At 56.3% G+C, this 922,746-nt stretch carries 821 protein-coding genes, 27 tRNA genes, 3 rRNA genes, 2 other RNA genes, 12 pseudogenes, 3 riboswitches and 2 other annotated features (2 of these 870 cut by a window edge); of the genes and pseudogenes, 356 read left to right on the plus strand and 509 right to left on the minus strand.

What is annotated here, in order from left to right; all coding sequences use genetic code 11:
* The 7 genes from ACL2XP_RS18005 to ACL2XP_RS18035 all read right to left on the minus strand — a co-directional run.
* Positions 1-2,555, minus strand: the 5' portion of a protein-coding gene (locus ACL2XP_RS18005) for a phage N-6-adenine-methyltransferase (RefSeq protein WP_413734364.1). The gene continues 541 nt to the left of window position 1, outside the view; 2,555 of the gene's 3,096 nt are visible here — the first part of the coding sequence; the start codon lies at positions 2,553-2,555; its stop codon lies beyond the left edge, outside the window.
* Positions 2,552-2,797, minus strand: a complete 246-nt coding sequence (locus tag ACL2XP_RS18010) for a PerC family transcriptional regulator (RefSeq protein ID WP_413734366.1) — start codon at positions 2,795-2,797, stop codon at positions 2,552-2,554. The genes ACL2XP_RS18005 and ACL2XP_RS18010 overlap by 4 nt, the downstream gene beginning before the upstream one ends.
* The gene (locus ACL2XP_RS18015) at positions 2,794-3,141 is read right to left on the minus strand and encodes a hypothetical protein (protein ID WP_413734368.1); all 348 of its coding nucleotides are present in this window, start codon (positions 3,139-3,141) and stop codon (positions 2,794-2,796) included. Before ACL2XP_RS18015 ends, ACL2XP_RS18010 begins: the two co-directional genes overlap by 4 nt.
* Complete coding sequence (locus tag ACL2XP_RS18020; protein ID WP_413734369.1) at positions 3,138-4,274, minus strand: replication protein 15; 1,137 nt, start codon at positions 4,272-4,274, stop codon at positions 3,138-3,140. Before ACL2XP_RS18020 ends, ACL2XP_RS18015 begins: the two co-directional genes overlap by 4 nt.
* Positions 4,271-4,447 carry a DUF4222 domain-containing protein gene (locus ACL2XP_RS18025; protein WP_413734370.1) on the minus strand — a complete coding sequence of 59 codons (177 nt, stop codon included), beginning with the start codon at positions 4,445-4,447 and terminating at the stop codon, positions 4,271-4,273. Before ACL2XP_RS18025 ends, ACL2XP_RS18020 begins: the two co-directional genes overlap by 4 nt.
* Before the next feature lie 277 nt (positions 4,448-4,724).
* Entirely contained in the window at positions 4,725-5,189 is a 465-nt protein-coding gene (locus ACL2XP_RS18030) for a YmfL family putative regulatory protein (RefSeq protein ID WP_413734371.1), read from the minus strand.
* Between the two features lie 19 nt (positions 5,190-5,208).
* On the minus strand, positions 5,209-5,424 hold the full coding sequence (locus ACL2XP_RS18035; RefSeq protein ID WP_413732302.1) for a Cro/CI family transcriptional regulator: 216 nt from the start codon (positions 5,422-5,424) through the stop codon (positions 5,209-5,211).
* 97 nt (positions 5,425-5,521) lie between these two features.
* Between ACL2XP_RS18035 and ACL2XP_RS18040 the strand changes: the two genes are divergently transcribed.
* On the plus strand, positions 5,522-6,166 hold the full coding sequence (locus tag ACL2XP_RS18040; RefSeq protein ID WP_413734373.1) for a LexA family protein: 645 nt from the start codon (positions 5,522-5,524) through the stop codon (positions 6,164-6,166).
* Positions 6,167-6,597: 431 nt separating this feature from the next.
* Here the strand turns inward: ACL2XP_RS18040 and ACL2XP_RS18045 are convergent, their stop codons facing one another.
* Entirely contained in the window at positions 6,598-7,074 is a 477-nt protein-coding gene (locus tag ACL2XP_RS18045) for a hypothetical protein (RefSeq protein ID WP_413734375.1), read from the minus strand.
* Positions 7,075-7,959: 885 nt separating this feature from the next.
* Between ACL2XP_RS18045 and ACL2XP_RS18050 the strand changes: the two genes are divergently transcribed.
* The 6 genes from ACL2XP_RS18050 to ACL2XP_RS18075 all read left to right on the plus strand — a co-directional run bounded on the left by ACL2XP_RS18050 (position 7,960) and on the right by ACL2XP_RS18075 (position 11,807).
* Positions 7,960-8,328 carry a hypothetical protein gene (locus ACL2XP_RS18050; RefSeq protein WP_413734376.1) on the plus strand — a complete coding sequence of 123 codons (369 nt, stop codon included), beginning with the start codon at positions 7,960-7,962 and terminating at the stop codon, positions 8,326-8,328.
* A 35-nt stretch (positions 8,329-8,363) separates the two neighbouring features.
* Positions 8,364-9,191 carry a YfdQ family protein gene (locus ACL2XP_RS18055; RefSeq protein WP_413734377.1) on the plus strand — a complete coding sequence of 276 codons (828 nt, stop codon included), beginning with the start codon at positions 8,364-8,366 and terminating at the stop codon, positions 9,189-9,191.
* A 116-nt stretch (positions 9,192-9,307) separates the two neighbouring features.
* On the plus strand, positions 9,308-9,925 hold the full coding sequence (locus ACL2XP_RS18060; RefSeq protein WP_413734378.1) for a 3'-5' exonuclease: 618 nt from the start codon (positions 9,308-9,310) through the stop codon (positions 9,923-9,925).
* Positions 9,918-10,316, plus strand: coding sequence for a hypothetical protein (locus ACL2XP_RS18065; protein ID WP_413734379.1), 399 nt, complete (start codon positions 9,918-9,920; stop codon positions 10,314-10,316). The genes ACL2XP_RS18060 and ACL2XP_RS18065 overlap by 8 nt, the downstream gene beginning before the upstream one ends.
* Before the next feature lie 244 nt (positions 10,317-10,560).
* Complete coding sequence (locus tag ACL2XP_RS18070; RefSeq protein WP_413734381.1) at positions 10,561-10,797, plus strand: DUF4224 domain-containing protein; 237 nt, start codon at positions 10,561-10,563, stop codon at positions 10,795-10,797.
* Complete coding sequence (locus ACL2XP_RS18075) at positions 10,797-11,807, plus strand: tyrosine-type recombinase/integrase (RefSeq protein WP_413734383.1); 1,011 nt, start codon at positions 10,797-10,799, stop codon at positions 11,805-11,807. Before ACL2XP_RS18070 ends, ACL2XP_RS18075 begins: the two co-directional genes overlap by 1 nt.
* A gap of 116 nt (positions 11,808-11,923) precedes the next feature.
* Here ACL2XP_RS18075 and ACL2XP_RS18080 read toward each other — a convergent pair.
* The 6 genes from ACL2XP_RS18080 to uvrY form a co-directional block, all read right to left on the minus strand.
* Positions 11,924-12,010 (minus strand) — tRNA-Leu (locus tag ACL2XP_RS18080).
* 17 nt (positions 12,011-12,027) lie between these two features.
* Positions 12,028-12,101, minus strand: a tRNA-Cys gene (locus tag ACL2XP_RS18085).
* Between the two features lie 33 nt (positions 12,102-12,134).
* A tRNA-Gly gene (locus ACL2XP_RS18090) sits at positions 12,135-12,209 on the minus strand.
* A gap of 169 nt (positions 12,210-12,378) precedes the next feature.
* A complete protein-coding gene (pgsA, locus tag ACL2XP_RS18095; RefSeq protein WP_413734385.1) occupies positions 12,379-12,927 on the minus strand; it encodes a CDP-diacylglycerol--glycerol-3-phosphate 3-phosphatidyltransferase in 549 nt (182 codons plus the stop codon).
* Between the two features lie 58 nt (positions 12,928-12,985).
* Positions 12,986-14,818 (minus strand): excinuclease ABC subunit UvrC, encoded by a 1,833-nt coding sequence (uvrC, locus tag ACL2XP_RS18100; protein ID WP_413734387.1) that lies wholly within the window; start codon positions 14,816-14,818, stop codon positions 12,986-12,988.
* Positions 14,811-15,467: a UvrY/SirA/GacA family response regulator transcription factor gene (gene uvrY, locus ACL2XP_RS18105; RefSeq protein ID WP_413734389.1), complete on the minus strand. Its 657-nt coding sequence runs from the start codon at positions 15,465-15,467 to the stop codon at positions 14,811-14,813. The genes uvrC and uvrY overlap by 8 nt, the downstream gene beginning before the upstream one ends.
* A 656-nt stretch (positions 15,468-16,123) precedes the next feature.
* Here uvrY and ACL2XP_RS18110 point away from each other — a divergent pair.
* Both ACL2XP_RS18110 and ACL2XP_RS18115 read left to right on the plus strand, forming a co-directional pair.
* Positions 16,124-16,348 carry a DUF2594 family protein gene (locus ACL2XP_RS18110; RefSeq protein ID WP_413734391.1) on the plus strand — a complete coding sequence of 75 codons (225 nt, stop codon included), beginning with the start codon at positions 16,124-16,126 and terminating at the stop codon, positions 16,346-16,348.
* Between the two features lie 130 nt (positions 16,349-16,478).
* The gene (locus ACL2XP_RS18115; protein ID WP_413739212.1) at positions 16,479-16,817 is read left to right on the plus strand and encodes a GlpM family protein; all 339 of its coding nucleotides are present in this window, start codon (positions 16,479-16,481) and stop codon (positions 16,815-16,817) included.
* A 546-nt stretch (positions 16,818-17,363) separates the two neighbouring features.
* Here the strand turns inward: ACL2XP_RS18115 and ACL2XP_RS18120 are convergent.
* A complete protein-coding gene (locus ACL2XP_RS18120; RefSeq protein WP_413734393.1) occupies positions 17,364-18,395 on the minus strand; it encodes a helix-turn-helix domain-containing protein in 1,032 nt (343 codons plus the stop codon).
* 680 nt (positions 18,396-19,075) lie between these two features.
* Positions 19,076-19,447 carry a hypothetical protein gene (locus ACL2XP_RS18125; protein ID WP_413734395.1) on the minus strand — a complete coding sequence of 124 codons (372 nt, stop codon included), beginning with the start codon at positions 19,445-19,447 and terminating at the stop codon, positions 19,076-19,078.
* Between the two features lie 1,413 nt (positions 19,448-20,860).
* On the opposite strand from ACL2XP_RS18125, the gene ACL2XP_RS18130 reads away from it, so the two are divergent.
* The 4 genes from ACL2XP_RS18130 to ACL2XP_RS18145 are packed head-to-tail and all read left to right on the plus strand — an operon-like array spanning position 20,861 to position 22,519.
* On the plus strand, positions 20,861-21,532 hold the full coding sequence (locus ACL2XP_RS18130) for a hypothetical protein (protein ID WP_413734397.1): 672 nt from the start codon (positions 20,861-20,863) through the stop codon (positions 21,530-21,532).
* Between the two features lie 54 nt (positions 21,533-21,586).
* The gene (locus ACL2XP_RS18135) at positions 21,587-21,937 is read left to right on the plus strand and encodes a hypothetical protein (RefSeq protein ID WP_413734398.1); all 351 of its coding nucleotides are present in this window, start codon (positions 21,587-21,589) and stop codon (positions 21,935-21,937) included.
* Positions 21,919-22,254, plus strand: a complete 336-nt coding sequence (locus tag ACL2XP_RS18140) for a phage tail protein (RefSeq protein WP_413734400.1) — start codon at positions 21,919-21,921, stop codon at positions 22,252-22,254. The genes ACL2XP_RS18135 and ACL2XP_RS18140 overlap by 19 nt, the downstream gene beginning before the upstream one ends.
* Positions 22,255-22,300: 46 nt before the next feature.
* Entirely contained in the window at positions 22,301-22,519 is a 219-nt protein-coding gene (locus tag ACL2XP_RS18145) for an ogr/Delta-like zinc finger family protein (protein ID WP_413734402.1), read from the plus strand.
* A gap of 184 nt (positions 22,520-22,703) precedes the next feature.
* On the opposite strand, the gene ACL2XP_RS18150 is transcribed toward ACL2XP_RS18145, so the two are convergent.
* Both ACL2XP_RS18150 and ACL2XP_RS18155 read right to left on the minus strand, forming a co-directional pair.
* Positions 22,704-22,779 (minus strand) — tRNA-Lys (locus tag ACL2XP_RS18150).
* A 176-nt stretch (positions 22,780-22,955) separates the two neighbouring features.
* Positions 22,956-23,669 (minus strand): helix-turn-helix domain-containing protein, encoded by a 714-nt coding sequence (locus ACL2XP_RS18155; protein WP_413734404.1) that lies wholly within the window; start codon positions 23,667-23,669, stop codon positions 22,956-22,958.
* Between the two features lie 747 nt (positions 23,670-24,416).
* Between ACL2XP_RS18155 and rutA the strand changes: the two genes are divergently transcribed.
* From rutA to ACL2XP_RS18180, 5 genes are all read left to right on the plus strand, one after another.
* Positions 24,417-25,520 (plus strand): pyrimidine utilization protein A, encoded by a 1,104-nt coding sequence (rutA, locus tag ACL2XP_RS18160; protein WP_413734406.1) that lies wholly within the window; start codon positions 24,417-24,419, stop codon positions 25,518-25,520.
* Positions 25,517-26,266: a pyrimidine utilization protein B gene (rutB, locus tag ACL2XP_RS18165; protein ID WP_413734408.1), complete on the plus strand. Its 750-nt coding sequence runs from the start codon at positions 25,517-25,519 to the stop codon at positions 26,264-26,266. The genes rutA and rutB overlap by 4 nt, the downstream gene beginning before the upstream one ends.
* A gap of 45 nt (positions 26,267-26,311) precedes the next feature.
* Positions 26,312-26,704 (plus strand): pyrimidine utilization protein C, encoded by a 393-nt coding sequence (gene rutC, locus ACL2XP_RS18170; protein ID WP_413734410.1) that lies wholly within the window; start codon positions 26,312-26,314, stop codon positions 26,702-26,704.
* 27 nt (positions 26,705-26,731) lie between these two features.
* Positions 26,732-27,514, plus strand: coding sequence for a pyrimidine utilization protein D (gene rutD, locus ACL2XP_RS18175; protein ID WP_413739214.1), 783 nt, complete (start codon positions 26,732-26,734; stop codon positions 27,512-27,514).
* Positions 27,515-27,752: 238 nt separating this feature from the next.
* The gene (locus ACL2XP_RS18180; protein ID WP_413734411.1) at positions 27,753-28,010 is read left to right on the plus strand and encodes a DUF1883 domain-containing protein; all 258 of its coding nucleotides are present in this window, start codon (positions 27,753-27,755) and stop codon (positions 28,008-28,010) included.
* A 556-nt stretch (positions 28,011-28,566) separates the two neighbouring features.
* On the opposite strand, the gene ACL2XP_RS18185 is transcribed toward ACL2XP_RS18180, so the two are convergent.
* Positions 28,567-28,746 (minus strand): general stress protein, encoded by a 180-nt coding sequence (locus ACL2XP_RS18185; RefSeq protein ID WP_413734413.1) that lies wholly within the window; start codon positions 28,744-28,746, stop codon positions 28,567-28,569.
* 472 nt (positions 28,747-29,218) lie between these two features.
* Between ACL2XP_RS18185 and wrbA the strand changes: the two genes are divergently transcribed.
* The 4 genes from wrbA (at position 29,219) to ACL2XP_RS18205 (ending at position 32,451) form a co-directional block, all read left to right on the plus strand.
* Positions 29,219-29,818 carry an NAD(P)H:quinone oxidoreductase gene (wrbA, locus tag ACL2XP_RS18190; RefSeq protein WP_413734414.1) on the plus strand — a complete coding sequence of 200 codons (600 nt, stop codon included), beginning with the start codon at positions 29,219-29,221 and terminating at the stop codon, positions 29,816-29,818.
* 184 nt (positions 29,819-30,002) lie between these two features.
* Complete coding sequence (locus ACL2XP_RS18195) at positions 30,003-30,212, plus strand: YccJ family protein (protein WP_413734415.1); 210 nt, start codon at positions 30,003-30,005, stop codon at positions 30,210-30,212.
* A gap of 115 nt (positions 30,213-30,327) precedes the next feature.
* Positions 30,328-31,701 carry an NAD-dependent succinate-semialdehyde dehydrogenase gene (locus ACL2XP_RS18200; RefSeq protein WP_413734416.1) on the plus strand — a complete coding sequence of 458 codons (1,374 nt, stop codon included), beginning with the start codon at positions 30,328-30,330 and terminating at the stop codon, positions 31,699-31,701.
* A 546-nt stretch (positions 31,702-32,247) separates the two neighbouring features.
* Positions 32,248-32,451: an Hha/YmoA family nucleoid-associated regulatory protein gene (locus ACL2XP_RS18205; protein WP_413739216.1), complete on the plus strand. Its 204-nt coding sequence runs from the start codon at positions 32,248-32,250 to the stop codon at positions 32,449-32,451.
* 179 nt (positions 32,452-32,630) lie between these two features.
* Here the strand turns inward: ACL2XP_RS18205 and ACL2XP_RS18210 are convergent, their stop codons facing one another.
* The 4 genes from ACL2XP_RS18210 to ACL2XP_RS18225 form a co-directional block, all read right to left on the minus strand.
* Positions 32,631-32,921: a hypothetical protein gene (locus tag ACL2XP_RS18210; protein ID WP_413734418.1), complete on the minus strand. Its 291-nt coding sequence runs from the start codon at positions 32,919-32,921 to the stop codon at positions 32,631-32,633.
* A gap of 493 nt (positions 32,922-33,414) precedes the next feature.
* Positions 33,415-33,681 carry a sigma-S stabilization anti-adapter protein IraP gene (locus ACL2XP_RS18215; RefSeq protein ID WP_413734419.1) on the minus strand — a complete coding sequence of 89 codons (267 nt, stop codon included), beginning with the start codon at positions 33,679-33,681 and terminating at the stop codon, positions 33,415-33,417.
* Positions 33,682-33,894: 213 nt separating this feature from the next.
* Positions 33,895-34,818 (minus strand): nitrogen assimilation transcriptional regulator NAC, encoded by a 924-nt coding sequence (gene nac, locus ACL2XP_RS18220; RefSeq protein WP_413734420.1) that lies wholly within the window; start codon positions 34,816-34,818, stop codon positions 33,895-33,897.
* Between the two features lie 360 nt (positions 34,819-35,178).
* Positions 35,179-35,266 (minus strand) — tRNA-Ser (locus ACL2XP_RS18225).
* Positions 35,267-35,563: 297 nt separating this feature from the next.
* Between ACL2XP_RS18225 and yccA the strand changes: the two genes are divergently transcribed.
* Both yccA and tusE read left to right on the plus strand, forming a co-directional pair.
* Entirely contained in the window at positions 35,564-36,223 is a 660-nt protein-coding gene (gene yccA, locus ACL2XP_RS18230) for an FtsH protease modulator YccA (RefSeq protein ID WP_413734421.1), read from the plus strand.
* 132 nt (positions 36,224-36,355) lie between these two features.
* Entirely contained in the window at positions 36,356-36,682 is a 327-nt protein-coding gene (gene tusE, locus ACL2XP_RS18235) for a sulfurtransferase TusE (protein ID WP_413734422.1), read from the plus strand.
* Between the two features lies 1 nt (position 36,683).
* Here tusE and yccX read toward each other — a convergent pair whose 3' ends face one another.
* Positions 36,684-36,962 (minus strand): acylphosphatase, encoded by a 279-nt coding sequence (gene yccX / locus ACL2XP_RS18240; RefSeq protein ID WP_413734423.1) that lies wholly within the window; start codon positions 36,960-36,962, stop codon positions 36,684-36,686.
* 88 nt (positions 36,963-37,050) lie between these two features.
* On the opposite strand from yccX, the gene rlmI reads away from it, so the two are divergent.
* Together rlmI and hspQ are read left to right on the plus strand one after the other, a co-directional pair.
* Positions 37,051-38,241, plus strand: a complete 1,191-nt coding sequence (gene rlmI, locus ACL2XP_RS18245; RefSeq protein ID WP_413739217.1) for a 23S rRNA (cytosine(1962)-C(5))-methyltransferase RlmI — start codon at positions 37,051-37,053, stop codon at positions 38,239-38,241.
* 166 nt (positions 38,242-38,407) lie between these two features.
* Entirely contained in the window at positions 38,408-38,725 is a 318-nt protein-coding gene (gene hspQ / locus ACL2XP_RS18250; protein WP_413734424.1) for a heat shock protein HspQ, read from the plus strand.
* 84 nt (positions 38,726-38,809) lie between these two features.
* On the opposite strand, the gene ACL2XP_RS18255 is transcribed toward hspQ, so the two are convergent.
* Complete coding sequence (locus ACL2XP_RS18255) at positions 38,810-39,223, minus strand: CoA-binding protein (RefSeq protein ID WP_413734426.1); 414 nt, start codon at positions 39,221-39,223, stop codon at positions 38,810-38,812.
* 179 nt (positions 39,224-39,402) lie between these two features.
* Between ACL2XP_RS18255 and ACL2XP_RS18260 the strand changes: the two genes are divergently transcribed.
* Entirely contained in the window at positions 39,403-40,032 is a 630-nt protein-coding gene (locus tag ACL2XP_RS18260; protein ID WP_413734428.1) for a DUF2057 family protein, read from the plus strand.
* A gap of 95 nt (positions 40,033-40,127) precedes the next feature.
* A complete protein-coding gene (locus ACL2XP_RS18265) occupies positions 40,128-40,586 on the plus strand; it encodes a methylglyoxal synthase (protein ID WP_413734429.1) in 459 nt (152 codons plus the stop codon).
* Positions 40,587-40,619: 33 nt separating this feature from the next.
* On the opposite strand, the gene helD is transcribed toward ACL2XP_RS18265, so the two are convergent.
* Complete coding sequence (helD, locus tag ACL2XP_RS18270; RefSeq protein ID WP_413734431.1) at positions 40,620-42,674, minus strand: DNA helicase IV; 2,055 nt, start codon at positions 42,672-42,674, stop codon at positions 40,620-40,622.
* 155 nt (positions 42,675-42,829) lie between these two features.
* Here helD and ACL2XP_RS18275 point away from each other — a divergent pair, with 155 nt between their 5' ends.
* Positions 42,830-43,276, plus strand: a complete 447-nt coding sequence (locus ACL2XP_RS18275) for a YccF domain-containing protein (RefSeq protein WP_413734432.1) — start codon at positions 42,830-42,832, stop codon at positions 43,274-43,276.
* A 21-nt stretch (positions 43,277-43,297) separates the two neighbouring features.
* Positions 43,298-45,421 carry a YccS family putative transporter gene (yccS, locus tag ACL2XP_RS18280; RefSeq protein WP_413734433.1) on the plus strand — a complete coding sequence of 708 codons (2,124 nt, stop codon included), beginning with the start codon at positions 43,298-43,300 and terminating at the stop codon, positions 45,419-45,421.
* A gap of 114 nt (positions 45,422-45,535) precedes the next feature.
* Here yccS and ACL2XP_RS18285 read toward each other — a convergent pair whose 3' ends face one another.
* Positions 45,536-46,141 (minus strand): TfoX/Sxy family DNA transformation protein, encoded by a 606-nt coding sequence (locus tag ACL2XP_RS18285; protein WP_413734435.1) that lies wholly within the window; start codon positions 46,139-46,141, stop codon positions 45,536-45,538.
* A gap of 201 nt (positions 46,142-46,342) precedes the next feature.
* Between ACL2XP_RS18285 and sulA the strand changes: the two genes are divergently transcribed.
* The gene (sulA, locus tag ACL2XP_RS18290) at positions 46,343-46,861 is read left to right on the plus strand and encodes an SOS-induced cell division inhibitor SulA (protein WP_413734436.1); all 519 of its coding nucleotides are present in this window, start codon (positions 46,343-46,345) and stop codon (positions 46,859-46,861) included.
* 351 nt (positions 46,862-47,212) lie between these two features.
* A complete protein-coding gene (ompA, locus tag ACL2XP_RS18295; RefSeq protein WP_413734437.1) occupies positions 47,213-48,295 on the plus strand; it encodes a porin OmpA in 1,083 nt (360 codons plus the stop codon).
* Positions 48,296-48,383: 88 nt separating this feature from the next.
* On the opposite strand, the gene matP is transcribed toward ompA, so the two are convergent.
* Positions 48,384-48,839, minus strand: a complete 456-nt coding sequence (gene matP / locus ACL2XP_RS18300) for a macrodomain Ter protein MatP (RefSeq protein ID WP_413734439.1) — start codon at positions 48,837-48,839, stop codon at positions 48,384-48,386.
* A 209-nt stretch (positions 48,840-49,048) separates the two neighbouring features.
* On the opposite strand from matP, the gene ACL2XP_RS18305 reads away from it, so the two are divergent.
* Complete coding sequence (locus ACL2XP_RS18305; RefSeq protein ID WP_413734440.1) at positions 49,049-50,800, plus strand: AAA family ATPase; 1,752 nt, start codon at positions 49,049-49,051, stop codon at positions 50,798-50,800.
* 64 nt (positions 50,801-50,864) lie between these two features.
* Positions 50,865-51,383: a bifunctional 3-hydroxydecanoyl-ACP dehydratase/trans-2-decenoyl-ACP isomerase gene (fabA, locus tag ACL2XP_RS18310; RefSeq protein WP_413734441.1), complete on the plus strand. Its 519-nt coding sequence runs from the start codon at positions 50,865-50,867 to the stop codon at positions 51,381-51,383.
* Positions 51,384-51,441: 58 nt separating this feature from the next.
* On the opposite strand, the gene rmf is transcribed toward fabA, so the two are convergent.
* The 6 genes from rmf to rlmKL all read right to left on the minus strand — a co-directional run bounded on the left by rmf (position 51,442) and on the right by rlmKL (position 59,517).
* On the minus strand, positions 51,442-51,609 hold the full coding sequence (gene rmf / locus ACL2XP_RS18315; protein ID WP_162364658.1) for a ribosome modulation factor: 168 nt from the start codon (positions 51,607-51,609) through the stop codon (positions 51,442-51,444).
* Positions 51,610-51,874: 265 nt separating this feature from the next.
* Positions 51,875-52,444: a membrane integrity-associated transporter subunit PqiC gene (pqiC, locus tag ACL2XP_RS18320; protein WP_413734442.1), complete on the minus strand. Its 570-nt coding sequence runs from the start codon at positions 52,442-52,444 to the stop codon at positions 51,875-51,877.
* Positions 52,444-54,084, minus strand: coding sequence for an intermembrane transport protein PqiB (gene pqiB, locus ACL2XP_RS18325; RefSeq protein ID WP_413734443.1), 1,641 nt, complete (start codon positions 54,082-54,084; stop codon positions 52,444-52,446). Before pqiB ends, pqiC begins: the two co-directional genes overlap by 1 nt.
* Positions 54,071-55,339 (minus strand): membrane integrity-associated transporter subunit PqiA, encoded by a 1,269-nt coding sequence (pqiA, locus tag ACL2XP_RS18330; RefSeq protein WP_413734445.1) that lies wholly within the window; start codon positions 55,337-55,339, stop codon positions 54,071-54,073. Before pqiA ends, pqiB begins: the two co-directional genes overlap by 14 nt.
* 123 nt (positions 55,340-55,462) lie before the next feature.
* The gene (locus tag ACL2XP_RS18335) at positions 55,463-57,388 is read right to left on the minus strand and encodes an ABC transporter ATP-binding protein (protein WP_413734447.1); all 1,926 of its coding nucleotides are present in this window, start codon (positions 57,386-57,388) and stop codon (positions 55,463-55,465) included.
* A 5-nt stretch (positions 57,389-57,393) separates the two neighbouring features.
* Positions 57,394-59,517 carry a bifunctional 23S rRNA (guanine(2069)-N(7))-methyltransferase RlmK/23S rRNA (guanine(2445)-N(2))-methyltransferase RlmL gene (gene rlmKL, locus ACL2XP_RS18340; RefSeq protein WP_413734448.1) on the minus strand — a complete coding sequence of 708 codons (2,124 nt, stop codon included), beginning with the start codon at positions 59,515-59,517 and terminating at the stop codon, positions 57,394-57,396.
* A 102-nt stretch (positions 59,518-59,619) separates the two neighbouring features.
* Here rlmKL and ACL2XP_RS18345 point away from each other — a divergent pair, with 102 nt between their 5' ends.
* Positions 59,620-60,723 carry a YcbX family protein gene (locus tag ACL2XP_RS18345; RefSeq protein ID WP_413734450.1) on the plus strand — a complete coding sequence of 368 codons (1,104 nt, stop codon included), beginning with the start codon at positions 59,620-59,622 and terminating at the stop codon, positions 60,721-60,723.
* A gap of 63 nt (positions 60,724-60,786) precedes the next feature.
* Here ACL2XP_RS18345 and ACL2XP_RS18350 read toward each other — a convergent pair whose 3' ends face one another.
* The 3 genes from ACL2XP_RS18350 to pepN form a co-directional block, all read right to left on the minus strand.
* Positions 60,787-61,335, minus strand: coding sequence for a cell division protein ZapC (locus ACL2XP_RS18350; RefSeq protein ID WP_413734451.1), 549 nt, complete (start codon positions 61,333-61,335; stop codon positions 60,787-60,789).
* A 167-nt stretch (positions 61,336-61,502) separates the two neighbouring features.
* A complete protein-coding gene (gene pyrD / locus ACL2XP_RS18355; protein WP_413734452.1) occupies positions 61,503-62,513 on the minus strand; it encodes a quinone-dependent dihydroorotate dehydrogenase in 1,011 nt (336 codons plus the stop codon).
* A 715-nt stretch (positions 62,514-63,228) separates the two neighbouring features.
* On the minus strand, positions 63,229-65,847 hold the full coding sequence (gene pepN, locus ACL2XP_RS18360; protein WP_413734453.1) for an aminopeptidase N: 2,619 nt from the start codon (positions 65,845-65,847) through the stop codon (positions 63,229-63,231).
* Positions 65,848-66,153: 306 nt separating this feature from the next.
* Between pepN and pncB the strand changes: the two genes are divergently transcribed.
* From pncB to ACL2XP_RS18380, 4 genes are all read left to right on the plus strand, one after another.
* On the plus strand, positions 66,154-67,359 hold the full coding sequence (pncB, locus tag ACL2XP_RS18365) for a nicotinate phosphoribosyltransferase (protein WP_413734454.1): 1,206 nt from the start codon (positions 66,154-66,156) through the stop codon (positions 67,357-67,359).
* A 226-nt stretch (positions 67,360-67,585) separates the two neighbouring features.
* Positions 67,586-68,986: an asparagine--tRNA ligase gene (gene asnS / locus ACL2XP_RS18370; RefSeq protein WP_413734455.1), complete on the plus strand. Its 1,401-nt coding sequence runs from the start codon at positions 67,586-67,588 to the stop codon at positions 68,984-68,986.
* A 300-nt stretch (positions 68,987-69,286) separates the two neighbouring features.
* Positions 69,287-70,399, plus strand: coding sequence for a porin OmpF (gene ompF / locus ACL2XP_RS18375; protein ID WP_413734457.1), 1,113 nt, complete (start codon positions 69,287-69,289; stop codon positions 70,397-70,399).
* 228 nt (positions 70,400-70,627) lie between these two features.
* Entirely contained in the window at positions 70,628-71,818 is a 1,191-nt protein-coding gene (locus tag ACL2XP_RS18380) for an amino acid aminotransferase (RefSeq protein ID WP_413734459.1), read from the plus strand.
* A gap of 66 nt (positions 71,819-71,884) precedes the next feature.
* On the opposite strand, the gene ACL2XP_RS18385 is transcribed toward ACL2XP_RS18380, so the two are convergent.
* From ACL2XP_RS18385 to cmoM, 7 genes are all read right to left on the minus strand, one after another.
* The gene (locus ACL2XP_RS18385) at positions 71,885-72,514 is read right to left on the minus strand and encodes an MBL fold metallo-hydrolase (protein WP_413734460.1); all 630 of its coding nucleotides are present in this window, start codon (positions 72,512-72,514) and stop codon (positions 71,885-71,887) included.
* An 84-nt stretch (positions 72,515-72,598) separates the two neighbouring features.
* Positions 72,599-73,147, minus strand: coding sequence for a DUF882 domain-containing protein (locus ACL2XP_RS18390; protein ID WP_413734461.1), 549 nt, complete (start codon positions 73,145-73,147; stop codon positions 72,599-72,601).
* 180 nt (positions 73,148-73,327) lie between these two features.
* Complete coding sequence (ldtD, locus tag ACL2XP_RS18395; protein WP_413734462.1) at positions 73,328-75,127, minus strand: L,D-transpeptidase; 1,800 nt, start codon at positions 75,125-75,127, stop codon at positions 73,328-73,330.
* 213 nt (positions 75,128-75,340) lie between these two features.
* Positions 75,341-79,795, minus strand: a complete 4,455-nt coding sequence (gene mukB / locus ACL2XP_RS18400) for a chromosome partition protein MukB (protein ID WP_413734463.1) — start codon at positions 79,793-79,795, stop codon at positions 75,341-75,343.
* Positions 79,792-80,523 (minus strand): chromosome partition protein MukE, encoded by a 732-nt coding sequence (gene mukE / locus ACL2XP_RS18405; RefSeq protein WP_413734464.1) that lies wholly within the window; start codon positions 80,521-80,523, stop codon positions 79,792-79,794. The genes mukB and mukE overlap by 4 nt, the downstream gene beginning before the upstream one ends.
* Positions 80,504-81,826 carry a chromosome partition protein MukF gene (mukF, locus tag ACL2XP_RS18410; protein WP_413734466.1) on the minus strand — a complete coding sequence of 441 codons (1,323 nt, stop codon included), beginning with the start codon at positions 81,824-81,826 and terminating at the stop codon, positions 80,504-80,506. Before mukF ends, mukE begins: the two co-directional genes overlap by 20 nt.
* Entirely contained in the window at positions 81,823-82,608 is a 786-nt protein-coding gene (gene cmoM / locus ACL2XP_RS18415) for a tRNA uridine 5-oxyacetic acid(34) methyltransferase CmoM (protein WP_413734467.1), read from the minus strand. The genes mukF and cmoM overlap by 4 nt, the downstream gene beginning before the upstream one ends.
* A 154-nt stretch (positions 82,609-82,762) precedes the next feature.
* On the opposite strand from cmoM, the gene elyC reads away from it, so the two are divergent.
* The gene (elyC, locus tag ACL2XP_RS18420; RefSeq protein ID WP_413734468.1) at positions 82,763-83,554 is read left to right on the plus strand and encodes an envelope biogenesis factor ElyC; all 792 of its coding nucleotides are present in this window, start codon (positions 82,763-82,765) and stop codon (positions 83,552-83,554) included.
* Between the two features lie 8 nt (positions 83,555-83,562).
* On the opposite strand, the gene ACL2XP_RS18425 is transcribed toward elyC, so the two are convergent.
* From ACL2XP_RS18425 to ACL2XP_RS18450, 6 genes are all read right to left on the minus strand, one after another.
* Complete coding sequence (locus ACL2XP_RS18425) at positions 83,563-84,456, minus strand: YcbJ family phosphotransferase (RefSeq protein WP_413734470.1); 894 nt, start codon at positions 84,454-84,456, stop codon at positions 83,563-83,565.
* A gap of 125 nt (positions 84,457-84,581) precedes the next feature.
* Positions 84,582-85,337 carry a 3-deoxy-manno-octulosonate cytidylyltransferase gene (kdsB, locus tag ACL2XP_RS18430; protein WP_413734471.1) on the minus strand — a complete coding sequence of 252 codons (756 nt, stop codon included), beginning with the start codon at positions 85,335-85,337 and terminating at the stop codon, positions 84,582-84,584.
* Entirely contained in the window at positions 85,334-85,516 is a 183-nt protein-coding gene (locus ACL2XP_RS18435) for a Trm112 family protein (RefSeq protein ID WP_162365646.1), read from the minus strand. The genes kdsB and ACL2XP_RS18435 overlap by 4 nt, the downstream gene beginning before the upstream one ends.
* A gap of 355 nt (positions 85,517-85,871) precedes the next feature.
* Positions 85,872-86,882 carry a tetraacyldisaccharide 4'-kinase gene (gene lpxK, locus ACL2XP_RS18440; RefSeq protein WP_413734472.1) on the minus strand — a complete coding sequence of 337 codons (1,011 nt, stop codon included), beginning with the start codon at positions 86,880-86,882 and terminating at the stop codon, positions 85,872-85,874.
* Positions 86,875-88,626, minus strand: coding sequence for a lipid A ABC transporter ATP-binding protein/permease MsbA (gene msbA, locus ACL2XP_RS18445; RefSeq protein ID WP_413734473.1), 1,752 nt, complete (start codon positions 88,624-88,626; stop codon positions 86,875-86,877). Before msbA ends, lpxK begins: the two co-directional genes overlap by 8 nt.
* Before the next feature lie 37 nt (positions 88,627-88,663).
* Positions 88,664-90,937 (minus strand): ComEC family protein, encoded by a 2,274-nt coding sequence (locus tag ACL2XP_RS18450; RefSeq protein ID WP_413734474.1) that lies wholly within the window; start codon positions 90,935-90,937, stop codon positions 88,664-88,666.
* A gap of 272 nt (positions 90,938-91,209) precedes the next feature.
* Here ACL2XP_RS18450 and ACL2XP_RS18455 point away from each other — a divergent pair.
* Together ACL2XP_RS18455 and ACL2XP_RS18460 are read left to right on the plus strand one after the other, a co-directional pair.
* Positions 91,210-91,604 (plus strand): annotated as a pseudogene (locus ACL2XP_RS18455) (type II toxin-antitoxin system RelE/ParE family toxin).
* Positions 91,561-91,863: a helix-turn-helix domain-containing protein gene (locus ACL2XP_RS18460; RefSeq protein ID WP_413739218.1), complete on the plus strand. Its 303-nt coding sequence runs from the start codon at positions 91,561-91,563 to the stop codon at positions 91,861-91,863. Before ACL2XP_RS18455 ends, ACL2XP_RS18460 begins: the two are co-directional and overlap by 44 nt.
* An 88-nt stretch (positions 91,864-91,951) precedes the next feature.
* Here ACL2XP_RS18460 and ihfB read toward each other — a convergent pair whose 3' ends face one another.
* From ihfB to serC, 5 genes and pseudogenes are all read right to left on the minus strand, one after another.
* Positions 91,952-92,239: an integration host factor subunit beta gene (ihfB, locus tag ACL2XP_RS18465; RefSeq protein ID WP_413734475.1), complete on the minus strand. Its 288-nt coding sequence runs from the start codon at positions 92,237-92,239 to the stop codon at positions 91,952-91,954.
* Between the two features lie 91 nt (positions 92,240-92,330).
* Positions 92,331-94,016: pseudogene (gene rpsA / locus ACL2XP_RS18470) on the minus strand (30S ribosomal protein S1); the annotation flags it as partial.
* A gap of 109 nt (positions 94,017-94,125) precedes the next feature.
* The gene (cmk, locus tag ACL2XP_RS18475) at positions 94,126-94,809 is read right to left on the minus strand and encodes a (d)CMP kinase (protein ID WP_413734476.1); all 684 of its coding nucleotides are present in this window, start codon (positions 94,807-94,809) and stop codon (positions 94,126-94,128) included.
* 231 nt (positions 94,810-95,040) lie between these two features.
* Entirely contained in the window at positions 95,041-96,324 is a 1,284-nt protein-coding gene (gene aroA / locus ACL2XP_RS18480; protein ID WP_413739219.1) for a 3-phosphoshikimate 1-carboxyvinyltransferase, read from the minus strand.
* Positions 96,325-96,437: 113 nt separating this feature from the next.
* Entirely contained in the window at positions 96,438-97,523 is a 1,086-nt protein-coding gene (serC, locus tag ACL2XP_RS18485) for a 3-phosphoserine/phosphohydroxythreonine transaminase (RefSeq protein ID WP_413734477.1), read from the minus strand.
* Positions 97,524-97,769: 246 nt separating this feature from the next.
* On the opposite strand from serC, the gene ycaO reads away from it, so the two are divergent.
* From ycaO to ACL2XP_RS18510, 5 genes are all read left to right on the plus strand, one after another.
* Complete coding sequence (gene ycaO / locus ACL2XP_RS18490) at positions 97,770-99,536, plus strand: 30S ribosomal protein S12 methylthiotransferase accessory factor YcaO (RefSeq protein WP_413734478.1); 1,767 nt, start codon at positions 97,770-97,772, stop codon at positions 99,534-99,536.
* 513 nt (positions 99,537-100,049) lie between these two features.
* Positions 100,050-100,907 (plus strand): formate transporter FocA, encoded by an 858-nt coding sequence (gene focA / locus ACL2XP_RS18495; protein ID WP_413734479.1) that lies wholly within the window; start codon positions 100,050-100,052, stop codon positions 100,905-100,907.
* Between the two features lie 62 nt (positions 100,908-100,969).
* Positions 100,970-103,252: a formate C-acetyltransferase gene (pflB, locus tag ACL2XP_RS18500; RefSeq protein WP_413734480.1), complete on the plus strand. Its 2,283-nt coding sequence runs from the start codon at positions 100,970-100,972 to the stop codon at positions 103,250-103,252.
* A 175-nt stretch (positions 103,253-103,427) separates the two neighbouring features.
* Positions 103,428-104,168, plus strand: a complete 741-nt coding sequence (gene pflA, locus ACL2XP_RS18505; RefSeq protein ID WP_413734482.1) for a pyruvate formate lyase 1-activating protein — start codon at positions 103,428-103,430, stop codon at positions 104,166-104,168.
* A 266-nt stretch (positions 104,169-104,434) separates the two neighbouring features.
* Positions 104,435-106,180, plus strand: coding sequence for an ABC transporter ATP-binding protein/permease (locus ACL2XP_RS18510; RefSeq protein WP_413734484.1), 1,746 nt, complete (start codon positions 104,435-104,437; stop codon positions 106,178-106,180).
* A 150-nt stretch (positions 106,181-106,330) separates the two neighbouring features.
* Here the strand turns inward: ACL2XP_RS18510 and ACL2XP_RS18515 are convergent, their stop codons facing one another.
* From ACL2XP_RS18515 to lrp, 6 genes are all read right to left on the minus strand, one after another.
* Complete coding sequence (locus ACL2XP_RS18515) at positions 106,331-107,476, minus strand: MFS transporter (RefSeq protein ID WP_413734486.1); 1,146 nt, start codon at positions 107,474-107,476, stop codon at positions 106,331-106,333.
* A gap of 209 nt (positions 107,477-107,685) precedes the next feature.
* Positions 107,686-108,978 (minus strand): serine--tRNA ligase, encoded by a 1,293-nt coding sequence (gene serS / locus ACL2XP_RS18520; RefSeq protein WP_413734488.1) that lies wholly within the window; start codon positions 108,976-108,978, stop codon positions 107,686-107,688.
* A 120-nt stretch (positions 108,979-109,098) separates the two neighbouring features.
* Entirely contained in the window at positions 109,099-110,442 is a 1,344-nt protein-coding gene (locus ACL2XP_RS18525) for a replication-associated recombination protein A (protein ID WP_413734490.1), read from the minus strand.
* 7 nt (positions 110,443-110,449) lie between these two features.
* Positions 110,450-111,067 carry an outer membrane lipoprotein chaperone LolA gene (gene lolA, locus ACL2XP_RS18530; protein WP_413734492.1) on the minus strand — a complete coding sequence of 206 codons (618 nt, stop codon included), beginning with the start codon at positions 111,065-111,067 and terminating at the stop codon, positions 110,450-110,452.
* 186 nt (positions 111,068-111,253) lie between these two features.
* Positions 111,254-114,709: a DNA translocase FtsK 4TM domain-containing protein gene (locus ACL2XP_RS18535; RefSeq protein WP_413734494.1), complete on the minus strand. Its 3,456-nt coding sequence runs from the start codon at positions 114,707-114,709 to the stop codon at positions 111,254-111,256.
* Positions 114,710-114,849: 140 nt separating this feature from the next.
* The gene (gene lrp / locus ACL2XP_RS18540; protein ID WP_005287608.1) at positions 114,850-115,344 is read right to left on the minus strand and encodes a leucine-responsive transcriptional regulator Lrp; all 495 of its coding nucleotides are present in this window, start codon (positions 115,342-115,344) and stop codon (positions 114,850-114,852) included.
* A 446-nt stretch (positions 115,345-115,790) separates the two neighbouring features.
* Between lrp and trxB the strand changes: the two genes are divergently transcribed.
* From trxB to infA, 5 genes are all read left to right on the plus strand, one after another.
* Positions 115,791-116,759: a thioredoxin-disulfide reductase gene (gene trxB, locus ACL2XP_RS18545; protein WP_413734496.1), complete on the plus strand. Its 969-nt coding sequence runs from the start codon at positions 115,791-115,793 to the stop codon at positions 116,757-116,759.
* Between the two features lie 250 nt (positions 116,760-117,009).
* Positions 117,010-118,773, plus strand: coding sequence for a heme ABC transporter permease/ATP-binding protein CydD (cydD, locus tag ACL2XP_RS18550; protein WP_413734498.1), 1,764 nt, complete (start codon positions 117,010-117,012; stop codon positions 118,771-118,773).
* Between the two features lie 2 nt (positions 118,774-118,775).
* Positions 118,776-120,503: a heme ABC transporter ATP-binding protein/permease CydC gene (gene cydC, locus ACL2XP_RS18555; RefSeq protein ID WP_413734501.1), complete on the plus strand. Its 1,728-nt coding sequence runs from the start codon at positions 118,776-118,778 to the stop codon at positions 120,501-120,503.
* Between the two features lie 45 nt (positions 120,504-120,548).
* Positions 120,549-121,277, plus strand: coding sequence for a leucyl/phenylalanyl-tRNA--protein transferase (gene aat / locus ACL2XP_RS18560; RefSeq protein WP_413734503.1), 729 nt, complete (start codon positions 120,549-120,551; stop codon positions 121,275-121,277).
* A gap of 92 nt (positions 121,278-121,369) precedes the next feature.
* Entirely contained in the window at positions 121,370-121,588 is a 219-nt protein-coding gene (infA, locus tag ACL2XP_RS18565; protein WP_002211347.1) for a translation initiation factor IF-1, read from the plus strand.
* Positions 121,589-121,830: 242 nt separating this feature from the next.
* Here the strand turns inward: infA and clpA are convergent, their stop codons facing one another.
* Together clpA and clpS are read right to left on the minus strand one after the other, a co-directional pair.
* Complete coding sequence (gene clpA, locus ACL2XP_RS18570) at positions 121,831-124,104, minus strand: ATP-dependent Clp protease ATP-binding subunit ClpA (protein ID WP_413734505.1); 2,274 nt, start codon at positions 124,102-124,104, stop codon at positions 121,831-121,833.
* A 27-nt stretch (positions 124,105-124,131) separates the two neighbouring features.
* Positions 124,132-124,452 carry an ATP-dependent Clp protease adapter ClpS gene (clpS, locus tag ACL2XP_RS18575; protein ID WP_331122169.1) on the minus strand — a complete coding sequence of 107 codons (321 nt, stop codon included), beginning with the start codon at positions 124,450-124,452 and terminating at the stop codon, positions 124,132-124,134.
* Between the two features lie 370 nt (positions 124,453-124,822).
* On the opposite strand from clpS, the gene cspD reads away from it, so the two are divergent.
* From cspD to ltaE, 5 genes are all read left to right on the plus strand, one after another.
* The gene (gene cspD / locus ACL2XP_RS18580) at positions 124,823-125,044 is read left to right on the plus strand and encodes a cold shock-like protein CspD (protein WP_132922666.1); all 222 of its coding nucleotides are present in this window, start codon (positions 124,823-124,825) and stop codon (positions 125,042-125,044) included.
* 294 nt (positions 125,045-125,338) lie between these two features.
* A complete protein-coding gene (locus ACL2XP_RS18585; protein WP_413734507.1) occupies positions 125,339-126,316 on the plus strand; it encodes a VirK/YbjX family protein in 978 nt (325 codons plus the stop codon).
* A 116-nt stretch (positions 126,317-126,432) separates the two neighbouring features.
* Positions 126,433-127,332: a lysine exporter LysO family protein gene (locus ACL2XP_RS18590; RefSeq protein WP_413734509.1), complete on the plus strand. Its 900-nt coding sequence runs from the start codon at positions 126,433-126,435 to the stop codon at positions 127,330-127,332.
* A 151-nt stretch (positions 127,333-127,483) separates the two neighbouring features.
* Positions 127,484-129,205, plus strand: a complete 1,722-nt coding sequence (gene poxB / locus ACL2XP_RS18595) for a ubiquinone-dependent pyruvate dehydrogenase (protein WP_413734511.1) — start codon at positions 127,484-127,486, stop codon at positions 129,203-129,205.
* Between the two features lie 92 nt (positions 129,206-129,297).
* On the plus strand, positions 129,298-130,350 hold the full coding sequence (gene ltaE, locus ACL2XP_RS18600; RefSeq protein ID WP_413734513.1) for a low-specificity L-threonine aldolase: 1,053 nt from the start codon (positions 129,298-129,300) through the stop codon (positions 130,348-130,350).
* Here the strand turns inward: ltaE and ACL2XP_RS18605 are convergent.
* A complete protein-coding gene (locus tag ACL2XP_RS18605; RefSeq protein ID WP_413734515.1) occupies positions 130,312-131,202 on the minus strand; it encodes an N-acetylmuramoyl-L-alanine amidase in 891 nt (296 codons plus the stop codon). The two genes, ltaE and ACL2XP_RS18605, sit on opposite strands and share 39 nt — an antisense overlap.
* Before the next feature lie 244 nt (positions 131,203-131,446).
* Here ACL2XP_RS18605 and ACL2XP_RS18610 point away from each other — a divergent pair, with 244 nt between their 5' ends.
* The 6 genes from ACL2XP_RS18610 (at position 131,447) to artM (ending at position 136,589) form a co-directional block, all read left to right on the plus strand.
* Positions 131,447-132,643, plus strand: a complete 1,197-nt coding sequence (locus tag ACL2XP_RS18610) for a hypothetical protein (protein WP_413734517.1) — start codon at positions 131,447-131,449, stop codon at positions 132,641-132,643.
* Between the two features lie 209 nt (positions 132,644-132,852).
* Positions 132,853-133,407 carry a lipoprotein gene (locus ACL2XP_RS18615; RefSeq protein WP_413734519.1) on the plus strand — a complete coding sequence of 185 codons (555 nt, stop codon included), beginning with the start codon at positions 132,853-132,855 and terminating at the stop codon, positions 133,405-133,407.
* Between the two features lie 311 nt (positions 133,408-133,718).
* Entirely contained in the window at positions 133,719-134,447 is a 729-nt protein-coding gene (gene artP / locus ACL2XP_RS18620) for an arginine ABC transporter ATP-binding protein ArtP (protein WP_413734520.1), read from the plus strand.
* 16 nt (positions 134,448-134,463) lie between these two features.
* Positions 134,464-135,195, plus strand: a complete 732-nt coding sequence (gene artJ, locus ACL2XP_RS18625; RefSeq protein ID WP_413734522.1) for an arginine ABC transporter substrate-binding protein — start codon at positions 134,464-134,466, stop codon at positions 135,193-135,195.
* 9 nt (positions 135,196-135,204) lie between these two features.
* Positions 135,205-135,921 carry an arginine ABC transporter permease ArtQ gene (artQ, locus tag ACL2XP_RS18630; protein ID WP_413734524.1) on the plus strand — a complete coding sequence of 239 codons (717 nt, stop codon included), beginning with the start codon at positions 135,205-135,207 and terminating at the stop codon, positions 135,919-135,921.
* Positions 135,921-136,589 carry an arginine ABC transporter permease ArtM gene (artM, locus tag ACL2XP_RS18635; RefSeq protein ID WP_413739220.1) on the plus strand — a complete coding sequence of 223 codons (669 nt, stop codon included), beginning with the start codon at positions 135,921-135,923 and terminating at the stop codon, positions 136,587-136,589. Before artQ ends, artM begins: the two co-directional genes overlap by 1 nt.
* Before the next feature lie 10 nt (positions 136,590-136,599).
* On the opposite strand, the gene rlmC is transcribed toward artM, so the two are convergent.
* The 8 genes from rlmC to rimK form a co-directional block, all read right to left on the minus strand.
* Complete coding sequence (gene rlmC / locus ACL2XP_RS18640; protein ID WP_413734526.1) at positions 136,600-137,739, minus strand: 23S rRNA (uracil(747)-C(5))-methyltransferase RlmC; 1,140 nt, start codon at positions 137,737-137,739, stop codon at positions 136,600-136,602.
* Between the two features lie 55 nt (positions 137,740-137,794).
* On the minus strand, positions 137,795-138,283 hold the full coding sequence (locus tag ACL2XP_RS18645; RefSeq protein WP_413734528.1) for a YbjO family protein: 489 nt from the start codon (positions 138,281-138,283) through the stop codon (positions 137,795-137,797).
* Between the two features lie 64 nt (positions 138,284-138,347).
* Positions 138,348-139,193, minus strand: coding sequence for a putrescine ABC transporter permease PotI (potI, locus tag ACL2XP_RS18650; protein WP_413734530.1), 846 nt, complete (start codon positions 139,191-139,193; stop codon positions 138,348-138,350).
* Positions 139,190-140,131 (minus strand): putrescine ABC transporter permease PotH, encoded by a 942-nt coding sequence (gene potH, locus ACL2XP_RS18655; RefSeq protein ID WP_413739221.1) that lies wholly within the window; start codon positions 140,129-140,131, stop codon positions 139,190-139,192. Before potH ends, potI begins: the two co-directional genes overlap by 4 nt.
* A gap of 35 nt (positions 140,132-140,166) precedes the next feature.
* Positions 140,167-141,300, minus strand: coding sequence for a putrescine ABC transporter ATP-binding subunit PotG (potG, locus tag ACL2XP_RS18660; protein ID WP_413734532.1), 1,134 nt, complete (start codon positions 141,298-141,300; stop codon positions 140,167-140,169).
* Between the two features lie 117 nt (positions 141,301-141,417).
* Positions 141,418-142,530 carry a spermidine/putrescine ABC transporter substrate-binding protein PotF gene (gene potF, locus ACL2XP_RS18665; RefSeq protein WP_413734533.1) on the minus strand — a complete coding sequence of 371 codons (1,113 nt, stop codon included), beginning with the start codon at positions 142,528-142,530 and terminating at the stop codon, positions 141,418-141,420.
* Positions 142,531-142,819: 289 nt separating this feature from the next.
* Positions 142,820-143,296 (minus strand): YbjN domain-containing protein, encoded by a 477-nt coding sequence (locus ACL2XP_RS18670; protein ID WP_413734535.1) that lies wholly within the window; start codon positions 143,294-143,296, stop codon positions 142,820-142,822.
* Between the two features lie 311 nt (positions 143,297-143,607).
* Positions 143,608-144,495 carry a 30S ribosomal protein S6--L-glutamate ligase gene (rimK, locus tag ACL2XP_RS18675; protein ID WP_413734537.1) on the minus strand — a complete coding sequence of 296 codons (888 nt, stop codon included), beginning with the start codon at positions 144,493-144,495 and terminating at the stop codon, positions 143,608-143,610.
* Positions 144,496-144,743: 248 nt separating this feature from the next.
* On the opposite strand from rimK, the gene ACL2XP_RS18680 reads away from it, so the two are divergent.
* On the plus strand, positions 144,744-145,010 hold the full coding sequence (locus ACL2XP_RS18680; protein WP_413734539.1) for a GrxA family glutaredoxin: 267 nt from the start codon (positions 144,744-144,746) through the stop codon (positions 145,008-145,010).
* Between the two features lie 82 nt (positions 145,011-145,092).
* Here the strand turns inward: ACL2XP_RS18680 and ybjM are convergent, their stop codons facing one another.
* Positions 145,093-145,461: an inner membrane protein YbjM gene (gene ybjM, locus ACL2XP_RS18685; protein ID WP_413734540.1), complete on the minus strand. Its 369-nt coding sequence runs from the start codon at positions 145,459-145,461 to the stop codon at positions 145,093-145,095.
* 1,586 nt (positions 145,462-147,047) lie between these two features.
* Here ybjM and ACL2XP_RS18690 point away from each other — a divergent pair.
* Complete coding sequence (locus ACL2XP_RS18690) at positions 147,048-148,340, plus strand: aromatic amino acid transport family protein (RefSeq protein WP_413739222.1); 1,293 nt, start codon at positions 147,048-147,050, stop codon at positions 148,338-148,340.
* A gap of 76 nt (positions 148,341-148,416) precedes the next feature.
* Here the strand turns inward: ACL2XP_RS18690 and ACL2XP_RS18695 are convergent, their stop codons facing one another.
* The 4 genes from ACL2XP_RS18695 to ACL2XP_RS18710 all read right to left on the minus strand — a co-directional run bounded on the left by ACL2XP_RS18695 (position 148,417) and on the right by ACL2XP_RS18710 (position 152,421).
* Positions 148,417-149,610, minus strand: a complete 1,194-nt coding sequence (locus ACL2XP_RS18695; RefSeq protein WP_413734542.1) for a serine hydrolase — start codon at positions 149,608-149,610, stop codon at positions 148,417-148,419.
* 227 nt (positions 149,611-149,837) lie between these two features.
* Positions 149,838-150,497, minus strand: coding sequence for a methionine ABC transporter permease (locus ACL2XP_RS18700; RefSeq protein ID WP_413734543.1), 660 nt, complete (start codon positions 150,495-150,497; stop codon positions 149,838-149,840).
* Complete coding sequence (locus ACL2XP_RS18705; protein WP_413734544.1) at positions 150,490-151,506, minus strand: methionine ABC transporter ATP-binding protein; 1,017 nt, start codon at positions 151,504-151,506, stop codon at positions 150,490-150,492. The genes ACL2XP_RS18700 and ACL2XP_RS18705 overlap by 8 nt, the downstream gene beginning before the upstream one ends.
* A gap of 72 nt (positions 151,507-151,578) precedes the next feature.
* Complete coding sequence (locus ACL2XP_RS18710; protein ID WP_413734545.1) at positions 151,579-152,421, minus strand: MetQ/NlpA family ABC transporter substrate-binding protein; 843 nt, start codon at positions 152,419-152,421, stop codon at positions 151,579-151,581.
* Positions 152,422-152,805: 384 nt separating this feature from the next.
* Between ACL2XP_RS18710 and ACL2XP_RS18715 the strand changes: the two genes are divergently transcribed.
* Positions 152,806-153,432 (plus strand): glutathione S-transferase family protein, encoded by a 627-nt coding sequence (locus ACL2XP_RS18715; RefSeq protein WP_413734547.1) that lies wholly within the window; start codon positions 152,806-152,808, stop codon positions 153,430-153,432.
* Positions 153,433-153,483: 51 nt separating this feature from the next.
* Here ACL2XP_RS18715 and ACL2XP_RS18720 read toward each other — a convergent pair whose 3' ends face one another.
* A complete protein-coding gene (locus ACL2XP_RS18720; RefSeq protein WP_413734548.1) occupies positions 153,484-154,593 on the minus strand; it encodes a PQQ-dependent sugar dehydrogenase in 1,110 nt (369 codons plus the stop codon).
* Between the two features lie 253 nt (positions 154,594-154,846).
* Between ACL2XP_RS18720 and ACL2XP_RS18725 the strand changes: the two genes are divergently transcribed.
* Together ACL2XP_RS18725 and ACL2XP_RS18730 are read left to right on the plus strand one after the other, a co-directional pair.
* Entirely contained in the window at positions 154,847-155,698 is an 852-nt protein-coding gene (locus ACL2XP_RS18725) for a 5'-nucleotidase, lipoprotein e(P4) family (protein ID WP_413734549.1), read from the plus strand.
* 404 nt (positions 155,699-156,102) lie between these two features.
* Positions 156,103-157,569, plus strand: a complete 1,467-nt coding sequence (locus ACL2XP_RS18730) for an Ig-like domain-containing protein (protein ID WP_413734550.1) — start codon at positions 156,103-156,105, stop codon at positions 157,567-157,569.
* 162 nt (positions 157,570-157,731) lie between these two features.
* Here ACL2XP_RS18730 and gsiD read toward each other — a convergent pair whose 3' ends face one another.
* From gsiD to ACL2XP_RS18755, 5 genes are read right to left on the minus strand one after another with little or no spacing between them, the layout of a single operon-like run.
* On the minus strand, positions 157,732-158,637 hold the full coding sequence (gsiD, locus tag ACL2XP_RS18735; protein ID WP_413734551.1) for a glutathione ABC transporter permease GsiD: 906 nt from the start codon (positions 158,635-158,637) through the stop codon (positions 157,732-157,734).
* Positions 158,638-158,646: 9 nt separating this feature from the next.
* A complete protein-coding gene (gene gsiC, locus ACL2XP_RS18740; RefSeq protein ID WP_413734553.1) occupies positions 158,647-159,567 on the minus strand; it encodes a glutathione ABC transporter permease GsiC in 921 nt (306 codons plus the stop codon).
* A gap of 10 nt (positions 159,568-159,577) precedes the next feature.
* On the minus strand, positions 159,578-161,119 hold the full coding sequence (gsiB, locus tag ACL2XP_RS18745) for a glutathione ABC transporter substrate-binding protein GsiB (protein WP_413734554.1): 1,542 nt from the start codon (positions 161,117-161,119) through the stop codon (positions 159,578-159,580).
* A gap of 32 nt (positions 161,120-161,151) precedes the next feature.
* Positions 161,152-163,110, minus strand: a complete 1,959-nt coding sequence (locus tag ACL2XP_RS18750; RefSeq protein WP_413734555.1) for a dipeptide ABC transporter ATP-binding protein — start codon at positions 163,108-163,110, stop codon at positions 161,152-161,154.
* Positions 163,110-164,063 carry an isoaspartyl peptidase/L-asparaginase family protein gene (locus ACL2XP_RS18755; protein ID WP_413734556.1) on the minus strand — a complete coding sequence of 318 codons (954 nt, stop codon included), beginning with the start codon at positions 164,061-164,063 and terminating at the stop codon, positions 163,110-163,112. Before ACL2XP_RS18755 ends, ACL2XP_RS18750 begins: the two co-directional genes overlap by 1 nt.
* A 328-nt stretch (positions 164,064-164,391) precedes the next feature.
* Here ACL2XP_RS18755 and moeA point away from each other — a divergent pair, with 328 nt between their 5' ends.
* Complete coding sequence (gene moeA, locus ACL2XP_RS18760) at positions 164,392-165,624, plus strand: molybdopterin molybdotransferase MoeA (RefSeq protein WP_413734558.1); 1,233 nt, start codon at positions 164,392-164,394, stop codon at positions 165,622-165,624.
* A gap of 9 nt (positions 165,625-165,633) precedes the next feature.
* Positions 165,634-166,398, plus strand: a complete 765-nt coding sequence (gene moeB, locus ACL2XP_RS18765; protein ID WP_413734560.1) for a molybdopterin-synthase adenylyltransferase MoeB — start codon at positions 165,634-165,636, stop codon at positions 166,396-166,398.
* 20 nt (positions 166,399-166,418) lie between these two features.
* Here moeB and ACL2XP_RS18770 read toward each other — a convergent pair whose 3' ends face one another.
* Positions 166,419-168,014, minus strand: coding sequence for an ABC-F family ATPase (locus tag ACL2XP_RS18770; RefSeq protein ID WP_413734561.1), 1,596 nt, complete (start codon positions 168,012-168,014; stop codon positions 166,419-166,421).
* 651 nt (positions 168,015-168,665) lie between these two features.
* Positions 168,666-169,184, minus strand: a complete 519-nt coding sequence (gene ompX, locus ACL2XP_RS18775) for an outer membrane protein OmpX (RefSeq protein WP_413739223.1) — start codon at positions 169,182-169,184, stop codon at positions 168,666-168,668.
* Between the two features lie 768 nt (positions 169,185-169,952).
* Between ompX and dps the strand changes: the two genes are divergently transcribed.
* The 4 genes from dps (at position 169,953) to ACL2XP_RS18795 (ending at position 171,904) form a co-directional block, all read left to right on the plus strand.
* A complete protein-coding gene (dps, locus tag ACL2XP_RS18780; protein ID WP_413739224.1) occupies positions 169,953-170,459 on the plus strand; it encodes a DNA starvation/stationary phase protection protein Dps in 507 nt (168 codons plus the stop codon).
* Positions 170,460-170,627: 168 nt separating this feature from the next.
* The gene (locus ACL2XP_RS18785; RefSeq protein ID WP_413734562.1) at positions 170,628-170,894 is read left to right on the plus strand and encodes a DksA/TraR family C4-type zinc finger protein; all 267 of its coding nucleotides are present in this window, start codon (positions 170,628-170,630) and stop codon (positions 170,892-170,894) included.
* Positions 170,895-170,917: 23 nt separating this feature from the next.
* A complete protein-coding gene (locus ACL2XP_RS18790) occupies positions 170,918-171,559 on the plus strand; it encodes a flavin reductase family protein (RefSeq protein ID WP_413734564.1) in 642 nt (213 codons plus the stop codon).
* Positions 171,560-171,682: 123 nt separating this feature from the next.
* Positions 171,683-171,904 carry a hypothetical protein gene (locus ACL2XP_RS18795; protein WP_413734566.1) on the plus strand — a complete coding sequence of 74 codons (222 nt, stop codon included), beginning with the start codon at positions 171,683-171,685 and terminating at the stop codon, positions 171,902-171,904.
* 40 nt (positions 171,905-171,944) lie between these two features.
* Here ACL2XP_RS18795 and ACL2XP_RS18800 read toward each other — a convergent pair whose 3' ends face one another.
* Positions 171,945-173,801, minus strand: coding sequence for a M3 family metallopeptidase (locus tag ACL2XP_RS18800; RefSeq protein WP_413734567.1), 1,857 nt, complete (start codon positions 173,799-173,801; stop codon positions 171,945-171,947).
* A 116-nt stretch (positions 173,802-173,917) separates the two neighbouring features.
* Positions 173,918-174,898 (minus strand): DNA-binding protein YbiB, encoded by a 981-nt coding sequence (ybiB, locus tag ACL2XP_RS18805; RefSeq protein ID WP_413734569.1) that lies wholly within the window; start codon positions 174,896-174,898, stop codon positions 173,918-173,920.
* A gap of 378 nt (positions 174,899-175,276) precedes the next feature.
* Between ybiB and ACL2XP_RS18810 the strand changes: the two genes are divergently transcribed.
* Positions 175,277-176,152 carry a hypothetical protein gene (locus tag ACL2XP_RS18810; protein WP_413734571.1) on the plus strand — a complete coding sequence of 292 codons (876 nt, stop codon included), beginning with the start codon at positions 175,277-175,279 and terminating at the stop codon, positions 176,150-176,152.
* Between the two features lie 51 nt (positions 176,153-176,203).
* Here ACL2XP_RS18810 and dinG read toward each other — a convergent pair whose 3' ends face one another.
* On the minus strand, positions 176,204-178,345 hold the full coding sequence (gene dinG, locus ACL2XP_RS18815; protein WP_413734573.1) for an ATP-dependent DNA helicase DinG: 2,142 nt from the start codon (positions 178,343-178,345) through the stop codon (positions 176,204-176,206).
* Positions 178,346-178,506: 161 nt separating this feature from the next.
* On the opposite strand from dinG, the gene ACL2XP_RS18820 reads away from it, so the two are divergent.
* A complete protein-coding gene (locus ACL2XP_RS18820) occupies positions 178,507-178,611 on the plus strand; it encodes a hypothetical protein (RefSeq protein ID WP_413734575.1) in 105 nt (34 codons plus the stop codon).
* 11 nt (positions 178,612-178,622) lie between these two features.
* Here the strand turns inward: ACL2XP_RS18820 and ACL2XP_RS18825 are convergent, their stop codons facing one another.
* The 7 genes from ACL2XP_RS18825 to ACL2XP_RS18855 all read right to left on the minus strand — a co-directional run bounded on the left by ACL2XP_RS18825 (position 178,623) and on the right by ACL2XP_RS18855 (position 187,517).
* The gene (locus ACL2XP_RS18825) at positions 178,623-179,354 is read right to left on the minus strand and encodes an ABC transporter permease (protein ID WP_413734576.1); all 732 of its coding nucleotides are present in this window, start codon (positions 179,352-179,354) and stop codon (positions 178,623-178,625) included.
* A 1-nt stretch (position 179,355) separates the two neighbouring features.
* Positions 179,356-180,297 (minus strand): ABC transporter ATP-binding protein, encoded by a 942-nt coding sequence (locus tag ACL2XP_RS18830; protein ID WP_413734577.1) that lies wholly within the window; start codon positions 180,295-180,297, stop codon positions 179,356-179,358.
* Complete coding sequence (locus tag ACL2XP_RS18835; protein WP_413734578.1) at positions 180,294-181,445, minus strand: ABC transporter permease; 1,152 nt, start codon at positions 181,443-181,445, stop codon at positions 180,294-180,296. The genes ACL2XP_RS18830 and ACL2XP_RS18835 overlap by 4 nt, the downstream gene beginning before the upstream one ends.
* A 42-nt stretch (positions 181,446-181,487) precedes the next feature.
* Positions 181,488-182,420 (minus strand): ABC transporter substrate-binding protein, encoded by a 933-nt coding sequence (locus tag ACL2XP_RS18840; RefSeq protein ID WP_413734579.1) that lies wholly within the window; start codon positions 182,418-182,420, stop codon positions 181,488-181,490.
* Between the two features lie 210 nt (positions 182,421-182,630).
* Positions 182,631-183,173 carry an isopentenyl-diphosphate Delta-isomerase gene (gene idi, locus ACL2XP_RS18845; RefSeq protein ID WP_413734581.1) on the minus strand — a complete coding sequence of 181 codons (543 nt, stop codon included), beginning with the start codon at positions 183,171-183,173 and terminating at the stop codon, positions 182,631-182,633.
* Between the two features lie 1,262 nt (positions 183,174-184,435).
* Entirely contained in the window at positions 184,436-186,730 is a 2,295-nt protein-coding gene (bglX, locus tag ACL2XP_RS18850; protein ID WP_413734582.1) for a beta-glucosidase BglX, read from the minus strand.
* A 205-nt stretch (positions 186,731-186,935) separates the two neighbouring features.
* Positions 186,936-187,517 (minus strand): sugar O-acetyltransferase, encoded by a 582-nt coding sequence (locus ACL2XP_RS18855; protein WP_413734583.1) that lies wholly within the window; start codon positions 187,515-187,517, stop codon positions 186,936-186,938.
* A gap of 151 nt (positions 187,518-187,668) precedes the next feature.
* Between ACL2XP_RS18855 and dld the strand changes: the two genes are divergently transcribed.
* From dld to ACL2XP_RS18875, 4 genes are all read left to right on the plus strand, one after another.
* Positions 187,669-189,402, plus strand: a complete 1,734-nt coding sequence (dld, locus tag ACL2XP_RS18860) for a D-lactate dehydrogenase (RefSeq protein WP_413734584.1) — start codon at positions 187,669-187,671, stop codon at positions 189,400-189,402.
* 240 nt (positions 189,403-189,642) lie between these two features.
* Positions 189,643-190,629 (plus strand): Gfo/Idh/MocA family protein, encoded by a 987-nt coding sequence (locus ACL2XP_RS18865; RefSeq protein ID WP_413734586.1) that lies wholly within the window; start codon positions 189,643-189,645, stop codon positions 190,627-190,629.
* Positions 190,629-191,108 carry a GNAT family N-acetyltransferase gene (locus ACL2XP_RS18870; protein ID WP_413734588.1) on the plus strand — a complete coding sequence of 160 codons (480 nt, stop codon included), beginning with the start codon at positions 190,629-190,631 and terminating at the stop codon, positions 191,106-191,108. The genes ACL2XP_RS18865 and ACL2XP_RS18870 overlap by 1 nt, the downstream gene beginning before the upstream one ends.
* Positions 191,109-191,168: 60 nt before the next feature.
* Positions 191,169-191,858: a glutathione S-transferase family protein gene (locus ACL2XP_RS18875; protein ID WP_413734589.1), complete on the plus strand. Its 690-nt coding sequence runs from the start codon at positions 191,169-191,171 to the stop codon at positions 191,856-191,858.
* 325 nt (positions 191,859-192,183) lie between these two features.
* Here the strand turns inward: ACL2XP_RS18875 and pbpG are convergent.
* From pbpG to ACL2XP_RS18905, 6 genes and pseudogenes are all read right to left on the minus strand, one after another.
* Positions 192,184-193,062, minus strand: a pseudogene (gene pbpG / locus ACL2XP_RS18880) (D-alanyl-D-alanine endopeptidase); the annotation flags it as partial.
* Between the two features lie 424 nt (positions 193,063-193,486).
* Positions 193,487-193,954 carry a spore coat protein U domain-containing protein gene (locus ACL2XP_RS18885; protein WP_413734590.1) on the minus strand — a complete coding sequence of 156 codons (468 nt, stop codon included), beginning with the start codon at positions 193,952-193,954 and terminating at the stop codon, positions 193,487-193,489.
* Between the two features lie 2 nt (positions 193,955-193,956).
* Positions 193,957-196,296, minus strand: a complete 2,340-nt coding sequence (locus tag ACL2XP_RS18890) for a fimbria/pilus outer membrane usher protein (RefSeq protein ID WP_413734591.1) — start codon at positions 196,294-196,296, stop codon at positions 193,957-193,959.
* Positions 196,293-197,018: a molecular chaperone gene (locus tag ACL2XP_RS18895; protein ID WP_413734592.1), complete on the minus strand. Its 726-nt coding sequence runs from the start codon at positions 197,016-197,018 to the stop codon at positions 196,293-196,295. The genes ACL2XP_RS18890 and ACL2XP_RS18895 overlap by 4 nt, the downstream gene beginning before the upstream one ends.
* Before the next feature lie 16 nt (positions 197,019-197,034).
* Positions 197,035-197,529, minus strand: a complete 495-nt coding sequence (locus tag ACL2XP_RS18900) for a spore coat U domain-containing protein (protein WP_413734593.1) — start codon at positions 197,527-197,529, stop codon at positions 197,035-197,037.
* A gap of 354 nt (positions 197,530-197,883) precedes the next feature.
* The gene (locus ACL2XP_RS18905) at positions 197,884-199,050 is read right to left on the minus strand and encodes a helix-turn-helix domain-containing protein (protein ID WP_413734594.1); all 1,167 of its coding nucleotides are present in this window, start codon (positions 199,048-199,050) and stop codon (positions 197,884-197,886) included.
* Positions 199,051-199,814: 764 nt separating this feature from the next.
* Between ACL2XP_RS18905 and ACL2XP_RS18910 the strand changes: the two genes are divergently transcribed.
* The 6 genes from ACL2XP_RS18910 to ACL2XP_RS18935 all read left to right on the plus strand — a co-directional run bounded on the left by ACL2XP_RS18910 (position 199,815) and on the right by ACL2XP_RS18935 (position 205,849).
* Positions 199,815-201,050 carry an HlyD family secretion protein gene (locus ACL2XP_RS18910; protein WP_413734595.1) on the plus strand — a complete coding sequence of 412 codons (1,236 nt, stop codon included), beginning with the start codon at positions 199,815-199,817 and terminating at the stop codon, positions 201,048-201,050.
* Positions 201,047-202,615, plus strand: a complete 1,569-nt coding sequence (locus ACL2XP_RS18915; RefSeq protein WP_413734597.1) for a DHA2 family efflux MFS transporter permease subunit — start codon at positions 201,047-201,049, stop codon at positions 202,613-202,615. Before ACL2XP_RS18910 ends, ACL2XP_RS18915 begins: the two co-directional genes overlap by 4 nt.
* Before the next feature lies 1 nt (position 202,616).
* A complete protein-coding gene (locus ACL2XP_RS18920; RefSeq protein WP_413734598.1) occupies positions 202,617-204,224 on the plus strand; it encodes an efflux transporter outer membrane subunit in 1,608 nt (535 codons plus the stop codon).
* A gap of 109 nt (positions 204,225-204,333) precedes the next feature.
* A complete protein-coding gene (locus ACL2XP_RS18925) occupies positions 204,334-204,618 on the plus strand; it encodes a YjcB family protein (protein ID WP_413734600.1) in 285 nt (94 codons plus the stop codon).
* 191 nt (positions 204,619-204,809) lie between these two features.
* Positions 204,810-205,271, plus strand: a complete 462-nt coding sequence (locus ACL2XP_RS18930) for a DUF1348 family protein (RefSeq protein ID WP_413734602.1) — start codon at positions 204,810-204,812, stop codon at positions 205,269-205,271.
* A gap of 14 nt (positions 205,272-205,285) precedes the next feature.
* A complete protein-coding gene (locus ACL2XP_RS18935; RefSeq protein WP_413734604.1) occupies positions 205,286-205,849 on the plus strand; it encodes a TetR/AcrR family transcriptional regulator in 564 nt (187 codons plus the stop codon).
* A gap of 84 nt (positions 205,850-205,933) precedes the next feature.
* On the opposite strand, the gene ACL2XP_RS18940 is transcribed toward ACL2XP_RS18935, so the two are convergent.
* The 16 genes and pseudogenes from ACL2XP_RS18940 to moaA all read right to left on the minus strand — a co-directional run bounded on the left by ACL2XP_RS18940 (position 205,934) and on the right by moaA (position 222,278).
* The gene (locus tag ACL2XP_RS18940; RefSeq protein ID WP_413734605.1) at positions 205,934-207,244 is read right to left on the minus strand and encodes an ABC transporter substrate-binding protein; all 1,311 of its coding nucleotides are present in this window, start codon (positions 207,242-207,244) and stop codon (positions 205,934-205,936) included.
* Positions 207,241-208,311, minus strand: coding sequence for an ABC transporter ATP-binding protein (locus ACL2XP_RS18945; RefSeq protein WP_413734606.1), 1,071 nt, complete (start codon positions 208,309-208,311; stop codon positions 207,241-207,243). Before ACL2XP_RS18945 ends, ACL2XP_RS18940 begins: the two co-directional genes overlap by 4 nt.
* Positions 208,311-209,135, minus strand: coding sequence for a phosphodiesterase (locus ACL2XP_RS18950; RefSeq protein WP_413734608.1), 825 nt, complete (start codon positions 209,133-209,135; stop codon positions 208,311-208,313). The genes ACL2XP_RS18945 and ACL2XP_RS18950 overlap by 1 nt, the downstream gene beginning before the upstream one ends.
* A gap of 10 nt (positions 209,136-209,145) precedes the next feature.
* A pseudogene (locus ACL2XP_RS18955) lies at positions 209,146-209,967 on the minus strand (carbohydrate ABC transporter permease); the annotation flags it as partial.
* Positions 209,968-209,977: 10 nt separating this feature from the next.
* Positions 209,978-210,850: a carbohydrate ABC transporter permease gene (locus ACL2XP_RS18960; RefSeq protein ID WP_413734609.1), complete on the minus strand. Its 873-nt coding sequence runs from the start codon at positions 210,848-210,850 to the stop codon at positions 209,978-209,980.
* Positions 210,851-210,945: 95 nt separating this feature from the next.
* Positions 210,946-211,611 carry a DUF1345 domain-containing protein gene (locus tag ACL2XP_RS18965; protein WP_413734610.1) on the minus strand — a complete coding sequence of 222 codons (666 nt, stop codon included), beginning with the start codon at positions 211,609-211,611 and terminating at the stop codon, positions 210,946-210,948.
* A gap of 186 nt (positions 211,612-211,797) precedes the next feature.
* Positions 211,798-214,224, minus strand: a complete 2,427-nt coding sequence (locus tag ACL2XP_RS18970; protein ID WP_413734612.1) for a membrane-bound PQQ-dependent dehydrogenase, glucose/quinate/shikimate family — start codon at positions 214,222-214,224, stop codon at positions 211,798-211,800.
* A 230-nt stretch (positions 214,225-214,454) separates the two neighbouring features.
* Positions 214,455-215,384 carry a tRNA dihydrouridine(16) synthase DusC gene (dusC, locus tag ACL2XP_RS18975; RefSeq protein WP_413734613.1) on the minus strand — a complete coding sequence of 310 codons (930 nt, stop codon included), beginning with the start codon at positions 215,382-215,384 and terminating at the stop codon, positions 214,455-214,457.
* A gap of 171 nt (positions 215,385-215,555) precedes the next feature.
* Positions 215,556-216,980, minus strand: a complete 1,425-nt coding sequence (rhlE, locus tag ACL2XP_RS18980; RefSeq protein WP_413734614.1) for an ATP-dependent RNA helicase RhlE — start codon at positions 216,978-216,980, stop codon at positions 215,556-215,558.
* A 233-nt stretch (positions 216,981-217,213) separates the two neighbouring features.
* On the minus strand, positions 217,214-217,996 hold the full coding sequence (tcyN, locus tag ACL2XP_RS18985) for an L-cystine ABC transporter ATP-binding protein TcyN (protein WP_413739225.1): 783 nt from the start codon (positions 217,994-217,996) through the stop codon (positions 217,214-217,216).
* A 151-nt stretch (positions 217,997-218,147) separates the two neighbouring features.
* The gene (locus ACL2XP_RS18990; protein WP_413734615.1) at positions 218,148-219,137 is read right to left on the minus strand and encodes a D-cysteine desulfhydrase; all 990 of its coding nucleotides are present in this window, start codon (positions 219,135-219,137) and stop codon (positions 218,148-218,150) included.
* A 92-nt stretch (positions 219,138-219,229) separates the two neighbouring features.
* A complete protein-coding gene (locus ACL2XP_RS18995) occupies positions 219,230-219,955 on the minus strand; it encodes a Bax inhibitor-1 family protein (protein WP_413734616.1) in 726 nt (241 codons plus the stop codon).
* Positions 219,956-220,083: 128 nt separating this feature from the next.
* A complete protein-coding gene (gene moaE, locus ACL2XP_RS19000) occupies positions 220,084-220,545 on the minus strand; it encodes a molybdopterin synthase catalytic subunit MoaE (protein ID WP_413734618.1) in 462 nt (153 codons plus the stop codon).
* Between the two features lies 1 nt (position 220,546).
* Positions 220,547-220,792: a molybdopterin synthase sulfur carrier subunit gene (gene moaD, locus ACL2XP_RS19005; protein WP_413734620.1), complete on the minus strand. Its 246-nt coding sequence runs from the start codon at positions 220,790-220,792 to the stop codon at positions 220,547-220,549.
* Entirely contained in the window at positions 220,789-221,271 is a 483-nt protein-coding gene (gene moaC, locus ACL2XP_RS19010; protein ID WP_413734621.1) for a cyclic pyranopterin monophosphate synthase MoaC, read from the minus strand. The genes moaD and moaC overlap by 4 nt, the downstream gene beginning before the upstream one ends.
* Before the next feature lie 20 nt (positions 221,272-221,291).
* On the minus strand, positions 221,292-222,278 hold the full coding sequence (moaA, locus tag ACL2XP_RS19015; RefSeq protein WP_413734623.1) for a GTP 3',8-cyclase MoaA: 987 nt from the start codon (positions 222,276-222,278) through the stop codon (positions 221,292-221,294).
* Positions 222,270-222,413: riboswitch (molybdenum cofactor riboswitch) on the minus strand. (Overlaps the previous gene by 9 nt.)
* 276 nt (positions 222,414-222,689) lie before the next feature.
* Here moaA and ACL2XP_RS19020 point away from each other — a divergent pair.
* The gene (locus ACL2XP_RS19020) at positions 222,690-223,601 is read left to right on the plus strand and encodes a gluconeogenesis factor YvcK family protein (RefSeq protein ID WP_413734624.1); all 912 of its coding nucleotides are present in this window, start codon (positions 222,690-222,692) and stop codon (positions 223,599-223,601) included.
* Positions 223,602-223,630: 29 nt separating this feature from the next.
* Here ACL2XP_RS19020 and uvrB read toward each other — a convergent pair whose 3' ends face one another.
* Positions 223,631-225,640, minus strand: a complete 2,010-nt coding sequence (gene uvrB / locus ACL2XP_RS19025) for an excinuclease ABC subunit UvrB (protein ID WP_413734626.1) — start codon at positions 225,638-225,640, stop codon at positions 223,631-223,633.
* Positions 225,641-226,633: 993 nt separating this feature from the next.
* On the opposite strand from uvrB, the gene ACL2XP_RS19030 reads away from it, so the two are divergent.
* Complete coding sequence (locus tag ACL2XP_RS19030) at positions 226,634-227,344, plus strand: ATP-binding cassette domain-containing protein (RefSeq protein WP_413734628.1); 711 nt, start codon at positions 226,634-226,636, stop codon at positions 227,342-227,344.
* A 126-nt stretch (positions 227,345-227,470) separates the two neighbouring features.
* Here the strand turns inward: ACL2XP_RS19030 and bioD are convergent, their stop codons facing one another.
* Genes bioD through bioB form a run of 4 tightly spaced genes read right to left on the minus strand, consistent with a single transcriptional unit; the run spans position 227,471 to position 231,179 of the window.
* Positions 227,471-228,202 (minus strand): dethiobiotin synthase, encoded by a 732-nt coding sequence (gene bioD, locus ACL2XP_RS19035; RefSeq protein ID WP_413739226.1) that lies wholly within the window; start codon positions 228,200-228,202, stop codon positions 227,471-227,473.
* 34 nt (positions 228,203-228,236) lie between these two features.
* A complete protein-coding gene (gene bioC, locus ACL2XP_RS19040; RefSeq protein ID WP_413734629.1) occupies positions 228,237-228,995 on the minus strand; it encodes a malonyl-ACP O-methyltransferase BioC in 759 nt (252 codons plus the stop codon).
* Positions 228,976-230,142, minus strand: coding sequence for an 8-amino-7-oxononanoate synthase (bioF, locus tag ACL2XP_RS19045; RefSeq protein WP_413734631.1), 1,167 nt, complete (start codon positions 230,140-230,142; stop codon positions 228,976-228,978). The genes bioC and bioF overlap by 20 nt, the downstream gene beginning before the upstream one ends.
* The gene (gene bioB / locus ACL2XP_RS19050) at positions 230,142-231,179 is read right to left on the minus strand and encodes a biotin synthase BioB (protein ID WP_413734633.1); all 1,038 of its coding nucleotides are present in this window, start codon (positions 231,177-231,179) and stop codon (positions 230,142-230,144) included. Before bioB ends, bioF begins: the two co-directional genes overlap by 1 nt.
* Positions 231,180-231,282: 103 nt before the next feature.
* Between bioB and bioA the strand changes: the two genes are divergently transcribed.
* The 4 genes from bioA (at position 231,283) to ACL2XP_RS19070 (ending at position 234,929) form a co-directional block, all read left to right on the plus strand.
* Positions 231,283-232,572, plus strand: coding sequence for an adenosylmethionine--8-amino-7-oxononanoate transaminase (gene bioA, locus ACL2XP_RS19055; protein WP_413734634.1), 1,290 nt, complete (start codon positions 231,283-231,285; stop codon positions 232,570-232,572).
* Between the two features lie 86 nt (positions 232,573-232,658).
* A complete protein-coding gene (locus tag ACL2XP_RS19060; RefSeq protein WP_413734635.1) occupies positions 232,659-233,702 on the plus strand; it encodes an NADP-dependent oxidoreductase in 1,044 nt (347 codons plus the stop codon).
* Positions 233,703-233,738: 36 nt separating this feature from the next.
* Positions 233,739-234,419, plus strand: coding sequence for a type 1 glutamine amidotransferase domain-containing protein (locus ACL2XP_RS19065; protein WP_413734636.1), 681 nt, complete (start codon positions 233,739-233,741; stop codon positions 234,417-234,419).
* 27 nt (positions 234,420-234,446) lie between these two features.
* Positions 234,447-234,929 carry a kinase inhibitor gene (locus tag ACL2XP_RS19070; RefSeq protein ID WP_413734637.1) on the plus strand — a complete coding sequence of 161 codons (483 nt, stop codon included), beginning with the start codon at positions 234,447-234,449 and terminating at the stop codon, positions 234,927-234,929.
* Positions 234,930-234,981: 52 nt separating this feature from the next.
* Here ACL2XP_RS19070 and pgl read toward each other — a convergent pair whose 3' ends face one another.
* Positions 234,982-235,974 carry a 6-phosphogluconolactonase gene (pgl, locus tag ACL2XP_RS19075; RefSeq protein ID WP_413734638.1) on the minus strand — a complete coding sequence of 331 codons (993 nt, stop codon included), beginning with the start codon at positions 235,972-235,974 and terminating at the stop codon, positions 234,982-234,984.
* Positions 235,975-236,148: 174 nt separating this feature from the next.
* On the opposite strand from pgl, the gene ACL2XP_RS19080 reads away from it, so the two are divergent.
* Positions 236,149-236,970 carry a pyridoxal phosphatase gene (locus tag ACL2XP_RS19080; RefSeq protein WP_413734639.1) on the plus strand — a complete coding sequence of 274 codons (822 nt, stop codon included), beginning with the start codon at positions 236,149-236,151 and terminating at the stop codon, positions 236,968-236,970.
* A gap of 31 nt (positions 236,971-237,001) precedes the next feature.
* On the opposite strand, the gene modC is transcribed toward ACL2XP_RS19080, so the two are convergent.
* The 7 genes from modC to ACL2XP_RS19115 all read right to left on the minus strand — a co-directional run bounded on the left by modC (position 237,002) and on the right by ACL2XP_RS19115 (position 242,874).
* Complete coding sequence (gene modC / locus ACL2XP_RS19085; RefSeq protein WP_413734640.1) at positions 237,002-238,060, minus strand: molybdenum ABC transporter ATP-binding protein ModC; 1,059 nt, start codon at positions 238,058-238,060, stop codon at positions 237,002-237,004.
* On the minus strand, positions 238,060-238,749 hold the full coding sequence (modB, locus tag ACL2XP_RS19090) for a molybdate ABC transporter permease subunit (RefSeq protein WP_413734641.1): 690 nt from the start codon (positions 238,747-238,749) through the stop codon (positions 238,060-238,062). Before modB ends, modC begins: the two co-directional genes overlap by 1 nt.
* Complete coding sequence (gene modA / locus ACL2XP_RS19095) at positions 238,749-239,528, minus strand: molybdate ABC transporter substrate-binding protein (RefSeq protein WP_413734643.1); 780 nt, start codon at positions 239,526-239,528, stop codon at positions 238,749-238,751. The genes modB and modA overlap by 1 nt, the downstream gene beginning before the upstream one ends.
* A gap of 213 nt (positions 239,529-239,741) precedes the next feature.
* On the minus strand, positions 239,742-240,866 hold the full coding sequence (gene ddlA / locus ACL2XP_RS19100; RefSeq protein WP_413734645.1) for a D-alanine--D-alanine ligase: 1,125 nt from the start codon (positions 240,864-240,866) through the stop codon (positions 239,742-239,744).
* A gap of 124 nt (positions 240,867-240,990) precedes the next feature.
* Entirely contained in the window at positions 240,991-241,365 is a 375-nt protein-coding gene (locus ACL2XP_RS19105; RefSeq protein WP_413734646.1) for a hypothetical protein, read from the minus strand.
* A gap of 285 nt (positions 241,366-241,650) precedes the next feature.
* Complete coding sequence (locus ACL2XP_RS19110) at positions 241,651-242,154, minus strand: hypothetical protein (protein WP_413734647.1); 504 nt, start codon at positions 242,152-242,154, stop codon at positions 241,651-241,653.
* A 540-nt stretch (positions 242,155-242,694) separates the two neighbouring features.
* Positions 242,695-242,874 (minus strand): AcrZ family multidrug efflux pump-associated protein, encoded by a 180-nt coding sequence (locus ACL2XP_RS19115; RefSeq protein WP_413734648.1) that lies wholly within the window; start codon positions 242,872-242,874, stop codon positions 242,695-242,697.
* 234 nt (positions 242,875-243,108) lie between these two features.
* On the opposite strand from ACL2XP_RS19115, the gene modE reads away from it, so the two are divergent.
* The 7 genes from modE to gpmA all read left to right on the plus strand — a co-directional run bounded on the left by modE (position 243,109) and on the right by gpmA (position 250,900).
* Complete coding sequence (modE, locus tag ACL2XP_RS19120) at positions 243,109-243,900, plus strand: molybdenum-dependent transcriptional regulator (RefSeq protein ID WP_413734649.1); 792 nt, start codon at positions 243,109-243,111, stop codon at positions 243,898-243,900.
* Between the two features lie 75 nt (positions 243,901-243,975).
* Positions 243,976-245,466 carry a molybdate ABC transporter ATP-binding protein ModF gene (gene modF, locus ACL2XP_RS19125; RefSeq protein ID WP_413734650.1) on the plus strand — a complete coding sequence of 497 codons (1,491 nt, stop codon included), beginning with the start codon at positions 243,976-243,978 and terminating at the stop codon, positions 245,464-245,466.
* Positions 245,467-245,735: 269 nt separating this feature from the next.
* On the plus strand, positions 245,736-246,764 hold the full coding sequence (gene galE, locus ACL2XP_RS19130; protein WP_413734651.1) for a UDP-glucose 4-epimerase GalE: 1,029 nt from the start codon (positions 245,736-245,738) through the stop codon (positions 246,762-246,764).
* Between the two features lie 9 nt (positions 246,765-246,773).
* Positions 246,774-247,826: a galactose-1-phosphate uridylyltransferase gene (galT, locus tag ACL2XP_RS19135; RefSeq protein ID WP_413734653.1), complete on the plus strand. Its 1,053-nt coding sequence runs from the start codon at positions 246,774-246,776 to the stop codon at positions 247,824-247,826.
* Positions 247,823-248,986 carry a galactokinase gene (galK, locus tag ACL2XP_RS19140; protein WP_413734654.1) on the plus strand — a complete coding sequence of 388 codons (1,164 nt, stop codon included), beginning with the start codon at positions 247,823-247,825 and terminating at the stop codon, positions 248,984-248,986. The genes galT and galK overlap by 4 nt, the downstream gene beginning before the upstream one ends.
* Entirely contained in the window at positions 248,980-250,026 is a 1,047-nt protein-coding gene (gene galM / locus ACL2XP_RS19145; RefSeq protein WP_413734655.1) for a galactose-1-epimerase, read from the plus strand. Before galK ends, galM begins: the two co-directional genes overlap by 7 nt.
* 121 nt (positions 250,027-250,147) lie before the next feature.
* Positions 250,148-250,900 (plus strand): 2,3-diphosphoglycerate-dependent phosphoglycerate mutase, encoded by a 753-nt coding sequence (gene gpmA, locus ACL2XP_RS19150; protein ID WP_413734656.1) that lies wholly within the window; start codon positions 250,148-250,150, stop codon positions 250,898-250,900.
* A 115-nt stretch (positions 250,901-251,015) separates the two neighbouring features.
* Here gpmA and aroG read toward each other — a convergent pair whose 3' ends face one another.
* Positions 251,016-252,095 (minus strand): 3-deoxy-7-phosphoheptulonate synthase AroG, encoded by a 1,080-nt coding sequence (aroG, locus tag ACL2XP_RS19155; protein ID WP_413734657.1) that lies wholly within the window; start codon positions 252,093-252,095, stop codon positions 251,016-251,018.
* A 345-nt stretch (positions 252,096-252,440) separates the two neighbouring features.
* Between aroG and ACL2XP_RS19160 the strand changes: the two genes are divergently transcribed.
* Positions 252,441-252,818, plus strand: a complete 378-nt coding sequence (locus ACL2XP_RS19160; RefSeq protein WP_413734658.1) for a protein YbgS — start codon at positions 252,441-252,443, stop codon at positions 252,816-252,818.
* Between the two features lie 283 nt (positions 252,819-253,101).
* A complete protein-coding gene (gene zitB, locus ACL2XP_RS19165) occupies positions 253,102-254,046 on the plus strand; it encodes a CDF family zinc transporter ZitB (RefSeq protein WP_413734659.1) in 945 nt (314 codons plus the stop codon).
* Between the two features lie 76 nt (positions 254,047-254,122).
* Here zitB and nadA read toward each other — a convergent pair whose 3' ends face one another.
* From nadA to sdhC, 23 genes are all read right to left on the minus strand, one after another.
* Entirely contained in the window at positions 254,123-255,184 is a 1,062-nt protein-coding gene (gene nadA / locus ACL2XP_RS19170) for a quinolinate synthase NadA (RefSeq protein ID WP_413734660.1), read from the minus strand.
* Between the two features lie 375 nt (positions 255,185-255,559).
* Positions 255,560-255,686: non-coding RNA, RtT sRNA (locus ACL2XP_RS19175), on the minus strand.
* 44 nt (positions 255,687-255,730) lie between these two features.
* Positions 255,731-255,806: transfer RNA gene (locus ACL2XP_RS19180), tRNA-Lys, on the minus strand.
* 33 nt (positions 255,807-255,839) lie between these two features.
* Positions 255,840-255,915: transfer RNA gene (locus ACL2XP_RS19185), tRNA-Lys, on the minus strand.
* Positions 255,916-256,094: 179 nt separating this feature from the next.
* On the minus strand, positions 256,095-256,892 hold the full coding sequence (gene cpoB / locus ACL2XP_RS19190; protein ID WP_413734661.1) for a cell division protein CpoB: 798 nt from the start codon (positions 256,890-256,892) through the stop codon (positions 256,095-256,097).
* Between the two features lie 9 nt (positions 256,893-256,901).
* Positions 256,902-257,420, minus strand: a complete 519-nt coding sequence (gene pal, locus ACL2XP_RS19195; protein ID WP_413734662.1) for a peptidoglycan-associated lipoprotein Pal — start codon at positions 257,418-257,420, stop codon at positions 256,902-256,904.
* A gap of 43 nt (positions 257,421-257,463) precedes the next feature.
* Entirely contained in the window at positions 257,464-258,756 is a 1,293-nt protein-coding gene (tolB, locus tag ACL2XP_RS19200; RefSeq protein ID WP_413734663.1) for a Tol-Pal system beta propeller repeat protein TolB, read from the minus strand.
* A gap of 141 nt (positions 258,757-258,897) precedes the next feature.
* Positions 258,898-260,232: a cell envelope integrity protein TolA gene (gene tolA / locus ACL2XP_RS19205; protein WP_413734664.1), complete on the minus strand. Its 1,335-nt coding sequence runs from the start codon at positions 260,230-260,232 to the stop codon at positions 258,898-258,900.
* Positions 260,233-260,286: 54 nt separating this feature from the next.
* Complete coding sequence (tolR, locus tag ACL2XP_RS19210; protein WP_413734666.1) at positions 260,287-260,709, minus strand: colicin uptake protein TolR; 423 nt, start codon at positions 260,707-260,709, stop codon at positions 260,287-260,289.
* A gap of 15 nt (positions 260,710-260,724) precedes the next feature.
* Complete coding sequence (tolQ, locus tag ACL2XP_RS19215; protein ID WP_413734667.1) at positions 260,725-261,411, minus strand: Tol-Pal system protein TolQ; 687 nt, start codon at positions 261,409-261,411, stop codon at positions 260,725-260,727.
* Entirely contained in the window at positions 261,408-261,812 is a 405-nt protein-coding gene (gene ybgC, locus ACL2XP_RS19220; RefSeq protein ID WP_413734668.1) for a tol-pal system-associated acyl-CoA thioesterase, read from the minus strand. The genes tolQ and ybgC overlap by 4 nt, the downstream gene beginning before the upstream one ends.
* A 235-nt stretch (positions 261,813-262,047) precedes the next feature.
* A complete protein-coding gene (ybgE, locus tag ACL2XP_RS19225) occupies positions 262,048-262,341 on the minus strand; it encodes a cyd operon protein YbgE (RefSeq protein WP_413739227.1) in 294 nt (97 codons plus the stop codon).
* Positions 262,341-262,469 (minus strand): cytochrome bd-I oxidase subunit CydX, encoded by a 129-nt coding sequence (gene cydX, locus ACL2XP_RS19230; protein ID WP_413734670.1) that lies wholly within the window; start codon positions 262,467-262,469, stop codon positions 262,341-262,343. The genes ybgE and cydX overlap by 1 nt, the downstream gene beginning before the upstream one ends.
* A gap of 15 nt (positions 262,470-262,484) precedes the next feature.
* A complete protein-coding gene (gene cydB / locus ACL2XP_RS19235) occupies positions 262,485-263,624 on the minus strand; it encodes a cytochrome d ubiquinol oxidase subunit II (RefSeq protein ID WP_413734671.1) in 1,140 nt (379 codons plus the stop codon).
* Between the two features lie 14 nt (positions 263,625-263,638).
* On the minus strand, positions 263,639-265,207 hold the full coding sequence (gene cydA / locus ACL2XP_RS19240) for a cytochrome ubiquinol oxidase subunit I (RefSeq protein ID WP_413734672.1): 1,569 nt from the start codon (positions 265,205-265,207) through the stop codon (positions 263,639-263,641).
* 1,559 nt (positions 265,208-266,766) lie between these two features.
* A complete protein-coding gene (gene sucD, locus ACL2XP_RS19245) occupies positions 266,767-267,636 on the minus strand; it encodes a succinate--CoA ligase subunit alpha (protein WP_413734674.1) in 870 nt (289 codons plus the stop codon).
* Entirely contained in the window at positions 267,636-268,802 is a 1,167-nt protein-coding gene (gene sucC / locus ACL2XP_RS19250; protein WP_413734676.1) for an ADP-forming succinate--CoA ligase subunit beta, read from the minus strand. Before sucC ends, sucD begins: the two co-directional genes overlap by 1 nt.
* A 97-nt stretch (positions 268,803-268,899) precedes the next feature.
* Positions 268,900-270,138 carry a 2-oxoglutarate dehydrogenase complex dihydrolipoyllysine-residue succinyltransferase gene (odhB, locus tag ACL2XP_RS19255; protein WP_413734677.1) on the minus strand — a complete coding sequence of 413 codons (1,239 nt, stop codon included), beginning with the start codon at positions 270,136-270,138 and terminating at the stop codon, positions 268,900-268,902.
* A 15-nt stretch (positions 270,139-270,153) separates the two neighbouring features.
* Positions 270,154-272,961, minus strand: a complete 2,808-nt coding sequence (gene sucA / locus ACL2XP_RS19260; protein WP_413734678.1) for a 2-oxoglutarate dehydrogenase E1 component — start codon at positions 272,959-272,961, stop codon at positions 270,154-270,156.
* A 445-nt stretch (positions 272,962-273,406) separates the two neighbouring features.
* A complete protein-coding gene (locus ACL2XP_RS19265) occupies positions 273,407-274,123 on the minus strand; it encodes a succinate dehydrogenase iron-sulfur subunit (RefSeq protein WP_413734680.1) in 717 nt (238 codons plus the stop codon).
* Positions 274,124-274,142: 19 nt separating this feature from the next.
* Positions 274,143-275,909, minus strand: a complete 1,767-nt coding sequence (gene sdhA / locus ACL2XP_RS19270) for a succinate dehydrogenase flavoprotein subunit (RefSeq protein WP_413734682.1) — start codon at positions 275,907-275,909, stop codon at positions 274,143-274,145.
* Entirely contained in the window at positions 275,910-276,257 is a 348-nt protein-coding gene (gene sdhD / locus ACL2XP_RS19275) for a succinate dehydrogenase membrane anchor subunit (protein WP_413734683.1), read from the minus strand. It abuts the gene before it with no gap.
* Positions 276,251-276,640, minus strand: a complete 390-nt coding sequence (sdhC, locus tag ACL2XP_RS19280) for a succinate dehydrogenase cytochrome b556 subunit (RefSeq protein WP_413739228.1) — start codon at positions 276,638-276,640, stop codon at positions 276,251-276,253. Before sdhC ends, sdhD begins: the two co-directional genes overlap by 7 nt.
* A gap of 636 nt (positions 276,641-277,276) precedes the next feature.
* On the opposite strand from sdhC, the gene ACL2XP_RS19285 reads away from it, so the two are divergent.
* Positions 277,277-278,557 carry a citrate synthase gene (locus tag ACL2XP_RS19285; protein WP_413734684.1) on the plus strand — a complete coding sequence of 427 codons (1,281 nt, stop codon included), beginning with the start codon at positions 277,277-277,279 and terminating at the stop codon, positions 278,555-278,557.
* A 180-nt stretch (positions 278,558-278,737) separates the two neighbouring features.
* Here the strand turns inward: ACL2XP_RS19285 and ACL2XP_RS19290 are convergent.
* From ACL2XP_RS19290 to ACL2XP_RS19315, 6 genes and pseudogenes are all read right to left on the minus strand, one after another.
* A pseudogene (locus ACL2XP_RS19290) lies at positions 278,738-278,853 on the minus strand (LamB/YcsF family protein); the annotation flags it as partial.
* A 32-nt stretch (positions 278,854-278,885) separates the two neighbouring features.
* Positions 278,886-279,836, minus strand: a complete 951-nt coding sequence (gene pxpC / locus ACL2XP_RS19295) for a 5-oxoprolinase subunit PxpC (RefSeq protein WP_413734685.1) — start codon at positions 279,834-279,836, stop codon at positions 278,886-278,888.
* Positions 279,830-280,486 carry a 5-oxoprolinase subunit PxpB gene (pxpB, locus tag ACL2XP_RS19300; protein WP_413734686.1) on the minus strand — a complete coding sequence of 219 codons (657 nt, stop codon included), beginning with the start codon at positions 280,484-280,486 and terminating at the stop codon, positions 279,830-279,832. The genes pxpC and pxpB overlap by 7 nt, the downstream gene beginning before the upstream one ends.
* Before the next feature lie 90 nt (positions 280,487-280,576).
* Entirely contained in the window at positions 280,577-281,320 is a 744-nt protein-coding gene (locus ACL2XP_RS19305; RefSeq protein WP_413734687.1) for a type 2 GTP cyclohydrolase I, read from the minus strand.
* 45 nt (positions 281,321-281,365) lie between these two features.
* Complete coding sequence (gene phrB, locus ACL2XP_RS19310; protein WP_413734688.1) at positions 281,366-282,832, minus strand: deoxyribodipyrimidine photo-lyase; 1,467 nt, start codon at positions 282,830-282,832, stop codon at positions 281,366-281,368.
* 15 nt (positions 282,833-282,847) lie between these two features.
* Complete coding sequence (locus tag ACL2XP_RS19315) at positions 282,848-283,801, minus strand: YbgA family protein (protein ID WP_413734689.1); 954 nt, start codon at positions 283,799-283,801, stop codon at positions 282,848-282,850.
* A 323-nt stretch (positions 283,802-284,124) separates the two neighbouring features.
* Between ACL2XP_RS19315 and ACL2XP_RS19320 the strand changes: the two are divergent.
* From ACL2XP_RS19320 to ACL2XP_RS19330, 3 genes and pseudogenes are all read left to right on the plus strand, one after another.
* Positions 284,125-285,630 (plus strand): annotated as a pseudogene (locus ACL2XP_RS19320) (DUF4118 domain-containing protein); the annotation flags it as partial.
* Between the two features lie 5 nt (positions 285,631-285,635).
* Positions 285,636-286,316, plus strand: a complete 681-nt coding sequence (gene kdpE / locus ACL2XP_RS19325) for a two-component system response regulator KdpE (protein ID WP_413739230.1) — start codon at positions 285,636-285,638, stop codon at positions 286,314-286,316.
* Positions 286,317-286,399: 83 nt separating this feature from the next.
* On the plus strand, positions 286,400-286,828 hold the full coding sequence (locus tag ACL2XP_RS19330; protein ID WP_413734691.1) for an EamA family transporter: 429 nt from the start codon (positions 286,400-286,402) through the stop codon (positions 286,826-286,828).
* Here ACL2XP_RS19330 and ACL2XP_RS19335 read toward each other — a convergent pair.
* The 4 genes from ACL2XP_RS19335 to seqA all read right to left on the minus strand — a co-directional run bounded on the left by ACL2XP_RS19335 (position 286,825) and on the right by seqA (position 290,132).
* A complete protein-coding gene (locus ACL2XP_RS19335) occupies positions 286,825-287,130 on the minus strand; it encodes a DUF3861 domain-containing protein (RefSeq protein ID WP_413734692.1) in 306 nt (101 codons plus the stop codon). The two genes, ACL2XP_RS19330 and ACL2XP_RS19335, sit on opposite strands and share 4 nt — an antisense overlap.
* Positions 287,130-287,741, minus strand: a complete 612-nt coding sequence (locus ACL2XP_RS19340) for a PadR family transcriptional regulator (protein ID WP_413734693.1) — start codon at positions 287,739-287,741, stop codon at positions 287,130-287,132. Before ACL2XP_RS19340 ends, ACL2XP_RS19335 begins: the two co-directional genes overlap by 1 nt.
* A gap of 186 nt (positions 287,742-287,927) precedes the next feature.
* Entirely contained in the window at positions 287,928-289,571 is a 1,644-nt protein-coding gene (gene pgm, locus ACL2XP_RS19345; RefSeq protein ID WP_413734694.1) for a phosphoglucomutase (alpha-D-glucose-1,6-bisphosphate-dependent), read from the minus strand.
* Positions 289,572-289,598: 27 nt separating this feature from the next.
* The gene (gene seqA / locus ACL2XP_RS19350) at positions 289,599-290,132 is read right to left on the minus strand and encodes a replication initiation negative regulator SeqA (RefSeq protein WP_413734695.1); all 534 of its coding nucleotides are present in this window, start codon (positions 290,130-290,132) and stop codon (positions 289,599-289,601) included.
* Positions 290,133-290,403: 271 nt separating this feature from the next.
* On the opposite strand from seqA, the gene ACL2XP_RS19355 reads away from it, so the two are divergent.
* The 4 genes from ACL2XP_RS19355 to fur all read left to right on the plus strand — a co-directional run bounded on the left by ACL2XP_RS19355 (position 290,404) and on the right by fur (position 293,160).
* The gene (locus tag ACL2XP_RS19355) at positions 290,404-291,186 is read left to right on the plus strand and encodes an alpha/beta fold hydrolase (RefSeq protein ID WP_413734696.1); all 783 of its coding nucleotides are present in this window, start codon (positions 290,404-290,406) and stop codon (positions 291,184-291,186) included.
* Between the two features lie 180 nt (positions 291,187-291,366).
* On the plus strand, positions 291,367-291,666 hold the full coding sequence (gene ybfE / locus ACL2XP_RS19360; RefSeq protein WP_413734697.1) for a LexA regulated protein: 300 nt from the start codon (positions 291,367-291,369) through the stop codon (positions 291,664-291,666).
* Between the two features lie 180 nt (positions 291,667-291,846).
* Complete coding sequence (gene fldA, locus ACL2XP_RS19365) at positions 291,847-292,362, plus strand: flavodoxin FldA (protein WP_413734698.1); 516 nt, start codon at positions 291,847-291,849, stop codon at positions 292,360-292,362.
* A gap of 327 nt (positions 292,363-292,689) precedes the next feature.
* Positions 292,690-293,160, plus strand: coding sequence for a ferric iron uptake transcriptional regulator (gene fur / locus ACL2XP_RS19370; protein WP_413734699.1), 471 nt, complete (start codon positions 292,690-292,692; stop codon positions 293,158-293,160).
* 92 nt (positions 293,161-293,252) lie between these two features.
* On the opposite strand, the gene glnS is transcribed toward fur, so the two are convergent.
* Both glnS and nagE read right to left on the minus strand, forming a co-directional pair.
* A complete protein-coding gene (glnS, locus tag ACL2XP_RS19375) occupies positions 293,253-294,920 on the minus strand; it encodes a glutamine--tRNA ligase (protein WP_413734700.1) in 1,668 nt (555 codons plus the stop codon).
* A gap of 304 nt (positions 294,921-295,224) precedes the next feature.
* Positions 295,225-297,273 (minus strand): N-acetylglucosamine-specific PTS transporter subunit IIBC, encoded by a 2,049-nt coding sequence (nagE, locus tag ACL2XP_RS19380; RefSeq protein ID WP_413734702.1) that lies wholly within the window; start codon positions 297,271-297,273, stop codon positions 295,225-295,227.
* A 344-nt stretch (positions 297,274-297,617) separates the two neighbouring features.
* On the opposite strand from nagE, the gene nagB reads away from it, so the two are divergent.
* The 11 genes from nagB to ACL2XP_RS19435 all read left to right on the plus strand — a co-directional run bounded on the left by nagB (position 297,618) and on the right by ACL2XP_RS19435 (position 304,675).
* The gene (gene nagB, locus ACL2XP_RS19385) at positions 297,618-298,427 is read left to right on the plus strand and encodes a glucosamine-6-phosphate deaminase (RefSeq protein WP_413734704.1); all 810 of its coding nucleotides are present in this window, start codon (positions 297,618-297,620) and stop codon (positions 298,425-298,427) included.
* Positions 298,428-298,447: 20 nt separating this feature from the next.
* Positions 298,448-299,596, plus strand: coding sequence for an N-acetylglucosamine-6-phosphate deacetylase (nagA, locus tag ACL2XP_RS19390; RefSeq protein WP_413734706.1), 1,149 nt, complete (start codon positions 298,448-298,450; stop codon positions 299,594-299,596).
* A 19-nt stretch (positions 299,597-299,615) separates the two neighbouring features.
* A complete protein-coding gene (nagC, locus tag ACL2XP_RS19395; protein ID WP_413734708.1) occupies positions 299,616-300,839 on the plus strand; it encodes a DNA-binding transcriptional regulator NagC in 1,224 nt (407 codons plus the stop codon).
* Between the two features lie 321 nt (positions 300,840-301,160).
* Entirely contained in the window at positions 301,161-302,822 is a 1,662-nt protein-coding gene (asnB, locus tag ACL2XP_RS19400) for an asparagine synthase B (protein WP_413734709.1), read from the plus strand.
* Positions 302,823-303,062: 240 nt separating this feature from the next.
* Positions 303,063-303,139: transfer RNA gene (locus ACL2XP_RS19405), tRNA-Met, on the plus strand.
* 6 nt (positions 303,140-303,145) lie between these two features.
* A tRNA-Leu gene (locus tag ACL2XP_RS19410) sits at positions 303,146-303,230 on the plus strand.
* Between the two features lie 20 nt (positions 303,231-303,250).
* A tRNA-Gln gene (locus tag ACL2XP_RS19415) sits at positions 303,251-303,325 on the plus strand.
* 81 nt (positions 303,326-303,406) lie between these two features.
* Positions 303,407-303,481 (plus strand) — tRNA-Gln (locus tag ACL2XP_RS19420).
* A 59-nt stretch (positions 303,482-303,540) separates the two neighbouring features.
* A tRNA-Met gene (locus ACL2XP_RS19425) sits at positions 303,541-303,617 on the plus strand.
* A 6-nt stretch (positions 303,618-303,623) separates the two neighbouring features.
* A tRNA-Gln gene (locus tag ACL2XP_RS19430) sits at positions 303,624-303,697 on the plus strand.
* A 417-nt stretch (positions 303,698-304,114) separates the two neighbouring features.
* Positions 304,115-304,675, plus strand: coding sequence for a PH domain-containing protein (locus tag ACL2XP_RS19435; protein ID WP_413734710.1), 561 nt, complete (start codon positions 304,115-304,117; stop codon positions 304,673-304,675).
* 18 nt (positions 304,676-304,693) lie between these two features.
* On the opposite strand, the gene ubiF is transcribed toward ACL2XP_RS19435, so the two are convergent.
* Positions 304,694-305,878: a 3-demethoxyubiquinol 3-hydroxylase gene (gene ubiF / locus ACL2XP_RS19440; RefSeq protein ID WP_413734711.1), complete on the minus strand. Its 1,185-nt coding sequence runs from the start codon at positions 305,876-305,878 to the stop codon at positions 304,694-304,696.
* 167 nt (positions 305,879-306,045) lie between these two features.
* On the opposite strand from ubiF, the gene miaB reads away from it, so the two are divergent.
* The 5 genes from miaB to lnt all read left to right on the plus strand — a co-directional run bounded on the left by miaB (position 306,046) and on the right by lnt (position 311,747).
* Complete coding sequence (gene miaB, locus ACL2XP_RS19445; protein WP_413734712.1) at positions 306,046-307,470, plus strand: tRNA (N6-isopentenyl adenosine(37)-C2)-methylthiotransferase MiaB; 1,425 nt, start codon at positions 306,046-306,048, stop codon at positions 307,468-307,470.
* A 223-nt stretch (positions 307,471-307,693) separates the two neighbouring features.
* A complete protein-coding gene (locus ACL2XP_RS19450; protein ID WP_413734713.1) occupies positions 307,694-308,785 on the plus strand; it encodes a PhoH family protein in 1,092 nt (363 codons plus the stop codon).
* On the plus strand, positions 308,782-309,252 hold the full coding sequence (gene ybeY, locus ACL2XP_RS19455; RefSeq protein ID WP_413734714.1) for an rRNA maturation RNase YbeY: 471 nt from the start codon (positions 308,782-308,784) through the stop codon (positions 309,250-309,252). The genes ACL2XP_RS19450 and ybeY overlap by 4 nt, the downstream gene beginning before the upstream one ends.
* Before the next feature lie 76 nt (positions 309,253-309,328).
* Positions 309,329-310,207 carry a CNNM family magnesium/cobalt transport protein CorC gene (gene corC, locus ACL2XP_RS19460; RefSeq protein WP_413734716.1) on the plus strand — a complete coding sequence of 293 codons (879 nt, stop codon included), beginning with the start codon at positions 309,329-309,331 and terminating at the stop codon, positions 310,205-310,207.
* Positions 310,208-310,214: 7 nt separating this feature from the next.
* A complete protein-coding gene (gene lnt / locus ACL2XP_RS19465; protein ID WP_413734717.1) occupies positions 310,215-311,747 on the plus strand; it encodes an apolipoprotein N-acyltransferase in 1,533 nt (510 codons plus the stop codon).
* Between the two features lie 32 nt (positions 311,748-311,779).
* Here the strand turns inward: lnt and ACL2XP_RS19470 are convergent, their stop codons facing one another.
* Positions 311,780-312,070, minus strand: coding sequence for a hypothetical protein (locus ACL2XP_RS19470; RefSeq protein ID WP_413734718.1), 291 nt, complete (start codon positions 312,068-312,070; stop codon positions 311,780-311,782).
* Between the two features lie 267 nt (positions 312,071-312,337).
* Here ACL2XP_RS19470 and ACL2XP_RS19475 point away from each other — a divergent pair, with 267 nt between their 5' ends.
* The 5 genes from ACL2XP_RS19475 (at position 312,338) to ACL2XP_RS19495 (ending at position 316,472) form a co-directional block, all read left to right on the plus strand.
* Complete coding sequence (locus ACL2XP_RS19475; RefSeq protein ID WP_413734719.1) at positions 312,338-312,928, plus strand: MSMEG_1061 family FMN-dependent PPOX-type flavoprotein; 591 nt, start codon at positions 312,338-312,340, stop codon at positions 312,926-312,928.
* 354 nt (positions 312,929-313,282) lie between these two features.
* Entirely contained in the window at positions 313,283-314,179 is an 897-nt protein-coding gene (locus ACL2XP_RS19480; protein ID WP_413734720.1) for an amino acid ABC transporter substrate-binding protein, read from the plus strand.
* 153 nt (positions 314,180-314,332) lie between these two features.
* On the plus strand, positions 314,333-315,073 hold the full coding sequence (locus tag ACL2XP_RS19485; RefSeq protein ID WP_413734721.1) for an amino acid ABC transporter permease: 741 nt from the start codon (positions 314,333-314,335) through the stop codon (positions 315,071-315,073).
* Positions 315,073-315,747 (plus strand): glutamate/aspartate ABC transporter permease GltK, encoded by a 675-nt coding sequence (gene gltK, locus ACL2XP_RS19490; RefSeq protein WP_413739231.1) that lies wholly within the window; start codon positions 315,073-315,075, stop codon positions 315,745-315,747. The genes ACL2XP_RS19485 and gltK overlap by 1 nt, the downstream gene beginning before the upstream one ends.
* A complete protein-coding gene (locus ACL2XP_RS19495) occupies positions 315,747-316,472 on the plus strand; it encodes an amino acid ABC transporter ATP-binding protein (protein ID WP_413734722.1) in 726 nt (241 codons plus the stop codon). Before gltK ends, ACL2XP_RS19495 begins: the two co-directional genes overlap by 1 nt.
* A gap of 60 nt (positions 316,473-316,532) precedes the next feature.
* Here the strand turns inward: ACL2XP_RS19495 and ACL2XP_RS19500 are convergent, their stop codons facing one another.
* Positions 316,533-317,009, minus strand: a complete 477-nt coding sequence (locus tag ACL2XP_RS19500; RefSeq protein ID WP_413734724.1) for a zinc ribbon-containing protein — start codon at positions 317,007-317,009, stop codon at positions 316,533-316,535.
* Positions 317,010-317,325: 316 nt separating this feature from the next.
* Here ACL2XP_RS19500 and leuS point away from each other — a divergent pair, with 316 nt between their 5' ends.
* From leuS to lipA, 13 genes are all read left to right on the plus strand, one after another.
* Positions 317,326-319,908, plus strand: coding sequence for a leucine--tRNA ligase (leuS, locus tag ACL2XP_RS19505; protein ID WP_413734725.1), 2,583 nt, complete (start codon positions 317,326-317,328; stop codon positions 319,906-319,908).
* Positions 319,909-319,922: 14 nt separating this feature from the next.
* Positions 319,923-320,489, plus strand: a complete 567-nt coding sequence (lptE, locus tag ACL2XP_RS19510; RefSeq protein WP_413734727.1) for an LPS assembly lipoprotein LptE — start codon at positions 319,923-319,925, stop codon at positions 320,487-320,489.
* Entirely contained in the window at positions 320,486-321,517 is a 1,032-nt protein-coding gene (holA, locus tag ACL2XP_RS19515; RefSeq protein WP_413734728.1) for a DNA polymerase III subunit delta, read from the plus strand. Before lptE ends, holA begins: the two co-directional genes overlap by 4 nt.
* Positions 321,510-322,187, plus strand: a complete 678-nt coding sequence (nadD, locus tag ACL2XP_RS19520) for a nicotinate-nucleotide adenylyltransferase (protein ID WP_413734730.1) — start codon at positions 321,510-321,512, stop codon at positions 322,185-322,187. Before holA ends, nadD begins: the two co-directional genes overlap by 8 nt.
* A gap of 161 nt (positions 322,188-322,348) precedes the next feature.
* Positions 322,349-322,666 (plus strand): ribosome silencing factor, encoded by a 318-nt coding sequence (gene rsfS / locus ACL2XP_RS19525; RefSeq protein WP_413734732.1) that lies wholly within the window; start codon positions 322,349-322,351, stop codon positions 322,664-322,666.
* Between the two features lie 3 nt (positions 322,667-322,669).
* A complete protein-coding gene (gene rlmH / locus ACL2XP_RS19530; protein WP_413734734.1) occupies positions 322,670-323,140 on the plus strand; it encodes a 23S rRNA (pseudouridine(1915)-N(3))-methyltransferase RlmH in 471 nt (156 codons plus the stop codon).
* 37 nt (positions 323,141-323,177) lie between these two features.
* The gene (gene mrdA, locus ACL2XP_RS19535) at positions 323,178-325,082 is read left to right on the plus strand and encodes a peptidoglycan DD-transpeptidase MrdA (protein ID WP_413734736.1); all 1,905 of its coding nucleotides are present in this window, start codon (positions 323,178-323,180) and stop codon (positions 325,080-325,082) included.
* 6 nt (positions 325,083-325,088) lie between these two features.
* Positions 325,089-326,201, plus strand: a complete 1,113-nt coding sequence (gene mrdB, locus ACL2XP_RS19540) for a peptidoglycan glycosyltransferase MrdB (RefSeq protein ID WP_413734737.1) — start codon at positions 325,089-325,091, stop codon at positions 326,199-326,201.
* A 9-nt stretch (positions 326,202-326,210) separates the two neighbouring features.
* Complete coding sequence (gene rlpA, locus ACL2XP_RS19545) at positions 326,211-327,392, plus strand: endolytic peptidoglycan transglycosylase RlpA (RefSeq protein ID WP_413734738.1); 1,182 nt, start codon at positions 326,211-326,213, stop codon at positions 327,390-327,392.
* A 155-nt stretch (positions 327,393-327,547) separates the two neighbouring features.
* Positions 327,548-328,747, plus strand: coding sequence for a D-alanyl-D-alanine carboxypeptidase DacA (gene dacA / locus ACL2XP_RS19550; RefSeq protein WP_413734739.1), 1,200 nt, complete (start codon positions 327,548-327,550; stop codon positions 328,745-328,747).
* 103 nt (positions 328,748-328,850) lie between these two features.
* Positions 328,851-329,114, plus strand: coding sequence for a DUF493 family protein YbeD (gene ybeD / locus ACL2XP_RS19555; RefSeq protein ID WP_413734741.1), 264 nt, complete (start codon positions 328,851-328,853; stop codon positions 329,112-329,114).
* Positions 329,115-329,128: 14 nt separating this feature from the next.
* Positions 329,129-329,836, plus strand: coding sequence for a lipoyl(octanoyl) transferase LipB (lipB, locus tag ACL2XP_RS19560; protein ID WP_413734742.1), 708 nt, complete (start codon positions 329,129-329,131; stop codon positions 329,834-329,836).
* 210 nt (positions 329,837-330,046) lie between these two features.
* Positions 330,047-331,012: a lipoyl synthase gene (gene lipA, locus ACL2XP_RS19565; RefSeq protein ID WP_413734743.1), complete on the plus strand. Its 966-nt coding sequence runs from the start codon at positions 330,047-330,049 to the stop codon at positions 331,010-331,012.
* 120 nt (positions 331,013-331,132) lie between these two features.
* On the opposite strand, the gene tatE is transcribed toward lipA, so the two are convergent.
* The 6 genes from tatE to ACL2XP_RS19595 form a co-directional block, all read right to left on the minus strand.
* On the minus strand, positions 331,133-331,339 hold the full coding sequence (gene tatE / locus ACL2XP_RS19570; RefSeq protein ID WP_413734744.1) for a twin-arginine translocase subunit TatE: 207 nt from the start codon (positions 331,337-331,339) through the stop codon (positions 331,133-331,135).
* Positions 331,340-331,484: 145 nt separating this feature from the next.
* On the minus strand, positions 331,485-332,261 hold the full coding sequence (locus ACL2XP_RS19575; protein ID WP_413734745.1) for an amino acid ABC transporter ATP-binding protein: 777 nt from the start codon (positions 332,259-332,261) through the stop codon (positions 331,485-331,487).
* On the minus strand, positions 332,258-333,214 hold the full coding sequence (locus ACL2XP_RS19580) for an amino acid ABC transporter permease (protein ID WP_413734747.1): 957 nt from the start codon (positions 333,212-333,214) through the stop codon (positions 332,258-332,260). Before ACL2XP_RS19580 ends, ACL2XP_RS19575 begins: the two co-directional genes overlap by 4 nt.
* Positions 333,211-334,098 carry an ABC transporter substrate-binding protein gene (locus ACL2XP_RS19585; protein WP_413739233.1) on the minus strand — a complete coding sequence of 296 codons (888 nt, stop codon included), beginning with the start codon at positions 334,096-334,098 and terminating at the stop codon, positions 333,211-333,213. The genes ACL2XP_RS19580 and ACL2XP_RS19585 overlap by 4 nt, the downstream gene beginning before the upstream one ends.
* 54 nt (positions 334,099-334,152) lie before the next feature.
* On the minus strand, positions 334,153-334,947 hold the full coding sequence (locus tag ACL2XP_RS19590; RefSeq protein WP_413734748.1) for a deaminated glutathione amidase: 795 nt from the start codon (positions 334,945-334,947) through the stop codon (positions 334,153-334,155).
* An 18-nt stretch (positions 334,948-334,965) separates the two neighbouring features.
* Positions 334,966-335,934 carry a nitrate ABC transporter substrate-binding protein gene (locus ACL2XP_RS19595; RefSeq protein ID WP_413734750.1) on the minus strand — a complete coding sequence of 323 codons (969 nt, stop codon included), beginning with the start codon at positions 335,932-335,934 and terminating at the stop codon, positions 334,966-334,968.
* Positions 335,935-336,062: 128 nt separating this feature from the next.
* Here ACL2XP_RS19595 and ACL2XP_RS19600 point away from each other — a divergent pair, with 128 nt between their 5' ends.
* Positions 336,063-337,409 carry an aminotransferase class I/II-fold pyridoxal phosphate-dependent enzyme gene (locus ACL2XP_RS19600; RefSeq protein WP_413734752.1) on the plus strand — a complete coding sequence of 449 codons (1,347 nt, stop codon included), beginning with the start codon at positions 336,063-336,065 and terminating at the stop codon, positions 337,407-337,409.
* Positions 337,410-337,441: 32 nt separating this feature from the next.
* Positions 337,442-337,504, plus strand: a riboswitch (Fluoride riboswitch).
* A 76-nt stretch (positions 337,505-337,580) separates the two neighbouring features.
* Complete coding sequence (crcB, locus tag ACL2XP_RS19605; protein ID WP_413734754.1) at positions 337,581-337,973, plus strand: fluoride efflux transporter CrcB; 393 nt, start codon at positions 337,581-337,583, stop codon at positions 337,971-337,973.
* 67 nt (positions 337,974-338,040) lie between these two features.
* Here crcB and cspE read toward each other — a convergent pair whose 3' ends face one another.
* The 5 genes from cspE to ACL2XP_RS19630 all read right to left on the minus strand — a co-directional run bounded on the left by cspE (position 338,041) and on the right by ACL2XP_RS19630 (position 343,606).
* Positions 338,041-338,250, minus strand: coding sequence for a transcription antiterminator/RNA stability regulator CspE (cspE, locus tag ACL2XP_RS19610; RefSeq protein ID WP_025244663.1), 210 nt, complete (start codon positions 338,248-338,250; stop codon positions 338,041-338,043).
* A gap of 144 nt (positions 338,251-338,394) precedes the next feature.
* Entirely contained in the window at positions 338,395-339,159 is a 765-nt protein-coding gene (locus tag ACL2XP_RS19615) for a YdiY family protein (protein WP_413734756.1), read from the minus strand.
* Positions 339,160-339,784: 625 nt separating this feature from the next.
* Positions 339,785-340,708: a kdo(2)-lipid IV(A) palmitoleoyltransferase gene (gene lpxP, locus ACL2XP_RS19620; RefSeq protein WP_413734757.1), complete on the minus strand. Its 924-nt coding sequence runs from the start codon at positions 340,706-340,708 to the stop codon at positions 339,785-339,787.
* Between the two features lie 456 nt (positions 340,709-341,164).
* Positions 341,165-342,319, minus strand: coding sequence for an FAD-dependent urate hydroxylase HpxO (hpxO, locus tag ACL2XP_RS19625; protein ID WP_413734758.1), 1,155 nt, complete (start codon positions 342,317-342,319; stop codon positions 341,165-341,167).
* Between the two features lie 216 nt (positions 342,320-342,535).
* On the minus strand, positions 342,536-343,606 hold the full coding sequence (locus tag ACL2XP_RS19630; protein WP_413734759.1) for a LacI family DNA-binding transcriptional regulator: 1,071 nt from the start codon (positions 343,604-343,606) through the stop codon (positions 342,536-342,538).
* A 247-nt stretch (positions 343,607-343,853) separates the two neighbouring features.
* On the opposite strand from ACL2XP_RS19630, the gene ACL2XP_RS19635 reads away from it, so the two are divergent.
* The 4 genes from ACL2XP_RS19635 (at position 343,854) to ACL2XP_RS19650 (ending at position 347,910) form a co-directional block, all read left to right on the plus strand.
* Complete coding sequence (locus ACL2XP_RS19635; protein ID WP_413734761.1) at positions 343,854-344,867, plus strand: dihydroxyacetone kinase subunit DhaK; 1,014 nt, start codon at positions 343,854-343,856, stop codon at positions 344,865-344,867.
* 15 nt (positions 344,868-344,882) lie between these two features.
* A complete protein-coding gene (locus tag ACL2XP_RS19640) occupies positions 344,883-345,524 on the plus strand; it encodes a DAK2 domain-containing protein (protein WP_413734762.1) in 642 nt (213 codons plus the stop codon).
* Positions 345,525-345,613: 89 nt separating this feature from the next.
* The gene (locus ACL2XP_RS19645) at positions 345,614-346,516 is read left to right on the plus strand and encodes a dihydrodipicolinate synthase family protein (RefSeq protein WP_413734763.1); all 903 of its coding nucleotides are present in this window, start codon (positions 345,614-345,616) and stop codon (positions 346,514-346,516) included.
* Positions 346,517-346,605: 89 nt separating this feature from the next.
* Positions 346,606-347,910: an MFS transporter gene (locus ACL2XP_RS19650; protein WP_413734765.1), complete on the plus strand. Its 1,305-nt coding sequence runs from the start codon at positions 346,606-346,608 to the stop codon at positions 347,908-347,910.
* 168 nt (positions 347,911-348,078) lie between these two features.
* Here the strand turns inward: ACL2XP_RS19650 and ACL2XP_RS19655 are convergent.
* From ACL2XP_RS19655 to ACL2XP_RS19690, 8 genes and pseudogenes are all read right to left on the minus strand, one after another.
* Positions 348,079-348,453 (minus strand): annotated as a pseudogene (locus tag ACL2XP_RS19655) (hypothetical protein); the annotation flags it as partial.
* Positions 348,454-348,720: 267 nt separating this feature from the next.
* Positions 348,721-348,933 (minus strand): RNA chaperone/antiterminator CspA, encoded by a 213-nt coding sequence (cspA, locus tag ACL2XP_RS19660; RefSeq protein WP_131864725.1) that lies wholly within the window; start codon positions 348,931-348,933, stop codon positions 348,721-348,723.
* A 535-nt stretch (positions 348,934-349,468) separates the two neighbouring features.
* A complete protein-coding gene (locus ACL2XP_RS19665) occupies positions 349,469-349,768 on the minus strand; it encodes a hypothetical protein (RefSeq protein WP_413734766.1) in 300 nt (99 codons plus the stop codon).
* A gap of 218 nt (positions 349,769-349,986) precedes the next feature.
* On the minus strand, positions 349,987-350,838 hold the full coding sequence (locus tag ACL2XP_RS19670) for an N-acetylmuramoyl-L-alanine amidase (protein WP_413734767.1): 852 nt from the start codon (positions 350,836-350,838) through the stop codon (positions 349,987-349,989).
* Positions 350,839-350,969: 131 nt separating this feature from the next.
* Positions 350,970-351,929, minus strand: coding sequence for a hypothetical protein (locus ACL2XP_RS19675; RefSeq protein WP_413734769.1), 960 nt, complete (start codon positions 351,927-351,929; stop codon positions 350,970-350,972).
* A gap of 64 nt (positions 351,930-351,993) precedes the next feature.
* Positions 351,994-352,797 (minus strand): amino acid ABC transporter ATP-binding protein, encoded by an 804-nt coding sequence (locus tag ACL2XP_RS19680; protein ID WP_413734771.1) that lies wholly within the window; start codon positions 352,795-352,797, stop codon positions 351,994-351,996.
* On the minus strand, positions 352,784-353,581 hold the full coding sequence (locus tag ACL2XP_RS19685; RefSeq protein ID WP_413734772.1) for an amino acid ABC transporter permease: 798 nt from the start codon (positions 353,579-353,581) through the stop codon (positions 352,784-352,786). Before ACL2XP_RS19685 ends, ACL2XP_RS19680 begins: the two co-directional genes overlap by 14 nt.
* A gap of 36 nt (positions 353,582-353,617) precedes the next feature.
* Positions 353,618-354,484 carry an ABC transporter substrate-binding protein gene (locus tag ACL2XP_RS19690; protein ID WP_413734773.1) on the minus strand — a complete coding sequence of 289 codons (867 nt, stop codon included), beginning with the start codon at positions 354,482-354,484 and terminating at the stop codon, positions 353,618-353,620.
* Positions 354,485-355,728: 1,244 nt separating this feature from the next.
* Here ACL2XP_RS19690 and ACL2XP_RS19695 point away from each other — a divergent pair.
* Together ACL2XP_RS19695 and ACL2XP_RS19700 are read left to right on the plus strand one after the other, a co-directional pair.
* Positions 355,729-356,313, plus strand: coding sequence for a trypsin-like peptidase domain-containing protein (locus tag ACL2XP_RS19695; RefSeq protein ID WP_413734775.1), 585 nt, complete (start codon positions 355,729-355,731; stop codon positions 356,311-356,313).
* Between the two features lie 222 nt (positions 356,314-356,535).
* Positions 356,536-357,285, plus strand: a complete 750-nt coding sequence (locus tag ACL2XP_RS19700) for an SDR family NAD(P)-dependent oxidoreductase (RefSeq protein ID WP_413734776.1) — start codon at positions 356,536-356,538, stop codon at positions 357,283-357,285.
* Here ACL2XP_RS19700 and ACL2XP_RS19705 read toward each other — a convergent pair.
* Complete coding sequence (locus ACL2XP_RS19705) at positions 357,282-357,899, minus strand: TetR/AcrR family transcriptional regulator (RefSeq protein WP_413734777.1); 618 nt, start codon at positions 357,897-357,899, stop codon at positions 357,282-357,284. The genes ACL2XP_RS19700 and ACL2XP_RS19705 overlap by 4 nt on opposite strands.
* Positions 357,900-358,310: 411 nt before the next feature.
* Between ACL2XP_RS19705 and ACL2XP_RS19710 the strand changes: the two genes are divergently transcribed.
* The 4 genes from ACL2XP_RS19710 (at position 358,311) to ACL2XP_RS19725 (ending at position 364,822) form a co-directional block, all read left to right on the plus strand.
* Positions 358,311-358,778, plus strand: a complete 468-nt coding sequence (locus tag ACL2XP_RS19710) for a glycine zipper 2TM domain-containing protein (RefSeq protein ID WP_413734779.1) — start codon at positions 358,311-358,313, stop codon at positions 358,776-358,778.
* A gap of 72 nt (positions 358,779-358,850) precedes the next feature.
* Complete coding sequence (locus ACL2XP_RS19715) at positions 358,851-360,305, plus strand: alpha/beta hydrolase (RefSeq protein ID WP_413734780.1); 1,455 nt, start codon at positions 358,851-358,853, stop codon at positions 360,303-360,305.
* Positions 360,306-360,581: 276 nt separating this feature from the next.
* Positions 360,582-361,718, plus strand: a complete 1,137-nt coding sequence (locus tag ACL2XP_RS19720; protein ID WP_413734782.1) for an efflux RND transporter periplasmic adaptor subunit — start codon at positions 360,582-360,584, stop codon at positions 361,716-361,718.
* Between the two features lie 11 nt (positions 361,719-361,729).
* A complete protein-coding gene (locus tag ACL2XP_RS19725) occupies positions 361,730-364,822 on the plus strand; it encodes an efflux RND transporter permease subunit (protein ID WP_413734783.1) in 3,093 nt (1,030 codons plus the stop codon).
* A 5-nt stretch (positions 364,823-364,827) separates the two neighbouring features.
* Here ACL2XP_RS19725 and ACL2XP_RS19730 read toward each other — a convergent pair whose 3' ends face one another.
* From ACL2XP_RS19730 to ACL2XP_RS19745, 4 genes are all read right to left on the minus strand, one after another.
* Positions 364,828-365,793 carry an acyltransferase family protein gene (locus ACL2XP_RS19730; RefSeq protein ID WP_413734785.1) on the minus strand — a complete coding sequence of 322 codons (966 nt, stop codon included), beginning with the start codon at positions 365,791-365,793 and terminating at the stop codon, positions 364,828-364,830.
* A gap of 399 nt (positions 365,794-366,192) precedes the next feature.
* Positions 366,193-366,372, minus strand: a complete 180-nt coding sequence (locus ACL2XP_RS19735) for a general stress protein (RefSeq protein ID WP_413734786.1) — start codon at positions 366,370-366,372, stop codon at positions 366,193-366,195.
* A 135-nt stretch (positions 366,373-366,507) separates the two neighbouring features.
* Positions 366,508-366,684 (minus strand): general stress protein, encoded by a 177-nt coding sequence (locus ACL2XP_RS19740; RefSeq protein WP_413734787.1) that lies wholly within the window; start codon positions 366,682-366,684, stop codon positions 366,508-366,510.
* Between the two features lie 566 nt (positions 366,685-367,250).
* The gene (locus ACL2XP_RS19745) at positions 367,251-367,544 is read right to left on the minus strand and encodes a hypothetical protein (protein WP_413734788.1); all 294 of its coding nucleotides are present in this window, start codon (positions 367,542-367,544) and stop codon (positions 367,251-367,253) included.
* A gap of 777 nt (positions 367,545-368,321) precedes the next feature.
* Between ACL2XP_RS19745 and ACL2XP_RS19750 the strand changes: the two genes are divergently transcribed.
* From ACL2XP_RS19750 to ACL2XP_RS19775, 6 genes are all read left to right on the plus strand, one after another.
* Positions 368,322-369,251, plus strand: coding sequence for a 5'-nucleotidase (locus tag ACL2XP_RS19750; RefSeq protein ID WP_413734789.1), 930 nt, complete (start codon positions 368,322-368,324; stop codon positions 369,249-369,251).
* A 301-nt stretch (positions 369,252-369,552) separates the two neighbouring features.
* A complete protein-coding gene (locus ACL2XP_RS19755; RefSeq protein WP_413734790.1) occupies positions 369,553-369,978 on the plus strand; it encodes a DUF2231 domain-containing protein in 426 nt (141 codons plus the stop codon).
* An 11-nt stretch (positions 369,979-369,989) separates the two neighbouring features.
* On the plus strand, positions 369,990-371,300 hold the full coding sequence (locus ACL2XP_RS19760) for a PQQ-dependent sugar dehydrogenase (protein ID WP_413734791.1): 1,311 nt from the start codon (positions 369,990-369,992) through the stop codon (positions 371,298-371,300).
* A gap of 1,032 nt (positions 371,301-372,332) precedes the next feature.
* A complete protein-coding gene (locus ACL2XP_RS19765; RefSeq protein ID WP_413734793.1) occupies positions 372,333-372,623 on the plus strand; it encodes a CsbD family protein in 291 nt (96 codons plus the stop codon).
* Between the two features lie 219 nt (positions 372,624-372,842).
* Positions 372,843-374,228: an S-type pyocin domain-containing protein gene (locus ACL2XP_RS19770; RefSeq protein ID WP_413734794.1), complete on the plus strand. Its 1,386-nt coding sequence runs from the start codon at positions 372,843-372,845 to the stop codon at positions 374,226-374,228.
* A 1-nt stretch (position 374,229) separates the two neighbouring features.
* Positions 374,230-374,505 (plus strand): bacteriocin immunity protein, encoded by a 276-nt coding sequence (locus ACL2XP_RS19775; RefSeq protein WP_413734796.1) that lies wholly within the window; start codon positions 374,230-374,232, stop codon positions 374,503-374,505.
* A gap of 33 nt (positions 374,506-374,538) precedes the next feature.
* Here ACL2XP_RS19775 and ACL2XP_RS19780 read toward each other — a convergent pair.
* Positions 374,539-374,879, minus strand: a pseudogene (locus tag ACL2XP_RS19780) (transposase); the annotation flags it as partial.
* Between the two features lie 158 nt (positions 374,880-375,037).
* Here ACL2XP_RS19780 and ACL2XP_RS19785 point away from each other — a divergent pair.
* Positions 375,038-375,232: a helix-turn-helix transcriptional regulator gene (locus ACL2XP_RS19785; RefSeq protein ID WP_413734797.1), complete on the plus strand. Its 195-nt coding sequence runs from the start codon at positions 375,038-375,040 to the stop codon at positions 375,230-375,232.
* Positions 375,233-375,287: 55 nt separating this feature from the next.
* Here ACL2XP_RS19785 and ACL2XP_RS19790 read toward each other — a convergent pair.
* Positions 375,288-375,364, minus strand: a tRNA-Arg gene (locus tag ACL2XP_RS19790).
* A 186-nt stretch (positions 375,365-375,550) separates the two neighbouring features.
* On the opposite strand from ACL2XP_RS19790, the gene folD reads away from it, so the two are divergent.
* A complete protein-coding gene (folD, locus tag ACL2XP_RS19795; RefSeq protein WP_413734799.1) occupies positions 375,551-376,414 on the plus strand; it encodes a bifunctional methylenetetrahydrofolate dehydrogenase/methenyltetrahydrofolate cyclohydrolase FolD in 864 nt (287 codons plus the stop codon).
* Positions 376,415-376,426: 12 nt separating this feature from the next.
* Entirely contained in the window at positions 376,427-376,639 is a 213-nt protein-coding gene (gene ybcJ / locus ACL2XP_RS19800) for a ribosome-associated protein YbcJ (RefSeq protein WP_413734801.1), read from the plus strand.
* A 120-nt stretch (positions 376,640-376,759) separates the two neighbouring features.
* Here the strand turns inward: ybcJ and cysS are convergent, their stop codons facing one another.
* Positions 376,760-378,145, minus strand: coding sequence for a cysteine--tRNA ligase (gene cysS, locus ACL2XP_RS19805; RefSeq protein ID WP_413734803.1), 1,386 nt, complete (start codon positions 378,143-378,145; stop codon positions 376,760-376,762).
* Between the two features lie 305 nt (positions 378,146-378,450).
* Between cysS and ppiB the strand changes: the two genes are divergently transcribed.
* The 4 genes from ppiB (at position 378,451) to purK (ending at position 381,470) form a co-directional block, all read left to right on the plus strand.
* Entirely contained in the window at positions 378,451-378,945 is a 495-nt protein-coding gene (gene ppiB / locus ACL2XP_RS19810; RefSeq protein WP_413734804.1) for a peptidylprolyl isomerase B, read from the plus strand.
* Positions 378,946-378,953: 8 nt separating this feature from the next.
* Positions 378,954-379,676 carry a UDP-2,3-diacylglucosamine diphosphatase gene (gene lpxH, locus ACL2XP_RS19815; protein WP_413734805.1) on the plus strand — a complete coding sequence of 241 codons (723 nt, stop codon included), beginning with the start codon at positions 378,954-378,956 and terminating at the stop codon, positions 379,674-379,676.
* A gap of 211 nt (positions 379,677-379,887) precedes the next feature.
* A complete protein-coding gene (purE, locus tag ACL2XP_RS19820) occupies positions 379,888-380,397 on the plus strand; it encodes a 5-(carboxyamino)imidazole ribonucleotide mutase (RefSeq protein WP_413734806.1) in 510 nt (169 codons plus the stop codon).
* Positions 380,394-381,470: a 5-(carboxyamino)imidazole ribonucleotide synthase gene (gene purK / locus ACL2XP_RS19825; RefSeq protein WP_413734808.1), complete on the plus strand. Its 1,077-nt coding sequence runs from the start codon at positions 380,394-380,396 to the stop codon at positions 381,468-381,470. Before purE ends, purK begins: the two co-directional genes overlap by 4 nt.
* Before the next feature lie 75 nt (positions 381,471-381,545).
* Here the strand turns inward: purK and ACL2XP_RS19830 are convergent, their stop codons facing one another.
* The 3 genes from ACL2XP_RS19830 to ybbA form a co-directional block, all read right to left on the minus strand.
* A complete protein-coding gene (locus tag ACL2XP_RS19830) occupies positions 381,546-383,777 on the minus strand; it encodes an NADP-dependent isocitrate dehydrogenase (protein WP_413734810.1) in 2,232 nt (743 codons plus the stop codon).
* A gap of 310 nt (positions 383,778-384,087) precedes the next feature.
* Complete coding sequence (gene ybbP / locus ACL2XP_RS19835) at positions 384,088-386,520, minus strand: putative ABC transporter permease subunit YbbP (protein WP_413734811.1); 2,433 nt, start codon at positions 386,518-386,520, stop codon at positions 384,088-384,090.
* Positions 386,517-387,203, minus strand: a complete 687-nt coding sequence (ybbA, locus tag ACL2XP_RS19840; protein ID WP_413734812.1) for a putative ABC transporter ATP-binding protein YbbA — start codon at positions 387,201-387,203, stop codon at positions 386,517-386,519. The genes ybbP and ybbA overlap by 4 nt, the downstream gene beginning before the upstream one ends.
* Here ybbA and tesA point away from each other — a divergent pair.
* From tesA to ACL2XP_RS19865, 5 genes are all read left to right on the plus strand, one after another.
* Positions 387,171-387,827, plus strand: coding sequence for a multifunctional acyl-CoA thioesterase I/protease I/lysophospholipase L1 (tesA, locus tag ACL2XP_RS19845; protein WP_413734814.1), 657 nt, complete (start codon positions 387,171-387,173; stop codon positions 387,825-387,827). The genes ybbA and tesA overlap by 33 nt on opposite strands.
* Before the next feature lie 4 nt (positions 387,828-387,831).
* Positions 387,832-388,608, plus strand: a complete 777-nt coding sequence (locus tag ACL2XP_RS19850) for an SDR family oxidoreductase (RefSeq protein WP_413734816.1) — start codon at positions 387,832-387,834, stop codon at positions 388,606-388,608.
* Between the two features lie 51 nt (positions 388,609-388,659).
* Entirely contained in the window at positions 388,660-389,517 is an 858-nt protein-coding gene (locus ACL2XP_RS19855) for a tetratricopeptide repeat protein (RefSeq protein ID WP_413734818.1), read from the plus strand.
* A gap of 315 nt (positions 389,518-389,832) precedes the next feature.
* The gene (locus ACL2XP_RS19860; RefSeq protein WP_413739234.1) at positions 389,833-390,747 is read left to right on the plus strand and encodes an SPFH domain-containing protein; all 915 of its coding nucleotides are present in this window, start codon (positions 389,833-389,835) and stop codon (positions 390,745-390,747) included.
* Between the two features lie 61 nt (positions 390,748-390,808).
* Positions 390,809-391,267 (plus strand): NfeD family protein, encoded by a 459-nt coding sequence (locus ACL2XP_RS19865; protein ID WP_413734819.1) that lies wholly within the window; start codon positions 390,809-390,811, stop codon positions 391,265-391,267.
* Here ACL2XP_RS19865 and cueR read toward each other — a convergent pair.
* The gene (gene cueR, locus ACL2XP_RS19870; protein ID WP_413734821.1) at positions 391,258-391,671 is read right to left on the minus strand and encodes a Cu(I)-responsive transcriptional regulator; all 414 of its coding nucleotides are present in this window, start codon (positions 391,669-391,671) and stop codon (positions 391,258-391,260) included. The genes ACL2XP_RS19865 and cueR overlap by 10 nt on opposite strands.
* Positions 391,672-391,782: 111 nt before the next feature.
* Here cueR and copA point away from each other — a divergent pair, with 111 nt between their 5' ends.
* From copA to ybaL, 5 genes are all read left to right on the plus strand, one after another.
* Positions 391,783-394,506, plus strand: a complete 2,724-nt coding sequence (gene copA, locus ACL2XP_RS19875) for a copper-exporting P-type ATPase CopA (RefSeq protein WP_413734823.1) — start codon at positions 391,783-391,785, stop codon at positions 394,504-394,506.
* A gap of 60 nt (positions 394,507-394,566) precedes the next feature.
* Complete coding sequence (locus ACL2XP_RS19880) at positions 394,567-395,367, plus strand: TraB/GumN family protein (RefSeq protein WP_413734824.1); 801 nt, start codon at positions 394,567-394,569, stop codon at positions 395,365-395,367.
* A 99-nt stretch (positions 395,368-395,466) separates the two neighbouring features.
* On the plus strand, positions 395,467-395,973 hold the full coding sequence (gene ybaK, locus ACL2XP_RS19885) for a Cys-tRNA(Pro)/Cys-tRNA(Cys) deacylase YbaK (RefSeq protein WP_413734825.1): 507 nt from the start codon (positions 395,467-395,469) through the stop codon (positions 395,971-395,973).
* Positions 395,970-397,181 (plus strand): MFS transporter, encoded by a 1,212-nt coding sequence (locus ACL2XP_RS19890; RefSeq protein WP_413734826.1) that lies wholly within the window; start codon positions 395,970-395,972, stop codon positions 397,179-397,181. Before ybaK ends, ACL2XP_RS19890 begins: the two co-directional genes overlap by 4 nt.
* A 216-nt stretch (positions 397,182-397,397) precedes the next feature.
* A complete protein-coding gene (gene ybaL / locus ACL2XP_RS19895) occupies positions 397,398-399,068 on the plus strand; it encodes a YbaL family putative K(+) efflux transporter (protein WP_413734827.1) in 1,671 nt (556 codons plus the stop codon).
* 4 nt (positions 399,069-399,072) lie between these two features.
* Here the strand turns inward: ybaL and hemH are convergent, their stop codons facing one another.
* The 7 genes from hemH to apt all read right to left on the minus strand — a co-directional run bounded on the left by hemH (position 399,073) and on the right by apt (position 407,208).
* On the minus strand, positions 399,073-400,038 hold the full coding sequence (hemH, locus tag ACL2XP_RS19900) for a ferrochelatase (protein ID WP_413734829.1): 966 nt from the start codon (positions 400,036-400,038) through the stop codon (positions 399,073-399,075).
* Positions 400,039-400,331: 293 nt separating this feature from the next.
* Positions 400,332-400,976, minus strand: coding sequence for an adenylate kinase (gene adk, locus ACL2XP_RS19905; RefSeq protein ID WP_413734830.1), 645 nt, complete (start codon positions 400,974-400,976; stop codon positions 400,332-400,334).
* Positions 400,977-401,170: 194 nt separating this feature from the next.
* Positions 401,171-403,093, minus strand: a complete 1,923-nt coding sequence (gene htpG / locus ACL2XP_RS19910; RefSeq protein ID WP_413734831.1) for a molecular chaperone HtpG — start codon at positions 403,091-403,093, stop codon at positions 401,171-401,173.
* A gap of 143 nt (positions 403,094-403,236) precedes the next feature.
* Entirely contained in the window at positions 403,237-403,842 is a 606-nt protein-coding gene (gene recR / locus ACL2XP_RS19915) for a recombination mediator RecR (RefSeq protein WP_413734833.1), read from the minus strand.
* Entirely contained in the window at positions 403,842-404,171 is a 330-nt protein-coding gene (locus tag ACL2XP_RS19920; RefSeq protein WP_413734835.1) for a YbaB/EbfC family nucleoid-associated protein, read from the minus strand. Before ACL2XP_RS19920 ends, recR begins: the two co-directional genes overlap by 1 nt.
* A gap of 69 nt (positions 404,172-404,240) precedes the next feature.
* Positions 404,241-406,583 carry a DNA polymerase III subunit gamma/tau gene (dnaX, locus tag ACL2XP_RS19925; protein ID WP_413734837.1) on the minus strand — a complete coding sequence of 781 codons (2,343 nt, stop codon included), beginning with the start codon at positions 406,581-406,583 and terminating at the stop codon, positions 404,241-404,243.
* Between the two features lie 73 nt (positions 406,584-406,656).
* Positions 406,657-407,208, minus strand: a complete 552-nt coding sequence (apt, locus tag ACL2XP_RS19930; RefSeq protein WP_413734839.1) for an adenine phosphoribosyltransferase — start codon at positions 407,206-407,208, stop codon at positions 406,657-406,659.
* A gap of 460 nt (positions 407,209-407,668) precedes the next feature.
* Between apt and priC the strand changes: the two genes are divergently transcribed.
* Both priC and ACL2XP_RS19940 read left to right on the plus strand, forming a co-directional pair.
* Positions 407,669-408,208 (plus strand): primosomal replication protein PriC, encoded by a 540-nt coding sequence (gene priC / locus ACL2XP_RS19935; protein ID WP_413734840.1) that lies wholly within the window; start codon positions 407,669-407,671, stop codon positions 408,206-408,208.
* Positions 408,209-408,340: 132 nt separating this feature from the next.
* Positions 408,341-408,499 carry a DUF2496 domain-containing protein gene (locus ACL2XP_RS19940; protein ID WP_413734841.1) on the plus strand — a complete coding sequence of 53 codons (159 nt, stop codon included), beginning with the start codon at positions 408,341-408,343 and terminating at the stop codon, positions 408,497-408,499.
* Positions 408,500-408,528: 29 nt separating this feature from the next.
* Here the strand turns inward: ACL2XP_RS19940 and acrR are convergent, their stop codons facing one another.
* A complete protein-coding gene (gene acrR / locus ACL2XP_RS19945) occupies positions 408,529-409,176 on the minus strand; it encodes a multidrug efflux transporter transcriptional repressor AcrR (RefSeq protein ID WP_413734843.1) in 648 nt (215 codons plus the stop codon).
* A gap of 144 nt (positions 409,177-409,320) precedes the next feature.
* On the opposite strand from acrR, the gene ACL2XP_RS19950 reads away from it, so the two are divergent.
* The 6 genes from ACL2XP_RS19950 (at position 409,321) to ACL2XP_RS19975 (ending at position 416,207) form a co-directional block, all read left to right on the plus strand.
* On the plus strand, positions 409,321-410,517 hold the full coding sequence (locus tag ACL2XP_RS19950) for an efflux RND transporter periplasmic adaptor subunit (RefSeq protein ID WP_413734844.1): 1,197 nt from the start codon (positions 409,321-409,323) through the stop codon (positions 410,515-410,517).
* Positions 410,518-410,535: 18 nt separating this feature from the next.
* Positions 410,536-413,694, plus strand: a complete 3,159-nt coding sequence (locus tag ACL2XP_RS19955) for an efflux RND transporter permease subunit (RefSeq protein ID WP_413734845.1) — start codon at positions 410,536-410,538, stop codon at positions 413,692-413,694.
* Between the two features lie 800 nt (positions 413,695-414,494).
* Positions 414,495-414,755 (plus strand): type B 50S ribosomal protein L31, encoded by a 261-nt coding sequence (locus ACL2XP_RS19960; RefSeq protein WP_413734846.1) that lies wholly within the window; start codon positions 414,495-414,497, stop codon positions 414,753-414,755.
* Positions 414,756-414,770: 15 nt separating this feature from the next.
* Positions 414,771-414,911 carry a type B 50S ribosomal protein L36 gene (ykgO, locus tag ACL2XP_RS19965; protein ID WP_413734847.1) on the plus strand — a complete coding sequence of 47 codons (141 nt, stop codon included), beginning with the start codon at positions 414,771-414,773 and terminating at the stop codon, positions 414,909-414,911.
* Positions 414,912-415,597: 686 nt separating this feature from the next.
* On the plus strand, positions 415,598-415,957 hold the full coding sequence (tomB, locus tag ACL2XP_RS19970) for an Hha toxicity modulator TomB (RefSeq protein WP_413734849.1): 360 nt from the start codon (positions 415,598-415,600) through the stop codon (positions 415,955-415,957).
* Between the two features lie 46 nt (positions 415,958-416,003).
* Positions 416,004-416,207: an HHA domain-containing protein gene (locus ACL2XP_RS19975; RefSeq protein ID WP_162367725.1), complete on the plus strand. Its 204-nt coding sequence runs from the start codon at positions 416,004-416,006 to the stop codon at positions 416,205-416,207.
* Positions 416,208-416,807: 600 nt separating this feature from the next.
* On the opposite strand, the gene ffs is transcribed toward ACL2XP_RS19975, so the two are convergent.
* An RNA gene (gene ffs, locus ACL2XP_RS19980) (signal recognition particle sRNA small type) lies at positions 416,808-416,904 on the minus strand.
* Positions 416,905-417,098: 194 nt separating this feature from the next.
* Here ffs and ACL2XP_RS19985 point away from each other — a divergent pair.
* Positions 417,099-417,413 (plus strand): MGMT family protein, encoded by a 315-nt coding sequence (locus ACL2XP_RS19985; protein WP_413734850.1) that lies wholly within the window; start codon positions 417,099-417,101, stop codon positions 417,411-417,413.
* A gap of 64 nt (positions 417,414-417,477) precedes the next feature.
* Here the strand turns inward: ACL2XP_RS19985 and ACL2XP_RS19990 are convergent, their stop codons facing one another.
* Positions 417,478-418,038: a YbaY family lipoprotein gene (locus ACL2XP_RS19990; protein WP_413734851.1), complete on the minus strand. Its 561-nt coding sequence runs from the start codon at positions 418,036-418,038 to the stop codon at positions 417,478-417,480.
* Positions 418,039-418,286: 248 nt separating this feature from the next.
* On the opposite strand from ACL2XP_RS19990, the gene tesB reads away from it, so the two are divergent.
* Positions 418,287-419,150: an acyl-CoA thioesterase II gene (gene tesB, locus ACL2XP_RS19995; RefSeq protein WP_413734853.1), complete on the plus strand. Its 864-nt coding sequence runs from the start codon at positions 418,287-418,289 to the stop codon at positions 419,148-419,150.
* A gap of 94 nt (positions 419,151-419,244) precedes the next feature.
* Here the strand turns inward: tesB and amtB are convergent, their stop codons facing one another.
* From amtB to ACL2XP_RS20020, 5 genes are all read right to left on the minus strand, one after another.
* Positions 419,245-420,534, minus strand: coding sequence for an ammonium transporter AmtB (gene amtB, locus ACL2XP_RS20000; protein ID WP_413734854.1), 1,290 nt, complete (start codon positions 420,532-420,534; stop codon positions 419,245-419,247).
* 39 nt (positions 420,535-420,573) lie between these two features.
* On the minus strand, positions 420,574-420,912 hold the full coding sequence (glnK, locus tag ACL2XP_RS20005; RefSeq protein WP_009639071.1) for a P-II family nitrogen regulator: 339 nt from the start codon (positions 420,910-420,912) through the stop codon (positions 420,574-420,576).
* Between the two features lie 317 nt (positions 420,913-421,229).
* Positions 421,230-423,011: a SmdB family multidrug efflux ABC transporter permease/ATP-binding protein gene (locus ACL2XP_RS20010; RefSeq protein WP_413734855.1), complete on the minus strand. Its 1,782-nt coding sequence runs from the start codon at positions 423,009-423,011 to the stop codon at positions 421,230-421,232.
* Positions 423,004-424,773 carry a SmdA family multidrug ABC transporter permease/ATP-binding protein gene (locus ACL2XP_RS20015; RefSeq protein ID WP_413734857.1) on the minus strand — a complete coding sequence of 590 codons (1,770 nt, stop codon included), beginning with the start codon at positions 424,771-424,773 and terminating at the stop codon, positions 423,004-423,006. The genes ACL2XP_RS20010 and ACL2XP_RS20015 overlap by 8 nt, the downstream gene beginning before the upstream one ends.
* Positions 424,774-424,824: 51 nt before the next feature.
* Positions 424,825-425,280 carry an Lrp/AsnC family transcriptional regulator gene (locus ACL2XP_RS20020; RefSeq protein ID WP_413734858.1) on the minus strand — a complete coding sequence of 152 codons (456 nt, stop codon included), beginning with the start codon at positions 425,278-425,280 and terminating at the stop codon, positions 424,825-424,827.
* Positions 425,281-425,395: 115 nt separating this feature from the next.
* On the opposite strand from ACL2XP_RS20020, the gene ACL2XP_RS20025 reads away from it, so the two are divergent.
* Both ACL2XP_RS20025 and queC read left to right on the plus strand, forming a co-directional pair.
* Positions 425,396-426,436 (plus strand): PLP-dependent cysteine synthase family protein, encoded by a 1,041-nt coding sequence (locus ACL2XP_RS20025; protein ID WP_413734860.1) that lies wholly within the window; start codon positions 425,396-425,398, stop codon positions 426,434-426,436.
* Between the two features lie 163 nt (positions 426,437-426,599).
* Positions 426,600-427,310, plus strand: a complete 711-nt coding sequence (gene queC / locus ACL2XP_RS20030) for a 7-cyano-7-deazaguanine synthase QueC (RefSeq protein ID WP_413734862.1) — start codon at positions 426,600-426,602, stop codon at positions 427,308-427,310.
* A gap of 103 nt (positions 427,311-427,413) precedes the next feature.
* Here queC and ACL2XP_RS20035 read toward each other — a convergent pair whose 3' ends face one another.
* The 9 genes from ACL2XP_RS20035 to bolA all read right to left on the minus strand — a co-directional run bounded on the left by ACL2XP_RS20035 (position 427,414) and on the right by bolA (position 438,371).
* Positions 427,414-427,713, minus strand: coding sequence for an Arc family DNA-binding protein (locus ACL2XP_RS20035; protein WP_413734863.1), 300 nt, complete (start codon positions 427,711-427,713; stop codon positions 427,414-427,416).
* 210 nt (positions 427,714-427,923) lie between these two features.
* Positions 427,924-428,511, minus strand: coding sequence for a ComEA family DNA-binding protein (locus tag ACL2XP_RS20040; protein ID WP_413734865.1), 588 nt, complete (start codon positions 428,509-428,511; stop codon positions 427,924-427,926).
* Between the two features lie 163 nt (positions 428,512-428,674).
* Entirely contained in the window at positions 428,675-430,555 is a 1,881-nt protein-coding gene (gene ppiD, locus ACL2XP_RS20045) for a peptidylprolyl isomerase (protein ID WP_413734866.1), read from the minus strand.
* A gap of 366 nt (positions 430,556-430,921) precedes the next feature.
* Positions 430,922-431,194 (minus strand): nucleoid-associated protein HU-beta, encoded by a 273-nt coding sequence (gene hupB, locus ACL2XP_RS20050; RefSeq protein ID WP_413734867.1) that lies wholly within the window; start codon positions 431,192-431,194, stop codon positions 430,922-430,924.
* Positions 431,195-431,406: 212 nt separating this feature from the next.
* Positions 431,407-433,767: an endopeptidase La gene (lon, locus tag ACL2XP_RS20055; protein WP_413734868.1), complete on the minus strand. Its 2,361-nt coding sequence runs from the start codon at positions 433,765-433,767 to the stop codon at positions 431,407-431,409.
* A gap of 201 nt (positions 433,768-433,968) precedes the next feature.
* Positions 433,969-435,243 (minus strand): ATP-dependent protease ATP-binding subunit ClpX, encoded by a 1,275-nt coding sequence (gene clpX / locus ACL2XP_RS20060; RefSeq protein WP_413734870.1) that lies wholly within the window; start codon positions 435,241-435,243, stop codon positions 433,969-433,971.
* Positions 435,244-435,385: 142 nt separating this feature from the next.
* A complete protein-coding gene (gene clpP / locus ACL2XP_RS20065) occupies positions 435,386-436,018 on the minus strand; it encodes an ATP-dependent Clp endopeptidase proteolytic subunit ClpP (RefSeq protein WP_413734872.1) in 633 nt (210 codons plus the stop codon).
* A gap of 413 nt (positions 436,019-436,431) precedes the next feature.
* A complete protein-coding gene (gene tig / locus ACL2XP_RS20070; protein ID WP_413734874.1) occupies positions 436,432-437,736 on the minus strand; it encodes a trigger factor in 1,305 nt (434 codons plus the stop codon).
* 320 nt (positions 437,737-438,056) lie between these two features.
* Complete coding sequence (gene bolA, locus ACL2XP_RS20075; RefSeq protein WP_413734876.1) at positions 438,057-438,371, minus strand: transcriptional regulator BolA; 315 nt, start codon at positions 438,369-438,371, stop codon at positions 438,057-438,059.
* Positions 438,372-438,670: 299 nt separating this feature from the next.
* On the opposite strand from bolA, the gene ACL2XP_RS20080 reads away from it, so the two are divergent.
* The 8 genes from ACL2XP_RS20080 (at position 438,671) to ACL2XP_RS20115 (ending at position 447,548) form a co-directional block, all read left to right on the plus strand.
* Entirely contained in the window at positions 438,671-439,249 is a 579-nt protein-coding gene (locus ACL2XP_RS20080; protein WP_413734878.1) for a lipoprotein, read from the plus strand.
* Between the two features lie 65 nt (positions 439,250-439,314).
* On the plus strand, positions 439,315-440,802 hold the full coding sequence (ampG, locus tag ACL2XP_RS20085) for a muropeptide MFS transporter AmpG (RefSeq protein ID WP_413734880.1): 1,488 nt from the start codon (positions 439,315-439,317) through the stop codon (positions 440,800-440,802).
* 407 nt (positions 440,803-441,209) lie between these two features.
* A complete protein-coding gene (gene cyoA / locus ACL2XP_RS20090; protein WP_413734882.1) occupies positions 441,210-442,142 on the plus strand; it encodes a cytochrome o ubiquinol oxidase subunit II in 933 nt (310 codons plus the stop codon).
* Positions 442,143-442,147: 5 nt separating this feature from the next.
* Positions 442,148-444,142: a cytochrome o ubiquinol oxidase subunit I gene (gene cyoB, locus ACL2XP_RS20095; RefSeq protein ID WP_413734884.1), complete on the plus strand. Its 1,995-nt coding sequence runs from the start codon at positions 442,148-442,150 to the stop codon at positions 444,140-444,142.
* Entirely contained in the window at positions 444,132-444,752 is a 621-nt protein-coding gene (locus ACL2XP_RS20100; protein WP_413734886.1) for a cytochrome o ubiquinol oxidase subunit III, read from the plus strand. Before cyoB ends, ACL2XP_RS20100 begins: the two co-directional genes overlap by 11 nt.
* Complete coding sequence (locus ACL2XP_RS20105; protein WP_413734888.1) at positions 444,752-445,084, plus strand: cytochrome o ubiquinol oxidase subunit IV; 333 nt, start codon at positions 444,752-444,754, stop codon at positions 445,082-445,084. Before ACL2XP_RS20100 ends, ACL2XP_RS20105 begins: the two co-directional genes overlap by 1 nt.
* 15 nt (positions 445,085-445,099) lie before the next feature.
* Positions 445,100-445,990 (plus strand): heme o synthase, encoded by an 891-nt coding sequence (cyoE, locus tag ACL2XP_RS20110; protein WP_413734889.1) that lies wholly within the window; start codon positions 445,100-445,102, stop codon positions 445,988-445,990.
* Between the two features lie 193 nt (positions 445,991-446,183).
* Positions 446,184-447,548, plus strand: coding sequence for an MFS transporter (locus tag ACL2XP_RS20115; RefSeq protein ID WP_413734890.1), 1,365 nt, complete (start codon positions 446,184-446,186; stop codon positions 447,546-447,548).
* A gap of 27 nt (positions 447,549-447,575) precedes the next feature.
* Here ACL2XP_RS20115 and ACL2XP_RS20120 read toward each other — a convergent pair whose 3' ends face one another.
* The 3 genes from ACL2XP_RS20120 to ACL2XP_RS20130 form a co-directional block, all read right to left on the minus strand.
* Entirely contained in the window at positions 447,576-451,322 is a 3,747-nt protein-coding gene (locus ACL2XP_RS20120; protein ID WP_413734891.1) for a hypothetical protein, read from the minus strand.
* Between the two features lie 474 nt (positions 451,323-451,796).
* Positions 451,797-452,747: a VirK/YbjX family protein gene (locus tag ACL2XP_RS20125; RefSeq protein ID WP_413734892.1), complete on the minus strand. Its 951-nt coding sequence runs from the start codon at positions 452,745-452,747 to the stop codon at positions 451,797-451,799.
* Between the two features lie 181 nt (positions 452,748-452,928).
* The gene (locus ACL2XP_RS20130) at positions 452,929-453,420 is read right to left on the minus strand and encodes a YajQ family cyclic di-GMP-binding protein (RefSeq protein ID WP_413734893.1); all 492 of its coding nucleotides are present in this window, start codon (positions 453,418-453,420) and stop codon (positions 452,929-452,931) included.
* A gap of 196 nt (positions 453,421-453,616) precedes the next feature.
* Between ACL2XP_RS20130 and panE the strand changes: the two genes are divergently transcribed.
* Positions 453,617-454,534, plus strand: a complete 918-nt coding sequence (panE, locus tag ACL2XP_RS20135) for a 2-dehydropantoate 2-reductase (protein WP_413734894.1) — start codon at positions 453,617-453,619, stop codon at positions 454,532-454,534.
* Entirely contained in the window at positions 454,494-455,090 is a 597-nt protein-coding gene (yajL, locus tag ACL2XP_RS20140) for a protein deglycase YajL (protein WP_413734896.1), read from the plus strand. The genes panE and yajL overlap by 41 nt, the downstream gene beginning before the upstream one ends.
* A gap of 74 nt (positions 455,091-455,164) precedes the next feature.
* Here yajL and thiI read toward each other — a convergent pair whose 3' ends face one another.
* Positions 455,165-456,613, minus strand: coding sequence for a tRNA uracil 4-sulfurtransferase ThiI (thiI, locus tag ACL2XP_RS20145; RefSeq protein WP_413734897.1), 1,449 nt, complete (start codon positions 456,611-456,613; stop codon positions 455,165-455,167).
* A 222-nt stretch (positions 456,614-456,835) separates the two neighbouring features.
* Between thiI and xseB the strand changes: the two genes are divergently transcribed.
* Genes xseB through dxs form a run of 3 tightly spaced genes read left to right on the plus strand, consistent with a single transcriptional unit; the run spans position 456,836 to position 459,879 of the window.
* The gene (gene xseB / locus ACL2XP_RS20150) at positions 456,836-457,078 is read left to right on the plus strand and encodes an exodeoxyribonuclease VII small subunit (RefSeq protein WP_413734899.1); all 243 of its coding nucleotides are present in this window, start codon (positions 456,836-456,838) and stop codon (positions 457,076-457,078) included.
* Positions 457,079-457,081: 3 nt separating this feature from the next.
* Entirely contained in the window at positions 457,082-457,978 is an 897-nt protein-coding gene (gene ispA / locus ACL2XP_RS20155; protein WP_413734901.1) for a (2E,6E)-farnesyl diphosphate synthase, read from the plus strand.
* Between the two features lie 38 nt (positions 457,979-458,016).
* The gene (dxs, locus tag ACL2XP_RS20160; RefSeq protein WP_413734902.1) at positions 458,017-459,879 is read left to right on the plus strand and encodes a 1-deoxy-D-xylulose-5-phosphate synthase; all 1,863 of its coding nucleotides are present in this window, start codon (positions 458,017-458,019) and stop codon (positions 459,877-459,879) included.
* 55 nt (positions 459,880-459,934) lie between these two features.
* On the opposite strand, the gene ACL2XP_RS20165 is transcribed toward dxs, so the two are convergent.
* On the minus strand, positions 459,935-460,828 hold the full coding sequence (locus ACL2XP_RS20165; RefSeq protein ID WP_413734904.1) for an inverse autotransporter beta domain-containing protein: 894 nt from the start codon (positions 460,826-460,828) through the stop codon (positions 459,935-459,937).
* 322 nt (positions 460,829-461,150) lie between these two features.
* The gene (locus ACL2XP_RS20170; RefSeq protein WP_413734906.1) at positions 461,151-462,407 is read right to left on the minus strand and encodes a dicarboxylate/amino acid:cation symporter; all 1,257 of its coding nucleotides are present in this window, start codon (positions 462,405-462,407) and stop codon (positions 461,151-461,153) included.
* 138 nt (positions 462,408-462,545) lie between these two features.
* Between ACL2XP_RS20170 and ACL2XP_RS20175 the strand changes: the two genes are divergently transcribed.
* Positions 462,546-463,520, plus strand: a complete 975-nt coding sequence (locus ACL2XP_RS20175) for an aldo/keto reductase (RefSeq protein WP_413734907.1) — start codon at positions 462,546-462,548, stop codon at positions 463,518-463,520.
* A 17-nt stretch (positions 463,521-463,537) separates the two neighbouring features.
* Here the strand turns inward: ACL2XP_RS20175 and pgpA are convergent, their stop codons facing one another.
* The 6 genes from pgpA to nrdR all read right to left on the minus strand — a co-directional run bounded on the left by pgpA (position 463,538) and on the right by nrdR (position 467,683).
* A complete protein-coding gene (pgpA, locus tag ACL2XP_RS20180; RefSeq protein ID WP_413739235.1) occupies positions 463,538-464,026 on the minus strand; it encodes a phosphatidylglycerophosphatase A in 489 nt (162 codons plus the stop codon).
* 16 nt (positions 464,027-464,042) lie between these two features.
* Positions 464,043-465,020, minus strand: a complete 978-nt coding sequence (thiL, locus tag ACL2XP_RS20185; RefSeq protein ID WP_413734908.1) for a thiamine-phosphate kinase — start codon at positions 465,018-465,020, stop codon at positions 464,043-464,045.
* A gap of 71 nt (positions 465,021-465,091) precedes the next feature.
* Positions 465,092-465,511: a transcription antitermination factor NusB gene (gene nusB, locus ACL2XP_RS20190; protein ID WP_413734909.1), complete on the minus strand. Its 420-nt coding sequence runs from the start codon at positions 465,509-465,511 to the stop codon at positions 465,092-465,094.
* 15 nt (positions 465,512-465,526) lie between these two features.
* Positions 465,527-465,997 (minus strand): 6,7-dimethyl-8-ribityllumazine synthase, encoded by a 471-nt coding sequence (gene ribE, locus ACL2XP_RS20195; protein WP_413734910.1) that lies wholly within the window; start codon positions 465,995-465,997, stop codon positions 465,527-465,529.
* An 85-nt stretch (positions 465,998-466,082) separates the two neighbouring features.
* Positions 466,083-467,222, minus strand: coding sequence for a bifunctional diaminohydroxyphosphoribosylaminopyrimidine deaminase/5-amino-6-(5-phosphoribosylamino)uracil reductase RibD (ribD, locus tag ACL2XP_RS20200; RefSeq protein ID WP_413734911.1), 1,140 nt, complete (start codon positions 467,220-467,222; stop codon positions 466,083-466,085).
* An 11-nt stretch (positions 467,223-467,233) separates the two neighbouring features.
* Complete coding sequence (gene nrdR, locus ACL2XP_RS20205) at positions 467,234-467,683, minus strand: transcriptional regulator NrdR (protein WP_413734912.1); 450 nt, start codon at positions 467,681-467,683, stop codon at positions 467,234-467,236.
* A 176-nt stretch (positions 467,684-467,859) separates the two neighbouring features.
* On the opposite strand from nrdR, the gene ACL2XP_RS20210 reads away from it, so the two are divergent.
* On the plus strand, positions 467,860-468,447 hold the full coding sequence (locus ACL2XP_RS20210; RefSeq protein WP_413734913.1) for a DUF3251 domain-containing protein: 588 nt from the start codon (positions 467,860-467,862) through the stop codon (positions 468,445-468,447).
* 100 nt (positions 468,448-468,547) lie between these two features.
* Here ACL2XP_RS20210 and ACL2XP_RS20215 read toward each other — a convergent pair whose 3' ends face one another.
* Positions 468,548-469,192, minus strand: coding sequence for a TetR/AcrR family transcriptional regulator (locus ACL2XP_RS20215; RefSeq protein ID WP_413734914.1), 645 nt, complete (start codon positions 469,190-469,192; stop codon positions 468,548-468,550).
* A gap of 201 nt (positions 469,193-469,393) precedes the next feature.
* Here ACL2XP_RS20215 and ACL2XP_RS20220 point away from each other — a divergent pair, with 201 nt between their 5' ends.
* Positions 469,394-470,191, plus strand: coding sequence for an alpha/beta fold hydrolase (locus ACL2XP_RS20220; protein ID WP_413734915.1), 798 nt, complete (start codon positions 469,394-469,396; stop codon positions 470,189-470,191).
* Positions 470,192-470,309: 118 nt separating this feature from the next.
* On the plus strand, positions 470,310-471,113 hold the full coding sequence (locus ACL2XP_RS20225) for an SDR family oxidoreductase (RefSeq protein WP_413734917.1): 804 nt from the start codon (positions 470,310-470,312) through the stop codon (positions 471,111-471,113).
* 340 nt (positions 471,114-471,453) lie between these two features.
* Here the strand turns inward: ACL2XP_RS20225 and secF are convergent, their stop codons facing one another.
* The 5 genes from secF to queA form a co-directional block, all read right to left on the minus strand.
* Complete coding sequence (gene secF / locus ACL2XP_RS20230; RefSeq protein WP_413739236.1) at positions 471,454-472,365, minus strand: protein translocase subunit SecF; 912 nt, start codon at positions 472,363-472,365, stop codon at positions 471,454-471,456.
* A gap of 72 nt (positions 472,366-472,437) precedes the next feature.
* The gene (gene secD, locus ACL2XP_RS20235) at positions 472,438-474,285 is read right to left on the minus strand and encodes a protein translocase subunit SecD (RefSeq protein ID WP_413734918.1); all 1,848 of its coding nucleotides are present in this window, start codon (positions 474,283-474,285) and stop codon (positions 472,438-472,440) included.
* Between the two features lie 27 nt (positions 474,286-474,312).
* Positions 474,313-474,645 (minus strand): preprotein translocase subunit YajC, encoded by a 333-nt coding sequence (gene yajC / locus ACL2XP_RS20240; RefSeq protein ID WP_413734919.1) that lies wholly within the window; start codon positions 474,643-474,645, stop codon positions 474,313-474,315.
* Positions 474,646-475,794: a tRNA guanosine(34) transglycosylase Tgt gene (tgt, locus tag ACL2XP_RS20245; protein WP_413734920.1), complete on the minus strand. Its 1,149-nt coding sequence runs from the start codon at positions 475,792-475,794 to the stop codon at positions 474,646-474,648.
* 92 nt (positions 475,795-475,886) lie between these two features.
* The gene (gene queA, locus ACL2XP_RS20250; RefSeq protein ID WP_413734921.1) at positions 475,887-476,960 is read right to left on the minus strand and encodes a tRNA preQ1(34) S-adenosylmethionine ribosyltransferase-isomerase QueA; all 1,074 of its coding nucleotides are present in this window, start codon (positions 476,958-476,960) and stop codon (positions 475,887-475,889) included.
* Between the two features lie 103 nt (positions 476,961-477,063).
* On the opposite strand from queA, the gene ACL2XP_RS20255 reads away from it, so the two are divergent.
* Entirely contained in the window at positions 477,064-477,663 is a 600-nt protein-coding gene (locus ACL2XP_RS20255; protein ID WP_413734923.1) for an ACP phosphodiesterase, read from the plus strand.
* A gap of 214 nt (positions 477,664-477,877) precedes the next feature.
* Positions 477,878-478,480, plus strand: coding sequence for a peroxiredoxin C (locus tag ACL2XP_RS20260; protein ID WP_413734925.1), 603 nt, complete (start codon positions 477,878-477,880; stop codon positions 478,478-478,480).
* A 388-nt stretch (positions 478,481-478,868) separates the two neighbouring features.
* On the opposite strand, the gene proY is transcribed toward ACL2XP_RS20260, so the two are convergent.
* The 6 genes from proY to phoB form a co-directional block, all read right to left on the minus strand.
* The gene (proY, locus tag ACL2XP_RS20265) at positions 478,869-480,254 is read right to left on the minus strand and encodes a proline-specific permease ProY (protein ID WP_413734927.1); all 1,386 of its coding nucleotides are present in this window, start codon (positions 480,252-480,254) and stop codon (positions 478,869-478,871) included.
* 75 nt (positions 480,255-480,329) lie between these two features.
* On the minus strand, positions 480,330-481,673 hold the full coding sequence (gene brnQ, locus ACL2XP_RS20270) for a branched-chain amino acid transport system II carrier protein (protein ID WP_413734928.1): 1,344 nt from the start codon (positions 481,671-481,673) through the stop codon (positions 480,330-480,332).
* Between the two features lie 415 nt (positions 481,674-482,088).
* Complete coding sequence (locus ACL2XP_RS20275) at positions 482,089-483,204, minus strand: cobalamin-independent methionine synthase II family protein (RefSeq protein ID WP_413734929.1); 1,116 nt, start codon at positions 483,202-483,204, stop codon at positions 482,089-482,091.
* A gap of 238 nt (positions 483,205-483,442) precedes the next feature.
* Positions 483,443-484,387, minus strand: coding sequence for a PstS family phosphate ABC transporter substrate-binding protein (locus tag ACL2XP_RS20280; protein ID WP_413734930.1), 945 nt, complete (start codon positions 484,385-484,387; stop codon positions 483,443-483,445).
* Positions 484,384-485,718: a phosphate regulon sensor histidine kinase PhoR gene (gene phoR, locus ACL2XP_RS20285; protein WP_413734932.1), complete on the minus strand. Its 1,335-nt coding sequence runs from the start codon at positions 485,716-485,718 to the stop codon at positions 484,384-484,386. Before phoR ends, ACL2XP_RS20280 begins: the two co-directional genes overlap by 4 nt.
* Before the next feature lie 24 nt (positions 485,719-485,742).
* Entirely contained in the window at positions 485,743-486,432 is a 690-nt protein-coding gene (gene phoB / locus ACL2XP_RS20290; RefSeq protein WP_413734933.1) for a phosphate response regulator transcription factor PhoB, read from the minus strand.
* 211 nt (positions 486,433-486,643) lie between these two features.
* Here phoB and sbcD point away from each other — a divergent pair, with 211 nt between their 5' ends.
* Positions 486,644-487,888 carry an exonuclease subunit SbcD gene (gene sbcD, locus ACL2XP_RS20295; protein ID WP_413734934.1) on the plus strand — a complete coding sequence of 415 codons (1,245 nt, stop codon included), beginning with the start codon at positions 486,644-486,646 and terminating at the stop codon, positions 487,886-487,888.
* Positions 487,885-491,577 carry an AAA family ATPase gene (locus ACL2XP_RS20300; RefSeq protein ID WP_413734936.1) on the plus strand — a complete coding sequence of 1,231 codons (3,693 nt, stop codon included), beginning with the start codon at positions 487,885-487,887 and terminating at the stop codon, positions 491,575-491,577. The genes sbcD and ACL2XP_RS20300 overlap by 4 nt, the downstream gene beginning before the upstream one ends.
* Before the next feature lie 681 nt (positions 491,578-492,258).
* Here the strand turns inward: ACL2XP_RS20300 and ACL2XP_RS20305 are convergent.
* A complete protein-coding gene (locus tag ACL2XP_RS20305) occupies positions 492,259-493,293 on the minus strand; it encodes a CAP-Gly protein (protein WP_413734937.1) in 1,035 nt (344 codons plus the stop codon).
* Between the two features lie 252 nt (positions 493,294-493,545).
* Here ACL2XP_RS20305 and rdgC point away from each other — a divergent pair, with 252 nt between their 5' ends.
* On the plus strand, positions 493,546-494,457 hold the full coding sequence (rdgC, locus tag ACL2XP_RS20310; RefSeq protein ID WP_413734938.1) for a recombination-associated protein RdgC: 912 nt from the start codon (positions 493,546-493,548) through the stop codon (positions 494,455-494,457).
* Positions 494,458-494,499: 42 nt separating this feature from the next.
* On the opposite strand, the gene ppnP is transcribed toward rdgC, so the two are convergent.
* From ppnP to ydfZ, 8 genes are all read right to left on the minus strand, one after another.
* Positions 494,500-494,790, minus strand: a complete 291-nt coding sequence (gene ppnP / locus ACL2XP_RS20315; protein WP_413734940.1) for a pyrimidine/purine nucleoside phosphorylase — start codon at positions 494,788-494,790, stop codon at positions 494,500-494,502.
* 236 nt (positions 494,791-495,026) lie between these two features.
* Positions 495,027-495,218: a hypothetical protein gene (locus ACL2XP_RS20320; protein ID WP_413734941.1), complete on the minus strand. Its 192-nt coding sequence runs from the start codon at positions 495,216-495,218 to the stop codon at positions 495,027-495,029.
* Positions 495,219-495,278: 60 nt separating this feature from the next.
* A complete protein-coding gene (gene aroL / locus ACL2XP_RS20325) occupies positions 495,279-495,818 on the minus strand; it encodes a shikimate kinase AroL (RefSeq protein WP_413734942.1) in 540 nt (179 codons plus the stop codon).
* A gap of 266 nt (positions 495,819-496,084) precedes the next feature.
* Positions 496,085-497,638: an FAD-dependent oxidoreductase gene (locus ACL2XP_RS20330; protein WP_413734943.1), complete on the minus strand. Its 1,554-nt coding sequence runs from the start codon at positions 497,636-497,638 to the stop codon at positions 496,085-496,087.
* 128 nt (positions 497,639-497,766) lie between these two features.
* Positions 497,767-497,988 carry a hypothetical protein gene (locus ACL2XP_RS20335; protein WP_413734944.1) on the minus strand — a complete coding sequence of 74 codons (222 nt, stop codon included), beginning with the start codon at positions 497,986-497,988 and terminating at the stop codon, positions 497,767-497,769.
* Positions 497,989-498,327: 339 nt separating this feature from the next.
* On the minus strand, positions 498,328-499,533 hold the full coding sequence (locus ACL2XP_RS20340; protein ID WP_413734946.1) for an OFA family MFS transporter: 1,206 nt from the start codon (positions 499,531-499,533) through the stop codon (positions 498,328-498,330).
* Positions 499,534-499,852: 319 nt separating this feature from the next.
* A complete protein-coding gene (locus ACL2XP_RS20345; RefSeq protein ID WP_413734947.1) occupies positions 499,853-500,539 on the minus strand; it encodes an epoxyqueuosine reductase QueH in 687 nt (228 codons plus the stop codon).
* 85 nt (positions 500,540-500,624) lie between these two features.
* Positions 500,625-500,825, minus strand: coding sequence for a putative selenium delivery protein YdfZ (ydfZ, locus tag ACL2XP_RS20350; RefSeq protein WP_413734948.1), 201 nt, complete (start codon positions 500,823-500,825; stop codon positions 500,625-500,627).
* A 255-nt stretch (positions 500,826-501,080) separates the two neighbouring features.
* Between ydfZ and ACL2XP_RS20355 the strand changes: the two genes are divergently transcribed.
* Positions 501,081-501,833, plus strand: a complete 753-nt coding sequence (locus tag ACL2XP_RS20355) for a DUF2076 domain-containing protein (RefSeq protein ID WP_413734949.1) — start codon at positions 501,081-501,083, stop codon at positions 501,831-501,833.
* A 115-nt stretch (positions 501,834-501,948) separates the two neighbouring features.
* Here ACL2XP_RS20355 and ACL2XP_RS20360 read toward each other — a convergent pair whose 3' ends face one another.
* The 5 genes from ACL2XP_RS20360 to deoC (ACL2XP_RS20380) all read right to left on the minus strand — a co-directional run bounded on the left by ACL2XP_RS20360 (position 501,949) and on the right by deoC (ACL2XP_RS20380) (position 506,220).
* On the minus strand, positions 501,949-502,848 hold the full coding sequence (locus tag ACL2XP_RS20360; protein ID WP_413734950.1) for a sugar phosphate isomerase/epimerase family protein: 900 nt from the start codon (positions 502,846-502,848) through the stop codon (positions 501,949-501,951).
* The gene (locus tag ACL2XP_RS20365; RefSeq protein ID WP_413734951.1) at positions 502,849-503,976 is read right to left on the minus strand and encodes a Gfo/Idh/MocA family protein; all 1,128 of its coding nucleotides are present in this window, start codon (positions 503,974-503,976) and stop codon (positions 502,849-502,851) included.
* A gap of 41 nt (positions 503,977-504,017) precedes the next feature.
* Entirely contained in the window at positions 504,018-504,518 is a 501-nt protein-coding gene (locus tag ACL2XP_RS20370) for an RbsD/FucU domain-containing protein (protein WP_413734953.1), read from the minus strand.
* 18 nt (positions 504,519-504,536) lie between these two features.
* The gene (locus ACL2XP_RS20375; RefSeq protein WP_413734955.1) at positions 504,537-505,448 is read right to left on the minus strand and encodes a ribokinase; all 912 of its coding nucleotides are present in this window, start codon (positions 505,446-505,448) and stop codon (positions 504,537-504,539) included.
* Between the two features lie 70 nt (positions 505,449-505,518).
* A complete protein-coding gene (gene deoC, locus ACL2XP_RS20380; RefSeq protein ID WP_413734957.1) occupies positions 505,519-506,220 on the minus strand; it encodes a deoxyribose-phosphate aldolase in 702 nt (233 codons plus the stop codon).
* 228 nt (positions 506,221-506,448) lie between these two features.
* Here deoC (ACL2XP_RS20380) and ACL2XP_RS20385 point away from each other — a divergent pair, with 228 nt between their 5' ends.
* Positions 506,449-507,312 (plus strand): helix-turn-helix domain-containing protein, encoded by an 864-nt coding sequence (locus ACL2XP_RS20385; protein ID WP_413734958.1) that lies wholly within the window; start codon positions 506,449-506,451, stop codon positions 507,310-507,312.
* Between the two features lie 144 nt (positions 507,313-507,456).
* Here the strand turns inward: ACL2XP_RS20385 and fusA are convergent, their stop codons facing one another.
* From fusA to ACL2XP_RS20405, 4 genes are all read right to left on the minus strand, one after another.
* Positions 507,457-509,556, minus strand: a complete 2,100-nt coding sequence (fusA, locus tag ACL2XP_RS20390) for an elongation factor G (protein ID WP_413734959.1) — start codon at positions 509,554-509,556, stop codon at positions 507,457-507,459.
* 240 nt (positions 509,557-509,796) lie between these two features.
* A complete protein-coding gene (locus ACL2XP_RS20395) occupies positions 509,797-510,495 on the minus strand; it encodes an extensin family protein (RefSeq protein WP_413734960.1) in 699 nt (232 codons plus the stop codon).
* 722 nt (positions 510,496-511,217) lie between these two features.
* A complete protein-coding gene (locus ACL2XP_RS20400) occupies positions 511,218-512,009 on the minus strand; it encodes a phosphate/phosphite/phosphonate ABC transporter substrate-binding protein (protein WP_413734961.1) in 792 nt (263 codons plus the stop codon).
* Positions 511,969-513,006 carry a fatty acid desaturase gene (locus ACL2XP_RS20405; protein WP_413734962.1) on the minus strand — a complete coding sequence of 346 codons (1,038 nt, stop codon included), beginning with the start codon at positions 513,004-513,006 and terminating at the stop codon, positions 511,969-511,971. The genes ACL2XP_RS20400 and ACL2XP_RS20405 overlap by 41 nt, the downstream gene beginning before the upstream one ends.
* A 196-nt stretch (positions 513,007-513,202) precedes the next feature.
* Here ACL2XP_RS20405 and ACL2XP_RS20410 point away from each other — a divergent pair, with 196 nt between their 5' ends.
* The gene (locus tag ACL2XP_RS20410; RefSeq protein WP_413734963.1) at positions 513,203-513,997 is read left to right on the plus strand and encodes an SDR family NAD(P)-dependent oxidoreductase; all 795 of its coding nucleotides are present in this window, start codon (positions 513,203-513,205) and stop codon (positions 513,995-513,997) included.
* On the opposite strand, the gene ACL2XP_RS20415 is transcribed toward ACL2XP_RS20410, so the two are convergent.
* Entirely contained in the window at positions 513,990-514,244 is a 255-nt protein-coding gene (locus ACL2XP_RS20415; RefSeq protein ID WP_413734965.1) for a hypothetical protein, read from the minus strand. The two genes, ACL2XP_RS20410 and ACL2XP_RS20415, sit on opposite strands and share 8 nt — an antisense overlap.
* Positions 514,245-514,287: 43 nt before the next feature.
* On the opposite strand from ACL2XP_RS20415, the gene ACL2XP_RS20420 reads away from it, so the two are divergent.
* Positions 514,288-514,689 (plus strand): acyl-CoA thioesterase, encoded by a 402-nt coding sequence (locus ACL2XP_RS20420; protein ID WP_413734967.1) that lies wholly within the window; start codon positions 514,288-514,290, stop codon positions 514,687-514,689.
* 103 nt (positions 514,690-514,792) lie between these two features.
* On the opposite strand, the gene bhsA (ACL2XP_RS20425) is transcribed toward ACL2XP_RS20420, so the two are convergent.
* The gene (gene bhsA / locus ACL2XP_RS20425) at positions 514,793-515,050 is read right to left on the minus strand and encodes a multiple stress resistance protein BhsA (protein WP_413734969.1); all 258 of its coding nucleotides are present in this window, start codon (positions 515,048-515,050) and stop codon (positions 514,793-514,795) included.
* A 364-nt stretch (positions 515,051-515,414) separates the two neighbouring features.
* Here bhsA (ACL2XP_RS20425) and azuC point away from each other — a divergent pair, with 364 nt between their 5' ends.
* Positions 515,415-515,498, plus strand: coding sequence for a stress response protein AzuC (azuC, locus tag ACL2XP_RS20430; protein ID WP_413739237.1), 84 nt, complete (start codon positions 515,415-515,417; stop codon positions 515,496-515,498).
* Positions 515,499-515,598: 100 nt separating this feature from the next.
* Here azuC and ACL2XP_RS20435 read toward each other — a convergent pair whose 3' ends face one another.
* Positions 515,599-516,819, minus strand: a complete 1,221-nt coding sequence (locus ACL2XP_RS20435) for an MFS transporter (protein WP_413734971.1) — start codon at positions 516,817-516,819, stop codon at positions 515,599-515,601.
* A gap of 110 nt (positions 516,820-516,929) precedes the next feature.
* Between ACL2XP_RS20435 and ACL2XP_RS20440 the strand changes: the two genes are divergently transcribed.
* Entirely contained in the window at positions 516,930-517,376 is a 447-nt protein-coding gene (locus ACL2XP_RS20440) for a winged helix-turn-helix transcriptional regulator (protein ID WP_413734972.1), read from the plus strand.
* A gap of 198 nt (positions 517,377-517,574) precedes the next feature.
* Here ACL2XP_RS20440 and bhsA (ACL2XP_RS20445) read toward each other — a convergent pair whose 3' ends face one another.
* The 3 genes from bhsA (ACL2XP_RS20445) to ACL2XP_RS20455 form a co-directional block, all read right to left on the minus strand.
* Positions 517,575-517,832 carry a multiple stress resistance protein BhsA gene (bhsA, locus tag ACL2XP_RS20445; RefSeq protein ID WP_413734975.1) on the minus strand — a complete coding sequence of 86 codons (258 nt, stop codon included), beginning with the start codon at positions 517,830-517,832 and terminating at the stop codon, positions 517,575-517,577.
* A 462-nt stretch (positions 517,833-518,294) separates the two neighbouring features.
* A complete protein-coding gene (locus tag ACL2XP_RS20450; protein WP_413734977.1) occupies positions 518,295-518,534 on the minus strand; it encodes a YecH family metal-binding protein in 240 nt (79 codons plus the stop codon).
* A gap of 87 nt (positions 518,535-518,621) precedes the next feature.
* Entirely contained in the window at positions 518,622-519,458 is an 837-nt protein-coding gene (locus ACL2XP_RS20455; RefSeq protein ID WP_413734979.1) for a hypothetical protein, read from the minus strand.
* A 352-nt stretch (positions 519,459-519,810) separates the two neighbouring features.
* Here ACL2XP_RS20455 and ACL2XP_RS20460 point away from each other — a divergent pair, with 352 nt between their 5' ends.
* A complete protein-coding gene (locus ACL2XP_RS20460) occupies positions 519,811-520,665 on the plus strand; it encodes an N-acetylmuramidase family protein (protein WP_413734980.1) in 855 nt (284 codons plus the stop codon).
* Between the two features lie 35 nt (positions 520,666-520,700).
* Here the strand turns inward: ACL2XP_RS20460 and ACL2XP_RS20465 are convergent.
* Positions 520,701-521,067: pseudogene (locus tag ACL2XP_RS20465) on the minus strand (hypothetical protein).
* Between the two features lie 137 nt (positions 521,068-521,204).
* Here ACL2XP_RS20465 and ACL2XP_RS20470 point away from each other — a divergent pair.
* The 4 genes from ACL2XP_RS20470 (at position 521,205) to ACL2XP_RS20485 (ending at position 523,396) form a co-directional block, all read left to right on the plus strand.
* Positions 521,205-521,396: a hypothetical protein gene (locus tag ACL2XP_RS20470; RefSeq protein WP_413734982.1), complete on the plus strand. Its 192-nt coding sequence runs from the start codon at positions 521,205-521,207 to the stop codon at positions 521,394-521,396.
* 140 nt (positions 521,397-521,536) lie between these two features.
* Positions 521,537-521,875 carry a hypothetical protein gene (locus ACL2XP_RS20475; protein ID WP_413734983.1) on the plus strand — a complete coding sequence of 113 codons (339 nt, stop codon included), beginning with the start codon at positions 521,537-521,539 and terminating at the stop codon, positions 521,873-521,875.
* Positions 521,876-522,007: 132 nt separating this feature from the next.
* A complete protein-coding gene (locus ACL2XP_RS20480) occupies positions 522,008-522,583 on the plus strand; it encodes a TetR/AcrR family transcriptional regulator (protein WP_413734985.1) in 576 nt (191 codons plus the stop codon).
* 72 nt (positions 522,584-522,655) lie between these two features.
* A complete protein-coding gene (locus tag ACL2XP_RS20485; RefSeq protein ID WP_413734987.1) occupies positions 522,656-523,396 on the plus strand; it encodes an SDR family NAD(P)-dependent oxidoreductase in 741 nt (246 codons plus the stop codon).
* 62 nt (positions 523,397-523,458) lie between these two features.
* Here ACL2XP_RS20485 and ACL2XP_RS20490 read toward each other — a convergent pair whose 3' ends face one another.
* Genes ACL2XP_RS20490 through ehuB form a run of 5 tightly spaced genes read right to left on the minus strand, consistent with a single transcriptional unit; the run spans position 523,459 to position 527,466 of the window.
* Entirely contained in the window at positions 523,459-524,238 is a 780-nt protein-coding gene (locus ACL2XP_RS20490; protein WP_413734989.1) for an amino acid ABC transporter ATP-binding protein, read from the minus strand.
* Complete coding sequence (ehuD, locus tag ACL2XP_RS20495) at positions 524,231-524,884, minus strand: ectoine/hydroxyectoine ABC transporter permease subunit EhuD (protein ID WP_413734991.1); 654 nt, start codon at positions 524,882-524,884, stop codon at positions 524,231-524,233. Before ehuD ends, ACL2XP_RS20490 begins: the two co-directional genes overlap by 8 nt.
* Before the next feature lie 2 nt (positions 524,885-524,886).
* Positions 524,887-525,549 (minus strand): ectoine/hydroxyectoine ABC transporter permease subunit EhuC, encoded by a 663-nt coding sequence (ehuC, locus tag ACL2XP_RS20500; protein WP_413734993.1) that lies wholly within the window; start codon positions 525,547-525,549, stop codon positions 524,887-524,889.
* Between the two features lie 42 nt (positions 525,550-525,591).
* Positions 525,592-526,560, minus strand: a complete 969-nt coding sequence (locus tag ACL2XP_RS20505) for a succinylglutamate desuccinylase/aspartoacylase family protein (RefSeq protein WP_413734994.1) — start codon at positions 526,558-526,560, stop codon at positions 525,592-525,594.
* Between the two features lie 21 nt (positions 526,561-526,581).
* A complete protein-coding gene (gene ehuB / locus ACL2XP_RS20510) occupies positions 526,582-527,466 on the minus strand; it encodes an ectoine/hydroxyectoine ABC transporter substrate-binding protein EhuB (RefSeq protein ID WP_413734996.1) in 885 nt (294 codons plus the stop codon).
* Between the two features lie 316 nt (positions 527,467-527,782).
* On the opposite strand from ehuB, the gene ACL2XP_RS20515 reads away from it, so the two are divergent.
* Complete coding sequence (locus ACL2XP_RS20515; RefSeq protein ID WP_413734997.1) at positions 527,783-528,763, plus strand: aldo/keto reductase; 981 nt, start codon at positions 527,783-527,785, stop codon at positions 528,761-528,763.
* Positions 528,764-528,846: 83 nt separating this feature from the next.
* Here ACL2XP_RS20515 and ACL2XP_RS20520 read toward each other — a convergent pair whose 3' ends face one another.
* Positions 528,847-529,734, minus strand: coding sequence for a LysR family transcriptional regulator (locus ACL2XP_RS20520; protein ID WP_413734998.1), 888 nt, complete (start codon positions 529,732-529,734; stop codon positions 528,847-528,849).
* Between the two features lie 132 nt (positions 529,735-529,866).
* Between ACL2XP_RS20520 and ACL2XP_RS20525 the strand changes: the two genes are divergently transcribed.
* From ACL2XP_RS20525 to ACL2XP_RS20540, 4 genes are all read left to right on the plus strand, one after another.
* Positions 529,867-531,033, plus strand: coding sequence for an MFS transporter (locus tag ACL2XP_RS20525; RefSeq protein WP_413734999.1), 1,167 nt, complete (start codon positions 529,867-529,869; stop codon positions 531,031-531,033).
* A 276-nt stretch (positions 531,034-531,309) separates the two neighbouring features.
* Positions 531,310-532,713 carry a glucuronate isomerase gene (gene uxaC, locus ACL2XP_RS20530; RefSeq protein ID WP_413735000.1) on the plus strand — a complete coding sequence of 468 codons (1,404 nt, stop codon included), beginning with the start codon at positions 531,310-531,312 and terminating at the stop codon, positions 532,711-532,713.
* Between the two features lie 270 nt (positions 532,714-532,983).
* On the plus strand, positions 532,984-534,477 hold the full coding sequence (locus ACL2XP_RS20535; RefSeq protein ID WP_413735001.1) for an MFS transporter: 1,494 nt from the start codon (positions 532,984-532,986) through the stop codon (positions 534,475-534,477).
* A 175-nt stretch (positions 534,478-534,652) separates the two neighbouring features.
* Complete coding sequence (locus ACL2XP_RS20540) at positions 534,653-535,141, plus strand: RrF2 family transcriptional regulator (protein WP_413735002.1); 489 nt, start codon at positions 534,653-534,655, stop codon at positions 535,139-535,141.
* A gap of 24 nt (positions 535,142-535,165) precedes the next feature.
* On the opposite strand, the gene ACL2XP_RS20545 is transcribed toward ACL2XP_RS20540, so the two are convergent.
* Positions 535,166-536,101, minus strand: coding sequence for a LysR family transcriptional regulator (locus ACL2XP_RS20545; protein ID WP_413735004.1), 936 nt, complete (start codon positions 536,099-536,101; stop codon positions 535,166-535,168).
* A gap of 133 nt (positions 536,102-536,234) precedes the next feature.
* Between ACL2XP_RS20545 and ACL2XP_RS20550 the strand changes: the two genes are divergently transcribed.
* Positions 536,235-536,711, plus strand: a complete 477-nt coding sequence (locus ACL2XP_RS20550) for a carboxymuconolactone decarboxylase family protein (RefSeq protein ID WP_413735005.1) — start codon at positions 536,235-536,237, stop codon at positions 536,709-536,711.
* Between the two features lie 65 nt (positions 536,712-536,776).
* Positions 536,777-537,535 carry an SDR family oxidoreductase gene (locus tag ACL2XP_RS20555; RefSeq protein ID WP_413735007.1) on the plus strand — a complete coding sequence of 253 codons (759 nt, stop codon included), beginning with the start codon at positions 536,777-536,779 and terminating at the stop codon, positions 537,533-537,535.
* Between the two features lie 361 nt (positions 537,536-537,896).
* Here the strand turns inward: ACL2XP_RS20555 and rbsK are convergent, their stop codons facing one another.
* From rbsK to ACL2XP_RS20580, 5 genes are all read right to left on the minus strand, one after another.
* The gene (gene rbsK, locus ACL2XP_RS20560; protein ID WP_413735008.1) at positions 537,897-538,826 is read right to left on the minus strand and encodes a ribokinase; all 930 of its coding nucleotides are present in this window, start codon (positions 538,824-538,826) and stop codon (positions 537,897-537,899) included.
* A 39-nt stretch (positions 538,827-538,865) separates the two neighbouring features.
* Positions 538,866-539,882 carry an ABC transporter permease gene (locus tag ACL2XP_RS20565; protein ID WP_413735010.1) on the minus strand — a complete coding sequence of 339 codons (1,017 nt, stop codon included), beginning with the start codon at positions 539,880-539,882 and terminating at the stop codon, positions 538,866-538,868.
* Positions 539,875-541,464 (minus strand): sugar ABC transporter ATP-binding protein, encoded by a 1,590-nt coding sequence (locus ACL2XP_RS20570; RefSeq protein WP_413735011.1) that lies wholly within the window; start codon positions 541,462-541,464, stop codon positions 539,875-539,877. The genes ACL2XP_RS20565 and ACL2XP_RS20570 overlap by 8 nt, the downstream gene beginning before the upstream one ends.
* A gap of 144 nt (positions 541,465-541,608) precedes the next feature.
* Positions 541,609-542,571 carry a sugar ABC transporter substrate-binding protein gene (locus ACL2XP_RS20575; protein ID WP_413735012.1) on the minus strand — a complete coding sequence of 321 codons (963 nt, stop codon included), beginning with the start codon at positions 542,569-542,571 and terminating at the stop codon, positions 541,609-541,611.
* Positions 542,572-542,719: 148 nt separating this feature from the next.
* Positions 542,720-543,925 (minus strand): PfkB family carbohydrate kinase, encoded by a 1,206-nt coding sequence (locus ACL2XP_RS20580; RefSeq protein ID WP_413735013.1) that lies wholly within the window; start codon positions 543,923-543,925, stop codon positions 542,720-542,722.
* A gap of 594 nt (positions 543,926-544,519) precedes the next feature.
* Between ACL2XP_RS20580 and ACL2XP_RS20585 the strand changes: the two genes are divergently transcribed.
* Together ACL2XP_RS20585 and ACL2XP_RS20590 are read left to right on the plus strand one after the other, a co-directional pair.
* Positions 544,520-545,563, plus strand: a complete 1,044-nt coding sequence (locus tag ACL2XP_RS20585; RefSeq protein WP_413735015.1) for a tartrate dehydrogenase — start codon at positions 544,520-544,522, stop codon at positions 545,561-545,563.
* 590 nt (positions 545,564-546,153) lie between these two features.
* Positions 546,154-546,738 carry a S1 family peptidase gene (locus tag ACL2XP_RS20590; RefSeq protein ID WP_413735017.1) on the plus strand — a complete coding sequence of 195 codons (585 nt, stop codon included), beginning with the start codon at positions 546,154-546,156 and terminating at the stop codon, positions 546,736-546,738.
* 82 nt (positions 546,739-546,820) lie between these two features.
* Here the strand turns inward: ACL2XP_RS20590 and ACL2XP_RS20595 are convergent, their stop codons facing one another.
* Positions 546,821-547,252, minus strand: coding sequence for a hypothetical protein (locus tag ACL2XP_RS20595; RefSeq protein WP_413735019.1), 432 nt, complete (start codon positions 547,250-547,252; stop codon positions 546,821-546,823).
* Positions 547,253-547,444: 192 nt separating this feature from the next.
* On the opposite strand from ACL2XP_RS20595, the pseudogene ACL2XP_RS20600 reads away from it, so the two are divergent.
* Positions 547,445-547,561 (plus strand): annotated as a pseudogene (locus ACL2XP_RS20600) (integrase); the annotation flags it as partial.
* Here the strand turns inward: ACL2XP_RS20600 and ACL2XP_RS20605 are convergent.
* Positions 547,509-547,925, minus strand: coding sequence for a helix-turn-helix transcriptional regulator (locus tag ACL2XP_RS20605; RefSeq protein WP_413735021.1), 417 nt, complete (start codon positions 547,923-547,925; stop codon positions 547,509-547,511). The pseudogene ACL2XP_RS20600 and the gene ACL2XP_RS20605 sit on opposite strands and share 53 nt — an antisense overlap.
* A gap of 1,784 nt (positions 547,926-549,709) precedes the next feature.
* Here ACL2XP_RS20605 and ACL2XP_RS20610 point away from each other — a divergent pair.
* From ACL2XP_RS20610 to ACL2XP_RS20620, 3 genes are all read left to right on the plus strand, one after another.
* On the plus strand, positions 549,710-552,439 hold the full coding sequence (locus tag ACL2XP_RS20610) for a hypothetical protein (RefSeq protein WP_413735022.1): 2,730 nt from the start codon (positions 549,710-549,712) through the stop codon (positions 552,437-552,439).
* Positions 552,436-552,741, plus strand: a complete 306-nt coding sequence (locus tag ACL2XP_RS20615) for a hypothetical protein (RefSeq protein ID WP_413735024.1) — start codon at positions 552,436-552,438, stop codon at positions 552,739-552,741. Before ACL2XP_RS20610 ends, ACL2XP_RS20615 begins: the two co-directional genes overlap by 4 nt.
* 660 nt (positions 552,742-553,401) lie before the next feature.
* The gene (locus ACL2XP_RS20620) at positions 553,402-554,640 is read left to right on the plus strand and encodes an IS110 family transposase (RefSeq protein ID WP_413735026.1); all 1,239 of its coding nucleotides are present in this window, start codon (positions 553,402-553,404) and stop codon (positions 554,638-554,640) included.
* A 369-nt stretch (positions 554,641-555,009) separates the two neighbouring features.
* On the opposite strand, the gene yjjJ is transcribed toward ACL2XP_RS20620, so the two are convergent.
* Positions 555,010-556,314: a type II toxin-antitoxin system HipA family toxin YjjJ gene (gene yjjJ / locus ACL2XP_RS20625; RefSeq protein ID WP_413735028.1), complete on the minus strand. Its 1,305-nt coding sequence runs from the start codon at positions 556,312-556,314 to the stop codon at positions 555,010-555,012.
* Between the two features lie 640 nt (positions 556,315-556,954).
* On the minus strand, positions 556,955-557,935 hold the full coding sequence (locus ACL2XP_RS20630; protein ID WP_413735029.1) for a zinc-dependent alcohol dehydrogenase family protein: 981 nt from the start codon (positions 557,933-557,935) through the stop codon (positions 556,955-556,957).
* Between the two features lie 80 nt (positions 557,936-558,015).
* Here ACL2XP_RS20630 and ACL2XP_RS20635 point away from each other — a divergent pair, with 80 nt between their 5' ends.
* The gene (locus tag ACL2XP_RS20635) at positions 558,016-558,363 is read left to right on the plus strand and encodes a winged helix-turn-helix transcriptional regulator (protein WP_413735031.1); all 348 of its coding nucleotides are present in this window, start codon (positions 558,016-558,018) and stop codon (positions 558,361-558,363) included.
* Positions 558,364-558,605: 242 nt separating this feature from the next.
* On the opposite strand, the gene ACL2XP_RS20640 is transcribed toward ACL2XP_RS20635, so the two are convergent.
* From ACL2XP_RS20640 to gpt, 6 genes are all read right to left on the minus strand, one after another.
* Positions 558,606-558,681 (minus strand) — tRNA-Thr (locus ACL2XP_RS20640).
* A 377-nt stretch (positions 558,682-559,058) separates the two neighbouring features.
* Positions 559,059-560,312, minus strand: a complete 1,254-nt coding sequence (gene proA, locus ACL2XP_RS20645) for a glutamate-5-semialdehyde dehydrogenase (protein ID WP_413735032.1) — start codon at positions 560,310-560,312, stop codon at positions 559,059-559,061.
* Between the two features lie 10 nt (positions 560,313-560,322).
* On the minus strand, positions 560,323-561,426 hold the full coding sequence (gene proB / locus ACL2XP_RS20650) for a glutamate 5-kinase (protein ID WP_413735033.1): 1,104 nt from the start codon (positions 561,424-561,426) through the stop codon (positions 560,323-560,325).
* Between the two features lie 111 nt (positions 561,427-561,537).
* On the minus strand, positions 561,538-561,942 hold the full coding sequence (gene crl / locus ACL2XP_RS20655; RefSeq protein WP_413735035.1) for a sigma factor-binding protein Crl: 405 nt from the start codon (positions 561,940-561,942) through the stop codon (positions 561,538-561,540).
* An 82-nt stretch (positions 561,943-562,024) separates the two neighbouring features.
* On the minus strand, positions 562,025-563,269 hold the full coding sequence (gene frsA / locus ACL2XP_RS20660) for an esterase FrsA (RefSeq protein ID WP_413735036.1): 1,245 nt from the start codon (positions 563,267-563,269) through the stop codon (positions 562,025-562,027).
* A 150-nt stretch (positions 563,270-563,419) separates the two neighbouring features.
* Positions 563,420-563,878: a xanthine phosphoribosyltransferase gene (gene gpt / locus ACL2XP_RS20665; RefSeq protein ID WP_413735037.1), complete on the minus strand. Its 459-nt coding sequence runs from the start codon at positions 563,876-563,878 to the stop codon at positions 563,420-563,422.
* 233 nt (positions 563,879-564,111) lie between these two features.
* On the opposite strand from gpt, the gene pepD reads away from it, so the two are divergent.
* Complete coding sequence (gene pepD, locus ACL2XP_RS20670; RefSeq protein WP_413735038.1) at positions 564,112-565,575, plus strand: beta-Ala-His dipeptidase; 1,464 nt, start codon at positions 564,112-564,114, stop codon at positions 565,573-565,575.
* Positions 565,576-565,598: 23 nt separating this feature from the next.
* Here pepD and dinB read toward each other — a convergent pair whose 3' ends face one another.
* Complete coding sequence (gene dinB, locus ACL2XP_RS20675; RefSeq protein WP_413735039.1) at positions 565,599-566,684, minus strand: DNA polymerase IV; 1,086 nt, start codon at positions 566,682-566,684, stop codon at positions 565,599-565,601.
* A gap of 185 nt (positions 566,685-566,869) precedes the next feature.
* Here dinB and dpaA point away from each other — a divergent pair, with 185 nt between their 5' ends.
* The gene (gene dpaA / locus ACL2XP_RS20680; protein ID WP_413735040.1) at positions 566,870-567,601 is read left to right on the plus strand and encodes a peptidoglycan meso-diaminopimelic acid protein amidase; all 732 of its coding nucleotides are present in this window, start codon (positions 566,870-566,872) and stop codon (positions 567,599-567,601) included.
* Here the strand turns inward: dpaA and ACL2XP_RS20685 are convergent.
* From ACL2XP_RS20685 to ACL2XP_RS20730, 10 genes are all read right to left on the minus strand, one after another.
* Positions 567,572-568,339, minus strand: coding sequence for a class II glutamine amidotransferase (locus ACL2XP_RS20685; RefSeq protein WP_413735041.1), 768 nt, complete (start codon positions 568,337-568,339; stop codon positions 567,572-567,574). The two genes, dpaA and ACL2XP_RS20685, sit on opposite strands and share 30 nt — an antisense overlap.
* A 37-nt stretch (positions 568,340-568,376) precedes the next feature.
* The gene (gene lpcA, locus ACL2XP_RS20690; protein WP_413735042.1) at positions 568,377-568,958 is read right to left on the minus strand and encodes a D-sedoheptulose 7-phosphate isomerase; all 582 of its coding nucleotides are present in this window, start codon (positions 568,956-568,958) and stop codon (positions 568,377-568,379) included.
* Between the two features lie 275 nt (positions 568,959-569,233).
* On the minus strand, positions 569,234-569,929 hold the full coding sequence (locus tag ACL2XP_RS20695) for an RraA family protein (RefSeq protein ID WP_413735043.1): 696 nt from the start codon (positions 569,927-569,929) through the stop codon (positions 569,234-569,236).
* Positions 569,930-569,949: 20 nt separating this feature from the next.
* On the minus strand, positions 569,950-571,464 hold the full coding sequence (locus ACL2XP_RS20700) for an MFS transporter (protein WP_413735044.1): 1,515 nt from the start codon (positions 571,462-571,464) through the stop codon (positions 569,950-569,952).
* Between the two features lie 56 nt (positions 571,465-571,520).
* A complete protein-coding gene (locus tag ACL2XP_RS20705; RefSeq protein ID WP_413735045.1) occupies positions 571,521-572,468 on the minus strand; it encodes a 2-hydroxyacid dehydrogenase in 948 nt (315 codons plus the stop codon).
* Positions 572,469-572,517: 49 nt separating this feature from the next.
* Positions 572,518-573,510 carry a DNA-binding transcriptional regulator IdnR gene (gene idnR, locus ACL2XP_RS20710; protein ID WP_413735046.1) on the minus strand — a complete coding sequence of 331 codons (993 nt, stop codon included), beginning with the start codon at positions 573,508-573,510 and terminating at the stop codon, positions 572,518-572,520.
* 74 nt (positions 573,511-573,584) lie between these two features.
* Positions 573,585-574,349, minus strand: coding sequence for a gluconate 5-dehydrogenase (gene idnO, locus ACL2XP_RS20715; RefSeq protein ID WP_413735047.1), 765 nt, complete (start codon positions 574,347-574,349; stop codon positions 573,585-573,587).
* A 37-nt stretch (positions 574,350-574,386) separates the two neighbouring features.
* Positions 574,387-575,418, minus strand: coding sequence for an L-idonate 5-dehydrogenase (idnD, locus tag ACL2XP_RS20720; RefSeq protein ID WP_413735048.1), 1,032 nt, complete (start codon positions 575,416-575,418; stop codon positions 574,387-574,389).
* Between the two features lie 212 nt (positions 575,419-575,630).
* Positions 575,631-576,623, minus strand: a complete 993-nt coding sequence (locus ACL2XP_RS20725; RefSeq protein ID WP_413735050.1) for a LacI family DNA-binding transcriptional regulator — start codon at positions 576,621-576,623, stop codon at positions 575,631-575,633.
* A gap of 202 nt (positions 576,624-576,825) precedes the next feature.
* Positions 576,826-576,966: a hypothetical protein gene (locus ACL2XP_RS20730; RefSeq protein WP_413735051.1), complete on the minus strand. Its 141-nt coding sequence runs from the start codon at positions 576,964-576,966 to the stop codon at positions 576,826-576,828.
* A gap of 128 nt (positions 576,967-577,094) precedes the next feature.
* On the opposite strand from ACL2XP_RS20730, the gene ACL2XP_RS20735 reads away from it, so the two are divergent.
* Together ACL2XP_RS20735 and ACL2XP_RS20740 are read left to right on the plus strand one after the other, a co-directional pair.
* Positions 577,095-578,255 (plus strand): pyridoxal phosphate-dependent aminotransferase, encoded by a 1,161-nt coding sequence (locus ACL2XP_RS20735; RefSeq protein WP_413735052.1) that lies wholly within the window; start codon positions 577,095-577,097, stop codon positions 578,253-578,255.
* On the plus strand, positions 578,243-579,016 hold the full coding sequence (locus tag ACL2XP_RS20740) for an amidohydrolase (RefSeq protein ID WP_413735054.1): 774 nt from the start codon (positions 578,243-578,245) through the stop codon (positions 579,014-579,016). The genes ACL2XP_RS20735 and ACL2XP_RS20740 overlap by 13 nt, the downstream gene beginning before the upstream one ends.
* A 45-nt stretch (positions 579,017-579,061) precedes the next feature.
* Here ACL2XP_RS20740 and uraH read toward each other — a convergent pair whose 3' ends face one another.
* The 5 genes from uraH to ACL2XP_RS20765 all read right to left on the minus strand — a co-directional run bounded on the left by uraH (position 579,062) and on the right by ACL2XP_RS20765 (position 583,589).
* Positions 579,062-579,397: a hydroxyisourate hydrolase gene (gene uraH, locus ACL2XP_RS20745; RefSeq protein WP_413735055.1), complete on the minus strand. Its 336-nt coding sequence runs from the start codon at positions 579,395-579,397 to the stop codon at positions 579,062-579,064.
* The gene (gene uraD, locus ACL2XP_RS20750) at positions 579,394-579,891 is read right to left on the minus strand and encodes a 2-oxo-4-hydroxy-4-carboxy-5-ureidoimidazoline decarboxylase (protein WP_413735057.1); all 498 of its coding nucleotides are present in this window, start codon (positions 579,889-579,891) and stop codon (positions 579,394-579,396) included. The genes uraH and uraD overlap by 4 nt, the downstream gene beginning before the upstream one ends.
* Before the next feature lie 22 nt (positions 579,892-579,913).
* Positions 579,914-581,182, minus strand: coding sequence for an allantoate amidohydrolase (gene hpxK / locus ACL2XP_RS20755; RefSeq protein ID WP_413739238.1), 1,269 nt, complete (start codon positions 581,180-581,182; stop codon positions 579,914-579,916).
* A complete protein-coding gene (locus ACL2XP_RS20760) occupies positions 581,182-582,411 on the minus strand; it encodes a pyridoxal-phosphate-dependent aminotransferase family protein (RefSeq protein WP_413739239.1) in 1,230 nt (409 codons plus the stop codon). Before ACL2XP_RS20760 ends, hpxK begins: the two co-directional genes overlap by 1 nt.
* Before the next feature lie 335 nt (positions 582,412-582,746).
* Positions 582,747-583,589 (minus strand): MurR/RpiR family transcriptional regulator, encoded by an 843-nt coding sequence (locus tag ACL2XP_RS20765; protein WP_413739240.1) that lies wholly within the window; start codon positions 583,587-583,589, stop codon positions 582,747-582,749.
* Positions 583,590-583,729: 140 nt separating this feature from the next.
* Between ACL2XP_RS20765 and ACL2XP_RS20770 the strand changes: the two genes are divergently transcribed.
* Both ACL2XP_RS20770 and hpxZ read left to right on the plus strand, forming a co-directional pair.
* On the plus strand, positions 583,730-585,316 hold the full coding sequence (locus ACL2XP_RS20770) for a gamma-glutamyltransferase family protein (RefSeq protein ID WP_413735058.1): 1,587 nt from the start codon (positions 583,730-583,732) through the stop codon (positions 585,314-585,316).
* A gap of 118 nt (positions 585,317-585,434) precedes the next feature.
* On the plus strand, positions 585,435-585,818 hold the full coding sequence (hpxZ, locus tag ACL2XP_RS20775) for an oxalurate catabolism protein HpxZ (protein ID WP_413735059.1): 384 nt from the start codon (positions 585,435-585,437) through the stop codon (positions 585,816-585,818).
* A 16-nt stretch (positions 585,819-585,834) separates the two neighbouring features.
* On the opposite strand, the gene puuE is transcribed toward hpxZ, so the two are convergent.
* Genes puuE through ACL2XP_RS20790 form a run of 3 tightly spaced genes read right to left on the minus strand, consistent with a single transcriptional unit; the run spans position 585,835 to position 588,308 of the window.
* Complete coding sequence (gene puuE, locus ACL2XP_RS20780; protein WP_413735060.1) at positions 585,835-586,821, minus strand: allantoinase PuuE; 987 nt, start codon at positions 586,819-586,821, stop codon at positions 585,835-585,837.
* A gap of 28 nt (positions 586,822-586,849) precedes the next feature.
* A complete protein-coding gene (locus ACL2XP_RS20785) occupies positions 586,850-587,587 on the minus strand; it encodes an aspartate/glutamate racemase family protein (protein ID WP_413735061.1) in 738 nt (245 codons plus the stop codon).
* A 4-nt stretch (positions 587,588-587,591) separates the two neighbouring features.
* Complete coding sequence (locus ACL2XP_RS20790) at positions 587,592-588,308, minus strand: GntR family transcriptional regulator (RefSeq protein WP_413735063.1); 717 nt, start codon at positions 588,306-588,308, stop codon at positions 587,592-587,594.
* A 157-nt stretch (positions 588,309-588,465) separates the two neighbouring features.
* On the opposite strand from ACL2XP_RS20790, the gene ACL2XP_RS20795 reads away from it, so the two are divergent.
* Positions 588,466-589,977, plus strand: a complete 1,512-nt coding sequence (locus ACL2XP_RS20795) for an NCS1 family nucleobase:cation symporter-1 (protein WP_413735065.1) — start codon at positions 588,466-588,468, stop codon at positions 589,975-589,977.
* Positions 589,978-590,129: 152 nt separating this feature from the next.
* Positions 590,130-590,513, plus strand: a complete 384-nt coding sequence (locus ACL2XP_RS20800) for a tautomerase family protein (RefSeq protein WP_413735066.1) — start codon at positions 590,130-590,132, stop codon at positions 590,511-590,513.
* A 20-nt stretch (positions 590,514-590,533) separates the two neighbouring features.
* On the opposite strand, the gene ACL2XP_RS20805 is transcribed toward ACL2XP_RS20800, so the two are convergent.
* The 3 genes from ACL2XP_RS20805 to dnaQ all read right to left on the minus strand — a co-directional run bounded on the left by ACL2XP_RS20805 (position 590,534) and on the right by dnaQ (position 593,133).
* The gene (locus tag ACL2XP_RS20805; RefSeq protein ID WP_413735067.1) at positions 590,534-591,910 is read right to left on the minus strand and encodes a chloride channel protein; all 1,377 of its coding nucleotides are present in this window, start codon (positions 591,908-591,910) and stop codon (positions 590,534-590,536) included.
* A 243-nt stretch (positions 591,911-592,153) separates the two neighbouring features.
* Positions 592,154-592,230 (minus strand) — tRNA-Asp (locus ACL2XP_RS20810).
* Between the two features lie 135 nt (positions 592,231-592,365).
* Positions 592,366-593,133 (minus strand): DNA polymerase III subunit epsilon, encoded by a 768-nt coding sequence (dnaQ, locus tag ACL2XP_RS20815; RefSeq protein ID WP_413735068.1) that lies wholly within the window; start codon positions 593,131-593,133, stop codon positions 592,366-592,368.
* Here dnaQ and rnhA point away from each other — a divergent pair.
* Positions 593,078-593,646, plus strand: a pseudogene (gene rnhA / locus ACL2XP_RS20820) (ribonuclease HI). The gene dnaQ and the pseudogene rnhA overlap by 56 nt on opposite strands.
* Here rnhA and ACL2XP_RS20825 read toward each other — a convergent pair.
* Complete coding sequence (locus ACL2XP_RS20825; protein WP_413735070.1) at positions 593,628-594,365, minus strand: class I SAM-dependent methyltransferase; 738 nt, start codon at positions 594,363-594,365, stop codon at positions 593,628-593,630. The pseudogene rnhA and the gene ACL2XP_RS20825 sit on opposite strands and share 19 nt — an antisense overlap.
* 48 nt (positions 594,366-594,413) lie before the next feature.
* Between ACL2XP_RS20825 and gloB the strand changes: the two genes are divergently transcribed.
* Positions 594,414-595,166: a hydroxyacylglutathione hydrolase gene (gloB, locus tag ACL2XP_RS20830; protein WP_413735072.1), complete on the plus strand. Its 753-nt coding sequence runs from the start codon at positions 594,414-594,416 to the stop codon at positions 595,164-595,166.
* A 70-nt stretch (positions 595,167-595,236) separates the two neighbouring features.
* The gene (gene mltD / locus ACL2XP_RS20835; protein WP_413735073.1) at positions 595,237-596,601 is read left to right on the plus strand and encodes a murein transglycosylase D; all 1,365 of its coding nucleotides are present in this window, start codon (positions 595,237-595,239) and stop codon (positions 596,599-596,601) included.
* A gap of 70 nt (positions 596,602-596,671) precedes the next feature.
* Here mltD and ACL2XP_RS20840 read toward each other — a convergent pair whose 3' ends face one another.
* Entirely contained in the window at positions 596,672-597,517 is an 846-nt protein-coding gene (locus ACL2XP_RS20840) for an endonuclease/exonuclease/phosphatase family protein (RefSeq protein ID WP_413735074.1), read from the minus strand.
* 568 nt (positions 597,518-598,085) lie between these two features.
* On the opposite strand from ACL2XP_RS20840, the gene ACL2XP_RS20845 reads away from it, so the two are divergent.
* From ACL2XP_RS20845 to ACL2XP_RS20880, 8 genes are read left to right on the plus strand one after another with little or no spacing between them, the layout of a single operon-like run.
* Positions 598,086-599,558 (plus strand): asparagine synthase family protein, encoded by a 1,473-nt coding sequence (locus tag ACL2XP_RS20845; RefSeq protein ID WP_413735075.1) that lies wholly within the window; start codon positions 598,086-598,088, stop codon positions 599,556-599,558.
* A 2-nt stretch (positions 599,559-599,560) separates the two neighbouring features.
* The gene (locus ACL2XP_RS20850) at positions 599,561-600,313 is read left to right on the plus strand and encodes an enoyl-CoA hydratase/isomerase family protein (protein WP_413735076.1); all 753 of its coding nucleotides are present in this window, start codon (positions 599,561-599,563) and stop codon (positions 600,311-600,313) included.
* 11 nt (positions 600,314-600,324) lie between these two features.
* Positions 600,325-601,149: a TauD/TfdA dioxygenase family protein gene (locus ACL2XP_RS20855; protein WP_413735077.1), complete on the plus strand. Its 825-nt coding sequence runs from the start codon at positions 600,325-600,327 to the stop codon at positions 601,147-601,149.
* A 44-nt stretch (positions 601,150-601,193) separates the two neighbouring features.
* On the plus strand, positions 601,194-602,327 hold the full coding sequence (locus ACL2XP_RS20860; protein ID WP_413735078.1) for a proline dehydrogenase family protein: 1,134 nt from the start codon (positions 601,194-601,196) through the stop codon (positions 602,325-602,327).
* Positions 602,327-602,596: a 2Fe-2S iron-sulfur cluster-binding protein gene (locus ACL2XP_RS20865; RefSeq protein WP_413735079.1), complete on the plus strand. Its 270-nt coding sequence runs from the start codon at positions 602,327-602,329 to the stop codon at positions 602,594-602,596. Before ACL2XP_RS20860 ends, ACL2XP_RS20865 begins: the two co-directional genes overlap by 1 nt.
* Positions 602,593-603,459 (plus strand): SUMF1/EgtB/PvdO family nonheme iron enzyme, encoded by an 867-nt coding sequence (locus ACL2XP_RS20870; protein ID WP_413735080.1) that lies wholly within the window; start codon positions 602,593-602,595, stop codon positions 603,457-603,459. The genes ACL2XP_RS20865 and ACL2XP_RS20870 overlap by 4 nt, the downstream gene beginning before the upstream one ends.
* Positions 603,449-603,979, plus strand: coding sequence for a carbapenem self-resistance protein CarG family protein (locus tag ACL2XP_RS20875; RefSeq protein WP_413735081.1), 531 nt, complete (start codon positions 603,449-603,451; stop codon positions 603,977-603,979). Before ACL2XP_RS20870 ends, ACL2XP_RS20875 begins: the two co-directional genes overlap by 11 nt.
* A complete protein-coding gene (locus ACL2XP_RS20880) occupies positions 603,976-604,533 on the plus strand; it encodes a carbapenem biosynthesis protein CpmH (RefSeq protein ID WP_413735082.1) in 558 nt (185 codons plus the stop codon). The genes ACL2XP_RS20875 and ACL2XP_RS20880 overlap by 4 nt, the downstream gene beginning before the upstream one ends.
* A 49-nt stretch (positions 604,534-604,582) precedes the next feature.
* Here ACL2XP_RS20880 and ACL2XP_RS20885 read toward each other — a convergent pair.
* The 8 genes from ACL2XP_RS20885 to rluD form a co-directional block, all read right to left on the minus strand.
* Positions 604,583-604,659, minus strand: a tRNA-Asp gene (locus ACL2XP_RS20885).
* A 106-nt stretch (positions 604,660-604,765) separates the two neighbouring features.
* Positions 604,766-604,881 (minus strand): 5S ribosomal RNA (gene rrf, locus ACL2XP_RS20890).
* A gap of 206 nt (positions 604,882-605,087) precedes the next feature.
* Positions 605,088-608,001: ribosomal RNA gene (locus tag ACL2XP_RS20895) — 23S ribosomal RNA — on the minus strand.
* Positions 608,002-608,410: 409 nt separating this feature from the next.
* Positions 608,411-608,486: transfer RNA gene (locus ACL2XP_RS20900), tRNA-Glu, on the minus strand.
* A 287-nt stretch (positions 608,487-608,773) separates the two neighbouring features.
* A 16S ribosomal RNA gene (locus ACL2XP_RS20905) occupies positions 608,774-610,316 on the minus strand.
* The 16S, 23S and 5S rRNA genes sit together here with 2 tRNA genes alongside, the layout of an rRNA operon.
* 494 nt (positions 610,317-610,810) lie before the next feature.
* Positions 610,811-613,384: an ATP-dependent chaperone ClpB gene (clpB, locus tag ACL2XP_RS20910; protein WP_413735083.1), complete on the minus strand. Its 2,574-nt coding sequence runs from the start codon at positions 613,382-613,384 to the stop codon at positions 610,811-610,813.
* A 130-nt stretch (positions 613,385-613,514) separates the two neighbouring features.
* Positions 613,515-614,258, minus strand: coding sequence for a purine nucleoside phosphorylase YfiH (gene yfiH, locus ACL2XP_RS20915; RefSeq protein WP_413735084.1), 744 nt, complete (start codon positions 614,256-614,258; stop codon positions 613,515-613,517).
* 2 nt (positions 614,259-614,260) lie between these two features.
* A complete protein-coding gene (gene rluD, locus ACL2XP_RS20920) occupies positions 614,261-615,235 on the minus strand; it encodes a 23S rRNA pseudouridine(1911/1915/1917) synthase RluD (RefSeq protein WP_413735086.1) in 975 nt (324 codons plus the stop codon).
* 131 nt (positions 615,236-615,366) lie between these two features.
* On the opposite strand from rluD, the gene bamD reads away from it, so the two are divergent.
* The 4 genes from bamD (at position 615,367) to pheA (ending at position 618,285) form a co-directional block, all read left to right on the plus strand.
* Positions 615,367-616,098 carry an outer membrane protein assembly factor BamD gene (gene bamD, locus ACL2XP_RS20925; protein WP_413735087.1) on the plus strand — a complete coding sequence of 244 codons (732 nt, stop codon included), beginning with the start codon at positions 615,367-615,369 and terminating at the stop codon, positions 616,096-616,098.
* A 384-nt stretch (positions 616,099-616,482) separates the two neighbouring features.
* Positions 616,483-616,818 (plus strand): ribosome-associated translation inhibitor RaiA, encoded by a 336-nt coding sequence (gene raiA, locus ACL2XP_RS20930; protein ID WP_413735088.1) that lies wholly within the window; start codon positions 616,483-616,485, stop codon positions 616,816-616,818.
* 158 nt (positions 616,819-616,976) lie between these two features.
* Positions 616,977-617,103: a sequence feature (Phe leader region), on the plus strand.
* Positions 616,978-617,025 (plus strand): pheA operon leader peptide PheL, encoded by a 48-nt coding sequence (pheL, locus tag ACL2XP_RS20935; protein ID WP_413739241.1) that lies wholly within the window; start codon positions 616,978-616,980, stop codon positions 617,023-617,025. (Overlaps the previous feature by 48 nt.)
* Positions 617,104-617,127: 24 nt before the next feature.
* Positions 617,128-618,285, plus strand: a complete 1,158-nt coding sequence (pheA, locus tag ACL2XP_RS20940; protein ID WP_413735089.1) for a bifunctional chorismate mutase/prephenate dehydratase — start codon at positions 617,128-617,130, stop codon at positions 618,283-618,285.
* Between the two features lie 81 nt (positions 618,286-618,366).
* Here pheA and tyrA read toward each other — a convergent pair whose 3' ends face one another.
* On the minus strand, positions 618,367-619,488 hold the full coding sequence (gene tyrA / locus ACL2XP_RS20945) for a bifunctional chorismate mutase/prephenate dehydrogenase (protein WP_413735090.1): 1,122 nt from the start codon (positions 619,486-619,488) through the stop codon (positions 618,367-618,369).
* Positions 619,489-619,494: 6 nt separating this feature from the next.
* Positions 619,495-620,571, minus strand: a complete 1,077-nt coding sequence (locus ACL2XP_RS20950) for a 3-deoxy-7-phosphoheptulonate synthase (RefSeq protein ID WP_413735092.1) — start codon at positions 620,569-620,571, stop codon at positions 619,495-619,497.
* A gap of 447 nt (positions 620,572-621,018) precedes the next feature.
* Here ACL2XP_RS20950 and ACL2XP_RS20955 point away from each other — a divergent pair, with 447 nt between their 5' ends.
* Positions 621,019-621,378, plus strand: a complete 360-nt coding sequence (locus tag ACL2XP_RS20955) for a DUF2799 domain-containing protein (RefSeq protein WP_413735093.1) — start codon at positions 621,019-621,021, stop codon at positions 621,376-621,378.
* An 87-nt stretch (positions 621,379-621,465) separates the two neighbouring features.
* On the opposite strand, the gene rplS is transcribed toward ACL2XP_RS20955, so the two are convergent.
* From rplS to ffh, 5 genes are all read right to left on the minus strand, one after another.
* Positions 621,466-621,816, minus strand: a complete 351-nt coding sequence (gene rplS, locus ACL2XP_RS20960; RefSeq protein WP_413735094.1) for a 50S ribosomal protein L19 — start codon at positions 621,814-621,816, stop codon at positions 621,466-621,468.
* Positions 621,817-621,889: 73 nt separating this feature from the next.
* Positions 621,890-622,636, minus strand: coding sequence for a tRNA (guanosine(37)-N1)-methyltransferase TrmD (trmD, locus tag ACL2XP_RS20965; protein ID WP_413739242.1), 747 nt, complete (start codon positions 622,634-622,636; stop codon positions 621,890-621,892).
* Between the two features lie 37 nt (positions 622,637-622,673).
* Positions 622,674-623,222 carry a ribosome maturation factor RimM gene (gene rimM / locus ACL2XP_RS20970; RefSeq protein WP_413735095.1) on the minus strand — a complete coding sequence of 183 codons (549 nt, stop codon included), beginning with the start codon at positions 623,220-623,222 and terminating at the stop codon, positions 622,674-622,676.
* 18 nt (positions 623,223-623,240) lie between these two features.
* On the minus strand, positions 623,241-623,489 hold the full coding sequence (gene rpsP, locus ACL2XP_RS20975) for a 30S ribosomal protein S16 (protein WP_323479966.1): 249 nt from the start codon (positions 623,487-623,489) through the stop codon (positions 623,241-623,243).
* 111 nt (positions 623,490-623,600) lie between these two features.
* Complete coding sequence (gene ffh, locus ACL2XP_RS20980; protein ID WP_413735096.1) at positions 623,601-624,962, minus strand: signal recognition particle protein; 1,362 nt, start codon at positions 624,960-624,962, stop codon at positions 623,601-623,603.
* Between the two features lie 176 nt (positions 624,963-625,138).
* Between ffh and ACL2XP_RS20985 the strand changes: the two genes are divergently transcribed.
* On the plus strand, positions 625,139-625,930 hold the full coding sequence (locus ACL2XP_RS20985; protein ID WP_413735097.1) for an inner membrane protein YpjD: 792 nt from the start codon (positions 625,139-625,141) through the stop codon (positions 625,928-625,930).
* A gap of 71 nt (positions 625,931-626,001) precedes the next feature.
* Positions 626,002-627,291, plus strand: a complete 1,290-nt coding sequence (locus ACL2XP_RS20990) for an HlyC/CorC family transporter (protein WP_413735098.1) — start codon at positions 626,002-626,004, stop codon at positions 627,289-627,291.
* Positions 627,292-627,385: 94 nt separating this feature from the next.
* Here ACL2XP_RS20990 and luxS read toward each other — a convergent pair whose 3' ends face one another.
* The 12 genes from luxS to pncC all read right to left on the minus strand — a co-directional run bounded on the left by luxS (position 627,386) and on the right by pncC (position 636,673).
* Positions 627,386-627,901, minus strand: coding sequence for an S-ribosylhomocysteine lyase (luxS, locus tag ACL2XP_RS20995; protein ID WP_413739243.1), 516 nt, complete (start codon positions 627,899-627,901; stop codon positions 627,386-627,388).
* Between the two features lie 159 nt (positions 627,902-628,060).
* Entirely contained in the window at positions 628,061-629,623 is a 1,563-nt protein-coding gene (gene gshA, locus ACL2XP_RS21000) for a glutamate--cysteine ligase (protein WP_413735100.1), read from the minus strand.
* Positions 629,624-629,796: 173 nt separating this feature from the next.
* Positions 629,797-630,369 (minus strand): fructose-1-phosphate/6-phosphogluconate phosphatase, encoded by a 573-nt coding sequence (gene yqaB / locus ACL2XP_RS21005; protein ID WP_413735101.1) that lies wholly within the window; start codon positions 630,367-630,369, stop codon positions 629,797-629,799.
* Between the two features lie 201 nt (positions 630,370-630,570).
* Positions 630,571-630,647 (minus strand) — tRNA-Arg (locus ACL2XP_RS21010).
* Between the two features lie 40 nt (positions 630,648-630,687).
* Positions 630,688-630,764 (minus strand) — tRNA-Arg (locus ACL2XP_RS21015).
* Positions 630,765-630,820: 56 nt separating this feature from the next.
* Positions 630,821-630,897 (minus strand) — tRNA-Arg (locus tag ACL2XP_RS21020).
* A gap of 8 nt (positions 630,898-630,905) precedes the next feature.
* Positions 630,906-630,998, minus strand: a tRNA-Ser gene (locus ACL2XP_RS21025).
* A gap of 269 nt (positions 630,999-631,267) precedes the next feature.
* The gene (csrA, locus tag ACL2XP_RS21030; protein WP_132926210.1) at positions 631,268-631,453 is read right to left on the minus strand and encodes a carbon storage regulator CsrA; all 186 of its coding nucleotides are present in this window, start codon (positions 631,451-631,453) and stop codon (positions 631,268-631,270) included.
* Positions 631,454-631,694: 241 nt separating this feature from the next.
* Positions 631,695-634,331 (minus strand): alanine--tRNA ligase, encoded by a 2,637-nt coding sequence (gene alaS, locus ACL2XP_RS21035; protein ID WP_413735102.1) that lies wholly within the window; start codon positions 634,329-634,331, stop codon positions 631,695-631,697.
* Positions 634,332-634,473: 142 nt separating this feature from the next.
* Entirely contained in the window at positions 634,474-634,965 is a 492-nt protein-coding gene (locus tag ACL2XP_RS21040; protein ID WP_413735104.1) for a regulatory protein RecX, read from the minus strand.
* A gap of 39 nt (positions 634,966-635,004) precedes the next feature.
* On the minus strand, positions 635,005-636,075 hold the full coding sequence (gene recA, locus ACL2XP_RS21045; RefSeq protein ID WP_413735106.1) for a recombinase RecA: 1,071 nt from the start codon (positions 636,073-636,075) through the stop codon (positions 635,005-635,007).
* A gap of 109 nt (positions 636,076-636,184) precedes the next feature.
* Complete coding sequence (gene pncC, locus ACL2XP_RS21050; protein ID WP_413735108.1) at positions 636,185-636,673, minus strand: nicotinamide-nucleotide amidase; 489 nt, start codon at positions 636,671-636,673, stop codon at positions 636,185-636,187.
* A gap of 332 nt (positions 636,674-637,005) precedes the next feature.
* Here pncC and ACL2XP_RS21055 point away from each other — a divergent pair, with 332 nt between their 5' ends.
* Both ACL2XP_RS21055 and ACL2XP_RS21060 read left to right on the plus strand, forming a co-directional pair.
* Positions 637,006-637,776 carry an amino acid ABC transporter substrate-binding protein gene (locus ACL2XP_RS21055; protein WP_413735109.1) on the plus strand — a complete coding sequence of 257 codons (771 nt, stop codon included), beginning with the start codon at positions 637,006-637,008 and terminating at the stop codon, positions 637,774-637,776.
* Positions 637,777-637,802: 26 nt separating this feature from the next.
* Positions 637,803-638,462, plus strand: a complete 660-nt coding sequence (locus ACL2XP_RS21060) for an amino acid ABC transporter permease (protein ID WP_413735110.1) — start codon at positions 637,803-637,805, stop codon at positions 638,460-638,462.
* Between the two features lie 140 nt (positions 638,463-638,602).
* On the opposite strand, the gene ACL2XP_RS21065 is transcribed toward ACL2XP_RS21060, so the two are convergent.
* The 5 genes from ACL2XP_RS21065 to leuE all read right to left on the minus strand — a co-directional run bounded on the left by ACL2XP_RS21065 (position 638,603) and on the right by leuE (position 644,585).
* Positions 638,603-639,616, minus strand: a complete 1,014-nt coding sequence (locus tag ACL2XP_RS21065; RefSeq protein WP_413735111.1) for a hypothetical protein — start codon at positions 639,614-639,616, stop codon at positions 638,603-638,605.
* A 780-nt stretch (positions 639,617-640,396) separates the two neighbouring features.
* Complete coding sequence (locus ACL2XP_RS21070; protein ID WP_413735112.1) at positions 640,397-641,782, minus strand: hypothetical protein; 1,386 nt, start codon at positions 641,780-641,782, stop codon at positions 640,397-640,399.
* A 440-nt stretch (positions 641,783-642,222) separates the two neighbouring features.
* A complete protein-coding gene (gene mltB / locus ACL2XP_RS21075; RefSeq protein WP_413735113.1) occupies positions 642,223-643,299 on the minus strand; it encodes a lytic murein transglycosylase B in 1,077 nt (358 codons plus the stop codon).
* A gap of 142 nt (positions 643,300-643,441) precedes the next feature.
* Positions 643,442-643,786, minus strand: coding sequence for a zinc ribbon domain-containing protein YjdM (locus tag ACL2XP_RS21080; RefSeq protein ID WP_413735114.1), 345 nt, complete (start codon positions 643,784-643,786; stop codon positions 643,442-643,444).
* A gap of 160 nt (positions 643,787-643,946) precedes the next feature.
* Complete coding sequence (gene leuE, locus ACL2XP_RS21085) at positions 643,947-644,585, minus strand: leucine efflux protein LeuE (RefSeq protein WP_413735115.1); 639 nt, start codon at positions 644,583-644,585, stop codon at positions 643,947-643,949.
* Positions 644,586-644,926: 341 nt separating this feature from the next.
* On the opposite strand from leuE, the gene ACL2XP_RS21090 reads away from it, so the two are divergent.
* Both ACL2XP_RS21090 and mutS read left to right on the plus strand, forming a co-directional pair.
* Positions 644,927-645,577 (plus strand): Qnr family pentapeptide repeat protein, encoded by a 651-nt coding sequence (locus ACL2XP_RS21090; RefSeq protein ID WP_413735117.1) that lies wholly within the window; start codon positions 644,927-644,929, stop codon positions 645,575-645,577.
* A gap of 217 nt (positions 645,578-645,794) precedes the next feature.
* Positions 645,795-648,359: a DNA mismatch repair protein MutS gene (gene mutS, locus ACL2XP_RS21095; protein WP_413735118.1), complete on the plus strand. Its 2,565-nt coding sequence runs from the start codon at positions 645,795-645,797 to the stop codon at positions 648,357-648,359.
* Between the two features lie 134 nt (positions 648,360-648,493).
* Here the strand turns inward: mutS and rpoS are convergent, their stop codons facing one another.
* From rpoS to cysG, 13 genes are all read right to left on the minus strand, one after another.
* Positions 648,494-649,483, minus strand: a complete 990-nt coding sequence (rpoS, locus tag ACL2XP_RS21100; protein WP_413735119.1) for an RNA polymerase sigma factor RpoS — start codon at positions 649,481-649,483, stop codon at positions 648,494-648,496.
* Between the two features lie 53 nt (positions 649,484-649,536).
* Positions 649,537-650,814 carry a murein hydrolase activator NlpD gene (gene nlpD, locus ACL2XP_RS21105; RefSeq protein WP_413735120.1) on the minus strand — a complete coding sequence of 426 codons (1,278 nt, stop codon included), beginning with the start codon at positions 650,812-650,814 and terminating at the stop codon, positions 649,537-649,539.
* 163 nt (positions 650,815-650,977) lie between these two features.
* Positions 650,978-651,604 (minus strand): protein-L-isoaspartate(D-aspartate) O-methyltransferase, encoded by a 627-nt coding sequence (locus ACL2XP_RS21110; RefSeq protein ID WP_413735121.1) that lies wholly within the window; start codon positions 651,602-651,604, stop codon positions 650,978-650,980.
* Positions 651,598-652,359: a 5'/3'-nucleotidase SurE gene (surE, locus tag ACL2XP_RS21115; protein WP_413735122.1), complete on the minus strand. Its 762-nt coding sequence runs from the start codon at positions 652,357-652,359 to the stop codon at positions 651,598-651,600. Before surE ends, ACL2XP_RS21110 begins: the two co-directional genes overlap by 7 nt.
* Positions 652,360-652,558: 199 nt before the next feature.
* Complete coding sequence (gene truD, locus ACL2XP_RS21120; protein WP_413735124.1) at positions 652,559-653,608, minus strand: tRNA pseudouridine(13) synthase TruD; 1,050 nt, start codon at positions 653,606-653,608, stop codon at positions 652,559-652,561.
* Entirely contained in the window at positions 653,605-654,081 is a 477-nt protein-coding gene (gene ispF / locus ACL2XP_RS21125) for a 2-C-methyl-D-erythritol 2,4-cyclodiphosphate synthase (RefSeq protein ID WP_413735125.1), read from the minus strand. The genes truD and ispF overlap by 4 nt, the downstream gene beginning before the upstream one ends.
* Positions 654,082-654,189: 108 nt before the next feature.
* Complete coding sequence (ispD, locus tag ACL2XP_RS21130) at positions 654,190-654,954, minus strand: 2-C-methyl-D-erythritol 4-phosphate cytidylyltransferase (RefSeq protein ID WP_413735127.1); 765 nt, start codon at positions 654,952-654,954, stop codon at positions 654,190-654,192.
* A complete protein-coding gene (ftsB, locus tag ACL2XP_RS21135; protein ID WP_413735128.1) occupies positions 654,954-655,271 on the minus strand; it encodes a cell division protein FtsB in 318 nt (105 codons plus the stop codon). Before ftsB ends, ispD begins: the two co-directional genes overlap by 1 nt.
* 160 nt (positions 655,272-655,431) lie before the next feature.
* Positions 655,432-655,749 (minus strand): DUF3561 family protein, encoded by a 318-nt coding sequence (locus tag ACL2XP_RS21140; protein WP_413739244.1) that lies wholly within the window; start codon positions 655,747-655,749, stop codon positions 655,432-655,434.
* Positions 655,750-655,841: 92 nt separating this feature from the next.
* Positions 655,842-656,462: an adenylyl-sulfate kinase gene (cysC, locus tag ACL2XP_RS21145; protein WP_413735130.1), complete on the minus strand. Its 621-nt coding sequence runs from the start codon at positions 656,460-656,462 to the stop codon at positions 655,842-655,844.
* Positions 656,463-656,464: 2 nt separating this feature from the next.
* Positions 656,465-657,892, minus strand: a complete 1,428-nt coding sequence (cysN, locus tag ACL2XP_RS21150; RefSeq protein WP_413735131.1) for a sulfate adenylyltransferase subunit CysN — start codon at positions 657,890-657,892, stop codon at positions 656,465-656,467.
* Positions 657,893-657,904: 12 nt separating this feature from the next.
* Positions 657,905-658,813: a sulfate adenylyltransferase subunit CysD gene (cysD, locus tag ACL2XP_RS21155; protein ID WP_413735133.1), complete on the minus strand. Its 909-nt coding sequence runs from the start codon at positions 658,811-658,813 to the stop codon at positions 657,905-657,907.
* Between the two features lie 10 nt (positions 658,814-658,823).
* Positions 658,824-660,242 carry a siroheme synthase CysG gene (gene cysG, locus ACL2XP_RS21160; protein WP_413735134.1) on the minus strand — a complete coding sequence of 473 codons (1,419 nt, stop codon included), beginning with the start codon at positions 660,240-660,242 and terminating at the stop codon, positions 658,824-658,826.
* A 267-nt stretch (positions 660,243-660,509) separates the two neighbouring features.
* Here cysG and ACL2XP_RS21165 point away from each other — a divergent pair, with 267 nt between their 5' ends.
* Complete coding sequence (locus ACL2XP_RS21165) at positions 660,510-661,538, plus strand: aminopeptidase (protein ID WP_413735136.1); 1,029 nt, start codon at positions 660,510-660,512, stop codon at positions 661,536-661,538.
* 383 nt (positions 661,539-661,921) lie between these two features.
* Here the strand turns inward: ACL2XP_RS21165 and ACL2XP_RS21170 are convergent, their stop codons facing one another.
* From ACL2XP_RS21170 to ACL2XP_RS21190, 5 genes are all read right to left on the minus strand, one after another.
* Complete coding sequence (locus ACL2XP_RS21170; protein ID WP_413735138.1) at positions 661,922-662,827, minus strand: EamA family transporter; 906 nt, start codon at positions 662,825-662,827, stop codon at positions 661,922-661,924.
* A gap of 1 nt (position 662,828) precedes the next feature.
* Positions 662,829-663,797 carry an N-acetylglucosamine kinase gene (locus ACL2XP_RS21175; RefSeq protein WP_413735140.1) on the minus strand — a complete coding sequence of 323 codons (969 nt, stop codon included), beginning with the start codon at positions 663,795-663,797 and terminating at the stop codon, positions 662,829-662,831.
* Positions 663,794-664,666, minus strand: a complete 873-nt coding sequence (locus ACL2XP_RS21180; RefSeq protein ID WP_413735142.1) for a tagatose bisphosphate family class II aldolase — start codon at positions 664,664-664,666, stop codon at positions 663,794-663,796. The genes ACL2XP_RS21175 and ACL2XP_RS21180 overlap by 4 nt, the downstream gene beginning before the upstream one ends.
* A 74-nt stretch (positions 664,667-664,740) precedes the next feature.
* Positions 664,741-665,892, minus strand: coding sequence for an SIS domain-containing protein (locus ACL2XP_RS21185; RefSeq protein WP_413735144.1), 1,152 nt, complete (start codon positions 665,890-665,892; stop codon positions 664,741-664,743).
* A 23-nt stretch (positions 665,893-665,915) separates the two neighbouring features.
* Positions 665,916-667,199, minus strand: coding sequence for a D-tagatose-bisphosphate aldolase, class II, non-catalytic subunit (locus tag ACL2XP_RS21190; RefSeq protein ID WP_413735145.1), 1,284 nt, complete (start codon positions 667,197-667,199; stop codon positions 665,916-665,918).
* Between the two features lie 346 nt (positions 667,200-667,545).
* Between ACL2XP_RS21190 and agaR the strand changes: the two genes are divergently transcribed.
* Positions 667,546-668,361 carry a transcriptional repressor AgaR gene (gene agaR, locus ACL2XP_RS21195; protein ID WP_413735147.1) on the plus strand — a complete coding sequence of 272 codons (816 nt, stop codon included), beginning with the start codon at positions 667,546-667,548 and terminating at the stop codon, positions 668,359-668,361.
* Between the two features lie 24 nt (positions 668,362-668,385).
* On the opposite strand, the gene ACL2XP_RS21200 is transcribed toward agaR, so the two are convergent.
* From ACL2XP_RS21200 to ACL2XP_RS21215, 4 genes are all read right to left on the minus strand, one after another.
* Entirely contained in the window at positions 668,386-669,120 is a 735-nt protein-coding gene (locus ACL2XP_RS21200) for a phosphoadenylyl-sulfate reductase (protein ID WP_413735149.1), read from the minus strand.
* Between the two features lie 26 nt (positions 669,121-669,146).
* Positions 669,147-670,847 carry an assimilatory sulfite reductase (NADPH) hemoprotein subunit gene (cysI, locus tag ACL2XP_RS21205; protein WP_413735150.1) on the minus strand — a complete coding sequence of 567 codons (1,701 nt, stop codon included), beginning with the start codon at positions 670,845-670,847 and terminating at the stop codon, positions 669,147-669,149.
* Positions 670,847-672,655, minus strand: a complete 1,809-nt coding sequence (gene cysJ / locus ACL2XP_RS21210; RefSeq protein ID WP_413735151.1) for an NADPH-dependent assimilatory sulfite reductase flavoprotein subunit — start codon at positions 672,653-672,655, stop codon at positions 670,847-670,849. The genes cysI and cysJ overlap by 1 nt, the downstream gene beginning before the upstream one ends.
* A 153-nt stretch (positions 672,656-672,808) precedes the next feature.
* Complete coding sequence (locus ACL2XP_RS21215; RefSeq protein ID WP_413735152.1) at positions 672,809-673,807, minus strand: hypothetical protein; 999 nt, start codon at positions 673,805-673,807, stop codon at positions 672,809-672,811.
* A 96-nt stretch (positions 673,808-673,903) separates the two neighbouring features.
* On the opposite strand from ACL2XP_RS21215, the gene queD reads away from it, so the two are divergent.
* Positions 673,904-674,272, plus strand: coding sequence for a 6-carboxytetrahydropterin synthase QueD (gene queD / locus ACL2XP_RS21220; RefSeq protein ID WP_413739245.1), 369 nt, complete (start codon positions 673,904-673,906; stop codon positions 674,270-674,272).
* Positions 674,273-674,282: 10 nt separating this feature from the next.
* Here the strand turns inward: queD and queE are convergent, their stop codons facing one another.
* From queE to rlmD, 6 genes are all read right to left on the minus strand, one after another.
* Positions 674,283-674,954, minus strand: coding sequence for a 7-carboxy-7-deazaguanine synthase QueE (queE, locus tag ACL2XP_RS21225; protein ID WP_413735154.1), 672 nt, complete (start codon positions 674,952-674,954; stop codon positions 674,283-674,285).
* A gap of 194 nt (positions 674,955-675,148) precedes the next feature.
* A complete protein-coding gene (eno, locus tag ACL2XP_RS21230) occupies positions 675,149-676,450 on the minus strand; it encodes a phosphopyruvate hydratase (RefSeq protein WP_413735155.1) in 1,302 nt (433 codons plus the stop codon).
* An 87-nt stretch (positions 676,451-676,537) separates the two neighbouring features.
* Positions 676,538-678,175: a glutamine hydrolyzing CTP synthase gene (pyrG, locus tag ACL2XP_RS21235; protein WP_413735156.1), complete on the minus strand. Its 1,638-nt coding sequence runs from the start codon at positions 678,173-678,175 to the stop codon at positions 676,538-676,540.
* Between the two features lie 221 nt (positions 678,176-678,396).
* Positions 678,397-679,209 (minus strand): nucleoside triphosphate pyrophosphohydrolase, encoded by an 813-nt coding sequence (gene mazG, locus ACL2XP_RS21240; RefSeq protein ID WP_413735157.1) that lies wholly within the window; start codon positions 679,207-679,209, stop codon positions 678,397-678,399.
* A gap of 1 nt (position 679,210) precedes the next feature.
* Positions 679,211-681,442, minus strand: a complete 2,232-nt coding sequence (gene relA / locus ACL2XP_RS21245; protein WP_413735158.1) for a GTP diphosphokinase — start codon at positions 681,440-681,442, stop codon at positions 679,211-679,213.
* A gap of 9 nt (positions 681,443-681,451) precedes the next feature.
* The gene (gene rlmD, locus ACL2XP_RS21250; protein WP_413739246.1) at positions 681,452-682,786 is read right to left on the minus strand and encodes a 23S rRNA (uracil(1939)-C(5))-methyltransferase RlmD; all 1,335 of its coding nucleotides are present in this window, start codon (positions 682,784-682,786) and stop codon (positions 681,452-681,454) included.
* Between the two features lie 59 nt (positions 682,787-682,845).
* Between rlmD and barA the strand changes: the two genes are divergently transcribed.
* Positions 682,846-685,596, plus strand: a complete 2,751-nt coding sequence (barA, locus tag ACL2XP_RS21255; RefSeq protein ID WP_413735159.1) for a two-component sensor histidine kinase BarA — start codon at positions 682,846-682,848, stop codon at positions 685,594-685,596.
* A gap of 103 nt (positions 685,597-685,699) precedes the next feature.
* On the opposite strand, the gene ACL2XP_RS21260 is transcribed toward barA, so the two are convergent.
* From ACL2XP_RS21260 to ACL2XP_RS21275, 4 genes are all read right to left on the minus strand, one after another.
* A complete protein-coding gene (locus ACL2XP_RS21260) occupies positions 685,700-686,842 on the minus strand; it encodes a glycerate kinase (protein WP_413735161.1) in 1,143 nt (380 codons plus the stop codon).
* 82 nt (positions 686,843-686,924) lie between these two features.
* Positions 686,925-687,818, minus strand: coding sequence for a 2-hydroxy-3-oxopropionate reductase (gene garR, locus ACL2XP_RS21265; RefSeq protein ID WP_413735162.1), 894 nt, complete (start codon positions 687,816-687,818; stop codon positions 686,925-686,927).
* A gap of 52 nt (positions 687,819-687,870) precedes the next feature.
* On the minus strand, positions 687,871-688,641 hold the full coding sequence (garL, locus tag ACL2XP_RS21270; protein ID WP_413735164.1) for a 2-dehydro-3-deoxyglucarate aldolase: 771 nt from the start codon (positions 688,639-688,641) through the stop codon (positions 687,871-687,873).
* Positions 688,642-688,702: 61 nt separating this feature from the next.
* Entirely contained in the window at positions 688,703-690,034 is a 1,332-nt protein-coding gene (locus ACL2XP_RS21275) for an MFS transporter (protein WP_413735166.1), read from the minus strand.
* A 490-nt stretch (positions 690,035-690,524) separates the two neighbouring features.
* Here ACL2XP_RS21275 and garD point away from each other — a divergent pair, with 490 nt between their 5' ends.
* Positions 690,525-692,099 (plus strand): galactarate dehydratase, encoded by a 1,575-nt coding sequence (garD, locus tag ACL2XP_RS21280; protein WP_413735167.1) that lies wholly within the window; start codon positions 690,525-690,527, stop codon positions 692,097-692,099.
* Positions 692,100-692,503: 404 nt separating this feature from the next.
* Positions 692,504-693,850 (plus strand): enolase C-terminal domain-like protein, encoded by a 1,347-nt coding sequence (locus ACL2XP_RS21285; protein ID WP_413735168.1) that lies wholly within the window; start codon positions 692,504-692,506, stop codon positions 693,848-693,850.
* Positions 693,851-694,026: 176 nt separating this feature from the next.
* Here the strand turns inward: ACL2XP_RS21285 and ACL2XP_RS21290 are convergent, their stop codons facing one another.
* A complete protein-coding gene (locus tag ACL2XP_RS21290; protein ID WP_413735170.1) occupies positions 694,027-695,184 on the minus strand; it encodes a CdaR family transcriptional regulator in 1,158 nt (385 codons plus the stop codon).
* A gap of 430 nt (positions 695,185-695,614) precedes the next feature.
* Here ACL2XP_RS21290 and ACL2XP_RS21295 point away from each other — a divergent pair, with 430 nt between their 5' ends.
* Complete coding sequence (locus ACL2XP_RS21295) at positions 695,615-695,905, plus strand: hypothetical protein (protein WP_413735172.1); 291 nt, start codon at positions 695,615-695,617, stop codon at positions 695,903-695,905.
* Positions 695,906-696,121: 216 nt separating this feature from the next.
* Here the strand turns inward: ACL2XP_RS21295 and degP are convergent, their stop codons facing one another.
* Together degP and dgt are read right to left on the minus strand one after the other, a co-directional pair.
* Positions 696,122-697,555: a serine endoprotease DegP gene (gene degP, locus ACL2XP_RS21300; protein ID WP_413735173.1), complete on the minus strand. Its 1,434-nt coding sequence runs from the start codon at positions 697,553-697,555 to the stop codon at positions 696,122-696,124.
* Positions 697,556-697,718: 163 nt separating this feature from the next.
* Positions 697,719-699,233: a dGTPase gene (gene dgt, locus ACL2XP_RS21305; protein WP_413739247.1), complete on the minus strand. Its 1,515-nt coding sequence runs from the start codon at positions 699,231-699,233 to the stop codon at positions 697,719-697,721.
* Positions 699,234-699,409: 176 nt separating this feature from the next.
* Between dgt and mtnN the strand changes: the two genes are divergently transcribed.
* From mtnN to ACL2XP_RS21320, 3 genes are all read left to right on the plus strand, one after another.
* Positions 699,410-700,111 carry a 5'-methylthioadenosine/S-adenosylhomocysteine nucleosidase gene (gene mtnN / locus ACL2XP_RS21310; RefSeq protein ID WP_413735174.1) on the plus strand — a complete coding sequence of 234 codons (702 nt, stop codon included), beginning with the start codon at positions 699,410-699,412 and terminating at the stop codon, positions 700,109-700,111.
* A 179-nt stretch (positions 700,112-700,290) separates the two neighbouring features.
* Positions 700,291-701,076, plus strand: coding sequence for a vitamin B12 ABC transporter substrate-binding protein BtuF (btuF, locus tag ACL2XP_RS21315; protein ID WP_413739248.1), 786 nt, complete (start codon positions 700,291-700,293; stop codon positions 701,074-701,076).
* Complete coding sequence (locus ACL2XP_RS21320; RefSeq protein ID WP_413735175.1) at positions 701,073-701,693, plus strand: TRIC cation channel family protein; 621 nt, start codon at positions 701,073-701,075, stop codon at positions 701,691-701,693. The genes btuF and ACL2XP_RS21320 overlap by 4 nt, the downstream gene beginning before the upstream one ends.
* A gap of 80 nt (positions 701,694-701,773) precedes the next feature.
* On the opposite strand, the gene erpA is transcribed toward ACL2XP_RS21320, so the two are convergent.
* Positions 701,774-702,118 (minus strand): iron-sulfur cluster insertion protein ErpA, encoded by a 345-nt coding sequence (erpA, locus tag ACL2XP_RS21325; protein ID WP_413735177.1) that lies wholly within the window; start codon positions 702,116-702,118, stop codon positions 701,774-701,776.
* 255 nt (positions 702,119-702,373) lie between these two features.
* Between erpA and hemL the strand changes: the two genes are divergently transcribed.
* Positions 702,374-703,654, plus strand: a complete 1,281-nt coding sequence (gene hemL, locus ACL2XP_RS21330) for a glutamate-1-semialdehyde 2,1-aminomutase (RefSeq protein ID WP_413735178.1) — start codon at positions 702,374-702,376, stop codon at positions 703,652-703,654.
* 35 nt (positions 703,655-703,689) lie between these two features.
* Here hemL and ACL2XP_RS21335 read toward each other — a convergent pair whose 3' ends face one another.
* Positions 703,690-704,529 (minus strand): oxidoreductase, encoded by an 840-nt coding sequence (locus tag ACL2XP_RS21335; protein ID WP_413735179.1) that lies wholly within the window; start codon positions 704,527-704,529, stop codon positions 703,690-703,692.
* Positions 704,530-704,726: 197 nt separating this feature from the next.
* Between ACL2XP_RS21335 and ACL2XP_RS21340 the strand changes: the two genes are divergently transcribed.
* The gene (locus ACL2XP_RS21340) at positions 704,727-705,689 is read left to right on the plus strand and encodes an AraC family transcriptional regulator (protein ID WP_413735180.1); all 963 of its coding nucleotides are present in this window, start codon (positions 704,727-704,729) and stop codon (positions 705,687-705,689) included.
* A 13-nt stretch (positions 705,690-705,702) separates the two neighbouring features.
* Here the strand turns inward: ACL2XP_RS21340 and fhuB are convergent, their stop codons facing one another.
* From fhuB to hrpB, 6 genes are all read right to left on the minus strand, one after another.
* Positions 705,703-707,691, minus strand: coding sequence for a Fe(3+)-hydroxamate ABC transporter permease FhuB (gene fhuB, locus ACL2XP_RS21345; protein ID WP_413735181.1), 1,989 nt, complete (start codon positions 707,689-707,691; stop codon positions 705,703-705,705).
* A gap of 73 nt (positions 707,692-707,764) precedes the next feature.
* Positions 707,765-708,664: a Fe(3+)-hydroxamate ABC transporter substrate-binding protein FhuD gene (gene fhuD / locus ACL2XP_RS21350; RefSeq protein WP_413735183.1), complete on the minus strand. Its 900-nt coding sequence runs from the start codon at positions 708,662-708,664 to the stop codon at positions 707,765-707,767.
* Positions 708,664-709,497 (minus strand): Fe3+-hydroxamate ABC transporter ATP-binding protein FhuC, encoded by an 834-nt coding sequence (gene fhuC, locus ACL2XP_RS21355; RefSeq protein ID WP_413735184.1) that lies wholly within the window; start codon positions 709,495-709,497, stop codon positions 708,664-708,666. Before fhuC ends, fhuD begins: the two co-directional genes overlap by 1 nt.
* Positions 709,498-709,521: 24 nt before the next feature.
* On the minus strand, positions 709,522-710,319 hold the full coding sequence (locus ACL2XP_RS21360; protein ID WP_413735186.1) for a hypothetical protein: 798 nt from the start codon (positions 710,317-710,319) through the stop codon (positions 709,522-709,524).
* 74 nt (positions 710,320-710,393) lie between these two features.
* Positions 710,394-712,910, minus strand: a complete 2,517-nt coding sequence (gene mrcB / locus ACL2XP_RS21365; RefSeq protein WP_413735187.1) for a bifunctional glycosyl transferase/transpeptidase — start codon at positions 712,908-712,910, stop codon at positions 710,394-710,396.
* Positions 712,911-712,993: 83 nt separating this feature from the next.
* Positions 712,994-715,435, minus strand: coding sequence for an ATP-dependent helicase HrpB (gene hrpB / locus ACL2XP_RS21370; protein WP_413735188.1), 2,442 nt, complete (start codon positions 715,433-715,435; stop codon positions 712,994-712,996).
* Between the two features lie 100 nt (positions 715,436-715,535).
* Here hrpB and thpR point away from each other — a divergent pair, with 100 nt between their 5' ends.
* From thpR to panD, 9 genes are all read left to right on the plus strand, one after another.
* Complete coding sequence (gene thpR / locus ACL2XP_RS21375; protein WP_413735189.1) at positions 715,536-716,081, plus strand: RNA 2',3'-cyclic phosphodiesterase; 546 nt, start codon at positions 715,536-715,538, stop codon at positions 716,079-716,081.
* A gap of 11 nt (positions 716,082-716,092) precedes the next feature.
* Positions 716,093-716,800 (plus strand): DNA/RNA nuclease SfsA, encoded by a 708-nt coding sequence (gene sfsA, locus ACL2XP_RS21380; RefSeq protein WP_413735191.1) that lies wholly within the window; start codon positions 716,093-716,095, stop codon positions 716,798-716,800.
* A gap of 194 nt (positions 716,801-716,994) precedes the next feature.
* Entirely contained in the window at positions 716,995-717,450 is a 456-nt protein-coding gene (dksA, locus tag ACL2XP_RS21385) for an RNA polymerase-binding protein DksA (protein WP_413735192.1), read from the plus strand.
* Positions 717,451-717,534: 84 nt separating this feature from the next.
* Complete coding sequence (gene gluQRS, locus ACL2XP_RS21390; protein ID WP_413735193.1) at positions 717,535-718,443, plus strand: tRNA glutamyl-Q(34) synthetase GluQRS; 909 nt, start codon at positions 717,535-717,537, stop codon at positions 718,441-718,443.
* A gap of 66 nt (positions 718,444-718,509) precedes the next feature.
* Complete coding sequence (gene pcnB, locus ACL2XP_RS21395; protein ID WP_413739249.1) at positions 718,510-719,931, plus strand: polynucleotide adenylyltransferase PcnB; 1,422 nt, start codon at positions 718,510-718,512, stop codon at positions 719,929-719,931.
* Positions 719,932-719,934: 3 nt separating this feature from the next.
* Positions 719,935-720,441, plus strand: a complete 507-nt coding sequence (gene folK, locus ACL2XP_RS21400; protein ID WP_413735195.1) for a 2-amino-4-hydroxy-6-hydroxymethyldihydropteridine diphosphokinase — start codon at positions 719,935-719,937, stop codon at positions 720,439-720,441.
* 187 nt (positions 720,442-720,628) lie between these two features.
* Positions 720,629-721,423, plus strand: coding sequence for a 3-methyl-2-oxobutanoate hydroxymethyltransferase (gene panB / locus ACL2XP_RS21405; RefSeq protein WP_413739250.1), 795 nt, complete (start codon positions 720,629-720,631; stop codon positions 721,421-721,423).
* A gap of 17 nt (positions 721,424-721,440) precedes the next feature.
* On the plus strand, positions 721,441-722,295 hold the full coding sequence (gene panC, locus ACL2XP_RS21410) for a pantoate--beta-alanine ligase (RefSeq protein WP_413735196.1): 855 nt from the start codon (positions 721,441-721,443) through the stop codon (positions 722,293-722,295).
* Between the two features lie 68 nt (positions 722,296-722,363).
* The gene (gene panD, locus ACL2XP_RS21415; protein ID WP_413735198.1) at positions 722,364-722,744 is read left to right on the plus strand and encodes an aspartate 1-decarboxylase; all 381 of its coding nucleotides are present in this window, start codon (positions 722,364-722,366) and stop codon (positions 722,742-722,744) included.
* Positions 722,745-722,809: 65 nt separating this feature from the next.
* On the opposite strand, the gene ACL2XP_RS21420 is transcribed toward panD, so the two are convergent.
* Positions 722,810-723,580 carry an ABC transporter permease gene (locus tag ACL2XP_RS21420; RefSeq protein ID WP_413735200.1) on the minus strand — a complete coding sequence of 257 codons (771 nt, stop codon included), beginning with the start codon at positions 723,578-723,580 and terminating at the stop codon, positions 722,810-722,812.
* Positions 723,577-724,512: an ABC transporter ATP-binding protein gene (locus tag ACL2XP_RS21425; RefSeq protein ID WP_413735202.1), complete on the minus strand. Its 936-nt coding sequence runs from the start codon at positions 724,510-724,512 to the stop codon at positions 723,577-723,579. Before ACL2XP_RS21425 ends, ACL2XP_RS21420 begins: the two co-directional genes overlap by 4 nt.
* A gap of 108 nt (positions 724,513-724,620) precedes the next feature.
* Here ACL2XP_RS21425 and can point away from each other — a divergent pair, with 108 nt between their 5' ends.
* A complete protein-coding gene (gene can / locus ACL2XP_RS21430) occupies positions 724,621-725,277 on the plus strand; it encodes a carbonate dehydratase (protein ID WP_413735203.1) in 657 nt (218 codons plus the stop codon).
* Between the two features lie 52 nt (positions 725,278-725,329).
* Here can and hpt read toward each other — a convergent pair whose 3' ends face one another.
* Positions 725,330-725,863, minus strand: coding sequence for a hypoxanthine phosphoribosyltransferase (gene hpt / locus ACL2XP_RS21435; RefSeq protein ID WP_413735205.1), 534 nt, complete (start codon positions 725,861-725,863; stop codon positions 725,330-725,332).
* A gap of 263 nt (positions 725,864-726,126) precedes the next feature.
* On the opposite strand from hpt, the gene ACL2XP_RS21440 reads away from it, so the two are divergent.
* The 3 genes from ACL2XP_RS21440 to speD all read left to right on the plus strand — a co-directional run bounded on the left by ACL2XP_RS21440 (position 726,127) and on the right by speD (position 728,282).
* A complete protein-coding gene (locus ACL2XP_RS21440; protein ID WP_413735207.1) occupies positions 726,127-726,474 on the plus strand; it encodes a YacC family pilotin-like protein in 348 nt (115 codons plus the stop codon).
* Positions 726,475-726,583: 109 nt separating this feature from the next.
* Positions 726,584-727,459: a polyamine aminopropyltransferase gene (gene speE, locus ACL2XP_RS21445; protein WP_413735209.1), complete on the plus strand. Its 876-nt coding sequence runs from the start codon at positions 726,584-726,586 to the stop codon at positions 727,457-727,459.
* Between the two features lie 28 nt (positions 727,460-727,487).
* On the plus strand, positions 727,488-728,282 hold the full coding sequence (gene speD / locus ACL2XP_RS21450; RefSeq protein ID WP_413735210.1) for an adenosylmethionine decarboxylase: 795 nt from the start codon (positions 727,488-727,490) through the stop codon (positions 728,280-728,282).
* Between the two features lie 9 nt (positions 728,283-728,291).
* Here the strand turns inward: speD and ACL2XP_RS21455 are convergent, their stop codons facing one another.
* The 8 genes from ACL2XP_RS21455 to pdhR form a co-directional block, all read right to left on the minus strand.
* Positions 728,292-729,311 carry an ankyrin repeat domain-containing protein gene (locus tag ACL2XP_RS21455; protein WP_413735211.1) on the minus strand — a complete coding sequence of 340 codons (1,020 nt, stop codon included), beginning with the start codon at positions 729,309-729,311 and terminating at the stop codon, positions 728,292-728,294.
* Positions 729,312-729,416: 105 nt separating this feature from the next.
* Positions 729,417-729,779: a YacL family protein gene (locus ACL2XP_RS21460; RefSeq protein WP_413735213.1), complete on the minus strand. Its 363-nt coding sequence runs from the start codon at positions 729,777-729,779 to the stop codon at positions 729,417-729,419.
* A gap of 213 nt (positions 729,780-729,992) precedes the next feature.
* A complete protein-coding gene (locus ACL2XP_RS21465; protein ID WP_413735214.1) occupies positions 729,993-731,309 on the minus strand; it encodes an ankyrin repeat domain-containing protein in 1,317 nt (438 codons plus the stop codon).
* A 450-nt stretch (positions 731,310-731,759) separates the two neighbouring features.
* Positions 731,760-734,357, minus strand: a complete 2,598-nt coding sequence (gene acnB, locus ACL2XP_RS21470; RefSeq protein WP_413739251.1) for a bifunctional aconitate hydratase 2/2-methylisocitrate dehydratase — start codon at positions 734,355-734,357, stop codon at positions 731,760-731,762.
* 454 nt (positions 734,358-734,811) lie between these two features.
* Positions 734,812-736,239 carry a dihydrolipoyl dehydrogenase gene (gene lpdA, locus ACL2XP_RS21475; protein WP_413739252.1) on the minus strand — a complete coding sequence of 476 codons (1,428 nt, stop codon included), beginning with the start codon at positions 736,237-736,239 and terminating at the stop codon, positions 734,812-734,814.
* Positions 736,240-736,472: 233 nt separating this feature from the next.
* Entirely contained in the window at positions 736,473-738,392 is a 1,920-nt protein-coding gene (gene aceF / locus ACL2XP_RS21480; protein ID WP_413735215.1) for a pyruvate dehydrogenase complex dihydrolipoyllysine-residue acetyltransferase, read from the minus strand.
* Between the two features lie 15 nt (positions 738,393-738,407).
* Positions 738,408-741,077, minus strand: coding sequence for a pyruvate dehydrogenase (acetyl-transferring), homodimeric type (gene aceE, locus ACL2XP_RS21485; protein WP_413735216.1), 2,670 nt, complete (start codon positions 741,075-741,077; stop codon positions 738,408-738,410).
* Between the two features lie 138 nt (positions 741,078-741,215).
* Positions 741,216-741,980 carry a pyruvate dehydrogenase complex transcriptional repressor PdhR gene (gene pdhR, locus ACL2XP_RS21490; RefSeq protein WP_413735217.1) on the minus strand — a complete coding sequence of 255 codons (765 nt, stop codon included), beginning with the start codon at positions 741,978-741,980 and terminating at the stop codon, positions 741,216-741,218.
* Between the two features lie 577 nt (positions 741,981-742,557).
* Here pdhR and ACL2XP_RS21495 point away from each other — a divergent pair.
* Positions 742,558-743,934: an amino acid permease gene (locus ACL2XP_RS21495; protein WP_413735218.1), complete on the plus strand. Its 1,377-nt coding sequence runs from the start codon at positions 742,558-742,560 to the stop codon at positions 743,932-743,934.
* 34 nt (positions 743,935-743,968) lie between these two features.
* On the opposite strand, the gene ampE is transcribed toward ACL2XP_RS21495, so the two are convergent.
* Both ampE and ampD read right to left on the minus strand, forming a co-directional pair.
* Positions 743,969-744,823: a beta-lactamase regulator AmpE gene (ampE, locus tag ACL2XP_RS21500; protein WP_413735220.1), complete on the minus strand. Its 855-nt coding sequence runs from the start codon at positions 744,821-744,823 to the stop codon at positions 743,969-743,971.
* Positions 744,820-745,398: a 1,6-anhydro-N-acetylmuramyl-L-alanine amidase AmpD gene (gene ampD / locus ACL2XP_RS21505; RefSeq protein ID WP_413735221.1), complete on the minus strand. Its 579-nt coding sequence runs from the start codon at positions 745,396-745,398 to the stop codon at positions 744,820-744,822. The genes ampE and ampD overlap by 4 nt, the downstream gene beginning before the upstream one ends.
* Before the next feature lie 93 nt (positions 745,399-745,491).
* On the opposite strand from ampD, the gene nadC reads away from it, so the two are divergent.
* The 4 genes from nadC to hofC all read left to right on the plus strand — a co-directional run bounded on the left by nadC (position 745,492) and on the right by hofC (position 749,464).
* A complete protein-coding gene (nadC, locus tag ACL2XP_RS21510) occupies positions 745,492-746,382 on the plus strand; it encodes a carboxylating nicotinate-nucleotide diphosphorylase (protein WP_413735222.1) in 891 nt (296 codons plus the stop codon).
* Between the two features lie 243 nt (positions 746,383-746,625).
* Positions 746,626-747,072: a prepilin peptidase-dependent pilin gene (gene ppdD, locus ACL2XP_RS21515; RefSeq protein WP_413735224.1), complete on the plus strand. Its 447-nt coding sequence runs from the start codon at positions 746,626-746,628 to the stop codon at positions 747,070-747,072.
* Positions 747,069-748,262: a GspE/PulE family protein gene (locus ACL2XP_RS21520; RefSeq protein WP_413735225.1), complete on the plus strand. Its 1,194-nt coding sequence runs from the start codon at positions 747,069-747,071 to the stop codon at positions 748,260-748,262. Before ppdD ends, ACL2XP_RS21520 begins: the two co-directional genes overlap by 4 nt.
* Positions 748,259-749,464, plus strand: coding sequence for a protein transport protein HofC (gene hofC / locus ACL2XP_RS21525; protein ID WP_413735226.1), 1,206 nt, complete (start codon positions 748,259-748,261; stop codon positions 749,462-749,464). Before ACL2XP_RS21520 ends, hofC begins: the two co-directional genes overlap by 4 nt.
* A gap of 46 nt (positions 749,465-749,510) precedes the next feature.
* On the opposite strand, the gene ACL2XP_RS21530 is transcribed toward hofC, so the two are convergent.
* Complete coding sequence (locus tag ACL2XP_RS21530; protein WP_413735227.1) at positions 749,511-750,554, minus strand: GMP reductase; 1,044 nt, start codon at positions 750,552-750,554, stop codon at positions 749,511-749,513.
* Positions 750,555-750,735: 181 nt separating this feature from the next.
* Between ACL2XP_RS21530 and coaE the strand changes: the two genes are divergently transcribed.
* Genes coaE through yacG form a run of 3 tightly spaced genes read left to right on the plus strand, consistent with a single transcriptional unit; the run spans position 750,736 to position 752,358 of the window.
* A complete protein-coding gene (gene coaE / locus ACL2XP_RS21535) occupies positions 750,736-751,350 on the plus strand; it encodes a dephospho-CoA kinase (protein ID WP_413735229.1) in 615 nt (204 codons plus the stop codon).
* 5 nt (positions 751,351-751,355) lie between these two features.
* Positions 751,356-752,111: a cell division protein ZapD gene (zapD, locus tag ACL2XP_RS21540; RefSeq protein WP_413735230.1), complete on the plus strand. Its 756-nt coding sequence runs from the start codon at positions 751,356-751,358 to the stop codon at positions 752,109-752,111.
* Between the two features lie 49 nt (positions 752,112-752,160).
* Complete coding sequence (gene yacG / locus ACL2XP_RS21545) at positions 752,161-752,358, plus strand: DNA gyrase inhibitor YacG (protein WP_413735232.1); 198 nt, start codon at positions 752,161-752,163, stop codon at positions 752,356-752,358.
* Positions 752,359-752,393: 35 nt separating this feature from the next.
* Here yacG and mutT read toward each other — a convergent pair whose 3' ends face one another.
* From mutT to secM, 3 genes are all read right to left on the minus strand, one after another.
* Positions 752,394-752,786, minus strand: coding sequence for an 8-oxo-dGTP diphosphatase MutT (gene mutT / locus ACL2XP_RS21550; protein ID WP_413735234.1), 393 nt, complete (start codon positions 752,784-752,786; stop codon positions 752,394-752,396).
* Positions 752,787-752,910: 124 nt separating this feature from the next.
* Positions 752,911-755,628: a preprotein translocase subunit SecA gene (gene secA / locus ACL2XP_RS21555; protein WP_413735236.1), complete on the minus strand. Its 2,718-nt coding sequence runs from the start codon at positions 755,626-755,628 to the stop codon at positions 752,911-752,913.
* 89 nt (positions 755,629-755,717) lie between these two features.
* Positions 755,718-756,239, minus strand: a complete 522-nt coding sequence (gene secM, locus ACL2XP_RS21560; protein ID WP_413735238.1) for a secA translation cis-regulator SecM — start codon at positions 756,237-756,239, stop codon at positions 755,718-755,720.
* 27 nt (positions 756,240-756,266) lie between these two features.
* On the opposite strand from secM, the gene ACL2XP_RS21565 reads away from it, so the two are divergent.
* Complete coding sequence (locus ACL2XP_RS21565) at positions 756,267-756,791, plus strand: DUF721 domain-containing protein (protein ID WP_413735239.1); 525 nt, start codon at positions 756,267-756,269, stop codon at positions 756,789-756,791.
* A 38-nt stretch (positions 756,792-756,829) separates the two neighbouring features.
* On the opposite strand, the gene lpxC is transcribed toward ACL2XP_RS21565, so the two are convergent.
* The 15 genes from lpxC to mraZ form a co-directional block, all read right to left on the minus strand.
* Positions 756,830-757,747 carry a UDP-3-O-acyl-N-acetylglucosamine deacetylase gene (gene lpxC / locus ACL2XP_RS21570; protein ID WP_413735241.1) on the minus strand — a complete coding sequence of 306 codons (918 nt, stop codon included), beginning with the start codon at positions 757,745-757,747 and terminating at the stop codon, positions 756,830-756,832.
* Between the two features lie 100 nt (positions 757,748-757,847).
* Complete coding sequence (gene ftsZ, locus ACL2XP_RS21575) at positions 757,848-759,008, minus strand: cell division protein FtsZ (protein WP_413735242.1); 1,161 nt, start codon at positions 759,006-759,008, stop codon at positions 757,848-757,850.
* Between the two features lie 71 nt (positions 759,009-759,079).
* Positions 759,080-760,336, minus strand: coding sequence for a cell division protein FtsA (ftsA, locus tag ACL2XP_RS21580; protein WP_413735244.1), 1,257 nt, complete (start codon positions 760,334-760,336; stop codon positions 759,080-759,082).
* On the minus strand, positions 760,336-761,169 hold the full coding sequence (ftsQ, locus tag ACL2XP_RS21585) for a cell division protein FtsQ (protein WP_413735246.1): 834 nt from the start codon (positions 761,167-761,169) through the stop codon (positions 760,336-760,338). Before ftsQ ends, ftsA begins: the two co-directional genes overlap by 1 nt.
* 68 nt (positions 761,170-761,237) lie before the next feature.
* On the minus strand, positions 761,238-762,686 hold the full coding sequence (gene murC / locus ACL2XP_RS21590) for a UDP-N-acetylmuramate--L-alanine ligase (RefSeq protein ID WP_413735247.1): 1,449 nt from the start codon (positions 762,684-762,686) through the stop codon (positions 761,238-761,240).
* A gap of 88 nt (positions 762,687-762,774) precedes the next feature.
* Positions 762,775-763,842 (minus strand): undecaprenyldiphospho-muramoylpentapeptide beta-N-acetylglucosaminyltransferase, encoded by a 1,068-nt coding sequence (gene murG / locus ACL2XP_RS21595; RefSeq protein ID WP_413735248.1) that lies wholly within the window; start codon positions 763,840-763,842, stop codon positions 762,775-762,777.
* Positions 763,839-765,041: a cell division protein FtsW gene (gene ftsW, locus ACL2XP_RS21600; RefSeq protein WP_413735249.1), complete on the minus strand. Its 1,203-nt coding sequence runs from the start codon at positions 765,039-765,041 to the stop codon at positions 763,839-763,841. The genes murG and ftsW overlap by 4 nt, the downstream gene beginning before the upstream one ends.
* A complete protein-coding gene (gene murD / locus ACL2XP_RS21605; RefSeq protein ID WP_413735250.1) occupies positions 765,041-766,357 on the minus strand; it encodes a UDP-N-acetylmuramoyl-L-alanine--D-glutamate ligase in 1,317 nt (438 codons plus the stop codon). The genes ftsW and murD overlap by 1 nt, the downstream gene beginning before the upstream one ends.
* Positions 766,358-766,359: 2 nt before the next feature.
* Complete coding sequence (gene mraY / locus ACL2XP_RS21610; protein WP_413735251.1) at positions 766,360-767,442, minus strand: phospho-N-acetylmuramoyl-pentapeptide-transferase; 1,083 nt, start codon at positions 767,440-767,442, stop codon at positions 766,360-766,362.
* On the minus strand, positions 767,436-768,809 hold the full coding sequence (gene murF / locus ACL2XP_RS21615) for a UDP-N-acetylmuramoyl-tripeptide--D-alanyl-D-alanine ligase (protein WP_413735252.1): 1,374 nt from the start codon (positions 768,807-768,809) through the stop codon (positions 767,436-767,438). The genes mraY and murF overlap by 7 nt, the downstream gene beginning before the upstream one ends.
* A complete protein-coding gene (gene murE / locus ACL2XP_RS21620; RefSeq protein WP_413735253.1) occupies positions 768,806-770,293 on the minus strand; it encodes a UDP-N-acetylmuramoyl-L-alanyl-D-glutamate--2,6-diaminopimelate ligase in 1,488 nt (495 codons plus the stop codon). Before murE ends, murF begins: the two co-directional genes overlap by 4 nt.
* The gene (locus ACL2XP_RS21625; RefSeq protein WP_413735254.1) at positions 770,280-772,043 is read right to left on the minus strand and encodes a peptidoglycan glycosyltransferase FtsI; all 1,764 of its coding nucleotides are present in this window, start codon (positions 772,041-772,043) and stop codon (positions 770,280-770,282) included. Before ACL2XP_RS21625 ends, murE begins: the two co-directional genes overlap by 14 nt.
* A gap of 25 nt (positions 772,044-772,068) precedes the next feature.
* Positions 772,069-772,389, minus strand: a complete 321-nt coding sequence (gene ftsL / locus ACL2XP_RS21630; protein ID WP_413735255.1) for a cell division protein FtsL — start codon at positions 772,387-772,389, stop codon at positions 772,069-772,071.
* Positions 772,386-773,330, minus strand: coding sequence for a 16S rRNA (cytosine(1402)-N(4))-methyltransferase RsmH (rsmH, locus tag ACL2XP_RS21635; protein WP_413735257.1), 945 nt, complete (start codon positions 773,328-773,330; stop codon positions 772,386-772,388). The genes ftsL and rsmH overlap by 4 nt, the downstream gene beginning before the upstream one ends.
* A gap of 2 nt (positions 773,331-773,332) precedes the next feature.
* Positions 773,333-773,791, minus strand: coding sequence for a division/cell wall cluster transcriptional repressor MraZ (gene mraZ, locus ACL2XP_RS21640; RefSeq protein ID WP_413735258.1), 459 nt, complete (start codon positions 773,789-773,791; stop codon positions 773,333-773,335).
* Between the two features lie 876 nt (positions 773,792-774,667).
* On the opposite strand from mraZ, the gene ACL2XP_RS21645 reads away from it, so the two are divergent.
* Complete coding sequence (locus ACL2XP_RS21645) at positions 774,668-775,111, plus strand: L-alanine exporter AlaE (protein ID WP_413735259.1); 444 nt, start codon at positions 774,668-774,670, stop codon at positions 775,109-775,111.
* A 79-nt stretch (positions 775,112-775,190) separates the two neighbouring features.
* Here the strand turns inward: ACL2XP_RS21645 and cra are convergent, their stop codons facing one another.
* The 3 genes from cra to ilvI form a co-directional block, all read right to left on the minus strand.
* The gene (cra, locus tag ACL2XP_RS21650; RefSeq protein WP_413735260.1) at positions 775,191-776,195 is read right to left on the minus strand and encodes a catabolite repressor/activator; all 1,005 of its coding nucleotides are present in this window, start codon (positions 776,193-776,195) and stop codon (positions 775,191-775,193) included.
* A gap of 267 nt (positions 776,196-776,462) precedes the next feature.
* Positions 776,463-776,960, minus strand: coding sequence for an acetolactate synthase small subunit (gene ilvN / locus ACL2XP_RS21655; RefSeq protein WP_413735261.1), 498 nt, complete (start codon positions 776,958-776,960; stop codon positions 776,463-776,465).
* 2 nt (positions 776,961-776,962) lie between these two features.
* Complete coding sequence (gene ilvI / locus ACL2XP_RS21660) at positions 776,963-778,681, minus strand: acetolactate synthase 3 large subunit (protein ID WP_413735263.1); 1,719 nt, start codon at positions 778,679-778,681, stop codon at positions 776,963-776,965.
* A gap of 582 nt (positions 778,682-779,263) precedes the next feature.
* On the opposite strand from ilvI, the gene leuA reads away from it, so the two are divergent.
* From leuA to leuD, 4 genes are read left to right on the plus strand one after another with little or no spacing between them, the layout of a single operon-like run.
* A complete protein-coding gene (leuA, locus tag ACL2XP_RS21665; protein ID WP_413735265.1) occupies positions 779,264-780,841 on the plus strand; it encodes a 2-isopropylmalate synthase in 1,578 nt (525 codons plus the stop codon).
* Positions 780,842-780,843: 2 nt separating this feature from the next.
* Positions 780,844-781,935: a 3-isopropylmalate dehydrogenase gene (gene leuB, locus ACL2XP_RS21670; protein WP_413735267.1), complete on the plus strand. Its 1,092-nt coding sequence runs from the start codon at positions 780,844-780,846 to the stop codon at positions 781,933-781,935.
* 5 nt (positions 781,936-781,940) lie between these two features.
* Positions 781,941-783,341, plus strand: a complete 1,401-nt coding sequence (gene leuC, locus ACL2XP_RS21675; protein WP_413735269.1) for a 3-isopropylmalate dehydratase large subunit — start codon at positions 781,941-781,943, stop codon at positions 783,339-783,341.
* 12 nt (positions 783,342-783,353) lie between these two features.
* Positions 783,354-783,956: a 3-isopropylmalate dehydratase small subunit gene (leuD, locus tag ACL2XP_RS21680; protein WP_413735270.1), complete on the plus strand. Its 603-nt coding sequence runs from the start codon at positions 783,354-783,356 to the stop codon at positions 783,954-783,956.
* Between the two features lie 239 nt (positions 783,957-784,195).
* Here the strand turns inward: leuD and sgrT are convergent, their stop codons facing one another.
* On the minus strand, positions 784,196-784,369 hold the full coding sequence (gene sgrT, locus ACL2XP_RS21685; RefSeq protein WP_413735271.1) for a glucose uptake inhibitor SgrT: 174 nt from the start codon (positions 784,367-784,369) through the stop codon (positions 784,196-784,198).
* Positions 784,370-784,463: 94 nt separating this feature from the next.
* Between sgrT and sgrR the strand changes: the two genes are divergently transcribed.
* The 5 genes from sgrR to ACL2XP_RS21710 all read left to right on the plus strand — a co-directional run bounded on the left by sgrR (position 784,464) and on the right by ACL2XP_RS21710 (position 791,657).
* Positions 784,464-786,125: an HTH-type transcriptional regulator SgrR gene (gene sgrR, locus ACL2XP_RS21690; RefSeq protein WP_413735272.1), complete on the plus strand. Its 1,662-nt coding sequence runs from the start codon at positions 784,464-784,466 to the stop codon at positions 786,123-786,125.
* 72 nt (positions 786,126-786,197) lie between these two features.
* A riboswitch (TPP riboswitch) is annotated at positions 786,198-786,315 on the plus strand.
* 42 nt (positions 786,316-786,357) lie between these two features.
* Positions 786,358-787,338: a thiamine ABC transporter substrate binding subunit gene (gene thiB / locus ACL2XP_RS21695; protein WP_413735273.1), complete on the plus strand. Its 981-nt coding sequence runs from the start codon at positions 786,358-786,360 to the stop codon at positions 787,336-787,338.
* Entirely contained in the window at positions 787,335-788,924 is a 1,590-nt protein-coding gene (thiP, locus tag ACL2XP_RS21700; RefSeq protein ID WP_413735274.1) for a thiamine/thiamine pyrophosphate ABC transporter permease ThiP, read from the plus strand. Before thiB ends, thiP begins: the two co-directional genes overlap by 4 nt.
* On the plus strand, positions 788,908-789,612 hold the full coding sequence (gene thiQ / locus ACL2XP_RS21705) for a thiamine ABC transporter ATP-binding protein ThiQ (RefSeq protein ID WP_413735276.1): 705 nt from the start codon (positions 788,908-788,910) through the stop codon (positions 789,610-789,612). The genes thiP and thiQ overlap by 17 nt, the downstream gene beginning before the upstream one ends.
* Before the next feature lie 842 nt (positions 789,613-790,454).
* On the plus strand, positions 790,455-791,657 hold the full coding sequence (locus tag ACL2XP_RS21710; RefSeq protein WP_413735277.1) for a hypothetical protein: 1,203 nt from the start codon (positions 790,455-790,457) through the stop codon (positions 791,655-791,657).
* On the opposite strand, the gene ACL2XP_RS21715 is transcribed toward ACL2XP_RS21710, so the two are convergent.
* On the minus strand, positions 791,646-792,413 hold the full coding sequence (locus tag ACL2XP_RS21715) for a DedA family protein (protein WP_413735279.1): 768 nt from the start codon (positions 792,411-792,413) through the stop codon (positions 791,646-791,648). The genes ACL2XP_RS21710 and ACL2XP_RS21715 overlap by 12 nt on opposite strands.
* 206 nt (positions 792,414-792,619) lie before the next feature.
* Here ACL2XP_RS21715 and ACL2XP_RS21720 point away from each other — a divergent pair, with 206 nt between their 5' ends.
* The 4 genes from ACL2XP_RS21720 (at position 792,620) to rluA (ending at position 800,481) form a co-directional block, all read left to right on the plus strand.
* The gene (locus ACL2XP_RS21720) at positions 792,620-794,023 is read left to right on the plus strand and encodes a S8 family serine peptidase (protein WP_413735281.1); all 1,404 of its coding nucleotides are present in this window, start codon (positions 792,620-792,622) and stop codon (positions 794,021-794,023) included.
* A gap of 267 nt (positions 794,024-794,290) precedes the next feature.
* Positions 794,291-796,666 carry a DNA polymerase II gene (locus tag ACL2XP_RS21725; protein WP_413735283.1) on the plus strand — a complete coding sequence of 792 codons (2,376 nt, stop codon included), beginning with the start codon at positions 794,291-794,293 and terminating at the stop codon, positions 796,664-796,666.
* 193 nt (positions 796,667-796,859) lie between these two features.
* On the plus strand, positions 796,860-799,766 hold the full coding sequence (rapA, locus tag ACL2XP_RS21730; protein WP_413735284.1) for an RNA polymerase-associated protein RapA: 2,907 nt from the start codon (positions 796,860-796,862) through the stop codon (positions 799,764-799,766).
* Between the two features lie 61 nt (positions 799,767-799,827).
* On the plus strand, positions 799,828-800,481 hold the full coding sequence (gene rluA / locus ACL2XP_RS21735) for a bifunctional tRNA pseudouridine(32) synthase/23S rRNA pseudouridine(746) synthase RluA (protein ID WP_413735285.1): 654 nt from the start codon (positions 799,828-799,830) through the stop codon (positions 800,479-800,481).
* Between the two features lie 50 nt (positions 800,482-800,531).
* On the opposite strand, the gene djlA is transcribed toward rluA, so the two are convergent.
* Positions 800,532-801,359 (minus strand): co-chaperone DjlA, encoded by an 828-nt coding sequence (gene djlA, locus ACL2XP_RS21740; protein WP_413735287.1) that lies wholly within the window; start codon positions 801,357-801,359, stop codon positions 800,532-800,534.
* Between the two features lie 182 nt (positions 801,360-801,541).
* Here djlA and lptD point away from each other — a divergent pair, with 182 nt between their 5' ends.
* The 6 genes from lptD (at position 801,542) to ACL2XP_RS21770 (ending at position 808,395) form a co-directional block, all read left to right on the plus strand.
* A complete protein-coding gene (lptD, locus tag ACL2XP_RS21745) occupies positions 801,542-803,896 on the plus strand; it encodes an LPS assembly protein LptD (RefSeq protein ID WP_413735288.1) in 2,355 nt (784 codons plus the stop codon).
* Positions 803,897-803,962: 66 nt separating this feature from the next.
* Complete coding sequence (gene surA / locus ACL2XP_RS21750; RefSeq protein ID WP_413735289.1) at positions 803,963-805,267, plus strand: peptidylprolyl isomerase SurA; 1,305 nt, start codon at positions 803,963-803,965, stop codon at positions 805,265-805,267.
* Positions 805,268-805,475: 208 nt separating this feature from the next.
* Complete coding sequence (gene rsmA, locus ACL2XP_RS21755) at positions 805,476-806,294, plus strand: 16S rRNA (adenine(1518)-N(6)/adenine(1519)-N(6))-dimethyltransferase RsmA (RefSeq protein ID WP_413735290.1); 819 nt, start codon at positions 805,476-805,478, stop codon at positions 806,292-806,294.
* Between the two features lie 14 nt (positions 806,295-806,308).
* On the plus strand, positions 806,309-806,686 hold the full coding sequence (gene apaG, locus ACL2XP_RS21760; protein WP_413735292.1) for a Co2+/Mg2+ efflux protein ApaG: 378 nt from the start codon (positions 806,309-806,311) through the stop codon (positions 806,684-806,686).
* A gap of 3 nt (positions 806,687-806,689) precedes the next feature.
* The gene (gene apaH / locus ACL2XP_RS21765) at positions 806,690-807,532 is read left to right on the plus strand and encodes a bis(5'-nucleosyl)-tetraphosphatase (symmetrical) ApaH (RefSeq protein WP_413735293.1); all 843 of its coding nucleotides are present in this window, start codon (positions 806,690-806,692) and stop codon (positions 807,530-807,532) included.
* Positions 807,533-807,972: 440 nt separating this feature from the next.
* The gene (locus tag ACL2XP_RS21770; protein WP_413735294.1) at positions 807,973-808,395 is read left to right on the plus strand and encodes a hypothetical protein; all 423 of its coding nucleotides are present in this window, start codon (positions 807,973-807,975) and stop codon (positions 808,393-808,395) included.
* 58 nt (positions 808,396-808,453) lie between these two features.
* Here the strand turns inward: ACL2XP_RS21770 and folA are convergent, their stop codons facing one another.
* From folA to ACL2XP_RS21785, 3 genes are all read right to left on the minus strand, one after another.
* Positions 808,454-808,936 (minus strand): type 3 dihydrofolate reductase, encoded by a 483-nt coding sequence (gene folA, locus ACL2XP_RS21775; protein WP_413735295.1) that lies wholly within the window; start codon positions 808,934-808,936, stop codon positions 808,454-808,456.
* A 117-nt stretch (positions 808,937-809,053) separates the two neighbouring features.
* On the minus strand, positions 809,054-809,518 hold the full coding sequence (locus ACL2XP_RS21780) for a threonine/serine exporter (protein ID WP_413735297.1): 465 nt from the start codon (positions 809,516-809,518) through the stop codon (positions 809,054-809,056).
* Positions 809,515-810,297 (minus strand): threonine/serine exporter family protein, encoded by a 783-nt coding sequence (locus ACL2XP_RS21785; protein WP_413735299.1) that lies wholly within the window; start codon positions 810,295-810,297, stop codon positions 809,515-809,517. The genes ACL2XP_RS21780 and ACL2XP_RS21785 overlap by 4 nt, the downstream gene beginning before the upstream one ends.
* Positions 810,298-810,528: 231 nt before the next feature.
* On the opposite strand from ACL2XP_RS21785, the gene ACL2XP_RS21790 reads away from it, so the two are divergent.
* A complete protein-coding gene (locus ACL2XP_RS21790) occupies positions 810,529-811,143 on the plus strand; it encodes a LysE family transporter (RefSeq protein WP_413735300.1) in 615 nt (204 codons plus the stop codon).
* A 48-nt stretch (positions 811,144-811,191) separates the two neighbouring features.
* Here the strand turns inward: ACL2XP_RS21790 and carB are convergent, their stop codons facing one another.
* Positions 811,192-814,419: a carbamoyl-phosphate synthase large subunit gene (gene carB, locus ACL2XP_RS21795; protein WP_413735302.1), complete on the minus strand. Its 3,228-nt coding sequence runs from the start codon at positions 814,417-814,419 to the stop codon at positions 811,192-811,194.
* 14 nt (positions 814,420-814,433) lie between these two features.
* A complete protein-coding gene (gene carA / locus ACL2XP_RS21800) occupies positions 814,434-815,582 on the minus strand; it encodes a glutamine-hydrolyzing carbamoyl-phosphate synthase small subunit (protein ID WP_413735303.1) in 1,149 nt (382 codons plus the stop codon).
* Between the two features lie 217 nt (positions 815,583-815,799).
* Between carA and ACL2XP_RS21805 the strand changes: the two genes are divergently transcribed.
* Positions 815,800-816,015, plus strand: coding sequence for a hypothetical protein (locus ACL2XP_RS21805; RefSeq protein ID WP_413735304.1), 216 nt, complete (start codon positions 815,800-815,802; stop codon positions 816,013-816,015).
* Positions 816,016-816,049: 34 nt separating this feature from the next.
* On the opposite strand, the gene dapB is transcribed toward ACL2XP_RS21805, so the two are convergent.
* Complete coding sequence (gene dapB / locus ACL2XP_RS21810) at positions 816,050-816,871, minus strand: 4-hydroxy-tetrahydrodipicolinate reductase (RefSeq protein WP_413735305.1); 822 nt, start codon at positions 816,869-816,871, stop codon at positions 816,050-816,052.
* 266 nt (positions 816,872-817,137) lie between these two features.
* Here dapB and ACL2XP_RS21815 point away from each other — a divergent pair, with 266 nt between their 5' ends.
* From ACL2XP_RS21815 to ACL2XP_RS21825, 3 genes are all read left to right on the plus strand, one after another.
* The gene (locus tag ACL2XP_RS21815; RefSeq protein WP_413735306.1) at positions 817,138-818,016 is read left to right on the plus strand and encodes an SMP-30/gluconolactonase/LRE family protein; all 879 of its coding nucleotides are present in this window, start codon (positions 817,138-817,140) and stop codon (positions 818,014-818,016) included.
* 95 nt (positions 818,017-818,111) lie between these two features.
* Complete coding sequence (locus ACL2XP_RS21820) at positions 818,112-818,483, plus strand: DUF4258 domain-containing protein (protein WP_413735307.1); 372 nt, start codon at positions 818,112-818,114, stop codon at positions 818,481-818,483.
* Positions 818,484-818,496: 13 nt separating this feature from the next.
* Positions 818,497-818,940 (plus strand): helix-turn-helix domain-containing protein, encoded by a 444-nt coding sequence (locus ACL2XP_RS21825; protein WP_413735309.1) that lies wholly within the window; start codon positions 818,497-818,499, stop codon positions 818,938-818,940.
* Positions 818,941-819,039: 99 nt separating this feature from the next.
* Here ACL2XP_RS21825 and ispH read toward each other — a convergent pair whose 3' ends face one another.
* The 5 genes from ispH to ribF are packed head-to-tail and all read right to left on the minus strand — an operon-like array spanning position 819,040 to position 824,740.
* Entirely contained in the window at positions 819,040-819,990 is a 951-nt protein-coding gene (ispH, locus tag ACL2XP_RS21830) for a 4-hydroxy-3-methylbut-2-enyl diphosphate reductase (protein WP_413735310.1), read from the minus strand.
* A complete protein-coding gene (fkpB, locus tag ACL2XP_RS21835; protein ID WP_413735312.1) occupies positions 819,971-820,441 on the minus strand; it encodes an FKBP-type peptidyl-prolyl cis-trans isomerase in 471 nt (156 codons plus the stop codon). The genes ispH and fkpB overlap by 20 nt, the downstream gene beginning before the upstream one ends.
* A 5-nt stretch (positions 820,442-820,446) precedes the next feature.
* On the minus strand, positions 820,447-820,953 hold the full coding sequence (gene lspA / locus ACL2XP_RS21840) for a signal peptidase II (RefSeq protein WP_413735313.1): 507 nt from the start codon (positions 820,951-820,953) through the stop codon (positions 820,447-820,449).
* Positions 820,953-823,769 carry an isoleucine--tRNA ligase gene (ileS, locus tag ACL2XP_RS21845; protein WP_413735315.1) on the minus strand — a complete coding sequence of 939 codons (2,817 nt, stop codon included), beginning with the start codon at positions 823,767-823,769 and terminating at the stop codon, positions 820,953-820,955. Before ileS ends, lspA begins: the two co-directional genes overlap by 1 nt.
* A gap of 32 nt (positions 823,770-823,801) precedes the next feature.
* Positions 823,802-824,740, minus strand: a complete 939-nt coding sequence (ribF, locus tag ACL2XP_RS21850; RefSeq protein ID WP_413735317.1) for a bifunctional riboflavin kinase/FAD synthetase — start codon at positions 824,738-824,740, stop codon at positions 823,802-823,804.
* A 400-nt stretch (positions 824,741-825,140) separates the two neighbouring features.
* Here ribF and rpsT point away from each other — a divergent pair, with 400 nt between their 5' ends.
* A complete protein-coding gene (gene rpsT / locus ACL2XP_RS21855) occupies positions 825,141-825,404 on the plus strand; it encodes a 30S ribosomal protein S20 (protein ID WP_162364018.1) in 264 nt (87 codons plus the stop codon).
* A gap of 55 nt (positions 825,405-825,459) precedes the next feature.
* On the opposite strand, the gene nhaA is transcribed toward rpsT, so the two are convergent.
* The 9 genes from nhaA to tal form a co-directional block, all read right to left on the minus strand.
* Positions 825,460-826,683, minus strand: a complete 1,224-nt coding sequence (gene nhaA, locus ACL2XP_RS21860) for a Na+/H+ antiporter NhaA (RefSeq protein ID WP_413735319.1) — start codon at positions 826,681-826,683, stop codon at positions 825,460-825,462.
* A 185-nt stretch (positions 826,684-826,868) separates the two neighbouring features.
* Complete coding sequence (locus ACL2XP_RS21865) at positions 826,869-828,080, minus strand: MFS transporter (RefSeq protein WP_413735320.1); 1,212 nt, start codon at positions 828,078-828,080, stop codon at positions 826,869-826,871.
* 54 nt (positions 828,081-828,134) lie between these two features.
* Entirely contained in the window at positions 828,135-829,256 is a 1,122-nt protein-coding gene (locus tag ACL2XP_RS21870; RefSeq protein WP_413735322.1) for a mandelate racemase/muconate lactonizing enzyme family protein, read from the minus strand.
* 47 nt (positions 829,257-829,303) lie between these two features.
* Complete coding sequence (locus ACL2XP_RS21875) at positions 829,304-830,332, minus strand: LacI family DNA-binding transcriptional regulator (protein ID WP_413735323.1); 1,029 nt, start codon at positions 830,330-830,332, stop codon at positions 829,304-829,306.
* A 159-nt stretch (positions 830,333-830,491) separates the two neighbouring features.
* Positions 830,492-831,628: a molecular chaperone DnaJ gene (gene dnaJ, locus ACL2XP_RS21880; protein ID WP_413735325.1), complete on the minus strand. Its 1,137-nt coding sequence runs from the start codon at positions 831,626-831,628 to the stop codon at positions 830,492-830,494.
* 108 nt (positions 831,629-831,736) lie between these two features.
* Positions 831,737-833,659 (minus strand): molecular chaperone DnaK, encoded by a 1,923-nt coding sequence (dnaK, locus tag ACL2XP_RS21885; protein WP_413735327.1) that lies wholly within the window; start codon positions 833,657-833,659, stop codon positions 831,737-831,739.
* 338 nt (positions 833,660-833,997) lie between these two features.
* Entirely contained in the window at positions 833,998-835,308 is a 1,311-nt protein-coding gene (locus ACL2XP_RS21890) for an MFS transporter (protein ID WP_413739253.1), read from the minus strand.
* Positions 835,309-835,443: 135 nt separating this feature from the next.
* Positions 835,444-836,040, minus strand: a complete 597-nt coding sequence (gene mog, locus ACL2XP_RS21895; RefSeq protein WP_413735329.1) for a molybdopterin adenylyltransferase — start codon at positions 836,038-836,040, stop codon at positions 835,444-835,446.
* Positions 836,041-836,218: 178 nt separating this feature from the next.
* Positions 836,219-837,172 (minus strand): transaldolase, encoded by a 954-nt coding sequence (gene tal / locus ACL2XP_RS21900; protein WP_413735331.1) that lies wholly within the window; start codon positions 837,170-837,172, stop codon positions 836,219-836,221.
* A 212-nt stretch (positions 837,173-837,384) separates the two neighbouring features.
* On the opposite strand from tal, the gene ACL2XP_RS21905 reads away from it, so the two are divergent.
* On the plus strand, positions 837,385-838,836 hold the full coding sequence (locus ACL2XP_RS21905) for an alanine/glycine:cation symporter family protein (protein WP_413735333.1): 1,452 nt from the start codon (positions 837,385-837,387) through the stop codon (positions 838,834-838,836).
* Positions 838,837-838,856: 20 nt separating this feature from the next.
* The gene (gene yaaA, locus ACL2XP_RS21910; protein WP_413735335.1) at positions 838,857-839,630 is read left to right on the plus strand and encodes a peroxide stress protein YaaA; all 774 of its coding nucleotides are present in this window, start codon (positions 838,857-838,859) and stop codon (positions 839,628-839,630) included.
* 35 nt (positions 839,631-839,665) lie between these two features.
* Here yaaA and thrC read toward each other — a convergent pair whose 3' ends face one another.
* The 5 genes from thrC to ACL2XP_RS21935 all read right to left on the minus strand — a co-directional run bounded on the left by thrC (position 839,666) and on the right by ACL2XP_RS21935 (position 845,393).
* The gene (gene thrC / locus ACL2XP_RS21915) at positions 839,666-840,955 is read right to left on the minus strand and encodes a threonine synthase (RefSeq protein WP_413735336.1); all 1,290 of its coding nucleotides are present in this window, start codon (positions 840,953-840,955) and stop codon (positions 839,666-839,668) included.
* 3 nt (positions 840,956-840,958) lie between these two features.
* Positions 840,959-841,888 (minus strand): homoserine kinase, encoded by a 930-nt coding sequence (thrB, locus tag ACL2XP_RS21920; RefSeq protein ID WP_413735337.1) that lies wholly within the window; start codon positions 841,886-841,888, stop codon positions 840,959-840,961.
* A 1-nt stretch (position 841,889) separates the two neighbouring features.
* Complete coding sequence (gene thrA, locus ACL2XP_RS21925; protein WP_413735338.1) at positions 841,890-844,349, minus strand: bifunctional aspartate kinase/homoserine dehydrogenase I; 2,460 nt, start codon at positions 844,347-844,349, stop codon at positions 841,890-841,892.
* A gap of 25 nt (positions 844,350-844,374) precedes the next feature.
* Positions 844,375-844,492: a sequence feature (Thr leader region), on the minus strand.
* The gene (thrL, locus tag ACL2XP_RS21930; RefSeq protein ID WP_413739254.1) at positions 844,431-844,499 is read right to left on the minus strand and encodes a thr operon leader peptide; all 69 of its coding nucleotides are present in this window, start codon (positions 844,497-844,499) and stop codon (positions 844,431-844,433) included. (Overlaps the previous feature by 62 nt.)
* Positions 844,500-844,688: 189 nt before the next feature.
* The gene (locus ACL2XP_RS21935; RefSeq protein ID WP_413735340.1) at positions 844,689-845,393 is read right to left on the minus strand and encodes a tRNA/rRNA methyltransferase; all 705 of its coding nucleotides are present in this window, start codon (positions 845,391-845,393) and stop codon (positions 844,689-844,691) included.
* Positions 845,394-845,849: 456 nt separating this feature from the next.
* Here ACL2XP_RS21935 and arcA point away from each other — a divergent pair, with 456 nt between their 5' ends.
* Positions 845,850-846,566, plus strand: coding sequence for a two-component system response regulator ArcA (gene arcA / locus ACL2XP_RS21940; protein ID WP_413735341.1), 717 nt, complete (start codon positions 845,850-845,852; stop codon positions 846,564-846,566).
* Positions 846,567-846,664: 98 nt separating this feature from the next.
* Here arcA and creA read toward each other — a convergent pair whose 3' ends face one another.
* Positions 846,665-847,147: a protein CreA gene (creA, locus tag ACL2XP_RS21945; protein WP_413735343.1), complete on the minus strand. Its 483-nt coding sequence runs from the start codon at positions 847,145-847,147 to the stop codon at positions 846,665-846,667.
* Positions 847,148-847,355: 208 nt separating this feature from the next.
* Between creA and robA the strand changes: the two genes are divergently transcribed.
* Positions 847,356-848,225, plus strand: coding sequence for an MDR efflux pump AcrAB transcriptional activator RobA (robA, locus tag ACL2XP_RS21950; protein ID WP_413735345.1), 870 nt, complete (start codon positions 847,356-847,358; stop codon positions 848,223-848,225).
* Here robA and gpmB read toward each other — a convergent pair.
* Positions 848,222-848,869 carry a 2,3-diphosphoglycerate-dependent phosphoglycerate mutase GpmB gene (gene gpmB / locus ACL2XP_RS21955; protein WP_413735347.1) on the minus strand — a complete coding sequence of 216 codons (648 nt, stop codon included), beginning with the start codon at positions 848,867-848,869 and terminating at the stop codon, positions 848,222-848,224. The two genes, robA and gpmB, sit on opposite strands and share 4 nt — an antisense overlap.
* A gap of 50 nt (positions 848,870-848,919) precedes the next feature.
* Here gpmB and yjjX point away from each other — a divergent pair, with 50 nt between their 5' ends.
* The gene (yjjX, locus tag ACL2XP_RS21960; protein WP_413735348.1) at positions 848,920-849,456 is read left to right on the plus strand and encodes an inosine/xanthosine triphosphatase; all 537 of its coding nucleotides are present in this window, start codon (positions 848,920-848,922) and stop codon (positions 849,454-849,456) included.
* Here the strand turns inward: yjjX and trpR are convergent.
* Complete coding sequence (gene trpR, locus ACL2XP_RS21965; protein WP_413735349.1) at positions 849,453-849,782, minus strand: trp operon repressor; 330 nt, start codon at positions 849,780-849,782, stop codon at positions 849,453-849,455. The two genes, yjjX and trpR, sit on opposite strands and share 4 nt — an antisense overlap.
* 55 nt (positions 849,783-849,837) lie before the next feature.
* Positions 849,838-851,778 carry a murein transglycosylase gene (sltY, locus tag ACL2XP_RS21970; protein WP_413735350.1) on the minus strand — a complete coding sequence of 647 codons (1,941 nt, stop codon included), beginning with the start codon at positions 851,776-851,778 and terminating at the stop codon, positions 849,838-849,840.
* 736 nt (positions 851,779-852,514) lie between these two features.
* On the opposite strand from sltY, the gene ACL2XP_RS21975 reads away from it, so the two are divergent.
* The gene (locus ACL2XP_RS21975) at positions 852,515-854,026 is read left to right on the plus strand and encodes a hypothetical protein (protein WP_413735352.1); all 1,512 of its coding nucleotides are present in this window, start codon (positions 852,515-852,517) and stop codon (positions 854,024-854,026) included.
* Positions 854,027-854,352: 326 nt separating this feature from the next.
* On the plus strand, positions 854,353-856,017 hold the full coding sequence (gene ettA / locus ACL2XP_RS21980) for an energy-dependent translational throttle protein EttA (protein ID WP_413735353.1): 1,665 nt from the start codon (positions 854,353-854,355) through the stop codon (positions 856,015-856,017).
* Between the two features lie 87 nt (positions 856,018-856,104).
* Here ettA and nadR read toward each other — a convergent pair whose 3' ends face one another.
* The 3 genes from nadR to serB all read right to left on the minus strand — a co-directional run bounded on the left by nadR (position 856,105) and on the right by serB (position 859,894).
* Entirely contained in the window at positions 856,105-857,334 is a 1,230-nt protein-coding gene (gene nadR, locus ACL2XP_RS21985; RefSeq protein WP_413735354.1) for a multifunctional transcriptional regulator/nicotinamide-nucleotide adenylyltransferase/ribosylnicotinamide kinase NadR, read from the minus strand.
* A 60-nt stretch (positions 857,335-857,394) separates the two neighbouring features.
* The gene (gene radA / locus ACL2XP_RS21990) at positions 857,395-858,783 is read right to left on the minus strand and encodes a DNA repair protein RadA (RefSeq protein WP_413735355.1); all 1,389 of its coding nucleotides are present in this window, start codon (positions 858,781-858,783) and stop codon (positions 857,395-857,397) included.
* 133 nt (positions 858,784-858,916) lie between these two features.
* Complete coding sequence (gene serB, locus ACL2XP_RS21995) at positions 858,917-859,894, minus strand: phosphoserine phosphatase (protein WP_413735358.1); 978 nt, start codon at positions 859,892-859,894, stop codon at positions 858,917-858,919.
* A gap of 111 nt (positions 859,895-860,005) precedes the next feature.
* On the opposite strand from serB, the gene ACL2XP_RS22000 reads away from it, so the two are divergent.
* Positions 860,006-860,683: a YtjB family periplasmic protein gene (locus ACL2XP_RS22000; protein ID WP_413735359.1), complete on the plus strand. Its 678-nt coding sequence runs from the start codon at positions 860,006-860,008 to the stop codon at positions 860,681-860,683.
* 55 nt (positions 860,684-860,738) lie between these two features.
* Here ACL2XP_RS22000 and deoD read toward each other — a convergent pair whose 3' ends face one another.
* The 11 genes from deoD to ACL2XP_RS22055 all read right to left on the minus strand — a co-directional run bounded on the left by deoD (position 860,739) and on the right by ACL2XP_RS22055 (position 870,652).
* Positions 860,739-861,458 (minus strand): purine-nucleoside phosphorylase, encoded by a 720-nt coding sequence (deoD, locus tag ACL2XP_RS22005; protein ID WP_413735360.1) that lies wholly within the window; start codon positions 861,456-861,458, stop codon positions 860,739-860,741.
* Positions 861,459-861,540: 82 nt separating this feature from the next.
* Positions 861,541-862,764, minus strand: a complete 1,224-nt coding sequence (gene deoB, locus ACL2XP_RS22010; protein WP_413735361.1) for a phosphopentomutase — start codon at positions 862,762-862,764, stop codon at positions 861,541-861,543.
* 127 nt (positions 862,765-862,891) lie between these two features.
* Positions 862,892-864,220, minus strand: a complete 1,329-nt coding sequence (gene deoA, locus ACL2XP_RS22015; RefSeq protein WP_413735363.1) for a thymidine phosphorylase — start codon at positions 864,218-864,220, stop codon at positions 862,892-862,894.
* Between the two features lie 85 nt (positions 864,221-864,305).
* Complete coding sequence (deoC, locus tag ACL2XP_RS22020; protein WP_413735364.1) at positions 864,306-865,085, minus strand: deoxyribose-phosphate aldolase; 780 nt, start codon at positions 865,083-865,085, stop codon at positions 864,306-864,308.
* A gap of 301 nt (positions 865,086-865,386) precedes the next feature.
* The gene (locus ACL2XP_RS22025) at positions 865,387-866,175 is read right to left on the minus strand and encodes a TatD family hydrolase (RefSeq protein WP_413735366.1); all 789 of its coding nucleotides are present in this window, start codon (positions 866,173-866,175) and stop codon (positions 865,387-865,389) included.
* Positions 866,176-866,347: 172 nt separating this feature from the next.
* A complete protein-coding gene (locus ACL2XP_RS22030) occupies positions 866,348-866,578 on the minus strand; it encodes a CsbD family protein (RefSeq protein ID WP_413735368.1) in 231 nt (76 codons plus the stop codon).
* 103 nt (positions 866,579-866,681) lie between these two features.
* The gene (locus ACL2XP_RS22035; protein WP_011410256.1) at positions 866,682-866,843 is read right to left on the minus strand and encodes a DUF1328 domain-containing protein; all 162 of its coding nucleotides are present in this window, start codon (positions 866,841-866,843) and stop codon (positions 866,682-866,684) included.
* 155 nt (positions 866,844-866,998) lie between these two features.
* A complete protein-coding gene (osmY, locus tag ACL2XP_RS22040; protein ID WP_413735370.1) occupies positions 866,999-867,595 on the minus strand; it encodes a molecular chaperone OsmY in 597 nt (198 codons plus the stop codon).
* A gap of 542 nt (positions 867,596-868,137) precedes the next feature.
* Positions 868,138-869,727, minus strand: a complete 1,590-nt coding sequence (gene prfC, locus ACL2XP_RS22045; RefSeq protein WP_413735371.1) for a peptide chain release factor 3 — start codon at positions 869,725-869,727, stop codon at positions 868,138-868,140.
* A gap of 99 nt (positions 869,728-869,826) precedes the next feature.
* Positions 869,827-870,270, minus strand: coding sequence for a ribosomal protein S18-alanine N-acetyltransferase (gene rimI / locus ACL2XP_RS22050; RefSeq protein ID WP_413735372.1), 444 nt, complete (start codon positions 870,268-870,270; stop codon positions 869,827-869,829).
* The gene (locus tag ACL2XP_RS22055; RefSeq protein ID WP_413735373.1) at positions 870,239-870,652 is read right to left on the minus strand and encodes a DNA polymerase III subunit psi; all 414 of its coding nucleotides are present in this window, start codon (positions 870,650-870,652) and stop codon (positions 870,239-870,241) included. Before ACL2XP_RS22055 ends, rimI begins: the two co-directional genes overlap by 32 nt.
* Before the next feature lie 171 nt (positions 870,653-870,823).
* On the opposite strand from ACL2XP_RS22055, the gene rsmC reads away from it, so the two are divergent.
* The 6 genes from rsmC (at position 870,824) to ACL2XP_RS22085 (ending at position 874,650) form a co-directional block, all read left to right on the plus strand.
* Positions 870,824-871,867, plus strand: a complete 1,044-nt coding sequence (rsmC, locus tag ACL2XP_RS22060; RefSeq protein WP_413735374.1) for a 16S rRNA (guanine(1207)-N(2))-methyltransferase RsmC — start codon at positions 870,824-870,826, stop codon at positions 871,865-871,867.
* 170 nt (positions 871,868-872,037) lie between these two features.
* Positions 872,038-872,124: transfer RNA gene (locus tag ACL2XP_RS22065), tRNA-Leu, on the plus strand.
* A gap of 77 nt (positions 872,125-872,201) precedes the next feature.
* Positions 872,202-872,288 (plus strand) — tRNA-Leu (locus ACL2XP_RS22070).
* A 126-nt stretch (positions 872,289-872,414) separates the two neighbouring features.
* Positions 872,415-872,501 (plus strand) — tRNA-Leu (locus ACL2XP_RS22075).
* Between the two features lie 255 nt (positions 872,502-872,756).
* Entirely contained in the window at positions 872,757-873,815 is a 1,059-nt protein-coding gene (locus ACL2XP_RS22080) for a GGDEF domain-containing protein (RefSeq protein WP_413735376.1), read from the plus strand.
* A gap of 313 nt (positions 873,816-874,128) precedes the next feature.
* Positions 874,129-874,650: a type 1 glutamine amidotransferase domain-containing protein gene (locus ACL2XP_RS22085; protein ID WP_413739255.1), complete on the plus strand. Its 522-nt coding sequence runs from the start codon at positions 874,129-874,131 to the stop codon at positions 874,648-874,650.
* A 3-nt stretch (positions 874,651-874,653) separates the two neighbouring features.
* Here the strand turns inward: ACL2XP_RS22085 and ACL2XP_RS22090 are convergent, their stop codons facing one another.
* Entirely contained in the window at positions 874,654-875,139 is a 486-nt protein-coding gene (locus tag ACL2XP_RS22090; RefSeq protein ID WP_413735377.1) for a YhbP family protein, read from the minus strand.
* Positions 875,140-875,385: 246 nt separating this feature from the next.
* On the opposite strand from ACL2XP_RS22090, the gene ACL2XP_RS22095 reads away from it, so the two are divergent.
* Complete coding sequence (locus ACL2XP_RS22095) at positions 875,386-875,715, plus strand: GIY-YIG nuclease family protein (RefSeq protein WP_413735379.1); 330 nt, start codon at positions 875,386-875,388, stop codon at positions 875,713-875,715.
* Here ACL2XP_RS22095 and ACL2XP_RS22100 read toward each other — a convergent pair.
* Both ACL2XP_RS22100 and ubiT read right to left on the minus strand, forming a co-directional pair.
* Positions 875,696-876,205, minus strand: coding sequence for a GNAT family N-acetyltransferase (locus ACL2XP_RS22100; RefSeq protein ID WP_413735381.1), 510 nt, complete (start codon positions 876,203-876,205; stop codon positions 875,696-875,698). The two genes, ACL2XP_RS22095 and ACL2XP_RS22100, sit on opposite strands and share 20 nt — an antisense overlap.
* Entirely contained in the window at positions 876,199-876,723 is a 525-nt protein-coding gene (ubiT, locus tag ACL2XP_RS22105) for a ubiquinone anaerobic biosynthesis accessory factor UbiT (RefSeq protein WP_413735383.1), read from the minus strand. Before ubiT ends, ACL2XP_RS22100 begins: the two co-directional genes overlap by 7 nt.
* Before the next feature lie 291 nt (positions 876,724-877,014).
* Here ubiT and ubiU point away from each other — a divergent pair, with 291 nt between their 5' ends.
* The 3 genes from ubiU (at position 877,015) to ACL2XP_RS22120 (ending at position 880,110) form a co-directional block, all read left to right on the plus strand.
* Positions 877,015-878,010 carry a ubiquinone anaerobic biosynthesis protein UbiU gene (ubiU, locus tag ACL2XP_RS22110; protein WP_413735384.1) on the plus strand — a complete coding sequence of 332 codons (996 nt, stop codon included), beginning with the start codon at positions 877,015-877,017 and terminating at the stop codon, positions 878,008-878,010.
* 13 nt (positions 878,011-878,023) lie between these two features.
* On the plus strand, positions 878,024-878,902 hold the full coding sequence (locus ACL2XP_RS22115; protein ID WP_413735385.1) for a U32 family peptidase: 879 nt from the start codon (positions 878,024-878,026) through the stop codon (positions 878,900-878,902).
* Positions 878,903-879,099: 197 nt separating this feature from the next.
* Entirely contained in the window at positions 879,100-880,110 is a 1,011-nt protein-coding gene (locus ACL2XP_RS22120; protein ID WP_413735386.1) for a luciferase-like monooxygenase, read from the plus strand.
* 61 nt (positions 880,111-880,171) lie between these two features.
* Here ACL2XP_RS22120 and ACL2XP_RS22125 read toward each other — a convergent pair whose 3' ends face one another.
* The 18 genes from ACL2XP_RS22125 to rlmE form a co-directional block, all read right to left on the minus strand.
* Entirely contained in the window at positions 880,172-882,100 is a 1,929-nt protein-coding gene (locus tag ACL2XP_RS22125) for a DEAD/DEAH family ATP-dependent RNA helicase (protein WP_413735387.1), read from the minus strand.
* A gap of 11 nt (positions 882,101-882,111) precedes the next feature.
* On the minus strand, positions 882,112-882,171 hold the full coding sequence (gene yrbN / locus ACL2XP_RS22130) for a protein YrbN (RefSeq protein ID WP_413739256.1): 60 nt from the start codon (positions 882,169-882,171) through the stop codon (positions 882,112-882,114).
* A 103-nt stretch (positions 882,172-882,274) separates the two neighbouring features.
* Complete coding sequence (gene nlpI, locus ACL2XP_RS22135) at positions 882,275-883,159, minus strand: lipoprotein NlpI (RefSeq protein WP_413735388.1); 885 nt, start codon at positions 883,157-883,159, stop codon at positions 882,275-882,277.
* A gap of 159 nt (positions 883,160-883,318) precedes the next feature.
* Entirely contained in the window at positions 883,319-885,436 is a 2,118-nt protein-coding gene (gene pnp, locus ACL2XP_RS22140; protein WP_413735390.1) for a polyribonucleotide nucleotidyltransferase, read from the minus strand.
* 238 nt (positions 885,437-885,674) lie between these two features.
* Complete coding sequence (gene rpsO, locus ACL2XP_RS22145) at positions 885,675-885,944, minus strand: 30S ribosomal protein S15 (protein WP_331123068.1); 270 nt, start codon at positions 885,942-885,944, stop codon at positions 885,675-885,677.
* A 117-nt stretch (positions 885,945-886,061) separates the two neighbouring features.
* Positions 886,062-887,003, minus strand: coding sequence for a tRNA pseudouridine(55) synthase TruB (gene truB / locus ACL2XP_RS22150; protein ID WP_413735391.1), 942 nt, complete (start codon positions 887,001-887,003; stop codon positions 886,062-886,064).
* A complete protein-coding gene (gene rbfA, locus ACL2XP_RS22155; protein WP_413735393.1) occupies positions 887,003-887,416 on the minus strand; it encodes a 30S ribosome-binding factor RbfA in 414 nt (137 codons plus the stop codon). The genes truB and rbfA overlap by 1 nt, the downstream gene beginning before the upstream one ends.
* 68 nt (positions 887,417-887,484) lie before the next feature.
* Positions 887,485-890,196, minus strand: a complete 2,712-nt coding sequence (gene infB / locus ACL2XP_RS22160) for a translation initiation factor IF-2 (protein WP_413735394.1) — start codon at positions 890,194-890,196, stop codon at positions 887,485-887,487.
* 25 nt (positions 890,197-890,221) lie between these two features.
* Positions 890,222-891,709, minus strand: coding sequence for a transcription termination factor NusA (nusA, locus tag ACL2XP_RS22165; protein ID WP_413735395.1), 1,488 nt, complete (start codon positions 891,707-891,709; stop codon positions 890,222-890,224).
* Between the two features lie 21 nt (positions 891,710-891,730).
* Positions 891,731-892,183, minus strand: a complete 453-nt coding sequence (gene rimP / locus ACL2XP_RS22170) for a ribosome maturation factor RimP (RefSeq protein ID WP_413735396.1) — start codon at positions 892,181-892,183, stop codon at positions 891,731-891,733.
* A 217-nt stretch (positions 892,184-892,400) separates the two neighbouring features.
* Positions 892,401-892,477 (minus strand) — tRNA-Met (locus ACL2XP_RS22175).
* A gap of 315 nt (positions 892,478-892,792) precedes the next feature.
* On the minus strand, positions 892,793-893,761 hold the full coding sequence (locus ACL2XP_RS22180; protein WP_413735398.1) for a hypothetical protein: 969 nt from the start codon (positions 893,759-893,761) through the stop codon (positions 892,793-892,795).
* Positions 893,762-894,105: 344 nt separating this feature from the next.
* Positions 894,106-894,192: transfer RNA gene (locus tag ACL2XP_RS22185), tRNA-Leu, on the minus strand.
* 52 nt (positions 894,193-894,244) lie between these two features.
* Positions 894,245-894,577, minus strand: a complete 333-nt coding sequence (gene secG / locus ACL2XP_RS22190; protein WP_331118546.1) for a preprotein translocase subunit SecG — start codon at positions 894,575-894,577, stop codon at positions 894,245-894,247.
* A 192-nt stretch (positions 894,578-894,769) separates the two neighbouring features.
* Entirely contained in the window at positions 894,770-896,107 is a 1,338-nt protein-coding gene (gene glmM, locus ACL2XP_RS22195; protein WP_413735399.1) for a phosphoglucosamine mutase, read from the minus strand.
* Positions 896,104-896,949: a dihydropteroate synthase gene (folP, locus tag ACL2XP_RS22200; RefSeq protein ID WP_413735401.1), complete on the minus strand. Its 846-nt coding sequence runs from the start codon at positions 896,947-896,949 to the stop codon at positions 896,104-896,106. The genes glmM and folP overlap by 4 nt, the downstream gene beginning before the upstream one ends.
* Before the next feature lie 132 nt (positions 896,950-897,081).
* Positions 897,082-899,013, minus strand: a complete 1,932-nt coding sequence (ftsH, locus tag ACL2XP_RS22205; RefSeq protein ID WP_413739257.1) for an ATP-dependent zinc metalloprotease FtsH — start codon at positions 899,011-899,013, stop codon at positions 897,082-897,084.
* Positions 899,014-899,068: 55 nt separating this feature from the next.
* Entirely contained in the window at positions 899,069-899,698 is a 630-nt protein-coding gene (gene rlmE, locus ACL2XP_RS22210; protein WP_413735403.1) for a 23S rRNA (uridine(2552)-2'-O)-methyltransferase RlmE, read from the minus strand.
* 146 nt (positions 899,699-899,844) lie between these two features.
* Between rlmE and yhbY the strand changes: the two genes are divergently transcribed.
* The gene (gene yhbY / locus ACL2XP_RS22215) at positions 899,845-900,138 is read left to right on the plus strand and encodes a ribosome assembly RNA-binding protein YhbY (RefSeq protein WP_413735404.1); all 294 of its coding nucleotides are present in this window, start codon (positions 899,845-899,847) and stop codon (positions 900,136-900,138) included.
* Positions 900,139-900,245: 107 nt separating this feature from the next.
* Here the strand turns inward: yhbY and greA are convergent, their stop codons facing one another.
* The gene (greA, locus tag ACL2XP_RS22220; RefSeq protein ID WP_413735405.1) at positions 900,246-900,722 is read right to left on the minus strand and encodes a transcription elongation factor GreA; all 477 of its coding nucleotides are present in this window, start codon (positions 900,720-900,722) and stop codon (positions 900,246-900,248) included.
* A gap of 256 nt (positions 900,723-900,978) precedes the next feature.
* On the opposite strand from greA, the gene dacB reads away from it, so the two are divergent.
* Positions 900,979-902,412: a serine-type D-Ala-D-Ala carboxypeptidase gene (gene dacB / locus ACL2XP_RS22225; protein ID WP_413739258.1), complete on the plus strand. Its 1,434-nt coding sequence runs from the start codon at positions 900,979-900,981 to the stop codon at positions 902,410-902,412.
* Positions 902,413-903,302: 890 nt separating this feature from the next.
* On the opposite strand, the gene cgtA is transcribed toward dacB, so the two are convergent.
* The 4 genes from cgtA to rplU form a co-directional block, all read right to left on the minus strand.
* Entirely contained in the window at positions 903,303-904,481 is a 1,179-nt protein-coding gene (cgtA, locus tag ACL2XP_RS22230) for an Obg family GTPase CgtA (protein WP_413735407.1), read from the minus strand.
* A 16-nt stretch (positions 904,482-904,497) separates the two neighbouring features.
* Positions 904,498-905,481 carry a DMT family transporter gene (locus ACL2XP_RS22235; RefSeq protein WP_413735409.1) on the minus strand — a complete coding sequence of 328 codons (984 nt, stop codon included), beginning with the start codon at positions 905,479-905,481 and terminating at the stop codon, positions 904,498-904,500.
* A 114-nt stretch (positions 905,482-905,595) separates the two neighbouring features.
* Positions 905,596-905,853 carry a 50S ribosomal protein L27 gene (rpmA, locus tag ACL2XP_RS22240; RefSeq protein ID WP_413735410.1) on the minus strand — a complete coding sequence of 86 codons (258 nt, stop codon included), beginning with the start codon at positions 905,851-905,853 and terminating at the stop codon, positions 905,596-905,598.
* Between the two features lie 15 nt (positions 905,854-905,868).
* The gene (gene rplU / locus ACL2XP_RS22245) at positions 905,869-906,180 is read right to left on the minus strand and encodes a 50S ribosomal protein L21 (protein WP_162364085.1); all 312 of its coding nucleotides are present in this window, start codon (positions 906,178-906,180) and stop codon (positions 905,869-905,871) included.
* Between the two features lie 257 nt (positions 906,181-906,437).
* Between rplU and ispB the strand changes: the two genes are divergently transcribed.
* Complete coding sequence (gene ispB / locus ACL2XP_RS22250) at positions 906,438-907,409, plus strand: octaprenyl diphosphate synthase (RefSeq protein WP_413735411.1); 972 nt, start codon at positions 906,438-906,440, stop codon at positions 907,407-907,409.
* A gap of 47 nt (positions 907,410-907,456) precedes the next feature.
* Here ispB and ACL2XP_RS22255 read toward each other — a convergent pair whose 3' ends face one another.
* The gene (locus ACL2XP_RS22255) at positions 907,457-907,846 is read right to left on the minus strand and encodes a YfeC-like transcriptional regulator (protein ID WP_413735412.1); all 390 of its coding nucleotides are present in this window, start codon (positions 907,844-907,846) and stop codon (positions 907,457-907,459) included.
* A gap of 183 nt (positions 907,847-908,029) precedes the next feature.
* Between ACL2XP_RS22255 and ACL2XP_RS22260 the strand changes: the two genes are divergently transcribed.
* On the plus strand, positions 908,030-908,335 hold the full coding sequence (locus tag ACL2XP_RS22260; protein ID WP_413735414.1) for a helix-turn-helix domain-containing protein: 306 nt from the start codon (positions 908,030-908,032) through the stop codon (positions 908,333-908,335).
* A gap of 4 nt (positions 908,336-908,339) precedes the next feature.
* Here ACL2XP_RS22260 and ACL2XP_RS22265 read toward each other — a convergent pair whose 3' ends face one another.
* Together ACL2XP_RS22265 and mdh are read right to left on the minus strand one after the other, a co-directional pair.
* Positions 908,340-908,723 carry a DNA-binding protein gene (locus ACL2XP_RS22265; protein WP_413735415.1) on the minus strand — a complete coding sequence of 128 codons (384 nt, stop codon included), beginning with the start codon at positions 908,721-908,723 and terminating at the stop codon, positions 908,340-908,342.
* Positions 908,724-909,138: 415 nt separating this feature from the next.
* Positions 909,139-910,077, minus strand: a complete 939-nt coding sequence (mdh, locus tag ACL2XP_RS22270) for a malate dehydrogenase (RefSeq protein ID WP_413735417.1) — start codon at positions 910,075-910,077, stop codon at positions 909,139-909,141.
* Between the two features lie 412 nt (positions 910,078-910,489).
* Between mdh and argR the strand changes: the two genes are divergently transcribed.
* The gene (gene argR / locus ACL2XP_RS22275; protein WP_413735418.1) at positions 910,490-910,960 is read left to right on the plus strand and encodes a transcriptional regulator ArgR; all 471 of its coding nucleotides are present in this window, start codon (positions 910,490-910,492) and stop codon (positions 910,958-910,960) included.
* A 422-nt stretch (positions 910,961-911,382) separates the two neighbouring features.
* Entirely contained in the window at positions 911,383-911,646 is a 264-nt protein-coding gene (yhcN, locus tag ACL2XP_RS22280; protein ID WP_413735420.1) for a peroxide/acid stress response protein YhcN, read from the plus strand.
* Between the two features lie 573 nt (positions 911,647-912,219).
* Here yhcN and ACL2XP_RS22285 read toward each other — a convergent pair.
* Entirely contained in the window at positions 912,220-913,140 is a 921-nt protein-coding gene (locus tag ACL2XP_RS22285) for a cupin domain-containing protein (RefSeq protein ID WP_413735421.1), read from the minus strand.
* 74 nt (positions 913,141-913,214) lie between these two features.
* On the opposite strand from ACL2XP_RS22285, the gene ACL2XP_RS22290 reads away from it, so the two are divergent.
* Both ACL2XP_RS22290 and ACL2XP_RS22295 read left to right on the plus strand, forming a co-directional pair.
* Positions 913,215-913,949: an SDR family oxidoreductase gene (locus ACL2XP_RS22290; protein WP_413735423.1), complete on the plus strand. Its 735-nt coding sequence runs from the start codon at positions 913,215-913,217 to the stop codon at positions 913,947-913,949.
* A gap of 153 nt (positions 913,950-914,102) precedes the next feature.
* Positions 914,103-914,255: pseudogene (locus ACL2XP_RS22295) on the plus strand (DUF2274 domain-containing protein); the annotation flags it as partial.
* A 134-nt stretch (positions 914,256-914,389) separates the two neighbouring features.
* Here ACL2XP_RS22295 and mpl read toward each other — a convergent pair.
* The gene (gene mpl / locus ACL2XP_RS22300; protein WP_413735424.1) at positions 914,390-915,772 is read right to left on the minus strand and encodes a UDP-N-acetylmuramate:L-alanyl-gamma-D-glutamyl-meso-diaminopimelate ligase; all 1,383 of its coding nucleotides are present in this window, start codon (positions 915,770-915,772) and stop codon (positions 914,390-914,392) included.
* A gap of 299 nt (positions 915,773-916,071) precedes the next feature.
* Here mpl and fbp point away from each other — a divergent pair, with 299 nt between their 5' ends.
* Positions 916,072-917,079 (plus strand): class 1 fructose-bisphosphatase, encoded by a 1,008-nt coding sequence (gene fbp / locus ACL2XP_RS22305; protein WP_413735425.1) that lies wholly within the window; start codon positions 916,072-916,074, stop codon positions 917,077-917,079.
* A gap of 202 nt (positions 917,080-917,281) precedes the next feature.
* Here fbp and ACL2XP_RS22310 read toward each other — a convergent pair whose 3' ends face one another.
* Entirely contained in the window at positions 917,282-918,880 is a 1,599-nt protein-coding gene (locus tag ACL2XP_RS22310) for a methyl-accepting chemotaxis protein (protein ID WP_413735426.1), read from the minus strand.
* A 260-nt stretch (positions 918,881-919,140) separates the two neighbouring features.
* Here ACL2XP_RS22310 and ppa point away from each other — a divergent pair, with 260 nt between their 5' ends.
* Entirely contained in the window at positions 919,141-919,668 is a 528-nt protein-coding gene (gene ppa / locus ACL2XP_RS22315) for an inorganic diphosphatase (RefSeq protein ID WP_413735428.1), read from the plus strand.
* Between the two features lie 107 nt (positions 919,669-919,775).
* Here ppa and ACL2XP_RS22320 read toward each other — a convergent pair whose 3' ends face one another.
* On the minus strand, positions 919,776-920,123 hold the full coding sequence (locus ACL2XP_RS22320) for a gamma-glutamylcyclotransferase (RefSeq protein ID WP_413735429.1): 348 nt from the start codon (positions 920,121-920,123) through the stop codon (positions 919,776-919,778).
* 2 nt (positions 920,124-920,125) lie between these two features.
* Positions 920,126-922,746: the 3' portion of an autotransporter assembly complex protein TamB gene (gene tamB / locus ACL2XP_RS22325; protein ID WP_413735430.1), read on the minus strand. 1,195 nt of this gene lie beyond the right edge of the window; the window shows 2,621 of its 3,816 coding nt (coding positions 1,196-3,816); its start codon lies off the right edge, out of view; it ends in the stop codon at positions 920,126-920,128.

Here is a 922,746-nt window from a genome sequence, read left to right on the forward strand (position 1 = left end):
ATGCCCCAGAACAGCCGATCGGGAGTACGCCATTGGTCGCCTATTTCTTTCAGTTTATGGGTAGGCGCGTCCCGCAGTTGGATCAGCTTTTGAATATATTGATTGATGGGCGCAATTTGAATTGCCGTTTTTCCCTCCATAACCTCTTGATCTGTCCCGATCTCGCAAGAAAATGCCTCGCAAGATTCAGTACAGGAGCCACTGTCATAGCCACCAGCACCCTTGATCGTAGCTGCAATTTCCTCCCGGCTGTGTTCTGAGTACATCGCGATAATCGACTCAAGTGAGTTATTGTTCCGGTACATGATTTTATTTTCTTGCTGACGCCGATCGACAACACGCACGCTATCGCTGGTTATCACATCAATAAAATCAACAGCCATTTGGGGTTCATCACGCGTGGCCAGGGCAACTTTATTGATGCCTTTTTTGATGCAGAAAACGCAATTACCCAAATGTTCCGGCAAATCGAGGTCGAAAGGTTTCTTCTTCCACCAATCAAGCACATCCTTTTTATCGAAGTCGCTTATATCCGCCAGGTAACTGATGCCCTCATGGGGTTTCAAGCGCCGGGGCTCATCCGCCCGGATGCCAATCCATTTATGGAACCCATCGGCAAAATTTTCTTTGCAATAGCGATCGAATGGCTCAATTTTCATGGTGCGGGTGCAGAACGCGCCGTGAATATAGGGTGTCCCGTACTTGGCGCATATATCGCGCCAAACCTGCAAGTCATACCCAATTTCATCCACTGAAATAAGCTTGTAGCCATTGGCCTGGCCTAATTCGGGATTAATGACCACGCGTAAACAAATCAGGTCAATTTTCCAATGATTGACGATGTTTTTAATAAACTCATATGTTTTCGGATGCTCTGCGCCGGTGTCCATAAAGACATAACGTACATCTTCGCCAGCAATGCGGCGCAGCTCCATGAGATGAACGAGATAGGCAGAAGAACGTCCGCCTGAGAAACTAACAACTTGGAAAATACCCGGCGGTGCCGGCGCGACCTCGGCAACTGCAGCAGCTATGCGCTGGCCAATCCATCGCATCACCGGCACAGCCATGCTGTTGCCAATTGCGCGGTAGCGTGGGCCATCGGGACAAAGGTCGGCAACCTTTCCACGCCAGGGGACATTTGTGTAGTCATCCGGCATACCCTGCAGGCGCTCACACTCACGTGGCGTTAAACGGCGCACACACATACCCCAGCCAATCGCCCCCACCCCCATACCGGCCCGGCCACCGTTCGGCGTCAGCAAAGCATTAGCGGTACCATCATTACGAACCTCTACGGTTGAACCGTCATCACGTCCACGGATGGCCAATGTGAAAGGTTCGCTGGTGGCCACCGCTGGATAACTCTGCCCGGGTTTACCCCCTCCGGTAGACAACGGTCCAGCGATTTGTCCATCGCCATTCTGTAGCCTGATTTCAGAGCGATTGTTTTCAGCGAAGGCGATCGCGGTTGGGTTTCGGGACATAATCGCCGGCGAAAGGTTTTCTGTCGTCGCTGCTTGGGTACCACTCATACGCTCAGGAAATGCCAGGGCGAAAGTGTCTACGTCAAAATCAAGATGCTGCCCATGGGTTGTAAGGCACGCAGCAACATCAATCTCGCCTGATGTATTGCCGCCACCGAAAGCAACAGGCACCAGCAACCCACTTTCTGCATCCTGCTGGGTAGCGCTGCCGGCCGCTTTGCCCGACGCCTGTAATGTTCCAGCAATCAAATGTCCTGCCAGCGCCTGATTGTCATCCGCGCCACATGTCCCAACGCCATTTGCGGTGAGCGCTGAAACGGGGATCAATCCTCCGTCGCAATCAAAGTCTGTTCCAAGTCCGCCACCCGCCGTAGTGCGACTGCTAATAGTTCCGGTAACTGTCTGCCCCGTTTCTCGGCTCGGCGGAGTATCCCGGCGCACGCCTTCGAACTCAAAAAGTATTTCTGCGGTATCGATGTCCTTTCGAGCACTTGCGACAACGAACACACGGCAGCGTCGTTGGGCCACTTCGAAATATTGGGCATCCTTGATGATCCACGCGATTGTTCTTTGGGGGCCATACACACAACCAGCGTCCGACCATTTTCCCCCTGGCGGCTGAAGTTCCTCGCTTTCTCCGGCAAGTCCAGCCAGAAAGCATCCGAAGGCGTTGTCTTTGCTGCTGAGCACTCCGGGGACGTTTTCCCAGACGAAGATTGCTGCTTTTTCACCGCGTTCCCGGCGTTTTTTGTCGATTGCATTCGCTAATTCCACGTATGAAAGAGTTAATTGGCCGCGGGCGTCTTCAAGGCCGGCGCGCAGTCCCGCTACAGAAAATGCCTGACAGGGTGTGCCACCCACCACCACATCGGGGGCTTCAACCTCTCCGGATTCCACCTGGGCGGCGATAGTGGTCATGTCGCCAAGATTATTTACAGCCGGGTAGTGGTGGGCAAGAACAGCACCGGGGAAAGGCTCTATTTCGCTGAACCACGCCGGAGACCAACCTAGTGGTTTCCACGCCAGGGTCGCCGCCTCTATGCCGCTGCAAACTGATCCATATTTCATACAACCACCCCCATGTCGGTATGATCCACCAGCTTTGCTTCTCTAATTCCTGAATAGTCACCACAGAAGAAATTACCGTAAGTGATGCAATGCGCGCGTCGTGCAGCCAGGATATCGCGCTGCCTCTCTTGGGTATGAGGCGTTATATCAAGCACTACTAACCATTGGCGGGCGGCACGGCGCCATAGGCGGGCCGCTTCCAACCGTTTGGCCCGGGCGGTTTCTATTTCAAGGCGCGTCATGCTGCGGTCTCCTGTTTTGCCGCCACCAGCCGGTAGAAGTGGACTATCTTGCCGCTCTCCACATCTTTGATGGGCAGGCGTTCTTTCCTCAAACCATGGATTTCTGGTTTAACCTCGCGCAGCCTGGCGCTGATTGCGGGCTGTGTGTCTGCCACGCCGTACATTTGCAGCACCAGCAGTTCCAAGTCACGCAAGGTGCGCCACGCGGGACCGGCTGCGGCATGCATAACCCGGCTAAACTGTGATCCTTCTTTCTCTCTCAGATAACCGGCGCGGATCAGGCTGCGGATGCCGGCGTTAATTTCCGCGCGTTCAAACTCGTCTACTGGAATAATTATTTTCATGCTGCTTTACCCCCACTCAGGCGTTGGCTGCACTCGGCCCAGATTTTGTTCCATGTGGTCTTTGCGAAGTCGGCCCGCATGGCTTTTACACTGGCGCCGTCGGCCTCTTTTCGTGCGGCGGTTTCAACTGAGCTTTTTGACTTGTTATCCAGGGTGAGTTTGAAATAACGCTTATAGGCAGCTTCGCGTTCGGCATTATCAATTTCGGCATTTGTCGTTTTTTCAGGGGATACAAGGCGCAGGGTTAATTCGTCCCACTTCTCACGTAGCTTGCTTGGACTTAAGATATTTTTTCGCCAAAAAGAGTCGGCTAAAACACTCACATATTTTTCGCAGATTTCACGGTGGGAATGGCCATCGATTTCCCTCATCAAGCGAACTTCATTTGCCCAGTCAGTCCAGTTGGGCTGTTTTGGCGATTTGGCTTCGATGCTTTCATACAGAGATTTGATTTTTTCAAACAGCCAGGCGGCACAGTCCACATCCTTCTGCGTTCCCCATTTCCGTGATGTTGCGTTGTAGGTCGCAGCGTCAGGGTGCAAAGACAAAAAATTGTTATTCGATTGCGCGTCGGGGGATTCGCCAGAATTCTCCGACGAGAGGGTTTTAATAATCTGTAAGTTAGGATCTGTGTAGTGATCTGTATAAAGAATAGGTTCCGCGACTTCGCGGTTAGGGTTCCGCGATTCTGCGGAATGGGTTCCGCGATTCTGCGGAATGGGTTCCGCGACTTCGCGTTTCCCGTTCCGCGATTCTGCGGAACCCAGTAAATCCGGGAATATTTTAGCTATTAAAGCGTCACCATCGATACGGTAATGCGTTTTTTTGGTGCCGTTTACCTTGCGCTGCGCTATTTCCACTACGCCAGGTAGCCACCTACAGACTTTTTTAACTAGGCGATGTACCTGATCCGAACTGACGCCATGAATTTCGCTGGCGAGCTCCGCGTGCTCTTTGTAAAACCAACCATCGTTCAGATCAGATTTACCCGACCAGAACACCAGTTGGTTGAGAATTGCGCCCAAAGCGTGGGGCTGCTGGTCATCGGCAAAAAAATCTATGTACGGGACAGGGATCGTGATGCTGTTCTTCTGGCCCGACATAGCCTGAACAATTTCAAATATCCTGCTCATACCAACCTCGTGAATTTCTTCTTGAATTCTTTAACCGGCAGCGCGCATTCATAGGCATATCCATCTCGCATGAAAATGACGCGGCTCTTATCTGGGTCCCAGCCGATAACATGGATGCGAATCCCATACCTGTCCTTGTAAATGCGATCCAGATCGACACGATGGTCAGCCATGCCATGACCTCCCCTTGCTCGTTGAATTCTCGCCAGGCGGTTTCCAGATCTACCCGTTCCGTTACCGGCTGGTAGTTGGCGGGTTGGCCGGGCTGATTTAAGATGCAGTCATACGCAAAGGGCTGATCCCGGTCGGAATTAACGAAAGGTCGGCAGCGGAATTGCCTGCCACCAGCGTTTACCGGTAAACTGTTCATGCGTTGATAACTCCACACTTTGTTTTCTCCGCGCCGACGCCCTGGGCTGCACACTCGGGGCGTCAACTTTTCTGGTTTGGTCATTTGCGCGATCCTTTCTTCTTGCCAAACAGCGCCAGAATTGCCCTGATCTCCTCTTCGCGCGCTGCCAGGTGTTTGGCATGGTGAACTTCAATTTCTGCCGCTTCATCCTCATCGATTACCCCATCGGTAAGTGCCAACTGGATGATCATGTCAACCCGGCCACGTTCGGCGGCGGTCCTGATGCTTTTTTGAAACAGCTCTACCTGATCCAATTCTTCAAACTTCGGCACGTCTACGAACATCCCACCGCGGCGCCGGGCGTAATATTCCGCCACCAGCGAAGTGCCGGATATATCCTCCATTGCCTCTAGTTCGTGGTTTTCAAAAAAGCGGCAACCGTTTTTCTCGTACAGGTTGTTGTTAAATTGGGTGATGGTCATGCCCAGGGCACCAGCCATAGCAGAACGACCACCGGGATAGGCTTTACACATTGCTTTGACGGTTTCTTTGATGTCTACCATGTTGATTTTCCTTTGGTAGTTAGTTCTGGCCTTTTAAATCTGTATTCTTTGCATACAACGAGGGGTTATAGATAAGTGCCCCTTTGGTGCGATATGCAGCTTCGGTGGCCCTGCCTTTGGGTATCAATTGGCCCGGTCGTTTTCTCCATTGGTAAAATGCTTCAGGGGAAACGCCGAAAAATGCAGCAATTTTTAGCGGGTCACCGAAATACTTTTCCAAATCGGTAGTAGTCATAACGCCTCCATCCTAAAAGAATTTAGATATTATTAGCTAATTTAATTTTGGTCAATAAAAACTAAGATTATTTAGGTTTTATTTTGAGGGCTAATCTGTGGTTACTCTAGGACAGCGTGTAAAGACGCTTAGGAAGGATCGTAAACTTACCCAATCACAGGTGGGTAAAGCCTTGGGCGTTAGCGACGTCACAATAGGATATTGGGAAAGGGATCTGAATGAGCCAGGCGGGAAATCGCTGACAAATTTAGCAAGGTATTTCGGGGTTAGCGAAGAGTATCTCCTCTATGGCAAAAATGAGGAATCAAACGTTATGCCCGCATCTTTAGGTACCACCAGCATACCCATCATAAGTTTCGTGCAGGCTGTGGCTTGGAGTGCGGAGAGCGATGCCCGCAGCCTCGAAGGGAACGTTGATTATATACTTACTGACCAGAAATTATCTCCCAGCTCGTTTGCGTTGCGTCTGAAGGGCCGGTCAATGGAACCAGAGTTTACCGAGGGTGACATCATCATTGTCGATCCCGAGATAGGTCCTATACCCGGTGATTATGTTGTCGCAAAAAATGGTTCTCACGAGGCAACCTTCAAGAAATATCGGTCGCGTGGCATAGACGCCACAGGCGATGAAATCTTTGAATTGGTCCCTCTGAATCCAGATTTTCCCACTAAAAGCTCTCAAACAGAATCCATCTCGATCATAGGTGTTATGGTCGAACACCGTCGTTTCAGACGTCGTTAATCCCTACCTTCGTCCGCCGTCAGCGGACAAATAATTAATAAACTAAATATGTTTAGTTTTATGCTTGACGTTTAAACTAAATTATTTTAGATTTTAATCATTCGGAACCAAGCTCAGGACAAGTTATGAAAGATCTGGCAAAGCTCGGATGGAAGTGGTGGGCAACCTTGATCGGGATTCTGGCCTTCGCCGTTACCTGCAATGTGCCCTGGGAGCTGATGTGACCTTTGCCCCCGTTACACGGGCCCATCGGTAACACGGATGATCTTCTGATAGTAAAAAGCGCCCTGATGGACGCTTCGCTCTTTAACAATCTGGATATCCTAGCCTACAGCAAATAAATACTGTAGTGGAGGCTATAGACTTAACGCTTGGTTTTAGGTGGGGCTGGCGGTCTAGGCCTTGGCGGTATGTGTCCACCAGCAGGAGGTTTAGCCATCTTTTTTTTCCTTGTGAGATGGAAGATCACCGGCAAGCCAGGCTACAAGGTTATGGGGAAAAGATAGGGTGTCTTTGCATTCCCTTCCCATAGCTATTGATGCCCTTAAATGTGCCGATTCTTCCAATGTTTGCCATGGGTTGCTGTCCGCATCCTGAATTTTCAAATACCGGCTTCTAAGCTCTCCATCTGACATGTCACTCATTTCAATGAGTAAGCGCTTGTATTGCCGCATTTGTTCTTTTGATAGACCGGCTTCTTGACCAAACTGATAAACCAGTTGAATTACGGATAGGAAGGCAACACCGATACCGAAAATGAATAAATTGCTATAAGGTGCGAAAACAGAAAAACCTAGGACGATCAGCAGTAGAGTAATAAATTTATCGATTCTCGTGAGTAGTCGGCAATTCATCTTTTCGATAAAAAATGAATAGTACACATCAAATTCGAGATCATCACGAGTCATATTTAACCTCAGTCGTCGTCTTCTTTTGGTTTAGGCGGCGCCGGAGGCCTTTGCTTTAAAGGCAAATGTTTTTCCTCGTAGCCGTCTTCTCTGTTTGCTTTAGACATAAAAGCAACTCCTTCATGTTGTTGGGGATATCCAGATTAACCTAATCCTTGTTGTTGGGGAATAGCAGGATCCACTGCCGCCTGAGGTGGAGAAGTATCCAGGCTCACAACAGGCAAGAGCATTAACGCAGGTTGGCATGTTCGGGGGCGTTCGTGATTAACCTGCAGTGCTCTTACCGTTGTGGTGATTAACGCCCGGTACCAATAGTACGCAGGGTAACAGTCAGGATGGGGACTGGAGGGAAACGCCATCACTGCCATCTGAAAGGGTGGCCGCCACAACCGCCAGTTGATCCAGGGCGTTATCTGGTCAGTGAGCTGCAGGCACTCTCGATGGCAGTGACGGCGGGAAGTAGACCGCCGCCCGGTCCCCGTTAACGGACCACCACAATCAAAGAGCGCGGGCGTGCAAAACCGTATCCGACTGGCGCAAGGCTAAATTTCCGGCCTAGATACATCAATCCCAATGATGGCGCCATAAAGTGGGAAGTTCGCTCTTTTTGATTGTGGTGAATGTGCAGGCTTGAGGCAATTCAACCCTGCTGGTCGGGATCAGCTCCGGCCACCACAAACCTATCACTGTTGGAGGTGATGTTTTATTGCTGTGTAGTCCTTGGCGGCCGCGTCGATTCTTCAACTCATAAGGGGTGAAGATAATGTTCTGGTTGACGTATGCCGCCCTTTTTCCGCCTGCATAGGCAAGGGATATCGCCCTGCCCTATGTGTGTGGAGTATCAACCGCGGCTGTGCAGCGCCGCTATCAACGAGGGCTTAGGCCATGTCTGAAGACCGTATGACTGATGTAAAGGAGTTTATCTCCGATCTGGACGGGGGTGTATTAGAAAATAAGATCGCCGCCGCCCTGAATACCGCCGCGCTGGGCGTACTGAATAATGGCGGCAAAGGTAAAGTGGTTGTTGAGCTGGATTTTTCCCGCATGAGTAATTCCATGGAGGAAAAACGCGTAATGATTGTTCACAAACTTAAATATGTGTCCCCCACGCCGCGCGGTAAAGCTTCCGAGGAAGATAGCACCGAAACCCCAATGTATGTCGGCCGCGGCGGCAAGCTCACGATTATGCAGGAAGATCAGGGACAGCTTTTCAGCATGAAGGGCGATCCTGACGGCAAGCTCCGCGCGCAGTAACTAACCATCAGCATCTTAAATTGAGAGAGTAACCTATGACGCAGCAAGTCGATTCAACCGCCATCAAAGAGATCCGGGATATGGTCCTGGCGCAGGAACTGCAAAAAACGCTGGATACCGCAGATTGCCCGGCGTTGGCTCTACCCGAAAGTATGCAGATCAAAAATCTGGAAAGCCTAGGAACAGGTCGCTATCGCTTCCGGGGCAAACTGGAAACGGCCAGCATTCCCGATTTTACCCGTTATTGCATAGGCTTTGCCGGCGAAGGCGTGCGTTGCTTTATTGATGGCGATGATATGCGCGCGGTGACCGTTTTCAACCTTGGCACACTGGACAAACCCGGCCACGCTGATAACACGGCAGCACTGAAATTGAAAAAAACTGCCCCGTTTATTTCCCTGCTGAATATTGACGGTCAGAAAAACCGCCAGAAAGAACTGGCCGAGTGGCTGGAAGATTGGAGCGAATATCTATTGGCATTCACTGCTGATGGCGAAGTGCTGGATATCAAAAAGGCGGTCGCCGGGATTCGGCAGATCACCATTGAATCCACCAGCAGCCAGGATCATGAAGACAATGATTTTAGCGGTAAGCGTTCTCTAATGGAAAGCGTGGAAGCGAAAAGCAAGGCCATTATGCCGGCGGCGTTCGAGTTTAAATGCGTACCGTTCGAAGGACTTGGCGAGCGTCGTATCCGCCTGCGCTACAGCATTCTCACTGGCGGCGATGTCCCGGTCCTGGTTCTGCGCATTGTACAATTGGAAGCGGTGATGGAGCAGATTGCCGTTGAGTTCCGCGATCTGCTCGTGGGCCAGTTTACCGACACCACTGTCGAAACTTTTATTGGTGAATTTAAAGCGTAATTTTTCCGCTTATATTGATGCCCCGCCCGGGGCATTAATATAACAAATTTCCATTAATTATTGCCTTTCGGCAAGGGTTTCGCTCAACCTTAATTCCGGAGCTAGGATATTTCGCAATGATAAATACCATCGTTATCGATACCGAAGATTTGGATTTAGAACCCTCGGCAGTGATCCTATCGATCGGCGCTTTTGCCTTTGATGTGACCAATACCAGTGAGGCGCAAAACAATATTTTGCAGGTTGCCCGTGATCCGGAACTGGCAGTTTATTCCCCGCATGCTTTTTATGGCCTGGTCGATACGTTTGATCAGTTGATGATGTGCCGATCGGTCAGCCTCCAAACCCAGCAATGGTGGCGCAACCAGGCCGAGGACGCGCACGAAGCGCTGGCTGGAGAACGGCAAAGCCTTGGCAGCCAGCTGTTGAATCTAAGCGGCTGGATATCTCAGCACCGCGAAGCACGCATTTTCTTTCGGGGAACCGATTTTGACGGATCGATCCTTGAGCATGCATATCGTATGTATGGAATAGAGTGCCCGTGGAAATATAACGGTAAACGCGACGTTCGCACCTATATTGACGCAATGACGCATGGGCTCAGGGGATACCTGAAAGACCACCAGCCTTGTTTTGCCGTTACCAAACACCATGCATTGCATGACGCGATGAACGATGCCGAACAGATGTCCATAGCCTATCAACTCAACAGCCATGCGGTGGCCAATGTTTAAACTGGCGAAATGCACATGTCCTTCTGGCGACGGATCACTGCGCTGGCCTTGTCTTGTACATCCGTCGGCCGCGTCTAATGAACGTCAGGCATTCGAACAGTGGTTAGCCAGCGATTACAGCCCGGACCATAGCGGGCACACCAGCGTGGCGGACGAACATGCTTTGATAGAAATCTTCTGGCACGTCTGGCAGGCACGCGCCATGCTCGTGGCCATACCTACGCCAGTGAATATGGAGCTGCGGGCGGAACGGGCTGCCATGGCTGTTATCAATTGGCTTTACGAAGGAATGGATGGCCCTACAGTCAACCTTATGAAGATAAATGTGGAATCCATTATTTTTGCGGTGCTGCACGGGGAGGAAGGATGTCAATTGACTACGCCAATCTGAAAACAGACTATGCAGCCGCGGCGGCGGCCGGCGATAAATTTTATCTCGGTGCAGAATGTATAAAGCCTGGCCATGGCCGCCTTCGCTACGTTACTGGTCGGTCATGTCGGGAATGCACGCGAGATAAATGCGCCCGGCGCCGGCTAAGCGATCGGTCGAGCAGGACAGATCATGATGGTTTTACCAGGCGGGTTTTCGTCTTGGGAAATCCAAATCGCTCATTGAATAATGCATGATGGGAGATATGTCCATGGCAGAAAATGATCATGACATCATTAGCGACGACGATATCGAACGTCTCACAGGCTACAAATTCCCGGCAAAGCAGTGTGAGATATTGCGCGATGCTGGTATTTTCTTCATCACACGCCGCGATGGAAGGCCCCGTACCACCTGGCGGCATTTCAACGATCCGCTTGCATTTCGTGGTAGGCCGATTGGTGATTCAAGCGTAGAGCCAAATTTCGGAGCCCTTGACTGATGGGAAGAAAAAGAAGCAACCCAGCAGATAATTGGATGCCCCCGCGAACATGCAGGGGCAGATCGGCATATGAATTTAAACCGAGATTAGGCGGCACGATCAGGTTATGCGGCTTTGAGTCTACGCCGGCGCAAGTCTGGGCGGCGTATGAGTCACTCATCAATGACCAAAAGGACGAAAGTGTTTTCGATGGACTCGTTGCGCGCTTTTTTACATCGGGTGACTTTTGTGAATTAGCCACTGAAACGCAAAGAGATTATCGGAAATATGCGCTTAAGGTCTTATCAGTGTTTGGATCTATGCCTCCGGACAGCATCAAGCCTGAGCACATCCGCAAATACATGGATAAGCGCGGCGTGAAAAGCCGCACGCAAGCGAACCGTGAAAAAGCATTTATCTCCAGGGTCTTCCGGTGGGGATATGAACGGGGGATGGTGAAGGGAAACCCGTGTAAGGGTGTTAAACAATTCAAAGAAATAGCCCGGACCAGGTACATAACCGATAAAGAATACGATGCCCTTTATAGAGTCTCCCCTCCCGTAGTGAGAATCGCGATGGAATTGGCATATCTTTGCTGCGCACGGCAGGCTGATATTTTAGATATGAAAAAAGGGCAGTTGATTGAAGAAGGAATACTGATCCAGCAAAGCAAGACCGGCGTTTCGCAGATCAAGGCTTGGGGGCCGCGCCTAAAATCTGTCATTGCCGGTGCCAATTCATTACAACTCAACCCGGGGATGAGTAGCTTATATGTCATCCACCAGCCATCCGGCGCGCGCTATACAAGGGACGGTTTCAACAGCCGCTGGCTCAAAGCCAAGCAAGACGCAAAAACAGCCTTTCCAGACCTCGATTTTAATTTCACTTTTCATGATCTGAAGGCTAAGGGTATCTCTGATTTGCATGGTTCCCTATCGGAAAAACAGCAGATTTCAGGCCATAAAAACGTGGCTCAAACAGCGCGATATGATAGGAAAATTGCGATCGTCCCAGCGGTCGGAGATCAGTAAAACATAAATAATATTATGAAAACATATTATGAAAGAGGATTTTTGGGCATAAAAAAACCGCCTATCGGCGGTATCAACTTGCTCATACTACTTTGTTTTTATTACGAATTCTGGTGTGGTACCCGGGACGGGACTTGAACCCGTACAGCCATAAAGCCGAGGGATTTTAAATCCCTTGTGTCTACCGATTCCACCACCCGGGCGTCGAAATTTTTAAAACTGGAGGCGCGTCCCGGAGTCGAACCGAGGTGGGCGGATTTGCAATCCGCTGCATGGCCACTCTGCCAACGCGCCCTTAAATGCCCCAAGAAGGCTTCGTTGCACATCTGGAGCGGGAAACGAGGCTCGAACTCGCGACCCCAACCTTGGCAAGGTTGTGCTCTACCACTGAGCTATTCCCGCATCGATGAAACTACTGATTCTACTTGCTTGTTATTACTGCTTTGTTTTTACAATTATCTTCGGCAATCGGTCGTTGCTTTCGATGCGTTGCATTCTACTGACCTGACGTGGCTAGTCAATAGAATTATCATGCCAGTGCGCTCGTTTGTTGATTTTTACGGCGCTTCGATCACCGTTCGAACAAATCGTGGCGAGCGGCGTTCAAATACTGGAACATTGACCAGAAAGTCAGCACGGCGGCAATATACAGCGCAGCGATGCCGATACCTGAAACAATCTGATCGGGCCGCCATAACAGCGCCACCAGCGCCAGCATCTGAGCGGTGGTTTTAACCTTACCAATCCAGGACACGGCGACGCTGCTGCGTTTGCCGATCTCAGCCATCCATTCACGCAGGGCCGAGATAATGATTTCACGGGCAATCATCGTGGCGGCGGGCAAGGTTATCCACCAGGAATGGAAGTGTTCGGCCACCAGCACCAGCGCGATGGCAACCATGACCTTATCCGCCACGGGATCAAGGAAAGCGCCAAATCGCGTGGTTTGCTTCCAGCGCCGGGCGAGAAAGCCATCAAACCAATCGGTCACCGCCGCGAGGATGAAGATTAAAGCACATGCCAGCGGCGCCCAATAGAAAGGCAGATAAAAAGCCAGGACGAAAAACGGTATCATTACGACACGCAACAACGTAAGCCAAGTCGGTATATTCAATTGCATAACGCTACGTTAACTATCTGGCCAGAGTGGAAATAACGAGTATGTTGCTACATTGCCGTTAGTGTTTCAACGCATTAAAGATCTTTTCTGCCAATGCTTTTGAAATACCCGGCACCTGTGCAATCTCCTCAAGACTTGCGTTCCGTAAAGGCTGCAAACCGCCCATGTATTTTAACAGGGTTTGACGACGTTTAGGGCCTACCCCTTCAATTAATTCCAATGCGCTGGTATTTTTTACCTTTGCACGCTTATTTCGATGCCCCGTGATGGCATGATTATGGGAATCGTCGCGAATATGCTGGATTACGTGCAGTGCGGGAGAATCCGGCGGCAAGGATATCCCCTCCCCATGTGCTTTGAAAAACAGCGTTTCCAAACCGGCCTTGCGATCGGTGCCTTTGGCCACGCCCAGCAATATGACCCGCGACTTGTCCCACTCCACATCCAACTGCGAAAAAACGTCAATTGCCATTCCCAACTGGCCTTTTCCGCCGTCAATGATCACCACGTCGGGAATCTTGGCCTCCTCCAGCGCTTTACCATAACGACGCTGCAGCACCTGGGTCATGGCCGCATAATCATCACCCGGCGTAATACCAGCGATATTAAATCGGCGATACTCGGCCCGTACCGGCCCGTTGGCGTCAAACACCACGCAAGAAGCTATGGTTTGCTCGCCCATGGTATGGCTGATATCAAAACACTCCATGCGATTAATCGCCGGCAGGCCCAGCAATTCGGCGAGCGCGGCGAGGCGCTGGCGAATCGTGGATTGCTGCGATAATTTGGTGATTAATGCCGTCGCGGCGTTGGTTCTGGCCAATTTCAGGTAGCGCGCGCGGTCGCCGCGTGGATGCGCCTGTATCTGCACCTTCCGGCCCGCCAGTTCGCTTAGGGATTCCGATAACAACTCTTTTTCCGGCAAGGAAAAATCGAGCAATATTTCCCCCGGCAACGTCCGCATCTGGCTGCCTTGCAAATAGAACTGGCCGACAAACGTCTGCACCACTTCCGCCAGCTCCGTTCCCAGCGGCACTTTAGGAAAATAACTGCGGCTGCCCAATACTTTGCCCTGCCTGATGAACAACACATGCACACAGGCCATGCCGGCATCGTACGCTACGCCGATAACATCAAGATCTTCATGATCGCCCGACACGAATTGTTTTTCGGTGACCCGCCGCACCGCCTGTATCTGATCGCGCGCGCGCGCCGCATCTTCAAAGTTCAGCGCCCGGCTGGCTAATTCCATGCGCTCGACCAGTTGGTTAAGCACCTGCTGATCTTTACCAGATAAAAACAAACGGACGTAATCAACCTGGTGCTGGTAGGCTTCGTCACTGACCAGCCCCTTGACGCAGGGCCCCAGGCAGCGCCCTATTTGATATTGCAGGCAAGGACGGGAGCGATTGCGATAAACGCTATCTTCGCATTGGCGAATCGGAAACAGTTTTTGCAGCAACGCCAGGGTTTCCCGGACCGCATACCCATTAGGAAAGGGACCGAAATATTCGCCTTTAGCATGTTTGGCGCCGCGATGCATGCCAAGACGGGGATGCGTATCGCTGCTGAGGAAAATGAGCGGATAGGATTTATCATCCCTTAGCAGGACATTGTAACGCGGCTGGAACAACTTGATATAGTTGTGTTCCAGCAGCAGCGCCTCGGTCTCGGTATGGGTGATGGTTACATCGATCTGAGCGATGTTTTTTACCAGCGCTTCGGTTTTACGACTGGAAACCTGTAGGCGAAAGTAACTCGCCAGACGCTTTTTCAGGTCTTTTGCTTTGCCGACGTAGATAACCGTTTCCGATGCGTCGTACATGCGATACACGCCGGGCTGGCTGGTTACGGTTTTCAGGAATTCCGTTGGATTGAAACGATCAGTCACTGCTTAATAAAGTCTCCGCATTGAACAACCCATGACGAATGGCTAAGTGAGTTAACTCAACGTCGCCGCTGATGTTAAGTTTACTAAACATCCGGTAACGGTAACTGTTGACCGTTTTGGGACTCAGATTGAGTTGTTCAGAAATTTCATTCACCTTTTGCCCTTTGGTAATCATCAGCATAATTTGCAGTTCGCGCTGAGACAAACATTCAAAGGGTGTCTCGTTTTGGGGCTCAAGCTGGCTCAAGGCCATTTGCTGCGCGATATCTGAGGCGATGTAGCGTTTGCCCGCGTTGACAGAGCGGATAGCGCAGATCACCTCTTGCGGCGCAGCCGCTTTGCTCAGGTACCCCGAGGCCCCGGCCTGCATTACTTTAGCAGGTAATGGATTCTCAGTGTAAATGGTTAGCATGATAACTTTGATGTCAGGGGAAAACCGTATGATTTTGCGGGTAGCCTCAAGACCGCCAATGCCCGGCATATTCATATCCATCAGCACCACGTTGACACAATTGCTACGGCACCATTTTACCGCATCTTCGCCACACTGCGCCTCTCCAACGACTTTAAAACCTTTGATATCTTCTAGAATGCGCCGTATCCCTGCACGCACCAATTCGTGGTCATCAACAAGAAAAACGCTTATCAAAGAGAAAATCTCCAAAAAGAGGGAGTGATGTAATGTGAATCAAATATTTATGACTTAATATTACGGCTTTTTTAAGTAAATAAAAAATATAGATGCCCACTGATACTATACAAATTCAGCGGCTCTGGCTGAGATACTCATTTTAGACAGATAGCCTAACCTATCGCAAGAGAATTTCGTCACATTCGTTTGACTCGTTGCTCTTCGTTTGCGCTGACCGCAAAGTCGGGAGCGGCGCCCATGAACCAAGCTGGATTCCGTTTAAAAAGCAGCCGACTCACCGCCGAGCAAAAGACTTAAAAAACAAATAGTTAATCTACTAATTGAATTATAAATCGCATTATCATTAATCATTTTTTATAAAAAAATATTCAACAACAAATATTAATTACTTATTACTTCCAATTTTACGCCTTAAGCATGCAAATGTATATTCCCATTCATGTTTTCATTGCCGCCCTAACGCGTCGCGTCGCGAATTATCGAATTATACTGCAAGGTCACACATCGATGCTTTTACCGCTTCGCTTAAAGCAGGCTTGGTTTCGTTAAATATCCGAAACAAAATCTGTTATAATCCATCACGAAAACAAGCCGCCGCGGCCATATCGCAACGGCCGGTCGGCTAAAACAACATTGAACAACGAGGAGACCCAATGGGTAAGGTTGAATTTTCCACCGACAATAGCGCAGAAGTTCTGGCACAGGAACTCAACTGCATGAAGGCCATGGTGACGCTGATTTTAAAAGCCATGGGCCAGGCCGATGCCGGCAAGGTCATAATCAAGATGGAAAAATACATCACGGAACTGGATGATACCTCGCAGGCCGACGTTTTCAGCAACACCATCAAGCAGATCAAATTTGCCTATAAGCAATAAAATCGCGGGCGCATACCGTGGCGTGATGCCGTGCCCGGCATCACGCCACGGTATGGCCAAAGGATAAATGAACACCCGCTTTAACCATGGTACACTCCCCTCTCTTATTTCCCGACTCGTTAACCATTTGATGAACCTGCTACTGAAAGCGTTATTGGGTGCCGCCGTTGTGCTTTTGATCGGTTTGCTGTCGAAAACGCGTAACTATTATCTTGTCGGCCTGCTCCCGCTCTTCCCAACTTTTGCCCTGATCGCACATTATATCGTCGGCAGTGAACGAGGCGTGGAAGCGCTTCGTACGACCATCCTATTTGGCATATGGGCGGCCATTCCGTACCTGGTATATCTGGTGTCGCTTTATTTTTTTATTGGCCCACTACGCCTATCTTATGCTTTACTGAGTTCGGTAATTTGCTGGTCTGTTGCAGCCTGGCTATTGGTCTTGTTTTGGCGGCGCTGGTATGGTTAAAACCGGCGATTCATCTCACCAGTAATCGCTTTTTCATATTGTTTTTACAGTTAAAATCATACTTAATGCATTTAAAAACACGCTATAATAAAAAAAACGGCAGGAGTCCATTATATGAGTAAAGTGTTTTTTTTAGTGTTTATTGCACTCGCAGGATCGCTGCTTAGCGGTTGTGTTGAACCGCAGCGTTCATCAGCCCCCGTACCGCAAGGAAGCCCGCAGGATGTCGGTGCTTGCACCTGTAGTAGTTTGATAACCTGCTCATGCGGTTCAGCAGCCAAACCATAACGACAAACGCGCCTGTATTCTAACATATTGAAACATGGTTAAAAAATAAAAGGGAGCCATACCCATGGCTCCCTTTTATGCGCTTGAACCCCCCTTTGCTGATGTCCATTGCACTGGCTTGTTATTATAAGCCTTAGCATCTTTGAATTATTGTCAGATCGCCGACATCTCTCGCTGGGACGCGATATGTAATGAATATGTCATCGAAATTTTACATCGCGTTAAAATAGAGAATGAACCCTCTTCTCTAACGCAAAATCATAATGATCTCAGCCATACGACTTGCGACTCATTCATATTTTCCAGGGCCCATAGCTCATGGTGTTCTTTACGGGCCTGATTAGGGGTGATGCCATAAGCGGATACAAACAGCCGGTTAAACGTGGCCGGTTCGAATTGCCAATAATAAGCGATTTCAGCGACTTTCCATTGCTGGTAAAGCGGTTTAAGCAGCATTCTGGTCGCAGCGATGACGCGTTTTTTACGAATATGGGCAATGATTCCGCCAAAAGGTTCAAACAGGCGGTAAAGCGATGAGCGCGACAGGCCGAATTTCTGGCAAATCAAATCAGCGCCCAAGGCCGGCACCCGCAGGTTTTCCTGAATAAAATCACATATCCGCGTAATAATATGCAGTTTGGTATCCATCATGATGGGTTGTATCGGCGCGTGGGAAGATCGTATCGCCGAAATAACAAAATCAATGATGGGCCGCGCCACTTTGTTAACGTCACTATCGCTAAAATTGGCGCTGTGACTCATTAAAGAAGCCATGTTGGATGCGATCATCCGGCTCAGGAAATCCTTTTGGTAGATGATTTTGCCATGCAATTGGCAACTGTTATCCACCTCTGACAACAATGCGCGGGGAATGGCCATGTAGAGCACATCAATATAGCGGACTTGCCGGCTTTCAATGAACTTCATCTTTATTGGTTGCAGGACATCGAGAATGATGATGTCGCCGGGAGAGAGCGTTATGTCTAAATGCCCCGCTTTGCCCTCAATGCCCCCCTCGACCACTACCATCAGGATAAAATGATCGTTTAAGTTTTCATATTTATGCGGAAAATTGATCATGCTCTGTGCGGTGGATTGCAGGCGGCCGCAGATAAAAACATCAAAATGATGGGCCTCGACGGTCCACCGAAGTTGTTCCGCTTGGGAATGTGAAAAAGTAGATTCAAGCAAAGCCGCGTTAACGCCTGAGCGCCAACGATCGACTTTAGAGGTAATACCTTCGGCAGCAAGTGATTTATCATTAATAATACGACTGTTATGATTAGCCATATGATAACTTATTTGTCAGAGAAGAGATCTTGTACCCTATTTATAGCCATGGCACAACCATACTTTTATATATAATATATAAGAAATTCTTTATAATAAATTTATATTTAAAAAAGAATTTTTATATCAAAATGGTGTGGTAACAAATCGAGTATAAGATTCCGTTCGTCGGGATGCAAGACATCTTTTCCGGGAATGAAGTAAATTACATGGCATAAGCATTAGATAGCTGTATTGCCATAACTATAATAAATTCTTATGGCTGCATTTTTTTGCCGTGCGGTTTTTTATCCGGCATATTGGCGCGGGAAAGCAACAAAATTGGCCTGAAAAGAGGACATCAGGCCCGATTGGTAGCCAGTTGGATAGCAGTGAGCATTCCGGGACAGCCATTTGCGCTTTGCTTGCATTTTGACATTATTTAGCCCGCGGCGTCCGTCGCTATTGTTGCATGTTTCACCATTTATTGCGCTAAAGGTTATCAACAAAAACAGACTGTGAAGAATCCTGCAATTGATGTTTAGTAACGGTAAAAATTGATTTACATCTATATTCAGTGCCAGCCAGACCCAGCATTATCGCGTCGCCCTGCACCGAGCGGCGAAGGCTGGTTCTCTATGGTTAAGGAATAACAATGTCCAAATAACCAAGTGAGAATTCAAATAAAAACAGCGCTCACTTTAGACTGTGGCCCCGGAAGCATTAAAGGCATACATCACCACGCCAAGGCAATTGATGCCTTTTTCCGCGCCGTTCCCAGCATCAGCCTGTGGTAATACCTGATAAATAGCTTCCAACCGATGGAATTGGTGGTGGGGAAACAGGCTCAATCTTTGCAGGGTAAGCCCCTCAGCCGCCTGGACGACTATAATATTGCCGTCAACCGGCGATACCGACCCGTCCACCACCAGCATGTCATCCCGCTTGATCCCGGCTCTGACACAGCCTCGATTGGCCCGCATCAGGTAAACAGTCGCCAGGGGAGTAAGGCTGGCCATAACGATGCTGACATGATCATCAACGACATCATGCGAAGAAAAATGAGGAGTCATGAAATAAATATCCCAGAATGGTTTTAAAGAGTCATCGCATTAATATAAATAATCAAAAATGAAACCCGCCATTAGACGGTATGGCAATAAATATATCACCAGTCATTTTTAATGATTTCGTTTAAATGTCGAGCAGCACAAAATTTAAGTATTTTTTGTAGTCATATTGCTATTGACCTACCGTTTTTTAATGCACTATCATTCCAATTATAATATTAACATCAAATATTGCCTCTTAATTATTAACTAATCAACTTGCATAATAGCACATCGTATTGTGACTAAATTTTGAATTAATTCATTTTGCTTATTCAAAGAGCAGTTGTTGTGGTATCTACTAACAATATAGCACCGAAATGAGTATCCATCATATTTTATTCCATTTTCGCGCCCGCCATACATCATGCGCTCATCCCTGGTTTTGGCTGTATGCCAACACTCCTTGTTGCGTTGTTCCGGCGACGCAAAACCGATGGCGCTATGCCGGTGCTGTTATACCATCGACTAAAGCGCTCCACCCGGTGCCGGGCTTCTTCCAGATCGACGAAGCCGGCTGACGGCTATAACGGGACGTATTTTAAGGTCTTTTAGCTCGACCAAAGGCCGGTGATTTTATTGGCTCCGGGCACCGGTTTCCCCTCCACTCTGGCCTGATTACGCTAATTACGCAGGGTTGCGTCAGAAATCGCTTCCGGTTGGGTCAAGGAGGAGACCCTCATATTGTAAGGCGGTAGTAATTTTGCCGATGCGGCGGTTTTACGTTCCAGTGAATAACATTTCATATCAGGCTCCATCACCCCCATACAGATTCTCGAAACGGGGAACTATCCTGACAGAGGTGGCGAAACACAAGGTGGCGCCGACCTCCCGCAGGCTGGTCAAACCGGGAGGTTATGCCATGGTCTTTAGTGACTGGCGACGACTCCCTACCCTCACGGACGTTTTACCGGCCGGGGGGTTATCTGGCGCGGCGTGGTGCCATGGGATAAAACTGCCTCCAGCCGTGCGCCGCATACCGGCTATTTTCGCCATCAATATGAATATGTGGTGTGGGGCAACGTCGGGACCCTGCCCAAATGCCGGCATGAGGCCCCTGGCCGTGACTGATGCAAAAGCGGGTAGCCCCCCGAAAAAACCGCATATGACAGGAAAGCCGATAGAACTGATGGAGCAGTTGGTTAAACCGGTAAGTCCGGGCGGTATTATACTCGACCCGCTTATGGCGGCGCTTCAACCGGAGTGGCAGCGTTGCGCCAAGGTTATCAGTTTATCGGGATAGAAATGAGTCAGGAATATTTTGATATCGCCGGTCTAAGGCTGGAAAAAGATTTAAAGCCTTCAATGGGTTGACTCGCCATATAATTTTATGAAATATTTTGATAGCTGATAACAAGAATACGAGGGGATCAAAGCATGGATATGAGAATATGGACGGCCATATTAACCTTAATTGGGCAAATCATTGCTTTCTTGATTTATAGGCATAGCACCGTTAAAGACAAAGATCAGATTGATATTGAATTGATTAAGGAATTTAAGGTTCAAAACCCTTCCATTTATTTAGTTGAAAATCTATTTTTTAAAAGATATAAATGCATTCACATTACCTTCGATGACATTAAAGCGCTACTACTACACCCGATGCCTCGTCAAGCGATACGGCGTTATGTTGCGGTTAATAAAAGAATCAATGTTTTTCATTTAAAAATCATCAACAATACTCTTCATGGAACATACACCACGCCATTCTCAACGACAAAAAAAAAAATTAAAAAAATAATAATTAATATTATATTAGCCTCTCTATTTTACAGTGCCTCCGTGTATTTACTTATCAAATTGGCACAAGAGGCCGCCTTTATTCACAGTTTATTCATTAACGGAAAAATTTTAGAATACATGCCTATGATAACAGGGATGCTATTCATTTCTTGTATGTTTCTATTGATCACTTTCCTATGCGTACTAGATGCAATAAGTATTTTTCTTTCTGAAAATAACAGAAATAAAATACTTTTCGACTTCAATAGCAGCACCGCATTCACTAATGAAAATAAGTTTTTGGAAAAATGGATAAGCGACTGATATTTAAAACATTGCTTGAAAATCCAGTTCGGGAAAAATGTATATTCTTTGAAAATGTCGTTTAATTTGGCATTTGAAATTTATATCCTGACTCATTTGTATTGCGCCATCATTGCGCAAACCTTGGTGGCATGCCATGGGAAAGATAATCCTGCATCATCACTCAAATCGGATAATCTGGAAGTCGCCACCGCCCTTGCCTCCATTTGCCCGCAGCTGTATGCGTTTGGGTATATCAGCGCCTGGGCCCTGGGGCTGTTTGTGTTCACTCTGGGCACCGTCCCTGATCAAAACCTGAACCGGTCGGTAGAATACCGCTGGCCGACCAATAGCCGCCGGCGGCGCAGTTTCTCGGCCCGGGCAATGACCACGCCACCCTTTCCGGCGTGCTGTTGCCCGGGCTGACCGGTGGTCGGCTAGCGCTCCTGGCCCCGGAAACTATGGCGGCCAAGGGCAAAGCTTGGCCGCTGATCGAGGGCGCCGCAGGATATACGGCATATATGTGGTCACCGGCTATAACGAAACCCGCACTCTGTTTTTTTGCCGACGGCGCGACACGACGTACTGAATTTACGCTAAACCTGATGCGCATGGATGAAAGCCTGACGGCGTTACTCGGCGGTCTACTGGAACAGGCTAATATCCTTGTTAGCCGCGCCGGGGTAGTCGCCGATAAAATTAAAACCGCCGTGTGTGGGATAGAGCCGCGACGATTCATGTGAATAATTGTTTTATTTTAATCAGCTCAACCCGGTAAGAGATCCCATTATGATGAAATGTCCCCTTTGCGGCCTGTCGGCCCATACCCGCTCAAGCCGTCAGCTATCAATCGAGACCAAGGAAAGATATAGCCAGTGTACTAATATACATTGCGGCCATACGTTTATCACAATGGAGACGTTTATTCGCTCAATCATGACGCCAGGAAAAATAGAAAATGCCCTGCCACATAGGCCAAATAATCAGCAACGGGCATTACATTTATAATAAATAATTATGTTTGAAAGGAAATATTGAATACATTACACGCGGCAGCATGGATGATTTAAAAATCAAGCTGAGCAAACAGCAACCATTATTTTTTGACGAAAAAATGCTGTCGCCATCGGACATTATTAGAGGTTTGCATAACAGGAAAAGGCAATAAGAAATACGGCGTTGAGGGGGTTGTTGGTGGGTCGTGCAGGGTTCGAACCTGCGACCAATTGATTAAGAGTCAACTGCTCTACCAACTGAGCTAACGACCCAACGCCGTGCATTATTCTCTAGTCAGCCCTTCCTGTCAAACCCTTCATGCGGTTTTATAACAAAAAATATTACCTGCCGGGCTGGGGGTTTTCTATTTGTTCGAATTATAACCACCCTTAACGGCTCATTAACAAGGATGATTACATAATAGGCAGTTTGCCGGGCTATCAAAGGCTTAGGTTCTTTTAGCCGCAGCGCGAAATAGCGAGGGGCAGATCTGAAAACGCCGGCGGAATAAGGCGGTAAAATGCGCATGGTTGCAAAAACCACACGCCAGGGCAATATCAGCGACCCGCATAGGGGTGGTCAGCAGTAGCTCTCCCCCCCTTTTCAGGCGTTTTTCCATCAACCATTGCTTAACGGGCATGCCATATTTTTGAAAAAAAATCACATTCAATTTATGCGTAGAAATGCCTAGTTCCTGTGCATACCGGGAAACTGCCCATTGGTTTATATAATTTTGTTCAAAAAATTCCAAAAGCGTATTGTTGATATTCACGCCAATGAATTGGCATAAAAGACTGGCAAAATAATTTTTATCGACACCCAGGCAGTAAAGGTATAAGAAGCAAATAGGTAAGCTTTTTTCCATCGTCATTAATTTTTCGGTGCTCTCAATAACGCAGTTGTCTATTGGTAGTGATTTATATATATCTTTTTTAAAAGGTTCCGCACAAGACAGAGCGGCTGCCTGTGAAATAAGATCCTGATGTAAAGGTAATAGATTAATGGGGTAACATGTTATAAAAACGAAGTCATCCTGATTTTTTTTAATCAGAATCGCATTTTCATCTGCCACAACGATATGATTTTCCGGGATAATATGAAGTTTTCCATCCAGGCTTAACGAACCACTTTTTTTAAATAAAATAAACTGTAATATATTCATTAATATTTCCAGGACTCACTTTTTTCATGTAAATAATAGATTTCTATATTTACCTGATTTTTCTTCAACCGCAGCATAATCAAAGCACCATTAATTTTCCAACCTTAAACAGAACCTATATTTCGGTGTGATATGCTTTTATATTTGATTTGACGGCTGAGGATGAGAATTGATGCTAAATAGGTTTTTATTATCAGTGATAATATCGTTAATCAACGGCGGTTCATCAATGCCGATGTCGGTGTACTAAAATGGCATACAGACACCCGGCGCGGACACCCGCGGCTTCTAAAGCGCTATTTTATCCTGTCAGCATTACTTCTTTTTAGCCATCGCTTTAGCCATCGCTCATGAAATTACTTAAAACGCTAACGCCGCCGATAACGGCTTATTGCCGCTGATAAGACCTGCATAATATTGAACGGCGGCATCATAGCGCCTCCCCCGGCGCAGCTCGCAAGAGGGTGGATTTTACGGGCATCTTTGGTTCATTGGGGCCGATATCTTGCCTGCTTACCGTGCACATTCCTTTTACAGGAAGCTGGCTTTTTAATCAATTCGGCAATCCTCAACATACCTAACTTTATAATTATTTGATAATAATGGATAAAAATAAGCTGGCATCACCTTTGCATTAGATTTAGCAATAGCTTTTGCCGTAGCTTTCTTAAGCGCTGATGGATGCGCAGTGCTGATGTTATTGGCGTACAGTCACGATAACCCAGTCCGATAATGCTGAGGTGTGAGATGAAGATAGGCGTTTTTATTCCCATCGGTAACAACGGATGGCTGATATCAAGCCATGCTCCCCAATACAAGCCAACATTTGACTTAAACAAGGCCATAGTGCTTAAAGCTGAATTTTATGGTTTCGATTTTGCGCTCTCGATGATTAAACTGCGCGGTTTTGGCGGTAAAACGGAATTTTGGGATCATAACCTGGAATCATTCACCCTGATGGCCGGACTGGCGGCAGTAACGTCCAAAATAAAAATTTATGCCACTGCGGCAACCTTGACCCTGCCGCCCGCTATCGTAGCGCGCATGGCGGTCACCATAGATTCTATTTCAGATGGGCGTTTTGGCATCAACGTGGTGACGGGCTGGCAGAAACCGGAATACGAGCAGATGGGATTATGGCCCGGCGATGACTATTTTGGCCGTCGTTATGATTACCTCGCGGAATATGTGCAGGTGCTGCGGGATTTATGGGGTACGGGCCGTTCCGATTTCAAAGGGGAATTTTTCCAGATGAATGATTGCCGCGTAAGTCCGCAGCCACAGACGCCTATGACGGTGATCTGCGCCGGGCAGAGCGACGCCGGTATGGCTTTCTCGGCGAAATATGCCGATTACAACTTTTGTTTTGGCAAAGGCGTCAATACGCCGGCCGCTTTTGCGCCCACCGTGCAACGAATGAAACAAGCCGCCGCAAGCGCAGGCCGTAATGTCTCCTCTTATGTACTGTTTATGGTAATTGCGGATGAAACCGACGAGCAGGCGCGAGCCAAATGGGAACATTATAAAGCGGGCGCGGATCGGGAGGCATTGGCCTGGCTTACCGAACAAAGCGCGAAGGACACGCGTTCCGGACCGGATACCAACGTTAGGCAAATGGCGGACCCCACATCGGCGGTGAATATCAATATGGGTACGCTGGTTGGCTCGTTTGCCAATGTGGCGCGCATGCTTGATGAGGTAGCCGGCGTTTCCGGTACTGAGGGCGTATTGCTGACGTTTGATGACTTCCTGTCGGGGATTGAAAATTTTGGCCGTTTTATCCAGCCGTTAATGGCGTGTCGCGCCGACATCATTCATCCGCAAGCGCACGGTTCACAGGAGGTCGCATGAATTTTTCAAATGATTTTTCGCGCAATGAATATAAAGCTGGCAAAACCCCATTAACATTGGCCGCCCGTCCCGAAGCGATTTCGTTTACCGCTGATAGCTCGGCATTAATTGTGGTGGATATGCAAAATGCGTACGCCACGCCGGGAGGATATTTGGATTTGGCGGGGTTTGATGTCTCGGCAACCGCCCCGGTCATTACCAATATCCAGAGGGCGGTCGCCGCCGCCCATGCGGCCGGCATCCAGGTCATCTATTTCCAGAACGGCTGGGATGAGCAATATGTGGAAGCCGGCGGCCCCGGCTCGCCAAATTGGCATAAATCCAATGCGTTAAAAACCATGCGCGCCCGCCCGGAGTTAATGGGCAAATTGCTGGCGAAAGGGGGTTGGGATTATGATTTAGTGGATGCATTACAACCTCGCGCGGAAGATATCATCTTGCCCAAACCCCGTTATAGCGGCTTTTTTAATACCCCGCTCGACAGCATTCTGCGCTCGCGCGGTATTCGACATTTAATTTTTACCGGTATCGCGACTAATGTCTGCGTGGAATCGACGCTGCGCGACGGTTTCTTTCTTGAGTATTTCGGAGTGGTGCTCGAAGATGCTACCCACCAGGCCGGCCCGGCTTTTGCGCAGCAGGCGGCGCTTTATAATATCGAAACGTTTTTCGGCTGGGTTTCCAATGTGGAGACGTTTTGCCAGGCGGTGGATTTTGTCGCCGAGCCTGCCGAACGGCGCGCCTGAAACGCCGTCCCGCAGAAGTTAATCGCCTAATCGAGGTCATCATTTATGCCAAAAACCGTCATCATCCCGGCCGGCACCGGTATGCCTTTAGCGCCCTACGTTCCGGGAACCCTGGCCGACGGCGTAGTCTATGTTTCCGGAACGCTGCCGTTAGATAAAAATAATAATGTCGTATACGTCGGTGATGCCGCCGCCCAGGCACGCCATGTGCTGGAAACCATCAAAAGCGTGATTGAAACCGCCGGCGGCACGATGTCGGACGTTACCTTTAATTCAATTTTCATAACCGACTGGGCAGACTACGCCGCCATCAATGAAGTCTACGCTAGCTATTTCCCCGGCGATAAACCGGCGCGATTTTGCATTCAATGCGGATTGGTAAAACCGGATGCAAAAATTGAGATTGCCTCGATCGCGCATCTGGGTATTGGCGCGTAAATACGCCAGGAGCGGTAACGGATGCAGATGCACTATGAAATAATCGGCAGGCAAGACCCCAAAGCGCCAGTTATTCTCCTGTCGGCAGGTTTGGGTGGCCATGGGGCTTTTTGGCGGCCGCAGTTAGCGATGCTGGCCGCATCATTCCAGGTCATCATCTACGATCAGGCGGGTACCGGCATGAGTCAGACGGTATTACCCGAAGGGTACTCACTGCGCGATATGGCTGAAGATGTCGTCAAACTGTTGGATAAATTAGCGATCGGGCGCTGTTTTTTTATTGGCCACGCGCTGGGAGGAATGATTGGCCTGGAGCTGGCGTTGGCCTACCCCGCTCGTCTCGAACGTTTAATCGTCGTGAACGGATGGCTGAAGCTGGATGCCCATACCCGCAGGTGCTTCGAGCTGCGCATGGAACTCCTGCGCAACGGTGGCGGAGCAGCCTATATCCGCGCCCAGCCTTTTTTCCTGTATCCGGCGGACTGGTTATCGGCGCGTGATGGGCAATTGCGACAGGAGCATGAACAACAAGTCCGGCATTTTCAGGGCAGCGCTAATTTACAGCGCCGGCTGTCCGCGCTGATGGCGGCAGATTTTACCCACCGGCTTGCTGCATTGATAACGCCGGTTTTGGTGATAAGTAGCCGCGACGATATGCTGGTGCCCTGGCCTTGTTCCCGGCTTTTGGCGGCGGCCCTGCCGTGCGCGGAACTGATAGAGATGACCTACGGCGGTCATGCAATGAGCGTCAGCAATAGCGAAGTGTTTAATGATTTACTGGCTGATTATCTTAAGCGGCATAGCGATTAATCGTGATTACTGTTAATTCAAGAGATTAAAGATCCTATTTGCCGCCAAAAACGCGGTAGCTTCGGTCGGACATTCAACTATTTTTGTTAAACTCAATAAAATTTGATTAAAGTCATAAATTTTAAAGCCACTCAATGATTTTATAACAACAGCGGTTCTTTTGACCTGTCAGTGATGGCCTTCACGCAAATACTGTCAGGCAAAGAAAATTTATCATTGAGATTGGGGAGTTCGTTCCATGTCCATCATTCGCACCCGGCTAAAATTATTTGGTGGTGACACCGTAGTGGTCCACTGTTCTGAAAAATGCAATATCCACCTGCTTTGCGAAAACCAACCGTCCACCAATCATTCGACGCTGGGCTTTGGGGATATCCTTGGCGTTAGCGATCGCGCCTCGGCCTATCTCGGCGTACCTTATAGCGGATTATGGAGCGTAGTAATCGATGCCCAAAGCGAAAGCCCCGAGCATTCGGTGAGCTATCTGCCCGCGTAAGGCCGGTGCGTTATTAAGGTGCGTTATGTTAGGGATCTCGCCCAGGTAAGGGCCGCGGTAGATCGCGGGCTGTAGCGAAAACGGTTCGATTCAGCGCCGCCGCTAAACAGGGTGGCCGGCGCGCGCGTTCAGCTATGAAAAAGCCGCCGGGGATACCGGCGGCTTGGTGGTAGGCGCAATGATTGACTGAGTTCACCCGCGCTTAAGTATGCGGATTGCAGGCTTAAGCTTATTGGCACTTATGTTGCTTATATTACCATTGAATCACAACAGTATATGAGTCACGATAATCTTGCGACTCACTACGTACCCTACAACATCTATATCTATCAACTATTATACTGCTGTACATCTGCTGGTACTGCTTTAACTACTGACGAACTGCTTGTCATACTGCTATTACTGCTAATTGCACTACTACTGCTAATTGCACTACCTGATTTCACTCTTTAATATCAGGGTGAATTATCATTACGCCTTGCGGCGACCGATCCAGCCGTCTACTACCCGTCCTGCCGGCCACAATGCCGCTTGTTCCAGCGGAAACAGCAACGTACTACGAAGAACTTTTACGGCCGCTGCTACTGCTGCGGCCGCCCTTCGCACCCGCGCTGGATGCTCTTTGCGGGTCATTTTTAAAATTCCCCCCGCTGTGCTGACCACCTTTTTTACCTGCTTCTGATGCTCTTTCACGATCTTCAGCAAAGTTACCTGAACCGCCACGATGTTCGGTCATTGTTAACCTCCGAGTTTGGATTAAGACATCATAATGCTTTTGGAGATAATATATAATGCTGCATCATTACCTCCTCAACAGCGCCCGTATTAAAAAATACTACATTCCGACGCTGTGATTATTAGTATAGCCAATCCCACGGCAGCGAAGTGAAATATTAATATTCAGAAACAAAATACGAACCCAATACAATGCGTTAAAATTTACCCTGCGGGTTATCTGTTTGAAACAAATACCTAAAACTACAAAAAAAATATTATAAAAAAAAGCGCCTCAGTAATATATATTAGCAATTCAGCTCTTTCCCTCGACCACACTTAAGAATAGTCCTATCTCAGAGCGGCTACCGTATTTGCATTATTCATTTGCATAGTCCGGGTAACCTATTATGGTTAAAGACATCATTCTCATTGCCAGGCACCACGCGATGAGGCCTTATTATTCGTCACTTAACTTAGAAGGAAGCGCTTATATGGCAAAAATCCTGGTCCTTTATTACTCCATGTATGGCCATATCGCCACCATGGCCGAAGCCGTAGCGGAAGGCGCGCGTAAAGTCAGCGGAGCCGAGGTCACGCTTAAACGGGTGCCTGAGACTATGCCGGCGGATTTGTTTGCCCAGGCGGGCGGAAAATCCTTCCCCGCGGTTGAGCAAGCAAAACCTCATGAGCTGGCCGATTACGATGCGATCATTTTTGGCACGCCAACCCGCTTTGGCAATATGAGCGGGCAAATGCGTACTTTCCTCGACCAAACGGGCGCTTTATGGGCTTCCGGTGCCCTTTACGGTAAAATTGGCAGCGTATTTACCTCCACGGGCACCGGCGGCGGCCAGGAGCATACCATTACGTCTACCTGGACCACCTTGGCCCATCATGGTTTTATATTAGTGCCCATCGGCTATGGGGCAAAGCAGCTGTTTGACATCACGCAAGTCAGGGGCGGCACCCCTTACGGCGCATCAACGCTGGCGGGTGGCGATGGTTCTCGCCAGCCTTCGGACCAAGAATTGGATATCGCCCGCTACCAGGGAGAATATGTGGCGGGGATTACCCTTAAAATGAAGGCGTGAGTAGCGTCCACCGTGGTTTGAACGCGGTCGCCGGCCCACCGCCGGCGCCGCGGGTCTGGCGCTCCGGGCCGCGCCAGAGCAAAATACCGATCTTCCTCTATACTTATGATGGTGACTACCTGATATGCGGGTGTAGCCGCACACCGCTTACCACCGTTCCCCCCTGAATGATTAAGGAGACACCATGGCAGATGATATCCAATCATGGGCAAAGATCCGCGAGACATCCATTGAAATTGCCGAAGCCATTTTCGAAGTGGCGAATAATGATGAAGCTCTTGCCCAAAAACTGTGGGAAGACGGCAGCGATGAAGCGCTGGAAATAGCTTTTGCCAAGACCTCCAAAGATAAACTTTTTTGGGGCGAAGAAACCGTTGAGCGTAAAAACGTCTAATACCGCGCTAGCGCAATACTCCAGTTTTCTCGGGCACCTTTTGGCTTTCTAAACCTTCTTGCCCAGCGCTATATACACTTTCCGTACATCTTATTTTATTATAAGGAGCTGTTTTATGGCTTATAAATCGATTAATCCAGCAACTAATGAACTGATACAAGAATATTCGCAACATGATGACGCCTTTGCCGATCGGGCATTATCACGCGCTCATCAGCTCTATAAATCCGACTGGTCGAAAGGCGCCATTGCTCCGCGGGTACAGATGTTAAAACGTTTAGCGGATAGTATTGATGCCCATGCCGAAGAATTAGCGCATATTGCCAGCACTGAAATGGGTAAATTGATAGGGCAAAGCCGCAGCGAGGTCAAGCTGTCGGCGCAAATCGCCCGTTACTACGCGGAAAATGCCGAGCGTTTTTTGGCCCCCGTTCCTTATCCCTCCGAACTGGGAGACGCCTGGGTGGAAAATCATCCCATCGGCGTGCTGATGGCGGTTGAACCATGGAACTTCCCTTACTATCAATTAATGCGCGTGGTGGCGCCTAATCTGGCCGCGGGCAATCCCATTTTAATGAAGCATGCCAGTATCGTTCCCCATTGCGCCGAGCGGTTCGAACAGCTCGTTAATGAAGCCGGCGCGCCCCCTGGGGCATACACGAATCTATTTATCAGTTCCGGACAGGTAGCACGCCTGATAGACGATGAACGTATCCAGGGCGTCGCACTGACCGGTTCTGAAAAAGCCGGGGCCAGCGTTGCGGCAGCGGCGGGCAAAAATGTTAAAAAATCCACCCTGGAGCTTGGCGGTAATGATGTGTTTATTGTGCTGGAAGACAGCCCGTTGGATTTCACGGTGAAAAATGCCGTTAGCGGCCGGCTCGATAATGCCGGGCAAGTTTGTACCGCCTCAAAACGCTTTATCGTGCATGAAAAAATTGCCAGCGGCTTTATCGACCGGCTTGCCGCGGCTTTTACCGCAGTTAAAATTGGCGATCCCCTGGATGAGACCACTGAATTAGGACCGCTCTCATCCAAAGAGGCGCTGGAGGGACTGACTGCCCAAGTGAATAAGGCGAAAGAGCACGGCGCCAAGGTGGTCTGCGGCGGCAAACCCGTAGAACGCAGCGGTAATTTTTACCAACCGACCATCCTCACGCAAATCCAGCGCGACAATCCGGCCTATTTTGAAGAATTCTTTGGGCCTGTGGCGCAAGTCTATGTGGTCAAGGATGATGACGAAGCCGTTAAGCTTGCCAATGACTCCCATTATGGCTTGGGCGGAGCCATATTCACCCAAGACATACAACGCGCTAAAACCATGGCATCGCGCATTGAAACCGGTATGGTTTATATCAATTCTCCCACCGGTACGGCGGCAGAATTGCCATTCGGGGGTGTCAAACGCTCGGGTTATGGCCGGGAATTATCGGATCTGGGCATTAAGGAGTTTGTAAACCAAAAATTAATCGTTGTCGCAAAACAATAAGGCGGCATTCTAACCCGTACACCGGCGGTGGGCGCCAGCGCGCTGCCGGTAGTCTTACAAAATAGAACGCTAATAAAATAGCCTTATAATCAATCTCTGTTATTGGTTATTAGGCTGAATAGGTAGATTTGATACTTTTTAGCGTTTTACACTGTTGTATCACTGATATTCACCTATCTAAAATTTTCAGCAGCCCTCGCAAAATGAACATTTAACCGGCAAAGCGGTTCAAACAGCGCGACATGATGATATGCTATCTTCACTATCGGACAGGTATGTAAACAAATACAGGCAAATGGCTTGCCCCGCATCTTCCCCATTTATGCTGGTTTTTTACTTACCTGGAATGAAAACTATTTTATTAAGTGACCTCTGCGCGAAGATAAATCTGTATCAAATCAATGGATCGCCACCTGCATATTGTGCCACTACCTGTTTTATTATTCCATCCGGCCGTGGCGGAAAAATTTGATCCGGGTGATAACAAGGCAATCATAACGACTGTTTTTATAATTATCATCACTTATAACGGATGAATGCATGTCTATGGATAAAGTCGATTTTTTAATGAGATTGCGGCGATGCAGCACGGTTGAGACGCTGGAAAAAGTGGTGGAACATATGCCGCAGAGACTTTCGGATAGCGAATTGGTGGAATTTTACGGCGCGGCGGATCACCGTTTGGCCGAACTCACCATGGGGAAGCTTTACGATAAGGTTCCCCCCACGGTATGGCAATATGTCCGCTAAAGGGATTGGCCATTCAACTGACCACCTCCGCCGAGCTGCCCGCCTGGCGACGATATGCGCGGCGAAAGCGCGGCATTAACCAAGGAGCAGCGGCACCGGACGTAATATAATGGCGAACCTGGCAAACGCGTGGGTAAGTTTTCGCGCCATGGCTTATCGCCTGGACAGTTAGTGGACAGCTAGCCGACCTTTTGCTGACGATTGCCGGTTCGGCCACGCAAAAACTCAAAACCCAGCTCCGTGACCCCTCCCGTCACCAACACCCGCGAAAAAATTAACCTGTCGGTAAAATCACCTATGCCAAACTGACATTGTTCCACAAGCCCTTCACTGTCCGCGTAACTGATCGCTTTTGCTATCAGTTGAAACTTGTCCAACGCCTCTTGCGTGCCGCCATCGGGGGTAAACAGCTTTCTACCGGCACAGATCTCTTCGAGCGTATTTTCGAGGATAAACCCTAGTGTTTTCATAATCATTGGCCTACTAATGAAAAACCATTGCGAACTTATGAAGCAAAATAATTATCAGTTATTTAAAAAGTATATTCAACAAGCCCAAGAATGCTCGTGTAAAAAAAAATTAATAATATCTCTCTACAAATAGCGCTTAACTTAGTCGAAAATGCCTTTTCATCCCCTCTGTCCCATGTTTTATATGTAACTCTGGTCCACCGTGCTTGACGATTGTCGTTAGCGCTGGTCAGTCACTTATGTAGTGAAAAATATAACGGCCGCCATGCGGCGCGAGGTGATGATAAAATCGGGTAATGATAAGTAACCCAACCAACCGCCTTATCTTAATGCGTATTACCTTACCCTGTACCTATGCAAGTAAAACGTAGGCTGGGCGAAAGCCAGGCCTCCTTCTTGTGCGGATGGGGCAAATGAAAGAAGCCTTTAATTAACTTGTCGGCGACGATAACCGCCGTTTACGCCGGCTATATATACTTCTGTTTCGCATTTTTTACCGCCGTTTGGCTACGGCAGTGATGCGGTCAATATTACTGCTGAGGAGCTCTATATCCGAACGATAGGTAATATCCGTACGTGCGCGCATTTCATCCAGCGCCTTTTCCACGGTGCCGACGATTTCATCGGTTTTTTCTCGGCCAAGCGATGAAATCAGCGCTGCAACTAATATTTCCAATGATTCAACCATGGCGTGCAGTTCTTTTTCTGCCGCTTCTTTCTGGGCAAGTGTTATCAACAATTGAGATAGTAAGCTGTTCATTGTGGCTCCTAGGAGTGAAAACGTATGCCTGACAGGCTTATCAGCGCCATAACCCAGCCTAATTTTAGACAGCATAATAATTGAGAAGCTTAATTTATATCAAGTGAATGTTATAGAATTATCAATGGTTTTCCCTTCATTAAAACATAAAAAAAACGGCTGCCTGAGAAGGGCAGCCGTTTTTTAGGGACGGGTCGCACAACATCAAACAGGCTAGCTGGCCAAAAGCAACGCCTGTTTTTCCTGCGCGGGACGCGCGGAGCTCGCCAAGGATGTCAGCAGATTTTTAACCACCGTCGCAGAGGGCGACAACGGTAATCGCGACGACATATTCAAGGTCAAGGGCAGCGGCAAGCCAGGACTGATAATACGCGACATCCAGGCATTAGCCGACCGAACCACGGCCGTGGCGGTCGACTCCGGCAGCACCGCCGCGCCCATGCCGCTGGCTACCGCCGCGGTCAAGGTGGCGATAGAATCGATTTCGCCGATAATCTTGGCGCTCAGGCGCCGCAGGGAAAACGCTTCGTCCACGCGCTTGCGAATAGCCGAAAAATCGCAGGGCAGGAATAATTGCCGGCTGGCGACGTCGCTTAATTCTATATTTTTTCCGGGGTTATCCTGCGTTCCCACCAGATAAAGATCCTCTTTTAGCAGCGATAAGCTATTAATCCCGGCATAAATCGCAGGATCATAATGCACCGCTAAATCCAAATGGCCGCTGCTCACCTTTTCGTTAAGCACCGTAGAACTATTTTCGTGCAAATAGACGGTTAACTGAGGGTATTGATCCCGCACGGACTGTAATAAAGGCATAATCAGCGGGCAGGAAGATGTCCCCGGCGCCAGTCCGATGGAGACCTGGCCATTCAAGGTTTGATCGACGCTACCCACGGCCTTCTGCGCTATTTCACACTGCTGTAGAATTGCCCGGGCGTGGGAATAGAGGATTTTACCCGCTTCGGTGGGGGTAACTCCCCGTTTCGTCCTGACAAGCAGTTTTTGGTCTAATTCACTTTCCAGAGTGGCAACCTGCTGGCTTAGTGCCGGTTGCGCAATATGCAGAACTTCCGCCGCCTGTGTCAGGCTACCGATATCGACGATTTTCACAAAATATTTGAGTCGTCTTAAATTCATTTCTGCCTCCGTCGCAGCTTCACCGTTGCTAATGAAGAAAATAAATGCAAGAAGCAGACCAGAAAATAATTTTACTGCGGTTAAAATGATAAAAGTAGGATTTTACGGTTAAATAAGAATAAGTTATGGCTTCTTCCCTACTCTTTGTCCCGTCGACTATCTCCGGCAGGATTCATTGCCGGCCGTGCGCGGCCGCTTGCCTTGCACCATTAAGACGCACCGCCGCGCCGAATGGTGCTGGTCGCCTTAAGGCATTTGCACAGTGCTGCGTAATGATGATGGTGAAAAGATAGGGCGCCGTGATGGGAATTCATTCAGGAAAAACAGGCTTTTTGCGTGGGGATAAACGTCAAGGGAAGATGGCGGAGGAGTAGAGATTCGAACTCTAGAACGCTTGCGCGTCGCCGGTTTTCAAGACCGGTGCCTTCAACCACTCGGCCACTCCTCCGCAACGAGGCGAACTATAAACAGAGTCCTTTCTGTTGTAAAGAGCGTTTTGTTCTAATCGCTTGAAATTTCATCGATAGCATGGGTTTAGTGGCGGTCAGGCAACGCTGACCGGCCGAAAACGGCCATTTTTCATGCATCTGCCGGTGCCAGAGCGCCTGCACGCGTAAAGAAGGGTAAGCCGGTGCCAGAGCGCCTGCACGCGTAAAGAAGGGTAAAACGGTTTTGCCCGGCGCGGCCGACCCATTAATCTAACGGTGAAATATTCTCGATCACATCACCAATAAGAGGCAATCCCATGGATCGTTTGGTCGCGGCATCCTCCCGTGAGCGTTCGTTATTAAGCACCCATAAGGTGTTGCGTAATACTTATTTCCTGCTGTCGTTGACGTTGGGGTTCTCCGCGCTGACGGCAACCGCCAGTACCGTCCTGCATTTACCCGCACCCGGACTGCTGCTGATGCTGGCGGGCTTCTACGGTTTAATGTTTTTGACCTATCGGCTGGCCAATAGCCCGGCGGGCATCCTGGCGGCCTTCGCCTTCACCGGTTTCCTGGGATATGCCCTCGGCCCCCTGCTGGGCATGCTGCTGGCGTCAGGTGCCGGTGAAATGATTATGCTGGCCCTTGGGGGCACTGCCCTGGTGTTCTTCGCGTGCTCCGCCTACGTATTGACCACCCGCCGGGATATGTCGTTCCTGTCGGGCATGATGATGGCGGGATTCGTGGTGCTGGTGGTGGCGGTGATAGCCAATCTGTTCCTGCATATCCCGGCGCTCTCCCTGGCGATAAGCGTGCTGTTTATCCTGTTCTCTTCGGGCGCTATTTTATGGGAAACCAGCAATATCATTAACGGCGGTGAAACCAACTATATTCGCGCCACGGTGGGACTGTATGTTTCTCTGTACAATATTTTCGTTAGCCTGCTCAGCATCCTTGGCGTAATGCGCAGCAACTGATTATCCCTTCCCGCGTACCCCAGGCCCCGCGTTAAGCGGGGTTTTATTTTTTCAATGTGCGGTAAATTTGCTAACATAGCCGGTTTGGCGACAGCGCCCGGCTAACTGAACGCAGGGCTTGCGGGGGAGCGGATGGAATATAACGGCGTAGAGATAGAAACCGACGCGCAGGGTTACCTGAAAGACAGCGCGCAATGGCACGAAGCCCTGGCCGCCGCGATTGCGCGATCCGAAGGCATCGAGTTAACCGAGGCCCACTGGCAGGTCGTTCATTTCGTGCGGGATTTTTACCTGCAATACAATACTTCGCCGGCAATCCGCATGTTGGTCAAAGCCATGGGGCAAAAATATGGCGAAGATAAAGGCAACAGCCGCTATCTGTATCGCTTATTTCCTAAAGGCCCGGCTAAGCAGGCGACAAAAATCGCCGGGCTGCCCAAACCGGTGAACTGTATCTGACTCAGTGTCGAATCTCGAACCCGTCAAATTCCTTAACGCTTTTCGGTTCGGTCAGGACCCGCTCAATATGGGCGGCCCGCGGACCGCCCTGTTTTAACCACGCCAGCAATTCATCTACCTGTTCCGGTTCGCCGCAGGCCACCACCTCGACGCCGCCGTCATCCAGGTTGCGCGTATAGCCGGTCAACGCCAATCGTTTGGCCTGATGCTGGGTCGAGTAGCGAAAGCCTACGCCCTGGACCACGCCATAGACATAAACGGCGGTGCATACCTTAGACATCTTTTACTCCTTCGTTGGCTAATATTTGCATTTGCCTGCGCTTATTCGCAGAATGGCGCTCTTTCTCTCTGGTTTAGTATAATTCATGATGACAAAACGTCTCTTCCTTGCAAAAGGCCGCGAAAAATCCTTGCTCCGCCGACACCCCTGGATTTTCTCCGGCGCGGTGCAGCGTCTTGAAGGTAAACCGCAATCCGGCGAAACCATCGATATTTGCGATGACAAAGGTAATTGGCTGGCGCGGGCCGCGTATTCCCCCTCCTCGCAAATCCGCGCACGCGTCTGGTCCTTTCAGGCCGATGAAGACATTGATGTCGATTTTTTTGTGCGCCGCCTGACCACCGCCCAGCGCTTACGGGATGTGCTGGCCGCCAGAGACGGGCTGGATGCTTACCGGCTGATCGCCGGCGAGTCCGACGGACTGCCCGGCATCACCATTGACCGTTACGGCCGTTTTCTGGTACTGCAATTGCTGTCGGCCGGGGCGGAATACCACCGGGCCGCGCTGACATTGGCGCTGCAACAGCGCTACCCCTCTTGCTCCATCTATGACCGCTCCGATGTAGCGGTACGGAAAAAAGAGGGACTGGAACTCGCCAGCGGCGTGATTGTGGGCGAAACGCCGCCGGAACTGCTCAGCATCCGCGAGCATGACATGGCTATCCAGGTGGACATCACCCAGGGGCATAAAACCGGCTTTTATCTCGATCAGCGCGACAGCCGCCTGGCCGCGCGCAAATATGCCGCCGGACGCCGGGTACTGAACTGTTTCTCCTATACCGGCGCGTTTTCCGTGTCGGTGTTAATCGGCGGCTGTAGCCAGGTACAAAGCGTCGATACCTCCCAGCATGTGCTGGATATTGCCAAAAGTAATATTGAACTGAACGGGCTGGATCTCGCTAAAGCCGAATTCGTGCGTGAAGATGTGTTCCAGTTGCTGCGCAAATACCGCGAACAGGGCCGGCAGTTCGATATGATCATCATGGACCCGCCCAAATTTGTGGAAAATAAAAATCAGTTGGCCAGCGCTTGCCGCGGTTATAAAGATATCAATATGCTGGCGATGCAGCTATTGGCGCCGGAAGGGATTTTAATGACCTTCTCCTGCTCCGGCCTGATGACCACCGATTTGTTTCAGAAAATTATCGCCGACGCCGCGCTTGATGCCCACCGGGATGTGCAGTTTATCGAGCAGTTCCGCCAGGCAGCGGATCATCCGGTAATGGCGCCCTATCCGGAAGGGCTGTATTTGAAAGGCTTCGCCTGCCGGGTGATTTAATTCGCCGCGGCCCCCCTTGATATTGCCCATTTATCCCCCATATTTAACACAAGGCAGTATTAAGGCGCCGCCGGCGCCGCTGAGTGCCGGTTTGGTGCTGCTGCTGGGCGTAATCAGTAGGGGTACTCGAAGGGTGCTCATGGTACTACATCGCGGGGGTAGAGTTATGATTGCCAGCAAATTTGGGATTGGCCAGCAGGTTCGCCATAAACTTTTGGGCTATTTAGGCGTGGTTATCGATGTCGATCCTGAATACTCTTTGGAAAAGCCGTCAGTGGATGAAATCGCCGCTGACGACAAGCTGCGCGCCGCGCCATGGTACCATGTCGTAATGGAAGATGACGAAGGTAAACCGGTGCATACCTATCTGGCTGAAATACAGTTGGGTTACGAAGCGACCCCGGTCCATCCTGAACAACCGACCCTGGACGAACTGGCGGAATCAATTCGCCTGCAGCTTCAGGCGCCGCGCCTGCGCAACTGATCGCATAAAACCCGGCGGGCAGCGATGCCCCGCGGGTTAGCCGTTCACGGCGCGCCGGCGCCGTGCCCATACCTGTCGTAGCGTTTATTTCTCCAGTCCCAAGCGCGGGATTTCAATTTTCGGGCAGCGATCCATGACCACCTGCATCCCGATGTTTTTCGCCAGCACCGCCGCCTGTTCATTAATCACGCCCAATTGCATCCATATCACCTTGGCATCAATCGCTATGGCTTCCTGCGTCAGGTCATAGACCGCTTCCGAGCGCCGGAATATATCCACCATATCGATCTTCACCGGAACCTCCGCCAGGCTGCCATAAACTTTCTGTCCCAGGATCTCTTCGCCCGCCAAAGTCGGGTTGACCGGGAACACCTGATATCCTTGCTGGAGCAAATACGCCATCACTCCGTGGCTGGCGCGGGAGGGATTATCACTGGCGCCCACCAATGCGATGGTTTTCACTGAGGTAAGGATGTCGGCAATGTCAGTATCGGTCATGACGTGTCTCCGGTTGGGTTAATAGCGTTAAGTGTATACCACTGCGGAAAAAAGCAGGCGAAACGGCCCCCGGCAAATGATGTCAAAATAAAAATAAGTGTGACTAAATACTACAATACACTTATTATATTCTGCCTATTTATTTGGTATGGCGTTTAGCGCGTTGACGAGGAGCGATAATGAATATCCTGCACGCCGCAGTGATCGGGATAAGTCTGGTTATCGGCCTTCCGGCGCTGGCGACAACCCTGCGGCTGCCGGACGAGATAGAACTGGTGGTGGTTGATGGCAAGCCCCTGGGCGGTACGCTGCTGCGGGGAGCGGATAGCCTGGAGTTGGAAAAAGGGCACCATCAGTTGGTCTTCGCCGTCGGCAAAGCGCGCGATAAATCCCAGACGCGACCCCCGGCCAATCCTCTGCCGCTGATGGTCGCCCTATTCCACACCCATAATGCCCGCCAGCTGAGTTTCAGGCTGCCCGCGTTAAACACTCCGGGCGAACGTGAAGCGTTCAGCCGCCGTCCGGCCATTGTCCTGGTGGATCAAAACGGCGCCGTCATCGATGCGACGTTCACGCAATTAAGTGCCGATGAATCCGCGGTCATGGCGGCGCTGGGCGGTTATAACCCCGGCCAGGCCGGCATGGCCGATCAAACGGCGACGGCCGCCGCTCTGCCGGGCAAAGCCGGCGTCGGCCAGATCGAACAAATGCTCAGGTTTTGGTTTTTACAGGCCGATAACGCTACGCGCGATCATTTTATCCAATGGGCGCAGCAGCACCGCCAGCAGCCGCCTGAAAGTAAACCGTAAAACCGACTTATTTTGCTGGATACCGGTTTAGCGCTTTGCAGTGAAACGGAGTTTCAGTAGTCTATAGATAGGCTATTTTATTCAAGGAAAAGGAAATGGAGTCAATTACCCGTACCATCGCAGTACGCAAACATATTGCCCTGGTTGCCCACGATCACTGCAAGCAATCGTTGCTGAATTGGGTCGAAAATAATAAAGATCTGCTGGCGGAGCATATTCTTTATGCCACCGGCACCACGGGTAATCTGGTGCAACGCAATACCGGCCTGCCGGTTCACAGCATGCTCAGCGGTCCGATGGGGGGCGATCAGCAGGTGGGCGCGCTGATTTCAGAAGGTAAAATCGACGTACTGATCTTTTTCTGGGACCCGCTCAATGCCGTCCCGCACGACCCGGACGTCAAGGCGCTGCTGCGATTGGCGACCGTATGGAATATCCCGGTGGCCACCAACCGCTCGACCGCAGATTTGTTAATCGCCTCGTCGTTGTTCAGCGGCGAAATCACCATTGAAATCCCCGACTATCAGCGCTATCTGTCAGAGCGGTTGCAATAAACGACGGCGGGCGGGGTCCCCTCCCGCCCGCGCTTAAGGCTTTTTGGCCTGCGGCACGCCCAGGCGCGCCAGCGCATCGATAAATACCGACGGATTATCGTCATTCTGCAATAACCATACCTGCTGTTTTGCCCGCGTCAGGGCGACATACAGCAAGCGGCGCTCTTCGGCGTCGGGAAAATTCTCCGGCTGCGGCAACAATACCTGTTCAATAACCGATTCGCGCGCCGGGGCCGGAAATCCGTCCTTGCCCGCCGACATGCCGATGATAATCACGTAATCCGCCTGCTGCCCCTTGCTGCCATGCATGGTCATAAAATCGATATTCAGGGTTGGCCAGCGGGTGGCCGCCTTATCCAGCAGCAACGGGCGCAAATAATGATAGCGGGCCAGCACCAGTATCCGCTCATCCGGGCGCGCAAAACCGCTGAGTTTATCCAGCAGTGCGTCCAGCGCATCGTCCGGCAGGATCAAAACCGATTTTTTGTTGCCTTTGACCAGGCTATTGAGCGGCTTGTTGAGCTGATGAGGATTTTGCTGGATAAACGCGTTGGCGATTTCGCCGATACGCTGGTTAAAACGATAGGTGGTATCCAGCGCGCATTGGGCGCCCGGGCCAAAACGGTCATTAAACGATGTGGTAAGGGATAACTCCGCGCCGCTGAAACGGTAAATGGCCTGCCAATCATCACCCACGGCAAACAGGGAGGCGCGGCGATTTTGTTGATGCAGCGCGTCCAAAAGCCGGGCGCGCTGGGGGGAGATATCCTGGTATTCATCAACCAGGATATGTTTCCACGGACTGATAAACCGGCCTTTTTGCAAAATATCCACCGCCTGGTGGATAAGACCTGAAAAATCCACCGCGCCCTCGTCTTTTAAGGCTTGTTTCCAGGCCTTTAACAGCGGCGATAACAGGCGGATGCGTTTGGTAAACAGTTCGCGCACGTCTTCCGGCGCCTGTTCAATCATTTGCGCCTGGCTGCCGCCATGCATGCGCACCAGGCCGACCCAGCGCTCGATGCGGGCCGCCAGGCGCTGCGCCAGGCGATCGTCCTGCCAGTAATCGCCTTCGGGAACGTCCCAAGCCAGCTCATCGGTAATCCATTGGCGCCAGCCTTTGGCCTGGACTTTTTTTTGCGCGCATTGTTCGCGCCAATGTTTGATCAGCAGCTCGCGCCGCGCCCGGCTATCGGTTTCAAGGTTGCTGATCGTCGGCGCTTTTTTACTGCCCTGGCGAATAATGAACAGCGCCAGGGCGTGGAATGTCCAGGCCTTGATGCCCGTCACCTGCAAACGCGCGCGGATGCGTTCGTCCATTTCTTCCGCCGCCTGGCGGCCGAAGGCCAGCATAAGAATTTGCTCCGGCGCGGCTTCCCGGCGGCGCAATAACCAGCCGGCGCGGGCCACCAGCACCGATGTTTTGCCGCTGCCGGCCCCGGCCAGCACCAGCAGGGCCTTCTCGCCGTTAATTACCGCACGGCTCTGCGCCGGGTTCAGCGGGGTGCTTTCAATGGAATTGAAAAAGTCCTGATGCTGTTCCAGCATCTGGTCGCTCCAACGCTGATTGCGGTCAGCCACCAGCGCCGGCCCCTGCTCCAGCCATTGCAGGCAGCGTCGGTACGGGTCCCGGCAGGCGTCAAACTCTTCCAGGCGCGACAACGGCAGCGGCAGGGCGCCGAAAGCTTCGCGAATACTCTCTTGCAACGCCGCCAGTTCGCTCAGTTGAAACCAGCCGTCGCGGGAGGTCATCTGTTCAACCGCCGTTACCTGCTGGCTCAGTACCGTGGCGCAAATAGCGCTCATTTCCCGGCTCCACTCTTGCCAGGATTTTTGCAAAAAATGATGGAACCGCTGGGTTTCCTGCCATTCGGTACCGTGCAGGCGCACCACCTTGTCCTGCGGCAGAACAAACTCCAGTTCACCCCAGACAATTCCGCGCTTACAATGAATGGCGATGATTTGATTAAATGGAATAAGGTATTGGTGCTTATCGCCGCTGACCTCGACGCCGGCGTGCAACAGCCGCACCCGGTTGTAAGGATGCTGCGCAAGATGCTTGCCAAACGAGGTCGATTTCAGTTCCATAAGATATGCAGGGATTCCGTGTCGTTTATGCGTCAGGACGTAGTGTACCCATTTTAACTTGTTCTGCTCCAGCCTGGAATTCAGGGTAGACTAGCCGATATCCTTTAAAGGAAATAGCGTTAACTTTTACACTTTGGCATCACACTTAGGGAATTATGCGTACATTACTTAATATCGTGAATTTTATCCTGGGCGGCTTCTTTACGACGCTGGCCTGGCTGCTGGCCACCTTGCTCAGCATTGTGCTGATTTTCAGCTGGCCGTATACCCGTTCCTGCTGGGAGATAACCAAACTCGCCCTGCTGCCCTTCGGCAACACCGCCGTGCATGTGCATGAGCTCTATCCTGAAAATCGTAACGCGGTGACGTCATCGGCCGGTACGGTGCTCAACGTGCTGTGGTTGCTGCTATTCGGCTGGTGGCTGTGCCTGTCACATATTGTCACCGGCATCGCTCAATGTATCACTATTATCGGGATTTTGCCGGGCATCGCCAATTTTAAGCTGGCGGTCATCGCCCTATGGCCGGTAGGACGCCGTGTGGTCCCGGTCGAACTCGCCGATCAGCTGCGCGCCCACCCGGATCGGCGTTTTTATCGTTAAATCCCTGATTAAGGAAATTGTGTGCCGACTTTCGCACCCGGATTTCGCCGTTTCGCGTTTAGCAGCCGCAGCCGCTATAACCTGCGGATTTTCATTTCGCTGGGCGGAGCGGCGGCGCTCCCCTGGTGGCTGGGCCTGCCGACGCTCACCATTCCGCTGACATTGGGCGTGGTCGCCGCGGCGCTGGCGGATCTCGACGACCGGCTGAGCGGCCGGTTACGCAACCTGGTGATTACGCTGGTCAGTTTTTTTATCGCCGCGGTCTCCATCGAGCTGTTGTTTCCTTATCCCTGGCTATTCGGCATCGGCCTGGCCGGTTCCACCTGCGGCTTTATTTTGCTCGGCGCGCTGGGCCAGCGCTACGCCACCATCGCTTTCGGCGCGCTGCTGATTGCCGTCTATACCATGCTGGGCGCCGCGATGTACCAGACCTGGTATCTGCAGCCGGCGCTGCTGCTGGCCGGCGCCATTTGGTATAACGTCCTGACCCTGCTGGGCCACCTGCTATTTCCCATCCGGCCGTTGCAGGATAACCTGGCCCGCTGTTATGCCAGCCTGGCGCTCTATCTCGACGCCAAAGCCAATCTGTTCGATCCGGATACCGAAGATGCCGACGACAGCGCCCTGATCCAGGTGGCGATGGCCAACGGCAACCTGGTGCAGGCGCTTAACCAAACCAAGGCGTCGCTGCTGACCCGTCTGCGCGGCGATCGAGGCCAGCGCGGCACCCGCCGTACCCTGCATTACTATTTCGTGGCGCAGGATATCCATGAGCGGGCCAGTTCGTCCCACGTACAGTATCAGCAACTGCGCGAGCAGCTGCGCTATAGCGACGTGCTGTTTCGTTTTCAACGGCTGCTGGCCATGCAGGCCCGCGCCTGCCATGCGTTATCGCAATCTATCTTGCTGCATCAGAAATATGAGCATGACGGCCATTTCGAGCGCGCGTTCAGCCATCTGGCCGCCGCCATCGAGCGGGTGCCCGTCCCGGCCCAGGTCAAAGCGCTCAAACATTTGTTAAATAATCTGCGCGCCATCGACGCGCAGCTGGCCACCATCGAATCGGAACAGGCTATCGCCCGCAACAGCCCGGAGGAAAACAACCTGGCCGACGACAAGCTGACGGGATGGAGCGATATCCGCCTGCGCATCAGCCGCAACCTCAGTCCCGAATCTGCCCTGTTCCGCCACGCCGTGCGCATGTCGCTGGTGCTGTGCGTCGGTTATGCATTTATCCAGCTAAGCGGGCTGCGCTATGGCTACTGGATATTATTGACCAGCCTATTTGTCTGCCAACCCAACTACCAGGCGACGCGCCGCCGGCTGGCCTTGCGGATTATCGGTACGCTGGCGGGCATTTTGCTGGGCCTGCCGATCCTGTATTTTGTTCCTTCCATCGAAGGGCAGATGATTTTGATCGTGCTCAGCGGCACGCTGTTTTTCGCCTTCCGCAACGTCCAGTATGCCCAGGCGACCATGTTTATCACCCTGCTGGTGATGCTGTGTTTCAATTTGCTGGGCGAAGGTTTCGACGTCGCCCTGCCGCGCGTATTCGATACTTTTGTCGGCTGCGCCATTGCCTGGGCGGCGGTCAGCTTTATCTGGCCTGACTGGCGTTTCCGCCGGCTGCCGGTGGTGATGAATAACAGCCTGACGGCAAACTGCCGTTATCTGGACGCCATCTTGGTGCAATACCATCAGGGTAAGGACAACCGGCTTGATTACCGGGTCGCCCGCCGCGACGCGCATAACCGCGATGCGGAGCTGGCATCGGTGGTATCCAATATGTCGGCGGAACCCAGAACGCGCAGCGAACTGCTGGAATCGGCATTTCGCCTGTTATGCCTTAACCACACCTTCCTGAGCTATATATCCACCCTGGGCGCGCATCGCGAACGGATGGCCGACCCGGCCCTGCTCAAAGTGCTGGACGACGCCGCCTGTTATATCGATGACGCCCTGCAATACCAGGAACAATTCGCCCTGCGGGTGGAACAGGAGCGCGAGCAGCTTATTGACCGTATCCAGGGAGTGCTGCCGGACCCGGAAGCCAGGGAGCAACTGGTATTGCAGCAAATAGGCCTGCTGCTGGAACTGCTGCCCGAACTGATTGCGCGCAAGCAGGAGATTGAAAAACAATTTTAAGCGGGGCGCCCTGCCACGCGGCCGCGGCAGGGCGGTGCCTGGATTTCCCCCGTATCGTCAGGACCGTTCCATGGCCTCAGGTACGCATGACCGCAGAAACGGCGACCCGCCGGGCTAACGGCAGGACAGGCGTTCGAACCAGGCCAGCAGTTCGCTGCGCTGGCCCTGTGACAAGGCGGCCAAATGCCTGCCCGATAGCGCCCCCTCCAGCGCGAACAGCACCTTGATGCTTAAATCCTGCTTAATGGCGCGTAATTTCAGGTAGCTGCTTTTGGCGCCATGGTTACGCAGCGCAGCGACGTCCTGAATCCCCGCTTTCCACAACAGCCGTTCAATGGCCTGCCCTATATTGGGCAAATCCTTCAACCGCGGGCAGGCCGCTTTAACGCTGATATGGTGCCTGGCTTCATCCAGGGAGTGGCGGGCCAGCGCCAGCAGCGTTTCGCCCGCTGCCCACAGCCGCTCGTCCACATGATAATAATTCAATGAAACCGGAATGCCCCGCTTGGTATAAATCAGCTTGCTCATCGCCTGGGCGAGGAACACCGGTTCGCTTTGCCGCGTACCGCGCAGATAAAGTTCATCGTCCAGGATCAGGCCAAACATGATTTTATTGGCGGCCACGCTATAGCCGCCGAACTGCGAGCGGGTGGTGATGACGCCCAGGGGGGAGAATATGGTTTTTACCTGTGAAATTATGTGATTATGTGGCGATTCCATCAACGGTTCCTTGTTATTTACGACGAATGCCAAGTCCTTGGCAGCCAATAAAAATACGGTATTTTCCGCCGGATTTTCAACTTAATCTCGGCCCACGCGCCATAAAGTGGCAATTCTGCGAGGACGATTGAATTTTTGGTTGATTTTCACGCCAATCCCGGATACTGTGTTTTTATACAGTTATCTAGGGGCGGACTCAAAATGCACACTTATGCTCATGCCACATCTTCTGCGTTGCAGCCAACCTCGTCCGACGGCGCGGCGGACAACGCGGAGCGTTCCAGGACCCAGTCCCTGGGCCAGGGTATTATCAGTGAAGTGGTTTATGATGAAGACCAGTCGGTGGTCGGGCATATTTTATTGCCGCTGCTGCGTTTGTTGGGCACGCAGTCGCGCTGGCTGTTATGGCTGACGCCATCACGCAAACTGAGCCGCCCCTGGCTGGAACAATCGGGCCTGCCGCTGGAAAAAATGGTGCAACTGCGCCAGCCCAGCGCATACGACAGCGTAGCGGCGATGGAAAAAGCGTTGCTGACGGGAAATTACAGCGTTATTTTAGGGTGGTTTCCGCAAGAATTGACGGCCGACGACAAGATCCGCCTGCGGGAAGCGGCACAGCATGGAGGCACGTACGGGTTCATCATGTACCCGCAAAATGAGGTTTGCCGCAAATCTGGACAGTTTTCGGGTCTAAAGATTCATTCTACTTTGTATCATTAAGTAAATTTAAGATTAATCTCAATAGGGGTATCAAAACCCCTGCCGGAACCGCCTGGAAACGGGGACAATCCAGTAGATACGCGGTTCCCCGCTACCTTCATCCTGCAGCGTTACTACAACTTTGCCACCGTTTAGTTCAATAAAATCTACACGAAACGCTGTTTTTTATTAGCGGCTTACTACATCTTACTTGTAAGTTTCCCACTTCGTTGTAGACTTTAATTCGCCAGGGCTGCTCTATAACGCCTTTTGAGGGCGATGTACAAACGCAGAGCATGGACACTGGCAATGGAATATTTAAATTAGCTTTAAGAGCTCATTGCCTATTTGGATGATAACGAGGCGCAAAAAATGAAAAAGACAGCTATCGCACTTGCAGTGGCACTGGCGGCTTTCACAACCGTAACGCAAGCCGCTCCGAAGGACAACACCTGGTATACGGGTGGCAAACTGGGCTGGTCCCAGTATCATGACACAGGGTTTTACGGTAACGGTTACGACAACCGTATCGGCAATGGCCCTACCCGCAACGATCAAATCGGTGCTGGTGCCTTTGTTGGTTACCAGGCTAACCCGTACTTAGGGTTTGAACTGGGTTACGATTGGCTGGGCCGCATGGCGTATAAAGGCAGCGTGGACAACGGTGCATTTAAGGCGCAAGGCATTCAGTTGACCACTAAACTGAGCTACCCGCTGACTGACGACCTGGACATCTATACCCGTCTGGGTGGTATGGTATGGCGTGCTGATTCCAAAGCGGCATACAACAACGGGGCTGGCGGTCGTCGGAACGACAATGACACCGGCGTTTCTCCTTTGGCAGCCGGTGGTCTTGAATACGCCGTTACCAAAAACTGGGCGACCCGTCTGGAATATCAGTGGACCAGCAACATCGGCGATGCCGGCACCGTTGGTACCCGTCCTGATAATGCCCTGGTCAGCGTAGGCGTTTCTTACCGTTTCGGCCAGGACGACGTAGCAGCACCTGCTCCGGCACCTGCCGCAGCTCCGGCTCCGGTTGTTCAGACCAAACGTTTCACCCTGCGTTCCGACGTGCTGTTCAACTTCAACAAGTCACAGTTGAAACCTGAAGGCCAGCAGGCTCTGGATCAACTGTACTCCCAGTTGAGCTCCATGGATCCTAAAGACGGTTCTGTTGTCGTTCTGGGCTTTACCGATCGCATCGGCTCAAACGAATACAACCAGAAGCTGTCTCAGGCTCGTGCGCAGAGCGTAGTGAGCTACCTGGTGTCCAAGGGCATCCCTTCCGACAAGATTTCTGCACGCGGCATGGGTGAATCTAACCCGGTCACTGGCAATACTTGCGATAGCGTGAAAGGCCGTGCTGCTTTAATCAGCTGCCTGGCACCGGATCGTCGCGTAGAGATCGAAGTGAAAGGTATCAAAGAAGTGGTAACTCAGCCGCAGGCTTAAGTTGTCGCTCTTTAAGTAAAAACCCCGCATCGCGGGGTTTTTTAATGCCTGCCGTTTACCCGGCACACCGCGGTTGCCCGCTCCGCGCTTAACTCTCTTCACCCAGAATGGCTTTTAAATCCTGTTTCAGCGATGACATTTGCGTCGCGTATTTCTCTTTGCGCTCCGCATCCTCCAGAAGATTGACGATGGTTTCCGACAAGGTATTGCCCCGGCGCTGCGCCAATGCCGCTAATCGCTGCCAAACCAGATATTCAAGATCGATGGATTTTTTGCGGGTATGCTGATGCTCGGCGTTAAAATGCCGTTTACGCCTGGCGCGGATCGTCTGCTTCATGCGATTTTCCAGCGCCGGATTCATATTGTCCAAGATCCATTGGGTGATATTTTCAGGCTGGTGTTCATAAAGCAGCAGCGCGGCAACGGCCTCTTCCGCGGCGCTGTCCTCTTCAAAGCGGGTGATCCGTTCACCTTCACGATGTTTTTTTACCAGATAAGTCCATTTCCATCCGGTTTCGAGATTTTCCAACTGCTGATATTTCATGATGCGTTCACCCGTGACCGTGTAACGTTAGCCTGATAATAGCAGTTTCTGGCCTAAAATCCCTAGCACTAGTATTATAACGGTTAGTTTTTAATCAATTGAAACGGGGAGGTACCGGGAATATTCACACAACGTAAGATGCGTGAGACTCGGGGAGGGAAATTCTTGTATAATCTACGTTTCCCTGTTTAGCGACGTTACCTACTACCTTGACCATTAAACAATTAGAATGGAAATATTTAATTCCCGAGCTTTCGCCTTTTGATGCGGTGTTTGCCCAACCCTACCAGCCAATGCCTGCACCTATGGATCTGTTGCAGCCTCGTTTGATGGATGGCCTGACTCAATTTTGCCACTCCCGGTCGCCCAGCCGCTTTATGCTGATCACCGCGCAGGAAGATGAGGAATATTTCCAGTTAATCACCGAGACGGTCAAACGGTTGCTGCCTGACACCGACAAGTTAGTCGGCAGCCGGTATATCATTACGGGTAATGGCGTCAGCATCCAGCCGGCAGCCAAGCGCGATGATAATTTCGCCAGCCGGGCTACGTGCCTGTTTCAGCCGTGGATCGAGAACGAGCAGCTGTTTGGCTGCGTCAGATGCTACCGGGACGTCATTGATTTACAGCCCGGCAAGATTCACGAAGCCAATGGCGGCGTGCTGGTCCTGGGCGCCAAGGCGCTGGTCAGCCAGCCGCTGATGTGGCTGCGCCTTAAGCAAATGATTATGCAGCAGCGTTTCGACTGGCTGGCGTTGGACGAAACGCGCCCGCTCCCGGTATCGATTCCGCCGATGCCGCTGGATCTGCGCCTGGTGATTATCGGCGATCGCGAGTCGCTGGCCGATTTAAACGATCTTGAACCGGATCTGACCAAGCTGGCGTTATACGGCGAATTTGAATCGGATTTAAAACTCCTGTCGCCGGAGGAAATGCAAAACTGGTGCGCCTATGTCAACAGCCTGCTGCACGGCCAGGGTTTGCCGCCGCTGACCGCCGAGGCCTGGCCGGAGATGATTCGCCAGGCGGTACGCTACAGCGGCGACCAATACCAGCTGCCCCTGTGCCCGCAATGGCTGACCCGCCGCATCAAAGAGGCCGCGCTGTACAGCGAGCAGGGCGTCATTAACGACGAAGCGCTGTACAACAGCAATCGCACCCGCATCTGGCGCGAAAGCTATCTTACCGAGCGTATGCAAGATGAGATATCCGAAGGCCAGATCATGGTGGAAACCGAAGGAGCGATGGTCGGGCAGGTCAATGCGCTGTCGGTGCTGGACTTTCCGGGGCATCCGCTGCCATTTGGCGAACCTTCGCGTATCAGCTGCGTGGTGCATCTGGGCGACGGGGAAATCAATGATGTTGAACGCAAAGCGGAACTTGGCGGGAATATCCATGCCAAAGGCATGATGATCATGCAGGCTTTCCTTATGGCCTCGCTGGAGCTGGATCAACAGCTGCCCTTCTCCGCTTCGCTGGTATTTGAACAATCCTATGGCGAAGTGGATGGGGACAGCGCCTCGCTGGCGGAATTGAGCGCCTTAATCAGCGCCCTGTCCGGCAAGCCGCTGGGACAGCACATCGCCGTCACCGGTTCGGTGGATCAATTCGGCCGGGTTCAGCCGATTGGCGGGGTGAATGAAAAAATCGAGGGGTTCTTTGCCTTATGCCAGAGCCGTGGGCTTGACGGTTCACATGGTGTGATCATCCCTACCGCCAATGTACGCCATTTATGCTTGCACGAAGAGCTGGTGGAGGCGGTACGGGAAGAGCAGTTCCATATCTGGCCGGTGGAGACCATTGATGAAGCGTTGGAATTGCTGACCGGGATACCATACGATCACGAGCAGAAACCCAATCTGATTGCTTCGATACGCGAGCGCATCGCTTATATTAATCAGCACGAACGCCTGCGTTTACCCTGGGGATTTCGCTGGCTCAATTGGTTCAACCAGAGCTGAGCGAAGGTCCGGGGATATGTATGTCAGTTAATGTGCGAGATTCATTGATAAAGGTTTAGATAACATGGTAGATAAACGCGACTCTTATTCTAAAGAAGATTTGCTTGCCTGTAGCCGCGGTGAGTTGTTCGGTAAAGAAGGCCCGCCGCTTCCCGCCGGCAATATGCTGATGATGGATCGGGTCGTTAAAATGACCGAAGACGGGGGTAGCCATAATAAAGGTTACGTTGAAGCCGAGTTGGATATCAATCCGGATATGTGGTTCTTCGGCTGCCATTTTATCGGCGACCCGGTCATGCCCGGCTGCCTGGGGCTGGACGCCATGTGGCAGCTGGTCGGGTTTTATCTCGGCTGGCTGGGTGGTGAAGGCAAAGGACGCGCATTAGGGGTCGGGGAAGTGAAATTTACCGGCCAGGTGTTGCCCAGCGCCAAATTAGTCACCTACCGCATTAATTTTCGCCGCGTGGTTAACCGCCGGTTGGTGATGGGCCTGGCAGACGGTGAAATGCTGTGCGACGGCCAGGTTATTTATACCGCCAGCGACCTGAAAGTAGGACTTTTTAAAGATACCGGCGTCTTCTAACGGCCGGATAATGAAACCTCCGCGAAAGCGGAGGTCAATCCCTTTGCTGACAGGATGATTACAAGGTAACCGACCTGTCCTCCATGGCCTTTCGCCAACCTCCCAACCAGTGAGACCGTGCATCTAAGGACTGAAAAGGACATATCTCGCTTGAGCGTCCGGATAATCCCGCTTGATAGCCGCGCGAATGTGCACGTTCAAGGCGATCTCGTTTTTGTCTCTTCATGCCGTGTTTCCCTCATCTTATTTGGTGGAAAGAAAACGGTAATCGCATTGCTGCAATTACTCTTTATCTTTAACGATAAAGAGGCAAAAGATCAATGCACCAATTCACAAAAGCGTCATATCAAAAACGCATAATACCCCTATTCTGGCCAAAACAGCCCCAGCGGTTCCCCGCATAATCCGCTGAATTTGCTCATAAACCAGCGATTGCCCCGCCACAGAAAAATACCGGGCCAAACGCCGTCCTTTTTTAGAACGTTTAGTTATTAACGCTGTAAGGAAATTTGCCTGGCCGCGGTTTGGCCCACCTGCTGCCACCCCTGAGCCAGGGTTCTGACCAAGGCGTCATAGCCATCTTCTTCCTGCTTGAGCGTCAGGGCAAACGGCGCGCGGGTGACCTGCTCTTTATGGGTAAACAGCCATTCCCCCTGAATCACCGCCCGGCCGTCATACCGGCCGTGGAAGCCGGTAATATTGATTTCCAGGGTATCTTGCTCCCCCTGCACCGGGCTGGCGGAGACCAGGGTTCCCGGCAGCGCATTGCTCAGGTTGGCGACCATGGTTTGCCGCAACTGTTGTTCCAGCGGACTGGCCCACAGGTTATTACTGGCCGTAATATAGCGTACGTCGCTGGACTGGTAGACCACGCCGCTGCCCGCCAGAAAATCCGATACATTGACGCGCGAAACCCAGATATGGCGCGCGGCGGTCGACGAAGGCGGCGGCGATACGCTGCTGCCGTCGGCCGCCACCGGCAGTTGATAATAATGTTTATTGTCGTTGCTGCTACAGGCGCCCAGCAACATGACCAGCGCCAGCAGTATCCCTTTATTCATTATTTGGCCCTCTTAGGCTTTGGATCGTTACCGTTATCGGCCTCGAAGACCAACGCATTGCTCTTATTATTCAGCGTCCGCAGTACCGGCTGGAGTTCGCGCAACACCTGATCGAGCCGCTGCATATTGTCCACCATCTTATTGTAAGCCGCTGAGCCGGGCTGGAAGCCCTTCATGCTGCTGTTCAGCTCGCGCAAGGTGCGCTGCATATCCTGCGGCAGTTGCTGCATCGACTGGCTTTCGGTAATCTGATTGACCGACTTGAGGGTTTTTTGCAGTTCGCGCAGCGTGTTCTGGCTTTGGGCCAGGGTGCTGGTGGCTTCATTAATCATCGGATTGAGCGGCAGGTTATTGATCTTATCCAACGTCAGCATCAGCTTTTGCTGAATTTGCGCCAGGCCGCCGCTGGTGGTGGGCAACACCGTATAACCGCTGACGCTTTTCATCCCTTCCCAGGGTTTGGCCTGCGGATAAAAATCCAAATCGACAAACAGCGAGCCGGTCAGCAGATTGGCGTTTTTCAACGTGGCGCGCAGTCCGCGATCCTCGGCCTCTTTAATCAGCTGATTAATATCGAAGCTAGCCCGCAGTTTGCCGATAAACCGGTCGGGTTCAATGCGGATCAATACCGGCACCTGATAATCGTCGGTTATCGACTGCTGGGTGGCGGTGGAAATGAACGGCACCTGGGCCACGGTACCCAGGCGAACGCCCCGGAACTCGACCGGCGCGCCAGGCTGCAGTCCGCGAATCGAATCATTGAACAGCAGCAGGTAATCTTTGTGCACGGTATACAGCGAGTCGGCGATATCGCTCTTGTTATCGAACAACTGGTATGTCTGGTGCTCCTTGGCATGCTCGCCCAAATCCCAGCCGGTCGGGACATCAAAACTGACACCGCCGCTAAACAGCGTGGTCAGCGACCCCATTTCCACCCGCATTCCCTGCGCCGACATGTCGAAAGCCACCCCGCTGTCCTTCCAGAAGCGGACGTTGGTGGTGACCAGGCTGTCATAGGGCGCGCTGATAAACAGCTGATACCGCATTTTGCGGCTTTGCGGATCGAAACGACTGATTTGCACCGTACCGACCCTGAAGCCGCGGAACAATACCGGGTCACCGGCGTTCAACTGTCCGGACCGTTCGCTATCAAGCTCGACGCGGATGCCTTTAGCGTCCGGCGACGCCAGCGGCGGCGCATCCAGCAGGGTAAAATCACTGGCGTCCTGCTCTTTGGCGCCGGGTTGCAGCTGGATATAGGCCCCCGATAACAACGTACCCAACCCCGAGATGCCTTCCCGGCCGATTTGCGGCTTTACCACCCAGAATGCCGAATCCTGGCGCAGTAGTTTTTCCATGCCGTTATTGATGCGCGCTTTGATTTCCACTTGCTGCAGGTTATCGCTCAGTACCACGCTTTCCACCAGCCCCACATCGACGCTGCGGCTTTTGATGGCGGTTTTACCGGCTTCTATACCTTCCGCGCTGGTGGTGGTCAACGTAATGACCTTGCCCTGGTGGCTGAAATGATAATAGAGAATCCACGCCCCGATCAGGACCGTGACTATGGGTATAATCCAGACCGGAGACCAGCGTTTGATTTTCTCGACCTGGGCGACGTCATACTTATTTTCCGTCAACGGTAGACTCCTTTTGCATTATTTTCTCCGCCCGATCCCAAATAAGACGCGGGTCGAACATTTGCGCGGCAAACATTGTAATGATAACCACCATGGCAAACAGCACTGCGCCGATGCCCGGCGTAATGCTCATGAGTTGTCCCATCCTGACCAGGCCGGAAAGCACCGCGATCACAAAGACGTCAATCATCGACCAGCGGCCGACGAATTCGACAATTTCATAGATAAAATGCATGCGATCGCGATCGGTGCCCCGCCCGCTCCCGGCGTCCCAGCATAACCAGGCCAGCGCGATCATTTTCAGGGTCGGCACCATGATGCTGGCGATAAAAATCACCATGGCCACCGGATAGGAACCGTCATCCCACAGCAGGATCACCCCGGCGATAATAGTTGAATTAAGTTTGCTGCCCAGCCCCTCGGTTATCATGATCGGCAAAATATTGGCCGGGATATACAGGATGATGGACGTGATCAGCAGGGCCATGGTCCACTGCAGGCTATTGTGCCGTCTGGCACGCTCGCTGGTATGGCAGCGCGGGCAGACGCGCTGGCCGGCCGGCAGAATCAGGGTACAGCAGCTACAGGCGCGTATTCCCTGGGACAAGCCGCTGGCGCCGACCCGCATGGCGGTGACCGGCGAGACGACCGGCATGATATTGTCCCATAACCAGCGCTGGTCAATGCATTGGAACGCCCGCTGCTGCAGCAGGCAAAACAGGCAAAACGGCAGGAAGCTGATCCCTACGCCGATATCGCCATAGGCCATAAGCTTGACAAAACTCACCAGCACCCCGGCCAGGAAAATTTCCGCCATGCCCCAGGCGCGCAGCGCAAACAGCGCCTTGGCCATAAAGGCCCGCAGGCGAAACGGCATGGGGATCTCGAAACACAGCAGGATAATGGCGATCATGCATAGGGCGGGGATGAATTGCACAAACAGCAAAAACAGGCTGGCAAGAATCGAAAAGTGATCGTCCACCATGATGCCGGGTATTTGCGGCAAGGTAATCTCGCGCCCGATACCGGACACCTTCATATTGACGAAGGGAAACAGATTGGCCAACACCAGCATGATGAGCGCGCTGATGGCAAACGTGACCGGCTGGGTACGGGGATTGGACCAGCGGCTGATCAGGGTATTCTTGCAGCGCGGGCACACCCCTTTCTGTCCGGAGGCGAGCGGCGGCAAGGCCACCAGCAAATCGCAATGGGGGCAAAGCACGTTTCTAGTTTGATGAGCCGGAGAACACATGCTTTTATCCTTATGGTCAGGCAATTTGCCCGTCGATATAGCCCGTCATCATGCGGGTGAATGCGCATGCCGTGGCGCCGGCCATCACGCCCGGCAAACGCCCCGGCCGGCCCTGGCGATCGGCTACTCTTTTGGACCGTTTTTTTGCGCTTCCAGTTCTTCCCAGCGGGCAAAAGCCTGCTCCAGCTCCAGCTCGGCGGTGGCCATAGCGGCGATGACCGACTGGGTCTTTTCATGGGACTGGCTGAAAAAATCCGCATCCGCCATCTGCGCCTGTAATGCGTTTATTTCTTGTTCCAGGCGTTCGATTTGCTGCGGCAGCATCTCCAACTCGCGTTGCAGGTTATAGCTTAATTTGCCGCCTTGCTTAGCATTAAGCGTTTTTTGCACTCTGGCAACGCTATTTTTTTCGGCCGCGGGCTGCGCCGGCGCGGTGGAGCGCAGCGCGCGCATGTTCCGGCGCTGGTTTTGCGCATCAAAATAGCCGCCGACAAAACTGCTGATCTGGCCGTCGCCTTCAAATATCCAGCACTCGGTGACCGAGTTGTCGACAAACTGCCGGTCATGGCTGACCAGCAGTACCGTGCCCTGATAGCTGTCAATCATTTCTTCCAGCAATTCCAGGGTCTCGACATCGAGATCGTTGGTCGGTTCATCGAGAATCAATAAGTTGCTGGGGTTTAAAAACAGCTTGGCCAGCAGCAGCCGGTTGCGTTCCCCGCCCGACAGCGCTTTCACCGGGGTCATGGCGCGTTTGGGGTGGAACAGGAAATCCTGCAGATATCCCAGCACATGGCGGGAACGGCCGTTAACCATGACTTCCTGCTTGCCTTCCGCCAGATTGTCCATGACGGTACGCTCGGGATCGAGTTCGGCGCGATGCTGGTCGAAATAGGCCACTTCCAATTTGGTGCCGCAATGAACGCGCCCGCTGTCCGGCGCAAGTTGGCCGAGCATCAGTTTCAACAGGGTGGTCTTGCCGCAGCCATTGGGGCCGATCAGGGCAATCTTGTCGCCGCGCTGCACCTGGGCGCTGAAGTTGCGCACCAATATCTTGTCTGCGATGCGGTAGCTGACATCTTCCATTTCAAAGACAATCTTGCCGGATCGGGTGGCTTCCTCGACCTGCATTTTCGCGCTGCCAATCACTTCGCGGCGTTCCGTCCGTTCCTGGCGCAGGGCTTTTAACGCCCGCACGCGGCCTTCATTACGGGTGCGGCGGGCTTTGATGCCCTGGCGTATCCATACTTCTTCCTGCGCCAGTTTGCGATCGAATTCGGCGTTTTGCAGCTCCTGGACCCGGAGTTCTTCTTCTTTGCCTTCCAGGTACTTGTCGTAGTTGCCCGGCCATGAGACCAATTTGCCGCGATCCAGATCGACGATGCGCGTCGCCATATTGCGGATAAAGGAACGGTCATGGGAAATAAAAATAATGCTGCCGGCGAAACTCTTCAAAAAGGTTTCCAGCCAGTCGATGGTTTCGATATCCAGATGGTTGGTCGGTTCATCAAGCAGCAGGATCTGCGGTTCACATACCAGGGCGCGGCCCAGCGCGGCTTTACGCAGCCATCCCCCCGACAGGGCCGATAACTCGGTATTGGCGGTCAGGCCCAGCTGTTCGAGCACTTCGTGAATGCGTTTTTCCAGGTGCCACAGATTTTGATGGTCGAGAATCTCCTGCAGGCGGCCCATTTCCATCAGGTTTTTGTCGCTGGGATCTTCTTCCACCAGATGCGATACCGCATGGTAGGCCTTAAGCGTTTCGGCCTGCGCCTGCACCCCTTCGGCGACAAAGTCATAGACGCTGCCGCTGACGTTGCGCGGCGGGTCCTGCTGCAAACGGGCGACAATCACATCCTGTTCGAAAATGAGCTGTCCGTCGTCCAGGGGCACTTCGCGGCTGAGGATCTTCATCAGGGTGGATTTACCCGCCCCGTTACGCCCTACCAGGCAGACACGTTCGTTACGTTCAATGTGAAGCTCGGTATTGTCCAGCAGCGGCGCATCGCTGAACGATAGCCAGGCGCCGGAAAGACTGATTAATGACATGGCGTTTATTGATCCTGATCTGCATGGCTTATCAGCCAGCTATTGTGAATATGGCGATTACGGGCGAAATCCTGGGAGCGGGTACGCTCGGTGATGGACTCCGCCTTCAGGCCCAGGGCCTGTAATCCTTCGGTATCCAATTGGAAACCGCGTTTATTGTTGGAAAACATAATGGTACCGCCCGCACGCAGCAATCTTTTCAGATCCTTCATTAACAGCAGGTGATCCCGCTGCACGTCGAAGCTCTCCGACATGCGTTTTGAATTGGAGAATGTCGGCGGATCGATAAAAATCAGATCGAAGGTTTCATCCGACAGTTCAAGCCAGGACAGGCAATCCGCCTGGATCAGGCGGTGCTGCTTGCCCACCAGCCCGTTGCTGCGCAGATTTTTCTCCGCCCATTCCAGATATGTGCGCGACATATCCACCGACGTGGTGGTGCGCGCCCCGCCGATGCCGGCGTGCACGCTGGCGCTGCCGGTATACGCAAACAAATTGAGGAAATCTTTGCCGCGGCTCATCTCGCCCAGCATTTTACGGGCGATGCGATGATCGAGAAATAAACCGGTATCCAGATAGTCGGTGAGATTCACCCATAATTTGGCGTCATACTCATCCACCAGCAAAAACTCGCCCTTTTGCGCCAGCTTCTCATACTGGTTTTTGCCTTTCTGGCGTTCCCTGGCCTTCACCACCAGTTGGCTGGGGGGAATGCCGAGTACCGCGAGCGTGGCGGCGATAGCGTCGTACAGCCGCTGGCGCGCCTTCTCCGGCTCGATGGTTTTGGGCGCCACGTACTCCTGGATCACCACCCATGAACCGTAGCGGTCGATAGCCACATTATATTCCGGCAAGTCGGCGTCATAGAGGCGATAGCAATCCAGATGCTGCTTGGCGGCCCACTTCTCCAGGCCGCGGATATTCTTGCGCAGCCGGTTGGCGAAATCCGGCGCCACGCCCGCGGAGGACGGCACGACATTGGGCACATCCGCCAGCAGATAGTTTTTCTGTTCGCAGTCCAGCGGGCCGTTCTTGGCTTTAAACGAGCGCTCGGCCCGCAGTTGCAACGCGCTCAGCAATACCGGCGAGGCGCTGAACAGCGACAGCCGCCAGCCGCCGAACTGGCTTTTCATAATGCGGCCCAGTTGGTTATACAGCGCGATCAGCGCCGGTTCGCTCTCCAGGCGCTCGCCGTAGGGAGGATTGCTGACCACGGTGCCGCGCGGACCATCGGGCAATGGATTGGTTAAATTGGCCACGTCATCGACCGTAAACGCGATCAACCCGGCGACGCCGGCGTGGTGGGCGTTGGCCCGCGCTTTTTCCAATACCCGCGCATCGTTGTCCGACCCGAAAAAAAGCGCGGAGGTCTGGCCCAGGCCCAGGCGGGCGCGCTCGCGGGCGGCGCCTAGCACGTCCTGCCACAAGGGTTCGTTATGCCCGCGCCAGGCCAGGAAACCCCACTGCCGGCGCAGCAGGCCGGGGGCCCGATCCGCCGCCATCAGCGCCGCTTCAATCAGTAATGTGCCGGAACCGCACATGGGGTCGAGCAGCGGCGTGCCCGCCTGCCACCCCGAGCGCTGCACGATGGCGGCAGCCAGATTCTCCTTGAGGGGCGCCTGGCCCGCCCCGTCGCGATAGCCGCGCTGGTGCAAGCCGCCGCCGCTGAGATCCAGGGAAACGATGGCGCGATCGCGATGCAAAAATACCTGCACCCGGATATCCGGCTGCTGTTTGGCCACGTCGGGCCGCTGCTGCAGGGCATGGGTAAAACTGTCGACGATGGCGTCTTTAACGCGCAGGGTGCCGTACTGGCTATTGCGGATAGCGTCGTTGGTGCCGCTGAAATGCACCGCGAAACTTTTATCCACCGGGAAGATCGCCGGCCAGTCGATGGCCTGAACCCCCTGGTAGAGGTCATCGTCGCTCAAAACATCGAAGTCGTTAAGCGGCAGTAAAATGCGCGAGGCCAGGCGGCTCCAGAGAAGGCTCTGATAAAGCAGCCGGTCGTCTCCCTGGAAATGCACCCCGCCCAACGCTATTTTACAGTCGAGGGCACCCAGTGCTTCCAGCTCGCTTTTTAACAGCTCTTCCAAACCTTGTGCCGTACTGGCAAACAGTGCATTCATCGGGTCACTTATCATCAAAAAAGAAAATCGTTGCGCATTATAGCTAATCGCGGGCCATTGTCATAAAGTTGGCCCAAGAGAAATATCCGGCAGGGAGGCAAAATGGTGAGTCTGGCGCGGTTATATATTCATCCGGTGAAATCAATGCGCGGCTTGCAGGTTTCCCATGCGTTGGTCGATGCCGCAGGACTGGCGTTCGACCGGGTATTCATGATTACCGAAACGGACGGGACCTTTATCACCGCGCGCCAATACCCGCAAATGGTCCTGTTCACCCCGGTAATGATACAAAACGGCCTGCACCTGGGCGCGCCCGATGGCCAAAGCGCCACGGTGCGGTTCGCCGATTTTGCCGCCGACGGCCACCCTACAGAAGTATGGGGCAATCATTTTACCGCGTATACGGCTCCCGAGGCCATCAATAACTGGTTAAGCGGTTATTTTGATCGCCCGGTGCAGCTGCGCTGGACCGGCGAACGCACCACCCGGCGGGTGAAATCCCTGCCGGAAATACCGCTGTCATTCGCCGACGGATATCCCTTCCTGCTCATCGGCGAGGCTTCGTTTCTCGATGTGCAAAAACGCTGCCCCGCCGGTATTAAGCTGGCCCAGTTCCGGCCGAATCTGGTCGTGAGCGGCACCGCCGCGTTTGAAGAAGATCGCTGGCGGCTTATCCGCATCGGCGCCGTCGAATTCGAGCTGGTCAAGCCTTGCAGCCGCTGCGTGCTGACCACCGTCAGCGTGGAGCAAGGCCGCAAGCATCCCGCAACGGAACCGCTGCGTACGCTCCAGGGATATCGGACCGCTGAAAATGGGGACGTGGACTTCGGGCAAAACCTGATCGCCCGCACCGGCGGCATTATCCGGGTCGGCGATAAAGTCGAGGTACTGGCGCTGCGGGAACCGCGGCGTTATGGCCGCGGCGAGGTAACCGAAACATTACCCGTGCCGCAAGCCGGCGAACAGCGGGTAACCATTGACTATCAGGGACAGGCGTTCAGCGGCAACAACCAGCAGATTTTACTGGAGCAATTGGAGCAGCAGGGAATCCGTATCCCCTATTCATGCCGCGCGGGCATCTGCGGCACCTGCAAGGTCAAGCTGCTGGCGGGCGAGGTCACGCCCCTGAAAGCCAGCGCGGTCGCACAACCGGGGCTGGTACTGACCTGTAGCTGTATCCCCGCCGGCGATATCCGCCTGGAATGAAGCAACGCGGGCAGCATCCGATTGACCCGGACCGGGGGAAGCAAACACCCCGCCGCCGGCGATTTACACCGCCGCGGCGTACACCATTTCATCCTGCTGCGGGTAAGGCAACAAACGGTCATGCATGATTTTGATGGCATCGCCGAGCACGAGTTTGCGCGCCGCCAGGGTCAGCTGCGCCTGGGCCAGCACGCACAGACTGGCGTTATCGCCCGCCTCCGCCACCAGCAGACGCGCATATTCGCCGTTGTCGTTCAGGCGCACCAGCACATCATCGCCCAAAACCGGATGCCAATTCAGCGGCGTGCGCTGCGGCTGGAAATGCCAGCTCTTGGGCATCAGCGGTTTAAGAAAACGCAGCGCCACCAGGGCGTTGAGAATCAGCTCCGCCCGTTGCTCTTCCTTTAACGGCAAGACGCGGCACTTATCGGCGAAGGTATAATACAGTGCGGCATCATCCACGCAGAACACCGTTTCGCTGAATGCATCGGGCGTCAACGCTTTCGCGCCGAAGCGCGAGCGGAATATCATGCCATCAGCGAGATCCAGCATCATCCGATCGTGCTCAGCATCAAAAAACCAACGCCAATTATCCCCGGGAGTGATTTTCATCTTTAATCCTTTCATCACGTCGCTATCGCTTGGGAAATATCCGGTAAACACTCTATCTATTACTACCAGAAAATAAATCTAAGGATAAATTAACAGCAAACGGATAAAAGATAAACGAGCCTAATGGATAAATAAACCCCTTTGGCCCGTTAATTGGCTAAAAACCTTCAAATATGAGTAACAATATCTTTAATCAGCTGGGGACCGTGATAAATGAAGCCGGAATATATTTGAATCAGCGCAGCGCCGGCCGCCATTTTTTCCCGCGCCGCCACCAGTGAATCGATGCCGCCCACGCCGATTATCGGCAATTTGCCGTTTAATTCACGGGACAAGCGTCGAATCACTTCCGTGCTGCGGGACTGTAAGGGACGGCCGCTCAATCCGCCGGTCTCGTTACTATGGGCGATACCCTGCACCAAATCTCTTTGGATGGTGGTGTTAGTGGCGATCACCCCGTCGATATTATGGCGCACCAAACTATCGGCAACCTGCGCCAACTCATCATCGGTCAGGTCGGGGGCTATTTTAACCGCCACCGGAACATATTTATGATGATAGGCTTGCAGCTCGGCCTGCTTATTTTTAATCGCCAGCAGAAGATCGTCGAGGGCCTCGCCGAATTGCAGCGTACGCAAGCCGGGGGTATTGGGTGACGAAATGTTTATCGCTATATATCCCGCATACGGATATATCTTCGCCATACACGTCAGATAATCATCCTTGCCCTGCTCTACCGGCGTGGCCTTATTTTTGCCGATATTAATGCCCAACACGCCGCCGAAATGGGATTTCTTAACGTTTTCAACCAGATAATCAACGCCTTTATTATTAAATCCCATCCGGTTAATCAACCCCTGCGCCGCCACCAGGCGGAACAGACGCGGTTTATCGTTGCCGGGCTGGGGCCGGGGCGTCACCGTACCAACCTCGATAAAACCAAAACCCATCGCGCCCAGGGCATCGATACAATCACCGTCCTTATCCAGGCCGGCCGCCAGACCCAGCGGGTTTTTAAACGTTATCCCCATACAATTAACCGGCTTGGCCGGCACCGACTGGCGTACCAGAAACTCCAATGGCGTTCCGCTAATACGGCCAAGCTGCTGAAAGGTGAGTTCGTGCGCGCGTTCCGGGTCGAGCTGAAACAGGGCCTGTTTAATGAGGGGATAAAACATATCGTCTCCTGATATCCCGTGGACAACCGGGGCGGTATTATCGGGTATCAATCGGTGAAAAGAAATCAAAGCCGAAAAAAAAGCGCGATTGATCGCGCCAGATCAAATAAAGCGCTCGCGGCAAGCCCGCCATCACCGAACCCGCTACGAGCCCTGTTAAAGGGGAGCATGCCAGTGGGGCCGAAGCAGCCCTTTTTCAGGCTGCCCGAGCGCCCCACGGCATGGTAGACCCGCCATCACCCAAGCCAGCCGCAAGCCCTGTTCAAGGGAAAGCGCGCCGTAGGGGTTGAGGCGGCCATTTCCCTGGCCGTCCGACGCCCCTTGGCACGCTAAGCCCGCCATCACCCAAGCCGGCAGCAAGCCCTGTTCAAGGGGAGCATGCCATTGGGGCCGAAGCAGCCCTTTTTCAGCCTGCCCGAGCGCCCCACGGCATGGTAGACCCGCTATCACCCAAGCCGGCAGCAAGCCCTGTTAAAGGGAAAGCGCGCCGTAGGGGTTGAGGCGGCCATTTCCCTGGCCGTCCGACGCCCCTTGGCGCGCTAAGCCCGCCATCACCCAAGCCGGCAGCAAGCCCTGTTAAAGGGGGAGCATGCCAGTGGGGCCGAAGCAGCCCTTTTTCAGGCTGCCCGAGCGCCCCGCGGCATGGTAGACCCGCTATCACCCAAGCCGGCAGCAAGCCCTGTTCAAGGGAAAGCGCGCCATGCCTTCCTTACTGCTACTGCTGCCCCAGCGCCTTGGCAATCTTCTCATACAAATCGCCCGACAAATTCGGCAACGCCTGCAACCGCCCCAGCGCCTCGCGCATCAACACCTGGCGCGGCTCATCATACCGCCGCAACCGGATCAGCGGCTCAATCAACCTCGCCGCCACCTGCGGATTACGCGTATTAAGCTCAATCAAAATCTCCGCCAAGAACCGATAACCACTGCCATCGGGCGCATGGAACGCCGCCGGATTACCCGAAGCAAACGCGCCGATCAACGCCCGGATCCGATTGGGATTATTCAAACTGAAAGAACGATGGTTCAGCAACAGCTTAACCTGATTAAGCGCATCCTCCGCCGGACTGGTGGCTTGCAGAGTAAACCACTTATCCATCACCAGACCATCATGATGCCAGCGCTCATCGAACTCCGACAACAGCGTCGCCTGGCACGGCAACTGCGCCGCCACGGCGGCTGTCATCGCCGCCAGCGCATCGGTCATATTATCCGCCGCGTGATACTGCGCGGTGGTCAACCTGACCGCCCGGTCATGATCGCCAAACGCCAGATAAAACAGGCAAATATTCCGCAGGGCGCGCTTGCCGATATCCGCATGCTCCACGCGGTACCCGGCGGTTTTATTCGCCAGATACACCGCCAGCAGTTCATCCTCAAGCTCCACGGCCAGACAACGGATCAACGCCTCATGCACCCCATGGATAGCCGTCGGGTCGATAACACCAAACAATTCGGCCATCTCATTCTCGCCGGGCAGCGTCAGAATTTGCGCCGCCAGCGCCGGGTCCAGCCGCGGATCGAGCAAAATACCGCGGAACGCATCGGCCACATGCAGCGGCAGCGTCAGCGGCTGGCCCTGGCTAAAGCGCGCCACGCTCAGCCGGATATAAATAGACAACAAACTCTGCGCGGCATCCCAGCGTGAAAACTCATCGGTGGCAAAACGCATCAACAGGGTCAGTTGCTGATCGCTATACGGATAATCCAGCTTAACCGGCGCGGAGAAACCGCGCAGCAATGACGGAACCGGCAGCGAAGGCACCTCATCGAAAATAAACGTCTGCACCCCGTCGGTAATATTCAACACATTCGCCACCGCCTGGCCATCGCGCCGCAGGGGAATGACCCGGCCATCCACATCATAAAGTTCAATATCGAGCGGAATATGCAACGGCAGCTTTTCGGCCTGGTCGGCGGTCGGCGGCGTTGACTGGCTGACATGCAGCTGATATTGGCGCAGCTCGGGATTGTAATCATCGCGCACCGCCAGGACCGGCGTGCCGGACTGGCTGTACCAGCGGCGGAATTGGGTCAGGTCGATGCCTGACGCCTGCTCCATGGCGTCGACGAAATCGTCGCAGGTCGCGGCGCTGCCGTCATGGCGCTCCACATAAAGCCGCATGCCCGCCTGGAATTTATCTTCGCCCAGCAGCGTATGCAGCATACGGATCACTTCGGCGCCTTTTTCATACACCGTCACGGTGTAGAAATTGTTCATCTCGATGACTTTATCGGGGCGGATCGGATGCGCCATCGGGCTGGCGTCCTCGGCGAACTGCGAACCGCGCATCACGCGCACATTGCTGATGCGGTTTACCGGACGCGAACCCAGATCGGCGCTGAATTCCTGATCGCGGAACACCGTCAGGCCTTCTTTGAGGCTCAGTTGAAACCAGTCCCGGCAGGTAATGCGATTACCGGTCCAATTATGGAAGTATTCGTGACCGATAACCCGTTCGATATTCAAATAATCGGCATCGGTGGCGGTTTCAGCCTTGGCCAGCACGTATTTCGAATTGAAAACGTTCAGCCCTTTGTTTTCCATGGCGCCCATATTAAAGAAATCGACGGCGACGATCATGAAAATATCCAGATCGTACTCCAGGCCAAAACGGGTTTCATCCCAGCGCATGGATTGCTTGAGCGAGATCATGGCCCAGTCGGCGCGATCGAGATTACCGCGATCGACAAACAGCTCCAGCGCCACCTGCCGGCCGGAGCGCGTAGTGAAACTATCGCGCAGCACATCGAAATCGCCGGCCACCAGGGCGAACAAATAACAGGGTTTCGGGAACGGGTCCTGCCACACCACCCAATGGCGGCCGTCGCCCATCTCGCCCGAGTCGATGCGGTTGCCATTGGACAGCAGGAAAGGATAACGGTCCCGATCGGCAACGATGCGGGTGGTAAAGCGCGCCAGCACATCGGGCCGATCCAGATAAAAAGTGATATGTCTAAAGCCTTCCGCCTCGCACTGGGTGCACAGCGCGTTGCCGGACAGATACAATCCTTCCAGGGCGGAATTTTGATTGGGATGAATGACATTAACGATGGTTAAGGTAAAGGCGCCCGGCAACTGTTCAATCACCAGGCCAGCCTCTTCCTGGCGGTAATGGGACCACTGCTGGCCGTCAATGCTTAGACTGAGCAGCTCCAGGTCTTCGCCGTTTAACAGCAAAGGCGCCCCCGGTTGGCCACGCCTTACGACTTTACTGACCGCCGTTACCGTGGTGGTTTCGGCGTCAAGATCAAATTCCAGGCTGATATCGGTGATGGTATAATCCGGCGCACGATAATCATGGCGGTATTTCACTAGCGGCTGTTGAGTCATAATTAACCTTTTGGCATCGTAATTGATTTCTTTGTGATAATACTATTCCTGTTAAGGCAATGTTGCCATTGTTAAGCCAAGAGGCCCATCAAAAGCGGAACGCTCGGGATTAATCGGTCTTTATTTATGCGATTGTCGGCCGCGATGGCGATTATTTACCCGGGAACGGCACGTTTAAGCCTCGACGTTAGAACGCCATTTATGATTTGATATGACTACACTTACAGAATAAGCCGGGTACACTTCAGTCGATTTGCCATTTATCCGACTGTATTTATGTGTCGCAAGAGGATGCTGTAACGCACCATGAATTTAGCCACTGACCCGATTTTAACGTCGCTACTTGACACCGACGCCTATAAACTGCACATGCAACAGGCGGTCTTTCATCGATATTACGATGTTACCGTCACCGCCGAATTCCGCTGCCGGGGCGACGACCTGTTGGGAGAATACGCCAGCGATATCAGCGCGCAAATCGATCTGATGCAAAATTTGGCGCTGCGCGACGAGGAGCTTACTTTTCTTGCCGGCCTGCCGTTTTTTCATCAAGATTATTTGGCGTGGCTGCGAACCTTTCGGTTTGATCCCCGCCAGGTCAAGGTGCGCAACCATAATGGCAAATTGGACATCCGCATTACCGGCCCCTGGCGGGAAGTGATCCTGTGGGAAGTCCCGCTGCTGGCGGTGATAAGCGAAGTGATTCACCGGCGGCGCTCGCCGTTTAATGTGCGCGAGATGGCCCTGGCCCAACTGAGGCAAAAGCTGCGCCGCTTCCACGATCTCAGCCAGGACGTGGATATTTCGCGTTTTAAGTTAATGGATTTCGGCACCCGCCGGCGCTTCTCGCGGCAGGTGCAGTCAGATGTGGTCGCCGAGCTTCAGCGCGACTTTCCTTATCTGATCGGCACCAGCAATTATGATTTGGCGCGGCGGCTGGCGCTGACGCCGGTGGGCACCCAGGCCCATGAATGGTTCCAGGCCCACCAGCAGATCAGCCCCACGCTGGCCAATAGCCAGCGGGCCGCCTTGCGGGCCTGGCTGGATGAATATCCCGATCAATTGGGCATCGCCTTAACCGACTGCATTACCATGGATGCCTTTTTACGGGATTTCGACCTGGGGTTCGCGCAGCGCTATCAGGGGCTGCGCCATGACTCCGGCGATCCGGTGGAATGGGGTGAGAAGGCTATCGCCCATTACCAGAAGCTGGGTATCGATCCCATGACCAAAACCCTGGTGTTTTCCGATAGCCTGGATTTCGGCCAGGCCCTGGCGTTGTACCGCCACTTCTGGCAGCGGGTCAACCTGGTGTTCGGCATCGGCACCAAGCTCACCTGCGATATTCCGGGCGTAAAGCCGCTCAATATCGTGATCAAACTGGTGGAATGCAACGGCAGGCCGGTCGCCAAACTCTCGGACAGTCCCGGTAAAAGCATGTGCCAGGACAAAGACTTCATCCTGGCGCTGCGCAAAGCCTTTGATGTGCCCCTGGTCAGGAAAGCCAGCTGACCCGCGACCGTTTTGCGCGCCGGCCGGACGCAATTTACCTACCGCGCCGGAAACCCTTCCGGCGCAAAATGCTCCCTGACTACCCTCTTTTTGACCCTGGCGATGAAATCTCTCATTAAAATGACGATTTTCGCTTGTGTCCTTCTGTCTGCCAAGTAACATATTACAGCTTTCGCATCGGCGATAATGTCCAACCCCACATCACAATGAGTTAAGAGAGTAATCTATGAGCGTAGTGCCTGTAGTCGACGTACTGCAAGGGCGCATACCCGCTGACAGTGAAGTCACTGTACATGGTTGGGTGCGTACCCGGAGAGATTCTAAAGCCGGCATCTCCTTTCTCGCCGTCTATGACGGCTCCTGCTTTGATCCATTACAGGCTGTCATAAATAATACTCTGCCCAATTATAAAACTGACGTGTTGCACCTGACCACCGGTTGCTCGGTGGCGGTGACGGGGCGGGTAACCGAATCCCTGGGCGGCGGCCAGCGTTATGAAATCCAGGCGCAAACGGTGGAAGTGCTGGGCTGGGTGGACGATCCGGATACCTATCCGATGGCCGCGAAACGGCACAGCGTGGAATATTTGCGTGAAGTGGCGCACCTGCGTCCGCGCACCAATATGATCGGCGCCGTGGCCCGCGTGCGTCATACCCTGGCCCAGGCGATCCACCGGTTTATGCATGAGCGCGGTTTTTTCTGGGTGTCCACCCCGCTGATTACCGCCTCGGACGCCGAGGGCGCGGGCGAAATGTTCCGGGTGTCCACCCTGGATATCGAAAACCTGCCGCGCACCCCCCAGGGCAAGGTGGATTTTGAACAGGATTTCTTCGGCAAAGAGGCCTTCCTGACCGTTTCCGGCCAGTTGAACGCCGAAACCTACGCCTGCGCCCTGTCCAAGGTTTACACCTTCGGCCCGACCTTCCGCGCCGAAAACTCCAATACCAGCCGCCATTTGGCCGAATTCTGGATGGTGGAGCCGGAAGTGGCGTTCGCCAATCTCGACGATGTGGCCGGGCTGGCGGAAGCGTTGCTGAAATATGTTTTCCAGGCCGTATTAACCGAACGCGCGGACGATATGAAGTTTTTTGCCGAACGGGTGGATAAAGAAGCCATTACCCGCCTGGAGCAATTCGTATCATCAGATTTTGCCCAGGTGGATTACACCGAGGCGGTGGAGATTTTGCTGGCGTCCGGCCAGAAGTTCGAGAATCCGGTGTCATGGGGGATCGATCTTTCTTCCGAACACGAGCGCTACCTGGCGGAGAAACATTTCAAGGCGCCGGTGGTGGTGAAAAACTATCCGAAAGACATCAAAGCCTTCTATATGCGCATGAATGACGATGGCAAAACCGTCGCCGCCATGGATGTCCTGGCGCCGGGCATCGGCGAAATCATCGGGGGTTCACAGCGCGAAGAGCGTCTGGACCGCCTGGATCAGCGCCTGGCGGAAATGGGCTTGAATAAAGAAGATTATTGGTGGTATCGCGATTTGCGCCGCTACGGCACGGTGCCGCATTCTGGTTTTGGGCTGGGTTTCGAACGTTTGATCGTTTATGTCACAGGAATGCAAAATATCCGTGACGTAATCCCGTTCCCGCGCAGCCCTCGCAGCGCCAATTTCTGATTTTCTTCTTAAAATATAAGAAAAACATATATATAACTTCTAAAGGCCAGCTATGCTGGCCTTTATCTTTTCAAACTTTGAGTTCTCTCACAAAGTTCCGTAAAATTTACATTTTGCAACACTCCGTTTCTCACTGAAACATTATTGCGACCTTTGTAGCATTTTCGGTGTGGATTAACAGGTCCACGAATGGAACACTGCGTGCAGACACAGGAAGACACCAAACTCTCAATAATGTTTCATAAAGAAATATTAGCGGCAGTGGCAGGTGTCCGAATAACACCAATGAGGGTAGTAATAATGATGAAGCGCAATCTTCTTGCAGTGGTAATTCCGGCCTTATTGGCTGCAGGCGCGGCCAATGCTGCCGAAGTCTATAATAAAGACGGTAATAAACTGGACCTGTACGGTAAAGCTGTCGGTCTGCACTACTTCTCCAGCGATAGCGACGGCGGCTTCGGCGGCGACGGCGATCAGTCTTATGCCCGTCTTGGCTTTAAAGGCGAAACCCAGATCAACGATCAACTGACCGGTTACGGCCAGTGGGAATATCAGTTCAACGCTAACAATACCGAAGGCGGCACGGACCATGTTGACGGCAATAAAACCCGTCTCGGCTTTGCCGGCTTGAAATTCGCCGACTACGGTTCATTCGATTACGGCCGTAACTACGGCGTAGTGTATGACGCATTGGGCTGGACCGATATGCTGCCGGAGTTCGGTGGCGATACCGCGTACACCGATAACTTCTTCGTCGGCCGTACTACCGGCGTGGCGACTTATCGCAACACCAACTTCTTCGGCCTGGCCGACGGCCTGGACTTCGCTCTGCAATATCAGGGCAAGAACGATCGTAGCGATTACGGCCGCGCCAATGGCGACGGTTACGGCGGTTCAGTTTCTTATGTATCACCTATCGGCGTAGGCATCGTCGGCGCATACGCTTCAGGCGACCGTACCAATACTCAGAACGCCGTGCCGGTTGGCCAGGGCGATCGCGCTGAGCAATGGGCGACCTCTCTGAAATATGACGCTAACAACGTGTACCTGGCAGCGACCTACGGTGAAACCCGTAACGCTACCCGCATCACCGTCCCCGGCGGCGTTATTCCCGGAACCGTGGGTGACGTAGCTGGCTTCGCCAACAAAACCCAAGACATTCTGTTAGTCGCCCAGTATCAGTTCGATTTCGGTCTGCGTCCGTCCATCGCTTACGGCCAGTCGAAAGGCAAGGATATCGAAGGTATCGGCGATGCTGACCTGATCAAATACTACGAAATCGGCGCGACTTACTACTTCAACAAAAACATGTCTACCTATGTTGACTACATCATCAACCGTCTTGATGATAACAACGAACTCGGTATTTCCTCTGGCGACACCGTTGCCCTGGGTCTGGTTTACCAGTTCTAAGTCAATACCGCTGTTTTTACGGAGTGACTATGCTGTAAGTATAGCCCGTAAATATAAATACGAATGGCAGGGTTTCCACCCTGCCTTTTTTATGCATCATTATTAGCCATAGTAATATCCCCACCCTCCCCAGCGTTTTTTCTTGCAAACTGTTGGCAAAGCTATCGTCTGGCGGTAACCTGATACTACTCTGTGCTCACCGTTAGTTACCCCCTGGAATCCCTTAACATGTTTGAACATATTCCCTTAGCCGCCGCCGATCCTATCCTTGGTTTACTTGAAATCTTTCGTGCCGATGACCGCCAGAATAAAATCAATTTGGGCATTGGCGTCTATAAAGATGAAACCGGCCAGACGCCGGTGCTGACCAGCGTAAAAAAAGCCGAGCAGCTATTGCTGGAAAACGAAACCACCAAAAATTATCTCGGCATCGACGGCCTGCCGGCCTTCTCCCTGTGCACGCAAAAGCTATTATTCGGCGCTGACAGCGCGCTAATCGCCTCCAAACGCGCCCGTACCGCGCAGACCCCGGGCGGTACCGGCGGTTTACGCGTGGCCGCGGATTTCCTGGCCAAGAATACCGCCACCAAACGCGTGTGGATCAGCAATCCCACCTGGCCGAACCATAAAAACATCTTTGCCGCCGTGGGCCTGGAAACCGCTGATTATGCTTATTACGACGCGGTTAAGCATACGCTGGACTTCGACGGCATGCTTGATAGCCTGCAGCAGGCCGAAGCCGGCGACGTCGTGTTGTTCCACGGCTGCTGCCACAATCCTACCGGCATCGACCCGACGCCGGAGCAATGGCGCACCCTGGCCGAACTGTCGCACAGCAAAGGCTGGCTGCCGCTGTTCGATTTCGCCTATCAGGGGTTTGCCCATGGTCTGGAAGAAGATGCCCAGGGTTTGCGCATCTTTACTGAAAATCATGCGGAAATGATTATCGCCAGTTCCTATTCTAAAAACTTCGGGCTGTACAACGAGCGCGTCGGCGCCTGTACCCTGGTCGCGGCGGACGCGCAGGCGGCGGACAATATCTTCAGCCAGCTGAAATCCTGCATTCGCGCCAACTACTCCAACCCGCCGGCCCACGGCGCCGCCATCGTAGCCACTATTCTGGACAACGAGGCGCTGCGGGCGCTGTGGGAGCAGGAACTGACCGAAATGCGCCAGCGTATCCAGCGCATGCGCCAACTGTTCGTCGCCACGCTCAAAGAAAAAGGCGCACAGCAGGATTTCAGTTTCATCAAAGCGCAAAACGGCATGTTCTCGTTCAGCGGCCTGACCAAAGAGCAGGTCTTACGGCTACGCGGCGAGTTCGGGGTGTATGCCGTTAACTCCGGCCGGGTCAACGTCGCGGGCATGACCACCGATAATATGGCGCAGCTGTGCGAGGCTATCGTCGCGGTACTGTAAACACGTACAACGCTCCATGCAAAAACCGCCCAAAAGGCGGTTTTTTTTTGATTTATAGATGCGGCGTTATCTGAGGAAGGGGTTGGTTTGCCGCTCGTGGCCGAGAGTGGACATCGGGCCATGGCCGGGAATAAAAGCGATATCGTCGCCCAGGGGCAGCAGCTTGGTGCGAATGGAGCTGATTAAATCCTGGTGGTTGCCGCGCGGAAAGTCGCTGCGGCCGACCCCGCCGTAAAACAGCACGTCGCCCATTAGAATAATGTGGGCATCCTGGTTATAAAACACGATATGCCCGGGGGTATGGCCGGGACAGTGCAATACTTCGAAACGTTCTTCGCCTACCGACACCTCGTCACCTTCCGCCAGCCAGCGATCCGGCGTAAAGGGCTGGCAGTCTTCCAGGCCGAACATGCGGCTTTGTTCCGGCAGCCCCGCCAGTAAAAACGCGTCTTCCTGATGAGGGCCGACGATCGGCACCCCGTAATGGGCGGCCAGCTCGGCGGCGGCGCCGACATGGTCCAGATGGCCATGGGTCAGCAAGATTTGCTTTATCGTTACGGGACGCTGCGCGACCTCGCTTATCAGCCTGGCCGCTTCACCACCGGGATCGACCAACGCGGCTTCGCCGGTTTTATCGCACCATACCAACGTACAGTTTTGGCTGAAATCGGTAACCGGGATAATATGGTATTTCATAACGCTCCGTTAAAATCTGACGTAAAAGGTGATTGTCCGCCCGGGCCCGGCGCGATATCCCGGGGCATGGCGACAAACGCGCTTTTACCAGGTTCTCACCGGACCGGTATCAATATGAACGAAATTACTGCTGGGATAATAACCCACCCCGCCCATACGCAACTTCAGCGCCGCTTTGCGGATGTTGCTCAGCTGCAGGCCTTCAATATGAAAATCCATCGCTTTGCCCAGCGTATGGTAACTGTGCTTGGCCACGCCCGAACTGTGCGCGCGCAGCTCATTATTGGTGTCCCGCGAACGGTAGCCCGAGATCAGCTGCACCGGTTTATTGGTATCCAACATCATTTGCAAACGATATATATGATCAAACAAACGCGGATCGATACTCGTCACTTTGTTGGCGCGGTAATCGCGGAAAAAATGGTTCAGCCGGGACAGCTCTTCCGAATTATACCCTTTACCATTGAAGAATTCGGCTTTTAACGTTTCCCCGGTATTAAGATTATTCAGGGAAAGAATACGGGGCCGGGGCGTGGAAAGCGTCGCGAACGAGGTCGCGGGCAACATGGCCAAACCTAAGGTTGCGCAGCTTAACGCCAACATTTTGCGGCGGTGATGATTTATATGATCCATGGGTAATAACCAATCGGCATAAGGGAACAAACGAATTGCACATAAGCGCACCGTCGGGAACCATAACCGCAGTTATTAGCGCAGTCAACCCGCGCATTGTCAAGGTATGCAAAGGCTCACATTTTAACCAGCCGGGTCAGAATTGACCCGGCCGCAAATAATTCTCATTCCTTCAGCGATTTATTGTAGTAGCCGTTCCGCATTGGGTAGGCTTTTCGCCCCGATTTTGATGGTGGAATCATAATTGTAAATATCTGTACGAAATTGCGGTTTACCGTCATCCGCCACCCAGGCGGTCAGATAAAACAGGTTAACCGGGATTTGGTGGCGGATCGGCACATAGGTGGTATTGCCCTGTTTGAGCGTAGCGCTGACCCGGGTATCGCCCCAGCCTGCATCCTGGAGCAGCATATTGGCCAGATCGGACGCTTTGTTCACGCGCACGCAGCCGGAACTCAGGGCCCGCATATCGCTCAGGAACAGATTGTGGTTGGGCGTATCGTGCAGGTAGATGGCATCCGAGCTGGGCATATTGAATTTATAACGTCCCAGGGCATTGTTGACCCCCGGCGCCTGGCGCAGGCGGAACGGAAAGTGCGACGGCGAGATCATGCCCCAATCAAGGGTAGCGGGGTCGATGGCCTCGGCGTCGTTGCTCCAGCCCGATAAGACGGTGAACCCGTTACGCTGGAGATAACCCGGATCGCGCATGGCCTTGGGCACGATGTCCTGGCGGACCAGGGACGTCGGGACATTCCACGGCGGGTTAAGCACCACGCTGCTGAGCGCGCTGCGCATCAACGGCGTTTTGCGGCTCGGGCGCCCCACGATCACCCGCGATGACAGCACTTCGGTGCCCTGATGATAGTAAACCAGGGAGAAGTTGGGGATATTCACCTGGATGCCGGTGTTGATGCGGTTATTAAGCAAACGCAGGCGCTGGATATTCAATGCCAGCAGGGTGACGCGGGTTTGCGGCGACACGTTAAGCCAATCCCTGGTTTGGCGGCCGATAACGCCGTCAGCGGTCAGTCCTTGCCAATTCTGGAAACGTTTGACCGCATCCACCAGATCCGCCGTGAACATTTTGTCCTGGGGATCAACCGTGGCTACCACGGCGGGGTCGGACGTCGAGGCGGAAGGGTTAAGCGAGTCGGCGGCCGGGCTGACCACGACGGATTGCCGGACGTCGGTAACCGGCGGCGGCGTGCGCGCGTCCGCGGGGGCATTATCGGCGGTGGGCAACGGCGCCGCCGGCCCCGGGGTAAGCATGCCGCTGCGGCGCAATATTTCCCGCAATGCCGGAATATCGTCGCTGAGCTGCCCCGGCTTCAAGCTATCTTTCCCATTGAGCTGCGGCCAGGGATGGGTGTCCGTCAGCATGGTTTTCAGGGCCTGGTGCATTTTGGGATACTGGGGATGCTGCGGGGCCAGACCGGCGACGAAACGCAATATGCTGCCGTCGTTCACCGCATGCTGCCAATGTTCGACCGCCAGCGCGGGCGGCGGCGCCAGGCGATAAGTTTGGTTGCCATATAGCCAGGTCTCGCCGTTTTGCTCGACGCCGGCAACGAATTGCAAATAGCCGAGCATGGCATCGGACAAAATAATATCCCGCGCCATGGCGCTGATATCGGGATTGGTCAGCCACTGGGTCCAGGTAATAAACTGCGGCTGCACGCCGGACAGCGCCAGCTCGGCCAATTGCTGCTGGAACTGCTGGACGGCGGCGCGGTCCTGCCACAGCGGCTGGTTATGCCGGGCGGCATACAGCGCCGCCAATTCGCCGGCGTAATAGGGTTTGATTCCGGCGGGCAATACCGTCGATAGCGCGGCGCGGCTATGCCCCAGCGTTTTGGTATCGGGCAGTATCGGGGCCGTGGCCACCTGGGCCCGGGCGGCAATCAGCGGAATCAGGGTCGATGCCAGCAGGCAGCCGATGACCGTACGTCGCCATAACACAGAATTGGTCAGTAACATCCCTTGTCCCCTGTATACAGAATTGTTAATTATTATCGTCTTATTCTTTACACATAACTTTACCCTAGTATATAAGCAGAACGCCAACTCTGCGCTGCCCGAATGAGCTTAATGTGTAATCATTTTAATGGGTGCGGGCCGCACGCAAAAAAAACCGCCCCTGGGGGACGGCTTCTATCCGTTGACCAACCGGCACCGCCGGCAATAACGACTTTACGTGGCTTCCGGCGTGGCGACGGGTGCCGGCACCGGGGGCAGTTCGGCGCCGAAACCGCGCAGTCCCACCACGTGCACGTGCTCCTGGTTATTAAACACTTTGCGTACCAGTTTGTAGGTCGTGCCCTTTTCCGGACTGATGTTTTCCGGCGCGGCGATAATCAGTTGCATTTGCAGCCGGTCGCACAACTCGAACAGCGTGGCGATGGATTTGGCGTCAAGGCGCGCCGCCTCATCGAGGAACAGCAGGCGGCAGGGAGAAATATCCTTGCCGCGCAGCCGGCTGGATTCTTCTTCCCAGCTTTGCACCACCATCACCAGAATCGACATGCCGGTACCGATGGCTTCGCCGGTGGACAGCGCCCCGCTCTCCGCCCTCAGCCAGCCGTCCGCGCCGCGGTTGACCTCCACTTCCATCTCCAGGTAGTTGCGGTAGTCGAGCAGCTCTTCGCCGATGGTCTGGGGAGTGCGTTGTCCCATATCGATATGCGGATTCAACCGCTGGTATAATTTCGCCAGGGCTTCGGAGAAGGTCAGGCGGTTGCTGCTAAACAGATCCTGATGCTGTTCCTGCTGTTCGCCCAGCACGTCGAGCAAAGTGGCGTGGGCCTCGCGCACATTCACGTTTAGCCGCACGCTTTTCACCTGGCCGAAGCTGACGGTTTGCAGCCCCTGGTTAAGCATGCGGATGCGGTTCTGCTCGCGCTGGATGGTTTTACGGATGATATTCGCCACGCTGCGCGAGCTGATGGCCAGTTTCTGTTCACGGGCGGTCAATTCCTCGGTCAGCCGGCTGAGCTCGATTTCCATTTGTTCGATGGCATCCACCGGATCGTCGGTGCGGATAATATCCTGGCGGATACGCTCGCGCAGATGCTGATAGACGGCGATAAAAAATTGAATTTTACGCTCCGGCCGTTTGGGATCTTCCGACAGGCGCAATACGTCGCGTAAATGTTCATTATCCGCCACCGCCAGGCGCAGCGCCCCCAAGGCTTTATCGGACATGGAACGCAGATCGTCCGCTTCCAGATAAGCCAGCTCCCGGCGGTGCAGGCGGCGCTCGACGCCGTTATCGCGCACCAGGCGCATCACGGCGCACCATCCGGCCTTGGCGGTCACCACCTGCTCGCGCATCTGGTGATATTCCCGCTCCAGCTTGTTTAGTTTTTTCTGCAAGGCGTCCATTTCCGTTTCGCAGAACGTCAGCTGTTTCTCAAGCTGATTGCGGCGCGTCCGGTTCTGGCTCAGGGCCGAATGCAATTGGTCCCGGCGCTCCTTGGCACGGGCCTCGGCGCTGGCGTCGGCCTGCACGCCGATATCCTGCAGCTCCTGCGTCAGTTCCTGGTACATGTCGCGCTTGGCGTCATAGGCGCTTTTCAGCGAGGCCAGTACCTGGTTAAGCTGGGTCAACTGCGCCTGATGCTGGCGCAATGCGTCGCGGGCGCGGCTGCGCTCGGTTTCCGCCTGCTCCAGCCGTTGCCGCAACTTATCGTTAAGATCGGAGCTTTCCGTCAGCATACCGGCGGAGTCGGAATAGCCGAAATGGGCGCGGCGCTGGATCACTTCGGTAAGGGCGAAAGCCTGCTGCTTGGCCTGGCGCTGGGCCTGCTGGGCCTGCTGGTAATCGGCCTGCAATTGCTCATGCCGCTCGGGATCGCTTTGCAGTATCGACACCAGGGGTTCCAACTGGTCCAGGGCGCCGCGATGCTGCTGCAAATAGCGCACCGCATCCTGGGCTTCTTCCCAGTCCGCCTGCACGGTTTCCAGCCGATCCGCCAGCGTATCGTCGCCCAGCAGGGTAACGCGCGGGATTAACCGGTTGAGCAGGCCCAGCCCGTCCCGCGCCTGTTCATACTGCTGGCGCTGCTGCTGGGTTTGTCCTTCGTACTCGCTCAGCTGGCGTTCGAGCTCGCCGCGCCGGGCGGTTAACCGGCGGATTTCCGCTTCGGGATCGTCCTCAAAGGCCACGGCCAGATGCGCGCCGACAAAACGGCCGAAGGCCTGATGCAGCCGCTGTATTTTCTGTACGTCAAACGACAGGGTGGCATAACGCTCCGCCAGCGCATCGCGCTCGGCGTTGAGGTTTTCCAGGCGGTTTTCCCGCGCCGCGCGGCCGAACAGCGGCACCGCGGGAAAACGGGAATAACGCCACTGGCGATCGGCCACCTTGACCAGCACCGCCCTTTCCAGCTCTTCGATGCCGAATACGCTGTCGTCGAAGGATTGCGGATCGCCCTCGATCAAATACAGGTCGTCGGGACATTCGTCCAGCCCGTCGAGCTGGTCGCGAATCCGCGATAAATCCGGCACCACGATGGCATGGCGCGACGGCCCGTACAGCGCGGAGAAATACGGCGCGTCATCAAAGGTGACATCGTCGTAAATTTCCGACAGCAGCACGCCGCCAAAACGCTCCGCCAGCGCGGCCAGCCGCAAATCTTCGCTGCCCCCCGGATGGCTGAGCCGCTCGATCTGATCTTCCAGACCGCGTTTGACGCCGGCGACTTCATCGCGCTCGACGGTGGTCTCGCGCTCGCGCTCCAACAATTGCTGCATCGCTTCGGTCACCTGCGAGCCGCTTTCCAACTGCTCGCCGCTTTGCTCGCACAGGGAGGTCAGCGCATCCTGCGCCGCCAGCCAGGCCGGCGCGCGCTGCGTCAGCAGTTGCAGCCGCTGGAGGATCTGATCCAGTTCCTGGCGCAGTCCCATGCGGCGTTCGCCGGCCTCGGAGACCATCACCGACAGGGTTTCCACCCGGGCTTCCAGCTCCTGCCGCGCCGCTTCCAACTCGTCCGGCTGATAGTCGGTGCCGATGCGTTTACCAAACTCCGCCAGCAGACGCTGGGCCTCCTGCTGCTCGCGCAGGCGCTGCTCCAGTTCATTCAGCTGGCTGCGCAAAGCCTGTAGCCGGTCGGCCTGATGCTGCTGCGACGCCGCATCGCGCAGCAGATCGCGGGCGGTTGCCCAGGCATCGCTGCGGCTCACGTGCCCGGCTATCTTGGTCACCAGCCCGTAGGCCTGTTCGAATTGGCTGTGCGCGGCCTGGGCGACGCTTAATTTTTGCTCCAGCCCCAGCAATACGTCGGTCACTTCCCGTTCTTGCGCCTGGAATACCGCCAGCTCCTGTTCGGCGCCGACGGCGCTCAGTTCCGGCAGGGCGCACAATTCGCGGGCGCGCTCCAGCGCCTGCAGTGCCTGCTGATATTGGATGGCGCGCGTTTGCTGCACGTCCAGCGCCTGCTGGTAATCGGCCAGTTGGCTTTTCAGTTCATCCACTTCCAGCTCGGCGGCTTCGGCACGCGCCTCGTTGTCCTGATGGATTTCGCTGGCTTCGGCCACCACTTCGTTTTGCTCTTCCAGACGGAAGGTCAGTTCGTCGATATCGTCGCGATAGCGGCTGATTTTTTCCTGCTGGCGCATGGCGGTTTGCACCAGGTTTAAATGATCGCTGGCGGCTTGATAATCGGTTTCCAGATCCGATTCGGCGGCGATGGTTTCCCCCAATTCGCGCGCCATATCCACGTGGCGATACTGTTCCACCGCCAGCTGTTTGCGGCTGCCGAGCAAATCCCTGCGCAGCATCAATGCGCGATCCAGATGGATGCGCCGTTCGTTGGCGTGGCGCATATAGTCCGCCGCCACATACGACGTCGCTTCGGAAATCAGATGCTTGAACAGATCGCGATCCGACTGGGTGACCCGTATGGCTTCAAGGGTCATGCGGTTTTCACGCAGCGCCGCTTCCATATCCTGAAACGCCTTGCGCACGCCGCCGTTTTCCGGCAGCAGGTAATCGCGCAGGGAACGGGTAATGGCGCTGGAGATGCCGCCGTACAGCGAGGCCTCGATCAGGCGATAGTATTTGCTGCGATCGGCCGCGGAGCGCAGGCGCCGGGGAATGACGCCTAAATCGAACATCAGGGAGTGATAGTCGGTAATGGAGTTGAAGACCTTGAACTGTACTCCTTCGATTTCCTCCACCCGCTCCTTCAGCTCCTGCAGGCTTAACACCCGCGCCTGGCGATCGCCCACCACCTGGGTGAGGATTTCCGTGGGCTGCATCGCCGTGGGCAGGCCCTGGATCATAAAGGGTTTGATATCCACCTTGCGATCGCGCCCGGCGATTTGCTGTAGCCGCACCCCGACCAGCACCCGCTGATGGCGGGAGTTCACCACGTCCAGGGCGGCGTAGCAGACGCCGGCGCGCAGTTTGCCGTGCAGCCCCTTGTCGCGGGAACCGCTGGTGGCGCCGGCTTCGGTGGTATTACGAAAATGCAGCAGGGTTAAATCCGGAATCAGGGCGGTAATAAAGGCCGCCATGGTAGTTGATTTCCCGGCCCCGTTACCGCCGGACAAGGTGGTGACCAACCCATCCAAATCAAAGGTACGGGCAAAAAAACCGTTCCAGTTAACCAGGGTCAATGAGCGAAATTTACCACGTTCAATCATGCAAGTTCATCCTCGGCGCTGTCCGACGATCCGTCATTAAGATTGCCATTGTCGTCATCCTGCTCGTCATTAAGCGATAAGGCCTGTTCTATCGGCATCGCCTCGCCATCGCGGATCATGCGCAGCTGCGCTTCGCGCTGATCGTCGCCGCCGCGTACATCGGCGCCGAAACGGAATACCGCTTCGGTAATGCGGAATTTGGCGGTGTCGTTGCCCATAAACCACACCATGCCCAGCCGGCGCAGGCGGTTAAGCGAGGTTCTGACTTTTTCCTGCAGCTTTTGCCGGTCCAAATCGGAGCCGGTGGAGCGTTGGTTGACCAGTTTAAGCAGTTTGTTTTCATCCGCCAGGCCGAGCAACTCGTCGTACAGCTCCTGCTGGGTAAAAATGCCTTCATGGGCCAGCCGTTCGGGGCTTAAATAGAGGTAGCAGAGGATCTTGCCCACCATCATATCCAGCTCCGACAGCACCGAGCGCGGAATAAGCGTGGTGGACCGGGGACGCAGATAAAAAAAGCCCTCCGGCGCGCGCACCAGTTCCACGTTGTAGCGCCGGTAAAAGCCTTCCAGCTCGTCCTGGAAGTCCATCAGGAAGGCATGGTTATCCAGTTCTTCGGCGCCGATATGGCGCCCGGAGCGCAGCGCGCTGTCCAGGGCCGGGAAAATCGGATTGGACAGCGCTTTCGCCAGCTTTACCGGCATGGTTTCTTCAATACTTATCGATGACATGGGCCTGTACCTTAGCACCGTAATCGTTGATTGCCTGCCATGACGGCGGTAATCCGGAAAAATCCGACCCGGCCACGCCTAAGCGCACGGCCTGGTCGACTAGAATACGCGCAACGTCGAACTGCCGCGCGCGCGGAAAGCGGGCCAGATAATCACGCAGCACCTGGCCGAGGTCGAGGGGCAATTGCTGCTGCTTATAGCGGGCCAGCGCCTCTTCGATCATGGCCGCCAGCTGCTCGCGCACCTCGTTGAATTCTTCATATTCCATATCCGGCGGCAGCTCGCCGGTCACTTCTTCGCTGCGCAGGGCCAGCTCTTCGTCGCGCATGTCCAGCAGGCGATCGGCATTGGCGTAGGTCAGCGCCCAGGGGTGATCGAAATAGTGCTGCACCGACTGGCGCAGGCGCTGGGCAAATACCCGGTTTTTATCCATATCGATGGCGGTACGGATAAAGCGATGCACGTGGCGATCGTACCCTATCCACAAATCTATCGCCTGCTGGCCCCAGCTGGTAATCCGGTCCAGCTTGTTTTGCAAATCGAACACCAGCTTATCGATAAACGTGAGTTGCTGATGGCCGAGCGTCGCATCCTGGATGCGCAGCAGGTTGGCCTGCAATTTATCCCCCGCCGCTTCCAGGGTGTCCTGGAGCTCGCGCAGGGTGCCCGACGTTTCCGACAACAATAATTCGCAGCTGGCGATGGCCGCGCGCCAATCCTGGTTGAGCAAGGCCGCGATATCGTCTTTTACCGACTGCTGCTGCTCGTCCATGATGCGCTGGGTCATGTCGATACTGTCGAAAATTTCCGCCACCGAATATTTCAGCGGGGCGAAGACATTGCGGTGCCAGTGGAATTCGTCGCCGTCTTCTTCCGCCGCTTCCGCCGCCCGCTGCAACTCCTGGGCGACGATGGAAAGCTGCACCGACAGGCGCAGCGTGGAAAATTCACGCTGGCGTATATAGTAATCGCTGATACCGATGCCAAGGGGCGTCAGGCGGTAAATGGCATTGCCGTCCGCCAGTTCGCTGACGAAGCGATTCAACAACCGCTGCCGCACCAGGTCATTAATGGCGTTATTGGCGCGCACCGCAACCGTCTCATGGGTCTGTTCAAACCCTTTGCTGACGTGGCGGAACGCGTCCACCAGCTCGCCCTCGCTCATTTCGCCGTCCATGCGCTCGCTATTGAGCGTGGCGATGGCCAGCACAAACGCCAGCCGCTCGGTGGGCAAGGATAATGAGAAGTCATTTTTCCGGGCCCAGGCGACCAGTTCCGGTACAGTCTGGGAAAATTCACTCATAATTCATCCTTCAGGGAGGTTTTATGCGCCATGACGTGGATATAGCGCCCCATGCCGATAAAGGGTTCCTGCCGGCAATAGCGCTGCTCCATTGCCAGCAAGGCCGGAAAATCATCCTGTTGCTGCCGTTTATTTTGCAGGTAGTCATGGAATACGCGCACGCCGCTTTTGCCGCCCAGCGCCATGCCCATATCGGTCAGCCAGCCGTAAACCTGCGCTGGATCGCAGGGGTGATCCGGCACCAGCGAGCGTTTTTTACGCTTGGGCATCCCGGCCGCCACAATGTTGATATTGCCCAGGATCATATTGCGCATGACCAGCCCGTGCTTATTGTAAAACATTAACGACAGAGCGCCACCCGGCGCCAGGCAATCATGCAGTCTCTGCAACAATTCACGGGGGTCGGCCACCCATTCCAGCACCGCATGCAACAATATCAGATCGGCCGGCCTTTCCAAATGGGGGGCGATGTCCTGCGCCGCGCACTGTACAAATTGCATGTTGGCGCTCACAGATTGTTCCTGCGCCACTTGCCGCGCCCGCTCAATCATGCCTGCCGAGAGATCGCATAACAATAACCGATGGCCCAACGCCGCCAGTTGGCATGCCATGCGCCCTTCCCCGCCGCCGGCGTCGAGAATATACAGCGGGCGGTCGGGCAGGCGGTTTAATAGCCCTTGGAGATCTTGCCATACCACCGCCTGACGAATTTGCCCTTTGGTCGTGCCATAAATATTGCGCGCGAACTTGTCGGCAATATCGTCAAAATTGCGGTCCTGCATAATCGATGCTCCGGGCATAACGGACGGGACACGGCGTTTTTGCCAAAAACCTGCCGTGAACCGACTATTTTGTCACAGGCTGGCTTAGAATGAATCCTTCTGGCGCCGGATTGCGCCTGGTTGACTATATTTCATCCAATCGGAGCGTTTTTTGATGCTTTTTACCCTTAAAAAAATCGTCGGCGGCCTGTTATTACCGCTGCCGCTGCTGATTTTACTGACGGGGGCCGGTCTGCTGCTGCTTTGGCTGACCCGCTGGCAACGCGCCGGCAAGGGACTGGTGACCTTTAGTTGGCTCTGTTTGCTGCTATTAAGCCTGCAACCGGTGGCTGACCGGCTGCTGTCGCCGCTGGAGTCGGCCTATCCCACCTACCGGGGCCAACAGCCGGGCATCGCCTACGTCGTCGTGCTGGGAGGGGGATATACGTTTAATCCGCAATGGGCACCGAGTTCCAATCTGATTAATAACAGCTTACCGCGGGTAGCCGAGGGTATCCGGCTTTATCGCAGCCATCCCGGGGCAAAACTGGTGTTTACCGGCGCCGCGGCGGGGCATAATCCGGTAAGCAGCGCGGAAACGGCGTCGCGGGTAGCCCAAAGCCTTGGCGTGCCGGCGGGGGATATTATCGTGCTGGACCAGCCGCGGGATACCCGGCAGGAAGCGGCCAGCGTCGGCGCGCTGGTGGGCAAGGCGCCGTTTTTATTGGTGACCTCGGCCAATCATTTGCCGCGCGCCATGGGCTTTTTCCAAGCCGCGGGATTATCGCCGGTGCCCGCACCGGCCAATCAGCTGGCGATATCCAGCCCGTTGAATATTTGGGAGAAGGTTATCCCGTCGCCGCTGTGGCTGGGACATGCCGACCGCGCCTGGTATGAAACCCTGGGCCGGGCGTGGCAGTGGCTTACCGGCCGGGATGCGGCAACCGGCGCCGGCGAAAAAAACTGAACGCCGGGCTATTCAAGCCAGGGCTGGAGTTCGCGTCCGGCCAGCTCGAAGGGTGCGCGATCCAGTAATCCGGTATGGATATAGCGCGCCGCCGCTTCCCAGATGCCATAGATCCAGCGCCGGTAGAGAAACGCCTCCGCCACCGGAGCCTTGCTCAGGTAATGATATAGCAGTTCTTTGGCCATGCCGTCTTCGCTCAGGCGGAACAAATCATATTCGCGGGGCGCCCACAGCATGGTGCCGGGGTTAAGCATGGCCAATAGCTGGTCGGTACGCGGATCTTTGAGCATGCTGCGCAGCGTCAGGTTGCCGTGGACCAGGACGCAATTTTCCTGATAATCGGCAAATAGCCGATCCAGGCTCTGGCGGGTGCGAAACAGCAGGTTGCGATCTTCATAGGTCAGCAGCGGCGCGGACACTTTCAGCAGGGTGGACCATATCACTTCGATACGCTGCGCGTACCATTTCGGCCAGGTGTTTTCCTGGGTGCTATCCACCGTGCCCACATAGCCATGGCTGTCGATACGGTGCCAGGCCAGCATGCTCTCGACGATTTGATCTTTGAGCAATACCCAGCGCTGCGGGGTGCGGGTAGGCGCTTCCGCCGATACGCCGCGCAGCCGCTCCATCAACAACAGCTCTTTATAGGGCGCCTGCTGCGTCATCACCAGGCCATAGACCGTCGGCAGCCTGACTTCTCCTTCCCGGGCCAGCATGGACAGCTTGTAGGCTTCCTGCTGGGCGATGCCCTGGCAAATATAACTCTTCGCCAGCAATGAAAGCGGGTTTCCTTCCTTATCGTACATAGCATAAAGATGCGCGTAAGGCTGTTCGCTGATCCGCTCCAGGCGGCTCAGGGATTCACCCAATACTGCGCTTAACTCGGCTTTCAACAGTTCCATGACAGACCAGACCTTAAGGTGAATAAGCGGGCGGGTTGATAAAACACCCGCCATCATGCTGGCTTCGCCAACAAAATTCTTCGTTTCAGATCAAGCTTTCCCGAGAAAACGGCGCGCGCGAAAAATCAGCGCATTTGCCGCATCAGTTCACGCACGCGCTGCAGCTCTTCCTGGGTGTCGACGCCGATGCCAGGGACTTCACGCGCCACGGCGACATGAATTTTTTCGCCATACCAGAGCACCCGCAGTTGCTCCAGCATTTCAATTTGTTCAAGCCGGCTGGGCTGCCAGCCGACGTAGCGGCGAATAAATCCGGCCCGGTAGGCATAAATACCGATATGCCGTAGAAAGGTATCGCCGATGGACTCACGGGACTGGCTGAAACGCTCCCGATCCCAGGGAATTGCAGCGCGGGAAAAATAGAGCGCAAAACCCTGCGCGTCCATCACCACTTTGACCGCATTGGGGTTAAAGGCTTCTTCGGCGGTGGCGATGGGCACCGCCAGGGTAGCCATGCCGGCCTGGCAGCCGGCCAGATTATCCGCCACCTGGCGGATAATCACCGGGGGAATCAGCGGCTCGTCGCCCTGGACATTCACCACGATCTGGTCGTCGCCGAATTGATAGCGGTCGATCACTTCAGCCAGACGTTCGGTGCCGGAATGATGATCGGGGCGGGTCATACAGACCTCGCCCCCCGCCTGGCGCACCGCGTCCACCACGCCGGCGTGATCGGTGGCGACGATCACCCGATCCGCGCCGGATTCCTGCGCCCGCTCCATGACATGCACCACCATGGGCTTGCCGTTAATATCCGCCAGCGGTTTGCCTGGCAAACGGCTGGAGGCGAACCGCGCGGGGATAATAGCCACGAAACTCATTGATTTGTCTCGTCTAATGTCAAGGCCCGCGCCTCGCTCTCCAGCAACACCGGGATGCCATCGCGCACCGGATACGCCAGGGCGTCCGATTTGCAGATGAGTTCCTGTTTCTCTTTATTAAAATACAATTTGCCGTTACAGACCGGGCAGGCAACGATTTCCAATAAGCGGTGATCCATGATTCCTCCAGCATACACACCCTGCGATGCGTTAATGGGCCAAAGGATAGCATAATGCGGCGCCAGGCGGGAATGGTTACGGTGACGGGGTGCAACGCAGGGCACGGAGAAAACGACACTCATTAACATTTTTGCAAAATAGTATTGATCTGGCAAAAGGAACGGCGTAATATTTTTTGTGAGCTACATCACACTTTTAATATTTAAGAGACAGCCTGCCATGAAAACAGTAAATAAAATCATTGCTTTGTTTGCTAATTATAGCCGCTAAGCAAAAAAATCATCGCTCTCTCGGCCTGGCCATCATTGATGTCCGGGCCGATTGTTTTTTTGAGCTGCGCTTTCCGGCGCGCCGTCACCGCTGATGGTCCTGCGCCTGGCGCTTAAAGCGGCGGATCGCCTGCTCGATGGGCGCCAGCAGACCGGGTATATCCTGCGCCGGCAGTTGCGCGTTCACCGGTAGATACCACCAGTTGGGCTGGGCGAAAGCGCGGCATTTTACCGCATCTTTCTCCGTCATCAATAGCGTCTGGTCCGGCGAAGCCAGGGGCGCCAGCTGTTCGGGCCGATAGGCCTGATGATCGGCGAACGGTATGGTGCGCCCGGCGCTCACGCCCATGGCCCGCAGGGTGGCGAAAAAGCGCGGCGGATGCCCGATGCCCGCCATGGCGACCACCCCGGGCAATTGATTCGCGGCGCGGGTTTCACCGGTAAGTAAATTCACCGCGGCGCCGGGTTGCAGTTGCATCGCGATTTCCCCCGGGCGCGCCTGACCGCCATTGACGATCGCGGCGGTGACGCTTCGCAGCCGCCCCGCCCGTTCACGCATCGGCCCGGCGGGCAGCCACCAGCCGTTGCCAAAACGCCTGACGCCGTCAACCACCACCCATTCAATCTCACGTCCCAAGGCATAGTGCTGCAGGCCGTCATCGGTGATAATCACATCCAGCGCATGCTGCTTTAACAGCGCCGCCACCGCTTCGGCGCGGCACGGCGATACCGCCACGGGCGCGCCGGTGCGCTGAAAAATCAATACCGGTTCATCGCCCGCCTGGAGCGTGGTGGTATCCTCGTCGAGCACCAGCGGATAGTGAGCGGACCGCCCGCCGTAGCCGCGGGAGACGACCCCCACCCGCCAGCCCCGCTGCTGCAAACGTTCAACCAGCCACAGTACCACCGGCGTTTTGCCATTGCCGCCCACGGTCAAGTTGCCGACCACCACCACCGGCACCGCAAAACGATGGATTTTGCGCCACCCCAGACGATAGCTCAGCTTTATCAGGCCGCTTATCAGGCCATATAGCCAGGAAAGCGGCAGCAGCAACCGGTACCACCGCGAACCGCCGAACCAGATTTTATCAATCATTGCCGAATTGTAACCGGTGCAGTTGGGCGTAGGCGCCCTTTTGCGCCAGCAGAATATCGTGCGGCCCGCGCTCAACGATGCGCCCGTCCTCGACGACCACGATTTCATCGGCTTTTTCGATGGTCGACAACCGGTGGGCAATCACCAGCGAGGTGCGGTTTTTTTGCAACGCGTCCAGGGCTTTTTGAATGGCGCGTTCCGATTCGGTATCCAGGGCCGACGTGGCCTCATCGAGAATCAGAATCGGACAATCGCGCAGCAGCGCCCGCGCAATGGCGATGCGCTGGCGCTGCCCGCCGGAGAGCAGTACGCCATTCTCCCCGATCACCGTATCCAGCCCCTGGTCCATTTTTTCGATAAAGTCCATGGCGTAAGCCATGCGGGCGGCATTCTCGATCTCCTCCCGTGAAAAGCGGTCTTTGCGGGCATAAGCGATATTATTGGCGATGGTGTCGTTAAACAGATGCACATTTTGCGATACCAGCGCCACCTGATCCCGCAAAGAAGCGAGCGTATATTCGCGCAGGTCGTGGCCATCCAGCAATACCGCGCCCTGCTGCACATCGTAAAAGCGCGTCAGAAGATTGGCGATAGTGGATTTGCCCGAGCCCGATCGTCCCACCAGCGCTACCGTTTTGCCGGCCGGAATAACGATATTGATATCACGCAGGGACGGGGTGTCTTTGCCCGGGTAAAAAAAGGTGACGTCGCGGAATTCGACATTCCCTTCGGCGCGCTCCACCACCAGCGTCCCCTCGTCTTTTTCTTTATCCATATCCAAAATGGCGAATAAAGTCTGGCACGCCGCCATTCCGCGCTGAAATTGCGCGTTGACGTTGGTCAGCGATTTCAGCGGACGCATGAGGGCAATCATGGAAGAGAACACCACGGTGATGGTGCCGGCGGTCAGGTTTTGCATTACGCTCGGAAAACTGGCGGCATACAGCACAAAGGCCAGCGCCAGGGAAGCGATAAACTGGATGACCGGATCGGATACCGACGAGGCGGAGACCATTTTCATGCCCTGCTGGCGCATACGGTTGCTGACATGGTTAAAACGGTCGTTCTCCACTTTCTGTCCGCCAAAAATCAGCACTTCCTTGTGGCCTTTCAGCATCTGTTCGGCGCTGGTGGTCACCTGACCCATGGTGTTTTGCATATTTTTGCTGATATTACGAAAGCGCTTCGAGACCTGACGGATGGCGATGGAAACAATAGGCGCGATAACCACCAGGATCAGCGAAAGCTGCCAGCTGTAATAAAACATCATGATAAACAGGCCGATGATCGACGCGCTTTCGCGGATCACGGTAATCAGCGCGCCGGATGACGACGAGGCCACCTGTTCGGAATCATAGGTGATACGCGACAATAGCGTGCCGGTGGACTGCTGATCAAAAAACGACACCGGCATGCCCATCATATGGCTGAACAGGCGCCGGCGCATTTGCATCACGACTTTGCCGGATACCCATGAGACGCAATAGCTGGAAATAAAGCTGGTAATGCCGCGCACCACCATCAGGCCGATCACGGCCAGGGGCATCCACACCAGGATGCTGTTATTGCTTTTGCCAAAACCATCGTCAAGCAGCGGTTTAAGCAGCGACAGCATCAGGGTATCGCTGGCGGCGTTGAGAATCAGCGCGATAGACGCCACGATCAGGCCCGTTTTAAAAGGAGAGATCATCGGCCATAGGCGACGGAACGTCTGCCAGGTGGAGAGATCTTTATCATTGAGCATTCAGTTAACCAGCGCGTAGTCTAAATAGCCGACCATTCTACTCATTATCGGCTTGGACGCCAAACCGCTGGTGATACCATCGCGGCATAATTTGCTCCCGATACCCTTTTATTACCCAATTATGGTCATAAAAATGGATACTGACCTGTCCTGAATGGGCGGTATCGTGCCAGGGGATGCCCTGTTGCCGATAACGCGCCATTATTGTTGGCGCCGGCAATCGCCAGGGGCTAAAACGCGCCGCCGAGGCCAGCGCCGCTTTGGGCCGCACCGCGGTGAGAAACGACCGGGTGGATGAGGTCTTGCTGCCATGATGGGGCACCTGCAGGATATCGGCCTGCAGCAGACGGCGCGAAGACTTAAGCAACGCCCGTTCGCTCGGCCCTTCGATATCGCCGGTTAATAATACGCTGAACCTGCCGTCATCGATTTTAACCACGCACGAATCGTCATTACCGGCCTTATCAACCTGGGCGGGCGGCCACAGCACGCTAAATTGCAGCCCCTGCCAGCGCCAGCGCTGTCCTTGCAGACAGGGCAGATGCCCGCGCTGCCGATAGGAGCTCGATACCGGGATGCCCGGATAGATTTTTTTCAGCGTGGCCAAACCGCCGATGTGATCCTGGTGGCTGTGGCTGAGCATCATGGCTTCGGGCGCCAGGCCGCGCCATTTCAGATAAGGCGCTATCTCCGCTTTCCCGATATCGCCGCCTTCCCAACCCGCGCCGGTGTCGTAGAGCAGCGCTTTGCCGCTTTTTTCAACGACCACCGCCAGCCCATGGCCGACATCCAGCATATCGAGCCGCCAGCGCGGGCCGTCGTTTTTTTCCCGCTGCGACAGCAGCATTACGCCAATGGCCACCATATTCCACCGGTAGGTGCGCCACCAGCCAAAACGCCAGGCGATTACCGCCAGCCAGCCGACGATGCTCCAGGCGATGCCGGTATCGGTGAGTTCAAACCAGCCTTGCCGCAGCGGCGGCAGCGGTTTAAACACCAGCGTCAGGGACCGGTCGGCCAGATACCACAGCATCCGGCTGACGGGCGGCAGCATAAACAGGCACATGGCGGCGAGAATCAGCGGCGTGGTGATGAAGGAAACCAGCGGTACCGCCCAGAGATTGGCCGGCAATGATAATGCATTGGCGCCGTGGAATAGCCCCCATTGCAGCGGCAGCAGCAATAGCGTCATGCCGGATTGCAAATGCAGCCAGCGCAGCCACGCCCAGGCCAGCCCGGATTGGAACCGCGCCGGCAGCGGCGCCCACTGGAACCAGAAAAGCAGCGACGCCACGGCCAGGCAGGAAAGCCACAGGCTGCTGGACAGCACGCTGAGCGGGTCGGTAACCAGAATCAGGGCGACGCACCATAACCAGACCTGCCAGGGGCTGCAATGCACGCCGCGGATGCGCAGCGCGATCCACAGGCTCAATGCCAGCAACGCGCGGATCGCCGGGAAATTCACTCCGGAAATCCAGACGTAACCGGCGGCGCTCAGCCAGCTGATAAACAGCGGCACGGCCGGCGTGACCCATGCCATGGGCAGGAAAAATTGTCCGCCGCGCGCCACCAGCCAGCCGAACAGCGCTGCCAGCGAAATATGCAGGCCCGAGATAGCCATTAAATGGGCGGTGCCGGTTTGCTGTAACAGCAGGCGGGTGTCCTCGGGCATCGTTTTGCTTTCACCAAATCCCAGCGCCATCAGGATGGACGGCCAGCGCAGCCCGCTGAACTGCCGGACGCTGCGGTCGATAAGCCGCTGGCGCAGCCCGCAGCGTTCATCGACGACTTTGGCTTTAATTACCCGCCCGACCAGCGGCTGGTGATTGGCCACCGCCCAACGCTGACTGTCGAATCCCCCCTCGTTCAGCCGGCTGTGCTGCGGGCGCAGCTTCAGGATCATCCGCCACCGCTGCCCGGCGCACCAGCGCTGCGGTAAACGAGCCCAGGTGACCGAGGCATAGATCGGCGGAAACAGGCGTTTACCCCCGGCGTGGGTAAGTTTTATCGCCGCGCCGGACCGCGGGTTGTCGGGATGATTAATCCCGACGATTTGCGCCTGGACGGACAACCTGGGCTGGGACAGCAACGCGGTTTGCTGCAACAATTGCGCGGCGCACCAGCAGCCCCAGGCAAAGGCGGCCAAGGCTACCGCGGCCAGCCGGCATGCCGGAGTGCGCGTAAACAGCAGCAACCCGGCGCCGGCGACCACGCCATACAACCACGGGACATCCGGCAACTCGGGCAGCCAGGTTAACGGTAAAATACCCATAATCGCCGCCAGGGCGAGGTGACTCGCGGACAGCGGCATTAGCAATGCACTCCGGCAGGCGCCATCGGCAATTTCTCGTATTAAGCGTGGTGGCTGATTTTTACCTGCGGGACCGCATTGCGCTATCAGCAGCTGATGGGAATGCGAAGCGATATGTAAATCTTTACTGCTGCTTGCTGGTTTACAGATTATTTTGCGGCAATGCGCGCAGGGCGAGGGAGAAGTCAGGCAAAGAAGTTTGTGACATTGTATTTATAGACGGGAATCGATAAAATCAAATCTATAGACTACGGTCTATAAGGAAAACAAGGATGTGGACCGTTATCACCACCGACGTATTTGCGTTATGGCTGGCCGGGCAAAATGACCTGCTGCGCCAAGACGTGCTGGCGGCAATGCTTCTGCTGCGCGTCACAGGGGACCCGCATTGGCGCGCCCTTATGTGGATACGCGATATGGCTCGCGCTATTGCAATATGAAAGAGTTGCTCATCCAGCACCATGGGCATCCGGTGCGCGCTTTCTTCGCTTTTGACCCTAAACGCCGCGCCGTCCTATTTTGCGCCGGCGATAAACGGGGAAAAGATGAAAAACGCTTTTATAAGCACATGATCAAAACTGCTGACGCAGAATTTGCCAACCATCTAAAAAACTGGAGAACATATAATGGCGACGCTAACAGAACTCCTGGCCAAAGAAACGCCTGAAAACCGGCAACGAATCGAAGAAAAAGCGGCGGCAATGCTGCTCGAAACGCGCCTGTATGAAATCCGCGAGGCATTGCATCTGTCGCAGACGGAAGTGGCTAAAAAACTGGGTATCGCCCAGTCATCCGTCGCGGCCATCGAGCAACGGGGCAACGAACTTAAAATCTCCACGCTTAAACGCTATATCGAATCAATGGGCGGCACCCTGCGCTTAGGGGTGGACCTCCCCGGCGGCAAGCATCTGGAATTTGCCATCTGAGCCGACAAGCCAAAAAAAAAAGACGCCCACGGGCGTCTTTTTTGTTTGCGTCGATGAATAACGGCGGCACGTTTAATCAAACGCGGCGTTACGCACCATAAATATTGGCGCGGTCGCGCAGCTCTTTGCCGGGTTTGAAATGGGGCACATATTTGCCTTCCAATTCAACTTTATCCCCGGTTTTAGGGTTGCGTCCGACACGCGGTGCACGGTAGTGAAGCGAAAAACTGCCGAAACCACGGATTTCGATGCGCTCACCGCTGGCGAGTGTGGTCGCCATATGTTCGAGCATCTCTTTCACGGCATCTTCCACGACTTTCGCCGGGATATGAGCGTGCTGGCCAGCAAGTCTTTCAATAAGTTCAGACTTGGTCATAGTTCCTCCAAGTTCGTATGCCCTTAGTCAAGAAAGCATACGACAAGCTTAGCTACCGTCCAGGAGCGGTGGCGACACCGCTCCCCCATTATTATTCGCCTTTAGCTGCCTTGAACGCTTCAGCCATTGCGCTGGAGAAGTTGCTGGTATCTTCCTGCTTGTTGGTGCTGTTCACAGTAGCGATAGCATCTTTCTCATCAGCTTCGTCCTTCGCACGTACGGACAGGCTGACAACGCGGTTTTTACGATCAACGCCGGTGAATTTAGCTTCAACGTCGTCGCCCACGTTCAGAACCAGGGTCGCGTCTTCAATGCGGTCACGCGAGGCTTCGGAAGCACGCAGATAGCCTTCAACGCCGCCAGCTAATTCAACTGTAGCACCTTTAGCGTCAACTGCAGTGACTTTACCGGTAACTATCGTGCCTTTCTTATTCAAAGACAGGTAGTTATTAAACGGATCTTCAGCCAGTTGTTTCACGCCCAGGGAAATACGTTCGCGCTCTGCGTCAACCTGCAGAACCACGGCCGCGATTTCGTCGCCTTTCTTGTATTCACGCACGGCTTCTTCGCCGGCGACATTCCAGGAGATGTCGGACAGATGAACCAGACCGTCGATGCCGCCTTCCAGGCCGATGAAGATACCAAAGTCAGTGATTGACTTGATCTTGCCTTCAACGCGGTCACCCTTGTTATGGGTTTCAGCGAACTGCTGCCATGGGTTGGACTTGCATTGTTTCAGGCCCAGGGAGATGCGACGGCGTTCTTCGTCGATATCCAGAACCATGACTTCTACCACGTCGCCAACGTTGACAACCTTGGACGGATGGATGTTCTTATTGGTCCAATCCATTTCTGAAACGTGAACCAGGCCTTCAACGCCTTCTTCGATTTCAACGAAGCAGCCGTAATCGGTCAGATTGGTCACGCGACCGGTGAGGCGGGTGCCTTCCGGATAACGTTTCGCGATAGCGACCCAAGGATCTTCGCCCAGCTGTTTCAAGCCCAGGGAGACACGGGTGCGTTCACGATCGAATTTCAGGACCTTAACGGTGATTTCATCACCTACATTCACGATTTCGCTCGGATGCTTAACGCGCTTCCAGGCCATATCGGTGATATGCAGCAAGCCATCTACGCCGCCCAGATCGACAAACGCGCCATAGTCGGTAAGGTTTTTAACGATACCCTTGACTTCCATGCCTTCCTGCAGGTTTTCCAGCAGTTGATCGCGTTCCGCGCTATTTTCGGATTCAATCACCGCACGACGGGAAACCACAACGTTGTTACGTTTCTGGTCCAGCTTGATAACTTTAAACTCAAGCTCTTTGCCTTCCAGATGCAGGGTATCGCGTACCGGACGCACGTCAACCAGCGAACCCGGCAGGAACGCACGAATGCCGTTCAGTTCGACGGTGAAACCGCCCTTCACTTTGCCGTTGATGATGCCGGTAACGGTCGCGGCTTCTTCGTAGGCTTTTTCCAGCATCAGCCAGGCTTCATGGCGCTTGGCTTTTTCGCGAGACAGCAAGGTCTCACCGAAACCGTCTTCCACCGCGTCGAGCGCGACGTCAACCTGGTCGCCGACCTGGATTTCCAGTTCGCCCTGAGCATTTTTAAACTGCTCGATAGGAATGGCGGATTCAGATTTCAGTCCGGCGTCAACCAGAACTACGTCTTTATCAATGGAAACTACGGTACCACGCACAATGGAACCGGGACGGGTTTCGATTTCTTTCAGGGATTCTTCAAAGAGTTGAGCAAAAGATTCTGTCATAGTTTGATAATCTTCAGGTGTTTTTGATTAACGTCCATCCGGCATCCTGCTCGATGGGGTTGTTTTACACGCCTCATTGCCAATCCTTGCAACGGGGTAGTTGTTTCTAAAGCTACGATAACGCCAGAATACGTTTCGAGTGTGCCAGCGCCTGGGCTATCACTTCATCGATAGTCATGCGGGTGGAATCCAGTACCAGAGCATCTGGTGCGGGAACCAGCGGCGCCACCGGGCGACTTCTGTCGCGTTCGTCCCTTTCTTTTATCTCGGATAAAAGGCGTTCAAAGTTAACACTAAAGCCCTTTTCCTGCAACTGCCGCATACGGCGGTGGGCTCTTTCTTCCGATGACGCGTCGAGAAAAATCTTCACCGGCGCCTCGACGAACACCACGGTGCCCATGTCGCGCCCGTCGGCAATCAGGCCTGGGGCCTCGCGAAACGCGCGTTGCCGGCGCAGCAGCGCTTCGCGCACCCGCGGGAAAGCCGCGATTTTGGACGCGGTGTTGCCCACGGTCTCATTGCGGATTTCGTTACTCACATCCTCGCCTTCCAGGATGATTTCCAGCTCGCCCGCCTGGACTTTGAAGCGGACGTCAAGATGCGCCGCCAGCGGCACCAGGGCCTCTTCGGCGTCGATATCCACCTGGTGATGCAGGGCCGCCAGCGCCAAAACGCGATAGATGGCGCCCGAATCGAGCAAATGCCATCCCAATGCTTCCGCCAATGCTTTACACAGCGTTCCTTTCCCCGCACCGCTCGGTCCATCGATGGTGATCACCGGGACTACTGCTGTCATGATCTTCTCCTCTCAGCGGCGAACTTCAGTTCCATTAAAATAAAATTACCGTGGGGGCATTATACGCATCATGTGCCACAAAGGTTACCCTAAGGTGTCAGGAATAGGCGTCTGGAACGTAAATTAAGATATCTCCGGGCTGATAGCGACAGTGTAGCCCGCCGCCGCCCTTTTTGCCCGGCCCGGCGGCAAATCATTTGCGGCGGGCCGGGACGATGATCCGCGGCTGGGTTATTTCAAGGTGCTGACCGCGGCCAACTGCCGGAAATAATCGGGAAAGGTCTTGTTGGTGCATTCGGGATCGAGGATGGTCACCGGCGTATCGGACAAGGCCACCAGGGAAAAGCACATGGCCATGCGGTGGTCGTTATAGGTGCCGATTTCCGCGTACGTCAAGGCCGCCGGCGGGGTAATAGTAATATAGTCCTCCCCTTCGTCCACTTCGGCGCCTACTTTGCGCAGCTCGGTGGCCATGGCCGCCAGCCGGTCGGTTTCCTTGACCCGCCAGTTAAAGATATTACGCAACGTGGTGGTGCCGCGGGCAAACAGCGCGGTGGTGGCGATGGTCATGGCGGCGTCGGGGATATGGTTCATATCCATATCAATGGCGCGCAGCTCGCCGCGGGTACATTCGATAAAATCATCGCCCCAGCGGATTATGGCGCCCATGCGTTCAAGCACGTCGGCGAACCTGATATCGCCCTGCACGCTGTTCTTACCGATCCCCGTGACGCGGATGGTGCCGCCCCGGATGGCCGCCGCCGCCAGAAAATAGGAGGCCGACGACGCATCGCCCTCCACCAGATAATGGCCCGGCGAGCGATAAGTCTGCCGGCCCCGCACATGAAAACTCTGGTAGTCGTCATTGCGCACCTGAATGCCGAAGGTATTCATGAGCGCCAGGGTAATATCGATATAAGGCTTGGAAACCAGCTCGCCTTTAATGCGGATCGCGGTATCTTCCCCGGCCAGGGGCGCGGTCATCAGCAGCGCGGTCAGGAACTGGCTGGATACGCTGCCGTCAACGGTGATATCGCCGCCGCGAAAACCGCCGCGCAGGCGCAGCGGGGGATAATTTTCCTGCTCCAGATACTCAATCTCCGCCCCGCCCTGGCGCAGCGCATCCACCAAATGGCCGATGGGACGCTCTTTCATGCGCGGTTCGCCTGTCAGCGTTACGTCGTGCCGGCCCAGGCACAAGGCGGCGGCCAGCGGACGCATGGCGGTGCCCGCGTTGCCCAGAAACAGCGAGAGGGGAACCCGCGCGGTCAGGGCATGCCCCAACCCGATTATTTCGCACTGCCGGCGATCGGCGCTCAGGTGATAAGTTACCCCCAGCGCGCCGAGGGCGTCGAGCATATGGCGCACGTCGTCGCTGTCGAGCAGATTGGTCAGGCGGGTGGTGCCTTCGGCCAGCGCCGCCAGCAGCAGCGCCCGGTTCGATACGCTTTTCGAGCCGGGAAGATTAATGGTGCCGTCGATATGGGCAATGGGTTGTAGGGTCAGGGATTCCAGCATGTAAAACGCATTCTCCAGCAAATATAGCAGCGGCGGCCCGGCGCTACGCCCGGGTCGCCGCTAGGAAGGTACAACACGATATCTTTATGTCTATGCGGCGCTAGCGGACATCAGCCGTGGCGCTTGGCGAAACCGGTCATAAAGTCCACCAGCGCGTCGACGCCGGCCAGCGGCATGGCGTTATAGAGCGACGCGCGCATACCGCCCACCACCCGATGGCCTTTCAGTGCATGCAGCCCCGCCGCCAATGATTCCTCCAGGAAGAGCTTATCCAGCGCGGCGTCCGCCAATAAAAACGGCACGTTCATACGCGAACGGTTGCCTGGGGCGACATCATTACGGTAAAACCCGCTCTGGTCGATATACTGATACAGCGTCTGCGCCTTCACCTGGTTGCGTTTGTCGATTTCCACCAGGCCGCCCTGCTCCTTCAGCCATTTAAACACCAGGCCGGACAGATACCAGGCAAAGGTCGGCGGTGTATTGAACATGGAGTCGTTTTCCGCCAGCACCTGATAATCGAGTACCGAGGGCAGTTCACGGCGCGCCTTGCCCAGCAAATCTTCGCGCACGATCACCAGCGTCAGGCCGGCCGGGCCGATATTTTTCTGCGCCCCGGCATAGATCACGCCAAAACGGCTGACATCCAGCGGACGCGACATTATGGTCGAAGAGTAATCCGCCACCACCACTTTATCGCCGAAATCAGGGGTTTCGTCGATGGCCAGGCCATCGATGGTTTCATTAGGGCAATAATGAACATACGCGCTGTCGGCGGACAGGGCCCATTCGCTCATGGGTTTAATGGCGCGCAGGCCATTTATCCGGGTTTTCACGTCGATAACCCGCGGATCGCAATATTTGCGCGCTTCGTCAACCGCGCTGTGCGCCCAATAACCGCCGTCGATATAGTCGGCGCTGACGCCGTCGCCCAGCAGGTTTAACGGCACCGCGGCGAACTGCGCGCGGGCGCCGCCGTGGCTGAACAAGACTTTGTAATTATCAGGTATTTGCAAAAGATCGCGCAGATCCTGCTCGGACTCCTTGGCCATCTCGATAAATTCTTTGCTGCGATGGCTTATCTCCATCACCGACATCCCCAAGCCATGCCAGTTACGCAATTCCTGTTCCGCACGGCGTAATACTTCCACCGGGATCATCGCCGGACCGGCGCTAAAATTAAATACCTGATTCATTTCCCTCACCACTTGGCCAAAAAATTCGTGAATACCTGTTCTATCGTTTTTATCACTCGCATCGGGGTGCCGCAATGGTTATTGATTATCTTATGCTATTTCGCCGCCCGTCCGCGCGCGGCGGCGAACCGGCGCGACCGGCGGGAAAATTGTCGGCGTCCCCGGGCGCGATAAGGAGAATACATGGAGCCCGCTGAGAAAACACCGTATTATGGGCCTTTCAAGACAATAATAAAGAGAGCCTGCATGTCACAAACATTTATTCCCGGCAAAGACGCCGCCCTGGAGGATTCCATCGCCCGCTTCTACCAGCGGCTCGGCGAGCTGGGCTTTAATATCGAAGAGGCCTCCTGGCTCAATCCGGTTCCCCATGTCTGGTCGGTGCATATCCGCGACCGCGACTGCCCGCTGTGCTTCACCAATGGTAAAGGCGCCAGCAAAAAAGCCGCGCTGGCCTCGGCGTTGGGCGAGTATTTCGAGCGCCTATCCACTAACTACTTTTTTGCCGATTTTTATCTCGGCCACGGCATCGCCCACGGCGAGTTTGTGCATTATCCCGATGAAAAATGGTTTCCCCTGCCCGCGGATGACCAACTGCCCGCCGGCATACTCGACGAACGCCTGCGCGCATTTTACGATCCGGACCGGGAGCTGACCGCCCGCGCCCTCGTCGACATGCAATCAAGCAACGCCGAGCGGGGAATCTGCGCCCTGCCCTTTAGCCGCCAGTCCGACGGGCAGACGGTTTATATCCCGATGAATATCGTCGGCAACCTCTATGTCTCCAACGGCATGTCGGCGGGCAATACCGCCAACGAGGCCCGGGTACAGGCCCTGTCGGAGGTCTTCGAGCGCCATATCAAAAACCGCATCATCGCCGAATCCATCAGCCTGCCGATGATTCCGCCGGCCGTCATGTCCCGCTATCCCGGGGTAGTGGAAGCGATTAACAGCCTGGAAGCGGAAGGGTTTCCCATTTTTGCCTACGATGCTTCATTGGGCGGGGTGTACCCGGTGATCTGCGTGGTGCTGTTTAATCCGGCCAACGGCACCTGCTTCGCCTCTTTCGGCGCCCATCCGGATTTCGGCGTGGCGCTGGAACGTACGGTAACGGAACTGCTGCAAGGCCGCAGCCTCAAAGATCTGGATGTGTTCACGCCGCCCACCTTCGATGATGAAGAAGTGGCGGAGCAGACCAACCTGGAGACGCATTTCATCGACTCCAGCGGTTTGATCTCCTGGGACTTATTCAAGCACGACGCCGATTATACCTTCGCGGATTGGGATTTCAGCGGCAGCACCGGCGATGAGTTCGCCACGCTGATGGCTATTTTCAAGCGGCAGGGCATGGAAGTCTATATTGCGGATTATGAACATCTGGAGGTGTATGCCTGCCGTATTTTGGTGCCTGGCATGTCGGATATCTATCCGGTGGAGGATTTGCTGCTGGCCAATAACGCCATGGCCATCCACTGGCGCGACACCCTGACCAGCTTGCCGGACAGCCACTGGCCCCCGGAGCGTTATCTGGCATTAATCGAACAGCTCGATGACGAAGGGCTGGACGACTTTACCCGCGTCCGGGAATTGCTGGGCATGGCGACCGGTAAAGATAACGGCTGGTATACCCTGCGGGTAGGCGAACTCAAAGTCATGCTGGCCCTGGCCGGCGGCGATCTTGAGCAGGCGCTGATGTGGGCCGAATGGACCCGGGATTTTAACGCCTCGGTGTTTTCCGATCAGCGGGAAAACTTTTACCGCTGCCTGCATACCCTGCTGCTATTGACCCAGGAGCCGGATCGCGACCCGCAGCAATATCACGCCGCTTTTGAACGCATGTACGGCAAAGCCGCCCTGGAGCGCGCGTCGGCCGCCCTCAGGGGCGAAAATTGTTTCGAGGGTTTATTTAACATCGACAACGACCTGCATGCCCTGCCCGCTCATCGCGCGCTGCTCGCCGCCTATGAAAAGCTGCAGGCGGCTAAACGGCGCTATTGGCAGGCTAAAGCGTAACGCCGGGACAGGACCGGGCGGCCGTGCTAAAATGCCCGCTGTTGCCGGGCCGCTGGCCCCTGGTCCCATTTTGCCTGCGGATGGTAAAACGCCGCGCTACACCTGCAGGGTGGCGCAATAACCCTACTCTAATTAAGGCTTTAGGGCGCAATACCGCTAATAGCGCTATTCGGACCGGCAGGAAAAATAATGCCCGGATAGAAGTTTCGTATTTTGGTTTATTGTTTCAAAAAAGTAATACGCAGCAAAATAATTCAAGAAACTGAAACAATACCGCCACATTCCTGGTTATTGCATAACGGGCCAAAATGTACAAAAAATGTGGTCTTCAAATCTTTATGTAATAATTAAAATTTATTTTCACTATAATTTTCAATTAGTTATAATTAACCGCCCGCCTTTTTCGCCTATTGCAAGCCTATTAAGTTTGGGCCATTATGATCTATATCAATTTTTGCTCTATACTCGTTTGTTAGAATTAGGGCGTTAATTAATCCAACGAAGAGTGTATGTGTGAAGGCTGATAATCCTTTTGACCTGAAATTACCGGATGCCATGGCCGGCGTTGCTGAAGAGGCGGGAGTCTACAAAGCAACCAAGCAACCATCCAAAACGTTTTTTCTGGCCATTACCGCAGGCGTTTTTATTTCCATAGCCTTCGCTTTTTATATTACGGCAACCACCGGTGCCGGCACCATGCCCTACGGCATCACCAAGCTTATCGGCGGGATTTGCTTTTCGCTGGGGTTGATGCTGGTGGTGGTCTGCGGCGCCGATCTCTTTACCTCCACGGTGCTGATTATCGTCGCCAAGGCCAGCGGGCGTATCACTTGGGGGCAGTTGCTGCGCAATTGGATTAATGTTTACTTTGGCAACCTGGTGGGCGCGCTGCTGTTTGTCGCCCTGATCTGGTTCTCAGGGGAGCACATGGTGGCAAACGGCGCATGGGGCCTGAATGTTTTACAGACCGCCGATCACAAAATGCACCATACTTTTGTTGAAGCGGTATGTTTGGGTATCCTGGCTAACCTGCTGGTCTGCATGGCGGTATGGATGAGTTACTCCGGCCGCAGCCTGACCGATAAAATGTTCGCCATGATCTTTCCGGTCGCGATGTTCGTTGCCAGTGGTTTTGAGCATAGCATCGCCAACATGTTTATGATCCCATTGGGCATTGTCATTAAAGATTTTGCCGCGCCGGAATTCTGGCAAGCGATTGGGATGGTTCCAGAACAATTTTCACATCTTACCGTTGGCAACTTTATCATCGATAACCTGATACCAGTGACAATTGGCAACATTATCGGTGGGGGTTTACTGGTAGGATTGACATATTGGATGATTTATCTGCGCGGTGGGAACCAGCATTAATTTGCCAGGTACCCCCCGTAAAGCCGGGTTTGAAGAAATCCACATTAGAAGGTAGGTATACAATGACCGATCTGAACACAAAATTAGCCACTGCCTGGGAAGGTTTTAGCAAAGGCGACTGGCAGACTGAAGTCAACGTTCGCGACTTTATCCAGAAAAACTATACCCCTTATGAAGGCAACGAAGCCTTCCTGGCGGGCGCTACTGCTGCCACCACTACCCTGTGGGGCAAAGTGATGGAAGGCATCAAAACCGAAAACCGCACCCATGCGCCGGTTGATTTTGATACGGACGTTGTCGCCACCGTTACTTCTCATGACGCCGGCTATATCGATAAAGGCCTGGAAAAAATCGTTGGTTTGCAAACCGATGCCCCGTTGAAACGCGCGCTTATCCCGTTTGGCGGCATCAAGATGGTTGAAAGCTCTTGCAAAGCCTATGACCGCGAGCTGGACCCGGAAGTTAAAAAAATCTTTACCGAATATCGCAAAACCCATAACCAGGGCGTATTCGATGTTTATACTCCGGACATCCTTAAATGCCGTAAAACCGGCGCCCTGACCGGCTTGCCCGATGCTTACGGCCGTGGCCGCATCATTGGTGACTATCGCCGCGTTGCGCTGTACGGCATCGATTATCTGATGAAAGATAAATTCGCCCAGTTTACCTCTTTGCAAAGCAAATTGGAAAACGGCGAAGATCTGGAAGCAACTATCCGTCTGCGTGAAGAAATTGCCGACCAGCATCGTGCCCTGGCACAAATCAAGGAAATGGCCGCCAAATACGGTTGCGACATCTCCGGCCCGGCTACTACCGCGCAGGAAGCTGTTCAATGGACTTATTTCGGTTATCTGGCCGCGGTTAAATCCCAGAACGGCGCCGCTATGTCGTTTGGCCGTACGTCGACGTTCCTTGATATCTATATCGAACGCGATCTGAAAGCAGGCAAAATCACTGAAGAACAAGCTCAGGAATTGATTGACCATCTGGTCATGAAATTGCGTATGGTCCGTTTCCTGCGTACCCCTGAATATGATGAATTGTTCTCCGGCGACCCGATTTGGGCAACTGAATCCCTGGGCGGCATGGGCGTTGACGGACGTACGCTGGTTTCCAAAAACAGCTTCCGTTTCCTGAACACCCTGTACACCATGGGACCGGCGCCTGAACCAAACATGACCATCCTGTGGTCGGAAAAACTGCCGATTAGCTGGAAGAAATTCACCGCTAAAGTTTCTATCGACACGTCTTCCGTACAGTATGAAAACGATGACCTGATGCGTCCCGATTTCAACAATGATGATTACGCGATTGCGTGTTGCGTAAGCCCAATGGTTGTCGGTAAACAAATGCAGTTCTTCGGCGCCCGTGCGAACCTGGCCAAAATGGTCCTGTACGCAATCAACGGCGGCATGGATGAAAAAGCCAAAATCCAGGTCGGCCCGAAAACCGAACCGATCAAAGATGCGGTACTTGATTATGATATCGTGCTTAAGAGCATGGATCATTTCATGGACTGGCTGGCCAAACAGTATGTCACCGCGCTGAACGTCATCCATTATATGCATGACAAATACAGCTACGAAGCTTCGCTGATGGCGCTGCATGACCGTGACGTCTACCGCACCATGGCCTGCGGTATCGCCGGCTTGTCCGTCGCCGCCGATTCCCTGTCCGCCATCAAGTATGCCAAAGTTAAGCCTATCCGCGATGCCGACGGCATGGCGATTGACTTTGATATCGAAGGCGAATACCCGCAGTTCGGTAACAACGACTCGCGCGTCGATGACATCGCTTGTGACCTGGTGGAACGTTTCATGAAGAAAATTCAGAAACTGCCGACCTATCGCAACGCCGTACCAACCCAGTCGATCCTGACCATCACGTCCAACGTGGTTTACGGCAAGAAAACCGGTAACACCCCTGATGGCCGTCGTTCAGGCGCGCCGTTCGGACCTGGTGCCAACCCGATGCACGGTCGTGACCAGAAAGGCGCGGTGGCCTCGTTGACCTCGGTTGCCAAACTGCCGTTTGCTTATGCGAAAGACGGTATTTCTTACACCTTCTCTATCGTACCTAAAGCACTGGGTAAAGATGAAGATGTACGTAAAGCCAACCTGGCTGGTCTGATGGATGGTTATTTCCATCATGAAGCCGGCGTCGAAGGCGGTCAGCATCTGAACGTCAACGTGATGAACCGTGAAATGCTGGTGCAGGCCATGGAACATCCTGAAGACTACCCTAACCTGACCATTCGTGTTTCCGGTTATGCCGTACGCTTCAACTCGTTGACCAAAGAACAGCAGAAGGACGTTATTACCCGTACCTTCACCGCGTCAATGTAATTTCCCACACCGTCTGAAAAGGCGTAAAATAAAGGCTCCACGAAAGTGGGGCCTTTTTAATCATCATCTTCGCCAGGCTTGTGGCCTGCTCCGGACAGTTTGCTTTGGCTGAAAGCTATGTTTTATGGCCGGCAGCCAAAACAAATTCCCCGCATAAAATGGAGAAAACCCCGCAATGTCAGTACTTGGTCGCATCCATTCGTTTGAATCCTGCGGTACCGTCGACGGCCCAGGCATTCGTTTTATCATTTTTTTCCAGGGCTGCCTGATGCGCTGCCTGTATTGCCACAACCGGGATACCTGGGACACCCACGCAGGCAAAGAGATCTCCGTTGAGGAGATCATGAAAGAGGTCGTCACCTACCGGCACTTCATGAATGCCTCCGGCGGCGGCGTAACCGCCTCCGGCGGCGAAGCCATTTTACAGGCCGAGTTCGTGCGCGACTGGTTCCGCGCCTGCCATGCCGAGGGAATTACCACCTGCCTGGATACCAACGGTTATGTGCGCCGTTATGACCCGGTAATCGATGAGTTATTGGAAGTCACCGATCTGGTGATGCTCGATCTCAAAGAAATGAACGACGATATCCACCAAAACCTGGTGGGCGTGTCCAACCACCGTACCCTGGATTTCGCCCGTTATCTGGCCAAGATCAACAAGCGCACCTGGATCCGCTATGTCGTGGTGCCAGGCTGGTCGGACGATGACAAATCCGTGCATATGCTGGGCGAGTTCACCAAGGACATGGCCAATATCGAAAAAATCGAGCTGTTGCCCTACCATGAACTGGGCAAGCATAAATGGATCGCCATGGGCGAAGAGTACAAACTCGACGGCGTCAAACCGCCGACCACGGAGACCATGGACCGCGTAAAAGATATTCTGGCCGGCTACGGCCACAAAGTCATGTATTAACCCCTCCCTATCGCCCGGGACCGCTTGCCCCAGTGCAGGTCCCGGGCGCCCGTCAACATGCTCCCTTTTCTGACGGCCGACGCGCCGGCAATGCGCCGGGTCCGGCCCGGCGTATCGATCGCCCTTTTACCCGCTGATTGATCGGTAACCGCCCGAATTGTTACACGTTTACTTACCAATCTATCCGGTTATTTTTGCCAGCCTTTTTAGGCTTTGACGTATTATGATATGTTTGAACTAATGATAATTGGCATGATACGCAACCTATGAAACAAACCCCCATTAAAGCCGCGCACTGGCACGAAATATGGCAGTTAATAAAGCCTTTTTGGCTTTCAGAGGAAAAATGGCGCGCCTGGGGAATGCTGGCAGTGATCGTTATCCTGTCATTGTCCACCGTATATATCAGCGTGCTGTTTAACGAATGGAACCGGGTATTCTATGACGCCTTGCAGAATAAAAATTTTGCGGTGTTTAAAAGCCAGCTGATTAAATTTACCTGGCTGGCGCTGCTATTTATCCTGATCTCCATCTATAAAATTTACCTCACCCAGGGCCTGCAAATGTACTGGCGGCGCTGGATGACCCGGCAATATATGGATAAATGGCTGCACCACCACGTTTATTACCATACCGAACAACAGCAAACAGTCGATAACCCGGATCAGCGTATCGCCGAAGATCTTAATGCGCTCACCAGCGGCACCCTGTCCCTTACCCTGGGGTTACTCTCAAGCGTAGTCACCTTTGTTTCTTTTATCTCCATCCTCTGGTCGGTCAGCGGTCCCCTCTCCTTCACCCTGAGCGGGCATCAGTTTACCATACCCGGTTATATGGTATGGTTTGCCATACTCTATGCCGGCCTGGGTTCGCTGCTGATTTGGTTCGTAGGCCGGCCGCTGGTGCGCCTGGGCTTTGAACAGGAAAAATTCGAGGCTAATTTCCGTTTCGGCCTGATCCGCATTCGCGAGAACAGCGACGCGATTGCGCTGTATCAGGGCGAACCGCGCGAAGCAAAACAGCTGGACGGTAGATTCGAATCCATCCGCGCCAACTGGTGGTCGATAATGCGCGTCAGCCGCCGCCTAAACGTGGCCAGCAATTTTTACGGCCAATTTGCGATTATCTTCCCGATACTTGTCGCCGCGCCGCGCTACTTTTCCGGCGCCATCCAACTCGGCACGCTGATGCAAATTTCCTCGGCCTTTGGCGAAATACAGGGGGCGTTATCCTGGTTTATCGACGCCTTTAACCAACTGGCCAATTGGAAAGCCTGCATCAACCGCCTGGCCGGCTTCAACGCCGCGGTAGAACGCCACAGCAGCAAAAAAACGGCCATTACCCGCCAGGAAACCACTGATGATGCCCTATCGCTACATGAACTGACCCTTACCATTCCGTCGGGGCGCACGCTATTCCTACCGGTTACCCAATCCATCCCCGCCGGCGAACGGGTACTTATCGTCGGCCCTTCGGGCTGCGGCAAATCCACCATGCTGCGGGCCATTGCCGGCATCTGGCCTTTCGGCTCCGGCGACATCGGCCTACAGGCGCATAAAAAAATACTGTTCTTGCCCCAGCGCAGCTATATTCCCATCGGCAACCTGAGGGAAGCCCTGTGCTACCCGGAAGCGCCGGACCACTTCAGCGAACCGCAAATGCTGGCCATGCTCGAACTCTGCCATTTGGGGCATTTACAACCCATGCTGCACCAACAGGCCAACTGGAGCCACTGGCTATCGCCCGGCGAACAACAGCGCCTGGCATTCGCCAGGGCGTTATTGATCAAACCGGATATCTTATTCCTGGATGAGGCCACCAGCGCCCTGGATGATGAAAACGAGCAGTTGATGTACCGCCTGCTGACGGAAACCCTACCGGGCGTAACGGTGGTCAGCGTAGCCCACCGCAACAGCGTGGCCCGCTATCACACCCGTTGCTGGCGCTTCGAACGCCGCGACGAACAAGACAGCGCCGTGCTCAACCTCAGCGAACTGCCCCAAAGCAGCTAACCGCCGGCACCCCGGCATGGTATGCACGCCACCGCCACAACCCGCGGAGCGATGTAGTAAAGGAGAGCATGCCCTAGGGGTCGAGGCGGCCATTTCCTGGCCGTCCAGGTCCCCGGGCATGGTATTTGTGTCAAAGGGAGGGGGCCCCTGTCAGGCAGTGGCCACCGGCGTCTGGTGGTGATCCGGCTTACGCAGCAGCATCGCCAAATACACCACCGCCACCGCAGCAATCATGACAAATAGCACGGGATCGGAATAACGCTCCATCAACATCGCCGTCATACTCGGCCCCAACAGGCTACCCACCGTATAACTCAGCAACAACGCCTGATTCATCGCCACCAACTCATCCGCGCTCACCTTCTCGCAGGCCCACGACATGGCCACCGGGTACAGGGTAAACCCAGAACACCCCAGCACAAACAGCGCCGGCGCCATGGCAGCGTGGCTAAGCATCGACAAACTGCCGACAATCACCATAAAAATCTGCACCCGCAACACCATCAGCCGGCCGTAACGATCGGCCAAACGCCCGATCGGCCATTGGCCGATGATGCCCGCGCTCACCAGCAGCGCCATCCAATACCCCACCTTGCCGTCGCTCAGGCCAAGATGCGACAAATACAGCGGCAACAGGCCGTACAGCGACCCCAGCACCACCCCGGAGATAATGCATCCATTGATCCCCAGCCGCGCATTACGCCGCCGCAGCATCGGCCACACGGCGATCCTGGGCGCTTCGGTACCCTGCGCATCGATACGATTGAACAACAGCGGCAACACCGCCGCGATCATCAGCGTGGTAGCCCAGGGCAATACCGACAGCAGGGCCGTGGGCACGCCGCTCAGCAGCAATTGTCCAATCACCGTCCCCATATAATAAATCATCATATAGGCGGCCAGCAGCTGCCCGCGCGTATGCACGGTACCGCTGCGCATCAGGGCGCTTTCCACCACGACCCAAATCAGCGCGCACGCCACCCCGGCCGCAAACCGGAAAACCACCCAGGTATCAAAACCTACGGACAATCCCAGCCCCAGGGTGGCGGCGGCAAACAGGATGCAGGCATAATGATAGCTGCGATTGAATCCCACGCGTTTGATCAGCGCGCCCGCCAGCAGGGTACCCACCAGATTGCCGGTAAAATAGGATGACCCCACCAGCCCGATTTGCCAGGTCGGCAAAGCCTCATGGGACAGCCACAGGGGCACCAGCGTATTCAAAACCGCGATGGAAATCGTCAACGACAAAAGCCCCGTGAGCAGCATCACCACCGGGCGGGAATAGACAGACATGATATGGAAACCGGACTCAACGCGCAGGAATTGAGCGCATCATGCCACTCCCGTACTAAAAGTCAATTAGCCTAAAGATGCGCCAGCATTTTTTGCTGGGGGTCAGGGGGTTACGGCCGCCGGCGGCCGTAGAAGGCATAAAAAAAGCGCCTGGCGGCGCCTTTTATATTGCAGTGCATGATTTGGAGCGCGTACGGTACAGGCAGCAATTACCCGATATGCGTCAGGCCCTTCATATACGGCACCAGCACCGCGGGAATTTCAATGCGCCCGTCGGCCAACTGGTAGTTTTCCATCACCGCCACCAGCGTGCGGCCTACCGCCAGGCCGGAGCCGTTAAGGGTATGCACCAGACGGGGCTTTTTGTCGTCTTTGCTGCGATAGCGCGCCTGCATGCGCCGCGCCTGGAAATCGCCGATATTGGAGCAGGACGAAATTTCCCGGTAGGTGTTTTGCGCCGGCAGCCAGACTTCCAGATCGTAGGTCTTGCATGAGCCGAACCCCATATCCCCGGTGCACAGCAGGATCTTGCGATAAGGCAGGTTCAGCAATTGCAGCACTTTCTCCGCATGGCCGGTCAATTCTTCCAGCGTACGCATGGAATCTTCCGGCTTGACGATCTGCACCAGCTCCACTTTGTCAAATTGGTGCATACGGATCAGCCCGCGGGTATCGCGGCCGTAAGAGCCCGCTTCCGAGCGGAAACACGGCGTATGGGCGGTCATCTTCAGGGGCAATACGTCTTCGTCGAGGATCTCGTCGCGCACCAGATTGGTCAGCGGCACCTCCGCCGTCGGGATCAGGGCATAAGCGCTGGTATCGGCCTCTTCGCTCAGGGGCTGGGTATGGAACAGGTCCTCGGCGAACTTCGGCAACTGGCCGGTACCGTACAGCGATGCGTGATTCACCAGATACGGAACATAATTTTCCTGGTAGCCGTGCTGCTCGGTATGCAGATCCAGCATAAACTGCGTCAGTGCGCGATGCAGGCGGGCGATTTGCCCTTTCATCACCACGAAACGCGCCCCGGTCAGCTTGACCGCCGCGGCGAAATCCAGCCCGCCGGACAACTCGCCCAGGGAGACATGATCGCGCACTTCAAAATCGTACTGCCGAGGCTCGCCCCAACGGCTGATTTCTTCGTTGTCGTTTTCATCTTTGCCGGTCGGCACGCGATCGTCGGGGATATTGGGCAGCGACAGGGCTATATCGCGGATAGCGGTTTGCAGAATATCCAGCTCGGATTTAGCCGCATCCAGGCGCTCACCCAAACGATTCACTTCCAGGCGCAGCGGCTCGATGTCTTCGCCCCGCGCCTTCGCCGCCCCAATCAGTTTGGATCGGGAGTTGCGCTCGGCCTGCAAGGTTTCGGTTTCCACTTGCAATACTTTGCGGCGTTCTTCATGTTTGCGCAGAGTATCGACATCCAGCTTAAAATTTCTGCGAGCCAGTTTCTCGGCAACTGCGTCTAGCTCATTGCGCAGTAGATTGGGATCGAGCATGCTAGTCCTGTGCTTATTGTTATCAGATTGATGTTTATGACTTCGCGACGCCGCCAGAGCCTTGCTCATGACTGTCGCGACTACTGGTTTTCTACCGCTAACCTTACCGCAACGGCCTATTTATCGGTAGCGTTTTGTTGGGCTATTTTGATCCTGCGCGCTAAGCCAGGCAAGCTTTTCCCCGATTTTCCCCTCCAGTCCGCGCGTGGTCGGATAGTAGTAACGGGTACGGGCCATTTGCGGCGGAAAATAGTCCTCGCCGGCGGCGTAGGCATTGGGTTCGTCGTGGGCATAACGGTATTCCGCACCCAGCCCCATCTCTTTCATCAGCTTGGTGGGGGCGTTGCGCAGATGTTCCGGCACATCATAATCGGCCTGTTCGCGGGCGTCGTGCATGGCCGCCTTGAAGGCGGTATAGACCGCGTTGCTTTTCGGCGCGCAGGCCAGGTAAACAATCGCCTGGGCGATGGCCCGTTCCCCTTCGGCCGGGCCGACGCGGGTAAAACAATCCCAGGCGGCCAGCGCCACCTGCATCCCGCGCGGATCGGCATTGCCAACATCCTCGGAAGCGATGGCCAGCAGGCGGCGCGCGACATAAAGCGGATCGCCGCCGGCGGTAATAATGCGCGCATACCAATACAACGCCGCATCGGGTGCGGACCCGCGCACCGACTTGTGCAGCGCGGAGATCAGGTCATAGTACCGGTCGCCTTTATTATCAAAACGCGCGCTGCGTTCGCCGGAAATCTCATTAAGCAGCTGCGGCGTCAGCACCCGGTCGCCCTGCGCATCGGTCTCCGCCATGTCCGCCATCATTTCCAGGCTGTTGAGCGCCCGCCTGGCATCGCCGTTCACCCACTCCGCCAGCAACCGGCGGGTATCGTCGGGCAGCACGATATTCTGGCCGCCATAGCCGCGCTCTTTATCGGTCATGGCCTGGGTCAGCACCTGTTCGATATCGTCGGCGGTCAGCGCTTTGAGCAAATAGACTTTGGCGCGGGACAACAGCGCGGAATTAAGTTCAAACGACGGGTTTTCGGTGGTGGCGCCGATTAAGGTAATCGTCCCCTCTTCCACATGGGGCAAAAAAGCGTCCTGCTGGCTTTTGTTGAACCGGTGCACTTCGTCCACAAACAAAATGGTGCGGCGGCCGGCATCGCGATTGTGGCGGGCGCGCTCTATCGCTTCGCGGATCTCCTTGATACCGGAGGTGACCGCGGAGATACGCTCGACGTCGGCATTGCCATAACGGGCAATCAGCTCCGCCAGCGTGGTTTTTCCCGTGCCCGGCGGCCCCCATAAAATCATGGAGTGCAGCTGCCCGTTGGTGATGGCGCGCGGCAGCGGCTTGCCGGGGGCCAGCAGATGCTGCTGGCCGACATACTGTTCCAACGTCGCCGGCCGCATACGCGCGGCCAGCGGCTGGAATTCGTTGTGGGAAAAATCAAGCGACAGATTGCTCATTTTTACCTCATTGGCGCTGGTCGTCCAGCGTCACGCCCTTGGGCGGCGTAAAGCGGAATTTAGCGGCATCTATCTGGCCGTTATTCTGGCTTTTCAGCTGATAGGCGCTGCGCTGCCCGTCCTGCTCGACCGCGGTGAAGCTGTTGATGGTGCCGCTGGTACTGACGTTGATGGTAAACTGCTTTAGATTACCGCTGGGGGTTTTTGGCGTCAGCTCAAACCGATCGTTAGTTTGTTTAACGTTATACTGCCGCCAGTCGTCGGGACTATTGCGGGTAATCAGCATAAACGGCGTGTTGCCGGTCGCATTTTTCAGCCAGGTGGCGGTCGCCTGTTCCACGAAGGGGTTGTAGAACCATAGGGTTTTACCATCGGAAATCAGCAGGCTCTCATCGGGCGTGGTCATATGCCAGTTGAACAGATTGGGGCGTTTAACCCACAGCTCGCCTTGCCCTTCCTGGACCGCTCCGCCGTCGGCGCTGGTCACCGTCTGGGTGAAACTCGCATGGAAACTGTTAACCTGGTTCAGGCGGCTTTGCAATGCGCCGGCATCGTCGGCAAATGCCGGCGCGGCGGCGACGGCGACGGCGCTGAACAGGCAGGCCGCAATTAACCTTTTTTTCATTATAAACATCCCTTAGAACATGAGTGGCAAGTCGCCCGTATGATTCGTAAACGGACGTGGCCCCGATAGGCTTGATTTTATAGAAGCGCGAGCCGTTGACATAGGCTATTCCTCTGAAAACGGCCCGCTTTACGCATCTTTGCGTTGGGGCCGCCGCGGGCGGCCCCATGCAGGCGCTACGGAGGTTTATTCCTGCGAGGGCGGCGCCAGCACTTCGCGGTTGCCGTTATGGCCCTGCGAACTGACGATACCCTGCACTTCCATTTGTTCGATGATCCTGGCTGCGCGATTGTAGCCGATGCGGAATTGGCGCTGCACCCCCGAGATGGAAGCGCGACGTTTATCCACCACGAACTGCACCGCCTGATCGAATAACGGATCGAGCTCTTCGTCGCTGTCGATGCCCCCGCCGCCCGGCTCGCCGTCTTCACCGGCGCTGGTAATGCTGTCGATATACTGCGGACGGCCGCGGGCTTTCCAGTCGCTGACCACGGCGTGCACTTCCTGATCGCGCACAAACGCCCCGTGCACGCGCACCGGTATCGAGGAGTTGGGGGCCAGGTAAAGCATATCCCCCATGCCCAGCAGCGATTCCGCCCCCGATTGATCAAGGATGGTGCGCGAATCAATTTTACTGGACACGGTAAAGGCGATGCGGGTGGGGATATTGGCTTTAATCAAGCCGGTAATCACATCCACCGACGGCCGCTGGGTCGCCAGCACGAGGTGGATACCCGCCGCACGGGCTTTTTGCGCCAGGCGGGCGATCAGCTCTTCCACCTTTTTGCCCACCGCCATCATCAGGTCGGCGAACTCGTCCACCAGCACCACGATATAAGGCAGTTTTTCCAGCATCGGCGGCGCATCGGCCATGCCGTCCCCCGGCTTCCAGAACGGGTCCGGCACCGGACGGCCCATGGCGACGGCCTGTTCGATACGTTCGTTATAGCCCGCCAGGTTACGCACCCCCAGCGCCGACATCAGCTTGTAGCGGCGCTCCATCTCGCCGACACACCAGCGCAGGGCATTGGCGGCATCCTTCATATCGGTGACCACTTCGGTCAGCAAATGGGGAATGCCTTCATAGACCGACAGCTCCAGCATTTTCGGGTCGATCATGATAAAGCGCACTTCTTCCGGCGTCGCTTTATACAACATGCTGAGGATCATGGCGTTGACCCCCACCGATTTACCCGACCCGGTGGTACCCGCCACCAGCAGATGGGGCATTTTAGCCAGATCGGCAATCACCGGCTGGCCCGCGATATCTTTACCCAGCACGATGGCCAGGGGCGAGACGGTCTCGCGGAATTTGTCGCAATCCAATACTTCCCGCAGATAAACCGTCTGGCGGCGCTTATTGGGCAATTCCAGGCCCACATAAGGTTTACCGGGAATGACTTCCACCACCCGCACCGCCACCGCCGACAGGGAACGGGCCAAATCCCGCGACAGGTTGGAAATGCGAGCCGCTTTCACGCCCGGCGCTAAATCCAGCTCGAAGCGGGTGATAACCGGCCCGGGGAAAATACCGACCACTTCGGCTTTTACCCGGTAATCCGCCAGGCGCGCTTCAATCAGCCGCGCGGTTTGCTCCAGGGCGAACATATCCACCGGCTCATCCTCCACCGGCGGCGAGGTTAATAAATCCAGCGTGGGCAGCGGCGTGGTGGGCTTGTGCAACGGCTGCTCGTTCCGCATTAAGAAGGGATGGATCAAACTGTCCATCGCCGGCGCGGGAGCCGCCGGCCGGGCCATTGGCGCCTGGGGCGCCATGGCGGCGTACCCGGGCAAGGAATCCTCATCCTCATCCGGCGGCAGCGAGTGCGCAACGGAATGCGCGCCGCTGGGAGTATCGGCGGCGCCATGGCCAGCGGCCCGGCCTGGTTCGCCCGGCGCCAGCGGGGTAAACAGCGGTTCTGCCGGCGTATCGTCCACCAGATCCGCCAGCGGCGAAAAGTTAAACGCCGAATGGGTATCGATGCCGGCCAGGGGAGAAACCGGCGAAGCCGCGGGAGCAGGCGCCGCCCGCCCATTCTCGGCTACGTAGCGCATATCCTGCTGGCGTTGGAATTCGTCGGCCAGGCGCTGCTGCTCCCAGGCCTCTTCGTCTTCGGCATCGCTGCCCGCCTCGCCGTAGCGCTGCTCCTGCTGTTGTAAAAATTCCCGTTGCAGCGCCGCCTGCTGGGCCAGTTCATCGTCATCCGCCTGCGGTTCGGCGGCATCAAGCCGCTCGTCCCCGGGCCGGCCGTGCGGCTGGTCGTTGGTGCGGTGCGACGGCACCTTAATCCCAAACGACGCCAGTTCCCGCCGAGTGGGAATGCGCACCGGGTTGGGGCGCGGCAGTTCAGGGCCGATGCCCTGTTTAACCTGGGGATTATCGTCGCTGGTGGCGCTGAACGCCGGCATAAAGGTCAGCGCCGCCGCGTCACGGGCGGCCGCGCCGGACACATGGCCGCTGTTACGCTGCGCCACGGTAAAGTCATACGGGGTATGGGTTTCGTCGGCGTCCAACTGCCAGTTGCCCATGCGCGGGCCGTCGTCATCTTCGATGGCATCGGTATGCGCGGCGGGAACGGCATGCTGCTCCGGCAGTTCAAAGCGATATTGCGGAATAGCTTCGGCCACCGACGGCGCCGGGGCGCGCGCCTGCTGCTGCTCGGCATAAGCGCCCATCGGGGCCGGACTGGCGGCGGCCGGCGTAACCGCGACCGGCTGGGACTGCGCAATATTATCAGCGCGGGTATTAGCCAAACTGTCCGCCAGCGCTTCGCCGCCATGGACCGCCACGTCGGGATGGGCCGTCGTCGCGGCCGGGCCGGCCACCGCGCCGATAGCGGCGGGCGCACTCAGCGCCGGGGCCGCGGGCTGCGTCTTGCCTGCCGCCGCGCCCGGGGTCGCCAATAGCGGATCGTCAAGATCCACTACCGCATTCTGCCGGTTTTCCTCGGCGTCGGCGGCGTCCTGCGCGTCATCCAGGTATTCATCGTCGTCATACCGCTCGTCATAGTCCTGCTCGCCGCGCCGCGAACGGTTTGACATAAACGTCAGGCAGCCCATGACCACGCCGCCGATTCTTTCGGCGATGGTGAGCCAGGACCAGCCGGTGAACAGCGTCAGGCCCGACGCCCACACGCAAAGCAGGGTCAGGGTGGCGCCGATGCCGTTAAACCAGGGCAGCATGGCGTTGCCGAGCAAACTGCCGATCACGCCGCCGGAAGCGAAATAATACAGATCGTCGATATTCAGCGCCGCCAGGCCGCAGGAAGTGAGGATCAGCGCCAAGGTGCCAATCAGGCGCAGCGACAGGGCGAAATAATCCACATACTCCTGCTCTTCCCGCTGGCGGAACGACGTCCAGCAGAAGATCAGCATAATCGGCGGCAGCGCATAGGCGAGCACGCCGAAGGTGAAAAACAGCGTATCGGCAAACCACGCGCCGACGCCGCCGCCCAGATTATGGATAGGCCCGTGCCAGGCGGTTTGCGACCAACTGGGATCCGAGGGGTTGAAACTAACCAGGGAAATCATTAAATAGAGGGCAAAAATAGCCATGACAATCAGAACAGCCTCGAGTATCCGCCGGCTGCTGCTGAGTTTTTTTAGTGCAACGTCTTTATCTTCAGTATATTCCTGGCTCAAGAAAGGCTCTCCAGGGTTCTCAAAACCGCTATAATTGCTTTAGTGACAGCGCCGGCTGACCGGCGCTGAAACTGTATGAATGCACAGGAGTGTAACCATAAAACGCGAATTTTGCACCTGTGTTGTGACTTAGTTATAACTTAACGTGTCTTAATCACCAGCCGATTACTCTGTTTCACTTCTTCCATCACCACATAAGTGCGGGTATCGTTTACTCCCGGCAGGCGCAATAGCGTTTCGCCAAGCAGTTTACGATAGGCCGACATATCGGGCACCCGCGTTTTCAGCAGATAGTCAAAATCCCCCGACACCAGATGACATTCTTGAATCTCTTCCAGCTTCTGCACGGCGGTATTGAATTGCTCAAACACATCGGGCGCGCCCCGATTCAGGGTAATCTCAACGAATACCAGTAAAGACGCATCCAGATAATGTGGATTAAGTAAAGCGGTGTACCCCTGAATGAAACCCTGGCGCTCAAGGCGACGTACGCGTTCCAGACAAGGAGTCGGGGATAAACCAACCCGTTTTGAAAGTTCGACGTTGGATATCCGTCCATCCTTTTGCAGCTCGTTAAGGATGTTACGGTCAATGCGGTCGAGATCCTTTCCCGGGCGTTTTTTATTGTCTACCATTATTATTTGTCTCTCATGATTCCTTCCCTGTACTTGCCACACCCCTGCCGACTTCAATGTATCAGGGTTTGCTTAAAGACCCGTTGTCTGTTTTATTTTAGGGCCGTCTCTGTCAACTGCCTTGCATACTGCCTGTCCAAACCCATCGAATAATTTCTTCTTACCCTGATGTTTTCGCAAAAGCGCAGCGGATTGTCAAAGTAAAACGATAAAAATCAGAACAACATGCCGATTAAATCCGGTGACGGCATGTTGTCAGGGGCTTAAGCGCTTTTTTTACCCCGATTATGTCCTATTTAATGGTAAAATCACCCGATCGATAGAGCGCAGCGATGATAAAAATCGTTAACAACTTTTTGCATCCTGCCCATAGTCTGGTAATTTTCTTACAATCGATCAGCGTTAGTTTCCATGCGGTAAAAAACTGCGGTAAAAACGAGGAAAACATGTCTACGGTGAAACACAGTAAATTACTTATCCTGGGGTCTGGGCCGGCGGGCTACACCGCTGCGGTTTACGCGGCCCGGGCCAATCTGCATCCCGTGCTGATAACCGGCATGGAACAAGGCGGCCAGCTGACCACCACCACCGAGGTAGAAAACTGGCCGGGCGACCCCGAAGGGCTGACCGGTCCCTTGCTCATGGAGCGCATGTACGCCCACGCCGCCAAGTTCAATACCGAAATCATTTTCGATCATATCAATCGGGTGGATTTGCAGAATCGTCCGTTTCGCCTGTTCGGCGATACCGGGGAATTCACCTGCGATGCGCTGATTATCGCCACCGGCGCATCGGCGCGCTATCTCGGCCTGCCGTCGGAAGAAGCGTTTAAGGGCAAAGGCGTTTCCGCCTGCGCCACCTGCGACGGGTTCTTTTACCGCAATCAAAAAGTCGCGGTCGTGGGCGGCGGCAATACCGCGGTGGAAGAAGCGCTCTATCTGTCCAATATCGCCGCCGAGGTGCATTTGATTCACCGCCGCGAAATTTTCCGATCGGAAAAGATCCTCATCGACCGGCTGATGGACAAGGTAAACACCGGCAATATCGTGCTGCATACCGGACGTACGCTGGAAGACGTCGTGGGCGACGAGATGGGCGTAACCGGCGTACGGCTGAAAAGCGTCGTGAATGGTGAAATAGAGCCGCTGGCGGTGGCCGGCGTATTTATCGCCATCGGCCATAGCCCCAATACCGCCATTTTTGGCGGCCAGCTGGAATTGGAAAACGGCTATATCCGCGTACAGTCTGGCATTCACGGCAACGCCACCCAGACCAGCATCCCCGGCGTATTCGCCGCGGGCGACGTGATGGATCACATCTATCGGCAGGCCATCACTTCGGCCGGTACCGGCTGCATGGCGGCGCTGGATGCGGAACGTTACCTGGACGGTTTGGCGCCGGTGAACGATCGGTAGAATATTGTCCCGGGGCGTAGGAATACGCCCTTCGGCGATCGCGCGTCATATCATCCCAAGCCAGCGCGGCGCAGCCGGCCGCCGTTTTCATCTCCCGTTACGCCTTAATTGCCCGCTGATTATTTTCACCTCCGCCGCAACAGGGTAATATGTCGCCACGCCGGGCTAGCCACGTGTTATTCCGGCCTTTCGCGTCCCGGAGTGGGATTTTCGCCTTACGCATACCACACACTGGCTGAAACCGTCCGCAATGAATAAAAACCGACAACAGGTACTCGTCCGCTGGCTCAAATCCCAAAGCGCGCTGGTTAAGCGCTGGCTGCGCCTCTCTTTACTGCTGGGCCTGGCGAGCGGCCTGGTGATAGTCGCCCAGGCCTGGGTGCTGGCCCACCTGCTGCAGGCGCTGATTGTCGACCACCGGCCGCGCGCCGAGCTGGCGGACTGGTTTATCGCCATGGCGGCGCTGTTTACCGCCCGGGCGCTGGTGGGATGGCTGCGCGAGCGCGCGGGGTTTATCGCCGGGCAAATGCTGCGCCGGGAGATACGCAGCCAGGTATTGGATCGGCTGGAGCGGCTTGGCCCGGCCTGGGTCCAGGGCAAACCCGCCGGCAGTTGGAGCAGCCTGCTGCTTGAACAGATCGAGGATATGCAGGACTACTACGCGCGCTATCTGCCGCAAATGTATCTGGCCGGGCTGGTGCCGCTGCTGATTTTGATCGTGGTTTTCCCGGTGAACTGGATGGCGGGGCTGATTTTATTATGCACCGCGCCGCTGATCCCGCTATTCATGGCGCTGGTGGGCATGGGCGCCGCCGACGCAAACCGGCGCAATTTCCTGGCGCTGGCGCGCCTGTCGGGCTATTTCCTCGATCGGCTGCGCGGTCTCGATACCCTGCGGCTGTTTAACCGGGCGCAGGCGGAAACCGAGCACATCCGCCGCTCAACCAACGATTTCCGTCTGCGTACCATGGAAGTGCTGCGCCTGGCGTTTCTTTCTTCCGGCGTGTTGGAATTTTTTGCCTCCATCTCCATCGCGGTGGTGGCGGTCTATTTTGGGTTCTCTTACCTGGGAGAGCTGAATTTCGGCAGCTACGGCACCGGCGTGACGCTGTTCGCCGGCTTCCTGGTCTTGATATTGGCGCCGGAGTTTTTCCAGCCGCTGCGCGATCTGGGCGCCTTCTATCATGCCAAGGCGCAGGCGGTAGGCGCGGCGGAATCGCTGGTCGGCTTCCTGGAAAATGATTCCGGGTCGCAGGGCGGCGGACAAATGGCCCCCGCCTTCGGCCCCATTACCCTCAGCGCCGAGCAGTTGATTATTCTGGCGCCCGACGGCGCCCAGCTTGCCGGACCGCTGGATTTTACCCTGGACGCCGGTCTGCGGGTGGCCATCGTGGGCCAAAGCGGCGCGGGTAAAAGCTCGTTGCTCAACGTATTGCTCGGTTTTTTACCTTATGCGGGCTCGCTGAAAATCAACGGCCACGAATTACGCGAATTGGCGCCGCAGCATTGGCGCCAGCAACTTGGCTGGGTGGGCCAAAATCCTTTTTTGCCGGCGCCGAGCCTGCGCGATAATATTTTGCTGGGACGGCCGGACGCCGGCGACGAGGCGCTGCAACTGGCCGTACGGCGCGCCTATGTCGACGAATTTCTACCGCTGCTGCCCCAGGGGCTGGAAACCCCGCTCGGCGATAATGCCGCCCAGCTGTCGGTGGGCCAGGCGCAGCGGGTCGCCCTGGCGCGCGCGCTGCTGCATTCCCCGGCGCTGATGCTCCTCGATGAGCCGACCGCCAGCCTGGATGCCCACAGCGAACGTTTGGTCATGCGGGCGCTGGACGACGCATCGCGCCGGCAGACCACGGTATTGGTCACTCATCAACTGGCGGACATCCGCGATTTCGACGCTATCTGGGTGATGGGGAACGGCCAAATCCTGCAACGGGGGCGCTATGAGCAATTAGCCGCCCTCCCCGGCCCCTTTGCCGACCTGATCGCCAACCGTCGCGGAGAGCTCTGACCATGCGCGTATTATTACCCTTCCTCGCCCTCTACCGCCGCCATATGGGCCAGATCCTCCTGGGCATGCTGCTGGCCATCGTCACGCTGTTGGCCAGCATCGGCCTGCTGAGCCTTTCCGGCTGGTTCCTGGCCGGTTCCGCCCTGGCGGGCGCCGCGGGACTATATAGCTTTAACTATCTGCTGCCCGCCGCCGGCGTACGCGGCGCGGCCATTACCCGCACCGCCGGCCGCTGGGCGGAGCGGGTGGTCAGCCATGACGCCACTTTCCGCGTATTGCAACATCTGCGCATCTACGCTTTTGAAAAGATCCTGCCCCTCTCGCCCGGGGCAATCGCCCATTTTCGCCAGGCCGAGCTGCTCAACCGCCTGGTGGCGGATGTGGATACCCTCGATCATCTCTATTTAAGGGTGCTGTCGCCGCTGCTGAGCGCCTTGGTCGTGATCCTGGTGGTCACCTTAGGGTTATCCTGGCTTGACGTCTCCCTGGCCCTGACGCTCGGGGGAATTATGCTGGCGGTATCGCTGCTCCTGCCCCCGCTGTTCTATCGCGCCGGTAAACCGCTGGGACAAGACCTGACCCGCCTGCGTGCGAGCTACCGCCTGCACCTGGCCACCTGGCTGCAGGGCAATGCGGAATTATCGGTCTACGGCGCCGCCGGACGCTATCGCCGGCGGTTGGATGACACCGAACGGCGCTGGCAGCGGCGTCAGCAGCAGCAAGCCAACCTGGCCGCCGAGGCGCAAGGATTGCTGATATTGATTACCGGACTGTCGGTCACGCTGATTTTATGGCTGGCCGCCGGCGGCATCGGCGGGGACAGCCGGCCCGGCGCCTTGATCGCGCTGTTCGTGTTTACCGCCCTGGCGGCCTTTGAAGCGCTGGGGCCGGTGGCCGGGGCCTTCCAGCACCTGGGCCAGGTTATCGCCTCCGCCGGGCGGATAGCCGATATAATCAACCGGGAACCGGCGGTGACGTTTCCACCGGACGGCCCGCAGCCCGCCGGCCGTGCCGTGCTTGAGGCAGACCATATACGCTTCACCTATCCCGGCCAGCCGCAGCCGGCGATCGGCGGCCTGTCGTTCCATATCGGCGCGGGAGAACATGTGGCCATACTGGGCCATACCGGCAGCGGTAAATCCACCCTGCTGCAATTACTGACCCGCGCCTGGGATATCGACCACGGGGAGATTCGCCTGAACGGCTACCCGCTGCCCCGGTGGAGCGAACCCGCGCTGCGATCGATGATAAGCGTGGTGCCCCAGCGGGTGCATATATTCAGCGCCACGCTGCGCGATAATCTGCTGCTGGGCGCCCCGGAGGCGGACGATGCGCGGCTGAAGACCATGCTGGTACAATTGGAGTTGGAAAAACTGCTGCAAAAAGACGGCCTGGACGCCTGGCTGGGCGAAGGCGGACGCCAGCTCTCCGGTGGCGAGCAGCGGCGGATCGGCATCGCCCGCGCCCTGCTCCACGACGCGCCGCTGCTGCTGCTGGATGAACCCACGGAAGGCCTCGACGCCGCCACGGAGCGGCAGATCCTGGATCTACTGCTTCGATTGGGCGAAGATAAAACCGTCATTCTCGTCACCCACCGGCTTCAGGGCCTGGAGCGGATGGATCGCATATTGGTTATGGAACAAGGCGGAATCGACGAGCAGGGTAGCCATCGCATGCTGATGGCGGCGCGGGGACGCTACTTCCGCTATCATTGCCCGGTGGGCGTATAATGATCCCATTAGCTAACGAGCCAAGGTGATATGACGAGAAGCTCCATGAGACTCTACAGGCTGTCGCCGGATTCGCTGCGCTTTCCCGCGCCGACGTCCGCGCTCCATGAGCCTAACGGATTGTTGGCTTTCGGCGGCGATTTGTCTCCCGAGCGGCTGCTGATGGCCTATCAACTGGGCATTTTCCCCTGGTACTCGCCCGGTGATGCCATTCTGTGGTGGTCGCCGGACCCACGGGCGGTACTTTATCCGCACGAGTTTCATCTCAGCCGCAGCCTGAAGCGGTTTGTTAAACATTGCCCCTACCGTATCTCGCTCAACCAGGCGTTCGGAGCGGTGGTGGCCGCCTGCGCCGAACGGGGCCAGGAAGGCACCTGGATCGGCCCGGACGTGGCGCAGGCATACAACCGGCTGCACCGGCTGGGCCAGGCGCATTCAGTGGAAGTTTGGGACGGCGACGACCTGGTGGGCGGCATGTACGGAGTAGCGCAGGGCGCCCTGTTTTGCGGGGAATCCATGTTCAGCCGGAGGGATAATGCCTCCAAGGTCGCGCTGCTGACTTTTTGCCGTTTCTTTAGGCAACAGGGCGGAAAACTGGTAGACTGTCAGGTATTGAACTCACACACGGCCTCGTTAGGCGCAAGGGAAATACCACGACGCGACTATCTGGCGCTGCTGAGTCAGTTACAATCCTTAACGCTGGCACCTGATTGCTGGCAACCGCAAACCCTCTCTGCCGTCACCTTAAACAGCGACATTACTCCCTGTGACTGAAGCGGCGTTCTTCATCACTTCTTTACATAATGAGGGTTTTTCGGCATTATCTTGCCGGTAAAAAACTATGGTATTTAAACCTAGAGGATTCGATGGCCAAAGAAGACAATATTGAAATGCAAGGCACGGTACTGGATACATTGCCTAACACCATGTTCCGTGTGGAATTGGAAAACGGGCATGTGGTAACCGCTCATATCTCCGGTAAAATGCGTAAAAACTATATCCGCATCCTGACGGGCGACAAAGTCACTGTTGAGCTGACCCCGTACGACCTGAGCAAAGGCCGCATTGTCTTCCGTAGCCGCTGATAGGCTTCCTTCGCTGATATCCGCCCGCGGGCGTTGATATCGCCAACCCGCTGTCTGAAAGATCGGATGCCGGCGCCGGAATACGGCCCGGCATAATGCATTCCCGCTTTTGCGGTGTACCGTGATTAACGTACCTGGTTAATAGCTGAATACATTATTACCGATAATAAAAAAGGCGATGCCAAGCATCGCCTTTTTACTATACCCGCTATTTCACCTGTATTTCATCACCCAGGCCGGTGTTAGTGAACCACGCCTTCCGCTTTGCGTTTTTGCGCGCTGAGGAAATGGTAGCTAAGTTCTTTTTTATCTTTATTGAGCTCGACCGACACCGACCCGCCGTCAACCAAAGAACCGAACAGCAGTTCGTTGGCCAGCGGTTTTTTCAGGTTTTCCTGCATCACCCTGGCCATTGGCCGTGCGCCCATGGCTTTGTCGTAGCCCTTGGCGGACAGCCAGTCGCGCGCTTCGTCGCTGACTTCCAGCGAGACGCCCTTCGCATCCAGCTGCGCTTGCAGCTCAACGATAAACTTATCTACCACCAACTGAATGATTTCCGGCGATAAGTGATTAAACCAAATCACATTATCCAGGCGGTTGCGGAACTCAGGGGTGAAGATCTTCTTGATCTCGCCCATGGCGTCCGTACTGTTATCCTGCTGAATCATACCGATGGACTGGCGCTGCGTTTCCTGCACCCCGGCGTTGGTGGTCATCACCACGATCACGTTGCGGAAGTCCGCCTTGCGGCCGTTGTTATCGGTCAGGGTGCCGTTGTCCATCACCTGCAGCAGCAGGTTAAAGACATCCGGATGCGCCTTCTCGATTTCATCGAGCAGCAATACCGCGTGTGGGTGCTTGAGCACCGCGTCGGTCAACAGGCCGCCCTGGTCGTAGCCCACATATCCCGGAGGCGCGCCGATCAAGCGGCTGACGGTGTGGCGTTCCATATATTCCGACATATCAAAGCGCAATAATTCAATATCCAGCGCCTTGGCCAGCTGTACGGTCACCTCGGTTTTACCCACCCCCGTCGGACCCGCGAACAGGAAAGACCCCACCGGCTTATGATCCTGGCCCAGCCCGGCCCGGCTCATTTTGATCGCTTCGGTCAGCGCCTCGATGGCTTTATCCTGGCCGAACACCAGCATCTTAAGGCGTTCGCTCAAATTCTTCAGCACATCGCGGTCGCTGGCGGAGACGGTTTTTTCCGGAATGCGGGCGATGCGCGCCACCACCGATTCGATATCGGCCACATTAACGGTTTTCTTGCGTTTGCTCACCGGCATCAACCGGCTGCGGGCGCCCGCTTCATCGATAACGTCGATGGCCTTGTCCGGCAAATGGCGATCGTTGATGTATTTAACCGCCAGTTCCACCGCGGCGCGCACCGCCTTGGCGGTATAACGCACATCATGATGGGCTTCGTATTTGGGTTTCAGGCCGGTCAGTATCTGCACGGTTTCTTCCACCGTGGGTTCGGTAATATCGATTTTCTGGAAACGGCGCGCCAAGGCGCGATCTTTTTCGAAAATATTACTGAATTCCTGATACGTCGTGGAACCCATGACCCGGATCTTGCCGCTGGAGAGCAGCGGCTTGATCAGATTCGCCGCATCGACCTGTCCGCCGGAGGCGGCGCCCGCACCGATAATGGTGTGGATCTCGTCGATAAACAGAATGCTGTTCTTGTCCGATTCCAATTGTTTCAGCAACGCTTTGAAACGCTTCTCGAAGTCGCCGCGGTATTTGGTACCCGCCAGCAACGACCCGATATCCAAAGAGTAGATGGTGCATTCGGCAATGACTTCTGGCACATCGCCCTGCACGATACGCCAGGCCAGGCCTTCGGCGATCGCCGTCTTGCCCACGCCGGATTCGCCCACCAGCAGCGGATTGTTTTTACGCCGGCGGCACAGTACCTGGATGGCCCGTTCAAGCTCGCGCTCGCGGCCGATCAGGGGATCTATGCCACCCACCCGGGCGAGTTGGTTGAGATTTGTAGTGAAGTTTTCCATACGCTCCTCCCCGCCTGCCTGCTCTTCATTGACCGGGTTTTCCGGTCCCGGTGCCTGCGTTTCATCTTTACGAGTGCCGTGGGAGATGAAATTCACTATATCCAGTCGGCTGACGTCATGCTTGCGCAGCAGGTAGGCCGCCTGCGATTCCTGTTCGCTGAAAATAGCGACCAGGACATTGGCGCCCGACACTTCGCTGCGACCGGAGGATTGCACATGGAACACCGCGCGCTGTAATACGCGCTGGAAACTAAGCGTAGGCTGTGTGTCCCGCTCTTCGTCACTGGTCGGTAAGGTTGGTGTGGTTTGTTCGATAAATGCTTCGAGTTCCTGGCGCAACGCCACCAGATCGACCGTGCACGCTTCCAGCGCTTCCCGCGCGGAAGGGTTGCTGAGCAATGCCAGCAGCAGATGTTCAACGGTCATAAACTCATGCCGGTGCTCACGCGCTCTGGCGAAAGCCATATTTAAACTGAGTTCCAGTTCTTGATTGAGCATTGGCACCTCCCCAAATTGATTGCCTTTTCAGGCCTTTTCCAGCGTACAAAGCAACGGATGCTCATTTTCCCGGGCATAGCGATTAACATGAGCGGCTTTGGTTTCTGCGACTTCGGCGGTGTAAACACCGCAGATAGCCTTGCCATGATAATGCACCGTAAGCATCAGTTGCGTTGCACGTTCAACATCATAAGAAAAGAACTTTTGCAGTACGTCAATAACAAATTCCATCGGCGTGTAATCGTCATTGATAAGTATCACTTTATACATTGATGGGGGTTTTACCGCATCTTTCAACAGGTCCTCGGCAAAATTTTGCTCGCCCGGCCTTTCACTTGTGTTACCCATCGTCTTTCCGTCGATATGTTTCTCTTACTTGATATAACGTTGCGTCCACCGAACCATTATCACGACGCAACCCCATCATGGTTATCAGTCTAACATCAGATATTCAAAACCGCTGTTTGCTATAACCTATGACAACAATAGGATTTTGAACGCAGCTGTTGTATTGAGATTTTGCCAAAAAAGCGTCAATAGCGTTACCTGCTTCAAAGTTTAGTAATGTCATCAGCCAACTCCCCCAGCATCCTCTTGACCTATCGTTCCTATCCTCTAGAGTGTACTTGCGTAAGCCGCGGCGGTTTTGACCAATCAGGCTTACAACGTTCAACAATCCTCATCACGTATAAGATTCGGTTGCGAGGGATGTAGAAACATGGAGACGGGTAAAGTTAAATGGTTCAATAACGCCAAAGGTTTTGGGTTTATCTGTCCTGAAAGCGGCGGCGAGGATATATTTGCGCATTACTCAACAATCCAGATGGACGGTTATCGAACGCTCAAAGCCGGGCAAGTGGTCAGATTCGATGTTCATCAAGGTCCCAAGGGGAACCACGCGAGTCTGATTGTGCCTGTTGAAACCGAGACTGTTGCCTGATAACGCGCCTCGCGATTAATGCCTAAGATGCCTAATGAAATGCCAGTGAATCGCTGGCATTTTTTTCTGCCGCTCGTCCCTGCATACTCAAGGTATAACATTTTTCTTTTAAGACGCAAGTATAATTATGATGGTTGCAATTACTATCTGGTTCACCATTTCCCTCCCCCCGGCAAAATATAAACAAACATTAAACACCATGTAATCTCATCCCCCACCGGCAACCACATTGATGCCCGGTTTAGACATGTTTTGGTGAAATAGCTATTTCCATGAAAACCAGGGCATATCCCCATGTCACAGCTTGTATCCAGTCTGGAAAAACCACGTTTATTAACCGGTTGGCAATTGGCCCTGGCTCTGTTCCGCGGCAAGCTGGTGCCGGGCATGGCCTGGCGCCACCGTTTCTATCGCGGCAAGTTTCTGTTCCGCCATTTGTGGACCGCCGCATATTCGGTACCCTGGCTGAGGTATCTGGCCTGCTGTCCCATATTGCCGGAAATACTGCAATCGCAGCCGGGATTGCCCTGCAAGCTGCATCGCCCTTACCTGGCGTCGAACATGAACCACAAGCAGCAGCTGGCCGCCCTGGTTTACCACTACGACTATATCCAGCAGCATTTGCCCCGCCCATTGCTCAACGGGCACCTGACCCGCAGCGGTATCGTCCTTGCCACGCTGGAGGGCAAAAACGGCCAGCAGTTCTACCTGCGCCTCGGCTCCCTTGACAATCTCAATCGTGAAGGCGAAGCCACCGTTCTTATTACCGACGAACGGGGCGTGATGCTGGCGGAAATGACCTTTGTCATCACGCCGGAACAAGGCACGACCCTGTTTATCGGCGGCCTGCAGGGCGCGCAGCGGCAGGTGCCCCACGAGGCCATCCACCTCGCCACCAAATCCTGCCACGGCCTGTTTCCCAAGCGGCTGGTGCTCGAAGCCGTAACCCTGCTGGCGACAAACCTGGGCGCACGGCAAATTTTAGCGGTGGGGAACCGCACCCATATGTACCAGGAGTGGCGGTATTTTTATAAAAAGAAAGGCTTCCTGCATGCGGATTATGACAATTTCTGGTTGTCTATGCAGGCCCAGCCCCACGGGGAGGGATATTTCCGTTTACCCCTGGCCATTACGCGCAAGGGGCTGGAAACGCTGCCCAGCAAGAAACGCGCCGAATACCGGCGCCGTTATGAACTGCTGGATCGGCTCGCCGCGCAAATCAACGCTTTTTTCCCCCACACCACCGGTGCGGGCGGGACATCACGGGCATAAGCCAAGCGCCCGGCTGGAAAAAAGAGATTAATATGCCTGCTTTACAGCGATCCCGGTTTTCGTTAGCTTAAGGCTGCTTTTTTCTTCCCGCCGCGCAAAAGGATGTGACCCGCGTTATGTATTCCAGCCTCTTACTTATTCTTATTCCGCTGATCGCAGGTTACATGTTGCCCCGCCTGGGCAAGCCTCTCCTGCGCGCCTTGAATCGCTTGCTAAGCGCCATGGTCTACATCATCCTGTTTTTTATGGGGATAAGCCTGGCGTTTCTGGATAATCTAGCCACTAACCTATTATTGATTGCCTGGTATGCCGGCGTCAGCGCCGTGTGCATATTGTCTGTTAACGCCCTGGCGCTGTGGTGGCTGGGAAAACGGTCTCCCTGGCGCGGCGCCAACCGTCAGGAGACCCCGCCGTCCAGGCTGCGCATGGCCATGGATTCCCTGCAGCTTTTCCTGGTGGTGATTGCGGGTTTTCTTATCGGCCTGACGCAGTGGCACTGGCTGAGCGTAGCGTCCCGGGCCAGCGAATTTGCCCTGATTGTCTTATTGCTGCTGGTGGGCATCCAGCTGCGCAACGGCGGCATGACGCTGCGGCAAATTCTGCTGAACCGGCGCGGCACCATTATCGCGCTCGTCGTGGCCGCCAGCGCCATGCTGGGCGGCGCGCTAGCGGCGGTAATACTGGGTTTGCCCCTGCAAACCGGCCTGGCCATGGCCTCGGCCTTCGGCTGGTATTCCCTGTCGGGAGTGCTGATGAGCGACGCCTTTGGCCCGGTAATAGGCAGCGCGGCATTTTTTAACGATCTGGTGCGCGAACTGCTGGCGATAATGCTGATTCCAGGGCTGATGCGCCGCAGCCGCAGCTTGGCCCTTGGCCTGTGCGGCGCCACCTCGATGGATTTCACTTTACCGGTATTGCAGCGCAGCGGCGGGCTGGAGGTCGTGCCGGCCGCCATCGTCCATGGCTTTTTGCTGAGCCTGCTGGCCCCGATCCTGATCGCCTTGTTCTCCGCCTGATCCAGCGGAATGGTTAAAAACCGGCCGGGCGATCCCCGGCTAATCCTGGGTGATTGACTTTTTTCATACTGCCCATCCCGATTTAAAAGGACTAAGCTTTACCGGCATGGAAATTTTTTGCCATGGTTTAGCCAATTTTAAGGGGAAAGCGATGAAACAAACCGTTGCATCAATGGTTGCCAGGACCCTGGAGCAGGCCGGCGTCAAGCGTATCTGGGGCGTCACCGGCGACTCGCTTAACGGATTAAGCGACAGCCTCAACCGTATGGGCACCATTAAATGGATGGGTACCCGCCACGAAGAGGTGGCCGCGTTTGCCGCCGGCGCGGAGGCCCACGTCACCGGCCAGCTGGCGGTATGCGCCGGCTCCTGCGGTCCCGGCAACCTGCATTTGATCAATGGATTATATGACTGCCATCGCAATCGGGTGCCTGTGCTGGCCATCGCCGCCCATATCCCCTCCAGTGAAATCGGCAGCGGTTATTTTCAGGAAACCCACCCGGAAGAACTGTTTCGCGAGTGCAGCCACTACTGCGAGCTGGTATCCAATCCGGAACAATTGCCCCAGGTGCTGGGCATTGCCATGCGCAAGGCCATTCTTAACCGCGGCGTCTCGGTTATCGTATTGCCCGGCGACGTGGCGCTGAAACCGGCACCGGTTGACGCCCAACCGGTATGGTATACGCCGCAGCCACCCCTGGTCATTCCCTCGGTAACGGAACTGGAAAAACTGGCCGACGTTCTCAACCAGGCGGAAAATATTACCCTGATGTGCGGCTGCGGCTGCGCCCAGGCCCATGACGAAGTGGTGCAGCTGGCCGGGCTGCTCAAAGCGCCGGTGGTGCATGCCCTGCGCGGCAAGGAGCATCTGGAATGGGATAACCCCTATGATGTGGGCATGACCGGCCTGATCGGTTTCTCTTCCGGCTACCACGCCATGATGAACGCCGACACGCTGGTGCTGTTGGGCACCCGCTTTCCCTATCGCGCATTTTATCCCACCGATGCCAAAATCGTCCAAATCGATATCGATCCGGGCAGTCTGGGCGCCCATTGCCCGGTTAACATGGCGCTGGTGGGCGATATTAAATCCACCCTGGCGGTGCTGCTGCCGCGCCTGAAAGAAAAAACCGGCCGTCATCATCTCGACCAGGCGCTGGAACATTATCATGAGACGCGCCGCGATCTCGACGCCCTGGCGCAGCCGAGCCCCAACAAACCCATTCATCCGCAGTATGTGGCCCAGCAGATTAGCCGCCTGGCCGCGCCGGACGCCATTTTTACCTGTGATGTAGGCACCCCGACCGTATGGGCGGCCCGCTATCTGGAAATGAATGGCAAACGCCGCCTGATCGGCTCGTTCAACCATGGTTCCATGGCCAACGCCATGCCGCAGGCCCTGGGCGCCCAGGCGGCCTACCCCGATCGCCAGGTAGTGGCGTTATGCGGCGACGGCGGTTTTGCCATGCTGATGGGCGATTTCCTGTCCATGGCGCAGATGAAATTGCCGGTTAAGATTGTCATTTTTAATAACAGCGTATTGGGCTTCGTGGCGATGGAAATGAAGGCAGGCGGCTATCTGACCGACGGGACCGAACTCAAAAACCCGGATTTCGCCGCGATAGCCCAAGCCGCCGGCATCAAAGGGATTCGCGTGGAAAAATCCGCCGATCTCAACGCCGCGCTGGAAGAGGCCTTCGCCACCGACGGACCGGTGGTGGTGGACGTCATTACGGCGAAAGAAGAGCTGGCCATGCCGCCGCAAATTAAATTTGAACAAGCCAAAGGATTCAGTCTGTATATGCTGCGCGCCATTATTAACGGGCGCGGCGATGAAGTGGTAGAATTGGCAAAAACCAACTGGCTGCGTTAAAGCGTGATATCGCCCAGGGGATCGATGGCGAGATCCCGGCCGGGCGGTATCGTCATGGGCGGTAGCCGGACAAATAACGTAATGGAGTAGGCATGATAGATTTACGCAGTGATACCGTTACCCTGCCAAGCGGCGAAATGCGGCGATTAATGGCGCAGGCCGAGGTTGGCGACGATGTATATGGCGATGATCCGACCGTGGCGGCGCTGGAAGCCGACGGCGCCCGTCTCAGCGCCAAACCAGCGGCGCTGTTTTTCCCCAGCGGCACCCAGGCCAACCTGGTGGGACTGCTGACCCACTGCCAGCGCGGCGAAGAATATATCGTCGGCCAGCAGGCGCATAACTACCGCTTCGAGGCCGGCGGCGCGGCGGTGCTCGGCAGCATCCAGCCCCAGCCGATTGAAGCGGATGCCGACGGCACCCTCCCCCTGGATAAGGTGGCCGCCGCCATAAAACCGGACGATTTTCATTTCGCCCGCACCCGGCTGTTAAGCCTGGAAAATACCCATAACGGCAAAGTGCTGCCGCAGGAATATCTGCGCCAGGCCTGGCAATTTAGCCGCGAGCGCGGCCTGGCGCTGCATATCGACGGCGCCCGGATATTCAACGCGGCGGTGGCCCTGGATATTCCGCTCAGCGAGATTACCCAATACTGCGATACCTTGACCATCTGCCTGTCGAAAGGGCTGGGGGCGCCGGTGGGGTCGCTGCTGTGCGGCAGCGAAGAGTATATCCGGCAGGCCAAACGCTGGCGCAAAATGGTCGGCGGCGGGATGCGTCAATCAGGCATTTTGGCGGCGGCGGGACGGTATGCGCTGGAACATAACGTGCAGCGGCTGCGCGAAGATCATGACAATGCCGCCTGGCTGGAGCAGCAATTGTCCGCCCTGGGCGTGGAGATCGCAGCGCCGGGGGCGCAAACCAATATGCTGTTTGTCCGCCAGCCGGTGGAACTGGCCGCCAAGCTGGGCCCCTGGATGCGGCAGAATGATATTATCATTGCGTCCGGCGCGGTGACCCGGCTGGCGACCCACCTCAACGTCAGTCGCGGCGATCTGGAGAAGGTCGTGCGCTGCTGGCGTGAATTTTTGCAACATCAGTCCGAGTTAACGGGCGCCCCCCTGACCGGCGTCTATTTCCAATAACGCATCAAGTATGGCCTCGGTTTCCGCGTCCGGCAGGCCGCGGAAATCCCCCGGTCTGAAATGCATCTGGAACGCCGCCACCGCCTTTTGCCGCCACTGCGCGGGCAACTGCATCGAAACGTCATAGCCGTAGCGGCCCAGCCGATCTATGATGCCACCCATCGCCACCGGCGCTTTCGGGTCCCGCCGTCCCAGGTAATAGCTTACCCGCTGCTGTGAGGGCCAGATGCCCACGCCGGCCGCCGCCAGCTGCCGCCAGGGAAACAGCGGGCCGGGGTCCTGTTTACGCCGCCAGGCAATATCGCTATGGCCTACCACATTGCCCGGGGCAATATGGTAACGCCGTATAATGTCCCGGCTCAGCGCGATCGTCAGCGCTATCTGGTCGGGCGGATAGGGAGCGGCGCGATAGCCGGTCAGCGTGCGGCGGTATCCGCCGTTTTCGATTTCAATGCCGATCGAGGTATCGTTGAGATGGTCGCGCCCGCGCCAATAGCTTTCGCCGGCGTGCCAGGCGCGGCGGGATTCATCCACCAGGCGCAGCGCGGTGGGCATGCCGTGGTTATCCCGCGTTACCGCCGGGATCAGGTAATGCGCGCTCACCTGCTCGGCGGTGAGCGTGGAAAGCGAACCGGCAAAATCCTCGGCGGTATAATGAATCACCAAAACCTGTACCCGTTCATCGGCGCCAATAGCCTGGCGGGAGCCGTCAATCCGGTAGGCCGTTGCCGTTTGCGGCGCGATAACGGACTGCCGGCAGCCCGCCGAGGCTAGAATAAGCAGTCCGATAAGCCAATATTCGGCGATTGCCGCAACGCCTGTCGTTCGAGAAACTCGCCTGAGGCAGTTCATGGTTCCATCCGACCCGCTATTATTACCATCAGTAATGACTGACCCTTATGGCTGCCCATTGTGCCTATAACCCGCCCGCCGCACAATGCCGGACTTTGGCGTTGAAGATTTAACCGCTTGGCGGCAAAGGTTTGTTATTTGCCTAATTAATACTCATCTTGCTTCGTTTGATCAAATCTCGTTGAAGCTTTGCTTAATAAAGTTACATGATAATATCTTTTTATAGTTATCAGGCAAATTCATCATGCCAGTAATTGGACTGACAGTTCCCTATTGTTTTATAAATATGGCCGCCACCCCATCAACGGCGGTACAGGTTGAATCGCAATGCGCTTTTTCGGCAAAACTAAGCAGCGCGAAAAATACTATTGACAGCCTGATTAGCGATGGCGAAAAAAACCGCAATAATATTGATTCTGCGCCAAAGAAGATTAATAAAGCGCCGTTATCGTTTATATCCATGCCCGCTATCGAGGTCGTCGGCGCCTCGATAAAAAACGTCATGACCCGCTTGGTCAAACAATGCAAAACGGTGGGCAATATTATTGGCGGATGGTTATCGGCATGGCACCCCCCACATCACCTGCTTTATACCAAAAGCGGCAAGGACAATGCAGCGCCGACCGGCACGCATAGCCCTGTCGGGCCGAAAACGCCTCGATTCGCGCAGGGCGGCGGCGCGGCAATGACTCAAATCGAGCCGACAGGCAACCCGCAGGCAGAAAATCTGATTAGCGAGGTCGTATATGATGCTTTAGCCGTGCTGAAACTTTTAGTTGACCGCCTGCCCGAAGATAGGCAGCTCCGGGAAATATGGGCCTACCAAGAAATCATTACCTATATCGGCAAATTAATGAATCAGGGCGTCGATCAATTACTCCAGGAACCAGACATTATCAACCTATATTGCCAGGCAAAAGAATCCTTGGTAAAAAATATGCCCGGCAAGCGGGAATTAATAGATGCGCTCATCGCCTCGCAACCCTACATCGGCAATTTATTTGGCCCGGTAGCCCATCCCGAACAATTGGCCAATCCGAGTATTTACCAAACGGCTTTTGGTTATTTGTGCCAACGGGATCGGCGTATAGACTATCCGCATCTGTCGGCGGTGAGCGACTGGGCGTATCGGTTTATGTTTAAAGACCAGCTCTCGCCGGAGGCGATTCGCCGTCATACCTATGACTATTTGCAGGCCGTTAAGCAGCAGTTGCTCGACCAGCCGGGAGATGCGGACATATCGCCCCGGCAGCATTCCGATGGGGATGCGATACCCGCCAGGCCGCCCCGCGGCCGCAAATCACTCGGCAAGGTCAATAACCCCGACGCCGCGCCGGTCAGGCCGCCCCGCGGCCGCAAATCACTCGGCGAGGTCAATAACCCCGGCGCCGCGCCGGTCAGGCCGCCCCGCGGCCGCAAATCCCAGTCGTGCTCGTTTTGAACGATGGCTTATATCCGGGCCGGGCAGCCCGGGCGCGCGGCAGTAGCAACCGCGCGCTGGCGTACCGTCTTCCGGCCCGGCGTACGCCGCCGCCCGCCCGTCCCTGAACCGCGCTTTAGCCATATGTGCCGCCGCCGCACAACTCCCTGATTTTTAACTATACTCTAGGGGTGTGACTCACCGCTAAAATAAAATCATAAAGGTAAACAATGAAAAAAACGCTTTTTGTCCTCCTGCCGCTGGCGCTGGCGCTTACTGCCTGCACCACATCCGTCGATCCGGCGTTTAAAGATACCGGCACGCGCAACGGCCCTTGCGTTGGCGGCGGCCCGGATGCGGTTGCCCAGAAATTCTACGATCTGCGAATCGATCGGCATGCCCAGGGCAAACCTGACGCCGGGCAATTGACGCAATATCGTCCCTATCTCAGCGAACGGCTTTACCAGGCGCTGGCCGTCGATCGCCAGGGCCGGGATAAATTGGCGAAACTGCCGGCCGGGGATATCTTCAGCAGCCAGGCCGACGGCCCCACCGCCGCCAGGGTGCATAGCGCTTCGCGCATTTTGAATACCGACGCCAAAAACATCCCGCTACGCGTGGATCTGTCCCGCGCCCAGGCCGGCGGCGGCCAGACGGTGCAATGGCAGGACGAGGTGCTGATGGTGCGCGAAGGCACCTGCTGGGTGCTGGATGACGTGCGCTATCTGGGCGCATTCTCCCATGCCCCGGCGGGGACCCTGCGCCAAACCCTGGAAGTGAGATAATCCCCGCCGGCATCGGTCCGGCGGGCATTACGCGCCCATGGCCTGTGGCGTCGCCGTGCGTAAACGCGCGCGATTGGAGCCAAGGGGGCTTGCCTGAGCCAGGCCCCTTGGCGGGGGTTGGCCAATATGGGCAACATAGCGGGTAAGCCGGATTATGGAGCACGGACGCATGGCAAAACGCCGGGGAATGACGTTTTGTGCTGTTCGTGATATTATTACCCTCCTAAATGTAAATTTTAATCACGACAGATTGCATCGACCGGCTGTCGACGTTAACATCTGCCGCCTCAATGGCTATTCAGTTTCTTCGCATGAGTATTCAACTAAACCGCATCGACTGTTTTTATGGTGCTTATCAAGCGCTATTTGATATCACCCTTGACTGCCCGGCGGGAGAAACGCTGGTATTGCTCGGCCCCAGCGGCGCGGGCAAAAGTTCGCTACTGCGGGTGCTCAACCTGTTGGAGATGCCCCGCGCCGGTCAATTGGCGATTGCGGGCAATCACTTTGACTTTAAACAGACCCCGGGCGAGAAAGCCATCCGGGAGCTGCGGCAAAATGTCGGCATGGTATTCCAGCAATATAATCTGTGGCCGCATTTAACCGTACGCCAGAATTTGATCGAGGCGCCGTGCCGGGTGCTGGCCTTGTCCCGTTCCCAGGCCAACGCCCGTGCGGATAAACTGCTGGAGCGTTTGCGCCTGACCGATTTTGCCGATCGTTTTCCGTTGCATTTGTCCGGCGGACAGCAGCAACGGGTAGCCATAGCCCGCGCCCTGATGATGGAACCGCAGGTGCTGCTGTTCGACGAACCAACCGCGGCGCTGGACCCGGAAATCACCGCGCAAATCGTCAGTATTATTCGTGAACTGGCGCAAACCGGTATTACCCAAGTGATTGTGACGCATGAAGTTGAGGTAGCGCGTAAGACTGCCAGTCGCATTGTGTATATGGAAAACGGCCACATTGTGGAACAGGGCGATGCCACGCATTTCGCCCAGCCCCGCACCGAGGCGTTTGCTCACTACTTGTCGCATTAAATTTTTTGGAAAAAAAATGAAAAAATTAATTATTGCCGCAGTGCTGGCCGGGGTTGCGGCTTCAGCCGGCGCAGCCGAAACCATTCGTTTCGCTACCGAAGCCTCTTACCCTCCGTTCGAATTCGTCGATGCCAATAATAAAATCCAAGGCTTCGATATCGATTTGGCCAACGCGTTATGCAAAGAGATGCAGGCGCAGTGCACTTTTACCAACCAGGCCTTTGACAGCTTGATTCCCAGCCTGAAATTCCGTCGTTTCGACGCGGTGATTTCCGGCATGGATATCACCCCGGAACGCTTGCAGCAGGTCGCGTTCACCCAGCCCTATTATGAAAACTCCGCCATTTTTATCGCGCAAAAAGACAAATTTGCCGATTTAGCGGCGCTGAAAGATAAACGCGTCGGCATGCAAAATGGCACCACGCACCAAAAATTCCTGATGGACAAACATCCGGAAATCACCGCGGTTCCTTATGACAGCTACCAGAACGCCATCCTGGATCTGAAAAACGGCCGTTTGGATGCCGTATTCGGTGACAGCGCGGTGGTGAATGAATGGCTGAAAAAGGATGCCGATCTGGCAACCGTCGGGGATAAAATCACCGATAAGGCCTATTTCGGCACCGGCCTGGGCATCGCTATGCGGCTGAACAATACCGCGCAGGTGGATAAATTCAATGCCGCCCTGGATAAAGTGAAACAAGACGGTACTTACCAGACTATTTACCAGAAATGGTTCAAGCAGTAATCCCCGTACATGACTGAACTTCAACCAATAGCCAGCGCCGCCGGCACCACCGTCGGGCTGGCGCTTTGCGCGCTGGTGGTCGGGCTTATCCTGGCGATGTGTTTCGCCGCCTGGGAATCCGCCCGCTGGAAATGGCTGGGCCTGCTGGGCACCGGCGTGGTTATGCTGCTGCGCGGCCTGCCGGAAATTCTGGTGGTGCTGTTCATCTATTTTGGCGCCTCGCAGTTGCTGGTATCGCTGGCGGACGGCTTTACGCTGAATCTGTATCTGCTGCACATTCCGGTACGGCTGCCCACCGATAATATCAACCTCAGCCCGTTTGTGTGCGGCGTGATTGCCCTGGCATTGCTGTACGCCGCCTACGCCTCGCAAACCCTGCGCGGCGCCCTGAAGGCCATTCCCCAGGGCCAATGGGAATCCGGGCAGGCGTTGGGATTGAAAAAAAGCGCCATTTTTTTCCGGCTGATTATGCCGCAGATGTGGCGTCATGCTTTGCCAGGCCTGGGTAACCAGTGGTTGGTGCTGTTGAAGGACACCGCCCTGGTGTCGCTGATTAGCGTTAACGATTTGATGCTGCAAACCAAGAGTATCGTCAGTTTTACCCAGCAGCCGTTTACCTGGTATTTGATTGCGGCGGCGGTTTATCTGGCGATCACCCTGCTCAGCCAGGTTATTCTGCGCGCGTTCGAGCGTCGTTCGACCCGCTTTGAAACGAGGGCATCGTGATGCTGGCCTACCTGCCGCAATTAATGCAAGGCTTGCCCACCAGCCTGACGCTGACGCTGAGCGCCATCGTTATCGCGCTGCTGCTGGCGCTGCTGTTTACCCTGATCATCAGCCTGAAGACGCCCATTCTGACGCCGATAATCAAAATTTACATCACGCTGTTCACCGGCACCCCGCTGCTGGTCCAGATCTTTTTGATTTATTACGGGCCGGGACAATTTGCCGGCCTGCGCGCCATTCCCTGGTTATGGCAACTGGTGTCGCAGCCTTGGTTATGCGCCATGGTGGCCCTGGCCCTTAACAGCGCCGCCTATAGCACCCTGTTGTTTACCGGGGCCATGCGCGCCATCCCGTCCGGCCAGTGGCAGGCCTGCGCCGCCCTGGGCATGTCCAAATTGCAATCGCTGCGCATATTGATGCCGTTCGCCATTAAACGCGCCCTGTCGTCTTATTCCAATGAAGTAGTGCTGGTATTTAAAAGCACGTCGCTCGCCTACACCATCACCCTGATGGATATTATGGGCCACGGGCAGTTGCTGTACGGCAGGACCTACGATGTCATGGTGTTTGGCGCCGCCGGCATTATCTACCTGTGCGTCAACGGCGTCTTGACCCTGCTGATGCGGCTGGTGGAGTCCCGGGCGCTGCGCTTCGAACGCCGCAATTAACGGGTCGCGCTTAAGCGGCGGCGCCGCCGCGTTGAAGCAGCACCAGCGTTTCATAGTGGGCGGTGTGCGGGAACATATCAAATAGCTGCGCCTTGACGATGCCATAGCGCGGCAGGGCCAGCAAATCCCTGGCCAGGCTCTCTCCCTGGCAGCTCGAATACAGGATATAGGGCGGCGCCATCTCATTGAGATAGTCGCATAGCGCCTGGCCGATCCCGCGACGCGGCGGATTCACCAGCACCAGATCCGGCACCTCCGTACGCTGCTGCGCGAAATCGGTGGAATCCAGCGCCTGAAACGCCACGTGGCGCAACCCCAGCAGCTGTGCCGACTGCCGCGCGCTGGCGATGGCCTCGGCGCTGATTTCAATGCCGGTCAGCCGGATATCGCCGCTGGCGCAATGCAAACCAAACCCCCCCACCCCGCAAAACAGATCCCACAGGCTGGCGATAGGCAGAGCGCCCACCCAGTCCCGGGCGGTGGCATACAGCCGGGCGGCTACGGCGGGATTGGTTTGGAAAAAACCGCGCGGACGGATAAACAGCGGCACGTCATTGAGCCGTTCTTCCAGGGCGCTTTGCCCGGTCAGAATGATTTCCGTTTCCCCTTCCAGGATCGCCATCGGCACCGGCTGGATATTTACCGATATGACTTTGAGCTGGGGAAGCTGCATCTGCAGCCAGGGCAGCGCGGCGCGCAGCTGCGCCAGCTTGGTTTCGGAACGCAGGACGAAGCGCAGCATCATGGCGCCGTCGTATTCGCTGGCGGTCAGCAACAGGAATTTTAACTCGCCCCGCCGCCGCGCCACGTGGTAAGGCGTCAGGCCGGCGCGGGCGATAAACGTTTTAAGCTGGGCAAATACCGGCGCGAAGCCGGCGGGGTAAAGCGGGCAGCCGCATAAATCCACCGGCTCGCCGTCGCGGGCCATGATGCCAAGGATCGGGCGTTCGACGCTGCCGCTCACGACCATCTTGGCTTTATTGCGAAAAGCCGCCTGGGCGCAAGCGACCGGCGCAAGCCAGCGCCCCACGGGACTGGCGGACAGCAAGGCGGCGATAGCGGCCTGTTTATCCACCAGTTGTTGCGGATAAGGCTTATCCAGCCATTCGCAGGAGCGGCAGCGATCCGCGCTAAATAATTCGCAATGCATAAGTATCAAGGCCAGCTAAACGGGCGCGCATTGTACCATCGGTGGCGGGTGGAAATCATCGGCCGCGCATAAAAAACCGCCGGCTGGCGAGAGGAAAAAATAACAGCGCCAACACCACCATATCGGGGGATTTGTGCAGCAGCACTTGGCTGATAATCTCGCCGGCGCTGTCGCCGGACAAGGCGAACATCTCTGGATAAAAGCCATTCCAGGTAGCCAGAAACAGATAACCGGCCCCGAGCAGCTGGCAGCCGGCGTAGCACCAGCGCGCCCAGGAATAACCGCGCATCACCGCAAAACCGCAGCGCAGCTCGATAAACAGTATCGCCAGGCTGGCCAGGAACAACACGGTTAAATCCCACGATCGGCTGCTGGTGTCGATAAAGCTTTGCAACCCGGCCACGCCCAGATTATTGGTCAACATCAGCACGCCCACGCAGCGGGTGGCGATAATGGCCGTACCGGCAATCATTACCGCCACCGGTGCGTCAAGCGGTACGCGCTCCCTGACCATGCTGCGGCTGCTCCTGAGTATTTCCGACATTGTCTCTCTCCCTGCCTGAACGCCGTACTAACCTAAGGAGTAAGACTAGCAGCTCCCGGGAGAATCAGCCACGTGCGGCGCGCTGTCGATCCCTTTGGCGCTGTTTTTCCGCGCGGGCCATAAACCACCAGGCAATCAGTCCGATCATCCCCACCACGCCAAGAATAATGGTGGCCAGGGCGTTGATTTCCGGATTAACGCCCATTCTGACGCTTGAGAACACCAGCATCGGCAAGGTGGTGGCGCCCGGGCCGGCGACAAAACTGGCAATCACCAAATCATCCAGCGACAGGGTAAACGCCAGCAGCCAGCCGGAGACAATCGCCGGCGCAATCATCGGCAGCGTGATGATAAAAAACACTTTGATCGGCGTGGCGCCGAGATCCAGCGCCGCCTCTTCTATGGATTCATCCAGCTCGCGCAGCCGCGAATTCACCACGACCGCCACATAGGCCGTACAGAACGTCACGTGCGCCAGCCAAATGGTAAACATGCCCCGTTCCGCGGGCCAGCCGATAGCATGCCCCATGGCCACGAACAGCAGCAGCAGCGACAGGCCGGTGATCACATCGGGCATCACCAGCGGCGCGGTAAGCATAAACGCAAAACCGTCCGAACCGCGAAAACGGCCAAACCGCACAATCACCACCGCCGCCAGCGTACCGAGGATCACCGCCATGGTCGCGGTCGCCGCCGCCAGGGTCAGGCTCAATGATACGGCGCTGAGCATGGCATCGTCGTGAATCAATACGCCGTACCAGCGGGTCGACCAGCCGGCCCAAACCGTCACCAGCTTTGAACTGTTGAACGAATAAATCACCAGCATCAGCATCGGCGCATATAAAAAGGTGAATCCCGATACCAGGATCGCGATCCGCCAGGGAGAGCGCACTACCGGTAATGTGTTCATGCCCGATCCCCCAGGGTTTTATTCTGATGTTTGTGAAACCACATAATCGGCACGATCAGCAGCAATAGCATAATCACCGCCACCGCCGAGGCCACCGGCCAATCGCGATTATTAAAGAATTCCTGCCATAAAATCCGGCCAATCATAATGCTGTCCGGGCCGCCGAGCAGTTCGGGAATCACGTACTCCCCCACCGCCGGGATAAACACCAGCATCGAACCGGCGATAATGCCCCCCTTGGTGAGGGGCATTATCACCTTGAAAAAGGTCTTGAGCGGCCGCGCGCCCAGATCCAGCGACGCTTCCACCAGCGAATAATCCAAGCGGGTCAGCGCGGTGTAAATCGGCAGGATCATAAACGGCAAATAGGCATAGACCACGCCGATATACACCGCCAGGTTGGTATGCAGAATTACCAGCGGCCGATCGATAACCCCCAGCCACATTAAAAAATTATTCAATACGCCGTTATTTTTCAAAATGCCCATCCAGGCATAGACGCGAATCAGAAACGACGTCCACGACGGCAAGATTACCAGCAGTAGCAGGATATTGCGGGTCGAAGGTTTACTGTGCGCCACCGCCCAGGCCATGGGGTAACCGATCAGCAGGCAGAAAAACGTCGACACCGCCGCCACCTGCAATGACTGCAAATAGGCCTCGATATACAGCGGATCGTCGAGCAATTGCGAAAAGTTGGCCAGATTAAGCGAAATATCCAGCTTGCCATCCATCCAGCTCACCAGATCGGTATAAGGCGGGATCGCCCGGGCCATCTCCGCCAGGCTGATTTTAAACACAATCAGGAACGGCAGCATAAACAGCAGCAGCAGCCACAGGTACGGCAGGAAAATCACCGCCTTGCGGCCGTGGCGCATTTGCAGCCGGGTCAGCCAACGCGGGGTTTTCACCCGGTCGGCCACGGGCTCGGGGGGCATTTTTTCATCCACTACAGACATGGTCGTCCTCCGCCCTAAACCGTCAACACGACGCAACTGTCCGCATCCCAGCAGAGACGCACTTCATCCCCCCAGGTGGGCGAACCTTTACGATAACGATGCGCATTTTGCAACTGCGCGCTGATAGTCTGGCCGCTTTGCAGCAGCACATGGTAAATGGACAGGTCGCCGAGATAAGCGATATTCACCACTTCGCCGACGGCAAAGTTATAACCATCGGGGGGGACGTCATCGCATAACATGATTTTTTCCGGGCGCAGCGCCACATGCACCGGCACGCCGTCCACCACCGACACATCGGAGTTCACCTGGAGCGGATGCACCAGGCTGGGGCTTTGAATAATCAGCGCATCGTCCTGGCGCTCTTTGAGCAAACCGTCGAAGATATTCACCGAGCCGATAAACTCGGCGCTGAACCGGCTGTTGGGGTGTTCATAGATCTCTTCCGGTTCGCCGATTTGCACAAATTTACCGCGATTCATGATGGCGATACGCCCGGCCATGGTCATGGCCTCTTCCTGATCGTGGGTAACCATCACACAGGTGACGCCCACTCGTTCGAGAATATCCACCACTTCAAGCTGCATACGATCACGCAGCTTTTTATCCAGCGCCCCCATGGGTTCATCGAGCAATAGCAGCTTGGGCCGTTTGGCCAGGCTGCGCGCCAGCGCCACCCGCTGGCGCTGGCCGCCGGACAGCTGATGGGGTTTGCGGGCCGCGAATTCCTGCATATGCACCATGGCCAGCATCTCTTCCACGCGCTGTTTAATCTCGGCGCGCGGCAACTTATCCTGCTTTAAGCCAAAGGCGATATTTTGCTCCACCGTCATATGGGGGAACAGCGCATAGGACTGGAACATCATATTGATCGGCCGCTGGTACGGCGGCATATGGGATAAATCCTGGCCATCGAGCACGATTTGGCCATGGGTCGGCTGTTCAAACCCCGCCAGCATGCGCAGCAGCGTGGATTTGCCGCAGCCGGACGCGCCCAGCAGCGCGAACATTTCCCCTTTATAGATCGTCAGGCTGACATCATCGACCGCCGATTGGCCGTCGAACGATTTGGTCAAATTGCGGATCTCCAGCAATGGCGTAACCATTTTCTGGCTTTTAGGCTGTGGGCGGGGTGTTGCATCGTTCACTAACATCACTCTCCGGAACAAAAGCAGCGGCGCTGCCGCAACCGCCGTCGCTGAAATAGCATAACAGGCGGTATAAAACCGCCTGCCGGTTAGGATAAGTTTAACCTGTCTGGAATGTTATTTGCCGCTTTTTACTTTGGTCCAGGCACGGGTGATCACCCGGTCGATTTTCGGCGGCTGGACTTTAAGGGTAAACATTTTGGCGCGGACATCGGCCGGCGGATAAATACCGGGGTTGTTGCGCACCTCTTCGCTGACCAGCGGCGTGGCGGCCTTATTGCCGTTGGCGTAGAAGATCTGGTTACTCACCTGGGCGATGACCTGCGGGTCCATCAGATAATTGATAAACTGATAGGCCTCGTCGAGGTTTTTGGCATCGGCGGGAATGGCCAGCACGTCGAAAAACGCCAGGGCGCCCTCTTTCGGGATACTGTAGGCGATATTCACGCCGTTTTTGGCTTCCTTGGCGCGATTGGCCGCCTGCATGACGTCGCCGGCCCAGCCGATGGCCACGCAGATATCGCCGTTGGCCAAATCGTTAATATATTGCGAGGAATGGAAGTAACGGATGCTGGGGCGCAGTTTCAACAGCAGATCGGTCGCCGGCCCGGTATAATCGTCGGCATTGGCGCTGTTGGGATCTTTCCCCAGGTAATTGAGCACGGTGGCGAAGATTTCCGCCGGCGCGTCAAGGAAAGAAACGCCGCAGCTTTTCAGCTTGGCCAGATTTTCCGGTTTCAACACCAAATCCCAGCTATTGACCGGGGCGTCGTTGCCCAATATCGCTTTGACTTTATCAACGTTATACGCAATCCCGGTGGTGGCCCACATATAAGGAATGGCGTATTTATTGTCGGGATCGTGCTGGCTGATAAGTTTCAGCAGTTCCGGGTCGAGATTTTTATAATTGGGCAGCTTGCTTTTATCCAGCGGCTGGAATACCCCGGCGGCCAATTGGCGCTCAAGGAAACTGGCTGAAGGCACCACTACGTCAAAACCGGTACTGCCGGCCATGAGCTTGCCTTCCAATACTTCATTGGAATCAAACACATCGTAGACGACTTTGATGCCGGTTTGTTTTTCAAAATCCGGCACCGTATTGGGTGCGATATAATCCGACCAGTTATAGACATGCAGCGTTTTTTGCTCCGCGCCGATGGCGGAGACGGACGCGGCCATTAGCAAGCCGGCGACTACACCCGACAGCCAGTTTTTACGTTGGGTGAACATCCGTTGCTTCCTCCAAATCCCAGTCAATAAAAAATATTTATGCATATCGCTAACGATATGCAATGCATGAATAAAGCACAGCAACGCAAGCATAACCGCAGCGCAAGTGCTACGCCAGCGATCGGAAAAAAAAATGGCTTTAATCGATTATTTATTCACTAAATGTCTATCAAATCTGGTATTCAGTGCGTAAAAGACACAGGATCTCCGCTCGAACATGCAAAATGACAGCATAAAAGAGGGCATAGGGAGGGAATGGGCGGACGCCGCCATACGCGGTGGCGCCGCATTAGTGGATCACGGGCAAGATATGTTTTGGTTCGGCGTGCGGCTCCTCGTCAATAAACAGCAAATCATTGGCGCGGGCTTCCAGAATCAGCATGGATAGCTGTTCTTCCGACTGCTGCATAAAATGCTTGAACTGGCCGAAGGTAACCCCTACCTCGATGCTCAGCGCCTGGCAGGCCACCAGCTTGGGTAAATTATCATCCTGGATATCTATAAACGCCTTCACGGTCAGCGAACTGGCATTGATCTGGCTCAAGTCCCCCACCAATGCAATCAGTGCGGTGGGACGCACTTCCGCCAGGGCGGAAAACAGGATGACGTTGTCAACCAGATCGATTTTCGCATCAAAAATGCCGTCAAAATTTTGCATATGCGGCAGATGCAACGCCTGGCAGGAGTCACACTCAAAGAATGAAAGACTGAGTTTTTCCAACCAGCGTCTAAGGATGTCCAGATCCGGGACAACAAGTGAATCCATAAAGGCCAACCTCTAATGTCAAATGTGAAACGGGGCATAGCTTACGGAATAATAACGAACGACGCCATGGACAAACGCTGTAAATTATCACCTATTGCCTGTCCTCGATAGGCCGTAGGTGCCACTGCCCCCGCGCCGCGAGACTAAAGGCAATAACATCATGTTGATTTGTAATGGATAGCCGGCCAGCCGCCGCGGGAAGGTCTTACCAATGCTCTACCCATCGGATAAAGTCTGAAAATGTAATCCTTTTGAGCATCCTCGCGGTTAAAAAACGATTTATCCGGCTAATCGCCGGTGGCGCGCTGCGCTTAGGAAATTTTATGTAATGTGTTTTGCTCAATATAGGTAATCATCAAACCGGCTATATCAATCCCCGTGGCGGTTTCGATCCCTTCCAGCCCCGGCGATGCGTTAACCTCCATGACCAGCGGGCCACGCTGCGCGCGTAAAATATCCACTCCGGCGACGTGCAGCCCGAGGGTAGCCGTCGCTTTGATGGCCACCGCCCGCTCCTGGGCGGTGATGGTGATTTTGCGCGCCGAGCCTCCCCGATGCAGATTGGAGCGAAAATCGCCGGGCTGGGCCTGGCGTTCAATCGCGGCCACCACGCGATTGCCAATCACCAGGCAGCGAATATCGCAGCCTTTGGCCTCGTGGATATATTCCTGCACCAGGAATTGGGCTTTTAACCCGCGAAACGCGTCGATCACGCTTTTGGCGGCCTGCGCGGTTTCCGCCAGCACCACGCCGATGCCCTGGGTGCCTTCCACCAGTTTTACCACCAGCGGCGCCCCGCCCACCATGGTAATCAAGTCATTGGTGTCATCAGGCGAATCGGCAAATCCCGTTACCGGCAAATCAATCCCTTCCCTGGCCAATAGTTGCAGCGAATGCAGTTTATCCCTGGCGCGGGTGATGGCGACGGAATCGTTCAGCGGGTAACTGCCCAGCATTTCAAACTGGCGCAGCACCGTGGTGCCATAAAACGTAATGGCGGTACCAATGCGTGGAATAACCGCATCATAGTGGGCCAGCCGCTTACCCCGATAATGAATCGAGGGCGAGTCACAGTTGATATTCATGTAACAAGACAGCGGATCGATGATATCCACGCTATGGCGGCGGGTTTCAGCGGCGTCCCGTAGTCGCTTGCATGAAAAAAGTGAACCGTCCCGGGATAGAATAGCTATTTTCACGCCTTATCCTGATTGGTCGTTATGATCGCAGCCATGATAATCCGGCCGCCGCTTGGGATCGAGCAAAGTTTAGGGGGTTGCAAGAACGTATTGCCCCGCGGCGGGTCAAGATAGGCCAGGGGCATTGGACTGAAAGGTAATTTCTGCTTTTTTTTGACGCAAGTCACAGGCATAGTAAAAGGCAACAAGAAGCGTAACAGAGTCCATTGATTCGTTTCGATTGTCATTTCATAGGTTAAGGAGTGTATATGTTTGCTGTCATTTTCGGACGTCCAGGCTGTCCTTATTGTGTGCGCGCTAAAGAGCTGGCTGAAAAACTGACCGCGGAACGGGACGACTTTTCTTACCGTTATGTGGATATCCATGCGGAAGGCATATCCAAGGCTGATTTGTCGAAAACCGTCGGCAAACCCGTCGAAACCGTGCCGCAGATTTTTGTCGATCAGGTGCATATCGGCGGCTGTACGGATTTTGAGGCTTATGCCCAGGAAAATCTGAGCTTGTACCAGCAATAATTCCTGCGTCGCGGGTCAGCCACGGCTGGCCCGGTTATCTCCCCCCCGGTTCCAAGCCTCCCTTCCCCTTTTCGCCGATGTTTCAGTGCGCCGGCCGCTTGAACATGACGCCGATAAAATACCAGCCCAGAGCACCGCATGCGCACCAAAACACCGCGCTTAATAAATAGGTCATTTGATACCATAGGCTGGGGGGCTCGCTGCGGGCTACGGAAAACAGCACCAGGCATAACGGCGAGGCAAGCAGAGCGCCCAGCACCGGAAAAACTATTTTATTGGCTTGGGACAACAAACCGCCGACGACCCCGGGCACAAGAAATAACAGCAGTCCCAGAGAAGCGCCATGATTTTGAGCGTTCATTACCGCAAAGCCGCTTTCCTGACTGGCAAACACTACCGCAAATAGTACAGCGCTACTTATGATTCCCGCTCCGCGTCGGTAAACCGTCATTATCGCCTCCCATAATTGCACCGTGATAAAACGTCATAGTAAAAAACCTATAATTACCCTATATTTAGGCCACTAATAGGCAATCATAAGATATCATCGGCATTAACAAAAAAAGCTCGGCCGGAAATGCGCTATTTTTATCGACTCTATTTTCGGCAACGCTCGTATGGGCCAAAATCAAATGAAGCTGATATCCCTGGCGCTGTTTCACACTGCCAAGATTGAATAAAACCACTATTGAATGCTGATAAATATACCCGACAAACTTATAATTATCAAATAGTTGCTAGTAGCAATAAAGTTATCATCCGTGAATATTAACGTGGCTGACTTGTTAAACATGGATGAATTTTTGTTATTAATTATGGGTTAATAATCACGGCGCCGAAAATGGATAATAACGTTAAAACCGACTCAACATGGTCATTCAACAGGGTTTTTAGCGTTTTTTTTTATTTTTCCCACTAATGGCATTAGCGGCGTAAAAAATTTTCACCCGGAAAAAACAGGCCATTTAAATTGCAAATCAGCAGAGAGGCAATTAAAAAATCAGTTTTTTCTCATTATGACTGACATTGGCCGCCGTTGATTACATAAGGCAGAGTCATTGATTAAGCCGCTCTAACCAGGTTTGCTACGCACACCGCCCCGTCGCCGGCCTGGGGCGAGCCGATCGCCACGGACCCGGCGCCCCGCCCGCATAGGGATAACGAGTGTAAAACGTCCCCTGGCGCCGAATCCGCACGGCGGTATGGCGATCGATGTATAAAAATTTTTAGCGCAATCCAGAACTTTCCCTAATCCTTAGAGTCTGATTTAATGCCACTGCTTTTCTTTGATGTCCCCAAATTGAGGAGCCCGATCGTCCCGCCTATTAGGTTCAAGACTTTCGGGTTTTTTATTGTCCGTTCCCCATCGCCGCCCCATACCAGCATCATCCCTTTTTGGCCTGCCCGAACCCGCGTGCCCGGATTATGCCCGGCCGTAGCGCGCGTAGGCTATTGCCCATGCAAACCGCGCCGCGCAGGAAAACCCGCCCCGTCCATCAGCCGATTCGGCACGCAGCCTGACGACGTAAAACCGCTGTGTTGGTCTAATATTGATTAGATAAATTAAATGGGTAATATAATATATTTAATTTTATTATTGAGCTATTAGTTACCCTATTTAGATACCATTATTTTAATAATTTCCAAACGATTATTGTTTTTATAGCCTGCGAGTTACGATATTACCCATGGCTAAACATGGATAAGATAATAACTCTAATATATCCATAACATTATGCCTTAAATTAACATTAACGCTAATGAACTATTTTGAATCATTAGCGTGAAATAGCCGTAGGTTTGCCGAATGAAAAGAATATCCTCCGCGCTTGAATCAGAGACCCAGATCAAAAAATGCCAAATTAGCACATGAATCTTTTAGGCAAAGGCTATATTATGGCCGCCAGTTATCGGCGATATATGATCTACTGCTAATTCATAACGTTTATTCTTTTCTGGTAATGAATAAACGCAACGGGAATTTAAGCGAATATAGCCGTTTTTGTATGCATTCCGTTTAGTTTTTTTGGAGATATGATGGATACGACGCAAGCAACCCCGATTACCCTGGATGAGCGGGCAATCCTGCAACCCTGGCGTCAATCGGACTCGGTATGGATGCTGGGACTTTATGGCACCGCCATCGGCGCGGGCGTGCTTTTCTTGCCCATCAACGCGGGTATGGGCGGGCTGCTGCCCTTGCTTATCATGGCCGTTATCGCGTTTCCCATGACGTTTTACGCCCACCGGGCTTTGTGTCGCCTGGTTTTATCCGGTAATCCTGACTGTAAAAATATTACCGATGTGGTGGAACTGCATTTCGGCCCCCGCGCCGGCAGTATAATAACCTTACTTTATTTCTTCGCCATTTATCCCATATTACTGGTATATGGCGTAGCGCTCACCAATACCGTCGACAGCTTTATTACCTACCAACTTCATCAAACCGCCCCGCCGCGCGCGGTATTGGCGCTGATTCTGATTCTCGGCCTGCTGGGCATTATACGGCTGGGGAAAGATCTGATCGTCAGGGTCATGAGCATTCTGGTATTTCCTTTCGCCGCGACCCTGATCTTCCTGGCGCTATTTTTAATTCCGCACTGGAGCACCGATATTTTCCAGCAGCCCGTGACGCGCGAAGTCACGGGAAATAGCGGCTGGCTAAATACCCTGTGGCTGGTCATACCGGTGCTGGTATTTTCATTTAACCATTCACCGATTATCTCTGCCTTCGCCATGTCAAAACGTGAGGAATACGGCCATAACGCGGAAAAAAAATGTTCGCGCATTCTGCTTTTCAGCAATATATTGATGGTGCTGACGGTCATGTTTTTCGTCTTCAGCTGCGTCCTGAGCCTATCGGCCGCGAACCTGGCTGACGCCAAGGCGCAGAACATCACTATCCTGTCATTTCTGGCCAACCACTTCAGCAGCCCCTTGATCGGCTTCATCGCGCCGACGATCGCCTTTGTGGCCATTACCAAATCTTTCCTTGGCCATTACCTGGGCGCCAGAGAAGGGTTTGCCGGCCTGCTGGTCCAGTCGCTGCGCAAGCGCGGTAGAACCATTAACGCGACGGCATTAAACCGGCTGACGGGCATATTTATGCTGGTCTCCACCTGGCTGGTGGCAACGCTTAATCCCAGTATACTGGGCATTATAGAAATCCTGGGCGGCCCCGTTGTCGCCATACTGCTGTTCCTGCTGCCCATCTACGCCATTAATAACGTGCCGGCCATGGCGCGCTACCGCGGCGCGGCCAGCAACGTTTTTGTGTGGGTCATCGGATGGATGGCGCTGGCGGCCATTATTTACAAAATGCTGGGATAAAAAGCCAAATGCCTCCCGACGGGAGGCATTTGGCTAGGGCGGGAAAGCGTACGCAAGGATGAATGACGGCAAGCAGTTATTTACCAAACCAGCCGTGAATGGTTTGCAGTATCCAATCCCAGATGTTGCGGAAGAATCCGCCTCGCTGCACCTCATCCAGCACCACCAGCGGCCGCTGTTCAATCACCTTGCCGTCCATCAGGAAATCAATCGTCCCGACGACCTGATGGCGGGCCAGCGGCGCTTCAAGATGCGGCGACGCGAGCGTGAAAGACGCTTTCAGATTTTTCATCTGGCCCCGGGGCAACGTAATGGAGGCGTCCTGGGCCACGCCAAGATCCACCTCGCTGCGATCGCCGAACCAGACCCGCTGGCGGGTAAAGGGCTTAGCGGCGGTGATGGGCGTCACCGTTTCAAAAAAACGAAATCCCCAGGTCAGGATTTTTTCGCTTTCCCGAAAGCGCACGCCGTCGGTCGGGGCGCCGAGCACCACCGAAATCAGCCGCATGCCGTTGTCCGTGGCCGACGCCACCAGATTATGGCCGGCACCGTCGGTATAACCCGTCTTGATGCCGTCAACGTTCAAATTGCCGCTCCACAACAGGCGGTTGCGGTTGAGCTGTTTGATTTTGTTGTAAGTAAACTCTTTTTGCTTATGCAGCGCATATTCATCCGGCACATCGCGGATCAGCGCCTGGCTAAGGATCGCCATATCGCGCGCGGTGCTGTACTGTCCTTCGGCGTCCAGGCCGTGGACCGTAAGGAAATGGGTATTTTTCAGCCCCATACCCTCCGCATATTTGTTCATCAAGCTGACAAACGCATCCTGGCTGCCCGCCACATAGTCCGCCAGGGCGATACTGGCATCATTACCGGACTGGATCACCACGCCATTATTCAGATCGGCAACCGTCACCTGCTCGCCAGGTTTCAGAAACATCAACGACGAACCGCGCAGCACGGGGTTACCGGTGGCCCAGGCGTCCTTGCCGATAGTGACTTTATCCTGCTCGGTGAATTTTTTGGCCTTGAGCGCCTGGCCAATCACGTAGCTGGACATGATTTTAGTCAGGCTGGCAGGGTCGAGACGCAGATCGGCATTGGATTCCGCCAGCACTTTGCCGCTCTGGTAATCCATGAGAATAAACGCCTTGGCGTTCACTTCCGGAGCGCCGGGCGCCGTTTCCGCCCGGGCAAGGGGGATGCTAAGGACTAACAGGGCGCCAAAGCTCAGCGCAGTAATTTTTTGTGGTAAAGCGAAATTCTTCATGACGTGGCCAGAGTATCCATTCAAAAATGGTTACCGCGTTACTCACGGTAGAGGATTGAGCATAGCATCCTGAAAAATGCGTTCAAGATGTCTGAATCATGTTCCAACAAGCTGAGTTTATTCGAAACGAAGTCACTTTGCCGCATTGAAGGCAAATTTTCAGCTTTTTTTATACTTTTATTTTCATGGCGCCGGCCGGCGCCCCGCCAGGAGCCGGCCGGCGGGCCTTAGCGTTTACTGCGCCGGTCCGCCCGCTGCGCCAGCCAATCGCCCAGGACCTGCACGATTTGCACTAAAATCACCAATGCCACCACGGTAATAATCATCACTTTGGTTTCATAACGATAGTAACCAAAGCGAATGGCCAAATCGCCCACCCCGCCGCCGCCGACAATGCCCGCCATGGCGGAATACCCGATCAGGCTGACCAGGGTAATCGTCAATCCCCGCAGTAATCCCGACGCCGCTTCCGGCAATAATACCGTCGTGATAATGCGCAGCGGACTGGCGCCAAACGCCTCGGCCGCTTCAATAATGCCGGGATCGACTTCGCGCAGCGCGCCGTCTACCAGGCGGGCATAAAAGGCAATGGCCGCCACCGACAGCGGTACCGATGCGGCGATAGGGCCGATGGTATTGCCCAGTAACAGCTGGGTCAGCGGTAGCAATAGTACCAGCAGGATCACAAACGGAATGGATCGGATAATGTTCACCAGCACCGTGCCGATAAGATAAAGGGCGCGGTTTTGCCAGAATAGATGGCGGTCGGTGACAAAGATCAAAAACCCCAGGGGCAACCCGCCGATAATGGAAAATAGCGTGGCGATGCCCACCATTTGGAACGTTTCGCCGAACGCGGCCAGCAAATCGAGCCATAAATCAGCCATGCAGCACCTCCACGCGCGCCGTATTTTCCTGGATATAGGCCACCGCCGCGGCCAACTGCCCCGGATCGCGCGGGTGGGCCAGCAACGCCACCAAAATCCCCAGCGCCCGCTGGCCGATATATTCGATTTTGCCGTGCAGGATATTCACCGATACGCCATAGCGGGTAGCGACATCCGATAGCACCGGCTGTTCGGCGGAGGCGCCGACAAACAGGATTTTCAACAAGGTGCCCTGTAAATCCTGCATCAGCCGCGGCGGCAATTCCAAATTGAAGGTATGCGACACCAACTGGCGGGTGAATTCATGCTGCGGGGCGGCAAAAATATCAAACACCTCCCCTTCCTCCACCATGTTGCCGCCGGTCATTACCGCCACCCGGTCGCAGATGCTTTTAATTACCGTCATTTCATGGGAAATCAGCACAATGGTGATGCCCAGGCGGAGGTTGATTTCCTTAAGCAATGCCAAAATGGCTGCCGAGGTCTCCAGATCCAATGCCGAGGTGGGCTCGTCGCACAGCAGCACTTCCGGCTGGTTGGCGATGGCCCGGGCGATGCCGACGCGTTGCTTCTGTCCGCCGCTCAGCTGCGCGGGATAAGCGGCCGCCTTATCCGCCAGCCCCACCAGATCCAAAATTTCGGGCACCCGCCGTGCGATATCTGCGGAAGATTTGCCCGCCGCGCGCAGGCTGAAGGCGACATTCGCCGCCACGGTACGGGTATGCATTAAGTTGAAATGCTGGAAAATCATGCCGATTTTCTGGCGTTGATGGCGCAGCGCGCCGCCGGTCAGCGAGCTGACATTGACGCCATTGACGATAACCTCCCCGCGACTGGGCCGCTGGAGCAAATTGATCGTGCGCAGCAGAGTGCTTTTGCCGGCCCCGCTGGCCCCGACTATACCGTAGACTTCGCCTCGTTTGATATGCAGGCTGACATCATCCACCGCACGGGCGCTCGGTTGTTTTCCCCTGGGGAACTCAACGCTGATATGGTTTAACCGAATCATTATCCGCATACTCCAAGCTTACGTCTTAAGCGGAACCAATGTCGCCGGCCAGGAGGGCCGGCGGGGAAAATGCTAGGGCTTGGCCGGCGCGGCGGCCTGCATCCATTGCGGTTTCTGGAATTGGCTGAACACCGAGTCGGGTTGATTGATCGCCGCGGCATAAGCGGGGGATTGCACGGCGGCCTTGATATCCTTGACAAACGGCTTATCCATATCGTCACTGCGTACCGCAATGACATTTTTTAGATTTTCATCCAGCGTTTCCAATGCCAGCGCGCTGGACAGCTTCATCCCGGCGGCAAAAGCAAAGTTGCCGTTGACCAGCGCGCCGGTGGCGCTATCCAGGGTGCGGGGCAACTGGGCGGCTTCCAGCGGCTTGAATACCAGGCCGCGCGGATTGACGGCGATATCCCGTTCAGAGGCTTTGGTGGGGTCGATATCGGCCTTGATTTTAATCAGGCCCAGTTTTTCCAGAAAACGCAGCCCGCGCGCCAAATTGGTGGGATCATTGGAAAGCGTGATGATATCGCCTTTCTTGAGCTGATTGATGGCCGTGATTTTATGGGAGTAAAACCCCATGCTGGCGGTCGGTACCGTAATCAGCTTTGCCACCTTGAGGTTTTTGTCCGCGGCGAATTTTTCGAGATAAAGAGTATGTTGAAACAGATTGGCATCGATACTGCCGTTGGCCAGCGCCATATTCGGCTGTACGTAATCGCTGAACTCCCGCACGTCGACTTTATACCCTTTTTTGACCAATTCCGGCTTGATGGCCTGCTTGACCATATCCCCATAAGGCCCCGGGGCCACGCCGAAAACGATGGTTTTTGGGTCGCTGTTGGCGTGGGCCAGTTGCAGCCCCAGGGCCAGCAGTCCGATGGAAAGCGCTGCGCGCAGGGTGGTGTTAAGCATCATAACGGTGAGTGTCCTGATTAGATAAAATGGGCGATGGTCGTCAAACCCATGATTAAATCATAATTATCACCGTCGTATAGCGTATTGTTGGCGGAGCCATTTCTTTTGAAAGAAAATATCGTTTTAACCGATCTGGGAAAATAATCACTAGAAAACGAACTGATTTTTCAGGTTATAATTCATTTAACCTCGATGAAAGCGGCCGGTAAAACAGGCCATAACGCATGTCGCGCATCACCATATGGAAGTAATGCTATTGACGCGGCGGCACGGCATAATAGGTTTGCCGGTTTCCGTTTTAGGCATAACGTCTGGTTATAGTGCGTACTGATGATTAATGATTACCCGGCTGTTTTTAATAAAAATTAATGCGGAGAAGGTGCGATGCTTACAATCTGGGGTCGTGAAAATTCAGTAAATGTGAAAAAAGTCTTATGGTGCGCCGCCGAGCTTGAATTGGTTTTCAACGCTATACCCGCCGGAGGGGAATACGGTAAAACGAAAGATCCCCTTTTCCTGGCCCTTAATCCCAACGGTTTGGTGCCCTGCATGCAGGATGACGAGAACGATCTGGTGTTATGGGAATCCAATACCATCGTGCGGTACATGGCCGCCAAATTCGGCCAGGACGTCTGGCTGCTGGCCGATGCGTCGGTACGCGCCATGTCGGAAAAATGGATGGACTGGACATTATCCAGCCTGGCGCCGGCCCTGCAACCGGTGTATATCAATCTCATCAGGACGCCGCCGGCGAAACGCAATAAACAGCTAATAGAAAACGGCATCAAAAGATGTGAAGAATTATTTGATATCGCCGAGACCGCCTTGCATAAACACCCCTATTTTTCCGGGGATGAATTTGGCATCGGGGATATTCCCATGGGCTGCCTGGCCTATAACTGGTTTACCCTCGATATCCCGCGTAAACCGCGTACCGGGCTACAGACCTGGTATAACGCCATTTCCGCGCGTTCCGGCTTTCAGACCCGGGTGATGCTCCCCTTGAGTTGACTATGCCCGCGCAGGGTGCCGGAACACCCTGCGCGCCGTACCGGCCGCGGGTTACTCCAATCCTACTTTAAGCAATTTTCCGTTACGCTCATCGGTAAGCACGTACAAAAAACCATCCGGTCCTACCCGCACATCCCGTATCCGTTCACCGCGATCTTCGAGCAAACGCTGCTCGGCCACCACCCGATCGCCTTCCAGGGTCAGCCTAAGCAAGGCCTTCTGCTTCAAAGCCCCGATAAATAACGAATGCTGCCATTGCGGGAAACGCCCGGCATTATAAAACGCCATGCCGCTGATCGCCGGTGATTTTTGCCAATACCACACCGGCTTTACCGTGCCCGCCACCTCGCCGCCCTGCGCCTCCGGAATTTTCAGCCCGGAATAATTAATACCATAGGTAGCAATCGGCCAACCAAAATTAGCGCCCTTGGCGATAATATTCACCTCGTCCCCGCCCATGGGGCCATGCTCGTTCTCCCAAATGGCGCCGCTCCAGGGGTTTAACGCCAGACCCTGCGGATTGCGATGTCCCAGCGACCATATTTCCGGCCGGGCGTTTTCATTATGCACAAAGGGGTTATCCGGCGGGATCTCGCCTTCGGCGGTCAGACGGATAATTTTGCCCTGGTGTTTGGTCAGGTCCTGCGCGGTGGGGCGCCGATTGTTTTCGCCCAGGCTGATATATAAAAAGCCCTGGGGATCAAACGCCAGCCGTCCGCCGAAGTGCTCGCCGCTGGATAATTTAGGCTGCTGGCGGAAAATCACCTTGAAATCCGCCAGGTGCGTATTGTCCTGCGACAAGCGGCCGTATCCCACCGCCGTTCCCGCTTCATCTTTGCCCTGCTCGGCGTAGCTGAGATAGACACGCCGCGATTGGCTGAAGCCCGGGGCCAGCACCACATCAAACAATCCGCCCTGGCCGTGGGCATAGACCGCCGGCACCCCGCTCACCGGCGCGGACAAAGGCTGCCCTGGCCGCCAATAACGCAGCCGCCCTGGACGCTCCGTTATCAGCATGCCGTCCTCCTGCGGCAGGAACGCCAGCGACCACGGATGATCCATACCGGTCAGCAGTTGGGTCACTTTCGCTTCAGCCGCCGCTGCCGGTCCGCCGGATAGGCCATAAATACCCGCCAACAGCAGAGGTATTATCCAACGCATCTGGTTATCTCCCTTAACGAATCCCTTTTAAGCGTAGAAATGACCCAGCGGTTATGCGACGAATCGCCGCCGGATTTACATTAACTGACAAAGTCAAAAGCCTGGCGGATGCTAAATTAGTTTTAACATTAACAAATTGCATGTTATTAATTTGCCAATAACTAATTAAAAATTCAAACAATACCTGGCCATAATATTGGTTCCGCCGGCCCAGGTAAGCGCCCGATTTTATGGCAAATAATAAGGAGTGAGAATGCAGATATCCAAACGCGCCCCGGTTTTGCACCGGTTAAGCCCCGCGCTCGGCCTCACATTAGGTCTGTTGCTCAGCGGCTGCGCCCCGCATCAGCAAGCCGCAGCGCCAGAAACCGCGCAACAAAAGCTCACCGAACAAACGGTATTTGCCGTTAACTGGATGCAGCAATCAGGCGAAATCAGCGCCTTATCCTACCAGGCGTTTAATACCGCGGAAACCGCGTTTATCCAGGCCCGGGCCAAAGCGGGACTGAAAAAAGCGGTGGTGGTGGATTTGGATGAAACCATGATCGACAACACCGCCTATGCGGGCTGGCAAATCAAACACGGCCAGCCTTTTACCGACGCCACCTGGAGCAAATGGACCCAGGCCCGCGAGGCCAGGGCGCTGCCGGGCGCGGTTGAGTTCTCCCATTATGTCATTGACCACGGCGGGCGGATTTTTTATGTCTCCAACCGCGACCAGGCCGATTTTACCGCCACGGTGGATAATCTGAAAGCGCTGGGATTTGCCGATGTCAGCCCGCAAACGGTGCTGCTTAAACCCATCGGCGGCAGCAGTAATAAAACCGCGCGCTTTGGCCAGGTGGAACAACAGGGCTATGATATCGTGGTGTATGTAGGGGACAACCTGAATGATTTCAGCGGCGAGCCCTATCATAAACTCAATACCGAACGCCGGGATTTTGTAAACCGCCACCAGGAAGAATTCGGCCGCAAATATATCGTGCTGCCCAACCCCAGCTATGGCGATTGGGAAGGCGGGATGGCAAAAGATTACTGGCCGGCCTCGGATGAACAGAAAGTGAAGATCCGCGAAGGCAAAGTTGACGCCTGGGATGGAAAGTAATGGCTGATTAGACCTCGCGCCACGATATCAGCATCGGAGGCCACGGCTAGTGACGAGCGTGGCCGACAATTCGGGTGATCTGTTTATCGTTATCCGGCTACAAAACGACGATTTAACTCAGGCAACAGGTAGTGGATTTTTATAAAAAATATCATTAAATTATTCCACAGCCTATTTCTCCCGAGCATAGAGTACACGCGATAACCTGTTGTCGCGGCAAATATAATATCAAAACATTACTCCGGAAATTAACGAATGATTTTTTTTGGCAATCTATACGGTAAAAATAGCCATTGCTTCTATTCCCGTACGTCATAAAATTACCTTGATATTCATAACCGATCAATAAATGTTCCGTACCAAGGAGTACGGAACAAACGTTTTTCCCAGCGTAAGGAGTCAACATGGCCTTGCTACTCCCAATTTTACCCCAGTTGGTTAATGGTATTATCACTACTAACCAAATCTCCGCTGACAACGGCATTATTGTACAAATTCCTACATACGGGAATGTTTCACTAAATGACACCATCAAGTTATATTTTAATGGCATCTTAGTTGAAACCTACCTGGTAATAAACGTATCCGACTTACCGAAGTTATTTATGATCCCTAGGAATATTTCCACCTTAGGCACCAAAAGTGTTTATTATTCTGTAACCGACAAGGTGCAAAATATGAGTGAATCGCCCCGAGTTAATTTTAATGTATCCCAAAGTCAGACAACAGCTGATTACCTCCTTACCCCGACAATAATTGTAAATAATAGCCAAGCGAATAATGTAAATTACAATATCATCCTTTATACCCTATCCAGCCCTACCGGAGCGTCGGTCAGCAATGTATATTTGCTATTTGAAGCCCTCGGCGGCGGCACCCTCGGCGCTGCTTACGGCGCGACTAATGCGAACGGTCAATATCAGTTGACCGTCCGCAGTGGCGCTGTCGGCAGCGTATTAGTTCAAGCGAAGGTGAGTCTCGACGCTACGGTTATAACGTTTACCGATTTAAATTTCGTCGCGGTGCCTGTGGCTTATCAACTTACTACCAGCATCATCAGCAATAACAATTCCGCCGATGGTCAACATGCCAATGTGATTCAGGCAAGGTTGGTCAATGCCAATACCGGCCAGGGTATAGCAGGTCAGCCTCTTTTGGTTTATGTCTCTGGTCCAGCGACCTACCCGTCTACCATTATCACCAATGCAACAGGTTATGTTTCAATCTATATCACCACCAACACGCCGGGCACGTTGACCGTGAGCGTATATTTAGAAGCCAATACATCGATTTCCTCTTCGCAGAATATTAATTTTACCGTTACTTATCCCATTGTATTAGGCTCCCGAACCGTATGGCTGCAACACGATGTCGGAATACAAAAACTATTAGGTCCCTATAACCTCACCGCCTTTAACCGTTATACAATAGAAACCACCAGAGAGCCGTCCACTGTGTGGAATTGCCAAAATAATCAAGCGTTTAATATTGCAACTACTAGCTGCACCATCGGCATTGAACGCGCTTTTTATTTTTTGGATGACGATCTTTCGGATGTTGTCCCCTTAAGAACCGCGTCGGGGGCTAATTTATCTTCAGAACGCGTTATGTGGTTTGCCCCTGCGAATAGCGGTTATGGCGTGGTGACCATCAAGGATTGGGGGCCACAAAATGCGGCGGCATTCGATCCGGCATTGTTGGAGCAGCTTGAGGCAGAACAAATAGCCGAACGGGATGCGCCAAAGGAAGAAACGGTTTCGGATGAACTGACCGAGCCCACGGGTTTGCCCACTCGGGCGCTATCGTCCGAACAAGAGGCATTGCCGCAGTTGACCGGGCAACCCGGAGCAGGAGAGTCTGGGAGCAGTTAGGCCTGTTTTTCTGGCCGGGTAATAGCGTATCCGGCCAGTTTTTTATTTCTGCATGGGTCCCTGTTCCGCCCGCTGGCAAAATCTGCGGTGCATAAAGCAGGCCAGCCACAGCCGGTTTAGGCGCTGGATCACCCTGCAAAGACGGGTAACCGCAGTTTTCCCTCAACTCTTCAGCTTCGGGTCCAGCGCATCCCTCAATCCGTCCCCGAGCAAATTAAACGCCAGCACGGTCAAAAATATCGCCAGGCTGGGGAAAATGGCGATATGGGGCGCAGTGACCATATCCGCCCGCGCTTCGTTAAGCATCGCTCCCCATTCAGGGGTGGGCGGTTGGGCGCCAAGACCAAGGAACGACAGGCTGGCGGCGGTAATAATCGAGGTACCGATACGCATGGTAAAATACACCACGATGGACGACAGCGTGCCCGGCAGGATATGGCGCAGCAAGATAGTGCGATCGGACGCGCCGATGCTGCGCGCGGATTCGATAAACGTCTGGTGTTTGAGCACCAGCGTATTGCCGCGCACCAGGCGGGCGAAGGCCGGAATACTGAAAATCGCCACGGCGATAATCACATTCGACATGCCGCTGCCCATAATGGCCACCACCGCGATGGCCAGCAAGATGCCCGGAAACGCAAACAGCACGTCGCACACGCGCATAATCAGCCGGTCCCACCAGCCTTCATAATAACCGGCCACCAGCCCCAGCACGGTGCCGATGGCCATACCCAACAGCACCGAAAAGAAGCCGGCCGCCAGCGAAATGCGGGTGCCCATCAGGATACGGCTGAAAATATCGCGCCCCAGTGAATCCACCCCCAGCCAATGCATCGCCGACGGCCCCTCGTTAAGCCGGTCGTAATCGAAAAAATTCTCCGCGTCGAACGGCGCCAGCCAGGGAGCGAAGATGGCGGCAATCACCAGCACCAGCACAAAGATCCCGGCCGCCAGGGCCAGCGGCTGCCGTTTGAAACGCCGCCAAAATTCGCTCCAGGGGGTGCGAACGCGCTGGGGAGTTATCACCGGCATCGCCTTGAGTGCGGCCTCTCGTCGCCAGAATTTCATCCCAGGTCCTTACTGATACCGGATAGACGGATTAATTGCCGCATATAGCATGTCCACCAGTAAATTAATCACGATAAACTCCAGCGAAAACAGCAGCACCTCGGCCTGGATCACCGGGTAATCGCGCATTTCCACCGAATCCACCAACAAACGCCCCAGCCCCGGCCAGTTAAATACTTCTTCCACCACGATCGACCCGCCCAGCAAAAAACCGAACTGTAGCCCCATCATGGTTACCACCGGGATCATGGCGTTACGCAGTCCATGTTTGACGATCACCCAAAATTCGCCCACCCCTTTCGCCCGGGCGGTGCGCATATAATCTTCCTGCATGACCTCGACGAACGAGGCGCGGGTAAAACGCGCCATAATCGACGCTACCGCCGCGCCCAAGGTTATGGACGGTAAAATATAGTGCTGGGGGGTATCCGCCCCCACGGTGGGCAACCAGCCCAGGTTGACCGAAAAAATCTGCATGAGCAGCATACCCAGGGCAAAGGCCGGGAAGGAGATACCCGAAACCGCCAGCGTCATGCCGATTCGATCGGGCCAGCGATTGCGCCAGACCGCCGACACGATGCCCAGGGCCATGCCGAAAATCACCGCCCACAGCATACTGGCGATGGTCAGCCAGAAGGTAGGCATAAACCGCGAGCTCAATTCGGTGCTCACCGGCCGTTTCGAGACCAATGACGTACCGAAATCGCCCCGCGCCGCATTACCGATAAAATGCAAAAACTGTTCGGGCAACGGTTTATCCAGGCCCAAATCCTGACGCACCAGCGCCACTACCGAAGCGTCGGCGTTCGGCCCGGCCGCCAACCTGGCCGGGTCGCCCGGCAACAGATGGACAAACAGGAATACCAACACCGCGACAATCAGCAGCGTAGGAATCAGGCCCAGTAACCGATTGATAAAATAATTCAGCATCGGCGCCGGTTTATTTCATATCGGCATGGGTAAAATCAAAGGAGCTGTCGGGCATCACATAAAAACCGGTCAGGTTCTTGCTGTGCGCGTAAAGCAGCTTCTCGGTGAGCAGGAACACCCACGGCGCGTCGGCCCAGATTTTATCCTGCGCATCTTTATACAAACGGGTTTTTTCGGCCCGGTCGGTAGTTTTCAACGCGTCGGTCAAGTCTTTATCCACCTGCGGGTTGTTGTAATAGGCGGTGTTGAAAATGGCCGGCGGCGCGGACTGGCTGGCGAACAGCGGCGTCAAGGCCCAATCGGCTTCGCCGGTGGACGCGGACCAGCCGGTATAGAACATGCGTACGCCGGTTTCATTTACGCCCTTGGCTTCCACCTGCGCGGCGCGCTGGCCGGCATCCATGGCGGTGACGGTGGTTTTAATCCCCACCTGCGCCAGTTGCTGCTGGGTAAATTGCAGCGCTTTCTGGAAGGTGCTGGTATTGTGCGACGACCACAAGGTGGTGGTAAAGCCGTTGGGATAACCCGCTTCCTTCAGCAGTTCGCGCGCTTTGGCCGGATCGTAAGGCCAGGGTTTATATTTCACCGCGTAATCGATCCCGGCGGGCAACGGGCCCTCGGCGGGGACCGCATAACCGGCATAAGCCACCTTGATCAGCGCGTCTTTGTTAATGGCATAGTTGATCGCCTGGCGCACTTTCACATTATCAAACGGCTTTTGGGTTACATTGAGGCTGATATAGCGCTGCAAAATGGACGGCGCGGACACCAGCTCCAGCTTGCTGTTCTTGCCCAATACCGCGGCCTGCTCGTAAGGCACCGGGAACGCGAAATTGGCTTCGCCGGTTTGCAGCATCGCCGCGCGGGTATTATTGTCCACCACCGGCCGCCAGGTAATGCTATCAAGCTTGGCGGCGTCTTTTTGCCAGTAGCCGTCAAAGCGTTTTACTTTAACGAAATCGGTCTGGTTCCAGACTTCGAATTCGTACGGGCCGGTGCCCACCGGATGGAAACCGATTTCCTTGCCGTATTTTTGCAGCGCCGCCGGCGAAATCATGGCCGCCGCCGGATGGGACAGGTTATTGATAAACGGCGAGAACGGCGTTTTCAGGGTGATTTTAACCGTCGTCGGATCGATCACCTCGGTTTTATCGATCATTTTAAACAGGTTGTAGCGTTTGAGATGGTTCTCGGGATTGCTGGCGCGGTCCAGGTTGACCTTGACCGCCTCGGCGTTAAAGTCGGTGCCGTCCTGGAACTTGATCCCCGAACGCAGCTTGATGGTGTAAGTCAGCCCGTCGGCGCTGGGCTGGTAGCTTTCCGCCAGCACGTTCACCTGCTTCATATCTTTATCGAAGCCGAATAGCCCCTGGTAAAACGACTTGGCCACCGCCTGGGACAACGTATCGTTGGCGTCATAGGGGTCGAGGCTGGTGAAATTGGACCCGACCGCGATGACCGCGTCTTTGGCGGCCCAGGCCGGTACCGATACCAGCGCGCCCATCACCGCGGTGGCGATCAGCCAGCGGCGTTGAGTATTTTGTGCAATCATAACGTTACCCTCTCCATGAAAATCCCTGTCATTCAATACGCGCCGCCGATCGGATGACGGGCGACATAGTGCCCTTCACCGACCTTTACCAACGGCGCAACAATGGGTTCATCCCCCAGCGCCCGCACGGGGCTGGGGATCTCATCTACCAGTAAAGCATGTTCGGGACGGCGGCGCGCGGGATCGGGCACCGGCACCGCCGACATTAATTTGCGGGTATAGGCGTGCTGGGGATGATCAAACACCTGGCGCCTGGGGCCTATCTCCACGATTTGCCCCAGATACATCACCGCCACCCGGTGGCTCACCCGTTCCACTACCGCCATATCATGGGAAATAAATAAAAAGGCGATGCCGAATTCCCGCTGCAAATCCAGCATCAAATTGACAATCTGCGCCTGGATGGAGACATCCAGCGCCGATACCGACTCGTCGGCAATCACCACTTTAGGATTTAAGGCCAGCGCCCGCGCGATGCAAATCCGCTGACGCTGGCCGCCGGAAAATTCATGGGGATATCGCTGCGCATGCTCGGGCAGCAGGCCTACCCGTTCCAGCAGGGCGTCTACCCGCTGCTGGGCGGCCTTACCTTGCGCTACGCCATGCACCAGCAAGGGTTCCATAATGGAATACCCCACGGTCAGCCTGGGGTCGAGTGAAGCATAGGGGTCCTGGAAAATAAACTGGATATCCCGGCGCAGGCGCTGCAATTCATTGCCCTGCATGGCGGTGATCGATTGGCCATTAAATATAATATCGCCGCTCTGGCTCTCCACCAGGCGCAGTAACGAGCGCCCGGTGGTGGATTTGCCGCAGCCGGACTCGCCCACCAGGGCCAGGGTCTCGCCGGGATAGAGCGAGAAACTGACCTTTTCCACCGCATGCACCCGCCGTTGGACGCGGTTGAGGATGCCGCCGCGGATATCAAAACCGGTGACCAGATCTTTTACCTGCAAAACGGGTTGGGCGCCGGGCGGCACCGTATCTTGCGGCAGGGCCCGCTCCACCGGGGCGGGCGCCGGGTCCGCGCCGCCGAGCTGCCCCGGTTTCAATAGCGGAAACTTGGCGGGGAAATCGCTGTCGGCCATGGAGCCGAGTTTCGGCACCGCCGCCAGCAGGGCCCGGGTATAGCCGTGCAGCGGCCGGGCGAAGAGCTGTTCCACCGGCGCCGACTCCACGTCATCGCCCCGGTACATCACCATCACCCGGTCGGCCATTTCCGCCACCACGCCCATATCATGGGTGATAAACATCACGCCCATATGCATTTCGCGCTGCAGGGTGCGGATCAGTTGCAGAATTTGCGCCTGGATGGTGACATCCAGCGCGGTGGTGGGTTCGTCGGCGATCAGCAGCGCCGGTTTGCACGATAACGCCATGGCGATCATCACCCGCTGGCGCATACCGCCGGACAATTGGTGCGGATAGCGGTCCAGCATGCTTTTGGCCGTGGGGATGCGCACCAAATCCAGCATCCGCAGCGCTTCTTGCCGCGCGCTGCGATGATCCTTGCCCTGGTGCAGGCGAATGGATTCCGCAATTTGCTCCCCGACCGGAAATACCGGATTGAGCGAGGTCATCGGCTCCTGGAAAATCATCGCCATATCCGCCCCGCGCAGGCCGCGCAAGGTGGATTGGCCGGCGGTGGTCAAATCCACCAACCGGCCGTTGCGCCGGCGAAACAGCATGCTGCCGCTGTCCACCTTGCCGCCGCCCAATTCCACCAGCCGCATCACCGACAGCGCGGTAACCGACTTGCCGGAGCCGGATTCGCCGACAATCGCCAGGGTCTCTCCGCGATTGATCTCGAAAGAGATATTTTTTACCGCCTCGATGCGCTGGCCTTCATGGGTAAAATGGACTTTCAGATCGCGTACCGCCAGCACCTGCCCCTCGGGCAAGCCAGGGGCGGCGGACTGCTCCGCTCCCACGCCCCGTTCCCGGGCCGCGGCGATTTCCGCCGCCGGCCGCGCCGATGCCGCGCCGGCCATCAGCGGTAAATCCTTGTCTCGACGGGCCCGCCCACATAACCGATGCCCCGGTACATTCCTTCGCTGTTAAACGGCAGGGCCACATTACCCTCCGTATCCACGGCGATTAACCCGCCCGAGCCGCCGAGGGCCGTGATTTTTTCAAAGATAACCCGCTGCGCCGCATCCGCCAGCGGCAGACCGCCGTAAGCCATCAGCGCGCTGACATCGTAGGCGGCGACGGCGCGGATAAACACTTCGCCGCTGCCGGTGCAGGACACCGCGGCGGTGGCGTCATCGGCATAACAGCCGGCGCCGATAATAGGTGAATCCCCCACCCGTCCGGCTTGTTTATTGGTCATGCCGCCGGTGGAGGTGGCCGCCGCCAAATGGCCGGCACTATCGCAGGCCACCGCGCCCACGGTACCAAATTTGCGATCCGCATCAAGGGGGGCGCCCGCCGCGGGCGCATCGTGATCCAATATCGCGCCGGCGTCGGCGGCCTGGGCGCGCCGCAGCTGGGCATACCGTTCCTCGGTGGAAAAAAAACCCGGTTCCACCCGCTCCAGGCCCCGGCTGGCGGCAAAAGCTTCCGCTCCCGCGCCGGTAAACATGACGTGCGGGCTATGTTCGAGCACCGCGCGCGCGGCCAGGATGGGATTGCGAATATGCGCGACGCCGCACACGGCGCCGGCGTCGCGGGTATGGCCATCCATAATGCTGGCATCCAGTTCGTGGCTGCCCTGATGGGTAAATACCGCGCCTTTCCCGGCGTTAAACAAAGGGCATTCTTCCAGCTGTCGCACCGCTTCGGTCACCGCGTCCAGGGCGCTGCCGCCCGCCGCCAGAATCGCCTGGCCGGACTCGACCACCCCGGCGAGAGCGTGATGATACCGCCGCTCTTGTTCCGCACCCATGGCATGGCGCGTTATAGCGCCGGCACCGCCATGGATGACTATGACTGGTTTGCTCATGTAATCAAATACCCTGCTGATAACCGATCAAAGGATGGAGGTCTGCCGTTGTGCCAGCGAAAGACCCGGACACTCCTGAGTTATTACTTAAATGAGTGTGGCATAATATTATTATCATTTTTGACTATATTAAGCCTTTCCCCCGCTGTAAAGAGGAAATGCACTCTATTGATTGCAGAAGCGATAATGGCATTTCTTTAGCCAAAACATGGCAAAGCTTAACCAAAAGCGGCACAGATCCCCGGGGCGCATTTTCTGGTGGGATAACCGTGGTATTATGGCGGCGCCGGCCACCGATTCCGCGGCCGATCTTCAACAGGAGTTTGAGATGGCTGCGTTGCGTTCCCCCCTGCTTACCCTGGCCCAGGCATTAGATAAAATGCTCGGTCGGGTCAGCCCGCTGAGCGAACATGAAATCCTTGATTTGACCGCCGCTGCCGGGCGTGTCACCGCCGCGCCGGTGGTCTCGCCGGTCAACGTTCCCCCCTTTGATAACTCCGCCATGGACGGTTACGCGGTGCGCCTGGCGGACCTGGGCTCTGCCCGGCCGCTGCCGGTGGCCGGCAAGGCCTTTGCCGGACTGCCGTTTAACGGCGACTGGCCGCAGGGCGCTGCGCTGCGCATCATGACCGGCGCGCCGGTTCCTTCCGCGGCGGAGGCGGTGATTATGCAAGAGCAGGCGGAACTGGCCGAAGGCGGGGTGCGCTTTACCGCCCCGGTTAAAGCGGGACAAAATATCCGGCGCATCGGCGACGATATCCGCCAGGGCGCCCAGGTCCTGCCGGCCGGCCGGGCGCTGGGCGTGGCGGAACTGCCGCTGCTGGCATCCCTGGGCATCGCTCAAATCCACGTGGTGCGGCGCCTGCGGGTGGCGCTGTTCTCCACCGGCGATGAACTACGGCCCATAGGCGCCCCTCTGGCCGCCGGGCAAATCCATGATACCAACCGGTTTACCGTACGCCTGATGCTGCAACGGCTGGGCTGCGAAGTGATCGACTTAGGCATTATCGCCGATGACGCCCAGGCGCTGCGCGACGCCTTCCGCCAGGCCGGCAGTGCGGACCTGGTGATTACCAGCGGCGGCGTATCGGTCGGCGAAGCTGATTACACCAAAACCATCCTGGAAGAACTGGGCGAAATCAGCTTCTGGCGGCTGGCGATTAAACCGGGCAAGCCTTTTGCCTTTGGCCAACTCGACCGCGCCTGGTTCTGCGGCCTGCCGGGTAACCCGGTATCGGCGGCGGTCACCTTTTATCAGTTGGTCCAGCCCCTGATCGCCCGCCTCACCGGCCGCACCGATTGGCATTTACCCCCGCGCCAGCGCGCCAGGGCGCTCACCGCGCTGAAAAAATCCCCCGACCGCATGGACTTCCAGCGCGGCGTCTTCCGCAGCAACCCGCAGGGGGAGATCGAGGTCAGCAGCACCGGCCCGCAGGGCTCACACGTATTCAGCTCATTTAGCGCGGCCAACTGTTTTATCGTATTGGAAGCGGATCGCGGACCGGTGGCCGCCGGTGAATGGGTGACCATCGAACCCTTTAACCACCTGTTGATATCCTGAGGGCCGGCCATGGCGGACGAACTGAGTCATGAGGAAATGCTGCGCTACAACCGTCAAATCATACTGCGCGGCTTTGATTTCGACGGCCAGGAAAAACTCAAGAACGCCCGGGTGCTGATCGTTGGCGCCGGCGGCCTGGGCTGCGCTGCGGCCTTATACCTGGCCGCAGCCGGCGTCGGCCACCTTACCTTGCTGGATTTCGACACCGTCGCGCTATCCAACCTGCAACGGCAAATTTTACATACCGACCGGCGCATCGGCATGGCCAAAGTCGACTCCGCCGCCGAGGCCCTGTCAGCGGTCAACCCCCATGTAGACATCACTCCGCTGAACGCCGCCCTCGACGACGACGCGCTCGGCGCACGGGTGGCGCAAGCCGGCGCGGTAGTGGACTGCACCGACAACGTGGCCACGCGCGAACAGCTCAACCGCCTGTGCTTCGCCCATAAAGTCCCGCTGGTATCCGGCGCGGCCATCCGCATGGAAGGCCAAATCAGCGTTTTCACCTACCGGGACGGCGAACCCTGCTACCGCTGCCTCAGCCGCCTGTTCGGCGACGACAGCCTCACCTGCGCCGAATCCGGCGTCATGGCCCCCCTGGTGGGCATCATCGGCTCGCTCCAGGCCATGGAAACCATCAAACTCTTAACCGCCTTCGGCAGTACAACCCCCGGCCGGCTCGTCATTTATGACGCCATGACCCTGCAATTTCGTGAAATGACCCTGCGGCGCGATCCCCACTGCGATGTATGCGGCGCGGCGGAGGCACACTAAAGGGAAAGCGGGCCGATAAGTCAATTAACGCCCTGACTACGCAGATAGTCCTCATAATTGCCGCTGAAATCGATCGCCCTTTCCGGCGTCAACTCCAAAATACGCGTGGCCAGGGAACTCACGAACTCGCGGTCGTGGGACACAAAAATCAACGTCCCCTGATACAACTCCAGCGCCGAATTCAGCGACTCGATGGACTCCATATCCAAATGGTTGGTAGGCTCATCCATCAGCAAAATATTCGGCTTTTGCATCATCAGCTTACCAAACATCATCCGCCCTTGTTCACCACCGGATAACACGCCCACCTGCTTATTGATATCATCCTGGCTAAACAGCAAACGGCCAAGAATACTGCGCACCGCCTGCTCATCATCGCTGGGCTGCTTCCACTGGCTCATCCAGTCGAACACCGTAATATTCTCGGTAAACTCACTGGCATGATCCTGGGCATAATACCCAATACTGGTATTCTCGGACCATTTGATTTCCCCGCCCGCCGGCGCCAGCTCGCCCACCAGCGTTTTTAGCAGCGTGGTTTTACCAATACCGTTGGGGCCTAATATCGCCATCTTCTCGCCCACTTCCAGCATCAGATTCATTTTATTTAACAGCACCGGCTGGCCTGCGTACCCCTGGGTCAGTTGCGTAACTTCCAGCGCGTTGCGGAATAATTTCTTATTCTGGTCGAAGCGGATAAACGGATTCTGGCGGCTGGAGACCTTCACCTCATCGAGGGTAATCTTTTCGATCTGGCGGGCGCGGGAAGTCGCCTGGCGGGACTTGGACGCATTGGCGCTAAAACGGCTGACAAAGGATTGCAGCTCGGCGATTTGCGCCTTTTTCTTGGCATTGCCGGACATCAGTTGTTCGCGTGCCTGGGTGGATGCGGACATATAATCATCGTAATTCCCCGGATACACCCGCAGCTCGCCATAATCCAGATCCGCCATATGGGTGCACACCATATTCAGGAAATGCCGGTCATGGGAAATAATGATCATGGTGCTATTACGATCGTTCAGCACCTGTTCCAGCCAGCGGATGGTATTGATGTCCAGGTTATTGGTCGGTTCATCCAGCAGCAGGATATCCGGATTGGCAAACAGCGCCTGGGCCAGCAAGACGCGCAGTTTCCAGCCTGGCGCCACTTCGCTCATCGGGCCGTAATGCTGTTCCAGCGGAATGCCGACGCCCAGCAGCAACTCGCCGGCGCGGGCTTCCGCGGTATAACCGTCCATTTCGCCATACAGCACTTCCAAATCGGCCACGCGGTAGCCCTGCTGTTCAGTCATATCGGCCATGGCATAGATGCCGTCGCGCTCTTCTTTTACGGCCCACAGCTCGGCGTGGCCCATAATAACGGTATCAAGCACCGTATACTGTTCAAAGGCGAACTGATCCTGGCGCAGTTTACCCAAACGCTCGTTGGGGTCCAGGGCTACATGGCCGGCGCTGGGCACCAAATCGTCGCCGAGGATTTTCATCAGGGTCGATTTGCCGCAGCCGTTGGCGCCGATCAAGCCGTAGCGGTTGCCGCCGCCAAACTTAACGGAAATATTTTCGAATAGCGGTTTGCTACCGAATTGCATGGTGATGTTGTTACAGATTAGCAAAAGAGGCACTCTTCAATTAAAAACGTGACATTACCCACATTATGCCACACTCCGCTGCAAAATTGCTCCCTCTGTATGCAACCAAAGCAATTAGCGTCGAAAGCCCCGCCCCGGTACCGGTACCCGCCGCGGCCACGCAAGGTACGCCGGACGCCATAACGCAGCGTTTCAGTAATCTGCCGTCGTAAAGGATAAAAACCAGGCCGCATATCCCGGTGCGTTGATACGCCGTAATATTAATAAAGCGCTGCGCTAGCGCATAACGGTAAAATAAGCGCGGCATAATCCGCCCTGACTATTTATCTGCTTTGATAATAAATAGTATTCGTCCGGATAATGATATGAACGTCAATATTTTCTTTCATTATCGCGACAGGGGTAATATGAATGGAGTGGAAACGGAGATAAAGGCGAGATCGGCAATCGCTGTCATGACGCTTAAATAATTGAAAGCACGGCAGGAGTTGGATCAACTGTCATAAAAAATTCACCAGAGTCGGTACATGAAACAAATTGAATATACTTGAGGAAAACGCTAGAATTTGTGCTTAAGGGTATAGCGGCATAAAACTAAAAAGCATGGTCGATTTTCTCAACCATGCCAATTATCATAGGGTCTGCGGGCGAAGCGCCCCGGCCTTATAAGAGTACTTAGAAGCGGTAACCAACACCGGCAATCCAGGTACCAACGTCAACACTGCGGATACGGCTTTGTTCGTAGGAAACGTCAAGGGCGACGTTTTCCATAGGATTGAACTGCAAGCCTGCGCCGTAAGCTACGCCAACATCGCTAAAACCGTTGTTGTCGCCGCCGCGCTGCGCGTTATCAGTAGTTTTACCCGCGCCCAAGCCGACCACGCCATAAACGCTGGCCCAATCGTTGATGCGGTAAGCAGGACCGGCAGTCACGCCATAGTATTGGCCTTTCTGGTAAAAGCCTTTTTCAGACTGGTTTTTTTCCAGATAGGTGAAAGAGCTAATCATGCTCCAAGGTTCGCTGCCGTCCATTTCGTAACGGTATTTTAAGTTGAACCCGGATGCTTTATTGATGACGCCCTGCATATCGCCTTGGGCATAGCCCGCGGTAACGGTGCTTTCACCTGCCGTTGCGGAACCAGCCGCCACTGCCAATACACAAGCTAACGCTGAAAGACATGCAATTTTGTTCATAACCACCTCAAATGTGAATTTACGTCCTAACCATGAAAATATAACAAAAAGTAGCACGAAACTCTGCTTAATAAATGTTGTCCAAGTAAACGTATCGTGTAACATAAGTTTTCAGATACTTCTATCCCATTCATTTTACTTATGTTTTGGCTATATCTCCTATTTTCCATCTTTACGTATCCTTACAACATATCCAGATAATTCCGAACCGAATGAGTAAAAAATAGACCACTTTGGCCGATATCGCCGATTTTTTTTCTCAAATATCGGACGGAATTTCATTACGCAGATCGATTACAACCCCGTTTAGGATTTATTTAGCAAATAATGGCGGACTGGAACGCAATATGCATCGATTCATCACCGCCTGGTTTACCGACTTATTTGGCAGCGCAAATTTACCTGAATGAACCCTATGAACAATCTCATCCGCGCCGAAATCAACAGGCGCGGGCATGGCAATTTCCGGCGACGTTTTTGCCGTTTTTTTGCGCTTTACCGCCGGGTGAAAGTGTACGCGGCCAGAGTTTTTGCTATAATGTTGTATTAGGGCATTAGATTAAATGAAAACCATTTGTATTCTCTTTATTTTCTCGGAAATCAAGCGGTGGTTAGTGCCTTTTATCTATACTGGGTATGCTGTTTAATGGGATTGGGACGTATTGAAAGGCAGCAGCTATATGAGTGATAGGATGCAGAAGTGCCAAACGCTGCTATACTTTATGCCTGAACGAAATTAATAATGATCAATTAAGAGGATGATTAATGATGAGTACCGCTAAACTGGTTAAAACGAAATCTTCCGAACTTATTTATACTCGCAACAATCTGGAAGAAGAGGTAAAGACTTCCAGTATCGCGCTGCTTAATCGTATGGTGGTCGAATTCGTCGATTTGGCGCTGATTACCAAACAGGCCCACTGGAACATGCGCGGCGCCAACTTTATCGCCGTACATGAAATGCTGGACGGCTTTCGCGCCATCATCCTGGATCATCAGGATACCATCGCGGAACGCGTGGTCCAATTAGGCGGCGTAGCGTTGGGCACCGTCCAGGTGACCAATGATAAAACCCCGCTGACCAGCTATCCGACCAATATCCATAGCGTGCAGGATCACCTGAAGGCGCTGGCCGATCGTTACGGCGTGGTGGCGAATGACACCCGTAAAGCCATCAGCGAAGCCGAAGACGACGAGGATACCGCTGATATCTTCACCGCCGCCTCGCGCGACCTGGATAAATTCTTGTGGTTTATCGAGTCCAATATTGAATAATGCCGCTGGATAACCCGGACCGGGTTATCCATGGTCGCCGGTATTGGTGACTGATTGCTGGTGACCGAATGCTGGCGAAAAGCACGCTAAAATTGAATTGGAAAGGCTGACAGCGCAAGCTGCCGGCCTTTTTTAATCCTTTGCGTTGCGATCAACTGGGGGTTATCCATGGCAAGCGGATGGGCGCCGGATGGCGCGGTACAAGACCAAATAGATTCCACCATCAATGATGCGGTGCAGCGTGCGCGCCACGAACTGTCGCAAGGCGAAAGCGCCGAATATTGCCGTGAATGCGGCGAGCCGATTGCCGAGGCCCGGCGCATGGCGCTGCCCGGGGTGCAATTGTGCATTCAATGCCAAAGCGAGCAGGATAAAAAACGCCAGGCCCATGCCGGTTACAACCGCCGCGGCAGTAAAGATAGCCAACTGCGCTAGCCGCCCAACCTTTGGAGAAAACCATGAGTTCACCGGCTACCCATTATTACGAACCGCGCCTTGGGCATGGACTGCCCCACGATCCGTTAAACGCGATTATCGGGCCGCGGCCTATCGGCTGGATTGCCTCGGTTAACGCCGCGGGGCAGCGCAACCTGGCCCCTTATAGCTTTTTTAACTGCTTTAATTATCATCCGCCGATTATTGGTTTTTGCAGCGTCGGCTGGAAAGACAGCGTGGCCAATATCAGCGCCACCGGGGAGTTTGTCTGGAACCTGGCGACCCGCCCGCTGGCCGAAGCCATGAATAACTGCTCCGCCTCGCTGCCCGCCGGGCAGGATGAGTTCAGCTTTGCCGGCCTGACCCCCGTTAAAGGCACGCGCGTGGCGGCCCATCGGGTAGCGGAAAGCCCGGTTAATTTTGAATGCAAATTGACCCAGTGCATCCAATTGCAGGCCGCGGACGGCGCGCGCATTGATAGTTGGCTGGTGCTGGGAGAAGTAGTGGCCGTGCATATCGCTACATCTTTGTTCGACGAGCACGGCGTTTATCAAACCGCCGCCGCTCAGCCCATTCTGCGCGCCGGCGGCCCCAGCGCGTATTACGGCATTTCCGATGAACAGCGTTTTGATTTGATCCGTCCGGACGATCGCAGCGGAAAGTAACGGGGCGGAGACATTTAATCCTGCAAAAAATATGACATTTTTGGTCAATAATCACTGCTGTAATTTGTTCATAACAAGCGTATTATAAGCATCCGATATGATACTATTTACAGCGTGATTATTATGAAACACATCTATTTGACGACCCTAATGCTCCTGCTCAGCGCCGCCGCTAACGCAGCGCCGGTATATCGGCTGCCGGACATGCCCCATGACCCGCGCATCGATAGCGCTTGTTTAAGCAAAAACACCGCCACTACCGCCGGCAAATGTCCGCGCCAGGTATTTTCCCCAGGCAAAAACCAGGCGGTAGAAGGCTACAGCCCGGTATACCATAAAGACTAAACCGCGTTAAATCGGCGCTAACGCAGCGCTGTCCCTGAGTTTATTGATAATCCCGGCGAATAAACGCGGCGAACTGCCGGCACATCGACTCATCCCCCTGCTCGTTGGATGCCAAAACCCGGTCGCCGTCAATAATGGTGATGCGCGCGTTAAGATCAAAATCCGCCGGCGGCTGCGGCCGCGACATTCCCTGCGCAATGCTGTGCTGCGCCTGCTGCCAGGCCTGATCCACGGTTTGATTGCAGGCCGCGGCCAGATAAGCCGGGTTAAAGCCTTCACCGGTCAGGCTACGGAGCGTATCGTCGTGGGTAACGCTATTGCCGGGCAACCAGTAATGGGCGGCCAAATCCGGTCCGATGGCGGGGTTATCGGTAAGGTAGCCGTCGCGATCCAGGAAGAAGTGCCGGGTTTGTTCCACCGCCATCAATGCCAATAGATAACCCTGATAAGAACAGGCCGATTCCTGCGATAATAAATGGGGAATGGCGATCGTCGGCCGGGGGCTGCCTTCGACGCCAAGGATGCGCAGTTCGGTTTCCCTCGCCAGCGCCGTGATAGCCTCCGGCGTCAGTTGTTCATCCGCCCATTGATAAAGCGCCCATTCAAAATAGGGAACCAGCAAAATATGCCGCTCGTTGAAGGCGCGCATGGGCTGGCGCGCGGCAATGGATGCCTGGATAAGCGCATCGGGAGGCGGCTCGCCGTTGCCGTTTAACGCATAACGTTTTAACCAGTCGGCGTCATCCAGCAGGCTATCGCAAAACATCGACTGCGTTTCGGCATAGGCCATGGAGGTGGGCGGAAACTCCTGCGAAAAACAGGGGGCATTCTGGCGGATATTGGCAAAATGCGCCGCATGTCCCCCTTCATGAAACAGCGTATTGATGCCGCTGATGCCGCTGCCCACCTGATCGGGTTTAGCCAGGCTGGTGAAATTAATGCGCGCCGGTATCCATTCCCCCTGTTGCCAGAAGGGGGGCACCGGCCCGTGCATAAATCCATTCTCATATTTATCTTTGCGTACCAGCAGATCGAGCTGCATCCGCGCGCCGTTAAACCCGATATGCAGCCGTTTGAAACTGTTGACCCAGCGTTCCAGCGAGTCGGCAAACGGCAGATACGGGTCCATCTGCCGGGTCACGTCGCCGGCGGTGGCGTAGCGGATATTCCACGGTTTCAGGGCATCCCGTCCCTTATCCGCCGCCAGTTGATCCAGGCTGCGCAGATTGCTTTCACGCGTCTGCTCTTCAAAGCGATCCAAAATGGCGAATAGCTGTTCCGGCGTCATCTGCTCGGTTTTATTCACTTTGTAATCAAAATAGTTACGATAGCCCATTTGGCGGGCAAAACGATTGCGCAGCCGGACCAGCGTCGGCAGCCCATGCAGCAGCAGCCATTGTTCCAGCTCGCGCAGCGCCAGCTGCGAACTTTGGCGCCAGGACTCATTGGCGTTATTGGCCTGGTTGGTCAGCAACTCGCCCAGCGTGGCCGGCACCCGCTCGCCCCGGTCGTTAATATGAGTCAGCGTAAGGGTTTTGCGCCGCACGTACAGATCGTTTTCCGCCTCGATAATTTCATCCATCAGGGCCTGGGCCTTGGGATCTTCAATTACGTTGCAGTCAAAAAAACGCGCCCAGCCCCGCAGACCATGCAGGGTGTCGTCGCGCTGGCGGTTTGGCGGCGCGCTTGCCAGGGCGGCGATATGGCCGCGGATCTGCGCCGGGCGCGCGGGGTCGGCGATAAACCGCTTGTAGGCCTGTTCCGCGCTGGCGAAACGCTCGGACACGCCGGCGCCGCCAATGGCCATATAGTTTTGCCAGAACAAATCTTCTTTGGTTTGATGCACCGCCAGATAGTCGCGGTTCAAGGCGTTAAAATACTCTACTGCTGTTTGCATAAGGGATCGTCTCCATCGAAATTATCTGCCCCGCGGCGGCGGGATGTGCGGCAAAGCGTGCTGCGAAATGTGCTGCGAAATGCCTTTGGCGCGTCAAAGTCCGAGAGCCAGGGCGATCAGGCCCGGGCCATGACCGCATCGATATGCGTTAATGCCTGGTCAAAGGACGGCGCCTGTCCCGCGGCGGCGATAATGCAGGCCAATTGCAATCTGATAGCCTCCGGCAAAGGAAATTCGCCGCGCAGGCAGGCTTCGGTCCAGCGGGCGGTAGTCACCGCATCGCGCCCGGCGGGTAAACTCTCCAGCGGCGGTAGCGGATATTGCAGCGGGTCGAGCACCAACCGCTGTTCCCCCTGGTGCATGGTATAAATTTTAGTCATGCGCTGCGGATTGGCATAGGTCTCGCCCTCGGTGCCATTCATCAGCAAGCCGCTGCTATTGATGGCATTAAAAAACGTGGCGACGCGATTAATATATTCCGGATGGGATACGCTGGATAAACGCCAATGCACATGATGATGGAACGGCGTGGCCAGTTTGGCCAGCGTATGGGCGCTATTGCGCACCCCCATGCGCCAGCGCAGCTTTAATTGCTTATCCAGCGCCGGGCATAAAGCGGACACCGGAATAAATACCGGTTCCTGGCCCAGCACCAGCGCGCTTTGCGCCTCAAGGGGAGAGGTACGCGGCGCGATGCCGAGTTCGTGAAGTATTTCCGCGCTGGTGACCCGTCCAGGATCTTCGGTCACCCCGTGCACTACGACCGGGAACCCCAGGCGCGTCAGCATCAGCGCCAGCAGCGGCGTAAGATTGGCCTGCTTGCGCGCGCCGTTATAGCTGGGGATCACGATGGGCGGCGGCATATTAACCGGCGCCTGCAGCGCCATGACCTGTTCCTGCATGGCTTCATAAAAGCCAAGCATTTCCCCCTGCGCCTCTCCTTTGATCCGAAAGGCGATCAGTAACCCGCCCAGCTCCAGCTCAGGCACCTCTCCCGCCAGGATAGCGCGGTAGAGTTGGCTGGATGTCTGCCGATCCAGATCGCGGGCATGATTTTTGCCGCGCCCGACTTCTTTGATAATTTTGCTGTAATCCATAACCGATCGTTTTCCGCCATCAATGAATGTGTCTGGACGTCGCCCTGATTTTACTACCACCATACCTTTCATTAATACGCTAATAAAGTCTTGTACCATAACCTTTATGTCCCGAGGCGGCGGCCGGCCCGGCCGGGCGCGACCGTCGTCCATCGCGCCCGGGCGCAGCGCCGTCCCTTTTAGCGGGTCGGCGTTTAACCGCAGGGATAATTTCAATGGTTATTACGCGTGTTTATGTTATTCGCTGATTTACCCGGACTTGTAAATAACGCTTATTGCCGGCTGAACATCTCGTGATACCCGTTAATATATGCTATAAAAAATGGCTTTTAAAAAATCGACACCAAGTATTACACTCTATTTCAATAAGGAAATTCCATGCATTCATCCGGGATCAATTATTTCCTATTCACCAAGATAACCAATTGGACGTCTGGCCAGGTGATATCCAGGGCCGCAATATTAACCTCATTGGTTAAGAAGCTGATCAATATTAGAAGCTGTTCAATCAAAGCCTTCAGAAATACCGGCGTTCGTCCCGATGAGGATAACGCGATTGAAACAGGCGAACAGGGCGGCGCCGGGGATGCCTTGGCCAACCAGGACTGCGGCGCCCCTGCGCATGGCGGCGTCATCATGAATTTCATCCGGGCTTTCACCGGTTTTAATTGTAAATCATACGATCTCGGCGCCAGTCAAACGGCGGCGGAGAAACCGGATACCGGTGGCGCACGGGGCGCCTACACGCCGCTGGAGTTATTAACCGATCGTCCCATCACCAGGGAGAAATTTATTACCCAGGCGGTTAAACTGATAATCGCGGAATTGAATTCCGGCCCGATGAAACAGTTGAAAGATAAGATAGCGTGGCAATCACAAGAGTTTGAAGTTTATATTCCGGCGCAAATTAACCGACTTATCGACCACGCCGGCGCCGCGTTGGATAATAATGGCAAGGCGTTGTTATTTCCCGCGTCGCCCCGGCGAGAAATTATCATCCAGACCCTTGACGATATGGGCGTATTGGCCCGCTATGCGCATGTCAAGAATCTGGCCGGCGGCGCCCAGACGTCCATTAGCCATATGACCAGGAACTTTTTGGCGACCCAGGGCATCCACGATGCGCAGTTGATATCGCACATAAGCCATCAGGTTTATGAAACCCTGTTCGCCGCTCCCGGCCAGGTTGCGCAGGCGATACGGACCGCTGAGCGGGTCATCGAGCAGCGCTTGTCCAATGAAAGCGCGGCCTGACCATGCGCGCCGCACAGGATGGCGGCCCGCTGCCCGGCGGCGGAAATAGGGTCAGTGCGCGGCAGGCGGCACGGCCGCGGGAGACGGCGTATCCTCCGGCATGGCCGGCTGCTCGATGGGAAATACCGGCAGCGCCGCCAGCAGGCGGGCGCCGTAGGATTTGGTTAATAACCGCCGATCATAAATCACAATCTCGCCGGTACATTCATGGCTGCGGATCAACCGCCCTACCTGCTGGATCAGGTTAAACGACGCGCTTGGCAGGCTTTGCACTTCAAACGGATGGCGCTTTTGGCTTTTGAGCCACTCGCCTTCGGTCAGGATCACCGGGCTGTCGATAGGCGGAAACGCAATTTTATGGATATGTACCTGGGTAAGCAGTTCCCCTTTCAGATCCAATCCCTCCGCAAAGGATTGCAGCCCCATCAATACGCTGGTTTTGCCCTGGTCGACCCGCCGGCGATGCTCTTCTATCAGGCGGTAGCGCGGTTGATCCCCCTGGACCAATAGTTGTAGACGCAGGTCGGTAACATGGGCCAGAAACGCCTGCATGGCGCGATGGCTGGCAAACAGGACCAGGATGCCGCGATGGGCCCCGGCGGCCAGTTGGGCGCGAAAGAAACGGGCCATTTCGGCCAGATGTTCCGCTTCCAGCGCCATGACCGGCTCGTTGCGCATCTGCGGGATCACCAGCTTGCCCTGCCTGCGGTGGTCAAAAGGCGACCCCAGCGTCACAAAACGATCCCCCGCCCGTTCCTGCAAGCCCGACAGCTCCTGTAGCCGGGCGAAGCTGTTAAGGGAGCGCAGAGTCGCCGAGGTCACCACCGCATGGGGGATTTTCGACCATAACAGTTTTTCCAGCTGGTCGCTGACGCGGATACCGACGCAGTGCAGGAAAATATGCGCGCCGGTATCGCTCATTTCGCGATTCAGCCACTTGGAAATCGGGGCATTGGAGGCTTTTTCCTGCGCCGCCAGTTTCCATAACCGGCTGGTGGCTTCCCAATAGCCCAAGGTGCGGCTGGTTTGCAACAGCGCCTGGTGCAGCCGGACGATATCCTGTTTGCCGGTTTTTTCGCTCAGATCGTTAAGCAGGAATTCCGTCAGCATGCGCAGCGCGTCGGTGAGCTTATATAACCGCGCGGCCATTTCGCCCATGGCGGCGGGCAATTGACCCATCTCAAAACGAAACTCCGCCACCACGCGATCCTTGGGCAAAAACGACACCGCCTGCCGCTCGAACTGTTGCACCAATTCCAGAATTTCGGCGCAGTGGTTTTTTAGCCGTTCCCCGCCGCTGAGCAATGGCGGCCTGGCCGGTTTAAACTGCGCCAGGATTTGTTCGGTCTGGCGCATAAACAGTTCCAGCTGGTGAGTGATGAACCCGACGGTAATTTCGCCGGCCATCTCCAGCGCGTCGCGCGCCACGTCGGGCAAATGATGCCCTTCGTCCAGCACCAGCAGCATATGCTTGGGATTGGGCAGCACCGATTCGCTGTCCAGCGCCGCCATCACCAGCGCATGGTTGGCGACCACCACGTCGGCGCTTTCGATTTCCTTGCGGGCAATAAAAAACGGGCACTCCCGGAAATAATGGCAATTGCGCCCCAGGCAGTTGGCCTTGTCCGTGCTGAGTTTGCCCCATAATCCGTCGCTGACCGATTTGGGGTAATGGTCGCGCAGGCCATCCCAGGAAAAACGCTGCAGATCCTGCTGCAACTTGCCGCACAGCGTTTTTTCCTTGCCGTCGGCGGGCGCCGGCTCGTCATCGAGAAACAGTTTCAGGTCGCCCTGGAATACCGCATCGGCGGACATGGCCGCCAGATTGCGCGGGCAGACATAACGCCGGCGGCCAAACGCGGCGGTAAATGTTAAATCCGGGATCAGTTTTTTCAGCAGCGGTAAGTCTTTGCTGAAAATTTGATCTTGCAGGGCCACGTTGGCGGTACTGACCACCAGCGGTTTTTCTTCGGCGCGGCTGATGGCGATGCCGGGAATCAAGTAGGCGAGGGTTTTGCCCACCCCGGTAGGCGCCTCGATGACCAGGTGGCGTTCAATGTCGCCGGACAGCGCCTTGGCCACTTCGGCAATCATCTGGCGCTGCGGCATGCGGGATATAAAATCCGGGATATGTTTTTGCAGCGCTTTATACCAATCATGGATTTGCGCCTTGGTGGCAACGGACAGCGACATTCAGCAACTTTTTTATTAATGCAGGGAGGGTTATTGTCCCACAGACCGGCCGCGGCGTCAGCCCGTAGCTGTATATATCTTCAGGCATTGGCGGCCGGAGGCGCTTGTATCACGGATGATTGCTCTTATAATAAGCTATCTCTGGTTTATCAAGGAATCCTATGAATCTGGTCAAAGCAGGCGTTTTCGGCCTTATTTCCTTATGTGCGCTGGGCGCCGTGGGCGGGGTCATGTTGGCGGGTTATATCGTTATCGTCCACAGTTGAGGCCGCCGCGCTCACGCGCGATGAAAACAGCGCAGCCAGCGTTCGAACAGCATATCGCTGATCACGGCCAGCAGCGCCACCAATATCGCCCCCTGCAAAATATAGGCCGTATTAAAACCGCTTAACCCGATGATAATCGGCGAACCCAGGGTTTTGGCGCCGACGGTCGAGGCGATGGCGGCGGTGCCGATATTGATAATAACCGAGGTGCGGATACCGGTAATAATCACCGGGGCCGCCAGCGGCAGCTCCACCCGGGTCAGTATTTGCCAGCGGCTCATGCCCGCCCCGGTGGCGGTTTCCAGGATGGATTCCGCCACCGTTTCAATGCCGGTAATGGTGCCCTGGACTATCGGCAGCAGGCCATAGAGCACCAGGGCGATAATCGCCGGCTGTTCGCTGAAACCCATCACCGGCACCGCCACCGCCAGCACCGCCACAGGCGGGAAGGTCTGTCCTACCGCCACCAGCGTTTCCACCAGCGAACGGAACTCCTTGCCCGCCCGCCGCGTAACGCCGATTCCCGCGCCTACGCCGATGGCCACGGCGATAACGCTGGAAATCAGCACCAGTTGCACATGCGCCCAGGCCAGCGATGCAAAGCTGTCCTGCAGATAGACCGGGCGATCGAGAGTGGGAAACAGCATGGAGAACAACCCGTCCAGCCGCGTCATGCCGAACATCAGCGCCAATAACAGCAGCAGGCACCATAACAATGGGTCGGTGGCTATGCGGCGCAGCATTCTAGACGTCCTCCCGCGCCGGCTTGATCAAATCCTTGAAATGCAGCACGCCGACGGAGGCGCCCTGCGCGTCAACCACCGGCAATAACTCGGTTTGGCGGGAGACGAATTCCGACAGGGCCTCGCGCAGGGTCATCGCCGCGGGTATCGGTTGGCCGGCCAAACGTTCCCCGGGGCGGGCATGGGTGCCGGCGGCGCCCAGCGCCAGCAATTTGATGCCGATATCGCTGCGGCCGAAAAAATTGCGCACAAACGCATTGGCAGGCTGCGTCAGCAAATGGCGCGGCGACCCCTGCTGGATCACCTGCCCCTGATCGAGCAGCACAATGTGCTGTGCCAGCGCCAGCGCCTCATCGATATCATGGGTGACCAGCACCACGGTGCGCCCGGACAATTGATGAATGCGGGCGATTTCCGTTTGCAACGCTCCCCGGGTGACCGGGTCGAGGGCGCCGAAGGGTTCATCCATCAGCAGTACTTCCGGGTCGGCGGCCAGGGCGCGCGCCACGCCCACGCGCTGTTGCTGGCCGCCGGAAAGCTGGTGGGGATACCGGCCGCGGAATTGCCGCGCATCCAGATGCAGCAGTTCCAGCAGTTCCGTTACCCGATCGCGGATTTTCGCCCGCGGCCATTTCAGCAGTTGCGGCACGGTGGCGATATTTTGCTCCACCGTCCAATGGGGGAACAAACCGATGGACTGAATGGCATACCCCATGCGCCGGCGCAGTTCCTGCGGTTTGAAGCTGTGGATTTCATCGCCGGCAAACAGGATTTTGCCCTGGTCGTGTTCAATCAGGCGATTGATCATTTTCAGGGTGGTGGATTTGCCCGAACCGGAGGTGCCGATCAACACGGTAAACTCACCGGCGGCAATATTCAGATTCAGGTTTTCCACCGCCGGTTTGCCATGAAAATACTTGCTTACCTGCTGGAATTGGATCATTGGCGCACCGTTTCAAGGAATGAAATAATCAGTTTAAACAGCGTATCCACCAGCACCGCCAAGGCAATGGCCGGAATCACCCCGAGCAATACCAGTTCCAGCGCGCTGCTGAGCAGCCCCTGGAACATCAGTGCGCCAAAGCCGCCGGCGCCAATCAGCGCGGCGATCATGCCCATGCCGACGGTTTGCACGGCAATGATCCGGATGCCGGAAAGAATCACCGGCAGCGCCAGCGGCACTTGAATCCGCCGAAATATTTGTCCGCGGGTCATGCCCATGCCGAGCGCGGTTTCAATCACGTCGGCGGGCACCTGCTGTAAGCCGGCATTCACGCTGCGCACCAGGGGCAATAGCGCATATAGCACCAAGGCGATCAGCGCCGGCGCCAGGCCGATGCCGCCGATGCCGATGTCGCGCAGCCACGGCCAGGCGGTGGCCAAGCCGCTGAGCGGGGCAATCAGCAGGCCGAACAGCGCAATGGCGGGGATGGTCTGGATGACATTGAGCGTGGAAAACAGCGCCGGACGCCAGCGCGCGGAATGATGGCACAGTAAACCCAGCGGAATGCCGATAATAATGGCCGGCACCAGGGTGCCGAACAATAGGATGAGATGCTCGCCGAGCGCCTGCTGGAAAACGTCCTGACGGTTGGCGTATTCCTTGAACAGCGACAACTGGTCCAGGCGGCCGGCGGCCACCAGCGCCACCAGCGGCAGCCAGATTTGCGCATTGGCCAGTACGCGCAGCGTCTGGCTGGCCAATGCGCGCCCAATGGCGTCGGCGGCAATCAGCAAGCATAAGGCGCCCATCAGCCAGAATCCGCTGCCAAAAGAGGTCCGCACCAGCCCCCCGCCCTGTTCGGCGAGATGGTCGGCAGCGTCGCCGGCCAGGGCCGCCAGGCATACCAGCAGCACTTCGGCCAGCAGCATGACCGCCAGGCGCACCGGCCGGGAGGGTGTGATAAAACACAACGCCAGCGCCGCCGCGGCCGGCAGCAGGATCAGTATGCGCAGCCCGCCCAAGAGTCCGGCCAGGCCGATCCCCTGGCCGGACATCAGGCGGTTCGGCGCATAATTCACAAACGGCAGGACCAGCCCGGCAAAAACCAGTAATCCCGTCAGTGTCAGCAGTACGCGGTTTTTAACCAATCTGCATTGCTCTTTGCATCACTCTCCCCTGGGCCAGGCGCGTTACGATTTCACAAAGCCTTTTTGCTTGAGGTAATCCGCCGCGACTTTTTTCGCGTTTTGTCCTTCCACCGCGATGCTGGCATTAAGTTTTTGCAGCGTCTGGGTATCCAGGGAAGCAAACACCGGCTTGAGCCACTGTGCGATTTCCGGATGCTGTTTTAATACCGACTCGCGGATAATGGGGGACGGCGCATAGATCGGCTGCACGCCGCTCGGGTCGGTAAGGGTTTGCAATCCCAGCGCGGCCACCGGACCGTCGGTGCCGTACGCCATGGCGGCATTGACGCCGGAGGTTTGCTCGGCTGCGGCTTTCAGGGTTACCGCGGTATCGCCGCCGGCCAGGGACAGCAATTGATCCTGCTGAAGTTTGAAACCATAGGTTTTTTCAAAGGCGGGCAGCGCATCGGGACGCTCGATAAATTCCGCCGACGCGGCCAGCTTAAACTTGCCGCCCGATTTCAGGTAACGGCTCAGGTCGGCTAACGAGGTCAGATGCTGGCCCTTGGCCAGATCCTGGCGAACGGCGATGGTCCAGGTGTTGTTGGCCGGGGCGGGGTCGAGCCAGACGATGTGGTTTTTATCGTAATCGAGTTTTTTGACCTTCTGGTATCCAGCATTGACATCTTTCCAGGCCGGGTCTTTTTCGTCGCTGAAAAAGAACGCGCCGTTGCCGGTGTATTCCGGATAGATATCAATCTCGCCGGAGGTGATGGCGCCGCGCAGCACCTGGGTGGTGCCCAATTGTGATTTATTGACGGTTTTAACGCCGTGGGAGTCCAGTACCTGGACGATAATGTTGCCCAGCAGGGAACCTTCGGTATCGATTTTTGAACCCACCCGCACGGACGAGTCCGCTGCCTGGACGCCGGCCGTCATACCCAGCATAGCTGCGGCAAGGCACAGCGCTCGTCCATGATGAAAGAAATTGGCCATGAATCTTTTCCCCTCGAAGGTTATTGGTAAGGTATCCACAACGGCGTAATGGTGAATATGTTACTGAAATGATAGTTCAAATAGATAATTATTTATTGAAAAAAGAATGCATATGTTAGAACCGAAAGCGTGAAGGCGGCGCCGCTGCGTTACCGCTGATTGTTTCGGGCAATCTGTCGGCCGGTGCTGGGCGGAGACCGGGCGCCGGGCTTAACCGGCGCGCTTTAGGCGCATAAATTCGGTGTAATAGCCGGGAACGGCGGCCATCGTCAGTAAAAACCAGGGCGTGTAGAGCGCCGGGTTCAGGAGAATGTCTTGCTGGATTTGGGGGAGCGACTGATAGCGGAAGGCCATGGCTTCGTCGGGATTGAGCGTGGGCGGCTGGCTGGTGATGCCGAAAAATACGTGGTCAAATTCGTGTTCGATCAGTCCGTTGGCGAGGGGCAGCCTGTATTGCAGATCGAAAACCGGCGTGAGGGCGCAGCGCAGTCCCATTTCTTCGTAGAGCCGTCGTCGGGCCGCCGCCTGGGTGTCTTCAAGAGGGAGCGGATGGCCGCAGCAGGTGTTGCTCCATAGCGCGCCGCAGTGGTATTTGGTTTGGGCGCGTTGCTGGAGCAGGAGTTCTCCCTGCGGGTTGAAGAGGTATACGGTAATGGCGCGATGGAGTAGCCCTTCGCGATGCGCCCGGAGTTTTTCCATTTGGCCGACCGGCCGATCGTGTTCGTTAACCAGCACTACTTCGGTAAATGCCATAGCGTCGCCTTGCTGAGTCTTGGTTTAGGTGATTTTATCGGTTGTAGCGGGGAAAATCTGTGCAATAAAGAGTTATTGGTGTGGGATAAGGGCTATTTTTGCAATAAAACATGTCTGAGGGGGGGCCGGGGGCGGCAAGGAGCGGGTCGTGCTAGCTGCGGGTTCGGTGTTGGCGGGTTTAGCCTGCCGTGGGGCGCTCCGGCGGCCAGGAAAACCATGGCCGCGTCGACCCCTACGGCACGGTCTCCCTTTAACAGGGCTCGCTGCCGGTTCGGTGTTGGCGGGCATACCGCCCCAAGGGGCGCTCCGGCGGCCAGGAAAACCATGGCCGCTTCGACCCCTACGGCACGGTCTCCCTTTAACAGGGTTCGCTGCCGGTTCGGTGTTGGCGGGCATACCGCCCCAAGGGGCGCTCCGGCGGCCAGGAAAACCATGGCCGCTTCGACCCCTACGGCACAGTCTCCCTTTAACAGGGCTCGCTGCCGGTTCGGTGTTGGCGGGCATACCGCCCCAAGGGGCGCTCCGGCGGCCAGGAAAACCATGGCCGCTTCGGCCCCTACGGCACGGTCTCCCTTTAACAGGGCCCGCTGCGGGTTCGGTGTTGGCGGGCATACCGCGCCAAGGGGCGCTCCGGCGGCCAGGAAAACCATGGCCGCGTCGACCCCTACGGCACGGTCTCCCTTTAACAGGGCCCGCTGCGGGTTCGGTGTTGGCGGGCATACCGCCCCAAGGGGCGCTCCGGCGGGCAGGAAAACCATGCCCGCTTCGGCCCCTACGGCACGGTCTCCCTTTAACAGGGCTCGCTGCCGGTTCGGTGTTGGCGGGCATACCGCGCCAAGGGGCGCTCCGGCGGCCAGGAAAACCATGGCCGCTTCGACCCCTACGGCACGGTCTCCCTTTAACAGGGCCCGCTGCGGGTTCGGTGTTGGCGGGCATACCGCGCCAAGGGGCGCTCCGGCGGCCAGGAAAACCATGGCCGCGTCGACCCCTACGGCACGGTCTCCCTTTAACAGGGCCCGCTGCGGGTTCGGTGATAACGGGCATACCGCCCCAAGGGGCGCTCCGGCGGCCAGGAAAACCATGGCCGCTTCGGCCCCTACGGCACGGTCTCCCTTTAACCGGGCCCGCTGCGGGTTCGGTGTTGGCGGGCATACCGCGCCAAGGGGCGCTCCGGCGGCCAGGAAAACCATGGCCGCGTCGACCCCTACGGCACGGTCTCCCTTTAACAGGGCCCGCTGCGGGTTCGGCGCGGCGGGCGGCGGTTATTGCAGGGTGAAGCGGGCGGTTTGGAGGCGGGCGGAGTCGAGGCCGACCATGACGTCAAAGTCGCCGGGTTCGGCGGCGTTGACCATTTGCTGATTGTAGAATTTGAGCGCGTCGGCATTAAGGGTGAAGGTGACGCGTTTGGATTCGCCGGCTTTGAGGAATACGTTTTGGAAGCCCTTGAGTTCTTTGACCGGGCGGCTGATGGAGGCCGCGACATCATGGACGTAGAGCTGGGCCACGGTGCCGCCGTCGCGATCGCCGGTGTTGGTCAGGGTGGCGCTGATGGTAAGGGACCCGTTGCGGGGCATGGTGGGGCTGGATAACGCCACGTCCGATACGCTGAAGGTGGTGTAGCTCAGGCCAAAACCAAAGGGATAAAGCGCGCCGTTGGCTTCATCGTAATAGTGGGAGGTGTATTTATTGGGCTGGTCCGCCAAGTACGGACGCCCCGTGGGCAAGTGATTATAATAAATGGGAATTTGGCCTACCGAGCGCGGGAAGGAGATGGGCAGTTTGCCGGCGGGGTTGTAGTCGCCGAACAGCACGTCGGCGATGGCATTGCCGCCTTCGGTGCCGCTGAACCAGGTTTCCAGCATGGCGTCCGCCTGCTGATCTTCGCGCACCAGCGCCAGCGGGCGGCCGTTCATCAATACCAGGACCAGCGGTTTGCCGGTGGCCTTCAGGGCGTCAATCAGTTGGCGCTGGCTGTCCGGGATAGTGATATTGGTACGGCTGGAGGCTTCGTGGGCCATGCCCTGGGATTCCCCCACCGCAGCCACGATCACATCCGCCTGGCGGGCGGCTTTGACCGCTTCGTCAATCATCTCCTGCGCGGGGCGCGGGTCGATTTTCACCGCCTGTTCGTATGAATTCAGGTAAGCCACCATATCCTGGTGATTGGTGATGTTGGCGCCCTTGGCGTACAAGATGGTCGCTTTGTCGCCCACGGCGTTGCGCATGCCTTGCAGCAGGGTGACGGACTGTTCGGGGCGGCCGGCGGCCGACCAACTGCCCATGATGTCCCGCTGGCTGTCCGCCAGCGGACCGACCACGGCGATGGCGCCCTGTTTTTTCAGCGGCAGGGTGTGCAGGCGGTTTTTCAGCAGTACCAGGCATTGCCGCGCCACCTGGCGCGCCGCGTCGCGGTGCAGGCGGCTTTCGGCATTGGTGTCCTGCGGATCGCTGCCCACCGGCCCAAGGTGGCTATAGGCATCGCGGAATAGCCCCATATCGTATTTTACATTCAGGACGTGGCGCACGGCATCGTCGATTTCCTGTTCGCTGACGTCGCCGCTTTTCACCAGTTCCGGCAGGTAGCGAATAAAGAATTCGTCGCTCATGCTCATATTGATGCCGGAGTTAAGCGCAATTTTCACCGCTTCTTTCGGGGTGCTGGCCACGCCGTGTTTAATCAATTCTTTAATTGCGCCGTGGTCGCTAATGGTGATGCCCGAAAAGTGCCATTGCTTGCGCAAAATATCCTTCAACAGCCAGGCGTCGGCGGTGGCCGGGGTGCCGTTGACGGAGTTAAGCGCCACCATCACGCCGCCGCTGCCGGCATCCAGGGCCGCTTTGTACGGCGGCATATAGTCCTGGAACATGCGCTGCGGACTCATATCCACCGTATTGTAATCACGGCCCCCTTCCACCGCGCCATAAAGGGCGAAGTGTTTCACCGAGGTCATCAGCGCATGGCGATCGCCGGGATTTTTGCCCTGGATCGATTGCACCAGCACGCGGCCGATTTCAGACGTGAGGAAGGTATCTTCCCCCAGCCCTTCGGATACCCGACCCCAGCGGGGATCGCGGGTGATATCCACCATGGGCGCCCAGGTCATGTTCAAGCCGTCTTCGCTGCCTTCATAGGCGGCGATGCGCCCGCTGGTGGCTACCGCGTCGAGGTTCCAGCTGGAGGCCAGGCCCAGGCTGATGGGGAAAACGGTGCGTTGGCCGTGGACGATGTCGTAGGCGAAAAACAGCGGTATTTTCAGCCGGGGCAACTGCATGGCCTGATCTTGCATGATGCGGATATCATGGCGGGTAACGGTATTGAATATCGCGCCCACCTGGCCGTTTTTGATCATTTCCCGAATCGCTTCCTTGGGATTTTCCGGCCCGACGCTGATAAGCCGCAGCTGGCCGATTTTTTCCTCTAGGGTGAGTTTTTGCAGCAGTGCGCTGACGTAAGCATCACGGGGCAAATCAGGAGAAGGAAGTTGGGTGTTGTTGTCCGCCAGGGCGGGATTAAGCGTTAATGCTGCTAACAGGCTAAATGCGTACAGCCATTTCATATCGTTGTTCTCACACGCGCGAAAGCGGACCGGACCGACAGCCCGGCCATGGGACGTTCGGAATAATATGCCATAGGGCAACGCAGAGCTCAGTGTAGACCATCACAGAGTCGAAAGGGTATGGTTAAATTATTGAAAGCATGTGTTTCCGCATAATTGCTGAAACAATCGGCCGTCCCGGCCGAAGAACCTGCTATAGCTGCTATTATCGATACTTCTTTTGGTCTTCATCGGTGATGGCGCGTATCACCCTGCAGGGATTGCCCGCCGCCAGCACATAGGCCGGAATATCGCGGTTAACCACGCTGCCCGCGCCGATCACGCTATTATCGCCAATGGTGACGCCGGGCAAAATAGAGACCCCGCCGCCAATCCAGACATTATTGCCGATGGTCACCGGCAGGGCATATTCCAATCCCTGATTACGCCGTCCGGCATCCAGCGGGTGGCCGGCGGTATATATACCGACATTGGGGGCAATAAAAGCGTTATCGCCGATCTTCACCTTGGCGCCATCCAAAATAACCAGATTCATATTGGCATAGAAGTTTTCGCCGATGTCGATGTTATAACCATAATCGCAATAAAATGGCGGCTCAAACCAAAATGTCGCGCCGGTTTTACCGAGCAATTTTTTAATTAATTCCTGGCGTTCGTCTCCGTTGCGCGGGTCCAGCCGGTTATACAGATAAAGCTGATATTTTGCCTGGGCGCGCTGGGCTATCAGCTCTTCATCATAATTGGCGTCGTAGAGCAAGCCGGCGGCGGCTTTTTGCATTTCGTTCATGTTATTTTTTTCTCCGAACGGGAAACGAACTGCTATTTTATAGCGTTATTTAAGTAAAATTCCCACCGGGTTGTTTGCTGGAGTATCTTGTTAAGTCACTATCCAAAGTTGTAAAAGCGTCAGTCCAACCCGCAGCAAAAGGGATATCGTTATGCCAGATGACTCTCCATATTTATCACATGCGTTTATCGAACAGCTGATTGCCATTGCCGGACGGGGCGCGGTGTTGACCCGCGAACGGCAAACCCAGCGCTATCGCAAAGGATTCCGCTCCGGCAGCGGACCGGCGCTGGCGGTGGTCTTGCCTGATTCATTATTATCCCTGTGGCGCGTGCTCGCCGCCTGCGTGGCCGCCGATAAAATCATTATTATGCAAGCGGCCAATACCGGCCTGACCGAAGGGTCCACGCCCAACGGCGCGGATTACGACCGTGAAGTGGTCATCATCAGCACCCGGCGGCTGGACGGCGTTCAACTGCTGGATGAAGGGCGCCAGGTGGTGGCCCTGGCCGGCAGCACCTTATACTCACTGGAAAAAGCCCTTAAGCCGCTGCATCGGGAACCGCACTCGGTTATCGGTTCATCCTGCCTTGGGGCCTCGGTTATCGGCGGCATTTGTAATAATTCCGGCGGCTCCCTGGTTAAACGCGGCCCGGCTTATACCGAAATGGCCCTGTATGCCCAGGTGGATCGGGACGGCCGGTTGCGGCTGGTCAATCATTTGGGCATCGATTTGGGCGCCACGCCGGAACAGATTCTTACCCGCCTGGAGAACCAGCAATATTCCCGGGCCGACATCCACGCTGCCGACCGCGCGTGTTCCGATCATGAGTATGCGCAGCGGGTGCGCGACGTGGAGGCCGATACCCCGTCGCGTTTTAATGCCGATCGGCGCCGCCTGTTCGAGGCCGCGGGCAGCGCCGGCAAGCTGGCGGTGTTCGCGGTGCGCCTGGATACCTTCCCCGCCGAGCAACGCCAGCAGGTGTTTTATATCGGCACCAACGATCCCCAGGTCCTGACGCGGCTGCGGCGCGATATTTTATCCGGCTTCAGCAATCTGCCGGTGGCCGGCGAGTATATGCATCGCGACTGCTACGACATCAGCGAAACCTACGGCAAAGATACCTTTATCATGATTAACCGCCTCGGAACCGACCGGATGCCACTGCTGTTCCAGCTCAAAGGCCGCATAGACGCCACGCTCAACGCCTGGCCGTGGTTGCCGTCCCAACTGAGCGACCGCGTAATGCAGGGCTTGAGCCGCCTGTGGCCGCACCATCTGCCGCAGCGGATGAAAGAGTATCGCGACCGGTACGAACACCATCTGCTGCTGAAAATGTCCGGCGACGGCATCGCGGAAGCCGAGGCGTATTTGCAGGACTATTTTGCCCGGGCGGCGGGGGAATATTTTCTTTGCACCGGGGATGAGGGCAATAAAGCCTTTTTGCACCGCTTCGCCGCCGCGGGGGCCGCGGTGCGCTATCACGCGGTGCATAGCGATAAAGTAGAAGATATCCTGGCGCTCGATATCGCCCTGCCCCGTAATGAAACCCAATGGTTCGAGACGCTGCCGCCGGAAATCGACGCTCAAATCGTGGCCAAACTTTATTACGGCCATTTTATGTGCCATGTCTTTCATCAGGATTATATCGTGCGCAAAGGCGTCGATAGCCATGAACTGAAACTGCAAATGCTGGCGCTGCTCAACGCCCGCGGCGCCGAATACCCGGCAGAGCACAATGTCGGCCATCTTTATGAAGCCAAGCCCCAGTTGGCGGCGTTTTACCGGCAAACCGACCCCACCAACAGTTTTAACCCGGGAATCGGTAAAACCACCCGGCTTAAACACTGGTGCGAACAGTGCGCCGCCCAGAAGAAACCCTGACAGGGCAGCCTTTTTAGCGCAAAATCCCCGCAGCTCTCATTGGGGGCTTGGCAAGCGCGGTTACCTTTGCAATACTGCTTTGCAGTGTTACAAGTCATGATCGGCCTATACAGGAGCTGACGATTGTATTTAGCGTCGTCAGCCAGCCAGCCGACAGCGGACCCAGCGCGCTTGCCGCCGGGTATCATGATTCTTCAGGGATGATCGGTTCTTCTTTTTCTACAAGGCACCGACTCTTTTATGAAATATGTCATCGTTGGTACAGGTAACATCAGCCACACCTATCTCAGGGCGCTGCAAGCATTGCCGGCCTGTGAAACGGTCGGGTTTGTTTCCCGCGGCAAAACGCCGGGAACCCTCATTAATACCTTGCCGTCCTGGCCGACGCTGGCGGCGGTGGATCGGCCGTTTGATGCCGTTATCGTCACCACTCCCAACGCCCTGCATCATGAGAGCGCCATCGAGGCCGCGCGCCTGGGCAAACATATCCTGGTGGAAAAACCGCTGGATATCAGCCAAACCGCCATGGATGACATGATAGCCGCCGCGGATGAACATCATGTGACGCTGGCGGTAAGCTACCAGCGCCGCACCAATCCGGATAACCTGGCCGTCAAAGCCCTGCTGGAGCAGCATGCGCTGGGCCGGATCTACTCGGCCGACCTCAGTTGCCGCTTTTGGCGCGACGCGGCTTATTATGCCAGCGCCGGCTACCGCGGCGGTTACGCCGTCGACGGCGGCGGCGTATTTATGCAGCAGGCCAGCCATAATATCGATAATTATATCTGGCTCTTCGGCATGCCCGAGCGGGTACAGGGTGAACTGGATACCTTCGCCCATGATATCGAGGCGGAAGATCACGGCGCCGTGGTGCTGCGCCACGCCGACGGCATGATCGGCACCATCGTCGCCTCGACCTGCGCCCGCCCCGGCCACCCGCCCCGGCTGGAAGTCAGCTGCGAAAAAGGCACTTTTACCCTGCTAAACGACTGTATCAGCGACTGGCAGATCGCGGGCATCGACAATCCGGCCGCACAGGTTCCCCCCGCCCCCGATGCCGGCGCCAGCAGCCCGACCATTACCGATACGTCACGCCATGAAGCGGTCATCGTCGATTTCGAGCGGGCCGTATCCCAAGGCGCCACGCCGCTGGCCGAAGCTCGCGATGCCCGCCGCGCCACCGAGCTGATTCTACGGATTTATCACAGCCATGCGGGGCGCCGCTGATGCATCAGCTCAGGGCGGCCCGTATCGATGAGTTGGCCAAACTTACGGAGCTCAGTTTGCAGTCGAAGGCATTCTGGGGTTATGACGCCGCGCTGATGCCCGGTTGCCGCGCGAGCCGGGCTTTTCATCCTTCGGATATGGAAAACTCGCAAATTTGCGTCGCCGAAGGGGATAACGCCCTGCTGGGCGTGGCCCAATTAATGTTTGATAATGAAATCGCCTTTCTGGAGCGCCTGTTCGTCGCGCCCGCCAATCTTAAGACCGGCATCGGCAAGGCGCTGTTTGGCTGGTCGATTAAAGCGGCCCACCGGGCCGGGGCCCAACGGTTATTAATTGATTGCGATCCGCTTTCCGCCGGATTCTACCAGCGCATGGGGGCCAGGGAAGAGGGTTTTGTCGAGTCAGATACGGTTCCCGGCCAACGGGTGCCGCGGTTCAAAATTACCCTGACCCCATGCCGGCCCGTGGTCCAGAAATAAGCGCGCGGTTGGGATCATCGCAACGGATGTTGCCAAGTACACTATAACGGAGCCCATATCGTGTATCAGTTGCATATCGCCAACAAAAATTACTCCTCCTGGTCGTTACGTCCCTGGGTATTAATGAAAACCCTGGCCATCCCGTTTGCCGAAGCCTTGCATCCGTTTCAGTCCGGCAATAATCACGATCTATTCCAGCATTTCTCGCCTTCAGGACGCGTACCGACGCTGAACGACGGCGCCGCCGTGGTATGGGACTCGCTGGCCATAACCGAATATCTGGCGGATACCCATGCCGGTGTATGGCCCGAACATTATCATGCCAGGGCCTGGGCGCGCTGCGCCGCGGCGGAAATGCACGCCGGTTTTACTACCCTGCGTAATCTGTGCCCGATGAACTGCGGCGTGCGGGTGCGCTTATCCGCCCTGCCCCCGGCGCTGCTGGAGGATCTGGCCCGTCTGGATGAATTATGGCAGCAAGGCCTGGCCAGTTTTGGCGGTCCGTTCCTGGCCGGCCCGGCGTTTAGCGCCGTGGATGCTTTTTTTGCGCCGGTGGTGTTTCGCATCCAGACCTACGGTCTGCCGCTTTCCGACGTCTCACGCGCCTGGTACCACAGAATGCTGGCGCAGCCGGCGATGGAGGAGTGGTACCGCGATGCGTTAGCCGAGGAGTGGCGCGAAGCGTCCCATGAAGACGAAAGCCTGGCGCAGGGCGAGATAATCGAGGATTTCCGCAGCCGGGCGCAATAAGCCAGGCCGCAGCGGCGGCGGACTAGTCAACTTGCTTAAGCGAGTCGCCGGAACCGTTTTTTGCCGTCTGGCCGGATTTGGGGGTTTTGGTTTTTTTATAAACCGTCTGGCCGGGCTTGGTGGCTTTGGCCTTGGCCGTTTTGACGGGCTTGGCGCCTTTGGCCTTGGTCGCCGCGGTCTGTACCGCCTGGGCGCCTTTGGCCTTTTTATATGCCGTCTGGCTCACCGGGCGGTTTTTTGATTTTTTGGCCGCCGTCACGCCGGAGCGATGGGCCGCGGGTTTATACGCCGAGCGCACCGAGCGCAGGGCGACCGGTTTTTGGCTGGCCGCCAGCGGCAGCGCCGTGGCGCGGCCGGTTTCCAGCCAGTTGCGAATCCGGCTGGCGTCGGCGAAATGGGTATATTTACCGTAGGCGTCCAATACCACCAGCCCTACCGGGCGATGATTAATCATGGTGCGCATCACCAGGCAATGGCCGGCCTGATTGGTAAAGCCGGTTTTGGTCAGTTGGATGGCCCAGTCAGGGCGATAGACCAGATGGTTGGTATTGCGAAACGGCAGCGTATAAGGCGGGTTGCTGAAGGTCGCCATGGTTTCATGGGTGGTGCTCAGTTCGGTAAGCAACGGATATTGTTGGCTGGCAATCAGCAATTTAGATAAATCGCGCGCGGTGGAAACATTATTAACCGATAAACCGGTGGGTTCCACGTAATGGGTATGCAGCATGCCCAGCGACACCGCTTTGGCGTTCATGGCGGCGATAAACGCCGGATAACCGCCGGGATAATGGTGTGCCAGGCTGGCGGCCGCGCGATTTTCCGACGACATCAGCGCCAGCAGCAGCATATTGCGCCGGCTGATTTCGCTGCCCACCCGCACCCGTGAAAATACCCCTTTTAATTCTTCCGTCTGGTGAATATCAACCGAAATAATTTCGTCCATTGACTGCCGGGCATCCAACACCACGATGGCGGTCATTAATTTTGACAGCGAGGCGATGGGCACCACTTTATCCGCGTTGGCGGAATAAAGCAGATGGTTGTCGGCCATATCAAACACAATGGCGCTGCCAGAGGCGATCACCAACGGCGAGGCCAAGGGGGCCGGCTCCGCGTTAAGGGCGGCGCTGGCATCGTAAATCATCACATTACTGAGCGCAAAAAGAGCTACGCCAAAACAAGCGAAACGAAAAAAAGATAACATTATCCATTACCTGAAAAATACTGCAGAACCGCAGTTGATGACGCCATAGTATATCCGATTATCCAAAAACGAAAATCGCTTAAAGCCTGAATTTTTTTGTCACTAAAAAATACCGTGCATTTATTGACAAATATGTTCAAGGATCAGCTCTTTTAGCAGGTCATTTCGTCAGGGTTAATCTATTTATGAATGGCGCGAATAGTAAAACAATAGCGGCTAATGGAACTGAAAAGTCAAAACGAATAAGAAATCCGCAATATTGAACCGCGGATTTTGCTTTAAGCACTATATCCTAATACGACAACCGTGGGATATGTACTAGGCACACCACGAATTATGCCTGGGCGGCGAAGACCGCTTTTCTCATCATCGTCACGAACGGCGCGCTGGCGACGATAGGGCATTTCCAGGCCGAGCCGGCCGGTTAATATATCAATTGCACCATGGCATTGGCGATATAGCTGCCGGGCGGATCGTTGCGCGATGGCGTCATTTTGGCGTAAACGGTGTAAGTACGTGTTACCGCGGCGTTAGCCTCCAGGCTATAGGAGTCGGTAATCACTCCGCCGCCGCCGTTGCCCCACACTTGCTGGTAGTCTCCCGAGGTGTAAAGCTGATAGCTGGCGCTGTGGCTGCCGCTGGATATCTGGCGCGGGGCCTGCGCCGCCGGGCCGTCGATAAGAATGCGATAGCTGACGTTGGCCGCGCTGGCGCCGCCGCTGCACACCACGGTAATAGTGGCGGTGCTGCGCTGAACCATGCCGGCAATGCCTTGGATGGCGCCAAAATTCAGGGGCGTGGCGCTGATGGAACAGTCATAGGCCGACGCCTGGGTGGAAAATAGCCCCCATAATAACGCGCAGGCAAAATAAGCAATAGGTTTTAACGACATGATCAGGCTCCGGTGAGGCAGGTTAATGGGCCGATTTCCGGCAGGCTGCCGGCTTTGGGTTGATAAGCGAAACTCAGGGTGCAGGCGGGCTGGCCCGAGGTTTCCACTTTCAGTTGGTTATGCTCCGCCAGATTTTCGAAAAAAGTCATGCCGTCGTAGCCGACCACGGCCTGCGCCCCGTTGCCCAGCAGCGTCGCTACGCTACCCAGCGGTATGGGCCGTTGCCGGGCGTCCACCAGCCGCAATGTGGCGCCATGGGTACGGTGGATCGGGAATTTGACGAGCACGCCGGAACGATCGCGCGGACGCACGTCCAGCGCGGCGTTGGTCAGTTCGACATCCATGGGAACATCATTGGGATTAATAGATACGCGGTTACTTTCGTAAGCGCGCAGGTTTTCGATAAACAACAGGCCCCGGCTGTCGGTTTTACCCAGCGGCCGGTTTTCCTGCATAACGGTGATGCCGGGCAAGCCATCGGTATCCACCAGGGCAAAACTATCCTGGATGGTGTTGGCGGCGAATACATGGCCGTCCATGGCGGCCAGCGAGCCGCGCGCACTGGCGCGTACCGCATGGCCGCCGCTTTGCTGTTCGACTTCGGTTCCGATTAGTCCCCAGTCGGCCTTATATTCCAGCCCGGCGTTTTGCCGGTTCAGGGCGCCGTGTTGCTCCGCCAGTTTCCAGCCGATATCGCCGCGCTGCACCGCCGAACGTTGCGCTTGCAGAGTCTGATAACTGTCGCCCTTGCTCACGCTGGAGCTGGCGCTGACCATCGTCCCGTGGCCAATGGGAATGGAAATGCCCACATACAGGCTATTGCCTTTATCGTAATCAAATTCATGTAGCAGAGTGAGGGAAGCGAATGACGACAAAAAAGGCAGCGGCGTGGAATAGGTGCCAGAGAGGGTGGAAGTGGCGATGCTCTGCGATTCATAATTAAAGCTATTATAGTAATTCACTAATCTACGGGCATAGACCACCCCGAACGAACCGTTGCCGGGCGCTACCGGGAAACCGATACTGGCGCGCATCGTGGTGCCGGGGCTGTTATCCCCGTAGGCGGAGGCGATATCGGCAAAGTGGTCGTCGGCTTTCAACACGCTGAAACCGTAGCTTAGCGCCTGCATGGTATGGGTAAAGCCCAGCCCAAATTGTCCGCCCTGCTCTTGGCCATAGCGGCTGGCGGCCAGCGAACCGGATAATACCCCGAGATCGCTGACCAGGACATTAGCGCCGACGCCGCCCATGGCGACCTTTTCGCTCGCCTCCAGATGGGATTCCAGCGTCAGCCGGTCCAGCACGCCGCGCCGGTAGCTGGCCGACACCGCGCTGCCGGCATAATCGGCGGAACTGCTGGCGTAGCGGCGGCGTACCGTGCCGGCTTCCAGCGCCAGGGAATCCAGGCCGTTGCGCAGCAGCGTATCGCTGGCGTAAAACGGCAGCGTCCGGGTCGTCTGGCGGCCGTTGGCGTCTTTTACCACCATGGACACATCGCCGCCGCCGGTGGTGATCGGCAGCGCGGCGATATCAAACGGTCCGGCATCGACCTTCTGGGTCATCTGATGCAGGCCGTTGACGTAAATATCCACCGAGGAGGGGACCGCTACTTCGCCGCTGATGCCCGGCCGGGGAAAGGTCACCAAATCCGGCCGCAGGCCGAAATTGGTGGTGGTCTGTATCCCGGCCATGCGAATGGGCCGGGTCCAGGCCAGGCCGCCGTTAATGTAATCCCCGGCGTTCCAGGTGCGCATGGCATTGACGTCAGACGTGCTATAGGTGCTGTCCAGACGTACCGTCTGGTCGAGATAAGCGTTATGGGTTTGCACCGCCCGGTTGGTCAGTACGCCGCTATCGCCGAACAAGCGCAGATCGCCCAGTACGCTGCTGCTGTCCCGGCCGTCATAGTCGGTAATCTGCGCATCGTAATTAAGTACCGCCCCCCGATCGCTATGCGGAAAACTATCCGCGTCCGGGACGGGTTCGACGCCAAGCTGCTGGGCGATTTGGTTGCTGACCGGCACCTGCAGATACAGGGTCTGGCTGTTTTCATCCAGCCGCGAGGTCCAGCCTTTAATGCTGTTGACGGCAATCAATCCATCGCCGGTAGCGGCAACGGGCTCGGTCAGGACCAGCCCCGCCGCGGTAAGCTGGCCGCGGCTGAACAATAGCGCCCCCCCCTGCTCGGTGATTTCCTGGATATTGTTGTGGTTAAGGTTGTTAACCACCACGTTGAGCAGCAGGCTTTGCCGTTCATCCGGCGCCGTCCCGGCGCCAAGCCCCGCCGCCGGCCATAGTAGCGTCAGGGTTAGCGCGCAGCAAGATAGCCGGAGATCATTCAATTAACCGGGCCGACACTGACCCATTGATCAGACTTATCCTGGGGACCGAGATTTTGCACATGGACCCGGGCCCCCGTGGTTAACACATGGCGGGGATCGTCAATGTGCCAGGTGCGGGTGTTACCGGCCAGAAGATAAGGCATCGCCGGGCCATTGAGCTTAAGTTGCACACCGCTGGCGGTGGTGGCGCTAAGCTTGGCCAGCATGCTGTGGTTCAATCCCCGGTTGAGCGCCACCAGCGTCAAACCGTCACCGCGCCGTTCAATGCGCCATTGGATATCCGCACGGGCCGGCTGGCCGCTGAGCGAAAACACCGGTACGGAGAAGCGCAGGGCCAATTGGACCGTTTTAGCGTCCCGATCGGGTATTTGATCGAAAATGATGCGATAGGCTTCTTCGCCCTGGGCCGCCGGCTCGCGCAGTAGTAACCGTACCGTCTGGGTCTTCCCGGGAGGTATGGTGGCAAACGGCGGACTGACGGAAAGTTTGCCGGTGGCGATAAAATTGTCGCTGTTGCCCTGCTGGACCCAGCTGTAACCGCGGATCTGGATCGCGGTGGCGACATCGGAATTATTGGTCAGGCTAAAGCTGGCTGAACGATGCTCGGAGGACAGATTCTGGCGGATCGGCACGATGGACAGTGCCTGCGCGAAGACCTGGGGTCCGATGACCCACAGGCCTGCCAGCATAAGCGCCCGGATTAGTTTACGATAACGGGGCATAGTGGCTGATCTTGTGTTAGTAAGTGATAGTAACGGCGACGGTATCGGTATAATCACCGACCGACGAGGTTAGCTGGTTGGCGGCGATTTGGCCGTAGACGGTAATATCCTGCTGGGCGCCGTTACCGGTTCCCGCCAGGGTCGTTCCCGCCGTATCGCCCCAGGGGGTGGTATGGGTATCTTCCTGGTACAAGCCGTAGTTCAGCGTCGCGCCGGCAGGGCCGGTCATGACGCGCTGTGCTACGGTACCGCTGCCGGCGCCAAGCCCAATCGTATAATCCGCGGCATTGGAGCAGATTACGGACAATGTTGCTTCGCCATTTACGACGGCGGTACCGGTAAAGGCGGTAAAGGCCAGCGGGGTGGTACTGATGGTGCAGGCTGATTCAACCGTAGCCGTAACCGCGATACTGGTGGTGGCCGTACCGGCCGCGTTGGCCTGCGAAGCGGCAAAGGAACCGAGGCAAAGCAGCGACATAGCACCGACTTTAAAAAGACGTTGGCTGGACATAATATTTCCTTGAAAAACGCGAATAACGAGATGAATGGATTTGGCCCATTGATTCGGCCATTTCTCAGTAAAATAATAGCTCGCGCCTGAAATAAGCAGGGGTTTATACCGCTGCAAATCCGGACTAAATGACGGCATTAGCGGCCAATAACAACAAGACCGATCGGGGGTCCGCATTTTTTATTTTAAAAATAACGGGCTCTTATGGTTATTTTATACTATGGCGTTTTTAACCGATAAAAAGATTAAATACGCTTAATGAAATGAACGCATCTCATAGGAAAACGGGAAGTTAACGGAATAAGGCGGGCGGTTTAATTGATTTAGATGCAGCAGCCCCATTATCGGGGCGGTTTATGCCTCCGCCGGGTCGTGCGTCGCGGCGGTGCATTGTAATTCCCGCAGCCACGGGGGAATGGCGTGGCCGTCAAACAAAGCGGCATAGGCGGGATCGGTGGGCCATGCTTGTCCGCCTTCGCATTTTGCGCGGTAATGGTTGGGTGAAACCCCAATAAACTTCCGGAACATGCGCGCCAATTGCTGGCCGTCGTGCAGCCCGCCGCGGCGGGCGATTTTATCGATGGGCAAATCGCTGTCCAGCAATGCCTGGCGCGCCAGTTCCAGGCGCAGCAGCAATAAAAACAGATAAGGAGAGTAACCGACCTCCAGTTTAAAATGCCGGCGGAAGCTGCGTTCGCTCATGGATAAATACAGCGCCGAGCAATCCATGCTGATATCTTCTTCGAGATGCCGGAGCCACCAGATAGTAATCCGCTGGGCGATGGAATCGCTACGGGTAAAAATCCTGGCGATAACCGGCATGCTATCTTCTATCGCCATCGCTCCGCCGGGCGCGGCCAGGGGGCGGGTAAGCGGCAGCGGACCATTGAGCAGCAGCTGCGCCAGCTGGCGCAGGTTGATATTTTCGCTGGTGGTCAGGATATTGCCGTCGATTTGCAGCGCAGGGAGCGCATTGACGATGACCCGCGGATAATGGGCGGCCAGATACGGCGCCAGCAGGGAGTGGGTGGTGGCCCGGCGATTATCCAATAATCCGGCCGCCGCCATGCGCAGCACCCCTGAGCCCAGCGCCACGATTTGTTTGGCGCCGGGGCAAACCGCCCGCAGCCAATGGGATAATAAATCGCTCGGATCGGCCGCCGACGCGCGGGTGCCGTGGGCGATGATGACCAGGTCGGTTTCCACCGGTATCGGACCGCGCACCGTCAGGGTTTCCATATGAATTAACCGGCTTGATGGCGAAGGTACCCGGCCACCGGCCAGGGAATAAAATTGTATGGCGAAATGGATTTTATGCTCGCCGCGCCGGACGGCGAAATCATTGATGGCCATCAATAACTCCAGGAGCTTAATCGTCTCGCCGAGGAAACAGCCCGGATAGGTCAAAATAACCACTCGCCGGACATCAGCCTGGATGGGCAGGAAGGATGGCGCCCCGGCAAGCCGGCTTTCATTGGCCGGGTTCTCGTGGGCAAGAGCCGGCGTGCTGGGATTAATCATTATTCACTTTATCCGGCAGGCGGCGTATTTTCGGTTAGCCGACAATAAAAACATAATACGAAGACCCATGGCCCTGGTATTGATAAGCTATTATATGCCACAAAAATATCTTAACGGTTTCCACTTAACCGGCTAGCGCCGACGCTTATCCTGGGTAAATCAAATAGCGGGTATTCAAATAATTTTTCGTTTTAAAACACAAAAAATCCAGAAGCATTCATCATGAAGAATCTAATCGTTCGATTAGGTCATCCGATTAAAATATACCCATTTAACCAGCCGAGAAAAATGCGAGATTAAACAATAGCCGACTCATGTCGGTATATTTTATTTTTTATTAAAAATAAATAACCCTAGACCGGGTTAATATCTGCCACTTGGCGCACAAAAGCAATAAATTTATCACACAAATAAGAGCAAGCGCGCAAAATTAAGCCCAATAGACGTTTTACCAGCAGCTTTTAATGTAAACCAAGATTTTAATCATTAACTACTTTCCCAGTAAAATCCTAATAAAGCGGTAAGCCGGCACCGCGTCGCTCGTGCCTTTTTCGGTTGGCTGTTACGCCCGCAGACACAAATTTTAACTATTTTGCCCGCCCTTGTCCCGCGCCATCTCGCGCGCAAAAAATCAGCTATGCGCTTGAGATTTTTCGCATTTCGCTTCAGCATTTTTTGGCTTTGCTATAATTCGGTTTAATCACAAAAACGGCACCTTTCTCCTACCGGCGCAGCGCAGCGCTGCCGATATCTTGATGAGGCCTATGGACAGCAATAATAACCACCAATCTGAAGACGCATTGCCAAAGCGGCATTCCGGGGCCGGCGATAATAAGCGGGATCGCAACGGCGATACGTCACCCCGGCGCGACCAACAGGATGATAGCCACCACGCCGACCAAAGCGATAGCGATGACGAACGGCAGGATGACGAGCACGATGACGAGGATGACGAACCGCGCAAACGTCCGGGTAAAAAACCGCTGATCATCTTAGGCGCCGTGGTGCTGATCTTAATCGTGGTCGGGCTCTATTTCTGGCTGACCACCCGCAACCAGGAAACCACCGACGATGCGTTTACCGAAGGCGACGCGGTCACGATAGCGCCGAAAGTCTCCGGTTACGTCACGGCATTGGCGGTCAAAGATAACCAGCGCGTGCATAAAGGGGACTTGCTGATCCAGATCGATGCCCGCGATTATCAGGCCCAGCGCGATCAGGCCCAGGCGCAACTGGGGCTGGCCCAGGCACAACTGCACCAGGCCCAGGTACAGCTCGCCCTCGCCAAGGTGCAATATCCCGCGCAGCTGGCCCAGGCCCAGGCCCAGCAGGCCCGGGCCGATGCTAACCTGCAAAACGCCGAAGCGGATTATCGCCGCCAGCGCGGCGTCGATCCCCGCGCCACTTCCCAGCAAAATATCGACAGCGCCAGCGCCCAGCTGCGGGCCGCCCGCGCCGACGCCGCCAATGCCCGCGCCCAGGTAGAGGTCGCCGCACAGGTCGGCCTGCAGGTCAAACAGGCCGAGGCCAATGTCGAAGCGCGCCAACAGCAGGTCGGACAGGCGCAGGCCCAGTTGGAGGCCGCCGATCTCAACCTCTCTTATACCCAGGTTCGCGCGCCGTACGACGGTTATATCACCCGGCGCAATGTGCAGCCCGGCATGTTGGTGCAGGCGGGCGGCGCGCTGTTTTCCGTGGTCTCGCCGCAAATATGGATAACCGCGAATTTCAAGGAATCGCAGCTGGAACGGATGCGCCCCGGCAATCAGGTGGATATTACCGTCGATGCTTATCCCGATATGAAACTGCACGGGCACGTGGATAGCGTGCAGCAGGGTTCCGGGTCCCGCTTCTCCGCCTTCCCGGCGGAAAACGCCACCGGCAATTTTGTGAAGATTGTCCAGCGGGTGCCGGTGAAAATTGTCATCGATAGCGGCCTCGACCCCAATATCCCCATGCCGCTGGGATTATCCGTGGCTCCGACGGTACTGCTGGAATGAGCGGCGCGCGCGACTGGCGGCCGGCCGGCAACCCCTGGGCGGTGGCGATCGTGGTGACGCTGGCGGTATTTATGGAAATCCTGGATACCACCATCGTCAACGTCGCCCTGCCCCACGTTGCCGGGACGCTATCTTCAAGCTACGACGAATCCACCTGGGTATTGACCTCCTATCTGGTGGCCAACGGCATCGTATTACCCATATCCGCGTTCTTGAGCCGGGTGTTCGGCCGCAAGCAATACTTCTTGCTGTGCATCTTCATGTTTACCGTCTGCTCTTTCCTGTGCGGCATCGCCACAGAGTTATGGCAAATGATCCTGTTTCGCGTCTTGCAGGGCTTTTTCGGCGGCGGCCTGCAGCCGGTGCAGCAGTCGGTGCTGCTGGACTATTTTAAAGCCGAGGATCGCGGCAAGGCGTTTGGCCTGTCGTCCATCGCCATTATCGTGGCGCCGGTGGTCGGCCCGACCTTGGGCGGCTGGATTACCGATAATTACAGCTGGCGGTGGGTATTTCTGATTAATATCCCCATCGGCGTGCTGACCCTGCTGGCCATTACCCAGTTGCTGGAAGATCCGCCCTGGGAACGCAAGGTCAAAGGCAAAAAACTCAGTATCGATTTTACCGGTATCGGCCTGATCGCCCTGGGGCTGGGCTGTTTGCAGGTCATGCTGGATCGGGGCGAGGATGATGACTGGTTCTCGTCCGATTTTATCCGGCTGTTCGCGGTGCTGGCGGCGGTGGGGATCGTCGGCGCTATATACTGGCTGCTGTATACCAAAAAACCGGTGGTGGATTTACGCTGCCTGAAGGATCGCAACTTCGCGGTGGCCAGCCTGCTGATGGCGGGCATGGCCATGATTTTGTACGGCAGCTCGGTAGTGATGCCGCAATTGGCGCAGCAGGAGCTGGGGTACACCGCTACCCTGTCCGGCCTGGTGCTTTCGCCGGGGGCGATCCTGATCGTGCTGTCGATTCCGCTGGTGTTAAAACTGATGCCGGTAGTACAAACCCGCTGGCTGGTGGGATTTGGCTTTCTCCTGCTGATGCTGTCGTTTATTTATTCCCGCCACCTGGTGCCCAATGTGGATTTCAGCACCCTGGTGATGATGCGCAGCGCGCAGTCCATCGGGCTGGGGTTCCTGTTTGTACCGCTCACGACCATTGCCTATGTCACGCTGGCTCCCCGTCTGAACGCTGACGCCTCGGCGCTGTTTACCATGTTCCGCAATGTGGCGGGGTCGATTGGCATTTCTCTCTCCACCGCGGCCATCACCGAGCGTTCCCAGGTCCACAGCGCCACCATGGTGCATAATATGTCCCCGCTTAATGAGCAATTTCAGCAGGCAGTCGCCCGGGCGGCGGCGGCGATCCGGGATTTCTCCCACCAAATAGGCGATCCGGTGCAGTTGGCCACCGGCCAGATGTATCAGCAAATGATTATCCAGGCGCGTATTTTGGCCTATATCGACGTATTTTCCCTCTGCGCGGTCGTGGCGCTGATTCTTATTCCTTTTTGTTTATTGCTGTCGCCCATCAAGAGCGAAGGCGATGCGGGAGCACACTGATATGCCGTCTCGTTATCTGGCCGCCCGGAAGCGGCGCACCCCCTGGGCGCGGGCGTTTGGCTTTAGCCTGTTATCGGCCGCCTTGAGCGCCTGCTCGGTGGGACCGGATTACCAGACGCCCCGCCCCGAGACCCCCGCCGTCTTCAATAGCCTCGACGCCGGAAGTAAAAGCCGCGTCGCGTCGGTCACGCTGGGAACGCAGCCCGATCCCGCCTGGTGGCGCAATTTTAAAGACCCCCAGCTCGATGGTTTGATCGATCGGGCGATAGCGGGCAATATTTCGTTGCAGCAGGCGGTTTTGCGTATCGCCGGCGCCCGCGAACAAACCGTGCAGGCGGGGGCGGCCGGCCTACCGTCGGTAAACGCGTCCGCCAGCTATACCCGCGAACAGTTGGGCCTGGCGGGCGAGCTGGATTCCACCGGCATCCGCGCCGGCGCCGAAAATCTCAGTCCGGCGCTGGCATCCCGCCTCGATAGCCTGACCCGCCCCGTGGACCTGTACCAGGGTAGCTTTGACGCCTCGTGGGAAATTGACTTATGGGGCCGGGTGCGGCGTTCGGTGGAGTCTTCCCGGGCGCAAACCCAGGCCGCGGTGGAAAACCGCAATGATGCGCTGGTGTCGCTGGAAGCCGAAGTGGCGCGCGCCTATCTGCAACTGCGCGGCGCCCAAAGCGTCGCCGCCACCCTGCAAATGCAAATCGACGTGGCGCAGCAGTCGCTGGAACTTACCCGCAGCCGGCAGCAGCACGGATTGGCCCCGCAGTACGATGTGGAAAACGCCAATGCCCAGCTCGGGTCTCTGCGCGCCCAATTGCCGCAGTACCAGGCGCAGCAGCGCCAGGCGATGAACGGCCTGGCGGTATTACTGGGCCAGGCCCCAGGCGCGCTGGACGGCGAGCTGGCGGCGCCGAAACCCCTGCCCGCCATTCCCGCGGCGGTGCCGGTGGGCATCCCCTCGACCCTGGCCCGCCGCCGTCCCGATGTGCGCCAGGCGGAAGCGACGCTGCATGCGTCCACCGCCAATATCGGCGTTTCGGTGGCTCAGCTGTTCCCGGATCTCTCCCTGACCGGCCAGTTCGGCATGCGTAATAACGACGCGGATTACCTTACCCACTGGAGCAGCCATTTTTATAGCTACGGCCCCCAGATATCGCTGCCCATTTTCCAGGGCGGACGCCTGGTATCCAATGTGCGGCTGGCTCGGGTGCAACAGGCCAATGATGCGCTGGCTTACCGGCAGACGGTGCTGACCGCCCTGCAGGATGTTGAAAACGCGCTGGTCAGCTATCGCACCGATCAGCAACGGGTCGACGGGCTGGAACAAACCGCCGCATCGCTGCAAAGCGCTTTCGACCTGGCCAGCGAAAGCTATCGCCAGGGGCTGAGCTCATTTATCAACGTGCTGGATGCCCAGCGCCAGTTGGCGCAGGCGCGGCAACAGGCCGCCGCGGCGCGGGTGCAAACCAGCACCGATCTGGTGGCGCTGTATAAAGCCCTGGGCGGCGGCTGGGAGCCTTACCAGAATATTAACTTGCCCACTTATAACGTGTTCGGCCCGGCAGGAACCGTTAACCCGCCGCTGCCTGTGAATACGCGGGCAGGATCATAGGCATTTGCCCAAATCTGCATATAAAGTAGATCTGCGTCACATATTTTTGTAGCACAATGCAACAAAACAGGAGAAAATTACACCATCTTACAAAACGGGGATGGTCGATATGGGTACGCTTACTGCGGGCTTTGTTCTGATGCGCTGGGAATTGCTTAGCGCGGTGATGATGTTTTTCGCCAGCACATTGAATGTAATTTGCCGCAACCATAGCCGTAATGCCCTGGCGTTTATTTTTAGCGGCGTGGGAATCAGCATGGCCTGCTGGTTTGTTACCGGCCTGCTGGGCATTACCCTGTCATTTGAAATTTCCTGGCGCGAAGCCTGGTCCGACTTAAAAGAAGTCATGATGTTCGTCATATCCCATACCCCGCCCGATTGGCAAATTACCTGATCGCGCGGGATCGCGCCGCGCCGGGCGCAACGCCCGTGCCAATCGCCGCGATCCGCCCTTTACGCCATCGCCCTGCCTTTCGCCCTTAGGCTACTTGCCGACCACGGCGGAATTAATGCTTGCCAGGAATTGTACCAATTGGTACAGTTTTTTTATCCGGGACGCCGGTCCCTAACCAAGAGGCATTTATCATGGCAACGCCGATTCCCCCCTTTACCCTTGAAACCGCCATCGCCAAAGTGCGCCTGGCGGAAGACGGCTGGAACAGCCGCGACCCGCAGCGCGTATCCCTGGTATACACGCCCGATACCCAATGGCGCAACCGGGCCGAAATCGTGACCGGGCGGGAAGAAGTCGTCGCGTTTTTGCGCCGTAAATGGACGACCGAACTGGAGTACCGGCTGATTAAGGAGTTATGGGCCTTTACCGATGCCCGCATCGCGGTGCGTTTCGCTTATGAATGGCATGATGACAGCGGCAGTTGGTTCCGCTCTTATGGCAACGAAAACTGGGAATTTGACGCCGAGGGTTTGATGGCCCGCCGTTTTGCCTGTATTAACGACTTGCCCATCGCCGAGAGCGATCGTAAATTTCATTGGCCGCTGGGCCGCCGCCCCAACGACCATCCCGGTCTTTCAGATTTTGGCTTGTAAAGAGAACGTCCACCGTGAAAAACCAGGACACTGATAAAACGCTGCTGATTACCCAAATTGCCGAAATTTTCCGGGAGTGCGGCTTTGCAGGAACATCGTTAAGCCGTATTACCGGGCGCACCGGTCTGGGTAAAGGCAGCCTTTATCATTTTTTCCCGGCGGGAAAAAACGAGATGGCGGCAACGGTGCTCGCCAATGTGGATGGCTGGTTCGCGGTGCATATATTCCAGCCGCTGGAGCTGGGGGCGCCCCGGGAAGCCATCGAGGTTATGTGGCGGGCGGTGGATGATTATTTCCGGTCCGGCCAGCGCATTTGCCTGCTGGGCGCTTTTGCCCTGGACGACACCCGCGATCGCTTCGCCCCGGCGATTAACGCCTATTTCACGCGCTGGATCGCCGCGCTGCGGCAAACCTGCGTGCGCGGCGGTATCGACGGCCGTACGGCGGCGGCATTGGCCGAAGAAACGGTAGCCGGTATTCAGGGCGCCCTTACCCTGGCCCGCGGGCTTAACGACGGAGCGTTCTTCGGCCGCAGCCTGCAACGGCTGCGCCTGCGCATCGACCGTGCGTGGCCTTAAGCGGATACCCCGCTTCGCCGACGGTAATCATATTGCCGGCACGGGCAGGCGGCCGGCCGCATCCTGCTGGGGCCGCCGTCTCCGTCAGGGCAATTTGAGCGCGGTCCGATCGACATAGGGCTGCATGATTTTATCCGCCTCGGCCTGGGCATCCCGGGCCGCATCCTCCACTTTGCGCGATTTATCGGTCAGCAGCGAAGCCAGCTGGTTCTCAATGGCCTGGCGCACCGCCACGGTTTCATAGGCCGCATACCAGGGGTGCGCGTACCGCAATTGCTCCATTGCCACCGCCGCGCGCGGTTCCTGGGCAAGATATGTTTTCATGGCCGGCGTATCATATGCGGCCATGCGCGGAGCGAAGTAGCCGGTAAAACGACTCCACGCGCCGTTAACATCGGGGCTGACCAGATAGGCCATAAAATCATAGGCCGCCTGCTTTTGCGCGTCGCTGATACCTTTGAAGCTTACCAGGCTGGCGCCGCCGATAATCACCGCCTGGCGCTCTTTAGCCGGCAACATCGCCACCTGCAGGGTGAAATCCCGGGTATTTTCGCGCATAAAGCCCAGCGCGCCGGTGCTGAGCAGCGCCATACCCAGCTTGCCGGAGAAAAAAGCGGCGCTGATCTGCTTGGAATTCAATACGCCGGCGGGCATGACTTCGTCGCGATAGACCAGATTTTGCCAGAATTGCAGCGCGCCGCGAGTGCTCGCGCTGTTGTAATAGACCTCGCCCGGATAAATATCATTGGTGAAACTACCGCCGTTGGCGTGAGTCAGCGATGACAGCATCCAGCCGCCATAGTCATCGTTGGTGGAGGGGATCATGATGCCCCACTGCCCTTTCGTTTTGTCGGTCAGTTTTTTGGCGATGGCGACCAATTCATCCCAATTGCGCGGCGGCGCTTTGATGCCCGCCCGGTCGAACATCTCTTGGTTGTAATACAGAATCGGCGTGGAGTTATGGAACGGAATAGCATAGGTCCGGCCCATTACCTGGGCGTTTTGCTGCACCGCCGGGAAAAAATTCTGGTGCAGGAAGTCGCTCGCCGACTGCTTGTCCGGGGCGAATTTAAACAGCTCGTCCATCGGCAGGATTTCATTTTTCAGTACCAGATCAACGGTATAATTAGCCGACATAATCGCCAGCGCGGGGGGAGAACCCGCTTTGGCCGCCGACTCGGCTTTTACCTTGGTGGTATCATAGCTGCCGGTAAAAATGCCCCGCACTTCCACCCGATCCTGCGACTGATTGTATTGTTTGATAATGCGGGTCATCTCGGCGGTCAATTTTCCATCCACCGGCGCCGGGAACATGAAATCAATGGTTTCTTTCGCCGCCGCGCCACCGCTGGCCAGCACACCGGTGAGCATCAGCATCCATCCGCACAGTTTCATTTACTTTCCTCTAAAAGATTTTCATGGGTGTCGACCGAAAACAGATATCGGTCCCGAGGCGAAAAATAGAGTGTTAAATCCTGCCCGATAACCGGAATGGCGCCGCGGTTTTCACGCCGGTAATGCAGCGGGCCGTAGGGCGTATCAAGAGCGATCAAATATTCCGCGCCGTGCAATTCACGGCGTACCACCCTGCCAGCCAGACTTGGAGATTCTTCGGCGGGAGTCTGCGAGAGGTGTTCGGGGCGGATGCCGAAAAACACCGCGTCCCGGTGATAGCCAGACAGCTGGGCAACCGATTGCCCACCCAGCCATGCCTGATTCGCGCGCCAGGGCAACCGCAGGATATTCATGGCCGGGGTGCCGATAAAACCGGCGACGAACAGATTGGCCGGATGGCGGTACAAATCTTCGGGCGTGCCTATTTGTTGCAGCCGCCCCCCATCGAGCACGGCGATGCGATCCGCCATGGTCATGGCCTCTATTTGATCGTGGGTTACATAGACGGTGCTGGTTTTCAGGGTGTTATGCAAAGCCATGATGCCGTCGCGCACCTCGCCGCGCAGCTTGGCGTCCAGATTGGATAACGGCTCATCCATCAGGAACAGCGCTGGTTTGCGCACAATGGCCCGCGCCATGGCCACCCGCTGGCGCTGGCCGCCGGACAGTTGCGCGGGTTTGCGGTCCAGCAGCGCCTGCAACTGCAGCAAATCCGCCACGTTTTTTATCCGCTGCGGGTAATCCCCTTTTGGTTCGCCGCGCATTTTCATGCCGAACAGGATGTTATTCCTTACCGTCATATGGGGAAACAAAGCGTAATTCTGAAAAATCAGCGAGAAGTTGCGCTCCCTGGGCGCGCTATCGCTGATATCGATACCATCCAGCAGAATTCGCCCTTCGTTGGCCCGATCCAGACCCGCCAGCAACCGCAGCAATGTACTTTTGCCACAACCCGATGGCCCCACCAGCACCAGAAATTCGCCCGAGCGGATCGACAACGTAATATCTCGCAGAACGTGGGCATCGCCAAAACGTTTGCCCACGCCGCAAATCTCAATTTCCGGCATCAGAAATCGTCTCCGGGACAACTGATTTGCGGGTCGTATAGCCAAGGTCCGGCAAATTGCGCCAGCGAATGATAGCTGGTAACCAGGCCGACGCCCGGTACCAGGTTATGCATCATCATGGCGCCTGGCTCCAGGCTATATAGCGGCCGCGTATCGGTATGCAGATAAGGCACCTGATGGACGGTGGCCGGGGCGGAGCAGATCAGCGCCTGCCGGTATTGAGTGGCGATCATGCGATGTACATGGCCGCAAAATACCCGGGTCAACTGCGGGAAACGATCGATAAGCTCCAGCAGCGACTTCCCGTTTTCGCAGGCGATGGGGTCCATCTGCGCCGATCCGAACGGCACGGGGGGATGATGCATAAAGACATAACTCTCTTTGTTATCCCGGGAGAGTATCTTCTCAAGCCATGCCAGCGTATTGTCGCTCAGGCGCCCTTTGGACGCCCCGTCGATGGAACTGTCGATAAACAGCAGCCGCACCGGAAAATCATCCACCGCATAGGCCATATTTTCCGGGTCATGTCCCAGCAGCGGACACAGGTCGCTGAAGGCATCCAGAAAATAGGCCTTGCTGTCATGGTTGCCGGGAATCATATACAGCGGGTAATTGAGCTGGCTGAGAATGCGGCGCGCCAAGCGGTATTCGCCCGGCCGGCCGCAGTTGACTATATCGCCGGTAATAATCACCGCATCCGGACGTTCCGCCAGGGCGTTCACCCGATTGACGATCTCCGCGTTAATGCCGTTGACGTCGATAAAGTCATATAGCCTGGTTCCCTGGCTGCGAAAATGAAGATCGGAAAGTTGGGCAAGAAACATACATATCCCCTTATTTAATTCCTGAAAAACCAAAACCGCTGAGAAATTGTTTTTGGCATAAAATAAACGCCACCATCAGCGGCAGGCAGACCATCAGCGATCCGGCGCTGATAATGCCCCACTGCCCGCCGGATTCGGCCCCCATGGCAAAGGACGCCAGTCCGACGGTAAGCACCTGTTTATCCGGGTCGTTAAGCACCATCAGCGGCCAAAGAAATTCGTTCCAATGATAGGTAATGGTGACGGCGGCGAAGGCAGTCAGCGCCGGACGGGTCATCGGCAAAAGGACATGCAGCACCACCTGCCACCAGCGACACCCCTCCATCAACGCCGCGTCTTCCAGTTCGCGCGGAATATTAAGGAAAGCCTGGCGCATCAAAAACACCCCGAACGCCGAGGCGAAGTACGGCATCATGGTACCGGTCAGCGTGTTGAGCAGGCCCAACTGGTGCAAAGTCATCATATTGGGCACCATCAGCATCACCGGCATGATCATCAGTTGGATCAGCAGCAGGTAAAACAGCGCGGTTTTGCCGCGGAAGTCATGATAGGCGAAGACATAGCCGGCGGTGGTGATAGTCACCAGTTGTACCGCAAAGGTGCCGAGGGCGAAGATCAGCGTATTGGCGTACAGGCGCAGCCAGTCGGCGCTGTCCCAAGCCTGGCGCAAGGTATCGAGCGTCAGGGGCAAGCGTGGCAGCAGGGACGCCATGGACGGTGAAAAGCTGTCGGGGCTAATGGCCGCGGAAAACATCCAGATTAACGGGGTCAGCCATAAAAAGGCGGCGCAAATCAGCAATAGCATCAGGGTGCGTAGGGGAAAGGATCGCTTGGTCCCGCCGTTAACGTTCATAATGCGCTCCCTTTTCCAGGGTGCGTAAATTGGCGATGGAAATAACAAACAGCGCGATCATGGTGAAAAATGTGGCGGCCGACGCTTTGCCAAAATCATGGCTGTTGTTGGCCAGATCCTGGATGTAATACAACACTACCGAACTGGCGTGGTTTGGGCCGCCCTGGGTCATGATCGCCACGTGGTCGATTTGGGTGATGGAGTACACCAGCGCGATGATAATTACAAAATTCAGGGTAGGCCTGAGCAGCGGCAATGTGATGTACCAAAAAATCTGGCGGCGAGATGCGCCTTCCATTAACGCCGCTTCGCGCGGCGAGGCAGGCAATCCCTGCAGGGCGGCCAGGAAAAACAGCATATAATAGCCGGCGAATTTCCAAATCCCCACCAGCGCCAGGGCAAACAGCGCGCTCTGGCCCATGCCAAGATAGTTAATCCCCATGGGACCGGCGATTTTGGCCAGGTAATAATCCAGCAGGCCCAAATCGGGAATGAATATAAATGTCCAAAGCGTCGCGGCGCTTACCAGGGGAATAATGGTCGGGAAAAAAAACGCCGCGCGCAGCCAGCGGTTGAGCCGGGTGTTTTCTGCCAGCCATACCGCCAGCAGCAGCGCCAGCATGATGCCGGGCACTACCGTTATCAGGATATAAATCAGGTTATTGCCCACCGAGAGCCAGAACACCCGATCCGCGAACAGGCGGGTAAAATTATCCAGCCCGACAAAGGGCGGACGATCGGTGGAAAGCCGGGAATCATAAAAGCTGTCGATCAGCGAGCGCAGCAAAGGGAAATAGGTGAAACCGGCTAAAAAGATCAGAGTAGGTGCCAGCAGCAAATATGGAAATAATCGTTTTAACATAAGTGACATCTGCACAGCGACTTCAAGTGGCCTTTATCCTAAAGGCCACGCTTTACAGTTTTAAGTCAGGAAGATGATAGAAATAAGTTCGCGGCCTAGCTTAACAAACTGGCGCCGACGTTAACCGACAGGCCGAGAATGGCCAAATTAAACACAAACGAGATGACCGATTGCAGCAGCGCCACTTTGCGTACATCCATGGTGCCGGTGGCGACGTCGGCGGTCTGCGACGCCACCGCGATGGTGAATGAGAAGTAGAGAAAATCCCAGTAATGGGGCTTGGCCAGATCGCAGGGAAACACCAGCGGTTGTTCCTGCGCATCCCGGGTGCGGTAAAACAAATGGGCATAATGCATGGCAAAGGCGGTGGGCAGCAACGACCAGGAAACCACCAGGGTCGCCCCGGTCAGGATTAAATGCCAGGCTTTATCCGACCCCGTCAGGTGTTTTACCGTGCTCAATTCCAGCAAGATCACCAGTACGCTGACCAGGCAGGTCAGCGTCACCAGCGCCAGCACGGTGCTGGCGCTTTCGTCCTGGCGCAGCGCGATGGTACGGATATCCTCCGGTTCGGCGCGCAGCATTTCCCACCAAAGGAAACCCAGATATAGCCACGCCAGGGCATTCCAGCTAATCATCAGGCGCAGCACTACCTGAAAATGCGCGGGCAGCAGCCAATAACAGACCATCCCGGCGCCTGTGGCCAATAACAATCTCGGCCTGGCGGTTAAATAATGTTTAACGGGGTGAAGCAAATGCATGTGCGTAACGGGCCTTGTAAGCTCGGGCAGAGAACCCCGATGGCTGGCGAACTCCCGGCAAAACGCGGATCGGGGGAGAGGATGTGGATAAAAATAGAACCTGCCGCCCAAAAACACAAGGCGCGGTCCGCCGATTTGGGCCGGCCCCGGCCCCCTCGCCATGGGGACGGGGCCGGCCCGAATCGGTTACAGCGCGTCCTTGGGCAGCGCATACGCCACGACGGCGTCCCCCGGCACGGTGCGTAACCCGCCGTGGCCCCCGGCCGCAATCACCACATACTGCCGGCCGTTTTCCCCCAGATAGGTCATGGGGGTGGCCTGCCCGCCCGCCGGCAGGCGCGCCTGCCACAGCTGCTTGCCGCTGGCCTCATCAAAGGCGCGCAGATAATTATCGGCGGTCGCGCCCATGAACACCACGCCGCCGGCGGTGATAATATTGCCGCCGATCATAAAGATACCGGTGGGCAGCGGGACGTTGGTATGGGTATTGAAAATATTCATATCCCGGGTGGTGCCCACCGGCCGCTCCCAGGCGATTTTGCGGGTTTGCAGGTCGATAGCCACCAGTTTCCCCCAGGGCGGCGCGCTGCAAGGCGCGCCCAGCGGCGTGAGCCAGGGTTTTACCACCGCCGCGTACGGCGTGCCGTACTGCGGGCCGACGGAAAAGTCTTTCGGCTTGGGATAAGGTTGCTGGCTGCCCCAGCCCGCCCAGGGTTTCATCAGGCCGTCCTGGATGGCGTCGCCTTGCGGCATGGTTTTCACCGTAAACGGAATATAGCTGGTATTGGCGATCAGCAGTCCGCGGGCGGGATCGACGGACGCGCCATACCAATCCATTACGCCGTCGAAGGCCGGATAGGCAATGGTAGTGCCCAGGGCCGGCGGGGTAAATTGCCCATGGTAAATAAAGCGGTGATATTGGATGCGGCACCATAATTGATCGATGGGTGTGGCGCCCCACATATCCCGTTCGGTGAGATTGGGGGGCGTCAGGCTGGGCATGCCCACCGACGCGGGCTGGGTCGGCGACAACCGGTCGCCGGGCAGCGAAGGTTGCTGCGGCACCGGCTTCTCGATCACCTGCGCCAGCGGTTTGCCGGTTTGGCGATCGAGCAAAAACAGCTGTCCCATTTTCGTGGTTTGCACCAGCGCATGTCGTACCCCGCCGTCCGGCGCCGGCAAATCGATCAGGGTCGGGCCGATGGGCAAATCAAAGTCCCATACATCATGGTGCACGGTCTGGAAATGCCAGCGCTCCCGCCCGGTTTCGATATCCAGCGCCACCAGCGCGCTGGAATAGGTGTTGTCAAACGGCCGGCGGGCCGCGCCGTAATAATCCGGCGTGGCATTGCCCAGCGGGATATAAATCAGGCCCAGAGCGGGATCGGCGGTATAGGTGCCCCAGCCGTTAGGGGTGCCGCGCGTATAGGTTTCGCCGGGCTTGAGCGGCGCGGCCGGGTCCGGCTTGCCCATATCCCAGGCCCAGGCCAGCTTGCCCGTGATCGGGTCGTAGGCGCGCACCACCCCGGACGGTTCCCCGCGGGCCTGGTTGTCATAGATCCAGCCCCCCAGCACCACGCGGTCGTTGACCACCAGCGGCTGCGAGGTAATAAAATGAAAACCGGGCGGCACCTCGCCCATTTTATCGGTCAGGCTGACAAAACCGTGTTCGCCGAAATCTTCGCAGGGACGGCCGGTATCCGCATCCAGCGCCATCATTTGCGCATTACCGGCGGTGGTAATGATGCGGCGGGCGCAGGCGACCTGCGCGGCAGCGGCCGGCGGCGCCTCATAATACGCAACGCCGCGGCAGGCCAGATATTCATTGGCGGTGGTATCGGTATGGGGATCAAAAGTCCAGACTTGCTTGCCGGTAGTGGCATTGAGGGCGATCACGCGCCGGTGGGGGGTGCACAGATAGAGCCGGTTGCGCACTTTAATGGGCGTGACTTCAAAATTAAACTCGCGGCCGGCTTTATCCTCTCCTTCACGCGGCAGATCGCCGGTATGGTACTCCCAGGCGGGCTGGAGCCGGTCGACATTCGCGGGCGTCAGCTGCGCCAGGGGAGAATAGCGTTCTCCCGCGGCGGTGCGGCCGTAATAGCGCCATTGATTGCGGGTCGGATCGTTTTGCGCGCCCGGCGCGGACGACGCGGCGGGTATGGGGGCGTTATGCACAAAGCGGGTAGCGGTAATATGGCTGCCGGTCCAAAAAATACCGGCAATCGCCGCCAGATAGATGATGCCCGCCCCCGAGGCCAAGCGCCGCGCGCCGCGGCGCGGGAACAGCCGCCGGGTGATAAACGGCAGGCAACACCACGCCCCGAGCAGCGCCGGCACCAGCAGGCGCGGCATTAATTGCCACCCGTCCAGCCCGACTTCGTACAGCGCCCATACCAGGGTGGCGATAAAGGTCAGCAGATAGAGCCACCAGCCGATGGCCATACGCGCGGCGATCAGCACGCCGGCGGCGGCCAGCCCGACCCCGGCCACCAGGTAATAGGGGGTGCCGCCCAGCGCCATCAGCCAACTGCCCAGCCCCAGAAACGCCAACCCGAACAGCGCGACCACCAGGCCGGTAACAGCGGTAAACGAAAAGATGCGACGCAGCATAAAAGCTCCTGAGATAAGATGATCGGGCGACGTTTATTCAGGGTCAGCCTCATTGGCCGGAGCGCGGCGAGAAGCAACGCGCCCGTCACCTGTATTAACCATAGCAAAAGGTTAGAATTTTGAGTGGGGAAACGTCGATTGCACTATCCGCGCCGCGGGGATATTCGCCGGACGGCGGGCGGCGGCTAAAACAGAATTATCGGAAAGTTGCGCGAAGGGGCAAAAAGCGGTCAGCGGCAAATCACCCGCGCAATCTCGGCGGAGGTTTTGAGCGTGCGGATTTCACTAAACAGCGCTGCGGCCGGTTCATATTCTTTGCGCAAGAACCCGAGCCACTGTTTAATCCGGGCCACATGGTACAGACCGGTGTCGCCCTGCTTTTCCAGCCGGACGTATTTTTGCAGCAGTTCCACCGCCGCCGGCCAGGGCATGGGCGGTTCATTGTATTTGATCACCCGGCTCAGGTTAGGCAGGCTCAGGGCGCCGCGTCCCAGCATCAGGGCGTCGCAGCCGGTGGCCGCCAGGCAATCAAGGGCGCTTTGCCGGTCCATGATTTCGCCGTTGGCGATCACCGGGATGGCCAGCCGCCGGCGGATTACCGCAATCGCCGGCCAGTCGATGCACTCGGCTTTATACCCGTCTTCCTTGGTGCGCCCATGCACCGCCAGCTCCGTGGCCCCCGCCTGCTCCACCGCGTCGGCGATTTCCAGGCTGCGCCCGGACGAGTCCCAGCCCAGCCTGATTTTTACCGTGACCGGCAAATGGGCCGGCACCGCGGCGCGCATGGCCTTGGCCCCGCGGTAGATTAATTCCGGATCTTTAAGCAGCGTGGCCCCGCCGCCGCTGCCGTTGACGGTTTTGGACGGACAGCCGCAGTTAAGATCTACCCCCCAGGAACCAAGCTGCACCGCGCGAAAAGCGTTTTCCGCCAGCCACTCGGGAGATTGGCCCAATAGCTGTATCCGAACCGGGGTGCCGGCGGGGGTAAGGCTGGCGTGATGCAGTTCGGGGCACAGGCGATAGAAAGATTTTACCGGCAGCAGCATGTCCACCACCCGCAGAAATTCGGTGATGCAGAGATCGTAATCGTTAATGTCGCACAGCAATTCCCGCACCAGCGAATCGAGAACGCCTTCCATCGGGGCCAATAAAACGCGCATACGGTATCCGGTAATAAAGATCGCGCAATAGTAGGGGATCGGCGACGGGAAAATCAATGCTTATCCCGGCGGATGCCGTTAGCCGGGCATAAAAAAACCGCCGCGTCGGGCACGGGCGGTTAATTCTGGCCGGCAGGCAACGCCTGCCGGTACCGTCAGGGAATGACGGGATTATTTCTTGGGGTTGCGGCTATCGCGCGAACCGGCGCCCGCATAAGCGGAAGCGCCTGAGGAGCGGCGCGGAGCACCGCCGCGGCCTGGCTGCGAGGCGCTTTCGCCGTCGCGGCGGCGCTGCGGCGGACGACCGTCGCGCGAACCGCCGTCACGGGAGCTGTTGCCGGCAGACGCACCACCGCGCGAACTATTGCCCGAGGACGCGCCGCCACGGGATGGGGCCCCGCGGGACGGGCCGCTGGAGCGGCTGCCGCGACCGGTTTGCAGCGGTTCGGCTTTAATCGTCGGGTCCGGATCGTAACCCGGCAGCGCCATACGCGGGATCGGCCGTTTCAGCAGGCGTTCGATATCGCGCAGCAGGCCCAGTTCATCCACGCAGACCAGCGACAGCGCCTCGCCGGTGGCGGCGGCGCGGCCGGTACGGCCGATGCGGTGCACGTAGTCTTCGGCAATCTGCGGCAGCTCGTAGTTAACCACGTGCGGCAGCAGATCGATATCCAGACCGCGGGCGGCGATATCGGTCGCCACCAGCACCCGGATTTTGCCTTGCTTAAAGTCGGCTAGGGCACGGGTACGCGCACCCTGGCTTTTGTTGCCATGGATCGCCGCCGAGGTAATGCCGTCTTTGTTAAGCAGTTCGGCCAAATGGTTGGCCCCGTGCTTGGTACGGGTAAATACCAGCACCTGGCGCCAGTCATTCTGGCCAATCATATAAGACAGCAGCTCGCGCTTGCGTTTCTTATCCACCAGATGTACGCACTGTTCAATCTGTTCGGCGGCGACGTTGCTGCGCGCCACGGAAACCGACGCCGGATTGTTCAGCAGGGTATTGGCCAGCACCTTGATTTCATCGGAGAACGTGGCCGAGAACATCAGGCTCTGTTTTTTGGCCGGCAACAATTTCATCACGCGACGAATATCGTGAATAAAGCCCATGTCCAGCATGCGGTCGGCTTCATCCAGCACCAGGATTTCAACGCTCGACAAATCGACGGCGCGCTGCTGCGCCAAATCCAGCAAACGGCCTGGAGTGGCGACCAAAACGTCCACGCCGCCGCGCAGCTTCATCATCTGCGGGTTGATGCTGACGCCGCCGAACACGACCAGCGAACGAATGGAAAGATGGGTGCTGTATTCCACCACGTTTTCGCCAATCTGCGCCGCCAGTTCGCGGGTCGGGGTCAGGATCAGCGCACGCACGGGACGGCGGCCCTTAACCAACGGCTCCTGGGTCAATAATTGAAGTATCGGCAAGGTAAACGCGGCGGTTTTGCCGGTGCCGGTCTGTGCGCTGGCCATGATATCGCGGCCCTGCAATACAAACGGAATAGCTTGTGATTGTACAGGAGTCGGCTCGTCGTAGCCCTTCTCGGATAACGCACGCAAAATCTCAGCACTTAGGCCAAGTGAATCAAATGACATAATAATGAAAAACTCCAGATCCGCCCCGATGTCGCCTGTTCAATCTGCGTTCAGGGGGATAATCAGATGGGAGGGCAAGCCTCACCATGGTGAACGGACAAAATCTATTGGAGGGATTGTAGCAAAATTACAGACAAAATGGGATGGGTATCGGGTAAAAAACTGTAACCCGCGTGTTCAACCGATATCCCAAAGCCCATCACCAGCAGCAAAAATGCTTAAAAGTCCAATACTTACCCGGCGTTAAGAAATTTATCCAGAAACTGTTTGGTACGCTCATGCTGGGGGTGGGCGAACAGTTCCCGGGCCGCGCCCTGCTCGGTAATGACGCCGTTATCCATAAAAATGGCCCGATCGGCCACATCGCGGGCAAAACTCATCTCATGGGTGACAATCACCATGGTGCGTTTTTCTTCCGCCAGGGCGCGGATGGTGCTCAGCACCTCGCCCACCAGTTCCGGATCGAGCGCCGAGGTCGGTTCGTCGAACAAAATCACCTCCGGGCGCATGGCCAGCGCGCGGGCAATCGCCACCCGCTGCTGCTGGCCGCCGGACAGGCGCTTGGGGTAGGCATCCTCTTTGCCGCTCAGCCCTACTTTGGCCAACAGCGCCCGGGCGCGCTCGATAGCTTCCGCGCGCGGCTCGCCTTTGACGATCACCGGCCCTTCGATAATATTTTCCAGCACCGTGCGATGCGGAAATAAATTAAAACTCTGGAACACAAAACCCACCTGCTGGCGCAGCTCCCTCACCTGCCGTTTCTGCGCGCTCAGCGGCCGGGCGCCGTCGATGATGATCGATCCTACCTGGATAGTGCCGCTGTCCGGCTCCTCCAGCAGGTTGATACTGCGCAGCAAGGTGGTTTTACCCGACCCGCTGGGGCCGACAATCGCCAGCACGTCGCCGGTATTCACCGAGAGATCGATACCGTTGAGCACCCGCTGGCCATTAAAGGATTTGACCAGTTGTTTTATTTCAATGGTACTGCTGCCGGTACTGCCGTTAGCACTGCTCATCATCGCTCCCGATCATATCTCCCCGCGGCGGCTCGCCGGACCCTGGCCACCGGGGCCGGGACTGCGGCGCCGGGGAGGCGCTTATAAGGTGACGCTCATGGTTGCGCAGATTACCATGCCGCCACGCCGGACGCATCCACCAAACGCCGGTTTACACGCCGGGATGGTAGGCAAACAGCGCGGGCGCGCCGCCGGTGTGCACGAACAGGATCGGCTCGCGGCCAAAACGCTGCTGTTCGATGCCGTCGATAAGGCCGGCCATGGCTTTGCCGGTATAAACCGGATCGAGCAAAATGCCTTCCAGCCGGGCCAGCAATTTAATGGCCGCCCGCCCTTCTTCATTCGGCAAGCCGTAGCCCGGAGCGAAATAATCATCCCACAGGGTAATCTCCGCCAGCGGCGATTCCACCGCCAGCGCCCGGGCCAGATCCTGCTGTATCGCCGCCACTTTGGGCCGCTGCCGCGCCGCGGCGCGGGACACCGTGACGCCGATCAATTGCGTCGCGGGCATCAGCAGTTGCAGGCCGATCGCCAGCCCGGCGTGGGTGCCGGCGCTGCCGGAAGCGGTGACGACGCTGCCCAACGATATCTGGCCCGCGCATTGATGGGCGATTTCCAGCGCGCAGCCGACATACCCCAGCGCACCCAGGGCATTGGAACCGCCGACCGGCACAACATAAGGGCGAAACCCCTGCGCTTCCAGGCGTTCGGCCAGCTCGGCCAACTGCTGGTCGGGGTTATCGAGGGCGGCGCACATGACCACTTCGGCATCAAACAGATCGAGCAGCAGCCGATTACCGTTGGTCAGGTAGTTTTCCGCGTCGGTATTGATGGGGTTTTCCAGCAGCGCGACGCAGCGCAGGCCCAGTTTGGCCGCCACCGCCGCCGTTTGCCTGACATGATTGGACTGTATCGCCCCGGCGGTCACCAGGGTGTCGGCCCCCTGGCGCAGCGCATCGGCGGCCAGGAATTCCAATTTGCGCAATTTATTGCCGCCCATGGCCAGCGCGGTGGCGTCATCGCGCTTGATGTAAATCTCGTGGCCCAGGTAATCGGACAACCGGGGCAGATGCTCAAGGGCAGTGGGCGGCCCGATTAAATCCAGGCGCGGATAGTCGGCAAGCCGTAGCGATAAATCCATGCGTAATCTCCTTTATCGGGGTGGGCGGAAATAAAAAGGGCCAGGCGTTGGCCTGACCCTATCCGGTAGTCGGTTGACACGGCCGGCGGCCGTTAGCGACGGTTGCCGAAGATCCGCAGCAGCATCAGGAACAGGTTGATGAAGTCCAGGTACAGGGTCAGCGCGCCGACGATGGAGTATTTACGGTAGCTATCGCGATCGTCAATGGAGAGCTGGGAACCCATATTTTTCAGTTTCTGGGTGTCATAGGCGGTCAGGCCCACAAACACCACTACGCCGATATAAGTCACGGCCCACATCAGCGCGGTGCTTTTCAGCCAGATATTGACCACCGACGCCAGCACGATGCCGATCAGCGCCATGAACAGCAGGTTGCCGAAGCTGCTCAGGTCGCGTTTGGTGGTGTAACCGTAAATGGTCATCGCCCCGAACATACCGCCGGCGACGACAAAAGTGCCGGCGATGGACGAAGAAGTGTAAACGATAAATATGCTGGCCAGCGTCAGCCCGGTGAGGGCGGAGTACAGCATAAACAGCGCGGTGGCCACCGTGCCGCTCAGGCGGTTGACCATGCCGGAAATCACAAACACCAGGGCCAGCTGGGCGATGATCAGCCCGAAGAACGTTATCTGGCTGGAGAACACCAGGTTCAGCACCGCAGGCGTACGCGCGGCAAACCAGGAGACAAAGGCGGTCAATAATAATCCGCACGTCATCCAGCCGTATACCTGGGCCATAAATGGCTGGATACCGGCATCGGCACGCTCAACGATCGAACCTTGGGAACGCGAACCCTGAGAACGGGGGAATCGATCCATGAATGTCACCTTTATGGTAAACGGGGAACAAAGGCCGCAAATCCGGCCCACCTGATACACAGCATACCACAAAAAATCGGCCCCGAATCAAGGGAGCGGTGCAAAAATCGCGGCGGCGATCCGGGAAATCAGGGCGCCTGCCAGCGCTGCGCGGCCTGCCTGTCGCTTTCGCGCGCATCCACCCAGCGGCTGCCCTGCGCCGTGGCTTCGCGCTTCCAGAACGGCGCGCGGGTTTTGAGATAGTCCATGATAAATTCGGCGGCGTTGAACGCCGCGCCGCGGTGGGCGCCGCTGACCCCTACCAGGACGATCTGCTCGCCGGCGCGCAGCTCCCCTACCCGGTGGATCACCGTTACGCGCTGCAGCGGCCAGCGCGCCCGCGCCTGCCCGACAATCTCTGCCAGCGCCTTTTCGGTCATGCCGGGATAATGCTCCAGCGTCAGGGTGCTGACATCGTCCCCCAGGTTGTGGTTGCGCACCTTGCCGGTAAAGGTCACCACCGCCCCGTCGTCATCGCAGGCGGCCAGCCAGGCGTATTCGCCGGCCATGTCAAACGGCTGCGGCCCGACATAAATACGGGTATTTTCCATATCAGCCCCCGGTAACCGGCGGGAAAAACGCGACTTCATCGCCGGCGGCCAGCGGATGATCGCGTCCGACCAGCACCTGGTTCACCGCCGATAATAACTTGCCCGGCTCCAGGGCCAGCGACCAGCGCCCGCCCCGCTCGGCCAGGGACGCGCGCAGGGATTCGACGTCGTCATACGCCGCTTCCAGCGTCAGACGCTCGATGCCGACCAGTTCCCGGACCTGGGCAAAAAACAGTATGGTAATCATAACGCCTCCACGTTAAAGTCGCCGGATTTCCCGCCGCTTTTCGCCAACAGGCGCACCGGGCCGATCACCATGTCTTTTTGCACCGCTTTGCACATGTCGTAGATGGTCAGCGCCGCCACCGAGGCGGCGGTCAAGGCTTCCATCTCCACGCCGGTTTTCCCGGTCAGGCGGCATAGGGTTTCGATGCGTACCCGGCTGTGATCGCTCTGGGCTTCGAGATGCACTTCAACCTTGCTCAGGGCCAGCGGATGGCACAGCGGAATCAGCTCCCAGGTGCGTTTGGCGGCCTGGATGCCGGCAATCCGGGCGGTGGCGAAGACATCGCCTTTATGATGCTGCCCGTCGAGGATCATGGCCAGGGTCGCCGGGGCCATGGTGACAAAGGCTTCTGCCCTGGCTTCGCGCAGCGTCTCCCGCTTGGCGGAAACATCCACCATATGGGCTTCGCCGCCGGCATTGATATGTGTAAGGGATGACATGTTTCTCTCCTTGCCGGCCGTCAACCGCCGATAAACGACAAATTACGCGTACTGCCGGTATTGCCCTGATGCAGGAAATGGGTTTGTTTTTTAAGCTGCAGGCCGCCGGAAATACGCGCTTTCAGGCTTTCCAGCGCCGCATCCTCGCCCAGCAGATCGCGCAGCGGAATACCGTCTTCGCCAAACAGGCATAAATGCAGATTGCCGGTGGCCGAGACCCGCAGCCGGTTGCAACTGGCGCAGAAATCCTTGGCATAAGGCATGATCAGGCCGATTTCACCCCGGTAATCCGGATGGCGAAAAACCAGGGCGGGGCCGTCGCTGCGCCCGCGCGGCTGCAATTCCCAGCCCATGGGCTCCAGCCGCCGGCGGATGGTTTCACCCGAAACATGGCGGGTGCGGAATAAGTCGCCGCCGTCGCCGGTTTCCATAAGCTCGATGAAGCGCAGTTGAATGGGACGGGTTTTAATCCAGGCCAGGAAGCTGTCCAAATGGATATCGTTAACATTGCGCATCAGTACGGTGTTCACTTTAACCTTGCTGAATCCCGCCGCGAAAGCGGCGTCGATGCCGGCCATGACCTGGCGAAACTTATCCTGGCCGGTAATCAGCTGGAATTGCCGCGCATCGAGGCTGTCGACGCTGACGTTGAGCGCGGTCAGCCCGGCATCGCGCCAATTGGCGATATCCCGCTCCAGCCGGTAACCGTTGGTGGTCACCGCCAGGGTATGGATTGACGCATGCGAACGCACCGCGGCGATAATCTCGCAAAAATCACGGCGCAGGGAAGGCTCGCCGCCGGTCAGGCGCACTTTTTCAGTGCCGAGTTCGGCAAAGGCATGGGTGACGCGCCGGATTTCATCCAGCGACAGGAAACTTTTATTGGTTGTGCCGTTAGGCCGGTAGCCGTCGGGCAGACAATAGGTGCAACGAAAGTTGCAGACGTCCGTAACGGACAGGCGCAAATAGTAAAATTTGCGCGCAAATGCGTCGATAAGCTGTGGCACAGTTAAACACCTTTCCAAATACGGGAGATGCGGACATTTCTATCGTGCACCCTGGTGGCTTTCGCCACGGCCAAGACGCCATATCGCTCAATAAAAGAGCCACTTAGGCGTAGAGGCTAGGAGTTTGATTCCCCCCGCGCGAATCGCTAACCGGCACGGTGGAACCCTGATTGAAAATTATTCTAATCCTAATCGTCATACCATGCCATGACCAGACGGATAAATTTCGCTATATAAACATATATATAGCGTATTTATGACGGGGATTGAATGGCCCGTCAGCCGCGCATTTATCCGCAATAATCATCAGATTGCGAGCCAATACGCGAATTACAGCCCGTGATTTCGCATTTGGCGCCGGATCGGCTATTTTAAGCGGAATCAGGAAAGAAATAGGTTACCAGGAGAATTATGCGCAATCGTACATTGGCCGATTTGGATCGGGTAGTAGCGCTGGGAGGCGGACACGGTCTGGGACGGGTAATGTCCGCGCTCTCCTCGCTGGGTTCACGCCTGACCGGCATTGTCACCACCACCGATAACGGGGGCTCCACCGGCCGGATACGCCAGTCGGAGGGCGGCATCGCCTGGGGAGATACCCGCAATTGCCTCAACCAGCTGATTTCGGAGCCCAGCATCGCGGCGGCCATGTTCGAATACCGCTTTGGCGGACAGGGCGAACTGGCCGGCCATAATTTAGGCAACCTGATGCTCAAGGCCCTGGATAATCTCAGCGTGCGGCCGCTGGAAGCGATCAACCTGATCCGCAACATGCTGAAAGTGGACGCCCTGCTGATCCCGATGTCCGAACAGCCGGTGGACTTGCAGGCGGTCACGACCGGCGGCGAAACCATTTACGGCGAAGTGGCGGTGGATGAGCTGACCGCGATCCCGGCAAGTCTGCAACTCAGCCCAGAGGTACCCGCCACGCGCGAAGCCCTGCAGGCCATCGCCGCGGCGGATCTTATCCTGATAGGCCCCGGCAGTTTTCTCACCAGCCTGATGCCGCTGCTGCTGCTGCGGGATTTGGCCCAGGCCCTGCGCCGCACCCAGGCGCCCATCGTCTATATCGACAACCTCGGCCGGGAGCTGAGCCAGGCGGCGGCCAACCTCGGCCTGGGGCAAAAACTGGCCATGATGGAACAGGCCATCGGGCGGCAAAAAATGATCGACGCGCTGGTTATCGGGCCGGCGATCCGCGCCGACGGCATAACGGACAGGATTATCATTCAACAGCCGCTGGCCGCCGCCGATGTGCCCCACCATCACGATCGTTTGCTGCTGCGGGCCGCGCTCGATCGCGCGCTGCAATCTCTGGGTTAGCGCTGGGTCAGGCCAGCGGCCCCATCGTCTCAGGAGACGGCGATAAAATGCTCGCGCAGCGCGTGGATTTCGTCACGCACGCTGGCCGCTTGCTCAAATTCCAGATTTTGCGCGTGCGCCTGCATTTTCGCTTCGAGCTCGCTGATTTTTTTATCCAGCGCTTTGGGCGTCAGGTTGCCATAGTGGGCCGCGGCTTCCATCGCTTTGCGTTTTTTCTGTTTGGCATGGGCCGGCGACTGCCCCAGTTCCATGATATCCGCCACCGATTTATTCAGCGCCTGCGGAATGATGCCGTGTTCGAGGTTGTAGGCATGCTGCTTGACGCGCCGCCGTTCGGTCTCGTCGATAGCGCGGGCCATGGACGGCGTGATCTTGTCGCCGTACAGGATGGCCTTGCCGTTCAGGTTGCGCGCCGCGCGGCCGATGGTCTGGATCAGCGAGCGTTCGGATCGCAGGAAACCCTCTTTATCGGCATCGAGGATAGCCACCAGCGACACTTCCGGCATATCCAGACCTTCGCGCAGCAGGTTAATGCCCACCAGCACGTCAAATTCCCCCAGGCGCAAATCGCGGATAATCTCTACGCGCTCCACGGTTTCGATATCGGAATGCAGATAGCGCACCCGCTCGCCGTGCTCCTCAAGATATTCGGTTAAATCTTCCGCCATGCGTTTGGTCAGGGTGGTGACCAATACCCGTTCGTTGATTAATACCCGCTTGCGGATTTCCGACAGCAGATCGTCCACCTGGGTGGTAACCGGGCGCACCTCAATCAGCGGATCGAGCAAGCCGGTCGGCCGGACCAATTGATCGACCACTTCCCCGCCGCACATTTCCAGCTCATATTTGCCCGGGGTGGCCGAGACATAAATGGTCTGCGGCGCCACGGCGGCGAACTCCTCGAACTTCATCGGCCGGTTATCCAGCGCGGAAGGCAGGCGGAAACCATATTCCACCAGCGTTTCCTTGCGCGCGCGGTCGCCGCGATACATGCCGCCGATTTGCGGAATGGTGACATGGGATTCGTCGACAATCAGCAGGCCGTCGGCGGGCAAATAGTCGAACAGGGTCGGCGGCGGCTCGCCCGGGCCGCGTCCCGACAGGTAGCGTGAATAGTTTTCGATACCCGAGCAATAGCCCAGCTCGTTCATCATCTCCAGATCGAACTGGGTGCGCTGCGACAGGCGCTGCTCTTCCACGAGCTTGCTGTTTTCCAGCAAATTCCTGCGGCGGTCCGCCAGCTCGACTTTGATATCTTCCATCGCCTGTATCAGGCGTTCGCGCGGCGTGACGTAGTGGGTTTTTGGATAGATGGTGTAACGCGGCACCACCTGATCCACTTGACCGGTGAGCGGATCAAACAGCGACAGCCGCTCCACCTCCTCGTCGAACAGCTCCACGCGCAGGGCGATTTCATCGGACTCCGCCGGAAAAATGTCAATGACTTCGCCGCGCACCCGGAAAGTGCCGCGCTGGAACGCCTGATCGTTGCGGGTGTATTGCAGTTCGGACAGCCGGCGTAAAATCGCGCGTTGATCGATGATCATGCCGCGCGTCAGATGCAGCATCATCTTCAGGTAAGCATCGGGGTCGCCCAGGCCATAGATGGCGGAGACCGAAGCCACCACGATCACATCGCGCCGTTCAAGCATGGCCTTGGTGGCGGACAGGCGCATCTGCTCGATGTGCTCGTTTACCGAGGCGTCCTTTTCGATAAAGGTGTCCGAGCTGGGCACATACGCTTCAGGCTGATAATAGTCATAATAGGAGACAAAATATTCCACCGCGTTGTCCGGGAAAAAGGCTTTCATCTCGCCATACAGCTGGGCCGCCAGCGTCTTGTTCGGCGCCAGGATCATGGTGGGCCGGTTAAGATCGGCAATAACGTTGGCCACGGTAAAGGTTTTACCCGACCCGGTTACGCCCAGCAGCGTTTGATGGGCCAGGCCATCCAGTAATCCCTCTTCAAGATGACGAATAGCCTCCGGTTGATCCCCGGACGGTTTGAAGCTCGATTGCAGGTTAAAGGCTTTACTCATTTACTGGGCTACCTCTGGGCAACGTATGGAGAAGATGGCGGACGGGATGGTTTACCGAATTAGGAACAACGCATTTGTATACTCATTTGCTACCAAGTATGGGGACTGAGCGGTTATTTCGCCAGTCGCGCGGCACTGGATACAAAACCAGTAATATAATACCCTATCCGGCCATGGGCGCAAGTGCGGTATCACCACTTGGGGGGGTAAAAACGATCCGGCGGGATCATGCGGCAACCGATTTTATTACAAATCATTAAAAAATTAATGTCAGGCAAATGATTGACGCAAATTGACACAGTGCTGACCTTGGCCATACAAATTCGCTTGATTTTAATTAACCGATTGTATTTATAACAATTAAAAAAAACGTGGAGAATACAGGCAAATCTTCAGCAAGCCGCGCCCGCCATGGTTTAGACACGCTTTTCTAAACCTAATGCACACGGTTATCCACAGGAATAGTGGATAAGTGTTACCGCGCCGCTTACCGCTTGAGTTCCGCAAAGCTGACAATCGTGACGCGCAGATGACAAAACGGTAGTTTTTTAGCTATTTTTCATCGTATGCCGGCTTTTTTTTATGCTTAAAACGACTAACCATTTTGCGCTGGAATCGGCGCCCCTTTGACCTGAAAAACGCAGCCGTCGCACCGCTTTAGTGCCGATTAACCGGCCATTTGCGCCGTTGCACCACCAAGTTTTCCGACGGCACCGCATCTGTGCAAATATCCGCCGTTTGTTTGGAAAATAACCCCTGCGCACAAGGCATTATGCTGCAGCCGGCGGGGGGCGGCAGTTCATCCGATCAACTCGGCGGCCGGCGGCCAATATTGGCCTGATTGTTGCTAGATAGTTGCTGGAAGGTAGGCTCAGGGCACGAAAAAAGCATGGGGGACATTATTCCGGCGTAACGCGGTTTAGCCGTCCGCCCCCTTGTCGCTTCGCCAATCATTATATTGAAATGATGCATCAAGAGGGAGGAAGGAATCTTATGTTACGTTTGCATGCGGTGAACCAGTTTTATGGACCAAAGCATATTTTGCGGGACGTGAGCATGGAGTTGCCCCACGGCCACTGCACTTACGTATTGGGACGTAACGGCGTAGGCAAAACCACCTTAATCAACTGCATTATGGGCCATTTGCCCATCAGCAGCGGCACCATGACCTGGCAGCTGCACGGCGAGGCGGAGCTGAATTTACTCCAGCATCCGGTGGAGCAGCGCGCCGCGCTGGGCATCGGCTACGTTCCGCAAGGCCGGCAGGTGTTCTCGCAGCTCAGCGTGGACGAAAACCTGCGGGTGGCCCTGCTGGCGGGCCGCAATAAATCAAGACAGGTACCGGCCATGGTCTATGACTTGTTCCCGGTATTGCATAGCATGCGCCATCAGCGCGCCGGGGATTTAACGGAAAGCGGGCAGCAGCAATTGGCCATCGCCCGGGCGCTGGTGCTGGAACCGGAATTATTGATTCTCGATGAACCCACCGGCGGTTTCCAGCCCTCCGTGGTGGCGGAGATCGGCCATAATATCCATCGTCTGCAGCGGGAGTTCGGTCTTACGCTATTGGTGGTGGAACAGCAATTACCCTTTACTCCCGCCGTCGGCGATCGGTTTTGTTTGCTGGAAGGCGGATGCAATGTCGCTCAGGGCACGCTGGATCAATTGGATGAAAGCCTTATCCAAACCTATCTGGCGGTATAAAAACCACCGACGGGAATACTACTGGATTATGGCCGATTCATCCCATTACGCGCTTTTCTTCCCCATCCAGGGCGTTCAGTTTGCTTTAACGCCCCGTATTTCCCTTTCTTGCTGTTTTCTTGCCTATTAATTTTCTTCCGCTTGTCCACCAGGTTCCCGACTGTTTCCCGCTGATGGGCGGTTAACCAGGGGCGCAAGGTTGATGTACTGCGCCAGGTCCGCCCCCGCCGGCTCCTTGAGCCAGGGAATTTCCCCCAGCAAGGGCGCGTCCAGGCGCTGGCGCAGCGTGGCGAGATAATCCGCGCGCCGGTGCGGCGCGGGGGATAAATCGTTGGCGATCCAGCCCGCAAAAGGCAAGCCGGCCTGGCGGATCGCCAGCGCGGTTAACAAAGCATGGTTAATGCAGCCCAGCTTCATGCCGACCACCAGAATCACCGGCAGGCGCTCGGCGGCCACCCACCGATCGAAGGTCAGGCTGTCGCCAAGCGGCGTAAACCATCCCCCGGCCCCTTCAACCAACACCCACTGCGCCAGCGTCTCCAGCTCGCGCAGGCCGCGCGACAGCACCTGCGGGTCGATGGGACGGCCTTCGTCACGGCTGGCGAGATGCGGCGAGGTCGGCTCGCAAAACGCCAGCGGATTGACCTGCCGGTAAGTTACCCTAACGCTGCTATTGGCGCGTAAAGCCAGCGCGTCGTCATTGCGCGGCCCCTCGTCGGTCAACTCGCAGCCGGCGGCGACCGGCTTATAACCGACGGCGCTCAGTCCCGCGCGGTTCGCCGCCTGCAATAACGCGCAGGTTGCCAGGGTCTTGCCGATATCGGTATCGGTGCCGGTAATAAAAAAACGTTTATGCATCATAATGATAGTTTCACATTAGCTCTGGATGGCGCTAATCACGATAGATCAGGCCATAGATCAATTGATAACTGAGCGGCAGCCCCGCCGCCTGCCGCCGCCACGCCGCGTCCAGGCGCTGCAAACATTGCCGGCCGGTCAGTCCCGGGGCGCGCCCGTCACGCAGATAGCCGGCGCCGACGCCTTTAAGCCCATGGAGCAAGGCCGATAAATGCGGATAATGCAAGGTATGGCGCTCGGCCGCCAGGCGGTGACGATACGGGGCAAAGGCCGAACCAATCGCCTGCGGCGTCAGGAAGCGGTTTAAATGCACCCCCTGGTCCACCATTGACCAGGCATGCCGCAACTCCGTCAGCGAACCGTCGGCGAGCGTAGAGAGGGCAATCAGGCCGCCGGGGCGGGTGACGCGGTAAAGCTCCGCCAGGGCGCGGGGCAAATCGTCGCACCACTGCACCGCCAGATTGGAAAAGCAGAGATCCACCGATTCATCCGCCAGCGGCAAATGTTCGATATCCCCCGCCAGATAGGCGGACGCCGAACCTTGCCGGCGCGCCTCGGCCAGCATGGCCGGCGAGAGATCCAACGCCACGACGCGGTTGCCGGCCGCCTGCCAGCGCCGGCCGAACCAGCCGGTGCCGCAGCCCGCATCCAGCACGCAGATGCCCTGCCGCGGCCCCGCCAGCGCCATTAAGCGATCGCCGCTGGCGCGCTGTAGCCCGGCGTGCCGGTCGTAGTCCGGGGCCGCGCGGCCAAAGCTGCGGGCGATCCCCTGTTTATGCGGTTCGGCGAGCATTATCCAGCGCCTCCAGCAAACGATCGATATCGGCGCGTTGATGCGCGGCGGTCAGGGTGATACGCAACCGCGCGCTTCCCGGCGGTACCGTGGGCGGGCGGATGGCCGTCAGCCAGCAGCCCCGCTCGCGCAGGCGCTCGGTCAGCCGCAGCGCCAGGGCATTGTCCCCCACCAGCAGCGGCTGGATGGCGGTGGCCGACTGGCCAAGCGGGTAACCGAGATCGGCGGCGCCGGCGCGAAAGCGGGCGATATTATCCCCAAGCCGCGCACGCAGCCCATCGCCCTGGATAATGGCGCTCAAGGCCGCGTCGATGGCGGCGACCTGGGCCGGCGGCAAGGCGGTGCTGTAGATCAGATGGCGGGCGAACTGCACCAGGTATTCAGCCACCGGCGCCGCGCAAAGCACCGCCGCGCCGCCGACGCCGGCCGCCTTGCCAAACGTCACCACCAGCAGTTCCGGATGGATGCCCTGCGCCCAGGCGCTGCCCCGGCCCTGCTCGCCGACAACGCCGAAACCGTGGGCATCGTCCACCAGCAGCCATCCGCCGGCGTCGCTTATCACGCGCCCGATGGCCGGCAGCGGCGCGCTGTCCCCATCCATGCTGAACACGCCTTCGGTCACCGCCAGCAGGTTGCCCGCCGCGTCCGGCCGGGCCAGCCGGGCCAGCCGGGCCAGCGCGGCGGCGTCGTTATGGGCAAACCGGCGCAGGTGAGCCGGCGACTGGACGGCAGCCTCCAGCAACGAGGCGTGGCTGAGCCGATCCGCCAAAATGCGATCCCCCGTCCCGGTCAGCGCGCCGATAACCCCCTGATTAGCGGCATAACCGGAGGTAAACAATAGCGCCCGGTCGTAGCCCAGCCAGCCGGCCAGCCGGCGCTCCAGCGCCTCATGCTCCGCGCCGTAGCCGGTGACATGCCCGGACCCGCCGCTGCCGACCCCATAGCGCGCCGCCCCCCGCCGCCAGGCGGCGATCAGCCGCGGATCGCGGGCCAAGCCCAGATAATCGTTACTGGAGAAATTCACATACCGCCGTCCCTGATATTCCAGGAGACGGTGGTTGCCATCGATAATGGCCCGCCGTTGCCGGTAGGCATCCGCCTGCCGCCGGGATTGCAGGCCGCGGTCGATTGTTTCCGTCCAGCCCATCAGCGCGCCGCATTATAAAATTGCGGGGTATCGGCCGCCAGCAACTGTCCGGCCAACTGCTGCTCGCGAACCTGGTCCCCGGCGTCGGTCCGGTGCGCCTGCGCATTGAGGCCGAGTTTGCGGAACAGCGCCAGATCTTTATCTTCGTTGGGATTGGGGGTGGTCAACAGCTTGCAGCCGTAAAAAATGGAATTGGCGCCCGCCAGAAAACACATGGCCTGGGTCTGTTCGCTCATCTGCTCGCGCCCCGCCGACAAGCGGACGTGGGAACGGGGCATCATAATGCGCGCCACGGCGATGGTGCGGATAAAATCAAATGCATCCACATCGTCATTTTCCGCCAGCGGGGTGCCTTTGACTTTAACCAGCATATTAATCGGCACGCTCTCGGGCGGCTCCGGCAGGTTAGCCAGCTGCACCAGCAGGCCGGCGCGATCGGCGATGGTTTCACCCAGGCCGACAATCCCGCCCGAACAGACCTTGATGCCCGCCCCCCGCACTTTATCCAGCGTATCCAGGCGGTCCTGGTAGGTGCGGGTGGTAATGATCGAACCGTAAAATTCCGGCGAGGTATCCAGATTATGGTTGTAAAAATCCAGCCCGGCCGCCGCCAGCCGCTCTGCCTGCGAGGCGCTGAGCATGCCCAGGGTCATGCAGGTTTCCATGCCCATGGCTTTCACTCCCTGCACCATCTGCTCCAGGTACGGCATATCGCGATCGCGGGGATTTTTCCAGGCCGCGCCCATGCAAAAGCGGGTCGAGCCCGCCGCCTTGGCCTGCTGCGCCGAGGTCAGCACCTGCTCCACTTGAAGTAATTGCTCGGTGGCCAAACCGGTATTATAGCGGGCGCTTTGCGGGCAATATTTGCAATCTTCGGGACAGGCGCCGGTTTTTATGGACAGCAGCGTGCTGACCTGGATTTGATTGGGATCGAAATGCCGGCGGTGCACGGACTGCGCTTCGAACAGCAAATCCATAAAGGGTTTGGCAAACAGGGCCTGTGCCTGTTGCAGCGTCCAGCGCGGATTAACTTGCATGAGATGACCCTCTCGCATATGGGGTTTAAAATAGTTTCGCCAGTGTAATTCAAGCCGTTATACTGTCAACCAAATATTGTTAACTAAGGTTTACATCTACGCCATGACCCCTGAGGATCTTGCCTTCGACCAGCGCCATATCTGGCATCCCTATACCTCCATGACCCGGCCCTTGCCCTGCTACCCGGTGGTGGCCGCCGCGGGCTGCGAACTGCATCTGGACGACGGCCGCCGTCTGGTGGACGGTATGTCCTCCTGGTGGGCCGCCATTCACGGCTACAACCATCCGGCAATTAACCAGGCGGTGAGCGACCAGTTGCAGGCCATGTCCCACGTGATGTTTGGCGGCGTAACCCACCCGCCGGCCGTTGCGCTGTGTCGGCGGCTGGTCGCCATGACCCCCGCGCCGCTGGAGTGCGTGTTCCTGGCGGATTCCGGGTCGGTGGCGGTGGAAGTGGCGATAAAAATGGCCCTGCAATACTGGCAGGCGCGCGGGGAAAACCGCCGAAAGTTGCTGACGCTGCGCCACGGATATCACGGCGATACTTTCGGGGCGATGTCGGTGTGCGACCCGCAAAACTCCATGCACCGGCTATACCAGGGCTATCTGCCGGAACATGAATTCGTCGCGGCGCCCGGCTGCCGTTTTGACGAAGAATGGCGCGAAGAGGATATAGACGAACTGGCCGCCCGGCTGGCATCCGACGGCCACCGGCTGGCGGCGGTCATACTGGAGCCCATCGTGCAGGGCGCCGGCGGCATGCGGTTTTATCATTCCACCTATCTGCGGCGGGTACGCGAACTGTGCGATCGCTATCATCTCCTGCTCATCGCCGATGAAATCGCCACCGGCTTTGGCCGCACCGGCAAACTGTTCGCCTGCGAACACGCGGAGATTTCCCCGGATATCATGTGCCTGGGCAAAGCTTTGACCGGCGGTTACATGACCTTATCGGCCACCCTGACCACCCGCGACGTAGCCGACACCATCAGCAACGGCGAAGCCGGTTGTTTTATGCACGGTCCGACCTTTATGGCCAATCCCCTGGCCTGCGCCGCCGCCAACGCCAGCCTGACGCTGCTGGAACCGGGGGATTGGCGGGGACAGGTCGCGGCGCTTGAACGCCAATTACGCCGGGGACTGCTGCCGCTGCGGGATCATCCGCAGGTGGCCGATGTCCGGGTATTAGGGGCCATCGGCGTAATCGAAACCCGCCTGCCGGTGAATATGGCGGCGCTGCAGCGCTTTTTTGTCGACCGCGGCGTATGGATTCGCCCATTTGGCCGCTTAATTTATTTAATGCCGCCTTATATTATTCAATCATCACAATTGACCTTGCTGATGGCTACCCTGGCCGCATCGCTGGATAATCCCGGGCACTTTGTTCCCTGACCGGTCATGTTGCCTGCCATGGGCTATGATCAACAGTTGAGATCAATACGTGGCTTGTTATGACAACAGGAGCATAGGAAAAACAGATGAACCAAAATAACCTGACCAACCGCCGCATTGTGCTCGCTTCCCGCCCCACCGGCGCGCCGGTGCCGGACAATTTTCGTTTAGAAACCACCGACCTGCCCGAGCCGGGCGATCGGCAGGTCCTGTTACGTACCGTCTACCTCTCCCTCGACCCCTATATGCGCGGCAGGATGAACGATGCGGAATCCTATTCCGCGCCGGTGGAACTCGATGCGGTGATGGGCGCCGGCACGGTATCGCGCGTAGTGGCCAGCCGCCACCCCGATTACCAGCCCGGGGACTGGGTGCTTAACTACGGCGGTTGGCAAGACTACGCCGTGGCCGACGGCAAGGATATTACCAAACTGCGGGACGACGCCCTGGCGCATCCTTCATGGGCCCTGGGCATCCTGGGCATGCCCGGCTTCACCGCCTACATGGGGTTAATGGATATCGGCCAGCCAAAAGCCGGAGAGACGCTGGTGGTCGCGGCCGCCAGCGGCGCGGTCGGTTCGGTGGTGGGCCAGGTAGCCAAACTGAAAGGCTGCCGCACCGTGGGCGTCGCCGGCGGCAAGGACAAATGCCGCTACGCGGTGGAAACCCTGGGCTTTGATGTCTGCATCGATCGCCGCGCCCCCGATTTCGCCGAACGGCTGGCCCAGGCCTGTCCCGACGGCATCGATATTTATTTTGAAAATGTGGGCGGCGCGGTATTCGACGCGGTGCTCCCCCTGCTCAATACCTCCGCCCGAATCCCGCTGTGCGGCCTGATTGCCAATTACAATATGCAGGATTTGCCCGAGGGCAAAGATCGTTTGCCCCTGTTGCAAAGCCTGCTGCTGCGTAAACGTATCCGCATGCAGGGCTATATTATCAGCCTGGATTATGCGCACCGCTTCGATGAATTCGTTCAGGCGATGGGGCCTTGGGTTAACGCAGGCAAAGTACAAATGCGCGAAGATATCGTTGATGGGCTGGAGCAGGCGCCGCAGGCTTTTATCGGCCTGCTGGAAGGTAAAAACTTCGGCAAGCTGGTAATACGGGTCGGCAACGATACTCTCTGAATCAACCACAATTCGTCTCGACTACGGAGTTAATCGATGAAAATTGCAATGGTGTTAACCTCGCACGATAAATTAGGCGATACCGGCAAACCAACGGGCTTTTGGCTCGAAGAGCTGGTGGCGCCTTATTATATTTTTCATGATGCGGGCCTGGAGATCACGCTGGCATCCCCCAAGGGCGGGCAACCGCCGCTGGACCCCAAAAGCGACGATGCCGACGCGCAAACCCAGGATACCGAACGCTTTCGCACCGACCGCGCGGCCCAACAGGCCCTGGCCAATACCGTTAAGCTTGAGACGCTGAAAGCCGATGATTTCGATGCGGTATTTTATCCCGGCGGCCATGGCCCGCTCTGGGATCTGGCGGAAGACCCCCGTTCCATCGCCCTGATAGAACAAACCTTCGCCGCCGGCAAGCCGGTGGGCGCGGTCTGCCATGCCCCTGGCGTGCTGCGCCACGCCAAGAAACCCGACGGCACGCCGCTGGTGGCGGGGAAACGGGTTACCGGCTTTAGCAATAGCGAAGAAGAAGCCGTACAGCTCACAGCCGTCGTGCCTTTTTTGGTGGAAGATGAATTAAAACGCCTGGGGGGTAACTATGAAAAGGTCGATGATTGGCAATCGCTATCGATCATCGATGGCCACCTGATCACCGGCCAGAACCCGGGTTCCTCGGCGGTCACCGCGCAAAATGTCTTAAAATTGCTCAATTGCTGATACTTAATTATTGCTTAGGAGGCGCTGATGGCTTTTTCTTTACATAGCAACGATCTGCAAGACGGCGAAAAAATGCCCGAACGGCACGTATTTAACGGCATGGGCTACCATGGGGACAACATCTCTCCCCACCTGGCCTGGGATGACGCGCCTGCGGGCACCAAAAGCTTTGTTATCACGGTTTACGATCCCGACGCCCCCACCGGCTCCGGCTGGTGGCACTGGCTGGTCGCCAACCTCCCCGCGGACACCCGCTCCCTGCCCCAAGGCGCCGGCTCCGGGCTGGGCGGCCTGCCCGCCGGTGCGGTGCAAACCCGCACCGACTTCGGCAAAGCGGGCTACGGCGGCGCCGCCCCGCCCCAGGGCGATACTCACCGCTATCAATTTACGGTGCACGCCCTCGATGTGGCATCCATCGACGTGGACGAAAACGCCAGCGGCGCGGTAGTGGGATTTAACGTCCACTTCCACTCCCTGGGCAAAGCCACGCTCACCGTCACTTATAACTGATACCCGCGCTCGCTGTGCTCACGGCGAGCCGGGTTAAGGCAGGCCATGCCGGTCAAAGCTCCAGTATCGCCACCCACATCGGCCCCTGTCCTACCGGGTAGCGGGCCAGCGGACGCAAATCCCCCGTTTCTTCCTCGATGCGATAAACCTCCACATGCTGGGATTTTTGCCCCGCGGCCACCAAAAAACGCCCCTGGGCATCAATATTAAACCCGCGCGGCTGGGTCTCGGTCGGCTGATACCCCAGCACGCTGAGAACGCTGCCGTCTTCCGACACCGAAAAACGGGTAATCACGCTGGCGGTGCGATCGCAGCTATACAAATAGCGTCCATCCGGCGTGATATGAATATCCGCCGCCCAGCGGGTATCGCTAAAGCCCTGCGGCATCATATCCAATGTCTGGATAATGCGCGGCGCGCCACCGGCATCCACCGCATAAACATTAACCGTGCTATTCAGCTCATTAAGGCAATAGGCATAAGAATGATGGGGATGGAATACCATATGGCGCGGGCCGGCGCCGGTAACCGTATCCACCGCTTCGGGCCGGCATGGCTGCAAATGGCCGTCGCTCGCCAAATCGTAGAGCCGGATGCGATCCTCTTTCAAACAAGGCACCCACAACACCTGATTGGTGGGGTCAACATTGGCGGAATGACAATTGATCAATTCCTCCAATACCTGGATCGGCGCGCCGGCAATGCCTTGTTCGTCTATCGGACTGACGCTGACGCAGCTTTTACTATAAGAGGCGCAAAAAAGAAAACGGCCCTGGCGATCGGTGGACAAATGAGTCGGGCTGCCGGGCAGCGGCGCCATGCCCGCCTCGGCCAACCGGCCCTGTTCATCGATTCGGTAGCTGACGACGCCGAAGTCCGGGCGCACCCCCAGATACAAATGGGTTTTAGCCGGACTGATAGCTATAGGCTGCCCCTGCCCAGGAGTTTCCACCACCTGCAGCAGGGTCAACAGACCCTCATTATCCATTTGCCAGACATGTAGCTGCTGACTTTCGGGACTGGCAACATAGACGATCTGCTTCATTGAGACTCCTTATTGCATTAGCGCCTTTGGCATTCATAATAGGTAAAAAATAGAGCATTGGGTTAGCATCTCACTGTTGTTGTTTGTTATCCACGACATTTTTCGCGGTTTTCGCCATCCCGCTTACGGTGTACCATCTGTTATGACTTTTTTAATCCGCAAAATGAGATAACTATGACCTATCGCGTAATAGCCCTGGATCTGGACGGTACCCTGCTGGATCGACAAAAGAAAATTCTGCCGCAATCGCTGACGGCGCTAAATGATGCCCGGGCGGCAGGCCTGAAAGTGATGGTGGTCACCGGCCGCCATCACGTGGCGATCCATCCGTTTTACCAGGCGTTGAATATCGATACGCCCGCCATTTGCTGCAACGGCACTTATCTCTATAACTACCAGGCTAAAAAAGTGATCACCGCCAACCCGCTGGAGAAACAGCAGGCCAAACGCGTGCTGGCATTGCTGAAAGAGTTTGATATCCATGGCCTGATTTATGTGGATGACGCCATGATCTATGAACAGCCCAGCGATCACGTAATCCGTTCGCTGGCCTGGGCGCAGACCCTGCCCGAGGCGCAGCGTCCGAATCTGGTGCAGGTGGACAGCCTGGCCGGCGCGGCGGAGCGGGCCGATTCCATCTGGAAATTCGCCACATCTTATCCCGACACGGTAAAGCTGCGCGCCTTCGCCGAAACGGTGGAGCGGGAAATGGGCCTGGCCTGTGAATGGTCCTGGCACGATCAGGTGGATATCGCCCAGGCCGGCAACAGCAAAGGCAAGCTGCTACAGCAGTGGGTCGAGTCGGAAGGGATGTCCATGGATCAGGTGATTGCGTTTGGCGATAATTTTAACGACCTGAGCATGCTGGAAGCCGCGGGGCTGGGCGTGGCGATGGGTAACAGCGATGACGCCATCAAAGCCCGGGCCGACGTCACGATCGGCGATAACGAAACCCCGGCCATCGCCGACTTTATTTATCAGCGGGTGCTGGGATAAGCCAGCGGCGGGTTCCCCGGCGAGACGGGATTCAGGCGTTGATCGATACGCTTTTGATTTGCGCGAACAGCGCTAAACCCGCCGCCAGCCCCAGTTCATCACGGGCCCAGGGGCTGACCCGCGCCCATAAAACATGACCGTCGATATCCAGCCGTACTTCTATTTGATCCCCCACCGCCAGGCATTCGCGTACGGTGGCGGGCAAAATATTGCGGATACTGCTGCGCTCGGGCGGCGATAGCACCAGCGAAATATCGGTCGCGGCGACGCGGATGCGCAGCGGCGTACCCGCGGGCAATGACACCCGGCTGACCCACAGGCGCTGCCCGCCGAGCAGCAAGGCGGTCATGGCGTAATCCGGATGCTGTTCGCCGACCACGACCCCCAGTACGCTGCTTTGCTCTTCGCGCGGCAGCCATGGCCGCAGCGCGCTGCTGGCCCACACTTCTTCCAATTGGCCAAACGCGATCATCTTGCCGTTATCCAGGATCAATACCCGCTCGGCCAGCTGCAATATCTCTTCCATACTGTGGCTGACATATAAAATGGGAATCTCCACTTCTTTAGCCAGCCGCTCCAGATATGGCAGCAGCTCGCGCTTGCGCAGCAAATCCAGCGAAGCCAGCGGCTCGTCCATCAACAGGATTTCCGGCGCGCTCAGCAAGGCGCGCCCGATGGCCACGCGCTGCTTTTCGCCCCCGGACAGCGTCATCGGAAAACGGCCCAGCAAATGCCCGATCCCCAGCAGGGAAATAATCGTATCGAATTGCGGCCGCATGGAGGGCGCCATGCCGTAAAACAAATTGCCGCGCACGCGGTAATGGGGAAACAGGCGGCCGTCCTGAAAAACATACCCCACCCGCCGCTTTTCCGGCGGCAGGCAAATGCGCCGCGCGGTGTCGAACAGCGTGCGTCCGTTGAGGATAATATGGCCTCGCTGCGGTCGGGTCAGCCCGACAATGGCATTAATCAGCGACGTTTTCCCCGCGCCCGAAACGCCGAAAATCGCGGTGATGCCGTTGGCGGGCACATCGGCGGCCACTTCCAGCGCCAGGTCCCCCAGCCGCTGGCTGATATCGATTTGTAGCATCAGCCCCCCAACCTCTTGCGGCCCCAGTTAGCCAGCCAATCGGCGATCAACAGCGACGCCAGCGACAATATGATGGCCAGCACGCACAAACGCGCCGCCGCCGACTCGGCGCCGGGGGTTTCAATCAGCGTATACATGGCCAGGGGAATAGTGCGGGTTTCGCCGGGAATATTGGAAACAAAGGTGATGGTGGCACCGAACTCCCCCAACGAACGCGCAAATGCCAGCACGGTGCCCACGACGATGCCGGGAAAGGACAGCGGCAGCGTAATGGTAAAAAATACCCGCCACGGGCCGGCGCCCAAGGTACGCGCCGCCTGTTCCAGCCGCAGGTCGATGGCCTCAAGGGACATGCGGATGGCCCGCACCATTAACGGAAAGGCGACCACCGCCGAAGCCAGCGCCGCGCCGCGCCAACTGAAACTAAAGCTGAAACCGGTGAGTTCGTATAGCCAGGAACCGATAAATCCGCGCCGGCCCATGGCAATCAGTAATAAATAGCCGATGACCACCGGCGGCAGCACCAACGGCAGATGCACAATACCGTCCAGCAGCGATTTACCGGGGAAACGGCAGCGTACCAATATCCACGCCATCAGGATACCGAAAGGTAAACTGCAGGCGACCGCCAGCATCGAGACTTTCAGGCTGAGGGCGACCGCCTGCCATTCGTACTCGCTAAGCAGCATTATCTTGGGGTGAAGCCATACTGCTTAAATACCTTGGATGCGGCCGGGGTTTTCAAATAGTCGTAAAAGGCTTTGGTCGCCGGTGTGGCGTTGTCTTTGATCAGCGCCATGGGATATTCCACGGGTTTATGGCTGTCTTCCGGGAAGGTCGCCACGACTTTCACTCCTTTGCTGGCAATGGCATCGGAACCGTAAACGATGCCCAGCGGTGCTTCTTGACGCTCAACCAGCGCCAGCGCGCCGCGCACATCGCTCGCCCTGGCCATAACCGGCGACACCGTATCCCAGGCGCCCAGGTTTTGCAGCGCTTCTTTAGCGTAGATTCCCGCCGGCACGTGATCCGGGTCGCCTACCGCCAGTTTGTGGCCATTGAGCAATGCCGTCCAGTTGGTCTGTTTATCAATTTTGAATGTTTGCTGGGCGCTGTCTTTGGGCGCCACCAGCACCAGCTCGTTACCCAGCAAGGTATAGCGGGTATCGTTGATGATTTGCTGTTTATTCTGTACGTAATCCATCCATTGCTGGTCGGCGGAGATAAACATATTGGCCGGGGCGCCCTGCTCAATTTGCCGCGCCAGGGTGGATGATGAGGCGAAAGAAGAGACAATCTCGACTTTATGATCCTGCTGATAATTTTTGGCAATATCCTGTAACGCATTGGTCAGCGAGGCGGCGGCAAACACCGTCACTTTATCCGCCGCCGGTGCCGCCAACGCCTGAAAGCTTAATCCGGCGGTCAAAACCGCCCCTGCTATCCATTTGAAAGTTTGCGTTTTCATAGTTCACCTGTGATGATCGTTATGCAAAAAATAATATAACGCGCGATCATCTTTGTCATTAGTTATTGTAGGGTGTAACTAATAGTTTCTGGTGCAAACCTTTGGGGCGCGAGACAATACGGCCGCAGGAGGGAGGTTGGAGACATCAGAAAAGGGAAAAGCGGAAGGAACCGCGGCGCCCGTTATGACGAAACGCCGCGGGGAGGCGCGCAATTAGCGGTCGGTCTTGATATCCGCCGCGTCGCGGGCGCGATCGAGGGCCAGGGTAATCAGTTTATCCACCAGTTGCGGATAGCTCAGGCCGCTGGCTTCCCATAATTTGGGATACATGCTGATGGACGTGAAGCCGGGGATGGTATTGACTTCATTAATGATGGGTTCGCCTTGCCTGGTCAGGAAAAAATCCACCCGCGCCATAACCGCGCAACCGAGCACGCGGAAGGCGGCCTTGGCAATCAGGCGGATCTCGTCGCTTAACGACGCGTCCAGCTGCGCGGGTATCACCAGCCCCGCCTGTCCGTCATTCAGGTATTTGGTGTCGTAAGCGTAAAATTCGTCATTGGCCAGTATCTCGCCGCAAACGCTGACGGAAGGATCGTCGTTGCCCAATACCGCCGTCTCTATTTCACGCCCTTCAATGCTGGTTTCAATCAGCACTTTGTGGTCGAAGGCGAAAGCCAGCGCCAGCGCCTGCCGGAAACCGGCCTCATCCATTACCTTGCTGACCCCCACTGACGATCCCTGGCTGGCGGGTTTGATAAACAGCGGCAGGCCCAGTTCGGCCACGATGGCATCATAATCCGCTCCGGCAACGTCCGCCCGATGCAGCGTAACCGATGGGGTGACCGGCAGTCCGGCATCGCGCAGCACCCGCTTGGTCATGTCCTTGTCCATACAGACGGACGAGCCAAGCACGTCGGGACTGGCATAAGGAATGCCCAATACCCGCAACAATCCCTGCACCGAGCCGTCCTCCCCCGCCGCGCCGTGCAGCACGGAAAAAGCCACATCCACGTGCGGGAGCGTTTTGCCGCTTGCGATATCGATAAGCTGCGCGGAATTCTGCCCGGCAACAGCCTGACCTGGAACGACAGCAAGATAATTTGCGCAGGGCGCAAGCTTGATCCGCGCCGGATCGTCGGGGTTGATCAGGTAGTCGGCCTCATTGCACAGGGTCCAGCGGCCCTGCTTGTCAACGCCAATCAGGGTCAGATCGTATTTCTGCCGATCGACTGCATTGATAACGTTAATTGATGACCGCAACGAGACTTCATGTTCGGTGGATTGTCCACCAAACAGTACCGCCAGCCGTTTTTTGCCGTTTACCGGTTGTTCCATCACATCCTCTTTGGTCGCTGATACGTCATTCTAACGTCAACAGAGTATTAGTCGAAGGAGTGCAAGTAAAGCCCATGATTAAAGCGGCGTTTAAAGTTTTGCATAATAGCGCCCCCCGCCGCGATCAAGCCGGCTGGTCATGGGAACAAAGGCGCGCTGCCGCCCCGGGTGAGGTTGAGTCATACCGGGACAGCAGGGCGATGACGTCATCTTCCAGGGCGGTAAAAAAGCTGGTCACGGCCAGGGTGCGTATCTTGGCCCGGGTTAGCGCGTTTTTTACGGCATCGGCATCGTTATCCCGCAGGGTGGCGTATAATTCGGCATAGCTGGTGAATAAACCCGCAATGCGTTCATCATATACCTTATCGTAATTGACCTGGTGGCTAACATTAAAGGTCGGCGCGGCTTCATCAGCGTGCGCATGATTTAATTGAGCGAGCAGCATCTCTTTTATCTGATTAAAAGAGGGTAAGGCGCCGACCAATGTCCGTTGACTCATGGCATGTATCCCCGAGGCTGGCCTCGAATAAATAAAGAGGTAATTAATTTAATGATAATGAATAACTGATAATAATTTATTGGTTGGGCACGGTTCAGGATACGTTGCCCTTGGCATAACCGTTAAAAATTATTTTGGCGATTTTATAATTTTTCGCGCTGGTTTGCCAGGGCGTAATATTCAACAATTCCTCAATGGAATATATGCAAAAATTTGTATAAGCGCGCTCCTTTTCCCCCACCCGTTGTACATGATGCCTACAATACGGTTGCCCCCCCCCTGTCATCACGAGACAGCGGGTTGCCGGGCCAAATAAGCGCATAAGTGCGCTTCGGCGGAGCGTTTGCGGTCCTCCATTAACCTATGATTTGCCAGATTCAGGGGCATGTACGGCACGCCCCATGAGGAGTGCTCAATGGCGCTGGAGATAATATTATTGCGATCATCGGTGTGGATACTAAAAATCTCACCGCTATTTTGCACCATATATCGCTGGCCGTCCGGGGAACGGGCGATACCGGCGGCCAGGCCCATCATCCCGGTTAACAGACTTTTAATTTTATTTGCATCATTTTTATTTTCCGCGGAAAAACAAACGATATCGCGGCCGCCCGCACTGCCCTGCAACACATCCTGATGCACCCAGATGGTGGCCCCGCGAAACGATCGGCTGCCGTGGTAGATCCTGATTTCTTTCGCCACGGGCTGGGTGCCTCGCGCCAACGATTGCTCCGGGGCGGTCACGCTCGCATAAAAAAGCCGGGAACCGATATTTTGACTGGCGTTCATGGTGATCCTCAATGATAAATAATATTAAATAACTCAATAACACCTATTATTGCGAATTGTTAATTTCTAATTAATATATTCAAATGATACATTTTTATCATTAACCACTTATTTTAATAAGATACTATCATTCTCCACACGCCACGCATCAATAATGGTTAAACGAAACGGGTGCTTACCCGCCAAAAACTTATTAGGCCTTCATATAATAAAACATTGCGCCCGCGATCCAGCAGGATAATACGATGGGCCGCCCCCGGGTTTATCGCCGCCACCCTTTCACAGGGCGATAACGTGATGTCGTAGGTGATTACCCTGCTCTATTTAGCAAACAAAATTTAGCAAACAAAATTTGGCGAACAGGGGGCGCGCTCATGGATTAAGAAGGAAAATAGCGTTACCGCCGTCAAACGGTCGGCGGTTGGTCAGGCGGCATGGCGGCGGGCCCCGGGTGGCATAATAGTTGGTTTACGCCCGGCGAGGTGGCGTACCGCCGGGTGTAAACCGGGATAGAGAAGAGATCCCAAACAGCTTTAGCGTTTAACGCGCGTCCAGGCCGGGTTTGTCGTCATGTTCCCGATCGCGTCGCTGTTTAGGCTTGCCGATTTTCGAAATTACGTTAAACAACTCGCCCAAGCCGTAAATCAGCCCCAGGATGACCGCCATCACGATGGGCACCATCAGCACGACCATAACCAGACTTTCCAGTAATTCTAACATCTTCACCTCGTGTAATGCCGCAGCTGTATGGATTTTGCTATTCTTATTCCTCTTTATACCAGTTTATCGCACTGCCACTTAAGCTTTTTATGTTATACCTCGCAGAAAGCGCACTCATGGTGCCTGGCCATTTGCCCATGGCGCCAAGATCGGTGACAATTTGCGGTAAGCCAGCGCCACGAATAATGTACTAACCACAGTCTTCAACTGGACCTCTACATAAGGCAGACCGGCATGCAGGCCGAAATCCTCTTAACCATGAAACTCCAGCAACGCCTTTTTGCCGATCCCAGGCGCATCGCCTTGCTCAAACAAATCAAACACACCGGCTCCATCAGCCAGGGGGCGAAATTAGCCGGCATCAGTTATAAAAGCGCCTGGGACGCCATCAGCGCCATGAACGAACTGGCGGAGCAGACCCTGGTGGAACGCGCCACCGGCGGCAAAGGAGGCGGCGGCGCCACGCTGACCCACTATGCCGAACGGCTGTTGCAGCTTTACGATTTGCTGGGGCAAATCCAGCAAAAAGCCTTTGACGTATTGCAGGACGACGGCTTGCCGCTGGACAGCCTGCTGGCGGCGATTTCGCGCTTTTCGCTGCAAACCAGCGCCCGCAATCAATTTTTCGGCACCGTCCTGACGCGCAGCCATCAGCAGGTGCAGCAGCATGTGGATATCCTGCTGGCGGACGGCCGTACGCGTTTGGCGGTGGCGCTGACGCAGCAAAGCGCCGATCGCTTGCTGTTATCCCCGGGCAAGGAAGTGCTGGCGCTGATAAAAGCGCCCTGGGTGTCGATCCGCGCCGGGCACGGCGCCGCGGCGCCGGCTGATAATGTCCTGCCCGGCACGGTGAGCCATCTGCAGACGGGTGAAGAAAACGTCGAGGTGCTGCTCAAACTCACGGGCGGGGAAGAACTGTGCGCCACCCTGACCAAAGCCGCGGCAGCCGAACTAAATTTATCGGTCGGGGCCGCGGCCACAGCATATTTTAACGCCGACCAGGTGATCATCGCCACGCTATGCTGAAGACGGTTTTGCGCATTGACATACGCCGGTAAAATAATGATGCTGACGTATCCGTTGCATAGAAAGGAATAATTGATGTCGTCATTGCAAATTTCGCAAGGTTCGTTTCGCTTAAGCGATACCCGCAGGCTCAGCATTGAAGCGTTGGAACTGCACGGCGGCGAATGCTGGGCTTTCGTCGGTTCGAACGGAAGCGGCAAGTCGGCGCTGGCCATGGCGCTGTCCGACGAGCTGGCGCTGCTGGACGGCCGGCGCCAAAGCGATTTCCAGCGCGTGGCCCGCCTTTCTCTCGAACAGCTGCAAAAACTGGTGGCGCAAGAGTGGCAACGCAACAATACCGATTTGCTGAGCGCGGGCGAGGACGATACCGGGCGCACCACCGGCGAGATTATCCAGCAAGATCATGATGACCCGGCGTTTTGCCAAAGGCTGGCGGAGCAGTTCGGCATCACGCACCTGCTGGAGCGCAGGTTCAAATACCTGTCCACCGGCGAGACCCGTAAAACCCTGCTGTGCCAGGCGCTGATGGCCAGGCCCGATTTATTGATCCTCGATGAACCTTTTGACGGGCTGGACGTGGCTTCCCGCGCACAGCTTGCCGCCATGCTGCGCGGATTGGCGGGCCAGTCCATGGCCCTGGTGCTGGTACTCAACCGGTTTGACGATATTCCCGAATATATTGATAACGTCGGCATATTGGTGGACTGCACGCTGACCCGTACCGGCGAGCGGGCCGCCCTGCTGGCCGAAGCCCTGGTGGCCCAGCTGGCGCTGGCGGAGTCCCTGGACGGCGTCAGCCTGCCCGATACCGAGGTGCCGGGGCAAAAAGATGCGCTGCCGGCCGGGCAGCCGCTGATTACCCTGCGCAGCGGCGAGGTGTCCTACCAGGATCGCCCCATTTTGCACCGGCTCGACTGGGAGGTACTGCCGGGCCAGCATTGGCAAATCGTCGGCCCTAACGGCGCGGGCAAATCAACCTTGCTCAGCCTGGTCACCGGCGATCATCCCCAGGGCTACAGCAACGATCTCACCCTGTTTGGCCGCCGCCGCGGCAGCGGCGAAACCATCTGGGATATTAAACGCCATATCGGGTACGTCAGCAGCAGCCTGCACCTGGATTATCGGGTCAGCGCCAGCGCGCGCAGCGTTATTTTATCCGGTTTTTTTGATTCCATCGGCATCTATCAGGCGGTATCGGAGCGCCAGCAGCTGCTCACCCGGCAATGGTTGCAACTGTTAGGGCTGGCGGAGGCGGCGGAGGCGCCATTCCACAGCTTATCCTGGGGCCAGCAGCGCCTGACGCTGATTGCCCGCGCCCTGGTCAAGCATCCGGCGCTGTTGATCCTTGATGAGCCGCTGCAGGGCCTGGACCCTCTTAACCGGCAATTGGTGCGGCGCTGGATTGACGTACTGATTGGCCAAGGGGATACGCAGTTGTTGTTTGTCTCCCACCACGCCGAGGATGCGCCGGAATGTATTACCCATCGGCTGACCTTTGTTCCACAGGGCAAGGTTTATCGTTACCAAATCGATAATTTGGCGCAGGCCACCACTGCCGCCGGCTAAATCTCGCCCTGGTCAACGGATAATATAGCGGCAGGCCCCGACCGGCCGGGGCTGGCTCGCCGGTAATGAGAGCGTTACCATAAAGCGTGCCCATACTCTCCCGATCCATTCCCCTCCTATTTTGCCGGTTTGCCCGCGCTTAGCCTGGCACAGCGCGGCGGAAATACGCTAAAATCAAGTGTAATCGATTTCATTTTTATCGATAGGATCACTTTTTTTAACCTTAAATCATGATAATTTAATGCCAAGGAATGACATAGGAGACCTATATGTCCATATTGATCACGGGTGGTAGCGGTTACATCGGCAGTCATACCTGCGTGCAACTTTGCGCTGCCGGTTACAGCACGATTATTTTGGATAACCTCAGTAATAGTAAAGCCAGCGTGGTGGAGACCATCGCCCGTCTGGGCAACGCCGGAGAGCATAACCGGCCGGTATTCCATCAAGGAGATATCCGCGATAAAAGCTTATTGGCCAAGCTATTCGCCGAGCATACCATTGATGCCGTAATCCACTTCGCCGGTCTTAAAGCGGTGGGTGAATCAGTGCGTAACCCGGTTGAATATTATGATAATAATGTTTACGGCACCCTGACCCTGATAGAAGCCATGCGCGACGCGCGGGTGAAGAACCTGATATTCAGTTCCTCCGCCACGGTTTACGGCGATCAGCCCGTGATCCCCTATGATGAAAGCTTGCCTACCGGCCAACCTTCCAGCCCCTATGGGCGCAGCAAGCTGATGGTCGAGCAGATCTTACAAGATCTACAGCATGCCGAGCCGGACTGGAGCATTACGCTATTGCGCTATTTTAATCCGGTGGGCGCCCACCCCTCCGGCGATATGGGGGAAGACCCGCAGGGCGTCCCTAATAACCTGATGCCGTTTATTGCCCAGGTGGCGGTGGGCCGCAGGCCTTCCCTGGCGATCTTCGGTAATGATTTTCCCACACCTGACGGCACCGGCGTACGGGACTATATTCATGTAATGGATTTGGCCGACGGCCATGTCGCGGCGCTCAAGGCGCTGCGCAATAAAGCCGGTACCCATATTTATAATCTGGGGGCCGGCGTCGGCCATAGCGTGCTGGAGGTCGTTGAAGCCTTTAGCCGGGCTTGTGGTAAACCGGTTCCTTACCATTTTGCCCCGCGCCGCGATGGCGATTTGGCCGCCTATTGGGCCGCGCCGGAAAAAGCCGCCCGCGATTTGCATTGGCGCGTAAGTCGTTCCCTGGAAGATATGGCCAACGACACCTGGCGCTGGCAGTCCCGGCACCCGAACGGTTATCCGGATTAAGGAGAAAGTATGCAGCAGTTCAATCCCGTCGATCATCCCCATCGCCGGTACAATCCGCTAAGCGGACAGTGGGTTTTGGTATCGCCCCACCGCGCCAAGCGCCCATGGCAGGGCCAGCAGGAGACGCCTTCGGCCCTGACGTTGCCCAAACACGATCCGGCTTGTTTTCTTTGTCCCGGCAATACCCGGGTCTCCGGCGACAAGAATCCCGATTACCAAACCACGTACGTTTTTACCAACGATTTTGCCGCCCTGATGACGGACACCCCGGACGCCACGCCAAGCGCCAATCCATTAATGCGCTGTGAAAGCGCGCGCGGCACCAGCCGGGTGATCTGTTTTTCCCCGGATCACAGCAAAACCTTGCCGGAACTGTCCCTGCCGGCATTGGAAGCCATTGTCAAAACCTGGCGGGAGCAAAGCGCCGATTTGGGTAAAACCTACCCCTGGGTGCAGGTGTTTGAGAATAAAGGCGCGGCCATGGGCTGCTCCAATCCCCATCCCCATGGCCAAATCTGGGCCAATAGCTTTTTGCCCAATGAGGCCGAGCGGGAAGATCGTTTACAGCGGGAGTATCTGCAAGAGCATGATGCGCCGCTGCTGATGGATTATCTGCGCCTGGAATTGGCCGACGGCGGCCGCACGGTGGTGGAAACGGAACATTGGCTGGCGGTGGTGCCCTATTGGGCGGCCTGGCCGTTTGAAACGCTGCTGCTGCCCAAAGCCCATGTGCTGCGCCTGGACAATCTCAATGCAGCCCAAAGCGCCGATCTGGCCGTGGCGATCAAAAAGCTTACCAGCCGTTATGACAATCTGTTTAACTGCTCTTTCCCTTATTCCATGGGGTGGCACGGCGCGCCGTTTATCGATCGGGATAATAGCCATTGGCAGCTGCATGCCCATTTCTATCCGCCGCTGCTGCGTTCGGCCACGGTGCGAAAATTTATGGTCGGTTATGAAATGCTGGCGGAAACCCAGCGCGATCTGACCGCTGAACAAGCCAGCGACCGCCTGCGCGCGGTTAGCGATATTCACTTTCGGGAATCCGGAGCGTCACTATGACCAGTAACCCTGCCAGCTTGAAAAACAAGACTGAATCTGTATTTCGCCAATCTTTTGGTTACGATGCGGCCCTGACCGTGAAAGCCCCCGGACGCGTCAACCTGATTGGCGAGCATACCGACTATAATGATGGTTTTGTGCTGCCCTGCGCCATAGATTATGAAACGGTGGTCAGCTGCGCCAAGCGCGACGATCGCCAAATCCGGGTGATTGCCGTGGATTGTGACGGCGAGCAAGATATTTTTTCGCTGGATGAGCCAATTTTGTCTCATGAAACCCAGCAATGGTCTAACTATGTGCGCGGAGTGGTAAAGCATCTGCAACAGCGCGATCCGGGTTTCGGCGGCGCCGATTTGGTGCTGAGCGGCAATGTTCCCCAAGGCGCGGGCTTAAGCTCGTCGGCGTCGCTGGAAGTCGCGGTGGGCAAGGCGATTCAAACCCTTTATCACTTGTCCCTGGACAATGTGGCCCTGGCGCTGAATGGCCAGGAAGCCGAAAATCAGTTTGTCGGCTGTAACTGCGGTATTATGGATCAGCTGATTTCCGCCTTGGGCAAAGATAACCATGCCTTATTAATCGACTGCCGGACGTTGGGCACACGCGCGGTACCCATGCCGGATAACGTGGCGGTGGTGATTATCAACTCCAACGTTAAACGCGGACTGGTGGATAGCGAGTATAACGCCCGGCGCGAACAGTGCGAAACCGGCGCGCGCTTTTTTACCGCCGACAAGCTGCGGGATGTGGAGCTTAGCCAGTTCAAAGCGGTGGAAAAGGACCTTGATCCGGTGGTCGCCAAACGCGTACGCCACGTGCTGACCGAAAACGCCCGGACGCTGGCCGCGGCCGACGCCCTGGCGGCGGGCGATTTAACCCGGATGGGCATTCTGATGGCCGAGTCCCACGCTTCGATGCGTGATGATTTTGAGATCACCGTCCCGCCGATTGATACGCTGGTGGAGATTGTGAAAGAAGCCATCGGCGATGACGGCGGCGTGCGTATGACCGGCGGCGGTTTCGGCGGCTGCGTGGTGGCCCTGATGCCGACCGATCGGGTGGATGCGGTGCGCGCGGCGGTGGCCAGCCGGTATCACCAGCAAACCGGCATTAAAGAGACGTTCTATGTGTGTCACGCGTCAGAAGGAACAGCGATATGCTAAAAGAGTATGAATCCGGTATTGCCCCCGACGGCAAGCCCTTCCAGTGCGTGACCCTGGGAACCGAACAGGGTATGCAAATTACCCTGATGGACTGGGGCGCCACCTGGCTGTCCTGCCAGTTTCCCCTGGCTTCCGGCAACAAGCGCGAGGTGCTGCTGGGCTGCCCCTCGCCGGCGGAATATCCTACCCAGGACGCCTATTTGGGCGCCACGGTAGGCCGCTACGCCAACCGCATCGCCAATTCTGCGCTGTCCCGCGCCGGCCAGACCTGGGCGCTCAGCGCCAATCAGGGCGCCCATCAGCTGCACGGCGGCCCCGAGGGTTTTAACGCCCGGCGCTGGGAATGCATTGAACATACGCTGACCACGGCGCGCTTCCGGCTGCATTCCGCCGACGGCGATCAGGGTTTTCCCGGCAATCTGGTGGCCGAAGTCGGTTATACGGTGACCGAAGACCAGCAGGTGGTCATCGACTATACCGCCACGGTGGACCGGTCTTGTCCGGTCAATTTGACCAATCACGCCTATTTTCATCTGGACGGGGCCAATAGCGACGTGCGCAAGCAAACCCTGCAACTTTACGCCGCGCAATATTTGCCGGTGGATAGCGAAGGCATCCCCTGCGCGCCGCTGGCGGACGTGGAAAATACCGGCATGGATTTCCGCCAGCCGAAAACCATCGCCAAGGATTTTCTGGGCGATCGCGATCAACAGCGCATGAAGGGATACGATCACGCGTTCCTGCTCTATCCGGCCTGCCAGAACGGCGACAGTCCCGCCGCGCAGCTGTGGTCGGCGGACGGACAGGTCTTGCTGAAAGTGTTCACCACCGCCCCGGCCCTGCAGTTGTATACCGGTAATTTCCTGGCCGGCACGCCGGCGCGCCAGGGCGGGGATTATCAGAATTACAGCGGCGTGGCGCTGGAAAGCGAGTTTTTGCCGGATAGCCCGAATCATCCCGAATGGCCGCAGCCTGATTGCTGGTTGCAGCCCGGGGAAACCTATCATTCACAAACCCGTTACCAGCTAATCGCGCTATAAAATATTGTGCAAAACCATTTATTTCGCACTGTTTGACCTTATGCGGTTGCCGCCCTGCCCGGCCAGGCAATATAATGATAATAGTTTTCATAAAAATCTTTAGACTTTAAGGAGTCAAGCGATGGCTGTAACGAAACTGGTTCTGGTACGACACGGTGAAAGCCAGTGGAACAATGAAAATCGTTTCACCGGCTGGACGGACGTCGATCTGTCCGACAAAGGCCGTACTGAAGCGAAGCAAGCGGGAAAGCAGCTGAAAGAAGAAGGCTTTATCTTTGACTTTGCTTACACCTCCGTTTTAAAACGCGCTATCCATACCTTGTGGAATATCCTGGATGAGTTGGATCAAGCCTGGCTGCCGGTGGAAAAATCCTGGCGCCTGAACGAGCGCCACTACGGCGCGCTGCAGGGTTTGAATAAAGCCGAAACCGCTGAAAAATACGGTGACGAACAGGTTAAGCAGTGGCGCCGCGGTTTTGCCGTGACCCCGCCGGAACTGACTCGCGATGACGAACGTTTTCCCGGCCATGACGCGCGTTATGCCAGCCTGACCGCCGAAGAATTGCCGACCACCGAAAGCCTGGCGCTGACCATCGAACGCGTCACTCCTTACTGGAATGAGACTATTTTACCGCGCATGAAAAAAGGCGAGCGCGTCATTATCGCCGCCCACGGCAACTCCATCCGGGCATTGGTTAAATTCCTCGATAATATGAGCGAAGACGAAATCCTTGAACTGAACATCCCTACCGGCGTGCCGCTGGTATATGAGTTCGATGAAAATATGAAACCGACCAAGCATTACTATCTGGGTAACGCGGAAGAAATCGCCGCCAAGGCCGCTGCGGTAGCCAACCAGGGTAAAGCGAAGTAAGCCCGTTCGCCCCGCCGCCTGACCGGGCGGGGCAATCTCGTTCCCATGCCTGCCCCGCTTTATCCGCCCATCCGTCCCAGCTAATCACACCGCGTCTTCGGACAGGCGGGTTTCATCACGCCGGAACGACGGCCTGCGGACTAAGGCTACGTCGGGCGCGCACCGCCTGCGCCAGTTGGCTTAACAGGGTTTCGGTATCTTCCCAGCCTATGCAGGCATCGGTAATACTTTTGCCGTACACCAGCGCCGCGCCGCTTTCCAGGCTCTGGCTGCCTTCCACCAGATGGCTTTCCACCATAACGCCGATAATGCCCGTTTCACCGCTGGCCAATTGCGTGCAAACGTCCTGGGCGACGTCCATCTGCTTTTTAAATTGCTTGCTGCTGTTGGCATGGCTGAAATCGATCATCACCTGGGCCGGCAGGTTGGCTTTGGCTAACCCCACTTTTACCGCATTAACGTGGTGGGCGCTGTAGTTGGGCTCCCGGCCGCCGCGCAGGATAATATGGCAATCGCCATTACCGCTGGTGTTCACAATGGCGGAATGGCCCCATTTGGTCACCGACAGGAAGCAATGGGGTGCGCCCGCGGCATTGATGGCGTCGATGGCGACCTTGATCGTACCATCGGTACCGTTTTTAAAGCCGACCGGGCAAGAGAGCCCCGACGCCAGTTCGCGATGCACCTGCGATTCCGTGGTCCGGGCGCCGATGGCCCCCCAGCTCATGAGATCGGCGACATATTGCGGGGTGATCATATCAAGGAACTCCCCGGCCGCCGGCAAACCGGTATCGTTGATCTCCAGCAGGAGTTTGCGGGCGATGCGCAGGCCTTCGTTGATCTGGAAGCTGTTATCCATCAACGGATCGTTGATCAGCCCTTTCCAACCTACCGTGGTGCGCGGTTTTTCAAAATAAACCCGCATGACGATTTCCAGTTCGCCCTGCCACTGGTTACGTAGCTCCAGCAAGCGCGCGGCGTACTCTTTTGCCGCTTCGGTATCATGGATGGAGCAGGGCCCGATCACCACCAGCAGGCGATCGTCGCTGCCCTTGAGGATTTTGTGGATGGCGGAGCGCGCGGCCGAGACCGTCCTGGCGGCGCGGTCGGTGGCCGGGAATTTCTCCAGCAATGCCACTGGCGGCAGCAGCTCTTTGATGTCTTTAATTCTTAAATCGTCGTTGAGGTAATTCATAGTCGGTCTGTTTTCTCTCCACGCTGCTGCGCTAATCTGGAAGGTCAATAAAATATGTCTGTAACGCCATGAAATGCGCCGTTTAATCTAGCCGGCTAAAATCACGCTGTAAATGTACTTTTCAAGCTTTGACGCTTAAATCAGCTGCAAATTTGATAACTGCCGATTATTGACTATGCTTAAACAATGTTAAGGCAAAGATATCGGGAAGTTATCTTCCTAAATTAATTGTCATAACACTTCCTTGCGAGGCCATCCCACGGGCCTTACAGAGGTTTTACGTTCGCTGAAAATGTATAAATGCGGGCTTGATATCCACCCCTGGCACGAAAGAGGGATAATAATATGCAAACCAACACTACCAAGAAAATGGCAATGCTTTTTATTACCGCAGTTATGACCTTTGGCAGCGGTGCGGCTTTAGCGGCCAGCAACTCCGCTGCGGCCAATGATTCCAATAACGGCCAGGAAAATCAATCTGGCAGCGCCGGTTCCAAAGAAAATGCTGCGCCTAATGGCGTAAGCAACAGCCAAATCAACACTGGCGGTACCGATACGTCCAAGACCGGCAGCACCGATGAAAAAGCCGATCTGAACGCATCCGAAGTCCATAAAAATACCATGTGTAAAGATGGACGCTGCCCTGATACCAATTCCAAAGTGGAAACCGGTACTGGCACCACCAATACCGAAGCTACTAAAACCGACGGTACCACGAATTAATATTTAGGTGTATGAGTGCCATTGCGGGCATATATTCATACATCAGTTTAATCGCTGCAAGTTGCACCACGTTTTTTAAAGCGACGGCTTAAACACATTTAGGCTAACCATGATAATCAGGCTTCGGCCTGATTTCTTTTTTTATAGGACCGGCGGCTAATTGTCCTCATGCGCCGGTTGCCGCGGCGCCTGCTCTATAATACCCCGATAAATTCCTACGGCAACCGCCCCCTTTCTCCGGTATTATCGAGGCAGATTGATTCAATCAATGACGGGATATTTTATGGCATCGACACCTGCCCATGCGCATGGCGCGACGGAAAATAGCAATAACAAGCGCCTGATGGCGGCATTTGTGGTGACGGCCGTATTTATGGCGGTGGAAGTGGTCGGCGGCGTAATGTCGGGTTCGCTGGCCTTGCTGGCCGATGCGGGCCATATGCTGACCGATGCGGCCGCGTTGCTGATGGCGCTGATGGCGGTGCGTTTCGCGCAGCGCAAACCCAATAGCCGGCACACCTTCGGTTATCTGCGGCTGACGACCCTGGCGGCCTTTTTGAATGCCCTGGCCTTGTTGGTGATTACCCTGCTGATTGTGTGGGAGGCGATTCGCCGTTTTTATCAGCCGCATCCTATCCAGGGTTGGACGATGATGGTGATTGCCGTCGCCGGGTTGGTGGCCAATTTGCTTTCTTTCTGGCTGTTGCACGGCGGCGAAGGCGAGAAAAATATTAATTTGCGGGCCGCGGCGCTGCATGTGCTGGGGGATTTGCTGGGGTCGGTGGGCGCCATCGCGGCGGCGGTGGTAATTATGATGACCGGCTGGATGCCAATCGATCCGATTTTATCGATTTTGGTGTCTTGCCTGGTGCTGCGCAGCGGCTGGCGGTTGTTGCGCGAGAGTTTGCATGAATTGCTGGAGGGGACGCCCAGCCAGATCGATATCGATAAATTGAAGCGCGAGTTGTCGCTGAATATTCCCGAAGTGCGTAATGTGCATCATGTGCATATTTGGCTGATAGGGGAGAGGCCGGTGATGACGCTGCATGCGCAGGTGGTGCCGCCTTATGACCATGATGCGCTGCTGCACCAGATCCAGGATTATTTATTGGATCATTATCAGATCGGTCATGTGACGGTGCAGATGGAGTATCAGCAGTGTCCGCAGGATGATTGCGGTATTACCGAGGGCAGTAGCGAACTGGCGCACGCGCATCATCATCATTGAAGGTGGGGCTGGTCGAGTACCGCTCGTTGGGACCCGGCGGATCGCGGGCTTGCCGCGCCGCCGGGTGGGCGCGGGGTCAGGCGTTGCCGGTGACGCGGAGTTTGAGTTCGGCGGCAAAGGCCAGCATGCGGTTCAGGGGGATAAGGGCCTTGTGGCGGAGTTCATCGGCAACCAGCACCTCGTGGGTCTGTCCGCCGTGTTCGAGGCCGTCAGCGACCGCTTTAAGGCCGTTCATGGCCATCCAAGGGCAGTGGGCGCAGCTGCGGCAGGTGGCGCCTTCTCCGGCGGTGGGCGCTTCAAGCAGGGTTTTGTCGGGGCAGGCCTGCTGCATTTTATAGAAGATGCCGCGATCGGTGGCGACAATCATTTGCTGCTGGGGCAGGGTTCTGGCCGCCTGGATTAGTTGGCTGGTGGAGCCCACCGCATCGGCCAGATCGACGATGGCCTGCGGGGATTCGGGATGGACCAGGATCGCCGCGTGGGGGTAGAGCCGTTTCATGCGCAGGAGCGCCTGGGTTTTGAATTCGTCATGAACGATGCAGGCGCTTTGCCAGCACAGGATGTCCGCGCCGGTTTGCTGTTGGACATAGCGTCCCAGGTGGCGATCCGGCGCCCAGATGATTTTTTCGCCTAGGCTGTCAAGGTGCTCGATGAGTTCGACGGCGATGCTGGAGGTTACGACCCAGTCCGCGCGGGCTTTGACCGCCGCCGAAGTATTGGCATACACCACCACGGTACGATCCGGGTGGGCATCGCAGAAGGCGCTGAATTCATCTACCGGGCAACCGAGATCGAGGGAGCATTCCGCTTTGAGGGTAGGCATCAGTACGGTTTTTTCGGGACTGAGGATTTTTGCGGTTTCGCCCATGAACCGTACGCCGGCGACCAATAAGGTGGTTGCGGGGTGGGTGCTGCCGAAGCGGGCCATTTCCAGGGAGTCGGCGACGCAGCCGCCGGTGGCTTCGGCCAGGGCCTGGATTTCCGGGTCGGTGTAGTAGTGGGCGACCATGACCGCGTTGCGCTGTTTTAGCAGGCGTTTGATTTTTTCATGGTAAAACTGCTTTTCATCCGCACCCAGGGCGCGGGGCTTGGGAGGAAAAGGGTAAATCGCCGCATTGACGTCCAGGAGTTCGCTCATAGCTAGTCTCTTCACTTTAGTTCAGTAACGGTTGTTCCGTCACCTGGGTTCCGCGCTTGGGCTACGTGCTGGAGAGCCGGGTAGTCTTTGCGGCCTGCTTGTTTTATATACTAAACAAAATAATCAATTTTAAGGGAAAAGTCGCCTTATTTTTGTTATTTTACGTTTTTTTGTTTAGCTGGGATTACTTTTGGGCGGGTTGACAGCAATAAGGGATGAATCAGGGCGAAACTTTAGATGATTTTGGCCCGCGGTACTACTCGATAAGTGCGATAAAGAGATGCCGATCGAATTTTAAGCAGGTTCAAATCCGGCACGACAAGCGGTTTCCGTGAGTTTTGTATTAGAATGTTAAAGGATGAATATCTTTGAAAGTGGTGGGTCGTGCAGGATGACTCGGCCGTTGGCCTCGCCCTGCGGGTCGTTGCCGTACGGCAACGCTGTCTCGCAAAGCTCGACTCGAACCTGCGCAGGTTCAAATCCGGCACGACAAGCGATTTCTGTGAGTTTTGTATTAGAATGTTAAAGGATGAATATCTTTGAAAGTGGTGGGTCGTGCAGGATTCGAACCTGCGACCAATTGATTAAAAGTCAACTGCTCTACCAACTGAGCTAACGACCCATAACAGGGGATACTGCGTTTGTAGCGGATAATTGGTGGGTCGTGCAGGATTCGAACCTGCGACCAATTGATTAAAAGTCAACTGCTCTACCAACTGAGCTAACGACCCCGATATCCGTAATTTTGCTGTTACCGCGGGTAAAACGCTTTCCCTTGGCAACGGCGGCATATATTACTAACTAAATTATTCTGCGCAACCTAAATTTCCCACAATAGCGTTCAACTGCTTGATCTTCGAGCACTCAGGCCTAAATCCGGCGAATTAAACCTCGTTTAGACCCAAATGGTTTAAAGACTGGCCAATCGTTTTTGCGCTTGTTTGGCAGAATCGGTATTTGGATAAAGTTTGATCACCTGCTGGTAAACGGCCTTAGCTTTGTCGGTTTGGCCTTTTTCCTGCATGATTACCCCAACTTTAAACAGTGCTTCGGAGCTTTTCGGCGATTTCGGATAATTTTTGACGACCAGGGCAAAATAGTAAGCCGCGTCGTCTTTTTTACCCTTGTTGTAATTCAACTGACCGAGCCAGTAATTCGCATTCGGCTGGTAGGTTGAATCAGGATAGCGTTTTATAAAGTTCTGAAATGCCGTGATACCCTCATCGTACTGTTTTTTCTCCAGTACCAGGGCTACCGCCGCGTTGTAATCGGTATTGGCATCACCCGTGCTGGCGCCGACCGACGGAGCCGCCGCCGCTTGGGGAGCATCACCATTGGGTGCAGGACTGGCATTGTCGGCGCCAGCGCCCGTTGAAGCCGCATCCTGGCCGCCTTTGCCGCTGCTCAGGCTGTCCATTTGCTGGTAGATTTGTTTCTGGCGTTCAACCACCTGCGAGAGTTGATACTGATTTTCCTGGATTTGACCCCGTAAAGAATCGATATCGCGCTGGGAGTCGGAAAGCTGTTGCTGAAGTTGGGTTAATAGCTGGCCGTGAGCATTGGAGATACGCTCAAGTTGAGTGACCCGGTCTTCCACCGAGCCTGAGCCTACATTACTGATTGGCGCTTGGGCGGTAGCGGCCCAGGGGGCCGCTACGCCAACCAGCAACGACAGACTTAGCAAATAATGTCTGAAGTTACCGCTCATGCAATTCTCTTAGTATACCAGTACGGCACGACGGTTCTTGGCGTAAGCCGATTCGTCATGTCCCAGTACGGCCGGTTTTTCTTTACCGTAAGATACGATAGAGATCTGATCGGCAGTTACGCCTTTACCCTGAAGATACATCTTCACGGCGCTGGCGCGACGTTCGCCCAGGGCGATGTTGTATTCCGGCGTACCGCGTTCATCCGCATGACCTTCAATGGTCACTTTATAAGACGGATTGCTGCGCAGGAAGTTAGCATGCGCGTCCAGCATTTGAGCAAAATCAGAACGGATGTCGTACTTATCAAGATCAAAGTAGACGATATTGTTCCTTTGCAGCTCTTGCATCTGCAGACGAGCCTGTTCTTCGGAGGACGCATTGCCGCTATTGGCACTGTCCATACCATTAGTGCCAGCGCCCATGGCCGAATCAGCACCATTGTTCGCGCTTTTGTGGGAACTACACGCGGCGATAGCCAGTACCGGCACAGCCAACATCAGCCCTTTTAGCACTTTGTTCAGTTGCATCTCATTTTCCTTTTATAGTTTGCCATACATATTTACACATGCATCACAGATACGGAGACCAGGCAGGAAATTTGACCTGTCCATCAGTCGCCGGAAGACGCGCTTTGAAACGCCCATCAATCGAAACCAGTTGTAGCACGGACCCCATCCCTTGTGTAGAGCTGTAGATAACCATGGTGCCATTGGGCGCGATGCTTGGCGTCTCATCCAGGAACGTGGCCGATAATACTTGCACGGCTCCCGTTGCCAGATCTTGTTTTGCGATATGTTGAGCGCCGCCGTTGCTGCTGACCATGACCAGGAATTTCCCGTCCGCGCTCACGTCCGCATCCTGATTCTGGGAACCTTCCCAGGTCAGGCGCTGCGGACTACCGCCATTAATTCCAATTTTGTAGACTTGCGGACGACCGCCCTGATCCGAGGTATAAGCCAGCGTCTGGCTATCTGGGAACCAGGTGGGTTCCGTGTTATTGCTGCGACCGTTGGTCACCTGCGTGATCTGGCCGGAGCCCAAATTCATGACATACAGATTCAAGCTGCCGGACTTCGACAGGGCGAACGCCAGTTTAGAACCGTCGGGAGAGAATGCCGGCGCGCCGTTATGCTGCGGGAAGCTGGCAATCTGCCGGATGCTGCTGGTGGCCAGGGTTTGCACCACCAGGGCGGAACGGCCGCTTTCAAAGGTCACGTAGGCCAGTTTGCTGCCGTCAGGAGACCAGGCCGGAGACATCAGCGGCTGAGGCGAACGATGGACCACAAACTGATTGAACCCGTCGTAATCCGCTACGCGGACCTCATAAGGATACTGCCCGCCATTGGTTTGCACCACATAAGCTATGCGGGTGCGGAACGCGCCCTTGATCCCGGTCAATTTTTCAAAGGTTTCGTCGCTGGCGGTATGCGCGGCATAGCGCAACCACTGCTTGGTCACTTTAAATTGGTTCTGCGCCAGGATAGAGCCCGGATTGCCGGAGGTGTCCACCAATTGGTAGGAAACCACATAACCGCCGTCGGCGCTGGGCTGAACCTGCCCAATCACCACTGCGTCGATGCCCAGCGCGGTCCATGCCGCCGGCGTGACTTCGGCCGCGGTGGTCGGCTGCTGGGGCAGCCGCGAAACGTCGAGAGGATTGAATTTACCGCTGTTGCGTAAATCCGCCGCCACGATACCGCCAACCTCTGCCGGCGCCGCGCCCGGACCTGCCCATTTAAACGGGACCACGCCAATCGGACGAGCCGAATCTACCCCCTGCGTGATCTCAATTCGCACTTCCGCATGCAGCACGGATGCCCATAATAGTAATATACCTAGCGCTACTCGAAATGCCTGCTTCATTTCATCTCCCATACCGAGGCGATACGCCCCGATAAATTAGCAGAATTTTAACTAAACCACTTAAACAAAACCATAAATCACAAGTAGACAACATAGTCTAAATCTTAAACATCTACCGTTAAATTTTGACTTCTTTACCATTTATTGCGGTTTAAAATCAATTGGCGCGTTTTTAAAGACTTCATAGACCGCCTGGCTGGGCGGTTTAGGTATTTTCGCCAGCTTAGCCGCTGAAACCGCCGCTTTACAAAGGGCTTCATCACCGCCCTCTTCCGCCACCGAAATCAACATGCCGTCCGGTGCCAGTTTCATTCTTAACACGCAGGTTTTGCCGTTAAACGCGGGATCGCTATAAAAGTGCTGCATGATCGCCGCTTTCACCTGTTGTCCATAGCTATTGATATCCGCTCCCGACGCCCCGCTCTCCTTGCTGGTGCCGGTACCTTTAGGTTTACTGGCTCCGCTTGGCCCGCCGCCGGCCTTAGGCGCGTTTTTCGAATCGGTTAATCCGCCGAGCAAATCATCCACTTCGCTGGACTGCTTGGCGGCTGCGGCGGCCGCGGCTTTTTTCGCATCCCCGGCGGCTTTTTTGGCTGCCGCCGCAGCGGCTTTGGCTTCAGCGGCCGCGGCGGCCTTGGCTTCGGCGGCCTGATCGGCTTTAGCCTGGGCGGCGGCGGCGGCTTTTTCTTTAGCCGCTTCGGCTTTGGCGGCTTCGGCTTTTTCGGCCGCGGCGGCCTTGGCGGCCTCGGCTTTAGCGCTGGCCGCTTGCGCCGCGGCTTCTTTCTTGGCGTCTTCTACCGCTTTAGCCTTGGCCGCCTGGTCCGCTTTGGCCTGGGCCTGAGCCTGGGCCGCGGCATCCGCCTGTTTTTTAGCCGCGGCCGCGGCGGCGGCCTGTTTGCTGGCCTCGGCTTCGGCCTGTTTTTTCGCTTCGGCGGCGGCTTTGGCCTGCTGCGCGGCTTCGGCCTTGGCGGTTGCCGCGGCGGCTTCAGCCTGTTTCTGCTGTTCCTTGGCCTGGGCAGTGGCGGCTTCGGCCTGCTGCTTTTGCTCAGCCGCCTGCTTCGCGGCTTCCGCGGCTTCTTTCTGCTGCTCGGCCTGCTGCGCTTTTTGCTGTTCTTTTTGCTGCTGCGCCGCTTCCTGCGCCGCCAGCCGATCTTTTTCCAGTTCTTTCAGGCGCTGCTGCTCGGCGGCCTGCTTTTGCTGTAGCTCTTCCGCCTGCTGCTGCGCCTGCTTTTCACGCAGCTGCGATGCACGCTGGGCGTCCGTCTGCTGCTGCTGTTGACGATTATATTGCTGTACCACGGCACCGGGATCGACCATTACAGCGTCGATGGACGAGCCGCCGCCTCCGCCGCCACTCGATTCGAGATTCTGCGTGTAAGAACTCCAGACCAGCAAGCCGACCAGGAGAATATGCAGAACAATCGAAATAATAATGGCACGTTTGAGCTTGTCGTTCTGTTCGGTTGCCTTTACCACAATCGATTCCCAAAAACAGGTTTGCCAGATAGAGCGCGCATAATCAGCATGCCATTAAATAGGCTGCGTCATCAGGCCCACCGACTTGACGCCGGCCTGATGCAGCAAATTCAGCGCCTTGATAATCTCATCATAGGGCACATCTTTCGCGCCGCCGATCAGAAATATCGTTTTAGGATTGGCCGTAATGCGCGTGCGCGCCTCGGCGACCACCTGCTCTGACGGCAACTGTTCCATACGGTTATGATCCACCACCAGACTGTACTGGCCCACACCCGACACTTCAACGATCACGGGCGGATTATCATCGGTACTGACCGCCTTCGAATCGGTCGCGTCAGGCAGGTCCACCTCGACGCTCTGGGTAATGATGGGCGCCGTCGCCATGAAAATTAACACCAGTACCAGTAAAACGTCGAGCAAGGGAACGATGTTAATCTCTGACTTAATTTGATTTCGACCACGTCTCCGGGCCATGTTCTCCCCTCCTTCTTACTTAGCGCTATCGCTGGCGAAGGCCTGGCGATGCAGGATGGCGATGAACTCTTCGGTAAAGTTGTCGTAATTCTGGTCCAGCTTGTTCACCCGCTGGCTCAGCCGGTTATAAGCCATAACCGCGGGGATGGCGGCAAACAGGCCGATGGCGGTGGCGATCAGCGCTTCGGCGATACCGGGGGCCACCATTTGCAGGGTCGCCTGCTTTACCGCGCCCAGCCCGATGAAGGCATGCATGATACCCCATACCGTCCCGAACAGGCCGATATATGGACTGATGGAACCCACGGTTCCCAGAAAAGGGATATGCGTTTCAAGCGCTTCCAGCTCGCGGTTCATGGAAATGCGCATGGCGCGCGAAGCGCCTTCCACCACCGCTTCCGGCGCATGGCTGTTGGCGCGGTGCAACCGGGCGAACTCTTTAAAACCGGAATAGAAAATCTGCTCGGACCCCGTCAGGGTGTCCCGGCGGGTCTGGCTTTCCTGATACAGGCGGGACAGTTCAATACCGGACCAGAATTTATCCTCAAAGGCTTCCGCCTCGCGGGTGGCCGTGTTTAAAATACGGGTGCGCTGGATGATAATCGCCCAGGATGCAATGGAAAAGCACATCAAAATCAACATGATCAGTTTAACCAGAAAGCTAGCTTTCAGGAACAGATCAAAAATGTTCATGTCAGTCACTGCTTGAACTCCGCGACAATAGACTTAGGAAGCGCGATAGGCTTCATTTGGTGTGGATCAATACAGGCTATCAAAACATCCGCCTGGCTGAGAAGTTGCCCTTCAGCGTTCAGGATGCGTTGCGCAAAAGTCAGAGAGGCACCGCGCATTGAAACGATTTCACTTTCTACTTGCAGCAAATCGTCCAGACGCGCTGAGGCGAGATAGTCCACCGTGATGCGCCTTACCACAAAAGCGATGTTCTCGCTTAGCAAGGCTTGCTGATGGAAGTTATGCTGGCGCAGCATTTCGGTACGTGCTCTTTCATAAAAAACCACATAGCGTGCGTGAAAAACCACACCCCCGGCGTCTGTATCTTCATAATAGACTCGTACCGGCCATCGGAATAACGTATTACTCACTGTACATCCCAGCAACGCAAAACAACGGTGCTTACTATACGCAAGACCTGCCGCGTTTGAAATGAATTACCGGTAGTGAATGAAAATAATTATGACAATACGCGGTCGATCACGGTAAAAAACCCGCGGCATGTTAATGAACCTACCGGAGTGCTAATGAAAAGCATGCTATCGAAATAGCATGCTAACAGAATAAATGCCTGATTAATGCCCGCCAGGCGGATCAACCCGCCGGCTATTGGAAGGAATAGATCAAGGCAATCGCCAGCAGTATCATCGCCGCCAGCGGCAGGAAGAACAACCGCCAACCCCAACGGCGCGGATGGAAACCGACCCCGTGAATCACCCCCGCGCACACGGCCCAGACGATCAGCAGGTTATGCCAGGCGGACAGCGAACTGGTGGCCGAGGCGAAACGCGCCGGCATCCAGAACACGCACCCGGCGAGCACCAGCGCCATCACCAGCGAAAGGGCCCGCAGCGGGCCCTTGTCGGTGAGGCGATAGAGCCTATCGGTTAATGACGCAATCACTTCAGGTCATTCTCAACGCTTTGACCGTCTATTCTGCTGTCTTCATGATGTTCCAGCGCCAGGGCGGTAATAATCCCAAAGGCACAGGCAAGAAGCGTTCCGAGAATCCAGGCAAAATACCACATTTTCCAGCTCCTTAATCAGTACAGCGAATGCGAGTTTTGTTCAATGTGCTCTTTGGTGATGCGGCCATACATCTTGTAATAACACCAAATGGTATAGAGCAACACAATCGGCACAAAAATCACGGCAACGATAGTCATGACTTTCAAGGTCAGCAGGCTCGACGTCGCATCCCACACGGTCAGGCTGGCCTCGGGCATCGTCGTGGACGGCATGATGAACGGGAACAGCGTGATCCCCGCCGTCAGGATGACGCAGGCGACGGTCAGCGAAGAGAAGACAAATGCCCAGGCGCCTTTGCCAAGCCGTGAACAAAGGATGGTCAACAGCGGCAACACCACGCCCAAGGCGGGAATGGCCCAGATCGCCGGATAGCTGTGATAGTTAGCCAGCCAGGCGCCGGCCTGATGCGCCACCGTTTTATTCAGCGGGTTGGATACGGCATTCATATCGATAACCGAGGTAATGGTAAAGCCGTCGATACCGTTAACCACCCAAATGCCGCCCAGCAGGAAGGTCACCAGGGTAACCAGGCTGCTGATTTGCGTCACGGTACGCACCCGCACCAGCAAATCGCCGCTGGTGCGCATTTGCAGATACGTGCCGCCCATGGATAAAAACATGGACAGGCTGACAATACCGGCCAGCAACCCGAACGGGTTCAGCAATTGGAAAAACGTACCGGTATAAAACAGCCGCAGGTATTCATCCACATGGAATGGCACGCCTTGCAATAAATTGCCGAAGGCGACGCCAATCACTACCGGCGGCACGAAGCTGCCGATAAAAATGCCCCAGTCCCACATGCCGCGCCAGCGCGGATCTTCGATTTTAGACCGATAATCAAAACCCACCGGACGGAAAAACAGCGATGCCAGCACCAGGATCATGGCGATATAAAAGCCGGAGAACGCGGCGGCATACACCATCGGCCAGGCGGCGAACAGGGCGCCCCCCGCGGTTACCAGCCACACCTGGTTACCTTCCCAATGAGGGGCGATGGTGTTGATCATCACGCGGCGCTCGGTATCGGTGCGCCCGAGAATGCGCACCAGCATGCCGACCCCCATATCAAAACCATCGGTAACCGCAAAACCTATCAGCAGGACCCCGATCAACACCCACCAGATCAAGCGTAACACTTCGTAATCAAACATGGCTCAGTCTCCTGTTAATGTGCTTTCTGCATGGCGAGCGTCGGCTGTTCAAAATGATAACGGCCGGTTTTCAGGCTGCTCGGCCCCAGGCGCGCGTATTTGAACATCAAATACATTTCCGCCACCAGGAACAGGGTATAAAGCCCGCAGATTAAGCCCATGGAGAACAGGATATCCCCCGCGGTCAGCGAAGAATTGGCCACCGCCGTAGGCAAGATTTCACCGATGGCCCAGGGTTGGCGGCCATACTCCGCCACGAACCACCCGGCTTCAATCGCAATCCAGGGAATGGGAATGCCGTACAGCGCCGCGCGGTGCAGCCAGCGTTTCTGCCCGATGCGGTTACGCACCACGCTCCAGAACGACAGGGTGATGATAATCAGCATCAGCACGCCGCCAAGCACCATGATGCGGAAAGAGAAGTACAGCGGCGCCACGCGCGGGATGGAATCATTGGTGGCGCGCTGAATCTGGTCTTCCGTGGCGTTCGGCACGTCCTCGGTATAACGCTTCAACAGCAGCCCGTAACCCAAATCCTGCTTGACCTCGTTGAACTGGCTGCGCACCGCCGCATCGGCATGGCCGCTGCGCAACTGCTGCAACAATTCATAGGCTTTCATGCCGTTGCGGATACGAATCTGGTGCTGGGTCATCAAATCCTTAATGCCGGTCACCTGGCGATCCGTCGAACGGGTCGCGATGATACCGAGGGCAAAAGGAATCTGAATGGAGAAATTATTGCGCTGCGTCGCCTGGTTGGGAATGCCAAACAGGGTAAACGAAGCCGGGGCCGGCTGCGTATCCCACTCCGCTTCTATCGCCGCCAGCTTGGTCTTCTGCACGTCGCCCATTTCATAACCGGATTCATCGCCCAGCACGATAACGGATAACACCGCCGCCATGCCGAACGCCGCCGCAATGGCATACGAACGCCGGGCAAACGCGATATCCCGCCCCTTAAGCAGATAATAAGAACTGATGCCGAGCACAAACATCGCGCCGGTACAGTAACCCGCGGCCACGGTATGCACGAATTTCACCTGGGCAACCGGGTTAAGCACCAGATCGGCGAAGCTCACCATTTCCATGCGCATGGTTTCATAATTGAAATCCGACGCGATGGGGTTTTGCATCCAGCCATTGGCCACCAATATCCACAGCGCGGAGAGGTTGGAGCCTAAGGCCACCATCCAGGTTACCGTCAAATGCTGCGTTTTACTCAGGCGATCCCACCCGAAGAAAAACAGGCCGACAAAGGTAGACTCCAAAAAGAAAGCCATTAATCCTTCGATGGCCAGGGGGGCACCGAAAATGTCGCCGACGTAATGAGAGAAATAAGACCAGTTGGTCCCGAACTGGAACTCCATGGTCAGACCGGTGGCCACGCCCAGGGCAAAGTTTATACCAAACAACTTGCCCCAGAATTTAGTCATATCTTTATAAACTTGCTTGCCGGAAAGAACGTACACCGTTTCCATGATGGCTAATAAAAAAGCCAGTCCCAGGGTTAATGGAACAAACAGAAAATGGTACATCGCAGTTAGGGCAAACTGTAACCGTGACAGTTCGACGACATCAAACATGTTGACTCCTTGCTCCTCGCGAGATGGCTCCCACGTGCGGTAATCTGGCGCTTCGATGTCACGAAGCTACGCAACAACCCGCGGTGAATAATAAAGAGTTTATAATTGTTCCTGGCCTTCGGCCGCACCGCAAACCACCAACGCCAGGGCGCTGACGCGGAAAATCGAAGGCGGATTTTAATGAAACAGCACTATCTGAATAAAACAGTTCACATAGTACCCCTCAACTTACTCAGGATAAATACCTTTTTTCGTGACGCCGGTAGTGAAATGACATCTCGATCAAAACAGCCCGTAACATGCATTAATCATAAAATTGCGCTAGCGCAAGTTACGCTAATTTGAACATAAAACGCTACAAATAATCATTGATTTAGCGCAATTTTTATCACGCCATGTTAAAAAATATTATTTATTTATTTCAAAAAAGGCTTGATGTTAAAAAAGTGTAATTAATAAGATCGCTAAATTATCTTAAAAGAAAAACACCCGCTGAAAGTATTTTTAATTTGTTACAGCGCAATTATTTTATCACCGCCACCGATAATCCGAGCGCCCGCTTACAATTATGGTTTTTATTTGAAATAAATGTGGATCAAGCATTAATAAAAACGCACGCCCCGCCACCTCCTCCCCATCCGGGAACCACCTCAAACGAACAGTACGCCAGCAAACAGACGCAGAATCCTAGCTCTGTTAAAGGGAAAGCATGCCGTAGCGGTAATGCCTCGGCATGCTAGGCCCGCAATCACCAAAGCCAGCATCGAGACATGTTAAAGGGAGAGCATGCCGTAGCGGTGATGCCTCGGCATGCTAGGCCCGCTATCGCCAGAATCAGCATCGCGACATGTTAAAAGGAGGGCATGCCGTAGGGGTTGAGGCGGCCATCTCCTGGCCGTCCGAACGCCCCTTGGCATGCTAGGCCCGCTATCACCAGAATCAGCATCGAGACATGTTAAAGGGAGAGCATGCCGTAGGGGTTGAGGCGGCCATCTCCTGGCCGTCCGAACGCCCCTTGGCATGCTAGGCCCGCTATCACCAGAATCAGCATCGCGACATGTTAAAAGGAGGGCATGCCGTAGCGGTGATGCCTCGGCATGCTAGGCCCGCAATCACCCCAGCATCGAGACATGTTAAAGGGAGAGCATGCCGTAGCGGTTGAGGCGGCCATCTCCTGGCCGTCCGAACGCCCCTTGGCATGCTAGGCCCGCAATCACCAAAGCCAGCATCGAGACATGTTAAAGGGAGAGCATGCCGTAGGGGTTGAGGCGGCCATCTCCTGGCCGTCCGAACGCCCCTTGGCATGCTAGGCCCGCAATCACCCCAGCATCGAGACATGTTAAAGGGAGAGCATGCCGTAGCGGTTGAGGCGGCCATCTCCTGGCCGTCCGAACACCCCTTGGCATGCTAGGCCCGCAATCACCAAAGCCAGCATCGAGACATGTTAAAGGGAGAGCATGCCTTAGGGGTTGAGGCGGCCATCTCCTGGCCGTCCGAACGCCCCTTGGCATGCTAGGCCCGCTATCGCCGGAATCAGCAACGAGCCCACGCAACAACACCTACTTCAGCAGCGTCTTCAGCGCCTCGCCGATATCCGCCAAACTGCGCACGGTCTTCACCCCCGCGGCCTCCAGAGCGGCAAACTTCTCATCCGCCGTCCCCTTGCCGCCGGCGATAATCGCCCCGGCGTGCCCCATACGCTTACCTTTCGGCGCCGTAACGCCGGCGATATACCCCACCACCGGCTTGGTCACATGATCCTTGATATACGCCGCGGCCTCTTCTTCCGCGCTGCCGCCGATCTCCCCGATCATCACAATCGCCTCGGTCTGCGGATCTTGCTCGAACAACTTCAGAATATCGATAAAATTCGACCCCGGAATCGGATCGCCGCCGATCCCCACGCAGCTGGACTGCCCCAGACCGGTATCCGTCGTCTGCTTCACCGCTTCATAGGTCAGCGTACCCGAACGCGACACAATCCCCACGCGCCCCGGCTTATGGATATGGCCCGGCATAATCCCGATCTTGCACTCGCCGGGGGTAATCACCCCCGGACAGTTAGGACCGATCATCCTGGAACTGCTCTGCTCCAGCTTCGCCTTCACCACCAGCATATCCAAAGTCGGAATACCTTCGGTAATACAGATAATCAGCTCGATGCCGGCGTCGATGGCTTCCAGAATGGAATCTTTGCAAAACGGCGCGGGAACATAAATCACCGACGCCGTGGCGCCGGTTTTCTCCACGGCTTCGCGCACGGTATTAAATACCGGCAGTCCCAAATGCTCGGTGCCGCCTTTACCCGGCGTCACCCCGCCGACCATCTTCGTCCCGTAGGCCAGCGCCTGCTCTGAATGGAAACTCCCCTGGCTGCCGGTAAATCCCTGGCAAATCACTTTGGTATTTTTATCGATTAAAATGGACATTATTTCCCCTCCACCGCGGCTACCGCTTGTTGAGCCGCGTCGGTCAAACTGGTGGCGGCAATGATATTCAGACCGCTATCGGCCAGCGTCTTGGCGCCCAGCTCGGCGTTATTGCCTTCAAGACGCACCACCACCGGCACGCTGACGCCCACTTCTTCCACCGCGCCGATAATACCTTCGGCAATCAAATCGCAGCGCACGATACCGCCGAAAATGTTCACCAATACCGCTTTAACATTCTCATCGGACAAAATAATCTTGAACGCCTCGGTCACGCGCTCTTTGGTCGCGCCGCCGCCCACGTCAAGGAAGTTGGCCGGCGAACCGCCGTGCAGCTTCACGATATCCATGGTGCCCATGGCCAAACCGGCGCCGTTAACCATACAGCCGATATTGCCGTCCAGAGCCACATAGTTCAGTTCCCACTGCGCCGCCTGGGCCTCGCGGGCGTCTTCCTGGCTCTTATCGCGCATTTCGCGCAGCTCCGGCTGCCGGAACAGGGCATTGCCGTCGGCGCTCAGCTTGCCGTCCAGGCAGACCAGATTGCCTTCCTTGGTGATCACCAGCGGATTGATCTCCACCAGCGCCAGATCCCGCTCCAGGAACAGCGTGGCCAATCCCATGAAAATCTTGGTGAACTGCCCGACCTGTTTACCGGACAGCCCCAGCTTAAAGGCCAGCTCGCGTCCCTGGAACGGCTGCGGGCCGGTCAACGGATCGAGGGACACCTTATGGATCAGATGCGGAGTCTCTTCGGCCACCTTCTCGATTTCCACGCCGCCCTCGGTGGACGCCATGAATACCACCCGCCGTGAACCGCGATCCACCACCGCCCCGAGATAAAGCTCTTTATCGATATCGGTTGCGGCTTCCACCAGAATCTGGTGCACCGGCTGACCCTGGGCGTCCGTCTGATAGGTGACCAGACGTTTACCCAGCCAATTCTCGGCAAAGGCGCGAATCTCTTCTTTGCTGTTGACGACCTTCACGCCGCCGGACTTGCCGCGGCCGCCCGCATGGACCTGGCATTTCACCACCCAGGGGCCGGCTCCGATCTTGGAGGCGGACTCTTCCGCTTCCCGTGGCGTGGTGCATGCAAAGCCCGTGGGGGCAGGCAGACCATACCGAGCAAATAACTGTTTTGCCTGATATTCATGTAAGTTCATGATGTTCTTTCCATCTTCGTCTGGAGTGTCGACGGCAGCATGCTAAAGCCACCATTAAAGGGTTCCGGATACGGCGCCGGGCCGTATCCATCAGGAGCTATACGTCAAGCAACAGGCGGGTCGGGTCTTCCAGCATCTCTTTCACGGTCACCAGGAAGCTTACGGACTCCTTGCCGTCAATCAGGCGATGATCGTACGACAGCGCCAGATACATCATCGGCAGGATAACCACCTGGCCGTCAATCGCCATCGGGCGATCCTTGATGGCATGCATGCCGAGGATCGCGCTTTGCGGCGGATTGATAATAGGCGTGGACATCAGGGAACCGAACACGCCGCCGTTGGTAATGGTAAAGTTGCCGCCGGTGAGTTCTTCCACTTTCAGTTTGCCGTCACGTCCCTTGACCGCCAATTCTTTGATGGTCTTTTCGATGTCGCTCATGCCCAGGGCATCCACATCGCGCAGCACCGGCGTCACCAGGCCGCGGGGCGTGGAAACGGCAATGCTGATATCGAAATAGTTGTGATACACCACATCTTCGCCATCGATAGAGGCGTTGACTTCCGGGAAGCGTTTAAGCGCCTCCACTACCGCCTTAATATAAAACGACATAAACCCGAGGCGAATACCGTGGCGCTTTTCGAATCCGTCGCCGTACTGCTTGCGCAGGTCCATGATCGGTTTCATATTGACTTCATTAAAGGTCGTCAACATGGCGGTGCTGTTTTTAGCTTCCAGCAGGCGTTCGGCGACGCGTTTGCGCAACCGGGTCATCGGCACGCGTTTTTCGCTGCGGTTGCCCAGCGCCGGAACGTCCGAGGGGGCGGCAGCCGAAGCCGCGGGCGCCGGCGCTGCCGCCGGAGCGGCGGTTTCAGGTTTGCGGGCCAGATGTTTCTCCACATCTTCGCGGGTGATCCGCCCGCCTACGCCGCTGCCTTTAATCTCTTCGGCCTTCAGGTCGTGTTCGGCAATCAGGCGGCGAATGGCCGGGCTGAGCGCTTCATTATTTTCTTCCTCCAGACCGGCGGTGTAGCGCTGCGCCGGGGTGGATTCCTTGCTTTGCGATTTTTCCGAGGTTTCCTGGCCGCTGCTGTCGCCCTGACGCAGGCGCCCCAATACCTGGCGCGAAGTGACGGTGGCCCCTTCATCTTCCAGCAAGGCTTCGAGCACCCCGGCTTCGGGCGCCGGCACTTCCAGCACCACTTTATCGGTTTCTATTTCAACCAGCACTTCGTCGCGCTGGACGCTATCGCCGGGCTTTTTATGCCAAGTGGCAACGGTCGCATCGGCAACCGATTCAGGGAGATCAGGAACCAGAATATCTACGCTACTCATTATCTATCCTTATATTTAATTAACGTTCAGCGCGTCATTGACCAGATTTTTTTGTTGTGCCTGGTGCACGGACAAATACCCTACCGCCGGCGAGGCGGAAGCGGGGCGTCCCGCGTAACGTAGCGATGCTCCACGAGCGATAACTTCCTGGAAATGATGCTGGCTTGAGTACCACGCACCCTGGTTCAGCGGCTCCTCCTGGCACCAGACAAAGTCTTGCACGCGGGAGAAGGGCTTGAGGACATCCTGTACCGCCTGGTGCGGGAACGGATAAAGCTGTTCGATACGCACGATGGCCACATCCTGTTGACCGTTTTTGCGGCGTTGGTCTAATAAATCATAGTAAACTTTACCAGAACACATCACTACGCGCTTCACGCCCTTGGGGTCGAGCTCATCGACTTCGCCGATGGCGGGCAGGAAGCTGCCGTGGGCCATATCTTCCAGGGACGAGATGGCCATGGGATGACGCAGCAGCGATTTAGGCGACATGACGATCAGCGGGCGGCGCATATTACGCAGCGCCTGGCGCCGCAGCATGTGGTACACCTGCGCCGGGGTGGACGGAACGCAAACCTGCATATTCTGCTCGGCGCACAATTGCAGATAGCGCTCCAGGCGGGCCGAGGAGTGCTCCGGCCCCTGCCCTTCGTAGCCATGGGGCAGCAACATCACCAGCCCGCACATCCGGCCCCACTTCTGTTCGCCGGAGCTGATGAACTGATCGATAACCACCTGCGCGCCGTTGGCGAAATCGCCAAACTGCGCTTCCCAAATCACCAGGGTGCGCGGCTCGGCGGTGGCGTAGCCGTACTCAAACGCCAGCACCGCCTCTTCGGACAACACGGAATCCCATACCCGGAACGTGCCCTGGGCATTATGTACATGGGCCAGCGGCGTATACGTAGAGCCGTTTTTCTGGTTATGCACCACCGCGTGGCGATGGAAGAACGTGCCGCGGGCGGTATCTTCGCCGGACAGGCGAATCGGTATTCCCTCATCCACCAGCGTGGCGTACGCCAGGGTCTCGGCCCCGCCCCAATCAAACGGCTTGGTGCCGGCGGCCATCAGGGCGCGATCGTTGTAGATCTTCGCCACGCGCGGCTGCATTTCCACGCCTTCCGGCACTTCGCTGATACGCCGGGCCAGCTCTTGCAGACGCTTGGGGTCCACTTCGCTGGGATAGGCTTCGTCCCAGTCATGATTGAGGAACCGCGACCAGGTGAAGGAGTGCATATTCATCGGCCGCCACTCTTTCACCACGCACTCGCCGCGATCCAGGGCGTCGCGGTACAGGTTCACCATTTCCGTGGCGTCTTCCAGATTGGCGACGCGATCGCGCTCCAGGCGGTCGGCATAGATTTTGCGCGGCGTCGGATGTTTTTTGATCTTGTGATACATCAGCGGCTGGGTGGCGCTGGGCTCATCCGCTTCGTTATGGCCGTGGCGGCGATAGCACACCAGATCGATCATGACGTCGCGCTTGAAGGTATTACGGAAATCCAGCGCCACGCGGGTGACAAACGCCACCGCTTCGGGGTCGTCGGCGTTCACATGGAAAATCGGCGCCTGGACCATCTTGGCGATGTCGGTGCAATATTGCGTGGAGCGGGCGTCGTGGGGGTTGGAGGTGGTAAAGCCCACCTGGTTGTTCACCACGATGCGCACCGTGCCGCCGACATCGTAGCCGCGCGCCTTGGACATGTTCAGGGTTTCCTGCACCACGCCCTGGCCGCTGATGGCCGCATCGCCGTGCAGGGTGATGGGCAACACCATCCGGCTGCTCGGCTCATCAAGCCGGTCGATGCGCGCTCGCACCGATCCGCCCACTACCGGGCTGACGATTTCCAGATGGGACGGGTTAAACGCCAGCGCCAGATGCACGATGCCGCCTTCCGTTTCCACATCTGAGGAGAAGCCCTGATGATATTTAACGTCGCCGGTGCCCAGATGCTCTTTATGCTTGCCGGCGAATTCGTCGAATAAATCCTGCGGCTGCTTGCCAAGCACATTGATCAGGACGTTCAGGCGGCCGCGGTGCGCCATGCCGAGCACCACTTCGCGGGTACCGTTTTTCCCGGCATAACGAATCATCTCTTTGAGCATCGGGATCAGCGCATCGCCGCCTTCGAGGGAGAAGCGCTTGGCTCCTGGGAATTTGGCTCCCAGGTAGCGTTCGATCCCTTCAGCCGCCGTCAGTTCGCTGAGAAAACGTTTCTTTTCGTCGGCGCTGAAACTGGGCTGACCCACCACCGATTCGATATGCTGCTGAATCCAGCGTTTCTCTTCGGTATTGGTAATATGCATATATTCGGCGCCGATGGACCCGCAGTAGGTCTGTTTCAGCGCTTCATATAAATCCGCCAGCTTCATGGTCTCTTTGCCGATGGCGAAAGAACCCACGTTGAAGGTTTCCTGAAAATCCGCCTCGGTGAGATTATGAAACGCCGGGTTTAAATCAGGCACGGTTTCCTGCTTCCACAGGCCGAGCGGATCGAGATTGGCATGCTGATGGCCGCGGAAACGGAACGCATTAATCAATTGCAGGACTTTAACCTGCTTGGAATCATTGTCCGGGTCGTTGACCGAAGACGTATAACGCGTAGCGTCTTTGGCCAGACGCCGGAAATAGTCCCGCGTTTTGGAGTGGAGTTGATCGGGGCTGACTCCCGCGGTGGGTAGCTGTTTAAAAATCGTACTCCAGCTATCGTCAACAGAGTCAGGATCCGTTAAAAAATCTTCATAGAGCTGCTCTATGTAGGACTGGTTCGCCCCCGCCAGATAGGAGGAATCCAGCCAGGCCTTCATTGCGCCGTTCTGCATTATGATCCCTTAAGCTGTTTAGCTTCAGTTTTCGCCGTGGTTAACATGTTTGTCGAAACATATAAGCGGTTCAACCGGTGAATTACCTACCCACAGTCGGCGTAAATAACCGAACCGAAGGAACCTTTGAAAAACGGCTGGTTTCGCTATGGAACCGATAACCGGCTTTCAAAGGCTTCCTATATGCATACTACATGCGTACTGCATGCAGACTACATACGTACTACAATCGCCATGCAAACGCGCCTGGCGCCGGCCACTCCGTGGCCGTTTATACTCTTTATCGTCCCTGGAACACCCCTGGCGATAACCCGCCGCCGCGTCACGGCGGGCTCTTACGGGCGCTTAACCTGGCACCTTCGCCGGCGCCTTTTGCCGCACTGTCTTGAGCACTGGGCTTGGCGCTGATTCAGGCACTCATTCAGGCACTCATTCAGGCACTCATTCAGGCACTATGCTGCACCAGCATACTTTTAATATGGCCAATGGCCTTGGTCGGATTAAGCCCTTTAGGACATACGCTGACACAATTCATAATGCTGTGGCAGCGGAATACGCTGAAAGCATCGTTGAGATCGTCCAGGCGGCTTTCCCTTTCCGTATCGCGGCTGTCGATCAGGAAACGGTAGGACGCCAGCAGGCCGGCCGGACCGATGAATTTGTCCGGATTCCACCAAAACGACGGGCAAGAGGTGGAACAGCAGGCGCACAGGATACATTCATACAGCCCGTCCAGTTTTTCCCGTTCCTGCGGGCTTTGCAAATGCTCGCGCGCCGGCGGATTCCTGCCGTTATTCAATAGGTAAGGCTTGATCTTTTCATACTGGGCATAGAACTGCCCCATGTCCACCACCAAATCACGCACCACCGGCAACCCGGGCAATGGCCGGATGACGATTTTATTGTGGCCTTTACGCAAGGCGGATAGAGGGGTGATGCAGGCCAGGCCGTTTTTACCGTTCATGTTCACGCCGTCGGAGCCGCAAACCCCTTCCCGGCAGGAGCGGCGAAACGCCAGCGTCGGGTCTTGTTCTTTCAACAGGATTAACGCATCAAGCAGCATCATGTCGTGGCCTTCGCCCACTTCCAGCTGATACTCCTGCATACGCGGTTTTTCATCAATATCAGGATTATAGCGATAAACCGAAAATTCAACGTTCATTACTTTAAGCCCCCAGCCCTTAGTAGGTACGCACTTTCGGCGGGAACGCCGGGCGCAATGTCGGTTGCATATTCACTTCCCGGCGGGTCATGCTGTCGCTCTCGGGCAGATACAGGCTATGGCACAGCCAGTTGGCGTCATCACGATCCGGGAAATCGAAGCGGCTGTGCGCGCCGCGGCTCTCGGTGCGGTAATTGGCGGCCACCGCGGTGGAATAGGCCGTTTCCATCAGATTATCCAACTCCAGGCACTCGACCCGCTGGGTATTGAATTCGGTGGACGTATCATCCAGGCGCGCATTGTGCAGGCGCTCGCGAATCGTTTTCAATTCCTCCAGGCCCTTGGCCATAGCGTCGCCTTCACGGAACACCGAGAAGTTGTTCTGCATGCAGGCTTGCAGCGCTTTGCGGATCGCCACCGGGTCTTCGCCGGTACGGTTGTTATTCCAGCGGTTATAGCGCGCCAGGGAGGTGTTGATCTCTTCATCGCTGGCCTCGCGGAACGGCCCCTGCTCGGTAAGAGACTCCTGTAAATGCATCCCCGCCGAACGGCCGAACACCACCAAATCCAGCAGCGAATTGCCGCCGAGGCGGTTGGCGCCGTGTACCGATACGCAGGCGATTTCGCCCACCGCGAACAGGCCCGGAATGACGACGTCATTGCCCTGGGCGTCAACGGTTACCGCCTGGCCGGTGACTTTGGTGGGAATGCCGCCCATCATGTAATGGCAGGTGGGAATAACCGGGATGGGTTCCTTCACCGGATCGACATGGGCGAAGGTGCGGGACAATTCCAGGATGCCCGGCAGCCTGGATTCCAGGACTTCTTTGCCCAGGTGATCGAGCTTGAGCTTGACGTGCGGCCCCAGCGGCCCGTCGCAGCCGCGCCCTTCGCGGATTTCAATCATAATGGAACGGGCGACCACGTCGCGGCCGGCCAGATCCTTGGCGTTGGGCGCGTAGCGTTCCATAAAGCGTTCGCCGTCTTTATTGAGCAGATACCCGCCTTCGCCGCGACAGCCTTCGGTGACCAGCACCCCGGCGCCGGCGATACCGGTGGGGTGGAACTGCCACATCTCCATATCCTGCACCGGCACGCCGGCGCGCAGCGCCATGCCGATGCCGTCGCCGGTATTGATATGGGCATTGGTGGTGGACTGGTAAATACGCCCGGCGCCGCCGGTGGCCAGGATGGTCGCCTTGGCCTTGAAGTAGACCACTTCGCCGGTTTCAATACACAGCGCGGTACAGCCGACGAACGCTCCGTCCTGGTTTTTCACCAGGTCGAGCGCATACCACTCAGAGAAGATGGTGGTATGGTTTTTAAGATTCTGCTGGTAAAGGGTATGCAGCAACGCATGGCCGGTACGGTCGGCGGCGGCGGCGGTACGCGCGGCCTGCTCGCCGCCGTAATTGCGCGATTGTCCGCCGAACGGGCGCTGGTAGATACGTCCGTCATCCAGACGGGAAAACGGCAGTCCCATGTGTTCCAGCTCCAGCACCGCTTCCGGGCCGGTTTTGCACATGTATTCGATGGCATCCTGGTCGCCGATATAATCGGAACCTTTGACGGTGTCGTACATATGCCACTGCCAGTCGTCCTCATGGGTATTGCCCAGAGCCACGGTAATGCCGCCCTGGGCGGATACCGTATGGGAACGGGTGGGGAAAACTTTGGAAACCAGGGCGCAGGACAGGCCCATTTGTGAAATTTGCAGCGCGGCGCGCATTCCGGCCCCGCCTGCTCCGACGACTACCGCGTCAAATTCTCTTATCGGCAAATTCATTTACGCACCCCACACCACGACAGTTCCATAAAGTAAATACACCAACAGGACGATAACGATAGCCAGTTGTAGCAACAGGCGCAGCGCCAGCGGTTTGATGTAATCCGTTAGTACCTGCCACATGCCGATCCAGGTGTGCACCAGGATGGAAAACAGCGTAAGCAGGGTAAAGACTTTCGTCATGGGTAAAGCGAAAAAACCGCGCCAGACATCATAGGTGATCGCATCCGCGAACAGGATAAATCCCAGGATATAGATGATGAACAGGCAGATTACGATGGCGGAAGCTCGTACCAATAACCACTCATGAACTCCGTTACGTCCCAGTGCCGAAGCGTTGCTTACCATACGAGTACTCCCGCCAGAATTGACAGCACTATAGTGATCACAAATGTAACATTTGCCGTTAATTTCCCTACGGCCAACGTCTCGTCCAGATAGCCGAAATCCATCAGCATATGCCGGATTCCGCCCACGGCGTGATAGGCCAGCGCGGTCAAAATGCCCCACATAATGAATTTAACGATGAAGCCGTCCATTATGGCGGCAGCCTGCGCGAAGCCTTCGGCGGAGGAAAGAGATAAACCCAGTATCCAGAGCAGAATACCGATGGCCACGAACATGATGACACCGCTGACGCGATGAAGAATAGAAGCTATTGCAGTAACGGGAAACTGGATCGTTTGCAAATCCAAGTTGACAGGCCTTTGTTTTTTCACGGTTTTGCCCACACAGCTATTATTATTTTTCCTTCCTCCGGTCCTGGCTGGATCAGACAGCGTTAATGGGTAACCATGACACGTCATGTGCTCAATAAACAAATCCCTTGTGCCTAAATGACGCGTTGAATAACGCTGGGTGCTCCTACTACAGGGACTTCCGGAGACCTTTGAGAAGTATATGGCTTTCACATTATGATTACAATTCCCCTACAATTTGTTTGGTAACATTTGGACCGTTTAGTGACCTGGGTCACGAATTTTACATTTACCCTAAATCTATATAACCGTATTGACAAAAAAGCAACAATTCCATTACAAATGGCAACGCCGATATGCTATAACCCATGTAAGTATTGGCACAGAGAACTACCGCCGCGTCAAAGATTATGCAACAGTGTGAAGTGCGTCCTGATCTTCGCGGTCAGGGTGACTTTATAAATAGCTAAAATTAATATCAGTAAATCTTTAACAACCGAGGATCGCCGTTTTTTCATCCTGAACGGGAATAACTTGCATCATCCTTAAGCTCTGTACCCTGCATAACGTTAAGCCGGAGCGATGGGCTGACAAAAAAGCGCAAGGTCCCGCAGGCATGCCGGTAACCTATGGTGGGAGATTTATCATATAAGCGCTAAGGAGATTATAATGGCTGACAGTAAAGCGACGCTGAACCTACCCGGTGAAGCACCCATAGAACTCGATGTATTGACCGGAACGCTGGGCGCAAAGGAAATCGATATCCGTAAGCTGGGCGGCAAGGGTTACTTTACCTTCGACCCAGGATTTACCTCGACCGCATCCTGCGAATCCAAAATTACCTATATCGACGGTGACGAAGGCATTTTGCTGCACCGTGGTTTTCCTATTGATCAATTGGCACTACACTCCAACTTTCTCGAAGTCTGCTATATCCTGCTGAACGGCGAATCGCCGACGCAGGAACAGTATGATGAATTCACGCATATCGTGACCCGCCATACCATGGTGCATGAGCAAATCACCCGCCTGTTCAACGGCTTTCGGCGCGACTCCCATCCGATGGCGGTATTGTGCGGCGTGACCGGCGCGCTGGCGGCGTTTTATCACGATTCCCTCGACGTCAACGTCGAGCGCCATCGCGAGATCGCGGCGTTCCGTTTATTGTCCAAGATGCCCACCGTGGCCGCGATGTGTTACAAATATTCCATCGGCCAGCCTTTCGTTTATCCGCGCAACGATCTCTCTTATGCCGGCAACTTCCTGCATATGATGTTTTCAACCCCGTGCGAAGAGTATGTGGTCAACCCCGTCCTGGAACGCGCCATGGACCGGATTTTGATTCTGCATGCCGATCACGAGCAAAACGCCTCCACGTCCACCGTGCGTACCGCCGGTTCTTCGGGCGCCAATCCGTTTGCCTGTATCGCGGCGGGCATCGCCTCGCTGTGGGGACCGGCGCACGGCGGAGCCAATGAAGCCACCCTGCGCATGCTGGAAGAAATTTCCAGCGTGGAGCATATTCCGGCCTTTATCGAGCGCGCCAAGGATAAAAACGATTCTTTCCGTCTGATGGGCTTTGGTCATCGGGTTTACAAAAACTACGATCCGCGCGCTACCGTGATGCGCGAGACCTGCCATGAAGTATTGAAAGAGCTGAAGCTATCCGACGACCTGCTGGCGGTGGCCATGGAATTGGAGCATATCGCCCTGCACGACCCGTACTTTATCGAGAAGAAACTGTATCCGAATGTGGATTTCTATTCGGGCATCATTCTCAAGGCCATGGGAATTCCTTCCACCATGTTTACCGTCATTTTCGCCATGGCGCGTACCGTCGGCTGGATTGCCCATTGGAAAGAGATGCATGACGACGGGGTAAAAATCGCCCGTCCGCGCCAGCTCTACACCGGTTATGACAAACGCGAGTTTACTTCGCAGATTAAGTAACCCCGCGGCCGTGCCGGTTTGCCTAAGAACGCCGCTTAATAACGCGGCGTTTTTTATGGGGCGCAGGATAACAGGGGAATATGCCGGTCTCAGCCGGCGGCGATCCGGTAACGCGGTGCGGATGCGGCGGGCGAACGCCAGCGCATAGACGCCGTCGCCATGCGGACACAGGGTATCCACCCGCACCGTTAGGCGTTCCCCCGCTTGATACCCACCGGCGATATTGGCCGAACTGACCCGTTGCAGCAGGGCTTGGCCATTGACGCAGCTTCGCCCAAATCGGCATTTGACTCCATGCAATCCCCCCGCTTGCTCCACCCCCTTTGGGCTACCCGGCCGTTTGCGTTTGCACATCCTCTTTGAGCTGCCAGGCGATCTGGTCGAAATAGCGGGTTTGCTCAAGCCAGGCCGCATGGGCTTCTTCCAGCGTACACTGCACGAAATGGATGGGCTCGCCCAGGCGGATTTGCGCCAGATGAAACAGATCGGCGGCAATCACGCAGGCGATGCGGGGGTAACCGCCGGTGGTCTGGGCGTCCGCCATCAGGACAATCGGCTGGCCGCCATGGGGCACCTGCACCACGCCGGGCAACAGGCCGTGGGAAAATAATTCGCGCTCGGTATTACGTTTGAGCGCCCATCCTTGCAAACGATAGCCCATGCGGTTGCTCTGCGGGCTGAGCTGCCAGCTTGAGCGCCAGAAGGCTTCCTGGGAGTCGGCGGTGAACTCGCGGTATTCAGGACCGGGCAGGGCGCGCACGCGGTTACCGAATAATAACTGCCGGATACCGATTTGCCGGCGGGGCAGCGCCAGGGATTTACCCGCGCGCAGCACGTCGCCGTCCTGGATCTTGCGCCCCTGGTAACCGCCAAAACCCGCTTTGAGATCCGTACTGCGGGAGTTAAGCACCTTGGGCACGTCAAATCCGCCGGAGACCGCCAGGTAACTGCGCATACCGTGTTTCGGCGTCGCCAGCTTCACCACCTGGCCGGGGCGTACCGGGAAACGCCAGCCGGTCCACAGCGGTTTGCCGTCCAGTTGCGCATGGCAATCGGCGCCGGTGAGCGCCAGCCAGCCGGCGGAAGTCACTTGCGCGCTGAACTGGCCGAGGGTAATTTCCAGCACGGCGGCATCCATGGGATTGGCCACCAGCAAATTGGCCATTTTCATCGCCGGCAAATCCAATACCCCGCCCTGGCTCACGCCCAGATTGCGAAAGCCGCCGCGGCCCCCATCCTGGACGGCGGTCATCATGCCCGCATGCAGCACTTTTAACATATGCCCTCCGGTTGCGGTACAAAGCGCACGTTATCACCGGGCAGCAGCAGCGTCGGCGGGTTGGCGCGCGGATCGAACATGGTGCGCGGAGTGCGGCCGATAATCTGCCAGCCCCCCGGCGTCGCCAGCGGATAAATACCGGTTTGCTTGCCGCCGATGCCAACCGAACCGGCAGGCACGCTCAGGCGCGGCTCATCGCGGCGCGGCGCGGCGATACTCTCCGGCAAGCCGCCCAGATAAGGAAACCCCGGTTGAAAACCGAGAAAATAAACAATATAGGCGGCGCCGGAATGGCACGCCACCAGTTGCCGCTCGGACATGCCGGCGTGTTCGGCCACCCAGGATAAATCGGGACCGTGCTCGCCGCCGTAGACCACGGGGATATCAATATCCCGGGATTCGGGGATCATGGCCTCGCTCTCTTCCCACCAGCGCTGCAGGCGTTCGATGGCATCCAGGGCCGAGCGCTGGGGATTCACCAGCAGCAAGGTAAGATTATTCATGCCCGGAATGGCCTCGCGCACTTCTTCATGGTGCGCCATCCGGGCGGCAAGCCCCCAAATACGGCGCTGGCTATCCAGGGTAATGGGGGGTTCCAGCTCAAGCACGACCGCGCTTTCGCCCAATAGGTAACATCGAGCCCGTTGCAATCAGACCTCCAGGGAAACAGTTCCGGTTAACCGGTAATGTATATGCAGGTAATGTAATGCGTTTTAGGGCAAAATGTAATAGCCCGCCGGTTAAGCGGGGTTGGCGATATCAATAAACGTCACGTCCAGTCCATGGTGGCGGGCCAGCCATTCCCCCAGGGCTTTAATGCCCCCGCGTTCGGTGGCGTGATGCCCCGCCGCATAAAAATGCAGCCCCATTTCCCGCGCGATATGGATGGTTTGCTCCGAGACCTCGCCGGTGATAAACGCGTCGACCCCGGCGCGCGCCGCCTGTTCGATAAACCCCTGTCCGCCGCCGCTGCACCAGGCCAGGCGCGAAATTTGCGCCGGGGCATTGTCGCCGCAGTGCAGCACCTCCCGTTCCAGGCGCATTTCCAGCCGGCGCTGCAGCTCCTGCGGGCTGACGGCGGGCGACAATTCCCCCCACGGCAACAGCGGGTCCAGCTGGCCTTTAACCGTGATATCCAGCACGGCGGCCAACTGGGCATTGTTTCCCAGGGTGGGATGGGCATCCAGGGGCAGGTGCCAGGCATAAAGATTGATATCGTTGTTTAACAGGGTCTTCAGCCGGCGCTGCTTCATGCCGGTGACCACCGGCGACTCGTTTTTCCAAAAATAGCCATGATGCGCCAGCACCGCGTCGGCGCCGTGGGCAACCGCGGCGTCCAGCAGCGCCTGGCAGGCGGTCACCCCGGTAACGATGCGCCTGACGTCCCCGCGCCCCTCCACCTGTAATCCATTGGGGGCGTAGTCCTGAAATGCGGTCGTATTCAGCAGCTCATTGATGAGCTGTTCAAGTTCAATATTGCGCATAATGATTGTGCCTTATAAATGAGATGTCTTCGGCCAACCTGGCTTTTACGATGACGGCCGGGACGATGACCGCTGGCCTGGAGCCGGCCCCTGGGCTTTGGCGGTTTTATACGCCGCCAGGGTTGCCTGGCGCGCCGTGCCATGATCAACGATGGGCAGCGGATAATCCAGCCCGGCTTGCTGTCTCGCCGGCCAGAGATGCGGCTCATGCACATACCGATCCGGCACCGCGGCCAGTTCCGGCAGCCAGCGGCGGATAAACTCGCCCCGTTCGTCAAATCGCCGCCCCTGGGTGGCGGGATTAAAAATACGGAAATAAGGCGCGGCGTCGGTACCGGTGGACGCGGCCCACTGCCAGCCGCCGTTATTGGCGGCAAAGTCGCCGTCAATCAGCTGCGCCATAAAATAGCGTTCTCCTTCGCGCCAGTCGATAAGCAGATCCTTTACCAGGAAACTGGCGGTAATCATACGCAACCGGTTGTGCATCCAGCCGCTGTGGTTCATTTGGCGCATGGCGGCGTCAACAATGGGGTAACCGGTTTTGCCCTGCTGCCAGGCGGCCAGCCGGGCGCCGTCTTGCCGCCATGCCACGCCACGCGTCCACAAGATAAACGGCTGATGTTTGCACAACGCGGGATAACTGACGATCAGATGACGATAAAAATCGCGCCAGATCAATTCATTTAGCCAGGTAAAGGCGCCGCTGTCGGAATGGTCCAGCACCTGCGGATAGGCTTGACGCAGCCGGTTATAGCACTGCCGCGCAGAAATCACCCCCACGGCCAGATAGGCCGAAAGCCGGCTGGTGGCGTCCAGCGCGGGGATATCGCGCGCTTTACGGTAATCCTGCATCTGCTGATGGCAAAAGGTGCGCAGCCTGGAAAGCGCGGCGTCCTCGCCGGGGGGATAGTCGCCAGCGGGCGCCTGGCAGGGATAATCAAACGGCGCCAGTTCGCAAAGCGCCACGGGCCCGGAAATCTCCCGGGGCGACGGGGCGGGCACGCACTGTGGATCGACCTCGATCAGCTTGCGCACAAACGCGTTGCGAAACGGCGTGAAAACTTTATACATGGCGCCGTCGCCGGTATGCACGCCGCCCGGTGGCAGCAACACGCCGTCGTCAAATCCCTGGCAGACGACGGCGGGGTCCAGCCGGCGTTCCAGCTCCGCATCGCGCTGGTGCTCGTTGAATTCATACTGGTAGTTATAAAACAGCGCATCGACCGCCTGCCGCCGGCAGAAATCCACCAGCCAGGCCACCGACGCCTGGAAATCGTCGCATTGGTGGTAATGCATGGGAATGCCCCGCGCGGCCAAGGCCTGCCGTACCGCCGCGAGATTGGCGAGGATAAATGCGGCCTGGCGCGGGGACATGCCGTGCTGATGCCATTGCCCAGGCGTGGCGATATAGACCACCAGCACGCGGGCGGCGCGATCCTGGCAGGCGGCATAGAGCGCCGGGTTATCATGAACGCGCAAATCCGCGCGCAGCCAGACGAGATGGGTTTTCATGTTTCTTCCTTGATCTTAATGACCGTAACGCAGCCGCAGGGCTTCCGGGTAAGGCTCGAAGTAGCGTTGCTGCGCCAGCCAGGCGTCGGGATATTCGGCCATATAATGTTTTAACAGCGTGATAGGGGCGAGCAAGGGCTGCAATCCCTGCCGGTAGCTGTCAATCAGCAACGCTAATTCCTGACGCTGTTTGGGCGTCAGGTGACGGCGAAAATACCCCTGCGCGTGCATCAGAACATTGGTATGGTTGGGCCGCGTGGCCGTGTTGGATAACATCGCCATCAGCCGGTTGCGGTACTCCAGGGCAAACAGTTCCAGCGATTCCCACCGGTCCATGGCCGCGACGAACGGCCCCAGCAGGCGATACTCCGGCTGGGAATGGGCCAGCAACAGCAATTTATAACGGCTGTGAAAAGCCATCAAGCCGCCCCGGGTCAAGGGCTGTTGCAGCAACTGGTTAAACTCGAACAGCGTGTATACCCGGGCGACAAAATTTTCCCGTAACCGCGGGTCGTGCAGCCGCCCGTCCTCTTCAACCGGCAGCCAGGGCAGTCGCCGCATCAGTTCGCGGGTGAACAACCCGGCGCCGTTTTTTTGCGACCCGCCGCGATCGTAGACCCGCACCCGTTCCATGCCGCAGCTGGGGGATTTGGCGCAGACGATATAGCCGGACAAATGGTCCAATTGCCGGCAGCGCGCAGTTGAAAAGGCCTGCATCGCCGGGGTTAGATCGGTGTCGTCCGGACCCTTGCCGGTGCGCATGGCGATGTGCCCCTGTTCATCTTTGACCAGCCGCAGCGCCGGGCGGGGCGTCGGCAAACCGATGGCCATCTCGGGACAAATGGGTTCGAAGCGCACAAAGGGCGCCAGATCCTCCATGGCAAAGGCAAAACGGCGATGGCCGCCGTCGAAACGGACTTGCTCACCCATTAGGCAGGCGCTGATGCCGACGGGAATTTTATTGTTCATGCTTCGCCCCCTGAGAGTGACTTCCTAAGCAAAGCGTAGACGATTATAGCCGGACCGGCCGGCGGCTTTTAACAAAAGTCGCACCGGTAAATCAGCGGGGAACCGCCCTCGGCCGCGGTAGGGTAATTTGCCAGAGAGTGCGCTTTTTTGCTGCTAAAATCGTCACTTATATCTGTTTTTTACACCGCGCCCCGCAATCTTTGCACTTTTATCCCCGGCGTAGTATGGATAAGGGCACGGGGAAACAATCAGGAGTGCCGATGGGCGTACGGAAACCACAGCGACCTGGCGGGGAAAGTCTTACCGATCGGGTAGCGGTGCCTTGGCGGCAACAGCTGCGCGGCTGCCTGGCCGCCATAGCGTTTTGCGCGCTGATTACCCTGCCGGCGCAATGGCTGCTGCCCCCGATCGAGCCGGCCAACCTGATTATGGTCTACTTGCTCGCGGTGATGCTGGTGGCGCTGTTTTATGGCCGCTGGCCCTCGGTCCTATCGGCTATTATCAACGTGGCCAGCTTCGATGTGTTTTTTGTCCAGCCGCGCGGCTCGCTGGCGGTCGGCGATTTAGAGTATCTGGTCACCTTCGCCGTCATGCTGATTGTCGGACTTACGGTGGGAAACCTGACGGCCGGCGTGCGTTATCAGGCCCACGTGGCCCGGCTGCGCGAGCAGCGGGCGCGGCGGTTGTACGCCATGTCGAAAGCGCTGAGCCAGGCCATGACGCAGCAGGAGATTGCCGCCACCGCGCTGCATTTTATCGATGATGCGTTCACGGCCAAAACCCGGTTATACCTGCAGAGAAACGATGATATTGTTGATATGACGCCGGCGGCGGCGGACGGCGGCCTGCCCGTGGACCCGGCGATTATCCGCTGGAGCTTCGATCGCGCCATACCCGCCGGCCTGGGTACCGATACCCTGCCGGACCTGGCTTACCGGCTTTATCCGCTGCAAGTGGATCGGCGCCGGTTCGGCGTACTGGCCATTCAGCCCCGATCCGCGCGCGATCTGCTGATGCCCGAACAGCGGCGGCTGCTGGAAACCTGTACGGTATTGACCGCCGGCGCGCTGGAGCGTTTCGCGCTGGCCGATCGCGCCGAGCAGGCGCGCCTGGCCGCCGAAGGGGAGCGGCTGCGCAACGCGCTCTTGTCGGCCCTGTCCCATGATTTACGCACGCCGCTCACCGTACTGTCCGGGCAGGCGGAGATCCTGGCCTTGGATCTGGCCGCCGCGGCATCGCCCCACGCCGGCCAGGCCGATGATATTCGCCGGCAGGCGCTGGACACCACCCGCCTGGTTAATAATCTGCTGGATATGGCGCGCCTGCAGTCCGGCGGCGTCGCCGTTCATCCTTCCTGGCAGTCCCTGGAAGAGATATTCGGCAGCGCCCTGCGGCTGATGCGGGCGTCCATCGGCCCGCACCGGGTGCGGGTCGATTTGCCCGACCCGGCGCTGCTGGTGGAGTGCGACGGCATCTTGCTGGAGCGGGTATTGATCAATTTGCTGGAAAACGCGGTAAAATATGCCGGCCCCGAGGCCGATATTGTCCTGCGCGCCCGAACCCGGCCCGGCTGGCTGGAGGTGACGGTGGCGGATACGGGGCCGGGGATCGCGCCCGGCGCGGAAAAAACCATTTTTACTAAATTCGCCCGCGGCCGGCCGGAATCATCCATCGCCGGCGTAGGCCTGGGCCTGGCCATCTGCCGGGCTATCATAGAGATTCACCGCGGCCGGATTTGGGCGGATAATGCCCCCGCCGGCGGGGCGTGTTTCCATTTTACCCTGCCCTTGACCGCGCCGCCCGAGATGGCGCCACCGGAGGAAACGTGAGCACCATGACAGCCAATATCCTGATTATCGAAGACGAAGACGCCATACGCCGCTTTGTCCGCCAGGCGTTGGAGCGCGAAGGCTACCGGGTATTCGACGCGGAAAACATGGCCCGCGGGCTGATCGAAACCGCCACCCGCAAACCGGATTTGATCGTGCTCGATCTCGGCCTGCCGGACGGCAACGGCGTGGATTTTATTCGCGATCTGCGCCGCTGGAGCGCCATCGGCGTCGTGGTGCTGTCGGCCAGAAGCGACGAGCAGGATAAGATCGACGCCCTGGATGCCGGCGCCGATGATTACCTGACCAAGCCTTTCGGCATCGGCGAGCTGCTGGCGCGGGTACGGGTCGCCCTGCGCCGCCCGCTGCGCGGCGAGGAGAAAGCGGCCACGGTGTCCTTCTCCTCGGTGAGCGTAGATTTGGTCAACCGCCAGGTCACCCGGGACGGGCAATTACTGCATTTGACGCCCATCGAATTCCGCCTGCTGGCGACGCTGCTGGCCCACCAGGGCAAAGTATTGACCCAGCGTCATCTGCTGCGCGAAGTCTGGGGACCCAACGCCGTGGAGCACAACCATTATCTGCGGATCTATATGGGGCATTTGCGCCAGAAACTGGAAACCGATCCGGCCCAGCCCAGCCACTTGCTTACCGAAACCGGGATCGGCTATCGTTTTATGCCTTAAGTCCGCATCCTTGACCCGGCCGCCAACGGAGAAAGGTTCCGCCGTTTAGCCGCCTTGCCGTTTTCTTTGCACTGGATATGATGATGAGCACTTGGTTAATTTACGCCCTGCTTTCCGCCCTGACCGCTTCGTTGGTGGCGATCTTCGGTAAAATCGGTTTACAGCATCTGGATGCCAACAGCGCCACCGCCATCCGTTCGGTGGTGATGGCGGTATTTCTGGTGGGCGTGGTGCTGGTCCAGGACAAAATGAACCTGGTCAGCGAAATCCTGGCCGATAAAAAGGCCCTGGGTTTTATCATATTAAGCGGCGTGGCGGGGGCGTTATCATGGCTGTTTTATTTTATGGCCATCAAATTCGGCAAGGTGTCCCAGGTAGCGCCCATCGATAAGCTGAGCGTGGTGTTCGCGGTGGTGATGGCGGTGATTTTGTTTGGCGAAAAAGTTTCGCTGGTGGCCGGCTTCGGGGTGGCGCTGATCGTCGCCGGCGCACTGATGGTGGCGCTGGGTTAGGCCTGGTCGCCCGGGCCTTTTTTTAATGCCAGCATAAAGGCGCGAAAGGGGTCCCGCAGCGGGGCGAACAGGGGATGTTTGCGATATTCCATCATTACCTCGGAGAAGAGTTTGAGTCCGACGGCGAAAGCGGCGCTTTTTCCCGCGCCGAACGCCAGATCTTCCCTCCCCTGCAGCCGTTCGACAATGCCGAGTATCTCGTCGTGATTGTCGATTTCAAATGACAGTGACGGTTTTTCCAGCGGCTGGCCGTTCTTATCCGCCAGCGGCTCCACGGTAATACGATAACGATAACCCGCCATCAGTTTTGCTCCCCGGCGCCGGGCGCCCGCAGTTCGGTTTCAATGGTTTTAACGGCGGCCAGCAGGGCGGCGTTAATGCGTTCCACCTGCTCCGGCATCAGATCGGCGCGCAGCATATTGCCGCGCAGCAGCCCTTTTAACTGGCGCATGCTTTCGGATATGCCCGGTATCAGGCTGCCTTCCCCCCGTTTGCCCGCCTGCGCGAGCCGTGCGAAAATCACGTTAATCGCCGGTTGATGTTTTGCCAGCTCCGCCAGCCCCTCTGGGGTGATATGGTAATTTTTACGGCTTTGCCCGTCCGGGCTTTCCGCGCTGATAAAGTCCTGATCCACCAGCAGGCTGAGGGTGGGATAAATCACGCCGGGACTCGGGGCGTACAGGCCTGATGACGCCTGCTCTATTTCCTTGATCAACTCATAACCATGGCTGGGTTTACGCGCCACCAGCGCCAGCAATACGATGCGCAGATCGCCATGCTCAAACAGCCGGCGCAGTTTATGCTCGCCGTCGTGCGGCCGGCGTGCTTCGCCGCGGTGTCCATGGCGTTCGCCCCGCCCCCCTTCGCCGCCTTCGCCGCGGGAGCAATAAGGATGATGTCGATGAAAGTGCATACTGCCTCCTCGTTATTTAGATATATCTAAGTTACCCGGGGTCCCCAAAAATTGCAATAAAAGATATATCTAAATTAACAGAGAAGCAGGCGATGCAAGCGAGGAGATAAAACGTTGGGGAAGCTAAAACAATAAACCCGACCGCCCCTTACGGGACGGCCGGGCCAAAGGCGGCAAAACGGGAGGTTACTTGGCGCCAGCCAGCACTTCGCTGACAATTTCCACCGCTTCTTTTTCAATTTGCTCGCGGTGTTCGGCGCCGAGGAAGCTTTCGCAATAAATTTTGTAGGCCTCTTCGGTACCGGAGGGCCGCGCCGCGAACCAGCCGTTCTTGGTCATGACTTTCAGCCCGCCGATGGATGCGCCGTTACCGGGCGCTTCGGTCAGGCGCGCGGTGATCGGATCGCCGGCCAGGGTGCTGGCGCTGACTTTTTCCGGCGACAGTTTGCTCAGGATAGCCTTTTGCGCATGGGTGGCCGGAGCCTGGATGCGGTTATAGCTGGGGGCGCCAAAACGCTGCGCCAGCTCATCATAATGCTGCTGCGGATTTTTACCGGTGACCGCGGTAATTTCCGCCGCCAGCAGGCACATGATAATGCCATCCTTGTCGGTGGACCACGGACGGCCGTCAAAACGCAGGAACGAGGCCCCGGCGCTCTCTTCGCCGCCAAAACCCAGGCTGCCGTCAAACAGTCCGTCGACAAACCACTTGAAGCCCACCGGCACTTCCACCAGCTTGCGGCCGAGATCGGCCACCACGCGGTCGATCATCGCGCTGGATACCAGCGTTTTGCCTACCGCCACATCCGCGCCCCACTGCGGGCGATGCTGGAACAGGTAGTTGATGGCCACCGCCAGGAAATGGTTGGGATTCATCAACCCCGCCGGCGTAACGATGCCGTGGCGGTCGTAATCCGGATCGTTGGCCAAGGCCAGATCAAACTTGTCGCGCAGCGCCAGCAAGCCGGCCATCGCCCATTGGGACGAACAATCCATGCGGATAATGCCGTCATGGTCAAGATGCATAAAGCGGAACGTCTGGTCGATCTCTTCATTCACCAGCGTCAAGTCCAGCTGATAGTGCTGGGCGATACGCTGCCAGTAGGCGATACCGGAACCGCCGAGGGGATCGACGCCCAGCTTCAGGCCGGCTTTTTGGATCGCCGCCATATCCACCACGTCGGCCAGCCCCTCCACGTAAGCCTGCACCAGATCCTGCGCATGGATATGGCCGCTCTGCCAGGCCGCATCCAGCGTCTGGCGCCGCACGCCGCGCAAATCCTCGGCCAGCAGGGCATTGGCGCGCTCTTCAATCACCTTGGTCAGATTGGTATCCGCCGGCCCGCCGTTAGGCGGATTATATTTAATCCCGCCGTCTTCCGGCGGATTATGGGATGGGGTGATTACGATGCCGTCCGCCTGGGGACCGCCGGCGCGATTGTGGGTCAGGATGGCGTTCGACACCGCCGGGGTGGGGGTAAAACCGTTGTCCTGCTGGACAATCACTTCCACGCCGTTGGCGCTGAGCACTTCCAGCACGGAAATAAACGCCGGTTCCGACAGCGCATGGGTATCTTTACCCACGTAGCACGGCCCGGTGATGCCCTGGTTGCGGCGTTCTTCGGCGATCGCCTGGCTGATGGCCAGGATATGGGCTTCGTTGAAACTGTGACGGCCCGCGCTGCCGCGATGACCGGACGTCCCGAATTTCACCGCATGGGCGGTATTGCCCGTTTCCGGACGCAAAACATAATACTGCGAGGTTAACTGCGCGACGTTAATCAAATCGCTTTGCCGGGCGGGTTGCCCGGCGCGGGGGCTATTAGCCATCGGTGCTTCTCCCTTGGCTGCTATTAATTAAATGGTGCCGCAAACTTTATCCGTCAGTTCCACCGGGAACTGCATGGCCAGCATAATGTGTTCCACCATGCCGCGTTTACGTCCGGTGTTGGTATTCGTTATGACCCAATAGGGCGTTTCCGGTACCTGTTTAGGTTTAGTATGGCTGCCATTTTGCAAAAGTGTCTGTTCATCGGCGGCAAAATAGGTACGGGTGCGCCCATGGAGGATATCGGCCGCCTCGGCGAACTGCGCCGGGGAGATCTGGTAAAGGGTGGTCAGCACCAGCATAAAGCGGTCAACCGCCTTGCGCTGTTCGGCATAGCTGTCCGAAAGCAGCAGCTCGCGCATGGCGCGCACCCGATCGCGGGCCGGCGCGGGAACCTCCGGCTTGGCCTGCACCTCGGCCGGCGGCGCGCTGCGGGGGGTTGCGCCGGCCTGCGCGTCGAATTTCAGCATGCGGCGTAAAATATCCGAGGCGCTTTCGCCGATATGTTGGGTGTGACCGGCGATATAGCGGTAAAGGTCTTCGTCGACTTCAATTGTTTTCATCTTTATCCGGGGTTTTCTTCTCATAAATCAATCAACAGGATTATACAAGCTAAACCGTCCCTGCGAATAGCGCTAGTATCGGGCTTAACCAAAAAGTCGGATAATCCCCCGTCCGGGCCGGCAGGCGCGCCGCCATTTTTTGCGGCGCGGGCGCGGAAAACTCATGCTAGGCTAACCCTATTGCGCGCGGACCAGATCCGTATGCGCCGCAAAATAACTTTATGATCAATTGCTAAAAAGGCCAATAAACCGCGCCGCCATAAGGATCACGATGAAATTACACTATCGTCTGCAACCGGCCCGACAGCCCGGCGATGCGCTGCCGGTGGTTTTGCTGCACGGCCTGTTCGGCAGCCTGGATAACCTCGGCGTGCTGGCCCGTCCGCTGCAAGAGCAGCATGCCACCCTGCAAATCGATTTGCGCAACCACGGTCTTTCACCCCATGATAGCGACGCCGGTTACGCCGCCATGGCCGGCGATGTGCTGGCACTTTTGGATGAGCTGCAAATAGAACGGTGCATCGTTATCGGCCATTCCATGGGCGGCAAGGTCGCCATGATGCTGACCGCCCTGATTCCCGGGCGGATCGCCGGGCTGGTGGTGATTGATATGGCTCCGGTCAGCTACCCTACCCGCCATCACGACGGCGTATTTGCCGCGCTGCGGCGGGTAAGCGCGGCGGGCATCACCCAGCGCACCGAGGCGGCGGCGCTGATGCGCGAGGATATCGCCGACCAGGGGACGATTCAGTTTTTACTGAAATCCCTGCGTCCTGAGGGATGGCAATTCAACGTCGAAGCCCTGTGGAACAGCTATCCGGCGCTGATCGCCTGGCAGGAATCCGCTCCCTGGCCCGGTCCGGTATTATTTATCCGCGGCGAAAAATCCCCCTATCTGGATGACCGCTACCGGCAGGACATCCAGCGGCAATTCCCGCAGGCGCGCGGCCATGCCATCGCCGGCGCCGGGCATTGGGTCCACGCGGAAAAACCCGAAGCCACCGTGCGCGCCGTCGCGCGTTTTCTGGCATCGTTGCCGAAACGGCCTGATTAACCTTGAGTTTAATATTGTCGTTTAATGCCGGGGTGGGGTAACATGGCGCGCTATGTTTTCCGGCGCCACGACGTCCGGAAAAGTAACGTTACGGGCGAGACACCCTGATGGCGAAGCCAGCATCGGCACCGTCAGGGCGGTTGCCCGCCCGCTTTCCGATGCACAATCCCTTCATGACCTATGGCAAAAGAACAAACGGACCGCACCACCCTGGATTTATTTATCGATGAACGACGTCCAGGGCGCCCGAAGACCAACCCCCTATCCAGGGATGAGCAGTTGCGCATCAATAAGCGCAACCAGCTGCGCCGGGATAAAGTGCGCGGCCTGCGCCGGGTGGAACTGAAAATCAACGCCCAGGCGGTGGACGCGTTAAACGAACTGGCGGAGCGGCAAAATCTGTCGCGCAGCGAACTGATAGAATTGATTTTACTGGCCGAGCTGGAGCGGCAGCAAAATGCGGCCAAGGGGGGGCAATGACCCCATAGCACCCTTACGCCGCCGGCTGATTCAAGGCTTGCGGCCGCGGGGAGTCTGAATTTGAGACAAAACCCCGGCGGAACGAGTTTCTCCCGCTGTTATGGTCTGCTATTATTGCCCCAGAACCCGAACGAACCGATTGCAGAACATATCCTTAATATTTAAGAGGTTTTCAAATTCATGGCAACTGTAGGCATTTTTTTTGGCAGTGATACCGGCAATACCGAAAATATTGCCAAAATGATCCAAAAGCAACTTGGCGCGGATGTTGCCGAAGTTCATGACATTGCCAAAAGCAGTAAAGAAGACCTGGCGCAGTTCAATACTCTGCTACTGGGTATCCCGACGTGGTATTATGGCGAAGCGCAATGTGATTGGGATGACTTTTTCCCTACCCTGGAAGAGATTGATTTCACTGGCAAAACCGTGGCCCTGTTCGGCTGTGGCGACCAGGAGGATTACGCGGAATATTTTTGTGACGCCATGGGCACCATCCGCGATATCATCGAACCGAACGGCGCGACCATTATCGGCCATTGGCCTACCGCCGGTTACCATTTCGAAGCCTCGAAAGGGCTGGCCGACGACAATCATTTCATCGGCCTGGCCATCGATGAAGATCGCCAACCTGAACTGACCAATGCTCGGGTCGACGGCTGGGTAAAACAGATCAGCGCCGAGCTGAACCTGGGCTGATTCACCGGCTGCCCCGGCAACCACCACGGGCCGTCAGCCGTTATGGCGGCCCGTCGGCCTTGCCGATAAGTTATTCCTGTCGAATTAATAGATACAAGTTTTTAACTTTTAGCCACAAAGCGGTACAATAGCGCAGCGGTTTCACCCTTTTGGTCAAAATGTTGCAGAATGTGCCCTACGAAAAGGGCTATAGTTGTTAACAGGGTGCGGTTTTCATTTTGGACAGGCAGTCCTATAATGAGACGGCGTCACATTTTTCGGGCCGACCGATGTTATAGGCTACATTTGCCTACAATCAGATTTTCAAAGTAACAGGACTATACCCGCATGACTGACAATAATATTGCATTGAAGAAGGCCGGCCTGAAAGTCACCCTTCCCAGACTGAAGATTCTGGAAGTGTTGCAAGATCCGGAATGCCATCACGTCAGTGCGGAGGATCTCTACAAAAAACTGATCGATATGGGCGAGGAGATCGGTTTAGCCACCGTGTACCGGGTACTGAACCAGTTTGACGATGCCGGCATCGTCACCCGCCATAATTTCGAAGGCGGCAAATCGGTTTTTGAACTGACCCAGCAGTATCATCACGATCATCTGATCTGCCTGGATTGCGGCAAAGTGATTGAGTTTCGCGATGAATTTATCGAAGCGCGCCAGCGCGATATCGCCAAAAAACACAATATCAAACTTACCAACCACAGTTTATATCTTTACGGACATTGTGAAGTCGGCAACTGCCGTGAAGACGAAACCCTGCACGACCATAGCGATATGCTTAACGGCGTGAAGGAATAACCCGGGCGTTTCCACCGTAGCCACGTTCCCAGTGGCCAGGCATAAAAAAAACGCTGCCGAAGCAGCGTTGATATCAATTCGCGGCGGCGTCCTCAGACGGCGGTTTTGGTCCAGGTGTCCCGCAGGCCGACGGTGCGGTTAAACACCGGTTTTTCCCGGCTGAAGTAGCGGGTGTCGGCGCAGAAGTAACCTTCGCGTTCAAATTGGAACGGATGGCCGATCTGGGCGTCCAGCACGCTTGCCTCCACGATACCTTGCTTGATCACCAGCGATTCCGGATTAAGCGCCGACAGAAAATCTTCCGCCGCGGCGGGATTCGCCTCGCTGAACAAACGATCGTATAAGCGGAACTCCGCGGCGACGCCGCGGGTAGCCGATACCCAATGGATAACCCCTTTCACCTTGCGCCCATCCGCCGGATCTTTACTTAACGTGTCCGGATCATAAGTGCAATACAAAGCGGTGATTTCACCCTCTTCATCTTTTTGCACGCGTTCGGCCTTGATCACATAGGCATTGCGCAGCCGTACTTCTTTGCCCAGCACCAGCCGCTTGTACTGCTTATTGGCTTCCTCGCGAAAATCCGCCCGATCGATATAAATCTCGCGGCCAAACGCCACCTGGCGATGACCCATTTCCGGTTTATTGGGATGGGTTGGCATGGTCACGGTCTCTTCGTGCCCGACGGGCAGATTTTCGATAATCACCTTGACCGGGTCGATAACCGCCATGGCGCGCGGGGCGCTTTCGTTCAAATCTTCGCGGATACAGGCTTCCAGAGCGGCGATTTCCACGTTGTTATCCTGCTTGGTCACGCCGATGCGACGGCAGAATTCGCGGATCGAGGCGGCGGTATATCCACGGCGGCGCAGGCCGGAAATAGTCGGCATGCGCGGGTCATCCCATCCCTCGACAATATTTTCCGCCACCAACTGGGTCAGCTTGCGCTTGGACATAATGGCGTATTCAAGATTCAGACGCGAAAACTCATATTGGCGCGGGTGGCAGCCAATACTGATGTTATCCAGCACCCAATCATATAAGCGGCGGTTATCCTGGAACTCCAGGGTGCACAGCGAATGGGTAATCCCTTCCAGGGCATCGGAGATGCAGTGGGTAAAATCATACATCGGATAGATGCACCATTTGGTGCCGGTCTGGTGGTGTTCGGCGAACTTGATGCGGTACAGCACCGGGTCGCGCATTACCATAAAGGAGGACGCCATATCGATTTTGGCGCGCAGGCAGGCCGAACCTTCGGCAAACCCACCGTTGCGCATGATGGCGAACAGTGCCAGGTTGTCTTCCACCGGACGATCGCGGAACGGGCTGTTTCTGCCCGGCGAAGTCAGGTTGCCGCGATATTCGCGAATAGCGTCGGGGGACAGCTCGTCCACATAGGCCAGCCCTTTTTTGATCAGCTCCACGGCGTAGTCATGCAACTGGTCAAAATAATCCGATGAATAATGAATATCGCCGCTCCACTCGAACCCCAGCCACTTGACGTCCTGCTTGATCGAATCAACGAATTCGATATCTTCTTTCGCCGGATTGGTATCATCAAAACGCAGGTTGCACTGTCCCTGGTAATCCTGGGCGATGCCGAAATTCAGGCAAATGGACTTTGCATGACCGATATGCAAATAGCCGTTAGGCTCCGGCGGAAAACGGGTATGCACCGAATGGTGCTTACCCGATGCCAAATCTTCGTCAATAATTTGACGAATAAAGTTCGTTGGGCGGGCTTCTGCCTCACTCATATTGATATTCCTCTACGCGAAAGCACGACATTTATCGCCCATATGTTCCAACAAGCCACGTTTCGACACAACCGTTAGTTGCAGAAAATCTTATCCCGGCGCGAGCGCCGCCGTTGGCCATGGCTAGCCGATAAGGCGATGGTTTGACATTATATTACCATAGGCGCGATAACGCCGGAGGATAACCGGAAAGGGATTCATCGGGATGGAACAACGGAGCGGGAAGGTTCCGGCGCGCCAGGCGCGCCGGAACCAACAATACAACTACAACTAGATATTGAACGCCGGCTATAACCACATGCGGTTATTTAGCGGTGATATCCAGCAGCGGCGTTTCACCCGCGATAACCACACCGCTGGCCACGGCCGCTATGGCGCCGAACTGATCCATATTGGCAATCACCACCGGGCTTATCAATGAACGGGCGTTGGCGCCGAGGTAGTCCAGATCCAGCTCCAGAATCGGCTGTCCCTGGGTCACCTTGCTGCCCTCTTCCGCCAGTAAGGTAAAGCCCTGGCCTTGCAGCCCGACGGTATCGATGCCGATATGCACGATCACCTCGGCGCCGGAGTCGGTTTCCAGGCAAAAAGCGTGATGGGTGCCGAAGACTTTAACCAGCGTACCGTTGGCCGGCGACAGTACCAGTTTGCCGGTAGGCCGGATGGCCACGCCTTCGCCTACCGCTTTGGAGGCGAACGCTTCATCAGGCACCTGATCCAGCGGCACGATTTCGCCGCTGATCGGCGATACCAGGCTGACCACCACCGGCCGCGATGCCGGCCGCGGCGCTTCGGGAGCGACCGCTGGCTGCACCGGCGCAACGTTGCGGGCGACCGATTTCGCCGCGGCTATCGGACCGCTGGCCAGCACCGTGCGCATGGCGCCGGCGATAATTTCGGCACGGGTGCCGACAATCACCTGCACGCTCTCTTTATTCAGGCGGATGACGCCCTGGGCGCCCAGATTTTTGGCCAGCGATTCGTTCACCAGGGCGGAATCTTTCACATTCAGACGCAGGCGGGTAATACAGGCATCTATGCCGGTCAAATTATCGGAACCGCCAATGGCGCTGATATAACGACGGGCCAAAGCCTCGGTTTCACCGCTTTTAGTGGTGGCCACCGGCTCGACATCCACATCGTAACCGTCGGATTCGTCACCGGCCACGGCCAGTTCGCGTCCCGGGGTTAGCAGGTTGAAACGTTTGATGGTGAAACGGAAGACCAGATAATAGATAACAAAGAACACCAGCCCCTGCGGAATCAGCATATACCAGCGCACCGCCAGGGGATTGCGCGAGGAGAGCACCATATCCACCAGGCCGGCGCTAAAGCCGAAACCGGCCATCCAATGCATCTGGGCGGAGATGAATACCGACAGACCGGTCAATATCGCATGCAGCAGATACAAGACCGGCGCCACGAACATAAAGGAGAATTCCAGCGGCTCGGTAATACCGGTAAAGAAGGCGGCAAACGCACCGGCCAGCATAATACCGGCGACCTTGCTTCTGTTTTCCGGACGGGCGCATTGATAAATCGCCAGGGCGGCGCCGGGCAGGCCGAACATCATGATCGGGAAGAAGCCGGCCTGATAGCGGCCCGTGATCCCGACGATGGCGGTACCCGCATCAATCGACTGCTGGCCGCCAAAGAATTTAGGAATATCATTGATGCCGGCGACATCGAACCAGAACACCGAGTTCAGGGCATGATGCAGACCGACCGGAATCAGCAGGCGATTGAAGAAGGCATAGATGCCGGCGCCCACCGAACCCAGGCGCTGGATATGTTCGCCAAACGACACCAGGGCGCTGAACACCAGCGGCCAAACGTACATCAGGATAAATGCCACCAGGATCATCACGAAGGAGACCAGGATTGGCACCAGGCGCCGGCCGCTGAAGAACGACAGCGCCTTGGGCAGTTCCACATGGCTGAAGCGGTTGTACAGCTCGGCGGAAATAATCCCTACCAGGATGCCGACGAACTGATTATTGATTTTGCCAAAAGCCGCGGGCACATCGGCCAGCGGGATATGCTGGATCATCGACACGGCGGCGGGAGCGCACAGCGTGGTGACCACCAAAAAACCGACCAGGCCGGACAATGCCGCCGCGCCGTCTTTATCCTTTGACATACCGTAAGCGACGCCGACCGCGAACAGCACCGACATATTTTCGATAATGGCCGATCCGGCTTTGATAAAGAAGGCCGCCCACGCGCTGCTGCCCCCCCAACCCACCGGGTCAATCCAATAACCGACGCCCATCAGGATGGCGGCGGCTGGCAACGTTGCCACCGGCACCATCAATGCGCGGCCTATTTTCTGAAGATAACTGAGTATATTCACCTTGATTCCCCTATTGATCTTATCGACCGACCCACAATGTGAGGCGCCCAACCCAATGCCTGCTTCAAAACCGCGCCTGACGAACTGTCATACGCAGTGTATTAAGTTTAATTTTCTTCGCAAATTAATTACCGGTATTATGTGATTAGAATCACCTTGAACCGGTAGAATTTGTGACTTATTCTACGATTCATGTCAAACTTATTTTGCACTACGAAAAATCAACTTATACTTTTCCCGTCAGGTCAAAGAGTCATAGCCGCGCTGTTTTATGCTGCTCGCGCTAACGCTATACTTCCTTCACCGTTCCGGGCAACTGCTTTTACCTTAAAAAGAGGCCAATAATGAGACTTATCCCTTTAGAAACCGCCGCTGATGTCGGCAAATGGGCAGCCAGCCATATCGTCGAGCGCATTAACGCGTTCAAACCGACCAAGGAACGTCCGTTTATCCTGGGACTGCCGACCGGCAGCACGCCGATGGAAGCCTACAAATATCTTATCCAGATGCATAAAGCGGGCCAGATCAGCTTCGAAAACGTCGTCACCTTCAACATGGATGAATATGTCGGCCTGCCAACCGAGCATCCGGAAAGCTACTCGTCATTTATGCACCACAATTTCTTCGATCATGTTAATATTCCTAAAGAAAACATTAACCTGTTAAACGGCAACGCGCCGGATATCGACGCCGAATGCCGCCGTTATGAAGAGAAAATCCGCTCTTACGGCAAAATCCACCTGTTTATGGGCGGCGTGGGCAACGACGGGCATATCGCCTTCAACGAACCGGCGTCTTCCCTGGCGTCCCGTACCCGCATCAAAACCCTGACCCAGGAAACCCGCCGCGCCAACTCGCGCTTTTTTGATAACGATATCGAACAGGTTCCGCGTTTCGCCCTGACCGTCGGCGTCGGCACCCTGCTGGATGCGGAAGAAGTCATGATTCTGGTCATTGGCCACAATAAAGCCCTGGCGCTACAGGCCGCGGTTGAAGGCAACGTGAATCATATGTGGACAATAAGTTGTCTGCAGCTCCATGCTAAGGCGATCATGGTTTGCGATGAGCCGTCCACGCTGGAATTGAAGATTAAAACGGTAAAATATTTCCGCGAACTGGAAGCGGCCGAAGCGCCAAACGCGAAAAAAGTGTAACCGATAACCGGGAGCAAACGATGTATGCATTAATCAATGGCCGGATTTTCACCGGTTATCAGATACTTGACAACCATGCGCTGACCGTGGCCGATGGTGCGATCGCCGATATCTGTCCGGTGGCGTCGCTGCCCGCAGACGTGGAACAACGCGACCTCGCCGGCGCGATCCTGGCGCCGGGATTTATCGACCTGCAGCTTAACGGATGCGGCGGCGTGCAGTTCAATGACTCTCTCGACGCGCTGTCGGTGGAAACATTGGAAATCATGCAGCGCGCCAATGTCAAAGCCGGCTGCACCAGCTTTTTGCCGACCCTGATCACCAGCACCGATGAATTTATGCGGCGCGCGATCGAGGTGATGCGCGCTTTTCTGGCGCAGCACGCCCACCAGGCGCTGGGCTTGCATTTGGAGGGTCCTTACCTCAACCCCATCAAAAAAGGCACGCACGATCCGGCCCTGATGCGCCGGCCCGACCCGGCCATGGTGGATTTCCTGTGCGAAAACGCCGATGTGATCGCCAAACTGACGCTGGCGCCGGAAATGGTCGACGCCGCGATAATCCGCCGCCTGGTGGCCGCGGGCATCCGGGTATCCGCCGGGCATTCCAACGCGACCTACGATGAGGCGAAAGCGGGTTTTGCCGCCGGTATCAGTATCGCCACCCATCTGTTCAACGCCATGCCGCCGCTGGTTGGCCGCGAACCGGGGCTGATCGGCGCCATTTTTGATACGCCGACGCTGTATTGCGGCGCGATCGCCGACGGGCTGCACGTTAACTATGCCAATATCCGCAACGCCAAACGCATCAAAGGCGATAAACTGATACTGGTCACCGACGCTACCGCGCCCGCCGGCGCCGAGCCGCCGATTGATAGCTTCATTTTTGCCGGTAAAACAATATACTATCGTGACGGCCTGTGCGTGGATGAACACGGCACCCTGAGCGGTTCGGCGCTGACCATGATCGAAGCGGTTCGCAATAGCGTCGAGCACGCCGGCATCGCGCTGGACGAAGCGCTGCGCATGGCAACCCTTTATCCGGCGCAGGCCCTGGGCGTGGAAAATCAGTTGGGTACCCTGCAGGTTGGCAAGGTGGCAAACCTGACCGCTTTTACCCGCGATTACCGGATAACCAAAACTATCGTTAATGGCGACGAAGTTCTTTAGATGAGCGAGTAATACACCGATGATCCCAGGCGGACAGGCCCCGATAGGAAACGTTGACCTTGTCAAGCAGTTGAATAGCGCGGCGGTCTACCGCCTGATCGATCAATCCGGGCCGATATCGCGCATCCAGATCGCCGAACTCAGCCAGCTGGCCCCCGCCAGCATCACTAAAATTACCCGCCAGATGCTGGAGCGCGGGCTGATCCGCGAAGTGGATCAGCAGGCGTCCACCGGCGGCCGGCGGGCTATTTCCATTGTGACCGAAACCCGTTCGTTCCAGGCCATCGGCGTACGGCTCGGCCGCCACGATACCACCATCACCCTCTACGATCTCACCGGCAAAGCGCTGCATGAAGAGTTCACCCCGCTGCCGCAAACCACCCAGGCGGCGCTGGAAGAGGCGCTATTTGACGCCATCACCCGCTTTCTCGAACTGATCCAGCGCAAAAGCCGGGAATTAATCGCCATATCCGTCATACTGCCCGGCCTGGTAGACCCCTATTCCGGGGTGGTGCGCTATATGCCGCATATCAGCGTCAATCATTGGCCGCTGGTGGAGAATCTGCAAAAACGGTTTCATCTCACCGCCTTCGTGGGTCATGACATCCGCAGTCTGGCCCTGGCCGAGCACTATTTTGGTGCAACCAGGGACTGCGACGATGCCATTTTGGTTCGCATCCACCGCGGCACCGGGGCCGGGATCATCGTTAACGGCCAGATTTTCCTCGGCAGCAACGGAAATGTGGGGGAAATCGGCCATATCCAGGTCGATCCCCTGGGCGAACGCTGCCACTGCGGCAATTTTGGCTGCCTGGAGACCATCGCCGCCAACGGCGCCATCGAGCAACGGGTCCGCCATTTGCTCGGCCAGGGCTACCCGAGCAGGCTGTCATTGGATAATTGCAAAATCGACGCTATCTGCAAAGCCGCCAACCGCGGCGATACCCTGGCCTGCGAAGTGATCGAGCATGTGGGCCATCATTTGGGCAAAGCGGTGGCCATCGCCATTAACCTGTTTAATCCGCAGAAGGTGGTGCTGGCCGGCGAGATTATCGAGGCGCACAAGATACTGCTGCCCGCGATACAGCGCTGCATCGATAACCAGGTGCTCAACGGTTTTCGCCAGAATCTGCCGGTGGTGATATCGACGCTTAACCATGGTTCGGCCATCGGCGCCTTTGCCCTGGTGAAACGCGCCATGCTTAACGGCGTATTGTTGCAGCGCCTGCTGGAAACGGCCTGATAGTACCGTTTAGTGCCGTTTTAGTTGTTTTCCCACGCCGCCCCCGCGCTCAAATGGTGCGCGGATGCGGGGCGATGAGCACCGGTGGCGCGTTTTACCCATTCACGAATACATAAATTAACCCGCCGCCTCGTCCGTTTTATTGATGAATTCCCATTTTTCACGCCATAAAAATGAATTATCACCAGCGGCTACGCTTTTTTTATTGATTGATATTGAATATTGGTGCCATTTTAGTGCTAAATCGATGTCAACACCCGATGGTTACTCTTGAAGCCACCATAGAGCACCAGCCCTAAGCAAGGCGTAAGGAAGAAAATAATGTGTTCAATTTTTGGAGTACTGGATCTCAAATCCGATCCGTCCGAACTGCGTAAAACCGCGCTGGAAATGTCGCGCCTGATGCGCCACCGCGGCCCCGACTGGTCCGGGGTGTTCGCCAGCGACAAAGCCATACTGGCCCATGAGCGCCTGTCCATCGTGGACGTGAATACCGGCGCCCAGCCGTTATATAACGCCGCCCACACCCATGTGCTGGCGGTAAACGGCGAAATCTACAACCACCAGGCGCTGCGCCAGGAATTGGGCGATCGTTATGCGTTTCAGACCGGCTCCGACTGTGAAGTCATTTTGGCGTTATACCAGGAAAAGGGCCCGGCGTTCCTGGACGAACTGCGCGGCATGTTCGCGTTTATTCTTTATGACACGGAAAAAGACGCCTACCTGGTTGGCCGCGACCATATGGGCATCATTCCGTTATATATGGGCTATGACGAGAACGGCACCATGTATGTCGCTTCGGAAATGAAGGCTTTAGTGCCTATTTGCCGCAGCATCAAGGAATTTCCCCCTGGAAGCTACCTCTGGAGCCAGGACGGCGAGATCCGCGAATATTATTCCCGCGACTGGTTCTCTTATGACAACGTCAAAGACAACGTCACCGACAAAGCGGCGCTGCGCGACGCGCTGGAAGAATCGGTCAAGAGCCACCTGATGTCCGACGTGCCTTACGGCGTGCTGCTTTCCGGCGGTCTGGATTCATCGGTGATCTCCGCCATTACCAAAAAATATGCCGCCCGCCGGGTGGAAGACGGCGCGCGCAGCGAGGCCTGGTGGCCGCAGCTGCACTCCTTCGCCGTTGGCCTGGAAGGCTCGCCGGATCTGCGCGCGGCCAAAGAAGTGGCCACCCATCTGGGCACCGTGCATCACGAAGTGCATTTCACCGTGCAGGAAGGGCTGGACGCCATCCGCGATGTGATTTATCACATTGAAACCTACGATGTGACCACGATTCGCGCCTCGACGCCGATGTATTTGATGTCGCGTAAAATCAAGGCGATGGGCATCAAAATGGTGCTGTCCGGCGAAGGGGCCGATGAAGTGTTCGGCGGCTACCTGTACTTCCATAAAGCGCCGAATGCCAAAGAGTTCCATGAGGAACTGGTGCGCAAACTGCAGGCGCTGCATATGTATGACTGCGCGCGCGCCAATAAAGCCATGTCCGCCTGGGGCGTGGAAGCCCGCGTGCCGTTCCTGGATAAAAACTTCCTCGACGTGGCGATGCGTATTAACCCGCAGGACAAAATGTGCGGCAACGGTAAAATTGAAAAACATGTGCTGCGCGAATGTTTTGCATCCTACCTGCCGGAAAGTATCGCCTGGCGGCAGAAAGAGCAGTTCTCGGACGGCGTGGGGTATAGCTGGATCGATACGCTGAAAGTGGTGGCCGGCGAACAGATTACCGACCAGCAGTTGGCCAACGCGCATTTCCGCTTCCCGTACAACACGCCGAACTCCAAAGAGGCATATTTCTACCGCCAGATCTTTGAAGAGCTGTTCCCGCTGCCCAGCGCGGCGGAATGCGTGCCCGGCGGCCCGTCCGTGGCCTGTTCCTCGGCCAAGGCCATTGAATGGGACGAATCGTTCAAAAACATGGACGATCCCTCGGGCCGCGCCGTGGGCGTGCATCAGTCCGCCTACTAAAGCCTAAGGCCCGGTGGGGCAAACCGGTTTCACTGCAAAATCAACGGGCCTGCGGGGCCCGTTTTTTTATGGTTAAACGGGATAAAATCGCCTTTATGCCGCTTTTATCATCAGGTTGGTCATAACCCAGACAAACAGCATGCGCAAAGCCTGATTCCCAAAAAAAGGAGTTGACTGGATTTGCGCAACTACGCATAATGCGCCCCGCAACGCCGAATGAAGGTCACGCGGAAGAAAGACGGCTACGTAGCTCAGCTGGTTAGAGCACAGCACTCATAATGCTGGGGTCACAGGTTCGAATCCCGTCGTAGCCACCATACTTTGCGGGAGTGGCGAAATTGGTAGACGCACCAGATTTAGGTTCTGGCGCCGCAAGGTGTGCGAGTTCAAGTCTCGCCTCCCGCACCATTATTCGGTTACGCAGCGGATGGGGTATAGCCAAGCGGTAAGGCAGCGGGTTTTGATCCCGCCACTCCCAGGTTCGAATCCTGGTACCCCAGCCATTCGTTTCACGGCGGCAGCGCCGTTAACTGAATCAAGGTTAACGAAACGACGAATTACGCGGTTGCACGACGTTGGGAAATTGGGATATAGCCAAGCGGTAAGGCAGCGGGTTTTGATCCCGCCACCCCCAGGTTCGAATCCTGGTATCCCAGCCAAAAAAGTCGGAAAAAGTTTTTAAAAAGTATTGTAAGTCCCGAATTTTTAAGTATAATTCGGCTACGTAGCTCAGCTGGTTAGAGCACAGCACTCATAATGCTGGGGTCACAGGTTCGATTCCCGTCGTAGCCACCACATTTTTGGGGTATCGCCAAGCGGTAAGGCAGCGGATTCTGATTCCGCCACCCCAGGTTCGAATCCTGGTACCCCAGCCATATAAAGACTGCGCAAGCAGCGGTAAGCGGGGCGATTGTCGAAAGACATCGCCCCGTTTTCTTTTTATCCATTAATCCCTCTTAACTCTCGCCGCGCTTGCTTCCGGCCGTCATCGGTTGGCCGGCGGCCGCCACAAGATAAATTCAACTTTTATTCACTTTTACTGCAACTAAAAGCGACATGAGCACTCCCAGATCATGGTAGCGGGCATATTGCTAGGGGCACAATTCCCCGCGGTTTGGATCGGGAAAGGGCATGCTGCTTGCGACAAAGAGATCATTACCCGTTATCCGGGGCGCTTAGCCGGTTAAATGACCATGTTTCAGGGAGCTGTTCCGGCCTTTGATTGTGTCGCATATGAGGTAAATTCAGGCACATCAATTGATAAATTGACAATTATTCATTGGGAATCAACGATGATTAACTTTAAAACAGCAAATAGCGAAGAGTTAAAGATAGAATACAAGCGTCTGGCGAAGCTGGTGGGGGATATGCCCTTCGGCACCAAAAAAGAATTTTATCACCTGCCGGCCATGCTGGCCGACGATGAGATTCCCCTGGCCGTGGCGTCCGGCTTGATGGGCGGCAACACGTGGCTTATCACCCTGACCAACTATCGTATTATCTTTCTGGATAAAGGTATGGTGCACGGCCTGAAACAGCTGACGCTCGATCTGGCCAGCATTGTGTCGGTGAGCGGACGCACCCGCATGATGACCGGCAGCATCACCCTGAGCGCCGGCGGCCAGGACTATACCATCGAGAATATAATGAAGGGCGCCGTCGCGCCATTTACCACGATGGTGAACGAGGCCCGCGACAATCTGAGCAAAGCGCCGGCGCCGGCCCGGACCTTTAGCGCCCAGTCGCCGCACGACGTGATTGTCCAGTTGGAAAAACTGGCCGCCCTCAAAGAGCGCGGAATACTCAACGATCAGGAATTCAGCGCGCAGAAAGAAAAAATCCTGGCCATGTAATCGCGGATGCGGCGCCGGTCATAACCCCAGGGCATATTTCAGCGCCCGGGTTTTCAACGTACCGGCGCGCTGGGCCAGGATCAGGGCCAGATTGCGCGCCAGACGCACCGGCGGCAGATTATTGCTGAACGCGGCGTAAAACAGGTCCATGCCGCTTTGCATCAGCAGATTGTCGGCATAACGACGATACTGGTAGCGCTTTAATATCCGCAGTTCGTCCCACGGTTCCTGATGATCGCGGGCGCCAAGCACCACCGACGCCAGCGCCTCGGCATCCCGGAAGCCCAGGTTCACGCCCTGCCCCGCCAGCGGGTTGATGGTGTGCGCCGCGTCGCCGATCAGCGCCAGACCGGGCCGGACATATTCACGGGCGTGGCTGCGCACCAGCGGGAAAGCCCCCGCTCCATGCACCTTCACCGCCCCGAGACGGGCGGGGAAATGCGCCAGCACTTCGCGTTCCAGGGCGGGCGGCGCCAGCGCCTGCAATTGGCGGATACGCGCCGCGCTGTCATACCACACCAGCGAAGCCCAATGATCGTACAGCGGTAAAAAAGCCCTCGGCCCGTCGGGGGTAAACTCCTGCCAGGTGACATCCCGCTGGCCATCGGCGCATTCCACCGCGATCAGCAGGCAGGATTGCCGGTATTGCCAGCCGCCGGTGCCGATACCCGCCCGCTGCCGCACCTGGGATTGGGCCCCGTCGGCGCCGATCAACAGGCGCGTGTCGATAATGTCGCCGTTGTCCAGTTCCAGCCGCCAGCTGCCGCCGTCATAGCGCATATCCGCCAGGGTGGCCGGACAGCGCAGCGTCAGGCGGTCGCCGCAGGCGGCAAACCCCCGCCACAGCGCCTGTTGCAGCCGGCGGTTCTCCACCATAAAGCCCAGTTGCGGCAAATGCAGCGACGCGGCGTCGAAGGAGACCAGGGATTGCTGCCACTCCCAGGTTTCCAGGCGGCGATAGGGCGCGCAAAAATGTGCGTCCAGCCGGTCCCAGGCCCCCACTTCGCGCAGCAGTTCCACCGAGGCGCAGCTGATAGCCGATACCCGTAGATCGGGAGGGCCGCCAGCGGGGATGTCCGCCGGCCGGGCGCGCTCCAGCACCATGACCCGCAGGCCGCCCTGGGCCAGCAACAGCGCCGCGGCGGCGCCCACCATGCCGCCGCCCGCAACCACCACATCAAACGACATTTGGTTTGTATCCATATCGGCCAGGCTTGTGAGTGATAAACATTTGCTTAGTGTAACGCAATTTTTCATTATGAAAGAACACCCGATGCGCGGCGCACTGGTCACAACAACGCCAAAGGATTACAATACGCGCCCTGCATGAGCCCAAGGGCTTTTTCCCTGCACCGAGTAATGGCAAGCCGATGACAAAAAAACTGCATATCAAAACCTGGGGCTGTCAGATGAACGAGTACGATTCATCCAAGATGGCCGACTTACTGGATAGCACCCATGGCTATCAATTGACGGATAACGCCGAAGAAGCGGACGTACTGCTGCTTAATACCTGCTCCATTCGCGAAAAGGCGCAGGAAAAGGTGTTCCATCAATTGGGCCGCTGGCGGGCGCTGAAAGAAGCCAATCCGGATTTGATTATCGGCGTCGGCGGCTGCGTGGCCTCCCAGGAAGGCGCGCATATCCGCGAACGCGCCCATTATGTGGATATCGTGTTCGGCCCCCAGACCCTGCACCGCCTGCCGGAAATGATCAACCGGGTGCGCGGCAACCGCAGCCCGGTGGTGGATATCAGCTTCCCGGAAATCGAAAAATTCGACCGGCTGCCGGAGCCGCGCGCCGACGGCCCTTCCGCCTTTGTGTCCATCATGGAAGGCTGCAATAAATACTGCTCTTTCTGCGTGGTGCCTTATACCCGCGGCGAAGAAGTCAGCCGCCCCTGCGACGATATCCTGTTTGAAATCGCCCAGTTGGCGGCGCAGGGCGTGCGCGAGGTCAACCTGCTGGGCCAGAACGTCAACGCCTACCGGGGCGCCAGCTACGAAGGGGACATTTGTACCTTCGCGGAACTGCTGCGCCTGGTGGCGGCCATCGACGGCATCGATCGCGTGCGTTTTACCACCAGCCATCCCATCGAATTCACCGACGATATCATCGAGGTGTATCGGGATACGCCGGAATTGGTCAGCTTCGTGCACCTGCCGGTGCAAAGCGGCTCGGATCGCATTCTGACCATGATGAAGCGCGCCCATACCGCCCTGGAATACAAATCCATTATCCGCAAATTGCACAAAGCCCGTCCCGGCATTCAAGTCAGTTCCGATTTCATCATCGGTTTCCCCGGCGAAACCCAGGCTGATTTCGAACAGACCATGAAGCTGATCGCCGAAGTGAATTTCGACACCAGCTATAGTTTTATCTACTCCGCCCGGCCCGGCACCCCGGCGGCCGATATGGTCGACGACGTGAGCGAAGAAGAGAAAAAGCAGCGGCTGCATATCCTGCAAGAGCGCATCATCCAGCAGGCGATGCAATTCAGCCGGCGGATGCAAGGCACCGTACAGCGCATCCTGGTGGAAGGCACCTCGCGCAAGAGCGTGATGGAGCTGGCGGGCCGCACTGAAAACAACCGCGTGGTGAATTTCGAAGGCACGCCGGATATGATCGGCAAGTTTGTCGACGTCGAGATCGTTGATGTCAATCCCAACTCCCTGCGCGGCGTGGTGATACGCACGGAAGATCAAATGGGCCTGCGCGTCAACGAAAGCCCGGCCTCGGTGATTGCCCGCACCCGCAAGGAGAATGACATCGGCGTGGGAACCTACCAGCCGTGATCGCCCCCCGGCCCGGAACAGGGCGGCCTCCCCCGCCGCCCTTCGTCACGCTATCCCCGGTTGCTTTTCACTTATCGTGCCCCAATATCAATTTAGCGACCTGCGCTCTTGACGCTGGCGGCGGTTTACTTCATTTATGAAGCTGGAACCGCGGTCTCGCGGCCGCCAGGCGCTGAAATAAGCACCATTCCCTAACATGGCCTTGATGGCCCAGAGGAACAGTTTGAACGTCGACACTAAAGAAATCATGCTGGAGCCCGCAGACAATATCCGCTTAATGAGTCTCTGTGGGCCGTTTGATGACAATATCAAACAACTTGAGCGCCGGTTGGGCATTGAAATCAATCGTCGTGACAACGCTTTTAAACTGGTCGGCAAGCCGCTGTGCGTCGAAGCCGCCGCCAAAATCCTGCGCTCGCTGTATGTGGATACGGCGCCGGTGCGCGGCGTGACTTCCGATATCGAGCCGGAAAAAATCCATCTGGCGATTAAAGAGAGCCGGGTGCTGGAACAGACCGCCGAAAGCGTGCCGGATTTTGGCAAAGCGGTGAATATCCAGACTAAGCGGGGAGTGATCAAACCCCGCACGCCTAACCAGGCGCAATATATCGCCCATATACTCGATCACGATATCACCTTCGGCGTCGGCCCGGCCGGTACCGGCAAAACCTACCTGGCGGTGGCCGCGGCGGTGGATGCGCTGGAGCGCCAGGAAATACGCCGCATCATGCTGACCCGCCCGGCGGTGGAAGCCGGCGAAAAGCTGGGGTTCCTGCCCGGCGATCTGAGCCAGAAGGTGGACCCCTACCTGCGCCCGTTATATGACGCGCTGTTCGAAATGCTGGGTTTCGAGCGGGTGGAAAAGCTTATCGAGCGCAACGTGATAGAAGTGGCGCCCCTGGCCTATATGCGCGGCCGCACCCTGAACGACGCGTTTATCATCCTGGATGAAAGCCAGAACACCACCATCGAGCAGATGAAAATGTTCCTGACGCGCATTGGTTTTAACTCCAAAGCGGTCATTACCGGCGATATTACCCAAATCGACCTGCCGCGCAATGCGAAATCCGGCCTGCGTCACGCCATCGAAGTCCTGGCCGACGTTGAGGAAATCAGCTTTAACTTCTTCCATAGCGAGGATGTGGTGCGCCATCCGGTGGTGGCCCGCATCGTGGTGGCTTATGAAGCCTGGGAAGCCGCCGACCAGAAGCGCAAAGACGCGCTGGGGGAACTGCGCAAGCGCGAAGCGCAGGCCCATTACAGCGGCCAGACCCCATTGCCGCCGGCTGATAATCAAGGGGAGCCGTCAAAATGAGCGGCATCATCCTTGATTTGCAACTGGCCTGCTCGGACCCGGCGGGACTGCCGGACGAAGCGGCCTTTACCCGCTGGCTGGAAGGGGTATTGCCGCAGTTCCAGCCCGAGGCCGAGGTGACCATCCGCCTGGTGGATGAAGCCGAGAGTCACGAGCTGAACCTGACCTATCGCGGCAAGGATAAATCCACCAACGTGCTGTCGTTTCCCTTTGAAGCCCCGCCGCAGGTGGAACTGCCCCTGCTGGGCGATTTGGTGATTTGCCGGCAGGTGGTGGAACGGGAAGCCGCCGAGCAGGCGGTGGCCCTGGAGGCGCACTGGGCGCATATGGTTGTTCATGGCTGTCTTCATCTGCTAGGGTATGATCATATCCTGGACGACGAAGCCGAAGAGATGGAAGCGCTGGAAGCCGAGATCATGCAATCATTAGGTTATCCGGACCCTTACCTGGCTGAAAAAGACGATTGATTAACGATGCCGATCCCCCGCAGGGGATCGGTGAATACTAGCCACTACCCACTACGAGTGAAACTAACAAAACGCCATGAGCGACGACCATTCGCAAAGCAACGACAGCCCCAGTCCCAAGAAGGGCTTTTTTACCCTTATCCTTAATCAGCTATTTCACGGAGAACCCAAGAATCGGAATGATTTGCTGGAGCTTATCCGCGATTCCGAACAAAACGAGCTGATTGATCCCGACACCCGCGATATGCTCGAAGGCGTAATGGATATCGCCGAGCAGCGCGTGCGGGATATCATGATCCCCCGTTCGCAAATTGTGACCCTGAAAAACAACCAATCCCTGGAAGAGTGCCTGGATGTGATTATCGAATCCGCCCATTCCCGTTTCCCGGTGATAAGCGAAGATAAGGATCATATCGAAGGGATTTTGATGGCCAAGGATCTGCTGCCGTTCATGCTCAGCAACTCCCAGCCGTTCAGTATGGATAAAGTGTTGCGCCTCGCCGTAGTCGTCCCGGAAAGCAAGCGGGTCGATCGGATGCTGAAGGAGTTCCGCTCCCAGCGCTACCATATGGCCATCGTCATCGATGAGTTCGGCGGCGTATCCGGACTGGTTACCATCGAGGATATTCTGGAGCTGATCGTCGGCGAAATCGAAGATGAATACGATGATGAGGAAGATCGGGATATCCGCCAGCTCAACCGCCATACCTTCACCATTCGCGCGCTGACGCCCATTGAAGATTTCAACGACGCCTTCGGCACGCATTTTAGCGATGACGAGGTGGACACCATCGGCGGCCTGGTGATGCAGGCATTCGGCCATCTACCGGCCCGGGGCGAAACCATTGAAATAGATGGTTATATTTTTAAAGTCGCCATGGCCGACAGTCGGCGTATCATCCAGGTGCATGTTAAAATCCCCGACGACTCCCCCCAACCGATAATGGAAGAATAAACTTTACATGGCGAGCGCATTGCGACCTGAACGCCAGTGGATACGGGCACTGCTGGCGTTATTGACCGGTGCCTGCGGTACCCTGGCGTTTTCACCTTATGATTTTTGGCCGGCGGCCATCATTTCCCTGATGGGCCTGCTGGCGGTCACCCTGAACCGCACGGTGCGCCAGTCCGCCTGGCTTGGCTTTATATGGGGTTTCGGGCTGTTCGGCACCGGCATGAACTGGATTTATGTCAGCATCGCGCAGTTCGGCGGCCTGCCCGGCCCGATTAACGTCGGTCTGGTGATTTTGCTGGCCGCCTACCTGGCGCTGTATCCCATGCTTTTCAGCGGTCTGCTGGCGCGCCTGTGGCCGCGGACCACCGTGTGGCGACTGGCGTTGGGCGCGCCGGTATTATGGCAAATCACCGAGTTCCTGCGCGGGTGGGTCATGACCGGTTTGCCCTGGTTGCAATTCGGTTATACCCAGATCGACGGGCCGCTTAAGGGGCTGGCGCCGCTGTTCGGCGTGGAGAGCATTACCTTCGCGCTGATGGCCATCAGCGGGCTGGCGGTGGCGGCGGTGGCGCTGCGCAGTGCATTAGCCGGCGCCTGCGCGCTGGTTTTGCTGCTGTTGCCCTGGCCGCTGCGCGGGGTGCACTGGTATACGCCCCAGGACGCGCGGGCCATTAACGTGGCCATGGTGCAGGGCAATATCGCGCAGTCGCTGAAATGGGAAGCCGACCAGGTGCGGCCGACGCTGGATGTGTACCTGAGCCATAGCCGCGCCGCGCTGGGCAAGGCCCAGATGATTATCTGGCCGGAATCGGCCATACCCGATGACGAATCCGACCAGACGCCGTTTCTCAGCGAGCTGGACCAGTTGCTGCGCGAGCGGCATACCAGCCTGATTACCGGCATTATCGACGCGCGGCGTTCGGCCCAGAGTTATACCTATTTTAATAGTATTGTGGTGCTGGGGGAACCGACGCCTTATCGCTACCCGACCCTGAATCGCTATGCCAAGCATCATTTGGTGCCGTTTGGCGAATTTGTGCCGATGGAGACGTTGCTGCGTCCGCTGGCGCCGCTGTTTAATCTGCCGATGTCGTCGTTTAGCCGCGGTAATTATGTGCAGCCGCAGCTAAGCGTGGCCGGGATGAAGCTGACCGCGGCCATTTGCTACGAGATTATCTTGGGTTCGCAGGTGCGGGATAATTTCCGTCCGGATACCGATTTTCTGCTGACCATTTCCAATGATGCCTGGTTCGGCCACTCGATTGGTCCGTGGCAGCATTTCCAGATGGCGCGGATGCGGTCGGTGGAGCTGGGGCGGCCGCTGTTGCGCAGCACCAATAACGGTATTACGGCGGTGATTGGCGCGGACGGCGCGATTGACGCCATATTGCCGCAGTTTACCCGCGATGTGTTGAGCGCGCGGGTGACGCCGACGACGGGGTTGACGCCATACGCCCGGTTTGGCGATTGGCCGCTGTGGGGGATTACGCTGTTGCTGGGGTTTGGGGGGATGGTGTTTGGGCGGCGGGCGCGCCGCTAGGGGCGCTTGGGAGTTTGCGGCATGCTCCCCCTTTAGCAGGCTCGCTGCGGGTTGGGTGATAGCGGGTCTACCATGCCGTGGGGCGCTCCGGCGGGCAGGAAAACCATGCCCGCTTCGGCCCCATCGGCATGCTCCCCCTTTAACAGGGCTCGCTGCGGGTTCGGTGATAGCGGGCATACCGCGCCAAGGGGCGCTCCGGCGGGCAGGGAAACCATGCCCGCTTCGGCCCCATCGGCATGCCCCCCCTTTAGCAGGGCCCGCTGCGGGTTCGGTGTCGGCGGGTCTACCATGCCGTGGGGCGCTCCGGCGGGCAGGAAAACCATGCCCGCTTCGACCCCATCGGCATGCTCCCCCTTTAGCAGGCTCGCTGCGGGTTGGGTGATAGCGGGTCTACCATGCCGTGGGGCGTTCCGGCGGGCAGGAAAACCATGCCCGCTTCGGCCCCATCGGCATGCTCCCCCTTTAACAGGGCCCGCTGCGGGTTGGGTGTCGGCGGGTGCTGAGTCTCCTAATTATTGTTAATCATTTTCATTGCTGTTATCTTGCCACTTGTAACAACCCCGTGACATGTTGACCACAATGAGCCCTGTATGAATCTCGATTCCCATTATCTTTTGACCGATGCCGCCCAGTTGCGCGAGCATTATGCCCAGCCCAATAAAGCGGTGGTGCAAAAACAAATCGATTGTCTTGATATGTATGCGCGGCGGTTAATCGCGCTGTCGCCGTTTATGATTTTCGGTACGTTAGGCGCAGCGGGGATTGATTGTTCGCCCAAGGGCGGCGAGCCGGGTTTTGTGCATGTGGAAGACGATAAAACGCTATTGCTGCCGGATCGTTCCGGTAATAACCGGTTGGACGGGTTGGGAAATATTTTGCAAAACCCCTTTGTCGGTATGCTGTTTTTGATTCCGGGCTGGAAGGAGGCGTTCCGGGTGAACGGGCGGGCGCAGATTTCGGTCGATCCGGCGTTGTGCCGCCGGTTTGCCCAAGACGATCGGCCGGCCAAGAGCGTTATCGTTATCCGCGTGGATGAGGTGTTTATCCACTGCGGGCGGGCGATCGGTTTTGCCGATCTGTGGAATAGCGATAAGCATGCCGACTCCGCCCTGATACCCGGCGCGTTGGAGATCTTTAAAGCCCATGTCGCGCTATCCGCGGCCGCGGCCGAAAAAGTGTAAATAGCAGCCTGCTCTATTTGCGGGCAAATTATTTGTCTGGCATGGATTTTGCTGTATAACGTTGCGAATGCCGTAAAAAACTGTTTTTTGCTGAGCTATTTATGCGCCGCGTGCGCCGCCATGGTGCGCTATATGCACTTAAATTGTGCGTTGCCGCTGTAGGCGCCATTTATTGGTGCGTTTGGTCTCACAAAACGCAAACTTTTTCATTTCAAATTATTTACATTCGGCTATTTTTTAACGGTGATCCGTTTTGATTTTACGCTTTAGGCTGGATACAAAGCTTAACGTGATACTCATAATTGCGGCGCGCTTATCCCTTGAGCGCCGCAGTGACAGCAAAGGAGTTGGAAGATGCAAATGCGCAAATTGGCTTTATCTTTATTGGTTCTCGGTATGGCCGGCAGCATGGCCCATGCGGAAGACCTGACCGGCACCCTGAAGAAAATCAAAGATAACGGCGTGATCGTGGTTGGTCACCGGGAATCCTCGGTTCCTTTTTCGTATTACGATAACCAGCAAAAAGTAGTGGGTTACTCCCAGGCTTATTCCGAAGCCATCGTCGATGCGGTTAAGAAAAAAATCGATGCGCCGAACCTCCAGGTGAAGTATTTACCCATTTCTTCGCAAAACCGCATTCCGCTGTTGCAAAACGGCACTTACGATATTGAATGTGGTTCCACCACCAATAACCTTGAGCGCCAGAAACAGGTGGATTTCTCCAATACCCTGTTTGTCATCGGTACCCGTATCGCAGTTAAAAAAGGCAGCGATATTAAAGATTTCGCCGATTTGGCCGGTAAGACCGTCGTGGTCACCGCAGGCACTACCTCCGAGGTATTGCTCAATAAGCTGAACGACGAAAAACATATGAATATGCGCATTATCTCCACCAAAGATCACGGCGATTCATTCCGCACCCTGGAAACCGGACGCGCCGTCGCCTTTATGCTGGACGATGCGCTGCTGGCCGGCGAACGCGCCAAATCGAAAAATCCGGATCAATGGGATATCGTCGGCACCCCGCAGTCAAAAGAAGCCTATGGCTGCATGATGCGTAAAGACGATCCGCAGTTCAAAAAGCTGGTGGATGACACCATTATTTCCATCCAGACCTCTGGCCAGGCGGCCAAATGGTATGACACCTGGTTTAAACAACCGATTCCGCCGAAAAACCTGAATATGAATTTCGACATGTCCGACGACGTCAAGCAGTTGTTCAAAGCCCCTAACGACAAAGCCGTAAATTAATAACGACAATAAAGGGCGGGTGACTCCCCGCCCTCTCGATTGCCGGAGGCCAGGACAGGCAGACGTACAGCGGTCGTTCCCCGCAGTACGGAAAATCAAGGTCTTCATCAATCTTCAGGGTAGCGATGCTACCCTTTTTTACCGGAGTTTTTTATGTCAATAGATTGGAACTGGGGCATTTTTTTTGAAGCCGCCCCATTTGGCAACACCACCTATCTCGGTTGGCTTTGGGCGGGTTTCAAAGTCACCATCGCCGTTTCCTTATGCGCCTGGATTATCGCGTTGCTGGTCGGTTCGCTGTTTGGCATCCTGCGTACCGTTCCAAATCGTTTCCTTTCCGCTTTAGGTACCTGTTATGTCGAATTATTCCGTAACGTACCTTTGATTGTTCAATTTTTTATTTGGTATCTGGTGGTGCCCGAGCTATTGCCGGTGAGTATCGGCATGTGGTTTAAGTCGGAATTGGACCCCAATATCCAATTTTTCGTTTCATCCATGGTATGCCTGGGGTTGTTTACCGCCGCCCGCGTTTGCGAGCAGGTGCGCACGGGTATTCAATCGCTGCCGTCGGGGCAACAGGCCGCCGGTCTGGCGATGGGGCTGACGCTCGCCCAGACCTACCGCTATGTCTTATTGCCCAATGCCTATCGCGTGATTGTGCCGCCGATGACGTCGGAAATGCTTAACCTGGTGAAGAACTCCGCGGTGGCGTCAACCATCGGACTGGTGGATATGGCCGCGCAGGCCGGTAAACTGCTGGATTACTCCGCCCATGCGTATGAATCCTTTACCGCGATCACCGTGGGTTATCTGATCATTAACGCCGTAATCATGTTCTTCATGCATTTGGTTGAGCGAAAAGTACGTTTGCCCGGTCATATAGGAGGTAAATGATGTACCAATTTGACTGGAGTACGGTGGTGCCCAGCTTGCCCTATATGCTGCAAGGCATGGCCATTACGCTGAAAATCACCTTTACCGCCGTGTTCTTCGGTATTATCTGGGGAACCCTGCTGGCGGTGATGCGCCTGTCGCCGCTGCGGCCCATCAGCTGGTTTGCCAAACTGTACGTTAATTTATTCCGCTCGGTGCCGCTGCTGATGGTGCTGCTGTGGTTCTATCTGGTGGTGCCCAGCTTTTTGCAAAAAGTCCTGGGGATCTCGCCTAAGACCGATATCCGCTTAATTTCGGCCATGGTGGCTTTTTCATTGTTTGAAGCCGCCTATTACTCCGAGATTATCCGCGCCGGGATTATCAGCATTTCCCGCGGCCAGGCTTCCGCCGCGCTGGCGTTGGGCATGACCCCGTGGCAATCCATGCAACTGGTGGTGCTGCCGCAGGCCTTCCGCGCCATGGTGCCGCTGCTGCTGACCCAGGGCATCGTATTGTTCCAGGATACCTCGCTGGTGTATGTGTTGAGCCTGGCGGATTTTTTCCGTACCGCGTCATCGGTGGGAGAGCGCGACGGCACGCAGGTGGAAATGATTCTGTTTGCCGGTGCGGTTTATTTTGTTATCAGTCTCAGCGCTTCCCTGCTGGTGAATTACTTGAAAAAAAGGACGGTTTGATGATTTCCCTGAAAAATATTTCAAAATGGTATGGTCATTTTCAGGTTCTGAACGATTGCTCAACCGAAGTCAATACCGGTGAGGTCGTGGTGGTCTGCGGTCCGTCCGGATCGGGTAAATCCACCCTCATCAAAACCGTCAACGGACTTGAGCCGATCCAGCGGGGGCAGATCATTGTCAATGACATCGCCGTCAACGACAAACGCACCAATCTGGCCCAGCTGCGGGCCAAAGTGGGCATGGTGTTCCAGCATTTCGAGCTGTTCCCCCATTTGTCGATTATCGACAACCTGACCCTGGCGCAGGTTAAAGTCCTTAAGCGCGACAAAGATGCTTCCCGCGAAAAAGGCCTGAAACTGCTGGAGCGGGTGGGTCTTTCCGCCCAGGCCAATAAATATCCGGGCCAGCTCTCCGGCGGCCAGCAGCAACGCGTGGCCATCGCCCGCGCCCTGTGCATGGACCCCGTGGCGATGCTGTTTGACGAACCGACTTCGGCCCTGGACCCGGAAATGATTAACGAAGTGCTGGACGTCATGGTGGAACTGGCCCAGGAAGGCATGACCATGATGGTGGTGACCCATGAAATGGGCTTTGCCCGTAAAGTGGCCAACCGGGTGATTTTTATGGATGAGGGCAAGATCGTGGAAGATACCCATAAAGAAGCGTTCTTCCAGCATCCGCAAACCGATCGCGCCCGGGATTTTCTGGCAAAAATTCTGCATTGACGGGCAGCCGGACGGCGGGTTGATCCTGCCGCCCGGCATGCTGCCGGCTGGCGGCCCGGCTTAAAACGGCCGGCGCTGGAACTGATCGAAGCCGCACTCCGGGCATAGAGGCAGGGTTTCCGGCGTGTAGAACGCCAAGGTATGATGGCAGCGTTCGCACACCAGATTACCCAACCCCACCACTTCGCCGCTGGTATAAACCCCGTGGTGATTCACGTCCTTGAAAACTTCCTGCCATTCCAGCTGGGTTTTATCGGTGATATCGGCGAGTTCCTGCCACAGGCTCTCTTTAATGACCCGGGTAAACACGCTGTCGGTATCGGGCTCCCGGCTTTCGTCATAGCTGCGGGCGAACTCCTCCAGATCGCGGCGCACCGCCCGGGTCACATTGTCCACCTCGGCGGGGGTCAAATCGCCGGTTGCCAGCAAACGTTGCCGCGCATCGTCCACCAGCAAATCGATATCCCTTTCGCCCTGCTCCAGCTGTTGGCTTAGGGAGGCCAGTAATTCGCGGTAATATTGAGCAACCTTGTCCATTATCTTCTCCTGTGCTCCGCCAGCGCGACCGAAATGATCTTCCCGGCGAGGCTTGATGGGTATCATGCTGATAATTTTAGTCTATAACGGTAATATCATTCGGTATAAAGCACGGCGCAGGGGCATAAATCGTCCTAATCCAGGCGATTGTGGCAGAAATACGCTTCCGGGCGGCGCCGGGTGTTGTTGCCACTGTTGCTTATCAGCTATGCTATGCGGATCTTAGTTATAATCGCTCGGAGCTGCGCTCTCGGAACCGCGGGATCGCGTCGCTATGCGAGCGTAGCTGTATTTCACTATAGGACCACTGGCTGCCATGCAAGAGCAATATCGCCCGGAAGAGATAGAATCCCACGTCCAGCTTCACTGGCATGATCACCAAACGTTTAAAGTCGCCGAGGATGCCGGCAAGGAAAAATACTACTGCCTTTCCATGCTGCCCTACCCCTCCGGTCGCCTGCATATGGGCCATGTGCGCAACTACACCATCGGCGACGTCATCTCCCGCTACCAGCGCATGCTGGGCAAAAACGTATTGCAGCCCATCGGTTGGGATGCCTTTGGCCTGCCGGCGGAAGGCGCCGCGGTAAAAAACCACACCGCCCCGGCCCCCTGGACGTACGCCAATATCGATTATATGAAGACCCAGCTTAAATTGCTGGGCTTCGGATATGACTGGGATCGCGAGGTCACTACCTGCCGGCCGGAGTATTATCGCTGGGAGCAATGGTTCTTTGCCCGGTTATACGAAAAAGGCCTGGTCTATAAAAAGACCTCGGCGGTGAACTGGTGCCCCCACGACCAGACGGTGCTGGCCAATGAGCAGGTGATCGACGGCGGCTGCTGGCGCTGCGGCACCAAGGTCGAGCGTAAAGAAATTCCGCAGTGGTTTGTGAAGATCACCGCCTACGCCGATCAACTGCTTTATGGTCTGGATAAGCTGGAAAGCTGGCCTGAACAGGTCAAGACCATGCAGCGCAACTGGATCGGCCGCTCCGAAGGGGTGGAAATCCAATTCAAAGTGGCGCAGAGCGAAGAAACCCTGTCGGTATATACCACCCGCCCCGATACGTTTATGGGCGTGACCTATGTCGCCGTCGCCGCCGGCCATCCGCTGTCCCTGCAAGCCGCCGCCGGCAACCCGGCCCTGGCCGACTTCGTCGCCGAGTGCCGCAATACCAAGGTGGCCGAAGCCGAAATGGCGACCATGGAGAAAAACGGCATGGATACCGGCCTGTCGGCCATCCATCCGTTAACCGGCGAACCGGTGCCGATTTGGGTCGCCAATTTCGTACTGATGGAGTACGGTACCGGCGCGGTCATGGCGGTACCCGGACACGATCAGCGCGACTGGGAATTCGCCACCAAATACGGTTTGGCCATTAAACCGGTGATCCTGTCCGCCGACGGCGCGCCGCCGGATTTGAGCGCGCAGGCCATGACCGAAAAAGGCGTGCTGTTCAATTCCGGCGAATTTGACGGCTTGGATCACCTCGCCGGCTTCAACGCCATCGCCGATAAGCTGGTGGCGGCGGGCGTCGGCGAGCGCAAGGTCAACTATCGCCTGCGCGACTGGGGCGTTTCGCGCCAGCGCTACTGGGGCGCGCCTATTCCGATGGTCACCCTGGAAGACGGCACCGTCATCCCCACACCGGACGATCAACTGCCGGTGCTGCTGCCCGAAGACGTGGTGATGGACGGCATCACCAGCCCGATCAAAGCCGACCCCGAGTGGGCCAAGACCACGGTTGACGGCCGGCCTGCGCTGCGCGAAACCGATACGTTCGATACCTTTATGGAATCATCCTGGTATTACGCGCGCTATACTTGCCCGCACTATGACCAGGGCATGCTGGACCCCGCCGCAGCCAATTATTGGCTGCCGGTGGATCAATATGTCGGCGGCATCGAACATGCGATCATGCATCTGATGTATTTCCGCTTCTACCACAAGCTGCTGCGCGACGCCGGACTGGTTACGTCCGACGAGCCGGCCAAGCGCCTGCTGTGCCAGGGCATGGTGCTGGCGGATGCGTTTTATTACCAGGGCAGCGGCGGCGAACAGATTTGGGTCTCGCCGGTGGACGTGGACGTGGAGCGCGACGAAAAAGGCCGCATCATCAAAGCCACCGACCAGGACGGCCATGCGCTGATTTATGCCGGCATGAGCAAGATGTCCAAATCGAAAAACAACGGCATCGATCCCCAAATCATGGTGGAAAAATACGGCGCCGATACCGTCAGGCTGTTTATGATGTTCGCTTCACCGGCGGAAATGACCCTGGAGTGGCAGGAATCCGGCGTTGAAGGGGCCAACCGCTTCCTCAAACGCGTCTGGAAGCTGGTTTACGATCATACCGCCCAGGGTCCGGCGCAGGCGCTGGACGTCGCCGCGCTGACCGAGGAGCAAAAAACCCTGCGCCGCGATTTGCACAAAACCATCGCCAAGGTCACCGACGATATCGGCCGGCGCCAAACCTTCAATACCGCCATTGCCGCGATAATGGAGCTGATGAACAAGCTGGCGCGGGTGCCGCAGGAAACGGCGCAGGGTCGCGCCCTGCTGCAAGAAGCGCTGCTGGTCGTGGTGCGTTTGCTCTATCCGTTCACTCCCCACGCCAGCTTCGCGCTGTGGCGGGAACTGGGCGGCGCCGGGGATATCGACAACGCGGCCTGGCCGGTTGCCGACGAAGCGGCCATGGTGGAAGATGCCAAGCTGGTGGTAATCCAGGTCAATGGTAAACTGCGCGGCAGAATAACCGTGCCAGCCGACGCCGACGAGGCGTTGGTGCGCGAACGTGCCGCTCAGGAACACCTGGTGGCGAAACATCTTGAAGGGGTCACGGTACGTAAAGTCATTTACGTACCGGGCAAATTGCTTAACCTGGTAGTAGGTTAAGACAAGGAGGCGTTGTGCGACATCGTACTATAGCGTTGTTGCTGGGGTTCGCGGTGCTGGTCACCGCGGGCTGCGGTTTTCATCTGCGCGGCACCACGAAAGTGCCAAATGAATTAAAGACCTTAACCCTTAACAGCTACGATCCGTACGGGCCGCTGACCCGCTCGGTGCGCGAACAGCTGCGGCTCAGCGATGTAACCGTTGTCAAAGACAGCGATCCGCGCAGCAAACGCCTGCCGTCGCTGCGCATTACCGGGTCCAACGAAGGGCAGTCCACGGTGTCGGTGTTCCAGGATGGTAAAACCGCGGAATACCAGCTGGTGTTGAACGTCCAGGCGCAAGTGCTGACGCCGGGCAAGGATTTGTTCCCCATCAATATCACCGTGTTCCGCTCGTTCTTTGACAACCCGCTCACCGCGCTCGCCAAAGACAACGAAAGCGATATCATTCGCCAGGAATTGCGGCAGCAGGCCGCGCAGCAGCTGGTACGCAAACTGCTGGCGGTCCATGCCGCCGAGCAGGCCAACGGCGCCGTCGATGCGAAATTGCAAAAATCCCTGGCGGCACAGGAAGTGCAATGATCAGGCTTTACCCCGAGCAATTGGGCGCGCAGCTGCAGGAATCCCTGCGCGCCTGCTATTTATTGTTCGGCAACGATCCCCTGTTATTGCAGGAGAGCCAGGATGCGATCCGCCGCCAGGCGGAATCGCAGCACTTCAGCGAACATTTCAGCATTACCCTGGACGCTACCACCGACTGGGATGAAATTTTCAGCCTGTGCCAGGCGATGAGCCTGTTCGCCAGCCGACAGACCCTGCAATTAATCCTGCCGGAAAATGGCGCCAGCGCCCCTATCGGCGAAAAATTATCCTTGCTGTCGACCCTGCTCCATCCGGATTTGCTCTTGATTCTGCGCGGCGCCAAACTTACCCGGGGCCAGGAGAACAGCGCCTGGTTCAAAGCCCTGGGCCGCGATGCGGTGCTGGTCACCTGCGCCACTCCCGAGCAGGCGCAATTGCCCCGCTGGGTGGCCGCCCGCGCCAAAGCCATGAAACTGACCCTGGACGACGCGGCCAATCAGCTGCTGTGCTATTGCTATGAAGGCAACCTGCTGGCCCTGTCCCAGGCATTGGAACGGCTGTCCCTGGTTTATCCCGACGGCAGCCTGACCCTGCCGCGGGTGGAAACCGCGGTAAACGATGCCGCGCACTTTACGCCATTCCACTGGGTCGACGCGCTGCTGGCCGCCAAAAGCAAGCGGGCCGGGCATATCCTGCGACAGCTGCGCCAGGAAGCCAGCGAACCGGTGATTTTGCTGCGCACCCTGCAAAGAGAAGTGTTGCTGCTGCTCACGCTGCAGCGGCAAATGCAGCAGGCGCCGCTGCGCGGCCTGTTCGATCAGCATAAAGTGTGGCAGAACCGCCGGCCGCTGCTCACCCAGGCCTTGCAGCGCCTCTCCCCGCGCCAGCTGCATCATGCGGTAGCGCAAATGACCCGCCTGGAAATCGCGCTTAAGCAGGACTATGGCTATCCGGTCTGGACCGACCTTGATGCCTTGTCGCTATTGTTATGTGGTAAAAACCTGCCCGAGACCCAGCCGTATGTCTGAACCCACTACTGCCGCCCCGTTTCCCGGCACCCTGGCCGCGCTGTTCGGCGGCACTTTCGATCCCATTCATTACGGTCATATCAAACCGGCGGTCGCGCTGGCCAAAATGGTGGGGTTGCAACGGGTTACCCTGCTGCCCAATAACGTCCCCCCCCACCGTCCGCAGCCGGAAGCCAGCCCGCTGCAGCGCCTCACCATGGTGCAGTTGGCCATCGCCGACGCGGGCGGCAATCTGTTTGATATCGATGACCGGGAGCTGCGGCGCGACAATCCCTCCTGGACGGTGGAAACCTTTGAAACGCTGCGCCGCGAACGCGGAGAGGACGCGCCGCTGGGGTTTATCATCGGCCAGGACTCCCTGCTGACCCTGCCGCAATGGCACCGGGGTCTGGAACTGCTGGATACGTGCCATCTGCTGGTTTGCGCCAGACCGGGATATGGCGCTACTATGTCTACCCCGGCCCTGCAAGCGTGGCTGGAGGCGCGGCTGACCAGCGATATCCGGCAATTGCACCGCCAGCCGGCCGGGCTCATCTATTTGGCGCCGACGCCGCAGATGGCTATTTCAGCCTCATTGATCCGGGAACGCCGCCACGCCGGCAAGCGTTGCGACGATATGATATCGCCGTCCGTGCAACGTTATATTGACGAACAGGGTTTATATCGCTAGTGTGCCGCCCATGCTATACTGCGCGGCTTATTTCGCCGGCTGGGGCCAGCGCCTGATGCGTTGCCCATTGCCGTATTGGCCAGTCATTCAGTCCGCCAACCCACATATATTTGCGCTGTCCCACCAGACTGCGCATGCAAAGCACACCGAAGGGGGAACCTTTGCAAGGTAACACGCTCAAAGATTTCGTTATTGATAAAATTGATGACTTGAAAGGCCAGGATATTATTTCCATTGACGTGCGGGGCAAATCCAGCATTACCGACTGCATGATTATCTGCACCGGCACCTCCAGCCGTCATGTCATGTCCATTGCCGATCACGTCGTACAGGAATCCCGCACTGCCGGCCTGATGCCCCTGGGCGTCGAAGGCGAGAAAGTCGCCGACTGGATCGTCGTCGATCTGGGCGATGTCATCGTGCACGTGATGCAGGCGGAAAGCCGCCAGCTCTATGAGTTGGAAAAACTCTGGAGTTAACCGGTGAGACTCCAGCTGATAGCGGTGGGCACCCGCATGCCGGATTGGGTGCAAACCGGCTTTACCGATTACCTGCGCCGTTTTCCAAAAGATATGCCGCTGGAATTACAGGAAATCCCGGCCGGCAAGCGGGGCAAGAACGCGGATATCCCGCGCATTTTGGAAAAAGAAGGCGAACTGATGCTGTCGGCGGTAGGCAAGGGAAACCGCATCGTGACGCTGGATATTCCCGGCACCCCGTGGGAAACCCCGGCGCTGGCGCAGCAGTTGGAACGCTGGAAACAGGACGGCCGTGACGTCAGCCTGCTGATCGGCGGTCCGGAGGGGCTGGCTCCGGCGTGCAAAGCGGCCGCGGAGCAAAGCTGGTCGTTATCGCCCTTAACCTTGCCTCATCCTTTAGTTCGGGTGTTAGTCGCGGAGAGCCTGTATCGTGCCTGGAGCATTACCACCAACCATCCATATCACCGGGAATAAGCCGGTGAAGATGTACAGAGTGAAATAATCCCGCGGAATGAAAATAGATCATAACCCCTTTCGCGACTATTCAGCTGAGTCGGCACTGTTTGTTCGCCGGGCGCTGGTGGCATTTCTCGGTATCCTGGCCCTTAGCGGGGTGCTGATCGCCAATCTATATCACCTGCAAATCACCCGTTTTGAAGACTACCGCACGCGATCCAACGAAAACCGCATCAAGCTGGTGCCCATCGCGCCCAGCCGCGGCATTATTTATGACCGCAACGGCATCCCGCTGGCGCTGAACCGCACCATTTACCAGTTGGAGCTGATGCCTGAAAAAATCGATGACCTGCAAGGAACCATCGACGCTCTGCGCCCGATAGTCGATCTGACCGACGATGATATCGCCAACTTCAAAAAAGAACGCATCCGTTCGCACCGTTTTACCTCGCTGCCGCTCAAGGTCGGCCTGACCGAGGTGCAGCAGGCGCGTTTTGCGGTCAATCAGTTCAATTTCCCGGGCGTGGAGGTCAAAGGCTATCAGCGGCGTTACTATCCCTACGGCTCGGCGCTGACCCATGTCATCGGCTATGTTTCCAAAATCAACGATAAAGACGTGGAGCGGCTGGATAAAGACGGCATTCTCGCCAACTATGCCGCCACCAATGATATCGGCAAACTCGGCATCGAGCGTTTTTACGAAGATACCCTGCACGGCAAGACCGGCTATGAAGAAGTGGAAGTCAACAACCGTGGCCGGGTGATCCGCCAGTTGCACGAGCAGCCGCCCCAGGCCGGGAAAGACATCTACCTGACGCTGGATCTGCACCTGCAAACCTATATCGAGAAGCTGCTGGCGGGCAGCCGGGCGGCGGTGGTGGTCAGCGATCCGCGCGACGGCGGCATCCGTGCGCTGGTGTCCAATCCCAGCTACGATCCCAATCTGTTTGTCGACGGCATCTCCAGCAAGGATTACCGCAACCTGCTGCAAGACGAAGACCGGCCGTTGATCAATCGCGCCACCCAGGGCGTTTACCCGCCGGCTTCCACGGTCAAACCGTATATCGCGGTGTCGGCCCTGACCCAGGGCACCATCACGCGCAACTATTCTTTGTTCGATCCCGGCTGGTGGCAACTGCCCGGCACGGAAAAACGTTACCGCGACTGGAAAAAATGGGGCCACGGCCGGCTTAATGTCACCAAGGCGCTGGAAGAATCGGCGGATACCTATTTTTATCAGGTGGCTTACGACCTGGGTATCGACAGACTCTCGGAATGGATGTCCAAATTTGGTTACGGTTCCTATACCGGCATCGATCTTTCCGAAGAACGCTCCGGCGTGATGCCGACCCGTGAATGGAAACTCAAGCGCTTTAAAAAACCCTGGTACCTCGGCGATACCATTCCGGTGGGCATCGGCCAGGGCTACTGGACGGCCACGCCGGTGCAAATGTCCAAGGCGCTGATGTCGCTGATAAACGACGGGTCGGTGCGTATCCCGCACTTGCTCTACAGTACCCGGGAAAACGGCCAGCTGGTGCCCTATCGTCAACCGGAACACACCCAGATCGGCGACCCGCATTCCGGTTATTGGGAAATCGCCAAGGACGGCATGTATGGCGTAGCCAACCGGCCCAACGGCACCGCGCGCAAAAGCTTTGCCGACGCCCCGTATAAGGTGGCGGCCAAATCCGGTACCGCCCAGGTCTATGGCCTGAAGGCCAATGAAGTCTATAATGCGCACAAGATTGCCGAGCGTCTGCGCGATCACAAATTGATGACGGCGTTCGCCCCCTATGACAAACCCACGGTAGTGGTGGTGGTGATCCTGGAAAATGGCGGTATCGGCCCGGCGGTGGGCACCATAACCCGCCAGATTCTGGACCATATTATGCTGGGCGACAATACAACCGATTTACCGGCCGAGCAGCCTGCTCCGCCCGGCGTTGAGGGTGATTAAACAATCATGACCGATAACCAGCAAAACGGCGCGTTCTGGAACAAGCTCCATATCGACGTGCCCTTTCTTTTTCTGATCACGCTCCTGCTGGCTTATAGCGCCATGGTGATGTGGAGCGCCAGCGGACAGGATGTCGGCATGATGGAACGTAAAATCGGCCAGATTTTCATGGGGCTGCTGGTGATGCTGGTGCTGGCCCAGGTGCCCCCCCGGGTCTACGAGGCCTGGGCGCCCTATCTGTATATTATCAGCGTTATCCTGCTGGTGGCGGTGGATGCTTTCGGCCAGATCAGCAAGGGGGCGCAACGCTGGCTGGATCTGGGGTTCGTGCGCTTCCAGCCGTCGGAGATCGCCAAAATCGCGGTGCCGTTGATGGTGGCGCGCTTTATCAACCGCGACAGCTGCCCGCCGTCGCTGAAAAATACCGCCATCGCCCTGGTGCTGATTTTCCTGCCCACCCTGCTGGTGGCGGCCCAGCCCGATTTGGGCACCGCCATTCTGATTGCCGCCTCCGGCCTGTTCGTCCTGTTCCTGTCCGGCATGAGCTGGAAGCTCATTGGCGTGGCCGCGCTGCTGGTGGCGGCGTTTATCCCGATCCTGTGGTTCTTCCTGATGCATGATTACCAGCGGGATCGCGTGATGATGCTGCTCGATCCGGAAACCGACCCGCTCGGCGCCGGCTACCACATCATCCAGTCAAAAATCGCCATCGGTTCCGGCGGGCTGAGCGGCAAAGGCTGGCTGCACGGCACCCAGTCGCAGCTGGAGTTCTTGCCGGAGCGGCATACCGACTTTATCTTCGCCGTCCTGGGCGAGGAGCTGGGTCTGATTGGCGTTCTGGTGCTCTTAGGGCTATACCTGTGCGTAATCATGCGCGGCCTGGTGATCGCCGCCAAGGCGCAAACCACCTTCGGCCGGGTCATGGCGGGCGGTTTAATGCTGATTTTGTTCGTTTACGTCTTCGTGAATATCGGCATGGTAAGTGGTATCTTACCGGTGGTCGGCGTCCCGCTGCCCTTGGTCAGCTACGGCGGCTCGGCATTAATCGTGCTGATGGCCGGGTTTGGTATCGTCATGTCGATACATACTCATCGGAAAATGTTGTCTAAAAATTTATAGAGGTGAGCAATGCGTAAGGAATGGCACTGGATCGGCGTGATTGGGTTATTGCTCACGGCATGTAGCACCACGGAAAACGCGCCGGAGCAGACCGCGGCGCCGGCGGCCTACAACGGGCCGGTAGTGGAAATCAGCGGCGTCGAACCGCGCTACGAGCCCTATAACCCGGCTACCAGCCAGGACTATGAGGTCAATGGCAAAACCTACCGTATTGTTAAAAACCCGCAGAATTTCAGTGAAACCGGGCTGGCCAGCTCTTATGGCGCCGAGGCCAGCGGCAACCAAACCGCCACCGGCGAGCAGTTTGACGCCGAAGCCCTGACCGCCGCGCATCCGACGCTGCCGCTGCCTAGCTACGTGCGCGTCACCAATCTCAGCAACGGCCGCCAACTGGTGGTGAGGGTCAATGACCGCGGCCCGTATGTCCCGGGGCGCATTATCGACCTGTCGCGGGCGGCCGCCGATCGGCTCAATACCTCCAACAACAGCAAGGTGCGGGTCGACTTTATCCAGGTCGCGCCGGACGGTACGCTGTCCGGTCCCGGCACCATCGGTACGGTGGTGGCCAAGCAGAATTACGCGCTGCCGCCCCGGCCCACCCTGGGCAGCAGCGACATGGGCACGCCGGTGCTGCAGCCCGCGTCGGTGCCGGATAGTGCGCCGGTGCGTCCCGTGGCCGACCCGGATCAAAATGGCCAGCCGGCGGCCGACGACGAGTCCGCCGCCCCCGCGCCAACCGACAACGACGGCGCTCAGAGCCGGAGCGGCGGCTTTCTCGGCACCCCTTCCGCCCTGCCGGCCGGCGTGATTGAATCCGATGAGCCGGCCGCGGTGGTATCGCAACCGTCTGCGCCGGCAGTATCGCAGCCCGCGCCGCCGGTGGTAGCGCAGCCAGGGCCGATCGTCAGCACCCGCGCCTCGTCGCAGGCCGCTGCGCCGGCAGCGTCGGCAGCGCCGGCGTCCGGACATTATGTGGTGCAGGTGGGCGCATTGGGCGATCGGCAGCGGGCGATGACCTGGCAAAAAAGCCTGAGCCAGCGCTTCGGCGTACCCGGCAAGGTGACCGCCAACGGCGCCATGTTCCGGGTGCAACTGGGGCCGTTCAGTTCCAAACAGCAGGCCGGCGCGCTGCAACAGCGGTTAACCAGCGAAGCGCAGCAGCAATCGTTTATCACCACCGCGACCGATTAACGTCAATCGCCACGGCGGCCGGCAGAAACATTCTTAAAAGGTTATCCCCCGTCAGGAGACGGATTGCCTGATGCCGGCCTTTTTTACTTCTGCTATAGTGTGGCACGATTTTAACTTACTCCCACGGATGCTGTTGTCCTGACATGAATAAAGTAATGAGCCATCTTTTATTCAAGCGCTTAGCCTTAAGCACCCTTATTGCGCTGATTCCCCTGTCTTATAGCCATGCCGACGATGTGAATCTGAAGACCATGATTCCCGGCGTGCCGCAAATAGATGCCGAAACCTATATCCTGATTGACTATAATTCCGGCAAAGTGCTGGCGGAACAAAATGCCGACGCGCGCCGCGATCCGGCAAGCCTGACCAAAATGATGACCAGTTATGTCATCGGCCAGGCCATCAAATCCGGTAAAATCACCCCTACCGATATCATCACCGTGAATAAAGACGCCTGGGCGACCGGCAATCCGGTGTTTAAAGGGTCGTCGCTGATGTTTCTCAAACCAGGCGATCGCGTGCCGGTTTCGGAACTTAACCGCGGCATTATCCTCCAGTCGGGCAATGACGCCTGCGTCGCCATGGCGGATTATGTCGCCGGCAGCCAGGACGCCTTTGTCGGCCTGATGAACAATTACGTCAAGGCGCTGGGCCTGCCCAATACCCATTTCGAGACCGTGCACGGGCTCGACGCGCCGGGCCAGTTCAGCTCCGCCCGCGATATGGCCATGATAGGCAAGGCGCTGATTCGCGATGTGCCGGCCGAATACGCCACCTATAAAGAGCGGGAATTCACCTTCAATAATATCCGGCAGATGAACCGCAACGGCTTATTGTGGGATACCAACCTGAACGTGGACGGCATCAAAACCGGCCATACCGATTCCGCCGGTTTTAACCTGGTGGCCTCGGCTACCGAAGGCCAGATGCGCCTGATTTCGGCGGTCATGGGCGGCCATTCGCCCAAGGGACGTGAAAACGAAACCCGTAAATTGCTGACCTGGGGTTTCCGTTTCTTTGAAACCGTGGCGCCGCTGAAAGCCGGCAAGGAATTCGCCTCCGAGCCGGTATGGTTCGGCGATACCGACAACGTCAAGCTGGGCGTCGATACCGACGCTTACCTGACCATTCCCCGCGGCCGCATGAAGGATTTGAAAGCCAGCTATACCCTGGTCAATAAAGAATTGCGCGCGCCGTTGGCCAAGGGCCAGCAGGTGGGCACCATCAACTTCCAGCTGGACGGCAAGACTATCGATCAGCACCCGCTGGTGGTATTGAGCGAAGTGCAGGAAGGCAATATTTTCAGCCGGATCGTCGATTATATCAAACTGATGTTCCATCATTGGTTCGCTTAATTCCCGCCGCGCTTGTCAGGGGTAAACCCGCCCCCCTATAATACTGTCATCCCCCATCACTCCCGCCCAGGCGGGAGTGATGTTTTCAGCCCCCGGAGCGCTAATGAAAACCAAACTGAATGAACTGCTCGAATTCCCCTGCTCGTTCACCTATAAAGTGATGGGCATCGCCCATCCGCAACTGGTCGATCAGGTGGTCGAGGTCATACAGCGCCACGCCCCGGGCGATTACACGCCGCAGGTTAAACCCAGCAGCAAAGGCAACTACCAGGCGGTGTCCATTACCATTACCGCCACGCATATCGAGCAGGTCGAAGCGCTGTATGAAGAATTGGGTAATCTCGATTTGGTCCGCATGGTGATGTAAACCAGGAGCCGCACGTGTCGCAGGATATCATCAATATTCGCCAGCTTGGGCTGCTACCCTATGAAACGGTGTCGCGGGCCATGCATGTATTCACCGACCGCCGGGATGGCGCCACCCCGGACGAAATCTGGCTGGTGCAGCACCCCCAGGTATTTACCCAGGGCCAGGCGGGCAAAGCCGAACATATCCTGATGCCGGGCGCCATCCCGGTGATCCAAAGCGATCGCGGCGGCCAGGTCACCTTTCACGGCCCCGGTCAGCAGATCGTGTATGTCCTGCTTAACCTGAAACGCCGCAAACTCGGCGTCAGGCAATTGGTCACCCTGCTGGAAGATACGGTGGTGGCCACCCTGGCCCGTTTCGGCATCGACGCCCGCGCCCGCGCCGACGCGCCGGGCGTCTACGTGGGCGACGACAAGATTTGCTCGCTGGGACTGCGCATCCGCAAGGGCTGCTCGTTCCACGGCCTGGCGTTGAATATCGATATGGATCTCTCGCCGTTCCTGCGTATCAACCCCTGCGGTTACGCCGGCCTGCGCATGACCCAGGTGTCGGACCTCGCGCCCGGCACCCGCCTGGATGATGTGGCGCCGGTGCTCACCGCGGCGCTGCTCGCTTTGCTCGGCGATCCGCCCGCCCAGGCGGTGCCCTGGAACGCGGCTGACTATGTTGGCAACCAGGCGGAAGACGCCGGACGCCAGGCCGCCGACGCTCCGCGGTGATTGCAAGCGTTGCCGGCGGCGCGCCGATGCGGCTTAATCGCGCAGCATCGGCCGGCGCGCATTTAGCAATAATCGCTTTTTTGGGCTGAAAGCCGCCGGCTAACCATGTTATAATTTGTGATGTTTTATCAAATATATTTGAACAATCACGTAACAGAGTGAATGTGTTTAAATTCATACTGTCAAATTCGGGACGGGACCAGCAAGCTTATGAGTAAACCGATACAGATGGAACGCGGCGTAAAATACCGCGATGCCGATAAAATGGCCTTAATCCCGATCAAAACCGTGGTGGTGGAGCGGCAGGAATTACTGCGCAAACCGGAATGGATGAAGATCAAATTGCCGTCGGATTCCACGCGTATTCAGGGGATCAAGGCCGCCATGCGCAAAAACGGCCTGCACTCGGTCTGCGAAGAAGCCTCCTGCCCGAATCTGTCCGAATGCTTTAACCACGGCACCGCCACCTTTATGATTCTCGGGGCGATCTGTACCCGCCGCTGCCCGTTCTGCGACGTGGCGCACGGCCGCCCTACCGCTCCCGATGCCAATGAGCCGGAGAAACTGGGCCAGACCATTGCGGATATGGGGCTGCGCTATGTGGTCATCACCTCGGTGGATCGCGACGATCTGCGCGACGGCGGCGCACAGCATTTTGCCGACTGCGTCAGCGCTATCCGCGCGAAAAACCCCACCATCAAAATTGAAACGCTGGTGCCGGACTTTCGCGGCCGCATGGATCGCGCGCTGGAAATCATCAACGCCGCGCCGCCGGATGTGTTTAACCATAATCTGGAAAATGTGCCGCGATTATACCGCCAGGTTCGCCCCGGCGCCGACTATGCCTGGTCGTTGAAACTGCTGGAGCGCTTTAAAGAAGCCCACCCCGAGCTGCCGACCAAATCCGGCCTGATGGTGGGCCTGGGCGAAACCAATGCTGAAATCGTCGACGTGATGCGCGACCTGCGCCGCCACGGCGTGACCATGCTGACCCTGGGGCAGTATTTGCAGCCCAGCCGCCATCATCTGGCGGTGAAGCGCTACGTGAGTCCGCAGGAATTCGATGAGATGAAAGCGGAAGCGCTGGCTATGGGCTTTACCCACGCGGCATGCGGTCCGTTTGTACGCTCGTCCTACCATGCCGATCTGCAGGCGAAAGGCATTGAGGTAAAATAACCGCCGACACATTTGGTTACCTGTTTTCCTCAACGCAGCAAAAAAAAGGATGGGCGCGATGCCATCCTTTTTATTTAGCTGGATTAACCCGCTAAGATAAACCGCCGTTCAGGGCGTGACTTACTCTTTACGTTCCGTAACCTGCGGCGCTACCGCTTCGTCAGGCTGGGTTTTCTGCGCGGCGGCGTCGTCGCTGTTCATGGCCTTTTTAAAGCCTTTGATTGCCGCACCCAGATCGCCGCCCAGGCTGCGCAATTTATTGGTACCGAACAGCAGCACAATCAAGGCGCCGATTACTAACAGTTTGGTAATGCTTAGACCTTCCATACTCACCTTCTTGATTAACGCTTGCTGATAAAAACAGCGATTATTAATGTTAACCGCTTTTTACCGCTATTGCCCCTGCATTACAAGAGATATCTGTAACAGATTCACCTGCCGGTCCGGCAAAAAAGGACATTCGCCGGTTTTATCATAAAAAACGGCTTAAAAAAGCCCGGGTGCGCGGATGCTGCGGATTCACCAGGACTTCTTCCGGGACGCCCTGCTCCACCACCACGCCCTGATCCATAAAAATCACCCGGTCGGCCGCTTCGCGGGCAAAACCGATTTCATGGGTCACCACGATCATCGTCAACCCCCGATCCGCCAGATTGCGCATGGTGCCCAACACCTCGCCCACCAGTTCCGGGTCCAGCGCCGAGGTCGGTTCATCAAAGAGCATTAGCCGCGGGCGGATGGCCAAGGCCCTGGCGATGGCTACCCGCTGCTGCTGGCCGCCGGACAGATGGCGCGGATAAGCATCTGCCTTTTCGCTTAATCCCACCGTTTGCAGTAACTCGCGCGCGTAGCGCACCGCTTCCTGGCGGCTTTGCTTATGCACGCCGATGGGCGCCTCGATGATATTTTGCAATACGGTCATATGGGGATAAAGATTAAATTGCTGGAATACCATGCCGATTTCCTGCCGCTGGCGCGCGATGGCCCGCGGGGAAAGTTTATGCAGCACGCCTTTTTTCAGCTGATAGCCCACCTGGTGATCGCCGACGATAATCGAGCCTTGATTCATATCCTCCAGATGATTGATGCAGCGCAGGAAGGTGGATTTGCCAGAACCTGAAGGCCCGAGAATAACCACCACTTCGCCCGGATGAACCTCCATATTAATGCCCTTGAGCACCTCGTTATCACCGTAGCTTTTATGCACGTCCCGCGCGCATACCAGCGGCGCCGATGTCGACTGCATCATATTTTTTCTCCTGCGGCGAGCTGCCGGGCGCCGTTATCCGCCGGGGGAGAACGGCGGCGGCTAACGGTTTCGCTGCGCCGGGTGCCGCGCGCGTAATAGCGTTCAATCCCCGACTGCGCCACGTTCAGCACCGAGGTAATGATTAAATACCAAATCACCGCCACCATCAGCATCGGCACCACTTCAAAGGTGCGGTTATAGACGGATTGCACCGAATACAGTAAATCGCCCATGGCGATGACGCTCACCAGCGACGTCGCTTTGATCATGCTGATCAGCTGATTGCCGGTGGGGGGAATAATCGAACGCATGGCCTGGGGAATAATAATGCGCCGCAAGGCCCGGCCGCGGCTCATGCCGAACGCCTGGGTGGTTTCCACCTGGCCGGCGTCCACCGACAATAACCCGGCGCGAATAATTTCCGCCATATACGCCGCCTCGTTCAGCGCCAGGCCGGCGATGGCTGCGGTCAGCGGCGTGATCAGATCGTTGGTGTTCCAGCTGGCGTATACCGGCCCGACAAATGGCAGGCCGAGGGTAACGTGGGGAAACAGCGTCGACAGGTTATACCAGAAGATTAACTGCACCAGCAGCGGCGTTCCGCGGAAAAACCAAATATACAGCCCCGCCAGCCCGCGCAGCAACCGATGATCGGACAACCGCGCCACCGCCAGCAACAGCCCCAGCATCACGCCCAGCACCATGGAGATCACCGTCAGGCCCAAAGTGACGCCCAGGCCCCGGATAACCGACGCTTCGGTGAACCACTGCGCGACCACGCCCCATTCAAAGTTTTTATTATTACCGATAATCCACAGCACATTGGCGGCGAGAAGTAATACCACCACCCATAGCAGCCTGTGTCCCAAGCGGCCCGGCGCCCGCGCATAACGCACGTCGCGCTGCCGATCGGTGGCGGAGGTCAACGATGAATCAGGCGAGCGGGTGGTCATGGTTTGGCACCTCCGGCGCTGGCCAGGTTACGCCCCGGCGCTTTAATCATATTGCCTTCCAGATGCCATTTTTTCATGATGGCGGCATAGGTGCCGTTATCAAACAGTTTCTGGTAGGCTTCCAGCACGACCGCGCCCAACGGCGAGTCTTTCGGCACCACCGATCCCTGGAACAAATCGCCAAAGCCATTGGCTTTACCCAGACCGGTTAACTCCAACTGGCCGTTGGTTTGCGCGACAAAATAGGTCAAGGGGGCCTGGGAAGAGAAAAAGGCATCCACCCGGCCGGAACGCACCGCCAGCACGGAGGTGGGCTGATCGGTGAACGAGGCCACGGTGACGGCGGGCTTGCCCGCGGAGACACAGGCGGCGGACTGTTTGCGGATCACCTGCTCCGCCGAACCGGCCGCCATGACCGCGATACGCTTGCCGCAGGTATCATCAAGGCTTTGTATGCCGAGCGGATTGCCCTTTGGCACCGCGAATACCACAAACTCTTGCACAAAATCGATAAAATCATTTTTTTGTTCGCGATCGGGAAAATCGCCGATCGGTCCGAGGGCCATCTGATAGCGCCCGGAATTAATCCCGCTCAGCACGCCGGATAGTCCGCTCACCGAAGCATGTTCGACCTTCACGCCCAGCAGTTGGGCCAGGGCATCGGCCAGGTCGGCGCTGGCGCCCTCCAGCGAATGGGTACTGGTGGCGATTTCATACGGGGGAAACGAGCCGTTATTGACCGAAATAATCCGGCCGGATTGCTGAATATCCGGGGGCAGTTTGGCATGCAGCGCGCTATCCAGGGTCTGCGCCGGCAGCGCATCAGCCGCCAGCGCCGTGCCCGACAATGCCAGACAGAGCATGGCGCCCAGTATTTTTTTCATATATTTCATTACATTCCCCTATGTGAGTAGGCCGCCCATAAGGCGGTTCGCGGCTTAACGCCCGCGCAGCTGCGGCGTGGCGAAACGGCGATTTTCCAGCACCGGCAGCACGCGCCGCGCATGGGAGACCCGCTCGGGGTCCAGGTCGGCGAACACCAGCGCCGGCGCTTCGGCGGCATGGGCGATAGCGACGCCCAATGGGTCCACTACCAGGCTATTGCCGATATTGCGTTCCCCGCACTCACCGACCGCCACCATATAGCAGGTATTTTCCAGCGCGCGCGCCGTCACCAATACCTGCCAGTGCATTTCTTTAAGCGGCCCTTTGACCCAGGCGGCCGGCAGCACCAGCACCTGGGCGCCGTCCAGCGCCAGCCGGCGGGCCAGCTCGGGGAAGCGGACGTCATAGCAGGTCATCAGCCCCACCTTCATGCCCGCCACGTCCACCAGCGGCGGCACCTCGGTGCCCGGAGTGACATTGGTCGACTCCTGTACGGCAAACGCATCGTAAAGATGCAGCTTGCGATAGCGGGCGATAATTTCGCCGTTGCGGATCGCGATCAGTACATTGAATGCATGCCCGTCGCCGGTCGGCGTATGGACGCTCAGCATCGTGGTGAGGGACGATCCCCGGCTGGCGGCGCATAGTCCGCTGACAAAAGGGCCGTCCAGCGGCTGGGCCGATTTGAGGGTCAGATCGGGGTCGGCGATATCCCTGGCCAGGATACCTTCGGGCAGAACCAGCAAATCGGCTCCGCCCGTTTGGGCGCGATCCATCAGACCCAGGCAGGTTTGTAAATTATTTTCCCACACCCGATCTACGGCAAATTGTCCTAAAGCGACTTTCATAATCGATTCTCCTGCTGATTAGGGTAACGGGTTGGGAAATAATTCCGCCGGCTCAAGGCGCCGCGGGGTCAACCCTTGCTCAAAAAGTTCGCCGGCGAAATCCGCCGCCATTTGGTAATTGGCGTCAAAGCCATTATCGTTCCAGCCAGCGGGCAGATCCCGCGCGGTGCGAGCTAAATCATCCATCAGCCAGGGCGTGGTATCGGCGTATTTTACCCGTTTGTCATGCCACATCCGGGCCGACTGGCCGATAATATCGCTTAATGCCTGCGCCAGTCCGGGATGGGCCGCCGCCAGCGCCGGTTTTATCCCCAGCACATGAATGCCCGGGATATACCCCACCTGGTTAAAGTAATCGAGTTCCGCCTGGCGAAAATCAACTTGTAGCTGGCGCAAATCGGACTCCGGGGCAAAAAAGCCGCTGGGCATAAAGGGCGTGAATACCGCATCCAGCGCGCCTTCGCGCAGCAGCGCCAGCAGCGGCCGTTCGCCCGGCGCGGCTTCGATATGCCCCGGGCGGCCAAACCCCGCCAGGCGATCCACGACCGGATGATCTTCGGTAAGCCGGCCGACCCACCAGGTGGCATCGCTAATCCCCACCCCTTCGCGGCGCAGCAGGGTGCGGGTCCAGGTATTGCCGGAGTCCTGCCAGCCGGTCAAGCCGATACGCTTGCCGCGCAGTTGTCCCAATGACGTCAGGGGACTGCCTTTGGTGGTAATGATGCAGCGCTGCCGAAAACCGCGCATCAGGAAATGAGGTATCGCCAGCAGTGAATTATCCCCCCTGGCGACCGCCTGCGCGTAACGGCTAAAAGAAACTTCGCCCGCGTCGTAGTCGGCATGGGTGGCCAGGTTATCCACCAGCGTGCCCACGCGGTCGATGGTCAAAGAAAATCCCTGCGGTTTCAGATCGCCCAGCGCCAGGGGGGTGAAATAATCCCAGTCCCGGACCGCCAGCCTGATAGTAAGCGCCACGTTGTTCTCCATTGCCGGCAAAAATTTTACCGGTCATTAACAGTTTTAGACCAAAACGGCCATGATTGGTTAATTTCGATACTAAAACCACTTTGTTCAATGTACAATGACAACTTTGTTACTGTACAAAGTTTATTCTTATGGATCACATTTTATCGTCCGACTGGCTGGCCGTGCGTATTCACGATCGCACCATTAAAGGCATTGCCCTGGGCACGGCCACATTAATCAGCAGCGGCGCCATTCCCGTCGGCTGCCGGTTGCCGGCGGTGCGGGACCTGGCGTCGGCCCTCGACGTCAGTCCGGCCACGGTATCCGCGGCGTGGGGGCAGTTGCGCCGGCAAAAGGTTATCGCCGGCACGGGGCGAAACGGGGTATGGGTCTGCGCCAATATCGTGACCCCGCGTCCGGCCAGGTTTGAGGCCATAGGCAACTTCGGCGGCAATATTATTGCCGACTTGACGCTGGCCGCCCCCGACGTGGCGTATTTGCCCAATCTGCAACAGGCGCTGACGCAAGGCGCCCTGGCGGCCAATGTAAACAGCTACCGGCGCGAACCCATCAGCCAGCGGTTACAAGGGGTCGTCCAGCCGCGCTGGCCCTACGCCGCCGAGGCGTTCCTGGCGGCCGACGGCGGGTTCGACGCCATGTACCAAACGTTGCAAACGCTGATAATGCCAGGAGCGCCGGTGGCCATCGAAGATCCGACCGCCACGCGGTTACTGGATATGCTGGATAATCTCGGGGCGGAGATCATTGCCGTGCCCTGCGACGAAGCCGGACCGGGTCTGGCGGGCCTGGAGGCCGCGCTCAGACGCCAGCCGGTGGCCTTTATCTACCAGCCGCGTACCCATTCCACCACCGGCCATACCGTCACCCGGCAAAGAGCCGATGCTATGACCGCCAGGCTCGCGGCGGCGGCGACGCTGGTGATTGAAGATGACGGCATCGGCGAACTTTCGCGCCATCCGGTTTACAGCCTGGGCCGGGCATTGCCGGATCGCACGGTGCATATCAGGTCGTTTTCCAAAGCCTACGGACCCGACTTGCGGCTGGCGGTGATTTCCGGCTCCCATGATATTATCCGCCGCATACAATCCGTACGTAACTTTGGCGCCAGCTGGACCAGCCGGATTTTGCAAGAAGCGGTAGCCTGGATGATTGAAGACGGCGCCACGCAGGAGGTGATTACCGCCGCCAAAGACTGTTATGCGGCACGCCGACGCGCGCTGGTGCAAGCATTGGCGCAGCGGGGAATGATCTTGCCCGACAGGGATGGGCTGAGCATATGGCTACCGGTGATGTCGGAGCAGTATGCCCTGGTGACGCTGGCGGCCCATGGGATCGCGGTTACGCCGGGCAAACGCCACAGTCTTGGCGACAGCCGGTTTATCCGGGTCTCCACTTCCCTGCTCACGGCCGATCGGGTGGGTCTGGTGGCCGATGCCCTCATGCTGGCCTGCCAGCATGAGGGCTCCGCGGCATGAGGGTACTGTGCAGCCGGCCAAAGTCATGTATAATCCTCACAGGAGATGGCATTCCTCCTTTAACCGCCGTTATGGCTGATGATGTCTACGTTTACCTGCTTGGCGAGGGGAACGTGGCTTCATGTTCGCTTCTCTGAGTTTCCCACTCCCCAAATCCAATGAAAGGTCTTTATGTTTACCCTTTTCTCAGCCGTGTTTATCGGCGGCGGACTCGGCAGCGTGCTGCGCTGGTTGATTAGCCTGAAGTTTAATGGTAACGGACTGCCGTTCCCGGCCGGCACGCTGGCGGTCAATTTGATCGGCGCATTTATTATCGGCCTGTGCATGGCGTTGTTTATCCGGACCACGCAGATCGATCCGGTGTGGAAGGTGTTTATCACCACCGGCTTTTGCGGCGGATTGACTACCTTTTCAACGTTCTCGGCCGAAGTCGTGTCGCTGATGATCGGCGGGCAATTAATGTGGGCGGGGGTCAATATTCTGTTGAACCTGGTCGGCTCGCTGGCCATGACGCTGCTGGCCATGGCGCTGGTCAATATGTTCGGCCCGCCGGTTCCCCTATGAGCGTCATCGGCGCGATTCAGGCATAAAAAAACCCGCATTAAGCGGGTTTTTCAGGAATCTGGCTATTTTAGATAGCTGTAACGTCAGCAGCCGAAGGGCCTTTGGCGCCGTTAGTGATTTCAAATTCCACACGTTGGCCTTCGGCCAGCGTTTTGAAACCATTACTCTGAATGGCGGAGAAATGTACGAATACGTCTTTGCTGCCATCTTCAGGAGTAATGAAACCGAATCCTTTAGATTCATTGAACCACTTAACGTTACCTTTAATCTTAGACATCAAACTTACCTTTAAATAAATGATAGACACAAACTCTGTGTCGGGTACTAGTACAGCAATTGGCAAGCCCTTTGTCCAGCTTAAGATCGCTAATACGTGACAAAAAATACCAAAATAACATTTTAACCTAAAGCCGCGCGCCTATCAGAGACCGTAGACCAGCGAAACCGCGGTTTTGGTATCGGTATGCTTCGGCGCACTGTCCGGCGTGCTGCTGTTATAGGTCACGTCATAAGTCACTTTCAAGGCGAAGTGACTGTTAATGGAGACATTAAGCCCGGTCTCGGAGTTGACCGTGATATCTTCATTACCCAAAACCGAAACACCCTGGATGAACTGGGCATTGTCGGTCAACTGGTATGAGTAGGAGGCTGCGCCATAGGCCAGGGCCTTGGTCTGGTTGCCGCCGCCCTGGAACTCATCGTGCCTGACGCCAGGACCCGCTTCCAGACGCAGATGGGTAATCGGCCCGTTCAGGACCTGACGGCCATAACCGGCGGTCAGCGTATCCCGTGAACGATAGCCATTGTAACGGTCGCTCAGCCAGCTGCCCTGGGTGAACAGGAAGTTATCGGCATCCATATTATGACGCGCACGAGCGCCCGCCTGGTATTTCTCAGACGACCGTTCATTGTCGGTGGAGTTGTTCACCGCTTCGCCCCAGATACTGTAGGCATTGGTCGGCTGGAACCAGGTCATGGTGCTGCTGGCCGCCAGCGCGGAGCTGGTGGAATTGCCTGACTGCGCGTTATAACCGGCTTGGACATTGCCATCGAAACTTTTTTTCGCGGTAGAAGGATCGTCTAACGCGGTAAAAATATCGGTATCAGCAAAAGTCGAGAAACTAGCCAGGGACATTCCCAGGATAGTCAGAAGCCATACTGCCCGAGAGCGACCATTGCGTAACATAATTTACCTATAAAATGATGTTTGGGTTTTTAAACCAGCGAGTAAAGAAAGGCTGCTAGTGTAGCGAATCAGGACAGAAGGTGTACTGGTAATTTTTTGTAATATTAGTAACAAAATTTAAGATACCCGGCCTGGCCGATCGCCATCCCCCGCCGCAGCGTGCGAAGTGAAATAAAATAGTGATGCTTTTCAATAGCTTTGTATGACAAATTAAGCCATGGATAATTATACCGACTGAGCATAAAGCTTACATTGGCGCTTTCTATTATCTTAAGATTATTCCTAAAAAGCAAGCCATGCCGGGCAGCGCACATTCATTTAGTAAATTGCAGCTTTATGGCAACAGTATTGGCACTCGCATCGGCATTTCTTTGACAAAAATTAACATTAAAATAACCGAAAAATAATATAGCCCAGAGCAAGCCAAAAAAACCCGCTCAATACGTACACCAACATCCACGCCTGATATCGCGCCATGTCCATTTCCCATGATTTCCTAAACGATAAAATCAAGGGTGTAGTATAAAAAATATTCATTTTGGCGATTGGGCGAGCAGGGCCCGTAAATAGCCCTATTTCCCGCGATAATGAGTCAATATGCGCCAGCCAGGGACGTAAACGGCGGCTAAATATACAGGGAGAGTTCGCCCGAGGGGCGGGTCTTGAAGCGGCGGTGCATCCAAAGATATTGATCCGGCGCACGCATAATTTCCTGTTCGACCACTTTATTCATATAGCAGGTGGCGGCCATTTCATTATCCAGGGGGTAATCATCCAGCTGCGGCTGGATCAGCAGGCGGTAGCCCTGGCCATTTTTTTTACGAATCAGCACCACCGGCACCAGTTTGGGTTTAGCGAGCCGCGCCAGGGTATACGTGCCGCGCGTAGTGGCCGCCTGGTTAACCGCAAAGAACGGGGCAAAGATGCTGCCGCTGGGGCCATAATCCTGATCCGGGGCAAACCAGACCGTTTCGCCCTGTTTTAATACCTGGATCATGCTGCGCAAATCCTTGCGATCCAGCATGGCTTTATTGGAGCGCATCCGGCCCCAGGTTTGCACCAGCTCCATCGCCTTGTTGTTATGCGGCCGGTACATCGCCATCATCGGCTGGCACAGCCCCATAACGCGGCCGCCCAATTCAAGGGACATAAAATGGATGCCGATGACCATGACGCCCTGATTATGCTCATTCGCCCGCTGCAAATTTTGTAAGCCGTACACATCAAACCAGCGTTTAACCCGCTTATCGGGCCAGAACCAGGCCATGCCCGTTTCCATCAGGCCCATGCCGGCGGAAGTGAAATTGCCGATAATCGTCCGCTCCAGCTTATCCTTATCCATATTAGGAAAACACAGTTCCAGGTTGCGGCGGGTAATGGCGGCGCGGCGTTTAAGAAACGGCATGGACAGGCGTCCAAGCCATCCCCCGAGAAGATACAAGACCGGATAAGGCAACTGGACTAGCAGGAACAGCACACCCAGCCCAAACCAGGTAAGCCAATAACGCGGATGTAACAACTTAAGGGAAAATTTTTGAGGGTGGGCCATTTCATCTATTCTTCATAATATTATTGGAAGAGCGGCATAAAAGCGCCCGTCTCCCGGTTCGTCTGTTATATGACACTACGCATCCGCATTCGTCAGGTAAAAGATGTAATCATCCTTTTCTTCACACTGGCGGCGGCGTAATTAAATAGCGCACGGCATTGTCATGAAAAGCAGGCCCGCTTCATCAAGCGTCTGGTTATCTGGGTTATCGGAAATGTGCGCCAATAAAGGTAGATAAAAGAGGCTGACGTTACTGAAAAATCAGACCGGCGGTATGGGGATATCGTAACATATACGTATCGGGAGTAGCCTAAAAATAACGATTAAATTATATGTAGTTTCGTATAGGCCGGACATATTTCTTCATTGTTCATACCGCTAATCTTACGTTTGGCCGCGCGGGTTTTGCCTGGCCACCGCTCCGGCGCAAACGCCGCCGGAGCGTAATTCCCGCGTTTAGAGCGGCCCGCCCAGAATCGTTTCGGCCAGGCCGTCGAGGATATGCTCGCCGGTTTCGGTTTTCAGGCTTTGGTACCATTGCCTGGTGGCCGCCGGATCTTTGCCATGGGTGATATCGCAGCGTTTACGGGCCTTCAATACCAGTGATTTTACCCGCTCGGCGCGGCTTTCCTGGTAGCGGCGCAAAGCATCTTCCGTGCCCAGGGAGTGCGTTCGCAGGCTCAGCGCCAGCACCACCGCGTCCTCCATGGCGGCGCAGCCCCCTTGCCCGATATCCGGCGTGGTGCTGTGGGCCGCGTCCCCGATAAGCACTACCCTGCCGCGCATAAACGTCATGAATGGGTCGATATCATGGATTTCCACCCGATTGGTGGCGTGCGGATCGATACTCTCGATCAGGCGCTGCACCGGGAGGCACCAGCCGGCAAAATAGCGGCGTAAATCATCCCGCGCCCGCTCGCGGTGTTGCACCAGCCCTTTGGGCAGCGGCACATCGAAAAAAAAGTAAAACCGCCCGCCGGCCACCGGCATCAGCGACACCCGCTTGCCTTCGCCGACAAAAGTGGTCCACTGGTTGCGGGGGGCAAGAGTCTCATCGGCGTTAACCAGGCCGTTCCAGTTTACATAGCCCGCATAGCGTCTTTCCACGTCGTGCCCCAGCACATGGCGCCTGACCACCGAATGGGTGCCGTCCGCGCCCACCAGCAGATCGCCGGTCGCCTTGCTGCCGTCGTCAAACCATGCCGTTACGCCGTTGCCGCTATCTTCGATATGCGTCAGGCGCTTATTCAGATGGACCCGCTCCTGGCCAAAGGCCTCCAGCAGCATGGCTTGCAGCTCGGCGCGGGCGACCGGATAAGGGAATTCGCCCACCCGGTCCACCAGCGGGCGCATGGCAAACCGGGTCAGGACCTCCGCGGATTGATAATCATGGTAAGCCATCGCGGCCATATCGCCGCCCAGCGCCTTGATTTGGTCCTGTAACCCCAGGAAATTGAGGCACTTGACCCCGTTGGGCCACAGGGATATGGCCGCGCCCACCGGTTTTATCATTGATACCGCTTCATAAATTTCAGTGCCATAACCAAAATTTTTCAGGGCAATGCCGGCGCAAGCGCCGCCCATTCCTGCGCCAATAATGATCGCTTTCATAATAATGGCCTCTCTCCGGAGACAGTCGCTGCCCCTTTCTCTGTGCCATTAACCTAAGCAAGGAAAGTGCCATCATTATAACCAGCTGTTTTAATTGAGATTACCACTCCCTGGCATGGGGAATCTGCGGTTGACCGCCGCGCTTGCACCCCGGGGGCGCACTGAAACATTCGTTGCGCACCACGCTATACACGGTCCTTTCAGCTCGGCCAGCGGTTAGCGCGCGGGCGAGCCGTCCAGGGTTATGCGCGGGTGAGCGGGCCGGGCCGGGTTTATTTCCCTGACGCTTTGGCGTTTAACCAACGCGCCGCAAATCAGGATATTGGTATGAAACTGGCTGCGTCCCGTTTCCAGGCGATGCTGCAATAAATCCATGGCCGCGGCGCCGATTTTTTTATTAAACACCTGGATGGTGGTCAGCGGAGGGTCCATTACCGCCGAAATCGGCAAGTCGTCAAAACCGATCATCGAGATATCTTCCGGCACCCGCAGCCCATGTTCCTTGAGGGCCTTGATGCAGCCGCAGGCAATGATATCGTTGACGCAGAAATAACCCTGCGCCAATGAATTGCCCGCCGTCAGATAGCGTTTCATGGCCTGGTAGGCGGCTTCGAAGGTCGAATTGACGCTCAGCGTATGCCGGGGGTCGAACCGCAGCCCCACCTGGCCGACCAGTTCATGAAAGGCCGCGGTGCGCTGGGCGAAATTCGGCGTATGGGCATCGCTGGTAATCAAACCGATATCCGTTAAGCCGGTGCGCTGAAAACAGTTCAGGACTTTATATACCGCGCTGCGATTATTCATATTGACAAAATCGTAGGGTAAAAAATCATTTATATTATCAATAATGACAAAAGGGACATTCAGGTATTTAAGCGCAGTAAAATCTCCTTGCTCAAATTCGGTGCCTAAAATAATCAATCCCGCCACCGGTTTGGCATAGCGTTGCTTTTCAACCACCTCCGGCACGCTTATTCCCTCATACGCCACCACTTCCAGGGAAAAATTACCTTTGCCGGCTTGTTCAATCATTCCGTCGATATAGCCGCTGATAAAAAGACTATGGGCTTCATTGACCGTATTGCCGTGCAGGGCAATTTTCAAAAAACGAATCACCCCCCGAAAATGCTCTTTGCGCGCGGCGCAGGAGCGATAGTCAAGCTCATGGGCAATTTGCAGTATCCGTTCACGGGTCGCTATGCCCAGGCCGCGCTTGCCGTTCAGGGCGATCGAAACCGCACTTAGCGATACTCCGGCGCGACGCGCGATATCCTTTAACTTCGCCATGGCGACCCCTTATTTTTTGCCTTACGGTAATAACATCACAAATATAAAAAAATGTGACGCAAAACTTGGCTAATTTTTTATAAAAATGTAGGGCGTGTGATTCTTCTCACAAATTAAAATCCATACTATTTTTTTAGTAAAATTTTAGTTTACAGCTTTTAGCGGCGCTACCATTATCCCGTTCAACACGTCTTCTTAATATTTTTAATTCCCTGACGCAGGTTCGGGGTGCCGAGGTGATAAGCCCATGAAAAAATTTATTAATGCGCCTGCCGACTATGTCCTGGAAATGCTGGCCGGTATTTATTATGCCCACCCGCGGCAGCTTACTTATGTTAATGATGACTTGCATTGCCTGGTTACCGCCCAAGCGGTCAAACCGGGCAAAGTCGGGCTGGTCACCGGGGGCGGCTCGGGCCATTTGCCATTATTCCTCGGCTATGTGGGCGACGGCCTGCTGGACGGCTGCGCGGTCGGCGACGTCTTTCAATCGCCCTCGGCGGAGCAAATTCTCAATGTCACCAAAGCAGTGGATCAGGGGGCCGGCGTGCTTTATCTGTTCGGCAATTACAGCGGCGATATTTTGAATTTCGATATGGCGGCCGAACTGGCTGATTTCGAGGATATCCAGACCGCCAAAGTCGTCGGCGCCGATGATGTGGGCTCGGCCCCGCTGGAACGCCAGTCCAAACGTCGCGGCGTCGCCGGTATATTTTTTATGTATAAAATCGCCGGCGCCGCCGCGGCGCGCGGGTTGCCGCTGCACGAAGTGGAGCGGCTGGCGCACCTGGCCGGCGCGGCGACCAAAACGCTGGGCGTGGCATTATCCCCTTGCATCATTCCCGAGGTAGGCAGCCCGGCTTTTTCGGTCGCCGAGGACGAAATGGAAATCGGGATGGGGATTCACGGCGAACCCGGCATTCTGACCCAGTCCCGGGACAGCGCCGATCGCATCATCGATCGTATTCTGCCGATGTTATTGGACGAACTGACTTTCCAGCCGGGAGACCGGGCGGCGGTGTTACTCAACGGGCTAGGCGCCACCCCGCAAGATGAACTCTATATTCTCTACAGCCGCGTCCACCAGCTCCTGGCGGAACGCCGGATTCCGGTATTTCATGTTTATTGCGGCGAATACGCCACCGCCATGGAGATGACCGGTTTTTCATTATCGGTGTGCAAACTGGATGATGAATTAGCGGGTTATTTGGCACAACCGGCTCATACCCCCTTCTTTACTCAGCTCCCATTGGCGCCATGAACGCAAGGACCCAAGATGAAAATGTATTTATCCCCGGCCGATTGCCGGCAATTAATCGCCGCCTGGTATGCCGAACTGAGCCGCCAGCGGGAAGCGTTAATTAATCTGGATCAACAGGTTGGCGACGGCGACCTGGGCATTACCATGCAAAAGGCGTTTGCCGCCGCCGCCCAGGTGGAACCCACCGTCGGCGCGGGAATTGAAAAACTGCTGATCCAATGCGGGATCGCCATGGCCAAGGCCGCCCCATCCACCATGGGTACGCTTATGGCGACGGGTTTTATGCGCGGCGGCAAAGCGCTGCCCGCTGATACCGCCCGGTTGGATGGCCCGGCGCTGGCGCTGTTTTTTACCGCTTTTACCCAAGGCATCGCCGAACGCGGCAAAGCGCGGCCTGGGGACAAAACGGTGCTGGACGTTTTACTGCCCGCCTCGCAGGCGCTGCATCTGTCGGTAGCCCGGCAGTCCCCGCTGAGCGATGGGGTCAATGCCGCCTACCTGGCCGCTCAGGCGGGGCTGGAAGCGACCCGCGCCATGGTGCCGCAACAGGGCAAAGCCGCCTGCTTTGTCGAAAAGAGCCTGGGCATCCCCGATCCTGGGGGGGCCGTGGCGGTGATTCTGTTTCACGTGCTCGATGAGTTCGTCCGCGCGGGCTAAGCGCCTCGCGGCAATGATTATCCCGGCATGCCGCACCGGTTTTGGCCAGGATTTCCCACTGATAAAACACCTAACAGCTAACGAGGCATATGATGAAAAAACTTCAGGGTATTACCACCGCGATGGTGACGCCGTTTAATCAGGACGGCTCGGTTAATTATGAATCCGTGGGACAATTAACCGAGTTTCTGGTGACCAAAGGCGTGCACTGCCTGTATCCCTTGGGCACCACCGGCGAGATGCTCCGGTTAAGCGAGCAGGAACGCAAGCGGGTCGCCGAAACGGTGATTTCGCGCAATAACGGCCGCGCCACCGCGTATATCCACGTTGGGGCGATGTCCCAGGCGGAAACCCTCGCGCTGGCCCGGCATGCCTATGATGCCGGCGCCGACGGTATCGGCGTAGTTACGCCGGCGTTTTTTGGCGCCAACGATCGCGAACTGGCGACCTATTTCATTAACGTCGCCCGCGCGGTCCCGGATGACTTTCCGGTCTATTTATATAATATTCCTCAATGTGCGGCCAACAATTTATCCGCTGAGCTGGCGCAGCAAATTGCCGAGCAATGCCCGAATGTTGTAGGAATTAAATACAGCTTCCCGGACTATTTAATGGTGAATAACTATCTGGCCATTAATGACAGCCAATTTTCGGTGGTCGTCGGGGCGGACCGTTTATTCTTGCCGGCATTGGCCATGGGTTGTGACGGCGTGGTATCCGGAGTGTCGTGCGTTTATCCCGAACCTTTCCTGGCGGTCTATAACGCTTTTGTCCAGGGAGATATTATCGCGGCGCGCCGGGCGCAAAGAATCGCCAATAAATTTTGTGAATTGTTACGTAACGGCAGCAATATGTCCTATTTCAAAGAAGGATTGAAATATCGCGGTATAGACGCCGGGGTTATGCGGGCGCCGCAATTGGATTTGCCCGCGGATGAAATAACCATCCTGAGAAATAAGCTAGAGCAGCTTCAGGGTGAAAGCGGATTTTAATCCGCTGTATTTTATCGACATTTCACCTGATTAAAAAAATTATAATGTACTTCTCCCATAGTCATGCCCATGATTAGAGGTAATTTGATATGAGAAGAATCACGACGTCTACGGCCCTACACCCCGGAGCCAGTAAAACCGCACCCCGAAAAATAGCCGGATCGAGATTACGCTGGTATCTGGTTATTGTTATTTTGCTGGCCGCCATTACCAATTATCTGGATCGCGCCAACCTCAGCGTTGCTAATTCCACCATTGCCGGGGAATTTGGTTTATCGTCCCTGCAAATGGGGCTGCTGCTCTCGGCTTTTTTATGGCCTTATGCGCTGGCCAATCTACCCGCCGGTTATTTGGTGGATAAATATGGCCCGAAAAAGCTATTTTCTTTTGCCGCGGGCGGCTGGTCCCTGGTCACTATATTATGCTCGCTGGTCAATGGGTTCGGCGTATTTTATGCCCTACGGATGCTATTAGGGGTAACGGAATCGCCCTTTTTTACTTCCGGGATTAAAGTCACCAACGCCTGGTTCGCCAAAGAAGAGCGCGGCCTGCCGACGTCGATATTTAATACCGGCTCACAAATCGCCAACGCCATTGCGCCGCCGTTGTTAACCATCCTGATGCTCACCCTGGGATGGCGCGGCATGTTTGTGGTAATCGGCGCGCTGGGGCTGCTGATCCTGGCATGTTGGCTGAAACTTTACCGCGACCCGGACGCCCATGAACTGCAAGAGATCAAGGAACTCCCCGTCGATGCCGCCGCCGGCATGGCTACCCCTACCCGCAGTTGGGGATCGCTGTTTCGCGAGCGATCCACCTGGGGAATGGTCATCGGCTGTTTCGGTATCTATTTCACCGTATGGGTTTATCTTACCTGGTTGCCGCGTTATCTGGAGCACGATCGCCATATGAGCCTGATGACCACCGGCTGGGTGGCGGCGATACCGTTTTTTGTCGGCATTTTCGGCGTACTGATCGGCGGTTGGCTGTCGGATCGGCTGATCCGCAACGGTATGAAAGCCATTACCGCACGTAAGATACCCATCGTCGGCGGAGCGGTGATTGCCGCCTGCGCCGTCGCGCCGGTGCCGTTTATTACAAGTACGCCGCTGTGCATCTTGCTGTTGGCCATTGGTTATTTTGCCGCCCAGCTTCCTTCGGGGGCTATCTGGACGCTGGCAACCGACGTGGCGCCCAACGGCTCGGTAGGATCGCTGGGTTCGATCCAGAACTTCGGCGGATTTATCGGTGCCGCGCTGGCGCCGGTGGTGGCGGGGCTCATCCTGGATGTTACCGGCAATTTCACCTATGTTTTTCTTTCCGGCGCGGTATTGCTGCTGGTCGGCGCATTCAGCTATGGTTTCATTCTTAAAGAACCGATTGCGGAAAAATAACCGTCCCGACGCGCTGGTCGGGATCAGGATGCCAAAGGCCTGGCGGCGCGATTAATTTTTCTTATCTTTTCTTTGCACGCCGCTGGCTTTTTTATGGGATTTAACGGCCGGCGGCTGCATGCTGCCCCCATCGGCAAACACATAATCACCGTTGGCATACACCACCTGGGCCTGGCACTCAACCGTGGGCTTAGCCACCCGGCGCAGCTTCATGCCGTCATAGGACATGACGCCATTGGCCACGGTGATATCCCTATATTCGTTTTTAACGTTGACGTTATAAAGCTGCTCGCCGCGCCAGGTCAGCTTGCCGCGCCGCGCGATGGTGCTCTGCCACTGGCGGCAGTCCAGCGTATCCCCGGCCCGATTAACAATAAGACTGGCAATCGCTTCCGGGCTGGTCAGCCGTTTTTGCGGCCCGTCGCTCATCCATACCCCGGCCACATCCGCAGGGGCCGGCGTTTGCGCCACTGCGGAATAGTCGGCATAACCGGCGCATCCGACCAGGGTAATCACCGCCAGACCCGTGACAATATTTTTTATCATACCCATATCCTTATAAAGTCGAAGCGGAATTTTAGCATTAAAAGCCTGAGATTGTTAAAAGCATATTGGCGGTCCGCACCTCTTTCCCGAGCTAATGCCGGCCCCGGAGCCGGGTCGGTAGTTGCCGATGAAATACAAGGCAAAAAAAAACCCCGACAGAGTCGAGGTTTATAATTTTTTCGGTCCGGTTAGAGTAACTTGGCTGCTCCGGCCTGAGCCATCATCGCTATCGCAAGCACTTTACCTGGGCCTGTCTGTAATAAATTACAGCGCTACAACGTTAGTTGCAGACGGGCCTTTCTGGCCTTGTTCGATGTTGAACTCGACCTGTTGGCCTTCGTCCAGGGTTTTGAAATCATTGCTCTGGATTGCAGAGAAGTGAACGAACACATCTTTGCTGCCGTCAGCAGGGGTGATAAAACCAAAACCTTTACCAGCATCAAACCATTTTACTGAACCAGTCATTTTGTTAGACATTGTTGTTTCCTTTTAATAGGGCCGCCATAAGGCGATTGTGGTCTGCTTGTCAGGATTTACTTATGGGAGCACTAGAGAAGGAAATTCCTCGGAGAAACGATATTTTGATATACCATTTGCCGGAACAACTTTACTAAAATGACATTCATAAATAGGTCTGTACTACAAACCGATGACGCTATTTACACATAGTGAGAATGTTATAGCAAGGATTTTTTTCATAATTATTTTTCATCCTCTTAACTTCACAAACCAGCGCATGTGTACTAAGCAAACCGAAACGAAGCCGTGCAAATCATTGATATCCAAGATACGTTTATTATTGCGTAGCAGCGGATACTCCGTGGCGAACGCGGACTGACGGCTTCTTTCGCGTGGCGGATTATAACATTTCTAGGGTGGAAGCCTGAAGGGAGCTGCAGAAAAACCTAACGCAGTACGGTCAACAGAACTTTTACCGATCTTGTGTAGCGGGCTGGTCGCGAGACTAGGTTTTCTGGCTAAACAGGGGGAAACCCCGGCTTGGTTCAGTAAACTAAACCGCGATAATTTGATCGGCGACGATCGAATAGCCGCCGTTCCATTCCATCCGTCCAGTGATGGTCACTCGCTCACCGCGCAGGTGCGCCATCAATTCCAGCGCCATGATATCGAACCCGACCACTGTGAGCGGATATGAGCTGCGCTTGTCGCTTTCTGCCAGGATGGTGGCTTTAACCATCGGCCGGCCGGTATGGCCTTTGATACGGCTTGGGGATTTGGTTATTACGCCTGATAACGTCGTGGTTATCGGATTACTGCTGGTTTCGGTTAGGTGCTGATTACTCGAATTCATGACAGGTATACCTCCGCATTTTCATTTTTCGCCTGAAACGATTTCTTATTTTACCTGATTGCATGCCGTTTGTGTGAGTGATTGTGCAAGTATCGCGCAGAATTACGCCAGCAGGCCGGCGGTACCCGCTGGTTTGCTGGCGCCCAAGGCTTGGATGGCCCTCAGTTGAACGTCTCTCACATGCGGCCGTGCAGGGCGCGCGGTGCGGCTAACCCCTTCTAACCGCGGTATTTTTCCACCAGCGCCAGGGCGATGGCCTCGGTTTCGGCATCCGCCGCGCCGCGATAATCCGCCGGGCGGTAATGCATTTGGAACGCGCCGATCGTCCGGACGGTTTCTTCATCCGGCTGTCCCGTTTGGGGGATCGTGTAGCCATAGGCGGCCAGCGCGGCCTGGAGCGGCGCTACCGGCACCGGGCTGTCAGGCGCCCTGCCCGCCAGGTACTTGTCCACGGTGGTTTTATCGGGCCAGGCGCCAACGCCGCGCTGCGCGAGCTGCGCCCATGGAAACAACGGACCGGGGTCGTATTTCCTCTGCGGCGCGATATCGCTGTGGGCGACGACATTGTCGGGGCTGATCTGGTAACGCCGGATCACGTCCTTGGCCAGCCTGGCGACCAGTTCGATTTGGCGGGGATGGAAGTCATACCAGGTTTTGCCCGTCTCATCTTCGGTAAATCCCGTGTTGACGATCTCGATACCGATAGAAGTATCATTCAGGTTGCCCCGCCCGTTCCACTGACTCACCCCCGCATGCCAGGCCCGCTTGTCCTCCGGCACCAATTGCAGCACCACCGGCTTGCCGTCGCTGGCGTCAGGCAAGCCGGGCACCAGGTAATGGGCACTGCCCGCGCCCGTGGTCAGTAATTTCAGCGACTCCGCATCATTGACCGCGGTGTAATGCATGACCAGGAAACGCACCCTTTCATTCTGGTTGCGGGAAGAGATGGCGCTATCCACGCGGTAATCGCCGCGATCGATATATTTGGGCTTATTCGGCTTATTAGACGTGCAGCAGGTCAACATCGCAACCATGGCTAAACATTTGCCTGCCAAAAGAATCCTTTTCATCCGCTCATCCATTACGTGAAAAGAACACCATAGCGGGATCTGGCCAAACGCCGTCCAAACGGCCATAAAAAAACACCGCCAGGAATCGGCGGTGGGGGGGGTGGTTTGACCGGGAAAACGTCCGCGGTATCTTATACCTTGTCGGGATTCCAGCGTCCCGGAAACTCCTGGCCGCCCAGTTGCCGGTTGTAGAACATGCCCAGGTACCAGGGAAAGTAGTGATAAGACCATGCGCAAAGGCGGTTGCCGTATTTCAAAAAGGCCACAAGGAGTTCCTGGATTTCCGCTTTGGTTTCCGCCTGCGCCACCGCTTCGCGCAGCAGGCCCGCGAACGCGTCCAATTGATACATGCCGCTGATGCCCAGGTAGCTTGAATAAGGCACGTCGAATTCATTAAGGGTGGCGCTGAAGTCCTTCACCGATAGCGTATTGGACAGTTTGAGCAACGGATAGATAGTGTACATTATATAGTCACGCACCATGCCGTTGGCAAAATCCCATGCGGTATAGTATTGCCCATAAGTCCCGGTGGACTCCACCCGGCCCAAACGGATGTCTTTCAGATCCTCCGGCTCCACCAGTTGAATGCGTTCGGCTTCGTCCAGGAAAATCTTGGCAACCGGCGAAATGCCGGCGGCTGTTACCGGTACGCCGGGATGGGCGCTTTTATCATGGGGCGACACTTCAACAAATATCTGATCCTTTTGCCAAAACAGATTATTCCATACCGCTTTGCCCACATCGGGCAATAAAGCGCAATATTCCGGCAATACCTGGCCCAATACCGGCTGAGCCAGCGGCTCAAGCCCAACGCCGTATTGTACCGACATTTTGTTGCCGGTGGATTGAGAATAGCGCAGGCGCCCCACCGGACAATCGGTGATCAGTTCGCGATGATGTACCGGCGCGCTGCTGACCACCGGGGTCCAGGCATACATCGATGCGCCGGAGACCACCGGATGGGCTTGCAATACCTTGAACGGCAGATGCTGCCAGAATTCTTCGCACAGCTCAGGGTTGCGCTCGTCATTCAGCTCGGCGACCACCGTAACGCCAAGAGCCGGCCAACTGATATCAATTAAACGTCCCATCTAAAATTACTCCAGTGTTAATATTACTTCGAGTGATGCCGTCGACTACCGGCTGAATAAACCGTTAAACCTTATGCAAAACCTTCGACAAAAAAGTCCGGGTCCTCGGGTGGCGGGGCGCGCCGAAAATCTCCGACGGCGCTCCTTGTTCAATGATTTCGCCCCGATCCATAACCACCACGCGATCCGCGACCTGCCGGGCGAACTCCATTTCATGGGTCACCACGATCATCGTCATGCCCTGCAAGGCCAGATCCCGCATGACCGCCAGCACCTCCCCCACCATTTCCGGGTCCAGCGCGCTGGTCGGCTCGTCGAATAACATCACTGTGGGATTCATCGCCAAGGCGCGGGCAATGGCCACGCGCTGCTGCTGTCCGCCGGACAATTGCGCCGGGTAGTGATCCACTTTGTCGGATAAGCCGACCCGTTCCAGCAGTTGCAGCGCTTGCCTGCGGGCGCTGTTTTTATCGATGCGCAGCACTTGTACCGGCGCTTCCATGACGTTTTGCAGTACCGACAGATGGCCGAACAGATTGAAGCGCTGGAAAACCATGCCGATATTCCTGCGCTGCCGGGCAATGTTTTTTTCGCTATCTTCGACGAGCCGATCGCCCCTGGGGCGATAGCCGATTAATTGCCCGTCCACCAGGATTTTGCCGGACTGGATCTTCTCCAGATGGTTAATGCAGCGGATAAGCGTGGTTTTTCCCGAGCCGGATGGCCCGACAACCACCAGCGCCTCGCCGGGCCGCACCGTCAGCGAAACATTGCGCAGTACGATGGAATCGCCGTATGACTTGACGATTTCCGCGCATTCCACCGCGGGACGCGGATTTTGCGTCGCGGGAGTATTAAAGGTTTTCATTGAACACCGACATGTGATCGCGGGTTAACACCGCGGCGCGCTTCGCTTTTTTCAGCTGCGAGCGCCGGGCCAGCCAGGCTTCAAGGGACATTTGGATCGCCGTCCAGGTACCGGTCAGCAACAGGTAGTAGACCGAAACGCCGAGATAAACCTCAAATGTCAGGAACGTCGCGGCCTGGATTTGCTCGGCGACGCGAAACATTTCCGAAACGCCGATGATGCTGAGCAGCGCCGTGGTCTTAAGCATGTTGTTAAATTGATTGCCCAGGGCCGGAACGATGACCCCGACGGTCTGCGGCAAAATAATCCGGCGCATCGACAGGCCGGGCGTCATGCCAAGGGCTTTGGCCGCCTCGCTCTGGCCGTGATCCACGGACGCGATGCCGGCGCGGGTAATCTCGCTCATATAAGCCGCTTCGTGCAGTCCGAACGTGGCGATGCCCGCCACCACAGCCCCCGCCACGGCAAACGGCCCCAGCGGCATCGCGGCCGGAAACAAATCAAAGCCCAGCAGATAGGGCAACCCGAAATAAATCAGCACCAATTGCACCAGTACCGGCGTCCCGCGGAAAAACCAGATATAAATCTGATTGACGGCCCGCAGGCCCCAGAAACGGCTCAGGCCCGCCACCGCCAGGAGAACGCCGATGATGGTGCCGATAAGCTGCGACAGGATGGCGGCCACCACGGTGAGCGCCAGACCTTGCAACAGCGACGCCTGCGGGTGGAACACAAAATCCAGGAAAAACGCGGTATCAAACTGCAGCTGTATATGGGATAGCATCGCCGCCTCCTTCAAACGCCGGGTGTGACATCGGCCCTACTCGCAAGAATGCGCAGAGCTGCAAAGTCCCACGCCGTCTTCAATACCCCACTTTTTGGTGATTGCCGCCATTTGGCCGTCGCTATTCATCCGATCGATGGAGGCCTGTACGGCATCTTTGAGCGCAACATTGGCTTTGGTAATCGCGATCGACCAGGTTTTCGGCGGTACGGGCACCCCCACCAGTTCAAACCGGCTGCGTCCTTTTGACAGATAATAATTGATGACCAGTGAATCGCTGGCGAAGGCGTCGACCCGTTTCAGGCCCAGATTCTGGAAAGCCGCGACATTGGTGCCCAAGAGTACCTGCTCGATGGGTTTTTTATTTTCGCTGACTAATTTATCGCTGATCTGCTTGATCAAGCCCGCGTTGCGGCTGCCCAGCAGCGCGGCGACGCTGCGCCCGGAAAGGTCTTCATAGCTCGCCAGATGCAGGGGATTGCCTTTGGGCACCAGCAGGGCGGTATTGACGCGCCAGTAGTCCACCATCCAATAACGCTGCGCGCGCTCAGGAGTATTGCCGAGGCTGGCGATGATCAGATCGCACTTACCGGTATCCAGCGCGGCGAAAATGCCGGAAAACTGATAGTTATCGATCTGGCTTTTCACCCCCATCTCGTCGCCCAGCGCTTTCATGATATCCACCGCGGCGCCCACCGGCGTCTTGCCGTCGCTGGCCATCCCTTCCGCCGGCGGGTTTTCCAAATCGGAGCAAAAAGTCAGTTTGCCTTTAGCCTGTATTTCCTCCGGCGCCTTAATGGGATCTTTTGCCGGCGCGGCCGAGGCATCGCTTACAAACAATAGGCCGCCGCATACTGTGGTTAATAACGTAGTTAATAACGCTCGCTGTTGGCTTGGTTTCACAATTTTATTCCCGATCCACATTAAGAATATACGGTTATGGAAAGCGACCGCGTTTACATTGCTAAGGATATGAGCCTGCGATATGACTATAAGTGCAGCAAATTTTAACGTCAAGACATGTATATACAATATAAGTTTTTGCGATGGCAGCGCCCCCTGGAAAAATCGGAGACGGCACAGCCCCCCAGCCAGAAGTCGCGGGGCGAGACAGCCTAAACGCCCCGATATACCTGAAAAAAAAGACCATATCACCAGATTTCAGCGGCGGTGCGAAAAAGCATGGCTATAGAAAAATAAGTTCTTTTATTTGTATATACAAATAAAAAATCTTCAGTCGACACCCGCCAGGCTCCCCGCGATGGAAGCGGCATCTTATGAATCAGCGCGGCTCATTCCCGGTGAATAACCGGCGATTATCCATAAAGGTCGATTTAGGAAAATAAATAATCGTACCGACAGGCTGTTAATAAAAACCCATGGCCGTAGATTTTCATGGAATAGCATATTCTTATTGGAAATTTTAAAAATAAAAATCACCTGTCGGATCGGTAATCAATACCTTTCTATTAATCATTAACCCATTTTCCTGGCGATGCGCGGTTTGGTGCTTTATGTCCACGGTTAGAACCGGCGTGGAAGCATAACGTCAGGATTAGCCGGGAATGTGTTTTTATTATTGATAATTTGTTATAAAATTGTACAAGCAGGCCATTATTGTTCTTTTGCCCATTAAATTTGATGCCCGCCACAGCGTTTGCGCTAATACGGTTTCCCTCGTCAAATACCATGGGCGCCATTTAATTTTACTTAAGTTGCCAGTTGATGAAAAACAGGATTCATCATCCTTTGTTTTCTTTATTTATTCACTGATTGTTAAATGTTAACACCTGAGTAAAATCTCATCTTATAAATTATTTAGTTTCAATAGCATAGATTAATCCCTGGCACCGGAAAACGCGCTGAAAGCCTAGTGCAGCAAGCGTTCACAGACTTAAAGTAAAGGAAACAGCCGTCTGCCGCATGAATAATTTAGGTTAAGTGAAGATATATAATTAATAATTTTAGTTAAGCAATCAATCTTAGACATTCCTGTTAGCTCTTTTTTATCGCGGGCAAAAATAAAGCATTTTCTTTTGCTAAAGAAATCTCATCATCGGCCGTTAACCTTACTGGCATGACGTATTAGCCGGGCTTGATCAAATAACCGATCAATTTCTTGTATGGCATTAGATAAAGCGGCAACAATGAAAATTAACTTTTTGTTTACTCTATTCCCTTTGTTTTTATCTGCTTGTACCGGTGTCGGCCATTACAAAGTTGATCAAACGGCAGAATCGAAAGCGGATTTCCATTTTGTCGGCATTCCCGTGCTGGCCGGTGCGATCGGATCGAGTTTCCCCCTCACCGCTAAATATAGCCTTACCGCCGGACATGTGGCGAAAATGATGATGGTGCGGGTCAAGGCCTACAACCCGCTGTGTGATGTCGCCATTATTTATCACGATAATACCGGCCGTAAGCTCCCTAAACTGGAGACCGCGGACAAAGGGGATAAACTCAGCCTGTATGGCTACAACGCGTACACCGCCATGCCGACATCCTCCACCGGGGTGTTAAAGGAATTTGGCTGGTGGGATAAACCGGGTACCAGTTGCCTGGTAGGCCTCAGCGATGCGGGCGGCGTTCCGGGCATGAGCGGCGGTCCGGTGTATGGCCATGATGGAGCGATTGTCGGCGTATTTACCGCCACGCATCCAAAGCGTAACCAGACCATGTTTGTGCCCTATCAGCAAATTGCAGGTTGGGTGACCAAAGAGATTAAAAGCTGATATCCCCGACCTGACCGCCAGGCGCTGGTCTGGGGTCGGGTCATTAGCATAGTTTCCCATCGCCGGCCTTCCTTCGCATAATTTCATAACGATTAGTATGAAATGTCTTGACGCCCCGCGTCGCCCTCGTTAATTTCATAACGTTAATTATGAAATTTATTTATGCTCAATCGAGACGCAAAAATCCGGCGTCTATCCTCATTAAAGACATAAGGTGAAATTATGAGTAAAGCTCTGCAAGATAAAATCGCGTTGGTCACGGGCGGCAGTACCGGCATCGGCTTAGGCATCGCCAGGCAGTTTATTAACGAAGGGGCCTTTGTGTTTATCACCGCGCGCCGGCAAAAGCAGTTGGACGAAGCCTTGGCCGAGCTCGGCGACCAGGCGGCGGGCATCCAGGCAGATGTATCCAGACTTAGCGCCCTGGATGCGCTGTTTGCCGCGATAAAAGCCCAAAAAGGCCATTTGGATATCGTGGTCGCCAACGCCGGCGGCGGAGAATTGGCCGCGCTTGGCGCCATTACCGAAGAACATTTCGATCGCACTTTCGATACCAATGTCAAAGGCGTGCTATTTACCGTGCAAAAAGCGCTGCCGCTATTGTCGAAGGGATCTTCCGTGATTATTACCGGTTCAACCACCTCGGCCGTCGGCGGTAAACACTTCAGCGTTTATAGCGCCACCAAGGCCGCGGTGCGCAATTTCGCCCGCAGCTGGATTCAGGACCTTGAGGGGCAGGATATCCGGGTAAACGTATTAAGCCCGGGGCCGGTGAAAACGCCCGGTTTAGTCGGATTGGCGGCGCCCGACCAACAACAGGCCTTGCTGGATGGCTTTGCGGCAAAAATCCCCCTCGGCCGGGTAGGCAACCCTGATGAAATAGGCAGGGCGGCGGTCTTCCTGGCGTCGGATGCGGCCAGTTTCGTCAACGGCGCCGAATTGTTTGTGGACGGCGGAGAAGCGCAGATTTAGCTATCCGGCCATGCCCGCAGGGCGCTGGCCGCTATGGCCTGCGCCTCGGCCAGCGTTACCCCCTCCTGCGCTTTTATCGACATGCCGTAGAGGAACGTGGTGAAAAAACTGGCCAACGCAGCGGCATCGGTGCCGGCGGGCACATCCCCTTCGTTAATGCCCCGCTCGATTCGCCGGCGCAGCGCGCGCTCCGTTTCCTGACGGGCCGCGATGACGATCTGCTGGACGGGCTCCGACCCGGCGGAGCAATTTATCGCCGACAGGGCCAACATGCAGCCAGGAGGCGTAGTCGTATCAACCATGGCGCACACCGCCTCCCGAAGCAGGCGTTCCACCGCCCCCCTGGCGGTCTTTTCCTTAAACGCCTCGGCCTGATAGCCGGCGGGACCGGACTTATAACGCTCAATCGCCTCCAGGAACAAATGCTCTTTATCACCAAAGGCGCTATACACGCTGGGAGTGGTGACGTTCATGACCTTAAGCAGTTCCGCCATAGATGTGGTGTCGTATCCGCGCAGCCAAAATAAACGCATGGCGCGGTCCAATACGGCGTCGCGGTCGAAGGAGCGGGGCCGGCCGCGGGGCTTGGCGCTCATGGATTTTGGTGTTTTCATAACGATCGATTCTAAATTATCATCCCACGGCCGGCAAGAACGATCGTCGCAGCGCGGCAGCAAATGAGTGAAAATGATAATTTAATTATTATATCTTTCGGCACTTGATTTTTTTGTCAAAAGTAATGATATTGGTTTATAGCATATTGCCAGTTTATTATGACCAATATTTCCCGCTACTGTAATAAGCATTTTTTGAGCCAGGCGTAATTAATTTGATCAAGATCGGCTAAAACATTAATTAAAGTTATTGAAACCGCGGGAAGTTATCATCTTAAAATAATATTGTCTCATTAATAATAATATCTAATGTAAATATACACCCGGGTATAACGTTTGCGATTAACTGTGCCAGGCCACCGCTACCACATGGCCGGATGATGACAACACCATAAATAACAGAGGTCCGTGATGATCAGAATAACTATTGTCATTGCCATGGCAATGGCGCTATTAAGCGGCTGCGCGAATAACCGAACCTCATCCGGCGATACGTTTACCGCTGCCCAGGCCCGTCAGGTGCATACCGTAACCTACGGCACGCTGATTTCCGTGCGCCCCATAACGATTCAGGGCGGTACCGGTGAAAACGTCGCCGGCACCCTCGGCGGTACGGTGCTCGGGGGATTTTTGGGTAATACCGTGGGCGGCGGTTCCGGCCGCAGCCTGGCAACCGCCGCGGGCGCCGTGGGCGGCGCAGCGGCCGGCCAGGGTATTCAAAGCGCAGCCAATCGCAGTCCCGGAGTGGAGTTGGAGATCCGCCGGGACGACGGCAGCACGATTATCGTCGCGCAGGCGCTTGGCACCAGCCAATTCCACGTCGGCCAACGGGTAGCCATTGCCTCCGGCGGCGGCAGGGTCACCGTTTCGCCGCGCTGACAGGCGGCGGTCTAGCCGATAAAAAGCCGGGTTTATTATCCATGGAACGCCGTTTATTATGGGGTCAAGCCTATGTTCTTCAGAACCATCCGCAAATGGCTAGTGCGTATTATTTGGGTGGCGGTGATTTGCGCCGTGGCCGCTTTTGCCCTCAGGGTGTTTGAAACGCAGCGCGGTCCGGATCTCCAACTGTGGCATACCTACGTTCCCAAAGATATGCGCGCGGATGGCATCGATAAAGCCAACTGGACCACCTATCTGGCCAATGAGGATGCGCTGTTCAAAGCGGTGCGCGAGAACGTTACCGATAAACTGGAGGCGCCGCAGCAAACCCAATTGAACCGGTATTTTTCCGGTAGTCCCATCTACCCTGATAAGTTCGCCACCAACTGGAACCGCTCGTATATTTTAATGCCGCAGGGGAAACCGAAAGGCGCGGTGGTTCTGCTGCACGGCCTGACCGATACCCCATACAGCCTGCGGCATATCGCCGAAAATTATACTCGGCACGGCTATGTGGCCATCGGTATCCGCCTGCCGGCCCATGGCACGGTGCCCGGGGCGCTGACCGATGTGAAATGGCAAGATTGGCTGGCCGCCACCCGTTTGGCGGTGCGTGAAGCCAAGCGGCGCAGCGGCGAAGATTTGCCGCTGCATATCGTAGGCTTTTCCAACGGCGGCGCCCTGGCGATGAAATACACCCTGGATGCGCTAAACGATCCGCAACTGGCGAAACCCGCGCGGATCATTTTGATTTCCCCCATGATAGGGGTCACCAGTTTTGCGCGTTTCGCCGGCATTGCCGGCTGGCCGGCCCTGTTCCCGGCGTTTGCCAAGGCGGCCTGGCTGGGCATCGTGCCCGAGTTCAATCCGTTTAAATACAACTCGTTCCCGGTGAACGGCGGACGGCAATCCTACGAGCTTACCCGCGCGCTGCAACAGCAAATCGCCGCCTATTCCAGCAATCACAAACTGGATGAATTGCCGCCGATATTAACCTTTCAATCCGTCATGGACTCCACCGTCAGCACCAGGGCGGTCATTACCGCCCTGTACGAACACCTGCCCGCCAACGGCAGCGAAGTGGTGTTGTTCGATTTAAATCAGGCCGAAAGTTTCGGCCCGCTGCTGCGCACCTCGTCTTATACCGCGCTGTCGCGATTATTGCCCCCCGCGCCGCGGCGCTACACCACGACTATCGTGACCAACGTGGCGCCGGATAATCTGGCCACTCTGGCCCGCACCACGCTTGCGGGCCAGACCGAAGAGACCACCGAACTGCTGGGTATCGATTATCCGGCCGATATTTTTTCTTTGTCGCACGTCGCGCTGCCCTTCCCGATGAGCGACTCGCTGTACGGACGGTATCCGCAGCCCCGGGATCAATATGGCATCAGCCTGGGCGCATTTGCCGCGCGAGGGGAACGCGCGGTATTGGTTGTCGGCCTGGATTCTTTAATGCGTCTGTCATCCAATCCGTTTTATCCCTATATGTTAAAACGGATCGACGCCAAAATAGACAATTAATCTTAACCATAATGGGAATATTATCGGGCGCTGCTTAGCGCCCGGCTATCCGGAGATATAATGGAAATTACTGAAATAAATGCAGCGGTTTATTTAATTCCAATTAAATTATCTTATTAATTTATGCATTACATTTTGGCGGGGGTGAGTCATAGCAAAATCCATCTCGAGTTAATTTTTGGTCATCCTATAAATCAACACTTACACCCTACAGGCTTAGGGCGGTTGCGCCTCGATCGCTTGCCACAATGATATTAATAATTAATGGGTCTGATCATGATTACCAATAACCAGATTACAGTGATCCTGAATGCGGCGGTATTGCTGGCCTCGGCTATTTTTCCCTGGTCCGTATCGGCTGCACCGCTTCCGGCCGTTACCGCCGCGATTATCGAGCAGCGGACACCGCAGCGCGCCCTGGATTATTTGGGCCGCATCGAGGCAATCCAGGCGGTGGATGTCACGACGCGCACGGAGGGGTTTATTGCCCGGCGTGAATTTGCCGACGGGCAGTTGGTGAAAGCCGGCGATCTGTTATTCGAGATTGAACCGGCGCTGCATCAAGCCCTGGTGGCCCAGGCCCAGGCGCAGGTCGACAGCGCCAACGCCAACGCGCGCCTGGCGCAGACCAATCTGACCCGCATCCAGCGTCTCGGGGAGCAGCGCTCCGTCAGCCGCGCGGATGTGGATGCCGCCGTGGCCCAGCGGGACACCAATAATGCCGCCCTGGCCCAGGCGCAGGCCAATTTGCGCATGCAGGAACTACAGCTCGGTTTCACCCGTATCGTTGCGCCGATTGGCGGACGCATCGGCCATAGCAATATCAATACCGGCAGCCTGGTCAATCCCGCGAGCGGGCCGCTGGCGCATATCGTGCAGCTTGACCCGATCCGGGTGGCCATCGCCATCAACGAGCGGGATTACATTACCGCCGCTTACCGGTTGACCGGCGACGCCGAGGATCTGTCCGCCCAGGGTTATACCCCGCATTTGCGTTTGGCCAACGGGCAGGAATACCCCGAGGCGGGCGTGTTTGAATCAGTGGATAACCAGGTGGACAGCCAGACGGGGACCATAACGGTGCGGGCGCGGTTTCCCAATGCCCGCCATTTGCTGTTGCCGGGAGGGGTCGTTAACGTCTCATTGGTTTCGGGACAGGTCGAGCCGGTTGTCATGGCGCCTATCGCCGCCTTGCAACAGGATCGGGACGGTTTTTTTGTTTTATTAATCGATAAAGCCAATCGGGTGGAAGTGCGCCGGGTGATCGCGGGTAATCAGTTTGACCAAGAGTATCAAATCAAAGCGGGCTTAACGCCCGGGGATCGGGTCATCGTCGAAGGACTACAACGCGTACAGTCGGGCATGGAAGTTAGCGTGACGCTGGCCGCTCCTCTTAACCAGACCATAGAATAAGGGGTGCGCGGATGCTGCATTTTTTTATCAGGCGCCCTAAGTTCGCCATTGTCATTGCCGTGGTCACCACCCTCATCGGCCTTACCGCCCTGAAAGTCATACCGGTGGAGCAATTTCCCGCTATCGCGCCGCCGGTGGTCTCGGTGAGCGCCATATACCCGGGCGCCAGCGCCAGGGACGTGGCCGAGGCGGTGGCGTCGCCCATCGAAGCCCAGGTGAACGGCGTCAGCCACATGCTGTATATGGAATCCAACAGCACCAACAGCGGTGCTTATCAGCTCAATATCACCTTTGCCAGCGGCACCGATCCCGATATGGCCGCGGTCGAGGTGCAAAACCGTATTTCGCAGGTCAGCGCCCAGCTACCGGCCGAGGTCAATAATAACGGCGTTTCGGTGCGCAAACGGTCGTCAAATATCTTACTCGGCGTCAATGTTTTTTCGCCCGACCGCACCCACAGCAATCTGTTTATCAGCAATTATGCCAGCCTGCGCATACGCGACGCCATCGCCCGTATCGACGGCGTGGGCGATGTGCAAATATTCGGGGCGCGCGATTATAGTATGCGCGTCTGGCTCGATCCCCAGCGCATGGAGTCGCTTAATGTCAGCGTGGATGACATTATCCAGGCGCTGCGCCAGCAGAATATCCAGGCCGCGGCCGGCCAGATCGGCGCGTCGCCCACCCCGCCGGGCCAGCAGCGCACTCTGACCATCAGCGGCCAGGGACGGCTGCAAGACCCACGGCAATTTGCCCAGGCCATCATCCGCACCAATTCGCAGGGCGGCATGGTGCGCCTGGGCGAGGTGGCGCGGGTCGATCTCGGCGCGCAGAATTATCAGGTCAATGCCTCGCTTAACCTCACCGATACGGCCTTTATGGGGGTCTATCCCACCCCGGGTTCCAATGCGCTGAACGTGGCCCGGGCGGTAAGGGCGGAAATGGCGCGGCAGGCCCTGGATTTCCCGCAGGACATGACTTACGAAATTAAATATGACTCCACCGCCGCGGTAACCGCCACGCTGGATGAAATCGTTTTCTCGCTGGTACTCACGCTGATCGTCGTGCTGGTAGTGGTATATCTGTTTTTGCAAAGCCTGCGGGCCACCTTTATCGTGGCGCTCACGATCCCGGTATCCCTGCTCGGCACTTTTGCCGTACTGTTCATATTCGGTTACTCCGCCAATACTCTCAGCCTGTTCGCCATCATCCTGGCGCTGACGGTAGTGGTGGATGACGCCATTGTCGTGGTGGAGAACGTGGAACGGTTGATGTCGCAGGATGAAACGTTGACGCCGCCGGCGGCCACCGCCCGGGCGATGACCCAAATCGCCGGGCCGATTGTGGCCACAACGCTGGTACTGATGGCGGTATTTGTGCCAATCGCCATCCTGCCGGGCATCACCGGCGAACTGTACCGGCAATTCGCCATCACGTTGTCCGCGGCGGTGATCTTGTCCAGTATCAATGCCCTCACCCTGGCACCGGCCCTGTGCGCCGTATTGCTTAAACGGCGCGACTTGCCCACTACCGGGGTATTCGGCGGGTTTAATCGCGGGCTGGACCGCATTAGGAACGGCTATGTCAGGCTAACCTATCTCACCGGCAAGCGGGCGATCACGAGCATCGTGGCGCTGCTGGCGGTAGGCGCCCTAACATGGCTGGGTTATAGCCATCTATCCACCTCGTTCCTGCCCAATGAAGATCAGGGCTACTTCTTTGTCAATGTGCAGTTACCGGACGGCGCTTCGCTGGCCCGCACCCAGCGGGTGGTGGATCGGGCCTATCAGGTGATTAGCGCCAACCCCGCCGTTGCGGACGTTATTAAGGTAACCGGCCATAGTTTGCTCAGCGGAGGGAGTTCAGCGAATACCGCGTTTGCGTTTGTACTGCTTAAACCCTGGGGCGAACGCCAGCAGGTCGACCAGGTGCTGGCGGATGTCCAATCACAGTTGGCCGCCATTCCGGCGGCCATGATTATCGCCTTCAACCCGCCGGCCATCAGCGGCCTGGGCAATGCTTCGGGCTTCGATCTGCGTATCCAGGCGCTGGACGGGCAATCATCCCAGGCGCTGTCGCAAGTCGCGGGCGCCGTAATCGTGGCGGCTAACCAGGACCCGCTCTTGACCCGGGTATTCACCACCTTTAGCGCAGCGGTACCGGAAGTCGGCCTGAGTATAGACCGCGATCGCGCGGCCCTGCTTCATGTACCGGTCAGCCGGATTTTCTCAACGCTGCAAACCTCCATGGGGGGGATTAACGTCGGCGATTTCACCCGCAATAACCGTATGTTTAACGTCCAACTGCAAAATGATATGAATTTTCGCCAGCGTCAGGAACAAGTCGGGCAAATTAACGTGCGCAGCGATGGCGGCGCATTAGTCCGGCTGTCCAACCTGGTGCAATTGACGCCGACGATAGGTGCGCCGTTTATTGCCAACTTTAATCAATTTCCCGCGGTATCGGTCAGCGGTTCGGCGGCGGAAGGGGTAAGTTCAGGTGAAGCGATGCAGGCGATGGAGAGGATCATGGCGCGACAGCTTCCCGCGGGATATGGCTATGCATGGAGCGGAATGTCCTGGCAGGAACAGCAGGCCGGCGGTCAGGCGCTGATGATCTATGCCGCCGCCCTGCTATTCGCCTATTTATTTCTGGTGGCGCAGTATGAAAGCTGGAGCATTCCCCTGGTGGTCATGTTATCCGTTGTTTTTGCTATCGCGGGGGCCGTGGCTGGCTTACACCTGATGGGGTTCGCCAACGATGTCTATGCGCAAATCGGCCTGGTGCTACTGATGGGACTGGCGGCCAAGAATGCCATATTGATCGTTGAATTCTCCAAAGCCCGGAGGGAGGAAGGCGCCAGTATCGAGGATGCCGCACAGGACGGCGCCAAGCAACGCTTTCGCGCCGTCATGATGACGGCAATTTCATTTATCCTGGGAGTAATGCCGCTGGTCTTGGCCACCGGCGCCGGCGCAATGAGCCGCCGCATTATCGGGGTAACGGTATTTGGCGGCATGCTGATGGCCACCGCCGTCGGTATCATCTTGATCCCCGCGCTCTATCTGCATATCCAGCGGCTGCGGGAATGGGTGAAAAGATAACCCTCTTACAAAGAAATCAGTTGGGAGGTATATTTATTAAGCAACAGCAAGCGGGATAAGATAACCGAGACCATAAACACCGCCAGCAGCAGGGTAAACCCCAGCGTGACATTATTGAGGTCGTAGGCGGAGGAGATCAGATAAAACACGCTGTAATGCACAATATAGACCCCCACCATGGTGGGGCTGATAAATGCAACGGTGTTGATAATAAAACGTCTTTGGATGGTCAGATTATCGAAAATGATAAATAGCGACAGGCAGAGCAGCGTAATAATCATTTTTTCCGCGACTAGCCAGGGCGCGGAATCCCCCCCCATAAAAGACGTTGTATAGCGCTCTAGCATGATCAGCAATAATGCCGCTGGAACCAGACCCACCCTGGCGACTAGCGCTACGGTATTCATTTTGGTCAACCGCTGTCCTTTAGCGCTGCCCAGCATCCTCCCCGCCAGATAGAATGAAACCAGCAGCATGACGTCGAAATAGCCTGATAGCGGAAGTGGGTAGAAATAGGTTTGCACGCTGGCTGACCGTTGAAGCAATGCGGCAAAAACGATTAAACCGCACGCCGCGATAAGCGTAACGGAGAGGGACTGCAACAGCCTGCCGATAACGGGTTGAAATAGATAAATTATTGCAATGCTCAGCAATATTTCATTCTGTAACAGATAACCTCGTTTGAATAGAGTAGAATCCATAAAGAAAAATAATACATTCCAAAATACCACAATCAATACCACCGATTTTATTTTTAGCAATACATACCTTTTGGTCATCCCACGTTCTTCATCCATATAACCAATAATAATAAAGAATAATGGTTTAGCGATCAGCGATAAAAAATAAAAAAAACCGACAACCCGATCGTGCAAAAAGCATTCATAGCCGCAAATATGGCTGGTGGAATAGAAAGTCACCGCCGTAAAACAGCTTAAGCTTTTTAATGCATGTTGGCTGGAACTTTTCATATTGGCTTAAAAATAAATTTTACCCAAAGTAATTCGCAGCTGCTGCCACGGTTGTATCCCATAAGTATACGGCGGGGTCATTATAATGTCGTTTAATTTAATAGATTGCGAATGTCCGGATGATCCTAGAATACTACTTTAGCACAATACGGCCGCAGAGGTCTGTGACACGGCTCCGTTTTAGCCGCTGCAAAGGGAATGGGGCGGGTGACGCGCTGGAAGGTACGTGTATGCTATAAAATATAATGATAATAACCCGATAACGCGCCCCCAATCCTAAGGTTGGGAGCGCGAAGACTACCCCACCGCCTGTTAACCTGCAACATTATTACGCGGATTAAGTAGCCATCTTCGGCAATCCGGCCCCAGCGACTGGGAACCGTAATTACCTAATAAGGATTATGAATGGCGACCGCCGCCGTGGCTATGTTCGCCACCTTTTTTGCCTGCTTCGGAGGCTTTTCCGGGATCGTTTTTAAAGTTGCCGCCGCTATGCTGTTGGCCGCCCTTTTTACCCGCTTCAGACGCTTTTTGTTTATCTTCAGCGAAGTTACCTGTACCACCACGATGTTCAGCCATGTTAACCTCTCAATTTAGGATAATATATTTATTAAGTTATTAAGATAACTTAATAAATGTATAAATAAGGTACTCATATTTAACAACGTAACGTTTTTTTCAGGTAATGATCGTTTCTTATTACATCAGTATCAATTAAGAACTGCGACCACCGCGATGCTGGCCGCCTTTCTTGCCCGCTTCAGAGGCTTTTTCAGGATCGTTCTTAAAATTACTGCCGCTGCCGCTGTGCTGGCCGCCCTTTTTACCTGCTTCGGATGCTTTTTGCTTATCTTCGGCGAAGTTGCCGGAACCGCCACGATGTTCAGCCATGTAAACCTCCAATTTCAGATAATATAATCAAGCTGTTAAGCATTATTAATTATCAGCAACAATAATCTTAACAGCCTTGACTGCATATTGATGACTACTTAAATGCGCTTAATCATCAATGAAATTAATGTTAGACAAGGATTTTAAAAAGCGCAAATAATACATTTTTTCGGCAAAGAAACACAAAAACATTTGCAACCGCATGAATTAAATATATTTTCCTGCATGGGTATTTTATGGGATTGTTTATTAACAATTTGGGAATGGTAAGTTTTTTAATTAAATCAAGCACAAGTTACCGCTTGAAGTTGGCATGGAAATATTTAGACATGAAGATAAAAAAACAACCGGACGCTGCCCAATCTAACCGATTGATTTTGCAGTTCAATATAAACATCCCTTCGTTTACAAACGTTATTTAGGAAAAGAGTTATTATGCTAAAAAGACATATAAATGGCTCCTAACCCTATTATCACCGGCATTTCCCATCGAGCATCGCCCTGATGCAGGGTTTTTATTATCATGCCTATGCCCTGAGCCTCGTGATTATATTGAGTTGACGTAATTATCCATGGCCGTTCCGCCAGTTGGCAACCATATTTTTAGTCACTTCATTTTTATAACAAATGGGAGCATGGCCCCCTGCCCGGCTCCAGGCGCTGCGTTTGCCGCAATTACCGCCATTGCGTGCGGAGTTATAAGGGCACGGACAGTTACCCGGATACGAGGCGATTGAATCATTAATAATTTGCTGGCGCACTTGCTCATCGGAGATTATTTGCGTTTGGGCGCACGTTGTGCCGGCAAAACAAACGCTTAAGACCGCGATGCCCGGTAAAAACAGGCTTTTGGCAAACATGATAATGACTCCACACGCTCAGAAAGAGTTAATCTAGTCCGTTTTCTGAAATGTTTTGTTGACAATAAACAATGAGTTCTGCTAATGCAGCACAAAATGTGCGAGCAAAGCGACATACATCGTGATAAAAAAAGACTATAACCAATTTTCTAGCAATACATAAACTTACAGGGGCATCAAGATGACATGTGAAACGGGCGAGTTAACCTATTCCCAGGTAACCATGCTTTGCTTTGGGGCCTTTTTCGTATTGGCTGCCGCCATTTGCTGGATGCACGTTTGGTATTGACGTTATAACAGCCGCGCGCTGAGCAACCCCAATGCCGAAAAGAAAATACCTGCTCTGGATTTTGTCCGCAGTGATCGTCGCCGAACTGGTGGTTCTGGCAATGCGCGGATCGCTATTCCCATGGGGTGTCTGACGATTTCGCCGCCATAGTTGGTCGCGTCTGCTTGCTGCGTCTGCCGCGACATGCGCCGGCCCGGACTGCCGTGATGTTCCTTTCGATCCCTATCGCTTTACTCCGCAAGTTTTTGTAGCAACTCCGTACGATTCCCAGACACTTCCTTAACTTCAATTTTGTTATCGTTTATGCGGCTTCTTCCTAGGAAGCCAGTCAATGTTTGATTTACTTGCCCGCATGACCGTTTGCGGGCATTTTTTTGTGGCCGTCGGAACAGGACGCCGATGTCGCCCAAATCCCATGGGTCTTTAACGTTTCAGTGATATAAAGGGTAACCTATACGCTTTCCATGTGTGCCAACTAAGGAGACAAAATGCCCTATGATCTATCGAAACGCCTCGTCATCGGATTAGCCTCAAGCGCCCTATTCGATCTTGATGAAGCGGATGAGATTTTTCGTACGCAGGGTGAAGAAGCGTATCGTCAATTTCAGATGAAAAATCAGGATAATCCTTTGGGCAAGGGCGTTGCGTTTCCATTTATCAGAAGATTATTAACCTTAAACAAAATCGATCCTGAAAACCCACCGGTTGAAGTGATTTTGCTATCGAGAAATGACCCTGATACGGGATTAAGAGTGATGAACTCTATAGAAAATTATAAGCTGGGGATTACCAGGGCCGTTTTTTTACAGGGAAGGTCGCCGCATAAATTCATACCGGCCTTTGATATTGAGTTGTTTTTGTCGGCAAATAAAGCCGACGTCACCCAGGCCGTCAACGCCAGCTACCCTGCTGGGCAAATATTGCATGGGCATATTTTTGATGATGTGGACGATCACGAATTACGTATTGCCATTGACTTTGACGGCGTCCTCGCCGATGACGAGTCCGAGGCTATTTTTCAACAAACGCGTAAACTGTCGGCTTTTCATACATTTGAAACATCACATGTCAATATCGCTCACAATCCTGGGCCACTGAAAAGCTTTTTAGATCGCATCTCGAATATCCAAAAGATGGAGCTCGCCATGTTTGAAAAAGATGCTACCTATAGACGTATTCTTCGTATTTCCATCGTCACCGCCCGCAATGCGCCGTCCCATAAACGCGTTATAAACACTATGCGCGAATGGGGGATCATGGTGAACGAAGCTTTTTTCATGGGGGGTGTGGAAAAAAGAAAAGTCCTGGAAATAATGAAACCACATATTTTTTTCGACGATCAAACGGCGCATCTGGAATCTTCCGCATCGATATTGCCCTCGGTACATATTCCCTTCGGAGCCATTAATAAGCTATAAATTCCTCCTGTTAACTTAACATAAAAATTTTTACGAAACGGCCGCAAGCACTGATTGTTCCCCTGCGGTCTTTAGTACGCCCCGCTTGTTACATCGCTAATAACAACTATACTGATTTCAGCGCTTAAAGTTGGCTCTGAGAGCGCTACACCGCCAAATCACGTCTGAGCTCCTACCTTGGGCGTGCTTTTTTATCGCCGACTGCCCCCTCCCCCTTTTTCCGCCACCCCGGACTGGCAATAAAGCCGTCGCTGCACGATGCTTACAGTTAACCATCACGTTTTTCCGAGGAACCGCCCTGATGAATACCACCGTTACGCGACGCCATTCCGCTATTGCGGTGGCGCTTTATGAATTGCTCAATCCAATACCCTACGGTTTTTTTGTCGCCGCGCTGGTATTCGATATTATCTATGTGTACAGCACGAATGTAATGTGGCAGAAAAGCGCCAGCTGGCTCATTGTGCTGGGACTCTTTTTTGCCGTTATTCCCCGGTTGATTAATTTGGTGCAGGTATGGATTGGCGTTGCCTGGCCCCAACTGTCCGCGGTAAAAATCCATTTCTGGTTGAATCTGGTCGCTATTGTCGCAGCCATTATTAACTCATTTGTACATAGCCGCGATGCGTACGCCGTTGCCCCGCAAAACGTCACGTTTTCCATTATTACCGTGGCCTGTCTCGGCATAGCGACTATTATTCTGGCCCTGCGCCAAAGGACCATCTGACGGTGATTATTATGAAAAAACATTATTTAGCCGTGTCTTTGGCATTCGCCGTCTCTATGGTTATAAGCGGTTGTGATGAAAAAGCCAAGTTCGACCCCGATCGGCAGGTTGGTCCTAATCCGGTGCTGCCGAAAGCACAAGATTTTTTGCTGCCGCCCATGCAGGTGCCTTCCGGCGTCGGCTGGAAAAATGATGCACTGCCTGTCGCGGCGGCCGGATTAAAAATAGAAAAGGTAGCCGATGGTTTTTTACATCCGCGCCAGGTTTATGTGCTGCCCAATGACGATATTCTGGTGGTGGAAAGTAACGGGCCGGGAACCGAACCCGTCACTACGCCGAAGCAACTTTTCGCCGGCATGGTGAAAAGCAAATCAGGCAAAGGGGGCAAAGGAGGCAATCGCATCACGCTCTTACGTAAAACCAGCGACGGCGGCGGCTGGGAAAAACATCTATTCCTGGAAAATCTGCATTCGCCTTTTGGCGTGCAGTTAATTGATGGCAATCTCTATGTCGCTAATACCGATAATATTATGCGTTACCCCTACCAAACGGGAGACACCCGCATCACCGCGCCCGGCGTAGAATTGGCTGACCTGCCCAGTACCATCAACCACCACTGGACCAAAGCCCTGCTGGCCAGCCCGGACGGGAAAAAGCTCTATGTCGGCGTGGGTTCGAACAGTAATATTACCGAAAACGGCCTGGATGTGGAGTACCGGCGGGCCAACGTGCTGGAGGTGGATACCGCCACCGGCGCCAGCCGCATTTATGCCAGCGGAATACGCAACCCGACCGGCCTGCAGTGGGAGCCGCGCACCGGCAAACTGTGGGCGATTGCCAACGAACGCGATGAAATCGGTGCGGATCTGGTGCCGGATTACCTCACCGCCGTTCAGGAAGGCGGATTTTATGGCTGGCCCTATAGCTACTTTGGCCAGCATCTCGATCGCCGCGCGATGCCGCAGCGTCCGGATCTGGTGGCGAAAGCTATCAAACCGGATTATGCCCTGGGATCTCACGTCGCGCCGCTGGGGATGCTGTTCTATACCGGCCATCTGCTGCCGCAGAAGTATCAGGGCGGGGTATTTATCAGCGAGCACGGCAGTTGGAATCGTTCGCCGCTAAGCGGCTATCGGGTCTCTTTTGTCGCCTTTAGCGGCGGTAAGCCGGTTGGCAAGCCTGAAAGCGTGGTCAGCGGTTTCGTTTCAAAAGATGAAAAACAGCTCTATGGCGCCCCGGTTGGCCTGGCGCAGGATAACCAGGGGGCATTGATTATCGCCGATGATGTGGGTAATACGGTCTGGCGGGTCGCCTCGTTATAATTTGAAGCCCGTCCTACCAAGGGCCGCATGCCGCACTGGAAAGACAAGGTGTGCCATGCTGCCGACTTGGCAGGCGGAAAACGACGGGCTGCTGCTTCGCGTATTACCGCAATGGCATTTCCATATGACGCTGGCGGAACCGGCCATATGGGAGGTGTACCCGCGGGCAATAAGCCAAACATCGCCCAAAGCACATGCGTGACCGTGCGGGTCTGCGAAAAATGGACATTGGCCAGCAAGACTGAAATGCGGCTGCACGTTCTAGCATAAGCGGCTCCTTCGGCGATGAGATAAGCAGCGCTCCCACAAACGGGATCTTTTACGGCCTGTCCAAATAAATATAAGGTGAGTGTCGAAAACAAAGCACCCTCACAAATCGAAAAGTGTTTTGCATTGACCTCATCATTCAGGGTGCTTATTAACCCGTCATCCCGTGGGTTGCCCCACCCTGACAACATATCTCTTTACAAGACATAACAATAAAATATCAATAAGTTACGATTAGCCTGATAAAATATCGCCACACAAATCTCCACCTTAGGGGGCATATTATTGTCCGTTCAACCCATACATTCCACGCTAACGCCCGAGGCAACGCCATGCTAGTAAAAAGCTAATTTGTAACTAGGCGATATAATCGATCGGGAAGTTATTTTTCCTGAAGCTTGCAGTAATCGCATATATACAGCTTTGGACTTATCATGGAGATCGGCAAACGAACCGCATGGATCGGCGTTTTTGTCATTAGCGGTGTTTTCTGGCTGCTTGAAGTGCTCGCTATCTATCTCGTATTTTATTAATCCCGTTCCAGGCCCGCCTTATCGCGGGCTTTTTTGTACTCGGACTACCTAAAAAAGCACCTTTCACTAGAGGGATAAATGCATTGTTAATAAATACAGGCCAAGATATCCGCCAAGGACTAGGGCTGAGGGGTACGGTACGCCATTATTCTTAAAAATTTGCGCGGCGACTATGTCTATTAGCGAAACTTAACTATCCTTATTCTTGTGGATAATAAAAAGAGGAATAGTTATGACTGATTTTACAAAACCAAATAATGAAACCCTGAATGATGTTGCTGATAACGCTAAGAATAAAGCCGAAGGGTTGGCTGGCGCTGCCCAGAAAAAATTCGGCGAAGCTGTCGATTCTCCAGAACAACAAGTGAAGGGCGCGGCAAAACAGGCCACGGCCAAAGTCACCGAGGCCTTAAACGATGCGGCTACGGGCGTCCGTGATCAGGTCCGTGAGTATCCGCTTATCGGACTTGCGGCTATTGGTACTATCGGGCTCCTGCTCGGTTTTATTCTGGGTCGCAAATAACATCCAGGGGCGTTTACAGCGCCCCTGTCTTCCTCTCGTTTTCTCTGCCATTATTTTGATACGTTATCGATCTATCTTTTATCTTTTTGAAAGATAAAAATTATTTTTAAGTGATGACATTAAAAAACCACCCGATGGATATTAATACCCTTAGCCACTCGCCGAGAGGCATTATCACAACACCTACCTGCCGGCACATCCCTGGAACATACTGCAGTCTTGTTTATCAATACGCCATCAAACGATAAGATTACATTTCATGATGCAAATAAGCGGTGGAATGATCTTAGAAATATTGAGTTGAATAATAAAAACATTATCATTAGTCGTTCAAAAATTGAATTAGATAAAATAAAACATCATATTAGTATTATTAACCAAGGCATTACATATTCTAACAAAAAATTACCTGAAGTTAATTCACCAGCTAATCACCTTGGCTTTTTGAGCGCCACACAACAAAGCCTGATGGAAAAAGGAATTTCCGCTTGTGATACAGCGGATTGCGAAGTGGGAGCCAATGTTAAACCGGTAGCTGCCCAGGGCGTGACATTATCCAGCCAAGCGCTAGCTATAGCAGGAACCGCCACACTGGCACCGGCGGCAGGGCTGATAAAAGGCTCGACGGCATTAGCCGAATTAAACCGTATTGCCTTTCTGAGCGTCGGTCCTATGGCGTTGGCTGGCGCCACCCTTTTCTATTCCAAACCGGTCGGCGTAGGCAGCGATAGGGTCCCTGGCGGAAAAGATTTCAGGCAAACACTGCAAATTGGCGATCTTGATTTAACTTCTGCAGACATTTTTGGACTTTACGCCCAGGGAGAGGCGCTGGCGCGCTCAAATACCCGCGGCCGCCTTGCGAATATTAATGGCGCCATGCACGTTGAATTGTACAAGACCGAAATGCCTACGGAAATCCGTTTACTTGAGGGGATACCAGTAGGCAAAGGCGTATTTAAATGCACGGTACCGACCACGGATGATTACCCCGCCAGGACAATCTTAGTCACGCCCGATCGTGTCCCCGGCGCCGAAGGACTGGGGGGACTGGCAACGCCGAGTAGTGGCCCTAAAGCCATAGCCGATACCGGAAATCAATCACAACCGGTGCAACTGCCGACGGTAACAACTTACCCCGATCTTAGTGAAACAGATTTTAACGACCTCATTGTCGTGCCACCCCTTGATGGCGGCTATAAGCCAGTATATGTGCCGGGGACGGTGACGGGCCAAGGGCAAAAGGTTGGGGCTAATTGGCTGGCCGATGCCGCGACTGAACAGGGCGCGCCTATTCCAGAGCAAATTGCAGATAAATTGAGAGATAAACGATTTAATTCGTTTGGTGCTTTTAGAAAAGCTTTTTGGCTTGAGATCGGCAAGAACCCCGACTTAGTTAGTCAATTTTCAGAATTCAATGTTGATGCTATAGAAAGAGGAGCTGCGCCATTGTCAATCAAAGCTGAGCAAGTTGGAAAAAGAAGAAAGTTTGAACTTCATCATATTGAACAAATCGGTAAAAGTGGTGAAGTATATAATGTTGATAACTTAAATATTCTTACGCCTAAAAGGCATATAGAAACACACTCCAATAATGGGCAGCCTTGAAATGAATTTTTTGGAAAAATATGAAGATTACACTGAAGAAGAGTTTAGAAACTTTTTGAATGAGTTTCATCTTAAAGAATCCAAGCTCTCCGGCGTTGCTTTAGAAATTTATATTGATAAGTTGATAGATCATTTTGAGAAAATTACAGAACATCCGCTTGGCTCTGACCTGATTTATTATCCAAATGCTGAGCAAGGAAATGGGATTGATGGAATTCTTAGCGAAGTAAAACAATGGCGGGCAAAAAACGGCAAACCTGGCTTCAAGAAGCCTTGACCCTATACATAATTCTGTGTAATTGCCACCCTATTAAATGTGACCGTTCAACCGGTCACCGAACTCAATAATAAAACGACTCATCGCCAGTTGCCAGTTTTGGATCGGCATGCTCCTTTTTTCGATGCCGATAGGATCGCAAGGTAAATCACTTTACGTACCGAGTCGTCCGTTGGGAACACTTTGCGCTTTTTAATCGCCTGACGGATCACGCTGTTTAGCGATTCTATCGCGTTAATGGTGTAAATCGCTTTGCGGATATCGGGCGGATAACCAAAGAAGGTATTGATATTTTCCCAGTGGGCTCTCCAGCTTTTGCTGATCTGAGGATATTTGTCATCCCAGGTGCTCGCGAACGTATCCAGCTCTGTAAGTATCCCGTATAACAGAGCCAGTTACTTTTAGAGATCTTCCGGCATAATGAAGATCAAACTGTCAGGGCCGCTGGGCATTACAATGATCGAGGGGTATGTGCTGACTGAAGCGGGCCGAATGAAGTACTGCATGAGCTGTAATGACATGGAAGTGGGGGATGGCGATTGGATATATAGGTTTAGAAGAGATGCGCAGGCTTACCGGTAAGAGCCACCCGACGCTTTGGCGCATATGGGCGATCAGAAAGGAGTTTCCATTGCCGCAAAAAAGTAAGAACGGAACATTCCTGGGCTGGCCGGAAAATATTTACGATGATTGGATAAACTCAAACAACCCTAACAGCACCCGTTAAGACACCTGTAATTTATACAAATCGCGCAAAGATGCGTCTAACTTTTTGATTTTAATGGTACGCCCTACTGGATTCGAACCAGTGACCTACGGCTTAGAAGGCCGTTGCTCTATCCGACTGAGCTAAGGGCGCACGGCGGCGGTGTTGCCGGTTGATGCGGTTTGGATTATACGGAGCGGGCGGGTCGAGTCAATGGCTTTTCACCCGAGTGGCTGCAAGCTGAACAAAAGGATTTCATTCAGTGCCTGACAGCGGGCCGCGCTTCTGCCAAAATACCCCCCATCTCAGCACTATTACAATGATGGATTGCCGATTCTGATGGTTGCTAAACTTATTGATGGTAAAACAATTGCCCAGCAGGTCAGGGATGAAGTGGCGCTGCGGGTTCAACAACGCTTAAGCAACGGAAAACGCGCGCCCGGCCTGGCCGTGGTGCTGGTGGGGGAAGATCCTGCATCGCAAATCTATGTGGCCAATAAACGCAAGGCCTGTGAGGATGTGGGTTTTCTGTCCCAGTCATATCATTTGCCCGGTACGATCACCGAGGCCGAACTGCTGGAACTGATCGATAACCTGAATGCCGACCGGCGAATCGACGGCATTCTGGTTCAACTGCCGCTGCCGGCGGGCATGGATAACATTAACGTGCTGGAGCGCATCGCCCCGGATAAAGACGTCGACGGTTTCCATCCGTATAACGTCGGCCGGCTGTGCCAGCGCGCACCGTTGCTGCGGCCCTGTACGCCGCGCGGCATTATTACCCTGCTCGAACGTTATCAGATAGAGACGTTCGGCGTGAATGCCGTGGTGGTGGGCGCCTCGAATATCGTCGGGCGGCCGATGAGCATGGAGTTGCTGCTGGCCGGTTGCACCGTCACCGTGACCCACCGGTTTACCAAAGATTTACAGCGTCATATTGAATATGCCGATCTGCTGGTGGTGGCGGTCGGTAAACCGGGATTTATTCCCGGCGAATGGATTAAACCGGGTGCGGTAGTGCTGGATGTCGGCATTAATCGCCTGCCCAGCGGCAAAGTCGTGGGCGACGTTAACTTTGAAGTGGCCTCCCAGCGCGCCTCCTACATTACCCCGGTACCCGGCGGCGTCGGTCCGATGACGGTCGCCACGTTGATTCAAAACACTTTGCAGGCATGTGAAGACTTTCACGATATAGCATCTTAACGGCGGAATACGATGGAAACTTTTTCTCTTGATGGCCATCCGTACATTGAACTGTGCGATTTACTGAAAATTCAGGGTTGGTGTCACAGCGGCGCGGCGGCAAAAACCGCGATTTATGGTCAGCAGGTCAAGGTAAACGGCGTAATGGAAACCCGCAAGCGGTGCAAAATCATCGCCGACCAGCAGGTGGAATTTTTAGGCCAGACGGTGAAAGTCGTCGAATAAGCCACGGCCGGCGCCGGGCCCCGTTGGCCGGGTGTCGCGATGGCGCAAAACAGGCAGGGCGCGGATAATACCGCGCCCTGCCTGTTTTAGCCGCCGGCAAAGCTGGCGGTATTGGCTGCCTTAACCGCGCCGCCAAATGGTGCCTTCGGCGCTGTCCTCCAGCACGATGCCCAGCTCGTTAAGCTTATCGCGCGCTTCATCCGCCAGTTTCCACTCTTTATTGCGGCGCGCGTCGTTGCGTTGCTTGATCAAGGCTTCTATCCGGGCGGTCTCGTCAACATTCACCTGCGCGCCGTGCTGCAGGAATTGTTCCGGGTCTTGCGCCAAAAGCCCCAATACATTAGCCAGATCGCGCAGCGCCGCGGCCAGGCCGATGGCCGCCGACGGGTTTTCAACCTTCAGGCGATTCACTTCGCGGGCCATATCAAACAGCACCGAATAGGCCTCGGGAGTATTGAAATCATCGTCCATGGCGGCGGTGAACTGGGCCACGAACGCTTCGCCGCCCGCCGGCGGGGTGAGCGGGTCGGTGCCGCGCAGCGCGATATACAGGCGCTCCAGGGAGGACCGGGCCTGTTTGAGGTTATCCTCGCTGTAGTTCAGTTGGCTGCTGTAATGGCCGGACATCAGGAAATAGCGCACCGTTTCCGCATCGTAATACTTCAGCACATCGCGCACGGTAAAAAAGTTATCCAGGGACTTGGACATTTTTTCCCGATCGACCATCACCATGCCCGAATGCATCCAATAATTGACATAGGGACCGTCGTGGGCGCAGCTCGATTGGGCGATTTCGTTTTCGTGATGGGGAAACATCAGGTCCGATCCCCCGCCGTGGATGTCAAAATGGCTGCCCAACTGCTTGCAGTTCATGGCCGAACATTCGATATGCCAGCCCGGGCGCCCTTCGCCCCAGGGGGACGGCCAGCTGGGTTCGCCCTCCTTGGACATTTTCCACAGCACGAAATCCATGGGATTGCGTTTAACATCGCCCACGTCCACCCGTGCGCCGGCTTGAAGCTGGTCCAGGTCCTGGCGGGAAAGTACGCCATAGGTCGGGTCGCTATCAACGGCAAACAAAATATCGCCGTCGGCGGCCACGTAGGCATGCCCTTTTTGCAGCAGCGTCTCCACCATCGCCACGATGTCGTCCATGTAGTGGGTGGCGCGCGGTTCTTCGTCGGGGCGCAAAATATTCAGGGCATCGAAATCCTGATGCATTTCGTTTATCATGCGCTCGGTGAGCTGATGGATGCTTTCATGGTTTTTAGCGGCGCGATTAATGATTTTGTCGTCAATATCGGTAATATTGCGCACATAATTCACCTCGTAACCCTTGAAACGCAGATAGCGGGTAACGACATCAAAAGCGACGAAAGTCCGGCCGTGGCCGATATGACACAGGTCATAGACGGTGACGCCACACACGTAAATACCGACCTTACCGGCATGGATAGGCTTAAAATCCTCTTTTTGTCGTGTCAGGGTATTATAAATCTTCAGCATCGAAATTCATTCCATGGTTTAGCGGGGTTACGTGTGCGTATACCGGCAAGTTTAGACAGCTTATTTTCCAACAGCGTATTGAACCCCGACGGGGACGGTAATGCAAGACCAGGGCGCCGGGATTTAAAATGCTTACGAAATAGTTCGTAAAAAGAGCCCCGCGCAACCAAACCGCCGGTTACAATGACGGTAATAGGCATAAGCTGCGGTGAATGCTGACTCTGCTCCGGACTTATGTTATAAATTCAGTCTGCTTGATCACTCATTGTGAGCAACTCATTTCCCGACTCGTAGGACAACTATTTATGGTCACTCTTCATACCAACCACGGCGATATCGTCATCAAGACTTTTGCTGACAAAGCGCCGTTAACCGTTGAAAACTTCCTGACTTATTGCCGTGAAGGTTTTTATGATAATACCATTTTCCATCGCGTGATTAATGGTTTTATGATCCAGGGCGGCGGTTTCGAACCCGGCATGACCCAGAAAAAAACCCGCGCGACGGTGAAGAACGAAGCCAATAATGGTTTAAAAAATACCCGCGGCACCCTGGCGATGGCCCGTACCAACGATCCGCACTCCGCCACGGCGCAGTTCTTTATCAACCTGGTCGACAACGACTTCCTGAACTTCCGTTCACAGGATGCCAGCGGCTGGGGCTACTGCGTATTCGCGGAAGTGACCGACGGCCTTGACGTCGTGGACAAAATCAAAAGCGTGGCCACCGGCAACAGCGGCCCGCATCAGGATGTGCCAAAAGAAGACGTCATCATCACCGGCGTGACCGTCGACGAATAATCGTTGCCATGGCAACCTTGTTTATTGCGGATCTTCATCTGAGCCAGCAAGAACCGGCGATTACCGCCGGTTTTCTGCATTTTTTGCAGCGGCAGGCGGTTCACGCCGACGCGCTTTATATTCTGGGCGACCTGTTTGAACTGTGGATCGGCGATGACGATCCGTCGTCGCTGCATGCCGAGATAGCCGCGGCGCTAAGGCAGCTCACCCGCAAAGGGGTGCCCTGCTTTTTTATCCATGGCAATCGTGACTTCCTCATCGGCAAGCGTTTTGCCGGCGCCAGCGGCATGACGTTATTACCCCAGGAGCAGTTGCTCACTTTATACGATCGCCCCATTCTTGTTTTGCATGGCGATACCCTGTGCACCGACGATCGGGCCTACCAGCGTTATCGGCGGCGGGTCAATCAGCGCTGGCTGCAGCGCTTGTTCCTGCTGCTGCCGCTGAAAAGAAGATTGCGCATCGCCGAACGGATGCGCACGGGCAGCCAGCGGGCCAATCGCGCCAAATCCGCGGTTATTATGGATGTTAATCCCCAAGCGGTGATAGCGGCGTTACAGCGCCATGGCGTGAAATGGATGATTCACGGCCATACCCATCGTCCGGCAATCCATACCATCGCCCTCCCCGACGGCAAGGCCCACCGCGCGGTATTGGGCGCCTGGCATCAACAGGGATCGATGATTAAAGTGACCCCCGACAGTATCGAACTGGTTGAATTCCCTTTTTGATCATTCCCGGCGCTACGCTATCCGCCTGACTCATTTTTGTCGCGCCGGATTTATGCCGCCCAGGCTACGCAACCGTTTTCCTCTCCCGTTTCACATGCTATGCTCTACGCCCTCTTTCCCTTGTACCGTCATCCGGCGTCACCCGGTACCCAGGCGGCATCCCGGCGTGGTAGGGTTGTCGTTGGTTAACACCACAGGAGCAACTACGCGCATGCAATCCAATCTTGCCCCGGCAAAAATCGCCATCGTCATGGGGTCCAAAAGCGACTGGGCCACGATGCAATTTGCCGCTGATATTCTCGACACGCTGCAAGTCGCCTTCCATGCGGAAATCGTCTCGGCTCATCGCACGCCGGATAAATTATTCAGCTTTGCCGAACAGGCGGCGGCGGCGGGTTACGAGGTGATTATCGCCGGCGCGGGCGGCGCGGCCCATTTACCGGGGATGCTGGCGGCGAAAACGCTGGTGCCGGTGCTCGGCGTGCCGGTGCAAAGCGCGGCGCTGAGCGGCGTCGATAGCCTCTATTCCATCGTCCAGATGCCCCGGGGAGTGCCGGTGGGCACCCTGGCGATTGGCAAAGCCGGCGCGGCGAATGCCGCCCTGCTGGCGGCGCAGATCCTGGCGCTGCATGACAGCGGCTTAAGCCAGCGACTGGCTGCCTGGCGCCTGGCGCAAACCGATGACGTGCTGGCGCATCCCGACCCGCGGGAGGACGCATGAAACCGGTTTGTATTCTAGGGAATGGCCAGTTGGGCCGGATGCTGCGCCAGGCGGGCGAACCGCTGGGTATCGCGGTATTTCCGGTGGGATTGGATGCCGATCCCGAGTCGGTGCCCGTGGCGCAAAGCGTGATCACCGCGGAAATCGAGCGCTGGCCGCAAACGCCCCTCACCCGCGAACTGGCCAGCCATAAGGCGTTTGTGAACCGTGATATCTTCCCGCGCCTGGCCGACCGGTTGACGCAAAAACAGCTGTTGGATGAGTTACGGCTGGCCACCGCGCCCTGGGAAGAACTGAGCGCGGCGGCGCAGTGGCCGCAGGTGTTCGCCTCGTTTGACGATTTAGCCGTCGTCAAACGCCGCGTCGGCGGCTATGACGGCCGCGGCCAATGGCGGCTCACCCCGGGCGAGGAAGCGGCTTTACCCCAGGAATGCTACGGCAGCTGTATCGTGGAAAAGGGGATCGCATTCTCCGGCGAAGTCTCGCTGATCGGCGCCCGCGCCTACGGCGGTAATATGGTGTTTTATCCCCTGACCCATAATCTGCACCAGGACGGCATTCTGCGCGCCAGCGTGGCGCTGCCGCAGCCGGACGGCGTCTTGCAGCGCCGGGCGGAAAGCATGCTGTCGTCGATTATGCATGAGCTGAAATATGTCGGCGTCATGGCGATGGAGTGTTTTATCGTGGGGGATGACCTGCTGATTAACGAGCTGGCGCCCAGGGTGCACAACAGCGGCCACTGGACGCAAAACGGCGCATCGGTCAGCCAGTTCGAACTGCACCTGCGGGCCATTCTGGACCTGCCCCTGCCGGAACCGGACGTGAGTACGCCGTCGGTTATGGTGAACCTGATCGGCACCGACCTTAGTACCGATTGGCTGGCGGACCCGCTGGTACACCTGCATTGGTATGAGAAAGAGGTGCGTCCGGGCCGCAAGGTGGGCCATTTGAATCTCAATCACCCGGACAGCCAGTACCTCAGCCACAGTTTGCTGTATCTGGCATCGCTATTGCCGGCGGATTATCAGCCCGGCCTGCGCTGGGCGCGGCAAAAACTCGCCGAATTGGGCTAAACGCCCCCTGCCGGCTGAAAAAAATCCCGGACCACGGTCCGGGATTTTTATTACTGGCAATACCTGCCGCCGGGCTTAAATCATCGCGCCTTTAAGCGCGCTGTTCAGCGTCGCGCTCGGACGCATGGCCTGGCTGGCCAGCTCGGGGTTCGGATGGAAATATCCGCCGATATCCACCGGTTTGCCCTGTACCTGATTCAATTCGCTCACGATTTTATCTTCATTGTCGGCCAGGAGACGGGCCAGCGGGGCGAACTGATCGCGCAGGGCGGTATCTTCGTCCTGTGCGGCCAGCGCCTGCGCCCAATAAAGCGCCAGATAAAAATGGCTGCCGCGGTTATCCAGTTCGCCGGTTTTGCGCGACGGCGACTTGTTGGTATCCAGGAACTTGCCGTTGGCCCGATCGAGCGTCTTCGCCAGGATTTTCGCCTTGGCGTTGGCGCGGGAAGTGCCCACGTGATCCAGCGAAGCCGCCAGCGCCAGAAACTCGCCCAGGGAATCCCAGCGCAGATGATTTTCCTGCAGGAACTGCTGCACATGTTTCGGCGCGGAGCCGCCGGCGCCGGTTTCAAACAGGCCGCCGCCGCTCATCAGCGGCACGATGGAAAGCATTTTGGCGCTGGTGCCCAGCTCCATGATCGGGAACAGGTCGGTCAGGTAGTCGCGCAGTACGTTGCCGGTGACGGAAATCGTGTCCTGGCCGGCGCGGATGCGATCGATGGAGAAACGGGTGGCTTCCTCCGGCGACATAATGCGGATATCCAGCCCGCTGAGATCGTGATCTTTCAGGTAACGCTGCACCTTGACGATCATTTGCGCGTCATGGGCGCGACCCGGGTCCAGCCAGAAAATGGCCGGGGTATTGGATTCGCGGGCGCGGTTGACCGCCAGCTTCACCCAATCCTGGATCGGCGCGTCCTTGGCCTGGCACATGCGCCAGATATCGCCGGCTTCCACCGCCTGTTCCAGTAGCACCTTGCCGCTGTCATCGGTAACCTTGACCACCCCGTCCGCCGGGATCTGGAAGGTTTTGTCATGGGAGCCGTACTCTTCCGCCTTCTGCGCCATCAGGCCGACGTTAGAGACGCTGCCCATGGTGGTGGGGTCGTAGGCGCCATGCTGTTTACAGTCGTCGATCACTACCTGGTACACCCCGGCGTAGCAGCGATCGGGGATGATGGCTTTAGTATCATGCAGCTGGCCGTCGGCGCCCCACATTTTGCCGGAGTCGCGGATCATGGCGGGCATCGAAGCGTCGACAATCACATCGCTCGGCACGTGCAGGTTGGTGATGCCCTTGTCGGAATTCACCATCGCCAGCTGCGGGCGAACCTTGTACAGCTCCTGGATGGCGTTTTCGATTTCGGCCTGCTGTGCGGCGGGCAGCGTCTTGATTTTGGCATACAGATCGCCAATACCATTATTAACGTCGACGCCCAGGGGGTTGAGCACATCGGCGTAGCGGGTCAAGACGTCCTGATAATATTCGGCGACGAACTGGCCAAAAATAATGGGATCGGAAATTTTCATCATGGTGGCTTTCAAATGCACCGACATCAGCACGCCTTGACGCTTGGCATCTTCGATTTGGTCGGCGATAAAGCTGCGCAGCGCCTTTTTGCTCATCACCGACGCGTCGATGATTTCACCGGCTTTGACCGTGGTTTTGGCTTTCAGCACCTGGCTGCCGCCGTCTTTGGCCACCAGTTCGATTTTCACGTTGCCGTCGGCGGCGATCAGGGCGGATTTTTCGCTACCGTAGAAATCACCGCTGCTCATATGGGCCACGTGGGATTTGGAATCGGCGGGCCAGGCCCCCATGCGGTGCGGATGTTTACGGGCATAGTTTTTCACCGACAGCGGCGCGCGGCGATCGGAGTTGCCTTCGCGCAGCACCGGGTTTACCGCGCTGCCCTTGATTTTATCGTAGCGGCCGTTGGCTTCTTTTTCAGCGTCGGTTTGCGGCTCGTCCACATAATCCGGCACCGGATAACCCTGGCTTTGCAGCTCCTTGATAGCCGCTTTTAACTGCGGCAAGGAGGCGCTGATATTGGGCAGTTTGATAATATTGGCTTCGGGGGTCACGGCCAGTTGCCCCAGCTCGGCCAGGTGATCGGCGATTTTTTGGTCTTCGTTAAGGTACTCGGGAAAGTTGGCGAGGATGCGGCCGGCCAGCGAGATATCGCGCGTTTCCACGGCGATACCCAGGGATTGGGTAAACGCCCGGATGATCGGCAGCAGGGAGTAGGTGGCCAGAGCCGGCGCTTCATCAGTAAGCGTATAGATGATCTTTGACGTTGTGGACATTTATTGCGTTAACTCCTCTATATCATAGCGATTGCAACTATCATGAAGAGTGCCGATGCGTTGCGTTCGCCGTTGGCACCAGCCGGGAGCATAAGCGGAAACGCGGAATTTCCGGGAAACACTTCCAGGTGCTTCAATTGGGCAGACCGGTCTGCCGAAGGGTCGCATAGCCGGGCTTGGGCCGGCGCGCCGTTGCGTATTTTAGCATGACGCCCGGCCGTTACTGTGCAGTAGACGGCCGGTAACTGTCAACCGGGATGTCTCTCTCCTGAATATTTTTGTTACGCCAATGATCCTTTTTTGTGAATGGTCAGCCCTGATATTGCCGATATCCCCCTTTCGCCCCGATCAGCCGGGCGCCGAGCGCGGTGCCGAGCAGCGACAGCAGCAGCATGCTGCCCAGGGGCAACAGCCACCACAGCATATAATCCGGCTGCCAGGGGAAATCGAATACCCGCTTCTGCAGCAGGGCCAGCGCTACCTCGGCGCCCACCGTAGCCACCACGCCCGACACCAAACCCAGCAGGGCGAATTCGCTCCACAATGTGGCGCGCAATAGCCGGCTGCCGGCGCCCAGCGTCCGGTACACCACTAACTCCTGCTGGCGCTGGCGCATCCCCACCTGTACCTGGGCCACCAGCAATAGCGTGCCGCACAGCAAGACCAGGATCACCATGATTTCCAGCGCGCGGCTTACCTGCTGCAATATCCGGCCGATTTGGCCGAGTATCGCGCCGATGTCCAATAAACTCAGCGTAGGAAACTGGCGGGTTAATTCCGTCAGCGCCTTGCCGTCGCCCTGATAGCGAAAGCTGGTCAGCCAGGTTTGCGGCTGTCCGTCCAGCGCGCCCGGCGGGAAAATAAAGAAAAAATTGGGCCGCAGGCTTTCCCAGTCCACTTTGCGCAGGCTGGTTACCCTGGCGCTGAAGGATTGGGTATCGCCGGTAAACGCCAGGGTATCGCCCAGCGTCAAATGAAGTTGATCGGCCACCTGCTGTTCCATGGAAACCTCGCCGGCCTTCGGCGGCCAGGTGCCCGCCACCAGCTCGTTATGATCGGGTTTGTCTTGCAGCCACGTCAGGTTCAGCTCGCGGTTAACCGTTCTGCCGCCCGGGTCGTTCTCATGAATCAGGTCGGTAGCCTTTTGCTGATTAATTTCGGTCAGGCGGGCGCGGATAATCGGATAGAAGATCCCCGGCTCCACCGCTTTTTGCCGCAGAAAATCCCTGACCTGCGGCACCTGTTCGGTGGTCATATTCAGTAAAAAGTAGTTTGGACTCTCCGGCGGCAACTGCTGTTGCCAGCGATCCAGCAGATCTCCGCGCATCACCAGCAATAACGCCAATAGCATAAAGGACAAGGAGAACGCCGCCAGTTGGCTCATGGTGATCCAGGGCTGGCGCAGCAGGCGGTTAATGGCCAGCCGCAGCGTCAGCCGGCTTACCACCAGGCGGCGCAGCGCCCACAGCGCGCCCCACCCCACCCCCGCCAGCAGCAACGCCAGGATCGCCATGCCGCCCACCAGCGACCACAGCAGGGCATTGGCTCCCACCGCCGCCGCCAATAACGCCAGAACGATAATCAGCACCACCGGCAAATAGAAACGCAGCGGCCAGACGGTGCGGGCCGCATCGCGCCGCAGTACCCGCAGGGGCTGGGTCGCCAGCAGTTGGCGATAGGGGCGCAGCCCCACCAGCAGGGAAATCGCCACCAGGGAGCCGATGGACCATAGCCATGGCCACCCTCCGGCAGGGGGCAGCGCCGCGGGCAGCACCGGCGCCAGCATGCGCATCAGGATAGATTCAAACAGCAGGCCGATTATGCTGCCGCACACCGAGGCGAAGACCAGCAATGACAGCCATTGCCCGATCACCAGCTTCATCAGGGACCGGCGCCCGGCGCCCAGGGTTTTCAGCACGGCCACCAAATCGCTGCGGCTGCGGCAATAATGTCCCATGGCCACAGCCACCGCCGCGACCGACAGCAATAATGTCAGCAGCGCCGACAGCACCAGGAAATAGTGCGCGCGCTCCATGGTGGAATTGAGCGCGCCGCTGGAGTCATCCATGCTGTACCAGCGCTGATCGGCTTTTAATTGCGGGGTGAGGTAGCGTTCAAAGTCCTGTAATTGGCCATCGTTGCCGGCAAACAGATAGCGCCAGGTAACCCGCCCGCCGGGCTGCACCGCGCCGGTTTTGGCCACATCGGCCACATTGATAATAATGGCCGGGGCGGTCTGGAATGGATTAAAGCCGCTGTCCGGTTGCTGCACCACCTCGCCGGTGATGCGCAGCGTGGCGTCCCCCACTTCCAGCGGGTCGCCCACTTTCAGCCCGAGCAGGGCCAGCAGGCGGGGAGCAACCAGTACGGTGCCGGGCGCCGAGCGCAGATTGGCCGGACGGGTCACCAGCGTCCCATACAGGGGATAACGCTCATCCGCGGCTTTGACATCGGCCAGTTGCGCGTTATCGCCGGCAAAGGTCATGGTCATAAAGTTGATTTGGCGGCTCAGGGTCAATCCCGCGGTTTGCGCCCGTTGCAGCCAGGCTTCGTCCACCGGACGCGCCGCACGCAATACCCGGTCGGCGGCCAGGAATTCGCGGCTTTGCTGCCCCAATCCCTTTTGCATCCGATCGCTGATATTGCCCAGAGCCAGTACGCAGGCCACCGACAGCGTCAGCGCCAGCCAGACAATCAGCAGTGACGGCGAACGCCATTCACGCCAGAACCATCGTGCGATCATGCCACCTCCACCAGTCGGCCGTCCTGTAGCCGCAGCCGCCGTTCGCAGCGCGCCGCCAGTTGGGTATCGTGCGTGACCAGAATCAGGGTAGTGGCAAAATCCCGGTTTAGCGAAAACAGCAAATCGGCGATGCGATCGCCGGTTTTACGATCCAGATTGCCGGTGGGCTCATCGGCAAACAATATCCGGGGACGGCCGCTGAAGGCGCGGGCCAGGGCGACGCGCTGTTGCTCGCCGCCGGAGAGCTGGGCCGGCAGATGATTCAACCGCTGGGACAGGCCGAGTTTATCGAGCAATTCCAGCGCCTGGCCGCGGCTCTGGCGTTCGCTTTCACCGCGCAACAAGGCGGGTAATTGCACATTTTCCAGGGCGGTCAAGGTAGGTACCAGCATAAAGGATTGAAAGACGAAACCGATACTTTTGGCGCGCAGCGCCGCCCGGCCCTCTTCATCCAGCGCCGCCAGCGATTGTCCCAGTAGCCGGACATCCCCGGCGCTGCCGTCGTCCAGGCCGGCCAAAATCCCTAGCAGCGTCGATTTGCCGGAACCCGATTCGCCAATCAGGGCAATTGTCTGTGCGGGTTTGACAAGCAGCTCAACTCCGGTAAGGATGGAGATCTGGTTTTCTCCTTGGCCGACGTGTTTATTAAGATGATGAACTTCAACAACGTTTTCCGCTGGCATTTCCTTTTCCTTTTGCTATTAGGATTATTCAGTGTACGTGCAATCGCCGCAGATACCTTATTGATTTTAGGTGATAGTCTCAGTGCCGGTTACCGCATGCCGGCGGAGCGGGCCTGGCCGTCCCTGCTCAACGATCAATGGCAACGGGATGATATCACCGTGGTAAACGGCAGTATCAGCGGCGACACCGCCACCCAGGGGCTGGCGCGCCTGCCGGGGCTGCTGAAGCTGCATAAGCCCCGCTGGGTGGTGATCGAACTGGGGGGCAATGACGGCCTGCGCGGTTTCCCGCCGCCGGCCATCGCCCGTGATTTGGCGCAGGCCATCACCCAGGTGAAACAGGCGGGCGCGCAGCCCCTGCTGATGCAAATCATGCTGCCGTCCAACTACGGGCGGCGCTATACCCAGTCGTTCAGCGCCATCTATCCGGCGCTGGCGCAACAATATGGAGTGCCGCTGCTGCCCTTTTTTATGGAACAGGTTTATTTGAAACCGCAGTGGATGCAGGACGACGCCATCCATCCCAATGCCGACGCACAGCCTTTTATCGCGCAGTGGATGTCGGATCGGCTGCTTCCCTTACTTAAACATGAAACGCCGTCCGCTGACGCGCAAAATGGGTAAAGTTATGCAAAGGACCGTGGTGATCACCGGCTGCTCCAGCGGCATCGGCCGGGTGGCGGCGCAGGATTTGCGTCAGCGCGGCTATCGGGTATTGGCGACCTGCCGCAAACCGGCGGACGTGGCCCGGCTGGCAGGCGAAGGCTTCGAGGCGCTGGAGCTGGATTTGGACGATGCCGCCAGCGTCGACGACGCCGCCGCGCGCATTATCGCCCTGACCGGCAATCGCCTGTACGGTTTGTTCAACAATGCCGGCTATGGCATGTACGGCCCGCTGGCCAGCCTTACCCGGCAACAGTTGGAAAAACAGTTTGCCAGCAATCTGTTCGGCACCCATCAGCTGACCCGGTTGCTGCTGCCCGCCATGCTGCCCCACGGCGAAGGGCGGATCGTCCAGACCAGTTCGATTATGGGCCTGGTGTGCACCCCGGACCGCGGCGCCTATGCCGCCAGCAAATATGCGCTGGAAGCCTGGTCGGATACCTTGCGCATGGAGTTGCACGGCACCGGCCTGTGTGTCAGTCTGATTGAACCCGGGCCGATTTCAACCTCCTTTACCAGCAACGTCGATTTGTCCCAGGCGGACAAGCCGGTGACCAATCCCGGTATCGCCAAACGATTTACGTTGCCGCCGGAGGCGATACTGCCCAAACTACGCCATGCTTTAGAGCATCCACGACCCCGATTGCGTTATCCGGTGACCCTGGTCGCCCGCGCTTTATCATTATTGCGCCGCCTGTTGCCCGGTCGTTGTCTGGATATGATTTTACGCGGCAGCCATTGAGGCGGGGAAAGATGCCCCAATATATTGCTAAAACGGATGAGAGAGAATTTCATGTTAGCTCAAGCCACCATTATTGATATTGATGAATCAAACCTGCAGCAGACGCTGGAGTTGTCCATGTCGCAGCCGGTGCTGTTCTATTTTTGGTCGGACCGCAGCCAGCACTGCCAGCAGCTGACGCCGATTATCGATAAACTGGCGCAGGAATTCGCCGGCCAGTTTGTACTGGCGAAGGTGGATTGCGACGCCCAGCAGCAGTTGGCCGCCCAGTTCGGCCTGCGCTCCATCCCCACCGTCTACCTGTTCAAAGACGGGCAGCCGCTGGACGGTTTTCAGGGACCGCAGCCGGAAGAGGCCATCCGCGATCTGCTGCTCAAGGCCCTGCCCGATCCCGCCGAACTGAAAATGAACGAGGCGGCCGCGCTGATGCAGCAGGGCCAGCATGCCGAGGCCCTGCCGCTGCTCAAAGAGGCCTGGCAGTTAAGTAATAAAGCCACCGAAGCCGGGCTGCTGCTGGCCGAAACCTATATCCAGCTTAACCGTACCGAGGATGCCGAAGCGGTGCTGTCGGTCGTGCCGCTGCAAGATAAAGATACCCGTTACCAGGGATTGATGGCCAAGATCGAACTGCTGAAACAGGCGGCGGATACGCCCGAAATCAAGCAATTGCAGCAGCAAGTGCAGCAGAACCCGGACGACGCCGGACTGGCGGTGCAATTGGCGCTGCAACTGCACCAGGTGGGACGCAATGAAGAGGCGCTGGAACTACTGCTCGGCCATTTGCGCAAAGATCTCGCCGCCGCCGGCGGCGATGCCCGCAAGACGCTTATGGATATTCTGTCGGCCCTGGGCACCGGCGATGCGCTGGCCGCCAAATATCGCCGCCAGCTTTACTCGCTGCTCTACTGATCATCCCTCACCGTTAAAAACGTCTCCGGGCGGGGCCCCCTCCCGCCCGATTATTCCGGCAAGGCTGTGCCGGCAGGGCCATGGCGGGAAAAGCGCTCGGCGGGGAAGCGCGCGGGGACGGTTTAAAACCCTACCTGCGTCACTGAATTTCCCTTCGTTGCGCGTAAGCGTCGCGGCAAAAGCGTACTATTAAGCCAGCGTTGAAAATGTTCTGTCATGCTACCCGCGGTGTGGACCCGATGTCACATGGATACCGGGAAGTTGTGTTCGTCGCCTCTCTCACGAAATGGAGATTTCATCATGGAGATTTCACCTATGCTGACGGTAATTCCCGTCATTATTATTTTGGCCCTGATTGTCGTCTGGGCGGGGATAAAAATCGTCCCGCAGGGATACCACTGGACGGTGGAACGGTTTGGCCGCTATACCCTGACCTTAAAGCCCGGCCTGAATCTGGTGGTGCCGTTTATGGACCGCATCGGGCGCAAAATCAATATGATGGAGCAGGTGCTGGATATCCCCTCGCAGGAAATCATTTCCAAGGACAACGCCAATGTCACCATTGATGCCGTCTGCTTTATCCAGGTGGTCGATCCCGCGCGCGCGGCCTATGAGGTCAGCAATCTGGAACAGGCCATCCTCAACCTGACCATGACCAACATCCGTACCGTGCTCGGTTCCATGGAGCTCGACGAGATGCTGTCCCAGCGCGACGGCATCAATACCCGCCTGCTGCATATCGTCGACGAGGCCACCAGTCCGTGGGGCATCAAGGTGACCCGTATCGAAATCCGCGATGTGCGCCCGCCCGCGGAAATGATCGCGGCGATGAACGCCCAGATGAGGGCGGAGCGAACCAAGCGCGCTAATATCCTGGAAGCGGAAGGCATACGCCAGGCGGCGATTCTGCGGGCGGAAGGCGAGAAACAGTCGCAAATCCTCAATGCCGAAGGCGAGCGGCAAGCGGCCTTCCTGCAGGCGGAAGCCCGGGAACGCGCGGCCGAGGCGGAAGCCCGCGCCACCCAAATGGTCTCCGACGCCATCGCGTCAGGGAATATCCAGGCCATAAACTATTTTGTCGCCCAGAAATATACCGATGCGCTAAAACAGATCGCCTCGGCCAATAACAGCAAGGTGATCATGATGCCGCTGGAGGCCAGCAACCTGATGGGCGCCATCGGCGGGATCGCCGAACTGCTCGGCGACGGCAAACAGAGCCGCGGCAAATAGCCATGAGCGAAATGAACAGCCATGAGCGAGGATAAATAGCCATGAGCGAGGATAAATAGCCATGATCTCCGCCCTCCTAACCCACCCCCACTGGTTCTGGATCTCTCTCGGCTGCCTGCTGCTGGCCGCCGAAATGCTGGGAGCCAGCGGATATTTATTATGGAGCGGCATCGCCGCGGTGCTGGTCGGGCTGGTGGCCTGGGTGGCGCCCACCGGCTGGGAGTGGCAGGGTGTCATGTTCGCCGTGCTGACCATCTTTGCAGCCCTGGCCTGGTGGTACTGGCTGCGTTCCCGCAACGCCAGCCGCCCGCCGTCGCTGCTAAACCGGCGCGGTGAACAACTGGTCGGCACCCGCACTACCTTGAGCGAACCGCTGGTTAACGGCCTGGGGCGGGTGCGCATCGGCGACAGTACCTGGCGCGCGCGTTGTGACCAGGACCTGGCCATGGGCGCCGAGGTGGAGGTTATCGCCGTGGAGGGCATCACCCTGCGGGTGCGGCCCCGATCGGATCAGCCCTGATGTCCGCCAACGGCGCAGCATCCGGCCAGGTTATTGATAATCGGGCAATCGGCGCTGTCATCGCCGGGGCAACTCTCAGCCAATTGCAGTAATTGCCGGCGCATGGCCTTGAGCTCGTCAATATGATGCTCGATGTCTTTAACTTTTTGCAGGGTGCGGGTTTTGACATCGGCGCTGTGACGCAGGGGATTATTAAACAGCGCCACCAGCTCGCGGCACTCATCCAGGTTAAACCCCACCAGCCGCGCCTGGCGCAGCAGCGTCAATTCTTCCAGATGCCGGGCGTTGTAACTGCGATAGCCGTTATCCCGGCGGACCGGCAGCGTGACCAGCCCCTTTTCTTCATAAAAGCGAATTGCCTTACTGGTTAAACCGGTTTTTTTCGCCACATCGCTGATATTCATATTTCCCCCTTGACCTTCCCCTTGCGGCAAGGTTTAAGCTCTATTACACAGGTTTTCCCCGGTGTTCGTCAATCCGTTTGGAGAACCGCCATGGGTTAAAAGGAGTCGTGTATGTCGCAGACAATTGTACTCGCATTGCAGGGATTATCCTGCGAACACTGCATTAAACGGGTCAAAGACACCCTGGAATCCAGGGATGACGTGGATAATGCCCAGGTGGCGCTGAAGTATGCCACGGTGACCGGCCGCGCGGCCGCGCCAGAACTCATCGCCAGCATCAAGCAGGCCGGTTATGACGCCGCCCCGGCCGGGGCCGCCGACACGGAGCTGGCATTGTCCGGCTTGAGCTGCGGCCACTGCGTGGCCGCCACCCGCAAAGCGCTGGCGGCGGTGCCCGGCGTTAACGCCGTGGAGGTCGAGTTGGATCATGCCAGCGTTTATGGCGCGGCCGACCCGCAGGCGCTGATCGCCGCCGTGGAACAGGCCGGCTACCAGGCGACCCTGGATGGAGGCGCCGTTCACCCAAAAACTGAGCCGCTGACGGGCAACAATTCAGCGCCGGACTCACCGGCAGCGGCGACCTTAATTCCGGCAACAATTCCGGCAAGTAACGATATCCATTTGTTAATTAACGGCATGAGCTGCGCCAGCTGCGTCTCCAGGGTCGAACGCGCGTTGCAGCAAGTACCCGGGGTCGAGCAGGCGCGGGTCAATCTGGCGGAACGCAGCGCCCTGGTGATGGGCGCGCCGGACGGCGCGGCGCTGATTGCGGCCGTCGAGCGCGCGGGCTACGGCGCGGAGCTGATTCAGGATGATACCCTGCGCCGCGAGCGTCAACAGCAAACCGCACGGCAGGCGATGGCCCGTTTTAGCTGGCAATCGGCGCTGGCGCTCGCGCTCGGCGTGCCGTTGATGGCCTGGGGGATTTTCGGCGGCAGCATGACGCTGACGCCCGCAAGTCGCCCGCTGTGGCTGGCAATCGGTTTAATTACGCTTGCGGTCATGGTGATTGCCGGCGGCCACTTTTATCGCAGCGCCTGGCGCAGCCTGCGCACCGGCAGCGCCACCATGGATACCCTGGTGGCGCTGGGCACCGGCGCCGCATGGCTGTATTCCATCAGCGTCGCGCTGTGGCCGGATGTCTTCCCGATGATGGCCCGGCATCTCTACTTCGAAGCCAGCGCCATGATCATCGGCCTGATTAATCTGGGCCATGCGCTGGAACAACGCGCCCGCCAGCGCTCATCGCAGGCCCTTGAGCGCCTGCTGGACCTGACGCCGCCCATGGCGAGAATTGTGGATGACGCCGGCGAACGCACCTTGCCGCTGGCCGAAGTACAACTTGGCATGACCCTGCGGCTCGCCACCGGCGACCGCGTGCCGGTAGACGGCGAGATTACCGGGGGCGAGGTCTGGCTGGACGAATCCATGCTGACCGGCGAACCGGCGGCCCGCCAAAAATCCATTGGCGATAAGGTGCATGCCGGCACCGTGGTGCAGGACGGCACCGTGCTGTTTCGCGCCGATGCCATCGGTAGCCAGACCACCCTGGCGCGCATTATCCGTTTGGTGCGCCAGGCCCAAAGCAGCAAACCGGCCATCGGCCAGCTGGCGGATCGCATCTCCGCGGTATTTGTGCCCACCGTGGTGGCCATCGCCCTGATCAGCGCGGCCATCTGGTATCTGGTCGGCCCGCAGCCGCAGATCGTTTATACCCTGGTGATCGCCACTACCGTGCTGATTATCGCCTGTCCCTGCGCCTTGGGGCTGGCCACCCCCATGTCCATTATCGCCGGCGTCGGACGGGCGGCGGAATTTGGCGTACTGGTGCGCGATGCCGATGCGCTGCAACACGCCACTACCCTCGATACCCTGGTTTTCGACAAGACCGGCACCCTGACCGAAGGGCATCCGCGGGTGGTGGCGGTAGAGCCGGCCCCCGGCTTTGACGAAGCCCGGGTCACGGCCATCGCCGCCGCGCTGGAGCAAGGCTCCAATCATCCTCTGGCCCATGCCATCGTGCAACACGCCGGCGGCGCGGCGCTGGATGCGGTCAGCTCGTTTCGCACCCTGCGCGGGCTGGGGGTCAGCGGCGATATCGGCGCAACCGCCGGCGCAACCACCCGGGCCTTGCTCGGCAATAGCGCCTTGCTGGCGCAGCAGCGGATAGAGGCCGGGGCGCTTGGCGAACGCGTGACATTCTGGGCGGAACAGGGGGCCACGCCGGTATTGCTGGCGCTGGACGGCAAAGCGGCGGCGCTGTTCGCCATTCGCGATCCGCTGCGCGGCGATAGCAGCGCGGCCCTGGCCCGGCTACATCGCCAGGGCTATACCTTGATAATGCTGACCGGGGATAACGCCGCCACCGCCAACGCGGTAGCGCAAGAAGCCGGTATCGACCGGGTGATTGCCGGCGTATTGCCGGACGGTAAAGCGCAGGCCATCCTGGAATTGCAGCAACAGGGCCATCGGGTGGCGATGATCGGCGACGGCATTAACGACGCCCCCGCGCTGGCGCAGGCGCAGGTGGGCATCGCCATGGGCGGCGGCAGCGATGTGGCCATTGAAACCGCCGCCATCACCCTGATGCGCCATAGTCTGCACGGAGTGGCGGACGCGCTGGAAATCGCCAACGCCACGCTGCGCAATATGAAACAGAACCTGCTCGGGGCGTTTATATACAATGTGCTGGGCATTCCCATCGCCGCCGGTATTTTATATCCCTTTACCGGTACGCTGCTCAGCCCGGTGGTCGCGGGGGCGGCGATGGCGCTATCGTCGATTACCGTGGTCAGCAACGCCAATCGCCTGATACGCTTTAAGCCCAAAGCCTAACGTCATACACTGGCCGCAGACGTATCTTAAACGCCCATCACGGGACGGGAGCAATGGGGAATGAGGAATTTATTACGGCGTGCGGCCATCATGCTGGGGTTAATCGCCCCCGCAGCTTATGCCTGGCCGGGCATGGATGTTAATTTGCCGGACCGCCGCCAATTACATCTGGTGGGCAGTATCCATATGGGCACCCGGGATATGGCGCCGCTGCCCGCCAGCCTGTTGTCCCGTTTGCAACAGGCGACGGCGCTGATTGTGGAAGCGGATATTACCGCCGCCCCGCCGTTAACCGATACCGGGCCGGTGACCGTGCCGCTGTCGGAACGCCTTTCCCCGCTCCAGCATGAGATACTGAGCGGCCTGTGCGCGGAGTATGGCCTGGACGAAGCCGGACTGGCCCTGTTGCCGGCCTGGCATATCGCCTTGATGTTACAGGCCCGCCAGGCGGAACGCCTGGGGCTGCGCACCGCCTATGGCATTGATTATCAGTTGATCCAGGCGGCCAGGGACATGAACAAGCCGGTAATCGAACTGGAAGGTCCGCAAGAACAGTTGGAGCTATTGCTGCAACTGCCGGATCAGGGCAATGCCCTGCTGCAAGACACGCTGCGTCATTGGCATACCAATGCGCGGCTCCTGCAAACCATGATCGGCTGGTGGCTCAACAGCAAGCCGGTGAATATGGCCAAGGCCTTCCCCTCGACGTTCAGCGGCGAGTTGTATCAATACCTGATGACCGAGCGCAACCAGCGCTGGAAAACCCTGCTGGAGGATTTACCCGCCGGAGGCTATGTCGTGGCGGTAGGCGCCCTGCATCTGTATGGCGAGCAAAACTTGCCCTCGCTATTACAGAAATGATCGCGCTTTTTAGCCAGCGGTTATTTACCCCCCGGCGCCGGTACGCTACCCTGCTGTATCATTTAGGTTTTCGCTATATCCCTCACTCAGGACGATGTCATGACGCCTGCGGTTAAGTTATTGGAAAAAAACCATATCGCCTTTACCCTTCATTCTTATCACCACGATAGCGATGAAACCCATTTCGGCGAGGAAGCGGTCAGCAAGCTCGGGTTGGATGCCGCCCAGGTTTACAAAACCCTACTGGTGTCGCTTAACGGCGAGGCCAGGCAGCTGGCGGTGGCGGTTACGCCGGTGGCGTTGCAACTTGACCTGAAAAAAGTCGCCAAAGCGCTGGGGGCTAAAAAAGCCGAAATGGCCGATCCGGCGCTGGCGCAAAAAACCACCGGCTATCTGCTGGGCGGCATTAGTCCCCTGGGCCAGAAAAAACGCCTGCCGACGGTGATCGATCTGCCGGCGCAGCGCTTTGCCACCATTTATGTTTCCGGCGGCAAGCGCGGGCTGGACATCGAGCTCAGCCCCGGAGATTTGCAGCGGGTGCTGTCGGCGACCTTCGCCGATATCGCCAAACGCGATGAGCATGCACCGGCGGTGACGGCCCTATGACCTTACGCACCCCCGATACGCTGAAATCCGGCGCGGGCGTCCAGCGCACCCTGTTTCCGATCCTGGCCGCCATCAGCGTGGCCCATATGTTAAACGATATGATTCAATCGCTGATCCTGGCGATTTATCCGCTATTGCAGGCGACCTTCTCGCTCAGCTTTACCCAGGTCGGCCTGATTACCCTGACTTACCAGATTACCGCCTCCCTGCTGCAGCCGCTGATAGGCAGCTACACCGATAAATACCCGCAGCCATACTCTTTGCCCATCGGCATGGGTTTTACCCTGTGCGGTATTTTACTGATGGCGATGGCGACCAGTTTCCCCATGGTATTGATCGCGGCGGCGCTGGTCGGCACCGGTTCGTCGGTATTTCACCCGGAATCATCCCGCGTCGCGCGCATGGCGTCCGGCGGGCGGCACGGGCTGGCGCAGTCGCTGTTCCAGGTCGGCGGCAATTTCGGCGCGTCGCTGGGGCCGCTGCTGGCCGCCTTGCTGATTGCGCCTTATGGCAAAGGGCATATCGCCTGGCTATCCCTGGCGGCGCTGCTGGCGACGATTATTTTGCTGCAGGTGGGCAAATGGTATCGCGGCGCGATCGCCGCGCCCGCCCCGCGCCGGCCGGCCCGGCAAGGGGCGTCCGCGCTGCCGGCCCGCAGGGTCGCCTGGGCCATCGTAATCTTGCTGGTGCTGATCTTCTCCAAATATTTCTATCTCACCAGCATCAGTAGTTATTACACCTTTTATTTAATCCATAAATTCGGCCTGTCGGTACAGTCGGCGCAGCTGCACCTGTTCGCTTTTTTGTTCGCGGTGGCGGTCGGTACGGTGATCGGCGGGCCGCTGGGCGATCGCATCGGCCGCAAGTACGTGATTTGGGGATCGATTCTCGGCGTAACGCCATTTACCCTGCTGCTGCCCCATGCTTCGCTGGCCCTCACCGGCGTGCTGACCGTGATTATCGGCGTGATTATCGCGTCGGCGTTTTCAGCGATTCTGGTCTACGCCCAAGAACTGCTGCCGGGCAGGATAGGCATGGTCTCGGGGCTGTTTTTCGGTTTCGCCTTCGGCATGGGCGGCCTGGGAGCGGCGGTGCTGGGGTATATCGCCGATTTGACCAGCATCGAATTTGTCTATCAAATCTGCGCTTTCCTGCCGTTGCTGGGCATTCTCACCGCTTTTCTGCCGGATACCGGGCAAAATCGTTAACGGTTTCCCCGCGAAACTGTCACGCGGGGAAACGCTAACCCCCTGCCCTCATGGGCAGCCAGATTAAAGCCGGATGAAACGCAGGTCTGGCGCTTTTTTACCGCAAAAGCCTTTTTTTTGGCTCTTTACCATAAATCTCTACACAAAAGCCCGCCCGATACCATAAACTCAATATGTAAATTTTTGTTTCTAACGCCCCTTGCCCAAGGAGACGGAATGCACCATGCCACACCGCTCATCAATACTATTGTTGGAGGCCTGGTCCTGGCTTTTCTGTTAGGCTTCCTGGCTAATCGTTTTCGTATTTCCCCCCTGGTGGGTTACCTCGCGGCCGGCGTATTGGTCGGTCCCCATACCCCTGGTTTTGTCGCTGATACCTCGCTGGCTCCGGAACTGGCCGAACTGGGCGTGATTTTGCTGATGTTCGGCGTCGGCCTGCATTTTTCGCTCAAGGATTTAATGGCGGTAAAGTCCATCGCCATCCCCGGCGCAATAGCCCAAATCGCCGTGGCCACCCTGCTGGGCATGTCCTTTTCGATCGCCATGAACTGGACGCTGGTCAACGGGCTGGTATTCGGCCTGTGCCTCTCCACCGCCAGTACCGTGGTACTGCTGCGGGCGCTGGAAGAGCGACAGCTGATTGACAGCCGGCGCGGCCAAATCGCCATCGGCTGGCTGATTGTCGAAGACCTGGTGATGGTGCTGACGTTGGTGCTTTTGCCGGCTTACGGCAAACTGTTGAGCAATGAAACCGATAATATCCAGCAGCTATGGCTCGACCTCGCCCTGACCATCGGCAAAGTGGTGGCCTTTATTACGCTGATGATTGTGGTGGGACGCCGCCTGGTGCCGTGGGTCCTGGCCAAAAGCGCCAGCACCGGCTCGCGGGAGCTGTTCACGCTCTCGGTGCTGGCCATGGCGCTGGGCATTGCCTTCGGCGCGGTGGAGTTGTTCGGCGTGTCGTTCGCCCTGGGGGCGTTTTTTGCCGGGGTGGTGCTTAATGAGTCCGAACTGAGCCACCGGGCCGCCCACGATACGCTGCCGCTGCGGGATGCTTTTGCCGTGCTGTTTTTTGTCTCGGTGGGCATGCTGTTCGATCCCATGATTCTGATTCATGAACCGCTGGCGGTGCTGGCCACGCTGGCCATTATTTTGTTGGGTAAATCGGTGGCGGCGTTTGCGTTGGTCAAATTATTCGGCCATTCCAGCCGTACCGCCCTGACCATTTCCGTCAGCCTGGCGCAAATCGGCGAGTTCGCCTTTATTCTGGCCGGTCTTGGTATTTCCCAGGGAATGCTGTCCCAGCAGGGGCAGAATCTGGTGCTGGCCGGGGCGATATTGTCCATTATGGTCAATCCGCTGATGTTCGCGCTGCTGGAGCGCTATCTGGCGCACCATGACAGCGATGACGAGAAACAAAGCGATGGGCAGCCCGGAGAGGAAGCGCAGTTGCCCCTTGAGGTCTGCCACCATGTCCTGCTGGTGGGTTACGGCCGGGTGGGCAGCCTGATTGGCGACAAATTGACGGCGGAAGGGATGCCGATGGTGGTGATTGAAAATAACCGGGCGCGGGTGGATGCGCTGCGCAGCCAGGGAGTGAACGTGGTGCTGGGCAATGCCGCCAAAGCGGAGATTTTGGCGCTGGCGCGCCTGGACTGCGCCCGCTGGATGTTGCTGACCATTCCCAACGGCTTTGAAGCCGGGGAAATCGTGGCGCTGGCGCGGGAAAAACGGCCGGATTTACGCATCATCGTGCGCGCGCATTATGACGACGAGGTGACCTATATTACCGAACGCGGCGCCACGCAGGTGGTGATGGGAGAACGTGAGATCGCCACCAGCATGATTGCCCTGCTCCAGCTCGATGCGGCCAAGATACCCTATTGAGTGCTCAGTTAAACTGTTCGCTGACTAACCGGCGAAAGAGTTCGATATGGGCGGGTTCGGCATTTAGCGCGGGAATATAGTGGAAGGTTTCGCCGCCGGCATGGGTGAAGATTTCACAGTTTTGCACCTGGATCTCTTCCAGCGTTTCCAGGCAGTCCGCCGCAAAGCCGGGGCAAATAACCTGAATGTGTTTGATTCCCTGGGACGGCAAGCCTTTCAGCGTCATATCGGTGAACGGCGTTAGCCAGGGGTCGCGGCCAAAACGCGATTGAAAGGTCATCATGACCTTTTCCGGGGGAAAGTCGAGGGCCGCCACCAGCGCGCGGCGGGTGTCTTCGCAGCGCAGCGGGTAATCGTCCCCTTCGCGTGCGTAGCGCTGGGGAATACCGTGGAATGAAATCACCAGCCGATCCGGTTCGCCGTGTTGGGCAAAGGAGCGTTTAATGCTATCCGCCAGCGCCGCGATATAGGCCGGGTGTTCGGCGTAGTCGCGGATAAAGCTGACGGACGGCAGGCTGCGCCGGTCGGCCAGGGCGCGGGCTACCGCATCCCAGATGGAGGCGCTGGTGGAGCTGGAATATTGCGGGTAGAGCGGCAGGATGACCAGTTTAGTGATGCCTGCGGCCAGCAGGCGTTCGACGGCGGGCGCCAGGGCGGGCGAGCCGTAGCTCATGGCCAGTTCCACCTGCGCTTCGGGCAGCGCGGCCGAGAGCGCCGCGTGTTGGCGTTTGCTGAAGACCATCAGCGGCGATCCTTCGTCTATCCAGACGCTTTGGTAGAGTTTGGCTACGCGCGGGGAGCGGAGCGGGAGGATCACGCCGCGCAGCAGCGGCCACCAGAGAATGCGCGGGGTGTCGACGACGCGCCGGTCGCTGAGAAATTCGGCCAGGTAACGTTTTACCGCCTGGGAGGTCGGGGCTTCCGGGGTTCCCAGGTTGACCATCAGCACGCCATATTTTTCCTGTCTCATTGCGCTGTCCTTTCGTATCGGGTTCAATTCGCAATTCCCTGTATTTAAAAGGGATTAATCGACGGTTATCGATAAGCTAGTGTAGCCGAAAAGTGGCCGGGGGGGATCGTTAACCGCAGGGGGAAGGCAAATCATTCCGATAGGTGGATGGCATGCTCCCCCTTTAACAGGCACGCTGCGAGTTCAGGTTGGCGGGCCTACCATGCCATGAGGCGCTCGGGCGGGCAGGAAAACCATGCCCGCTTCGACCTCATTGGCATGCTCCCCCTTTAACAGGGTTCGCTGCGAGGTGATTAACCGAGGATTTTGGCCAGTTCTTCGCTGATGGCGGAGACTTTTTGGGTGCCGTCGATTTTGCGATATTGGGTGTTGCCGGCGTCGGCTTCTTTCTGGTAGTAGCCAATCAGCGGCGCGGTTTGCTGATGGTATTCCACCAGGCGTTTGCGCACGGTTTCTTCCTGATCGTCTTTACGGGTAGTGAGCGGCTCGCCGGTGACATCATCCTTGCCTTCGTGTTTCGGCGGATTGAATTTGACGTGGTAGACGCGCCCTGACGGGGCGTGAACGCGGCGGCCGACGATGCGATCGATAATCAGCTCGTCCGGCACCGCGAATTCCAGAACGTAATCCACTTTGATGCCGGCATCTTTCATGGCGTCGGCCTGGGGAATGGTGCGCGGGAAACCGTCGAGCAGGAACCCGTTGCGGCAGTCTTCCTGTTTGATGCGTTCTTTCACCAGGGCGATAACCAGTTCATCGGTCACCAATTTGCCGGCATCCATGATTTCTTTGGCTTTTTTACCCAGTTCGGATTGCGCTTTCACCGCGGCGCGCAGCATGTCGCCGGTGGAAATCTGCGGAATGCCGTACTTTTCCATAATAAATTGTGCCTGAGTGCCCTTACCAGCGCCCGGAGCGCCCAGCAGAATGATACGCATTGCGTAAATCCCCTTGCTTAGATCAAATGTAAAAAAATGTAGAAAACGCTAAACCTTACCACTAGTAGGAGTCATTCCTCAAGGGATGGGCGCAAGGAGAGGCGGTTTAGCGGCGCTTTCAGAATCAACCCAGGCCGGATCGGCCCGGGTTGATTACTGTGGCCGGCCGTTAATACCCGGCCGGCATAACCGGTTTATTCGCTTAACAGTTGGTTCATGCGGCGGATAAACTGGTTCGGATCGTCGAGGGTGCCGCGTTCGGCCAGCAGGGCCTGATCGAGCAGCAGTTCAATCCATTCGTTGAAATGGCTTTCTTCATTGATATCGGCGGCGCGTTTAACCAGGGCATGGTCCGGATTGAGTTCAAAGATATATTTGATTTCCGGCGCGGCCTGGCCGGCCGAGGCGAACAGCTTGGCCATCTGGGTGGTCATGTCGTTGGCGTCGGTGGTCACGATGGCCGGGGTATCGGTCAGGCGATGGGTCAGGCGCACCTCTTTGACCCGGTCGCCCAGGAAGGTTTTTACGCGCGCCACAAAGGGTTCAAGGGCTTTTTCAGCGTCTTTCTGCTCCTCGGCGGTTTCTTCATCGGCCAGTTTGTCGAGGGCGGCGTCCGTTTTACTGACTGACTGGAAGGGTTTGCCTTCGAATTCGGTCAGGTAGCTCATCATCCATTCGTCGATGCGATCGGAAAGCAGCAGGACTTCGATACCTTTCTTGCGCAGCAGTTCCAGATGAGGGCTGCTCTTGGCCGCGGCATAGCTGTCGGCGGTGATGTAGTAAATCTTTTCCTGGCCTTCCACCATGCGGCCGAGATAGTCCTGCAGCGAAACGGTCTGCGCCGAACTGTCGGTATGCGTCGAGGCGAAGCGCAGCAGTTTGGCGATGCTTTCGCCGTTGGCGGTATCTTCCCCCGGCCCCTCTTTGAGCACCAGGCCGAACTCTTGCCAGAACTGCTGATATTTCTCGGCATCATCCTTGGAGAGCTTGTCCAGCATTTGCAGCACGCGTTTGGTCAGCGCGCTTTTCAGGTTCTGGGTTACGCGGTTGTCTTGCAGGATTTCACGCGAGACGTTCAGCGGTAAATCGTTGGAGTCGATCAGGCCCTTGACGAAACGCAGGTAATTGGGCATGAACTGCTCGGCGTCGTCCATGATAAAGACGCGCTGGACATAGAGTTTGAGCCCATGCTTATGATCGCGGTTCCACATATCCCAGGGCGCCTTGCCGGGGATGTATAGCAGGCTGGTATATTCCTGTTTACCTTCGACGCGGTTGTGGCTCCAGATCAGGGGATCGCCGAAGTCATGGGAGAGGTGTTTATAAAACTCCTTGTACTCCTCATCGGTGATTTCGCCTTTGCTGCGGGTCCACAGGGCCTGGGCTTTATTGATTTTTTCCCAGGTAATGGTCTCGGCGCTTTCTTTATCATCGGCATCATCGGCCTGGTCGCCGTCGGTTTCGGCGTCAGCCTTGCCGCGGGTTTCGATTTCCACCGGCAGGGCGATATGATCGGAATATTTGCTGATTACGCTGCGCAAGCGCCAATCATCGAGGAATTCGTCTTCGCCTTCACGCATGTGCAGGGTGATTTCGGTGCCGCGTTCAGGTTTGTTGATATCGGCAATGGTGTAGTCCCCTTCGCCGGCGGATTCCCAAAATACCCCTTCATCCGCCGGGGCGCCGGCGGCGCGGGTGCGCACCGTGACTTTATCGGCAACGATAAACGCGGAATAGAACCCCACGCCGAACTGGCCGATAAGCTGGCTGTCCTTGACCTGATCCGATCCCATGGACTCCAGGAAGGCCTTGGTGCCGGATTTGGCGATGGTGCCGAGGTTGTCGATGACTTCTTCGCGGCTCATGCCGATGCCGTTATCGCTCAGGGTCAGGGTGCGATTGGCTTTATCACAGGACAGGCGCACGCGTAATTCACCGTCTCCCTCATAGAGATCCGGTTGGGATAAGGCGCGAAAACGTAATTTATCCGCCGCATCCGAGGCGTTGGAAATCAGTTCGCGTATAAAAATTTCTTTATTGGAATAAAGTGAGTGGATCATCAGCTGAAGCAATTGTTTTACTTCAGATTGGAATCCGCGAGTTTCTTGTCCTTTCATACTTATACTTACCTCAATCCAAATAGCTATCAATCAGGCGGGTTTAGATACTGCGCTGAACAACAGATGGGGATGTGCGAAGCGAATTTCAAGCATTACGGATAAAAAAGCCGGGGGAAAAGGCGGCGCGAGCGGCCGCCGGTTTAAAACTTGATGGGGTGGCGCCCCGCCAGCGAATGGGACAGCGTGGTGCCGTCAACCATCTCCAGTTCTCCGCCCACCGGTACTCCGTGCGCGATGCGGGTGGCCAGCACGTCGTAGTGGCCGCACATTTCGGCTATGTAGTTGGCCGTCGCGTCGCCTTCCACCGTGGGATTGGTGGCCAGAATGACTTCGGCGATATCTTCGCCGGCCAGCCGCTCCTGCAACCTGTCCAGGCCGATATCATCCGGGCCGATGCCGTCAAGGGGGGAAAGGTGGCCCATCAGCACGAAGTAGCGTCCGGCGAACTGCCCGGTTTGCTCGATGGCGTGGATATCCGCCGGGCTTTCCACCACGCAGATTTGCCGGGTCTGCGCGCGCCGCGGGTTGGCGCAGATGGTGCAGATCTCCTGCTCGGTGAACGTGCGGCAATCGGCGCAGTGGCCGATTTCCGACATGGCGCGGGTCAGAGCCTGGGCCAGGCGCATGCCGCCGCTGCGATCCCGTTGCAGCAGTTGGAATACCATGCGCTGGGCCGACTTGGGCCCCACGCCGGGTAAACACCGCAGCGCTTCGGTCAGCGCTTCAAGCAATGGACTGGTTTGCATCAGAACGGCATTTTAAAACCAGGAGGAAGCTGCATGCCGCTGGAGACAGAGGCCATTTTTTCCTTCTGGGTTTCCGCAATGCGGCGGGCCGCATCGTTAAACGCCGCGGCAATCAGATCTTCGAGCATGTCTTTGTCATCGTCCAACAGGCTGGGATCGACCTCAACCCGGCGGCAATTGTGCGCGCCGTTAATCGTCACCTTGACCAGGCCCGCACCGGATTGACCGGTCACTTCCAACTGGGCGATCTCTTCTTGCATCTGCTGCATTTTTTCCTGCATCTGCTGGGCCTGCTTCATCAGGTTGCCCATACCGCCTTTACCAAACATAGTTTTCTCTCTCTATTAGCGTCATTAGCGTCGAACCGCACCGGGCAAACCGGGCCTGCCGAGCGGCGGTTAAACAGGACGGATGCTATCTTCATCCAATTCGGCGTCAAAGAAACGCCGGAGCGTCTGGATATTATTATCTGCAATAATCGCCTGACGCGCCTGCATCAATTTTTCTTCATAAATAGCCTGCCGCCATTCCAGCGGCGTGCGTATCGCCGGATTATCATCTGTCACCACGGTTAATTCAACCGGCGCGCCGAGTTCTGCGCCGAGCGCCTCAGATAATGTGGCCTGGGAGGCGGGAGAATTCAAATGCTGCTGCGCGCTGCGCAGGTGCAAACAGACTTTACCGGGCGCCAGATCTTCCCTGAACGCATTCAGGGCCAGTTGTTGCACCAGCTTGGGGATCTTTAACCGATCCACCAGCGCCGCCCAGGGATCGCGCACGATGGATTCCGCAGCCAGGCGGGCGGCCAGTTCCGGGGTTTTTTCATGCTCCAGCGCCGTGCGCAGGGCTTTTGGCGTCGCCACCGGCTCGGTTGGGGCCTCGGGCGCCAGGCTGGCTTTCCAGCGATAGGCTTCCGGTTTAACCGCTTTAGCCGCCGCCGATGTCTTATTACCGGCAATCTGGCGTTGCTGGGCCTGCTCGCTCACCGAAGCCAGGCGTTCCAGCGCGCTGTTGGCCGGTCTCTGGCGATCCGGCGCGGAGACCGGATCACCCTTTTTTGGTTTTTGGCGCTCCTGCCGCTGCAAAAGCGCGGTGCGCGCCTGCAATAGCTGCGCGGTGCTGTCGGGCAATGTCGTCGCCTCGGCCGCCGCTGGCCCGCTATCGGCCGGTGCCGTAGAAGGTTGCGGCGCCGGCTGGCGGACAGGGTCCGTCACGTCACGGCGCGGCGCAAATTGCCGCGCATCCTCTTCCGTCATGGCGCCATAGTCCGTATCCAGGTGGCGGGCATAGTCCGCCGCGTCATGGGGAGGCGCGGCTTGCCGCATATCCGGCGGCGCGGCGCCATGGTCCGGCCCCGGCTGGCGGACAGGGGCCGTCGCGTCATGGGGAGGCGCGGCTTGCCGCATATCCGACGGCGCGGCGCCATGGTCCGGCCCCGGCTGGCGGACAGGGGCCGCCGCGTCATGGGCGCGCGCGGCGCGACGCGCATCCGCCGGCGCGGAGCCGTTTTGCAGTCCCTGCCGGCGGGCATTGTCCGCCGGAGCGGCCGGCGGGTTTGCTATCGCATCCGCGGCAGCGGCGGAATCAGCCGTTTTTTTTTCCGCGGCGCCGGCGGGCTGGGGTGGTGCCGCGGACGGCGCGGCATCCGTCATCCGGGGATGGAAAGCCAGGGCGCGCAGCAGGGTCATTTCCACGCCCATGCGCCGATCGGGGGCAAACGGCAGCTCCTTGCGGCCCACCAGCAGGGTTTGATAATACAACTGCAAATCGGCCGGGGGAATCAGCCGCGCCAGCTCCCGCAAACGCGGGGCGATAGCGGCGTCTTCTTCTTCCGCCAGCGCGTCGGGCAGCAACTGCCCCATGGCGATACGGTGCAATAGCGTCAGCATATCCACCAGCAGCGTTTCCCAGTCCACGCCCCGGGAGGCGCACTGGGCCAATTGGTCCATCATGGCATTGCCGTCCGCGGCCACCAGGGCTTCAATCATTGCCAGGGGCTGTTCGGTGTTCAACGTGCCCAGCATGTCTCCCACCGTCAGGGTGGTGACCTGCCCCATACCCATGGCGATCGCCTGGTCGGTCAGACTCAGCGCATCGCGCAGGCTGCCGTCGGCGGCGCGCGCCAGCAGCTGCAGGGCGCGCGGCTCGCTGTCGATCCGTTCGGCCTGGAGAATATGCTCAAGCTGGCCGCGGATTTGCCCGACATCCAGGGCTTTGAGGTGAAATTGCAGGCAGCGGGATAAAATGGTTACCGGCAGTTTTTGCGGATCGGTGGTGGCCAGCAGGAATTTAACATGGGACGGCGGCTCTTCAAGCGTCTTTAACAGGGCGTTGAAGCTGTGGCGCGAAAGCATATGCACTTCATCGATCAGGTAGACCTTGAAACGGCCGCGCGCCGGCGCATATTGCACATTGTCCAGCAGATCCCGGGTATCTTCCACCTTGGTGCGCGACGCGGCGTCGATTTCGATCAGATCGACAAACCTGCCCTGCTCGATTTCACGGCAGTTGGCGCACTGGCCGCAGGGGCTGGCGGTAATACCGGTTTCGCAATTCAGCCCTTTGGCAAGCAACCGGGCGATGGTGGTTTTACCGACGCCGCGAGTGCCTGAGAAAAGATAGGCGTGGTGTATCCTGCCAAGCGAAAGGCCATTGGTCAGCGCCGTCAGAACATGTTCCTGACCTACTACATCTGAAAACGTCTGCGGACGCCATTTACGGGCAAGAACCTGATAGCTCATGGGTCGCGAAAAAAGTCAGTGGACAGAGGGCCATGCTAACACAGCCGCGCACCGGAGCGCGAGGCTGATGTACTTAGTGGCCGGGGAAACCCACCAGGCTGTAGCTGTTGACGGCCAGGCGCTCAAGCCGCTCTTCACCGCCGAGATCGGCGAGGTTGATGACAAACGCCGCATCTTTGACCTCGCCCCCCAGCCGCCGGATCAATTTGATCGTCGCTTCGATGGTGCCGCCCGTAGCCAGCAGATCGTCAATGACCAGCACCCGGTCGCCGGGGTTGATGGCGTCCTGATGAATCTCCAGCCGATCGACGCCGTATTCCAGCTCGTAGCTTTCGCTTAATACCGCGCGGGGCAGCTTGCCGGGCTTACGCACCGGGACGAATCCCAGCCCCAGGGCGAGGGCCACGGGCGCGCCGAATAGAAAACCGCGCGCTTCGGTGCCAACCACTTTGGTCAGGCCCTCCCCGCGGTAGTGGTTGACCAGCAGCTCGATGGTGGCGGCGAAGGCCTGGGGATTTTCCAACAAGCTGGTGATATCCCGAAAAAAGATGCCCGGTTTAGGGTAATCGGGAATGGTCTTGATACTGTTTTTGATAAGTTCTAGCTGTTGGGCCATAGCGGTCATAGTATATGCGCCTGAAACTTGGAAATTATAATCCGCACGGACGCTTTATCCTGGGCGATAGCGGTTTATCACCTTCTGTCATGGACTGGCAGGACCGGCCGGGGACGAAAGCGCTCAAATTTATGCAAACTGGCGAAAAAATGCAACCACCGGGACATCACCATTCACCGTTTTGTTGCGTAATATCAACCGCGGGTAAATAGCTGGCGTGGTTGACGCGGCCATGCCGGCATTCCTTTTACCATACCCCGCAATCATACTTTTTTCACCTGCCGTCGTCATCCGCGCATAAACGTCGTGACGATCACACCCATGGCTTTCTTTTTAGCGGCGCCCGGCAAAAAAGGATACATTTGCCTCCACCGGGACGCGGCCGGGATCGCAGCGCTATGCGCGGCCGCTGCCGGCGCGGTATGATTGCTTATTCTGCTTGTTATATTATTGGGATTGGGTAAACGGCGTGCATTCATCCAGGCTTCTCACCACTTTAGGCGATCAGTTCAGCGCTTTAGCCGCCCGCATCGACGCAGGCGAGCATACCAGCGTCGCGCAATCACGTTTTGATCATCAATTGTTCCAAAGCCGCGGCACCCGGCTGGAGGACTATCTGGCCGAAAGCCGCGAGACATTGCAGCGCCTGTCCCTGGCCGCCGATGGCGGCCACACCGATCGGGTGGCCTGGCTGGCCCAGCGGCTGATCGACCAGATGACCGCGCTGGCGCGGGAGCTGGCGACCCAGGATTTACGCCGGCAGCAGCCGCAAAAGACGCCGGCGGTGGACTATTATACTAAACTGAACGAGCATCAGGATTATGAGCGGCGCCTGCTCACCATGATTCGCGATCGGGACAGCCTGCGGGCCAATACCGGCGATAGCGCGCGCCAGCAGCAGTTGCAGCAGGAAATCGCCGCCCTGGAAGGACGGTTGGCGCGCTGCCGCCAGGCCCTGGCCCGCCTCGAACGCCAGATCGAGCGGCGGGAAAACGGCCTGGATGCATAGTCTGGAGGCCAACAGCGGGCTGCATCGCAAGGAGCGGCAGTCATAAGATTACAAGCTCACTATTTTGCCGCTAAACGATCTCATTTATACTTTTTGTTTTATCACGCGCGGCAGCGCATTCAGGAGAGGCCGGTGGCGCTGGAAGATGAATCCCCTGAAGTGAAACTGGCGGTCGATTTGATTATGCTGCTGGAAAGTAATGAAATGGCACCCGAATTGGTGCTGGCGGCGCTGGAGATCGTCAAAAAAGACTATTTAACCAAAGTCCGCGAGCGCCAGGCCAATCCCTGACGGGCGCGGCGCGGTCAGCGCGGGGAATATTACCCGGCCGCCGGGGCATGGCGCAGGTTGGGGCTAAGGCGCAGCATATCGATAAAGGCGGCAATCAGGATACGGGAGCCGCCCTCCAGATCAAAGGTGCCGGGCACGAACAGCCAGTTTTCCATCAGCCCGGTCATATAGGCGCGCAGCAGGATGGCGGCGCGGCGGCAATGCAGGTCGGCCGGCAGTTGCCCGCACTGAATGCAGCGAGCGAGCGTTTCCTCTATACGTTCATAGCATTCGGCATATAATCCTTTGCGTACTTCCTGGAATAATTCCATTTCACCGACGAATTCGCACTTGTGAAAGATAATTTCCATCAGCGAGCGCCATTCGGTATTGGAAACGGTGGATTCCAGAATGTAAATCAGCGTCTCGGTTAAGACATGTAGTGGATCGTCGGGAAATTTTGCTTGATACTCTAACTCGAACGTATGCACTTTGGATTCTGCGGCGAACCAGATCTCATTAAATAACTCGACTTTATTCTTGAAATGCCAATAAATAGCTCCACGCGTTACTCCCGCCACCGTAGCGATATCGGTGAGCGATGTGGCGGAAACACCCCGCATGGAAAATTCCTGGACCGCTGCGTCCAGAATATGCTGACGGGTTTCCTGAGCCTGCTGTTTGGTTTTTCGTGCCATAGCGCCGTTTTGGGGAGTCTTTAGATTTACATACATTCACGAATGTATGTACCATAGCATAAGGCTAATTGTTACGCAGCAATGGGTTTGTAGGCTTGTGATCAATTGATCAATTTTTTCAAATCGGACTCTTGAGGTTTATCTATGAACAAAAACAGAGGGATTTTGCCTCTGGCAGCCGTTCTGATGCTTTCAGGCACCTTTATTCTCGTTGGATGTGACAATAAAGACGCTAAACAGGCAGGAAATCAGCAACAGGCACCGGAAGTTAGTGTAGTGACGGTAAAAAAACAATCATTGAATGTCACAACCGATCTACCCGGTCGCACCGCCGCTTTTCGTATTGCCGAAGTCCGCCCCCAGGTCAATGGCATTATCTTGAAGCGTAATTTTGTCGAAGGTAGCGATGTCCAGGCCGGCATGTCGCTTTATCAAATCGATCCCGCGACCTATAAAGCCGCCTATGACAGCGCCAACGGCAGTTTAGCCCAGGCGCAGGCCACTGCGAATATTAATCGCGTCACCGTCAATCGTTATAAGAAACTGATTGCCACCAACTTTGTCAGCAAGCAGGACTATGACACGGCGGTGGCCAACATGCAGCAGAGCGACGCGGCGGTGGTAGCGGCCAAGGCAACGCTTGAAAGCGCCCGGATAAACCTGGCCTACACCCGCGTGACGTCGCCGATCGGCGGCCGGATTGGCAAATCGGCTTATACCGAAGGCGCCTTGGTGACCAATGGGCAAACCACCGCCATGGCCACCGTTCAACAGTTGGACCCGCTGTATGTGGACGTAACGCAATCCAGTAACGACTTCTTACGTCTGAAGCAGGAGCTCGACAGCGGCGCCATGAAGCAAAAAGACGGCAAGGCCACGGTACGGTTGCTGACGGAAGACGGCAGCGAATATAAACAGACCGGCACGCTGGAATTCTCCGACGTCACCGTCGATGAAACTACCGGTTCTATTACCCTGCGCGCCGTGTTCCCTAATCCGGATCATAGTTTGCTGCCGGGTATGTTTGTGCGCGCCCGCCTGGAAGAAGGGGTAAATGATAGTGCGCTGCTGGTACCGCAGCAGGGTATTACCCGTAATCCGCGCGGCGAAGCAACCGCGATGATCGTAGGGCCGGATAATAAAGTCGCCGTGCGTCAACTGACGGCTAAACAGGCGATTGGCGATAAATGGCTGGTCACGGCAGGTTTACAGGAAGGCGATCGCGTGATTGTCAGTGGTCTGCAAAAAGTGAAACCGGGCGTTCAGGTCACGGCGAAAGAAATGGCCGACGAGCAGAAACAACCGGAACAACCGCAGCCTGATAATGCCAAAAAGTCATAATAGGAACGGGTAAACGATATGGCCAAGTTTTTTATCGATCGCCCCATTTTCGCATGGGTGATTGCCATCATTATTATGCTTGGGGGCTTGCTGTCGATTCTGAAGCTGCCCATCGAGCAGTATCCGGCCATCGCGCCGCCGACCATCAGGATTACCGCGACTTATCCGGGCGCCGACGCGACGACCCTGCAAGATAGCGTAACCCAGATAGTCGAACAGAACATGAACGGTATCGATCATCTGCTGTATATGTCATCGGCTAGTGATTCATCGGGTACCGCCACCATCACCCTGACGTTTGACTCCGGCACCGACGCGGATATCGCCCAGGTGCAGGTACAGAATAAACTGCAATTGGCCATGCCCCTGCTGCCGCAGGCGGTGCAAAACCAAGGGGTGCAGGTGCAGAAGTCGAGCGCCAGCTTCCTGATGGTAGCCGGGTTTATCAGCGATGATAAAAACATGACCCAGCAGGATATCGCCGACTATGTCGGGTCCAAAATCAAGGACCCGGTAAGCCGTATCGAAGGGGTGGGCGAAGTTCAGCTGTTCGGTTCCCAATATGCCATGCGCGTCTGGATGGACCCCAATAAACTGAACAACTTCCAGCTTACGCCGGTGGATGTGGTCAGCGCGTTGACGGTGCAAAATAACCAGATTGCCGCCGGTCAATTGGGCGGCGCGCCTTCGATCAAAGGCCAGCAGTTGAATGCCTCGATCATTGTGCAAAGCCGCTTGACCAACGCGGAGGAATTTTCCAAGATCCTCCTGAAGGTCAATACCGATGGTTCGCAGGTGCGCCTCAAGGACGTGGCCAAAGTGGAACTGGCCGGTGAAAACTATGACATTATCGCCCGCTTCAACGGCCAGCCATCGGCAGGTTTAGGGATTAAGCTGGCCACCGGCGCCAATGCCCTTGATACCGCCGCGGGGGTCAAGGCGGAACTGGCGAAGTTGCAGCAGAATTTCCCAGCCGGGCTAAAAGTCGTTTATCCCTACGATACGACGCCGTTTGTGAAAATCTCCATCCAGGAAGTGGTGAAAACCCTGGTGGAAGCCATCATCCTGGTGTTCCTGGTAATGTATCTGTTCTTGCAGAACTTCCGCGCCACCTTGATCCCGACCATCGCGGTGCCCGTGGTATTGCTGGGTACCTTCGCCATTTTGAATACCTTCGGGTTTACGATTAATACCCTGACGATGTTCGCGATGGTGCTGGCGATCGGGCTGTTGGTGGATGACGCCATCGTGGTGGTGGAAAACGTCGAGCGCGTTATGGCGGAAGAAGGGCTTAGCCCCAAGGAAGCCACGCGTAAATCGATGGGGCAGATCCAGGGCGCGTTGGTGGGGATAGCGCTGGTGCTGTCGGCGGTATTCGTGCCGATGGCCTTCTTCGGCGGCTCCACCGGCGCCATCTACCGCCAGTTCTCGATAACCATCGTGTCCGCCATGGTGCTGTCGGTGCTGGTGGCCATGATCCTGACGCCGGCGCTGTGCGCCACCATGCTCAAACCGGTCAAGAAAGGCGAGCACGGCACCACCAAGGGCTTTTTCGGCTGGTTTAACAAAAAGTTCGATCAAAGCACCAATCATTATACCGACAGCATCGGCCATATTCTTAACAGCACCGGCCGTTACCTGATCATCTATCTGCTGATCGTGGTCGGCATGGCGCTGCTGTTTATCCGCCTGCCCTCTTCTTTCCTGCCGTCGGAGGATCAGGGGGTGTTCCTGAACATGGTGCAATTGCCTGCCGGCGCCACCCAGGAGCGAACCCAGAAAATCCTTGATCAGGTTACCGATTATTACCTGAAGAACGAAAAGGATAATGTCGTCTCGGTGTTCACCGTTAACGGCTTTGGCTTTTCCGGCCGCGGGCAAAATGCGGGCCTGGCGTTTGTCAGCCTTAAGAGCTGGGATGAGCGTAAAGGGGAAGAAAATAAAGTCCCGGCGATTACCGCCCGCGCCAATGGGGCCTTGTCCCAGATCAAGGACGGTATCGCCCTGGCGTTTAACCTGCCCGCTATCGTGGAGCTGGGTACCGCTACCGGGTTTGACTTCGAATTAATCGATGAAAACAACCTGGGGCATGAAAAGCTCACCGAAGCGCGTAACCAACTGTTGGGCATGGTTGCCCAGCATGCCGATACGTTGATCGGGGTGCGCCCGAACGGGTTGGAAGATACGCCGCAGTACAAGCTTGATGTGGACCACGAAAAAGCCGAAGCCTTGGGCGTTTCGCTGAGTGATATCAATACCACCCTGAGCGCGGCGTTGGGGGGCAGCTATGTTAATGACTTCACCGACCGAGGGCGTACCAAAAAGGTTTATGTGCAGGGGGACGCCGAGTACCGCATGTTGCCGCAGGATATTTCCGGCTGGTATGTGCGCGGAACCAACGGGCAAATGGTGCCGTTATCCGCCGTGTCCAGCGCCCACTGGCAATATGGTTCGCCGCGTCTGGAACGTTATAACGGCCTGCCTTCGATGGAAATTCAGGGTGAAGCCACGCCGGGTAAGAGTACCGGCGAGGCGATGGCGCTGATGGAAGAGCTGGTGACCAAGCTGCCGGCGGGTATCGGTTTCGACTGGACCGGGATGTCTTATCAGGAACGGTTGTCCGGCAACCAGGCGCCCGCGCTTTATGCGATTTCGCTGATCGTGGTGTTCTTGTGTCTGGCGGCGTTGTATGAGAGCTGGTCGATTCCCTTCGCGGTTATGCTGGTCGTGCCGCTGGGGGTGGTTGGCGCGCTGTTGGCCGCTACGCTGCGCAGTATGAATAACGACGTTTACTTCCAGGTGGGGCTGCTGACCACTATCGGGCTGTCGGCGAAAAACGCCATTTTGATCGTGGAGTTTGCCAAGGACCTGATGGACAAGGAGGGCAAGGGGTTGGTGGAAGCTACCCTCGATGCGGTGCGTATGCGATTGCGGCCGATATTGATGACCTCCTTGGCCTTTATCCTGGGCGTGTTGCCATTGGCGATCAGCACCGGCGCGGGTTCGGGTTCGCAGAACGCCGTGGGTACCGGGGTGGTGGGCGGTATGATTACCGCTACCCTGCTGGCCATATTCTTTGTTCCGGTGTTCTTTGTGGTGGTGCGCCGCCGCTTTGGCGGGAGAAGCGAAGAAGAGTTGGAGCATGGACATCCGGTGGATGAGGTTCCGCATCGGTGATGCGGGAAGTGAGATGAATGAGGGCCGCGAAAGCGGCCTTTTTTTATGGGCTCGTATTGGCCTGGTTTTTAACCGGGATCGCTGCCGCTTGAGTGATTGCGGGCCTAGCGTGCCCATGGCCGCTTCAACCCCTACGGCACGCTCTCCCTTGAACACGGCCTGCCGCAGGTTCGGTGCTTGCGGGCCTGGCGCGCCAAGGGGCGTTCCGGCGGCCAGGAAAACCATGGCCGCTTCAACCCCTACGGCACGCTCTCCCTTGAACACGGCTTGCCGCAGGTTCGGTGCTTGCGGGCCTAACGCGCCAAGGGGCGTTCCGGCGGCCAGGAAAACCATGGCCGCTTCAACCCCTACGGCACGCTCTCCCTTGAACACGGCTTGCGCAGGTTCGGTGCTTGCGGGCCTGGCGCGCCAAGGGGCGTTCCGGCGGCCAGGAAAACCATGGCCGCTTCAACCCCTACGGCACGCTCTCCCTTGAACACGGCTTGCCTCAGGTTCGGTGCTTGCGGGCCTAGCGCGCCAAGGGGCGTTCCGGCGGCCAGGAAAACCATGGCCGCTTCAACCCCTACGGCACGCTCTCCCTTGAACACGGCTTGCGCAGGTTCGGTGCTTGCGGGCCTGGCGCGCCAAGGGGCGTTCCGGCGGCCAGGAAAACCATGGCCGCTTCAACCCCTACGGCACGCTCTCCCTTGAACACGGCTTGCCGCAGGTTCGGTGCTTGCGGGCATACGGCGTCAAGGGGTTGACAGGGGGGGATTATAGCGCATAATAGATATGATATAACATAACAATTGAGGTGGCGTATGAAACCTGGAATTCATCCAGAGTATCGGACCGTGGTGTTCCATGACACCAGCGCCGATGCGTATTTTAAAGTTGGGTCGACGATCAAGACCGATCGCACCGTGGAGTATGAAGGGACTACATTCCCGTATATTACCGTGGAAGTTTCTTCGTCATCCCATCCGTATTATACCGGCAAGCAGAGGATTGTGGATAAAGAAGGCAGCACCGCCCGCTTTAACCAGCGCTTTGGCCGTTTTTTCAATAAAGAATCCGCATAAAGAGGTGTCGGCGTTATGAAGGTTTTAAGCTCATTGCGTGCCGCCAAGACACGTCATCCGGATTGTAAGGTGGTGCGCCGTCGCGGCCGCGTATACGTTATCTGCAAATCGAATCCGCGCTTTAAGGCGGTCCAGGGCGGAAAGAAGAAAAGATAGGCCGTTGGTTGAGCCGATGTAAGGTATGTTAAGCAAAGGGTCTCCACTGGGGGCCCTTTTTGCTGGATGCCGTTTATCCGGCCGGTTTTGGGGAGGCGGTTCACGGGTAAATTTACTGGGGGTATAGCCTATTTGGCTTGGGCAATAATGGGGTGAAAATCAACCGCCATCGTGTTTGTTATCTGATAACATTGCCTGGTGGCGTAATTCGGCCGGTGCGGGTATGATAAGGGTATGTTAAGAAAATGCCAGTTTATCAGCATGTCAGCAACGGATTGTCATAATTTTATGAGAATAAAGGATGTGTATTGCAGCAGGAAATGGTAAAAATAAATATAATAAAGGTTAAAGATGTTGAAATGAGTCTTTTCTTCGCCCCCAACTATCGGTACTATACGGCGCAGTGCGACCCAAATTTATAATAAATTGTTGACAGAATAGCTGTTTTCTAACATCCGCATTGACTTACCGTACAGAACGAGTCGGACTCAACTTCATCAGTTTTGCAATTAGTGTTAGTGGAATTGCAATAGGGTATGACTGTAAGTTAATGTAAGCTGATAGTGCCAAACTGCATAAAATATTCTATCTTTAAATTGGGCTTGGGGATGATATGGATTTTGTGTTTCTTCCTGCAATGCCGATTTATAGGCTATGGCGATTTGTTTAGCGTTAGGAGGGCTGATATGGACGAGTATTCACCCAAACGACATGATATTGCTCAGCTCAAATACCTTTGTGGCAACCTCTACGATGAAGGTATCGTCAGTCTAGGTGATAGTTACCATGGATGGGTTAATGATCCGGCTTCCGCGATAAATCTACAGATGAACGAATTAATCGACCATATTGCATCTTATGTGGTCATTTTTAAGCTTAAACATCATAATGAAAGCGATCTGACCGACCATGTAGAAACCTTCTTAGATGATACCTTTACCCTATTTAGCAGCTACGGCATCAATAATCAGGATGTACAAAGGTGGCGTAAAAGCCGATCCCGTTTATTCGGAACATTCTCAGAGACTGAGGTCTGTATATCCTGAAATAGTAAATGATATTTTAACATACGACTAAACATCAAAGGCCATTATGAACAAAATTGATTATTTAATGCGGTTACGTAAATGCAGGACCCTAGAGACGCTTGAGCGCGTGATAGAAAAAAACAAATATGAACTCTCAGACGATGAGCTGGAGATATTCAATTCTGCTGCCGATCATCGACTGGCGGAACTGACTATGGATAAACTCTACGATAAAGTCCCGGTTTCGGTCTGGAAGTATGTTCGTTAACAGCCATTATGTGATACTTAATATTAACATTAATAAATATATATGTTCATGCAAGCATCTTAAACACTTCTTATCTACTCGTATATCCGTGTTTCGTCGCAAATATTTTTGCTTATCTGATGTCAATCCGTACTTTCTGCTTACGGTCAGTTCCCGATTGGCAAACGTTTGAAATGAGACACGAATAAATATGCCTTAGCATCAATCACGGATTATTGCCGATTAGCCAGTGCTTTATTTTCTTGGGAGCCTTCCCATAAAGAGTATCCCACGGTTAATTTTTAGCGGGGATTTATTTTTAAGCTTACCGCCTGGCGGGTAATAATCACTAAGATGCCGGGCATCCTACGCGGGTTGTGTCCCGCGACCCGGGCGTCATCCCGTTTTGCATTCCTCAGCAGCCAGTAGGACTGTTATTACCCAGACCCAAAACATGAAAAATTCTAATGAAGCAACCATCGGAAGGCGTTATCTCGCCTTGGCGGCCAGCGGCGATTACCCCGGCGGCGTTGGGCTTTGGAGAATAATGCCGGGATGTTGATGGTGGGGGAATAACAAGGAACAATGGCAGCACAAAATGGCAGCACAAATGGGTGGAGGCCCCGCCAGCAACATCCCGGCACACACGTCGCCTGCTACGGCTGCTTCCTTCCGGACCTGACCGAGTTCACAAGTTAGTGTTGCGGGAGCACCGACGGGGCCTCCATTGACGGCTCGTTTCTACCGAGCGCGGGGCATTATCAATGATGGCCCCGCCAATTGCAAGCCGATACGAATCAAGCGCTGGTTTCTTGGGCAATCAGCGCCGTGGCCGCTGCCTTATCGCTTTCGTGAGGTAAAAACCTATGCCAATATGGGTCCGATCTTTTATTTCGCCCGGCTTGTGACTTTATGAATGAACCCATCGATACCTTCCGTCAGCGGGTATTTCAAATCATTGACGCCATTCCTTATGGTCACGTCACCACCTATGGCGAAGTCGCGCGTCTGGCCGGTTCGCCCCGCGCCGCCCGGCAGGTGGGCGGCATCCTGAGCCGGTTGCCGCAAGGCAGCCGATTGCCTTGGCACCGGGTGGTTAACCGCCAAGGCAGGATTTCGTTACCCGGCGATGGATTCGTGCGGCAAAAAACGGCGCTGGAAGCCGAGGGGATCGAGGTGGATAATCAGGGTCAAACCGAACTCGCCCGCTACCGCTGGCGGCTATAGCGCACGGCAACGAAAAACGCTCCCCGGGGGGAGCGTAAACGTAAGTATGGCATGGCTAATTACATTACAGCTGGTTAGGCGCCGGAACGCTGCTTGACGGCGTCACCTGGGTAGGCGAGCTCAGCGGTACGGTCGACGTGGCCGCGGGACTGGTGGGCATAGCCACCGCTTCCACCGGCACCAGCGTCAGGTCTTGTTTGGTGCCGCCGTTGGTAACCACCATCTTCACCTGTTCGGTGATGAACATTAAGCGCCCGTCAACGGTGATGGCCGCACTCAGCAGAATCCGCGCATTTGGCTGGATCTGCGCCGGGTTAAACGGCAATACGAAGCTAAACGGCGCCTGCTTGCCCTCGGTGCGCACCACCCGCTGTGAAATAACGGTGGACGGCGTATCGCTGATAGAGGCATCCGACAGGGTTACGGTCAGCACCGCATCGGGGGGCAGAGCGACACGCTGTCTGATCCATACCGTACCGGTTACCGCCGGTTGTCTGATGCTGGCCGATTGCTCCGCGGTGCCCGGTGTTTTAAACGCCGGGGTAGCCACTGGTTGGCTCTTATCCGCACAGCCGGCCAGCGTAACCGATATCGCGACGCCACCTATTACTTGCCAGAGTTTCATGATTAACCTCTCCTTCTTATTATCAGCTCATCATTTCACCACTCATCAGCGGCGGTGAATTCGTAGTGGTTAAACCACCTAATATTTTAAGCATGGCACAGTATTCTGATATTTTCCTGTCGGTTATACGCGCCGCACAGGTTTTTGCCTGGCCGCGGCCAAACGGGAATATACTGGGTTATATTATCGGCGGACCGACTGCCGTCCTATACTCCCCGCCGGGGCGATGTGTTTAATGGAGCCGTTTCATGAGCCAGCAACTCGATCTGCTGTTAAAACTCCTGCAATTGGAAAAAATCGAGGATGGCCTGTTTCGTGGCCAAAGCGAAGACTTGGGATTACCGCGGGTGTTCGGCGGCCAGGTGGTGGCCCAGGCGTTATTTGCCGCCAGGCAGACCGTACCGGCAGAGCGGCATGTCCACTCTTTCCATAGCTATTTCCTGCGGCCCGGCGAGGTCAGCCGGCCGATTGTTTATCAGGTAGCCACGCTGCGCGACGGCAAAAGCTTCAGCGCGCGCCACGTTAGCGCCGTGCAGCACGGACAGCCGATATTTTATCTTACCGCCTCGTTCCAAGCCCCCGAACACGGGTTTGAGCATCAAAACGCCATGCCCCAGGTGCCGCCCCCTGAAGGACTTCCCGCGGAACAGGATTTTGCCCGTCGGCTGGCCGCCGGTTTGCCGCCGGCGCTGCGGGAAAAATTAACCAGGGAACGCCCCATCGAGATGCGGCCGGTGATTTTTCACAACCCGTTCCAGGGCGGCGTTGAAAAACCACAGCGTTATGTCTGGCTGCGGGCGGCGGGCGACCTTCCCGACGATGCCGAGACCCATCAATATTTGCTGGGCTATGCGTCGGATTTCAATTTCCTGCCGACTGCGCTACAGCCCCATGGCAAGGGGTTCCTGGAACCGGACATACAGATAGCCACCATCGACCACTCCATGTGGTTCCATCGGCCGTTCCGCTTCGACGATTGGCTGTTATACGCCATTGAAAGCCCCTCCGCTTCCGGCGCGCGGGGTTTTGTCCGCGGACAAATTTATCGCCGCGACGGCGTGTTGATCGCGTCGACGGCGCAGGAAGGGGTGATCCGCCATCTGGCGGGATAAACCGACAAAAAACGGGGGCGATGGCTCGCCCCCGTTTTTGACTATCGCGATCATTCGTCGCCGCCGCCATCACTGCCCGGCGGCAACCGGATGATTATTCGTTATAGGCATTTTCGCCATGGCTGTTGACGTCCAGACCTTCGCGTTCCTGTTCTTCCGAAACCCGCAGACCCACCACCATATCGGCAATCTTGAAGCCGATAAAGGCCACTACGCCGGACCATATCAGACAGACGATCACGCTGTAGAGCTGAACCCAGAGCTGATGGCCCATGGTAACGCCCTGCGCGTAGCCCACGCCGCCAAGGGAAGCGGAAGTGAACACCCCGGTCAGCAGACAGCCTACGATACCGCACACGCCGTGCACGCCGAATACGTCGCAGACGTCATCCACCCGCAGCCATTTCTTCAGGGCCACCACCCCCCACAGACCGGCTACGCCGCCTACCAGGCCAATCACCAGCGCACCGCCGACACCTACGGTACCCGCGGCCGGGGTAATGGCAACCAGACCGGCGATACAGCCGGAACAGGCGCCCAGCAATGAAGGTTTGCCGCGCAGCATCCATTCAACGAAGACCCATGACAGGATCGCGCCGGCGGTAGCCATCACGGTATTGAGGAACGCCAGGGCGGCGATTTCGTTGGCGGCGCTGGCGGAACCGGCGTTAAAGCCGAACCAGCCCACATACAGAATCGCGGTACCGGTGAAGACCATCGGCAGATTATGCGGTTTGAACGCTTCTTTGCCGAAGCCGGAGCGTTTACCCAGCATATATGCCCCGACCAGGCCTGCACTGGCGGCATTGATATGCACCACGGTACCGCCGGCGAAGTCCAACGCGCCCTGAGCGGCCAGGTAACCGCCCGCCCACACCATATGCGCCATGGGCAGATAGGAAAAGGTCAGCCAAACCAGAACAAAAATCAGCACCGCCGAGAAGCGGATACGTTCAGCCAGAGCGCCGACGATAAGTCCGACGGTGATACAGGCGAACGAGCACTGGAACGCCACGTGGATCAATTGATAGAACGTACCGGTCAACGCGGTGAGTTCGATATTTTTAAGCATCGTCCAGCCGAAACCGCCAAAAAAGGGATTACCTTCGCTGAAGGCCAGGGAATACCCGTAAATCAGCCACAACACGCAGACCATGGCGAAAGTTACCGCAACCTGCGTCAGCATCGACAGTACGTTTTTAGCGCGCAGCAGGCCGCCGTAAAATAAAGCAATGCCCGGCAAGGTCATGAACAACACCAGGGCGGTGCTAATCATCATAAAGGCATTGTCGGCCTTATCAGCAACGGGCGCTGCGGCCATGGCCCATGTCGGCAACAATGCTGCTACTGCGCCGACGCCGGTTAATGAGACAAGTTTCTTCATTTTCATTCATCCCTATCCACAAAATTCGCGCGTGTGTCGTTAAAGTGCTGCTTCGTCGGTTTCACCGGTACGAATACGAATGACCCGTTGTAACTCTGCAACAAAAATCTTGCCGTCCCCGATTTTACCGGTGTAAGCCGCTTTACTAATCACGTCGATAACTTCATCGAGCTGGTCGTCGGCAATGGCAATATCAATTTTTACTTTTGGCAAAAAATTCACGCTATATTCAGCACCGCGATAAAGCTCGGCATGGCCTTTTTGCCGTCCAAACCCTTTCACCTCGGTGACCGTCAGCCCTTGAATTCCCACAGCAGAAAGTGCTTCTCGCACGTCTTCCAATTTAAATGGTTTAATCACCACGGTTACCAGCTTCATATGTTCCCCCTCAAGAATTTGGATCCGAACTCGCGACCACTACGCCAGAGTAAAGCAAAGCATGTGCCATAAATGTTTTGAAATAGAAATTTACCGTTAGACGCCTGCCAATGGAGCAAGCACCGGCTTTGGTCAAAAAAGGCGGAAAGCGGCGGGTTAAAAGAGGCAGTGGTAACGCACCAAAAAGGAGCGTCATGCCATATTAAGGTGCGTTTGGGGAGTCGTGCACGCCGCGCATGCGCAATCCCGGTGCGCGAGCGCAGCGGCAAAGAGCCGGACAGGCCGCGAACGGCCTGTTTGACGATAGCCGCGGGGGATTACGCGGGCGGCGCCTCGGCCAGCGCCGAGTCGGCATTCAGCGCGCGGCCGACCTGCTGTAATCGGTACATTTGGAAATACCGGCCTTGCTGTTGCAGCAACGCCTCGTGGGAGCCCCGTTCCACGGCCTGGCCCCGGTGCAAAACCAGAATTTCATCCGCATCGACGATAGTGGATAAGCGATGGGCGATGACCACCAGGGTAGTTTGGCGGCGGATGGCCGCCAGCGCCCGCTGGATGGCTTGTTCCGTCCCGGAGTCGATATTGGCCGTGGCTTCGTCGAGGATTAAAATCTCCGGGGTCAGCACCAGCACCCGCGCCATGGCCAATAGCTGCTTTTGGCCGACCGACAGGGTATTGCCCTGTTCCCCGAGTTCGGCGTAGATCCCCCCGGGCAGCGCGCGCACCAGCTCCGCCAACTGCACCTGTTCAAGGGCGCGCCAGGCCTGGGCCTCGCTGATATCCCGTCCCAGGGTGATATTGGTAAATACCGTATCCGCCATCACCACCGGGTCCTGCTGGACGATAGCCACCCCCTGTCTGAGTACCCGGTGCGACAGGCTGGCGATCGGCCGCCCGTCCAGCAATAGCTCGCCCTGCGTTATGGGATAGTAGCCCATCATCAGATTGGCCAGTGTGCTTTTGCCGCTGCCGGTATGCCCCACCAGCGCGACAAAGCTGCGCGAAGCCACGGACAGGGAAATATCACGCAGCACCGGCGCGCCCTGGCGGTATGCGAACGTCAGGCGCCGGATATCGATGCGCCCGCCGCTCAAGGGCTGTTCATCATCGCCATAGCGCTGCCTGTCGCCGTCCATCAGCTCAAAGATACGTTCTCCCGCCACCACCGCCTGTTGCAGCATCGACTGCTGCGTGGTGAGCTCGATAAGCGGTTCATTCAAGCGGCCCAGGTAGTTGATGAAAGCATAGAGCACCCCGACGCCGACGGTCCCGGCCGGACTAAAGCCAAACAGCATCAGCAGACCACACAACACCAGCGCCGACAGCAGGCTGAGCAAGGGGCGCAGCAAGAAGCCTTCCAGGCGCAGCGTTTGCATGCGGGCCAGATAATGGGCATGGCTGGCATCCGCCAGCCGAGCGCCAAAACGCGCCTGCTGCCGGAATTGCTGAATCACGCCCATGCCGCCGATCGCTTCATTAAAGCCGTTGTTGATATCCGCCAGGTACGCCCGCAGACGGCGGACTATCGGAGTGCTGTAACGCTGGTACAGGGTCATCACCAGGGCCACCACCGGGAAAATGACCAGCGAAATGCAGGCCATGCGCCAGTCGAGCATAAACATGGCGACCAGCATGGCGCCCACCAGGGCGATACAGCGCAATACCGTCGCCATCACCGTGACGTAGAGATCTTTAACCACCTCGGTATCGTTGGTGACGCGGGAAATAAGCTGCCCCACCGGTTGGGTATCAAAGGCGCTGAGGGGCTGGCGCAGCGAGGCGTCCATAACCTCGGTGCGCACCTGCTGCACCACGTCCAGGGCCGTGCGGTTAAATAATAACGCCTGATAATAGCGCAGGGCGGCGGACACCAATTGCAGGGCGATATAGGCCAGCGCCAGCCCGCCGACCAGCAGCGGCGGAAAAGTCTTCAGCGGCAGGACGCGGTCGATGAAATAGCTGATAACCACGGGGCCCGCCACTTCCGCGCCGGCCGCCACCCACAGCATCAGCACCGCCAGGGAGAGGGGACGGCGATAAGGCAGGCTATAGGCCAGCAAGCGTTTTAAGGTCGGCCACAGATTTTGCCAATTACGCATCGGCCGCCTCCGGTTCATCCGGGTCGGCGGTCAACGCCGCCTCCAGTTGCTGATAGCGGTACATATCCCGATACCAGCCTGGCTCCGACAATAGGTCCTGGTGCGGGCCCCGCTGGCTCAGGGTGCCGCGGCGCAGCACCAGGATCTCGTCGGCCGCCGTCAGCGCCGATAGCCGGTGGGCGGTAATAATCAGGGTGCGCCCTTCGCCCCAGCGGCGCAGGTTATGCAAAATAGTATGTTCGGTGCGCCCGTCTACGGCGGACAGGGCATCGTCCAGCACCAGGATTTCCGCTTCCAGCAGCAGGGCGCGGGCGATGGACAACCGTTGCTTCTGCCCGCCGGAGAGCATTACCCCCCGCTCGCCCACTTCGGTTTCATAGCCTTGCGGCAGGCGCAGGATATCATCATGAACGCAGGCCAGCTCCGCCGCCCGTTCAATTTGCGCCGCGGTGGCGTCCGGTCGGCCAAGGGCGATATTGCGCGCCACCGTGTCGGAAAACAGAAACGGCGTCTGGCTGACCACCGCCAGGCGGCTGTGCCAATTATCCAGCGCGATCTCGGTCAACGGCAGGCCGTGGAAATGTATCGCGCCGCGCGTCACGTCAAAATGGCGCTGGATCAAGGATAACAGCGTGCTTTTACCCGCCCCGGTAGGCCCGCAGATGCCGAGCACCTGGCCCGGGGCCAGCGTCAGCCGGATATCATGCAGCGTGGGCGCGCTCGCCTGCGGGTAAGTGAAGCTCTCCACCGCCACCTCCAGGGTGCCGCGCCCTGCGGGCAGAGTTTGCCCGCCGTCCTTGACCTCCGGCGCCTCCGCCAGGGTCTGCCGTATGCGGCTATAGGCGGCGCTGCCCCGCTCAACGATGTTAAACATCCAGGCCAGCGCCAGCATGGGCCAAATCATCAGGCCCAGATACATGATAAAGCTGGTTAATTGGCCAAGGGTCAAGATCCCTTCCTTTACCATCCAGCTGCCGCCGCCGATGGCCAGCAAGTTGGAAAAACCGACGGTCAGGTAGATAGTGGGGTCGAAACGGGCGTCGATGCGCGCCACCCGCATATTTTTCGCCCCGGCATCGGCGGCCACCCGGATAAAGCGGTCCGACTGGTAATCCTCCAGGCCGAAGGCTTTGATCATCCGGATGCCGGTCAGGCTTTCCTGCGTCTGGTTATTGAGGGATGAAAAGGCCGCCTGGGCGGTTTTGAAGCGCCGGTGCAGCTCGTCGCCGTTATATTTCACCACCAGCGCCATAACGGGCATCGGCAACAGCGACAGCAGGGTTAACTGCCAACTGATCTGCACGCTCATCACGATCAGCACCGACAGCCCCATCACCAGCGAATCCACCAGCGTCAGCACCCCTTCCCCGGCGGCGAAGACCACCCGGTCCACGTCGTTGGTGGCGCGGGCCATTAAATCCCCGGTACGGTGGCGCAGATAAAAACCCGGCAGTTGGCCGCTGAGCAAACGGTAAAAACGCGCGCGCAGCTCCACGGCCAATTTATAGGATGCGCCGAACAGTAGTACGCGCCAGACGTAGCGTAGCAGGTAGACTACCAGGGCGGTCAGCGCCATGACGCCCAGCCATAGCATAATCATGCGGTGGGACGCCCGGTGGGTGGTCACGCCGTCCACGATAACCCCAACCAGCTTAGGCGGAATCAGTTGCAGTAAGGCAATGATGATCAATAAAAAGACCGACCCCAGGTAACGTCGCCATTCGCGGCGAAAGTACCAACTCAGTTGTGCAAATAATCTCACGCAGTGTTATTCCAAACGAATTCAATCATCCCCACCGAAGGGAAAGAGTCATTATAACGGCAATACCGTCGTATTTTTGATTTGCTCCATCGCAAAACTGGAGGTGACATCGATCAAGCCGGGGCCGCCGTTGACCAGGCGCTTGTAAAAATTATCGTAGCTTTTCATGTCGGCGACCACCACCTGCATCAGATAATCATACTCGCCGGCCATGCGGTAAAAGGCCAGCACTTCAGGCATCCCTTTAACCTGGGCCACAAAAGCATGATACCAGTCGCTGTTATGCTGCTGCGTTTTTATCTGTACGAAAGCGGTCAGGCCAAGGCCCAGCTTTTCATTGTCCAGCAGCGCCACCTTGGCGCGCACCACCCCGTCCTCTTCCAGCCGCTTGAGCCGTTTCCAGCACGGAGTGGAGGTCAGGTTGACCGCTTCCGCCAGCGTTTGCAGCGATAAGGTGCAGTCCTGTTGCAACAGGGACAAGAGTTTTCGGTCGGTTTTATCTAACATAAGCCGCTTTTGGAGAAAATATTTCTCTTATAACACGCGAATCCCGCGTAAAAGGCAAACTTTTTTTCCGCCGCCCCCGCTATGCTACAGACTCTTATCATCAGGGGTAATCATCATGACCGCGGCATGGGTTAAACAGGCAATCAGCGAAATACAGGCGGATTTTCAGCGCTCCGCCGATACGCATTTGATCCGGTTGCAACTGCCGGCGTTCCCCGGCATCTATTTCTACCTGAAAGATGAAAGCACTCATCCCTCGGGCAGTCTTAAACATCGCCTGGCGCGCTCGCTGTTTTTATACGGCCTGTGCAACGGCTGGATCAAACAGGATACGCCGATTATCGAAGCGTCGTCCGGCAGCACGGCGGTTTCGGAAGCCTATTTTGCCCGGTTGCTGGGACTGCCGTTTATCGCCGTGATGCCGGAGTGCACCGCCAAACGCAAAATTGAGCAAATCGCTTTTTATGGCGGCCGTTGCCACTTTGTCGCCCATAGCGGGCTGATATACGATGAGGCGAAAATGCTGGCCAGAGAGTCCGGCGGCCATTATATGGACCAGTTTACCTATGCCGAACGGGCCACCGACTGGCGCGGCAATAACAATATCGCCGAGAGCATTTTCCGCCAGATGGCCAACGAACCCGTCGCCGAACCCGATTATATCGTCATGAGCGCCGGTACCGGCGGCACTTCAGCCACCCTGGGGCGTTATATTCGCTATCAGGGCCATGACACCCGGCTGGTGGTGGTCGATCCGGAGAATTCGGTGTTCACCGACTATTTTTACCAGCGGGACCGCGCGCTCACCGGCCAATGCGCCAGCCGTATCGAGGGCATCGGCCGCCCGCGGGTGGAGCCCTCTTTTATTGCCGAGGTCATCGATCGGATGATCCCGGTGCCCGACGCCGCCAGTATTGCCACGCTTTATTGGCTGGAACCGATTCTGGGCCGTAAGGTGGGCGCCTCGACCGGCACCAATATGTGGGGCGCGCTGCAACTGGCGCTGGAAATGCGCGCAGAGGGGCGCGGCGGCGCCATTGTCACGCTGTTATGCGATGGCGGCGAACGCTACCAGGACACTTACTACCGCCCGCAGTGGGTTAAGGAGCATATCGGCGATATCGCCCCCTGGTCGCAGCGGCTAAACGCATTGTAGCGGCATGGAACGCGGTTAGCGGGTCCCGGCCGCCATCGGGCGAATACCCCGGCGCGCGCCGGCCATGGACGCGAAGAAGAGCCATCCGCGCCATTCTGTACTATGCCGCCCCGTGAGAAGACAGTACCATAAGGTTTTCGGTTCCGATGTGATGAGTATTGATATGAAACGAGCGGTAGTGGTGTTTAGCGGCGGACAGGATTCCACCACCTGTCTGATCCAGGCCTTAAGCCAATATGACGAAGTGCATTGCGTCACGTTTGATTACGGCCAGCGGCATCGCGCCGAAATCGATATCGCCCGCACCCTGGCGGGTAAATTAGGCGCCCGCGCCCATAAAGTGATCGACGCCCGCTTGCTAAACGACCTGGCGGTAAGCAGCCTGACGCGGGACAATATTCCCGTGCCCCATTATGACGAGGGCGCCGGCGCGGATTCTGGCGCCGCCTTGCCCAGCACCTTTGTGCCCGGACGCAACATCCTGTTTTTAACCCTGGCGGCTATTTATGCCTATCAGGTCGGCGCCGCCACGGTGATTACCGGCGTATGCGAAACGGATTTTTCCGGTTATCCCGATTGTCGCGACGAGTTTGTCAAGGCGCTGAACCAGGCCATTACGCTGGGCATGGCGCGCGACATCCATTTCGCCACGCCCCTGATGTGGCTTGACAAGGCTGAAACCTGGGCCCTCGCCGATTATTATCATCAACTGGATTTAGTGCGTAACGAAACCCTGACCTGTTACAACGGCATCCAGGGAGACGGCTGCGGCGAATGCGCGGCATGCCATTTGCGGGCCAAGGGGCTGGCGGCCTATCGGCAGCATCCAGAAAGCATTATGACGCAGATGAAAGCAAAAACCGCGCTGGCGTGACGGGCAGGTATCTTCGGGTCAGAGGGTGTGGTATTTCCCCCTCTGATCGTGAGTCTACTTCATGTATGTTGCAGCGGATGAAACGGGTAAAATGGCGGACGAGCTATTTTTTCTTGGATTTTTTCTTATTGGCGCCGCTAAGCAAGGCTCGCAGTTTTTTAACTTCGCCCGTGGTGAACGGCAGTTCCGTAATCTCTTCGGTATGTTGATTATCCACATCGGCGGCCGCATGCTCTTTGCGTTTTGACGCCGTGGTGCCCTCTTTCGAATCCCCGTCGAGGCTTTGCGCAAGCCTGGCGCTAATTTCCGCACTCATGGAAACGCTATTACTCGCGGCTAAGGATTTTAATCTTTCTTTTAGCTCAAGAGGTAATTTAATCGTTAAATTAGCTGTCTCAGTCATCGTGCTTTCCTACTGATAGATGTGCCACTAACTTAGGAAAGTTATCCCCGGAAGTCCAGACTGTCACAAAAATTTAATATTCGACTGACTCGCCGTTTGGCCCCGGCGTCCATAGTCATAAATACCGGATGCACATTACCCATGCATCCGCGATCTCATAAGCCATTCGTTTGCCATTCCGGCGGCAGCTCCGCCGGGTGCGCTGCGGCCTTAAAGTTCGATGGCGTTTTTATTTCGCGCCAGGGTCGCCGGTCCAATGCCTTTGACCTCGGTTAGCTGTTCGATTTTGTTAAATGGGCCGTGCTGGTTGCGGTAATCCACGATAGCCTGGGCTTTTTTGGGCCCGATGCCTTTTAACCCCTCAACCAAATCTTCCGCCGACGCGGTATTGATATTCACCTTGTCACGATCGAAGTCGTCGGTTTGCGTGGCCTGATCCCGGCGATCGACCGCCGATGCCGTGGCCGTGGCGTCATCTTTTACCTCGGCATCGGTCTTGATTTCATCCTCGGCGACGGCATCGGCATTATCCTGTAGCGGCGCGGCGGTATCGGTCTTTGCCTGCTGGTCGGCGGGATGGCGCCCTGGCGTTTGGGCGGATTCATCCGGTAACGCCTGCCCCCCGTCTTCCCCGCCCTTAAGCGCCTGCGGCGTCAATTCGCGATCCGGCGCGGGAACACTGATGGCCAGCGGCTCCTCGTCCGGCGTTTTCTCTCCCGCGCTACAGGCGCCGCCGGACAGCGCAATTAATCCGATTAACAGGGCCAGTCTTATCGATAGCATCCTTTGCATTTTCATGGTGGTTCCTCCAGTGGGTACGGACTGCAAACAGGCATGCTTGCAGGTACGCCGGATAGCATGCCCCAGCGGGAGGGCAGGAACAACGAAGGATGGATGATTATGCAAAAGGCCGCATAGGCGGCCTTTTGATATTACATAACGCTGATTTTTTTTATGAGCGTCATTGCATTTGTGCACCGGTGCCCATCTTGATCTTGGCTTCGGTACGTAAATTATTGAGCAGAGCGTCGAAGGTGACGCCGGTCATGCCCTGGCTAAGCTGGCTGACCACTTGGCTACGCTGCTGGTCGTCAAGTTTACGCGGCTCCACCCGATCCAGCGCCACCAGCACGATATTGCCTTTATCATCTGACGACGTACCGTAAGAAGACTGGTTCGGCTGCGGCTGCGGCAAGGTAAAGATGGTCTGGGTCAACGGATCGTTTTGGCGGGTAGAGTCATAGGTCTGCGCCGCGCCGAAGGACAGGTTGGCGGCCTTCATGGCCTCGTCGCCCTTGCCCTGCTTGAGCGCCACCAGAATTTTTTCCGCGTCCATGCGGGCCTGCTGGATAGCTTTCTGACGTTTGACCTGCTGCTCCACCTGCCCGCGCACCGCGTCAAGCGGCTTGATGCTTTCCGGTTTATGATCGGCCAGGCGCAGAATAAACGCCCGATCGCCGTCGACGGTGATCACATCGGAGTTGTTGCCGGGCGCGCCATTGCTGCCCAGCAGCGAACCGCCGAACAACACTTGTTTGACCGGGTCGAAATTCAGCGCATCCGGCACATTGTCGCGGGTAAACCAGTCGGATTGCACCGCTTTGACCCCCGCCGCCGTCTCCGCCGAGGCGAGAGACTCGTTATCGTTGCTGGCGGCGTCGCTGACTTTCTGCTGCAAGGCATAATAGGCATCAATGGCCTTTTCCTGCTTCACTTTGGCGGCGACCCCGGCATGCACCTCGGCCAGGGGTTTCACCTGTTCGGGTTGGATATCGGTCAGGCGCGCGATCAAATACCCCACGGAGGAGGTGATGACGCCGGACAGCTGTCCTTTGTCGTTCAGGTTGGCCTGCTTTAGCTCGTCAACCGTCGAGTCCGCTTCCATCCAGCCGATATCGCCGCCGGTTTTAGCGGAAATCACGTCGGTGGAATGCTGCTTGGCCAGCGCGGCGAAATCGCCGCCCTGCTGCAACTGCGTCAGGATGGCTTTGGCATCGGCTTCGGTTTTGCTTTGGATAATGCTGTAGCGCTTGCGGGCCGGCTTGGAGAATTGGTCTTTATGCTGGTCGTAGTACGCCTGGATTTCCTGTTCGCTCACCGTGGTGCTGGCCTGCATTGAAGCGGCATCCATGGCGATGTAGGCGACTTTGAAGGACTCGGGCAGGACGTAGCTGTTTTTGTTCTGGTTGTAGCTGTTCTGGATCTCTTCGTCCGAGGCGGTCTGTTTGGCCAGCAGGGAATCGATATCCAGGGTGGCCAGGCGCGCCTGGCGTTCCTGGATAGCCAGCGACAGCAAGCGGTTGGTCTCGTCCGGCAGCAGGAAGCCGGTGCCGCCAAGGCCCTGGATCAACTGCTGGGTAAGCAATTGCTTGCGCATCAGCTGCGCATATTGATCCGTGGTCAGGCCCATGCTGTTAATAATAGAGCGGTATTTGTCGTTGTCGAAATTGTTGTTGGTCCTGAACGCCGGGATGGCAAAGATCGCATCTTTGATTTGCTCATCGCTGACGGCCAGTCCCAGGGTTTGCGCGTATTGGTCCAGCAAGGTTTCATCAATCAGCTGCGACAGCACCTGGCGGCGCATCTGGAGCATATAGCCTTCGTTGGCGGCCAGAGCCGAGAAACTGTCCCCCAGCGACTCCTGCTGGCGGCTGCGTTCGTTTTGCACCGCCTGTTCCAGCTGGGCGCGGCTGATGACCTGCCCGTTGACCTTGGCGGCATAATCCCCGCCGCCGCCTATCAGGTAGTTGCCAACTCCGGTCAGCACGAATGAAATGGCGACAATTGCTAGAATAATTTTGAGCACGACGTGATTGGCGGCCGCGCGTAAATTGTCCATCATAGTGTGACAACACTCCGCTGTAATATGAATGAAACCTTGCGCCGGCAGTAAGATCCCGCCTTCATGCCGTAGCTCCGAGAGCTGCTGCGCGCTAAAGCTATTCCTCTGACAGCGCGAATCGACATCCGTCAGGGAAAAAATAAAACAAAAAAGGCACATCAAAAAGATGCGCCTTGTATTCTACCCTACCCGTTCCCCTGCGTCAGGTAATATACCCGTCATCTTTCAAGTTACAGATGCGTTGGCGGCGCTCTTTCACCCGAATCGCTTACTCATGTAAGATCAGCGGGATTCATTCTCTTGCCGCCTTCCTGCAACTCGAAATCCATTGGGTACGGTTTGACGCGAAAAACAGCGGTGCAACCATCAGTTGACAGCGTCTTTCAACCCTTTGCCAGCGCGAAAGCCAGGTACTTTGGCAGCCGGGATACTGATTTCTTTGCCCGTTTGCGGGTTACGACCGGTGCGGGCTGAACGCGCGCGTACCGTAAAGGTGCCAAAACCTACCAGCGCAACATCATCTCCCTGCTGCAGCGTTTCGGTTACGGAACCAATAATGGCATCCAATGCACGTCCGGCAGCCGCTTTGGAAATATCAGCACCTGCGGCAATTTTGTCGATCAGTTGTGACTTATTCACTCTTTCATCCCCTCTAGAATTCTCTCGTCGCGACGGAATTTTCCTTAAACGCGACAGCGCAGCTGTTATATCAAGCCTATTATGTCCTGGCAAGCCTCAGCCGAATGCCGACCAAGCCCGACAGCTACCTAACTTAACGGTACAAAAAAAGGCTGGCAAGTGGGATTTCACCTGTCAGCCCGTTTTTTACCGGTATATGTTACTTAAAGCGCCTATTTTGCCGCGGCGGTGGCAATCTCCATCCCAAAAGGCGAGTTCTGCAAGGCCAGCGTCAACACTTCATCGATGCGCTGAACCGGATGGATCTCCATATCGTTGATCACATTGGCCGGCATATCTTCCAGGTCCCGCTTGTTTTCGTAAGGGATCAATACCGTCTTGATACCCCCGCGGTGAGCCGCCAGAAGTTTTTCCTTCAGGCCGCCAATCGGCAGTACCAGGCCGCGCAGGGTAATTTCGCCGGTCATGGCGACATTGGCCCTGACCGGGTTGCCCGTAAGACAGGAAACCAGCGCGGTGCACATGGCGATACCGGCGCTTGGCCCGTCTTTCGGCGTAGCCCCTTCCGGCACGTGGACATGAATATCCCGTTTCTCGTAAAAGTCGGGATTAATCCCCAATTTATCCGCCCGGGCGCGCACTACGGTCAATGCCGCCTGGATGGACTCCTGCATGACTTCCCCCAGGGAGCCGGTATAGGTCAATTTGCCTTTACCCGGTACGCAGGCGGTTTCGATGGTCAGCAGTTCGCCGCCCACTTCGGTCCAGGCCAGGCCGGTAACCTGCCCAACCCGGTTTTCGCCTTCCGCGCGCCCGTAGTCGAAGCGCTGGACGCCAAGGTAATCCTTGAGGTTGTCGCCGTCGATGCGGATATGCTTGACGGTTTTATCCATCAGCAGCGTCTTCACCGCCTTGCGGCATATCTTGGAAATTTCACGTTCCAGATTACGCACGCCGGCTTCGCGGGTGTAATAACGGATAATGCCGACCAGCGCGCTGTCCTCGATGGTCACCTCGCCGCTCTTGAGCGCGTTGCGGTCGATTTGTTTTTGCAGCAGATGCTCGCGGGCGATATTAAGCTTTTCGTCCTCGGTGTATCCGGACAGGCGGATCACTTCCATACGGTCGAGCAGCGGCGCCGGGATATTCATCGAGTTGGACGTGGCCACAAACATCACGTCGGACAGATCGTAATCCACTTCCAGGTAATGGTCGTTAAACGCCACGTTCTGCTCGGGGTCCAGCACTTCCAGCAGCGCTGAAGCCGGATCGCCGCGCATGTCCGAAGACATTTTGTCGATTTCATCGAGCAGGAAAAGCGGATTTTTCACCCCGACCTTGGACATTTTCTGGATAAGCTTACCCGGCATGGAGCCGATATAGGTACGGCGGTGACCGCGGATTTCCGCTTCATCGCGCACCCCGCCCAGCGCCATGCGCACATACTCGCGCCCGGTCGCCTTGGCGATGGACTGGCCCAGCGAGGTTTTACCCACCCCCGGCGGCCCTACCAGGCACAGGATCGGCCCTTTGATTTTGCTGACCCGGCTTTGCACCGCCAGATACTCAAGAATGCGATCCTTGACCCGTTCCAGGCCATAATGATCTTTATCCAGCACTTCCTGCGCCTTCACCAGGTCTTTTTTCACCTTGGTGCGGGCATGCCAGGGCACCGACAGCATCCAATCGATATAACCGCGCACCACGGTGGCTTCCGCGGACATCGGCGACATCATTTTCAGCTTCTGCAATTCGGCTTCGGTTTTTTCCCGCGCCTCTTTTGGCATCTTCGCCGCTTCTATCTTGCGCTTGAGCGCTTCGTTTTCATCCGGCGCATCGTCCATTTCGCCCAGCTCTTTCTGAATGGCTTTCATTTGCTCATTCAAATAGTACTCGCGCTGGCTTTTTTCCATCTGTTTTTTGACGCGGTTACGGATACGTTTTTCGACCTGCAACAAATCGATTTCCGATTCCATCATCGCCATCAGATATTCCAACCGCTCGGTGACGTCCGCCATTTCCAGCACCGACTGCTTGTCGCTTAATTTCAGCGGCATATGGGCGGCAATGGTATCGGCCAGACGCGCGGCGTCATCAATACTGTTTAACGACGTCAGCACTTCGGGCGGGATTTTTTTATTAAGCTTGATATACCCTTCGAATTGGTTAATCGCGGTGCGCACCAGGACTTCCTGTTCGCGCTCGTCGATTTCGGGGGTGTCAAAATATTCAGCCTGGGCGGCAAAGTGTTCGCCGCTATCCGACAAAGTGGTGATACGGGCGCGCTGTAAACCCTCGACCAGTACTTTTACCGTACCGTCAGGCAATTTCAGCATCTGGAGAATCGAAGAGACGGTCCCGACTGAAAAAAGATCGTTGATACCCGGTTCATCCGTCGAGGCTTCTTTCTGCGCCACCAGCATGATTTTTTTGTCGCTATCCATGGCTGCTTCAAGGCACCGAATCGACTTCTCCCGTCCAACAAACAGGGGGATGACCATATGCGGATAGACCACCACATCGCGCAGAGGCAATACGGGGATTTCTATGCGTTCGGAACGCTCAGCATTCATAGAGCTCTCTCTTAGTTTAGCTTCCGCCAGGTTTAGGGGATTCGCAAAACTCGGCCGTTGCCAGTTTCAACAAATAGGTAATTGAGTATATGGGGGCGAATCACTTACATTCAACAGCCTGGATATCGGAAAAACAAATGGGGGATAAAATCCCCCACTTTTTTACTTGTTCGCCTGACGGCCCATCAGTAGTCCGCTGAATTATTCACCGGATGCCTGCTGGGTCTCATGCTTGCCGTAAATCAACAGGGGTTCCGACTGGCCTTCGATAACCGCTTCGTCGATAACCACTTTTTCAACGCTGTCCTGCGAGGGCAGTTCATACATTGTTTCCAGCAAGGCGCCTTCGACAATGGAGCGCAGCCCGCGCGCGCCGGTTTTACGGGCCATGGCCTTTTTGGCAATAGCCGTCAGCGCTTCGTCGCGGAATTCCAGCTCGACCCCTTCAAGGTTGAATAACGCCTGGTACTGCTTGGTCAAGGCGTTCTTCGGCTCTTTAAGGATCTGGATCAGCGCGTCTTCGCTTAGCTCATTGAGGGTGGCGAGCACCGGCAGGCGGCCGATAAATTCAGGAATCAGGCCGAATTTAATCAAATCTTCCGGCTCCACCTTCGACAGCAACTGTCCTTCGCTGGCCTTGGCCGCGCTGCCTTTGACGGTAGCGCTAAACCCAATGCCCCGGCCGGTATCGACACGCTGCTCAATCACCTTATCCAGGCCGGCAAACGCGCCGCCGCAGATAAAGAGGATCTTGGAGGTGTCGACCTGCAGGAATTCCTGCTGGGGATGCTTACGTCCGCCCTGGGGCGGCACGGCGGCAATCGTCCCTTCAATCAGCTTGAGCAGCGCCTGCTGTACGCCTTCGCCGGAGACGTCGCGGGTGATGGAAGGATTGTCGGACTTACGGGAAATCTTGTCGATTTCATCGATGTAGACAATGCCGCGCTGCGCTTTTTGCACATCATAATCGCATTTTTGCAGCAGCTTCTGGATAATGTTTTCCACGTCCTCGCCGACATAACCCGCTTCGGTGAGCGTGGTGGCATCCGCCATGGTAAACGGCACATCCAGGAAACGCGCGAGCGTTTCCGCCAGCAGGGTTTTACCGCTGCCGGTCGGTCCGATCAGCAGGATATTGCTCTTGCCCAGTTCGATACCGTTAGTGGTATCGCCGTTGCGTAAACGTTTGTAGTGGTTATACACGGCCACGGCCAACACTTTTTTCGCTTTTTCCTGGCCGATGACATAGTCGTCCAGGTGATGGCGAATTTCATGGGGCGTCGGCAACGCGCTGCGTTCGCGATGCGGGGCCACTTCCTTGATCTCTTCGCGAATAATGTCATTGCATAAGTCGACACATTCGTCGCAGATATACACTGACGGCCCTGCGATCAGCTTGCGCACCTCATGCTGGCTTTTACCGCAGAAAGAGCAATACAGCAGCTTTCCTGAACCGTCTTTGCGCTTATCTGTCATCAGTAAACCTCTTTCTCTAGTCTTTGTCCCGCAGGCCAACCACGGCGGCAACGCGACTGCTTAACGTATAACCGGCGCTTTGAATGGCATTAGTCTACTCGAATGACTTGCTACTGTAACTATAGTCTATCGGTATTCAGAATTACGCCGTCAAATCGCGCTTGCTTAATATGGAATCCACTAATCCGTAGTCTACCGCCTCTTCGGCGGAGAGGAACCGATCGCGTTCCGTGTCTTTCTCTATTGATTCAAGCGAGCGGCCGGTATGTTTGGCCATCAGTTCATTCATGCGCGCTTTGACTTTAAGAATCTCTTTGGCATGAATTTCTATATCGGTGGCCTGGCCCTGGAACCCGCCCAGCGGCTGGTGAATCATCACCCGTGAATTCGGCATGCAAAAACGCTTGCCCTTGGCGCCCGCGGTCAGCAAAAATGCGCCCATGGAGGCGGCCTGCCCCATGCAAAAGGTGCTGACATCAGGCTTGATAAACTGCATGGTGTCATAAATGGACATGCCGGCGGTGATCACGCCGCCTGGGGAATTGATATAAAGGTAGATATCTTTTTCTGGATTTTCCGCTTCCAGGAATAGCATCTGCGCCACGATCAGATTCGCCATATGATCTTCAACCTGGCCGGTCATGAAGATGATCCGCTCTTTCAGCAGGCGCGAAAAGATGTCGTAAGAACGCTCTCCGCGTGAAGTCTGCTCAACCACCATCGGCACCAAGGCCATATGGGGTGCCTGTTGTTCTTTATCGCCACTGTATGACATATCATCTCCTAGATAAAATTCACTCGGCGCCGTTATTTTCCGATTCTACTTGAGATGATGCACAATCGCCATGCTCAAGCTGTCGGGTCGCCTTTCTGCTCGGGCGGATGTATTCAGCCAGCAACGTTACATTAATCAGGCTATATAATCCTTTCTGCTTACTAGTTGGGGGGCATTGCGTCCCTTTTCAAGCGTCTGCCGCATTTTCTTTTACGGGTTAGATTAATAGATAGGCTAACGCTGCGTTGCCCTGCCTCACTTTTAGCATTGTGCCCTGTTTAAATATAGCGTTAATTGCCGATACTTTTCCCATAGAGGCACAATCGAACAAAAAAAGCCCGCCATCAGATGATGACGGGCTTTTAATGATAAACATACCGCTCAGTCCGGGGCAAGCCCGGTGGGCAGATTTATCAGGCCGCGTTCGGTTGGTTCATCAACTCGGTGAACGTAGTCGGCTTCTCAACGACTTTAGCGTTGGCCAGCAGGGCTTCAACCGCCTGTTCTTCCAAAGCGACGTTACGCATATTATTCATCATTTCCTGATTTTTTGCGTAAAACTCCACCACTTCGGTCGGATCTTCATAGGCGGACGCCATCTCTTCGATCAGGGTTTTGACCCGTGAATCGTCCGCTTTCAGTTCGTTGGTCTGGATCACTTCGCCCAACAGCAATCCGACGCGAACGCGGCGTTTGGCCTGCTCTTCGAACAGCTCGCGCGGCAGTTCCAGCGCTTGCTTTTCATTGCCGCCAAAACGCTGTGCCGCCTGACGGCGCAGAACGTCGATTTCGCCGTCGATCAGCTTGGCGGGAACGTCGATTTCATTGGCGCCGATCAAACCGTCGATAACCTGGTTCTTGACACGATTGCGCACGGCGTTCTTCAGTTCGCGTTCCATGTTTTTGCGCACTTCGGCGCGCAGGCCGCTAACGGAGCCGTCGGCCACGCCAAAGCGTTTAATGAACTCTTCGGTCAGTTCAGGCAGTTCGCGCTCTTCGACTTTCTTCAGGACGATGGCGAATTTCGCCGCTTTCCCTTTCAGGTTTTCCGCGTGGTAATCTTCCGGGAAGTTGACATCGATATCAAAGGATTCGCCGGCTTTGTGGCCGATAACGCCCTCTTCAAAACCCGGGATCATGCGGCCCTGGCCCATAGCCAGAACGAAATCGTCGGCTTTGCCGCCGTCGAATTCTTCACCGTCGATGGTGCCGATGAAATCAACGGTCACGCGATCTTCCGCCGTGGCGGCGCGATCGGTTTCTTTCCAGTCGGCCTGTTGTTTACGCAGGGTTTCCAGCATCTGATCGACATCGGCGTCATTAACCTCAACCACGGGTTTTTCGACTTCGATGGTATCCAGGCCCTTCAGTTCCACTTCCGGGTAGACTTCGAATTCTACGTGGTAAGTGAAATCTTCGCCGTTTTTGTACTCGCCGGGCACGTAGTCAGGCGCGCCGACCGGATTGATTTTTTCCTGGATGATGGCATCGACGAAATTGCGCTGCATGATATCGCCCAGTACATCCTGGCGTACGGAAGCGCCATAGCGCTGCGCCACGACGTTCATAGGGACTTTCCCTTTACGGAAGCCATCGATGCGAACTTTCTTGGCGACATTCACCAGTTCGCTTTTTACCGCTTGCTCAATGGTATCGGCGGCAACGGTAATGGTTACGCGGCGCCCCAGGCCTTCAGTGGTCTCAACAGAAACTTGCATCTTGTTACCTCAAAAAATCACAGTGCTCGGTCAACTCCAGAAGCCGTTTTCAAAGAAGCGGTCATCCAGGTCCACTGACATGAAAATGGCCTCTGAGAACCGGGAGGTCTGAATGAACAGAAACCTGTTCCCCGTCGTCGTCAGAAGCATCCCGAATACATTCCGGAAATATAAGACGCGGCATTATAGCGGCATAGAGTTTATGAGTCGAGAACAGCGCGTAAATTGCCGCGCACAGAGCGTGACGGCGCACAAAAAACAAAAAAAACGGCCTTATGGCCGTTAATTTGCTGGCAACATCGCGTCGGCGGCTACCCCGCTCAGGCAATCAGCCCGGCGCCGCGACAAGGCGGCGAAGCCGGCACGGCATCTTGCAGGCTGGCCCATTCCTTGAGCGTATAGGCGTGCAGCGCCAGGGCATGCACCGGCCCGGCCAATTCTTCCGCCAGTACGGCGTAAAGGGAACGATGGCGGTTCAGGATGCGTTCACCGGTGAAACTTTCGCTGACCAGCACCACCTTAAAATGACTTTCCGATCCGGCCGGCACGTTATGCCGGTAACTTTCGTCCACGACTTCCAGATAAACCGGATCAAACGCGGCCCTTATTTTTGCTTCAATTTGCTCGCGAAACATGGTTTTCTCCTTACTGCGTAGGCTGCGCGCTGTCTACTGTTAAACTTTAGCTGACTTTTTATTTAGCCATAGCACTATTGCCATAAATTTTTGTCTTAAAAAGCCGAAACTTCAGCTTTGACATTATATGAAGTTATCAAATTGTAAAAGAGACATTTTACGCCGTGCGCCGGCGGCGGCATCTGCAACCCCGCGTTGCATGATTTAACGCGATTATGATCTTCCCCCGGCGAACGGCGATGTTATGATGTGACCAATCTATTTCACCCCCGTGCATCTTAATGATTGAGAAGGCGATTATGCTGAAAAAAATAGTATTCCCCCTGTTGGCCGCGCTGCTGCTTGCCGGCTGTGCCGGTAACAGCAATACGCTGGAAGTGACGCCGAAGATTGAGCTGCCGCAGCAGGACCCTTCGATTATGGGCGCCACCGTCAGCATCAACGGCGCCGATCAACGTCCGGATCAGGCGCTGGCCAAAGTGAACCGCGACGGCCAGCTGGTGGTGCTTACCCCCTCGCGCGATCTGCGTTTTCTGTTACAAGAGGTGTTGGAAAAACAGATGACCGCCCGCGGTTATATGGTCGGGCCCAACGGCAATGTCGATTTGCAGATTATCGTCAACAAGCTGTTTGCCGATGTATCGCAGGGCAATGTGCGCTATAACATCACCACCAGCGCCGATATTTCCATCATCGCCCAGGCCCGCAACGGCAATAAGCAGATCAAGCATTATCAATCGGTCTATAATGTCCAGGGCGCGTTTACCGCCAGCAACCAAAAAATCACCAACGCGGTTAACAGCGTGTTAGGCGACGTCATCAGCGACATGGCGCAAGACACCAGCATCAGCACCTTTATCAAAGAAAACGCCAAATAATCTGTTTCATTCATCTGCCCGCTTCGCGGCGGGCAGATGCCGGTCTATATAATGAAAAGTAGCCAATGCCTAATCACTCGCTAAGCCTCGCCACCCTCACCCAGCCGCGATCGCTGATTTTATTGTGCCTGGGGTTCGCGTCGGGGCTGCCCCTGGCCCTGACCTCGGGTACGCTCCAGGCGTGGATGACGGTGGCCAACGTGGATTTGAAAACCATCGGCTTCTTTTCATTGGTAGGGCAGGCGTATGTCTTTAAATTCCTCTGGTCCCCGGTTATGGATCGCTATACTCCGCCGCTGTTTGGCCGGCGGCGCGGCTGGCTGATCATTACCCAATTGCTGCTGATCGCGGGCCTGATCGCCATGGGCGCCCGCGACCCGTCTCGCGACCTGGTCGCGCTGGCGCTGCTGGCGGTATGGGTGGCCTTTTGCTCCGCATCCCAGGACATTGCGTTCGATGCCTACAAAACCGATCTGCTGCCGGCGCAGGAGCGCGGCACCGGCGCCGCGGTTTCGGTCCTGGGCTATCGCATCGCGATGCTGGTATCCGGCGGGCTGGCCCTGTGGCTGGCCGACCGGTTACTGGGGTGGCAGGTCACTTATTGGCTGATGGCCGGCCTGATGCTGGTCGGCGTGGTGGTGGCATTCATCGCCCCCGAGCCGGACGACGCCATACCGGCGCCGCGCACGCTCGAACAGGCGATAGTCGAACCGCTGCGGGATTTCTTCGGCCGCAACAACGCCTGGCTGATCCTGATGCTGATCGTCTGTTATAAACTCGGGGATGCGTTTGCCGGCAGCCTGAGCACGACGTTCCTGATCCGCGGCGTCGGTTTTGCCGCCGGCGAGGTGGGGGTAGTCAATAAATCGCTGGGACTGATCGCCACGATTGTCGGTACCCTTATGGGCGGCTTGCTGATGCAGCGCCTGTCGCTGTTTCGCGCCCTGATGCTGTTCGGATTATTGCAGGCGGTATCCAATGCCGGCTATTGGGTGCTGGCGGTGACAGATAAGCATTTACTGACCATGGGCGCGGCGATTTTTGTGGAAAACCTGTGCGGCGGCATGGGAACGGCGGCCTTCGTGGCCCTGCTGATGACCTTGTGCAATAAATCCTTTTCCGCCACCCAGTTTGCCCTGCTTTCCGCCCTGTCAGCCATCGGCCGCGTCTACGTCGGGCCCGTCGCCGGCTGGTTTGTCGAGCTGCACGGCTGGGCCTGGTTTTACGTATTTTCCATCGTGGCCGCTTTTCCCGGGCTTATCTTGCTGGTATTGTGCCGCGATACGCTACGCTTCACCCAGGAAACCGGCGCATTTTTGCGCCGCGACAGCTTCGCCGTCCCCTATCGCTGGGCGCTGCGCCTGCTGGCCGCCGGCGCGGCATTACTCGGTGCGGGGCTGATCCTGCTGGTGCTTCAGGCCCTTGGCTGGATGCCGGTAACGCCCGCCACGGATTTATTATGGGAAAGCGGTGCCATCGTTCTGGCGTTGAGTATACTTACCGGATGCTGGTTTGATTTTTTAGCCCTGCAACGGTCCCGGGCGGCCGATTAAAAAGCTCGCCAAAAGGTATACGTAACCTATTTTTTTTGTTTCGGGATGCGATACGGTTTTTATGCCATCAGGGTGACAATTAAGCGGATTGATTATTTTTGACCGGACATATTGACTAACTTGTAGCTTATTTGTCGAAAAATGCTATCGTCTTGTTAATGCAATGATGCTAAAAACGCAGCGTTATTCTTTATCATGCCGATAAAACCGCAAAAGGTTTTTTTTGACTCTAAGCCTTTGTGCATATTCATGTTTTGTTATAGTTTAGCCAGCTTAAGATTTCATTTGCCAAAACCCGAAACATGTTTCTGACAAAACCTTAAGCGTGTTTACAGTACTGCAACCTTCCCGTAAAATGCCCACACACAAGAAACGACATTAGAGCCCTTTTTTATTGAGGTCGTTAGATGAGACTCAGGAAATACAATAAAACTTTAGGGATTCTGTCATTGGTTTGCGCCACGGCTCTTTTGAGCGGTTGCGATATGGCGTTAATGAATCCAAAAGGACAGATTGGACTGGAGCAACGTTCACTTATACTGACCGCCCTTGGGCTGATGCTATTAGTGGTTGTGCCTGCAATCGTGATGGCGGTTGTCTTTGCCATCAAATATCGCGAATCCAATACCCAGGCAACGTACAGCCCCAACTGGTCCCATTCGAGCAAAGTGGAACTGGTGGTCTGGACCGTACCGATCCTGATCATTATTTTCCTGGCGATCCTTACCTGGAAATCAACCCACGCGCTGGACCCGAACAAGCCGATCGCCTCCGAAGCCAAGACGATAACCATCCAGGTGGTCGCGATGGACTGGAAGTGGTTGTTTATTTATCCGGAACAGGGCATCGCCACCGTCAACCAGATAGCCATCCCCAAGGATGTGCCGATCCGGTTCCAGATCACGTCCAACTCGGTAATGAACTCCTTCTTTATTCCCCGGCTGGGGGGGCAGATTTACGCCATGGCGGGAATGAATACCACCTTGCATCTCATCGCCAATGAACCCGGCACCTATGACGGTTTTTCCGCCAGCTTCAGCGGCCGCGGCTTCTCGGGGATGAAATTCAAGGCCATCGCCACGCCGGATCGGCAGGGCTTTGACGATTGGGTCCAGAAGGTCAAGGCTTCACCGGAGACCCTCACCACCATGGATGCCTATGAACAGTTGGCGGCGCCCAGTGAATATAATCCGGTTGAATTTTTCTCCAGCGTTAAACCTGATTTGTACAATGAGGTGATTGGCAAATTCATGGGCAAGGGGAAGAGCATGGACATGACCCAGAAAGAGGGAATGGACATGAGCATGAGTGAGCACTCTCACGCAGGAACCGAGGAATAAATAGCATGTTTGGAAGATTAACGCTGGATTCGGTTCCGTACCACGAACCGATCATCATGATCACCGTCGCCGCCATTATCGTTATCGGCGCGGCGCTGGTCGGCGCCATAACCTATTTCGGCAAGTGGCAGTATTTGTGGAGTGAATGGTTCACGACGGTCGATCATAAAAAAATCGGCGTGATGTATATGATCGTGGCGTTTGTCATGCTGCTGCGCGGCTTCGCCGACGCCATCATGATGCGCTCGCAGCAGGCGCTGGCCTCCGCCGGCGAGGCGGGGTTCCTGCCGCCGCACCATTACGATCAGGTGGTGACCGCCCACGGCGTCATCATGATTATCTTCATGGCCACGCCGTTCGTGGTCGGCCTGATGAACCTGGCGGTGCCGCTGCAAATCGGCGCCCGCGACGTCGCCTTCCCGTTCCTGAACTCGCTGAGCTTCTGGTTCTTTTTTGTCGGGGTGATCTTAGTCAACGTATCCCTGGGCGTGGGTGAATTCGCCCAGACCGGCTGGGTGGCGTATCCGCCCTTGGCGGGGACGGAGTACAGCCCCGGCGTAGGGGTGGATTATTGGATATGGAGCCTGCAAATATCGGGGCTGGGCACCACGCTGACCGGCGTTAACTTCTTCGCGACCATCCTGCGGATGCGCGCGCCGGACATGCCGATGATGAAAATGCCGGTGTTCGTCTGGACCGCATTGTGCACCAACGTGCTGATTATCGCCGCCTTCCCGATTTTGACCGTCACCATCCTGTTGCAGACACTGGATCGCTACATCGGCACCCATTTCTTTACCAATGATATGGGTGGCAACATGATGATGTATGTCAACCTGTTCTGGGCCTGGGGCCATCCTGAAGTGTATATCCTGGTCCTGCCGGCGTTCGGCGTGTTTTCGGAGGTGGTGGCCACCTTCTCGAAGAAGCGGCTGTTCGGCTATACGTCGCTGGTATGGGCGACTATCGCCATCACCATCCTGTCGTTCTGCGTCTGGCTGCACCACTTCTTCACCATGGGGTCCGGGGCCAACGTCAACGCGTTCTTCGGCTTGATGACGATGATTATCGCCATTCCCACCGGGGTGAAAATATTCAACTGGCTGTTCACCATGTACCAGGGGCGGATCGTCTTTAACTCCGCCATGCTGTGGACCGTCGGTTTTATCATCACCTTCTCCATCGGCGGGATGACCGGCGTGCTGCTGGCGGTGCCCGGCGCCGACTTCGTCTTGCATAACAGCCTGTTCCTGATCGCCCATTTCCATAACGTGATTATCGGCGGCGTGGTATTCGGCTGCTTTGCCGGCATGACCTACTGGTGGCCAAAAGCCTTCGGCTACACCCTCAATGAAAAATGGGGTAAACGCGCGTTCTGGTTCTGGATTATCGGTTTCTACTTTGCCTTTATGCCGCTGTATGTCCTGGGCTTTATGGGCATGACCCGACGCCTGAGCCAGCAGATCGATCCGCAATTCCATGCGTTGCTGATGGTGGCGGCCTTCGGGGCGGCGCTAATCGCCCTGGGCATTTTGTGCCAGTTGATCCAGGTGGTGCTGAGCGTGCTGCAACGGGATCAGAACCGCGATTTGACCGGCGACCCATGGGGCGGCCGTACGCTGGAATGGGCAACGTCCTCACCGCCGCCGTTCTACAACTTCGCGGTAATTCCGCCGGTAAACGAGCACCGGGACGCCTTCTGGCAGATGAAGGAAGACGGCACCGCCTACGTGCAGCCCAAGGTCTACGAACCGATCCATATGCCGAAAAATACCGGCGCGGGCGTAGTTATCGCGGCATTTAGCCTGGTCTTCGGTTTTGCGATGATCTGGTATATCTGGTGGCTGGCGATTATCGGCTTCGCCGGCATGATCGTCACCTGGATTGTGCATAGCTTCAATGAAGACGTGGATTACTACGTGCCCGTCGCTGAAGTGGAACGCATCGAGAACCGTCATTTCAAAGAAATTAGCGAAGCGGGCCTGAACAATGTCAACTGAGACTCTACATAATCACGATCACGTAAATGCCCATGCCGCGCATGGGCACCACGACGCCGGGTCCATCAAGGTATTCGGCTTCTGGATCTACCTGATGAGCGACTGTATTTTATTCGCCACGCTGTTTGCGACCTATGCCGTGCTGGTTAACGGCACCGCGGGCGGCCCATCGGGTAAGGATATTTTCGATCTGCCGTTTGTGCTGGTGGAAACCTTCTTCCTGTTATTCAGCAGCATCACCTACGGCATGGCGATCCTGGCCATGAACCGGGGCGACAAGAGCCGGGTCACCGTCTGGCTGGGGATGACCTTCCTGTTCGGACTGGGCTTTATCGCCATGGAGCTTTATGAGTTCCATCATTTGATCGGCGAAGGTTTCGGCCCGGATCGCAGCGCGTTCCTGTCCGGCTTCTTTGCCTTGGTCGCCACGCACGGTATCCACGTCACCTCCGGCCTGATTTGGATATTGGTCATGATAACGCAGGTTTCCCGGCGTGGGCTGACCGCCACCAACCAGACGCGGTTGATGTGCCTGAGCCTGTTCTGGCATTTCCTTGACGTGATCTGGATCTGCGTATTCACCGTGGTTTATCTGATGGGGGCCATTTAATGAGTCATGCAACGACGGGACAAGGCGGCGCCAGCCACGGCAGCCTGAAATCCTATTTAACCGGTTTTGTACTGTCGATTATCCTGACGGTGATCCCCTTTGTCATGGTGATGAACGGATCGGCGAGCAAAACCACGCTGATTGTGGTCCTGGCACTCTGCGCCATAGTCCAGATTATGGTTCACCTGATTTATTTCCTCCATCTGGACTCAACTTCCGAACAGCGGTGGAATGTAGTGGCGCTGGCTTTTGCCGCATTAATCATCGCTATCCTGGTTGTGGGTTCCTTATGGGTTATGTGGCATCTCAACTACAACTTGATGAGCCATTAAAAGAGCGTGCCCCTGATGATTAAGCAATACCTGCAAGTAACCAAACCAGGAATTATTTTTGGTAATTTGATTTCTGTGATCGGCGGATTTCTACTGGCCTCCAAAGGCCAGATAGATCATGCCCTGTTTCTCGCCACCCTGGTCGGTGTCTCGCTGGTGGTCGCTTCGGGTTGTGTCTTTAACAACTTCATTGACCGTGACATCGATAAAAAAATGGAAAGGACCAAGAACCGGGTCCTGGTGAAAGGACTCATCTCGCCGAAAGTTACCCTGGTTTACGCAACGGTGCTGGGTATTGTCGGTTTTGTATTGCTCTATCGGGCGGCGAATCCGCTGGCCATGTGGCTGGCGGTGATTGGTTTTATCGTATATGTGGGCGTGTATAGCCTGTATATGAAGCGCAAATCGGTCTACGGTACGCTGATCGGCAGTCTTTCCGGCGCCGCGCCGCCGGTCATCGGGTATTGCGCCGTCAGCAATCAGTTCGATATGGGCGCCTTGATCCTGCTGCTGATTTTCAGCCTGTGGCAAATGCCCCATTCTTATGCCATTGCGATTTACCGCTTCAAGGATTACCAGGCGGCGTCCATTCCGGTATTGCCGGTAAAACGCGGCATTTCGGTGACCAAACACCATATTACCTTATATATCATCGGGTTTATGGTGGCCACGCTAATGCTGACGCTGGGCGGTTACGCGGGGTATAAATATTTTATCGTCGCGGCCGCGGTGAGCGTTTGGTGGCTGGGCATGGCATTGCAGGGTTATAAATCCGCCAATGACGACAAGGTGTGGGCGCGTAAGCTGTTTTTGTTCTCCATCGTCGCCATAACGTCGCTAAGCGTCATGATGTCCGTGGATTTTATGGTTCCAGCCAGCAATAGCTTATTGTCATATGTCTGGTGATAACACCGCTACGATCTTCGGCTGACATCGCTCCGGCGCTGTCAGCCCCCTCCCCCGCCGCCGTTGCAATGATAGATGCCGTCATATCGCCGCCCAGCCCACCGGTAACCTGTTACATCTGCTAAAGGACGTTTCGTTTACCGACGGCCGATTATGGAATTAAAATAGCCGCGGTAAATCTGTCGAGGTATCAATGAACGATAATAAAATGACCGGGATCGAGTTGCGCGCTACCTGGGGTTTGGGTACCGTGTTCTCGCTGCGGATGCTGGGCATGTTTATGGTATTGCCGGTGTTGACCACCTACGGCATGGCATTGCAGGGAGCAAGCGAAGCGTTAATCGGCCTGGCGATTGGGATTTACGGCCTGGCGCAGGCCATTTTCCAACTGCCGTTTGGTTTGATCTCCGATCGCGTCGGCCGTAAGCCGCTGATTGTCGGCGGGTTGCTGGTTTTTGCCCTCGGCAGCGCGATTGCCGCTCTCACCGATTCGATTTGGGGCGTGATCCTGGGACGCGCCCTGCAGGGTTCGGGAGCGATTGCCGCCGCGGTGATGGCGCTACTATCGGATTTGACCCGCGAACAGAATCGCACCAAAGCCATGGCGTTTATCGGCGTGAGCTTCGGCGTCACCTTCGCCATCGCCATGGTGCTTGGCCCCATTATTACCCATGCCCTGGGGCTGCATGCGCTGTTTTGGGGGATCGCCATACTGGCGCTGGGGGGCATCGTCATCACCCTGCTGGTGGTGCCGGCCGCCGACTCCCACGTACTTAACCGCGAGTCCGGCATCGTTAAGGGCAGCTTTGCCAACGTCTTGGCCAACGGCCAATTGCTCAGGCTGAATTTCGGCATTTTTTGCCTGCATGCTTTATTGATGTCCAGTTTCGTCGCCCTGCCGCCGATGATGGCGCAAGCGGGCCTGGCCCCCGCCGATCATTGGAAAGTCTATTTGGCCACCATGCTGGTTTCTTTTGCCGCGGTGGTGCCCTTTATCATTTATGCCGAGGTCAAGCGGCGTATGAAGCGGGTATTCATGGGCTGCATCAGCGTGCTGATACTGGCGGAAATCGTGTTGCTCAGCGCCGGCCAGCATCTGTGGGCCCTATTTGCCGGGCTACAGCTGTTTTTCCTGGCGTTTAATGTGATGGAGGCTATTCTGCCGTCCTTGATCAGCAAGGTGGCGCCGGCCGGGTATAAAGGTACCGCCATGGGCGTTTACTCCACCAGCCAATTCCTGGGTGTCGCCGCGGGCGGCAGCCTGGGCGGCCTGTTATATCAATGGGACGGCGGGTGGCTGGTATTTACATTCGGCGCCGCGGTGGCGCTGGTATGGTGGGCGGTGAGTCTCAGCCTGCAAGAACCGCCTTATGTCAGCAGCCTGCGCCTCACCCTTTCGGCGCTGGCGGTCAATGACGGCGGCCTTGAGCAGCGGCTAAAGGCGCAGCCGGGCGTTACCGAGGTGGTCGTCGTGCCCGAAGAGCAAAGCGCCTACGTCAAGATTGATACTAAACGCACCAGCCGCCATGAGCTGGAACGTTTAGTGGATGCGCTATGACATCTCCGCGCCATAACGGTTTGGCCGTTATGGCAATGGCCGCGGCGTTTCAATATTGATGCTGGCGGCGCCTGAAAATAAATTCTTCGCTTGCGCGGGCAATTCGTCCAGCTCCTCCAGCACTACGCCAATCCTGACCTGGGGATAGATGAATTCCGATTCCGCCCGCATCAGGCTCATGCCCTTAACCCGGAAATAGGTATGGGGAGGATAGAGATATTCAATTTCATGGATCACGGCGCTGGCCGCCAGGGGCAGCAACGGCATGCACCGTTTGGCAGTGACGATTTTATAGATAATCATCGCCTTGAGCCCCGGTTCGCCAAAGGGGCCATCCTCCGCCGTTTGTTCCGCAAACAGGCGGATAAAACCATCATCGGCCGACACGCTCATAAACTGCGGCGCATTGGTGACGATATCACCCACGTTGATACCGCTGCCCCAGGGAATAGCGTGGCGTGTACGGTATATGGCAATACGCAGGTACTCCCCCTGTTGCCTGGGGATCGGGCCGCGCAGCGCATTGGTAAGTCCGGTGAATACCGCATGCTCTGGCGCGGTAAACGGCTCGCCGCTGCTGAGTTTCTGGTTAATCTCTACGTTAATCGGTAACTTACCCAGCACGGCAAGATTAAGGGAGCCATCGCTATACCCGCGCGAATCATCTTCGATCAACGTCCAGGTACGTACCGCCTCTTTCTCCGCGGGAGACAAACGGGCAAACGCCCGTTCGTAGTCGCTGGCGTCAATCGCCTCCTGGCTTACCCGAATACGGTGCTCGGGGAATAAAAGCGTTTCGCTGCCGCGATCGCCATATGTCTCAATATGGAAATTATTTTCCAGGTATTTGTTCTGCCGCCAGTACGTCCGCCATTGCGCCCGATCTTTGACATCGGCCAGCGAGCGGCTTTCAGCCGGCGCAGGCGCCGGGTCCGGCCGAGTATATAACCTCACTCGTTTGCTATGTACGTGGCGAGGCGTATCCCTCGCCGGCGTTGACGCCAACCATGCCCGGCCCTGGGCCGGGGCGCCCCGGCCGCTTAACCCCTGGGTCAGCAGATTATGCAGCCTGTCGGCGAAAGGCGCGGGAATCCGTTCTAGCGTCTGGCCGGCCGAAAGGGTGTACTTTATGCCAAAGACGTCGCCGGTTTGTTGATTAATGCGCAGATAGACGTCTTTGCCATGATACTTATCGCCCGCCAGGCGGGTGACCGGAAGACGAAGCCGGGTGCCCGGCAAGATAGCCGTTTCGTAACGAAAACTTGCCGCCGTTACTTGCCGGACCGTCAGCGCGCTTTCAAGCCGGGGCAGTATTTTTTGCATAAACTCACCTTGCTTCTTCATGGCCCTGACCGCGTCCGCCACCCGTTTAACGGCAGCCAGCCCTAATCGTCCCGGCAGCGCCAGACCGGGATCAAATAGCTGAACAATATTGATTCCCAAGCTGGTCAGGGTTGCGCGGTTAAGCAAGGCTTTGGTAGGCAGCATGGCATAGTTGGCTAAATCGTTGATACCGGCCAGTCCCGCCTCCCTGATGCTTTGCCGGCCGGCGAAACTGCTCATGACGTGATGCAGCGCCATCCTTCCCCCCTTACCGAAGTTCATGGCGGCCCGGCCGGCCAACCCGAGGCCCATGTGTAATAAAGGCAGAATACCAACGGCATCAAAGGCGCAGGCTACAATGGCTTCTTCCCGCTCGCCGGCCAGTGAAGACTTAATGCAGTCATGAAAGGGAATCAGGGATCGCAGGAAGCCGGTCACTTTTTCCGCCAGAGTGGCTTCGAAGCCGCTATGATACAGGTTTTTGATTACCAAGGCCTTATGCCGCTGGCTCAGCCGGTGCGCGGCCGTCCCCACCGGCCGGCCTTGGCCTTTTAACGTCCCGCGGCCGCTGGTTGTCAGTATCAGACGCATGTTGCCGTCTGCGGCCAGCGAGGCGTCAAAATTTTTAATTAAGGAATAATACCGCCCTACATCTCGATCTATGCGCTGCAGGACATACTGCTCTCCCTGTATAAGCAACGCATATATCCGCTCTGCGCGATCTTTCTTCGCCGCAATGATCTCCACGTGGTCTTTGATAATGAACCGATGATACGCCGAACACTCCAAATAACCCCAGGGCATGTTCGATAATACCCGATGCGTAAAACTCGCGTTCATGCTGATCAATTCCGCTGCATTGAGATAGGCATAATCATCGGGGCCGATTGCGTTAAATGCCGCATTAATCATAACGTCGTCCACCGCCGCGAACGCGCTGGCCAACTCATGTATCCGCGCCATATATATCCGATCAAGGTCAGGCAATCTCAGGTGCTTGGCGGCATCGGGAATGTCGAGAACCGTGCATGGGACTTCGCCGATCGCTTCTTTGTATTGATTAATTAAAAGTGGAAGCCGCACCCGATCCGTTATATTACAGACTGACCCCAGAATCTCTTCCGCCAGCTGGGTGCGGTTTTTATAATTATGCAGCGCAATGGAATAAAAACGAAAGGGATCGGCTTTAGCATTTAATTTATCGCAATCTAGAAAATATTTTTCCAGTATCAATGGCCTGATGCCCCCGGAATGAATAATATCGTCAACCTCCACCGCCTGGCCGCCAGCGAAACGGGTTCTAATATGGTGGAATATGGCCGGTATCATAAACACTTGATTCCACTCGGAGTCCAATATATTTTCACGCAGCAATGACTCAAAAAAAATGCCCATCTGGAGCAGATAGGCTGCGGACGGCTCATTGGTTTCCAGACCTGCGGCCAGGCTAAACGCCGCGCCGGCATGCAAGTATCCCCATTCGAGAGTGCCAATGGCATATTCTTGCAGCAGGGGATGCCGCTCCTCAAAGGTGAATAACGGCATGACCGGTAAAATAAGATTAGCATTAATATAGTTAATGGCGTCCGGGCTTAATCCGGCGTTTCCGGCAGGCGGTTGGCCGCTTTCCAGGCCATGGTCGGTTATGCGAGCCAAGAGCATTAAACGAAAATGTCCCGCCGCCCTGCTTATTTCGATGGGCTTAGCGGTGATATTCCGGCTATAAGCGATAAATGCCTCAGCCAGGACCCCGCAAATACCATGCTGGCTTAACTCGGCGCCGATCCACCGGTTAACGGTTTTGCGTTGGCGGTCCGCCGTCATGTCCTCACCGGTTTTGGCGCCAAAATAACCTGAATGTTTCAGTATCCGCCTGGCGACCGTTGACAAGCCATGGGGGTGCTGCCGGATAAAATCGATAGCGCCATTAATTAACGCATTGCTATCCCCTGCTGGTTGCCGGGTAGTCTGTCCATGAAGTTGCAAAAAACCACCGAGATTACGTTCAGCCAACGCCCGGGAAGGCAAATATAAATCGCTGATATCCGCGGTACCCCTCCTGATTCGGGAACGAGGAGGGCCGTCTGGCAATAAAAGCGGTTCGGGCATGGCCGGGCTGACGGTCGCCGATGTTGCCGGCAGGATGGCGGACCGGGCGCCGATGGGCATTGCCGACCCGGCGAGGGCGGAGACAGAGGCTCCGCCCGGCCCTGCCGCATAGAGCCCCGACGCGGCGTCGGGCAGCTGTCCCATGGCATACAGTAATTTCAGCATGATATTTTTCGGGGTATTTTTGCCCAGCATTAATGGACGCAATACCGGCGTATTACCACCATGCTGAATGGACTTAAGCGCAGCGAATAAATTATCGGCTTCGCGTTTTTCTTGTGCAGAGGATAGAGATGAATAGATATCATGGTAAATAGTATTTTCAGCCGCCGTTGAGTTCATTATGCCGCCCCATTAAATGGTGTTTATTTAAATATTACTTACTAAAAAACATACAAGAAGAAAAAGTGCAAATCACATTAATGAAATATTATTTTTATGACGCAGCTTAAGCATAAAAAATAAATAATTTTAGGATTGGTTTTATCAAGAAAATCATCGCTAGCAGTGATGCATTATAAATATATAATAATTATTATTGGAATTTATATAATAGCTGGGGATTTATTTGAGGATACTGGCGCCCTGCCACCGGAGGCCGCTATGGAGGGTTTGGCGCCCGTCCCTGCTGCGGACGCCGACCTGGGTCAGCACTCTAGATCAACAGCTTGCAGATCAACAGTTTGCAGATCAACAGCCTGCAGATCAACAGATTGCAGATCAACACCCTGCATCCGCACCCAACACCAGTACCCTACATTAGCGCTTCGGGACAGGGCGCGGGTAGCGTCGCTATTGGCTGGCGGCGCTAAGTATTTATATTAAAGCGCTTAGTTGCCGTGCCAGGTCGTCCAGCAGCAGATAGCGTTTTCGGTATTCCGAGCGTTTTTTGCTGGCGATGTCTTCAATACCTTTTCTTGGTAAGCTTAGCGGAACATCATACAAAGAACTGGAGTATGGCGTGGCGCTTATCGAGTCCCAGAATTCATTATAGCTGGCGAGAAACACCGTTCTTTTACGATGGCGATAACGCAGGCTGCGAAATATATGAGATCGATCGTTCACCGCTAAAATACGCTTAATTCCCCACTGCCCGGCCATCAGCTGCAGGCATTCAATAAGCATACGCTTGGGAAACAAACCGTAGCATGCCTTGGTCGCCAATTTAATGGTTTCATGCGGCGTATCGCGATGGGCGCCCTGCAGACCGCCTATGACCAGGGCGCGGCCCGCGGGGCGGCTGGTTACGCTGAACGTCAACGCCGCCAGACGGATGTCGTCCATGTCGAAAAACAGGGTGGCCTCGCCTTCGCGCTCGGATTTTCCGAGCGATCCCAGGCGCAGGGTGAACATTTCGCCTTCCTTGCCGCTGAAGGCCGCCACCACGTCCCCGGTCTGGCTGAGAAAAGCGTTGCGTACTGCGCTGTTGGCAATATTTTCAACAAAATTATAATGGCTGAGCAACGTCGCGCAGCGTTGTGACGCGGGCAATCCCAGGTAAAGATAGGGTTTGTGGACTTTTTCCGCCAAAGTGGTCTGCACGCTGAACGCCTTCTGCCATAGCGGGTCGGCGGCGATATTGGCCAGCACGTTCAAGGTCTGCACAGGATAGATTAAAGTGCGGACGGCATATTTAGCGCGGAAGACGACCTTGCGCCACTGCCCATGCGGCACATATTTCCCGCGCAGCAGATCATTTAATAGCCTGAGGCCGCTGGTGTTATTGTATCCGGTTGCATTTAGTTCGTTAAGAGGTGAATGTTCCATGCCAGCGCGCTTATTTCTTGCCAGGGAAATAAATACGCTAGCACCTATATATTAAACCAAACCGCAATGAAAAATTAAGGAATGAAAACCGGAGCAACAAAAACCTTTTTGTTTATCTCCGGTTTATTATTGGTAGTGATGCGCTTATTCGAACCGCTGCCCGGCAAGCCCACCGGCAGGGTTAATCGCGGAAGTTAGTAAACTGGAACGGCTGCCCCAATTCGCCGCCCTTGACCAGAGCCATCGCGCCCTGCAGATCGTCGCGGGATTTACCGGTGACGCGCACCTGCTCGCCCTGGATTTGCACCTGCACTTTCAGTTTGCTGTCCTTGATTAATTTCACCAGCTTCTTGGCCAGCGTAGTTTCGATGCCCTGCTTGAGTTTTGCTTCAACGCTATAGGTTTTGCCGCTGCGGCCCAGTTCATCGGGTAATTCGATGGCGCCGCCCTCTATGCCGCGCTTTGCCAGTTTTTCGCGCAAAATTTCCACCAGCTGCTGTACCTGGAAATCGGATTCGCTGGTGGCGGTGATGGTTTGATCTTTTTCATTCAGCTCAAAGCTTGCGGGAACGTTACGAAAATCCCAGCGCGTGGTTAACTCGCGGCTGGCGTTTTCCACCGCATTACGAACTTCCTGCATATCTATTTCTGAAACGATATCAAATGAGGGCATAATGTTTCTCCGGCTGCCATTCTTCGGTAAGCATCATACCTGCTTGGTTTGCCAGATACAAAATACTGTGCGCGGGGCGGGGACGGCCCCGATAGGCTCGATACGACCCTTACAGGGCAGCGATAATGTCTATAATCAATATCAATCGGAATGCAGTAGCCGGTGGTTGGCGTAATCTAAGCAAAGGTCAGGGAACATGAATATTACCGTTCTGGGTTGTGGCGCCATTGGCCAACTTTGGCTGGCGGGGCTGTATCGTCAGGGGCATACGCTCCAGGGATGGCTGCGCGTGCCGCAACCCTTCTGCAATGTCGATGTGGTATCTCCGCTGGGGGAAGAAATGCGTTATCAGCTCCCCGCCAATAATACTGCTCAACTGGCAAACTGCGATTTGCTGCTGGTAACCCTGAAAGCCTGGCAAGTATCCGGGGCGATCCGCACCTTGCTGCCGCAGCTCAAGCCAGATTGCGCCATTTTATTGCTGCATAACGGGCTGGGCACCCGCGAGGAACTGCCCGCCCTGACCCAGCCGCTATTGCAAGGCATTACCACCCATGCGGCCTACCGCAGCGATAGCGGCAGCATCATCCATGTCTATGACGGCACGACGCGTATCGGCCCGCTCTCGGCCAATGCGCAATCCATCAGCTATTTGGCGGAGGTGCTGCACGACGCGCTGCCCGATGTCGCCTGGCACAACAATATCGCCGCGCCCTGCTGGATCAAACTGGCGTCTAATTGCGTGATTAATCCGCTGACGGCGGCGTATGGATGCCGTAACGGCGAAATTGAACAATACAGCGAAGAAATCGAGGCGTTGTGCCGGGAAGTGGCGATGGTAATGGATCGAGAAGGTTATCATACCTCTTATGAAAGCCTGCTGTTTTACGTAGGGCAAACGATCAAAAGCACCGCGGGCAACACCTCCTCGATGCTGCAGGATATTCGCGCCCAGCGCCATACGGAAATCGATTATATCAACGGCTATTTATTGCGGCGGGCGCGGGCGCACGGCCTGAACGTGCCGGAAAATCAGCGCCTCTATGAATTGATCAAACAGAAGGAAGACCATTATGAGCGTCTCAGCCCTGGTATGTCTGGCGACTGGGAGTGAAGAAACCGAAGCGGTTACCGTCATGGATTTGCTGGCGCGGGCCGGTTTCCGGGTAACCAGCGCCAGCATCGACCCGGTAGGCACCCTGGAGGTGCGCTGTTCGCGCGGGGTGCGTTTGCTGGCGGACCTGCCGTTATCGGCGCTGGCCGATCGGCCGTTTGATGTGATCGTGCTGCCGGGGGGCATCAAAGGCGCCGAGGGGCTGCGCGACAGCCCCCTGCTGATATCCTGCGTGCGCCGCCAGCAGCAGCAGGGCAAACTGACGGCGGCGATTTGCGCGGCGCCGGCGGTGGTATTGGCGCACCACGATTTGTTCCCCGGCGCCGCGATGACCGGTTTTCCGGCGTTAAAAGATCGTATTCCCGCCGGGGCATGGCGCAATGAACGCGTGGTTTACGACGCCGAGGCCAATTTGGTTACCAGCCAGGGGCCGGCGACGGCGATGGATTTTGCCCTGAAAATTATCGCGATCCTGGCGGGCAATGAACAAGCGGCGGAGGTGGCGGCGCAGTTGGTGTTGCCGGAAGGTATCGATGATTACCGGCGCCAAGCCTGATTCGCGCCGGGAAATAACGCAACGGCCCGCCGCGGCCGCGGATAAAGGGCGCGGCCGCGGCGCAGTACAGGTAGTTAAGGACGGTATACTTTAACGTTAAGGAAACCCTGTTCACGCAGGTACAGCGCCTGTAGCCGGCTCATTACGCCCCGGTCGCAATAGAGCAGATAAGACTTACTCTGGTCAAGGGAGCCGAATTGGGTGCCAAGTTTGTAAAACGGCAGCGCTTGTACGGCGATATTATCCATCAGCAGCGGCTGGCTTTCCTGTTCATCCACCGAACGGATATCCAGCACGACCTCGTCGTCGCCCACCTGCGCGGCGGTTTCCACTTCCACCACGTCCTGGCGGGTCTGCTCGATGATTTCGCGAATATCGATGCTTTGCGCGTCGGCTACCGCGGTTTCCAGCACGGCAAAGTCAAACTGCGTTTCTTCCTTTTCGATCCGGTGTTTAACGGCTTTGACGGTGGGGCTTTTAGAGATCACGCCGCAGTATTCCGGCATGGTTTTGGCAAATTCCTCGGTGCCGATCGCGCGGGCCATATTGATGATCTGCTCTTTATCGTGGGAGATCAGCGGCCGCAAAATCAGGGTATCGGAAACATTGTCAATCAGGCGCAAATTAGTCAGGGTCTGGCTGGATACCTGTCCGAGCGCCTCGCCGGTCACCAGCGCCTGGATGCCGAAGCGCTCCGCCATCTGCGAAGCCGCGCGCACCATCATGCGCTTGAGCACCACGCCCATCTGGCCGTCATCCACTTTTTCCAGGATTTCACCCACCACCGCGGCAAAATCAATGGCGATAAAACGCACCCGGTGGGAGCTGCCGAAACGGCTCCATAAATGATGAGCCACCTGCCTGACGCCGATTTCATGCGCCGCGCCGCCAAGATTAAAGAAGCAGTAATGCACCCGGCAGCCGCGGCGCATCAGCATATAGCTGGAAACGCCGGAGTCGAAACCGCCGGAAATCAGCGATAGCACATCTTCCTGTGTGCCGATGGGGAACCCGCCGATGCCTTCAAAGCGATCGGTAATCAGCAGCAGGCGATCGTCTTCGATTTCCAAATGCACCGTTTCTTGCGGATGGTTGAGCTGGACGCGGGTGCCCGCCACATTCTGGTTCAGGCCGCCGCCGACATAACGCTCCACGTCCTGCGACGTAAAATCATGGATGCCGCGGCGTTTAACCCGTACGCAAAAGGTTTTACCCACCAGGCGATCGTGATTGAGGGCCAGCGTTTGTTCATAGATGTCATGCATATCCGCGTAAGAGTGATCTTCTACCGCCAGGACATGATGGATGCCGGGAATACGGGTTAAGGCATCGCATATGACCGGCCGCAGGCTCTCGTTTTTCGACCGTACGATGATATGATCCCAGTGACGCACGACCGCCAGCGATTCATCATGATGTTTTAAGATGTTGCGAATATTGGTGGTGAGGATTTTAATAAAGCGCAATCTGACGGATTGACTCTTTATAGTGATTTCCGGAAACAGTTTGATGATAAACTTCATGGCGATTGTCGTTATGTGATCAGAAAAGGGCAACGTAGCGGAACACGTCATATAATATGTTATAGGTAATATCGGCGCCGCGGCCCGGGTATTGCCCATAGCATTCGAGGCGCGAAGTATAACACTTTCCGCCGCGGGAATGAGGCCCTATTTGCTTATCGCCGCACTCTGGGCTAACGTTGTTGGTTTTGTTATGCCCGGCTCACCATAGTTGAAAAATTTATGCCAAAAAAAGCAGAACAACCCGCCAGTTTTGAAACTGCGCTGAAAGAATTGGAACTTATCGTCACCCGCCTGGAATCGGGGGAACTCCCGCTGGAAGACGCCCTCAACGAATTCGAGCACGGCGTGCAGTTGGCGCGCCAGGGCCAGCAGACCTTGCAGCAGGCCGAGCAGCGCGTGCAGATCTTGCTCAATGACGACGCCGCCGCGCCGCTGACGCCCTTCACGCCGGACGCGGAATAAACTATGGACTTTGCGCTGCAACTCCTGGCTAGCCATGAGCGGGTCGACCGGGCGCTGGATCGTTTTTTCGCCCCGCTGAGCAACCGGGAACCGCTGGTGCAAGCCATGCGCCATGGGGCGCTGTTGGGCGGCAAACGCCTGCGTCCGTTCCTGGTCTACCGCACCGGAGAGTTGTTCGGCCTGCCCCCCGACGTCCTGGACGCCCCGGCGGCGGCGGTAGAGTGCATCCACGCCTATTCGCTGATCCATGACGATTTGCCGGCGATGGATAATGACGATCTGCGGCGCGGTCAGCCGACCTGCCATATTAAATTCGGCGAAACCACCGCCATCCTGGCCGGCGATGCGCTGCAAACCCTGGCATTCTCCATTCTGGCGGACACGCCGATGCCTTCGGTGGCGGCGCGAGACCGGCTGCTGATGGTCTCGGCGCTGGCCCAGGCCAGCGGCGCGGGCGGCATGTGCCTCGGCCAGGCGCTGGATCTGGCGGCGGAGGAACGTCCGGTAAGCCTGCCGGAACTTGAGACCATCCATCGCCACAAAACCGGCGCCCTCATCCGCGCGGCGGTGAAATTGGGCGCTCTGGCCGCCGGCGAGCCGGGACACCGGGCGCTGCCTTATCTGGATCGATATGCCGCCGCCATCGGCCTGGCGTTTCAGGTGCAAGACGACATTCTCGATGTGGTGGGCGACACCGCGACGCTGGGCAAGCGCCAGGGCGCCGATCAACAACTGGGTAAAAGCACCTATCCGGCGCTGCTGGGGCTTGATAACGCGCGGGCCAAAGCGCAGGATCTGTTCCAGGAATCATTAGCATCCTTAGAGAATGTCGCGGCCCTGGGCTATGATACGTCTACTTTGATAGCGTTGGCGCGGTTTATCATTGAACGCGATAAGTAACAGAATGCGCTTTTTTTCACCTCGGATATGAGTAATCAATGAGCCTTGACTTAACCAAGTACCCGACACTGGCATTAGCTGAAATTCCGGCGGAACTGCGTCTGCTGCCCAAGGAGAGTTTACTCAAGCTTTGCGATGAACTGAGGCAATTTCTGCTAGACAGCGTCAGCCGATCCAGCGGCCATTTCGCGTCGGGGCTGGGTACCGTGGAGCTCACCGTCGCCCTGCACTATGTCTACAACACCCCGTTCGATCGGGTGGTGTGGGACGTGGGTCATCAGGCTTATCCGCACAAGATCCTGACCGGGCGCCGCGAGCGTATCGGCACCATTCGTCAAAAAAACGGGCTGCACCCTTTCCCGTGGCGCAACGAGAGTGAATATGACGTGCTGTCGGTCGGCCACTCCTCCACCTCCATCAGCGCCGGGCTGGGCATGGCGGTGGCCGCGGAGCATGAAGGCCTGGGCCGGCGCACGGTCTGCGTGATTGGCGACGGCGCGATCACCGCCGGCATGGCGTTTGAAGCCATGAACCATGCCGGGGACATCAAATCGGATCTGCTGGTGATTCTCAACGACAATGAAATGTCGATTTCCGAAAACGTCGGCGCGCTCAATAACCATCTGGCGCAAATCCTTTCCGGTAAGCTTTACTCCACCCTGCGCGAAGGGGGTAAGCGGGTGCTGTCCGGCATTCCTCCCATTAAGGAACTGGTCAAGCGCACCGAAGAACATATCAAAGGCATGGTGGTGCCGGGCACGCTGTTCGAGGAACTGGGTTTTAATTATATCGGTCCGGTGGACGGGCATGACGTGCTGGGGCTGGTGCATACCCTGAAAAATATGCGCGCCATGAAAGGCCCGCAGTTCCTGCATATCATGACCAAAAAAGGGAAAGGCTACGCCCCGGCGGAACAAGATCCCATCGGCTGGCACGCCGTGCCTAAATTCGATCCGGCCATCGGCACTTTGCCGAAAAGCGCCGGCGGTTTGCCGACCTATTCCGAAATTTTCGGCAATTGGCTATGCGAAACGGCGGCCGGCGACGCCAAATTGATGGCCATCACGCCGGCGATGCGTGAAGGTTCCGGCATGGTGGCGTTTTCCCGCCGCTATCCCGGCCAATATTTCGATGCGGCGATAGCCGAACAGCATGCGGTGACCTTCGCCGCCGGTCTGGCGATTGGTGGCTACAAACCGGTGGTGGCGATTTATTCCACGTTTTTGCAGCGCGCTTACGACCAATTGATCCATGATGTGGCCATCCAGAATCTGCCGGTAATGTTCGCCATCGATCGCTGCGGCATCGTGGGCGCCGACGGGCCGACCCATCAGGGGGCGTTTGATTTATCCTATCTGCGCTGTATCCCCAATATGGTGATTATGGTTCCCAGCGATGAGAACGAGTGCCGGCAGATGCTGCATACCGGTTACCATTATGACCGCGGGCCGTCGGCGGTGCGCTATCCGCGCGGCAGCGGGACCGGCGCGGCCTTTTTGCCGCTGGCGTCCCTGCCGATCGGCAAAGGAACGATCCGCCGCCAGGGAGAAAAAATCGCCATTCTCAACTTCGGCACCCTATTGTCCGAAGCGGCCATCGTGGCGCAGCGGCTGAACGCTACGCTGGTGGATATGCGTTTTGTCAAACCCCTGGACGAGGCGTTGCTGGCGGAGTTGGCCGCCAGCCATGAAGTCCTGGTGACGCTGGAAGAAAATGCCGTCATGGGCGGCGCCGGCAGCGGGGTGAACGAATTCCTCATGCATAAACGCCTGATGATCCCGGTATTGAATATCGGCCTGCCCGATCGCTTTATCCCCCAGGGGTCCCAAGCGGAAATCCGCGCCGACGTGGGCCTGGACAGCGCGGGCATCCTGAGACAAATCGAGCGCTGGCTGGCGTAAGGGACCTGCCGAACGCCCCGCCCCCCAGTGCGGCCAACTGCGGCCTAGCGCTTGCCTAATGCTGGTAATCCAGCAAGACGTTGCCGTTGCGCTCCACCGGATCGAAGCGGCTGACCGGTAGCCTGCGCGCCGAATCCACCGCCGACGGATCGATTTGATATTGCCACGTTTCGCCCAGGCGGTAGGTAAACCGTATCCCGATATGACTATCGCTGTTTCTGGCGCTGCCCTTGCGATGATCGACCCCGAAGGTCAGCAAGGGGATCGGGGTATATGTCAGGCCGCCGGTGGCCGCGCGCAGATTATCCAACCGGTTTTCTTTGCCAAACAACGCCACATTGTCGGCCATATATTGTTCAAAAATCAGCCTGACTCCCAATTGCGGATAGGCCGGCAAGTAAGCCTCGGCCCGGATATCATAACCATTGGCCGGACGCTCCGCGTTATTGGCAAAATCACGGGACGGATGCCAGTCCCCGCTGCGCAAATAGAGATTGGCCGACAATTTCAAATAATGGGTCCCTATTTCGCCACCCACCCCTGAACGCCGGTTGCCGCCGGTGACATCATCATCAAAAAAAGTATTGAGGCCAAACATCCAATTATTCACCAATGTGCGCACGCCGGCCACGATATTATAAGTATCCCGGCTCGCGCGGCGGCGGCCGCTCAACTGGGTGATAAACAGCGTTTGGCCGCTGTCGTATACGGGCACCAGCAGATCGATGGAGCGGTCGTCCAGATGAATATCCTCATCGACGTTGAACTGCGCCCTGGCGCTACCCCAATGGCTGAACCAGCCGGTATCGCCGGCGGCGGCCCTGGCATCGGCCGCCGCCGGCGCGCCGTCCCGGGCGAAGGCGGTCCCTGACAAGGCGATGCCCAGCAGCCACGGCAGCCCGCGGCAAATAATCCCTGCATAATTTTCCTTAACGTTAATTAACCGCATAAAGATCACCTCCGGGGTTAAAATACCTGGCGATAAAATAAAAAGCATAATAAACACGGCTAACAAGCCAATGCTAAATAATAAAACATGCTCGCATATATTAATTATTTTAATTTATTAGCGTGTTTGTTATTTTTAATAATTGTCGGAATTGTTATTATCATAATATAGATATTTTAATTAAAATAATAATTATTTTATTTATGTAATTTAATTAAACTAACAGGATAAAAAACCGAATAAAGCATTAGCGCATTTAATTAAAGCCGGCAGACCCGCCGCCCGGGCGGGTCTGGCTTTTACGCATGGGGGAATAAAGCGTTTAATGATTGCCCTGTAATTGCGCCTCGGCAACCTGCTCCACGTCGGGCCGCGACAGCATGGCGGTGGCAATGCCGTTACCCAACACATTGATGCCTGAGCGCCCCATATCCAGCACATGGTCGATACCCATCAGCAGCAAAATGCCCGCCACCGGAATATTGAAACTGGGGATAGTGGCCGCCAATACCACCAGGGCGGAGCGCGGGACGCCGGCAATGCCCTTGGACGCCAGCATCAGGGTCAGCATCAGCATGGCGATTTCAGACCCGGTCAGCGTGATGTTATAAGCCTGGGCGATAAACATGGCGGCGAAGGAACAGTAGATCATCGAACCAACCAGATTAAAGGAGTAACCAAGCGGCAAAACAAACGACGCGATATTGTTCGGGCACCCGAAGCGGCGCAGTTGCTCCAGCGTCTTGGGATAGGCGGCTTCCGAACTGCTGGTGGTAAACGCCAGCAGTACCGGCTCTTTAAGCAGGCTTAACAGGCGGAAGGTGGCGGATTTAAGCACCAGATAACAAAAGGCGATCATCAGGATGCAGCACAGCACAATCGCCAGATAATAACCGCCGATAAACGAGGCGTAGCTTTTGAGGATGCCCAGCCCTTCGTTGGCGATAACCGATGATACCGCGGCGAAAATAGCGATCGGCGCCATATACATGACATAACCGGTAACTTTGAGCATGATGTGGGAGACCACATTCAGGCCGTCCGCCAGCGGTTTGTTGAATTTTTCCCCCAGCGACGCGCCGGCGATGCCGAAAAACAGCGAAAACACCACGATTTGCAGGATTTCATTATGCCCCATGGCATCAACGATGCTGGTGGGAAAAGTATGGGCGATAAACGTTTTGAAGGACATGCCGCTGGCGGCCAAGCCGGTGTCCACGGCCTGGGCCGGGATTTGCAGGTTCAGCCCGGCGCCGGGCTGCATGATGCTGACCACCGCCAGCCCCAGTAAAATGGATACCGCGGAAGAGGAGATAAACCAGATGAATGCCTTGCCGCCCAGGGCGCCGATGGCCGAGGTATCGCCCATATTCATGATACCCACCGTCAGGGTGGTAAATACCAGCGGGGCGATGACCATTTTAATCAGGCGCAGGAAAATATCGGTGAATAATGCGATGGTATCGGCATATTCGCGAGCGTTTTCCACCGAGGCAAACTGGTGTACCAGGGCACCCATGATGATGCCCAGTACCATGAATACCAGGATGAAAGTGGTCAGTTTGTTCGATTTGGACATAATTTCTCGCCGCTCAGTTACCTGAAGCGTTTATTGTGGTAAAGGGTTGAGGTTAAGTTGCATAATCATCCTTAATCAACGGGCAACATTCCATGTAATGAGTCAAAAAAAAGCGGATAAATCATTGAGGAGAAGAATATGCAGTTTACCACGCTTGGCCAAACCAATCTTCGGGTATCCCGCCTGTGTTTGGGTTGTATGACTTTTGGCGAACCGACCCGGGGCAAACACGCCTGGACCTTGCCCGAAGAGAGTTCCAGGCCGCTTATCCAGCAGGCATTGGATTTAGGCATCAATTTTTTCGATACCGCCAACAGCTATTCCGACGGCAGCAGTGAAGAGATCGTCGGCCGGGCGTTAAAAGACTTTGTTCAGCGCGACCAGATCGTGCTGGCCACCAAAGTCTTTTTCCCCATGAGCAATCTGAGCGGCGGCCTGTCGCGCGCCAATATCATGCAATCCATCGACGACAGCCTGACCCGCCTGGGCACCGATTATGTCGATCTGCTGCAAATCCACCGCTGGGATTACGATACGCCTCTGGAAGAGACGCTCGAAGCGCTGCACGATGTGGTGAAATCCGGCAAGGCGCGCTATATCGGCGCATCGTCAATGTATGCATGGCAATTCGCCCGGGCGCTCTATACGGCGGATTTACACGGATGGACACGCTTCGTCAGCATGCAGGATCAATACAATCTGATCCAGCGTGAAGAAGAGCGTGAAATGCACCCGCTATGCCTGGCGGAAAATATTGCGGTATTGCCCTGGAGCCCGCTGGCGCGCGGCAGGCTGACGCGGCCCTGGGGTGAAACCACCGCGCGCGAGGCCTCCGATGAGGTCAGCAAAGCGCTTTACGATAGCAGCTATGAGGCCGACGGCCGCATAGCCGAACGGGTATCGGTGATTGCCGATAACCTGGGGCTCTCGCGGGCGCAGGTGGCCCTGGCATGGGTATTGAGCAAACCGGCGGTAACCGCACCCATTATCGGCGCGTCGCGCGCCGAACAACTGGACGATCTGGCGGCGGCCGTGGACATCACGCTTGATGCGCAGGATCTCGCCGAACTGGAAACCGCCTATACCCCGCACTACCCGGCGGGTTTTAAATAACCCCGGCCCGGGCGGGCTTAGAATAACGGCCAGTGATGGCCTACCCAATAGATCATGCCGGCGGCGATAATGCCGGCAATGATATCATCGATCATGATGCCCATGCCGCCATGCACTTCGCGATCAAACCAGCGTATCGGCCAGGGTTTCCAGATATCCAGCACCCGGAACAGCACAAACCCCGCCAGCACCCAGCGCCAGTCGTTGACCGGCAGGGCCATCAGCGTAATCCACATGCCTGCGAATTCGTCCCAGACGATGCAGCCGTGATCGTGCACCCGCATATCCTTGGCGGTCTGGTGGCAGGCATATACCCCCAGGCAGATGCTTAACATCACGCCCAGCGAATAGAGCTGCCAGGGAAGCTGGATCAGCAGGCACCATAGGGGAATGGCCGCCAGCGAACCGGCGGTGCCGGGCATCCAGGGAAACATGCCGCTGCCGAACCCGGTGGCCAGCAGATGCCAGGGATTACTGAGTCTTACCCGCCCTTTGGCGAGAGCCATGTCCATGGTCATAAGCTTACCCTTGGCTAAAATGATCAAAACCCTGCCAGTCCGGGGTTACCGGCTGATTATCCAGCAGCAGTTGCAAACCTTCGCTACGCGGCCCGATTTGGCCGATACAGGTGAAATCCGCCCCCGCATGGCCCAGCGCCACGTCCAGCGCGCCGCGATTAATTTCCGGCACGGTGAAGCAAAGCTCATAATCTTCCCCGCCGCTTAATGCCCAGCGCAGCGCCTGTTCCGGCGTCGCGTGGCGGCGCAGGGCGGTGGAATAAGGCAGGTCTTCCAAATGCAGGCGCGCGCCGCACTCGCTGCTGTCAAGAATATGACCCAGGTCGGAAATCACGCCATCGGAGAGATCGATGGCCGAACTGGCCAGATCGCGCAGCGCCTGGCCTTGCAAAATGCGCGGCTGCGGGCGTAAGTGGCGCCCCAGCAGGTATTGCCGGTCCGCCGCAACGTCCACGGCGAGCCGGTTTTGCAAGATAGCCAGCCCCGCGGCGCTGTCGCCCAAGGTACCGGTGACATAAATCCAGTCGCCGATGCGGGCGCCGGATCGGGTCAACGCGCGTCCGGCCGGGATCAGCCCGTGGATGGTGAGCGTCAGGCTCAGGGGACCGCGGGTGGTATCGCCGCCGATCAGCTGCATACCGTAATAATCCAGTTGCTCGAACAGACTGTCGCTATAGGCCGCCAGCCAGGATTCATCCACGGTCGGCAACGTCAGGGCCAGCGATAGCCAGGCGGGGTCCGCGCCCATGGCTGCCAGGTCGCTGAGATTTACCGCCAGGGATTTATAGCCTAAATCGGCAGGGGAGATATCAGGCAGAAAGTGGATTCCCGATACCAGGGTATCGGTACTCACCGCTATCAGGCGTTTTTCATCAACCGATAGCAGCGCACAATCATCGCCGATACCCACTACTACGTCCCGGCGCGCGCTGCGCACCCGGTTGAAATAGCGGGTAATAAGGTCAAATTCGCCACAGGCCATAACCAATCCAAATGTTGTTGTATATGGAATCGCAGCAAAGGGCTACGGCCGGAAACCCGGCCGGAAAAACGTTACTTTCTGTTGGGACGGATGTGCGGGGCCGCTTTATCCAGCACGCCGTTGACGAACTTATGGCTCTCTTCGGCGCCAAAGGTTTTGGCTAGCTCGATGGCTTCATTGATCGCCACTTTGTAGGGCACATCCAGGCGTTTGCTGAGCTCATACAAAGCCAGGCGCAAAATCGCCCTTTCCACATGCCCCAGCTCGTCAAGCTGACGTGAAAGGTAGGGTGCCATAAGCTGATCCAGCTCCGCTGCATGCGTCGCCGTACCTTTATACAGCTCGCGAAAATAAGCGATATCAACGTCTTTGACATCCTGCTCCGCCAGGAACTGGACTTCAATATCATCGATATCGTTATGAGATAACTGCCATGAGTAAAGCGCCTGAACGACACATTCACGGGCACGGCGACGAGCAGCAGGTTTCACGAATTTCCCCTTTACTTACGCTTTGATAGCTTTCAGTACGTTAATCATTTCCAGTGCGGTCAACGCGGCTTCCGCACCTTTGTTACCGGCTTTGGTGCCGGCACGTTCTATCGCCTGCTCAATGCTTTCCGTCGTCAGCACGCCGAAGGCGACGGGCAGTTCACTGCTCATGGCCACGCTTGACAAACCGGAACTGCATTCGCCGGCAACATATTCAAAATGCGCGGTGCCGCCACGGATTACCGTACCCAGCGCCACCACGGCATCGAATTTTTTACTGTTCGCCAATGCGCGGGTCGCCAGCGGCAGCTCATAGGCCCCGGGAACCCACACCACGGTGATGTTCTCGTCCTTGACCTGGCCGACACGCTTTAGGGCATCAATCGCGCCTGAAAGCAGGCTGTCGTTGATGAAGTGGTTAAAGCGCGCAATCGCAATCGCTATACGGGCATCCGGAGTGGCAACAGCACCTTCAATAACGTTCATGGCTTTCCTTCAATTGGCAAATGGCGGTAATTGCCCCACGAGGGGGCGGATTCTAACATATTCTTTAGCCCGCTGCTCGGGCCAATTACTGCGGGTAACGAGGTTTCAGCCGCAGGCGGATATCCGGGCCGACCTGGCGCAGATCGGTAATCGAAAACTCCGGCGCCTGGGCCAGTTTTTCCAGCCCCGGCAGCATGCACAGCCCCCGGGCGTCGTTACCGAGTAGCTTGGGCGCCAGATAAACGATCAGTTCGTCCACCACCCCGGCGTTAAGCAGCGCGCCGGCAAGCGCGGCGCCGGCTTCCACCCATAGGCTGTTCACCTGGCGCCGGGCCAGTTGCATCATTAACGCCACCAGATCAATCCTCGGTTGACCGCCGGGTTCAGCGGTATTTTCCCGGGAAAGCAGCGTTAATTGCTCCACATTTTGCGGCCAGCGCCGATCGTCGGGCCGCAGGCGGGCGAGCCAGGTCTGGCCGTTTTGGGCGATAAGCCGGTGTTCGGGAGCGACGCGATTTCGGCTATCGATAATCACCCGTACCGGCTGGCGCACCGATTCTCGCGGGTACGCCGCGCGGATATGCTCCGGCAGGTCGTCCCAGCGCACCGTCAGGGCGGGATTATCGGCCAGGACGGTGGCGCTGGTGGACAAAATGGCGCCGCTTTGAGCGCGGAATGCCTGGACATCCTGCCTGGCCTGGGGCGAAGTGATCCACTGGCTTTCGCCGGAGGCCATGGCGGTGCGCCCGTCCAGGGAGGCGGCCAGCTTCAGTTGCACAAAGGGAAAGCCGGTACGCATGCGTTTGAGGAAGCCCGGGTTCAGCGCTTCGGCCTCGCCCGCCATCAGGCCGTGCTCCACCACCGCGCCAGCCTGCCGCAAACGGTACATTCCCCGCCCGGACACCTCGGGATTGGGGTCCTGCATCGCCACCACCACCCGCGCCACCCCCGCGGCGATCAGCGCATCGCAGCACGGGGGAGTGCGGCCGAAGTGGCTGCAAGGTTCGAGGGTCACATATGCGGTGGCGCCGCGTGCGTTCTCGCCCGCCATGCGCAGGGCATGTACTTCGGCATGGGGCTCGCCCGCGCGCTGATGGTAACCTTCCCCGACAATCCGCCCCGCGCGCGCGATGACGCATCCCACGTTGGGATTGGGCGCGGTGGTGAACCTGCCGCGCCGGGCCAGCTCCAGCGCGCGGGCCATATACAATTCATCGGGCTGCATAACGGTATTCCTTAGTCCTGAAGGCGGGCAATCTCTTCGCCGAATTCACGTACATCCTCAAAGCTGCGGTAGACCGAGGCAAAACGGATATAAGCCACTTTATCGAGCTTTTTCAATGCGTCCATGACCAGATTGCCGACCATTTTACTGGGAACTTCCCGCTCGCCGGTAGCCCGCAGCTGCGATTTTATGTGATTGATGGCCATCTCGACGTCATCGGAATTCACCGGCCTTTTTTCCAGCGCCTTTAAAAAGCCGCCGCGCAGTTTATCCTCGTTAAAAGGTTCGCGGATATCATTGCTCTTAATGACCCTGGGCAACACCAGCTCCGCCACCTCAAAGGTGGTAAAGCGTTCATTGCACACCAGGCACTGGCGCCGGCGCCGGACCTGCGACCCCTCGCCCACCAGGCGGGAATCAATAACCTTGGTATCGACTGCGGAACAAAATGGGCAATGCATAAGGCGTCCTGGATGGCTCAAACGGATACGGTAGTTTAGCGCGAACCGGGCCGACAACAAAGAGGCATGCCCGGCGGATAAGACGGACAAGTCCTATTGTCGCCGTTTCATTCCATGACATCCGGCACGTTCCGGGCTAAGCTGTAGTTAACTGACAGAAAAAGGAAACTGTTGCTATGACAACCGGTTATCGTTCATTTTACGCTATCGCCGCGCTGCTGGTGCTTTCTGGATGTGCGCAACAATCGAACCCCAAAATTCCCGCGTTGAAGAGTGAAGTCAGCCAGCTTAACCAGCGGCTGCAATACCTAAACGATCAGGTTTCGGCCTTGATGCAGCAAAACGCCCTGAACGAACAATCCACCGGCGGGGTTTATCTCTATCCGGCGGCCCAGACCGGCGCGCCGATCGAAACCGATATCGGCAAACTCCTGGTGTCCCTGGGCACGGTCGAGGCCGAGGCCAACGGATCGCGGGCGGTATTGCATATCCGCACCGCCGATAGCTCCACGCTGGCGCCGTTCCATGCGGTGGTCGACTGGGGCCAGGTGGATACCACGTCGGGCAAGCCGCTGACCGCCGATACCCTGAGCCAGCCGATTACCGTCCCGGCGTCCCTGCTGCCCAAGCCGGAAGCCGCCATCGAGCTGCGCCTGAGCGGCCTGGCGCCGGAACAGGTGGGGTTCGTCCGCCTGCATGATTTTATCAGGAACACCCCCGAAACCCCGGCGGCGCCCGATGCGGTTAAACCGCTGCCGCGGTAATCGCCTGCTTCATCACATGCCACCAGTCCCGCCGGCCATGTAAACGGACGAAATCCCACGATCGGAATCTGCCATCATGTTTGTTGGCACACACCTGGTTTTATATTGACTTACGGCCTTCCCGCCAATGGTCCAGGTAGGCCATGATCGCCCGGAAGGCCTCATTCCGTACCGCGGTATCAATGCGGCCGTCTTGCGCGTAACCGAACTTCAGGCAGGCAAAACCGATTTCTACCGCCATGGTCGCTACATCCGGCGACACCGGCAACGCCGGAAGTTCGCCAAAACGCGCAGCCGCGTCCCGTAGCAATTGTCCGATAGATGTGTTCTTGGAAGCATGGGCGGCGCGGTCGACGTCGCTGAACGAACCGTTTAGTAGAAGCACGCCCGCCGCTGGATGCGCATTGTAATAATCCACGCATGTATCCAGTACGATACGCACCCAGTTGTGTAACGTACGAGTCCGCGCGGCGCCTGAACTGGCAATAGCCTCGCTGAGGCGCAGCATATGGATCTGGGCGATGTGTGCAAATAGCGCGTATTTGTCTGGAAAGAACGGGTAGATGCTGGCCCGCGGCACCGCCGAAATTGCTGCAAGCGCTGGAATCGAAGTCTTTTCAGGACCAAGTTCTTCGAGCATGCGCTCAGCCGCCTCGATAACCCGGGTCATACGTTCCAGCGAACGCTCCTGGACGGGGCGGCGAGTATGTTTTCCCTTGGAGAGGCTTGAATCATAATCAGACATATGTTAGTTTCTTAAAATGACAAATGTTGGATATTGGTGGATTTCAGCATTGAATATTACACGATACCCCATTCAAGCGGTGGGGGCCATCTTTTGCGCTCCGCTGACGCCATGGCTGTGACGATGAATGCCGAGTCAGCAATGAGGACCGCTTAATGCGCCGCAATACTCCGCCTTAATCTTGCAACCGGAGAAAATAAAATGAACGCTTTATGCAGGAACGTTCACATCCACATCGAAGAACGGGGCGAAGGCGCCCCCTCACTGATATTTCTGCACTATTGGGGCGGCTCATCCAGAACATGGGATTACGTTATCAATGCGCTCCCCTTTGCCTGCCACACATTAGCCCTGGATCTTCGCGGTTGGGGGGCGTCGGACGCACCCGATAAGGGGTATGCGCTGGCAGACTTTGCGGGAGATGTCCAGCGCGTAATTGCGGAGCGCGGCTTATCAACATTCGTGCTGATCGGGCATTCCATGGGTGGCAAAATAGCCCAGTTCCTTGCGTCGCGCAGGCCCGCGGGATTAGCCGGACTGGTATTGGTCGCTCCCTCTCCTCCGACGCCGCTGGGGTTGCCTTCCACCATACGTGAAGAGATGGAAAGCGCCTATCGGTCTACGGCGTCCGTTGAGGCAACAATCGACCAGGTACTAACAGCGAAGCCGCTGACCAAAGAACAGCGAAAGCAGGTCATCGAGGACAGCCTGCGCGGCGGCGCGGCGGCAAAAATCGCATGGCCGCGCTACACCAGCCAGGAAGATATTTCAGAGGAGATGAGTGCGATTACGGTACCCACGCTGGTAATAGCGGGCGAACTGGATCGGGTCGATAGCGTCTCTACGCTTGAGATCGAATTGCTCATGCGCATTCCACATGCCGATATGCACGTGCTCCCTGGAACCGGGCATCTGTCGCCCCTTGAATCCCCCCGGGATATCGCCGAATTGATAGGCATATTTCTTTCATCATTGGCGCAAGACGGCCATAAGGCTTGACGGCGGAAGAAGCGAGGGTGCCGGCCGCCATTTGTATCGTCCCGCTCCCGCACCCGCCGCGTTGATTTAGGCAACCAGCAGACGCTATTTTGTTTCCTATTTTCAGGAGGGATTTACCATGCTCAAGACTATCCTTATCACCGGCGCAGGTTCCGGGTTCGGCGAGGCGGCCGCAATCGGCCTTGCGCGTTGCGGCCACAATGTCATTGCCACCGTGCAATGTTCGCCCCAGGTCACGCCGCTGCGTGAGAAAGCCGATGCGCTCGGCCTCGCCAACTTGCGGGTCGAGAAGCTCGACCTATTCGATTCGTACGACATGGCTTATGCCCAAAGCCAGGATATCGACGTTCTCTGGAATAATGCCGGTATGGGCGAGGGCGGCCCGGTGTTCGAGATTCCACTCGATCTTGTTCGCCGCAACTACGAGGTCAACGTTTTTCTCCCGCTCGCATTGACGCAGGGCTTCGTCAGAAAATGGATCGCGCAGAAAAAACAGGCGAAGGTTGTTTTCACCTCGTCGATGAGCGGACTATTCTCTCCGGCCAATTGGGGCGTTTACGCCTCAACCAAACATGCTCTTGAATCGATTGCCGAAGCAATGCAGCAAGAATTGGCCGGTTATGGCATCAAGGTCCAGACCATCAATCCCGGCGCTTTTTATACCGGCTTTAACGAGACCATGGCCGATACGGCATTCCGCTGGCTTGACGACGAGAAAAACATAACGCGCCGCGCTGATTTGCGAGCGCAGTTCGACGAGGCGCTGGCATCGCCTTTGGGCCATCTCGACGCGCAGGAGATGATCGATCGCATGATCGAAATCGTCCCTGCCGATACGGGTAAGTTCCGCAACGTCGTGCCCCCGGCGGTAGCCGAAATGTTGAAGGCCCATCAACTTGCGGCCTGGGATAATCAGATTTGAGATAAAAAGCCGGCGCAGCCTAACACCGATCGGTTAAGCAAAATGATCGGTTGGACGATCCGGCAGGCGTATGACAATAGCCCCATCATTTTTTGACGGGGCTTTTTCATGCCGCCACCCTGGAGGGATGATATACGAACCTGGGCCGAATCCGGCGAAACGGGGAAAAATACGGGAGAATATGCAGCAGTTTATCCTGCCGGGGGAAAGAAAACGGCCCAAAGAACGGACCGTTGGTATCTCAAAAACCCCGTATGCCGTTCACTCAACACATCTTAAGTGAACGGCGTTATGCTAACCCGGCGTTTTTAATTGGCTGGCCGGATAGCGATAACGTTGGTTATGGCAAAATCGAAGGCTGGTCGGCGCCCTCTTTTTCCACTTTTTGCTGCATCATATGTTCGCGTTTCATACCCAGTTTCAGGGCCAGGGCCGAGGCGACATAGATGGAGGATACCGTACCGATGGTCACACCGATCAACATGGTCAGCGAGAAGCCTTCCAGAATCGGGCCGCCAAAGATAAACAGCATCAGCACCACCATCAGCGTGGTGGCCGAGGTCATGATGGTACGGCTCAGGGTCTGGGTCAGGGACACATTGATAATTTCATAAGAGCTGCCGCGGCGGATCTTGCGGAAGTTTTCACGGATACGGTCCGAGACCACGATGCTGTCATTGAGCGAGTAGCCGATGACCGACATCAGGGAGGCGATAATGGTCAGGTCGATTTCCACATGGAACAGCGACAAGATCCCCATGGTGATCACCACGTCATGGGCCAGCGCCAACACCGCCCCTAGCGCCAGGCGCCATTCAAAACGGATGCCCACGTAGATCAGGATGGAGATCAACGCCACCAGCAGCGCCATGCCGCCGGCCTGCGCCAGATCGTTGCCGACACTCGGCCCCACGAATTCAATCCGTTTGACCGACGCGTTTTGCTCAAAGGTCTGGTTAATCACCCCTACCACTTTATTGCCCAGTTCCTGACCCGCGCCATCCTGAACCGGCGGCATGCGCACCATGACATCACGGCTGCTGCCGAAGTTCTGGATCAGCGGTTCCTTGAAACCGGCTTTCTCCAGCGAATCGCGCATGGCGTCCAGATCGACGGCTTTTTCCAGGCTCAGTTCAATCACCGTACCGCCGGTGAAATCCAGGCCCCAGTTAAAACCCCGCACCGCCATGATGGCGATGGAGATAATTAACAGCGTGATCGAAATACTGAACGCCACGTTGTCCCAGCGCATAAAGTCATAGACTCTACGGCCGTAATTCAAATCTTCAACACTATGTTGCTGTTGCTGAGCCACGACCCACTCCTAAATTGACAGCTTGTTGATACGTTTACCGCCGTAAAGCAGGTTAACGATGGCACGCGTGCCGACAATCGCCGTAAACATTGAGGTGGCGACCCCAATCGCGGTGGTGATGGCAAAGCCCTTGATGGAACCGGTGCCGACCGCATACAGGATAATGGCGGTAATCAACGTGGTAACGTTGGCGTCAACGATACTGGAGAATGCGCCGCGATAACCTTCATGGATTGCCTGCTGGATGGTGCGCCCGTTCTTGAGCTCTTCCTTGATGCGCTCATTGATCAGCACGTTGGCGTCCACCGCCACTGCCAGGGTCAAGACGATGCCGGCGATACCCGGCATGGTCAGCGTCGCCCCCGGCAGCAGGGACATGATGCCCACGATCATGATCAGGTTGGCGATAAGCGCGGTGGTGGCGATCAGGCCGAACTTGCGATACCACACCACCATAAACACGATGGACGCCACCAGGCCCCACAGGCAAGCCTGCAAACCCTGGGTAATATTCTGCATCCCAAGAGTTGGGCCGATGGTGCGCTCTTCCACGATCTGGATCGGCGCAATCAGCGCCCCGGCGCGCAGCAGCAGCGACAGCTGGCGGGCTTCATTGGGATTGTCGATCCCGGTGATGCGGAAGCTGTTGCCCAGTCGGGATTGGATGGTGGCAACGTTGATGACCTCTTCCTGTTTCACCAGGATCGATCGGCCGTTGGCATCCTTCCTGCCGCTATCCTTGTATTCCACGAACAGCGTGGCCATTGGCTTGCCGATATTATCCTTGGTGAAATTGGACATATTGGTGCCGCCGGTGCTGTCCAGCGAAATATTCACCTGCGGACGATTGTATTCATCGGCGCTGGAGGTGGAGTCGGTAATATGGTCGCCGGTGAGGATCACCCGTTTGTAAAGTACGACCGGTTGACCTTCGCGGGTGGATTTCACTTCTGAATCACCCGGCACGCGGCCGCTGGCGGCGGCGGTGCGATCGACCGTGCTGTTGACCAGGCGGAACTCCAGGGTGGCGGTGGCGCCCAGGATTTCCTTGGCGCGCGCGGTGTCCTGGATACCCGGCAGTTCAACTACGATGCGATCGGCGCCCTGGCGCTGGACCAGCGGTTCGGCCACGCCCAGTTGGTTGACGCGGTTACGCAGGATGGTGATGTTCTGCTGCACCGCGTATTCCCTGGCCTCGCGCAGCCGGGTGTCCGCCATGACGGCGCGCAGGCCGGTTTCGCCGACGGTGCTGAGCACCAGGTCGCGATGACGCGGGGTCAGGTAAGAGATCGCCTCGTCGCGGGAAGCCGAGTCGCGGAAACCGACTTCGGTGCCGTTGTTGTCGGTTTTACGGACGGTAGCGTAAGGAATGCCTTTATCGCGCAGATCGGTGCGCAAGGTATCCATGGTCTGCTCCTGGAGTTTACCCAGGGCGGTGTCCATGTCCACTTCCATCAGGAAGTGCACGCCACCGCGCAAATCCAGGCCCAGTTTCATCGGTTCGGCGCCCAGTACCGCTAACCACGGCGGGGTGGCCGGGGCCAGGTTGAGCGCAACGACGTAATTTTCGCCGAGCGCGGTCAATAACGCCTCGCGGGCGCGCAGCTGCACGTCCGGGTTGGCGAAACGCGCCAGGATTGCGCCATTTTCCAATGCAATAGACTTACTGGTGATGTTTTGTTCTTTTAATACATTTTGGATCTGAACCAGCGTCGTCTCACTGGCGGCGGCACCCCGCGCGCCAGTGATTTGTACGGCCGGATCCTCACCATATAGGTTTGGAAGCGCATATAGCAACCCGACGAGTAGCGCCAGGATAAGCATGATGTACTTCCATAAAGGATAACGGTTTAACACGGCAGTTCCCTTCGGGAAAATCGATTATTACAGCGCTTTCATCGTACCTTTCGGCAGAACAGCGGCCACGAAGTCACGCTTGATGACCACTTCATTGGTATCGTTGAGCGCGATCGCAATATAGCCGGTATCCGCGACTTTGGTGACGCGTCCGACCAGGCCGCCGGTGGTCAGCACTTCATCGCCCTTGCCGATGGAGTCCATGAGTTTTTTATGATCTTTGCCGCGTTTTTGCTGCGGGCGCAGGATCATGAAGTAAAAAATCAAACCAAATACCACCAGCATGATCACCAGAGAGTAAGGACTTCCCTGGGACGGGCCGGTGGCTGCTGCGGCGGCGTCAGAACTGAAAAAGCTCATTTAAATTCCCTCATTGTTATTTAACTCAACGACTAAAGGCGGAACGGGTTGCCCCCTCCGACCATAAAACTCTTCAACAAAGTGCCCTAATTTACCCTCATCGATAGCCTGGCGTAAACCCGCCATCAGACGCTGATAATAACGCAGATTGTGGATGGTATTCAGACGGGCACCAAGTATTTCGTTGCAACGGTCGAGATGATGCAAGTATGCGCGGCTATAATTGCGACAGGTGTAGCAATCACAGTGCTCATCGAGCGTCGATATATCGCTTTTATGGCTCGCGTTGCGGATTTTAACCACACCGCCGGTCACGAATAAATGGCCGTTGCGCGCATTGCGGGTCGGCATGACGCAATCGAACATATCAATGCCGCGGCGCACGCCCTCCACCAAATCCTCGGGTTTGCCGACCCCCATCAAATACCGCGGCTTATCCGCCGGGATTTGCGGGCAGACATGTTCCAGGATGCGATGCATGTCCGCTTTCGGCTCACCTACCGCCAGGCCGCCCACAGCGTAACCATCAAAGCCTATCTCTACCAGTCTTTTTACCGATACATCTCGTAAATCTTCGTAAATGCCGCCCTGTATGATGCCGAACAGCGCGTTGGGATTGTCCAGTTCATCAAAACGCGCCCGGCTGCGGGCCGCCCAGCGCAGCGACATTTCCATCGACTTTTTCGCGTAGTCGTGCTCGGCGGGAAAGGGAGTGCATTCGTCAAAGATCATGACGATATCCGAACCGAGATCATGTTGAATTTCCATCGACTTTTCCGGGCTGAGGAAAATCGCGTCGCCGTTGATCGGGTTGCGAAAGTGCACGCCCTCTTCGGTGATTTTACGGATATCGCCGAGGCTGAACACCTGGAAGCCGCCGGAATCGGTAAGAATCGGCCCGTGCCACTGCATGAAATCGTGCAGATCCCCGTGCAGTTTCATGATCTCCTGCCCCGGACGCAGCCACAGGTGGAAAGTGTTGCCCAGCAGGATTTGCGCGCCGGTCTCGGCCACTTCTTCCGGCGTCATGCCTTTTACCGTGCCGTAAGTGCCTACGGGCATAAACGCCGGGGTTTCCACCACGCCGCGCTCGAATTCCAGGCGCCCGCGGCGCGCCAGGCCGTCAGTTTTTATTAATTGGTACTTCACTCAACCTCCGACACCGGATAAACAGTCCGATGTAATAATTACCGCGGCCATCGCCCCGGCAAGATAGCCCGGCGGAAACCCCGCCAGGCAGATTAATTATTCCCAATCGCTTCTAGGCCGGCCGCGGGATTATGGGTGATAAACATGGCGTCGCCGTAGCTGAAAAAGCGATATTGCCGCGCAACCGCTTCGCGATAGGCGGCCATAGTATGACGGTAACCGGCGAATGCGGATACCAACATAATCAAAGTTGACTCCGGTAAATGGAAATTGGTGACCAGCACGTCGATGAGGCGAAAGCGGTAGCCGGGATAAATAAAGATCTCGGTGTCGCCAAAAAACGGCGCCAATTCCCCGTCGCCGGCCGCCTGGGCGGCGCTTTCCAGAGAACGCACCGACGTGGTGCCCACGGCGACGACCCGGTTGCCGCGCCGTTTACAGGCCAGCACCGCGTCGACCACCGTCTGCGGGACTTCCGCGTATTCCGAATGCATAACGTGATCTTCCAGGGAATCCACCCGCACCGGCTGGAAAGTGCCCGCACCCACGTGCAGCGTGACAAATGCCATTTCGACGCCTTTGGCGCGCAGCGCGTCGAGCAGCGGGGTATCGAAATGCAGGCCGGCGGTGGGGGCGGCAACCGCCCCGGGGCGCTCGCTGTAGACGGTCTGGTACAATTCGCGATCCGCCGCTTCATCCGGACGGTCGATATAGGGCGGCAGCGGGATATGGCCCGCCGCATTGAGCAGCGTCAGGACATCGCGTTCCTCATCGAAGCGCAGTTCGAACAGGGCGTCATGGCGCGCAAGCATGGTGGCGCGGATGGACTCGTCATCCCCCAGCAGCAGCGCGGTGCCCGGTTTGGGCGCCTTGGAGGCGCGCACATGGGCCAGGACGCGGTGATCGTCCAGCACCCGCTCTACCAGCACCTCGATTTTGCCGCCGCTGGCCTTGCGGCCGAACAGGCGCGCCGGGATAACGCGGGTATTGTTGAACACCAGAAGATCGCCGGGCTGCAATTTATCCAGCAGGTCGGTGAATACGCCATGGGCCATCTCGCCCGAAGGCCCGTCCAGCGCCAGCAAGCGGCAGGCGCTGCGCTCCGGCTGGGGATAATGGGCAATCAGGGTTTCAGGGAGTTCAAATGAGAAATCGGCCACACGCATTACGGTTCACTTTAGACAAAAAACAGGCGGCTTAGTCTAGGGCTATGCGGGACGACCTGCAAGAAATAAGCAATTCCCCCTGCTTTTATTCTATACTCTGGGCATGAATTTTCTTGCCCATATCCATCTCGCCACCCTGGCCCGCAGCTCATTATTGGGCAATCTCATGGCGGACTTCGTCCGCGGTAATCCCGACGGCCAGTTTCCGCCGGCGGTGGCCGCAGGCATCCGCATGCATCGCCGTATCGATGTCATTACCGACGCCCACCCGGAAGTAAAGGCCGCCAGATACTTATTCAGCAGCGATTATCGCCGCGTGGCGCCGATTGCGCTGGATGTGGTATGGGATCATTTTCTGGCGCGCCATTGGCTGCGTATCGAACCGGAACTGCCGCTGCGGCAATTTATCCAGGGCGCCGAGCGGATGATTACGCCCGCCCTGCCCGGGACCCCGCCGGCATTCCAGTCGTTAAATCATTATCTCTGGCGCGAACGCTGGCTGGAGCGTTATGCCGAGCTGCCGTTTCTGGACCGGGTGTTAAACGGCATGGCGAGCCATCGGCCGCGGCTGGTGGCGCTAAGCGGCATTTTCCCCGAGATTGAGCAGCATTATCCCGCCCTGGAAGAGATTTTCTGGCGGCTATATCCGTCCATGATGCAGGTGGCCGTTTCCGGCGCCTATCGGCTGCCGTATGGCGGATGAATAAAACTCATACAATTTCCTTCGTCCGGCTTGCCCTTTTTTCAAAAAAGGTTATTTTGTTATATTAAATTCAAAAAGCCAGTCGTTTGATAGGCAAAAACTATCTCACCGATTGGCGGCATGGGCTGTTATGACCGGCGATGAGACCTTATACTGGCTCTCGTTTTAGACTCTCACTTAACAACTAAGCTAACTGCTTTTTACAGGAGTACACATGGTACTGGTAACTCGTCAAGCACCAGACTTTACCGCCGCCGCCGTATTGGGCAACGGTAAAATCGTCGAAAATTTCAACCTTAAAAGCCACATCGAAGGCAAACCGGCGGTCATTTTCTTCTGGCCGATGGATTTCACCTTTGTATGTCCGTCCGAGCTGATTGCTTTTGACAAGCGTTATGCCGAGTTTCAAAAACGCGGCGTGGAAGTTATCGGCGTTTCTTTTGACTCCGAGTTCGTGCATAACGCATGGCGCGATACGCCGGTTGAGAAAGGCGGCATCGGTAAAGTCCAGTACCCGATGGTTGCTGATATCAAGCATGAAATCATCCAGGCTTACGGTATCGGGCATCCTGAAGCCGGCGTTGCGCTGCGCGCTTCGTTCTTAATTGACAAGGAAGGCGTAGTTCGCCATCAGGTTGTCAACGATTTGCCGCTGGGTCGTAATGTTGACGAAATGCTGCGTATGGTTGATGCGTTGCAGTTCCATGAAGAGCACGGTGAAGTGTGCCCGGCTCAATGGGAAAAAGGCCAGGAAGGTATGGTGGCTTCGCCTGAAGGCGTGGCTAAATATCTGTCTGAGAACGTTAGCCTGCTGTAATGGCGGGTTAGTGGTGTCCGGGTTCTCCGTCCGGACATGACCTGTATAGCCTGTAAAGTAGAGCCGCCGGGAAACCGGCGGCTTTTTTGTGGGTGAAGGTCACCGTTCGCTGCCGGTGGGGCGACCGCGGGCTTAACCCCCCTACGGCGCGCTTTCCCTTGAACGGGACTCGCTGCAAGCACCGGTGATTGCGGGCTTAACGCGCCAACGGGCATCGGACGGCCAGGAAATGGCCGCCTCAACCCCTACGGCGCGCTTTCCCTTGAACGGGACTCGCTGCAAGCGCCGGTGATTGCGGGCTTAACGCGCCAACGGGCATCGGACGGCCAGGAAATGGCCGCCTCAACCCCTACGGCGCGCTTTCCCTTGAACGGGATTTGCTGCAAGCTCAGCGGTGGGTGCTGGCCGCGAGGCGGCGGGTTTTATGGCGTTGCATGATGCCGTAGCCCAGCAGGAGGAGTATTACCCATACGGCGCCGACGTAGAGCGAGATGCGCGTGACCGGGAAGTAGCCGATCAGGCCGATGATAAAGAGTAGGAATACCACGCCGATCGCCGAGGCGAGCGCGCCGCCGGGCATGGGGAATACCAGCGCGTCGACCTGGTCGGCGGTGAGTTTGCGCCTGAAGGCGATTTGGGAGCAGAGGATCATAATCCAGACCCAGACCGTGGCAAAGGTGGCCAGGGAGGCGATAACCAGGAAAATATTCTCCGGCATGATGTAATTGAGATAGACCGCCAGCAGCAGCGCCAGCATCATCACCAGGACGGTGACCCAGGGAATGCCGTGGCGCGATACCCGCGCGAACATCTGCGGCGCGTGCCCCTGCCCGGCCATGCCGTGCAGCATGCGCCCTACCCCGAACACATCGCTGTTGATCGCGGATAATGATGCGGTAAGCACCACGAAATTAAGGATGCCGGCGGCGGTGTGGATGCCCAGTTTCTGGAAGGTCAGCACGAAGGGGCTGCCTTCGGTGCCCACCTGATCCCAGGGATAAATGGACATGATGACAAACAGGGTGCCGACATAAAACACCAGGATGCGCCAGGGCACGGAATTGATGGCCTTGGGGATGGATTTTTCCGGCTCGCTGGCTTCCCCGGCGGTGATGCCGATGATTTCAATACCGCCGTAGGCGAACATGACCATTTGCAGCGAGAGGATCATGCCCATGACCCCGTGGCTGAAGAATCCGCCGTTGGACCAGAGATTGTGGATGCCGGTGGCCTGGCCGCCGTTGCCGATGCCCCAGATAATGATGCCCAGCCCGGCCAGGATCATGATGATGATGGTGGCAACCTTGAAAAACGAAAACCAGAACTCCAGCTCGCCGAAGGCTTTGACGTTAAGCAGGTTGATGGCGCCGATGATCAGGACGACGCTAAGCACCCATACCCAATGCGGCACCAGGGGAAACCAGACGCCCATGTAGATGCCGAAGGCGGTGACATCCGCTATCGCCACGATCAGGATTTCAAAGCAGTAGGTCCAGCCGGTGATATAGCCCGCCAGCGGGCCGAGATTATCCTGGGCATAACGCGAGAATGAGCCGGCATTGGGGCTGTGGACGGACATTTCGCCCAGGGCGCGCATGATGATATACGCCACCACGCCGCCAATCAGATAAGCCAGCAATACGCTTGGACCCGCCATTTGAATGGCGTCCGCGGACCCATAAAACAGCCCGGTGCCGATAGCGGAGCCTAAAGCCATAAAACGAATATGCCGGGTAGTAAGACCCCGTTTTAGTGTGGAGGGTTGTTGCTGCATGACCCGTGTACCCTGTATTTTTTCAGCCAAAAATAACCATGAGGCCGCCCTCATGGTTAATAAAATTGTTAACCATCACGACCGGACGATAACGTTATGATGCGCGCCGAATTTATCATAGATTGCGCAGGCTACGCCGATTAGAAGCGTAGGCGGCAGCCAGGCCAGCCCCTGGGTCGATAGCGGCAGGTGCTGTATCCACTCGGGCAATAAGTACTGGAACGACGACGATTTGACGGCGTCCACGCTGCCAAACAGCAGGCTTATCAGCATGGCCGGCGCGATGACGCGGGTGCCGCTCTGCCATAAGCGTAGCGTAAAACTCAGCAGAATCAGGACGATGCAAGGCGGATAGATTGCCGTCAGCACCGGAATCGAGAACTGGATGAGATGGCTTAGCCCCAGGTTGGAAACCAGCATGGAAAACAGCCCGAGAACAAATACCAGCGTCCGGTAGGAAAACGGCAAATGGGCGCTGAAAAATTCGGCGCAGGCGCAGGTCAATCCCACCGCCGTTACCATGCAGGCCACGAAGATCAGGATGGCCAGAAACGCGCTGCCCCCCGAGCCGAAAGTGTATTGCACGTAGGCATGCAGGATTTCGGCGCCGTTTTGCGCCTGGGGCAGCAAGATACTGCTGCCCGATCCCAATTTGAATAAGGTGATATAGACCGCCGTTAGCCCTACGCCGGCGATCAGCCCCGCCAATACGGTATACCGGGTCAGCAGCGCGGCGCTGGTTACCCCGCGCGAGCGGGCGGCGTTGACGATGACGATGCCGAAGACCATGGCCCCCAGGGTATCCATGGTGAGGTAGCCATTGACGAACCCGCTGGAGAACGGCATATGGGCATAGGCATCGGTGGCCGGAATCGGGCTGCCGGCCGGCCAGAGCAGCGCGGCCACGCCCAGGATGGCCAGGGCGGCAATCTTCAGCGGCGCCAGGACATGCCCGACGGTATCGAGCAGGCGCCCGGGATACAGGGAGATGCCGATCACCAGGGCGAAGTAGACCAGGCTGTAAAGGAACAGCGGCAAGCCGCCCTGGAACAGCAGCGGCAGGTCGCCCTGGCCGATAAACGGCGCCAGGCCCACCTCGAAGGATACGGTGGCGGTGCGGGGGGTGGCAAACAGCGGCCCCACCGCCAGATAACAGACCACGGCCAGCATCAGCCCGGCTTTTTTGCCGATGGGCGAACTGAGGGCGTCAATACCGCCGCCCACCCGCGCCAGGGCGATGACCGTCACGACCGGCAGGCCGACGGCGGTAATCAGGAACCCGGCCGCCGCCCACCAGACATAGGGACCGGCCTGCAACCCCACCATGGGAGGAAAAATGATATTGCCCGCGCCGACAAACAGGGCGAAGGTCATAAAACCGAGTGCAAGTATATCGTTGACGCTTAAACGCTGACTCATGGGATAGTGCAATGCCTGTCTGGAAACCAAGGATAAGTAAAACCTATGACTATCACGTCATTTATGCCCGTTATCGCCTGTTTTCATAACCACAGCCGGCAACGGCGGCAACATGAATTCCCGGCGGATTGCTGCGTAAAGGGGGTGTTACCCGGGTTGACGCGCTTATTCCGCGAGGAAAACAGCATGAATAATGCAATAACCGGCGCAATTTAAACGTTTAACGCGTCCCATGGCAATAGTTGAATGCCAATGCAGAGTGAACGCTCACAAAAAAGCGCTAAAAGCAGTGGATACTTTCAGCACTTCTGGAATAAGCATTGCAAGATGGCTGAAGACGGACGGATTAAACCTTAATCCACTCATAATAGAACAGGATGGCTGACAGGGGCAAATCGGTTTGCCCCTTGCGGGATTACCAGGCGCGGCGCGACACGTCCAGCACCAGGCGAAGTTTATCCCATTGCTGGGCTTCGCTGAGCTTGTTGCCTTCTTCCGTGGAGGCGAAACCGCACTGCGGGCTGAGGCAGATTTGCTCCAGCGCGATATATTTCGTCGCTTCCCGCAGGCGGGCCAGTACCGCCTCGGGGTCTTCCAATTCGCCGCTTTTCGAAGTAATCAGCCCCAGCACCGCCTGCTGGCGGCCCGGCCGGATAAAACGCAGCGGCTCAAAGCCGCCGGCGCGATCGGTATCATATTCCAGGAAAAAGGCATCCAAGTTAACCTGGCCGAACAATATCGGCGCCACCGGCTCATAGCCGCCTTCGGAAATCCAGGTGGAGCGGAAATTGCCCCGGCAGACATGCAGGCCGACCACCAGATCGTCCGGTTTGCCGGCCAGCGCTTTATTCAGCACGTCCGCGTAAATGCGCGCCAATTGCTCGGGATCTTCGCCGCGTTCGCGGATTTGCTGCTGCTGTTGCGTCGAGCACAGATAGGCCCATACGGTGTCATCAAGCTGGAGATAACGGCAGCCGGCGTCGTAGAAGGCGTGGATCGCGTCGTGCCATGCCTGCGCCAAATCGGCGAAATAGTCGGCCAAGTCGGGATAAACCTTGGCGTCGATGGCGCCGCGCCCGCCGCGAAAATGCATCACGCTCGGGCTGGGGATGGTCATTTTGGCCACCGCGTCGCCGGCCACGCTTTGCAGGAAACGAAAATCCTCCAGCATCGGATGATGGTTAAAAGCAACCTTGCCGGTGACTTTAATACTGCGCGCCTTGGTCTGCACGCCGGAGAACTGGATGCCGCGATCGACATCATAGCCTTCCACCCCTTCCAGGCCCTCGAAAAAATCAAAGTGCCACCAGGCCCGGCGGAATTCGCCGTCAGTGACCACTTGCAAACCCAGCTCGCGCTGAAGCGCCACGACCCGGGTGATTTCGCGATCTTCCACGGCGCGCAGCTGTGCGGCGGTAATATCCCCTTGCTGTAACTGCCGGCGGGCCAGTTTGATGGCTTCGGGCCTGAGCAGGCTGCCGACCACGTCGGCGCGAAACGGGGGCAGGGTTCGTTGCAGTTCATTTGGCATGTTATGGCTCCGGCAGGAGGGCGTAAATAAAAGCGTGCCCAAAAATAAGTAAACGCTGGGTTTATATCAGCATCGGGACGGGGGCTAATAACATAGCTATCAAGTAATTTAGCAGGTAAATAGTTGCCAAGCGTTACTCACGGACATCCAGACGGCTATAAACGGCAAAGCCATCATAACACGGGCGGCCGGCGCACGGAGGAGAAGAAATTTCACGCCAATTGAAAATAATTCACGTTCACTCCAGTCCCATATCCCGGCGCGCCTGGATTCTGACCGGTTCCGGCAAGGGCTGATAACCCCCCTGCCGGGCCCGGCGCTGACCCGCCGGCGACAGGATTTGATCCATGAAGGCGGCGGTGACCGGTTCCAGCGGTTTATCCGGCGCTTTGTTTATATAGAGGTATAGATAGCGCATAAGTGGGTACTCGCCATTGCGCAGCGTCGTTTCGTCCGGCGCCACCCGTCGCCCCTGCTCGTCCGTCAACGGCACGATGCGCACGCCGGTGGCGTGAAACCCCATGCTGGCGTAGCCGATGGCATTGGCCGCGGCGGCGACCGCCTGCGCCACGGACGCGGAACCGGGCAATTCATTCACCGACGGCAGCATATCCCCGGCGCACAATACCCGTTGCCGGAAAAAGCCATAGGTCCCCGACGCCGAGTTGCGGCCATAGCGCACCAGGGTCATACCGCGCCAGTCCCCCTCCAGGCCAAGTCCGCCCCAGTTTTTCACCGCGCGGGTTTCACCGCAGTTACGGGTAGTGGAAAAAACGGCGTCCAGCTGGCGCAGCGTGATAAACGGCAGGGGATTGTCCTGATTGACCACGATCACCAGCGCGTCCAGGGCCACCGGCACCGCCAGGGGCTCATAGCCGTAATGGCGCCGGAACGCGGCGATTTCCGGCGCGGTCATCACGCGGCTCATCGGCCCGATCTGCGCGGTGCCCGAAGCCAGCGCCGTGGCCGCCGTGGCCGACCCGGCCGCCTGGATCTGAACACGGACCTCCGGATGGTCCCCGGTGAAATCCGCGGCCCATAGGGTCATCATATTCGCCAGGGTATCGGAACCGCTGCTGGTCAGGTTGCCCGCGAGCACCGACGGCGGCCGCGCCACGACCGGCAGGGCCAGCAGCAGGCAGAGCAGGCAGCACCCGATCTTGACGGTCCCCCCGAGCATCATCGCTTCACCGGCGGCAAAGCGGGCAGGGAATTTTCCGCCTGGGAAGCGGACACGATCATCCGGTTGGGCAGCGTGAACACAAACCGGGTGCCGGCCCCCGGTTCGCTGATCACATCCAGCCGCGCGTCATGGTTGCTGAGCGCATGTTTAACGATGGCCAGTCCCAGCCCGCTGCCGCCGGTCTGGCGCGAACGGGCTTTATCGACGCGGTAAAAACGTTCGGTCAGGCGCGGCAAATGTTCGGGAGCGATCCCCGGTCCGTTATCGCTCACCTGGAATTGCGCCCCGGCGGCGGTGCGCTGCCAGCAAACTTCAATCCGGGTGCCGGGAGGGGTGTGGATCACCGCATTATAAATCAGGTTCGACATGGCGCTGCGCAACTGCTCTTCATTGCCCCGGACCTGCAACTGTTCATTAATGCGAAACACGATATCGTGCCGCTCCTGGCTTAGCCCCGCCGCGCTTTGCTGCAAGCGCTTGAGGATGGCGGGAATATCAATCCGTTCATTCACCTCGCCCTGGGGGGCGGCCTCGATACGGGATAGCACTAATAATTGTTTTACCAGGCGCTCCATGCGCTGGGTCTGATCCTGCATGGTGTGAATGGCCTTGGCGCGGATGGCTTTATCCATCGTCTGGTCGGTCATCATTTCCAGATATCCTTGCAGCACCGTTAACGGCGTACGCAGCTCATGGCTGGCATTGGCAAAAAAGTTACGCCTGGCCCCTTCCAATTGGCGCATTTGCGTCACGTCGCGGATCACCATCAGCAGCTGATCGTCGGTATAGGGCATGACGCGGAATTCCACATAGCGCTGATTATTCAGCAACAGGGTCAGCGGCCGCTTGAATGACTGGGCCTGGATATATTCATTGAATTCGGGATAGCGCAGCAAATTGAGAATATGCTGGCCGTTATCTTCCGGCCAGCGGAACCCCAGCAATTGCTGCGCCAGGCCGTTGCACCAGAAAATATGTCCGTCGGCGGTCAGCATCACCAAGGCATCCGGCAAGGTTTCGGCACCGCTGCGAAAACGCTTGAATAAGGTCGCCAGCTCGCGCCGGCGGCGGCGATGGCGCTGCTGCATCTGGTGCAGGCCATAAAACAGCGGTTCCCAACTGCCCCGCCCCACCGGCGGCGTGCGGCGCAGATCCACCCATAGCCACTGCGACAGGCGCAGTTGATAATAATAGTTGCGTAATAGCGCGGCCAGCAGCGCCGCCGCCAATAGCCAGCCCGCATGGCCGACGAACAGCGACAGCAGCAGGGCCGGCAGGCAAAACAGCACCACTTCGAGCAACAGTTTTCGCCAGGATAAACGTTCTAGCACCGGGCGTTCTCCTTGGTTGGCGCGTTAATAGCGGGCCGAAAAGCGATAGCCGGTGCCGCGCACCGTTTGCACCATCCGATCGTGCCCGCCGGTTTCCAGCGCTTTACGCAGGCGGCGGATATGCACATCCACCGTCCGGTCTTCCACATATACATTAGTGCCCCATACGTGGTTGAGCAATTGCTCGCGGCTGTATACCCGTTCCGGATGGGTCATGAAAAAGTGCAGCAATTTAAATTCGGTAGGCCCCATATCCAGCGCCAGCTCATTGGACGTCACCCGGTGCGAGGACGGGTCCAGGCTTAAGCCCTGCACTTCGATTTTATCTTCCACCGCCATGGGGGAAATACGGCGCATCACCGCCTTGATCCTGGCCAGCAGTTCCTTGGGGGAGAAAGGTTTGGTGATATAATCGTCCGCCCCGACCTCCAGGCCCCGGACCCGATCTTCCTCTTCACCCCGCGCGGTCAGCATCATGACCGGAATATCGCGGGTCAGGACTTCGCGTTTCATATGTTTGATAAATTGAATCCCCGAGCCGCCTGGCAACATCCAGTCCAGTAATACCAGATCCGGATAAGGCTCCGCCATAAGGGTGACCGCAGCACCGTAATCCTCGGCCTCGATCGGCTGAAAACCATTTTGTTCAAGTACAAAGCAGACCATTTCCCGAATCGGCGCTTCATCTTCCACGACTAATATGCGTCTTGCCATTATTTTCCTGCCATTAATCTCTGCGGTTATCGTGCCCGGGCATTATGCGTCACTTTTATGACAGATTTATTAAAATCAGCGCTTCCTGCTACAAGCATAGTGGGGCGCGCTTTTTTTCGGTATAACTTCCCGAATATTATCTTTACGACGGCATCGTCCTGGGGGAAGGTTTATACTCTCGCCCTCACTTTCGCACCCACGCTGGAGCCTCATGCGGATTATCCATACCTCTGACTGGCATTTGGGCCAGTCGTTTTTTACCAAGAGCCGGGCCAGTGAACATCAGGCGTTTCTCGACTGGCTGGTGGCTCGGGCGGATGAACATCAGGTCGATGCCATTATCGTGGCCGGCGATATTTTTGATACCGGCACCCCGCCCAGTTATGCCCGCGAACTGTTCAACCGTTTCGTGGTGGCGCTCCAGCCCACCGGCTGCGAACTGATCGTGCTGGCCGGCAATCATGATGCGGTGGCCACCCTCAATGAGTCCCGATCGCTGCTGGCCTGCATGCATACCCGGGTGATCGCCGGCGTCGGCCGCGATGATATCGCCGAACCGCCGGTGTTTATTCTCAAGGAGCGTAGCGGAAAGCCGGGGGCCATTCTGTGCGCCATCCCGTTTTTACGGCCGCGCGATATGCTGGTGAGCCGCTCCGGGCAATCGGGGGACGACAAACAGCGGGCGCTGATGGATGCCATTACCGCGCACTACGCGGCGCTGTACGCCCAGGCGTTGGATCTGCGCGCCGGCCAGCCCGGCGAGTTGCCCATTATCGCCACCGGGCATCTGACCACGGTCGGCGCCAGCACCACGGATTCGGTGCGCGATATTTATATCGGCAGCCTGGATGCGTTTCCCGCCCAGCTGTTCCCCCCGGCGGATTATATCGCCCTGGGCCATATTCACCGGCCGCAGCGTATCGGTAATCAAGAGCATATCCGTTATTGCGGTTCCCCCATTGCCCTGAGTTTCGATGAAACCGGCCAGCCCAAGCAGGTTAATCTGGTGAGTTTTGACGACGCCAATGTGGCGCGGGTCGTGCCGTTGCAAATCCCTGAAACCCAGGCTCTGCGCCTGATAAAAGGGTCGCTGGCGGAGATCGAAGCCCAGTTGCTGGCCTTTGCCGATCGCCAGGAAGCAACGCCGGTGTGGCTGGATATCGAAGTGGTGACCGATGCCTATCTCAATGACATCCAGCTGCGCATTCAGCAAATAGCGGCCGGCCTGCCGGTGGAAATCGTATTGCTGCGCCGCAACCGCGAACAGCGGTTGCAGGCCCTGGCGCACCAGCACCGGGAAACGCTGAACGAGCTGAGCGTCGGCGAAGTGTTCGAGCGCCGGCTCGCGCTCGCGGCGCAGCAGGACCCGGACACCCTGGGCCGCATCCGCCTGCTCTACGATCGGGTGGCGGCGGAGGTGCAGCAAGGCCCGGGCGCCCAAGGAGACGTGCTGTGAAAATTCTGACGCTGCGCCTGAAAAATATCAATGCCTTACGGGGCGAATGGAAAATCGATTTCACCGCCGCCCCGTTCGATCGCAGCAGCCTGTTTGCCATTACCGGCCCCACCGGCGCCGGCAAAACCACCCTGCTGGACGCCATTTGCCTGGCGTTATATCACCGCACCCCGCGGCTGGAGCGCACGCCGGGGCAGGATTTGATGACCCGCCATACCGCGGAGGCCCTGGCCGAAGTGGAATTCGAGGTCAAGGGCGTCGGTTATCGCGCGTTCTGGAGCCAGCGGCGCGCTAAAAACAGCCCCGGCGGCAAGCTGCAGGATATCAAGGTGGAACTGGCGCGCATGGGCGACGGCGCGATCCTGGCGGATAAAATCAGCAATAAGCTGCGCTTGACCGCCGAACTCACCGGGCTGGATTTTGAACGTTTTACTAAATCCGTGCTGCTGGCGCAGGGAGATTTTGCCGCGTTTCTGAATGCCGATGCCAAAAAACGCGCCGAACTGCTCGAAGAGCTTACCGGCACGGATATCTATGGGCGTATTTCCGCCGAGATTTTTGACCGCCATAAAACGGTAAAAGCCGAACTGGAGGCGCTACAGGCCCGCGCCGCCGCCATCGAGCTGCTGACCGAACCCCAGTTGCTGGCGCTTAATGGCGAACTGGAGCGCCTGCGGGCGGAGCAAACCCGCCTCAACGGCGAGCAATCGCGGCTACAGCGGCATCGCTCCTGGCTGACCGGGCACCGGCAGCAGACCGAGGCCCTGGCGGAAGCCCAGGCGCAGGCGCAGGCCGCCGTCGCCGCCGTCGCTGAAGCGCGGGACGCCCTCACCCGCCTGGCGCGCGCGGAACCGGCCGAGGCTTTGCGGCCGCGGCTTGATCGGCTGCGGGAGAGCGCCCAGGCCCACGACCGGCAACAGCAGGACATCGTCCGGGCGGTTACCGAGCAAAATCAGTTGCGGCAGGCGCTGCAACCGCTGCAAGCCGCCCTGGCCGCGGCGCGCGAAACCTGGCGCAAGCAGGGCGAAGCGCAGCGGCGACAGCAGCAGATCATCGATGAACAGATCGTCCCGCTGGATCAAAAAATTGCCGGTCTGGAACAGACGGCAACCCAGCAGCGGCAGCAGCGCGCATTATTGATCGCCCAGCGGGAAAAGCGCCAAACCGCGCTGGCGCAGACCCGGGGACAATGGCAGCATACCGGGCGGCAGGCCGAGTTAACCGCTGAGTTTTTACGCCGCCATGCCGCCTGTCGGCAATGGGGCGAGCACTTGCCGCTGTGGCGGGAAAACGTGGTTCACCGGCGGCGCGAACGGCGCGAGATCGACGAACTGACCCGGCAGGCAGCGGCATTGGCGCAGGCCCTGCAAAGCCTGGAGGCGGAGCGGCAGGCCGCGCTTGACGCGTCGGCCCTGTGCCGGCAGCAGGTTGGCGCGTCGAAATCGGAGCTTGAGGGGCTGGAGCGGGAGCGGCAAAACCAAGAGGAACTATGCCCCGAAGCCCGGTTGCACGCCGAATGGCAGCAAAACCAGCAGCAGCGCCCGGGGCGCGCCCAGCTCGCATCCCTGCGGCCGCAGATCGAACGCGTCGCCGGCGAATTGGCGGCCAACCAGCAGCGTTTTAGCCGCTCGCAACGGCAATGCGCCGACATTGCCGACGGTCTGGCCGGGCTGCGCCGTAATCAGGCGGATAAATCCGCCCTGCTGGAAGAAGTAAGCGCCCGCTATGGCCTGGAGCTGCATATCGCGTCCCTGGATCAGCAGCGTAGCCAGTTGCAACCCGGTAAAGCATGTCCGTTGTGCGGAGCCACCGAACATCCCGGCGTCAGTGAATACCAGGCCTTACAGCCGGAAAAAACCGACCAGCGCCGGCTGGTGCTGCGGCGGGAGTTGGACCAGATCAACGCCGAGGTGGTAGCGGCGCAAACCCGTTGCGATATTCTGCAAAATCTTCAGCGCCAGGCCCAGGAAGAGCAGGCGCGCCTGCAGCAGGAACAAGACAGCCTGGAAGAGCGGTGGCGGCAGGTTTGCGCCGAACTGGCAATCAGCCTGCCCGCCGGGGATGCGGCGGCGGTTGACCAATGGCTGGCGCAGCATGAGGCGCGCGAACAGGCCCTGGGCCGGCAGTTGGAGGTTCGGCAACGGACCGCCCGGCGCTGGCAGGCGGCCCGGGATATGTTTACCGACGCCAGCGCTAAGGCGCAGCAGGCCGATTCCCAATTGGCGCTCAATGCCCAGCAGCGCGAAACCACGGCCCGGTTGCTGCAAGAGGCGCGCGCGCGTCTGTCTACCCGGCAGGCCGAGGTGGCCGAACTGGCGGCGCGGCGCGGCCAGGCCCTGGCCCTGCTTGGCTTGGCGATGCCCGCCGATGACGCGGTGGACGCCTGGCTGGCCGAACGCCAACAGGAGTGGCAGTTGTGGCAAGACCATAGCCGGCAGGAGCAGGAGCTTAGCCATAGCCTTACCGCCCTGAGCGGCGAGATGACCAATCATCAGGAGACGTTGGCGGAACTGGCGCGGCAATTGGCCGCGGTGGAATTGCAGCACGGCGAAACCGCCGCCGCGCTTGAGCGGGCCAGGGAAATCCGCCGCCAGTTGGCCGGCGATCATAGCGTGGCGCAGCTGGGGGCGGAACTGCGGGCGCGGGCGGAGGAAGTGGAGCGCGAGCGTCAAGCGGCCGAGCAGCGGCTACAGCAGGCGCAAGAGCAATTACATTTGCTGGCCGGGGCCATCGACGAGCAGCAGCGGCAGTTGGTGGCGTTCGCCCGGCAAGCGGAACTGGCGACCGTCGCCCTGCAAGAGGCGCTGAGTCAAAGTCCCTTTGCCGATCGGCATGAATTGCAGGCGGCCTTGTTGCCGCCGGCGGAACGGGATGCGCTGCGCGAGTTGCGCGATAGGCTCAATGAGCGCCAGCAGCATGCGCAGGCGGTGTTGCAGCAGGCGGAGCTGGCGTTGCAGCAAGGCCGCGCGGATCGTCCCGCCACCCTTGGGGATGAGGCTTTACCCGCCGTGGAGCAGCAGTTGGCGGCGATCGAGGCGCAATTATGGGATCTGGCGCGGTTGCAGGGCAATATTGAGCAGCAGCTCGCCAGCCATCAGCGGCGCCAGCATGAGCAGCAGTCGCTGTTGCGGGAGATAACCGCGAGCGAGGAACGTTATGCGGACTGGAGTTATCTCAATGAACTTATCGGGTCCAGGGAGGGGGATAAATTCCGTAAGTTCGCCCAGGGTCTGACGCTGGATCATTTGATTTATTTGGCCAATCAGCAGCTTTCCCGGTTGCACGGCCGCTATCAGTTGCAGCGTAAGTCCGCGGCGGAGCTGGAACTGGAGGTGGTGGATACCTGGCAGGCGGATGCGGTGCGCGATACGCGCACTTTGTCGGGCGGGGAGAGTTTTTTGGTTAGCCTGGCGCTGGCGCTGGCGTTGTCGGATTTGGTGAGTCATAAGACCCGGATCGATTCGCTGTTTTTGGATGAGGGTTTCGGTACGCTGGATGCGCAGACGCTGGATATTGCGCTGGATGCGCTTGATTCGCTTAACGCTACCGGCAAGACGATCGGGGTGATAAGTCATGTGGATGCGATGAAGGAGCGAATTCCGGTGCAGATTAAGGTGAAGAAGGTGAATGGGCTGGGGTTGAGCCGGCTGGACGCGAGGTTTGCGGTGCAGGGGGGGACGGCCGGCTGAGACCGGCCGCGGGGTCGGGGAATGGCCGCTTCGGCCCCATCGGCATGCTCCCCCTTTAACAGGGCCCGCTGCGGGTTCGATGTTGGCGGGTCTGCCATGCCGTGGGGCGCTCCGGCGGGCAGGAAAACCATGCCCGCTTCGGCCCCATCGGCATGCTCCCCCTTTAACAGGGCCCGCTGCGGGTTCGATGTTGGCGGGTCTGCCATGCCGTGGGGCGCTCCGGCGGGCAGGAAAACCATGCCCGCTTCGGCCCCATCGGCATGCTCCCCCTTTAACAGGGCCCGCTGCGGGTTCGATGTTGGCGGGTCTGTCATGCCGTGGGGCGCTCGGGCGGGCAGGAAAACCATGCCCGCTTCGGCCCCATCGGCATGCTCCCCCTTTAACAAGCTCGCTGCGGGTCCGGGTGATGGCGGGTCTGCCATGCCGTGGGGCGCTCCGGCGGGCAGGAAAACCATGCCCGCTTCGGCCCCATCGGCATGCTCCCCCTTTAACAGGGTCCGCTGCGGGTTCGGGTGATGGCGGGTCTGTCATGCCGTGGGGCGCTCGGGCGGGCAGGAAAACCATGCCCGCTTCGGCCCCATCGGCATGCTTCCCCTTTAACAAGCTCGCTGCGGGTCCGGGTGATGGCGGGTCTGCCATGCCATGGGGCGCTCCGGGTCCGGGTGGTGGCGGTGCGTGCGGTTATTCCCAGCGGTAGCGGTGGGCGGCTCTGACGCCCGCGAGGCCGCAGAGGGCGCTGACCACTGCGCCGAGGAGGAGCGCGAAGAATGACCATAGCGCCGAGGAGGCGATGGTTTTGGCGGCGGCGTCCGCTTTTTGTTTGGCCTGGTCTTTCATTTGCCGTATTTCGGCTTTGGCGTGGTCGATATTTTGCTCCAGGGCTTCCAGGCGTTGTTTGACCTGTGCCGCCATCTGCCGTTTGTTGCCGATGACGGTGTCGGTGGCCTGGTTAACTTCTTCCGGCGTCATATTGGTATTGCGCGACAGGGCCAGATGTACGTCGTCGCGTTTGATGCCGGCGGATATTTTGTCGGTGCGTTGTTTGAGTTTATCGGTCAGGCGATCCAATTCGTCGTCCAGGGCATCGGGTTGTTTCATGGCCGCGCTGATTGATTGCCGTATATCATCCCGGGTGGCCGCCATTTCGTTGGCGAGGTAATCCGGGCGCAGGGCGGCCACCTGGCTGTTTTGCAGGGCGGCCAGGATATTTTGCGGGGTTTGGTCCGGCGGGAGCCCCACGTCTTGTCCCATTTGTCCCAGCGAGGTATTGAGCAGTTGTTTTATGTCGTCCCCCTGCCCCGATAAGGCGGATGCCATGCCGGATGCCGCGCTGCCGGTGGCGGAGGCAATGGAACCAATGATATTGCCCGCTGCCCGCAGGGCGCCGCCGAGCAGCATGCCGCTGATAATAATGGCGATAATCAGCGATGTCGCCCAGACCAGGAAGCCGTGGCTGACTCCCGCGGCCCCGGCCAGGCGGCCGGCCGCCAGTCCCCCAACGGCCAGGCTGATGAGCACCGAAATAAACGACCAGATGCTGATGGCCGTGCCCATACCCTGAGCGGGTTGATCGGCATAGGGGGCCACCATGGTAAAACCTAATCCCGTACCTAATACTGAAAGTAATATAGATAATGCCAAAACGGTAATAACCCCACCGATAATAGCGCCCCAGGAAATTAATTTTGGCTTGGTATTTATAGTGCGCGTTTCCATATATTTCCTCCGAATTATCCACTCCTGTAGCAATAGGCTACTTAATTAAGTTAGTTTAGGTTTTTGTTATTTCAAGAATATAGATAAACGTTATTTAATATAAATTAAATAATAAATTAATTATATTTAAACTAAATTAATACCAAAACAGGAAAAATCCTTACCGATTTTACCGTCGGTATGCGCTATCATGCGCGCTGCGTATGATCAACCCGCACGCTAGCAGGCGTGCCCGGTCAGGGATGTAACATTATGTTTTGGTTTAAGAATATTATGATTTACCGCTTGAACCGCGATATCGAGCTGTCGGCGGAAGAGATGGAAAAACAGTTGGCGGGTGCCGCCTTCACCCCCTGCGGCAGCCAGGATATGGCGAAGTCGGGCTGGGTTTCGCCCCTGGGGGACAAAAGCGATGCGTTGACCCATGCCATCAACGATCACATTATGATTTGCGTGCGTAAAGAAGAAAAGATGCTGCCTTCGTCGGTGGTCAAACAGGAGTTGCAAGGCAAAATTGAAAAGCTTGAAAGCGACCAAAGCCGCAAATTACGTAAGACGGAAAAAGACGCGCTGAAAGAAGAAGTGTTATTCAGCCTGATGCCACGGGCGTTCAGCCGTTTCAGCCAGACGTTTATTTGGCTGGATAAGACCCGGGGACTGGTGATTGTCGATGCCGCCAGCGCCAAAAAAGCGGAGGACGCCCTGGCGTTATTACGCAAATCCCTCGGCTCGCTGCCCGTTGTCCCGCTAACGCTGGAAAACCCTATTGAGCTGACCCTCACGCAGTGGGTACGCGGCGGCGAGCCGCCGGCCGGTTTTGTGGTGCAGGACGAGGCCGAGCTCAAGGCATTATTGGAAGACGGCGGCATTATCCGCTGCAAAAAACAGGATCTCGCCAGCGACGAAATTGCCGCGCATATCGAGGCCGGCAAAGTGGTGACCAAATTAGCGCTGGATTGGCAGGAGCGGATACAATTTATTCTGGCGGACGACGGGACGCTGAAGCGGCTGAAATTCGCCGATACGCTGCGGGAGCAAAATGACGATATCGATCGTGAAGATTTCGCCCAGCGCTTTGACGCCGATTTTATCCTGATGACCGCCGAACTGGCGGGGTTAATCGAACAACTGGTAGCGGCACTGGGCGGCGAAGCCCAGCGCTGACGGCGGCGGCGGAGGGCATGGGGGTGCGCCCTCCGCCGGGAATTATTTACTGAGGTATTTACATAAATAGGCGCTGGCTTCCGCTACCTGCAGGAAAAATTCGCTCTGCGCCGGAACAAAAAACACTTCGCCGGGCATAAAGACCTGCCAATCATGGGAACCCGGTAATAGCACCCGCAATGCGCCGTTAAGCACGGTCATCTCTTCGGGCTGCGCCGTGGTGAATGTGTATTCGCCGGCTTCCATCACCCCGACGCTGGCGCGACCGATGCTGGAAGAATCAAAACCGATGGACTTCACTTTCCCGGCAAAATACTCATTTACGTTCAGCATGGATCTATTCCTTAAGATAATATTTTCAGTCATTCATAGTAAAAGGCGAATCATTGAATTGTCACGCCTTATTGCTGAAAAATGCCGGTCCGGCGGCAGAAATACTCCCGCCTGGCGCCCATCCGTTCGGTAAACCCCACGGCGCGAGCCATGAAGCATGCCGTCATATCGCCAAGGCGGGCACGACCGCGCCGGGCCGCCGCTGGCGGTCCCGTCCATGTATAGTCCGATGTATATCAGGTTTTATCTTCACCCTGGTAGCGCTGCTTGGCATCCAGCGCTTCCTGCTCGGAATCGTGTTCGCTGATAAGCGTATCCGGCTTGGGGTGATCTGCCCGTAGCTCATAGACCGTCTTGGTTTTACCGGGCAGGCCTTTTTCTTTTTTAACAATATGCGCTTCGCGGGGATAGGGGGGATTACTCGCCATAATCACTTCCTTTTTGATGATTTGGTCGGGTAAGTATAGGCCACTGCGCCGGGTTGCGCCTTACGGCGCGCAGCGATGGCGCTGCCCGCGCGGCTGTAGCTGCTGCAAAATCGACGCCACCACCTCCTGCGGCGCCGCGGTGGCATCCAGCACATAATGCGCGACTTCCCGGTAAAGGGCCTCACGGGCCAGCAAGATTTCCGCGATTTCGTCGGCGATAGGCCGCCCGGTCAGGCTGGGGCGTTGATCCTCTTCGGGAAAGGCCTCCAGACGCCGCGCCAGCACCTCGGCAGGCGCGTGCAGGTAGATAACCGTACCGCCGGCGCGCATGAACTGGCGGTTTTGCTCGGCCAGCACGATGCCGCCGCCGGTGGCGATCACATGCTGTCCGCTGGTCACCGCTTTAAGAATGTCGGTCTCCATCGCCCGAAAGCCAGGCCAGCCGACACTCTCCACAATTTGCGCCACGCTTTGCCCGGTGGAGCGCAGCAGCATGTGATCGGTATCGGTAAATTCGTACCCCAACGCCAACGCCAATGCCTGGCCAACCGTAGTTTTGCCGCATCCCCTTGCACCAACCATAAAAATGGGCTGTGTCATTAACTACATATCCTTTTGTTTACCAGAAGCAACAAATAAAACATTATCCCCGCCCCGCCCCTGCGGGCCGGCGGCAGACTGACGAATAACGGCTGTTTAATCCGGCCGAGCATCATATCATTGACTCTGCGCGGGTGGTAACGCAGCGTTAATGGATGGATCATTAAATACCCTATTTTTGTAGGGTTGTCCCTACCGCGACAAAAAAATACCGCGCTTTCAGATAAGGGCGCGGTAAGGGGAGCATCATGGCGCAGGCGGGCTATTTACTCTTTCGGCGGCTCGACCACTTCGTCGACAATGCGTTTCGCCTCGGCTACCGTCAGCGCGGGTTTCATTTTAATCAGCAGCGTGCCGGTGGTGCGCATGCGCCCGGTGCCCACCACCGCCACCAACTCGCCCTCCAGGCCGAAGAGCGCGATAAAATCATCTTTGTCCGGCGAACCGATAAGATCGATCTTGTCCCATTTTTCCGCATGGCCCAGATATTCGTACCGCACGCCATATTGCTGGGTCCAGAAAAACGGCACGGAGTCATAAGCTTCGTCCAGACCGGCCATGGCCGCGGCGGCGATACGGCCATGCTGCTGCGCGACGCGCCAGTGCTCAATCCGGGTAGGCTGGTCCTTGAGGGGGAACGTGGCGATATCGCCGATAGCAAAAATGTCCTGGCCGACCGACATGGAGGCATCCACGCTCAGGCTGCCGTCTTTATTAAGCGGCAGATCGTGGATAAAGCCGGTGGCCGGCGCTACGCCGGTGGCCAGCAGAACCAGATCCGCCGGGATACGGCGGCCGTCTTTCAGTACCACCGCCTCCACCTGGCGCTCCCCGGCAAAAGATGCCGGCTCGCCTTCGATAAACTTCACGCCTTTTTGCTCGTGGCGGCGGCGGAAAAAGGCCGCCAGTTCATCGCCGAACTGCTTTTGGAACGGCAGCGCATTTTTGGCGATAACCGTAATATCAATGTCTTGCTTACGAAACGCCGCGGCCACTTCCATACCGATAAAGCTGTTGCCGACAATCACCAAATGCCGCTTTTTCCCGACGCTTTCCACAAGGGTAGCGGCCTGTTCCCAACTGCGCAGCACCTGAACGCCGAACAGCGCCTTGCCCGGCAAATCCGGCCGCTGGGGGATTGCGCCGCTTGCCAGCAAGAGCCGCCGGTAGGTAACCACTTTGCCGTCTTCAAGCCGCAGTTGATGCTTGCCGGCGTTGAGCTCTTCCACATTGCCGGTGATACGCTCGATTTTTTGCTGCTGATAAAAATCGTCGTCCAGCAGGGACGGAACTTCATTGATGTCCATATCCCCTTGAGGGACGAATTTTGATAATGTGGTGCGATCGTAGGGCGCCTGTTTTTCGCGTTCTATCACGATCAATCGCCCGGTATAACCTTTTTCGCGCAAAGCCTTGATCGCGGCGCTGCCGCCCGCGCCTGAACCCAGCACCACCAGCGCGTCGCGCTTATCCGGCTCGTCGAGGGGAGTGGCGTCATCAATGGCCTTGGGATCAATCCAAATCGTCCCCTGCTCTATTTTAAGGGGGAAGCGTTTTAACGATCGCAGGGAGGGCGGCTCGCGCAGTTGGCCTTCTGCTCCGTCTTCAATGGTAAAAACCGATTTATGCCAGGGGCAGACGAGTTTACCCTCGCATAGCGCGCCTTTCTCCAGCGGAGCACCCGAATGAGGGCAGGTCGCCTCCAGGGCGAAAACCTGTTCCCCTTTTCTGATGAGCAGGATATCGGTGTCATTTACACTGACTTTTTTGGGTGCTAATTCCGCCAATGCGGCTAACGACATCACTTCTTTATAGGCCACGATATGCTCCTTCTTGTTATAAGACCATACAGTTTGAAGTACTATGGTTAAGCCTAGCAGCTAATCGCGGGGTGTGAAGGACGGCCTGATACGGGCGGCAAAGGAAGCGCCGACCGGGGTAACGCGGGTTATTCGTTATTAAACAGCTCGCGAAACCAGGTCACGATTTTTTTGATGATTTTGCCCAGATTCGACACATCGTGCCGTTCATTGCATTGCCTGAGATCCGCGGTTCTGACCCGGGTGATGAATTTGGCCCCGGACCTGAAAGGACGGAAAAAAAAAGGTGTGATGATATTTTTGCGCCAGGCGCTGAGGTTAATATGTAAGGCGCGCTTAAGTTTTGTCATAGCTGTCCCTTATAGTTATGGCTTGCAAAATAATGACTGGTGTTAACGTTACATAATATAAAGCGGCACTATTTTCATTTGACGCAAATTTTGTCTGCTGCAAATGTTATTTAACACAAGCTGTATTTGACGTAATTTTACCACCACAAGCGTTATTTAAGGATTAGAGCGTTATCGGGTCGGCAATACTTTCAAAAAAAGCTTATCGTTTATCCCTTGATATTATGCGGTAATCGATATTCATCTGGAAATGGAAGCCATGGCGGGAAAAAACACCGCCCCCGGGCAAAGCGCGGGGACGGCATGGGTAATGGGGGGCTAATGCGGCTATTTCATCGATTATTTCAGCGCAGATTGCAGTGCCAAATGCCCTTTTTCACCGGGCCGGCGCAGGGTTAACGAGATAACCAGGGATATCGCCAGCAGTACCAGAATTAATTGAAAGGTGACGATAAAGCCGCCAAACAGCGAAGCCACAATGGAACCGATAATACTGCCGATACCAAACCCGAGATAAATCACCCCGTAGTTCTTGGTCAGATTATTCAGTCCGAAAAAATCGCTCACCAGGGAAGGATAAACCGTAATGGTGCCGCCGAAGCTAAAGGCAACGCAGGCAATGGACATAAAAAACAGTACCGGATTAAGATGCGCGAACAGCAGCGATGTCATACCGATCAGCGAAACGATCTGCGCCAGCGAAATGACCCTGATTCTCGATATCCGGTCGGACAGCACGCCCAGCACCAGCCGTCCGGCGAGATTCGCCACCGCAATAATGGTCACGGCATTGGCCGCCACCGCCGGGGTTAAATGCACCAGGCTTTCGCCGATATCCTTCGCCACGCCGATAACATACAAACCGCTCATGCAGGCGGTTAAAAACATCGTCGCCAGCAGCCAATATTGAGGGTTCCTGACACATTGCGCCAGGGAGAAATCATGGGACGCGAGGGTCTGCTTCGCGGCGCGCACCGGCGCCTCTTTCATTAACATGCCGCCGGCGATCACCATCAGCATGGCAATCAATCCCCATAACTTGAAGGTGGTTTCCAGGCTGTAATGCGCCAGCAGTTGGCTATTGATATATTTAAAACCCAGGCTACCCAGGCCGTAGGCCCCGATGGCGCAGGCGGAGATCGCCCCTTTGCGTTCCGGGAACCATTTCACGCAGTTGGATAAGGTCATCAGATAGCCGATACCGTCGGCAAAGCCCACCAGCAGCCCCGCGCAGACCCACAGCATGATCAGGCTGCCCGAGTAGGCGGTCAGGCAAAAGCCCGCGCCCAGCAGGACGCCGGCGCCAAGAGTGACCCGGCGTACGCCAAAACGGTCCTGGAATTTGCCGGCCACCGATGATGCCACCGCCAGCGCCAGGCTCAACAGGCCAAAGGAAAACGCCACCTGGCTGATCGGCTGGTGCAATTTATCCGCCAGCGGGCCGTTGAACAGACTCCAGGTATATACCGAACCCAACGCGAATTGAGTCACGATAGTGCCAAACAGCGTGAGCCACCGGGTATGATTATAACTTTGCGTTTTCATTATCTGCCTCGCATGACAATTCTTGTGGAATCGATGCCCGTAAAGCGGGTTAACTGGCTTTACTATAGGGGAGAGACAGATAAGGAAGTTCAAATAAGGAATGAGTTACCATTAATCGGGAATGAAATGCCGCCAATCGGGTATGAACGGCCTATATTGGTTTTTGGCGCAGGGAAAAGTGCGGAAAATTGCCGTTATGCGGTTACGCAAAGTAGACAATTATTAACAGTCAATGTCAACCGTCATTCGTGTATTAACACATTTAACACTGCGTTAATATTAACGCAGCGGTCGTTACTCTAAGAAACGTATTATTTTTTCAAACCGGTTCAATGTCGCCCGGTTCGCCAGGCGTTTTCTCCTGGCCGTAAAAAGCAAGCCCGATACGGATAATATCCCGGCCCTGCGCTTGCCGGTGTTTATTGCTATCGCGCAAAGAATAAATACACCCGCAATACTCCTGCTGGTAAAACTGCTCGCGTTTGCTGATATCGATCATGCGCGACGCCCCGCCCTGCTTGCGCCAGTTATAGTCCCAGTACGCCATGCCGGGATACTGCGCCGCCGCGCGCTGGCCGCAATTATTGATTTGCTGCATATTTTTCCAGCGCGATATGCCCAGCGAGCTGGATATCACGCTAAACCCATGCTCATGGGCGTAAAGCGCGGTACGCTCGAAACGCATGTCAAAACACATGGTGCAGCGTATCCCGCGTTCAGGCTCCCGCTCCATGCCTTTGGCCCGCGCGAACCAGCGGTCGGTATCGTAATCGGCATCGATAAACGGCACCCCGTGCTGTTCGGCAAACCGGATATTTTCGTTTTTACGGATCAGATATTCCCGCTGGGGATGGATATTGGGATTATAAAAAAAAATGGTGTAGTCGATTCCGGACGCGCTGAGGGCTTCCATTACTTCGCCGGAACAGGGTGCGCAGCAGGAGTGCAGCAGGAGTTTATCGGCCCGTTGGGGGAGTTCAAGTTGAGGGCGGTTGAATTCTGCCATTGGCGCTGTCTCTCGGATACGGATAAAGGAGCGTGACGCCAAATATAGCATATATCCCGGGAGCGTCGGCTCCCGGCGGCAAACGTTATGCCAGGCGAATCAGTTCATAAGGAACAAAACGCTCGGCTTTGTTTTTCAGCTCGACGCACCGCGCGCGCTCAGCCTTGTCTGCGGCCAGACCCCCGGCGTGAATGGCCTGCGCCACGGATAGTTCGCCGGTCGCGGCGATCATGACTTGCTGACCGGGGATGATTGTGTTGCGATTCCTGTCATATACCTGAATCATATATTCCTCCAACCGTTATGATAAATCCGTACTTTTCAAGGTCGTCATCAGGACTTCCGCTGTCAGGGTAGCGCCGCGCAATACAAATAAAGTTGAGTTATATCAAATAAAATTTAATCAACCCAAGGGACGCCCGGTGTTGAATGGTAACAGTTTTCTGCAAACCTTTACGCACGGCGCCTTTCTCAATAGCCATAACCAGGCTAGATTTAAAGGTAATCAGCTGTGCACGTTACAGGTCAAAAGGTCATCGCTATGCAATCAGAAGAGCAACGTGTTATCGAGGGTCTGTTCCAGCGCCTGAAGCAGGCGGAGCAGCAATCCGGGCCGCGCGACGCCGGCGCGGATCGGCAAATCAAGGAATTTGTCCGCCAGCAGCCCGCCGCGCCTTATTATATGGCGCAATCGATCCTGATCCAGGAGGCCGCCCTTAAACGGCTGCACCAGCAGGTGCAGCAATTGGAAGCCGAGGTCACCGCCCTGAAAAATGCGCCGGCGCCCAGCGGCGGCGGTTTTCTCAGCAATCTGTTCGGCGGCGGAGCCAAAGCCAGCCGCCCGCAGCCGGCTCCGGCCTGGAATAACCAGCAGCAACAGCCGCCGGCGGGCGGATATGGCGGCCAACCCACGCCGCCGCCTGGCTATAACGGCTATGCCCAGGGTTATGGCCAACCGCCGGCGCAGCCCCGCGGCGGCGGCTTTTTAGCCGGCGCGCTGCAAACCGCCGCCGGCGTGGCAGGTGGGGTGGTGCTGGGCAACATGCTGACCGGCATGTTTCACAACACCCAGCCGGAAGAGATAGTGAATGTTATCGAGCAGCCGCTGGATGCGGCCGCGGACCCGCTGACCAATCAGGATTTCTCCAGCGACAACCTCGATACCTTTAACGATGTGCCCGGCAGCCGCTTTCTTGATGACAACGGCAACGATTTGGCCAACAACGACACCTTCGGCAACGATGACAACTTCGGCGGCGATGATGACTTCGGCGACGACGACAGCTTTGTCTGATCGGGCCGCCAGCCGGCCGTAGGCTTCACGCCCAGCCGCTGGCCGGGCGGGTTTTCCCCGGTGCGATACCGGGGAAACACTTACCGCCCAGCGCTCAATCCCGAGGTTGCGCCCCTCAGACCCCCACGGACAATAACGCATCATCCACATAGCGTTTCGCGCGCGGGATATCCACCTCATCGACATGCTCGATAATCAGCGGAATATTAGGATGGTTTTTGGCCAACAGGCGCAGGTACAACTCATAGTTTAATGCGCCCAGTCCCGCCGCGGGCAGTTCCACCGCGCCGGCGCCCCTGAAGCTGTTGTGCTCCGCCGCCCCGCCGCCGAATTTCTCCGCCACCGAAACGGCTTCCTTGCAATCTTTGGCGTGCGCGATTTTAACCTTGCCGTCCAGTACATTAAAAATGTTATGCAACGTCTGGTCGATAAGCCGGATATTGGCTTCATCGAAATAATTGGTGGGATCGAGAGCCAGTCCCAGCCCGGGGTGATCGATATCGTGGATCAGCCTGGCAACCTGCTCGACCGAGCCAATAATATTATTCACATAGTTTTCCACCAGAAATACGGCGCCATGCTCATAGGCATAAGCGGCCAATTCGACGGCAATATGTTTAAACTCTTGATACGCTTCTTCGGTACTATTTTTGGGATCATATAACCAGTCACTGTCGGTGTTATAGGTGCCGGTTTCACTGACCACGTACGGCGTGCCGAAATCCCTGGCATGAGCCAGAATTTCTTTTACCGCGTTGATATTTTCCGCTCTCTTTACCGGGTCCGGATGTACCAGGTTGGTATATGCGGAAATGGCGACAATGGGTAGGTTGGCCTTTCTGAATGCGTCACGCACATGGTTGGCTTTCTCTGTAGTGATATGACCCCGTGCGAGATCGATATCGGTGAATTCAAGATCGAGCTGTACGCATTGCATGCCAGCATCTTTTATTTTTTTAATCGTTTCGCTCAGAGTGTAGGGGTAATAGCCGGTGAAGATGCCCACATTTATCATTTATTTTTCCTCCAGCAAGATATCGTTAAGATAAACCGTTCTTTCTGACTGTATGGACGCATAGCAGGCCTCGATGCACGCCAGCGTTAATAAATTATCCTCCGCGCTGATGGCCGGTGATGTATTTTGTTCAATGGCGCACATCAGGCTCGCCATCGTGCCGATAAACGCATCCGGAAACCACTGGGTGCGCCATTGCGGAACCACCCAATCGTCCGGATATTGGCGGGCGCCCAGCCGCAAGGTGCTACCGCAAAATTCAGGGGCCCGCCGATGCCAGCCAAAGTCGCCCTCGGCCAGCCCTTCGGTTCCTTCCACCCGCCAGTTGATATAATTGCGTTTGGCGCAGGGTTCCCCCGGCCATGCCCATACGTCATCGAGGCTGGTGGCCATAAACCCGTTCCGATATTGGAAGGTATACTGGACGATGCCGTCGGTATGTTCGAAGGGCGTACGCGGATCGGTCCTGCACACGGCGGTAATTTTTTCCGGATCGCCAAACAGATATCTGAATATATCGATATGATGGATCGCCATGGCATACAGTTCCAGTTTTCTGTATTCCTGCAAAAACTTTTGCCAGTCGGGAATAGCCCGCATATCAATACTGGCAATAACCGGCGTGCCGATAAGGTTCTTATCCAGAATATATTTCAGCGCGCGCATGGACTGGTCATAGCGCATATTGGAATTCACCGCTATGGGTATGCCGCTCCGTTGGCCAAGCGCGACGATTTCCCGCCCTTCCTTCAGGGACATGGCCAGCGGCTTCTGGCATAAAATGCCCTTTATGTGGTTATTCCCGGTGCTTTGGGCGCAAATATACCTGACAATTTCCAGCTGGATATGGGGCGGTACGGCAATATCTATAATCTCGATATTTGGATCGCTGACCATTTCCCGCCAGGAATCGTACACTTTGGTTATACCGAATTCGCCGGCCAGGCGCCGGCTGTTTGTTATATCGAGCGACGTTATCCCGTACGGGGTGAATCCCGCTTTTTTATAGGCGGCTAAATGGCAGTGTTCCACAATAAATCCGGCGCCGATAATGCCGATGTGAAAATCCCGCTTTTGCGGTAACTCTGCCAATGTTGCCCGCTCAAGCCGTGATGTTAACGATTCCATGGTACCTCCCTTAGTCTGTTTACCCAGGCGGATACGGATGGTTATTTCAGCTCCGGTACGGCGCTATCCGTGATCCGGCGTCTGCGGACCGAATAGGCCGGCAGCGGAATAACCCCGGAAGCCTCGGTAAACCAGGCGAACGGATCGGTACTGGCCACCAGCGCAAAATTAGCCCAGGGTTCGAAAGAGCCGGAACGGATAATAACTTTCGCCCGCGGCGCCACGACCTCGCATAACTCTTCGTGGCTGGCGGCGCTGAAAGCGGTCCCCGACCCGGTCCAGATGTCTTGCAGGTCGCGATAGAGCTGCGGATGACAGTCCCTCACCTCCGGAGCGAAACGGATATCCTCGATAAATATTTCATGGCGCAGTACGCGTAATATATCCCGGACATCCACGGTGCCGGGCCACAATCCCAGATCGATGCGGTTAGCCTGCGGCGGTATAGGAAAACCGGCATCGGTTACCAGTACGATATCCGTATGCCCCAACGTGGCCAGGGCGGCCGCCAGCCGGGGGTGGAGGATGCGGTTGGTTCTCATGATGGCTACTCCTTTATTTTATGCATTAAGGAACGCGTCAACGTCGCGGCGAACGGCATAGGAAGGTACGGTTTCCCAGGCGGTACAGCATAATGCCGCCGTGGCGTTCGCAAACCGCAGCGCGCCCCCGAGCGGGAGCCCTTCGGCAATGGCGACGGCCAGCGCGGCGTTAAAACTGTCGCCGGCGCCATTGCTGTCCACCACCTCGATCCGGCAGGGGGCGATTTCCAGGGTTTCCGTGCGGGTATAGACCGCCGAACCCGCATCGCCCAGCGTCATCACCACCCGCCGGCAGCCGGTGTTGAGTAGCAGATCGGCGATCTCGCGGTTACTGCGCGGGTCGTCAGGGGCCAAGCCCAGGGCAACCCGGGCTTCCGTTTCATTGGGGGTGAGATAATCTATGGCGCTCAAATCGCAACCGCGCAGGTCCCGGGCCGGGGCGGGATTAAGAATCGTCGCCTTGCCCAGCGCATGGGCCAGGCGCAGCCCATACAGCGCGGTCTCAAGGGGAATTTCAAGTTGCGCCAGGGCGACCCGGCACGTCTCCAGGCCAGGGCGCGCCGCATCGACCAGCTCCGGCGTGAAGAGCTTATTGGCCCCCATGTCCACCACGATAATGTTGCGCGCCAGCCGATCTTTTACGATCAGCCCCGCACCGGTGGGCTGCTCGCCGGTGACGGTCAGCGCGTCGATATTGACCCCTTCTTGCCGCATTAACTGAATAAATTCATTGCCGAAGGTATCGTCCCCCACCACGCCCGCATAGCGGACGCACGCGCCCAAACGAGCCGCCTGCACCGCCATGTCGGAGCCTTTGCCGCCCCAGGTCTGGCGGAAGTCCTGGCCGATCAGCGTTTCGCCCGCCACGGGTATCCGCTCGGTAGTCATTACCAGGGCTTTTGCGTAACTGCCCAGAATAAATATACTCATCTCTCAGCTCCATATCGGGTTTGCCGGGAACCCACGATCGGTGTCGTCAAGCGGACACCGATCGTGGGCATTAGTAACCGGAAATATCGCCAGCCTGGTGCTTAACCAGTTCGGGGCCCGAGCTGGTGCCAACCAATTCAGCTCCCGCTTCAAACATCGCTTTCATTTTTTCCAGCGTATTCACCTTACCGGAAACCTTGACGCGGCAAGGCGCCTGGATATTGGCTTTGAGCAACCGTACATCTTCGACGGTAGCCGCGCATCCTCCCTTGCCCCAGCCGCTGGACTGTTTAACCCAATCGATACCGGCCTCACAGGCATAGCGGGTGGCTTTGATCTTCAGGGCCTCATCAGTGATAAAACCGAATTCCAGCATGGCTTTCACTTTCATGCCCAGATCGTGGGCGATCGACACCACTGCCTTCAGCTCGTTAAAATAGGCATCCTCCATGCCGCCCAGTAAAAAACCCGGATTCGGCGGGAAATCGAACTCATCAGCGCCTTCTTTACCCAGTTCCCGCACGGCGGCCACTTTCATCGCGGTGGTATCATTGGCCTGGGGAAAATTAACCGTCGTGGCGACCCGTACGCCGCTCCCCCTGAGCACATCCTTGGCCAGCGCAACCCAGCATGGCGCAATCATTGCCGCATCAAACTGATATTCCATACAAAGTTGCAGGTGTTTTAACAGTTCCTCACGAGTCAGGTCAGAATTGACATTAGTGAACTGGATGGCTTTGGCAATCTGACGCGGATCGTTGAAATCAATCATTTACATCTCCCCTGCAGGTTGGTGTCGTCGTGATGACGACGTGATTGGATAATGTGTCTGGGGGTAGTTTAGGGAGAATAGGAGTGGATGCGTGATAGCAAAAATTCCATGCAACATGGATAAAAGTTCACAGTCAAGTGAATCGTGACGGCAATCATAAAATGGGAAAATGAGCTTAAGATTTAAAATAAAACAATAGTATAACGGAGGGGCAAATCCGGAGAAAATATGGAAATAAAAAGAAACGCCAAAACCCTATCCAGCTATTACCGCGAATCCAGCGATTTCGCCACGCTGATAAACTACCGCATCCTGCGCGCCGGCCATATTATTACCTCTCCCGATTTTTTCATTAAACGGGATTCGGTTGCCGGCCATGAATTCATTTTCTGCCTGCGGGGCAGCGGCTGGATCGGTATTCAAGCCAATAAGTTTAAGGTCAATGCGGGCGAACTGGTCTGGCTGCCCGTTCGTCTACCGCATGAGCATTATCCGGATCGTGATAACCCTTGGGAAATTCAGTGGATAAGAGTGGACGGCGATAAATTAAATAATGTAATGAATTTTCTCAATATTACCGACAAACCGGTTTTTCAGGTGAAAAAAGATCGCGACCTCGCGGAGATTTTTGCGGCGCTGTTTGCGCAGATGCAAGAAAGCACGCTGATTGCCGATATCCAATGCGACATTCTATTGGCGAAGCTGATTTTTATGATGATCGAAAGCCGCAATGATGAAATAAAAACCAAGCCAAATAATATTCATCGCAGCCTGCATAAGCTGATTTTTCATATCCAAAGCCATTACAACGACGAATGGGATATTCCCCGTTTTATGCGGTACTGTCAGGTCAGTAAATCCCAGCTGTTCACGCTTTTTAACATGACGTTTCATCAATCGCCCATGAAATGGCTGAAAAATTATCGCTTGTCCCAGAGCAAAAGACTGCTGGTGGACACCGGTGAAAACATCGCCACCATTGCCCAGCAGGTGGGCTATAACGATCCCCTGCATTTTTCACGCGACTTTCGCAAGGCTACCGGGGTTTCCCCGTCGGATTTCAGAAAACAGGAAAAGCTGTTGCTCCGGTGAATTATCCCCTTGCAGGCCCTGGCCGGCTACCTCATCAAGATGGTGCGCGCGGCAATAACGGCGTTGCCGGCCCGCTCGTAGCATAAACAAGCCCCGGCCGGATGGCCAGGGCTTGAGGGGTCGAACTATGGCGTAACGAACGGCTTATTTGCCGCGGTTTTTAATCACCTGTTCGGCAACCGCTTTCGGCGCTTCCGCATAGTGCTTAAATTCCATGGTATAGGTGGCGCGCCCCTGCGACATCGAACGCAGCGTGGTGGAATAACCAAACATTTCCGCCAGCGGCACTTCGGCGCGAATCAGCTTGCTGCCGAGGATATCTTCCATTCCCTGCACCATGCCGCGCCGCGAGGACAAATCGCCCATCACGTTGCCCATGAAATCTTCCGGCGTTTCCACTTCCACCGCCATCATCGGCTCCATCAGAATAGGATTCGCCTGGCGCATCCCTTCCTTAAACGCCATCGATGCCGCCATGCGGAACGCATTTTCATTGGAATCCACCTCATGGTAGGAACCAAAGAACAGCGTCGCCTTCACGTCCACCACCGGATAACCACCCAGCACACCGGCGGTCAGCGTATCCTGGATGCCCTTATCGATGGATGAAATATACTCGCGCGGCACCACGCCGCCCTTGATGGCATCGACAAACTCGTAACCCTTGCCCGCCGGCTGCGGTTCCAGCTTCAGCACCACGTGACCATACTGCCCGCGGCCGCCCGTTTGCTTAACAAACTTGCCTTCCACTTCTTCCACGGTCTTTTTAATGGTTTCACGGTACGCCACCTGTGGTTTACCCACCGATACCGCTACGCCGAACTCGCGCCGCATCCGCTCCATCAGAATTTCCAAATGCAGTTCGCCCATGCCGGAAATAATGGTCTGGCCGGAATCGTCGTCGGTGTTAACCCGGAATGACGGATCTTCCTGCATTAAGCGGTTGAGGGCGATACCCATTTTTTCCTGGTCGACCTTGGTCTTGGGTTCGATGGCCTGCGAAATAACCGGATCGGGGAATACCATGCGTTCCAGGATAATCGGATGTTCGGGATCGCACAGGGTATCGCCGGTGGTGACTTCTTTCATGCCCACCGTCGCCGCGATATCGCCGGCATGCACTTCTTTGATGTCTTTACGTTCATTGGCGTGCATTTGCAATATCCGGCCCAGGCGCTCTTTCTTGCCCTTGACCGGGTTATAAACGGAATCGCCGGTGGAAATCACCCCGGAATAGACGCGGAAAAAGATCAGCTGGCCGACGAACGGGTCGGTCATAATCTTAAAGGCCAGGGCTGAAAACGGTTCTTTATCGCTGGGATGCCGCTCAGCTTCTTTATCGTCTTCGTCGTGTCCGACGATCGCCGGCACGTCGATGGGGGACGGCAGATAGTCCACCACCGCATCCAGCAACGCCTGCACGCCTTTATTTTTAAAGGCGCTGCCGCATAGCATCGGCACGATTTCATTGGCGATGGTACGCTTGCGGATCGCGCCTTTGATCTCGTCTTCGCTCAGGGTTTCGCCGTTGAGATATTTATTCAGCAGTTCTTCGCTGGCCTCGGCCGCCGCTTCGATCATATGGCCGCGCCACTCCTGCGCCAGGGCCAATAGTTCCGCGGGGATGTCTTCATAGGTGAACTTGACGCCCTGGGTGGCATCGTCCCAGAGAATAATTTTCATCTTGATCAGATCGACCACGCCCCGGAATCCCTCTTCCGCGCCCACCGGAATCTGGATAGGCACCGCCACGCCCTTCAGGCGCTTGGCGATTTGCGTTTGCACCCGGAAAAAATCCGCGCCGGTGCGATCCATCTTATTGACGAACGCGATGCGCGGGACTTTATATTTATTCGCCTGCCGCCACACCGTTTCCGACTGCGGCTGCACGCCGCCCACCGAGTCATAAACCATGACGGCGCCGTCGAGCACCCGCATCGACCGCTCCACTTCAATGGTAAAATCCACATGGCCGGGGGTGTCGATGATATTAATATGATGTTCCGGATAATTGCCGGCCATCCCTTTCCAGAAGGTTGTCGTAGCGGCTGAGGTAATGGTAATCCCACGCTCCTGTTCCTGTTCCATCCAGTCCATCGTGGCGGCACCATCGTGCACTTCGCCGATTTTATGGCTGACACCGGTATAAAACAGAATACGTTCAGTGGTGGTGGTCTTTCCGGCATCTATATGCGCACTGATGCCGATGTTGCGATATCGCTCTATGGGAGTTTTACGGACCATACAATTACCTTAAATGCCCTACAGGACAAAACCTGCTGTGAAACACTCCCCGACGGCCTATGGCGGCGGGGCCTATGTAATAAAAGTATTATTAATGCAATCCCAGGCTATCCGGCAAAGATGAATCTATTGATGCCGGCGCGCTCTGCCAGAATGCTCCTTTTGCACAACGTCTACAATCTCCCGCGGCGCTTTATTCGCCGCGGCCGGCGGCCGCTGAATCACCCCGCGGCGGCGGGTTCACCGGCACACGCCGAAACCGCGCATCCCGAAATGAAAATGGTTGGCGTGGGCGGCGTTATATTCAGGACCCAGCGAGTTGCCGAAAAAAGCGCAGCTCCGACCGAAGGCCTCATGTAAATAGCCGCCGGCCTCATCCTGGCGCCGCCATTGCTGTTGGACCGGGATGCGCCGACCGTTTTTCAGTACAAAACCGGCGACATCCAGCGCGTCGGCGCTGGCGTGTTCGCTCAGCCGGCCCTCGGCGCGGTGATAGATGTTACGACAGGCATAGCTGCCAAGATGATCAATCCGAGCTAAAGGCGAGCCCAGCATTTCCCCGGCCAGGGGCGAGGCCGCCTGGGCGACGAACATGGCGCTGCTCAGCGCCAGCGGGCAGCTGGCGAGAAAACTGGAGCTCAGCGCCACCGGCCCGAAGCGTTGCACCCGCACCGGGGAAAGGAGCGGACAGGCGCCGGTGGTATCCTTGAGCGCAATAAAGGAGATATGGCCGGCCGCGCTGGCCCGTTCCAGCGCGGCCAGGCACGCCGTATTGTCGGCGGCCAGTCCCTTAAGCTTGAAACGGGTAATAAAGGTGGGTGGATCGGTGACCGCCAGCGGCGCCAAAGGGTCGTAGCCGGGCGGCAGCAGGGGCCGTATCCGCGGGGCCAGGACCACCACAACAAGCACTGTAATCAACAGCCAGGCTAACAGTCGCACCTTGCTCCTTATCTTTTTTTGCGCAGCGGCCCGGGGCGTTTTGCCGGAACCGGATAGGTGGGTACCGTTAAGAGTATAGACAGGGAAATGCTTTGGTTGCCGGGGATATGCGGCTAACCCCGCCGCTCCCGGCTCCGGACTGGACGTTCAGGCAGTTTCGCGCCGGGGCCCGCCCGTGGATAATCAGGCGCAATCGCCCGGCCGGGGTTAACCTTATTATTTAGTTATTACAGGAAGATCTATCGCAGGCGCGGTTGTACAACTATTGATTTCCATTGGCTATGATTAGATCGAATGCGATGCGCAGGTTGGCGCAATCCAATCTCATTCATAAAATGAGCCCTTTTGTTTTGCTGTGAAGTCCTTGCCCGCCCCTCTGTGCGGGCTTTTTTTACCCCCGGGCCGGCTCCGGCCCCGCGATTATGGGTGATGCCCCGCGCATTTATGCGCAAATGGTGAGCATACCGTCAGTGGGGTGGCAAAACTGTCGGTTTTCTTGTTTACGGGTTCACTATTTAGGTTCATACTTGCGTCGGTTTCATGTAGCAATGAGCTAGACTTTACGCCTCGAACTTCGCGTTCGGGGCATCCTCCCCCTCCCCGTATTACTTTTTCCAACCGGCTTTCCCGCGTTTCCCTTGATTACTCTACCGCTATTGCTTTCCATCACTATTGCGTGCGCCGTTATTCCCTTGCCAGGGAGTTCGCCTGGACGGCAGCGTTTAAAGCGCCGTCACGCCAAGCCGTTCCGCCTCCCGCCGCATATGCAGGATCGCCCGGTAGTCCTCGCGGGTGGCCGCGCTAAATCCCTTGATCAGCACCGCCGCGCACTCCCGGCGGCCATCAGGCGCGGCGACCAGCCCGGCCAGCGCGGCGCGCAGCAAAGCCACCACATCGGGCGGGGTCGCGGCGGCGGTAATCAGCGGCAGACCGGGCGCCGCGGGGGACTCCGCCAGCACGCGCAGTCCCTTGACCGCCAGCGGCCGGGCGCGTCGCAGCAGGGCAAAAGTGACGCAATCCACCGCCGTAATATCCGCCAGTCCGCCGCGCACCGCGTCCAGCGACTGGACATGGGCGCCGGTGAACAATACTTGCTTGAAAAAGCGCCCATGGCCGGACAGCGGGGCCACCATAAAGCGCAGGACGTTGTATCCGGAATGGGAATCAGGGCTATTGCAGGCGGTTATGCCCTGCCTGAAGTCGGCCAGGGTCGCGCGCGGGTCGCTGGCGCGCACTATCAGCAGGCTGCGATAATTGCCGCCGCCGCAGCCCGGCGCATCATAATGGAAACGGCCCACCACCTGCACATCGGGCAGTGCCGTAACCAGCGGATAACCGCAGGTTTGGCTGAGCAATAGCCGCGGGTCCCGCCAGTGGGGCAGCAGCGGGTCAGGCCAGCATAGCACCCCGGGCAGGTTTTCCAGCCCGCGGCGACGCAGTTGTTCCCGTAAACGCCCCCAAAGATTGTCCACCTTATGGCGATTGATACCGTACATTGGCAGTGAGATCGTCATGAACAGGTCCAGATTCCTTAATTAGCCCTTTTTCGGCCAGCGACAGGGGATGGATTTCAATCTCGGCCGGAGTAAAAGCGAACGCCCCCAGCCATTCGGCATAGCCCTGTACCACAAAACCCCGGGTGCGCTGTTGGTAAGCCGTGCGATCGGCCAGATAAACTTGACGTAAACCATACCACGGTACGGCGGGCAAATCGTGATGGACCAAATGATAATTCAGATTCAAAAACAACAAGCGCCACGGCCAGGCCGCTTCATTAATCACGGATCGGGCCTGGGGATCGTCGGCGGCCCGATGTTCCATAAACGAACGGATTTTGGTCAGGCCAAGCGCCGGATAACTCACGGCCAGCAGGAAATAACCGACTCCCAGCGCGGTGCCGGACATCCATCCCAGCAAAACGGTCAGCAGCGCGGCATGGACCACCCACATGGCGCCGGCGCGGCCATCGCCGCTAAGCATCGCCGCAGCCCCCCCACGCAGCGCGGCATAGATATCCAGCGCCGGTCCCATCAGCACGCGGCCGACCAGGGTATTGCGAAATTGAATTACCCTGCGCAGCCATGGCGAAAACCCCCTCCACTGGTCCGCGCTGAAATAATACCCTTCGGGATCTTCCCGCGGATCGGTTAAATGCTCGTTCCGGTGATGGCGCAGGTGGGAATCGCGATAGAGGCCATAAGGATACCATACCGCCAGCGGCAGCAGGCCGAACAGCTGGTTCACCCGCGGCCATCGGGTGGGATGGCCGTGAATTAATTCATGCTGCAAGGACATATACCACGTGGTAAGCCAAATCAGCAGCGGCGTGCCGATCCACGGCCCCAATACGTTCCATTGGCTAACGGTGCCGAACCAGCCGGCATACACGATCGCTATCAGCCCCCAGGTGGGTAGTTCCAGCCGCCAATACGGGGATTGAGACCATTGCCTGATGCGGACGCGCTGCCCGTCATGCAAATATGAGGCGGTACTTTTTTCGGACGAAGGCATAACGTTTTCCCGGGCGGTTTTATCCCCCCAGTATTCATCAGGCCGTTTCGGGCGCCAACGAATAAAAATAGCAATAGAATGCTGAAAAACGCCAGCTAAACGCATGAATTCGACGCGCGTTACCGGCCAGGCTAAGCTGTGATACACGATGTCCCGGCAGGGGCTCCCTTTATCATCTTGTTTTTAGGAGAATGCCATGCATATCGATCTCACTGGTAAAACCGCCATCGTTACCGCATCCACCGGCGGTATTGGCTTGGCCATCGCTATGGGACTGGCGCGCGCCGGCGCGTCGGTGGTAATCAACGGCCGCAGCCAGGATACGGTGGACAAAGCCCTGGGCCAGATAAAACGGGCGTTGCCGCAGGCCAGCGCGCGGGGCGTGGCGGCGGATTTGTCCGATGCGGCGGGCGTCGCCCGGATCGCCGGCGCGGTGGCTAGCGCGGATATTTTGGTGAATAACGCCGGTATCTACGGCCAGAAACCCTTTTTTGAGATTGCCGATGACGAATGGGAACATTATTTCCAAACCAACGTCATGTCCGGTATTCGCCTGTCACGCTTTTATTTGCAAGGCATGCTCGATCGCGACTGGGGACGTATCGTTTTTATCTCTTCCGAGTCGGCGCTGAATATTCCGCCGGACATGATTCACTACGGCATGACCAAAACCGCGCAGTTGGCCGTGGCGGGCGGGCTGGCCAGACTTGCCGCCGGCAGCCGGGTGACGGTGAATTCCGTATTACCGGGTCCGACGCTTTCCGACGGCGTCAGGGAGATGCTAAAGGATTCCGCGGCCGAGGCCGGCATCAGCATTGAACAAGCCGGGGCGAATTTTGTGCGCCAACAGCGTTCCACCTCGATTCTCCAGCGCTTGGCCACCCCCGAAGAGATCGCCAACCTGGTGATCTATACCTGCTCGCCGCAGGCTTCCGCCACCACCGGCGCCGCCCTGCGCGCGGACGGCGGCGTAATAAACAGTATTATTTAAGCGGCGTCGCGCCGGCCGGGGCGTTTATCGGGATGTTCGTCCTGAAGGATATCAAGCCCGTCGTCCCGTGATCCCCTTCTCCCGCCAGGCGGCGGAAGCTTTTATCGGCGGGCGGATACCCCGCGCCTCCCGCCATGACTTCCGGCGCGTTGGCAAAGCCGACCATACCCCCTGAAATACGGGATTTTACGCCATCCCGGATAAATTTATAGTCGGCCCGCTGTGCTGTCCGCGACGGATGAGGCATAATCTCCTCACGTTTTTTGTTAAAAAGATGTAAAGGCATTGCTATGCAAGATGTGTTAAATGCGGAAATACAGCAAAAAATAGCCCGCTCCGTCACTACGGTCGCCAAAGTGGTGTTTCCCACCACCATCAATCACCACTCCACGCTCTTTGGGGGCACCGCCCTGGCCTGGATGGACGAAGTTTCCTTTATCACCGCCACCCGTTTTTGCCGTAAACGCCTGGTAACGGTGTCTACGGAAAAAATCAGCTTCACCCGTCCCATTCCCTCGGGAACCATTATTGAATTGGTGGGTACAGTCGGCCGCGTCGGCACCACCAGCATCGCCGTGGATGTCTCGATTTTCCTGGAAAACATGTACGAAGAAGGACGGGAAGAAGTGGTGCATGGGAGGTTTAATTTTGTCGCGGTGGATGACAACGACAAAGCCGTCCCGCTGTTTTAAGCCATAAAAAACGCCGGCGGAGGTTTGCCCCCAACGCCGGCGTCTTATCTTTCATACCCTGGCGTGGGAGCCCGGGTTACCCCGCTCCTCCGCCGGCAGGCGATTACTGATAAATTACCGCGGTACCGTGCAGGTTATTCTGGCCTGAAGTAGAGGTAATCTGGAACGACTTGGCGCCGGACTGCGCGGCCTTGGCGGCTAACTCGTTTTCCAAAGATGACAGGCTGGCCCCGCCGGTGGCATTAATCACGCCCACTTTTTGCTGATTAGCCGGTGCGGAATCCACCAGCTGGGCGGCAAAAGTACCAAAAGACACGGAGCCCAGGATTAAAGCGGCGATAGCGGTTTTAACGTTTTTCATGATAGGTGTTCCCAAATAAGGTTAGTAAAATTGTTGTTTGTGCCGTTAATTTCTTAACGGTCGATAACTAAATACTAATCCTCTTTCGGCAGCCGATCAACATATTTTATTATCAATCGTTAATATATTACGCATCTAATTGATAAATATTGAAATTTAATCTTAACCGTCGCGGATTTTGTTAAAGGGAAAGCCCCCCGCTAAGATAATGCATGACTAGATTCGAGCTTTTGCCCGATAGTTAAAAAAATGCTCTTTTTTATGTGATGTTAATCACATATAGTTGCATTTTTGTGATGCAAGTCATAATATTGTTACATCAAGCGCAAACACTATACCGGGCAACCTGATTGGGGAAATGCATATGAAATTCCGTAAACTGCTGAAAAAAATCCTGCTGTCTTATGTTAATACCGTAAAAGACGTGCCGCCGGGCGCAATGTATTAAGCATTAAGATCTCTGGAAAGCTGCTTCGGCAGCTTTTTTTTTGCAGGCAAAAAAACCCGATCCCCGTAGCCAGCCAACCCATTTCATTCCGCTGCACCTCTTATGCCATCGTATTCGATGAAGCGGCTGGCGCCATCAACCTCAGGGTCGCAAGCCAAAACCCCAAGGCCGATAAACTGACCGCGGCGCCTAGAAAACACACGCCCGACCAACCGGCATACGCATAAGTTGCTGTCGTGGCCATCGCCCCCAGCCCGCTGCCGATCGCATAAAACAGCATATAAATACCCACCAGCCGGCTGTGTGCTTCCGGCCTGGTGCGGAAAATCATACTTTGGTTGGTCACATGCAGCGCCTGTCCGCCGAGATCGAGCAGTACGATGCCGGCAAGCAAAGCCCAGAGCGACGACCCCATCAACGACAATGGCCACCAAGCCAGCACCAGCAACACGAGCGCAACGGCGCTCGCTCGTTGACCGTACCCCCGATCCGCCCACTTCCCGGCACGCGCGGCGGCCAGGGCGCCCGCTACGCCGGCCAGCCCGAAAGCGCCGATGACGGTATGCGAAAACCCATAAGGCGGCGCGCTGAGGGGCAGCGCCAATGCACTCCAAAAGATATTGAAAGCAGCGAACATCAGCAGCGCAAGCACGCCGCGAATCAGCAACACCCGTTCCTCGCGCAGCAATGCAAACATCGATACGATCAAACGCGGATAGCTTGGGGCATCGGATGGGATGGGTAAGGCCGGTAGCCGTCGCCACATCGGTAGCGCCAGCGCCAGCATCATTGCGGCGGCGCAGAAATAGACTCCGCGCCAACCCGCCAGATCGCTGACCCCGCCGGCAAACACCCGTGCCAGCAACAAGCCGATAAACACGCCGCCCTGCGCCGCCCCCACCACTCCGCCCCGCTCCTCGGGCGCGGCAGCGCTGGCCGCATAGGCAATCAGACCCTGCGTCATTGCCGTACCCAGCAGGCCGACCCCGAGCATGCCGGCCAACAATACCGTCGTGGATTGCGCCAGCCCCACAAGACCCAACGCGGCCACGAGCGCCAGCAACTGCGCGATCATAAGACGACGGCGATCCACGCGATCCCCCAGCGGCACCAGCAGCAGCAAAGCCAACGCGCATCCGGCCTGCGTGGCGGTCACTATCCCGCCGACGGCGGCATGGCTGATATTGAAATCCAGCGCCAGCGCGTCCAGCAGCGGCTGCGCGTAATAAACATTGGCAACGCACAAACCACTGGCAGCAGCGAACAGCAGCACCAGGGCCTGCGGCATGGGCGCTGCGGACGAAATACGGGAACCGACCATAACCACCAACCTTTGCAATCCAGTTTCAAAACAAAACTGATTGAATCATAGGTAGTCTGGTTTTAAAATGCAACCCGAAGCCCAGGAATTCCAACCCAAAAGAGGATAACATGCCGCGCCGCACAACTTTATCCAGCGAAACCTGCCCGGTGGCGCGCTGCGCCGATGTCATCGGCGATCGCTGGTCGCTGCTCATCGTGCGCGATGCCTTCGATGGCATGCGCCGCTTCGGCGATTTCCAACGCAGCCTGGGCGTAGCGCGCAACATTCTTTCCGATCGCCTGCACCGGCTGGTGGCTGCGGACATCCTGGCGACCCGGCCGGCATCGGACGGCACCGCCTACCAGGAGTACGTGCTAACCGCGAAAGGCGAAAGCCTGTTTCCCATCGTGGTGGCCCTTCGGCAATGGGGAGAGCGCCACCTGTTTGAACGCGGGGAACGCCACTCCTTGCTAATAGACAAGCACACAGGAAAACCCGTGCCGTTCATGGCGCCGCAAAACGGCGAGGGCCAAACGCTGGAACCTGGCCAGACAGAAGTCCAAAAACTGGCATAAAGGAGATGAAGAAACGATAATAACCACCGGTCCGCGCAAGACTGGCGCTGGTTCCAGAGCGATGGCCATCCGACGCGCATGCGCTCAGCGGGCAAATATAAAAAAACGCCGGCGGAGGTTTACCCTCGACGCCGGCGCCCTTGACACTCATATCCTGGCGTGGGAGTCCGGATTACCCCTCTCCCCGCCAGCGGACGATTACTGATAAATTACCGCGGTACCGTGCAGGTTATTCTGGCCTGAAGTAGAGGTAATCTGGAACGACTTGGCCCCGGACCGCGCGGCCTTGGCGGCTAACTCGCTTTCCAAAGATGACAGGCTGGCCCCGCCGGTGGCATTAATCACGCCCACTTTTTGCTGATTGGCCGGTGCGGAATCCACCATCTGGGCGGCAAAAGAACCAAATGACACGGAGCCCAGGATCAAAGCGGCGATAGCGGTTTTTACGTTTTTCATGATAGGTGTTCCCAAATAAGGTTAGTGAAATCGTTGTCTGTGCCGTTAATTTATTAACGGTCGATAACTAAATACTAATCCTCTTTCGGCAGCCGATCAACATATTTTATTATCAATCGTTAATATATTAATCAACCTATTGATAACTCATTTAATTTATCCCCATGCCTAAAAATTGCTCCAGGCCTGGTCAAAGGGAATGCATACCGCAAGGGTTAAGGCGCCATTTCTCTGGCCGCGCGCTTGCCCCTTGGCATGATAAGCCCGCTAATACCAATACCGAAGCCGGCCAGACGAAAACAGCCGCACGATCCCGGAAATGGCGCAGGCTTTTAGACGGGAGAGAAAGCAGAAGAGAGATAAAACATTGATAAACCTCGTCGTCACGCTCATTGCCGGGTCACGGCCACCGGACCGGTCGGCGTTAAACAACGCCAACCGGCGCGGGTGCAGACACCGGGATTAATGCCGGCAAATTTTACTTTCGCTGGTGGTAAAACCCTCGGCGCGCGCCACGAATTTCCCGCGCTCAGCTAGAAATTGCACCAGTTGTTCGGCGGTTAAATCGACGGCGGAACAGGTATGAAACCTGGCATCGGCGCCGAACTTCGCTTTAATGCCGGCGGTTAGCGAGCCGGTGGTAAATGATTCCCCGGTGGCCAGCATCATTTGCAGCACTTCATGTCCGTGGATCGACGGCATGGGCATAACCTTGTTTTATGTGAGTGATAAGATAAATTTACCCTCTTTTCCCTGGCAAGCAAACCCCGCGCGCCGGAGGATAATATATCACGGCCAATATTGATATTGCGTGGCGGTACTCCGGTGGCGGTGGATAATGGCTTTCGGTAAAATTTCCGTTTCGCGGCCATAACTTAAGATACAGTTGCCCACCGCGTCATTCCTTTGGCACTCCTCACGCTTGGAATTCTGGCTTATCGCGGTGCGTGAAATGGAATAAGACCCTTTTTCCCGGCCCTGCGCATCATATTGGTAAGTGGTCTTGCCATTGGAAGAGGTAGATGAGGAGAAAAATCCATTCTTATCGTAAGCATAATCAACAAGATCGTTGCTTAGCGGATCCGATCCCCGCGCCGTACCTTGAACCAGGCGCAATTGCTTATCATAGCTGTAGATGGTGGTGGTAAAGCCGGGCTCGCCATCGATGGTGAAGGCATCCGTCGCGGAGGTGATCACCCCGTTTTTCCCCAGGAAAAAACGCGTCTTGCCCTGTTTGTGGTTAACCAGGCGCTGCTGGCCGTTGCGATTGACGATAATAGCGATATCGTAAACGGAATCCCAGCCGCCGTCGGCCCTTACGATATGGTTGGACATATTCAGGGTGAGGCCGTTTTCCGTTTTGTGGTAATCGTAGGCTTCTTCGTCCAATACGCCGCAGACATCAAACCTGATGCTTGAGCGCGCCTGCTCATCCAGATCCTTGCCTACCATGCCGCCCACTACCATGCGGATGTTTCCCTTGGCGGTACCGCTAAGCATGATGAGATTATTGCTGTCGTTAATCCGTTTGCCCGCGGCAGGACAGGTTTTTTCACCGCTTTCGGCATGGGCCGCAAAGCCGGTGAGTAAAATCAACACCGCCAATCCATAAATACCATTATGCATGTTTATTCCTAAAGGGTTCCGGCTCCGGATTATAGCGCTATAAATCAGCCAGATGCCATGACGGGCCCCTGCCCTCGGGTAACAAAAGTATAGGCCATATGCCCTTTCATTGTTAGGGGACTGAAAGGGCATAAGGTTCCCTCGCCAAAGGTTTTTTGCGTAGCCCCACGCACAATTGAAGGGCCTGCGGCATAAATTGCCAAGAGCATTCCATATCTGGTACGCCGATGCTGCCCCTCGGATAAATAAAACATAACTTCATGGCTCGGGCCGGGATCGCGGGTCATAACCGCTTAACCGGATATACAGCGGGCGCCATCAGGGCGCCGGGTCATTTATCAAGGGATTAAAAATGATGAGAATCGACGCAGCGGTAGGCATCGGACAACCAAACCATCGTCATGATGTGTGTACCATCCAAAACCGGCTCAACGCAATAACCGCGGTCAGCAATTGCGCCGCGCCTTTGGCCGTCGACGGTATTGCCGGCAAAGGCACCATCGCCAGAATAAAAGAGTACCAGGCCAGCGTGGTCCGGCTCCGGCATCCCGATGGGATAATATCGCCGGCCGGCATTACCCTGCGTCATTTATCCGGCCTGGCAATGCCCGGGACATCATCACCCTCGTCCCATGCCAACCATACGGTCCAGCATTTCAGCGAACCGCATTACCTGAACGCAGCGCAATGCCTGGGCTGTGATATTGCCGCCATCAAAGCCGTGGCCATGATTGAAACCTCGGCCAGGGGGCCGTTTGATGAGCAGGGCCGGCCGGTAATTCTATTCGAAAGACACTATTTCCATAAGCTGACCCAGGGGAAATATGCCATGCACGGCGATATTTCCAGCGAGGCGCGCGGCGCCTATGGCAAATACAGCGAACAATACCCCAAACTGCACAAAGCCATGTCGCTGGATAGAGCGGCGGCGTTACGTTCGGCATCATGGGGGGCGTTCCAGATCATGGGGGATAATTATGCCAAAGCGGGATTTGCCGATATAGAGCCGTTTACGCAGGCGATGAATACCCTCGAAGGCCAAATGTCCGGGTTTACCTGTTTTATAAAATCCTCTCCGTCGCTGCTGTCGGCGTTACGCGACCATCATTGGGAACAATTCGCCAGGGTATATAACGGACCGGACTATAAAACCAATCATTACCACACTCGAATAGCCCATTATTATGAGCGGCTAATGCATGCTTAAGCGGGGCAAAAGACGCGGTTGACAGCGCGTCGGGTTTATTTACGGCCGTCAAACAGCATTCTTACCGCCAGGCCGGCCAGGACCGTAGCCATCAGCCAGCGCTGTACGCGCCGCCATAGCGGGCGCCCCGAGAGAAAACCCGCAATCGAGCCGGCCAGCACGATCAGGCACCCGTTAACCGCCATGCTCGCCATCGACTGGCCGAACACATTACCCCGCGCAGGCTGGATAAATTGCGGTAGCAAGGAAAGATAGGGCACCGCGGCTCTGGGATTCAGCAAATCCCGCCTTCCGCCCCTGGCAGATGGACCGCGACACCAGATAAAGCATATTGGGGCCGGGAATAAGCACCAACCCCAATGCAATAGCGGCAAAGGGGAAAAACTGTGATGAGCCGATCATAGGTATTGTCCGCCGGGGAATCTGGTTTAGCGATACGCGATTATAATAGCGGCGGCCGTAAAACAAAACTCTATGCCGGAACGGCGGTAACTTATACTTATACTTATTCCTATCTCATACCCTCCAAGAGCCGCATCATGAAAAAAATCATAATATATTTATTTTTTATTGCGTTATCATTACCCATCGCGGCAGTAACTTACGCCAAGGGCGGCGATGAATACCATCCTAAAACTGCCCATCATTATCGCCATCACGGCAAAAAGCACCACGCCAAAAAATACCCTGACCGACCTAAACGCGAACGCGAGGTGGGTCATAATAGATAAGGGTTTTATTTTTTTCCTTGTGCCATACCCGCAATAGGCCGGTCGGGATTTTACCGTCGCCAAACGGTTACCGAGCTATAATTAGCGAAACGGCGCAGAGTTGATGGGCGACTTAGGGGCCTTAAGGATCGGCGAAGATCATGAACCTATTACAAACGGTGCTATCGGCTGGCGCGCTGGTAGCGTTAACGGCCTGCTCCTCCGGGTATCACGGCAAGGAGTGCCAGGGTAAAATACGCAGCCTGTCCGGCCAGCCCATCGGCACCACCCAGGCGTTGATAATCGATAAATTCACCTCATTTACGGTAGCCACGCCCGACAAGAAACTGGACAGCGGGAGGTTATTTTCGACGGACCGGATGAAATATATCCCCGCCGCGGTGACCGAGGAAGGTTTCTTGGCCCAGCGGGTATCCGACAACCAGTTCAGCATTATCAATGCGCCGCAGGATCGGTGGATCACCTATACCTGCCCATAACCCCATTCCCTCTGGCCGGCCCCATATCGGTCGTCGCCATGGCTTGCCTGGCGCCGACGCCTTGACAGCTGCAACTTACGGCATCATTCTATCCCCATTCAAGACTAAAAAATCCAAAACAACGCATTCATTATGGCCAGACCTAAACTCTTTGACCGCGATCGGGCGCTCCATAAAGCCATCGGGCTGTTTCGCCAGCAATCCTACGCTGGTACCGCCACCGAGGATCTGCTTAGCGCCATGGGGATCAGCCGGCAAAGTATGTACGACACCTTCGGCAACAAACGTCAGCTATTCCTGGAGGCGTTACGCCGTTACAACGGGGAAAACGTCGCGGGGTTAATCCAGGTCCTGGCAAAATCAGCCTCGCCCAGACAGGGATTGGAAGAGATGTTAACCGCCTTTGCCATCAGCGTGGGCAGCGACCCGGCAAGCTGTATGGGCATCAGTTCGATCTGCGAATTCGGCCGCACGGACGAAGAAATCAACGCCCTTAACGATGCCAGCGGCCAAGTGCTGGCGGCGGCGATTGAAAACGCCGCCGCCGCGGCCAAACAGGCCGGCGAAATCACGGCCGACCTCGACAGCCGGGATATTGCCCGTTATATGCTCTCGTTGCTGGCAGGCATTAAATTATCCGCCCGCGCGGGGGCTTCACCGGCGGAGTTACGTAATATCATCAGCATCAGCATGCGCAGCCTGCGCTGATCCATAAGCCATTGCCAAAAGCCTAAATAGGGGTTATTTTGGATTAATTAATCCAAAATAACAGGTGATAACATGAAGAATACCCTAACTGATAAAGTGGCATTGATCACCGGAGGTTCCCGCGGGATCGGCGCGGCCATCGTGCGCCGTTTGGCGGCGGAAGGCGCCAAGGTAGCCTTTACTTATGCCGCGTCAGCCGGTAAAGCCCATGAACTGGCGGCGGAAATAGAGAGCCAAGGGGGCGCAGCCCTGGCCATTGCCGCCGACAGCGGCGAGGTCCGGGCGGTGCAAGATGCGGTGACGCTGACGGTGGCGCAGTTCGGCCGTCTGGATATTTTGGTCAATAATGCCGGCATCATGATTCAGGGAGCAGTGGATGATTATGCGATAAGTGATTTCAATCGCATGCTGGACGTGAATGTCCGCGCGACGTTTGTCGCCGTGCAGGCGGCCATTCCCCATATGGGCCCAGGCGGGCGGATTATCACTACCGGCAGCGTCACCGCCGAACGTACCGCATTTCCCGGTTCCTCGGTCTATTCAATGACCAAAGGCGCCATCGCCGCGCTGACCCGCGGCCTGGCCTGGGATTTAGGTAAAAAAGGCATCACCATCAATGTGATCCAACCCGGCCCGACCGAAACCGATATGAATCAGGGAGAAGATATCCGCGCCAGATTGCGCGCCATGATGGCCCTTGGCCGCATGGGCAAAGACGCGGAAATCGCCGGCCTGGTGGCTTATCTCGCCAGCCCGGAAGCCGCGTTTATCACCGGCTCGGCCCTGACCGTGGATGGCGGTTATCTGGCCTGAGCGAACCCGCCCCTTCCCCCTGCGGGCAGGGGGCGGTACATGGCAGGGCGAGATTATGGATTTTACCGTTCGGTAAGGATATTGAGGAATTGCCGGGTACGCGGATTGCGCGGATCGACCAGCACCTGTTCCGGCGTACCGTCATCGATAATGTTGCCTTTTTCCATAAAAATCACCCTATCCGCCACGTCGCGGGCAAATGACATTTCATGGGTCACCAGCAGCATCGTCATATTTTGTTCATGGGCGATATCGCGAATCACGCTGAGCACCTCGCTTACCAGTTCCGGATCGAGGGCGGAAGTCACTTCATCGAATAACATTATGCGGGGCCGCATGGCCAGCGCCCGCGCAATGGCCACCCGCTGCTGTTGGCCGCCGGACAAGGTGGCGGGCCAGGCTTGCGCTTTATGCGCCAATCCCACGATGCGCAGATAATGCTGCGCGCGCTCCCGCGCCTCGTCCTTGCTCACCTTCAACACCCGTAGGGGCGCCTCGGTCAGGTTTTGTTCAACCGTCAGATGGGGAAATAAATTAAAATGCTGGAACACCATGCCCACCTGATGGCGTACCGGCGCGCGGGAAAACCAGCGGCGATCGCGCCCGGCGCCCACCACCACGCCGTCGATGGCCACCGTACCCTGGGTTACCGCTTCCAGCCCCTTAATCAAACGCAGGATGGTGGATTTACCGGAACCGCTGGGACCGATCAGCGCCACCTTCTGCCCTTGGGGAATGACCAGGTTCAGATGGTCCAGCACCCGGGTATCGCCATAATCTTTCACCACCTGGTCCAGGGTAATAAGCGCGGCCTGCGGTGCGGGGATGATTGATTCAGCCATGGGAGCGTCTTCTTTCCAGATAATTAAATAAAAACGAAGTGGGCAAACTGATGGCCAGGAACAGCACGGCCATCAAAGTATAAGGTTCGTTGTAACGATAGGTTACGCCGGCGATCTGTTTTGCCGCCTGGAACAGCTCGGGGATAGTAATGACCGCCAGCAGCGGCGTCTCTTTAAACATGCCGATCAGGTAGTTGCCCAATACCGGCACCATCGGCTTCATGGCCTGGGGCAGAATAATGCGCCGCCAGAGCGCGGGCGGCGAAAAATCCAGCGCCCGCGCCGCTTCCCACTGGCCTTTGGGCACATCATTAATCGCGCCGCGAAACGCCTCGGCGATATAGGCGCCATAATATAAACCCAGCCCCAGGACCCCGGTAGCGATGGCCGGCAGCGCCAGACCGCTTAGCGGCAGGGCGAAAAACAGGAAATAGAGCTGGACCAATAACGGCGTCTGGCGAAAAAATGCGATATACGCCCGGCTCAGCAAGCGCGGCGCGCTAAAGGGACATTGACGGGCGATCGCCGCGGCGCCCCCGATCAGCACCGCACAGCAGAACCCCGCCACCACGACTTCCAGGGTTACGCCTAAACCGGCCAGCAACTCGGGCAGGATCGACCAGGCAAACATCCAATCAAACGACATGTTTACTCCTGCAATCCGCGATGGCGGGTGTGATGACGTTCATAGCGCCGCACCGCCAGCGTCAGCGGCCATGACAAAATAAAATAAGCCGCCAGCACGATGCTCCAGATCAGGGTTTGATGCCCCAGGGTAGTAATCAGCGTCGCCCCGGAAAATGTCAGATCGCTCAGGGTAATCATGGAGACCAGGGACGTGGATTTAAGCAGTTCCACCAGCAGGTTACCCAGCGGCGGCAGCATAAAAGGCAGAGCCTGGGGCAGGATAATCCGCCGCAGGGCAACGGCGGGCGGAAAATCGAGGGCGCGCAGCGCGTCCCGCTGTCCCTGGCTGACGTTAACCAGCGCGGTGCGCACAATTTCCGCGCCGAAGGACGAAAAGTTAAGGCCCAGCCCTATCACGGCGGTGGTCATCGGGCTAAGCGATATACCGAACAGCGGCAAAATAAAAAACAAATAAAACAGTTGGACCAGCGCCGAGGTGCCGCGTAAAAACTCGATATAGACGCGCGCGGCGGCGCTGACCGGGCGCAGCGGCGATAGCCGCAGCAGCGCGACGATAAAGGCCAGCGCCAACGCCAGCGCCGCCGACAGAAAAGTGATTTGCAGCGTAACGCCGATGCCCTTGGCCAGTTCATGGACGATGAAGCCCAGATTATCAGTATTCATAAGTCCCGCTGGCCCCAATTAGTCCCGGCGATGCCGGGCAGCTCATTGCGTCACGGGGGCGAGGCTAATCAACCACTCGCCCCGGGACGTGATATTGTGATTTACAATCATCAGAATCAAACCGGAAGAGGGCGCGATGATATCCGCCAGCCAAGCGCCGAACAGGTCATGAACCGCACCCAGCCGTTGCCCGCCGCTGACGGTCTCGCCGGCGGCCACGTCCAGATATAAGCGCCCGCTCGCCGGCGCTTCCACTTTGAAAAAATTGCTCACTACCTGGTTACGCCGCACGCGGGGCGCCGGCGCATCGCGGGTCAGACCCAGATGCCGGGCGATATTGGCGACGCCGTTAACATGAAACAGCGTGTTTTCTTCATCCAGGATACCGTTGGCTCCCCCCTCCGCCATCACCGCATGGCGGCCCAGCCACGGCAGTTCATTGGTGGCCCGGCCGCGGTTATTGGTCTGGTCCGCGGCAAATTCGACAATGGCGTCCGCATCGAACTGGTGCGCCAGCGCGCGGGTCACCGCGTCGAATTCCGGCTCCCCCGTCAGTTGGCACATCACGAATTTAGCCACCACTTCGCGCAGGTCGCCGCCGTGCAGATCGATCACCACCGTCGCATCTTTTGCCCACCCGTTCAGCACCCGGTCAACCAGCACTTCGCTAAAGCTGCCCTGCGGATCGCCCGGCGCCAGGAAATTCATATTTTTATTATCCACCGGGCAGACGAACTCCGCATGGCTATACAGACCCGGCATATTCAAAATCGGCAAAATAGCCACCGACCCGCGCTCCAGGGTCTGGCCAAAGTAAGTTTTCAGCCGCAGGGCGGCTTCCATCGCCGCGACTTCATTGGGATGCATGCCTGCGATAATGGCCAGCGCCGGGCCAGGCTCCGGCGCGACGATATCGAACCAGGGCAATTGCAGGGCGTCCAGGGTCGGATGGCTGAACGATAACCACCCCCAGCTGATTTTACCCTGCTGTCCCGCGGTGTGTTTAATCATGGGAATGCCTGCCTGTCGGGATTAACTATGTGCGGCGCAAAGCTGGCTGGCCTGGATATTTTCCGGCGGCAGCTCATTGGCGGTATAACCATATTTTTGCAATATGTTCAGCAGTTCGCCCGAGGCGCGCAGCTTCGCCAATTGCTCATTGAATGCTTTGATAAATTCCGGATCGTTACGCGGCAAGCCAAACGCATGGTAGTTATAGCCCGGCTGGCCATTGGCGTCGGGAATTTGCTGGAACGGCAGCGCGCGCTCCACCGACGGGTCGGGTTCTTTTTTCAGCAGGCTGATAATTTCAGCATCCGGGAAATAGACGGCATCGATACGGTTGGCTTTCAGCGCCGACAGGGCTTCGGTATCTTTATCAAACAGCACTACGTTGCCGGTGGCGATACCGCTATCCTTGGCTTCCTGGATTTGGTTGGTCCCATTCTGGGTGCCCAGGCGGGCCTGCTTATTCGCCGCGACGTCTTTTAAACTATGCAACTTAAGCGGATTGCCCCGCTTGACGATAAACGCTCCGCCGGAGCGCGTGACCGGATTGGAAAAACCGATTACCTGGCAGCGGGCGTGATTAATAAACAAGCCGGCGCCGATCACATCAAAACGTTTGGCCGCCAGCCCCGGCACCAGCGCGCCGAAATCCACAATGGGGGTTTCCACCTGGGTGATGCCCAGGGGTTTCAACACCGCGCGCAATACCTCGATATTCGCGCCGGTGGCCTTACCGTCAGGCCCGATATAGCCATAGGGCTGCTCGTTGGCGATGCCGGCTATCAGCGGAGACTGGGTGTTGGCTTTATCCAGCAAACTTTGCGCCGAGGCGGGTAACGCCAGCGCCGCGCTTAGCAATAAAGCGGAACTTACCATCCCGGCAAGAGACAATTTAATCGTTGATTTCATGGTTTTTCCTGGGAAATAAAGCTCGATATTGTTAATGCGGCCGTAGAGGGTGCCGACAGGTTAGTGGTGCTTAAATAAAGTGCGCGTCGCTATGAGTAAACCGCTATACCAAAAAAGTAAAACATAGGGATTCACCTTTGCTGAACCAACATTTTTAGCGCTAGATAGGTGAAAAAAAGCTAAGGGCTGGCCGGCAGCGCGCGATTGCGCCGCCGCGGCGGGAAATATTTTCACAACAATAGCGGATTGTCGCTGTTGGCCGGAACGCCTATTCTGTTTGGCAATCCCCAGGGGGGTAATCTTTCAGGAGAGCATCATGGATTATATCAAACTCGGCCGAACCGGCCTGGATGTGTCGCGGTTGTGTCTCGGCTGTATGACCTTCGGCGTGCCCGATCGCGGCAATCATGAATGGACCCTTGATGAACAACAAAGCCGGCCGATCATCCGCCGTGCGGTGGAAGCCGGCATCAACTTCTTCGATACCGCCAATGTCTATTCGGACGGCACCTCGGAAGAAATCGTCGGGCGGGCGCTGAAGGAATATACCCGCCGCGACGAGGTGGTCATCGCCACCAAGGTTAATGGCCGCATGCATGCGGGTCCCAACGGCGCCGGCCTCAGCCGCAAGGCGATTATGCAGGAGATCGACAACTCCCTGCGCCGGCTCGGCACCGATTACGTCGATCTTTACCAGATTCACCGCTTTGACCGCGAGGTGCCCATCGAAGAAACCTTAGAGGCGCTGCATGACGTCGTTAAGGCGGGCAAGGCGCGCTATATCGGCGCGTCCTCCATGTATGCGTGGCAGTTCGCTTCCATGCTCCACGCCGCCAAAGCCCATGGCTGGACGCGGTTCTCCACCATGCAGAATTACGTCAACCTGCTGTATCGCGAAGAAGAACGCGAAATGCTGCCGTTGTGCGAAGCCGAAGGGATCGGCGTGATCCCATGGAGTCCGCTGGCGCGCGGCCGTCTGACCCGGCCCTGGGACGAAACGAGCAAACGCGCGCAAACCGATCGCTTCGGCCAGACGCTTTATGAGCATACCGCGGATGCGGATCGAAAAGTCGTTGAGGCGGTGGCGGCGGTGGCGGCGGCTCGCGGCGTTCCCCGCGCGCAGGTGGCGCTGGCCTGGGTGCTGGCCAAACGGGTGGTCACCGCGCCGATCGTCGGAGCCTCGCGCATTGGTCACCTGGACGATGCGATCGCCGCCTGCGATCTGGTGCTGAGCGCCGAAGAGATAGCGCGGTTGGAAGCGCCTTATATCCCCCATGCCGTGGTCGGGTTCTCCTAACCCGCCCGGCTTTATATGGGGCATATCCCGACGCCAGGGACGGCCGATAGTTGATTAGGCAAATCGGCCTCGGAAGGGTAATTTCAGCGCTGCCCGGGAAAACACGCCGAAAGATAATCAATAAAGGCGCGCGTTTTTAACGGCAAATAGGGCCCTGACGGCCAAAGCAACCACAATGGCTCCGCACGCACGGCATAGTCATCCAGCACGCTTTGCAACGACCCGTCTTCCAGCGCCGGCAGCGCGACATAATCCGGTAGCCATGCCAGGCCCAGGCCGTGTTTGGCGAAAGTCAGCCGGCCCTGGATATTATTGCACACCATGGCGACCGGTAGCGGGTAAGCCGGCGCCGGTTCCAGTTCCCGCAATTGCCAATATTCCAATTTACCCGTATTGGGAAAGCGATAATGCAGGCGGGCATGCTGCAATAGGTCCATGGGTCTGGCGGGCGCCCCGGTTTTAGCCAGATAGTCCGCGCTGGCAACCACCCGGGAACCGAACACCGTGAGTTTTTTCGCTACCAGCCGGGAATCGCCGATGGCGCCGCTGCGCACCACTACGTCGAATCCCTCGCCAATCACATCCACCATGCGATCGGTGAAGTCCAGCTCCAGTTCGATATCCGGAAAGGCAAGCGCAAAATCGGCGATCCGGGATAACACCATGCTCTCTTCCGGCAGGCTCACTTTAAGTTTACCGCGGGGAAGTTCTCTGCCCTGGATCAGCTCATTTTCCGCCTCTTCAATGGTGCGCAAAATGGTCAGGCAATGTTCATAAAAACGGGCGCCTTCCGCGCTCAGGGTCACGCTGCGCGTGCTGCGATTCAATAACCGGACATTAAGCCGCGCTTCCAGGCGGGCAATACCTTTACTCACCGCTGAAGGCGACACGCCGCTCAGCCGCGCCGCCTCGACAAAGCTGCGCGAGCGCACCACATTTACAAACAGTTCGAGTCCGCCCAAATGCTCCATATCCCTCCACTCATGACATAAATGTCACTAGAGAAATGAATAATACGTTATTTTTATTTAATGCATAACCGATTATTGTGAACGGGTATTTGGCCGGCCGCCGCGCCGGTGATTTCCAAGGATAACAACAAGATGATACGTGCTTTACTGGTATTGATGCTGGGGGCGTTTGTCTCGCAAACCACCGAATACCTGCCCATCGGACTGCTGCCGCGCATCGCCGGCGATCTTGATGTTAGCCATGCCGCGGTCGGCGCGCTGGTGACGGGTTACGCCTGGATCATTACCCTGACCGTGATTCCCATTACGCTACTGACGCGCCGGATCAATCGCCGCACCCTGTTTCTCACCCTGCTGGCCATCATGACCTTATGTAACGGTTTGGCCCTGATGACTCACGCCTATTGGCTGCTGATGCTTCTGCGGATCGTGGCGGCGCTCGGACACGGCGTATTCTGGGCGATCCTGGCATCCTATGCGGTAAAAATTGCGCCGCGGATGCCGCCGGCCCGGGCGACCGCCTGGGTGTTTTCCGGCATTTCCCTTTCCATCGTCGGCGGCGTGCCGCTGTCTACCGCGCTGGGACAAATCTTCGATTGGCAGCAGGGATTTGCCTTATTCGGCGCCCTGGGGATGATAATTTTCATTATGGGCTGCTTTTGGCTGCCGGCCATGCCGGTGGATGCCGCCAGCGGCGGCGGGCCCGCTTTTCCCCGGCGCAACCGGCCGCTGTATGCCGCGGCGCTGGTCACTTTTTTGATTATTACCGCCCATTTTAACGGTTATACCTATATCACGCCGTTGCTGATCGACACGCTGCGGGTCTCGGCCGTCCATTTGCCGCTGGCGTTATTGGCGTTTGGCCTGGCCGGGGCGGCGGGCACGATTATGGCGGGCTGGCTGGGACGGCATCCCATGCGGCTGGCCATGCTTTCCGCCGCCGGTATTGTTCTCAGCCAGATGCTGATGCTGTGGGCGGCCCCGCTGCCTGGTATCGCCTGGGTAGTGATGGCCGTCTGGGGAGCCGCCATCGCTATGCTGATCGTCGGATTGCAAAGCTGGGTCATTGAACTGGCGCCGGGCCAGGGCGAGGCCGCCTCGGCGCTGTATGTTATGGCCTTTAATGTCGGCATCGGCGGCGGCGCGCTGTCGGGCGGGCTGTGGATGGACAATTTCAGCGATCGCGCTTTGCTGGCGGCCGGCGTGGGCCTTGGCGCCGTCGCCCTGGCGAGCTTTATGTTGCCGGTTTATTTGCTGCAACGGCGCCAAGCCATCCTGGCCGCCGAAACGGAACGTTGAAGGGTTTACCGCGCCGGCGCGTGGCCTTGCAGGGTACAGGCTGTTGTTTAAGGCTGTTTTCGTCCCCGCGCACCCGCCATAAAAAACTGCATAAATGTGAAGTGATTCAACTTCCGGTCATTAATACTCTTGTATGGTAGTCAATGTAGAAGGCATTAACACCACTGGGGCAACCAGGATTACTTATGTGAAAATTACCGTAATGCCCCTTGAACATCCTGGTTCTAACGGGCTGGCGCCAGCCTGCGCGTAAATTTATTTCATAACGGGGAAAAAATGGAATTTATCGGGAAAGATTTTATTTTAACTAATGAAATCGCACGTAAAATCTATCATGACGTGGCCGAGCGGCAATCCATTATTGATTATCACTGTCATCTTGATCCCAAAGTTATTGCAGAAAACAAGCCCTTTACTGATATTACCGAGCTGTGGCTGGCCGGCGATCATTATAAATGGCGCGCGATGCGTGCCAACGGCGTTCCGGAAGAAAAAATCACCGGCAGTGCCGCATCGATAGAAAAATTTCAGGCATGGGCGGAAACGGTCGAGTCATGTATCGGTAATCCGCTGTATCACTGGACTCATCTGGAATTGAAATTCTATTTTGGCATAACGAAAACGTTAAATAGCCAGAACTGGAAAGGCGTTTGGCAGCAATGTAACGACTTACTTTCCCAGCCCGGATTTACCCCGCGAGGGCTTATCCAAAAATCCCATGTGGAAACCATTTGTACTACCGACTCACCCACCGACTCTCTGGAATATCATAAAATTTTGCGCGCCGATAAATCCTTTGCCATCCAGGTACTGCCGACCTTCAGGCCGGATGATGCGCTTGATGGCCAGGGCGAGGCCTTTATTCAGTTTATTCGCCGGCTGGAACAATTGAATCAAACGACAATCGCGAATTTTAAAGACTTCCTGAGCGCACTGGATGAACGGGTAGGGTATTTTCATCAACAAGGCGGGCGGTTATCGGATCATGGCTTAACCAAACTGGAATTCATGCCGTCGGATGACAACGAGCAAGAGGCTTTATTTGCCAAAAAACGCCAGGGATTACGGTTATGTCACGACGAAGATGTGCGCTATAAATCGGCGGTATTACTGGCGTTAGCGGCCTCTTATGCCAAGCGTGATTGGGCGATGCAAATTCATTTCGGCGCAGCCCGCAATAATAATACGGCGATGTTCGAGCTGTTGGGGGCGAATGTAGGTTACGACTCCATCTGCGATCAAACGGATATCGCCGGCAACATTAATGGATTGCTTGATGCGATGGCGCGTAATAATGCCCTGCCTAAAATGATTTTCTATAATCTGGACCCCGCCCATAACGACGTAGTAGCCTCATCCCTGGCGAATTTCCAGGCGGCGGGAATGGTAAAATCACCGATGCAGCTGGGATCGGGATGGTGGTTCAATGATACCAAACGCGGCATGATCCGCCAATTAACCACGCTGGCCGATCACGGTTTGCTGATGAATTTCGTGGGAATGCTGACGGATTCACGCAGTTTTATTTCTTATACGCGGCATGAATATTTTCGCCGCATTTTATGTAATCTGATCGGCCAATGGGTTACAGAGGGTGAAATACCCAATGATAACGCCTTGCTGACCCGGCTTATTGAAAATATATGTTATAAAAATGCTAAGGGTTATTTTAAATTTTAACCTCAAACGCTGTTCAATACGTCCGGCAAAGTAATTTGAGATAGCTACACCTTGCAAATGTATTTGATCAACGGTTATTTCATCTTTTACTTATAATTAACTTTTTTGAAACTGTCACGCTTAACGAGCGTAACTACGATAATGCAAAAATAATAATCATCGCAAAGTCTGGCTCGGAAATTAATTTCCTGTGGTATCGGATTTATCAAAAAAACTATTTATATCACTATTTTATATTGCATATATTTTGCAAAAAAGAGGCTTAACTGAATGTCTAGAAAGGTTACCATACCCATTGGCATCGGCTATGGGTTGACGGATATCATGGGGGGCGGGGCCTTTACGGTTATCGGCGCCTGGCTATTATTTTTCTATACCACCTTTGTCGGTTTATCCCCTATCGAGGCGGCATCGATTGTGGCTTTTGCCCGGGTAGTTGATGCCATAATCAGCTTATTTATGGGAAGCTTTACCGATCATTTCTATAAAAATTATTTCGGCAAAAAATTTGGCAGACGCCGTTTTTTCCTGTTGATTGGTTCACCGTTAATGCTGATTTATACCCTGCTGTGGCTAAATGGTATGAACTATTGGTTTTATCTCACGGTTTATCTGCTGTTTGAAGTAATCGCCGCCATGGTGCTGATACCCTGGGAAACATTACCGTCGGAAATGACCAAGGATTTCAACCAACGCACCAAACTATCCACCTGCCGTATGTTTTTATCGGCGGTCGGGACATTCCTGGCTACCTTTATCCCCGGCCTGTTGATTAGCCATTTCGGTGAAAACAACGCGTCCGCTTATTTTGTTAACGGTTTGTTTTTTGCCATCCTATTCGCCGTTTGCGTGTTTATCTCGTATAAAGTTACCTGGGAACGCGAGCTTACCGAGGCGATGAAAGAGGAACTGGAAGCCTCGGAGGCCATTCAGAAACGCACTTTTGCGCAGCAGCTACGGCGTTTTGGCAATTTGTGGCTGGAATATGGTTCAACTTTAAAGGTTAAAGCATTCAGAAAACATTTAGCCATCTATTTACTGTCGTTTACGGCTAAAGATATCTATAACACCGTTTTTGTATTCTTCTGCGTCTATTGCCTGAGCATCCCCTCCTCCGTGGCGGCCAGTTTGCTGTCGCTAAGTATTATCGGCTTACCGGTGACGCTGCTGGCCGGGTTGGCAATGATTAAATACGGCCCTTCCCGGTTGTATGTGTTTGCCTATTCCGTAATGCTAATCTGCCTGGGATGTTTGTTTGCCGTTTACGTCTACAATCCGCAATCGAAAATTATGCTGCTGTTTATCATTGCGGGAATTTATCAGATTGGGCGCTGCGTCCTGGAATTCACTCCCTGGAATGTTTTCCCTTTCATCCCGGACATTGATGAAGCCATCACCAGGAAAAGACGTGAAGGACTCTTTGCCGCGGTAATGACCTTCACCCGCAAAACTTCCGTTGCCATCGCCACTTTTACCGTGGGCGTGATTTTACAGCAAGGGGGTTTTATCACCGGCAGTAAAATTCAATCGCCTGAAGCTATTTCCACCATTGCCTCGCTGTTATTTTTGGGGACCGGCGTGCTATTGGTGCTGGCATTGCTTACCGCCTTGTCGTTCAGGCTCAATAAGCGGACGCACGGGATTTTAGTCATTGAAGTCGAACGCTTAAAGAACCATGGCAGCAAGCAGGCGGTGGATGCCGAAACCAAACACATCATGGAAGATTTAACCGGCTATAAATATGACAACATCTGGGCGAAATGAGTTCTCGCCAGACCGATAATGACCGCGGGACACTGATGCGCGCCGTCAGTGTCCCGGCCCTGAGTAAATATAAGCATGCAACCGGACCTTCAGGCCGGCTAAGAGGCGCGGGTTTACAAAACGCCTAATTAGGATAATATTTATCCGTAACTACTCTGCCGCAACGGATAAATCGATGATCTTAAAGAGCCAGGTCGAATGGGCCCTGCATTGCTGCGCCATCCTCGCAGGTTTGCCCGCGGGACGCTATCTGTCCACAAAGACGCTCGCTGAGTTTCACGGTCTCCCGAAAGAATATTTGTCAAAAGCGCTGCAAAGCCTGTCCCAGGCCGGTCTGGTCGATACAACCCTTGGCCCGAACGGGGGCTATAGGCTGGCCAAGGCCCCGGCTCAAATCACTTTTCTTGATATCGTTGAAGCCGTGGAGGGCAAACGGCGGACTTTCGTATGCAATGAAATCCGGGACAATAATCCCTGCAAACAAAACGGCAACTGCGATGGCAAGCCGTGCCCAATAGCCCGCATTATGTGGGAAGCAGATACAGCCTGGCGGAATTCCCTGGCCAGCGTCAGCCTGTCCGCGCTCGCGCAGACCTTGTCCGCGGAGCTCCCCGACGATCTGCTTGGACGCAGCATGAGCTGGCTTATGGAGCGGGCGGGTTGACCCTGCCGGCCCAAAACGGCCCATTCATATGATCGGCGCTCCGCGATCCCCGCCCCCATGGGAAAGGGACATCGCGGGATCGGCGCGCACTGATTCCATAACAAAATCGAGCACGGCTTTCACGCGCAGCGGGATATGGCGGCGGGTTGGATAGACGATATGAATAGGCAACCGCGCCGGAGGATAGTCCGGCATCACGGGGATAAGCCGGCCCGCTGCTATATCGGGTCCGGCAACGATATGGGACAGTATCGCCAGCCCCACGCCCGAGAGCGCCGCGTGGTGCACCGCTACCGTATTATTGGAAATCAGCCGCGGGACGAGGCGCACGGTCTCATCTGCCGAACCGTCTGAAAAGCACCAGCTCACCCCCTCGTCGCCGCGGCTGTAGTAGATGCAGTCATGTTGCCGAACATCCACCGGTACGGCAGGCGGCGATCGCCTGGATAAATAGGACGGCGCCGCGACAAGAAACGCCGTCGTCCACCCAATATGCCGGCAGATTAATCCGTTTTCCATCACCGGCCCAAGACGCACCTCAAGATCGATGGCCTTCTCGACCAAGTCCGATGGGTTTTCCCGCACAATCAGCTCAATAGCCACCTCGGGATGAGCGGACAAAAACGGGGCGAGCTGTTTACCAAGATAAATCCCCAAAGGTCCCGGCACGCTCAGGCGCACCTTTCCCGCTGCGATGGCGCTGCCCAGACAGGCCGTGTCGCTGAGGTCGTCGACGGCTTCCAGCACTCTTAGCGCCAAAGGGAGGGTCCGTTCGCCCTCTGCCGTTAGCGACAGGCCGCTGGTCGTTCGATGTAATAGCCGCGCCTGCAAATGGCCCTCAAGCGCCGATACCTGCCGGGAGACGGCGGGCTGGGTGACGCGCAGGTCAGCGGCGGCGGCTGAAAACGAGCCGGTTTCTGCTACGCGCAGGAAGCTACGTAAGGCGGACACAATATCCATCGGGGGCGCTCCATACTTTTCGTTATAAACCATATGCCGCTGCCGGGATACGGAGCGGCTTTACAAACATTTAATTAAGGATATTGTATATCCTTAAGGATATAAAGCATCCTTAATAACCGGAGAATCTATTATGACCCAACGTCTCAACTATGCACAGCTATCACCGGAGCAGTACAAAAAGCTGCTCGATTTCTCGGCCGCCGTCAGAAACGGCGTGATTGAAGCGGGGATTGTCGATTTGATCGAGATCCGCACGTCGCAGATCAATGGCTGCGCCTTCTGCCTCGATATGCATGTGAAACAGGCAACCATCCGCGGCGAGTCCGCTCTGCGCTTACACCATGTCGCGATTTGGCGCGAATCCCCGCTGTTCGCGCCTCGCGAACGCGCGGCACTGGCGTGGACCGAAGCGCTTACGAAGCTGTCCGGTGATGTCCCGGACGAACTTTATGAACGCGTCCACGGCCAATTTTCCGAGAAAGAAATCTCCGATTTGACCTTCGCCATCATGTCGATCAATGCCTGGAACCGCGCCGGCGTGGCGTTCCGAACCGTACCGGGCTCGGCCGACAAAGCATTCGGACTCGACAAAGCCGGTTTGAACTGAGGCCAGAGCTTCGGCTAACCGATCACCCCCAAACGAGAACGCCCCTCACGGGGCGTAAAGGAGCAATGATGAAAATCGTAATCAATGGCGGCACCGGCCTTATCGGTTCCAGGACGGCCGAACATCTGCGCCGCGCGGGACATGACGTTATTGCCGCCTCTCCGCGCGGCGGCGTCAATTCCGTCACCGGGGAAGGGTTGGCGCAAACCGTCGAGGGAGCGGATGTTCTTGTGGATTTATCGAACTCCCCATCATTTGACGATGCCGCCGTGCTCGAATTTTTCCAATCGTCCACTAGTAATCTGCTGCGCGCGGCCAAAACGCAGGGCGTGAAGCATTATGTCGCGCTCTCGGTGGTAGGCACGGAATGTTTGCAAGGGAGCGGCTATTTCCGGGCCAAGCTCGTCCAGGAGGCACTAATTAAAACCTCGCGCCTCCCTTATACGATTGTCCAGGCCACGCAGTTCCTGGAATTTCTTGGCGCCATCGCCGATTCGGGGCAAGCCGGCGGCAGCATAACCGTGCCCGACACGCTCATTCAGCCAATTGCCGCTGACGACGTCGCCGACATTATGGCCGAGGTAGCGGTGGGGCCTGCACGTAATGGCACCATCGAAATCGCAGGTCCCGATCGGTTTCGCATGGGCGAGTTGCTACAGAGATATCTGTCGGCCACAGGTGATGGCCGTACGGTTGAAGCATCATCATCAGTGCCGTATTTCGGCGCGATCGTCCAGGAAACCACGCTAGTATCGGACAATTCCCCGCTGTTGGGCAAAATCGGTTTCGATCGATGGTTCGCCTCCCGCGCCAAACAGGCGTAATTCCGCGCAAGCGAACCAGCGCTACGCACTTTATTAAACAGCCATCTGCCATGAAAGCGCTTTGCGGTGTCGCCTCCGGGCTGATGCTATCCGCCGGTTGCGGGTTCGCCCATGACGTGCACGCAACCGGATAAGCTATTTTCTATTCAACATCGGCCGCTCTCAGATGCCGGGATTGCCAATATGCCGCGCATGGCGGTATCCACCTCGTTTGGAAGACAGGAACAGCGCACAAAAACGCATGTAGGCTCCGCAACTCGGCTGAAAACAAGGCAGCAAGCCTGGCAGCTGAAACGTTATTAAGCGTAATTTAACTATACGTACTGATACCCTGCGTTGACGTTTGAGTCACCACCGGTTTTTATATCTCCGGGTTAAAATCAAAGGTCGCCAGTTCTTGACGATAGGGAATTGACGTTTGCGCCCCGAGCCTGGTCACCGAGATAGCGCTGGCTTTATGAGCAAACAGGATCGCTTGCTCCAGCGTTTCTCCTTCGCTTAACGCGACGACCAATGCGCCATTAAACGTATCGCCGGCAGCGGTGGTATCCGCCGCTTTAACCCGATATCCCGGGATCAACCTGCCCTGATTATCTTGATAAAGATAAGCTCCCCGGCTCCCCAATGTTATGATTACGCTCTTCACGCCTTTTTGTACAAAATAGCGTGCCGCCTGACCGGCGGTTATTTCATCAACCACTTTAATGCCGGTTAAGATTTCGGCCTCGGACTCATTAGGGGTGATCAGATCTATTTGCGAGAGCAGACGATCGGTCAAGGGCTGTGCTGGCGCAGGATTGAGTATGACATATCCATTTTGTTGCCGGGCCAGCAAGATAGCCTGCTCGATTCCCGCCATGGGCGTCTCTAATTGTAAGAGTAAAAAGTCCGCGTGTTTAATTTTTTCCGCATGCCGATCCACCACGGCTTTTGTGAGCCTTGCATTGGCATTGGCGCAAATCGCAATACAATTCTGGCCATTATCATCTACTAAAATAAAGGCGATACCCGTATTTTCATTCTTGCAGACTTCAATAGAATCAATATTTATGCCATCAGCCTTAAACGCAGCTATTGCGCTATGCGCAAAAGGATCATCACCCACACAGGTGGCAAAGGTCACCTGTGACCCTAACCGCGCGGCGGCAACCGCCTGATTGGCGCCCTTGCCGCCGTTAACCAGGATATGCTGGTGGCCGACCACCGTTTCCCCCGGGCAAGGAAGATGATGCGAGCGAATGATATGGTCTTGATTAACGCTGCCCAGCACAACAATATTTTTTTTGAACATCTCAATATCCTGAATAAATGGTGAAGGCTAGAGTAGAGATTATTTTTTCTGCCGTTGGCTGCGATAAGTATCCAATACGACGGCCACAATAATTACCGCGCCGGTAATAACGCGTTTCGTCGGCTCACTGGCCCCAATTTGGGCCAGGCCCGCCGCCAATACAGAAATAATCAAGGCCCCGAGGAAAGTGCAAATTACCGAACCACGTCCTCCCATCAGGCTGGTGCCGCCAATCACGACGGCGGCAATCACCTGTAATTCCATGCCAACGCCGCCGTTAGGATCTGCCGCCTCCAAGCGGGCAATCTGGAATAGCGACGCCAGGCCGGATAGTCCCCCCATCAAAGCAAATACCGCGATTTTATAAGGGCCGGGATTAATCCCCGACAAGCGCACGGCTTCTTCATTGGTGCCAATACCAATAAGGTGGCGGCCAAAAATGGTCCGGGTTAATATCAAGTGCCCGAGTAAAATCACCACGGCGGCGATGACAAAAGAAGGTGAGATCCCCAAAATGATCGGATCGGCCAAATAATCAAAGATTGACCCTACATAGGCCGTCCGGGAATCCGTTAACTGATAAGCGGCCCCGCGCGCCATTTCCAGCATGCCCAACGACACAATAAAAGACGGGATACGCCAGAAGACCGTGACAAATCCGGTAAGCGAACCCACCAACGTCGCCAGCACCACCCCCGATAGCGCCGCCATCCAGGGATTCCAATGCAGGTTCAAAAAAGTGACGCTGACGACGGCGGCGGCTAAAGCCAGTAATGAGCCAACGGAAAGATCGATACCCGCGATGATCAAAACAAACGTCATCCCCACCGACATCACCATCAAATCCGGGATCTGATTGGCGATGGTGCTAAAGGTATTCATGCTCAAAAAATGGTCGCTGAGAAAGGAAAACAGCACAATCATCCCGAGGAGTGCGCCGATTAATCCCAGGTAGCTGCTCAGACCGCGCCATGAAGAACGCGATGATTGATTGGCCACCGGCCGTTGGTTCATCTTATCCGGCCCGGTATGATTAGATAATGACGTGTTATTCATAATGTTGTTTTCCCGTACCCGCCTGCGTTTCGGTAACCGTTTCTGTTTGTTGGTAGCCAGAAAATGCCGCAGCCAACAGTTGGTCCTGAGTCCATGAGCCACGCGTAAATATGTCCACCAGTTTCCCTGCGGAAAGTACGGCAATGCGATCGCAAATTAACATTAATTCCCGCAGATCGCTGGAAACGACAATCAGGCCTTTGCCATTTTGCGTCAGTTCGTTAAGCAGTAAATAAATATCCCTTTTGGCCCCCACATCAATTCCGCGAGTGGGCTCATCAAATAAAATGACGTCACAGTTGCGCTGCAGCCAGCGGCTAATCAGAACTTTCTGTTGGTTACCGCCGGACAAACTCTCGACGGACTGTCCGCTGCCGCTGGTGCGAATCCCCAGGCTTTTGATCTGTTTTTGCGCCAACCGTTGTTCATATCGCGAATTTATTATTGAGAAACGGCTTATTTTATTGCGGTTTCCCAGGGAAATATTGGCGGCAACGGATTGCGGCAATAATAACCCTTCACCTTTGCGATCTTCAGTGACCAGCGCAATTCGGTGCGCAATCGCATCGGCGGGAGATCGAATGGTGACGGGCTGGAGCGGATCGCCAACGGATAAATGCCCGCTGTCCGCACGATCGGCACCAAAAATGGCGCGCAATAATTCTGTACGCCCTGAGCCCACCAACCCGCTAATACCTAGGACTTCGCCGCGATGCAGGGTAAAAGAGACATCTTTAATGATTTTTCCCCGCTTGAAATTTTCTACTGTTAATATTGGTTTGCCCTGCTGGCGGCTGCTTAAATCAAAGGTACTTTCCAGATCGCGGCCCACCATCAGTGACACCAGTTGGTCACTGCTGTAGCGTTTAATATCGTCGGTACATACCAAGTGGCCATCGCGCAAAACGGTAACATCGTCGGCAATCATCGCCAGTTCGTCCAAGCGATGAGAAATATAGATGAGCGAAACGCCCTGCTGTTTAAATAGCTGAATTTGGCTAAACAATAATTCGACCTCGCGGCTGGTTAGCATCGCCGTTGGTTCGTCTAAAATAAGAATGCGGCTCTCGCCTATCAAGTTACGGGCGATCTCAATCATTTGCTGATGACCCATGCCCAACTCGCCCACCAGCGTATCAGGATCAATCATTTGCAAGCCCACCATAGCCATTACCGGCTGAGCCATTGCGCGCAGGCGCTTACGGTTAATCCACCCCGCGCGATGAGGCAATTGATCGATAAATAGATTTTCCGCTACGGAAAGCGTGGGGAGCAGATTCAGTTCCTGCATTACCATGCGCACGCCTTTTTTTTCCGCCTCTTTCCGGTTGGCCGGTGCATAGGGCCGGCCCTGATACACCATACTTCCCACGGTGGGCATTACCAAGCCGCCAATAATTTTTGATAAGGTACTTTTTCCGGCGCCATTTTCACCGGTCAGGGCCAGCACTTTTCCGGGGTATAATTTCAGATTAATATCCGTCAACACCGGTTCGCTATAGGTTTTACCAATACCCGTTATTGATAGAATTTCATGATAATGTGTCATTTTATCTGGGTTTTTATCCGGTAATGGCAGCATAAATTAATTAACCGTCGAATCGAAAACATTGTGGCACAGGCGCCTGCCTTCAGGCTTGACGTTGCAGCCAACACCGCGGCAACGTCAAGTTCTTAGGGGCTATCCCAACCTTTGAATTGGCTCATTATTAATTGCATTAAACCATTATTGCTTAATAACCAGTTTTACCGGCGTTTCTACACTACTGGCCAATTCGCTTTGTTTTGTCTTATTTTTCAAGGCCGCCAACGCGGCATCAATACCAAAAACCGCCTGTTGCGACGCGAACTGATCGGCGGTTGCTAAAACCCGGCCATCAGCCAGCATCGGTTTGATTGCTTCGATATTGTCATAGCCCACGACTTGGACCTGGCCTTTTTTCCCCGCGGCACGAACTGCGGAAACGGCACCCAGCGCCATATTATCGTTATCCGCCAATAAGGCCTTAATATTGGGGTACTCGCTCAGCATCGCCGCAGCGATGGCATTTGCATTATTAATTTCCCATTGTCCGGACTGGACCGATACGACTTTCATTCCACCCTGCGCCATGGCATCCTGATAACCTTGCGTGCGTTGCTGGGAATTAGTAGATGTTGGGATACCCTCGATAATACCCACTTCATCCCCTTTCTTCAGATGCTTAGCCAAATAGTCACCAATATCTTTTGCGCCTTTACGGTTATCCGGGCCAACAAAAGGAACATTCAGCCCTTTATCTTTCAACACTGCGGCATCAAATTTATTATCAATATTGATGACAATAATTCCCGCATCCACGGCTTTTTTAACCACGGGAACCAGGGCCTTAGAATCTGAAGGAGCAATAATAATGGCATCCGCTTTTGATACAATCATCTGCTCAACAATTTGGATCTGATTAGCCGTATCGGTTTCATTCTTAATACCATTTGAAATCAGATCAAATTTATCAGCATTTTTTTTCTGGTAATCCTTAGCACCTGTTTCCATCGTCAAGAAAAACTCATTCGCCAGTGATTTCATAACCAAGGCGATTTTGGGTTTGTTGTTCTGGGCGTCGGCGGCGGAAACGGGCAAAGCAATAACAGCGGAAAGCGCCAGAACCGCAGCGGCGCTGATGACTTGATAAAATGGTTGGTTCTTCATGAAATTATCCTTTCGGGAGAGTAACGATAAAGACAACAGCGTTGTGGTCGCCACAACTATGTCGACCCTATACCCTGTATACTTGAAGTCGCCTTCAAGCTTTCGGGTATAAAAAAAACCTTCACATCATAAAGATAAGCAATAGTTATTACTGCTGCATGCGATGATAAACCAGTGCGCTATTCGGCATATTCGAGGCGCCTTTCCGCTCGACTTTCAAAGAGGCGAAAGCGGAAGCATATTGCACGGAATCTATCAATTTTTTTCCATTGGCAATACACCCGGCCAGCGCCCCGGTAAAAGCATCACCAGCGCCGCTGGTATCAATAACCGCAGATTTATACGCGGGAACGTGGGTAAAGCTGTCGCCATCAAATAATACACAGCCCTGATTTCCCAGCGTTATGATGACACACTTGGCGCCATGGTCATGAATACGCCGAGCCGCTGATTTTGCTGAGTTGATATCAGTGATTGCCATGCCCGACAAGGCTTCCGCTTCAACCTTATTGGGTGTAATAATATCAATTAAATGCAATATCTCTTTTACTTCTGATACATAGGGCGCAGGGTTTACCACAACCAATGCCTGAAATGATTTAGCTTGCATAATCGCAAACCGTGTAATAGGGAAATTATTCTCTAGCTGAGTCAAAAAAACTTTACAGTTCTGGATGATCTCTAAATCAAACAGAATATCTTCTTGAGTGAACGTTTCGTTGGCGCCGAGGTCGATACTGATCATGTTATCGCCGGTGGTACTAGAAACCCACACAATTGCAATGCCCGTAGAGGCTATTTCGTTTTCGAAAATAGTAAATGATGAGACTTCGGTATTTGTTATATATTTCCTTGCTTTTTCTGAAAATTCATCCATGCCTAGTTTTATCGCCAGATGAACATTATTGTTTATTTTCGCTGCCGCCACTGCCTGGTTGGTGCCTTTACCCCCAGCATAAAAATTGGTGGATGAGGATCGAATCGTTTGTCCTATCTGAGGTAACATCATAGTTTCAGAAACAATATCGACATTAAAGGAACCTAAAATATAAATTCCTCCGTCGAGAAGTCTCTCTTTTTGCTGGGTAGCAACAGAAAAATCAGAGCTATTTTCACCAAGCCCTTTCAAAATAGTATTGATGACGGATTTTTCAAACATTGATTCATCGGCTATTTCTACTAACTTCGCTCCACCGTGGAATAGCACACAAATGGCATGGGTGCTTAATTCTTTTAAATCATTGCGAATCGTGCGCGTCGTCACACTTAGTTCTTTCGCTAAGTCGCCAACATAGACATTTTTATCTCTCACCAGTTTAACTCGAATCGCTTTTTGTCTTTCATTTTTATTCATCAAGTCTTACCTCGGAATGTATAGTATTAAATGAGAATGAATGTTTATCACGTAAGGCTCATAAAAAAACCTTAAAAAGGGAAATTTTTTTTCCGATTCCGATCGAAACGGCAAAAATAAAGGATCTGTATCACATAATAATATTCCCAGGGACGACGGGAGGAGATAATCCGCGTAGTTGCCGCCTGAAACGCGATGTCCGGCGGGATACCTCCGCCCGCAGCCATCTGGGCACCGGGTCCATTTTGAGGGAAAGGCTGTTGCTGGCTGGCAAGATTGTTAGCGGCAGCAAAATTATATTAACGGACAATGGCGCGATACCGATAACAGAGGTAGGCTGCAGGCAACCGCTCTCGGTAATGGCGCCCTGCCGGGCACCACGCCGGACGCGGTTGCACCAACCGTTTTTATGTCCAGGCCGGCAATTTACGTTGGGCTTATCGCCGGTTTCAGCCTGGAAATGGGTGTACTGATCCTGGATACGGGCGGTAACCGGACATTGGGATGCGAAGACGGTTATTGGGGGCTGCAAATTATCAGATCGGCAAATATACCTGTATCGGCGGCCTGGAAGAGTAAGCAAGAGGAGAAAACATGAAACAATACCGCGTGGCGATCATCCCCGGCGACGGCATCGGGGTAGAGGTGACCGACGTGGCCTGGCGGGTGCTGCAGCATGCCGCCGACGATCACGGTTTCAGCCTGCGGGGAGAGTGGTTCCCCTGGTCCTGCGAGTATTATTTGCAACATGGGCGAATGATGCCGGAAGACGGCATCGAGACGCTGCGCGCCTTTGATGCCATCCTGCTCGGCGCGGTGGGCTGGCCGGAGCAAGTGGCCGATAATGTCTCGCTGCACGGCCTCTTGCTGCCAATCCGCAAAGGTTTCGATCTGTATGCCAATGTCCGGCCGCACCGGTTGCTGGCCGGCGTTGAGGGGCCGCTGCGCCGGGGCGATTTTGACATTCTGTGCATCCGCGAGAATACCGAAGGCGAATACAGCGGCGCCGGCGGCCGATTGCATCAGGGTACGCCGCAGGAAGTGGCGGTGGAAACCTCGGTTTTCACCCGTCATAGTGTGGAGCGCATCCTGCGCTTTGGCTTTGAACAGGCCCGCCGCCGCCGCAAAATACTGGCCTCGGTCACCAAGTCCAATGCCCAGAAATATACCATGGTGATGTGGGATGAAATCACCCACGAGATTGCGGCGCAATATCCCGATGTCGCCGTTACCCGCTATCATATCGATGCCATGGCCGCCCGTTTCGTTATGCAGCCCGACAGCCTGGACGTGGTCGTCGCGTCCAATCTGTTCGGCGATATCCTCACCGATCTGGGCGCCGCTATCCAGGGAGGGCTGGGATTCGCCGCTTCGGCGAACCTCAATCCCGACGGCGACTCGCCGTCGATGTTTGAACCGGTGCATGGATCTGCGCCGGACATTGCCGGCCAGGGCATCGCCAACCCCATCGCCGCCATTTGGTCCGGCGCCTTGCTGTTGGAACACCTGGGCGAACCGGCGGCGGCGGCGGATATTATGCAGGCCATTGAGCGGGTCACCGCCCGGGGCATGCATAATGCCCCTGCCACCGAAACCATTGCCCGGGCGGTTATCGACGCTCTTGGCAAAAGCGCATAAATCCGCCCCAGGATTGTCGCCGGCCCGATATCCACGGCCGGCGGCAATGCTTTGGTTTTTTTTAAATTTTTTCTAAATTTCTTAATAAATTATGTTTAGTTTTACTAAACAACGGCTAAATTTATAAATGCCTGCAGGGGAGAAATTCCCTTGGTACGGACAACCCTTGTATCATTTCGTTATCTTGACGACCCGCTTTCGCGGGTTTTTTTATGCTTGAAATCCGCTATTACATCATATGGCCAGTGACGGCTAAATCCGGCGACTGCTTGTCGGATTGCCCCCGCCGACGCTCAATGATTAGGTCAAATTATAATCAAATTGTTTTGGCAGCAAGCATTCCTTTGACTATATTTAACGAGGCCGGGCCAATAGCGGCATTGCCTCTCTCGTGTTTAAACCACTATGAGCGCTCGCAATGCCCGCAAACATCCGGCGGCGAAGACCTCTTTTGTACCACCCTACTATACCCACCGAGTCTGGATGACCTCTACCACCGTCTGTTTTCGCTCTCCGGTAACCAAGATAAACGTCAAGTAAGGATGAGTTATCAGCCGGTCACGCATTCGTTTTGATTAAGGGTTTTGATTATGCCTAAGTATCTGATGATCGTAGTAATAGGCCTAATGCTTGGTGCCTGTAGCGCGGTGGGGCAGTACCATGTTGACCAGCAAGCAGAGAAGAAAGCGGATTTTCATTTTATCGGCATCCCGATTTTGGCCGGTGCCGTGGGCTCCAGTTTCCCGGTAACGGAAAATTACAGTCTGACCGCCGGCCATGTCGCCAGGGTGATGATGGTAAAAGTGAAAGCCTACAATCCTTTGTGTGACGTGGCGCTTATCTACCAGGACAATCATGGCAAGCCCATACCCAAAATGGCCCCGGCCACCAAGGGGGAACATATCAGCATGTTCGGCTATAACGCTTATACGGCCGAGCCCACGTCATCCTCGGGTGCAGTGGCCACATTCGGCTGGTGGGACAAACCGCGGCAAAGCTGTTTCATCGCGCTCAGTAACGCTGGCGGCATACAGGGAATGAGCGGCGGTCCGGTTTACGCCGATAACGGTAAAGTCGTGGGAGTCTTTACCGCAACGCATCCTGAAAGGAATCAAACCATATTCGTTCCTTATCAGGAAATTGCCCATTGGATCAATTTGGAAACAGGAAGCTAGCTCCCTTCAGCATATGATGGCATCGCTACGCTTCACAGCGTTGCTAACCATCATCGTAGGGCGGTAAACCCGGGCATCGCGCTTAGTTCAAGCTCCAGAAATCAACAACATTTTGATTATTGAAAGTGATATACAGACGATTACCGTGGATTTCGGTATCGCCACTAGTCTTGCCCGCCACTTTGCTTGCACTGCTGGAAGCGGAGGAAGCTGTATTGGCCATACCTAACGCGCTTGATACGGCGCTTGCGCCTGGTATATAGCCTGCAAGGCTGGAAACATCACTCAAATTACCATTTTTGTGATAGACCCACGTTGTGCCGTGAGACGACTTTTCATTATCGTCAGGTACGCCATACAGGCTTTGAACCTGAGCCTGCGTCGTTTTACCTTCGGTAATATGCGATTGCACGTAAGAGGTACTGTATTTATCCTCACCGCCCGTTATACCACTTGAACAGGCGGTCAGTACCAGAGCGGCTGCCGTTACCATTCCCAAAAACACTGTTCTCATCTTTCTTTCCTCGCTTTAAATGTTACAAACAATGACTCAACCAAGAGATTTCAAACATTTTTTGTAACACAAGATCAACATTTTGCCAATATGCAATCAGGAGGTAGGCAGAGGATGTGCATGGCCTTGCCGCACTCAACATTCCGATCAATACGGTGCGGCGAGCGTGGGGAATGCACGAAAGGATAAGCCATGTCCATTTTTCGCCGAGGTAACGTCTGGTACGCAAACTGCTGGCTACCCGGCGGAAAACAGATTAGGGAATTTCTTGGAACAACGGAAAAGCGAGAGGCGCAGGAACGCCACGACAACGATTAATGGATTCCCTCGTTAAAAACCTCTTAGGAAGATAACGATGATAATTAAGTTTTTCGCAATACTCCCTGAACTCACCCATTTTCGTTACGCAAGCTTTTGTATATATCCTCTGCATATAATTATTAAATGTGTGTAATGAAAGATTTAATCTTGCAGCGGCTTCTTTCGATTTCAAGCCTTGAACGCGATAAAACACAAGTTCGCACTCCCTCTTTGTGAATATATCATCCGGTTTATTCATCAGTAATGATCCTGGCATATGCCCTTTAATATAATCATTCAACGAATAAACTGTTAGCTCGACATTGTATCCAAACATTCCAACGCATTCATGATCATCATTATAGAAAGGCATTTTTTAAAAATATATAGGTAGTCAACCGCATGAGGATGTAGCGCTAACGTTGAAAATTGTTCCTGAGTGTTTATAACTCTCTTGTATTGATTGTCAAATCAATCTACTACGCCATCTACTGCGATAAGATCATTATCAATTTCACAATCATACTTACCTATAATATCCTCGGGTGATTTGGTTCCAAGCAAATGAGCAGCGGCCTAGTTGCAGTAAATCAATCTTGCAGACAATTCTCTTATGCCATAAAGGTTTTTTAGCTGATCAAAGACATATCGCATTGAGTTCGGTATATTAATTTCTGGTACAACAGTACTCTTTCATTTGTCATTACACATAAAATACTTCTCCAATTGATGACTTTTAAAAAACTTTATCACCGAAGGAGGTTACTAACTACTGCTCTATAGTGTAGAGTGAGAAATTAGCATTAATGATATTAATATCTAGCATTGCCTAGTAATTGAATATACTCGATAGGTTTTAATGATTATGCGGTACCTCGTGCATTTTGAGTAAAAGGCTGTTGATTAGCAAATCATTGTAGTAATTCCCCCCCCATGTGCTCAAATATAACTCGCTGAAAATATTGGGTTGTTGTGATCCTCTGCTAAATCTAATTAATGCATGATAACGTTCGCTTTGGCACGATATTCGTAATTAGTAAGCGCATACACTGAATTACTTAAAAGTGTAACTCTCAGGGGGCAAATGACTATATCTGGCACATAACCGACTGCAGCTATGCTCTCGAGTAACTTTGAGCGATGAACAGACTTTTCATAAGCCAGTCTGGTGTGAAACCAAATTCTTTATCCGCTGGGGTCAATTCGTCAAACTTGCAATGCAGTGACATGTTGAGCGTGCTGATGCATTGCTGACAAATCAGCTTTGCCACAATTTTGCCACACCTACAAAACACAAAAATGCACTTTAGTGTTGAACAAAGCAAAATACTGCAACAGTAACTTAATGATTTTATGAGAAAAGATGGTGCCAATAATAGGAGTCGAACCTATGATCTTCGCATTACGAATTCTAAGTTTCAGCTAATTAATCATTAACTTACCGCATTCTGCCGCGCTCACACGTCCCAAGATGCTGGAAGATGTAAATGGTTGTGCTTCCCTGCGACCCGTTACCTGCCCCAACATCGTCCCATCTTAAATTCCCTCCTATACTTATGATCCCCCTTACAACTAAGACGACCATCATGTGCGGCCGATTTGCCCGGATCGATACCAGAGAGAAATTCCTCGAATTCCTTAAGCCTGACGTCGAGTTTGTGGGCGCCCAGGATGGCGAATCTATCGGCCGGTCATGGGGGGATACCAACCCGCCTAGGCCAAAGAAGCGAGAAGCCTCGCTCAGATGGTTATCGCCAGATACAACGCCTGTAGGAACTGAGGAGCTGGCGCATGACGGCGCCATCCCTGCGGATGATTTTGCATTTCATCCTGTGGGCAAAGCTGTGGGAAATAGTCACAACGACAATGAGTCGATTATCAAGCGCATCGATAACCCGGTACCGTAGCCAACCCATTAAAAACATGAACTAGTCATACCTCATTAATTACAGCCGCCGCCCAATACCGCCACACCTTATATTATTAGTCAGCTAATCATATTATATTGCCAATTGCTTATTTTATTATCTCAATTTCATTTAACATTCCGTGATATTTTCTGTGGTTAATTTATCTCGTTTGCATGACGCATTTCAACTCTATGAAATGCCATTAATATTTTAAATTAATAATTAACAGATTAAACCAGGAAATATCATGGACGAAACTCTAACTGTTTATGCCAATCCCCCTGCAACAACAGAAGATTGCATAAATATACCTTTTGATAAGTCTAAAGGATTTAGTAGTATATTATGTGGTGTTTATAACAACCCTACCGATAGTGCTCAAACCAATAATACATTATATCCAGATAATGTAGTACCTATTCATACAGGTGCTCAAGAACAAGCTGCACATACGCAAAGAATGATTACCGAGGCCCAATTTGCAAGCTTAAAAGCTACTGCTGCCGAATCGGCCAGGCTGGATGCACAGCAACAGCAGGTAAGGAGGTTGATAGAAGGCCAGCAATTTACCCTGAATCATATGAAAGTTGAAAGTGAGAGAAATAGAAACCTACAGCTAGACCTCCAGAATAAATTACAACTTTCATTCACCAAACAACGACAACATTCAGATGCGGCAATAGCAAGAAGCATACAAAACACACAGGCAAATTTCAAAGGCCAAATGGCAAAAACCATGGCATCCATGCGCATTGCGGCAGCTCAGACAGGTGCAGCAAAAGCTTGGGAGAGAGCAAATAAATTAGCAGAACAACAAAAGCAAGAACATGAACGGCAGCTCCAGCAGGAAATGGCCAAAATAGCTGAAGCGCAGAACAATCTCATGGCAGAACAATGTCGTCTGCAAGAAGAAATAGCCAGGCGTAATGAAGAGCACAACAGGCTGGTTGCGGAGCAACATCGCCAGGCGGAAGAAGCTCGACAGCGCGCTACATCATTGGCATTGGAGCAAAAACATCAACAGGAAACCCAGCATCATCACGCTCAAGACAGACAACTGCGAGCAGGGATAAGTCAGGATCGGCGGCAAAAAATAGATAACTTTATGCAAGAAATGAAGGATGAAATTGCTTGCATAAAAAATGAGCATAATCAAACAATATCTAAATATAATAATGCTAACAAGAGCAAAGAAGACCGAAATCGCTGTTCTGAAGCCAAATTAAATTACGCTAATAAAACCATCGAACTTGCAGAACGTTTAAAATCCCGCGCAGAAGAGATGATGCGAGAGACCCAAAATTGGATAAGTGGACTCGATAGCCACTTCCCCATGATCCATTCGCATTTCGATCATCAAATAAAAAACATTAATCCTATACTCGATCACGCGACACGTATACATCTTGAAGCTCACTGGAATGGACTGCGCCAAATACAAATTAACGACAAACATCATGATATAAAAATAGCGCAAAATGAATATAACATAATAGCTCATACATTAACCGATAGAAATTATAATATCACTGAAGGACGTATAATAAAGCAAATCGCTGAATCCGAACTAACTCACACTGGAAATGAGTTAAGAAGAGAAAATGAAGCACTAGATAGAATGAATTCTTATAAAATATCATTAGCGGACGCAAAAAAAAATGCCGAGCTGCTTATATCTTCTGAAAATAATTATGATTCCGTCATAAGTTCAATCGACTCTCTTAAAAATAAAGCAGAATCATGGTTGCAGCAAGCAGATGATAGAATTAAAATGCGTAATACACACCCACCATTAATAAATGCGCATTACGATGCTAATATTAATAGAACTTTATCTATGGCATTGCCTACGAGTTCCAAGCAATTGTTGGAAAAAGAATGGAATAATCAACGTAATCTTGAATTAGATTATAAAAAAGGACAAATTAATGCATCGATCCAAGAGTATAAATTTATAAAAGAAATAATTCAAGCTAGAAATATCCAACTCGATGAGGTGAAACAAATTGCTGCGCGTGTTGCGTTGGCGTCAAAATTAAGCTTTTTAAGCATCACACAGCAATCACAAAAATCACAAGAGAAAGTCGCCAGTGATACATTGGCGAGTCAAGTAGGTACAAATGTAAAATGGACCGCTATTGAAGCCAGCCAGGCACTTGCTTTTGCCGGAGGGATGGCCGCAGGCGTTCCTGCTGAACTGCATGACGTAGTGCGCGGAATAGTTGAAATGGGTAAACACCCTCTTGAAACTGCCGCAGCTCTTAAGGCTTTAGCCACAAGTGGAAATGTGCTGGGTAATGTATCCGAGGCTATCAAGGATAAGTGGGTAGCCCATATCGACAATATGGTTGCAGCTCAAGAAAGAGGCGAGCTTGCTGGATATTTTGAGGCTGGGGTCGAAGGAGGCAAGCTGGTAACCGATGTTGCCTCACTTGGATTGGCCGGAGTAGGCGCGGCTAAAGTCGGGAAAGTGGCAATTAACGCAGGGGCTGCAGCAGGAGCCGTCAAAAATATCCCAGTTAAAGCAGCCCCTAAGCCTTTAGGGTATGTAAATAGTGCAATACATGACACTACTATTAGTTCGTATGGACCTCATCAGATGGGCCCATTGGGCAATCCAAATGATTTAAAATCTCCCGCATCGACTTTTAGGAGTGGAACTTACCTTGAAAAAACTGCTAATAAAGACATATACTTTTACCGAGATCATGGTGGGTCAGCAAAGGTAAACGGTCGTTATTGGACATTAGAACCATCGAAAGGCCCCCTACAGTCTCAGCTAGATAGTGCTGTGCTGCCCGAATGGGGTAACACTTTTGAGAATCAATCAGTCATGAAAGTACCTACCGGTACAGTATATTACGAAGGTTATGCCGCCGGTCAAACGGGATCAGAAGGCTTACATGCAACACTTCATGGCGGCGGAAAACAAGTCTATCTGCCAACAGTAAAAAATGAATGGATTATAAAAAAATGACAATCGAAAATGAAATAATAAATTGGAGTAAGAATAAGGATTCTTTTTATTTCTTTCTACCGGATGGGCCTTATGGACGACCATTTGATAATCAATATGTCATCAAATCTATTGATAACAATGCCGTTGGGTTTAATATTGTTTTTTCAGAAGGAATAAGCTTGGAGTTTATTGGCCAATCGTTAATTACAATCGAGAACAATAAAATTAAAATATATAATTTTAAAAAACTTATTTTTAGGCCCGAAGAAAATTTTTTTAAAGAATATTATTCGGGTGAAGTTGTAATCAATGGATTTTGAATGCCCATTTTTATAGTTAATATATGCCTTTTGAGGTTCTGGAGACTAAACAATCGTCCCGACTTCGGTCGAGACTTTCATATTACCGGCCTGTCGTCAAGCGCAATGGATATCACTAAAGTGAAGTGTAATAACGATAAATACACGCTTTCATAATAGTTGAGTAAAAGCCGGCCACGCTTTAAGCACATGTCGGCATCTTTGGATAATGTAGCTCATTCTTACGGCCACTCAAAATTCCATTTAAATCAATCTTCGCACAATGTGTATTTGCTCCTTGATGATCCATACACTTTGACCCGCTTAAAATACTAGGTACCCCGGTTTTTCGCAGGGATTACCAACTGGCCATGCTTTGAATTCCTTGAAAAGTAATACTGGTCGCTTCAGGTACTCCGGCGCTAGCTGATAGTTTACTGGCGGCTAAGAGCGAAATATAGTCATTCGCACCCTGAGAATTACACTTTTAAGTGATTCAGGGTATGCGCTTACTGGCTACGAATATTGAGCGAGAATCACGTGATGATCGCCGCTTTTCTTTCGAGCCAGTAGGTGCTCCACGTTCGCTAACGAATACTCAGGGCATGCAGATAACTGCTGGCTATATTTCTTTCGAAGAGCGTGGAATGCATACCAATCCCCGATGAGAAGGAGTTGGTGATGACTGCGACTAATCAATTTGCTGCACATGTTGGTCTGGACTGGGCAGATAAAAAACACGATGTCTGTGTTCAGTTTAACAATGGTGAACGTGTCTTTCATGTCATTGAACATACGCCGGAAGCACTTGATACCTGGCTGAAAGCGTTGCACAAAAAAGTGAAAGGTAAGATTGCAGTCGCTGTTGAACTCAAAAAAGGCCCAGTGGTGTCCGCACTACAAAAATACCCATTTATCACTGTTTTTCCTGTTCATGCGTTATCACTTGCTCGCTACAGACAGACCTTCTGGCCCAGTGGGGCAAAAGACGACCCGCAGGATGCAGAACTGGCGTTGGAGCTGATGTTACGTTATCCCAAAAAGATCAAAGCCATTGAACCCGACAATGCGGATATTCGATTACTTCAACAGCTGGTTGAACAGCGTCGACAACTGATTGAAGACAAACGCCGTTTTGTGAACAGGTTAATCAACACCCTTAAACAATATTATCCTCAACTTCTGGAATGGTTCTCACACCGGGGTAGCTTGCTGTTGTGTGAACTGCTTATACGATGGCCCAGTCTGCAACAACTGAAACGCGCGAGGCGCGACACTATTCGCAACTTCCTTAATGCCAAAGGTGGCCGCGCAATGGCCCTTACCGAGCTACGTGTTGCGAGTATTGATAATGCGATCCCATTAACTACAGACCCGAGTGTTATAGAGGCTAATGCCTTGATGGCAACAGCACTGGCGACACAAATTAAAGTTTTGAGTGAAATCATCAAAACCTATGATGAACGAATCGAAACGCTGTTTGACACATTGCCAGATGCAGGGTTGTTTAAATCACTTCCGGGTATGGGGCCGTGCATGGGCCCGCGTATGCTTGCTGCACTTGGCGATAACCGTGACCGTTTTAATAGCGCAGAAGAAATTCAAAACTACGCAGGTATAGCACCGGTAACAGAACGAAGTGGCCAGAAATCCTGGGTTCACTGGCGATGGCAATGTGCCAAGTTCGTTCGACAGACGTTCGTGGAATGGACGGCGAAAACGGTTAACTCATCATACTGGGCCAGGCTGTATTATCAGGGACAGCGAGAAAAAGGAAAATCTCATCAATCAGCGATTCGTGCTCTGGCATTCAAATGGATAAGGATCATTTACCGCTGCTGGAAGACCAGAACCCGCTACGACGAAGCGAAATATTTGCTGGCACTCGAAGCGCGACACTCGCCCTTACTGAAGCCATAAAAAGCTTGTCGAATGTCTCAGGGCGTGAAGCGGAAGTTAATCTTACATTTCATCGACACCTCTGAGTCATCTCAAGTGAACTCTGAGGTGTCTGTTAAACTCGTGACGATTCAGTACGGCCGAACTCGTGAACCCCAAGCACCCCACCATTTGCTCGATAATGGACTGATACAAGGCACCTACATCGGCAGCAAACAGCACATCAAGGCACCGTTCGAGTACATTATGATTAAGGCTATCAGCTCAGATATGCCGCCTTGCTGATGGAGAAACTTACGTATTACCTGAAGCTACAACGTTTATATACCCGCACGCTTTGGATTATATTAGCCTGAAAAAATAGAGGGTCAGTAAAGTTAAATCCGCTTTTTATCCTAGGCGGGCGATACGTGATCTGGCCCCATCAAGGTGGCGATGTAATGCCTCAATGCATGGGGCGAAATTAGCGGAGAAGCGGTCGCAACTGCTGGCTATGACAAGGAAGTTCTCAGCCAAGTCCAGTGCTTCCCGCCAGGTATCCGGGTTGATCACTTCCGGCAGTGACGCCGGTCTAAGTTCGTTTGAGATTGCGCCACCCGTTCTGGGGGCGAACCCCATGGGCAGAATGTCGTATGCCGGTGCGAGGTGATATGGTCGGCCATGGTTACTGATGAACGACAGGTTGCCGGCGTGCATGTCGGTATTGCCGATCAGCATCCCGAATGCCCAAAGTCGAGCTGTACCGATGATGGCCTCAGGATGGACATGTCCCTCCGTAACAAGTTTATTGACCAGAACCGGCCAAGAGGCTCTGGCATTGCCGACAAACTCCGCATCAAGTGCCCGCAGTGAAAAGACGCCGATACGACCCAGTTGGCCAACGCGGTCGAATCGGGGGATCTCGAGGAATCGCTGGCCACCAAAATCAAACACCGCTGTCTCCACGCCAAGCACCCTCAGCGCCAGGTGTTCGGCCAACAGGAGGTCACGCCAGCGTTCGCTGATCGGGTTATCGTCCGGAGCAGAGAATTTCACTAACACATGGCCACGTTCTGTATAGGTGCAGAATTTCGGTTGCTCACCTCCTGCAGATGACCCTGGTACCTCGCCAGCGCCAACCGCCAGCGCCAGTGCGGGGTACGCTGTGGCGGGCTCAACTGGGGTGGGTTCTGGCATCTCCAAGAAATGGTTCCGTGCCTTCTCCCCTATCAGCAGGTTGCCGATGGCATCATGGCCATGTGTGAGCAACGCTCTGACTACATCCGCGTCTGCCCATTGATCTGGATTCGCTTCCAAGCCGAGCTCGGCGGCGTACGTTGATGCGTAGGCTCGCCCGAGATACCCCTGTGGTCGCATATCAAACAGCCACCACGGCAGCCCGTCGCTATGGAGACTCACGTTGTCGGTCTGCACCATAACAAATCCGTCCGGACGAACCGGAATGAGCTTGCCAAGATGTTTAACATGCCCTTCATCGGTGATGCGGTAAATGGGCGCGCATCTGAATCCTCGATGGGCATCTCGTAGGGCATGTTGAATATGTGGACCCGCTCCGATTCGAACGACATCATCACCAAGAGCTCTCAATGCTCGGGAAACTGTTGGCTGGCTAACTCCTAATATTTCAATTAGTTGCCGAGATGTCATGGGCCCTTGGCTGAGCAGCAGGCGTATCCTGTCGGAACGAATAGGCATAGTGTTACACCACTCAATGAATAGATTAATGAATAGATAAATGAATCGGTATTCTAGCAATTAATTTGCAATCAGTCACTCCCCAGTCGGGCGCAGCCTTAACGGCCCGCCCGGGGTCTATAATTATGCAATTAGTATAAACCGGATAATTACGTCCACTCATACACCTTCGGGGCCAGAACAGCCTCCGCCTGTCTGAACGCCAGTCGAGACAAAATGACCAGCAACTACGACTTGGTGCAGGAACAAAGTGGAATATTCGCGGGTCAGAGCAGCTTTGATGTGAGGGCGGGTTATCACTCGCTGCGGGTAAGAACCATCTGGACACGTGAACGCTGAGTTTCAGTGACACTCTCGATCAGGTTGATTTTAAAACAGATCACCAGCGTGGGGTATTAGTACTGGCGGAAGGGGAGAATTGCTTTTTGTTGTACGCGCTGTTAACGCACTGCAATGTTAATAGGTTTGTAGTATCCGCTTCTGGTACTAACCTGCCCACGGAAACGACCTGGGGCTGTTATGAGCGAGCAGCGGATGTTTAGATAGTTATTCAAACGCCCTTAGCCATATAAAAAAGCCCCTAATCTTCGCCGAACCGCAAGACGTTGCAATTAAGGGGCTCGGGCAGCAAGATGATTTTTTACATGCGAATCACCAGCTTACCGAAGTGATTCTTTTCTCTAAGGCTCTTATAGGCCAACTCTGCATCTTCAAATGAAAAAACTTTATCGATGTAGGGCTTAATCGGCGTCCGCGCCAGTGCGCTAAGAGTGGAAACAGGCCCTACATAGATACCCTGCAGCGTGATACGTTTTTCGAGAATAGCAGCGGTGTCAATTGGCCCACTAAAACCACTCAACACTCCCATCAGCGATATGCGTCCGCCGGAGCGGGTAGCTTTCAGGGAGGCGTTTAAGGTTGCAGGCCCCGTAACATCAACGGTCAGGTCTGCACCAATGCCGCCAGTGAGTTTAATAACTTCATCTGCCCATTCCGGAGTGTTGCGGTAATTGATTGTGAAGTCGGCACCGAGTTCCCGCGCACGCTTCAACTTCTCATCTGAACTGGATGTAATTACTACGCGAGCGCCAGCCAGCTTCGCCAGTTGCAGCGCAAAAATGGATACGCCGCCGGTCCCAAGTAACAGCACCGTTTCACCCGGTTGTAATGGCCGACGTTCAAATAACGCGGACCATGCAGTCACGCCTGCACAGGGAAGTGTTGCGGCTTCTTCAAATGACAAACTATCCGGTATGCGGGTCACACCTGAAGCCGCAACGGTAACTTGCTCGGCCAGGACGCCATTTACGCCTGGTCCCCCCAACGAACAGGCTTTTTTTTCTGCAGAAAAATCACCCTCAACCCAGCCAGGCATAAAGCCAATGACGACACGGTCGCCTGGTTTGAAATGCACAACATCAGCCCCCACTGCGCTGATAATGCCTGCACCGTCTGATAGAGGGATATCTCCCTGCGTTTGTTCTGCAACCAGCAAATCCCGGTAATTGAGCGAAGCGGCCTTCACATCCACCACCACGTCACCTGGCCCTGCTAGTGGCGCTGGCTGATTGCAGAGTTTGAGAGCGGGTGATGCGTTGCCTGTAAGAACGTAAGTTTTCATATCATGTCTCCTTGTAAAAAACCCAGCCTAACAGGACAATGACTATTTAATAAGTACGTACAAAAAAGGTATGTAGTATCATGAATGATAGTATTGAAGGCTCAAAAAGCAGGATACGAAAGCCACAGCGTACCGGCTGTGCGGTTGAAGTGACGCTTTCAGTAATTGGTGGCGTATGGAAACCAGTCATACTGTTTCACCTGCTTGAAGGTATGCTCAGATTTAATGAGCTCTGTAGGAGGACTCCATCCGCGACACCAAGAATGATGACGTTGCAGCTTCGAGAACTGGAGGCTGATGGCATTATCCATCGCCAGATCTACGCAGAGGTTCCTCCACGCGTTGAGTATTCGCTCACCGAACTGGGGCATTCTCTAGAGCCAATTTTGCTGACAATGCGAGACTGGGGGACAAATTTTTCAAGGTAGTCTCTGGGGTATCTGACGTTCCTGTTAAAGACGTTTGATATTTGGGTTGCCATCCAGGGACTCTCCACTGACTTTATCGATATCTGTGGCTGACGTCCCCTCCTGGCACATAACCGACTGCAGCTATGCTCTCGAGCAACTTTGAGCGATGAACAGACTTTTCATAAAAACACAAAAATGCACTTTAGCGTTGAACAAAGCAAAATACTGCAATAGTAACTTAGTGATTTTATGAGAAAAGATGGTGCCGATAATAGGAGTCGAACCTACGACCTTCGCATTACGAATGCGCTGCTCTACCAACTGAGCTATATCGGCATGATAAGGGTGTGTCATGCGGGGTGAATCTCGGGGTCACACGTTATGCAAAAGCGGGTAAAGAGTCAATAGCCGGGCGTTTGTATGCTGATAAAAACAGCAAATCAGTGCTGCGGATCAACCGCTGGACAGATTATCGCCGCTTTCCCGCCCTCCCCTGCCCCTTCAATGGCAAATAACGGCCTGCCGCTTAATTCCCCCACCTTGTCCTATAGTCAAAGCTGAATTTTTTTACGCATGATTTGAGCGGGCGAAAGCCCATCCTCAGGCGATGCGCTGGAGTTTATTCAACGCCATCGGGAGAATTTCAGTGATGATGAGGATGGATCGGAATAACGAACCGGCCCGGATGCGCAATTCCGCATCCGGGCAAGCGATCAGCCGCGCACCAGATTATCGCCGTAGCCGATCCACTTGTAGGTGGTCAGGGCTTCCAGGCCCATGGGGCCGCGGGCGTGCAGTTTCTGGGTGCTGACCGCCACTTCCGCGCCCAGGCCGAACTGGCCGCCGTCGGTGAAGCGGGTGCTGGCGTTGACATACACCGCCGAGGAATCCACTTCGCGCACAAAGCGCTGCGCGTTTACCAGCGACTGGGTCAGGATGGCGTCGGAATGCTGGGTGCCGTACTGGCGGATATGTTCCACCGCCTGGTCAAAACCGCCGACCACCTTGACGTTCAGATCGAGGGAGAGCCATTCATCATGGTAATTGGCTTCATCCACCGGCACGCATGCGGCCGGACCGTCGGCCAGGTAAGGCCTGGCGATATCGTCGGCGTGCAGGGTGACGCCCAGGGGCTGCATATGCCCGCTTAACCGGGGCAGGAAGGCCGGGGCGATGGCCTCATGCACCAGCAGGGTCTCCAGGGAGTTGCAGGCGCTGGGGCGCTGGATTTTCGCGTTTTCAATTACCTTGAGCGCCGCGGCGAAGTCGATGGTTTCGTCGGCATAGATGTGGCATACGCCGATGCCGCCGGTAATCACCGGAATGGTGGAGTTTTCGCGGCACAGTTTGTGCAGCCCCGCTCCGCCGCGCGGGATCAGCATATCCACATAGCGATCCAGGCGCAGCAGCTCATTGACCAGGGCGCGATCGGGATTATCGATGGCCTGCACCGCGCTTGCCGGCAGGCCGCAGGCGACCAGCGCCTGCTGGATCACCTTGACGGTGGCGCCGTTGGTGCGATGGGTTTCTTTACCGCCGCGCAGGATCACCGCATTGCCGGTTTTCAGGCACAGGGCCGCCACGTCTACCGTCACGTTGGGGCGGGCTTCATAGATCACGCCCACCACGCCCAGGGGCACCCGGCGACGCTCCAACTGCAGGCCGTTATCCAGCATCCGGCCGTCGATAGTCTGGCCAACCGGGTCGGTCAGGCGGCACACCTGGCGCACGTCGGCGGCAATGGCGGACAGCCGCGCCGGGGTGAGCAGCAGGCGATCGAGCAAGGCTTCGCTCAGGCCGTTGTGGCGCGCGTCCGCCATATCCAGCGCGTTGGCCGCCAGGATCACTTCGGCGTGGGTTTCCAGGCTATCGGCGATCGCCAGCAATGCCCGATCTTTCTCGGCGCCGCTCAGCACCGCAAGCTGCCAGGATGCCGCTTTGGCGGCTTTACCCATTTGCTCCAGCATAAGCTACTCCTTAATAAATAATCATGTCGTCGCGATGGATCGCCACCGGGCCGTATTCATAGCCGAGGATATCGCCGATCTGCTGGGAGTGTTGCCCGGCAATCATACGCAGCGCGTCGCTATTGTAGCGGCTGACGCCGTGGGCGATGTCCTTGCCGTCCAGGCCGCGGATACGTACCACCACCCCGCGGGAGAAGTCGCCGGCCACCGAACGGATGCCCTTGGGCAACAGCGAGCTGCCCCGCTCTTTGATGGCCCGCAGCGCGCCGTCATCCACGGTGATATCCCCGGCGGGCGGCGGCCCGAACAGCCAGCGCTTGCGGGTTTCAAGAGGCATTTCCTGGGCATGGAAGCGGGTGCCCACCGGCAGATCCGCCATCATATCGCCAATCACTCCGGGACGGTTGCCCGCGGCGATGACCACGTCGACCCCCGCCCGGATGCCCACGTCGGCGGCCTGGATTTTGGTGGCCATGCCGCCGGTGCCCAGCCCGGAAACGCTGTCGCCGGCGATGGCCCGCAGCGCATCATTGATGGTAGAGACTTCGGGAATCAGCTGCGCGCCGGGATTGGTGCGGGGATCGGCGGTATACAGGCCGGCCTGGTCGGTCAATAGCAGTAATTTATCCGCGTCCGCCAGGATCGCCACCAGCGCCGAAAGATTGTCGTTATCGCCCACTTTGATTTCGGCGGTGGCCACAGCGTCATTTTCGTTGATCACCGGTACGATCCGGTTATCGAGCAGCGCGCGCAGCGTATCGCGGGCGTTAAGGAAACGTTCGCGATCTTCCATGTCGGCCCGGGTCAGCAGCATTTGGCCGATATGAATGCCATAAATGGAAAACAGCTGTTCCCAAAGCTGGATCAGACTGCTTTGCCCTACGGCGGCCAGGAGCTGTTTTGAGGCGATGGTAGCCGGTAATTCGGGATATCCAAGATGTTCGCGCCCCGCGGCAATGGCCCCGGACGTGACGATCACGATCCGGTGCCCGGCGGTGTGCAGCTGCGCGCATTGGCGCACCAATTCGACGATATGGGCACGGTTAAGCCGCCGGGAACCGCCGGTCAGTACGCTGGTGCCCAATTTCACAACCAATGTCTGGCTGCCATCCATAAGGTTTCTACCGTAAATAAGGTTAAAAAAATCGTGCCTGGTCTTTATAAAAAGAAAAAGCGCTATGCCTGCCAGCATAACGCGAAATGAGTTAAAAAGCAGGTATGCGTATTATCGGGTCGTCAGGATAAACGGCTCGTCTTTGAAGGTCGCCGCCGGTTCCAGCGTCATCTCCAGCGAGACGATATAGGCGTCGAGACGGACAAAAAAAGCGCGCAGCGAGCTTTCCAGTTTTTCCAGCACGGCTTTGTCGCTGATTTTTTGTTCGTTCCAGCGGCCGGCCTTATCGAACATGCCTATATGGTAAGCGTAGGTATAGCGGGTCTCCTCGGCTTCGAGATCGATCCACCAGCCCCAGAATTCGCGAAGTTCCGGCGATGGCTGCATATTGATGCATACCGCCAGGCAATCAAAGAAAAAATGATTGTCGCTGCATTGTCCCTCGCGGATATAAGGGCCGAGCGCGGTAAATCCTTTCATCAGTCTGCTTTTAGGGTGTCCACTTACTAACGCCATGCTGATAACCTCAAAAAAACTTCAATGGGGGAAATAGACTTCTTTGTTTAGCAAACTAATTGAATAAATTAATCTTCAATTATTAAATATTTTTCAGCCAATCACAAATTTCACTTAAAGCCCGCTGAAAATTCTGGTAAACCGGCGCCGGTTTGACCTGCAGGAGTTTGCCCGCCAGGGATGACGAGGCGATCAGCGCCGCGTCCTGTTTGGGGCTGAAAGGATCGTTATCCCAATAACCGGCCAGCATCGGCGTCGGGCAGCGGCGGCCCAGCAATCCCTGGGTTTTCAGCGAATAGCGGTTCAGCTCGGTCTTCAACGCCGCGTCCGAGGCATGGGCCATGCCGATGCGGCTGGCGAGCACGTCCATATACATATCCGGCGCCCGATCCTGCCGGGCGCCGTCGGTGAGCAGCCCATGCACCACCGGCCCGAGGCAGGCGACGCCGCGCAGGCGCTGCGACTCCAGGTAGGCCAGCCGTACGGCGATATTGGCGCCAAAGCGAAAACCGAACGCCGTGACGCGCCGCGCATCGATCCAGGGAATATCCGCCAGTCCTTTAAGCACCTGTTGATGGAGGAAACTGGAATCCTGCGTCAGCGTCCATTTCGACGAAAAGCCGATGGACGGCATGTCGATGGTCAGCATCGCCATGCCCGCCGGGGCAAAATAGTCGTGGAACAGGCGATAAGTGTCATTTTGCAGCATATCCAGGCCGCCGCAGACCAGCACGGTGGGGAACGGTCCGCCGTCTTTTTGCGGCAGGTGCAGGAAACCGGTGACTTTGCCGCCGCCGCTGACGGGGAAGGTTAACGCCTTGAGCTCATAGCTCAGGTGCCCCGCGGCCTCTTCCCAGGCCCGGTTGGCCAGGGTTTGCGCCTGTTCCGCCAGCGTATCGCCGCATAAATGGGGGTAAGCGGCAATGCTGTAGAAGTTGGCCGCCTGCAGCCAGTAGCGGCCCGCCGCCGCCGGATCGGTTTCATCCATGCCGCGCTGCTGCCACGCCATGCCCTGATGGGACCATTCGTATATCCAATTACCGGGGCGATAGCCGATCACGGTATCCAGCAAGCGATCATCGGTGCGTTCGGATTTGCTGGCGGCGATGCGGGCCAGGACTTCCTCGATCTCCCACGGATCAATGCCGCGCCAAATCCACAGCAACCGGTTGATCATGCGATACCAGTTACCGGGATTGGTGCCGTCCAGGGCGGCGAGTATGGGCGCCTGTCCGCCGGCATGGCGCGGCCGGGTGACCAGGGTCGAGGTTTCCTGCAGTTTGAATGAGGGTTTAAATAGTACTTCGCTCAGATTGTTACCGCTCATTGAACCATCGCCTCCGCAACGCCGGATTCCCATGAAGCCGGCATAATATTAGCAAGGTTACTCATTAAGCGGTAAAAAGACAAACGCCCGACGGCGGCCGGGCGTTGGTAACAGCGTTACGGGTGCGGAAAACGAACGTCCGGCCCGGCGTTATTTGCCCACCAGCGGCGGAATAAACACCACGCCCATGTCCCAGGGTTGTTCAATCCAGGTATCCTGAGGGATATCGACCATATAGTCGTCAACCAGCGGCCGGCCAGCGGGCTTGGCGAAAATAGTGACAAAATGTGCCTTGGGATACATATCGCGGATCGCTTTGGCGGTGCCGCCGGTATCCACCAGATCGTCAATAACGATAAACCCTTCGCCATCGCCTTCAGCGCGTTTAAGCACGGTCAGTTCACGCTGGTTGTTATGATCGTAGCTGGAGATGCAAACCGTATCCACATGGCGGATATTCAGTTCACGCGCCAGCAGCGAGCCGGGCACCAGGCCGCCGCGGCTGACCGCGATGATGCCTTTCCATTGGGATGCTGGCAGTAGCCGTTCGGCCAGTTTGCGCGCCTGAATTTGCAACATATCCCAGGTTACGACGTATTTTTCGCTCATAAATGCTGTCCCAGCCGGATTGGGTCGGCTTAAAAGTACAGGGAAAAAAGGTTGCGCGAGATTATAAAGATGCAACCAGGGAAATACCAGCGCTACCGCCCTTTTTCCGCTCACTTTCACCATTGTTGAAGGTAAAGTGGTATTCTTTCTTCAGTCTTGGGTAACCATCCGACCGGCTATGCGCCGTTAATGACGACCAGGCCGGGTCTTACGTTGTAACAGGAGTTTTTATCGTGTCTGAACTGACTCAACTTTCGCCTCAGCCATTATGGCAAATTTTTGCCAAAATCTGCTCCATACCGCATCCCTCATATCATGAAGAAGCCCTGGCCAGCCATATTCTTCGCTGGGCGCAGGAAAAAGGGTTGCATGGGGAGCGCGATGAGGCAGGCAATATCCTGCTGCGTAAACCCGCAACGCCGGGTTATGAAAAACGCCGGCCGGTGGTGCTGCAAGCGCATCTGGATATGGTGCCGCAGAAGAACAGCGATACCATTCATGATTTTACCCGCGATCCGATCCAGCCTTATATTGATGGCGATTGGGTCAAGGCGCGCGGCACCACCCTGGGCGCGGATAACGGCATCGGCATGGCGTCCGCGCTGGCGGTGCTGGCGGATGACGGCGTACAGCACGGCCCGCTGGAAGTGCTGTTGACCATGACCGAAGAAACCGGCATGGCCGGCGCCTTTGGCCTGCAGCCCGGCTGGCTGCAGGCGGATATCCTGATCAACACCGACTCCGAGGAAGAAGGCGAGATTTATATGGGCTGCGCCGGCGGGGTGGATTTTAAAACCGTGCTGCCCCTGGAGCGCGAAGCGGTGCCGGCGGGTTACCAGGTCGTGAAACTGACCATTAAAGGGCTCAAAGGCGGCCATTCCGGCGGGGATATTCACTTGGGTCTGGGCAATGCCAATAAGCTGCTGGCCCGTTTCCTGTTCCAACATGCCCAGGCGCTGGATATCCGCCTGCTCGATCTGAGCGGCGGTACGCTGCGCAACGCGATTCCCCGCGAAGCCTTCGCCACCCTGGCCCTGCCGCAGGAAAATACCGAAAGCCTGAACCAGCTGGCGCAAGCCTATCTCGCCACCATCGCCGGCGAACTGGCGGCGGTGGAAAAGAAGCTGGCCATTGCGGTTGAAGACGCGGCGTCGGACGCGCAGGCGCTGACCAAATCCTGCGGCGATCGGCTTATCGCCCTGCTCAATGCCATGCCCAACGGCGTAATCCGCATGAGCGACGATGTGAAAGGCGTGGTGGAAACCTCCCTGAATGTGGGCGTGGTTTCCATGGAGGCCGGGCAGGCGCATATCCGCTGTCTGATTCGTTCGCTGATCGACAGCGGCAAAGACGAAGTGGTCGGCACCCTGACCGCGCTGGGCCGGCTGGCCGGAGCGGAAACCGCCGCCAAGGGCAGCTATCCGGGCTGGAAACCGGACGCCAACTCGCCGGTGATGCATCTGGTGCGCGAAACCTACCAGAAGCTGTTCAATAAGACGCCGAACATCCAGGTGATCCACGCCGGGCTGGAGTGCGGTTTATTTAAAAAACCGTACCCGCAGATGGATATGGTGTCCATCGGGCCCACCATCACCGGCCCCCATTCCCCGGACGAGCAGGTGCATATCAAAAGCGTCGGTCAATACTGGACCCTGCTGACCGCCTTGCTTAAAGCCATTCCCGAAAAGAACCGATAGGTCTTTATCCCACGCGCCGCGCCTCAGGGAAGAGGCCGGTGCAGCATATCTTCTTCCCAATTGAGCATCAGTTGCCGCTCGATTTGCGGGTCCAGCAGCGTCACGTGCAGCCCCACCAACCTTACCCCGCGATCGCCGCGCCGCTGATCCCACGCCTGGCGTGCGATATGTATCAGATCCTGCTTGTTCAAGCGCGGCCAGACATGTTCCTGGGTGGTTTGCTGGAAATCCGCAAACTTGAGCTTGATTCCTTGCCGGGCAATATGCAGATCCGGCCTGACCCGGGCCAGACGGCGCTCCAGCTCGGGGTAAAGCTGCTCGATAATCGCCGCGCAGTCCGCCCAATCGGCAATATCTTCCGCCAGCGTGCGCTCGACCCCCACCGACTTGCGCAGGCGCTCCGATGAGATTTCACGCTCATCGATTCCCTGAGACCGTTCCCACAGCACCCGGCCGAATTTGCCAAATCGCTTAAGTAGCGCCGCCAGGTCGTAGCGCTGCACGTCGGCGCAGGTGACAAGCCCCATCTCGGAGAGTTTTTTAGCGGTCACCTTGCCCACCCCCGGGATTTTGCCCAGGGGGAGCTGGGCCAAAAACGCCGGCACCTGCTCGGGGGTAATGACAAACTGGCCGTTGGGTTTATTGAGATCCGAGGCGATTTTGGCCAGAAACTTCACCGGAGCCACCCCGGCCGAGGCGGTAAGTTCCAGTTCATCCGCTATATCCTGGCGGATGGCCTGGGCCATCAGGGTCGCCGACCCGCTGCAACAGCCGCTGTCGGTAACATCCAGATAGGCTTCGTCCAAAGACAAGGGTTCAATCAGCGGGGTATAACGGCCGAAAATACGCCGGATATGCTCCGACGCTTCTTTATAGGCGGCCATGCGCCCGGGAAGCAAAGTCAGGTGCGGGCAGAGCTTCAGCGCCATGGCGGTGGACATGGCGCTATGCACCCCGTATACCCGCGCAGGGTAATTGGCGGTGCTGATTACCCCGCGCCGGTCCGCGCTGGCGCCGATGGCCAGGGGGATATCGCGTAACGCTGGATTATCGCGCATTTCCACCGCCGCGAAAAAGCAATCCATATCCACATGTATGATTTTACGCATCCACCTCCCCCTTTGACTGTATAAGTATACAGTAATCCAATTAATTTATACAAAACGTATCTTGATAAATGTGTAGGCAGTGCTATCTTGTCGCTGTTTTATTTGTTTTACTTGACGTTTTTAAGGGTCTGCCGCCGGCGTCCGTTGCCCGGCATCTTGATTATTTTGACTACGCAGGATTAATAATGGGCAAAATCGCACTGTTGTTTGCGATGTTGTTTTGTATACCGGCATTAACGTCCGTTAGTTATGCCAGTGAGCAGCCGCAATTATCTAAAGAATTAAAGTCGCAGTTAATCGGCTCGCCGGTTTTTATTCAAATATTTAAAGAAGAACGGACGCTGGAACTCTACGCCAAAGTCGGTAATGAATACCGTATGTTGGATAGCTATCGCATTTGTAATTTTTCCGGCGGCCTGGGCCCTAAACGCCGCGAAGGCGATTTTAAAAGCCCTGAAGGGTTTTACGCCATTACCAACCGTAATCTGAATCCGAACAGCCATTACTATCGGGCGATTAATATCGGCTTTCCGAATGCCTACGATCAATCCCGCGGTTATTCCGGCGCGATGCTGATGATCCACGGCGACTGCCGCTCAATTGGCTGTTACGCCATGACCGACAGTTATATCGCCGAAATTTATCGTTATGTGGAAGCGGCGCTGCTTAACGGCCAGGCCGAAGTGAAAATCAATATTTTCCCGTTCCGCATGACCGAGTCGAACTTACAGCGCCACCGCAATTCAACCGATTATCCGTTCTGGCGCTCCCTGGAACCGGGCTATGCCTATTTCGCCCAGTACCACCAGCCGCCGGCGGTGGCCGTGGTCAATGGGCAGTATACCGTCAGCGCGCCGCTGCAATTGCGCAGCGGCGCGCCGTTGGTATCACAATTCGCGCTCGCCCAGCCGAAATAGCACGCTCTCCCCTGGCGCGACCTTGTGCCAGGTTTCATTACCGGTCAGCGGCTGCGTGGCGATGACCGTCACCACATCATTGGGCGTGGTTTGCCGCTGGAAATCGATCTCTACATCCTGATCGATCAGCGTCGCCTTCCCAAACGGCGCCCGCCGGGTAATCCAGTATAAATCCGTCGAACAATACCCCATGACAAAACAGCCGTCGGACAAGAGCATATTGAATATGCCCTTTTGCCGCAGCTCGTCCGCCAATTCGGCTATATACCGGAACACCGCCGGCCAGTTGGCGGGCCGGCGCGGATAACGCTCCGCCAGGCGCGCCAGCAGCCAACAAAAGGCATATTCGCTGTCGGTCTGCCCCACCGGTCGGTACGTGCCGGTTTTTAACCGCCGGAACCCGCTGAGCTGGCCGTTATGCGCAAAGGTCCAGTGGCGTCCCCATAATTCGCGGGTGAACGGATGGGTGTTTTCCAGAGACACCTCGCCGCGGTTGGCCTGGCGGATATGCGACACCACGGCGCAGGATTTAATGGGATAATCCTGCACCAGCCGGGCGATAGGCGAGTTAAAGCTTGGCAGCGGGTCTTTGAAGGTCCGGCAGCCCAGGCCTTCATAAAACGTGATGCCCCACCCGTCCTTGTGCGGCCCGGTACGACCCCCACGTTGCACTAACCCGGTAAAACTGAAGCAAATGTCCGTCGGTACATTAGCGCTCATCCCGAGTAGTTCGCACATGACCCCTCTCCTTTACCATTACGTCTCGATGCCGTAGCTAAGCCGCCGCCATCTCTTTTTCAATCAGCTGGATCAGGATATGGATCACCTTGATATGGATTTCCTGGATCCGGTCGGCATAACCGAAATGCGGCACGCAAATTTCAACATCGGAGGTGCCGGCCATTTTGCCGCCGTCTTTGCCGGTCAGGACGATAACGTGCATGCCCTTGGCGCGCGCCGCTTCAATAGCACGGATTATATTGGCCGAATTGCCGGACGTGGAAATGCCGAGCAGTACGTCGCCTTTATTGCCGATGGCCTCGATATAACGGGAAAATACGAAATTGTAGCCATAATCGTTGCTCACGCACGACAGATGGCTGGGATCGGAAATGGCGATGCCCGGATAGGCCGGACGGTCGTCGCGATAACGGCCGGTCAGCTCCTCGGCGAAATGCATGGCGTCGCAATGCGATCCGCCGTTGCCGCAGGAAAGGACTTTGCCCCCGGCCTTGAAGGAGTTGGCGATAAGCCTGGCGGCGTCTTCGACGGCCTGTAGTTGGCGATCGTCGCTGAGAAAGTTGGCAAGCGTGGTTGCGGCTTCGTTGAGTTCACTGCGAATCAAGTCCTGATACATGAGTCCCTCGGTATATGCTGGCTAATTCATTGATGATTCCAGCCACCAGTTTACCGGAATGGGGAAAGCGCGAGAAGCGAAGTTAGCCCTTCCCCTTTGCGTTACCACATGAAAGTCGCGGTTTTGCGATAAACCGGTCAAATTCACCGCGACACGGGCGCATCCCGAAACTGAGCCACGCTTCCGGCTGCTCCGCTCGAAAATACCACCGCCAGGAGGCTGGCGTGCCAAACCTGGCGGCAGCGCATTTGCCGCCAGGTTCGCCCGCAGCTGTGTTATTGATAACTGCCTTCAATAATTTCGACGTTTTTATCCGCCAGCGTTTGATCGATCCACCCCCGAGATAACGAACCGGTTTTAGCCAGTTCGAAATTGCGCATATCGACTTTTAAATACGCCCGTGATTCCTGCAATATGCGCTGCGCATCCTGGCGCGGGATGATAATTACGCCGTCGGCGTCGCCCAGAACGATATCTCCGGGGCAGACATGGATCTTGCCGCAGGCGATCGGCACGTTAATTTCCCCGGGGCCGTCCTTGAAGGGTCCGCCGGGAGTGTGCCCGGTGGCGTACATGTGATAATCCATTTTGGAGATACCGTCGATATCGCGGATGGGGGCATCCAGCACCAGCCCCTCGATGCCGCGGAAACGAGCGTATGTGGTCAGGACTTCGCCCATCAGCGACTGGCTGCGATCGCCTTCGTTCGAAAGAATAATCACATCATCCTTCCCCGCCATATCCAAGGCCTTATGCAACATCAAATTATCGCCGGAGCGTCCTTTCACCGTCAGGGCAATGCCGCACATGACCGGTTTAGTGGGTGCGCTCCACAGCCTGATGTCACAGGACAAGGCGGGTAAACGGCTCATGCAGTCGGCCACCACCGCGGCGGGTAATTGCCGAAACGCCGACAGATATTGAACCGCGTCCATGGGGCGTTGCAAAAATACTCTATTGCCTATCGTCATGTTTATTCCTCCACTGATGTTTAATGTTGTTGCTCAAATTTTTCGGCAACGGAAATTTGCTCTGAGGTGGTTTTACGGGTAAAGGCGCCGCTTAAACGGGTGCCGTCTACCGCGTCGTAATAACGCAATGCTTCCGGTTTTAACCAGCGCTGTACCCGTGAAGGCATGTCGAAGCCAATCAGCAGGATCACCACAAAAGTTAAGGTGAAAGACAAGCCGCCAAGCGCGGCGCCGAGACTGAAATTTTTGGCAATGGTGGCGCCCAGGACCGGCGCCAGCGCCCCACCCAAGGACCCGATGTTATAAATAAACCCCAGGTTGGCCGCACGCTGATCGGTATCAAAATAGCCGCTGATCATTTTGGCTAATAATCCGCCGACGCCCTGGCTAAACATCTGCTGCAAAAAGATCAGAATGCATAACAGCCAGACGCTCGAACCGGTCAGGGCAAATAGCGGGATAACCAATATTTGGGCAACCAGCAGGCTAAGCACATAGGTTTTGCGGGTACCAAACCGATCCCCGGCGATACCGGCGACGCAGCAGCCCAGCCCCATGCCGAAACGGCTGAAAGAAAACACCAGCGCGACAATTTCCGGCGCAAAGTGGAGTTCGGTTTTTAAATAGGTGGGCAGCAGGGCGTGGATGGGCCAGCCGTATAAAAATACGCACAGGATCATGACGGTAAGCATCAGACTGGTGGGCCACCGTTTGCCGCCGCTTTGCACCAGGAACGAGATGAAAATGATGGCGGTAATAACCCCGAGCAGTGCCACCAGCGCTGGAGTGGTGCCGTGATCAAAGCAGAGATAGAGCGCGGCGGCGGCTACCAGGGACATAATGATGTTCATCAAACGGGTGGATTTATGCGGGCCGCGATACAATACGTCGATCATGGTCACTACCGGCGCGGTGGTTTTGTCCCGATTCTTCGCCCACTCTTCGGCTTCCGGGATGGCGCGCCTCAGCCACAACGCATAAACGATGGGAATAATGCCCAGATAAAATAATACCCGCCAGCCCCACAGCGGCACCACCAAACTGTAGGCGAGTACCGAGAGAATGGCCCCGGCCGAAAAACCGGAGTTGAGAAAGGCGCTGGCCTTATTGCGCATATCCTTCGGCCAGGTTTCGATCACATAGGCCGAACTGGTGCCGTATTCACCGGCCATCCCTACGCCTACCACCACCCGGGCGATGAACATCCAGGTATAATTGGGCGCCAAGCCGCAGGCCAGCGTACCACCGGCGAACATAATGATACTGGTCACCATGGCGCTTTTTCGACCCCATTTATCACCCATTGCCCCTAATGCCAAGCCACCGAACCAGCGCAGGATAAACGCCGCCGACACCAGGCCCGCAGCTTCGATGGTGGACACCTGGAATTCCACCATAATTTCGGTCAGCACCAGGGTGATAATGACAAAATCAAATCCATCGAGCATATAACCCATCCAGGCGGCCCAAAATGCTTTCCATTGCGGACGGGTGATACGGTGGAACCAATGGGGTTGTGGAACGATGTTATTCATCTTTCACCTCAACGGGATTAGCGCTGCGCAATAATATAGACATAAAGTCACCTGATTCAGTTAACCGGCGTTAACGCCACGTTGCGGGTAAAATAACTATCGAGATTATCGAATACGTTATCCGCCATCGCCTGGCGTGTCTCTATAGTGCCGCTGGCGATATGCGGTGTTATCACCACATTGTCCATGGCGAACAGAGCCTCTGGAATATGCGGTTCGCGTTCGTACACGTCCAGGCCCGCGCCGCGCAGGGTGCCGTTGCGCAATGCGTCAACCAGATCGTTTTCATTAACCAGCGAACCGCGCGCGATATTAATCAGGGTGCCGTCTGCACCGAGCGATTCAAACACACGTTTATCGATCGTACCTGAGTTGGCGCCACCGCCTGGCAGGGACAGCACCAGGAAATCGCTAAAATCGGCCAAGGCGTGGATATTGTCAAAACGCTGGTAATCAGCGTGGACGGTGCTAGATCGGTCGCAGTAGCCCACCTGCATATCAAACGCCCTGGCGCGGCGAGCAATGGCCGATCCTATTTTCCCCAAACCCAGGATGCCCAGCTTTTTGCCGCTGACTTTATGGCCCAGCAGGGGGGCGGATAACGACCACTGTCCCGAGCGGGCAAACGTGTCTTGGAACACAATTTGTCTTGAAGTGGCAAGTACCAGTCCCATAGCCAAATCGGCTACATCGTCGGTTAAAATATCCGATGTGATGGTAACAATAATATTCCGTCGCCTGGCCTCGGCTAAATCAATAGCATCGGTTCCCACGCCAAACACCGCAATAATTTCCAGATTGGGCAATCTGGCCATAATCGAGGCATCCAGACCAACGTCGCCGCGGGTGGCCACCGCGCGAACGTTCTGGCCAACGGTGTGTAAATACGTGTCGATATTTTTTTCCGCGTATAAAAAACCACACTTAAATCGCTTGGTTAAGCGCTGCGTAACTTCATCCATAAGCGGCTGGATGACCAATACGTTTATAGGGTCATTATTCATGGTTCTCTCTTTATAAATGAAGGTTAATAATGTCGTTTTAATTTAATAACTAGATTGTCTCTCCCTGGAAAATATCAAAACCAACGTCAATGGTGCGAGTTACCGGCCGTGAGTTTATTTTATTTATCAGCATTTCCGCTGAGAGTTTACCGATGGCAAAACGCGGCGTGTTGACGCTTGCCAGCATAGGCGTTACCGCCTTGCCGATATCAAGCCCGTGAAATCCGGCGATGGAAATCGTGTCGGGCACGGAAATATTATTGCGTAGACACTCAAAAAGCACGCCAACGGCAATATCATCATTGGTGCAAAATATGCCATCCGGTGGAACCTTTTCTTTTAACGCCTGCTGCAGCATCAGGGCACCGAGTGAAAATGAGGATATCTTATTCGGCGTCAGCCGATAAACGTCTAACCCGTGCTTTGCCATCGCCTGCTGATAACCGGCATAACGTTGGTTATCGCGCTGATCGTCCCGTGAACTGAAGTAATAAATTACTCTTTTTCCACGACCAATCATGGTCGTGACCATTTCATAAGCAGCCACACGGTTATTAAAGCCGATTTCAATATCGATTTGCGGCTCTAATGTATCCATAATTTCCACAATAGGAATATTGGCGGCGGTTAAAAATCCGCGCGCGCGGGACGTATGGGATTTTTCACATAACACCAGCCCTTCCACATCATACGACATCAGGTTAAGAATTTGCTTCTCTTCTGACACCGAAGAATAGTTATATTCCGATATCAGTAATTGAAAGCCATATTGACCGGTAACCGATTCCATGCCCGCCAAAATATCGGCAAATACTTGGTTTTGAAATGAAGGAATCAATATACCGATCGCACTGCTTTTTGCATTCAGCATCATATTCGCTGAACGACTCGGCACATAATGGATATCTTCCAGCACCCTGGCTATTTTTTCCCGGGTGCCGAGGCTTACGCTACTGGGTTCACGCAAATAACGGCTAACGGTCATTTTGGTCACGCCGGAAAGAGCCGCGATATCCCGCAGGCTTACCCGATGATTACGCATTGCTTGCTCCTTGCGCGATAGCTTATTAAATAAATCCGGGACAGCGTGCAGCTACCCGCGTTCCACGCAGGGGTTTACACCGCCACCAACATGCCGCCATCGACAAACAGTAAATGACCATTAACGAAGTCAGACGCTCTGGATGATAAAAAGATCGCCGAACCGATTAGCTCTTCCGGATCGCCCCAACGGGCCGCCGGCGTGCGTTTACATAACCATTGGCTAAATTCCTGATCCTCTACCAGGGCACGGGTCATTTCGGTCTTGAAATATCCCGGAGCGATACCGTTAATTTGGATATTATACCTGGCCAGTTCCACGCACATGCCCCTAGTCAGCATTTTCACCGCCCCCTTCGACGCGGCGTAAGGGGTAATCGTATCCCGCCCCAGCTCGCTTTGCATGGAACAGATATTGATGATTTTGCCCGCATTACGCTTAACCATATGCCGAGCCACGGCTTGGGATACCAGGAACACCGACTTTTGATTCACATTAATCACCGCGTCCCAGTCCTGTTCGGGAAAGTCCAAAAACGGGTGGCGACGCTGGATCCCGGCGTTGTTGATCAGTACATCAATGGCGCCGATACGCTGCTCTATATCCGCTACCGCCTGCCGGACCTGATCAGCCGACGTGACGTTAAACGGCGCGCTGTAGGCGATTATTCCTTGTTGACCGAGCGCCTCCACCGCCGCTTCAGTGCGATCGGCGGTGATATCATTAATGATGATTTCAGCGCCCTGTCCTCCCAGTCCTTTCGCCAGTAAAAACCCAATGCCCTGGGCGGAACCGGTAATCAGGACCTTTCGATGGGTCAGGGAAAATAAGTTTGTCATGCATAAATCCTTACATAATGGGCCGTGCGGTGACGGGTTAAAAAACAATCTGGACTTTGGACGCGACGGCTTTATTGCCGGCGAACTCCATGGCCTGAATAAAATCCGGTTGCGCATATTCAGCGGACAACAGGGGCAGCGGGTCGATGATATGCTGTTCCAGCCATTCCACCGCCGTACGGAATTCCCCGGTAAACCGGAAGGTGCCGGTTAAGTGCAGTTCCTTGGCAATAACCGTCATCAGGGGAAATTCAGGGATGGCCCCACCCATGCCCACCAGCACGATGGTGCCTTTGGCGCGGGTAACGTCCAGGCAACGCCCCTGCGAGGACGGGTGCCCGGATGCCTCGAACGCGATATCAAAAAAGCCTTTATCCGCCTGGTAATCCGTCCATTCCAGCGCATCGGCGGCAAATGATTTATCTGCCCCCAAGGTAAGCGACAGCTGCCGGCAGCGTTCGCTGGGATCGGCGGTGACGATTTCCGCGGCCCCTTTAGCTTTCGCCACCGCGACCACCAGGCTGCCGATGGGTCCGACGCCGGAAATAAATACCCGTTTGCCAGTAATATCGCCCGCTTGATTAACCGCATGGATGGCCACGGCCAGCGGTTCGGCAAAAACCATAATGCGGCCGTCTACGATAGGATCGAATGGAATGCACTGCGCGCTGTCGACGATTTTATACTGGGTAAATCCCCCATCAATATGCGGAAAATACATAGCACTGCCAAAAAACTTCATTTTTACGCATTGATTTTCATCGCCGCCAAGACAATATTTACAAACGTGGCAAGGTTTGCTGGGATTAATGGCTACGGTGCGGCCTTTTCCCAGCGTCGGGTCATCTGAGGCGATAACTTCACCGATAACTTCATGACCAAGAATCATAGGAGCCTTAACCGCATACGCCCCTACCTTGCCGTGTTGATAATAATGTAAATCCGAGCCGCATATACCGCCACGGGTTATTTTTATCAAAGTCCCCTGCCCCTGATACTCTATTTCCTGGGGAGTGATGCCAAGGCTTTTAATACCGAAAACTACACAGGCTTCAGAAATGATTTTCATAACGTCTTCCATAATTAATTTCTGACAGTAAACAATGTAAGCAGTATAAAAAACGTGACATATATCACGCTGAATTATTGTTACACTACCTTGTTACGCATAACACAACTCTGGTCACGCAGAACTAAATTACTCTTTATTTCATTGCAATTTTTTATATAGACGCAGGCGGTCACAGTAATAAAAAACCGCTGGATTTTTTAACGGAAATATTAAACTGTTTCGCCGAGAAAAATGTTAAATCCGACGTCGAGGCAAGTTTCTGTTTCGATATTTTTTATTTTACTGGTGATCATTTCACCCGCAAGCCGACCCATTTCCCAGCGCGGCGTGATCACGCTGGCCAATAATGGCGTCACCGCTTTGCCGATATCCAGACCATGAAATCCTGCTACCGCCATATCCTGAGGGATACGATATCCTCGTTTGAGACACTCAAATAATACGCCTACCGCCAGATCATCGTTAATACAGAAAAAACCATCGGTACGGGGATTGGCCATTAATGCCTGCTGACATAGTTCAGCACCCAGTAGCGATGACGACATTCTATCCGGGGTCATTCTGTGACTGGCCAAGCCATGGGCAACAACGGCATCCTGATATCCGCTAAAACGCAGTTGATCACGATAATCGCAATAGGTACTGATATAACAGATATTGCGTTTCCCGGCGGAAATCATCGCGTTGACCATTTCAAATGCCGCCCGCTTATTATCAAAACCAATCGCGCAATCTATCCTGGGGCTGGTGCTATCCATCATTTCTACTATAGGTAATCGGGTCGCCTGTAAATAGCACATCGCCTTTAAAGAATGGCTGCTTTCGCTTAAAATGATCCCTTCGATATCACTGGATAACATCGATATTATTTGTTTTTCTTCTTCATCCAGACTGGAGTGATACTCCGAGATGGTCAGTTTGAAGCAGCTATGCTGCATCACATGCCCAAGCCCTTTGAGAATGTCGGAAAACACGGCGCTTTTAAATGTTGGAATCAACAAACCTATCGTGCGGGTTTTCTGCTGCGGCAACGTACTTTCGCTAGCGTCGATATTGTACTCAATAGCCTGCATGACCTCGTGTATTTTGCTGCGCGTTTCTGAACTGACCTGTCTGGGATTGCGTAAATAGCGGCTGACAGTCATTTTCGTCACACCAGAGAGCGTGGCAATATCCTGTAAACTCACCCGATGGTTACGCATAACATTTATCCTGGTTGTCGGTGCCCTTATACAGCCCGCGCGACACCTTTTATTCGGCTCTACTCTTTTATCACGTGGCGTAGATGCATTAAACGGGTTTACTTAAATTAAATATGTGATGCTAATCACATGGTTTTTTTGTTACATTGCATTGTTACGCTTAACATTAACAGCGTCACATAAGCCTGTTAACAGCGACTTATCATTCTTGCCGCTTTTTTTCCAGCGGACTCCTGGCGCTGACGGTTTGCATTTTGGAAATCGTGCTGCGATTGACATTGGCGCGGGCCGTCGCTTCCGCTTGAATCCAGCCTTTGGCTTGGCGACGCTTGGCCCATGCCATACCGGTTTATTTCAGAACCGCAAAACCCACTAACTTTAGCCGTTTACCCATCTAAACGTCCCGATTGTTAATTACGCTGAGCGTGTTATATTGGCTTAAAAACCGGCTTTTGAGAGTGGTAATTAGCCATGAGCAGCAAGACGTACGTTCCTGAAAGCAAGCTCCCGTCGTTGGGCACCACCATTTTTACCCAAATGAGCGCGCTGGCGCAGCAGCATCAGGCCATCAACCTGTCGCAGGGATTTCCCGACTTTGACGGCCCCGACTACCTGAAAGCGCGGCTGGCGCATCATGTGGACCAGGGCGCCAATCAGTATGCCCCCATGACCGGCGCGGCGCCTCTGCGCGCGGCGATTGCCGATAAAACCGAGCTTATTTATGGCTGGCGGCCGGATCAGGATTTGGAGGTCACGGTGACCGCCGGCGCCACCGAAGCCCTGTTTGCCGCCATCAGCGCCCTGGTGCGCGCCGGCGACGAGGTGATCAGTTTTGATCCCAGCTATGACAGTTATGCTCCGGCGGTAACCCTGGCCGGCGGCGTCAACCGCCGCATCGCGCTGCAACCGCCGGCCTTCAGCGTGGATTGGGCGGCGTTTCGCGCCCAGCTCAACGACCGTACCCGGCTGGTGATCCTCAATACGCCGCACAATCCGTCCGCCACCGTCTGGCATGCCGCGGATTTTGAACAGCTGTGGCAGGCCATCGCCGGACGGGAAATCTATGTACTGAGCGACGAAGTGTATGAGCATATCTGCTTTGACGCGGCGGGCCATGCCAGCGTGCTGGCGCATCCGCAGCTGCGCCAGCGGTCCATCGCCGTCTCGTCGTTTGGCAAGACCTATCATATGACCGGCTGGAAAGTGGGCTACTGCGTGGCGCCGGCGGCGCTGAGCGCCGAGGTGCGCAAGGTGCATCAATACCTGACGTTCGCGGTGAATACCCCGTCCCAGCTGGCGCTGGCCGATATGCTGCGCGCCGAACCGCAGCACTGGCGGCAGTTGCCGGATTTCTATCGCGATCGCCGGGATCATCTGGTGCAGGCCCTGGCGCCCAGCCGCCTGGAATTGCTGCCCTGCGCGGGTACCTATTTCCTGCTGGCCGATTACAGCGCGGTTTCCGATCTGGATGACGTCGCCTTCAGCCAGTGGTTGACCATCAATATCGGCGTGGCGGCGATTCCCCTGTCGGTGTTTTGCGCCGATCCTTTCCCGCACAAACTGATCCGGCTCTGCTTTGCCAAGCAGGACGCCACCCTTGATGCCGCCGCGGAGCGTTTATGTCGACTTTAAAAATCAGCCTGTTGCAGCAACCGCTGGCCTGGATGGACGGCGAAGCCAATCTGGCGCATTTCGACGGCCTGCTGGCCGCCGCCAGCGGCCGCGATGTGATTATTTTGCCGGAAATGTTCACCACCGGTTTCGCCATGGAGGCGGCGGGCAACGCCCTGCCCCAGGGCCGGGTGGTGGAATGGATGCGGCAATGGGCCGACACCGCCGACGCCTTGATTGGCGGCAGCGCCGCCATCGGCACGCCTGACGGCGCGGTAAACCGCTTTTTGCTGGTGGAACCGCAGGGCCGGGTGCATGTGTATGACAAGCGCCACCTGTTTCGCATGGCGAATGAGCATCAATATTATCAGGCGGGCCAACGGCGGCTGGTGGTGGAGTGGCGCGGTTGGCGTATTTTGCCGCAGGTGTGTTACGACTTGCGTTTCCCGCTATGGTCGCGCAACCGGCAGGATTACGATTTAGCGCTGTTTGTGGCCAACTGGCCGGCCCCGCGCGCATATCACTGGCAAACCCTGCTGGCGGCGCGAGCCATTGAGAACCAGGCGTACGTGGCGGGCTGTAACCGCGTCGGCAGCGACGGCAACGAGCACCAATACAGCGGCGACAGCATGATTATCGACCCGCAGGGCAAGGTGCTGGCCCAAGGCGCCCCGGGCGCGGCGGTATGCCTGGAGGCCGAATTATCGCTGGACGCGCTGCGCCAGTATCGCGAAGCATTCCCCGCCTGGATGGATGCCGATACGTTCAGCCTGGGCGAGTAGCACGGCGCGTCCGGCCGGCGGCGCGCGGGTTGATACCGGATGCGCTCAACTGCCCCGATAGGTGGACCAGCCATAGGGGCTTATCAGCAGCGGCAAATGTAAATCCGTATCGGTTTCGCGCATAAAAAAATCCACTATGGTGGCGCAATAGAGCGATGAAATCCCCTGGCGCGCAAACCAGGCGCCGACGGCGGCGTTCATACGATAACGGCCCGGCATGAGCCCCTGCGGGGTCAAGGTGCGCAGCCGGCCGTCGTCATCCGTGTACCCCTCGCTGATTTTCTCCCACATTCCGTAGCGTTCGATCTCCAGCTTGATTTTGACGTTGGCCGCCGGGATACCGCGCGAGGTATCCAGTATATGGGTGGTAACTTTGCTCATTGTGATATCCCTTCTTGTAAACGTAACAGGGCTATTTCCCTTAGTTGCAGGGCGGTTTCCCGCTGCTCCTGCGCCCGGCTGTGCGTCAGGCGCCGTTGCAGAAGGGCCAGGATTTCGTGCCCGCTGCGTCCGGCGGCGCGCACCAGGAACATCTGGCCGAAGCGCTGTTCATAGCGGCGATTGCCGGCCAGCAGCTCAGCGGCAAGCGTTGCGTCGGCCGGGTCCACCGCCGCCTGCTCGCGGCGGGAATGGCGGGATTGAACATCGCCGCCGCCGGGCCGTTCGCCGATGCGCGGATGATGGACCAGCGCCCCGGCTACCTGCTCCGGCCGCCAGCCCAAGGCCAGATCCCCGGCCAGCGCGATCAGCCGATCCCTGCCGGCAAACGGCCGGGCCGCGATAATGGCGTCGGCCCAGGCGGGGATTGCCGCGCAGGCCAGCAGCATGTCGCTGACGGCCTGCCGAGGGGCCAGATTAAAATCATCAAGCGTCACGATCAATCCTCCTTTCGCCCTACTACGTTAGGGATATCACCGCATCGGCATAGGCGCGGATCGCCAGCGCCACATCCGCCGCCAGGACCGATTCATCCGGATGATGGCTGATGCCGCGCTCGCAGCGTACAAACAGCATGCCCACCGGCCAACATTCCGCCACCGCGATGGCATCATGGCCGGCGCCGCTGGGCAAAGCCGGGCTAACGGACTGGACCCGGCATACGCTGTCGCCGAGCCGCGCCTGTAAAACGGCGTCGCAAGGAGTGGCGTCGATGCGGTAGAACTGTTCCGCCGTAAACGTCAGCCCGCGCGCGTGGGCGATGGTCCCGGCGCGATCCAGTAACGCCGCCAGCAGCGCGTCCAGCCCGGCATTGGCCGGGCCGCGCACATCAAGCGTCAATGTCACGTCGCCCGGGATCACGTTCACCGCCCCCGGCAGGCACTGCAACATGCCCACCGTCGCCACCCACTGCGGCCCGTGGGCGGCGGCGAAATCGTCAATCTCCGCGATCCAGCGCGCCGCGGTGGTCAGCGCGTCCCGGCGCAGCGCCATGGGCACCGTGCCGGCGTGCCCGGCGACCCCGCTGAACCGGCAGTTCAGCCGGCGGGCGCCGTTGATGGCCGATACCACGCCCAGGGCCAGCCCCGCCTGCTCCAGACAGGGTCCCTGTTCAATATGCAGTTCCAGATAAGCGCTGAAGGCACGGGGATCGCGTTTAGCCCGGCCGATGCGCAGCGGGTCTAGTCCCGCCTGGCGCAGGGCCTGGGCCACGCTGATACCGTCCGCATCTTCCCGCCCCAGCCAATCGGCGGGCCAGGTACCGGTAATGCCGCGGCTACCCAGCAGGGCGATGCCGAAACGCGCGCCCTCTTCGTCGGCAAAACCGATGATTTCAATCGCCCTGGACAGGCGCAATTGCCGGCTGTGCAAAAATTGCACCACTTCAATGGCCGCCAGCACCCCCAGCATGCCGTCATAACGCCCGGCATTACGCACCGTATCCAGATGCGAGCCCAGCAAAATGGCCGGCAGATCGGGTTGCAAACCTTCATAACGCCCGCAAATATTGCCGACGCTATCCTGCCACACCCGCATACCCGCCGCGCGCAGCCAATCGGCCACCTGAAGATTGGCTTGCACATGCTGCGGCGACAGATAACGCCGGGTCAACTGGCCCGGGGTTTCGGTAATTCCGGCCAATATATCGCAGCGCAGCATCACCCGCCGGGCGGCGTCATCGGCCAATTCCGCCGGCATCTCCGCCTGCGGCCGCCGATGCGCCCCCATCACGCCTGCGCCCCATAGCTATCCCAGGCCGCCTGGAGTCCGGCGCCCTGCGGGCTGACGAATCCGAGCCGGTGCAATACGCCTTCCAGGGCGCCGAGGGTTTGCATCACGCAGTCTTTGCGGGCGTTATAACCCATGGTGCCGATACGCCAGATTTTGCCGTGCAGCGGCCCAAACGACGTGCCGATTTCGATGGCGAAATCATTGAGCATCATCTGGCGTACCTGCTCGCCGGCGATGCCCGGCGGAATCACTACGCCCAGCACATTATTCATTTTATGCCGCATATCCCCGAACACCTCCAGCCCCATGCCGCGAATGCCGGCCAGCATCGCCCCGCCGTGCAGCTTATGGCGGGCAATGGCCGCGTCGATCCCCTCCGCCAGCAACAGGCGGGCGCATTCACGGGCGGCAAACAGCATGCTGGTGGCTTCGGTATGGTGATTGAGCCGCTCCGGTCCCCAGTAATCCATGATCATGCCCAGATCAAAATAATTTGAGTAAATCATCTCGTCCTCGCCTTGCCGATGCTCGGCGGTGCGGATGCCGGCTTCCACACAGGCGCGACGGCGGATGGACGCTTCACAACGCGGACTGAGCGTCACCGGCGCGCTGCCGGAGGGGCCGCCGAGGCATTTTTGCAGGCCGGCGGACACCGCATCCAGCCCCCAGGCGTCGGTTTCCAGCGGATTACCGCCAAACGAAGCGGTGGCGTCGCTGTAAAACAGTACATCGTACCGTCGGCAAATGTCCCCCAGCTGTTCCAGCGGTTGCAGCATAGTGGTGGACGTATCGCCCTGCACGGTTAACAGCACGCGCGGGCGCACCCGTTTGATGGCGTCCTCGATCGCCTCGGGACTGAACACTTCCCCCCAGGGCGCTTCGATGCTGTGCACGTCCGCGCGGCAGCGCCGGGCAATCTCGCACAGCAGATGGCCGAAGCGGCCAAACACCGGCACCAGCACTTTATCGCCGGGACGGATCGCCGAGACCAACACCGCTTCGATACCGGCGCGCGAGGTGCCGTCCACCAGCAGCGTCCAGCGGTTTTCGGTGCGAAACAGCGCCCGGTACAGCGCCATCACCTCGTTCATATAATCGGTCATCGCCGGATCGTACTGGCCAAGCAGTTGGCTGGCCATCGCCCGCAGCACCCGGGGATCGGCGTTTATCGGCCCCGGTCCCATCAGCAGGCGGTGCGGGGGATTGATTTGATCGAAATTTGCCATAGTCACTGGTGTATCCTTTTGCCCTGCCTTGAGGCAGTCAGGTAAGCGTAATGAAACTATCGGTTCTTATTTATGTCATCTGCAACTAAATTTGCAACTACTGTGCCATCTCGCCCGCGCGTTTGACAAACCCGGCGCGGCGGCGCGCAAACCGGGTTTTCAGGGAATGCAGGCGGATAGCGTGCAAATAATATCCAAGTAGCGCCCGGGGGAATTGAGGACCGTCCAGAAGACTTGGCCGCACCAATTGAGGGATAAAGCACCTTTTTAGGGCGCAATCCGGCAGCCGGGGGGATAAATCGGGGCAATCAGTGGCGCGGTTCCCATCGGCGCCGTCAATCCCGCGGCTCCAGTTCATCCAGTTCGCCATACAGCCCGGCGATTTGGTGGATTCGCAGCCGGCCGGCCGCCAGCGCGTCATGCAGCAGAGCATTGCTGATAAGATTCACCAAACTCATGGCCGAGGAGTAGGAATCAAAGGCGGACACGCTGTCCAGGGGGACGGCGAAATGCCAGCGGGCCAGGGGAATTAACGCGCGCGCCTGGGGTTCGCTAATCAGCAATACCGGCACCTGGCGGTTTTGCAGTTGCGCCAGCAGCGGACGGATTTGCCGGGGGCGCCGGCGAAAAGCCACCACGATAACCATATCTCCCGCATCAAGATCGACAATATCTTCGGACAGCGTCTGGCCCGGCTGCGGCAACAAGCTGACCTGCCCGCGGATCTGCACAAGCTGCTGGCGCAGGTGCATGGCCACCGGGTAGCTATTGCGCAAGCCCACCAGGCACAGTCTGCGGGCATGTTGCATCCCCTGGATCACCGCCGCGAATTCTTCCGCATCCTGGCGCGCCGCCCAGTGCGCCAGGTTGGCCATCTCCTGTTTATAATGGCGCGCCAGCAGGGTATTGCCCTGCACCGCGTCACGGCTGTCGGCCAGCGGCATTCCGCTTTGGCGCAGGGTGCGCAGTTCCTCGCGCACCTGGCGATAGCTGGCATAACCCAGCCGCTTGAACAGGCGGCTGACGGTCGCCTTGGACACGCCGCTCAGCCGCGCCAGCTCCGCGCTGTTATAGCTGGTCATATCGTCATAATGGTCAAAAATAAACCCGGCTACCCGCTGCTCCTGCGGCGAAAGCTGCTCATAGCCGGCGCGCAGCCGCTCGTTAAACTGCATAATCGTCCTTTCCCGATGGCCCTGTATTGCATTCTACCCTAGCATAACTTGCCGTTCGGCGGGCATGCCCGCGCGCGGCCGCAGGTTGGAACGCCTCTTGCTTAATAATTACCATGGCCTACGGGGATAAAGGAAGCATCAGCATGATCAACAGCAATATGGCCCCCATGGGTATGGCGGTGACTCCGCACCATCTGGCCAGCGAAAGCGCGCTGGCCATTCTGCGCGAAGGCGGGAGCGCCATTGAAGCCATGGTGGCCGCCGCGGCGACCATCGCGGTGGTCTACCCCCATATGAACGGACTCGGCGGCGACGGATTTTGGCTGATCGTGCCGCCCCATGGCGATCCTATCGCCATTGACGCCAGCGGCCCGGCGGGCGAATTGGCCACTACCGGCTTTTACCAGGGGGAAACCCGCATTCCCCACCGCGGCGTCAAATCCGCCTTAACGGTGGCGGGCACCGTGGGCGGCTGGCAGGAAGCCCTGGGCATTGCGCGGGAGATGGGCGCCCGGCCGCTGCCGCTGTCGCGCCTGCTGGCGGATGCGATACGCTACGCCGCCGACGGCATGCCGCTGTCGTTATCCCAGGAACAGGCATCCCGGGCCAAGTTCGCCGAACTCGCGGAGCTTAAAGGCTTTGCGCCGCTGTTTTTGCCCGGCGGAAATGTGCCCGCCGCCGGCAGCCGGTTTACCCAGCCGCAATTGGCCGCCACCCTGACCACCCTGACCCTGGAGGGGCTGGACAGTTTCTATCGCGGCACCGTGGCCGCCGCCATGGCCAAAGATATGGACCGCCTCGGCATGCCGGTAACCGGCGCCGATCTGGCGGCCTATCGCGCCCAGCGGCGCACGCCCCTGCGCCTGCTGCACGAGCAGGGGGAGATTTATAATCTGGCGCCCCCGACCCAGGGGCTGGTATCGCTGATGATACTGGGACTTACGGATCGCCTCGCCATGAGCGGACAGCCGGAAAGCCAGACCATCCACCGGATTGTCGAAGCGACCAAGCTGGCGTTTGCGCTGCGCGATGAGCTGATAACCGATCCCGGCCATATGACTATCGATGCGCAGGCCCTGCTGGCGCCGGAGGTGCTCGCCGATCTGGCCGGCCGTATCGATTGCGCCCGGGCGGCGCCGTGGGGCAGCGAGCTGGCGCCGGGGGATACGGTATGGATGGGCGCCGTTGACAGCAGCGGGGTCGCCGTCTCTTTTATTCAAAGTATTTATCACGAATTCGGTAGCGGCGTGGTGCTGCCCGCAAGCGGCATCCTGTGGCAAAACCGCGGCGCATCTTTCAGCCTGGACCCGCAGCATCTCCGGGCGCTTGAACCGGGCAAATATCCCTTTCATACCCTTAATCCCGCGGCGGCGCGGCTGTACGACGGCCGCACCATGGTATATGGCTCCATGGGGGGAGACGGCCAGCCGCAAACCCAGGCGGCGGTGTTTATCCGCCATGTGATGCAAGGCATGCCGCTGCAGCACGCCATCAGTGCGCCCCGCTGGCTGCTCGGCCGCACCTGGGGACAGGCCACCGATACCCTGAAGCTGGAGAGCCGTTTTTCCGCTGCTACCGTGGCCGCCCTGCGCGCTTTGGGACACCGGGTGGAGATGCTGCCGGACTATAGCGAATCCGTCGGCCACGCGGGCGCGGTGATACGCCATATCAACGGCATGCTGGAAGGCGCGTTCGATCCGCGCAGCAACGGCAGCGCCGCGGGATTCTGATTCTGGCTGAGCGCGAAAACATAATGACGCCGGCAACGTCCGGCAGTGCTACTCTAACCGGCCGGGCGCTGGAGCGACGCGGCATTGTCATAGTGACCACAGCAAGAGTAAACGCAGCATGAAAAGTGAATTTATCGATCGTCCCGCCATTTTGGCGGAAGTTAACGCCGCTTTTTACCGCTATGAGCAAGCGTTAATCACCAACGACGTCGCCGTGCTCGATGAGCTGTTTTGGCACGATCCGCGTACCATCCGCTACGGCGCCGGCGAAAATCTCTACGGTATCGAAGCGATCCAGGCATTCAGGGCGACAAGACCGTCGGCGGGCCTTGACCGCATATTGCAAAACACGGTAATCACCACCTATGGCGACGATCTGGCGGTGGCCAGTACGGAGTTCACCCGTGCCGACAGCGATAAAACCGGCCGCCAAACGCAAACCTGGGTGAAACTGGCCTGCGGCTGGCGAATTGTCGCGGCCCATGTCAGCCTGATGAACTAAGCCCCGCCGCCGGGAGCTAAACGTGTTTATCCTGTTCGGGGGGGACGGCCTGATAGGGTTGATGGGCAATCCAGTGCTCGGCGATATCCTGGCGGCGGCAAATCCATACCCGCTCATGCTGCTGCACATAGTCCAGGAAACGCTGTAGCGCGCGAAAACGTCCCGGCCGCCCCAGAATCCGGCAGTGCATCCCCACCGACATCATCTTGGGCGCGGTTTCCCCCTCGGCATACAGCACATCGAAACTGTCTTTAAGGTAGGTATAAAACTGATCGCCGCTGTTAAAACCCTGGGGCGAGGCGAACCGCATATCATTGGCCTCCAGCGTATAGGGCACAATCAAATGCGGTTTTACCGATCCGTCCGTACAGGACACCCGGGTCCAGAAGGGCAAATCGTCGCCGTAATAATCGCTGTCATACAAAAATCCGCCGTGCTCGACCACCAGCCGGCGGGTATTGGGGCTGTCACGCCCGGTATACCATCCCTGCGGCGTATTGCCGAACAGTTCGGTTAATACTTCCACCGCCTGGTGCATATGCTGGCGTTCGGTTTTGGCATCCATACCCTGGTAATGCAGCCAGCGCCAGCCGTGGCTGACCACGTCGTACCGCGCCTGTTTGATCGCTTCCACCACTTGGGGATTGCGCGCCAGGGCCATCGCCACGCCGAAAATGGTCAAGGACAAGCCCCGGCGCTGGAATTCCTGATGAATACGCCAGAAACCCGCACGGGAACCATATTCATATAAGGAATCCATCGACATATGGCGTTCCGGATAACTGGCCGCGCCGATAATATCGGATAGGAACTGTTCGGAACCCGCGTCGCCGTGCAATACGTTGCTTTCCGAGCCTTCTTCGTAATTGAGGACAAATTGCACCGCAATCCGGGCGTTATCCGGCCACGCGGCATGAGGAGGCTTACCGGCATAACCAATCAGGTCGCGCGGATAATTTTTGTTATTGAAAGAAAAGCTTTTCTTTTCGGTCGCTTCACTCATATTCAGTTCCTTTTAGAGAGCTGCTATTTTAGTTTAGTCCGTTAAAAGGCCCGGTTAGTTCTTTTGGCAGGGGAAAATTAAGATCGCCATGCTTGCTGGTGGCCAGCCCCATGCCGTGCAGCGATTCAATTAATTTGATGGCCGCGCTAACGCCGTCGATCACCGGTAATTGCAGCTCCGCAGTGAGCTCAAGGGCTAAATCCGCCATGCCGGCGCAGCCCAGGACAATGGCGCCGATGCCGTCGTCCCGCCGGGCCAGCAGACACTGTTCACGCACCTTCTCCCGCGCAAGGCCCGAACCGTCCTCCAGGGCCAGCACCGGCAGGTCAATGGCGCGCAGCCGGGCGCAGTTTCGCTCAAAGCCGTAACTGTGCAGCAGATGGCGCGCAATAATCAGGGTGCGGGGCAAGGTGGTCACCACCGAAAAGCGGGTGGCCACCAGAGTGGCCATATGCATTGCCGCCTCGGCGATGCCCACCACCGGCGCGCTGGCCAATTCCCTGGCCGCCAGCAGCCCCGGGTCGCCAAAGCAGGCGATCACATGCCCGCTGACGCCCTGCTCGCGCCCCTGCTTAACTAATTGCAACACGCCCAGGGCGGCGACCGCTTCGTCAAAATGGCCTTCCACCGAGGGCACCCCCTCGCCCGGGCAGACCGCCATAATCTCTGTGCCGGGGGCGGCGACCTTGCGTGCCGCCCAATGGATACGATCGGTCATGGCGCGGCTGGTATTGGGATTAATCAATTGTATACAACATGACGCCATGGTTTTACTCCTTCACCGCCAAGCCGAACAGCCGGGCGAAATCCGGCGTGGTTTCGCCGCTGCGCTCAAAGCGTAAATTGGCCAAAATATCCGCGAAATGCCGCTCCATCTGGCGGGCCAGATCGGCGGTGCGGCGCTGTCTTAACAGCGCCACCAGCGCGCTATGATCGTGACAGCGGCAACCCTGCTGCCAGGGCGTGCCGTAAGCGGCAATCACCAGCGATGAGCGCAATGTGAGCTGCGAGACCATTTGCGTCAGCACTTCGTTGCCCGCAATGGCCTGAAGCTGCACATGAAACAGCGCCGAGAGGCGAATGGCCGTGGCGCCGTCGCGTTCGTCATGGGCCTGTTGTTCGTCGGCCAACAGGCTTTCAAGGGCGGTGATATGGGTTGCTTCGCATGCGTCCACCACCCGGGGCAAATTAGCGCACTCCAGCAGGCAGCGGGTGCTGAGCACGTCGCGGGCCTCATCCACCCCCGGCATCGCCACCTGGGCACCACGCTTGGGCGTTAAGGTAATTAACTGCACCACGGCAAGGCGTTGCAACACTTTGCGAATCCCGGTCCGGCTGATGCCGAATACGGCGGCCAGGGCCTCTTCCGGTAATTTACTGCCGGGCAACAGCTGATGTTCCACAATGGCTTTCACTATGGCGTGATAGATCGCATCGTCTTTATCTGGCGAAAAAATAGTGTTTTTCAGCCCGTACCAACTGGTCATAGCCCGCTCCTGTATACGTTTTTAGATTTTATCGTATACGTAATATAAATATTTTGTATACACGATTTTTGACTCTTGGCCTGAATCCTGCAAATCCTCCCTTGACCACGATTTTCATCGTCTACCTATGGGTTGGTGTTTAAGAGGAGCACGTTCCATGCCAAACGGTAATCATCTGTCCCCAAAATATCCGTCCCCGAACAGCGCGGCTGTCGATCATAGCCACTATAGCCCCAAGCTCACCAATGAGGATCTCGCGCCTACCAAGCAGCAAACCTGGAGCTGGTACAATATTTTTTCATTTTGGATGTCGGATGTGCACAGCATGGGCGGTTATGTGGTTGCCGCCAGTTTCTTCACCCTTGGCCTGGCGAGCTGGCAGGTACTATTATGCCTGCTGGTGGGGATCTGCATCGTGCAAATTTGCGCCAACCTGGTGGCCAAGCCGAGCCAGATGGCCGGCGTGCCCTACGCGGTGATTTGCCGGCAGGCGTTCGGGGTGTTCGGCGCCAATATCCCGGCGGTGATACGCGGCCTGATCGCCTTCGCCTGGTATGGTATCCAGACATTCCTGGCGGCCAATGCCCTGATGCTGGTATTGCTGAAATTCTTCCCGGCATTGCGGCCCATGACCCAAAGCCATTGGCTGGGCCTGTCGGGGCTGGGCTGGATCTGTTTTGGCCTGATGTGGTTTTTACAGGCGATGGTTTTTTGGCACGGCATGTCGGCCATCAAGCGTTTCATCGACTTCGCCGGTCCGGCGGTTTACGTGGTGATGCTGGCGCTGGCGGGCTGGATACTCTACCAAACCGGCTTGAGCAATATTTCTTTTACCCTGAGCAGTAAAACGCTGTCCAGCGGCGAGCAGGCCTGGCAAATGCTGACCGCGGTGGCGCTGGTGGTCTCATATTTCTCCGGTCCGCTGCTGAACTTCGGTGATTTTTCCCGCTACGGTAAAACCATGGGCGAGATTCGCCGGGGCAACCGCTGGGGACTACCCTTTAATTTTTTACTGTTTTCCATTGTCACCGTGGTCATCGTTTCCGGCACGCAAAGCCTGTTCGGCCAGATGATCACCGATCCCATCGAAACCGTCAGCCGCGTCGGCAGCAGCGTGGCGGTGGCCTTGGGCCTGCTAACCATGATTATCGCCACCATCGGTATCAATATCGTGGCGAACTTTGTTTCCCCGGCCTTTGATTTTTCCAATTGTTCCCCGCAGAAAATCAGCTTTCGCACCGGGGGGATGATTGCCGCGGTGGGGTCGGTATTGCTTACGCCCTGGAATCTGTTCCAATCCCCGGAGCTGATTCATTACACCCTGGACGTGCTGGGCGCGTTTATCGGCCCGTTATTCGGCATTCTGGTAGCGGATTTTTATCTGATCAAGCGCGGCGAAATTTCGGTGGACGACCTGTTCAACGCCACGGCGTCCGGCCGTTATTGGTATCGCAACGGTTTTAATCCCAAGGCGGTGATGGCATTGGCGCCGGCGGTTGCCATCGGCCTGGCGATCAGTTTCACGCCGGGCATGCATCCGGTGGCGAATTTCAGCTGGTTTATCGGCGTGCTTCTGGGCGGCGGTTGCTATCGTTATCTGGCCCGCCACGATCGGGTCGCCAGTCCTGGTATGCGATATGTCGGTGTGGCGGCGGCCCCTAAAGAGTAAGCCATGGCGACAAGGTATCCCCGCGCGCGGAAAAACGCGGGGATACCCGCGCGGCGGCGGTTGCATGGAGTTTGGTCATAATCTACTATTGCTGACTATTAGCCATCGATATCCCGATGGCAGGCTATGCCGCCTTTTTTATGGAGTATATTATGCCCTTGGTCCGTATCGACATTAAGAAAAATCCCGACCCCACCTACATTAAGCGCATCGGCAGGGTGGTGTATCAATCGCTGAAAAGCGCCATTAACGTGCCCGAACATGACAATTTCCAGATCCTCAACGAGCATGATGGCGATCACTTTATTTATGATGCCGGTTATCTGGGCATCAATCGCACCGATAAGCTGGTAATCGTTCAGATCACCCTTAATGAAGGCCGCAGCACCGAGCAGAAAAAGGCGCTCTACAAAAGCATCGCCAGCGGCCTGCATGAAGCGCTGGGCGTTTCGCTTGAGGATGTGTTTATCAATCTGATCGAAGTTAAGAAAGAAAACTGGTCATTTGGCAACGGCATCGCCCAATACGCCGGTTAATGCGCCATCAACCTGCCGGCTCAGGCAGGCCGATCGGCGGGTCTTTCCCCTTTTCTCCATCGTGGCCAACGGGCGCATAGCCTGCTGGCGCACATTGCCCCCACCACCGCCAGAGCCATCGGCACCAGAAAGTCATGATCAATGCGGGTAAATTCGGTAACCAGGATAATCGCGGTAAGCGGCATATTCATCGAAGTAGCCAAAAACGCGGCGGCGCCGATAATGGCAAAAGCCCCCATCGGCACGCCGGGCCAGATCAAGCTCCATAATCCCCCCAGCACCACCGCCAACAGCGCCCCATTGGACAAGCCGGGCGTCAACAGGCCGCCCTCGGCCCCGGCACGCAGGGTGGCGGCGGTAATGGCAACCTTAAGCACCAGCAATAGCCCCGCCATGCCTATTGTCAGGACGCTGCTAAAACCCAGCTGCGCCGGTCCCTTGCCATTACCGAGCAGTTGCGGCAGCCAGACCGCCAGGCAGCCGATAATCACAAAATTGATCAATGCGAATACCGGCAGCCGCCAGCCGCGGGCCGCATCCCGCCGCGCCGCCGCGGTCAATTTGACGAAACCGTGGGCCGCGAGGCCAAATAGCGGACCGGTGACTAACGACCACGTCATCAGGCTGGCGCTCACGGGAAAATGAGCAACCACATATTGGGATTCCGCTCCCAGTCCAAGCCAGGCCACGGACGCGGCAATGGCGCAAGCGGTCAGGGCCATCATGGCCGCCCGCCAGTTGAAGGCGGCCAGCAGGACTTCCAGCACGAATACCGCCCCGCCCAGCGGCACATTATAGACCGCCGCCAAACCGGCGCCCGCGCCGCAGGCGACAATCAGCCGGCGCTGGTCCAGCGGCAGCCGGGCATAGTGGGATAACCATCCGCCCAGCATGGACCCCAGTTCCCGCGGCGCCACCTCCCGCCCCAGCGGAGAACCCAGCGCGACCGTAATAATTTGTAACAGCACATGGGCCAAGGTACTGCCGGGGGGCATCAGCGGCGCATCCGCGGCAATCGCCCGCTTAATGCTGACCAGCGGCCGGCCGAAACGATACAGGGTCCACCAGCCCATCCCCGCCACCAATCCGCACAGGGTAAGAATCATTACCCGTCGCTGTCCCGGCGCCGCGCTCACGCCCATCAGAAAAGTTTCCGGACTGATAATATTGCGCAGACTATAACCATAGGCCAGATGCTGTACGGCATGCAGCAACAGGGCCAGCAGCATGCCGCCCAGGCCCGCGCCGATACCGGTTAAAATGACGATTAACGCCAGGGTGATGAGGCGGGCGGGTTCCGCCAGCGCGGGAACGGCCGGCGTTTTGTCCGGGTCACTGCAGGCATGATGGGATATGGCGGGGGCGTGATGAACGTCCGGGACTGGCAGGTGCGACATGTGATTGGTCCTGGTTTAGATCCGCATGGGAGTTTAGCGTTATAAAATATAGGCTATGCGGCCGGGATTATGAAGGGAAAGCGGTTTGCGCCGGAAAATTGTGTCTAAACATCATCGAGATAGGCCGGTAAAACGGAACAGCATCGGGGTAAGATCCCAGATCGTGAACCGGCCGGCAAAAAACAGCGCGATTAAAAACAACATGGGCCGCAGCGAAATCGCAGCAGCCCATTGGGAATTTATTGGCGGTGTGGACGGGACTCGAACCCGCGACCCCCGGCGTGACAGGCCGGTATTCTAACCGACTGAACTACCACACCGCACATGTGCTTTGTCGGGAAAGCGAGGCGAATAGTACGGTTAGCACCGTGCCGCGTCAATGCTTTTCACGCGCGGGCATCTCGTTTGGCGATAATTTCGGCATAACGTTGTTTTATCAGCCGGAGCAAATGATTTTATTGGGATTGCGCTTCGCTTTCCGGCCGCCATAAGCAGCTGCCGCCCTTCTTCTTCACCAGATCGAGACGGTGTTCATGGGCCGCCATTTCTTCATCGCTGGCGTAGATCACCTTTAGCTGCGTCTGGGCGCGCTGGACCCGCTGGATATTCTCGCCGCCGTCCGCATTGCGCCGGCCGCTTTCACCTTCCATGGAAAAACGCATGGATGTCTGGCCGCCGGTCATGGCCAGATAGACTTCCGCCAGAATTTCGGAGTCAAGCAGCGCGCCGTGCAGGGTACGTTTGGTATTATCGATCAAATAGCGATCGCACAGCGCATCCAGGCTGTTGCGCTTGCCGGGAAACAGCTTGCGCGCCATCAGCAGGCTGTCGGTGACTTTACAAAACGTGTCGGTTTTACCGATGCCCCGGTTGAGTTTGCCGAACTCATAATCCATAAAGCCGATATCGAACGGCGCGTTATGAATCACCAGTTCGCCGCCGCGGATAAATTCGAGGAATTCGTCGGCCACCTGCTCGAAGGTGGGTTTATCCGCCAGGAATTCATCGCTGATACCGTGGATATTGTAGGCTTCGGGGTCGATCAGCCGATCCGGTTTCAGGTAAACGTGGAAGTGCCGCCCGGTGAGCCGGCGGTTAACCACCTCCACCGCGCCGATTTCGATAATCTTGTGGCCTTCGTAATGAACCCCCAGTTTGTTCATACCGGTGGTTTCAGTATCCAGAACAATCTGTCGCGTAATTCCAGTGCCCGTAGCGTTCATTTATGTCAGACTTGTTTTTTTTCACATGAAGGTAGTCTACCAGAGATGCAGAAACAGGTAGAAATTTTCACCGATGGATCTTGCCTGGGCAATCCCGGCCCGGGCGGTTACGGTGCCATCCTGCGTTATAAGCAGCATGAAAAAATTTTTAGCGCCGGTTACCGGCTCACCACCAACAACCGCATGGAGCTGATGGCGGCGATCGTAGCGCTGGAAGCGCTCAAAGACCCCTGCGAAGTGGTGATCAGCACCGATAGCCAATATGTGCGCCAGGGCATTACGCAATGGATTCATAACTGGAAAAAACGCGGCTGGAAAACGGCGGAAAAAAAACCGGTTAAAAATGTGGACCTGTGGCAGCGGCTGGATTTAGCCATCCAAACCCATGTCTTGCGCTGGGACTGGGTTAAAGGTCATGCCGGCCATCCGGAAAACGAGCGCTGCGATGAGTTGGCGCGCAGCGCGGCGTGTAACCCGGCGTTTGAGGATATCGGCTACCAGCCGGAGAAGTAACGGTCCCGCCAGCTGTCACGGCTGGCGGCCCCTACGGTTCGCCGCACGGAAGCCTTGAGCGTTTTGCTTTTTAACGGATTAAGCGTGAGCGGGAAGGTGCGTTTGCGCGCCACGATTACGCTCAGACAGCCAATGGCGGGCAAATGCTCGCTCAGCAGGCGTCCGCCGCGGCGGCGCCAGGGCAGTACTTGAAAACGCGAGCGGTGCAAGACTTCGAAGTTAAGGATGCTCAGCCAGTCCAGTAAGCGCATCTGGGTATACATCCGGCTGCGATAAGGCTGCCGACGCTGGACAATCGGGCATAATTTGCCCAGTCCCAGCAAACTTACCGGATTGAAGGTGGTGATAATCAGCCAACCGTCGTCAATCAGCACCCGGTCCACCTCCCGCAGCAGGCGATGCGGATCGGAGGTATACGACAGGGTATGCGCCAGCAGGCAGGCATCCGTGGACTTATTGGCGAACGGCAATTGAAAAGGGTCGGCGATCACGTGCAGGTCGTCCCCTTTGATGCCGACATTGACCTGGTGCGAAACGGCACAGCTTTGCGTGTCGATTCCCGCGCTGAGCGCGCCGATCTTAAGCAAATGAAACCCGAATAATTTAGGCCACCAAGGGAGCAGGCTGGCTTCCAACGCCCGGCGATAGTTCTCTCCGTATGGGAGGTCGTCCCATGAGGTTGGCGCGATGATAGGCTGGGTGATTTGCGCTGGTTTCATGTTTGACTATCTTCTTAGTGCCATAAAATAAATTAACAGAGGTGAACAATGAATCTTATCAGTATTCCCGCATTCCAGGACAATTACATTTGGCTTTTGCAAAACGACCAGCAGGAATGCATCATCGTCGATCCCGGTGAAGCCGATCCGGTGTTCGCCGCGCTGGCGGAGCGCCACTTGACCCTTAAGGCCATTTTATTAACCCATCATCATCACGATCATGTGGGCGGCGTCCCCGCCTTGCTGGCCCGTTTTGACGTGCCGGTCTACGGCCCCAGGGAAACCGCCGGCAAGGGCGCCGGGCACATCGTCGGGGAAGGAGACACCGTCCGGGTACTGGATATGGCCTTTTCCGTGCTGGCTTTTCCCGGCCATACCCTCGGTCATGTGGGTTTTTATAGCGCGCCCTATCTATTTTGCGGCGACACGGTGTTTTCCGCGGGCTGCGGCCGGCTGTTTGAAGGAACGCCGAAGCAAATGTATGAGTCTTTTCAAAAGGTTAATCAGCTTCCACCCGATACGCTCATTTGTGCCGCCCATGAGTATACTTTAGCCAATTTGGCCTTTGCCAGAGCGATTTTGCCCCAAGACCCCGAGATCGTCGCTTATGAACGTAAAATTAAGCAGTTACGGGCAAAAAACCAAGCCAGCCTGCCCACAACGCTACATTTAGAGCGTAAAATTAACCTTTTCTTACGCTGCCATGACGTTGATTTACAAAACAAATTAGACCCACATCATGCGTTGGACGAGGAATGGCGCATTTTCGCCTTATTACGGGAGAAGAAGGATCATTTCTAAAGGTTTTAGTTGTAATGTAGGAATGTTCAAAGTATTATTGCCTGTCTTTTAAGCAACTATTGACATACAGATGAAGACTCATGCGATCTTAATCGCCTCGGTCTTGCTCGTGGGTTGCCAGTCGTCCAGGCCGGACGATTCTCCACCCGAACAGCATGCACAGAGTGTTTCTTCGGCAGGTCAAGGTGAAGCAGGAAAGTACACAGACGGCCGAGCGACCTCGGCGCGGTGGCTTGATGATTCAAGCCCCGCGCAACCCGATTTGTGGAACTTCATTAGCGACGAGCTGAAGATGCAGATACCGGAAAACGCCCGGATCCGCGAACAGAAAAAGCGTTATTTACACAACAAGAGCTATCTCCACGATGTAACATTACGGGCAGAGCCGTACATGTACTGGATTGTCGAGCAGATAAAGCAACGCAAAATGCCGATGGAACTGGTACTGCTACCCATAGTGGAGAGCGCTTTTGATCCCAAGGCAACATCAGCCTCCAACGCGGCTGGCCTTTGGCAGATTGTGCCGACAACAGGTAGGAACTATGGTTTAAAGCAAAACCAATGGTATGACGGCCGTCGTGACGTCGTCGCATCCACCACCGCTGCGCTTGACATGATGCAGCGTCTTAATCGTATGTTTGACGGCGATTGGCTGTTAACCATCGCGGCTTATAACAGCGGCGAAGGGCGAATCATGCAAGCGATAAAGTCCAACAAAGCCAAGGGATTATCCACTGACTTTTGGGCGTTGTCGCTGCCCCGTGAAACGACGATTTACATCCCGAAAATGCTAGCGCTTAGTAATATTATTAAGAATAGCAAACAATACGGGGTTGTGTTGCCGAAAAGCAATAACGACCATGCGTTGGCGCGGGTGGAAGTGGGTCAGCAGATTGGCTTGACCCAGGCGGCGGAAATGGCGGGGTTATCGTTAACTAAGTTGAAAAGCTATAACACCGGCTATAAACGTAACGTAACCGCACCAAATGGCCCGCACTATATCATGCTGCCTAAATCCCACGCTTCACAGCTACGGGACTCTTTGGCCGAGGGTGATATTGCCGCCGTGCAGTCAACCCAGTTGGCGGATACGGCAGCGGGCGGCGCTAAATATCAGGTGCGTTCCGGCGATACGCTTTCGAGCATCGCCAAACGTCTGAACCTCAAGACCAGCGACCTGATGAAATGGAACAATTTGCGTTCGGGCAATAACCTGAAGATTGGGCAGTCGCTGCAGGTGGCCAATAACGGCATCAGCAACAGCAGCATCACCTACCAGGTACGTAAAGGTGATTCCCTGGCCAGCATCGCCAAACGGCATAATGTCGACATTCGCGACGTTATGCGCTGGAACGGCGCGCTGGACAACGCCAGGAACTTGCAGCCAGGCATCAAGCTGACGCTGTTCGTAAACGGCAAGGCATCGGATTCCTGAGCGTTTTCCAGGCAAAAAAAACAAGCACCCGGTGCTTGTTTTTTTTTGCCTGCAATTCACGGCATGCGGCTTATTTGCGGGGAGTGATGCCCACGATCTGCGGCTCGGGGACCAACGTATCAGTGCGCGGCTGAGGCTCGAACTCCACCAGCAAGGGGTTATGATCTGACGCCTGGGTCACTAATACCGATGCTTCGGTCACGTTAAGCCCGCGATAAAAGACAAAATCCAGCGGGCGGCCAAAAGCACGGCGGCGCTGGTCATCAAGGAATTTCACTTCCTGCAGGGTCATGCGATCGGCAAAACGGTACAAGGCCATAATGCGTTGCCGGCTCCAGGCATTAAAATCCCCCGCCATAATCACCGGTCCTTGATGATTTAATATCTGCTCGCCGATCGGCCCGAGCTGCTTGCTATAAACATCGACGCCCAGGCTGAAGTTGACCGCATGGATGTTTACCACCATCATCAACTGGCCGTCATGCAAAGGATAAACCGTCACCAGGGCGGACTTGGCCAAACGCAGCAGCGGCTCGCGCTCGCGCAGCGGGCAGCAATAAACCGGGTGCGCCGCGGAGAGCGTCATGACACCCGACGGGTGCTGGGGGAAAATCAGCGCCGGCACCTGATCGGTCGCCAGATAATGGGATGTGGCAAACCTCACCAGTTCCGGGGTGGTTTGGGCTTCCTGCAATAATACCAGTTGGGCATCCTTTCCGAACCCTTGCAGCACAGAGAGCCAATCAGCGCGTTGCTGTTTGAAAATATTCCATACCATCACCCGCAATTGCTGCGATCCCGGCAACGGTTCGCCGGGCGGCAGCGCCTGATCGGCGCGACTGAAGGCAAGTGGTGGAAAAATACGCTCAACTGGCTGTCCCGCAACATACCTGACTGAATATGTTTTTTTTGGCACGGTTACCGCCTTGTTAACTGTTACTTTGACGCCGGTGGAAAATCTTGTGTCATGTGAATAGCTGTTTTTTTTCCACTGGCATTGGTACCACTACGATCTTTTATAAGATGTTTGATCGACAACTTCAATGCTAACCTAAAAACGCCAGGCCGGCATAAGAGAGTGTAACATAAAAGCCGCCCCCAGCGGGCCTGCGGTCGTGCCAAACATCCGCGGGGAATGCTGGGGGGCGCCGGTCCCCGGGGGAACCGCGCGTCGACCGGACGAATCTAATATTTATCCGTTATGACGCTTTCATTCCCGGGTAATTTATAGATCTTTGTCCATCATCATTTTCATTTATCAACTAAAGAACTTTTCACATTATATTTAATTACTGAAATAAAAGCATTTATTCGCCGAATGTAAACTAGCTTACTAACATAAAAACTGCACTTTAGCGCAGTATTTTTTAAAGAAAATTATACCTACATTGTCAATGTGCGAAGCGGGAAAATAGTTTTATGATTATTTTACGAGGTGAAAAATGACAACCGATGGTTTTTGCATTATTCAGGGTAATAGCGACATGCCAATAGATATTATCCAGAGCAAATATTGCGGCCTGGTGAAAAACCTGCGCAGCGGACTTTTATTTATTGGGGGAAATACATCATTCTATACTCATCAATTTGCTACGGGCACAGCTTATCTTATTGGCAATATTCATAATCGCGATTTTTTAACCTCTTTAGCCGGCCATTTCGAGGGGCAGGCCTATGCCATGAATAATGCAACGTGTCTTTATCTGCTGCAAGAAAGATTTGGCGACGCCGCGTTGGCGCTGGCGGAAGGCGACTTCTGTTTTATTATCGAGAGCCAGGACGGTTTTTTGACTATTATAACTGACCCGCATGGATTCAGGCCGATCTACAGAGTAGATAATGGCGGCATATGGATAACCGATCGCCTGAAATTTGTCGGGGCAGTGAAAGGCGAAGATGCTTTTGATTTTTATCCGGCTGACGCCGTTTGCCGCGACAACCATTATCCCGATAGTTATCTGCCCATCCATAATGCCCGCCGTCTCAAGCCGGGCACCCTTAATTACCTGACTTATGATACCCAGGATTACGCCTGCTGTGAAAGTCGCATAATGGTGGCCCCAGCTAGCAATGAACCGCTGAAGCTGGCGCGTGACCCATTGCTCGCGCTAATTGACTGCTACCTGAATACGCCGCTGGCGTCATTAGGTCCACGGTACGGCACCGCCGGCATTCCGCTCTCGGGCGGATTGGATTCCAGCTTGATAACCGCCTTGGCAAAACGGCATTTTCACCGGATTAAAACCTATTCTATCGGCACTGGGTACAGTAATGAATTTGAATTCTCGCAGCAGGTGGCCGATACGCTGAAAACCGAACACCGGGTGCATATCCTTTCCGGACAGGAAGTGATACGCGGTATCGCCGAAGCCATTTACCATAACGAAATTTTTGATGGCCTTTCCGCTGAAATCCAGTCCGGCCTGTTTAACGTTTACCGGCTGGCGCAGCATGAGGTGAAATGCATGCTGACAGGTTATGGGTCGGATATCTTATTCGGCGGCATATTGCAGCCGGGCAAGCATTATGAACAGCCCAACCGGTTGCTGGCGGCTCAGGTTTACCGTACGCGCTGGACCGGCGAATTCTCAAGCGGCGGCGCCCGCCACTACGGATTGGAAATCTACCATCCCTTTTGGCGCACCAATCTTATTACCCTCTGCCACGCCCTCGATCCCCACTTTAAAATCCGCGATAACGAAGTAAAAGTCATCCTGCGGGAATATGCCGATCAATTGCACAGCCTGCCGCCGGAAATTGTCTGGCGCCGCAAGATCGGTATTCATGAGGGTTCATCGCTGAACCGCGCGTTCGCCAATATGCTCGGCTCGGAGATCGGTGATTATCGAGCCAAGACCCGGGCCGCTTATGCCATGTACCGGACATTTCTTACCGGCAACCTGACCGTCGACGATATGACGCCCGCTCGCGTGGCCGCTCTGTTTAAAGGAGTTTAATCATGGTCCTGGAAGAGAATATCGGTACGGTACGGCTGATCACCTTAAATCATCATAATACACATAATGCTTTTAATGAAGCGCTGGAAACGGCGGTAAGGCGCGCCCTCGCCGCCGCGTCGCAAGACGATGCCGTAAATGCCGTGGTGGTGTATGGCGGCGATAATCGATCGTTTTCCGCCGGCGGAGACTTTAACGAGGTAAAAAACCTGAATAGCGATGCGGCCGTGGAGCAATGGATCGATCGCGTCATCGCGCTTTACCAGGCGGTACTCAACGTCGATAAGCCCACCGTCGCCGCCATGGATGGATACGCCATTGGCATGGGCTTCCAATTCGCCATGATGTTCGACCGCAGGGTTATGGCCCGGGAGGCTTGTTTGGCGATGCCGGAATTAAAACACGGCATCGGTTGCTCGGTAGGCGCGGCAATTTTGCGTTTTACCCACGGTTTTAGCGCCATGCGCGACATTATTTACCAATGCGATGAGTTGGATGCTCAACGGTGCCTGGATTTGCGCCTGGTCAATCAGATTACCGACCGCAAAGACCTTGTCAGTTCAGCTCTCGCCCAGGCCAGCCAGCTGGCCGGCTATCCGGTATCCGCCTTCTCCAGTACCAAACGCGCCGTCAATGCACCTTTTATCATGGCGCTGAACCATTCCAGAGATGAGTCCAAGGCAGTGCATAAAAAGGCGTTTGCCGCTCGTGACGCGCAACGGCACTTCAAAAAGGTGCTGGGCGAAAACTATTAACAGGAGTCAATATGATGAAACCACAGCTATGCCATCACCCCATTATGCCAACCGGTTTCGGCGCTGGCATCACCGCTGGCGACTTTCTGGCAGCCAGTACCGGCAGCATCAAAAATTTGCTGATGCGCCAGGGTTTTGTGCTGGTTAAAAACCTGTCGCTGGATGCAGACCGCTTTCGCGATATCTATTCGGCGTTCGGCACGATTGTCGAGTATACCGACGAAAAAGGCGGCGTCGGGTTTGGCTATCGCGACACCCTGAAACTGGAGGGAGAGAAAAATAAAATCGTTACCGGCCGCGGGCAATTGCCGCTGCATGCCGATGGCGGTTTGCTTCTGACCCAGGTTGATCAAGTGTTTCTGTATGCGGCGCAGATCCGCAATATGAAATTTCGTGGCGCCACTACGATTTGCGATCATGTTCTGGCCTGCAGAGAGATGCCCGGTCACCTGCTGCGCGTACTGGAGGAAGAAACGTTTGAAGTCAGAGTGCTTGAGCGCGGTTATTACGTGGATGTGTCGCCAGCGGATTGGTTCAGGGTGCCAGTTTTCACTGATTTGGGCTGGGTACGCAAAATGCTGATCTATTTTCCTTTTGATGAGAGCAATCCGGCCAGTTGGGAAAGCCGTATCGTAGGGTATAACGAGTGGGAAACCGCGCGTTTTTTTGCGGAATTAACCGCCTTTTTTAAACAGCCTCGTTACTATTTCAAACATTACTGGCAGCAAGGCGATCTGCTGATCATGGATAACCGCCGGGTGATTCATGAACGGGAAGAATTTAATGACGATAATATTATCCGCCATCTATACCGTGGGCAAACCGCCACGCTTTAATGACTATTGCCGGTATACTTGAATACCGGCTGCGTGGAGATAACATGAAAATAAATACCGGTGAAATATATTCAAGATATAATACTAGTACGCTAATATTTAAATACATCACCACTAATTTATTAACTCACTCAATAACGCGCACCTTTTCATTACGGATATTAAAAAGGTATCTTGCATGCCGCCCTGCATGGCTGCTAAAATTAATTCATGGTATTTATTTGGGCGGGCAATCCTTGGCGGAGGTTGATCTCGCCGCGTCCCGCCTGGCGCAGGACGGTGTCTGCTGCGCCATTGATTATGCGGCCGAGGGCGAAAATAATACGGCGCACTTTAATCTAGCCCTGAAAAATACGTTTCAGCTCATAGATATGGCGGCTAGGGCCGAAAATTTGCCGTTTGTTATTATTAAACCCTCTACTTTTGGCAACATCGAACTCTATACGCGCATGACACAGCGTCAGCCGCTAAATGCAGAACAGCAAATACAATGGAGAAAAATTGTGTCGCGTTATCGCCGTATATTCGATCGGGCCAGCAGTCGCAACGTCAATATCATGGTGGATGCCGAACAGTCATGGTTTCAGCCGGCGGCCAGCCGTTTGGTCCTGGCAATGATGCCGTTTTATAACCGCCACCGACCGCTGATTACGTTGACATTGCAATGCTACCTGCGCGACCAGATGGATTTTCTGCGTTATTGTTACCAGCAGGCCTGTAATTATGGTTTTCATTTAGGACTTAAAGTGGTGCGCGGCGCTTATCTTGAAGAGGAACGTCGCCACGGCGGGTACCAACCTTGCTTTGCGGAAAAATGGCAGACCGACAGCTGTTATCATGAAACCATCGATTATATTGTCCAACGCCTCGATCGTATCACGCCTTTTTTTGCCACCCACAACGAGGAGAGTATCGATCGCATCATCAATCACCCGCTCTTGCGCCATCATACCGTCTGGATCGGGCAATTATACGGCTTTGGCGATCACATTACCTATAAATTGCTGCATGCCCGCCTGCGGGTCTGCAAATACCTGCCTTATGGACCTATTCATCTGGCGCTGCCCTATCTGCTGCGCCGCATCGAGGAAAACGCAATCGCGACGCCTACCTTTAAGACGGAAAACCGCCTGGTTAAACAGGAATTATCGCGCCGTTTTTTTAGGAGATCTAAATAGTGATCTGGCAATGCAAAATCCGTCATCACTCATCAGCTTTTGGCCTGTCGGAACATGATTCCATACTGACCTCGGCGCATCTTGCCGGGAAAAAACTGAAATATGGCTGTGCTGCGGGCCATTGCGGCCTATGCAAACTCCGCTTATGCAGCGGGCAGGTGGATATGAGGCATTCAGGCGGCATTTCGCGCGCTGATATCACTGCGGGTTATATTCTTGCCTGCTGCTCCCGCCCGCTAACCGATATCGAAATTGAACTGGATGAATGATAGTGAAGGGAAATCTGCTGGGCGTGTTTCTGTTGTTTTCCGCGGTGCCGGCCGGCGCCATCCCAACACCCGCCGAGATCCGGGTCGAGGGCGGGGATTATTATATTGGCGATGTGTTTGGCCCACATGATTTTACGCAGCGCGCCAATACCCGCCTGGCTGCTTTTTATATGCAGCAAACCCCGGTTACCTATAATTTTTATCAGCGGGTTTTCGACTGGGCCCAAAAACACGATTATCGATTCGGCAACGGCTGCAATGGCGCGATTTATGAAGATTGCCGGCCGACTGGCGCCGATGACGGACGTCATCCGGTGACCAATGTGAGCTGGTGGGATGCCATCGTATTTGCCAATGCCTGCAGCGCCATGACCCAGCGCAGCGCCGTTTATCTTACCCCCGCCGGTAATATCATCACCGCGGTGCCCGATGATGACCTTCCCGTGGCCGTACATATAAGCGATACGGCCGATGGCTATCGGTTACCGACTCTGGCGCAATGGCAGGTTGCGGCCCGGGGCGGTAAACCGGCCTTGGCGCAAGGGCGATATGGCGATCGGTACGCGGGCGGTCATAACGCGGAAGATGTCGCCTGGTTCACGTACGATTACACCCATGAATTCGGCACCGCTCCGGTGGCAACCAAACGGCCCAATGCGCTGGGACTATTTGATATGAACGGTAATGTATCCGAGTGGCTGCAGGACAGTTATGCCGTTGACGGCGGCCAGCCGATGTACTATTTCTGCGGCGGCAGTTTTCTGACGCCGGTTAGCTCCCTGGCAAGCTGCGATATCCATACGCCGGGGTTTTTTACGCCGGATACCGGCATCCGGCTGGTAAGGAATGACCATGAGAGTTAATTACCTGCTGGGTTTATTATTGTTTTCCGCCTGCCCGCAAGCCGCAAGCCTGAGTCCGGTACCTCTAAAACCGGGTCCCAATCTGCTCGATCTTAACCATGACGGCCGAGCGGATTATATTATGCTGGCCCAGTTTGATAATAATACGTCCCACCCCAGCAGCGGCATCAGCTTTTTCATCGCCAAACCTGATGGTGGCTATAGCGTCGTGCCGGTAGCCGGCGGCGAGGGTTTTATCTGGTTTGATTATCGGTTATCAGCCTCCGCCCTGCGCATACATGGCTACCGGCTCTACCGGGACGGCGTACATTATTATTTGATTGGCGCACATAAAACCGGCGAGGATCTTACCGATCCGCAACCCGTTTTATTCGATGTTTATCAACTTGAAGAGACTCGCGACGATCCCGGCGTGCCGCTCTACGGCTGGCAGCTCCGCCATACTTTTACCAGCTCGCGGCATTACCAATCGGTAGATCGGGCATTTGTGGAAATCGACAATATGAGCCTGCCGCGATGAAGTTGCCCCTTCTTGCGCTTTTACCCCTACTGCTACTGCCGGCCCCGGCTTGCGCTACCGCTGCCCCGGCGGAGTATCGCCGCCTGATACAGGACTTCCTTGATGCCGAGCCGCCCTATTGCCTGGGGGAAACGCAGTGGCCGGTGGTCAGCCGCAGCGGCGAAGCCCCATGGCTGGCGGGGCGCCTGCACGCTTTAGTCGATGCAGGGTTGGCCCGGCGTTCGCAAAACGGGCGGCAGGCGGTTTATCAATTAAGCAAGACGGGCGAGCAGTGGTATGGCGGCAACGGCGATTTGTGTTATGGCCGCATGGAGATCGGCCGCATCAATCATATTGAGGCGATTAACGATGGGATGGTAGCCGTCTCTTATTATTATCGATTAAAGGGTCTGGCACCTTGGGCATATCATCCCACGCTGCGTTTTGCCTTCAGCGAAATGGATCAAATGGTCGGTGGCATGGATAAGACGCGGTATCAGGTTATTATCAATACCGCTTTGGGCGGCGCCCCTAAACTACAAAATTATCCTTCCCCGGTGGAAATGGATTATTAAATGACAAAAAAAAACCCAAACGGATGTTTGGGGTTTTTCTCTTTTACAGTGGCGGTGCGGACGGGACTCGAACCCGCGACCCCCGGCGTGACAGGCCGGTATTCTAACCGACTGAACTACCGCACCACTAATTTGGTACTACATCTAAAACCTGATATTTGCGGGGTCAACGCATATCACTACCGTTTTAGATGTTAACCAGCGTCTTTTAGGACACTGGGTCTAAATGGATGCCTGGCAGTTCCCTACTCTCGCATGGGGAGACCCCACACTACCATCGGCGCTACGGCGTTTCACTGCTGAGTTCGGCATGGGGTCAGGTGGGACCACCGCGCTAGTGCCGCCAGGCAAATTTCTCGTCTCATCCTGAGACTCGCCCTGCGGGCCAGCGCTGTGCGCTGTACAAAATTGCTCCCGGCAATTTTGTCATTTCCCCTGTGCAAGGCCAACGCTCCGCGTTGTTGACAGCCCGTCCGTGTTTCGACCGGCTGCTGGTTATATCTTCCGTTACAAGCTGAAAATTCTTTCGTCTCTCTAAACATCTTAGGTGTTGTAAGGTTAAGCCTCACGGGTCATTAGTATCGGTTAGCTCAACGCATCGCTGCGCTTACACACCCGACCTATCAACGTCATCGTCTTTAACGTCCCTTCAGGTGACTTAAAGCCACAGGGAAGACTCATCTCGAGGCAAGTTTCCCGCTTAGATGCTTTCAGCGGTTATCTTTTCCGCACGTAGCTACCGGGCAATGCCATTGGCATGACAACCCGAACACCAGTGGTGCGTCCACTCCGGTCCTCTCGTACTAGGAGCAGCCCCTCTCAATCTTCCAACGCCCACGGCAGATAGGGACCGAACTGTCTCACGACGTTCTAAACCCAGCTCGCGTACCACTTTAAATGGCGAACAGCCATACCCTTGGGACCTACTTCAGCCCCAGGATGTGATGAGCCGACATCGAGGTGCCAAACACCGCCGTCGATATGAACTCTTGGGCGGTATCAGCCTGTTATCCCCGGAGTACCTTTTATCCGTTGAGCGATGGCCCTTCCATTCAGAACCACCGGATCACTAAGACCTGCTTTCGCACCTGCTCGAGCCGTCACTCTCACAGTCAAGCTAGCTTATGCCTTTGCACTAACCTCACGATGTCCGACCGTGATTAGCTAACCTTCGTGCTCCTCCGTTACTCTTTAGGAGGAGACCGCCCCAGTCAAACTACCCACCAGACACTGTCCTCGACCCGGATCACGGGCCGGAGTTAGAACATCAAACATTAAAGGGTGGTATTTCAAGGTTGGCTCCATGCAGACTGGCGTCCACACTTCAAAGCCTCCCACCTATCCTACACATCAAGGCTCAATGTTCAGTGTCAAGCTATAGTAAAGGTTCACGGGGTCTTTCCGTCTTGCCGCGGGTACACTGCATCTTCACAGCGAGTTCAATTTCACTGAGTCTCGGGTGGAGACAGCCTGGCCATCATTACGCCATTCGTGCAGGTCGGAACTTACCCGACAAGGAATTTCGCTACCTTAGGACCGTTATAGTTACGGCCGCCGTTTACCGGGGCTTCGATCAAGAGCTTCAGCTTGCGCTTAACCCCATCAATTAACCTTCCGGCACCGGGCAGGCGTCACACCGTATACGTCCACTTTCGTGTTTGCACAGTGCTGTGTTTTTAATAAACAGTTGCAGCCAGCTGGTATCTGCGACTGGCTTCGGCTCGGGGAGCACGTCCCTCCACCTAATGCCAGCGTGCCTTCTCCCGAAGTTACGGCACCATTTTGCCTAGTTCCTTCACCCGAGTTCTCTCAAGCGCCTTGGTATTCTCTACCTGACCACCTGTGTCGGTTTGGGGTACGATTCGATGTGACCTGGAGCTTAGAGGCTTTTCCTGGAAGCGTAGCATCAATTCCTTCACCACCGTAGTGGCTCGTCGTCACGCCTCAGTGTTGAATAAAAGAGCGGATTTACCTGCTCTTTCCACCTTCACGCTTGAACCGGGACAACCGTCGCCCGGCGAACCTAGCTTTCTCCGTCCCCCCTTCGCAGTCACACCCAGTACAGGAATATTAACCTGTTTCCCATCGACTACGCCTTTCGGCCTCGCCTTAGGGGTCGACTCACCCTGCTCCGATTAACGTTGAACAGGAACCCTTGGTCTTCCGGCGAGCGGGCTTTTCACCCGCTTTATCGTTACTTATGTCAGCATTCGCACTTCTGATACCTCCAGCAGCCCTCACAGGCCACCTTCGCAGGCTTACAGAACGCTCCCCTACCCAACAATACCCGAAGGTATCGCTGCCGCAGCTTCGGTGCATGGTTTAGCCCCGTTACATCTTCCGCGCAGGCCGACTCGACCAGTGAGCTATTACGCTTTCTTTAAATGATGGCTGCTTCTAAGCCAACATCCTGGCTGTCTATGCCTTCCCACATCGTTTCCCACTTAACCATGACTTTGGGACCTTAGCTGGCGGTCTGGGTTGTTTCCCTCTTCACGACGGACGTTAGCACCCGCCGTGTGTCTCCCGTGATAACATTCTTCGGTATTCGCAGTTTGCATCGGGTTGGTAATCCGGGGTGGACCCCTAGCCGAAACAGTGCTCTACCCCCGAAGATGAATTCACGAGGCGCTACCTAAATAGCTTTCGGGGAGAACCAGCTATCTCCCGGTTTGATTGGCCTTTCACCCCCAGCCACAAGTCATCCGCTAATTTTTCAACATTAGTCGGTTCGGTCCTCCAGTTAGTGTTACCCAACCTTCAACCTGCCCATGGCTAGATCACCGGGTTTCGGGTCTATACCCTGCAACTTGACGCCCAGTTAAGACTCGGTTTCCCTACGGCTCCCCTAAACGGTTAACCTTGCTACAGAATATAAGTCGCTGACCCATTATACAAAAGGTACGCAGTCACCCTGACGAATCAAGGCTCCCACTGCTTGTACGTACACGGTTTCAGGTTCTGTTTCACTCCCCTCGCCGGGGTTCTTTTCGCCTTTCCCTCACGGTACTGGTTCACTATCGGTCAGTCAGGAGTATTTAGCCTTGGAGGATGGTCCCCCCATCTTCAGACAGGATATCACGTGTCCCGCCCTACTCATCGAGCTCACAGCCATTGCACCTTCGGATACGGGGCTATCACCCTGTGTTGCCGGACTTTCCAGACCGTTCTCCTGATGCAAAAGCTGATGGTGACTCTGGGCTGTTCCCCGTTCGCTCGCCGCTACTGGGGGAATCTCGGTTGATTTCTTTTCCTCGAGGTACTGAGATGTTTCAGTTCCCTCGGTTCGCCTCGATACGCTATGGATTCACGTAACGATAGTGCAACGAATTGCACTGGGTTTCCCCATTCGGACATCGCCGGCTGATAGCGCTTCATATCAGCTCACCGGCGCATTTCGCGGATTAGCACGTCCTTCATCGCCTCTGACTGCCTAGGCATCCACCGTGTACGCTTAGTCACTTAACCTCACAACCCTAAGATGTCTGTCTTTTCTGTCCGACGGGCTGCGCGACTTCATGGCGGCGTTGCCCCGGTACTCGAAATCCTCATGGACAGACAGTCCACTGCGGTTTCTCCGTGCCGGGCGCCTTGCCCTGTAATCGCTCGCACCGTCTAGCCTCAGCGTGGTCAAAAAACCGCACCTTGGCGACAGAGAAAGTATCAGATGTTGCCATCGACACGGCAACAACTTGGATTTGCTTATTTGAGAGACTCGCATACTGATTTTGCTCAGCATGGTATTTCAAATTTTCAGCTTGTTCCGGATTGTTAAAGAGCAGTATTTCGCAGCATACTCGCACGTTTTCACGCGTAAATGTGCTCTGAAATGATCAGACAATGAGTAATGGTCTGGGTGACAGTTCGTAAGGCGGTTTGGCGTCCCCTAGGGGGTTCGAACCCCTGTTACCGCCGTGAAAGGGCAGTGTCCTAGGCCACTAGACGAAGGGGACACGGAAAATGCATGCAACGCACCGCGTTGCTTTTCCGTGTAAGGCGAAACTTTCATTAATGAAAGTAAGCGACCCTTTTCTAGCTGAACAACGCATCGCGTTGCTCACCTATTGCAGGCCACACCTTACACTTACGGCGCACATCAGCGACCCTTTTCTAGCCGAACAACGCATCGCGTTGCTCTCCTACTGTCAGGCGACGCCTCACGTACAAAACCATACGTTCTGTTGCTCAATACAGTTATCAGACAATCTGTGTGGACACGTCACAATGAGGTATCTTTCGGTAAGGAGGTGATCCAACCGCAGGTTCCCCTACGGTTACCTTGTTACGACTTCACCCCAGTCATGAATCACAAAGTGGTAAGCGCCCTCCCGAAGGTTAAGCTACCTACTTCTTTTGCAACCCACTCCCATGGTGTGACGGGCGGTGTGTACAAGGCCCGGGAACGTATTCACCGTGGCATTCTGATCCACGATTACTAGCGATTCCGACTTCATGGAGTCGAGTTGCAGACTCCAATCCGGACTACGACGCACTTTGTGAGGTCCGCTGGCTCTCGCGAGTTCGCTTCTCTTTGTATGCGCCATTGTAGCACGTGTGTAGCCCTACTCGTAAGGGCCATGATGACTTGACGTCATCCCCACCTTCCTCCGGTTTGTCACCGGCAGTCTCCTTTGAGTTCCCACCATTACGTGCTGGCAACAAAGGATAAGGGTTGCGCTCGTTGCGGGACTTAACCCAACATTTCACAACACGAGCTGACGACAGCCATGCAGCACCTGTCTCAGAGCTCCCGAAGGCACATTCGCATCTCTGCAAACTTCTCTGGATGTCAAGAGTAGGTAAGGTTCTTCGCGTTGCATCGAATTAAACCACATGCTCCACCGCTTGTGCGGGCCCCCGTCAATTCATTTGAGTTTTAACCTTGCGGCCGTACTCCCCAGGCGGTCGATTTAACGCGTTAGCTCCGAAAGCCACGGCTCAAGGCCACAACCTTCAAATCGACATCGTTTACAGCGTGGACTACCAGGGTATCTAATCCTGTTTGCTCCCCACGCTTTCGTACCTGAGCGTCAGTCTTCGTCCAGGGGGCCGCCTTCGCCACCGGTATTCCTCCAGATCTCTACGCATTTCACCGCTACACCTGGAATTCTACCCCCCTCTACGAGACTCTAGCCTGCCAGTTTCAAATGCAGTTCCCGGGTTAAGCCCGGGGATTTCACATCTGACTTAACAGACCGCCTGCGTACGCTTTACGCCCAGTAATTCCGATTAACGCTCGCACCCTCCGTATTACCGCGGCTGCTGGCACGGAGTTAGCCGGTGCTTCTTCTGCGAGTAACGTCAATGATAAGCGCTATTAACCCCTACCCCTTCCTCCTCGCTGAAAGTGCTTTACAACCCGAAGGCCTTCTTCACACACGCGGCATGGCTGCATCAGGGTTTCCCCCATTGTGCAATATTCCCCACTGCTGCCTCCCGTAGGAGTCTGGACCGTGTCTCAGTTCCAGTGTGGCTGGTCATCCTCTCAGACCAGCTAGGGATCGTCGCCTAGGTGAGCCATTACCTCACCTACTAGCTAATCCCATCTGGGTTCATCCGATGGCGTGAGGCCCGAAGGTCCCCCACTTTGGTCTTGCGACGTTATGCGGTATTAGCTACCGTTTCCAGTAGTTATCCCCCACCATCAGGCAGATCCCCAGACATTACTCACCCGTCCGCCGCTCGCCGGCAAAGTAGCAAGCTACTTTCCGCTGCCGCTCGACTTGCATGTGTTAGGCCTGCCGCCAGCGTTCAATCTGAGCCATGATCAAACTCTTCAATTAAAAGCTTGATGCTCAAAGATTGTCATACTGTTAATCTTTTGAATTACCGTATGTCACTCTTCAAGACTTGGTATTGTTGTGTTTCGATACCGTCTTGTGAGTGCCCACACAGATTGTCTGATAAATTGTTAAAGAGCATGGCCAGCGTGATGTAAAACTCACCTGGCGCGGGTTGCGTATATTACGTTTTCCCGCTGAAGAGTCAAGCTTTTATTTGCTCCGGCCCGTGGTGCGGCGGAGCGCTTTTCCCTTGCCGACCCGGCGTCGCGTTAGCGTTTGTTCCCGGTCAGTGGAGGCGCATTATAGGGACTTTCTCGGGCCTGACAAGGCTTAATTTGAAAAAAACGGCTGATTGCTCAATATTACGCCAAACGGCGCTTTTTCCTCCTGAAAACGAAGGCCAGGGCATAAAAAAGCCCCGCCGATTAACGGCGGGGCTGATATCTGCATAACCGGGACTATCAGAAACGCTGGCCCCGCAGCACGATAGCGAGTTATTGGGTCGCCACGATATGGCCGTCCTTCACTTCCAGCCGGATAGGCACGCCGGGAACCAGCGTTCCGGCCAGCATCTGCTGCGACAGCGGGTTTTCGATCTCCTGCTGGATCGCCCGTTTCAGCGGCCGCGCGCCGTATACCGGATCAAATCCGGCTTCGCTGAGCAACTCAAGCGCCTGCGGACTCAGCGTCATGGTGTAGCCGCGATCTTCCAGGCGTTTGTACAGCCGCTGCAGCTGGATTTGCGCAATCTCGGCAATATGCTCCCGACCCAGCGGATGGAATACCACCACTTCGTCCACGCGGTTAATAAACTCCGGACGGAAATGATGGCTGACCACACCCAGCACCATATCCTTCATTTCCTGGTAGTTCATCTGGCCAAAGCGTTCCTGGATAACATCGGAACCCAGGTTGGACGTCATGATCACCACGGTGTTGCGAAAATCCACCGTCCGCCCCTGCCCGTCGGTCAAGCGCCCGTCATCCAATACTTGCAGCAGGATGTTGAACACATCCGGATGCGCTTTTTCTATTTCATCCAGCAAGATCACCGAATAAGGGCGCCGGCGCACCGCTTCCGTCAGGTAGCCCCCTTCTTCATAACCGACATATCCCGGAGGCGCGCCCACTAACCGCGAAACGGAATGTTTTTCCATGAACTCGGACATATCGATACGCACCATGGCGTCATCGCTGTTAAACAAAAAGGTGGCCAGCGCTTTGCACAGTTCGGTTTTACCCACGCCGGTCGGGCCTAGGAACATAAAGGAACCGATGGGCCGGTTGGGGTCCGCCAAACCGGCGCGGCTGCGCCTGATGGCGTTGGATACCGCCTCCACCGCTTCGTTCTGGCCGATGACCCGCTGGTGCAGTTCCTGCTCCATGCGCACCAGTTTATCCCGTTCGCTTTCCAGCATGCGCGATACCGGGATACCGGTCCAGCGCGCCAAAACTTCGGCGATCTCGGTATCGGTGACGCGGTTACGCAGCAGGCGCATGGTTTTGCCTTCCGCCTGGGACGCCGCCGCCAGCTGTTTCTCCAGCTCTGGGATCTTGCCGTACTGTAATTCGGACATGCGCGCCAAATCCCCTACGCGCCGCGCCTGCTCGATGGACAACTTCGCCTGTTCCAGTTCGGCCTTCAGGTTTTGCGTGCCGGAGAGCGAGGCCTTTTCGGCTTTCCACTCTTCTTCCAGCTCGGAATATTCCCGTTCCTTTTGGGACAGCTCGGCGTTAAGCATATCCAGGCGTTTGATACTGGCGTCATCGGACTCTTTCTTTAACGCCTGCTGCTCCAGCTTAAGCTGGATGATACGGCGTTCGAGCCGATCCAGCGCTTCCGGCTTGGAATCGATTTGGATACGGATGCTGGAAGCCGCTTCATCAATCAGGTCGATGGCCTTGTCAGGCAATTGCCGGTCGGAAATATACCGGTGGGACAAGGTCGCCGCGGCCACGATGGCCGGGTCGGTAATCTGCACATGGTGATGCAGTTCATAACGCTCTTTCAGGCCGCGCAGGATGGCGATGGTATCCTCCACGCTCGGCTCGGCGACAAATACCTTTTGGAAACGACGCTCCAGCGCCGCGTCCTTTTCGATATATTGCCGGTATTCGTTCAGCGTGGTGGCGCCCACGCAATGCAGTTCGCCGCGCGCCAGGGCGGGCTTGAGCATATTGCCGGCATCCATGGCCCCATCGGCTTTACCCGCCCCGACCATGGTGTGCAATTCATCGATGAACAGGATGATATGGCCTTCCTGCTTGGACAAATCGCTCAACACCCCTTTGAGGCGTTCCTCGAACTCCCCGCGATATTTCGCGCCGGCCACCAGCGACCCCATATCCAACGACAGTACCCGGCTGTTTTTCATGCCTTCGGGCACCTCGCCGTTAATGATGCGCTGCGCCAAACCTTCGACAATGGCGGTTTTACCCACCCCGGGCTCGCCAATCAGCACCGGGTTGTTCTTGGTGCGGCGCTGCAGCACCTGGATGGTACGGCGAATTTCTTCATCACGGCCGATGACCGGATCAAGTTTGCCTTGCTCCGCCCGCTCGGTCAGATCGATGGTGTATTTTTTCAATGCCTGCCGTTGGTCCTCGGCGCCTTGATCGTTCACGTGATCCCCGCCTCGCATTTGTTCAATGGCCTGGGTGATTTTTTCCGCTGTGGCGCCGGCTGATTTCAGCAGGTCGGCCAGGGTGCCGCGCGATTCCAGCGCCGCCACCACAAACAGTTCTGATGAAATAAAGCTGTCCGCGCGTTTTTGCGCCAGCTTATCGCACAGATTCAATACCCTGACTAAATCCGCGGAAGGCTGGACGTCGCCGCCGGTGCCTTCCACCTGCGGCAGGCGCTCGATAGCCTGTTCGATAAGGGTGCGCAGCGATCCGGGATTAATGCCGGCGGATTGCAACAATGGACGTACGGTGCCGCCTTCCTGATTGAGCAAGGCCTGCATAACATGTAATGGTTCGATGAATTGATTGTCGCGCCCGAGTGCAAGGGACTGGGCATCGGCGAGGGCAAGCTGGAATTTATTGGTAAGACGATCCAAGCGCATAACTCCTCCCATATTGGTCAAAATTGCTACTGGAGATTAAATAAGGTCGTTTATTTAAAATTCAAGGATATTTCGCCAATATAGTTGGGAGACACCCGTCATCCGCCATGGACCGTCTTGGTGAAAGAGATTATATCAGCCAGACCAAACTTGCCATACGTCCGGTGACTCCATCGCGCCGATATGAGAAAAATGATGCTGATTGCGTCACGGTGCAATGGTCCGCGCCATAGATGCGCCAGACTCCGGCGGCGCGCAGCCGCAGCCGGGCCAACTGATAAATATCGGCGAAATATTTATCCCCGTGGGCGATAAAAGCGCCCGACGCCTGGGGGTCGTGGGCGACAAACGCCGCTTTGACCTCCGGACCGACTTCAAACGCCCGCGGGCCTATCGCCGGCCCCAGCCATGCCATCAGCGCAGCGGGATCGGCCTCAAAGCGCGCCAGCGTCTGTTCCAGGATGCCGGCGTTCAATCCGCGCCAGCCGGCGTGGGCCGCAGCCACTTCCCGGCCATCCTGGTCGCACAAAAGCACCGGCAGACAATCGGCGGTCATCACCGCGCATACCTGTCCGGGCAGGCGGGTGTATACCGCGTCGGCCCGGCATGGCGCCGCCAACGCGCCGTCAAGGGGGCCGTCCAGGGTGATGACATCCGTGCCGTGCACCTGCTCCAGCCAACGCGGCGCGGCGGGCAGTCCCGCCATGGCGGCCAGGCACCGGCGGTTTTGCGCCACCGCGTCCGGACTGTCCCCGACATGATCGCCCAGGTTCAGCGACGCATAGGGTTGCCGGCTTACGCCGCCCCCGCGGGTGGTGGAGCAAGCCCGCACGTTAGCCGGCGCGGGCCAGTCGGGAACCAATAGATGTCCCACGGCTAGTCCATTTGATCGTTGAACATTTCGGTATCCGCTTTCATCGCGGCGATTAAATCCACCATATCCTGCGGCAACGGCGCGTGCCACTCCATTTCGATCGAGGTAATAGGATGATACAGCCGCAGCATGGTGGCGTGCAGGGCCTGGCGATCGAAACCGCGCAACAATTCGACAAACGCGTCCGACGCGCCTTTGGGCGGACGCGGACGGCCGCCGTAGAGCGGGTCGCCCACCAGCGGATGGTTGATATGGGACATATGTACCCGGATCTGGTGGGTACGGCCGGTCTCCAGGCGCAGGCGCAGCCGGGTATGGGCGCGAAAATGCTCCATGATCCGGTAGTGGGTCACCGCGGGTTTGCCCATCGGGTGCACCGCCATATGGGTGCGCTTGGTGGGGTGGCGTGAAATCGGCTGTTCCACGGTGCCGCCGGCGGTCATATTGCCGATGGCGACCGCTTCATATTCACGGGTGATTTCCCGCGCCTGCAGCGATTCAACCAGCCGGGTTTGCGCCGGTACGGTCTTGGCGACCACCATCAGGCCGGTGGTGTCCTTGTCCAGGCGGTGGACGATACCGGCCCGGGGCACGTCCGCAATGGCCGGATAATAATGCAGCAACGCGTTGAGAATAGTGCCGTCGGCATTGCCGGCGCCCGGATGCACCACCAGATCGCGGGGTTTATTCAACACCAGGATATCGTCGTCTTCATAAACGATATTCAAAGCGATATCTTGCGCGGCCCAGCGGGTATCTTCTTCAATAATCGAATCAATTTCAATGCTCTCGCCGCCCAGGACCTTTTCTTTCGGCGTGGGGGTGACCTGTCCGTTGACCCGTACCCTGCTGTCGAGTATCCAGACTTTTATGCGCGATCGTGAATATTCAGGGAACATTTCGGCCAAAGCCTGATCTAATCGTTGCCCAAGTTGTGATTCATTCACCGTTCCGGTGAGGAGTTGTTGTTGTGCCATATGCAGCTTCTTCGTTATCGTTGGGTTTTCACGGCAATGCCGTTTAGAATAATATGCTATTGTAGCTGGTCTCATTCGGGAACTTAACGGACAGTCTCCCGGAATAACACTCTGAGGATAAGCAAAACGTCATGATGCGTATGAAATATCTGGTGGCAGCAGCCACATTGAGCCTGATGCTGGTCGGTTGCTCCAGTTCCAAGGATGCCGTTCCCGATAATCCGCCCTCTGAGATTTATGCGTCCGCCCAGTTGAAATTGCAGGACGGCAACTATAAGGGAGCCATCAAAGAACTGGAAGCCCTGGATAACCGCTATCCATTCGGTCCCTATGCGCAGCAGGTTCAGCTTGATTTGATTTATGCCTACTATAAATCGGCGGATTTGACCTTAGCCCAAGCCTCGATCGACCGTTTCCTGCGCCTGAATCCGACGCATCCAAACGTGGATTATGTCCTCTATATGCGTGGTCTTACCGATATGGCGCTGGATGACAGCGCATTGCAGGGGTTCTTCGGCGTGGATCGTTCCGACCGCGACCCCGAACACGCCCGCGCGGCCTTCCGTGATTTTACGCAACTGGTTCGCGGGTACCCGAACAGCCAGTATGCCACGGATGCCGGCAAACGTCTGGTTTATCTGAAGGATCGCCTGGCCAAATACGAGCTGGCGGTTGTGCAGTTTTACACCAAACGCGGCGCCTATGTGGCCGTAGTCAACCGGGTTGAACAGATGCTGCGCGACTTCCCGGATGCGCAGGCGACCCGTGACGCGCTGCCGCTGATGCAAAATGCCTATCAGCAAATGCAGTTGCAGGGCCAGGCCGACAAAGTGGCGAAAATTATCAACGTCAATCCGGCCTGATCCGCCGCCGTCCCATCAACGCAACGGTAGCTTCGGCTACCGTTTTTTTTGCCCATGTTTTGCCGGCGATAACAAACAGCGGTTGCCCCTGTGCCCAGGTTGGGTAAATCACGGCGGAAGGGAAGGAAGCGGGGGCGGATCGTGAACGGAAAACCGCGGCCGGCAGCGATGCGTCGCCATTATCCGGCCGGTATCCAATTTGGTTATCCAGTCAATAATGCCCCATTCAATGGCAACACTCAAGACCCTCCCGCCCTTTCCGGCGCGAGGGTCACAAAACCTGTGATCGCCCCCGCAACGCCGAAAAAAAAGTGATATAAATCACACTTTTTCGGTCATTGGGGGGTATGCTTAAGCCACGTAGACGAAAAGAGAGGTAGTGATATGATTATCAATATTACCAGTAAACAAATGGAGATTACTCCAGCCATTCGTCAACATGCCGAAGAGCGTCTGGCCAAGCTTGCCAAATGGCAGACCCAGCTGATAAACCCTCATATAATCCTCTCAAAGCAACCGCAGGGATTCGTGGCCGATGCCACCCTCAACACCCCTAACGGACAATTGGTCGCCAGCGCCAGCAACCAGGATATGTACGTTGCCATTAACGAGCTGATCGCAAAATTGGAGCGCCAGCTCAATAAAGTTCAGCATAAAGGCGAAGCGCGCCGCGCCGCCGAATGCGTCAAGACGTCCATCAATCTGGCCGTAGAAGAATAGCGGTAGCCTACAGCGCGCGTCTTTGGGGCGACCCTCCCCCGCGAGACCGGCTCATTTATTGCCAATCAAGCATAACGCGCCCTCCCGGCGCGTTTTATATTGACAGAATGAAAAGCCAGCGGTTACTGTAACCCTCCCATAGTCCATAAAGCTGACGCCATGCATATCAACCCGTTTTTCTTCGCCTTCTTTTTTACCTTCCCCTGAACTGGAGGCCGGTCGTCCTATGAGAAAGAATACGAAGACGAACAAAAAAGCCTCCTGACCACAGGAGGCTTTTTTTATGACAGTTTGACAGGTGACAACAACATGAATGACAACCCATTATTAGCGCTGCGCGAGCGCATCAGCGCGCTGGATATCAAACTCCTGGCGCTGCTGGCGGAACGGCGCGAGCTGGCGCTGGACGTCGCACGCAGCAAATTGAATACCCATCGCCCCATCCGCGATAAAGCCCGCGAGCGGGATTTGCTGGAACATCTGGTGACCGAAGGCAAAAAACTGCATCTGGACGGTTTTTATGTCACCCGGCTGTTTCAGCTGATTATTGAAGATTCCGTGCTGACCCAGCAGGCATTGTTGCAGGCGGATCTCAACCAGAACCTGGAGCGTTCGGCCCGTATCGCTTTTCTCGGGCCAAAGGGGTCCTATTCCCATTTAGCCGCCAGGCAATACGGAGCGCGTTATTTTGACCAGACCGTGGAGTGCGGCTGCCAGAAGTTCCCGGACATTATCCAGTTAGTGGAGACCGGACAGGCCGATTACGGCGTGCTGCCCATTGAAAATAGCAGTTCAGGGTCCATCAACGACGTCTATGACCTGCTGCAGCACACCAATCTCTCGCTGGTGGGTGAATTGACCAATCCCATCGATCATTGCGTACTGGTGGCCGGCGACACCAGCCTCGACCAAATCGAGGTGGTTTATAGCCATCCGCAGCCGTTCCAGCAATGCAGCCAGTTTATCAACCGTTATCCGCAATGGAAGATTGAATACTGCGAAAGCACCGCCGCAGCCATGGAAAAAGTGGCTGCGCTGCGCTCCCCGCACGCGGCGGCGCTCGGCAGCGGCCCGGGCGGCGCGCTTTACGGTTTGCAGGTACTGGAGCAAAACCTGGCCAACCAACAGCAAAATTTCACCCGCTTTATCGTGCTGGCGCGCAAGGCGATTGACGTGTCCGAGCAGGTGCCGGCCAAAACCACCCTGATCATGGCCACCGGCCAGCAATCGGGCGCCCTGGTGGAGGCGCTTTTGGTGCTGCGCGATCACGGCATCGTGATGACCCGGCTGGAATCGCGGCCCATTCATGGCAATCCGCGCGAAGAGATGTTTTATATCGATGTGCAGGCTAACCTGCGGGGCACGGCGATGCAAAAGGCCCTGGTGGAGTTACAGGCCATTACCCGTTCACTAAAAGTGCTGGGCTGCTATCCATCGGAAAACGTAGTGCCGGTCGAACCGCAATAAGCGCCGGCGCATCAGGAAAGTAAAACGTACCGCCAGGAAGTAAATACGCCTGGCGGTATGGCAGCAACGCCCGCGGCGCTGTTATTTACGGATATCGTTGGCCTGGCGCAGCAACATCCGGCTTTCCACCAGGAAGCTCTCGGCATAACTGCCGAACCACTGCTCGATTTTTTTAAACCGATCGATAAACGCCTGTTTGTCCCCCTGCTCAAGCAGGGTGATAGCCTCGCCAAAGCGCTGGTAATAGCGTTTAATCAAGGCCAGGTTGCTCTCTGACGACATGATGATATCCGCGTACAGCTGCGGATCTTGCGCAAACAGCCGGCCGATCATCGCCAATTCCAGCCGGTAGATAGGGGATGACAGCGCCAGCAACTGCTCCAACTGGACGTTTTCTTCCGCCAGATGCAGCCCATAGGCAAACGTGGCGAAATGGCGCAGCGCCTGGATAAACGCCATATTCTGATCGTGCTCCACCGCGCTGCTGCGGTGCAGGCGCGCGCCCCAGACCTGGATTTGCTCCAGCAACCACTGATAGGCTTCCGGCTGGCGCCCGTCGCAATACACCACCACCTGCTTGGCCAAGCTGCCGCTATCCGGTCCGAACATGGGATGCAGACCCAGCACCGGCCCGTTATGGGCGGCCAGCATCGCTTGCAGCGGCGCATTTTTTATCGACGCCAGATCCAGCAAGATGCAATCGGCCGGGAGCGGCGGCAGGCGCTCGATAACCTCCACGGTGACGTGGATCGGCACGCTGACAATCACCATGCCCGCATCCGCCAGCAGATCCGGCGCCCGGGGCCAATCCTCCTGCTCCAGGATCTTCACCTGGTAACCGGACAACGTGAGCATTTTTGCGAACAGTCCGCCCATCTGGCCCCGACCGCCGATTATCACCACCGGCCGTAGCTGCGGGCAAAGCGTTTTAAACCCTTTGTCATTTTCGCTGGAGTAAGACTCGCGCATCACCCGTCTTAACACATCTTCAATCAGGTCCGGCGGAACTCCCTGGGCCTGAGCTTCGTGGCGGCGCGACGCCAGCATGGCCGTTTCGCGATCCGGGGCGTAGATAGGTAACCCATAACGGCTCTTTACTTCCCCTACCTCGGCTACCAGATGCAGGCGCCTGGCCAGCAAACCCAGCAACGCTTTATCCACCTCATCGATCTGATCCCGTAATGCGTTTAGCTCCGCTACCATACTTTCTTATTCTCCCGACAGCCGTCGCGTAAGGACATCGCGCAGTTCATGATGCAGTTGTCGTAACAGTGTATCGGTAGTTGGCCAGTTGATACAGGCATCCGTCACCGAAACGCCATAACGCATGTCGCCGCGCGGCCCATCGGATGATTGATTGCCTTCATTGATATGGCTTTCAAGCATCAGTCCGATGATGGAACGGTTGCCCGCTTTAATCTGCTCCAGCGCCGATTGCGCCACTTCGGTCTGGCGACGGTAATCTTTATTGGAGTTACCGTGGCTGCAATCGATCATCAGCGCCGCGTTCAGCCCCGCTTTGGCCATTTGCTGCTCGCAATCCGCGATGTCCGCGGCATGATAATTCGGCTGCTTGCCGCCGCGCAAAATCACATGGCCGTCAGGGTTGCCGCGGGTTTGCAGCAAAGAAACCTGCCCCGCCTGGTTAATGCCCATAAACCGGTGGGACATGGCGGCGGCGCGCATGGCGTTGATCGCGGTGGCCAGGCTGCCGTCGGTGCCGTTTTTAAACCCGACCGGCATGGAGAGGCCCGAGGCCATTTCCCGGTGGGTCTGGGATTCGGTGGTGCGGGCGCCAATGGCCGACCAGCTGAACAAATCGCCTAAATATTGCGGGCTATTGGGGTCCAGCGCTTCGGTGGCCAGGGGCAGTCCCAGGCGTACCAGTTCCAGCAGCAGGCCGCGGGCGATTTTCAGCCCGGCCTCCACATCAAACGAACCATCCATGTAGGGGTCGTTGATCAACCCTTTCCAGCCCACCGTAGTGCGGGGCTTTTCGAAATAGACGCGCATAACGATGTAGAGTTGATCGCCCAACTCCGCCGACAGCGCCGTTAGCCGCCGGGCATAATCCAGGGCGGAATCCAGGTCATGGATGGAACACGGACCGCAAACCACCAGCAAACGCGGATCGCGCCCATGGATGATATCGGCGATGGTTTGGCGCGACGAGGCGATAGCCTGCTGTTCCCGATCGGTTAAAGGAAATTGCCGTTTTAATTCTTCCGGCGTAATCATGACCTGTTCATCGATAATATGAACATTATTGAGCGCGTCTTTCTGCATGGTGCGTATCCTGAAAAAGAGTGGGATGGCCGCGGGTCGGGTAAATCCCCTGGACCGCTGGCTTATGGGTATACCATACCATGTGTCGTAAAGTTTTCAATCCATAGGTGTAAATATTTTATTACTACCATTGCCCTTACCAACGGGCAGACAAATAAACGCGGACAGCAGCATAAAACTCGCTCAAAAACGCCATATATTCGTCCTTAAACGGCATAAAAAACTGTTTCCAAGAGTCACGGACAGGTCATAACAGTATTTATTGCGGGTGCGGATTTGAGTATTCAATACTATTTTCGTAAACTTAAATGTACACTTAATTTGACTCCGGCGCTGTGCCCATCCGGTGCCGTTAACTTCCCGCAGCGGCATGACGCTTCAGTTTGCGTCTGGCATTACCCATCCCTATGATAAACTTAATGCTCTGCTGCTGAAGACCGGATACTAATGAAAACTCGTGCCTTCTGTGCCCTATTATTGCTGCTCGGTGGCTGTAGCTCATCCATGGCCCCGCCGAACACCGGCCACGCGCCCTCCCAGTGGTATCAGGTGGGATATCATGATGCCCTGGCGGGCAAAATCGTCCGCGATAACGATACCCTGGCGGAGTGGTTCGGCAACCCGCAAATCGATCGGGATGCCTATCTGCAAGGATACCTGGCCGGCCAGGAAAAATTATGCCAGGCCGCGACGGTACGCGACTTGGGTATAAAAGGCGTTAATTTCCCCGCCAGCTGCGACGGAACGGCCAACGCGGAATCGCTTAAACAGCAATGGCAGCAGGGTATCGATGCGGCGCAGCCTTAATCCGCCGGGCCGCGCCAAATAAAAAAAGGGTCAGCCAACCGGCCGACCCTCTGATAACTAAAAGCTTTCGGATGTTGCGAAAGCGTACTAGGCGTTAAGACGCTCTTTGATACGGGCAGACTTACCAGTACGTTCACGCAGGTAATACAATTTCGCCTGACGAACGGCACCACGACGTTTAACAGCAATGCTGTCAATTACCGGTGAATGCGTCTGGAATACACGCTCAACACCTTCGCCATTGGAAATTTTGCGAACAGTGAATGCAGAATGCAGACCGCGGTTACGAATAGCGATAACCACGCCCTCGAATGCCTGCAGACGTTTTTTACTGCCTTCAACGACCCATACCTTCACTTCCACGGAATCACCCGGACGGAATGCAGGCACGTCCTGCTTCATCTGCTCTTCTTCAATCTGTTTAATAATGTTGCTCATAATAGGTCTCTTACCCTAGGTAAACTGAGTGTTCAGGCCAGTCAGAGCGTTAACCCTGATGCCCTTAATAGTTTTATTGCTTTGGCTGATATTCCCGTTGGAACTCAGTCAGCAACTTTGCTTGCTCGTCAGTCAGAGCTAGGCTTTCCAGAAGTTCAGGTCTTCTAAGCCAAGTACGGCCCAGCGACTGTTTCAAGCGCCAGCGGCGGATCTCAGCATGATTGCCCGACAGCAAAACCGGCGGAACCTCCATGCCTGCCAACACCTCGGGACGGGTATAATGCGGGCAGTCCAGCAAGCCTTCGGCGAAAGAGTCTTCCGCCGCCGAGGCTTCATGACCCAGCACCCCCGGTATAAACCGGGAAACGGAATCAATCAGCGCCATGGCCGCCAATTCACCACCGCTGAGCACATAATCGCCGATTGACCATTCTTCATCAATTTCGGTGGCTATCAGGCGCTCATCTATACCTTCATAACGACCGCATACCAGAATAATCTTCCGATTGGCGGCCAGCTCGCTCACACCTTGCTGATCGAGCTTACGTCCCTGAGGGGAGAGATAAATAACCTTCGCCCCTTCGCCTGCCGTGTTTTTCGCCTCGTGAATGGCATCCCGCAAGGGCTGCACCATCATCAGCATCCCCGGTCCGCCGCCATAAGGGCGTTCGTCCACGGTGCGATGCCGATCGTGTGTGAAATCACGCGGACTCCAGCACTGCATTTCCAGCAGGCCGTTTTTCACTGCCCGGCCGGTTACCCCGTAATCAGTAATTGCGCGGAACATTTCGGGAAACAGGCTGATTACACCAATCCACATACCGCAGTTCCACCCAATAGCTGCTTTACATCCGGGGTCAAAAATTCGGGTCCCATTCAACCTCGATGACATGAGCGTTGAGATCGACATTTTTGATAACCTGTCCGTCTAGGAACGGGATCAAACGTTCCTGAATACCGAAGGCATCCTTCAGGTTGGCTTTTACCACCATGACATCGTTGGAGCCGGTTTCCATCATATCGATGACTGCGCCGAGCTGATAACCCGCGGTGGTTACGACCTGGCAACCCGTAAGGTCTTTCCAGTAATAATCACCCGCGTCAAGAGCCGGCAGCTGCGTTGAGTCCACGACGATTTCACAGTTCGTCAGCAGAGCCGCGGCCTCCCGATCTTCCATGCCTTTGACCTTAATGATCAAATCCTGGCTATGGCGCTTCCAGCCTTCCAGCTCGATAAGCTGCCACTCACCCGCCCGTTTAATAAACCAGGGCTGGTATTCAAAAATGCTTTCGGACTCTTCAGTGGATGAAAACACTCTGAGCCAACCGCGAATGCCATACGTCGATCCCATTTTACCCACTACAATGGGGTTAGTGGGAATTGCGGTACGGATTTGTTTGCTCATCGCTACCACCAAGATCCATTAAGCCGCTTTCTTAGCGTCTTTAATCAATCCAGAAACGCGTTCTGAAACGGTTGCGCCCTGGCTGACCCAATGCTCGATACGATCCAAGTCCAAACGCAGGCCTTCAGCCTGACCGGAAGCGATCGGGTTGAAAAAGCCAATACGTTCAATAAAGCGACCATCACGCGCATTGCGGCTGTCAGTCACGACGATTTGATAAAACGGGCGTTTTTTTGCGCCGCCACGTGCCAAACGAATTGTTACCATAACATCCTCTTTAGTTAATAAAACAACCGGGCCCCATCGAGGAACGGGGCCCAGTTGCCATACAAAAAGCCCCAAAATATTACTCGTTTTGGAGCAAAAAGCAATCGATAGTTAACGCCCCGGGAAACCGGGCGGCATCATACCTTTCATGCTGCGCATCATTTTCGCCATTCCGCCCTTTTTCATCTTCTTCATCATGCGCTGCATGTCGTCGAATTGTTTCAGCATGCGGTTAACGTCCTGAACCTGTAAACCGCAGCCGGTGGCAATGCGGCGTTTGCGGGAGCCCTTGATAATTTCGGGCTGGGCGCGTTCCTTGTGCGTCATGGAATTAATGATGGCTTCCATGCGGACCAGAACGCTGTCGTCCATTTGCGATTTTACATTGGCGGGCAGTTGGCCGGCGCCGGGCAGCTTGCTCATCATGCTGGCCATGCCGCCCATGCTGCGCATCTGTTTTAGCTGATCGAGGAAATCGGTTAAGTCGAAACCGTCGCCTTTTTTCAGTTTATTGGCCAGTTTTTCGGCCTGCGCGCGGTCGACCTTGCTTTCGATATCCTCGATCAAGGAAAGCACATCGCCCATGCCCAGAATACGCCCGGCGATACGGTCGGGGTAGAACGGCTCCAGAGCGTCGGTTTTTTCACCCACGCCCATGAATTTAATGGGTTTGCCGGTGATCTGGCGGATGGACAGCGCCGCACCGCCGCGCGCGTCGCCGTCGACCTTGGTCAGGACCACGCCGGTGAGCGGCAGGGCCTCGTTAAAGGCCTTGGCGGTGTTGGCGGCGTCCTGCCCGGTCATGGCGTCCACCACAAACAGGGTTTCCACCGGCCTGATGGCCGCATGGATCTGTTTGATTTCGTCCATCATGGCGGCATCGACATGCAGGCGGCCGGCGGTATCCACCAGCAGCACGTCGTAAAACTTCAGCTTGGCCTGCTGCAAAGCCTGGCTGACGATATCCAGGGGCTTTTGCGCGGCGTCGGAGGGGAAAAAATCCACGCCGACGGTTTCCGCCAGGGTTTCCAGCTGTTTGATCGCCGCGGGGCGGTATACGTCGGCCGATACCACCAGCACTTTTTTCTTGTGCTTTTCGCGCAGGTATTTGCCCAGCTTGGCGACGCTGGTGGTTTTACCGGCCCCTTGCAGGCCCGCCATCAATACCACCGCCGGCGGCTGGGCCGCCAGGTTCAGCTCATTGTTTTCCTCGCCCATCGCGTTGACCAGTTCGGTACGCACGATTTTGACGAACTCTTGGCCGGGGGTAAGGCTTTTATTCACTTCCTGGCCGACCGCGCTCTCTTTTACACGATTAATAAAATCGCGCACCACGGGCAACGCCACGTCGGCTTCGAGCAACGCCATGCGCACTTCGCGCAGGGTTTCTTTAATGTTCTCTTCTGTCAGGCGGCCCCGGCCGCTGATATTGCGCAACGAGCGCGATAATCTGTCGGATAAATTTTCAAACATCGTTTTCTACTCAACCTGCTCAACCTGGAGTCCGGCCGCTTGTGCGACATTATTGCCGGGTAGTATAACACGAAGCAGCGGGAGATCGCTGCCCCAACAACGAGAACGGTTGGAGCGGGACGCCGCTGACGCTATACTGATCGCCTCATTCTTCTTAGCCAAAGCCCATTAGCGATATGTCCTGGATTGCCCTTCTGGCTTTTATTGCCTACGCATTAAGTCTCGGCCTGATTTTGCCCGGCATTTTGCGCAGGAACAGCGCTTACCGGCGCCTGGCGTTACTCGCCGCCGTAGTGGCGCTGGTATGCCATGGCTGCGCCCTGTATCTGCGTATTTTCGATGTACACGCCGGGCAAAACCTGAGCCTGCTGAATATCGGGTCGCTGGTGAGCCTGGTGATCGGCATTGTGATGACCTCGGTCGCCACCCTGAACCGGGGCTGGTTCCTGCTGCCCGTCATCTATATTTTCGCCATGATCCATCTGGCGGCCTCCACGATCATCCCCGGGGAATTCATCACCCACCTTGAAACCACGCCGGGGCTGCTGGTGCATATCGGCCTGGCGCTGTTCTCCTATTCGGTGCTGATTATCGCCACGCTTTATGCTTTCCAACTGGCCTGGCTCGATCATATGCTCAAGACCAAACGGCTGACCTTCAGTGCCGATATGCCGCCGCTGATGGGCATCGAGCGTAAGATGTTCCATATCACGCAGGTGGGCGTTATATTACTCACGCTCACTTTATGCACCGGCTTGCTGTATATGCAGAATATGTTTAGCGGTGAAAATCTGCATAAAGCGGTGCTCTCCATCATCGCCTGGCTCGTCTATATTGTTTTATTATGGGGTCATTATCGTGAAGGCTGGCGCGGTCGCCGTGTGGTTTGGCTGAGCCTGGTCGGCGTGCTGCTGCTTACATTGGCCTATTTCGGCAGCCGCATTTGGCAAAATATCGCGACGGGCTGACCCGCAGGCCGCCGGCCTTCCTGGCGAAACGCATTTTCGCCAGGCTTAACGCCTAAAAAGGAATCCCCACGTTGGAACATGTTTCAACCAGTACGCTGATAATTATTTTAGTGATTATGGTACTGGTGTCGGCCTATTTTTCCGCGTCAGAAACCGGCATGATGACGCTTAATCGTTATCGCCTGCGCCATCTGGCCAAACAGGGCAACCGCGCCGCCAGACGGGTAGAAAAGCTGCTGCGCCGCACCGACCGCCTGTTGAGCCTGGTGCTGATCGGCAATAACCTGGTAAATATCCTGGCCTCGGCCTTGGCGACGATTGTCGGGATGCGCCTGTATGGCGATATTGGCGTGGCGATATCCACCGGGGTGCTGACGTTTGTCATCCTGCTGTTTGCCGAAGTGCTGCCCAAAACGGTGGCGGCTCTCTATCCCGAACATATCGCCTTGCCCAGCAGCCTGCTGCTGGCGCCGCTGCAAAAAATCATGATGCCCCTGGTTTGGCTGCTCAATATCATTACCCGTATCCTGATGCGGATTATGGGGATCAAAGTGCCGTCAAGCCTGAATGACGCCCTCAGCAAAGACGAACTGCGCTCCATCGTCAACGAGTCCCGCTCCCTGATCTCGCGCCGCAATCAGGATATGCTGATTTCGGTGCTGGATTTGGAAAAAGTCAGCGTGGGCGATATCATGGTGCCGCGCAACGAGATCGTCGGCATCAATGTCAACGACGAGTGGCGCAATATCATCCGCCAGCTCACGCACTCCCCCCACGGCCGCATCGTGCTATACCGCGATAACCTCGACGACGCCATCGGCATGCTGCGGGTGCGCGAGGCTTATCGCCTGATGACCGAGCGGCAGGAATTCACCAAAGAAAACCTGCTGCGCGCCGCCGATGAAATTTATTACATCCCCGAAGGCACCCCGTTAAATATCCAATTGGTGAAATTCCAGCGCAATAAAGAAAAAGTGGGGCTGATTGTCGATGAATATGGCGATATCCAGGGGCTGGTGACGGTTGAAGATATCCTGGAAGAGATTGTCGGTGATTTTACCACCTCGATGTCCCCCACCCTGGCGGAAGAAGTGATTCCGCAAAGCGATGGGTCGGTGCTGATCGAAGGCGGCGCGAATATTCGTGAACTGAACAAAGCGTTTAACTGGACGCTGCCGGAAGCCGAGGCGCGCACCATCAACGGCATGCTGCTCGAAGCGCTGCAGGATATCCCGCCGGTAGGCACCCAGACTCAGATCGACAGCTACCAGATCGAAATCATGGCGGTGCAGGATAATATGATTAAACAGGTCCGCATCACCCCGCTAAAGGCCTTTAAAGCGGGCCTGGACGAAACCTGAAGACCTTCGCGCCCCCGGTGATTGCCCATAAAAAAGCCCTCCGATGGAGGGCTTGGACTTTACAGACTCCCGGCACGGCGGGCCTGGCATCAACTCAGATATGCAGCTCGGCCAATTTTTCTTTGGGCAGGGCCAGCTCATCGTTGTGGTTTACCCGGATATCATGATCGAGAATATGCTGGGCGATTTCCTGCGCTTCCGGTAGGGAATGCATGTGGTACGTGCCGCATTGATATTCATTCAACTCCGGGATTTTGTTCTGGTCAGTGACTTTCAGCACATCGGCCATTGCACCCTTCCAGGCGTTGGCTACGCGAACCTCATCCGGCGCACCGATAAGGCTCATGTAAAAACCGGTACGGCAACCCATGGGTGAAATATCCACGATTTCAACACCGTCACCATTAAGATGATTACGCATAAAACCGGCGAACAAATGTTCCAGAGTGTGAATGCCCCGTTCAGGCATCACTTCCAGATTAGGTCGGCAAAAACGTAAATCAAAGACGGTGATGGTATCGCCATGGGGAGTTTTCATGGTTTTCGCAACACGTACCGCAGGCGCTGCCATGCGGGTGTGGTCTACGGTAAAGCTATCCAACAGTGGCATATCGTCACCTCCTCTAAAAAGATTATTTTTTTTTACCGTTTTAAGGAAACTTTTTTCCTTGCCGCGAGTCTGAATTATTGAAAGACGCGCATTTGTTATCATCATCCCTGTATTCAGAGATGTTTATTTGGCCACAGTTTCTGTGGCCTTTTCTTTTTTTCAGCCGGCGTTATGCTGCGCTAAAAACTGTTCGAAGCTCAACGTATCCGCTGCTTCAATTTCACGCTGCCGTTTCCAGGAACGCTCCTGTTCCGCCGCAAAAAGATCTTCATTCAATACTTCAAAAGGTTCATCACACAGCGTTTGATGGTATTGGTTGGCTAAAATCAACCCCAGCCCGGCAATGCCATGCTGCTTCATCGCCTGCAAAATCCGTGCGGAAAAGGTCAGTTCCGGATCGTCAAAACTCGCCACCAGCGCATCGCAGGCCTGCTGATATTGCTGATTGTGATTATTGCCATCAAGAATAACCGCCACGCGACGCAAATCGCGAAATAGCGCCTTGCCGACCTCGGCCAGGGGCTGCTGTTGCGAACCGCAGTCAACCCCAAGGGTCAAGCCCGGTTTACGGCCTTCCAGAATCACCTTATTCCAGTTGGTGCGGGTACACAACACCTCCTGGGCGCTCATTTCCGGCGCCTGCGCAAGCGCGCACCAAATCAGAAAAAGGTCCAGAAAACGCGCCTGCTGCTCATCGATGCCAATCGGCGAGAAGGGGTTGATATCCAAGGACCGCACTTCGATATATTCGATGCCGCCGCGTTTTAACGCATCGGATGGCGATTCGCCTTTAAAGGTCACGCGCTTGGGGCGAACCGGCGCGTACAGCTCGTTTTCAATCTGCAAGACGTTGGTGTTGACCTGCAAACGCTTGCCGTCTCGCTCCAGTCCGATACGCTGGTAGTCGGCGGAAGGCGTTTTGATGGCCTGCTTGAGTCCGGTAATATAATCCTCAAGGCGGTTGAAGGTAATGCCGAGCTGGCTTTGCGATTTATTGGTGTATCCCAGGTCGCTCAGGCGCAAGGCCGTGGCAAACGGCAGATACAGCATGCCGGACTTGGCTTTTTCAAACGGCAGGTCGGTGGCGCGGCCTTCAAGGAACGACGAGCAAACCGCCGGGGAAACGCCGAATAAATAAGGGATGATCCAGCCAAAGCGGTAATAATTGCGGATCAGGCGCAAGTAGCCGTCGGAAATGGCCTCTTTGCCGCTGGCTTCATCGGTTACGCCCAACCGCGCCTGCCAGAACGCCATCGGCAGCGAAAAATTATAATGTACGCCCGAGATAACCTGCATCAATGCGCTGTAGCGGTTTTTTAGCCCTTCCCGATATAAGGTCTTAAATCGCCCTATATTGGATGAGCCATATTGCGCCAGTTCAATGGGGTGCGTGTTATTGATAAAACAAGGCATGCTCATGGGCCACATACGCTCGTCCCCAAGATGACGCGCCACATGGCGATGGATATCCCGCAATAGCGCCAGCAAATGATCGATGTCTTCATCCACCGGCGTAATGAATTCGAGCAGCGCCTCGGCAAAATCCGTCGTGATCCACTTATGCGTCAACGCCGCGCCCAGTAATTCCGGGTGCGGGGTCTGCGCCAGGTGGCCATTGGCGGCAATACGCAGGGTTTCTCGTTCCACACCTCGCCGTATCCCCTTTAGCGCATGGGGATTGGCTTCCAGCCAAGTGAGCGCTTCTGATACGTCCGGGATCAAATTGACCTCCCGCGGTTAATTTTGTATTGGGTAAGCATAATTGAAACTACTCGTTTATGGCTATTTATCATTATCATTAACGCATTCATCATCAGGTTATCCCCGGCGAGGTTAACCGGGTCGATACGCCTTAATGGTAATGCTTTTCCCAACTATAAAGAGATCATAACTGGCTATCGGCCGGGTATGCGCACATCAACCACCGCCATCGACGCCGACCGGGCAGCCTGGATGCCAAAATCCGCATCTTCGAACACCACGCATTTTTCCGGCGCCACGCCTATCAGCTCAGCGCAGCGCAGGAATGTATCCGGATAGGGTTTATGCCGGGTCACATCGTCGGCGCCGACGATGGCGTCGAAGTAATGCAATAGCCCCAGATGCTCAAGCAATACTACCGCCATGCGGTGTTCGCTGCCGGTACCCACCGCCATCGGCCGCTTGCCATGATAGGCTTTGACCACGTCAATCAGCGGTAATGGCAAGACGTTGTCGAGCAGCATGAGCTGCGCCGCCGCGGTTTTTTCAATTGCCAGCAAGTGAGGGTCCATGGCGGACTGATGGCTGTCGATAATCGTCTTGGCGATGCGCCAGGTGGGCGACCCGTTTAACGATATCATGGCCGCCGCATCGTATTGCATGCCGTATTTCTCAAGCACCTGATGCCAGGCTTTACGGTGGGTTGGCTCCGTATCGAGTAGTGTGCCATCCATATCGAAGATCAGCCCTTCGTATTGATCGTACATCGTCGCGTCCTGATGCTAAAAATAAGGCTTTACTGTAACGCAAAGTCATAAAATTGTCGCTTTTTCTGTCGGGGGCCGGCAAATTGAGATATTCCGCAGCGCAAATGGAAATCTTATAAATTAAGGGGTTATTTTCAAGGGCAACTTTTTGGGGCAACTTCTTGAGGGTAAAACGCGGGGGTAATCAGGCGGCAAGACGCATGGTGCATCCAGGAGGATTCGAACCTCCGACCGCTCGGTTCGTAGCCGAGTACTCTATCCAGCTGAGCTATGGATGCAAATTTTATGCGGTAATACAGATATCTGGCGATACGAAGATGGTGCATCCAGGAGGATTCGAACCTCCGACCGCTCGGTTCGTAGCCGAGTACTCTATCCAGCTGAGCTATGGATGCATCGTTTTGACTACACTGAACTAACTGCTTGCTGACCATGCTAACAGATCAGTTAATGGTGCATCCAGGAGGATTCGAACCTCCGACCGCTCGGTTCGTAGCCGAGTACTCTATCCAGCTGAGCTATGGATGCATTATTAATGGCGGTGAGGGAGGGATTCGAACCCTCGATACAGCTTTTGACCGTATACTCCCTTAGCAGGGGAGCGCCTTCAGCCTCTCGGCCACCTCACCTACGCGCCGATGTTAAAGCTCATCGGCACTGCGTGGCGCACATATTACTTTCCCGGCCTGATAAGTCAAACAATTTTTCCCGTCAGGCGCGCGTTTGCACAAAAGCCATGCAACTTGACCAGATTGACAGCACAATAGCGCTCATTCGTTTCAGCACCCGCCAAAATACGTGCAATGTGAAAACATACATTCAATAAATAATCAGGGGAAAATAAATGATTTAAGCGTGGGAGGAGCTGCGCCCCGCTATCGCAAGGCGCCTAAAAGATTTAGAAAGGATTCTGTTGCGACTTTTCAGCCTGGATGCGCTGGTATATTTCTTCACGGTGAACAGATACTTCTTTAGGAGCATTGACACCGATGCGTACCTGGTTGCCCTTGACTCCTAAAACCGTAACCGTTACCTCATCGCCAATCATGAGGGTCTCACCAACTCGACGAGTCAGAATAAGCATTCTTTGCTCCTTGAAAGATTAAAAGAGTCGGGTCTCTCAGTTTCCCGCCATTATCCATCATATACCGTGAAAACGTAAGTCATGTTAGCGACATAAAATGCCAGCAGGCTGACGACTTTCAACATCAGGTATAAGTTTAGTCGATATGACCAGCTTCGCGCCTAACTTTTGATGTTGGGAATAATATGAATCCAAACGCCATAACTTAACAGAAAGCCATGGCGTTTATAATAACGTATTCTTATCCCGCCAAGAATTTTGTCGTCAGCAAGGCCTCCACGCCGGCCAGGGCCGCCGGCAAAGCCTGTACGTCGCTACCCCCCGCCTGGGCCATATCCGGCCGTCCACCACCCTTGCCGCCCACCTGCTGGGCCAGTTGGCTGATAAGATCGCCGGCCTTGACCCGATCGGTGAGATCTTTGGTCACGCCGGCAATCAGGCTGACTTTATTATCGGCAACGGTGGCAAGGACTATAACGGCCGATCCCAACTGATTTTTCAGATCGTCCACCATGGTACGCAGCATTTTGGGCTCGACGTTCTCCAGTTGGCTGACCAGCACCTTCACGCCGTGAATCACCTTCACGCTGCCGGTAAGCGCCGAGCTTTCCTGCGCGGCCTGCTGGCTTTTGAGCTGCTGCAGCTCTTTTTCCAACTGGCGGGCGCGATCCAGCAGGGCTTTGACTTTATCCGCCAGGCTCTGGTTATCCCCTTTGACCAGCTGCGCGATGTCATGGACCAAATCGCTTTGCTGGTGCAGGCTCGCCAGCGCCCCTTCGCCGGTTACGGCTTCGATACGGCGCACGCCGGCAGCGGTGCCGGATTCGGAAATAATACGGAACAGGCCGATATCGCCGGTGCGGCTGGCATGGGTGCCGCCGCACAGTTCGGTGGAGAAATCCCCCATCCGCAATACCCGCACCTTGGCGTCATATTTCTCGCCGAACAGCGCCATGGCGCCGGTGCCCCGCGCCGCTTCCAAATCCATAATCTCGGTGTCGATAGGTAAATTGCGGCGGATCTGCTGGTTGACGATATCCTCTACCGCGCGTATCTGCTGCGGTTTCATCGCTTCGCCATGGGAGAAGTCAAAACGCAAATACTCGTCGTTCACCAGCGAACCTTTCTGCGCCACGTGCCCGCCCAGCACCTGGCGCAGCGCGGCATGCAGCAAATGGGTCGCGGAATGGTTCAGCCGGATGCGGGCGCGCCGCGCCTGGTCGACGGCAGCGGTCACCCGATCGCCGACCTTGAGCTCACCATAGGTCAACTGACCCACGTGGCCAAAAGCCTGGCCATATTTTTGCGTATCGCTGACCGTGAACAGGCCCAGCGTTGCCCTCAGCTCGCCCTGGTCGCCGACCTGGCCGCCGGATTCGCCATAAAAAGGCGTTTCGTCCAGGACCACTACGGCGTTGTCGCCCGACTCGATGGATTGCACGGACTCACCGTTGCGAAACAGCGCGACGACCGCGCCCTGATGCTGCGTCTCGTCGTAACCGAAGAACCGGGTGGCTTTATCAACCCGCAGCATGCTGTTGTAATCAGCGCCAAAGCCGCTGGATTCGCGGGCCCGGCGGCGCTGTTGGTCCATGGCTCGCTCGAAACCCTCTTCATCCACTTTTAATTGCCGTTCGCGGCAAACATCGGCGGTGAGATCCAGCGGGAAACCATAGGTATCATACAGGCGGAAAGCGGTTTCGCCATCCAGGGTATCCCCCTGCAATTTGCCGAGTTCTTCATCCAGCAGGGCCAGGCCGCGTTCCAGCGTGCGGGCGAACTGCTCCTCCTCGGTTTGCAATACCTGTTCTACCCGTGACTGCTGCTGTTTGAGTTCGGTCGCGGCGGAGCCCATGACGTCAATCAGCGGCGCCACCAGCTTGTAGAAGAAAGATTCTTTCGCCCCCAGCATATTACCGTGGCGCACGGCGCGGCGGATAATGCGGCGCAAGACGTACCCGCGGCCTTCATTGGACGGCACGACCCCATCGGAAATGAGGAACGCGCAGGAACGGATATGATCGGCGATGACGCGCAGGGATTTGCTCGCCAGATCGCTGCTGCCGGTAACTTTTGCCACTTCGGCGATGAGCGTATGGAACAGATCGATGTCGTAGTTTGAGTTAACGTGCTGCAACACCGCCGCAATACGCTCCAGGCCCATGCCGGTATCGACGGAGGGTTTAGGCAGCGGCAGCATGGTACCGTCGGACTGGCGGTTGAACTGCATAAACACCAGGTTCCAGATTTCAATGTACCGATCGCCATCTTCTTCCGCGCTTCCCGGCGGGCCGCCCCAGATATGATCGCCATGATCGTAGAAAATTTCCGAACAGGGGCCGCAGGGGCCGGTATCGCCCATTTGCCAGAAGTTATCCGAAGCGTAGGCGCCGCCTTTATTATCGCCAATGCGGATGATGCGTTCGTGGGGCACGCCTACCTCGTCCGCCCAGATGTTATAGGCTTCGTCATCGGTGGCGTAAACGGTAACCCAGAGTTTCTCTTTCGGCAGGTTGAACCATTGCTCGCCGGTTAATAACTCCCACGCGAAATTGATGGCATCATGTTTGAAGTAATCGCCAAAGCTGAAGTTACCCAGCATTTCAAAAAATGTGTGATGACGGGCCGTGTAGCCGACATTTTCCAAATCGTTGTGCTTGCCGCCGGCGCGCACGCACCGCTGGGAAGTCGTGGCGCGGTGATACTGGCGTTTATCCACCCCAAGGAAAACGTCTTTGAATTGGTTCATGCCGGCATTGGTAAACAGCAATGTCGGATCGTTATCTGGCACCAGGGAGCTACTTGCGACTACCTGGTGGCCTTTGCTATGGAAAAAATCGAGAAACGCTTGACGGATCTCAGCGGTGCTCTTGCTCATAGTTGTCCCGGAATCAAGCTAAACGAACGAATCGAAAACAGAATAGCGCAGTATTGGGGCGCTACAGTAGCGTTCACGAACTCAAAAGTGGGAATAAGATAAATTTTCTTTGATGCGAAGTAAAATCCCACGGGCCATCAATTTAAAAATTTATATAAATTGATCGAATTTCATCGTAGGAAAAACCGCGGGAAAGGAGATAACGCTGCACTTTGGCCCTTGCTTCCCGATCGGGCGGCAGAGGTTGTCCGAACTTTTTCCAGGCGACGGCCTGGGCCTGCGCAGACCGATCGATTTCAGCCTCGGAGAAGGCGTTGTCGATAATCTCCCTGTCTATGCCCTTCTGGAGCAATTCCATGCGAATTTTTTGCTCACCATATCCTTTTTTACTGCGGCTATTAACATAGCGCAGGGCGAAACGGGCATCATCCAGCCAGTCGTTTTGCAAACAGTAGTCGATAGCGTTCTCTATATCGGCTTCAGTTATTTCGGGGGCGCCCGGCTCACCACTGGCGGGCCGTTGATTAAAGCGTCGGCGGGTGAGGGGCGGCGTCGCCAATTTGCGACGCAGCTCCGCTTCACTATGATCCCGCAGCGAAAGTAGGTGTAAAGCGCGATCGAGAAGCGTGCTCACAGGCTACCTGCTCCCGGCCGGCCGCGGGTCAGGGCGATGTTATGCTTCTTCACTGCTCTCGCTGGCCGCGCTTTCATCTATGCCATCGCTTTCACCGGCAAAACTGGTGGTTTCGGGGCTGTTTAACAGCATATCACGCAGTTTTTTGTCCAGCTCAGCGGCGATTTCAGGGCGTTCCTTCAGGAATACGCAGGCATTAGCCTTGCCCTGGCCGATTTTTTCGCCGTTGTAGCTGTACCAGGCGCCGGCTTTCTCGATAAGCTTGTGTTTAACGCCCAGATCGACCAGTTCGCCGCGAATATTGATGCCTTCGCCATACAGTATTTGGAATTCAGCCTGTTTAAAGGGCGCAGCCACTTTATTCTTCACCACTTTAACGCGCGTCTCGCTGCCTACCACCACTTCGCCTTCCTTGACGGAGCCGATGCGGCGAATATCAAGACGTACCGATGCGTAGAACTTAAGGGCGTTGCCACCGGTGGTGGTTTCGGGGTTGCCGAACATCACGCCAATTTTCATACGTATCTGGTTGATGAAGATAAGCAGGGTATTCGCATTCTTAAGGTTGCCCGCCAGCTTACGCATGGCCTGGCTCATCATCCGCGCCGCCAACCCCATATGGGAGTCGCCGATTTCCCCTTCGATTTCCGCCTTGGGGGTCAATGCCGCCACGGAGTCGACGATGATGACGTCAACCGCGCCGGAGCGGGTTAAAGCATCGCAGATTTCCAGGGCCTGCTCGCCGGTATCCGGCTGCGAGCACAGCAGGTTATCGATATCCACGCCAAGTTTTTTGGCATAAATCGGATCAAGGGCATGTTCGGCATCTATAAAGGCGCAGGTTTTGCCTTCACGCTGTGCGGAAGCAATCACTTGCAGGGTCAGGGTGGTTTTACCGGAAGACTCGGGCCCATAGATTTCCACGATGCGCCCCATGGGCAGGCCACCGGCACCCAACGCAATATCCAGGGAAAGAGAACCCGTGGAGATCGTTTCAACATCCATTGAGCGATCTTCACCCAGGCGCATGATAGAGCCCTTGCCAAATTGCTTTTCAATCTGGCTTAACGCTGCTGCTAACGCCTTTTGTTTATTCTCATCAATAGCCATTTCAACTCCTATCAAGCAGGGAGCGACATCGCTACCCTCTTTTCGCCAAACTTCTATGCCGATACTGCCGCTAATTATACTGTACAATCATACAGTATCAAGTACATTTTTAGAGAAATGTGTCCAGCAGGGTGTTTAGGGCAAAATGTACCGCCTGACGCCGGACATCATCCCTCCCCCCCTCGAAATGCATAAGCTGGGAAAACGGGGCCTGGTGCTTGCTGGCGAAACCAAACCACACCGTTCCGACCGGTTTTTCCACCGTCCCCCCATCCGGCCCCGCGATTCCGCTAATGGCCACCGCGTAATCGGCCGATGCCGCCAGCAGGGCGCCCTGGGCCATTTCCTGCACCACCGGGTCGCTTACCGCGCCGTGCCGCTCCAGGGTACTGGTTTTGACGCCCACCATATCGGATTTGGCCTGATTGCCATAGGTCACAAATCCCCGGTCAAACCAGCCCGCGCTGCCGGAAATGTCGGTAATGGTCTTGGCGACCCAGCCGCCGGTGCAGGATTCGGCGCAGGTAATGAAACTGCCTTGTTGTTTAAGCGCAGCCCCAAGGCGGGCGCTTAGCTGGGACAAATCGCTGTCGTTCATGATACTCCCATCCTGATGAGAAGGCGGTCAAAAGAGCGGAATTCCGCCTTCTTGGCGGCCGCTTGCTGGTGATTTTGCGCGGCGGCTTCCATTTTTAACACCGATTATCTCTATATTATAGCCAGTTCCGCGAATGATTTAGTACGCCGGATTTTTCCCTTGTAACCCAACTATTGATGCACTAAAGTTCTTATTTTACTATCTGTTATAATTTTATGTACTTTCTAATTACTTAATGTCATTTATTGGAAATTTTAAAGTGGATTAGGATTCCCCGACATACCAAGGACGCGCGCATAGCGTTTCTCAACCTTGCTCTCTCAGGAATAACGATGAAAAAAATCACATTAGCATTTTTAGCAGGCTCTCTGCTGGTTTCAGCCGTTCAGGCGCAGGCGGAAGACGGACTGGCCGCCATTAAAGCCGCTGGCACCATTACCTTTGGCACCGAAGGCACCTACTCGCCTTATACATTTCATGACTCAGCCGACAAACTGGTGGGATTCGATGTCGACCTTGGCCGCGCCGTCGCCGCCAAGCTTGGCGTTAAAGCCAAATTTATCGAAGGCCGCTGGGACGGGCTGATCGCCGGCCTCGACGCCAAACGCTATGACGCGGTGATAAACCAAGTGGGGATTACTCCCGAACGGCAGGCCAAATATGATTTTTCCAAACCGTATATCGATTCCAAGGTCGTGCTGATTACCCGCGATGATAATACCACCATCAAGTCTTTTGAAGATTTGAAGGGCCAGAAAGCGGCGCAAAGCCTGACCAGCAACTACTCGCAGATTGCGACAAAATATGGTGCCGACCTGGTGCCCACCGACGGCTTTAACCAGTCGCTGGAACTGGTGCTGAGCCGCCGCGCGGTCGCTACGCTGAATGACAATTTGTCATTCCTGGATTTCAAGAAACAAAAACCGAACGCACCGCTGAAAATCGCGGCTTCCCAAGATGCCAATGCGCCGTCCGGCATTCTGATTCGTAAAGATCAACCCGAATTGGTGAAAGCCTTAAACACCGCGCTGGATGAAGTGAAGGCCGACGGTACGTACAAGACTATTTCTATCCGCTATTTTGGTCAGGATGTGTCTAAATAATGTTTCCAGGTAAGGAGTTCTAGCAGATGCCAGCCTGGCTACAACTAATGTTGGACTCCTTTTGGCGGTTGTTTTCCGCCGGACTTATGTTCACTATCCCGCTGGCGATACTCTCCTTTATCGGCGGGTTGGCAGTGGGTTTTGTGCTCGCATTGGTTCGGCTATACGGTCCGCAACCGCTGAAGGGAATCGCTGATTTTTATGTCTGGGTGATTCGTGGTACCCCGTTGCTGGTACAGCTGTTCCTCATTTTTTACGGCCTGCCCAGCATCGGCATTACGCTTGATGCATTTCCGGCCGCGCTGATTGGCTTTATTATGAGCGTCGGCGCTTATAGTTCGGAAATTATTCGCGGTGCGATTTTGTCGGTACCCAAAGTACAGTGGGAAGCGGCCTATGCCATTGGCATGAGCAGCAACCAGGCCATGCAGCGCGTGATTTTACCCCAGTCGGTATTCGTATCGCTGCCGCCCTTGGCCAACTCGTTTATTTCGTTGATCAAAGATACGTCGCTCGCGGCGGTAATCACCGTCCCGGAAATGTTCCTGGCCGCGCAGCGTATCGTTTCCGTAACCTATGAGCCGCTGATTCTTTATATTGAAGCGGCCGTTATCTACCTCATGTTTAGTACCGTGCTCAGTAAACTGCAGGTCAAACTGGAAACGTATTTTCGCCGTTATGAGTAATCATTTCCCGTAGAGGCGACTCCATGGCGCCTTAACCGGCGTCATCTTTTGGCATGCCGCCGTTAGCACCCTGCGGGGAACGCCAACGTCCGGCAACCATGGCATTTATGGAATACCGGCGTTCCCGTAGGTTAGGAAGCTTACTCATTTTCATTAATAATGAAATTGGAAAAACGGTATTCAGGGACCTTGGCTTCTGCAACATGGCCGATCCTGATGGGCAGTTCGCTATTTGAATCACAGTGGGATTTAATAAACTGCCAGGATTCTTGTTCAGCCTGCATATGTTCTAGAATAGGGTCATATGCCCTTTCAGTTATATCAAAACTGGTTTTTTTATCTTTTTTCACATTCTGAGTATTTTCCGAATATTCGGGACCCGGCGCTTCAGGTTTATCGTTTCCATCATTGTCGATCAACCCAACCATCTCTTTGATCGTTTCGAGGTTATCATTGGCGGCTTGGGGCGAACTGTAGAATAACCCATCCTTAAAAATCGCTTCCAATACTTCATAAAATAAAAAGACCACTTCCCCTTGTATATAGCTGATCTTATTTTTGACGGAGACTCCGCTATAATCATCATTCATTAAATTGCTTTTTTCATAACCATAACTGACTAAGATCTGGCGGTCGCTGGCTACTACCGGCACATTTTTGATGGCATGAATATCCCCACTGATACTATAGTGTTCTTTATCTTCATTTTTATAGCCGTTGGCGGTGCAGACGACTTCAATATCAAAACGCCGGGTCGGCGTTCGCTCACGATTGAAGTACATGTCAAAATTTTCCCCCGGTTTTATATGCTGATGCAGATAGGCCCGGTGTACCGATGTCACTTTTTGAATGCCGATCCAGTCAAATAACGACTGCGCCTGGGACGGTTTCCTGATTTCATCAATATATGCCACCACATTCATATCCAGATAGACACCTAATACTTTCGCCCAAGGCTCAATCGCCAAGAATATATGCGATAAGGTGGTTCCTTCTTCAATGATTACATGGTGCCTAAAGTATTGTAGGAGGAATAAATGGTCATCAATGTCTAAACATGCCTGGACAGCCAACAAAGGGACGGCCGTTAAATTATCATAATCGGAACGAAATCTTAAAATCGCATCTTTACAGAAAATCAAAGCTCCATCCATGCCACACCCCGGTTTACTGTGAAAAACATGGCCGAGATAGTTTGTCACATTACTGACAAACCAATAATTTCAGGGGGTTAAATCACTTTATTTCCGTAATTATTTGCTCAATACTTTCAGCGAATTTATGTTACGGTTAATACTTAAGCAAAGTGAGAATAAACCACATATGCTGCGGCCAGCCGATAACTTCTCATGATTAAACTTATTCTAGCATATGTCAGCATTGGTCCCGATTGCGATCGGCACCAGCTTATCTGATTCCATTTAACGGGCATATGCATGACAGATAGCGCCAACTATTGCCGCTTATTCATAAACTGAGGATACGGGCTCATAGGGTTACCTTAAACGTACCATCAGATCATTACCATAAAAAAAAAGATGAATAAAATTAATCAAATGATAAAATTTTCAACAGACGTTAAATTCTTTAATATCATAGTGTTGGGATTAAGAGCTTCCTGGCTCGCCTGAAATAGATCCGATAAATCAGCCAAGGCGGGGAGTTAACGCTTTGTGTCGGCGCTCCATAAGTTAATATGACGCAACTGTCCAGCGTTTTCAATCGGTTCAGTCCCGGCGAAGGGACAATGGGTGCTATTAAGGGGATCGGGGTTAAGCAAAAAAACGCGCTGTAACCGCACATTAAATTTAGCGTGACGGCGGTAGCGGATTTGACGGGAAACATTAGCGGCCCTGTAGGAAAATGAGCCGATTAATACCATGGGATACCCGTCGGCGGTTGGTTCAATCCCATGGCATATGATCGGTATCGTATTAGTTTTGCTCTTTTGGGCACGGCGCTTTTGAAAGATTAGCCCCGATAAACCCCGGGTAACCGATGATGACCAGCCCGGCGATCACCGAATTCACCACCAAAGCCCGGTCTTCTTTGGCTAATCTCGTGTCGTCGAGCGCCGCTGCCACCGTTAGCGCCGTACTCACTATGGCTTCAAACATCGAGGTTCGCATAGCGTTGACGGTAAGGAATTGATCGGCAACCTGCGCGGCGGTTGGCCAAGACCCGGTGCCGATGCGCGGCCGATCCATGCCGATACGCACGCCATCCGCCGGCGGCGCCTGACCGGCGAGATTGACCGCTTCGGCCCGAACCGCCGCCGCCTCCTGGGGGCCGGCAAAAAAGCGCATCAGCGCTGGCCGCTGTAGATCGTCGAAAATTTCAGCCAGCGAATTAAGGGCGCTACGCAGCAGATCGTGCATCAGATTCGGTTTTATCGCCGCGGCGGTAATGCTGGCGGCATAGGCCCAATTCGTCATTTGTTCCTCGGCCCTGTCCGCCTGCGCCATGGCGTATCCCGCCCCCGATTGCGGTGCGAAATATTCCATGAGTTCGCCTAGTCCCCATTGGGCCAGGCCGTAAAACAGGCTGGAAAAAATCAGGCCGGTGGTATTAAATCCGCCGTTATCATGCAGCGGGAAAAATAGCTGAATCAGATCCCGGCTCAGCGTATAGGCCGCGGTTTGTACGCAAAAAGATCCCATTAACGGCCCCATTGCCGTTGAGGGCCGATAGCCGATGGCAAGCATTAACCCACCGGCGCTTAGCAATCCCATCGCAATCCGGGAAGCCCGGGAGGAAGCAGTGGCTGCGCCATTTCTTTCATCGCGGATAGCGCCGGCCAGATTCAGGCCAGGCCCGATAAGCATCGAGGCGATTGCCGCGACGACCCGGGGCGATAGGGATGAGGCGGCGTCATAGGCGCGAAAGTTATTTTCCACGCTAAAACCAATCAGCTGCCGCAATAAAGTGGTCAGGGCCACGATGGTGCCGGTACGCGTGGCCACGGAGATGACATTCGCCATTCTGCGCGCCGTATTGCCGGCCATCAGGGTATAATCGTTACTTATAACGGCGCCGATAAAATCGGCCATTATCCTGCCGCGTTCCAAAAAACCGGCCGCGGGATGCTGGCGCAACGCGTAGCCCAGGTGCATGACAAGCTGGTGTTCGGCTGTGCCTGGACGGGTGGTTAACGAGGTTTCCCCGCCGTGATGCAGCAGTTTTTCCATATTCGCCAGCATATTTTCCGCCGTGTGCAGATCCCCGGGCAAGAGGGTGGACAGTAAATCGCTGTTTAATCCATCCAGGTTTCGGCAAAGGGTTTCTGAACTGTTTATCAGCGGTTCAATTAAAACGTCCATGTTTTCAATTTGCCGAGCTTCATCCAGCTCTTGTCCCAAGCGCTGTGAAGATCGGCTTTCATTAAGAAAATGGAGGCTATCGGCCAGGGGAGTACTATTTATTTTGCGGTAAATATCGGGACATGAACCCGAGTTCGGTAAATATAACGGCGGCATAAAAAATTCAATCCCTTATATCATGACGAATGTAAGCATTCCCTATCGCTACGTCCTGCCATCGCCATGAACGGCGACGGGTGTAATGGCGAGCAGCGGATACGTTGTCATTTATTTAATAACAATTAACCGGAAATAACCTATTTTCTTTTCGGTTATCGGGTTATAAAAATGCTGTAATAATAGATAATTAGGAAAGAATAGACAGGCTGGGCTGGTATATTTACATCACCAAACGGCGGCAAGAACACCTACCGCCCTTCCTTATCAAATTACATAGTCGCTCAGTTCCCCTGCCGCGCCCTGCCAACCGCCGTTCCCAACTGCCATACCGCCATGGCGTAATGAATGCTGTGATTATAACGGGTGATGGTATAAAAATTGGGCAAGGCGTACCAGTATTGATACCCACTGCCAATATCAAGGCGCAGCAGGCCCGCCTCCTGGTAATTACCCAGAGCTCCCTGCGGCGCCAGCCCCGCCGCGCTTAGGGCGGAGAGCGGGTAATGGCTATTGAAGCCATATTCCATAAAGGGCGCCTGGCCGCTGGCCGGCACCGCCACCGCGCCGTCTTTGGTCCAGCCGTGGGCTTTGAAGTAATTGGCGACGCTGCCGATGGCATCCACCGGATCCCATAGATTGATATGCCCGTCGCCATCAAAATCCACCGCATAGCTTTTGAACGATGAGGGCATAAACTGGCCATACCCCATGGCGCCGGCATAAGACCCGCGCAAAGCCAGCGGGTCATCCCCTTCGCTGCGGGCCATTAGCAGAAAAGTTTCCAGCTCGCCCGTAAAATAATCGGCGCGGCGCGGATAATCGAAGGCCAGGGTCGCCAACGCATCGATGATGCGGGTCTTGCCCATCACCCTGCCCCAGCGGGTCTCGACCCCGATGATGCCGACAATAATCTCCGGCGGAACACCATATTCCCGCCAGGCGCGTTGCAGCGCATCGTTATATTGATTCCAGAAAGCGACGCCGTTTTGCACATTGTCCGGCGTGATGAACTTACTGCGATAACGTAACCACGCACCGTTGGGGCCTGACGGCGGCAGGGACGAGGGCGCCTGCCGGTCCATCAGGCGCAACACCCAGTCCAGCCTTTGCGTCTGGGCCAGGACATCATGCAACTGCTGGCGGTCAAAACCGTGTTCCCGCACCATTTTATCAACAAACCGGACCGCATTCGGATTAGACGCAAAGTCGCCGTTCGGCAGGGAACCGGCATTGCCCGGCGCCAGCAGGAAACCGCCTTTGAAGGGATTGCCGTGGGGGGTTTCGGCCGGGGGGACTGGCTTATTGCTGCAAGCAGCGAGCAACGTGAGCAGAGGCAGGAGGGCAGCCAAGTGACGCATCGGATATCCATATAGCCATGCAAGAAAAAGAGAACGCTATGGTAAGGCATTGTCTGTCGCGAAAAAACAGGAATATGATCTTGATCCCAAATTCCCGACAGCGGCAGCACGGTTTGCTCAAGCTGCCGGACGAGAAATCGCATCAGTTAATTTTTTTCACAAACTCGGATTTAAGTTTCATGGCGCCAAAACCGTCTATAAAGCAGTCGATATTATGATCCCCTGCCACGAGGCGAATGCTTTTAACTTTAGTGCCTATTTTCAGCGGCGTGGAACTGCCCTTCACTTTCAAATCCTTGATGACCGTCACGGCGTCGCCGTCCGCCAGTAAATTGCCATTCGCGTCCCGCACTACCAGCCCCTCGTCCTCAAGCTGCGCCTCGCCTTCCAGCGGCCATACGTGGCCGCATTCCGGGCAGTTCAATTGGGTACCATCCTGCCAGGTAAATTCCGAATGGCAGTTGGGGCAATTTGGCAATTGTTGCATGATAAAACCTCAAGAGATTTATAAAAACCAATAAAATCAAATAATAAAATACTGTAGGCGGCTATTTTATCGTTTTGTGGGTCGTTAAGATAGCGCTCTGCCGGCAGGAGCGGTTACGCGCCCTAAGCTACCTGCGCGGGTGCGCCATGGCGCCGCGCGATCAAGAGGAGAGGGTGGCGAGCCTGGCGGCAAAACCCATAAAGAACAGGCCGACCATTCCATTGCCCACTTTGGCCAGGGTATGCCTGCGCCGGAAAAACCCCGCCATCGCCGCGCCGCCGAAAATCAGTACCGTCAGGTAGCTGAAACTCAACGCTTCCAGCATAACGGCCAGGACGGTGTAGGACAGCCAGGTATGCGGATAGTTGAAATTAATGAACTGGACGAAAAACGACACATAAAACAAAATCGCCTTCGGGTTGGTCAGGCTTAGCGTAAGGGATTTCCTGAAGACGTTTTTCGCCTGCGCGGCCTGCTGCGGGCCGGCGCTGCGCTTACTGATAAAATTGGCGTGCAGGATTTTGACGCCCAGATACAGCAGGTAGAAGGCTCCCAGGTAACGCACGAACGCGAACAGCAGCGGCGAAGTTCTAATCAGCGATGCCACACCGAGATACGCCAGGAATATCAGGGTGGCGTCGCCGATAAATACTCCGAGCGCGGCTTTATAACCCGCTCTTACGCCGTGGGAAGCGCCGGTTTTTAGCACAAACAGGGAATTGGGGCCGGGCAGAAGAATAATAAAGACCAGGCCCGCCAGATACGTCCAGAGATTGATGATGCCGATATTTTCCAACACGGGTAAGAACCTCAGATAGTCACGATCATCACGCCGACAAGGCGCGGGTTGCAACGGGTATGATAACGTATCGGCGGCGGTTTGCGATCCGATTAAATCACCCGCCAATATCCGCTTTTGGTCGCCCCGGCTCGGGCCAGCCGGCCTCTGGCCCGTAATGACTTCAGATTGCGCTCAACGATGCGCCGGTTAAGCATAAGCGGGTCCGCCACTTGTACAATGGCGATTGCCGGACGCGTGGCGATATCATGGCGCGCTCAGCGGGAGTATCCATTATTTGCCCCGTGCCCGTAAATAGGATGATAAGATTCCTGACGCAAATCATTCAACGGGTAAACGGCATGGATACCATTATCAGGAAAAATGAAAAAATTCAGCGTGGCGAATTCACCGGCGCGGAGCTGGTCGGGCTGCGTTTTATGGATTGCGATTTCTCCGGCGCCGATCTATGCGACACGCGTTTTACCGACTGTCATTTCTGGGACGGCGAGAACCAGAAAGGGTGTAATTTCAGCCGCGCCCAGCTCAAGGACGCCAGCTTCAAGCGCTGCGATCTGTCGATGGCCGATTTTCGCCACGCCAACGGGCTGGGAATTGAAATCAGCGAGTGCCGCGCGCAGGGCGCTGATTTCAGGGGCGCCAGCTTTATGAATATGATTACCACCCGCACCTGGTTTTGCAGCGCCTACATCACGAAAAGCAACCTCAGTTATGCCAATTTCTCCAAGGTTATCCTGGAAAAATGCGAGCTATGGGAAAATCGCTGGAGCGGCGCCCATATCACCGGCGCGACTTTTGACGGTTCCGACCTTTCCGGCGGTGAATTTCAGGCCTTCGACTGGCGCTCCGCCTCCTTCAGGCACTGTGATTTAACCGGCTCCGAGCTGGGGGAACTGGATATACGCAGCCAGGATCTGGATGGGGTAAAGCTTGATAGCCATCAGGTTGAAGGGTTGATGAGCCGCCTCGGCATTATCGTTCTGGACATGTGAACCCGTTTTCGCGCCCGTTGCGCCAGCCACGATATCAATCATTGCCCCTTGCGCCGGCAGCGTGAAGCCGGCCGGCAGTATTCGTTTTTACCGGTGTTAGTTTGGCGGCCCCTAAGCTAGTATAGCGGTAGAAAACGGGTTGATTTCGTCAGCGGGCAACGTAGCGGACAACCTGGTCGCCTTTCATAAAATTCAATGGATTACCAAGATTAAGCGAATGAATGATACCGATATTTTAGATAGCCACACCCCCATGATGCAGCAGTACCTGCGCCTGAAGGCGCAGCATCCGGATATCCTGCTGTTCTACCGGATGGGCGATTTCTATGAGATGTTTTATGACGACGCCAAACGCGCGTCGCAGCTAATGGATATTTCCCTGACCAAACGCGGGCAGTCCGCCGGTGAACCGATTCCGATGGCCGGCGTGCCTTATCATGCGGTGGAGACTTATCTGGCCAAGCTGGTGCAGTTGGGCGAGTCGGTGGCCATTTGCGAGCAAATCGGCGATCCGGCCGCCGCCAAAGGGCCGGTGGAACGGCGCGTGGTGCGCATCGTTACGCCGGGCACCCTGAGCGACGAAGCGCTGCTCAATGAACGGCAGGATAACCTGCTGGCCGCCGTGTGGCAGGAGCCGCAGGGCTTCGGTTACGCCACCCTGGATATCAGCTCCGGGCGTTTCCTGGTCTGTGAACCGGCCGATGCCGAAGCCATGGCCGCCGAGCTGCAGCGTACCAATCCCGCCGAACTGCTGTTTCCCGAAACCTTGCAGGACATGGGGCTGATCGAGCATCGCCGCGGGCTGCGCCGTCGTCCGATTTGGGAATTTGAACTGGCCACCGCCCGCCAGCAGCTCAACTTGCAGTTCGGCACCCGCGACTTGAACGGGTTCGGCATCGAGCGTGCCGGCGCCGCCCTGCGGGCCGCCGGCTGTCTGCTGCAATACGTCAAGGATACCCAGCGTACTTCCTTGCCCCATATCCGCGCCATTACCCTGGAGCGGGAGCAGGACGGCATCGTGATGGATGCCGCCACCCGGCGTAACCTGGAACTGACCCAAAACCTGAGCGGCGGTTTTGACAATACGCTGGCGGAAATCCTGGATCATAGCGTTACGGCGATGGGCAGCCGGATGCTTAAACGCTGGCTGCATATGCCCACCCGGGATCTCGCCGCCCTCACCCATCGCCAGCAGGCCATCAAGAGCCTGCAGGAGCCCTGCGCCGAATTACAGCCGCTGCTGCATCAGGTAGGGGATTTGGAGCGCGTGCTGGCCAGGCTGGCGCTGCGCTCGGCCCGTCCGCGGGATTTGGCGCGCATGCGCCACGCGTTCCAGCAATTGCCGGCCATCCACCAGGTCCTGTCCACGCAGCCCACCGAACATATCCGGCATTTGCTGGCGCAGGTCGGGCTATTTGATGAACTGCGGGTACTGCTTGAACGCGCGGTGGTCGAGGCGCCGCCGGTGCTGGTGCGCGACGGGGGCGTCATCGCGCCCGGCTATAATGCGGAACTTGACGAATGGCGGGCGCTGGCCGACGGCGCCACCGACTATCTGGATCGCCTGGAAATCCGCGAACGCGAACGGACCGGGCTTGATACCCTTAAGGTCGGGTTTAACGCCGTGCACGGTTATTATATCCAATTGAGCCGCGGGCAAAGCCACCAGGCGCCGATTCACTATGTGCGCCGCCAAACGCTGAAAAATGCCGAACGCTATATTATTCCCGAGCTAAAAGAATATGAAGACAAGGTGCTGACTTCGAAAGGGAAAGCGCTGGCGCTGGAAAAAGCCCTCTACGACCAGTTGTTCGATCTGCTGTTGCCCCACCTGGCGCCATTACAGCAGTGCGCGGCGGCGTTGTCGGAACTGGACGTACTTAGCAACCTGGCGGAGCGGGCCGAAACCCTGAATTATGTTTGCCCCACCCTTTCCGAACAACCGGGCATTAAAATTACCGCCGGGCGCCATCCGGTAGTGGAACGCGTATTAAGCGAGCCGTTTATCGCCAATCCGCTGTCGCTCTCCGCGCAGCGGCGGATGCTGATTATCACCGGCCCGAATATGGGCGGGAAAAGCACCTACATGCGCCAAAACGCCCTGATTGTGCTGATGGCGTATATCGGTAGTTTCGTGCCGGCCGCGCAGGCGGTGATAGGTCCGGTAGATCGCATCTTTACCCGCGTGGGCGCGGCGGACGATCTCGCGTCCGGCCGCTCGACATTTATGGTGGAGATGACCGAAACGGCCAATATTTTACATAACGCCACCCCGCAAAGCCTGGTGCTGATGGACGAAATCGGCCGCGGCACATCGACCTATGACGGTTTATCGCTGGCCTGGGCCTGTGCCGAATGCCTGGCCGGCCGGATTAAAGCCATGACGCTGTTCGCCACCCACTATTTCGAGCTGACCACGCTGCCGGAAAAAATGGAAGGAGTGCTGAATGTCCATCTGGACGCGCTGGAACAGGGCGAGACCATCGCCTTTATGCATACCGTACAGGACGGCGCGGCCAGTAAAAGCTACGGCCTGTCGGTAGCGGCGCTGGCGGGGGTGCCGCGCGAGGTGATCAAGCGGGCGCGGCAAAAGCTCAAGGAGCTGGAGACCTTATCCAACAGCGCCACCGGCAGCACCGTGGAAGGTTCGCAGCTTTCGCTCCTGCAACCGCCGCAGGAAGAGACCGCGCCGGCCGTGGCGGCCCTGGAAGGATTGGACCCGGATTCACTGTCGCCGCGCCAGGCATTGGAGTGGCTGTATCGCCTGAAGGCCATGGTGTAACCGGCATCTGGAATCGCAGGCATAAAAAAACGGCGGGGAATCAACCCCACCGTTTTTTATTGGCTAATGAATCCGGAGAATGGCGAAAGACCTGCCTTTTCGCAATATCTGCCGTCTCTGGTTTTCAGGAGGCATTACTCCCGAAACAAAGCCTCCAGATTCAGCCCCTGCCCCTGCAGGATTTCGCGTAGACGACGCAGGCCTTCAACCTGGATTTGACGAACGCGTTCGCGGGTCAAACCGATTTCACGACCGACATCTTCAAGCGTGGCGGCTTCATAACCTAACAAACCGAAACGACGGGCCAGCACTTCACGCTGCTTGGCGTTGAGTTCGAACAGCCACTTAACGATACTTTGCTTCATATCATCGTCTTGGGTGGTGTCTTCAGGCCCGCTTTCTTTCTCGTCGGATAAAATATCTAACAAGGCTTTTTCGGAGTCACCGCCCAGCGGGGTGTCCACCGAAGTAATGCGCTCGTTAAGACGCAGCATGCGGCTGACGTCATCGACCGGTTTATCAAGCTGTTCGGCAATTTCTTCCGCGCTTGGTTCATGATCCAACTTGTGGGACAACTCTCTGGCGGTACGTAAATAAACGTTAAGCTCTTTTACGATATGGATAGGCAGACGAATGGTACGGGTTTGGTTCATGATTGCCCGTTCAATGGTCTGGCGAATCCACCAGGTGGCGTAAGTAGAGAAACGGAACCCTCTTTCAGGGTCGAATTTTTCCACCGCCCGGATAAGCCCGAGGTTACCTTCCTCGATCAAATCCAGTAACGCCAGTCCGCGGTTGCCGTAACGGCGGGCGATTTTTACCACCAGCCGCAGGTTGCTTTCAATCATACGACGTCGTGAGGCAACATCACCCCGAAGTGCACGTCTTGCAAAATAAACTTCTTCTTCTGCGGTGAGCAGCGGGGAGTATCCAATCTCACCCAAGTAAAGCTGCGTGGCATCCAGGACGCGTTGGCTCGCCGCCTGGGATAACAACTCTTCTTCCGCTAAATCATTGTCAGCGGGCTCGTCGATCAACGCTTTCTCGTCAAATATTTCAACTCCGTTCTCATCGAACTCGGCATCTTCATGTGACTCGTTAACTTTCAGCGTATTTTGGCTCATAAATGGCTCCTACCCGTGATCCCAGGACAGAATAGCTAAATATTCCGACCAATTTATCGCTGCGGAAGATAACGCAGCGGGTTTACGGATTTCCCCTTGTAACGAATTTCAAAATGCAGTCTAACCGAGCTGGTCCCTGTGCTACCCATGGTAGCGATTTTCTGTCCGGCAGTTACTTCTTGTTGTTCCCGGACCAGCATCGTATCGTTATGGGCATATGCACTCAGGTAATCATCATTATGTTTGATGATTATCAGATTTCCGTACCCTCGCAGCGCGTTGCCTGCGTAGACAACTCGTCCGCCGGCAGTTGCCAGGATGGCTTGACCGCGTGAACCGGAAATATCGATCCCTTTGTTTCCGCCTTCTGATGCAGAAAAGTTATCGATTATCTTCCCGTCCGCTGGCCAGCGCCAACCGGTTATCGCAGTGTTGCCAGACGCTGTACTGCTTGACGTTGAGCTGGGGGCGGTAACAGGCGCGGTTGTCGCAACAACTGCACCCGATGTGGGTAACATTTTGCCGCCATTTGATGGCAACATTTTCCCTACATTCTGTTTACCTGAATCTTCAGAATACTCATTGTTTGCTTGAGAATCAATACCCGAGCTCAGCATTTTCGTATTCTCAGGCGAGTTGGCTGCGACACTGGCGCCCGCGCTGACCGGATTGCTTGCGCTCCCGGCCAACATTCCGCCGCCGCTTGCCGGCGGCGTACTGCTGCCGGTGAGAGGTGCCGTTCCGTTACTTACCTGTAATGTCTGACCAACGTTCAACCCATAAGGTTCCGGAATATTATTCCTTTTTGCCAAATCACGGTAATCATTTCCGGTAATCCAGGCAATATAGAACAATGTATCACCAGGTTTGACCTGATAGGTAGATCCGCCATAGGAACCTTTTGGAATAGTGGTATAACTTCGATTATAAACAATCGTGCCCTGGGGCGATCGGTTAACCGGACTGATGTTTCCAGCCGCGCCGGTCTGTGGTTGCAATGCCGGTTGTTGCACCGGTTGTGACTGTGGTTGTGATTGTAGTTGCGGCCGCTGCGCCAGCGCCTGTGATTGCGCCGGCGGCTGTAATTTCGGTCTCTGTACCGGGGTGGGGCTCGTCATGCCGCCGTTGTTATCGCCGCCCACGCTACTGATTGGTGCTGAAGTATCGTCACTGGCGCATCCCGCCAACCATATACTGGCCATCGAACATACCGCAAGGCGGCGCCAATAGCGCTTTGGGCTTCCCATGCTCATCTCTCCCCTATGGCAGCAAAGCCAATCATCATTCCAAACATGCCAGACATTATCGTTATACATCCTATTTTCTCTCATTACTTCATGAATGAGAGTATTTTCAGCTATTTCCGAAAGTTTAATTTTATGCAGTTAATGCTAGCAACATCCACCGGAAGGCGCCATAAAACAGTTGTATAGAAATTTAAACCGCCGCGTGGGGCGCTAAGGAAGCAGGAAGAAAGGGAAAATAGGCGGCGGATTATGCCAGTTCCCCACGAATCAGGGGGACAAAACGTACGGCCTCGACGGTTTCCACCATGAATTCGCCTCCCTGGCGCCGGACGGTGGTCAAATCCTGGGTATCCTCCCCCACCGGCAAGACCATGATGCCGCCCTCGTCGAGCTGGGCCATTAACGCGGATGGGATTTCCGGCGGCGCGGCGGTGACGATAATGGCGTCAAAAGGCCCGCGGGAAGGCCAGCCGAGCCAGCCGTCGCCATGGCGGGTGGATACATTATGCAAATCAAGCTGTTTCAGGCGGCGCTTGGCCTGCCACTGGAGTTTTTTGATCCGTTCGACCGAACAGACATGCTGCACCAGGTGCGCCAGAATGGCGGTCTGATAACCCGAGCCGGTGCCGATTTCCAATACGCGGGAAGTGGGTTTAAGGCGCAGCAGCTCGGTCATGCGGGCAACGATATAAGGCTGCGAGATGGTCTGGCCGGAACCGATGGGCAACGCGGTATTATCATAGGCCTTATGCTCAAAGGCTTCGTCGATAAAGCGCTCGCGCGGTACCGATTCGATGGCCTGTAGCAGCCGCTCGTCCTGAATCCCCTGTTGGCGGAGTTGGTCCAATAATGCCTGTGTGCGCCGGTTTACCATTTGCCGCTGACCTCCGCATTTTCCAGCCAAGACGTGAGCACCGATTGGGCGGAATAAGCGGTTAAATCCACCTGTAGCGGCGTAATGGAGACGTACCCTTGTTCGATAGCGGCAAAATCGGTATCGGGGCCGTTGTCGAACGTTTCTCCCGGCGGTCCGATCCAGAACATTTCATGCCCGCGCGGGTCCAGCTGCCGGATAGCCTGATTCGCCGGATGGCGGCTGCCGCAGCGGGTTACCCTGATCCCCTTGATGGCCGACAGGGGCACATCGGGCACGTTGATATTAAGTATTTTACCGGTCCGCAGCGGCTCGCTGGTCAGCGCGCGAATCAGCCGGCACGCGACGGTCACGGCGGTGTCGTAGTGCCGGGTGCCGTTAAGGGAGATGGCCAGCGCGGGCAATCCCAGGTGACGCCCCTCCATGGCGGCGGCCACCGTGCCGGAATAGATGACATCATCGCCCAGATTGGCGCCGGCGTTAACGCCGGATACCACGATATCGGGACCGGGGCGCATCAGGGCATTCACTCCGAGATACACGCAGTCGGTGGGGGTGCCGGACTGTACGGCGATATCCCCGTTGCTTTGTTTAATGGTGCGCAGCGGGACATCCAGGGTCAATGAATTTGACGATCCGCTGCGGTTGCGATCGGGCGCAACCACCTGTACGTCGGCAAAACGACGCATGGCGTCCGCCAGCAACTGGATGCCGGGCGCATGGATTCCATCATCATTACTCAGCAGTATGCGCATATCGTTATTAGCTTTATTAATTATGAGTAGTTTTTAAACGCGCCGCCCACCCATTGGGCAAAGACCGCCCCGTCACCCCAAACGAATGTCCGGATTTACGGGCGGCAAATAAAAGCAATAATGGCATGAAACGCCACGGCGGTGAAGCCTGCAATCCCTACTGATAAACAAAATTCACGCCGTGCGCGGTTACCCGGCCCTATAATGCGATATCAGCCGCCGCGTCGAGCAGTTCCCGCACTACGCTGGTGGCGAAACAGCCCGCGGGCAGGGCAAAGGACAGCGTCAGCACGCTATCATCCTGCCACGACCAGCGCATGTCGGCCGGTTTCAGCAGTATAGCCCGGCGGGCCGGTTCTACCCGCTCGCGGGCCAATAATGCCAGCAGCTCCGGTTGGCCGGCCAGGCATTCCTGCTCAAACGCCAGCGCCTCCCCGGCGCTGCCGGGCAATCCGTCCCCGGGCAAAGGCGCGGTCAGGCTCAGTTCGCCTTGGGCCACGCGCTCCGGCAGCGTGGGCATATCGTCCTGCGTGGCGATAAACCAGCTGCCCCGGCCGGTAAGTTGCAGCGCATCCCCGGCCAGCACCTGCCAGCGGCCCAGGCGCCGCAGCCGTTCGCTGACGACCAGGTTAAACAGCGCGCTGCGGGCGGCGGAGAGATAAAAGCTGCGTTTGCTGCGCTCTTTCACCTTGATTTCATCCCGCGCCCAGCGCAGCGCCCGATCGATATTATTGCCGTGATGGCCGAAGCGCTGGCTGCCGAAATAGTTTGGCACCCCGTCGCGGACGATACTCTCCAGACGCTGTTCCACCGCCGCGCGATCGCTGATTTCGCGCAGGACCAGGGTAAACGCATTGCCCTTCAGGGTGCCGATGCGCAGTTTGCGCAGATGCCGGGTAACCTGGATAACCTCGCAGCCTTCCAAGTGAAACGCGGTGAAATCCGGCGCGTCTTTGCCTGGCAAATGCAGGCAAAACCACTGCTCGGTGACCGCATGGCGGTCTTTTAGCCCGGCGTAGCTCACGGCGCGGGCCGGGATGGCGGCGAATTTCGCCAGCGCTTCGGCGACGAACACCGTGTTGCAGCCGCTTTTCCGCAGCCGTACCAGCACATGCTCACCCTCGCCGTCGGGTATAAATCCCAGATCTTCCATGACCAGGAAATCCTCGGGCCGCGCCTTGATGATACCGCTGGCCGCGGGTTTACCGTGCAGCCAGAACAGCTCTTGGTGATTGAGGGGATTTATCATTGCGCTTTTAGCAGCAACACCACCGCCTCACAGGCGATGCCTTCGCCACGTCCGGTGAAACCCAGCTGTTCGGTGGTGGTCGCCTTGACATTGACATCGTCCATATGGCATTGCAGGTCTTCCGCCAGATGGACGCGCATTTGCGGGATATGCGGGGCCATTTTCGGCGCCTGGGCAATAATGGTGATATCGATATTGCCCAAACGGTAGCCTTTCGCCTGGATGCGGCGCCAGGCTTCGCGCAACAATCCGCGGCTGTCGGCATTTTTATAGGCGGCATCGGTATCCGGGAATAATTTACCGATATCCCCGAGCGCGGCGGCGCCAAGCAGGGCATCCGTCGCGGCATGCAGCGCCACATCGCCGTCGGAATGAGCCAGCAGGCCCTGCGCGTAAGGTATACGCACGCCGCCGATAATCAACGGGCCCGGCCCGCCGAATTTATGAACATCAAAACCATGACCGATACGCATTTTCGGTTCTCCTTGTGATATGGGCGCGCGTGGTAATGCATAGATGCGCGAATAAACGCGTTAATCAACCGCGGCGCTTAAGTACGTTGCTTAAGCGCCGCGACAACGCTACGCCAGGGATTCTTGTTGCAATTGGGTAAAGTAAAACCGCGCCAGGGCTAAATCTTCCGGCCGCGTGACTTTGATGTTATCCCCGCGGCCGGCCACCAGCAAAGGCTGGTAGCCGCAATACTCCAGCGCCGAGGCTTCATCGGTGATCCGGGCTCCCTCGCTGAGCGCGCGGGTCAGGCAGGCTTCCAGCAGGGACAGGGGGAACAGTTGCGGGGTCAGGGCATGCCACAGATTTTGGCGATCCACCGTATGATCAATGGCCGTTTCGCCGGTAATGGCCTCTGGCGCATGATCCGGCGCGACGGCGCGGGCGCGCTTCATGGTATCCCTGACCGGCGTCGCCAGGATGCCGCCGATGGCGGTATGGGCGGTGATAGCCAGCAGGCGGGTTAAATCGTCCTGATGCAGGCAAGGGCGGGCGGCGTCGTGCACCAGCACCCAATCGCCGTCCTGTGCGTGCGACCGCGCTTGCTTCAGGCCGGCCAAGACGGAATCGGCCCGTTCCCGACCGCCGATTACCCGGCTTATCCGGCTATCGCCGGCAATGGCCAACGTATCGAAATAACGATCCCCGGCGCTGATGGCCACAATCACCCGGCGCACGCACGGCTGGCGCAGCAGCGCCGCGATGGCGTGCTCAAGCAGGGTTTTATCCCCGATGGTGAGATATTGTTTAGGGCAATCCCGCTGCATGCGGCTGCCGATGCCGGCGGCCGGCAAAATAGCGATGACGTCGGGGAAAGCCCCCGTTAAAAAGGCCATTATTGATTTTCTTGCGCGGCAGGCGCCGCCGACCGGCGTTTAGACTGGTCCGGCACCAGGCGATAGAAACTCTCTCCCGGCTTAATCATGCCGAGCTCGTTGCGAGATCGTTCCTCGATGGCTTCTTGCCCATCGTTTAGATCATCGATTTCTGCAAATAACTGATCGTTGCGCGCTTTAAGCTTCGCATTACCGGCCTGCTGGACCGACACGTCATCCTCTACCCGGACTAAATCGTGTACGCCATTTTTACCCAGCCATAAAGAATATTGCAGCCAGCCAAGCAGAACCAATAGTAGCAGCGTAAGTTTTCCCATCCCCGCCCCCTGAAAGACTGCCCAATCATCCCATAACTTATGGCAGGACTCCACACCGGGTGACAAAATGAAGGGGTAAAACCCTTGAAAGCTGCTTTATTGCGCTGATTGTTGATGCTTTTTTACGGTTTGTTACCGCAGGTAACTCCCGCGGCGAAATTTACCACCCCGTAAGCTGTGCGAAAACTAACCAGAAGAGGCAGAAAACCGATACGCCGATGCACAGGATCATCAATAACAGACGCCCGGCCAGCAGCACGCTGAAAATCAGGCCGATCAATACCGACACCGGTATTAACGCCAGAAAGAACGGCCAAGTGTAGAGCAGGAAGAATAATGCATTGGCGCCATAGAGCAGAATGGGAACGGCAAAAGCCAGCCAGTAGAAGATAAAACCCGCCATCGCCCCCCAAAAGCCATAGGCCGGTTCTTCCGCGCCGCGTTCGACACCCGGGGCTTTGGTCAGTTTTACCGGCATAACGCGCTTTGATTGGGTGACATTCAGCATTAATCTCGCATCCTGGGCTCATGATACGGCGCCGCGCCGGAGCGCGCCGCCGATTTGGCTTCTCAGGAACCGATAATAACGCGACTGCGCAGCACGTCTAATAAATGGCGGGTCAAATGTGTTACCAATTGTTGGCCATCCAGATGAATATCCGGCCGCTCCGGCGCCTCGTAAACCGAGTCGATGCCGGTGAAATCGCGCAGTTCGCCGGCGCGGGCTTTTTTATACAAACCTTTGGGATCGCGGGCTTCGCAAATGGCCAGGGGCGTATCCACGTAGATTTCGATAAAGCGCCCGGCGGGGAGCAGATCGCGCACCATGGCGCGCTCCGAGCGGTGCGGCGAGATAAACGCGGTCAGCACCACCAGTCCCGCATCCACCATCAGGCGGGCCACCTCGCCCACCCGCCGGATATTTTCCCGCCGGTCCGCATCGTTAAAGCCCAAATCGCGGCACAGGCCGTGGCGCACATTGTCGCCGTCGAGCAGGTAGGTGCTGACCCCCAACTGATGCAGCGCCTGCTCAAGGGCGCCCGCCAGGGTGGATTTACCCGACCCGGACAGGCCGGTGAACCACAGTACCGTACCCTGATGGCCATGCAGGCGCTCGCGTTCCTCCCGGGCCACGGGATGGTCGTGCCAGACGACATTTTCGTCCGGCGAAACGTGCAGCGGACCGGACATGGTTATTTTCCTCCCAGCAAATCGCGGGCGCCCCAGTGCGGAAAGTGGCGGCGAACCAGCGCATTAAGCTCCAGTTCCAGGTCGCTGTGCGCCTGCGGTTCCTGAAATACCTCCGCCAGGGGTTCGCGCACCATGCCGGCGCCGACGGTGACATTGCTCAGCCGATCGATAAAGATCATGCCGCCGGTGACGGCGTTATGGGGGTATTTATCCAGGATCATGGGCTCGTCGAACGCCATCTCCACCAGGCCGATACCGTTGAGCGGCAGGCTATCCGCCACCCGCTGGGTCAGGCTGTTGATTTCCACCTGGTATTGAATATTTTCGATTCGGGCGCGGGTTTTCTTACCGGCGATTTTAATATCAAAGCTCTGGCCGGCCACCAGCGGCCGTTCGGTCATCCAGACCACGTCCACCAGGGCGTTGCGCACCGGTTGCAGCGTTTCGCCGGCGTCAACCACCAGATCGCCGCGGCTGATATCGATTTCGTCCGCCAATACCAGGGTAATCGCCTCGCCGGCCCAGGCCTCGGTCAGATCGCCGTCGAAGGTGACAATGCGGGCGATGGAGGAGGTGACGCCGGAAGGCAGCACTTTAATCTGTTGCCCCACCCGCAGCACCCCTGCCGCCATGGTGCCGGCGTAACCGCGGAAATCCAGGTTGGGCCGGTTGACATATTGCACCGGGAAACGCATCGGCTGCTGTTCGTTGAGGCGAATGACTTCCACGGTTTCCAGCACATCGAGCAGGGTCGGGCCGTTATACCAGGGCATTGCCGCGCTGGGGGTCACGACGTTGTCGCCGTCCAGGGCCGAAATCGGCACAAACGTGATGCTCAGATCGACGGGCAACTCTTCGGCAAAATGCAAATAATCTTGTTTAAACTGTTCATAGACGGTCTGGTCGTAGTCCACCAGATCCATCTTGTTTACCGCCACCACCAGGTGGCGAATCCCCAGCAGCGTACTGATAAAGCTGTGGCGGCGGGTTTGATCCAGCACGCCTTTGCGCGCGTCGATAAGCAGAATCGCCAAATCGCAGGTGGAGGCGCCGGTGGCCATATTGCGGGTATATTGCTCATGCCCGGGGGTATCGGCAATGATAAACTTGCGCTTTTCCGTGGAAAAATAGCGGTAGGCCACATCAATGGTGATGCCCTGTTCGCGCTCGGCCTGCAGCCCGTCCACCAGTAAAGCCAGATCCAGCTTCTCTCCCTGGGTGCCCAGGCGTTTGCTATCGGAGTGCAGCGTGGTCAGCTGATCTTCGTAGATCTGGCGGGTGTCGTGCAGCAGCCGGCCAATCAGGGTGCTTTTGCCATCATCCACGCTGCCGCAGGTGAGAAACCGCAGCAGGGTTTTATACTGTTGCGCATGCAGGTATGCTTCTACCCCGCCCTGCTCGGCGATCTGTTTAGCTATAGTCGAGTTCATAACGATCGCTCCTTAAAAGTAACCCTGACGCTTTTTCATTTCCATCGATCCGGACTGATCGCGGTCGATAACCCTGCCCTGCCGTTCGCTGGTGGTGGACACCAGCATTTCTTCGATAATCTCCGGCAGGGTTTGCGCCGTGGACTCCACCGCGCCGGTCAGGGGCCAGCAGCCGAGGGTGCGAAAACGCACCATGCGCTGGGCGATCACTTCGCCGGGTTGCAGGTCGATGCGGTCGTCATCAACCATCAGCAGCATGCCGTCACGCTCCAGCACCGGGCGCGGCTTGGCCAGGTAAAGCGGCACAATTTCGATATTTTCCAGATAGATATATTGCCAGATATCCAGTTCGGTCCAGTTGGACAAGGGGAAGACCCGGATGCTTTCGCCTTTATTGATCTGGCCGTTATAGTTGTGCCACAGCTCCGGCCGCTGGTTTTTCGGGTCCCAGCGGTGAAAACGATCGCGGAATGAATAAATGCGTTCCTTGGCGCGGGATTTTTCCTCGTCGCGCCGGGCGCCGCCGAACGCGGCGTCAAAACCGTACTTGTTCAGCGCCTGCTTGAGGCCTTCGGTTTTCATGATATCGGTATGCTTGGCGCTGCCGTGGATAAACGGATTAATCCCCATCGCCACGCCGTCCGGGTTGCGGTGCACCAGCAGCTCAAAGCCGTAGGCCTTGGCGGTGCGATCGCGGAATTGGTACATTTCGCGAAATTTCCAGCCGGTATCCACATGCAGCAGCGGGAACGGCAGCGTGCCCGGGAAAAACGCCTTGCGGGCCAGATGCAGCATCACCGAGGAATCTTTACCGATGGAGTACATCATCACCGGATTGGCGAATTCGGCCGCGACTTCACGGATGATATGGATGCTTTCCGCCTCCAACTGCCGTAAATGGGTGAGTCGTTGTTGATCCATTATTACGTCCTTAAGCCAGATTGACCAACGGCGCGCGCTTTTGCGCCGCCGCATCATGCTGTGGTCCGAACCAGGCAATTTCATCATGAAGGGTGACAACTTCGCCAATAACCAGCAAAGCCGGGGTCGGCGCCTGTTGCGCCAGGGTGTCCAAATGTTCCAGGGTACCGGTGAAGACCTGTTGATCCGGCCGGGTGCCGCGGCCGATGACCGCCACCGGCGTCTGCGGCGAGCGCCCGTGCAGGATCAACTGCCGGCTGATTTCCGCGGCTTTCAACACGCCCATATAAATAGCCAGGGTCTGGCGGCCCGCCGCCAGCGCCGGCCAATCCAGGTCGCCGCCGCCGCGCCGCGCATGGCCGGTAATAAAGGTTACGCTTTGCGCATGGTCGCGATGGGTCAGCGGAATGCCGGCATAGGCCGTCGCCCCTGCGGCGGCGGTCACGCCCGGCACCACCTGGAAAGGGATACCGGCGGCGTTCACCGCCTGCAGCTCTTCGCCGCCGCGGCCGAAGATAAACGGATCGCCGCCTTTGAGCCGCACCACCCGTTTGCCCTGCCGCGCATGCTCGATCAGCCGCTGGTTAATCTCCTCCTGGGGCATACAGAAATCCCCGGCGCGTTTACCCACGCAAATCCGCTCCGCGTCGCGCCTGACCAGCTCCAGCACCTCGTCGCTGACCAAATAGTCATACAGCACCACGTCGGCCTGCTGCATTAATTGCAGCGCGCGCAGCGTCAGCAGTCCGGCATCCCCCGGACCGGCCCCCACCAGCGCCACCTCGCCGCCCTGTTCGGCCGGCGCGGTCAGTTCCTGTTGCAACACGTCCTTGGCGGCGTCGGTTTGCCCCTGCGACATCAGGGCGGCGAAGCGGCCGTTAAGCGCCCGCTCCCAGAAACGACGGCGCCCGCTCATGGACGGTACCTGCTGTTTCACCTTATCGCGCCAGGCGCCGCAGATATCCGCCATCGGGCCGATAAAGGCCGGCAGCAGGGATTCCAGTTTTTCCCGCAACATGCGCGCCAACACCGGCGCTTTGCCGCCGGAAGAGATAGCCACCACAATGGGGGAGCGATCGACGATGGAGGGGAAGATAAATGAACATTTGGGCTGGTCGTCCACCACATTGGCCAAAATCTGGCGCCGGTCGGCCGCGGCATACACTGCGGCGTTGAGCACGGGATCGTCGGTGGCGGCGATTACCAGGAATACGCCGTCTAGCATCCCGGCGGTGAATTCCTCGCCCAACCACGCGATACCGGCGGATTGCGCCTGTTGTTCCAGATCGGGCGAGAGACGGCGCGCCGCCACCCTGACGTGGGCGCCGGCGCGCTGGAGCAAGGCGATCTTACGCGCGGCGACCTCGCCCCCGCCGACCACCAGGACCGGACGCTGCCTGAGATCGGCAAATAGCGGTAAATAATCCACAGCAACCTTTAATGATTTTGCTTAGCAATAATGTGACTATACGTCTTGCGATTAGGTTCTATGAAATAGTTAATTGGAATTACAATTGCTTTAATGGAATAACGACGTGATTGACACCGAGTCGAGTAAAAAAACGCGCAACGAATCGTGCGGTTATTCCCCGGCCGCGCATGGTACAAATTGTGTTGCCACGCGGGGGGTACCATACTATAGCGCTGAGTTTAGCGGCGCAAAACGCCCGCTTCCCGTTTACAAGGATATCGGTTTATGCTTCACCTCGGTCGCTCCAGGCGCGCCCGTTTAACGCTGTGCTTCAGTTGCCTGCTGGCGGCGTCCGCGCCCGCCGTCGCTTACACTCCCAGCCATTATGCAGAAGAACAAATCCGCTATATCGCCACCTATTTCCCCGGCCGCATGGCGGGCAGCCCGGCGGAGCTGATGGCCGCCGATTACCTGCGGCACCGCTTCACCCAGTTGGGATTTCAAAGCGATCTGCGGGGATTTAATACCCGTTACCTGTTCCACGGCAGCGAAGGCAAAGGCGACTGGCGCAAAATCACCGCCACGTCGGTGATTGCCGCCAGGGCAGGCAGCACGCCCGGCGAAATATTGATTGTGGCCCACTCCGATACCTTTATGCCGCGCAGCGATAAAGACCTGAATAACAATCTGGGCGGGCTGACGCTGCAAGGCGTGGATGATAATGCTTCCGGCGTCGGGGTCATGCTCGGCCTGGCCCAGCAACTGGGCCAGGGGAGGCTGGCGGTGGGCGTGCGTTTCGTGGCGCTGAGCGCCGGGGAACCCGAAACCTTCGGGGTGGATGATTATGTCCAGCGCATGTCGGCGCAGGAAAAGCGCAATACGCTGCTGGTGATTAATCTCGACAGCCTGGTGGCCGGCGATAAGCTGCGGGTGAATTACAGCCCGGACAGCGGCGACGCCCGCGTGCTGGGACTGGTGAAAACCTTGGGTAACCAGGCGCGCCAGTCCGGCATACCGCTGATTATCAGCGCCGGCATTAAAACCGCCGCCGCCTGCCCCACCGCCGCGCTGCCTTTCGCCAAGGCGGGCTTTGCGGTACTGGATATGGGGTCGGGCACCGCCGACGGCAGTTGCCGCCAGCGCAAGACCAGCCGCAACTTCCCCCAGGGCACGGTACGTTACCAGGGCCAGCGCGATAACCTGATGTTTCTGGACAGCCACCTGACCGGCCAAATCGGCAAGCGCGCCAGGGACAGCATGAAGCTGCTGTGGCCATTGCTGCAAGGGCTAACCCAGGCCGGTAAAACCCGCTGAACCGGCGGCTACGCTATGCCGGGAGTATATGCGCCGGTAGGCCAGCCGTACCGGCGCCCGCCGGGTAGGATAACGGGACGGGCGCCGGCCCCGTTATTCCGCCCCCCGCCGTAGGGAGTAACGACTCACCATCCGTTCCTGATTAAATAGAATATTAATTTCAATTAATCATACTCCCGCTCGCCGGGAATATTGATATTCGGCAGGTATAAAAACTTGTATTATTAAGCCTGTATAATTGAAACCTATTTAATTAAAAATGAACGCAGGCGGCCAGCCATTACAATAATTAGCCGTCCCAAATATATTTATTCCGGAATTAACTATTTCAACACTTTCGTCAGAGAATAAAAATCTATTGGCATTTACTATTGCTTACCGCGTTAAAGCGTCGGCTGTACCGCCGCGTTACTGGCTTTTTCCTCGGAATAAACCATGATGGTCGAACCGGTAATCGCAAGAATAATACCGATCAAGGCATAGGTCGACGGCAGGGTCTGGTAGAGCACCAGGGAAATAACCGCCGTCAGCACGGGCGCCAAGGCATTGGTGCAAGGGGCTACGATAATGGCTTTACCTCTGGACAGCGCCATGACCAGGAACAGCGCGCCGACGGCATTCAGCACCTGGGTGGCGGCGGTGATGGTGTAGGCCGCGGCCGGATAACTGATACTCTTGTCGGGGATCATCACATACGCAATGGGGGCCAGGACGATGCCGGTCAGCGTCATATAGAAAAATATCGAGCTATCCTCAACCTGATGGTTCGACGCGCGCTTCATAAAGAAAGCCTGCAGTCCCCAGGCCAGGCAAATAATAATCGAGAAAACCAGCCATAGCGATCCGCTGATTTTTGTACCGTCTCCCTGGCTGATACTAAAGGCGATAATGGAGAGCAGCGCTAAGAATATGCCAACGGTTCCCAGGAAGTTGATCCGTTCCTTAAGGATGACCAGGGACATAATCACGGTAATAGCAGGAGAAATAGAGATAATAGGGAATACCAGATAAGCAGGAGCACCCATGCCCAGCGTTTTGAACAGTAATAATTGACCGCCGGCGCCGGTAAAGCCTATGGCCAGTCCATACATTATCGCCTTGGCGGAAAAATCGATCTTTTTACCCTTTAGCGTAAAGTAGCATGGGATAAGCATGGTGATTGACCATATAATATAGATCCACTGATCGGGAAAACTGTATTTTTGGGTTGGATAGGCGCTAATGCCGCCCCAGACGCCCCAGGTCAATACCACCATGAGGGTATAGATAATCCAGGATTTGCTTTTCATTTTATTCTCCAATTTTTAGTTTACTGAGAACAGCATCATCAATGGGGTTACCGCTTATTTTTGCGGCATAGATAGCGGCACCTATGGAAGGGTGATATTTAGGCTGGCATACCCGGTAAGTACCGCTTAATTGTGCAAGTTCGTGGACAAAAGGGTCCAGGATAATATCGCCGCAATTAAACACGCCGCCGGTAAAAGAAACCAGGGTGGTTTCATCCGGGGCATATTCCAGTGTTTTGCGTACTGAATCTACCATCATGGCCAATTCTTTCGCGGCGGTGCAGAAAAGTTTATAGCTTTCTTTGTCTCCTTCTACCGCCGCTTCATAGGCGATTTTAGCCACTGAGGCAATTTTCCCGCGGTCCCCATGCCATTTATGAAAGACCAGATCGTTAATATCCAAATCGATATCGATGTGATATTTACTCTTGATCATATCGTACAGAATATCCATCTTGAGCCGATGGTCCGACATTTTTGAGAACAGGTTCAGCGCATTGCAGCCAATCCAGTACGCGCTGCCCTCGTCGCTGAACAATTCGCCCCATCCGCCGCAGCGCGAGCTTTTGGCTTGATGTTCGCCATAGGCGATGGAGCCGGTGCCGGAGACGATATTGATGCCATCACGACACCCCAGGCTGGCCGCCCAGCCGCAGATCATATCGTTATCGCACCGGTATTTGTCCGCGCTCAACAGCGGCGCCGGCATCTGGTCGAGGGCCGGGACATCCGCCGAGACTTCGCCATAGGCCGGCAGGCCGAAAAAAGAATAATCAATGACGGCGGGCGCGATATCCGCCCGGCGGCACACTTCCATAATGCCGTTGGCGATAATATCCTTGCTGTTTTCAAGCCCGACATTCAGGTAGTAACAGGTAGAGGTTTCGTGTTGCGCCAGGACCTCTCCCGCAGAATTTATCAAGACGAAGGCCGTTTTGGTTCCTCCGCCGTCGACCCCCAGAAAAATCATGATTCACTCCCGATGTCTAATTTTCCTGCCGAGCCACACAAGCGTATTTTGCTATAAACCACCTCTTTCATGGCGTCCATGCCGACGCGCATGTAATAACGCGGATCGTTCGCCTGCGGATTTGCGGTGAAGTATTTTTTTACAGCGTTGGCAAAGGCTATTTTTAATTCGGTGCCGACATTAACTTTGCAAATGCCAAGCCCGACGGCGCGAATGATATAATCATCCGGCACGTCGCTTCCGCCGTGGAGCACAATCGGCACATCAACCCGGTTGCTGATGGTTTCCAGTCGGTCAAAATCTATTTTGGGCGTCTGTTTATAGAGTCCGTGCGCCGTGCCGATGGCGATAGCCAGGCTATCGATACCGGTCCGGCTGGCAAATTCCACCGCTTCGTCTGGATCGGTAAGGAAAGCGTGCATGTCGCTGACGTTTTTATCATCTTCTATGCCGCCTAATCTACCCAGCTCCGCTTCAACGCTACAGTCATACTTATGGCAAAAAGAGACCACGCGTTTGACCAGCGCGATATTTTCCGCAAAAGCTAAATGGCTGGCATCTATCATGGCGCTGCGCGCGCCGGCAAACACTTTTTGCCGGATATCGCCGATATCTTCATGGTGATCCAAATGCAGCGCGATAGGAATATCAAAGGTGCCGGCAAAGGATTGGCAGATGGCATAGATATCCTGGAATGCAATATGCCTGAAGGTGCTGGGCGTGCCGGCAAGAATAACCGGTGATTGGCGCTCGTGGCAGGCTTCCAGCACCGCCTGGATAGTTTCAGCGTTATGTATATTAAAAGCCGGAATAGCAAATTTTTCTTGTTTGGCTCTGGCTAATAAATATTTTGTAGAGATGATTCGCATAATTTTTCTCTTTTTGAGTAAATTATTTACTAAGTTATTTATACCGAGCTTGAAGACCGGTATGCCGATCGCTGCTAGTCTGCCAGCTTATGGATAATGACGCCCTCGACGACCCGATTAACTACCCCGGTTGGCGAAGGATTGTCTGGCGAACCGCCTGAATTAAACGAGGTGAGATAGGCAAATATCTGGGCATAAACCAAATAGCAAAAACCAATATGTAAATCGTCCATGCCGGTTGTCTGCGGCAAATATATATGCTCGCCGTTGATTATTTCCGCGGCATGGCTATCGGCGAGAGCGATAACCCGGCGCGCCACTTGATCATTTCTTAATTCAGCGACTAAATCCAGATCGTATTGACGGGTGTAGGCGGCATTGGAAATCAACACCACCACCAGGGTATTGCCGTCGACGATGGATTTTGGCCCATGGCGAAAACCGGTTGGGGAATCATAAAAGGTCGCGATTTTCCCGGCGGTGAGTTCCAGCATTTTCAAGGCGGATTCCTGCGCAATGCCCTGCAGCCCCCCACTGCCCAGATAGACCACGCGCGTAAACCCTTCATCGCCAAATAGCGGGGTGGTTTGTTTTAGATAGCGCTCAATAATGATCCGGCTATTTTCAATAATAGGCAGGAAGGAGGTCTGGTTAAACTGTTCCGGGGCAAATATGGCCAGGCTGGCCAGCATCATATTCGTTATACTGCTGGTCATGGCAAAACCGCGGTCGTGCGTTTCCGGCGGCATCAGCAGCGACAGGGTATTGACGCCGTGCTCAAAGCGTTTATGTAACTGTCCCGCTTCATTGCAGGTAATGATCAGATGAAAGCAGTTCTTGACCCGTTGGTTCGCCAATTCAATAGCGGCCACGCTTTCAGGGCTATTGCCGGATCGGCCGAAAGAAACCAGCAACGTAGGGATCGCCGGTAAAAAGAATTCCAGGGGATTACTGACCAAATCGGTGGTCGGGATAGCTTCCATGCGCGCACCGACTTGCCCGGCCAGTCCAGGCACCAGCGCCTTACCGATAAACGCCGAGGTACCCGCGCCGGTGAAAATAATCCGCAGTTCGCGTTGGGATAATAATGGTTGTAAAAATGCATCAATGCGCTGTTGCCGTTGTTTAATAATATCCAGGGTTTTGCGCCAGGTTTCCGGCTGCTGCACGATCTCTTGTGCGGTAGCGAATGCGAGCCTATCTTTTTCCATCGAAGAAGTGTTCATTGTTTCTGCCAGCCTATTAATGATTAGTGACATGCTGATGAATATGCTTTTATGACGTCGGTAATTTTATCGATAATGATATTTTTAGGTTTGAGTTCTAACTCGCCGTTTCTTACCCGCGCATATTGCTCAGGGAGATATTGATTTAATAAGGGTTCGGGAATAACGGCGTTATCCAGGTTACGGATTAATTTGCGATAGCTGTCCTGGACGCGTTCGTGGGGCCAGTAATAGCGAATCCGGTCCGAGTAGCTGTAAATGCGGGATAATCTTTGCTCATCCTCGCTGCCATGGTAATGATGAATCCAATATTCCGGTTGCGCCTGCATTACCGCTTCCAGGGTGGCGCGCAGTTCGCTGCGATCCCGGCTGATGATTTCCCGTTCGATGCATTCCAGGGCAAACACCGCCTCCCTGAAAGCGAAGGTTAACGCCGGCCCGACTTTGAGAATGGCGAAATGGTCGCGCACCAGTTGCCGGTAGGCCTGCGGCCGTTGGTAATCCGTGGAATGGGCTTCATACACCAGGTTGGGGTGTTCATCGAGCAAATGGCTTAACGCATGGGCATGTTCAGGCTGATAATCGATGACCTGGGTATGGTCGAACTCCACCCCCGGCTGAACCACCAGGCCGATGACCCGATGCCATATTTGTTCCAGGCCGGCCTGTTCAAATGCGCGGCGGTGGGCGCTGATAGTACAGGTCGCCGCCGCAGGCGAGGTGACCTCAATATGATGCAGGTTTTCCTGGGCGCCGCCCGGCACCGGCACTTCGGTGCCGATGATATACAGGATGTCATGACAGCCAAAAGTGTCGAAACATACCTGTTCAGCGATTTTTGCCAGTCTGGCCGAACGTTCGGCGACTATCTCGTCGCTTAGCGGAACGGGGTCGCCCTGGCAGGACATGCTGCAATCAAGATGTATTTTCTTAAATCCCGCGGCAACATAAGAGGCGATCAGCACCTCCGCTTTTTCCATGGCTTCCGCGGCCGGCAGCCCTTGCCAACGGTTGGGCCCCAGGTGATCGCCGCCCAAAATCAGCATTTTTTCATCAAAGCCTGCCGCCTTGGCCTGAGTCATGATGGCGCCGTAGAAATCGGCGGGCGTCATGCCGGTATAACCGCCATATTGATCCACCTGATTGGACGTCGCTTCAATCAGCAACAGGCTGCCCTCGGATCGGGCATGTAGCAGCGCGGCTTCCAGCACCAGCGGGTGCGCGGAACAGATAGCATAGATACCGGTATGCTGGCCCTGCTTGTGGTTAGCGATTAACGCATTCAGCGTCAAACTAAGCTCTTTCATCTCTCAACCTTTTCTTTTCTTTCCTTTGGATGTTTTTAGCTTACATTAGGATCATAAGAAAACAAAAGGAAAGATTCATCGATGTGATAAAGATCATAAAACAAGGAAGTGAAAGAAGAGAGGGTTTTATCCTGGGTTGGCCGGAAATCGCGGGTCGCCGGTTTTATGCGTGGCCGGGACGCGCGCGAGGCGAGTTGGCCATGGGCGTTTTTATAGTCGACATGGGCATAATCGGGCGGGTACAATGGAATTTGGAGGATAGTCGTAAGGGAATGAAAGCGCATCTGCCCTTGGGTTTATCCTGGAATGTTAAAGGCAGGAACAGCAGCATGAGAGATGTCTTGATATGAGTCTTAGCAATAAAACGCTTACCACCAGCGCGCGGCGCGAACGGATCGTCAATCAGCTCAAGGCCCAGGGCAGCGTGCAGGTAAATGTTTTGGCGTCTGATTTCGATGTCTCTACCGTCACCATCCGCAACGATCTGTCGTTTCTGGAAAAACAGGGCGTCGCCACCCGCGCATACGGCGGCGCCATGCTGAGCACCGCCCCGCAGCTTGAAGCGGAACGCTCCATCGCGACAAAACGCACCGAACACTCCACCATTAAAGAGCGCATCGGCCAGCTTGCCGCATCGCTGATTACTCCCGGCAGCAGCATTATTCTTGACTCAGGCACCACGACCTACGAAATCGCGCGCCATTTACACGCCCATGAGGATGTGATTGTCATGACCAACGGCATGAACGTGGCGGACGCGCTGGTGGATGCCACCAGCGTGGATTTATTGGTTACCGGTGGTCGCCTCAGACGCCATTCTTTGTCCTTTTTTGGTACCCAGGCGGAAACGTCTTTGCAGAACTATCACTTTGATATGTTGTTTCTGGGGGTAGACGGATTAGACCCTATGATGGGGGTGACGACCCATCATGAAGATGAGGCCAGGTTAAACCGCTGCATGTGCGATGCCGCTAAAAAAATTATCGTGGTGACCGACTCGTCTAAATTTTACCGGGCCAGCCTGCATAAAATCATCGGCCTGGACCGGGTGGATAAAATCATTACCGACGACAATATCCCACCGGCATTATTGGATATTTTTATCAATAAAGGCATCGACGTACTGTTGGTCGATCATACTTCGCCGGACACCGCCGGATAACAACCGCTATCCGGCAGCGCGGCCTCAGCCCTCGTGCAACCCGCACTCGCGCTTGAGGCCGAAAAAGCGCGTTTCCTCTTCGCTCATGCCCGGTTCCCATTTGCGGGTGGTATGGGTATCCCCCACCGACAGATAACCCTGTTCCCACAGCGGGTGGTAACCCAGATCATTAGCCTTCAGGTATTGATACACCTGGCGGTTATCCCAATCGATAACCGGCAGCAGCTTAAATACGCCGCGCTGGATCGCCAGCACCGGCAACTGGGCCCGGCTGCCGGATTGCTCGCGGCGCAGGCCGGCCAGCCAGCTTTGCGCCTTGAGCGCGGCCAATGCCCGGTTCATCGGTTCGACTTTGTTGATTTGGTTATACGTTTCGATCCCTTCGACGCCCTGCTCCCACAATTTGCCGTAGCGGGCTTCCTGCCACGCGGGCGAAAGCTCGGCGCGAAATACCTGGAGATTAAGCCCCAGCTTCTCGGTCAGTTCATCGATAAACCGGTAGGTTTCCGGGAACAGATACCCGGTGTCGGTTAGGATCACCGGGATATCGGGACGCTGGCGGGTGACCAGATGCAGGCACAGCGCCGCCTGGATGCCGAAGCTGGAGGACAACACCACTTCACCGGGCAAATTATCCAGCGCCCAGCCCACCCGCTGCTCCGCGGTCAGTGTTTCCAGATGACTATTGATGTCCGCCAGCGCCGCGGTTTGTTCCGCTTTCGGCAGCGCGTTCAGTTCGGCCAGGTTTAAACTGCTCATAGGTCCCCTCGGGTTCAGTGTCCGGGTTAAGCGTAAAAGTCTTGCGCGGAATTAACCACCGGCTTAACGATGCCGGCACGTATCACGAAATCGCCGAAGGGTTCCCGCGGATGACGCTCTGCGGCCCAGCGGCCGGTGGTCTCATCGATAATCGCCAGGATTTGGTCTTCGGTGATATTTTCCCGATACATGCGCGGAATGCGCTCGCCGGCGCGATCGCCGCCCAAATACAGGTTATAGCGCCCGATGGCCTTGCCGACCATGCCGATTTCCGCCAGCATCGAGCGGCCGCAACCGTTCGGGCAGCCGGTCACCCGCAGGATGATTTCGTCGTCGCCCAGGCCGTGAGCGGCCATGATGCCCTCCACCTTGGTGACAAACTGCGGTAAAAAGCGCTCGGCTTCCGCCATCGCCAGCGGGCAGGTGGGAAACGCCACGCAGGCCATGGACGCCTTGCGCTGTACGCTGACATCATCGTTAATCAGGCCGTACTGGCGCGCCAGCGCTTCGATTTTGGCTTTATCGCGCGCGGATACGCCCGCGATAATCAGGTTTTGATTGGCGGTGAGGCGAAAATCCCCTTTATGGATGCGGGCGATTTCAGCCATACCGGTTTTCAAGGGGCGATCCGGATAATCCAGGATGCGGCCGTTTTCAATAAACAGCGTTAAATGCCAGCGATTTTCGATACCCTTCACCCAGCCGAAGCGGTCGCCGCGTTCGGTGAATTCATAGGGGCGGATCGGCTCGAACTTGATGCCGGTGCGTTTTTCCACTTCCGCTTTAAACGCCGGCACCCCGACCCGCTCCAGGGTATATTTGGTCTTGGCGTTTTTACGATTGGAGCGATTGCCCCAGTCGCGCTGGGTGCCCACCACCGCCTCGGCGAAAGCCAGGGTATGCTCGGCGGGGATATAACCGAACTCGCTGGCCGTGCGCGGATAGGTGGAGTTGTCCCCATGGGTCATCGCCAGTCCGCCGCCCACCAGCACGTTGAAACCGACCAGTTGGCCGTTGTCGCTGATGGCGACGAAGTTCAGATCGTTGGCATGCAAATCCACATCGTTGAGCGGCGGCACCACTACCGTGGTTTTAAACTTGCGCGGCAGGTAGGTCGGCCCGAGGATCGGCTCCTGGTCGGTGGTTTCGCGCTTTTCGCCGTCCAGCCAAATCTCGGCGTAAGCGCGGGTTTTGGGCAGCAGGTGCTCGGAGATTTTTTTCGCCCATTCATAGGCCTGCTGGTGCAACACCGACTCCACCGGGTTGGCGCTGCACAGCACGTTGCGGTTGACATCCCCCGCCGTGGCGATGGAGTCCAGCCCTAGGCGGTGCAGCATTTGATGCATTTGCTTAAGATCGGGTTTCAGTACGCCGTGAAACTGGAAAGTCTGGCGGCTGGTGAGGCGAATGCTGCCGTACAGGGTATGCGCGGCGGCGAATTCGTCGATGCCGAGCCACTGCGCGGGCGTGATGATTCCCCCCGGCAGGCGGCAGCGCAGCATCATATTAATCAGCGGCTCCAGTTTTTGCTCCGCGCGCTCGGCGCGCAGATCGCGATCGTCCTGCTGGTACATGCCGTGAAAACGGATCAGCTGGAAATTGTCGCCATTAAACCCGCCGGTCAGGCGATCGTGCAGATCCGCCTCGATGGTGCCGCGCAGGAAATTGCTTGCCCCTTTCAGGCGTTCATTATCGGATAAAGGGGGATTGGGTTGTTTTTCACTCATCAGTAGACGTCCCGCTGATAACGGCGCTCAATGCGCAGCTCACTTAAAAATTCATCGGCCTGCTCGATATCCATGCCGCCGTGCTCGGCTACCAGTTCCAGCAGGGCCTGCTCAACATCTTTCGCCATATGGTTGGCGTCGCCGCAGACATAGATATGCGCCCCTTGTTCAATCCAGCGCCAGACCTCGGCGCCCTTTTCGCGCAGCCGGTCCTGGACATAGATTTTCTGGGGCTGATCCCGCGACCAGGCTAAATCGATCGCGCTCAGCAGACCCTCTTTTTTATAACGTTGCCATTCTACTTGATACAGGAAATCGTCGGTAAAGTGCGGATTACCGAAAAACAGCCAATTTTTGCCGGTGGCGCCGTCCGCCTCGCGCTGTTGCATAAACGCGCGAAACGGCGCGATGCCGGTGCCCGGGCCAATCATAATCACCGGCGCGTCGGGGCTGGCCGGTAAACGGAAATTATTATTGTGCTCAATAAAGATGCGCACGCCGTCGTCTTCCTGCAGCCGGTCGGCCAGGTAGCCGGTGGCGCCGCCGGTGCGTGCGCGCCCATCGACCTCATAACGCACCACGCCGACGGTGATATGGACTTCGTCGCCCACCTCCGCCTGCGCCGAAGCGATGGAGTACAGGCGCGGCGCAAGCGGGCGCAGCAGGGCCAATAATTGATCCGCTCCCAGCTCGACCGGCGCCTGGCGCACCATATCCACGATCGGCGTGGACTGGGCGTAGCGTTGCAGCTGTTCCTTGTCCGCCGTCAGCGCCAGCAGGGCTTCATCCCGGGCCGTGGCCGCATATTTTTCGACGATCACCGTGGTGTTCTGGGTGAGCTCATAGTGTTTGATCAATGCTTCGGCCAAAGGAAGGGTCTGGCCTTCCACGGTGACCGCCTGGTCGCCTTCGAGCCACAGCAGGCCCAGCAGTTCGTCCACCAGCGCCGGATCGTTTTCATACCACACGCCCAGCGCGTCGCCGGGCTGGTAGCGCAGCCCGGAATCCCCCAGGTCGATTTCAAGGTGCCGGACGTCTTTTTCGGACCGGCGGCCGGTGATTTTCTGCGTCGCCGCAAGCGTAGCCAACAGCGGCTGTTCTTTGGTGTAGGGGGTGGAATCCACCTCGTTTACCGTACCGCTGACGGTTTGCTGCTGCTGCGCGGCGCTCTCCTGCGGCACCCGGGCCTTCAGCAACGCCACGATATCCCGGCGCCAGGCTTCGGCCAGGGGCTGATACTCCACGTCGGCGTCGACCCGGTCAAATAACCGCTGCGCGCCCAGCTCGGCGAGGCGCTGGTCGAAATCCTTGCCTATCTTGGCAAAGTGCTCATACGAGGTATCACCCAGGCCAAATACCGCGAATTGGGTATTGGGCAGTTGGGGCGCTTTTTTCGAGAAGAGATATTTATACAGCGCCACGGCTTCTTCCGGCGGATCGCCCTCGCCCTGGGTAGAAGCGATGACCAGCAGCAGCTTTTCCTGCGCGATTTGCTTGAACTTGTATTCGCCGGCGTTCACCAGGGCGACATCCAGTTTGGCGGCGATTAAATCATCGCGCAGCTGCTCGGCCAACCGGCGGGCATTACCGGTCTGGGAAGCGGAAATCAGCGTAATGGTGGGTGATTCGGCGCGTAGCGGCGCGGGGGAAGCCCCTGCCGCCGTTGCGGACTGATTGACTTGCCCCCAAAAATAACCGGATACCCAGGCCATTTGCAGCGGTGAAAAATCACCGGTGGCGGCTTGCAGACGGGCTAATTGTTCCGGATTGAGCGGGAGCAAAGATGTGGGAGGGACCTGAGTCGTCATTGCTGTTCGAATTTCCTTGTGCGTACCAGTATGGCCGGGCATTTATTATGGGATTATTAGAGTTTGTAAGGTTACTCAGTGTGAAGCAATCAATAAAAGATGTGATGGCAATAATAAATAACTAAAAGGCCTAAAGAGTTATATCGGTTAAACTTATCGATTAAACTGGTTAAGGAATTCGGCGGCCCGATCGATAAGCAGCGGGCTTTGGTGGCCGGCGCCGTCCACCACGGCAAACTGCCAGTTAAATGGCGTAGGCGGCTGTTGTGGTAGTGGTTTCGGCAGCTGTTTTGCCAACCGCCGTACCCGCTGGAAATACCACTGCGCCCGCGCCAGCCGGGTGGCGCCCTGGGCCTCGGCCTGCGGCGTTTGACGCATGGCGGTGTGCGTGGTGCGGGTATCCTGGCCGCCGACCATGATAAGCGTCGGCCGGGCGAAAAACCGCGCCGCTTGTTCATGGTCCAGGGTAAACGGCGCCGCGGCCAAACCGTAGGGCCAGTCCTGCCGCGGGTCCGGCGGCGTCCACCATCCGGCCGACGCGCAGACCGCCGCCTTGACGCGGGCATCCGGCAGCGCCATTAACTGGCGATGGACAAACTGGCAGCCGGCGCTGTGGCCGTAAAGCAAATAATCCGTACGCCGGGTAACGCCCGCGCGCTGCAATCGGCTAAACAGCTGGCCGATGCGGGCATAAGACCACTGCGCCACGGGACGCGGCGCCCCCCGCTGTCCAGGCGCGCCGGCGCGCGTATTGCCCAGCATATACCCACGCGCGCCGGGGTATGCGCTATTGGAGAACTCCGGCGCGATAATCATAAAATGATAACGATTGGCGGCGGCGATCCATTGATCCCGCGCCTGGCGCGCATTGCGCTTTACGCCATGCAAGACCATCACCACCGGCAGATCCCGCGCATCCGGCTGCGGGCGGTAAATATACACCGGCATGGCCCCGTTTTCGGCGGCCAGGGACAAGCAATCATTACCGGCGCGCGGGGCGCCGGCTACCGCGGGCAGCGCCAACAGCCAAACCGATAACAGCCATATGCGCAGCGCCGCCCCGGGGCGCGCTGGCGGACAACGCGGAGATGAGCATTGCGACCATGGCCGCCGCCAACTATATTTATCCGGTTTTTTTTGTCCGCTTTTCATTAATGAGACCCGTAATTATCGCTTCCCGTCAGATATACCATAGAATCATCGGCGGCATTTCGGTACCATGCAGCGTTTGTTGTAACCAGAGGCCCTATAGTGGTAACCACGTTATTTAAAGATTTTACCTTTGAGGCGGCGCATCGTTTGCCGCACGTCCCAGCCGGACACAAGTGCGGCCGTTTGCACGGCCACTCGTTTATGGTGCGGGTGGAGATTACCGGCGAGGTGGACCCGTTCACCGGCTGGGTGATTGATTTTGCCCAATTAAAGGCGCTGTTCAGCCCGATTCTCGATCGGCTGGACCACTATTATCTTAACGATATTCCCGGGTTGGAAAACCCCACCAGCGAAGTGCTGGCCCAGTGGATCTGGCGGGAACTGAAACCCGGCCTGCCGTTGCTCAGCGCCATCGTGGTCAAGGAGACTTGTACCGCGGGCTGCATTTACCGCGGCGAAGCATAACTCGCCCGCGTCAGGCGATATTCAGGTATTTATGCGTCTGCATGGACAGGCGCCAGTTGCGGGCGATACACGTTTCGATACACAGTTTGGTGGCGGCTTCCTGCTGGCTGATGGGCTGCAAGGCGATAATGCGCGGCTTGTCGTCCTCAAGGGTGGCCAGCAGTTCATCGAGATGCTCGATATCCCGCTGACGCGCCACCGGGTGTTTGATTTCATCCGCCCGCTGTAGCGCCTGGGGCAAAATTTCCATGCCGCCGCGCATCCCCACCTTCGGCGAGACCGTGACCCACGTCTGGCTGGTGCAGCGCACTTCCTGGGTGCCGCTGGTCTCAATCTGGCAACTGAACCCCTGCTGCTCCAGGATTTGCGTCAAGGCATACAGATCGTGCACGCAGGGTTCGCCGCCGGTAATCACCACGTGGCGCGCGGTATAACCCTGGGTGGTAATCATCTCCAGCATCTCCTCCGGGGTGACGTTCGCCCATTGGTCGCTATCGGCAATTTTTAGCGGAATATCCCCCAGCGGAACTTCCTTAAGCGGGTCCGTTTCCCAGGTATGTTTGGTGTCGCACCAGCTACAGCCGACCGGACAGCCTTGCAGGCGGATAAATATCGCCGGTACGCCGGTGAAATAACCTTCACCCTGAAGGGTTTGAAACAGTTCGTTAAGCGGGTACTGCATGTTGTTCTCGATAAGTGTCACTACAAATTAGGGCGCTGATTATTACAGATTAGACGATAGGTGCCAAATCAACCCGATAAATAACAGGCCGCGCCGTTATCCCCGCAGATAAAAAAAAGCCCCATCGCAACGATGGGGCTTGGGATCACGTGGTCCGCGGCCGTTTTATCATGCCGCGGACGAAGCGTCGGCGGTTACGCCTGGCCTTTAACTTCTTTCAGGCCGTTGAACGGTGCCCGTGAACCCAGGGCTTCTTCGATACGAATCAGCTGGTTGTATTTGGCAACGCGGTCGGAACGGCTCATGGAACCGGTCTTGATTTGGCCTGCTGCGGTACCCACGGCCAGATCGGCAATGGTCGCATCTTCGGTTTCGCCGGAACGGTGAGAGATGATGGTGGTATAACCGGCATCTTTCGCCATTTTGATCGCAGCCAGGGTTTCGGTCAATGAACCGATCTGGTTGAATTTGATCAGGATGGAGTTGGCAATACCTTTATCAATACCTTCCTTCAGGATCTTGGTATTGGTGACGAACAGGTCATCGCCCACCAGCTGGATTTTGTCGCCCAGCACTTTGGTCTGGTAAGCAAAACCGTCCCAGTCGGATTCGTCCAGGCCATCTTCGATGGAGACGATCGGATAGGTTTTGGTCAGGCCTTCCAGGTAATGCGTGAACTCTTCAGAGGTGAAAGATTTGCCTTCGCCTTTGAGTTCATATTTACCGGTTTCTTTGCTGTAGAATTCAGACGCGGCGCAGTCCATCGCCAGGGTGATGTCTTTACCCAGCACATAACCGGCTTTTTCCACGGCTTCCTTGATGGCGGCCAGGGCGGCGGAGTTGGATTCCAGGTTCGGCGCGTAGCCGCCTTCGTCGCCAACAGCGGTGTTCAGGCCCTTGGCTTTTAATACTTTAGCCAGGTTATGGAACACTTCAGAACCCATGCGGATAGCTTCTTTGACGGTTTTAGCGCCAACCGGCTGGATCATGAATTCCTGGATGTCGACGTTGTTATCGGCATGTTCGCCGCCGTTGATGATGTTCATCATCGGCAACGGCATGGAGAACTTGCCGGCGGTGCCGTTCAGTTCAGCGATATGTTCGTACAGCGGCATGCCTTTGGACGCGGCGGCGGCTTTAGCGGCTGCCAGGGACACGGCCAGGATGGCGTTGGCGCCGAACTTGGATTTGTTTTCAGTACCGTCGAGATCGATCATGATCTTGTCGATATTGGCCTGATCTTTCGCATCTTTGCCCAATACCGCTTCGGCGATCGGGCCGTTTACCGCGGCAACCGCTTTGGTGACGCCTTTGCCCAGGAAACGGGATTTGTCACCGTCACGCAGTTCCAGCGCTTCACGGGAGCCGGTGGAAGCGCCTGATGGTGCGGCGGCCAAACCAACAAAACCACCTTCCAGATGTACTTCTGCTTCAACAGTCGGATTGCCGCGTGAGTCGATGATTTCACGGCCGATGACTTTAACAATTTTGGACATTAGTATTTCCTCAGTACAAGTTAAAACAAAATTCCTGACGAACCACGCGCCGTCGCGAAAGACCGCGCGCCGCTCGCCGTATCATTTTTATTTCATCTGACGCTTTTGGTACTCGCCAGCCGCTTTGACGAAGCCGGTAAACAGCGGGTGGCCGTCGCGCGGCGTCGAAGTAAATTCAGGGTGGAACTGGCAAGCCACGAACCACGGATGATCGGGATATTCAATAATCTCGACCAGCTTGTTATCACCCGACAACCCGGCGATGCGCAGGCCGGCGGCTTCAATCGGTTTCAACAGCATGTTATTGACTTCATAACGATGGCGATGGCGCTCGACAATGGTGGAGTCGCCGTACATAGCGCGCACCAGGCTGCCTTCGGACAACTGGCAGGCCTGGCTGCCCAGGCGCATGGTGCCGCCTAAATCGCTTTGTTCGGTGCGCTGTTCGACGCTGCCGTTTTCGTCACGCCATTCGGTGATCAATGCGACCACCGGGTACTTACAGTCTGGCACAAATTCGGTGGAGTTGGCATTGTCCATGCCCGCCACGTGCCGGGCGAACTCAATCAGCGCCACCTGCAAGCCCAGGCAAATGCCCAGGTAAGGAATCTTGTTTTCACGCGCGTATTGCGCGGTCAGGATCTTGCCTTCCACGCCCCGGTAACCAAAACCGCCGGGGATCAGGATGGCATCGAGATTTTTCAGGATCTCCACGCCGCGGGTTTCGACATCCTGGGAATCGATAAGCTTGATGTTCACCGTCAGGCGATTTTTCAGCCCGGCGTGCTTGAGCGCCTCAATCACCGATTTGTACGCGTCCGGCAGTTCGACATATTTGCCGACCATGCCGATGGTGACTTCGCCGCCCGGATTGGCTTCCTGGTAAACCACCTGCTCCCACTCAGACAGATCCGCCTCGGGACAGTTCAAGCTGAATCGTTTACAAATATAATCGTCCAGGCCCTGTGATTTCAAGAGGGCCGGGATTTTATAAATGGAATCAACGTCTTTAAGGGAAATGACCGCTTTTTCCGGCACATTGCAGAATAAAGCAATTTTTGCCCGTTCGTTGGTGGGCACCGAGCGATCGGAGCGGCAAATCAACACGTCCGGCTGGATGCCGATGGACAGCAGTTCCTTGACCGAATGCTGGGTGGGTTTGGTTTTCACCTCGCCGGAAGCGGCCATATAGGGCACCAGGGTCAGGTGCATGTAAATGGTGTGTTCGCGGCCCACGTCCACCGCCATCTGGCGAATGGCCTCCAGGAACGGCATGGCCTCGATATCGCCCACGGTGCCGCCGATTTCCACCAGCACCACGTCATGGCCTTCGCCGCCCTCAAGGATGCGTTCCTTGATGGCATTGGTAATATGGGGGATCACCTGGATAGTGGCGCCCAGGTAGTCGCCGCGGCGTTCCTTGCGCAGCACATCCGAGTAGATGCGCCCGGTGGTGAAGTTATTGCGCCGCGACATTTTGGTGCGGATAAAACGTTCGTAATGACCCAGGTCCAGATCGGTCTCTGCCCCGTCTTCGGTCACAAAAACTTCACCATGTTGGGTTGGACTCATGGTACCCGGGTCCACATTGATGTATGGGTCCAGTTTCATGATGGTAACGTTGAGTCCGCGGGCTTCGAGAATAGCCGCCAGCGAGGCTGCGGCAATACCTTTACCCAATGAGGATACGACCCCGCCGGTTACAAAAATATAATTAGTTGTCATGCTGAACCTGAGATTTTGGGTGTAAAGACGGAATAACCAAGACGGGAAAATAGTATACCTTAAGCGGGAATCCGCCACAAACGTTCGTTTTGCTAAATGTGATTCGGGCCCCACGGCCCCCGCGCCGGAACATGCTCCTGTCCCGGCCGGGATAATAGTTTGATTAACAAGAGGTTGGCAGAAAAAACATCGCTGGCGTCAACACAGCGGCAAACAATGGCTTATCCGGCGGTTTCCCGCTGTTTTATCTGCTGCCACGCGGCTTCCATCTCCTCAAGCGTAGCCTGGTGAAGGCTCTGCCCGCCGGCCAGAATAATCTCTTCCACCGCGCGAAAACGGCGCTCGAATTTGCGGTTGGCTTTTTGCAGGGCGGTTTCCGCTTTTTTGCCGAGGTGGCGGGTCAGGTTGACGGTGGCGAACAGCAGATCGCCCAGCTCTTCCTCCAGCTTGTCCTCATCCACCACCGCCTGGCGGGCTTCGTGCATCACCTCGTCAATCTCCTCGTAGACTTTGTCCACCACCGGCCCGAGGGTGGTCCAGTCAAACCCCACCGTGGCGCAGCGCTGCTGGATTTTTTGCGCCTTCATCAACGCCGGCAGCGCCTCGGGAATATCATCGAGCGGGGAAAGGCGGGCCTTTTCCGCCCGTTCCCGGGCCTTGAGGGTTTCCCACTGGCCGGGCGGCGCTATGCCGTCATGGCCGGCGTCCTGGCCGAAGATATGCGGATGGCGGCGCACCAGCTTATCGCTGATGGCGTCGCATACGTCTTCGAAATCAAACAACCCCTGCTCGCGCGCCATCTCGGCGTAAAACACCACCTGGAACAGCAGATCGCCCAGTTCGCTTTTCAAGTCGTCATAATCGCGCCTGGCGATGGCGTCCAGCACCTCGTAGGTCTCTTCCAGGGTGTAAGGGACGATGGTGTCGAACGTCTGCCGCCGGTCCCACGGACAGCCGGTCTGCGGGTCGCGCAGGCGGGTCATGATGGCCAGCAGGCGTGCCTGGGCGCCCGGGGTTACGGGGGATGCAGCCATGTTATTCTCCATGCAGCCGGCGTGCGTCGATGACGTCCGGCAATTGATTCAATTTGGACAATACCCGGCCCAGAACCTGCAGATTATAAATTTCTATATCCATATCGATGGTGGCCAGTTGTTGTTTAATGTCGCTGCGGCTGGCGACGCCCAGCACGTTGACTTTTTCGTTGGCCAGGATGGTGGTGATATCGCGCAGCAGCCCGCTGCGATCGTTGGCCACTACCCTGACCACCAGCGAATAGCCGCTGGAATAGCTTTCCCCCCACACCGCATCGACAATGCGTTCCGGGGCATTGGCCTGCAAGTCGGCCAATTGTTCGCAGTCGGCCCGGTGAATGGAGATGCCGCGCCCGCGGGTGATAAAACCGATGATTTCGTCGCCGGGAATGGGCTGGCAGCAGCGGGCGATATGATGCATCAGGTTGCCCACGCCTTCCACCACCACCCGGCCGTTGTCTTTGGAGCGCGGCACCGCCGGCGGTTTTTGCGTCAGCTGCTTGAGCGCCTCGCGATCCTGCTCTTCGGCGCTGGGTTTATTCAGCTTGCCCTGCAGGAAGTTAATCATCTGGTTGATGCGCACGTCGCCGCCGCCGATGGACGCCAGCAGCTCGTCCAGGGAGTTGACGTTATAGCGCGGCAGCAGCAGTTTTTCGGCTTCCTTGATGCTCAGGCCCAAATGTTCCAGCTCATCGTCCAGCAGTTGGCGGCCGGCGATAATGTTTTTATCCCGGTCCTGCTTGCGGAACCAGTTGTGGATCTTGGAGCGCCCCCGGCTGGTGGTGACGTATCCCAGGTTGGGGTTGAGCCAGTCGCGGCTGGGGTTGGGTTGTTTCTGGGTGATGATCTCAACCTGATCTCCCATGCGCAGCTGATAGGTAAAGGGCACGATGCGCCCGCTGATTTTGGCGCCGATGCAGCGGTGGCCGACGTCGCTATGGATATGGTAAGCGAAATCCAGCGGCGTCGAACCGGCCGGCAGGTCGATCACGTCGCCTTTCGGGGTGAACACATAAACCCGGTCGTCGAAGACCTGGCTGCGCACCTCGTCGAGGATCTCGCCGGAGTCCGCCATCTCTTCCTGCCAGGCCAGCAGCTTGCGCAGCCAGGCGATGCGCTCTTCATAACCGGAACGCACGCCGGTGGAAGGCGTGCCTTCTTTGTATTTCCAATGCGCCGCCACGCCCAGCTCGGCGTCTTCATGCATTTGCCGGGTGCGAATCTGGATTTCCAGCGTTTTGCCGCGCGGTCCCAGCACCACGGTGTGGATGGATTGATAACCGTTGGGCTTGGGATTGGCGACATAATCGTCGAACTCGTCGGGCAGATGGCGGAAATGGGTATGCACGATGCCGAGGGCGGCATAACAATCCTGCAAACGCTCCACCACCACCCGCACCGCGCGCACGTCGAACAGTTCGTCGAATTCCAGCGTTTTTTTCTGCATTTTGCGCCAGATGCTGTAGATATGCTTCGGCCGGCCGTAGATATCGGCTTTGATGCCTTCTTCTTTCATCGCATCGCGCAGGGAGGCGACGAAATCCTCGATATACTGCTCGCGGTCGATGCGCCGCTCGTGCAGCAACTGGGCGATGCGCTTGTATTCATCGGGATGAAGATAGCGGAAGCAAAAATCCTCCAGCTCCCATTTCAACTGGCCGATACCCAGGCGGTTGGCCAGCGGAGCGTAGATATTGGAGCTCTCTTTGGCCGCCAGCACCCGTTCGTCCTCCGGGGCGTCCTTGAGTTCACGCAGGTGGGCGATACGCTCCGCCAGCTTGATGACCACGCAGCGGAAGTCCTCGACGATGGCCAGCAGCATGCGCCGCACGTTATCCACCTGTTCCGGCGCCATGGTGTCGTTATGGGTGGCTTTCAGCTGGCGGATGGCGTCCATATCGCGCACGCCGTGCACCAGATCGACGATTTTTTTGCCGAACTCCTCCTCCAGCACCGCTTCCGCCACCACCTCGCCGTCGGCCAGGGGAAACAGCAGCGCCGCGCACAGGCTGTCGCTGTCCATGCTGAGCATGGACAGGATTTCGACCATCTCGATGCCGCGCCATAACAGCAGCGCCGCGTCGGGATGGTTCTTGCATCGCTGCTCGCAGTAACGCCAGGTTTCGGCCAGCCGCTCACTTGACTGCGGGTTAGAAAGACCCAGACTGGCAATCCAGTCTTCCGGGACAAACTCTCCCGCTGTATTCAAATGCGCACTTCTTACCGCAACCATATCCACTCCCTACTTTGCACTGACGCCGGTATCTTTCAGAAACAACGTCATCGACTCAAGATGTCCGCTATGCGGAAACATATCCAGCATAGCCACGCGCGCCAGGGTATAGCCCGACGACACCAACGCCTGGCTATCCCGCGCCAGCGTTGTGGGGTTACAAGACACATAGACGATACGCCGTGGCGACCAGGCGGCAATCCGTGACATGACGCCCTGGGCCCCGGCTCGTGCCGGATCAAGCAATATTTTATCAAACCCCTGGTTGGCCCAGGGTTGTGTCGTCACATCCTCTTCCAGATTTTCATGAAAGAAGAGCGCGTTATCCAGTAAATTCTGCTGTGCATTATATTGCCCATTCGCCACCAGTGCCACAACCCCTTCCACGCCGATTACCCCGGCGCAGCGTTTGGCCAGCGGCAGGGTAAAATTCCCCATGCCGCAAAACAAATCAAGCACCCGCTCGCCGGCCTGGGGCTCCAGCCACTCCAGGGCCAGCGCGACCATGTGCCGGTTGACCTCATCGTTGACCTGAATAAAGTCTCTTGGGCTGAACTGTAGACGTAAATCGTCAATATGGTAAACCGGCGGTTCGCCGCGCAGGCACTCCAGGGAATCGCTGTCGGGAGCCAGCCACAGCATGGCATCCTGCCGCTCGGCGAAATCCGCCAGCCGCCGGCGATCCGCACCGCTGAGGGCATCCAGGTGGCGCAGCACCACCAGCGGCCCGTTATCCGCCAGCACCAGTTCCACGTGCCCCAGGCGCTTGACCGCCGCCAGTCCCGCCAGACACGCTTTTAACGGCGCCAGCAGTTGTTCCAGCGCCGAGCGCAGGATGGGGCAGCAGGCGATATCCACCACATCGCTGGACTTGGCCTGGCGATAGCCCATGGCCAGCCGGCGGTTTTTTTGCCGGTAATCCAGCGCCAGGCGCGCGCGGCGCCGGTAGCCGTAGGCCGCGCCGCCCACGATGCCGACCCCGGTTATCGCCGCGCCGGTCTCGCGGATCAATAATTTTTGCAACGCGGCGGCCTTGCTGTGCTGCTGCAACTCCTGGCTGATATGCTGCTCCTGGCAGCCGCCGCATACCCCGAAGTGCGGGCAGCGCGGCGTTACCCGCTGCGGGCTGTCGTTGAATCTTTTGGTCACCCGGCCCCGGCTGAACTGGCGTTTGTCCTCGGTGATGCGCACTTCCGCCCGCTCCCCCGGCAGCAGATCTGGAATAAACAGGGTCTTGCCATCATGGCGCGCCACGCCCTGGCCGAAACCATCCAGGTCATGGCAGGTCACGTTAAGGGTTTGCCGTGTCGCCACGCGACGGTTTGCAGAGTAGAATTGCGCCATAATTGTTTGCAACGGGTTTCCAGGAGATCCGGTCCGTCATTCTCCCATATTGGAACGCTATGACCAAATACAGCTTGCGCGCAAGGATGATGATACTGATATTGGCGCCGACGTTATTGATCGGATTGCTGCTTAGCGCATTTTTTGTGGTGCACCGCTATAACGAATTGCAAAATCAGCTGGTGGACGCCGGGGCGAGCATTATCGAGCCGCTGGCGGTGTCCGGCGTTTACGGCATGACCTTCCATAACCGGGAGTCGGTGCGCCACCTGGTCAACCTGCTACATCGCCATCATTCCGACATCGTGCGGTCGATCAGCGTGTTTGATGCCGACAATAAGCTGTTCGTGACGTCCAACTACCATCAGAACATTAATCAATTGCAATTGCCGGCGGGCAGCCCGCTACCCCAGGAATTGACCCTGGCGCGCCGGGGCGGCTCGCTGATCATGCGTACGCCGATTATTTCCGAGAATGATTTGCCCGACGCGGAAAACCAGGCGGGCCCCCCCATCACCCCCTTAGGCTACATCACCATCGAACTGGATTTGGATTCGGTGCGGCTCCAGCAATACAAAGAAGCGTTCGTCTCCACGTTGCTGTTGCTGCTGTGCCTGTGTATCGCCATGCTGTTCGCCTATCGCCTGATGCGCGACGTGACCGGCCCCATCCGCAATATGGTCAGCACCGTCGATCGCATCCGCCGCGGCCAGCTCGACAGCCGGGTGGAAGGTTATATGCTGGGCGAGCTGGATATGCTGAAAAACGGCATTAACTCCATGGCCATGTCCCTGGCCGCCTATCATGAGGAGATGCAGCAAAATATCGATCAGGCCACCTCGGATCTGCGCGAAACCCTGGAGCAGATGGAAATCCAAAACGTCGAGCTGGATTTGGCCAAAAAGCGCGCCCAGGAAGCGGTGCGGATCAAATCCGAATTTCTGGCCAATATGTCCCATGAACTGCGCACCCCGCTTAACGGCGTGATCGGCTTTACCCGCCAAACCTTGAAAACGCCTTTATCCCCTACCCAGCGCGATTATCTGCAAACCATCGAGCGCTCGGGCAATAACCTGCTGAGCATCATTAACGATGTGCTGGATTTTTCCAAACTGGAAGCGGGCAAGCTGATACTGGAAGCCATTCCGTTTGCGCTGCGCGCCACCCTGGACGATGTCATCGTGCTGCTGGCGCAGACCGCCCATGAAAAAGGGCTGGAGATTACCCTGGATGTCCAGCAGGACGTGCCCGATCGGGTCATCGGCGATCCGCTGCGCCTGCAGCAGGTGATGACCAACCTGCTGGGCAACGCCATTAAATTTACCGAGCAGGGCAATATCGATATCCGGATTGAAAAGCGCGGCGGCGATCATCACCAAATGGAATTGGAAATGCAGATTCATGATACCGGCATCGGCATCGCCGAGCGCCAGCAGTCGCAGCTGTTTCAGGCATTTCGCCAGGCGGATGCCAGCATTACCCGCCGCCACGGGGGCACCGGGCTGGGTCTGGTGATTACCCAAAAGCTCATCAAAGAGATGGGCGGCGATATTAGTTTCCATAGCCAGGTGAACCGCGGCTCCTCATTCTGGTTTCATATCCCGCTACAGCTCGGCGGCGGCACCGGAGACGGCCCGCAGGATTATGAACATCTGCGCGATAAGCGCCTGGCGTTTGTCGAAGCCAACCCCGCCGCCGCCCAGGCCACGCTGAATATGCTGGCGGCGACGCCGCTCGCCATCAGCTTTAGCCCCGCCCTGGCGCAATTGCCGGCGCAACGTTTTGATCTGTTATTGATCGGGAAACCCGTCACCCAGCGGATTTCCCTGGTGGATATCAAGCGCGAACTGGCGGAAGCCGCCAAATTCTCCGGCTGCGTTATTTTAGCCTTGCCCAGCCAGACGATGGTGGAAGCGGAGCAAATCAAACGGATGGGGGCTTATGCCTGCGTGGCCAAGCCGGTTTCCGCCACCCGCTTCTTGTCCTTGCTGCGCCGGGAGACGCGGGTGCCGGCTCCCCTGCCGCCCACCCCCTCCGATGCGCCGCGCCTGCCGCTTACCGTCATGGCGGTGGACGACAATCCGGCCAATCTCAAATTAATCGGCGCGCTGCTGCAAGAACAGGTGGGACAGACCATTTTGTGCGCCAACGCCCGCGAAGCGTTGGCCTATGCCGGCCAGCATGCCCTGGACATTATTCTGATGGATATCCAGATGCCGGAAATCGACGGATTGCGCGCGCTTGAGCTTCTGCGGCAACTGCCGCGCCATCAACATACCCCGATCGTGGCGGTTACCGCCCATACCTTGGGCAACGAGCGGGAGAAACTGCTGGCGGCGGGCATGGATGATTGCCTGGCCAAGCCCATTGACGAAACGATGCTGCAACAATTGCTGGCGCGCTACTCCACCGCCGCGCCGGCGAACGTTCAGTCCACGCCGCCGGCGCCGGCCGGCTGCCAGGCCGCCGGTAGCACGCTGGATTGGCAACTGGCGCTGCGCCAGGCCGCCAACAAGCCAGATCTGGCGCAGGATCTGCTATGCATGCTGATTGGTTTTCTGCCCGAGGTAAAACAGCGGGTGGCCGCCATTGTGAACGGCGCGCAGGATAAAGATATCGGCGCGCTGATCCATAAATTGCACGGCAGTTGCAGCTATAGCGGCGTACCGCGGCTCCAGCAGCTCTGCGCCGATATTGAACGCCAGCTGCGCGCGGGGGCGCCGGTGGCGGCCCTGGAGCCGGAATGGCTGGAGATGCTGGATGAGATTGAAAACGTGACGCTGGCTTCGGAACCTTTTATCACCGTCTAGGCCATCACGCCCGGAACCGGGAAAGGCCGCTCCCGGGGAACGGCCTGGTGTATAGCCTTAGCCTGGGCGAAAAGAGCGCGCGCAGGGCGTCGGTCTACCGCGCTTAGCGCAGCTGTTGGGCAAGTTTGATGGTGGCGGCGATATTCCGGGCCGTCAAACGGACATTGCGCGCGGCATTGCCCAGCGCCTCGTCCAAGGTACAAATTTCATATAACACGCTGAATACCGCATCCAGGCCGTGCTGATGAACCACGCCGACGTCTTCGGTCAGGCTGCCGGCGATACCGATAACCGGTTTGTTATAGCGTTTGGCCACCTTCGCCACGCCAATCGGGACTTTCCCGTGAATGGTCTGGCTATCGATGCGCCCTTCCCCGGTAATCACCAGGGTGGCATCCCGGACGATGGCATCCAATCCCAGCGCCTCGGTCACGATTTCAATCCCCTTGCGCAGTTCCGCGCCGCAAAAGGCTTGCAAACCCGCGCCCATGCCGCCGGCGGCGCCGGCGCCAGGGATATGTTCGACGTCTTTATCCAGATCGCGCTTGATGATCGCCGCGTAGTGCTTGAGGGAAGCATCCAATCGCTTGATCATCGCGGGGGTAGCCCCTTTCTGCGGGCCGAAAATCGCCGTGGCGCCTTCGTCCCCGGTCAAGGGATTGGTGACATCGCAGGCCACCTCGAAACGGCAGTCCTTGATCCGCGGGTCAAGCTGGGTGATATCAATGCGCGCCAGTTTATCCAGTTCGCCGCCGCCGTAGCCGATTTGCCGGCCCTGGTCGTCCAGCAGCCCACCGCCCAATGCCTGCACCATGCCGGAACCGCCGTCGTTGGTGGCGCTGCCGCCGATGCCGATAATGCAGTGCTTAACGCCGTGGTCCAGGGCCGAGCGGATAAGTTCGCCGGTGCCAAAAGAGGTGGTGAGCAGCGGATTGCGATCGCAGGCGCGCACGATTTCCAGCCCGCTGGCGGCGGCCATTTCAATAAACGCGGTTTGCTTATCGCCGGACAAACCGAAGAAAGCATCGACCTGGGCACCCAGCGGCCCGGTGACCCGGACGTTGACGATTTCACCGTGCGTGGCCGCCACCATCGCTTCCACGGTGCCCTCGCCGCCGTCCGCTACCGGCAATTTAACGTAATGGGCATCGGGAAACACTTCACGAAATCCCTGTTCGATCTGCGTTGCGACTTCCAAAGCAGATAAGCTTTCTTTGTAAGAATCCGGTGCGATTACTATTTTCATAGACTACCTGCGCCTGTTGAGCTGAAGCCGGCGAAATGGTTATTTCGCCGCCTGATGGGGCGCCGGACCGGCGCCCGACCACTTACTGCCGTTTAACTTCAACTTTGGCTAATTTTTCATAATAGCAGGCAATCGCACTATGGTCCGAGTTACCCAGCCCGTCTTGCTTAAGCGCCTGCATCATTTCCATTACCACCGCGGTCAATGGCAGTTGCGCGCCTACGCCGTGGGACGTATCCAGCGCATTGGCCAGATCTTTTATATGCAAATCGATGCGGAAACCCGGCTTGAAGTTGCGATCCAATACCATCGGCGCCTTGGCTTCGAGTACGGTGCTGCCGGCCAATCCGCCGCGGATAGCCTGGAAAACCAGATCGGGATCGACGCCAGCTTTAGTGGCCAGCACCAGCGCTTCGGACATGGCGGCAATATTCAGCGCCACGATAACCTGGTTAGCCAGCTTGGTGACGTTACCCGCGCCGATATCACCGGTATGCACCACGGAACCCGCCATGGTTTTCAGTAAGTCATAGTGCTTGTCGAACAGGGCCTTATCGCCGCCGACCATGACCGACAACGTGCCGTCAATCGCCTTTGGTTCGCCGCCGCTAACCGGGGCATCGAGCATGGCGATATTTTTTTCCGCCAGGGCGGCGGCGATTTCACGGCTGGCCAATGGGGCAATGGAGCTCATGTCGATGACCACGGTGCCGGCTTTCGCGCCTTCAACCACGCCGTTTTCTCCCAGTACCACTTCTTTAACGTGGGGGGAGTTAGGCAACATGGTGATGATTACGTCGACTTGTTCAGCCAGGGATTTCGCCGTATCGGCAGCGGTGGCGCCGGCCGCGACAACGTCGGCTACCGCCTCGGTATTGCGATCCAGTACCACTAATGAGTAGCCCGCTTTGAGCAGGTTTTTGCTCATTGGTTTTCCCATAATGCCTAAGCCAATAAATCCAATTTTCATTACCATTACCTCTAAACGCTTTATTTAGGTGTGAGGCGCGCCGGGCGCGCCGGTTCAGTTATTTTTTAAATTTGTCGCATAATGCCTGGGTGCCGCCGCGGAATACCCCTAAATCGCTGCCGACCGCTACGAAGGTCGCGCCCCACTCCAGGTAGCGGCGCGCGTCGACTTCCGCCGGCGCCAGAATACCGCTTGGCTTGCCGGCGGCTTTGGCGCGGGCAAATATATGCTGGATAACGCGTTGCACTTCCGGGTGGTTAGGCTGTCCCAGATATCCCAGGGCGGCGGAAAGATCGCCCGGGCCGACAAAAATGCCGTCCACGCCGTCGACGGCCGCGATGGCGTCGATATTGTCGACGCCCTCCTGGCTTTCGATTTGCACCAGTATCGTGATGTTTTCGTTAATCGTGCCGAAATAATCCGGCACCGTGCCGTAGTTGTTGCTACGTTGGGAAACCGAAACACCGCGAATGCCCGCAGGCGGATAACGGGTAAAGGAGACCGCGCGCAGCGCCTGCTCCTCCGTTTCCACAAACGGGATCAGGAAATTATAAAAACCAATATCCAGCAGACGCTTGATGATGATCGGTTCATTGGTCGGCGGACGGACCACCGGCGCGCTATGGCTGCCTTTGAGGGCCATCAACTGCGGAACAAAGGTGGTGACATCATTGGGCGCATGTTCGCCGTCCAGTACCAGCCAGTCGAATCCCGCCAGGCCCAGCACTTCCGTAGTGATCGGGTTAGCCAAGGCGCACCAGCAGCCGATCTGGGTCTCTCCTTGCAGCAGGCTCTGACGGAAACGGTTTGGCAGTAGTGGAGTATTCATAATTTACCTCTATGCAAAGAAACGAAACGTTAGCGGGCCCATACCGCCAGGCCCGACGAGATTAGGATTTCACCAGCACCAGCCGCTTGATTTCGCCGACCACCACCAGGTAGCACAGCATCGCCGCCAGGGCGGAGCAGCCGACAAAAATCAGTGCGGCGTTAAATGAATGTAATTCCTTGACCATATAGCCGATAGCCAGCGGCGTCACGATGGAGGCGACGTTGCCGAACACGTTGAAGATGCCGCCGCACAGGCCGATAACTTCTTTCGGCGCGGTATCGGCAATCACCGGCCAGCCCAGGGCGCCAAAGCCTTTACCGAAGAATGCCAGCGCCATCAGCGCCACCACGATGATCGTATTGTTGGTGTAGTTACACAGGATAATGCTGGTGGCCAGCAACATGCCCAACACGATCGGTATTTTACGCGCCACGGTCAGCGAATGGCCGCGCTTGATAAGGATGTCGGACACCACGCCGCCCAGCACGCCGCCGGCGAAACCGAACAGCGCCGGGATTGAGGCAATCAGGCCCACTTTCAGGATCGACATGCCTTTATCCTGCACCAGGTAGATCGGAAACCAGGTCAGGAAGAACCAGGTAATACTGTTGATAAAATACTGGCCGAAGAAAACGCCAAGCATCATGCGGTTGGTCAGCATCTGCTTCACGTAATCCCATTTCGGTCCGTCTTTTTTGCCGTCTTTGGGCGCATCCATATCGACCATGGCGCCGCCGGCGGAGATATAATCCAGTTCCTGCTGCGAAACGCCTGGGTGTTTATTCGGGTTTTGAATGTATTTAATCCATACCAACGTCATGATGAAACCCAGCACGCCCATGACGGTGAAGACATGTTCCCATCCCCAGGTAAAGGTCAACCAGCCCAGGATGGGTGAAAATATAGCCAGGGCGAAATACTGCGCCGAGTTAAAAATCGCCGATGCGGTACCGCGTTCAATGGCGGGGAACCAGGCGGCCACGATGCGGGCGTTGGCCGGGAAGGAAGGCGCCTCGGAAAAACCCAGCATAAACCGCAGGATAAATAGCGTCATCGCGCCGTAGGCCAACGGGAACCAGCCGACAAAACCTTGCAGCAGGGTAAATAATGACCAGAAAAACAGGCTATAGGTATAAACACGCTTGGACCCGAAGCGGTCCAGCAGCCAGCCGCCGGGGATCTGCATTATCAGGTAGGCCCAGCCGAACGCGGCAAATATTTGCCCCATTTGGCCGGCATCCAGGCCCAGATCTTTGGCGACGTTGCTACCGGCGATGGAGAGAGTAGCCCGGTCGGCATAATTAACCGCAGTGACCAAAAATATAATCAATAAAATAACATAACGAACATGTGTTTTGGTTCTAGTGGTTCTCAGAGGTAATGTGCTCATTGAATATGCTCTAATCAGACGATAGGCTACTGGCAATGCAAAAAATATCGCTACACTATTTTTGCGCTGCGCACCGTTATCTTAAGTTAATAGTAATCTCGCAAGAGTCTTTTTATTTCACCGGCTATCCGGCTTGTGTTCTATTACAGTGGCACGCTTAGTATAAAAACCATCGCCTAAAATGACACTGTGCATAAGCACAATAATTAGGGGTTATATCATCATTTATTTAGTCAAAGACACGTGAAAGCACGACGGTCGTCACGTTATCTTGCCTACGGTGGCGGCCTTGGCGGATGAAGGGTGATTGCTATCACAGTATGTATGCCATACGCCTAGTAATCATGCGTTATAAAACGCCAAAATCAGTCATTTGCACAATGAGTAGTCCGGATATTCCGCATATAATATCCTCATCACCCGTATTGTTATCACCACTAGTCTGTTCATTCGGGGTTATAAAAACTGATTAGTATTTGCGGAGACGTTTATGTCATCAACAATAATGACCAATGCGGAAAAAGCATTGTATATCAAAGTTCACGTCGACGATAATGTCGCTATTATCGTGAATAATAATGGTTTACCGGCCGGCACCCAATTTTCAGACGGCCTGACGTTAATTGAGCATGTCCCGCAAGGGCACAAGGTCGCCTTGCGCGATATCCCCGCCGGCGGCGATATCATAAGATATGGCGAAGTTATTGGTTATGCCATGCGGGATATCAAACTGGGCAGTTGGATCGATGAATCGCTGGTCGAGATGCCGAAGGCCCCGGCGCTGGAAACCCTGCCGCTGGCCACCAAGGTCCCGCCGACGCTGCCGCCGCTGGAAGGGTATACTTTTGAAGGGTATCGCAATGCCGACGGCAGCGTCGGTACCAAAAACCTGCTGGGCATTACCACCAGCGTGCAATGCGTGGCCGGCGTGGTTGAATACGTGGTTAAACTGATTGAACGCGATCTGTTGCCAAAATACCCGAATGTCGACGGCGTGGTCGGACTCAGTCATCTGTACGGCTGCGGCGTGGCCATTAATGCGCCCGCCGCGGTGGTGCCGATTCGCACCATCCATAATATCGCCCTTAATCCTAATTTCGGCGGCGAAATCATGGTGATCGGCCTGGGCTGCGAAAAGTTGCCGCCCGAACGCCTGCTGGCCGGTACCGAGGATCAAATTCCCATCGCGGTGGAACGACCGGGAGTGAGCATCACCCGTTTACAGGACGAGAAACACGTGGGCTTCAAGTCCATGGTGGATGATATTCTGCGGGTGGCGGAAGATCATCTGCAACGTCTGAATTCCCGCCAGCGCCAAACCTGTCCGGTATCCGATCTGGTGGTGGGTACGCAGTGCGGCGGCAGCGACGCGTTCTCCGGCGTTACCGCCAATCCGGCGGTGGGTTTTGCCTCGGACCTGCTGGTGCGCTGCGGCGCCACGGTCATGTTTTCCGAAGTCACCGAAGTACGCGACGCTATCCATCTGCTGACGCCGCGGGCGGCTGACGAGCAGGTCGGACGCCGGATGCTGGAGGAAATGGCCTGGTATGATAACTACCTTGACGATGGCAAAAGCGATCGCAGCGCCAATACCACCCCGGGCAATAAAAAAGGCGGTTTGGCCAATATCGTGGAAAAATCGCTCGGATCTATTGCAAAATCGGGCACCAGCGCCATTGTGGAAGTGCTATCCCCCGGCCAGCGTCCGACGAAAAAGGGACTGATTTTCGCCGCCACCCCCGCCAGTGATTTTATTTGCGGTACCCAACAGATGGCCTCGGGCATTACCGTACAGGTATTTACCACCGGCCGCGGTACCCCCTACGGTTTGGTTGCCGTGCCGGTGATCAAGATGGCGACGCGCGACGCGCTGGCCGATCGCTGGTTTGATTTGATGGATATCAGCGCCGGGTCCATCGCCACCGGCAGAGCGACCATTGAAGACGTGGGCTGGCAATTGTTTGAACTGATCCTGGATATCGCCAGCGGCCGTAAGAAAACCTGGTCCGATCAATGGGGTATCCATAATGCGCTGTCCGTATTCAACCCGGCGCCGGTGACCTGATTGCCACTTAATTACCTTTGACACTTGTAGAACTTTGGCCGGTAGTCCCGGCCTTTTTTATGTTTAGCGATAGCGATCACAGCACCCTGTTCTTTTGCCTGAAAACCTGACGTATTATTTTTTTCCATTAAGTCATTAGCACAATGTGCAGCTCCCCTGCAAAACTTATACTTCCTTTCTCGATAGCGGCCCCGTAATGTTTCCGGCCGAAAAATGACAGCGCTACCATCATCTCATGGCAAATACGCGCTCATGGCTGTGCGCCGGTTGCGGCGGCGTGTTTTCCGGTTCTTTGCGCTATTGCGCTATAAAGAAAATTCACGGTCGGCGGCCCGCAAGACGCCGATTATCTTAGGCATGCTGATGCGTAGAGCAACCACTATTAGCTACGACAGGAGAAAATAATGGATAACGGCGATTTTTCCGGCGCACCCATAGTGACGGCGATGCAGGTCATTCCGGTGGCGGGCCATGACAGTATGTTGCTGAATATCGGCGGCGCCCACGGAGCCTATTTTACCCGCAATATCGTAATTCTGACCGATAACGCCGGACGTACCGGCGTAGGTGAAGCCCCCGGCGGCGAGGTGATTCTTACTACGCTGCTCGACGCGCGCCAGCGGGTGATTGGCCAGCCGCTGGCGACGCTTAACCGCATTGTGCATGACGTACACCAAGGACATGTGACGGATGACTTCGACTCGTTCGGCAAAGGCGCCTGGACCTTTGAGCTGCGGGTTAACGCGGTGGCCGCGCTGGAAGCCGCGCTGCTGGATTTGCTGGGCCAGCACCTCGGCGTGCCGGTGGCGGAACTGCTGGGGCCGGGCAAGCAGCGCGATAGCGTACCGGTGCTGGGTTATTTGTTTTATGTCGGTGATAAGAACCTGACCGATTTGCCTTATGAGGCCACGCCGGCAACGGCGTCCCATGAGTGGTATCGCCTGCGGCGCGAGGCGGCCATGACGACCGAGACGCTGGTGCGCCAGGCGGAAGCCGCCCAGGACCGCTATGGGTTCAAGGATTTTAAGCTTAAGGGCGGCGTGCTGGCCGGTGAAACCGAGATCGAGTCGGTGACCGCGCTGGCCAAACGTTTTCCGGATGCGCGCATTACCATCGACCCCAACGGTGCCTGGTCGCTGCGGGAAGCTATCAGCCTGTGTAAAAATATGCGGGGCATTTTGGCTTATGCCGAGGACCCGTGCGGCGCCGAGCAGGGTTTTTCCGGGCGTGAGGTGATGGCGGAGTTCAAGCGCGCCACCGGTCTGCCGGTAGCGACCAATATGATCGCTACCAATTGGCGTGAGCTCAATCATGCGGTACAGCTTAATTCGATCGATATTCCTTTGGCCGATCCGCATTTCTGGACGTTGCAGGGCGCGATCCGCGTGGCCCAGCTGTGCGATGAGTGGGGTTTGACCTGGGGTTGCCATTCCAATAATCATTTTGATATTTCGCTGGCGATGTTTGTGCAGGTGGGCGCCGCGGCGCCGGGCAAGCCGACCGCGTTGGATACGCATTGGATTTGGCAGGAAGGGGAGCATTTGACCAAGGAACCGCTGCAAATCATTAACGGCGCCGTGGCGTTGACGGATAAGCCGGGGCTGGGGGTGGAGATCGATATGGCGCTGCTTGAGAAGCAGCACGATCTTTATAAGAAGATGCCTTCGGGTGCGCGCAATGATGCGGCGGCGATGCAGTATTTGATCCCGGGCTGGACGTTCGATCGCAAGCGGCCGGCGCTGGTGAGGTGAGAGGGGGTTACGGGAGCGCGGGGCGCGCCCCCTTTAACAGGCTCGCTGCGGGTTTGGTGCCGGCGGGTCTACCATGCCGTGGGGCGCTCCGGCGGCCAGGAAAACCATGGCCGCTTCGACCCCTACGGCATGGTCCCCCTTTAACAGGCTCGCTGTGGGACCGGTGATAGCGGGACTTAGGCTTCGTCATCCAGTTGCAGGGCAATGTAGAGCAGCAGGCGGTCGTCGAAGTTGGCCAGATCCAGGCCGGTCATTTCCGAGATGCGGTTCAGGCGGTACTCCAGCGTGTTGCGGTGTATAAACAGCGCTTTGGACGTTGGCGTCGGCTGGACGTTATGGCGAAACCAGGCGATTAACGTGCGGCGCAGCAGGCCGTTATTATCCATCGCCTTGAGTTTGGCCAGCGGACGCACCAGTTCACTGGCCTGCCAGCCGCCGCGCAGGCTGTCGAGCAGTACCGGCAGCATCAGGTCGGGATAAAAATAACGGCGTTGTTCAGGCAACCGCTGCTTGCCCACCGCCATGGTGGTGCGGGCGGTGCGCCACGACCGCGCGATGCCGCCGGCGCCGGGGAAATAGTTGCCCAGGGCGATACGGACCCGCAAACGACTGCTTTCGGTCATGCGCGAGAATAGCGTATCCACCCGGCGGCGATGTTCTTCCGCATCCCAGCGGCCGTGGCTGTTTAATGCCGGTTTCAACACCACCATTTCCGTAAGCGAAACAATCGCGATCAGGTTATCCCGCTCCGGCGTGGTCAACAGGGTCTGCAACTGCTGCAATTCCGCCATGGCGCTGTCCACGCCAAACTGGCCGCTGTCCACTTCCACTACCGCGGCCACCCGGGGCTGGTTGATATCAATCCCCAAGCGCTGCGCCCATTCAATCAGCGCCGGAGTGACTTCCTCGGCGCGGATCAAATTAAGCACCAGTTCCTCGCGCAGCCGGCTGTCCTGCGCCAGCATGTGCAGTAAACGCGCCTGCTCCAGCATCATTTCCGCCGTCATGCAGACCAGTTCACCGTATTGCCTTAGCTGGCTGGGATTGCCGGTCAAACCAATAACGCCGACAATATTGCCATCGATTTTGAGCGGCAGATTAATCCCGGGACGCACCCCATGCAGATGCCGTGCCACCCCGTCGTCGATATCCACTACCCTGGCCTGGGACAATGCCAGTAACGCTCCCTCATGCAATTCACCGACACGTTCTTCGTCGCCACTGCCGATAATCCGGCCCCGGGCATCCATCACGTTGATATTACTGTCGATAATTTGCATTGTTCTTGCCACAATTTCTTGTGCCAGTTTCGCATCAAGATGATATGTAGCCATCCTGTCCCCCATCCCGTTAAGCCCTTTGCCCTATTGTATACGCGCGCCGACGCTCATACATTGTGCAAACGCATAAAGGAGAGTCTTACTCACTAATTTTGTGGGGGATATCACATTCTGATCGCGAAAAAACGTATCGCCACAGGCACGCAACTCAAGCCCCAACCCGCAGCGAGCCTGTTAAAGGGGGAGCATGCCGATGGGGCCGAAGCGGGCATGATTTTCCTGCCCGCCCGAGCGCCCCACGGCATGGTAGACCCGCTATCACCCAACCCGCAGCGAGCCTGTTAAAGGGGGAACATGCCGATGGGGCCGAAGCGGGCATGATTTTCCTGCCCGCCCGAGCGTCCCACGGCATGGCAGACCCGCTATCACCCAACCCGCAGCGAGCCTGTTAAAGGGGGACCGTGCCGATGGGGCCGAAGCGGGCATGGTTTTCCTGCCCGCCCGAGCGCCCCACGGCATGGTAGACCCGCCGGCACCGGACCCGCAGCAGGCCCTGTTAAAGGGGGACCGTGCCGATGGGGCCGAAGCGGGCATGGTTTTCCTGCCCGCCCGAGCGCCCCACGGCATGGTAGACCCGCCGGCACCGGACCCGCAGCAGGCCCTGTTAAAGGGGGAGCATGCCGATGGGGCCGAAGCGGGCATGGTTTTCCTGCCCGCCCGAGCGTCCCACGGCATGGTAGACCCGCTATCACCCAACCCGCAGCGAGCCTGTTAAAGGGGGACCGTGCCGATGGGGCCGAAGCGGGCATGGTTTTCCTGCCCGCCCGAGCGCCCCACGGCATGGTAGACCCGCCGGCACCGGACCCGCAGCAGGCCCTGTTAAAGGGGGAGCATGCCGATGGGGCCGAAGCGGGCATGGTTTTCCTGCCCGCCCGAGCGCCCCACGGCATGGTAGACCCGCCGGCACCGGCCCCGCAGCGGGCGGCGGCTCTTACTGCGCCAGCAAATAAATCGTCGTATCGCCGCGCTGCACATTTAACGCCAATACCGGCGGTTTGGTATCCAAAATCTTACGCAACTCGCCCAAATTCTGCACCGGCTGCTGATTGACCCCCAGGATAATATCGCCCTTCTTCAGGCCAACTTTCGCCGCGGTACTGCCGGCCTTGACATTATCCACCTTGACGCCTTTCTGATCGCCATTTTGGGTATTACTCAAATCCGCCCCTTCAATGCCGGTAAACACAAACCCTGAATCCACCTGCGATTGCGTACTTTGCTCCAGGGTCACCACCACATTCAGGGGTTTGCCATCGCGCAGCAAGCCCAGTGAAACCTTCGTACCGACCGGCAGCGAACTGATATCGGCCCGGAACGCGGCAAAACTACCGATCGCCTTACCATTCATCGTCGCGATAATATCGCCGGCCTTGACCCCGGCCTTAGCCGCGGCCGACTTAGGCAACACCTGGCTGACAAATGCGCCGCGCTGGGCATCGACATTCATCGCCTTCGCCAGTTCGGGATTCAACTCGGCACCCAAAATGCCGATCTCGCCGCGCCTTACCTGGCCATATTCCACCATCTGCGCGGTCAGGTTTTTCACCATATTGCTGGGAATGGCAAAACCGATACCGATATTGCCCCCGTCCGGCGCCAGAATCGCGGTATTGATGCCTATCAGCTCGCCGTTCAGGTTAACCAGCGCCCCGCCGGAATTCCCGCGGTTGATGGCGGCATCGGTCTGGATAAAGTTCTCGTAATTTTCAGTATTCAGCCCGCTGCGGCCCAACGCGGAAACAATGCCCGACGTAGCCGTTTCCCCCAGCCCGTACGGATTGCCGATGGCCACGGTATAATCCCCTACCCTCAGCTGTTCCGAATCGGCCATTTTAATCGCGGTCAGATTTTTAAAATCAATCAACTGCACCAGCGCCAAATCCGAGCGGGGATCTTTGCCGATGATTTTGGCATCGAACCGGCGGCCATCGTACAGCTGAATCTGGATTTTGGTCGCGTCATTCACCACATGATTATTAGTTACCACATAACCTTTCCCGGCATCGATAATCACCCCGGCGCCCAGCGCCATGAATTTCTCTTTAGCCGGCGGGGTATTGCCGTCGCCTTCACCGCCGCCGCCCTGGCATAGGGGGGACGCCTGGAAAGGCGAACCATCCTGGCACAGCGGCGAATCTTCGCCGAAAAATTGCTGGAATTGCTCCGGCACCCGCGCCGAACTGACCGGGGCGCTGCCTTCAACACTAATACTGACCACCGACGGCATCACCTTCTCCAGCATGGGGGCCAGACTCGGGAGTTGCTGGTTGGTCGAGGCGGTTTCCGCCGCGAAGGAGGACACGGGACTCAGCGCCAGCCCCAAACTTAACGCCAGCGCACTCAGGACCAAATTCGTTTTTTTCATCTAGTGTTGTCTCGACTATGAGTATCAGGTAATTATGCAGACCCATTGCTGTGGTCATATCCGTGAGATTAATGAAATAACCCGAAGTTCAGTGCCAAAAAAGTCACAATGGTAAATAAATATTGGGCCAGTTTACAAAAATCCACCCTATTTCCTGGCCGGTTTACTCCGCGGCCATTAACCGCCGGTATTCATCCCACGCATAAAGATCGGTCATACCACTAATATAGTCCTGAATTAAACGCGCCCGATAATAAAATTCCATCATCGGCTGCTGGCGCTGCGGATAGTGGCTTAATTGCGCTACCGCTTCACCATATGCCAGGCGATGCTTGGTGGACAGTTTATGGAACAGGCGGGTGGGAATCATATAATCCCGGTGATAATCCTTCGCCACCAGCTCTTGAAATGCCGGCAAAGGCATCTCCAGCAAAGGGTTGTAAATCTCCAGCAGGCCGCTTATCACCCGATAGCCCTGCAATTCAAGTTGCTCGACTTCGGGATGATTGAACACATGTTTAAAAGCGACCGCTTTAAATATTTTCAGCAATCGGTAAGCCGGACTGGAGTCTTCCAGCAGCGCCTGATTAAAATAGCCGTCGAATATCGGCGAGATATTATCTAAAAAACGCTGCGCCGCATGGGGCACCAGGCAGGCCACGGTATTGACCCGCAAATACATAAAGAACTGGTCGCCGCTGCGCAACCCCTGACTACGCTTTATCTTATCAAATACCTGCACGACCACTTGCTGGAACAAATCGCCTTTTTCCACCGGCCCCCATTCTTCATGCAGATAGTTATAAAGCTGCTCGACGGTAAAGATCTTTTTCTCCACCGCATCTTCCAGATCGGCAATGCAATAAGAGATGTCATCGGCGGCTTCCATAATATAGGTCAGCGGAAAGCGATGGAATTCGCCCAACGATAACTGCGCGCGCAATGTTTTGACATACTCTTCCTCAGCCAGATAATAACCCGGTTTTTTCATCAGGTAGCTGAACTGCGCCGGAACCTCGCCCCGCCAGTAGGCCGGACGGGTATATTTCAGAATACAGCCCACCTGGGCATAAGTCAGATTGAGCTTAAGCAGGCTATGTACCATGCGGATCGCCTGGGCATTGCCTTCAAAATGGCACAGATCGAGGCGTATCCGGCTGCGCAGAGCATTATCGTCATCCTGGCCGGCGCGCAGTTGCAACACCTCCACCCGGCAGCGGTCGTTGCCCTGGGCCTCATTGCCCAGGCCCGCGATATCCAGGCGCTGGCCGAACCAGTCGTTGATCGCCGCCTCGCCGAAATGGCCGAACGGCGGATTGCCGATATCATGCATCAGGCAGGCCATTTCCACGATGCTTTCGCAGGGCGCTTCCAATTGCTCCAGCCCCAGCGGCGCAATGCGTTGTTCGCGTTTCAATTGATGAAAAATTTCTTTTACGATATGCCGGCCCACCTGCTGGACTTCCAGGGAATGGGTCAGGCGCGAGCGTACCGCGGCGTTACGCTCCAAGGGAAATACCTGGGTCTTTTGCTGCAACCGGCGGATAGCGGCGGAGTTGATAATACGTCCGCGATCGCTTTCAAACTGGCGAATGACGCTATATTCATCCGATGCGGCAATGGGAGAACTGAATGGGCGCTGAAAACTGAGTTTCTTGCTAAAGTCGATTGCGGACATCATGATCCCCCCGATTTATTTCCTTAGCTACCGTGATACCCATACCCGGCGTTAAATGCAACCGTAGCGGTAATTATTTCCTGTCGCCAGGCATGCTAGAATAGCAGCCCTGGCAAGCCGCCACGTTATTATTGAGTTTTATTTATCAACTCCTTACTTACCAAAAGGGCAACACGATGAGAGTAGGCATTATCGGCGCGATGGAACAAGAAGTGGCCCTGCTGCGCGATCAGATCGAAAACCGCACCACCTGGCAACAGGCGGGATGCGAAATTTACAGCGGCCGGCTGCACGGGGTCGACGTGGCGCTGGTGAAATCCGGGATCGGCAAGGTTTCCGCCGCGCTCGGCACGACGCTCTTATTGGATCATTTCCATCCCGACCTGGTGATCAATACCGGTTCGGCCGGCGGTCTGGCGCCCACGCTTAACGTCGGGGATATCGTCGTCTCCACCGAAGTGCGTTACCACGATGTGGATGTCACCGCCTTCGGCTACGAGCCGGGACAAATGGCGCAATGTCCGGCGGCTTTTCCGGCTGCCGAGGCGCTGATCGCCCTGGCGGAAAAATGCATAGCCCGGCTGGATCAGCATGCGGTGCGCGGCCTGGTGGTAAGCGGCGATGCGTTTATCAACGGCGCCGCCCCGCTAAACCATATCCGCACTACCTTCCCCATGGCGATTGCGGTGGAAATGGAAGCCACGGCCATTGCCCATGTATGCCATCTGTTCGCCGTGCCGTTTGTCGTGGTGCGCGCCATTTCCGATGTAGCGGATCAAGCCTCGCACCTGAGTTTCGATGAGTTTCTGGCGGTGGCGGCCAAACAATCCAGCCGCCTGGTGGCAGCCATGCTGCAAACCCTGGCACAGGCGAGCTAATGCCGGCATCCCGGCGAACGGCGCTGCGTTCAATCTCCCCGCGTCCGGCATGCCCGCGTAGTGGTTATGTCCGGCGCCGTGGTTTCCCGGTTACGTTGCGCGTCCGTCTGGCGGCGCTGCGCGCCATCTTGGCCGGCCTGGCGCTAAGCCCGGGAACCTGGCTGCCGGCGGCCCTGCTGATGCTGCTGGCCGCGCTGCCCGCCGCAGCGGCGCAGCGGGTGATAAGCCTGGCGCCGCATACCACCGAACTGGCTTATGCGGCGGGCATGGGCGATGTGCTGGTGGCCGCCAGCGCCTGGTCGGATTATCCCCCCGCCGCCAAACGGCTGGAGCAGGTCGCCTCATGGCAGGGCATCAATGTCGAACGGGTACTGGCGCTCAAGCCGGACCTGATCCTGGCCTGGCGCGGGGGCAACCCGCAGCGCCAGTTGGATCAACTGGCGGCCTTCGGCATCCCCATTATCTATATCGACCCGCTCAGCGTGGAAGATATGGCCCGCGCGCTGGATAACCTGGCCGGCTACAGCCCGCATCCCGAACAGGCCCGCCAGGCGGCCCGCGCGCTGCGCCGACAGGTGGCGGACCTGAAACAGCGTTATGCCGGCAATCCCGCCACGCGGGTGTTTTTGCAATTCGGCGCCCAGCCATTGTTTACCGCCGGTAAACAGACGCTGCAAAGCCAGATTTTGTCCCTGTGCGGGGCGCGCAATATCTTTGCCGACAGTCCGGTGCCCTGGCCGCAAATCGGCCGCGAGCAGGTATTGGCCCGCCGACCGCAGCTAATCGTGATTGCCGGCGATAAGGCGCGCATTCCCGTCACCCAAGCCTTTTGGCGGCCGCAGCTGACCGTGCCGGTTATTGCGCTGAACGAAGATTGGTTTAACCGCGGCGGGCCGAGAATCCTGCTGGCGGCACAACAACTTTGCCAACAATTGGCCTCCGCCCCCACGACTGGAGCACAATGATGCTGGGCTTTCTCGATGTCCTCGGCACGGCGGTATTCGCCGTCTCCGGGGTGCTGTTGGCAGGAAAACTGCGCATGGACCCGTTCGGCGTGCTGGTGCTGGGCGTGGTGACCGCCGTGGGCGGCGGAACCATCCGGGATATGGCGTTAAATAACGGTCCGGTATTCTGGGTCAAGGACCCGACGGATCTGGTGGTGGCGATGGTGACCTGTTTTGTCGCCATACTGACCATCAGGCAGCCGCGGCAACTACCAAAATGGATACTACCGGTACTGGATGCCATCGGTCTGGCGGTATTTGTCGGCATCGGGGTGAATAAAGCCTTCGCCAGCGGCACCGGCCCGCTGATCGCCGTCTGCATGGGGGTGATTACCGGCGTGGGCGGAGGCATTATCCGCGACGTGCTGGCGCGGGAAATCCCGATGATCCTGCGTACCGAGGTTTACGCCACCGCCTGCATCATCGGCGGCATCGTCCATACCACGGCCTTTCATACGTTCCATGTCAGCGCGCAGCACGCGTCGATATTGGGCATGGCGATTACCCTCGCCATCCGTCTGGCGGCGATCCGCTGGCATTTAAAACTGCCCACCTTCGAGCTGGATAACAAGCCCTGATTGGCGCCCGCGTCAAACCGCGGGCAAAAAAATACCGGCGCGGCAAGCCGTACCGGTACCCTAACCATCAACGCCGCCCGTCAGATGCTAAATGACGATCCGCAACCGCAGGTGGTCTTGGCATTTGGATTGGTGACGATAAAACGCGAACCCTCCAGCCCTTCGGTATAATCCACCGAACCGCCGATCAGGTATTGCAGGCTCATGGGGTCCACCACCAGCGCCACGCCCTGTTTTTCGATGGTCAAATCGTCTTCGTTGATTTTATCATCGAAGGTAAAACCATACTGGAAGCCGCTACAGCCGCCGCCGGTGATATAAACCCGCAATTTCAGGTTCGGGTTTTCTTCATCCGAAATCAGGTGTTTCACTTTTTTTGCCGCTGAATCGGTAAACTGTAAAGGCAGTGCCGCCGTTTCGCTCATTTATCTACTCCCAACCAAGTTCATCAGGCTGAAGGCACAACAACCTAATGTGAAATGTCATTATCCGCTACCTGGCAATAACGTTCAAGTATTGCGCGTTCAGGATATTTTGTTTACCGCTGCGTGCTTTCCCACGCAGGGTAACGCATGGAATAAAAGTTACGTCCGTAACGCTCGACAAAGATGTCTTATTGCCGGTCAGTTTATTACACTATGGCGAGTAACGCTTTTTATTTGCCATTCAGGAGCCGGTTCATGAGTCAATCCGAAAGTCTGTACGCCCAGGCGCAGCAACTGATCCCCGGTGGGGTGAATTCTCCGGTGCGCGCCTTTAACGGCGTCGGCGGTACGCCGCTGTTTATCGCGCGGGCGGACGGCGCCTGGTTGTACGATGTGGACGGAAAAGCCTATATCGATTATGTCGGGTCCTGGGGACCGATGGTGCTGGGCCATAATCACCCGGCGGTGCGCGACGCGGTGCTGGAAGCCGTCGGGCGCGGCCTGAGCTTCGGCGCGCCCACCGCCATAGAAGTCAACATGGCCGCCCTGGTCACGGAGCTGGTGCCGAGCATGGATATGGTGCGCATGGTGAACTCCGGCACCGAAGCCACCATGAGCGCCATACGCCTGGCGCGGGGATATACCGGGCGCGATAAAATCATCAAGTTCGAGGGGTGCTACCACGGCCATGCCGACGGTCTACTGGTCAAGGCCGGCAGCGGCGCGCTGACCCTCGGCCAGCCCAGCTCGCCGGGCGTGCCGGCGGATTTCGCCAAACATACCCTGACCTGCACGTTTAACGATCTGGATTCGGTGCGCCAGATGTTTGCGCTTTATCCCCGGGAAATCGCCTGTATTATCGTCGAACCGGTGGCCGGCAATATGAACTGCGTGCCGCCGCTGCCCGAGTTCCTGCCCGGACTGCGCGCCTTATGCGATGAGTTCGGCGCGCTGTTGATTATCGACGAAGTGATGACCGGTTTCCGGGTGGCGCTGGCCGGCGCCCAGGCCTATTACGGCGTGGTGCCGGATTTGACCTGCCTGGGTAAAATCATCGGCGGCGGCATGCCGGTGGGCGCCTTCGGGGGCCGGCGCGAGGTCATGCAGGCGCTGGCGCCCACCGGACCGGTCTATCAGGCCGGTACGTTGTCGGGCAACCCCATCGCCATGGCCGCCGGTTTCGCCTGCCTGACGGAAATCTCCCGTCCCGGCATTTACGCCACGCTCTCCGACCTGACCGATCGCCTGGCCGATGGGCTGCTTAATGCCGCGCGGGATGAAGGCATCCCACTGGTAGTGAACCATGTGGGCGGCATGTTCGGCATTTTCTTTACCGATGCGCCCGCCGTCACCAGCTACCAGGACGTGATGGCCTGCGACGTGGAGCGGTTCAAACGCTTCTTCCATATGATGCTGGCGGAGGGCGTCTATCTGGCGCCGTCGGCGTTTGAAGCCGGGTTTATGTCCCTGGCCCATAGCGACGAGGATATCCAACGCACCGTCGACGCCGCCCGCCGCAGCTTCGCCAAACTGTAGCCGTACCCGCGCCGGGCGTTCAGGCCAGGATGCCCTTATCCCTGGCCGTCGGTGGAGCGCGTAAGGTCTTCCCAGGCGTCGATTTCCAGCGCGCAGTCCGCGAGCTTATTACGCACCAGCGCCAGCGCATCGCTGCCCAGCAGCAGATGGGCCGGCGGCTGCGCGTGGCCGATAATGGTCAAGATCGCCCTGGCGGCTCGATCGGGATCGCCAAGCTGCCTGCCGTTTTTTTCTTCCCGGCCCTTTCTGATCGGATCAAACAGGCTATCGTAATCCGCAATGCTTCTGGGTGAACGCACCATCGAACGTCCCGCCCAATCGGTACGAAACGATCCCGGCGCGACGGCGGTCACGGCGATACCAAACGGCTTGAGTTCCTTGCCCAGCACTTCGGATATGCCCTCCAGCGCAAACTTACTGCCGCAATAGAACGCAATGCCGGGCATGGTGATAAACCCGCCCATCGACGTAATATTGATAATATGTCCGCGCCGCCGCTCGCGCATAAAGGGCAAGATGGCCTGGGTTACGGCCACCGCCCCGAAGACATTGACATCGAACTGGCGGCGCATCTCATCCAGGGTCGACTCTTCAAAAACGCCCTCGTGCCCATAGCCGGCATTATTCACCAGCACGTCGATCGGTCCCAGCGCCGACTCGATTTCCCGTACCGCGGGCAGGATACGATCGAAGTCGGTCACGTCCAGAATGCGGCCAAAGGCGTTGACCGGATGTAGCGCTTCCAGCTCCCGCCGCGCCGCTTCGCTGCGCACGGTGCCCACCACCCGGTAGCCGCCGGCCAGGGCAGCGATGGCCAGCGCGCGGCCAAATCCGCTGCTCGCGCCGGTTATAAGCAAGGTTTTTATTGCAGACATAAGATTGCCTCGTTGAATCAGTGATTGTGTGGATTAACGCCCGTAGCGGCGTACCGGCTTGAGAATAAGCAGGCACAGGGATGGTAGCCCCGCGGCGGCTGAATGCGGATATCGGTTACTCTGAATATCTTGCCTGATTCTATGACTGTGTTATCCCGGCTGACTCTTTATGGCATAATCAATGCCGAATACTCTGAATGGGGATCAAGCACGTGGAGAATGGCGATAAGGATACCGGCGCGGCCCAGCGGCGCATTGTGTCGCTGCTGACCGCGCTGGCGCCTCGGGAAGGGTACAACCTCACGGCGCTGCCGGGTGTCCGGTTGCTGCGGTCCAATCGCCCGCTTAGCCGCACCCCGGTACTGTACGATCCGGGTATAGTGATTGTTTGCCAGGGCCGCAAACGCGGCTGGTTCGGCCAGCGGCTTTATCTGTACGATGAGCAGCACTATCTCGCGGTTTCGGTGCCGGTCCCCTTTACCATGGAAACCGATGCCAGCGAGCAGGAACCGCTGCTGGCGATTTATATGCATCTTGATTTTACCGTCGCCGCCGATCTGCTGTTAGAGATCGATCGGCGGGACGGCGGCTGCGAAGCCGTGCCCATGGGGATGATATCGACGCGGATGGATCGCTCGTTCAGCGAGTCCGTACTGCGCCTGCTGGAAGCGATCGGCCGGCCGCTGGAGGCCGAAATTCTGGGTCCGGCGCTGGTGCGTGAACTTTATTTTCGGGTATTGACCGGGGAACAGGGCGGCGCGATGCGCTCGGCGCTGACGATGCGGGGGCAGTTCGGCAAAATCGCCAAAGCCATCCGCCGCATCCACGCCGCCTATGCTACGGAGCTGGACGTGGAGCAACTGGCTGGGGAAGCGGGCATGAGCCTACCGACATTCTTCAGTCATTTCAAAGCGGTGACTCAAACCTCGCCCATGCAGTACCTTAAATCAACGCGTCTGCATCAGGCGCGCCTGCTTATGGCGCGCAATCATATGACCGCGGCGACGGCGTCCCTGGCCGTGGGTTATGAAAGCGCATCGCAGTTCAGCCGCGAATTTAAGCGGTTGTTCGGACGCAGCCCCACCGAGGAGGTGAAACGCATGCAGGCGAATTTTGCCGTGCCGCCGTCATCCCCTTCCCTTTTTGTGTCGTCGCACTAAATCCGGCCGCGCCTCAGCGTCCCTGCCGGCGCAGCAAAAAGATAAAATACGGTGCGCCGATAAAGGTTGCCAGCAACCCCGCGGGGATTTGGTTGGGGAACATCACCATCCTGCCGCACCAGTCGGCAAACAGCATTAACGCGCCGCCGATCAGGGCGGCCGCGATGGTTTGCGGTATGGCTTTACGCAGTCCCAGCATCCGCGCCATATGCGGCGCCATCAGTCCGACGAAACTCAGCGGGCCGACGGTCAGGGTCGCCCCGGCGGTGAGTATCGCCGCCAGCAGCAAAAGAACCAGGCGCGCCCGCAGCAGCGGCAGGCCCAGTCCGCGGGCGGTCACGCCTCCCAGCGGCAATACCGCCAGCCAGCGGCGGCACAGCGGGATCAACATCAGCATCACCAGCGCGGTAACGGCGCTGGCGATGGCCTGGGATGCCCGCACGCCGTAGGTGGAGCCGGATATCCAGGCCAGCAATCCGCCCAGGCGGGGGTCGCCGCTAATCAGCAGCAACGTAATCAGAGTGGTAAAGGCGGTGCCCAGGGCGATGCCCGCCAGCAGCATACGCTGAGGGGAAAAATGCCGCCGGCCGGCCACCAGCATAATGATCGCCAGCGTCAGCGCGGCCCCCAGGCTGCCCGCCGGCAACAGCCAGATAGCGGCGTCGCCCGGTACCATAAACATCGCCAGCACCACGGCGGAGGCGGCACCGGCGCTGATCCCCAGCACTTCGGGACTGCCCATGGGGTTGGCGGTCAGTTTTTGGATCAGGGTGCCGGCGGCGGCCAGCATCATCCCGGCGCTTAATGCCGCCAGCATGCGCGGCCAGCGCCAGGGCAACAGGCGCAGCAGGTCGTCGCCCCCGGCCCAGGACCAGCCGTGGCTATTACGGCCCAGCATCAGGCTGATAACCATGCCGGCCAGCAATATCAGCAGCCCCGCCCCGCGCCAAAGCGCCGGATAAGCGCTCGCCGTGCGGGGCGGACGTTGATTGTCATCCACCAGCGGCGCCGCGGTATGGCGCAGGCGCGGCAGCAGCCAAAGCAGGACCGGGGCGCCAATCAGCGCGGTCGCCGCGCCGGTGGGGACGTCCCGCCACACCTGGGCCAGCCAGACCATGACCTGATCGGTGAACCACAGCAGCAAAGCGCCGATCGCCGGAGCCAGCAACAGGCGGTGCAGCAATCGCCGAGCGCCGAGCAGTTTTGCCAGCAACGGCCCGAACAGGCCGATAAATCCGACGATGCCCACCGCGCTGACCAGTTGGGCGCTCAGGAAAATCGCCAGACCCAGCGCCGCCAGCCGCGCCGCGGAAAGCCCGAGCCCCAGATTACGCGCCACCCCGTCGTCCACCCCCAGCAGGGTCATGGGCCGGATCAACAGCAGGGCCAGCAGCAGCGAGACGCCCAGGCGCGGCAGCAGGAAGCGCACGCCGTGCCAATCATGCTGGTTCAGCGCCCCGCTGCTCCATAAAAACAGGTTTTCCAATTGCTGATAATGAAACAGCGCCACCAGATTATTTACCGCGCTGCAATAGAGGCTCAGCACCAATCCCGCCAGGATCAGGGTGACCGGCGACATGCGTTTGCCCCAGGCTATCCCGAACACCAGCACGCCGATGACCAGCGCACCGGCCATCGCCGCCAACTGCTGGGTTATTTCCCCGCCCGGCAGCAGCCACAGGGTGGCGGCAGTCACCCCCAATTGGGCGCCGCTGGATACACCGAGCGTCGAGGGTTCTGCCAGGGGATTACGCAATACTTGTTGGAATAGCACCCCGGCCAAGGCCAGGCCGGCGCCGACCAGCAGCGAAATCGCCAGCCGCGGCAGGGTGCCATAGTAAAAAATGATTTGGCGGATATCCAGCGCGTCCGGGCGGCGCAGCGCCCCGGACCATAAATCCACCGGCAGTACCTGGCGGACGTTATATAAACTGAGCGCCAGAGCGGCCAGCGCCAGGGCGCCCAGCAGCACGGCGGGCAAGACGATTTTACGCGGGTTCATAAACAGATATCCGGCCGGTAGCACGCCATTGGGGCGCAAAGGAGGAGTTGCCGGTACGTAAGGAGGCGGGCCGTCACCATTGGGGTTCCACCTGCCGCAGCATGCGGCAAAAACGCAGGGCGGACAGGGTGGCGCCGTAAATCCAGATGGCCGGCACCGTTTGCCAGCGGTGCGCCCGTACGAAAGGGATAGCCTGCCACAGCGGGGTAGCGGATACCCGCGCGATCGTGGCGCCGTCGCCGTGATTAAGGCAAATCGCCCGCGCCGCGGGCAGCATCGCCAGGCGTTCGATGCCCACCACCGCGGTGCCCCAGAAATTGGTTTCCCCCTCCCAGGCATTGGCGATATCCAACCGGTCCATCACCTGTCCGAAGATGCTGCTTTTACCGATAATCAGGGCATGGTTCTCATCCATCAGGGAAAATATCAGCAGCGGTTGCCGCCGGTAGGAGGCCAGCGCCTCTTTGGCGGCGGCCAGTTCCCGATCGAACGCCGCCAGATGAGCCTGGGCCGCAGCCGGTATGCCCAGGCGCTCGGCCAGGTCGGTGAGTCCGGCGCAGGTCACGGTCAAAGGCTGGCGGCTGTCATCGGTAAATTTAAAGCCCATGGCGGGGGCGATGGCGTTCAGTTGTCCCGGGCTCGGGCCGTAGCCCTGGGAGTAGAGAATGAGATCCGGCCTGAGCTCGGTGATGAACTCCAGGTTGGGTTCGGTGCGCTGGCCCACATCAATGATATGCGCCGGCAGTACCGGTTCCTGCACCCATAAACGGTAATCAACGGTACCGGCGACGCCCAGCGGCGTGACGCCCAGCGCGTAGAGCAGTTCCACCGGCAGCCATTCCAGGGCGATGATGCGTCGGCTACCGCCCGGCGCCCCGGCACGGGCCATGTGGCCGTAAAATAACGGCGATAATAACAGGGCCGCCAGTAAGCGTCGCCGTTGCAGGTCCGTACCTGAATTCAGACGACGCATCAAATCACAAAGCTCACCGGTGCGCCGCCACTCGGATGGGGCAGGATACCCATGGGAATGCCGTAGATTTTTTCCAGCACTTCGCCGCGCATAAGTTCCTGCGGCGATCCCTGGGCGATAATGGCGCCGTTGCGCAGCGCGGCCAGGGAGTCGCAATAGCGCGCCGCCATATTGATATCATGCAGTACGGCGATAACCGTCAGGCCGCGCTGGCGGCTCATGCGTTTAATCAGCGCCAGCACTTCAACCTGATGGGCGATGTCCAGGGCCGAGGTGGGTTCATCGAGCAGCAGGCAGCGGCTGTCCTGCGCCACGGTCATGGCCAGCCAGGCGCGCTGGCGCTCGCCGCCGGAGAGGCTGTCCACCAGCCGCTGGGCAAAGGGTTGCAGTCCCACCAGTTCGATGGCTTCATCCACATGCTGGCGATCGGCGCTGCCAAAACGGCCCAGCGCGCCGTGCCAGGGGTAACGTCCCAGGGCGACCAGTTCGCGCACCGTCATGCCTTCCGCCGCCGGCAGTTGTTGCGGCAGGTAGGCCACTTGCCGGGCATAGGCTTTGCTTTCCCAGTCCGCCAGCGGTTTGCCGTTAAGCCGCGCCACGCCGCCGCTGGCCTCATGATGGCGTCCCAGGATTTTCAGCAGGGTGGATTTGCCCGAACCATTATGGCCAATCAGGCCGCAGACTTTGCCCTGGGGGAAGGTAAAGGAGAGGGGTTGGAGCAGTACCCGTCCCGGGACCGAAAAGCTCACGTCTTCCAAAGCGAAGGTGGCGTTGGGCGCTGTGGCGGCGGTGGTCGCCGCAGTTGTGGCTGGAGGTGTCGCGGTCTGTTGCATAAGCCCAATGAAAGCAAATGATAATTATTCAAAGAAGCAATGATAGGCGGAAGGGAACGGCCACTGCAAGGGGAATTCGTGGTTAGGACCGCGATCGATAAAAACCCCCTCGGCATGTTCCCCCTTTGACTGGTTCGCTGCGGGTCCGGGTGTTGGCGGGTCTACCATGCCGTGGGGCGCTCGGGCGGGCAGGAAAACCATGCCCGCTTCGACCCCATCGGCATGCTCCCCCTTTAACAGGGCCTGCTGCGGGGCCGGTGTCGGCGGGTCTACCATGCCGTGGGGCGCTCGGGCGGGCAGGAAAACCATGCCCGCTTCGACCCCATCGGCATGCTCCCCCTTTGACAGGACCCGCTGTGAGACCGGGTGATGGCGAGCATACCGCGCCAAGGGGCGTTCCGGCGGCCAGGAAAACCATGCCCGCTTCGACCCCATCGGCATGTTCCCCCTTTGACAGGTTCGCTGCGGGGCCGGTGTTGGCGGGTCTACCATGCCGTGGGGCGCTCGGGCGGGCAGGAAAACCATGCCCGCTTCGGCCCCATCGGCATGATCCCCCTTTGACAGGGCCCGCTGCGGGGCCGGTGTCGGCGGGTCTACCATGCCGTGGGGCGCTCGGGCGGGCAGGAAAACCATGCCCGCTTCGGCCCCATCGGCATGCTCCCCCTTTAACAGGGCCCGCTGCGGGTTCGGTGTCGGCGGGTCTACCATGCCGTGGGGCGCTCGGGCGGGCAGGAAAACCATGCCCGCTTCGACCCCATCGGCATGCTCCCCCTTTGACAGGGCTCGCTGTGAGACCGGGTGATGGCGAGCATACCGCGCCAAGGGGCGCTCCGGCACGGTCTCCCTTTAACAGGCTCGCTGCGGGCCGGTGTCGGCGGGGTTAGCGCGCGACGTTTTTATTTGCCGAACATGTCTTTAATCCACCCCGCGACGCCGTCGCTGCTTTCCTGCGGCGGCTGCTGGGCCGGCTGCTGCTGTTCGGCGCCTTGATCCGCCGGCTGTTGCTGTATCGGCTGGCTGGCCTGGCATAACGATTCGGGACTGTCGGTCCAGACCGGTATGACGCGCATGTTGCTGTCGCTGTTGCAGACGAAATTGCCGGCATAATCAATGGACATCTGATTGATGCCTTCCGGCGGGATGACGTTGAGCGCTAGCGGCGGCTGGTTTTCCAGGTAGCGGCGATAGAGGGTCAACGCGCCGTTGGCCCCGGTCAGTTTGGCCGGACCGTTGTTATCGCGCCCTACCCAGCTGATGGTGACTTCTTTGCCGTCCACGCCGGCAAACCAGCTGTCCCGCAGGTCGTTGGTGGTGCCGGTTTTACCCGCCAGGTGGAAATTGGGGAATTTCACCGCCAGGGAACGGGAGGTGCCGCGCGCCACGACTTGCTGCATGCCGTAGAGCGTGAGGTAGGCCGCCTGTGCCGGCACGACCCGTTCCGCCTGCGGGAAGCTTTGGTAAAGCACTTTACCGTCTTCGCTCATTACCGAGCGCACCGAAGAAAGCGGGGCGCGGTTGCCGCCGCCGGCGATGGACTGGTACTCCTGCGCCACTTCCATGGGCGTGAGGCTGATGGCCCCGAGCAGCATGGCCGGCACCGGGTTAATCACCTCTTTGGGAATGCCCAGTTTTTGCAGCGTGTTGCTGATATCCGGCAGGCCCACCGACAGGCCCAGGTTAACGGTGGGCACGTTGAGGGAGTTGGCCAGCGCGTCCACCAGCATCACTTTGCCGCGGAACTGGCGGTCATAGTTTTTCGGCGCCCAGAGGCTGCCGTTGGGCTGTTTGAGCGAAATGGGCTCATCGGCAATCCAGGTATTAAGGCGATATTTATCCGGCTGGCTCAGGGCGGTCAGGTAGGTGGCGGGTTTGGCCAGGGAACCCACCGGGCGGCGCGCCTGCATGGCCCGGTTAAAGCCGGCGAATTGCGGCTGGGAGCCGCCGACCATGGCGCGGATTTCGCCGCTGAAACGGTCCACGACCACCATCGCGGCTTCCAGATCGCTGACTCCGCGTCCGGCGCGCAGGGCGGGAACGCCGTCCTCCACCGCTTTTTCCGCCGCATCCTGCGAGATCGGATCGAGGGTGGTGTAGATTTTCACCCCTGAGAGATCGTTAATTTTATCCCCCAGTTTTTGCTGCAGTTCCTGGCGCACCATCTGCATAAAGGCCGGTTGGGGGGTAATCACCCCGCCGCGAGGCTGTACGCCCAGCGGCCGGGCGCTTAGCATATTATAAAGATCGGCGTCTATAACCTGCTGGTTCTGCAGGAGTTTCAGCACCAGGTTGCGGCGTTCCAGCGCCAGTTGCGGGTTGCGCCACGGGTTATACAGCGATGCTCCCTTCACCATGCCCACCAGCATGGCCTGCTGATCCAGGCTCAGCTCATCCACCGGCCGGCCGAAATAGTAGAGGCTGGCCAAGGGGAAACCGCGGATTTGCTCGCTGCCGCTCTGCCCGAGGTAGACCTCGTTCAAATAGAGCTCAAGGATGCGATCCTTGCTGTAGCGGTAATCGAGGATCAGGGCCATATAGGCTTCATTGATCTTGCGCCACAAAGAGCGTTCGTTGGTCAAAAACAGGTTTTTCACCAACTGCTGGGTCAGGGTGCTGCCTCCCTGCACCGCGCGTCCGGCGGTGATATTGGCCAGGAATGCGCGGCCGATGGAGCTGATGCTGATGCCGTCATGCTGATAAAAATGGCGATCCTCGGTGGCGATCAGGGTGTCCACCAATAAATCGGGGAACCCGGCGCGCGGCACAAACAGCCGCTGCTCGCCGTTAGGGGATTGCAGCATGGTGATTAGCCGGGGATCGAGGCGGAAAAAGCCGAAATTGCGCTGGGTCTCCTGGTTTTCAATCTGCACCAGCTTATCGCGATCGAACGTCAGCACGGCGTGGATCTGCCCTTCTTTGCCGTCGGGGAAATCAAACGGCCGGCGCAGCATATCGATGCTATTGGCCCGCACGGTAAATTCGCCCGGCCGGGTGATCTTGGTCACCTGGCGATATTGCATGCCTTCGAGCAAATTGACCATTTCGCTTTTGTTATAGGGCATCCCCGGCTCAAGGTTGACCATGCGGCCATAGACCGCCGCCGGCAATTGCCATACTTTGCCGTCGATGCGGCTACGTACCTGCGCGTCGAGATAAACGCCGTAGATCACCAGCAAAATCACCAAGACGATGAAAATTTTGATCAATAATCCCAGCAGGCGCCGCTTTTTCTTGGGCGGGCGTGATTTTCCTTTACGCGGCGGCATTGGCGTTTCCTCTTGGTCTTCGGCATCATCCCGATCGTCATATTCATCGTAGTCGTCATTCCGGTGACGTCGTACCGGCGGTTTATTGGTCACTTTACGGCCAGACGGTCTTCCATGACGTCCAATAGGTTCGCGATCATCCCCAGACATCGTTGTCATTCTCCATACTACCGACGGATTCCCCGCCCACTTTGTCCCTCAGCCAAACTATGCGGAAGAGGAAACCTCTGAAATCATTGCTGCTGATACTTCTTGGTACGCCGGGTCGGTACCGCCTGGGCCGGATTATCCGGCCAAACGTGCTTGGGGTAACGCCCTTTCATCTCTTTTTGCACCTCGCGGTAGGCGCCCTGCCAAAATGCCGCCAGATCGCGGGTAATCTGCAACGGATGCCGGGCGGGCGACAACAGCTCCAGCACCAGGGCGACGCGGCCTTCCGCCAGCATGGGGCTACGCTGCTCGCCGAACATTTCCTGCATCCTGACCGCCAGCACCGGCGGTTCGCCGTGCTGATAACGCACCGGCAGGCGGCTGCCGGTGGGCACAGTGTAGTGGCTGGGCAGCGCACTATCCAGTCGTTGGCGCAGCGACCAGTCCAACAGCCGCAGCAGGGCGTCTTCCAGATTGACCTGGCGCAGGGCGCGCACATCATGCACCCCTTGCAGAGAAGGCTGTAGCCACAGCGGCAACGTCGCCAGCAGCGCGGCGTCGTCCACCGCCGGCCAATCGACTTCCGGCAGCCAGTCGCGGGCGCATAGCAGCCGTTGACGCAGTTGCTGAGACGCGGCATCCCAGTTCAGCACCGTCAGGCCCTGCTCGCCGATCCAACCTATCAGCGCCTGCTGCATCAGTTCGGCCGACGGTTTGGCCTGCGGTTGCTCGCGCAGCACCAACTGTCCCAGTTGTTCACGTTTAAGTACCCGCAGGGCGCCCTTGCCCTCATCCCAGCGCATGGCGGTGGTGACGGTCAGCCAATGGGGATAGTCGGCGGCCAGCGCCGCGATATCCAGCGGCAGCGCCAGGCGAATGCTGGCGTCCGGGCTGTTGGCCAACTGCATCAGGCCCGGCGCGATCAGCCATTCGGCGGCGGATAACGCCTCCTCGGGGGGCAGCGCGGCGCCCAGGCCATTGGCCAATTGGTAGCGGCCGGCGGCGTCGCGCCGGCGGGCGATGCGATCCCGGAATCCCCAGGCCAGCAGCGCGGGCGCCAGGGCGCCGTCGGGCGCGTCCCAGCGGGGAGAGAGCCGTTTAGCCAACTGCCTGGCGCGGCGCAGCCAGTGGGGCAACGGGTGCGCCAGGTGATCGCGCAAGTCGGGCGAACCCGTGCGCGGCGGCTCTTCCAGGATGGCCGCCAACAACGCCGCGGTGGCCAAGCCGCGATCGTTATCCCGCGCATGGCACAGCATGGCCGCCAGACGCGGATCGCAGCCCAGGCGGCCCATGGCGCGTCCGGCGGACGTCAAGCGGCCCGACTTATCAATGGCGTCCAGCTGGAGCAAGGTCCCGCGGGCGGCGGCCAGCAGTGGCCCGGACGGCGGGTCGAGCCAGCAAAGCTGCTGCGCATCGTTACAACCCCACAGCAACAATTCGAGACATAAACCGCTTAGATCGCTTTGCATGATTTCCGGCTGGCCGTGTTCCGGCGCGCGCTCGGCCTGGGCCTGGCTAAATAAATGCCAGCAGACGCCCGGGGTCAGCCGCCCCGCGCGGCCGGCGCGCTGCACCATGGACGCCTGGCTGATGCGCTGGGTTTTCAGCCGGCTCAGGCCGCTGCGGGCGTCAAATTCGCTTACCCGCTCCAGCCCGCTGTCCACCACCAGCCGGATGCCTTCGATGGTCAGGCTGGTTTCGGCGATATTGGTGGCCAGCACCACTTTACGCCGGCCGTCCGCCGCAGGCCTGATGGCCCGCTGCTGCTCGTCCAGGGACAAGGCGCCATACAGCGGGCACAGATCCACATCGTCCCCCACCCGGGCGCCGAGCAAGGCCAATACCCGGCGGATTTCGCCGACGCCGGGTAAAAACAGCAGCAATGAACCGGGATGGGACGACAACATCCGGGAGACCGCGGCGGCGATGGCCGGCTCAATGCGGCCCTGGGCAGGCAGCGGATGATAGGCGCGCTCCACCGGGAAACTGCGGCCGACCGAGTGGATTACGGGGGCATGGGGCAGCAGCGTCATCAGGCGGCGATCGTCGAGGGTCGCCGACATGATCAGCACCCGTAAATCCTCGCGCAGCCCCTGCTGGACATCCAGCAGCAGCGCCAGCGCCAGGTCCGCCTGCAGGCTGCGTTCGTGGAACTCGTCAAGGATCACCAACGAGACGCCGGACAGTTCCGGGTCCTGCTGCAACATGCGCGTCAGTATGCCCTCGGTCACCACCTCCAGCCGCGTACCGGGGCCGCAGCAACTTTCGGCGCGCATACGGTAACCCACGGTCTGGCCAGGCGCCTCTCCCAGTTGCTGGGCCAGGCGCAGCGCGACGTTTTTGGTGGCCAGGCGGCGCGGTTCGAGCATCAGCACCCGCCCCGGCAGGCCGCCGCGCCGCAGGATCTCCAGCGGCAGCCAGGTGGATTTGCCGGCGCCGGTGGGCGCGTGCAGCAGTATCTGCGGAGCGCTTTGCAACGCGGTAAGCAACTCATCGACTACGGCACTGACCGGTAATGACGCCACGACATCTCCGTAAAAGGTTAACATTCTGGGGCGGGCATTGTAGCATCGGTTAATGCCGGCCGCGATTTTTGGCCAATATAATACTCAGTTAGGACGCCCCATGACCGTTACCCGCCGTCTGTTTTTCGCCGTAACGTTACCCGAGGCCCTCCGCCGGCGGGTGGTGGACTGGCGCGCCGGGCAGTTTCCCGTGGAAGCCGGCCGGCCGGTGGCGGCGGACAATTTGCATCTGACCCTGGCGTTCCTGGGCGACGTCAGCGCCAATAAAGAGCAGGCTTTTCGCAGCGCTGCCACCCGATTGCAACAAAAGGCCTTTACCCTCACCTTCGACGATTGCGGACAGTGGCCGGGTGCGGGGGTGGTATGGCTCGGCATGCGCCGCGCGCCGCGCGGGCTGTTGCAGCTAGCGCAGTGGCTGCGCTCGCAGGCGGCCCGCAACGGCTGCTACCAAAGCCCGCTGCCCTTTCATCCGCATGTCACGCTGCTGCGCCAGGCGTATAAAGCGGTCGCGCTGCCGCCGGGCACGCCCGGGTGGGATATGGCGGTCGATCGTTTCGGCCTGTATGCCTCGCGGTTTGACAATGGCCGTACGCGTTATATGCTACTGGACAGTTGGCCGCTGGCCGCACGCCCTGAAGGGCTTTGACCGGGATAATTATGGAATTCAGCCCTGCATTAAAATCCGCCCGCCTGATCCAGCGCTATAAGCGGTTTCTGGCGGATGTGATTACGCCGGGGGGCGAGGAATTGACCATCCATTGCGCCAATACCGGCGCCATGACCGGCTGCGCCGTGCCGGGCGATACGGTATGGTACTCGACGTCGGATAACCGCAAGCGCCGTTATCCCCATAGTTGGGAACTAACCGAGACCGCCCATGGTCAATGGATAGGCGTAAATACGCTGCGCGCCAATGGCTTGGTAGGCGAGGCGCTGCTGGCTGGCGCCATTCCCGAACTGGCCGGTTATGAGACTCTGAAGGCGGAAGTGCGCTATGGCGCAGAAAATAGTCGTATAGATTGGTTATTAGCAGCGGAAAATCGTGCCAACTGCTATATTGAGGTGAAATCCGTCACATTGCTGCAACAGGAATCAGGTTATTTTCCTGATGCGGTAACGTTACGCGGACAAAAACATTTACGAGAATTACAAGCAATGGCGGAAATGGGCCAGCGTGCCGTGTTATTTTTTGCGGTGTTGCATTCCGGCATCACCCGGGTGGCACCCGCCCGGCACATTGATCCCCATTATGCTGATTTGGTATTGCAGGCGCAGCGCAGTGGCGTGGAAATACTTTGTTATGGCGCGCAATTATCACCTGGCGGTATTAGGCTACAGAGTTCTTTGCCGTTATTAATTTCGTAGGCGGTTTTTTTGGATAATGGGTAAAATAGCCCGTTTTTCCTCGGTTTAACCGCTCGCTGAATACGCCTTTCTTCACACTCTTGTCAAGTGGGCGTCAGGAATAATTGCCAAGCGTAACGCCATCTGTTATTTATAGCGGCCTGTTTTTTCCCCACGTTGGGGATCGATAGTGCGTGTTATGAAGGAGAAGCAACATGCAAGAAGGGCAAGACCGTAAGACATCCTCCTTGAGCATTCTCGCCATCGCCGGGGTGGAACCGTACCAGCAGAAGCCGGGCGAAGAGTATATGAACGCAGCCCAGTTGCTGCATTTCCGCCGCATCCTGGATGCATGGCGCAATCAGCTCAGGGACGAAGTGGGTCGTACCGTTTCTCATATGCAGGACGAAGCGGCCAACTTCCCTGACCCGGTGGACCGCGCCGCGCAGGAAGAGGAATTCAGCCTCGAACTGCGTAACCGCGACCGGGAACGAAAATTAATCAAGAAGATCGAAAAAACGCTGAAGAAAGTGGAAGACAAAGATTTTGGCTACTGCGACTCATGCGGCGTAGAGATCGGTATTCGCCGCCTGGAAGCGCGGCCGACCGCCGATTTATGCATTGATTGCAAGACCCTGGCTGAAATCCGCGAAAAGCAGATGGCCGGGTAAAAATCAATCCGGATCGCCGCGATGCCGCTCATGGAACAGAGCGTTGGCATCGCGGTATCCGTACGGATTCGCCTTTCCTGATTTATGCCTGCACACAGCGCTTATATGGGGCGTTTCGCCCCCTCGCCTTCGGGCGCCCTACATTTTGGCTCCCTGGTCGCCGCGCTGGGAAGCTATCTCCAGGCCCGCGCATCGCGCGGGTACTGGCACGTGCGCATTGAAGATCTCGATCCCCCGCGCGAAGTGCCCGGCGCCGCCGATGTTATACTGCATCAATTAACCCATTACGGTCTGCACTGGGATGGTCCGGTAATCTACCAGTCCCGGCGCCACCAGGCCTACCAGGATGTCCTGGCGGATCTGGCCCGCCGCGGGCTCAGTTATTATTGCGACTGCACCCGCAGCCGGATACAGGAAATCGGCGGCCGCTACGACGGCCATTGCCGCCAGCGCGGACTGCAGGCGCAGGGCGCCGCCCTGCGCCTGCGCCAGACCCGGCCGGTACTGCATTTTCACGATCGCCTGCGCGGCGACATTCATGCCGACCCGGCGCTGGCGCGGGAAGATTTTACTATCCGCCGCCGCGACGGGCTGTTCGCCTATAACCTGGCGGTCGTGGTGGACGACGCGGCGCTCGGCGTGACGGAAGTGGTGCGCGGCGCGGATTTAATCGAGCCGACCGTTCGCCAGTTGGCACTCTACCGGCAATTGGGTTATAAAGAACCGGGATATATGCATTTACCGCTGGCGTTAACCCCGGCGGGCACCAAATTATCCAAGCAGAACCATGCGCCGGAGTTGCCATGGGGCGATCCCCGCCCGGCGCTTGCCGAGGCGTTAGTTTTTTTAAATCAACCGCTAGCGCAAGGGTGGCGGGATTTGACCCTTGAGAGTATGTTAGACTGGGCCATTACGCATTGGTCCCTGGCTTCCATACCGATTTTGCCATCGAGCACGACACATACTCCTCCATTCTCAAAAGATGCGGGGTGAGCGGCGAGCTATAAATAGCCGCTGTTTTTAGTTGCTCCTGTTTATTTGTAACTATTGAGGTGTACTATTTTTACCCGAGTAGCCAACTTCTGCCGTAAGGTGTTGAACCGTGAAGTCGCGGAAACGGCACCAGAGGATAGACGCCCTTTGACGATTATCCCGCGCGACCAGCACTCAATCTCCCGCAAGGAGATCAGTGAGAATGCACTGAAGGTGCTTTACCGTTTGAATAAAGCGGGATACGAAGCCTATCTGGTCGGCGGCGGCGTACGCGACCTGCTGCTGGGTAGAAAGCCAAAGGATTTTGATATCACCACCAATGCCACCCCCGAGCAGATGCGCAAGCTGTTCCGCAACTGCCGCCTGGTGGGCCGACGCTTTCGCCTGGCCCACGTGATGTTCGGGCCGGAAATCATTGAGGTGGCGACTTTCCGCGGCCATCATCTTACCCAGGTCGCGGACGATAACGACGCCGGATCGGCGGTGCAGGCCCCGGCTCCGGTAGCGGCCCTGCAAGGGCAAAACGGCATGCTGCTGCGCGACAATATCTTCGGTTCCATCGAAGAAGACGCCCAGCGCCGCGACTTTACGATTAACAGCCTGTATTACAGCGTAGCCGATTTTACCGTGCGCGATTACACCGGCGGCATGCGCGATTTACAAGACGGCATCATTCGCCTGATTGGCGACCCCGAGACCCGTTACCGGGAAGACCCGGTGCGCATGCTGCGGGCGGTGCGTTTCGCCGCCAAAATGAATATGAGCGTCGAGGCGGCCACCGCCGAACCTATTCCCCGCCTGGCGTCGCTGCTGCACGATATCCCCGCCGCGCGCCTGTTTGAAGAATCCCTGAAGCTGCTGCAGGCCGGTTATGGCGAACCCACTTATCGCCTGCTGTGCGAATACCAGCTGTTCCAACCGATGTTCCCGCTGATTAGCCGTAACTTCACCCCGGAAGGTGATAGTTATATGGAACGCATGGTTACCCAGGTGCTGAAAAACACCGATCGGCGCATCCATGACGACATGCGGGTCAATCCGGCATTCCTGTTCTCCGCCATGCTCTGGTACCCGCTGCTGGAACAGGCGCAAAAGCTGGCGCAGGAAGGCGGGCTGACCTACTTTGACGCATTTTCGCTGGCGCTGAATGATATCCTCGACGAGCAGTGCCGCTCGCTGGCCATCCCTAAACGCCTCACCACGCTGATGCGCGATATCTGGCAGCTCCAGCTGCGCCTGTCCCGCCGGCAGGGCAAACGCGCCTTTAAGCTGATGGAACATCCCAAATTCCGCGCGGCCTACGATCTGCTGGCGCTGCGCGCCGAAGTGGAAAACAACGCCGAATTGCAGCGCCTGACCCAGTGGTGGGGCGAATTCCAGGTGGCCGCGCCGCCGCGGCAAAAAAACCTGCTGACGACCCTGGGCGACGATGCTCCGGCGCGTCCGCGCCGTCCGCGCCGCCGTACGCCCCACCGCGATCCGGCGTAAAGCATGACGCAAGTCTGGCTGGCCATCGGCAGCAACCTTGAGCAACCGCTTAATCAGGTGGACGCCGCGTTAAGCGCCCTGGGCCGCCTGCCCCGGACCCGCCTGATCGCCTGTTCATCCTATTACCGCAGCCGTCCGCTGGGGCCGCAGGACCAGCCGGATTACCTCAATGCGGTCGCCGCCCTGGAGACCGAGCTGCCGCCCGAACAACTGCTCGATGGCACCCAGGATATCGAACGCCGGCAGGGCCGGGTGCGCAAGGCCAACCGCTGGGGACCGCGCACCCTGGATCTTGATATCCTGCTGTTTGGCGACCTGACGCTACACACCGAGCGGCTCACCGTGCCCCACTACGATATGAAGAACCGCGAATTCATGCTTTATCCCCTGGCCGAACTGGCGCCCGATCTGGTTTTCCCCGACGGCGAAGCCCTGGCCGAACGGCTGCGCCGGGTGCCGCGCAACGGCATGACCTTATGGGACGGGCAGCAGCGGCCGCGCCGCTGGTAATCGCCCTTTATTACGCCCTGCCCGCAGCACGTTTTATGCATACAAAGCTATCCCCCTCCTCCCGCTTCCATTAGAATAATGCGCCATTACGTGACAATGGCATGACATCGCTGGCGCTACGTCCAGGGTACAATGCGACGCTGGGCCGCCAGGCCACGAGAAAATGACCGCCAAGACCGAGGTTGTGATGAAAATGACCACTATTTCCCAGTTGCGCGCCTGGAAACAGCAGCAACGCAAGTTCGCCTCGATTACCGCCTATGACGCCAGCTTTGCCCGCCTGTTTGAACAGGAAGGCATGCAGGTGATGCTGGTAGGGGACTCGCTGGGCATGACCATGCAGGGCCACGGGTCCACGCTGCCGGTCACGCTGGATGAGATTGCCTACCATACCCGCAGCGTGCGCCGCGGGGCGCCGCAGTGCCTGCTGCTCGCCGACCTGCCGTTTATGACCTATGCCACCCCTATCCAGGCCTACGAGAGCGCCGCCGCCCTGATGCGTGCCGGCGCCAATATGGTGAAGCTGGAGGGCGGCAGTTGGCTGGCGGAAACCGTGCGGGGCTTGACCGAACGGGCGGTGCCGGTCTGCGGTCATCTGGGTTTGACGCCGCAGTCGGTGAATATTTTCGGCGGTTACAAAGTACAGGGCCGCGATGATGAGAGCGCTGAGCGGCTGCTGCAGGATGCCCTGGCCCTCGAACGCGCCGGCGCGCAGCTGCTGGTGCTGGAGTGCGTGCCGGTCTCTTTGGCGCAGCGCGTCACCGAAGCATTGGCCATCCCGACCATCGGCATCGGCGCCGGTAATGTTACCGATGGGCAAATACTGGTCATGCAGGATGCGCTGGGCATCACCGGCCAGGGTACCCCGAAATTCGTCAAGAACTTTCTGGCCCAGGGGGGAGATGTTCGCGCCGCCGTGCGCTTGTACATCGACGACGTCGAACAGGGCCGGTTCCCCGCCCCGGAGCATAGCTTCCAGTAATAAACAGGAGAGATGGCGTGTTGATTATCGAAACTCCGCCGATATTGCGGCAAACCGTTAAGCAGTGGCGGCAGGACGGTAAACGTATCGCATTGGTGCCCACCATGGGTAATCTGCATGACGGCCATATGTCCCTGGTGGACGAGGCCCGCGCCCGCGCCGATATTGTTATCGTGAGTATTTTTGTCAATCCGATGCAGTTCGATCGGCCGGAGGATTTAGCCGCTTATCCGCACAGCCTGCAGGAAGATTGTGAAAAACTCACGCGCCGCGGCGTGGATACGGTGTTTGCTCCGGCGGCGGAGGTGATTTATCCCCAGGGGCTTGCCGATCAGACCTATGTGGATGTCCCGCGTTTTTCCGGTATTCTGGAGGGGGCCATCCGCCCCGGCCATTTCCGGGGCGTGGCGACCATTGTCAGTAAACTATTCAATCTGGTGCAGCCGGACCTCGCCTGTTTTGGCCAGAAGGATTACCAGCAGCTGTCGCTGATTCGCCAGATGGTGGCGGATATGGGATACGATATCGAAATTATCGGCGTGCCCACGGTCCGGGCCGGCGACGGGTTGGCGCTGAGCTCGCGCAACGGTTATCTTACCGCGCAAGAACGGCAACTGGCGCCGCGGCTGCATCAGGTGCTTGAACAGGTAATAACCCGGCTCAAGAGCGGAGAGCGGCATATCGAGACCCTGCTGGAGCAGGCGGCGGAAGACCTGGCGCAGGGCGGGCTGAAACCCGACGCGCTGGACATCCGCGATGCCTATACCCTGCAACCGCTGAACGTCGATAGCACCAGGGCGGTGGTACTGGTTTCCGCCTGGCTGGGCAAAGCGCGGTTAATTGATAACGCACAGGTCGATCTAACCCTGTAACGGGGGCGGTCGGCAGGGTTTATTCTATTCTCGGCTCCCCGTGGGGAAAGGGTCAAAGGTTTAACGTTATGCTACGTACTATGTTAAGAGGTAAGCTGCATCGGGTCCATGTTACCCAGGCAGATCTGCATTACGAGGGTTCCTGCGCCATCGATCAGGATTTTCTCGATGCCGCGGGCATTCTGGAATATGAAGCCATTGATATTTACAACGTCGATAACGGGCAACGCTTTTCCACCTATGCCATCGCCGCCGAACGCGGTTCGCGCATTATCTCGGTTAACGGCGCGGCGGCCCGCTGCGCCTGCGTCGGCGACTTGCTGATTATCTGCGCCTATGTGCAAATGCCGGACGAAGAGGCGCAACGCCATCAGCCCAAAGTGGCTTACTTCGAGGGCGACAACCTATTGAAACGCACCGCCAAGGCCGTGCCGGTGCAGATAGCCTAAACGCCGGCATCCCCTGCCGGGCCGGCCGCCGCCCCTATCCATGGGAATGGCCGCCGGCTTGGTAGCTAGGTACGCAGACCGCTGCCACGCTGGATCAAATACCAGCACAGCGCATAAAATACCGCGATGAATACCAGCAGCACCGACAAGGTAAACACCAGCGGCACATCGCTGATCCCCAGGAACCCAAAACGAAAACCGCTGATCATATACACGATCGGATTAAGCTTGGACACCGCCTGCCAAATGGGCGGCAACAGCGTCAGCGAGTAAAACACCCCGCCCAGATAGGTTAGCGGCGTCAGGACAAACGTCGGGATCAGGCTGATATCGTCAAAACTTTTGGCGAATACCGCGTTAAGCAGCCCGGCCAGGGAAAACAGCACCGCGGTCAGCACCAGGGTGACGGTTACCACCCACCATGAATGCACATGGAACGGCACGAAAAACAGCGAAATCGCGGTGACCAGGATGCCGACGCAAATCCCCCGCGCCACCCCGCCGCCGACATAACCGGCGATGATCACATGGGTCGGCACCGGCGCCACCAGCAGTTCTTCGATATTACGCTGGAACTTGGCGCTGAAAAACGATGAGGCGACATTGGTATAGGCATTGGTAATCACCGCCATCATGATCAATCCCGGCACGATAAATTGCATATAAGAAAAACCATGCATTTCACCGATGCGCGAACCGATAAGATTGCCGAAAATAATAAAATACAGCGCCATGGTGATCACCGGCGGCACCAAGGTTTGAATCCAGATCCGGCCAAAGCGGTTGATCTCTTTACGCCAGATACTTTTTAAGGCAACCCAATATAGCCGCATCATAGGTGATCCCTCTTGCTGGCCCGATCGTCTTTGACCAGGGTGACAAATAATTCTTCCAGCCGGTTGGCCTTATTGCGCATGCTCAGCACTTGTACTCCCTGGGCGCTCAGTTGGCTGAACAAACTATTCAGTCCCTGTTCGCGCATCACTTCAACTTCGAGGGTGCTGGTATCAAGCAACAGACTGCGATAACCCTGCAATTTTGGCAGCGGGCTTTTGACCGCCAAATCCAAAATAAACGTTTCGGATTTCAATTTGGACAACAGCAGGCGCATCGAGGTGTTTTCCACCAGCTCGCCATTTTGGATAATGCCGATATTGCGGCACAGCATTTCCGCTTCTTCCAAATAATGGGTGGTGAGGATAATCGTCGTGCCGCTGCTGTTCAAATCGCGTAGAAAACCCCACATGGAGCGGCGCAGTTCGATATCCACCCCGGCGGTGGGTTCATCAAGAATTAACAGTTTGGGTTCATGCATCAGCGCGCGGGCAATCATCAGCCGGCGTTTCATCCCGCCGGATAACATGCGCGCGCGTTCGCCGCGCTTGGTCCATAAATCCAGTTGCTTGAGATATTTTTCCGCACGTTGTTGCGCGATCTTATGCTCCACGCCGTAATACCCGGCCTGGTGCACCACAATCTGTTCGACGGTTTCAAACGGATTAAAATTAAACTCTTGCGGCACCAGGCCCAGTTGCCGTTTGGCATTTACGATATCTTTGTCGATATCGTAGCCAAATACCCGGGCCTTGCCGGATGTTTTATTCACTAGCGCACTGATGATGCCTATGGTGGTGGATTTACCTGCTCCGTTAGGGCCCAGCAGCGCGTAAAAATCCCCGGCTTCCACATTCAGATCGATCCCTTTTAGCGCCTGTACGCCTCCTGCGTAGGTCTTGGTCAACTTCTCCAACTCCAATGCATATGTCATATGTAACGGGTTACCTTATTCTTGATGTAAGTGACGAACTGTTTTAAAAAAAGCCTGGTTGGCCTATATTAACGCATCGCAATAGGTCGTTACGGGCTAAAAACCACAATGAAAGACATCACAAGCCTTATGAGCAACAACCAAACCTGGTCAAAACATCTCAAAGAAGAAGACCCGGGTTTTTTCGAACGGCTGGCGCTGGCGCAAAAGCCGCGCTTCCTGTGGATCGGCTGTTCCGATAGTCGTGTGCCGGCGGAAAAACTCACCGGCCTGGAGCCGGGCGAGCTGTTTGTACATCGCAATGTCGCTAATCTGGTGATTCACACCGATCTCAATTGCTTATCGGTGGTGCAATACGCCGTGGACGTGCTGGAAGTCGAGCATATTATCATCTGCGGCCATTATGGCTGCGGCGGCGTGCAGGCGGCCATCGATAATCCCGAACTGGGCCTGATCGATAACTGGCTGCTGCATATCCGTGATTTGTGGTACAAGCATAGCTCACTGCTGGGCGAGCTTCATCCCGAAGAACGCATCAATACATTATGCGAAATCAACGTCATCGAGCAGGTCTACAACCTGGGGCATTCCACCATTATGCGCTCGGCCTGGAAACGCGGCCAGAAAGTCACCCTGCACGGCTGGGTCTACAGTATCCACGATGGTTTGCTGCGCAACCTGGATGTGTCGGCCACCAGCCGCGAAACCCTGGAGCAGCGTTACCGCCAGGGCATCGCCACGCTGCTGCAGCAACACGGTAGCTAATCAGCCCCGCCGCCGGGGGCTTTTGCCTCCGGCATGGGGTTTAGGCAAGCGGCTAGTCCAGCTTGACCACTTTGCCCACATAGGGCAAATGCCGGTAGCGCTGCGCGTAATCGATGCCATAACCCACCACGAACTCATCGGCGATGGCGAATCCTACCCACTCCACCGGCACCTGGACTTCGCGGCGATCGGGCTTATCGAGCAGCGTGCAAATGGCCAGTGATTTAGGCTGGCGCAGTTGCAGGATTTCGCGCACTTTGCTCAGGGTATTGCCGGAATCGATGATATCCTCCACGATCAGCACATCCTTGCCGCGGATATCTTCATCGAGATCTTTTAAAATCTTAACGTCGCGCGTGCTGCTCATGCCGCTGCCATAGCTGGAGGCGGTCATGAAATCCACTTCATGGGGTACCGTCACGGCGCGGCACAGGTCGGCCATAAACATAAATGAGCCGCGCAGCAGCCCTACCAAAACCATTTCACTACCGCTATCGCGGTAATGCCGGCTGATATCCTGGCCAAGCTGCGCGACGCGGGTCGCGATTTCCGGGGCGGAAATCATCACTTCCACGGTGTGTTTCATAACAAGGTCGCATCAAAGGATGTAGAAAAGAGGCGAATTTTAGCATAACCGCCAAGGTCATGCGATCTGTCCGGACCCGGACCCGGCATCAATCCCGCCGGAAGCGATTTATTAACGCCGGACGGGACAATCGGGCCAACCTGTTCCATAATTTATTTTACCGTTACAGTTGGCCGGAATCGGCAGCGGCGGCGAATAAAACCCAGGGCGAAAATCATTAAATATGATAACGTCAAACTATAATTACTGATTCAGGTTTTAACATGAAACACACCGCATTGGTGATGCTGTTGCTGGGGTTGCTGGGTTTCTCGACCGCCTCGCAAGCCTTATCCGAACCCGAAGCCGAAGATATGGCCGATTTGACCGCCGTGTTCGTCTTTTTGAAAAATAACTGCGGCTATACGGACATGCCCAATGAGCAAATCCGGCGCGCCATTTTGATCTTCGCCCAGCAAAATCGCTGGGATCTCAGTAATTACGCCAGCTATGACATGCGCGCCTTGGGCGAGGACAGTTATCGCGATCTCAGCGGCATTGCGATCCCCACCCCCAAGAAATGCGAAAGCCTGGCCACCAATTCTCTCAGTTTGCTCGCCTACGCTAAATAACACGTTGTCGGCCCTGTTAGTGTGAAATTCATCCGTGCAACCCGGCGCGGATTTCGCTATTATGTTGCGCCGTTTTCTCATGGCGGTTTTCGCCGAGGATCAGCCCGACATGCCAGACAAAATAACACCTACGGAAACCTGGAATGAGACCCTGCACGATCATTTCGGCCAGTATTTTAACGTGGATAACATCCTGTACCGGGAAAAAACCGCCCATCAGGACCTGGTTATTTTTGAAAACGCCGCCTTCGGCCGCGTCATGGCGCTGGACGGCGTGGTGCAAACCACCGAACGCGATGAATTCATCTATCATGAAATGATGGCCCACGTGCCGCTTATCGCCCACGGCAACGCCAAAAAAGTGCTGATTATCGGCGGCGGCGACGGCGGGATGCTGCGCGAGGTCAGCCGCCATCCCGGCGTAGAGGAGATCGTCATGGTGGAAATCGACGCCGGCGTGATCACTTTCTGCCGCCAATATTTGCCGCGGCATAACGCCGGGTCCTTTGACGATCCGCGCTTTCGGTTGGTGATTGATGACGGTGTGAATTTTGTCAGCGACACCGGGGAAACGTTCGACGCGATCATTTCCGACTGCACCGATCCCATCGGTCCGGGGTCGAGCCTGTTCACATCCGATTTTTATCAGGGCTGCGCGCGCTGCCTGAACGCGGGCGGTATTTTTGTCGCGCAGAACGGCGTGTGTTTTTTACAGCAGGACGAAGCGGTGAACAGCCATCGGAAACTGAGCCATTATTTTGCCGATGTCAGCTTTTACCAGGCGGCGATACCCACCTATTACGGCGGCATCATGACCTTTGCCTGGGCCAGCCAGGACCCGACCCTGCGCCAACTCGGCGACGCGACGCTGCAAGCGCGCGTCGACGCGGCCGGCCTGGATTGTCGTTATTATAATCCGGCCATCCATAACGGCAGTTTTGCCCTGCCGCAATATTTACTGAATGCCATATCGGCGTCCAGCTGAGACGGCATCAATAAGGGGGTGAACTCAATTGCAGAAGCTAAAGCTACACGGCTTTAATAATCTAACCAAAAGCCTGGGTTTTTGTATTTACGATATTTGTTATGCCAAAACGGCGGACGATCGTGATGGCTACATCGCTTACATCGACGAACAATATAACGCCAATCGCCTCACCGAGATTCTGAGCGACACCTGTGCAATGATTGGCGCCAATATTTTGCACGTCGCGCGCCAGGATTACGAGCCCCAGGGCGCCAGCGTCACGATTTTAGTCAGCGAAGACCCGATCGATCCTTCCAGCATCGACAAGTCCGAGCATCCCGGCCCGTTGCCTGAGTCGGTAGTGGCCCACCTGGATAAGAGCCATATTTGCGTGCATACCTATCCGGAAAGCCATCCAGAAGGCGGCCTGTGTACGTTTCGCGCGGATATCGAGGTGTCGACCTGTGGCGTCATTTCGCCGCTGAAAGCGCTGAATTATCTGATTCACCAGTTGGAGTCCGATATCGTCACCATGGACTATCGGGTCAGAGGCTTTACGCGGGACATCAACGGCATCAAGCATTATATCGATCACGAAATCAACTCCATCCAGAATTTCCTGTCCAAGGATATGAAATCGCTTTATCACATGATGGATGTAAATATCTATCAGGAGAATATATTTCATACCAAAATGATGCTGAAAGATTTCGATCTTAAACATTATCTGTTTAATGCCAAACCGGAAGACTTAAGCGCCACCGAGCGCAAAGAAATCACCGATTTGCTATATAAGGAAATGCGTGAAATCTACTACGGCCGAAACCTGCCGGTGGTTTAGCCGCGGCGGCTAAGGCCGAACGCCTTGCGTGGCAAGCAGCCTCGCATACAGGGCGTTTTCGGCAGCGCTGTCAAGCAGTAGGCTGACAATATCCTGGCGCCCGCGGTTGGCGGCCAGGATTATCGCCGTATTGCCGCAGCTGTCCGCGAGATGTATGGCGACTTTTTTATTAATCAACAAGCGGACCAGCTCGATCGCGCCGCAGCAGACCGCAAACATCAGCGTTGTCGAGCCCGAAAGGTCGCGGGTCAACGGATTGGCGCCGTATTCCAGCAACAATTTGACGGCGGCAATCTGGTTGGCCTGCACCGCGTGCATTAACGCCGTTCGGCCCAATAAATCCGCAGCATCGATAACGGCACACCCGTTTATGAGAGCACGCAGGATCTCGGGGTATCCGCCCCTCGCCGCCTGCATCAGGGCGGTTTGTCCACAACAATCCGCGGCGTTAATTGCCGCATCCCTGCCAACCAGCGTAGTGACGATGTGCTCATAGCCACGCTGGGCGGCATACATTAATGCCGTCACACCGCGGGCGTCGGCGGCGTTGATATCGGCCCCATTATCCAGCAGCAAACTCGCGGCGCTCTCGCTATCGCTCTTGATAGCGTATATCCAGGCCGCGTTACCCGCCGTCTCTTTGCCATCCCCCACCAGGGATTTCAGCGTTTTATCAGCGGCGGCCCGATGTAAATTGACCGGGGTAAACGCATGATTTCTTTCCTGCCCATGGCGCGGCGGCAACGTTGGCTGACGGCCGGTTATTGCGCAGAATATCGGCGAGTCAGCCGCCGCCGTTTGAGTAGACCAGGTGTGGGAAGGTTGGTTGCGGCACGCTATACACCGATGGAACCAGCAAGTGTGCGCGATAACCGTATTTCGGCTTATATCCCGAGTTCCGGAATGAACGTTCGACCGCGCGGCAGGCGATATTTCATGGGAACCCGTCAACGCTGCTGGATACATATTCACGACTCGCAAAAAAAGATTATTTAGCACACTATGCCATGTCTTCGTAAAAAATAACATCAAGCGGCATGGCGGTTTTTTGCCAAGAACTCTTTTAGTCGAAAATTAAAATATTAATAATAAATTAAAATCGATTAGTGGAAGACGCTGCCAGCAACGCTGGAATTACTTTTGCCGCAAGAATTCACGATATTGCTTCATGGCCTGGAGAAAATCGTCGGAACCGCACAGCGACAGGCTCTCTTCGTCATAATAATTCAGCCCTTCCTCCAGTTCATCGGTGACAAAGGAGAGATCGTTCGCGCGGACTATGACCTCCTCGCCGTCGGTCCAGAGCGTATATTCATGGCCAACATGCTGCCAGCTATCCTGGCCACCGGCTAATCGGCGGATTTGGGCTTCCACTTGATCAAGCAAAATCAGATCGCCTTTGACTTCCTCATTAATCCAATGGCCGATAGCTTCATGGCCCATGGAAAAGGTGACTTTAACCTGCCCGGTGATATCGCGTAAAAGTTCATAATCCATAGTGGTCGGCCCGTGTGCAACAAAATGCGGTTAAAACACCGCCCCGTGCCTCTGATTTTACCCGTTTATCGCGTGAAGATCGTTAGCTATGTTGGGTTTTAACCGCCAGCCTGTACAAGGCGCGACCAATTATGCGCGCCTCGGCGGGTTAATGACCCGATTGACGATAATAAGGTATTACATTTCGTTCAACGCTATTTTGCCGCCCAAACATTATTTCTTATGAAAAAAATGTAGCGGATTAAGGGTCAGATAATGGGACAGCAGCCGTCCGGTCTGTTGATAAACCCGCCGACAAAGATGTCCCCACTCCGGGAGCGTGATCCTGGGGGGAAACAGCGCCATCATGCTCGACGCACCGGAATGCGCCGCCGGCGGTTGCAGCACGGCGGCCAGTTGCGTATGCCCCAGCAGCCGGGCATAAAATAGCGCCGTTTTTCCGTCATTATCGGTGAGGTCCAGTAGCGCCCCCCGCCTGCGCAGTTCGACTACCGCAGCCAGCGTCCCGCTCTGCGCCGCCAATATTAATGCAGTACGTCCCTGGCGATCGCGGATATTGATATCGATGCCGACGGTAAGCAGGATGTCCATCAAATAGAGATTAGCGGTTTGCACGGCGCGCCACCACCGGACGCTGATATCTTCTTTTATCGGGGGGGACGTGGGAACAGTTGCCGGCGCGGCGGCCCTGGGCGTGCCCGTGGCATTAGTCACGGTGGTGGACTGATGCGCCTGCAATAACGCGATCATCGGCCGGTTGTTTAACGACTGCGCATATTGCAGTGCCGTCCAGTTGTTGCTATCCGTCTGGTTAATATCCACCCCGTTTCTGAGCAGATAGGCGACCAGCTCGGTATTACCGGCACAGGCCGCGACCATGAATACCGACCGGCCCTGATGGTTGAGCATTTTGCGGTCGGCCCCTTTGGCCACTATGGTTATAAACATATCAAACCGGCAAAGCCGCGCGGCGTACATCAGTGCGGTATTGCCGTCAAAATCCTGGGTATTCAGCCTGACTATTTTACCCAGTAGCATTTTAATGCCTGCAATATCGGTGCGTTCAAAATTCAGCGCCGCCATAAGTACCGTTCTGCCGTTCCCGTCCACCGCTTCGGGATTGGCCCCATATCGAAGCAGTAGCGCGATAAGCGGGTTGTGGCCTTCTGTGACGGCAACCAGCAATGGCGTCATGCCAACATAAGGGAATCGCTGGAATTTTTGTTCGATATTAACGCTACTGGCCAGGGATTTTTCAGCTAATTCGGTATTACCCGTGCTGGCGGCGAAATGCAAATCCGGCAAATCGTAAACATTCGTTGCAACCGCGATATTCCTGGTTATTCTTTTATTCGCATACTGCCCGGCATAAATCAGTTCATCGTTAATAGGCGTTCTATCGCGGCGATCTTCGGCTTCATGGCGGGCGATTTCTTGCGTAATATTGGCCGGCAAATTAAGCTTGACGGCAGTAGCCACATTGAATTGATCGGTGGAATAATTTGCCGTCCTGGTTAATGCATTAATCATACTACCGTTTTGACCCGATAATGATATCAGCGAACAATTCTGCGACCCAGCAGGTATACAAGGATATAATCCCAGTGTCATAATAGTTCCTCTTGATAAAAAAACTCAATCAACTCAGCGCCGACAATATTTTCACTCGCGCTTGATGAATATTATAATCGGCATTTCTTGCCGCTTATGGCATAGCCAAGGTACGTCCTGCTGCTATAACCATAGAGCAACGACAAGGCAGGTTATTTTATTTATATTTTCAACGCAGTCCTTATCATTAAATAACTGAGCATGTATTTAGCGTTGCAAGGGATAATATTATCCGGCATTTAATTAATTATTCGGGCGTGGACAGGCAGGGGCGAAAAAAAACGGTCGGCGGGTTTCCCTGCCGACCGTCCGTTATAACGCTGAAGATAAGCTAACCGCTACGCTGGACGCAATAACCGTCAACGCCCATCACACCGCGGTTTGGAATATCACCTCATCCGCTTTATCGGTATATTCATGCAAGCGGTCGAAGTTCAGATAGCGGTAAGTATCAACTGCCGTATTATCCACCAGCGCGACCGCCTGCAAATACTCCTCAACGGTAGGCAAGCGTCCCAGCAGCGAAGTCACGGCAGCCAGCTCCGCCGAGGCCAGATAGACATCGGCGCCGTTGCCCAACCGGTTGGGGAAGTTGCGGGTGGAGGTGGACACCACCGTCGCGCCGTCCGCTACCCGCGCCTGGTTGCCCATGCACAGCGAACAGCCGGGGATTTCGACCCGCGCCCCGCTCTTGCCGAAAATGCTGTAATACCCTTCTTCCGTCAGCTGGGCCGCGTCCATTTTGGTCGGCGGCGCCACCCAAAGACGGGTCGGCAACTGGCCTTTGTGCTGATCCAGCAGCTTGCCCGCCGCGCGGAAATGGCCGATATTGGTCATGCAGGAGCCGATAAACACTTCGTCGATTTTATTGCCGGCCACGTCAGACAGCAGTCTGGCATCATCCGGGTCGTTCGGCGCGCATAAAATGGGCTCTTTGATCTGCGCCAGGTCAATATCGATGACGGCGGCATATTCCGCATCCGCGTCGGCCACCAGCAAGCGGGGCTCGGCCAGCCAGCTCTCCATGCCCTTGATGCGGCGCTCCAGGGTGCGGCGATCGCCATAACCCTCGGTGATCATCCACTTCAGCAGCACGATATTGGAGCTGAGGTACTCGACGATCGGCGCCTGATCCAGCTTGATGGTACAACCGGCCGCCGAACGCTCGGCCGAGGCGTCGGCCAGTTCAAACGCCTGCTCTACCTTGAGTTCCGGCAATCCTTCGATTTCCAGGATGCGGCCGGAGAAGATGTTCTTTTTGCCTTTCTTCTCCACCGTCAGCAGCCCCTGCCGGATAGCATAATAGGGGATGGCATGCACCAGATCGCGCAAGGTGATACCCGGCTGCATCTCGCCTTTAAAACGCACCAGCACCGATTCAGGCATATCCAGCGGCATGACGCCCGTCGCCGCGGCGAAAGCTACCAGGCCAGAGCCGGCCGGGAAAGAAATACCGATCGGGAAACGGGTATGGGAATCGCCGCCGGTACCCACCGTATCGGGCAATAGCATGCGGTTCAGCCACGAATGGATAATCCCGTCCCCCGGACGCAGGGACACGCCGCCGCGGTTCATGATGAAGTCCGGCAGCGTATGGTGGGTTTGCACGTCGACCGGCTTGGGATAGGCCGCGGTATGGCAAAACGACTGCATCACCAGATCGGCGGAAAAACCGAGGCAAGCCAAATCTTTGAGTTCGTCGCGGGTCATGGGACCGGTGGTATCCTGGGAACCTACCGACGTCATTTTGGGTTCGCAATACTGGCCGGGACGGATACCGTCCACGCCGCAGGCGCGGCCCACCATTTTTTGCGCCAGGGTAAAGCCCTTGTCGCTGGCCACCACCGCGCGGGCATGGCGGAATATTTCGCTGGGCGGCAACCCCAGGGACTCGCGGGCCCGGGAGGTTAACCCGCGGCCGATAATCAGGGGAATACGGCCGCCGGCGCGCACTTCATCCACCAATACCTCGGTATTAAGCGCAAAACTGGCCAGCAATTGATTGGTCTCGTGATGCCGAATCTCCCCCTTGAACGGGTAGATATCAATCACATCGCCCATATCCAGCTCGGACACGTCGACTTCAATGGGCAACGCGCCGGAATCTTCCATCGTATTAAAGAAAATCGGCGCTATTTTACTGCCCAGCACCACCCCGCCGCCCCGCTTATTAGGCACATAAGGGAGATCGTCCCCCATATACCACAATACGGAGTTGGTGGCGGATTTGCGCGAAGAACCGGTACCCACCACGTCCCCCACATAAGCCAGCGGGAACCCTTTTTGATTCAGTTGTTCAATCTGCCTGATGGGACCGACGCTCCCCGGCCGATCGGGGTCGATGCCTTCACGGGCGTTTTTCAACATCGCCAGGGCATGCAGCGGAATATCGGGGCGGGACCATGCATCGGGGGCCGGCGACAAATCATCGGTATTGGTTTCACCGGTGACTTTAAACACGGTGACGGTGATTTTTTCCGCCAGCGGCGGGCGCGACAGGAACCATTCGGCATCGGCCCAGGCATGCATAACCGCCAGGGCGTGCGGATTACCGGCCTTGGCCTTGGCTTCCACATCATAAAAACTATCAAACATCAGCAACATGGATTTCAATGCGGCGGCGGCGATGGGCGCAAGTTTTTCGTCGTCCAGCGCATCCACCAGCGGCTGGATATTATAACCGCCCTGCATGGTGCCCAGCAGTTCAATAGCGCGTTCGGGAGTCAACAACGGGGAAAACGCCTCGCTCTTGGCGATGGCGGCCAAAAAACCGGCCTTCACATAAGCCGCTTCATCCACCCCGGGCGGCACCCGGTTGATTAATAGATCAAGTAAAAAAGTTTCTTCGCCGCTCGGCGGATTTTTCAACAGTGTAACCAGCGCCGCCATTTGCGCGGCATCGAGAGGCTTAGGAACGATCCCCTGGGCAGCACGCTCGGCCACGTGCTTACGATAGTCTTCTAGCACGACGTTCTCCTCGCTTTTATAAGTCATTGCTCGCATCACCTGCTATCGATAACCGCCTTCAACAGTCGCCATCGATGTTACTGACATCACTGTAATTACTGAAATCACGCAAGACCGATATCAATAATGCCGGGAATAATGCCTAGCTGTTTTCCGTAACCGGGGAGCTCGTTCTGGCAAAGGACATTTTTCATCACCCGGTTTCGGGCAATAAGTTTATCAGAATTTGACTGCCCTGTTAATTTGTTTACATCTAAGCAACATAAATTTTTCGCTGAAACGTTAAGGCGTTAGCACCGACCCGCGCCCTTCAAATTAACATCATTTGCCGGCCAGCGGCCAGCGCAAAAATAAACGCGCCCCTTGGCGCGGTAAGCCCGCGTTCACCCGATCCGCCCCAAAACAAAACGGCTCCCGAGGGAGCCGTTGATTCATCACGCCAAAACCAAAAAAATCATTTCTTTTTCTTAGCCTTCGCATTCGGCAAATCAGTAATGCTGCCTTCGTAAACTTCCGCCGCCAGCCCCACCGATTCATGCAGAGTCGGGTGCGCATGAATCGTCAGCGCGATATCCTCGGCATCACAACCCATCTCGATGGCCAAACCGATCTCGCCCAGCAGTTCGCCGCCGTTCACGCCGACCACCGCGCCGCCGATCACCCGATGAGTCTCTTTATCGAAAATCAGCTTGGTGATGCCATCCTGGCAATCGGACGCGATAGCACGGCCGGAGGCCGCCCAAGGGAACGTGGCGACTTCGTAGCTGATGCCCTTTTCCTTCGCTTCTTTCTCGGTCACGCCGACCCAGGCGACTTCCGGCTCGGTATACGCGATGGACGGGATCACCTTGGGATCGAAGTAATGCTTTTTGCCGGCGATGACTTCTGCCGCCACGTGCCCTTCATGGGTACCTTTGTGCGCCAGCATCGGCTGCCCGACGATATCGCCGATGGCATAAATATGCGGCACATTGGTACGCAGCTGTTTATCCACCCGGATAAACCCGCGCTCGTCCACTTCCACGCCGGCCTTGCCGGCGTCCAGCAGCTTGCCGTTCGGCACGCGGCCGATGGCCACCAGCACCGCGTCATAACGCTGCGGCTCGCCCGGGGCTTTTTTACCTTCCATGGTGACATAAACGCCGTCTTCCCGCGCTTCCACCGTGGTCACCTTGGTTTCCAGCATCAGGTTGAACTGCTTGCTGATACGTTTGGTGTAAACCTTGACGATATCTTTATCCGCCACCGGAATCACCTGATCGAACATTTCCACTACATCGATCTTGGAACCCAGCGCATAATAAACGGTGGCCATTTCCAGGCCGATGATCCCGCCGCCCATGACCAGCAGACGTTCCGGCACCGTCCTCAGCGCCAATGCGTCGGTGGAATCCCATACGCGCGGATCGTCATGGGGAATAAACGGCAGCTGGATCGGACGCGACCCGGCGGCGATAATCGCATTGTCAAAATTGATGGTGGTAGTGCCTTTTTCGCCTTCCACTACCAGCGTGTTGGCGCCGGTAAATTTACCGACCCCGTGCACCACATTCACTTTACGCGCTTTGGCCATGCCGGTCAGGCCGCCGGTCAGCTGATTAACCACCCGTTCTTTCCAGGTGCGTACTTTATCGATATCGGTCTTGGGTTCGCCGAAAGTGATGCCGTTTTCGCTTAATGCTTTTGCTTCTTCAATGACCTTGGCGACGTGCAACAACGCCTTGGAAGGAATACAACCCACGTTCAGGCAGACGCCGCCCAGGGTAGCGTAACGCTCGACCAGCACGGTCTCCAGACCTAAATCGGCACAACGGAAGGCGGCGGAATATCCTCCCGGACCCGCCCCAAGTACCACGACCTGGGTTTTGATTTCAGTACTCATCATGACCTCTTAGTTGTTTATCCGGCGGGTAAGGCGTTAATTTTCTGGCGAATTAAGGGCATAACGCTCCGACACCACCGGGACGCCTCCGTCAAAACCAGTTTACAGAAATGTTAATAATCTGCAAAGCTCGTTCGGACGACGCGCGACCTGTTTGCCCTGCCGGACATCACCAACCTGCCCGGCAGCGTCACATGAAACAATCAGGCCGGCCGCGAAGGCCGGCCTCGGGCTTACATCACCAGACGACGGATATCGGACATCACGTTGTTGATGAAACTGATAAAGCGGGCACCCGCCGCACCGTCAATCACCCGGTGATCGTAAGACAGGGACAGAGGCAACATCAGCCGCGGGGTAAATTCTTTACCATTCCAGACCGGCTTCATCGCCGACTTGGAAACGCCAAGAATAGCGACTTCCGGCGCGTTGACGATTGGCGTGAACGCCGTGCCGCCGATACCGCCCAGGCTGGAAATCGTGAAACATCCGCCCTGCATGTCCGAAGAGGTCAGCTTGCCGTCGCGGGCTTTTTTGGAAATTTCACCCAGCTCGCGGGAAAGCTCGACAATGCCCTTCTTGTTCACGTCGCGGAATACCGGAACCACCAGGCCATTGGGGGTATCCACCGCCACGCCGATATTGATGTATTTCTTCAGCGTCAACTTCTGGCCATCTTCGGACAATGAGCTGTTGAAACGCGGCAGCTCTTCGAGCGCCTTGGCCACGGCTTTCATGATGAACACCAGCGGGGTGATCTTCACATCCAGCTTTCTCTTCTCGGCTTCGGCATTCTGCTGCTTGCGGAAAGCTTCGACTTCAGTGATATCCGTTTCATCGAACTGGGTGACATGGGGGATCATGACCCAGTTACGATGCAGGTTGGCGCCGGAAATTTTCTGGATACGGCCCAGTTCCACTTCTTCGGTATCGCCAAACTTGCTGAAGTCCACCTTCGGCCACGGCAGCAGGCCCGGCAATGAACCGCCGGCGGCGGCCGCAGGGGCGGCTTCCGCGCGTTTAACCGCATCCTTGACGTAAGACTGGATATCTTCGCGCAGAATTCGGCCTTTACGTCCGGTCCCCTTCACTTTGGCCAGGTTGACGCCGAACTCCCGCGCCAGGCGACGGATCACCGGCGTGGCATGCACATAAGCGTCATTTTCAGCGAATTCGCCTTTAGTCGCGGTCGTGGTCTGGGCGGCGGCGTTTTTATTGGCCTGGGATGCCGGCGCCGGCGCCGCTGCGGCAGCGGTTTCGGTCTTCCCGGCAGTTGGAGCCGGGGCCGCGCCTTCCACTTCAAATACCATGATCAGGGAGCCGGTGCTGACTTTATCGCCGGTGCTGATTTTGATTTCTTTTACGGTACCGGCAAATGGCGCCGGAACTTCCATCGAGGCTTTATCGCCCTCGACGGTAATCAGCGACTGTTCCGCGCTGACCTTATCGCCGACTTTCACCATCACTTCGGTGACTTCCACTTCGTCGCCGCCGATATCCGGGACATTCACTTCTTTCGTGCCGCCGGAAGCGCCGCCGGCCTGGGCCGGCGCGGCAGGCTTGCTTTCCTGCGCAGGCGCAGGCGCCGCGCTGTCGCCGCCGGCGCCTTCCACTTCGAACACCATAATCAGGGAGCCGGTGCTGACTTTATCGCCGGTACTGATTTTGATCTCTTTGACTTTGCCGGCAAACGGCGCCGGCACTTCCATCGAAGCTTTATCGCCCTCGACGGTGATAAGCGATTGTTCAGCGGCCACGGTGTCGCCGACTTTCACCATCACTTCGGTGACTTCCACTTCGTCGCCGCCGATATCCGGCACTTCGACGTTTTTACTTTCCGCGGCCCCGCCCTGGGGTTTGGCCTCGGGTTTGGCGTCGCTTGGGGCCTGGGCCGGTTCAGGAGCTTTATCCGCCGCGCCGCCTGCATCCTCAAAGGTCATGATCAGCTTGCCGGTGGTCACTTTATCGCCCACGGCCACTTTCAGCTCTTTGATAACCCCCGCCTGCGGCGAGGGGACTTCCATGGACGCCTTGTCACCTTCAACGGTGATCAGCGACTGTTCGGCTTCAACTTTATCACCGGCCTTGACCAGCACTTCGGTGACTTCAACTTCATCGGTACCAATATCCGGTACGTTAATTTCAATAGCCATTGATTTCTCTACCTCTTATGCCAAGCGCGGGTTGACTTTATCCGCATCGATGCCGAACTTGGTGATGGCTTGCGCTACCACGTCGGTGCCGATATCGCCACGTTTGGCCAGTTCGCCCAGCGCAGCCACAACTACATAGGACGCATCCACTTCAAAATGATGACGCAGGTTTTCGCGGCTGTCGGAACGACCGAATCCATCGGTGCCCAGAACACGGAATTCGCTGGCAGGAATGAAGTTGCGGATTTGTTCGGCAAACAGTTTCATATAGTCGGTGGACGCCACCGCCGGCGCGTCGCTCAGGATCTGGGCGACATACGGCACGCGCGGCGTTTCGCCCGGGTGCAGCATATTCCAGCGTTCGCAATCCTGGCCATCGCGCGCCAGTTCGGTGAAGGACGTCACGCTATAGACGTCGGAACCGACGCCGTAATCCTTGGCCAGGATTTCGGCGGCTTCGCGGACATGACGCAGGATGGCGCCGGAGCCCAGCAGTTGAACCTTGCCTTTGCTGCCTTCTAGGGTTTCCAGCCGGTAGATACCCTTGCGGATTCCCTCTTCCGCGCCTTCCGGCATCGCCGGCATATGGTAGTTTTCGTTCAGCGTGGTCAGGTAATAATAGACATTTTCCTGCGCTTCGCCGTACATACGGGTCAGGCCGTCATGCATGATGACCGCGACTTCGTAGGCATATGCCGGATCGTAGGAGATACAGTTCGGGATGGTCAGGGACTGGATATGGCTGTGGCCGTCTTCATGCTGCAAGCCTTCGCCATTGAGGGTGGTGCGCCCGGAGGTGCCGCCGATCAGGAATCCGCGCGCCTGCTGGTCGCCCGCCGCCCAGCACAAATCGCCGATGCGCTGGAAACCGAACATGGAGTAGTAGATATAAAACGGGATCATCGGCAGGTCATTGGTGCTGTATGACGTCGCCGCCGCCAGCCAGGATGAGGCCGCGCCCAGTTCGTTGATGCCTTCCTGCAGGATCTGCCCTTTCTCGTCTTCGCGATAGTAAGCCACTTGTTCGCGGTCCTGCGGCGTATATTGCTGGCCGTTCGGGCTGTATATACCGATCTGGCGGAACAGGCCTTCCATACCGAAAGTACGCGCTTCGTCGGCGATGATCGGCACCAGGCGATCTTTGATCGACGGGTTCTTCAACATCACGTTCAGCACGCGCACAAACGCGATGGTAGTGGAGATCTCTTTCTTCTGCTCTTCCAACAGCGCGCCGAAATCCTGCAGGGTCGGCAGTTCCAGCGGCTTGGTGAAGTTTTTCAGGCGGGTCGGCAGATAACCGTTAAGCGCCTTGCGGCGTTCATGCAGGTAGGTGTGCTCTTCCGAACCTTCCTTGAAGGTGATGTACGGCAGCTGTTCGATACTCTCGTCGGAAACCACCGGCGACAAATTGAAACGATCGCGGAAATAACGCACCCCGTCCATATTCATCTTCTTGACCTGGTGGGCGATATTCATGCCTTCCGCCGTCTCGCCCATGCCGTAGCCTTTGATGGTGTGAGCCAGTATCACCACCGGTTTGCCCGTGGTTTTCTGCGCTTTTTGCAGCGCGGCGAATACTTTCTTCGGATCGTGGCCGCCACGGTTCAAGGCCCAGACTTCGTCGTCGCTCATATCTTTTACCAGCGCGGCGGTTTCCGGATATTTGCCGAAGAAGTGCTCGCGGACATAAGCGCCGTTCTTGGATTTAAAGGTCTGGTAATCGCCATCGACGGTTTCGTTCATCAACTGGATCAGCTTTCCGCTGGTATCTTTACGCAGCAGTTCGTCCCAGCGGCTGCCCCAGATAACTTTGATCACTTCCCAGCCGGCGCCGCCAAAAATGCCTTCCAGCTCGTTGATGATCTTGCCGTTGCCGGTGACCGGGCCGTCCAGGCGCTGCAGGTTGCAGTTGATGATGAAGACCAGGTTATCGAGTTTTTCACGGGTCGCGATGGTAATCGCGCCTTTGGATTCCGGCTCATCCATCTCGCCGTCGCCCAGGAACGCATACACGGTCTGCGCGGTGGTGTTTTTCAGGCCGCGGTGGTTCAGGTATTTCAGGAACTTGGCCTGATAAATGGCGCTGATTGGCCCCAGTCCCATGGACACGGTGGGGAACTGCCAGAATTCAGGCAACAGCTTCGGATGCGGATAGGAAGGCAGGCCCTTGCCATGCACTTCCTGGCGGAAGTTGTTCATCTGATCTTCGGTCAGGCGGCCTTCCACGAAGGCGCGGGCGTAAATGCCCGGGGAGATATGGCCCTGGAAGTAGACCAGGTCACCACCGTCCTGATCGCTACGGGCGCGGAAGAAATGGTTGAAGCAAACTTCATAAATCGTCGCTGAAGACTGGAAGGATGCCATGTGGCCCCCCAAATCCATGTCCTTCTTCGAGGCATGAAGCACCGCCATCACCGCATTCCAGCGAATGGCCGAGCGGATGCGGCGTTCCAGTTCCAGATTACCGGGGTATTCAGGCTCGTCTTCAACCGGGATGCTATTGATATAATTACGGCCCGAAGCGCCGGCAGCAATGCTGACGCCGCCTTTACGCGCGCCGTCGAGTACCTGATCAATCAGGAACTGCGCGCGTTCAATACCCTCTTCACGGATAACCGATTCGATCGCCTGTAGCCAGTCGCGTGTTTCGATCGGATCCACGTCATTGTATAAACGTTCTGACATGGTGGTGTTCCTTATCTATCGCTATTAATTGGTTTAGTTGGAGCCTGTCTTCCTGCGCTCGTTTCCGCTTGCGCGTTAGAACACACGAAGACAGGCTCATTGCTTTCGTTGCCGTTTTCAGCGCCCGTCGCCGGGCACTTAGTCTTTGCGTTGCTGGAGCCGGCGCAGCGATCGTTCACGCCGACTATGTTCCCGACTGAGGTCCAGCAAGATTTCCTCAATAAACGCCAGATGGCGATGTGACGCCTCGCGGGCCTTTTCCGGCTCGCGAGCCACTATCGCCGCAAAAATTCCAGCGCGGTGGCTGCTCACCTGCGCCAGCATTTCCCGGCGCGAGTAGAGCAATTCAAAATTCTGCCGTACGTTTTTCTCCAGCATCGGCCCCATGCAGCGCACCAAATGCAATAAAACCGCATTATGGGCGGCTTCGGTGACAGCGATTTGATACTGCATCACGGCGTCGGCCTCGGCGTCGAGATCGCCGTTTTCCTGGGCCTGCTGGATAATCTGATGGCAATCGCGTATGCGGTCGATATCCTCTTCCGTGCCGCGCAGGGCGGCGTAATACGCGGCGATACCTTCGAGGGCATGGCGGGTTTCCAGCAGATCGTATTGCGATTCAGGGTGTTCGGCCAGCAATTCAGCCAGCGGGTCGCTGAAGCTCTGCCAAAGATTGCTTTCCACAAATGTTCCGCCGCCCTGGCGACGCAGAAGCAAACCTTTCGCTTCCAGGCGCTGGATGGCTTCACGCAGGGACGGCCGGGAAACGTCAAACTGTTTTGCGAGTTCGCGCTCCGGGGGCAGCTTTTCGCCGGGACGCAATGTCCCTTCGAGGATCAAATACTCCAGTTGCTGCTCGATAACATCCGAGAGTTTTGCTTGGCGGATTTTACTATAGGCCATTTATAATCATCTGTGCGAATTGCGCGGAGTCAATTGGTAATACCAATTTCATAAACGTGACGCTAAAGTAACAAAGTATTCACCTTCTGTCCATGATGGCTTTGACCTAAATCATAAAAGGCAGCACATTTAAACAATTGCACTATGCTTGTGCTGCATTTCGATAACCATCCAGCACCATCCACTGAAAATGCATAATGACAAATTTAACCTTATTGCAACGTCACGATCTTTTGGCTGAACCGTTTGAGCAAAAAATTAACTGCATAAAATAGCCAAACATTGCATAACTATCCATGTTGAATGTTTTTTTAACATTATAGTTACAAAATACCCCGCCGTTCTGCCGCCCGCTTAAGTGAGCCAGATCATGCTGTTTTTGAATTTCTGCCGGTTACCCGATAAATCAGGTGCAAACTTTTTTGCATAACACTATTCTTGTGCCGACAACAGCCCGCGAACACATTTCGCTAGTAGGCTCGCGTAAAAAATAACGTACATTAAATGTAATGCAGGGCTTACAAACCGCAAGCGATGCTGCGGTTAACCGCTGGCCGCAACGACAGAGGATTTCAAGATGGAAGGTAAACAGCGCGGAGAGACGCTGAAACGCGGGCTGAAAAATCGTCATATTCAGCTCATCGCTTTGGGGGGAGCAATTGGGACCGGGCTTTTTCTGGGCATTGCGCAAACGATTCAAATGGCGGGACCGTCGGTTATTCTGGGATATGCCATTGGCGGTTTCATCGCCTTCCTGATCATGCGCCAATTGGGTGAAATGGTGGTTGAAGAGCCGGTTGCCGGGTCATTCAGCCATTTTGCCTATAAGTACTGGGGTAATTTCGCCGGCTTTGCGTCGGGCTGGAATTATTGGGTACTGTATGTTTTAGTTGCCATGGCCGAGCTGTCCGCCGTCGGCATTTACATGCACTATTGGTGGCCGGACCTGCCTACCTGGATTTCGGCGGCGGTATTTTTCGTGGTGATCAACGCGATTAATCTGGCCAATGTCAAAGTGTACGGCGAGATGGAATTTTGGTTTGCCATTATCAAAGTGGTGGCCATTATCGCCATGATCATTTTCGGCGCCTGGCTATTGGTCAGCGGCCACGGCGGACCGGAAGCCAGCGTGTCCAATCTGTGGGCGCAGGGCGGATTCTTCCCTAACGGCGTCGGCGGCCTGGTCATGGCGATGGCGGTGATTATGTTTTCGTTCGGCGGCCTGGAACTGGTGGGCATTACCGCGGCGGAAGCCGATAATCCCGAATACAGCATTCCTAAAGCCACCAACCAGGTTATTTATCGCATCCTGCTGTTTTATATCGGCTCGTTGACTATTCTGCTGTCCTTGTACCCCTGGGGCAAGGTGGTGGAAGGCGGCAGTCCGTTTGTACTGATTTTCCATGCGCTTAACAGTGACTGGGTAGCCACGATCCTCAATCTCGTGGTGTTGACCGCGGCGCTGTCGGTGTATAACAGCTGCGTATACAGCAACAGCCGCATGCTGTACGGCCTGGCGCGCCAGGGCAACGGTCCCAAGGCGTTGTCAAAGGTCGACGGGCGCGGCGTACCGGTCATGGCCATCGGCGTTTCGGCATTGGCCACCGCCATCTGCGTATTGATCAACTATTTGATGCCGGGCAAGGCCTTCGGCCTGCTGATGTCGCTGGTCGTCTCCGCGTTGGTCATCAACTGGGGCATGATAAGCCTGGCGCATTTGAAATTTCGCCGCACCCTGTCCCGCCAGGGCAAAGTGACCAAGTTCAAAGCGTTATGGTATCCGTTCGGCAATTATCTCTGCCTGCTGTTTATGGCCGCCATCCTGGTGGTTATGCTGATGACGCCGGGAATGGAGATTTGCGTGTACCTGATTCCCGTCTGGCTTTGCCTGTTGGGCATCGGTTTTTACTTCAAGCAAAAAAGCCAGGGCGGCCTGGGCGCGCGGCAGCATTAAAGCGGCGCCTGCGCAAACCCCGGCAAACGGCGCGCTAGACCAGCGCGCCGTAGATGGTCAGCAGGGCGGTGACCACGACGATAACCATGGTGATTTTCTTTGCCAGCGTCACGGCGGCCCGCGGCGTATGGACCTCGTCCAGGTGGGGTTCCCTCGCCAGGGAAAATTGCGCCAGCCGGGTCAGCACCTGATATTGCCCGGTATGCAGATCCGCCAGCGAGGCAAACCAGGCGGGCAGCGCTTTTTCGCCGTGCCCCAGCAATGCGTAGGCCACGCCAGCCAGGCGCACCGGAATCCAATCCAGCCAGTGCAGCAGCATATCGATACCCGACTGCGCCCGTTTGAGCGGCGTGGAGCGGCGGGCCATCCAGGTTTGCAGCGCGCGCAGGAACGCATAACCGGCCAGGGCCACCGGCCCATAAGGTCCGCCCGCCACCAGCCAGAACAACGGCGCCAGGTAAAAACGGAAATTAATCCACAGCAGGGCGTTTTGCAGTTCCCGCAGGCGTTCTTCTTTATCGCAATCCACCGGCAGGCCGTGAATCAGGGCCAGCTCTTCGCTCATGGCGTCGCAGGCATGGCTATCATTGCGCCCCGCGGCTGTCAGGTAAGCCCGGTAATGTTTGCGCACTCCGCCCGCGCCGATGCACAGCAGCGAAATGACCACCCACAGCAGCAGCAGCGGCACGCCGAAAAACCAGTTCGCCGCCAGCCGCAGGCATAACGCCACGGCGATCATCCAGCACAGGGTCATCAAAATGGTCAGGGCCAGGGAAGCATGGCGGACCCGATTGAATACCCGCTCAAGGTGATGATCCAACTGCCAATGCTCGCCGTACTTGAACAGGCGTTCCCAAGCCAATACCAATAATAAGGTGAAAAGCGTCATGAACCCGGGTTCTCCCTGTTGTCGCGGTCTGCGCGGCGTGAAATCAGCTGTCGGTAATGATGCCACATAAACGCCGGACCGGGATCGGTTTTACGGCCGGGAGCAATATCGCTGTGGCCGGTTATGCGCGCCGGCGTAATGGGGAAATGCTGCATCAACAACAGGGTCAGCGCGGCCAGGCGGCAATATTGCGTATCGGTGAAAGGTAGATTATCCGTGCCTTCCAGCTCTACGCCAATGGAAAAGTCATTGCAGCGCTCGCGCCCGGCGAATGCCGATACGCCGGCGTGCCAGGCGCGCTGGTCAAAAGGCACGTATTGCACAATTTCACCGTCGCGCCGGATCAGGCAATGGGCGGAAACCCGCAGTTGGTATATCTGCTGGAAAAAAGGGTGATCGTCAGGATTGAGGGTGCCGGTAAACAGCCGGTCGATATAAGGGCCGCCGAACCGGCCCGGCGGCAGGCTGATATTATGCACGACCAGCAGCGAAGGCGCTTCGTGGTCGGGACGGGTATCGCAGTGGGGGGAAGGAACGCGTTTAACCCCTGATATCCAGCCATTTTCCAAGTGCATGTTTAACCTCCCATGGTTCGACGGTGGCACTTATCCCAGCAACAGGGTAGCATGTTTCTCCTGTACTCTTTATTCGCTATTTCGGAGTTTTTGATGCCGACACGTCGTTATGACACCGAACGCCGCCGGGCCGAATTGCTCGAACGTATTCAGCATGATATCCCGCTATCCGTGACCCAGGCGCTGCGCGAAGATCTGGGCGGCGTAACCGATCCGCAGGCGGATATTACCGCCCGGCTGCTCGCGCAGGATCGCCAAGCGCAAGCGACGATTATCACCCGCGAAAACGGTGTATTCTGCGGTCAGCGCTGGCTGGAGGAGGTGTTCAGCCAATTGGGCGGACAGATCGCGGTGGACTGGCAGGTCAAGGATGGCGAGTCGGTGCGCGTCAACCAGCCGCTGTGCGCTTTGAGCGGGCCGGCGCATATCCTGCTGACCGGCGAGCGTACCGCGCTGAACTTCGTGCAGACGCTGTCCGGCGTGGCCACCGAGGTCAAGCGGTATGTCGACCTGCTGGCCGGCACCCGCACCCAGCTCCTGGACACCCGCAAAACCCTGCCAGGCCTGCGTACCGCCCTTAAATACGCGGTACTGTGCGGCGGCGGCGGCAATCATCGCCTGGGCCTGGCCGATGCGTTCCTGATTAAAGAGAACCATATCATCGCCGCCGGTTCCATCGCCAACGCGGTGGCAAACGCCGTGGCCCTGCGCGCCGATGTCCCCGTGGAAGTAGAAGTGGAGAGCCTGGATGAACTGCGCCAGGCGCTGGACGCGGGCGCCGATATCATTATGCTCGATAACTTCTCCCTGCCCGATATGCAGCGGGCCGTGGCCGCCACCCAGGGCCGCGCCCTGCTGGAAGTTTCCGGCAATGTCACCCTTGAAACGCTGCCTGAATTTGCCGGCACGGGCGTGGATTTTATCTCCGTCGGCGCGCTGACCAAACACATCCGCGCGCTCGATCTCTCCATGCGGTTTCAATAACCCGCTTGCCGTCTTCCCCGCAATGGGCGATTGCACCGTATCAGGCCTTCGGTAATGACCGAAGGCCTTTTTGTTACCTCCTTGGGCTTTATTTTGCGGTTTAACGCGCAAGATTCCTAAACCGATGGTCACACAGCGCGTTTTTTTGCGATTGCCGTTCCCCATCCGCCGATGGGCCCTGGCCGCCCCGCTGCGGCTCCGCTATCCTCCCCCTGGTGATAACGGCCAAGGATCGCCAGGACAATGAGCAATCAACAGGGATTTACATTGGTGGAGCTAATGGTGGTCATCGCTATTATCGCGACGCTGAGCGCTATCGGCATACCCGGCTACCAGCGTTATTTGGATCGCGCCGCCATGACGGACATGCTGCATATGCTCGCGCCCTATAAGTCGGCGGTGGAACTGTGTGCGCTGCAACACGGCGGGCTTACGGAATGCCGCGCGGGTCAGTCAGGCATTCCCGACGGCCTGTCGTCCCGCTATGTGGATCGGGTGGAGGTGCGCGAAGGCGTCATTAGCCTGAGCGGCAGGGAAGCGTTAGCGGGATTGACCCTGACCCTGGCGCCCAGGCGTCACACCGCAGGACTGGCCTGGAACCGCCGCTGCCACGCCGCCGGGGATGCCGGGCATCTGCTGGAACCCTGCCAGGCGCTGTTTCGTTTTGATGAAGCGCAGGGAGAACCATGATGGCCGCCATTGATAACATGGATAACGCGGGGGGGCTGGATGAGTATATCGGCGGATTGCTTAACCAGGGGATCGAGCGCCAGGCTTCCGATATCCATATCGAACCCACGGAGTCGGCTGATTACCGTATCCGCATGCGCATCGACGGCGTGCTGCATGAAAGCGCGGCTTGCCCATCAGCCCTGGCCGCGCGGCTGCTGGTTGGCCTGAAAATCATGGCCCGGCTGGATATCGCCGAGCGGCGCCTCCCGCAGGACGGGCAGTTCGCCTTCGGTCCGCCGGAGAACGCCTGCTCATTTCGGCTCTCCACGCTGCCCACCCTGCGGGGAGAAAAAATTGTGCTGCGCCTGCTGCGGGGCTCCCTGGAAGGGCTGTGCCTGGAACGGCTGGGCATGCCCCCGGCCGTCAGACAGCCATTTTTACGCCTGTTGCGCCAGCCCCAGGGCTTAATAATATTGTCCGGGCCGACCGGCAGCGGCAAAACCATGACGCTTTACGCCGCCCTCAATGCCCTGCGCCGCGAGCGGCTCAATATTTGCAGCGTGGAAGACCCGGTGGAAATCCCCTTGCCGGGCATTACCCAGTGCCAGGTGAACCCGAAGGCCAGGCTGGATTTTCCCGTATTGCTGCGCGCCCTGCTCCGCCAGGACCCCGATGTCATCATGGTGGGGGAGATCCGCGATCGGGACACCGCCGCCATCGCCATCCATGCCGCCCAGACCGGTCACCTGGTGCTGGCGACCCTGCATACGTTCTGCGCCGGCGACGTCTGGCAGCGCTTCCATCATCTCGGGGTCAGCGCCGGGCAGGTGCGGCCGGTCCTGCTGCTGGTGATGGCGCAGCGCCTGGTGCGCAGGCTTTGCGGGGCCTGCCGCCGGGCGGCGCAGGATTTTGGGACCGGTACCGAGGCCCGCGCCGAGGTCGGTCCGGGGGGCGCGCCGCATTTGCCGGCCGGTTTATCCCTGCGCCGGCACTGGCGCGCCGGGGGGTGTGAACAATGCCATCACGGCTATGCGGGACGGCATGGCCTGTTCCATTTGCTGCCCGGCCGGTCGCCAACATTATTGATGGCCGCCACCGGTACCCGGCCGCACGCGGCGGAGGGTTTATGGCGTTCAGGTCTGGCGCTGGTGGAGCAAGGGGTCACCACCCTTGAAGAACTTGCCCGCGTGCTGGGGGAGCCCGTATGAGCGGTCTGTGGTTATATGCCTGGCGGGGGCTTTCTTCCGACGGAGCTTTTTGCTCAGGACATATGCTGGGGGCAGGCAAGGTCGCGATCCGCCGGCAATTGATTGGGCAGCAGGTGCAGCCGTTCCGCGTGCGCATCGCCGGCTATCTGGGGGCCGGTTATTGGCGTAAACAGCATCTGGCCGCCATGACGTCGCAGTTGGCCTCGCTGCTCGGCGCGGGATTGCCGCTCAGGGAGAGCCTGCATCTGCTGGCGCAGGATCACCCGCGCACCGGCTGGCGCTGCCTGCTGCGCCTGCTCGGCGCCAAGATCGAACAGGGCCAGACCCTGTCGCAAGCCCTGGCCGATTTCCCTCAGGTTTTCCCGCCGCTGTACTGCGCCATGACGGCCCTCGGGGAACTTACCGGCCGGTTGGATTGCTGCTGCCGCTCGCTGGCGGAACACGAGATCGGGCGGGAGCGGCTAAAAAAAAGAGTGGCGGCGGCATTGCGTTATCCGGCCGTTATCTGCCTGACGGCGACGGCGGTGGTGGGGCTGATGCTTATCTGGGTATTGCCGGAATTCGCCCGGCTGTATGCCGGCCTCGGCGCGCCGCTGCCGGCATCGACCCGCGGCCTGCTGATGCTGGCGGAGCATGCCGGCGGTTATGGGCTCGCGGGTGGGGTGGCCGCCGCCATGCTGTATGGGGCATACCGGCGGGCATGCCATTATCATCCCCGCTGGCGGCGCCATATCCAGATGGGGCTGTTATATCTGCCGGGCCTGGGCGCGCTGATTCGCCATCACAATATATACCTGCTATTCCAAACCCTGGCCATGACCCATCCGGCGGGAGTGCCCCTGGACAGCGGCCTGGCAGCGGCCGCGCATACCGTCGGCCATGCCGGCTACCGGCAGGCGGTGTGGCAACTGCACCAGCACATTCAACAAGGTTACGCCCTGCATCAGGCTTTTTACCGCCACCGGCTTTTCCCGCCCCATTGCCACCAGTTAATCAAAACCGGCGAGTTTGCCGGCACCCTGGATGAGGTGTTCCACCAGTTGGCCCGGCTCCATGAACAGCGTACGCACCAGCTTACCGATGCGCTGGGGCAGTTGGTCGAACCGCTGCTGTTGCTGATTGTAGGCGGCGCGGTGTGCGGGCTGGTGCTGGTGCTTTATTTGCCGCTGCTGCAACTGGGCGAGGTAATGGGTCGGATTTAGGTCAAGCGAGGGCCAGACGGCCGGGATTGGCCCCGGCCCAATGGAGTTACAGCTGGGTAAACACCTGGTTTTCCTGCTCGGCCACCCGGATAAAGGTGGTGCGCTTGGTCAGCTCTTTTAAGCGGGAAGCCCCAACGTAGGTGCAGGCGGAACGCAAGCCGCCGAGGATATCGCGGATGGAGTTTTCCACCGGCCCGCGCAGCGGGAGTTTGACGGTTTTGCCTTCCGCCGCGCGGTATTGCGCGACGCCGCCCACATGGCGTTTCATGGCGGACTCGGAGCTCATGCCGTAAAACAGCATGAATTTCTCGCCGTTCTCTTCTATCACGGTGCCTTCGCATTCATCGTGGCCGGCCAGCATGCCGCCGAGCATCACAAAATCCGCCCCGCCGCCGAAGGCCTTGGCCACGTCGCCGGGCACCGAACAGCCGCCGTCGCTGACGATCTGGCCGCTTAGGCCGTGGGCGGCATCGGCGCATTCAATCACCGCGGACAGCTGCGGATAACCGACGCCGGTCTTGACGCGGGTAGTGCATACCGAACCGGGGCCGATCCCCACTTTAACGATATCGGCGCCGGAAAGAATCAGCTCTTCCACCATCTCGCCGGTCACCACATTGCCGGCGCAAATCACTTTATCCGGGCAAGCCTCGCGGGCTTTTTGCACGAAATTGACAAAATGTTCGGAGTAGCCGTTGGCGACATCGATACAAATAAACGTCAATAGCGGCGACAGGGCCAGGATCTGCTTCATTTTTACGAAGTCGGTTTCCGACGTGCCGGTGGAGACCATAACGTGGCGTAAAATGGAATCCGGGACACGCGCAACAAAATCGCGCCATTGCTCAACGGTATAATGTTTATGCACCGCGGTCAGCACATCAAACGCGGCCAGCGCCTCGGCCATGCGGAACGTCCCGACGGTATCCATATTGGCGGCGATGATGGGTACGCCCGCCCAGGTACAACCCGGATGTTTAAAGGTGATCTCGCGCTGCAACTCAACGTCGGAGCGGCTTTTGAGCGTTGAACGCTTAGGGCGGATAAGAACGTCTTTGAAACCTAATTTAATATCTTCTTCAATACGCATCAGGGCTATTCCTGGTCAATGGCGACGAGTCGCTGGTAAAGTTCGGGTACGAGAATGCCAATTCCAGTAACGGTATCATACGCCGGATTATTCTTACGGCAAGACTGCGAAAATGCCCGGATTTACGCTACAATCGTACCAATTTATCTGCGAACGGGCAGAGAGGGAGACCGCACACTCTATGCGTTATATTGTTGCATTAACAGGGGGGATTGGCAGTGGCAAAAGTACCGTGGCCAACGCCTTCGCCGAACTGGGTGCCACGATTGTCGACGCCGATGTCATCGCCCGTCAGGTCGTCGAGCCGGGCGGCGACGCGCTGCGGGCCATTCATGCCCGTTTTGGCGACGACATCCTGCTGCCCGACGGGACGCTGGACCGCGCCCGGCTGCGCCAGCGCATTTTCAGCTCGCCGGGGGACAAGGCGTGGCTCAACGGTTTGCTCCATCCCTTGATCCAGCGTGAAACCCGGCAACAAATAGACCGCGCCGACGGCGATTACGTCTTATGGGTCGTGCCGCTGCTGATTGAAAACCATTTGCAATCCCAGGCAAACCGGGTACTGGTGGTGGATGTGGATCGAGAAATCCAAATCGCCCGTACTTTGCGCCGCGACGGCATCAGCCGCGGTCAAATTGAGAATATTCTTGCCGCGCAGGCCACCCGCGAACAGCGTCTGGCCTGCGCCGATGATATTATAGATAATAGTGGGCGTCCCGAAGAGATTACGGCCAGTGTGGCTAGGCTGCACCGCCGATATCTTCAGCTTGCGGCATCAGCAACCCGACAGGATTAATTATAATGAGTGACGTTTACTCGACATCGGTGCTTTTTGAGCATCCTTTAAATGAAAAAATGCGCACCTGGCTGCGCCTGGAATTTTTACTGCAACAACTGTATAACTATCCGACGTTGACTGACATCTCAAGCGCATTACCCTTTTTCCGTACCCTTTCCGATCTGCTGGATGTGCTTGAGCGCGGCGATGTCCGAACTGAAATGCTCAAGGAACTGGACCGGCAGCAGCAAAAAATGCTGCAGTGGGACGGCGTGCCGGGCGTGGATAGCGAGCGCGTGCGCACCCTGCGCAGCGAACTCAAAAACTGCGGCGCGGTATTAATGGCCGCACCGCGCCTGGGACAGGCGCTGCGCGAGGATCGGTTAATCGGTTCGGTACGCCAGCGGTTGTCGATTCCCGGCGGCTGCTGCAGCTTTGATTTGCCCGGCCTGCATCTTTGGCTGCACCTGCCCCAGGAACAGCGGGACCATCAGACGGCGGTCTGGCTGAAAACCCTGGACCCATTGCATAGCGCATTAACCATGGCGCTGGAGCTGGTGCGTCATTCCGAACCGTTTAAAAGCCTTATCAGCCTGAACGGTTTTTTCCAGGACAACGCCGAAGACGCGGATTTGCTGCGCATGCGCATACCTTTGCTGTATCAGCTCTATCCGCAGGTATCCGGCCATAAAACCCGCTATGCCATTCGATTTTTATCCATGGACAGCGAAAAAGGCGTTATTCCGAACCGCCTGCCCTTTGAACTGGCCTGCTGTTGACCGCCTGGTGTTGAGCTAAGATCGTATCGTTAAGCTGTTGGAGTGCTAAATGAGTAATGATGTCATGGTAGTCAATTGTCCGACCTGCGGTACGGACGTGGAGTGGGGTCCGCAAAGCCAATTCCGGCCATTTTGCAGTAAACGCTGCCAGTTAATCGATCTGGGCGAGTGGGCCGATGAAAAGAAAGCGATCCCCAGCGATAGGCAAATCACCGACAGCGATGACTGGAGCGAAGACCAGCGTTAGGGCGATAATGCCCCGCGGCCCGGGTGCGGCGGGGATTAAAGACTGGCGGCCAGTTGGCGGATGATAGCCGCATTGGCCGGCGGAAACTCATCGGCTTTCAGTTCCGCCTGCGGACACCAGCGCACCGGCTGGCCCTCTTTACCGTACGGCGTCCCCTGCCACCGCTCAACCAGGAAAAAATAGAAAGCCATTTGCCGATCGGCGAACTGGTGCTGGCTGGTGGACAGCAGTTCGGCCCGCTCCACCTGGATACCGGTTTCTTCCAGCAATTCCCGTTTTAGCGCCTGCTCAGGGGTTTCGCCCTCTTCCATTTTGCCGCCGGGAAACTCCCAGAAACCGCCCATATGGGATTCCGCCGGCCGCTGGGCGATAAAAATCTGCTGCTGCGCATTACGGATAATGCCTACGGCAATTGTGCGTATCGTCATTGTCACAGGTACTCCGAAAATAAAGGCATTGCCGGGCGGCGCCCTCCTCGGGAACCGGCCCTATCTTGTTGCTGCAATTATAAAAGCATTTCCTGGCGGCTCCCGAACCGGAGCCGGCCCTATCTTATTGCTGCAATTTGCCGTGGCATTGTTTGTATTTTTTGCCGGAGCCACACGGGCACGGGTCGTTACGCCCTACTTTGCGCCCTTCGTGCACCGGCTGATTCGCCAGGGCCGGCACATCGTTTAACACCGGTTCGGCCTGGTGGCTCAACTGCTGCTGCAGCGCCAGGCGCTCGGCTTCTTCGCGGCGCTGTTGCTCCAACGCCTCGACTTCTTCCGGCATCCGCACCTGTACCTTGCTCAGGGTGCTGATCACTTCATACTTCAGCGATTCCAGCATGGCGGCAAACATGGCGAAAGATTCGCGTTTGTACTCCTGCTTCGGATCTTTTTGGGCATAACCGCGCAGATGGATACCCTGGCGCAGGTAGTCCATGGCCGCCAGATGTTCTTTCCATAGCGAATCGAGGGTTTGCAGCATCACGCCTTTTTCAAAGCTGCGCATCATCTCGACGCCGACCACTTCCTCTTTGCGCTGATATTGCTCCAGCGTTTTTTCCAGGATGCGCTCGCGCAGGGTTTCTTCATGCAGACCCGGTTCTTGGTCCAGCCATTCGGCAATCGGCATATCCAGATCGAAGTCGTCTTTCAGGCGTCTTTCCAGCCCCGGCACGTCCCACATTTCCTCCAGCGACTGCGGCGGAATATGGTTATCAAGCACGGTTTTCAGTACGTCTTCGCGGATGCTGATAATGGTTTCACTGATATCCGCGACATCCAGCAATTCATTACGCTGGCTGTAGATGGCCCGGCGCTGGTCGTTGGCGACGTCATCGTATTCCAGCAACTGTTTGCGGATATCGAAGTTGCGGCTTTCAACTTTACGCTGTGCGTTGGCGATGGCCTTGGTCACCCACGGATGCTCGATGGCTTCGCCCGGCTTCATGCCCAGTTTGCGCATCATGCCGGTCACGCGGTCAGAGGCGAAGATGCGCATCAAGGCATCTTCCATCGACAGGTAGAAGCGAGAAGACCCGGCATCCCCCTGACGACCCGAACGCCCGCGCAGCTGGTTATCGATACGGCGCGATTCATGACGTTCGGTGCCGATGATATGCAGCCCGCCGGAGGCCAGCACCGCATCATGGCGAATCTGCCATGCGGCCTTGAGGGCGGTAATATCGTCTTCCGTAGGATCTTCCAGATGGGAGATTTCCGCCTGCCAGCTGCCGCCGAGCACGATATCCGTCCCGCGGCCGGCCATATTGGTGGCGATGGTGACGGCGCCCGGCGACCCGGCCTGGGCCACGATATCCGCTTCCATGGCGTGGAATTTGGCGTTCAGGACTTTATGTTCGATGCCGGCCTTTTCCAACTCGTGCGATACCACCTCGGATTTTTCAATGGAGATGGTACCCACCAGCACCGGCTGGCCTTTGGCTGAACAGGTCTTGATATCTTCGATGATCGCGTCGATCTTCTCTTTTTCGGTCATATAGACCAGATCCGGCAAATCTTTGCGGATCATAGGACGGTTGGTGGGCACCACGATGGTGTCCAGCTTGTAGATCGAGCTGAATTCAAACGCTTCGGTATCGGCGGTCCCGGTCATCCCGGCCAGCTTTTCATACAGGCGGAAGTAATTCTGGAAGGTGATGGATGCCAGGGTCTGGTTTTCGTTCTGGATGGCGACGTTTTCCTTGGCTTCCACCGCCTGGTGCAAACCGTCGGACCAGCGGCGACCCGGCATGCTGCGCCCGGTATGCTCATCGACGATAATCACCTCGCCGTCTTTGACGATATAATCCACGTCGCGGGCGAACAGCACGTGGGCGCGCAGCGCGGCGGTCACATGATGCATCAGCATGATATTGGCCGGGGAATAAAGCGACTCGCCCTCCTCCATGATGCCGGCCTGGACCATCAGTTCTTCAATCAGCACCAGGCCGCGTTCGGTCAGGTTGACCTGGCGGGATTTTTCGTCCACCGAGAAATGGCCTTCCCCCTGGAACGAATCGGAGTCTTCTTTATCTTGGCGGATCAGATGCGGGATCAGCTTATCCACCCGCATATACATTTCGGAGCTGTCTTCCGCCGGCCCTGAAATAATCAGCGGCGTACGGGCTTCATCGATCAGGATGGAGTCGACCTCATCCACCAGCGCGTAGTGCAGCTTGCGCTGCACGCGGTCTTCGGGGCTGAAGGCCATATTGTCGCGCAGGTAATCGAACCCGTATTCGTTGTTGGTGCCGTAGGTAATGTCGGCAGCGTAGGCGGCACGTTTGGCCGGCGCCGGCATATTCGGCAAATTGATGCCGACGGTCAGGCCGAGGAACTCGAACAGCGGACGGTTGTTTTCGGCATCGCGCTGCGCCAGGTAATCATTGACGGTGACCACGTGCACGCCTTTGCCGCTCAGGGCGTTCAGGTAGGCCGGCAGGGTGGCGGTCAGGGTTTTACCTTCGCCGGTGCGCATTTCAGCGATGCAGCGGTCGTTAAGCACCATGCCGCCCTGCAGCTGGACATCGAAGTGACGCATGCCGAAGACCCGTTTGCTGGCTTCACGCACCACGGCAAAGGATTCGGGCAATAAGCTGTCGACGGATTCGCCTTTCTCCAAACGGGCGCGAAACTCGATGGTTTTCGCGGCCAGCTCGGCGTCGGTCAGCTTCTCCATATCCGGTTCCATCCGGTTGATGATTTCTACGGTCTTGCTCATGCGCCGCAGGGTGCGGTCGTTGCGACTTCCAAAAACTTTTGTAAGCAGTTTAGATAACATAATTATTCAAATCTCGTCACGGCCAGGTCTGATTAACAGGCAGCGGCCAATAAATGCGTAAGGGGTATAAAAAATTCCGTGGATCACGGTTAGCTGATATGGGCGGGTCCGGCGCGAATTCCCTGTACCTGCGTCAGGCGAATTCCTGTACGATGATCGGCCAAGGGTTGGTAATGCGCCTGGGCGATAAGGCGAATGACGACGGGGGGTTTCGACTCGCGGGTCAGCAGCGCATTCAGGGTGCTTAATAAAACCTGGTGCTGGGCTTTGAGCGGCGCGGCGATTTCCGCCACCGCCGACTGCGGGCTGATATGCTGCGGCACCCAGGCGATGGACAAATGGCGGATAACGGTGCGGATGGCGTGCTGATGCCAGTAATCCACCGTGAATGAAGGGCGGCGCTGGGCGTTTTTGAGCAAGGCCAGGCGATCGAAGCCGGCATTGAAGGCATTTTGCCGGCTCAGGCTCGGCAGGGTATTGGCGAGATGTGCTTGTTCCTGCCCGCTGTTGAGCATATATGGCACGCCAAAACCCGCCGCAACCATCCCCAACAGGAGATGCGGCCAGAAATAACGTCTGCCAAATTGTCGCCAACGATTTAAAATACCCATTACTTAATGTATTCCGCCGGAGTTTTTATGCGCGACAGTCGTCCACAATCCATTGATATCCTGTTTACTGTTATCGCGACGCCTGAACGCCATACGTTAAAGCAGATCCAGCAGCGCGCCGTTGCGCTGCTTAAACTGAACCAGGCAGTGGCCGGTCTGCTGCCGGCGCCGATGAAACCATGGTGCCGCGTAGCCAATTTCAGGCAGGGCGTGCTGGTGCTTGAAACCGCCAATGCCAGTTGGATGATGAGGTTACGCTATGAACAATCGCGGTTATTATCCGCGTTACGAGCGCAGATTCTACCATCATTGTCGTCGATCGACATCAGGATTAACCCAACACTTGCTACAAAAGGGCATTTGATTACGCAAAATAGCGCGCAGGCGCAGGAAAAAAACCAGGGAGAGGAAGTGCAAAAACGCAGGTTAAGCCCGCAAAGCGCCGAGGCGATCCGCCACCTGGCCGCCCGCAGTCCCGAAAAGCTGCAAAAGCTGCTCGAACGGTTGGCGGGGCTGGCCGGAGAAGGTGCCAACCCCACCCGCCGCGGGTAGGGGTAATACTATAGCCGGGTTATATCAACCCGCTGCCGTCAGGCGATAACGAACGAAGGTGCGGCGAATGCCAGCGGCATTTCGGCTTCGTCTTCGAAGGTTACCATTTCCCACGCTTCCTGGCGCGCCAACACGGTCTGCAATAGCTTGTTATTTAATGCATGACCGGGTTTGTACGCCGTGAACGAACCGATGATGTTATGGCCGCACATATACAAATCGCCGATACCATCCAGCATTTTGTGGCGGACGAATTCATCTTCGAAACGCAAGCCGTCTTCGTTCAGCACTTTATAATCGTCAACGACGATGGCGCAATCGAAACTGCCGCCCAGGCACAGGCCGCGGGACTGGAGGTATTCGATATCGCGCATGAACCCGAAGGTGCGCGCGCGGCTGATCTGCCGGACAAACGACTCGGCGGAGAAATTCAGGCGATAACGTTGCGAGCTTGCATCAATCGCAGGATGTTTGAAGTCAATGGTAAAATCGAGCTTGAAACCGTTAAACGGCGACAATTCGGCCCATTTATCCCCATCTTCCACGCGCACCGTGTCTTTGACCCGCAGGAATTTCTTGGCGCAGTTAAGCTCCTCGATTCCGGCGTCCATCAACAGGTACACGAAGGGACTGGCGCTGCCGTCCATAATCGGGATTTCAGGCGCATTGACTTCAACGATGATGTTATCGATGCCCAAACCCGCCAATGCGGCATTAAGATGTTCGACGGTGGAAATACGAACATCATGCTCATTGACCAGACACGTGCAAAGCATGGTATCTCGCACCGATTTGGCATCCGCCGGGAAGTCCACCGGAGGATTTAAATCCGTACGGCGATAGATGACCCCGGTATTAGCCGATGCAGGGCGCAAGGTCAGCTTGACCTTTTTACCGGTATGTAAACCCACGCCGGTGGCCTGCACAATACGTTTTAGTGTCCGCTGTTTGATCATCAGTTTATCTCGCAATGTTATCCATACCACCGACACATTATAAGGTGAAGTCGGTGGGCTAGTTTAGCACAAAGAGCGGAGATCCCCAATATCGTCAGATTTAATCGGCCTGCTTGCGCAGAAATGCCGGTATATCCAGATAGTCAGGTTCCTTGCCGGCCTGGGCATTTTGTTCGTTAACCGCCTTGGCAGCAATTTTTTGCTCTTGCTGAATCGGCGACATGCCGTGATTGTGCTGCTGATAGCGATTGTCCATCACCGGCTGGCTATTCTGCTTGTTGGTCACCAGCGTGATCTCCGGACGCTTGTCCATACCGATACCGGTAGCGACAACCGTGACGCGCAGTTCGTCGTTCATGTCCGGATCGAGGGAGGTGCCGATCACCACGGTGGCATTATCCGACGCAAATGCCCGGATGGTGTTACCCACGGTTTCGAACTCATCCAAACGCAGGTCGAAACCGGCGGTGATATTGACCAGTACGCCGCGCGCGCCCGACAAATCGATATCTTCCAGCAACGGGCTGGAGATCGCCATTTCGGCCGCTTCCTCGGCACGGTCTTCACCACAGGCCACGCCCGAACCCATCATGGCATAGCCCATTTCGGACATTACGGTGCGCACGTCGGCGAAGTCGACGTTCATCAGGCCCGGACGGGTAATCAGCTCGGCGATGCCCTGCACGGCGCCTTTCAATACGTCATTGGCCGCGCCAAAAGCGTCAAGCAGCGAAATCCCGCGGCCCAATACTTTCAGCAGTTTGTCGTTGGGGATGGTGATAAGCGAATCCACATGCTTGGACAGCTCGGCAATTCCCTGTTCGGCAAACGCCATGCGTTTTTTGCCTTCGAAATTGAAGGGTTTGGTGACCACGGCCACGGTCAGGATACCCAGTTCCTTGGCCACTTCCGCCACTACCGGCGCCGCGCCGGTACCTGTGCCGCCGCCCATGCCGGCCGCGATAAACACCATATCCGCGCCTTCCAGCGCCGCCCGCAGCGCTTCGCGGTCCTCTTCAGCGGAGTTGCGCCCGACTTCCGGGTTAGCACCGGCTCCCAGCCCTTTGGTGATACCGCCGCCAATCTGGATGGTCTGGCCGACCGCGGTTTTCCGTAATGCCTGGGCATCGGTATTGACCGCGAAAAACTCCACGCCTTCGATGCGTTCGCGCACCATGTGCTCGACGGCGTTGCCGCCGCCGCCGCCGACGCCGATGACTTTAATCACCGCGTCGTTGGTTAATTCCATAGGTTCAAACATAGTTTCTCTCCGTTTTGTGCCTGTCGCATCGGAGCCAGCCGCCTGCACAGCATGGCCCCGCAAGTAAACAATTAAAATTCTTTCCTCAGCCAGCTACTGATACGCTTAACCCAGTTGCTTACCGAGGTACGTTTTTCAACTTCAATCTCACCGCTCAAATGAGATTCTTTACCGTAGTGCAATAACCCGACAGCGGTAGAATAGTACGGTGCCTGCGCATAATCCGTCAGACCGGTAATATTCAGCGGTTGCCCGATACGCACCTGCGTATGGAACACCCGCTGGGCGCAGGCCGCCAGGCCGTCAATTTGCGATGCGCCGCCGGTCAATACGATACCCGCGGCCAAATGATGTTTTACCCCTTGCTGGCGAAGCTGCTCCTGCAATTGCAGGATCTCGTCATTCACCAGGTTCAGCAATTCGGTGTAGCGCGGCTCGATAACCTCGGCCAGGGTTTGGCGCTGTAAGCTGCGCGGCGGACGTCCGCCGACGCTCGGCACTTCCACTGTCTCGTCTTTGCTGACCGCCGTGCCCAGCGCGCAGCCGTAGCGTACTTTAATCGCTTCCGCATCGGTGGGCGGAGTGCCAAAGGCATAAGCGATATCGCTGGTCACCACGTTGCCGGCGTACGGGATAACCTTGGTATGCCGCAGCGCGCCGGCGGTATAAACCGCGATGTCCATGGTGCCGCCGCCGATATCCACCACGCAAACGCCGAGTTCGCGTTCATCTTCGGTGAGCACCGCGTAGCTTGAAGCCAGTCCGGCGAAAATCAGCTGGTCGACTTTCAAGCCGCAGCGCTCAACGGCTTTAACAATGTTCTTCGCCATATCATTATGGCAGGTAATCAGATGAACCTTGGCCTGCATGCGCACGCCGGATAAACCGACCGGGTTTTTAATACCCTCTTGATAATCAATTGCATAATCCTGGGGTATTACATGCAGTATGCGGTGCTCATCACGTACACGCACGGATTTCGCCGTATGCACCACATTCTCCACATCTTCCTGCGTAACCTCTTCTTCTGAAATAGGAACCATCCCTATTTCGTTTTGGCAGCTTATATGCTTACCGGATAATGCCAGGTATACCGAAGATATCTGGCAATCCGCCATTAATTCGGCCTGATCGATGGCGCGCTGCACGCATTTCACCACCGATTCGAGATCGTTGACGCCACCTTTATCCATACCCCGGGACGGGCAACTGCCCACCCCGATAATATTGACCATGCCATCGGGCAGAATTTCCCCTACCAATGCGGCGACCTTTGCCGTACCGATCTCCAGTCCAACTACCAGTTTTCTGTCCGTCGACTTGATCATTATTGTTTAGCCTGTGCCTGGTTCTGTTGCGAAATACTATTTTGCTGATCGATAAATGCCGGTGACCACCCTACGGCGACGCCGGCGTCATAGCGTAAATCCACGTAATTTATACGCTTATTATCGGTCCGGGCCTGCTGGAGTAGAACCGGATAAATCCCGATAAAACGCTGTAAACGCCGGGCCCGGTCGTCCCGGCCCAGTTCCAGCCGGGTATCGTCCTGCAACGTCAGTTGCCAGGAGTGCCGCGCGCTCATGCTCACCATTTTCAATTGAAACTTATTGGCTACCATCACCTCGTTCATGGTGCGATACCCCGCCAGCACATCCTGCTCGCTGCCTTCCGGCCCATACAGCAACGGCATGGCCTTGTTGCCGATGCGCCCGGCGGGAACGCTGAAGGATTTCCCGCTGGCGTCGAGCATATGCAAATCATTCCACCTGGCCACCGGCACGTACTCCACCAGATAGATCTTTAATTCATCCGGCCACTGCTTGCGCACGCTGGCCTGTTTAATCCACGGCAGCCGCTCGATTTGCTGCTGAATGACATTCACATCCTGCGTCATAAAGGTTCCCGGCGGGCCCAGGGCCAAAATGGCCTGGCGGATATCGTCGTTGGTGGTGTAGTAACGCGATCCGGTCACGACCAGTTGGGACAACGGCAGGCGATGCGCATCCTTCATCCAGCCGACCACCATCCAGCCGCCCCAGACGATGGTGCCGAGCACCATCATCAGGAAGACCAGGCCGGCCAGCTGGCTGCCATTGCTGCGCCCGGAGGCGGAATGTTCCGCCTCGCGGTTGCGTATGTTTATCGCCGCCTGGGACATAGTCAGTCGCCCGCGACGATGGATTGACGAAACGTTACTTTTTCAGGCATATCGTTCCTCGCTAAAGATCAAGGCTGCAAATGGGCATCAGCCAGGTTACGGGCAATCTTGCCTACGGTTCCGGCTCCCTGCATCAGGACCAGATCGTTATCCTGCAGCGCCAGCGCCAGCATTTCCGGCAGTGATTCCATGTCCGGCACCATAATCGGGTCGATTTTGCCGCGTCCGCGAATCGTGCGGCACAGCGAGCGGCTGTCGGCGCCCGGAATCGGCGGCTCGCCGGCGGAATACACATCAAGCATCAGCAGTACATCGACGCCGGACAGCACGTTGGCGAAATCTTCATACAAATCCCGCGTACGGGTAAAGCGGTGGGGCTGGAACACCATCACCAGCCGTTTATCCGGCCAGCCGGCCCGCGCCGCCTTAATCGTGGCGTCCACTTCGGTGGGATGATGGCCATAATCATCCACCAGCATCACTTCGCCCTGCTTGCCGTTCACATTATCCAGGGGATAATTGCCGAGGAAATCAAAACGGCGGCCGGTCCCCTGGAATTGCAGCAGCGCCTGCAAAATATTGTCGTCATCGATGCCTTCTTCAGTGGCCACCGCTATCGCCGCCGCGGCATTCAGGGCGTTGTGGCGGCCCGGCGCGTTTAATTCCACCGCCAGTACCGCTTTATCCTGCCGGTACACGTTAAAGCGCCCCTGGGCGCCCTGCTGGCGATAATCGGCGATACGCACATCCGCATCCGCGCTAAAACCGTAAGTAGTGATATGGCGCCCCACCTTGGGCAGCAATTCGCGAATCACCGGGTCGTCGGTACACATCACCGCGCGGCCGTAAAACGGCAAGTTATGCAAAAACGTAATAAACGTCTGCTTCAACAGCTCGAAATCGCCCTGGTAGGTATCCATATGGTCGGCTTCGATATTGGTGATAATCGCCACCATCGGCTGCAAATGGAGGAACGACGCGTCGCTCTCATCCGCCTCGGCGATCAGATAGCGGCTGCACCCCAGGCGCGCATGGACTCCCGCCGCTTTCACCAGCCCGCCGTTGACAAAAGTCGGGTCCAGCCCCGCCTGGGCGTAAATACTGGCCACCATGGCGGTGGTGGTGGTTTTGCCGTGCGTACCGGCAATGGCGATGCCGTGGCGAAAACGCATCAGCTCCGCCAACATTTCCGCCCGTTGAATCACCGGTATCCTGGCCTCTTTGGCCGCCACGATTTCCGGGTTATCACCGGCAATGGCGCTGGAAACGACCACTACGCTGGCCTCGCTGATATTTTCCGGGCGATGATTAAAGAAAATCTTCGCGCCCAGCTCGGTCAATTGTTGCGTCACCGCATTCGGCGCTAAATCAGAGCCGCTGATTTGGTAGCCTTCGTTCGCCAGCACTTCCGCGATACCGCCCATGCCGGCACCGCCGATGCCGACAAAGTGGATTTGCCTGACGCGTCGCATCTCGGGCACAAAAGTTCGCAGTTTAGCCAGTTGTTGTGTATTCACGTTTTAACCACTTAATTAATTTGATTTCTCAGCCGGGAGAACCACGGGTCCGCCCGGTAAATGTCGTTATCATGGCGGCCCGGCCCGTTCAGGCTTGCGCCGCCGCCGCCACTTCCCGCGCTACCCGCTCCGTCGCGTCCGGAATCGCCGCTTTCCTGGCGTTTAGCGCCATCGCCAGCAGCGTCGCCCGATCCCAGCCGGCCAGCGTATCGCTCACGCTCGCCGCCGAGAACTGCGGTTGTTCGATAATTTTTGCCGCGCCCGCCAGCTCCAGCGGCCGCGCATTCCAATACTGCTGCCGGTCTTTATGCTGGAAAGGCACAAAGATCGCCGGCAGTCCGGCGGCGGCGATTTCACTGACCGTCAGGGCGCCGGAGCGGCAAACCACCACATCGGCCCATGCGTAGGCCGCCGCCATGTCATCGATAAATTCGGTGATTTTATGACCGCCCTGCCCCACTTCGCCGTAGGCGCGAGTGACATCCGCCAGCGCCCCCTTGCCCACCTGATGCCATAGGGTAATGCGCTCTCCCAGCCGCGCGGCGACGTCGGGCATGGTCTGGTTAAGAATGCGCGCGCCCTGGCTGCCGCCGATAACCAGCACCCGTATCGGCCCCTGGCGATTCGCCAGGCGTTCCGCCGGCAGCGCCAGCGCCAGCACATCGGTACGTACCGGGTTGCCCACCACATCGGCGTGCGCAAACGCGCCGGGGAATGCCTGCAATACTTTTTTGGCAATCTTCGCTAACCAGCGGTTGGTCAGGCCGGCGATGCCGTTTTGCTCGTGCAGCACGATCGGCACGCCGCACAGCCAGGCCGCCAGGCCGCCGGGGCCGGAAACATAACCGCCCATGCCCAGCACCACGTCCGGCTGGAAGGCGCGCATAATGGCTTTGGCCTGGCGCACCGCGCGCCAGATGCGCACCGGCGCGCTCAGTTGCGCGCGCAGCCCTTTGCCGCGCAGGCCGGAGATGCGGATAAAATCAATCTCGATGCCGTTTTTCGGCACCAAATCGGCTTCCATCCGATCGGCGGTGCCCAGCCAGCGCACCTGCCAGCCCTGCGCCATCAGATGATGAGCCACGGCCAGCCCGGGGAATACGTGTCCCCCGGTACCGCCCGCCATCACCATCAACCGCCTGGATTTTTCGCTCATCTCGGCCCCCGGACAAATGCCTGGGCCTTGGTCAGGCGCGTTTCATAATCAATACGCAATAACAATACGATTGCCGTGGACATAATCAACAAACTGGAACCACCATAACTGATCAACGGCAGGGTCAACCCTTTGGTGGGCAGCATGCCCGCCGCCGCGCCGACGTTCACCAATGCCTGGAAACTGAACCAGATACCGATGGCGCAGGCCAGAAAACCCGAAAACCGCTGATCGATCTCCAGCGCTTTACGACCGATGGACATGGCGCGAAAAGCGACGAAGAATACCATCAACAAAGCCAAAACCACACCGAAATACCCGAGTTCTTCACCTAAAATAGCGAAGATGAAGTCAGTATGCGCTTCCGGCAGATATTCCAGTTTCTGCACCGAATTACCCAGGCCCTGGCCCCAGAATTCGCCGCGGCCAAAGGCCATCAGCGACTGAGTCAACTGATAACCGCTGCCGAACGGGTCCTGCCAGGGGTCCCAAAACGAAGTTACGCGCCGCATGCGGTAGGGTTCGGCGATAACCAGCAGCACCACGGCGAAAATGCCCGAGCCGATAATCGACAAAAACTGCCACAGCTTGGCGCCGGCCAAAAACAGCATGGCCAGGGTAGTCACGAACAGCACCACCACCGTCCCCAAATCCGGCTGAGCCAGCAGCAGCACCGCCAGCACCACCATCACGCCCATGGGTTTACAAAAACCCCAGAAGTTGGTGCGCACCTCTTCGACCTTGCGCACCAGGTAGCTGGCCAGATAGCAAAACAGCGACAGCTTGGATAACTCCGCCGGCTGGATACGCAGCGGGCCAAGGGCTATCCAGCGCGAAGCGCCGTTTACCGAACTCCCCACCACCAGCACCACCAGCAACATGACCATGGTGATCAGCAGCATGGTCGAGCTGTAGCGCTGCCAGACCTCCATCGGAATGCGCAGGGTCACCAACGACAGGCCGAACGCCAGCGCGAGATAAAACGCATCGCGTTTGGCGAAATAAAACGGGTCGTCCGACAACCGCTGGCCGATAGGCATCGACGCGGAGGTCACCATAACAAAACCCAGACATGCCAGACCCAGGGTCAGCCAAAGCAGGGTGCGGTCGTAAAGCACATTGGTGGGCGCTTCGACGTCGCGCACGCCCATGATCCAATCTTTCAGTCCGCCAAAATGGCTCAGCCCCGGCATACGCATCAGCCCAACTCCTTAGCCAGGCGAACGAACTCGTCGCCGCGATGTTCGAAACTGCGGAACTGATCGAGGCTGGCGCAGGCGGGCGACAGCAACACCATATCCCCCGCCTGTACCTGTTGCGCAATCAGCCGCATGGCTTGTTCCATCGTCTCGGTCAGTACGGAAATTTCCGGGCGCAGCATGGCAAGCTGTTCGCCGTCGCGGCCAAAGCAGTACAGCCGGAGCCGCTCGCCTTGCAGCAACGGCAGCAGGGGACCGAAATCCGCCCCTTTGCCGTCGCCGCCCAGCAGCAGATGCAAGGTGCCCGCCACCGCCAAGCCGTTCAGCGCCGCTTCGGTGCTGCCGACGTTGGTGGCTTTGGAATCATTAATCCAGCGCACGCCCCGCTGTTCATGGGCCAGCTGGAAGCGATGGGCCAAACCGGTAAAGGTTTTCAGCGCCCGCAGGCTGGCATCGCGCGGCACGGACGCCGCGTCGGCCAGCGCCAACGCCGCCAGGGCATTGGTATAGTTATGACGGCCGGTGAGGTGCATTTCATCGGCGGCCAATACGTTTTCGCCGTTAACGGTCAGCCATTGGCGGTTTTGGCGCACATCAAGGCGGTAGTCGCCCGCATCGACGCCAAAACTGAAGCAGCGCGCATCGCGGCCCCGTACCGGCAGGGTCAGGACGTCATCGGCGTTGATTACGCATACCCGCGCCTGTTCATAAACCCGCAACTTGGCGGCGCGATACTGCTGCATCCCCAGCGGGTAGCGATTCATATGATCCTCTGTGACATTCAGGATCGTGGCGGCATCCGCCCGCAGGCTGGACGTGGTTTCCAGTTGGAAGCTCGACAGTTCCAGCACGTAGAGCTGGCAGGGCTGCTCAAGCAGCATCAGCGCCGGCCAGCCGATATTGCCGCCCACGCCGACCTGCCAACCGGCGCTTTTGGCCATCTCGCCCACCAGCATGGTTACGGTGCTTTTACCGTTGGACCCGGTGATGGCCACGATAGGCGCACGGGCTTCCCGGCAAAACAATTCGATATCGCCGACGATTTCCACGCCGGCATCCGCGGCGGCGCTCAGCGCCGGATGGGCCAGCGCCACGCCGGGGCTGGCCACGATCAGATCCGCGTCCAACAGCCAATCTTCATTCAGGCCGCCCAGGTGGCGTTCCACATTGGCGGCAAGCTTATCCAGGCCGGGCGGGTTAAAACGGGTGTCCATCATGCGCGGCGTAACGCCCCGGCTGATAAAAAAATCCACGCAGGAGAGGCCGGTTAAGCCCAACCCGATAATGACGACTTTTTTACCCTGATAATCCGTCATGATTACCGTACCTTAAGCGTCGCCAGTCCAATCAGGACCAGCATTAGCGAAATTATCCAAAAGCGCACGATCACGCGCGGTTCCGGCCAGCCTTTCAGTTCGTAATGATGATGAATCGGCGCCATGCGGAAAATCCGCTGGCCGCGCAGTTTAAACGAACCCACCTGCAAAATGACCGACATGGTTTCCATGACAAATACCCCGCCCATGATCACCAGCAGGAACTCCTGGCGCAGCAGGACGGCAATAGTGCCAAGCGCGCCGCCCAGGGCCAGGGAACCGACATCCCCCATAAAAACCTGCGCCGGATAAGTGTTGAACCAGAGAAACCCCAATCCGGCGCCGACGATGGCGGTACAGACAATCACCAGTTCCCCCGCGAAGCGGATATAGGGAATATGCAGATAATTGGCGAAATTCATATTACCGGTGGCCCAGGCCACCAGCGCCAGCCCGGCGGCGACGAACACCGTCGGCATTATCGCCAGGCCGTCCAGCCCGTCGGTCAGGTTGACCGCGTTGCTGGTGCCGACGATAACAAAATAGGCCAGCAACACGTATAGCAAGCCCAGTTGCGGCATGATGTCTTTGAAAAACGGCACCACCAGTTGGGTGGCGGGCGTGCCCTTGCCCACCGTGTACATGGTGAACGCCACCGCCAGCGCAATCACCGACTGCCAGAAATACTTCCAACGGGCAATCAGTCCCTTGGTATCCTTGCGCACCACCTTGCGGTAGTCATCGATAAACCCCACCACGCCGTATCCCAGCAATACGAACAGCACGCACCAGACATACGGGTTGGACGGATAGGCCCACATCAGTACCGAAATCGTAATGGATGTGAGGATCATCAGCCCGCCCATGGTGGGGGTGCCGCGTTTGCTGAAATGGGACTCCGGCCCGTCGCTGCGCACCACCTGGCCGATTTGCAATTTCTGCAACCAGGCGATCATGTGCGGCCCCATCCATAACGAGATAAATAATGCAGTCAACAGACTGACAATGGCGCGGAACGTCAAATATGAAAAGACGTTAAAGCCCGAATAAAATTGGACCAAATGTTCGGCCAGCCAGACTAACATGTTGCTTTCTCCTGTAACGCATGTACTACCTGCTCCATCGCGGAACTATGTGAACCTTTGACTAATAGGGTAATTACCGCATGCTCAGACAGTAACTGCGTCAGACGGGAAGTCAGCGACGCCTGATCCTGAAAATGTTCGCCCCGGCCGCTGGCCTCGCCGATAAACCGGCTCAGCGTCCCGACGCTTAATACTTTATCGATGCCCGCCATACGAATGGCATCGCCTACCTGGCGGTGGCACTGCACCTCCTCATCCCCCAGTTCCGCCATATCGCCCACCGCCATCACCCGGTAGCCGGGCATCTCGGCCAGCACCTGCGCGGCGGCGGTCATCGAACCGACATTGGCGTTATAGCTGTCGTCCAATAATAACTTGCCCTCGCCCAGGGTGATGGGGAACAGGCGCCCCGGCACGGCGGTTAACCGGGACAGACCGCGGCTGACCGCCTCAAGGGTGGCGCCCACCGCCAGCGCCAGTGCGCTGGCCGCCAGGGCGTTGGCCACATTGTGGCGCCCCGGCAGCGGCAGTCGCACCTGGCATGCGCCCAGCGGCGAATGCAGGGTGAAATCCACCCCGGCATGGGATGAGGCGATATCGCTGGCATAAAAATCCACCGCGGCGCCTTGCTGCGGCGAGAAACGCCACACGTCTTTATGTTGCAACAGGGTTTGCCAGTGGGGCCAGTCGTGGCTATCGGCATTGATAATGGCGCGGCCGTGCGGCGGCAGGCTGCCGAAAATCTCGCCTTTGGCCTGGGCCACGCCGCTCAGCGAACCGAACCCGGCCAGATGGGCGGCGGAGAGATTGTTGACCAGCGCCGCTTCCGGGCGCACGAGATCGGTCGTATAGGCAATCTCGCCGATATGATTGGCGCCGAGCTCGATAACCGCGAAATCATCCGCGGGCGTCAGTCTCAACAGCGTGAGCGGCACGCCGATATCATTATTAAAGTTACCGTCGGTATACAGCACCTGACCGCACTGGCGCAGAATGGCGGCGGTCATTTCCTTGACCGAGGTTTTACCCGAGGAGCCGGTGAGCGCCACTACCCTGGCGGGCACCTGTAGGCGCACCCAGGCGGCGAGCAGCCCCAGGGCGCGGCGGGTATCGGCCACCAGCAGCTGCGGCGCATCCACCGGTAAGCGCTTACTTACCAATAGCGCCGCGGCGCCCGCGCTCACCGCCCGATGGGCGAAATCATGGGCGTCGAAGTTCTCCCCGATCAGCGCGATGAACAGGCAGGCTTCGCCGATGGCGCGCGAATCGGTGGACACGGCGCCCACGGTGGTATCAAGGGCGGTGCGCGCGCCGATGAATTCGGCGTTGAGCAGCGGAGCGAGGTCGCGCAGGGATACGCTAATCATGCGATGGCCCCCAGCAAGCGCGCCACGGTAGTGCGATCGGAGTAATCCAGCCGCCGCTGGCCGATCAGTTGGTAATCCTCATGGCCTTTACCGGCCACCAGCACCACATCCTGTTCCCCGGCCTGCATAATCGCGCTGGTGACCGCTTCGGCCCGGCCCGGGATGACCGTGGCCCCGCCCGCATTCAGCAAACCCGCCAGGATATCATCAATAATCGCCATCGGCGCTTCGCCGCGCGGATTGTCATCGGTAATCACCACCCGGTCGGCGTACTGCTCGGCAATGCCGCCCATCAGCGGGCGCTTGCCTTTATCCCGATCGCCGCCGCAGCCGAACACGCACCACAGTTTGCCATGGCAGTGCAGACGCGCCGCCGCCAGCGCTTTTTCCAGCGCATCCGGCGTATGGGCATAATCCACCACGACGGTAGGCTTGCCGGGCGCATGGAAAACTTCCATGCGCCCGCATACCGATTGCAGCATGCCGGCGGTCCGCGTCAGGGTTTCCAGAGGATAGTCCAGCGCCAGCAGCGTGCCGAGGGCCAGCAAGAGATTGCTGACGTTGAACTCGCCGATCAGGCGGCTTTTAATCCGCCCCGGGCCCCAGCTGGAATCGAAATGGATATCCACGCCGGTATTATGATATTGCACGTCGCCGGCCAGCAGCCAGCGGGCGGGCCGGGGTTGCGGCAGGCGGCCGTTCATGGCCACCGCCACCGCGTCCGGCAACCGGGCCAGCCAGCGCTGGCCCACCGCGTCATCGGCGTTGATAATGCGCTGTCCGACCTTGTCATCGGCGAATAATTGCCACTTCGCGGCTTCGTAATGCGCCATGTCTCCGTGGTAATCGAGGTGATCGCGGCTCAGGTTGGTGAAGGCGGCGGCGGCGAAATGCAAATCAGCCACCCGATGCTGCACCAGGCCGTGGGACGAGACTTCCATGGCGGCGAACGTCGCCCCCTGGCCCTGCAAGTGATGCAGCATCTGCTGGATATCGATGGCCGAGCCGGTGGTATTCTCCGCCGCGATGATTTGGCCGAACAGGCCGTTGCCCACGGTACCCATCACGGCGCTGGTTTCGCCCAGCAACTGCGTCCACTGCGCCAGCAGATGGGCCGTGGTGGTCTTGCCGTTGGTGCCGGTCACGCCAACCAGCCGCAGCGCCTGGGAGGGCTGATGGTAAAAACGGCCGGCCAGGGCCGACAGGCGCTGATTAAGCCCGCTAAGATAAATTACCGGGACGCCGTGCAGTTCGCGCAGCTCGCCGTCCCGCGCCTCGCCGTCCGCTTCGGCCACCACGGCGGCCACACCTTGCGCAATAGCCTGGGGAATATAGCTGCGCCCGTCTGCTTTATGGCCGGCGATAGCCACGAACAGATCGCCGGCGGCCGCGGTGCGGCTGTCAAGCGTCATGTCCCGAAGTCTCAGCTCCGGCGCCGAAGGCACCCAGGGAGCGAGCAATTCGCGCAAATTAAGATCGGTCACCTGATCCCTCTTTTAATTTAATAGCCATGTCATTGTTATCTCCGGTGGGAAGTGCATCCGGTTCCACGTTCATTGTGCGCAATACGCCGCCCATAATGGCGCCAAACACCGGTGCTGAAACCGCACCGCCGTAATACTTGCCGGCCTGCGGGTCGTTGATGACCACGACCAGGGCAAACCGGGGCTGGCTGGCCGGCGCGACGCCGGCGGTATAGGCGATGTATTTGTTGATATATTGGCCGTCGGGCCCGACTTTTTTGGCCGTGCCCGTTTTAATGGCGATACGATAACCTTTGATGGCCGCCTTGGTGCCGCCGCCGCCGGGCAGCGCGACGCTTTCCATCATATGCACCACGGTGCGCACCAGCGGTTCTGGGAATACGCGCTCGCCCGCCACCGGCGGGTCGACTTTGGTTATCGACAGCGGGCGCAGAATGCCCAGGCTGCCCACCGTTGCATAGACACGCGCTAACTGTAACGGCGTTACCATTAGCCCGTAGCCGAAAGAGAAGGTGGCCCTCTCTATGTCAGACCACCGTTGTTTATGGGGAAATAAGCCACTGCTTTCTCCGACCAACCCCAAATTGGTCGCTTTACCCAAACCGAAACGCGAGTAAGTATCTACCAGCGCCGAGGAGGGCATCGCTAACGCCAGCTTGGATACGCCGACGTTACTCGATTTTTGCAAAACCCCGGTGAGGGTCAGCTCGGAATAGCGGGCCACGTCTTTGATTTCATGGCCGTTAATATAATAAGGCACGGTGTTGAGCACGCTATTTTCTTTAATCACGCCGCGCTGCAGCGCGGTCATGACCACCATCGGCTTCACGGTGGAACCCGGTTCGAAAATATCGGTAATGGCGCGGTTGCGCATCACATCTTTGGTGATGCCCAGCTTGTTGTTCGGGTTGTAGGAGGGACTGTTGGCCATGGCCAGCACTTCGCCGGTATTCACATCCACCAGTACGGCGGTGCCGGACTCCGCTTTATTAAACGCCACCGCATTGTTCAGTTCGCGATAAACCAGCGCCTGCAGCCGTTCGTCAATGCTCAGCACCAGGTTATGCGCCGCCTGGCTGTCCACGGTGGAGATATCTTCGATCACCCGCCCGAAGCGGTCCTTGCGCACCGTCCGCTCGCCGGGCTGGCCGGTAAGCCAGCGGTCAAAGCTTTTTTCCACCCCTTCGACCCCCTTGCTGTCGATATCGGTCACGCCGATAAGATGGGAGGTAACCTGGCCGGCGGGATAGTAGCGCCTGGATTCCTGGCGCAGATAGATGCCCGGCAGCTTAAGCTTATGGATGTAATCGCCAATCGCCGGATTCACCTGGCGCGCCAGATAAACAAAACGTCCTTTGGGATTGGCATTGATGCGCGTGGATAACTGATCGAGGGGGATGGACAATGCGTCGGACAACGCTTTCCAGCGGCTGTCCACGGAGATGCCGCCGTGCTCGTTAAGCTCTTTCGGGTCGGCCCAGACGGCATTTACCGGCACGCTGACCGCCAGCGGGCGGCCAGCCCTGTCGCTTATCATGCCGCGCGCGGTAGGCACTTCCTGCACGCGCAGCGAGCGCATATCCCCTTCGCGCACCAGCATGTCCGGATTAATCACCTGCAGATAACCGACCCGGAATACCAGGCCCAGCAACGCCAGTAAAATACAGCCGCACAACAACGCAAAACGCCAGCTGACAAAGCTGGCCTGATCTACATAGCGTTTCAATTTTATCGCTCGCGCGGCTTTCATCTAATTTTTATGTTTTCCGTTGGCGTTAAGGTTGAACCACAATATTTTCCTGTGAAGGATCGACGTGTTGCATCATTAATTTTTCGGTAGCGAAGCGCTCTACGCGGCTGTGATCGCCGAGCGCATTTTCTTCCAGGATCAGGTTGCGCCATTCGATATCAAGCGCATCGCGTTCTAATACCAGTTGCTCGCGCTGGGCGGTCAGGCGCCGCGTTTCATGCGTGGTCGTCACCACCAGAATCGCCGACACCAGCACGGCGATCAGCAAAATCACCGGTATCTTGCCTTTGCGCAGCAGGTCGCCGCCGATCACGCCGACCAGTCCGTGGCGTTCGTTGCCCATCATAGCGGCAGCTTCTCGGCAAAACGTAAAACCGAACTGCGGGCGCGAGGGTTTTCCGCCACCTCGTCTTCGGAGGGCTGCATTTTCCCCACCGGTTTAAGCTGGGCCTTGCCGCCCTGCTCGGCGATTTGCGCTTCGGTGAGCGGCATGCGCGCCGGCACCCGGGGGCCGCGGCTATGGTCGCGGATAAAACGTTTGACCAGCCGGTCTTCCAGCGAGTGAAAGCTGATCACCGACAGGCGGCCGCCGGGTGCCAGCACGCCCAGCGCGCCGTCGAGGGCGCGCTCCAGCTCTTCGAGCTCGCTATTGATATAAATCCGGATCGCCTGAAAACTGCGGGTGGCCGGATGCTTGTGCTTCTCGCGAAACGGGCTGGCGTTGACGATAAGCTCGGCCAATTCATGGGTGCGGGTCATCGGCGCCTGCTGGTTTTTTTCCACGATGGCCTGGGCGATGCGCTTGGCGAACCGTTCTTCGCCAAAGGTCTTCAACACCCAGGCAATATCGTCGGCATCCGCCTTGGCCAGCCATTCGGCCGCGGACAGGCCGCGGGTGGTATCCATGCGCATATCCAGCGGGCCGTCGCGCATAAAAGAAAATCCGCGTTCCGGATCGTCGAGCTGCGGCGATGAGACGCCCAAATCCAGCAGGATGCCGTCGATACGGCCGTTGAGCTCGCGCTCGTCCATATACTCCGCCATGGCGGAAAACGGGCCGTGGATGATGCTGAAACGGGGATCGTCGATCGCCCGTGCGGCTTCAATGGCTTGTGGATCGCGATCAATAGCCAGCAGCCGTCCCTCCGCCCCCAATTGAGACAGAATGAGACGTGAATGACCACCGCGCCCAAACGTGCCGTCAATGTAAGTGCCATTGGGGCGCAGGTTCAGGCCGTTTACCGCTTCGTCCAGCAAGACGGTGGTATGTTGATAAGTTTCTGCCATAGCTATAGTGACAAGTCTTGTAGTCGCACAGACAGTGGTTCCTGTGCCGACAATTCAGCGTCTATATCGTCCTTGACTTGTTGATACCAGGTCTGTTCATCCCACAACTCAAATTTATTGAATTGTCCAACCAGCATCACTTCTTTGGTAAGTCCGGCGTGGAGCCGTAAGGTCTGCGCGATCAGTAGCCGGCCGGCGCCATCCATCTGACATTCGCTGGCATGGCCCAATAACAGGCGCTGAACGCGGCGTTCAGCAGGATTCATGCTAGACAGACGGGACAGTTTCTGTTCGATGATTTCCCATTCAGGCAATGGGTAAAGCAACAGGCATGATTGGTGGAGGTCAATGGTACAGACCATTAACCCTTCCGTTTCCTCGATCAGCTTTTCCCTGTAGCGGGTCGGCACGGCAAGCCTGCCTTTGCTGTCGAGATTTACCAACGTAGCCCCACGGAACATAGGTCGATTTACCCCCGAAAAACCCTTTTCACCACTAAACCCCACTTATTCCCACGCAAAAGAGTGTACGAATGGTATTAAAACATTGTCAAGCAACTAACGAGGAAGAATGGGATTATTTGCGCATGGATTAAGAAACTCGGGGGGGAATAAGTTGTAGATGGATAAAAAAGTATACAAATAACATCATGATATTCATAAATGTGGTGTTTTGATTAAAATTTAGCAAATTTTTGATATTAGCCGAAACCGGCTTCGGAAAGAGGCCGCGCGCGTTGCATACATGATTATACGCCTAGTGCCGTGCGGCTCTCAATCGCCATGTGCGCGCGATCGGCGGAGGTTTTGTTCCTGCACGAGTTTTTTTTAAACGGCCCGCCATAACGCAAATCAACATTGCCGCTGAAATATAATCATCGTGGCGGGTAATAAAATTTACCTCCGCTTTTATTTACCGATGCAACTGGCGATTTTCTCTGCAATTAAAAATGCGAATGTCCAGCGTAATTAGCCAATCCGGAATATTCCTAGTCATTACTAAAAGCAGGGTAATAGCTGAATTATCATTTCATCCTCCATAAGCATCGCCGTGACGGCGGCCAGCGTTTTTTATCTCATCCTAAATCAATTTATTGATTTTTAATGAATTAATCGTTTCAACCCTATGAAATAGCCCAACCAGCGGCCGTAGATAATTTTTTAAGCACAACGCGCTGAATACATCTTTAAAATAAAAACTATTCGCTAGTTAACTCCTAACAGGCAGTGATGTACTCTATGCACCATATAATATGCGTCATAAAACACTATGCAGTATGCATTAATTGCATCACCTAAGCATTTTTACCCTGTACCGTTCTGATGGAGTTACCCGTTATGTTTTCGCGCTCGTCCCGTTTACGCATGGCCGCGGCTGACACATTTGCATTGGTGGTATATTGTTTTATCGCGGGGATGGCGATCGAGATTTTCATGTCCGGCATGACCCTGCAACAGTCCTTATCTTCGCGCCTGCTGGCGGTACCGGTGAATATCGCCATCGCCTGGCCGTTCGGCCTGTATCGCGACGCGGTGCTGCGCCTGGCGCGCCGCCGCGGGCCGGATCAATTCTGGACGCGCAATATCGCCGACTTGCTGGCGTATGTCAGCTTCCAGTCCCCGGTTTATGTGTTTATCCTGCTGGCGGTTGGCGCGGATGGGCATCAAATCATTACCGCGGTGACATCCAATGCGATTGGTTCGATGATCCTGGGCGTGGTGTACGGCTACTTCCTGGAGTATTGCCGCCGGTTGTTCCACGTGGCGGGCTACGTTAACTAGCATTGCAGTATCGGCGCTAAATGAAAGGACACAGGCCCGGTGGTGAATACGCCCACCGGGCCTCTGCCATTCAGGGCCCTCAGGCCCGGCTAAGCGAACCGCGGCGAAACAGGCTACGCCTGATACGTGTCAGCCCCGGTTTCGGCCTGTGGGGCTCGTCCAGGCTTGCCAGCACCAGTTCCAATACCCGCTCTGCCACTTCACGGTGGCGCTGTGCCACCGCCAGCACCGGACACTCCAAAAAATCCAGCAGTTCATTATCGCCGAAAGTGGCGATCGCCAAATCCGCCGGCAGGCGGCCGCTGCGTTTGAGCGTCACGTCCATCACGCCTTGCAGTAGCGAGAACGATGTGGTGAAAATGGCCTGCGGCATCGGGTGGCTTTCCAGATACTGGCTGAACAGCGCCGCCGACGAGGAGCGTTCATAGCTATTGGCATAGAGGAAATCCGGCTGGCGCGGATCGTCGCCCCAACCTTGCCGGAAGCCTTGCTCGCGCAGGAAACTGACCGACAGTTCGGGCAATGCGCCAAGATACAGGACCGATTTGCCGGTAAAATGGCGCAGTTCGCGCGACAGCATTTCCGCATCATCCTGATCCGCGCCCACCACGCTGATAAAATGGTCGGGGTCGAGGGCGCGGTCCAGCGCGATAATGGGAAAGGGATCGGTGGCCCAGCGCTGGTAAAAAGGGTGCTCGGGCGGGAGCGCGGTGGAAACAATGATCGCATCGACCTGCCGTTGCAGCAGATGCTCGATGCAGCGCATCTCATTGTCCGGCTGATCCTCGGAACAGGCGATCAACAGTTGATAACCGCGCTGGCGGGCCTGGCGCTCCAAATAGTTGGCGATCCGGGTATAGCTGGTATTTTCCAGATCCGGTATTACCAGGCCAATGGATCGGGTTCTCCCTGCCCTAAGCCCGGCGGCCACCGCGTTAGGATGGTAGTTATGCTCCCGGACCACCGCCATCACTTTTTCCACGGTTTTATCGCTTACGCGGTATTGTTTCGCCTTACCATTGATCACATAACTGGCGGTAGTGCGCGAAACGCCGGCCAGGCGCGCGATTTCATCCAGTTTCACATAGACTCCTTGGCGCTGAAAGATTTAACAATTGCCCGAGATATCCATAGTCTCATCGGGGTATCTCGCTATGCTACAACTATCAGCACAAAACGCTAAGAAGTAAATACCGGGGAGGATTTTGCTGAAACGTTACAATTACCGGAGTTGAGGGAAATTGCGGCATGAAATCGGGGTAAACCACGAAAACGCGGCGCTGAAGCGCCGCGGTTGGAGAACATGGCTGAACCCAGCTGACCCGCACGCCGCCGCGGGCCAGGCAGACCGTCAGCGCATGACTTTATCGCCCCGGGCCAGGCCGACGATACCGGAGCGGGCCACTTCGACGATATCCCCCACTTCCCGGATAGTCGCCAAAAAGGCGTCCAGCTTATCGCTGGCGCCCGCCAACTGGACGGTATACAGCGAAGGGCTGACGTCGACGATCTGCCCGCGAAAAATATCCGCGCAGCGTTTCACTTCTTCGCGCGCGGAGCCGCTGGCCTGTACTTTAACCAGCATGATTTCCCGTTCCACGTGCGAGCCCTGGCCCTGGCCAAGTTCGCTGACGCGCAGCACATCCACCAGTTTATGCAGTTGTTTCTCAATCTGCTCCAGCACCTTGGCGTCGCCCATGGTCTGGATGGTCATGCGCGAGAGGGTGGGATCGTCGGTGGGCGCCACGGTAAGGCTTTCGATATTATAGCCGCGTTGCGCAAACAGGCCGATAACCCGCGATAACGCGCCCGATTCGTTTTCCAACAACACTGATAAAATCCGGCGCATGATCAGGTCCTCTCCGTTTTGCTTAACCACATTTCGTCCATGCCGCCACCGCGGATTTGCATGGGGTAGACATGTTCCGTGCCATCAACCATCACATCCACGAACACCAGCCGGTTCTTCTGCGCCAGCGCCTGGGACAGCTTGCTTTCCAGTTCGTCCGGGGTCTGTATGGAAATGCCCACGTGGCCGTAGGCCTCCGCCAGTTTGACGAAGTCAGGCAGCGATTCCATATAGGATTGGGAATGTCGGCCGGAATAAATCATATCCTGCCACTGCTTCACCATGCCCAGATAGCGGTTGTTCAGGCTGACCACCACCACCGGCAAGCCGTATTGCAGCGCGGTGGAAAGCTCCTGGATATTCATCTGGATGCTGCCGTCGCCGGTAATGCAGATCACCGTCTCGTCCGGCAGCGCCAGTTTCACACCCAGCGCGGCCGGCAGGCCGAAGCCCATGGTGCCCAACCCGCCTGAATTGATCCAATGGCGGGGTTCATCGAACGGATAATAGAGCGCGGCGAACATCTGATGCTGCCCCACGTCCGAAGTGACATAGGCCTTGCCGTCGGTAAGGCGGTACAGCGTCTCGATCACTTCCTGCGGTTTTATTTTGCCGCTGGCATGGTCATAGGCCAGGCAATGGCGGGCGCGCCATTGCTCGATATTCTGCCACCAGTCGCGCAGCGCATCGAAGGGCTGTTGGGTATCGCCCTGCTCAAGCTGCTCCAGCAGTTGGAACAGCACCTGGCGCGCGTCGCCGACGATGGGCACATCCGCCGTCACGGTTTTGGAGATCGACGCGGGGTCGATGTCGATATGCAATACCGTGGCGCCAGGGCAATACTTCAGCAAATTGTTGGTGGTGCGATCGTCAAAGCGCACTCCCACGGCAAAAATCACATCGGCCCCATGCATGGCCATATTCGCTTCATAGGTGCCGTGCATGCCCAACATGCCGAGACTCTGGCGATGCGAACCGGGGAAACTGCCCAGGCCCATTAACGAACTGACCACCGGCAGATTGAGTTTTTCAGCCAGTTGGCGCAATTCGCGATGGCAACCGGCGGTTATGGCCCCGCCGCCGACATACAGCACCGGGCGCTCGGCGGCCAGCAGGGTTTGCAATGCGCGCCGGATCTGCCCTTTATGGCCTTGTACCGTGGGATTGTAGGAGCGCAGGGATACCGAATCCGGGTACATATAGGGAAATTTATTGGCCGGGTTGACGATATCTTTCGGCACATCGATCACCACCGGACCGGGGCGGCCGGTGGAGGCTAAATAAAACGCTTTTTTCAGTATCCCCGGGATATCTTCGGTCTTTTTCACCAAAAAGCTGTGTTTTACCACCGGGCGGGAAATCCCCACCATATCGCACTCCTGAAAGGCATCGAAACCAATCAGCGAGCTGGCTACCTGGCCCGAGATCACCACCAGCGGGATGGAATCCATATAGGCGGTGGCGATGCCGGTTACCGCATTGGTCGCGCCGGGGCCGGAAGTGACCAGCACCACGCCCACTTTGCCGGTGGCGCGCGCATAGCCGTCGGCCATATGCACCGCGCCCTGCTCATGGCGCACCAAAATATGCTCGATGCCGCCCACCGTATGCAGCGCATCATAAATATCCAATACGGCCCCACCGGGATAACCGAATATATGCTTCACGCCCTGATCGATTAACGACCGGACTACCATCTCGGCTCCTGACAACATCTCCATGGGTTTGCCTCCAGGCTTACATAGGTTCTCCGGCAGCGGAACCGCGGCTGCCGTTTGACGATATAGGGAAGAGAAAAACTGCCCTGCATTATTTTTTGTTATTAATTTATGACCGGTAACGATAACGCCAGATGATGGGGCAGGCAAATAGCAAAAATAAGCACGCCCGACGCGGCGATAATTTTTACACTGGCAAACCCCGGATAATCGCTATAAAAGACTGCTTTGCACACCACCCCGCCACGGGTTAACTGCTTTGGCGGCTAATTACAGCACGTTAACATTACTGCCGTAAAATAGATAAATCCACGGGGCAATAAGCATTTTATATGAAATGTTGACATGTCCGCATGAATCCTGTACCTATAAATACATTCACTAATTCATGATCCGGGACGCCACGTTATTATGTTCATTTCTACCCGTCTACTAGGCCTACTACTACTCGCACCTTCGCTGCGCGGTATGCTGGTACACGGGGTTCAGAACTGACTCGGACGTCCCAGATAAAAAAACCCGCGCACTGCGCGGGTTTTTTTATGCCCGCAATGCGCGCCAGATAATAGGAATAGGATTTTAACCATGAGCCAACAAGTTATCATTTTTGACACAACTCTCCGCGATGGCGAACAGGCTTTGCAAGCCAGTCTGAGCGTGAAAGAGAAATTGCAAATTGCCCTGGCTCTGGAAAGAATGGGCATCGATGTGATGGAAGTGGGTTTCCCGGTGTCTTCCCCCGGCGATTTTGAATCGGTGCAGACCATCGCCCGCCAGATTAAAAACAGCCGGGTCTGCGGCCTGGCGCGCTGTGTGGAAAAAGATATCGACGTGGCCGCCGAAGCCCTGCGGGTGGCCGAAGCGTTTCGCATCCACGTATTCCTGGCCACCTCTACCCTGCATATCGAATCCAAGCTCAAACGCAGTTTTGATCAGGTCATGGAAATGGCGGTGCAGTCGGTAAAACGCGCGCGCAATTATACCGACGACGTGGAGTTCTCCTGTGAAGACGCCGGCCGGACCCCTATCGATAACCTGTGCCGCATCGTGGAGGCGGCGATTAACGCCGGCGCCAGCACCATTAATATCCCTGACACCGTCGGCTATACCACCCCCTTGCAGTTCAGCGGCATCATTACGTCGCTGTACGAGCGCGTACCCAATATCGATAAAGCCGTTATCTCGGTGCACTGCCACGACGATTTGGGCATGGCGGTCGGCAACTCCATCGCCGCGGTCCAGGCGGGCGCCCGGCAGGTGGAAGGCACGCTGAACGGTATCGGCGAACGCGCCGGCAACACCGCGCTGGAAGAAGTGATCATGGCGATTAAGGTACGCGCCGACATCATGGGCGTGCATACCAATATCAATCATCAGGAAATCTACCGCACCAGCCAGATCGTCAGCCAATTGTGCAACATGCCCATTCCGGCCAACAAAGCCATCGTCGGTTCCAATGCCTTTGCCCACTCTTCCGGCATCCATCAGGACGGCGTGCTGAAAAACCGCCAGAATTACGAAATCATGACCCCGGAAACCATCGGCCTGAAAGAAGTGCAGTTGAACCTGACGTCCCGGTCCGGACGCGCGGCGGTGAAGCATCGCATGCAGGAAATGGGCTATCAGGAGCAGGATTACAACCTGGACGAACTCTACGCGGCCTTCGTTAAGCTGGCGGATAAAAAAGGCCAGGTGTTTGATTACGATCTGGAAGCGCTGGCGTTTATCAGCAAACAGCAGGAAGAGTCCGAACATTTCCGCCTGGATTTTTTCAGCGTCCAGTCGGGTTCCGGCGATATGGCCACCGCATCGGTGAAATTGGCCTGCGGCGGGGAAATCAAATCCGAAGCCGCCACCGGCAACGGCCCGGTGGATGCGGTCTACCAGGCCCTGAATCGCATTACCGACTACCCCATCACCCTGCAAAAATATCAATTAACCGCGAAAGGCCAGGGGCGCGACGCCTTGGGCCAGGTGGATATCGTGGTGGAATATCACGGCCGCCGCTTCCACGGCGTCGGTTTGGACACCGATATCATCGAATCTTCCGCCAAGGCGATGGTGCATGTCATGAACAATATCTGGCGGGCGCAGCAAGTTGAAATTGAATTGCAACGCCTGCAGGGACAAAACAATAAACGGGATTATCAGGAAACGGTGTGAACATGAGCAAGACATATCATATAGCGGTACTGCCGGGCGACGGCATCGGCCCCGAAGTCATGGCGCAAGCCTATAAAATATTAGCCGCCGTGCGCGAACGTTTTTCACAGCGCATCAGCACCAGCGAATACGATGTCGGCGGCGCGGCCATCGACAAGCATGGCCATCCGCTGCCCGCGGCCACCGTCGCCGGCTGCGAGCAGGCCGATGCCATTTTATTCGGCTCGGTGGGCGGCCCGAAATGGGAACATTTGCCGCCGGCGGAACAGCCTGAACGCGGCGCCTTATTGCCGCTGCGCAAACATTTCAAACTGTTTAGCAACCTGCGTCCCGCGCGGCTCTATCCCGGCCTGGAGGATTTTTGTCCCCTGCGCGCCGATATCGCCGCGCGCGGTTTTGATATTTTGTGCGTACGCGAATTAACCGGCGGCATTTATTTCGGCCAGCCCAAGGGACGCGAAGGCAGCGGCATGCATGAGCGCGCGTTCGACACCGAGGTGTATCACCGTTTCGAAATCGAGCGTATCGCCCGCATCGCCTTTGAATCCGCCCGCAAACGCCGCGGCGCCGTCACCTCCATTGATAAAGCCAACGTGCTGCAAAGTTCGATCCTGTGGCGCGAAATCGTCAATGAAATCGCCCAGGATTACCCGGATGTGGCGCTGTCGCACTTATATATCGACAACGCCACCATGCAGTTAATCAAAGACCCGGCGCAGTTCGATGTGCTGCTGTGTTCTAATTTGTTCGGGGATATCCTGTCCGACGAATGCGCCATGATTACCGGCTCCATGGGCATGCTGCCTTCCGCCAGCCTGAACGAACAGGGTTTTGGCCTGTATGAACCCGCGGGCGGCTCCGCGCCGGATATCGCCGGCAAAAACCTGGCCAACCCGGTGGCCCAGATCCTGTCCACCGCCCTGTTGCTGCGCTACAGCCTGAGATTGGACGCCGCCGCCGCCGCCGTGGAGCAGGCGGTGAACCATGCGCTGGAAGCCGGCTACCGTACCGCCGATTTGGCGGGCGACGGTAAGGCGATTGGTACCGATGAAATGGGTACCATCATCGCCGGTTATATTACTCAAGGGGCATAAATAGTATGGGCAAGTCGTTATATCAAAAATTATATGATGCGCACGTTGTCGTAGAGGCAACCGATGAAACGCCGCTGTTATACATTGATCGACACCTGGTGCATGAAGTCACCTCTCCCCAGGCATTTGACGGCCTGCGCGCCATGGGGCGGCCGGTGCGCCAGCCATCGAAAACCTTCGCCACCATGGATCATAATGTCTCCACCCAAACCCGGGACATTAACGCCAGCGGAGAAATGGCGCGCATCCAGATGCAGGAGCTGATCAAAAACTGCGCGGAGTTCGGCATCCAGCTGTATGACCTGAACCATCCTTATCAGGGCATCGTCCACGTGATTGGTCCCGAGCAGGGCATGACCCTGCCGGGCATGACCATCGTTTGCGGCGACTCGCATACCGCCACGCACGGCGCTTTCGGCGCGCTGGCTTTTGGCATCGGCACCTCGGAAGTGGAGCATGTGCTGGCCACCCAGACCCTGAAACAGGGCCGGGCCAAAACCATGAAAGTGGAAGTCACCGGCAACGCCGCCGCCGGCATTACCGCCAAAGATATCGTGCTGGCGGTGATCGGTAAAATCGGCTCCGCCGGCGGCACCGGCCATGTGGTGGAGTTTTGCGGCGCGGCGGTAACGTCCCTGAGCATGGAAGGCCGCATGACCTTATGCAACATGGCGATCGAGATGGGCGCCAAAGCCGGTCTGGTAGCCCCTGACGACACGACTTATGCCTATTTGCAGGGCCGCCAGTTCGCGCCCAAAAGCGATAACTGGCTGGAAGCCATCGCCTATTGGAACACCCTGAAATCCGACGACGACGCCGTATTCGACAAGGTGGTTACCCTGCCTGCCGAAGATATCGCGCCGCAGGTGACCTGGGGCACCAACCCCGGCCAGGTCATCGCCATTAACCAGATAATTCCCTCCCCCGACTCCTTCAGCGATCCGGCGGAGCGCACATCGGCGGCCAAGGCGCTGGCCTATATGGATTTGCAGCCGGGCATCCGCCTGACCGATGTCGCCATCGATAAAGTCTTCATCGGCTCTTGCACCAATTCCCGTATTGAAGATCTGCGCGCGGCGGCGGCGATCGCCAAAGGCCGGCGGGTCGCCACCGGCGTACAGGCCATCGTGGTGCCGGGTTCCGGCCCGGTTAAAGCCCAGGCGGAGGCGGAAGGCCTGGACAAGATCTTTTTGGAAGCCGGTTTTGAATGGCGCTTACCTGGCTGTTCCATGTGCCTGGCGATGAATAACGACCGCCTGAATCCCGGCGAACGTTGCGCCTCCACCAGCAATCGTAACTTTGAAGGCCGACAGGGCCGCGGCGGCCGGACGCATCTGGTCAGCCCGGCCATGGCGGCGGCGGCGGCGGTAACCGGTCGTTTTGCCGATATTCGCGACTTGAATTAAGGGAAAAGCATCATGGCAAAATTTACGCAACATACCGGGCTGGTGGCGCCGTTGGACGCCGCGAATGTGGATACCGACGCCATCATCCCCAAGCAGTTCCTGCAAAAAGTCACCCGGACCGGTTTCGGCCAGCACTTATTTAACGATTGGCGTTTTCTCGACAATGCCGGCCAGCGGCCCAACCCCGATTTTGTGCTGAACCAGCCGCGCTACCGCGGCGCCAGCATTTTACTGGCGCGGGAAAACTTCGGCTGCGGGTCGTCGCGCGAACATGCGCCCTGGGCGCTGGCCGATTACGGTTTCCAGGTCGTCATCGCCCCCAGCTTCGCCGATATTTTTTATGGCAATAGCTTTAACAGCCAATTGCTGCCCATTGCCCTGCCGGCGGCGCAGGTGGATGAACTGTTCGCGCTGGTGGCCGCCCATGAAGGCGCGACGTTCACGGTCGACTTGGAACGCCAGCAGGTGATCGCCGGCGATAAGACCTATCCGTTCGAGATCGATGCCTTTCGCAAGCACTGCATGGTTAACGGCCTGGATAGCATAGGCCTGACGTTGCAGCACGATCGTGCGATTGCGGATTATGAAGCGAGCCAGCCGGCGTTTTTGCATTAAGCGAACGGGGCGGTTCCCAAAAGCGGGGGCGCTCCGGGTAATTAATAAAGGCACGGTGCAAACCGTGCTTTTTTATGATTGATCCGGGGTGGGGGTTGCGGCTATCGCCATAAAAAAAGCCGGGGAGCCAGGCCCTCCGGCAGGTGAATAGCACCATTACTCAGAATTTACGTTTATCACAGCAGCGACATCCTTATCGTTGCTTCATACCATGGACGCCAAACGCCGTATCAGCCGCGCTACGTCCAGTGCTGGTATTCTTCATCGGACAAGGCGGCAATCTGCCACTGGGTGACCTGCAATAACAGGGCCATCCGCCGCGCGTTCACGGCCTGCCCGCGGCTGGTGCCGCTCCCATTGCCGATAGCGGCCAGGTAGCGCTGGTAAAATTGACGCAAAACGGCGGTTTTCATCGTTCTCCCTCCAGCCTGCCCTTTCGATAAAACCAGTATCGGCTTATTATACCGGAAGAAAAACAGATGACTTTGCCGGGAGACTTCCTCTTTTATGGCTTCGCCGCGCCTACAACAGCAGTTCATCCGCCTGTGGCAAAGTTGCCAGGGGCAGCCGCAGGACACCACGCTTGAAGAACTGGCGCATACCCTCAGTTGTTCCCGCCGCCATGTCCGATCGCTGCTGAAAACCATGCAGGAACGGGGCTGGCTGGAGTGGCAATCCGTCGCCGGCAGGGGCAAACGCTCCCACCTGACCTTCATGTATACCGGCCTGGCCTTGCAGCAGCAGCGGGCGGAAGACCTGCTGGAGCAGGATCGCATCGATCAATTGGTCCAGTTGGTGGGCGACAAAGAGGCGGTACGCCAGATGTTGCTTTCCCATTTGGGCCGCAGTTTTCGTCAGGGCAAGCATATTTTGCGGGTACTGTATTACCGGCCGCTGCTGAATCTGCTGCCCGGCACTCCCCTGCGGCGTTCGGAAAACCATATAGTCCGGCAGATTTTCAGCGGCCTGACCCGGATAAATGAGGAAAACGGGGAACTGGAACCGGATCTGGCCCATCATTGGCAGTTAATATCGCCGTTGCACTGGCGCTTTTACCTGCGCCCGGCCATTCACTTTCATCATGGTCGGGAGCTGACCTGCGAGGACGTGTGTCTTTCGCTGCGGCGTCTGCAAGAGCATGCGTTATTCCGGCATATCGCCGGCGTACGCTCCCCCACCGCCAACACGATCGATATTACCTTATCCGCGCAGGATGACTGGCTGCCCTGGCTGCTGGGCAGCGTGCCGGCGATGATTTTGCCGCAGGAGTGGCCGACGCTGCCGGAGTTTGCCCATCGCCCCATCGGCACCGGGCCGTATGCGGTAATAGACAACCGGCAAAGCCTGCTGAAGATCGGGGCCTTTGATGACTATTTTGGCTATCGCGCGCTGATCGATGAAGTGAATATCTGGATTTTGCCCGATCTCAGCGCCGAAATCAGCTATTCGGGGGTGCAGCTCCAGGGGGATAATAGCGGCCATGACCCCCTGGAAACGCGGCTGGAAGAGGGCTGCTATTTCCTGTTGTACGACCAGCGCTCGCCGCTGATGCAAAACGCCGAAATACGCCGCTGGTTAAGCGAAAATATCGATCCCATCTCCATGCTCACCCAGGCCGGGCCGTCCTATCAGCATTACTGGTCGCCGGCATACGGCATCCTGCCGCGCTGGCATCACGCCCGGGTGGCCAGCCCATGCCCCAAGCCGGCGGGTTTAGACCGGATCACCCTGACGGTCTACCATGCCCATAGGGAATTCGATGATTTATGCCGCGCGCTCGGCGAAGTGCTCGCGCGCCTGGAAATCGAACTGGTGGTCAATACCGTGGATTATAACACGTGGCACGATGGCGATGGCGAGAGCGATATGTGGCTGGGCAGCGCCAATTTTTATTTGCCGCTCGATTATTCGCTGTTCGCCACCTTTTACGAATTACCGCTGATGCATCATTGCCTGCAGGCCGATATACAACCGGAGCTGCTTGAATGGCGGCAAAAACGGCTGTCGCTGGCGGAATGGTGCCGCACGCTGGTCACCGGCTATCATCTGCACCCGCTATTCCACCATTGGCTGATCCTGCAGGGCCAGCGCAGCATGCGCGGTATCCGCATGAACACCCTGGGCTGGTTTGATTTTAAATCCGCGTGGTTTGCGCCGCCTGACAATTGAGCGCCCGGCCATTCTCCCTGCCGGCAAAAGGGTAACCATGGTCAGAAAGCCATAAAACCATTACAATCAAAATTGTTCTCAACGGGGTGCGATACTTCCGGCGCGGCGACGCATGGAAGGCAAGCTGAGAGTATACCCGTCGAACCTGATCCGGTTAATACCGGCGAAGGGATTTGAGAGTGTGCCTTAGCGCCTCAAAAACCTTTGCCGCCTTTTTTTTCAGGAGCGCAAAGTGTTAAAAAAATGGTTACCCTGCCTGTTATTAATTGCCGCCGCCCCGGCGCTGGCGAAACCCGTATTGACGGTTTATACCTATGATTCTTTCGCCTCCGAATGGGGCCCCGGCCCGGCAATCAAAACCGCTTTTGAAAAAGAGTGCGGCTGCGAGCTGAAATTCGTGGTGCAGGAAGACGGCGTGGCGCTGCTTAACCGACTGCGCATCGAAGGCAAAAACAGCGGCGCGGACGTGGTACTGGGCCTGGATAATAACTTGCTCAAAGCCGCCGCGGATACCAAGCTGTTCGCGCCCCATAACGTGGATACCGCCAAGCTTACCTTGCCTGACGGTTGGCAAGACGCTACTTTCCTGCCTTATGACTACGGTTACTTCGCGTTTGTGTATGATAAAAACAAGCTGAAAAACCCGCCGAAAAGCCTGCACGAGCTGATAGACGGCCCCGCTGCGCTGAAAATCCTTTATGAAGATCCGCGCACCAGCACTCCCGGATTGGGCCTATTGCTGTGGGTACAAAAGGTCTATGGCGACGATGCGCCCCAGGCCTGGCAAAAACTGGCCAAGAAAACCGTTACGGTACCCAAGGGCTGGAGCGAAGCGTACGGCCTGTTCCTGAAAGGGGAAGCGGATATGGTGCTGAGCTACACCACATCGCCGGCCTATCACATTGTGGAAGAGAAGAAAGATAATTACGCGGCCGCCGCCTTCAGCGAAGGGCACTATCTCCAGGTGGAAGTGGCCGGACAGCTGGCCGCCAGTAAAAACCCCGAACTGGCCCAGCAATTCATGCGTTTCATCGTCACCCCCGCGTTCCAGCAGACCATCCCCACCGGCAACTGGATGTATCCGGTAATCAACACCCCGCTGCCGGCCGGATTTGATCGGTTACCGTCCAAAACGCTGGCCTTCCCCCCTGACCAGGTCGCGGCGAAACGCGGTGACTGGGTCCAGAGCTGGTTACGCGCCGTTAGCCAATGATTCCACGCTGGTTATGGCCCGGGCTGTTGGCGGCGCTGGCATTGGCGGCCATCGCCCTGGCCGCCGTCGGCGCGCTCTGGCTCAATGCGCCGCAGCAATACTGGCGGGCCTGGTGGTCCGATAGTTATCTGTGGCATATCTTGCGCTTTACCTTCTGGCAGGCGCTGTTATCGGCGCTGCTATCGGTAATCCCGGCGATCTTTTTGGCGCGGGCGTTATTTCGCCGGCGCTTTCCGGGGCGCGCGCTGCTGCTGCGTTTTTGCGCCATGACGCTGGTGCTGCCGGTGCTGGTCGCCGTATTCGGCATCCTCAGCGTTTATGGCCGCCAGGGCTGGCTGGCCTGGCTTTGCGCCTGGCTGCATATCCCCTACCATTTCTCGCCCTACGGCTTGCAGGGCATCCTGCTGGCCCACGTTTTTTTTAACTTGCCCCTGGCTACCCGTTTGCTGTTACAAGCGCTGGACGGCATTCCGGTGGAACAGCGTCAATTAGCCGCCCAGTTGGATATCAGCGGCTGGGCTTTTTTCCGGGTGCTGGAGTGGCCCTATTTACGCCGACAGCTGCTGCCCGCGGCGGCGCTGATTTTTATGCTGTGCTTCGCCAGCTTCGCCACCGTGCTGTCATTAGGCGGCGGCCCGCGGGCCACCACCATTGCCCTGGCCATCTACCAGGCGCTGAGTTATGACTATGATCCCGGACGCGCCGCCATTCTGGCGCTGGTGCAGATGATCTGTTGCCTGGGACTGGTGTTGTTCAGCCAGCGTCTGACCAAGGCATTTCCCGTGGGCGCCAGCCATTTTGCCCAATGGCGCAATCCCGATGATAACCGGCTGCGTCAATGCACGGACGTCGTGGTCATCGGTATGGCGCTGCTGTTATTGGTGCCGCCCCTGCTGGCGGTGCTGGCCGGCGGTATCAATCAGGGGCTGGCCCGGGTGCTGGCCCAGGAAGCCTTATGGTCGGCCCTGCTGATATCGCTGCGCATCGCCGTCGGCGCCGGACTGCTGTGCGTGGCGATCGCCCTTATGCTGTTGTGGAGCAGCCGCGAGCTGCGGCTTCGCCAGCGGCTGTGGGCGGCGCAAATCATCGAAGTCAGCGGCATGCTGATCCTGGCGATGCCGGGCATCGTGCTGGCCACCGGTTTTTTTTTACTGGTCAGTAATAGCGTCGGCCTGCCGCAATCCCCCTATGCTTTAGTGATCGTGACCAATGCGCTGATGGCGATACCCTATGCCCTTAAAATATTGGAAACACCGATGCTGGATGTGGCGGAGCGTTATAATCGCCTCTGCCTGTCGCTGGATATACGGGGGCCGTCGCGTTTACGCCTGGTGGAGTGGCGGGCGCTGCGCTTGCCTATCGGCCGCGCCATGGCATTCGCCAGCGTGTTGTCGGTGGGTGATTTTGGCGTGGTGGCGTTATTTGGCAATGAGCATTTCCGCACGCTGCCGCTGTATCTTTATCAACAAATCGGCGCCTACCGCAGCCAGGACGGGGCGGTGACCGCCCTGTTTTTGCTGCTGCTGTGTTTTGTATTGTTTACGCTTATCGAAAAACTATCGGGCCCCCATGATAAAACTGGATAAAGTAACCTACCTCTACCAGCACCTGCCCATGCGCTTTGAGCTGGATGTGGCGGCGGGAGAAAGGGTGGCTATCCTCGGCCCCAGCGGCGCGGGCAAGAGCACCCTGCTAAGCCTGATCGCCGGTTTTTTGCCGGTGCATAGCGGCCGCATAAGCTTAAATGGCGTTGACCATAGCGCCACGCCGCCCGCCCGGCGGCCGGTGTCGATGCTGTTTCAGGAAAATAACCTGTTCGCCCATCTTACGGTCGCGGAAAATATCGGACTGGGTCTGCATCCCGGCCTGAAACTGTCCCCTGCCCAGCGCGCCACCTTGCAGCAGGTGGCCGAACAGGTGGGGCTTGAGGAATTTCTACCCCGGCTGCCGGGACAGCTCTCCGGCGGCCAGCGCCAGCGGGCGGCGCTGGCGCGCTGCCTGGTGCGGGACCAGCCCATCTTGTTGCTGGATGAACCGTTTTCCGCGCTGGACCCGGCGCTGCGCAACGACATGCTGCTGCGGGTACAAGAAGTGTGCCGGCAACGGGGATTGACCCTGATGATGGTTTCCCATAATTTGGACGACGCCGTACGCATAGCGCCACGCACCCTGCTGGTGGTGGATGGCCGGATTTATTACGATGGCCCCACCCGGCGGCTGGTTAGCGGTGAAGCCCCTGAAGCGGGGATATTGGGTATCACGCAGGTAAAATAGATCTCCGCAGCGGCAATGCCCATTTTTAAAGGGCAATATCGCGGCATGCCAATTTTTGATATATATTAAACTGGCCTAATATGGAATAATGAATCGGTTCAAGAATGTATCCCTTGAGCCAGAAGATGGCATTACGCATCGTAAATTACTTAAGTCAAATGGCGAAAAACAACATTCATGAGTAATATCACGTTTATGTGATAAGGATACTTTATTATGCCGCTTAAGAGGGCACACTGAATGCCTAAAAAATTTACAATTTACGGCATGGCCTGACAATTATATTATTAATTTTTCTGACGTTTCGTGCTCATCACCAGGGAAGCCTTGCTTAAAAAAATCTGCTTAAGCAAAAAATTGAATAACAAAAATCATACAATAATACGTACCTAGCTCGCAGACCACGCTATGTTTTATTTCTTTGCCAGGAATATTCCTATAGCGCTGGTTCTGCTTTTTTTGGCAAATTCAACCTCAATATTAATTAAAATATTTAATAATTTGCTCTTTTAAAAGCCGAAAATAATTTAATGATTAGCCGCATCAAGCAATAAACCATGTGTACAAGCCACGTCAACCATCCGTTATCATTCTTGCATGTTACCCCCGAATGGAGAATTTATTGTATGAATATCAAAGGTAATAAAAAGATCGATTTTTATGCGCAGCGTGGCGTTAAATACATCAATATTGTTTTTCAATTAAAAAAGACCAACAGCTCAAATTATCTGTCGGAAGCACAAAATATTGAGAATAATTTAAAGCCCGCTTACGAAACCATGGGTGTTAAGCCATTATTTGATACCACTTTAAGTCTAAAAAATGAGGAAGCCAGGCAATCCATGCTGAAGTATGGCTTAGACCGGTATTTTGTCGTTAATTTTTTTAATGATAATGTCAATTCAGAAAATTATATCAATGACATTTTGCTGGCCATAGCACAGGTTAATACCGTTGATATAGTCTACCCCTCCGCCGAACCGATATCGTTGCACGCGGATAATCAGACCAATATGATAAGCCATGAGACGTTATCCCCATCCGAAATGACCGGCGATAAAGCGGCGTCGCCGTTGACCAGCTTTCGACCCATCCAGCATTATCTCTGGCCGGCAAAGCACTTTTTTGAAAATTTTAAGCTTGGGGGAATAGACGGCATTGCCGGTTCGGCCTATGAGGGGGGTAAAGGCGAAAACGTGACGATAATTTCAAATGAGCCTGATGCCTGGTTTAACGAACATATTAATTTACCTCATGAACGGGCACTGGTTGAAGGCGAGATAATCATTGGCAGCCATAATACCTCAGCGGTAGGCATCATGGCGGGCCTGAATTTAGGGTATGGCATATTAGGCATTGTTCCCAATGCCAAGATGGGTTATTCCAGCCCGGGGGTGCAACACCTTTATAACCTCTACCACCGTCTCAACGCGGGTGATGTGATTCAAATCGGCATGCAGCACCATGGGATATTAATGGCCCAGGGGGAGAAACCGTGTTCTCTGCCTGTGGAATTTGAAGCGGCCTGGTTTGACATAATTTCGGCACTGACCGACAAGGGCATTCATGTTATCGAGGCTGCCGGGCACGGCGCGTTCAACCTCGACCACCCCGTACTCAAAGGGAAATACGATCGCGGCCGACGGGATTCGGGCGCCATTATGGTCGGCGCGCTTGATCCCCGCACCGGACTTAAAACGCCGCTCAGCAATTTCGGCTCACGGGTTGATAGCTCAAGCTGGGGCGCGTTTGTTGCCACCACGTCATACGGCCATGCCACCTTGTTTAATCAAACCAATGCCTGGTATATCAATGATTTTTCCGGCATTAATGCCGCAAATCCCATTATCGCCGGGGCGGCGGCATGTCTGTCGAGCATCGCCGCCGCCTACAATGCGGCGCTCTCGCCACAGCGGTTGAGAGAGCTATTAACCGGCACCGGGACGGTATTGGCGCAAAACAACTCGGCGCTGATGGGCACCCAGCCAGACCTGAGCAAGGCAATCTATGCCATGTTTGCACAACCTGATGGGTCAAAAACGTAAAACTTTCCAAAACTGGCCCGCATAAACAGGCATCAGGGGGTGATGGAGCACCGCCGTCAGTGCGGCGATCACCGCCACCGCCATCAGCGGCGCCAGCCAGCGCAGCCGCGCGACGGGTAACCAGCGTACCAGGCGATCGGGAGAGCGCTTACCCATTCGTTGCCAGCGCCACGCTAGCCACAGGGCTAGCCAAAATAATAAAGCCGCCGTCAGCAACAGCCAGCGGAATTCACCGGTATGTTCGCCGTCAGGGATATTAATCGCCACGCCGGCCAGAATGCCGGGCAAAAAATATACCGGCGGCCAGGCCAGGCAGCCGATAACATTGGGCAGGGCGAATTTCAGCGGCGGCAAATCCAGCATTCCGGCCGCCAGCGGCACCAGGGGACGAGTCGGACCGACAAACCGGCCAATCAGAACCGTTAACATGCTGTGCTGATGCAAGGCATGCTCGGTTTTATTCAGCAAGGCGCGATGTTTTTTCAGGAAGGACCATCTTTTCAAGGGTTTTTTAAAACCGTGGCCGATGAAATATGATGTCCAATCGCCGACAAAACAACCGACCACTCCGGCGGCCCAGGCGGGGTAAAACCCCATGGTTCCGCTGCCAATCAAAGCACCCAAAGTAGCCATCATTACCGTGCCGGGCAATAACAATCCGACAAAAGCCAACGACTCCAAAAACGCCACCAGCGCAACGGCAATAAGGGAGAAAGCCAGCGATTGGGTTACCCAGTATTCTAAAAAGGCGTCCATAACCCGCTCGTGTTAATCGAAGAAAGCGGATTGTCCGGGCATATGGCTCCATCGTCAACCCAACAATTGTATGGAGATTTAGCAAAGGTCCATTTTTTCTGAAGGGCCGTGGCAAGTCCATCGCTGCCGATGGTTTTCACCCCACCCTGTTTTCTAAAAAAATAGAGTCGTTATTCGTTAAACCATAGCTCTGCCAGGAGAATACCATGATGCCAACCAATGAAAAACATACCATTGATTTTTACGCTGAACCCTCGGTTAATTATCTTTATATTGTGTTTAAATTAATCCCGCATCGTTCTTCGGCCAATTATCTTGCTCAAGCCGGCCAAATCGGCCAGGAAATGCGGCGTAAATTCCCCGTATCGGGTGTAGCGCCCTTGTTTGATACCCGACACGATAATCCGGACCGGCTGCCGCAAAATATCATTGACAGTCATGGTTTTGATCGCTATTTCAGGATTAATCTCCAACCGGCCACCCCAGTCAATTTGATTAACCAGATGCTGAATTTTATCGCGCAGTGGGAATGGATTGAAATAGTCTATCCCAGCGCGCAACCGGCTTCAGCGGCATTGCCATATCATGGAGCTGATGTCCTGAGCCTTGAGGAAAATAGCGTAAGGCAACCACGCGTAATTAAAGCCGATGAGCCCATTCCAGATTTTACGCCCTTGCAATATTATACTTTTTCATCCGCGTACAAACCCCCCGGTTTTCAATTAGGCGGGATAGGGATCAGCGCCTTGGCCACCTTCGATGGTTACCGCGGCAATGGCATAACTATTATTTCCCATGAAATCGGCGCCTGGAGCACCGCCCATGTCAATCTGCCCCCGGAACGGGTGCTGGTGGCGGGGGCGGTGGATATTGACTCCCATGATACCATGTCAGTGGGCGTCATGGCCGCCCGCGACGTCGGGTTCGGCATCAGGGGCATTGCGCCGCGCGCCAAAGTGGGGTATTCCGATAGTCCCATGTCGGACTTGTTAAGCCTTTATAATTACCTTTATCCTGGCGACGTAATACAAATTGGTATTCAAATAACCGGCGGGTCGATTACCGGCTGCCAGGGACCATCATGTTATATCCCCATGGAATCGCAGCAAGACTGGTTTGACGGCATCAGCGCATTTACGGCCAAAGGGATACACGTAATCCAAGCTGCCGGCAATGGCAATGTCGATCTCGACCATGCGGCATTTGCCAGAAAATTCGACAGGACCTTCCGGGATTCCGGCGCCATTATCGTGGGCGCGGCCGATCCTGCAATCGCCAGGCGGGCGGTTTACAGCAGCTACGGCTCGCGGGTCGACAGCTGTAGCTGGGGCTGGAATGTAGTTACCACCACGATGTTCGGCGTCAATGCCAACCTGCTCAATCGGGAAAATGCGTCCTATACCCGTTCATATAGCGGCACCTCATCGGCGAATCCCATCGTGGCCGGGGCGGTTGCCAGTCTTTCCGGCATCGCCAAAGCGTACGGCATAGCGTTATCCCCACGGCGTGCAAGGAGCATATTGACGCAAACCGGAACATATTTAACCGGCGGCGATTCGGCGATCGTCGGCACCCAGCCGGATCTGGCCCAGGCCATTTACCAGTTATAATATCAATGGCGCTTTGACGCCGCCGCCCGGGCCATGATGTGCGGGAGCGTCAGATCCACGAGAAACCGCTAACATGGTCCGCTGGACAAACACTGTATAAATAATCATACTTATTGGGTTTTCTGCTGACGGCCCGGCAACGGGCCGCCAGTCCACAGATGTCCCGGCGGCTTTAGGGTGCATTTTCACGCCCGCGCATACGCGCAGCTAAACGCAGTTAAAGGTTGAGGCCGGCCGTTTTTCACTTTACTCGGGTACGCAGACGCTATGTCAGACCCCACAGCTCCCCGCCAGGGTTTTGTCCTGACCCGCCACTGGCGGGACACCCCCGACGGCATCATCATCGACTTCTGGCTGGCTACCGAGGCTGGCGCGCAGAAAATCAGCCTGCCGCCCCAGCCCGCCGTGGCATTTATTCCGCAGGAGCACGTGGCGCGGGTCCAGCCTTTATTACGGGATATCAAAGACTGCCGCCTGCGCCCGCTGGAGCTGCGCGATTTTCACCGTCGCCCGGTGGCGGGCTTATATTGCCGGCATTACCGCGATCTGAGCCGTCTGGAAAAGGCCCTCAAAGACGTGGACATCCCCCTTTATGAAGCGGATATCCGGCCGCCCGAGCGTTATTTGATGGAGCGGTTTATCACCGCCCCGGTATGGTTTACCGGCCACCAGCGGCCCGGCGGCGCGCTTAGCGGCGCGCGCCTGAAACCCGATACGGCTTATCGGCCGACGCTGAAACTGGTGTCATTGGATATCGAGACCACCCGTTTCGGCGAGCTGTATTGCATCGGGCTGCACGGCTGCGGCCAGCGGCGGGTCTTTATGCTGGGCGAGGCGCCGGCTACCGGCGGCGCGGCGGCAGACGACATGCTGGAGTATGTGCCTACCCGCGCGCTGCTTATCCAGCGCCTGAACCAATGGTTCGCCGCGCACGATCCCGATGCCATCATCGGCTGGAATGTCGTGCAATTCGACCTGCGCATCCTGCAAAAACACGCCGAGCGTTATAATGTGCCGCTGCTGCTGGGCCGCGGCGGCGGGGTATTGGAATGGCGCGAGCACGGGGTCAAAGCCGGGCATTTTTTTGCCAGCGCCGCCGGCAGGCTGATTATCGACGGCATTGACGCGCTGAAATCCGCGTTCTGGCAATTCTCGTCGTTTAGCCTGGAAAATGTGGCGCAGACCCTGCTTGGCGAAGGGAAAGATATTTCCACGCCCTATCAGCGCATGGACGAAATCGACCGCTTGTATCGGGAAGATCGCCCCGCGCTGGCCCGCTATAATATCAAGGATTGTGAACTGGTTACGCGCATTTTCGAGCATACCCAGCTGCTGGCGTTTTTGCTGGAGCGGGCCACGGTCACCGGCCTGGCGGCGGATCGCAGCGGCGGCTCGGTGGCCGCCTTCACCTGGCTGTATGTGCCGCGCATGCATCGCGCCGGTTTCGTGGCCCCCAACCTGGGCGACGTGCCGGTGCAGGCCAGCCCCGGCGGCTATGTGATGGACTCCCGGCCCGGCCTGTATGATTCGGTGCTGGTGCTGGATTATAAAAGCCTTTACCCGTCCATTATCCGCACTTTTCTTATCGACCCGGTGGGGTTGATTGAAGGCATGGCCGAGCCCGATCCCGCCCAGACCGTCGACGGCTTTATCGATGCGCGCTTTTCCAGAACCCATCACTGCCTGCCGCAGATCGTGCAAGAGCTCTGGCAGGGGCGCGAACGCGCAAAACGCCAGCGCAACCAGCCGTTATCCCAGGCGTTAAAAATCATTATGAACGCGTTTTACGGGGTGTTGGGCGCGCCCGGCTGCCGTTTTTTCGATGCCCGCCTGGCCTCGTCCATCACCATGCGCGGCCACGCGATTATGCATCAAACCCGCGAACTGATAGAGGCCCGGGGCTATCCGGTGATTTATGGCGATACCGATTCCACGTTCGTCTGGCTGAAACGGCCTCACGATCGCAACGCCGCGGATGCTATCGGCCGGCGGCTGGTAGATGAAATCAATCAATGGTGGCGCACCCATCTGCAAGACGTCCTGGGGTTAAACAGCGCGCTGGAACTGGAATACGAAACCCATTTTATCCGCTTTTTGATGCCTACCATCCGCGGCGCCGAAATGGGCAGCAAAAAACGCTATGCCGGCCTGGCGCAAGGCGACCAGGGCGATATCATGGTGTTCAAAGGGCTGGAAACGGTGCGCAGCGACTGGACGCCGCTCGCGCAGCAATTCCAGCAACAGCTTTATGAACTGATCTTCCGCCGCCAGCCTTATCAGGATTTTATCCTGGACTATGTGCGCCGTACCCTGGCGGGCGAGCTGGATCATTTGCTGGTCTATCGCAAGCGCCTGCGGCGCAAGCTGAGCGAATATCAGCGCAACGTGCCGCCGCAAGCCCGCGCGGCCAGGATTGCCGACGAGTTTAATCTGCAACAGGGCCGGCAGCAGCAGTACCAGAACGGCGGCTGGATCAGCTACATCATCACCGCCCATGGCCCGGAACCCCTGGAGATTGCCCATACCAGGCCCGACTACGATCATTATCTGGCCAAACAGCTCCAGCCGGTGGCGGATGCCATTCTGCCCTTCCTGCAGGATGACTTTACCACTTTGGTCTCGGGGCAGATGGGACTGTTTTGACGCAAAGACATGGATTGGTAGGTGACGAAGCCACCCTCATCTATTAACATAGCGCCCTTCCAGATCGCAATATTAACTCTTACCGATTTTTCCGCCGCGGCATCGAGCCAATGCCTGCCACGGCGAGCCGCGCTATTGCCGGTATATTTTGCCTAATATAATTTTGCCTAACATAACACCGAGCCGAGAATTTATGCCTTTTACCCTAGGTCAACGCTGGATCAGCGATACGGAAAGTGAATTGGGATTGGGAACTGTGGTCGCGCAGGATGCCCGCATGATCACCTTGTTATTTTCCGCCATCGGTGAAAACCGTCTCTATGCCCGCGCGGATGCCCCCATCACCCGGGTGATTTTCAATCCCGGCGACATCGTCACCAGCCATGAAGGCTGGCAGCTCAGCGTGGAGTCGGTACAAGAAGACGATGGTTTGCTTACCTATATCGGCACCCGCCTGGATAACGGCGAGGCCGACACGTCGTTGCGCGAGGTGCTGCTTGACAGCAAACTGACCTTCAGCAAACCCCAGGATCGCCTGTTTGCCGGCCAGATCGACCGCATGGATCGGTTCGCCCTGCGCTACCGGGCGCGTAAATTCCACAGCGAGCAATTCCGCCAGGCGTGGAACGGGCTGCGCGGCATACGCGCCAACCTGATCCCGCATCAGTTGCATATCGCCTCCGAAGTCGGGCAGCGCTATGCGCCGCGGGTATTGCTGGCGGACGAAGTGGGCCTGGGCAAAACCATCGAAGCCGGCATGATCATCCATCAGCAACTGCTCACCGGCCGCGCCGAGCGGGTGTTAATCATCGTGCCGGAATCATTGATGCACCAATGGCTGGTGGAGATGATGCGCCGGTTCAACCTGCTGTTTTCTCTGTTTGACGACGAACGCTACGCCGAAGCCCTGCAAGATGGCGACAATCCGTTTGAAACGGAACAACTGGTGCTGTGCTCGCTGGATTTTGTGCGGCGTAATCACGAACGTCTGGAGAAGCTGGCCGACGCCGACTTTGATTTGATGGTGGTGGACGAAGCCCATCATCTGTCCTGGAGCGAGGATACCCCCAGCCGCGAATACCAGGTGATTGAACAGCTGGCGCGCAGCATTCCCGGTATCCTGCTGCTGACCGCCACGCCCGAACAGCTCGGGATGCAAAGCCACTTCGCCCGCCTGCGGCTGCTCGACCCCGATCGTTTCCATGACTATCAGGCGTTTGTGGCGGAACAGCAGCGTTACCGGCCGGTGGCCGACGCGGTGACGCTGCTGCTCACCGGCAAGGCGCTGGAACCGGCAGCCAAAAATCTGCTGGCCGACATGATCGGCGAGCAAAATATCGAACCCCTGCTGTCGGTGGCCAATGGCCAGGATGCGCGCGCGCTGGCCGCCCGCCGCGAGCTGATTGCCATGCTCATGGACCGCCACGGCACCAGCCGGGTATTGTTTCGCAATACCCGCCAGGGCGTAAAAGGGTTTCCCCAGCGCATTTTGCATCAGATCAAGCTGCCGCTGCCGGCCCAGTACCAGACCGCCATCAAGGTGGCCGGCATCATGGGCGGCAAGCAAACGCTGGACGAACGGGCGCGCAACATGCTCTACCCCGAGCAAATTTACCAGCAATTCGAAGGCCAGAACGCCACCTGGTGGAATTTTGATCCCCGCGTCGAATGGCTGTTGGATTTCCTGCTGCAAAACCGCCAGGACAAAGTGCTGGTGATCTGCGCGCACGCCGACACCGCCCTACAGCTGGAGCAGGTATTACGCGAACGCGAAGGCATCCGCGCCGCGGTGTTCCATGAAGGGCTGTCGCTGCTGGATCGCGATCGGGCCGCCGCGTATTTCGCTTCCGGCGATGACGGCGCGCAGGTGCTGCTGTGCTCGGAGATTGGTTCCGAAGGACGCAATTTCCAGTTCGCCAGCCGCATGGTGATGTTCGATCTGCCGTTTAATCCGGATCTGCTGGAGCAGCGCATCGGCCGGCTGGACCGCATCGGCCAGAACCACGATATCCAGATTTTTGTGCCTTACCTGGAGCAAACGGCCCAATCCGTGCTGATCCGCTGGTACCACGAAGGGCTGGACGCCTTTGAGCACACCTGCCCCACCGGCCGCGCGCTCTATGATGAGTATTTTCAACACCTCATCGGTTATCTTGGCGATCCGGCCAAGCTTGAGGGATTGGACGACTTTATCCACGCCAGCCGCCAGCAGCACGACCGCTTGAAATTGCAGCTGGAGCAAGGCCGCGACCGCCTGCTGGAACAGCATTCCAACGGCGGCGAGCAGGCGCAGGCGCTGGCCGACGCCATCGCCGGGCAGGACAGCGATCCGCAGTTGGTGAATTTCGCCCTGAATTTGTTTGATATCGTCGGTATCAACCAGGCGGATCGCAGCGACAGCCTGATCGTTCTCACCCCATCCGATCATATGCTGGTACCGGATTTTCCCGGCCTGCCGGAAGAAGGCTGTACCATTACCTTTAACCGCGAACAGGCGCTGGCGCGGGAAGACACGCAATTTATCAGTTGGGAGCACCCTATCATCCGCAATGGGCTGGATCTGGTACTCTCCGGAGACAGCGGCACCAGCGCGGTATCACTGCTGAGAAACAAAGCGCTGCCGGCGGGGACCCTGCTGGTGGAACTGATTTACGTGGTCGAGGCGCCGGCGCCGAAAAAATTGCAGCTTAGCCGTTTTTTGCCGGCCACCCCCGTGCGTTTGCTGCTCGATCAAAACGGCAACGATCTGGCCGGCCAGGTGGAGTTCGAGCAATTTAACCGCCAGTTGAACGCGGTGAAACGCCATACCGCCGGCAAATTGGTCAGCGCGGTACAGCCGGAAGTGCATAAACTGCTGCAAAACGGCGAAACCCTGGTGGCCAGACAGGCAGAGCGCCTGATTGAGGATGCCCGGCAGCTGGCGGATGAAAGCCTGAGTACCGAGCTCAATCGCCTGGAAGCGCTAAAAGCGGTCAATCCGGCGATCCGCGAAGACGAACTGGAAACGCTGGCCTCCAACCGCGAGCGGGTGCTGGAGCATCTGGATCAGGCCAACTGGCGGCTGGATGCCATTCGTCTGATCGTGGTTACGCATCAGTAAGCTTTTTCATTAATCAGTGCCATATATCCCGGGACATCCCCCCGGGGTAAACCGGAGCAGTATGGAACCCTATAATCCCCCCCGTGAGCCCTGGCTGCATATCCTGTATCAGGATGCGCATATCATGGTGGTGAACAAGCCCAGCGGTTTGCTGTCGGTCCCCGGCCGGGCGCCGGAACACAATGATAGCGTCATGTCCCGCATACAGGCGCAATTCCCGCAGGCCCAGTCCGTCCACCGGCTGGATATGGCCACCAGCGGCGTGATTGTCGTGGCGATGACCAAGGCGGCGGAGCGGGAATTAAAACGTCAATTCCGCGATCGGGAACCGCGCAAATACTATATTGCCAGGGTGTGGGGGCATCCCGCCCAGGAAGAGGGATTGATTGACTTGCCGTTGATTTGCGACTGGCCGAACCGGCCCAAGCAGAAGGTATGTTTTGAAACCGGCAAGGCGGCGCAAACCGGATACCGGGTATTATCCTACGACGATGATTTCACCGCCAGGATGTTGCTGACGCCCATAACCGGACGCTCGCATCAATTGCGGGTGCACATGCAGGCGCTGGGACACCCCATCCTCGGGGACAGTTTTTACGCGACGCCGGAGGCCCTGGCCATGTCCGGCCGCCTGCTGCTGCATGCGCAGGAGCTGGCGATAACCCATCCGGCGTTTCACTCGCCGATTCATTTTCGCTGCGAAGCGGACTTCTGAACCGCGCCCTGCAATAGGCCCATGGCGCGGTTCAAGACCCGGGCCGCGGGTCAGTGAAACCCCTTTTCGCGCTTAATCAAATCGTACGCGGCCTGGATGGCCTGGGTTTTCTGCTTGGCCATCTCCATCATTTCCGGCGGCAATCCTTTGGCCACCAGCTTATCCGGATGGTGCTCGCTCATCAGCTTACGATAGGCGCGCTTAATGGTGGTGGCCTCGTCGGTGCTGTTGACGCCCAATACCTTGCAGGCATCCTCCAGGGTCGGACCGCGATCGCCGCCGGGCTGGTACCCGCCCCGGGAATACTCCCGATCGCCGCCCTGGCCGCCGAACTGCTGCCCGCCTTCCATCATGCTGAGGAACTGATCGAACTGCATCCGCGAAATACCCAGTTCCTCGGCAATCACATACAGCACCTGCCGCTCGTTGGGATGCAACGATCCGTCGGCAAACGCCGCCTGGATCTGAATTTCCAGAAACATCCTAATTAAATCGAAGCGGCCGAAACACACCTGGCGAAACTCGCGCAGCGCGCCGCGCAGCGGAAACTGCGGTTCCTTCCCTTCCCGAAACGCCTGCTGCGCCGCCGTGCGCGCAGAGCCGTCAAGGCGCAGCCTCTCCATCATCAGGTTGGCGTTTTGGATATCCGCCTCGGTGACCCGCCCTTTTGATTTAGTAAGATGCCCCATGACCTGGAAGGTGGTGCGGAAAAAAACATTCTGCCTGGTTTGCTGATCGGAAAAGTAGCCGCCGCCCACGCGGGCGACCCGCGCCTTATCCACCATATGGCCGATCAAAAAGCCTAAAACCACGCCCCAAAAGCCGGCTCCTGAGACAAAACCCAGAATAACGCCCAACACCTTACCCCAATACCGCATATACTCCTCAATTCATCATGCCGTCGCTGCAAATTTGCTTTATCATACCTGTCATTTATCGCTGTGCCTAACGGTGCGCGGATAAACGGCGGGATTTAACACTGGCGCAACTCCGGTGAGTGAGATAGTCTCTGACCGTTTGACGGCATGAAGCCCAAGATGACGGAACACCCTAAAAGCATATGAAGAAACGTTTCCCTACATTGCTGGCCAGCCTGATCTGGTCCGCGCTTTATAGTCAGCATGCGCTGGCGGATTTCGCCGATCAATGCATGCTGGGCGTGCCCGCCTATACCAAACCGCTGGTGAGCGGCGAACCGAATCAACTCCCGGTGCATATACAGGCGGATCAGGCTGCGGCCAACTACCCCGATAAAGCTGTGTTTACCGGCAATGTGGATATCGAGCAGGGCAACAGTACCCTGAACGCCAAGCAGGTGGAGCTGGACCAGCAACAGGCGGACCAGAGCGAGCCGGTACGCACCGTCACGGCCACCGGCGACGTGCATTACAACGATAACCAGATTAAATTAAACGGCCCCAAAGCCTGGTCGAACCTGAATACCAAGGATACCGACGTCTACCAGGGCGACTACCAGATGGTGGGACGCCAGGGACGCGGCGACGCCGATACCATGAAAATGCGCGGCAACAACCGCTACACGGTATTGGAAAACGGCACCTTCACTTCCTGCCTGCCCGGCGATGACAGCTGGAGCGTGCAGGGCTCCGAGGTGATTCACGACCGCGAAGAGCAGGTGGCCGAGATCTACAACGCCCGCTTTAAAATCGGCAAGGTGCCGGTATTTTACAGCCCCTACCTGCAACTGCCGGTGGGCGATAAGCGCCGTTCGGGTTTTTTGATCCCCAATGCGAAATACGGCACCAAAAGCGGCTTTGAAACATCAATACCCTATTACCTGAACCTGGCGCCCAACTATGACGCCACCCTGACGCCGCATTATATGAGCAAGCGCGGCACCCAGTTGCAAAGCGAATTCCGCTACCTCACCACCCCCGGCATGGGTCTGGTGCAGTTCGACTGGCTGCCCAGCGATTCCCAGTACGCCAAGGACGCCGGCAGCATCTATCCCAAGGACAGCAATACCGATCGCTGGATGTTGTACTGGCGCCACAACGGCGTGATGGATGACGTTTGGCGCTTTAACGTCGACTACACGCGGGTCAGCGATCCCTATTACTTCACCGATCTGACCTCGCAGTATGGCTCCACCACCGACGGCTACGCCACCCAGAAGTTCAGCGTCGGTTATTCCGATACCAACTGGGACGTTACCCTGGCCAACAAGCAGTTCCAGGTGTTTTCCAGCCAGAGCAATAACGACGTCTACCGCGCGTCGCCGCAGCTGGACGTCACCTATTACCAGAACGATGTCGGTCCGTTCGATACCCGCATCTACGGCCAGGCCGTCAAGTTCACCAACGTCAATGACGACAATCCCGAGGCCACCCGGCTGCATCTGGAGCCGACCATCAGCCTGCCGCTGGCCAACCGCTGGGGCAGCCTGAATACCGAAACCAAGGTAATGGCCACCCATTACCAGCAGGATAATCTCGACAATTACAATGAGCAGCATCCCAGCTCCCAGTTAAAAGGCACGGTCGATCGCGTGATGCCGCAGTTTAAAACCGACGGCAAGATGATTTTTGAGCGCAATACCGAGTGGCTGCAAGACTATACCCAAACGCTGGAACCGCGGCTGCAATACCTGTACGTGCCTTATCGCGATCAAAACGATATCCGCAGTTATGACTCCACGCTGCTGCAAACGGATTATTCCGGCCTGTTCCGCGATCGCAGCTACAGCGGCCTGGATCGCATCGCCTCCGCCAACCAGTTGGCGGGCGGCGTCACCACCCGGTTTTATGATGATGCGCTGATTGAACGTTTTAACGCTTCATTGGGTCAAATCTACTACTTCAGCCGTCCGCGCACCGGCGCGACGGACAGCAGCCTAGATAAAGACGCCGAAACCGGCAGCGTGGTCTGGGCCGGCGACAGCTACTGGAAGATCGATAATCAGTGGGGCGTGCGCGGCGGCGTGCAGTATGATACCCGCCTGGACAAGGTGGCGCTGGGCGATGCCGTATTGGAATACCGACGCGACGATAACCGGATGGTGCAGTTGAACTATCGTTTCGCCAGTCCGGAATATATTCAGGCGATGCTGCCGAACATCTCGCATCCCGGCTATCAGCAGGGTATTTCCCAGATCGGCACCATCGCCAGCTGGCCTATCGCCGATCGCTGGTCGATCGTCGGCGCGTATTATTATGATACCAAGGCGAGCCAACCCGCCGAACAGTTGATCGGGGTGCAGTACAATACCTGCTGCTGGGCGGCCACCGTGGGTTACGATCGGAAAATCACCAATTGGAACTATGACAACAACACCAGTAAATACGACAATGCCGTGTCGTTCAACATACAACTGCGCGGTCTGAGCAGCGACTACGGCCTCGGTACGGACAAGATGCTGGGTTCCGGCATCCTGCCTTACCAACGGGCGTTTTAAGGCTGTTTCACACCAGCGAACGTTAAACTTGAATCCGCGAAGGCGGCTGATATAAATGGAAAAGTTATGAAAAACTGGAGAACGCTTATTCTCTGCATGGCGATGTGCGCCGGTTCCGCGTTCGCAGCGCCGCAGGTGGTGGATAAGGTTGCCGCCGTGGTTGATAACAGCGTCGTGCTCGAAAGTGACGTGAACGGGCTGTTGCAATCAGTTAAGCGCAATGCCCAAGATGCAAAACAGCAGGTACCCGACGACGCGACGCTGCGCCACCAGATACTTGAACGTTTGATTATGGATAATATTATTCTGGCTATCGCCCAGCGCAATAACGTCACCGTGACGGACGAGCAGCTGACGCAATCCATCACCAATATTGCCGCGCAGAACCATATGACCCTGGATCAGTTGCGTAGCCGTCTGGCCTATGATGGCATTACCTACGATACCTATCGCAAACAGATCCGCAAGGAAATGCTGATTGCGGAAGTGCGTAATGGCGAAGTGCGCCGCCGGGTAACCATCCTGCCGCAGGAAGTGGATTCCCTGGCCCAGCAAATCGCGGCCCAAACCGGCAACGGCGCGCAATTCAACCTAAGCCATATCCTGATCCCCCTGCAGGAAAACCCAAGCCAGGAACAGGTGGATAAAGCGGAAGCCACGGCCGCCTCGCTGGTGGAGCAACTGAAAAAAGGCGCCGATTTCGGCAAGCTGGCCATCAGCTACTCGGCCGATCCGCAGGCATTGAAGGGCGGCCAAATGGGCTGGGGCAAGCTTGAAGAGTTGCCGACCATCTTCGCTGAACGGTTGCAGGGCGCGCCCAAAGGGGCGATTGTCGGCCCGATCCGCTCCGGCGTAGGGTTCCATATCCTCAAGGTTAATGATATCCGCGGCGGCGACCAGAAAGTCTCCGTTACCGAGGTGCACGCCCGGCATATCCTGCTGCGTCCGTCGGTGGTCATGACCGATCAGCAGGCCGAAGCCAAGCTCAATGAGGTATTGGCGCAGATCAAAAGCGGCAAGACCGATTTTGCCGCCGCCGCCAAGCAGCTATCGCAAGATCCCGGCTCCGCCAACCAGGGCGGCGATCTCGGCTGGGCTTCGCCCGACGCTTACGACCCGTCGTTCCAGGACGCGCTTATGCGCCTGAAAAAAGGCGAAATCAGCCAGCCGGTGCACTCTTCCTTTGGCTGGCATCTGATCCAGTTGCTTGATACCCGCCAGGTCGATCGCACCGACGCCACCAAAAAAGATCAGGCTTACCGCCTGCTGTTCAATCGCAAGTTCGCCGAAGAGTCGCAAACCTGGATGCAAGAACAGCGCGCCGCCGCCTACGTCAAGATCATGGGCGACAGCGCCCAGGATGCCCAATAAGCAACCCTGGCGCCCCTCCCCTGCAACCAGGATGGGGCGCGATTGATGGCGTATGGTACTCCCGGAGTAAGGCTCGGGTCGCGGGTTTAGTTTTTTCGTTCCTCTGTCGATCGCGCCACCGCGCCTGAACCGGTCGGTAACGGACCGGCGGAGGCTGACAGTATCCAAACGGCGCCGAATCTCGCCATAAAAATGATAAATAATTGTAATGAGTAAACTTGTGCATCAGGGCCATCTGGCCCGCAAACGTTTTGGTCAGAATTTTCTACACGACGATAATATTATCGACTCGATTGTTTCGGCTATTCATCCGCTGCCGGATCAGGCGATAGTCGAGATCGGCCCCGGCCTCGGCGCCTTGACCGAACCGGTTGCCGAGCGTATCGATCGTATGACGGTGATTGAACTGGACCGTGATTTGGCCGCGCGCCTGGCGACGCATCCCTTCCTGCAATCGAAGCTGACCATTTTGCAGCAAGATGCCATGACGGTGGATTTTGCCGCGATGTCGCGGCAACTGGGCCAGCCGCTGCGGGTGTTCGGCAACCTGCCCTATAATATTTCCACGCCGCTGATGTTTCACCTTTTCAGCTATACTCAGGCCATTCGCGATATGCATTTTATGTTGCAAAAAGAGGTGGTCAATCGGCTGGTGGCGGGGCCGGACAGCAAGGCTTACGGCCGCCTGAGCGTGATGGCGCAGTATTACTGCCAGATCATCCCCGTGCTGGAGGTGCCGCCCACCTCCTTTCGGCCCGCGCCGAAAGTGGACTCGGCGGTGGTTCGTCTGGTACCGTACGCCGAACTGCCTTACCCGGTCAGCGACCTGGGGGTTTTGGCGCGCATTACCAGCCAGGCGTTTAATCAGCGCAGAAAAACCGTGCGCAATAGCCTGGGCAATCTGTTTACGGTGGAACAGCTCAAAGATCTGGGTATCGATCCGATTATGCGCGCCGAGAACATCTCCGTGGCCCAATATTGCCATTTGGCGAACTGGCTGGCGGAGCATCCTTCGCAACAGGATTAACAGGAGCAGCTGTAATGATTAATTCGCCTCGTGTTTGTGTGCAGGTCCAAAGTATGTATGTCGAGACGCAATCCTTCCCGGAACAGGAGCGCTATGTCTTTGCTTATACTATTACCGTGCGTAATCTCGGGCGACATAACGTGCAGCTGGTCGGACGTTATTGGCTGATAACCAATGCCAACGGCAAGGAAACCCAGGTGCAGGGGGAAGGCGTAGTGGGTGAACAGCCGCTTATCCTGCCCGGCAACGAGTTTCAATATACCAGCGGGGCCATTCTTGAAACGCCACTTGGCACGATGGAAGGCCACTACGAAATGCTGGATCATCAGGGGCAGTCGTTCCGAATTGCCATTCCCGTCTTTCGCTTAGCGATTCCAACTCTTATACATTAAATTATGTCGACATATTTGATCGGAGATATCCACGGCTGCTACGACGAGCTTACCTCGCTATTGTCGCAAGCGGACTTCAACCCCGCGGTGGATATCCTTTGGCTTACCGGCGATTTGGTCGCCCGTGGGCCGGCCTCCCTTGAAGTCCTGCGTTTTGTGCGCGAACTGGGGGATTGCGTGCGTTTGGTGCTGGGCAATCATGATTTGCACCTGCTGGCGGTATACGCCGGCATCAGCCACAATAAGCCGAAAGATCGCATCACCCAGTTACTGGAAGCGCCCGATGCCGACCAGTTGATCAATTGGCTGCGCCGCCAGCCGATGCTGCAGGTTGACGAAGAGAAACGGCTGGTCATGGCCCATGCGGGTATTACCCCGCAGTGGGATATCGATGCCGCCCGGGTCTGCGCCCGGGAAGTTGAAGCCATGCTGTCCAGCGACAGCTACCCCCTATTGCTTGACGCCATGTATGGCGATATGCCCAATAATTGGTCGCCGGAGCTGAGCGGCCTGGCCAGGCTGCGCTTTAGCACCAATGCGTTAACCCGCATGCGCTACTGCTTCCCCAACGGCCAGCTGGATATGATCAGCAAAGATGCGCCGGGCAGCGCTCCTGCCCCGCTGCGCCCCTGGTTTTTAATCCCGGGTCCGGTGGCGCAAGACTACAGTATTGTTTTCGGCCACTGGGCTTCGCTGGAAGGGAAAGGCACGCCGGAAGGCATTTATGCCCTGGATACCGGCTGCTGCTGGGGCGGCGAATTGACCATGCTGCGTTGGGAAGATAAACGCTATTTCCGTCAACCCTCCAATCGCAAAGATGAAAGCGGGATTGAGGTCATGAACTGACCGCGGCGCAACCGCGCGCTCCTCGTTAATTCCCCGTTGTGTCTGTTCACCCCGCCGCGGCGTTATACGCTTCGGCGGGGCAATATCGCCCAAGCCGGTAAGGCAATAGATGGCATAATAAGTATCCTTACACGGGTGCGGGCCGCAGGAATATATCTTATATTAATCCCCTCAGAATATTGACTAGCCGTCCATGTGTAAAGCTATTTAATATAATGAAGCACAATTAAATTATAATAACTTCTCACAAAAGGATATGTTTGATGCCTATTACTGCGCTAGGTGATGTAAAACAAATACAGCCTGTGCTTTCATTTTCCGGCCAGATGACGTCCCGCGTTGTCAATGCGTTTAAACGGGTACGCAGCTGTGAAGATAAGCTAACTAATAATATTAGCAATAAATATCCACAACCCCCGACTGGCCCGGCCACGCTCGATATGACAATGATTAACCGGGAAATTCTGAAACAGTGCAGCGCGCTAAGCACGCTAACGCCATTAATCGATTATATCAATAACCTTAAATCGCCCATTAACCTTGAGGTCATTGAATATCTTAACGCAGAACGTAACCTGCAGGACAAGGAAGAAAAACATAATTTCTTAAGGACGCTGACCACCGATTTGTATAAATTAAGCCAGCTCCCCGCCGTTGATACCCGCCACCGGCAATTAGCGCATAAAATATTAACCACCCCGATCTGCGGCCTGGCATTTCAGCAATATGGCAATATTGACCAGCCGGCGCTTGGCGCTATTTTCGCCGATACCGCAAACCATCGGCTTATTACCGACGAGATGCTGGCGCTGCTTGGCGGGCTGCAACAAGACTGGACGCTGGGCGGGGATAGCGGGCAATAAATTACGCGGCGCAAAGCGGGACCAAAAAAACGGGCGCGCGGCACGCGCGCCCTGGCCGTTAACGGCGATCGAGAATTTCGAAACAGAAGCTATGGCTGTTTTTTTCGTCCGCATCGTGGAATTCGCTAAAGGTCGACTGCCATTGATCCGGTTCGTAATCCGGGAAAAAGGTATCGCCGTCGATTTCCGCATCGATATGGGTCAGGTAAAGCCGGCCTGCGCGGGGCAAAAACTCCTGATATACCGCGCCGCCGCCAATGATCATCAGTTCTTCCACCTCGCCGGCGCTTGCCAGCGCCTCGGCCGGCGTGCTCGCCCAGATCACCCGATCGTCATTGCCCGGATGGCGGCTCAGCACGATATTCTGCCGTCCGGGCAAAGGCTGGCCGAGTGACTCATAGGTTCGGCGTCCCATGATGACGGGCTTATTCAGAGTATTGCGTTTAAACCATGCCAGGTCGGCGGGCAGATGCCATGGCATGGCATTCTCAAGGCCAATCACGCGATCAACGGCCAGCGCGGCAATCAGACTAATAATCATATAGACTCTTGAAGGCTTTAAAATTGCTGCCACTATACGGAAACTGCCCGCACCCGTCGATAGCGGTCGGCGACGCCCATCACAAAATAAGAAAGCGCCTAGCACACTGACCGGAGGTCAGACGCCGGGACGCTTGCGATAAAGCCACAATCCGGGCAGCGACAGGCCGATGGACAACGCGCCGACGATAAAACCGGCTTTCAGGAATTGCGTGACGAGAATCGACATCAGCCTTTCGCTGTATCCCAAATGGGAGATTTCCACCGCCGCCACCATCGCGCTATAGGCCGAAATGCCTGGGAACATGGGGATCACGGCCGCGACGGTAAACACTTTGGGGTGCGCCAACAGCCAGCGCGACCAATGTATGCCGATCACGCCAATCAATATCGACGCCAGCAGCGAAGCCCATTCGATATTCATCCCATAATGGATCAGCAGCATGCGCGAACCGTGGCCGATGGCCCCCAGCAAGGCACAGTAGCGCAACGCTTTGACCGGTACATTAAATACCATGGCAAAACCCAGCGCCGGCACCGCGGCCAACAGCATATCTTCCAATAACGCCAGCAGCAGACTCATGACCAACCCCGAAAATCCCACACCGCCATCGCCAGGACAATGCCGATACAAATCGACAGCGTCAGCAGGCTGGCCATGGCCCAGCGCGCCAGGCCGGTATTCACATGTCCCTTGAACATATCCGCCACCGCGTTAATCAATGGGAAACCGGGCACCAGCAACAGCACGCTGGCCGGCATAGCCACCAGCGACGCGCCCGAGAACGCCGGCAGCCGCATCAATAGCCCCGACGCCGAGGTGGCGACAAAAGCGGTGATACAAAAATTGATTAATGGGTTCATCTGCCGCGAGGTCAGTACTTGGCGCACATACATGGCCAAGCCGCTGGCGAAAAGCGTAATCACAAACGCATCCCAGCCGCCGCCGTTCAGCCGGCTGAAACACCCGCAGGATAACCCCACGATGGCCACCATCAGCCAGCGCGGATAACGCAGCGGCTTGATGTTGGCCAGGCGTTTGGCCACATCATTCACATCCAGCAACTTGTGCTCGGTCATAATGACGATATGCTGCACCTGGGTCACCACGTGCATATTGATGCCGCGGTCATTATTTTTACGGGTGGAGGTCAGGCAAAAATCATCGATAATGGTGGTAAGCACCACGGCGTTGGCCGAAATGGAGCTTTCAACGCGCTCCACGCCCAAAGCGCGGCCCAGACGCGACGATAATTGTTCCACCAGCATGCTTTCCGCGCCATGCTGTAGCAATAACAGCGCGCACTCGATACATAACCGGGTAATGACCCGCTGTTGATCCTGCGAAATAGCCCTACCCATCGGCCCGCACCTTGCCCATACCGCTCACCAATACTCCCACCATTAATAGACGTTGATTTCTTAACACGTAACAAAAAGCGCGGCAAGCCATAATTGGCCTGGCTCACAAATAGTCCCGCCGGTGGGTTACGCTCGGGTTTGACTACATGAGATGATGAATCCCGGTAGCGTGTATATTCATCCCGCCGGGGTTATTATGCAGGGCTATCCGTCAGATTAATGAGAGTGGTTATGCTTGAAACCTCGCTATTTGTTGCCTCCATCGCCACGCTGGGCATGATTTCCCCCGGGCCGGATTTCTTTTTGGTGATAAAAAACGCCGCCCGCTACCGGCGCAAAGCCGCCATGATGACTTCGCTGGGCGTAGTATGCGGCGTGGCAACTCATATGTCTTACTGCGTAGCCGGACTGGCGGTGGTGATCACCACTACCCCCTGGCTGTTTAATATTCTTAAATACGCCGGCGCGGGCTATCTTATCTGGATCGGCGGACAGGCACTGCTGTCCCGCGGCGCGGGTAAAATGGCGCTCGGTAATATCGCGCGGCAACAGGTGAGCCTGAAAAAAGCCTTCCTGCAGGGTTATTTGAATAATTTACTCAACCCCAAGGCGACGCTATTTTTCCTGGCGGTGTTCACCCAGGTGTTGCAAATCCAGTCGGGGTTTGGCGAGAAGCTCTGGTACGCCGGTATTATCTGGCTGCTGGCGGTTGTCTGGTGGCCGCTGCTGGTGGTGCTGATCCAAAGCGGGCCGGTGCGTCGCGGACTGGCCAAAACGCAAAAGTTGGTGGATAAGCTGCTGGGCGGGGTGCTGATTGCCCTGGGAATCAAAGTGGCGCTGGGCTGATGACCCGGGGCGCAGCGGGGTTACCCGCGGCGACCCGGCCGGAGAGGGCTACAGCCCGGTTAATAGCTGATGCATTTCCTGCACTGAGATTACCCGTTCGGTGGGGTCGGAACTCAGCGACATGGCGGTGGCGAATCCCCCGTTCATGGTGGTGTCGTAATGCACTTTATATTGCAGCGCGCTGCGGCGAATCAGCTTGGAGTCCGCGATGGCCTGCCGGCCGGCGGTGGTATTGACGATATAGCTGTATTCGCCGTTTTTAATCCGATCCTGGATATGCGGGCGCCCTTCATGCACCTTATTGACCAGCCTCGGGTTGATGCCCGCTTCGCCCAACACCACCGCGGTGCCGTGGGTGGCGTCCAGCTCAAACCCCTGCTTGAGTAATTTGACCGCCAGATCCACGACCCGGCCTTTATCCCCCCGGCGCACCGATAACAGCGCCCGGCCGGATTTCTTCATATTGGACTGGCTGCCCAGCATGGCCTTGGCAAAGGCTTCGGCAAAGGTGCGGCCGACGCCCATCACTTCACCGGTGGAGCGCATTTCCGGCCCGAGAATCGGGTCCACGCCCTGGAATTTATTAAACGGCAGCACGACTTCCTTCACCGAGTAATAAGGCGGGATCACCTCTTTGGTAACCCCTTGCGCAGCCAGGGATTGCCCGACCATGACCCTGGCCGCTACTTTCGCCAGGGGCACGCCGGTGGCCTTGGAAACAAACGGCACCGTACGCGCGGCGCGCGGGTTGACCTCAATCAGATAGACTTCGTTGGCCTTCACCGCGAACTGCACGTTCATCAGGCCGCGCACCCGCAGTTCAAACGCCAGCTTTTCCACCTGCCGGCGCATCACATCCTGTATTTCCTGGCTCAGGGTATAGGCCGGCAGCGAACAGGCCGAGTCGCCGGAGTGCACGCCCGCCTGCTCGATATGTTCCATGATGCCGCCAATCAATACCTGTTCGCCATCGCAAATGGCGTCCACATCCACTTCCACCGCATCGTCCAGGAAGCGGTCGAGCAGCACCGGCGCGTCGTTGGACACGCTGACCGCGGTCTGGAAGTAGCGCAGCAGGTCCACGTCGTCATTGACGATTTCCATGGCCCGCCCGCCCAGTACGTAGGAAGGACGCACCACCAGCGGATAACCGATAGTGGCGGCTTTCTCCACCGCCTGGTCGATGGTGGTCACCGTGGCGTTGGCCGGCTGCTTCAGCCCCAGGCGCTCTACCGCCTGCTGGAAGCGCTCGCGGTCTTCGGCGCGGTCGATGGAGTCGGGGCTGGTGCCGATAATCGGCACGCCCGCCGCTTCCAGTTCGCGCGCCAGCTTCAGCGGGGTCTGGCCGCCGTACTGCACGATAACGCCCTTGGGCTGCTCGATACGTACGATTTCCAGCACGTCTTCCAGCGTCACCGGTTCAAAATAAAGCCGGTCGGAGGTGTCGTAATCGGTGGATACCGTTTCCGGGTTGCAGTTGACCATAATGGTTTCGTACCCGTCTTCCCGCAGCGCCAGCGAAGCGTGCACGCAGCAGTAGTCGAATTCTATTCCCTGGCCGATACGGTTGGGTCCGCCGCCCAGCACCATGATTTTTTCACGATCCCGGGTCGGGTTGGACTCGCACTCATCATCGTAGGTGGAGTACATATACGCGGTGTCGGTGGCGAACTCCGCGGCGCAGGTATCCACCCGCTTATAGACCGGGTGGAGGTTATACTCTTCGCGCAGCTTGCGGATTTCCCCTTCCGATACGCCGGCGAGGGTTGCCAGGCGGGCGTCGGCAAAGCCCTTGCGTTTGAGCTGGCGCAAAAAATCCGCATCCAGGGAGCTCACGCCCCGCTCCGCCACCACATTTTCCAACGTGACCAGCTCTTCGATTTGCACCAGGAACCAGCGATCGATATTGGTCAGATTAAACACGCCGTCCACGGAGAGCCCGGCGCGGAACGCATCGGCGATATACCAGATGCGGTCGCAGCCGGCGTCTTTCAGTTCGCGGCGAATCTTGGTCAGCGCTTCCGGATCGTCCTGGCTGACCTTCGGGTCAAAACCGGTCACGCCCACTTCCAGCCCGCGCAGGGCTTTTTGCAGCGACTCCTGCTGCGTGCGGCCGATGGCCATCACTTCACCCACGGATTTCATCTGGGTGGTCAGGCGATCGTTGGCGCCGGCGAATTTCTCGAAGTTAAAGCGCGGTATTTTAGTGACCACATAATCGATGGACGGCTCAAACGATGCCGGCGTACGCCCGCCGGTGATATCGTTCATCAGTTCGTCGAGGGTATAGCCCACCGCCAGCTTGGCGGCCACCTTGGCGATGGGGAACCCCGTGGCCTTGGACGCCAGGGCCGAAGAACGGGACACCCGCGGATTCATTTCAATGATGATCAGCCGGCCGTTTTTCGGGTTAACCGAAAATTGCACATTGGAGCCGCCGGTTTCCACGCCGATTTCACGCAGCACCGCCATCGAGGCGTTACGCATGATTTGATATTCTTTGTCGGTCAGGGTTTGCGCCGGCGCCACGGTAATGGAGTCGCCGGTATGGATACCCATGGCATCGATATTTTCAATGGAGCAAACGATGATGCAGTTATCGTTTTTATCGCGCACCACCTCCATTTCATACTCTTTCCAACCGATCAGCGACTCATCGATCAGCAGCTCGGTGGTGGGGGAAAGATCGAGGCCGCGCTCGCAGATCTCTTCGAATTCTTCCCGATTATAGGCAATGCCGCCGCCCGAGCCGCCCATGGTAAACGACGGGCGGATAATGCAGGGGAACCCCACGTCCGCCGCCACGGCCAGCGCTTCTTCCATATTATGGGCAAAGCCGGAGCGGGCGGTCTCCAGACCGATTTTTTTCATCGCCTTGTCAAAACGCTGCCGGTCTTCCGCTTTGTCGATCGCATCGGCGGTGGCGCCGATCATGGTGACGCCGAATTCGGCCAGCACCCCTTCGCGCTCCAGTTCCAGCGCGCAGTTCAGCGCCGTCTGCCCGCCCATGGTGGGCAGGATGGCGTCGGGCCGCTCTTTTTCGATGATTTTGCGCACCACTTCCCAATGGATGGGTTCGATATAAGTGGCGTCAGCCATATCCGGATCGGTCATGATGGTGGCGGGGTTGGAGTTTACCAGCACCACCCGGTAACCCTCCTCGCGCAGGGCCTTGCACGCCTGCGCGCCGGAGTAATCGAATTCACAGGCCTGACCGATGACGATCGGACCGGCGCCCAGGATCAGGATACTGCTTATATCTGTACGTTTTGGCATTGCTTTGCTCCTGATTATTTGGCCTGAGAACGATAAGTCTGGATCAACTCGATAAAATGGTCGAACAGCGGTCCGGCATCATGGGGGCCGGGACTGGCTTCAGGATGGCCCTGGAAACAGAACGCCGGTTTGTCGGTACGGTGCAGGCCTTGCAGCGTGCCGTCAAACAATGAGGTGTGCGTTACGCGCAAATTGGCGGGCAGCGTGGTTTCGTCCACCGCGAAGCCATGGTTCTGGGCGGTAATCATCACCCGGCCGGCATCCAGATCTTTTACCGGATGGTTGCCGCCGTGGTGGCCGAATTTCATTTTGATGGTTTTGGCCCCGCTGGCCAGGGCCAGCAGTTGGTGCCCCAGGCAAATGCCGAATATCGGCGTTTCGGTTTGCAAAAAGGATTGAATGGCGGCGATGGCATAATCGCACGGTTCCGGGTCGCCGGGGCCGTTTGCCAGGAAGATGCCGTCGGGGTCCATGGCCAATACCACGTCGGCGGGCGTCTGCGCCGGCACGACCGTCAGCCGGCAGCCGCGATCCACCAGCATGCGCATGATGTTGCGTTTGATGCCGAAATCGTAGGCCACCACGTGATAGGGCAGCGTGTGCGCGGCCGCCGGGACGGGCAGGCCCGCGCCCAGCTGCCAGCTGCCCTGGGTCCAGCCGTATTGCTCGGCGGTGCTGACTTCCTTGGCCAGGTCCATGCCCTTAAGGCCGGGGAATTCGCGCGCTTTTTGCAGGGCCAGCGCGGCATCCGGCGCGTCGCCGGCGATGATGCAGCCGTTTTGCGCGCCTTTTTCCCGCAGCAGGCGGGTCAGCTTGCGGGTATCGATATCGGCGATGCCGACGACGTTATTGTGTTTGAGATAGTCGGACAACGTCCCGGTGCTGCGAAAGTTGCTGGCGATAAGGGGTAAATCGCGAATGACCAGCCCCTGGGCCTGGATGCGGGATGATTCTGCGTCTGCTTCGTTGGTGCCGACATTGCCGATATGGGGATAAGTGAGAGTGACGATTTGGCGGGAATAGGAGGGATCGGTGAGGATTTCTTGATAACCGGTCATCGATGTATTGAAGACCACTTCCCCCACTGCCGTTCCCTCCGCCCCGATGGCCCGACCGTGGAATTGGGTTCCGTCTTCCAGAACCAATAGCGCTGACTTTATCAAAACACCCTCCAAGGAATATTCAGTCATTGTATTTGCATATTAATTCAGATTTAGCGATCTTAATCAATGCAAAAAACACCTTCAAGGTAGATTTTCGGCAAATTGGGCGCATTTTAATGATGAGGCGGCCGCTTGTCCACCCCAGGGTGATATTTTTTGCCAAATAATAGCATTTAAGCCATTTTCCCGCGATGAGGGCCGCAAAAGGCGGTAATTTATGGCCCGGGTAATCGGTTGCCTGGTAGGATTATTGTTAAAAATGAAAAACGGAGTGTCCAAAACCACCATGACCGGAATAAAGAGCCATATTGATGCCGTTTGGATGAGAAAATGGCCATTTATCATCGTCTGGAAAAACTATTCCATCAAAACGCTTATTTTACCAAAAAAACGCAGGGGCAATAAAATAATTACCCCCCAATCAAAACGTTAAGATTGAAATTACCACATCACGATGGTTCGGTACTTTATAAATTTGCTAAACCCAGCACATTTCCCATATCAAAAAGCCCTGATTCACGGCCTTTAAGCCAAACCGCCGCCCGAACCGCGCCGTTGGCAAATGTCATGCGGCTTGACGCTTTATGGGAAATCTCTACCCGCTCGCCGACATCCGCGAACATGGCGGTATGTTCGCCTACGATATCCCCGGCTCGCACGGAGGCGAAGCCGATGGTATGGGGCTTGCGTTCGCCGGTATGGCCTTCGCGGCTATAGACGGCGCAATCTTTCAGGTCGCGTCCCAACGCCCCGGCGATAGCCTCGCCCATGGCCAGGGCCGTTCCCGAAGGCGCATCTACTTTATGCCGGTGATGGGCTTCGATAATTTCGATGTCGCAATAGTCGCCCATCACCTCGGCCGTCTTTTCCAGCAGCCTAAGCATTACATTGACGCCAACGCTGAAATTAGCGGCGAAAACAATGCCTATGAGCTGGGCAGCCTGTTGAATCCTGGCTTTTTGCGCCTCATCAAAGCCGGTAGTGCCGATAATCATTCCCTTGCCCAGTTCCTGGCAAAAAGCCAGATGCGCCAGGGTGCCTTCCGGACGGGTGAAATCGATGAAGATATCAAAATCGTCTTTTATGGCTTCCAGGCTGTCGCTGACCAGGATACCGGTGGTCCCGATGCCGGCCAGCTCACCGGCATCCGCGCCGATAAGGCTTGAACCGGCGCGTTCCAGCGCCGCGCCCAGACAGGCCTGCCCCGACTGCTGCACCGCCTGGATTAATTGACGGCCCATGCGGCCCCCCGCGCCGGCGATGGCGATGCGGATTGGTGTTATGCTCATACATACTCTCTGATAGTTGGTCTGATAAACTCAGTTCAGGGTAACCGCCGCCCCGGATTGCCGCCAGCAGATTTGCCCGGAAATTAGAATTATAGGGCGCAGGCGGGTTGATATCAGTAACGGCAATTTACCCGGCGCGGCTGATTGACCCGGCAGGGAAAATGAATGTTTATTCATCTGCATGCATTTAACTTTCGGCGCTAACCGTCCATGCGGACAGGCTATACTCAAACCCTACAGCCGATAATCGCGTCAGCGGAGTCAGGATGAATCATTTTTTTACTTCCCCGGTCCACGCCATAGGGGATTACCGCGCGGCCCTGGGGGAAACGCCGGTCTGGTGCAGCCGCAGCCAATCGCTGCTGTGGGTTGATATCCTGCGGCATCGCCTGTTGCGTTACTGGCCCGGTCGGCGGCATATCGAGCAGCGCCGGTTGGATTGCCTGTTCAGCGGGGTACTGCTGACCGAACGGGAGGAACTGTTTCTGGTGGTGGCGCAGCAAGGCATCCAGCTTTATCAGTATGGCGGGGATAGCGCCGCCCTTGAGAGGGTGTGCCCCTACCCCGCCGACGCCGCCGGAACCCGACCCAACGAGACCGCCATCGCCCCCGACGGGTCGCTGTGGTTCAGCACCATGGACCTGGCGGAACAGCGCCCTATCGGCGGCTGGTATCGTTATGCCGCCGGCGACGCCGGGCCGCGCAAAATGATGGGCAATGCGACCATTCCCAATACCCTGGCATGGTATGGCGATACCGTATGGTTTGCCGACAGCGCAGAAAAAAGGTTTTATGCCAGCGACGCCGCCGCCATAAACCCCCATCGCCTGCGGGTGTTCGACGCCGATGGCCTGACGCCCGACGGCTCGGCGTTGACCTCGGCCGGGGAGCTCATTAATGCGCGCTTCGGTCACGCCTGCGCGAGCCGCTACGCTATCGGCGATGGTGGTCTCACCTTGCTCGAAAATTTACCGTTGCCGGTGCGCCAGCCCAGCTGCTGCGCCTTCGGCGGTCCAGCACGCAATGAACTATTCATCACCAGCGCCAGCAAAAACCTCGATTCGCCCGGTGAAATCGACGGCGCCTTGCTGCATGTGGAAACCCGCGCCACCGGCGCGCCGGAGCACCGGTTCAGGCTGGAATAATCCAGCCCGGGGGAATAACCGGCACGACTTCGCCGGGCGTCCGCCACAGCGCGGTACTGTAAAAGAGGTTGCTTTTTTCGGAGAGACCTATCAAAATGACAGCTGTCAAATTGATAGGTGATAAAATGGACTTTAAAACACCTTTGACGGTTAAGGAGTTTCCCCTTAGCCAAGGTTCCGCCCGGAAAATCATCAATAACCTGGCAAGCAACCATACGGGACGGATACTGCTTAGCGCGCATGCGAAACAACGCATGCTTGAACGGCGAGTCACACTCAGGCAAATCTTAAACGTGCTGGGCCATGTCAGAAGCAGGTTTACCGAGCTCCCGCATCGAACCCCCGCCGGGGACTGGAAGTGCAATTTGCAGGGCATGGCGGCCGGGGAGTTGATTGAAGTCGTGGTGGTGCTTAAGCGGTTTGAAACAGATCCATCGGCGTTTGTGATTACGGTAATGGTTAATTAACGAGGTGCAAATCATGTATCACTATACGGAAAGTGGCTTGACCACGGTCTGGCTGACCAACGGCTATAACAGCCAAATCCTCGAAGGCGAAACCTATACCAGCATCGAAGACGCCGGCGGCCTGCATCATCTTATCGCCAAGACCCTGGTCAACCGCCGCAGCCCGCTCGATGCCGAAGAAATCCGCTTCCTGCGCATCGAAATGAACATGTCGCAAAAAGCGCTGGCCGAATTGATGGGCGTTGACGTACAAACCCTGGCCCGCTGGGAAAAAGGCCAAAGCAGCCTCCCGCGAACCGCCGATGTGGCGCTGCGGGCGCTGTACACCGAGTCCTGCGATGAAGAAAGCCATATCGGCCTTCTCATGCGCATGCTCGCCGACGCGGAAATTAATCAATCAATGGAAAAATTGGTTTTCGAAGAGCGGGATCGTACCTGGCAGCAAATCGCGGGGTAACCCTACTCTATACGCCCCCAAGCCCCATGCGTATCACCGGCAAGAAAACCTATTTGATAATGGACGGAGTAAAACACCGCGCCGCAGGCGAACCCGCGCTTACTCCACCATCCTCACGTTCACCCGCAACTCTTTCGGCACCTCGAACACAATATTTTCCTCGCGTCCGATAAGCTCCTCCGCGCCCTGGCCGCCCAGGGCCTGCAAACGGCCAATCACCGCCTGTACCAGGATATCCGGCGCGGAAGCCCCGGCGGTGACCCCGATGGTGCCGATCCCCTGCAGCCAGCTTTCCTGGATGTCCGCCGCGCTATCAATCAGGTAAGCGGGTTTGCCCACCCGCTGCGCCAGTTCCGCCAGCCGGTTGGAGTTGGACGAGTTTTTCGACCCGACCACCAGCACCACGTCCGCATCGGCAGCCAGCTCGCGCACCGCCTCCTGGCGGTTGGTGGTGGCATAGCAAATATCGTCCTTACGCGGACCGATAATTTGCGGGAAACGTTCGCGCAGCGCATCGATAACCTCGGAGGTGTCGTCCACCGATAGCGTCGTCTGGGTCATGAAGCACAGATTATTTTCATTTTTAACCCGCAGTTGCCAGACATCCGCCGGCGATTCCACCAGGTACATTCCCCCCGCGGGATTATTGTACTGCCCCATGGTGCCCTCCACTTCCGGGTGCCCCGTATGACCGATCAAGATGGCCTCGGTACCCTTACGGCTGGCGCGCGCCACTTCCATATGCACCTTGGTGACCAGCGGGCAGGTGGCGTCGAATACCGTTAAATCGCGGTTTTTCGCCTCGGCCCGCACCGCCTGCGATACGCCGTGGGCGGAGAAAATTAAAATAGATCCGTCGGGCACATCATCGATTTGTTCGATAAAGATGGCGCCGCTGGCGCGCAGGGAATCCACCACATAGCGGTTATGCACAACTTCATGGCGCACATAAATCGGTGCGCCATAAATTTCCAGCGCGCGTTCGACAATGCTGATGGCCCGATCGACACCGGCGCAAAAACCCCGTGGGTTAGCCAGTAAGATGCGCATTTTTATCCTCCTGCTGCGGATTGATTGCCAGAACGTCGATATCAAAATACACCGTGCGGCCGGCCAGGGGATGGTTGAAATCCACCGTAATGGATTCCTCGGCCACGTCGCGGATAAGCCCCGGCATTTCGTTGCCGCTGACGGCGGTGAACAGCATGATGGTACCCACCTCCGGCACGCCGGTTTCACTGAAATCGCGGCGGGAAAAGAACTGAATCAAATCGGGATTCGACGGACCGAACGCCGCTTCCGGCGCCAGGGAAAATGATTTTTTATCACCCACCCGCAGGCCGAGCAACGCCTGCTCCAGCGGCGCCGATAAACTATCGTCGCCCAGGCGGAACAATGCCGGCTTATTGTCGCGCCGGGTTGACTCGGCGAGGGTGCCGTCTTCGAGCTTAAGATCGAAATGCACCAGCACCGCGCTGTCGGATTGCACCTGTTCGGTCATGGCGCTTAACCTTTCTGCTTGGCGGTTTTGTCGGCCGGGCGTATCAGCCCTTCCAACACGATCAAAAACGCGCCGATGCAGATCGCGGAGTCCGCCACGTTAAAGGTGGGAAAATGCCAATCGCCCACATAAAAATCTATGAAGTCGATGACCACGCCGTGGACCAGCCGATCGAACAGATTGCCTAGCGCGCCGCCGATAATCAGCGCATAAGCGCAGTTGGTCAGACGCTGGCGATGATCCGAGCGGTACATCATGACCATCAGCGCCACGGCGATCACCAGGGCGATAACCGCAAACATCCAGCGCTGCCAGCCGTCTTTATCGGCCAGGAAGCTAAACGCCGCGCCGTTGTTGTGGGCGTAGAAAAAATTAATGAACGGCATGATGGCGACCGTTTCATGCAGCATGAAATGCTGCATGACCCATTGTTTGCTGCCCAGATCGATAATCAGGACAATCAGCGCCAGCCACAGCCAGCGCAGTCCGGTGGTGCTCAGTGATCTATTCATCAGACAAACTTACGCTCTTCGCCCGCGCCGGCCACGTTAGTGACACAGCGACCACAAATTTCAGGATGCGCGGCGTCGCCGCCGATATCGGTCTCGAAATGCCAACAGCGCGGACATTTCGATCCTTCGGCCTTCACCAGCGCGATTTTCAGACCTTTAAGACCTTCGCTCTGCTGGGCGTCGTCCCCGGCAGCATCGTACCGGGCCACCGCCGCGCGCGAGGTCAGCAAGGCGAAATACAGCTCATCGCCCAGCGCATTCAGGACGGGCGCCAGCGCGTCGTCGGCATACAAGGTCACCCGCGCTTCAAGAGAGCCGCCGATCAGCTTATCCGCGCGGGCCTGCTCCAGCACCTTATTGACTTCGCTGCGCACTTTCAGCACCGTCTCCCAATAAGCGTCGTTCATGGTTTCATCGGCGTCCAGTCCGAACAGGCCGTCATACCACTCTTCGGTAAACACGAACTGTCCGCGGGCGCCGGGCATAAAGCCCCAGATTTCATCCGCGGTGAATGACATGATCGGCGCCATCCAGCGCACCAGGGCCTCGACGATATAATACAACGCGGTCTGGCAGCTGCGGCGGGCGATACTGTCCGCCTGGGTGGTGTACTGGCGATCCTTGATGATATCCAGGTAAAACGAGCCCATTTCAATCGAGCAGAACTGCATCATGCGCTGCACGACATTATGGAAATCGTAGCTGTCGTAAGCGGCGATGATTTCCACCTGCGCCGCCTGCGCCCGGCCCACGGCCCAGCGATCCAGCACCACCATATCTTCCGGCCGCACGCAGTGCAGGGCCGGATCGAAGCCTTTCAGGTTGGCCAGCAGGAAACGCGCGGTATTGCGGATGCGGCGATACGCGTCGGCGGAGCGCTTGAGGATTTCATCGGATACCGCCATTTCACCGGTATAATCGGTGGATGCCACCCATAGGCGCAGGATATCCGCGCCCAGCTTGTCGATAACCTGCTGCGGGCTGACCACGTTGCCGATGGATTTGGACATTTTACGCCCCTGTCCGTCGACGGTGAAACCATGGGTCAGTACCTGGCGGTAAGGGGCCTCGCCTTTCATCGCCGTCGAGATCATCAGCGAGGACATAAACCAACCGCGATGCTGATCGGAGCCTTCCAGATACATATCCGGCCCGTGGCCGGCGAATTCGGGACGCACCGCCACTACCGATGAATGCGTTGAACCCGAATCGAACCAGACGTCCAGGGTATCAGGCACCTTGGTATAATTTTCCGCCTCCGCGCCCAGCAAGTCGGCGGGATTCAAATCCCACCAGGCCTGGATGCCGTCTTGTTCCACCCGCTTGGCCACTTCTTCCATCAATTCCAGCGTGCGCGGATGAAGCTCTTCGGTGTCTTTATGCACGAACAGCGACATCGGCACGCCCCAGGTGCGCTGGCGGGAGATACACCAGTCGGGACGGTTGGCCACCATGTTTTCGATGCGCGCCTGGCCCCAGCCCGGTATCCACTGCACTTCTTTAATTTCTTCCAGCGAGCGCGCGCGCAGGCCGTGCTGATCCATGCTGACAAACCACTGCGGCGTGGCGCGAAAAATGATCGGCGTTTTATGGCGCCAGCAGTGCGGATAGCTGTGCAGCAATTTTTCCACATGCACCAGGGCGCCGCGCTCGCGCAGCAGTTCCACCACCACATCGTTGGCTTTAAAGACCTGCATGCCGTCCAGGGCGGGAAAGGTGCCCGGCAGATAGCAGCCGTCCGGACCTACCGGGTTGGCCACTTCCAAACCGTACTGCTGGCCGATCACGTAGTCATCCGGACCGTGGCCGGGGGCGGTGTGTACCGCGCCGGTGCCGGCCTCAAGCGTGACGTGCTGGCCAAGAATCGCCGGCACGTCAAACCCCATGAACGGATGTTGAAAGCGCAGCAGTTCCAGCGCGCTGCCCTTGCAACTGCCCAGCACATTCCATTGCGCGACACCCGCGCGCTGCATGACGCTGGCCACCAGCTCAGCGGCCAGTATCCAGTTTTGCCCGTTTACCGCCACCAGCTGATATTCGAAGTCCGGATGGACCGAAATCGCCCGGTTGGCGGGCAGGGTCCAAGGCGTGGTGGTCCAGATCACCAGGGCCACCGGGCCGGCGACATCGGTCACGCCGAATTTCGCCGCGACGCCTGCCGGGTCAACCGCCTGAAAAGCCACGTCGATGGAGGGGGAGGTGCGATCATAATACTCCACTTCCGCTTCCGCCAGCGCTGAACGGCAGTCGATACACCAGTGCACCGGCTTGGCGCCTTTATGCAAATGGCCATTGCCGATCACCTTGCCGAGCGACCGGATAATATTGGCCTCGGTGGCGAAATCCATGGTCAGATAGGGCTTTTCCCATTCGCCCAGGACGCCAAGGCGAATGAAATCTTTTTTCTGCCCGGCCACTTGTTCTGCGGCATATTTACGGCAGGCGGCGCGGAATTCGGCGGCGCTAACCTTTTCGCCGGGCTTGCCGATCAGCTGTTCCACTTTCAGCTCGATGGGCAGGCCGTGGCAATCCCAGCCCGGGACATAAGGAGAGTCGTAGCCCATCAAACCCTTGGACTTGATAATAATATCTTTAAGAATTTTGTTAACCGAGTGACCGATATGAATACTGCCGTTGGCGTACGGAGGGCCATCGTGCAGAATAAAGGTTTTTTTGCCTTTTTTAGCGTTACGAATCAGCCCGTACAGGTCCTGTTCATACCAGTTTTGCAGCATGCCAGGCTCGCGCTTGGCGAGATCGCCACGCATCGGGAACCCTGTGTCAGGTAAATTCAGGGTATTTTTGTAATCACTCATTCGATTCTCGGTTCCGTTTTCGGTGAGAGAGTTTAAAGGGGCGCCGTCAACCTGAAGAACTCCCGGCCGGCCACCACATCATTCGCGATTTGCCGCTTCAACTCATCAAGGGAGGCAAACCGTTGCTCATTGCGCAATTTCGCGCGTATCACGACTTCTATATGACGACCGTAAAGATCCATCGCCACATCCAGCAAATGCACTTCCAGCCGCTGGCGCAGCCCCGCCACCGTCGGCCGGGTGCCGATATTGGCCACGCCGGCGAAAGTCTGGGGACCCAGCCCGTACACGTCCACCGCATATACGCCGTTAATCGGCGCGGGGCGGCCCTTGAGCGATACGTTGGCAGTGGGGAACCCAAGGGTGCGGCCCAGCTCGTCGCCGTGCTCCACGCGCCCGGAGATGCGGTAAGGGTGCCCCAGCAGCATTTCGGCGACCACCAGCCGATCGCCGGCCAGCGCCTCGCGCACCGCCGTGCTGCTGATGCGCCTGCCGCCTTCGGTGTAGGTGGCGGTGCTCATCACCTCGAAACCCGCCGCGGTGCCCATCTGCTGCAAAAAAGCGAAATCCCCTTCGCGCCGCGCGCCGAAGCGAAAATCATCGCCCACGCAAAGAAACCGCACGCCCAGTTTTTTCACCAGCAGCTCGGAAACAAAAGTCTCGGCGCCAATGGCGGCAAACCGCGCATCGAAGGTTATGCACAATACTACGTCAATCCCGGCTTCGGCCAGGTACTTCACTTTATCCCGCAGGCGGGTCAAGCGCGCCGGAGCGTCCCGGCCGGCAAAATGTTCCTGCGGCTGGGGTTCAAAAATCATCACCATTACCGGCAGGCCGCGTTTGCGGCCTTCGGTCTGCAATTGTGCAATCAACGCCTGGTGCCCACGATGAAAACCATCAAAATTGCCAATAGTGAGCACGCACCCGTGGTGACGCGCCTGAAGGTTATGTAAACCGCGAATAAGCTTCATAGCAGGCTCAAGACAGTGGAAATCGGCGGATTATACCTTGTACAGCGGATAAGGTTAACCCGCTAATCCAATCTTTGACAGTAACGGCGGTGAAAGCCATGCTTATTTCGTCCGGTCAGGTTTTTTTCGCAGGTTATTCTGCTCCATGCGGTGTATTCCTCTCCACCCGTTACGGGCGCCGCGGCGCTAAATCATTTCTTTATTGCAGATAATCGCTTTTTTCATCTCAAAGGCTGTATTCCCCGGGCTGAAACTGGTAGAATCCTGCGCCATCACATTGTAACAGGCGTTGCGTAGTCAAGCGGCGCTTATTTGCACAAATCCATTGACAAAAGAAGGCCGAAAGGGCATATTCCTCGGCCTTTGAATTGTCTCATAGAACATGTTTGGGAGTTGGACCTTGGCTAATATCAAATCAGCTAAGAAACGCGCCGTACAGTCTGAGAAGCGTCGTCAGCACAATGCCAGCCGTCGCTCCATGATGCGTACCTTTATCAAGAAGGTATACGCGGCTATCGATGCAGGTGATAAAGATGCAGCGCAGAATGCTTTTTCTGCCATGCAACCCATTGTGGACCGTCAGGCCAGTAAAGGTTTGATCCACAAAAACAAAGCAGCGCGTCATAAATCTAATCTGACCGCGCGTATCAACGCAATGCAGTAACACCTGCTTTCGTTGTGATTTGTAAAAAAACCGGCCCCGGCCGGTTTTTTTGTGCCTATCTTTCGTCGCTGCGGCCGGCGGTCAGGGGTAACGGCAGCGCCAGGCGCAGCAGCCCATATCCCCAAATCGCCGCCACCACGGACCCGGTAAGGATGCCCAGCTTGGCCAGGACGATCATGTGCGGGTCCGACCCCGCCCCGCCAAACGCCAGGCCGGCAATAAATATCGACATGGTAAAACCGATGCCGCACAGTACCGCGGCGGCGGCGATTTGCCTGAAACTGACCCCATCCGGCAGCCGGGCCAGGCCCAGTTTCATGGACAAGAAACAAAACGTCAGAATGCCCAGCGGCTTGCCAAGCACCAGGCCCACCGCAATGCCGGCCGGCAGGATGGAAAACAGGCTGGCCGGCGTTAATCCGTGCAGGGCCACCCCGGCGTTGGCGAACGCGAACAGCGGCAAAATCAGATACACCACCCACGGCTGGATCTTATGCTCCAGCGCCAGGGACGGGGAGTATCCCCGCTGCCGGGCGGCCGGCATAGCCCCGGTCGGCGGCAACCGCAATGGAATCAGGCCGCCGAGGATTACCCCCGCCAGGGTGGCATGGATGCCGGACAGCAAAATGGCCCCCCACAGCAGCGCCCCCACCAGCAGGTACCAGCCGATATGCCTGACATTGCGGCGGTTCATCAGCGCCAGCGCCAGGATGGCCACCCCGGCGCCGGCTAACGCGGCCAACGAGAGATCGTGGTTATAAAACAGGGCGATGATCGCGATCGCCCCCAAGTCATCAATAATGGCCAGCGCCAGTAAAAACGCTTTAAGGCTGGCCGGCACCCGTTTACCCAGCAGCGCCATGACCCCGACCGCAAAGGCGATATCCGTGGCCGTGGGGATGGCCCAGCCAGAGTGATGCGCCGGTTCGCGCCAATTCAATAACGTAAAGATGATCGCCGGGGCTATCATGCCGCCGAGCGCGGCGATGGCAGGAAACGCCGCCTGGCTGCGGCTGGCCAGCGCCCCTTCCATTAATTCGCGCTTTACGTCCAGGCCAATCATCAAAAAGAAAACGGCCATCAGGGCGTCATTAATTAAAACCAGCAAAGTGAAATGCGAAGAGTGAACGGCCGCGGCGTCCTGGGGAAAAAACACCAGCGCGTTATAAAACGCCTGCGCGGGCGTATTGGCCATAATCAGCGCCGCCATGGCGGCTAAAATGAGTAAAACGCCCCCTGAGGCCTCGTGGTTCAACCAGCGTTTAATAAAACCGGGCACGGTACATCCTTTTAATGCTGAAGATAAATTTATTGTGCGGGATGTTCGCGCGCAGGTAAATCAAAACCGGAACCATCCGGCACCATTGGTCGCCGAATGGTTGAAAGATATGGAGGATTTCCGGCCGGATAGGCCAACGCCGCCCCTGGGGCGGCGGAGCTTGTTGAGCTCTTGATACGGGCAGGCTATAGCTGGTAATTCTGTTTATGGATGCGGCTATACAGTAATACCGCCAGTCCGCCCAGGATGGCTACCGCGCCGATAATAAAAAATCCCGGCAGATAGGAACCGGTATTTTTCAATAAGATCGCCACCACGAAACCTGCTGTCGTGCCGCCGCAGCCCGCCCCGATACCGTTAATGACCCCCGCCGCCGGACCTACCGCTTCAGGCTTCACGCTGGTGGTGATAATCGACCAGATGTTGGTGGTATAACTGCTGGTGAAATAGGCGATGGCAAAAGTAATCAATGCCATTTTCACCACGGGATCGGCAATAATCGGCAATACGGTGAGCAATATGCCGGCAACCAGTAGTCCCGATGCCGCTATCAACCCTCTCTTTTGCGTGCGATCGCTCAGGATAGACATCGGAATAGCAAACACTACCGCCAATAAATAGGGTAACGAACTGGCAAAACCCTGCCACATGCCGGTAAAGCCCAGCGAATGCACCAGCATGGGAATAAACAGCGTGATGCCCCAGAACAGCATGCCGTTGGCAAAATAGCTGAAAATCAACAATAGGAAAGGATAGCCACCCAGAGACTGGAAGGTAATTTTCCCGGTCGGCTGCTGTTCTTTGACTGATGCCCCTTCCTGGCCATCCGGCGCGGATTTAAGAAAAACTAAAAATAACGGCACCACGAGAAATATGCCCAGCCCGCCGGTTATATAGAATAACCACTTCCAGCCTAAAACGTCATAAATCGGCGTCAGGATGAGAAAGCCCAGGCCAAGCGCGAGAAATTGACCATAAAATTGGATTAAGTTGGTGCCCCGGGTAATTTCATCTTTAGTGAACCAGGCACGGGCAAAACGAAATTGCTGCGGCCAATAAATACCTTCGGTAATGCCGAGAATGATACGAAACACGATCAGCAGGGTTGGCGAGGTCACCCACGCCGTGGCCACCGTGGCCAGAGACCAGATAAATACCATGCTGACAATCGTGGTCTTAGGATTAAGTTTGTATGTGAAAAAACCGCCAAAAAAATTAGATAGCGCATAACCGATTAGAAAGCCCGTTAATGCCAGGGACTTGGTGGTCGCGCCGGAAAAGCCAAGATCCGCTTCCATACCGGGCAAAGCGATGGAAAGGTTTGAACGATCGAGATAGGCGATAAAAACCCCGATCATTAAAGTAACGCCTATACGATACCATTTTGAATTATCCATATTATTTTCCATTCTACGTTGGAGTTTGCTGCGCGCAGGGTATTAATATCAGCCTTAATTTTGTTCATAATGCCGGATCAGATCCCGATCAATTTCTATTCCAAGACCAGGCTGATTGGGTACCGGAATAAACGGCCCGATGACTAAATCGGATAATTGCTCCCGGAAAACATTGGGTGCCCGGTCCAGTTCAAGCAAGGGTCGTTCTTTAACACAAGAGGGGACCGCCAGCGGGATAGCGGAAATCAGATGCAGCGTGGCGGCCAAGGAAATAGCCGATCCCCACAAATGGGGGTAACAGTCGACGCCGTGGGCGCTTGCCAGCATGGCTACATTTAACGCTTCGCTCAACCCGCCGCAGGCGGCGACATCGGGTTGCACGATATCCACACAGCGCTGCTCAAGCAATGGTCTGAATCCAAAGCGGGTAAATTCCGATTCACCGCCGGCGATGCGCATGTTTAATGCGCTTCTGACTTCTTGATATCCCTGAAAATCATCGGGTAGCACCGGCTCTTCAAACCACGCTATATTATGTTCTTCAACAGAATGACCAAATTGAATGGCTTCACGCACGGTATAGGCGCGGTTGGAGTCTATCGCCAGGCTGGCATCCGGCCCGATTAGCCGCCGCACTTCAGCCACCCGCGCGGCGTCCTGACGCGGCGTTTTACCGCCGACTTTCATTTTGTATGCCTGAAACCCCTGCTGCATAGAGACTTCGGCGTCTTGTTCCAAAGAATACCGCGCGTCGTCCGAGTAATAAAAGGAGGAGGCATAGGCCTTGATGGGCTCATCGGCGGCTCCGCCTAATAATTTGGCAATGGGCTGTCCCAACGCCTTGCCGAAAATGTCCCATAACGCGATATCGATACCCGACAGAGCTGAAATGGCGATCCCTTTGCGGCCAAACTCGCGGGTACGATTGTATAAATTTTCCCATATGCGCGCGCGTTGCATCGGATCTTGGCCGGTTAATAATGGCGCGAACAATTCGTTAATCAGAGCAGCATTAGCCCGGGCAGGACCAAAACATTCCCCCCAGCCGATAATGCCCCCGTCGGTTATGATTTCCACCAAGCAACCCGCCCGGCTGTTCCATAACCACTGGGACATACCGAACTGAGTCTCCAATTTTTGTACCACGACATGGGTCTTGATTTCTTGTATACGCATAAGTGGCTCCTAATTAAGGTAATCGATTACCTTATTTTTTAAAAAAATTAATTGATCGTCGAATCTCTGGCAATGAGCTGAACGGGTAATTCCAGTGACTCCAGGTCGATATTTTCATTATTTTGCAAAAGACTGGTTATCAGCTTTTTGGCCGCAAAAGCGCCTATTTGATAGGTAGGCTGTGAAATTACCGTCAGGCTGGGGTTCGTCACGGATGACCATTCGGTGTCGTCGAAGCCGATAAAAAGGAAATCAGCGGGAATAGTGCGATTTAACTGTTTTACGGCCTTGAGCACCGCCAGCGACAAGATGCCGTTGGTCGCAATAATCCCCAAGCTATCGGCGCTATTTTTCTTCTCAAAAATATCGCTAAGAACCTCGGCTACCCGATCTATTTGTATTTTTTCGATAATATGGACGTCGCTTTTAATATTATCCAGATTGGCTTGACTGGTCAGCGCGAGAAACGCCCCGACGCGTTCTATCCTGGGGCTGATGCGATTGGTGGGCGGGCTCAGCAATATCAAAGAATTACATCTTTTTTCCAATAGATGGTCGACCGCTAGCGCAACGCCTTGAAAGTTATCAATGGAGACCGAATTTACCGTTTTGCCGTTCTTGCTGATTTTCCGCCCGACCAGCACCACCGGGATTTCGGCAGCGAGATTAACAATGAGTTCATCGTTGCCGCCGGTGGTATTAATCACAAAGCCGTCCACCCGCTTGGCCATCATCATCTCGACGAATTCACTTTCTTTTAACGGGGACTCTTTGGAATTACACACAAAAATGGTATAGCCAAACTCGGCGCAAGCTTCTTCGATGCCTTGTAAAATGGCAATGGAATAGGGGTTGAGGATATCGGACAAGATAACCGCGATGGTATTGCTTTTAGTGCTGCGCAGACTGCGCGCCACATCATTGGGCTTATAATCCATCGACTTAATGACTTTTTCAATGCGCAGCCGCGTATTTTCGCCCATGGATTGGAATTTGCCATTCAGATAGCGCGACACCGTGGCGGTGGAGACTCCCGCTGCTAATGCCACATCGCGAATTGCTATTTGTTTTTTCATACGCACTTATTGAGGTAATCGATTACCCAAATGTTAGCCCGCTTCCAGAACGTAAAACCGTGATCTCATTCTCACTACTGATTGGCGGAGCGAAATTTTAAGCAAAAAAATCCCCGGCCAGCCGGCCGGGGATTCGTAATACCGATCGAAACGCGGTAATCAGCGCGTCAGATCGTCAAAAAATTTCTTCACGCCGTCCAGAAAACTTTTTGACCGCGGGCTATTTTGTTCGCCGCTCGGTCCGCCAAAACTTTCTTCCAGTTCGCGCAGCAGCTGTTTTTGCTTTTCGTTAAGCTTGACCGGGGTTTCCACCACCACCCGGCACAGCAGGTCGCCCTGACTGCCGCCGCGCACGGATTTAACGCCTTTGCCGCGCATACGGAATAGCTTGCCGGTTTGCGTTTCGGCGGGCACCTTCAGTTTGACCCGGCCGTCCAGGGTAGGGACTTCGATTTCACCGCCCAGGGCCGCCATGGCGAAATTAATCGGCACTTCGCAAAACAGGTTGTTCTCTTCGCGTTCAAAAATGGGATGCTGGCGCACCTGAACCTGAACGTAAAGATCGCCGGCCGGCGCACCTTGCTCCCCCGCTTCGCCTTCGCCCGACAGGCGGATGCGATCGCCGGTATCCACGCCGGCGGGAATCTTCACCGACAGGGTTTTGGATTTCTCTACCCGACCGTGTCCATGACATTTATGACAGGGTTCTTTGATGATTTTACCGTGTCCCTGGCAGGTGGGACAGGCTTGCTGCACCGCAAAAAAGCCCTGGCGCATCTGCACCTGGCCGGAGCCGTGGCAGGTGGGACAGGTAATGGGCGACGTGCCCGGTTTAGCGCCGCTGCCGTGGCAGACGTCGCACTCTTCCAGGGCCGGAATGCGGATCTCCTTGGTTACGCCGCGCACCGCTTCCTCAAGGGTAAGCTCCATGTTGTAGCGCAAATCCGAACCGCGGCTGGCGCGCTGGCGTCGGCCGCCGCCAAAGATATCGCCGAATACATCGCCGAAAATATCGGTGAAATCCGCCCCGCCGGCGGCGCCGCCGCCATAACCCCCGCCCATGCCGCCCTGTTCGAAAGCGGCGTGGCCATACTGGTCATACGCGGCGCGTTTTTGCGGGTCGGTCAGAATCTCATAGGCTTCTTTTGCTTCTTTGAATTTTGCTTCGGCTTCGGCATTCCCTGGGTTACGATCCGGGTGGAATTTCATCGCCAGGCGTTTATAGGCCTTTTTGATTTCACGCTCTTCCGCATCCCGGGAAAGGCCTAAAATCTCGTAATAGTCTGTTTTCGCCATTGTCTCTTCCTGCCCTCAACATGCTTACACGGGCGTAAGGTTTCCCCGACGCCCGTGCCTGTTGCCAACCACGATATTATTTATCGCCGCTGTGCCCTATCAGGGCGATTATTTTTTATCTTTAACTTCTTCAAATTCGGCGTCGACCACGTCGTCATCTTTCTTGCCTTCGGCGGCGGCTTCAGCGCCCGCTTCGGCAGCGCCGGCCTGGGCCGCCTGCTGCTGGGCCACTTCAAGCAATTTGCCGGATACTTGGATCAGCGCCTGCATCTTCGCTTCGATATCGGCCTTGTCTTCGCCCTTCAGGGCGGTTTCCAGGGCGCTCAGCGCGGTTTCAATCGCCTTTTTATCGTCGGCGGGCAGCTTGTCGCCGGCTTCTTCCAGCTGTTTACGGGTGCTGTGCACCTGATGATCGGCCTGGTTGCGGGTCTGCACCAGCTCTTCAAACTTGCGATCCGCTTCCGCGTTGGCTTCGGCTTCCCGCACCATTTTCTGGATTTCATCTTCGGTCAAGCCGGACGAGGCCTTGATGGTGATTTTCTGCTCGCGTCCGCTGTTCTTATCTTTAGCGGAAACATGCAGGATGCCATCGGCGTCGATATCGAAGGTCACTTCGATTTGCGGCGTGCCGCGCATGGCCGGGGAAATACCGTCCAGGTTGAACTGGCCGAGAGATTTATTATCCGCGGCGCGTTTACGTTCGCCCTGCAGCACATGGATGGTCACTGCGGACTGGTTGTCTTCCGCGGTGGAAAACACCTGGCTATGCTTGGTGGGGACGGTGGTATTCTTGCTAATCAGCGTGGTCATCACCCCGCCCATGGTTTCGATACCCAGGGACAGCGGGCTGACGTCCAGCAGCAGCACGTCCTTCACATCGCCGGCCAATACCCCGCCCTGTACGGCGGCGCCGATAGCCACGGCTTCATCGGGGTTAACGTCTTTGCGCGGTTCTTTACCGAAAAAGTCGGTTACGGTCTTTTGCACCAGCGGCATACGGGTTTGCCCGCCGACCAGGATCACGTCCTTGATTTCCCCTACCGACAGTCCGGCGTCTTTCAGCGCCATTTTCAGCGGGTCCATGGTGCGTTTCACCAGGTCTTCAACCAGCGATTCCAGTTTGGCGCGGGTCACTCTGATATTCATATGTTTCGGGCCGGTGGCGTCCGCCGTGATGTACGGCAGATTCACATCGGTCTGCTGGGCTGAAGACAGCTCGATCTTGGCTTTTTCAGCGGACTCTTTCAGACGCTGCATGGCCAGCGGGTCGTTGCGCAGGTCGATGCCCTGGTCTTTCTTGAATTCATCAACCAGGTAGTTGATCAGACGGCTATCGAAATCTTCGCCGCCCAAATGAGTGTCGCCATTGGTGGCCAGCACTTCGAAGGTTTTTTCGCCATCCACATCGTCGATTTCGATGATGGAAATATCGAAGGTGCCGCCGCCAAGGTCGTAAACCGCGATGGTGCGGTTGCCGGTTTCTTTATCCAGGCCATAGGCCAGCGCCGCGGCGGTCGGTTCGTTAATGATACGTTTGACTTCCAGGCCTGCGATACGGCCGGCGTCTTTGGTGGCCTGGCGCTGGGCATCGTTAAAGTAGGCCGGTACGGTGATAACCGCTTCGGTGACCGGTTCGCCCAGGTAGTCTTCCGCCGTTTTTTTCATTTTTTTCAAAATTTCGGCAGAAACCTGCGGGGGCGCCATTTTCTGGCCTTTTACATCCAGCCAGGCATCGCCGTTATCGGAAGCGATAATTTTGTACGGCATGATGTTGGTGTCACGCTGAACTTCTTCATCCTGAAAACGACGTCCGATCAAACGCTTGATCGCGAACAACGTGTTCTGCGGATTAGTAACGGACTGACGTTTAGCTGGCTGGCCAACCAGAATTTCACCGTCCTGCGTGTAAGCAATAATGGAAGGGGTAGTACGATCGCCTTCGCTGTTTTCCAGCACCCGAGGTTTGGAGCCTTCAATAATTGCGATACAAGAGTTGGTCGTACCCAAGTCGATACCAATAATTTTACCCATCTAAACATCTCCACTAAAAAGTCATAAATTCATTGTGGTCGTAGACCTGATATGTGGCCGGATAACTCTTTTTTCAAGCTATCGGCACCGTTTTATTTGCAGGTTAAACAACGTTGGTTGCAAATAAGATGGGGCCGCGGCGCCGCGCATCAAGGGGAGGGAGGAAAAAAAAAGCGGGATTTTCATGCTCGCCCGCGTCGGCGAAAGAGAAAAAGCATCACAATTCAATTTATTTCATTGAATTTAAATGAATTTAATAAAAGATCGCGCTAACATTCCATCGGATGGCAGAAAATCGCCCGCGCGAAAAAAATTCGCCCGGGCGATGAAAAAACCGGTCAGGCGGCTGAATTGATCCGATCGGCCTGCGGTAATTTACGCCGCAGCCCGCAAGGCAGGCAAATACCGAGCACCACGCCCATGGCGGCGAGCCCCATCACATACCAGGACGGCGCCATGGGCGTGACCCGCATCAGCATGGTAACGGCAATCGGCGTCAGTCCGCCGAAAATGGCATAAGCGACGTTATAGGAAAATGAAATCCCGCTAAAACGCACCGCGGCGGGAAACGCATGCACCATAACGTAGGGAACCCCGCCCACCACGCCGACGCTCAAACCGGCCAGGGCATAAGTCATAAACAACTGCGCCGGATGATGGGCGCCGGTATGGTAAAACAGCCAACTGAAGATGCCGAGCAGCGTACAACCGATAATAAAGGTTTTGCCCGCGCCATAGCGGTCGATGACGGCGCCGGTGATGATGCAGCCGACGGCAAGCGCGATGATGGCCACGCAGTTGGCCCGCAGGGCCAGCGAGGGGGATACGCCCAGCTGCTGTTGCAGCCACAATGGCGCCATCAGGATCACCACCACAATCCCGGCGGACAGCAGCCAGGTCAGCAGCATGGAAATCGCCACCGCGGTTTTATGGTTGGTGACCACCGATTTCAGCGGCAGCTCTTGCGCCAGCGCCTGGCGGCTTTGCATCTCGATAAATACCGGCGTTTCCCGTAGCCAGCGCCGCAGGTACATGGCCACCAAGCCAAACAGGCCGCCAAGAAAGAACGGTATCCGCCATCCTCCCTGGTCTATGCCCTGGGGGGTCATAAAGGTATTGAGCAAGGTGGCGATAAACGACCCCAGCAGAATACCGATGGTCAGGCCGGCGGTTAAGGTACCGCAGGCGAAACCGATACGCCGCTGGGGCACATGTTCGGCCACGAATACCCAGGCTCCCGGCACTTCGCCGCCGATGGCCGCTCCCTGTAAAATCCGCAACAGCAGTAATAATAACGGCGCGGCGATGCCCAGGGTGTCATAAATCGGCAACATGCCCATCAGCAAGGTGGGCAGCGCCATCAGAAAGATAGACAGGCTGAACATTTTTTTACGGCCGACCTTGTCGCCGAAATGCGCCATGATAATCCCGCCCAACGGCCGCGCCAGATAGCCGGCGGCAAAAATACCGAAGGTTTGCATTTGACGCAGCCAATCGGGTAAATCCGGCGGGAAAAACAGTTTGCCGATCGTCGCGGCGAAAAAAACGAAGATAATAAAATCGTAAAATTCCAGCGCGCCGCCCAGGGCCGCCAGCGACAGCGTTTTATAATCCTGTCGGTTTAAGCGACGTTGGTGATCGACATGCATATTCATTTGCGTTGAGCCAGGGGGGATAAGAAAAAAATATATCATACATTGTAAAGATAAACGTACTGGGTGGAAACAAATTTTCACAACGTCCCGACGGCCGCGCGCCGTCGCGCGCGGCGTTATCGCCGCGGCCTACGCGGCGCCGTTTTCCACCGGGCGGCTGGCGTTTTTGGGCCGGAAAGCCACGATAATGGCGGGATTGGTGTCCATATAAGGCCCTTCCAGCAGTTGGACGCAATATGGGATGCTGGCAAAAATGCCGGTAACCACCGCGTTGCCCTGCGCGTCTCTCACCCCTTCCAGGGTTTCTTTAATCGCCCGGGGCTGGCCCGGCAGGTTAAGTATCAGCGCCTGTTTGCGGATCACCGCCGTCTGGCGTGAAAGTATGGCGGTAGGGACAAAGTGCAGGCTGATCTGGCGCATCTGCTCGCCAAAACCGGGCATTTCCCGATCCCCTACGGCCAGGGTCGCGTCCGGGGTGACATCCCGGCGAGCGGGGCCGGTGCCGCCGGTGGTCAATACCAGGTGGCAGCCCGTTTCATCCACCAGATCCCGCAGGGTCTGTTCAATCAGCGGCTGTTCATCGGGCACCAGGCGGGTTTCAAGCGCGAACGGGGTTATCAGCGCATGAGCCAGCCAATCCTCCAGCGCAGGGATGCCCCGATCCTGATACACGCCGTTAGCGGCGCGATCTGAAATGGATACCAGACCAATACGGCAAATATTCATGTTGCATCTCCGGGTAGGCGGTATGTGGGCGGCATTTTCACCGAATTCACCTTCATCGGGAAAAGCCCGGACGTCCAACAAAAAACGGCCCGGTTAACGGGCCGCTCAAGTTTGCCGGCGGCCGGCCCGGGCGGGTGCGCCGCATGCCAGCTACCGGCTGCGCGATAAAGATGCCCGCTTAGAGCAGCTCTTTAATCATCGCTTCCAGTTTTTCCTGATCGGCGGCGAACTTGCGAATGCCTTCCGCCAGTTTATCCACCGCCATCGGATCGTGGTTATGCTGCCACAGGAATTCGGCCTCGGTCATCTTTTCCGGACGGGCCTTGATGCTACCTGTATAGGAAAGTTTACGCTCAAGGGTACCTTCGGTTGCGGCCAATTCCTTCAGCAGCGGCGGCGCGATGGTCAGGCGATCGCAGCCGGCAAGCTCGACGATCTCGCCGGTATTGCGGAAACTGGCGCCCATGACCACGGTTTCGTAACCGTGCTCTTTATAGTACCGGTAAATTTCCGTCACGGAAATCACGCCCGGATCTTGCTGGGGCGCGAATTCTTTTTGGTCGCCGTTGGCCTTATGCCAGTCGAGGATGCGCCCGACGAAAGGGGAAATCAGATAGGCGCCCGCTTCGGCGCAGGCGCGGGCCTGGGCGAACGAGAATAACAGGGTCAGGTTGCAATTGATGCCGGCTTTTTCTAATTGTTCGGCGGCACGGATGCCTTGCCAGGTGGAAGCCAGTTTGATCAGGATGCGATCGTTGCCGATACCCGCATCGTTATAGAGTTTAATCAGGCTTTTGGCTTTGGACACGCTGGCTTCGGTGTCATAGGAAAGGCGGGCGTCCACTTCGGTGGAAACGCGGCCGGGCACTAATTTGAGGATCTCCAGGCCGATGTTCACCGCCAGCTTGTCGGTGGCGTATTTCACCTGCTCATGGGCGTCGCGGCTTTGGTCGCGCGCCCAGCTAACAGCCTGGTCGATATATTGGCGATATTCGGGAATCTGCGCCGCATTCAGGATCAATGAGGGGTTGGTGGTTGCATCCTGTGGCTGATACAGTTTAATGGCGGTGATATCACCGGTATCGGCGACAACGGAGGTCATCTTGCGTAGGGCACTTAGTTTATCTGTCATGATGGAATATCTCGTTGTGAAGGGTGTGCATATCCTATGGCGTTGCACTGCCTTTTTCGATAATACCACGCACATGGTCGGGTGCAAGCGGGCCGCCAGCGGATTTGCCCGCCGGATCGAACAGCATATCATACCGCCATTACAGGATAATATGTCGGGAAAACGCCATGCCGCTGTAATTAGCGACGGCCAACAGGGAATTAGGGAAAGAAATGGCTGAACTATTTGTATTTATCGACGATTTGTTATGGAACTCGGTATTGATTTACCTGCTGATAGGCACCGGTGTTTGGTTCACCTGCCGTTCCGGTTTTATTCAAATTCGCCATTTTCGCCATATGTTTTCCATTTTAAAAGGCTCTGGCCGGGGCAACAGCGCCGGCATCTCCCCTTTCCAGGCGTTATGCACCTCGCTGGCGGCGCGCATCGGCTGCGGCAATATGTCCGGGGTCGCCCTGGCATTGGTGGTGGGCGGGCCAGGGGCCATATTCTGGATGTGGCTGGCCGCCTTTATCGGCATGGCCACCGCCTTTGCCGAAAGCACCCTGGCGCAGTTATATAAGGTGCGCGACGCCGATGGCCGGTATTGCGGCGGCCCCGCCTGGTATATGGAAAATGGCCTGGGGCTGCGCTGGATGGGCATCCTGTTCTCCTGTTTCCTGCTGATCGGCTACGGCGGCGTGTTTAATGCGGTTCAGGCCAACGCCATCGCCCAGTCGCTGCAAGGAGCCTACGGTATTGAGCCATATCAGACGGGCCTCGGCCTGGTGGCGCTGAGCGGCCTGGTCATTTTCGGCGGCATCCGTTTTATCGCCCGGCTGTCGCAATGGCTGGTGCCGCTGATGGCGCTGTTTTATGTGCTGCTGGCGGTATGGGTGGTGCTGTCGCATATCGATCGCCTGGGGGCGGTGGCCTCGCTGGTCATGGACAGTGCGTTCGGGCTGCGGCAGGCCGCGTCGGGAGCGCTGGGTTACGGCGTTTCGCAGGCAATATTCCAGGGGGTGCAGCGCGGGCTGTTCTCCAACGAGGCCGGGATGGGATCGGCGCCCAATATCGCCGCGGCGGCTACTCCATGGCCGCCCCATCCTGCGTCGCAGGGATATATCCAGATGCTGGCGGTATTTATTGATACCATCGTCATATGCAGCGCCACCGCGGCCATTATTCTGGCCTCGGGCGTGTTGGAACAGGGAGCCGCCGATAATACCCAGGGGATCGCCATGATCCAGCAGGCCCTGACGTCGGCGGTCGGCGCGTGGGGCACGCCGTTTATGGTGATCGCGCTGTTTATTTTCGCCTTCACGTCAATCATCGGCAATTACGCTTATGCGGAAAACAGCCTGCGCTTTTTCAACGGCCGCCCCGGACGGCGAACGCTGGTTTTCCGGCTCCTGGTGCTGGGCATGGTCATGTTTGGCTGCCTGACCGAGGTGCCGGTATTGTGGCGTCTGGCCAATTTCGCGATGGGGCTGATGACCCTCACCAATTTGATTGCCTTGCTGCTGCTGTCGCGTATCGCGCTGATGCTATCCCACGATTACAATAGCCAGCGCACCGTCGGTAAGCTGCCGACATTTTATGCCGCCAATTTTCCCGCCATTGCGGCACAATTGCCGCCCGGACAATGGGATCGTCCCGCAACGCGCAACGCCCCGCATCCATAACCAGACAGGAACCGCTATTTATGCTTATCGCTATATCCCCAGCCAAAACGCTGGATTATAAAAGCCCGCTGGCGACCCGCCGTTATACCCAGCCGGAGCTGCTGGCCCGGTCGGAAAAACTGATGAAGATCTGTCGTAAACTGACCCCGGCGCAGCTATCAGGCCTGATGGGAATAAGCGATAAGCTGGCGGATTTGAACGCGGCGCGCTTTCAGTCATGGCGGGCGGATTTCACCCCGGACAACGCCCGGCAGGCCATATTGGCCTTTAAAGGCGACGTTTATACCGGTCTGGCGGCGCAGTCCTTCAGCGAGGCTGATTTCGATTTTGCGCAACGCCATCTGCGCATGCTGTCTGGCCTGTACGGCATACTGCGGCCGCTGGATCTGATGCAGCCCTATCGCCTGGAAATGGGGATCAGGCTGGCGAACCCGGCGGGCGGCGATTTATATCATTTCTGGGGCGAGACGCTGACCCAAAAACTCAATGAGGCGCTGGCCGCTCAGGGGGACGACGTGCTGATCAATCTGGCCTCGGAAGAGTATTTCAAAGCGATCAAGGTGGATAAATTGACGGGCCGGGTGATTAAGCCGGTGTTTCTGGATGAAAAAAACGGCCAATTTAAAATTATCAGCTTTAACGCCAAAAAAGCGCGCGGCATGATGAGCCGCTTTATTATCACCCAGCGCCTGGAGCGGCCCGAGCAGTTACGGGAATTCAATGACGGCGGCTACGCCTACGATGCGCAGCGTTCCAATGACGCGCAGTGGGTATTTACCCGCCCGGAGAAGTGAGCTGACCCGGCGAAACCGCTTCGCCGGGCGTGCGATTATTGCGGTAAATCCATCAACAGCTTGCGCAACTGCGGGAAATCGGCGGGCAATGTGCTCGACAGCAGCGGCAGGGAAGCCCTGAGGGCCAGCGCCTTCGGCAGCGGCAAGGATTGTCCCAACACCTCGTCCACGGTTTCCTTGAACTTGGCCGGGTGGGCGGTGCCCAGGAACAGGCCGAACTCGCCGGGCTGCAGCTGATCGCGCAACAGGCGATACGCGATCGCGGCGTGCGGCTCGGAAATGTAACCCAGTCCGGCCAGTTCACGCATGGTTTCGCGGGTGGTATTGTCATCCACGCAGCCATAGGCCAGGGTGTCCAGCCGCCAGTTCTTGCGCCGGAACAGCTCTTCCACCCGCGGCCAGTTATTGGGCTGGCTGACATCCATGGCGTTGGACAGGGTGGCCACGGTGGGGTTGGGCAGCCATTTCCCGCCGGACAGGAACCGCGGCACGGTATCGTTGGCATTGGTGGCGGCGATAAAACGCTTAATCGGCAAGCCCAGGGACTTGGCCAGCAGCCCGGCGGTCAAATCGCCGAAATTGCCGCTGGGTACCGACACCACCAGCTGATTGCGTTGCTCCTGCGACAACTGGGCCACCGCTTCGAAGTAATAGCAAATTTGCGCCAGCAGGCGGCTGATATTGATCGAGTTGGCGGAGTTCAGCCCCAGGCCGCGTTTCAGATCTTCATCATCAAAGGCGTGTTTGACCAGGGACTGGCACGCATCGAAGTCCCCCTCGATGGCCACGGTATGGATATTGCCGCCCAGGGTGCAGAACAGTTTTTCCTGCAGGGGACTGATTTTTCCGCGCGGATAAAGGATCACCACCCGCACGTTTTCCAGACCGTAAAAAGCGTGGGCCACCGCGGCGCCGGTATCGCCGGAGGTCGCGGTCAGGATGGTCACCGGCTGGCCTTTGGCCACTTCGGTCAGCATTTGCGCCATGAACCGGCCGCCGAAATCCTTAAACGCCAGGGTCGGGCCGTGAAACAGTTCCAGCACCGAAATATCCTCACTCACGGCGGCGACGGGAGCCGGAAACTCAAAAGCGGCTTTTACCCGCCGGTAGATAGTCTCCAGCGGCAGCTCATCACCGATGTAAGCCGACAGAATACGCGCGCTGCGGGTCACCAGATCGAGATCCAGCAAGGCGTCGATTTCCGTAGAGGCGAACTCGGGCAGCTCCAGGGGGAAAAACAGCCCCTGCTGGCGGCCCAGTCCCTGCTTAATCGCCTGGGCGAAACTGACCTGCTCGTTATGATCCTTAATATTATACAATTTCATACGTTATCCCATCACTCGCGCGCCGGTAGTATCCAGGCGACAGATATGAACAAAACCTTCATCGTTTTGCAGGTAGTGCTGCGTTAGCCAGGCGGCCAGGCGCTGCGCGGTATCTTCCCGATCGCACACCGCAAACAGCGTTGGGCCGGAACCGGAAATGCCGCAGGCCAGGGCGCCGATATCGGCCGCGGCCCGGCGGGCCTCGATAAACCCCGGCAACAGCTTGGTGCGGTACGGCTCGGCAATCACATCTTTCATCAGTTTTGCCGCCAGCGCCGGCTGCTGGGTATGGCTGGCATGGATAAAGCCCGCCAGGAAACGCCCATGGCTGATACAATCCTGCCGGCGGTACTGGGCGGGCAAAATGGCCCGCGCCTCGGCGGTGGAGACTTTGATTCCCGGATAGGCCATGACCCACAGCCACTCGCTAAAGCCGGGCACCTGCTGGCTGATAATACTATTTTCTTCCAGCATCAGCTGGATGCCGCCAAGAAAGCAAGGCGCCACGTTATCGTAGTGGACACTGCCCGAAATACGCCCTTCCATCTCGCCCATCAGCCTGAGCATCTGGTTTTCATCCAATGGATAATCGCAATGGGCATTCATGGCCACCAGCGCGGCCACCACCGAACAGGCGCTGGAACCGAGGCCGGAACCGATAGGCATATTTTTCTCCAGCCGCATGGCCACCGGGATGGTTTTATCCACCGCCTGGCAAAAACGCTCCCAGCACTGGTAAACAATATTTTGCGCGGGGTCCGTCGGCAGCTTGCCGGCGAAACGGCCGTTTATGTCCAGACTGAATTGCGCCGCGGCCGTTACCGTGACGCAATCCCCCAATAGTGTTCCATCAACCGGCGAAACCGCCGCGCCCAGGACATCGAAACCGACGCTAACATTACCTATCGACGCAGGCGCATAGACCTTAACCATTTTAGACTCCCAACTTCCATGACAGCGTACGCAGAAGATCCGCGAATACGCCCGCGGCAGTCACATCATTACCCGCGCCGTAGCCGCGCAACACCAGCGGCAGCGGCTGATAATACCGCGTGTAAAAGGCCAGCGCATTCTCGCCGTCTTTTACTTTATAAAGCGGATCGTTGCCGTCCACCGCCGCGATTCTCACCTGGCATTTACCGGCCTCGATGCCGGCGACATAACGCAGCACCTGGCCCGCGTCGCGGGCCGCCGCCACCTTGGCCGCAAACGTATCGTCAATGGACGGCAAGCGCGCCAGGAACGATGCCACATCCCCCGCGGCATCAAAACCCGCGGGCAATACCGGCTCGACCGCGATATCGTCCAACTCCAGCTGATATCCAGCTTCACGCGCCAGAATCAACAACTTACGCGCAACGTCCATGCCTGACAAGTCATCGCGGGGATCGGGTTCCGTATAACCCAGCCCCTTCGCCGCCAGCGTGGCCGCCGACAGCGACATGCCTTCGTCCAGCTTGCCGAAAATAAACGACAGCGACCCGGAAAGAATACCGGAAAAGCGCAGCAGTTCATCGCCGGCGTTTAACAGATTCTGCAAATTTTCGATGACCGGCAATCCGGCGCCGACGTTGGTGTCATACAGGAACTTGCGGCGCGAACCGGCAGCGGCGCTGCGCATTTGCTGATAGTAATGCATCGACGCGGTATTGGCCTTTTTGTTGGGCGTCACCACGTGGAAGCCATCGCCCAGGAAATCCGCATACTGGTCGGCAATGGCCGAACTGCTGGTGCAATCCACGATCACCGGGTTAAGCAGGTGATACTCTTTCACCAGCCTGATCAGGCGGCCGAGATTAAACCCTTCCTTGGCCTGCGCCAGTTCCTGCTGCCAGGTTTCCAGCGAAATGCCGTGTACATTGGTCAATAACGCGCGGGAATTGGCAATGCCGCACACCCGTAAATCAATATGTTTATCTTTCAGCCAATGATGCTGGCGGCGGATTTGCTCCAGCAACGCCCCGCCGACCCCGCCGGCGCCGATAATAAACACCTCGATCACTTGATCGGTATTAAACAGCATCTGGTGCGCGACGCGAACCCCGGTGGTGGTGGCGTCGTTATCCACCACCACCGAGATCGACCGTTCGGACGATCCCTGGGCGATGGCGATAATATTGATATTGGCCCGGGCCAGCGCCGCGAACAGCTTGGCCGACAGACCGCGCTGGGTGCGCATGCCGTCGCCGACCACCGAGATGATCGCCAATGTGGTGATAATATCCAGCGGTTCGAGCAAGCCGTCTTTCAATTCCAGGTAGAATTCATCTTCCAGGGCTTTGCGGGCGCCGTTCAGCTCATGCTGCGGCACGCAAAAACTGATGCTGTACTCCGACGAGGACTGGGTAATCAACACTACCGAACTGCCGGCGCGCGACATGGCGGCGAACACGCGGGCCGCCATACCGATCATGCCCTTCATGCCGGGGCCGGAGACATTGATCATCGCCATATTATTTAAATGGGTGATGCCCTTGACCGGATTAGCTCCGTCGGGTTCGCTTTGGCCGATCAGCGTGCCGGGAGCCTGCGGATTTTCGGTATTTTTTATCAGGCAGGGGATCTGAAATTGGGCAATCGGGGCGATGGTGCGCGGATGCAGGACTTTGGCGCCGAAATAAGACAGCTCCATCGCCTCCTGGTAGGACATGGATTTCAGCAGCCGCGCGTCGGGCACTTGCCGGGGATCGCAGGTATAGACGCCGTCCACGTCGGTCCAGATCTCGCAGCAGTCGGCGCGCAGGCATGCGGCCAGCACCGCCGCGGAATAATCCGAGCCGTTGCGTCCCAGCACCACCAGCTCGCCCTTGTCATTGCCGGCGGTGAATCCCGCCATCAATATGATATGGTCCGGCGCGATGGCGGCATCATTGATCCGGCGGGTGGACTCGACGATATCCACGGTGGATTCCAGGTAATGGCCCTGCGCCAGCAGTTTTTCCACCGGATTGATTACCGTGACGGCAAAACCGCGGGCCACGAATACCGCTTCCATGATGGCGATGGAGAGTTTCTCGCCCCGGCAAATAATCGCGGCGTTGATGCTGTCGGGGCATTGTTTCAACAGGGTGATACCGTGCAGTAATTGCTTGAGCTGGGCGAATTCCTGATCCACCAGCTTGCGCAACCCCGCGTAATCGAATCCGGGCTGCGCCTGCGCCAGTCCTTGCAGCAACTCCGAGAAAATACGCTCCGCATCGTTCATGGTGGGCTGGATATCCTGCCCACCGAGGGTTTTCTCAATCATGGCAACCAAATGATTGGTGATTTTTGCGGGTGCGGAAAGCACCGTGGCTACCTGTCCCTGCCCCGTATTACTTTCAATGATATCGGCGACGCGCATAAAGCGTTCTGCATTGGCAACCGAGGTACCACCGAATTTCAGTACTCGCATTTTTTTCATCTCCTGGTTTTAAGCTTAAAAAAAAGCCCGCACTGTTTAGGTGCGGGCTTTTTTTTGTTTATCCTGTATGCGTCAGCCCGCACCGCTACTTGTGGTATCGGTGAAGGTAATAATAATGGTGGTCAGGCTGATGAAACGCATGTAGTAAATAATCTATATTATTTTTTAATGACTTACTGGTTAAAGCAATTATGGCCAAAAGTCAATGATATTTTGTTTTTGGCTGTTTTTCATACCGGTCGGAGCGCCCTATTTTCACTGGGAAAAAGTGATTAATACCCGATAAGTACGGGTGAAAAACTCATTTTGCCAGCATTTCACGCCGATAGGCTAAAATTTACCGCTATTATTTGCTGTCAGCGCTTTTTCGATATCCTGCACCAGGGTATGCAGCATGGCGGTGTCCCGCTGCGTGGCCAGACCCAGCCGCTGGTGCAGCCAATCGGTTAATTTTTGGTCGTCGCTGACGTTGATTTGCGCCAATAACCGATCAAAGCGCTGGCGCAGCGCATCCAGCTGGCCGGCGGATGCGGGCGGATGCGCCGGCGCCGATAGCTGATTGAGCGCCGCCAACTGGTAACAGTAAACCATCACCGCCTGCCCCAGGTTCAACGAAGGGTAAGTCCCCTGCATCGGCACGCCGGTAAGGATATCGGCCAGGGCCATTTCTTCATTGGTCAGACCGCTATCCTCCCGGCCAAATACCAGCGCCCCTTGCTTAATCCAGCGCTGTTTCTCCCGCAACTGCGGCAACAGCTGCTCCGCCGAGCAGTAATAGTGGAACCGGGCCCGGTGGCGGGCGGTGGTCGCCACCGTAAAATCCACATCCGCTAACGCCGCGGCTAACGTGGTAAAATGCGCGGCGCCGCTGAGGATTTCCGTGGCGCCATGGGCTACCCTGGCGGCGGCGGGGTCCAGATGCGCCTGGCTATCGACAATGCGCAGCGAGGCGAACCCCATGGTTTTCATGGCGCGGGCCGCGGCGCCGACATTTTCCGGCCGCGCCGGTGAGACAAGAATAATATGTAGCTGCATGGCGGTTCTCGGTTAACGCGACTAAGGGCACCAGATATATTAACATCAATTGGCCGGGTGTTTTACGGCGCGCGCCATAAGCTGAATCGTTCATAGATAGGGATCAAATGCTGTCAAATGCGCTGGTATATAAGGGTTTTTCCATTAATCACCCTCGCCATGGCAGTTAATTTGATATATGTCAGCAAAATGAAATTTTCTTGAGTGGCAAATTCGTTTCGCGCTGTTATAGTGTTGTTAATAAGGGTAAGCTATATGGCATTTGAGCTTAAGAAAAAGCGCCCCAGAATCAGGTTAGCGGTGCCATGGTTATCCGTAGTGAATCGCCTGGAGCACGTTTATGTACTTTAGCCTCATAGCATTGGGGATTTCACATCCGTTCCCAGGCAATGTTGCAGATAACCGCGGCTTTTGTACTTCCTCTTTCAATTTTGTTGGTAATTTTAGGTAGCAAACATGCAGACCCCGCACATTCTTATCGTTGAAGACGAGTCAGTTACCCGCAACACCCTCAAAAGCATTTTCGAAGCCGAGGGTTATATGGTTCATGAAGCCACCGACGGCGCAGAAATGCATCAGATTTTATCGGAAAACGACATCAACCTGGTCATAATGGATATCAACCTGCCGGGTAAAAACGGGTTACTGCTGGCCCGCGAATTACGTGAACACGCAAGCGTTGCGCTGATGTTTTTGACTGGCCGCGATAACGAAGTGGACAAAATACTCGGTCTGGAAATCGGCGCCGACGACTATATTACCAAGCCTTTTAATCCGCGCGAATTAACCATCCGCGCACGCAACTTGCTGTCCCGCACCATGAACCTCGGCGGCGGCAGTGAAGAACGCAAACTGGTGGAAAGCTATAAATTCAACGGCTGGGAGCTGGATATCAACAGCCGTTCATTGCTCAGCCCCACCGGCGATCATTACAAATTGCCGCGCAGCGAGTTTCGCGCCATGCTGCATTTCTGCGAAAATCCCGGCAAAATACAGTCGCGGGCGGAACTGCTGAAAAAAATGACCGGGCGCGAGCTCAAGGCGCACGACCGCACCGTCGACGTCACTATCCGCCGGATCCGCAAACATTTTGAATCCACTCCCGATACGCCGGAAATCATCGCCACCATTCATGGCGAAGGTTATCGTTTCTGCGGCGACCTGGAAGAGTAAAGCAGGCGCCAGGCCAGACTCACCCAGGCGAGCGTTTGCCATTGGGCCCAAGGCGGCGGTATTGATTGCCGCCCGGCGGTCCCAACGGCTGCTCTCCATCATTGACGCTGCGTGGTCCAGGGAATAATCGGTACCGCGCTCAGCGCATTTTTCGGCGACCCCTCAACGACCCGATCCGAATAAGACAGATAGATCAGCGCGTTGCGCTTTTCATCATAAAAACGCACCACCTGCAGCCGTTTGAATACCAGCGATGTCCGCTTTTGAAACACCACGCTCCCGGTTTGTTTGCCGTTCTTGATTTTATCCGTTAGCGTAATCGGCCCTACCTGTTGACACGAAATTGCCGCATCCGACGTATCTTCGGCCAGGCCAAGTCCGCCCTTGATGCCTCCGGTCTTTGCCCGGCTCAGGTAACAGGTGACATTTTGCACATCCGGATCGTCAAACGCTTCCACGACGATTTTATGATCGGGACCAAAGAGTTTGAACACCGTATCCACCGAACCGACCTCTTCGGACCGGGCGGCGCCGGAGGCCAGCAGGCACAGCGCCAGCGCGGAAAACACTATTTTTTTCATTAACATGGGCTTCTTTTTCAACTATAGGAATATTCGGTTGGCGATGGCCCCGGCGGTTCGCGATCGGGGGTCACTACCAATGATGAAATACTGCTATCATGGCAGGTATTAATAAGCTAATAAATCTTTGACGGTCTAACAGCAAAAATATTGCTATCATGCCTCAACTTTTACTTCATTGTGCCCAACCGCTTTTTGAGGATGATCTATGGATCAAGCCGGTATAATTCGTGATCTGTTAAGCTGGTTAGAAGGACATCTGGACCAGCCGTTATCCCTGGATAATGTCGCTGCAAAGGCAGGCTACTCTAAATGGCACTTGCAGCGGATGTTCAAAGAGGTAACAGGTCATGCCATCGGTGCGTATATCAGGGCCCGCAGGTTATCCAAAGCGGCCGTTGCATTACGTCTTACCAGCAGGCCGATCCTGGATATCGCCCTGCAATATCGTTTCGACTCGCAGCAAACTTTTACCCGCGCGTTTAAAAAACAGTTTATCCAGACCCCGGCATTATATCGCCGGTCGGAAGAGTGGGATTCCACCGGCATACGCCCGCCGATCCGGTTGGAGAAATGGAGTATGCCGCAGCCGGAATTTATCAAGCTGCCGGCGCTCCGCCTGGTGGGCATGACCCAAAGCTACTCTTGCACCCTGGAGCAAATCAGCACGTTTCGCAGCGAGTTGCGCATCCAGTTCTGGCGGCACTACCTGGGCGAAGCGAAAACCATTCCGCCGGTGCTTTACGGTTTGAACGATTCCCGGCCCAGCCAGGAAAAGGATGACGAGCAGGAAATTCTTTATACGACCGCCATCGAACCCCAGGACGTACCCGAGAACGTACACAACGGCCAGCCTATCGAACTGGCGGGGGGAGATTACGCGCAGTTTATCTATGACGGACCGTCCGACGGGTTGCAAAACTTTATTTTGTCGCTGTACGGTACCTGCCTGCCTACGCTAAAACTGACCCGCCGCCAGGGACACGATATCGAGCGTTTTTATCCGCAGGAAAAGGCGCCCGACGCGCCGGAGCCCCATAGTATTCGCTGCGAGTATCTGATACCGGTTCGGCGTTAACGCTGGATTTCATCCAGAGCGGGCATATCCAGATGCGAGATATCGCCCGCGGTTTCCACTACCCAGCCCGGCGCCAGCCATGGGCTTTGCTGAAAATCCATTCGCGACAACGAGCAGTTGCGCAACCGCAAACGGCGCTCGGCGTAGGGCGGCAGGCCCAGGACGGTACTAATCAAACAACCCAAGGCCATGCCGTGGCTGACCAGCAGGGGGACGCTGCCGACCGGTAATTCCCGGCAGTCGTTCAGGGCCGCCAGCATCCGCTCGGACAGTTCGGTCATCGATTCGCCGTCTGGAATGCGCCCGCCCGCGGTGCCGTCCACCAGTTGCTTGCGCCAGCCCTCTTCTTCCTCGGTCAAGGTGTCGATATCGCGCATTTCCAATATCCCCATATCAAGTTCGCGCAGCCGCGGGTCGGCGATGACCTCGCAGCGGCAAGCCCGGGCGATAATATCGGCGGTATGGCGTGTACGGCCTAGGTCGCTGCTGATAATATGGGTGATTCCCATTGATTTGACGCGTTCAGCGACTTGCTGTGCCTGGCGTTGCCCCTTGGCGGTTAACGCACTGTCGGACTGCCCTTGAATACGGCGCAAGGCATTCCATTCTGTTTCGCCATGGCGAACAAGATAGACCTGTAACATGGTTTTTTTCCGTTATACTGCGTGAAAATGACTGGAGTGATAAAAACAATATGTATTATGTCGTTGCTGCTACCACCAACCCGGCTAAAATCGATGCTATTACCCTGGCGTTTAACGATACCTACGGGCACGACAGCTGCCGTGTCGAAGGAATAGACGTCGACAGCGGCGTGCCGTCGCAACCGATGGGTAATGTCGAAACCCGCAGCGGCGCGCGCAACCGGGTTATGGCCGCGCGTCAGGTTTGTCCCGAGGCGGATTTCTGGGTCGGCGTGGAGGCGGGAATCGAAGATAATATGACCTTTGCCTGGATGGTTATCGAAAATACTCATTTGCGCGGCGAATCACGCTCTGCCAGTTTAATATTACCAGAAAGTATATTACAGGGAATCATTGAAGGTAGGGAATTAGGGCAGGAAATGGCTCGATTAACCGGAATAATGGATATTAAACGCCGGGGCGGGGCCATAGGGGTGTTCACCGCCGGCAGGCTCACCCGCAGCAGCGTCTATCACCAGGCATTGTTATTGGCCCTGGTGCCCTTTAACAACGCCATCTACCAGACCGCCCGCGGCCACGCCAATTAATCCGGCAACCGGGATAAATTCCGTTCCAGCCAGGCCTTGAGTTCCGGCGGGGCGGCCTTGAGGCTGTTGGACCCACGGGTAATGGTCGCAATGCCCGTGCCGAGCGTGTTTTTCAGCTCGCGCTGGCTCACCTCGCCGCCCAGCAAGGCCCGGATGATGCGGATGCGGGTGCCTATCGCTTCCCGCTCATCGGCGGTGAGCATTAATTGCAATAAGGGCACGTGCAGCCCGTCGGTAAAGGCTTGCCCCAATAGCGCGGCAAAGTGCCGCCACTCTTGCTCGGACCGTTCTGACCCGCCGGTGTCCGGGGTGATATCGTCATTCATGATAGATCGCCATACCTATTGACTAGTACAGCAGTCTATCCTATTTTCCGCTATTTCAGTAGCTCCGTTGCCACTCGGCATCGGTCAGCACTTTCGCCGGCTGGCGCAGGAAATAGCGGTAAAATACGTCATAGGCCAGCACATTCTTCACGTAGCCGCGCGTTTCCGAAAACGGGATGCTTTCAATAAAAGCCACCGCGTCGATGCGCCCCGCGCTATTGCCAAGCCAAGTGGTAACGCGCCCCGGTCCGGCGTTATAGGCTACGCTGGATAAAATCCGGTTGCGGCCAAACATCTGGTAAACATATTCCAGATAGGCGGTGCCCAAATCGATATTGGTTTGCGGGTCAAGGAGCTGGCCGGTGTTCATATAGCTGCTGATATTGAACATTTCGGCGGTATGTTTTGCCGTGGCCGGCATCAATTGCATCAGTCCCGCGGCGCCCACCGGCGACTGCGCTTTGGGATTCCAGGCGCTCTCCTGGCGGGCGATCGCCATGGCATAACTTTGGCTTATCCCTTTATCCTCGGTGGCGCGGCGAAATTCATTGTGCCAGGCTAGGGGGAAACGCTCTTCCAGATGATCCCATAACTTGCCGCTAATGGTCGCCTGTACGCTCATATCCGGCCACTGCTGCTCAAAAGCGTAACGCGCCAGGCCCTCTTGCTGCGGCCGGCCGAGACTGGCGATCAGCGCGCTCCATTCGCTGCGGGCCAGATTATCCATATTCCAATACATCAACTCCCGCACCCGGGCTATCTCCGGCCGCTTGATAAGATCCGGCGTCGGCTCCACGGCGCGCGCCACGTTAATCACATAATTGACGTTCAGCTTTTGCGCCGCTACCATCGGATAAAATCCCCGGTCCTGCATAAGAGTGCGCAGGATCGCCTCGCCTTCGCTCTTGCGGCCCCGATCGATTAGCAGCGCCGCACGCCAATAGCGCCACTCTTCCTTCTGGCTGGCGTCCTCCGGCAGGCGGTCCAGCCAGGCGATCACCCCCTGCTTGTCCCCCTGCCCCAGCGACATGCGGATGCGTCGCTCCAGCAACGAGGTGGAATGGCCGCGCAAAATCACGTTATCGCGCCATGCCGCTTGTTCGGCGGTGGCATCGGTGCCCATTAAACGCCAGGCCACGCTCTCTTCCAGATCCAGCCGTTCGCTGTCGTTCATTTTTTGCAAACGCACCAGGGTCGGCAGCATGGCGCGGGCGTTTTCAACGTCATCGCGCGCCAGCCGCGCAAAAGAAATAATGGTCGCCTGGCGGGTCAAATCGGTCGGGCCCACGCTGCGGGCAAAGCCCTCAAGGGTGGCCGGATTATCCTGCAAAGCCGCCAGCGCGCTGCCCATGGTCTGATATTCGATGGGCAGCTGCTTGGACAACGTGTTAACCAGAGAGGTATTGCCCTCCTTCATCGCCAGGCGCATCCGTTCGAGAATGGCCAGCGGTCCGCGCTGCCCGGCTTCGGCCCAGACGCCGAACAGTTTATTGCAACTTTCGGGCAGCGAGTGCCCATTGAGCCAGATTTCCTTGGCGCCGTCCCAGGCCGCCTGCTGTTGCCCCGTGGCCCATTTGGCATAATAAAAATTACAGCGCGCGGACACCGGTTTCGGCGGCTGCGGGCTGAAAACCAGCAGGCTTTGCCAGTCCTGGCGCTGGGCCAGTTCATTGACATAGCGTGATGCCAGGGAGCGCGCCGGCGGCAGCGTGGGATTGGCGTCGATAAAGGCCCTGATCTGCTCCATACCCGCCTGGGAGAGATCTTGCGATAATGCCCGGTATTGCAGATAAGGATAAAGAGGGTAATCGGTCAGGGTCGGCATCAGCTGCGCCACCACATCCATTTGGTTGCTGTCCCAGGCCAATTTCACCTGCTGGTAGCGTTGGCGCTGCGCGTCGATTGAATCCGCGCGCGCAAAACCGCTCACGGCGATCAGACCCAGCCCCAGATATAGCGCCGCGCCCACGTTTTGCCATTTGTCCACCTTGACCATATCCACTCTATCCTCAGCGTAATCTCTTGATTGTCCGCCCCATAACGGGCTTATGACCAATCCGGCCGCAGCCTTATGGTAGCGGGGTGCTGTCACCATGCTAGCTAAGCCGCCCGGTCTATGCCAGCGGCAGGTGCAACTATCGTCTTTATTTTCGTCGTTAACCATTTTTTAGCACTAAGCGTCCAATACCGCGCAACCGCAGCGGCAATAACGGCCATAGCCATGGCGCCGACCAACATCCGGCGCGCGCTGGATCACAATGTTGATTTTTATACCCCGATCGCCGTTTAATCCGCTATACCGTTTTCAGGTACTGCGCTACCCTAATCTGCTAGAACCGCACAATACCCTCCCTGCCGTGGCCTTACGCATTAAGGCCAGGCGGAACAGCGGCAAAAAACCAACGTTACGTTAACGAGTATCTGGAAATGCCGATCGCGTTCGTTAAAAATGGTGATGTCAGTCATGGGAAAGAGAGCCATGCTCCTTTCTATCGATCTATGGTAAACGCCATACTATTTTACGGCATTGGCGCAACATCAACTACATCCGCTCTTAAAACCAGCATGTTTCATGTCCATGTCAAGCCTTTGCCGTAAGGTGAATTAAATTGAAAGTAAAAAATAATCTATTATTTATTTTTTTTAGCCTCCTGATTTTTTCTATACTGTTTTTAACCCTGTCAACTAACGGCATGTGGACCGGACATGATTGGGTTGCTCATTTCCAGCGGATGATTTCATTAAATAACGAACTGGCGAATAACCAATACCCGCCCCTGTTCGATTATTGGTCAAAAGGGCAGTTTGGGTATTCCTGGCAACTTTTTTACCCACCGCTGACATCGCTATTATTTTTAATCGCCAGCGCGCTCACTTTCAACAGTCCCGATATTATCATTCAAATGAAAACCGTGTTTTTCATTATTATGGTGATTGCGTTCGCCGCCAGCTTCTATGCCGCCAGGCGCGAGCATAATTCAGTCCCTGCCGGTTACCTGTGCGCGTTCCTTTTTATCAGCTCCGGCTATTTTTTAACCGACATTTATATCAGATTCGCCCTGGGCGAATGCCTGGCCATGGCCGTTATGCCATTATTTCTGCGCGGATGCAGTTCGCTTATCAGCGATCGGGAAGACCGATGGCTGATCCCTTTTTCCGCGCTGATGATCTTTTTATCCAATATTCCGAGCCTTATTGTCACCGCGATATTTTTTATCTTATTTTTTATCATTAACTTTAAGGCATTGCTTAGCAAAGATAATGTGCGTTTCTTTATTATCTCCGCGCTGTTTGTTCTCTCGCTCAGCGCGTTCTACTGGGTGCCGCTGTTATACCATATGCACTACTCGGATATATTCGCCACCAGCGGAAAACTGCTTAAGTACGAAGACCTGCTAAAATTCAGCAGCGGCTTAATCGAAACGCTGTTGTCGCTGCCTTCGACTTACGGGGTGTCCAACCCGGGCATGTTCCTGTCCGTTGGCGTAATACAATTGATCTTAGCGCTGTTTTATCTCAAATACGGCCGTTCCCCGTACGCCAAGAAAATGATCATCGTGGCGCTGGTTTTTATCTTTGCCACCACCCATTTTATTCCCTGGAATTTAATACCGGACAGCGTGCCCATTTTAAAATTGATGCAATTCCCCTGGCGGCTGCTGTCCTGCGCCACGGCGATTGTGGCCCTGTATACGTCCGGCATGCTGGCCGACCAACTGCCGCGCAAGCGCGCGCTGGTATTCGCCGTGGTATTGTTAAGTATCGCCGGTATGTACCTGCCGGTAAAAAAAGCGGTTACCCACCGTTTTCTGCAGTTGGATACCAGCTCGTTATATGATGACTATCTTAATAACAGTAATATCCGGCCGGTGAATTTCCGCCACCTGGAAAAGAATGACTTCGCCTTTTTCGTTAATAAACAGGCCCCCATCGTCAGCACCCGCTTCGTCAACGGGTATCCTGAGTTGCAGATCCGGGCCGATGGCGAACAGGTGGCGACGCTGCCCTATATTATGTATTCCGGTTATTACCTGCTGGTGGATGGCAAACCCACCGACACCGTCCGGCTGGACAACGGCCTGGTCGGCGTCAGGCTGGGCGCGGGCGAACATACCGTCAGGCTGGCCTATCGCCGGTCCATCGTGATTATTCCGGGACTGGTAAGCCTGCTTTCCCTGGGCGTTACGGCGTTTTTCTTCTCCCGCCGCCGCCGTCCCCAAGCCAGCGCCGTGCTGGCGGAATGAAAACCGCCCCCCGGCGTTGACATCGGCGCCGGGCATGTGGCCCAATTGCTCCTATCAGCAGCCCCGCGCGCCGCACGGCGTTTACAAACGCCGGTATGGTGCGGCCCGGAGGAAGGGGCTAATATCGTGCCAGGCCAACCGCCGGCGGGATTGGTGGGATTGCCCGTTGAAACCGGCTAAAATAGTCTTGCGCACAGCCTTGCGCTTAGCCATGCACTACCCGCACTGCTAACCGAATATGGCGAAAATGCCCCATAGATGTCCCTTAGACGCGCCATACCGGCACGGGACATACACGACACCCAATACAAGAGGCTTATAGCAACGTGGCTCAATACGTCTATACCATGCATCGCGTCGGCAAAATCGTTCCGCCGAAACGCCATATTTTAAAAGATATTTCACTTAGTTTCTTCCCCGGCGCCAAGATCGGCGTGCTGGGCCTCAACGGCGCCGGTAAATCCACCCTGCTGCGCATCATGGCGGGCATCGATACCGAAATCGAAGGCGAGGCGCGGCCGCAGGCCGGCATCAAAATCGGCTATCTGTCGCAGGAACCGCAGCTGGACTTGCAACAAACCGTACGGGAAGCCATTGAAGAAGCGGTGGGCGACGTCAAGCAAGCCCTGACCCGCCTGGATGCGGTATATGCCGCCTACGCGGAGCCGGACGCGGATTTCGACAAACTGGCCAAAGAGCAGGGGGAACTGGAAGCCATTATCCAGGCTCACGACGGGCACAACCTGGACAACCAGCTCGAACGCGCGGCAGACGCGCTGCGCCTGCCGCCGTGGGATGCCAAAATCGCCACCCTGTCCGGCGGGGAACGGCGCCGCGTGGCGATTTGCCGCCTGCTGCTGGAAAAACCGGACATGCTGCTGCTTGACGAACCGACCAACCATCTGGATGCGGAATCGGTCGCCTGGCTGGAACGGTTCCTATTGGATTACGAAGGCACCGTGGTCGCCATTACCCATGACCGCTACTTCCTCGACAACGTCGCCGGCTGGATACTGGAACTGGACCGCGGCGAAGGCATTCCCTGGGAAGGCAACTACTCCTCCTGGCTGGAGCAGAAAGATCAGCGCCTGGCGCAGGAAGCTTCGTCAGAAACGGCCCGGCGCAAATCCATCGAGAAAGAACTGGAATGGGTACGGCAAAATCCCAAAGGCCGCCAATCAAAAGGCAAAGCCCGCCTCGCCCGTTTTGAAGAACTTAATAATGTGGAATACCAGAAGCGCAATGAAACCAGCGAACTGTTTATTCCGCCGGGACCACGCTTGGGCGACAAAGTCCTGGAAGTGGAAAACCTCAGCAAATCCTATGGCGATCGCCTGCTGATCGACAAACTGTCCTTCTCCATCCCCAAAGGGGCGATTGTCGGCATTATCGGCCCCAACGGCGCCGGTAAGTCCACCCTGTTCCGCATCCTGTCAGGCAAAGAACAGCCGGACAGCGGCAGCGTCACCCTGGGCGATACCGTACAGCTGGCCTCGGTGGATCAATTCCGCGACAGCATGGACAACAGCAAGACCGTATGGGAAGAAGTCTCGGGCGGGCAGGACATCATGCGCATCGGCAACTTTGAAATGCCCAGCCGCGCCTATGTGGGCCGGTTCAATTTCAAGGGCGTGGACCAGGGCAAACGCGTTGGGGAACTGTCCGGCGGCGAACGCGGCCGGCTCCATCTGGCCAAGCTATTGCAGGTAGGCGGCAATATGCTGCTGCTCGATGAACCGACCAACGACCTGGACGTGGAAACCCTGCGCGCGCTGGAAAACGCCCTGCTGGAATTCCCGGGCTGCGCCATGGTCATCTCCCATGACCGCTGGTTCCTCGACCGCATCGCCACCCATATCATCGACTACCAGGATGAAGGCAAAATCGAATTCTTCGAAGGCAACTTCACCGAATACGAAGAATGGAAAAAACGCACCCTGGGAGCGGAAGCGCTGCAACCCCATCGCATCAAATACAAAAAAATGTCCTGAAGCCACCGAGCTGCGGAGCGTCCCCTGGGGCGCTCCGCCCGCCATCACCGCTCACCGCGGGCCATGCCAAAAGGGGACAAACCTACGCTACCGCTGCCCCAGCAAATTCCCCACCAACTCGACGCATTGCAGAAAACGCCGATCGTAATCGGGCACATCAATCCGCACAAAAGGAATATGATTGCTATCGAGCAAATCCTCCAGCATCTGCTGGAAACCGTCGCGATCCGCCGGATTGCCCAAACTGCGCAACCCGTCCGCCACCCACGGCGTATTATTCTTCAATAAAATAACCAAATCAAAGCGATACTCATCGATCATGGCCTGCACGAAAGGGTGTTCCCGGCCGTGGTAGCGTTTGCAAAACGCCTGGCTGGTCACAAAATCAGTATCGATAAAAGCCACTTTATTGGCATATTTTACCGCAAAATCAATATACTGCGCCTGCCCCAGCGCTATCTTGTCATAATCCGAATACTGCAGCGCCATTTCGTCGCCGCCCAAATGGGAGAACACATATTCCCGCCCGTATTCCCAGGCGCTGGTGGTATTAAAAATATTCGCCAGCTTATTGACCATGGTGGACTTGCCGCTGGATTCCCCGCCGATAAGCGCCACGGTACGCACGAAAAACGGCTTAACCTCGGTGGGAATATATTCCCAATAACGAAACGGGTCCTGGCGGATCTGCTCGCCGCTGATGGACATAAATGACCGATTGGGATCAATCAAAACGGTTTCAATGCCCAAATGCTCGCGATAGCTCGCGGCATCCTGCGTTTCGCTGGTGTAAATAAACCCCGGCTCTATCCCTTTCTCATTCATGAAAGACTGAATGCCGCGGCTCCAGACATCCCAACCGTGGGGATAAGGTTCCATGCCCTGCTCGTTAAAGGAATGGATATGGATATTCTTCTGGTATTTAAAGGTTTGCAGCAGCCAGCGCAGCCGGTCGCTCACCGTCGGCTGCTGCGACATGGCGCTGTTCTCAAACAGCTGGCGATCGCGCGGTTCGTCGTAGCCGAGGATAACGTGCAGCTCATCCACCTGGCTGCAGGCGCGCTGGATAAGATAGATATGCCCGGTATGCAACGGATAGAATTTACCGAAAATCACGCCGACTTTCTTTTGCCGCCGTGGAAACTCCAGGCCGAGAAAGCGGTGGATAGCCTCCAGCTTCTGCGCGCTGGGGCTCTTGATTTTAGCGTTAAGCAACTGGCTGAGATAACCCTTGGTCATACCGCAAGCCTCAGCGACCTGCTGTAACGTACATCCTTGTTGTTTTATCGCACTCTTCAAATAATTGAATGACGACATTGGCTTACCTCTGCTGGCTTAATCAATAACATGGCATAACGTGCCGGCCACTACCCCCGGTTATTCCAGCTCGGCCAGAATATCCAGCGCATCCGCCAGCTTTTTCACGCCGAAGATCTGCATATTGTCCTGGGCTTTTTTCGGCACGTTGGCAAACGGCACTATGGCGCGGCGAAAGCCATGCTTGGCGGCTTCGGCAATCCGCTCCTGGCCGCTGGGCACCGGGCGGATCTCGCCGGCCAGCCCCACTTCGCCGAACACCACCAGATCCCGGGGCAGCGGACGATCGCGCAGGCTCGACACCATGGCCAGCATTAGCGCCAGATCGGCGCTGGTCTCGGTCACCTTGACCCCGCCCACCACGTTGACGAAGACATCCTGGTCAGCCATTTGCAGGCCGCCGTGGCGGTGCAGCACCGCCAGCAGGATGGCCAGCCGGTTTTGCTCCAGGCCCACCGCGACCCGCCGGGGGTTGGCCAGCATCGAATGGTCCACCAGCGCCTGGATTTCAACCAGTAGGGGACGTGTTCCCTCCCATACCACCATGACGCTGCTGCCGGGGGTCATCTCCTCGCCCCGGCTAAGAAATATCGCCGAAGGATTGCTGACTTCCCGCAAACCCTGTTCGGTCATGGCGAACACCCCCAGCTCATTCACCGCGCCGAAGCGGTTTTTATGGCTGCGCAGGGTGCGGAAACGGGAATCCGCATCGCCATCGAGCATGATTGAACAGTCGATGCAGTGTTCCAGTACCTTGGGGCCGGCCAAAGAGCCGTCCTTGGTGACGTGGCCGACCATTAATATCGCCACGCCCTGGGTTTTGGCGAAGCGCGTCAGGTAAGCGGCGGTTTCACGCACCTGCGCCACGCTGCCGGGCGAAGACTGGATATCCGCCATATGCATCACCTGGATGGAATCAATTACCATCAGGCGCGGTTTTTCCTGGGACGCAATCAGGCAAATTTGCTCGATGCTGGTTTCCGACAGCATATTCAGGCCGCCGGTGGGCAACGCCAGCCGGTGGGCGCGCATGGCCACCTGCTGCAATGACTCCTCCCCGGTGACATAGAGGGTATTCATTTGCTCGGACAGCTTGCACAGCGTTTGCAGCAGCAGGGTGCTTTTGCCGGCGCCGGGACTGCCGCCAATCAAAATGGCGCTGCCCGGCACGACGCCGCCGCCCAGTACGCGGTCGAACTCTTTAAAACCGGTGGAAAAACGCGGCAGCTCTTCGGGGCTGATATCCGCTAATTTGCGCACCCGGCTGACGCCGGCCTCGCCTGAGTAGCCGCTAAAACGATCGTTGCGGGCCGCCGCGGGCGACGACGACGCCACGCGCACTTCGGTAATGGTATTCCAAGCCTCGCAGGCGCTGCACTGCCCCTGCCAGCGGGGATACTCCGCGCCACATTCATTACAGACAAACGCCCGTTTCGCCGCTTTAGCCACATACACCTCGGAAATTAATCGCGCTGCTGAATTACCATTGCCTGCGCCGCCGGGGCACAGTACCGTTCATACATCCCGTGCGCTATGCCCCAACGTCTAAACCGGTAGCCCGCTGCGCTATCCGGCCGCGCGCCTAGCGATCTTCGTTTTTCAGATTGCCGCTCAGGATGCATAACACGCCCAGTAAGTCCGCGTGGCGGATAATGACTTTACTCTGTTCATTCACCTTGGGCTTGGCATGGTAGGCAATGCCCAGACCTGCCGATTGTAGCATCAATAAGTCGTTGGCACCGTCGCCGATGGCTACCGTCTGGTGCAAGGGTATCGCCAGCCGCTCCGCCAGCGCGTTCAATTCCCGGGCCTTATAGGCGGCATCGACAATCGGCCCGATCACCTCGCCGGTCAGCTTACCGTCGCGAATACCCAACTCATTGGCGGCAACCGAAACCAGCCGCAGCCGATCGCGCAGATACTCGGCAAAATACGTAAACCCGCCTGAAGCAATGGCGATATGCCAGCCCAGGCTTTGCAATTTGGCGACCAGGCCGGTCAGGCCAGGCATCAGGGGCAAGCCGTCACGGACCTGGCGCAGGATCTCCGCGTCGGCGCCCTTAAGGGTGCCCACCCGGTGGCGCAGGCTGGCGGCGAAATCCAGCTCGCCGCGCATGGCGCGTTCGGTAACCGCGGCAACCTGCGCGCCCACCCCCGCCAGTTTGGCGATTTCATCAATACACTCAATCTGGATTGCGGTAGAATCCATGTCCATGATCAGCAGGCCGGGCGCGCGCAGATGGGGCGTTTTGCCAAAGGGCGCCACGTCCAGGCCCAGATCGTGGGCCAGCTGCGTCGCCAGGGCGGTTAACGGGCCGGCCAGCCTGACCACCTGGTAATCTTCGATATGCCAGGCGGCGACGATCACCAACGCCGTCTCCAGGCCGCGCTGGAAGCGGGCCAGGGTAGGTTTATCCAGGGATTTGCCATACAGCAGCCAACCGGTGTGACCCGCGCGGTAATCCAGCGGCATCACTTCATCGCCGCTTAACGACAGCGGCAAACCGGGCCACTGGGAGATCCCCGCGGGGAGATCGCGGTATGTCAGACTATTGGACATCAATCGCTCCTGTAGGCGTAAAGAGTGGTCATGATAAAACAACGCGCATCAAGCTATCCTATCGTCGGCGCTTCTGGCAACATAAAGCGTCCAAAATAGTAAAGGAATCCCATGGTACGGGCCAGAGTCTCGTTTCGCTTACATCGCACCGCCATCGTTCTGATCTGCGTGACGCTGCTGGTATTTCTGATGCAGGGCGCATCCTGGTTCAGCCTGAGCCATCAAATGGCCCGCTCGGCGCAGGTGGATGAGCTGGCCGATACCTTAATCCGCCAGCTCGCGGGCCAACTGGCGCCGTTAATGGCGGAAAACGATGACAACGCCGCGCCAATCCAGGCCGTGCTGGATAAGCTTACGCAGGGCAGCCGCATCCTGGACGCCAGCGTATACGGCATGGACGGCAACCTGATTGCCAGGGCGGGGGAAAATATCAGCGTCCGCGACCGCCTGGCCATCGAGCGCCAGCGCGCCGGCAGCTATTTTAACCACCAGTTGGTGCAGACGATTACCGATAAAGACGGCCCCAGCGGTTTTGTGCGCCTGACCCTCGACACACATGTTTTGGAGACCGAAGCCAAACAGGTGGATAACACCACCAACCTGCTGCGCCTGATGATCCTGCTGGCATTGGCCATCGGCATTATCCTGGCCCGCACCCTGCTGCAAAACCGCCGCAGCCGCTGGCAGCAGTCCCCCTATCTGCTCACCGCCAGCACGCCGCTGGCCGAACGCAAAGGGGACGAAGACGAGACGCCCGCCTCCGCGCCGACCGTCCCCCCGGAGAAATAAGCGCGGGCGCAATACCCGCCGGCATCCCGCGCCCGTTTTTTTCAATGACGACGGTTCAGTCCGCGTCCCCGCGCAGCACCGACTCCAGCGCGATTTCTATCATCTCGTTAAAGGTGGTCTGGCGGTCGGCCGCGCTCAGGGCTTCGCCGCTGCGGATATGGTCGGAAACGGTACAGATGGCCAAGGCCCTGGCGCCGAACTCCGCCGCCACGCCATAAATCCCGGCGGCTTCCATTTCCACACCGAGGATGCCGTATTTTTCCATCACGTTAAACATATCCGGGTCGGGGGTATAAAACAGATCCGCGGAAAATAAATTGCCGACCCGGACATTCACTCCCGCCGCCCTGGCCGCATCCACCGCGTGGCGCAGCATGCCATAATCGGCGATGGCCGCGTAGTCGTGATCTTTGAAGCGCATGCGGTTGACTTTGGAATCGGTGCAGGCGCCCATGCCGATCACCACGTCGCGCACATGGACATCGGCGCGCACCGCCCCGCAGGACCCGACGCGAATAATCTGTTTCACATCGAACTCGGTAATCAGCTCCTTGGTGTAAATCGAGCAGGAGGGTATGCCCATGCCGTGGCCCATTACTGAAATATCCCGGCCTTTATAGCCGCCGGTGTAGCCCAGCATGCCGCGGACATTATTCACTTCGCGCGGCCGGGTCAGGAAGGTATTGGCGATGTGCTGCGCCCGCAGCGGATCGCCGGGCATCAGTACCACATCCGCAAAATCGCCTCGTTCGGCATTGATATGGGGCGTCGCCATGGTATTTTTCCTTGTGATAAATAATGGATTTTTGTTGCCCGCCCCTTACCGGGGCGGGGTAAAACGCCGGGAGAAATCCCAATCACACTATGGCTTTGCCATAGTCCATGGGAGATAACCCGAAATAACGCGCCACGGTCTGGCCAATATCCGCGAAAGTCTCGCGATGCCCGTAAGATCCCGCTTTAACCTTGGGGCCGTAAATCAGCACCGGGATATGCTCGCGGGTATGATCGGTGCCCCGCCAGGTGGGGTCGCAGCCATGATCCGCCGTCAGGATCAGCATATCCTCGCCGGTGACGCGTTCGAGCAATTCCGGCAAGCGGCGATCGAACAGCTCCAGCGCGGCCGCATAGCCGGCGACGTCGCGGCGGTGGCCATAGGATGAATCAAAATCGACAAAGTTGGTAAATACGATAGTCTTATCACCCGCCTGATCCATCTCGCGAATGGTGGCGTCGAACAAAGCGTCCAGGCCGGTGGCTTTGATTTTTTTCGTGATGCCCACCCCGGCGTATATATCGGAAATCTTGCCCACCGAAACCACCTGGCCGCCCTGCTCTTCCACCAGTTTTTGCAAGACGGTGGCCGATGGGGGTTCGACCGCCAGGTCGTGGCGGTTGCCGGTGCGCTGGAAGTGGCCGGCTTTATCGCCGATAAACGGCCGGGCGATCACCCGGCCGATATTATAGCCGCCGTCGGTGAGCAGCTCGCGGGCTAGCTCGCACAAATCATAGAGCCGCTGCAAGCCGAAGGTCTCTTCATGGCAGGCGATTTGGAATACCGAATCGGCCGAAGTATAAAAAATCGGCTTGCCCGTGCGCATATGCTCCTCTCCGAGCTGGTCAAGGATCACCGTACCCGACGAATGGCAGTTGCCGAGATAGCCGGGCAATTCGGCGTGTTTGACCAACTGGTCCAGCAGTTCCTGCGGAAAACTGTTTTCCTGGTCCGGGAAATATCCCCAATCAAACATCACCGGCACCCCGGCTATTTCCCAATGTCCCGACGGGGTGTCTTTGCCGGAGGAGATTTCGCTGGCATAGGCGTAGGCGCCGATAATATCGGCCTGCTTATCCAGGCCCGGCGCAAACCGGCCGGTGGATTCTTCGCCCGCCAGCCCAAGGCCCAGGCGCGACAGGTTGGGCAAATGCAGCGGGCCGCTGCGGCCCTGTTCAGCCTCCCCTTGCGCGCATCGCTGCGCAATATGACCCAGGGTGTCCGAGCCGCTGTCGCCGAATTTTTCCGCGTCGCCGGCGGCGCCGATACCAAAAGAGTCGAGTACCATAATGTAGGTACGTTTCATTGTGTTCTCCTGCTGAGCGACCCGGCCCGCGGGGTGGTTGCCCCCGGGCCGCATCATGGATAATCGTGTCGGCCGGCACGGGTTTCCCCGTGGTCCGGCGACCGGAACGCCGCGGTTTATACCAGACTTACAGGCCGGCCTCAATGCGGCGGTAAATCACCGGCAGCGCCTGCGGCGCCTGCGCCGCAATCGTTATTGCGCCGCGCACCGCCTCCGCGGCCTGCATCCAGCTCTCTTCGCTGGCGGCGTGAATAATGGCCAGGGGCTGTCCGGGCTGCACGGCGTCGCCCAGACGCACCATATCGGTCAACCCCACGCTGTAGTCAATGGCGTCGCTGACGCGCCGCCGCCCGCCGCCCATGGCCACCACCGCCATCCCCAGTGCGCGGGTGTCCATGGTATCGATATACCCGGACCCGGCGGCAAACACCGGCTTGCTCAGGGTCGCCATCGGCAAATAGCGATCGTAGCGATCGACAAAGTCGTTCGGTCCGCCCTGGGCGGCGACCATGCGGCCAAAACGCTCCGCCGCTTCGCCGTTATCCAATACCTGTTGCAGCCGGGCCAGCGCCAGGCTGTCGTTGGCCGCCAGGCCGGACGTCACCAGCATTTCGCAGCATAACGCCATCGTCACCTCGAACAGGCGCGGATTACGCTGCTCGCCGGTAAGAAAACGCACCGCCTCGCGCACCTCCAGCGCATTGCCCGCGCTGGAGGCCAGGACCTGGTTCATATCGGTCAGCAATGCCGTGGTTTTGCATCCCGCGCCGTTGGCGACGCCGACGATGGCCTTGGCCAGCGCCTCGGACTGTTCGAAGTCCGGCATGAACGCGCCCGAACCGACCTTTACATCCATCACCAGCGTGTCCAATCCCTCTGCCAGTTTCTTGGCCAGTATCGACGCGGTAATCAGCGCGATGGAATCCACCGTGGCGGTGATATCGCGGGTGGCGTAAAAACGCTTATCCGCCGGCGCCAGGGAGTTGGTCTGGCCGATAATCGCCACGCCTACCTCCTTGATCATGGTGCGAAAGGTACGATCGTCGGGAAAGATATTCAGCCCGGGAATGGCTTCCAGTTTATCCAGCGTGCCGCCGGTATGGCCCAGCCCGCGGCCTGAAACCATCGGCACATAACCGCCACAGGCGGCGATCATCGGACCGAGCATCAGCGAGGTGACATCGCCCACGCCGCCGGTGGAGTGTTTATCCACCACCGGGCCGCCCAAATCGCTGTTTTTCCAGTTCAGCACATGGCCGGAATCGCGCATCGCCAACGTCAGCGCCACGCGTTCGGCCATATCCATATCATGGAAAAAGATGGTCATCGCCAGGGCGGCGATTTGCCCTTCGGAGACGGTATTATCGCGCACTCCGTTAATAAAAAAGCGGATTTCGTCTTCACTCAACGATCCTCCGTCGCGTTTTTTACGAATGATTTCTTGTGCCAGGAACAAGGTAACCCCCTGCATACCAAAAAGCGGGCCAGGCCCGCAGAACGGGAATAATCCCTACGGACTCCTATTTCAGACGGCGAAAGGATCAATAACCGTTGCCCGTTTCATGCGCATCCTGGCCCAATACGGTAAGCAGGCTGGTCAGCAGGCTTGAAGCGCCGAACCGGAAATGGCGGGCGTCGGCCCAGTCCGGCCCCATGATGCGATCCGCCAGCTCCAGATAGGACGCGGCTTCCGCCGCTGTGCGCACGCCGCCGGCCGGCTTCACGCCCACCTGCGTCCCGACGCCCTTATCGCGGATGACCGAGAGCATGATTTCCACGCTTGCCAGCGTAGCATTGACCGGCACCTTGCCGGTGGAGGTTTTAATGAAATCCGCGCCGGCGTCGATGGCGATTTCCGCAGCCAGGCGAATCAGCTCCGGACGGCGCAGCTCGCCGGTTTCCAATATCACCTTGAGCAATACCCCGCTGGAGGCGCACAGCGCTTTGCAGGCGCTGACCATATCGAACCCCAGCTGTTCATTGCCGGCCATCAGCGCCCGGTAGGGCAAAACCACATCCACTTCGTCCGCGCCGTAGGCGATGGCCGCACGGGTTTGCGCCAGCGCGATGTCGGCATCGTCGCCGCCATGGGGGAAATTGGTGACCGTGGCAATACGGATATCCGGCGTATCCTGCCGTTGCAGGGCCTTGCGGGCAACGGGGATAAAGCGGGGATAGATGCAAATGGCGGCGGTATTGCCGGCCGGACTTTTCGCCTGGCGGCACAGGTGTATTACCCGGTCGTCGGTGTCGTCGTCGTTGAGGGTGGTAAGATCCATCAGGCTCAGCGCGCGCCGGGCCGCAACGGTTAAATCAATCATAATACTCTCCAACTTTTCGGTCTGGTCAACGTAAACCGAAGATGCAAAAGGGGCGTTACGGACAAAGCGGTAACGCGCCGTATCGTTGGCGAGCGGACTTGGTTCCATGAAGAAAGACCCGGAACCATACAGCCATCCGGGCGTCAGAGATCCTTCTCACCGCATAAGCCTGTATCAAAGACGCAGGGTAACAACCGCCCTGCCTTACGCGCTGAGTCTATTTTTTCACACTTGGGGCAAATAAGCTGCCTGAGCATCGAGAATTATGCGTACGATCCCGATTATCTGCGCAATAATCCCGCTATTGGCGAGCCAGGCCAAAGAGATCGAGGCTATTACGGTAGATTATATCGGCAATCTGCTCCGGCGGCTCGGCGCGCAATTCGCATAACGCCTGAAAAGTCAGCAACACGCGTTCCGGTCGATTGGGTTGGCCCTGGTAACCGGACACGGGCATATCCGGCGCGTCGGTTTCCAGCAATAGCCGCTCCAGCGGCAGGCGGGCCATCACCTGGCGGGTTTTATTGGCGCGCTCATAGGTGATGGTGCCGCCGACGCCGATATAAAACCCCAATTTAATGAAGGCCTCCGCCTGCTCGTAACTACCGGCGAATCCATGTACCACGCCGGCGCGCGGCAGCCGGCGCTGGCGCAGCATCATCGCCAGCCGATCGTGGGTGCGCCGCGAATGCAAAATCACCGGCAAGTCATAACGCGCGGCCAGTTGCAGTTGGGCGTCCAGCAGCGCCGTTTGCCGCTCCATCTGCGGGTCGGCCATGTAGTTATCCAGGCCGATTTCGCCGATGGCCACCAGCCGCGGATGAGGTTGTCGTAAATACTGTTCCAGCAGCGCCAGGCCGGCCTCGTCATGCTGGGCGATGGCAATGGGATGCATGCCCAATGCGGCATACAGCGCCGGATGGCCATCGGCCAGGGCCAGTACGCCCGCAAAACGCCCCGCCTCCACCGCCGGCACGATAATACGCCGCACGCCCGCTTGGGCCGCGCGGCGAATGCTGTCGGCCTCGGCGCCGCTAAACGGCGGAAAATCAAAATGGCAGTGCGTATCGATAAAAACCGGCGTGGTCATGGTATTTATCCCAGGTGGCGCCAACCGTGTCCCGTCCTAGTCATCAATATACGGTTCAGGCGTGAATCGTCCAATGATGAATTGACGCATTTAGGCGGCGAGCAGGAAAAAAAACGGCAGGAGGTGCGGGGTGGGAATAAAGAAATAAACCTAATATTCCGGATAAAACGCATCAATGCAATTTATCCGGCTTCTGCATAGGGGGTTTCACGGCGTCCTTGGTTCCGGCCTCCGGCGCGGCGACCACGGGTACTGATTTGCCGTAATCTTCCTGCATTACCCCGGAAAGGTAGTGGTTGCTTCCCGCAACCCAGGCGCAGTCGTCATCAAACCACTCCGCCCATAATAACCACATCTGGCTTTTCCACTGCTTGAATTTGCCAAAAACGACGTCGCTATTCATATCCCCTCCGGAAAGCAACCTACTTGGTCACTACATTACCGCAATAACATTACAGAAATAATGTTAGCGCAATAACGCTGCAGGAATATCCCGCCGCTGCCGGCTACCTGCCGCGACGGCCGGTAAACAGGCTGATCAGGAACAGAATGATACCAACGACGAATACGATTTTGGCGGCCCATGCAGCCGTACCGGCCAAACCACCAAACCCTAACGCTGCCGCTATTAAGGCAATAACCAGAAAAATAATGCCCCAACGAAACATAAGCTTCTCCTTACCCAAATGATGAAAATACAATTCTCGTGTTACCGGAGGAAGGAATAAACAGCCTCCTATCGAACCGGTTTAATACTATTATTTGCCGTGCACAATAATCGGAGTGAATCGCCCCGGGGGCCATTCACTCCGAAACATCTTGATTAGTATTTAAGGTCGTTTTTAACGCTTTTCACACCGTCGACCGCTTTAGTCACGTTTTCAGCACGGGCCGCTTCGTTGGCGCTTTTTACGGTGCCGCTAAGCTGTACTACGCCGCCGGTGGTTTCAACTTTCACCGTACGGGACGGAACCAGACTATCGGCCAGGAGTTTAGCTTTCACTTCGCTGGTAATGGCCGTATCGCTGGCGTAGGTTTTCACCGAAGCCTTGTTGGTTCCTTTTACGTGCAGCTTGTCGCTGACCGACGTAACGCCTTCCACGGTTTTGGTAGCGGCTACGGCGCGTTCCGCCTGGGTCTGGCTGGCGACAAAACCGCTCAGGGTAACTACACCGTTATTGGTCACTACCGAAATATCGTTACTATTGACGGACTTGTCGCCCACCAGCGCACTTTTCACTTTTGCTGTGACGGCACTGTCGCCCATGTAGTTTGACGCGGTTTTCATCGAATTATCGATTTTCGCGCCGGTGCTGTTGGCCTCGGTCTTGATAGTGTCGTTAGCCATGGCGGTGGTGCCTGCCAGGATAGTACCCAATACCAATGCCGTAAGCGTTTGTGTCATCTTGATCTTATTCATGGATGTTTCCTTTTTACCGTCCACCCGAATCAGGGTGTTATTGCCACAAATGTGACCTGTCTAACTGCTGTCGGATACGTCCCGGCAAGCATCTAAAAAAATCAGACTGTGCAGCCTGGAGTCAGCAACGCGTCGCGCTGCGATTAACCGTCAGGAAAACCGCCGGTACTGAAAAATCCTCAAAGGATATTTCCACTGGAAGGAGAAAAAATATACTCATTCCATGTTAAGCAGGTTATCACGCTGATTTTGACGGTTTTATTAGCTTATTTAACCGTTTCGTCAGAGACAATTTAACTATAGACCAGAAATAACAAATTGCATGGTTTACCGGTAAAAAAACGCCAAATCCGATGAATAAGCAAGGATTTAGGACATTTCTGTAGGAGGGGTGTAGTACGCAGCGATAGGCCCGCAGGCCTGATTACACGGGAAACCACCCGATGGCGGCCCTGGTTTTACCGGCGGAAATACCGGTAAAGCCAGGCGAAAGAATAAAAGTTGCCAGCGGGCCGCCTGCCGGGATTCACTCCCGGTGGGCATTAATGTTCGCGGGTTTTATGGAAACTCACGTCCGGATAGCGTTCCTGGGTCAAATTCAGGTTCACCATGCTCGGCGCGATATACGTCAGGTTATCACCGCCGTCCAAAGCCAGGTTCAGCTCGTTTTTGCGCTTGAATTCCTCAAGTTTTTTCACATCCTGGCATTCTACCCAGCGGGCGGTGGAAACATTAATCGACTCATACAAGGCTTCGACGTTGTATTCGCTTTTAAGCCTGGCCACCACCACTTCAAACTGCAATACCCCGACCGCGCCCACAATCAGATCGTTATTGGTGATAGGACGGAATACCTGCACCGCCCCCTCCTCCGATAGCTGGACCAACCCTTTGAGTAATTGCTTTTGTTTAAGCGGGTCGCGCAGGCGGATACGCCGGAACATTTCCGGGGCGAAGTTCGGAATACCGGTGAACTTCATCTCTTCGCCCTGGGTAAAGGTGTCGCCGATCTGGATGGTGCCGTGGTTATGCAGCCCGATGATATCGCCGGGATAGGCTTCTTCGATATGCGAGCGATCGCCTGCCATGAAGGTCAAGGCATCGGCGATAAGCACATCTTTACCGGTTCTTACCTGATGCAGCTTCATGCCGGTTTCATAGCGTCCGGACACCACGCGCATAAACGCCACGCGGTCGCGGTGCTTGGGGTCCATGTTGGCCTGGATTTTAAATACAAAGCCCGTGAACTTCTCTTCATCGGCCTTCACGACGCGGGTATTGGTCTTGCGCGGCATCGGCGGCGGCGCCCAGGCGACCAGTCCGTCGAGCATATGATCGACGCCGAAGTTGCCCAGGGCGGTGCCGAAAAATACCGGGGTCAATTCACCGCGCAGGAAAGCCTGCTCTTCGAATTCATGGGAGGCGCCCTGCACCAATTCCAGCTCTTCGCGCAGTTGCGCCGCCAGATCTTCGCCGATGGCCCGGTCCAGATCCGGATTTTGCAACCCTTTGACGGTGCGCACTTCCTGGATGGTGTGGCCTTTACCGGTCTGGTAGAGATAAGTTTCATCTTTATACAGATGGTATACGCCTTTAAACAGCTTGCCGCACCCAATGGGCCAGGTGATGGGAGCGCAGGCGATGCGCAGCTCATGCTCCACTTCGTCGAGCAGTTCCGTCGGATCGCGGATATCGCGGTCGACCTTGTTCATAAAGGTCAGGATCGGCGTATCGCGCAGACGGGTGACTTCCATCAGCTTACGGGTACGATCTTCGACCCCTTTCGCGGAGTCGATCACCATCAGGCAGCAGTCCACCGCCGTTAAGGTGCGATAGGTATCTTCCGAGAAATCTTCATGCCCGGGGGTATCAAGCAGGTTTATCAGGGCATCCCGATAAGGAAACTGCATTACCGAGGTGGTAATGGAAATACCACGCTGTTTTTCCATTTCCATCCAGTCGGATTTGGCGTGGTGGCTGGACCCCCGCCCTTTCACGGTTCCGGCGGTAAGAATGGCGTGCCCGAACAACAGCACTTTTTCGGTAATGGTGGTTTTACCGGCGTCGGGGTGCGAAATGATCGCAAAAGTGCGCCGGGCCGCGACTTCTGCGGCGATGGAGGCATTCTTCATCTTCTGTTTCTCGATGGGTACATAATCAGTAAAGGCTGAATCGCTGGTGCTAGATTCTACATGCAGAAAGAAAGCATTGATAGTGCGCAGATAACGGGGTCAGCCAAGGGGCAACGCCATGATAATAGCGTCTTCGCGCCCCACGGCGGCGGGATAATAATCGCGCCGCACCGAGACATCGTTAAAGCCGAGGGATTGATATAACGCGATGGCGGGCAAGTTTGATTGGCGCACTTCCAGCCACAGGGTAAGTATGCCGCGGGTTTCAAGTTCGGCGATGAGATGCTCAAGCAGTTGGCGCCCCAGCCCGCGCCGCTGAAAATCCGGATGCACCGCGATATCGAACAGCGTCGCCTCGTCCAGCACGGTTTGGGTGATGGCGAAAGCCGCCATGGCGCCGTCGGCGATGAGCTTGAGGTTCAAATAGCGCTCGCCCTGGTTGGTGGCGAAGGTTTTCGCCGTCCACGGAAACGCATGGCTGGCCTGTTCTATATGCCAGGCGGCGGTCAGGTCAGAGACCGTCAGGGAAGAAATCTGATTCATGATGACAAATTTGCTGCCAAAGATCGCGCTTGGCCGCGGCGTTAGCAAGCAGCTCGGCCAGCGGCGGCGTAGAGAGTGAAATGCCGGACAGCGAGCGCGTCGCCGCGACGCCCAGCCACCAGCAGTGGCAGCGGGTATCTTCCGGCAGCATCGCGACCTGTTCAGGCGTAAGTTGATATAACGCTTGCGGGGTCAAATCGAGGCTGCGCGCCACATCGTCCAGCAAGGGGTGGTTGCCGGGGGGCAAGGGGCTGGCGATCAGCACCAGCCGGGTTTCCGGAGGCAGAACGACCGCGACCTCGCCCAACAGCGCCCCGGGGCGACGCAGCGTCCACTGGGTAATGCCCAGTTGTCGTAGTTGCCAGTCGCGTCGTAAAGTCATACTTATCCTGTCAGCGGTTGGTGTTGCGCGCGGCGATTTTGCGCGCCGCGGTTAATCGCGTCATTTTACCCATTGGGCGGTCCGCAAATCCACCAATGCGACCAAATCCATCGAACATCGGGCAATAAAGCACTATACTCCCCGCTCGGATTAATGAGGAGCCTTTGTCGCATGTCAGTTTTAACACCAGCCAGTGAAGTCATACTTCGTCACGACGATGTTTTTTTGGATAAGCGGGTATTGTTCGCCGGTGATGTGCAGGACCTGTTGCCCGCCGAGTTCGAAGCCCAAAGCGTGCGCGTCCACACCGCCTGGTATCACCACTGTCTGGCGCTGCGCGACAAAATGGACGAACAGTCCGTGCAATACGGCCTGGTGGCCGACGCCGATTTTGTCCGCGAATGCGATACTTTACTCTATTTCTGGCCGAAAAATAAGCCGGAAGCCCAGTTCCAACTGGAGAATTTACTGTCGCTGCTGCCCATCGGCAGCGAAATTTTCGTGGTGGGCGAAAACCGCAGCGGCGTACGCAGCGCCGAGCAAATGCTCGCGCCTTATTGCCCGCTCAATAAAATCGACAGCGCCCGCCGCTGCGGCCTGTATCACGGCCGGTTGGAAACCGCGCCGCAGTTTGATCCCCGGTCCTACTGGAATGAATATCAGTTGGACGGCATTACCGTGAAAACCCTGCCGGGCGTATTCAGCCGCGATGGGTTGGATAGCGGCAGCCAGCTGCTGCTGTCCACTTTTGATAAACCGCTCAGCGGCGCGGTGGCGGACATTGGCTGCGGTACCGGCGTATTGGCGGCAGTGCTGGCCAAGCGCTCCCCCGGCCTCAAGCTCACGCTGGCCGATGTCCATGCCCCCGCGCTGGCCGCCAGCCAGGCCACCCTGGATGCCAACCAGCTTACCGGCGACGTGGTGGTCAGCGACGTCTACTCGGCGCTGCCCGGGCGGTTTGACATTATTATTTCCAACCCGCCGTTCCACGACGGCATGCATACCAACCTGCAGGCGGCCGAAAACCTGATCCGCGGCGCCCAGGCCCATCTGCGCATCGGCGGGCAATTGCGGATCGTGGCGAACGCCTTTTTACCTTATGCGGCGCTGCTCGATACCGTATTCGGCAATCATGCCGTGCTGGCGCAAACCGGCCGTTTCAAGGTGTACCAGGCAATCTATACCGTTTCCCGCGGCAAGGATAAAGTCAGGTAAACGCGCCTGAGCCGGAGCCTGTCAGCGACCATTGCGCCGCAGGCCCTTGCGGCGCATCGCATTTTTTAGGCAAAAAAACCGCTCGGGTTTAAATAATTATTGACCTTGACGCTAAAACCTCTAGAATTCGCCTCCGTGGTGACAGGGCTAATAAGCCCGGTCAGTGGCATGCGATGGTGGCGGAATTGGTAGACGCGCTAGCTTCAGGTGTTAGTGTCCTTACGGACGTGAGGGTTCAAGTCCCTCCCTTCGCACCAAACACAACCACATAGCTGTAAAACCCGTTGAAAAGCGGGTGTGAAAACATAGCATTAAAAAGTCAATCCGACGTGTAGCGATGGTGGCGGAATTGGTAGACGCGCTAGCTTCAGGTGTTAGTGTCTTAACGGACGTGAGGGTTCAAGTCCCTCCCTTCGCACCAATCGGTTGGGCTTTGCTCCTATGCTATGTTGAAAAAGTTGTTTATTGCGCGCATGGGGTATCGCAGATCAGGGATGCTCATGTAGTGAACAACGCCATATGAAATGTGTTAAATGAATAACCCTGTGCGATGGTGGCGGAATTGGTAGACGCGCTAGCTTCAGGTGTTAGTGTCCTTACGGACGTGAGGGTTCAAGTCCCTCCCTTCGCACCATATTCATTTACACCTCTCATAATGGCGCAACCGCGTTTTTATGCTTCTTCCCCCTCCCCTTACCTTCTATTTGTCCTCTTTTGGCGCCGCGGCCCACGGGCGAGTGACATTCATCCATAAAACTGTTAAATTATTCTTATGGACTGTACTTCATCACCCTATAATAACGATACTAAATTACCAACAAACTTATTTTTCAGGATTCGTGTCGTCTGTTAGTACCATATTGAACAGCCGGGGCTCAAAAGTTAAGACATGATAAATACAACCAACTATGACGAACTCCGCAAGAGTAAGCTTCGTTTATCGTTGCTATTATTCCTGTTTCTCAATATAGCTTTCTCAATATTTTATGTCACCACAGCAATAAACAATACCCATTCGCCGACACTTCCGTCCATGCTGGTGGCGATTTTCAGTGGTATTACTTTATTATTAAGTAATTCCAAACTGCGCAACTATCCATATCTACTGAATATTTTTGCATTTATTATCGGTTTACTGTGGTCTTGGCATATTGCTTTGCGTTTTACGCAACTTCAACCTTATGATAACAATTTTCTGCTCTTTAGCCTGATGATGGTTTTCTTCATTAGCGCCATTTCCCTGGCGGATTATTTCATCGCATTTTGTTTGCATAGCCTGCCGCCGGCTCTGACGGTGCTGGCCCTGGATCAGTTTAGCCATATACTGGCCTTGCTCTTCACTATCGCCCTGCCGCTGATAAGCCTTTCGCTGCATATTCTGATGCAAAAACGCAGCGAAGCCTTTACTTCCGAGCTGTTCAACCGGCTAAGCGAGGAGCGGGAAAAGTTCAGCGATCTCAGTATGATCGACCCGCTTACCGGACTTTTTAACCGCCGCGGCCTGCAAAATAAGCTGGCCAATCTGGGCGGCGGCGCTTCCACCAATCATTATATCCTGCTGCTGGATATCGACCATTTCAAGGCTTACAACGACAATTATGGGCACACCATGGGCGACAATGCGCTGGTCGCCGTGGCGGTGGCTATTCGCGACGCGGTGCGCTCCCGGGATATCGTAGTGCGCTACGGCGGGGAAGAGTTTTTAGTATTGCTCATTGATGTCGATGAAATTTACGCCCTGGCCAGCGCCGAAAATGTCAGGCAGGCGGTATTGGACCTGAAAATTCCCCATATGTTTAACGATAAGGTTTCCACCACGGTGACCCTTAGCGCCGGCATCGCTATTATGTCCGACAGCGATATCGAAGCATCCCTTTCCGCCGCCGACAGCGCCCTTTATCTGGCCAAAAGCCGCGGAAGAAACTCGGTTGAAATTGCCATCAAATAGCCGGAACAGCTTGGCATACTAACCATTAGGACAAAATAGTATAACGATGGATGCGGGTTCAATATGACCTGCGGCTTATTTATTTTGCCACATTAGGTTAATGTTATATTTTGCTAAAAAAAGCCTCAGTATTATCCTAATAATAAATGAATATAAAGTTGATTTAATTTGCGGTTTTATTCATTTAATTTTCCTGCCTTATCCCGATCGTGAAATCAACCGGTGGGGGATTTATCTGCCTTTTCTGCCTTGATACCTTGGCGATCCCACACTAGGCTTAGTGCAGTTCGTTATTCATCAATAGGAGAATATGATGAGCAAGAAAATCGCGGTCTTAATCACCGATGAATTTGAAGACTCCGAATTCACCTCGCCGGCGCAAACCTATCAGCAGGCGGGCCATCAGGTTGTCACCATTGAAAAAAAAGCGGGCAATACCGTAACCGGCAAACGCGGCGAGGCCAAGGTAACCATCGATAAATCTATCGATGATGTTAGCGTGGATGAGTTCGACGCCCTCTTGCTGCCCGGCGGCCATTCGCCGGATTCACTGCGCGGCGACGATCGTTTCGTTGATTTTACCCGGGCCTTTGCCTTAAGCGGCAAGCCGATTTTCGCTATCTGTCATGGCCCGCAGTTGCTAATCAGCGCCGATGCGGTGCGCGGTAAAAAAATGACTACCGTCAAACCGGTGGTGGTGGACCTGAAAAACGCCGGGGCCGATTTCTTTGATAAAGAGGTGGTGGTCGATAACGACGTGCTGGTGACCAGCCGTACGCCCGATGACTTGCCCGCTTTTAATCGCGAATCCCTGCGCATTTTGAATAAAAAATAGCCGTTATTTTCCCTGAGCCACCGCCAGGCCCGCCTCATCTGCGGGCCTGTTTGCTTCTTCCCGCAGCCATTTTAGCTTGGTGCCAAAACCCAATTTGTTGTTGGTCAGTTTGACCTCGTCCAGCCGCAGGCTCCAGATAGGCGAAACCGAGAGTTTGGCCAGCGGAAACCGGGAAGTGTACAGCCGTTTCGCCACCTGGGCTTCATCGCCGGCCAGCAGGCTCACCTCACCGCTGTACTGCACCCCTTTAATCAGACTGATGGTAATGGTCTGGTCGCTGACGGTACCGGCCACGTGCTGGTGTTCAGCCAACAAAGTGCCATGGCGGGTGGTGTGATCGGTGAGAAAATAAAACGCCATCGACGATTCATTAAAAACATAAAAAAAGTTGGCGCACCACAGCGAGTCCGCATCGCCGACGCACATCGACAATACGTGCTGCTTTTTTAAATAAGCGGTGATGGCTTTGAGGGAAGTGTCCGTCGTCACAATAAGTCCTTTGTCCTTATATGGTTATAAGCAGCATATAGCGCTTGTCGATAAATTGTCCAATCTTTTCCAGCCGCCCTGACCGACATTTTTCGCCAATGCCGGCCCGTTTTCACACCGCCCGCGACCGTGGACCCAAATCCGTCCCCCTTGCCGCCGCCCGGGCAAAATAGGGTACAATACCCACCGAACTATTTGGCGCTTACCCTTTCGCCGGACCAGGGCATCAATCCATGACAACTAGCCATGACCACTAGCTGGTATCTCTACCTGATACGCACCGGCAGCGGCGCGCTTTATACCGGCGTCACCACCGATGTGAGCCGGCGCCTGGAACAGCATCAGCGGGGCTGCGGGGCCAAGGCCCTGCGGGGTAAAGGACCGCTGACGCTGGCGTTTCACTGCCCGGCGGGCGACCGTGGCAATGCGTTGCAATGGGAATACCGCATCAAGCAATTGACGCGCACTCAAAAAGAGCTGCTGGTCGCCAGTCAGGCGCAATCATTGGAAGGCATATGGCCCAGTTTACAGCCGGGCCCCGCCCGCCAGCGGCGCCTCAAAGCGCGGCTTGATTAAAGGGCTCGGCAAATTCCACCTGGCCGCTGACGCCTTCCAGGGCGTCTTCCGCCAGCGTGAACAGTTGGAAAGCGGCTTCGGCGCCCGGCCAGCGGCAATGCAGCCGCGAGCGCGCGGCCGGGGTAAATCCGCAACGCGAGTAATAACCGGGTTCGCCTAAGACCACCACCGCGCGATAGCTAAATTCATTGAGCGTATCCAGGCCTTCATAGATCAACTGCTGGGCAATGCCCTGGCGGCGATAGGCCGCGTCCACCGCCAGCGGCGCCAGTCCGACCCATTGACAATCCTCGCCGTCGATCCAGACCGGGCTAAAGGCGGCATAACCGATTACGCCGCCCTCATCGTCGGTGGCGACGATACCGAGCGTGAGCAGGCCGTCTTCCCGCAGCCGATGTACCAAATCCGCTTCGATATCACGTCCGAATGCGCGGCGCAGCAGGCTATCGATCCCCGGCGCGTCTACCGGAATTTCTACGCGGATTAACAAGGCTGGGATACGCGGATGCCCTTTGCATCCGCGCCCTCTTTTAAACCCGCCTCGATAAACCCGGCCATTTGCAGCAGCGCCGTGCGCAGCAAGGCGGGCATGGTATCCAAGTCGATGGAATCCATCAGGTTTTTCACATACAGGCCAAGTTCGGTATCGCCTTCGATCCGCAGGCGGCGTTGAAAAAACAGGGTATCGGGATCTTCTTTGCGCGCGGCAATCAAGATCAGATCGTTGGCGTTGCCGGTGAAGCTCACATCGGCCTTCGCCTCCTGGCTGACGACTAACCGATCGGCTTCAAGGGTCATATACCATTGCAACCCTAAATCGCTGACCTCGATCTTCAGCCAGCGCCCCGCCAGAAAGGCCAGATCGCCTTCGGCCAGTGCTTCGCGGAACTGCCAGCGCAGCACTTGTTCCAGCAATTGGCGCTGTAGCGCAAACGGGGTGAATTTAATTGGCAAGCGCAACAGCGACGGCCCCCGGCGCACCAACCGTGCTCGTAGTTTATCCAACACTGTTTCTACTCCTCTTAAAGAATCTGCGCCTATTTTGCCACAGTGATAAAAACTGGTCGGTGTCTATATCAATTATTTTCAAACAAAGATTAGCTAATTAATGGCGTTTATTGCGGCTTTTAATGCTGCCATAACCCCATAAGCTGCCTCAAATCAAAATTATCCCGGCCAACCTTATTTAGAATTGCGGTGATTACCGTTAACCATTTGTTGCTAAAACGACCTGTTGCTCATTCATTCCCCCAGCCTGACGCTCCGCGCGCCGTGGCCAAGACAACTATCTGGAGCTTTATGGAGTTGCTATGTCCCGCCGGTAACCTGCCGGCCCTCAAAGCGGCGATCGATAATGGCGCCGACGCGGTCTATATCGGCCTGAAGGACGACACCAACGCCCGCCATTTCGCCGGCCTGAACTTTACCGATAAGCGCCTGCAGGAAGCGCAGGAATATGTACACCGCCATCAGCGCAAATTGCATATCGCCATCAATACCTTTGCCCACCCCGACGGCTACGCCCGGTGGCAGCGGGCCGTGGATATGGCGGCCCAGGCCGGCGCCGACGCGCTGATCCTGGCCGATCCCGCCATGCTGGAATACGCGGCGCTGCACTATCCGCAGATCGAGCGCCATGTATCGGTGCAGGCATCGGCCACCAACGAGGCGGCGATCCGATTCTACCAGCGCAACTTCGACGTGGCGCGGGTGGTCCTGCCGCGCGTACTGTCGATGCATCAGGTCAAACAGCTGGCCTTGGTCAGCCCGGTGCCCCTGGAAGTGTTTGCGTTCGGCAGCCTGTGCATTATGGCCGAAGGCCGCTGTTATCTTTCATCTTACCTGACCGGGGAATCGCCCAACACCGTCGGGGCCTGTTCGCCGGCGCGGTTCGTCCGCTGGCAACAAACCGAGGACGGCATGGAATCACGCCTGAACGATGTGCTGATCGACCGGTATCAGCCGGATGAAAATGCCGGTTACCCTACCCTGTGCAAGGGCCGTTATTACGTGAACGGACAGCGTTACCATACCCTGGAAGAGCCCACCAGCCTAAATACTTTATCCCTGCTGCCGGAGCTATACGCCGCCAAGATTGCGTCGGTAAAGATCGAGGGCCGGCAACGCAGCCCCGCCTATGTCAGCCAGGTAACCAAAGTCTGGCGCCAGGCCATCGACAGCTGTAAGAACGACCCCCAGGCCTTTGTGCCGCAGCCTGCCTGGACCGAAGCGCTCGGCGCGGTGTCCGAGGGTACCCAGACCACCCTGGGCGCGTACCACCGCCGCTGGCAGTAACAGGAGATCCGCTATGAAATATGCATTAGGCCCGGTGCTCTATTACTGGTCAAAACCGGATATCGAGGCGTTTTACCAGTTGGCGCGCGCGAGCAGCGCCGATATCGTTTATCTGGGCGAGACCATTTGCAGCAAGCGCCGCGCCTTGAAAACCGCCGACTGGCTGGACCTGGCCAAACAGGTGGCGCAGTCGGGCAAGCAGGTGGTGATATCGACGCTGGCGCTGATTCAGGCACCCTCGGAACTGACCGAACTCAAACGCTATCTGGATAACGGCGACTTTTTGCTGGAAGCCAATGATATCGGCATCGTGCAACTGGCGGCGGAATATCGGCTGCCGTTTGTCGCCGGCCCGGCGTTGAATTGCTATAACGCTTATACCCTGCGTATCCTGCACCGCCAGGGCATGGTGCGCTGGTGCATGCCGGTGGAACTGTCCCGTGAATGGCTGGGCAATACTCTCGACCAGTGCGCAGAGCTGGGTTTTCGCGGGCAATTCGAGGTTGAGTTATTCAGCTATGGCCATTTACCGCTGGCCTATTCCGCCCGATGTTTCACCGCCCGGTCGGAAAACCGGCCGAAAGATGAATGCGAAACCTGCTGTAGCCAGTATCCACAGGGACGGGAGGTGCTGTCGCAGGAGCAGCAAAAGGTCTTCGTGCTCAACGGCATCCAGACCCAAAGCGGCTATTGCTATAATTTGATCAACGAGCAAACCTCCATGCAGGGGCTGGTGGATGTGGTGCGCCTGTCGCCCCAAGGGCCGGATACCGTCGCCATGCTGGATCGGTTCCGGGCGAATCAGTACGGAGAGCAGCCACTGCCTCTTACCCGCCAGATGGACTGTAATGGCTATTGGCGCCGCATCCCCGGCCTGGAACTGGTGGATTAACCGCCCAGGCCGCGCCGTCACGCAGAAGCCAGTTTGCTAGCCCGCCGGTTCGGCGGGTTGTTTGTTCCTAAGGTCTCCCCTTAAGCGATACCCCTAAAAACATAAGCAGTATCAGAAATCACCCTTTTGGTTAATACTCATAGTTATCATTAGCCGACAATAAGTATCGGTAACGACTGACTGCGAGCATACCCATTATGTCAAAACCAGGCCCTATTCCTTTCTCGGTCCTCGATCTATCCCCGGTCCCCCAGGGCGCGACGCCGCGCCGCGCCTTCGAGTCCTCGCTGGATTTAGCGCGCCATGCGGAAACCTGGGGCTACCATCGTTACTGGCTGGCGGAGCACCATAATATGACCGGCATCGCCAGCGCCGCCACGTCGGTATTACTCGGTTATATTGCCGGCGGCACCCAGACCCTGCGCCTGGGGTCCGGCGGCGTCATGTTGCCCAATCACGCGCCGCTGGTGATTGCCGAGCAGTTCGGCACCCTGGAAACCCTCTATCCCGGACGTATCGATCTCGGCCTGGGGCGGGCGCCGGGTACCGATCAACGCACGATGATCGCCCTGCGCCGCCACCTCGGCGGCGAAGTGGATAATTTCCCCCGGGACGTACAGGAACTGCTGGCTTATTTCGATGACGTACAGCCGGGCCAGCCGGTACAGGCGGTGCCGGGCCAGGGGCTACATGTGCCGATATGGCTGTTAGGCTCCAGCCTGTACAGCGCCCAGCTGGCGGCGGCGCTGGGCCTGCCGTTCTCGTTCGCCTCGCATTTTGCGCCGGATATGCTTTGGCAGGCATTGGATATTTACCGCCAGCAATTTAAGCCGTCCGCGTATTTGGAACACCCCTACGCCATGGTCTGTATTAACGTGGTGGCCGCCGATAGCGAACGGGATGCGCGGTTCCTGTTTACGTCGATGCAGCAGCAGTTTATTAATCTGCGCCGCGGGCGTCCCGGCCCGCTGCCGGCGCCGGTGGAAGATATCGAAGCGCTATGGTCGGCCGGCGAGCAGTACGGCGTCGAGCAGGCGCTGCGCATGTCGGTGGTGGGCGACCGGGATCAGGTTCGCGCGGGTCTGCAGGCGGTGATCGAGCAGACCGGTACGGATGAGCTGATGATCAACGGGCAGATTTTCGATCATCAAGCCCGGCTGCGCTCATTTGAGCTGGCCATCGGCGTACGCGACGAACTCACGTTCTGACCCGATCGGCACCCATAAAAAAACCCGCCGATTGGCGGGTTTTTTATTAGCGCGTTAACGCTTAGGCATCACGGCGACGAGTGGTCGGCGCGGCGGCGGCATCGCCTTCGCGACGCGGCCCGCGTTGACCGTCACGGCTGCCGCTGAAACGGCGCTCGGCAGGGGCGCCGCCTTCACGGCGATCGCTGAAGCTGCGACGGCCCGGAGCACCATTGCCGCCTTCGCGGCGTTCGCCGCCAAACGCACCGCGGGGAGCGCCGGCGCCAGCACCGCCGCCACGGCGTTCACCGCGCGGCGCGGCCACTGCTTCACCCACGAACTGCATGTTCATCGGCTTGTTCAGGATACGCGTACGGGTAAAATGCGACAGCATATCGCCCGGCATACCTTTAGGCAGCTCGATGGTGGAATGCGATGCGAACAGCTTGATATTGCCGATATAGCGGCTGCTGATGTCGCCTTCGTTGGCAATAGCGCCGACGATATGACGCACTTCAACCCCATCATCACGACCCACTTCGATGCGATACAGATCCATTTCGCCGACGTCACGACGTTCGCGACGAGCCGGACGTTCGCCGCCGCGATCTGCGCCGCTACGGTCGGAACCTTCGCTGCGACGATCGTCGCGATCGCGGAATTCGCTGCGCGGACGACGGTTGATCACCGGATCGGGCGGCAGGATCAGCGGACGTTCGCCCTGGGCCATTTTCAGCAAAGCCGCGGCCAGCGTTTCCATATCCATCTCTTCCAGCGGTTGCAGCTTGGCCAGCAGCGCACGATACATGTCCAGATCGCTGCTTTCCAATTGAGCCTGCACCTTGGCGGCAAATTTCGCCAGGCGGCGTTGGCTCAGCACTTCACCGGTCGGGATTTCCACTTCCGGAATGGCCAGCTTCATGATGCGTTCGATATTACGCAGCAGGCGGCGTTCGCGGTTTTCCACAAACAGCAGCGCGCGACCGGCGCGGCCAGCACGGCCGGTACGGCCGATACGGTGCACGTAGGATTCGGAATCCATCGGGATATCGTAATTCACTACCAGGCTGATGCGATCAACATCCAGGCCGCGGGCGGCGACATCGGTGGCGATCAGAATATCCAGGCGGCCGTCTTTCAGGCGATCCAGGGTTTGCTCGCGCAGCGCCTGGTTCATGTCGCCGTTCAGGGCGGCGCTGTTGTAGCCGCTGTGCTCCAGCGCTTCGGCCACTTCCAGCGTGGCATTTTTGGTGCGCACGAAGATGATGGCGGCGTCGAAGTCTTCCGCTTCCAGGAACCGGACCAGCGCTTCGTTCTTGCGCATGCCCTGCACGGTCCAGTAGCTCTGGCTGATGTCGGGACGCGTGGTAACGCTGGACTGAATCCGTACTTCCTGCGGGTCGTTCATGAAACGACGCGTAATCCGGCGAATAGCTTCCGGCATGGTAGCCGAGAACAGCGCGGTTTGGTGCTTGGCCGGGATCTGCGCCATGATGGTTTCAACGTCTTCGATAAAGCCCATGCGCAGCATTTCATCGGCTTCATCCAGCACCAATCCGCTTAATTTGGACAGGTCGAGGGTGCCGCGTTTCAAATGGTCAAGCAAACGGCCCGGGGTGCCAACGACAACCTGGGGTCCCTGGCGCAGGGCGCGCAGCTGGACGTCATAACGCTGGCCGCCGTAAAGCGCCACCACGTTGATGCCTTTCATATGCTTGGCAAAATCGGAAATGGCTTCCGCCACCTGTACGGCCAACTCGCGGGTCGGCGCCAGAACCAGCACCTGGGGCGCGGCCAGCTCCGCATCGATATTATGTAATAAAGGAAGAGCAAACGCAGCGGTCTTGCCGCTCCCGGTTTGCGCCATACCCAGTACGTCACGGCCCGCCAGCAGTTGCGGAATACATTCTAACTGGATAGGTGATGGTTTTTCATAGCCCAGATCGGTCAGGGCATTCAGGATGGGAGCGGAAAGTCCCAAATCAGCAAAAGAGGTTTCAACTTCAGACATGTACACGTGCCTCATATCATAATGGCGGCCAGTCTACATACCTCGTCGTGAAAACTTTCATTCATTTTCATCAAAAGTGTGAACCGGCTCAAATTGGATTTAAAACGAACAAACAAGCCCTCACCCTTGCAGGTGATAAAAAAGAGTAACGGGCTGAGTTGTTTAGTTCGTCAGCTATTGCTGGTCCGATTCTGATAGGTCGTCTTGCCCTTGGCCTAAGAGCGCCAATTCCAACAATGCATAGCGGTGCTCAACAAAGTTATGTACGTTGTTAGCGACCGTCAGTTTGAACAGCGCCGAAGCGGAGTTCTTGTCCCCCAGACTTAGGTAATGCTTACCTAAATAGAAGTCAGTTTCACTGAGATGCTCGGCGAGCGAAGTGTTATCCGTTGCGTCCGCCTTAAGGCGCTCCATCAGCGTAGTTTCACTGATGTCCCCCAGGTAGAACTCGACAATATTCCATCCCCATTGGCCTCTGTTCGCTTTTTGATAACGCTGAACCAGCGCATCTTTGGCTTTGTTGGTATCGATTTGCTTCTCAACCAGGTAAAGCCATAACGAACGGAAAGGATCATTTGGGTCGTCGCGATAAAACGCCTGCAGATCATCCTGCGCCAAACGGTAGCGGCCTCCATAATACAAGGCAATGCCACGGTTTAAATACGCGTAGTTGTAAGTTGGATCAAGCTCTAGTACAGAATCAAACGCTTCATAGGCAGCATCAAAATTGCCTGCCTGCGTTAAGTAAATGCCGAGATAGTTAAATACCTCAGGCATATCAGGGCGGATAGCCAGCGCTTGTGAAAAATCATTACGCGCTAACGCTCTTAACCCTAGGCTATCATACAGCACTCCGCGCTCATATAATAGCTGTGCTCGCTCATCATCGGTTAGTGCCCGGCTCGCCAGGATTTGTTCCATGCGCGCCAGGATGACTTCCTGTTGTAACGTCGGCTGCAATGGAACAGCTAAAACGTCATCTTTACGCCAATCAATGTTGCTGCATCCTGCCAGCATAAACGCCATCGCAACGAACCACCAGCGCAAGTAAGGCCTCATTTCCCACTCCCGAAGAAAAACATTGGATGAACGTCCTGTCCCCCATCGGCTTAACACAAGGCGTCCCGCCCTTGTGATACGAACAGCCCCTTACCCGGTAAGGGGCTGTAAAATGCGCTAACAGTTATTTATTCTACTCTAATTCTATTATTATGCTGATTATTCTACTTCCGGAACCACTGCATCCTGACCAGGAGCGGTAGCTTCCTTGATACTCAGGCGCACACGTCCCTGACGATCGACTTCCAGCACTTTAACCGGTACTTCCTGACCCATTTGCAGGTAGTCGGATACTTTCTCCACACGCTTGTCGGCGATCTGCGAGATATGCACCAAACCTTCCTTGCCGCCGCCGATGGCCACGAATGCGCCAAAATCAACGATGCGGGTCACTTTACCATTATAGATCCGGCCCACTTCAATTTCAGCGGTAATCTCTTCGATACGACGAATGGCATGGCGCGCTTTTTCGCCGTCGGTCGCCGCAACCTTCACCGTACCGTCATCTTCGATTTCGATAGTGGTGCCGGTTTCTTCGGTCAACGCACGGATAACCGAGCCGCCTTTACCAATCACGTCCTTGATCTTGTCGGGATTGATCTTGATGGTATGGATACGCGGCGCGAACTGGGAGATATCGCCGCGCGGGCTGCTGATAGCCTGTTCCATCACACCCAGGATATGCAAACGCGCGCCCTTGGCCTGATTTAACGCTACCTGCATGATTTCGCGGGTGATGCCTTCGATTTTAATATCCATTTGCAGCGCGGTGACGCCTTCACGGCTACCGGCCACTTTAAAGTCCATGTCGCCCAGATGATCTTCATCACCCAGAATATCGGACAACACGACAAAGTTATCACCTTCTTTTACCAGACCCATGGCGATACCGGCGACGGCGGCCTTGATCGGCACCCCGGCATCCATCAGCGCCAAGGAGGCGCCGCACACGGAGGCCATGGATGAAGAACCATTGGATTCAGTGATTTCCGATACCACACGCACGGTGTACGGGAACTCATTGGCTTTTGGCATTACCGCCAGCACACCGCGTTTCGCCAAACGGCCATGGCCGATTTCACGACGCTTGGGTGAGCCGACCATGCCGGTTTCACCAACGCAATAAGGAGGGAAGTTATAGTGTAGCAGGAAACGGTCGGTACGCTCACCGGTCAATTCATCAATATTTTGCGCGTCGCGCTCGGTGCCGAGGGTGGCGGTAACCAGCGCCTGGGTTTCGCCGCGGGTGAACAGCGCGGAACCATGGGTACGCGGCAGCACGCCGGTACGGATGTCCAGGCCGCGGATCATGTCTTTTTCGCGGCCGTCGATACGCGGTTCGCCGCGCAGTACGCGGCTGCGAACCACGGTCTTCTCAAGGCTGGCCAGCAGTTCTTTGATATCGCCTTCGTCCAGCGTCTCGTCCTGCGCCAGCAGCGCGGCAACGACGTCGGATTTGATGCTATTGACCTGGGCGTAGCGTTCCAGCTTCTCGGTGATATGGTAAGCATCACCCAGACGACCTTCCGCCAGTTCGGCCACGCGGGTTTGCAGCGCGGCGTTGACTTCAGGGGCGTGCCATTCCCATTTCGGTTTGCCGGCTTCTGCAACCAGGGCATTGATATTGTCGATAACGATTTGCTGTTGATCGTGGCCGAATACCACCGCGCCCAGCATTTCATCTTCGCTTAACAGCTGCGCTTCGGATTCCACCATCAGCACGGCGTTGGCGGTACCGGCGACCACCAGGTCCAAACGGCTTTCAGCCAGTTCGGCCATGGTCGGGTTCAGCACGTACCGGTTATTGATATAACCGACGCGGGCCGCGCCAATCGGGCCGCTGAACGGGATGCCGGACAGGCTCAGGGCGGCGGAAGCCCCGATCATCGCCACGATATCCGGGCTGACCTGCGGATTTACCGAAACCACGGTGGCGATAACCTGGATTTCATTCAGGAAGCCATCGGGGAACAGAGGACGGATAGGACGGTCGATCAGACGGGAAATCAGGGTTTCGCCTTCGCTGGGACGTCCTTCGCGACGGAAGAACCCACCAGGGAAACGCCCGGCGGCGTAAGTACGTTCCTGGTAGTTAACCGTCAACGGGAAGAAGCTTTGGCCCGGCTTGGCCTGCTTGGCGCCGACCACGGTTACGAATACCGCGGTGTCGTCCATGCTTACCATAACGGCAGCGGTCGCCTGGCGAGCCATCATACCGGTTTCCAGCGTTACCGTATGTTGGCCGTATTGAAACTTACGCACGATCGGATTTAGCAAAATGATATCCTTTTTCAAGGTGAGCTTAATCTGACAAACTCACCGATGACTAACCCATCTTCTCATCGCATCCTCGCGACTAATGACAATCCTTATCCCCCGGATAAAGCCTCTCATTAGCCGCGCGAATCTCAGCAATTGAAGAATCCACTTAAGCAACAACCCATTATCTTGAATGGCTATTGCTCCCTAGAAGAAAGGGGCCACATAAGGCCCCTTTCTACCGAAACTGTCTGGCTTAACGACGCAGGCCCAGGCGCTCGATCAGGCCGGTGTAACGTGCGACATCTTTACCTTTCAGGTAGTCAAGCAGCTTACGACGCTGTGAAACCATGCGCAGCAGACCACGACGGCTATGATGGTCTTTCTTATGTTCCGCAAAATGGCCTTGCAAATGGCTGATTTGAGCGGTTAAAAGAGCAACCTGCACTTCGGTGGAACCGCTATCGTTGGCATCACGGCCGAAATCAGTAACGATTTTTGCTTTCGCTTCAACACTTAGAGACATTATAACACTCCAGATTTATTGTGAAATACACAGGCGCCGATCTCTAATTCAGCAACCCCATTCATAAGCCGCGCTATTCTACTCTTAGCGCACGTCGATCGCAAGGTACAAGCTGAATCAGACGCGCGGTTCAGCCACCAGGCGACGCGGGGCGACGCGGCCGATTTCCGTCATTTCGCCGACGCCGAAAAAGCGCCGCTCCCCGCCCTCGGTAAGCCGCACCAGGCCCTGCGGCGGCGCGTCGCTTACCGCCACCGATTGGCCCAGACGGACAAAACCCGCAACGGCCGCCGGCAGGTTCACTTCCGGCAGATTGCCCACCGCGCTGTCCATGGGCAGCAGCAGGCGGTCCAGCGCGGCCAGGGTATCCGGCGCCGTGGGTTCGGCGGCGGTCAGGACCTGCAACTGCTCCAGCGTCACCATGCGCGCGGCCGGATAATCGGCCACCGCCAGGCGGCGCAGCGCGCCGACATGGGCGCCGCAGCCGAGGATTTCGCCCAGGTCGTCAACGATGGTGCGGATATAGGTGCCTTTGGAGCAGTGAATTTCCAGCTCTACGCTGTGCAAATCCCATTGGATCAGATCCAGCGAATAGACATTTATCAGGCGCGAGGGCCGCGGGACATCGATCCCCTGCCGCGCATATTCATACAGCGGTTTGCCCTGGTGTTTCAGCGCCGAATACATGGAAGGAACCTGCTGCGTTTCCCCGCGAAAGCCGTCCAGGGCCTGGTCCAGCTGCGCCTGCCCGATATTGACCGGACGTTCGCTGATAATCGCCCCCTCGGCGTCCGAGGTGTCGGTGCGCTGGCCCAGGCGGGCAACCACCCGGTAGCGTTTATCCGCATCCAGCAGATGCTGGGAAAACTTGGTGGCTTCACCCAGGCAAATGGGCAGCATGCCGGTGGCCAGCGGGTCCAGCGCGCCGGTATGCCCGGCCTTGTTGGCATGGAACAGCCGTTTGACTTTTTGCAGCAGATCGTTGGATGAAAGGCCCAGCGGCTTATCCAATAATACGATACCGTCGATATCACGGCCGCGGCGACTTGGACGGCCCATCAGTCTTCCTTGCCCTCTTCGCCCTCGTCGGGTTCGGATTCGCTGCGGCGCGCGCGGTCATGCTGCACCACCTGGCTGACCAGGTTGGACATGCGCATGCCTTCTACCAGCGAGTTATCGTAGGCGAAGGTCAGTTCAGGCACCACGCGCAAACGCATCGCTTTGCCCAGCAGGCTGCGGATAAAACCGGACGCGTCCTGCAAAGCGGTAATGCCGATTTTGATTTGCTGCGGTTCGTTATCATTGAGGAAGGTAACAAAAACTTTGGCATAAGCCAGATCGCGCGAGACTTCCACCGCGGATACGGTAGCCATGCCTACGCGGGGATCTTTGATTTCGCGTTGCAGGATGATGGCAATTTCTTTTTGCATCTCCTGGGAGACGCGCTGGGTGCGGCTGTATTCTTTTGCCATTATGATTTCTCCAGACAAAACAGGGGGCATAATGCCCCCTTTCAGATATGCGGTATGGCTGGTGCCGGTTAAGCGATGGTGCGTTGAATCTCGATGGTTTCGAAACATTCAATCACATCGCCCGGACGGACGTCGTTGTAGTTCTTGACGCCGACACCACATTCCATGCCGTTGCGCACTTCGTTGACGTCATCTTTAAAGCGGCGCAGGGATTCCAGCTCGCCTTCATAGATTACAACGTTGTCGCGCAGTACGCGGATGCGGTTGTGACGTTTCACCATACCTTCCGTCACCATACAACCGGCGATGGCGCCAAACTTCGGCGAACGGAACACATCACGCACCTCGGCCAGGCCGATGATTTCCTGACGATATTCCGGAGCCAGCATGCCGCTCATGGCCTGTTTGACTTCGTCAATCAGGTCATAGATTACCGAGTAGTAACGCAGATCCAGGCTTTCCGACTCAACCACCCGGCGGGCGGATGCATCGGCGCGGACGTTAAAGCCGAGGATGATGGCGCTTGACGCCGCGGCCAGGGTCGCATCGGTTTCGGTGATACCACCGACGCCGGAGCCGACGATCTTGACCTTGACTTCAGGGGTGGACAACCCTTCCAGCGCATCGCAAATCGCTTCCGTGGAGCCCTGGACGTCGGCTTTCAGCACGATGTTCAATTCGGAGACTTCGCCTTCGGTCATATTGGCGAACATATTCTCCAGCTTGGACTTCTGCTGACGCGCCAGTTTGACTTCGCGGAACTTGCCCTGACGATACAACGCCACTTCCCGGGCTTTTTTCTCGTCGCGCACGACGGTCGCTTCATCACCCGCGGCGGGTACGCCGGACAGGCCGAGAATTTCCACAGGAATAGACGGACCGGCGGAAGAGACTTCACGGCCCAGTTCGTCGCGCATGGCGCGCACACGGCCGTATTCGAAGCCGCACAGCACGATATCGCCTTTATTAAGCGTACCTTCACGCACCAGGACGGTAGCCACGGGACCGCGGCCTTTATCCAGGAACGATTCGATCACCGCGCCGCTCGCCATGCCGTTACGGATGGCTTTGAGTTCCAGCACTTCGGCCTGCAGCAGTATCGCGTCCAGCAGTTCATCGATGCCCACGCCTGATTTGGCCGACACATTGACGAACTGGCTTTCGCCGCCCCATTCTTCAGGGATGACGCCGTACTGGGTCAATTCATTTTTAACGCGATCCGGATCGGCTTCCGGTTTGTCGATTTTATTCACCGCCACCACGACCGGCACTTTCGCGGCCTTGGCATGCTGAATGGCTTCGATGGTCTGCGGCATCACGCCGTCATCGGCTGCCACGACCAGCACCACGATATCCGTCGCCTGGGCGCCTCGGGCACGCATGGCGGTAAACGCCGCATGTCCGGGAGTATCCAGGAAAGTGATCATGCCGTTTTCGGTTTCCACATGGTAAGCACCGATATGCTGGGTGATACCACCGGCTTCGCCGGCCGCCACTTTCGTGGAGCGGATATAATCGAGCAGCGAGGTTTTACCGTGGTCGACGTGGCCCATGATGGTCACGACCGGAGCGCGCGGCTCGGCCGCCGCATCAACGTCACGGTCGCTCATCACCAGCTCTTCGAGCTCGTTTTCGCGGCGCAGGATCACTTTATGACCCATTTCTTCCGCTACCAGCTGCGCCGTTTCCTGATCGATGACCTGATTGATGGTGGCCATGGCGCCAAGTTTCATCATAGCCTTGATGACCTGGGAACCCTTGACCGCCATTTTGTTGGCCAGTTCGGCCACGGTCACGGTTTCGCCAATCACCACATCGCGGTTAACGATTTGAGCGGGCTTGTTGAAGCTCTGCTGCAAGGTGCTGGGCTTGCGTTTGCCTTTGCCGCCGCGGCCCACGGCGCGCGCTTCTTCGCGGTCAGCCTTGGATTCGGACAACCGGCTGGTTTTTTTCTTGGTGGCCTTGCCGCCACGAGTGCGGGCGCGACGCTCGCCCTCGACCTTACGGTCGTTTTCATCTTCCGCTTCGCGGGCATGGTGAGACGTCGTGACGTGGTAATCACTGGCATCCTCTTCGGTCGGCTCCGGCGTGGCAACCCAAGTACCGCCATTCTCTTCCGCCATCCGCTTGGCTTCTTCGACGGCGAGGCGAGCGCTTTCTTCAACCTTGCGACGCGTTTCCTCTTCCGCTTTACGTCTAAGCTCAGCGGCCTCGGCTTCACGGCGAGCTTTTTCAGCCGCCTGTGGTGACTTGGTCATATGATTGGTCTGCTGGTTGGTCAATTTTTCACTTTCCGCTGCCACGCGCTTCGCTTGTTCAGCGGCCTCACGTTTGGCTTTATCGTCGGCCGCACGTTTTGCTTTTTCTTCGGCTTCGCGTTGGGCTTTTTCAGCGGCTTCATGCGCAGCACGCTCTTCAGCTTCACGAAGTGCCAGTTCTTCCGCTTCACGTTTCGCCAGCTCTTCCGCTTCAGCCTGCTCGGCAGTCTGAGAATCGCGTTGCACATACGTACGTTTCTTGCGGACTTCTATTTGCACCGATTTACTTTTACCGCCGGTGCTCGGAATATTCAAGGTACTACGGGTTTTACGCTGTAATGTCAGTTTATTCGGCGCGCTGCCCCGTTCACGGTTGAGGTGCGCCAATAACGTTTGTTTCTCATGCTGGGTCACAGAATCGGCCTCGGTCTTGTCGATACCAGCATCAGCAAACTGCTGTACCAGGCGATCGACCGGGGTCTGAATTTCTGCGGCGAGCGATTTTACGGTTACATCTGTCATGCTGTTCCTTTCCTGCTACAGTTTATTACGCGTTGTCGCCAAACCAACAGATATTGCGAGCGGCCATGATTAACTCACCGGCTTTTTCGCTACTCAGCCCTTCAATATCTGACAGGTCGTCGACACCCTGTTCGGCAAGATCTTCCAGCGTACAAACACCGCGCGCCGCCAGCTTGAACGCCATGTCGTGCTCAAGCTCCGGCAGACTTAACAGGTCTTCAGCCGGCTTGCCCCCGCCGCGATTCTCTTCCTGCGCCAGGGCGAGCGTGGTCAGGGCATTTTTAGCCCGTTCACGCAACGCTTCTACCATTTCTTCATCAAGCCCTTCGATTTGCAGCAACTCTTTCATTGGGACATACGCGAGTTCTTCCAATGAGGAGAAGCCTTCTTCAACCAGCACCGTGGCGAACTCTTCATCAATGTCCAGATGTTTGGTGAAGATATCGATGGCGGCGTGTGCTTCGGCCTGATGTTTTTCTTGCAGATCCTCAACGGTCATCACGTTCAGCTCCCAGCCGCTAAGCTGTGAAGCCAGACGGACGTTCTGGCCGTTGCGCCCGATGGCCTGCGCCAGGTTACCGGATTCGACCGCGATATCCATGGTGTGCTTGTCTTCGTCGACCACGATGGACGCAACGTCGGCCGGCGCCATGGCATTAATCACGAACTGGGCCGGATTGTCATCCCAAAGGATGATATCGATACGTTCGCCGCCCAGTTCGCTGGATACCGCCTGGACACGCGCGCCGCGCATCCCGACGCAGGCACCGACCGGGTCGATGCGCTTGTCGTTGGTCTTCACGGCAATCTTGGCCCGTGAACCCGGATCGCGGGCAGCGGCTTTAATCTCAATGACTTCTTCGCCGATTTCCGGCACTTCAATACGGAATAATTCGATCAGCATCTCAGGGCGGGAACGGCTGACAAACAGCTGTGCGCCGCGAGCTTCCGGGCGGACTGAATAGAGAACGCCGCGGATACGGTCGCCGGGACGGAAGTTTTCGCGCGGCAGCATGTCTTCACGGCCGATGACCGCCTCGGCATTGCTACCCAAATCAAGGCTGATATTATCGCGGTTAACTTTTTTCACCACGCCGGTGACGATCTCGCCTTCATGCTGGCGGAATTGGTCCACTACCATGGCGCGTTCTGCTTCGCGAACTTTCTGAACGATAACCTGCTTAGCGGTTTGGGTCGTAATGCGGTCAAACACCACCGATTCGATTTCGTCTTCGATATACCCGCCCAATACGGAGCTGGGATCTTCGAACTGCGCCGCATCAAACGTGATTTCTCGGGTTGGCTGCGTCACTTCGTTGACGATCACCCAGCGGCGGAAGGTCTCGAAATCGCCGGTTTTACGATCGATATTGACACGAACCTCGATTTCTTGCTCGTATTTTTTCTTTGTTGCCGTAGCCAGGGCAGTTTCCAGCGCTTCGAAAATTTTCTCACGAGGAACCGCTTTTTCATTGGAAACTGCTTCAACAACAGCCAGAATTTCTTTATTCATCCTAGTTGCCTCATTAAAACGTTAAAAGTGGGGTACCAGGTTCGCTTTCTGGATGTTGCTCAAAGCGAACACTTCATCTTTTCCTTCCACCGTCACCGTGATCATTTCGCCGTCAACCGTTTTAATGATTCCTTGCCATTTTCGACGATTTTGCGTCGCTATGCGCAAAACCACGCTGACTTCTTCACCGATAAACTGCGTATATTGCGCGGCGGAAAATAACGGGCGATCGAGACCCGGCGAAGAGACCTCAAGGCTGTAAGCCACGGTAATAGGGTCTTCGACATCCATCACCGCGCTGACCTGGTGGCTGACATCAGCGCAATCATCGACGGTGATGCCATCCTCACTGTCAATATAGATGCGTAGCGTTGACTGGCGACCCCGGATGAATTCAATACCCACCAGTTCGTAGCCCAAGGCTTCCACCGGCGCGGCAATCATCTCAGTCAATTTTTGTTCTAATGTGGCCAAGCCCACCCCCAAGACATAAAAAAAGGGCTAAAAAGCCCAGTATTTCTGTAGTTTAATAACAAAAAACCCCGAAAATTCGGGGCTTTTTGTGACTGGGACCCTGTAAGCCACCAAGCGGCTTTACAACATTCCACAGAATCTTTTTTCAAACGCCGCTGCGATAAATACATTATAACGCGTACTAGCAGTATATTTGAAAAAGAACTCTAAGGGAAAGTGGTTGCGGGGGCCGGATTTGAACCGACGACCTTCGGGTTATGAGCCCGACGAGCTACCAGGCTGCTCCACCCCGCGTCTGAAAACGTTGCGAATATTACGCCAATAACCGCAAAAAAGCAAGTTATCATTATGCTTGGCACCAGAGCGTGGCGGAGGTAAAACAATTAACACGTTATTTTAACGGATAAACCGTTTGATCTGCGTCACTGGCCGAGCGGTAAAAAACTCGTTCGCCAGGGCCATGCTATACAGCATAGCAGCTAATAATGCAGCCCTACGCCCGCGGCAGTTGATAATACTGCGCCAGGCCCGTTCGAGGGAGGAGAGTATTCCATAACTCCCCACCCTGGGCAAGCATCTTTTCCCGCGCTGCCCTGGCCTGGCCCGCGATCAGCCACGGCGCCGGTCGGGCGCCGCCCCCATGACCCCGCCCTGCCGTTCAAACCGGGCGCGCAGGGCCCGTACGGAAAGTTTTGCCCCGGTGGTTACCGACGCGGGCAGTGACGTGCGTGCGGCCGTTTCGTCGGGCTTCCCGCGCGGCCAGGTGGTTGGTTGGAATAGCGCGGCATAGTTAAACTTCGGCTCGTAGCTCCGGGTGGTTTCATTAAATGCGACCAGTTGGCGGATGGCGCCATCGTAGCCCATATCCAGCAATACCCGCGCGGAAGGATCGTCCATTTGCCCGGCGACCAGATAAGCCAGGCGCATTTGCGCAAAGTTGCGATCGGGATTATTGCTCATTTGCTCGCACAAATCCGCCAGGTGGCTGAAGGACAATGACGCATCGCCCAGCACATTCAGGGCAAACACCCCGCGGAACTCGCCGTTTTTGCTATCCCGGGTATCGATGGCCAGTTCGGTCACGGCCTGCGCGACTCCCGGGATCGGCAACGGGGTGATAAACACGATCTTATCCCCAACGATGCGAATATTGTCCGACGAAAATAACGGGCTGGTGGGGTTTTGTTTCAGATACGCGACGATGGCTTTGCCGTTAACGTCCGCATAACCATCATTGGTCAAGGAACTCAATAGATATTTAGGCTGGATGGCCCGGTCCGCAGGGTTGGTCAGCATCTCTTTCAACACGGCGTTGGGATCTTTGTTTACCCGCCGCGCCGCGTTGGATCGGGTTGGTTTGGCCTTGCGCAACCCGGCTAACAGCCGATGCAAGCCGGCATTTACCGCGACGACCCGGGTTTTAATATAGGCAAAAGGCTTGAAGACCGTGTTGCCAATGGCCGAAAGTCCCCGCTGAAACCGGGCGCCGAAAGGCGTCTGTCCAGGCGGGGCGGTCGCCGCGGGCGGCGCGGGCGACGGGCGGGATTTCAAAGGACGGGTGGCCTGATTGATGTTCATGGTGATTCTCCGAATTCGCATAACGTAGCACGGTGCGTCAGCACGCGGACGCGGAATCAGGGGATTAACGCTCCCGTTTTTCCGGTGGAACCGACGGCGGCAATCACTATCGCAATTAAACGTTATCAAGAATTTTAAAAATCGCTTATTGCCGAGAAGAACGAGACGATGAACGTTTATCAGGAAGGATGGGACAAGAAAGGCGCCTGGCGGCCGAAAAACAAAAAGGCGTATGGTTTACGCCTTTTGACTGTAGCTTTGCTTTTACACTTTGGTTGTAATAACCATACGTAATAACCATACATAATAACTATACATAATAGCGATACATAATAACGATACGTTGGTACCGAGGACGGGACTTGAACCCGTAAGCCCAATCGGGCACTACCACCTCAAGGTAGCGTGTCTACCAATTCCACCACCCCGGCACTGCTTATATCGTATTATTTGACTACTATTAATAGATTACTGGGTATTAGATTACTGGGGGATATCGTTATTCGGCTTGGCCGGCGCTTCAACTGGTGCTTTTTGCGCTTGCGGAGCCTGATTTAAATTATCCCACTCGCTGCCCTTCTGGCTGTGGCTGCCGCTGAGGTTGCCCAAAACCAGACTGAGGATAAAAAACAGCGTTGCGAGCACGGCCGTCACACGGGTCATGAAGTTACCGGAACCGCTCGAACCGAACAGGGTCGCTGAAGCGCCTGCACCGAAAGAGGCCCCCATATCAGCACCTTTACCTTGTTGCAGCATAATCAGCGCAACCAGCCCGACAGCTATCAACAGGAATATGACTAACAGAGCTTCGTACATAATCTTTTCAGTATCCTTGCGGGTAAAACCGCGTGTTAGGCTATAGCCCCAATTCGGCTATGACAAACTCCGACTGAAGCGGGTGTGAATACTAACTAAAGCATTGTTCGCACGCAAGGGCAAATTGCGCCTGGCGAACTGATTGCGGAAAAAAACGTCAGCCGGTTGGCGGGGATGGGCCCCCGCCCGGGTTCAGCCGGCGGCTTTTACCGCTTCGGCGATCAAATGCGCCAGGCGCCCCACCCGATCGGCATCTTCGCCTTCCACCATTACGCGGATCAGCGGCTCGGTGCCGGATTTACGCAGCAGCACCCGGCCCTTGCCCGCCAGAGCGGTTTCCACTTCCGCCAGCGCCCGTTTCACCCGGTCCGATTCCAGCGGGTCGCCGTTGCCGGCAAAACGCACGTTAACCAGGATTTGCGGCAGCAGACGCATGCCGCTGCACAGATCGTGCAGGGACATATGGTTGCCCACCATGGCGGACAAAACCTGCAGGCCGGCGATGATGCCGTCGCCGGTGGTGGTTTTATCCAGCAAAATGACGTGGCCGGAGTTTTCCGCCCCGATGCGCCAGCCTTTCTCCTGCATTTTTTCCAGTACGTAGCGGTCGCCCACTTTGGCGCGCACGAACGGGATGCCCAGCTGTTTCAGCGCCAGCTCCAGCCCCATGTTGCTCATCAGGGTACCGACCACGCCGCCGCTCAACTGGCCCTGGCGCAGTTTTTCCCGCGCGATGATATAGAGAATCTGGTCGCCGTCGACCCGGTTGCCCTGGTGGTCGACCATGATCACCCGATCGCCGTCGCCGTCATAGGCAATGCCGAGATCGGCCTTTTCTTCCAATACGCGCCGCTGAAGCTGCCGCACGTCGGTGGCTCCGCACTCCTCGTTGATATTCATGCCATCCGGCTGGCAGCCGATCGCCACCACGCCGGCGCCCAGTTCGCGCAATACGCTGGGGGCGATATGGTAGGTGGCGCCATTGGCGCAATCCACCACGATTTTCAGCCCTTTCAGGCTACTATTGCTGGGAAAGGTGCCTTTGCAAAATTCGATGTATCGGCCGGCGGCGTCGACGATGCGGCTGGCTTTGCCTAATTCCGCGGATTCAACGCAGGTAATGGTTTTTTCCAGCTCCGCCTCGATGGCTTCTTCCACCGCGTCGGGCAGCTTGGTGCCATCGATGGAGAAAAACTTGATGCCGTTATCGTAGTAGGGATTATGCGAGGCGGAAATGACGATCCCCGCCTCGGCGCGGAACGTCCTGGTCAGATAGGCAATGGCCGGGGTAGGCATCGGGCCGGTGAACGCCGCGGACAGTCCCGCTGCCGCCAGGCCCGCCTCCAGGGCCGACTCCAGCATATAACCGGAAATACGCGTGTCCTTGCCGATGATGATTTTACGCGAGCCGTGGCGGGCCAGGACCTTGCCGGCCGCCCAGCCCAGCTTCAGAACGAAATCGGGCGTAATGGGGCTGTCGCCGACTTTACCGCGGATGCCGTCGGTGCCGAAGTATTTATGATTACTCATATAAATAGTGATTCCTTCGCTGAAAGAGTCGCTTTAACGATGCTCATCGCCTCAACGGTGGCGCTGACATCATGGACACGAATAATGTGCGCGCCCTGCATGGCGGCAATGACCGCGCAGGCCACGCTGCCAATGATGCGCTGCTCGGGCGGGGCGGATATCAGTTGCCCGATCATGGATTTGCGCGACATGCCCACCAGGATCGGCAAGCCGAAACGCTGAAAATCCCCCAGCCGGGCCAGAAGGCGGTAATTATGCGCCAAGTTCTTGCCAAAACCGAAGCCCGGATCGATCAACAGGCGTTTTTTGTCGATACCGGCCGCTTCGCAGCAGGCGATGCGCTCGCTCAAGTATTGCTCCACTTCGGCCAGCACATCGACATAATGCGGCGCTTGCTGCATTGACCGGGGTTCCCCCTGCATATGCATCAGGCATACCGGTAAACCGCTGTCGCGGGCGGCGGCCAGCGCCCCGGGCTCGGTCAACGCGCGGATATCATTGATCAGATGGGCGCCCGCCAGCGCGCTTTCACGCATCACCAATGCCCGGGACGTATCCACCGAGATGAACGCATCCAGGCGCTGCGCCAGGGCGCTGACCACCGGCAGCACGCGTTCGGCTTCCTCGGCGTCGCTGACCGCGGCCGCGCCGGGACGCGTGGACTCGCCGCCGATATCGATAAGCGTGGCGCCGGCGTTGATCATAGCCTCGGCATGGGCCAGCGCCGCATCCAGACGACGGTATTTACCCCCGTCCGAGAAAGAATCCGGCGTGACGTTAAGGATGCCCATCACCTGGGGCGAGCCCAGGTCGAGGGTGCGCTGCTTACTCTGGAGTTGCATGGCGTGATGGTCCCTACTGAACGGTAAATAATAACGGCCGGTAAAAAAAAAGCCCCGGCAATGAAGCCGGGGCTTTATTATACGCAGAGCGCATCGGGAAAGGCAGTCAAATCCACCCCGCCGCGCCGGCGCTTAGTTATTGCCGAACTGCTCCGACATGGTATTGCCGGTCGGGGTATTGGGTTCATCCACCGGGGTCGGCGCTTTTGGCGTACCGCCGTTATCGGAGGAATGATTGCTCGGCGAGTCATCCCAGCCGGCAGGCGGACGCACGGTTTTACGACCCATCAAATCATCAATCTGCGGCGCGTCGATGGTTTCATACTTCATCAATGCATCTTTCATCGAATGCAGGATATCCATATTTTCCATCAGCAGGGTACGCGCCCGGGCGTAATTGCGCTCAATCAGGGATTTGACTTCCTGGTCGATAATGCGCGCCGTCTCGTCGGACATATGCTTGGCTTTAGCCACCGAACGGCCCAGGAACACTTCGCCTTCTTCCTCGGCGTACAGCAGCGGCCCCAATTTCTCGGAGAAGCCCCATTGCGTAACCATGTTACGTGCAATGGAAGTGGCCACCTTGATATCGTTCGATGCGCCGGTCGATACTTTTTGCACGCCGTAGATGATCTCTTCGGCCAGCCGGCCGCCGTACAGCGTAGAGATCTGGCTTTCCAGCTTCTGGCGGCTGGCGCTGATGGCATCGCCTTCCGGCAGGAAGAACGTCACGCCCAGCGCGCGACCGCGCGGAATAATCGTCACTTTATGCACAGGATCGTGCTCCGGCACCAGGCGGCCGATAATCGCGTGGCCCGCTTCGTGATACGCGGTGGATTCTTTTTGCGCTTCGGTCATTACCATGGAACGGCGCTCGGCACCCATCATGATTTTGTCCTTGGCTTTTTCGAATTCCACCATGGAGACGACACGCTTGCTGCCGCGGGCGGCGAACAATGCGGCTTCATTGACCAGGTTGGCCAAATCCGCACCGGAGAAACCAGGGGTGCCGCGCGCGATTACCGACGGGTCCATATCGGTCGACAACGGCACCCGGCGCATATGCACTTTCAGAATTTGCTCACGGCCGCGTACGTCCGGCAAGCCAACCACGACCTGGCGGTCAAAACGGCCTGGACGCAGCAGAGCGGGGTCCAGTACGTCCGGACGGTTGGTCGCGGCGATAACGATAATGCCTTCGTTACCTTCAAAACCATCCATTTCCACCAGCATCTGGTTCAGGGTCTGTTCGCGTTCGTCATGACCGCCGCCCAGGCCTGCTCCGCGCTGGCGCCCCACGGCATCGATTTCATCGATAAAGATAATGCAGGGCGCGGCTTTCTTGGCCTGTTCAAACATGTCGCGCACGCGTGATGCGCCGACACCCACGAACATTTCCACGAAATCAGAACCTGAAATGGTAAAGAACGGTACTTTGGCTTCCCCGGCAATGGCTTTCGCCAGCAGGGTTTTACCGGTCCCGGGCGGCCCGACCATCAGCACGCCTTTGGGAATTTTACCGCCCAGCTTCTGGAAACGGCTCGGCTCGCGCAGGTAATCGACCAGTTCGCTGACTTCCTCTTTTGCTTCGTCGCAGCCCGCGACGTCGGCAAAGGTGGTTTTAATCTGATCTTCAGTGAGCATGCGGGCTTTGCTTTTGCCGAAGGACATTGCCCCCTTGCCGCCGCCGCCCTGCATTTGCCGCATAAAGAAGATCCAGACGCCTATCAGCAACAGCATCGGGAACCAGGAAATAAAGATCGAAGCCAGCAGGCTTGGTTCTTCCGGCGGTTCGCCGACGACTTTAACGTTCCGGGTCAGCAGAGAATCCAATAATCTGGGATCGTTGACCGGGATAAACGTGGTGTAGCGGTTACTGTCTTTCTTGGTAACGTTAATTTCACGTCCGTTAATACGTGCTTCCCGAATCTGATCCTGATTCAATTCAGACATAAAGGTAGAGTAATCCACCTTACGGCTATTGGACTCGCTGGGCCCGAAGCTCTGAAATACAGACATCAGCACAACTGCGATGACCAACCAGAGAATCAGGTTTTTCGCCATGTCACTCAAGGGATTAACCTCATATTACAACGGTGTTAACAATTAGCGTAGGGTACTATAATTTGCGCCCTGTCGCCACAATGTACACTTCCCGCGAACGAGCGCGCGAAGCGTCTGGCTTACGAATCTTTACCTTCGTAAATAGGGAGCGAATTTCCCGTAGGTATTCATCAAAACCTTCTCCCTGAAAGACTTTAACCAGAAAACTGCCGCCAGGTGCCAGCACATCCCGGCACATCTCCAAGGCCAACTCCACCAAATACATGGCTTTGGGAATATCAACGGCCGGCGTACCACTCATATTGGGGGCCATATCGGACATGACCACCTGTACTTTTGCTTCGCCTACCCTTTCCAGCAATGCCTGTAATACCAGCGGATCGCGAAAATCGCCTTGCAGGAAATCAACGCCCACGATGGGGTCCATGGGCAGAATATCACAAGCGATGATACGCCCTTTCTTTCCGATTTGCGTGGCTACATACTGCGACCAGCCGCCCGGCGCCGCGCCGAGATCCACCACCGCCATGTCCGGCTTGAACAGTTTGTCGCCCTGCTGTATTTCTTCAAGTTTAAACCAGGCACGGGAACGCAGCCCCTTTTTTTGTGCCTCGAGAACATATTTATCGCTAAAGTGTTCCTGTAGCCAACGACTGGAGCTGCCAGAACGCTTTTTGGTGGTCATCTTGTTTTCCAACTATCCTGAAAGAGTGCATTAGTGATGGGATTCGGGCACTCGTGCGCCAGATACAATCACGACCGATTTGGTGATAACCATGAGATGGCGGTAGAATGTACCGTTTTCAATCCCAACGTAAGCAAAAAAGACAAATGAATCTTAATAATAAGCAAAAACAGCACCTGAAAAGCCTGGCCCACCCGTTGAAACCGGTTGTTATGCTGGGCAACAACGGCCTGACGGAAGGCGTGCTGGCGGAAATCGAGCTGGCCCTGGAGCATCATGAGCTGATCAAAGTGAAGATTGCCGCTGAAGAGCGCGAAACCAAGACGCTTATCGCCGATGCCATCGTGCGTGAAACGGGCGCCAACAACATACAATTGATCGGCGGCGTGCTGGTGTTATATCGCCCCGCCACACAGCCGAATATTACTTTACCGCGCTGACAATCGCTTTTCTGATGAAAAGGTGCCACGTTCCTTAATGCAGGAAAAGGCCACTTACGGCCTTTTTCCTTTCTTTACAAACCATCATCACAATATCTATGAGCCAATCAAAGATATTGGATGTCCAGGATTTCATATTCGACATCGCCGCCGGGCGTGCGAATTAGCGCGATATCACCGGACTCCTTCCCCACCAGGCCGCGCGCCATGGGAGAATTAATGGAAATCAGGTTTTGTTTAAAATCCGCCTCGTCGTCGCCGACGATACGGTAAGTCAGCTCATCTTCGGTATCGAGATTCTGGATAGTCACCGTCGAACCAAAAATTACCCGGCCATTGGCCGACATCTTGGTGACGTCGATAACCTGGGCATTGGATAATTTCGCTTCGATTTCCTGGATGCGGCCTTCACAAAACCCCTGTTGATCGCGTGCGGCATGGTATTCCGCATTTTCTTTCAGATCGCCGTGAGCACGGGCCTCGGCAATGGCTTTGATAATTTCGGGGCGACGGACGCTTTTCAAAAACTCTAGCTCTTCCCGCAGTTTATCAGCACCACGCAAAGTCATCGGAATTGGAGTCATGGCAATACCTCTAAAAAAATTCATCCTGCTAAAATATTCGCCGTCCTGACGTTAATTAAACTAGCCACGGCGTGACTGTTTCCGCTACCACCTAAGCGAAAAGCAAAAAAAACCGCACCTGGAGTACCTTTCCAGGACAGTCTCGATTTGCATTTTGATACGTATTTTAACCCAGAGTTCCCGATGGGTCATCGTTTACTTTAACCCTGTTTGCACCGTAGTATGACGGCACGTTATCTTGCCGTTGCCCAAAATTATGCGTTTTTCACGACTACTCTCAGGATTGACCGGTGTTTTCATGCTAACTGCCCACGGGGCGCCGGTTGAAAATTATACGGAATTATTGCCCGATGGCGCTAATCTGGCGCTTATCGCGCAAAAAATCGGCGCCACCGAGCCGGTGATAGATTATCACAGCCAACAGATGGCACTGCCGGCGAGTACGCAAAAAGTGATTACCGCGCTGGCGGCGCTGCTGCAATTAGGCCCGGCCTATCGGTTCAGCACCACCTTTGAAAGCGGCGCCCAGATCAGCAACGGCGTGCTGCAAGGCAATCTGGTGGCCCGCTTTGGCGGCGACCCGACCCTGGGGCGCCAGCAGTTGCGCAATATGGTGGCGGAACTGCGCAAGCAGGGGGTAAAGCAGATCGCCGGAGATCTGGTGATCGACACCTCGGTGTTCGCCAGCCACGACAAAGCCCCGGGCTGGCCGTGGAACGATCTGACCCAGTGCTTCAGCGCGCCGCCGGGAGCGGCGATTGTCGATCGCAACTGTTTTTCCGTCTCGCTCTATAGCGCGCCAAAACCCGGCGACAATGCTTTTATTCGCGTCGCCTCATACTATCCCGTACAAATGTTCAGCCAGGTGCGCACCTTGGCCAAAGGCTCCCCCGACGCGCAATATTGCGAGCTGGACGTGGTGCCAGGGGAACTGAACCGCTTTACCCTGACCGGCTGCATGATGCAGCGCGCCGAGCCCTTGCCGCTGGCGTTCGCCATCCAGGACGGCGCCAGCTATGCGGGCGCTATTTTAAAAAGCGAGCTGAAGCAGGCGGATATCGAGGTCGGGGGCGTCCTGCGGCGGGAGACGACGCCTAGCGCCCCGGGGCAAATCCTGGCCCAGACCTTTTCCGCGCCCCTGCATGACTTGCTCAGGCTGATGCTGAAAAAATCCGATAATATGATTGCCGATACCGTTTTTCGCACCATCGGCCACGAGCGCTTTAAAGTGCCGGGCACCTGGCGGGCCGGATCGGACGCGGTACGGCAAATCCTGCGCCAGCAGGCCGGTATCGATCTGGGCAATACCATTATCGTCGACGGCTCCGGCTTATCCCGCCACGACCTGATTTCGCCGGCCACCATGATGCAAGTGCTGCAATATATCGGCCAGCACGACCAGACCCTGGACTTTATCTCCATGCTGCCCCTGGCGGGCTATGACGGCACCCTGATGTACCGCGCCGGGTTGCATGAAGCGGGCGTGGACGGCAAGGTGTCGGCGAAAACCGGTTCATTGCAGGGGGTCTATAATCTGGCCGGCTTCATCACCACCGCGAGCGGGCAACGGATGGCGTTTGTCCAGTATCTTTCGGGTTATGCCGTACCGCCGCAGGATCAAAAGGCGCGCAGAATCCCCCTGGTGCGTTTTGAGAGCCGGTTATATAAAGATATTTATCAAAACAACTAATGCAGGCGCCCCGGGCCGGACGGAGATCATCCGCCGGTCCGGGGCCGCAATTCCCCCTGGCCCGGCGCATAATCAAGGCGAGTCGGCGCTATTGTCAGGGAATTGCGCGGCATGCATTAATAGAATATATCGCCAGCGCCAGCCGGCTGAAATAATAATGACCGGGTTGCCACAATGTTAGTTTGATATATCTATTACGTCTGTTTTTTCACAACTGGCTCATTTGCTCTCTTAAATAAAATCAATCAGAACCGGTGTTTAATTTTATTATCCGCAGCTAAATCCCCTATTATCTTTAACCGCCATCGCACACACTTAGCATCTGTCAGTTGCCATAGGCTTCTGTGCGCCGTTCATATGCCTAAATCGCTGGTTATGTAATATTTCGATACTGTCCGCAGCTAAAAAATCAACAGGATAATCATAAAGAAAGGAATTGATCATCAACGCCAGACAAAACCCTGGCCGCGGCGCCATGCCGCAAACTATAACATGGCGCAAGCCATCGATTTAATATCTACGGTTTTAAATGATGAAGGCGTTCCATCGCCAACGTTTTCAGCGGCTTTACGTTAATTACTCACGCTTATTTTCTATGATTATTATTCCTGCCGGCATGGCGGTAGAAATAAAAGTGAAAAGTAATCAGATTAATTTGCCGATTCCGGCGCAAGCAAAGTGCGCTGTGAATAATATAATTAAAGGCGCCGTTGGTATTTTGATTGCGGTACTGATATGGTTCTTCCCGTTATCCAAGGACCGACGCCGGAAACCTGGCATATTCTGGCGATATTTGTCGCCACCACCGTGGCCTTAGTTCGATTGCTTTTGGACTCATAAAAAAGCCCCCCGCCGGCGGCGGTGGGCTGCATTAGCGTTAGGGCGATGAGCTAGCGGTGATAGATAATCTCTACGCCTTCTTCATCGTCATCGTCCCAATCATCGTCGTCGAGGCCATCGTCTTCCGCCTCGATTTCGTTTTTCTCCAACTGCTCGCGATGATAGTCATCCCACATAAACTCGACTTTTTCAGGCACCGCTTCTTCAGCCGGCTGCTCGTTGGGATGACTGTTGATAAAGGCCATCACGTCCCAGCACAGCGCCTTGACGCCCTTTTGGCTCGCGGCGGAAATGACGTAGAACTGTTCTTCCCAGCCTAATGCCGCGGCAATGGCTTTGGCGCGGCGGTCCGCTTCTTCGGGCTCCAGCAGGTCAAGTTTGTTGAATACCAGCCAGCGCGGCTTGGCCGCCAGTTTTTCGCTGTAGCGTTCAAGTTCCCTGACGATGACCTTGGCGTTTTCGATCGGGTCCGATTCATCAATCGGCGCCAGATCGATCAGGTGCAGCAGCACCCGGCAGCGTTCCAGATGTTTGAGGAACCGGATGCCCAGCCCCAAACCTTCGGACGCGCCCTCGATCAGCCCGGGAATATCGGCGATGACAAAGCTTTGCTCGTTGTCCATACGCACCACGCCCAGGCTCGGCACCAGGGTGGTGAAGGGATAATCGGCCACCTTAGGTTTGGCGGCGGACACGGCGCGGATAAAGGTCGATTTACCGGCATTGGGCAAACCCAGCATGCCGACATCGGCCAGCAGCAACAGCTCAAGCTGTATTTCGCGGATTTCGCCTTTGGTGCCGTCGGTCTTCTGCCGGGGGGCGCGGTTGATGGAAGATTTGAAGCGCGCATTGCCCAGGCCGTGGAAACCGCCCTTCGCCACCATCAGGCGCTGCTCATGGCGGGTCATGTCGCCCATGGTCTCACCGGTATCCTTGTCGAGGATGCGCGTGCCGACCGGGACTTTAATCGTGATGTCCTTGCCGCGTTTACCGGTGCAATCCCGGCTTTGTCCATTCTGTCCGCGCTCGGCGCGGAAGGATTTTTCAAAGCGGTAATCAATCAGGGTATTAAGGTTTCTGTCCGCCAGCAAATAGACATCGCCGCCGTCGCCGCCGTCGCCGCCGTCAGGACCGCCGTTAGGAATATATTTTTCCCGCCGGAAACTGACGCAGCCATTGCCGCCGTCACCCGCGGCCACCACAATGGCGGCCTCATCTACAAACTTCATGGAAACTCTCCGTAATTCATTTGCCGGGCGGCTTAATGGGCAATGCCGGTCCCGTTTTTGCCCGCCCGGGCCACAATCGATGGCCCGCCGCGGAAAACATCGCACCCGCCACCACTACAAACGCGCCCACATAACCGACGATATTCAGCGCCGGGGCAGCGAAGTAAGCCGGCCAGACGAGTGACAGCAAATCCGAAAAAAGTAAGGTGAACAAAGGCGTCAGCGTGACAATGGCGCTGACCTGCGCCGCTTGCCAGCGGGCCATGGCTTCCGCCAGCGCGCCGTAACCGATCAGGGTGTTGGCGCCGCAGAACAACAGGCACGCAACCTGCCAGCCGCTCAGTTGCATAATCACCATGGGTTTCGCCACGGCGGTTAACGCTATTGTACACAAAACATACAACAAGAACAGAATCTGTTGCGAAGCCAGCCGGCGCAGCAAGACTTTTTGCGCCACGCCGTAGCACACCCAGACCGCCGCCGCGCAAACGCCGAGGATCACCCCGAGCGTATAGTCGGTAAGCCGGGTAAATATTTCAATCAGGCTGGTGTTGAAAAACATCACCAGCCCCGTAACCAACAGCGCCGCCCCGATAACCTGGGTCACGCGCATGCGCTCTTTCAAGATAAATACGCTGGCGAACATCATGCCCACCGGCGACAGCTGGCCTATGACCTGGGAAGCGGTCGGGCTGAGGTATTGCAGGGACGAACTGAAGAAAATAAAGTTCCCCAACAGTCCGGCGGTGGCAATCAGCAACAATACCAGCCAGCGCCAGCGGAAAAACAGTTTCAGCGGCGGTAGCTGGCCGCGCGGCGCCAGGATAACCGCCAGGCCGATGCCCGCGATGATGAACCGGTACCATACCACGGTATACGGCTCCATATCGGTCAGCACCTGCTTCATGGCGATGGGCAGGGCGCCCCAGCACATGGCGGTGGTAAGCGCCAGCGCAATGCCCATTCCCGCCTGCTGTCCCGCCTGCTGATTTGTCTTCATGAGTGTCGGACGCGAAACTTACCTGGAAAGAAAGGTAACTTGGAAAGAAAATAAAAAGCCCCGCAACGAATTGCGGGGCTTAACTCTTAACTCTGCTATCGGAGAACAGAAAATTTATTCAGCAATGATGCTGACAAATTTACGGTTTTTCGGTCCTTTAACTTGAAACTGGATTTTGCCAGTAGTCAAAGCGAACAGAGTGTGGTCTTTACCGCAACCAACGTTGGTGCCAGGATGGAATTTGGTTCCACGCTGACGAACAATGATGCTGCCGGCTAAAACAGCTTCGCCGCCGAAGCGTTTAACGCCAAGGCGTTTACTTTCTGAGTCGCGACCGTTACGAGTCGAGCCGCCAGCCTTTTTGTGTGCCATGAGTGTGCTCCCCTGTTAGGCGCCGATACCGGTAATTTTCACGTCAGTGAACCACTGACGATGGCCTTGTTGCTTACGATAGTGCTTACGGCGACGGAATTTAACAATCGTCACCTTATCGCCGCGACCATGAGCAACTACTTCAGCTTGAATCTTTCCGCCATTGACGAAAGGAACGCCGATCTGAATGTCGTCACCGTTGGCAATCATCATTACCTGGTCGAACTCAACGGTTTCACCCGTTGCAATGTCAAGCTTTTCAAGGCGAACAGTCTGACCTTCGCTGACCCGGTGTTGTTTACCACCACTTTGGAAAACCGCGTACATAAAAAACTCCGCTTTCCGCGCACTCAACCTATAATCGTCCACAGTGCGCTATAAATATTCACAATAGGGCGCGAATTCTACGCAAAAAAGCGCCCTATGACAAGTGCAGAATACATACAGGATGCGAAAAAGGGGCAGTTTCTTCATCGGCATTTATCTCTATCATTTTTCAAGTACAATCAGTAACACAGTTTCTGCCATCTGGCCTCATGAGCAGCGTTACTATTTAACGGTAAAAATAAAGCCAAAAGAAAATAATGAACCTTGATCAAATTACAGTACTCACAGCGCAGGATATGGCGAACGTCAACGCCATCATACTTGAGCAATTAAACTCCGAAGTCGTGCTGATCAATCAGCTCGGCCATTACATCATCAGCGGCGGGGGCAAGCGCATCCGGCCGATGATCGCCGTGCTGGCTGCCCGCGCCCTGCATTACGAGGGCAACAAGCATGTCACCGTGGCGGCCCTGATCGAGTTTATCCACACCGCCACCTTATTGCATGACGATGTGGTGGACGAGTCGGATATGCGTCGTGGCAAGGCCACGGCGAATGCGGCGTTCGGCAATGCGGCCAGCGTCCTGGTGGGCGACTTTATTTATACCCGCGCTTTCCAGATGATGACCGCCCTGGAATCGCTGCGCGTGCTGGCCTTGATGTCCGAAGCGGTGAACGTGATTGCCGAAGGCGAAGTGTTGCAGCTTATGAACTGCAACGATCCGGATATCAGCATCGACAGCTATATGCGGGTGATTTACAGCAAGACGGCCCGTTTGTTCGAGGCCGCGGCGCAGTCTTCGTCCATCCTGGCCGACGCCACCCCCGAGCAGGAAGCCGCCCTGCGGGATTATGGCCGCTACCTCGGCACCGCGTTCCAACTGATCGACGACTTGCTCGATTATGGGGCAGACGGCAAAACCCTGGGTAAAAATACCGGCGACGATCTCAACGAAGGCAAACCGACCCTGCCGCTGCTGCACGCCATGCGCAACGGCAACGCCGACCAGGCGGCGATGATTCGCGAAGCCATCGTTCAGGGCAACGGCCGGCATTTGCTGGAATCGGTGCTGGAAACCATGCGGCAATGCGGTTCCCTGGAATATACCCGCCAGCGGGCGGAAGCGGAGGCGGACAAAGCGATCGCCTGCCTGGCCTGCCTGGAGCCGACCCCTTATCGGCAGGCGCTGGAAAGCCTGGCGCATTTGGCGGTGCAGCGTCAGTTTTAGGAAAATCGTTTTTTTGGAAATATCCGCCGCCGTTTCCCGCCGTCGGCTCACCGCCTGGGCAAGATTCCCAGGCGCGTCAAAAACGCCGCAATGCCTTCCCTCAAGACAAAACTGATGACATCGTCCAGCTCTTCCGGCTGGAATTGCTGGTAGATGGCGATCCAGGCCGCCAATGGGTCTTTTTCCGGCTCTCCGCGCCCGGCGGCATTGGCCAGATAGGGCTCGGCCGGCTCGTCGCGCATTGCCAGGCGGGTTAATTCCCGTTGGACAGCTTGCGGTAAACTCTCCCTGGCGAACTCAAGGCCTTTACCCTGGACCCCGATCACCGGTCTGCTGACCCATTTTTCACGGCGCGCCCGCGCGGTGATGCCCTGGCGCGTGGTGGGAAGTTTAGCTATACCCATGAGCTCGCTGGTTCTAAACCAGTCTTTTTTCATATCTTTTGCATTCCGAATAGGGATGGCCTTAACAAAAATCAACTTTATATGGAAAATAATCGACACATATTTGGAAAATTAATGATATATATTTTCCATCCAAAAGTTGCATTTATAACGGGTTATTCACATATGTTAGTTCTGGCATTAACTTACCTCCGGCTTATTGCAAAGGATTGAGTCATGATTCAACACACAGATGATTGGCACCCGGCGGATATTGTTGCTTCAATGCGCAAACGCGGTACCACACTCGCGGCAGTATCGCGAGCAGCAGGTTTGAGTTCGTCAACGCTGTCGAACGCCCTGACACGGCCCTGGCCCAAAGGCGAATGGTTGATTGCCGATACGCTGGGAATCCACCCCTCGAAGATATGGCCCAGCCGCTATATCGACCCCGACACCAAGCAGCTACTCGACAGGAAAAGCCTGATACGTAAACGTGCCCCGGCTAAACCCGCCGCAGAAGATCCTCCTGCTGCGGTATAACCCTCTACTCCCGATCGAACTCCGTCAGGAGCTCATCGGGATAATCCAGGCGTTTTAGCAGGTTTAATACGCCTTCGCGTAACACGAACGCCACCACAAAGTCGCGTTCAGCACTGGAAAGCTGCCTGTGAATTTCGATCCAGGTAGAAGACGGTTCTTGCGTCGATAACACGTAGTCCGCAGTGCAGGAACGCAGTGAGAGCGTCCGTTTAACGGCTTCCGGCAGGCTTTGCCAGGCGTATTCAACCGCCTTGCCGCGCGCGCCCACACGCCGCCTTTTATGCCACCCCTCTTCGCGGGCGCGGCGATTAAGGCCTTGACGCGTTTTGGGTAACCCGCCAACGCCAATCAGCTCGTGTGTTGCTATCCATTCCTTTTTTGCAGCCATTTACCCTCCTTGTCATGGTAATAACCTCGCGTTATTACCATTGCGCGGCTGCGTACAACCATAGAGACATCAACCATAAAGTCTTCCCGGTTGCGCTACCGCGCGGTTCCGTTGTTAATACACCCATACTCTATAGCAATTACAGCTTGTCGTAACGCCAATTACAACACAAAAAAAGGCAGGAGCGCCACCAGCGATTTAAAAATGAGATCGCCATTGATTTTTATCCTATAACGCTAAATAATCATTATTTATCAATAGAATAATTACTTACATTAATTATTGACGCGCCAGGATTTTTGCCGTTTTCCACCGGAGATGCCGGCCGGCGATCGAGGAAAAAAAGGGGGTGGAAAGGGAAATAACCGGGGAAAAAGCGCGTTTCCCGCCCTTGAAGGAGCGGGAAACGAAGGGCCTATTGGTTGATGAATTTCACACCCAATTCGATGTCGCTCTTCAGCACATCCTGCATATGCTCCAGGGCCTGCTGTTCAAAAGCGCTCAGGGTGCCGATAGGTTTGCGTTCCGCCAAGCCGTCTTTGCCCAGTAGCAGCGGCTGGGCAAAGAAACGGGTGTACTCCCCATCGCCTTCCACATAAGCGCATTCCACCACGCCTTGTTCACCCTGCAAGGCGCGAACCAGCGACAGTCCGAACCGCGCCGCGGCCTGGCCCATGGATAAGGTAGCGGACCCGCCGCCGGCTTTGGCTTCCACCACCTCGGTGCCGGCGTTCTGAATGCGTTTGGTCAAATCGGCGACTTCCTGTTCGGTGAAGCTGATGCCTTTGACCTGGGAAAGCAGAGGTAATATGGTAACGCCGGAATGGCCGCCGATCACGGGCACTTCAACATCCTGCGGCCGCAATCCTTTCAGTTCAGCCACAAAGGTGTTGGAACGGATGATATCCAGGGTGGTGACGCCAAACAGCTTGCGTTTATCATAGACGCCGGCTTTTTTCAGCGCCTCGGCGGCAATGGCCACGGTGGTGTTCACCGGGTTGGTAATGATGCCGATCAGGGCACCGGGACTGGCTTTAGCCACCTGGTTCACCAGGTTGCGCACAATGCCGGCGTTGACATTAAATAGATCCGAACGGTCCATGCCCGGTTTGCGCGCCACGCCGGCGGAAATGAGGACGATATCCGCGCCTTCCAGGGCGGGGGTGGCATCTTCGCCGCTAAAGCCTTTGATTTTTACCGCCGTAGGAATATGGCTGAGGTCGACAGCGACGCCAGGAGTAACCGGTGCGATATCGTAAAGAGAAAGTTCTGATCCGGATGGAAGTTGGGTTTTGAGTAACAGGGCAAGAGCCTGGCCAATGCCGCCGGCTGCACCGAGAACTGCGACTTTCATTCTAATCTCCTTATTATTATAGGAAAAATTAAATGCCGTCAAATCATCTGGTTATGATCATAGAGACATAAACGGGTAAAAACAAATCAGCGATCGCAAATTTGAGAATTGGCGCATTAACTTTCCGCCGTCCATAAAATACGCTGCCGCTGCCGTTTGTTGCCGTTGGCTATTAATCACATTACACCGGGAATTAGTGTCAAAACAACATCATTTTCATAACAATTACTTTACTTTTTCCACAGCAATAATCTGGGAGCCAGGTCAAAAAGGAAATGAATAGATATTGTTATCCTAGCCGTTTTGCCGGCTATCACGGCGATCAACGCCCTTGGCCGGGCATTTTTATTGCATAAAAATGCAATTTTATGCATAATTACAACTATGTTTATGGCTACTGGTTTGGTAAAAAATGCGTAATAACATAAAACAAGAAGAACTGGTTAAAGCTTTTAAGGCGTTGCTGAAAGAAGAGAAATTCAGTTCTCAAGGCGAGATCGTTTTTGCATTGCAAGAACAGGGATTTGAAAATATCAATCAGTCGAAAGTCTCGCGGATGTTAACTAAATTCGGCGCGGTGCGCACCCGCAACGCCAAAATGGAAATGGTCTACTGCCTGCCCGCCGAATTGGGCGTGCCCACCACCAGCAGTCCCCTGAAAAATTTAGTTTTGGACGTAGATCATAATGATGCGGTGATAGTGATTCATACCAGCCCGGGCGCCGCGCAGCTGATTGCCCGTTTGTTGGATTCACTGGGTAAATCCGAAGGCATATTGGGGACCATCGCCGGCGATGACACCATTTTTACCACCCCGGCCAAAGGGTTTAGCGTTAAGCAGCTCCACGAGGCCATACTTATTCTGTTTGACCAGGAGCTTTGAACCTTCTTACCGGTGCTTTATAACAAAAATGAATCAAGGCGCCGGTTTTAACGCCGATTATCCCGTTTTTGCCATCGTTTAACCCTACGTATTATGCTGTTATTCCCGCCCCAACCTGTCATATATCCACTTGTTACCCTCCCCTCCGGGCTATTCCACTGGCGGAAAGAGACAATTCAGCACGTTTGGCTACATCCGGCTATCTGCTTGAAATTACAATTAATTAACATTAGTCGCCTATTTTTCATCCGGTTTTAATAGCATTTGCTTATATTAATATAGTGTTGCATGTTAAAGTTTCATAATAAATTATGAGTAAACTATTAATACCTCACGTTACTAGTGTATACTTAGTTTCGTGATGCCCATCACGTTGTGCGTCATGTGTTCTATCAAACGTGAAGAAAATAGAGGTGAGAAAAATGAGAATTTCTACTGCGGCTTCATTGATGACCGTAATATCGGCCCTGTCATTTGGCGCATTTGCCGCCGATTCGATTTCGCTAGAACAAGCGAATGATTTGCACGCTTTCGGTACCGTGAGCGTTAGCGGTATTGGCGGCGCGCCGTCCGATATCCATCAGGCGCTGAACCAGGCGGCCGACGCTAAAGGCGCGACCGCTTACCGGATTACCGAAGCGCGTGAAAACGATACGTGGCATGCGACCGCTGAGCTCTATAAATAAGGCGCTCTGTTCTGTAAATAGAGACCCAAGCTGTATAACCAATTTACCTTAACGACGCTCCCGCGGTTTCCATAGCCGGGATAGCTCCTCTGACCGCGGGTGTCGCTGATAGTGTCGTTCCGGCTGATTCAGCACCAGCAACACAGCAATATTGTTCAACATTAAAAATCAATGCCGTCGTCGCCCTCAGTTATTCCTGTGTCCAGCAATAACCCCAGACGCGAGCTATTGATTCCCTCTCGTCGTCCTATCCGACGATTTTTACCCCCGCTTGCGGGGGTTTTTTTTCACCTTGACTCCAGCCCGGCGCTTTGCCGGATTGCGCCAAGTCATCTACACCATATTTATCAATCAGTTAAGATCATCCAACATATGCCGGTGCTTTCCGAAACTCGATCCGCTTCCGATCGTTTGACTCCCATTTGGCTTCTGGAAACCGGCAATCGAGCAGCGGCCAGGGCAGTCGATAACTGCCATTATTCGTGGAAATAGTGTTTCCTGGCGTCTGGACAGACGGGGTGGCCAATTTGGCGCAGCGACTCGAACGCCAATAACGATTGGTTATGCAGTTTGTCACGATTGGACATTAGCTTTCGGAGGAGAACCAAAGGCACGTCGAAAGGCGTGGGAAAACGCGCTTTGTGACGTATAGCCGACCTTGTTCGCTATGCGAGCGATAGTCGTACCACCTTGCATCAACGCCGCACGAGCGAGGGTAAGACGCCACGCTCGCAAGTATGCAAGCGGCGGCTGTCCTAGTCGGCGAGTGAACTCCGCGGAGAAGGCAGCGCGGGACATGCCGGCCACACCAGCAAGCCGAGCCACCGTCCACGGTTGCGCGACATCTTCATGAATTGCGCGAAGCGCCCTGCCAAGCCGGGGATCTGAAATAGCGCCGAGCCATCCCATTTCGATTTGTCCGACATCACCGGCGTAAGCCCTGATCGCCTCCACTACCAGCACGTCGGCAAGACGGGCGCTCACGATCTCGCTTCCCATCATATCTCGTTCTATCTCGTTATTCACGAGTGCGAGGATCGTTGCGATCGCTTCAGATGCGGACGAAGATCGGGGAACGATCATGAAATCCGGCATCCGTTCGAGTAGGAAATCTGCGTTTGAGGCCGCGAACGTGACCGTTCCTCCGATTCCAATCGTATCGTCTCCGCCGATGCACGCTACGTCGCAGCCGGAACCGAAAACGGTTTGACCGTCAATTGGCGCTACGTCCGGGTCGCTGGCTACCGCATATGCAGTGCGTCCGAGCAAGCATATGTCCCCTTTATTCAAAAGCTGTGGTGCGCGTCCTGGAAGCAGCATCCACTGGCTCCCGCGCAGCAAAGCGACGAACTTGAGCCGGTCGACGGCAGGAAATTCGAGCGCCCACCGTCCCGCAGCTTCCAGTCGAGTGCGTCTGGTCACCCTTGCTCCGAGAACATCAAGGACATCTGACAGCGGGTCGAGCACAGTTTTAGACGATCGCGACAATTTCATAGACAGTACAGCATAGATTATCTTGAATCCGTCGCATATCATTTTCAAAAGTTATTTTGCAAAGGAAAGAAGTCATGAGTATCAGAGGCAAAGTAGTCGCGATCACGGGGGCAAGCAGCGGGATTGGTCGTGCGACGGCGAAGTTACTTGCAGAGCGCGGTGCGTTCGTGGTGCTGGGTTCTCGCAACGAATCAGCGCTTCAGGCCGTTGCGGGCGAAATTACTTCCGCGGGCGGCAAAGCCGTATTTAAGACAACCGATGTACGTCACCGGGGCGCGCTTGAAGAGCTTGTCGCATTGGCGGTCGAGCGAGGCGGCAAGCTCGACGTCATGGTTAACAACGCCGGGGTTGGGCCGATCTCCCGTTTTGATGCACTGCGTGTCGAGGACTGGGATCTGATGATAGACGTTAACTTGCGCGGCACGCTTTACGGCATCGCTGCTGCCCTGCCGGTGTTTGCGCAACAGGGAAGCGGGCATGTGGTTAACGTCGTTTCAACGGCTGGCATCCAGATCGTCCCGACAATGGGCGTCTATGCCGCCACTAAAAACGCGGTGCGCACGGCGACCGAGGTGCTGAGGCAGGAGGCAGGCCCCAATCTTCGCGTGACCGAAATCTCTCCGGGAGTGATCGCCACGAATTTCGGTGACAGCATCACGGACAAAACCACGAAGAAGCTGATTGACGAGCGCCTTGGCGGTATTGCGATCTCACCTGACGCGATCGCGCGGGGCATCCTCTTTGCACTAGAGCAACCCCCTGAAGTGGATGTTGGCAGCATTGTTATTCGTCCAACCGCACAGGGCTGAGTCGCCAACTTCTTGAAGGAAAATTGACGTCGCAGAGGAAAACTTGCTGGCGAACGAGAATACCGTTTGATTGAGGGCTTCTTTTTCAAGCACTTCTTTTTCAAATACTTCTTTTTCAAATAGAAAACAAAGGGAAGATACCCAGCCTAAGCCGAGCGCAACGCCGCGCCGCACGCGCAGACCTACGGCGAAGCAGCCGATGCGGCGACGCCGATCCCGCACATGCTAGAGGCGTTCATGGCCGGAGATCGGGGATTCAAGAAGGGGGCAACCACCGCCACGGCTTCGCCGGCAAAACCGACCTGACGGCGCAGACAAGCCCACCACCATCACCCATGACGAAGGCAGCTCAAACCCGCCCTAATTTCTTACCCTATATAGGCTTTTAGCTTCAAGCCGGCCTATACGGGAAACCGGGCACAGGCCAATTTTTGCCTGCTCTACGGCGGTGATACCGCCAGTCCCGCTTTGAGATTCAGCTGGGCCAGCAGTTTACCGTGAATACCGCCGAATCCGCCGTTGCTCATGACCAGGATATAATCCCCGGGCTGCGATCTTTTAACGATCATATCCACCAGCGTATCCACGTCCGCGCTCCAGTGAGCGGGCTGTACGCAGGCCTCGGCGACTTCGCTCACCTGCCAGGGAATATGCTGCGGCTGGAATAAAAAGACTTCGTCGGCCCGCCCCAGGGAAGGCGCGAGTTCATTTTTGTTCAGGCCCATTTTCATGGTGTTTGAACGGGGTTCAAGTACGGCCAAAATACGCGCGGTTCCGCCAACCTTGCTGCGCAGCGCGGCCAGCGTGGCGAGGATAGCCGTGGGATGATGGGCGAAATCATCATAGAGCTTGACGCCGTTCGCGGTGCCCTTTAGCTCCAGACGACGGCGGGCATTAATAAAGGACCCCAGCGCCTGGCAGGCGTCAGCCGGCTGCACCCCCACATGCCGGGCGGCGGCAATGGCCATCAGCGCGTTATGCATGTTATGTTCGCCGACGATATCCCAATGGACTTCGCCGACGCATTCACCTTGCAAAAACACCTGGAACGCGCTGGAATCCGCCGCAATTTTTTTCGCGCGCCAGCTGCCCTCTTCGCCGACATACTCTTGCTCGCTCCAGCAGCCCATCGCCATGACCTGCTTTAGATGCGGATCGTTATCAGGCAGAATAATTTTGCCTTTACCCGGCACCAGCCTGACCAAATGATGAAACTGCTTCTGGATGGCCTTCAGATCGTCAAAAATATCCGCATGATCGAATTCAAGATTATTCAAAATCAGGGTGCGCGGGCAGTAATGAACGAACTTGGAACGTTTATCAAAAAACGCGCAATCGTATTCATCCGCTTCCACCACAAAAAAATCGCTGTCGCCCAACCGGGCCGACACCGTGAAGTTCCCCGGTACGCCGCCGATCACGAACCCCGGCTGATAGCCGCAGACTTCCAGTATCCAGGTAACCATGCCGGCGGTGGTGGTTTTGCCGTGGGTGCCGGCGACGGCGATCACCCAGCGCTGTTGCAGCACCCGATCGTGCAACCACTGCGGGCCGGATACATAACGTATTCCCCGCTCAAGCACGGCTTCCACGCATGGATTACCGCGGCTCATCGCGTTGCCGATAATAACCAATTCCGGTTCCGGCGAAAGCTGGGCCGGATCGTAGCCCTGGATAAGCTGGATGCCCTGATCTTGCAGCAGGGTGCTCATGGGAGGGTAGACATTATCATCAGACCCGGTGACATCGTGTCCCAGTGAACGGGCCAGCACCGCTAACCCGCCCATAAACGTGCCACAGATACCGAGAATATGTATGCGCATAATTTTTCCATTTTTTTAACAACGATCTGCGGCCCATTCTACCGCTGCGGCCGGACGATATAAACGGATTTGATGATGTACCCGCATTCGTTTAAGCTAAACTTCCTATGCAGACGTTAGTGGTAAACCGGCCAGGAGTATATGGGCCAGTGGTTTTGGTAAGCGGTAACGGGTCAGTGATTTTCGGTTAGCGATACGAGTTAGGGGTTATTATGGGTTCAGGCAGGTTAAATGAATAACCGATAATACCGCTTTTCATCCATGGCTACAGTGTCTTATTTCGATTCAGGGAAAGTGTTATGAAAACGTTAGGCGAATTTATCGTTGAGAAGCAGCACGAATTTCCACACGCTACCGGTGAGCTTACCGCGTTGCTCTCCGCGATAAAATTAGGTGCGAAGATCATACATCGCGATATCAATACCGCGGGTTTAGTGGATATCCTGGGCACCAGCGGCGTGTCCAATATCCAGGGCGAAGTCCAGATGAAACTAGACCTGTTCGCCAATGAAAAGCTAAAAGCGGCGCTGAAAGCCCGTGGACAAGTGGCGGGGATTGCGTCTGAAGAAGAAGACGAGATCGTGATTTTTGACGGCGATCGTTCCACCAGCGGCAAATATGTGGTGCTGATGGACCCGCTGGACGGCTCTTCCAATATCGACGTCAACGTATCCGTCGGCACCATTTTCTCCATTTACCGCCGTATCACCCCCGTAGGCACGCCGGTTACGGAAGCGGATTTTCTGCAGCCCGGCAATAAACAGGTCGCGGCGGGATATGTGGTGTATGGCTCTTCCACCATGCTGGTCTACACCACCGGCTGCGGCGTCCACGCCTTCACTTACGATCCCTCCATCGGGGTATTCTGCCTGTCCCACGAAAGCGTGCGCTTCCCGGCCACGGGCAATATGTATTCAATTAACGAAGGCAACTACATCAAGTTTCCCACCGGCGTTAAAAAATACATTAAATATTGCCAGGAAATGGATGAAGCCACCCACCGCCCCTATACCTCGCGCTATATCGGCTCGTTGGTATCGGACTTCCACCGCAACCTGCTCAAAGGCGGCATCTACCTTTACCCCAGCACCGCCACGCACCCGCAGGGCAAACTGCGCCTGCTTTACGAATGCAACCCTATGGCATTCCTGGCCGAACAAGCGGGCGGCAAAGCCAGCGACGGCGCCAACCGCATCCTCGACATCCAGCCGGAAAAACTGCACCAGCGCTCGCCGTTTTTTGTAGGCACGGAATCAATGGTTAACGACGCCGAACGCTTTATGCGCGAATACCCGGACAACAACTAACCATAAATACCCCTTGGCCCGCCAAGCCCGCGAGCGCCGGCGCTGACAACGTGCCGGTTAAAGGGAAAGCGCGCCGTAGGGGTTGAGGCGGCCATCTCCTGGCCGTCCGAACGCCCCTTGGCACGGTAAGCCCGCGAGCGTCGGCGCTGACAACGAACCGGTCAAAGGGAAAGCGCGCCATCTCCCGATGGCGCCCTCCACCTCAGGCCGCGGCCTTCTCTGTTTCCTCCGCCCCAATCTCACCCGCTTCCAACTGAAATAACGCCATGCTGGCCGCCAACTGCTCCGACTGCGCCTGCAGCGAACGCGTAGCGGCGGTTGACTCCTCCACCAGCGACGCATTCTGCTGCGCTACCGCATCCATCTGCGACACCGCCAGGGAAATTTGCTCGATCCCGCGGCTTTGCTCATCGGTGGCATTGGAAATCTCACGCATCAAACGGGTCACGCGCATCACTTCTTCAGAAATCTCGTCCATGGTCTCCCCGGCGGTATGCGCCATTTCCGACCCTTCGTTAACCCGCCCCTGGGACTCTTTAATCAACCCCTTAATTTCTTTGGCCGCCTCGGCGCTGCGATGAGCCAAATTGCGCACCTCCCCCGCCACTACCGCGAACCCGCGTCCCTGCTCGCCGGCGCGCGCCGCCTCCACCGCCGCATTGAGCGCCAGAATATTGGTCTGAAAAGCAATGCCGTCAATCACGCCGAGGATATCGGCGATACGCCGCGAACTGGAGGTAATGGCCTGCATTTTCTCAATCACGTAGCACACGACTTCGCTGCCTTTATCGGCGGTATCGGATACCGTCTTGGCTAATTCATGGGCCTGGCGGGCATGCTCGGCATTAAGTTTTACCGTTTGGGTCAGTTGCTCCATACTGGCCGCGGTCTGCTCAAGGGCGGCGGCGGACGCCTCGGTACGCTGGGACAGATTCACATTGCCGGACGCCAATTCCCGCGTACCCGCATCGATTTGCCCCCCGGCCTGCCGCACTTCGCTGACCGCATCCGCCAGGGATTGTTGCATCAATGCCAACGCCCGGTTCAGGCGCCCCAGCTCGTTGTTGCGGTTCACCGCCACCGGATGATACAAATCGCCGGCGGCGATATGTTCCAAATGCACGATCGCGGTATCCAGCGGCCGCAGAATAAAATATCGCATCATCAGCCAGGCCGTGGTCGCCAGCGCCAGGCTCAGCACACAGGCGATAATGACCAGCGTCAACTGCAAACGGGCACTATCAGCCGCGGCGAGCTGGATATCCTGCCCGGCCTGCGACGCGAATTGCTGAAAACCGGCGAGCTGTTGATCCATCTCGTTGCTCAGCGGGGTTAAATGAGTTTCCAGCACTTGGTAATAGGCATCGATATCAGCGTTGCTCAAGGCTTTAAGCACCGCTTTAACGCCCTGGTCGTTATAGCGCTGATAAACCATATTCAGCTGTTGGGCGCGTTTCGCCCCCTCGGAGGTGATCGACCCCACCGCCATAAATGCCGCCATGGCGTCGTCGGCCTGTTTGGCCAGCGCTTTGGCGTTATTGGTGGAGGTCTGGGCTTCGTTAATCAGGCCGGTTTCAAACTGCCTGACCGCCAGCGACGCCTCGGTGCGCGCACGCAGCGACGCATTATAAGCGCGACTGAGCGAACCCAGCTCTTCTCCCTGGATTTGGTTAGTGGCTTGCAGAGAATGTGAACTTTGCCGGATGGTATAGAGACTAATGCCGCTGACAATAAATAAAATTATTGTCATCAGTACCAGCCAGGTGAGCAACCCGACCTTGACGCTCATATTTTTGAACATTGTTCCTGCCCCTGCTTTTTCAGATGTTGATGAAGACAAATCACCCGGCAGAGGCCGTACACTCCGCCCTGCATCGGTTATCGGACGCGGCAGGTTTTACTTTATCGATTTGGCGGTTATAAGCGGATTATGTGAAATATCTCACAAGGCTTGGGCAAAAGCTAAAATGACCGGGGTTGGTGAATCAGCGGTGAACTAACGTAAAATTTGGTTATAATAGGCGTCACGCCACTCTATTAAGCACGATTAAGGAAATTGACATGAGTTTGAATCAGGTACCGGCAGGTAAAGATCTTCCCGAGGATATTTATGTTGTGATCGAAATCCCCGCCAACGCTTCGCCTATCAAATATGAAATTGATAAGGACTCCGGCTCGCTGTTTGTCGATCGTTTCATGTCCACCGCCATGTTCTACCCGTGTAATTATGGTTATATCAACCATACCCTGTCCCTGGATGGCGATCCGGTGGATGTGCTGGTGCCCACGCCTTACCCGCTGCAACCCGGTTCCGTGATTCGCTGCCGTCCGGTGGGCGTGCTCAAAATGACCGACGAAGCCGGTGAAGACGCCAAGCTGGTGGCGGTTCCCCACACCAAGTTGACCAAAGAATATGATCATGTGAAAGACGTGGAAGATCTTTCGCCGCTACTGCGGGCACAAATCACGCATTTCTTTGAACACTATAAAGATTTGGAACAGGGTAAATGGGTGAAAGTGGCTGGCTGGGAAAATGCCGAAGCCGCAAAAGCGGAAATCATTGCCTCGTTCGAACGCGCTAAAAAATAATCATCGCCGGAACAATGCGTTAACCCGGCCTTGCATTATGTGTTGAATGTGGCCCGCGCCGGGCGACACCTCTCCTTCGTGGAGCGTGTCGCCCGGCGCGGCGCCAATCAGGGCTCGTCGTCCCGCTTGGCCCAGTCGCCGCCCTTAAGCTGCCGCAATCCCTCCACCGGGCGTTGATAGACATACATCCAGGCGCTGCCATAAGGCGTCGCAATCAATGCCCGTTTATATTCACCGCTTTTTGTACGCAAGGCATCCAGCTCGGCCAAGGTCGAGGAATCAATGCGATAGACTTCACAATATACCGTCCCCTCGCCAGGGACTACCGCTGGGTAATGGCCGAGATCGTACAATTCAAAACCCGAGATCTCATGATCTCCCAGCCATTGGCCGTTCGTCATCCAGTGACTGTTGCCCTGATTGCGTCGCAGACTACCGTAGACAATTATTCGCATCGTTAAAACTCAAACTGATAGAGCAAGTCTAATGCCTGGTTAAGACCAGACACGGCTTCCAGATAAAGTCTAGGCATTAAACGGTAACGTAACGTTAACGTTGCCAATGAATCAAAAATACCGACACCATATTTCACTTGCAAACCGGATGTGAGATACCCGCTGACCACTACCTGGGAGTCGTCGCCAACGCCCTGGGTGTCGAGTGTTAAATCACTCACACCGAATGCCGCGCCGATTTTACCCACAAGTTGCCCGCTTTGCGCAACCCCCATGCCGATTAACATCGATGTCATCGCGCTGCTGTCGGCGCCCGGGGTATTGAGCCCCTGGCCCCGCAGCAGATATGACAGCGCTTCCTGCTGCGATTTCACCGGATCGGAGAAGACCTCAAGCTTGGGCTGGTCGGCCATGCCGGTAACCCGCACCCCGGCCGTTACGCCGTCCGCGGTGGAATCAGGGTTGCGGATGGCTTCGATATTCAGCAACGGCTGATCCGGGGGGCCGGCAAACATCAGCTGTCCGCGCCGGATGATTAAATCCTGCCCATAGGCGCTGAAACGCCCGTAAGGGATATTGATTTGACCGTTCAGGCCCAGCCCCTGCTTATCCTGGACCATTTTCAGATCCCCTTGCAACCGCGCCTTGAGGCCGAATGCATCCAGCCGGACATCGTCGCCCACATGGATGATCAAATTGCTGTTGATGGTGGTCGATACTTTTGTCCGCTCCACCGGCTGTAGGCGATCGTCAAGGATCACCTCATCGGGGGAGACGCCAACCGCGCTCGGAGGCAACTCTTTTACCACAATCCGCGCCCAGGGAATATCAACCTTACCGTTCAAGGTGAATAGCTGCGGCGCAGCTTCCAAAACAATGTCGGGAGACACGTCCATGCGCACCATGGGCGGCACGGTAATTCTGACGCGTGTGCCCTGCGCCGCGATCCTGGCGCGCCAGGCGCTGATCTGGCTCCAATCGGCGTTGCCGGTTAAATTGATCTGCCCGTGGGTGGTTTGAATCGTCCCCTGCATTTGCGAACTGGTGCCGGCGAAGCTCATCGCCAGGCGGCTCTCGGCCATGGCAAACGGCATCCAATTGCCGCGGATCAACACGCGTTCGAGATTCAATTGCCCGAACAGCTGCGGCTGGGCGACGCTGCCGCCGATGCGCAGGTTGGCATTCAGCATGCCGGCGGCGCTTTCACCGCGCGACAAAACGGGATTAACGATGCCAAGGGACAGCCGGGTGATGTTCATGGTGCCCGACAGCGTCCGCCGCCCCAGGGGATCGCCCACCTGGATCTGGCCGTTGAACTGCCCGTTGCCGGCAATGCCCACCTGCCAGTCCAGACTGGCGCGGTCATGATCCAGACCGGCGGTCAGATTCAGCGTTTCAAACGCGATGGGCAACGCGTTGCCCTGAACTTGCTGCACCGCCTTCACGCCCTTGCCCGACAGCGTAATCCTGGCCCGCGGCAACCCGCCCCCCGGCTGCCAGCTGATATCCGCCCGGCCGGTGAAGACGCCGCCCAGCGCGGTCTGCTCCGGCAGGTAGGGTTTGACCATGGCCAGATCGAAACGGTTGAGCGCCAGCGTGGCCTGGCCGCTGGCGCCGGCGTCAATGGCGGTGGGCACGCAAATTTGGGCGTCGGGGTTTAACCAGCAGTGCGGTCCGATGGTTATCCGCTGGGCGCTTTGCTGGTAATCCAGCGCCATATCGCGGCTTAGCCGCCATTCGCCCACCGGGCTGCTAAAGCGGGTCTGGCTCAGGGCGCCGCGCCAGCGCCGCTGTTGCCGATCGTAACCGCCGTTTAGCACCAGGCTGCCCGCCACCGGGTCGCCCTGGAGATTTAAGCGCAGCTGATGCCGGCGTTCGTCCCCGGTGGCCGCCAGGGTCAGTTGGCGCACCACGAAATCATCCTGCTGGAGCCGGTCGACGCGTAAATCCAGATCGCCGCGCACGATATCGCTGGCGCTCAGGTTGCCGTTCAGGGCAACCCGGCGGATGGTTAACGACTGCCAGCGCAAATCGGCGGCGGTGAGATTCATACGCACCTGCGGGCTATTTCTATCGCCGCGGACATTAAGCGTGCCGCGGGCGGTCCCGGCCAGGCCCGGCAGCGTGCCATTCAGGTTCGGCGCGTCAATCACCGCGTCCAGGGCCAGCCGCTCATTCAGGTCGCCTTTGATATCCAGGCTATTGCGTCCCAGCGCCAGGCGCAGATCGGGAATATGCCATTGGCCGGCGGCGTTGCCGCTCAGGGAACCGCGGGCGGTGACCTGATTTTGCCTGACATTGCCGTCCAGGGTCAGCTCCGGGACGCTGAGCTGCCAGCTGCCGCCGTGCATGCTGCCCCGGGTAACTATTTTCCCGGCCAGCTTGGCCGGCCAGTCCGGCCATTGCCGGGCGGTATTGATGCCAGCCAGCGTCAGTTCGCTGCGCCAGCTTACCGCATCGCTCCAGTCCACTACCGCGCTGAGATCGCTCACGCCTTCGAGCGCCGTCACCCGCAGGCGCGAGAGGGTAAACTGAGTGGGATTGCCTTTACCGTCCAGCGCCAGATCCGCCGGCGGCAGGCCCTCGCCGCTGAGGGCCCCATGCATGGCGAGGGTGTAATCCA

Source organism: Sodalis sp. RH21 (genome assembly GCF_047324175.1).
In the GTDB taxonomy this organism is placed as follows: Bacteria; Pseudomonadota; Gammaproteobacteria; order Enterobacterales; family Enterobacteriaceae; genus Acerihabitans.

What these genes read in the sequence shown, in the direction of transcription:
- ACL2XP_RS19355 (WP_413734696.1), top strand. Translation starts at nt 290,404, where the DNA reads ATGAAATTACACTATCGTCTGCAACCGGCCCGACAGCCCGGCGATGCG.
- tesB (WP_413734853.1), top strand. Translation starts at nt 418,287, where the DNA reads ATGAGCCAGCAACTCGATCTGCTGTTAAAACTCCTGCAATTGGAAAAA.
- rutB (WP_413734408.1), top strand. Translation starts at nt 25,517, where the DNA reads ATGAATTTTTCAAATGATTTTTCGCGCAATGAATATAAAGCTGGCAAA.
- yaaA (WP_413735335.1), top strand. Translation starts at nt 838,857, where the DNA reads ATGCTTATCGCTATATCCCCAGCCAAAACGCTGGATTATAAAAGCCCG.
- mukB (WP_413734463.1), bottom strand. Translation starts at nt 79,795, where the DNA reads ATGATTGAACGTGGTAAATTTCGCTCATTGACCCTGGTTAACTGGAAC.
- ACL2XP_RS19675 (WP_413734769.1), bottom strand. Translation starts at nt 351,929, where the DNA reads ATGGGACGTTTAATTGATATCAGTTGGCCGGCTCTTGGCGTTACGGTG.
- ACL2XP_RS19750 (WP_413734789.1), top strand. Translation starts at nt 368,322, where the DNA reads ATGCCCTATGATCTATCGAAACGCCTCGTCATCGGATTAGCCTCAAGC.
- ACL2XP_RS20795 (WP_413735065.1), top strand. Translation starts at nt 588,466, where the DNA reads ATGCCAAACGGTAATCATCTGTCCCCAAAATATCCGTCCCCGAACAGC.
- ACL2XP_RS22115 (WP_413735385.1), top strand. Translation starts at nt 878,024, where the DNA reads ATGAAATATGCATTAGGCCCGGTGCTCTATTACTGGTCAAAACCGGAT.
- surA (WP_413735289.1), top strand. Translation starts at nt 803,963, where the DNA reads ATGAAAAACTGGAGAACGCTTATTCTCTGCATGGCGATGTGCGCCGGT.
- gluQRS (WP_413735193.1), top strand. Translation starts at nt 717,535, where the DNA reads ATGCCTGCACACAGCGCTTATATGGGGCGTTTCGCCCCCTCGCCTTCG.
- ACL2XP_RS21875 (WP_413735323.1), bottom strand. Translation starts at nt 830,332, where the DNA reads ATGAAAAAACAAATAGCAATTCGCGATGTGGCATTAGCAGCGGGAGTC.
- barA (WP_413735159.1), top strand. Translation starts at nt 682,846, where the DNA reads ATGACCAAATACAGCTTGCGCGCAAGGATGATGATACTGATATTGGCG.
- ACL2XP_RS19575 (WP_413734745.1), bottom strand. Translation starts at nt 332,261, where the DNA reads ATGATGCAGTCGACATCGGCGCCGCTGGTATGCGCGCGGGACGTGCAT.
- ubiF (WP_413734711.1), bottom strand. Translation starts at nt 305,878, where the DNA reads ATGGATACAAACCAAATGTCGTTTGATGTGGTGGTTGCGGGCGGCGGC.
- ACL2XP_RS20370 (WP_413734953.1), bottom strand. Translation starts at nt 504,518, where the DNA reads ATGAGAACCAACCGCATCCTCCACCCCCGGCTGGCGGCCGCCCTGGCC.
- ACL2XP_RS18605 (WP_413734515.1), bottom strand. Translation starts at nt 131,202, where the DNA reads ATGAACTGCCTCAGGCGAGTTTCTCGAACGACAGGCGTTGCGGCAATC.
- ribF (WP_413735317.1), bottom strand. Translation starts at nt 824,740, where the DNA reads ATGAAGCTTATTCGCGGTTTACATAACCTTCAGGCGCGTCACCACGGG.
- ACL2XP_RS20490 (WP_413734989.1), bottom strand. Translation starts at nt 524,238, where the DNA reads ATGGCTGAATCAATCATCCCCGCACCGCAGGCCGCGCTTATTACCCTG.
- lptD (WP_413735288.1), top strand. Translation starts at nt 801,542, where the DNA reads ATGAAGAAACGTTTCCCTACATTGCTGGCCAGCCTGATCTGGTCCGCG.
- ehuB (WP_413734996.1), bottom strand. Translation starts at nt 527,466, where the DNA reads ATGAAATCAACGATTAAATTGTCTCTTGCCGGGATGGTAAGTTCCGCT.
- rlpA (WP_413734738.1), top strand. Translation starts at nt 326,211, where the DNA reads ATGCGTAAGGAATGGCACTGGATCGGCGTGATTGGGTTATTGCTCACG.
- thrB (WP_413735337.1), bottom strand. Translation starts at nt 841,888, where the DNA reads ATGGTTAAGGTCTATGCGCCTGCGTCGATAGGTAATGTTAGCGTCGGT.
- miaB (WP_413734712.1), top strand. Translation starts at nt 306,046, where the DNA reads ATGACAAAAAAACTGCATATCAAAACCTGGGGCTGTCAGATGAACGAG.
- ribE (WP_413734910.1), bottom strand. Translation starts at nt 465,997, where the DNA reads ATGAACGTTATTGAAGGTGCTGTTGCCACTCCGGATGCCCGTATAGCG.
- ACL2XP_RS19330 (WP_413734691.1), top strand. Translation starts at nt 286,400, where the DNA reads ATGAGCACTTGGTTAATTTACGCCCTGCTTTCCGCCCTGACCGCTTCG.
- mltD (WP_413735073.1), top strand. Translation starts at nt 595,237, where the DNA reads ATGAAGACTCATGCGATCTTAATCGCCTCGGTCTTGCTCGTGGGTTGC.
- yccX (WP_413734423.1), bottom strand. Translation starts at nt 36,962, where the DNA reads ATGTCTAAGGTATGCACCGCCGTTTATGTCTATGGCGTGGTCCAGGGC.
- ACL2XP_RS22125 (WP_413735387.1), bottom strand. Translation starts at nt 882,100, where the DNA reads ATGTCTGAAGTTGAAACCTCTTTTGCTGATTTGGGACTTTCCGCTCCC.
- ACL2XP_RS20800 (WP_413735066.1), top strand. Translation starts at nt 590,130, where the DNA reads ATGCCCTTGGTCCGTATCGACATTAAGAAAAATCCCGACCCCACCTAC.
- ACL2XP_RS18715 (WP_413734547.1), top strand. Translation starts at nt 152,806, where the DNA reads ATGCTTACAATCTGGGGTCGTGAAAATTCAGTAAATGTGAAAAAAGTC.
- phoB (WP_413734933.1), bottom strand. Translation starts at nt 486,432, where the DNA reads ATGGCAAGACGCATATTAGTCGTGGAAGATGAAGCGCCGATTCGGGAA.
- ACL2XP_RS20455 (WP_413734979.1), bottom strand. Translation starts at nt 519,458, where the DNA reads ATGCATAATGGTATTTATGGATTGGCGGTGTTGATTTTACTCACCGGC.
- bhsA (WP_413734969.1), bottom strand. Translation starts at nt 515,050, where the DNA reads ATGAAAAACGTTAAAACCGCTATCGCCGCTTTAATCCTGGGCTCCGTG.
- fur (WP_413734699.1), top strand. Translation starts at nt 292,690, where the DNA reads ATGACTGACAATAATATTGCATTGAAGAAGGCCGGCCTGAAAGTCACC.
- lpxC (WP_413735241.1), bottom strand. Translation starts at nt 757,747, where the DNA reads ATGATCAAACAGCGGACACTAAAACGTATTGTGCAGGCCACCGGCGTG.
- dacB (WP_413739258.1), top strand. Translation starts at nt 900,979, where the DNA reads ATGCGTTTTTCACGACTACTCTCAGGATTGACCGGTGTTTTCATGCTA.
- ACL2XP_RS18590 (WP_413734509.1), top strand. Translation starts at nt 126,433, where the DNA reads ATGTATTCCAGCCTCTTACTTATTCTTATTCCGCTGATCGCAGGTTAC.
- bioC (WP_413734629.1), bottom strand. Translation starts at nt 228,995, where the DNA reads ATGCTCGCCGAACCGCATAAACAGGGGATCGCCCGCAGCTTTGGCCGC.
- clpX (WP_413734870.1), bottom strand. Translation starts at nt 435,243, where the DNA reads ATGACAGATAAGCGCAAAGACGGTTCAGGAAAGCTGCTGTATTGCTCT.
- uraH (WP_413735055.1), bottom strand. Translation starts at nt 579,397, where the DNA reads ATGAGCAAAGTTACCACCCATATACTGGATACCTCGCGCGGTATCCCG.
- ppnP (WP_413734940.1), bottom strand. Translation starts at nt 494,790, where the DNA reads ATGCTGAACGTAAATGAGTATTTTGCCGGGAAAGTGAAGTCCATCGGT.
- folD (WP_413734799.1), top strand. Translation starts at nt 375,551, where the DNA reads ATGGTTGCTAAACTTATTGATGGTAAAACAATTGCCCAGCAGGTCAGG.
- ACL2XP_RS18960 (WP_413734609.1), bottom strand. Translation starts at nt 210,850, where the DNA reads ATGTTAAAACGATTATTTCCATATTTGCTGCTGGCACCTACTCTGATC.
- aceE (WP_413735216.1), bottom strand. Translation starts at nt 741,077, where the DNA reads ATGTCAGAACGTTTATACAATGACGTGGATCCGATCGAAACACGCGAC.
- ACL2XP_RS20695 (WP_413735043.1), bottom strand. Translation starts at nt 569,929, where the DNA reads ATGACGATAGGCAATAGAGTATTTTTGCAACGCCCCATGGACGCGGTT.
- ACL2XP_RS21805 (WP_413735304.1), top strand. Translation starts at nt 815,800, where the DNA reads ATGGCCCGGGTAATCGGTTGCCTGGTAGGATTATTGTTAAAAATGAAA.
- creA (WP_413735343.1), bottom strand. Translation starts at nt 847,147, where the DNA reads ATGAAAAAAATAGTGTTTTCCGCGCTGGCGCTGTGCCTGCTGGCCTCC.
- ACL2XP_RS22255 (WP_413735412.1), bottom strand. Translation starts at nt 907,846, where the DNA reads ATGAAAAAAGACTGGTTTAGAACCAGCGAGCTCATGGGTATAGCTAAA.
- clpP (WP_413734872.1), bottom strand. Translation starts at nt 436,018, where the DNA reads ATGTCATACAGTGGCGATAAAGAACAACAGGCACCCCATATGGCCTTG.
- crcB (WP_413734754.1), top strand. Translation starts at nt 337,581, where the DNA reads ATGTTTACCCTTTTCTCAGCCGTGTTTATCGGCGGCGGACTCGGCAGC.
- yqaB (WP_413735101.1), bottom strand. Translation starts at nt 630,369, where the DNA reads ATGTACGATCAATACGAAGGGCTGATCTTCGATATGGATGGCACACTA.
- mutS (WP_413735118.1), top strand. Translation starts at nt 645,795, where the DNA reads ATGAATGATACCGATATTTTAGATAGCCACACCCCCATGATGCAGCAG.
- sucC (WP_413734676.1), bottom strand. Translation starts at nt 268,802, where the DNA reads ATGAACTTACATGAATATCAGGCAAAACAGTTATTTGCTCGGTATGGT.
- ACL2XP_RS21455 (WP_413735211.1), bottom strand. Translation starts at nt 729,311, where the DNA reads ATGTTATTTTTTACGAAGACATGGCATAGTGTGCTAAATAATCTTTTT.
- ACL2XP_RS20805 (WP_413735067.1), bottom strand. Translation starts at nt 591,910, where the DNA reads ATGTCGCACCTGCCAGTCCCGGACGTTCATCACGCCCCCGCCATATCC.
- ACL2XP_RS18670 (WP_413734535.1), bottom strand. Translation starts at nt 143,296, where the DNA reads ATGGATTCACTTGTTGTCCCGGATCTGGACATCCTTAGACGCTGGTTG.
- ACL2XP_RS20520 (WP_413734998.1), bottom strand. Translation starts at nt 529,734, where the DNA reads ATGGAGCATTTGGGCGGACTCGAACTGTTTGTAAATGTGGTGCGCTCG.
- ACL2XP_RS18255 (WP_413734426.1), bottom strand. Translation starts at nt 39,223, where the DNA reads ATGACCGATACTGACATTGCCGACATCCTTACCTCAGTGAAAACCATC.
- ACL2XP_RS21190 (WP_413735145.1), bottom strand. Translation starts at nt 667,199, where the DNA reads ATGAAAGAGCTTAGTTTGACGCTGAATGCGTTAATCGCTAACCACAAG.
- ftsH (WP_413739257.1), bottom strand. Translation starts at nt 899,013, where the DNA reads ATGGCGAAAAACCTGATTCTCTGGTTGGTCATCGCAGTTGTGCTGATG.
- ACL2XP_RS19285 (WP_413734684.1), top strand. Translation starts at nt 277,277, where the DNA reads ATGGCTGACAGTAAAGCGACGCTGAACCTACCCGGTGAAGCACCCATA.
- ehuD (WP_413734991.1), bottom strand. Translation starts at nt 524,884, where the DNA reads ATGTCGTTTGATTGGATGTTTGCCTGGTCGATCCTGCCCGAGTTGCTG.
- ppiB (WP_413734804.1), top strand. Translation starts at nt 378,451, where the DNA reads ATGGTCACTCTTCATACCAACCACGGCGATATCGTCATCAAGACTTTT.
- htpG (WP_413734831.1), bottom strand. Translation starts at nt 403,093, where the DNA reads ATGAAAGGACAAGAAACTCGCGGATTCCAATCTGAAGTAAAACAATTG.
- ACL2XP_RS18055 (WP_413734377.1), top strand. Translation starts at nt 8,364, where the DNA reads ATGACGCAGCAAGTCGATTCAACCGCCATCAAAGAGATCCGGGATATG.
- ybbP (WP_413734811.1), bottom strand. Translation starts at nt 386,520, where the DNA reads ATGATCGCACGATGGTTCTGGCGTGAATGGCGTTCGCCGTCACTGCTG.
- moeB (WP_413734560.1), top strand. Translation starts at nt 165,634, where the DNA reads ATGGCGGACGAACTGAGTCATGAGGAAATGCTGCGCTACAACCGTCAA.
- ACL2XP_RS19950 (WP_413734844.1), top strand. Translation starts at nt 409,321, where the DNA reads ATGAACAAAAACAGAGGGATTTTGCCTCTGGCAGCCGTTCTGATGCTT.
- aroL (WP_413734942.1), bottom strand. Translation starts at nt 495,818, where the DNA reads ATGACACAGCCCATTTTTATGGTTGGTGCAAGGGGATGCGGCAAAACT.
- nagA (WP_413734706.1), top strand. Translation starts at nt 298,448, where the DNA reads ATGTATGCATTAATCAATGGCCGGATTTTCACCGGTTATCAGATACTT.
- ACL2XP_RS20035 (WP_413734863.1), bottom strand. Translation starts at nt 427,713, where the DNA reads ATGACTGAGACAGCTAATTTAACGATTAAATTACCTCTTGAGCTAAAA.
- ACL2XP_RS20515 (WP_413734997.1), top strand. Translation starts at nt 527,783, where the DNA reads ATGGATTATATCAAACTCGGCCGAACCGGCCTGGATGTGTCGCGGTTG.
- leuA (WP_413735265.1), top strand. Translation starts at nt 779,264, where the DNA reads ATGAGCCAACAAGTTATCATTTTTGACACAACTCTCCGCGATGGCGAA.
- ACL2XP_RS20125 (WP_413734892.1), bottom strand. Translation starts at nt 452,747, where the DNA reads ATGGAACATTCACCTCTTAACGAACTAAATGCAACCGGATACAATAAC.
- nadC (WP_413735222.1), top strand. Translation starts at nt 745,492, where the DNA reads ATGCCGACACGTCGTTATGACACCGAACGCCGCCGGGCCGAATTGCTC.
- ACL2XP_RS20570 (WP_413735011.1), bottom strand. Translation starts at nt 541,464, where the DNA reads ATGCTGCCATTACCGGATAAAAACCCAGATAAAATGACACATTATCAT.
- ACL2XP_RS20130 (WP_413734893.1), bottom strand. Translation starts at nt 453,420, where the DNA reads ATGCCCTCATTTGATATCGTTTCAGAAATAGATATGCAGGAAGTTCGT.
- yccA (WP_413734421.1), top strand. Translation starts at nt 35,564, where the DNA reads ATGGATCGTTTGGTCGCGGCATCCTCCCGTGAGCGTTCGTTATTAAGC.
- uvrB (WP_413734626.1), bottom strand. Translation starts at nt 225,640, where the DNA reads ATGAGTAAAGCCTTTAACCTGCAATCGAGCTTCAAACCGTCCGGGGAT.
- deoC (WP_413735364.1), bottom strand. Translation starts at nt 865,085, where the DNA reads ATGATTGATTTAACCGTTGCGGCCCGGCGCGCGCTGAGCCTGATGGAT.
- zapD (WP_413735230.1), top strand. Translation starts at nt 751,356, where the DNA reads ATGAGTGACGTTTACTCGACATCGGTGCTTTTTGAGCATCCTTTAAAT.
- ACL2XP_RS20345 (WP_413734947.1), bottom strand. Translation starts at nt 500,539, where the DNA reads ATGGCAGAATTCAACCGCCCTCAACTTGAACTCCCCCAACGGGCCGAT.
- ACL2XP_RS21420 (WP_413735200.1), bottom strand. Translation starts at nt 723,580, where the DNA reads ATGATGCGGCTATATTGGGTTGCCTTAAAAAGTATCTGGCGTAAAGAG.
- btuF (WP_413739248.1), top strand. Translation starts at nt 700,291, where the DNA reads ATGCTGCTGGCCGCGCTGCCCGCCGCAGCGGCGCAGCGGGTGATAAGC.
- ACL2XP_RS20480 (WP_413734985.1), top strand. Translation starts at nt 522,008, where the DNA reads ATGGCCAGACCTAAACTCTTTGACCGCGATCGGGCGCTCCATAAAGCC.
- ACL2XP_RS18680 (WP_413734539.1), top strand. Translation starts at nt 144,744, where the DNA reads ATGTTTGCTGTCATTTTCGGACGTCCAGGCTGTCCTTATTGTGTGCGC.
- ACL2XP_RS18285 (WP_413734435.1), bottom strand. Translation starts at nt 46,141, where the DNA reads ATGGAATCGCCACATAATCACATAATTTCACAGGTAAAAACCATATTC.
- ACL2XP_RS21625 (WP_413735254.1), bottom strand. Translation starts at nt 772,043, where the DNA reads ATGAAAGCCGCGCGAGCGATAAAATTGAAACGCTATGTAGATCAGGCC.
- idnR (WP_413735046.1), bottom strand. Translation starts at nt 573,510, where the DNA reads ATGCGTAATCATCGGGTAAGCCTGCGGGATATCGCGGCTCTTTCCGGC.
- ACL2XP_RS19865 (WP_413734819.1), top strand. Translation starts at nt 390,809, where the DNA reads ATGATCTCCGCCCTCCTAACCCACCCCCACTGGTTCTGGATCTCTCTC.
- ACL2XP_RS22320 (WP_413735429.1), bottom strand. Translation starts at nt 920,123, where the DNA reads ATGCGAATAATTGTCTACGGTAGTCTGCGACGCAATCAGGGCAACAGT.
- secF (WP_413739236.1), bottom strand. Translation starts at nt 472,365, where the DNA reads ATGCGCTGGGACAACGTGGCGTTCAGTATTTCGATCACGCTGTTAATT.
- modF (WP_413734650.1), top strand. Translation starts at nt 243,976, where the DNA reads ATGTCGTCATTGCAAATTTCGCAAGGTTCGTTTCGCTTAAGCGATACC.
- ACL2XP_RS18050 (WP_413734376.1), top strand. Translation starts at nt 7,960, where the DNA reads ATGTCTGAAGACCGTATGACTGATGTAAAGGAGTTTATCTCCGATCTG.
- ihfB (WP_413734475.1), bottom strand. Translation starts at nt 92,239, where the DNA reads ATGACCAAGTCTGAACTTATTGAAAGACTTGCTGGCCAGCACGCTCAT.
- cydA (WP_413734672.1), bottom strand. Translation starts at nt 265,207, where the DNA reads ATGTTTGATGTCGTCGAACTGTCACGGTTACAGTTTGCCCTAACTGCG.
- ACL2XP_RS21285 (WP_413735168.1), top strand. Translation starts at nt 692,504, where the DNA reads ATGGATAACGGCGATTTTTCCGGCGCACCCATAGTGACGGCGATGCAG.
- lpcA (WP_413735042.1), bottom strand. Translation starts at nt 568,958, where the DNA reads ATGTATCAGGACTTGATTCGCAGTGAACTCAACGAAGCCGCAACCACG.
- copA (WP_413734823.1), top strand. Translation starts at nt 391,783, where the DNA reads ATGTCGCAGACAATTGTACTCGCATTGCAGGGATTATCCTGCGAACAC.
- ACL2XP_RS18905 (WP_413734594.1), bottom strand. Translation starts at nt 199,050, where the DNA reads ATGATTAATCCCAGCACGCCGGCTCTTGCCCACGAGAACCCGGCCAAT.
- gltK (WP_413739231.1), top strand. Translation starts at nt 315,073, where the DNA reads ATGTACCAATTTGACTGGAGTACGGTGGTGCCCAGCTTGCCCTATATG.
- ACL2XP_RS21140 (WP_413739244.1), bottom strand. Translation starts at nt 655,749, where the DNA reads ATGCCGGTAAAACTGACCAAAGCCCCGGGTGTCGAACGCGGCGCGGAA.
- cysD (WP_413735133.1), bottom strand. Translation starts at nt 658,813, where the DNA reads ATGGATCAACAACGACTCACCCATTTACGGCAGTTGGAGGCGGAAAGC.
- eno (WP_413735155.1), bottom strand. Translation starts at nt 676,450, where the DNA reads ATGTCCAAAATTGTTAAAGTCATCGGCCGTGAAATCATCGACTCACGC.
- ACL2XP_RS19985 (WP_413734850.1), top strand. Translation starts at nt 417,099, where the DNA reads ATGAATGAACCCATCGATACCTTCCGTCAGCGGGTATTTCAAATCATT.
- ACL2XP_RS19650 (WP_413734765.1), top strand. Translation starts at nt 346,606, where the DNA reads ATGAGAAGAATCACGACGTCTACGGCCCTACACCCCGGAGCCAGTAAA.
- ACL2XP_RS18380 (WP_413734459.1), top strand. Translation starts at nt 70,628, where the DNA reads ATGTTTGAACATATTCCCTTAGCCGCCGCCGATCCTATCCTTGGTTTA.
- panB (WP_413739250.1), top strand. Translation starts at nt 720,629, where the DNA reads ATGAAAATGACCACTATTTCCCAGTTGCGCGCCTGGAAACAGCAGCAA.
- can (WP_413735203.1), top strand. Translation starts at nt 724,621, where the DNA reads ATGAAAGACATCACAAGCCTTATGAGCAACAACCAAACCTGGTCAAAA.
- ACL2XP_RS20725 (WP_413735050.1), bottom strand. Translation starts at nt 576,623, where the DNA reads ATGCGTAACCATCGGGTGAGTTTACAGGATATTGCCACGCTCTCTGGT.
- ACL2XP_RS18215 (WP_413734419.1), bottom strand. Translation starts at nt 33,681, where the DNA reads ATGAACAGCTTACTATCTCAATTGTTGATAACACTTGCCCAGAAAGAA.
- murD (WP_413735250.1), bottom strand. Translation starts at nt 766,357, where the DNA reads ATGACGGATTATCAGGGTAAAAAAGTCGTCATTATCGGGTTGGGCTTA.
- ACL2XP_RS20620 (WP_413735026.1), top strand. Translation starts at nt 553,402, where the DNA reads ATGACTGCGACTAATCAATTTGCTGCACATGTTGGTCTGGACTGGGCA.
- modC (WP_413734640.1), bottom strand. Translation starts at nt 238,060, where the DNA reads ATGCTACAAATCGATATCAGCCAGCGGCTGGGGGACCTGGCGCTGGAA.
- fldA (WP_413734698.1), top strand. Translation starts at nt 291,847, where the DNA reads ATGGCAACTGTAGGCATTTTTTTTGGCAGTGATACCGGCAATACCGAA.
- ybbA (WP_413734812.1), bottom strand. Translation starts at nt 387,203, where the DNA reads ATGCCAGCGGAAAACGTTGTTGAAGTTCATCATCTTAATAAACACGTC.
- cpoB (WP_413734661.1), bottom strand. Translation starts at nt 256,892, where the DNA reads ATGAGCGGTAACTTCAGACATTATTTGCTAAGTCTGTCGTTGCTGGTT.
- pqiC (WP_413734442.1), bottom strand. Translation starts at nt 52,444, where the DNA reads ATGAATAAAGGGATACTGCTGGCGCTGGTCATGTTGCTGGGCGCCTGT.
- ACL2XP_RS19735 (WP_413734786.1), bottom strand. Translation starts at nt 366,372, where the DNA reads ATGGCTGAACATCGTGGTGGTACAGGTAACTTCGCTGAAGATAAACAA.
- mazG (WP_413735157.1), bottom strand. Translation starts at nt 679,209, where the DNA reads ATGGCTGCATCCCCCGTAACCCCGGGCGCCCAGGCACGCCTGCTGGCC.
- brnQ (WP_413734928.1), bottom strand. Translation starts at nt 481,673, where the DNA reads ATGAGTCAGCGTTTAAGCGTCAACGATATACTTGCACTCGGTTTTATG.
- ACL2XP_RS18070 (WP_413734381.1), top strand. Translation starts at nt 10,561, where the DNA reads ATGTCCATGGCAGAAAATGATCATGACATCATTAGCGACGACGATATC.
- surE (WP_413735122.1), bottom strand. Translation starts at nt 652,359, where the DNA reads ATGCGCATACTGCTGAGTAATGATGATGGAATCCATGCGCCCGGCATC.
- gpt (WP_413735037.1), bottom strand. Translation starts at nt 563,878, where the DNA reads ATGAGCGAAAAATACGTCGTAACCTGGGATATGTTGCAAATTCAGGCG.
- cspD (WP_132922666.1), top strand. Translation starts at nt 124,823, where the DNA reads ATGGAGACGGGTAAAGTTAAATGGTTCAATAACGCCAAAGGTTTTGGG.
- ACL2XP_RS21710 (WP_413735277.1), top strand. Translation starts at nt 790,455, where the DNA reads ATGCTGAAGTATGGCTTAGACCGGTATTTTGTCGTTAATTTTTTTAAT.
- dinG (WP_413734573.1), bottom strand. Translation starts at nt 178,345, where the DNA reads ATGTCGCTGTCCGTTGCCACCAAGGCGCAAATCCATGATTGGTATAAA.
- ACL2XP_RS21200 (WP_413735149.1), bottom strand. Translation starts at nt 669,120, where the DNA reads ATGAGCAGTTTAAACCTGGCCGAACTGAACGCGCTGCCGAAAGCGGAA.
- secM (WP_413735238.1), bottom strand. Translation starts at nt 756,239, where the DNA reads ATGGGTATTTTAAATCGTTGGCGACAATTTGGCAGACGTTATTTCTGG.
- ACL2XP_RS19785 (WP_413734797.1), top strand. Translation starts at nt 375,038, where the DNA reads ATGGCGATTGGATATATAGGTTTAGAAGAGATGCGCAGGCTTACCGGT.
- ACL2XP_RS18705 (WP_413734544.1), bottom strand. Translation starts at nt 151,506, where the DNA reads ATGATTCGGTTAAACCATATCAGCGTTGAGTTCCCCAGGGGAAAACAA.
- ACL2XP_RS19830 (WP_413734810.1), bottom strand. Translation starts at nt 383,777, where the DNA reads ATGTCCACAACGTCAAAGATCATCTATACGCTTACTGATGAAGCGCCG.
- ACL2XP_RS21865 (WP_413735320.1), bottom strand. Translation starts at nt 828,080, where the DNA reads ATGGATAATTCAAAATGGTATCGTATAGGCGTTACTTTAATGATCGGG.
- queE (WP_413735154.1), bottom strand. Translation starts at nt 674,954, where the DNA reads ATGCAGTACCCGCTTAACGAACTGTTTCAAACCCTTCAGGGTGAAGGT.
- fabA (WP_413734441.1), top strand. Translation starts at nt 50,865, where the DNA reads ATGGTAGATAAACGCGACTCTTATTCTAAAGAAGATTTGCTTGCCTGT.
- fhuB (WP_413735181.1), bottom strand. Translation starts at nt 707,691, where the DNA reads ATGAACCCGCGTAAAATCGTCTTGCCCGCCGTGCTGCTGGGCGCCCTG.
- galM (WP_413734655.1), top strand. Translation starts at nt 248,980, where the DNA reads ATGCTAAAAGAGTATGAATCCGGTATTGCCCCCGACGGCAAGCCCTTC.
- ACL2XP_RS20850 (WP_413735076.1), top strand. Translation starts at nt 599,561, where the DNA reads ATGGTCCTGGAAGAGAATATCGGTACGGTACGGCTGATCACCTTAAAT.
- ACL2XP_RS20225 (WP_413734917.1), top strand. Translation starts at nt 470,310, where the DNA reads ATGCTCAAGACTATCCTTATCACCGGCGCAGGTTCCGGGTTCGGCGAG.
- deoB (WP_413735361.1), bottom strand. Translation starts at nt 862,764, where the DNA reads ATGAAACGTACCTACATTATGGTACTCGACTCTTTTGGTATCGGCGCC.
- ACL2XP_RS20040 (WP_413734865.1), bottom strand. Translation starts at nt 428,511, where the DNA reads ATGAAAATGCAAAGGATGCTATCGATAAGACTGGCCCTGTTAATCGGA.
- ACL2XP_RS20585 (WP_413735015.1), top strand. Translation starts at nt 544,520, where the DNA reads ATGAAACAATACCGCGTGGCGATCATCCCCGGCGACGGCATCGGGGTA.
- ACL2XP_RS20335 (WP_413734944.1), bottom strand. Translation starts at nt 497,988, where the DNA reads ATGACAAAACTTAAGCGCGCCTTACATATTAACCTCAGCGCCTGGCGC.
- pqiA (WP_413734445.1), bottom strand. Translation starts at nt 55,339, where the DNA reads ATGTGTTCTCCGGCTCATCAAACTAGAAACGTGCTTTGCCCCCATTGC.
- ACL2XP_RS21785 (WP_413735299.1), bottom strand. Translation starts at nt 810,297, where the DNA reads ATGGGTAGGGCTATTTCGCAGGATCAACAGCGGGTCATTACCCGGTTA.
- ACL2XP_RS18645 (WP_413734528.1), bottom strand. Translation starts at nt 138,283, where the DNA reads ATGTCGGAAATACTCAGGAGCAGCCGCAGCATGGTCAGGGAGCGCGTA.
- ACL2XP_RS20505 (WP_413734994.1), bottom strand. Translation starts at nt 526,560, where the DNA reads ATGATTAAACACACCGCGGGACAGCAGGGTAAAATCAGCTGGGGGTGG.
- ACL2XP_RS21295 (WP_413735172.1), top strand. Translation starts at nt 695,615, where the DNA reads ATGGTTTTCCTGCCCGCCCGAGCGCCCCACGGCATGGTAGACCCGCCG.
- rhlE (WP_413734614.1), bottom strand. Translation starts at nt 216,980, where the DNA reads ATGTCATTTGATTCACTTGGCCTAAGTGCTGAGATTTTGCGTGCGTTA.
- ACL2XP_RS20400 (WP_413734961.1), bottom strand. Translation starts at nt 512,009, where the DNA reads ATGACGATCTCACTGCCAATGTACGGTATCAATCGCCATAAGGTGGAC.
- ACL2XP_RS18695 (WP_413734542.1), bottom strand. Translation starts at nt 149,610, where the DNA reads ATGAAGAATTTCGCTTTACCACAAAAAATTACTGCGCTGAGCTTTGGC.
- ACL2XP_RS22035 (WP_011410256.1), bottom strand. Translation starts at nt 866,843, where the DNA reads ATGTTTCGTTGGGGCATTATTTTTCTGGTTATTGCCTTAATAGCGGCA.
- ACL2XP_RS18065 (WP_413734379.1), top strand. Translation starts at nt 9,918, where the DNA reads ATGTTTAAACTGGCGAAATGCACATGTCCTTCTGGCGACGGATCACTG.
- msbA (WP_413734473.1), bottom strand. Translation starts at nt 88,626, where the DNA reads ATGCTCAATGATAAAGATCTCTCCACCTGGCAGACGTTCCGTCGCCTA.
- mutT (WP_413735234.1), bottom strand. Translation starts at nt 752,786, where the DNA reads ATGACGATACGCACAATTGCCGTAGGCATTATCCGTAATGCGCAGCAG.
- ACL2XP_RS20255 (WP_413734923.1), top strand. Translation starts at nt 477,064, where the DNA reads ATGAATTTTCTTGCCCATATCCATCTCGCCACCCTGGCCCGCAGCTCA.
- greA (WP_413735405.1), bottom strand. Translation starts at nt 900,722, where the DNA reads ATGACTCCAATTCCGATGACTTTGCGTGGTGCTGATAAACTGCGGGAA.
- mpl (WP_413735424.1), bottom strand. Translation starts at nt 915,772, where the DNA reads ATGCGCATACATATTCTCGGTATCTGTGGCACGTTTATGGGCGGGTTA.
- ACL2XP_RS19600 (WP_413734752.1), top strand. Translation starts at nt 336,063, where the DNA reads ATGGATCACATTTTATCGTCCGACTGGCTGGCCGTGCGTATTCACGAT.
- rdgC (WP_413734938.1), top strand. Translation starts at nt 493,546, where the DNA reads ATGTTTTGGTTTAAGAATATTATGATTTACCGCTTGAACCGCGATATC.
- ACL2XP_RS19700 (WP_413734776.1), top strand. Translation starts at nt 356,536, where the DNA reads ATGAGTAAAGCTCTGCAAGATAAAATCGCGTTGGTCACGGGCGGCAGT.
- truD (WP_413735124.1), bottom strand. Translation starts at nt 653,608, where the DNA reads ATGATAAATCCCCTCAATCACCAAGAGCTGTTCTGGCTGCACGGTAAA.
- trmD (WP_413739242.1), bottom strand. Translation starts at nt 622,636, where the DNA reads ATGTGGATTGGTGTAATCAGCCTGTTTCCCGAAATGTTCCGCGCAATT.
- ACL2XP_RS22085 (WP_413739255.1), top strand. Translation starts at nt 874,129, where the DNA reads ATGAGCAAGAAAATCGCGGTCTTAATCACCGATGAATTTGAAGACTCC.
- recA (WP_413735106.1), bottom strand. Translation starts at nt 636,075, where the DNA reads ATGGCTATTGATGAGAATAAACAAAAGGCGTTAGCAGCAGCGTTAAGC.
- mraZ (WP_413735258.1), bottom strand. Translation starts at nt 773,791, where the DNA reads ATGTTCCGTGGGGCTACGTTGGTAAATCTCGACAGCAAAGGCAGGCTT.
- clpA (WP_413734505.1), bottom strand. Translation starts at nt 124,104, where the DNA reads ATGCTCAATCAAGAACTGGAACTCAGTTTAAATATGGCTTTCGCCAGA.
- ACL2XP_RS18115 (WP_413739212.1), top strand. Translation starts at nt 16,479, where the DNA reads ATGAACCTGCTACTGAAAGCGTTATTGGGTGCCGCCGTTGTGCTTTTG.
- ACL2XP_RS21060 (WP_413735110.1), top strand. Translation starts at nt 637,803, where the DNA reads ATGCCAGCCTGGCTACAACTAATGTTGGACTCCTTTTGGCGGTTGTTT.
- rpsP (WP_323479966.1), bottom strand. Translation starts at nt 623,489, where the DNA reads ATGGTAACAATTCGTTTGGCACGTGGCGGCGCAAAAAAACGCCCGTTT.
- leuD (WP_413735270.1), top strand. Translation starts at nt 783,354, where the DNA reads ATGGCAAAATTTACGCAACATACCGGGCTGGTGGCGCCGTTGGACGCC.
- murF (WP_413735252.1), bottom strand. Translation starts at nt 768,809, where the DNA reads ATGATTAGCGTATCCCTGCGCGACCTCGCTCCGCTGCTCAACGCCGAA.
- ACL2XP_RS20685 (WP_413735041.1), bottom strand. Translation starts at nt 568,339, where the DNA reads ATGTGCGAACTACTCGGGATGAGCGCTAATGTACCGACGGACATTTGC.
- ACL2XP_RS19335 (WP_413734692.1), bottom strand. Translation starts at nt 287,130, where the DNA reads ATGGCGGGTTATCGTTATCGTATTACCGTGGAGCCGCTGGCGGATAAG.
- mrdA (WP_413734736.1), top strand. Translation starts at nt 323,178, where the DNA reads ATGAAAATAGATCATAACCCCTTTCGCGACTATTCAGCTGAGTCGGCA.
- rlmKL (WP_413734448.1), bottom strand. Translation starts at nt 59,517, where the DNA reads ATGAATGCACTGTTTGCCAGTACGGCACAAGGTTTGGAAGAGCTGTTA.
- hofC (WP_413735226.1), top strand. Translation starts at nt 748,259, where the DNA reads ATGAGCGGTCTGTGGTTATATGCCTGGCGGGGGCTTTCTTCCGACGGA.
- ACL2XP_RS21465 (WP_413735214.1), bottom strand. Translation starts at nt 731,309, where the DNA reads ATGATTAATGCATTAACCAGGACGGCAAATTATTCCACCGATCAATTC.
- ACL2XP_RS20385 (WP_413734958.1), top strand. Translation starts at nt 506,449, where the DNA reads ATGGAAATAAAAAGAAACGCCAAAACCCTATCCAGCTATTACCGCGAA.
- pgsA (WP_413734385.1), bottom strand. Translation starts at nt 12,927, where the DNA reads ATGCAATTGAATATACCGACTTGGCTTACGTTGTTGCGTGTCGTAATG.
- dnaX (WP_413734837.1), bottom strand. Translation starts at nt 406,583, where the DNA reads ATGAGCTATCAGGTTCTTGCCCGTAAATGGCGTCCGCAGACGTTTTCA.
- pepN (WP_413734453.1), bottom strand. Translation starts at nt 65,847, where the DNA reads ATGACTCAACAGCCGCTAGTGAAATACCGCCATGATTATCGTGCGCCG.
- ACL2XP_RS21460 (WP_413735213.1), bottom strand. Translation starts at nt 729,779, where the DNA reads ATGGATTATGAACTTTTACGCGATATCACCGGGCAGGTTAAAGTCACC.
- ispH (WP_413735310.1), bottom strand. Translation starts at nt 819,990, where the DNA reads ATGCGCATCTTACTGGCTAACCCACGGGGTTTTTGCGCCGGTGTCGAT.
- dgt (WP_413739247.1), bottom strand. Translation starts at nt 699,233, where the DNA reads ATGTCCGCAATCGACTTTAGCAAGAAACTCAGTTTTCAGCGCCCATTC.
- tig (WP_413734874.1), bottom strand. Translation starts at nt 437,736, where the DNA reads ATGCAAGTTTCTGTTGAGACCACTGAAGGCCTGGGGCGCCGCGTAACC.
- leuS (WP_413734725.1), top strand. Translation starts at nt 317,326, where the DNA reads ATGCAAGAGCAATATCGCCCGGAAGAGATAGAATCCCACGTCCAGCTT.
- ACL2XP_RS21185 (WP_413735144.1), bottom strand. Translation starts at nt 665,892, where the DNA reads ATGAACACTTCTTCGATGGAAAAAGATAGGCTCGCATTCGCTACCGCA.
- ACL2XP_RS20540 (WP_413735002.1), top strand. Translation starts at nt 534,653, where the DNA reads ATGATCTTAAAGAGCCAGGTCGAATGGGCCCTGCATTGCTGCGCCATC.
- ACL2XP_RS20080 (WP_413734878.1), top strand. Translation starts at nt 438,671, where the DNA reads ATGCTGAAAAAAATAGTATTCCCCCTGTTGGCCGCGCTGCTGCTTGCC.
- tolR (WP_413734666.1), bottom strand. Translation starts at nt 260,709, where the DNA reads ATGGCCCGGAGACGTGGTCGAAATCAAATTAAGTCAGAGATTAACATC.
- ACL2XP_RS18995 (WP_413734616.1), bottom strand. Translation starts at nt 219,955, where the DNA reads ATGGATCGATTCCCCCGTTCTCAGGGTTCGCGTTCCCAAGGTTCGATC.
- ACL2XP_RS18155 (WP_413734404.1), bottom strand. Translation starts at nt 23,669, where the DNA reads ATGAATATATTACAGTTTATTTTATTTAAAAAAAGTGGTTCGTTAAGC.
- serB (WP_413735358.1), bottom strand. Translation starts at nt 859,894, where the DNA reads ATGTCCAATAGTCTGACATACCGCGATCTCCCCGCGGGGATCTCCCAG.
- ACL2XP_RS21180 (WP_413735142.1), bottom strand. Translation starts at nt 664,666, where the DNA reads ATGCGAATCATCTCTACAAAATATTTATTAGCCAGAGCCAAACAAGAA.
- ftsL (WP_413735255.1), bottom strand. Translation starts at nt 772,389, where the DNA reads ATGATGGGCAACGAACGCCACGGACTGGTCGGCGTGATCGGCGGCGAC.
- ACL2XP_RS19580 (WP_413734747.1), bottom strand. Translation starts at nt 333,214, where the DNA reads ATGACCACCCGCTCGCCTGATTCATCGTTGACCTCCGCCACCGATCGG.
- ACL2XP_RS21825 (WP_413735309.1), top strand. Translation starts at nt 818,497, where the DNA reads ATGTATCACTATACGGAAAGTGGCTTGACCACGGTCTGGCTGACCAAC.
- hspQ (WP_413734424.1), top strand. Translation starts at nt 38,408, where the DNA reads ATGATTGCCAGCAAATTTGGGATTGGCCAGCAGGTTCGCCATAAACTT.
- ACL2XP_RS18185 (WP_413734413.1), bottom strand. Translation starts at nt 28,746, where the DNA reads ATGACCGAACATCGTGGCGGTTCAGGTAACTTTGCTGAAGATCGTGAA.
- mukF (WP_413734466.1), bottom strand. Translation starts at nt 81,826, where the DNA reads ATGAGTGAATTTTCCCAGACTGTACCGGAACTGGTCGCCTGGGCCCGG.
- rapA (WP_413735284.1), top strand. Translation starts at nt 796,860, where the DNA reads ATGCCTTTTACCCTAGGTCAACGCTGGATCAGCGATACGGAAAGTGAA.
- rutD (WP_413739214.1), top strand. Translation starts at nt 26,732, where the DNA reads ATGCACTATGAAATAATCGGCAGGCAAGACCCCAAAGCGCCAGTTATT.
- ACL2XP_RS20175 (WP_413734907.1), top strand. Translation starts at nt 462,546, where the DNA reads ATGCAGTTTACCACGCTTGGCCAAACCAATCTTCGGGTATCCCGCCTG.
- ACL2XP_RS18515 (WP_413734486.1), bottom strand. Translation starts at nt 107,476, where the DNA reads ATGTCTGTCTATTCCCGCCCGGTGGTGATGCTGCTCACGGGGCTTTTG.
- robA (WP_413735345.1), top strand. Translation starts at nt 847,356, where the DNA reads ATGGATCAAGCCGGTATAATTCGTGATCTGTTAAGCTGGTTAGAAGGA.
- ACL2XP_RS20165 (WP_413734904.1), bottom strand. Translation starts at nt 460,828, where the DNA reads ATGCGGTTAATTAACGTTAAGGAAAATTATGCAGGGATTATTTGCCGC.
- sdhA (WP_413734682.1), bottom strand. Translation starts at nt 275,909, where the DNA reads ATGAATTTGCCGATAAGAGAATTTGACGCGGTAGTCGTCGGAGCAGGC.
- ppiD (WP_413734866.1), bottom strand. Translation starts at nt 430,555, where the DNA reads ATGATGGACAATTTACGCGCGGCCGCCAATCACGTCGTGCTCAAAATT.
- ACL2XP_RS19920 (WP_413734835.1), bottom strand. Translation starts at nt 404,171, where the DNA reads ATGTTTGGTAAAGGCGGTATGGGCAACCTGATGAAGCAGGCCCAGCAG.
- ACL2XP_RS20405 (WP_413734962.1), bottom strand. Translation starts at nt 513,006, where the DNA reads ATGCCTTCGTCCGAAAAAAGTACCGCCTCATATTTGCATGACGGGCAG.
- sgrR (WP_413735272.1), top strand. Translation starts at nt 784,464, where the DNA reads ATGGCTTCGCCGCGCCTACAACAGCAGTTCATCCGCCTGTGGCAAAGT.
- carB (WP_413735302.1), bottom strand. Translation starts at nt 814,419, where the DNA reads ATGCCAAAACGTACAGATATAAGCAGTATCCTGATCCTGGGCGCCGGT.
- pncB (WP_413734454.1), top strand. Translation starts at nt 66,154, where the DNA reads ATGAATTTAGCCACTGACCCGATTTTAACGTCGCTACTTGACACCGAC.
- ACL2XP_RS20460 (WP_413734980.1), top strand. Translation starts at nt 519,811, where the DNA reads ATGATGAGAATCGACGCAGCGGTAGGCATCGGACAACCAAACCATCGT.
- ubiU (WP_413735384.1), top strand. Translation starts at nt 877,015, where the DNA reads ATGGAGTTGCTATGTCCCGCCGGTAACCTGCCGGCCCTCAAAGCGGCG.
- ACL2XP_RS19665 (WP_413734766.1), bottom strand. Translation starts at nt 349,768, where the DNA reads ATGAATTCGAGTAATCAGCACCTAACCGAAACCAGCAGTAATCCGATA.
- dksA (WP_413735192.1), top strand. Translation starts at nt 716,995, where the DNA reads ATGCAAGAAGGGCAAGACCGTAAGACATCCTCCTTGAGCATTCTCGCC.
- ACL2XP_RS19890 (WP_413734826.1), top strand. Translation starts at nt 395,970, where the DNA reads ATGACCTTACGCACCCCCGATACGCTGAAATCCGGCGCGGGCGTCCAG.
- ACL2XP_RS20785 (WP_413735061.1), bottom strand. Translation starts at nt 587,587, where the DNA reads ATGGCGTCATGTTGTATACAATTGATTAATCCCAATACCAGCCGCGCC.
- lspA (WP_413735313.1), bottom strand. Translation starts at nt 820,953, where the DNA reads ATGAATAGATCACTGAGCACCACCGGACTGCGCTGGCTGTGGCTGGCG.
- ACL2XP_RS18830 (WP_413734577.1), bottom strand. Translation starts at nt 180,297, where the DNA reads ATGATCCAATTCCAGCAGGTAAGCAAGTATTTTCATGGCAAACCGGCG.
- ACL2XP_RS19305 (WP_413734687.1), bottom strand. Translation starts at nt 281,320, where the DNA reads ATGCGCAATATTGAACTTGAACAGCTCATCAATGAGCTGCTGAATACG.
- ACL2XP_RS19645 (WP_413734763.1), top strand. Translation starts at nt 345,614, where the DNA reads ATGATGAAAAAACTTCAGGGTATTACCACCGCGATGGTGACGCCGTTT.
- ppdD (WP_413735224.1), top strand. Translation starts at nt 746,626, where the DNA reads ATGAGCAATCAACAGGGATTTACATTGGTGGAGCTAATGGTGGTCATC.
- ACL2XP_RS21790 (WP_413735300.1), top strand. Translation starts at nt 810,529, where the DNA reads ATGCTTGAAACCTCGCTATTTGTTGCCTCCATCGCCACGCTGGGCATG.
- modA (WP_413734643.1), bottom strand. Translation starts at nt 239,528, where the DNA reads ATGAAAACGCAAACTTTCAAATGGATAGCAGGGGCGGTTTTGACCGCC.
- ACL2XP_RS20740 (WP_413735054.1), top strand. Translation starts at nt 578,243, where the DNA reads ATGTCGACTTTAAAAATCAGCCTGTTGCAGCAACCGCTGGCCTGGATG.
- nagC (WP_413734708.1), top strand. Translation starts at nt 299,616, where the DNA reads ATGATCCCAGGCGGACAGGCCCCGATAGGAAACGTTGACCTTGTCAAG.
- yjjJ (WP_413735028.1), bottom strand. Translation starts at nt 556,314, where the DNA reads ATGCCTATTCGTTCCGACAGGATACGCCTGCTGCTCAGCCAAGGGCCC.
- ACL2XP_RS18755 (WP_413734556.1), bottom strand. Translation starts at nt 164,063, where the DNA reads ATGAGCAAACCAGTCATAGTCATCCATGGCGGTGCCGGCGCTATAACG.
- ACL2XP_RS20440 (WP_413734972.1), top strand. Translation starts at nt 516,930, where the DNA reads ATGCCGCGCCGCACAACTTTATCCAGCGAAACCTGCCCGGTGGCGCGC.
- ACL2XP_RS20365 (WP_413734951.1), bottom strand. Translation starts at nt 503,976, where the DNA reads ATGGAATCGTTAACATCACGGCTTGAGCGGGCAACATTGGCAGAGTTA.
- ACL2XP_RS18825 (WP_413734576.1), bottom strand. Translation starts at nt 179,354, where the DNA reads ATGCTGCGCCGCATAGCCACCGACCCATTGTTATGGTGCCTGCTGCTG.
- ACL2XP_RS19060 (WP_413734635.1), top strand. Translation starts at nt 232,659, where the DNA reads ATGAACCAAAATAACCTGACCAACCGCCGCATTGTGCTCGCTTCCCGC.
- seqA (WP_413734695.1), bottom strand. Translation starts at nt 290,132, where the DNA reads ATGAAAACAATTGAAGTCGACGAAGACCTTTACCGCTATATCGCCGGT.
- cydX (WP_413734670.1), bottom strand. Translation starts at nt 262,469, where the DNA reads ATGTGGTATTTTGCCTGGATTCTCGGAACGCTTCTTGCCTGTGCCTTT.
- ACL2XP_RS20475 (WP_413734983.1), top strand. Translation starts at nt 521,537, where the DNA reads ATGAACCTATTACAAACGGTGCTATCGGCTGGCGCGCTGGTAGCGTTA.
- moaC (WP_413734621.1), bottom strand. Translation starts at nt 221,271, where the DNA reads ATGTCATCCCTTACACATATCAATGCCGGCGGCGAAGCCCATATGGTG.
- puuE (WP_413735060.1), bottom strand. Translation starts at nt 586,821, where the DNA reads ATGAGTGAAGCGACCGAAAAGAAAAGCTTTTCTTTCAATAACAAAAAT.
- ACL2XP_RS20550 (WP_413735005.1), top strand. Translation starts at nt 536,235, where the DNA reads ATGACCCAACGTCTCAACTATGCACAGCTATCACCGGAGCAGTACAAA.
- ACL2XP_RS18130 (WP_413734397.1), top strand. Translation starts at nt 20,861, where the DNA reads ATGGATATGAGAATATGGACGGCCATATTAACCTTAATTGGGCAAATC.
- ispF (WP_413735125.1), bottom strand. Translation starts at nt 654,081, where the DNA reads ATGCGTATCGGTCATGGTTTTGATGTTCATAAATTCGGCGGGCCGGGC.
- ACL2XP_RS22000 (WP_413735359.1), top strand. Translation starts at nt 860,006, where the DNA reads ATGGTACGGGCCAGAGTCTCGTTTCGCTTACATCGCACCGCCATCGTT.
- ACL2XP_RS21340 (WP_413735180.1), top strand. Translation starts at nt 704,727, where the DNA reads ATGGGGATCAAGCACGTGGAGAATGGCGATAAGGATACCGGCGCGGCC.
- fbp (WP_413735425.1), top strand. Translation starts at nt 916,072, where the DNA reads ATGAAAACGTTAGGCGAATTTATCGTTGAGAAGCAGCACGAATTTCCA.
- arcA (WP_413735341.1), top strand. Translation starts at nt 845,850, where the DNA reads ATGCAGACCCCGCACATTCTTATCGTTGAAGACGAGTCAGTTACCCGC.
- ACL2XP_RS21290 (WP_413735170.1), bottom strand. Translation starts at nt 695,184, where the DNA reads ATGGCTACATATCATCTTGATGCGAAACTGGCACAAGAAATTGTGGCA.
- ACL2XP_RS18120 (WP_413734393.1), bottom strand. Translation starts at nt 18,395, where the DNA reads ATGGCTAATCATAACAGTCGTATTATTAATGATAAATCACTTGCTGCC.
- rimM (WP_413735095.1), bottom strand. Translation starts at nt 623,222, where the DNA reads ATGAGCAAACAAATCCGTACCGCAATTCCCACTAACCCCATTGTAGTG.
- lipA (WP_413734743.1), top strand. Translation starts at nt 330,047, where the DNA reads ATGAGTAAACCGATACAGATGGAACGCGGCGTAAAATACCGCGATGCC.
- nadA (WP_413734660.1), bottom strand. Translation starts at nt 255,184, where the DNA reads ATGAGCGAACTCCTGGACGTCAATGCGGCGATTTACCCTTTTCCTCCC.
- dld (WP_413734584.1), top strand. Translation starts at nt 187,669, where the DNA reads ATGCCAGATGACTCTCCATATTTATCACATGCGTTTATCGAACAGCTG.
- ACL2XP_RS19715 (WP_413734780.1), top strand. Translation starts at nt 358,851, where the DNA reads ATGTTCTTCAGAACCATCCGCAAATGGCTAGTGCGTATTATTTGGGTG.
- pxpC (WP_413734685.1), bottom strand. Translation starts at nt 279,836, where the DNA reads ATGTTAAAAGTGCTGCATGCGGGCATGATGACCGCCGTCCAGGATGGG.
- ehuC (WP_413734993.1), bottom strand. Translation starts at nt 525,549, where the DNA reads ATGAATACTGATAATCTGGGCTTCATCGTCCATGAACTGGCCAAGGGC.
- idnO (WP_413735047.1), bottom strand. Translation starts at nt 574,349, where the DNA reads ATGACAAACTTATTTTCCCTGACCCATCGAAAGGTCCTGATTACCGGT.
- rpmA (WP_413735410.1), bottom strand. Translation starts at nt 905,853, where the DNA reads ATGGCACACAAAAAGGCTGGCGGCTCGACTCGTAACGGTCGCGACTCA.
- ACL2XP_RS19710 (WP_413734779.1), top strand. Translation starts at nt 358,311, where the DNA reads ATGATCAGAATAACTATTGTCATTGCCATGGCAATGGCGCTATTAAGC.
- rbsK (WP_413735008.1), bottom strand. Translation starts at nt 538,826, where the DNA reads ATGTTCAAAAAAAATATTGTTGTGCTGGGCAGCGTTAATCAAGACCAT.
- ACL2XP_RS20020 (WP_413734858.1), bottom strand. Translation starts at nt 425,280, where the DNA reads ATGTTAGATAAAACCGACCGAAAACTCTTGTCCCTGTTGCAACAGGAC.
- ACL2XP_RS21870 (WP_413735322.1), bottom strand. Translation starts at nt 829,256, where the DNA reads ATGCGTATACAAGAAATCAAGACCCATGTCGTGGTACAAAAATTGGAG.
- apaH (WP_413735293.1), top strand. Translation starts at nt 806,690, where the DNA reads ATGTCGACATATTTGATCGGAGATATCCACGGCTGCTACGACGAGCTT.
- ACL2XP_RS18920 (WP_413734598.1), top strand. Translation starts at nt 202,617, where the DNA reads ATGCCGTCTCGTTATCTGGCCGCCCGGAAGCGGCGCACCCCCTGGGCG.
- mog (WP_413735329.1), bottom strand. Translation starts at nt 836,040, where the DNA reads ATGAATATTTGCCGTATTGGTCTGGTATCCATTTCAGATCGCGCCGCT.
- bamD (WP_413735087.1), top strand. Translation starts at nt 615,367, where the DNA reads ATGATGCGTATGAAATATCTGGTGGCAGCAGCCACATTGAGCCTGATG.
- xseB (WP_413734899.1), top strand. Translation starts at nt 456,836, where the DNA reads ATGCCAAAAAAAGCAGAACAACCCGCCAGTTTTGAAACTGCGCTGAAA.
- ACL2XP_RS20580 (WP_413735013.1), bottom strand. Translation starts at nt 543,925, where the DNA reads ATGAATAAAAATGAAAGACAAAAAGCGATTCGAGTTAAACTGGTGAGA.
- ACL2XP_RS20635 (WP_413735031.1), top strand. Translation starts at nt 558,016, where the DNA reads ATGAATGATAGTATTGAAGGCTCAAAAAGCAGGATACGAAAGCCACAG.
- purE (WP_413734806.1), top strand. Translation starts at nt 379,888, where the DNA reads ATGCAATCCAATCTTGCCCCGGCAAAAATCGCCATCGTCATGGGGTCC.
- djlA (WP_413735287.1), bottom strand. Translation starts at nt 801,359, where the DNA reads ATGCGGTATTGGGGTAAGGTGTTGGGCGTTATTCTGGGTTTTGTCTCA.
- ACL2XP_RS18345 (WP_413734450.1), top strand. Translation starts at nt 59,620, where the DNA reads ATGGTGAGTCTGGCGCGGTTATATATTCATCCGGTGAAATCAATGCGC.
- ACL2XP_RS20860 (WP_413735078.1), top strand. Translation starts at nt 601,194, where the DNA reads ATGAAAATAAATACCGGTGAAATATATTCAAGATATAATACTAGTACG.
- ACL2XP_RS19685 (WP_413734772.1), bottom strand. Translation starts at nt 353,581, where the DNA reads ATGCTATCCCATATACAGCTGCAGTTTGATACCGCGTTTTTCCTGGAT.
- gpmA (WP_413734656.1), top strand. Translation starts at nt 250,148, where the DNA reads ATGGCTGTAACGAAACTGGTTCTGGTACGACACGGTGAAAGCCAGTGG.
- rlmE (WP_413735403.1), bottom strand. Translation starts at nt 899,698, where the DNA reads ATGACCACCAAAAAGCGTTCTGGCAGCTCCAGTCGTTGGCTACAGGAA.
- ACL2XP_RS18865 (WP_413734586.1), top strand. Translation starts at nt 189,643, where the DNA reads ATGAAATATGTCATCGTTGGTACAGGTAACATCAGCCACACCTATCTC.
- ACL2XP_RS18180 (WP_413734411.1), top strand. Translation starts at nt 27,753, where the DNA reads ATGTCCATCATTCGCACCCGGCTAAAATTATTTGGTGGTGACACCGTA.
- lon (WP_413734868.1), bottom strand. Translation starts at nt 433,767, where the DNA reads ATGAATGCTGAGCGTTCCGAACGCATAGAAATCCCCGTATTGCCTCTG.
- ACL2XP_RS18885 (WP_413734590.1), bottom strand. Translation starts at nt 193,954, where the DNA reads ATGTCGTTAAAACCTATTGCTTATTTTGCCTGCGCGTTATTATGGGGG.
- thiL (WP_413734908.1), bottom strand. Translation starts at nt 465,020, where the DNA reads ATGGCCTGTGGCGAATTTGACCTTATTACCCGCTATTTCAACCGGGTG.
- tomB (WP_413734849.1), top strand. Translation starts at nt 415,598, where the DNA reads ATGGACGAGTATTCACCCAAACGACATGATATTGCTCAGCTCAAATAC.
- ACL2XP_RS20025 (WP_413734860.1), top strand. Translation starts at nt 425,396, where the DNA reads ATGACCGCGGCATGGGTTAAACAGGCAATCAGCGAAATACAGGCGGAT.
- ACL2XP_RS18510 (WP_413734484.1), top strand. Translation starts at nt 104,435, where the DNA reads ATGAAACAAACCCCCATTAAAGCCGCGCACTGGCACGAAATATGGCAG.
- ACL2XP_RS22095 (WP_413735379.1), top strand. Translation starts at nt 875,386, where the DNA reads ATGACCACTAGCTGGTATCTCTACCTGATACGCACCGGCAGCGGCGCG.
- sltY (WP_413735350.1), bottom strand. Translation starts at nt 851,778, where the DNA reads ATGGTCAAGGTGGACAAATGGCAAAACGTGGGCGCGGCGCTATATCTG.
- ispB (WP_413735411.1), top strand. Translation starts at nt 906,438, where the DNA reads ATGAACCTTGATCAAATTACAGTACTCACAGCGCAGGATATGGCGAAC.
- ACL2XP_RS18855 (WP_413734583.1), bottom strand. Translation starts at nt 187,517, where the DNA reads ATGAACGAAATGCAAAAAGCCGCCGCCGGCTTGCTCTACGACGCCAAT.
- ACL2XP_RS18020 (WP_413734369.1), bottom strand. Translation starts at nt 4,274, where the DNA reads ATGAGCAGGATATTTGAAATTGTTCAGGCTATGTCGGGCCAGAAGAAC.
- ACL2XP_RS18260 (WP_413734428.1), top strand. Translation starts at nt 39,403, where the DNA reads ATGAATATCCTGCACGCCGCAGTGATCGGGATAAGTCTGGTTATCGGC.
- speE (WP_413735209.1), top strand. Translation starts at nt 726,584, where the DNA reads ATGCCAGACAAAATAACACCTACGGAAACCTGGAATGAGACCCTGCAC.
- folP (WP_413735401.1), bottom strand. Translation starts at nt 896,949, where the DNA reads ATGCAACTCCAGAGTAAGCAGCGCACCCTCGACCTGGGCTCGCCCCAG.
- bolA (WP_413734876.1), bottom strand. Translation starts at nt 438,371, where the DNA reads ATGTTTCGCGAGCAAATTGAAGCAAAAATAAGGGCCGCGTTTGATCCG.
- tesA (WP_413734814.1), top strand. Translation starts at nt 387,171, where the DNA reads ATGATGAACTTCAACAACGTTTTCCGCTGGCATTTCCTTTTCCTTTTG.
- fhuD (WP_413735183.1), bottom strand. Translation starts at nt 708,664, where the DNA reads ATGCGTCGTCTGAATTCAGGTACGGACCTGCAACGGCGACGCTTACTG.
- holA (WP_413734728.1), top strand. Translation starts at nt 320,486, where the DNA reads ATGATCAGGCTTTACCCCGAGCAATTGGGCGCGCAGCTGCAGGAATCC.
- pyrG (WP_413735156.1), bottom strand. Translation starts at nt 678,175, where the DNA reads ATGACAACTAATTATATTTTTGTAACCGGCGGGGTCGTATCCTCATTG.
- ACL2XP_RS19495 (WP_413734722.1), top strand. Translation starts at nt 315,747, where the DNA reads ATGATTTCCCTGAAAAATATTTCAAAATGGTATGGTCATTTTCAGGTT.
- ACL2XP_RS19065 (WP_413734636.1), top strand. Translation starts at nt 233,739, where the DNA reads ATGAAAATTGCAATGGTGTTAACCTCGCACGATAAATTAGGCGATACC.
- ACL2XP_RS19860 (WP_413739234.1), top strand. Translation starts at nt 389,833, where the DNA reads ATGCTGACGGTAATTCCCGTCATTATTATTTTGGCCCTGATTGTCGTC.
- ltaE (WP_413734513.1), top strand. Translation starts at nt 129,298, where the DNA reads ATGATAGATTTACGCAGTGATACCGTTACCCTGCCAAGCGGCGAAATG.
- rplS (WP_413735094.1), bottom strand. Translation starts at nt 621,816, where the DNA reads ATGAGCAACATTATTAAACAGATTGAAGAAGAGCAGATGAAGCAGGAC.
- serS (WP_413734488.1), bottom strand. Translation starts at nt 108,978, where the DNA reads ATGCTCGATCCCAATCTACTGCGCAATGAGCTAGACGCAGTTGCCGAG.
- rutA (WP_413734406.1), top strand. Translation starts at nt 24,417, where the DNA reads ATGAAGATAGGCGTTTTTATTCCCATCGGTAACAACGGATGGCTGATA.
- ACL2XP_RS20485 (WP_413734987.1), top strand. Translation starts at nt 522,656, where the DNA reads ATGAAGAATACCCTAACTGATAAAGTGGCATTGATCACCGGAGGTTCC.
- ftsQ (WP_413735246.1), bottom strand. Translation starts at nt 761,169, where the DNA reads ATGTCCCAGGCGGCGATAAACATACGCAACCGCGAGGCGGAACATTCC.
- gloB (WP_413735072.1), top strand. Translation starts at nt 594,414, where the DNA reads ATGAATCTTATCAGTATTCCCGCATTCCAGGACAATTACATTTGGCTT.
- ACL2XP_RS19730 (WP_413734785.1), bottom strand. Translation starts at nt 365,793, where the DNA reads ATGAAAAGTTCCAGCCAACATGCATTAAAAAGCTTAAGCTGTTTTACG.
- ACL2XP_RS18820 (WP_413734575.1), top strand. Translation starts at nt 178,507, where the DNA reads ATGAATCTGGTCAAAGCAGGCGTTTTCGGCCTTATTTCCTTATGTGCG.
- ACL2XP_RS18810 (WP_413734571.1), top strand. Translation starts at nt 175,277, where the DNA reads ATGCATTCATCCGGGATCAATTATTTCCTATTCACCAAGATAACCAAT.
- prfC (WP_413735371.1), bottom strand. Translation starts at nt 869,727, where the DNA reads ATGAAGAATGCCTCCATCGCCGCAGAAGTCGCGGCCCGGCGCACTTTT.
- ACL2XP_RS21720 (WP_413735281.1), top strand. Translation starts at nt 792,620, where the DNA reads ATGATGCCAACCAATGAAAAACATACCATTGATTTTTACGCTGAACCC.
- ACL2XP_RS19775 (WP_413734796.1), top strand. Translation starts at nt 374,230, where the DNA reads ATGAATTTTTTGGAAAAATATGAAGATTACACTGAAGAAGAGTTTAGA.
- proY (WP_413734927.1), bottom strand. Translation starts at nt 480,254, where the DNA reads ATGCAGCAACAACCCTCCACACTAAAACGGGGTCTTACTACCCGGCAT.
- ACL2XP_RS20105 (WP_413734888.1), top strand. Translation starts at nt 444,752, where the DNA reads ATGAGTCATGCAACGACGGGACAAGGCGGCGCCAGCCACGGCAGCCTG.
- cydB (WP_413734671.1), bottom strand. Translation starts at nt 263,624, where the DNA reads ATGTTTGATTACGAAGTGTTACGCTTGATCTGGTGGGTGTTGATCGGG.
- ACL2XP_RS20435 (WP_413734971.1), bottom strand. Translation starts at nt 516,819, where the DNA reads ATGGTCGGTTCCCGTATTTCGTCCGCAGCGCCCATGCCGCAGGCCCTG.
- cyoB (WP_413734884.1), top strand. Translation starts at nt 442,148, where the DNA reads ATGTTTGGAAGATTAACGCTGGATTCGGTTCCGTACCACGAACCGATC.
- ACL2XP_RS19315 (WP_413734689.1), bottom strand. Translation starts at nt 283,801, where the DNA reads ATGAACAATAAAATTCCCGTCGGCATCAGCGCCTGCCTAATGGGTGAG.
- trxB (WP_413734496.1), top strand. Translation starts at nt 115,791, where the DNA reads ATGTCTACGGTGAAACACAGTAAATTACTTATCCTGGGGTCTGGGCCG.
- artQ (WP_413734524.1), top strand. Translation starts at nt 135,205, where the DNA reads ATGACTGAACTTCAACCAATAGCCAGCGCCGCCGGCACCACCGTCGGG.
- ydfZ (WP_413734948.1), bottom strand. Translation starts at nt 500,825, where the DNA reads ATGATTCAGGTATATGACAGGAATCGCAACACAATCATCCCCGGTCAG.
- bioF (WP_413734631.1), bottom strand. Translation starts at nt 230,142, where the DNA reads ATGGGCTGGACGGAAACAATCGACCGCGGCCTGCAATCCCGGCGGCAG.
- modB (WP_413734641.1), bottom strand. Translation starts at nt 238,749, where the DNA reads ATGCTGCTTAGCGAGTACGAATGGCAGGCGGTCGCCCTCAGCCTGAAA.
- secA (WP_413735236.1), bottom strand. Translation starts at nt 755,628, where the DNA reads ATGTTATCTAAACTGCTTACAAAAGTTTTTGGAAGTCGCAACGACCGC.
- ybjM (WP_413734540.1), bottom strand. Translation starts at nt 145,461, where the DNA reads ATGACGGTTTACCGACGCGGAGCGGGAATCATAAGTAGCGCTGTACTA.
- moaE (WP_413734618.1), bottom strand. Translation starts at nt 220,545, where the DNA reads ATGGAAAATACCCGTATTTATGTCGGGCCGCAGCCGTTTGACATGGCC.
- pyrD (WP_413734452.1), bottom strand. Translation starts at nt 62,513, where the DNA reads ATGTTTTATCCCCTCATTAAACAGGCCCTGTTTCAGCTCGACCCGGAA.
- ybiB (WP_413734569.1), bottom strand. Translation starts at nt 174,898, where the DNA reads ATGGATTACAGCAAAATTATCAAAGAAGTCGGGCGCGGCAAAAATCAT.
- apt (WP_413734839.1), bottom strand. Translation starts at nt 407,208, where the DNA reads ATGACCGCTATGGCCCAACAGCTAGAACTTATCAAAAACAGTATCAAG.
- ACL2XP_RS19670 (WP_413734767.1), bottom strand. Translation starts at nt 350,838, where the DNA reads ATGAAAAGGATTCTTTTGGCAGGCAAATGTTTAGCCATGGTTGCGATG.
- rbfA (WP_413735393.1), bottom strand. Translation starts at nt 887,416, where the DNA reads ATGGCAAAAGAATACAGCCGCACCCAGCGCGTCTCCCAGGAGATGCAA.
- ACL2XP_RS19475 (WP_413734719.1), top strand. Translation starts at nt 312,338, where the DNA reads ATGAATCTCGATTCCCATTATCTTTTGACCGATGCCGCCCAGTTGCGC.
- ACL2XP_RS18385 (WP_413734460.1), bottom strand. Translation starts at nt 72,514, where the DNA reads ATGAAATACCATATTATCCCGGTTACCGATTTCAGCCAAAACTGTACG.
- moeA (WP_413734558.1), top strand. Translation starts at nt 164,392, where the DNA reads ATGGCTGCGTTGCGTTCCCCCCTGCTTACCCTGGCCCAGGCATTAGAT.
- cysI (WP_413735150.1), bottom strand. Translation starts at nt 670,847, where the DNA reads ATGAGTGAAAAACAACCCAATCCCCCTTTATCCGATAATGAACGCCTG.
- mrdB (WP_413734737.1), top strand. Translation starts at nt 325,089, where the DNA reads ATGACCGATAACCAGCAAAACGGCGCGTTCTGGAACAAGCTCCATATC.
- ACL2XP_RS20595 (WP_413735019.1), bottom strand. Translation starts at nt 547,252, where the DNA reads ATGAGAACAGTGTTTTTGGGAATGGTAACGGCAGCCGCTCTGGTACTG.
- ACL2XP_RS20770 (WP_413735058.1), top strand. Translation starts at nt 583,730, where the DNA reads ATGATCAACAGCAATATGGCCCCCATGGGTATGGCGGTGACTCCGCAC.
- ybaL (WP_413734827.1), top strand. Translation starts at nt 397,398, where the DNA reads ATGCACCATGCCACACCGCTCATCAATACTATTGTTGGAGGCCTGGTC.
- rlmI (WP_413739217.1), top strand. Translation starts at nt 37,051, where the DNA reads ATGACAAAACGTCTCTTCCTTGCAAAAGGCCGCGAAAAATCCTTGCTC.
- ACL2XP_RS20275 (WP_413734929.1), bottom strand. Translation starts at nt 483,204, where the DNA reads ATGCCAAATGAACTGCAACGAACCCTGCCCCCGTTTCGCGCCGACGTG.
- mdh (WP_413735417.1), bottom strand. Translation starts at nt 910,077, where the DNA reads ATGAAAGTCGCAGTTCTCGGTGCAGCCGGCGGCATTGGCCAGGCTCTT.
- phrB (WP_413734688.1), bottom strand. Translation starts at nt 282,832, where the DNA reads ATGAAAACCCATCTCGTCTGGCTGCGCGCGGATTTGCGCGTTCATGAT.
- ACL2XP_RS19630 (WP_413734759.1), bottom strand. Translation starts at nt 343,606, where the DNA reads ATGGCGAAGTTAAAGGATATCGCGCGTCGCGCCGGAGTATCGCTAAGT.
- leuC (WP_413735269.1), top strand. Translation starts at nt 781,941, where the DNA reads ATGGGCAAGTCGTTATATCAAAAATTATATGATGCGCACGTTGTCGTA.
- thiQ (WP_413735276.1), top strand. Translation starts at nt 788,908, where the DNA reads ATGATAAAACTGGATAAAGTAACCTACCTCTACCAGCACCTGCCCATG.
- dpaA (WP_413735040.1), top strand. Translation starts at nt 566,870, where the DNA reads ATGGGCAAAATCGCACTGTTGTTTGCGATGTTGTTTTGTATACCGGCA.
- ybeY (WP_413734714.1), top strand. Translation starts at nt 308,782, where the DNA reads ATGAGCGGCATCATCCTTGATTTGCAACTGGCCTGCTCGGACCCGGCG.
- thpR (WP_413735189.1), top strand. Translation starts at nt 715,536, where the DNA reads ATGACCGTTACCCGCCGTCTGTTTTTCGCCGTAACGTTACCCGAGGCC.
- pgpA (WP_413739235.1), bottom strand. Translation starts at nt 464,026, where the DNA reads ATGGCTCTCGCCAAAGGGCGGGTAAGACTCAGTAATCCCTGGCATCTG.
- ACL2XP_RS21320 (WP_413735175.1), top strand. Translation starts at nt 701,073, where the DNA reads ATGATGCTGGGCTTTCTCGATGTCCTCGGCACGGCGGTATTCGCCGTC.
- ACL2XP_RS21165 (WP_413735136.1), top strand. Translation starts at nt 660,510, where the DNA reads ATGCTTCACCTCGGTCGCTCCAGGCGCGCCCGTTTAACGCTGTGCTTC.
- ACL2XP_RS19680 (WP_413734771.1), bottom strand. Translation starts at nt 352,797, where the DNA reads ATGAAAACCTTTAATACTCCCGCGACGCAAAATCCGCGTCCCGCGGTG.
- ACL2XP_RS19480 (WP_413734720.1), top strand. Translation starts at nt 313,283, where the DNA reads ATGCAAATGCGCAAATTGGCTTTATCTTTATTGGTTCTCGGTATGGCC.
- ACL2XP_RS21090 (WP_413735117.1), top strand. Translation starts at nt 644,927, where the DNA reads ATGGATACCATTATCAGGAAAAATGAAAAAATTCAGCGTGGCGAATTC.
- ACL2XP_RS18075 (WP_413734383.1), top strand. Translation starts at nt 10,797, where the DNA reads ATGGGAAGAAAAAGAAGCAACCCAGCAGATAATTGGATGCCCCCGCGA.
- ykgO (WP_413734847.1), top strand. Translation starts at nt 414,771, where the DNA reads ATGAAGGTTTTAAGCTCATTGCGTGCCGCCAAGACACGTCATCCGGAT.
- ACL2XP_RS19435 (WP_413734710.1), top strand. Translation starts at nt 304,115, where the DNA reads ATGATTAACTTTAAAACAGCAAATAGCGAAGAGTTAAAGATAGAATAC.
- ACL2XP_RS21530 (WP_413735227.1), bottom strand. Translation starts at nt 750,554, where the DNA reads ATGCGTATTGAAGAAGATATTAAATTAGGTTTCAAAGACGTTCTTATC.
- rsmC (WP_413735374.1), top strand. Translation starts at nt 870,824, where the DNA reads ATGTCAGTTTTAACACCAGCCAGTGAAGTCATACTTCGTCACGACGAT.
- ACL2XP_RS21080 (WP_413735114.1), bottom strand. Translation starts at nt 643,786, where the DNA reads ATGCAACAATTGCCAAATTGCCCCAACTGCCATTCGGAATTTACCTGG.
- ACL2XP_RS20855 (WP_413735077.1), top strand. Translation starts at nt 600,325, where the DNA reads ATGATGAAACCACAGCTATGCCATCACCCCATTATGCCAACCGGTTTC.
- ACL2XP_RS18910 (WP_413734595.1), top strand. Translation starts at nt 199,815, where the DNA reads ATGGACAGCAATAATAACCACCAATCTGAAGACGCATTGCCAAAGCGG.
- ACL2XP_RS19765 (WP_413734793.1), top strand. Translation starts at nt 372,333, where the DNA reads ATGACTGATTTTACAAAACCAAATAATGAAACCCTGAATGATGTTGCT.
- rutC (WP_413734410.1), top strand. Translation starts at nt 26,312, where the DNA reads ATGCCAAAAACCGTCATCATCCCGGCCGGCACCGGTATGCCTTTAGCG.
- glnK (WP_009639071.1), bottom strand. Translation starts at nt 420,912, where the DNA reads ATGAAGCTGGTAACCGTGGTGATTAAACCATTTAAATTGGAAGACGTG.
- bioD (WP_413739226.1), bottom strand. Translation starts at nt 228,202, where the DNA reads ATGCATAAACGTTTTTTTATTACCGGCACCGATACCGATATCGGCAAG.
- cmk (WP_413734476.1), bottom strand. Translation starts at nt 94,809, where the DNA reads ATGACAGCAGTAGTCCCGGTGATCACCATCGATGGACCGAGCGGTGCG.
- dxs (WP_413734902.1), top strand. Translation starts at nt 458,017, where the DNA reads ATGAGCCTTGACTTAACCAAGTACCCGACACTGGCATTAGCTGAAATT.
- dusC (WP_413734613.1), bottom strand. Translation starts at nt 215,384, where the DNA reads ATGCGCGTTTTATTGGCCCCGATGGAAGGCGTTCTCGATTCGCTGGTG.
- uxaC (WP_413735000.1), top strand. Translation starts at nt 531,310, where the DNA reads ATGGAATTTATCGGGAAAGATTTTATTTTAACTAATGAAATCGCACGT.
- garR (WP_413735162.1), bottom strand. Translation starts at nt 687,818, where the DNA reads ATGGTAATGAAAATTGGATTTATTGGCTTAGGCATTATGGGAAAACCA.
- ACL2XP_RS19595 (WP_413734750.1), bottom strand. Translation starts at nt 335,934, where the DNA reads ATGGAGAACAACGTGGCGCTTACTATCAGGCTGGCGGTCCGGGACTGG.
- bglX (WP_413734582.1), bottom strand. Translation starts at nt 186,730, where the DNA reads ATGAAATGGCTGTACGCATTTAGCCTGTTAGCAGCATTAACGCTTAAT.
- erpA (WP_413735177.1), bottom strand. Translation starts at nt 702,118, where the DNA reads ATGAGCGAAACGGCGGCACTGCCTTTACAGTTTACCGATTCAGCGGCA.
- deoC (WP_413734957.1), bottom strand. Translation starts at nt 506,220, where the DNA reads ATGATTGATTTCAACGATCCGCGTCAGATTGCCAAAGCCATCCAGTTC.
- ACL2XP_RS18800 (WP_413734567.1), bottom strand. Translation starts at nt 173,801, where the DNA reads ATGCAAACAGCAGTAGAGTATTTTAACGCCTTGAACCGCGACTATCTG.
- lolA (WP_413734492.1), bottom strand. Translation starts at nt 111,067, where the DNA reads ATGAAAAAAAGGTTAATTGCGGCCTGCCTGTTCAGCGCCGTCGCCGTC.
- thrA (WP_413735338.1), bottom strand. Translation starts at nt 844,349, where the DNA reads ATGCGAGTACTGAAATTCGGTGGTACCTCGGTTGCCAATGCAGAACGC.
- hemL (WP_413735178.1), top strand. Translation starts at nt 702,374, where the DNA reads ATGAGTCAATCCGAAAGTCTGTACGCCCAGGCGCAGCAACTGATCCCC.
- ACL2XP_RS18895 (WP_413734592.1), bottom strand. Translation starts at nt 197,018, where the DNA reads ATGCCCCGTTATCGTAAACTAATCCGGGCGCTTATGCTGGCAGGCCTG.
- rlmD (WP_413739246.1), bottom strand. Translation starts at nt 682,786, where the DNA reads ATGGCGCAATTCTACTCTGCAAACCGTCGCGTGGCGACACGGCAAACC.
- nusA (WP_413735395.1), bottom strand. Translation starts at nt 891,709, where the DNA reads ATGAATAAAGAAATTCTGGCTGTTGTTGAAGCAGTTTCCAATGAAAAA.
- ACL2XP_RS18990 (WP_413734615.1), bottom strand. Translation starts at nt 219,137, where the DNA reads ATGGATTTATCGCTACGGCTTGCCGACTATCCGCGCCTGGATTTAATC.
- ACL2XP_RS20760 (WP_413739239.1), bottom strand. Translation starts at nt 582,411, where the DNA reads ATGGCAAATTTCGATCAAATCAATCCCCCGCACCGCCTGCTGATGGGA.
- rimI (WP_413735372.1), bottom strand. Translation starts at nt 870,270, where the DNA reads ATGAATCAGATTTCTTCCCTGACGGTCTCTGACCTGACCGCCGCCTGG.
- ACL2XP_RS20790 (WP_413735063.1), bottom strand. Translation starts at nt 588,308, where the DNA reads ATGACCAGTTGGTACGGGCTGAAAAACACTATTTTTTCGCCAGATAAA.
- dps (WP_413739224.1), top strand. Translation starts at nt 169,953, where the DNA reads ATGAGTACCGCTAAACTGGTTAAAACGAAATCTTCCGAACTTATTTAT.
- lnt (WP_413734717.1), top strand. Translation starts at nt 310,215, where the DNA reads ATGGCGAGCGCATTGCGACCTGAACGCCAGTGGATACGGGCACTGCTG.
- yhcN (WP_413735420.1), top strand. Translation starts at nt 911,383, where the DNA reads ATGAGAATTTCTACTGCGGCTTCATTGATGACCGTAATATCGGCCCTG.
- hpxK (WP_413739238.1), bottom strand. Translation starts at nt 581,182, where the DNA reads ATGGGGGCGCATCGGCGGCCGCAGGCGGAGATGCCGGCGGAATTGGCC.
- rmf (WP_162364658.1), bottom strand. Translation starts at nt 51,609, where the DNA reads ATGAAGAGACAAAAACGAGATCGCCTTGAACGTGCACATTCGCGCGGC.
- ftsZ (WP_413735242.1), bottom strand. Translation starts at nt 759,008, where the DNA reads ATGTTTGAACCTATGGAATTAACCAACGACGCGGTGATTAAAGTCATC.
- ACL2XP_RS18025 (WP_413734370.1), bottom strand. Translation starts at nt 4,447, where the DNA reads ATGGCTGACCATCGTGTCGATCTGGATCGCATTTACAAGGACAGGTAT.
- ompF (WP_413734457.1), top strand. Translation starts at nt 69,287, where the DNA reads ATGATGAAGCGCAATCTTCTTGCAGTGGTAATTCCGGCCTTATTGGCT.
- gsiC (WP_413734553.1), bottom strand. Translation starts at nt 159,567, where the DNA reads ATGCTGAATTATTTTATCAATCGGTTACTGGGCCTGATTCCTACGCTG.
- cysN (WP_413735131.1), bottom strand. Translation starts at nt 657,892, where the DNA reads ATGAACTCGACTATAGCTAAACAGATCGCCGAGCAGGGCGGGGTAGAA.
- garL (WP_413735164.1), bottom strand. Translation starts at nt 688,641, where the DNA reads ATGAATACTCCACTACTGCCAAACCGTTTCCGTCAGAGCCTGCTGCAA.
- cyoE (WP_413734889.1), top strand. Translation starts at nt 445,100, where the DNA reads ATGATTAAGCAATACCTGCAAGTAACCAAACCAGGAATTATTTTTGGT.
- tatE (WP_413734744.1), bottom strand. Translation starts at nt 331,339, where the DNA reads ATGGAAGGTCTAAGCATTACCAAACTGTTAGTAATCGGCGCCTTGATT.
- ACL2XP_RS21905 (WP_413735333.1), top strand. Translation starts at nt 837,385, where the DNA reads ATGGCTGAACTATTTGTATTTATCGACGATTTGTTATGGAACTCGGTA.
- ACL2XP_RS22285 (WP_413735421.1), bottom strand. Translation starts at nt 913,140, where the DNA reads ATGAAATTGTCGCGATCGTCTAAAACTGTGCTCGACCCGCTGTCAGAT.
- gpmB (WP_413735347.1), bottom strand. Translation starts at nt 848,869, where the DNA reads ATGTTACAGGTCTATCTTGTTCGCCATGGCGAAACAGAATGGAATGCC.
- ACL2XP_RS18265 (WP_413734429.1), top strand. Translation starts at nt 40,128, where the DNA reads ATGGAGTCAATTACCCGTACCATCGCAGTACGCAAACATATTGCCCTG.
- ACL2XP_RS19695 (WP_413734775.1), top strand. Translation starts at nt 355,729, where the DNA reads ATGAAAATTAACTTTTTGTTTACTCTATTCCCTTTGTTTTTATCTGCT.
- potH (WP_413739221.1), bottom strand. Translation starts at nt 140,131, where the DNA reads ATGCCCCCCGAGCCCGTGGCCGACCGGGTGAAAACCCCGCGTTGGCTG.
- ACL2XP_RS20605 (WP_413735021.1), bottom strand. Translation starts at nt 547,925, where the DNA reads ATGCCTTTCTATAATGATGATCATGAATGCGTTGGAATGTTTGGATAC.
- ACL2XP_RS19110 (WP_413734647.1), bottom strand. Translation starts at nt 242,154, where the DNA reads ATGAACGCCAGTCAAAATATCGGTTCCCGGCTTTTTTATGCGAGCGTG.
- ACL2XP_RS21110 (WP_413735121.1), bottom strand. Translation starts at nt 651,604, where the DNA reads ATGGTAAACCGGCGCACACAGGCATTATTGGACCAACTCCGCCAACAG.
- ACL2XP_RS18205 (WP_413739216.1), top strand. Translation starts at nt 32,248, where the DNA reads ATGGATAAAGTCGATTTTTTAATGAGATTGCGGCGATGCAGCACGGTT.
- ACL2XP_RS18275 (WP_413734432.1), top strand. Translation starts at nt 42,830, where the DNA reads ATGCGTACATTACTTAATATCGTGAATTTTATCCTGGGCGGCTTCTTT.
- ybfE (WP_413734697.1), top strand. Translation starts at nt 291,367, where the DNA reads ATGGCAAAAGAACAAACGGACCGCACCACCCTGGATTTATTTATCGAT.
- ACL2XP_RS18720 (WP_413734548.1), bottom strand. Translation starts at nt 154,593, where the DNA reads ATGCGTTGGATAATACCTCTGCTGTTGGCGGGTATTTATGGCCTATCC.
- truB (WP_413735391.1), bottom strand. Translation starts at nt 887,003, where the DNA reads ATGGGCCGTCCAAGTCGCCGCGGCCGTGATATCGACGGTATCGTATTA.
- rplU (WP_162364085.1), bottom strand. Translation starts at nt 906,180, where the DNA reads ATGTACGCGGTTTTCCAAAGTGGTGGTAAACAACACCGGGTCAGCGAA.
- panD (WP_413735198.1), top strand. Translation starts at nt 722,364, where the DNA reads ATGCTACGTACTATGTTAAGAGGTAAGCTGCATCGGGTCCATGTTACC.
- rlmC (WP_413734526.1), bottom strand. Translation starts at nt 137,739, where the DNA reads ATGCATTGCGAATTATTTAGCGCGGATCGCTGCCGCTCCTGCGAATGG.
- lpxK (WP_413734472.1), bottom strand. Translation starts at nt 86,882, where the DNA reads ATGATTGATAAAATCTGGTTCGGCGGTTCGCGGTGGTACCGGTTGCTG.
- ACL2XP_RS21170 (WP_413735138.1), bottom strand. Translation starts at nt 662,827, where the DNA reads ATGAAAAGCAAATCCTGGATTATCTATACCCTCATGGTGGTATTGACC.
- ACL2XP_RS22290 (WP_413735423.1), top strand. Translation starts at nt 913,215, where the DNA reads ATGAGTATCAGAGGCAAAGTAGTCGCGATCACGGGGGCAAGCAGCGGG.
- hpxO (WP_413734758.1), bottom strand. Translation starts at nt 342,319, where the DNA reads ATGAAAGCGATCATTATTGGCGCAGGAATGGGCGGCGCTTGCGCCGGC.
- bioA (WP_413734634.1), top strand. Translation starts at nt 231,283, where the DNA reads ATGACCCCTGAGGATCTTGCCTTCGACCAGCGCCATATCTGGCATCCC.
- ACL2XP_RS20420 (WP_413734967.1), top strand. Translation starts at nt 514,288, where the DNA reads ATGCAAGATGTGTTAAATGCGGAAATACAGCAAAAAATAGCCCGCTCC.
- ACL2XP_RS21175 (WP_413735140.1), bottom strand. Translation starts at nt 663,797, where the DNA reads ATGATTTTTCTGGGGGTCGACGGCGGAGGAACCAAAACGGCCTTCGTC.
- ACL2XP_RS18125 (WP_413734395.1), bottom strand. Translation starts at nt 19,447, where the DNA reads ATGACTCCTCATTTTTCTTCGCATGATGTCGTTGATGATCATGTCAGC.
- ACL2XP_RS20870 (WP_413735080.1), top strand. Translation starts at nt 602,593, where the DNA reads ATGATAGTGAAGGGAAATCTGCTGGGCGTGTTTCTGTTGTTTTCCGCG.
- elyC (WP_413734468.1), top strand. Translation starts at nt 82,763, where the DNA reads ATGCTTTTTACCCTTAAAAAAATCGTCGGCGGCCTGTTATTACCGCTG.
- ACL2XP_RS20305 (WP_413734937.1), bottom strand. Translation starts at nt 493,293, where the DNA reads ATGGAAACGCGCACTATAAATACCAAGCCAAAATTAATTTCCTGGGGC.
- ACL2XP_RS20170 (WP_413734906.1), bottom strand. Translation starts at nt 462,407, where the DNA reads ATGTCCAAATCGAACAAACTGACCACTTTCATCCTGGTATTCATGGTA.
- cmoM (WP_413734467.1), bottom strand. Translation starts at nt 82,608, where the DNA reads ATGCAGGACCGCAATTTTGACGATATTGCCGACAAGTTCGCGCGCAAT.
- nlpD (WP_413735120.1), bottom strand. Translation starts at nt 650,814, where the DNA reads ATGAGAGAAAATAGGATGTATAACGATAATGTCTGGCATGTTTGGAAT.
- ftsB (WP_413735128.1), bottom strand. Translation starts at nt 655,271, where the DNA reads ATGGGAAAACTTACGCTGCTACTATTGGTTCTGCTTGGCTGGCTGCAA.
- kdpE (WP_413739230.1), top strand. Translation starts at nt 285,636, where the DNA reads ATGACAGCCAATATCCTGATTATCGAAGACGAAGACGCCATACGCCGC.
- ACL2XP_RS21715 (WP_413735279.1), bottom strand. Translation starts at nt 792,413, where the DNA reads ATGGACGCCTTTTTAGAATACTGGGTAACCCAATCGCTGGCTTTCTCC.
- ACL2XP_RS18585 (WP_413734507.1), top strand. Translation starts at nt 125,339, where the DNA reads ATGTCACAGCTTGTATCCAGTCTGGAAAAACCACGTTTATTAACCGGT.
- gsiD (WP_413734551.1), bottom strand. Translation starts at nt 158,637, where the DNA reads ATGAAATTCTGGCGACGAGAGGCCGCACTCAAGGCGATGCCGGTGATA.
- ACL2XP_RS19070 (WP_413734637.1), top strand. Translation starts at nt 234,447, where the DNA reads ATGGCTTTTTCTTTACATAGCAACGATCTGCAAGACGGCGAAAAAATG.
- ACL2XP_RS20280 (WP_413734930.1), bottom strand. Translation starts at nt 484,387, where the DNA reads ATGATGCTCGGGGGGACCGTCAAGATCGGGTGCTGCCTGCTCTGCCTG.
- ACL2XP_RS18730 (WP_413734550.1), top strand. Translation starts at nt 156,103, where the DNA reads ATGGCCTTGCTACTCCCAATTTTACCCCAGTTGGTTAATGGTATTATC.
- yjjX (WP_413735348.1), top strand. Translation starts at nt 848,920, where the DNA reads ATGTATTATGTCGTTGCTGCTACCACCAACCCGGCTAAAATCGATGCT.
- dnaQ (WP_413735068.1), bottom strand. Translation starts at nt 593,133, where the DNA reads ATGAACGCTACGGGCACTGGAATTACGCGACAGATTGTTCTGGATACT.
- lpxP (WP_413734757.1), bottom strand. Translation starts at nt 340,708, where the DNA reads ATGGCCCACCCTCAAAAATTTTCCCTTAAGTTGTTACATCCGCGTTAT.
- ACL2XP_RS21890 (WP_413739253.1), bottom strand. Translation starts at nt 835,308, where the DNA reads ATGCATGTCGATCACCAACGTCGCTTAAACCGACAGGATTATAAAACG.
- pflB (WP_413734480.1), top strand. Translation starts at nt 100,970, where the DNA reads ATGACCGATCTGAACACAAAATTAGCCACTGCCTGGGAAGGTTTTAGC.
- ACL2XP_RS20450 (WP_413734977.1), bottom strand. Translation starts at nt 518,534, where the DNA reads ATGCCGTCGATCCACGGACATGAAGTGCTGCAAATGATGCTGGCCACC.
- ACL2XP_RS20630 (WP_413735029.1), bottom strand. Translation starts at nt 557,935, where the DNA reads ATGAAAACTTACGTTCTTACAGGCAACGCATCACCCGCTCTCAAACTC.
- cysJ (WP_413735151.1), bottom strand. Translation starts at nt 672,655, where the DNA reads ATGACGACTCAGGTCCCTCCCACATCTTTGCTCCCGCTCAATCCGGAA.
- ACL2XP_RS20415 (WP_413734965.1), bottom strand. Translation starts at nt 514,244, where the DNA reads ATGCCTCATCCGTCGCGGACAGCACAGCGGGCCGACTATAAATTTATC.
- kdsB (WP_413734471.1), bottom strand. Translation starts at nt 85,337, where the DNA reads ATGAGTTTCGTGGCTATTATCCCCGCGCGGTTCGCCTCCAGCCGTTTG.
- ACL2XP_RS19855 (WP_413734818.1), top strand. Translation starts at nt 388,660, where the DNA reads ATGTTAGCTCAAGCCACCATTATTGATATTGATGAATCAAACCTGCAG.
- ACL2XP_RS21065 (WP_413735111.1), bottom strand. Translation starts at nt 639,616, where the DNA reads ATGGATGGAGCTTTGATTTTCTGTAAAGATGCGATTTTAAGATTTCGT.
- ACL2XP_RS20215 (WP_413734914.1), bottom strand. Translation starts at nt 469,192, where the DNA reads ATGTCTGATTATGATTCAAGCCTCTCCAAGGGAAAACATACTCGCCGC.
- ACL2XP_RS21780 (WP_413735297.1), bottom strand. Translation starts at nt 809,518, where the DNA reads ATGAGTCTGCTGCTGGCGTTATTGGAAGATATGCTGTTGGCCGCGGTG.
- mrcB (WP_413735187.1), bottom strand. Translation starts at nt 712,910, where the DNA reads ATGTCTGGGGATGATCGCGAACCTATTGGACGTCATGGAAGACCGTCT.
- fkpB (WP_413735312.1), bottom strand. Translation starts at nt 820,441, where the DNA reads ATGACCGAACAGGTGCAATCCGACAGCGCGGTGCTGGTGCATTTCGAT.
- yacG (WP_413735232.1), top strand. Translation starts at nt 752,161, where the DNA reads ATGAGTAATGATGTCATGGTAGTCAATTGTCCGACCTGCGGTACGGAC.
- ACL2XP_RS20355 (WP_413734949.1), top strand. Translation starts at nt 501,081, where the DNA reads ATGCAATCAGAAGAGCAACGTGTTATCGAGGGTCTGTTCCAGCGCCTG.
- ACL2XP_RS20535 (WP_413735001.1), top strand. Translation starts at nt 532,984, where the DNA reads ATGTCTAGAAAGGTTACCATACCCATTGGCATCGGCTATGGGTTGACG.
- csrA (WP_132926210.1), bottom strand. Translation starts at nt 631,453, where the DNA reads ATGCTTATTCTGACTCGTCGAGTTGGTGAGACCCTCATGATTGGCGAT.
- ampD (WP_413735221.1), bottom strand. Translation starts at nt 745,398, where the DNA reads ATGCACTTGGAAAATGGCTGGATATCAGGGGTTAAACGCGTTCCTTCC.
- ACL2XP_RS18870 (WP_413734588.1), top strand. Translation starts at nt 190,629, where the DNA reads ATGCATCAGCTCAGGGCGGCCCGTATCGATGAGTTGGCCAAACTTACG.
- ampE (WP_413735220.1), bottom strand. Translation starts at nt 744,823, where the DNA reads ATGACGCTTTTCACCTTATTATTGGTATTGGCTTGGGAACGCCTGTTC.
- sgrT (WP_413735271.1), bottom strand. Translation starts at nt 784,369, where the DNA reads ATGAAAACCGCCGTTTTGCGTCAATTTTACCAGCGCTACCTGGCCGCT.
- glnS (WP_413734700.1), bottom strand. Translation starts at nt 294,920, where the DNA reads ATGAGTGAGGCAGAAGCCCGCCCAACGAACTTTATTCGTCAAATTATT.
- ACL2XP_RS18015 (WP_413734368.1), bottom strand. Translation starts at nt 3,141, where the DNA reads ATGAAAATAATTATTCCAGTAGACGAGTTTGAACGCGCGGAAATTAAC.
- ddlA (WP_413734645.1), bottom strand. Translation starts at nt 240,866, where the DNA reads ATGGAACAACCGGTAAACGGCAAAAAACGGCTGGCGGTACTGTTTGGT.
- sulA (WP_413734436.1), top strand. Translation starts at nt 46,343, where the DNA reads ATGCACACTTATGCTCATGCCACATCTTCTGCGTTGCAGCCAACCTCG.
- ACL2XP_RS21815 (WP_413735306.1), top strand. Translation starts at nt 817,138, where the DNA reads ATGAATCATTTTTTTACTTCCCCGGTCCACGCCATAGGGGATTACCGC.
- ACL2XP_RS20210 (WP_413734913.1), top strand. Translation starts at nt 467,860, where the DNA reads ATGACAACCGGTTATCGTTCATTTTACGCTATCGCCGCGCTGCTGGTG.
- rluD (WP_413735086.1), bottom strand. Translation starts at nt 615,235, where the DNA reads ATGGCACAACAACAACTCCTCACCGGAACGGTGAATGAATCACAACTT.
- galE (WP_413734651.1), top strand. Translation starts at nt 245,736, where the DNA reads ATGTCCATATTGATCACGGGTGGTAGCGGTTACATCGGCAGTCATACC.
- ACL2XP_RS21495 (WP_413735218.1), top strand. Translation starts at nt 742,558, where the DNA reads ATGGAAGGTAAACAGCGCGGAGAGACGCTGAAACGCGGGCTGAAAAAT.
- ACL2XP_RS18970 (WP_413734612.1), bottom strand. Translation starts at nt 214,224, where the DNA reads ATGCTGCGTCGCATCTTTTCGTTTACCGCTGTTACCGGCCTGGTGGTC.
- ACL2XP_RS19030 (WP_413734628.1), top strand. Translation starts at nt 226,634, where the DNA reads ATGTTACGTTTGCATGCGGTGAACCAGTTTTATGGACCAAAGCATATT.
- ldtD (WP_413734462.1), bottom strand. Translation starts at nt 75,127, where the DNA reads ATGTTACTGACCAATTCTGTGTTATGGCGACGTACGGTCATCGGCTGC.
- dapB (WP_413735305.1), bottom strand. Translation starts at nt 816,871, where the DNA reads ATGAGCATAACACCAATCCGCATCGCCATCGCCGGCGCGGGGGGCCGC.
- ACL2XP_RS21215 (WP_413735152.1), bottom strand. Translation starts at nt 673,807, where the DNA reads ATGAAAAGCGGACAAAAAAAACCGGATAAATATAGTTGGCGGCGGCCA.
- murG (WP_413735248.1), bottom strand. Translation starts at nt 763,842, where the DNA reads ATGAGCGAAAAATCCAGGCGGTTGATGGTGATGGCGGGCGGTACCGGG.
- galK (WP_413734654.1), top strand. Translation starts at nt 247,823, where the DNA reads ATGACCAGTAACCCTGCCAGCTTGAAAAACAAGACTGAATCTGTATTT.
- ACL2XP_RS18045 (WP_413734375.1), bottom strand. Translation starts at nt 7,074, where the DNA reads ATGACTCGTGATGATCTCGAATTTGATGTGTACTATTCATTTTTTATC.
- ileS (WP_413735315.1), bottom strand. Translation starts at nt 823,769, where the DNA reads ATGAGTGATTACAAAAATACCCTGAATTTACCTGACACAGGGTTCCCG.
- osmY (WP_413735370.1), bottom strand. Translation starts at nt 867,595, where the DNA reads ATGAATAAGATCAAGATGACACAAACGCTTACGGCATTGGTATTGGGT.
- idnD (WP_413735048.1), bottom strand. Translation starts at nt 575,418, where the DNA reads ATGAAAATCATTTCTGAAGCCTGTGTAGTTTTCGGTATTAAAAGCCTT.
- ACL2XP_RS19850 (WP_413734816.1), top strand. Translation starts at nt 387,832, where the DNA reads ATGCAAAGGACCGTGGTGATCACCGGCTGCTCCAGCGGCATCGGCCGG.
- ACL2XP_RS21520 (WP_413735225.1), top strand. Translation starts at nt 747,069, where the DNA reads ATGATGGCCGCCATTGATAACATGGATAACGCGGGGGGGCTGGATGAG.
- pgm (WP_413734694.1), bottom strand. Translation starts at nt 289,571, where the DNA reads ATGGCTAATAGCCCCCGCGCCGGGCAACCCGCCCGGCAAAGCGATTTG.
- ACL2XP_RS18950 (WP_413734608.1), bottom strand. Translation starts at nt 209,135, where the DNA reads ATGTTTCTTGCCCAACTTTCCGATCTTCATTTTCGCAGCCAGGGAACC.
- ACL2XP_RS22080 (WP_413735376.1), top strand. Translation starts at nt 872,757, where the DNA reads ATGATAAATACAACCAACTATGACGAACTCCGCAAGAGTAAGCTTCGT.
- potF (WP_413734533.1), bottom strand. Translation starts at nt 142,530, where the DNA reads ATGTTCACCCAACGTAAAAACTGGCTGTCGGGTGTAGTCGCCGGCTTG.
- rsmA (WP_413735290.1), top strand. Translation starts at nt 805,476, where the DNA reads ATGAGTAAACTTGTGCATCAGGGCCATCTGGCCCGCAAACGTTTTGGT.
- proB (WP_413735033.1), bottom strand. Translation starts at nt 561,426, where the DNA reads ATGGATGGCAGCCAGACATTGGTTGTGAAATTGGGCACCAGCGTACTG.
- ACL2XP_RS18610 (WP_413734517.1), top strand. Translation starts at nt 131,447, where the DNA reads ATGCCAGTAATTGGACTGACAGTTCCCTATTGTTTTATAAATATGGCC.
- ACL2XP_RS18450 (WP_413734474.1), bottom strand. Translation starts at nt 90,937, where the DNA reads ATGCCGCTGTCCGCGAGTCACCTCGCCCTGGCGGCGATTATGGGTATT.
- ppa (WP_413735428.1), top strand. Translation starts at nt 919,141, where the DNA reads ATGAGTTTGAATCAGGTACCGGCAGGTAAAGATCTTCCCGAGGATATT.
- queA (WP_413734921.1), bottom strand. Translation starts at nt 476,960, where the DNA reads ATGCGTGTGGCCGATTTCTCATTTGAACTCCCTGAAACCCTGATTGCC.
- ACL2XP_RS22025 (WP_413735366.1), bottom strand. Translation starts at nt 866,175, where the DNA reads ATGACCACGCCGGTTTTTATCGATACGCACTGCCATTTTGATTTTCCG.
- acrR (WP_413734843.1), bottom strand. Translation starts at nt 409,176, where the DNA reads ATGGCACGAAAAACCAAACAGCAGGCTCAGGAAACCCGTCAGCATATT.
- nagB (WP_413734704.1), top strand. Translation starts at nt 297,618, where the DNA reads ATGAGACTTATCCCTTTAGAAACCGCCGCTGATGTCGGCAAATGGGCA.
- serC (WP_413734477.1), bottom strand. Translation starts at nt 97,523, where the DNA reads ATGAATCAGGTATTTAATTTTAGCGCCGGTCCGGCGATGATCCCGGTG.
- proA (WP_413735032.1), bottom strand. Translation starts at nt 560,312, where the DNA reads ATGCTGGAGCAAATGGGTAAAGCCGCCAAAGCGGCATCCTGGCAGCTT.
- pdhR (WP_413735217.1), bottom strand. Translation starts at nt 741,980, where the DNA reads ATGGCCTATAGTAAAATCCGCCAAGCAAAACTCTCGGATGTTATCGAG.
- folA (WP_413735295.1), bottom strand. Translation starts at nt 808,936, where the DNA reads ATGATTATTAGTCTGATTGCCGCGCTGGCCGTTGATCGCGTGATTGGC.
- ACL2XP_RS19500 (WP_413734724.1), bottom strand. Translation starts at nt 317,009, where the DNA reads ATGGACAAGGTTGCTCAATATTACCGCGAATTACTGGCCTCCCTAAGC.
- yhbY (WP_413735404.1), top strand. Translation starts at nt 899,845, where the DNA reads ATGAATCTTAATAATAAGCAAAAACAGCACCTGAAAAGCCTGGCCCAC.
- matP (WP_413734439.1), bottom strand. Translation starts at nt 48,839, where the DNA reads ATGAAATATCAGCAGTTGGAAAATCTCGAAACCGGATGGAAATGGACT.
- ACL2XP_RS18030 (WP_413734371.1), bottom strand. Translation starts at nt 5,189, where the DNA reads ATGGTAGACATCAAAGAAACCGTCAAAGCAATGTGTAAAGCCTATCCC.
- ACL2XP_RS19160 (WP_413734658.1), top strand. Translation starts at nt 252,441, where the DNA reads ATGCAAACCAACACTACCAAGAAAATGGCAATGCTTTTTATTACCGCA.
- secG (WP_331118546.1), bottom strand. Translation starts at nt 894,577, where the DNA reads ATGTACGAAGCTCTGTTAGTCATATTCCTGTTGATAGCTGTCGGGCTG.
- trpR (WP_413735349.1), bottom strand. Translation starts at nt 849,782, where the DNA reads ATGAATGACGATATCACCCCGGACACCGGCGGGTCAGAACGGTCCGAG.
- ycaO (WP_413734478.1), top strand. Translation starts at nt 97,770, where the DNA reads ATGTCACAAACATTTATTCCCGGCAAAGACGCCGCCCTGGAGGATTCC.
- ybeD (WP_413734741.1), top strand. Translation starts at nt 328,851, where the DNA reads ATGAAAACCAAACTGAATGAACTGCTCGAATTCCCCTGCTCGTTCACC.
- dnaK (WP_413735327.1), bottom strand. Translation starts at nt 833,659, where the DNA reads ATGGGTAAAATTATTGGTATCGACTTGGGTACGACCAACTCTTGTATC.
- cspA (WP_131864725.1), bottom strand. Translation starts at nt 348,933, where the DNA reads ATGTCTAACAAAATGACTGGTTCAGTAAAATGGTTTGATGCTGGTAAA.
- ACL2XP_RS18965 (WP_413734610.1), bottom strand. Translation starts at nt 211,611, where the DNA reads ATGCATTTGCTTCACCCCGTTAAACATTATTTAACCGCCAGGCCGAGA.
- ACL2XP_RS20260 (WP_413734925.1), top strand. Translation starts at nt 477,878, where the DNA reads ATGGTACTGGTAACTCGTCAAGCACCAGACTTTACCGCCGCCGCCGTA.
- artJ (WP_413734522.1), top strand. Translation starts at nt 134,464, where the DNA reads ATGAAAAAATTAATTATTGCCGCAGTGCTGGCCGGGGTTGCGGCTTCA.
- yajC (WP_413734919.1), bottom strand. Translation starts at nt 474,645, where the DNA reads ATGAGCTTTTTCAGTTCTGACGCCGCCGCAGCAGCCACCGGCCCGTCC.
- ACL2XP_RS21725 (WP_413735283.1), top strand. Translation starts at nt 794,291, where the DNA reads ATGTCAGACCCCACAGCTCCCCGCCAGGGTTTTGTCCTGACCCGCCAC.
- mraY (WP_413735251.1), bottom strand. Translation starts at nt 767,442, where the DNA reads ATGTTAGTCTGGCTGGCCGAACATTTGGTCCAATTTTATTCGGGCTTT.
- recR (WP_413734833.1), bottom strand. Translation starts at nt 403,842, where the DNA reads ATGCAAACCAGTCCATTGCTTGAAGCGCTGACCGAAGCGCTGCGGTGT.
- clpS (WP_331122169.1), bottom strand. Translation starts at nt 124,452, where the DNA reads ATGGGTAACACAAGTGAAAGGCCGGGCGAGCAAAATTTTGCCGAGGAC.
- artM (WP_413739220.1), top strand. Translation starts at nt 135,921, where the DNA reads ATGCTGGCCTACCTGCCGCAATTAATGCAAGGCTTGCCCACCAGCCTG.
- ACL2XP_RS20115 (WP_413734890.1), top strand. Translation starts at nt 446,184, where the DNA reads ATGAACGATAATAAAATGACCGGGATCGAGTTGCGCGCTACCTGGGGT.
- ACL2XP_RS22310 (WP_413735426.1), bottom strand. Translation starts at nt 918,880, where the DNA reads ATGTTCAAAAATATGAGCGTCAAGGTCGGGTTGCTCACCTGGCTGGTA.
- lpdA (WP_413739252.1), bottom strand. Translation starts at nt 736,239, where the DNA reads ATGAGTACTGAAATCAAAACCCAGGTCGTGGTACTTGGGGCGGGTCCG.
- thiP (WP_413735274.1), top strand. Translation starts at nt 787,335, where the DNA reads ATGATTCCACGCTGGTTATGGCCCGGGCTGTTGGCGGCGCTGGCATTG.
- ACL2XP_RS20410 (WP_413734963.1), top strand. Translation starts at nt 513,203, where the DNA reads ATGCATATCGATCTCACTGGTAAAACCGCCATCGTTACCGCATCCACC.
- folK (WP_413735195.1), top strand. Translation starts at nt 719,935, where the DNA reads ATGACGCAAGTCTGGCTGGCCATCGGCAGCAACCTTGAGCAACCGCTT.
- ACL2XP_RS19105 (WP_413734646.1), bottom strand. Translation starts at nt 241,365, where the DNA reads ATGAGTCAACGGACATTGGTCGGCGCCTTACCCTCTTTTAATCAGATA.
- ilvI (WP_413735263.1), bottom strand. Translation starts at nt 778,681, where the DNA reads ATGGAGATGTTGTCAGGAGCCGAGATGGTAGTCCGGTCGTTAATCGAT.
- tyrA (WP_413735090.1), bottom strand. Translation starts at nt 619,488, where the DNA reads ATGGTAGCGGAGCTAAACGCATTACGGGATCAGATCGATGAGGTGGAT.
- ACL2XP_RS20705 (WP_413735045.1), bottom strand. Translation starts at nt 572,468, where the DNA reads ATGAATAATGACCCTATAAACGTATTGGTCATCCAGCCGCTTATGGAT.
- ACL2XP_RS20575 (WP_413735012.1), bottom strand. Translation starts at nt 542,571, where the DNA reads ATGAAGAACCAACCATTTTATCAAGTCATCAGCGCCGCTGCGGTTCTG.
- ACL2XP_RS19740 (WP_413734787.1), bottom strand. Translation starts at nt 366,684, where the DNA reads ATGGCTGAACATCGTGGCGGTTCCGGCAACTTCGCCGAAGATAAGCAA.
- ACL2XP_RS19955 (WP_413734845.1), top strand. Translation starts at nt 410,536, where the DNA reads ATGGCCAAGTTTTTTATCGATCGCCCCATTTTCGCATGGGTGATTGCC.
- ACL2XP_RS19485 (WP_413734721.1), top strand. Translation starts at nt 314,333, where the DNA reads ATGTCAATAGATTGGAACTGGGGCATTTTTTTTGAAGCCGCCCCATTT.
- clpB (WP_413735083.1), bottom strand. Translation starts at nt 613,384, where the DNA reads ATGCGCTTGGATCGTCTTACCAATAAATTCCAGCTTGCCCTCGCCGAT.
- ACL2XP_RS22265 (WP_413735415.1), bottom strand. Translation starts at nt 908,723, where the DNA reads ATGGCTGCAAAAAAGGAATGGATAGCAACACACGAGCTGATTGGCGTT.
- ACL2XP_RS18135 (WP_413734398.1), top strand. Translation starts at nt 21,587, where the DNA reads ATGTCGTTTAATTTGGCATTTGAAATTTATATCCTGACTCATTTGTAT.
- ACL2XP_RS20700 (WP_413735044.1), bottom strand. Translation starts at nt 571,464, where the DNA reads ATGAATAACATCGTTCCACAACCCCATTGGTTCCACCGTATCACCCGT.
- crl (WP_413735035.1), bottom strand. Translation starts at nt 561,942, where the DNA reads ATGGCGTTAGTAAGTGGACACCCTAAAAGCAGACTGATGAAAGGATTT.
- ACL2XP_RS19725 (WP_413734783.1), top strand. Translation starts at nt 361,730, where the DNA reads ATGCTGCATTTTTTTATCAGGCGCCCTAAGTTCGCCATTGTCATTGCC.
- rpoS (WP_413735119.1), bottom strand. Translation starts at nt 649,483, where the DNA reads ATGAGCCAAAATACGCTGAAAGTTAACGAGTCACATGAAGATGCCGAG.
- cydC (WP_413734501.1), top strand. Translation starts at nt 118,776, where the DNA reads ATGCGCGTATTATTACCCTTCCTCGCCCTCTACCGCCGCCATATGGGC.
- ACL2XP_RS18690 (WP_413739222.1), top strand. Translation starts at nt 147,048, where the DNA reads ATGGATACGACGCAAGCAACCCCGATTACCCTGGATGAGCGGGCAATC.
- ACL2XP_RS19635 (WP_413734761.1), top strand. Translation starts at nt 343,854, where the DNA reads ATGAAAAAATTTATTAATGCGCCTGCCGACTATGTCCTGGAAATGCTG.
- ACL2XP_RS20375 (WP_413734955.1), bottom strand. Translation starts at nt 505,448, where the DNA reads ATGAGTATATTTATTCTGGGCAGTTACGCAAAAGCCCTGGTAATGACT.
- asnS (WP_413734455.1), top strand. Translation starts at nt 67,586, where the DNA reads ATGAGCGTAGTGCCTGTAGTCGACGTACTGCAAGGGCGCATACCCGCT.
- ACL2XP_RS18700 (WP_413734543.1), bottom strand. Translation starts at nt 150,497, where the DNA reads ATGGCTGATTTATGGCTCGATTTGCTGGCCGCGTTCGGCGAAACGTTC.
- artP (WP_413734520.1), top strand. Translation starts at nt 133,719, where the DNA reads ATGAGTATTCAACTAAACCGCATCGACTGTTTTTATGGTGCTTATCAA.
- ACL2XP_RS18710 (WP_413734545.1), bottom strand. Translation starts at nt 152,421, where the DNA reads ATGATGCTTAACACCACCCTGCGCGCAGCGCTTTCCATCGGACTGCTG.
- pgl (WP_413734638.1), bottom strand. Translation starts at nt 235,974, where the DNA reads ATGAAGCAGATCGTCTATGTTGCCAGTCCCGAAAGTCAGCAGCTACAT.
- ACL2XP_RS20100 (WP_413734886.1), top strand. Translation starts at nt 444,132, where the DNA reads ATGTCAACTGAGACTCTACATAATCACGATCACGTAAATGCCCATGCC.
- ACL2XP_RS20615 (WP_413735024.1), top strand. Translation starts at nt 552,436, where the DNA reads ATGACAATCGAAAATGAAATAATAAATTGGAGTAAGAATAAGGATTCT.
- ACL2XP_RS20590 (WP_413735017.1), top strand. Translation starts at nt 546,154, where the DNA reads ATGCCTAAGTATCTGATGATCGTAGTAATAGGCCTAATGCTTGGTGCC.
- ACL2XP_RS19590 (WP_413734748.1), bottom strand. Translation starts at nt 334,947, where the DNA reads ATGAAAGTCGCTTTAGGACAATTTGCCGTAGATCGGGTGTGGGAAAAT.
- azuC (WP_413739237.1), top strand. Translation starts at nt 515,415, where the DNA reads ATGAAATTCCGTAAACTGCTGAAAAAAATCCTGCTGTCTTATGTTAAT.
- ACL2XP_RS22120 (WP_413735386.1), top strand. Translation starts at nt 879,100, where the DNA reads ATGTCAAAACCAGGCCCTATTCCTTTCTCGGTCCTCGATCTATCCCCG.
- ftsA (WP_413735244.1), bottom strand. Translation starts at nt 760,336, where the DNA reads ATGATCAAGTCGACGGACAGAAAACTGGTAGTTGGACTGGAGATCGGT.
- ACL2XP_RS19080 (WP_413734639.1), top strand. Translation starts at nt 236,149, where the DNA reads ATGACCTATCGCGTAATAGCCCTGGATCTGGACGGTACCCTGCTGGAT.
- thiI (WP_413734897.1), bottom strand. Translation starts at nt 456,613, where the DNA reads ATGAAGTTTATCATCAAACTGTTTCCGGAAATCACTATAAAGAGTCAA.
- pal (WP_413734662.1), bottom strand. Translation starts at nt 257,420, where the DNA reads ATGCAACTGAACAAAGTGCTAAAAGGGCTGATGTTGGCTGTGCCGGTA.
- yajL (WP_413734896.1), top strand. Translation starts at nt 454,494, where the DNA reads ATGAGCGTCTCAGCCCTGGTATGTCTGGCGACTGGGAGTGAAGAAACC.
- hpt (WP_413735205.1), bottom strand. Translation starts at nt 725,863, where the DNA reads ATGAAACACACCGTGGAAGTGATGATTTCCGCCCCGGAAATCGCGACC.
- wrbA (WP_413734414.1), top strand. Translation starts at nt 29,219, where the DNA reads ATGGCAAAAATCCTGGTCCTTTATTACTCCATGTATGGCCATATCGCC.
- ACL2XP_RS20360 (WP_413734950.1), bottom strand. Translation starts at nt 502,848, where the DNA reads ATGATAAATGTGGGCATCTTCACCGGCTATTACCCCTACACTCTGAGC.
- ACL2XP_RS20735 (WP_413735052.1), top strand. Translation starts at nt 577,095, where the DNA reads ATGAGCAGCAAGACGTACGTTCCTGAAAGCAAGCTCCCGTCGTTGGGC.
- ACL2XP_RS18615 (WP_413734519.1), top strand. Translation starts at nt 132,853, where the DNA reads ATGAAAAAAACGCTTTTTGTCCTCCTGCCGCTGGCGCTGGCGCTTACT.
- ACL2XP_RS19975 (WP_162367725.1), top strand. Translation starts at nt 416,004, where the DNA reads ATGAACAAAATTGATTATTTAATGCGGTTACGTAAATGCAGGACCCTA.
- nrdR (WP_413734912.1), bottom strand. Translation starts at nt 467,683, where the DNA reads ATGCATTGCCCATTTTGTTCCGCAGTCGATACCAAGGTTATTGATTCC.
- hpxZ (WP_413735059.1), top strand. Translation starts at nt 585,435, where the DNA reads ATGAAAAGTGAATTTATCGATCGTCCCGCCATTTTGGCGGAAGTTAAC.
- ACL2XP_RS18945 (WP_413734606.1), bottom strand. Translation starts at nt 208,311, where the DNA reads ATGCCGGAAATTGAGATTTGCGGCGTGGGCAAACGTTTTGGCGATGCC.
- tal (WP_413735331.1), bottom strand. Translation starts at nt 837,172, where the DNA reads ATGACAGATAAACTAAGTGCCCTACGCAAGATGACCTCCGTTGTCGCC.
- ACL2XP_RS20545 (WP_413735004.1), bottom strand. Translation starts at nt 536,101, where the DNA reads ATGGATATTGTGTCCGCCTTACGTAGCTTCCTGCGCGTAGCAGAAACC.
- ACL2XP_RS19705 (WP_413734777.1), bottom strand. Translation starts at nt 357,899, where the DNA reads ATGAAAACACCAAAATCCATGAGCGCCAAGCCCCGCGGCCGGCCCCGC.
- nlpI (WP_413735388.1), bottom strand. Translation starts at nt 883,159, where the DNA reads ATGAGGCCTTACTTGCGCTGGTGGTTCGTTGCGATGGCGTTTATGCTG.
- degP (WP_413735173.1), bottom strand. Translation starts at nt 697,555, where the DNA reads ATGAAAAAAACGAATTTGGTCCTGAGTGCGCTGGCGTTAAGTTTGGGG.
- infA (WP_002211347.1), top strand. Translation starts at nt 121,370, where the DNA reads ATGGCCAAAGAAGACAATATTGAAATGCAAGGCACGGTACTGGATACA.
- ACL2XP_RS18435 (WP_162365646.1), bottom strand. Translation starts at nt 85,516, where the DNA reads ATGGATCACCGCTTATTGGAAATCGTTGCCTGCCCGGTCTGTAACGGC.
- ACL2XP_RS22030 (WP_413735368.1), bottom strand. Translation starts at nt 866,578, where the DNA reads ATGAATAGCGACGTCGTTTTTGGCAAATTCAAGCAGTGGAAAAGCCAG.
- ACL2XP_RS18930 (WP_413734602.1), top strand. Translation starts at nt 204,810, where the DNA reads ATGGCAACGCCGATTCCCCCCTTTACCCTTGAAACCGCCATCGCCAAA.
- ACL2XP_RS21770 (WP_413735294.1), top strand. Translation starts at nt 807,973, where the DNA reads ATGACAATGATTAACCGGGAAATTCTGAAACAGTGCAGCGCGCTAAGC.
- ACL2XP_RS20565 (WP_413735010.1), bottom strand. Translation starts at nt 539,882, where the DNA reads ATGAATAACACGTCATTATCTAATCATACCGGGCCGGATAAGATGAAC.
- ACL2XP_RS18390 (WP_413734461.1), bottom strand. Translation starts at nt 73,147, where the DNA reads ATGGATCATATAAATCATCACCGCCGCAAAATGTTGGCGTTAAGCTGC.
- ACL2XP_RS18785 (WP_413734562.1), top strand. Translation starts at nt 170,628, where the DNA reads ATGGCAAGCGGATGGGCGCCGGATGGCGCGGTACAAGACCAAATAGAT.
- ACL2XP_RS22235 (WP_413735409.1), bottom strand. Translation starts at nt 905,481, where the DNA reads ATGAAGACAAATCAGCAGGCGGGACAGCAGGCGGGAATGGGCATTGCG.
- ACL2XP_RS21820 (WP_413735307.1), top strand. Translation starts at nt 818,112, where the DNA reads ATGACAGCTGTCAAATTGATAGGTGATAAAATGGACTTTAAAACACCT.
- ACL2XP_RS18060 (WP_413734378.1), top strand. Translation starts at nt 9,308, where the DNA reads ATGATAAATACCATCGTTATCGATACCGAAGATTTGGATTTAGAACCC.
- ACL2XP_RS20955 (WP_413735093.1), top strand. Translation starts at nt 621,019, where the DNA reads ATGAAAACTCGTGCCTTCTGTGCCCTATTATTGCTGCTCGGTGGCTGT.
- ACL2XP_RS22260 (WP_413735414.1), top strand. Translation starts at nt 908,030, where the DNA reads ATGATTCAACACACAGATGATTGGCACCCGGCGGATATTGTTGCTTCA.
- agaR (WP_413735147.1), top strand. Translation starts at nt 667,546, where the DNA reads ATGAGTCTTAGCAATAAAACGCTTACCACCAGCGCGCGGCGCGAACGG.
- ACL2XP_RS20950 (WP_413735092.1), bottom strand. Translation starts at nt 620,571, where the DNA reads ATGCAGAAAGACGCGCTCAATAATGTTCATATTATCGATGAACAGGTC.
- ACL2XP_RS20555 (WP_413735007.1), top strand. Translation starts at nt 536,777, where the DNA reads ATGATGAAAATCGTAATCAATGGCGGCACCGGCCTTATCGGTTCCAGG.
- raiA (WP_413735088.1), top strand. Translation starts at nt 616,483, where the DNA reads ATGATTATCAATATTACCAGTAAACAAATGGAGATTACTCCAGCCATT.
- ACL2XP_RS21055 (WP_413735109.1), top strand. Translation starts at nt 637,006, where the DNA reads ATGAAAAAAATCACATTAGCATTTTTAGCAGGCTCTCTGCTGGTTTCA.
- ACL2XP_RS18790 (WP_413734564.1), top strand. Translation starts at nt 170,918, where the DNA reads ATGAGTTCACCGGCTACCCATTATTACGAACCGCGCCTTGGGCATGGA.
- relA (WP_413735158.1), bottom strand. Translation starts at nt 681,442, where the DNA reads ATGGTTGCGGTAAGAAGTGCGCATTTGAATACAGCGGGAGAGTTTGTC.
- ACL2XP_RS18335 (WP_413734447.1), bottom strand. Translation starts at nt 57,388, where the DNA reads ATGTCATTAATCAGTCTTTCCGGCGCCTGGCTATCGTTCAGCGATGCG.
- cydD (WP_413734498.1), top strand. Translation starts at nt 117,010, where the DNA reads ATGAATAAAAACCGACAACAGGTACTCGTCCGCTGGCTCAAATCCCAA.
- corC (WP_413734716.1), top strand. Translation starts at nt 309,329, where the DNA reads ATGAGCGACGACCATTCGCAAAGCAACGACAGCCCCAGTCCCAAGAAG.
- ACL2XP_RS18940 (WP_413734605.1), bottom strand. Translation starts at nt 207,244, where the DNA reads ATGAAACTGTGCGGATGGATGCTGATGCTCACCGGTGTGCTGGCCAGC.
- gsiB (WP_413734554.1), bottom strand. Translation starts at nt 161,119, where the DNA reads ATGATTGCACAAAATACTCAACGCCGCTGGCTGATCGCCACCGCGGTG.
- cgtA (WP_413735407.1), bottom strand. Translation starts at nt 904,481, where the DNA reads ATGAAGTTTGTAGATGAGGCCGCCATTGTGGTGGCCGCGGGTGACGGC.
- ftsW (WP_413735249.1), bottom strand. Translation starts at nt 765,041, where the DNA reads ATGCGTATGCCGGGGCTGAGCCATTTTGGCGGACTGAAAGATTGGATC.
- pflA (WP_413734482.1), top strand. Translation starts at nt 103,428, where the DNA reads ATGTCAGTACTTGGTCGCATCCATTCGTTTGAATCCTGCGGTACCGTC.
- ACL2XP_RS18200 (WP_413734416.1), top strand. Translation starts at nt 30,328, where the DNA reads ATGGCTTATAAATCGATTAATCCAGCAACTAATGAACTGATACAAGAA.
- nadD (WP_413734730.1), top strand. Translation starts at nt 321,510, where the DNA reads ATGTCTGAACCCACTACTGCCGCCCCGTTTCCCGGCACCCTGGCCGCG.
- bioB (WP_413734633.1), bottom strand. Translation starts at nt 231,179, where the DNA reads ATGCAAGTTAATCCGCGCTGGACGCTGCAACAGGCACAGGCCCTGTTT.
- frsA (WP_413735036.1), bottom strand. Translation starts at nt 563,269, where the DNA reads ATGAGCGGTAACAATCTGAGCGAAGTACTATTTAAACCCTCATTCAAA.
- ACL2XP_RS21070 (WP_413735112.1), bottom strand. Translation starts at nt 641,782, where the DNA reads ATGGACGTTTTAATTGAACCGCTGATAAACAGTTCAGAAACCCTTTGC.
- cspE (WP_025244663.1), bottom strand. Translation starts at nt 338,250, where the DNA reads ATGTCTAAGATTAAAGGTAACGTTAAGTGGTTCAATGAATCTAAAGGA.
- ACL2XP_RS20875 (WP_413735081.1), top strand. Translation starts at nt 603,449, where the DNA reads ATGAGAGTTAATTACCTGCTGGGTTTATTATTGTTTTCCGCCTGCCCG.
- aroG (WP_413734657.1), bottom strand. Translation starts at nt 252,095, where the DNA reads ATGAATTACCTCAACGACGATTTAAGAATTAAAGACATCAAAGAGCTG.
- ACL2XP_RS18425 (WP_413734470.1), bottom strand. Translation starts at nt 84,456, where the DNA reads ATGGAACTGTTGAAAGCCGAGTTAAGCGCAGTATTGGGTGAATCCCTG.
- ACL2XP_RS18110 (WP_413734391.1), top strand. Translation starts at nt 16,124, where the DNA reads ATGGGTAAGGTTGAATTTTCCACCGACAATAGCGCAGAAGTTCTGGCA.
- ACL2XP_RS19115 (WP_413734648.1), bottom strand. Translation starts at nt 242,874, where the DNA reads ATGTTAGAATTACTGGAAAGTCTGGTTATGGTCGTGCTGATGGTGCCC.
- ybcJ (WP_413734801.1), top strand. Translation starts at nt 376,427, where the DNA reads ATGGAAACTTTTTCTCTTGATGGCCATCCGTACATTGAACTGTGCGAT.
- cyoA (WP_413734882.1), top strand. Translation starts at nt 441,210, where the DNA reads ATGAGACTCAGGAAATACAATAAAACTTTAGGGATTCTGTCATTGGTT.
- ACL2XP_RS19990 (WP_413734851.1), bottom strand. Translation starts at nt 418,038, where the DNA reads ATGAAACTCTGGCAAGTAATAGGTGGCGTCGCGATATCGGTTACGCTG.
- amtB (WP_413734854.1), bottom strand. Translation starts at nt 420,534, where the DNA reads ATGAAGAAACTTGTCTCATTAACCGGCGTCGGCGCAGTAGCAGCATTG.
- fhuC (WP_413735184.1), bottom strand. Translation starts at nt 709,497, where the DNA reads ATGCAACAGACCGCGACACCTCCAGCCACAACTGCGGCGACCACCGCC.
- helD (WP_413734431.1), bottom strand. Translation starts at nt 42,674, where the DNA reads ATGGAACTGAAATCGACCTCGTTTGGCAAGCATCTTGCGCAGCATCCT.
- galT (WP_413734653.1), top strand. Translation starts at nt 246,774, where the DNA reads ATGCAGCAGTTCAATCCCGTCGATCATCCCCATCGCCGGTACAATCCG.
- cysS (WP_413734803.1), bottom strand. Translation starts at nt 378,145, where the DNA reads ATGCTGAAGATTTATAATACCCTGACACGACAAAAAGAGGATTTTAAG.
- luxS (WP_413739243.1), bottom strand. Translation starts at nt 627,901, where the DNA reads ATGCCACTGTTGGATAGCTTTACCGTAGACCACACCCGCATGGCAGCG.
- ACL2XP_RS20340 (WP_413734946.1), bottom strand. Translation starts at nt 499,533, where the DNA reads ATGAAAACGCAAAGTTATAATCATACCCGGTGGCTCACGCTGTTTGGC.
- sfsA (WP_413735191.1), top strand. Translation starts at nt 716,093, where the DNA reads ATGGAATTCAGCCCTGCATTAAAATCCGCCCGCCTGATCCAGCGCTAT.
- potI (WP_413734530.1), bottom strand. Translation starts at nt 139,193, where the DNA reads ATGAACACATTACCGGTAGTGCGCTCTCCCTGGCGGATCGCGATCCTG.
- ACL2XP_RS19720 (WP_413734782.1), top strand. Translation starts at nt 360,582, where the DNA reads ATGATTACCAATAACCAGATTACAGTGATCCTGAATGCGGCGGTATTG.
- poxB (WP_413734511.1), top strand. Translation starts at nt 127,484, where the DNA reads ATGAAACAAACCGTTGCATCAATGGTTGCCAGGACCCTGGAGCAGGCC.
- ACL2XP_RS21275 (WP_413735166.1), bottom strand. Translation starts at nt 690,034, where the DNA reads ATGAGCACATTACCTCTGAGAACCACTAGAACCAAAACACATGTTCGT.
- ACL2XP_RS20730 (WP_413735051.1), bottom strand. Translation starts at nt 576,966, where the DNA reads ATGGCATGGGCCAAGCGTCGCCAAGCCAAAGGCTGGATTCAAGCGGAA.
- ffh (WP_413735096.1), bottom strand. Translation starts at nt 624,962, where the DNA reads ATGTTTGAAAATTTATCCGACAGATTATCGCGCTCGTTGCGCAATATC.
- rsmH (WP_413735257.1), bottom strand. Translation starts at nt 773,330, where the DNA reads ATGGCAGAAACTTATCAACATACCACCGTCTTGCTGGACGAAGCGGTA.
- moaD (WP_413734620.1), bottom strand. Translation starts at nt 220,792, where the DNA reads ATGATTACCATACTGTTTTTTGCCCAGGTCCGGGAACTGGTCGGCATC.
- ACL2XP_RS20825 (WP_413735070.1), bottom strand. Translation starts at nt 594,365, where the DNA reads ATGAAACCAGCGCAAATCACCCAGCCTATCATCGCGCCAACCTCATGG.
- argR (WP_413735418.1), top strand. Translation starts at nt 910,490, where the DNA reads ATGCGTAATAACATAAAACAAGAAGAACTGGTTAAAGCTTTTAAGGCG.
- alaS (WP_413735102.1), bottom strand. Translation starts at nt 634,331, where the DNA reads ATGAGCAAGAGCACCGCTGAGATCCGTCAAGCGTTTCTCGATTTTTTC.
- ACL2XP_RS18840 (WP_413734579.1), bottom strand. Translation starts at nt 182,420, where the DNA reads ATGGCCAATTTCTTTCATCATGGACGAGCGCTGTGCCTTGCCGCAGCT.
- ACL2XP_RS19585 (WP_413739233.1), bottom strand. Translation starts at nt 334,098, where the DNA reads ATGAAAAAAATACTGGGCGCCATGCTCTGTCTGGCATTGTCGGGCACG.
- ACL2XP_RS20880 (WP_413735082.1), top strand. Translation starts at nt 603,976, where the DNA reads ATGAAGTTGCCCCTTCTTGCGCTTTTACCCCTACTGCTACTGCCGGCC.
- ACL2XP_RS18900 (WP_413734593.1), bottom strand. Translation starts at nt 197,529, where the DNA reads ATGTCCAGCCAACGTCTTTTTAAAGTCGGTGCTATGTCGCTGCTTTGC.
- nadR (WP_413735354.1), bottom strand. Translation starts at nt 857,334, where the DNA reads ATGTCGTCATTCAATTATTTGAAGAGTGCGATAAAACAACAAGGATGT.
- ACL2XP_RS19880 (WP_413734824.1), top strand. Translation starts at nt 394,567, where the DNA reads ATGAGGAATTTATTACGGCGTGCGGCCATCATGCTGGGGTTAATCGCC.
- ACL2XP_RS20320 (WP_413734941.1), bottom strand. Translation starts at nt 495,218, where the DNA reads ATGGCGAGTAATCCCCCCTATCCCCGCGAAGCGCATATTGTTAAAAAA.
- ACL2XP_RS19340 (WP_413734693.1), bottom strand. Translation starts at nt 287,741, where the DNA reads ATGCACTTTCATCGACATCATCCTTATTGCTCCCGCGGCGAAGGCGGC.
- ACL2XP_RS18350 (WP_413734451.1), bottom strand. Translation starts at nt 61,335, where the DNA reads ATGAAAATCACTCCCGGGGATAATTGGCGTTGGTTTTTTGATGCTGAG.
- ACL2XP_RS20010 (WP_413734855.1), bottom strand. Translation starts at nt 423,011, where the DNA reads ATGCGTAATTGGCAAAATCTGTGGCCGACCTTAAAACGCTTGCTGGCC.
- sucA (WP_413734678.1), bottom strand. Translation starts at nt 272,961, where the DNA reads ATGCAGAACGGCGCAATGAAGGCCTGGCTGGATTCCTCCTATCTGGCG.
- ACL2XP_RS20985 (WP_413735097.1), top strand. Translation starts at nt 625,139, where the DNA reads ATGTCCTGGATTGCCCTTCTGGCTTTTATTGCCTACGCATTAAGTCTC.
- ispD (WP_413735127.1), bottom strand. Translation starts at nt 654,954, where the DNA reads ATGGCCTTTTTAACGGGGGCTTTCCCCGACGTCATCGCTATTTTGCCG.
- ACL2XP_RS19760 (WP_413734791.1), top strand. Translation starts at nt 369,990, where the DNA reads ATGAAAAAACATTATTTAGCCGTGTCTTTGGCATTCGCCGTCTCTATG.
- ACL2XP_RS18925 (WP_413734600.1), top strand. Translation starts at nt 204,334, where the DNA reads ATGGGTACGCTTACTGCGGGCTTTGTTCTGATGCGCTGGGAATTGCTT.
- cysC (WP_413735130.1), bottom strand. Translation starts at nt 656,462, where the DNA reads ATGTCCGGTCCGCTGCACGTTTCGCCGGACGAAAATGTCGTCTGGCAC.
- ACL2XP_RS21975 (WP_413735352.1), top strand. Translation starts at nt 852,515, where the DNA reads ATGATTTCATTAAATAACGAACTGGCGAATAACCAATACCCGCCCCTG.
- ACL2XP_RS19745 (WP_413734788.1), bottom strand. Translation starts at nt 367,544, where the DNA reads ATGTTTGCCAAAAGCCTGTTTTTACCGGGCATCGCGGTCTTAAGCGTT.
- ACL2XP_RS18210 (WP_413734418.1), bottom strand. Translation starts at nt 32,921, where the DNA reads ATGAAAACACTAGGGTTTATCCTCGAAAATACGCTCGAAGAGATCTGT.
- ACL2XP_RS20470 (WP_413734982.1), top strand. Translation starts at nt 521,205, where the DNA reads ATGAAAAAAATCATAATATATTTATTTTTTATTGCGTTATCATTACCC.
- ACL2XP_RS19960 (WP_413734846.1), top strand. Translation starts at nt 414,495, where the DNA reads ATGAAACCTGGAATTCATCCAGAGTATCGGACCGTGGTGTTCCATGAC.
- ilvN (WP_413735261.1), bottom strand. Translation starts at nt 776,960, where the DNA reads ATGCGCCGGATTTTATCAGTGTTGTTGGAAAACGAATCGGGCGCGTTA.
- ACL2XP_RS19615 (WP_413734756.1), bottom strand. Translation starts at nt 339,159, where the DNA reads ATGTTACGCAATGGTCGCTCTCGGGCAGTATGGCTTCTGACTATCCTG.
- sucD (WP_413734674.1), bottom strand. Translation starts at nt 267,636, where the DNA reads ATGTCCATTTTAATCGATAAAAATACCAAAGTGATTTGCCAGGGATTT.
- dnaJ (WP_413735325.1), bottom strand. Translation starts at nt 831,628, where the DNA reads ATGGCGAAAACAGACTATTACGAGATTTTAGGCCTTTCCCGGGATGCG.
- mukE (WP_413734464.1), bottom strand. Translation starts at nt 80,523, where the DNA reads ATGTCATCGATAAGTATTGAAGAAACCATGCCGGTAAAGCTGGCGAAA.
- sbcD (WP_413734934.1), top strand. Translation starts at nt 486,644, where the DNA reads ATGCGGATTATCCATACCTCTGACTGGCATTTGGGCCAGTCGTTTTTT.
- ACL2XP_RS18010 (WP_413734366.1), bottom strand. Translation starts at nt 2,797, where the DNA reads ATGACGCGCCTTGAAATAGAAACCGCCCGGGCCAAACGGTTGGAAGCG.
- tcyN (WP_413739225.1), bottom strand. Translation starts at nt 217,996, where the DNA reads ATGAGCAGTGCTAACGGCAGTACCGGCAGCAGTACCATTGAAATAAAA.
- thrC (WP_413735336.1), bottom strand. Translation starts at nt 840,955, where the DNA reads ATGAAATTGTATAATATTAAGGATCATAACGAGCAGGTCAGTTTCGCC.
- pncC (WP_413735108.1), bottom strand. Translation starts at nt 636,673, where the DNA reads ATGAACGACAGCGATTTGTCCCAGCTAAGCGCCCGCCTTGGGGCTGCG.
- ACL2XP_RS19265 (WP_413734680.1), bottom strand. Translation starts at nt 274,123, where the DNA reads ATGAACGTTGAATTTTCGGTTTATCGCTATAATCCTGATATTGATGAA.
- lpxH (WP_413734805.1), top strand. Translation starts at nt 378,954, where the DNA reads ATGGCAACCTTGTTTATTGCGGATCTTCATCTGAGCCAGCAAGAACCG.
- rpsO (WP_331123068.1), bottom strand. Translation starts at nt 885,944, where the DNA reads ATGTCTCTAAGTGTTGAAGCGAAAGCAAAAATCGTTACTGATTTCGGC.
- pheA (WP_413735089.1), top strand. Translation starts at nt 617,128, where the DNA reads ATGAATGACAACCCATTATTAGCGCTGCGCGAGCGCATCAGCGCGCTG.
- ACL2XP_RS18525 (WP_413734490.1), bottom strand. Translation starts at nt 110,442, where the DNA reads ATGAGCAATCTGTCGCTTGATTTTTCCCACAACGAATTCCAGCCGCTG.
- sdhD (WP_413734683.1), bottom strand. Translation starts at nt 276,257, where the DNA reads ATGGTAAGCAACGCTTCGGCACTGGGACGTAACGGAGTTCATGAGTGG.
- ACL2XP_RS20120 (WP_413734891.1), bottom strand. Translation starts at nt 451,322, where the DNA reads ATGAACTCAACGGCGGCTGAAAATACTATTTACCATGATATCTATTCA.
- ACL2XP_RS18195 (WP_413734415.1), top strand. Translation starts at nt 30,003, where the DNA reads ATGGCAGATGATATCCAATCATGGGCAAAGATCCGCGAGACATCCATT.
- fusA (WP_413734959.1), bottom strand. Translation starts at nt 509,556, where the DNA reads ATGGTCCGTAAAACTCCCATAGAGCGATATCGCAACATCGGCATCAGT.
- ybaK (WP_413734825.1), top strand. Translation starts at nt 395,467, where the DNA reads ATGACGCCTGCGGTTAAGTTATTGGAAAAAAACCATATCGCCTTTACC.
- cueR (WP_413734821.1), bottom strand. Translation starts at nt 391,671, where the DNA reads ATGAATATCAGCGATGTGGCGAAAAAAACCGGTTTAACCAGTAAGGCA.
- asnB (WP_413734709.1), top strand. Translation starts at nt 301,161, where the DNA reads ATGTGTTCAATTTTTGGAGTACTGGATCTCAAATCCGATCCGTCCGAA.
- ACL2XP_RS19640 (WP_413734762.1), top strand. Translation starts at nt 344,883, where the DNA reads ATGAAAATGTATTTATCCCCGGCCGATTGCCGGCAATTAATCGCCGCC.
- apaG (WP_413735292.1), top strand. Translation starts at nt 806,309, where the DNA reads ATGATTAATTCGCCTCGTGTTTGTGTGCAGGTCCAAAGTATGTATGTC.
- ACL2XP_RS21335 (WP_413735179.1), bottom strand. Translation starts at nt 704,529, where the DNA reads ATGTCTGCAATAAAAACCTTGCTTATAACCGGCGCGAGCAGCGGATTT.
- rluA (WP_413735285.1), top strand. Translation starts at nt 799,828, where the DNA reads ATGGAACCCTATAATCCCCCCCGTGAGCCCTGGCTGCATATCCTGTAT.
- ampG (WP_413734880.1), top strand. Translation starts at nt 439,315, where the DNA reads ATGCCTAATCACTCGCTAAGCCTCGCCACCCTCACCCAGCCGCGATCG.
- purK (WP_413734808.1), top strand. Translation starts at nt 380,394, where the DNA reads ATGAAACCGGTTTGTATTCTAGGGAATGGCCAGTTGGGCCGGATGCTG.
- ACL2XP_RS21260 (WP_413735161.1), bottom strand. Translation starts at nt 686,842, where the DNA reads ATGAAAATAGTAATCGCACCGGATTCTTACAAAGAAAGCTTATCTGCT.
- ACL2XP_RS21425 (WP_413735202.1), bottom strand. Translation starts at nt 724,512, where the DNA reads ATGACATATGCATTGGAGTTGGAGAAGTTGACCAAGACCTACGCAGGA.
- ACL2XP_RS20610 (WP_413735022.1), top strand. Translation starts at nt 549,710, where the DNA reads ATGGACGAAACTCTAACTGTTTATGCCAATCCCCCTGCAACAACAGAA.
- ompX (WP_413739223.1), bottom strand. Translation starts at nt 169,184, where the DNA reads ATGAACAAAATTGCATGTCTTTCAGCGTTAGCTTGTGTATTGGCAGTG.
- odhB (WP_413734677.1), bottom strand. Translation starts at nt 270,138, where the DNA reads ATGAGTAGCGTAGATATTCTGGTTCCTGATCTCCCTGAATCGGTTGCC.
- ribD (WP_413734911.1), bottom strand. Translation starts at nt 467,222, where the DNA reads ATGCAGCCCGATGAATTGTATATGGCCCGCGCGCTGGAGCTGGCCCGG.
- aceF (WP_413735215.1), bottom strand. Translation starts at nt 738,392, where the DNA reads ATGGCTATTGAAATTAACGTACCGGATATTGGTACCGATGAAGTTGAA.
- ACL2XP_RS19755 (WP_413734790.1), top strand. Translation starts at nt 369,553, where the DNA reads ATGAATACCACCGTTACGCGACGCCATTCCGCTATTGCGGTGGCGCTT.
- mltB (WP_413735113.1), bottom strand. Translation starts at nt 643,299, where the DNA reads ATGCGTCACTTGGCTGCCCTCCTGCCTCTGCTCACGTTGCTCGCTGCT.
- aat (WP_413734503.1), top strand. Translation starts at nt 120,549, where the DNA reads ATGAGACTCTACAGGCTGTCGCCGGATTCGCTGCGCTTTCCCGCGCCG.
- ACL2XP_RS18750 (WP_413734555.1), bottom strand. Translation starts at nt 163,110, where the DNA reads ATGGCCGGCGCGGCATCGGCGCGGCCGGCGGCGGAAATCGCCGCGGCC.
- mtnN (WP_413735174.1), top strand. Translation starts at nt 699,410, where the DNA reads ATGAGAGTAGGCATTATCGGCGCGATGGAACAAGAAGTGGCCCTGCTG.
- ACL2XP_RS21440 (WP_413735207.1), top strand. Translation starts at nt 726,127, where the DNA reads ATGAAACACACCGCATTGGTGATGCTGTTGCTGGGGTTGCTGGGTTTC.
- glmM (WP_413735399.1), bottom strand. Translation starts at nt 896,107, where the DNA reads ATGAGTAATCATAAATACTTCGGCACCGACGGCATCCGCGGTAAAGTC.
- ACL2XP_RS20845 (WP_413735075.1), top strand. Translation starts at nt 598,086, where the DNA reads ATGCCAATAGATATTATCCAGAGCAAATATTGCGGCCTGGTGAAAAAC.
- dacA (WP_413734739.1), top strand. Translation starts at nt 327,548, where the DNA reads ATGAGCCATCTTTTATTCAAGCGCTTAGCCTTAAGCACCCTTATTGCG.
- hemH (WP_413734829.1), bottom strand. Translation starts at nt 400,038, where the DNA reads ATGAGACAGGAAAAATATGGCGTGCTGATGGTCAACCTGGGAACCCCG.
- ACL2XP_RS19470 (WP_413734718.1), bottom strand. Translation starts at nt 312,070, where the DNA reads ATGGTTTTCCTGCCCGCCGGAGCGCCCCACGGCATGGTAGACCCGCCG.
- modE (WP_413734649.1), top strand. Translation starts at nt 243,109, where the DNA reads ATGCAGGCCGAAATCCTCTTAACCATGAAACTCCAGCAACGCCTTTTT.
- idi (WP_413734581.1), bottom strand. Translation starts at nt 183,173, where the DNA reads ATGGCATTTACCGAAGTAGTGCTGGTTAACGAACACGATCGGCCGGTC.
- ACL2XP_RS21645 (WP_413735259.1), top strand. Translation starts at nt 774,668, where the DNA reads ATGTTTTCGCGCTCGTCCCGTTTACGCATGGCCGCGGCTGACACATTT.
- bhsA (WP_413734975.1), bottom strand. Translation starts at nt 517,832, where the DNA reads ATGAAAAACGTAAAAACCGCTATCGCCGCTTTGATCCTGGGCTCCGTG.
- ACL2XP_RS18915 (WP_413734597.1), top strand. Translation starts at nt 201,047, where the DNA reads ATGAGCGGCGCGCGCGACTGGCGGCCGGCCGGCAACCCCTGGGCGGTG.
- ompA (WP_413734437.1), top strand. Translation starts at nt 47,213, where the DNA reads ATGAAAAAGACAGCTATCGCACTTGCAGTGGCACTGGCGGCTTTCACA.
- ACL2XP_RS21935 (WP_413735340.1), bottom strand. Translation starts at nt 845,393, where the DNA reads ATGCAGCTACATATTATTCTTGTCTCACCGGCGCGGCCGGAAAATGTC.
- ACL2XP_RS18145 (WP_413734402.1), top strand. Translation starts at nt 22,301, where the DNA reads ATGATGAAATGTCCCCTTTGCGGCCTGTCGGCCCATACCCGCTCAAGC.
- ACL2XP_RS22180 (WP_413735398.1), bottom strand. Translation starts at nt 893,761, where the DNA reads ATGAACATCAATCAGGCCACCCGTCCTTTGAAATCCCGCCCGTCGCCC.
- queC (WP_413734862.1), top strand. Translation starts at nt 426,600, where the DNA reads ATGAAACGAGCGGTAGTGGTGTTTAGCGGCGGACAGGATTCCACCACC.
- coaE (WP_413735229.1), top strand. Translation starts at nt 750,736, where the DNA reads ATGCGTTATATTGTTGCATTAACAGGGGGGATTGGCAGTGGCAAAAGT.
- ACL2XP_RS20220 (WP_413734915.1), top strand. Translation starts at nt 469,394, where the DNA reads ATGAACGCTTTATGCAGGAACGTTCACATCCACATCGAAGAACGGGGC.
- leuB (WP_413735267.1), top strand. Translation starts at nt 780,844, where the DNA reads ATGAGCAAGACATATCATATAGCGGTACTGCCGGGCGACGGCATCGGC.
- tolB (WP_413734663.1), bottom strand. Translation starts at nt 258,756, where the DNA reads ATGAAGCAGGCATTTCGAGTAGCGCTAGGTATATTACTATTATGGGCA.
- dinB (WP_413735039.1), bottom strand. Translation starts at nt 566,684, where the DNA reads ATGCGTAAAATCATACATGTGGATATGGATTGCTTTTTCGCGGCGGTG.
- ACL2XP_RS18035 (WP_413732302.1), bottom strand. Translation starts at nt 5,424, where the DNA reads ATGACTACTACCGATTTGGAAAAGTATTTCGGTGACCCGCTAAAAATT.
- nac (WP_413734420.1), bottom strand. Translation starts at nt 34,818, where the DNA reads ATGAATTTAAGACGACTCAAATATTTTGTGAAAATCGTCGATATCGGT.
- zitB (WP_413734659.1), top strand. Translation starts at nt 253,102, where the DNA reads ATGGCATCGACACCTGCCCATGCGCATGGCGCGACGGAAAATAGCAAT.
- garD (WP_413735167.1), top strand. Translation starts at nt 690,525, where the DNA reads ATGTCATCAACAATAATGACCAATGCGGAAAAAGCATTGTATATCAAA.
- adk (WP_413734830.1), bottom strand. Translation starts at nt 400,976, where the DNA reads ATGCGTATCATTCTGCTGGGCGCTCCGGGCGCTGGTAAGGGCACTCAG.
- lrp (WP_005287608.1), bottom strand. Translation starts at nt 115,344, where the DNA reads ATGGTAGACAATAAAAAACGCCCGGGAAAGGATCTCGACCGCATTGAC.
- panE (WP_413734894.1), top strand. Translation starts at nt 453,617, where the DNA reads ATGAATATTACCGTTCTGGGTTGTGGCGCCATTGGCCAACTTTGGCTG.
- ACL2XP_RS19020 (WP_413734624.1), top strand. Translation starts at nt 222,690, where the DNA reads ATGCGCAATCGTACATTGGCCGATTTGGATCGGGTAGTAGCGCTGGGA.
- ACL2XP_RS21565 (WP_413735239.1), top strand. Translation starts at nt 756,267, where the DNA reads ATGCGCGACAGTCGTCCACAATCCATTGATATCCTGTTTACTGTTATC.
- ACL2XP_RS18795 (WP_413734566.1), top strand. Translation starts at nt 171,683, where the DNA reads ATGAAACACATCTATTTGACGACCCTAATGCTCCTGCTCAGCGCCGCC.
- ACL2XP_RS20525 (WP_413734999.1), top strand. Translation starts at nt 529,867, where the DNA reads ATGATACGTGCTTTACTGGTATTGATGCTGGGGGCGTTTGTCTCGCAA.
- ispA (WP_413734901.1), top strand. Translation starts at nt 457,082, where the DNA reads ATGGACTTTGCGCTGCAACTCCTGGCTAGCCATGAGCGGGTCGACCGG.
- infB (WP_413735394.1), bottom strand. Translation starts at nt 890,196, where the DNA reads ATGACAGATGTAACCGTAAAATCGCTCGCCGCAGAAATTCAGACCCCG.
- ACL2XP_RS22055 (WP_413735373.1), bottom strand. Translation starts at nt 870,652, where the DNA reads ATGACTTTACGACGCGACTGGCAACTACGACAACTGGGCATTACCCAG.
- ACL2XP_RS18725 (WP_413734549.1), top strand. Translation starts at nt 154,847, where the DNA reads ATGCAGATATCCAAACGCGCCCCGGTTTTGCACCGGTTAAGCCCCGCG.
- deoD (WP_413735360.1), bottom strand. Translation starts at nt 861,458, where the DNA reads ATGGCGACGCCCCATATCAATGCCGAACGAGGCGATTTTGCGGATGTG.
- tusE (WP_413734422.1), top strand. Translation starts at nt 36,356, where the DNA reads ATGGAATATAACGGCGTAGAGATAGAAACCGACGCGCAGGGTTACCTG.